Source organism: Janthinobacterium salmonicoloratum (genome assembly GCF_051380845.1).
GTDB lineage: Bacteria > Pseudomonadota > Gammaproteobacteria > Burkholderiales > Burkholderiaceae_D > Janthinobacterium > Janthinobacterium lividum_F.
This window is the reverse complement of the sequence record NZ_JBNYXV010000001.1, coordinates 732,516-1,645,887: the sequence shown is the minus strand read 5'-3', so window position 1 is coordinate 1,645,887 and position 913,372 is coordinate 732,516. Positions and strand designations below refer to the sequence as shown.

General features: G+C 62.4%; 831 protein-coding genes, 20 tRNA genes, 2 pseudogenes and 2 riboswitches (2 of these 855 only partly in view). Of the genes and pseudogenes, 560 read left to right on the top strand and 293 right to left on the bottom strand.

What is annotated here, in order from left to right:
• The 9 genes from ACQ4WY_RS07640 to ACQ4WY_RS07600 all read left to right on the top strand — a co-directional run.
• Positions 1-1,788: the 3' portion of a hybrid sensor histidine kinase/response regulator gene (locus ACQ4WY_RS07640; RefSeq protein ID WP_436503488.1), read on the top strand. Its footprint begins 1,596 nt before the window's first position; 1,788 of the gene's 3,384 nt are visible here — the last part of the coding sequence; the start codon falls outside the window, past its left edge; its stop codon occupies positions 1,786-1,788.
• A 48-nt stretch (positions 1,789-1,836) separates the two neighbouring features.
• Entirely contained in the window at positions 1,837-2,235 is a 399-nt protein-coding gene (locus tag ACQ4WY_RS07635) for an MAPEG family protein (protein WP_436503487.1), read from the top strand.
• A 103-nt stretch (positions 2,236-2,338) separates the two neighbouring features.
• Positions 2,339-4,021, top strand: coding sequence for a RecQ family ATP-dependent DNA helicase (locus ACQ4WY_RS07630; RefSeq protein ID WP_436503486.1), 1,683 nt, complete (start codon positions 2,339-2,341; stop codon positions 4,019-4,021).
• 86 nt (positions 4,022-4,107) lie between these two features.
• Positions 4,108-5,148: a ligase-associated DNA damage response exonuclease gene (locus tag ACQ4WY_RS07625; protein WP_436503485.1), complete on the top strand. Its 1,041-nt coding sequence runs from the start codon at positions 4,108-4,110 to the stop codon at positions 5,146-5,148.
• Positions 5,141-6,784, top strand: coding sequence for an ATP-dependent DNA ligase (locus ACQ4WY_RS07620; protein WP_436503484.1), 1,644 nt, complete (start codon positions 5,141-5,143; stop codon positions 6,782-6,784). The genes ACQ4WY_RS07625 and ACQ4WY_RS07620 overlap by 8 nt, the downstream gene beginning before the upstream one ends.
• Before the next feature lie 10 nt (positions 6,785-6,794).
• Positions 6,795-9,260: a ligase-associated DNA damage response DEXH box helicase gene (locus tag ACQ4WY_RS07615; RefSeq protein WP_436503483.1), complete on the top strand. Its 2,466-nt coding sequence runs from the start codon at positions 6,795-6,797 to the stop codon at positions 9,258-9,260.
• Positions 9,257-9,931 (top strand): ligase-associated DNA damage response endonuclease PdeM, encoded by a 675-nt coding sequence (gene pdeM / locus ACQ4WY_RS07610; protein ID WP_436503482.1) that lies wholly within the window; start codon positions 9,257-9,259, stop codon positions 9,929-9,931. The genes ACQ4WY_RS07615 and pdeM overlap by 4 nt, the downstream gene beginning before the upstream one ends.
• A 193-nt stretch (positions 9,932-10,124) precedes the next feature.
• Positions 10,125-10,496 (top strand): KGG domain-containing protein, encoded by a 372-nt coding sequence (locus tag ACQ4WY_RS07605; protein ID WP_436503481.1) that lies wholly within the window; start codon positions 10,125-10,127, stop codon positions 10,494-10,496.
• Between the two features lie 191 nt (positions 10,497-10,687).
• Entirely contained in the window at positions 10,688-10,951 is a 264-nt protein-coding gene (locus ACQ4WY_RS07600; protein ID WP_436503480.1) for a hypothetical protein, read from the top strand.
• 133 nt (positions 10,952-11,084) lie between these two features.
• Here ACQ4WY_RS07600 and ACQ4WY_RS07595 read toward each other — a convergent pair whose 3' ends face one another.
• The gene (locus tag ACQ4WY_RS07595; protein ID WP_436503478.1) at positions 11,085-11,582 is read right to left on the bottom strand and encodes a pyridoxamine 5'-phosphate oxidase family protein; all 498 of its coding nucleotides are present in this window, start codon (positions 11,580-11,582) and stop codon (positions 11,085-11,087) included.
• A 260-nt stretch (positions 11,583-11,842) separates the two neighbouring features.
• On the opposite strand from ACQ4WY_RS07595, the gene ACQ4WY_RS07590 reads away from it, so the two are divergent.
• From ACQ4WY_RS07590 to ACQ4WY_RS07565, 6 genes are all read left to right on the top strand, one after another.
• Complete coding sequence (locus ACQ4WY_RS07590) at positions 11,843-12,496, top strand: PepSY-associated TM helix domain-containing protein (RefSeq protein ID WP_353660516.1); 654 nt, start codon at positions 11,843-11,845, stop codon at positions 12,494-12,496.
• A 33-nt stretch (positions 12,497-12,529) separates the two neighbouring features.
• Complete coding sequence (locus ACQ4WY_RS07585; RefSeq protein WP_099403641.1) at positions 12,530-13,045, top strand: DUF2271 domain-containing protein; 516 nt, start codon at positions 12,530-12,532, stop codon at positions 13,043-13,045.
• Between the two features lie 12 nt (positions 13,046-13,057).
• Complete coding sequence (locus ACQ4WY_RS07580) at positions 13,058-13,882, top strand: DUF4198 domain-containing protein (RefSeq protein WP_353660517.1); 825 nt, start codon at positions 13,058-13,060, stop codon at positions 13,880-13,882.
• Between the two features lie 26 nt (positions 13,883-13,908).
• The gene (locus ACQ4WY_RS07575) at positions 13,909-14,937 is read left to right on the top strand and encodes an FAD:protein FMN transferase (protein ID WP_436503476.1); all 1,029 of its coding nucleotides are present in this window, start codon (positions 13,909-13,911) and stop codon (positions 14,935-14,937) included.
• A 12-nt stretch (positions 14,938-14,949) separates the two neighbouring features.
• On the top strand, positions 14,950-16,311 hold the full coding sequence (locus ACQ4WY_RS07570; protein WP_436503474.1) for a sulfite reductase subunit alpha: 1,362 nt from the start codon (positions 14,950-14,952) through the stop codon (positions 16,309-16,311).
• A 67-nt stretch (positions 16,312-16,378) separates the two neighbouring features.
• Positions 16,379-16,930: a glutathione peroxidase gene (locus ACQ4WY_RS07565; protein ID WP_436503473.1), complete on the top strand. Its 552-nt coding sequence runs from the start codon at positions 16,379-16,381 to the stop codon at positions 16,928-16,930.
• A 20-nt stretch (positions 16,931-16,950) separates the two neighbouring features.
• Here ACQ4WY_RS07565 and ACQ4WY_RS07560 read toward each other — a convergent pair whose 3' ends face one another.
• The 6 genes from ACQ4WY_RS07560 to ACQ4WY_RS07535 form a co-directional block, all read right to left on the bottom strand.
• On the bottom strand, positions 16,951-18,177 hold the full coding sequence (locus tag ACQ4WY_RS07560) for a DUF2325 domain-containing protein (protein WP_436503471.1): 1,227 nt from the start codon (positions 18,175-18,177) through the stop codon (positions 16,951-16,953).
• Positions 18,178-18,215: 38 nt separating this feature from the next.
• On the bottom strand, positions 18,216-18,542 hold the full coding sequence (locus tag ACQ4WY_RS07555) for a hypothetical protein (protein ID WP_436503469.1): 327 nt from the start codon (positions 18,540-18,542) through the stop codon (positions 18,216-18,218).
• A gap of 85 nt (positions 18,543-18,627) precedes the next feature.
• The gene (gene hemP / locus ACQ4WY_RS07550) at positions 18,628-18,825 is read right to left on the bottom strand and encodes a hemin uptake protein HemP (protein WP_133989939.1); all 198 of its coding nucleotides are present in this window, start codon (positions 18,823-18,825) and stop codon (positions 18,628-18,630) included.
• A 250-nt stretch (positions 18,826-19,075) separates the two neighbouring features.
• Positions 19,076-19,882, bottom strand: a complete 807-nt coding sequence (locus ACQ4WY_RS07545; RefSeq protein WP_353660970.1) for a Crp/Fnr family transcriptional regulator — start codon at positions 19,880-19,882, stop codon at positions 19,076-19,078.
• A gap of 337 nt (positions 19,883-20,219) precedes the next feature.
• Positions 20,220-20,864, bottom strand: coding sequence for a response regulator (locus tag ACQ4WY_RS07540; protein WP_034783426.1), 645 nt, complete (start codon positions 20,862-20,864; stop codon positions 20,220-20,222).
• A 152-nt stretch (positions 20,865-21,016) separates the two neighbouring features.
• Entirely contained in the window at positions 21,017-21,484 is a 468-nt protein-coding gene (locus ACQ4WY_RS07535; RefSeq protein ID WP_353660523.1) for a universal stress protein, read from the bottom strand.
• A 469-nt stretch (positions 21,485-21,953) separates the two neighbouring features.
• Between ACQ4WY_RS07535 and ACQ4WY_RS07530 the strand changes: the two genes are divergently transcribed.
• From ACQ4WY_RS07530 to ACQ4WY_RS07440, 19 genes are all read left to right on the top strand, one after another.
• Positions 21,954-22,802: a protein phosphatase CheZ gene (locus tag ACQ4WY_RS07530; RefSeq protein WP_436503468.1), complete on the top strand. Its 849-nt coding sequence runs from the start codon at positions 21,954-21,956 to the stop codon at positions 22,800-22,802.
• Complete coding sequence (locus ACQ4WY_RS07525; protein ID WP_353660525.1) at positions 22,802-24,691, top strand: chemotaxis protein CheA; 1,890 nt, start codon at positions 22,802-22,804, stop codon at positions 24,689-24,691. Before ACQ4WY_RS07530 ends, ACQ4WY_RS07525 begins: the two co-directional genes overlap by 1 nt.
• Positions 24,692-24,970: 279 nt before the next feature.
• Entirely contained in the window at positions 24,971-26,374 is a 1,404-nt protein-coding gene (leuC, locus tag ACQ4WY_RS07520; protein WP_353660526.1) for a 3-isopropylmalate dehydratase large subunit, read from the top strand.
• 68 nt (positions 26,375-26,442) lie between these two features.
• Positions 26,443-26,565, top strand: coding sequence for an entericidin A/B family lipoprotein (locus ACQ4WY_RS07515; protein WP_010400408.1), 123 nt, complete (start codon positions 26,443-26,445; stop codon positions 26,563-26,565).
• 51 nt (positions 26,566-26,616) lie between these two features.
• Complete coding sequence (gene leuD, locus ACQ4WY_RS07510) at positions 26,617-27,264, top strand: 3-isopropylmalate dehydratase small subunit (RefSeq protein ID WP_436503465.1); 648 nt, start codon at positions 26,617-26,619, stop codon at positions 27,262-27,264.
• Positions 27,265-27,275: 11 nt separating this feature from the next.
• Positions 27,276-28,346, top strand: coding sequence for a 3-isopropylmalate dehydrogenase (leuB, locus tag ACQ4WY_RS07505; protein WP_353660528.1), 1,071 nt, complete (start codon positions 27,276-27,278; stop codon positions 28,344-28,346).
• A 45-nt stretch (positions 28,347-28,391) separates the two neighbouring features.
• Complete coding sequence (asd, locus tag ACQ4WY_RS07500; protein WP_436478547.1) at positions 28,392-29,519, top strand: aspartate-semialdehyde dehydrogenase; 1,128 nt, start codon at positions 28,392-28,394, stop codon at positions 29,517-29,519.
• 250 nt (positions 29,520-29,769) lie between these two features.
• Positions 29,770-32,259, top strand: coding sequence for a motility hub landmark protein FimV (locus tag ACQ4WY_RS07495; protein WP_436503463.1), 2,490 nt, complete (start codon positions 29,770-29,772; stop codon positions 32,257-32,259).
• A gap of 146 nt (positions 32,260-32,405) precedes the next feature.
• Positions 32,406-33,236 (top strand): tRNA pseudouridine(38-40) synthase TruA, encoded by an 831-nt coding sequence (truA, locus tag ACQ4WY_RS07490; protein ID WP_436503462.1) that lies wholly within the window; start codon positions 32,406-32,408, stop codon positions 33,234-33,236.
• Positions 33,237-33,252: 16 nt separating this feature from the next.
• Positions 33,253-33,954 (top strand): phosphoribosylanthranilate isomerase, encoded by a 702-nt coding sequence (locus tag ACQ4WY_RS07485; RefSeq protein ID WP_436504411.1) that lies wholly within the window; start codon positions 33,253-33,255, stop codon positions 33,952-33,954.
• A 4-nt stretch (positions 33,955-33,958) separates the two neighbouring features.
• Positions 33,959-35,209 (top strand): tryptophan synthase subunit beta, encoded by a 1,251-nt coding sequence (gene trpB, locus ACQ4WY_RS07480; RefSeq protein ID WP_436504410.1) that lies wholly within the window; start codon positions 33,959-33,961, stop codon positions 35,207-35,209.
• 85 nt (positions 35,210-35,294) lie between these two features.
• Positions 35,295-36,092: a tryptophan synthase subunit alpha gene (trpA, locus tag ACQ4WY_RS07475; RefSeq protein ID WP_436503461.1), complete on the top strand. Its 798-nt coding sequence runs from the start codon at positions 35,295-35,297 to the stop codon at positions 36,090-36,092.
• A 198-nt stretch (positions 36,093-36,290) separates the two neighbouring features.
• Positions 36,291-37,163: an acetyl-CoA carboxylase, carboxyltransferase subunit beta gene (gene accD, locus ACQ4WY_RS07470; protein ID WP_010400390.1), complete on the top strand. Its 873-nt coding sequence runs from the start codon at positions 36,291-36,293 to the stop codon at positions 37,161-37,163.
• Between the two features lie 101 nt (positions 37,164-37,264).
• The gene (gene folC, locus ACQ4WY_RS07465; RefSeq protein WP_436503459.1) at positions 37,265-38,563 is read left to right on the top strand and encodes a bifunctional tetrahydrofolate synthase/dihydrofolate synthase; all 1,299 of its coding nucleotides are present in this window, start codon (positions 37,265-37,267) and stop codon (positions 38,561-38,563) included.
• 24 nt (positions 38,564-38,587) lie between these two features.
• Positions 38,588-39,559 (top strand): SPOR domain-containing protein, encoded by a 972-nt coding sequence (locus ACQ4WY_RS07460; RefSeq protein WP_436503457.1) that lies wholly within the window; start codon positions 38,588-38,590, stop codon positions 39,557-39,559.
• A gap of 20 nt (positions 39,560-39,579) precedes the next feature.
• Positions 39,580-40,068, top strand: coding sequence for a CvpA family protein (locus tag ACQ4WY_RS07455; RefSeq protein ID WP_152250139.1), 489 nt, complete (start codon positions 39,580-39,582; stop codon positions 40,066-40,068).
• 38 nt (positions 40,069-40,106) lie between these two features.
• Positions 40,107-41,630, top strand: coding sequence for an amidophosphoribosyltransferase (purF, locus tag ACQ4WY_RS07450; RefSeq protein ID WP_353660535.1), 1,524 nt, complete (start codon positions 40,107-40,109; stop codon positions 41,628-41,630).
• A gap of 43 nt (positions 41,631-41,673) precedes the next feature.
• Positions 41,674-42,918 carry a cystathionine gamma-synthase family protein gene (locus ACQ4WY_RS07445; RefSeq protein ID WP_436503455.1) on the top strand — a complete coding sequence of 415 codons (1,245 nt, stop codon included), beginning with the start codon at positions 41,674-41,676 and terminating at the stop codon, positions 42,916-42,918.
• 79 nt (positions 42,919-42,997) lie between these two features.
• On the top strand, positions 42,998-43,771 hold the full coding sequence (locus tag ACQ4WY_RS07440; protein ID WP_436503453.1) for a tetratricopeptide repeat protein: 774 nt from the start codon (positions 42,998-43,000) through the stop codon (positions 43,769-43,771).
• 71 nt (positions 43,772-43,842) lie between these two features.
• Here ACQ4WY_RS07440 and lexA read toward each other — a convergent pair whose 3' ends face one another.
• A complete protein-coding gene (lexA, locus tag ACQ4WY_RS07435; RefSeq protein WP_219115017.1) occupies positions 43,843-44,490 on the bottom strand; it encodes a transcriptional repressor LexA in 648 nt (215 codons plus the stop codon).
• Positions 44,491-44,765: 275 nt separating this feature from the next.
• Here lexA and rpsF point away from each other — a divergent pair, with 275 nt between their 5' ends.
• From rpsF to ACQ4WY_RS07400, 7 genes are all read left to right on the top strand, one after another.
• Entirely contained in the window at positions 44,766-45,155 is a 390-nt protein-coding gene (gene rpsF, locus ACQ4WY_RS07430; protein WP_034750499.1) for a 30S ribosomal protein S6, read from the top strand.
• 20 nt (positions 45,156-45,175) lie between these two features.
• Positions 45,176-45,484 (top strand): primosomal replication protein N, encoded by a 309-nt coding sequence (gene priB, locus ACQ4WY_RS07425; protein ID WP_071322552.1) that lies wholly within the window; start codon positions 45,176-45,178, stop codon positions 45,482-45,484.
• Between the two features lie 15 nt (positions 45,485-45,499).
• The gene (rpsR, locus tag ACQ4WY_RS07420; RefSeq protein ID WP_010400024.1) at positions 45,500-45,790 is read left to right on the top strand and encodes a 30S ribosomal protein S18; all 291 of its coding nucleotides are present in this window, start codon (positions 45,500-45,502) and stop codon (positions 45,788-45,790) included.
• Positions 45,791-45,817: 27 nt separating this feature from the next.
• Positions 45,818-46,273 (top strand): 50S ribosomal protein L9, encoded by a 456-nt coding sequence (gene rplI / locus ACQ4WY_RS07415; protein WP_034783456.1) that lies wholly within the window; start codon positions 45,818-45,820, stop codon positions 46,271-46,273.
• 135 nt (positions 46,274-46,408) lie between these two features.
• On the top strand, positions 46,409-47,794 hold the full coding sequence (locus ACQ4WY_RS07410; protein WP_034750488.1) for a replicative DNA helicase: 1,386 nt from the start codon (positions 46,409-46,411) through the stop codon (positions 47,792-47,794).
• Positions 47,795-47,885: 91 nt separating this feature from the next.
• A complete protein-coding gene (locus ACQ4WY_RS07405; RefSeq protein ID WP_353660537.1) occupies positions 47,886-48,512 on the top strand; it encodes a DUF47 domain-containing protein in 627 nt (208 codons plus the stop codon).
• A 42-nt stretch (positions 48,513-48,554) separates the two neighbouring features.
• On the top strand, positions 48,555-49,565 hold the full coding sequence (locus ACQ4WY_RS07400) for an inorganic phosphate transporter (protein ID WP_034783457.1): 1,011 nt from the start codon (positions 48,555-48,557) through the stop codon (positions 49,563-49,565).
• 46 nt (positions 49,566-49,611) lie between these two features.
• Here ACQ4WY_RS07400 and ACQ4WY_RS07395 read toward each other — a convergent pair whose 3' ends face one another.
• Positions 49,612-50,508 (bottom strand): MBL fold metallo-hydrolase, encoded by an 897-nt coding sequence (locus tag ACQ4WY_RS07395; protein WP_436503451.1) that lies wholly within the window; start codon positions 50,506-50,508, stop codon positions 49,612-49,614.
• A gap of 198 nt (positions 50,509-50,706) precedes the next feature.
• Here ACQ4WY_RS07395 and ACQ4WY_RS07390 point away from each other — a divergent pair, with 198 nt between their 5' ends.
• The 8 genes from ACQ4WY_RS07390 (at position 50,707) to ACQ4WY_RS07355 (ending at position 66,452) form a co-directional block, all read left to right on the top strand.
• Positions 50,707-52,329 carry a GAF and HD-GYP domain-containing protein gene (locus ACQ4WY_RS07390; protein ID WP_436503449.1) on the top strand — a complete coding sequence of 541 codons (1,623 nt, stop codon included), beginning with the start codon at positions 50,707-50,709 and terminating at the stop codon, positions 52,327-52,329.
• The gene (locus ACQ4WY_RS07385; RefSeq protein WP_436503447.1) at positions 52,326-54,581 is read left to right on the top strand and encodes a CHASE2 domain-containing protein; all 2,256 of its coding nucleotides are present in this window, start codon (positions 52,326-52,328) and stop codon (positions 54,579-54,581) included. The genes ACQ4WY_RS07390 and ACQ4WY_RS07385 overlap by 4 nt, the downstream gene beginning before the upstream one ends.
• 189 nt (positions 54,582-54,770) lie before the next feature.
• Positions 54,771-56,381 (top strand): ShlB/FhaC/HecB family hemolysin secretion/activation protein, encoded by a 1,611-nt coding sequence (locus ACQ4WY_RS07380; protein WP_436503445.1) that lies wholly within the window; start codon positions 54,771-54,773, stop codon positions 56,379-56,381.
• Between the two features lie 16 nt (positions 56,382-56,397).
• Complete coding sequence (locus tag ACQ4WY_RS07375) at positions 56,398-62,019, top strand: beta strand repeat-containing protein (protein WP_436503443.1); 5,622 nt, start codon at positions 56,398-56,400, stop codon at positions 62,017-62,019.
• Complete coding sequence (locus tag ACQ4WY_RS07370) at positions 61,988-62,740, top strand: FecR family protein (RefSeq protein ID WP_436503442.1); 753 nt, start codon at positions 61,988-61,990, stop codon at positions 62,738-62,740. The genes ACQ4WY_RS07375 and ACQ4WY_RS07370 overlap by 32 nt, the downstream gene beginning before the upstream one ends.
• A gap of 105 nt (positions 62,741-62,845) precedes the next feature.
• Positions 62,846-65,281, top strand: a complete 2,436-nt coding sequence (locus ACQ4WY_RS07365) for a heavy metal translocating P-type ATPase (RefSeq protein ID WP_436503441.1) — start codon at positions 62,846-62,848, stop codon at positions 65,279-65,281.
• A gap of 2 nt (positions 65,282-65,283) precedes the next feature.
• The gene (gene cueR / locus ACQ4WY_RS07360) at positions 65,284-65,703 is read left to right on the top strand and encodes a Cu(I)-responsive transcriptional regulator (protein ID WP_436503439.1); all 420 of its coding nucleotides are present in this window, start codon (positions 65,284-65,286) and stop codon (positions 65,701-65,703) included.
• A 20-nt stretch (positions 65,704-65,723) separates the two neighbouring features.
• Complete coding sequence (locus ACQ4WY_RS07355) at positions 65,724-66,452, top strand: glutathione S-transferase (protein WP_436503438.1); 729 nt, start codon at positions 65,724-65,726, stop codon at positions 66,450-66,452.
• A gap of 47 nt (positions 66,453-66,499) precedes the next feature.
• On the opposite strand, the gene ACQ4WY_RS07350 is transcribed toward ACQ4WY_RS07355, so the two are convergent.
• The 3 genes from ACQ4WY_RS07350 to ACQ4WY_RS07340 form a co-directional block, all read right to left on the bottom strand.
• Positions 66,500-66,700 carry a heavy-metal-associated domain-containing protein gene (locus tag ACQ4WY_RS07350; RefSeq protein WP_436503436.1) on the bottom strand — a complete coding sequence of 67 codons (201 nt, stop codon included), beginning with the start codon at positions 66,698-66,700 and terminating at the stop codon, positions 66,500-66,502.
• Between the two features lie 82 nt (positions 66,701-66,782).
• Positions 66,783-67,724, bottom strand: coding sequence for a bestrophin family protein (locus tag ACQ4WY_RS07345; protein ID WP_436503435.1), 942 nt, complete (start codon positions 67,722-67,724; stop codon positions 66,783-66,785).
• 231 nt (positions 67,725-67,955) lie between these two features.
• Entirely contained in the window at positions 67,956-68,180 is a 225-nt protein-coding gene (locus ACQ4WY_RS07340; protein ID WP_436503434.1) for a hypothetical protein, read from the bottom strand.
• Between ACQ4WY_RS07340 and ACQ4WY_RS07335 the strand changes: the two genes are divergently transcribed.
• On the top strand, positions 68,179-69,861 hold the full coding sequence (locus ACQ4WY_RS07335) for a serine hydrolase (RefSeq protein WP_436503433.1): 1,683 nt from the start codon (positions 68,179-68,181) through the stop codon (positions 69,859-69,861). The two genes, ACQ4WY_RS07340 and ACQ4WY_RS07335, sit on opposite strands and share 2 nt — an antisense overlap.
• 38 nt (positions 69,862-69,899) lie before the next feature.
• Here ACQ4WY_RS07335 and ACQ4WY_RS07330 read toward each other — a convergent pair whose 3' ends face one another.
• On the bottom strand, positions 69,900-70,574 hold the full coding sequence (locus ACQ4WY_RS07330; protein ID WP_436503431.1) for a site-2 protease family protein: 675 nt from the start codon (positions 70,572-70,574) through the stop codon (positions 69,900-69,902).
• A 265-nt stretch (positions 70,575-70,839) separates the two neighbouring features.
• On the opposite strand from ACQ4WY_RS07330, the gene ACQ4WY_RS07325 reads away from it, so the two are divergent.
• From ACQ4WY_RS07325 to ACQ4WY_RS07310, 4 genes are all read left to right on the top strand, one after another.
• Entirely contained in the window at positions 70,840-74,052 is a 3,213-nt protein-coding gene (locus tag ACQ4WY_RS07325) for a type VI secretion system Vgr family protein (RefSeq protein WP_436503429.1), read from the top strand.
• The gene (locus ACQ4WY_RS07320; protein ID WP_436503428.1) at positions 74,049-75,581 is read left to right on the top strand and encodes a hypothetical protein; all 1,533 of its coding nucleotides are present in this window, start codon (positions 74,049-74,051) and stop codon (positions 75,579-75,581) included. The genes ACQ4WY_RS07325 and ACQ4WY_RS07320 overlap by 4 nt, the downstream gene beginning before the upstream one ends.
• A gap of 15 nt (positions 75,582-75,596) precedes the next feature.
• The gene (locus ACQ4WY_RS07315; RefSeq protein WP_436503426.1) at positions 75,597-76,613 is read left to right on the top strand and encodes a PoNe immunity protein domain-containing protein; all 1,017 of its coding nucleotides are present in this window, start codon (positions 75,597-75,599) and stop codon (positions 76,611-76,613) included.
• 102 nt (positions 76,614-76,715) lie between these two features.
• Positions 76,716-77,732 (top strand): PoNe immunity protein domain-containing protein, encoded by a 1,017-nt coding sequence (locus ACQ4WY_RS07310; RefSeq protein WP_436503425.1) that lies wholly within the window; start codon positions 76,716-76,718, stop codon positions 77,730-77,732.
• Between the two features lie 182 nt (positions 77,733-77,914).
• Here ACQ4WY_RS07310 and ACQ4WY_RS07305 read toward each other — a convergent pair whose 3' ends face one another.
• The 9 genes from ACQ4WY_RS07305 to ACQ4WY_RS07265 all read right to left on the bottom strand — a co-directional run bounded on the left by ACQ4WY_RS07305 (position 77,915) and on the right by ACQ4WY_RS07265 (position 87,917).
• A complete protein-coding gene (locus ACQ4WY_RS07305; RefSeq protein WP_436503423.1) occupies positions 77,915-79,720 on the bottom strand; it encodes a PhoH family protein in 1,806 nt (601 codons plus the stop codon).
• A 289-nt stretch (positions 79,721-80,009) separates the two neighbouring features.
• Positions 80,010-80,480, bottom strand: a complete 471-nt coding sequence (locus ACQ4WY_RS07300) for a peroxiredoxin (RefSeq protein ID WP_034785468.1) — start codon at positions 80,478-80,480, stop codon at positions 80,010-80,012.
• A gap of 75 nt (positions 80,481-80,555) precedes the next feature.
• A complete protein-coding gene (locus ACQ4WY_RS07295) occupies positions 80,556-81,515 on the bottom strand; it encodes a polysaccharide deacetylase family protein (RefSeq protein ID WP_436503421.1) in 960 nt (319 codons plus the stop codon).
• Positions 81,515-82,567, bottom strand: a complete 1,053-nt coding sequence (locus tag ACQ4WY_RS07290) for a bifunctional UDP-4-keto-pentose/UDP-xylose synthase (protein WP_436503419.1) — start codon at positions 82,565-82,567, stop codon at positions 81,515-81,517. Before ACQ4WY_RS07290 ends, ACQ4WY_RS07295 begins: the two co-directional genes overlap by 1 nt.
• 21 nt (positions 82,568-82,588) lie before the next feature.
• Positions 82,589-83,506, bottom strand: a complete 918-nt coding sequence (locus tag ACQ4WY_RS07285; RefSeq protein ID WP_436503417.1) for a formyltransferase — start codon at positions 83,504-83,506, stop codon at positions 82,589-82,591.
• Positions 83,506-84,501, bottom strand: coding sequence for a glycosyltransferase (locus ACQ4WY_RS07280; RefSeq protein WP_353660557.1), 996 nt, complete (start codon positions 84,499-84,501; stop codon positions 83,506-83,508). Before ACQ4WY_RS07280 ends, ACQ4WY_RS07285 begins: the two co-directional genes overlap by 1 nt.
• Positions 84,502-84,512: 11 nt before the next feature.
• A complete protein-coding gene (locus tag ACQ4WY_RS07275) occupies positions 84,513-85,649 on the bottom strand; it encodes a DegT/DnrJ/EryC1/StrS family aminotransferase (protein ID WP_436503415.1) in 1,137 nt (378 codons plus the stop codon).
• Between the two features lie 205 nt (positions 85,650-85,854).
• Entirely contained in the window at positions 85,855-87,528 is a 1,674-nt protein-coding gene (locus tag ACQ4WY_RS07270; RefSeq protein ID WP_436503414.1) for a glycosyltransferase family 39 protein, read from the bottom strand.
• Entirely contained in the window at positions 87,525-87,917 is a 393-nt protein-coding gene (locus tag ACQ4WY_RS07265; RefSeq protein ID WP_086136275.1) for an Mth938-like domain-containing protein, read from the bottom strand. Before ACQ4WY_RS07265 ends, ACQ4WY_RS07270 begins: the two co-directional genes overlap by 4 nt.
• Before the next feature lie 423 nt (positions 87,918-88,340).
• Here ACQ4WY_RS07265 and ACQ4WY_RS07260 point away from each other — a divergent pair, with 423 nt between their 5' ends.
• Entirely contained in the window at positions 88,341-89,570 is a 1,230-nt protein-coding gene (locus ACQ4WY_RS07260) for a pyridoxal phosphate-dependent aminotransferase (protein WP_353660560.1), read from the top strand.
• Between the two features lie 89 nt (positions 89,571-89,659).
• Complete coding sequence (locus ACQ4WY_RS07255; RefSeq protein WP_353660561.1) at positions 89,660-90,982, top strand: homoserine dehydrogenase; 1,323 nt, start codon at positions 89,660-89,662, stop codon at positions 90,980-90,982.
• 61 nt (positions 90,983-91,043) lie between these two features.
• Here the strand turns inward: ACQ4WY_RS07255 and ACQ4WY_RS07250 are convergent, their stop codons facing one another.
• Genes ACQ4WY_RS07250 through ACQ4WY_RS07240 form a run of 3 tightly spaced genes read right to left on the bottom strand, consistent with a single transcriptional unit; the run spans position 91,044 to position 93,664 of the window.
• Positions 91,044-91,409, bottom strand: a complete 366-nt coding sequence (locus ACQ4WY_RS07250; RefSeq protein WP_436503411.1) for a ribonuclease E inhibitor RraB — start codon at positions 91,407-91,409, stop codon at positions 91,044-91,046.
• 21 nt (positions 91,410-91,430) lie between these two features.
• Positions 91,431-92,957: a sensor histidine kinase N-terminal domain-containing protein gene (locus tag ACQ4WY_RS07245; protein WP_436503410.1), complete on the bottom strand. Its 1,527-nt coding sequence runs from the start codon at positions 92,955-92,957 to the stop codon at positions 91,431-91,433.
• Positions 92,954-93,664, bottom strand: coding sequence for a response regulator (locus ACQ4WY_RS07240; protein WP_436503408.1), 711 nt, complete (start codon positions 93,662-93,664; stop codon positions 92,954-92,956). The genes ACQ4WY_RS07245 and ACQ4WY_RS07240 overlap by 4 nt, the downstream gene beginning before the upstream one ends.
• Before the next feature lie 203 nt (positions 93,665-93,867).
• On the opposite strand from ACQ4WY_RS07240, the gene ACQ4WY_RS07235 reads away from it, so the two are divergent.
• The 27 genes from ACQ4WY_RS07235 to ACQ4WY_RS07105 all read left to right on the top strand — a co-directional run bounded on the left by ACQ4WY_RS07235 (position 93,868) and on the right by ACQ4WY_RS07105 (position 119,396).
• Positions 93,868-94,929 carry a porin gene (locus tag ACQ4WY_RS07235; RefSeq protein ID WP_436503406.1) on the top strand — a complete coding sequence of 354 codons (1,062 nt, stop codon included), beginning with the start codon at positions 93,868-93,870 and terminating at the stop codon, positions 94,927-94,929.
• Between the two features lie 3 nt (positions 94,930-94,932).
• A complete protein-coding gene (locus tag ACQ4WY_RS07230; RefSeq protein WP_353660567.1) occupies positions 94,933-95,919 on the top strand; it encodes a Bug family tripartite tricarboxylate transporter substrate binding protein in 987 nt (328 codons plus the stop codon).
• A 44-nt stretch (positions 95,920-95,963) separates the two neighbouring features.
• On the top strand, positions 95,964-97,061 hold the full coding sequence (locus ACQ4WY_RS07225; RefSeq protein WP_436503404.1) for an ABC transporter substrate-binding protein: 1,098 nt from the start codon (positions 95,964-95,966) through the stop codon (positions 97,059-97,061).
• A gap of 69 nt (positions 97,062-97,130) precedes the next feature.
• On the top strand, positions 97,131-98,921 hold the full coding sequence (locus tag ACQ4WY_RS07220; protein WP_436503403.1) for an ABC transporter permease: 1,791 nt from the start codon (positions 97,131-97,133) through the stop codon (positions 98,919-98,921).
• 22 nt (positions 98,922-98,943) lie between these two features.
• On the top strand, positions 98,944-100,017 hold the full coding sequence (locus tag ACQ4WY_RS07215) for an ABC transporter ATP-binding protein (RefSeq protein WP_436503402.1): 1,074 nt from the start codon (positions 98,944-98,946) through the stop codon (positions 100,015-100,017).
• A 10-nt stretch (positions 100,018-100,027) separates the two neighbouring features.
• A complete protein-coding gene (locus ACQ4WY_RS07210; RefSeq protein WP_353660571.1) occupies positions 100,028-100,234 on the top strand; it encodes a hypothetical protein in 207 nt (68 codons plus the stop codon).
• 700 nt (positions 100,235-100,934) lie between these two features.
• Positions 100,935-101,696 carry a beta-ketoacyl synthase chain length factor gene (locus ACQ4WY_RS07205; RefSeq protein WP_353660572.1) on the top strand — a complete coding sequence of 254 codons (762 nt, stop codon included), beginning with the start codon at positions 100,935-100,937 and terminating at the stop codon, positions 101,694-101,696.
• On the top strand, positions 101,689-102,480 hold the full coding sequence (locus ACQ4WY_RS07200; protein ID WP_436503401.1) for a lysophospholipid acyltransferase family protein: 792 nt from the start codon (positions 101,689-101,691) through the stop codon (positions 102,478-102,480). Before ACQ4WY_RS07205 ends, ACQ4WY_RS07200 begins: the two co-directional genes overlap by 8 nt.
• Positions 102,473-102,727, top strand: a complete 255-nt coding sequence (locus ACQ4WY_RS07195; protein WP_353660574.1) for a phosphopantetheine-binding protein — start codon at positions 102,473-102,475, stop codon at positions 102,725-102,727. The genes ACQ4WY_RS07200 and ACQ4WY_RS07195 overlap by 8 nt, the downstream gene beginning before the upstream one ends.
• A gap of 20 nt (positions 102,728-102,747) precedes the next feature.
• The gene (locus ACQ4WY_RS07190) at positions 102,748-103,014 is read left to right on the top strand and encodes an acyl carrier protein (RefSeq protein ID WP_416208777.1); all 267 of its coding nucleotides are present in this window, start codon (positions 102,748-102,750) and stop codon (positions 103,012-103,014) included.
• Positions 103,015-103,017: 3 nt separating this feature from the next.
• Positions 103,018-103,563: a COG4648 family protein gene (locus ACQ4WY_RS07185; protein WP_436503400.1), complete on the top strand. Its 546-nt coding sequence runs from the start codon at positions 103,018-103,020 to the stop codon at positions 103,561-103,563.
• Complete coding sequence (locus tag ACQ4WY_RS07180; protein WP_436503399.1) at positions 103,556-105,388, top strand: ApeI family dehydratase; 1,833 nt, start codon at positions 103,556-103,558, stop codon at positions 105,386-105,388. The genes ACQ4WY_RS07185 and ACQ4WY_RS07180 overlap by 8 nt, the downstream gene beginning before the upstream one ends.
• Positions 105,382-106,470 (top strand): class I SAM-dependent methyltransferase, encoded by a 1,089-nt coding sequence (locus ACQ4WY_RS07175; protein WP_436503398.1) that lies wholly within the window; start codon positions 105,382-105,384, stop codon positions 106,468-106,470. Before ACQ4WY_RS07180 ends, ACQ4WY_RS07175 begins: the two co-directional genes overlap by 7 nt.
• Entirely contained in the window at positions 106,460-107,218 is a 759-nt protein-coding gene (locus tag ACQ4WY_RS07170) for a glycosyltransferase family 2 protein (protein WP_436503397.1), read from the top strand. The genes ACQ4WY_RS07175 and ACQ4WY_RS07170 overlap by 11 nt, the downstream gene beginning before the upstream one ends.
• A complete protein-coding gene (locus tag ACQ4WY_RS07165; RefSeq protein ID WP_436503396.1) occupies positions 107,215-108,186 on the top strand; it encodes a lysophospholipid acyltransferase family protein in 972 nt (323 codons plus the stop codon). The genes ACQ4WY_RS07170 and ACQ4WY_RS07165 overlap by 4 nt, the downstream gene beginning before the upstream one ends.
• Positions 108,173-109,741, top strand: coding sequence for an HAL/PAL/TAL family ammonia-lyase (locus ACQ4WY_RS07160; RefSeq protein ID WP_436503395.1), 1,569 nt, complete (start codon positions 108,173-108,175; stop codon positions 109,739-109,741). The genes ACQ4WY_RS07165 and ACQ4WY_RS07160 overlap by 14 nt, the downstream gene beginning before the upstream one ends.
• Positions 109,734-110,189, top strand: coding sequence for an acyl-CoA thioesterase (locus tag ACQ4WY_RS07155; RefSeq protein WP_034750379.1), 456 nt, complete (start codon positions 109,734-109,736; stop codon positions 110,187-110,189). The genes ACQ4WY_RS07160 and ACQ4WY_RS07155 overlap by 8 nt, the downstream gene beginning before the upstream one ends.
• Positions 110,186-110,797 (top strand): LolA family protein, encoded by a 612-nt coding sequence (locus ACQ4WY_RS07150; protein ID WP_436503394.1) that lies wholly within the window; start codon positions 110,186-110,188, stop codon positions 110,795-110,797. Before ACQ4WY_RS07155 ends, ACQ4WY_RS07150 begins: the two co-directional genes overlap by 4 nt.
• A gap of 5 nt (positions 110,798-110,802) precedes the next feature.
• Entirely contained in the window at positions 110,803-113,199 is a 2,397-nt protein-coding gene (locus ACQ4WY_RS07145) for an MMPL family transporter (protein ID WP_436504408.1), read from the top strand.
• Positions 113,199-113,756, top strand: a complete 558-nt coding sequence (locus ACQ4WY_RS07140) for a DUF3261 domain-containing protein (RefSeq protein WP_436503393.1) — start codon at positions 113,199-113,201, stop codon at positions 113,754-113,756. The genes ACQ4WY_RS07145 and ACQ4WY_RS07140 overlap by 1 nt, the downstream gene beginning before the upstream one ends.
• Positions 113,757-114,947 (top strand): beta-ketoacyl-ACP synthase, encoded by a 1,191-nt coding sequence (locus ACQ4WY_RS07135; RefSeq protein ID WP_436503392.1) that lies wholly within the window; start codon positions 113,757-113,759, stop codon positions 114,945-114,947.
• Positions 114,944-115,417: a hotdog family protein gene (locus tag ACQ4WY_RS07130; RefSeq protein ID WP_353660584.1), complete on the top strand. Its 474-nt coding sequence runs from the start codon at positions 114,944-114,946 to the stop codon at positions 115,415-115,417. The genes ACQ4WY_RS07135 and ACQ4WY_RS07130 overlap by 4 nt, the downstream gene beginning before the upstream one ends.
• Positions 115,410-116,135, top strand: a complete 726-nt coding sequence (gene fabG, locus ACQ4WY_RS07125) for a 3-oxoacyl-ACP reductase FabG (RefSeq protein WP_436503391.1) — start codon at positions 115,410-115,412, stop codon at positions 116,133-116,135. Before ACQ4WY_RS07130 ends, fabG (ACQ4WY_RS07125) begins: the two co-directional genes overlap by 8 nt.
• Positions 116,132-117,364 (top strand): beta-ketoacyl-ACP synthase, encoded by a 1,233-nt coding sequence (locus ACQ4WY_RS07120; RefSeq protein ID WP_436503390.1) that lies wholly within the window; start codon positions 116,132-116,134, stop codon positions 117,362-117,364. Before fabG (ACQ4WY_RS07125) ends, ACQ4WY_RS07120 begins: the two co-directional genes overlap by 4 nt.
• A 73-nt stretch (positions 117,365-117,437) precedes the next feature.
• Positions 117,438-117,887 carry an excinuclease ATPase subunit gene (locus ACQ4WY_RS07115; protein WP_436503389.1) on the top strand — a complete coding sequence of 150 codons (450 nt, stop codon included), beginning with the start codon at positions 117,438-117,440 and terminating at the stop codon, positions 117,885-117,887.
• A gap of 148 nt (positions 117,888-118,035) precedes the next feature.
• Positions 118,036-118,632, top strand: a complete 597-nt coding sequence (locus ACQ4WY_RS07110) for a hypothetical protein (protein ID WP_436503388.1) — start codon at positions 118,036-118,038, stop codon at positions 118,630-118,632.
• Between the two features lie 146 nt (positions 118,633-118,778).
• Complete coding sequence (locus tag ACQ4WY_RS07105) at positions 118,779-119,396, top strand: 4'-phosphopantetheinyl transferase family protein (protein ID WP_436503387.1); 618 nt, start codon at positions 118,779-118,781, stop codon at positions 119,394-119,396.
• On the opposite strand, the gene ACQ4WY_RS07100 is transcribed toward ACQ4WY_RS07105, so the two are convergent.
• From ACQ4WY_RS07100 to ACQ4WY_RS07090, 3 genes are read right to left on the bottom strand one after another with little or no spacing between them, the layout of a single operon-like run.
• Complete coding sequence (locus tag ACQ4WY_RS07100) at positions 119,393-120,178, bottom strand: DUF2145 domain-containing protein (protein WP_436503386.1); 786 nt, start codon at positions 120,176-120,178, stop codon at positions 119,393-119,395. The two genes, ACQ4WY_RS07105 and ACQ4WY_RS07100, sit on opposite strands and share 4 nt — an antisense overlap.
• A 4-nt stretch (positions 120,179-120,182) precedes the next feature.
• Entirely contained in the window at positions 120,183-120,593 is a 411-nt protein-coding gene (locus tag ACQ4WY_RS07095; RefSeq protein ID WP_436503385.1) for a hypothetical protein, read from the bottom strand.
• Positions 120,594-120,619: 26 nt separating this feature from the next.
• The gene (locus ACQ4WY_RS07090; RefSeq protein WP_436503384.1) at positions 120,620-121,042 is read right to left on the bottom strand and encodes a hypothetical protein; all 423 of its coding nucleotides are present in this window, start codon (positions 121,040-121,042) and stop codon (positions 120,620-120,622) included.
• A gap of 160 nt (positions 121,043-121,202) precedes the next feature.
• Between ACQ4WY_RS07090 and ACQ4WY_RS07085 the strand changes: the two genes are divergently transcribed.
• Positions 121,203-121,946, top strand: a complete 744-nt coding sequence (locus ACQ4WY_RS07085) for a helix-turn-helix domain-containing protein (protein ID WP_353660593.1) — start codon at positions 121,203-121,205, stop codon at positions 121,944-121,946.
• A 97-nt stretch (positions 121,947-122,043) separates the two neighbouring features.
• Here the strand turns inward: ACQ4WY_RS07085 and ACQ4WY_RS07080 are convergent, their stop codons facing one another.
• Together ACQ4WY_RS07080 and ACQ4WY_RS07075 are read right to left on the bottom strand one after the other, a co-directional pair.
• Complete coding sequence (locus ACQ4WY_RS07080; protein WP_436503383.1) at positions 122,044-123,537, bottom strand: DUF3999 family protein; 1,494 nt, start codon at positions 123,535-123,537, stop codon at positions 122,044-122,046.
• On the bottom strand, positions 123,534-126,734 hold the full coding sequence (locus tag ACQ4WY_RS07075) for a DUF2339 domain-containing protein (RefSeq protein WP_436503382.1): 3,201 nt from the start codon (positions 126,732-126,734) through the stop codon (positions 123,534-123,536). The genes ACQ4WY_RS07080 and ACQ4WY_RS07075 overlap by 4 nt, the downstream gene beginning before the upstream one ends.
• A 244-nt stretch (positions 126,735-126,978) precedes the next feature.
• Between ACQ4WY_RS07075 and ACQ4WY_RS07070 the strand changes: the two genes are divergently transcribed.
• The 7 genes from ACQ4WY_RS07070 (at position 126,979) to ACQ4WY_RS07040 (ending at position 136,740) form a co-directional block, all read left to right on the top strand.
• Positions 126,979-128,865, top strand: a complete 1,887-nt coding sequence (locus ACQ4WY_RS07070; protein ID WP_436503381.1) for an MFS transporter — start codon at positions 126,979-126,981, stop codon at positions 128,863-128,865.
• A gap of 486 nt (positions 128,866-129,351) precedes the next feature.
• The gene (locus tag ACQ4WY_RS07065; RefSeq protein ID WP_436503380.1) at positions 129,352-130,560 is read left to right on the top strand and encodes an efflux RND transporter periplasmic adaptor subunit; all 1,209 of its coding nucleotides are present in this window, start codon (positions 129,352-129,354) and stop codon (positions 130,558-130,560) included.
• Between the two features lie 15 nt (positions 130,561-130,575).
• Complete coding sequence (locus tag ACQ4WY_RS07060) at positions 130,576-133,740, top strand: efflux RND transporter permease subunit (RefSeq protein ID WP_436503379.1); 3,165 nt, start codon at positions 130,576-130,578, stop codon at positions 133,738-133,740.
• A gap of 1 nt (position 133,741) precedes the next feature.
• Positions 133,742-135,190: an AdeC/AdeK/OprM family multidrug efflux complex outer membrane factor gene (gene adeC, locus ACQ4WY_RS07055; RefSeq protein ID WP_251350465.1), complete on the top strand. Its 1,449-nt coding sequence runs from the start codon at positions 133,742-133,744 to the stop codon at positions 135,188-135,190.
• A gap of 63 nt (positions 135,191-135,253) precedes the next feature.
• Positions 135,254-135,868 (top strand): TetR/AcrR family transcriptional regulator, encoded by a 615-nt coding sequence (locus tag ACQ4WY_RS07050; RefSeq protein WP_436503378.1) that lies wholly within the window; start codon positions 135,254-135,256, stop codon positions 135,866-135,868.
• 102 nt (positions 135,869-135,970) lie between these two features.
• Positions 135,971-136,047: transfer RNA gene (locus ACQ4WY_RS07045), tRNA-Pro, on the top strand.
• A 423-nt stretch (positions 136,048-136,470) separates the two neighbouring features.
• Positions 136,471-136,740 (top strand): hypothetical protein, encoded by a 270-nt coding sequence (locus ACQ4WY_RS07040; RefSeq protein ID WP_436503377.1) that lies wholly within the window; start codon positions 136,471-136,473, stop codon positions 136,738-136,740.
• 155 nt (positions 136,741-136,895) lie between these two features.
• Here ACQ4WY_RS07040 and ACQ4WY_RS07035 read toward each other — a convergent pair whose 3' ends face one another.
• Positions 136,896-137,837 (bottom strand): LysR family transcriptional regulator, encoded by a 942-nt coding sequence (locus ACQ4WY_RS07035; protein ID WP_436503376.1) that lies wholly within the window; start codon positions 137,835-137,837, stop codon positions 136,896-136,898.
• A gap of 140 nt (positions 137,838-137,977) precedes the next feature.
• Here ACQ4WY_RS07035 and ACQ4WY_RS07030 point away from each other — a divergent pair, with 140 nt between their 5' ends.
• Positions 137,978-139,204, top strand: a complete 1,227-nt coding sequence (locus ACQ4WY_RS07030; protein WP_436504406.1) for an FAD-dependent monooxygenase — start codon at positions 137,978-137,980, stop codon at positions 139,202-139,204.
• Positions 139,205-139,484: 280 nt separating this feature from the next.
• On the opposite strand, the gene ACQ4WY_RS07025 is transcribed toward ACQ4WY_RS07030, so the two are convergent.
• On the bottom strand, positions 139,485-140,378 hold the full coding sequence (locus ACQ4WY_RS07025) for a LysR family transcriptional regulator (RefSeq protein ID WP_436503375.1): 894 nt from the start codon (positions 140,376-140,378) through the stop codon (positions 139,485-139,487).
• Positions 140,379-140,602: 224 nt separating this feature from the next.
• Between ACQ4WY_RS07025 and ACQ4WY_RS07020 the strand changes: the two genes are divergently transcribed.
• Together ACQ4WY_RS07020 and ACQ4WY_RS07015 are read left to right on the top strand one after the other, a co-directional pair.
• Positions 140,603-141,694, top strand: a complete 1,092-nt coding sequence (locus tag ACQ4WY_RS07020) for an alpha/beta hydrolase (RefSeq protein WP_436503374.1) — start codon at positions 140,603-140,605, stop codon at positions 141,692-141,694.
• A 102-nt stretch (positions 141,695-141,796) separates the two neighbouring features.
• A complete protein-coding gene (locus ACQ4WY_RS07015) occupies positions 141,797-142,918 on the top strand; it encodes an MFS transporter (RefSeq protein WP_436504404.1) in 1,122 nt (373 codons plus the stop codon).
• 125 nt (positions 142,919-143,043) lie between these two features.
• Here ACQ4WY_RS07015 and ACQ4WY_RS07010 read toward each other — a convergent pair whose 3' ends face one another.
• The 3 genes from ACQ4WY_RS07010 to ACQ4WY_RS07000 all read right to left on the bottom strand — a co-directional run bounded on the left by ACQ4WY_RS07010 (position 143,044) and on the right by ACQ4WY_RS07000 (position 145,021).
• Positions 143,044-143,751 carry an SDR family oxidoreductase gene (locus tag ACQ4WY_RS07010; protein ID WP_436503373.1) on the bottom strand — a complete coding sequence of 236 codons (708 nt, stop codon included), beginning with the start codon at positions 143,749-143,751 and terminating at the stop codon, positions 143,044-143,046.
• 25 nt (positions 143,752-143,776) lie between these two features.
• The gene (locus ACQ4WY_RS07005) at positions 143,777-144,073 is read right to left on the bottom strand and encodes a YciI family protein (RefSeq protein ID WP_436503372.1); all 297 of its coding nucleotides are present in this window, start codon (positions 144,071-144,073) and stop codon (positions 143,777-143,779) included.
• 105 nt (positions 144,074-144,178) lie between these two features.
• Complete coding sequence (locus ACQ4WY_RS07000; protein WP_436503371.1) at positions 144,179-145,021, bottom strand: SDR family NAD(P)-dependent oxidoreductase; 843 nt, start codon at positions 145,019-145,021, stop codon at positions 144,179-144,181.
• A 133-nt stretch (positions 145,022-145,154) separates the two neighbouring features.
• Here ACQ4WY_RS07000 and ACQ4WY_RS06995 point away from each other — a divergent pair, with 133 nt between their 5' ends.
• On the top strand, positions 145,155-146,267 hold the full coding sequence (locus ACQ4WY_RS06995) for a helix-turn-helix domain-containing protein (protein ID WP_436503370.1): 1,113 nt from the start codon (positions 145,155-145,157) through the stop codon (positions 146,265-146,267).
• A 73-nt stretch (positions 146,268-146,340) separates the two neighbouring features.
• Here the strand turns inward: ACQ4WY_RS06995 and ACQ4WY_RS06990 are convergent.
• A pseudogene (locus tag ACQ4WY_RS06990) lies at positions 146,341-146,457 on the bottom strand (transposase domain-containing protein); the annotation flags it as partial.
• Between the two features lie 683 nt (positions 146,458-147,140).
• On the opposite strand from ACQ4WY_RS06990, the gene ACQ4WY_RS06985 reads away from it, so the two are divergent.
• The 12 genes from ACQ4WY_RS06985 to ACQ4WY_RS06930 all read left to right on the top strand — a co-directional run bounded on the left by ACQ4WY_RS06985 (position 147,141) and on the right by ACQ4WY_RS06930 (position 157,966).
• Positions 147,141-147,749 carry a TetR/AcrR family transcriptional regulator gene (locus tag ACQ4WY_RS06985; RefSeq protein ID WP_436503369.1) on the top strand — a complete coding sequence of 203 codons (609 nt, stop codon included), beginning with the start codon at positions 147,141-147,143 and terminating at the stop codon, positions 147,747-147,749.
• A gap of 98 nt (positions 147,750-147,847) precedes the next feature.
• Positions 147,848-148,645 carry an SDR family NAD(P)-dependent oxidoreductase gene (locus ACQ4WY_RS06980; protein ID WP_436503368.1) on the top strand — a complete coding sequence of 266 codons (798 nt, stop codon included), beginning with the start codon at positions 147,848-147,850 and terminating at the stop codon, positions 148,643-148,645.
• Between the two features lie 31 nt (positions 148,646-148,676).
• Entirely contained in the window at positions 148,677-149,753 is a 1,077-nt protein-coding gene (locus ACQ4WY_RS06975) for an alkene reductase (RefSeq protein ID WP_436503367.1), read from the top strand.
• A 4-nt stretch (positions 149,754-149,757) separates the two neighbouring features.
• Positions 149,758-150,135, top strand: a complete 378-nt coding sequence (locus ACQ4WY_RS06970) for a hypothetical protein (protein WP_436503366.1) — start codon at positions 149,758-149,760, stop codon at positions 150,133-150,135.
• Between the two features lie 93 nt (positions 150,136-150,228).
• Complete coding sequence (locus tag ACQ4WY_RS06965) at positions 150,229-150,399, top strand: hypothetical protein (protein WP_436503365.1); 171 nt, start codon at positions 150,229-150,231, stop codon at positions 150,397-150,399.
• A gap of 2 nt (positions 150,400-150,401) precedes the next feature.
• On the top strand, positions 150,402-151,586 hold the full coding sequence (locus ACQ4WY_RS06960) for a thiolase family protein (RefSeq protein WP_436503364.1): 1,185 nt from the start codon (positions 150,402-150,404) through the stop codon (positions 151,584-151,586).
• A complete protein-coding gene (locus ACQ4WY_RS06955) occupies positions 151,580-152,797 on the top strand; it encodes an NADH:flavin oxidoreductase/NADH oxidase family protein (RefSeq protein ID WP_436503363.1) in 1,218 nt (405 codons plus the stop codon). Before ACQ4WY_RS06960 ends, ACQ4WY_RS06955 begins: the two co-directional genes overlap by 7 nt.
• Positions 152,798-152,838: 41 nt before the next feature.
• On the top strand, positions 152,839-153,816 hold the full coding sequence (locus ACQ4WY_RS06950) for an alpha/beta fold hydrolase (RefSeq protein ID WP_436503362.1): 978 nt from the start codon (positions 152,839-152,841) through the stop codon (positions 153,814-153,816).
• A gap of 61 nt (positions 153,817-153,877) precedes the next feature.
• Positions 153,878-154,723: an alpha/beta fold hydrolase gene (locus tag ACQ4WY_RS06945; protein ID WP_353660620.1), complete on the top strand. Its 846-nt coding sequence runs from the start codon at positions 153,878-153,880 to the stop codon at positions 154,721-154,723.
• Positions 154,724-154,728: 5 nt separating this feature from the next.
• Entirely contained in the window at positions 154,729-155,100 is a 372-nt protein-coding gene (locus ACQ4WY_RS06940; RefSeq protein ID WP_436503361.1) for a helicase, read from the top strand.
• Positions 155,101-155,489: 389 nt separating this feature from the next.
• Positions 155,490-157,502: a S9 family peptidase gene (locus tag ACQ4WY_RS06935; RefSeq protein ID WP_436503360.1), complete on the top strand. Its 2,013-nt coding sequence runs from the start codon at positions 155,490-155,492 to the stop codon at positions 157,500-157,502.
• 14 nt (positions 157,503-157,516) lie between these two features.
• Positions 157,517-157,966 carry a DUF6916 family protein gene (locus ACQ4WY_RS06930; RefSeq protein WP_436503359.1) on the top strand — a complete coding sequence of 150 codons (450 nt, stop codon included), beginning with the start codon at positions 157,517-157,519 and terminating at the stop codon, positions 157,964-157,966.
• A 57-nt stretch (positions 157,967-158,023) separates the two neighbouring features.
• Here the strand turns inward: ACQ4WY_RS06930 and ACQ4WY_RS06925 are convergent, their stop codons facing one another.
• From ACQ4WY_RS06925 to ACQ4WY_RS06915, 3 genes are all read right to left on the bottom strand, one after another.
• On the bottom strand, positions 158,024-158,557 hold the full coding sequence (locus tag ACQ4WY_RS06925) for a phage tail protein (RefSeq protein ID WP_436503358.1): 534 nt from the start codon (positions 158,555-158,557) through the stop codon (positions 158,024-158,026).
• Between the two features lie 69 nt (positions 158,558-158,626).
• The gene (locus ACQ4WY_RS06920; RefSeq protein WP_436503357.1) at positions 158,627-159,160 is read right to left on the bottom strand and encodes a phage tail protein; all 534 of its coding nucleotides are present in this window, start codon (positions 159,158-159,160) and stop codon (positions 158,627-158,629) included.
• 25 nt (positions 159,161-159,185) lie between these two features.
• Positions 159,186-159,719, bottom strand: coding sequence for a phage tail protein (locus tag ACQ4WY_RS06915; RefSeq protein ID WP_436503356.1), 534 nt, complete (start codon positions 159,717-159,719; stop codon positions 159,186-159,188).
• 357 nt (positions 159,720-160,076) lie between these two features.
• Here ACQ4WY_RS06915 and ACQ4WY_RS06910 point away from each other — a divergent pair, with 357 nt between their 5' ends.
• The gene (locus ACQ4WY_RS06910; protein ID WP_436503354.1) at positions 160,077-166,964 is read left to right on the top strand and encodes an IPT/TIG domain-containing protein; all 6,888 of its coding nucleotides are present in this window, start codon (positions 160,077-160,079) and stop codon (positions 166,962-166,964) included.
• A 74-nt stretch (positions 166,965-167,038) separates the two neighbouring features.
• On the opposite strand, the gene ACQ4WY_RS06905 is transcribed toward ACQ4WY_RS06910, so the two are convergent.
• The 3 genes from ACQ4WY_RS06905 to ACQ4WY_RS06895 all read right to left on the bottom strand — a co-directional run bounded on the left by ACQ4WY_RS06905 (position 167,039) and on the right by ACQ4WY_RS06895 (position 169,725).
• Complete coding sequence (locus ACQ4WY_RS06905) at positions 167,039-168,067, bottom strand: acyl-CoA dehydrogenase family protein (protein WP_436503353.1); 1,029 nt, start codon at positions 168,065-168,067, stop codon at positions 167,039-167,041.
• Positions 168,068-168,226: 159 nt separating this feature from the next.
• Positions 168,227-168,850 carry a hypothetical protein gene (locus ACQ4WY_RS06900; protein ID WP_436503352.1) on the bottom strand — a complete coding sequence of 208 codons (624 nt, stop codon included), beginning with the start codon at positions 168,848-168,850 and terminating at the stop codon, positions 168,227-168,229.
• 212 nt (positions 168,851-169,062) lie between these two features.
• Entirely contained in the window at positions 169,063-169,725 is a 663-nt protein-coding gene (locus ACQ4WY_RS06895; protein WP_436503351.1) for a hypothetical protein, read from the bottom strand.
• Between the two features lie 128 nt (positions 169,726-169,853).
• On the opposite strand from ACQ4WY_RS06895, the gene ACQ4WY_RS06890 reads away from it, so the two are divergent.
• A complete protein-coding gene (locus ACQ4WY_RS06890; protein WP_436503349.1) occupies positions 169,854-170,030 on the top strand; it encodes a hypothetical protein in 177 nt (58 codons plus the stop codon).
• Between the two features lie 33 nt (positions 170,031-170,063).
• On the opposite strand, the gene ACQ4WY_RS06885 is transcribed toward ACQ4WY_RS06890, so the two are convergent.
• The 4 genes from ACQ4WY_RS06885 to ACQ4WY_RS06870 all read right to left on the bottom strand — a co-directional run bounded on the left by ACQ4WY_RS06885 (position 170,064) and on the right by ACQ4WY_RS06870 (position 174,430).
• The gene (locus ACQ4WY_RS06885; RefSeq protein WP_436503348.1) at positions 170,064-172,145 is read right to left on the bottom strand and encodes a methyl-accepting chemotaxis protein; all 2,082 of its coding nucleotides are present in this window, start codon (positions 172,143-172,145) and stop codon (positions 170,064-170,066) included.
• Positions 172,146-172,202: 57 nt separating this feature from the next.
• Positions 172,203-172,994 carry a TorF family putative porin gene (locus ACQ4WY_RS06880; protein WP_436503347.1) on the bottom strand — a complete coding sequence of 264 codons (792 nt, stop codon included), beginning with the start codon at positions 172,992-172,994 and terminating at the stop codon, positions 172,203-172,205.
• A 239-nt stretch (positions 172,995-173,233) separates the two neighbouring features.
• Positions 173,234-173,707, bottom strand: a complete 474-nt coding sequence (locus ACQ4WY_RS06875) for a hypothetical protein (RefSeq protein WP_436503346.1) — start codon at positions 173,705-173,707, stop codon at positions 173,234-173,236.
• A 21-nt stretch (positions 173,708-173,728) separates the two neighbouring features.
• On the bottom strand, positions 173,729-174,430 hold the full coding sequence (locus tag ACQ4WY_RS06870) for a FadR/GntR family transcriptional regulator (protein ID WP_436503345.1): 702 nt from the start codon (positions 174,428-174,430) through the stop codon (positions 173,729-173,731).
• 152 nt (positions 174,431-174,582) lie between these two features.
• Between ACQ4WY_RS06870 and ACQ4WY_RS06865 the strand changes: the two genes are divergently transcribed.
• The 4 genes from ACQ4WY_RS06865 to ACQ4WY_RS06850 all read left to right on the top strand — a co-directional run bounded on the left by ACQ4WY_RS06865 (position 174,583) and on the right by ACQ4WY_RS06850 (position 179,333).
• A complete protein-coding gene (locus ACQ4WY_RS06865; RefSeq protein ID WP_436503344.1) occupies positions 174,583-175,380 on the top strand; it encodes a (Fe-S)-binding protein in 798 nt (265 codons plus the stop codon).
• Entirely contained in the window at positions 175,377-176,093 is a 717-nt protein-coding gene (locus ACQ4WY_RS06860; RefSeq protein ID WP_436503343.1) for a LutC/YkgG family protein, read from the top strand. The genes ACQ4WY_RS06865 and ACQ4WY_RS06860 overlap by 4 nt, the downstream gene beginning before the upstream one ends.
• Positions 176,090-177,535, top strand: coding sequence for a LutB/LldF family L-lactate oxidation iron-sulfur protein (locus tag ACQ4WY_RS06855; protein WP_436503342.1), 1,446 nt, complete (start codon positions 176,090-176,092; stop codon positions 177,533-177,535). Before ACQ4WY_RS06860 ends, ACQ4WY_RS06855 begins: the two co-directional genes overlap by 4 nt.
• Before the next feature lie 91 nt (positions 177,536-177,626).
• Positions 177,627-179,333, top strand: a complete 1,707-nt coding sequence (locus ACQ4WY_RS06850) for a lactate permease LctP family transporter (protein WP_436503341.1) — start codon at positions 177,627-177,629, stop codon at positions 179,331-179,333.
• Positions 179,334-179,391: 58 nt separating this feature from the next.
• Here the strand turns inward: ACQ4WY_RS06850 and ACQ4WY_RS06845 are convergent, their stop codons facing one another.
• Positions 179,392-179,919, bottom strand: coding sequence for an NADPH-dependent FMN reductase (locus ACQ4WY_RS06845; protein ID WP_436503340.1), 528 nt, complete (start codon positions 179,917-179,919; stop codon positions 179,392-179,394).
• Positions 179,920-180,014: 95 nt separating this feature from the next.
• On the bottom strand, positions 180,015-180,248 hold the full coding sequence (locus ACQ4WY_RS06840; RefSeq protein WP_080698581.1) for a DUF3563 family protein: 234 nt from the start codon (positions 180,246-180,248) through the stop codon (positions 180,015-180,017).
• 435 nt (positions 180,249-180,683) lie between these two features.
• On the opposite strand from ACQ4WY_RS06840, the gene fucP reads away from it, so the two are divergent.
• Positions 180,684-181,988, top strand: coding sequence for an L-fucose:H+ symporter permease (gene fucP, locus ACQ4WY_RS06835; protein WP_436503339.1), 1,305 nt, complete (start codon positions 180,684-180,686; stop codon positions 181,986-181,988).
• 51 nt (positions 181,989-182,039) lie between these two features.
• Here the strand turns inward: fucP and ACQ4WY_RS06830 are convergent, their stop codons facing one another.
• On the bottom strand, positions 182,040-182,933 hold the full coding sequence (locus ACQ4WY_RS06830; protein WP_436503338.1) for a LysR substrate-binding domain-containing protein: 894 nt from the start codon (positions 182,931-182,933) through the stop codon (positions 182,040-182,042).
• Positions 182,934-183,092: 159 nt separating this feature from the next.
• Here ACQ4WY_RS06830 and scpC point away from each other — a divergent pair, with 159 nt between their 5' ends.
• A complete protein-coding gene (scpC, locus tag ACQ4WY_RS06825) occupies positions 183,093-184,586 on the top strand; it encodes a succinyl-CoA:acetate CoA-transferase ScpC (protein ID WP_436503337.1) in 1,494 nt (497 codons plus the stop codon).
• Positions 184,587-184,685: 99 nt separating this feature from the next.
• On the opposite strand, the gene ACQ4WY_RS06820 is transcribed toward scpC, so the two are convergent.
• Positions 184,686-185,348, bottom strand: a complete 663-nt coding sequence (locus tag ACQ4WY_RS06820; protein WP_436503336.1) for a TetR/AcrR family transcriptional regulator — start codon at positions 185,346-185,348, stop codon at positions 184,686-184,688.
• A gap of 302 nt (positions 185,349-185,650) precedes the next feature.
• On the opposite strand from ACQ4WY_RS06820, the gene ACQ4WY_RS06815 reads away from it, so the two are divergent.
• Both ACQ4WY_RS06815 and ACQ4WY_RS06810 read left to right on the top strand, forming a co-directional pair.
• Positions 185,651-186,772, top strand: coding sequence for a M14 family metallopeptidase (locus ACQ4WY_RS06815; RefSeq protein ID WP_436503335.1), 1,122 nt, complete (start codon positions 185,651-185,653; stop codon positions 186,770-186,772).
• Positions 186,773-186,784: 12 nt separating this feature from the next.
• Positions 186,785-187,249, top strand: a complete 465-nt coding sequence (locus ACQ4WY_RS06810; RefSeq protein WP_436503334.1) for a CYTH domain-containing protein — start codon at positions 186,785-186,787, stop codon at positions 187,247-187,249.
• Here ACQ4WY_RS06810 and ACQ4WY_RS06805 read toward each other — a convergent pair.
• From ACQ4WY_RS06805 to ACQ4WY_RS06780, 6 genes are all read right to left on the bottom strand, one after another.
• Positions 187,238-188,005 (bottom strand): CPBP family intramembrane glutamic endopeptidase, encoded by a 768-nt coding sequence (locus ACQ4WY_RS06805; RefSeq protein WP_436503333.1) that lies wholly within the window; start codon positions 188,003-188,005, stop codon positions 187,238-187,240. The genes ACQ4WY_RS06810 and ACQ4WY_RS06805 overlap by 12 nt on opposite strands.
• Before the next feature lie 56 nt (positions 188,006-188,061).
• Positions 188,062-189,315 (bottom strand): DUF2863 family protein, encoded by a 1,254-nt coding sequence (locus ACQ4WY_RS06800; protein ID WP_436503332.1) that lies wholly within the window; start codon positions 189,313-189,315, stop codon positions 188,062-188,064.
• Positions 189,316-189,528: 213 nt separating this feature from the next.
• The gene (acnA, locus tag ACQ4WY_RS06795) at positions 189,529-192,249 is read right to left on the bottom strand and encodes an aconitate hydratase AcnA (protein WP_353660647.1); all 2,721 of its coding nucleotides are present in this window, start codon (positions 192,247-192,249) and stop codon (positions 189,529-189,531) included.
• 88 nt (positions 192,250-192,337) lie between these two features.
• Complete coding sequence (locus ACQ4WY_RS06790) at positions 192,338-192,883, bottom strand: hypothetical protein (RefSeq protein ID WP_353660648.1); 546 nt, start codon at positions 192,881-192,883, stop codon at positions 192,338-192,340.
• A gap of 13 nt (positions 192,884-192,896) precedes the next feature.
• Positions 192,897-193,895 (bottom strand): HpcH/HpaI aldolase/citrate lyase family protein, encoded by a 999-nt coding sequence (locus ACQ4WY_RS06785; protein ID WP_436503331.1) that lies wholly within the window; start codon positions 193,893-193,895, stop codon positions 192,897-192,899.
• A 111-nt stretch (positions 193,896-194,006) separates the two neighbouring features.
• Positions 194,007-194,996 carry a malate dehydrogenase gene (locus ACQ4WY_RS06780; RefSeq protein WP_230542180.1) on the bottom strand — a complete coding sequence of 330 codons (990 nt, stop codon included), beginning with the start codon at positions 194,994-194,996 and terminating at the stop codon, positions 194,007-194,009.
• A gap of 305 nt (positions 194,997-195,301) precedes the next feature.
• Between ACQ4WY_RS06780 and ACQ4WY_RS06775 the strand changes: the two genes are divergently transcribed.
• The 9 genes from ACQ4WY_RS06775 (at position 195,302) to ACQ4WY_RS06735 (ending at position 202,837) form a co-directional block, all read left to right on the top strand.
• The gene (locus ACQ4WY_RS06775; RefSeq protein WP_436503330.1) at positions 195,302-196,186 is read left to right on the top strand and encodes a GntR family transcriptional regulator; all 885 of its coding nucleotides are present in this window, start codon (positions 195,302-195,304) and stop codon (positions 196,184-196,186) included.
• Between the two features lie 306 nt (positions 196,187-196,492).
• On the top strand, positions 196,493-196,915 hold the full coding sequence (gene sdhC, locus ACQ4WY_RS06770; RefSeq protein WP_436503328.1) for a succinate dehydrogenase, cytochrome b556 subunit: 423 nt from the start codon (positions 196,493-196,495) through the stop codon (positions 196,913-196,915).
• The gene (gene sdhD, locus ACQ4WY_RS06765; protein ID WP_034789102.1) at positions 196,915-197,280 is read left to right on the top strand and encodes a succinate dehydrogenase, hydrophobic membrane anchor protein; all 366 of its coding nucleotides are present in this window, start codon (positions 196,915-196,917) and stop codon (positions 197,278-197,280) included. Before sdhC ends, sdhD begins: the two co-directional genes overlap by 1 nt.
• A gap of 2 nt (positions 197,281-197,282) precedes the next feature.
• A complete protein-coding gene (gene sdhA, locus ACQ4WY_RS06760; protein WP_436503326.1) occupies positions 197,283-199,064 on the top strand; it encodes a succinate dehydrogenase flavoprotein subunit in 1,782 nt (593 codons plus the stop codon).
• Positions 199,065-199,074: 10 nt separating this feature from the next.
• Positions 199,075-199,785, top strand: a complete 711-nt coding sequence (locus tag ACQ4WY_RS06755) for a succinate dehydrogenase iron-sulfur subunit (RefSeq protein WP_034789099.1) — start codon at positions 199,075-199,077, stop codon at positions 199,783-199,785.
• A 117-nt stretch (positions 199,786-199,902) separates the two neighbouring features.
• Entirely contained in the window at positions 199,903-200,184 is a 282-nt protein-coding gene (locus ACQ4WY_RS06750) for an FAD assembly factor SdhE (protein WP_034752073.1), read from the top strand.
• A gap of 122 nt (positions 200,185-200,306) precedes the next feature.
• A complete protein-coding gene (gene gltA / locus ACQ4WY_RS06745; protein ID WP_099400296.1) occupies positions 200,307-201,608 on the top strand; it encodes a citrate synthase in 1,302 nt (433 codons plus the stop codon).
• Between the two features lie 129 nt (positions 201,609-201,737).
• Entirely contained in the window at positions 201,738-202,079 is a 342-nt protein-coding gene (locus ACQ4WY_RS06740; RefSeq protein ID WP_436503325.1) for a winged helix-turn-helix transcriptional regulator, read from the top strand.
• Between the two features lie 215 nt (positions 202,080-202,294).
• A complete protein-coding gene (locus ACQ4WY_RS06735) occupies positions 202,295-202,837 on the top strand; it encodes an NAD(P)H-dependent oxidoreductase (RefSeq protein ID WP_436503324.1) in 543 nt (180 codons plus the stop codon).
• A gap of 16 nt (positions 202,838-202,853) precedes the next feature.
• On the opposite strand, the gene ACQ4WY_RS06730 is transcribed toward ACQ4WY_RS06735, so the two are convergent.
• Positions 202,854-203,309 carry an MBL fold metallo-hydrolase gene (locus ACQ4WY_RS06730; RefSeq protein WP_436503323.1) on the bottom strand — a complete coding sequence of 152 codons (456 nt, stop codon included), beginning with the start codon at positions 203,307-203,309 and terminating at the stop codon, positions 202,854-202,856.
• Between the two features lie 116 nt (positions 203,310-203,425).
• Here ACQ4WY_RS06730 and ACQ4WY_RS06725 point away from each other — a divergent pair, with 116 nt between their 5' ends.
• The 18 genes from ACQ4WY_RS06725 (at position 203,426) to ACQ4WY_RS06640 (ending at position 227,150) form a co-directional block, all read left to right on the top strand.
• Complete coding sequence (locus tag ACQ4WY_RS06725) at positions 203,426-204,400, top strand: LysR family transcriptional regulator (protein WP_436503322.1); 975 nt, start codon at positions 203,426-203,428, stop codon at positions 204,398-204,400.
• Positions 204,401-204,656: 256 nt separating this feature from the next.
• Entirely contained in the window at positions 204,657-207,509 is a 2,853-nt protein-coding gene (locus ACQ4WY_RS06720; protein ID WP_436503321.1) for a 2-oxoglutarate dehydrogenase E1 component, read from the top strand.
• A gap of 117 nt (positions 207,510-207,626) precedes the next feature.
• Positions 207,627-208,883: a 2-oxoglutarate dehydrogenase complex dihydrolipoyllysine-residue succinyltransferase gene (odhB, locus tag ACQ4WY_RS06715; RefSeq protein ID WP_099380774.1), complete on the top strand. Its 1,257-nt coding sequence runs from the start codon at positions 207,627-207,629 to the stop codon at positions 208,881-208,883.
• A 94-nt stretch (positions 208,884-208,977) separates the two neighbouring features.
• Positions 208,978-209,361, top strand: coding sequence for a PspC domain-containing protein (locus tag ACQ4WY_RS06710; RefSeq protein ID WP_436503319.1), 384 nt, complete (start codon positions 208,978-208,980; stop codon positions 209,359-209,361).
• The gene (gene lpdA / locus ACQ4WY_RS06705; protein WP_035820749.1) at positions 209,351-210,781 is read left to right on the top strand and encodes a dihydrolipoyl dehydrogenase; all 1,431 of its coding nucleotides are present in this window, start codon (positions 209,351-209,353) and stop codon (positions 210,779-210,781) included. The genes ACQ4WY_RS06710 and lpdA overlap by 11 nt, the downstream gene beginning before the upstream one ends.
• A 70-nt stretch (positions 210,782-210,851) precedes the next feature.
• Positions 210,852-211,949, top strand: a complete 1,098-nt coding sequence (gene zapE, locus ACQ4WY_RS06700; protein ID WP_436503317.1) for a cell division protein ZapE — start codon at positions 210,852-210,854, stop codon at positions 211,947-211,949.
• A gap of 16 nt (positions 211,950-211,965) precedes the next feature.
• Complete coding sequence (locus tag ACQ4WY_RS06695; RefSeq protein WP_436503316.1) at positions 211,966-212,688, top strand: hypothetical protein; 723 nt, start codon at positions 211,966-211,968, stop codon at positions 212,686-212,688.
• Positions 212,689-212,827: 139 nt separating this feature from the next.
• Positions 212,828-213,028, top strand: coding sequence for a YdcH family protein (locus ACQ4WY_RS06690; protein ID WP_034752051.1), 201 nt, complete (start codon positions 212,828-212,830; stop codon positions 213,026-213,028).
• A gap of 43 nt (positions 213,029-213,071) precedes the next feature.
• On the top strand, positions 213,072-215,126 hold the full coding sequence (gene yoaA, locus ACQ4WY_RS06685; RefSeq protein ID WP_436503315.1) for a DNA repair helicase YoaA: 2,055 nt from the start codon (positions 213,072-213,074) through the stop codon (positions 215,124-215,126).
• A gap of 270 nt (positions 215,127-215,396) precedes the next feature.
• Entirely contained in the window at positions 215,397-216,002 is a 606-nt protein-coding gene (locus tag ACQ4WY_RS06680) for a toll/interleukin-1 receptor domain-containing protein (RefSeq protein ID WP_436503314.1), read from the top strand.
• Positions 216,003-216,021: 19 nt separating this feature from the next.
• On the top strand, positions 216,022-218,502 hold the full coding sequence (locus ACQ4WY_RS06675; RefSeq protein WP_436503313.1) for a tetratricopeptide repeat protein: 2,481 nt from the start codon (positions 216,022-216,024) through the stop codon (positions 218,500-218,502).
• A 94-nt stretch (positions 218,503-218,596) separates the two neighbouring features.
• Entirely contained in the window at positions 218,597-219,334 is a 738-nt protein-coding gene (gene surE / locus ACQ4WY_RS06670) for a 5'/3'-nucleotidase SurE (RefSeq protein WP_436503312.1), read from the top strand.
• A gap of 9 nt (positions 219,335-219,343) precedes the next feature.
• Positions 219,344-220,234 (top strand): protein-L-isoaspartate(D-aspartate) O-methyltransferase, encoded by an 891-nt coding sequence (locus tag ACQ4WY_RS06665; RefSeq protein ID WP_436503311.1) that lies wholly within the window; start codon positions 219,344-219,346, stop codon positions 220,232-220,234.
• A gap of 42 nt (positions 220,235-220,276) precedes the next feature.
• The gene (locus ACQ4WY_RS06660) at positions 220,277-221,200 is read left to right on the top strand and encodes a peptidoglycan DD-metalloendopeptidase family protein (RefSeq protein ID WP_436504403.1); all 924 of its coding nucleotides are present in this window, start codon (positions 220,277-220,279) and stop codon (positions 221,198-221,200) included.
• Positions 221,201-221,208: 8 nt separating this feature from the next.
• Positions 221,209-222,240, top strand: a complete 1,032-nt coding sequence (gene rpoS / locus ACQ4WY_RS06655) for an RNA polymerase sigma factor RpoS (protein WP_436503310.1) — start codon at positions 221,209-221,211, stop codon at positions 222,238-222,240.
• A 132-nt stretch (positions 222,241-222,372) separates the two neighbouring features.
• Positions 222,373-223,716, top strand: a complete 1,344-nt coding sequence (gene rlmD / locus ACQ4WY_RS06650; RefSeq protein ID WP_219114420.1) for a 23S rRNA (uracil(1939)-C(5))-methyltransferase RlmD — start codon at positions 222,373-222,375, stop codon at positions 223,714-223,716.
• 400 nt (positions 223,717-224,116) lie between these two features.
• Positions 224,117-226,027, top strand: a complete 1,911-nt coding sequence (locus ACQ4WY_RS06645; protein WP_436503309.1) for a glycosyl hydrolase family 18 protein — start codon at positions 224,117-224,119, stop codon at positions 226,025-226,027.
• Between the two features lie 76 nt (positions 226,028-226,103).
• Positions 226,104-227,150 carry a cupin-like domain-containing protein gene (locus ACQ4WY_RS06640; protein WP_436503308.1) on the top strand — a complete coding sequence of 349 codons (1,047 nt, stop codon included), beginning with the start codon at positions 226,104-226,106 and terminating at the stop codon, positions 227,148-227,150.
• A 113-nt stretch (positions 227,151-227,263) separates the two neighbouring features.
• On the opposite strand, the gene ACQ4WY_RS06635 is transcribed toward ACQ4WY_RS06640, so the two are convergent.
• Positions 227,264-227,950, bottom strand: a complete 687-nt coding sequence (locus tag ACQ4WY_RS06635; RefSeq protein ID WP_034752039.1) for a Bax inhibitor-1/YccA family protein — start codon at positions 227,948-227,950, stop codon at positions 227,264-227,266.
• Positions 227,951-228,171: 221 nt separating this feature from the next.
• Here ACQ4WY_RS06635 and ndk point away from each other — a divergent pair, with 221 nt between their 5' ends.
• From ndk to ACQ4WY_RS06540, 19 genes are all read left to right on the top strand, one after another.
• Complete coding sequence (ndk, locus tag ACQ4WY_RS06630; RefSeq protein ID WP_034752036.1) at positions 228,172-228,588, top strand: nucleoside-diphosphate kinase; 417 nt, start codon at positions 228,172-228,174, stop codon at positions 228,586-228,588.
• A 125-nt stretch (positions 228,589-228,713) separates the two neighbouring features.
• Complete coding sequence (gene rlmN / locus ACQ4WY_RS06625) at positions 228,714-229,889, top strand: dual-specificity RNA methyltransferase RlmN (protein WP_034752035.1); 1,176 nt, start codon at positions 228,714-228,716, stop codon at positions 229,887-229,889.
• 11 nt (positions 229,890-229,900) lie between these two features.
• Positions 229,901-230,677, top strand: coding sequence for a type IV pilus biogenesis/stability protein PilW (gene pilW / locus ACQ4WY_RS06620; RefSeq protein WP_436503307.1), 777 nt, complete (start codon positions 229,901-229,903; stop codon positions 230,675-230,677).
• A 13-nt stretch (positions 230,678-230,690) separates the two neighbouring features.
• The gene (locus ACQ4WY_RS06615; RefSeq protein ID WP_436503306.1) at positions 230,691-231,671 is read left to right on the top strand and encodes a RodZ domain-containing protein; all 981 of its coding nucleotides are present in this window, start codon (positions 230,691-230,693) and stop codon (positions 231,669-231,671) included.
• Between the two features lie 38 nt (positions 231,672-231,709).
• Positions 231,710-232,978, top strand: a complete 1,269-nt coding sequence (ispG, locus tag ACQ4WY_RS06610) for a flavodoxin-dependent (E)-4-hydroxy-3-methylbut-2-enyl-diphosphate synthase (RefSeq protein WP_436503305.1) — start codon at positions 231,710-231,712, stop codon at positions 232,976-232,978.
• Between the two features lie 33 nt (positions 232,979-233,011).
• Positions 233,012-234,373 (top strand): histidine--tRNA ligase, encoded by a 1,362-nt coding sequence (gene hisS, locus ACQ4WY_RS06605; protein ID WP_436503304.1) that lies wholly within the window; start codon positions 233,012-233,014, stop codon positions 234,371-234,373.
• Positions 234,374-234,427: 54 nt separating this feature from the next.
• Positions 234,428-235,096: a YfgM family protein gene (locus ACQ4WY_RS06600; RefSeq protein WP_436503303.1), complete on the top strand. Its 669-nt coding sequence runs from the start codon at positions 234,428-234,430 to the stop codon at positions 235,094-235,096.
• Between the two features lie 85 nt (positions 235,097-235,181).
• Positions 235,182-236,327 carry an outer membrane protein assembly factor BamB gene (gene bamB, locus ACQ4WY_RS06595; protein ID WP_436503302.1) on the top strand — a complete coding sequence of 382 codons (1,146 nt, stop codon included), beginning with the start codon at positions 235,182-235,184 and terminating at the stop codon, positions 236,325-236,327.
• A gap of 4 nt (positions 236,328-236,331) precedes the next feature.
• Positions 236,332-237,678: a ribosome biogenesis GTPase Der gene (gene der, locus ACQ4WY_RS06590; RefSeq protein WP_034752028.1), complete on the top strand. Its 1,347-nt coding sequence runs from the start codon at positions 236,332-236,334 to the stop codon at positions 237,676-237,678.
• A 241-nt stretch (positions 237,679-237,919) separates the two neighbouring features.
• On the top strand, positions 237,920-238,156 hold the full coding sequence (gene hfq / locus ACQ4WY_RS06585; protein ID WP_008450615.1) for an RNA chaperone Hfq: 237 nt from the start codon (positions 237,920-237,922) through the stop codon (positions 238,154-238,156).
• 114 nt (positions 238,157-238,270) lie between these two features.
• On the top strand, positions 238,271-239,494 hold the full coding sequence (gene hflX, locus ACQ4WY_RS06580) for a GTPase HflX (RefSeq protein WP_436503301.1): 1,224 nt from the start codon (positions 238,271-238,273) through the stop codon (positions 239,492-239,494).
• A 2-nt stretch (positions 239,495-239,496) separates the two neighbouring features.
• Entirely contained in the window at positions 239,497-240,780 is a 1,284-nt protein-coding gene (hflK, locus tag ACQ4WY_RS06575) for an FtsH protease activity modulator HflK (RefSeq protein WP_353660672.1), read from the top strand.
• A complete protein-coding gene (gene hflC / locus ACQ4WY_RS06570) occupies positions 240,780-241,667 on the top strand; it encodes a protease modulator HflC (RefSeq protein ID WP_034752023.1) in 888 nt (295 codons plus the stop codon). Before hflK ends, hflC begins: the two co-directional genes overlap by 1 nt.
• A gap of 268 nt (positions 241,668-241,935) precedes the next feature.
• Entirely contained in the window at positions 241,936-243,108 is a 1,173-nt protein-coding gene (locus tag ACQ4WY_RS06565) for an ATP phosphoribosyltransferase regulatory subunit (RefSeq protein WP_436503300.1), read from the top strand.
• A gap of 3 nt (positions 243,109-243,111) precedes the next feature.
• Entirely contained in the window at positions 243,112-244,425 is a 1,314-nt protein-coding gene (locus ACQ4WY_RS06560; protein WP_034789024.1) for an adenylosuccinate synthase, read from the top strand.
• Between the two features lie 66 nt (positions 244,426-244,491).
• Positions 244,492-245,037: a phosphoribosyltransferase gene (locus ACQ4WY_RS06555; RefSeq protein WP_034752020.1), complete on the top strand. Its 546-nt coding sequence runs from the start codon at positions 244,492-244,494 to the stop codon at positions 245,035-245,037.
• A gap of 66 nt (positions 245,038-245,103) precedes the next feature.
• Positions 245,104-245,613 carry a GNAT family N-acetyltransferase gene (locus ACQ4WY_RS06550; protein WP_436503299.1) on the top strand — a complete coding sequence of 170 codons (510 nt, stop codon included), beginning with the start codon at positions 245,104-245,106 and terminating at the stop codon, positions 245,611-245,613.
• Positions 245,610-246,536: a WD40 repeat domain-containing protein gene (locus ACQ4WY_RS06545; RefSeq protein WP_436503298.1), complete on the top strand. Its 927-nt coding sequence runs from the start codon at positions 245,610-245,612 to the stop codon at positions 246,534-246,536. Before ACQ4WY_RS06550 ends, ACQ4WY_RS06545 begins: the two co-directional genes overlap by 4 nt.
• Positions 246,533-246,838, top strand: a complete 306-nt coding sequence (locus ACQ4WY_RS06540) for an NIPSNAP family protein (RefSeq protein ID WP_436503297.1) — start codon at positions 246,533-246,535, stop codon at positions 246,836-246,838. Before ACQ4WY_RS06545 ends, ACQ4WY_RS06540 begins: the two co-directional genes overlap by 4 nt.
• A 6-nt stretch (positions 246,839-246,844) precedes the next feature.
• On the opposite strand, the gene ACQ4WY_RS06535 is transcribed toward ACQ4WY_RS06540, so the two are convergent.
• The 5 genes from ACQ4WY_RS06535 to ACQ4WY_RS06515 all read right to left on the bottom strand — a co-directional run bounded on the left by ACQ4WY_RS06535 (position 246,845) and on the right by ACQ4WY_RS06515 (position 251,846).
• On the bottom strand, positions 246,845-247,504 hold the full coding sequence (locus ACQ4WY_RS06535) for a glutathione S-transferase family protein (RefSeq protein ID WP_436503296.1): 660 nt from the start codon (positions 247,502-247,504) through the stop codon (positions 246,845-246,847).
• A gap of 131 nt (positions 247,505-247,635) precedes the next feature.
• Positions 247,636-249,063 carry a Dyp-type peroxidase gene (locus ACQ4WY_RS06530; protein ID WP_353660677.1) on the bottom strand — a complete coding sequence of 476 codons (1,428 nt, stop codon included), beginning with the start codon at positions 249,061-249,063 and terminating at the stop codon, positions 247,636-247,638.
• A gap of 68 nt (positions 249,064-249,131) precedes the next feature.
• Entirely contained in the window at positions 249,132-249,596 is a 465-nt protein-coding gene (locus ACQ4WY_RS06525; protein ID WP_436503295.1) for a hypothetical protein, read from the bottom strand.
• Between the two features lie 326 nt (positions 249,597-249,922).
• The gene (locus tag ACQ4WY_RS06520) at positions 249,923-250,627 is read right to left on the bottom strand and encodes a hypothetical protein (RefSeq protein ID WP_436503294.1); all 705 of its coding nucleotides are present in this window, start codon (positions 250,625-250,627) and stop codon (positions 249,923-249,925) included.
• A 157-nt stretch (positions 250,628-250,784) separates the two neighbouring features.
• Positions 250,785-251,846, bottom strand: coding sequence for an AI-2E family transporter (locus tag ACQ4WY_RS06515; RefSeq protein ID WP_353660680.1), 1,062 nt, complete (start codon positions 251,844-251,846; stop codon positions 250,785-250,787).
• A gap of 204 nt (positions 251,847-252,050) precedes the next feature.
• Here ACQ4WY_RS06515 and ACQ4WY_RS06510 point away from each other — a divergent pair, with 204 nt between their 5' ends.
• Positions 252,051-252,677, top strand: coding sequence for a flavin reductase family protein (locus ACQ4WY_RS06510; RefSeq protein ID WP_436503293.1), 627 nt, complete (start codon positions 252,051-252,053; stop codon positions 252,675-252,677).
• 11 nt (positions 252,678-252,688) lie between these two features.
• Here ACQ4WY_RS06510 and ACQ4WY_RS06505 read toward each other — a convergent pair whose 3' ends face one another.
• Positions 252,689-253,531 carry a FadR/GntR family transcriptional regulator gene (locus ACQ4WY_RS06505; protein ID WP_436503292.1) on the bottom strand — a complete coding sequence of 281 codons (843 nt, stop codon included), beginning with the start codon at positions 253,529-253,531 and terminating at the stop codon, positions 252,689-252,691.
• 154 nt (positions 253,532-253,685) lie between these two features.
• Between ACQ4WY_RS06505 and ACQ4WY_RS06500 the strand changes: the two genes are divergently transcribed.
• The 6 genes from ACQ4WY_RS06500 to denD are packed head-to-tail and all read left to right on the top strand — an operon-like array spanning position 253,686 to position 259,685.
• Complete coding sequence (locus ACQ4WY_RS06500; protein ID WP_436503291.1) at positions 253,686-255,014, top strand: MFS transporter; 1,329 nt, start codon at positions 253,686-253,688, stop codon at positions 255,012-255,014.
• Between the two features lie 16 nt (positions 255,015-255,030).
• A complete protein-coding gene (ltnD, locus tag ACQ4WY_RS06495) occupies positions 255,031-255,930 on the top strand; it encodes an L-threonate dehydrogenase (protein WP_436503290.1) in 900 nt (299 codons plus the stop codon).
• 20 nt (positions 255,931-255,950) lie between these two features.
• Positions 255,951-257,252 (top strand): 3-oxo-tetronate kinase, encoded by a 1,302-nt coding sequence (gene otnK / locus ACQ4WY_RS06490; protein ID WP_436503289.1) that lies wholly within the window; start codon positions 255,951-255,953, stop codon positions 257,250-257,252.
• Complete coding sequence (gene otnC, locus ACQ4WY_RS06485) at positions 257,249-257,893, top strand: 3-oxo-tetronate 4-phosphate decarboxylase (RefSeq protein ID WP_353660685.1); 645 nt, start codon at positions 257,249-257,251, stop codon at positions 257,891-257,893. The genes otnK and otnC overlap by 4 nt, the downstream gene beginning before the upstream one ends.
• Before the next feature lie 20 nt (positions 257,894-257,913).
• Positions 257,914-258,711: a 2-oxo-tetronate isomerase gene (gene otnI, locus ACQ4WY_RS06480; protein WP_436503288.1), complete on the top strand. Its 798-nt coding sequence runs from the start codon at positions 257,914-257,916 to the stop codon at positions 258,709-258,711.
• The gene (denD, locus tag ACQ4WY_RS06475; protein WP_436503287.1) at positions 258,708-259,685 is read left to right on the top strand and encodes a D-erythronate dehydrogenase; all 978 of its coding nucleotides are present in this window, start codon (positions 258,708-258,710) and stop codon (positions 259,683-259,685) included. Before otnI ends, denD begins: the two co-directional genes overlap by 4 nt.
• On the opposite strand, the gene ACQ4WY_RS06470 is transcribed toward denD, so the two are convergent.
• Positions 259,682-260,524, bottom strand: a complete 843-nt coding sequence (locus ACQ4WY_RS06470) for a DUF6597 domain-containing transcriptional factor (protein ID WP_436503286.1) — start codon at positions 260,522-260,524, stop codon at positions 259,682-259,684. The two genes, denD and ACQ4WY_RS06470, sit on opposite strands and share 4 nt — an antisense overlap.
• A 56-nt stretch (positions 260,525-260,580) precedes the next feature.
• On the opposite strand from ACQ4WY_RS06470, the gene ACQ4WY_RS06465 reads away from it, so the two are divergent.
• Complete coding sequence (locus ACQ4WY_RS06465; protein ID WP_436503285.1) at positions 260,581-261,078, top strand: DUF3224 domain-containing protein; 498 nt, start codon at positions 260,581-260,583, stop codon at positions 261,076-261,078.
• A 24-nt stretch (positions 261,079-261,102) separates the two neighbouring features.
• Here ACQ4WY_RS06465 and uvrB read toward each other — a convergent pair whose 3' ends face one another.
• Entirely contained in the window at positions 261,103-263,190 is a 2,088-nt protein-coding gene (gene uvrB / locus ACQ4WY_RS06460) for an excinuclease ABC subunit UvrB (RefSeq protein ID WP_436503284.1), read from the bottom strand.
• A 112-nt stretch (positions 263,191-263,302) separates the two neighbouring features.
• On the opposite strand from uvrB, the gene ACQ4WY_RS06455 reads away from it, so the two are divergent.
• From ACQ4WY_RS06455 to ACQ4WY_RS06435, 5 genes are all read left to right on the top strand, one after another.
• Positions 263,303-264,517, top strand: a complete 1,215-nt coding sequence (locus ACQ4WY_RS06455) for an amino acid aminotransferase (RefSeq protein WP_436503283.1) — start codon at positions 263,303-263,305, stop codon at positions 264,515-264,517.
• Positions 264,518-264,648: 131 nt separating this feature from the next.
• Positions 264,649-264,724, top strand: a tRNA-Asn gene (locus tag ACQ4WY_RS06450).
• A gap of 134 nt (positions 264,725-264,858) precedes the next feature.
• A tRNA-Asn gene (locus ACQ4WY_RS06445) sits at positions 264,859-264,934 on the top strand.
• Positions 264,935-265,057: 123 nt separating this feature from the next.
• Positions 265,058-265,384, top strand: a complete 327-nt coding sequence (locus tag ACQ4WY_RS06440) for a Dabb family protein (RefSeq protein WP_353660692.1) — start codon at positions 265,058-265,060, stop codon at positions 265,382-265,384.
• 93 nt (positions 265,385-265,477) lie between these two features.
• A tRNA-Asn gene (locus tag ACQ4WY_RS06435) sits at positions 265,478-265,553 on the top strand.
• A gap of 61 nt (positions 265,554-265,614) precedes the next feature.
• Here ACQ4WY_RS06435 and ACQ4WY_RS06430 read toward each other — a convergent pair.
• From ACQ4WY_RS06430 to ACQ4WY_RS06415, 4 genes are all read right to left on the bottom strand, one after another.
• Positions 265,615-266,586, bottom strand: coding sequence for an alpha/beta fold hydrolase (locus ACQ4WY_RS06430; RefSeq protein ID WP_436503282.1), 972 nt, complete (start codon positions 266,584-266,586; stop codon positions 265,615-265,617).
• Between the two features lie 156 nt (positions 266,587-266,742).
• Positions 266,743-267,771, bottom strand: coding sequence for a sulfotransferase (locus tag ACQ4WY_RS06425; RefSeq protein ID WP_436503281.1), 1,029 nt, complete (start codon positions 267,769-267,771; stop codon positions 266,743-266,745).
• On the bottom strand, positions 267,768-268,505 hold the full coding sequence (locus ACQ4WY_RS06420) for an aspartyl/asparaginyl beta-hydroxylase domain-containing protein (RefSeq protein ID WP_436503280.1): 738 nt from the start codon (positions 268,503-268,505) through the stop codon (positions 267,768-267,770). The genes ACQ4WY_RS06425 and ACQ4WY_RS06420 overlap by 4 nt, the downstream gene beginning before the upstream one ends.
• A complete protein-coding gene (locus tag ACQ4WY_RS06415) occupies positions 268,490-268,978 on the bottom strand; it encodes a GNAT family N-acetyltransferase (RefSeq protein WP_436503279.1) in 489 nt (162 codons plus the stop codon). The genes ACQ4WY_RS06420 and ACQ4WY_RS06415 overlap by 16 nt, the downstream gene beginning before the upstream one ends.
• A gap of 152 nt (positions 268,979-269,130) precedes the next feature.
• Between ACQ4WY_RS06415 and ACQ4WY_RS06410 the strand changes: the two genes are divergently transcribed.
• From ACQ4WY_RS06410 to ACQ4WY_RS06385, 6 genes are all read left to right on the top strand, one after another.
• Positions 269,131-270,159 (top strand): SAM-dependent methyltransferase, encoded by a 1,029-nt coding sequence (locus ACQ4WY_RS06410; protein ID WP_436503278.1) that lies wholly within the window; start codon positions 269,131-269,133, stop codon positions 270,157-270,159.
• Between the two features lie 119 nt (positions 270,160-270,278).
• Positions 270,279-270,938 (top strand): sugar dehydrogenase complex small subunit, encoded by a 660-nt coding sequence (locus tag ACQ4WY_RS06405; RefSeq protein WP_436503277.1) that lies wholly within the window; start codon positions 270,279-270,281, stop codon positions 270,936-270,938.
• On the top strand, positions 270,935-272,593 hold the full coding sequence (locus ACQ4WY_RS06400; RefSeq protein ID WP_436503276.1) for a GMC family oxidoreductase: 1,659 nt from the start codon (positions 270,935-270,937) through the stop codon (positions 272,591-272,593). The genes ACQ4WY_RS06405 and ACQ4WY_RS06400 overlap by 4 nt, the downstream gene beginning before the upstream one ends.
• Positions 272,590-274,053 carry a c-type cytochrome gene (locus tag ACQ4WY_RS06395; RefSeq protein WP_436503275.1) on the top strand — a complete coding sequence of 488 codons (1,464 nt, stop codon included), beginning with the start codon at positions 272,590-272,592 and terminating at the stop codon, positions 274,051-274,053. The genes ACQ4WY_RS06400 and ACQ4WY_RS06395 overlap by 4 nt, the downstream gene beginning before the upstream one ends.
• A 140-nt stretch (positions 274,054-274,193) precedes the next feature.
• A complete protein-coding gene (locus ACQ4WY_RS06390) occupies positions 274,194-274,595 on the top strand; it encodes a GtrA family protein (RefSeq protein WP_436503274.1) in 402 nt (133 codons plus the stop codon).
• Between the two features lie 81 nt (positions 274,596-274,676).
• Positions 274,677-275,975 carry an NCS2 family permease gene (locus tag ACQ4WY_RS06385; RefSeq protein WP_436503273.1) on the top strand — a complete coding sequence of 433 codons (1,299 nt, stop codon included), beginning with the start codon at positions 274,677-274,679 and terminating at the stop codon, positions 275,973-275,975.
• A 109-nt stretch (positions 275,976-276,084) separates the two neighbouring features.
• Here ACQ4WY_RS06385 and ACQ4WY_RS06380 read toward each other — a convergent pair whose 3' ends face one another.
• Positions 276,085-276,792 (bottom strand): GntR family transcriptional regulator, encoded by a 708-nt coding sequence (locus ACQ4WY_RS06380; RefSeq protein WP_436503272.1) that lies wholly within the window; start codon positions 276,790-276,792, stop codon positions 276,085-276,087.
• A gap of 270 nt (positions 276,793-277,062) precedes the next feature.
• On the opposite strand from ACQ4WY_RS06380, the gene ACQ4WY_RS06375 reads away from it, so the two are divergent.
• Positions 277,063-277,138 (top strand) — tRNA-Asn (locus ACQ4WY_RS06375).
• A 152-nt stretch (positions 277,139-277,290) separates the two neighbouring features.
• On the opposite strand, the gene ACQ4WY_RS06370 is transcribed toward ACQ4WY_RS06375, so the two are convergent.
• Positions 277,291-277,674: a hypothetical protein gene (locus ACQ4WY_RS06370; protein ID WP_436503271.1), complete on the bottom strand. Its 384-nt coding sequence runs from the start codon at positions 277,672-277,674 to the stop codon at positions 277,291-277,293.
• Between the two features lie 337 nt (positions 277,675-278,011).
• Between ACQ4WY_RS06370 and ACQ4WY_RS06365 the strand changes: the two genes are divergently transcribed.
• Together ACQ4WY_RS06365 and ACQ4WY_RS06360 are read left to right on the top strand one after the other, a co-directional pair.
• Positions 278,012-278,803, top strand: a complete 792-nt coding sequence (locus ACQ4WY_RS06365) for an alpha/beta fold hydrolase (RefSeq protein ID WP_436503270.1) — start codon at positions 278,012-278,014, stop codon at positions 278,801-278,803.
• The gene (locus ACQ4WY_RS06360) at positions 278,800-279,177 is read left to right on the top strand and encodes a VOC family protein (protein WP_436503269.1); all 378 of its coding nucleotides are present in this window, start codon (positions 278,800-278,802) and stop codon (positions 279,175-279,177) included. Before ACQ4WY_RS06365 ends, ACQ4WY_RS06360 begins: the two co-directional genes overlap by 4 nt.
• 23 nt (positions 279,178-279,200) lie before the next feature.
• On the opposite strand, the gene ACQ4WY_RS06355 is transcribed toward ACQ4WY_RS06360, so the two are convergent.
• A complete protein-coding gene (locus tag ACQ4WY_RS06355) occupies positions 279,201-279,914 on the bottom strand; it encodes a hypothetical protein (protein ID WP_436503268.1) in 714 nt (237 codons plus the stop codon).
• A 136-nt stretch (positions 279,915-280,050) separates the two neighbouring features.
• On the opposite strand from ACQ4WY_RS06355, the gene ACQ4WY_RS06350 reads away from it, so the two are divergent.
• The 4 genes from ACQ4WY_RS06350 to ACQ4WY_RS06335 all read left to right on the top strand — a co-directional run bounded on the left by ACQ4WY_RS06350 (position 280,051) and on the right by ACQ4WY_RS06335 (position 286,708).
• A complete protein-coding gene (locus ACQ4WY_RS06350; protein WP_436503267.1) occupies positions 280,051-280,890 on the top strand; it encodes a M15 family metallopeptidase in 840 nt (279 codons plus the stop codon).
• Positions 280,891-281,105: 215 nt separating this feature from the next.
• Positions 281,106-284,933, top strand: a complete 3,828-nt coding sequence (gene tssM, locus ACQ4WY_RS06345; RefSeq protein WP_436503266.1) for a type VI secretion system membrane subunit TssM — start codon at positions 281,106-281,108, stop codon at positions 284,931-284,933.
• Complete coding sequence (gene tagF, locus ACQ4WY_RS06340; protein WP_436503265.1) at positions 284,930-285,910, top strand: type VI secretion system-associated protein TagF; 981 nt, start codon at positions 284,930-284,932, stop codon at positions 285,908-285,910. The genes tssM and tagF overlap by 4 nt, the downstream gene beginning before the upstream one ends.
• Positions 285,911-285,919: 9 nt before the next feature.
• A complete protein-coding gene (locus ACQ4WY_RS06335) occupies positions 285,920-286,708 on the top strand; it encodes an OmpA family protein (RefSeq protein ID WP_436503264.1) in 789 nt (262 codons plus the stop codon).
• A gap of 14 nt (positions 286,709-286,722) precedes the next feature.
• On the opposite strand, the gene icmH is transcribed toward ACQ4WY_RS06335, so the two are convergent.
• The 3 genes from icmH to tssJ all read right to left on the bottom strand — a co-directional run bounded on the left by icmH (position 286,723) and on the right by tssJ (position 289,523).
• The gene (gene icmH, locus ACQ4WY_RS06330) at positions 286,723-287,508 is read right to left on the bottom strand and encodes a type IVB secretion system protein IcmH/DotU (RefSeq protein WP_436503263.1); all 786 of its coding nucleotides are present in this window, start codon (positions 287,506-287,508) and stop codon (positions 286,723-286,725) included.
• Entirely contained in the window at positions 287,505-288,875 is a 1,371-nt protein-coding gene (gene tssK / locus ACQ4WY_RS06325) for a type VI secretion system baseplate subunit TssK (RefSeq protein ID WP_436503262.1), read from the bottom strand. The genes icmH and tssK (ACQ4WY_RS06325) overlap by 4 nt, the downstream gene beginning before the upstream one ends.
• Positions 288,876-288,938: 63 nt before the next feature.
• The gene (tssJ, locus tag ACQ4WY_RS06320; RefSeq protein ID WP_436503261.1) at positions 288,939-289,523 is read right to left on the bottom strand and encodes a type VI secretion system lipoprotein TssJ; all 585 of its coding nucleotides are present in this window, start codon (positions 289,521-289,523) and stop codon (positions 288,939-288,941) included.
• A gap of 285 nt (positions 289,524-289,808) precedes the next feature.
• On the opposite strand from tssJ, the gene ACQ4WY_RS06315 reads away from it, so the two are divergent.
• The 12 genes from ACQ4WY_RS06315 (at position 289,809) to ACQ4WY_RS06260 (ending at position 302,662) form a co-directional block, all read left to right on the top strand.
• A complete protein-coding gene (locus ACQ4WY_RS06315) occupies positions 289,809-290,405 on the top strand; it encodes a hypothetical protein (protein WP_436503260.1) in 597 nt (198 codons plus the stop codon).
• A 37-nt stretch (positions 290,406-290,442) separates the two neighbouring features.
• Positions 290,443-290,952, top strand: a complete 510-nt coding sequence (tssB, locus tag ACQ4WY_RS06310) for a type VI secretion system contractile sheath small subunit (protein WP_035820626.1) — start codon at positions 290,443-290,445, stop codon at positions 290,950-290,952.
• A 1-nt stretch (position 290,953) separates the two neighbouring features.
• Complete coding sequence (gene tssC, locus ACQ4WY_RS06305; protein WP_436503259.1) at positions 290,954-292,444, top strand: type VI secretion system contractile sheath large subunit; 1,491 nt, start codon at positions 290,954-290,956, stop codon at positions 292,442-292,444.
• 31 nt (positions 292,445-292,475) lie between these two features.
• Positions 292,476-292,967: an Hcp family type VI secretion system effector gene (locus tag ACQ4WY_RS06300; RefSeq protein ID WP_034779593.1), complete on the top strand. Its 492-nt coding sequence runs from the start codon at positions 292,476-292,478 to the stop codon at positions 292,965-292,967.
• 66 nt (positions 292,968-293,033) lie between these two features.
• Positions 293,034-293,510 carry a type VI secretion system baseplate subunit TssE gene (tssE, locus tag ACQ4WY_RS06295; RefSeq protein WP_353660718.1) on the top strand — a complete coding sequence of 159 codons (477 nt, stop codon included), beginning with the start codon at positions 293,034-293,036 and terminating at the stop codon, positions 293,508-293,510.
• Positions 293,507-296,149, top strand: coding sequence for a type VI secretion system ATPase TssH (gene tssH / locus ACQ4WY_RS06290; protein WP_436503258.1), 2,643 nt, complete (start codon positions 293,507-293,509; stop codon positions 296,147-296,149). Before tssE ends, tssH begins: the two co-directional genes overlap by 4 nt.
• A 60-nt stretch (positions 296,150-296,209) precedes the next feature.
• Positions 296,210-297,241 carry a type VI secretion system protein TssA gene (gene tssA, locus ACQ4WY_RS06285; RefSeq protein ID WP_436503257.1) on the top strand — a complete coding sequence of 344 codons (1,032 nt, stop codon included), beginning with the start codon at positions 296,210-296,212 and terminating at the stop codon, positions 297,239-297,241.
• A 42-nt stretch (positions 297,242-297,283) separates the two neighbouring features.
• Positions 297,284-298,075 (top strand): substrate-binding periplasmic protein, encoded by a 792-nt coding sequence (locus ACQ4WY_RS06280; RefSeq protein WP_436503256.1) that lies wholly within the window; start codon positions 297,284-297,286, stop codon positions 298,073-298,075.
• A gap of 20 nt (positions 298,076-298,095) precedes the next feature.
• Positions 298,096-298,608, top strand: coding sequence for a lipocalin family protein (locus tag ACQ4WY_RS06275; protein WP_436503255.1), 513 nt, complete (start codon positions 298,096-298,098; stop codon positions 298,606-298,608).
• 264 nt (positions 298,609-298,872) lie between these two features.
• Positions 298,873-300,636 (top strand): methyl-accepting chemotaxis protein, encoded by a 1,764-nt coding sequence (locus ACQ4WY_RS06270; protein WP_436503254.1) that lies wholly within the window; start codon positions 298,873-298,875, stop codon positions 300,634-300,636.
• A 71-nt stretch (positions 300,637-300,707) separates the two neighbouring features.
• Positions 300,708-301,391: a tRNA-uridine aminocarboxypropyltransferase gene (locus ACQ4WY_RS06265; RefSeq protein ID WP_436503253.1), complete on the top strand. Its 684-nt coding sequence runs from the start codon at positions 300,708-300,710 to the stop codon at positions 301,389-301,391.
• Between the two features lie 80 nt (positions 301,392-301,471).
• Positions 301,472-302,662 carry a PA0069 family radical SAM protein gene (locus ACQ4WY_RS06260; RefSeq protein WP_436503252.1) on the top strand — a complete coding sequence of 397 codons (1,191 nt, stop codon included), beginning with the start codon at positions 301,472-301,474 and terminating at the stop codon, positions 302,660-302,662.
• Between the two features lie 146 nt (positions 302,663-302,808).
• Here ACQ4WY_RS06260 and ACQ4WY_RS06255 read toward each other — a convergent pair whose 3' ends face one another.
• Positions 302,809-303,411, bottom strand: a complete 603-nt coding sequence (locus ACQ4WY_RS06255; protein WP_436504401.1) for a gamma-glutamylcyclotransferase — start codon at positions 303,409-303,411, stop codon at positions 302,809-302,811.
• A gap of 61 nt (positions 303,412-303,472) precedes the next feature.
• A complete protein-coding gene (locus ACQ4WY_RS06250; protein ID WP_436503251.1) occupies positions 303,473-304,438 on the bottom strand; it encodes a LysR family transcriptional regulator in 966 nt (321 codons plus the stop codon).
• Between the two features lie 127 nt (positions 304,439-304,565).
• Here ACQ4WY_RS06250 and ACQ4WY_RS06245 point away from each other — a divergent pair, with 127 nt between their 5' ends.
• The 15 genes from ACQ4WY_RS06245 to ACQ4WY_RS06175 all read left to right on the top strand — a co-directional run bounded on the left by ACQ4WY_RS06245 (position 304,566) and on the right by ACQ4WY_RS06175 (position 316,231).
• Complete coding sequence (locus ACQ4WY_RS06245) at positions 304,566-305,099, top strand: VOC family protein (protein ID WP_092710160.1); 534 nt, start codon at positions 304,566-304,568, stop codon at positions 305,097-305,099.
• Between the two features lie 48 nt (positions 305,100-305,147).
• Complete coding sequence (locus ACQ4WY_RS06240) at positions 305,148-306,176, top strand: fumarylacetoacetate hydrolase family protein (protein WP_436503250.1); 1,029 nt, start codon at positions 305,148-305,150, stop codon at positions 306,174-306,176.
• 14 nt (positions 306,177-306,190) lie between these two features.
• Positions 306,191-306,841, top strand: a complete 651-nt coding sequence (maiA, locus tag ACQ4WY_RS06235; RefSeq protein WP_436503249.1) for a maleylacetoacetate isomerase — start codon at positions 306,191-306,193, stop codon at positions 306,839-306,841.
• A gap of 146 nt (positions 306,842-306,987) precedes the next feature.
• A complete protein-coding gene (locus tag ACQ4WY_RS06230; protein ID WP_436503248.1) occupies positions 306,988-307,767 on the top strand; it encodes a uracil-DNA glycosylase family protein in 780 nt (259 codons plus the stop codon).
• A gap of 38 nt (positions 307,768-307,805) precedes the next feature.
• Entirely contained in the window at positions 307,806-308,357 is a 552-nt protein-coding gene (ybiA, locus tag ACQ4WY_RS06225; RefSeq protein ID WP_436503247.1) for a riboflavin biosynthesis intermediates N-glycosidase, read from the top strand.
• A 203-nt stretch (positions 308,358-308,560) separates the two neighbouring features.
• A complete protein-coding gene (iscR, locus tag ACQ4WY_RS06220) occupies positions 308,561-309,037 on the top strand; it encodes a Fe-S cluster assembly transcriptional regulator IscR (protein ID WP_034779566.1) in 477 nt (158 codons plus the stop codon).
• Between the two features lie 42 nt (positions 309,038-309,079).
• Positions 309,080-310,336 carry an IscS subfamily cysteine desulfurase gene (locus ACQ4WY_RS06215; protein ID WP_436503246.1) on the top strand — a complete coding sequence of 419 codons (1,257 nt, stop codon included), beginning with the start codon at positions 309,080-309,082 and terminating at the stop codon, positions 310,334-310,336.
• Between the two features lie 55 nt (positions 310,337-310,391).
• A complete protein-coding gene (iscU, locus tag ACQ4WY_RS06210; RefSeq protein WP_034779562.1) occupies positions 310,392-310,781 on the top strand; it encodes a Fe-S cluster assembly scaffold IscU in 390 nt (129 codons plus the stop codon).
• 51 nt (positions 310,782-310,832) lie between these two features.
• The gene (iscA, locus tag ACQ4WY_RS06205) at positions 310,833-311,153 is read left to right on the top strand and encodes an iron-sulfur cluster assembly protein IscA (protein ID WP_010399774.1); all 321 of its coding nucleotides are present in this window, start codon (positions 310,833-310,835) and stop codon (positions 311,151-311,153) included.
• Between the two features lie 66 nt (positions 311,154-311,219).
• A complete protein-coding gene (gene hscB, locus ACQ4WY_RS06200; protein WP_436503245.1) occupies positions 311,220-311,735 on the top strand; it encodes a Fe-S protein assembly co-chaperone HscB in 516 nt (171 codons plus the stop codon).
• A gap of 267 nt (positions 311,736-312,002) precedes the next feature.
• Positions 312,003-313,883, top strand: a complete 1,881-nt coding sequence (gene hscA, locus ACQ4WY_RS06195) for a Fe-S protein assembly chaperone HscA (protein ID WP_436503244.1) — start codon at positions 312,003-312,005, stop codon at positions 313,881-313,883.
• A gap of 66 nt (positions 313,884-313,949) precedes the next feature.
• A complete protein-coding gene (fdx, locus tag ACQ4WY_RS06190; RefSeq protein WP_034750070.1) occupies positions 313,950-314,291 on the top strand; it encodes an ISC system 2Fe-2S type ferredoxin in 342 nt (113 codons plus the stop codon).
• 1 nt (position 314,292) lies between these two features.
• Entirely contained in the window at positions 314,293-314,487 is a 195-nt protein-coding gene (iscX, locus tag ACQ4WY_RS06185) for a Fe-S cluster assembly protein IscX (protein WP_071322763.1), read from the top strand.
• Entirely contained in the window at positions 314,474-315,391 is a 918-nt protein-coding gene (locus ACQ4WY_RS06180; RefSeq protein WP_436503243.1) for a class I SAM-dependent methyltransferase, read from the top strand. Before iscX ends, ACQ4WY_RS06180 begins: the two co-directional genes overlap by 14 nt.
• A gap of 81 nt (positions 315,392-315,472) precedes the next feature.
• Positions 315,473-316,231 carry an rRNA pseudouridine synthase gene (locus ACQ4WY_RS06175; protein WP_436503242.1) on the top strand — a complete coding sequence of 253 codons (759 nt, stop codon included), beginning with the start codon at positions 315,473-315,475 and terminating at the stop codon, positions 316,229-316,231.
• Here the strand turns inward: ACQ4WY_RS06175 and ACQ4WY_RS06170 are convergent.
• The 5 genes from ACQ4WY_RS06170 to ACQ4WY_RS06150 all read right to left on the bottom strand — a co-directional run bounded on the left by ACQ4WY_RS06170 (position 316,228) and on the right by ACQ4WY_RS06150 (position 318,980).
• Complete coding sequence (locus ACQ4WY_RS06170) at positions 316,228-316,656, bottom strand: group III truncated hemoglobin (RefSeq protein ID WP_436503241.1); 429 nt, start codon at positions 316,654-316,656, stop codon at positions 316,228-316,230. The genes ACQ4WY_RS06175 and ACQ4WY_RS06170 overlap by 4 nt on opposite strands.
• Before the next feature lie 63 nt (positions 316,657-316,719).
• A complete protein-coding gene (locus tag ACQ4WY_RS06165) occupies positions 316,720-317,256 on the bottom strand; it encodes an RDD family protein (protein ID WP_436503240.1) in 537 nt (178 codons plus the stop codon).
• A complete protein-coding gene (locus ACQ4WY_RS06160) occupies positions 317,246-317,998 on the bottom strand; it encodes a DUF3106 domain-containing protein (protein ID WP_436503239.1) in 753 nt (250 codons plus the stop codon). The genes ACQ4WY_RS06165 and ACQ4WY_RS06160 overlap by 11 nt, the downstream gene beginning before the upstream one ends.
• Positions 317,999-318,009: 11 nt before the next feature.
• Positions 318,010-318,414 (bottom strand): DUF3619 family protein, encoded by a 405-nt coding sequence (locus ACQ4WY_RS06155; RefSeq protein ID WP_436503238.1) that lies wholly within the window; start codon positions 318,412-318,414, stop codon positions 318,010-318,012.
• The gene (locus ACQ4WY_RS06150; RefSeq protein WP_353660735.1) at positions 318,411-318,980 is read right to left on the bottom strand and encodes an RNA polymerase sigma factor; all 570 of its coding nucleotides are present in this window, start codon (positions 318,978-318,980) and stop codon (positions 318,411-318,413) included. The genes ACQ4WY_RS06155 and ACQ4WY_RS06150 overlap by 4 nt, the downstream gene beginning before the upstream one ends.
• A 494-nt stretch (positions 318,981-319,474) precedes the next feature.
• On the opposite strand from ACQ4WY_RS06150, the gene ACQ4WY_RS06145 reads away from it, so the two are divergent.
• The 9 genes from ACQ4WY_RS06145 to ACQ4WY_RS06105 all read left to right on the top strand — a co-directional run bounded on the left by ACQ4WY_RS06145 (position 319,475) and on the right by ACQ4WY_RS06105 (position 329,214).
• The gene (locus ACQ4WY_RS06145) at positions 319,475-321,205 is read left to right on the top strand and encodes an acetolactate synthase 3 catalytic subunit (RefSeq protein WP_436503237.1); all 1,731 of its coding nucleotides are present in this window, start codon (positions 319,475-319,477) and stop codon (positions 321,203-321,205) included.
• 2 nt (positions 321,206-321,207) lie between these two features.
• Positions 321,208-321,699, top strand: coding sequence for an acetolactate synthase small subunit (ilvN, locus tag ACQ4WY_RS06140; RefSeq protein WP_010399754.1), 492 nt, complete (start codon positions 321,208-321,210; stop codon positions 321,697-321,699).
• Between the two features lie 75 nt (positions 321,700-321,774).
• Entirely contained in the window at positions 321,775-322,791 is a 1,017-nt protein-coding gene (gene ilvC / locus ACQ4WY_RS06135) for a ketol-acid reductoisomerase (RefSeq protein ID WP_034750044.1), read from the top strand.
• 147 nt (positions 322,792-322,938) lie between these two features.
• On the top strand, positions 322,939-323,349 hold the full coding sequence (locus tag ACQ4WY_RS06130; protein ID WP_436503236.1) for a hypothetical protein: 411 nt from the start codon (positions 322,939-322,941) through the stop codon (positions 323,347-323,349).
• A gap of 193 nt (positions 323,350-323,542) precedes the next feature.
• Positions 323,543-324,781, top strand: coding sequence for an MFS transporter (locus ACQ4WY_RS06125; protein ID WP_436503235.1), 1,239 nt, complete (start codon positions 323,543-323,545; stop codon positions 324,779-324,781).
• Between the two features lie 205 nt (positions 324,782-324,986).
• The gene (locus ACQ4WY_RS06120) at positions 324,987-325,754 is read left to right on the top strand and encodes an SIMPL domain-containing protein (protein WP_353660739.1); all 768 of its coding nucleotides are present in this window, start codon (positions 324,987-324,989) and stop codon (positions 325,752-325,754) included.
• A 102-nt stretch (positions 325,755-325,856) separates the two neighbouring features.
• Positions 325,857-326,612: an SIMPL domain-containing protein gene (locus ACQ4WY_RS06115; protein ID WP_436503234.1), complete on the top strand. Its 756-nt coding sequence runs from the start codon at positions 325,857-325,859 to the stop codon at positions 326,610-326,612.
• A 157-nt stretch (positions 326,613-326,769) separates the two neighbouring features.
• Positions 326,770-327,621, top strand: coding sequence for a CDP-diacylglycerol--serine O-phosphatidyltransferase (pssA, locus tag ACQ4WY_RS06110; RefSeq protein ID WP_436503233.1), 852 nt, complete (start codon positions 326,770-326,772; stop codon positions 327,619-327,621).
• 48 nt (positions 327,622-327,669) lie between these two features.
• The gene (locus tag ACQ4WY_RS06105) at positions 327,670-329,214 is read left to right on the top strand and encodes a 2-isopropylmalate synthase (RefSeq protein ID WP_436503232.1); all 1,545 of its coding nucleotides are present in this window, start codon (positions 327,670-327,672) and stop codon (positions 329,212-329,214) included.
• 141 nt (positions 329,215-329,355) lie between these two features.
• Here ACQ4WY_RS06105 and bamE read toward each other — a convergent pair whose 3' ends face one another.
• On the bottom strand, positions 329,356-329,853 hold the full coding sequence (gene bamE / locus ACQ4WY_RS06100) for an outer membrane protein assembly factor BamE domain-containing protein (protein WP_436503231.1): 498 nt from the start codon (positions 329,851-329,853) through the stop codon (positions 329,356-329,358).
• Positions 329,854-330,038: 185 nt separating this feature from the next.
• On the opposite strand from bamE, the gene rpsO reads away from it, so the two are divergent.
• The 34 genes from rpsO (at position 330,039) to ACQ4WY_RS05930 (ending at position 361,951) form a co-directional block, all read left to right on the top strand.
• Positions 330,039-330,308, top strand: a complete 270-nt coding sequence (rpsO, locus tag ACQ4WY_RS06095) for a 30S ribosomal protein S15 (protein ID WP_010399743.1) — start codon at positions 330,039-330,041, stop codon at positions 330,306-330,308.
• 221 nt (positions 330,309-330,529) lie between these two features.
• Positions 330,530-332,647 (top strand): polyribonucleotide nucleotidyltransferase, encoded by a 2,118-nt coding sequence (gene pnp / locus ACQ4WY_RS06090; RefSeq protein WP_353660744.1) that lies wholly within the window; start codon positions 330,530-330,532, stop codon positions 332,645-332,647.
• A 213-nt stretch (positions 332,648-332,860) separates the two neighbouring features.
• Entirely contained in the window at positions 332,861-333,556 is a 696-nt protein-coding gene (locus ACQ4WY_RS06085) for a hypothetical protein (protein WP_436503230.1), read from the top strand.
• Positions 333,557-333,565: 9 nt separating this feature from the next.
• The gene (locus ACQ4WY_RS06080) at positions 333,566-333,862 is read left to right on the top strand and encodes a hypothetical protein (protein ID WP_436503229.1); all 297 of its coding nucleotides are present in this window, start codon (positions 333,566-333,568) and stop codon (positions 333,860-333,862) included.
• Positions 333,863-333,984: 122 nt separating this feature from the next.
• Positions 333,985-335,931 (top strand): methyl-accepting chemotaxis protein, encoded by a 1,947-nt coding sequence (locus tag ACQ4WY_RS06075; protein ID WP_436503228.1) that lies wholly within the window; start codon positions 333,985-333,987, stop codon positions 335,929-335,931.
• 159 nt (positions 335,932-336,090) lie between these two features.
• Entirely contained in the window at positions 336,091-336,300 is a 210-nt protein-coding gene (locus ACQ4WY_RS06070; protein ID WP_436503227.1) for a hypothetical protein, read from the top strand.
• Between the two features lie 109 nt (positions 336,301-336,409).
• Positions 336,410-337,171, top strand: a complete 762-nt coding sequence (locus tag ACQ4WY_RS06065; protein ID WP_436503226.1) for a GIN domain-containing protein — start codon at positions 336,410-336,412, stop codon at positions 337,169-337,171.
• Positions 337,172-337,233: 62 nt separating this feature from the next.
• Positions 337,234-337,842 (top strand): tetratricopeptide repeat protein, encoded by a 609-nt coding sequence (locus tag ACQ4WY_RS06060; RefSeq protein ID WP_099378290.1) that lies wholly within the window; start codon positions 337,234-337,236, stop codon positions 337,840-337,842.
• A gap of 84 nt (positions 337,843-337,926) precedes the next feature.
• A complete protein-coding gene (locus ACQ4WY_RS06055; RefSeq protein ID WP_436503225.1) occupies positions 337,927-338,907 on the top strand; it encodes an NAD(P)H-quinone oxidoreductase in 981 nt (326 codons plus the stop codon).
• 72 nt (positions 338,908-338,979) lie between these two features.
• Entirely contained in the window at positions 338,980-339,729 is a 750-nt protein-coding gene (gene tpiA / locus ACQ4WY_RS06050) for a triose-phosphate isomerase (protein WP_436503224.1), read from the top strand.
• Between the two features lie 28 nt (positions 339,730-339,757).
• On the top strand, positions 339,758-340,168 hold the full coding sequence (gene secG / locus ACQ4WY_RS06045) for a preprotein translocase subunit SecG (protein WP_070255615.1): 411 nt from the start codon (positions 339,758-339,760) through the stop codon (positions 340,166-340,168).
• Between the two features lie 213 nt (positions 340,169-340,381).
• Positions 340,382-340,466, top strand: a tRNA-Leu gene (locus ACQ4WY_RS06040).
• Between the two features lie 177 nt (positions 340,467-340,643).
• The gene (locus tag ACQ4WY_RS06035) at positions 340,644-341,003 is read left to right on the top strand and encodes an NADH-quinone oxidoreductase subunit A (RefSeq protein WP_010399734.1); all 360 of its coding nucleotides are present in this window, start codon (positions 340,644-340,646) and stop codon (positions 341,001-341,003) included.
• A gap of 3 nt (positions 341,004-341,006) precedes the next feature.
• Entirely contained in the window at positions 341,007-341,483 is a 477-nt protein-coding gene (locus ACQ4WY_RS06030; protein WP_010399733.1) for a NuoB/complex I 20 kDa subunit family protein, read from the top strand.
• A gap of 17 nt (positions 341,484-341,500) precedes the next feature.
• Positions 341,501-342,094, top strand: a complete 594-nt coding sequence (locus ACQ4WY_RS06025) for an NADH-quinone oxidoreductase subunit C (RefSeq protein WP_101482092.1) — start codon at positions 341,501-341,503, stop codon at positions 342,092-342,094.
• Positions 342,094-343,347, top strand: a complete 1,254-nt coding sequence (locus ACQ4WY_RS06020; protein ID WP_436503223.1) for an NADH-quinone oxidoreductase subunit D — start codon at positions 342,094-342,096, stop codon at positions 343,345-343,347. The genes ACQ4WY_RS06025 and ACQ4WY_RS06020 overlap by 1 nt, the downstream gene beginning before the upstream one ends.
• 12 nt (positions 343,348-343,359) lie before the next feature.
• The gene (gene nuoE, locus ACQ4WY_RS06015; RefSeq protein ID WP_034749989.1) at positions 343,360-343,839 is read left to right on the top strand and encodes an NADH-quinone oxidoreductase subunit NuoE; all 480 of its coding nucleotides are present in this window, start codon (positions 343,360-343,362) and stop codon (positions 343,837-343,839) included.
• Positions 343,836-345,131: an NADH-quinone oxidoreductase subunit NuoF gene (gene nuoF / locus ACQ4WY_RS06010; protein WP_099378294.1), complete on the top strand. Its 1,296-nt coding sequence runs from the start codon at positions 343,836-343,838 to the stop codon at positions 345,129-345,131. The genes nuoE and nuoF overlap by 4 nt, the downstream gene beginning before the upstream one ends.
• Positions 345,132-345,153: 22 nt before the next feature.
• Positions 345,154-347,487: an NADH-quinone oxidoreductase subunit NuoG gene (nuoG, locus tag ACQ4WY_RS06005; RefSeq protein ID WP_436503222.1), complete on the top strand. Its 2,334-nt coding sequence runs from the start codon at positions 345,154-345,156 to the stop codon at positions 347,485-347,487.
• Positions 347,487-348,569 (top strand): NADH-quinone oxidoreductase subunit NuoH, encoded by a 1,083-nt coding sequence (gene nuoH, locus ACQ4WY_RS06000; protein ID WP_070255609.1) that lies wholly within the window; start codon positions 347,487-347,489, stop codon positions 348,567-348,569. The genes nuoG and nuoH overlap by 1 nt, the downstream gene beginning before the upstream one ends.
• 14 nt (positions 348,570-348,583) lie before the next feature.
• Complete coding sequence (nuoI, locus tag ACQ4WY_RS05995) at positions 348,584-349,072, top strand: NADH-quinone oxidoreductase subunit NuoI (protein ID WP_010399726.1); 489 nt, start codon at positions 348,584-348,586, stop codon at positions 349,070-349,072.
• Positions 349,073-349,137: 65 nt separating this feature from the next.
• A complete protein-coding gene (locus ACQ4WY_RS05990; RefSeq protein ID WP_034779507.1) occupies positions 349,138-349,770 on the top strand; it encodes an NADH-quinone oxidoreductase subunit J in 633 nt (210 codons plus the stop codon).
• Positions 349,767-350,075 (top strand): NADH-quinone oxidoreductase subunit NuoK, encoded by a 309-nt coding sequence (nuoK, locus tag ACQ4WY_RS05985; RefSeq protein ID WP_010399724.1) that lies wholly within the window; start codon positions 349,767-349,769, stop codon positions 350,073-350,075. Before ACQ4WY_RS05990 ends, nuoK begins: the two co-directional genes overlap by 4 nt.
• A 46-nt stretch (positions 350,076-350,121) precedes the next feature.
• On the top strand, positions 350,122-352,221 hold the full coding sequence (gene nuoL, locus ACQ4WY_RS05980) for an NADH-quinone oxidoreductase subunit L (protein WP_436503221.1): 2,100 nt from the start codon (positions 350,122-350,124) through the stop codon (positions 352,219-352,221).
• A 29-nt stretch (positions 352,222-352,250) separates the two neighbouring features.
• Positions 352,251-353,750 carry an NADH-quinone oxidoreductase subunit M gene (locus tag ACQ4WY_RS05975; RefSeq protein ID WP_353660758.1) on the top strand — a complete coding sequence of 500 codons (1,500 nt, stop codon included), beginning with the start codon at positions 352,251-352,253 and terminating at the stop codon, positions 353,748-353,750.
• A 16-nt stretch (positions 353,751-353,766) separates the two neighbouring features.
• Positions 353,767-355,269 (top strand): NADH-quinone oxidoreductase subunit NuoN, encoded by a 1,503-nt coding sequence (gene nuoN / locus ACQ4WY_RS05970; protein ID WP_070224105.1) that lies wholly within the window; start codon positions 353,767-353,769, stop codon positions 355,267-355,269.
• Positions 355,270-355,272: 3 nt separating this feature from the next.
• The gene (locus ACQ4WY_RS05965; RefSeq protein WP_436503220.1) at positions 355,273-355,602 is read left to right on the top strand and encodes a DUF2818 family protein; all 330 of its coding nucleotides are present in this window, start codon (positions 355,273-355,275) and stop codon (positions 355,600-355,602) included.
• A 58-nt stretch (positions 355,603-355,660) separates the two neighbouring features.
• On the top strand, positions 355,661-356,218 hold the full coding sequence (locus ACQ4WY_RS05960; RefSeq protein ID WP_436503219.1) for an NUDIX domain-containing protein: 558 nt from the start codon (positions 355,661-355,663) through the stop codon (positions 356,216-356,218).
• Between the two features lie 8 nt (positions 356,219-356,226).
• Positions 356,227-356,922, top strand: a complete 696-nt coding sequence (locus ACQ4WY_RS05955) for a hypothetical protein (protein WP_436503218.1) — start codon at positions 356,227-356,229, stop codon at positions 356,920-356,922.
• A gap of 20 nt (positions 356,923-356,942) precedes the next feature.
• Positions 356,943-357,644, top strand: coding sequence for a 2-C-methyl-D-erythritol 4-phosphate cytidylyltransferase (gene ispD, locus ACQ4WY_RS05950; RefSeq protein WP_436503217.1), 702 nt, complete (start codon positions 356,943-356,945; stop codon positions 357,642-357,644).
• A gap of 17 nt (positions 357,645-357,661) precedes the next feature.
• Entirely contained in the window at positions 357,662-358,162 is a 501-nt protein-coding gene (gene ispF / locus ACQ4WY_RS05945) for a 2-C-methyl-D-erythritol 2,4-cyclodiphosphate synthase (protein WP_099388380.1), read from the top strand.
• A 211-nt stretch (positions 358,163-358,373) separates the two neighbouring features.
• Positions 358,374-360,359 (top strand): PKD domain-containing protein, encoded by a 1,986-nt coding sequence (locus ACQ4WY_RS05940; RefSeq protein WP_436503216.1) that lies wholly within the window; start codon positions 358,374-358,376, stop codon positions 360,357-360,359.
• 56 nt (positions 360,360-360,415) lie between these two features.
• Positions 360,416-361,591, top strand: a complete 1,176-nt coding sequence (locus ACQ4WY_RS05935; RefSeq protein ID WP_436503215.1) for a PQQ-dependent sugar dehydrogenase — start codon at positions 360,416-360,418, stop codon at positions 361,589-361,591.
• A gap of 57 nt (positions 361,592-361,648) precedes the next feature.
• Entirely contained in the window at positions 361,649-361,951 is a 303-nt protein-coding gene (locus ACQ4WY_RS05930) for a hypothetical protein (RefSeq protein WP_436503214.1), read from the top strand.
• A gap of 3 nt (positions 361,952-361,954) precedes the next feature.
• On the opposite strand, the gene ACQ4WY_RS05925 is transcribed toward ACQ4WY_RS05930, so the two are convergent.
• Positions 361,955-363,169: an MFS transporter gene (locus tag ACQ4WY_RS05925; protein ID WP_436503213.1), complete on the bottom strand. Its 1,215-nt coding sequence runs from the start codon at positions 363,167-363,169 to the stop codon at positions 361,955-361,957.
• A gap of 91 nt (positions 363,170-363,260) precedes the next feature.
• Here ACQ4WY_RS05925 and ACQ4WY_RS05920 point away from each other — a divergent pair, with 91 nt between their 5' ends.
• Positions 363,261-363,881: a TetR/AcrR family transcriptional regulator gene (locus ACQ4WY_RS05920; protein ID WP_436503212.1), complete on the top strand. Its 621-nt coding sequence runs from the start codon at positions 363,261-363,263 to the stop codon at positions 363,879-363,881.
• On the opposite strand, the gene ACQ4WY_RS05915 is transcribed toward ACQ4WY_RS05920, so the two are convergent.
• Entirely contained in the window at positions 363,882-364,220 is a 339-nt protein-coding gene (locus ACQ4WY_RS05915) for an MmcQ/YjbR family DNA-binding protein (protein ID WP_131687304.1), read from the bottom strand.
• Positions 364,221-364,738: 518 nt separating this feature from the next.
• On the opposite strand from ACQ4WY_RS05915, the gene ACQ4WY_RS05910 reads away from it, so the two are divergent.
• A complete protein-coding gene (locus ACQ4WY_RS05910) occupies positions 364,739-365,149 on the top strand; it encodes a CCXG family PEP-CTERM protein (RefSeq protein WP_353660768.1) in 411 nt (136 codons plus the stop codon).
• 97 nt (positions 365,150-365,246) lie between these two features.
• On the opposite strand, the gene ACQ4WY_RS05905 is transcribed toward ACQ4WY_RS05910, so the two are convergent.
• From ACQ4WY_RS05905 to ACQ4WY_RS05880, 6 genes are all read right to left on the bottom strand, one after another.
• On the bottom strand, positions 365,247-366,227 hold the full coding sequence (locus tag ACQ4WY_RS05905) for an FHA domain-containing protein (protein WP_436503211.1): 981 nt from the start codon (positions 366,225-366,227) through the stop codon (positions 365,247-365,249).
• The gene (locus tag ACQ4WY_RS05900) at positions 366,224-367,615 is read right to left on the bottom strand and encodes a S1 family peptidase (RefSeq protein ID WP_436503210.1); all 1,392 of its coding nucleotides are present in this window, start codon (positions 367,613-367,615) and stop codon (positions 366,224-366,226) included. Before ACQ4WY_RS05900 ends, ACQ4WY_RS05905 begins: the two co-directional genes overlap by 4 nt.
• Positions 367,616-367,695: 80 nt before the next feature.
• Positions 367,696-368,349: a GTP cyclohydrolase II gene (ribA, locus tag ACQ4WY_RS05895; RefSeq protein WP_070224093.1), complete on the bottom strand. Its 654-nt coding sequence runs from the start codon at positions 368,347-368,349 to the stop codon at positions 367,696-367,698.
• Between the two features lie 220 nt (positions 368,350-368,569).
• Positions 368,570-370,810 carry a PhoX family protein gene (locus ACQ4WY_RS05890; protein ID WP_436503209.1) on the bottom strand — a complete coding sequence of 747 codons (2,241 nt, stop codon included), beginning with the start codon at positions 370,808-370,810 and terminating at the stop codon, positions 368,570-368,572.
• Between the two features lie 111 nt (positions 370,811-370,921).
• The gene (locus tag ACQ4WY_RS05885; RefSeq protein WP_436503208.1) at positions 370,922-371,308 is read right to left on the bottom strand and encodes a DoxX family protein; all 387 of its coding nucleotides are present in this window, start codon (positions 371,306-371,308) and stop codon (positions 370,922-370,924) included.
• A gap of 162 nt (positions 371,309-371,470) precedes the next feature.
• A complete protein-coding gene (locus tag ACQ4WY_RS05880; RefSeq protein ID WP_436503207.1) occupies positions 371,471-372,172 on the bottom strand; it encodes a pirin family protein in 702 nt (233 codons plus the stop codon).
• A 167-nt stretch (positions 372,173-372,339) separates the two neighbouring features.
• Here ACQ4WY_RS05880 and ACQ4WY_RS05875 point away from each other — a divergent pair, with 167 nt between their 5' ends.
• Positions 372,340-373,266 carry a LysR family transcriptional regulator gene (locus ACQ4WY_RS05875; protein ID WP_436503206.1) on the top strand — a complete coding sequence of 309 codons (927 nt, stop codon included), beginning with the start codon at positions 372,340-372,342 and terminating at the stop codon, positions 373,264-373,266.
• Between the two features lie 154 nt (positions 373,267-373,420).
• The gene (locus ACQ4WY_RS05870) at positions 373,421-375,577 is read left to right on the top strand and encodes a putative bifunctional diguanylate cyclase/phosphodiesterase (protein WP_353660775.1); all 2,157 of its coding nucleotides are present in this window, start codon (positions 373,421-373,423) and stop codon (positions 375,575-375,577) included.
• Positions 375,578-375,587: 10 nt separating this feature from the next.
• On the opposite strand, the gene ACQ4WY_RS05865 is transcribed toward ACQ4WY_RS05870, so the two are convergent.
• Together ACQ4WY_RS05865 and ACQ4WY_RS05860 are read right to left on the bottom strand one after the other, a co-directional pair.
• Complete coding sequence (locus tag ACQ4WY_RS05865; RefSeq protein WP_436503205.1) at positions 375,588-376,133, bottom strand: DUF4256 domain-containing protein; 546 nt, start codon at positions 376,131-376,133, stop codon at positions 375,588-375,590.
• Between the two features lie 64 nt (positions 376,134-376,197).
• Positions 376,198-377,106: a LysR family transcriptional regulator gene (locus tag ACQ4WY_RS05860; protein WP_436503204.1), complete on the bottom strand. Its 909-nt coding sequence runs from the start codon at positions 377,104-377,106 to the stop codon at positions 376,198-376,200.
• Between the two features lie 98 nt (positions 377,107-377,204).
• Here ACQ4WY_RS05860 and ACQ4WY_RS05855 point away from each other — a divergent pair, with 98 nt between their 5' ends.
• Positions 377,205-378,428: an MFS transporter gene (locus ACQ4WY_RS05855; protein WP_436503203.1), complete on the top strand. Its 1,224-nt coding sequence runs from the start codon at positions 377,205-377,207 to the stop codon at positions 378,426-378,428.
• 3 nt (positions 378,429-378,431) lie between these two features.
• Here ACQ4WY_RS05855 and ACQ4WY_RS05850 read toward each other — a convergent pair whose 3' ends face one another.
• The gene (locus ACQ4WY_RS05850; RefSeq protein WP_436503202.1) at positions 378,432-379,319 is read right to left on the bottom strand and encodes an EamA family transporter; all 888 of its coding nucleotides are present in this window, start codon (positions 379,317-379,319) and stop codon (positions 378,432-378,434) included.
• 77 nt (positions 379,320-379,396) lie between these two features.
• On the opposite strand from ACQ4WY_RS05850, the gene ACQ4WY_RS05845 reads away from it, so the two are divergent.
• Together ACQ4WY_RS05845 and ACQ4WY_RS05840 are read left to right on the top strand one after the other, a co-directional pair.
• Positions 379,397-379,885, top strand: a complete 489-nt coding sequence (locus ACQ4WY_RS05845) for an Lrp/AsnC family transcriptional regulator (protein ID WP_436503201.1) — start codon at positions 379,397-379,399, stop codon at positions 379,883-379,885.
• Between the two features lie 16 nt (positions 379,886-379,901).
• Positions 379,902-380,723, top strand: a complete 822-nt coding sequence (locus ACQ4WY_RS05840) for an APH(3')-I family aminoglycoside O-phosphotransferase (protein ID WP_436503200.1) — start codon at positions 379,902-379,904, stop codon at positions 380,721-380,723.
• A 29-nt stretch (positions 380,724-380,752) separates the two neighbouring features.
• On the opposite strand, the gene ACQ4WY_RS05835 is transcribed toward ACQ4WY_RS05840, so the two are convergent.
• Entirely contained in the window at positions 380,753-381,295 is a 543-nt protein-coding gene (locus tag ACQ4WY_RS05835; protein WP_436503199.1) for a hypothetical protein, read from the bottom strand.
• 99 nt (positions 381,296-381,394) lie between these two features.
• On the opposite strand from ACQ4WY_RS05835, the gene ACQ4WY_RS05830 reads away from it, so the two are divergent.
• Complete coding sequence (locus ACQ4WY_RS05830) at positions 381,395-381,778, top strand: glutaredoxin (RefSeq protein ID WP_436503198.1); 384 nt, start codon at positions 381,395-381,397, stop codon at positions 381,776-381,778.
• A gap of 17 nt (positions 381,779-381,795) precedes the next feature.
• Here ACQ4WY_RS05830 and ACQ4WY_RS05825 read toward each other — a convergent pair whose 3' ends face one another.
• Positions 381,796-382,032, bottom strand: a complete 237-nt coding sequence (locus ACQ4WY_RS05825; RefSeq protein WP_071076391.1) for a DUF3820 family protein — start codon at positions 382,030-382,032, stop codon at positions 381,796-381,798.
• A 144-nt stretch (positions 382,033-382,176) separates the two neighbouring features.
• On the opposite strand from ACQ4WY_RS05825, the gene ACQ4WY_RS05820 reads away from it, so the two are divergent.
• From ACQ4WY_RS05820 to ACQ4WY_RS05760, 13 genes are all read left to right on the top strand, one after another.
• Positions 382,177-383,388 (top strand): MFS transporter, encoded by a 1,212-nt coding sequence (locus ACQ4WY_RS05820; protein ID WP_436503197.1) that lies wholly within the window; start codon positions 382,177-382,179, stop codon positions 383,386-383,388.
• Between the two features lie 98 nt (positions 383,389-383,486).
• Positions 383,487-384,704, top strand: a complete 1,218-nt coding sequence (locus ACQ4WY_RS05815) for a YeeE/YedE family protein (protein WP_436503196.1) — start codon at positions 383,487-383,489, stop codon at positions 384,702-384,704.
• 68 nt (positions 384,705-384,772) lie between these two features.
• Positions 384,773-386,251 carry a sodium:solute symporter gene (locus ACQ4WY_RS05810; RefSeq protein ID WP_436503195.1) on the top strand — a complete coding sequence of 493 codons (1,479 nt, stop codon included), beginning with the start codon at positions 384,773-384,775 and terminating at the stop codon, positions 386,249-386,251.
• A gap of 63 nt (positions 386,252-386,314) precedes the next feature.
• Positions 386,315-388,189 (top strand): signal peptide peptidase SppA, encoded by a 1,875-nt coding sequence (sppA, locus tag ACQ4WY_RS05805; RefSeq protein ID WP_436503194.1) that lies wholly within the window; start codon positions 386,315-386,317, stop codon positions 388,187-388,189.
• Positions 388,190-388,277: 88 nt separating this feature from the next.
• A complete protein-coding gene (locus ACQ4WY_RS05800; protein WP_436503193.1) occupies positions 388,278-388,817 on the top strand; it encodes a GNAT family N-acetyltransferase in 540 nt (179 codons plus the stop codon).
• A 438-nt stretch (positions 388,818-389,255) separates the two neighbouring features.
• Positions 389,256-390,629, top strand: a complete 1,374-nt coding sequence (locus ACQ4WY_RS05795) for an efflux RND transporter periplasmic adaptor subunit (RefSeq protein ID WP_436503192.1) — start codon at positions 389,256-389,258, stop codon at positions 390,627-390,629.
• Complete coding sequence (locus tag ACQ4WY_RS05790; RefSeq protein WP_436503191.1) at positions 390,626-393,745, top strand: efflux RND transporter permease subunit; 3,120 nt, start codon at positions 390,626-390,628, stop codon at positions 393,743-393,745. Before ACQ4WY_RS05795 ends, ACQ4WY_RS05790 begins: the two co-directional genes overlap by 4 nt.
• The gene (locus ACQ4WY_RS05785; protein WP_436503190.1) at positions 393,742-396,999 is read left to right on the top strand and encodes an efflux RND transporter permease subunit; all 3,258 of its coding nucleotides are present in this window, start codon (positions 393,742-393,744) and stop codon (positions 396,997-396,999) included. The genes ACQ4WY_RS05790 and ACQ4WY_RS05785 overlap by 4 nt, the downstream gene beginning before the upstream one ends.
• The gene (locus tag ACQ4WY_RS05780; RefSeq protein WP_436503189.1) at positions 396,996-398,426 is read left to right on the top strand and encodes an efflux transporter outer membrane subunit; all 1,431 of its coding nucleotides are present in this window, start codon (positions 396,996-396,998) and stop codon (positions 398,424-398,426) included. The genes ACQ4WY_RS05785 and ACQ4WY_RS05780 overlap by 4 nt, the downstream gene beginning before the upstream one ends.
• Positions 398,427-398,526: 100 nt before the next feature.
• Positions 398,527-398,913, top strand: coding sequence for a hypothetical protein (locus ACQ4WY_RS05775; RefSeq protein ID WP_353660795.1), 387 nt, complete (start codon positions 398,527-398,529; stop codon positions 398,911-398,913).
• The gene (locus tag ACQ4WY_RS05770) at positions 398,910-401,024 is read left to right on the top strand and encodes a PAS domain-containing sensor histidine kinase (protein ID WP_436503188.1); all 2,115 of its coding nucleotides are present in this window, start codon (positions 398,910-398,912) and stop codon (positions 401,022-401,024) included. Before ACQ4WY_RS05775 ends, ACQ4WY_RS05770 begins: the two co-directional genes overlap by 4 nt.
• Before the next feature lie 88 nt (positions 401,025-401,112).
• Positions 401,113-403,269: a S46 family peptidase gene (locus ACQ4WY_RS05765; protein ID WP_436503187.1), complete on the top strand. Its 2,157-nt coding sequence runs from the start codon at positions 401,113-401,115 to the stop codon at positions 403,267-403,269.
• A 116-nt stretch (positions 403,270-403,385) separates the two neighbouring features.
• Positions 403,386-403,919 carry a hypothetical protein gene (locus ACQ4WY_RS05760; protein WP_436503186.1) on the top strand — a complete coding sequence of 178 codons (534 nt, stop codon included), beginning with the start codon at positions 403,386-403,388 and terminating at the stop codon, positions 403,917-403,919.
• 45 nt (positions 403,920-403,964) lie between these two features.
• Here the strand turns inward: ACQ4WY_RS05760 and ACQ4WY_RS05755 are convergent, their stop codons facing one another.
• Together ACQ4WY_RS05755 and ACQ4WY_RS05750 are read right to left on the bottom strand one after the other, a co-directional pair.
• Positions 403,965-404,456: a hypothetical protein gene (locus tag ACQ4WY_RS05755; protein ID WP_436503185.1), complete on the bottom strand. Its 492-nt coding sequence runs from the start codon at positions 404,454-404,456 to the stop codon at positions 403,965-403,967.
• Positions 404,457-404,496: 40 nt separating this feature from the next.
• On the bottom strand, positions 404,497-405,135 hold the full coding sequence (locus tag ACQ4WY_RS05750; protein ID WP_436503184.1) for a TetR/AcrR family transcriptional regulator: 639 nt from the start codon (positions 405,133-405,135) through the stop codon (positions 404,497-404,499).
• A 67-nt stretch (positions 405,136-405,202) separates the two neighbouring features.
• Between ACQ4WY_RS05750 and ACQ4WY_RS05745 the strand changes: the two genes are divergently transcribed.
• The 3 genes from ACQ4WY_RS05745 (at position 405,203) to ACQ4WY_RS05735 (ending at position 406,980) form a co-directional block, all read left to right on the top strand.
• Positions 405,203-405,721, top strand: coding sequence for a DUF2867 domain-containing protein (locus tag ACQ4WY_RS05745; RefSeq protein ID WP_436503183.1), 519 nt, complete (start codon positions 405,203-405,205; stop codon positions 405,719-405,721).
• Positions 405,722-405,820: 99 nt separating this feature from the next.
• Positions 405,821-406,432, top strand: a complete 612-nt coding sequence (pnuC, locus tag ACQ4WY_RS05740; RefSeq protein ID WP_436503182.1) for a nicotinamide riboside transporter PnuC — start codon at positions 405,821-405,823, stop codon at positions 406,430-406,432.
• Complete coding sequence (locus ACQ4WY_RS05735; protein WP_436504399.1) at positions 406,432-406,980, top strand: AAA family ATPase; 549 nt, start codon at positions 406,432-406,434, stop codon at positions 406,978-406,980. The genes pnuC and ACQ4WY_RS05735 overlap by 1 nt, the downstream gene beginning before the upstream one ends.
• On the opposite strand, the gene ACQ4WY_RS05730 is transcribed toward ACQ4WY_RS05735, so the two are convergent.
• Both ACQ4WY_RS05730 and ACQ4WY_RS05725 read right to left on the bottom strand, forming a co-directional pair.
• A complete protein-coding gene (locus ACQ4WY_RS05730; RefSeq protein WP_436503181.1) occupies positions 406,977-409,124 on the bottom strand; it encodes a TonB-dependent siderophore receptor in 2,148 nt (715 codons plus the stop codon). The two genes, ACQ4WY_RS05735 and ACQ4WY_RS05730, sit on opposite strands and share 4 nt — an antisense overlap.
• A gap of 85 nt (positions 409,125-409,209) precedes the next feature.
• A riboswitch (TPP riboswitch) is annotated at positions 409,210-409,307 on the bottom strand.
• A gap of 67 nt (positions 409,308-409,374) precedes the next feature.
• Complete coding sequence (locus tag ACQ4WY_RS05725; RefSeq protein ID WP_436503180.1) at positions 409,375-410,532, bottom strand: iron-containing alcohol dehydrogenase; 1,158 nt, start codon at positions 410,530-410,532, stop codon at positions 409,375-409,377.
• A 142-nt stretch (positions 410,533-410,674) separates the two neighbouring features.
• Between ACQ4WY_RS05725 and ACQ4WY_RS05720 the strand changes: the two genes are divergently transcribed.
• Entirely contained in the window at positions 410,675-410,980 is a 306-nt protein-coding gene (locus ACQ4WY_RS05720; protein WP_226939388.1) for a ferritin family protein, read from the top strand.
• A 122-nt stretch (positions 410,981-411,102) separates the two neighbouring features.
• Positions 411,103-411,582: an Imm26 family immunity protein gene (locus tag ACQ4WY_RS05715; RefSeq protein ID WP_436503179.1), complete on the top strand. Its 480-nt coding sequence runs from the start codon at positions 411,103-411,105 to the stop codon at positions 411,580-411,582.
• Positions 411,583-411,619: 37 nt separating this feature from the next.
• On the opposite strand, the gene ACQ4WY_RS05710 is transcribed toward ACQ4WY_RS05715, so the two are convergent.
• Together ACQ4WY_RS05710 and ompR are read right to left on the bottom strand one after the other, a co-directional pair.
• Positions 411,620-412,978 (bottom strand): sensor histidine kinase family protein, encoded by a 1,359-nt coding sequence (locus ACQ4WY_RS05710; protein WP_436503178.1) that lies wholly within the window; start codon positions 412,976-412,978, stop codon positions 411,620-411,622.
• Positions 412,979-412,991: 13 nt separating this feature from the next.
• Positions 412,992-413,693 carry an osmolarity response regulator transcription factor OmpR gene (gene ompR, locus ACQ4WY_RS05705; RefSeq protein ID WP_223278807.1) on the bottom strand — a complete coding sequence of 234 codons (702 nt, stop codon included), beginning with the start codon at positions 413,691-413,693 and terminating at the stop codon, positions 412,992-412,994.
• Between the two features lie 263 nt (positions 413,694-413,956).
• On the opposite strand from ompR, the gene ACQ4WY_RS05700 reads away from it, so the two are divergent.
• Together ACQ4WY_RS05700 and ACQ4WY_RS05695 are read left to right on the top strand one after the other, a co-directional pair.
• Complete coding sequence (locus tag ACQ4WY_RS05700) at positions 413,957-414,346, top strand: hypothetical protein (RefSeq protein WP_353660807.1); 390 nt, start codon at positions 413,957-413,959, stop codon at positions 414,344-414,346.
• A 159-nt stretch (positions 414,347-414,505) separates the two neighbouring features.
• A complete protein-coding gene (locus ACQ4WY_RS05695; protein WP_436503177.1) occupies positions 414,506-416,365 on the top strand; it encodes a flagellar assembly protein A in 1,860 nt (619 codons plus the stop codon).
• Here the strand turns inward: ACQ4WY_RS05695 and arfB are convergent, their stop codons facing one another.
• A complete protein-coding gene (arfB, locus tag ACQ4WY_RS05690) occupies positions 416,366-416,764 on the bottom strand; it encodes an alternative ribosome rescue aminoacyl-tRNA hydrolase ArfB (protein ID WP_034779396.1) in 399 nt (132 codons plus the stop codon). It lies immediately after the preceding gene.
• Positions 416,765-416,958: 194 nt separating this feature from the next.
• Here arfB and ACQ4WY_RS05685 point away from each other — a divergent pair, with 194 nt between their 5' ends.
• Complete coding sequence (locus ACQ4WY_RS05685; protein ID WP_436503176.1) at positions 416,959-417,441, top strand: chemotaxis protein CheW; 483 nt, start codon at positions 416,959-416,961, stop codon at positions 417,439-417,441.
• A 37-nt stretch (positions 417,442-417,478) separates the two neighbouring features.
• On the opposite strand, the gene ACQ4WY_RS05680 is transcribed toward ACQ4WY_RS05685, so the two are convergent.
• The 7 genes from ACQ4WY_RS05680 to dapC form a co-directional block, all read right to left on the bottom strand.
• On the bottom strand, positions 417,479-419,476 hold the full coding sequence (locus ACQ4WY_RS05680; protein ID WP_436503175.1) for an ATP-binding cassette domain-containing protein: 1,998 nt from the start codon (positions 419,474-419,476) through the stop codon (positions 417,479-417,481).
• A gap of 48 nt (positions 419,477-419,524) precedes the next feature.
• A complete protein-coding gene (prmB, locus tag ACQ4WY_RS05675) occupies positions 419,525-420,415 on the bottom strand; it encodes a 50S ribosomal protein L3 N(5)-glutamine methyltransferase (RefSeq protein ID WP_131687273.1) in 891 nt (296 codons plus the stop codon).
• Between the two features lie 56 nt (positions 420,416-420,471).
• Positions 420,472-421,608, bottom strand: coding sequence for a succinyl-diaminopimelate desuccinylase (gene dapE / locus ACQ4WY_RS05670; RefSeq protein ID WP_353660811.1), 1,137 nt, complete (start codon positions 421,606-421,608; stop codon positions 420,472-420,474).
• Between the two features lie 46 nt (positions 421,609-421,654).
• The gene (locus ACQ4WY_RS05665) at positions 421,655-422,011 is read right to left on the bottom strand and encodes an ArsC family reductase (RefSeq protein WP_436503174.1); all 357 of its coding nucleotides are present in this window, start codon (positions 422,009-422,011) and stop codon (positions 421,655-421,657) included.
• Positions 422,012-422,144: 133 nt separating this feature from the next.
• Entirely contained in the window at positions 422,145-423,692 is a 1,548-nt protein-coding gene (locus ACQ4WY_RS05660) for an FAD-dependent monooxygenase (RefSeq protein WP_436503173.1), read from the bottom strand.
• A 122-nt stretch (positions 423,693-423,814) separates the two neighbouring features.
• Positions 423,815-424,642, bottom strand: coding sequence for a 2,3,4,5-tetrahydropyridine-2,6-dicarboxylate N-succinyltransferase (dapD, locus tag ACQ4WY_RS05655; protein ID WP_151096474.1), 828 nt, complete (start codon positions 424,640-424,642; stop codon positions 423,815-423,817).
• 13 nt (positions 424,643-424,655) lie between these two features.
• Positions 424,656-425,888 (bottom strand): succinyldiaminopimelate transaminase, encoded by a 1,233-nt coding sequence (gene dapC, locus ACQ4WY_RS05650; RefSeq protein WP_436503172.1) that lies wholly within the window; start codon positions 425,886-425,888, stop codon positions 424,656-424,658.
• Positions 425,889-426,102: 214 nt separating this feature from the next.
• Between dapC and tsaB the strand changes: the two genes are divergently transcribed.
• From tsaB to ACQ4WY_RS05630, 4 genes are read left to right on the top strand one after another with little or no spacing between them, the layout of a single operon-like run.
• Positions 426,103-426,828, top strand: a complete 726-nt coding sequence (tsaB, locus tag ACQ4WY_RS05645) for a tRNA (adenosine(37)-N6)-threonylcarbamoyltransferase complex dimerization subunit type 1 TsaB (protein ID WP_436503171.1) — start codon at positions 426,103-426,105, stop codon at positions 426,826-426,828.
• Positions 426,825-427,334: a ribosomal protein S18-alanine N-acetyltransferase gene (rimI, locus tag ACQ4WY_RS05640; protein WP_436503170.1), complete on the top strand. Its 510-nt coding sequence runs from the start codon at positions 426,825-426,827 to the stop codon at positions 427,332-427,334. Before tsaB ends, rimI begins: the two co-directional genes overlap by 4 nt.
• The gene (locus tag ACQ4WY_RS05635) at positions 427,331-428,230 is read left to right on the top strand and encodes a uracil-DNA glycosylase (protein ID WP_436503169.1); all 900 of its coding nucleotides are present in this window, start codon (positions 427,331-427,333) and stop codon (positions 428,228-428,230) included. Before rimI ends, ACQ4WY_RS05635 begins: the two co-directional genes overlap by 4 nt.
• Positions 428,226-429,161, top strand: a complete 936-nt coding sequence (locus ACQ4WY_RS05630) for a DUF1853 family protein (RefSeq protein ID WP_436504397.1) — start codon at positions 428,226-428,228, stop codon at positions 429,159-429,161. The genes ACQ4WY_RS05635 and ACQ4WY_RS05630 overlap by 5 nt, the downstream gene beginning before the upstream one ends.
• A gap of 16 nt (positions 429,162-429,177) precedes the next feature.
• On the opposite strand, the gene lplT is transcribed toward ACQ4WY_RS05630, so the two are convergent.
• The gene (lplT, locus tag ACQ4WY_RS05625) at positions 429,178-430,440 is read right to left on the bottom strand and encodes a lysophospholipid transporter LplT (RefSeq protein WP_436503168.1); all 1,263 of its coding nucleotides are present in this window, start codon (positions 430,438-430,440) and stop codon (positions 429,178-429,180) included.
• Between the two features lie 231 nt (positions 430,441-430,671).
• Between lplT and alr (ACQ4WY_RS05620) the strand changes: the two genes are divergently transcribed.
• The 4 genes from alr (ACQ4WY_RS05620) (at position 430,672) to fliD (ending at position 435,296) form a co-directional block, all read left to right on the top strand.
• Positions 430,672-431,772, top strand: coding sequence for an alanine racemase (alr, locus tag ACQ4WY_RS05620; protein WP_436503167.1), 1,101 nt, complete (start codon positions 430,672-430,674; stop codon positions 431,770-431,772).
• Between the two features lie 80 nt (positions 431,773-431,852).
• The gene (radA, locus tag ACQ4WY_RS05615; RefSeq protein ID WP_436503166.1) at positions 431,853-433,229 is read left to right on the top strand and encodes a DNA repair protein RadA; all 1,377 of its coding nucleotides are present in this window, start codon (positions 431,853-431,855) and stop codon (positions 433,227-433,229) included.
• 131 nt (positions 433,230-433,360) lie between these two features.
• Positions 433,361-433,681: a PilZ domain-containing protein gene (locus tag ACQ4WY_RS05610; protein WP_353660823.1), complete on the top strand. Its 321-nt coding sequence runs from the start codon at positions 433,361-433,363 to the stop codon at positions 433,679-433,681.
• A 229-nt stretch (positions 433,682-433,910) separates the two neighbouring features.
• The gene (gene fliD, locus ACQ4WY_RS05605; RefSeq protein ID WP_436503165.1) at positions 433,911-435,296 is read left to right on the top strand and encodes a flagellar filament capping protein FliD; all 1,386 of its coding nucleotides are present in this window, start codon (positions 433,911-433,913) and stop codon (positions 435,294-435,296) included.
• Between the two features lie 15 nt (positions 435,297-435,311).
• Here fliD and ACQ4WY_RS05600 read toward each other — a convergent pair whose 3' ends face one another.
• Positions 435,312-436,112 (bottom strand): AraC family transcriptional regulator, encoded by an 801-nt coding sequence (locus ACQ4WY_RS05600; protein ID WP_353660825.1) that lies wholly within the window; start codon positions 436,110-436,112, stop codon positions 435,312-435,314.
• Between the two features lie 100 nt (positions 436,113-436,212).
• Here ACQ4WY_RS05600 and ACQ4WY_RS05595 point away from each other — a divergent pair, with 100 nt between their 5' ends.
• From ACQ4WY_RS05595 to ACQ4WY_RS05585, 3 genes are all read left to right on the top strand, one after another.
• Positions 436,213-437,448, top strand: a complete 1,236-nt coding sequence (locus ACQ4WY_RS05595; protein WP_353660826.1) for an MFS transporter — start codon at positions 436,213-436,215, stop codon at positions 437,446-437,448.
• A 32-nt stretch (positions 437,449-437,480) separates the two neighbouring features.
• Entirely contained in the window at positions 437,481-437,975 is a 495-nt protein-coding gene (gene rraA, locus ACQ4WY_RS05590) for a ribonuclease E activity regulator RraA (protein WP_436503164.1), read from the top strand.
• A gap of 166 nt (positions 437,976-438,141) precedes the next feature.
• Positions 438,142-438,783: a choice-of-anchor C family protein gene (locus tag ACQ4WY_RS05585; protein WP_436503163.1), complete on the top strand. Its 642-nt coding sequence runs from the start codon at positions 438,142-438,144 to the stop codon at positions 438,781-438,783.
• A 110-nt stretch (positions 438,784-438,893) separates the two neighbouring features.
• On the opposite strand, the gene ACQ4WY_RS05580 is transcribed toward ACQ4WY_RS05585, so the two are convergent.
• Positions 438,894-439,277 carry a MerR family transcriptional regulator gene (locus ACQ4WY_RS05580; protein WP_436504396.1) on the bottom strand — a complete coding sequence of 128 codons (384 nt, stop codon included), beginning with the start codon at positions 439,275-439,277 and terminating at the stop codon, positions 438,894-438,896.
• A gap of 81 nt (positions 439,278-439,358) precedes the next feature.
• Here ACQ4WY_RS05580 and ACQ4WY_RS05575 point away from each other — a divergent pair, with 81 nt between their 5' ends.
• The 9 genes and pseudogenes from ACQ4WY_RS05575 to ACQ4WY_RS05535 all read left to right on the top strand — a co-directional run.
• Positions 439,359-439,796: a hypothetical protein gene (locus tag ACQ4WY_RS05575; RefSeq protein WP_436503162.1), complete on the top strand. Its 438-nt coding sequence runs from the start codon at positions 439,359-439,361 to the stop codon at positions 439,794-439,796.
• 88 nt (positions 439,797-439,884) lie between these two features.
• Complete coding sequence (locus tag ACQ4WY_RS05570; RefSeq protein ID WP_436503161.1) at positions 439,885-441,702, top strand: DUF4153 domain-containing protein; 1,818 nt, start codon at positions 439,885-439,887, stop codon at positions 441,700-441,702.
• A gap of 313 nt (positions 441,703-442,015) precedes the next feature.
• Positions 442,016-442,456: a hypothetical protein gene (locus ACQ4WY_RS05565; protein WP_436503160.1), complete on the top strand. Its 441-nt coding sequence runs from the start codon at positions 442,016-442,018 to the stop codon at positions 442,454-442,456.
• A gap of 362 nt (positions 442,457-442,818) precedes the next feature.
• Positions 442,819-443,262: a GNAT family N-acetyltransferase gene (locus ACQ4WY_RS05560; RefSeq protein ID WP_436503159.1), complete on the top strand. Its 444-nt coding sequence runs from the start codon at positions 442,819-442,821 to the stop codon at positions 443,260-443,262.
• Between the two features lie 116 nt (positions 443,263-443,378).
• Entirely contained in the window at positions 443,379-444,293 is a 915-nt protein-coding gene (locus ACQ4WY_RS05555) for a hypothetical protein (protein WP_436503158.1), read from the top strand.
• A gap of 412 nt (positions 444,294-444,705) precedes the next feature.
• Positions 444,706-444,855, top strand: a complete 150-nt coding sequence (locus ACQ4WY_RS05550) for a hypothetical protein (protein ID WP_436503157.1) — start codon at positions 444,706-444,708, stop codon at positions 444,853-444,855.
• A 93-nt stretch (positions 444,856-444,948) separates the two neighbouring features.
• A complete protein-coding gene (locus ACQ4WY_RS05545; protein ID WP_436503156.1) occupies positions 444,949-445,383 on the top strand; it encodes a hypothetical protein in 435 nt (144 codons plus the stop codon).
• Between the two features lie 282 nt (positions 445,384-445,665).
• Positions 445,666-447,324, top strand: a complete 1,659-nt coding sequence (locus tag ACQ4WY_RS05540; protein WP_436503155.1) for a glycoside hydrolase family 13 protein — start codon at positions 445,666-445,668, stop codon at positions 447,322-447,324.
• A gap of 19 nt (positions 447,325-447,343) precedes the next feature.
• Positions 447,344-447,481 (top strand): annotated as a pseudogene (locus tag ACQ4WY_RS05535) (IS5/IS1182 family transposase); the annotation flags it as partial.
• Positions 447,482-448,546: 1,065 nt separating this feature from the next.
• Here the strand turns inward: ACQ4WY_RS05535 and ACQ4WY_RS05530 are convergent.
• Complete coding sequence (locus tag ACQ4WY_RS05530; RefSeq protein WP_436503154.1) at positions 448,547-449,491, bottom strand: LysR substrate-binding domain-containing protein; 945 nt, start codon at positions 449,489-449,491, stop codon at positions 448,547-448,549.
• A 59-nt stretch (positions 449,492-449,550) separates the two neighbouring features.
• Between ACQ4WY_RS05530 and ACQ4WY_RS05525 the strand changes: the two genes are divergently transcribed.
• The 3 genes from ACQ4WY_RS05525 (at position 449,551) to ACQ4WY_RS05515 (ending at position 451,463) form a co-directional block, all read left to right on the top strand.
• Complete coding sequence (locus ACQ4WY_RS05525) at positions 449,551-450,351, top strand: NAD(P)H-dependent oxidoreductase (protein ID WP_436503153.1); 801 nt, start codon at positions 449,551-449,553, stop codon at positions 450,349-450,351.
• A gap of 48 nt (positions 450,352-450,399) precedes the next feature.
• A complete protein-coding gene (locus tag ACQ4WY_RS05520) occupies positions 450,400-450,690 on the top strand; it encodes a DUF1330 domain-containing protein (protein WP_436503152.1) in 291 nt (96 codons plus the stop codon).
• A 374-nt stretch (positions 450,691-451,064) separates the two neighbouring features.
• On the top strand, positions 451,065-451,463 hold the full coding sequence (locus tag ACQ4WY_RS05515; RefSeq protein ID WP_436503151.1) for a VOC family protein: 399 nt from the start codon (positions 451,065-451,067) through the stop codon (positions 451,461-451,463).
• 40 nt (positions 451,464-451,503) lie between these two features.
• Here the strand turns inward: ACQ4WY_RS05515 and motA are convergent, their stop codons facing one another.
• Positions 451,504-452,367: a flagellar motor stator protein MotA gene (motA, locus tag ACQ4WY_RS05510; RefSeq protein ID WP_101482011.1), complete on the bottom strand. Its 864-nt coding sequence runs from the start codon at positions 452,365-452,367 to the stop codon at positions 451,504-451,506.
• Positions 452,368-452,409: 42 nt separating this feature from the next.
• On the bottom strand, positions 452,410-453,330 hold the full coding sequence (locus ACQ4WY_RS05505) for a LysR family transcriptional regulator (protein ID WP_436503150.1): 921 nt from the start codon (positions 453,328-453,330) through the stop codon (positions 452,410-452,412).
• 99 nt (positions 453,331-453,429) lie between these two features.
• On the opposite strand from ACQ4WY_RS05505, the gene ACQ4WY_RS05500 reads away from it, so the two are divergent.
• Entirely contained in the window at positions 453,430-454,599 is a 1,170-nt protein-coding gene (locus tag ACQ4WY_RS05500) for a mandelate racemase/muconate lactonizing enzyme family protein (RefSeq protein WP_436503149.1), read from the top strand.
• Positions 454,600-454,602: 3 nt separating this feature from the next.
• Here the strand turns inward: ACQ4WY_RS05500 and ACQ4WY_RS05495 are convergent, their stop codons facing one another.
• The 3 genes from ACQ4WY_RS05495 to ACQ4WY_RS05485 are packed head-to-tail and all read right to left on the bottom strand — an operon-like array spanning position 454,603 to position 456,217.
• Positions 454,603-454,965 (bottom strand): glyoxalase superfamily protein, encoded by a 363-nt coding sequence (locus ACQ4WY_RS05495; protein ID WP_436503148.1) that lies wholly within the window; start codon positions 454,963-454,965, stop codon positions 454,603-454,605.
• Between the two features lie 42 nt (positions 454,966-455,007).
• The gene (locus ACQ4WY_RS05490; RefSeq protein ID WP_436503147.1) at positions 455,008-455,712 is read right to left on the bottom strand and encodes a hypothetical protein; all 705 of its coding nucleotides are present in this window, start codon (positions 455,710-455,712) and stop codon (positions 455,008-455,010) included.
• A gap of 58 nt (positions 455,713-455,770) precedes the next feature.
• A complete protein-coding gene (locus ACQ4WY_RS05485) occupies positions 455,771-456,217 on the bottom strand; it encodes a hypothetical protein (protein WP_436503146.1) in 447 nt (148 codons plus the stop codon).
• A gap of 124 nt (positions 456,218-456,341) precedes the next feature.
• Here ACQ4WY_RS05485 and ACQ4WY_RS05480 point away from each other — a divergent pair, with 124 nt between their 5' ends.
• From ACQ4WY_RS05480 to nosR, 8 genes are all read left to right on the top strand, one after another.
• Positions 456,342-457,400: an Lnb N-terminal periplasmic domain-containing protein gene (locus tag ACQ4WY_RS05480; RefSeq protein ID WP_436503145.1), complete on the top strand. Its 1,059-nt coding sequence runs from the start codon at positions 456,342-456,344 to the stop codon at positions 457,398-457,400.
• Positions 457,401-457,482: 82 nt separating this feature from the next.
• Positions 457,483-458,754, top strand: coding sequence for a DEAD/DEAH box helicase (locus ACQ4WY_RS05475; RefSeq protein ID WP_436503144.1), 1,272 nt, complete (start codon positions 457,483-457,485; stop codon positions 458,752-458,754).
• A gap of 93 nt (positions 458,755-458,847) precedes the next feature.
• The gene (locus tag ACQ4WY_RS05470; protein WP_436503143.1) at positions 458,848-459,300 is read left to right on the top strand and encodes a hypothetical protein; all 453 of its coding nucleotides are present in this window, start codon (positions 458,848-458,850) and stop codon (positions 459,298-459,300) included.
• A 147-nt stretch (positions 459,301-459,447) separates the two neighbouring features.
• Positions 459,448-460,314: a response regulator gene (locus ACQ4WY_RS05465; RefSeq protein WP_436503142.1), complete on the top strand. Its 867-nt coding sequence runs from the start codon at positions 459,448-459,450 to the stop codon at positions 460,312-460,314.
• Positions 460,311-460,643, top strand: coding sequence for a hypothetical protein (locus tag ACQ4WY_RS05460; protein WP_436503141.1), 333 nt, complete (start codon positions 460,311-460,313; stop codon positions 460,641-460,643). Before ACQ4WY_RS05465 ends, ACQ4WY_RS05460 begins: the two co-directional genes overlap by 4 nt.
• On the top strand, positions 460,640-461,479 hold the full coding sequence (locus ACQ4WY_RS05455) for an HDOD domain-containing protein (protein ID WP_436503140.1): 840 nt from the start codon (positions 460,640-460,642) through the stop codon (positions 461,477-461,479). Before ACQ4WY_RS05460 ends, ACQ4WY_RS05455 begins: the two co-directional genes overlap by 4 nt.
• Positions 461,480-461,493: 14 nt before the next feature.
• Positions 461,494-462,957, top strand: a complete 1,464-nt coding sequence (locus ACQ4WY_RS05450) for an ATP-binding protein (protein WP_353660850.1) — start codon at positions 461,494-461,496, stop codon at positions 462,955-462,957.
• Between the two features lie 14 nt (positions 462,958-462,971).
• Complete coding sequence (gene nosR / locus ACQ4WY_RS05445; RefSeq protein ID WP_436503139.1) at positions 462,972-464,285, top strand: response regulator c-di-GMP phosphodiesterase, NosR family; 1,314 nt, start codon at positions 462,972-462,974, stop codon at positions 464,283-464,285.
• 10 nt (positions 464,286-464,295) lie between these two features.
• On the opposite strand, the gene ACQ4WY_RS05440 is transcribed toward nosR, so the two are convergent.
• The 6 genes from ACQ4WY_RS05440 to ACQ4WY_RS05415 all read right to left on the bottom strand — a co-directional run bounded on the left by ACQ4WY_RS05440 (position 464,296) and on the right by ACQ4WY_RS05415 (position 469,647).
• On the bottom strand, positions 464,296-465,624 hold the full coding sequence (locus ACQ4WY_RS05440) for an ATP-binding protein (RefSeq protein WP_436503138.1): 1,329 nt from the start codon (positions 465,622-465,624) through the stop codon (positions 464,296-464,298).
• Positions 465,625-465,712: 88 nt separating this feature from the next.
• Positions 465,713-466,393 carry a hypothetical protein gene (locus ACQ4WY_RS05435; protein WP_436503137.1) on the bottom strand — a complete coding sequence of 227 codons (681 nt, stop codon included), beginning with the start codon at positions 466,391-466,393 and terminating at the stop codon, positions 465,713-465,715.
• Complete coding sequence (locus ACQ4WY_RS05430; RefSeq protein ID WP_436503136.1) at positions 466,390-467,406, bottom strand: MlaD family protein; 1,017 nt, start codon at positions 467,404-467,406, stop codon at positions 466,390-466,392. Before ACQ4WY_RS05430 ends, ACQ4WY_RS05435 begins: the two co-directional genes overlap by 4 nt.
• 56 nt (positions 467,407-467,462) lie before the next feature.
• Positions 467,463-468,278, bottom strand: coding sequence for an MlaE family ABC transporter permease (locus ACQ4WY_RS05425; protein WP_353660990.1), 816 nt, complete (start codon positions 468,276-468,278; stop codon positions 467,463-467,465).
• Positions 468,279-468,328: 50 nt separating this feature from the next.
• Entirely contained in the window at positions 468,329-468,652 is a 324-nt protein-coding gene (locus tag ACQ4WY_RS05420) for a hypothetical protein (RefSeq protein WP_436503135.1), read from the bottom strand.
• Between the two features lie 122 nt (positions 468,653-468,774).
• A complete protein-coding gene (locus ACQ4WY_RS05415; RefSeq protein WP_436503134.1) occupies positions 468,775-469,647 on the bottom strand; it encodes a LysR family transcriptional regulator in 873 nt (290 codons plus the stop codon).
• 119 nt (positions 469,648-469,766) lie between these two features.
• Here ACQ4WY_RS05415 and ACQ4WY_RS05410 point away from each other — a divergent pair, with 119 nt between their 5' ends.
• Complete coding sequence (locus tag ACQ4WY_RS05410) at positions 469,767-471,137, top strand: MFS transporter (RefSeq protein WP_436503133.1); 1,371 nt, start codon at positions 469,767-469,769, stop codon at positions 471,135-471,137.
• Between the two features lie 16 nt (positions 471,138-471,153).
• On the opposite strand, the gene ribB is transcribed toward ACQ4WY_RS05410, so the two are convergent.
• Positions 471,154-471,801 (bottom strand): 3,4-dihydroxy-2-butanone-4-phosphate synthase, encoded by a 648-nt coding sequence (gene ribB, locus ACQ4WY_RS05405; protein WP_035820303.1) that lies wholly within the window; start codon positions 471,799-471,801, stop codon positions 471,154-471,156.
• 95 nt (positions 471,802-471,896) lie between these two features.
• Positions 471,897-472,047, bottom strand: a riboswitch (FMN riboswitch).
• A gap of 185 nt (positions 472,048-472,232) precedes the next feature.
• On the opposite strand from ribB, the gene ACQ4WY_RS05400 reads away from it, so the two are divergent.
• From ACQ4WY_RS05400 to ACQ4WY_RS05380, 5 genes are all read left to right on the top strand, one after another.
• Positions 472,233-475,067: a M16 family metallopeptidase gene (locus tag ACQ4WY_RS05400; protein ID WP_436503132.1), complete on the top strand. Its 2,835-nt coding sequence runs from the start codon at positions 472,233-472,235 to the stop codon at positions 475,065-475,067.
• 93 nt (positions 475,068-475,160) lie between these two features.
• Positions 475,161-475,358: a hypothetical protein gene (locus tag ACQ4WY_RS05395; protein WP_010399555.1), complete on the top strand. Its 198-nt coding sequence runs from the start codon at positions 475,161-475,163 to the stop codon at positions 475,356-475,358.
• A 122-nt stretch (positions 475,359-475,480) separates the two neighbouring features.
• Positions 475,481-477,040: a methyl-accepting chemotaxis protein gene (locus ACQ4WY_RS05390; protein ID WP_436503131.1), complete on the top strand. Its 1,560-nt coding sequence runs from the start codon at positions 475,481-475,483 to the stop codon at positions 477,038-477,040.
• 87 nt (positions 477,041-477,127) lie between these two features.
• Positions 477,128-477,997: a ThiF family adenylyltransferase gene (locus tag ACQ4WY_RS05385; RefSeq protein ID WP_436503130.1), complete on the top strand. Its 870-nt coding sequence runs from the start codon at positions 477,128-477,130 to the stop codon at positions 477,995-477,997.
• Positions 477,998-479,098, top strand: a complete 1,101-nt coding sequence (locus ACQ4WY_RS05380; RefSeq protein ID WP_436503129.1) for a nitroreductase family protein — start codon at positions 477,998-478,000, stop codon at positions 479,096-479,098.
• An 18-nt stretch (positions 479,099-479,116) separates the two neighbouring features.
• Here ACQ4WY_RS05380 and ACQ4WY_RS05375 read toward each other — a convergent pair whose 3' ends face one another.
• From ACQ4WY_RS05375 to ACQ4WY_RS05365, 3 genes are all read right to left on the bottom strand, one after another.
• Positions 479,117-480,109 carry an EDSAP-1 family PEP-CTERM protein gene (locus ACQ4WY_RS05375; protein WP_436503128.1) on the bottom strand — a complete coding sequence of 331 codons (993 nt, stop codon included), beginning with the start codon at positions 480,107-480,109 and terminating at the stop codon, positions 479,117-479,119.
• A gap of 106 nt (positions 480,110-480,215) precedes the next feature.
• On the bottom strand, positions 480,216-481,199 hold the full coding sequence (locus ACQ4WY_RS05370) for an EDSAP-1 family PEP-CTERM protein (RefSeq protein WP_436503127.1): 984 nt from the start codon (positions 481,197-481,199) through the stop codon (positions 480,216-480,218).
• A 188-nt stretch (positions 481,200-481,387) separates the two neighbouring features.
• Positions 481,388-482,620, bottom strand: coding sequence for a nucleotide disphospho-sugar-binding domain-containing protein (locus ACQ4WY_RS05365; RefSeq protein WP_436503126.1), 1,233 nt, complete (start codon positions 482,618-482,620; stop codon positions 481,388-481,390).
• A 137-nt stretch (positions 482,621-482,757) separates the two neighbouring features.
• Between ACQ4WY_RS05365 and ACQ4WY_RS05360 the strand changes: the two genes are divergently transcribed.
• The 4 genes from ACQ4WY_RS05360 to ACQ4WY_RS05345 all read left to right on the top strand — a co-directional run bounded on the left by ACQ4WY_RS05360 (position 482,758) and on the right by ACQ4WY_RS05345 (position 484,381).
• A complete protein-coding gene (locus ACQ4WY_RS05360; protein WP_180977317.1) occupies positions 482,758-482,931 on the top strand; it encodes a hypothetical protein in 174 nt (57 codons plus the stop codon).
• Positions 482,932-483,205: 274 nt separating this feature from the next.
• Entirely contained in the window at positions 483,206-483,343 is a 138-nt protein-coding gene (locus ACQ4WY_RS05355; RefSeq protein ID WP_180979422.1) for a hypothetical protein, read from the top strand.
• Between the two features lie 129 nt (positions 483,344-483,472).
• A complete protein-coding gene (locus tag ACQ4WY_RS05350) occupies positions 483,473-483,841 on the top strand; it encodes a hypothetical protein (RefSeq protein WP_034779283.1) in 369 nt (122 codons plus the stop codon).
• Between the two features lie 81 nt (positions 483,842-483,922).
• The gene (locus ACQ4WY_RS05345) at positions 483,923-484,381 is read left to right on the top strand and encodes an acyl-CoA thioesterase (RefSeq protein ID WP_034750191.1); all 459 of its coding nucleotides are present in this window, start codon (positions 483,923-483,925) and stop codon (positions 484,379-484,381) included.
• A 30-nt stretch (positions 484,382-484,411) separates the two neighbouring features.
• Here the strand turns inward: ACQ4WY_RS05345 and ACQ4WY_RS05340 are convergent, their stop codons facing one another.
• The 6 genes from ACQ4WY_RS05340 to ACQ4WY_RS05315 form a co-directional block, all read right to left on the bottom strand.
• Positions 484,412-484,867, bottom strand: a complete 456-nt coding sequence (locus tag ACQ4WY_RS05340; RefSeq protein ID WP_436503125.1) for a hypothetical protein — start codon at positions 484,865-484,867, stop codon at positions 484,412-484,414.
• Positions 484,868-484,936: 69 nt separating this feature from the next.
• Entirely contained in the window at positions 484,937-485,821 is an 885-nt protein-coding gene (locus ACQ4WY_RS05335) for a hypothetical protein (protein ID WP_436503124.1), read from the bottom strand.
• 299 nt (positions 485,822-486,120) lie between these two features.
• Positions 486,121-487,527, bottom strand: coding sequence for a DEAD/DEAH box helicase (locus ACQ4WY_RS05330; protein ID WP_353660867.1), 1,407 nt, complete (start codon positions 487,525-487,527; stop codon positions 486,121-486,123).
• Positions 487,528-487,878: 351 nt separating this feature from the next.
• A complete protein-coding gene (locus ACQ4WY_RS05325) occupies positions 487,879-488,028 on the bottom strand; it encodes a hypothetical protein (RefSeq protein WP_436503123.1) in 150 nt (49 codons plus the stop codon).
• Positions 488,029-488,081: 53 nt separating this feature from the next.
• Positions 488,082-488,870 (bottom strand): enoyl-ACP reductase FabI, encoded by a 789-nt coding sequence (gene fabI / locus ACQ4WY_RS05320; RefSeq protein ID WP_436503122.1) that lies wholly within the window; start codon positions 488,868-488,870, stop codon positions 488,082-488,084.
• A gap of 103 nt (positions 488,871-488,973) precedes the next feature.
• Entirely contained in the window at positions 488,974-490,386 is a 1,413-nt protein-coding gene (locus ACQ4WY_RS05315; RefSeq protein WP_353660870.1) for a transglycosylase SLT domain-containing protein, read from the bottom strand.
• A 333-nt stretch (positions 490,387-490,719) separates the two neighbouring features.
• On the opposite strand from ACQ4WY_RS05315, the gene ACQ4WY_RS05310 reads away from it, so the two are divergent.
• Positions 490,720-491,298 carry a DUF1415 domain-containing protein gene (locus tag ACQ4WY_RS05310; RefSeq protein ID WP_423245198.1) on the top strand — a complete coding sequence of 193 codons (579 nt, stop codon included), beginning with the start codon at positions 490,720-490,722 and terminating at the stop codon, positions 491,296-491,298.
• The gene (locus tag ACQ4WY_RS05305; RefSeq protein WP_034779267.1) at positions 491,298-491,492 is read left to right on the top strand and encodes a DUF1289 domain-containing protein; all 195 of its coding nucleotides are present in this window, start codon (positions 491,298-491,300) and stop codon (positions 491,490-491,492) included. Before ACQ4WY_RS05310 ends, ACQ4WY_RS05305 begins: the two co-directional genes overlap by 1 nt.
• 167 nt (positions 491,493-491,659) lie before the next feature.
• Here ACQ4WY_RS05305 and ACQ4WY_RS05300 read toward each other — a convergent pair whose 3' ends face one another.
• Positions 491,660-492,166, bottom strand: coding sequence for a DUF1993 domain-containing protein (locus ACQ4WY_RS05300; RefSeq protein WP_436503121.1), 507 nt, complete (start codon positions 492,164-492,166; stop codon positions 491,660-491,662).
• A 261-nt stretch (positions 492,167-492,427) separates the two neighbouring features.
• Between ACQ4WY_RS05300 and ACQ4WY_RS05295 the strand changes: the two genes are divergently transcribed.
• Together ACQ4WY_RS05295 and ACQ4WY_RS05290 are read left to right on the top strand one after the other, a co-directional pair.
• A complete protein-coding gene (locus ACQ4WY_RS05295; protein WP_436503120.1) occupies positions 492,428-495,553 on the top strand; it encodes a sensor domain-containing protein in 3,126 nt (1,041 codons plus the stop codon).
• 10 nt (positions 495,554-495,563) lie between these two features.
• Positions 495,564-497,837: a xanthine dehydrogenase family protein molybdopterin-binding subunit gene (locus ACQ4WY_RS05290; protein WP_436503119.1), complete on the top strand. Its 2,274-nt coding sequence runs from the start codon at positions 495,564-495,566 to the stop codon at positions 497,835-497,837.
• A 6-nt stretch (positions 497,838-497,843) separates the two neighbouring features.
• On the opposite strand, the gene ACQ4WY_RS05285 is transcribed toward ACQ4WY_RS05290, so the two are convergent.
• Entirely contained in the window at positions 497,844-498,272 is a 429-nt protein-coding gene (locus ACQ4WY_RS05285; protein ID WP_436503118.1) for a thioredoxin family protein, read from the bottom strand.
• Positions 498,273-498,550: 278 nt separating this feature from the next.
• Here ACQ4WY_RS05285 and ACQ4WY_RS05280 point away from each other — a divergent pair, with 278 nt between their 5' ends.
• On the top strand, positions 498,551-499,468 hold the full coding sequence (locus tag ACQ4WY_RS05280; RefSeq protein ID WP_034749665.1) for a 23S rRNA (adenine(2030)-N(6))-methyltransferase RlmJ: 918 nt from the start codon (positions 498,551-498,553) through the stop codon (positions 499,466-499,468).
• A gap of 59 nt (positions 499,469-499,527) precedes the next feature.
• Here the strand turns inward: ACQ4WY_RS05280 and ACQ4WY_RS05275 are convergent, their stop codons facing one another.
• Both ACQ4WY_RS05275 and ACQ4WY_RS05270 read right to left on the bottom strand, forming a co-directional pair.
• Positions 499,528-500,277 carry an SAM-dependent methyltransferase gene (locus ACQ4WY_RS05275; RefSeq protein ID WP_436503117.1) on the bottom strand — a complete coding sequence of 250 codons (750 nt, stop codon included), beginning with the start codon at positions 500,275-500,277 and terminating at the stop codon, positions 499,528-499,530.
• An 18-nt stretch (positions 500,278-500,295) separates the two neighbouring features.
• Positions 500,296-500,904 carry a Maf-like protein gene (locus tag ACQ4WY_RS05270; protein WP_436504394.1) on the bottom strand — a complete coding sequence of 203 codons (609 nt, stop codon included), beginning with the start codon at positions 500,902-500,904 and terminating at the stop codon, positions 500,296-500,298.
• A gap of 235 nt (positions 500,905-501,139) precedes the next feature.
• Here ACQ4WY_RS05270 and ACQ4WY_RS05265 point away from each other — a divergent pair, with 235 nt between their 5' ends.
• The 28 genes from ACQ4WY_RS05265 (at position 501,140) to ACQ4WY_RS05130 (ending at position 522,335) form a co-directional block, all read left to right on the top strand.
• Complete coding sequence (locus ACQ4WY_RS05265; RefSeq protein ID WP_353660875.1) at positions 501,140-501,637, top strand: YceD family protein; 498 nt, start codon at positions 501,140-501,142, stop codon at positions 501,635-501,637.
• Between the two features lie 313 nt (positions 501,638-501,950).
• The gene (gene rpmF, locus ACQ4WY_RS05260) at positions 501,951-502,133 is read left to right on the top strand and encodes a 50S ribosomal protein L32 (RefSeq protein WP_034749653.1); all 183 of its coding nucleotides are present in this window, start codon (positions 501,951-501,953) and stop codon (positions 502,131-502,133) included.
• 208 nt (positions 502,134-502,341) lie between these two features.
• Positions 502,342-503,409, top strand: a complete 1,068-nt coding sequence (gene plsX / locus ACQ4WY_RS05255; RefSeq protein WP_353660876.1) for a phosphate acyltransferase PlsX — start codon at positions 502,342-502,344, stop codon at positions 503,407-503,409.
• A gap of 15 nt (positions 503,410-503,424) precedes the next feature.
• Positions 503,425-504,423, top strand: coding sequence for a beta-ketoacyl-ACP synthase III (locus tag ACQ4WY_RS05250; protein ID WP_353660877.1), 999 nt, complete (start codon positions 503,425-503,427; stop codon positions 504,421-504,423).
• 32 nt (positions 504,424-504,455) lie between these two features.
• Positions 504,456-505,397 carry an ACP S-malonyltransferase gene (gene fabD, locus ACQ4WY_RS05245; RefSeq protein WP_436503116.1) on the top strand — a complete coding sequence of 314 codons (942 nt, stop codon included), beginning with the start codon at positions 504,456-504,458 and terminating at the stop codon, positions 505,395-505,397.
• Positions 505,398-505,446: 49 nt separating this feature from the next.
• Entirely contained in the window at positions 505,447-506,190 is a 744-nt protein-coding gene (gene fabG, locus ACQ4WY_RS05240) for a 3-oxoacyl-ACP reductase FabG (protein WP_353660879.1), read from the top strand.
• Between the two features lie 178 nt (positions 506,191-506,368).
• Positions 506,369-506,608: an acyl carrier protein gene (gene acpP / locus ACQ4WY_RS05235; RefSeq protein WP_008449912.1), complete on the top strand. Its 240-nt coding sequence runs from the start codon at positions 506,369-506,371 to the stop codon at positions 506,606-506,608.
• Positions 506,609-506,637: 29 nt separating this feature from the next.
• Positions 506,638-507,888, top strand: a complete 1,251-nt coding sequence (gene fabF / locus ACQ4WY_RS05230; protein ID WP_070280213.1) for a beta-ketoacyl-ACP synthase II — start codon at positions 506,638-506,640, stop codon at positions 507,886-507,888.
• 130 nt (positions 507,889-508,018) lie between these two features.
• On the top strand, positions 508,019-508,555 hold the full coding sequence (locus ACQ4WY_RS05225) for a hypothetical protein (protein WP_436503115.1): 537 nt from the start codon (positions 508,019-508,021) through the stop codon (positions 508,553-508,555).
• Between the two features lie 87 nt (positions 508,556-508,642).
• On the top strand, positions 508,643-509,245 hold the full coding sequence (gene rpoE / locus ACQ4WY_RS05220; protein ID WP_436503114.1) for an RNA polymerase sigma factor RpoE: 603 nt from the start codon (positions 508,643-508,645) through the stop codon (positions 509,243-509,245).
• A 72-nt stretch (positions 509,246-509,317) separates the two neighbouring features.
• Positions 509,318-509,653 (top strand): sigma-E factor negative regulatory protein, encoded by a 336-nt coding sequence (locus ACQ4WY_RS05215; RefSeq protein WP_436503113.1) that lies wholly within the window; start codon positions 509,318-509,320, stop codon positions 509,651-509,653.
• Positions 509,654-509,897: 244 nt separating this feature from the next.
• Entirely contained in the window at positions 509,898-511,394 is a 1,497-nt protein-coding gene (locus ACQ4WY_RS05210) for a DegQ family serine endoprotease (RefSeq protein WP_436503112.1), read from the top strand.
• A gap of 99 nt (positions 511,395-511,493) precedes the next feature.
• Positions 511,494-511,739, top strand: coding sequence for a glutaredoxin family protein (locus tag ACQ4WY_RS05205; RefSeq protein ID WP_436503111.1), 246 nt, complete (start codon positions 511,494-511,496; stop codon positions 511,737-511,739).
• Between the two features lie 315 nt (positions 511,740-512,054).
• A complete protein-coding gene (gene lepA, locus ACQ4WY_RS05200) occupies positions 512,055-513,845 on the top strand; it encodes a translation elongation factor 4 (RefSeq protein ID WP_099400486.1) in 1,791 nt (596 codons plus the stop codon).
• A gap of 3 nt (positions 513,846-513,848) precedes the next feature.
• Positions 513,849-514,766 (top strand): signal peptidase I, encoded by a 918-nt coding sequence (lepB, locus tag ACQ4WY_RS05195; RefSeq protein ID WP_436503110.1) that lies wholly within the window; start codon positions 513,849-513,851, stop codon positions 514,764-514,766.
• A gap of 92 nt (positions 514,767-514,858) precedes the next feature.
• Complete coding sequence (rnc, locus tag ACQ4WY_RS05190; protein ID WP_353660884.1) at positions 514,859-515,674, top strand: ribonuclease III; 816 nt, start codon at positions 514,859-514,861, stop codon at positions 515,672-515,674.
• A gap of 1 nt (position 515,675) precedes the next feature.
• The gene (gene era, locus ACQ4WY_RS05185) at positions 515,676-516,578 is read left to right on the top strand and encodes a GTPase Era (RefSeq protein ID WP_034749612.1); all 903 of its coding nucleotides are present in this window, start codon (positions 515,676-515,678) and stop codon (positions 516,576-516,578) included.
• A gap of 28 nt (positions 516,579-516,606) precedes the next feature.
• Positions 516,607-517,455 carry a DNA repair protein RecO gene (recO, locus tag ACQ4WY_RS05180; protein ID WP_436503109.1) on the top strand — a complete coding sequence of 283 codons (849 nt, stop codon included), beginning with the start codon at positions 516,607-516,609 and terminating at the stop codon, positions 517,453-517,455.
• A gap of 52 nt (positions 517,456-517,507) precedes the next feature.
• Positions 517,508-518,269: a pyridoxine 5'-phosphate synthase gene (pdxJ, locus tag ACQ4WY_RS05175; RefSeq protein WP_436503108.1), complete on the top strand. Its 762-nt coding sequence runs from the start codon at positions 517,508-517,510 to the stop codon at positions 518,267-518,269.
• Positions 518,270-518,292: 23 nt separating this feature from the next.
• The gene (gene acpS, locus ACQ4WY_RS05170; protein ID WP_436503107.1) at positions 518,293-518,688 is read left to right on the top strand and encodes a holo-ACP synthase; all 396 of its coding nucleotides are present in this window, start codon (positions 518,293-518,295) and stop codon (positions 518,686-518,688) included.
• A gap of 24 nt (positions 518,689-518,712) precedes the next feature.
• Positions 518,713-520,593: an excinuclease ABC subunit UvrC gene (gene uvrC / locus ACQ4WY_RS05165; protein ID WP_436503106.1), complete on the top strand. Its 1,881-nt coding sequence runs from the start codon at positions 518,713-518,715 to the stop codon at positions 520,591-520,593.
• 127 nt (positions 520,594-520,720) lie between these two features.
• Positions 520,721-521,305, top strand: coding sequence for a CDP-diacylglycerol--glycerol-3-phosphate 3-phosphatidyltransferase (gene pgsA / locus ACQ4WY_RS05160; protein ID WP_101481959.1), 585 nt, complete (start codon positions 520,721-520,723; stop codon positions 521,303-521,305).
• Positions 521,306-521,530: 225 nt separating this feature from the next.
• Positions 521,531-521,606 (top strand) — tRNA-Gly (locus ACQ4WY_RS05155).
• Positions 521,607-521,698: 92 nt separating this feature from the next.
• A tRNA-Gly gene (locus ACQ4WY_RS05150) sits at positions 521,699-521,774 on the top strand.
• A 71-nt stretch (positions 521,775-521,845) separates the two neighbouring features.
• Positions 521,846-521,921: transfer RNA gene (locus ACQ4WY_RS05145), tRNA-Gly, on the top strand.
• 63 nt (positions 521,922-521,984) lie between these two features.
• A tRNA-Gly gene (locus tag ACQ4WY_RS05140) sits at positions 521,985-522,060 on the top strand.
• A gap of 83 nt (positions 522,061-522,143) precedes the next feature.
• Positions 522,144-522,219, top strand: a tRNA-Gly gene (locus tag ACQ4WY_RS05135).
• A 42-nt stretch (positions 522,220-522,261) separates the two neighbouring features.
• Positions 522,262-522,335: transfer RNA gene (locus ACQ4WY_RS05130), tRNA-Cys, on the top strand.
• 30 nt (positions 522,336-522,365) lie between these two features.
• On the opposite strand, the gene ACQ4WY_RS05125 is transcribed toward ACQ4WY_RS05130, so the two are convergent.
• Positions 522,366-522,614: a hypothetical protein gene (locus ACQ4WY_RS05125; protein ID WP_436503105.1), complete on the bottom strand. Its 249-nt coding sequence runs from the start codon at positions 522,612-522,614 to the stop codon at positions 522,366-522,368.
• On the opposite strand from ACQ4WY_RS05125, the gene ACQ4WY_RS05120 reads away from it, so the two are divergent.
• Together ACQ4WY_RS05120 and ACQ4WY_RS05115 are read left to right on the top strand one after the other, a co-directional pair.
• The gene (locus tag ACQ4WY_RS05120; RefSeq protein ID WP_436503104.1) at positions 522,604-524,091 is read left to right on the top strand and encodes a SulP family inorganic anion transporter; all 1,488 of its coding nucleotides are present in this window, start codon (positions 522,604-522,606) and stop codon (positions 524,089-524,091) included. The genes ACQ4WY_RS05125 and ACQ4WY_RS05120 overlap by 11 nt on opposite strands.
• Before the next feature lie 70 nt (positions 524,092-524,161).
• Positions 524,162-524,614 carry a hypothetical protein gene (locus tag ACQ4WY_RS05115; RefSeq protein ID WP_436503103.1) on the top strand — a complete coding sequence of 151 codons (453 nt, stop codon included), beginning with the start codon at positions 524,162-524,164 and terminating at the stop codon, positions 524,612-524,614.
• A gap of 54 nt (positions 524,615-524,668) precedes the next feature.
• On the opposite strand, the gene ACQ4WY_RS05110 is transcribed toward ACQ4WY_RS05115, so the two are convergent.
• Positions 524,669-526,375, bottom strand: a complete 1,707-nt coding sequence (locus ACQ4WY_RS05110) for a methyl-accepting chemotaxis protein (RefSeq protein ID WP_436503102.1) — start codon at positions 526,373-526,375, stop codon at positions 524,669-524,671.
• Positions 526,376-526,757: 382 nt separating this feature from the next.
• Between ACQ4WY_RS05110 and ACQ4WY_RS05105 the strand changes: the two genes are divergently transcribed.
• From ACQ4WY_RS05105 to ACQ4WY_RS05070, 8 genes are all read left to right on the top strand, one after another.
• Positions 526,758-528,908 carry a TonB-dependent receptor gene (locus tag ACQ4WY_RS05105; protein ID WP_436503101.1) on the top strand — a complete coding sequence of 717 codons (2,151 nt, stop codon included), beginning with the start codon at positions 526,758-526,760 and terminating at the stop codon, positions 528,906-528,908.
• A gap of 279 nt (positions 528,909-529,187) precedes the next feature.
• The gene (gene fdnG, locus ACQ4WY_RS05100; protein ID WP_436503100.1) at positions 529,188-532,259 is read left to right on the top strand and encodes a formate dehydrogenase-N subunit alpha; all 3,072 of its coding nucleotides are present in this window, start codon (positions 529,188-529,190) and stop codon (positions 532,257-532,259) included.
• A gap of 13 nt (positions 532,260-532,272) precedes the next feature.
• Positions 532,273-533,196 (top strand): formate dehydrogenase subunit beta, encoded by a 924-nt coding sequence (fdxH, locus tag ACQ4WY_RS05095; protein ID WP_436503099.1) that lies wholly within the window; start codon positions 532,273-532,275, stop codon positions 533,194-533,196.
• On the top strand, positions 533,183-533,854 hold the full coding sequence (locus ACQ4WY_RS05090; protein ID WP_436503098.1) for a formate dehydrogenase subunit gamma: 672 nt from the start codon (positions 533,183-533,185) through the stop codon (positions 533,852-533,854). The genes fdxH and ACQ4WY_RS05090 overlap by 14 nt, the downstream gene beginning before the upstream one ends.
• Positions 533,855-533,978: 124 nt before the next feature.
• A complete protein-coding gene (gene fdhE, locus ACQ4WY_RS05085; protein ID WP_436503097.1) occupies positions 533,979-535,046 on the top strand; it encodes a formate dehydrogenase accessory protein FdhE in 1,068 nt (355 codons plus the stop codon).
• Positions 535,043-536,452 carry an L-seryl-tRNA(Sec) selenium transferase gene (selA, locus tag ACQ4WY_RS05080; RefSeq protein ID WP_436503096.1) on the top strand — a complete coding sequence of 470 codons (1,410 nt, stop codon included), beginning with the start codon at positions 535,043-535,045 and terminating at the stop codon, positions 536,450-536,452. The genes fdhE and selA overlap by 4 nt, the downstream gene beginning before the upstream one ends.
• Complete coding sequence (gene selB / locus ACQ4WY_RS05075; protein WP_436503095.1) at positions 536,449-538,404, top strand: selenocysteine-specific translation elongation factor; 1,956 nt, start codon at positions 536,449-536,451, stop codon at positions 538,402-538,404. Before selA ends, selB begins: the two co-directional genes overlap by 4 nt.
• 179 nt (positions 538,405-538,583) lie before the next feature.
• Positions 538,584-538,679 (top strand) — tRNA-Sec (locus ACQ4WY_RS05070).
• A 108-nt stretch (positions 538,680-538,787) separates the two neighbouring features.
• On the opposite strand, the gene ACQ4WY_RS05065 is transcribed toward ACQ4WY_RS05070, so the two are convergent.
• A complete protein-coding gene (locus ACQ4WY_RS05065) occupies positions 538,788-539,759 on the bottom strand; it encodes a LysR family transcriptional regulator (RefSeq protein ID WP_436503094.1) in 972 nt (323 codons plus the stop codon).
• A 106-nt stretch (positions 539,760-539,865) separates the two neighbouring features.
• Here ACQ4WY_RS05065 and ACQ4WY_RS05060 point away from each other — a divergent pair, with 106 nt between their 5' ends.
• Positions 539,866-541,035 carry an NADH:flavin oxidoreductase/NADH oxidase gene (locus ACQ4WY_RS05060; protein WP_436503093.1) on the top strand — a complete coding sequence of 390 codons (1,170 nt, stop codon included), beginning with the start codon at positions 539,866-539,868 and terminating at the stop codon, positions 541,033-541,035.
• Between the two features lie 57 nt (positions 541,036-541,092).
• Positions 541,093-541,476, top strand: coding sequence for a nuclear transport factor 2 family protein (locus tag ACQ4WY_RS05055; protein ID WP_436503092.1), 384 nt, complete (start codon positions 541,093-541,095; stop codon positions 541,474-541,476).
• A 113-nt stretch (positions 541,477-541,589) separates the two neighbouring features.
• Here the strand turns inward: ACQ4WY_RS05055 and ACQ4WY_RS05050 are convergent, their stop codons facing one another.
• Together ACQ4WY_RS05050 and ACQ4WY_RS05045 are read right to left on the bottom strand one after the other, a co-directional pair.
• Positions 541,590-542,831 carry a cation:dicarboxylate symporter family transporter gene (locus ACQ4WY_RS05050; protein WP_436503091.1) on the bottom strand — a complete coding sequence of 414 codons (1,242 nt, stop codon included), beginning with the start codon at positions 542,829-542,831 and terminating at the stop codon, positions 541,590-541,592.
• A 72-nt stretch (positions 542,832-542,903) separates the two neighbouring features.
• A complete protein-coding gene (locus ACQ4WY_RS05045) occupies positions 542,904-543,329 on the bottom strand; it encodes a VOC family protein (RefSeq protein ID WP_436503090.1) in 426 nt (141 codons plus the stop codon).
• Between the two features lie 144 nt (positions 543,330-543,473).
• Between ACQ4WY_RS05045 and ACQ4WY_RS05040 the strand changes: the two genes are divergently transcribed.
• Positions 543,474-544,331, top strand: coding sequence for a LysR family transcriptional regulator (locus ACQ4WY_RS05040; RefSeq protein WP_436503089.1), 858 nt, complete (start codon positions 543,474-543,476; stop codon positions 544,329-544,331).
• Positions 544,332-544,415: 84 nt separating this feature from the next.
• Positions 544,416-545,129, top strand: coding sequence for a substrate-binding periplasmic protein (locus tag ACQ4WY_RS05035; protein ID WP_436503088.1), 714 nt, complete (start codon positions 544,416-544,418; stop codon positions 545,127-545,129).
• A gap of 14 nt (positions 545,130-545,143) precedes the next feature.
• On the opposite strand, the gene ACQ4WY_RS05030 is transcribed toward ACQ4WY_RS05035, so the two are convergent.
• The 7 genes from ACQ4WY_RS05030 to fur all read right to left on the bottom strand — a co-directional run bounded on the left by ACQ4WY_RS05030 (position 545,144) and on the right by fur (position 549,877).
• Positions 545,144-545,884 carry a GGDEF domain-containing protein gene (locus tag ACQ4WY_RS05030; RefSeq protein ID WP_436503087.1) on the bottom strand — a complete coding sequence of 247 codons (741 nt, stop codon included), beginning with the start codon at positions 545,882-545,884 and terminating at the stop codon, positions 545,144-545,146.
• A gap of 3 nt (positions 545,885-545,887) precedes the next feature.
• On the bottom strand, positions 545,888-546,286 hold the full coding sequence (locus ACQ4WY_RS05025; protein ID WP_077406607.1) for a DUF1987 domain-containing protein: 399 nt from the start codon (positions 546,284-546,286) through the stop codon (positions 545,888-545,890).
• A gap of 22 nt (positions 546,287-546,308) precedes the next feature.
• On the bottom strand, positions 546,309-546,866 hold the full coding sequence (locus ACQ4WY_RS05020) for a SiaB family protein kinase (RefSeq protein WP_436503086.1): 558 nt from the start codon (positions 546,864-546,866) through the stop codon (positions 546,309-546,311).
• A 65-nt stretch (positions 546,867-546,931) separates the two neighbouring features.
• A complete protein-coding gene (locus ACQ4WY_RS05015; protein ID WP_436503085.1) occupies positions 546,932-548,149 on the bottom strand; it encodes a SpoIIE family protein phosphatase in 1,218 nt (405 codons plus the stop codon).
• A gap of 180 nt (positions 548,150-548,329) precedes the next feature.
• Complete coding sequence (locus ACQ4WY_RS05010; RefSeq protein WP_436503084.1) at positions 548,330-548,953, bottom strand: NAD(P)H-dependent oxidoreductase; 624 nt, start codon at positions 548,951-548,953, stop codon at positions 548,330-548,332.
• A 51-nt stretch (positions 548,954-549,004) separates the two neighbouring features.
• Positions 549,005-549,370 (bottom strand): MerR family transcriptional regulator, encoded by a 366-nt coding sequence (locus ACQ4WY_RS05005; RefSeq protein WP_436503083.1) that lies wholly within the window; start codon positions 549,368-549,370, stop codon positions 549,005-549,007.
• Between the two features lie 69 nt (positions 549,371-549,439).
• Entirely contained in the window at positions 549,440-549,877 is a 438-nt protein-coding gene (fur, locus tag ACQ4WY_RS05000; protein ID WP_152258217.1) for a ferric iron uptake transcriptional regulator, read from the bottom strand.
• Between the two features lie 236 nt (positions 549,878-550,113).
• Between fur and ACQ4WY_RS04995 the strand changes: the two genes are divergently transcribed.
• Positions 550,114-551,010, top strand: a complete 897-nt coding sequence (locus ACQ4WY_RS04995) for a LysR family transcriptional regulator (RefSeq protein WP_436503082.1) — start codon at positions 550,114-550,116, stop codon at positions 551,008-551,010.
• Between the two features lie 149 nt (positions 551,011-551,159).
• Positions 551,160-551,777: an OmpW/AlkL family protein gene (locus ACQ4WY_RS04990; RefSeq protein ID WP_353656399.1), complete on the top strand. Its 618-nt coding sequence runs from the start codon at positions 551,160-551,162 to the stop codon at positions 551,775-551,777.
• A 200-nt stretch (positions 551,778-551,977) separates the two neighbouring features.
• Here ACQ4WY_RS04990 and ACQ4WY_RS04985 read toward each other — a convergent pair whose 3' ends face one another.
• The 8 genes from ACQ4WY_RS04985 to ACQ4WY_RS04950 form a co-directional block, all read right to left on the bottom strand.
• Positions 551,978-552,805, bottom strand: coding sequence for a MetQ/NlpA family ABC transporter substrate-binding protein (locus ACQ4WY_RS04985; protein WP_436503081.1), 828 nt, complete (start codon positions 552,803-552,805; stop codon positions 551,978-551,980).
• Between the two features lie 25 nt (positions 552,806-552,830).
• Positions 552,831-553,505: a methionine ABC transporter permease gene (locus ACQ4WY_RS04980; RefSeq protein WP_152251093.1), complete on the bottom strand. Its 675-nt coding sequence runs from the start codon at positions 553,503-553,505 to the stop codon at positions 552,831-552,833.
• A complete protein-coding gene (locus ACQ4WY_RS04975) occupies positions 553,498-554,307 on the bottom strand; it encodes a methionine ABC transporter ATP-binding protein (RefSeq protein ID WP_070222288.1) in 810 nt (269 codons plus the stop codon). The genes ACQ4WY_RS04980 and ACQ4WY_RS04975 overlap by 8 nt, the downstream gene beginning before the upstream one ends.
• 195 nt (positions 554,308-554,502) lie before the next feature.
• The gene (locus ACQ4WY_RS04970) at positions 554,503-555,642 is read right to left on the bottom strand and encodes a TonB family protein (RefSeq protein ID WP_436503080.1); all 1,140 of its coding nucleotides are present in this window, start codon (positions 555,640-555,642) and stop codon (positions 554,503-554,505) included.
• Between the two features lie 11 nt (positions 555,643-555,653).
• Positions 555,654-556,271, bottom strand: coding sequence for a biliverdin-producing heme oxygenase (locus ACQ4WY_RS04965; protein ID WP_436503079.1), 618 nt, complete (start codon positions 556,269-556,271; stop codon positions 555,654-555,656).
• A 35-nt stretch (positions 556,272-556,306) separates the two neighbouring features.
• Positions 556,307-559,231, bottom strand: a complete 2,925-nt coding sequence (locus ACQ4WY_RS04960; protein ID WP_436503078.1) for a TonB-dependent receptor — start codon at positions 559,229-559,231, stop codon at positions 556,307-556,309.
• Between the two features lie 102 nt (positions 559,232-559,333).
• On the bottom strand, positions 559,334-560,338 hold the full coding sequence (locus tag ACQ4WY_RS04955) for a FecR family protein (protein WP_436503077.1): 1,005 nt from the start codon (positions 560,336-560,338) through the stop codon (positions 559,334-559,336).
• Positions 560,335-560,862 (bottom strand): sigma-70 family RNA polymerase sigma factor, encoded by a 528-nt coding sequence (locus tag ACQ4WY_RS04950; RefSeq protein WP_436503076.1) that lies wholly within the window; start codon positions 560,860-560,862, stop codon positions 560,335-560,337. Before ACQ4WY_RS04950 ends, ACQ4WY_RS04955 begins: the two co-directional genes overlap by 4 nt.
• A 321-nt stretch (positions 560,863-561,183) precedes the next feature.
• Between ACQ4WY_RS04950 and ACQ4WY_RS04945 the strand changes: the two genes are divergently transcribed.
• Positions 561,184-561,750, top strand: a complete 567-nt coding sequence (locus tag ACQ4WY_RS04945) for a YceI family protein (RefSeq protein WP_436503075.1) — start codon at positions 561,184-561,186, stop codon at positions 561,748-561,750.
• A 73-nt stretch (positions 561,751-561,823) separates the two neighbouring features.
• On the opposite strand, the gene ACQ4WY_RS04940 is transcribed toward ACQ4WY_RS04945, so the two are convergent.
• Positions 561,824-563,632 (bottom strand): NAD(P)-binding domain-containing protein, encoded by a 1,809-nt coding sequence (locus tag ACQ4WY_RS04940; RefSeq protein WP_436503074.1) that lies wholly within the window; start codon positions 563,630-563,632, stop codon positions 561,824-561,826.
• 143 nt (positions 563,633-563,775) lie between these two features.
• A complete protein-coding gene (locus ACQ4WY_RS04935) occupies positions 563,776-564,918 on the bottom strand; it encodes a sigma-54-dependent Fis family transcriptional regulator (protein ID WP_436503073.1) in 1,143 nt (380 codons plus the stop codon).
• Between the two features lie 239 nt (positions 564,919-565,157).
• Between ACQ4WY_RS04935 and ACQ4WY_RS04930 the strand changes: the two genes are divergently transcribed.
• On the top strand, positions 565,158-566,489 hold the full coding sequence (locus tag ACQ4WY_RS04930; protein ID WP_436503072.1) for a serine hydrolase domain-containing protein: 1,332 nt from the start codon (positions 565,158-565,160) through the stop codon (positions 566,487-566,489).
• Positions 566,490-566,609: 120 nt separating this feature from the next.
• On the top strand, positions 566,610-568,151 hold the full coding sequence (locus ACQ4WY_RS04925; RefSeq protein WP_436503071.1) for a CHASE2 domain-containing protein: 1,542 nt from the start codon (positions 566,610-566,612) through the stop codon (positions 568,149-568,151).
• A gap of 13 nt (positions 568,152-568,164) precedes the next feature.
• Here the strand turns inward: ACQ4WY_RS04925 and ACQ4WY_RS04920 are convergent, their stop codons facing one another.
• From ACQ4WY_RS04920 to ACQ4WY_RS04910, 3 genes are read right to left on the bottom strand one after another with little or no spacing between them, the layout of a single operon-like run.
• A complete protein-coding gene (locus ACQ4WY_RS04920) occupies positions 568,165-570,960 on the bottom strand; it encodes an Hsp70 family protein (RefSeq protein WP_436503070.1) in 2,796 nt (931 codons plus the stop codon).
• 2 nt (positions 570,961-570,962) lie between these two features.
• Positions 570,963-572,834: an Hsp70 family protein gene (locus ACQ4WY_RS04915; protein WP_436503069.1), complete on the bottom strand. Its 1,872-nt coding sequence runs from the start codon at positions 572,832-572,834 to the stop codon at positions 570,963-570,965.
• Positions 572,831-573,418 (bottom strand): DUF2760 domain-containing protein, encoded by a 588-nt coding sequence (locus tag ACQ4WY_RS04910; protein WP_436503068.1) that lies wholly within the window; start codon positions 573,416-573,418, stop codon positions 572,831-572,833. Before ACQ4WY_RS04910 ends, ACQ4WY_RS04915 begins: the two co-directional genes overlap by 4 nt.
• A 256-nt stretch (positions 573,419-573,674) precedes the next feature.
• Between ACQ4WY_RS04910 and ACQ4WY_RS04905 the strand changes: the two genes are divergently transcribed.
• The 7 genes from ACQ4WY_RS04905 (at position 573,675) to urtE (ending at position 580,833) form a co-directional block, all read left to right on the top strand.
• On the top strand, positions 573,675-574,274 hold the full coding sequence (locus ACQ4WY_RS04905; RefSeq protein ID WP_436503067.1) for a transglutaminase-like domain-containing protein: 600 nt from the start codon (positions 573,675-573,677) through the stop codon (positions 574,272-574,274).
• A gap of 16 nt (positions 574,275-574,290) precedes the next feature.
• Positions 574,291-575,079 carry a DUF4349 domain-containing protein gene (locus ACQ4WY_RS04900; protein ID WP_436503066.1) on the top strand — a complete coding sequence of 263 codons (789 nt, stop codon included), beginning with the start codon at positions 574,291-574,293 and terminating at the stop codon, positions 575,077-575,079.
• A 200-nt stretch (positions 575,080-575,279) separates the two neighbouring features.
• Complete coding sequence (gene urtA / locus ACQ4WY_RS04895; protein ID WP_436503065.1) at positions 575,280-576,533, top strand: urea ABC transporter substrate-binding protein; 1,254 nt, start codon at positions 575,280-575,282, stop codon at positions 576,531-576,533.
• A 67-nt stretch (positions 576,534-576,600) separates the two neighbouring features.
• Positions 576,601-578,187, top strand: a complete 1,587-nt coding sequence (gene urtB / locus ACQ4WY_RS04890) for an urea ABC transporter permease subunit UrtB (protein WP_436503064.1) — start codon at positions 576,601-576,603, stop codon at positions 578,185-578,187.
• Positions 578,184-579,305 carry an urea ABC transporter permease subunit UrtC gene (gene urtC / locus ACQ4WY_RS04885; protein ID WP_436503063.1) on the top strand — a complete coding sequence of 374 codons (1,122 nt, stop codon included), beginning with the start codon at positions 578,184-578,186 and terminating at the stop codon, positions 579,303-579,305. The genes urtB and urtC overlap by 4 nt, the downstream gene beginning before the upstream one ends.
• Positions 579,302-580,132 (top strand): urea ABC transporter ATP-binding protein UrtD, encoded by an 831-nt coding sequence (gene urtD / locus ACQ4WY_RS04880; RefSeq protein ID WP_436503062.1) that lies wholly within the window; start codon positions 579,302-579,304, stop codon positions 580,130-580,132. Before urtC ends, urtD begins: the two co-directional genes overlap by 4 nt.
• Positions 580,133-580,134: 2 nt before the next feature.
• Positions 580,135-580,833 (top strand): urea ABC transporter ATP-binding subunit UrtE, encoded by a 699-nt coding sequence (gene urtE, locus ACQ4WY_RS04875; RefSeq protein ID WP_436503061.1) that lies wholly within the window; start codon positions 580,135-580,137, stop codon positions 580,831-580,833.
• 2 nt (positions 580,834-580,835) lie between these two features.
• On the opposite strand, the gene ACQ4WY_RS04870 is transcribed toward urtE, so the two are convergent.
• On the bottom strand, positions 580,836-581,420 hold the full coding sequence (locus tag ACQ4WY_RS04870; protein ID WP_289949737.1) for a chromate transporter: 585 nt from the start codon (positions 581,418-581,420) through the stop codon (positions 580,836-580,838).
• Positions 581,417-582,004 carry a chromate transporter gene (locus ACQ4WY_RS04865; RefSeq protein WP_436503060.1) on the bottom strand — a complete coding sequence of 196 codons (588 nt, stop codon included), beginning with the start codon at positions 582,002-582,004 and terminating at the stop codon, positions 581,417-581,419. Before ACQ4WY_RS04865 ends, ACQ4WY_RS04870 begins: the two co-directional genes overlap by 4 nt.
• Before the next feature lie 247 nt (positions 582,005-582,251).
• Between ACQ4WY_RS04865 and ACQ4WY_RS04860 the strand changes: the two genes are divergently transcribed.
• The gene (locus ACQ4WY_RS04860) at positions 582,252-582,446 is read left to right on the top strand and encodes a hypothetical protein (RefSeq protein WP_436503059.1); all 195 of its coding nucleotides are present in this window, start codon (positions 582,252-582,254) and stop codon (positions 582,444-582,446) included.
• A 417-nt stretch (positions 582,447-582,863) separates the two neighbouring features.
• Here the strand turns inward: ACQ4WY_RS04860 and ACQ4WY_RS04855 are convergent, their stop codons facing one another.
• Both ACQ4WY_RS04855 and ACQ4WY_RS04850 read right to left on the bottom strand, forming a co-directional pair.
• Positions 582,864-583,463, bottom strand: a complete 600-nt coding sequence (locus tag ACQ4WY_RS04855) for a hypothetical protein (protein ID WP_436503058.1) — start codon at positions 583,461-583,463, stop codon at positions 582,864-582,866.
• A gap of 361 nt (positions 583,464-583,824) precedes the next feature.
• Positions 583,825-584,367, bottom strand: a complete 543-nt coding sequence (locus ACQ4WY_RS04850; protein ID WP_436503057.1) for a phosphohydrolase — start codon at positions 584,365-584,367, stop codon at positions 583,825-583,827.
• 201 nt (positions 584,368-584,568) lie between these two features.
• Here ACQ4WY_RS04850 and ACQ4WY_RS04845 point away from each other — a divergent pair, with 201 nt between their 5' ends.
• Complete coding sequence (locus ACQ4WY_RS04845) at positions 584,569-587,712, top strand: NAD(P)-binding protein (RefSeq protein WP_436503056.1); 3,144 nt, start codon at positions 584,569-584,571, stop codon at positions 587,710-587,712.
• A 46-nt stretch (positions 587,713-587,758) separates the two neighbouring features.
• Entirely contained in the window at positions 587,759-588,670 is a 912-nt protein-coding gene (locus tag ACQ4WY_RS04840) for an alpha/beta hydrolase (protein ID WP_436503055.1), read from the top strand.
• Here the strand turns inward: ACQ4WY_RS04840 and ACQ4WY_RS04835 are convergent.
• Positions 588,655-591,480: a hybrid sensor histidine kinase/response regulator gene (locus ACQ4WY_RS04835; protein ID WP_436503054.1), complete on the bottom strand. Its 2,826-nt coding sequence runs from the start codon at positions 591,478-591,480 to the stop codon at positions 588,655-588,657. The genes ACQ4WY_RS04840 and ACQ4WY_RS04835 overlap by 16 nt on opposite strands.
• A 233-nt stretch (positions 591,481-591,713) precedes the next feature.
• On the opposite strand from ACQ4WY_RS04835, the gene ACQ4WY_RS04830 reads away from it, so the two are divergent.
• Positions 591,714-592,343 (top strand): LysE family translocator, encoded by a 630-nt coding sequence (locus ACQ4WY_RS04830; protein WP_436503053.1) that lies wholly within the window; start codon positions 591,714-591,716, stop codon positions 592,341-592,343.
• Here the strand turns inward: ACQ4WY_RS04830 and ACQ4WY_RS04825 are convergent.
• Positions 592,306-593,040: a YceI family protein gene (locus ACQ4WY_RS04825; RefSeq protein WP_436503052.1), complete on the bottom strand. Its 735-nt coding sequence runs from the start codon at positions 593,038-593,040 to the stop codon at positions 592,306-592,308. The genes ACQ4WY_RS04830 and ACQ4WY_RS04825 overlap by 38 nt on opposite strands.
• Positions 593,041-593,633: 593 nt before the next feature.
• On the opposite strand from ACQ4WY_RS04825, the gene ACQ4WY_RS04820 reads away from it, so the two are divergent.
• The 3 genes from ACQ4WY_RS04820 to ACQ4WY_RS04810 are packed head-to-tail and all read left to right on the top strand — an operon-like array spanning position 593,634 to position 609,716.
• Entirely contained in the window at positions 593,634-605,282 is an 11,649-nt protein-coding gene (locus tag ACQ4WY_RS04820) for a hypothetical protein (protein WP_436503051.1), read from the top strand.
• 52 nt (positions 605,283-605,334) lie between these two features.
• On the top strand, positions 605,335-608,625 hold the full coding sequence (locus ACQ4WY_RS04815) for a hypothetical protein (protein ID WP_436503050.1): 3,291 nt from the start codon (positions 605,335-605,337) through the stop codon (positions 608,623-608,625).
• An 8-nt stretch (positions 608,626-608,633) separates the two neighbouring features.
• Positions 608,634-609,716: an OmpA family protein gene (locus ACQ4WY_RS04810; RefSeq protein ID WP_436503049.1), complete on the top strand. Its 1,083-nt coding sequence runs from the start codon at positions 608,634-608,636 to the stop codon at positions 609,714-609,716.
• Positions 609,717-609,832: 116 nt separating this feature from the next.
• Here ACQ4WY_RS04810 and ACQ4WY_RS04805 read toward each other — a convergent pair whose 3' ends face one another.
• Together ACQ4WY_RS04805 and ACQ4WY_RS04800 are read right to left on the bottom strand one after the other, a co-directional pair.
• Entirely contained in the window at positions 609,833-610,225 is a 393-nt protein-coding gene (locus ACQ4WY_RS04805) for a hypothetical protein (RefSeq protein ID WP_436503048.1), read from the bottom strand.
• Positions 610,197-612,902: a M1 family metallopeptidase gene (locus ACQ4WY_RS04800; RefSeq protein ID WP_436503047.1), complete on the bottom strand. Its 2,706-nt coding sequence runs from the start codon at positions 612,900-612,902 to the stop codon at positions 610,197-610,199. Before ACQ4WY_RS04800 ends, ACQ4WY_RS04805 begins: the two co-directional genes overlap by 29 nt.
• A 262-nt stretch (positions 612,903-613,164) precedes the next feature.
• On the opposite strand from ACQ4WY_RS04800, the gene ACQ4WY_RS04795 reads away from it, so the two are divergent.
• Positions 613,165-613,788, top strand: a complete 624-nt coding sequence (locus ACQ4WY_RS04795) for a glutathione S-transferase family protein (RefSeq protein ID WP_353656433.1) — start codon at positions 613,165-613,167, stop codon at positions 613,786-613,788.
• Positions 613,789-613,847: 59 nt separating this feature from the next.
• On the opposite strand, the gene ACQ4WY_RS04790 is transcribed toward ACQ4WY_RS04795, so the two are convergent.
• The 4 genes from ACQ4WY_RS04790 to ACQ4WY_RS04775 form a co-directional block, all read right to left on the bottom strand.
• Positions 613,848-615,995 carry a prolyl oligopeptidase family serine peptidase gene (locus ACQ4WY_RS04790; RefSeq protein WP_436503046.1) on the bottom strand — a complete coding sequence of 716 codons (2,148 nt, stop codon included), beginning with the start codon at positions 615,993-615,995 and terminating at the stop codon, positions 613,848-613,850.
• Between the two features lie 178 nt (positions 615,996-616,173).
• Positions 616,174-616,824: a hypothetical protein gene (locus ACQ4WY_RS04785; protein WP_436503045.1), complete on the bottom strand. Its 651-nt coding sequence runs from the start codon at positions 616,822-616,824 to the stop codon at positions 616,174-616,176.
• Between the two features lie 3 nt (positions 616,825-616,827).
• The gene (locus ACQ4WY_RS04780; protein ID WP_436503044.1) at positions 616,828-617,472 is read right to left on the bottom strand and encodes a DUF4304 domain-containing protein; all 645 of its coding nucleotides are present in this window, start codon (positions 617,470-617,472) and stop codon (positions 616,828-616,830) included.
• Positions 617,473-617,649: 177 nt separating this feature from the next.
• Positions 617,650-619,281 carry a CehA/McbA family metallohydrolase gene (locus ACQ4WY_RS04775; protein ID WP_436503043.1) on the bottom strand — a complete coding sequence of 544 codons (1,632 nt, stop codon included), beginning with the start codon at positions 619,279-619,281 and terminating at the stop codon, positions 617,650-617,652.
• 390 nt (positions 619,282-619,671) lie between these two features.
• On the opposite strand from ACQ4WY_RS04775, the gene ACQ4WY_RS04770 reads away from it, so the two are divergent.
• The 7 genes from ACQ4WY_RS04770 (at position 619,672) to ACQ4WY_RS04740 (ending at position 630,438) form a co-directional block, all read left to right on the top strand.
• Positions 619,672-620,979: an MFS transporter gene (locus ACQ4WY_RS04770; protein WP_436503042.1), complete on the top strand. Its 1,308-nt coding sequence runs from the start codon at positions 619,672-619,674 to the stop codon at positions 620,977-620,979.
• 10 nt (positions 620,980-620,989) lie between these two features.
• Positions 620,990-623,542, top strand: coding sequence for a nitrite reductase large subunit NirB (nirB, locus tag ACQ4WY_RS04765; RefSeq protein ID WP_436503041.1), 2,553 nt, complete (start codon positions 620,990-620,992; stop codon positions 623,540-623,542).
• Between the two features lie 12 nt (positions 623,543-623,554).
• The gene (nirD, locus tag ACQ4WY_RS04760; RefSeq protein WP_436504392.1) at positions 623,555-623,908 is read left to right on the top strand and encodes a nitrite reductase small subunit NirD; all 354 of its coding nucleotides are present in this window, start codon (positions 623,555-623,557) and stop codon (positions 623,906-623,908) included.
• A complete protein-coding gene (locus ACQ4WY_RS04755; protein WP_436503040.1) occupies positions 623,905-625,143 on the top strand; it encodes an NAD(P)/FAD-dependent oxidoreductase in 1,239 nt (412 codons plus the stop codon). Before nirD ends, ACQ4WY_RS04755 begins: the two co-directional genes overlap by 4 nt.
• An 11-nt stretch (positions 625,144-625,154) precedes the next feature.
• Positions 625,155-627,824: a molybdopterin-dependent oxidoreductase gene (locus ACQ4WY_RS04750; protein WP_436503039.1), complete on the top strand. Its 2,670-nt coding sequence runs from the start codon at positions 625,155-625,157 to the stop codon at positions 627,822-627,824.
• Positions 627,825-627,887: 63 nt separating this feature from the next.
• Positions 627,888-628,418, top strand: coding sequence for an adenylyl-sulfate kinase (gene cysC, locus ACQ4WY_RS04745; protein WP_436503038.1), 531 nt, complete (start codon positions 627,888-627,890; stop codon positions 628,416-628,418).
• Positions 628,419-628,437: 19 nt separating this feature from the next.
• Positions 628,438-630,438, top strand: coding sequence for a diguanylate cyclase domain-containing protein (locus ACQ4WY_RS04740; protein WP_436503037.1), 2,001 nt, complete (start codon positions 628,438-628,440; stop codon positions 630,436-630,438).
• Positions 630,439-630,441: 3 nt separating this feature from the next.
• Here the strand turns inward: ACQ4WY_RS04740 and ACQ4WY_RS04735 are convergent, their stop codons facing one another.
• The 3 genes from ACQ4WY_RS04735 to ACQ4WY_RS04725 all read right to left on the bottom strand — a co-directional run bounded on the left by ACQ4WY_RS04735 (position 630,442) and on the right by ACQ4WY_RS04725 (position 633,150).
• Positions 630,442-631,359, bottom strand: coding sequence for a pyridoxal-phosphate dependent enzyme (locus ACQ4WY_RS04735; RefSeq protein WP_436503036.1), 918 nt, complete (start codon positions 631,357-631,359; stop codon positions 630,442-630,444).
• Positions 631,360-631,444: 85 nt separating this feature from the next.
• Positions 631,445-631,948 (bottom strand): MarR family winged helix-turn-helix transcriptional regulator, encoded by a 504-nt coding sequence (locus tag ACQ4WY_RS04730; protein WP_436503035.1) that lies wholly within the window; start codon positions 631,946-631,948, stop codon positions 631,445-631,447.
• Positions 631,949-632,268: 320 nt separating this feature from the next.
• Positions 632,269-633,150, bottom strand: a complete 882-nt coding sequence (locus tag ACQ4WY_RS04725) for a LysR family transcriptional regulator (protein ID WP_436503034.1) — start codon at positions 633,148-633,150, stop codon at positions 632,269-632,271.
• Between the two features lie 124 nt (positions 633,151-633,274).
• Between ACQ4WY_RS04725 and ACQ4WY_RS04720 the strand changes: the two genes are divergently transcribed.
• Positions 633,275-634,279 carry a zinc-dependent alcohol dehydrogenase family protein gene (locus tag ACQ4WY_RS04720; protein ID WP_436503033.1) on the top strand — a complete coding sequence of 335 codons (1,005 nt, stop codon included), beginning with the start codon at positions 633,275-633,277 and terminating at the stop codon, positions 634,277-634,279.
• Between the two features lie 55 nt (positions 634,280-634,334).
• On the opposite strand, the gene ACQ4WY_RS04715 is transcribed toward ACQ4WY_RS04720, so the two are convergent.
• On the bottom strand, positions 634,335-635,096 hold the full coding sequence (locus ACQ4WY_RS04715; protein ID WP_353656445.1) for a DeoR/GlpR family DNA-binding transcription regulator: 762 nt from the start codon (positions 635,094-635,096) through the stop codon (positions 634,335-634,337).
• Between the two features lie 193 nt (positions 635,097-635,289).
• Here ACQ4WY_RS04715 and glpD (ACQ4WY_RS04710) point away from each other — a divergent pair, with 193 nt between their 5' ends.
• The 8 genes from glpD (ACQ4WY_RS04710) to glpK (ACQ4WY_RS04675) all read left to right on the top strand — a co-directional run bounded on the left by glpD (ACQ4WY_RS04710) (position 635,290) and on the right by glpK (ACQ4WY_RS04675) (position 644,466).
• Positions 635,290-636,843 carry a glycerol-3-phosphate dehydrogenase gene (gene glpD / locus ACQ4WY_RS04710; RefSeq protein ID WP_436503032.1) on the top strand — a complete coding sequence of 518 codons (1,554 nt, stop codon included), beginning with the start codon at positions 635,290-635,292 and terminating at the stop codon, positions 636,841-636,843.
• An 81-nt stretch (positions 636,844-636,924) separates the two neighbouring features.
• Positions 636,925-638,013, top strand: a complete 1,089-nt coding sequence (locus ACQ4WY_RS04705) for an ABC transporter ATP-binding protein (RefSeq protein ID WP_436503031.1) — start codon at positions 636,925-636,927, stop codon at positions 638,011-638,013.
• Between the two features lies 1 nt (position 638,014).
• Positions 638,015-639,106 (top strand): ABC transporter ATP-binding protein, encoded by a 1,092-nt coding sequence (locus ACQ4WY_RS04700; protein WP_436503030.1) that lies wholly within the window; start codon positions 638,015-638,017, stop codon positions 639,104-639,106.
• Positions 639,106-639,990 carry a carbohydrate ABC transporter permease gene (locus ACQ4WY_RS04695; protein WP_034754965.1) on the top strand — a complete coding sequence of 295 codons (885 nt, stop codon included), beginning with the start codon at positions 639,106-639,108 and terminating at the stop codon, positions 639,988-639,990. The genes ACQ4WY_RS04700 and ACQ4WY_RS04695 overlap by 1 nt, the downstream gene beginning before the upstream one ends.
• On the top strand, positions 639,987-640,793 hold the full coding sequence (locus ACQ4WY_RS04690; protein ID WP_034779108.1) for a carbohydrate ABC transporter permease: 807 nt from the start codon (positions 639,987-639,989) through the stop codon (positions 640,791-640,793). The genes ACQ4WY_RS04695 and ACQ4WY_RS04690 overlap by 4 nt, the downstream gene beginning before the upstream one ends.
• 31 nt (positions 640,794-640,824) lie before the next feature.
• On the top strand, positions 640,825-641,100 hold the full coding sequence (locus ACQ4WY_RS04685) for a DUF2160 domain-containing protein (RefSeq protein ID WP_099378823.1): 276 nt from the start codon (positions 640,825-640,827) through the stop codon (positions 641,098-641,100).
• A 63-nt stretch (positions 641,101-641,163) separates the two neighbouring features.
• Positions 641,164-642,891, top strand: a complete 1,728-nt coding sequence (locus ACQ4WY_RS04680; RefSeq protein ID WP_034779106.1) for an ABC transporter substrate-binding protein — start codon at positions 641,164-641,166, stop codon at positions 642,889-642,891.
• Positions 642,892-642,972: 81 nt separating this feature from the next.
• Complete coding sequence (glpK, locus tag ACQ4WY_RS04675) at positions 642,973-644,466, top strand: glycerol kinase GlpK (RefSeq protein ID WP_436503029.1); 1,494 nt, start codon at positions 642,973-642,975, stop codon at positions 644,464-644,466.
• Positions 644,467-644,485: 19 nt separating this feature from the next.
• On the opposite strand, the gene ACQ4WY_RS04670 is transcribed toward glpK (ACQ4WY_RS04675), so the two are convergent.
• Positions 644,486-645,046 (bottom strand): YdcF family protein, encoded by a 561-nt coding sequence (locus ACQ4WY_RS04670; protein ID WP_436503028.1) that lies wholly within the window; start codon positions 645,044-645,046, stop codon positions 644,486-644,488.
• Positions 645,047-645,100: 54 nt separating this feature from the next.
• Positions 645,101-645,745, bottom strand: a complete 645-nt coding sequence (locus ACQ4WY_RS04665) for a cysteine hydrolase family protein (RefSeq protein ID WP_436503027.1) — start codon at positions 645,743-645,745, stop codon at positions 645,101-645,103.
• Between the two features lie 142 nt (positions 645,746-645,887).
• Here ACQ4WY_RS04665 and ACQ4WY_RS04660 point away from each other — a divergent pair, with 142 nt between their 5' ends.
• A complete protein-coding gene (locus tag ACQ4WY_RS04660; protein WP_436504391.1) occupies positions 645,888-646,850 on the top strand; it encodes a GlxA family transcriptional regulator in 963 nt (320 codons plus the stop codon).
• Here the strand turns inward: ACQ4WY_RS04660 and ACQ4WY_RS04655 are convergent.
• Positions 646,833-647,693, bottom strand: coding sequence for a tetratricopeptide repeat protein (locus ACQ4WY_RS04655; protein ID WP_436503026.1), 861 nt, complete (start codon positions 647,691-647,693; stop codon positions 646,833-646,835). The genes ACQ4WY_RS04660 and ACQ4WY_RS04655 overlap by 18 nt on opposite strands.
• A gap of 125 nt (positions 647,694-647,818) precedes the next feature.
• Between ACQ4WY_RS04655 and ACQ4WY_RS04650 the strand changes: the two genes are divergently transcribed.
• Together ACQ4WY_RS04650 and ACQ4WY_RS04645 are read left to right on the top strand one after the other, a co-directional pair.
• Positions 647,819-648,583, top strand: coding sequence for a helix-turn-helix domain-containing protein (locus tag ACQ4WY_RS04650; protein WP_436503025.1), 765 nt, complete (start codon positions 647,819-647,821; stop codon positions 648,581-648,583).
• A 58-nt stretch (positions 648,584-648,641) separates the two neighbouring features.
• On the top strand, positions 648,642-649,580 hold the full coding sequence (locus ACQ4WY_RS04645; protein ID WP_436503024.1) for a DMT family transporter: 939 nt from the start codon (positions 648,642-648,644) through the stop codon (positions 649,578-649,580).
• A gap of 48 nt (positions 649,581-649,628) precedes the next feature.
• Here ACQ4WY_RS04645 and ACQ4WY_RS04640 read toward each other — a convergent pair whose 3' ends face one another.
• From ACQ4WY_RS04640 to ACQ4WY_RS04630, 3 genes are all read right to left on the bottom strand, one after another.
• A complete protein-coding gene (locus ACQ4WY_RS04640) occupies positions 649,629-650,195 on the bottom strand; it encodes a carboxymuconolactone decarboxylase family protein (protein WP_353656456.1) in 567 nt (188 codons plus the stop codon).
• Positions 650,196-650,323: 128 nt separating this feature from the next.
• Positions 650,324-650,671 (bottom strand): hypothetical protein, encoded by a 348-nt coding sequence (locus tag ACQ4WY_RS04635; protein WP_436503023.1) that lies wholly within the window; start codon positions 650,669-650,671, stop codon positions 650,324-650,326.
• A 148-nt stretch (positions 650,672-650,819) separates the two neighbouring features.
• Positions 650,820-651,320: an Lrp/AsnC ligand binding domain-containing protein gene (locus ACQ4WY_RS04630; protein WP_353656458.1), complete on the bottom strand. Its 501-nt coding sequence runs from the start codon at positions 651,318-651,320 to the stop codon at positions 650,820-650,822.
• Between the two features lie 105 nt (positions 651,321-651,425).
• On the opposite strand from ACQ4WY_RS04630, the gene ACQ4WY_RS04625 reads away from it, so the two are divergent.
• The 16 genes from ACQ4WY_RS04625 (at position 651,426) to ACQ4WY_RS04550 (ending at position 667,792) form a co-directional block, all read left to right on the top strand.
• Complete coding sequence (locus tag ACQ4WY_RS04625) at positions 651,426-652,715, top strand: D-amino acid dehydrogenase (RefSeq protein ID WP_426070372.1); 1,290 nt, start codon at positions 651,426-651,428, stop codon at positions 652,713-652,715.
• A 13-nt stretch (positions 652,716-652,728) separates the two neighbouring features.
• Positions 652,729-653,847, top strand: a complete 1,119-nt coding sequence (gene alr, locus ACQ4WY_RS04620; protein ID WP_436503022.1) for an alanine racemase — start codon at positions 652,729-652,731, stop codon at positions 653,845-653,847.
• An 88-nt stretch (positions 653,848-653,935) separates the two neighbouring features.
• Positions 653,936-654,493: an NADPH-dependent FMN reductase gene (locus ACQ4WY_RS04615; RefSeq protein WP_436503021.1), complete on the top strand. Its 558-nt coding sequence runs from the start codon at positions 653,936-653,938 to the stop codon at positions 654,491-654,493.
• Between the two features lie 152 nt (positions 654,494-654,645).
• Entirely contained in the window at positions 654,646-656,220 is a 1,575-nt protein-coding gene (locus ACQ4WY_RS04610; protein ID WP_436503020.1) for a sensor domain-containing diguanylate cyclase, read from the top strand.
• 155 nt (positions 656,221-656,375) lie between these two features.
• Positions 656,376-657,809, top strand: coding sequence for a cytochrome ubiquinol oxidase subunit I (locus tag ACQ4WY_RS04605; RefSeq protein ID WP_436503019.1), 1,434 nt, complete (start codon positions 656,376-656,378; stop codon positions 657,807-657,809).
• Positions 657,799-658,806 carry a cytochrome d ubiquinol oxidase subunit II gene (gene cydB, locus ACQ4WY_RS04600; protein WP_436503018.1) on the top strand — a complete coding sequence of 336 codons (1,008 nt, stop codon included), beginning with the start codon at positions 657,799-657,801 and terminating at the stop codon, positions 658,804-658,806. The genes ACQ4WY_RS04605 and cydB overlap by 11 nt, the downstream gene beginning before the upstream one ends.
• Positions 658,806-658,943, top strand: a complete 138-nt coding sequence (locus ACQ4WY_RS04595) for a DUF2474 domain-containing protein (RefSeq protein WP_436503017.1) — start codon at positions 658,806-658,808, stop codon at positions 658,941-658,943. The genes cydB and ACQ4WY_RS04595 overlap by 1 nt, the downstream gene beginning before the upstream one ends.
• Positions 658,943-659,488 (top strand): hypothetical protein, encoded by a 546-nt coding sequence (locus tag ACQ4WY_RS04590; protein WP_436503016.1) that lies wholly within the window; start codon positions 658,943-658,945, stop codon positions 659,486-659,488. The genes ACQ4WY_RS04595 and ACQ4WY_RS04590 overlap by 1 nt, the downstream gene beginning before the upstream one ends.
• A gap of 41 nt (positions 659,489-659,529) precedes the next feature.
• Positions 659,530-659,946: a hypothetical protein gene (locus tag ACQ4WY_RS04585; RefSeq protein WP_436503015.1), complete on the top strand. Its 417-nt coding sequence runs from the start codon at positions 659,530-659,532 to the stop codon at positions 659,944-659,946.
• Between the two features lie 126 nt (positions 659,947-660,072).
• Positions 660,073-660,420, top strand: a complete 348-nt coding sequence (locus ACQ4WY_RS04580) for a hypothetical protein (RefSeq protein WP_436503014.1) — start codon at positions 660,073-660,075, stop codon at positions 660,418-660,420.
• A gap of 1 nt (position 660,421) precedes the next feature.
• On the top strand, positions 660,422-661,780 hold the full coding sequence (locus ACQ4WY_RS04575) for a TolC family protein (RefSeq protein WP_436503013.1): 1,359 nt from the start codon (positions 660,422-660,424) through the stop codon (positions 661,778-661,780).
• 2 nt (positions 661,781-661,782) lie between these two features.
• A complete protein-coding gene (locus ACQ4WY_RS04570) occupies positions 661,783-663,165 on the top strand; it encodes a multicopper oxidase family protein (protein ID WP_436503012.1) in 1,383 nt (460 codons plus the stop codon).
• 184 nt (positions 663,166-663,349) lie between these two features.
• Entirely contained in the window at positions 663,350-665,008 is a 1,659-nt protein-coding gene (locus tag ACQ4WY_RS04565) for a methyl-accepting chemotaxis protein (RefSeq protein WP_436503011.1), read from the top strand.
• Positions 665,009-665,085: 77 nt separating this feature from the next.
• Positions 665,086-665,859 carry a transporter gene (locus ACQ4WY_RS04560; protein ID WP_436503010.1) on the top strand — a complete coding sequence of 258 codons (774 nt, stop codon included), beginning with the start codon at positions 665,086-665,088 and terminating at the stop codon, positions 665,857-665,859.
• A gap of 92 nt (positions 665,860-665,951) precedes the next feature.
• Entirely contained in the window at positions 665,952-666,473 is a 522-nt protein-coding gene (locus ACQ4WY_RS04555; protein ID WP_436503009.1) for a hypothetical protein, read from the top strand.
• A 20-nt stretch (positions 666,474-666,493) separates the two neighbouring features.
• Positions 666,494-667,792: an NAD(P)/FAD-dependent oxidoreductase gene (locus ACQ4WY_RS04550; protein WP_436503008.1), complete on the top strand. Its 1,299-nt coding sequence runs from the start codon at positions 666,494-666,496 to the stop codon at positions 667,790-667,792.
• Between the two features lie 56 nt (positions 667,793-667,848).
• On the opposite strand, the gene ACQ4WY_RS04545 is transcribed toward ACQ4WY_RS04550, so the two are convergent.
• Entirely contained in the window at positions 667,849-668,364 is a 516-nt protein-coding gene (locus ACQ4WY_RS04545) for a DUF6265 family protein (protein WP_436503007.1), read from the bottom strand.
• Between the two features lie 149 nt (positions 668,365-668,513).
• Between ACQ4WY_RS04545 and ACQ4WY_RS04540 the strand changes: the two genes are divergently transcribed.
• Positions 668,514-669,104: a hypothetical protein gene (locus ACQ4WY_RS04540; protein WP_436503006.1), complete on the top strand. Its 591-nt coding sequence runs from the start codon at positions 668,514-668,516 to the stop codon at positions 669,102-669,104.
• Positions 669,105-669,124: 20 nt separating this feature from the next.
• Here ACQ4WY_RS04540 and ACQ4WY_RS04535 read toward each other — a convergent pair whose 3' ends face one another.
• Positions 669,125-669,838, bottom strand: a complete 714-nt coding sequence (locus ACQ4WY_RS04535; protein WP_353656474.1) for a sensor histidine kinase — start codon at positions 669,836-669,838, stop codon at positions 669,125-669,127.
• A 310-nt stretch (positions 669,839-670,148) separates the two neighbouring features.
• Here ACQ4WY_RS04535 and ACQ4WY_RS04530 point away from each other — a divergent pair, with 310 nt between their 5' ends.
• Positions 670,149-670,544, top strand: coding sequence for a hypothetical protein (locus ACQ4WY_RS04530; RefSeq protein ID WP_353656475.1), 396 nt, complete (start codon positions 670,149-670,151; stop codon positions 670,542-670,544).
• 73 nt (positions 670,545-670,617) lie between these two features.
• Here the strand turns inward: ACQ4WY_RS04530 and ACQ4WY_RS04525 are convergent, their stop codons facing one another.
• Together ACQ4WY_RS04525 and ACQ4WY_RS04520 are read right to left on the bottom strand one after the other, a co-directional pair.
• Complete coding sequence (locus ACQ4WY_RS04525) at positions 670,618-671,601, bottom strand: response regulator (protein ID WP_436503005.1); 984 nt, start codon at positions 671,599-671,601, stop codon at positions 670,618-670,620.
• A gap of 316 nt (positions 671,602-671,917) precedes the next feature.
• Entirely contained in the window at positions 671,918-674,425 is a 2,508-nt protein-coding gene (locus ACQ4WY_RS04520) for an ATP-binding protein (RefSeq protein ID WP_436503004.1), read from the bottom strand.
• Between the two features lie 427 nt (positions 674,426-674,852).
• Here ACQ4WY_RS04520 and ACQ4WY_RS04515 point away from each other — a divergent pair.
• The 4 genes from ACQ4WY_RS04515 to ACQ4WY_RS04500 all read left to right on the top strand — a co-directional run bounded on the left by ACQ4WY_RS04515 (position 674,853) and on the right by ACQ4WY_RS04500 (position 675,480).
• Positions 674,853-674,929 (top strand) — tRNA-Arg (locus ACQ4WY_RS04515).
• A gap of 82 nt (positions 674,930-675,011) precedes the next feature.
• Positions 675,012-675,088 (top strand) — tRNA-Arg (locus tag ACQ4WY_RS04510).
• Between the two features lie 78 nt (positions 675,089-675,166).
• Positions 675,167-675,243 (top strand) — tRNA-Arg (locus ACQ4WY_RS04505).
• A 160-nt stretch (positions 675,244-675,403) separates the two neighbouring features.
• A tRNA-Arg gene (locus ACQ4WY_RS04500) sits at positions 675,404-675,480 on the top strand.
• 55 nt (positions 675,481-675,535) lie between these two features.
• Here ACQ4WY_RS04500 and ACQ4WY_RS04495 read toward each other — a convergent pair.
• Positions 675,536-676,411: a helix-turn-helix domain-containing protein gene (locus ACQ4WY_RS04495; RefSeq protein WP_436503003.1), complete on the bottom strand. Its 876-nt coding sequence runs from the start codon at positions 676,409-676,411 to the stop codon at positions 675,536-675,538.
• Positions 676,412-676,526: 115 nt separating this feature from the next.
• Between ACQ4WY_RS04495 and ACQ4WY_RS04490 the strand changes: the two genes are divergently transcribed.
• Together ACQ4WY_RS04490 and ACQ4WY_RS04485 are read left to right on the top strand one after the other, a co-directional pair.
• Positions 676,527-677,483: a phytanoyl-CoA dioxygenase family protein gene (locus ACQ4WY_RS04490; RefSeq protein WP_436503002.1), complete on the top strand. Its 957-nt coding sequence runs from the start codon at positions 676,527-676,529 to the stop codon at positions 677,481-677,483.
• Positions 677,484-677,575: 92 nt separating this feature from the next.
• A complete protein-coding gene (locus tag ACQ4WY_RS04485; protein ID WP_436503001.1) occupies positions 677,576-678,721 on the top strand; it encodes an alpha-hydroxy acid oxidase in 1,146 nt (381 codons plus the stop codon).
• Here ACQ4WY_RS04485 and ACQ4WY_RS04480 read toward each other — a convergent pair.
• From ACQ4WY_RS04480 to ACQ4WY_RS04470, 3 genes are all read right to left on the bottom strand, one after another.
• The gene (locus tag ACQ4WY_RS04480) at positions 678,718-679,224 is read right to left on the bottom strand and encodes a P-loop nucleotide/nucleoside kinase family protein (protein ID WP_436503000.1); all 507 of its coding nucleotides are present in this window, start codon (positions 679,222-679,224) and stop codon (positions 678,718-678,720) included. The genes ACQ4WY_RS04485 and ACQ4WY_RS04480 overlap by 4 nt on opposite strands.
• Before the next feature lie 192 nt (positions 679,225-679,416).
• A complete protein-coding gene (locus ACQ4WY_RS04475; RefSeq protein WP_436502999.1) occupies positions 679,417-680,070 on the bottom strand; it encodes a hypothetical protein in 654 nt (217 codons plus the stop codon).
• Positions 680,071-680,111: 41 nt separating this feature from the next.
• Positions 680,112-680,879, bottom strand: a complete 768-nt coding sequence (locus tag ACQ4WY_RS04470) for a CPBP family intramembrane glutamic endopeptidase (RefSeq protein ID WP_436502998.1) — start codon at positions 680,877-680,879, stop codon at positions 680,112-680,114.
• A gap of 180 nt (positions 680,880-681,059) precedes the next feature.
• On the opposite strand from ACQ4WY_RS04470, the gene ACQ4WY_RS04465 reads away from it, so the two are divergent.
• The 8 genes from ACQ4WY_RS04465 (at position 681,060) to ACQ4WY_RS04430 (ending at position 686,457) form a co-directional block, all read left to right on the top strand.
• Positions 681,060-681,623, top strand: a complete 564-nt coding sequence (locus tag ACQ4WY_RS04465; RefSeq protein ID WP_436502997.1) for a GNAT family N-acetyltransferase — start codon at positions 681,060-681,062, stop codon at positions 681,621-681,623.
• A complete protein-coding gene (locus ACQ4WY_RS04460; protein ID WP_436502996.1) occupies positions 681,620-681,967 on the top strand; it encodes an SMI1/KNR4 family protein in 348 nt (115 codons plus the stop codon). Before ACQ4WY_RS04465 ends, ACQ4WY_RS04460 begins: the two co-directional genes overlap by 4 nt.
• A 15-nt stretch (positions 681,968-681,982) precedes the next feature.
• Positions 681,983-682,522, top strand: coding sequence for a GNAT family N-acetyltransferase (locus ACQ4WY_RS04455; RefSeq protein WP_436502995.1), 540 nt, complete (start codon positions 681,983-681,985; stop codon positions 682,520-682,522).
• Positions 682,519-683,220 carry a response regulator transcription factor gene (locus ACQ4WY_RS04450; protein WP_436502994.1) on the top strand — a complete coding sequence of 234 codons (702 nt, stop codon included), beginning with the start codon at positions 682,519-682,521 and terminating at the stop codon, positions 683,218-683,220. Before ACQ4WY_RS04455 ends, ACQ4WY_RS04450 begins: the two co-directional genes overlap by 4 nt.
• Positions 683,217-684,440 carry a sensor histidine kinase gene (locus ACQ4WY_RS04445; RefSeq protein WP_436502993.1) on the top strand — a complete coding sequence of 408 codons (1,224 nt, stop codon included), beginning with the start codon at positions 683,217-683,219 and terminating at the stop codon, positions 684,438-684,440. Before ACQ4WY_RS04450 ends, ACQ4WY_RS04445 begins: the two co-directional genes overlap by 4 nt.
• Before the next feature lie 73 nt (positions 684,441-684,513).
• Positions 684,514-685,395, top strand: coding sequence for a CE1 family esterase (locus ACQ4WY_RS04440; protein WP_436502992.1), 882 nt, complete (start codon positions 684,514-684,516; stop codon positions 685,393-685,395).
• 55 nt (positions 685,396-685,450) lie between these two features.
• On the top strand, positions 685,451-685,948 hold the full coding sequence (locus tag ACQ4WY_RS04435) for a hypothetical protein (RefSeq protein WP_436502991.1): 498 nt from the start codon (positions 685,451-685,453) through the stop codon (positions 685,946-685,948).
• Entirely contained in the window at positions 685,945-686,457 is a 513-nt protein-coding gene (locus tag ACQ4WY_RS04430) for a DUF1993 family protein (protein WP_436502990.1), read from the top strand. The genes ACQ4WY_RS04435 and ACQ4WY_RS04430 overlap by 4 nt, the downstream gene beginning before the upstream one ends.
• A gap of 3 nt (positions 686,458-686,460) precedes the next feature.
• On the opposite strand, the gene ACQ4WY_RS04425 is transcribed toward ACQ4WY_RS04430, so the two are convergent.
• The 3 genes from ACQ4WY_RS04425 to ACQ4WY_RS04415 are packed head-to-tail and all read right to left on the bottom strand — an operon-like array spanning position 686,461 to position 688,846.
• Positions 686,461-686,919 (bottom strand): hypothetical protein, encoded by a 459-nt coding sequence (locus tag ACQ4WY_RS04425; protein WP_436502989.1) that lies wholly within the window; start codon positions 686,917-686,919, stop codon positions 686,461-686,463.
• The gene (locus ACQ4WY_RS04420; RefSeq protein WP_436502988.1) at positions 686,916-687,887 is read right to left on the bottom strand and encodes a D-2-hydroxyacid dehydrogenase; all 972 of its coding nucleotides are present in this window, start codon (positions 687,885-687,887) and stop codon (positions 686,916-686,918) included. Before ACQ4WY_RS04420 ends, ACQ4WY_RS04425 begins: the two co-directional genes overlap by 4 nt.
• 8 nt (positions 687,888-687,895) lie before the next feature.
• Positions 687,896-688,846 (bottom strand): LysR family transcriptional regulator, encoded by a 951-nt coding sequence (locus ACQ4WY_RS04415; protein ID WP_436502987.1) that lies wholly within the window; start codon positions 688,844-688,846, stop codon positions 687,896-687,898.
• 189 nt (positions 688,847-689,035) lie between these two features.
• Between ACQ4WY_RS04415 and ACQ4WY_RS04410 the strand changes: the two genes are divergently transcribed.
• The 6 genes from ACQ4WY_RS04410 to ACQ4WY_RS04385 all read left to right on the top strand — a co-directional run bounded on the left by ACQ4WY_RS04410 (position 689,036) and on the right by ACQ4WY_RS04385 (position 697,023).
• The gene (locus tag ACQ4WY_RS04410; RefSeq protein WP_353656495.1) at positions 689,036-689,206 is read left to right on the top strand and encodes a hypothetical protein; all 171 of its coding nucleotides are present in this window, start codon (positions 689,036-689,038) and stop codon (positions 689,204-689,206) included.
• Positions 689,203-690,063, top strand: a complete 861-nt coding sequence (locus ACQ4WY_RS04405) for an alpha/beta hydrolase (RefSeq protein ID WP_436502986.1) — start codon at positions 689,203-689,205, stop codon at positions 690,061-690,063. The genes ACQ4WY_RS04410 and ACQ4WY_RS04405 overlap by 4 nt, the downstream gene beginning before the upstream one ends.
• 280 nt (positions 690,064-690,343) lie before the next feature.
• Complete coding sequence (locus tag ACQ4WY_RS04400; protein WP_436502985.1) at positions 690,344-691,588, top strand: efflux RND transporter periplasmic adaptor subunit; 1,245 nt, start codon at positions 690,344-690,346, stop codon at positions 691,586-691,588.
• 2 nt (positions 691,589-691,590) lie between these two features.
• Positions 691,591-694,791: an efflux RND transporter permease subunit gene (locus ACQ4WY_RS04395; RefSeq protein WP_436502984.1), complete on the top strand. Its 3,201-nt coding sequence runs from the start codon at positions 691,591-691,593 to the stop codon at positions 694,789-694,791.
• 44 nt (positions 694,792-694,835) lie between these two features.
• A complete protein-coding gene (locus tag ACQ4WY_RS04390) occupies positions 694,836-696,281 on the top strand; it encodes an efflux transporter outer membrane subunit (protein WP_353661001.1) in 1,446 nt (481 codons plus the stop codon).
• Between the two features lie 175 nt (positions 696,282-696,456).
• Positions 696,457-697,023 carry a fasciclin domain-containing protein gene (locus ACQ4WY_RS04385; protein ID WP_436502983.1) on the top strand — a complete coding sequence of 189 codons (567 nt, stop codon included), beginning with the start codon at positions 696,457-696,459 and terminating at the stop codon, positions 697,021-697,023.
• A 55-nt stretch (positions 697,024-697,078) separates the two neighbouring features.
• Here ACQ4WY_RS04385 and ACQ4WY_RS04380 read toward each other — a convergent pair whose 3' ends face one another.
• The 6 genes from ACQ4WY_RS04380 to ACQ4WY_RS04355 all read right to left on the bottom strand — a co-directional run bounded on the left by ACQ4WY_RS04380 (position 697,079) and on the right by ACQ4WY_RS04355 (position 700,320).
• The gene (locus tag ACQ4WY_RS04380) at positions 697,079-697,342 is read right to left on the bottom strand and encodes a hypothetical protein (protein WP_436502982.1); all 264 of its coding nucleotides are present in this window, start codon (positions 697,340-697,342) and stop codon (positions 697,079-697,081) included.
• Between the two features lie 42 nt (positions 697,343-697,384).
• A complete protein-coding gene (locus ACQ4WY_RS04375) occupies positions 697,385-697,735 on the bottom strand; it encodes a hypothetical protein (protein ID WP_426070330.1) in 351 nt (116 codons plus the stop codon).
• Positions 697,736-697,850: 115 nt separating this feature from the next.
• On the bottom strand, positions 697,851-698,870 hold the full coding sequence (locus ACQ4WY_RS04370; protein WP_436502981.1) for a serine hydrolase domain-containing protein: 1,020 nt from the start codon (positions 698,868-698,870) through the stop codon (positions 697,851-697,853).
• A 200-nt stretch (positions 698,871-699,070) separates the two neighbouring features.
• Positions 699,071-699,403: a hypothetical protein gene (locus ACQ4WY_RS04365; protein WP_436502980.1), complete on the bottom strand. Its 333-nt coding sequence runs from the start codon at positions 699,401-699,403 to the stop codon at positions 699,071-699,073.
• Between the two features lie 41 nt (positions 699,404-699,444).
• Entirely contained in the window at positions 699,445-699,789 is a 345-nt protein-coding gene (locus ACQ4WY_RS04360; RefSeq protein WP_436502979.1) for a hypothetical protein, read from the bottom strand.
• 222 nt (positions 699,790-700,011) lie between these two features.
• Entirely contained in the window at positions 700,012-700,320 is a 309-nt protein-coding gene (locus ACQ4WY_RS04355) for a hypothetical protein (RefSeq protein WP_436502978.1), read from the bottom strand.
• 212 nt (positions 700,321-700,532) lie between these two features.
• Here ACQ4WY_RS04355 and ligD point away from each other — a divergent pair, with 212 nt between their 5' ends.
• Positions 700,533-703,022, top strand: coding sequence for a DNA ligase D (gene ligD / locus ACQ4WY_RS04350; RefSeq protein WP_436502977.1), 2,490 nt, complete (start codon positions 700,533-700,535; stop codon positions 703,020-703,022).
• Here the strand turns inward: ligD and ACQ4WY_RS04345 are convergent.
• From ACQ4WY_RS04345 to ACQ4WY_RS04335, 3 genes are all read right to left on the bottom strand, one after another.
• On the bottom strand, positions 703,006-705,309 hold the full coding sequence (locus tag ACQ4WY_RS04345) for a PAS domain S-box protein (RefSeq protein ID WP_436502976.1): 2,304 nt from the start codon (positions 705,307-705,309) through the stop codon (positions 703,006-703,008). The two genes, ligD and ACQ4WY_RS04345, sit on opposite strands and share 17 nt — an antisense overlap.
• 121 nt (positions 705,310-705,430) lie before the next feature.
• Complete coding sequence (gene ku / locus ACQ4WY_RS04340) at positions 705,431-706,306, bottom strand: non-homologous end joining protein Ku (protein WP_436502975.1); 876 nt, start codon at positions 706,304-706,306, stop codon at positions 705,431-705,433.
• Positions 706,307-706,309: 3 nt separating this feature from the next.
• Positions 706,310-707,296, bottom strand: coding sequence for an SDR family oxidoreductase (locus ACQ4WY_RS04335; protein ID WP_436502974.1), 987 nt, complete (start codon positions 707,294-707,296; stop codon positions 706,310-706,312).
• Positions 707,297-707,423: 127 nt separating this feature from the next.
• On the opposite strand from ACQ4WY_RS04335, the gene ACQ4WY_RS04330 reads away from it, so the two are divergent.
• From ACQ4WY_RS04330 to ACQ4WY_RS04305, 6 genes are all read left to right on the top strand, one after another.
• Complete coding sequence (locus tag ACQ4WY_RS04330; RefSeq protein ID WP_436502973.1) at positions 707,424-708,005, top strand: TetR/AcrR family transcriptional regulator; 582 nt, start codon at positions 707,424-707,426, stop codon at positions 708,003-708,005.
• A gap of 67 nt (positions 708,006-708,072) precedes the next feature.
• The gene (locus ACQ4WY_RS04325) at positions 708,073-709,713 is read left to right on the top strand and encodes a SulP family inorganic anion transporter (protein WP_436502972.1); all 1,641 of its coding nucleotides are present in this window, start codon (positions 708,073-708,075) and stop codon (positions 709,711-709,713) included.
• Entirely contained in the window at positions 709,710-710,099 is a 390-nt protein-coding gene (locus ACQ4WY_RS04320; protein WP_436502971.1) for an Imm1 family immunity protein, read from the top strand. The genes ACQ4WY_RS04325 and ACQ4WY_RS04320 overlap by 4 nt, the downstream gene beginning before the upstream one ends.
• A 1-nt stretch (position 710,100) precedes the next feature.
• A complete protein-coding gene (locus ACQ4WY_RS04315; protein WP_436502970.1) occupies positions 710,101-710,373 on the top strand; it encodes a hypothetical protein in 273 nt (90 codons plus the stop codon).
• On the top strand, positions 710,363-710,740 hold the full coding sequence (locus ACQ4WY_RS04310; RefSeq protein ID WP_436502969.1) for a DUF2750 domain-containing protein: 378 nt from the start codon (positions 710,363-710,365) through the stop codon (positions 710,738-710,740). The genes ACQ4WY_RS04315 and ACQ4WY_RS04310 overlap by 11 nt, the downstream gene beginning before the upstream one ends.
• Positions 710,733-710,906: a hypothetical protein gene (locus tag ACQ4WY_RS04305; protein ID WP_436502968.1), complete on the top strand. Its 174-nt coding sequence runs from the start codon at positions 710,733-710,735 to the stop codon at positions 710,904-710,906. The genes ACQ4WY_RS04310 and ACQ4WY_RS04305 overlap by 8 nt, the downstream gene beginning before the upstream one ends.
• 4 nt (positions 710,907-710,910) lie before the next feature.
• On the opposite strand, the gene ACQ4WY_RS04300 is transcribed toward ACQ4WY_RS04305, so the two are convergent.
• The 7 genes from ACQ4WY_RS04300 to tssF form a co-directional block, all read right to left on the bottom strand.
• Positions 710,911-711,390 (bottom strand): GNAT family N-acetyltransferase, encoded by a 480-nt coding sequence (locus ACQ4WY_RS04300; RefSeq protein WP_436502967.1) that lies wholly within the window; start codon positions 711,388-711,390, stop codon positions 710,911-710,913.
• Positions 711,391-711,473: 83 nt separating this feature from the next.
• Complete coding sequence (locus ACQ4WY_RS04295) at positions 711,474-712,601, bottom strand: T6SS immunity protein Tli4 family protein (RefSeq protein ID WP_436502966.1); 1,128 nt, start codon at positions 712,599-712,601, stop codon at positions 711,474-711,476.
• Between the two features lie 2 nt (positions 712,602-712,603).
• Positions 712,604-714,463: an esterase/lipase family protein gene (locus tag ACQ4WY_RS04290; protein ID WP_436502965.1), complete on the bottom strand. Its 1,860-nt coding sequence runs from the start codon at positions 714,461-714,463 to the stop codon at positions 712,604-712,606.
• Positions 714,460-717,054 carry a type VI secretion system Vgr family protein gene (locus tag ACQ4WY_RS04285; protein ID WP_436502964.1) on the bottom strand — a complete coding sequence of 865 codons (2,595 nt, stop codon included), beginning with the start codon at positions 717,052-717,054 and terminating at the stop codon, positions 714,460-714,462. The genes ACQ4WY_RS04290 and ACQ4WY_RS04285 overlap by 4 nt, the downstream gene beginning before the upstream one ends.
• Before the next feature lie 12 nt (positions 717,055-717,066).
• On the bottom strand, positions 717,067-717,354 hold the full coding sequence (locus ACQ4WY_RS04280) for a PAAR domain-containing protein (RefSeq protein WP_436502963.1): 288 nt from the start codon (positions 717,352-717,354) through the stop codon (positions 717,067-717,069).
• On the bottom strand, positions 717,351-718,376 hold the full coding sequence (gene tssG, locus ACQ4WY_RS04275) for a type VI secretion system baseplate subunit TssG (RefSeq protein ID WP_436502962.1): 1,026 nt from the start codon (positions 718,374-718,376) through the stop codon (positions 717,351-717,353). The genes ACQ4WY_RS04280 and tssG overlap by 4 nt, the downstream gene beginning before the upstream one ends.
• Complete coding sequence (gene tssF, locus ACQ4WY_RS04270) at positions 718,340-720,145, bottom strand: type VI secretion system baseplate subunit TssF (RefSeq protein WP_436502961.1); 1,806 nt, start codon at positions 720,143-720,145, stop codon at positions 718,340-718,342. The genes tssG and tssF overlap by 37 nt, the downstream gene beginning before the upstream one ends.
• Positions 720,146-720,320: 175 nt before the next feature.
• Here tssF and tssK (ACQ4WY_RS04265) point away from each other — a divergent pair, with 175 nt between their 5' ends.
• The 12 genes from tssK (ACQ4WY_RS04265) (at position 720,321) to ACQ4WY_RS04210 (ending at position 735,339) form a co-directional block, all read left to right on the top strand.
• Positions 720,321-721,667, top strand: a complete 1,347-nt coding sequence (tssK, locus tag ACQ4WY_RS04265; RefSeq protein WP_436502960.1) for a type VI secretion system baseplate subunit TssK — start codon at positions 720,321-720,323, stop codon at positions 721,665-721,667.
• A gap of 165 nt (positions 721,668-721,832) precedes the next feature.
• Positions 721,833-724,895, top strand: a complete 3,063-nt coding sequence (locus ACQ4WY_RS04260) for a sensor histidine kinase (RefSeq protein ID WP_436502959.1) — start codon at positions 721,833-721,835, stop codon at positions 724,893-724,895.
• Complete coding sequence (locus ACQ4WY_RS04255) at positions 724,892-727,057, top strand: sensor histidine kinase (RefSeq protein WP_436502958.1); 2,166 nt, start codon at positions 724,892-724,894, stop codon at positions 727,055-727,057. The genes ACQ4WY_RS04260 and ACQ4WY_RS04255 overlap by 4 nt, the downstream gene beginning before the upstream one ends.
• 175 nt (positions 727,058-727,232) lie before the next feature.
• Positions 727,233-729,437, top strand: a complete 2,205-nt coding sequence (locus ACQ4WY_RS04250) for a two-component system response regulator (RefSeq protein ID WP_436502957.1) — start codon at positions 727,233-727,235, stop codon at positions 729,435-729,437.
• A 159-nt stretch (positions 729,438-729,596) separates the two neighbouring features.
• Positions 729,597-730,463, top strand: coding sequence for an urease accessory protein UreD (locus tag ACQ4WY_RS04245; protein WP_436502956.1), 867 nt, complete (start codon positions 729,597-729,599; stop codon positions 730,461-730,463).
• A 12-nt stretch (positions 730,464-730,475) separates the two neighbouring features.
• The gene (locus ACQ4WY_RS04240; RefSeq protein ID WP_436502955.1) at positions 730,476-730,778 is read left to right on the top strand and encodes an urease subunit gamma; all 303 of its coding nucleotides are present in this window, start codon (positions 730,476-730,478) and stop codon (positions 730,776-730,778) included.
• Positions 730,779-730,872: 94 nt separating this feature from the next.
• Entirely contained in the window at positions 730,873-731,202 is a 330-nt protein-coding gene (locus tag ACQ4WY_RS04235) for an urease subunit beta (RefSeq protein WP_101481833.1), read from the top strand.
• Between the two features lies 1 nt (position 731,203).
• Positions 731,204-732,904: an urease subunit alpha gene (gene ureC / locus ACQ4WY_RS04230; protein WP_436502954.1), complete on the top strand. Its 1,701-nt coding sequence runs from the start codon at positions 731,204-731,206 to the stop codon at positions 732,902-732,904.
• 12 nt (positions 732,905-732,916) lie between these two features.
• On the top strand, positions 732,917-733,441 hold the full coding sequence (gene ureE, locus ACQ4WY_RS04225) for an urease accessory protein UreE (RefSeq protein WP_436502953.1): 525 nt from the start codon (positions 732,917-732,919) through the stop codon (positions 733,439-733,441).
• Positions 733,441-734,121, top strand: a complete 681-nt coding sequence (locus tag ACQ4WY_RS04220; RefSeq protein ID WP_436504390.1) for an urease accessory protein UreF — start codon at positions 733,441-733,443, stop codon at positions 734,119-734,121. The genes ureE and ACQ4WY_RS04220 overlap by 1 nt, the downstream gene beginning before the upstream one ends.
• A gap of 22 nt (positions 734,122-734,143) precedes the next feature.
• Positions 734,144-734,782, top strand: coding sequence for an urease accessory protein UreG (ureG, locus tag ACQ4WY_RS04215; protein ID WP_436502952.1), 639 nt, complete (start codon positions 734,144-734,146; stop codon positions 734,780-734,782).
• A complete protein-coding gene (locus tag ACQ4WY_RS04210; RefSeq protein ID WP_436502951.1) occupies positions 734,779-735,339 on the top strand; it encodes a HupE/UreJ family protein in 561 nt (186 codons plus the stop codon). Before ureG ends, ACQ4WY_RS04210 begins: the two co-directional genes overlap by 4 nt.
• A gap of 4 nt (positions 735,340-735,343) precedes the next feature.
• On the opposite strand, the gene ACQ4WY_RS04205 is transcribed toward ACQ4WY_RS04210, so the two are convergent.
• Entirely contained in the window at positions 735,344-735,955 is a 612-nt protein-coding gene (locus ACQ4WY_RS04205) for a 1-acyl-sn-glycerol-3-phosphate acyltransferase (protein ID WP_436502950.1), read from the bottom strand.
• 256 nt (positions 735,956-736,211) lie between these two features.
• Between ACQ4WY_RS04205 and ACQ4WY_RS04200 the strand changes: the two genes are divergently transcribed.
• Positions 736,212-736,433, top strand: coding sequence for a hypothetical protein (locus ACQ4WY_RS04200; RefSeq protein ID WP_353656529.1), 222 nt, complete (start codon positions 736,212-736,214; stop codon positions 736,431-736,433).
• A 126-nt stretch (positions 736,434-736,559) separates the two neighbouring features.
• On the opposite strand, the gene ACQ4WY_RS04195 is transcribed toward ACQ4WY_RS04200, so the two are convergent.
• From ACQ4WY_RS04195 to ACQ4WY_RS04175, 5 genes are all read right to left on the bottom strand, one after another.
• A complete protein-coding gene (locus ACQ4WY_RS04195) occupies positions 736,560-737,624 on the bottom strand; it encodes an alkene reductase (RefSeq protein WP_436502949.1) in 1,065 nt (354 codons plus the stop codon).
• Between the two features lie 73 nt (positions 737,625-737,697).
• Entirely contained in the window at positions 737,698-737,994 is a 297-nt protein-coding gene (locus ACQ4WY_RS04190) for an ArsR/SmtB family transcription factor (protein WP_353656531.1), read from the bottom strand.
• Positions 737,995-738,116: 122 nt separating this feature from the next.
• Complete coding sequence (locus ACQ4WY_RS04185; RefSeq protein WP_436502948.1) at positions 738,117-739,289, bottom strand: helix-turn-helix transcriptional regulator; 1,173 nt, start codon at positions 739,287-739,289, stop codon at positions 738,117-738,119.
• A gap of 74 nt (positions 739,290-739,363) precedes the next feature.
• The gene (locus ACQ4WY_RS04180; RefSeq protein ID WP_436502947.1) at positions 739,364-739,939 is read right to left on the bottom strand and encodes a hypothetical protein; all 576 of its coding nucleotides are present in this window, start codon (positions 739,937-739,939) and stop codon (positions 739,364-739,366) included.
• A 164-nt stretch (positions 739,940-740,103) separates the two neighbouring features.
• Entirely contained in the window at positions 740,104-740,466 is a 363-nt protein-coding gene (locus ACQ4WY_RS04175; protein WP_436502946.1) for a DUF1304 domain-containing protein, read from the bottom strand.
• 208 nt (positions 740,467-740,674) lie between these two features.
• Here ACQ4WY_RS04175 and sugE point away from each other — a divergent pair, with 208 nt between their 5' ends.
• Both sugE and ACQ4WY_RS04165 read left to right on the top strand, forming a co-directional pair.
• Positions 740,675-740,995, top strand: a complete 321-nt coding sequence (sugE, locus tag ACQ4WY_RS04170; RefSeq protein WP_436502945.1) for a quaternary ammonium compound efflux SMR transporter SugE — start codon at positions 740,675-740,677, stop codon at positions 740,993-740,995.
• Between the two features lie 23 nt (positions 740,996-741,018).
• Complete coding sequence (locus ACQ4WY_RS04165) at positions 741,019-741,348, top strand: SMR family transporter (protein ID WP_436504389.1); 330 nt, start codon at positions 741,019-741,021, stop codon at positions 741,346-741,348.
• On the opposite strand, the gene ACQ4WY_RS04160 is transcribed toward ACQ4WY_RS04165, so the two are convergent.
• Positions 741,349-742,311 carry a M14 family metallopeptidase gene (locus ACQ4WY_RS04160; protein WP_436502944.1) on the bottom strand — a complete coding sequence of 321 codons (963 nt, stop codon included), beginning with the start codon at positions 742,309-742,311 and terminating at the stop codon, positions 741,349-741,351.
• Positions 742,312-742,450: 139 nt separating this feature from the next.
• Here ACQ4WY_RS04160 and ACQ4WY_RS04155 point away from each other — a divergent pair, with 139 nt between their 5' ends.
• On the top strand, positions 742,451-743,563 hold the full coding sequence (locus ACQ4WY_RS04155) for an acyltransferase family protein (RefSeq protein WP_436502943.1): 1,113 nt from the start codon (positions 742,451-742,453) through the stop codon (positions 743,561-743,563).
• A gap of 3 nt (positions 743,564-743,566) precedes the next feature.
• Here ACQ4WY_RS04155 and ACQ4WY_RS04150 read toward each other — a convergent pair whose 3' ends face one another.
• Positions 743,567-744,031: a hypothetical protein gene (locus tag ACQ4WY_RS04150; RefSeq protein WP_436502942.1), complete on the bottom strand. Its 465-nt coding sequence runs from the start codon at positions 744,029-744,031 to the stop codon at positions 743,567-743,569.
• A 148-nt stretch (positions 744,032-744,179) separates the two neighbouring features.
• On the opposite strand from ACQ4WY_RS04150, the gene ACQ4WY_RS04145 reads away from it, so the two are divergent.
• The 12 genes from ACQ4WY_RS04145 (at position 744,180) to ACQ4WY_RS04090 (ending at position 754,914) form a co-directional block, all read left to right on the top strand.
• Positions 744,180-744,256, top strand: a tRNA-Val gene (locus ACQ4WY_RS04145).
• 79 nt (positions 744,257-744,335) lie between these two features.
• Positions 744,336-744,412, top strand: a tRNA-Val gene (locus ACQ4WY_RS04140).
• A 213-nt stretch (positions 744,413-744,625) separates the two neighbouring features.
• Positions 744,626-746,533, top strand: a complete 1,908-nt coding sequence (gene thrS / locus ACQ4WY_RS04135; protein WP_353656540.1) for a threonine--tRNA ligase — start codon at positions 744,626-744,628, stop codon at positions 746,531-746,533.
• Between the two features lie 12 nt (positions 746,534-746,545).
• A complete protein-coding gene (gene infC / locus ACQ4WY_RS04130; RefSeq protein WP_205711303.1) occupies positions 746,546-747,106 on the top strand; it encodes a translation initiation factor IF-3 in 561 nt (186 codons plus the stop codon).
• A 227-nt stretch (positions 747,107-747,333) separates the two neighbouring features.
• Positions 747,334-747,531: a 50S ribosomal protein L35 gene (rpmI, locus tag ACQ4WY_RS04125; protein ID WP_038493025.1), complete on the top strand. Its 198-nt coding sequence runs from the start codon at positions 747,334-747,336 to the stop codon at positions 747,529-747,531.
• 26 nt (positions 747,532-747,557) lie between these two features.
• Positions 747,558-747,917: a 50S ribosomal protein L20 gene (gene rplT / locus ACQ4WY_RS04120; protein WP_010399214.1), complete on the top strand. Its 360-nt coding sequence runs from the start codon at positions 747,558-747,560 to the stop codon at positions 747,915-747,917.
• Between the two features lie 145 nt (positions 747,918-748,062).
• A complete protein-coding gene (gene pheS, locus ACQ4WY_RS04115) occupies positions 748,063-749,079 on the top strand; it encodes a phenylalanine--tRNA ligase subunit alpha (RefSeq protein ID WP_436473511.1) in 1,017 nt (338 codons plus the stop codon).
• Between the two features lie 81 nt (positions 749,080-749,160).
• Positions 749,161-751,587, top strand: coding sequence for a phenylalanine--tRNA ligase subunit beta (gene pheT, locus ACQ4WY_RS04110; RefSeq protein ID WP_436502941.1), 2,427 nt, complete (start codon positions 749,161-749,163; stop codon positions 751,585-751,587).
• Between the two features lie 170 nt (positions 751,588-751,757).
• Entirely contained in the window at positions 751,758-752,105 is a 348-nt protein-coding gene (locus ACQ4WY_RS04105) for an integration host factor subunit alpha (RefSeq protein WP_436502940.1), read from the top strand.
• A gap of 10 nt (positions 752,106-752,115) precedes the next feature.
• On the top strand, positions 752,116-752,520 hold the full coding sequence (locus ACQ4WY_RS04100) for a MerR family transcriptional regulator (protein WP_141169901.1): 405 nt from the start codon (positions 752,116-752,118) through the stop codon (positions 752,518-752,520).
• A 201-nt stretch (positions 752,521-752,721) separates the two neighbouring features.
• Positions 752,722-753,354 (top strand): response regulator, encoded by a 633-nt coding sequence (locus ACQ4WY_RS04095; protein ID WP_034783185.1) that lies wholly within the window; start codon positions 752,722-752,724, stop codon positions 753,352-753,354.
• 144 nt (positions 753,355-753,498) lie between these two features.
• The gene (locus ACQ4WY_RS04090) at positions 753,499-754,914 is read left to right on the top strand and encodes a sensor histidine kinase (RefSeq protein WP_436502939.1); all 1,416 of its coding nucleotides are present in this window, start codon (positions 753,499-753,501) and stop codon (positions 754,912-754,914) included.
• 79 nt (positions 754,915-754,993) lie between these two features.
• Here ACQ4WY_RS04090 and ACQ4WY_RS04085 read toward each other — a convergent pair whose 3' ends face one another.
• Together ACQ4WY_RS04085 and ACQ4WY_RS04080 are read right to left on the bottom strand one after the other, a co-directional pair.
• Positions 754,994-755,803 (bottom strand): Crp/Fnr family transcriptional regulator, encoded by an 810-nt coding sequence (locus tag ACQ4WY_RS04085; RefSeq protein ID WP_436502938.1) that lies wholly within the window; start codon positions 755,801-755,803, stop codon positions 754,994-754,996.
• Positions 755,804-756,029: 226 nt separating this feature from the next.
• Entirely contained in the window at positions 756,030-758,087 is a 2,058-nt protein-coding gene (locus ACQ4WY_RS04080; protein ID WP_436502937.1) for a methyl-accepting chemotaxis protein, read from the bottom strand.
• Positions 758,088-758,249: 162 nt separating this feature from the next.
• Between ACQ4WY_RS04080 and ACQ4WY_RS04075 the strand changes: the two genes are divergently transcribed.
• Positions 758,250-759,938, top strand: a complete 1,689-nt coding sequence (locus tag ACQ4WY_RS04075; RefSeq protein WP_436502936.1) for a peptide chain release factor 3 — start codon at positions 758,250-758,252, stop codon at positions 759,936-759,938.
• A 49-nt stretch (positions 759,939-759,987) separates the two neighbouring features.
• Here the strand turns inward: ACQ4WY_RS04075 and ACQ4WY_RS04070 are convergent, their stop codons facing one another.
• Positions 759,988-761,880: a putative bifunctional diguanylate cyclase/phosphodiesterase gene (locus ACQ4WY_RS04070; RefSeq protein WP_436502935.1), complete on the bottom strand. Its 1,893-nt coding sequence runs from the start codon at positions 761,878-761,880 to the stop codon at positions 759,988-759,990.
• Between the two features lie 441 nt (positions 761,881-762,321).
• Between ACQ4WY_RS04070 and ACQ4WY_RS04065 the strand changes: the two genes are divergently transcribed.
• Both ACQ4WY_RS04065 and rnk read left to right on the top strand, forming a co-directional pair.
• The gene (locus ACQ4WY_RS04065) at positions 762,322-762,447 is read left to right on the top strand and encodes a hypothetical protein (RefSeq protein ID WP_353656548.1); all 126 of its coding nucleotides are present in this window, start codon (positions 762,322-762,324) and stop codon (positions 762,445-762,447) included.
• 10 nt (positions 762,448-762,457) lie between these two features.
• Complete coding sequence (gene rnk, locus ACQ4WY_RS04060; protein ID WP_436502934.1) at positions 762,458-762,865, top strand: nucleoside diphosphate kinase regulator; 408 nt, start codon at positions 762,458-762,460, stop codon at positions 762,863-762,865.
• 63 nt (positions 762,866-762,928) lie between these two features.
• Here rnk and ACQ4WY_RS04055 read toward each other — a convergent pair whose 3' ends face one another.
• From ACQ4WY_RS04055 to ACQ4WY_RS04045, 3 genes are all read right to left on the bottom strand, one after another.
• A complete protein-coding gene (locus ACQ4WY_RS04055) occupies positions 762,929-763,957 on the bottom strand; it encodes a transporter (RefSeq protein ID WP_436502933.1) in 1,029 nt (342 codons plus the stop codon).
• A 116-nt stretch (positions 763,958-764,073) separates the two neighbouring features.
• Positions 764,074-764,772, bottom strand: a complete 699-nt coding sequence (locus ACQ4WY_RS04050) for a hypothetical protein (protein WP_436502932.1) — start codon at positions 764,770-764,772, stop codon at positions 764,074-764,076.
• A gap of 188 nt (positions 764,773-764,960) precedes the next feature.
• Positions 764,961-765,209 carry a hypothetical protein gene (locus tag ACQ4WY_RS04045; protein WP_353656551.1) on the bottom strand — a complete coding sequence of 83 codons (249 nt, stop codon included), beginning with the start codon at positions 765,207-765,209 and terminating at the stop codon, positions 764,961-764,963.
• Positions 765,210-765,565: 356 nt separating this feature from the next.
• Between ACQ4WY_RS04045 and ACQ4WY_RS04040 the strand changes: the two genes are divergently transcribed.
• The 4 genes from ACQ4WY_RS04040 (at position 765,566) to ACQ4WY_RS04025 (ending at position 771,671) form a co-directional block, all read left to right on the top strand.
• Positions 765,566-767,881 carry a coiled-coil domain-containing protein gene (locus tag ACQ4WY_RS04040; RefSeq protein ID WP_436502931.1) on the top strand — a complete coding sequence of 772 codons (2,316 nt, stop codon included), beginning with the start codon at positions 765,566-765,568 and terminating at the stop codon, positions 767,879-767,881.
• A gap of 19 nt (positions 767,882-767,900) precedes the next feature.
• Positions 767,901-770,204 carry an SUMF1/EgtB/PvdO family nonheme iron enzyme gene (locus ACQ4WY_RS04035; RefSeq protein WP_436502930.1) on the top strand — a complete coding sequence of 768 codons (2,304 nt, stop codon included), beginning with the start codon at positions 767,901-767,903 and terminating at the stop codon, positions 770,202-770,204.
• Between the two features lie 184 nt (positions 770,205-770,388).
• Complete coding sequence (locus ACQ4WY_RS04030; RefSeq protein ID WP_436502929.1) at positions 770,389-770,787, top strand: OsmC family protein; 399 nt, start codon at positions 770,389-770,391, stop codon at positions 770,785-770,787.
• Positions 770,784-771,671, top strand: a complete 888-nt coding sequence (locus tag ACQ4WY_RS04025; protein WP_436502928.1) for a pirin family protein — start codon at positions 770,784-770,786, stop codon at positions 771,669-771,671. Before ACQ4WY_RS04030 ends, ACQ4WY_RS04025 begins: the two co-directional genes overlap by 4 nt.
• A gap of 9 nt (positions 771,672-771,680) precedes the next feature.
• On the opposite strand, the gene ACQ4WY_RS04020 is transcribed toward ACQ4WY_RS04025, so the two are convergent.
• The 5 genes from ACQ4WY_RS04020 to ACQ4WY_RS04000 form a co-directional block, all read right to left on the bottom strand.
• Positions 771,681-774,155 carry a TonB-dependent siderophore receptor gene (locus ACQ4WY_RS04020; RefSeq protein WP_436502927.1) on the bottom strand — a complete coding sequence of 825 codons (2,475 nt, stop codon included), beginning with the start codon at positions 774,153-774,155 and terminating at the stop codon, positions 771,681-771,683.
• A 115-nt stretch (positions 774,156-774,270) separates the two neighbouring features.
• On the bottom strand, positions 774,271-775,251 hold the full coding sequence (locus tag ACQ4WY_RS04015; RefSeq protein WP_436502926.1) for a FecR domain-containing protein: 981 nt from the start codon (positions 775,249-775,251) through the stop codon (positions 774,271-774,273).
• Positions 775,251-775,769, bottom strand: coding sequence for a sigma-70 family RNA polymerase sigma factor (locus tag ACQ4WY_RS04010; RefSeq protein WP_436502925.1), 519 nt, complete (start codon positions 775,767-775,769; stop codon positions 775,251-775,253). Before ACQ4WY_RS04010 ends, ACQ4WY_RS04015 begins: the two co-directional genes overlap by 1 nt.
• A 105-nt stretch (positions 775,770-775,874) precedes the next feature.
• A complete protein-coding gene (locus ACQ4WY_RS04005) occupies positions 775,875-776,477 on the bottom strand; it encodes a metal-dependent hydrolase (RefSeq protein ID WP_353656559.1) in 603 nt (200 codons plus the stop codon).
• Positions 776,478-776,987: 510 nt separating this feature from the next.
• The gene (locus tag ACQ4WY_RS04000; RefSeq protein WP_436502924.1) at positions 776,988-778,559 is read right to left on the bottom strand and encodes an FHA domain-containing protein; all 1,572 of its coding nucleotides are present in this window, start codon (positions 778,557-778,559) and stop codon (positions 776,988-776,990) included.
• Positions 778,560-778,910: 351 nt separating this feature from the next.
• On the opposite strand from ACQ4WY_RS04000, the gene ACQ4WY_RS03995 reads away from it, so the two are divergent.
• Entirely contained in the window at positions 778,911-779,330 is a 420-nt protein-coding gene (locus ACQ4WY_RS03995; RefSeq protein WP_353656561.1) for a DUF2177 family protein, read from the top strand.
• Here the strand turns inward: ACQ4WY_RS03995 and ACQ4WY_RS03990 are convergent.
• From ACQ4WY_RS03990 to ACQ4WY_RS03980, 3 genes are all read right to left on the bottom strand, one after another.
• On the bottom strand, positions 779,311-780,261 hold the full coding sequence (locus ACQ4WY_RS03990) for a PP2C family protein-serine/threonine phosphatase (protein ID WP_436502923.1): 951 nt from the start codon (positions 780,259-780,261) through the stop codon (positions 779,311-779,313). The genes ACQ4WY_RS03995 and ACQ4WY_RS03990 overlap by 20 nt on opposite strands.
• A 149-nt stretch (positions 780,262-780,410) precedes the next feature.
• A complete protein-coding gene (locus ACQ4WY_RS03985) occupies positions 780,411-780,860 on the bottom strand; it encodes a glycine zipper 2TM domain-containing protein (protein ID WP_436502922.1) in 450 nt (149 codons plus the stop codon).
• Between the two features lie 120 nt (positions 780,861-780,980).
• Positions 780,981-781,511 (bottom strand): GNAT family N-acetyltransferase, encoded by a 531-nt coding sequence (locus ACQ4WY_RS03980; protein ID WP_353656564.1) that lies wholly within the window; start codon positions 781,509-781,511, stop codon positions 780,981-780,983.
• Between the two features lie 174 nt (positions 781,512-781,685).
• Between ACQ4WY_RS03980 and ACQ4WY_RS03975 the strand changes: the two genes are divergently transcribed.
• Complete coding sequence (locus tag ACQ4WY_RS03975) at positions 781,686-783,134, top strand: M20/M25/M40 family metallo-hydrolase (protein ID WP_436502921.1); 1,449 nt, start codon at positions 781,686-781,688, stop codon at positions 783,132-783,134.
• A 32-nt stretch (positions 783,135-783,166) separates the two neighbouring features.
• On the opposite strand, the gene ACQ4WY_RS03970 is transcribed toward ACQ4WY_RS03975, so the two are convergent.
• Complete coding sequence (locus ACQ4WY_RS03970; protein WP_436502920.1) at positions 783,167-784,024, bottom strand: MBL fold metallo-hydrolase; 858 nt, start codon at positions 784,022-784,024, stop codon at positions 783,167-783,169.
• Positions 784,025-784,200: 176 nt separating this feature from the next.
• On the opposite strand from ACQ4WY_RS03970, the gene ACQ4WY_RS03965 reads away from it, so the two are divergent.
• From ACQ4WY_RS03965 to ACQ4WY_RS03935, 7 genes are all read left to right on the top strand, one after another.
• Positions 784,201-784,437, top strand: a complete 237-nt coding sequence (locus ACQ4WY_RS03965; protein WP_353656570.1) for a hypothetical protein — start codon at positions 784,201-784,203, stop codon at positions 784,435-784,437.
• 123 nt (positions 784,438-784,560) lie between these two features.
• Positions 784,561-784,809, top strand: a complete 249-nt coding sequence (locus ACQ4WY_RS03960; RefSeq protein ID WP_353656571.1) for a hypothetical protein — start codon at positions 784,561-784,563, stop codon at positions 784,807-784,809.
• Positions 784,810-785,176: 367 nt separating this feature from the next.
• The gene (gene prpB / locus ACQ4WY_RS03955; RefSeq protein ID WP_436502919.1) at positions 785,177-786,064 is read left to right on the top strand and encodes a methylisocitrate lyase; all 888 of its coding nucleotides are present in this window, start codon (positions 785,177-785,179) and stop codon (positions 786,062-786,064) included.
• Positions 786,065-786,133: 69 nt separating this feature from the next.
• The gene (prpC, locus tag ACQ4WY_RS03950) at positions 786,134-787,288 is read left to right on the top strand and encodes a bifunctional 2-methylcitrate synthase/citrate synthase (RefSeq protein WP_353656572.1); all 1,155 of its coding nucleotides are present in this window, start codon (positions 786,134-786,136) and stop codon (positions 787,286-787,288) included.
• Between the two features lie 11 nt (positions 787,289-787,299).
• Positions 787,300-789,894 (top strand): Fe/S-dependent 2-methylisocitrate dehydratase AcnD, encoded by a 2,595-nt coding sequence (gene acnD, locus ACQ4WY_RS03945; RefSeq protein ID WP_436504387.1) that lies wholly within the window; start codon positions 787,300-787,302, stop codon positions 789,892-789,894.
• Positions 789,895-789,955: 61 nt separating this feature from the next.
• On the top strand, positions 789,956-791,146 hold the full coding sequence (gene prpF, locus ACQ4WY_RS03940) for a 2-methylaconitate cis-trans isomerase PrpF (RefSeq protein ID WP_436502918.1): 1,191 nt from the start codon (positions 789,956-789,958) through the stop codon (positions 791,144-791,146).
• 103 nt (positions 791,147-791,249) lie between these two features.
• Positions 791,250-793,136 carry a propionate--CoA ligase gene (locus ACQ4WY_RS03935; protein ID WP_436502917.1) on the top strand — a complete coding sequence of 629 codons (1,887 nt, stop codon included), beginning with the start codon at positions 791,250-791,252 and terminating at the stop codon, positions 793,134-793,136.
• Between the two features lie 44 nt (positions 793,137-793,180).
• Here ACQ4WY_RS03935 and ACQ4WY_RS03930 read toward each other — a convergent pair whose 3' ends face one another.
• A complete protein-coding gene (locus tag ACQ4WY_RS03930) occupies positions 793,181-793,894 on the bottom strand; it encodes a S24 family peptidase (protein WP_353656575.1) in 714 nt (237 codons plus the stop codon).
• Between the two features lie 149 nt (positions 793,895-794,043).
• On the opposite strand from ACQ4WY_RS03930, the gene ACQ4WY_RS03925 reads away from it, so the two are divergent.
• The 18 genes from ACQ4WY_RS03925 to ACQ4WY_RS03840 all read left to right on the top strand — a co-directional run bounded on the left by ACQ4WY_RS03925 (position 794,044) and on the right by ACQ4WY_RS03840 (position 812,567).
• On the top strand, positions 794,044-794,457 hold the full coding sequence (locus ACQ4WY_RS03925; RefSeq protein ID WP_353656576.1) for a FeoC-like transcriptional regulator: 414 nt from the start codon (positions 794,044-794,046) through the stop codon (positions 794,455-794,457).
• A 24-nt stretch (positions 794,458-794,481) separates the two neighbouring features.
• Positions 794,482-795,024 (top strand): hypothetical protein, encoded by a 543-nt coding sequence (locus tag ACQ4WY_RS03920; protein ID WP_436502916.1) that lies wholly within the window; start codon positions 794,482-794,484, stop codon positions 795,022-795,024.
• 346 nt (positions 795,025-795,370) lie between these two features.
• Entirely contained in the window at positions 795,371-796,576 is a 1,206-nt protein-coding gene (locus tag ACQ4WY_RS03915) for a phage tail tube protein (RefSeq protein WP_436502915.1), read from the top strand.
• A gap of 76 nt (positions 796,577-796,652) precedes the next feature.
• Positions 796,653-797,096, top strand: a complete 444-nt coding sequence (locus ACQ4WY_RS03910) for a hypothetical protein (RefSeq protein ID WP_436502914.1) — start codon at positions 796,653-796,655, stop codon at positions 797,094-797,096.
• Positions 797,030-797,440, top strand: a complete 411-nt coding sequence (locus ACQ4WY_RS03905) for a phage tail assembly chaperone (protein WP_436504386.1) — start codon at positions 797,030-797,032, stop codon at positions 797,438-797,440. The genes ACQ4WY_RS03910 and ACQ4WY_RS03905 overlap by 67 nt, the downstream gene beginning before the upstream one ends.
• A gap of 51 nt (positions 797,441-797,491) precedes the next feature.
• Positions 797,492-802,084 (top strand): phage tail length tape measure family protein, encoded by a 4,593-nt coding sequence (locus ACQ4WY_RS03900; protein ID WP_436502913.1) that lies wholly within the window; start codon positions 797,492-797,494, stop codon positions 802,082-802,084.
• Positions 802,081-803,550: a hypothetical protein gene (locus tag ACQ4WY_RS03895; RefSeq protein ID WP_436502912.1), complete on the top strand. Its 1,470-nt coding sequence runs from the start codon at positions 802,081-802,083 to the stop codon at positions 803,548-803,550. The genes ACQ4WY_RS03900 and ACQ4WY_RS03895 overlap by 4 nt, the downstream gene beginning before the upstream one ends.
• Positions 803,547-804,572 carry a hypothetical protein gene (locus ACQ4WY_RS03890; protein WP_436502911.1) on the top strand — a complete coding sequence of 342 codons (1,026 nt, stop codon included), beginning with the start codon at positions 803,547-803,549 and terminating at the stop codon, positions 804,570-804,572. The genes ACQ4WY_RS03895 and ACQ4WY_RS03890 overlap by 4 nt, the downstream gene beginning before the upstream one ends.
• 135 nt (positions 804,573-804,707) lie before the next feature.
• Positions 804,708-805,001: a hypothetical protein gene (locus tag ACQ4WY_RS03885; RefSeq protein WP_436502910.1), complete on the top strand. Its 294-nt coding sequence runs from the start codon at positions 804,708-804,710 to the stop codon at positions 804,999-805,001.
• A 2-nt stretch (positions 805,002-805,003) separates the two neighbouring features.
• Entirely contained in the window at positions 805,004-805,732 is a 729-nt protein-coding gene (locus tag ACQ4WY_RS03880; protein WP_436502909.1) for a hypothetical protein, read from the top strand.
• Between the two features lie 261 nt (positions 805,733-805,993).
• Positions 805,994-806,779 carry a hypothetical protein gene (locus tag ACQ4WY_RS03875; protein WP_436502908.1) on the top strand — a complete coding sequence of 262 codons (786 nt, stop codon included), beginning with the start codon at positions 805,994-805,996 and terminating at the stop codon, positions 806,777-806,779.
• Complete coding sequence (locus ACQ4WY_RS03870) at positions 806,779-808,575, top strand: hypothetical protein (protein ID WP_436502907.1); 1,797 nt, start codon at positions 806,779-806,781, stop codon at positions 808,573-808,575. Before ACQ4WY_RS03875 ends, ACQ4WY_RS03870 begins: the two co-directional genes overlap by 1 nt.
• 56 nt (positions 808,576-808,631) lie before the next feature.
• Complete coding sequence (locus tag ACQ4WY_RS03865; protein ID WP_436502906.1) at positions 808,632-808,814, top strand: hypothetical protein; 183 nt, start codon at positions 808,632-808,634, stop codon at positions 808,812-808,814.
• 76 nt (positions 808,815-808,890) lie between these two features.
• Entirely contained in the window at positions 808,891-809,319 is a 429-nt protein-coding gene (locus ACQ4WY_RS03860; RefSeq protein ID WP_034785835.1) for a hypothetical protein, read from the top strand.
• 23 nt (positions 809,320-809,342) lie between these two features.
• Positions 809,343-809,831 (top strand): glycoside hydrolase family 19 protein, encoded by a 489-nt coding sequence (locus ACQ4WY_RS03855; RefSeq protein ID WP_436502905.1) that lies wholly within the window; start codon positions 809,343-809,345, stop codon positions 809,829-809,831.
• Positions 809,828-810,178, top strand: a complete 351-nt coding sequence (locus ACQ4WY_RS03850) for a hypothetical protein (RefSeq protein ID WP_436502904.1) — start codon at positions 809,828-809,830, stop codon at positions 810,176-810,178. Before ACQ4WY_RS03855 ends, ACQ4WY_RS03850 begins: the two co-directional genes overlap by 4 nt.
• Positions 810,179-810,333: 155 nt before the next feature.
• The gene (locus ACQ4WY_RS03845; protein ID WP_436502903.1) at positions 810,334-810,570 is read left to right on the top strand and encodes a hypothetical protein; all 237 of its coding nucleotides are present in this window, start codon (positions 810,334-810,336) and stop codon (positions 810,568-810,570) included.
• A gap of 497 nt (positions 810,571-811,067) precedes the next feature.
• On the top strand, positions 811,068-812,567 hold the full coding sequence (locus ACQ4WY_RS03840) for a nucleobase:cation symporter-2 family protein (protein ID WP_436502902.1): 1,500 nt from the start codon (positions 811,068-811,070) through the stop codon (positions 812,565-812,567).
• 44 nt (positions 812,568-812,611) lie between these two features.
• Here ACQ4WY_RS03840 and ACQ4WY_RS03835 read toward each other — a convergent pair whose 3' ends face one another.
• The 4 genes from ACQ4WY_RS03835 to ACQ4WY_RS03820 form a co-directional block, all read right to left on the bottom strand.
• Positions 812,612-817,654 (bottom strand): diguanylate cyclase domain-containing protein, encoded by a 5,043-nt coding sequence (locus ACQ4WY_RS03835; RefSeq protein WP_436502901.1) that lies wholly within the window; start codon positions 817,652-817,654, stop codon positions 812,612-812,614.
• Positions 817,655-818,245: 591 nt separating this feature from the next.
• On the bottom strand, positions 818,246-819,361 hold the full coding sequence (locus ACQ4WY_RS03830) for a DUF3667 domain-containing protein (RefSeq protein ID WP_436502900.1): 1,116 nt from the start codon (positions 819,359-819,361) through the stop codon (positions 818,246-818,248).
• Between the two features lie 319 nt (positions 819,362-819,680).
• Positions 819,681-820,922 (bottom strand): TraB/GumN family protein, encoded by a 1,242-nt coding sequence (locus ACQ4WY_RS03825; RefSeq protein WP_436502899.1) that lies wholly within the window; start codon positions 820,920-820,922, stop codon positions 819,681-819,683.
• A 256-nt stretch (positions 820,923-821,178) separates the two neighbouring features.
• A complete protein-coding gene (locus tag ACQ4WY_RS03820) occupies positions 821,179-821,394 on the bottom strand; it encodes a hypothetical protein (RefSeq protein ID WP_436504451.1) in 216 nt (71 codons plus the stop codon).
• Between ACQ4WY_RS03820 and ACQ4WY_RS03815 the strand changes: the two genes are divergently transcribed.
• Positions 821,393-821,665 (top strand): hypothetical protein, encoded by a 273-nt coding sequence (locus ACQ4WY_RS03815; protein ID WP_436502898.1) that lies wholly within the window; start codon positions 821,393-821,395, stop codon positions 821,663-821,665. The genes ACQ4WY_RS03820 and ACQ4WY_RS03815 overlap by 2 nt on opposite strands.
• A 43-nt stretch (positions 821,666-821,708) precedes the next feature.
• Here ACQ4WY_RS03815 and ACQ4WY_RS03810 read toward each other — a convergent pair whose 3' ends face one another.
• Complete coding sequence (locus ACQ4WY_RS03810; RefSeq protein ID WP_436502897.1) at positions 821,709-822,347, bottom strand: hypothetical protein; 639 nt, start codon at positions 822,345-822,347, stop codon at positions 821,709-821,711.
• Between the two features lie 128 nt (positions 822,348-822,475).
• Between ACQ4WY_RS03810 and ACQ4WY_RS03805 the strand changes: the two genes are divergently transcribed.
• Entirely contained in the window at positions 822,476-822,805 is a 330-nt protein-coding gene (locus ACQ4WY_RS03805; protein ID WP_436502896.1) for a hypothetical protein, read from the top strand.
• Between the two features lie 11 nt (positions 822,806-822,816).
• On the opposite strand, the gene ACQ4WY_RS03800 is transcribed toward ACQ4WY_RS03805, so the two are convergent.
• From ACQ4WY_RS03800 to ACQ4WY_RS03785, 4 genes are all read right to left on the bottom strand, one after another.
• Entirely contained in the window at positions 822,817-823,020 is a 204-nt protein-coding gene (locus ACQ4WY_RS03800; RefSeq protein WP_436502895.1) for a hypothetical protein, read from the bottom strand.
• Between the two features lie 89 nt (positions 823,021-823,109).
• Positions 823,110-823,349, bottom strand: a complete 240-nt coding sequence (locus ACQ4WY_RS03795) for a hypothetical protein (RefSeq protein WP_436502894.1) — start codon at positions 823,347-823,349, stop codon at positions 823,110-823,112.
• Positions 823,349-823,495 carry a hypothetical protein gene (locus tag ACQ4WY_RS03790; RefSeq protein WP_436502893.1) on the bottom strand — a complete coding sequence of 49 codons (147 nt, stop codon included), beginning with the start codon at positions 823,493-823,495 and terminating at the stop codon, positions 823,349-823,351. Before ACQ4WY_RS03790 ends, ACQ4WY_RS03795 begins: the two co-directional genes overlap by 1 nt.
• Positions 823,492-823,995, bottom strand: a complete 504-nt coding sequence (locus tag ACQ4WY_RS03785) for a hypothetical protein (protein ID WP_436502892.1) — start codon at positions 823,993-823,995, stop codon at positions 823,492-823,494. Before ACQ4WY_RS03785 ends, ACQ4WY_RS03790 begins: the two co-directional genes overlap by 4 nt.
• Positions 823,996-824,466: 471 nt before the next feature.
• Here ACQ4WY_RS03785 and ACQ4WY_RS03780 point away from each other — a divergent pair, with 471 nt between their 5' ends.
• Genes ACQ4WY_RS03780 through ACQ4WY_RS03770 form a run of 3 tightly spaced genes read left to right on the top strand, consistent with a single transcriptional unit; the run spans position 824,467 to position 826,228 of the window.
• On the top strand, positions 824,467-824,811 hold the full coding sequence (locus tag ACQ4WY_RS03780; RefSeq protein ID WP_436502891.1) for a DMT family transporter: 345 nt from the start codon (positions 824,467-824,469) through the stop codon (positions 824,809-824,811).
• 1 nt (position 824,812) lies between these two features.
• Positions 824,813-825,367 carry a TetR/AcrR family transcriptional regulator gene (locus ACQ4WY_RS03775; RefSeq protein ID WP_436502890.1) on the top strand — a complete coding sequence of 185 codons (555 nt, stop codon included), beginning with the start codon at positions 824,813-824,815 and terminating at the stop codon, positions 825,365-825,367.
• 27 nt (positions 825,368-825,394) lie between these two features.
• Positions 825,395-826,228, top strand: a complete 834-nt coding sequence (locus tag ACQ4WY_RS03770) for an NmrA family NAD(P)-binding protein (protein WP_436502889.1) — start codon at positions 825,395-825,397, stop codon at positions 826,226-826,228.
• Between the two features lie 26 nt (positions 826,229-826,254).
• On the opposite strand, the gene ACQ4WY_RS03765 is transcribed toward ACQ4WY_RS03770, so the two are convergent.
• From ACQ4WY_RS03765 to ACQ4WY_RS03735, 7 genes are all read right to left on the bottom strand, one after another.
• On the bottom strand, positions 826,255-826,461 hold the full coding sequence (locus ACQ4WY_RS03765) for a site-specific integrase (protein ID WP_436502888.1): 207 nt from the start codon (positions 826,459-826,461) through the stop codon (positions 826,255-826,257).
• A gap of 262 nt (positions 826,462-826,723) precedes the next feature.
• A tRNA-Leu gene (locus ACQ4WY_RS03760) sits at positions 826,724-826,810 on the bottom strand.
• A 102-nt stretch (positions 826,811-826,912) separates the two neighbouring features.
• Positions 826,913-829,204, bottom strand: coding sequence for a TonB-dependent receptor (locus ACQ4WY_RS03755; protein WP_436504385.1), 2,292 nt, complete (start codon positions 829,202-829,204; stop codon positions 826,913-826,915).
• 437 nt (positions 829,205-829,641) lie between these two features.
• Positions 829,642-829,794: a hypothetical protein gene (locus ACQ4WY_RS03750; RefSeq protein ID WP_436502887.1), complete on the bottom strand. Its 153-nt coding sequence runs from the start codon at positions 829,792-829,794 to the stop codon at positions 829,642-829,644.
• A 5-nt stretch (positions 829,795-829,799) separates the two neighbouring features.
• On the bottom strand, positions 829,800-830,012 hold the full coding sequence (locus tag ACQ4WY_RS03745) for a hypothetical protein (protein WP_436502886.1): 213 nt from the start codon (positions 830,010-830,012) through the stop codon (positions 829,800-829,802).
• 84 nt (positions 830,013-830,096) lie between these two features.
• The gene (locus ACQ4WY_RS03740) at positions 830,097-830,600 is read right to left on the bottom strand and encodes a DUF2939 domain-containing protein (protein ID WP_436502885.1); all 504 of its coding nucleotides are present in this window, start codon (positions 830,598-830,600) and stop codon (positions 830,097-830,099) included.
• Between the two features lie 125 nt (positions 830,601-830,725).
• Positions 830,726-831,172 (bottom strand): DUF2939 domain-containing protein, encoded by a 447-nt coding sequence (locus ACQ4WY_RS03735; RefSeq protein WP_436502884.1) that lies wholly within the window; start codon positions 831,170-831,172, stop codon positions 830,726-830,728.
• Positions 831,173-831,284: 112 nt separating this feature from the next.
• On the opposite strand from ACQ4WY_RS03735, the gene ACQ4WY_RS03730 reads away from it, so the two are divergent.
• Together ACQ4WY_RS03730 and ACQ4WY_RS03725 are read left to right on the top strand one after the other, a co-directional pair.
• Positions 831,285-832,121, top strand: a complete 837-nt coding sequence (locus ACQ4WY_RS03730; RefSeq protein ID WP_436502883.1) for a hypothetical protein — start codon at positions 831,285-831,287, stop codon at positions 832,119-832,121.
• Positions 832,122-832,136: 15 nt separating this feature from the next.
• The gene (locus ACQ4WY_RS03725; protein WP_436502882.1) at positions 832,137-834,353 is read left to right on the top strand and encodes a penicillin acylase family protein; all 2,217 of its coding nucleotides are present in this window, start codon (positions 832,137-832,139) and stop codon (positions 834,351-834,353) included.
• Between the two features lie 12 nt (positions 834,354-834,365).
• Here the strand turns inward: ACQ4WY_RS03725 and ACQ4WY_RS03720 are convergent, their stop codons facing one another.
• Together ACQ4WY_RS03720 and ACQ4WY_RS03715 are read right to left on the bottom strand one after the other, a co-directional pair.
• Entirely contained in the window at positions 834,366-835,547 is a 1,182-nt protein-coding gene (locus tag ACQ4WY_RS03720; protein ID WP_436502881.1) for a trans-sulfuration enzyme family protein, read from the bottom strand.
• Complete coding sequence (locus tag ACQ4WY_RS03715) at positions 835,544-836,935, bottom strand: pyridoxal-phosphate dependent enzyme (protein WP_436502880.1); 1,392 nt, start codon at positions 836,933-836,935, stop codon at positions 835,544-835,546. The genes ACQ4WY_RS03720 and ACQ4WY_RS03715 overlap by 4 nt, the downstream gene beginning before the upstream one ends.
• Before the next feature lie 294 nt (positions 836,936-837,229).
• Here ACQ4WY_RS03715 and ACQ4WY_RS03710 point away from each other — a divergent pair, with 294 nt between their 5' ends.
• Positions 837,230-837,778 (top strand): thymidine kinase, encoded by a 549-nt coding sequence (locus tag ACQ4WY_RS03710; RefSeq protein WP_436502879.1) that lies wholly within the window; start codon positions 837,230-837,232, stop codon positions 837,776-837,778.
• A 126-nt stretch (positions 837,779-837,904) separates the two neighbouring features.
• Here ACQ4WY_RS03710 and ACQ4WY_RS03705 read toward each other — a convergent pair whose 3' ends face one another.
• Positions 837,905-838,177, bottom strand: coding sequence for a putative signal transducing protein (locus ACQ4WY_RS03705; RefSeq protein ID WP_436502878.1), 273 nt, complete (start codon positions 838,175-838,177; stop codon positions 837,905-837,907).
• A gap of 51 nt (positions 838,178-838,228) precedes the next feature.
• Complete coding sequence (locus ACQ4WY_RS03700; protein ID WP_436502877.1) at positions 838,229-840,199, bottom strand: methyl-accepting chemotaxis protein; 1,971 nt, start codon at positions 840,197-840,199, stop codon at positions 838,229-838,231.
• A gap of 521 nt (positions 840,200-840,720) precedes the next feature.
• On the opposite strand from ACQ4WY_RS03700, the gene ACQ4WY_RS03695 reads away from it, so the two are divergent.
• Positions 840,721-842,988, top strand: coding sequence for a carboxy terminal-processing peptidase (locus ACQ4WY_RS03695; RefSeq protein ID WP_436502876.1), 2,268 nt, complete (start codon positions 840,721-840,723; stop codon positions 842,986-842,988).
• 200 nt (positions 842,989-843,188) lie between these two features.
• Here the strand turns inward: ACQ4WY_RS03695 and ACQ4WY_RS03690 are convergent, their stop codons facing one another.
• Positions 843,189-844,115 carry a LysR family transcriptional regulator gene (locus tag ACQ4WY_RS03690; protein WP_436502875.1) on the bottom strand — a complete coding sequence of 309 codons (927 nt, stop codon included), beginning with the start codon at positions 844,113-844,115 and terminating at the stop codon, positions 843,189-843,191.
• Positions 844,116-844,221: 106 nt separating this feature from the next.
• Between ACQ4WY_RS03690 and ACQ4WY_RS03685 the strand changes: the two genes are divergently transcribed.
• Positions 844,222-845,436 carry an MFS transporter gene (locus ACQ4WY_RS03685; RefSeq protein ID WP_436502874.1) on the top strand — a complete coding sequence of 405 codons (1,215 nt, stop codon included), beginning with the start codon at positions 844,222-844,224 and terminating at the stop codon, positions 845,434-845,436.
• A gap of 163 nt (positions 845,437-845,599) precedes the next feature.
• On the opposite strand, the gene ACQ4WY_RS03680 is transcribed toward ACQ4WY_RS03685, so the two are convergent.
• Positions 845,600-846,283 (bottom strand): pentapeptide repeat-containing protein, encoded by a 684-nt coding sequence (locus ACQ4WY_RS03680; protein WP_436502873.1) that lies wholly within the window; start codon positions 846,281-846,283, stop codon positions 845,600-845,602.
• 307 nt (positions 846,284-846,590) lie between these two features.
• On the opposite strand from ACQ4WY_RS03680, the gene alaC reads away from it, so the two are divergent.
• A complete protein-coding gene (gene alaC / locus ACQ4WY_RS03675; protein ID WP_436502872.1) occupies positions 846,591-847,808 on the top strand; it encodes an alanine transaminase in 1,218 nt (405 codons plus the stop codon).
• Between the two features lie 193 nt (positions 847,809-848,001).
• On the opposite strand, the gene glpK (ACQ4WY_RS03670) is transcribed toward alaC, so the two are convergent.
• From glpK (ACQ4WY_RS03670) to araD, 15 genes are all read right to left on the bottom strand, one after another.
• On the bottom strand, positions 848,002-849,492 hold the full coding sequence (glpK, locus tag ACQ4WY_RS03670; RefSeq protein WP_436502871.1) for a glycerol kinase GlpK: 1,491 nt from the start codon (positions 849,490-849,492) through the stop codon (positions 848,002-848,004).
• Positions 849,489-851,048: a glycerol-3-phosphate dehydrogenase gene (glpD, locus tag ACQ4WY_RS03665; protein WP_436502870.1), complete on the bottom strand. Its 1,560-nt coding sequence runs from the start codon at positions 851,046-851,048 to the stop codon at positions 849,489-849,491. Before glpD (ACQ4WY_RS03665) ends, glpK (ACQ4WY_RS03670) begins: the two co-directional genes overlap by 4 nt.
• 49 nt (positions 851,049-851,097) lie before the next feature.
• Positions 851,098-851,859, bottom strand: a complete 762-nt coding sequence (locus ACQ4WY_RS03660; RefSeq protein WP_436502869.1) for a TSUP family transporter — start codon at positions 851,857-851,859, stop codon at positions 851,098-851,100.
• Positions 851,860-851,866: 7 nt separating this feature from the next.
• The gene (locus ACQ4WY_RS03655; RefSeq protein WP_436502868.1) at positions 851,867-853,888 is read right to left on the bottom strand and encodes an alpha-glucosidase; all 2,022 of its coding nucleotides are present in this window, start codon (positions 853,886-853,888) and stop codon (positions 851,867-851,869) included.
• Between the two features lie 82 nt (positions 853,889-853,970).
• Entirely contained in the window at positions 853,971-855,371 is a 1,401-nt protein-coding gene (locus ACQ4WY_RS03650; RefSeq protein WP_436502867.1) for a porin, read from the bottom strand.
• A 65-nt stretch (positions 855,372-855,436) separates the two neighbouring features.
• A complete protein-coding gene (locus tag ACQ4WY_RS03645; protein ID WP_436502866.1) occupies positions 855,437-856,891 on the bottom strand; it encodes an NAD-dependent succinate-semialdehyde dehydrogenase in 1,455 nt (484 codons plus the stop codon).
• A 29-nt stretch (positions 856,892-856,920) separates the two neighbouring features.
• The gene (locus ACQ4WY_RS03640) at positions 856,921-857,709 is read right to left on the bottom strand and encodes an SDR family NAD(P)-dependent oxidoreductase (RefSeq protein ID WP_436502865.1); all 789 of its coding nucleotides are present in this window, start codon (positions 857,707-857,709) and stop codon (positions 856,921-856,923) included.
• 27 nt (positions 857,710-857,736) lie between these two features.
• Positions 857,737-858,645: an SMP-30/gluconolactonase/LRE family protein gene (locus ACQ4WY_RS03635; RefSeq protein ID WP_436502864.1), complete on the bottom strand. Its 909-nt coding sequence runs from the start codon at positions 858,643-858,645 to the stop codon at positions 857,737-857,739.
• Positions 858,638-859,534 (bottom strand): aldose 1-epimerase, encoded by an 897-nt coding sequence (locus tag ACQ4WY_RS03630; RefSeq protein ID WP_436502863.1) that lies wholly within the window; start codon positions 859,532-859,534, stop codon positions 858,638-858,640. Before ACQ4WY_RS03630 ends, ACQ4WY_RS03635 begins: the two co-directional genes overlap by 8 nt.
• A gap of 2 nt (positions 859,535-859,536) precedes the next feature.
• Positions 859,537-860,367, bottom strand: coding sequence for a carbohydrate ABC transporter permease (locus tag ACQ4WY_RS03625; RefSeq protein WP_034755232.1), 831 nt, complete (start codon positions 860,365-860,367; stop codon positions 859,537-859,539).
• Entirely contained in the window at positions 860,364-861,278 is a 915-nt protein-coding gene (locus ACQ4WY_RS03620; RefSeq protein WP_305055815.1) for a carbohydrate ABC transporter permease, read from the bottom strand. Before ACQ4WY_RS03620 ends, ACQ4WY_RS03625 begins: the two co-directional genes overlap by 4 nt.
• 75 nt (positions 861,279-861,353) lie before the next feature.
• Complete coding sequence (locus tag ACQ4WY_RS03615) at positions 861,354-862,616, bottom strand: ABC transporter substrate-binding protein (protein ID WP_436502862.1); 1,263 nt, start codon at positions 862,614-862,616, stop codon at positions 861,354-861,356.
• A 46-nt stretch (positions 862,617-862,662) separates the two neighbouring features.
• On the bottom strand, positions 862,663-863,766 hold the full coding sequence (locus ACQ4WY_RS03610) for an ABC transporter ATP-binding protein (protein WP_436502861.1): 1,104 nt from the start codon (positions 863,764-863,766) through the stop codon (positions 862,663-862,665).
• Between the two features lie 75 nt (positions 863,767-863,841).
• Positions 863,842-864,654, bottom strand: coding sequence for an HpcH/HpaI aldolase family protein (locus ACQ4WY_RS03605; protein WP_436502860.1), 813 nt, complete (start codon positions 864,652-864,654; stop codon positions 863,842-863,844).
• Positions 864,655-864,691: 37 nt separating this feature from the next.
• The gene (gene araD / locus ACQ4WY_RS03600; protein ID WP_436504384.1) at positions 864,692-866,359 is read right to left on the bottom strand and encodes an L-arabinonate dehydratase; all 1,668 of its coding nucleotides are present in this window, start codon (positions 866,357-866,359) and stop codon (positions 864,692-864,694) included.
• Between the two features lie 398 nt (positions 866,360-866,757).
• Here araD and ACQ4WY_RS03595 point away from each other — a divergent pair, with 398 nt between their 5' ends.
• From ACQ4WY_RS03595 to ACQ4WY_RS03585, 3 genes are all read left to right on the top strand, one after another.
• Positions 866,758-867,792: a LacI family DNA-binding transcriptional regulator gene (locus ACQ4WY_RS03595; protein WP_436502859.1), complete on the top strand. Its 1,035-nt coding sequence runs from the start codon at positions 866,758-866,760 to the stop codon at positions 867,790-867,792.
• A gap of 302 nt (positions 867,793-868,094) precedes the next feature.
• On the top strand, positions 868,095-870,383 hold the full coding sequence (metE, locus tag ACQ4WY_RS03590) for a 5-methyltetrahydropteroyltriglutamate--homocysteine S-methyltransferase (RefSeq protein WP_436502858.1): 2,289 nt from the start codon (positions 868,095-868,097) through the stop codon (positions 870,381-870,383).
• A 277-nt stretch (positions 870,384-870,660) separates the two neighbouring features.
• Complete coding sequence (locus tag ACQ4WY_RS03585) at positions 870,661-872,250, top strand: aspartate:alanine exchanger family transporter (protein WP_436502857.1); 1,590 nt, start codon at positions 870,661-870,663, stop codon at positions 872,248-872,250.
• Positions 872,251-872,262: 12 nt separating this feature from the next.
• Here ACQ4WY_RS03585 and ACQ4WY_RS03580 read toward each other — a convergent pair whose 3' ends face one another.
• Entirely contained in the window at positions 872,263-873,471 is a 1,209-nt protein-coding gene (locus ACQ4WY_RS03580) for an MFS transporter (RefSeq protein ID WP_436502855.1), read from the bottom strand.
• Positions 873,472-873,670: 199 nt separating this feature from the next.
• Here ACQ4WY_RS03580 and ACQ4WY_RS03575 point away from each other — a divergent pair, with 199 nt between their 5' ends.
• The 5 genes from ACQ4WY_RS03575 to ACQ4WY_RS03555 all read left to right on the top strand — a co-directional run bounded on the left by ACQ4WY_RS03575 (position 873,671) and on the right by ACQ4WY_RS03555 (position 877,702).
• On the top strand, positions 873,671-874,258 hold the full coding sequence (locus ACQ4WY_RS03575; RefSeq protein ID WP_436502854.1) for a TetR/AcrR family transcriptional regulator: 588 nt from the start codon (positions 873,671-873,673) through the stop codon (positions 874,256-874,258).
• A 149-nt stretch (positions 874,259-874,407) separates the two neighbouring features.
• Positions 874,408-875,598 carry an acyl-CoA dehydrogenase family protein gene (locus ACQ4WY_RS03570; protein WP_436502853.1) on the top strand — a complete coding sequence of 397 codons (1,191 nt, stop codon included), beginning with the start codon at positions 874,408-874,410 and terminating at the stop codon, positions 875,596-875,598.
• Positions 875,599-875,614: 16 nt separating this feature from the next.
• Positions 875,615-876,760 (top strand): acyl-CoA dehydrogenase family protein, encoded by a 1,146-nt coding sequence (locus ACQ4WY_RS03565; RefSeq protein ID WP_436502852.1) that lies wholly within the window; start codon positions 875,615-875,617, stop codon positions 876,758-876,760.
• Positions 876,757-877,254: a MaoC family dehydratase gene (locus tag ACQ4WY_RS03560; RefSeq protein ID WP_353656702.1), complete on the top strand. Its 498-nt coding sequence runs from the start codon at positions 876,757-876,759 to the stop codon at positions 877,252-877,254. The genes ACQ4WY_RS03565 and ACQ4WY_RS03560 overlap by 4 nt, the downstream gene beginning before the upstream one ends.
• On the top strand, positions 877,247-877,702 hold the full coding sequence (locus ACQ4WY_RS03555; RefSeq protein WP_436502851.1) for a MaoC family dehydratase: 456 nt from the start codon (positions 877,247-877,249) through the stop codon (positions 877,700-877,702). Before ACQ4WY_RS03560 ends, ACQ4WY_RS03555 begins: the two co-directional genes overlap by 8 nt.
• Here ACQ4WY_RS03555 and ACQ4WY_RS03550 read toward each other — a convergent pair.
• Together ACQ4WY_RS03550 and ACQ4WY_RS03545 are read right to left on the bottom strand one after the other, a co-directional pair.
• On the bottom strand, positions 877,699-878,625 hold the full coding sequence (locus ACQ4WY_RS03550; protein WP_436502849.1) for a diguanylate cyclase domain-containing protein: 927 nt from the start codon (positions 878,623-878,625) through the stop codon (positions 877,699-877,701). The two genes, ACQ4WY_RS03555 and ACQ4WY_RS03550, sit on opposite strands and share 4 nt — an antisense overlap.
• Positions 878,622-883,100, bottom strand: coding sequence for a PAS domain-containing protein (locus tag ACQ4WY_RS03545; RefSeq protein ID WP_436502848.1), 4,479 nt, complete (start codon positions 883,098-883,100; stop codon positions 878,622-878,624). Before ACQ4WY_RS03545 ends, ACQ4WY_RS03550 begins: the two co-directional genes overlap by 4 nt.
• Before the next feature lie 5 nt (positions 883,101-883,105).
• On the opposite strand from ACQ4WY_RS03545, the gene ACQ4WY_RS03540 reads away from it, so the two are divergent.
• The gene (locus tag ACQ4WY_RS03540; protein ID WP_353656706.1) at positions 883,106-883,276 is read left to right on the top strand and encodes a hypothetical protein; all 171 of its coding nucleotides are present in this window, start codon (positions 883,106-883,108) and stop codon (positions 883,274-883,276) included.
• Between the two features lie 57 nt (positions 883,277-883,333).
• Here the strand turns inward: ACQ4WY_RS03540 and ACQ4WY_RS03535 are convergent, their stop codons facing one another.
• The 15 genes from ACQ4WY_RS03535 to ACQ4WY_RS03465 all read right to left on the bottom strand — a co-directional run bounded on the left by ACQ4WY_RS03535 (position 883,334) and on the right by ACQ4WY_RS03465 (position 898,581).
• A complete protein-coding gene (locus ACQ4WY_RS03535; protein WP_436502847.1) occupies positions 883,334-883,699 on the bottom strand; it encodes a YgiW/YdeI family stress tolerance OB fold protein in 366 nt (121 codons plus the stop codon).
• Positions 883,700-883,726: 27 nt separating this feature from the next.
• Positions 883,727-884,299 carry a prepilin-type N-terminal cleavage/methylation domain-containing protein gene (locus ACQ4WY_RS03530; protein ID WP_353656708.1) on the bottom strand — a complete coding sequence of 191 codons (573 nt, stop codon included), beginning with the start codon at positions 884,297-884,299 and terminating at the stop codon, positions 883,727-883,729.
• An 88-nt stretch (positions 884,300-884,387) separates the two neighbouring features.
• The gene (locus ACQ4WY_RS03525; RefSeq protein WP_436502846.1) at positions 884,388-885,122 is read right to left on the bottom strand and encodes a hypothetical protein; all 735 of its coding nucleotides are present in this window, start codon (positions 885,120-885,122) and stop codon (positions 884,388-884,390) included.
• Positions 885,122-885,895 carry an ABC transporter permease gene (locus tag ACQ4WY_RS03520; RefSeq protein WP_436502845.1) on the bottom strand — a complete coding sequence of 258 codons (774 nt, stop codon included), beginning with the start codon at positions 885,893-885,895 and terminating at the stop codon, positions 885,122-885,124. Before ACQ4WY_RS03520 ends, ACQ4WY_RS03525 begins: the two co-directional genes overlap by 1 nt.
• Positions 885,895-886,602, bottom strand: a complete 708-nt coding sequence (locus ACQ4WY_RS03515; RefSeq protein ID WP_436502844.1) for a prepilin-type N-terminal cleavage/methylation domain-containing protein — start codon at positions 886,600-886,602, stop codon at positions 885,895-885,897. Before ACQ4WY_RS03515 ends, ACQ4WY_RS03520 begins: the two co-directional genes overlap by 1 nt.
• A gap of 5 nt (positions 886,603-886,607) precedes the next feature.
• Positions 886,608-887,342, bottom strand: coding sequence for a hypothetical protein (locus ACQ4WY_RS03510; protein ID WP_436502843.1), 735 nt, complete (start codon positions 887,340-887,342; stop codon positions 886,608-886,610).
• The gene (locus ACQ4WY_RS03505) at positions 887,339-887,746 is read right to left on the bottom strand and encodes a hypothetical protein (protein ID WP_436502842.1); all 408 of its coding nucleotides are present in this window, start codon (positions 887,744-887,746) and stop codon (positions 887,339-887,341) included. The genes ACQ4WY_RS03510 and ACQ4WY_RS03505 overlap by 4 nt, the downstream gene beginning before the upstream one ends.
• A complete protein-coding gene (locus ACQ4WY_RS03500; protein ID WP_353656714.1) occupies positions 887,743-888,420 on the bottom strand; it encodes a hypothetical protein in 678 nt (225 codons plus the stop codon). The genes ACQ4WY_RS03505 and ACQ4WY_RS03500 overlap by 4 nt, the downstream gene beginning before the upstream one ends.
• Positions 888,417-889,979, bottom strand: coding sequence for a hypothetical protein (locus ACQ4WY_RS03495; protein WP_436502841.1), 1,563 nt, complete (start codon positions 889,977-889,979; stop codon positions 888,417-888,419). The genes ACQ4WY_RS03500 and ACQ4WY_RS03495 overlap by 4 nt, the downstream gene beginning before the upstream one ends.
• Before the next feature lie 21 nt (positions 889,980-890,000).
• Positions 890,001-891,206, bottom strand: a complete 1,206-nt coding sequence (locus ACQ4WY_RS03490) for a type II secretion system F family protein (protein WP_353656716.1) — start codon at positions 891,204-891,206, stop codon at positions 890,001-890,003.
• Positions 891,206-892,909, bottom strand: coding sequence for a GspE/PulE family protein (locus ACQ4WY_RS03485; RefSeq protein WP_436502840.1), 1,704 nt, complete (start codon positions 892,907-892,909; stop codon positions 891,206-891,208). The genes ACQ4WY_RS03490 and ACQ4WY_RS03485 overlap by 1 nt, the downstream gene beginning before the upstream one ends.
• A 5-nt stretch (positions 892,910-892,914) precedes the next feature.
• Complete coding sequence (locus ACQ4WY_RS03480; RefSeq protein WP_436502839.1) at positions 892,915-894,336, bottom strand: tetratricopeptide repeat protein; 1,422 nt, start codon at positions 894,334-894,336, stop codon at positions 892,915-892,917.
• Positions 894,333-896,294: a secretin GspD/PilQ domain-containing protein gene (locus ACQ4WY_RS03475; RefSeq protein WP_436502838.1), complete on the bottom strand. Its 1,962-nt coding sequence runs from the start codon at positions 896,292-896,294 to the stop codon at positions 894,333-894,335. The genes ACQ4WY_RS03480 and ACQ4WY_RS03475 overlap by 4 nt, the downstream gene beginning before the upstream one ends.
• 107 nt (positions 896,295-896,401) lie before the next feature.
• Complete coding sequence (locus ACQ4WY_RS03470) at positions 896,402-897,856, bottom strand: ExeA family protein (protein WP_436502837.1); 1,455 nt, start codon at positions 897,854-897,856, stop codon at positions 896,402-896,404.
• Complete coding sequence (locus ACQ4WY_RS03465; protein WP_436502836.1) at positions 897,853-898,581, bottom strand: ABC transporter ATP-binding protein; 729 nt, start codon at positions 898,579-898,581, stop codon at positions 897,853-897,855. The genes ACQ4WY_RS03470 and ACQ4WY_RS03465 overlap by 4 nt, the downstream gene beginning before the upstream one ends.
• A 208-nt stretch (positions 898,582-898,789) precedes the next feature.
• Between ACQ4WY_RS03465 and ACQ4WY_RS03460 the strand changes: the two genes are divergently transcribed.
• From ACQ4WY_RS03460 to ACQ4WY_RS03380, 17 genes are all read left to right on the top strand, one after another.
• Positions 898,790-900,493 carry a GspE/PulE family protein gene (locus ACQ4WY_RS03460; protein ID WP_436502835.1) on the top strand — a complete coding sequence of 568 codons (1,704 nt, stop codon included), beginning with the start codon at positions 898,790-898,792 and terminating at the stop codon, positions 900,491-900,493.
• Position 900,494: 1 nt separating this feature from the next.
• The gene (locus tag ACQ4WY_RS03455) at positions 900,495-901,730 is read left to right on the top strand and encodes a type II secretion system F family protein (protein WP_436502834.1); all 1,236 of its coding nucleotides are present in this window, start codon (positions 900,495-900,497) and stop codon (positions 901,728-901,730) included.
• Entirely contained in the window at positions 901,730-902,236 is a 507-nt protein-coding gene (locus ACQ4WY_RS03450) for a type II secretion system protein (RefSeq protein WP_436502833.1), read from the top strand. Before ACQ4WY_RS03455 ends, ACQ4WY_RS03450 begins: the two co-directional genes overlap by 1 nt.
• 63 nt (positions 902,237-902,299) lie before the next feature.
• Complete coding sequence (locus ACQ4WY_RS03445) at positions 902,300-902,773, top strand: type II secretion system protein (protein WP_436502832.1); 474 nt, start codon at positions 902,300-902,302, stop codon at positions 902,771-902,773.
• Between the two features lie 103 nt (positions 902,774-902,876).
• Positions 902,877-903,470: a pilus assembly FimT family protein gene (locus tag ACQ4WY_RS03440; protein ID WP_436502831.1), complete on the top strand. Its 594-nt coding sequence runs from the start codon at positions 902,877-902,879 to the stop codon at positions 903,468-903,470.
• Positions 903,460-904,017 (top strand): type IV pilus modification PilV family protein, encoded by a 558-nt coding sequence (locus ACQ4WY_RS03435; RefSeq protein WP_436502830.1) that lies wholly within the window; start codon positions 903,460-903,462, stop codon positions 904,015-904,017. The genes ACQ4WY_RS03440 and ACQ4WY_RS03435 overlap by 11 nt, the downstream gene beginning before the upstream one ends.
• The gene (locus ACQ4WY_RS03430) at positions 904,014-904,907 is read left to right on the top strand and encodes a prepilin-type N-terminal cleavage/methylation domain-containing protein (RefSeq protein ID WP_436502829.1); all 894 of its coding nucleotides are present in this window, start codon (positions 904,014-904,016) and stop codon (positions 904,905-904,907) included. The genes ACQ4WY_RS03435 and ACQ4WY_RS03430 overlap by 4 nt, the downstream gene beginning before the upstream one ends.
• Positions 904,904-905,356: an agglutinin biogenesis protein MshP gene (locus ACQ4WY_RS03425; RefSeq protein ID WP_353656728.1), complete on the top strand. Its 453-nt coding sequence runs from the start codon at positions 904,904-904,906 to the stop codon at positions 905,354-905,356. The genes ACQ4WY_RS03430 and ACQ4WY_RS03425 overlap by 4 nt, the downstream gene beginning before the upstream one ends.
• 131 nt (positions 905,357-905,487) lie before the next feature.
• Positions 905,488-906,447: a type IV pilus biogenesis protein PilM gene (locus tag ACQ4WY_RS03420; RefSeq protein ID WP_353656729.1), complete on the top strand. Its 960-nt coding sequence runs from the start codon at positions 905,488-905,490 to the stop codon at positions 906,445-906,447.
• Positions 906,444-907,124: a hypothetical protein gene (locus ACQ4WY_RS03415; RefSeq protein WP_436502828.1), complete on the top strand. Its 681-nt coding sequence runs from the start codon at positions 906,444-906,446 to the stop codon at positions 907,122-907,124. The genes ACQ4WY_RS03420 and ACQ4WY_RS03415 overlap by 4 nt, the downstream gene beginning before the upstream one ends.
• Complete coding sequence (locus tag ACQ4WY_RS03410) at positions 907,124-907,822, top strand: type II secretion system protein M (protein ID WP_436502827.1); 699 nt, start codon at positions 907,124-907,126, stop codon at positions 907,820-907,822. Before ACQ4WY_RS03415 ends, ACQ4WY_RS03410 begins: the two co-directional genes overlap by 1 nt.
• Positions 907,807-908,184 carry an MSHA biogenesis protein MshK gene (locus tag ACQ4WY_RS03405; protein ID WP_436502826.1) on the top strand — a complete coding sequence of 126 codons (378 nt, stop codon included), beginning with the start codon at positions 907,807-907,809 and terminating at the stop codon, positions 908,182-908,184. Before ACQ4WY_RS03410 ends, ACQ4WY_RS03405 begins: the two co-directional genes overlap by 16 nt.
• A gap of 38 nt (positions 908,185-908,222) precedes the next feature.
• Positions 908,223-910,010, top strand: a complete 1,788-nt coding sequence (mshL, locus tag ACQ4WY_RS03400) for a pilus (MSHA type) biogenesis protein MshL (protein ID WP_436502825.1) — start codon at positions 908,223-908,225, stop codon at positions 910,008-910,010.
• Positions 910,011-910,916, top strand: a complete 906-nt coding sequence (locus ACQ4WY_RS03395) for an ExeA family protein (protein WP_436502824.1) — start codon at positions 910,011-910,013, stop codon at positions 910,914-910,916.
• Between the two features lie 17 nt (positions 910,917-910,933).
• Positions 910,934-912,001 (top strand): tetratricopeptide repeat protein, encoded by a 1,068-nt coding sequence (locus ACQ4WY_RS03390; RefSeq protein ID WP_436502823.1) that lies wholly within the window; start codon positions 910,934-910,936, stop codon positions 911,999-912,001.
• Positions 912,002-912,075: 74 nt separating this feature from the next.
• Positions 912,076-912,723 (top strand): hypothetical protein, encoded by a 648-nt coding sequence (locus tag ACQ4WY_RS03385; RefSeq protein WP_436502822.1) that lies wholly within the window; start codon positions 912,076-912,078, stop codon positions 912,721-912,723.
• Positions 912,724-912,734: 11 nt separating this feature from the next.
• On the top strand, positions 912,735-913,372 hold the 5' portion of the coding sequence (locus ACQ4WY_RS03380; RefSeq protein ID WP_436502821.1) for an alpha/beta hydrolase. The gene runs 265 nt beyond the window's last position; 638 of the gene's 903 nt are visible here — the first part of the coding sequence; it begins with the start codon at positions 912,735-912,737; the stop codon falls past the right edge of the window.

Below are 913,372 nucleotides of genomic sequence, written 5' to 3'. Positions count from 1 at the left end.
AGCAATGTCAGCCGTTTGCTGGACGAACAGGGGCAGACGCGTTCCCTGATCGCCGTCAAGACGGACATCACGGACCGGCGCCGCGTGGAAAAAGCGCTGCATGAATTGAACGAAACGCTGGAACACCGGGTCGAACAGGAAGTGGGTGAGCGCACCAAGGCCGAAGACGCCTTGCGTCAGGCGCAAAAGATGGAAGCCGTGGGGCAGCTGACGGGTGGCATCGCGCACGACTTCAACAATGTACTGCAAATCATTTCCGGCAATTTGCATTTGTTGCAGCACCTGGCGGGCACGGATGCCTTGATGCGCCAGCGCCTGGACACGGCGATTGCCGCCGTCGAGCGGGGCGCCAAGCTGTCGTCGCACCTGCTGGCGTTTGCGCGGCGCCAGCCCTTGCAACCCGTGGTGGCCGACCTGGCCCGCGTAGTGCGCAACATGGATGCGCTGCTGCGGCGCGCCCTGGGCGAAGCGATTGACATCGTGCTGGTGGGCGGCGGCGGACTGTGGAATACCCTGGTCGACCGCAGCCAGATCGAGAACGTCATCCTCAACCTGGCCATCAATGCGCGTGACGCCATGGATGGCGTGGGCAAGCTGACCATCGAGCTGGGCAATGTCGTGCTCGACGAGCAGTATGTGCACAAGCTGGTCGACGTGCCGGCCGGCCAGTATGTGATGCTGTCGGTGACCGACACGGGCCGTGGCATGAGCGGCCCCGTGCTGCAGCGCGCATTCGAGCCCTTCTTCACCACCAAGCCGGAAGGCGCGGGCACGGGCCTGGGTTTGTCGATGGCGTATGGTTTCGTCACGCAAAGCCGCGGCCATATCCGCATTTACAGTGAACCTGGCGTGGGCACGGGAGTCAAAATCTATTTGCCCCGTTCCCTGATGGCGGAAGCGGACGAGGAGCTGGAATTGAGCGGCGTCGTCACGGGCGGCACGGAAACGGTGCTGGTGGTGGAAGACGACGTGGGCGTGCGCACCACCGTGGTCGACATGCTCGGCGCGCTCGGCTACAAGGTGCTCAAGGCCGAGGATGGCGAAAGCGCGCTGGCCGTGCTGCACAGCGGCGCGCCGATCGACCTGCTGTTTACGGACGTGATCATGCCCGGACCCGTCAGCAGCACGGAGATGGCGCGCCAGGCGCGCGAGTTGCAGCCCGATATTGCCGTCCTGTTTACTTCGGGCTATGCGCAGGATGTCATCGTGCACGAGGGCAGGCTCGACGCGGGGGTGGAATTGCTCAGCAAACCATATCGGCGCGAAGAGCTGGCACGCAAGCTGCGCCATGTGCTGGCCAACCGCCAGCAGCAAATGCGCGCGCGCCAGTTCGAACGGTCCGGTGCGTCGGTGGCAGGCAGCACGGCGGCCAGCGTGCAGGGAGGCGGCACGCCGGGGCTGGACTTGACGGGCCATGCTTTGGCACCGCAGGGTGACATGCCGACACCCATGAAGATACTCGTGGTGGAAGACAATCTCGATTCCCAGCTGATGGTGTGCGAACTGGTGGGCATGCTGGGCCATACGGTCAGCGGCGTGTCCGATGGCGAGGCGGCGTGGGAGTTGCTCAACGAGCAAGACTTCGATATCCTGTTTACGGATGTCAGCCTGCCCGGCATGTCCGGCATCGCGCTGGCACGCATGGTGCTGCGCGAGAAGCCGAACATGCGCATCATCTTTTCTACCGGCTATGGCAAGGAATCGATGGACGAGCTGGGCTTTTCCGCCAGCGTCTTGCGCAAGCCCTATGATTTGACGGAGTTGCAAGCGGCACTCGACCAACCCTGACGGGCACGCGCCCGCGCGGCCTGCCTGTCTCACCCGCAGAGGTAAAGGATGACCCCTGAACTGACCATGCTAGTGTGTGCCCTCGTGCTGGCGCTGGTGCAAATCCTGCTTCCCGCGCTGTTTCGCACGCGCGAGACAGGCACGGCCTATAACGTGAGTGCGCGCGATGGCGAAGGCCCGCCCGTCGGCAAGATCACGGGCCGCTTGCAGCGGGCCCAGGCGAACCTGTTCGAAACGCTGCCCCTGTTCGCCGCCGCCGTGCTGATCGCCCACGTGACGGCGCAGGAAAGCGCGCTGACCCTGTATGGCGCCGCCCTGTACCTGGCCGCGCGCGTGCTGTACCTACCCCTGTACGCATTTGGCGTACCCGTCGTGCGCACGCTCGTGTGGTGCGTGTCGATTGCCGGCTTGCTGATGCTGTTCTGGGCCATCCTCTTTGCTTCCTGAATTCCTACGCGGGCTGTAGCAGCCGTCCTATGGCCGTACGCCAGGCCCGGCCGTAAAGTGACGACAGGCTGGCGGTTGGCGCCGGCATGTCAGGGACCGGACCATGATGGCGACTACCATTTCTGCAGTGCAAGACCCGGGCAGTGCCCGCCAGCGCAAGATACGGCGTCTGCTGCGCTCCGTCTTTGGCGTGGCGCAGTTACGCACGGGCCAGCAGGACGTCATCGACAGCGTGCTGGCCGGGCGCGACACCCTGGCCATCATGCCCACCGGCAGCGGCAAGTCCCTGTGCTACCAGCTGCCGGCCGCCCTGCTACCCGGTGCGACGGTAGTCGTGTCGCCGCTGATTTCGCTGATGAAGGACCAGCTGGAAAAGCTGCACCAACTGGGCATCACGGCCGTGCAGCTCAACAGCAGCCTGTCGCGCGCGGAAGAGGACGACGCCGTCGCCCGCATAGGCCAGGGCGGCAGGCTCATCATCTTTTGTACGCCGGAACGCCTGGCCAGCGCCGCCTTCCTGTCGCTGCTGGCCAGCGCGCCGCCCAGCCTGGTCGTCATCGATGAAGCCCATTGCATTTCCCAGTGGGGACACGACTTCCGTCCCGCCTACCTGGAAATCGCGGCCGCCCTGCGCGCGCTGGGCCGTCCACCCGTGCTGGCGCTGACGGCCACGGCCACCAGGGAAGTGATTGCCGATATCGACACTCAGCTGGAAGCGCGCAAGCTGCAGCTCATCAATACCGGCATCTATCGCGCCAATTTGCGCTACCGCGTGATCCAGGTCACCAATGCCGGAGAAAAACAGGATACCGTCTTGCGCCTGCTGCGCGAGACACAAGGCGTGGGCATCGTGTATGCGGCCACCGTGAAGGCCGTCGAGGACCTGGCGGCGCGGCTGGCAGAATTGGGCGAGAGCGTCACGTGCTACCACGGCAAGCTGGCGGCGCGCGAGCGCAAGCACAACCAGGACTTGTTCATGGGCGGCGAGCGCCGCATCATGGTGGCCACCAACGCGTTTGGCATGGGCATCGACAAGCCCGACACGCGTTTCGTGATCCACTTGCAGGTGCCGGCCAACCTGGAAGCGTACTACCAGGAATCGGGCCGGGCGGGGCGCGACGGCTTGCCCGCCGACTGTACCTTGCTGTATTTCCAGGAAGACAAGCGGGTGCAGCAATTCTTTCTGGCGAAGCATTACCCCACGGCCGAAGAATTGGCCGCCATCGTGGCGGCCGCGCAAGAGCTGCCAGCCACGTTTGCGTTCGCTGCGCTGGCGTCCAGCCTGCCCGAGTTTTCCGACGGCCACTTGAAGGTGTGTCTGAAATTGTTGAAAGACGGCAAGCTGCTGCGCCAGGACCGCAGGCTGGGCTACAGCTTGAAATCCCCATCGGCCGCCACGCCTTCGTATGCGCAGCTGGCGCAGGTCTACGTCGACAAGCAGGAGCGCGACAAACAGGCGCTCGAGCAAATGGTTGCGTATGCGCAAAGTGGCTTGTGCCGCTGGAAACTGCTGCTTGATTATTTTGGCGATGCCGCTGATTTCGAGCACTGCTGCACTTGCGATAATTGCCAGTCGCCGCCCGCGCTGGCCGCCCCCATTACCCTGGACGAGTTGCCGCTGGCGCCTATCCAGGCGCCGGCACCCCAGATCGCCGTCGGCAACCGCGTGCGCGTGCCCCGCTACGAGATCGGCACCGTGCTGTCGGTGGCAGGCGACCAGGTCACCATTGCCTTTCCGGAAAACACCACGCGTACCTTCATGGCGGAATTCGTTGCCCCCGCGTGAGGCCATGGTGCGCTGTCGAACAGTGATCTGGCGCAAGAGCGCTAGAATCAGCCCATTCCAGTGCGTTTTTTACATGGGGGCAGGGCATGGCAGACATGGTGGTGGTGCGCAAGGAAGGCTTGTATTGTGTGCCGGGTCAGTTCTACATCGACCCGTGGCGCCCCGTCGAGCGCGCCGTCATCACGCATGCGCACGCCGACCATGCGAGAGTCGGGCACCGGCATTACCTGTGCGCCGCGCCCGGCGAGCAGGTGTTGCGCGCGCGCCTGGGCGCCGTTTCCATCCAGGGCCTCGCGTATGGCGACACCATCGAACACCACGGCGTGCAAGTCTCGCTGCATCCGGCCGGCCACGTGCTGGGCTCGGCCCAGGTGCGCATGCGGCACGGCGGCGAAGTGTGGGTGGCGTCGGGCGACTACAAGCTGCAGCCCGACCCCACTTGTGTACCGTTCGAGCCCGTGCGCTGCGACACCTTCATCACGGAATCGACTTTCGGCCTGCCCATCTACCGCTGGCAGGCGCCGCAGGAAATATATGATGACATCAACCAGTGGTGGCGCAGGAATGCGGCCGAAGGGCGCACCAGCGTGCTGTTCTGCTATGCCTTCGGCAAGGCGCAGCGCATCCTGGCCGGCCTCGATGCCACCACCGGCCCCATCATCTGCCATGGCGCGGCGCAAGCCTTGACGCAGGTCTACCGCGAGTCCGGCGTGGCCTTGCCCGCCACCGTGATGGTGGGCGATGTGACGGACAAGGCGGCCCTGAAGACGGCGATGGTGATCGCGCCGCCGTCGGCGGCCGGTTCGCCGTGGATGAAGCGCTTCGGCGACTACAGCGATGCGTTTGCCAGCGGCTGGATGCTGCTGCGCGGCGCGCGCCGGCGGCGTGGCGTGGACCGGGGCTTTGTCTTGTCCGACCATGCCGACTGGCCCGGCCTGATACAAGCCATCCAGGCCACGCAGGCCGAACGCATCATCGTCACGCATGGCTCGATTCCCGTGATGGTGCGCTGGCTGCAGCAAAACGGCTGGCAGGCGGGCGGCTTCGAGACGGAGTATGGCGATGACGAGGCCGATGACAGTGCGCCTGGTGCTTCCACGGCAGCGGAGGACGTCACCCATGCGTGACTTTGCCCGGCTCTACGCGGAACTCGACGAGACTACTTCTACCAGCCGCAAGCTGGCGGCGCTGCAAGCCTATTTTCGCGGCGCCTCTCCCGAGAACGCTGCCTGGGCCGTGTATTTCCTGGCCGGCGGCAAGCCGCGCCAGGCCGTGCCCACCAAATTGCTGCGCGAGTATGCAACCGAAAGGGTGGGCCTCGATGCCTGGCTGTTCGACGAGGCGTATCACGCCGTGGGCGACCTGGCCGAAACCGTCGCCCTGATACTGCCCGCGCCCACCAGGCGCAGCGACATCGGCCTGGCCGAGTGGGTCGAGCGGCGCATCGCGCCCTTGCGTGGCGCGGCGCCCGACACCATCCGCGCCGATTTGCTGGCTTACTGGGACGAGCTGGAAACGCGCGAACGCTTCCTGCTGATCAAATTGATCGGCGGCGGCTTTCGCGTGGGCGTGTCGAAGCTGCTGGTGACGCGCGCGCTGGCATCCATCGCCGCCGTCGACAGCAAGCTGATCGCCCAGCGCCTGATGGGCTGGACCGATGGCAAGGTCAGTCCCACGGGCGCGGGGTTTCTCAAACTGATCGCCGCGCAGGCGGAGGGCGAACATGCGCTGCGCGGCGGCCAGCCTTACCCCTTCTTCCTGGCGCACCCCTTGCAGGCGGACCCGGCGACACTGGGCGACATCGGCGAGTGGTTGGTCGAATGGAAATACGACGGCATGCGTGCCCAGTTGCTGCGCCGCGAGGGCGTGAACTGGCTGTGGTCGCGCGGCGAGGAATTGATCACGGAGCGGTTTCCCGAACTGGCGCAGCTGGCCTTGCCCGAAGGCACGGTGCTCGATGGCGAAATTCTCATCTGGCAGCCGGGAGACGTGCCGGCGCCATTTGCCGATTTACAACAACGCATGGGCCGCAAGACCGTGTCGCCCAAGCTGCTGGCCGAATTGCCGGCCGTGCTGGTGGCCTACGATGTGCTGGAAATGGATGGCGTGGATGTGCGCCAGCTGCCTCAAGTCGAGCGTCGCGCGCTGCTGGAAACCGTGGTGGCCGGCGTGAACGCTCCCGCGCTGCGTCTGTCGCCGCGCATCGAGGCGGCAAGCTGGGACGCGCTGGCGGCCATCCGCAGTGAATCGCGGGCGCGCGGCGTGGAAGGCTTGATGCTCAAGGCCGTGTCGGCCGCGTATGGCGTGGGCCGCACGAAAGACGTGGGCACCTGGTGGAAATGGAAGATCGACCCGTATGCCATCGACGCCGTGCTGATCTATGCCCAGGCGGGCCACGGCCGGCGCGCGTCGCTGTACACGGACTACACGTTCGCCGTATGGGACAGTGAAACGGATGGCGACGCGGATGGCGAACGCAAGCTGGTGCCGTTCGCCAAGGCGTATTCGGGCCTCACGGATGCGGAAATTGGCCAGGTCGATGCCGTCATCCGCAAGACGACGATAGAAAAATTCGGCCCCGTGCGCAGCGTGCAGCCGACGATGGTGTTCGAGATCGGCTTCGAAGGCATTGCCGCATCCAGCCGCCACAAGGCGGGCATCGCCGTGCGCTTTCCCCGCATCCTGCGCCGGCGTGAAGACAAGGCCATCGCCGACGCGGATACCCTGGCCACCTTGAAGGCCATGCTGGCGACCATCGCATGAAGGACGCCCCATGAGCAAGAGCGCGCTGGCGCAGCGCATCGACGCCTGGTTTGCCGCGCGCGGCTGGATAGTGTTTCCATTCCAGCGCGCCGTCTGGCGGGCTGCCGCGCAGGGGCAGTCCGGCCTGCTGCATGCGAGTACGGGATCCGGCAAGACATATGCCGTCTGGTTCGGCGCCTTGCTGCGCGCCGAGCGGCTGGCGCGCAAGGGACGCAAGCAGGGTTTGCGCGTGCTGTGGATCACGCCCATGCGGGCGCTGGCGGCCGACACCGTGCGCGCCCTGCAAGCTTCGGGCGCGGAGCTCGCTCCCGGCTGGCGCATCGAGGCGCGCACGGGCGATACCAGCGCCGCGCAGCGGGCACGGCAGGCAAAGGCCTGGCCCGAGGTGCTCGTCACGACGCCGGAAAGCCTGTCCCTGATGCTGAGCCAGGTGGATGCCCAGGAACGTTTCAGCCTGCTGGAAACCGTGATCGTCGATGAGTGGCATGAATTGATGGGCAGCAAGCGCGGCGTGCAGGTGCAACTCGCGCTGGCCCGCTTGCGCCGCTGGAATGGCGCATTGATGACGTGGGGCTTGTCGGCCACCCTGGGCAATTTGCAGCAGGCGCAGGACGTCTTGCTGGGCGAGGAAAACGCCGGCGTGCTGGTGGAAGGCAAGGTCAAGAAGCGCATCCTCGTCGACAGTCTGATCCCCGTCAACCCCACGCGCTTTCCCTGGGGCGGGCATTTGGGTATCCAGATGCTGCAGCCCTTGATCGCCGAGATCGAGGGCAGCGCCACCACCCTGGTGTTTACGAATACGCGTTCGCAGGCCGAGCTGTGGTACCAGCACCTGCTCGATGCGCGCCCCGACTGGGCGGGCCTGATTGCCCTGCACCACGGTTCGCTGGACCGCGAAGTGCGCGAGTGGGTCGAGCAGCACCTGAAAACGGGCGAACTGAAAGCCGTCGTGTGCACGTCCAGCCTGGACCTGGGCGTCGATTTCCTGCCCGTCGAACGCGTGCTGCAGGTGGGCAGCGCGAAAGGCATCGCGCGCCTGGTGCAGCGGGCCGGGCGCAGCGGCCACGCGCCGGGGCGTATTTCGCGCGTCACCCTGGTGCCCACCAACAGCCTGGAATTGCTGGAAGCGGCGGCTGCCCGTGCGGCCTTGGCGCAGGGCCACCTGGAAGCGCGCCCCGTGCCGGACAAGCCGCTCGACGTGCTGGTGCAGCACCTGGTGACGATCGCCCTGGGCGGCGGCTTCGAGTCGCCGGCGCTGTATGCGGAAGTGCGTGCCGCCTGGTCGTATCGCCACCTGACCATGGACGAGTGGCAATGGGCGCTCGATTTCGTCGCGCGCGGCGGGCAAAGCCTGACCGTGTATCCGGAATACCGGCGCGTGCTGCCCGATGAGGAGGGCGTGTACCGCGTGCCGGACGTGGCCCTGGCGCGGCGCCACCGCATGAGCATAGGCACCATCGTGTCGGAGGCGGCGATCCAGGTCAAGTTCCTCGGTGGCGCCCGCATCGGCAGCATCGAGGAATCGTTCATCGCGCGCCTGAAGCAGGGCGACCATTTTTTGTTTGGGGGGCGCATCCTGGAATTCGTGCGCGTGCATGAAATGACGGCCTACGTGCGGCGCGCCACGGGCAGCCGCGGCGCCGTGCCGCGCTGGCAGGGCGGCAAGATGCCGCTGTCGTCGGAACTGGCGCACGCTGTGCTGGACCAGTTGCAGCTGGCGCAAGAGGGGCGTGCCAGCGGACCGGAAATGCGCGCGTTGGCGCCGCTGCTGTCCATCCAGCAGACTTGGTCCAGCCTGCCCACGCGCGCCAGCCTCTTGCTCGAAACCTTGTCCAGCCGCGAAGGTCATCACCTGTTCGTGTATCCGTTCGCCGGTCGCTCGGTGCACCTGGGCCTGGCGTCCCTGCTGGCGTACCGCATCGCGCGCGTGCAGCCGGCCACCTTGTCGATCGCTGTCAACGACTATGGCTTTGAATTGCTGGGCGCGGACGATATTGATTTTGCGCCGCTGTTGACGGCCGCCAGCGGCGCCGATATTCCCCTGTTCAGCACGGACAACTTGCTCGCAGACGTGCTGGCCAGCCTGAATGCGACGGAATTGTCGCAGCGGCGCTTCCGCGAAATTGCCCGCGTCGCCGGCCTTGTGTTCCAGGGCTATCCGGGCCAGCCGAAAAGCGCGCGCCAGTTGCAGGCCTCGTCCTCGCTCTTCTTTGAAGTGTTCCGCAAGCACGATGCGGCCAATTTGCTGCTCACGCAGGCGCAGCGCGAAGTGCTGGAACAGGAACTGGAATTGACGCGCTTGCGCGCCACCTTGCGCGAGCTGCATGGACGGCGGATTTCCCTGCAACCGTTGGAGCGCGCCTCGCCCTTTGCCTTCGGCCTGATGGTCGAGCGCTTCCGCGAACAGCTGACGACGGAAAAGCTGTCGGACCGGGTGGCACGGCTGGTCAGCGCGCTGGAAAAGGCGGCCGCATGAGCGGGCAGCGGCAAACGCACTGCGTGGTGGAACTGGCCGGTGAAGCAGTCTGGCTGCTGGCGCACAAGGCCATATATTGGCCGGCGCGCAAGATGCTGATCATCGCCGACATCCATTTCGGCAAGGCGGCCGCCTTTCGTGCGCTGGGCGTGCCCGTGCCGCGCGGCACCACCACGCAAAACCTGCTGGCGCTTGACGCCTTGCTGGCCACGTATGCCTGCGAGGAAATCGTCTTTCTCGGCGACTTTCTGCACGCGCGCGCCGCGCATGCTGCCGCCACCGTGGCCGCCATGCTGGCCTGGCGCGCGCGCCATCGGGACGTGCGCCTGACGGTGGTGCGCGGCAACCACGATGCGCATGCGGGCGATCCGGCCGCCGCGCTGGGCATCAGCATGGTGAATGAGCCGCACCAAGTGGGCAAGCTGTCGTTCTGCCATCACCCGGACACCGTCGCGCCCGGCTATGTGCTGGCCGGACACGTGCATCCCGTGTTTCACTTGCGCGCCGAGCGGGGCGGCTTGCGCCTGCCGTGTTTCCTGCTGGGCCAGCAGCGCGCCATCCTGCCCTCGTTTGGCGCCTTTACGGGGGGGCATGCGGTGCGGCCAGCCGCTGGCGAGCGCGTGTACGTGACGACCGACGCGGCGATTTTTCCGCTACCCGCTAACTGCTGAGTGTTTGGTACTTTTGGTGGAAAACTGAAAGTAACTACGCTACCGTGGGCGGGACTCATCCTACATGCGCTCTTGCCATCCTCCTATTTCTTGTGCCCCATGTGCGCACTAAGATGAGGGTTCCCTTGCCGTGCGAGGGGGAAGAATTGCATGGTTTGCACTGTTTCTGATTCCATTGATCAAGGAGATCATCATGGCCACATCGAGCGACAATAAACAGCAAGGTAGTAAAACCAGTAGCAGCAGCAGCGGCAACAAGCAAAGCGATACCAGCAAACGTGGCTTTGCTTCCATGGATCCTGCCCAGCAGCGCGAAATCGCCAGTGAAGGCGGACGTGCCGCGCATGAAAAAGGCACGGCTCATGAATTCACGTCGGAAGAGGCACGCCGCGCAGGCAGCCAAAGCCACAAGAACGATGCCAACCGGCAAAGCGCCGGCAGCTCCGGTGGTTCGCGCGACAATGCCAGCATGAAGCCGGATGGCAACCGCGGCAGTGGCAACAAGCAAAGCGGCGGTTCGGGTTCCAGCTCAGGTTCCAGCTCGGGTTCGCGCAACAAGCAATAGTAAGCAGTCGCACTGATCATGACCAGCGGCAGGCAGGCACGCCGCTGGTCATGACCGCACCTTTCCCGTAGCCGCAAAATTTTGATGCAATGCAGCAGGCATGGACTATGATGAATGAGCTGCGCTGGCAATGTGCAATCACCTGGCAATCACCTCGCAGTCAACTCGCATAGATGATCAGGGAGAAGATAATGGGCAACTCGAATACGCCGCAACCGGGCAATTGCCAGGGCGACACGCCATCCACGGCGGGCAGCAAGCAAAGCACGGCCGACTTGGCTGAGAGTTTTGTGCTGGTCGATAGCGAGCAAGGTCTCGATATCGGCGACGATCTGTTTTCCATCGGCGAAGTACGGCGTGCCGACCGCTTGCCACATCACCAGTCCGGCTCGGCAGGGCAGAGCCGGCAGAGCGCCGACGATGCGCCAGACACCACGGGCAGTACGGGCGTCTGAGCTTCCCTTCCTGACTGTTTGGTAATCCCTGCAGGGCCAGCTGCCAGACGTGTTCGCGCACGCCGGCTGGCCATTCCCCCACGCGGAGGACTAAGGCCGCTGCTTGCTGGCGCCTGCAATATTGGCGACTTGGCTACAGGTCGATTCGTCCGTGTTCGCCCAGGTCCTTCGGCGTCTCCCCCGTGATGGCGGCCTTGGCCATTTCATAGAATTGCATCATCTTGCTGGCGCTGCTGTCCCAGTATTCGGCCGACTGGATCGTCACCTTGATCAGCGACAGCTTTGGATCGTCGAGCCCGCCCGGGAACCAGGCTTTCATCAGCGGATTCCACAGTTCTTCCGTCTTGGCGCGGTCCTTCAGCAGCTGCGCATGGCCGCAGACGGACACATACAGGCTGTCGCCCGTGTCGACAAAGCTGACGTTGACTTGCGGATTGTTCAGCAAATCGCGCGTGTAGGCGGCCTCGTCCGAGACAAAGAACCAGATATGCCCTTCGCTATCGACCTGCTGCTGCGTCAGTGGCCGGCTGGTGAGGGTGCGCATGTCGTCGCTAGTGGTCAGCATGCCGAATTTGACGTCCTTGATCCTGGCCGCGATGCTGGCTAGTTGTTCGCTGGAATACGCTTGCATGGGTGCTCCCTTGATGGTTGTCCTGAACAACAGCATAGGCGGGTGCGGCACGCGGCTCTGTACGGCAGCTTACGTAGTGGGGGTGCTTTGTTTCAAAGCTGTTACAAAACGCTGGCCCGGCGGGGCGCCCATGTATTGACTTAATAAATGATAATCATTATCATTTGTTGGATTGATGGGTATGAACTTTGATTGAAGGATGGGAATGAAGCACACTGACTTGTCGCGCCACCTGGCTCGCTCCTTGCCGGGAGCGAACTATGGGTAATGCGGGCGCTGCAGACAAGGCCAAGAACAACGCCAGCCGCGCCGTCTGGTTGAAGAATTTGCACCAATGGCACTGGATCAGCTCGGCGCTTTGCCTGCTGGGCATGTTTCTGTTCGCCATCACCGGCATCACCCTGAACCACGCTGGCCAGATCGAAGCCAAGCCGTCGATCACGCGCCAGAAGGCGGAATTGCCGGCGCCCCTCGTTACGGAACTGGCCGCCTATGCCGCCAAGCATGATGGCGCCAACGCGCCCATGCCGGCCGCCGCCGAGACCTGGCTCAAGCAGCAATGGTCGCTCAACGCGGGCGGGCGTCCCGCCGAATGGTCGATTGACGAAGTGTATCTGCCGCTGCCCAAGGCGGGCGGCGACGCCTGGGTGCGCATCGGCCTGGAAGACGGGGCCGCCGAATATGAATTGACGGACCGGGGCTGGGTGTCCTGGCTCAACGACGTGCACAAGGGCCGCAACACGGGCGTGGCCTGGAGCTGGTTCATCGACATTTTTGCTGGCGCCTGCATCGTGTTTTGCCTGACGGGTTTATTGATTTTGAAGTTCCACGCGGCCAACCGGCCATTTACCTGGCCGATGGTTGGCCTCGGTATCTTGATACCCTGCGCGATCGCCTTGCTGTTTATTCACTGATCGTTTTTACTTTTTCCTTTTTACAGGCACACCATGAAATTACGCTACTCCCTGGCGCTTGGCCTTCCCCTGATCGGCACTTCGGCAATGGCGGCCGACCTGGCCCTCAAGCTTGAAATCCCGCAACTGAACGTGGCGGAATATCACCGTCCCTACGTGGCGGCGTGGCTGGAAACGGCCGATCAAAAGGTCGTCGGCAACTTGACGGTGCTGTATGACGTGAAAAAGAAGGACAAGGCGGGAGAAAAATGGCTGAAGGACATGCGCCAATGGTGGCGCAAGAGTGGCCGCGACCTGGCTATGCCCGTTGACGGCGTCAGCGGCGCCACGCGTGCGCCGGGCGAACATACCCTGACTTTCCCCGGCGCCAAGGCCTTGCTCGACAAGCTGCCGGCCGGCGAATATCAGGTGGTGGTGGAAGCGGCGCGCGAAGCGGGCGGACGCGAACTGGTGCGCGTGCCGTTCCAGTGGCCGTTGAAATCGGCCCAGTCCGTTCCTGCCAAGGGCAAGGAAGAACTCGGCAATGTCGTCGTCCAACTCAAACCTTAAGGCGCCTCTACCATGTTGAAGCAACTCAATAAACCGCTGATCGCCCTGGCCCTGGCTGGCCTGGCCATGAACGCCCACGCCCACCGCGGCTGGATGGTGCCTTCGAGCACGATGGTGGAAAGCAAGGATGCCTGGGTGACGGTGGATGCGGCCGTCTCCGATGGCCTGTTTGAAATCGACCACCAGCCGCTGCGCCTGGACGCGCTGCAAGTGATCGGCCCGGATGGCGCGAAAGTGACGCCGGCGAACACCGTCACGGGCCGCTTGCGCAGCGTCTTCGATGTGAAAATGGAAAAACCGGGCACGTATAAAGCGGCCATCGTGTCGCAAAACGTGATGGGCAGCTACACAGTGAACGGTGAGCAGAAGCGTTTCCGCGGCAACGAGGAAACCTTCAAGAAAGACGTGCCGGCCGACGCGAAAGACTTGAAAATCACGCGCACGGCAGCACGCTTGGAAACTTTCTTCAGCAATGGCGAAACCAGCACGGAAGTGTTCAAGCCGACAGGCGTGGGCCTGGAATTCGTTCCAGTGACGCATCCGAACGACTTGCGCGCGGGCGAGAAAGCCACGTGGCGCTTCCTGGTTGACGGCAAGCCGGCAGCGAACCAGGCCTTCAGCCTGGTGCCTGGTGGCGTGCGCTACCGTGGCGTGCTCGGTGAAATCCGCCAGAGCACCGATGCCAAGGGCGAGATCACGTTTACGGTGCCGGCGGCCGGCATGTATTACCTGAGCAGCACCTGGCCGGCGGCCGCACCGGCCATGGCCGGCCAGCCGCCAGCCATGCCCGAGCGCCGCATGACGTACGCGGCCACCGTGGAAGTGCTGCCGCAGTAAGCGGCGGCATCGTTACGGGAGCATCGATGCGCCGGGTCCTGCTGCCGCAGCATATGTCCGATCAGGTCGCGCCGCCCGGCGCCGCGATCCGGGACTTGCGCGGCCTGACGATGGGCACCAGCTGGTCGGTGCGTCTGCTGGAGTCCGCCATGCCGGGACGCGCGGGCAGCGCCGACTTGCAGCAGGGCTTGCAGCAGCAGCTGGACCTGGTCGTGGCGCAAATGAGCCATTGGAGCGAGGAGTCCGACCTGGGCCGCTTCAACCGGGCCGAGCCCGGCAGCTGGCACAGCCTGCCTGCCGCGTTTTGCGAGGTGCTGGGCTTTGCCATGCACGTGTCGCAAGCGTCCGGCGGCGCGTACGACCCGTGCGCCGGCGCCCTCGTCAATCTGTGGGGCTTCGGCCCCCGCAACCGCTACGATGAGCCGGGCTTCCTGCCGCCGAAAGACGATACCGTGGCGCTGCTGCTGGCGCAGCGCCAGCGCCGCCGCCTGGAACTGGACTTGCCGGCCCGCCGCGCGCGCCAGCCGGGCGGCTTGCAACTCGACTTGTCCGCCGTGGCCAAGGGCTATGGCGTGGACCGCCTGGCCCGCTACCTGGACAGCCAGGGCATCCATCATTACCTGGTGGAAGTGGGCGGCGAGCTGCGCGGCGCCGGCAGCAAGCCCGACGGCCAGCCGTGGTGGGTGATGCTGGAACAGGTCGATGGCGCAGATGCCACACAGCATCCGGCAGAAATGTTGCTGGCGCTGCATGGCTTGTCCGTGGCGACTTCGGGCGACTACCGCCGTTTCTTCGAGGACGGCACAGTTCGTTTCTCACACACCATTGATACGCGCAGCGGCATGCCGATCGCCAATCAACTCGCTTCCGTCACTGTCGTGCACGCCGAATGCATGGCGGCCGACGCCTGGTCGACGGCCCTTACGGTGCTGGGCCCAGAAGCCGGCATGGCGCTGGCCGAAGAGCAGGGTCTGGCCGCACGCTTCCTGCAGCGCGACGGCCATGGCTACCATGAAACGCTGAGCAGCCACATGCTGGCCATGCTCGACGAATGAACGATTAATTCCATGATTTTTACGCACGATACGACACGGCTGGCCTTGCTGGCCGCCCTGTCCCTCAGTTACGCGGGCGTGTGTCTGGCGCCCTGGCTGCGCGCGCGCGCCAAGCGCCGCGCGTCCGCCGCCAAGGCAGCGCTGGCCGATAGTCCCGCCTGGCTGGTGGCGTATGCGAGCCAGACGGGCAATGCCGAGGAACTGGCCACGCAAACGGCACACAGCCTGCAACTGGCCGGCATTCCCGTGCGCCTGTGCGCGCTGGCCGAAGTCACGGCCATTGATCTGCAACAAGCCGAACGGGCCCTGTTTGTGGTCAGCACGTATGGCGAAGGCGATGCGCCCGACAATGCGGCCGCCTTCATGGGCAGGCTGATGACGGGCGAGCTGGTGCTGCCGCAATTGCATTACGCCGTGCTGGCCCTCGGCGACCGCAGCTATGGCCAGTTTTGCGGCTTTGGCCGTGCGCTGGACGCCTGGCTGGCCACGCAGGGCGCATCGCGCCTGTTTGAACGCATCGAAGTCGACCGCAGTGCCAGCGCCGCCATCGAACAATGGTTCCAGCACCTGAGCCACCTGGCCGGCACCAGCGACGCGCCCGACTGGAGCGCCCCCGCCTTTGGCGACTGGCACCTGACGCAAAGGCAGCTGCTCAACCCGGGCAGCGCCGGCGGCGCCATCTATCACGTGGAACTGGCGCCCGTGGCGGGCAGCTTGCCCGACTGGCAGTCGGGCGACCTGGTGCAAGTGACCGCCCCCGCCGATCCATCGCAACCGCGCGAATATTCAATCGCCTCGATTCCGCATGATGGCGGCGTGCACTTGCTGGTGCGCCAGCATGCGCATCCCGACGGCAGCCTGGGCCTGGCCTCGGGCTGGCTGACGGCGCAGGCGGCCGTGGGCGACGTGGTGCAGCTGCGCTTGCGCCAGCACCGGCGTTTCCGCCTGGAAGACAATGCCCAACGGCCTTTGATTTTGATCGGCAACGGCAGCGGCATTGCCGGTTTGCGCGGCCACCTGAAGAGCCGCGTACTGGCAGGGCAGCGGCGCAACTGGCTGATCTTTGGCGAGCGCAACCTGGCCCACGATTTCCATTATCGCGAAGAAATTGAACGGTGGCACGCCAGCGGCGACTTGCCGCGCCTGGACCTGGCGTTTTCGCGCGACCAGGCGGAGCGGATGTACGTGCAGGACCGCCTGCGCGGCAATGCCGACGAAGTCAAGCTGTGGCTGCAGCAGGGCGCGGCCATCTATGTTTGCGGCAGCCTGGCCGGCATGGCGGGTGGCGTCGATCAGGCCCTGCAAGAAATGCTGGGCCGCCCCGCGCTCGACGCACTGGCGGCCGAAGGGCGCTACCGGCGCGACGTCTATTGAGTTTCTGACGCCGCCAGCGCGTTCGCGCGCGCAGCTATCATGATTGTTTGATCCGAGGAGACACATCATGAGCGACAGCATTTACGACATTCCCTTGCGCCGCATCAATGGCGAGCCCGCCAGTCTGGACGCGTATCGCGGCAAGGTGGTGCTGGTGGTCAATGTGGCCTCCGCGTGCGGCTTGACGCCGCAGTACGAAGGACTGGAAAAACTCTACGCCGACAAGCACGCCGAGGGCCTGGTGGTGGCCGGTTTCCCTGCGAATGAATTCGGTGCGCAGGAGCCGGGCAGCAATGCCGAAATCGCCGACTTTTGCCGTGGCACGTTCGGCGTGCAATTTCCCCTGTTTGAAAAAATCGTCGTCAAGGGCCCGGGCCAGCATCCGCTGTACCGGCGCCTGGTGCAAGAGCAGCCGCGGGCGCAGGAAAAGCCGGGCAGCGATTTCCGCGCCAAGCTGGCCGGCTACGGCATCACGCAGGAGCAGCCCAGCGACGTGCTGTGGAATTTCGAAAAGTTTTTGATCAGCAAGGAGGGCAAGGTGGTGGGACGTTTTGCGCCTGATACCACGGTTGACGATGCGATCTTGCGCGAGGCCATCGTGCGCGAGTTGGCGGCGTAAGTACGCCGACCTGTGCCGTATTACTCTGCCGTGTTCAGCACGGCAGGTTCCATCTCCCCGCTCACTTCCTGCAAGCCGCGCGCCAGGCTGGAGATGCTCGGGTTGTCGATGAAGACGCAGCGTTTGCCCGTGCGCTTGCAATAATCCTTGACGCGCCAGTAGGCGCTGTGGCTGATGCAGCCCGTCTGGCAAATCACCAGGTCGGCCGCCGCCAGGCTCGAGTCGAGCAGGTTGGCATTGTCTTCCAGGCCGCCGTCGTGGTGGGCGAACTGCGCGCCGACCCGCTCGATCAGGGCGCGGTAGGTGGCGACATTGCCGCTGCGTCCGCCCACGCACAGGACGCTTTGATCGACGAGGCGGATCGGCATTTTCAGCTTGCCGCCGGTCGGCACTTCCAGCTTCGGTGCCGGTGGCGGCACGGCCGCGGTCGGACGTGGCTGGGCTTGCTTCAATTCCGCGATTTGCTGGCGCAATTCCTTTTCGCGCTCATCCATTTGCGCCAGGCGCTCGACCAGGCGCGTGCGCGATTCCAGCGCCGGGATGGCTGCCTGCAGCTGCGCCAGCTCCGCGCGCAAGCCGTCGATGACGCTATCCTTGCCGATGGCCTCGGCCCGCGTGCGCAGCAGCACGGCTTCCTGGCGTTCCAGCTCGCCCGTTTTTTCCATCAGTGCGGCCTGGCTGCGCTGTTGCAGCTTGGCCAGTTCGTGTGCCAGGCGCGCATTTTCTTCCTGCAAGGCCGTGAACTTGCCCATGTCGGCGCGCACGCAGGCGCCGGCCTGGTGCTGGATCATGTGCAAGTCGCGGCACATCTGCTCTTCCAGTTCGGCGTCGCAGCGCGGGTGCGTCAGGCCGGCCCAGAAAGCGCCCGACACGTCGCCGTTGGCGACGGCCGTGCGCCACAGTTGCGCTACCTGTTCCGTGGTCTTGGCGCCGCGAAAGCGCAGGATCACGGGGGCGTAGCGGCGTTCGAGTTCCTTTTGCAGCGCTTCGGACAGGCGGTTGCGCGCGCCGCATTCCGTCACGGCGCCCACGTGCACTTCATAGTCGTCGGCCAGCACGCGCCCGCCCGTCATCTTGCCTACCAGCTTGCGCAGGTATCCCAATGGCAAACCCACGCCGACCAGCGGGCAATGGCAGGTATGCGACAGTTCCCACAGCCGGCGGCGGCGCGAAGCGAGCGCGGCCGTTTCGGCCCCGTCGCTGGAACAATTGCTGATGACGGGCAGGGACTGGTCTTTGTCACACATGGCGATATCCTGTTGGGCGGTGGGGTGTTGAAGAGAAATTATTGCGGCAGGGGCGAGGCAGGGCGCTTGGCGCTCAACATGCGTGCCAGGCGCTCAAACAAGGTGGTCCTGGGCGGTGCGGGCCGGTGCAGCGCCACCAGGGCGGCCCATTGCTGCGACAGTTGCTGGCAGGTCGCTTGCAGCACGGGGCCCAGACCGGGCGAACTGGACAGCACTTGCAGATGGCGTTCGATGACGCCCGCCAGTTTCTCGCAGGGACTGCCCGCATGGTAGTGCGACATCAGGTGCAGCACGGCCGACAGCAGCAGTTCAGGCTGTTGGCCTTGCGGGGACGGAAACATCGGGGAAGGTCGGTCGTTCGCCATCAAACACTCCTGTGCGGTGGTTTGGCTGGCTGCGCGCACGGAGCGCGACTGGCTGGCGAGTGTGGTGACTGGCTGCCGTGCTGCTTCAGGCAGTCAGGATCAGCTTGTTCAATTGGGTGACGCGCAGGCGATAGATCTTGCCGCTGTGCTCAATCTCCACTTCGCGGCCCTGCTGCAGCAGCGCTTCGCTGGTGATGCGGCGTGCCGGCTGGGTCATGCTGACGGGAGGACGGACGTGGGCGCTGGCGGCATCCTGGATCAAGGCTGGTTTTGAGCTTTGCATGTTGGGCTTTCTTTGTCTCAGTTGAGAATGATTCGTATTTGCATTATTGTTGAATGTGGCCCGAAAAGCAAGGCTTATTTGTGCGGAATCTGCGCTTTTTTACGCTGGGATGGCAGCGGGGAAGATCGTGCTGCGCAAAGTCGACCGCTGGCGCGGCGCGCAAGGGAGCGGTAGCAAAAAAGACCCGGCAAGGCGGTGCGCGCCTTGGCCGGGTCAAGCCTGTGCCAAGCTTGAAGAAATCGGGATAGCGCTAGATGGTGGCCAGCAATTGCGCCGAGGCGGTGGTGGCCGCAGTGGTATCGGCCTTGAGTTTGGCGGCGGCCAGCTGCTTGGCGCGCGAGCGCGACGGCGGCAGGCGGCGCAGGGTTTTCAGGGCGTCCGGATCCTTGATGCCGATGGTGCGCTGGTCGACCGTGATCAGGCCGATTTCATTGAAGGCGGACAAGGTGCGGCTCACCGTTTCCAGGGTCAGGCCCAGGTAGCTGCCGATTTCATGGCGCGTCATGCGCAGGTTGAACAGCTTGCTCGAGTAGCCCATCTGCGCGAAGCGGTCGGCCAGCGAGACGAGGAAACGCGCCACGCGGGCTTCGGCGCTGAGGGCGCCCAGCATGCCGATCATGGCTTGCTCGCGCACCAGTTCGCGGCTCATCACGCCATACATGACGTTTTCCAGTTCCAGGTGGACTCTGCCCAGCGCCGTGAGTTTCTTGAACGGCAACAGGATCAGATCGCAGTCGGACAGGGCCACCGCTTCCGAGGAATAGTGGCGCGAGTGGATGCCGTCGACGCCCAGCATGTCGCCCTTCATGGGAAAGCTGAGCACCTGTTCATTGCCGAATTCATCGATGAGCACGGTTTTCAGGAAGCCCGAATTGACGATGTACAAGGTGTCGAACGGCTGGCCGATGGTGTGCACGCGCTGGCCCGTCTTGAATTGCACGTGCTGGAACAGCAGCTCGTCGGCGGCGATGGTGCAGGCGCTGGAGATATGCAACAGGTCGCACACCTCCTTCAGGTTCGACCAGAGCCGACCTTGGCGCTGACGCCCCGCTTCCATCGGAGAGGAGGGGGCCAGCGATGGAGAGGCGGCGCGGGTTTCAGGCGTTTGCGTGGACAGCATGTTCATCTCCTGGTGACAGGTAGTTCAGAGTTGACTGACGGGGTGCGCAGGACGGCGGGCAGGGAAGGGGCGGCGCGCGTCCAGGCAGGTAATGCTCAATTCGCTGACGACTTGCTGTGTGATGAAATAACTTCCCAGCAACTTGATGACTGGTTTCAGTATGCCAACAACCGTATGCAATTAATATCAGCAGTGGCTGAATATGGCAGTAGGAGCTGTGGTAGGTGAAGTAGGATTGTTCCTACTGCTGACGCGCGGGCGCGCGTCGCCGGACTCAGGTCTTGAACGGGGATAGCAGGCGGTGCGCCACCGCATACTGGACCATTTCCGACAGCGAACTCATGCCCATCTTTTGCATGATGCGCGTCTTGTGCGTACTCACGGTTTTCACGCTCAGGTGCAGATTGTTGGCAATTTCCGTGATCGACTTGCCTGCCACCAGCAGGGAAAAGACTTCGAATTCGCGGTCCGACAGCTGTTTGTGCAGCAAGCTTTCATTTGGCATCATGATGTTGAGCACGAGTTGCTCTGCCACCTCTGCGCTGATGTAGGGACGTCCCGACGCCACCTTGTGGATGGCGCCCACGAGCTGGGTGCCCGCGCTTTCCTTGGTCAGATAGCCTTGCGCGCCGGCGCGGATGGCGCGCACCGCATATTGCTCTTCCTCGTGCATGGTGAGGATCAGGATGGACAGCTTGGGCGCCTCGCTGCGAATTTGCCGGATCAGGTCGACGCCGCTGCGGCCCGGCATTGACAGGTCGAGCAGCAGCAGGTCGAAGCCGCCCTGGCGCACGTGGTTGAGTACTTCAAAGCCATCGATGGCTTCACCCACGATGTCGATATCCGGCGCGCCGTCAAGGATGCGCTTCAATCCTTCGCGCATGATGGTGTGGTCGTCGGCAATCACAATACGTATCATAGGCGGCAATCTGGAGGCGTGTAATCTGCGGTGTCCGTCACCGGACAATCAATGTTAAAAAACGAGAAACGTTGTCATTTTAACTGAAGCTGCCGCATTGTGCCTTTTTCTTGATGTGCCGGCAATGGCCGCCCTCGTGGCCATGTGACCCCTTATTTCGAAGGAGGTTCCTTGATCAGCCTATGCACGAGGACGGGCAATTTGGAGTGCGACAGCACCTTGTTGGTCACGCTGCCCAGCAGTAACTGACCCCAGCCGCTGCGGCCATGCGAGCCCATGAAAATCAGGTCGCATTGCTGCAATTGCGCCACTTCCACGATTTTCAGGGCAGGACTGTCGGAAAACGCTGTCAGGCCCGTCGCTTGCAGGCCCCGCTTGGCAGCCGCGTCGAGGATGGGCTGCCAGTGGTCGGCGCCTGCCTTGCGCATGGCGATGCGGTATTCCTCTTCGCTGGGATAGCTTGGTGGAATGATTTCGATGTACACCGGGTACTGGTACTCGGGCGCCACGTACACGGCAAGGATGTCGGCGTGCATCTGTTCGGCAAAGGCAACGCCAGCACAGGCCGTCAAGTTGGAGACGGTGGAGCCGTCCGTGGCGATCAGAATTTTCTTATACATGGCAGGTCCTTTGGCAGTGACTCAGCGCGCGCAACGCCTCTTATTGTAGACGTGGCGGCAGCATAGTATTCATGTAAAGACTTGATAATTATCAATACTATTGCACCTTCAGTATAGACAACATTGGCAGAAAGATCGTGTTTTACTTGCAACGATGTCTGTGCGGCGCTATTGCACAGGTGCCCGCGAGCAGGATTTCTCTTGCGCGCCGCGTGGTCTTGCACGCACGCCAATGGTAGTATTTCAAAATACAACAGCAGGAACACTTATTTCCTGGTGGAAAAGCTCTTGTGGACCAGCTTTGCACCAGGAAGCGCGTTTTGAGATTTACCAACAGGGCGGCGCCCTGCTACACTCGCACCATCGCAGCGGTATTGCCTCAAATCATCTTAATCGAGAAATTGTGGGTATCAGTCTGTAAAACGCACAGTTCAGGCGGAATTTTGACAAATTATGGAGAAGCAGGGATATGACCAACGCCGCTGATGATTTCGATGCATTATTCGATGAAGTATCCGCGCAAAGCGCGGCCGCAGCCACGCCGGCGCCTGCCGCCGCGCCCGCTCCCGCCGTGATTGCGGACGACGATTTTGACGCGCTGTTTGACTCCGTGTCGGCCAGCGCCGCCGTGCCGGCAGCTGCCGCGCCAGCCGCACCGGAAGCGGTGCCCGTCGCCAGCGCCGACGCGCCTGGTGAAGCAGCCGACCCTGTCGATCAGTCCGACAAGCCGATGTTCGAGCGCCTGGGCGGCATCGTGCGGCTGCTGCACGATTCGCTGCGGGAACTGGGCTACGACAAGGCCTTGACGGAAGCGTCGTCGCAGATCGTCGACGCCCAGGATCGCCTGGAATATGTCGCCACCCTGACGGAACAGGCCGCCAACAAGGTCTTGAACACGCTCGACGAAGGCATGCCGGCACAAGATGTGCTGTCGAAGAAAGCCAAGGACATGGACGGCCGCTGGACGGCCCTGTTCGATGGCAAGCTGAGCCTGGAGGAATTCAAGGCCCTGGCCGGTGATACGCGCCAGTTCGCGCAAGCCGTTGCCGAAGCGACGGAAGCGGAAAAAGCGCGCTTGCTGGAAATCATGATGGCGCAGGACTTCCAGGACATCACGGGCCAGCTGATCAAAAAAGTGGTCAATATCACCAAGACGGTGGAGCACGAGCTTGCCCAGCTGCTGCGCGACAACGCGCCGGCCGAAGTGCGCGAAAAACTGGCGCAAAAGCCGGTGCCGCTGATGCAGGGCCCGTCCGTGCCGTCGGTGGCGCTGGACCAGGATAATGTAGACGACCTTCTTGCGGATTTGGGATTCTAATGGACGATATGCTCAAGGATTTCGTCGTTGAGGCGATGGATCTTGCGGTTAATGTTGAAGAGCACTTATTGCGCCTCGAGCGTGATCCTGACAACAAGGAAACACTGAATGCCGTGTTTCGTTCTTTCCACACCATCAAGGGTGGCGCTGGCTTCATGGGCTTGCCCGCACTGGTGGCGGCCTGCCATCTGACGGAAAATCTGTTCGACGCCTTGCGTACGGGCGCCGCGCCCGTGACGCCGATCGCCATCGAGGCGGCGTTGCAAGCGTCCGGTTTCGTGGCTGACCAGCTGACGGAGCTGGCGAATGGCGCCGCGCCGGAAAGCTTGCCGGCCATGCCGGAAGAGCTGGAACACATCCTGACGAACGCTATCGAAGGCAAGGGCATGGACGCACACGCGCCGGCCGCAGCCGTGGTGGCGGAAGTGGCCGCGCCCGTTGCCCAGGTCGCTGAAGTTGCCGTGGCCGCGCCCGCCGCTGCCGCTGCCGTTTCCACCGCCAGCGCCGATGGCCTGGACTGGGAAAGCATGTATAACGTCGTCGTGCCCGAGGCTAGCCGGGTCGCTGCCGCGCCGGTGTCCGCCGTCGCCGCTGCCCCTGCCGTCGTGGCCGCCACGCCTGCCGCTGCCGCCAAGCCGGCCGGCAAGGCCTGGGATGGCGCGGAACGCCGCGAAGAGCGTCCGGAAGTGCGCCATGCCGCGCCCGTCAAGGAAGACAGCATCCGCGTCGACGCCGTCAAGCTCGACGCGCTGCTGGAAGTGGCCGGCGAGTCCGTGCAGGCCGCCAACCAGGCTGCCGTGCTGCTCGAGCGCTTGCTGCAATTCAAATTTGAAGGCCAGGCCGCCACCTTGATGGCGACTCTGGCGGAAACCCTGGAACGCGCCTCGCGCTACTCGACGGAACTGCAGCGGGCCACCCTGGCCACGCGCATGCAGCCCGTCGGCCGCCTGTTCCAGAAATTCCCGCGCCTGGTGCGCGAACTGGCCAAGGATTTGGGCAAGGATGTCGAGCTGACCATCGAAGGCGCTGAGACGGAAGTCGACCGCGTCGTGGTCGACAGCCTGTACGATCCGCTCGTGCACATGCTGCGCAACTCGCTCGACCATGGCGTCGAATCGCCGGAAGCGCGCCTGGCTGCAGGCAAGCCCGCCAAATCGTATATTTCGCTGAAGGCATGGCAGGAAGCCAACAGCGTCATGATCGTGCTGCAGGATGATGGCAAGGGCATGGACCCGGTTTTCCTGCGCAGCAAGGCCCAGCAAAAGGGCTTGATCAGCGAAAACGCGCAATTGAGCAACGACGAATGCTTCCAGCTGGTGTTCCTGCCGGGCTTCTCGACCAAGGAAGTTGCGTCCAGCGTCTCCGGGCGCGGCGTGGGCATGGACGTGGTGAAAACGGCTGTGGAGAAGAACCGCGGCGCCATCCACATCGAATCGACGCTGGGCAAGGGCACCAAGTTTGCCATCCGCCTGCCGATCGAGCTGTCGATTGTGCCGACCATGCTGGTGTCGACGTCGGGCGCCGCGCTGGCCCTGCCGATGGCGGTGGTGCAGCGCGTCGTCGAATTGCCGGAAACCTTCATGGAAGTGGGCGGTGCGCCCGTGCTGAAAGACCAGGGTCGTCCATTGCCTGTGCGCTCGCTGGCCGGCGCCCTGGGCTACGAATCGTGCAGCGAGCGCGTCGGTATTGTGGTCGCTGCGCCACAGCCGTACATTCTTGCCGTGGAAGCCGTCGATGGCACGGCCGACCTGGTGATCAAGCCGATGACGGCCATCACCGTGGAAGGCATTACCGGTACAGCCCGCTCGGCTGAAGGCGAGCTGGTGCTAGTCGTGGGCCTATCTTTCCTGATGGATGGTTGCAGGGGAAGTGTGCGCATGGCTGCCTAGAAACACAGGCCAGTTCACATCAAGCCCGCTGCAGACCTCTGCAGCGGGCTTTTTTTTCGGCTTTTTTCGATTTTTATTCGCCCCGCCGGCATTTTGGCGGATTTTCGTATCAGCAATTTTTTCGCCATATCCGCAAAGTGCGCCAAATTTTGTATCGCCTATCCCACGCTGGGGCGGCTTTTGGTTCTGCATTGCACAATATATGGCATAATCATTGCCGATCCCTTCGATCAGTACGACAGATCACTTACTACAGGCTGTGGCAACGCTGCATAAATCATGATGAAGACGCTTTACGACAAACTCTGGGAATCCCACGTTGTTCGGGCCGAAGATGATGGCACGACAATTTTGTACATCGACCGGCACCTGTTGCACGAAGTCACCAGCCCGCAAGCCTTCGATGGCCTCAGCGTGGCGGGCCGCCAGCCGTGGCGCATTTCTGCCAACCTGGCCGTGGCCGACCATAATGTACCAACCACCAGCCGGGTCGACGGCATTGCCGATCCCGTCTCGCGCCTGCAGGTGGAAACGCTGGACAAGAACGCCAAGCACTACGGCTTGACCTACTTCAACATGAACGACAAGCGCCAGGGTATCGTGCACGTGATCGGCCCCGAGCAGGGCGCGACCCTGCCCGGCATGACGGTCGTGTGCGGCGACTCGCACACGTCGACGCACGGCGCCTTCGGCGCGCTGGCGCACGGCATCGGCACGTCCGAAGTGGAACACGTGCTGGCCACGCAAACCTTGCTGCAAAAGAAATCCAAATCCATGCTGGTGCAAGTCGACGGCGCCTTGCCGGCCGGCGTGACGGCGAAAGATATCGTACTGGCCATCATCGGCAAGATCGGCACGGCTGGCGGCACGGGCTACTGTATCGAGTTCGGCGGCTCGGCCATCCGCGCGCTGTCGATGGAAGGACGCATGACGGTGTGCAATATGGCCATCGAGGCGGGTGCGCGCGCCGGCATCATCGGCGTGGATGACACCACCATCAATTACGTCAAGGGCCGTCCGTTTTCGCCGGCCGGTCCGCACTGGGAACGCGCCGTGGCCTACTGGCGCACCCTGCATTCGGACCCTGGCGCCCGCTTCGACCTCGTCGTCACTCTCAACGCCGCTGACATCGTGCCGCAAGTGACCTGGGGCACGTCGCCCGAGATGGTGATCGGCGTCGATGGCCGCGTGCCGGACCCCGACCAGGAAAAAGACAGCGTCAAGCGCGATGCGATGGAAAAGGCGCTCGTCTACATGGCCCTGAAACCGAACACCGCCATCGAAGACATCCGCATCGACAAGGTCTTCATCGGTTCCTGCACCAATTCGCGCATCGAGGATTTGCGCGCGGCCGCCGCCGTGGTGCGCGGCAAGTACCGCGCCTCGAACGTCACCCTGGCGCTGGTGGTGCCCGGTTCCGGCCTCGTCAAGGACCAGGCCGAACGCGAAGGGCTGGACCGCATCTTCAAGGATGCCGGTTTCGAATGGCGCGAGCCGGGCTGCTCCATGTGCCTGGCCATGAATGCGGACCGTCTGGAGCCGGGCGAACGCTGCGCCTCGACCTCGAATCGCAACTTCGAGGGCCGGCAAGGGCAGGGCGGACGTACCCACCTGGTGTCGCCCGCGATGGCGGCGGCGGCAGGTATCGCCGGCCACTTTGTCGACGTGCGGGGATTGCGATGACGGCAGGGACTGGCGCCGCTGGTTTACACTAGCGTTTTCGGTCCCTTACTTCCTATCAAGAAATCATCATGAAAAAACTCTTCGCCCTCCTCATCGCCACCGTCATCCTGTCTGGCTGCAACACCGTCTCCGGCATCGGCCGCGATGTGCAGAAAGTCGGCCAGGTCGTCACTGGCGCCGGCGGAAAATAAACCGTGACGTGACGGCGCCCTGCGCCGCGCGTCCTACCGAGTAGAAACAGCATGGATAAATTTACGATTTACGAAGGTCTGGTGGCCCCGCTGGACCGCGCCAACGTCGATACCGACGCGATTATCCCGAAGCAATTCCTGAAATCGATCCACCGCAGCGGTTTCGGCCCCAACCTGTTTGACGAATGGCGCTACCTCGACCATGGCGAACCGGGTCAGGACAACAGCCGCCGCCCGCTGAACCCCGATTTCGTGCTCAACGAGGCGCGCTACCAGGGCGCTTCGATCTTGCTGACGCGCAAGAACTTCGGCTGCGGTTCCTCGCGCGAACACGCGCCGTGGGCGCTGGACCAGTATGGCTTCCGCGCCATCATCGCGCCCTCGTTTGCCGACATTTTCTTCAATAACTGCTACAAGAACGGCTTGCTGCCCATCGTGCTGTCGGAAAGCCAGGTCGAGCACCTGTTCAATGAAGTCAAGGCTTTCCCCGGCTACAAGCTGGTAGTGGACCTGGAGCAGCAATGCGTGCGCACCAGCAATGGTTCCGTTTCGTACCCGTTCGAGATCGACGCATTCCGCAAATATTGCCTGATGAATGGCCTCGACGATATCGGCCTGACCCTGCGCCATGCGGACGACATCCGCGCCTTCGAAGAACGCCACCTGCATAGCCAACCTTGGCTCGCCAACGTCATCTAATCGATAAAAATATGAAAATTGCAATTTTACCCGGCGACGGCATCGGTCCTGAAATCGTCGCGCAAGCCGTCAAAGTCTTGAATGTGTTGGGCGAATCGTTCGAGCTGGAAACAGCACCCGTGGGCGGCGCCGGCTATGCGGCCCACGGCCATCCTTTGCCGGAAGGCACCCTGGCGCTGGCGAAAGCGGCCGATGCCGTGCTGTTCGGCGCCGTGGGCGACTACCAGTACGACAAGCTGGAGCGCCAGTTCCGCCCCGAGCAAGCGATCCTGGGTTTGCGCAAGAACCTGGGCCTGTTCGCCAACCTGCGTCCGGCCATTTTGTACCCGGAACTGGCGGGCGCTTCGACCCTGAAGCCGGAAGTGGTGTCCGGCCTGGATATCCTGATCATTCGCGAATTGACGGGCGATATTTATTTCGGCCAGCCCCGTGGCGTGCGCGAGTGCCCGGACGGTCCGTTCAAGGGCCAGCGCGAAGGTTTTGACACCATGCGCTATGCGGAAGGCGAAATCCGCCGCATCGCCCACGTGGCTTTCCAGGCCGCGCAAAAGCGCGACAAGCGGCTCACCAGCGTGGACAAGGCGAACGTGCTGGAAACGTTCCAGTTCTGGAAAGACATCGTCACCGACGTGCACAAGGAATACCCGGATGTGGCCCTCGATCATATGTATGTCGATAACGCGGCCATGCAACTGGTGCGGGCGCCGAAGAAATTCGACGTCATGGTAACGGGCAATATGTTCGGCGACATCTTGTCGGACGCGGCCGCCATGCTGACGGGCTCGATCGGCATGCTGCCATCGGCTTCGCTCGATGCCAACAACAAGGGCTTGTACGAGCCATCGCACGGCTCGGCGCCCGATATCGCGGGCAAGGGCATCGCCAATCCGCTGGCGACGATTTTGTCGGCCGCCATGATGCTGCGCTATTCGCTGAACCGCGAAGAGCAGGCAAACCGCATCGAGGCAGCCGTCAAGCGAGTGCTGGCGCAGGGCTTGCGCACGGCCGACATCCACGAAGCGGGCACGACTTTGGTCGGTACCGAGGCGATGGGCGATGCAGTTGTAAAAGCACTGGGATAAAATAGTCTAATGACGGCAGTCGCCGTCTCATCTTGAGGAATGGTAATGAAATTAGTTGGCTTGGTAGGTTGGCGCGGTATGGTCGGTTCGGTCCTGATGCAGCGCATGCAGGAAGAGGGCGATTTCGCCCATATCGAACCGGTGTTTTTCACCACCTCGAACACGGGCGGCGCTGCGCCGGCCATGGCGAAGAATGAAACCATCCTCAAGGATGCCAACAACATCGCCGAACTGTCCAAGTGCGACATCATCATTTCCTGCCAGGGCGGCGACTACACGAGCGCCGTCTTCCCTCAGCTGCGCGCTAGCGGCTGGAATGGCTACTGGATCGATGCTGCTTCGACCTTGCGCATGGAAAAAGACGCCGTCATCGTGCTCGACCCCGTCAACCTGCACGTCATCAAGGATGCGCTGGGCAAGGGCGTCAAGAACTACATCGGCGGCAATTGCACCGTCTCGTGCATGATGATGGGCCTGGGCGGCCTGTTCCAGCACGACCTGATCGACTGGATGACGTCGATGACGTACCAGGCGGCATCGGGCGGCGGCGCGCAGCACATGCGCGAACTGCTGACGCAATTTGGCACCATCAACGGCTCCGTCAAGGCGCTGCTGGATAATCCGGCTTCCGCCATCCTGGAAATCGACCGCCAGGTGCTGGCCACCCAGCACGGCTATTCCCCGGATGAAATCAAGCAATTCGGCGCGCCGCTGGCCGGCAACCTGATCCCGTGGATCGACAAGGATCTGGGCAATGGCCAGTCGAAGGAAGAGTGGAAGGCGGGCGCGGAAACCAACAAGATCCTCGGTCGCGGCATCGATTTCGGCACCAAGGAAATTCCTGTCGACGGTCTGTGCGTGCGCATCGGCGCCATGCGCTGCCATTCGCAAGCCCTGACCATCAAGCTGAAAAAAGACGTGCCGCTCGATGAAATCAACGACATCATCGCCAGCAATAATCAATGGGTGAAATTCGTGCCGAACACGCGCGAAGCGTCCGTGCGCGACTTGTCGCCGGCGGCGGTCACGGGCAGCCTGACGATTCCCGTCGGCCGCGTGCGCAAGATGAGCATGGGTGGCGAATACCTGTCCGCCTTCACCGTGGGCGACCAATTGCTGTGGGGCGCGGCCGAGCCACTGCGCCGCATGCTGCGCATTTTGCTCGACGCCTAATGGCAATAAATTGCTGATCTAAATCAAGCCGGGGCTGTATTCCCGGCTTTTTTTTCGCCCTGAGCCCGTCAAGGCTCAACCATGCGGAGCTTGCATAGCTCTGGGCATGATGATATGTTGATACCTCTGGAAAAGTAACAGTTTTCCCATGTCAACTAAGATGCCGCCAACTATGCCTGTACACACTCGTCCCCGGGGCGCCTCCCTTGCCATTAAAACACTCAGCAGCGCTGTCGCCTGTGCGGTGTTCTTGTCACCGGCGGTATCCGCAGCCGAGCTGGGCAAGATCACGGTGCTGTCCGCCGCCGGCCAGCCACTGCGTGCCGAGGTCGAATTATCGGCCGTCAAGCCAGGCGAGGCCTCGAGCCTGCTGGCCAAGCTGGCGCCGCCGGACGCATATCGCCAGGCCAACGTGGAATTCAATCCCGCCCTGAACGCGTTGACGTTTGCCGTGGAAAACCGCGACGGCAAGGCCTTCATCCGCATCAGTTCGGCGCAACCGGTGGCCGAACCCTTGGTCGACTTGCTGCTGGAGCTGAGCAGCAAGAGCGGTCGCCAGGTGCGCGAATATGCATTCGTACTCGACACGCCCGAAGCGCGCCAGACGCGCGGCGCGCAAGTGACGGCCCCGGCCGAACCGGGCCGGGCCGGGCGCAATGTGGAGCCGACGGCGGCGCAAGAGTCACGCAAGAAGCCGGCTGGTGAATACAAGGTCAAGGCGGGTGACACCCTGAGCCGCATCGCCAGCGAACTGAAACCATCGGGCGTCTCGCTCGACATGATGCTCGTGGCCCTGTACCGCGCCAATCCCGACGCCTTCAAGGGCGAGAACATGAACCGCATGCAGGCTGGGCGCATTCTGGCCGTGCCGGGTGCGGACACCGTACGCGCTACTGGTGCGGCTGAAGCGAAGGGCATCGTGACGGCGCACGCCATCGATTTTGAAGCCTACCGCAACAAGCTGGCAGGCCAGGTGTCGCAAAGCAAGCCGACCAAGGCCGCGCAAGCGACGCAAAGCACGGCCGGCAAGATCGGCCCGACCAAGGTGCAGGAAAAGCCGACGGCCGTGAGTGAGTCGCAAGACAAGCTGAAACTGTCGAAGGCGGAGCCGGCGGCCAAGTCTGCCGGCAAGAGCGCCGTCGCCAGCGAGGAAGACAAGATCGCCAAGGCGAAACAGGTCGATGAAGCGGCTGCCCGCGTAAAAGAGCTGGAAAAGAACGTCAGCGATCTGGAAAAGCTGATGGCGGTGAAGAGCAAGGCCATGGCCGACAAGAGCGCCCCGGCGCCCGCCAAACCGGCCGAGGCCGCTGCAAGTGCACCGGCCAGTGCACCGGCCAGTGCCATCGCCAGCGCGCCGGCCGAAGCCCAGCCTCCCGTGCCCAAAGCCAAGCCGGTACCGCTGGTGAAAAAGCCATCGCCGCTGGAACCGACCTTCGCCGACAAGATCAATGACCACCTGGGCGCCGTCGGCATCGGCCTGGCAGCGTTGATGGCTGCCGTGGCCGCGCTGGTGATCGCGCGCCGCCGCAAGGACGTGCCGCCGCCCGCCGAAGATATCGCCCCCGTGTTCGAACCGGAAGCGCCAGTGGCGCCGCCGGCTGGCCTGGCGCCGGAAGACCAGCAGTCCGAAGCGAGCAACCACCTGTTCGGCACGGGCGCCGCCGCTGCCGGTGTGGCCGCCGCGGCGGGTGCCAGCATGCTCGATGCGAATGAAACGGACCCGGTCGCCGAAGCGGACGTGTATATCGCCTACGGCCGCGATGGCCAGGCGGAAGATATCCTCAAGGAAGCCTTGCGCATCCACCCGGAACGCCATGCGGCCCGCCTGAAGCTGCTGGAAATCTATTCTGCCCGCAACGACGTGCGCGCATTTGAAGACCAGGCCAGCGAGCTGTACAGCCTGACGCGCGGTCAGGGCGAAGAGTGGCCGCAGGCGGCCGCCTTGGGCCTGGCGCTCGATCCTGCCAATCCCCTGTATGGCGATACGGAAGACGACGCCGTTGTCAGCCTGAGCAAGGCTGCCGGCGACGACTTGCATGGTCAAAGCATGGACTTGCCCGACGATCTGTCTACTCCTGAGTCAGTGCCATCGGCTGACCTGGCGCGGGCCGAGCCGGTATCCTCCGTAGCGGCCCGCGATGCGCGCGCGCCCCTCGATTTTGACCTCGACAGCCTCGATTTCGAGCCCGTTTCCACCAGCGACCCGATCGTCATGCCGGGACCGGACAGCAAGCCGGTCTCCGCCGCGCAGGATGCGCACTATGACGCCAGCATGGATTTCGGCCTGGATCTGGAGCCGCCAGCGGGCCCCGTGAATGGCGTGGGCGCCGGCTTGACGCCGCTGCCCGATCCATTGAAGGACGTGGACCTGGCCCATTTCGACCTCGACGAACCGGTGGCGCCAGCTGCCGCGCCGGTCGCGGCGGCCGAGCCTTCCCTCGACAGCCTGTTCGACGACGCGCAAACGCCGGCGACCTTGCCGGAAGCCATACCGCCGGCACAGGAATTCGACCTGTCCGGCATCGACCTGGACCTCAACGATGGCAAGACGGCCAGCGTCGGCGTGGACGACCCGCTGTCGGCCATCCACATGGAAATGGATACCAAGCTGGACTTGGCGATCGCTTACCAGGAAATCGGCGACAAGGAAGGCGCGCGCGAGCTGATCGATGAGGTCATCAAGGGCGGCAGCGCCGAACAGGTCGCAAAAGCCAATACCATGCGTGCGCTGCTGAGCTAAGCACCTGATACGACGTCCATGGCTGCGTTGCACGGTCTCGCCGTACTATTCGTACTGTCTTCGACCGCGCGCCTTGCCCTGAACGCCGTCTCAGGCGCTTGTGTGGCCGGAAGGCGGGGCTGCCTTTGCGCCGGTATAATGCTTCGATGCAAAATATTACGACAGCAACGCCATTGAAGCGTATCGTCCTCGGCCTGCAGTACGACGGCACGGCCTGGCACGGATACCAGAAACAGGAAGATGGGCAAACGGTGCAGGACCAGCTGGAAAACGCGCTGGAGCAGTTTGCCCGCGTGCGCCTGGCCACGACGTGCGCCGGCCGCACGGATACGGGCGTGCATGCGCTTGAGCAAGTCGTGCACTTCGATACGGAGCTGAACCGCGACGTGCACTCGTGGGTGCGCGGCGTCAACGCCTTCCTGCCGAAATCCATTGCCGTGCGCTGGGCCAAAGAGCTGGCCGGCGACCCCACCGTCAACGATTTCTTCCACGCCCGCTTCAGCGCTCGCGCGCGTACCTATCATTATGTGTTGTATAACAACGCCACCCGTTCACCGCTGGTGGAAGGGCGCGCCGGCTTCTTTTTCCGTCCGCTGGACGTGGAACTGATGCGCCAGGCCGTGCAGCCGCTGCTGGGCTGGCACGATTTCACGGCCTTTCGCGCCGCGCAATGCCAGGCCAAGTCGCCCGTCAAGCTCATGCATGACATCCGCATCGAGCGGCGCGGTGATTGCGTCATCTTCACCATTACGGCGAATGCCTTCCTGCACCACATGGTGCGCAACCTGGTCGGTTCGCTCGTCTACATCGGCACGGGGCGCGAAGAACCGGACTGGCTGAGGCACTTGCTTGAAAGTAAAGATCGCCACGCGGCGGCGCCCACCTTCATGCCGGACGGCCTGTACCTGGCGCAGATCGATTACGATCCAAAATGGGCATTGCCGCAAGATAGCAGCAGCGCCTTGCCCTGGTTCTGACGTTTCGCATCAAGCAATAACCTCAAGGAATAACATGCCACGCACACGCATCAAGATCTGCGGCCTGACCCGCGTTGAAGACATCCAGGCGGTCGTGGCGGCGGGCGCCGACGCCATCGGCTTTGTGTTTTATCCGAAAAGCCCCCGCTACGTGACGCCCGAGCAGGCGGCCAGTCTGATCGCGGCCATGCCGCCCTACGTGACGACGGTGGGCCTGTTCGTCAACGCCACCGTGGACGAGGTACGGGCCACGAAGGCCGTGGCGCCCTTGTCCCTGCTGCAATTTCATGGCGATGAGACGCCCGAACACAGCGCGGCGCTCGCCGGCGCCGTGAATACGCCGTTTACGCAAGTGTTCCGCATCAAACCCGACACCAGCTTTGAAGATTTGCTAGAATACGAACAGCGCTATCGCGCCGCCAGTCCCTTGTTTTCCAGCCTGTTGCTGGACACCTATGTGGATGCCTACGGCGGTGCAGGAAAGGTATTTGATTGGTCCCTCATTCCAGAAGAACTCGCGCCTCGGGTCGTTTTAAGTGGTGGCTTGAGCGTACAAAACGCGACTGACGCAGTGGTGCGCGTGCGCCCTTACGCCGTCGATATCAGCAGTGGTGTCGAAGCGTCCAAGGGCATCAAGGACGCATCCCGAGTCCGCGCGTTCATCGCCGCGGTGCAGGATGCCGATGCCATCATTGCCAGAGGAAACCACCATGAATGACCACATGAATGACCACAGCGCCGCGCCCGGCGCAGCCGCCGCATTGTTCCACGCCACCGATTACCCGTTTCCTGACCTGCGCGGCCACTTCGGCCCGTATGGCGGCTCTTTCGTTGCCGAAACGCTCACGCATGCGCTGGCCGAGCTGAAAGACGCCTACGCCCGCTATAGCGTCGATCCGGAATTCCTCGAAGAGTTCCGCTACGAGCTGAAACATTTCGTCGGCCGTCCATCGCCCATCTATCACGCCAAGCGCTGGTCCGAAATGGCCGGCGGCGCGCAAATCTATTTCAAGCGCGAAGACTTGAATCACACGGGCGCGCACAAGATCAACAACGTGATCGGCCAGGCACTGCTGGCCAAGCGCATGGGCAAGCCGCGCATCATTGCCGAGACGGGCGCCGGCCAGCACGGCGTGGCCACGGCCACCATCTGCGCCCGCTTCGGCCTCGAATGTGTGGTCTACATGGGCAGCGAAGACGTCAAGCGCCAGGCACAGAACGTGTACCGCATGAAATTGCTGGGCGCCACCGTCGTGCCCGTCGAATCCGGCTCCAAGACTCTCAAGGATGCGCTGAACGAAGCCATGCGCGACTGGGTCACCAACATCGAAAACACCTTTTATATCATCGGCACCGTGGCCGGCCCCCATCCGTATCCGATGATGGTGCGCGACTTCCAGTCCGTGATCGGCGAGGAATGCCTGGTGCAGATGCCGGAAATGACGGGCCGCCAGCCCGACTATGTGCTGGCCTGCATCGGCGGCGGCTCGAATGCCATGGGCATCTTTTACCCGTATATCGACCAGAACGATGTGAAACTGATCGGCGTGGAAGCGGCTGGCGAAGGATTGGATACAGGCAAGCACTCGGCTTCGCTGACGGCCGGCTTCCCGGGCGTGTTGCACGGCAACCGCACCTATCTGCTGCAGGATGAAAACGGCCAGATCATCGAGACGCATTCCGTCTCGGCCGGCCTCGACTATCCCGGCGTGGGTCCGGAACATGCGTGGCTGAAAGATTCCGGCCGCGCGCAATACGTGTCGATCACGGATGACGAGGCCTTGCAGGCTTTCCACGACTGCTGCCATATCGAAGGCATCATCCCGGCCCTGGAGTCGTCGCACGCGCTGGCCTACGCGGCCAAGCTGGCGGCCACCTTGCCGAAAGACCAGATCGTACTGGCCAACCTGTCGGGCCGTGGCGACAAGGACATGCATACCGTGGCGGAGCGCATGGGATTGAATTTCAGTTAATCAACTGACAATACCGGTATTGCGTAGGTCGGATTAGCGCGTCAACGCGTAATCCGACATCCTCCACTGATAAAGAAAGCTCCTCATGTCCCGTATCGCCACCACCTTTGCCAATTTAAAATCGAACAACAAGACCGGCCTGGTCACCTTCATCACCGCGGGCGACCCCGGTCCTGACGCCACCGTGCCCCTGATGCACGCGCTCGTCGAGGGCGGCGCCGATATACTGGAGCTGGGCGTGCCGTTTTCCGACCCCATGGCCGAAGGCCCCGTCATCCAGCGCGCCTGCGAACGGGCCTTGAAGTTCAACGTCGGCATTCACGATGTATTCGGCTATGTGCGCCAGTTTCGCGAGACCAACCAGACGACGCCCGTGGTGCTGATGGGCTATGCCAACCCCATCGAGCGCATCGGCAGCGCCGCGTTTATTGAGGCAGCGCAAGCGGCCGGCGCCGATGGCGCCATCGTCGTCGACTATCCACCGGAAGAATGCGAGCAATTTGCCGCCGCCATGCGCGCGGCCGGTCTCGACCTGATTTTCCTGCTGGCGCCCACCTCGACCGAAGAGCGCATCGCGCAAGTGGCCAAGGTTGGCGGCGGCTTCAGCTACTATGTGTCGCTGAAGGGCGTCACGGGAGCGGGAAACATTGATACGGAACAGGTGGCAGAGCGCCTCGCAGCCATCCGCCAGCATGTAAAATTACCTATCGGCGTGGGCTTCGGCATCCGCGATGGCGCCACGGCCAAGGCCGTTGCCAAGGTGGCCGATGCCGTCGTGATCGGCAGCCGCATCATCCAGGAGATTGAAAATGCCCCGGAAGGGGGCGCCGTCGACGCCGTGCGCAGCTTTACGACTGGTATTCGCGCCGCACTGGACGCCTGAGCAAGCTTGCTGTTTACGCAAGCTCGGGTGGCGGCAAAGTTCGACAGCCCGGCGATAAACGGCTACACTTCGGCCACTGAATGCCTGTCATTGTGCAATAGATAAAATTTTTTGGTGGCGCCCTGCGGGGGCGCCGCCGTTTACCGTCTGCCGGGGGCGTCCACCGACGCTACCCCTACAAGGGCCCAAGGAGAAAATATGAGTTGGTTGGAAAAACTGCTGCCACCGCGCATACAGCGTTCTGATGCTGCCGCGCGCAAGACCATGCCGGAAGGCCTGTGGGTCAAGTGCCCGTCGTGCGAAGCCGTGCTGTACCGTACGGACCTGGAATCGAATTTGCACGTTTGCCCGAAATGCGATCATCACATGCGCATCCGCGCACGTGAACGCCTCGACAGCCTGCTTGACGCGGGCGGTCGCTATGAAATCGGCCAGGAAATCCTGCCCGTCGATACCTTGAAATTCAAGGACAGCAAGAAATACCCGGATCGCCTGAAATCCGCCATGGAAGCGACGGGCGAGACCGATGCGATGGTCGTCATGGGCGGCGCCATCATGAGCCTGCCAGTGGTCGTGGCGTGCTTCGAATTTGAATTCATGGGCGGCTCCATGGGCTCCGTCGTGGGCGAGCGCTTCGTGCGCGGCGCGCAAATCGCGCTGGAACAGAAAGTGCCGTTCATTTGCATCACCGCCACCGGTGGCGCGCGCATGCAGGAAGGCTTGCTGTCCCTGATGCAAATGGCGAAAACCACGGCCATGCTGACCAAGCTGTCCGAAAAGAAATTGCCATTCATCAGCGTGCTGACCGATCCGACCATGGGCGGCGTATCCGCCTCGTTCGCCTTCATGGGCGACGTGGTTATCGCTGAACCAAAAGCACTGATCGGCTTTGCCGGCCCGCGCGTGATTGAAAACACCGTGCGCGAAAAACTGCCGGAAGGCTTCCAGCGCGCCGAGTTCCTCGTCACCAAGGGCGCCGTCGACATGATCGTCGACCGTCGCAAGATGCGCGAAGAAATCGCCCGTCTGCTGGCCTTGTTGCAAAACCAGGCTGTCGAAGTCTTGGCGTAACGCCAAAGTAACAGGCCGGGCGGTGTCCTGCGGACCCGCCCGGTTGCCACGCTACACCGTCTGCGCGCCGCGCGCACTGTCTCCTCATCAAGAAGTCTCCCATGCACAAGCTCCCCACCACCTTGCCGGAATGGCTCGCCATGCTGGAAACCCGCCATTCGGAAACCCAGATCAACATGGGCCTGGACCGCGTGCAAGCCGTCAAGGCGCGCATGCAGCTGGCTTTTACTTGCCCCGTGATCATGGTGGCTGGCACGAATGGCAAGGGTTCCACCTGCGCCATGCTGGAATCCGTGCTGTTGCGTGCCGGCTACAAAGTGGGGCTGTACATCAAGCCGCATTTCCTCGATTTTAACGAGCGCGCCCGCGTGCTGGGCGAGATGGCCAGCGACGAACAGCTCGTCGCCAGCTTCAACGCCGTCGAAGCCGTGCGCGGCGATACGCCGCTGACGTATTTCGAATTCACCACCCTGGCCATCCTGCACCTGCTGTCGCAGGCGAAACTGGATGTGGTCATCCTGGAAGTGGGCCTGGGCGGGCGCCTGGACGCCGTCAACGTGATCGACGCCGACGTGGCCATCGTCACCAGCGTCGATATCGACCACACGGATTACCTGGGCGACACGCGCGAAGCGATCGGTTTTGAAAAGGCGGGCATCTTCCGCCCGGGCAAGGCGGCCATCTGCAGCGACCCCGTGCCGCCGCAGTCGCTGATCGACCATGCCGAGGCCATCGGCGCCGATCTGTGGCTGATGGGCCGCGATTTCAACTACTCAGGCGACAAGCAGCAGTGGAACTACGGCGGGCGCGAGCAGCGCCGCAATTCGCTCGCGTATCCAAGCTTGCGCGGCGCCAACCAGATACTCAATGCGACGGCCGTGCTGGCCGCGCTGGAAGTGCTGAAGCTGAAACTGCCCGTGGGCGCGCAGGAAGTGCGCACGGGCCTCGTGACGGTGGAATTGCCTGGCCGCTTCCAGGTCTTGCCTGGGCGCCCCAGCGTGATCCTCGACGTGGCGCACAACCCGCACGCGGCCTCGGCGCTGAACCAGAACCTGGGCAATATGGGTTTCCACCCGTACACCTACGCCGTGTTCGGCTCCATGCAGGACAAGGATATCGATGGCGTGCTGGCCGCGATGAGCGAACATGTTGACCACTGGTGCCTGACGGGTCTGCCTTCGCCGCGTGCAGCCACGGCTTCCGAGTTGGCCGCCAAGGTGCAGATCATGCTGGAAGATAAGCCTGACAGCAGTGAACATACTGTGGCTATTTTCGATGATCCGGCACAAGCTTTTGCAAATGCAATGAGCCGGGCCGGTGAGAATGATAGAATTGTGGTCTTTGGTTCTTTCCTCACCGTCGCAGGCGTGATGAAGGCCCGAAAATCCTCACTTCACTGAAACGCACTCGACTGAAAATCACGCATGGGCTTGTTCTCGAAACTGTTTAAAAACAAGCAAGAATCCTCTGGCGAAGACAGCGGCTTTTATGTCCCTGGCGAAGCACAGTCGCCGACCCGCAAGCGCGCAGCCAACACCTCCGGTGGAGGTGGATCGCGCCGTGGCGGCAAGGAAGCGCCGGATCCGGTCTTGCCTGAAAAAAAGCGCGCACGCCGCCGCCTGGTCGGGGCCATCGCCCTGGCCCTGGGCGTGGCTGTCGGCTTGCCGATGCTGCTCGATTCCGAGCCGAAAGCACCTTTCAACGATATCGCCATCGACATTCCGTCGAAGGAAAAGGCCGCCGCGCCTGCACCTGTGCCGTCCGTCCCGGCCCAGGCCGCATCGAATGGCCTGGACCAGTCCGAGGAAATCGTCGACGCTCCGCTGCCGCCTGCGGCCAAGCCCACACCGGCACCCGTGCTGGCCGCTGCCCAGCCTGCACCGGTCAAGCCAGCTTACGTGGAACCGAAACCCGAGCCCAAGCCTGAGCCCAAGCCGGTCAAGGTGGAGCCAAAACCGGAACCTAAGCACGAAAGCAAGCCGGAACCCAAGGCCGAGCCGAAACACGAGCCCAAGCCTGAACCGAAGCATGAAGTAAAACCGGAAACCAAGCCTGAGCCGAAGCCTGCCAAGCCGGCGCAATCGGCCGACGATGCCGCGCGCGCGCTGGCTATACTGGAAGGCAAGCCGCAAGACAAGCCGCAAGAGAAAGCGCACGATGCCGGCAGCGGCAAATTCGTGGTGCAGGTGGCGGCGCTGGCGACGCAGGACAAGGTCGATGAATTGCAGGACAAGTTGCGCGAAGCGGGCATCAAGTCGTACACGCAGAAAGTCTCCAGCCCGGCGGGCGAGCGCATCCGCGTGCGCGTGGGGCCGTTCGGCAGCCGCGAAGACGCTGAAAAGACTCGCGCCAAGCTGCAAAAGCTGGGCCTGGGCGGCAGTCTGGTGCCGGCGTGATGTTGCAAGGCTGAACGCGCGTGACGATCTTCGATTACCTGGTGCTGTTCGTGCTGGTGACGTCCGTGCTGATCAGCATGATGCGCGGCCTGGTCAAGGAAATACTGTCATTGGTCAGCTGGATCGTGGCTTTCGTCATTGCCAACGCCTATGGCGCCACCCTGGCGAAATTCCTGCCGGAAGCCGTGCCGGGTGAAGCCATCCGTTTATTGCTGGCCTTCGTGGTGCTGTTCATCGGCGTGCGTATTTTGATGGGATTGCTGTCCATGACGGTCGATGCGCTGGTCAAGGTGACGGGCTTGAGCCTGGCCGACCGCACCCTGGGCAGCCTGTTCGGTGTGGCGCGGGGCCTTGTGATCGTGCTGACCGCCGTCATCTTGTGTGGCATGACGTCCATACCGCAGCAGCCATTCTGGAAAAATGCGCTGCTCAGCCCGTTCGCGGAACAGGGCGCGCGCGCCATCAAGCCTTATCTGCCTGCCGCTTATGCGCAGCATGTGAAATTTTGAATTTTTTTAAAATCAGTAGCACAGTTTAGGAGCACACCATGTGTGGCATCGTCGGCGTCGTTTCCCATCAACCTGTTAATCAATTGCTCTATGATGCCTTGTTGCTCCTGCAACATCGCGGTCAGGACGCGGCAGGGATTGCGACCAATCACAGCAGTATGTTTTCCATGCACAAAGCCAACGGCCTCGTGCGTGACGTCTTCCGTACGCGCAATATGCGTTCGCTGCAAGGCACGACGGGCATCGGCCATTGCCGCTACCCGACGGCCGGTTCGTCGAGCGAAGAGGAAGCACAGCCGTTCTATGTGAATGCGCCCTTCGGCATCACCCTGGCGCACAATGGCAACCTGACCAACTGGGAACAGTTGAAGCTGGAAATGTTCAAGAACGACCGCCGCCACATCAATACCGATTCCGATTCGGAAGTGCTGCTCAACGTGCTGGCGCATGAAATCCAGGAAGCGACGACGGGCCTGAACCTGGACCCGGAAGCCATCTTCAAGGCCGTCACCGTATTGAACCGCCGCGTCAAGGGCGGTTACGCCGCCGTCGCGCAAATCGCCGGCGTGGGCTTGCTGGCATTCCGCGACCCGCACGGCATCCGTCCGCTGTGCCTGGGCATCAATGAAACGGAGCTGGGTCCTGAATACCTGATCGCTTCTGAATCCGTGGCCCTGGAAGGCATGGGCTTCCGCTTCGTGCGCGACATCGGTCCCGGGGAAGCCGTCTTCATCGATGCTGACAAGCAATTGCACAGCGCCCAATGCGCCGACAATGCCAGCCTGAACCCGTGCGTGTTCGAATTCGTTTACCTGGCCCGTCCCGACTCCGTCATCGACGGCGCCTCCGTGTACGCGACGCGCCTGAAAATGGGCGAATACCTGGCCGAGAAGATCCGCGCCGAGTTGCCTGGCGTGCATATCGACGTGGTCATGCCGATTCCCGATTCCTCGCGTCCGGCCGCCATCCAGCTGGCCATGGCGCTGAACATCGAGTACCGCGAAGGCTTCATCAAAAACCGCTACATCGGCCGTACCTTCATCATGCCGGGCCAGGCGGCACGCAAGAAATCCGTGCGCCAGAAGCTCAATGCCATCCCGTCCGAATTCAAGGACAAGGTCGTGCTGCTGGTCGACGATTCCATCGTGCGCGGCACCACCAGCCGTGAAATCGTGCAGATGGCGCGCGAAGCGGGCGCGACGAAAGTCATCTTCGCCTCGGCCGCGCCGCCGGTCATCTACCCGAACGTGTATGGCATCGACATGCCGACGCGCGACGAGCTGATCGCCTACGGCCGCACGACGGAAGAAGTGTGCCGCGAAATCACGGCCGACTACCTGGTGTACCAGGATATCGGTGCGCTCAAGCAGGCGATCGCCGACGTCAACCCGGCCCTGACCAACTTCGAGGCGTCGTGCTTCGATGGCGTGTACGTGACGGGCGACGTGTCGCAGGAATACCTGGACCGCCTGGAATATGCGCGCCACCATCCGAAGGCGGCAGCGCCCGAAGATACGCCACGTTCCCAGCTGAACCTGAACCTGGCGACAACGGAAGCATAAGTAACCTGCCCGGCCTGCGCCGGGCTTTTTTTTCTCTGCGATCATGAACGATAAAAAAAACTACGGCTTTACCACCACCATCCTGCATAACGACCGCCGCAAGGGCATCGAGCATGGCTCGCTGCACAAGCCCGTGCACACCTCCGTTGCCTTTGGGTACGCCGACGCGCGCCAGCTCGCTTCCGTATTCCAAGGCAAGGAGCCGGGTTTCCGCTATGGCCGCCAGGGCAACCCGACGGTGTCCGCGCTGGAAGACAAGGTCAACAAGATGGAAGACGGTGTGGCGACCCTGTGCTTCGCCACCGGCATGGGCGCCATCGGCGCCGTGGTGCAATCCTTGCTGCGCGCGGGCGATCACGTCGTCTCGTCGGCCTTTTTGTTTGGCAACACCAACAGCCTGTGGCAAACGGTGACGGGGCAGGGCATCGCCGTGTCCTTCGTCGACGCCACCGACGTGGCCAACGTGGCCGCCGCCATCACGCCGGCCACGCGCATCGTGTTTGTCGAAACCATCGCCAATCCGCGCACGCAGATCGCCGACCTGGCAAAGATCGGCGAGCTGTGCCGTGAGAAGGGCATCCTGTACATCGTCGACAATACGATGACGACGCCATATTTGTTCCGCCCGAAAGCCGTGGGCGCGGGCCTGGTGGTCAATGCCTTGACGAAATCCATCGGCGGCCACGGCAATGCGCTGGGCGGCAGCTTGACGGACACGGGCGTGTTCGACTGGACGCGGTACCCGAATATCTTTGAAAACTACAAGAAGGCGGCGCCCGCGCAGTGGGGCATCGCGCAAATCCGCGCCAAGGCCTTGCGCGACTTCGGCGCCTCCCTGGGCCCGGAAGCGGCGCACCATATTGCCGTCGGTGCGGAAACCATGGCCTTGCGCATGGACCGAACCTGCTCGAACGCCCTGGCGCTGGCCACCATGTTGCAAGCGGACTCTAGAGTGGCGGCCGTGCACTATCCTGGCTTGGCATCGCACCCGCAGCATGCGCTGGCGACGGATTTGTTCCGCAGCTATGGCTCCCTGTTCAGCTTTGAGTTGAAGGATGGCATCGACTGCTTCGATTTCCTGAATCGTCTCAATCTTGCCATTCCAGCGAGCAACCTCGGCGACACGCGCACCCTGGTCATTCCCGTCGCCCACACGATCTTTTACGAGATGGGCGCAGAGCGGCGCGCCAGCATGGGCATCGCTGAATCGCTGATCCGCGTCTCCGTCGGCATCGAAGACGAAGCCGATCTGCTGGGTGACTTCAGGCAGGCATTGGAAGAAGAATAAGGTTTCACTTTTTTGAGAAAAAGATTACATTTAGGTGTAATTAAAGCATTTGTGTCTATTTCTTAATTGGAGAGTGAGAATGAAAAAAATTGTATTTAGTGCTTTATTGTTATTTTCTTCCGCTGTATATGCTGATGATCTGACGGATGCGAATAAATTCTTGCAATCCAAGGCTTATCCGCAAGCCTTGGATTTATATAAGAAGCTGGCTCAGGCAGGGAATGCGGAGGCTCAATTTCATTTGGGTGAGATGTATTTATATGGTGAGGGAGTAGGCGTCGATGCCGTGCAAGCCGGACAATGGTTTGGGCAGGCATCCAAGGCGGGCAACAAAAATGCCGATGCTGCGCTGGCCCTTATGGCTAGCCGTGTCGAGCGAAAAGGTGACATTGATTACTATGTCAATTCATATGCTGGCGAGGATATTGCCTTGAGTAAGATGAAGTGTGTCACTCCGGTGATCCCTGAATTCTCCAAAACCAAGCGTCAGATCAGGGCTGTGGCCGATAGTGTTGATGCCTGGATGACATGCTATAACAGCTTTGTCAGTAAACTGAATGCTTCTTTGCCGCCTGGTAAAGCCATTCCATCTGCCATTGAAGCGCTGATGAATGAGCAGGAATTTGAAAAGGCTAAGCTGCGCATGGATGTGGCCTATGCGCGGGTGAGCGCCGACGGACGTGAACTGGCGCAAAAGATCTTGGCGCAGCGCGATGAGTGGCAAGCCAGAACAGAGAAGTACCTCTTGGCTGAGAATAAAAAAATTCAGACAGAAAATGAAATGAGTGAGCTGGATCGTTCACGTAGTGCGAACACGCCGCAATGGGTGACAAGCCCTGTGCCAAACAAGTAGGACGGTCTTGCCGATGTTGTCAATAGGTTGGAAATTAAGCGCTCGCATGTGTGATGCAAGCGCCTTCTCTCCTAATGCCAGCTGCGCATCAGGCCGACGGCCAAACCTTCCAGGGCGAATTCATCTTCCGGCGATACGGTGATGACCTTGAAGTCGGGGTTTTCCGGCAGCAGTTCGATGACGGAACCCGTTTTCTTGTAGCGCTTGACGGTGACTTCGTCGCCGATGCGGGCCACGACGATCTGGCCATTCTTGGCGCTGTCGACCTTCTTGACGGCCAATAAATCGCCATCCATGATGCCGGCGTCGCGCATGGACCAGCCGCGCACCTTCAGCAGGAAGTCGGGCTTGGCCGAGAACAGGGCCGGGTCGACGTTGTAGCTCGCTTCCAGGTTTTCCTGCGCCAAGATGGGCGAACCTGCGGCCACCCGGCCGATCAGGGGCAGCGACATCAGCAGCGCTGCCGGCACCTTCGATGCAAGGGCTTCGGCGGCCGCACTCGCCGCCGCACCGATCAGGCGGATGCCGCGCGAGGTGCCGGGCGAAATCTCGATCGCGCCCTTGCGGGCCAGAGCCTGCAAATGCTCTTCGGCCGCATTTGCTGATTTGAAACCCAGTTCATTGGCGATTTCGGCACGGGTGGGGGGGAAACCCGTGTTTTCAATCGCGTCCTTGATCAGGTTCAGGATTTGTTCTTGTCGTGCTGTCAGCTTGATCATGAGCGGTGGGTGCATACTAAAATGCTGTCTATATGAACAGTCTGTATTTTTGTACAGTATCGCCCACTATGCAAGGGGATTTCCGTGTTTTCGGCGAATTTCGCAAGAAATACTTGTCCGTGGGCAGAAAGCATGGTGGCGCAGGGGCTTTTCGGGCGCTTGTGGAAGGAATGATTGAAACGTTTGCAAAAGGCGGTTATAATCTTCGGCTGACCTTCCCACACCCGTCTTGACGCCGGGGTGGGCGATTATCAATCCGACCTGAAGGAGTTTGCATGCGTCATTATGAAATAGTCTTTATCGTCCATCCGGACCAAAGCGAGCAAGTGCCCGCGATGATCGAACGCTACAAAGCCAGCGTAACCACCCGCGGCGGTTCGGTTCACCGCGTGGAAGATTGGGGCCGCCGTCAAATGGCTTACTCGATCCAAAAGCTGCCTAAAGCACACTACATCTGCCTGAACATCGAATGCGACAACGAGACCCTGGTCGAGTTGGAAACAGCATTCAAATTCAATGATGCCGTGTTGCGTCACCTGACCGTTAAAATGAAGAAAGCTGAAACAGCTCCTTCGCCGATGATGAAATCGGTACAACGCGAAGACGCGGCCAAAAGCCACCGCACCGAAGCACCAGCAGCCGCTCCAGCCGCAGCAGCAGCTTAATTCTTGACCAGGATCGTGCGCTGAACCAGCTACAAGTAACCGCCATCATTGCCGAGCGCGAAATATTGCGCTATACCCCGGCAGGGCTGCCGATTGTGAATGCAGTATTGCAACACAGTTCGCAGCAGATGGAAGCAGGGATTGCCCGTTTGACCGAGTTTGATGTTGCCGCGCTAGCCGCTGGCGAAATCTCAGGCCGGTTCAGTCAGGCAAGCTTGGGCGGGGTATATCAGTTCACGGGTTTCCTGGCCAGGAAGAGCCGCAACAGCAAGAGTTTGGTGTTTCACATCATTGATTTTAGTGCAGTCACCCCGACTAGCGCATTTTAGATACAGGAGCCTGACATGGCATTCGGTAAAAAGTTCGACAAAAATAAGCTCAAGCTTAAAGAAAAACGCAAACAGCAAAACCCGTTGTTCAAACGCAAGAAGTTCTGCCGCTTCACCGCAGCTCACGTTGAGCAAGTCGACTACAAAGACGTCGACACGCTGAAAGACTTCGTCCAAGAAAACGGCAAGATCATGCCAGCACGCCTGACCGGTACCAAAGCGCACTACCAGCGCCAAGTTGACACCGCAATCAAGCGCGCTCGCTTCCTCGCGCTGCTGCCATACACCGATCTGCACCACGCTTAATCGGTCAGATATTCCTGGAGAAGAACTATGCAAATCATTCTGTTAGAAAAAGTTGTTAACGTCGGTAACCTCGGCGAAGTCGTCAAAGTCAAAGACGGTTACGCACGTAACTTCCTGATCCCGCAACGCCTGGCACGTCGTGCTACGGCAACCGCTGTGGCTGAATTCGAAGTCAAGCGCGCCGAACTGGAAAAAGCTGCTGCCGCCAAACTGGCCGCATCGCAAGCCCAAGGCGAAAAACTGAGCGGTCTGACCGTTCAAGTTGCTCAAAAAGCTGGTGTTGATGGCCGTCTGTTCGGCTCCGTCACCAACTTCGACATCGCTGAAGCGCTGACCAAGCAAGGTTTTGCTGTTGAAAAAGCACAAATCCGCATGCCTACCGGCCCGCTGAAGATCGTTGGCGAGCACAACGTTTCGGTTGCTCTGCACACCGACGTGGTCGTGGAAGTTGTTATCGCTGTCGTTCCAGACGCGAACGCGTAATCGTCTGCGGGCCTGGCCCGCAAGCGCTGCCGCACTATGAAAAGCCGGGTTCGCCCGGCTTTTTTGTGGCCTTTTTTTCGCTCAATTTCAGCCCTTTATTTTTGCCAGCACGCCGAAGCGGGTATAATTCGCGCCATGAACGCCCCCTCTGATCCGCAACTGGATTCCCTCCGTATTCCGCCGCATTCGATCGAAGCAGAACAATCCGTTATCGGTGGTCTGCTGCGCGACAATGCCGCGTATGACCGCATCGCCGACTTCATGCATGCGGAGGATTTCTATCGCTATGACCATCGCATCATCTTCGAGCAAATCGTCAAGATGGTTAACGCTTCCAAGCCAGCCGATGTCATTACTGTTTTTGAAACCCTGACCCAGCTCGGCAAGGCCGATGATGTGGGCGGACTCGCTTACCTGAACGCCATGGCGCAAAACACGCCATCGGCTGCGAACATCCGGCGTTACGCCGAGATCGTGCGCGACCGCGGCGTGCTGCGTAAACTCATTACCGTCGCCGACGATATCTCCGGCACGGCCTTCAGCCCGCAAGGCAAGGAAGTCAAGCAGATGCTTGACGAGGCCGAATCGAAGATTTTCGCCATCGCCGAAGAAGGCGCGCGCGGCGCCCAGGGCTGGACCGCCATCCAGCCCCTGCTGACGCAAGTAGTCGAGCGCATCGACGAACTGTACAGCCGCGACAACCAGAGTGAAATCACGGGCGTGCCCACCGGTTTCATCGACCTCGACCGCATGACCTCCGGTCTGCAGCCGGGCGACCTGGTGATCGTGGCGGGCCGTCCATCGATGGGCAAGACGGCGTTTTCCGTCAACATCGGCGAAAACGTGGCCATCGACAGCGGCTTGCCCGTGGCCGTGTTCTCGATGGAGATGGGCGGCGCCCAGCTGGCCATGCGTATGCTCGGCTCCGTCGGACAGCTCGACCAGCACCGTCTGCGCACGGGCCGCCTGAACGACGAAGACTGGCCGCGCCTGACGAATGCGATTCAAAAGATGAACGACGCGCAGTTGTACATCGATGAAACGCCGGCCTTGAATTCCATCGAATTGCGCGCCCGCTCGCGCCGCTTGTCGCGTCAATGCGGCAAGCTGGGCCTGATCATCGTCGATTACTTGCAGCTGATGTCGGCCAATACTCCGGGCGACAACCGCGCCACGGAGATTTCCGAGATTTCACGGGGCTTGAAAGGCCTGGCGAAAGAACTTGGTTGCCCCGTGATCGCGCTGTCGCAGTTGAACCGCTCGCTGGAGCAACGCCCGAACAAACGTCCTGTCATGTCCGACTTGCGTGAATCGGGTGCTATTGAGCAGGATGCCGACGTGATCCTGTTCATTTACCGCGACGAGGTGTATAACCCCGACTCGCCAGACAAGGGAACGGCCGAAATCATCATCGGTAAACAACGTAACGGTCCAATCGGCAGCATCCGCCTCACCTTCATGGGGCAGTACACCAAATTTGGCAATTACAGTGGTGGCCTGGCGCTTTACCAAGGCGACTAACACAGCAGCACTGATATTCCATTGGCCGCCCCCTCATACGGGGCGGCTTTCTGTAGTAAATAACACGACTCAATGCTTAACGGAGAATGACATGTTTGGACGCTTGATGCCCACTGAGGGCAAGTTTTTTGAATTGTTTAACCAGCACGCGGAACTGTGCGTGAAGGGCGCGAAAGAGATGCTCGGCCTGATGACCAATTTCGACGACCTGGAAAACCGCGTGCATGCGATCGAAAGCATCGAGAAACAGGCGGACAAAGTCACCTACGCCACCGTGGAAATGCTGCACAAGACCTTCATCACGCCGATCGACCGTGACGACATCCATCAGCTGATCACGCGCCAGGACGACATCCTCGACCTGCTGGAAGATGCGGCGCAAACTGTCTCGCTGTACGACCTGAAAGCCGTCACGCCGGAAGCCAAGCGCCTGGCCGAACTGGTGCTGGCCTGTACCGAGAAAGTGCGCGACGCCGTCGCCATGCTGCACAACATGGACAACTCGCGCAAGATTGTCGCCATCTGCGAAGAGATCGACCGCCTGGAATCGGACGCCGATCACGTGATGCGCGCCGCCATGTCCAAACTGTTCCGCGACGAACCGGACGTGCGCAATCTGATCAAGATGAAAGCGATCTACGAAATTCTGGAAACCGTGACCGACCGTTGCGAAGATGTGTCCAATATTATCGAAGGCATCATCGTCGAAAACGCGTAAGCGTTGGGCCTGTCCTGAACCAGAATCAGAAAAGAAACTACAATGACCATACAAATCAGCATCTACGTGCTAGGCCTGTTGATCGTCCTCGCACTGCTGTTTGACTTCATGAACGGCTTCCACGATGCCGCCAACGCGATCGCCACGGTGGTCTCGACGGGCGTATTGAAACCGCAGACCGCGGTTGCCATGGCCGCCACGTTCAACTTCGTCGCCATCTTCGTGTTCCACCAGCTGACCGTGGCCGCCACGGTGGGCAAGGGCACGATTGACCCGGCGGTGATCGACCAGTACGTGATCTTCGGCGCGCTGATGGGCGCCATCTTCTGGAATTTGTTTACCTGGTACTACGGGATTCCTTCGTCGTCCTCGCACGCCCTGATCGGCGGCCTGGTGGGCGCAGCCGTCGCCAAGTCGGGCACGGGCGCGCTGGTCGCGGCCGGCTTGTGGAAAACGGTGGCCTTCATCGTGATCGCACCCGTACTGGGCTTTGTATTTGGCTCGATCATGATGCTGCTCGTGTCGTGGATTTTTGTGCGTTCGACGCCGCGCAAGGTCGACAAGTGGTTCCGCCGTTTGCAACTGGTATCGGCGGCCGCCTACAGCCTGGGTCACGGCGGCAACGATGCGCAAAAAACCATCGGCATCATCTGGATGCTGCTGATCGCCGCCGGCTACTCCAGTGCGGCTGACGCCATGCCGCCGATGTGGGTCATCATCTCGTGCTACACGGCCATCAGCTTCGGCACCCTGTTCGGTGGCTGGCGCATCGTCAAGACCATGGGCCAGAAGATCACCAAGCTCAAACCGGTGGGTGGCTTCTGCGCCGAAACCGGTGGCGCGATCACCCTGTTCGTCTCGACGGCGCTGGGCATTCCCGTGTCGACCACGCACACCATCACGGGCGCCATCGTCGGCGTCGGCTCGTCGCAAAAAATGTCGGCCGTGCGCTGGGGCGTGGCGGGCAATATCGTCTGGGCCTGGATCTTCACGATTCCTGCTTCGGCCTTCGTCGCAGCAGTCGCCTGGTGGATTGGCCACCACATCATGTAATGGATAGCCAACGCCAGTAAAAAGGGAGCCTTGCGGCTCCCTTTTTTTATGCGCCGGCCAGTTCCACCGTCAGCCCCTCGTAGGCGAGGAATACCTGCAGGCCGTCCAGGCGGCTCGCATAGCGGCCCATCACGTCGGCAAACACGGCTTCGAGCTGCTCGTCGCTGCGGGTCGGTTCGTGGTGGGTGCAGTACAGGCGCCGCGCGCCGCAGCGCAGGGCCAGGTCGAAGGCGGCGTCGAAGGTGCCGTGGCCCCAGCCCTGCTTGCCTGGGTATTCCTCGCGCGTGTAGGAGCAATCCATGATCAGCGCGTCGACGCCGGCGACCACCGCGTCGATGCCGGCCTGGCGCTGCGCATTGCGCGCCGCGCAGGCTGCATGCTCGGCATGGCCGGGCGCATGCAGGTTGTAGAACGGTTCATGGTCGCCGCTGAAAAATAGCGCGGCGCCGCCGCAGTCGATGCGGTAGCCGAGGTTGACGACAGGGTGGTTCATTTCCGCGCTGCGCACGCGCGCGCCACCCACCTCGACGGCTTCGCCGGGCGCCAGCGTGCGGTACTCGATGCAGGCCGCCATGGCCGCTTCGCTGACAGGGAAATAGCTGTTTTGCAGCTGCACCGCCATCACGTGCTCGATGCCGCGTCCGGCGGCCGCATCGTGGGCGCCGTACAGGCGCATGCGGTTACCGGCCACGAACAGGGGCGAAAACATGGGCAGGCCGTGGATGTGGTCCCAGTGGCTGTGCGTGATGAAGACGTGTGCGTCAACGGGCTCGCCCGGCGGCAGTTGCTGCGCCAGCGAGAAGATGCCGCTACCCGCATCGAGAATGATCAGGCTATCGTTGTCGGTGCGCACTTCGATGCATGTGGTGTTGCCGCCATAGCGCGCCGTGCGCGGGCCGGGAGAGGGGATGGAGCCGCGCACGCCCCTGAACGTGAATTTCATTCAGTACCTTGTTACGGTGTAATTATTGTTAATTCTATTCTAATTAATGAGATTGGCGGCAACATTTATGTGCGTTGCTATACGGAAAGTTATTTCATTTTGTTGTAACTAAGTAATGTACAGTGCGCAGGGTGGCCGTTACACTGGCGCTTGCCGACTTCCCCTTTTTTGCTTGCCCATTACCTGATTGCCACCAACATGCCTCAGTTGCACCCTGAGAAAATCGCCCACAGACTGGAGCAATTGACCGAACTCAGTGTCGCGCTCGGCCACGGCCTGGGCGGCGAGGGACACGATATCGGCGCGCTGTTGCAGCGCATCGTGCTGTTGGCAAAAAGCATGAGCGGCGCCGATGGCGCCACCCTGTATCGGCCCGCTACCGACCGGCGCCAGCTGGCGTTCGACATCAGTGTTAACGACAGCCTGGGCATCGCGCAGGGCGCCGACATGGGCTTGCCGGGCGTGCCCCTGTTCGATGGCGCGGGCCAGCCAAACCTGGCGTCGGTGGCCGCGTATGCGGCGAACATGCGCCGCAGCGTGAACATCGCCGACGTCTACCGCGACGAGGGCTTCAATTTTTCCGGCATGCGCGAGTTTGACCGCCACCACGGCTATCACACGCAATCGATACTGACGGTGCCCATGAGCGACCACGAGGGCGAGTTGATCGGCGTGCTGCAGCTGGTCAATGCCAAGGATGGCGAGACGGGCCAGGTGCGCGCTTTTTCTTCCACTGACCAGCGCTTCATCGAGGCGCTGGCCGCGCAGGCGGGCGTGGCGCTGACGAATCAATTGCTCATTTCGCAGCTGGAAGAACTGCTCGAATCGCTCGTTACCCTGATCAATATCGGCATCGATGAAAAGTCCCCCTACACGGGGCGGCACTGCCAGTTCGTGCCCGAGCTGACGATGCTGCTGGCCGACGCCGTGCACGCCACGCAAACGGGACCGCTGGCCGATTTCCGGCTCAGCGACAACGAGCGCAAGCAGCTGTGGCTGGCTGGTCTGCTGCACGACTGCGGCAAGATCACCACGCCCGTGCACGTGGTCGACAAGGCCACCAAGCTGGAAACCATTTTTGATCGCATCGCCCTGATCGACACACGCTACGAAGTGCTGCTGCGCGACGCCGAGATCGCGGCCCTGCGCCGGCAGGCGGCGCAGCCGCAGCAGAAGGACGCCATTGTCCGCGCGCTGGAACTGGAGCAGGCGGCGCTGCGCGAAGAACGCGATTTCATCCGCACCGTCAATATCGGCGGCGAAAGCATGGCGCAGGCCGACCAGGAGCGCGTGCGGCAGATCGCCAGGCGCCGCTGGCGCGCCGCCGATGGCGAACTGCGCGATTTTTTGGACGCCGACGAGACGGAAAACCTGACCATCCGTGCCGGCACCCTCACGGCGGCGGAGCGGGCCATCGTCAACAACCATATCAGCGTGTCGATCCGCATGCTTGAAGCGCTGCCGTGGCCCAAGCACCTGCAGAAGGTGCCCGAATATGCGGGCGGCCACCACGAGCGCATGGATGGCAAGGGCTATCCGCGCGGGCTGACGAAAGAGCAGATGTCGGTGCCGGCGCGGCTGATGGCCATCGCCGACATTTTCGAGGCCCTGACGGCGCGCGACCGGCCCTATAAAAAGGGCAAGTCGCTGTCCGAATCGCTGCGCATCCTCGGCAATTTCAGTCTGAATGGGCATATCGACCCAGAGCTTTTCGACGTTTTTATCCGCAGCAAAGTCTATCTGACCTTCGCTGAAAAGCATTTGCATCCAAGCCAGATCGATGCCGTCGACGAGGCGGCCATTCCGGGCTATACCCCTTGAAGCTGTCGCTGGCCTTGCGCAAGCATGGGGCGCGGTCGCTGCTGGGCGTGCTCCTGAGCGTGGCGGCCGCCGTGCTGTGCCTGGCCGGCAACGACACTATCGCGCGGTTCGATGCCATGCTGGGCGACTGGCGCATGCGCGCCCAAACGCCGCAGCTCGACCGCCGCATCGTCATCGTCGACATCGATGAACAAAGCCTGGCCCGGGTGGGCCGTTTTCCCTGGAGCCGCGACATCCAGGCGCGCCTGGTGCGCCAGCTCACTGGCCATTACGGCGTGGCCGCGCTGGGCTTCGATATCTCGTTTCCCGAAGCGGACACCAGTTCCGGCTACGCCGTGCTGCAAGGACTGGCGCGCGGCGAATTGGCGGGCGTGGCGGGCTTGCCGGCGCAGCTTGAAAAACTGCGCCCGGCCATGGACTACGACGGCCTGTTTGCCGAAGCCATGCGCGGCCAGCCCGTGGTGCTGGGCTACAGCGTGTCGGAGCAGCAAAGAAAGGGCGTGCTGCCCAGGCCCTCCTTCACCGTCGCCGATTTGAACGGACGCAGCGTCACGGCCTACGTGGCGCGCGGCTACGAAGCCAATATCGCGCCCCTGCAGGCGGCCGCGCAAGGCGCCGGCATCTTCACGGCGCTGACTGATGCCGATGGCGTCGTGCGTTCCTCGACCCTGTTGCAGCGCATCGGCGACGGCTATTATCCGTCGCTGTCGCTGGCCACCGTTGCCGTCTACCTGCAGGCGCGCGCCATCGCCCCCCGTTTCACGGGCACGGCCGATACCCTGTCGGCGCGCGAACTGGCCAGCGGCGGCCTCGAACACATCATGCTGTTCACGCCGCGCGGCGCACTGGCGATACCCGTGGGCGAAGCCTTGACCACCACAGTGCAGTACCGCGGCGCGGGTGGACCCAAGGGCGGCGCTTTCCGCTATGTGTCGGCGTCCGATGTGCTGGCCGGCACGGTGCCACCCGCGCTGCTGAAGGGCGCCCTCGTACTGGTGGGCACCACGGCGCCCGGCTTGAACGATATCCGCGCCACGCCCGTGAATGCCGAGTATCCGGGAGTGGAGGTGCACGCCAACCTGATCAAATCCATGCTCGACGGGCGCTTCAAGGCCAGGCCCGACTATGCGCTGGCGTTCGAACTGGTGCAGATCGTGCTGTTTGGCCTGCTGCTGGCGGGCGCCCTGGCCGTGTTGCCGCCGGCCGGCGTGATGCTGGCGACCGTGGGCGCGTTGGCGGCCGCCGTCGCCATCAATCTGTATCTGTACACCGTGCACGACCTGGTGCTGGGCGGCGCCGTGCTGCTGTTGCTGATCCTTGCGCTGTTTATCGTCAACCTGGCGTGGGGCTATTTTTTCGAGGTGCGCAAGGGGCGCGCGCTGGTGGCGCGCTTCGGCGAATATGTGGCGCCCGAGCTGGTAGCCGAGATGGCCGACGATCCGCGCCGCTACACCATGGAGGGCGAGAATCGCGAACTGACGGTGCTGTTTGCCGACGTGCGCGGTTTCACGGCCATTTCCGAGCAGCTTGCGCCGGCCGCGCTGCGCGAATACATCAACGAATACCTGACGGCCATGTCGGAAGATATCCGCGACAGCCATGGCGGCACGCTGGACAAATACATCGGCGACGCCGTGATGGCGTTCTGGGGCGCGCCCGTCGCCTTTGCCGACCACGCCAGCCGCGCCGTGGCTAGTGCCTTGCTGATGCAGCAAAGCGCGGCGCGGCTGAACCAGCAGTTTTGCGCGCGCGGCTGGCCGGCGCTGCGCATCGGCATCGGCATCAATACGGGGCCCATGCATGTGGGCGACATGGGTTCGCGCATCCGCCGCGCCTATACCGTCATGGGCGACAGCGTCAACCTGGCCGCGCGCCTGGAAGGGGCCAGCAAGCTGTATGGCGTGGGCATCGTGGTGGGCGAGGCCACGCGCGCCGCCGCCCCGGACTTTGTCTACCGCGAGCTCGATCGCATACGCGTGCTGGGCAAGCAGGAGGCGGTGGCCATCTTCGAGCCCCGCTGCCTGCTGGCCGGCGCCGCAGCCGCCGAGCTGGCGCAGCTGGAGCGCTGGCACGCGGTGCTGGCCCGGCTGCGCGCGCGCGACTGGGAGGCGGCTGGCGCGCAGCTCGCGCACTTGCAGGCGGATTTTCCCGACGATAGCCTGTACCGCCTGTACGCGGCACGCCTGGAGCGCTATCGCCATCTGCCGCCGCCTGCCGACTGGGATGGCGTGACAGAGTTGCACAGCAAATAGGCCTGCCAGCGCGCCGGAAAACGCCAGCCATGGCGCACTGTTTGTTGCGTTGCGATAAAAATCAGGGAGAAATGTTAGAAATTTCTGACTGGAAACAAAAAGCCGTCTAAAATTTGTCTTCAATCCATTGCCGGACACGCTGGCGCCTGCGGGCCGCGCGCTTGTCCGGTTACACAAGAAATCCTTCACATGACATATCGTTTGGTGCACCTGCTTGCGGGTTCCGCGCTGCTGTTCGCCGTCGGCGCCGCCGGCGCCGACGTTTCCTTGGATGAAGCTGCTCCTGCTATGCAGGAAGACGGCGTGCCGCGCTTCGAGATCCGCCGCTTCGACGTCCAGGGAAATACCCTGCTCACGTCCGCGCAGGTGCAAGCCTTGCTGGCCCCCTACACGGGTGCGCAGCGCGATTTTTCCGACATTGCCCGCGCCGTCGAGGCGCTGGAGACGGCTTACCGCGAGCGCGGTTACAGCGCCGTGCAGGTGCAACTGCCCGAGCAGGAACTGGAGCGCGGCGTAGTGCGCCTGAGCGTGCTGCAGACGCCGCTGGGCAAGGTCGCCATCAGTGGCAATGCCCATGTCGACGAGGCCAACGTGCGGCGCTCCTTGCCATCCCTGCGCGAAGGCGAGACGCCGAACTTGCCGGCCCTGTCGCAAAGCCTGAAGCTGGCCAATGAAAACCCGGCGCGCAAGATCGAAGTGCGCCTGCAAGCCGACGAGCCGGCGGGCGCCATCGACGCCATCGTCACTGTGGCCGATGAAAAGGCCTGGAAAGCCATGCTCAATGTGGACAACACGGGCAATGCGCAAACGGGCAAGACGCACGTGGGCGTGGTGCTGCAGCATGCCAACCTGTTCGGCCGCGATCATGTGGCCAGCCTGCAATACACTAGCAGCCTGGAAAAGCCGGACAAGGTGGGCGTGTATGGCGCCGGCTACCACTTGCCGCTGTATGCGCTGGGCGACTCGATGGATTTTTTCGCCAGCTATTCGAACGTTGATTCGGGCAGCATTTCGGCCGGCATTTTCGACTTGGCCGTCAGCGGCCAGGGCAGCATGGCCGGCATCCGCTACAACCAGAACTTTGCCCGCAGCGGCGATTTCGAACCCAAGCTCGTGTACGGCGTCGATTACAAGGCTTACCGCAACAGCGTGCAATTGTTCGGCATGGAACTGGGCGCCGACGTCACCGTGCATCCGCTCAGCGTCAGCTACATCGGCAATTGGACTTTGCCCACGGGCGAGACCAGCGTGGCGGTCACCTTCGCGCATAATATTCCCGGTGGCAAGCACGGCGCGCAAGCCGATTTCGACAGAGTGCGCGCGCATGCCAAGGCGGCCTACAACACCCTGCGCCTGAGCGCCAGTTCCGGGCGCGTGCTGGCCGGCGACTGGCAATGGCGCGCGCTCGTCAATGCGCAAGTCACGCCAGACGCGCTGGTGCCGGGCGAGCAGTTCGGCGCCGGTGGCGCCGCGTCCGTGCGCGGCTTTGCCGAGCGCGAAGTGGCCAATGATACGGGCGCCAACCTGAACCTGGAGCTGTACACGCCGAACTGGTGCGGCCAGGCGCTCGCTTACCAGTGCCGCGCCCTGGCTTTTTATGATACGGCCTGGCTGCGCCGCAACCATGCGCTGCCTGGCGAAAGCGCCTCGCAAGGCATCAGCAGCGGCGGCCTCGGCCTGCGTTTGCTGCTGAGCCGCTACGCCAATCTTCAGCTCGATTACGCCCATGTCGTCAATGGCGGCGACACGGGACAGCGGGGCGCCAACCGCCTGCATTTCCGCCTCGCCTTGGCCTACTAGTATCAGGATGAACACCATGCACAAGCACGTCCAGCACGCCTCCGCTTTCATCCTGACGCCATCCTTTTCGTCACCCTTTGCGCCGCCCTTGCGCCGCACGGCGCTGGCGCTGCTGCTGGCCGGCTGTTTCGGCGCCGCGCAGGCCAACCCCGCCTTGCCGCAGGTGGTCAACGGACAGGCGACGTTCAACCAGCAGGGCAACATCTTCTCGATCACGAATACGCCCAACACCATCATCAACTGGCAGAGTTTTTCCATCCATGCGGGCGAAATCACGCGCTTCATCCAGCAAAACGGCTGTAGCGCCGTGCTCAACCGCATCACGGGACAAGACCCCAGCAAGATCCTCGGCGCGCTCGAATCGAACGGCAAGGTCTTCCTGATCAACCCGAACGGCATCGTCTTCGGCCAGGGCGCGAAAGTGGACGTCAACGGGCTGGTGGCCTCCAGCCTGGGCCTGTCGAATGCGGATTTCCTTTCCGGCAAGCGGGAATTTACGGCCGGCAGCGTCGCTGGCGGTGTGAGCAATGCGGGCACCATCCATGCGGGCAAGGGCGGGCAAGTGCTGCTGATCGCGCCGAACGTGGAAAACACGGGTATCATCACGGCGCCGAATGGCGAAGTGATCCTGGCGGCCGGGCGCAGCGTGCAACTGGCCGACCCTGGCAATCCGCAATTGCGCGTGCTGGTCTCGGCGTCAACGGACCAGGCCCTGAACCTGGGCCAGATCATCGCCCAGGGCGGCAGCATCGGCATGGCCGGCGCGCTGGTCAGCCAGCGCGGCGTGCTCAATGCGAATAGCGCCGTCGTCGGCGACAACGGCAGGATCGTCCTCAAGGCCAGCGGCAAGGCGCTGCTCGAAGCGGGCAGCGTCACCAGCGCCACCGGCGCGGCCGGCAAGGGTGGCGACATCCGGGTGTTGGGCGAGCAGGTGGGCTTGCTTGGCAATGCAAAGGTCGACGCCAGCGGCGCCACGGGCGGCGGCACGGTCTTGCTGGGCGGCGACTACCAGGGCAAGAACGCGGCCGTGCAGAATGCGCGGCAAACGCTGGTTGGCAAGGACGCCAGCGTCACTGCCGATGCCATCGGCAATGGCAACGGCGGCAAGATCATCGCCTGGGGCGATGCCTCGGCCCAGGTGTACGGCAGCCTTTCCGCGCGCGGTGGCGCGCAAGGCGGCGACGGCGGCTTCGTGGAAACGTCCGGCCATTACCTGGCCGTCGACGGCATCCGCGTCAATACCAGCGCGGCGCGTGGCAAGCGCGGCAACTGGCTGCTCGACCCGTATGACATCACCGTAGTCTCCGGTTCGGGCGGCCAACTGGGTGACGTCGACCAGTTCGCCGATGCGCCGTCCACCGGCAACGCCAGCATCGGCGCCGACCTCCTTTCTAGCGCCAGCAGCAACGTCACGTTGCAGGCAACGCATCGCATCAATTTCAACAGCGCCGTCAATATCACGCAGCAAGGCGTGGGTTTGACGGCGCAGGCGGGCGAAACGATCAACGTTAACGCATCCATCACCACCAATGGCGGAGCCGTCAGATTGTTTGCCAATGATGCCAGCAGCGGAAGCATTGGGGCCGTTGGCTCGCTTGTGAATCTGGCCGCGCCGATCACCAGCAATGGCGGTAGCGTTTATCTTTCCGGCGCCAGCGTAGGTGGCGCCGGCGTGGTCGATGTCGGCAGCGGCCATCTGAGCCTGATCAGCAATTTCCAGGGCGGTGCTATCGACCTGACTGGCAGCGGAGATCAGTTGCTGGGCAGCGGAATCGCCGGCCAGACGGTGACCTTGCAGGCAGATAATATCGGCATTAACGGCAAGGTCAACTTCGGCGGCACGGCCGGCGGCGCGAATGTCATCATCAAGCCCCTGAGCGGCGGGCGCAGCATCGACCTGGGCACCAAATCGGGCACGGCGCTGAGTTTGAACGCGATTGAGCTGGCTGGCATCTCGTCCTCGTCGCTGACCATCGGCGACGCCACGAACACGGGCGGCATACGGATATCGGATGCGCTTGCCAGGGCAGGCGATCTGCACCTCAATTCAGCGTCCACCGTCACGGCCACGGGCGCCGTGACGGTGGGCGGCACTTTTTCTCTCGACGGCGGCAGCTGGGTGCAAAACGCGGCTGCCCTGTCAGGGTTCAGCGCCAGAAATTTCACCATCGGCAGCGGCGCCAGTTTCCTGCGCGTAAGCGGCGGCGACGGTGTCGCTTCACCTTATCTGCTCGCCGATATCTATGGCTTGCAAGGCATAGCCAGCCTTAGTCTCGGCAACAACTATCGCCTGGCCGGCAATATCGACGCCAGCGGCACCGTGAACTGGAACAATGGCCAGGGCTTCATGCCGATTGCCGGCGGCGGCAGCGGTTTTTCCGGCGTATTCGATGGCGGCGGATTTACGCTCAGCAATTTGAAAATCGACCGCAGCCTGGCGCCAGGTTCGGCGGCAGGCCTGTTCGGCAGCGTGCAGGGCGGTACCTTGCGCAAGCTGACCCTGAGCGGCGGCAGCGTCGCCGGCACGGCCAACGTGGGCGCGCTTGCGGGCGAGGTCGTCAGCGGCATCATCGATGGCGTGAACAGCAGCATGGCCGTCAGCGGCCAGCGCAATGTCGGCGGCCTGGTGGGCAGCAACGGCGGCGCCATCACGCTGTCCGCCAGCAGCGGCGCCGTCACCGGCGTCAATGCCGATGGCGGCGGCGCCATCGGCGGCCTGGCGGGATTGAACGCGTCCGGCGCCAGCATCACGACCTCGTACGCCACCGGCGTGGTGACGGGCGCGCGCGAGATGATCGGCGGCCTGGTCGGTAATAACCAGGGCGCGCTGAGCCAGTCTTATGCCACCGGCAATGTCAGTGGCGCGCGCAGCATCGGCGGCCTGGTGGGCCTGAACGGCGGCAGTATCAATGATGCGTATGCCAGCGGCGCCGTGGGTCGGGCCGCTACTGCCGATTCCATCCTGGCCAGGGAAAACATGGGCGGTCTGGTCGGTGAAAGTACGGGCAGCGTCAGCCATGTCTTCAGCAGCGGCGCCGTGACTGGCGACGGCTATGCGGCCGTGGGCGCGGTAGCCGGCCGCGTGGCTACCGGTTCCCCGTTCGGCTATGGCTTTTTCAATTTTGAAACCTCGCTGGTGCAAATCGATGGCGGTGGTTCCAGCGGCCGCAGCACGGCGCAGATGAAGCAGCAAGGCAGTTTCAACGACTACAATTTCAGTGGCGTGTGGCGCATCTACGACGGCTACACGACGCCGATGTTGAAGGCTTTCCTGAAGCCGCTGCAAGTGAACCTCTCGGGCAATGCCACGGGCAAGGTCTACGATGGCCAGCTGGCCGCCTTCCTCGGTGCGATCGGCTATGTGGGATTGATCGACGGCGATGCCGGCGTCAATGGCAGCCTCGGCTACGGCAGCAACGCGCGCAATGTGGGCAGCTATGAAGCGACGGGTCTGTGGTCGACCAAGTACGACATCACCTTGGGCGGCACGACGACGTTCGCCATCACGCCACGCGCGCTGACGGTGAGCATTGGCGGCAATGGCAAGATCTATGACGGCACCCTGGGCTACGATGGCGCCAATTTCGTGCTGGGCAATGTGGTGACGGGTGACAACATCAGCATCAGCGGCAACGCCGCCTTCCTCGACAGGAATGTGGGTAGCGGCAAGGCCGTGCATGCCAGCGGCCTGGCCCTGGGAGGCAATGAGCTGGGCAACTACAGCCTGGCCGCGACGACGGCGGACGGCACGGCGACCATCACGGCGCGCGTCCTGAACTATGGCGTTACGGGCGCGCAAAGCCGCGTCTACGACGGCACCTTGCAGGCGGCGCTGAACGGCTACTTAGAGGGCCTGGTGACGGGCGACCAGGTCGGCATGGCCGGTTTGCTGGGCAACTTCCGCGACAAGAATGTCGGTACTGGCAAAGTGGTCGATTACCAGGTGGCGACGGGCCACCTGACGGGCGCCGATGCGGGCAACTACGTGCTCAACGGAAACGCGGGTAGCACGACAGCCGACATCACGGCTCGCGCCCTGAACGTAAGTTTTAACGGCATCAACAAGACGTATGACGGCACTACGAACGCGGCCGTCAGCGCCTCCGCGAACGGCGTGCTGGGCCAGGATGTGGTCAGCGTGGTGGGCGGCAGCGGCAGCTTTGCCGACAAGAATGCGGGCGTGGGCAAGCTGGTGACCGCCAGCGGCTTCCGCCTGGCGGGCGCCGATGCGGGCAACTACACCTTGGAAACGACGGGCGGCACGGCGCAGGCCACGATTGCGCAAAAACAATTGTCGACCTGGGTCGGCAGTGGCAGCGGCTTGTGGAGCGATGCCGCCAACTGGGACGGCGGCGTGGTGCCGGAAGGCGCGAACGTGCTGGCTGTCGACTTTAGCAACAGCAAGGGCATCGTCACCTACAGTGCGGCGGCCGGCAGCACCATCCTGAAAAACCTGAATTCGGCGACTGGCTTGCTGTTGACGGGTGGCAGCCTGACCCTCGGTGATAGCGTGCCGGACCTCTCCGCGCTGGGCGGCCTGGAAATCAACGGCGGCAGCTTGTTGCTGAACGGCAGCCTGTCGGCGGAGCGCTATGCGCAAGGCGGCGGTGTGCTGAGCGGCAACGGCAACTTGCTTGTCGCCAACAGCTTCAGCCAGGCGGCCGGCGCCATCCGGCTGGCGGGCCAGCTGGCCATCACGCAAGCGGCTGGCGACTTGCGCTTCGCCAGCCTGGCAGCGAACGAGGTGAAACTGAGCGCCCTGAACGGCGCCATCGGCCAGGATGGTGCGCTGCTCGCCAGCAGCGTGACGGCGCAGGCGAAAAATGGCATCGTGCTGGGCCATGCGGGCAACCAGGTAAGCAGTTTTACTGCCAGCAATAGTGCAGGTGGCGGCATTGCGCTGAACAATACCTCGGCGCCGGGCACCTTGACCCTGGGAACGCTGACCACTGGCGCGGGCAATATCGCCATCGACAACACGGGCGGCGTCACGGCTGGCAAAATCAATGCGAATGGCGGCAACGTGAGCGTGACGGCGCACAGCCCCGTCACCGTCAACGGCAAGATCGAGGGCAATGACATTGCGCTCAATGCCAGTACGGACGTGGTGCTGGGCGATGGCGCGCAGCTGGCGGCGGCGCGCGACATCAGCCTGGTGGCGGGCGGCGATATTCGTGTCGAAGGCAATGCCAAGGTCCTCGTCGGCGGCAATTTTGCCGCCAGCGCGGAAGGCTATGTGCGCTTTGCGGACACGGCCAGCGTCGCTTTGCCGGCTGCGGCCAGCATGAGCGTGCTGGCGAAAACGGGCAGCATCACGGGTGGAGCGGGCGTGCGCATCAACCGTCAGCGCGCCAACGTCAGCTTGCTGGCGCCGAACGGCGCGGTGGCCATGCCGGACGGCATCTTCCTGCCCGCCACGACGATCGACAAGCCCGTCATCGATGCCGGTGTCAGCGCCGCCATCGACGATGCCTTGCGCTTCATCAAACAAGCCGATCGTGCCAACGCCCCGCTCGCTTCCATGCAGCCAACCAAGCATGATGACAAGGTGAAGGACGACAAGGATGTTGCCGGTGCCACAGGTAAATCAACAGGATACAAAGACAATGACTCTATTAAAAAAACTTTCTGCAACTAAGGCCTTGTTGTGGCTGGCCCTGATGTGCCTGGGCGCGCACGCCTGGGCCGGGCAGGTGGCGGGCACGGTGATGCAGTTGAGTGGCCCCTTGATGGCCAAGAAGGCGGATGGCAAGGTGAAAATCCTGGCCATTAAGTCCGAGGTCGAGCAGGGTGACACCTTGCTGACGGAAAAAGAGACCTATGCCTTGATCCGGCTGATCGACAATAGCGAAATCACCTTGAAACCGAATACCAGTTTCGTGATCGAGCAATTCAGCTACACGGCCGAGCAGCCCGATGGCGACCATGCCATCTTCAGTTTGCTCAAGGGGGGCTTGCGTTCCGTCACGGGCTTGCTGGGCAAGCGCAACAAGGAGCGCTTCGAGATGAAGACGCCGGCCGCCACCATCGGCATTCGCGGCACGACGTTTGTTGCCGAGTATGTGGCGCTCGGATCGCTGCCGGGCACGCCAACGGCTCGCGCCGCATCCGCGATCGTGCCGGGCCTGTACGTGCAGGTGCTCGATGGCCTGATTCATGTGACCAATCCTGCCGGTTCGCAAAATTTTGCCGCCGGCCAGTTCGGCTTTACGCCCAACTTCAAGCAGCCGCCCGTGTTGCTGCCCGTCAATCCCGGCATCAAGTTCACGCCGCCGCCAGTCTTTTCAGCGTCGCCATCGAGCTCAGGCAGCGCTGCAGGCGGCAACAAGCCTGCCGCCATCGATTGCGTGGTGCGCTAAGCTGTTTCCTGCAAGTCCGGCACACCTGACAAATAGGGCTTGACCTTCCCATCATGGGATAGCAGATCCTGATCCTATTAGTTAATCTTTCGTACAGGACCTGCCATGAACCAGAGTGCACTTGCTCCCGCCGCTTCCCCTTCCGTCGCCGCGCATGCGCAGGCGCTGGCCATTGAAGGCATGAGCTGCGCCTCCTGCGTGGGCCGCGTGGAAAAAGCCCTGGCCGCCGTGCCCGGCGTAAGCCAGGCCAGCGTCAACCTGGCCACCGAAGTGGCCAAAGTCACGTCCGGCACGCCAATTCCCCTGGCCACCCTGCAGGCGGCCGTGGAAAAGGCTGGCTATACGGTAGCGCAGCGCGAGATCGACCTGAATATCGCCGGCATGACGTGCGCCTCGTGCGTGGGCCGGGTGGAAAAAGCCTTGCTGAAAGTGCCGGGCGTGCTGGCCGCCAGCGTCAACCTGGCCACGGAAAGCGCGCGCATTAAGGTGACGGGCGGCCTGGAGGCGGGCACCCTGATCGCCGCCATCAACAAGGCTGGCTATGCAGCCACAGTGCCCGCCGCCAGCCAGGCCAGCGCGCCTGCCGCAGCGCCCAACCGCGACGGCATGAAAGTGGCGTTCGCAGCCGTGCTGGCCTTCCCCCTGATGCTGCCCATGCTGCTCGAGTGGGCCGGCATCCATTTGATGCTGTCCGGCTGGCTGCAATTTGCCCTCGCCACGCCCGTGCAATTCTATTTCGGCGCGCGTTTCTACAAGGCGGGCTGGAAGGCGGCCCGCGCCGGCAGCGGCAATATGGATCTGCTGGTGGCGCTGGGCACGAGCGCCGCGTATGGCTTGTCCGTCTACCAGTGGCTGACGGCGGGCGAGATGTTGCCGCACCTGTACTTCGAGGCCTCGGCCGTGGTCATCACCCTGGTGCTGTTGGGGAAATGGCTGGAAAGCCGCGCCAAGCGCCAGACGGCCTCGGCCATCCGAGCGCTGCAAGTCTTGCGTCCGGAATCGGCCCGCGTGCGACGCGACGGCGTCGAGATCGACTTGCCTGTGGAACAGGTCAAAGTGGGCGACCTGGTGGTCATCCGCCCTGGCGAACGGGTGGCCGTCGATGGCGTCGTGGTGGAAGGCGCCAGCCAGATCAACGAATCGCTGATCACGGGCGAAAGCTTGCCCGTCGATAAGCATCCGGGCGACAAGGTCACGGGCGGCGCCATCAATGCCGATGGCTTGTTGCTGGTGCGCACGCAAGCCGTCGGCGGCGAGACGACCTTGTCACGCATCATCCGCCTGGTGGAAGATGCGCAGGCAGCCAAGGCGCCGATCCAGCATCTGGTCGACAAGGTCAGTGCGATCTTTGTACCCGTGGTGCTGCTGCTGGCGCTGCTGACCATGCTGGGCTGGTGGTTCGCCACGGGCGAGCTGGAGAACGCCATCATCAATGCCGTGGCCGTGCTGGTCATCGCCTGTCCATGCGCGCTGGGCCTGGCCACGCCGACGGCCATCATGGCCGGCACGGGCGTGGCTGCCCGTTATGGCATCCTGATCAAGGATGCGGAAGCGCTGGAAGTGGCGCACGCCGTCAATACCGTCGTGTTCGATAAGACGGGTACCCTGACCGTGGGAAAACCTGCGCTGGCGGCCCTGCATGCGCATGGCGTCGACGATGGACGGCTGCTGCAACTGGCAGCCAGCATCCAGCGCGGCAGCGAACACAGCCTGGCGACGGCCGTGCTGGATGCGGCTAGCGCGCGCCACATCGAACCCTTGCCAGCCACGGGCCTGTCGGCCTTGCCAGGCCGCGGCTTGGCGGCCCACGTCGATGGCCTGGAACTGAAATTGGGCAGCACGCGCCTGATGCAGGAGTTGCACGTGGACATGGCGCCGCTGGCCAGCCAGGCATTGGCGCTGGAAAACACGGGCAACACGATTTCCTGGCTGGCCTCGGGATCGGAACTGCTGGGCCTGTTCGCCTTCAGCGACCAGGTCAAGCCGAATGCGCAGGCGGCCATTGCCCATCTGCATAGTCTGGGCATCCGCACGGTGATGTTGACGGGGGACAACCAAGGCAGCGCGGATGCCGTCGGTAAGCTCTTGGGCATCGACACGGTGGCGGCGAAAATGCTGCCGGCCGATAAAACCGCTAAAATTGTCGCGCTGAAAGGCGAGGGCGCGAAAGTCGCCATGGTGGGCGACGGCATCAACGATGCGCCCGCGCTGGCGGCCGCCGACGTGGGTATCGCCATGTCGACGGGCACGGACGTGGCCATGCATGCGGCCGGCATCACCCTGATGCGCGGCGATCCGGCCCTGGTGGCGGACGCCATCGATATCTCGCGCCGCACTTACAGCAAGATACGGCAGAATCTGTTCTGGGCCTTCATTTATAACCTGATCGGCATTCCGCTGGCCGCCTTCGGCTTGCTCAACCCCATGGTGGCGGGCGCGGCGATGGCCTTCAGTTCGGTCAGCGTGATCAGCAATGCCCTGTTGCTGCGCCGCTGGAAAGCCCGCAGTCATTCAGGTAGCGCGCATACCAAGGAGCAATAAGGATGAATATCGGCCAGGCGGCAAGCGAGACGGGCGTATCGGCAAAAATGATACGCTACTACGAAAGTATTGCCTTACTAAAACCCAGCGCGCGCAGCGACGCCGGTTATCGAATTTACACGCCGAACGACTTGCACGCCTTGCGTTTCATTAAACGCGGGCGGGGGCTGGGTTTTTCGCTGGAACAGATCCGCGAACTGCTGTCGCTGTGGCAAAACGACCAGCGCGCCAGCGCGGACGTGAAAAGCATCGCCCTCGCGCACGTCGCCGAGCTCAATAAGCGCATCGACGAACTGACGGAAATGCGCGATACCCTGGCCCACCTGGCGCACTCGTGCCACGGCGACGACAAGCCCGATTGCCCCATCCTGCAAAGCCTGGGGCTGGCCGGTGACACGGAAGCGAAAGCCTGTTGCCATTGAGATAAATCCAAGGAGCTGGCATGGCGTATGAACTGTATTACTGGCCCACGATACAGGGGCGCGGCGAATTCATCCGGCTGGCCCTGGAAGAGGCGGGCGCCGACTACCGCGATATCGCCCGTTTGCCTGAACGCAAGGGGCAAGGCTTGTCCGCCATGCTGGTCTGCCTCGATGGTGGCGCCACGCCACAGGCCGCTTACGCGCCGCCCGTGCTGCGCGATGGCGACGTGCTGATCGGCCAGACCACGAATATCCTGCTGTACCTGGGCCGGCGCCTGGGCCTGGCGCCGCGCGCGGAAAGCGGTCGTTTGTGGCTGAACCAGCTGCAACTGACGATGGCCGACTGGCTGACGGAAGTGCACGACACGCACCATCCGCTATCGATGAATCAATATTATGCAGAGCAAAAAGAGGCGGCCATGTTGCGCAGCGCGGATTTCCGCGCGACGCGCTTGCCCAAGTTCCTTGCCTATTTCACGCAAGTGTTGCTGAATAATCGCAGCCGCGGCCAGTATCTGGTGGGCGCAAAACTCACGTATGGCGACCTGTCGCTGTTCCAGATGCTGGCGGGCCTGCACTATGCGTTTCCGCAAGCCATGGCGCGCCTGGCGCCCCAGTATCCCGCCCTGTTCGCGCTGCACGACACGGTGGCGGCGCGGCCGAATATCGCCCGCTACCTGAAGTCGAAGCGCAGAATCGCATTCAATGAGGAAGGCATCTTCCGCCATTATCCCGAGCTGGATGGGTAAAAAAACAGCCGGCGCAAGGGCCGGCTGTCTTGGTGCTGCTGAGGCTGCTACTGGGCGCTGGTAACGGGGTAGCCCGCTTCCACGATGGCGGCGCTGATGGCGCCCAGGTCAGCGGGCGACTCCACCGTGACGCGCTTGCTGGCCAGGTCGATCTGCACCTGGGCTTGCGGATCGATGCCTTGCACCGCTTTCGTGACCGAGCCGACGCAATGTCCGCAGCTCATGTTTTCAACTTGTAACTGATACATGCAAGCACTCCTTGAATGATTAAGTGCTTCCACTGTAAGCCTTCCCCCGATGGTAAGGTCAAGGGGAAAGCTGCCGTGCGGATCAATTCAGCAGGAAATCGACGGCTTGCATGGGCGGCGGCACGTTCTCATCCTGCACAGATTCGCGCAAGCTGATTTCGATGGCGCGGCACATGGCCGACAGGGGCAGGTCGTTGGCATCTTCGCCGAACGGTTCCTCGATCTCGTCGCCAAGGGCATCGAGGCCAAAGAAGGTATAGGCGACGATGGCGACGACGAAGGGCGTCATGAAGCCCAGCGAATCGACCAGGCCGAAGGGCAGCAGGAAACAGTACAGATAGGCCGTGCGGTGCAGCAGCAGGGAGTAAGAGAAGGGGATCGGCGTGCTGCGGATGCGTTCGCACGAGGCGCCTGCGCCCACCATGGCCGAAACCGTGTTATCGATCTGCGTGGCAAGGATGCTGTCGATGTGCCCTTGCCGGACGCAATCGGCCAGGTCCTGGCCCATCTGCAGCATCAGGTAGTCGGACGGGTTCGCCGCCTTGCAGGCTGCTTCCCATTCGGCCGGGCGCAGCAGCGGCTGCAAGTCGGCCGGTCCGCGCGTGTCGCGCAGCTGGTGGCGCAGCGCGTGGCAAAAGGCGATGGTGCGGTAAATCATGCGCACGCGTACATCGTCCAGGCCCAGCCTCGCGTGGGCAGGCGTGTCGCTGCGTATCATCGTCTGGCACTGGCGCGAGAAATTACGGCTGCGCAAGACCAGTTCACCCCACAGCTTGCGCGCTTCCCAGTAGCGGTCGTAGGCGGCCGTGTTGCGAAAGCCCAGGAAGATGGCCAGAGGCAAGCCGATCAGGGTAAACGGGATGGTGGTGAGGATGACCTTGTGGTCGAACAGGGTGCCGTGGCACCAGGTGACGAGGGTGGCGATCAGGGTATTGACGATGAGCGTGGTGCGGATGCGCGGCAGGACGGAGCCGCGCACCACGAGAAACAGCCGCAGCGCCGATGGACGCTCGCGCACGATCATGCTGCGCTCCCTGCCGGGGGCTGGGCTGGCGGGGAGAGGCGCGTCCGGTGACTGGTAAGAGGGGAAAGACAGAGTGGCAATTGCCGGGAACAAAAAGCCCGCGATGTGTGCGGGCTGAGCAGGGTGTGCATGGGAAGCAGTGTTGTGGAGACGGCTTGAGTATAGGCCGCCGACCCATATCCGGCCAATTCACAGTGGCGATAGGCATTATTCATTTTATGAATGAATATTTCATTTGTAACTTAAATCTTGGTGGTTACTGCAATTACTGTCTCTTTTTTCGTCTGGGCCAGCATGAATTATCAGTGTGACAAATGGAGAGAATTGTGCAGCTTGCGTCTGGTAGGCTAAATAAGCTTTTTGGAAATATTTCCCAAAGCAAAATACGTCATCCCGATAGCCGCCGCCAGGGGAGCGACCGAGCTTGTTTATCCTTCCTGTGAAAGTGATCTGCATGTTTAAAGTTTCCAGCATCTGCCTCGCCACCCTGATCCTGTTGCAAGCCCCTGCCGGCTGGGCCGGCGAGCCCGCTCCACTAAGCCAGCGGCAACAAGCGCTGGCCGCGCAGATCGATGCCAGCATCGCTCCCTATTACAAGACCACGGAACCGGGCGCCGTCGTCATCGTCGTCAAGGATGGACAGACCCTGTTGCGCAAGGCGTATGGCCTGGCCAGTGTGCAGGATGGCCAGCCGTTGACGCCGGACATGTCGCTGCGCCTGGGTTCCATTTCCAAGCAATTCACGGCCGTCGCCATCCTGCTGCTGGCAGACCAGGGCAAGCTGGCCATCACCGATGACATCACGAAGTTCCTGCCCGACTATCCGACCCACGGCAAGAAAATCACGATCGAGCAGTTGCTCGCGCACACGTCCGGCATCCACGACTACACGGTGAAGCCTGAATTCGTGCCTAACAGCACGAAAGACCTGAGCGTGGCGCAAATGATCGATTTCTTCAAGAACGATCCGCTCGATTTTGAACCGGGTACGCAGTGGCGCTACAGCAGCTCCGGCTATTTCCTGCTGGGCGCTATCATCGAAAAGGCAGCGGGCCAGCCGTATGCCACTTTCATGGAGCAGCAAATCTTTGTGCCGCTGGGCATGAACGACACGGCATATGAAGGCCACGAGCGCCGGCCGGCCAAGCGCGCGGCCGGGCATATTCGTTCGGGCGAAACGTATGTGCCGAACCTGCCCTTGAGCATGACGCAGCCGTATGCTGCCGGCGCGCTCGTTTCCACCGTGGACGACCTGGCGCGCTGGGATGCGGCCATCTCCGACGGCAAGCTGCTCAAGGCGGACACCTGGCAACAGGCATTCACGCAGGCCAAGCTGAACGACGGCAAGCCGAGCCGCTCCGGCTTGGGCTGGAAAGTGGGCACCTGGCAAGGCACGCCCATCATCCACCATAGCGGCGGCATCAATGGCTTTTCCACGTTTGCGATGCGTTTGCCGAAAGAAAAAGTGTATGTGGCCGTGCTGGAAAACTCGGATACGGGCCTGGTCGATCCCGATGTGGTGGCGCGCAAGGCGGCTGCTGTCGCCGTCGGCCGGCCCTATCCAGAGATCAAGGTCATCACGCTCAAGCCCGCCATCCTCGATGCGTACGCGGGCGTGTACGCCATCAACGACAAGGCCGGCTATACGATCCGTAACTTCGAGGGCAACTTGCTGCTGCAACGCACGGGCCGTCCCGCACAGCGCATGCTGGCGTACTCGCCAAACGGCTTCCTGATTGAAAATACGCTCACCACAGCCGAATTCGAGCGGGGACCGAAGGGCGAGGCGCAGCTGATCCTCAATGACGGCGGCGAATCGAAGACGGTGCACGAACGCGCCAGCGCCGCCAAGCCAGCGCGTACGGTGGTCGCCATGACGACGGCGCAATTCGATGCCTACGTGGGCAGGTATGCGCTGGCGCCCGAAGTCTATCTGGAAGTGACGCGCGAAGGTGACAAGTTCTTTGCCCAGGTGACGGGTTTCCGCAAGCTGGCCATGCTGCCGATGAGTGATACGGCTTTCTTCTCGAATGAAGTCGATGCGGAAGTGCGTTTCAGCAAGGATGCCAATGGCAAGACCGAGCAGCTGGTATTGCGCCAGGAAGGGCAGGACATGCCGGCCAAAAGGGTGAACTGATGTGTGCAGGCCGGCTTGCGCGCAAGCGCCAATCCGGCCTATGCCGACATGGCTTTCCAGCCATACCAGCCGAACGCCGCCACCCACGCCAGCAAGATCGCCAGTCCCGGCAGCAACAGCCATTTTGCTGCCGTCTCTTCCCACGCCACATAGGGCTTGCCGCCGCGCGCGATGGCCAGTAGCGCCTGTCCTCCGTTCAAGCCGCCAAACGGCAGCAGGTTGAAGGCACACAGTTTTGTTGTGAACAGGGCAAACGCCAGCGGGTAGGCATGCGCGCAGGCATACGCCTCGCCCGCGCCCAGCAGTGCTTGCGCGGTCGACAAGGGCGCCAGCGCGCCGGCAAAAATTTGCCTGAACGCCACGCTAAAGCTGTCCCAGCCTTGCCCTCCCAGTATTCCCAGCGACAACGCCAGCAGCACGGCCACGCCGCTCAAGGGCAGCAGCGCCTGCTTCCACAAGGGCTGATTGTTGTAGGTGTCCATGCAGGGATCGTCGTCGAAAATATCTTCTTCGCGCGTATCCTTCAGTACCACGTTGCCGAAGAAGGGCAGGAGCTTGATATTCACTTTGCCAAAGCTCAGCAAGGTTGGCCCGGCGCCATAGCTGATGCTGCGTACGGTGATGCCAAAGAGCCTGGCGCAGATGGTCATAACGGAAACGTGGATGAGCATGAAGAGGGTGGCGTAGAGCAACAACTGGAGAATGGGATGCATTGAATGGGGAATCGTCGGGGAATGGAGCGGTATTAGAACATAGCGCCAGGAAAACCACTGCCCCTCATGGCAGTGCAAATGCCCAGGCATTTGCCGACCGACGGCCGCTTCAGCCTTTGCGCAGGCGCGGCCATTGCTCCGCCTGGTAGCGCGCGTATTCCAATCGAATCACTCTTGCTAGAAAAATAATTCTGAGGTGTAATGTCTTTAGTAAAAATGCATATTTAGTAATTTTCAGGCGGGAGACCGCCATTTGGAGTATCCGATGCTCACTTCGCCGCTTGCGGGCTTCACGCAAGCCACCAGATTGCTGCGGTTGACCACGCCACTGGGCGAGAACCGCTTGCTGGCCGAATGCGTGCGCGGCGAGGAAGGGCTCAGCCAGGGGTTCGCGTTTCAGATCGCGGCCCTGTCCACCGATGCCGCCATCTCGCTGCGCGCGCTGATCGGTCAGCCCTCCCTGCTTGAGTTATTGACCGCCGCCAGCACCGACGACTGGCGCCCGTTTCACGGCCACATCACCGCCGTCGAACTGCTTGGCGCGAATGGCGGCCTGGCGCGTTACCACCTGACTGTGGAGCCGTGGACGGCGTTCCTGGCGCGCGGCCGGGATAGCCGCGTGTTCCAGGACATGACCGTGTGCGACATCCTCGACGCGCTCTTTGCCGCGTATGAGGGGCAAGGCAAGCTGGCGCCCGCATGGCGCTTCAATATTGCCGAGAGCGCCGTGTATCCACTGCGTAGCCTGACCACCCAGTACCAAGAAAGCGACTTGGCGTTTGCCGAACGGCTGATGCTGGAAGAAGGCCTGTTTTACTATTTTGAGCATACTGGCGACGCCAGCAGCCCGTCCCTGGGCAGCCACACGCTGGTCATCGCTGACCACAATGGCGCCTTTTCGCCAAATGTCCAGCCCGCCGTCAACTTCACCCAGCCGGGCGCCGTGATGAAGGTCGACAGCATCGACCGCTGGCGCACCGAATGGCGCCAGCAAACCAATGCCATCGAAATGGGCAGTTGGGATTACCGTTCGCTCGATCAGCGCCCGGTCGCCGCTCATGGCGACGCGTCCGGCGCGGCCTTGCTCAGCCGTGATGCGCCGGGCGCTTATGCTTACGCGTCGCGCGAACAGGGGCAGCGCATCGCCGTCAGGCAGTTGCAAGCGTTACAGGCCTGCAAGGAGGTCCACGTCGGCGCCGGTACCGTGCGCACGCTGTCGCCCGGCACCACTTTCACCTTGCACGGCCATGCGCTGTTCGACGCGGCCAGCGATGACGAACGCGATTTTTTAATCGTGCGCACGGTCCATTTGATGCACAACAATTTGAGTGCCGACTTGCAGGCCAGCATCACGCAGAGACTCAGCGCCGGCCTACTGGCCATGGCGATCGGCAAGGAACTGGACAGCGGCCTGCACCAGATGGCGGGCATCGCCGAGCTGCCCCTGTACCGTAACCGCATCGATGCGATCCGCAGCAGTGTTCCTTATCGCGCCACAGGCGCCGACCAGCACGGTCGCCTGCTACATCCGCGCCCGACGGTAGCCGGGCAGCAGACGGCGATCGTGGTCGGCCCTTCCGGCGCCGTGATCCATACCGATCGTGACCATCGCATCAAGGTGCAATTTCACTGGCAACGGGGCACGCTCAGCCACAGCCGCCTGCCACACCCGCATACCGACAGCCATACCGGCGCGCCCGGCGATGACAGTGCCGGCACCTGGGTGCGCGTGGCAACGACGTTGGCGCCCATGGCGGGCGCCAACTGGGGTGGCCATGCCGTGCCCCGCGTTGGCCAGGAAGTGGTGATCGACTTTTTAGAAGGAAACATCGATCGGCCGGTGGTCATTGGCACGGTCTACAACGGCCAGGGTCAGTCGGATGCCCAGCAAAACCGGGTGGCCCAGGGCTCGGGCGTAGCGACCGGTAACTCCCCCGCCTGGTTTCCCGGCGCTGCGGCCGGTCACGCGCATCCGGCGGCCTTGTCCGGCATCAAGTCGCAAACGATGAGCAGCAGCGGCCTGGGCAGCGGCGCCTACAGCCAGCTGGTGTTCGATGACAGCCCCGGCCAGTCGCGCCTGTCGCTGCAACGCCACGCCGCCGCGCATCAGGGCACGGCGGAACTGAATCTGGGGCACTTGCGCCACCAGACGGACAACCAGCGCCTGGCGCCGGCTGGTTTTGGCGCCGAACTGAAGACCGAACACAGCACCGCGCTGCGCGCCGGACAAGGCCTGTTGTTGTCGACGCATCAGCGCAGCGGCGGCAGCCTGATGGATGCAAGCGAGGCGGTGGCGCAAATCGAACACAGTCTGGCGCTGCAAACGACACTGGCGCAAACGGCGCAAAAACATAACGCCGGCTTTAAGGACGAGCAAGGGCAGGCTGAAGCGGCGCCGGACGCCTTGCCCGCGCTGCAGCAAATGCGGCACAGCATCGACGCGCTCAAGGCCAGCGACGGCAGCGGCGCGGCCCAGGCCATCGCCTACAGCGCGCCCCTGTTGCAATTGTCCAGCCCGGCCGGCATCGCCGCCACCACGCCGGCCCATGCCATCTTCGCCGCAGGCAACACCAGCAGCATCGTGGCCGGCCACGACATCAACTTTGGCGCGCAAGGCAACCATTTCCACGCCGTACAGTCCGGCATCAGCCTGTTCACCTACGGCAAGGCCAGCGACGCCGACAAGCCGAACCAGGAAACCGGCATCAGGCTGCATGCCGCCAGCGGCAAGGTCAGCAGCCAGAGCCAGTCCGGAGAAACGCGCCTGACCGCCGAGAAGGCGGTAACTGTGACGAGCACCGCCAAAAGCGTCGCCATCGCGGCCAAGCAGCACGTGCTGATGACGGTGCAGGGCGCCTACCTCAAGCTCGAAGGCGGCAATATCGAGATCCACGGGCCGGGCAAGATGGAGTTCAAGGCCAGCATGAAGGAGTTGACGGGGCCGGCGAGCAGCGCAGCGAAGCTGCCCTATTTGCCGCAGGCCGGCCAAGCTAAAAATTTCCTGGAACTGAATTACCGTTGGGACGACCTGCAGCCCATGGTTGGCGCACCGTACACGCTCTTGTTTGCCAATGGCATCACGATGGAAGGCAAGCTGGATGCGCACGGCTTTGCCCGCCTGGACGATATTCCGAACAGCGGAGCGGTGGTGCTGTACGGCGAGGATGAGCGCGATGCCGAGCCGCGCAAGAAACAAAAAACCAATCAGGTGATCGGCGCTAAACCGCGTAGCGATGAAGAGGCGCAAGCCGTCCTCGAAAAGTATCTGGCGCAGGAAGATGCGTACTACAAAGACAATTATTTTCCAGACGAATTAGCCGAGATGGCTGCTGAGCGACCGCCCGGCGCGGGGAGCCACACACTTGAATACGATTTTCACTATGACGATTACCGCTATGCGGATGAAGAGACACCTGAAGACAGGGAAGCCGAAAAAAATTATCGCGAGCGGCACGACAATGGCGAGGATCAGGTATGAGTAATGTCGTGAGCGCTATAGGGCCTGGCCATGGCAATGTCGTCTCGCCAGCCGGACGCGCCCTGCGCGAAGCCGACGACGGCATCGGCGGCTGGCTGGCTGAACTGGTGACAGGTTCAGGTTCCTCGCCATCGCACATCATCGTCACGGGCATCCTCGGAGTGATTCCTGGCGTAGGCCAGGCTATGGATGCGCGCGATCTCATCCTGGGAGTGATCCAGATTTCCAAATCGCCGGCGGCGGTAGGTGGCTGGGTGGAGCTGGTGATCACCTTGGTCGGCTGCGTGCCGGCAGTGGGCGACAGCCTGAAAGTGGGTTTTAAACTCATGAAACAAGGCAGCCATTTCGGCCGCGTACTTGAAGCAGTGTCGCCTACCCTGCGCGGCAACGTTGAAAAATTCATGCGCAAGATCGATTGGGGCGCGCTGAGCAAGGATAGCAAAGGCCTGTTCAACAGTGCGATCGAGACCTTCATCGACGGCATTGACAGCTGGGTGGTCAAAGCCATGGCAGGAGGCCCGGAAATCAGACAGCTCATCGGCGAACTCAAGGCATTGCAGAAGCAGGGGCCGCGCATGATCGACGATGCGTTTGCCGACCTGAAAAAAGTGCACGCGAAGATGATGGGAAATGAACTTCCCCACACCACGGCGGCGCTAGGGGCGACCTCGGGCAAGGTCGTGCGGCAAGAGGGACAGGATCTAGCCACGACCGTTGCCAAGAAAGAAGGAAAGGCCGCCGCTGCGGCAGAAAAGAAACTACTGGCGAAGAAAAACAAGGACGCGAAGGAAAACAAGGCCACGCCGAATACCACCAAGGTTAATACCAAGAAAAAAGGCGAGAAAAAGAAAAATTGGCGTAGCGGGGTGCCTGCGGAACACATTACTGATTACTCTGTGAAAAACAAGCATATTGCTTTTCACAAAGCTAATAACGGGGGTGTTTTGACTGAAGAACATAGCATGTCGCACAACGGCCTTGATCACCTGTGGTCAAATCCCCTGAATTTGATACAACCATTCGTGGTTGGCGAAACCAAGTCAAGCATCTTTGATTCCTTTAACCTGATCAATGCGTTGCCTTATGAGATGAAAGAAAAATTTAATACATTGCGAGAAGATGAAGCTGCCAATCCGCTTAAAAATAGAAGGCCTAATATTTTTGACAATGATCGGCGCGATGAGTATGCCGATAAGATTGTAAATGTGGGGCGTTCTGGGAATGCAGGGACCATAAGAAGCGGACTGAACAAAGCCAATCGTGAAACAAAGCTGGCTGCCCAGATGAGTCATACCTGGATTGTCGATGCTCTTGAAAAAGAAAATCTTACAGCTCAAGGTATGATTATTAAAAAACTGATAAGAAAATATGAAAAATACCAAGCATCCGATAAAAATGGCAGGCATCCTTATGAACGCTGGATTTGCTTGGTAACTGGAAGGCAATTAGCGCAGCATAAAAAATCAAACGGAACTAAACATGCAATACAGCTGATATTGAATATTCCAGATAATATAATGAATAAATAATTATGAAGGTAATTTATGGAAAAAATTATTGAGATTGGGGATTTTTTTAAGAAAAAAAGAGAGAAATTATTATCCTATGATATCTATAAAGAAAAGTGTGAGGATATAATGGAAACTTTTGATGTTGTAGGTGAGAGTCTTAATAGAAATCAAGTTTATCTGAATAAAATTGAACCTATTCGGCTAATGATCGCCGCCCGAAGAAGATCTTGGGACGCAATAGATTTTCTCGCTACTCAGTATAGTGCCGGTATTGAGATTGAAAAAATAAGAAGTTTTTATCCTGAAGTATTGAGTTATTGGGAATCCTATGCCAAGTATAATGATATTTACGATTCGCGGCAAACATCAGATAGTGATAGGGGTTTTCCACATTTCGAATTACCTGGGAAAGATTTTGATCGTGTAAATAGGATGATGTGTTTTGGTATTTTATTGGGATGGAATAATATAATTCCACTTTTGGTGCCAATCATTGATTTTAATAATTACCAAAAAGATGGGATGCTGGAGCGGATGCTTGGGTTCTTTGTCAGTAATAGACCGGAACCACCCGACTCTTGTTTAAGACATTTGCCATATTTTAAGACATTGAAAATTTTTTCCGCATCGGAAAAAGATCGTCCTGCCTTAATGGCCGAATATTTGGACGATTGGTATCACGCCAGCCGGCGCGAGCCTTATTACGATGCGCATACGCGGGATATCTCGTTTTGGGGATATTGGTCCTGGGAAGCCGCAGCCATCACCTTTTTGCTCGACATCGATGACAGCAGTTATGCCAGCGCGCAGTTCTATCCTAAAGATTTAGTTGATTTCGCCAGGCAGGCAAAAAAGGATTATGCACCGGAGGGTAGCGACCCGATTGCGCCCAACGAACTGCGCGCCAAGGCCGGCGATCCCTGCCCCAGGGCAGGATTATGGCAGTCGCTGGATGTGGTGCCGGAACTGCGTCGTTATCAACAGAACGAGGAAATGGATAATCTGGGCTCGCTTTATGGATTGACCGTTTGGCGATTTGCCGAACAATGATTTTGTGGTGTTTCTATTTTTTGAGTATAGGATAGTCATATTTCGTTGCGCAGAATTAACACCGAAATTCCGATTCAGCCGTTTATTAAATACCGGATAAAAATGAATTCAATACTAAGCGAAGTGGTTTTTTCAAGTAAAAAAAGAGAAAATTTGCTGGATTATGAAATTTATGAGGAAAATTATAATTCTTCAATGAGATCTTTTGATAAGTTAAAGCACGCGCTTCAACAGAAGGAAGAGGGTATAAAGAAAATTCCATTATATAATTTTATGGTGGGGACGCAGCAACGTGCATTCGTTGCGATTGATCTGTTGTCAACGATGTATAGTGCGGGCCATGAAGTAAATGAACTTCGATCATTCTATCCAACTGCGTTGGAATATTGGGAGCTTTACGCATTCTATAACGAAGCTTATGACGAGAGTTTAAAAAATGAAAGTGAGCGTGGCTACCCTCACTTCGGGTTACCTGGTAATGCATATAATAAAGTAAATAGGATGATTTGTTTTGGAGTTCTATTAGGTTGGGATAGTTTAATTCCGAAGCTAATTCCAATTATAGATTTCAACAATCACGAAAAAGACGGGATGATTGAGAGAATGTTAAGTAATTATTCCGAAAATCGATCTGTTTCGTTCAATGATTGCGTGCGACATCTGCCTTATTTTAAAACGCTGAAAATTTTTTCCGCATCGGAAAAAGATCGCCCTGCTTTAATGGCCGAGTATTTGGAAGATTGGTACCACGCCAGCCGGCGCGAGCCTTATTACAATGCGCATACGCGCGATATCTCGTTCTGGGGCTATTGGTCCTGGGAAGCCGCAGCCATCACCTTTCTGCTCGACATTGATGACAGCAGTTATGCCAGCGCGCGGTTCTATCCCAAGGATTTAGTTGATTTCGCAAGACAGGCAAAAAAGGATTATGCACCGGAGGGTAGCGACCCGATTGCTCCCAACGAACTGCGCGCCAAGGCCGGCGATCCCTGCCCCAAGGCAGGATTATGGCAGTCGCTGGATGTGGTGCCGGAACTGCGTCGTTATCAACAGAACGAGGAAATGGATAATCTGGGCTCGCTGTATGGATTGACCGTCTGGCGATTTACTGAGCAATGACTTTGTTGGGTATCTATTTCTGGCTAACAAAGCATCGCTTGAAATCCAAGATATAGTCCGCCGCGCGGGACGCATGACCCTACGGTGCGGCTGCCAGGCGCTGCAAACGTAAAAAGCCCCGCCTGCAGCAGTGCCGGCGGGGCTTTCTGATATTGAGGCGGCTGTTGCCGCCCGGTCAAAACTTACAGCACTTCGCTGGCGTGGTCGGCCAGGCGCGAACGCTCGCCGCGGGCCAGGGTGACGTGGCCGCTGTGGGCCCAGCCCTTGAAGCGGTCGACCACGTAGGTCAGGCCGCTGGAGCCTTCCGTCAGGTACGGCGTGTCGATCTGCGCGATGTTGCCCAGGCACAGGATCTTCGTGCCGGGACCGGCGCGCGTGACCAGGGTCTTGACTTGTTTCGGCGTCAAGTTTTGTGCTTCATCAATGATGAGGAACTTGTTGACGAAGGTGCGGCCGCGCATGAAGTTGAGCGACTTGATCTTGATGCGCGAGCGGATCAGGTCTTGCGTTGCCGCACGGCCCCATTCGCCGCCATCGGAGTCGGACTTGTTCAGCACTTCCAGGTTGTCGTCGAAGGCGCCCATCCATGGCGACATCTTTTCTTCTTCCGTGCCTGGCAGGAAACCGATGTCTTCGCCCACCGGCACCGTGACGCGGGTAACGATGATTTCGTTGTAGAGCTTGGTTTCCAGCACTTGCGCCAGGCCGGCGGCCAGGGCCAGCAGGGTCTTGCCGGTACCGGCCTGGCCCAGCAGGGTGACGAAATCGCATTCCGGATTCATCAGCAAGTTCAGCGCGAAGTTCTGCTCGCGGTTGCGTGCCGTCACGCCCCACACATTGTTCTTCGTGTGGCTGAAGTCGCGCAGGGTTTGCAGCACGGCCGTCTTGCCGTTGATCTGTTTGACCTGGCCGTAGAATGGCGTTTCGCCGTTTTTCGGTTCCAGGTAAATGAATTGGTTGACCAGCAGCGATGGAATGAACGGCCCCGTCACGCGGTAGAAGGTGGAACTGTAGCCGTTCTTGCTTTCCTGCCACGATTCCATGTCCTTGCCGTGCTTGTTCCAGAAGTCGTCCGGCAATTGCACGATGCCCGAGTACAGCAAGTCCGTGTCTTCCAGCACATGGTCGTTGAAGTAATCTTCGGCTGGCAAGCCCAGGGCGCGCGCCTTGATGCGCATGTTGATGTCTTTCGACACCAGCACAACGGGGCGGCCTTCCTGTTCCGACTCGAGCGAGCGCACGACGGCGAGGATCTGATTGTCCGCCTTGCCCACTGGCAAGCCAGCCGGCAAGTCGGCGCTTTGCAAACGCGTCTGGAAGAACAGACGGCCCTTGGCGTCCTTGTTGCCCAGCTTGGACAGCAAGATGCCGTGTTCGATGGCGTCGTCATCCGTATTGCTGATCAGGGCGTCGAGCGTACGCGAGACCTGGCGTGCATTGCGCGCCACTTCCGTCATGCCCTTTTTATGGTTGTCCAGCTCTTCCAGTGTCATCATCGGCAGGTACACATCGTGTTCCTCGAAGCGGAACAGCGACGATGGATCGTGCATCAGCACGTTCGTGTCGAGCACGAACAGCTTGCTGATGCCGCGCTGGTCGGCGGCACGGCTGGCGGACGACTTGAGCTGCACTTCCACAGCCTTGTGCTTGGCCGGGTGTGGCTGCTCGGCTTGCTTGACGGGCTTGATCGGCGTGACCTTGCCTTTTGTCGCCGGCTTGGCTTTCGCTGCAACAGCAGGTGCGGCGGCGGGGACGGCCGCAACCGGCGCCGGTGCAGGCTTGGCGACCATCAGGGCCGCTACTTGCTTGATCTTCGTGGCCGCATTGCGGACCGGCTTGGCAACTTCGGCGATCGCCGCTTCAATAATTGGTGCAGCCACTTTCTTGGCTGCCGGGGTTTTGGTGGCCGGGCGCGCTGCGCCTGTGCTTGGGTAATCTTGGGTGGCCAGGATGGTGGCTGGCTTGCTCGGTAATTTTGGCAGTGGCATCAGGATCTCAATCAAAAAATTTCTGGAATGAATCGCCCATGGGCAGCCAGCTTCTGGCGGCACTTCTCATGGGGTGGATGCGGGGGAACAACAGTGCTACAGGACGAGTAACTGCCGGAAGGCCGGCAGCATGGCCGGTCATGGACGCCATCGGCGGGCTACAGGCCCGCCTGGCGGAGTGGATGGAGGCGCTTCGTTGACTCAAAATGGCGATAGGTACCGTGAACTGAATTGCGGTTGAACTAAGCTCGCTGGAAGCCGGCAACGCGCATTGGATCAAAATAGACGATCAATTCAGATGCGCTACGAATTCCAGCACTTCTTCCACGTGAGTTGCGACCTTCACGCCTCTCCATTCTTTCACCAATCGGCCCTGGGCGTCAATCACAAACGTACTGCGTTCGACGCCACGCACCGTCTTGCCGTACATCTGTTTCATCTTCATGACGTTAAACAGCAGGCAAACGGCTTCGTCCGGGTCGGAAATAAGCTCGAACGGCAGTTCCAGCTTGGCTTTGAAACTTTCGTGCGAGCGCAGGGAATCGCGGCTGATGCCGTAGATTTCCACGCCGGCGGCGACGAATTGCGAATAAGCATCGCGGAAGGCGATGTTTTCCGTGGTGCAGCCAGGGGTGTTGTCCTTCGGATAGAAAAACAGCACGGTGGCCTTAGCCGGGCGGCCCAGCAACTGAAAGGTCTTGCCGCTGGTCATGGCGGCGCTAAAGTCGGGTATGCTAACGAGGGATTGGCTATCAGCCACAGGTTCTCTCCTGAACGGTGATCATCAGCGCTGTTTTTTAATCTGGCAACGCATCCAGGTGCAACAATACAGCATTCAGGCCGCTTTGCCCTGCACAATCAGGCGTCCCGAACGCCCGGGTAACTCATCCCAGGTGACGGGGCAAACGGGCAAGTCCGTATCTTTTATCTTTTCATAATAATCGCCCATCGCTACAAACTGGTAGCCCTGGGCTTTCCAGCCAGCCAGCAGTTGTTCGAAAATGGGGGCGAGTTTCTGTCCTTCAAGTTCCGCATGCAAGGTATATACGTGATCGCGCGGATTGTCCGCCGTCAATGACAGGATATGCGCGGCAACATTGCTCGTTGTGATCAGTTTGCCGTCGATTTCGCAGCCCAGCAGCTCGTCCAGGGTGGGCAGGGTGGTGGGCAATTGCACGCATTGCAGGATGGTGTTGCCGTTGCGCACGCGATGCGGGCCATTGCCCGGATGCACCATGGCGCCGCGCGCGTCGAGCATGGCGCGGCCATCGGAGGCAAAGCGGTAGCCGGCCGTGTCGTGTTCGACGAAGGCGCTGACATTCATTTGCCAGCCGGCCGCGCCATGCGTGTGCGCCGCTACGCCAAACACCTGTTCATAGCGGTTGGCGGCCTTGCGCATCATGTTGATGGTCCAGGCGGCGTTGCGCCTGGCCACGTTGTCTTGCCACAGGGTGTGATCCCAGGTGTGGATGCCGCACTCGAAACCGGCATCGCGCACGGCGCGCAATTGCGCCGCGCATTGCTTGCCGATATCGGGTCCCGGCAGCAAGGTGCCGTACATCAATGTTTTCAAGCCGTAGTGCTCGACCACCGAGGTGCGCGACACCTTGCTGAAAAAGCCGGGCTTCAAGGCGCGCCGCAGGGCCCAGCCCGTATGGTCGGGGCCCAGCGAAAACAGAAAGGTGGCCTTGGCCTGGTGCGCGGCCAGCATGCGCACCAGATTGCCCATGCCTTCACGTGTGCCGCGATAGGTATCGACGTCGATTTTCAGGGTCAGGAACGGCTTGCTCAACATTAATCCATCAAGGCTTTGGCTTGGGCTACCTGGCTGCGGTAGGCGTCGAAAATATTGCGCAGGGAATCGGCCATGGTGGTGACAGGCGCCCAGCCCAGCTCTTCGCAGGTATTCGTGATTTTCGGCACGCGGTTTTGCACGTCCTGGTAGCCGGCGCCGTAGTACGCGCCCGAGGTCGTTTCCACGATTTTCACGTGTTTCGCGCCTTCAGCGTATTCCGGGTATTCGGCGGCCAGGGTCAGCATCATGCCAGCCAGGTCGCGGATCGAATAGTTATTGGTCGGATTGCCAATGTTGTAGATCTTGCCGCTGGCGATGCCGTTCTTGTTGGCGATGATGCGGATCAGCGCATCGATGCCGTCGTCGATGTAGGTGAACGCGCGTTTCTGCGCGCCGCCGTCGACCAGCGAGATGTTCTCGCCGCGCACGATGTGGCCGAAGAATTGCGTCACCACGCGCGAGGAACCTTCTTTCGGCGTGTGGATCGAGTCCAGGCCGGCGCCGATCCAGTTGAAGGGACGGAACAGGGTGAAGTTCAAGCCTTCCATGCCGTAGCCCCAGATCACGCGGTCCATCAATTGCTTGGCGTTCGAATAGATCCAGCGCGGCTTGTTGATCGGGCCGCAGATCAGTTCCGAGTTTTCCGGATCGAATTCCTCGTCATGGCACATGCCATACACTTCCGAAGTCGACGGGAAGACCAGATGCTTGCCGTACTTGGCGGCCGAGCGGACGATGGGCAGGTTGGCTTCGAAGTCCAGTTCGAAGACGCGCAGCGGCTGCTTGACGTAGGTCGATGGCGTGGCGATGGCGACCAGGGGCAGGATCACGTCGCATTTCTTGACGTGGTATTCGACCCATTCCTTGTTGATCGTGATGTCGCCTTCAAAGAAGTGCATGCGCGACTTGTAGTTGTCATCTTCCAGCAATTCCGTGATGCGGTCCCTGTTCATGTCCATGCCGTAGACATGCCAGTCGGTGGTTTCCAGGATGCGCTTGGACAGGTGGTGGCCGATGAAGCCGTTGACGCCTAAGATGAGGACTTTTTTCATGTGAGATTCTCTTGAGTGATATCAGTGTGTGCTGACGCGGGTGGTCAGACTTGCTTGCAACTGTTGAGCCGAAATTGGCTCCCCGGCAGCCCTCAGCGCGGAAATGGCCAACATGCGGCCGTCTCCGCAGACGCCAAAGATGCAATTATCCACTACCGCCAAGCCCGGTGGCAAACTTCCTGCGGAATGCTTGCTCAAACGGGCTTTTTCGATGGTGTAAATGACACTATTGACTTCGGTGAAGGCGCCGGGATAGGGCGGTGCGACGGCCCGGTGCAGGTTGTATACCTGTTGTGCGGGTAACTTCCAGTCGATCCTGCCGTCTTCGGGCTTGCGCCCGCCAAAGTAGCCGCCCTGGCGCAAATCGTTGAGCTGGCGCGGCGCCGTGCCGTCCAGCAAGGCCGGCAGCACGTTCCACAGCGTTTGCTCCGCCGCCACGGTGACCTTGCCGAAGACTTCGAAGGCCGTGTCGTCGGGCAGGATGGGCACGGCCGTTTGCGCCACGATGGCGCCGGCGTCCGGCTTGACCGTCATTTCATGCAGGGTGGCGCCCGTCTGCGGGGCGCCATGCAGCACGGCCCAGTTGACGGGCGCGCGGCCGCGGAATTGCGGCAGCAGCGAGCCGTGCATATTGTAGGCGGGCGCGACTTCCAGGATGCTGGCGGGCAACATGTGACGGTAGTAAAAGCTGAACAGCATGTCCGGAGTTGCCGCCTGCACCTGCGCCAGCAGTTCGGGCGCGCGCGCGTCCGATGGCGTGATGTAGGGGATGCCTTCGGCCTGGCACAGGCTGGCGACGGATTCGAACCACAGGTTTTCCGTGGGGCTGTCTTCATGGGTGACGACCAGGGCGATATCGACGCCCCCGGCCAGCAGCACCTTGATGCAGCGCACGCCCACATTGTGATAGCCGAAGACGACGGCGCGTGGGGCGCCCATCAGCGGCCCACCTGGCGCTTTTCCAGGCGCACGTACGATGGCGCCTCGGCTTCCGCCTGGGTCATGCCGTCCTGCAAGATGGTCTGCACCACATAGCGGGGACGGGCGCGCACTTGCTGGAAGATGCGTCCCACGTATTCGCCCACCAGGCCGATGCCGAACAGGATCACGCCCATGAAGAAGAAGGCGATGGCGAACAGGGTAAATACGCCTTCGGCCTCGGCGCCCAGCAGGAAGCGGCGTACCAGCAGGAAGATCACCAGCAATGCCGAGCCCAGCGACATGGCCATGCCCAGCATCGAAAAGATTTGCAGGGGAATCAGGGAAAAGCCCGTGACCAGGTCGAAATTGAGGCGGATCAGGCTGTACAGCGAATATTTCGACTCGCCGGCCGAGCGTTCCTCGTGCTCGACGATGATTTCCGTGGGCTTGCGGGCAAACGTGTAGGCCAGGGCGGGAACAAAGGTGTTGACTTCGGCGCACTGGTTGACCAGGTCGATCACGTTGCGGCCATAGGCGCGCAACATGTTGCCCTGGTCGGTGATCTTGATATTCGTGATCTTTTCGCGCAGGCGGTTCATCATTTTCGACGCCAGCGTGCGCCAGGCGGAATCTTGCCGCTTGCGCCGGATCGAACCCACGTAATCGTGGCCTTCGCGCATCTTCGCTACCAGGTTGCCGATTTCTTCGGGCGGGTTTTGCAGGTCGGCGTCGAGTGTGACCATGATTTGCCCGCGCGAGGCTTCAAAACCGGCCAGGATGGCCATGTGCTGGCCATAATTGCCATTGAACAAGACTACGCGCGTGACGTCGGGGCGCTGGCGGAACTGTTCCGCCAGAATGGCCACCGAATTGTCGCGGCTGCCATCGTTGATGAAGATGATCTCGTAGCTCGTCTGCAAGGCATCGAGGGCCGGATACAGGCGGGCGAACAGGCTGGCCAGGCCATCCTGCTCGTTATAGATTGGAATGATAATGGACAGTTCAGGTTTCATCGGCGCGCTGCTCATTTGACGAGTATGGATTTGACGGTGGCGACGGCGCGTTCCACGTCCTGTGTCGTCATGGCGTAGAACATCGGCAAGGTCACGGTCAGGCGGCCGATCTTTTCCGAGACGGGGAACATGCCTTCGGTAAAGCCGCGTTCGCGGTACATGGTAAACAGGTGGATCGGTGCGTAATGATAGCCCGTTCCCACGTTTTGCTGCGCCATTTGCTGCATGAAGGCGGCGCGCGTGCCGGGTCCATTGTCGGGCAGGATGATCTGGAACAAATGCCAGTTGCTGTTTTCAAAGTCCTGCACGGGCAGCTGGGCGCCGCTCTGCGCTTCGAAGTCGCTGCCGAATTGCGCGAAATAGTGGCGTGCCAGCGCGCGGCGGTGGGCCGTGATCGCATCGATGTTGGCGAACTGGCCCAGGCCGATGGCGGCCATGATGTCGCTCATGTTGTATTTGCCGCCCAGCACATCGACGTCGATGCCGTCGACGCCGCTGCGCGTCACGCCCTGCAGCCGGTATTTCTCGGCCAGCTTGGCTTCTTCCAGGTTGTTGAGGACGAGGCAGCCGCCTTCGCCCGTGGTGATGTTCTTGTTGGCCTGGAAGCTGAACGAGACGAAGTCGCCAAATGCGCCGATGCGCTTGCCCTTCCAGGTGGAGCCGAACGCTTGCGCCGCGTCTTCCACGACCCTTAAATTGTACTTTTCAGCAATCGCGTACAGGCGGTCCATGTCGACGGGCAAGCCTGACAGATAGACGGGGATGATGGCTTTCGTACGCGGGGTGATGGCCGCTTCCAGCTTGTCGAGGTCGATATTCCGGGTGACGGGGTCGATATCGGCAAACACGGGCGTGGCACCCACTTCGATGATGACGTTGGCCGTCGCTACCCACGACACGGGCGTGGTGATGACTTCGTCACCGGGGCCTATGCCGGCGATGCGCAGCGCGATTTCCATGGTGCACGTGCCCGAATTGAAGGTGCGCACGGGGCGCCCGCCGAAATACTCGGACAGCTGGGCTTCGAAGGCCTGCACTTTCGGGCCGCTGGTGATCCAGCCCGAGCGCAGCACTTCACCGACGGCGGCGATGGTCGCCTCGTCGATGGTGGGTTTGGAAAAGGGCAAAAAGGGCAGGGTAGAGGTCATGGGGCGCAATTCTTGGATCTGTATTGTGTCAGGGTATCGGCGTCGCCGAGGCTGCCAGTGCGGTCAAAAGCCGACGGCAGGTATGGCTATTTTATATCGTCAGTATGGCGGCGCAGCCCCTTCAGCGGTGAAAAATCCTGCTGATGCGGGGCCGGGGCAGGCTGGCCGGGGCGCGATCCGTGCTGCCTCGCGCCCCTTTAAATATTTATTTGTTGGCAATCACCATGCGGCGCGCATCTTCGGCAATCACACGCATGGGCACGCCACGCTCTTGCAATTCCTTATAACGGTTCAGGCTGATAATGGCCATGTCGGGCACGCCGGCGTTGGCATCGTTCGTCCATTGCGTGATGAAAGGCTCAATGCTCGGGATGGACAGTTCGGGCTGCTGTTTCAGGCCAAACGTGAATTCATCCCAGTAATCGACGAGGATCACGGGCCGCTGCAGATAATACGTCAGCGACTGTTCATAGATGCCGACCGAATAGAGCTTGGTATCGGCCGTCAGTTCGGCCTGGATCTGCGGCAGCATGTCGGTGCCTGCGCGGTTCTGGCCATACAGTTCGGAGCCGGCCAGGATGCAGTGCGTGGCCAGGAAGCCGGCGCCGGCGATGGTCAGCACCGTCATGTCGCGGCGCAACTGGCGCGCATGCAGCAAGGCCAGGGCGCCGCCGGCCAGGGCAAAGAAGCCGGCCGCCATCAGCCATGGCTGGTAGCCCTTGAGCGCAGTCAGGGCTTCCGCATCGCGTGCGCTGGCCTTGCCGAAGGCGATCGGTCCGCCGATCAGGATGGCCGCGCCCAGCACGCACAGCAGGCCGGCGGCGAACAGGCGCTGGCGGCGCGAGGCCGATTCCAGGTACAGCGCCACCAGCAGGGCCAGCGCCGGGAAGATGGGCACGATATAGCCAGGCAGCTTCGAGGTTGAATAGCTGAAAAAGAAGAAAATGAAGATGGCCCAGACCAGCAGCATCAAGCGGGGCTGGAAGGCGCCCTCCTGGCGCTGGAAGGCGGCGGCCAGGCTTTGTGGCAGCACGCCTATCCATGGCAGGATGCCGGGAATGAGCAGCACCAGGAAGTAGTACCAGGCGCCTTCGCGCTTGTGGCCCTTCATCAGGAAGCGCTGGAAATGCTCGTGGATGAAGAAGAAATGCGGCTGTTCCGGATTGCGCAGGGCGACCAGCACGAACCACGGCGTGGCGATGGCAAAGAACACCAGCAAGCCCTTGACCAGGTGCAAACGCGTCCAGATGCGCCAGTCGCGCGCACACAGCGAATACAGCACCAGCACGCCGCCCGGCAGCACGATGCCGATCAGGCCTTTGGCCAGCACGGCCAGCGCCATGCCAGCCCAGCACACCAGCATCCAGTTGCGCCGTTCCAGCGCCGTGGCGTCGTCGCGCTGGGCGACCAGCAGGCTACCCAGGGTAATCGTCATCATGCCCGACAGGCCCATGTCCAGCGAATTGATCTGGCCGGAAGCGAGCCAGAACAGGCTCGACGCCAGTACCAGGCCAGCATACAGGCCCACGCGCGGGCCGAACACTTTCTTGCCCGCGTAGGCTGTCATGCACACGCCGATGATGCCGCACAGGCCAGTCCACAGGCGTGCCTGCCATTCGCCCAGGCCGAAGGCGGCGAAGGTCAGCGCATTCATCCACGTTTGCAGCGGCGGTTTTTCAAAGTACTTGATGCCGTTCAGGCGCGTGGTGATCCAGTCGCCCGTGACGAACATTTCGCGCGCCATCTCGGCGTAGCGGCCTTCGTCGGGCGGTACCAGGGTGCGCACCCCCAGCGCATACAGGGTGACGACGATGAAGATGCCCAGCAGGGACCACATCAGCACCCGGGAAGAGTGCAGTTCGTTGACATTGATTTTCATGCGGCCTTGCCTGCGGCCGGAGCCAGGATCAGGGCCAGGGTGACTTTGCGGCCTTCGCCCATGAGGATATTGTAGGTGCGGCAGGCTGCCTGGCTATCCATGCATTCGACGCCGATGCGGCGCATGGTCAGCGCGGCCGTCAGCTTCGGGTGCACAAAACGCTGGCGCTCGCCCGTGCCGAGGATGACCACGTCGGGCGCATCGGCCAGGATTTGCGCGAAATGCGCCTCGCTCAGCTGTTCGAAACTGTCCACCTCCCACGCCCGTGGCGGCGTTTCCGGCATGACGATCAGGCTGTAGTTGTAGGGCTGGGCATTGATCTCGACGCCGTTTTCGTCATAGCCGGTGACAGTCTGGTATTGTTGGGTGCTGCTGGCATGGAGTTTCATGGCGATATCGGGGGCTGGTCGTGTCGGTTGATCGGTGCGCGCGCGGCCAAATTGCGTGCCGCCGCCAAGGGCGTAAGCATGCCATAAATGACAGAAAAGAGCGACTGAAAAGCAATATCCTTTCCAAATTGCAATGTTCGGCGCCACAGTGGCCATGCCTGTTTGCGCCATGGTAATGCTGCAAGATTAAGGGAAGATGAAGATGGCGCCCCCCGGATTGACGCCCGGATGCGCCAGCGTGGCAGAATCGGCGTCAAATGCTGGGGTTCGCCATGTTTAATTTGATAAAATGGCCTGTTTTCGGCGAGAATGGTTGTTTCCCCTTGCAGTCTTTCGCATCGCAGTTTCACGGGTTCATAGTTCTGGCGCGGCTATCATGCTGCAAGTTCTGGTCACCGCGCCGCATCACGACAGGGATTTATTTTGCGACCGATTCAGAAATCGAATAAATTGGCGGACGTCTGCTACGACATCCGCGGCCCGGTCCTGGAAAAATCCAGGCAAATGGAAGAAGAAGGCCACAAGATCACCAAGCTCAATATCGGCAACCTGGCCGTATTCGGCTTCGATCCGCCGGACGAGATCGTGCGCGACATGATGCTCAATCTGCAGAATGCGGCCGGCTATACGGATTCGAAAGGCATGTTCGCGCCGCGCAAGGCCGTCATGCACTACACGCAGGGCAAGAATATCGCCGGCGTGACCATCGATGACATTTACCTGGGCAATGGCGCTTCCGAACTGATCGTCATGTCGATGAACGCCCTGCTCAACAGTGGCGACGAAGTGCTGGTGCCGGCGCCCGATTACCCGCTGTGGACGGCCGCCGTCAGCCTGTCGGGCGGCAATCCCGTGCATTATGTGTGCGACGAGCAGAACGAGTGGTATCCCGACATCGAGGACATGCGTCGCAAGATCACGCCCAATACCCGCGCCATCGTCGTCATCAACCCGAACAATCCCACCGGCGCGCTGTACCCGGTGGAAGTGCTGCTGCAGATCGTCGAACTGGCGCGCCAGCATCAATTGATCATTTTCGCCGACGAGATCTACGACAAGGTGCTGTACGACGAAGCCGAGCACGTGTCGATCGCCTCGCTGGCCGACGACGTGTTATTCATCACCATGAACGGCCTGTCGAAGAATTACCGCTCCTGCGGCTACCGTTCCGGCTGGATGGTGGTGTCGGGCGAAAAGCGCCACGCTAAAGATTACATCGAGGGCCTCAACATGCTGGCCTCGATGCGGCTATGCGCCAACGCGCCGGGGCAGTTTGCCATCCAGACGGCGCTTGGCGGCTACCAGAGCATACAAGACCTGGTGGGGCCCGGCGGGCGCCTGTTGAAACAGCGCGACCTGGCGCACAAGCTGCTGACCGATATTCCGGGCGTCACCTGTGTCAAGCCGAAGGCCGCGCTGTACATGTTCCCGCGCCTGGACCCGGAGATCTATCCGATCGCCGACGACCAGCAGTTTGCCTATGAATTATTGGCCGAAGCCAAGGTCCTGATCGTGCAGGGCACGGGGTTCAACTGGATCGCACCCGACCATTTCCGTGTCGTCTTCCTGCCCAACTCCGACGACCTGACCGATGCCATGAACCGCATTGCGCGCTTCCTCGAAGGTTACCGCAAGCGTCACGGCCGGGGCTGAATCAGCCAGCAGCAGCAATCTCGATCAACCATACCGATCAACCTGGCGCCGCCCAAGGGGGCGCCACTTATGAGCAGTCAAGTACAACTATGAAATCCATCAAGATCGGCCTGCTGGGCCTGGGCAATGTCGGTTACGGCACGTTCAGCGTCCTGAAACGCAACCAGGAAGAAATCAAACGCCGCGCGGGCCGCGGCATTGAAGTCGTCGCCGTCGCCGTGCGCGACGTGGCGCGCGCCGAAGCGCTGGTCGCCGGCGGCTGCAAGGTTGTCAATGACCCCTACCTGATCGTCAACGATCCCGAGATCGACATCGTCGTCGAACTGATCGGCGGCTACGACCTGTCGAAAACCCTGGTGATGCAGGCCATTGCCAACGGCAAGCACGTGGTCACGGCCAACAAGGCCCTGCTGGCCGTGCACGGCAACGAAATCTTCGCTGCCGCCCAGGACAAGGGCGTGATGGTGGCCTTTGAAGCGGCCGTCGCCGGCGGCATCCCCATCATCAAGGCGCTGCGCGAAGGCTTGACGGCCAACCGCATCGAATGGATCGCCGGCATCATCAACGGCACCACCAATTTCATCCTGTCCGAAATGCGTGACAAGGGCCTCGATTTCGCCACCGTGCTGAAACAGGCGCAGGAACTCGGTTATGCCGAAGCCGACCCCACCTTCGACATCGAGGGCGTCGACGCCGCGCACAAGGCCACCATCATGTCGGCCATCGCCTTCGGCATCCCGGTGCAGTTCGACAAGGCCTACGTGGAAGGCATCAGCAACCTCAATGCCGTCGACATCCGTTACGCCGAGCAGCTGGGCTACCGCATTAAGCTGCTGGGTATCACCAAGCGCGCCATCGTCAACGGCGTGGAAGGCATCGAGCTACGCGTGCATCCGACCCTGATCCCGGCAAAGCGCCTGATCGCCAATGTGGAAGGCGCCATGAACGCGGTGCTGGTGCATGGCGACGCCGTCGGCGCCAGCCTGTATTCGGGCCGCGGCGCGGGCGCCGAGCCGACCGCCTCGTCGGTGATCGCCGACCTGGTCGACATCACGCGCCTGGCCACGGCCGACCCGGAACACCGCGTGCCGCACCTGGCCTTCCAGCCGAACGCGATGACCGATATCGCGATTTTGCCGATGTCGGAAATCACCACCAGCTACTACCTGCGCATGCACGTGGCCGACCAGCCGGGCGTGCTGGCCGACCTGACGCGCATCCTGGCAGAACGCGGCATCTCGATCGACGCCATGCTGCAAAAAGAGCCGGCCGAAGGCGAGACGCATACGGACATCATCATGCTGACGCACCAGACGCAGGAAAAGAACGTCACCGCCGCCATCGAGAAGATGGAAGCGTTGCATAGCGTGGTGGGTACGGTCACCAAGATCCGCCTGGAAAACCTGAGCTGATTTCACACGGCTGCATGCAAAACGGCGCCCGCGGGCGCCGTTTTTTCATGGGCAGACTGTGTTACAACTGCGGCACGTCGTGCGCGCCGACCGGGCCTACATCCATGCCGTCATAGCTGGCCAGCTGATTTTCCTGGGCAAACGCCATCAGTTCGCCATTGCGCGCGTGCAGGCTGTCGACGCCATGCACTTCGGCTTTTTCCACGTGCAGCACCCACACGGGCGGTGCTGCCGGATCGTCGAGTTCCGGCTGGTACAGTTCCACCGGGCGGTAGCCCTGCAGCGCCAGCACAGTGGCGGCCTGCTCCAGCGGTTCGGACGTCGGGTTGGTGAAGTAATAGCCCCACAGCAGCGGCTGGGACAGGTCCCATGGCGCGTTCTCGGCGATATTGGCAAACAGTTCGGTTACATCTTCTTTGGTCATCATGGCGGTGCCTTCCTTAAAATCTCAGGGCGCGATCTTAGCATCGACTGGCGCTGCGGCGAAATACACGCCCACTTTCAGTCCATGTCCATTCGCCGCTGTCGCCAGTTCCAGGCGCGCGCCGTGCAGAGCCACGATGTCGCGCACGATGGCCAGTCCCAGCCCGGCGCCGCCCGGATTGCTCTCGAGCGCCGCGCCGACCCGGTAGAACGGCGTCAACACGCGTTCGCGCTCGGCCGGCGGTATGCCCTTGCCGCTGTCTTCCACCTCCAGCACGGCGCCGTCATCGTGTCCGTGCCCTGCCTGCGCCGCGCGCACGCGCAGGATCACGCTGCCGCCCTGCGGCGTGTAGCGCAGGGCATTGTCGACCAGGTTGGCCAGCAGTTCGTGCAGCAGCAGGGCCTGGCCATGCACGGGCGCCTCGTCGGGTGCTTCCAGCGACAGGTCGATATTCCTGCCAACGGCGGCCATGGCCATTTCCAGTCCCACCTGCTGCGCCACGTCGCGCAGCGCGACGGTGTCCATGGCCAGGCTGTCGCCGCCATGCTCGATGCGCGCCAGGGTCAGGAGGCGGTTGGCCAGCAGCACGGTCGAATCGGTGGTGGCGGCCATCGAACGCACAATGTCGCGCAGGGCGGCGATGTCGGGCGGGGAGCCCGCCTGGCGGTCGCATTCGCGCATGGCCAGTTCGGCCTGGGTTTTCAGCACCGTCAGCGGCGTGCGCAACTGGTGCGAGGCGTCGGCGATGAAGCGGCGCTGGCTGGCGATCAGTTGCTGCAGGCGCGACATGGAGCCGTTCATGGCACTCACCAGCGGGCGCATTTCCTTGTGCACCAGCGTGGGATCGACGTCGGACAGGTCGGACAGGGTGCGCGTCTCGACTTCCGTTTTCAAGCGCATCAGCGGACGCAGCACCAGGCGCACGGCAAACCACACGAGGGCGCCCATCACCAGTATCATCGCCGCCTGCCAGCTCAGGGTGTCGAACAGGATCTGGTTCGACAGGCCGCGCCGCGCATCGAGCGTCTCGGCCACCTGGATCAGGGCGATGCCGCGCATAGAGTCGTCATACACGGGTTGCAGCAGGGCGGCGATGCGGATCGGCTTGCCATGGTAATCGGCGTGGTAGAAGCGCACCAGGGCCGGATAATTCTGCGAACGGGGCACGTTTTTCGGCACGGGCGGCAAGTCGCCATAGCCAGACACCAGTTCGCCGTTGATGCCCGTCACCTTGTAGTAGATGCGCCCCAGGGTGTCGGTCTCGAAGCTGTCGAGCGCCACATAGGGCACTTCGGCGACCACTTTGCCGCCGACGATGGAGACGCGCTCGGCCAGCGCCCGCGTCGACGCCAGCAAGGAGCGGTCGTAGGCCATGTCAGCTGCGTCGAGGGCGTTGCGGTAGACGAAGACGGCGTCCAGCAGCACCAGCATCACCAGGGGGATGAGCAGCCAGCGCAGCAGCTGGCTGCGCAGGCTGCCCAGCGGCCGGCCCTGCGCCCAGCGCCGGCGCAGGCGCTCGAACACGGGCAGGCGTGGGGCACGCACGGTCATTTTGGCGCGGCTGGCGCCATGGCGCTGCGCGGCTGCAGCAGGTAGCCGATGCCGCGCAGGGTGGTGATGACGGCGGCGTCGGGCGCATCGCTTTCCAACTTTTTGCGCACGCGGTGGATGTATAGTTCGATGGCGTCCAGGTTGGCGTCGTCGGCCAGTGCGAAGACTTCGTCGAACAGCTTTTCCTTCGACACGGCGCGCCCCGAGCGCGTGATCAGCGCTTCGAGCACCGCGTGTTCGCGCGGCGTCAGGGGCAAAGGGGCGCCGCCATAGCTGAACATGCGCGTGACGGTGTCGAAACTGAGGGCGCCGCAGGTATGCACGAGGGCTTCGTTACCCTGGCTGCGGCGCAGCAGGGCTTTCACGCGCGCTTCCAGTTCGGCCAGTTCGAACGGCTTGGCCATGTAATCGTCCGCACCCAGGTTCAGGCCCTGTACTTTTTCATCGAGGCCGCCGCGCGCCGTGAGTATCATGACGGGAGTCTTGCCGCGCGTGCCGCCGCGCGCGCGCAGGCGGCGCAGCACGTCCAGGCCGTCCATCTTCGGCAGGGTCAGGTCGAGCAGCACCAGTGAGTATTCCTGCGTGTGCAGCAGGGCGTCGGCATCGGCGCCGTTGTGGGCAGTCTCCACCGTCAGGTGCGCGTCGCGCAGGGCCTTTGCCAGCCAGTGCGACAGCTCCAGATGGTCTTCCACTAATAATATGCGCATGGTCTCCGCCATTCGTTGAAATGGATGCAGTGTAAGCCTGCCGGCAGGGGCGGCGATGAATATGTTTGTTCCCCCTGTGGCTGGCGGGCGACACCTGTCAGCCTGAAAGCGAATTGAAAGGATCGCGCTCATATAGTGTGATCCTGATTCATGAAATTGATCAGGCATATCACTAATAACTATATCTAAGGGAGATACTTTACATGAAGAAAACCGCATTCTCGCTGGCCGCCATGGCGGTACTCGCCGCTGCCGGCAGCGCCAACGCCCAGTCGAACGTCACCCTGTATGGCCGCTTGGACGCCGGCATCAGCAACACCAGCAACGCCGGTCCGAACAAAAGCTCGATGACGCAAGTCAGTTCGGGTGGCATGAACACGTCGCGCTGGGGCATCCTGGGCAGCGAAGACCTGGGCGGCGGCCTGAAGGCCGTCTTCAATCTGGAAGGCGGCATCCTGGTCGACACGGGCGCGGCCGATGGCGCGCTGTTCAAGCGCCAGGCCAATGTGGGCCTGGAAGGCGCGTTTGGCCGCGTCGTGCTGGGCCGCTCCTTCACCACCGTGTATGACTTCGTGCTGCCGTTCGATCCGATGGCCTATGCGCCGTTCTACTCGTGGGCCACTTCGGCCAACGCGACGGGCCCGAGCAAATACGGCATGACGACGGCCTTCGACAACATGGTCAAGTATTCGGGCAAGACGGGCGACTTCAGCTACGGCGCATCGTACGGTTTCGGCGAGCAGTCGACGGGCAACTCGGACAGCGCCAAGCTGTCCACGGCCGTCACCTACAAGACCGGCCCTGTCAGCCTGCTGGCCACGTATGAACAGGTGAACGGCAATGCCATCGCCGGCGGCGCGCGCGACAAAACCACCGTGTACCACCTGGGCGCCATGTATGACGACGGCCCGTGGAAAGTGCAGGCGGCGGCGCGCGACTACAAGCTCGATCCGGCTGCCTCCGGCAAGGCCGACGTGCGCGGCACCCTGTACTGGGGCGGCGTCAGCTACAAGACCACGCCGGTCATCACCCTGACGGGCGTGATCTACTACCAGGACGTGAAAAACGTGGCCGCCAATCTCAATGCCGATCCGATCATGTACGTGGCGCGCGTGCGCTATGCCCTGTCCAAGCGCACCGACCTGTATGTGGCCGGCGCCTATGCCAAGGCCAAGCACAATCAGCTGGTCAGCCTGTCGCGTGACGATGCCGGTTTCGGCGACACGCAGCGCGGCCTGATCGCCGGCATCCAGCACCGCTTCTAAGCCATGACGATGCTGCGCGCCCTGTTCCTGTCGCTGCTGTGCCTGCTGCCCGCCGTGGCCGGGGCACAGGCGTCCGCGCCGGCCGAGTGCGTGGTGCCGTCCAAGCCGGGCGGCGCCATGGATTTGACGTGCAAGCTGGCGAAAAAAGGCCTGGCGCAGGAGGGCGGGGCAGGCGCGGCTGCGGGAACGGCCATGCGCATCAGCTATCTGCCCGGCGGCATCGGCGCCGTGGCCTGGCACTCGATGGGCTCGCAACGGCGCCGCGCGGAGCCGAACACGCTGGTGGCCTTTTCGGGCGGCTCGCTGCTCAATCTGGCGCAGGGCAAGTTCGGCAATGCCAAGGCGGGCGACGTGCGCTGGGTGGCGGCGCTGGGCGCCGACTACGGCATGATCGCCGTGCGCAGCGATTCGCCCTACAAGACGCTGGGCGACCTGATCGCGGCATTGCGCCAGCATCCGGACAAGGTGCTGATCGGCGTCTCCGGCACCATCGGCAGCCAGGACTGGCTGAAGATGGCGCTGGTGGCGCGCCATGCGGGCATCGATCCGAAAGTGCTGCGTTTTGTCGCACTCGAAGGCGGCGGCGAAGTGTTTACGGCGATGCAGGCCGATTACGTGCAGGTAGTCTCGGGCGACACGTCCGAGGCTACCCTGAACGCCAGCGCCAACCATGCGCGCGTGCTGGCGGTGCTGTCGGAAAAACGCCTGCCCGGCGTGCTGGCAGGCGTGCCGACGGCGCGCGAGCAGGGCTTCGACGTGGTCTGGCCCATCATCCGCGGCGTGTGGATGGGACCGCAGGTGCCGGAGGCGGACTACCAGCGCTGGGTGGCCACCTTTGACCGCGTCATGGCCACGCCGCAGTTCGCCGAGTGGCGCGCCCAGGCCGGCCTGTACCCATTCGCCCTGACGGGGCCGAAGCTGACCGCGTATGTCAAGAAGGCGGTCGACGAGTATGCCAGGCAGGCGAATGAGCTTGGCCTGATGCGCTGACCGACATCCTATTAAAAAACCTATTCATAGACGGAGACAACCCCATGCAAACCAAGACCCTGCTTCAAGCCGCCCTTGCCACTGCGTTTGCCAGCCTGGCCGGCGCCGCATTTGCGCAAGTGCCGCCCGGTTATCCGGCCGACTACCAGAAGGTCATCGACGCGGCCAAGAAGGAAGGCAAGGTGGTGATCTACAGCGCCACCGACAGCAAGGCCGCTGCTCCGCTGATCAAGGATTTCAGCGCCCTGTATCCGGGCATCTCGGTCGAATACAACGACATGAATTCGACGGAAGTGTATAACCGCTTCATTTCCGAAGTGGCCGCCGGCGGCAACACGGCCGACGTGATGTGGTCGTCGGCGATGGACTTGCAGATGCGCCTGGCCTCGGACGGCTACGCCCTGAAATACAAGTCGGTCGAAGCGGCGAAGATTCCCGGCTGGGCCATGTGGGACGACCAGGCCTACGGCACCACGTTCGAGCCGGCCGCCATCGTCTACAACAAGCGTTTGCTCGATGCTAAGGAAGTGCCGAAGAACCACGACGATTTCGTCAAGCTGATCGCCACGCCGAAATTCAAGGACAAGGTCACCACCTACGACATCGAAAAGTCGGGCGTCGGCTTCATGTTCATGGCGCAGGATGCGAAGGAGTATCCGCAGTTCCTGGCGCTGGAGAACGCCTTTGGCACGGCCAAGGTGCGCGTGCAGTCGTCGACGGGCACCATGATGGAGCGCATCTCCTCGGGTGAAAACCTGATCGGCTACAACGTACTTGGCTCCTACGCGCTGGTGCGGGCCAAGACCGACCCGTCGATCGGCGTGGTGCTGCCCAAGGATTACACGCTGATCCTGTCGCGTGTGCAGTTCATCAACAAGAACGCGAAGAACGTCAACGCCGGCAAGTTGTGGCTCGACTACATTCTGTCGCACCGCGGCCAGACCATCATCGCGAACGGCGCCAAGCTGTTCGCCATCCGCGCCGACGTCACCGGCGAGACCACTTCGGCCGACTTGATCAAGCTCATCGGTGCGGCCAATGTCAAGCCGATTCCCGTGCATCCGATCATCCTGCAATTTTTGGGGCCGGCCAAGCGCATGGCCTTCTTGAAGCAGTGGAAAGAAACAGCCGGCAAAAAATAACGCCGTCCTGGCCGTCCGCAGGCGCGTGCCCGCGGACGGTTGCCGCACCCTTCATTCATTGGATTCATCATGCAAACTGCCATCTTGCCGCTGCCTGCACGGTCGCGCTCTCCCTTGTCGCGCCTGAACTGGTCGCGTGGCGTGGTCGTGACGATCACGCTGATCGCCATTTTCCTGCCGCTGTTCCTGATTTTTTATCAGAGCTTTTTGAACGCGCCGTTTTTCATGCCGGTGCGCGAATTCGGCTTTGACTCCTACCGTTTCATCTTCGATGATCCCGATTTTGCCATGGCCTTCAAGAATGGCCTGATGCTGGCTTTCGGCCTGACCGTCATCGCCGTGCCGCTGGGCGGCATGCTGGCCTTCCTGATGGTGCGTACGGACTTGCCGGGCCGCGGCTGGGTTGCGCCCATGCTGCTGGTGCCCATTTTTGTGTCGCCGATGGTGATGGGCTTTGGCTACGTCGTGTCGATGGGGCCCGTGGGCTTTTACTCAATCTGGGCCAAGGAGCTGCTCGGCTTCGTACCCTGGAATATTTATTCCTTCACCAGCATTGTCATCATCGCCGGCCTGACGCACGTGCCGCACGTCTACCTGTACGCCTCGTCAGCCCTGAAAAGCCTGGGCTCGGACGTGGAAGAAGCGGCCCGCGTGGCCGGCGCCTCGCCGATCCAGGTGATGCTCAATGTGTCGCTGCCGATGATCATGCCGGCGCTGGCATATGCGGGCGTGCTGGTGTTCTTCCTCGGCTTCGAAGTGTTCGGCCTGGTGCTGGTGCTTGGTGATCCGGAAGGCCATCTGGTGCTGCCGACCTATCTGTACAAGCTGACGAATAAACTGGGCACGCCGTCGTACCACCTGATGGCGGCCGTCGCCGTGTGCCTGGTGATGGTGACCATGCCGCTGGTGATGATACAGCGCTGGCTGCTGAAATCGGCAAACAAGTATGTGTCGATCAAAGGCAAGGGCGCGCGCAGCAAGGCCATGCCGCTGGGCCGCTGGAAGTGGCTGGCGTTTGCCTTGCTGGCCGGCTGGCTGATCTTCACCATCATCCTGCCTTTGAGCGGCATCGTGCTGCGCTCCTTCGTGCAGTACTGGGGCGAGGGCGTGCACCTGGCCGACGTGCTGACCTTGCAGCATTTCCGCGATATCTTCGACCAGCCCTCGCTGGTGCGCGGCATCGTCAACACCATCCTGATCGGCGTCGTCGGCGGCGCGCTGGCCGTGGGCTGCTACAGCTTCATCGCGCTGGCCATGCACCGCAAGCAGGACGGCATCACGCGCCTGCTCGACTACAGCGTGCTGGTGCCGCGCGCCGTGCCTGGCCTGCTGGCCGGCCTGTCCTTCCTGTGGGTGTTCCTGTTCGTGCCGGCCTGGCTCGACGGCATATTGAAAGGCATGGACAACGGCGTGGCCCTGTGGCTGAGCGGCCATGTGATCCCCGTGCTGCGCGAACTGCGCTCGACGATCTTCGCACTGTGGCTCGCCTATTCGGTGGTGTGGATGGCCTACGGCATGCGCCTCATTTCCACCGCGCTGCTGCAGGTGGGACCGGAGCTGGAAGAGGCGGCGCGCGCCGTCGGCGCCAGCCGCGGCCAGGTGACGCGCGACGTCACGCTGCCGCTGATCAAATACGGCTTGCTGGGCGCCTGGCTGATGGTGTTCCTGATCTTCGAGCGCGAGTACTCGACGGGCGTGTACCTGCTCTCGCCAGGCACGGAAGTGATCGGCGCCATGCTGGTGTCGCTGTGGGCAGGCGGCTCGACCGACCTGGTGGCGGCGCTGTCCTTCATCAATATCACCCTGGTGGCCATCGGCCTGGGCATCGCGCTGCGCTTTGGCGTCAAGTTGCATAACTAAATACAAAAACTGAGACCACATCATGAATGAATTGACCGTCAATGAGTTGTACCTGGACTACGGCACCGGCGCTGCCGCCAACCAGATCCTGAAGGGTGTCTCGATGCACCTGCAAAAAGGCGAAGTGGTCGCCCTGCTGGGGCCTTCGGGCAGCGGCAAGACCACCTTGCTGCGCGCCGTGGCCGGGCTGGAAAGCCCGAAGGCGGGCACCATCCAGATCGGCGAGCGCAATGTCTTCGACGGCGCGAAGCACTTCGAGATGCCGGCCGAGCACCGCAACCTGGGACTGGTGTTCCAGTCGTACGCGCTGTGGCCGCACAAGACCGTGTTCGACAACGTCGCCTACGGCCTCAAATTGCGCAAGATGGGCAGCACGGAGATCGCCGCGCGCATCAAGGAAGTGCTGACGCAGCTGGGCCTGGGTCACCTGGGCGAGCGCTACCCGCATCAGCTGTCCGGCGGCCAGCAGCAGCGCGTGGCGATCGCCCGCGCGCTGGTATACAACCCGCCCGTGATCCTGCTCGACGAACCGCTGTCGAACCTGGACGCCAAGCTGCGCGAGGAAGCGCGCGCCTTCCTGCGCGAACTGATCGTGCGCCTGGGCCTGTCGGCCCTGATGGTGACGCATGACCAGGGCGAGGCAATGGCCATTTCCGACCGTATTTTGCTGCTCAATAACGGCAAGATCGAGCAGCAGGGCACGCCGCAAAGCATGTATGAAACGCCGGACACCCTGTTTACGGCCGAATTCATGGGCAGCAACAACCGCCTGCCCGGCAAGGTGGTGCAGCGCGAAGGCAATCAGGTGCGCCTGCTGGTCGACGGCGCCCCCATGCAGGGCGTGGCGCGCGGCGCCAACGTGGGCACGGAAGTCACCACCATGATACGCGTCGAGGAAGTGAAAATCAGCGCCACGCAGGTGGACAACGCCATCGAGCTGCCGCTCCTGACCTGCATGTACCTGGGCGACCGCTGGGAATGCCTGTTCGAGCGCGGTGGCGCCGAGAACATCAGCCTGCGCGCATATTCGCGCCACAAGCTCGAGGCTGGCAAGTACTGGCTGCACATGCCGGCCGATAAGCTCTGGGTGTTTTAATGGTGCCTAGGTGGCCACGCTGGCGCGCAGTCTGTGCCGCGCTGGCCACCGGTTTGGCATCTGTCCTCTGTTTGCCAGGGCCGCGCTGCGCCTGGCAGGGCGCGAACTGGCCTGCCCCGTGCGCGTGCGCGAGGCGGGCCAGTGCGCCATCGGCACGGCCCTGGGCCTGTATTTCACAGCGCCAGTACTGGCCGTCCTCACTATCTATACACCGTAAATCGCCGGCGCCGTGCTGTTCGCGCTGGCGCTGGTGGCGTCTGGCGCCATGCCGCTGCGGTGCCTCTCTGGCGTCGATCATGCCGCCGCCTTCTTTGCCATGACCGTGGGTGGCGCATGGTGGCGCTAGTATTGCTGACCGATCCATTCTTTTCCCTGTTGACAAGACAAAGCCGCCAGAGTTGAATCCGCCGGCTGAAACTTGCATAAAGCAAACGCTCTGTATTGTCCTTGCTGCGCCCGGCGTTAATCCTCGATGATGCATGCGTGGGTAATATCTTGATACCCGTTTTTCCGGGCCTTTCCATCTTGGCGGCGCATTGGCCAGTCATGTTCGACGGCTGTGTTTGCCGCACCGTTGCGCATGCTGCGCGTGTTATCTAAAAACAACGCTCTATGTGTGGCATGCGCTTCTTATTTTGATCGTGGATAAAAAACACCCGTCCCGAGAATGCTGACGGTTTGCCGGAGAATGCCTATTTTTCCATCGGAAAATAATGGATGAGAGTGTTACAAATAGTAACTAAAGCCAGACATTCTTTAAAATACGGGTTTTGTATTTACATTTAAAAAGTTGCCGCATGGCCATTTATTTTAGTTATTTTTACTTCCTTCGTTTATAATTTGAAAAGAACGCCGGCGAGGCTTTTTGCGCAGTTTTGACGTGAGTTCGCCCTTTTTTTGAGCTCAGGAAAATGCATATGCGCACCGATGGTGTCCGTTTTTCAATCGTCAGACATGCCGCCTGGGCGCCAGGCCTGGAAACGCCGCAGCAATGGAACGAGTGGGCGCAAAGCGCCTTGTCCGCCGCACCGATTACTGCTGCCGGCGAGCCGGGCGTGCGTGCGATGGCGCCGATGCTGCGCCGCCGCGCTGGTCAGCTGGGCAAGATGGCGCTCGAAGTGGCGTACGCCTGCCTCGGCGAACAGCGCGATATTCCGCTCGTCTTTTGTTCTCGCCATGGCGAGGTGGCGCGCGCCGTCGAACTGTTATCGGCGCTGGCCCAGAGCGAACCCCTATCGCCGACGGCGTTCGGCATGGCCGTGCACAATGCCAGCGCAGGTCTGTTTTCCATCGCCCGCGCCGATACGGCGAATCAGCTGGCCGTCGCCGCCGGTGCTGCCAGCCTCGAGGCCGCGGTGATCGAGGCGTGTGGCTTGCTGGCCGACGGCGCGACGCAGGTATTGCTGGTGCTGGCGGAGTGTCCCTTGCCAGTACCATTCGAGGTTTTTGAAGACTGTCATGAACAGCCGCATGCGTTTGCCTGGCTGCTGCAGGCCGAGGCTTCCCCGGGTACCGCTTTCAGCCTGACGTGGCGCGCCCGCGGCAGTGATGATGCGTTGGCGGTTGCCGCCGGCGCCATGCCGGGCAGTCTGGCCGTGTTGCGATTCATGCTCGGTGAGGTTCGCACGTTCGAGCATGCGGCCAACCGCCTGACATGGTGCTGGAGCCGCCATGCTTAGGCTGGAGACTGCCCGCGCCGGCATATCGATAGGCTGGCGTACTCTCGCGACTGCGGTCAGTTTTGCCGCCTTCGGGCTGGGTGGTTTGCTGCTGCGCGTGGTGGTGTTCCCCGTGCTGCAGGTGCTGGTGTGGCGGCGCGAGACGCGCATTGCCTGTGCGCGCGCCATCATCCGCTGGAGTTTTCGCTTGTATATCGGTCTGATGCGTTTTCTCGGCGTGCTGCGCTATGACTTGCGCGGTCTCGACAAGCTGGAACGCGGCGGTTTGCTGATCCTGGCCAATCATCCGACCCTGATCGACACGATTTTCCTGATGGCGTATGTCAAGCAGGCCGATTGTATCGTCAAGTCCGATTTGTGGAATAACCCGTTTACGGGTGGTCCCGTGCGCGCGGCAGGCTATATCAACAACACGGGCGGCGCCGAACTGGTGGACGCCTGCCTGGCATCGCTGGAGCGCGGCAATAACCTGATCATTTTCCCGGAAGGCACGCGCACGCCGTGCAGCGGCGAAGTAGTCCTGAAGCGGGGCGCGGCCAATATTGCCGTGCGCGGCCGCCGCGACGTGACGCCCGTGCTGATACGGTGCCTGCCCAGGACCCTGGGCAAGGGTGAGCCATGGTGGCGCGTGCCGGCGCGCCGTGCGCATTTCGAGATCGTCGTGCAGGACGACATGGCGATCGACGAGTTTACCGGCGGTGGTGCCAGCGACGTAATGGCGGCGCGTACCTTGACCACTCATTTGCAACATTACTTTAGCGGGAAACAGGAACAACATGCTTGAACAAGAAGTGAAGGAACTGATCATCGAGGCGCTGCAACTGGAAGACATGAGCGCTACCGATATCGATACGGATGCGCCCCTGTTTGTCGAGGGCCTTGGACTCGATTCGATCGATGCGCTGGAACTGGGCGTCGCCCTGCAAAAAAAATACGGCATTTCCCTGTCGGCCGATTCGGCCGATACGCGCCGCCACTTTGCCTCGGTACGGGCGCTGGCGGCGATGGTTGACACTCACAGAAAGAAGTAAGGAGCAGCAAAATGGTAGATATGAGCGCAATGAGCCGCGATGAACTGTATGCATGGGTAGTGCAGCTGCTGGCCGAAATGTTCGAGCTTGATCCGACGGCGCTGACGCCTCAGTCGAATCTGTATGCCGAACTCGATATCGACAGCATCGACGCGGTCGACCTGGCGGTCAAGCTGAAGCAACTGACGGGCAAGCGCCTGCAGCCGGAAGTGTTCAAGACCATCCGCACGATCGACGATGTGGTCGAGGCGCTGCGCGCGATGTCGGTGTCGGAACAAGCGGCATAACGCGTGCTGCTCAATGCCGTCGCGTTGCTGCTGACCGTACTGTACCCGCTGGCGATCTGGTTCGGTCACGGCCAGGTCGAGCCGCGCTGGCTGGCGCTGCTGCTGTTGCTGGCTGTCGCCTGTCGTTTGCCCGCGCTGAAACTGCAGCGCGCCGCGCGCTGGTCGGTGTCCGCCGCGCTGCTGCTGGCCGCCATCACCGTGTGGAGTAACCTGCTGCTGCCGCTGAAACTGTATCCGGTACTGGTCAACGTCGTCTTGCTGGCCACCTTCGGCTACAGCCTGTGGGCGCCGCCGTCGGTGGTGGAACGCCTGGCGCGCTTGCGCGAGAAGGATTTCCCACCCGCCGCCGTGCACTATACGCGTCGCGTGACCCAAGTCTGGTGCGGTTTTTTCATCATCAATGGCGGCATCGCGCTGGGCACGGCACTGTGGGCGAGCGAAGCCGTCTGGTCGCTGTACACGGGCGTCATCGCCTATATCCTGATGGCCCTGTTATTTGGCGGCGAGTATCTCGTCCGCCTGCGTTTTAAGCGTTTGCACCATGCCTGAATCATCGTTGCCGCAAGTTCCTGTGCCTGAAGCACATCCACCGATTTCCTCGCTGGCGCGCCTTGCGCTGTCCATGCACGGCCGCCCGTCGGCCATGCCCGTGGGCTGGCGCGATGGCGCGGTGCTCGATTACGCCCACTTTGCGGCGCGCATGTGCGCCTGGGCCGGCTTGCTGGAACGTCAGGCTGGCCGCCATTTCGCCCTGTACCTGGACGACAGCATCGAGTTTGGCGCCGCCTTGCTGGGTGCCTGGCAGGTGGGCAAGACCGTCTGGCTGACAGCCGATACGCTGCCGGCCAGCTGCGCTTCCCTGGCTGCGTCCGTCGATGGTTTCCTGGGACAGTTCCCGGCAGTGCATGCGCCGCTGCCCCTGCCAGCGGACAGCCTTGCCGAGCGTGTGTGGACGGAGCTTGCCGCCGATTTTCCGGCGCTGGTGGTGTACACCTCCGGCAGTACGGGCGCGGCGCAAGCCATTCCAAAAAAACTCTCGCAACTGGCCAGCGAGGTGGCCACGCTGGAACAGCTGTTTGGCGAACATGCCGATGGCGCGGCCGTCGTCGCCACGGTCTCGCACCAGCATATCTACGGCTTGCTGTTCAAGGTCTTGTGGCCGCTGGCCGCCGGGCGTGCCGTGCATGCCCACAGCGTGGACTACCCCGAACAGCTGGCCGCCTTGCTGGCGAACGGTCCGTGCGTGCTAGCCACCAGCCCCGCGCACCTGAAGCGGCTGCCGGAATACCTGGACTGGTCCGGCGCGCGTGCGCAGCTGCGCGCCGTGTTTTCCTCGGGTGGACCGCTGGCCCTGGACAGCGCGCTGGCGGCGGGGAACTTGCTAGGCTGCGTGCCGCGCGAAATCTATGGCAGCTCAGAGACGGGAGGCGTAGCCTGGCGCCAGCGCGAGCCAGAGCGCCCTGACGACGAGAGCTGGCAAGGTTTTCCTGGCGTGGACTGGCGCCTGCTGGACGACGGCGCGCTGGAAGTGCGTTCGGCGCACCTGGCCGACGATGGCTGGTTAGGCCTGGCCGACCGCGCGCGGCAAACGGCGCCAGGACACTTCCAGCTGTTGGGACGCAGCGACCGCATCGTGAAGATCGAAGAAAAACGCATTTCCCTCAATGCCATCGAAGCGGCATTGCTGGCCACGCCGCTGGTGCTGGACGCGCGCGTACTGCTGTGCGATGCGCCGGCTGGCGAGCGTCAGAAGGTGGCCGCCTTTATCGTCTGCAGCGCTGCCGGCCGCGCGCTGCTCGACGCCGAAGGCAAGCTGGCCCTGAACCGCCAGCTGCAAACGGCGCTGGGCGGCCAGATCGACGCCGTTGCCTTGCCGCGCCGCTGGCGCTACCTGGAACAATTGCCCATCAATGCGCAGGGCAAGACGACGCAGGCGCTGCTGCTGGCGTTGTTGGAAAAGCCGCGCCTGCCGCACGCGCAGCTGATCGAGAGCGATATCGCGTGTGCAACGCCACAGCTGCTGTTCGAGCTGCGCGTACCCGCGAATCTGTTCTATTTCGATGGCCATTTCACGGGCGCGCCCTTGCTGCCCGGCGTGGTGCAAGTGGAGTGGGCGCTGCACTTCGCGCGCCAGCATCTGGACCTGCCTATGCATTTCCGCGCCATGCATGCCCTGAAATTCCAGCAGCCGGTGCTGCCGGACCGGCCGGTGCGCCTGGCGCTGGAATATGACGCGCTCAAGGCCAGCCTGCAATTTCGTTATCTGTCGGACGCCGGCCAGCATGCCAGCGGCCGCATCCTGTTTCACCCGAATGCCGCTGCCGTTCCCGCTGGCGGCGCCGATATACCCACTCCAGCAGCGAGCGCATGTTAGATAAAAAATTCTCACCCGAACGCCAGACCGCCTTTGCCGCCCGTTTCGAGGCGCAAAAAATCGCTTTCGGCCCTGTCGTCTTTCAATGCGTGCGCTATGCCTGGAAGCGCGGCATGCTGCAGGCGCTGGCCGACACGGGGCACAGCGGTCTGACGATTTCCGACATGGCCGCCAGCGGCCGCTGGACGGAATATGCGCTGAAGGTGGCGCTGGAATCGTGTCTGTCGGCCGGCGTCGTCTCGCTGCGCGATGGTGCCTATGTGCTCGACAAGGTGGGTTTTTGCATGCTGACGGATAGCATCACCCAGGTCAACCTGGATTTCATGCATGACGTCTGCTACCAGGGCTTGTTCGATCTGGACCGCTCGCTTGACGCCGAGCAGCCGCTGGGATTGGCCGCGCTGGGCGACTGGCCCACCCTGTACCAGGGCCTGTCGGCGCTGTCGGAGCCGGCCAAGGGAAGCTGGTTCGCCTTTGATCACCATTATTCAGATACGTCCTTCCCCGAGATATTCCCGGACGTCTTCGCCACGGCGCCGCGCCGCATCATGGACATCGGCGCCAATACTGGCAAGTTCGCCAGTGCCGCGCTGGCCTACCATGCGGGCGTGGAACTGCACCTGGTCGACCTGGAACGCCAGTTGGCGGTAGCCGACCGGACCTTGACTGACGCTGGCGTGCGCGAACGGGCGCATTTGCACGCCTGCGACCTGCTCGACGACGCGGCGCCGCTGCCGGCCGGCATGGATCTGATCTGGATGAGCCAATTTCTCAGCTGTTTCAGCGAGCCGGCCATCGCCAGCATCCTGCGCCGAGTGGCGCAGGCGCTGGGGCCGAACGGGCAGGTGCTGATCATGGATACCTTCTGGGACCGCCAGCAGTACGATATCGCCGCCTACTGCCTGATCAACACCTCGCCGTACTTCACGGCCATGGCCAGCGGCAACAGCAAGATTTACCAGAGCACCGACTATATCCGCCTGGCGCAAGCCGCCGGCCTGGAGTTGCTGACCACGCGCGACGGTATCGGTTATTGTCATTCGCTGCTGCGCTTTGGCCGCGCCGGAGCGCATGGTGACTGAGGTGCGTTTTCACCCCTGCATCGTGATTCCCGTGTTCAACCATGAACACGCGATCGGCGCCGTGGTGCAGCGCCTGCTGCCGCATGGCGTGCCGTTGATCCTCGTCGACGACGGCAGCTTTGACGCCGGCGCGCGCACGCTCGACGCACTGGCCGCCGCGCATCCGTCGCGCGTGACCCTGCTGCGCCATGGACACAACCAGGGCAAGGGTGGGGCGGTGCTGACGGGCTGCCGCCATGCGCACACGCACGGCTATAGCCATGCGCTGCAGATCGACGCGGACGGCCAGCATGAAACGGACGATGTGCCGCGCTTCCTGGCGCAGGCGCGAGCCACGCCTGCAGCGGTGGTGATCGGTTACCCCTTGTACGACGCCTCGGTACCCAAGGCGCGCTACTACGGCCGCTATGCGACGCACGTCTGGGTATGGATCAATACCCTGTCGCTGCAGATCCGTGATTCCATGTGCGGTTTTCGCGTCTACCCGCTGGCGCCTTTGATGGCGCTGGCGCAGCGTGGCGTACTGGGACAGCGCATGAATTTCGACACCGATGTGCTGGTGCGCCTGTACTGGGATGGCTTGCCGATGGCGAATCTGCCGACGCGCGTGGGTTATCCTAGCGACGGCGTCTCGCATTTTCAGCTGTGGCGCGACAACGTGCTGATTTCGCGCATGCACGCGCGTCTGTTTTTCGGCATGCTGTGGCGCGCACCGCGCCTGCTGGCCCGCCACTGGCGCGCGCGATGACTGCAGCATCGCACCAGACGCGCGGGCACTGGTCCGGCTTCAATGAAGTCAGCTTCGTGGCCGGCATGCGCCTGCTGTTCTGGATCTGCCGCGTCTTCGGCCGCTGGCCTTTCCGCATCGTGCTGTATCCGGTGCTGGCCTGGTATGTGCTGACCAAGCCGCGTGCGCGCCGCGTTTCGCGAGCCTACTTGCGTCGCGTCGCGGCATGCGGTGGCCCGGAAAACCTGAGCGTGCTGCGGCACTTCGCCACGTTTGCGGAAACCATTCTCGACAAGATGCTGCTATGGGGTGGCCTGTACGATACGCGTAGCGTGAGCCTGCACGGCGTCGATGGCGAAGATGGTGTCAACCGCTGCCTGGACGAGGGGCGCGGCGCCTTGCTGATCTGCGCCCACCTGGGCAACCTCGATCTGTGTCGCGTACTCTCGCAGCGCAATACGCGCTTGAAGCTGACGGTGCTCGTGCACACGCGCCATGCGCAAGCGTTCAATCGCATGCTGGAGCGTCTCAATCCTGACAGCCAGCTCAATCTCATGCAGGTGACGGAAATCACCCCTGCCACGGCCATGCTGCTGGCGGAAAAGGTGGCGCAGGGCGAGTTCGTGGTGATCGCCGGTGACCGTGTTCCCGTCTCGCCGCAGCCGCGCGTGGCGGTGGCGCCGTTCCTTGGTCAGCCGGCCGCCTTTCCGATCGGTCCATATGTGCTGGCCAGCGTGCTGCAATGCCCCGTGTACCTGCTGTTTTCCATGCGCATCGGCCAGTGCTCCGAAGTACACTTCGAACTGTTCCGCGAGTCGCTGCATCTGCCGCGCAAGGCACGCGAGGTGATGCTGGCCGAACTGGTGGCCGATTACGCGGCAAGGCTGCAGCGCCATTGCCTGCGCGCGCCGCTGGAATGGTTCAACTTCTACGATTTTTGGCAACTCCCCGATACTTCAAGACTGGATACTCCCGATGCAACTCGCTGACCTGAAAAACACCCGGCGTACCGTCCGCTTCGACCGCGAGCGCCTGCGCATCGAAGACATTGCCGACATCGCGCATGGCCGGGCCAGCGCCGAACTGTCCAGCGATCCTGTCTTTTTGGCGGCGATCGCGCGCGGCGCCGATTTCCTCGACCGCCTGCTGCGAGAGGACGGCACCATCTATGGCGTGACCACGGGCTATGGCGATTCGTGCACCGTGACCGTGCCGCCGGAACTGGTGGCCGAGCTGCCGCACCACCTGTACACCTATCACGGCTGCGGCCTCGGTGAATTCTTCACGCCGGCGCAGACGCGCGCCATCATGGCTACGCGCCTGGCGTCGCTCTCGAAGGGTTTTTCCGGCGTCAGCGTGGAACTGCTGGCGCAGATCGCGCGCCTGCTTGACGCCGGCCTGCTGCCGTTGATTCCATCGGAAGGCTCGGTCGGCGCCAGCGGCGACCTGACGCCCCTGTCCTACCTGGCGGCGGTATTGTGCGGCGAACGCGAAGTGTGGCGTGACGGGGCACAGGTGCCGGCTGAACAGGCGCTGCGCGAAGCGGGTATCACGCCACTGCGCCTGCGCCCGAAAGAAGGCCTGGCGATCATGAACGGCACGGCCGTCATGACGGCGCTGGCTTGCCTGGCGTATGAGCGCGCCGAGTATCTGACGCGCCTTACGACGCGCATCACGGCCATGGCCTCGTTTGCGCTCGATGGCAACGCGCACCACTTCGATGAAACCCTGTTCTCCGTCAAGCCGCATCCCGGCATGCAGCAGGTGGCGGCCTGGCTGCGTGCCGATCTGCCCACCGATTCCTGGGAACGCAACGGCAAGCGGCTGCAGGACCGCTATTCGATCCGCTGCGCGCCGCACGTGATCGGCGTGCTGGCGGACGCCTTGCCGTGGCTGCGTTCGTCGATCGAGAATGAACTCAATAGCGCCAACGACAATCCCATCATCGACGCCGAAGGCGAGCGTGTGCTGCATGGCGGCCATTTCTACGGCGGTCATATTGCCTTCGCCATGGACAGCATGAAGAACACAGTGGCCAACCTGGCCGACTTGCTGGACCGCCAGATGGCCTTGCTGGTCGACAGCCGCTACAACCAGGGCTTGCCGGCCAACCTGTCGGGCGCCACCGGTCCGCGTGCGGCCATCAACCACGGCCTGAAAGCATTGCAGATCAGCGCCTCCGCCTGGACCGCCGAAGCGCTGAAACTGACCATGCCAGCCTCGGTGTTTTCACGCTCGACCGAATGCCACAACCAGGACAAGGTCAGCATGGGCACCATCGCCGCGCGCGACTGCCTGCGCGTGCTGGAACTGTGCGAGCAGGTTGCCGCGGCCCTTCTGATTGCCGTGCGCCAGGGTGTCTGGCTCCGTTGCAAGGTCAATCCCGACGTGCCGCCGCAAGCGGCGCTGGCGGCGATGATGGAGGCGCTGGCCGCCGATATCGTGCCCGTCGAGGAAGACCGCCGACTCGACCCGGAACTGCGCGTGCTGCTCGAACGCATACGCGCACAAGCCTGGCCACTGTACGGAGTCGGGAATGACTGAGACGCATAAAGTGCGCGGCAAGAAGGCCACGCCCAGCCGCTGGCATGCCGAAGTGGAGATGCAGGTGCAGTTCTTCGACCTGGACCCGATGGAGATCGTCTGGCACGGCCGCTATGTGAAATACCTCGAAGTGGTGCGCTGCGCGCTGCTCGACAGCATCGGCTACAACTACGTCGACATGAAAGCCTCCGGCTATGCCTGGCCAGTGATCGACATGCACTTGCGCTATGTGGCGCCAGCTACCTTTGGCCAGCGCCTGACCCTGCGCGCCGACCTGGTGGAATGGGAAGACCGCCTGAAAATCGAGTACCTGGTCAGCGACAGCGCGACGGGCAAGCGCCTGAACCGCGCCAGCACGACGCAGGTGGCCGTCGATATCGCCAGCGGCGAGATGTGTTTTGCTTCGCCGCCCATACTGTTTGAAAAATTGGGATTAAAGGCCGTATGAAAAAACAATTTAAAGTTTTGCTGGCGAGTCTGTGCCTGTTGGCGACGGTGCCGGTCCATGCGGCCGCGCCTGTGGCGAAGATCGAGGCCATGCTGGCCAAGCCGCAGCAGCTGTGCGGCCGCTTTGACCAGAGCAAGCAACTGGCTGGCATGAAGAAGGCGCTGGCGTCGAATGGCCGCTTTTGCGTGGTGGCTGGCAAGGGCGTTTTGTGGCGGACCTTGCAGCCGTTTCCGAATACCCTGCGCCTGACGCGCGACGAGATCGTGCATTTCCAGGGCGAGCGCGTGGCCATGCGCCTGGACGCGAAGACGGAGCCGGTGGTCAAGATGATCAACAGCGTGCTGTTTTCGCTGCTGGCCGGCGACCTGGCGCAGCTCGACACCCTGTTTGAAGTGGACGGCAGCATCGATGGCGGCACCTGGCAGGTGGCGCTGAAGGCGCGCCAGCCGGCGCTGGCCAAGGCCATCGGCAGTATCCGCCTCGACGGCGGCGCCTTCGTGAAAAACATCAGCATCAGCGAGGCAAGCGGCGACCGCACCAGTATCGTGTTCTCGGCGATTGAAACGGGACCGTCCGCCATCACGGCGCAAGAGGCGGCCCTGTTTTGACTTCTCTGACAAACCGCAGCCGCAACGCCGGGCGCCTGCTCGCTATCGCCTGGGCGCTGGTGGTGGCGCTGCTGCTGGCGCATAACGCCTATCTGTGGCTGGGCAAGCGCATCGCGCCCGAAACCGATATTCTCGCCTTGCTGCCGGTGCAGGAGCGCGATCCGGTGCTGCAGGCTTCGTTTACGCATATGGTGGACGCGGCGCAGCAGCGCGTGGTGGTGTTGGTCGGTGCGCCCGACTGGACCGAGGCCAAAAAAGCGGCCGATGCCTACGGGGCCGTGCTGGCGCGCCATGCTGGCCTGTTCCAGTCCACGCCGCTCGACGAGCAGACGCAGAACGACTGGCTGGCGCTGTTCAAGAAGCATCGATTGACCTTGCTGACGGCGCCGCAGGAAACGCAGCTGCGCCAGGAAGCGCCCGCGTTCTGGCGCGACTCTGCGCTCAGTCAGCTCTACAGTCCTTTCGGCGGACCGAAACTGGGCGCCTGGCAGGACGATCCGTTCGGCCTGTTCGGCGGCTGGGTGCAGGAACGCGCACAGGAAACGCCCGTGCGTCCGCGTGACGGCCATTTGTTCGTCGCCGACGGCGAGCGCCAGTATGTGCTGCTGCCGATGACCTTGAGCCTGCCCGCGTTTTCGCTGGGCGCGCAGGAAAGCGTGTTGCCCGCGCTGGCGCAAGCCGAGGCGGCGGCGCGGCTGGCCGTGCCCGGCGTGGAAATCATCAGCGCCGGCGTGATCCTGCATGCGGCGGCGGCCAGCAGCCAGGCGGCGGGCGAAATGTCGACCATCGGTCTGGGTTCCCTGGCCGGCATCATCCTGCTGACGTGGTTCACCTTCCGCTCGTTCAAACCGATCTCGCTGATCCTGCTGTCGATCGGCATCGGCTGCCTGGGTTCCCTGTCCGTGTGCTGGCTGCTGTTTGGAAAAATACACCTGATGACCCTGGTATTCGGCGCTAGCCTGATCGGCGTGGCGCAGGACTACGGCATTTATTTTCTCTGCAACCGCCTGGGTGCCGATCCGGCGCTCGATTCGCGCACCTTGCTGCGCCGCCTGCTGCCGGGCCTGTGCCTGACCCTGCTGGCCGCCGTCATCGGCTATATGGGTCTGGCGCTGACGCCATTTCCCGGCTTGCGCCACATGGCCGTGTTTTCCGCCTTGGGCCTGGTGTTTGCCTGGCTGACGGTGGTGTGCTGGTTCCCCGCGCTGATCGGCGGTGGTACCTTGAAGAGCGGCGCGCTGGTCAGGCAGTATGGCGCGGCGCGCGCGCGCTGGCCGCTGTTGCGGGCCAACCGCGCCACCCTGATTGGCGGCGTGCTGTTTGCCCTGTTTGCGCTCTTCGGCATCAGCCGCCTGGGCGTCAACGACGATATCCGCTTGCTGCAAACGCCGCCCGCGCACCTGATACGCGACCAGATCAAATTGAGCAAATTGCTCGATGGGCCCACGCCGGTGCAGTTTTACCTGGTGCGCGGCGATAGCGCGGAAGCCGTGCTGCAGCGCGAAGAAGCGCTGAAGCAGCGCCTGCTGCCGCTGATCGCGCAAAAGCACATCAGCGGCTACCAGGCCATGTCGAACTGGGTGCCGTCGCTGCAAACGCAGATGGCGCGCCGCGCGCTGCTCGATGCGGCCATCCTGCAACCGGGCGCCGCGCTCGACCTGCTGGCGCAGTCGGTCGATGAAGGCCCGGAATGGGCCGATACCGTGCGCGCAAAGCTGGCGCAAGCGGGTGCGCCGCTGTCGATCAATGCCTTCCTGAAGGTGCCGGCCAGCGAGCCATGGCGCCACCTGTGGCTGGACAAAGTGGAAGGTGGCTATGCCTCCATCGTCGCCTTGCGCGGCATGCAGTATGCGGCCATTCCCCTGTTGGCGAAGGCGGGCGACGGCTTGCCCGGCGTGCAGTGGGTCGACAAGGTGGCCGAGATTTCTTCGGTGCTGGGGCGCTACCGCGTCTATATGGGCGCCGTGGTACTGGGCGCCTACCTGGTGGTCTTCGGCTTGCTGCTGCCACGCTACCGGCGCCGCACCTGGCGCGTGCTGGCGCCCACGGCGCTGGCCAGCGTGGCGGCCCTGGCCTTGCTGGGCTACCTGGGCATGCCGCTGCAACTGTTCCACGTGCTGGCGCTGATGCTGCTGCTGGGCGTCGGCGTCGACTACGGCATCTTCATGCAGGAGCACCCTGACCGCCGCAATAACACGCCATGGCTGGCCGTGGGCCTGTCGGCGGCGAATACCATTCTGTCTTTTGGCTTGCTGGCACTGAGCAAGACGGCCGCATTGCAGGCGTTTGGTCTGACCATGCTGATCGGCACGGCGCTGGTGTGGTTGCTGTCGCCGTGCTTAGCCGAAGCCGATCACGATCACCGTAATACAGAGGCGGCCGATGCCGCAGGAGTGGCCTGATGGCTTTGCAATGTAAATCATCGATAGCGGCACTGATGCTGGCGCTGCTGGCCGGCTGCGCCAGCGCACCGTCCTCCACGCCGGCGCGCCTGGGACTGAAGCTGGCGCCGCAGGCGCTGGGCGCCACGGTCAGCGTGCAGCAGCACCTGGTCGTCGAACGGGCGGGGCGCATCGACGAACTTGATGCGGCGCTGGAAGTGGAGCCGTCGCATCTCGATCTGGTGGGACTGGCGTTCGGCCAGCGCGTGCTGTCGCTGCATTACGACGGCAAGGACATGACCTCCTGGCGCCACCTGATGCTGCCGGTGCAGGTGCGCGCCGAGGACGTGCTGGAAGACATGCAACTGACCCTGTGGCCGCGCGAGGCGATCGCTCAAGCCCTGCCGGCTGGCTGGCGCATCGAGGACAGCGGCTTGCGCCGCACCCTGTTCTTGCATGACGAGGCGGTGACGGTGATCGACTACAGCGGCATGCCGCGCTGGAGCGGCACGGTGGTGCTCGACAACCTGCGCTACCGCTATCGCCTGACGATACAGAACGCCCCGGAAGGAAGCTGAATGAATGGCTTGACTGTGTATCTGAATGACTGCGGCATCATCTGCGCGCTGGGCGCCAGTTGCGAAGAAGTGCGCGCGCGCCTGTTTGCAGCGCACAGCGGCGTGGTGCCCGTCGACACCTACACGCCGGGGCGCGTGCTGCCGCTGGGCGTGGTCGATGTGCCCTTGCCATCGGTGGCGCAGCACGGCATCGCCGCGCGCAGCCGCAATAACCGGATGGCGCTGGCGGCGCTGGCGCAGATCCGCCCGGCCGTGGAGCAGGCCATCGCCCGTTACGGCGCGGACCGCGTGGCCGTGGTGATCGGCACCAGCACGTCGGGCATCGCCGAGACGGAAGGCGCGATCGGCCAGCATGTGGCGGGCGACGGCTTGCCGGATGCCTTCCACTACGGGCAACAGGAGATGGCGTCGCCGGCCCTGATGCTGGCTGATGAACTGGGCATCGACGGCCCGGCCCTCGTGCATTCGAGCGCCTGTTCGTCGAGCGCCAAGGCGATGGCCAGCGCGGCGCGCCTGATCCGCATGGGCCTGTGCGACGCCGTGCTGACGGGCGGCGTCGACACCCTGTGCGGCTTTACCGTGGCCGGTTTTTCCGCGTTGGCTTCTGTCAGTGCGCGACGCTGCAATCCGTTGGGCGCGAACCGCGACGGCATCAATATCGGCGAGGGCGCGGCCCTGTTCCTGATGACGGCGCAACCGTCTACTGTGGCCTTGCGCGGCTGGGGCGAATCATCCGATGGCCACCACATGTCGGCGCCCGACCCCGAAGGCGGTGGTGCGCGGCTGGCCATCGCCCAGGCACTGGCGCGCGCGGGCATTACGGCGTCGCAAGTCGACTATGTGAACCTGCACGGCACGGCCACGCAGCAGAATGATGCGATGGAAGCGCGCGTGGTGTCCGACCTGTTCGGCGCCACGGCGATGAGCAGCTCCACCAAGCCGCTGACAGGCCACGCGCTGGGCGCGGCGGCCGCCATCGAGGCCGCGCTGTGCTGGCTGGCGATGCAGGACGATAACGCTGAGGGCTTGCTGCCGCCGCACCTGTGGGATGGTGTGCCTGATGAGTCCCTGCCGTCACTGCGCCTAGCCTTGCCCGGTACGCGGCTGGGGCGTCCGCTCGACTGGGCCCTGAGCAATTCGTTTGCCTTTGGCGGCTCGAACGCCGCCCTGCTGTTCGGGAGGGGAGCATGAGTTTTCCAACTATCCGCGAGCTGGTGCCCCATTCCGGCGCCATGGTGTTGCTCGACCGGGTGTTGTCGGCCGATGCCGAAAACCTGTGCGCCGAAGTGGCCATCCATGCCGGCAGCGTGTTTTATGACGCGCCGTCGGCCGGCGTGGGTAGCTGGGTCGGCATCGAATACATGGCGCAGGCGATCGCCGCGCATGCGGGCTACCTGGCGCGCCAGGCCGGGGCACCCGTGAAGATCGGTTTTTTGCTGGGGGCGCGGCGCTACGAAGCGCAAGTGCCTTTGTTTGTGGACGGCAGCGTGCTGCAGGTGCATGTGCAGCAGGCCTTGCAAGGCGAGAATGGACTGGGCGCGTTCGAGTGCCGTATCGAGATGGCGGGCGCCGTGCTGGCGCAGGCGACGATTACGGTATTCCAGCCCGAGGATGCAAAGCAATTTCTGCAGGAGAGTATGAATGGAGCGCAGCATGAGTAAAAGTGTATTGGTGACGGGGTCGTCGCGCGGCATCGGCAAGGCCATCGCCTTGCGACTGGCGCGCGACGGTTTTGACGTGGTGCTGCATTGCCGCAGCGCGCGCGGCGAAGCCGACGCGGTGGCGCAGCAGGTGCAGGCGCTGGGACGCGCGGCACGCGTGCTGCAATTCGATATCGGCGACCGTGCGGCGGCAGCCGCCGCGCTGGAAGCGGACATCGCAGAACATGGCTGCTATTACGGCGTCGTGTGCAATGCCGGCGTGGCGCGCGACAATGCATTTCCCGCCATGTCGGGCGAGGACTGGGACATCGTCCTGCAGACCAACCTCGATGGTTTCTACAATGTGCTGAACCCGCTGGTGATGCCGATGGTACAGCGCCGTAAACCGGGGCGCATCGTCACCATGGCGTCCGTTTCGGGCCTGATCGGCAACCGGGGGCAAGTCAATTACAGTGCGGCCAAGGCCGGCATCATCGGTGCGACCAAGGCGCTGGCGCTGGAATTGGCCAAGCGCGCCATCACCGTGAACTGCGTGGCGCCGGGTCTGATCGAGACGGACATGATCAGCGAGGTGCCACTCGACGAAGCGCTGAAGATGATCCCCGCGCGCAGAGTCGGCACGCCGGAAGAGGTGGCAGCCGCCGTGAGTTTCCTCGTCGGCGAGGAGGCGGGCTACATCACGCGCCAGGTCATTTCCGTGAATGGAGGCATGGCATGAGCCGCCGGGTAGTCGTGACCGGCATGGCCGGCATCAGCCCGATTGGTAATGACTGGCCAGCTATCCGCCAGCGCCTGGGCGAGTACCGCAACGCCGTCGTGCGCATGAACGAATGGGCCGATTACGAAGGCCTGAATACGCAACTGGGCGCACCGGCCGCGCCGTTCGCGCTGACGGACCGCTATAACCGCAAGGCCGTGCGCAGCATGGGACGCATCGCGCTGATGGCCACGCGCGCCAGCGAACTGGCGCTGGAACACGCGGGCCTGGCTGAGCACCCCGTGGTCAAAAGCGGGCAGATGGGCATTTCCTTCGGTTCGTCCGCTGGCACGCCCAGCGCCATCGGCGACTTTGGCCGCATGATGGAAGAGCGCACCACCAAGGGCATCAACGCCACCACCTATATCAAGATGATGGCGCACACGGCGCCCGTGAATATCGGCGTGTTTTTCGGCGTCACGGGAAGAGTCATCACGACCTCGAGCGCCTGCACCTCGGGCAGCCAGGGCATCGGCTATGCCTACGAGGCGATTGCCGGTGGCAAGCAGCTGGCGATGATCGCCGGCGGCGCCGAGGAGCTGTGCGCTACCGAAGCGGCTGTCTTCGACACCCTGTTCGCCACCAGCACGCGCAACGACGAAGGCCATACGACACCGCGTCCTTTCGATGCCAGCCGCGATGGCCTGGTGATCGGCGAGGGAGCCGGTTGCCTGATACTGGAAGAATTCGACCATGCGCAGGCGCGCGGCGCCGCCATTCATGCGGAGCTGGTGGGCTTCGGCACGAACAGCGATGGCTGCCACGTGACCCAGCCGAACGCTGTCACCATGCGCCAGGCGATGCTGCTGGCGCTGGACGACGCCGGCTTGCAGCCATCCGATATCGGCTACATCAATGCGCATGGCACCGGCACGCAGCAGGGCGATATCGCCGAGTCGCAAGCCACGTTTGAAGTGTTTGGCGACCGTACTCCTATCAGTTCGCTGAAAAGCTACATGGGCCACACCCTGGGCGCCTGCGGCGCACTGGAAGCGTGGATCAGTATCGAGATGATGCGCGAAGGCTGGTTTGCGCCCACCATCAATTTGCAACAGGTCGACTCGCAATGCGCACCGCTCGATTACATCGCCGGCGAAGGCCGGGCCATCGAATGCGAGTACGTGATGTCGAATAACTTTGCCTTTGGCGGCATCAACACGTCGCTGATTTTCAAGCGTTACCGGCCGTGAAATCCGCTTGTGCTGACGCAAGTGGCAAGTGTGCTTCCTTTTGTACCATCTCTAACTTATTGAGGAAAATAGCATGAAAAAAATGATGATCCTGGCAGCCATGAGTGCAACGTTGACGTTTGTCTTGCCGGCACAGGCAGGCGATACCAAACATATGATGCCGATCGCCAATGCGATGTCCGCCAACGATGCCCAGGCCCGCCTTGGCGATACCGTCAAATTCTATTTCGGCGACCAGGCAACACCTCCGATTGCCACGCGCATCAGCAGCGACAAGACCAGCCAGAAAACTAATGGCGTTGGCAAGTCGGCAGAAACCTCGTGCAACTGGGCCTTCCTCTCGGCCATGCTGGCGCTGCAAAAGCGCGCCCAGTCGGTGGGCGCCGACGCCGTCGTCAATATCGTCAGCAATTACAAAAACATCGAAAATTCCAGCGCCACGGAATTCGAATGCCATGAAGGCACGATGATGACGGGCGTGGCTTTGAAGGGCGAGTTCGTGAAGTTAAAAACAGGCAAGTAAGTACCAATCAAGCAGCAAGAAGTAGCAAGTAAGTAGTAAACAAGTTGTAAGTAAGCAAGTAGCAGGGAAGCTGTTCAAACAGGTTACGGGCGCCTTTGCCAAGTTCAAGGTGCCTGGAAACTATTCCAATAAAAAATAGAAAGAGAATATGTACAAAGCATCAAGAACCACCATCCTGGCTGGCGCACTGCTGACAGTATCCATGTTGCAGGGCTGTGCCACGCCGATCAAGGCATCGTCCACGCAGAATCCGGCACCGAGCGAGGCGTTTTCGTCGTTTGGCCGTATCGAAGTCAAGCCGATGGTGTTTGCCGAGGGTTACAAGGGCAACCAGGCTGGCATGGCAAAAATCGACGAAAACATCCGCAAGGACCTGGCCGAATCGCTGAGGACCTGGAACGCGGCGCCGGCCAATGGCCGCGTATTGACCATTGAGCCGATCGTGGAAGAAATCCAGTTCAAGAGCGGCGCCAAGCGCGTATTCCTGGGGCCATTGGCTGGTAGTTCGGGCGTTCGCATGCGCGTCATGATCCGCGATAACAAGGGTGCGCTGGTTGCGACGCCGGAGTTTTTCCAGCGTGCCGACGCCATGGCCGCCGGTTTTACGTTTGGCGTGCATGACAATCTGATGTTGACGCGCATTGCCAACCTGACCAGCGCGTATATCAAGGCCAACTACGTGCGTGCCGAAGGTGGCCCGACTGGCGCCGATGACAAAGCCGTCGCGGCACCCATGACGAATTAAGACCGGCACGGCGCGCAAGCGTCAGCGAGGTTTCTAAAAATGGCAGCGACGGGAGACCGCGCTGCCATTTTTTTGCCGTGCTCTTTTACCTGCCTTCGTGCTGCCGATTTGTGGCAGACTGCGCCTTTGCCTATCCATCTGCTGCCATGTCCCCAGTCCTGTCCGGCGCCAGCATCTGCCTGCTCGATATCCGCACGATCGCTGTTGCGCAGCTCCATCAGTATGAATCCTGGCTGGGTGCAGCGGAAGCGGCCCGATACACGCGCTTTGTGCGGCCGTTGCGACGGCGCCAGTTCCTGCTGGGGCGCGCTTTGCTGCGCGCGGCCATGGGGGAAATATTGGCGGTGGCGCCGGAGTCCATCGTGCTGGAAGAGAGACCAGGTCAGGCGCCGCGACTGCTGGCACCCGCCGGCGGTCCCTATTTCAGCATTTCGCACAGCGGCCACTGGGTCGCCTGCGCGCTGAGCAGTACTACGCGGCTGGGGCTCGATATTGAGCTGCGCGACCCGCAGCGCGACGTGCTGGCGCTTGCGCGCCAGGCGTTTGGTGCGGCCGTGGCGGGCGAGCTGGAAAAGCTGCCGCCTGAGGAACGTCAGGCGGTCTTTTACCAGCGTTGGAGCGAGGCGGAGGCGCGCCACAAACTGGGCGTGGAGGAGGCCTGCTGCATGACCGTGGCACATGCCGAGCTGTCCATCGTGCTGTGCAGCACGGCGCCGCTGGGGCAGGCGCCCGTCTTGCTATTGTCCGCCCTGGCGCCAGACTAGTTCCCCCGCACGACGATTTCCTGCACCTTCGGTTCGCGCTGGCGCATGAAGCGCACGATGGAGTCGACGGTGACAACGTCGATCTGGCGCGTCATGCGGCGCTCAAAAGGGTGATCGTCAAAAGCGATATTGGCACGGAACATGCGCGCGCCCAGGCGCGTGGCGGCGGGTATGCTGAGCGTTTGCGGCGCGTAGCTGGCGCTGCGCAGCCAGCCTTGCGCTTCGGCGCGCGTTTCGATCTTGCCTGGCTCGTTGCTGGCGGCGGCCAGGGTTTCCAGCACCCACTGGTTCGAATTCTGGTACTTGGTGGAAAACGGGTAGGCCAGCATATTGTAGTGCGCCTCATGCAGGCGCTTGGGCGTGCTCGACGTCAGCAGGCGCACCAGTTGCTGCTGTGTATCCTGGCCGGGAATCAGGATAAGGGTTTCATACATGAACACATCATCCATGAAGAAATTGCCCAAGCCTTCGTTGTACAGCGACGATTGCGCCGTGCCGCATTCATTGAGTTCATGCACCACCAGCCAGCGCCCCTTCGGGTGGTCGCGCCAGGCCAGCGCCATGTGCGAATAGCGCAAATTGTATTTCGACAAGTCCTGGCCGGCGCGCGCCACCAGCGCCACTTGCGCGCCCGAGGCATCGAGCGCCTGCAAGGTCTTTTGCGCCAGGTCCATCGATTTGACGAGCGTGGTGGCGTCCGTTTGCTTTTCCTCGCACGAGCGCCCCGCATGGGCGGCACCGGCCAGGGCCAGGCTGATGATAATGGCAGTCAGGCGTTTCATGGGTTCACGCTTTCGAATGGTGGAGGATGGCATTGCCAGACGCGTTCGGCACATAGGCGATGGCCTTGCCCGACAGCACCAGCATGTGGCCCGTCGAGACGGCCACCACGTTGACGACCGTGCCGGCCGCCAACGACAGGCCTTGCATGGCTTTCTGGCTCAGCTTGACGGAGGCCGTGGCGCCGGAGGATGCGCCTTTGGCCACGCTCTTCAGCACGAGGACGCTGCCGTCGGCCACGTCTTCCACCTTGTCGATAACAATTTCACCGGCGGCGGCCAGCACCGACATGGAGCCGACCAGCACGATGGCCGAAGCCATGCTGGCATTGTCGGACGCGTTGGTGGTATCGGAGTTGGCGGCCTGGGCCGTCAGGCTGGCGGCGCACAGCAGGGTAATGGCGAGTACGAGTTTCATGGATGTCCTGTTCTTCTTTTGGGGTATTACACTTTGGAGTGATGCAGCAGTGCCTTGCCCAGTTCGTTCGGGATGAAGGCGATGGCCTTGCCGGACATGACCAGCATGTGGCCGGTGGACATTGCCACCACATTGACCACGGTGCCGGCCGCCAGCGACAGTCCCTTGGCCGCTTGCGCGCTCATCTGGATGGACGCGCCACCCGCCTCGGAAGCGCCTTTCAGCACGATGACGATGCCTTCGCCCACCGTTTCCACGCTGGCGACGACCACCTGGCCGGAAGCGACCAGCATCGACATGGAGCCGGCGACGACCACGGCGGAACCCTGGCTGAGGTTTTGCGAGCCTTTCGACAGGTTCTCCGAAGCTGCGGCGTGGACCAGGCCGGGAGCGGCCACGGAGAGCGTCAACAGCGATAGGGACAGGCAGAGGGGCAGCAAGCGTTTCATGTGTTTCTCCTTCAAGTGTGCCAAGTGGCAACGCCATCATTGTAGACTGTGGGCAATTGGTCAATGAAAACGCTACTCGTAGCGGGCAGGCATACCGCAGGTAGCGTATTACGCTACTTTTTTGCCGCCGGAACCGATGCTATTTTTATAAAGGAAGTGCATGCCGCAAACCCACGCCTTGATCGAAGCCTTGAAACGCCTGTTGAAAGCGCGCGCCGTCACGTATGCCGAGCTGGCCCAGCGCATCGGCGTGTCCGAAGCCAGCGTCAAGCGCATGTTTTCGCAGAAGCAATTTACGCTGCAACGGCTGGACCAGATCCTGGTGGCCATCGGCAGCGATTTCCAGCAACTGGCGCTGGCCGTGCAGTCAGCCCAGGCTACGCCCACCCTGATCACAGGGCTGACGTATGCGCAGGAAAAGGAAATCCTCGAGGACACCCGGCTGTTCGTGGTGGCCGTGTCCGCCCTGAACCTGCTGCCGCTGGAACAGATCGTCGCCATCTACGACATCAGCGAAGCGCAAGCCGTGAAATACCTGCTGCGCCTCGACAAGATCGGTTTTCTGGAACTGCTGCCGAATAACCGGGTCAAACTGCTGGTGGCGCGCACGTTTGCTTGGATACCGAACGGTCCCATCCACACGTATTTCAAAAAGGAAGCCTATGGCGACTATTTGAATTCGCAGTTCGATGGCGAGACGGAATTGTTGCGCCTGGTGAATGTTATGTTGTCGAAAAAATCCACGGCAGCCCTGCTGGAACGCCTGAAGCAAGTGGCGGTGGAATTCTCGCAGCAACACCAGGAGGACGCGCGTCTGCCCGGCGATGAGCGCCTGGCCATCAGCTTCATGCTGGCGGCGCGGCCGTGGATGCCGCAGACGTTCAAGGCGCTGCTAAGGCAGTGAGCGAGCAAGCCGGTTGGTAAGCCAGCAAGCCAGCAATGAAGCCAGTCAGTCAGTACGCCACAATAAGACCATTCCTGGCGCTTAGTCTTGCTGGTGCTTAGTCGTGCTGGTTTGCACCATTTGTTTTCTGTTGCCCCGTTTGCTGCTGGTCCGTTTGTTCCTGTTGTTCCTGCTTCATCTGCGTTAGCAAGCGCCAGGCAAAAAAGCCCAGCACGCCCACGCCCAACAGCAGTGCGCTCCACAGTGCGGCCAGGCGCCACGGTGCCCCGTCCTTTGTGGCGAGCGCTGGTGCCGCCGCACCGGCGGTGGGCTGGAGCGGGCCGGTGCTGGCCGCCTTGAGCGCCAGCAATTCGTCTGCCTTGAAGCCGGGCGCCACCTGCGACAGGGGCTGCGCGACGGCGGCGGCGTTGCTGTTGCCGAACGCCAGTTGATAGGGCGGCTTGCCGCTGGCCAGGAAGATGACGGTGGACGGTGTCCAGCCCAGGCGCAAGGCGGGCGCATCGCTGGCGGAGAGCGGGTGTTCCTTGGCCGTCTGCAGCACCCATTCGCCAGTTTGCGTCACGGGCATGGCCAGGTCGCCCGAGATCCTCTCCTTGCCATCGAGGCCGATGCGGTAAAACGTCGTGCTAAGCAGGGGATCAAAATACGCGCCTTGCGCGGGACGCGCCTGGTGGCGCAGGTGTAGCCGGTGCCGGGGAACATAGCTGTTCTGGCGATACACGCCCAGAGTCACGGGCAGCACCACATTGTTGTGCGTCAATTGCAGGGCGATGCTGTCGGCGGGAATGGCGAGGGGAGTGGCATAGCGCCATTCATAGTCTTGCGTGCCGGGCGCGCCTTGCAGCACGATGGAGGCGCGCGGTGGGGCGATGTCCGTTTCGCTGATGGCTTGCGCCGTGATCGCCGCAAAGGCCAGCGGTTCGCCCGCTTGCCAGCTCAGGCGTGCGTAGCGAAAGGTGTGCGGCGCAAAGGCGATGCTGTCGTTGGCCAGGGTTTGCGTGTCGCCGTTGCTGAGCCAATTCAGGGTGGTGGTGCCGATGGCGTCCCATTGCTTCAGGTCATCGCTCACTTCCAGCAGCACTTGCGCGCTGTAATTGTCCGTGCGGGCCGGCGGCGTGAAGTGCAAGGCGGCGATGCGCTTGTCTTGCGTTTGTTTGCCCAGGTCGAGGATCAGCGCCTGCAGCGCCGCCGTGGTCGCTGCCGTGCCGGCGCGCGTGCTGACCGACAGCAAGCGGCCATCGTCGGCCGTGCGGATGTCGATGCCTTGCAAGCCATCGCCAGTTGCCGTCGCGCCCGTCACGGGGAAAATGCGGGCTGGAATGGCTGTCCTCTGCGTGGCCGATTGCGCAGGCGGCGCACCGATGGCATAGGCCAGGCGCTTGCCGTCGGCGTCAAACAGGCGCAGGTCGGCCAGGCTGGCCGAGCGGGCGTGCAGGTAGACTTCCCTGGGCAACGATAGCTGCACGATGCCCGCGCCGGCAGGTACATGCATGGGCATGCTCCAGGCATAGTCCTGTGGCCTATCCTGGCCAGGCGCGGCGAGCGCGGCGCCTGCCACCAGCAGGCTGCAGCAGATCAATGACAGTTTCATGCGGCTCCTTGTTGCGGTTCTGCTGGCGCTGGCGCGGCAGCCTTGGGGAAAGGCGCCAGGTAGCCGATCAAGACCATCAGCAAGCCCACGCCCACGAAGGATATGATGCGTTCGATGCCACCCACGTTCGACAGGTCGATGGCGAACAATTTCAGCACGACCAGCCCCAGCAGTACGGCGCCCAGGCTCCATTGCTGGCGCCGCTGGTGGCGGGCCGCGTGGCGCATCAGCAGCAGGGCCGTGACGCTCCACACCAGCGATAGCATCGCTTGCACGAACTGCGAGGCCAGCATGGCGTCAAAGGTATACGGCACCCCGACATAGTGCGAGACCGTGCGCAGCAGCATCAGGTTGAACCAGCCATACAGGAAGCACGCGGCCACGACGGGCAAGCGCGCCTGCCACACGGCGGGCAGGGGCAACTGCGTTGCCGGCAGCAAGCGGTAGCTGGCAATGGCCAGCAGGACGGCAAAGCCCGTGGTCAAGTCCAGCGGATTGAGCAACGGCAAGTAGGGCAGTGGCGCCATGGCGCCATCGTCGAAAATGTTCCACGCGGCAAGCAGCAGCACAGACCAGAGCGCGCCCAACGGTATCAGGGTGCGCTGGTACCATGCGGCAATCGGCGCCACCGGCCAGGCGCCCGCGCGGCAGCGGCGGATCAGCCAGGCCAGCGCCAGCATCATGGTCCAGGCCGGCAGGTAGCGGGCCCAGGCGGGGCTGACGCTGTCTTCATGCTGTGCCAGCCAGGCGCTGACCTGCATGGCGCCCACGGGCCACAGCATCAGCCAGGGCGCGGCCGTGCGCAGCGTATGCAGAAAACGCAGCGCACGCACGTCGAGTTGCCAGCCCGCTTGCGGCCAGGCCAGCAGCAGGTATTCGCCGGCCGCCAGGGCGCTTGCCAGGGCCAGCCAGCTCAAGCCGGTCGGCAGGTAATCGTGCAGGTACAGCGTCAGCAGCACGTTGGCGCTCCACACAAGCAGACCCAGCCAGGCAGCCACGCTGAACCAGCGCAGTTGTGGCCAATCGAGTCGTCGCGCCAGGAGGGCGAACACAGGCGTCGTGATGGACACGGCAATCAGGTACAGCGCCAGCCAGTGCTCGCCCGCGTGCGGCTGCAGCTCCAGGTCGCCGTCGATCAGGTGCAGCAGCCAGCTGGTGAGCGGCACGAGGATGGCGGCAAACCACAGCAAGCCGCTCCAGGCCAGCAGCGGGCGCGCGACCAGGGCCAGCAGCTCGTCGCCGCCGCGCGCGCGCAGCGCAAGGAAACGGGCGCTGGCAAAGGCGGCGGCGCCCAGCAGCAGGGCGCTGAGGAAGGAACCTTCGAACAGGCTGGCCGGGTGCTGGTCCCAGGTCCAGCTGGCGCGGCTCAGCAATATCATGCCGGCCAGCACCTGCACGGCCAGCAGCAGCGCGCGCGGCGCATGCCATTGTTCACGTCGCGCCAGCCACGCCAGCAGGGCTGCCACTGCCAGCGCGCTGATGGTGAGCAGGTTCAATTGCGTGGCGGCATACGTGCGCAGCAGGATTTCGCTCCAGAGGCCGCCCAGCAGCCAGACCGTGGCGGCCGTCAGGAACAGCACGGACAGGCTGCTCATGAATTCGGGGTACAAGTGGCTGCCGTGGCGGCGGAAATTGAAGGCCATCACCAGTGCGGCGGCGGCCAGCAGCGCGCAGCCGAGCCAGATGTTGGCGTGCAGCGCCGCTGCCGGATCGAGTTCCTGCATGGCGACGAGGAAGGCAAGCCAGGCGGCCCCCTGCACCAGCAGGCCGAAGGCCCAGGCCAGGGTCTGGCGCTGGCGCAAGCCGACCCAGACGATGCCCGCGCCTTCCAGCGCCCAGGCGGCGGACGTCCAGCGGCCATCGAGGGCGAACGGGATGGCCAGCGTGCCAAACACGATGCCCAGCGCGAGGAAGGCTTCGGCCAGCAGTTTGAAACCTGTGCGGCGCCACAAGGTCACGGCCAGTCCCGTGTAGCCCAGGCCGGCAATCAGCGCGGAAAACGTCAGGCCAAAGTGAAAGTGCTGGACCAGGCCGTATTGCAAGCCCATGGCTGCCAGCGGCGTGCCGAAGACGAGGGTGCCATCCACATAGTGTTTCAGGCGCGGCGCCTGGCGCGCGCAGTAGGCAATCGCGATGCCGATATAGAACAGCACGAACAGGATCAAAAACAGCTGTGTCGACAGGTAGTGCTCGGGCGTGTAGCGCAGCAGGCCCCAGGTGGTGGCGACGACGAAGGTAAAGCCAAAGCTCAGCACATTCAGGACGCGCCAGGCGCGCTTTAGGGCGATGGCGAAGACGCCCGCATTGAGCAGCGCGTAATAGCTGAACAGGCCGATATGGTTGTCGCTGCCCGTCGACACGAGCAGGGGCACGGCAAAGCCGCCGACGATGCCAAAGACGGCCAGCCAGACGGCGTTTTGCAGCACGGCCAGCACGCACGTGAACGCCGTCAGCACGAACAGCACGGCAAAAGCCAGGCCGGCCGGGATCAGTTCATACAGGCGGAAGGCGCCAAACGTCACCAGCATCAATATCGCCAGCGCCGTGCCCTGCAGTGGCAAGCTGATGCCGGGACGTTTGATTCGGATGCGCCAGGCCCAGGTCAGCAGGGCAATATCGGCAAGTGCTATGCCGGCCAGGCGCAGCTCGATGGGCACCGTGACCTGCGCCGACACATATTTGAGCAGGAAGCTGACGCCGAGGAAGAGGATCAGCAAGCCCAGTTTGGCGACCAGGTTGCCCGTGAACAGCCAATTCTTTGCCTTGGCAACGAGGCCGTCAGGGTGCGCGATCCAGGATGGGGTGTTGGGGGCGGCAGGTGCGGGCCTGGCCGGGGGAGGTGGTGCCGATGGCGCGGGTGCGGATGTAGTGGCTGGAGCGACCTTTGCCAGTTCGACCGGCTCGATCACGGCCGCTTGCTGCACGGGGGCGGCTGGCGGCACCGGCACCGGTGCAGGCGCGGAAATAGGAGCAGGCACAGGCAAAGGAACAGGCGCAGCAAGCTCCACGGCGGGTGCGGTAGCCGGCGCTTCGTCCTGGCCTTCCAGCGTTTGCAGGCGCTTGTGGATGCTATCGACTTCCTTGCGCAGGCGGGCCGTCAGCAACTCCAGATCGGCAACTTTTCTGCGGTACTGCAGCACCAGCACGAAGCCGGTAATCAGCAAGCCAAGGATGAACAGCGTGATCAATCCAAACATGGAGGCAGCTTTCCGGGAGGGGCTGGCAGGGGCGCCAGCGATATGCGCACATTACCTTATTATCAAGAAACAAGCGATTTCTGTTGTGTCCGGGCAAGTGCCGGGAAACGCGTGCGGCGGCAAGGCGAGCATGACGTGGCATGCTGTTTTCGTATTGATGCCAAGCAAGATGACGACATTCAGATTGTCGTGCGCAGGATAGTGCTGTATTTTAGCAATTCCTTAATTGCCAGTTCCCCACGCCATGAGTCAAAGCAGCCAGTTTTCCTTATTGTCGCAGCGCCGTTTCGGGCCCTTCTTCTGGACTCAGTTCTTTGGCGCCTTCAACGACAATCTGTTCAAGACGGCCCTGATGGTGATCCTCGCCTACGATGCGCTGAGCTGGACCACGCTCGACCCGTCCACCATCACCAACCTGATTCCCGGCCTGTTCATCCTGCCGTATGTCGTGTTTTCGGCCACGGCGGGCCAGCTGGCCGACAAATTCGAAAAGGCGGGCCTGGCCCGTTTCGTGAAATGGATGGAACTGGCCATCATGGCCGTGGCCGCCGCTGGCTGGATGACGCATACGCTGTGGCTGCTGGTGGCGGCCGTGGTCGGCATGGGCGTGCATTCGACCCTGTTCGGTCCCGTCAAGTATGCGTATCTGCCGCAGCAGCTCAAGCCCGAGGAACTGGTCGGCGGCAATGGCCTGATCGAGATGGGTACCTTTGTCGGGATTTTATTGGGCGAAATCCTGGGCGCCGTCTTGATCGTGCACAAGCCGCTGGGCGTGGAACTGGTGGCTGGCGCGACGATTGCCGTGGCCGTTTTCGGCCTGATCGCCAGCTACCGCGTGCCGCGCACGCCCGCGCCCGAGCCGGACTTGAAGGTGAGCCTGAACTTTGTCGCCGAATCGTTCCGCAACCTGAATTTCTCGCGCAAGAACCGTCCCGTCTTCCTGGCCATGCTGGGCAACTCCTGGTTCTGGTTTTACGGCGCCCTGATCCTGGCCCAGTTCCCCGTGTATTCGAAGGACTTCCTGCATGGCGACCACAGCGTGTTCGTGCTGCTGCTGACCGTGTTTTCCGTCGGCATCGGCACAGGCTCCTTGCTGTGCGAGCGCTTGTCGGGCCACAAGATCGAGATCGGCCTGGTGCCGTTCGGCTCCATCGGCTTGTCCCTGTTCGGCATCGACCTGTATTTCGCCAGCAATGCGTATGCGAATACGCAAGTGGTCGACGCGCTGGCTTTCGTGGGCCAGGCGGGCGTGCCGCGCATCTTGATCGACATCGTCATGATCGGCGTGTTCGGCGGCTTCTTCATCGTGCCCCTGTTCGCCCTGATCCAGACGCGCTGCGACCCGAAACACATTTCGCGCACGATCGCCGGCATGAATATCCTGAATGCGCTGTTCATGGTGGCGGCGGCCGGCGTAGCCATCGTGCTGCTGGGCCAAGGCTTTACCATACCCCAGCTGTTCCTCGTCACGGCCATTTTGAATGCGCTGGTGGCCGCCTACATCTTCTCGCTGGTGCCGGAATTTCTCATGCGCTTCCTGGCGTGGATACTCATCCAAACCGTGCACCGCGTGAAAGTCGTCGACGGCGAGCGGATCCCCACGGAAGGCGCGGCCGTGCTGGTATGCAACCACGTCAGCTATGTGGACGCCATCGTCATCATGGCGGCCAGCCCACGCCCCATCCGTTTCGTCATGGACCACCGCATCTTCAAGATGCCGCTGATGGGCTGGATTTTCCGCACGGCCAAGGCCATTCCCATCGCGCCGGCCAAGGAAGACCCGTTCCTCATGGAAAAGGCCTTCATCGATATCGCGCAAGCCCTGCACCAAGGCGAACTGGTGTGCATCTTCCCCGAAGGCAAGCTGACCCGCACGGGCCAGATCAGCGAATTCAAGGGCGGCATCGCCAAGATCGTCGAGCGCAGCAAGGTGCCTGTGATTCCGCTGGCGCTGCGCGGCTTGTGGGGACATTTGCTGAGCCATCGCAATGGTCATTTGTTCGAGCGCGCTTTCAAGGCCGGCTTGCGCTCGCGTCTGTCCTTGGCCGTGGGCATGCCCGTGGCGCCCGAGGCCGCCACGCCGGAACTGCTGCAGCAAAAGGTGCAGGAATTGCGCGGCAAGTGGAAATAAACGTCGTTCCTCTCGCCTAGCGGCCCCGACATGCTGCGCCAGGTGCGCGCGCAGCATGTCGTCGCTGGGCTCCCCCGCTTCGTCACGCTGTGCCAGCATATTGGCGCGTCTGCCGCGACATGTCTTTTAGATACCATTAGTAAATAATTATGGCGGCGGCCCAGGCGGTGCCGGGAAGTGTTGCGCACAGGATCTGCGCTTCAGCAAAAAACATATTACCCTGCTACAGTATTCCTTCAATTCTGCTTTCCCGCATTGCCGTTTTTGCCAGCGTCCGCCAGGTTTTTAGCCGACTTCGCTGGCGTGCAGCTGCTGTTGCCGTCCTCATTTAATTGCCTCATTGATAATTTAATTCGCTTGATAGTTACTATGTTTCAATTGTAACGATGCTTGACGATTTTAGAATGATCGTTCATTCTTTGATCTGCGTTAATAAATTTAGTCACACTAACGACACTAGCCAGCTTCTTTTTCAGAAAGTCCAAGATGCAACCAACATTTTCCTTGACGTCGCCGCGTACGAGCGGCGCTATTGCCGTTCTGTGCGCCACTGTAATCATGGCCGGCTGCAGTAAAAAACAGGAAGCACCTCACGCGCAGCAAGCGCCACAGGTGGTCGTGTTTACTGTTAATCCGGCCGCGTTGCCGATGAGCGCCGAACTGCCCGGCCGTACGAATGCCTACCAGGTCGCCGATGTGCGTCCGCAAGTCGGTGGCTTGATCCAGAAGCGCCTGTTCGTCGAAGGTAGCGATGTGAAAGCGGGCACGGCCCTGTATCAAATCGATCCCGCCACGTACCAGGCTGCCTATAATTCGGCCAAGGCCGCGCTGTCGAAAGCCAAGGCGAACCTGCTGACGGCCGGTCCGAAAGCGTCTCGCTACAAGGAACTGGTTGCCATCGAAGGCGTGAGCCGCCAGGAATACGATGATGCCGTCGCTGCGTTCGAGCAAGCCAAGGCAGACGTCGAGTCCGCCACCGCGGCGCTGGAATCGGCGAATATCAACCTGAAGTACAGCACCGTGACGGCGCCGATCAGCGGCCGCACCAGCCGCTCGACCGTGACGGCCGGCGCGCTGGTCACGGCGGGCCAGGCAGAAGCCCTGACCACCGTGCAGCAACTCGATCCGATCTATGTCGACGTGACCCAGTCGAGCACCGATTTGCTGCGCCTGAAACGTCAGATGGCCGACGGCTCGCTGAAAAAAGTGGGCGAAGGTCAGGCCAAGGTTGACCTGCTCTTGCCGGACGGCAGCAAGTACAGTGAATCGGGCAAGCTGCAGTTCTCCGGCGTGACGGTCGATCCGACCACCGGCAATGTGGTCTTGCGCGCGCTGTTCCCGAACCCGAAAGGCGAATTGCTGCCAGGTATGTACGTGCGTGCCCAGCTGGAAACGGGCGTCGATGAAAAAGCCATCACCGTGCCGCAAGTGGGCGTGACGCGCAACCAGAAGGGCCAGGCAACCGCCCTGATCCTGAACAAGGAAAACAAGGTCGAGCAACGCGTGCTGACCACCAGCGGTACGGTCGGCAACGACTGGCTGGTGACGTCCGGCTTGGCCGCAGGCGATCGCGTGATCGTGGAAGGCTTGCAAAAAGTCAAGCCAGGCGCGCCAGCCGTTGCCGTGCCGGCCAAGGCTGCTGCCGCGCCTGCCGCTGCCGCTTCTGCCGCAGCATCGGCTGCCAGCGCCCACTAATTCAGGAGAATATTAATGGCCCGTTTTTTCATTGATCGCCCGATTTTTGCCTGGGTGGTCGCGATCGTCATCATGCTTGCCGGCGTGATTTCGATCCTCAGCCTGCCGATCGCGCAGTACCCGAGCATTGCTCCGCCGTCGATTTCGATCAGCGGTTCCTACCCTGGCGCCTCCGCCAAGACCGTGGAAGACGCTGTCACCCAGGTTATCGAACAAAAGATGAAGGGTATCGACGGCTTGCGCTACATGGCTTCGTCGAGCGATGCGACTGGCGGCATCAGCATCACGCTGACGTTTACCAGCGGCACCAATCCCGACATCGCCCAGGTGCAGGTACAGAACAAGCTGCAGCTGGCCACGCCACTGCTGCCGACGGCTGTCACGCAACAGGGTCTCGTCGTGTCGAAAGCCACGAAGAACTTCCTGATGGTGTTCGGTTTCATTTCCGAAAACGGCAAGATGGACCAGACCGACTTGAGCGACTATGTAGCCGCCAACGTCGTCGATCCGCTCAGCCGTGTTGCCGGCGTGGGCGATGTGACACTGTTCGGTTCGCAGTACGCCATGCGTATCTGGCTCAATCCGGCCAAGCTGCAAAGTTTTAACTTGACCCCGGCGGACGTGATCACGGCCGTGCAGGCGCAGAATGCAGAAGTATCGGCTGGCGAACTGGGCGGCACGCCGTCCATCAAGGGCCAGCAGTTGAACGCTACCGTGTCGGCGCAAAGCCGTCTGCAAACGGTGGAGCAGTTCGGTGCCATCTTGCTGAAAACCACCACCGATGGCGCCATGGTGCACCTGAAGGACGTGGCCACTATGGAGCTGGGCCGTGAGAACTACAACACCGTGGCTCGCTACAACGGCCATGCGGCAACCGGCGTGGCGATCAAGCTGGCGACGGGCGCCAACGCGCTCGATACGGCCAATGCGGCGAAAGCCATGCTGGGCAACCTGAGCAAGCAATTCCCTGAAGGCATGAGCTACCAGGTGGCGTTCGACACGACCCCGTTCGTGAAACTGTCCATCGAAGAAGTGGTCAAGACCCTCGTCGAAGCGATCATCCTGGTCTTCCTGGTGATGTATCTGTTCCTGCAAAACTTCCGCGCCACCCTGATCCCGACCATGGCCGTGCCGGTCGTGCTGCTGGGTACCTTCGGCATCCTGAATGCGTTTGGCTATTCGATCAATACGCTGACCATGTTCGCCATGGTGCTGGCCATTGGTCTGCTGGTCGATGATGCGATCGTGGTGGTGGAAAACGTCGAGCGCGTGATGAGCGAAGAGGGCTTGTCGCCGCTGGAAGCGACGCGCAAGTCCATGACGCAGATCACGGGCGCGCTGGTCGGTATCGCCATGGTGCTGTCGGCCGTGTTCGTGCCGATGGCCTTCTTCGGCGGCTCGACGGGCGTGATTTACCGCCAGTTCTCGATCACGATCGTCTCGTCGATGGTGCTGTCCGTCATCGTCGCGCTGGTCTTTACGCCTGCCTTGTGCGCCACCTTGCTGAAACCGGTCGAAAAAGGCCATCACGCCACCAACAAGGGCTTCTTCGGCTGGTTCAACCGCAGCTTCGATAGCAGCAGCAACAAATACCAGGGCCTGGTTGGCGCCATGATTACGCACCGCGCCCGCTCGATGCTGTTGTATGTGCTGTTGCTGGCCGGCCTCGTGTTCATCTTCATGCGCCTGCCGACCTCCTTCCTGCCGGAAGAAGACCAGGGCATCCTGTTCACGCAGATTCAATTGCCGACGGGCGCCACGCAAGAGCGCACCCTGAAAGTGATCGAGCAGGTCGAAGACCACTTCATGAACAGCGAGAAAGACAACGTCGCTTCCGTGTTTGCCGTGGCCGGTTTCAGCTTCGGCGGTAACGGCCAGAATACGGGTATCGCTTTCGTGCGCCTGAAAGACTGGTCGCTGCGCAAGGACGTGGCGCAAAAAGCGCCGGCCGTGGCCGGTCGCGCCATGGGCAAGTTGTTGCAGATCAAGGATGCGATGGTGTTTACGTTTGCACCACCTGCCGTGCTGGAACTGGGTAACGCCACCGGTTTCGACATGCAGCTGCAGGATATCGGCGGTGTCGGCCATGACGCCCTGATGGCGGCGCGTAACCAGTTGCTGGGCATGGCGTCGCAGAATCCGGCCATGGTCGGCGTGCGCCCGAACGGCCAGGAAGATACGCCGCAGTACAAGATCGACATCGACCAGCAGAAAGCCACCGCGCTGGGCTTGCAGATATCGGAAATCAACCGCGTGCTGAGCGTCGGCTGGGGGAGTTCGTATGTGAACGACTTCCTCGACCGTGGTCGCGTGAAGAAAGTGTTCATCCAGGGCGATGCCAGTTCGCGCATGCTGCCGGAAGACTTGAACAAGTGGTTCGTGCGCAATACCGCTGGCCAGATGGTGCCGTTCTCGGCCTTCGCCACCGGCAAGTGGATTTACGCGTCGCCACGCCTGGAGCGCTACAACGGCTTGCCGTCGGTAGAGATCCTGGGTACGCCGGCGCCGGGCCAAAGCACGGGCGCCGCCATGAACGCGATGGAAGAGATGGTAGCCAAGCTGCCGCCTGGCATCGGCTTCAGCTGGACCGGCGTCTCGCTGGAAGAGCGCGAATCCGGTTCGCAGACGCCGCAGCTGTACGCGCTGTCCCTGCTGATCGTGTTCCTGTGTCTGGCCGCGTTGTATGAAAGCTGGTCGATTCCGTTCTCCGTGTTGCTGGTGGTACCGCTGGGCGTGATCGGCGCCGTGCTCGGTACGTGGATGTTCGGCCTGTCGAACGACGTGTATTTCCAGGTGGGCTTGCTCACGGTGGTGGGTCTGTCGGCGAAGAATGCGATTCTGATCGTCGAGTTTGCCAAGGAAATGCAGGAATCGGGCATGTCGCTGCTGGACGCGACCTTGCATGCGGTGCGTCTGCGTCTGCGTCCAATCCTGATGACCTCGATTGCCTTCGGCCTGGGCGTGTTGCCACTGGCCATATCCAGCGGCGCCGGTTCCGGCAGCCAGAACGCCATCGGTATCGGCGTGCTGGGCGGCATGTTGACGGCCACGTTCCTCGGTATCTTCTTCGTGCCGGTGTTCTTCGTGCTGGTGCGCGGCTTCTTCTCGAAGTCGGACGCGCCAACCACGCCGGCGACGCCTGGCTCGCCAGCCGTCACGCTTTCTAAGGATGCGCATTAATATGAAAAAAACGCTACTCTCCATGGCGGCACTGGCCTTGCTGGCCGGTTGCAGCCTGGCTCCCACGTACGAGCGTCCGGCAGCGCCGGCGCCGACGGCGTGGCCGACGGGCCCATCTTACAAGGCCGACACGGCCGCCGCCGACGCCAAGCCGGTGGCGGATGTCGCCTGGCGCGAGTTCTTTGCCGATGCGCGCCTGCGCCAGGTATTGGAACTGGCGCTGGCCAACAACCGCGACCTGCGCGTCTCGATCCTGAACATCGAGAAGGCGCGCGCCACGTACGGCATCGAACGCGCCGCGCTGATCCCGACTTTGTCGGCTTCCGGCGGCCAGACGGCCAGCCGCGTGCCGAAGAACGCCAGCGCCAACGGCGAAGCGTCCATCAATCGCCAGTACACGGCGAACCTGGGCGTATCGGCGTACGAGCTGGACTTCTTCGGCCGCGTGCGCAGCCTGTCCGACAGCGCGCTGGAACAATACCTGGGCACGGAAGAAGCACGTCGTGCACAGCAGATCAGCCTGGTGGCCGAAGTGGCCAGTACCTATCTGAACCTGGTGGCCGACCAGCAACGCCTGCGCGTGGCGCAGGACACCTTGAAGAGCCAGCAGTCGTCGTATGACCTGGCTGTGCGCCGCTTCAGTGCGGGCGCCACCTCGGGCCTGGACAAGTACGATGCCCAGACCAGTGTCGAGTCGGCCCGTTCCGACGTGGCTGTCTACACGAGCCAGGTGGCGCTCGATCAGAACGCGCTGGTCTTGCTGGTGGGCGGCCCCGTGCCGGCCGACCTGTTGCCGCAAGGCGAGTTCGGCGCCGTGACGGCCCTGGCGGACATTCCGTCCGGCGTGCCGTCGGACGTGCTGCAACGCCGTCCTGACGTGCTGGCGGCCGAGCGCACCTTGCGCGCTGCCAACGCCAACATCGGCGCGGCGCGCGCAGCCTTCTTCCCGCGCATTTCGCTGACGGCCACGGCCGGTTCGCTGAGCGACAACCTGTCTGGCCTGTTCAAGGCGGGCAGCGGCACGTGGAGCTTCATCCCGCAGATCAGCTTGCCGATCTTCGATGGCGGCGTGAACCGCGCCAACCTCGATATCGCCAAGGTGCAGCGTGAAATCTCCGTGGCGCAATACGAAAAGGCGATCCAGGTCGCCTTCCGTGAAGTATCCGATGCGCTGGCCCAGCGCGGCACCATCGACGAGCGCCTGCAATCGCAGGTCTCGCTGGTCGAGGCGTCGACGAAGAGCTATACCATCCACGACGCGCGTTACAAGCAGGGCGCCGAGTCCTACCTGAACGCCCTGGTGGCCCAGCGCGCGCTGTACACGGCGCAGCAAAGCCTGATCACGGCGCGTTTGGCCAAATCGACCAACCTGGTAACCTTGTACAAGGTGCTGGGCGGCGGTTGGCAGCCTGAGCAGACAGCCGTCGCGGCGGCTGGCGGCGTCCAATAATCACGGGGACGCCGACGCCGGCCTTGCCCGCAAGGGCAGGGCCGGCGCGCTACTGGAAAAGTCATGAACCAAGTTGAAAAGAAGCATCCGGATCCCGAGCGCGCCAACACGCGGCGCAAGCAGGTGCTCGATGCGGCCGAAAGCTGTTTCAGCCGCCGCGGCTTTCACGGCGCCAGCATGGCCGAGATTTCGAAAGCGGCCGGCATGAGCGCGGGCCACATCTATAATTATTTTGACAGCAAGGATGCGATCATCGCCGCCTTCGTCATGCAGAATACGGAGCGGGTGTCGAACCTGATGCAGGACCTGGCGCAGCGCGAAGACCCGCTGCAAGCCGTGATCGATAATGCGGGCGAGCACGTGCTGGAAAGCCTGGATCCGAAAACGTGGGTGATGCCGCTGGAAATTTTTGCAGAGGCATCGCGCAACCCCGCCATCGCGGAGATGCTGCATTGCGCGGACCGGCGCTCGCGCCAGCAACTACTTTCGATTATCCGCGACGCGCGCATCAAGCGCGGCTTGCCGGCTGATGAAGAGATGCTGGAAGGCAGGCTGGATGCCATGATCGCCATGTACCAGGGCTTGCCAGTGCGGGTGGTGCACAATCCCGATGTGAAGGTAGAGCCCCTGATCGCCGGTTTTCGCATCGTCCTGACGGCACTCCTGCTGAGCGAATAGGCCGCTTCGCTGGGCCATGCAAAAAAGTTTGCGCAGTTCGATATGAATCATGCGCAAAGCATGGCAAAAACCTAAAAGCCTCTGCTATAATTCCCACCTCGTCGGGGCGTAGCGCAGCCTGGTAGCGTACATGCATGGGGTGCATGGGGTCGGAAGTTCGAATCTTCTCGCCCCGACCATTAGATTCAAGGAGTTATAGCGCAAGCTGTATAGAAACCCAGTACTGTATATTATACGTTTGTATAATATCGGTACTGGGTTTTTCCGTTTACGTGACGTATGATTTCATCGCCGCCTGCCGATGTCCGCTATCGGCTGCGGACTTTCGAATTCTCCTATTCGCTACCGACCAATACGAATGAAAACTAGAAAACGTCTGCTTGGGGCATTTGTGCTTGCATTAATGGTCGCCGTCGGCCTGTGGTTACGGAACGAAGTGCGAATAGACAGTTGCTTGGGACCGTGGTGGCAGGTGGGATAAAGAGCGACAGATGTGCGAAGGAGCTACGAAGTAGCCGATAGCTCGAATGTCCGTTTCGGGCGGTACCTGGCAACTACGGCAACCGGCAGCCACAAGCGGTCACTCGCGCGAGCAAGAAAAAATGGAAGATAAAATAATGCTCTTGCGGAAGATTCAATCAGCTATTCAGCAGATTCAGCCTCTGGCAGCGAAAGGCTGGCCGCCTGGGCAATCTATCCTACGACAACTAGGTTGGTGCGAAGGATTTGTGTCTGGATGTCCTTCCGACCCAGCGCCAGGGCCGCTGTCCATGGGATTGATTGCCACTCGCGAACTCGACATGTACGGCGCAAAGCCCGATCTCGCCTTGTTGATCAACGATATCCAAGACGCTGTGAATTCACTTCATTGATCCGCCTACTTCGGTAGTTCTATGACCGCTTCGGGTCGGAAGCTGTCGCACATGAACGTCGGCAACCGGCCAAAAGCTGACATTGAGAAAGTCATACCGAGCGACCGCTTGCGCTCCGAAAGACTCCACTTTGAGTCCAGTGCACCACCTCGATCCTAGACCGTCCCACAAGGTCTGGGGTCCACGGGAGGGTTAACCGATTCAGCCAACCGCACTTGTATCAATTCCAGCAGCGCCCGCACACGCGCAGTCACGGAATGGCGATGGCTGTATGCCCCCAGCAATTGCAGTGGCGCGGGACACAGGTCCAGTGGTACCTCCTGCAATCGGCCCGTAGCAAGATCTTCTTGGCAGGGATAGGCCGCCACAATCGCGAAGCCGATGCCTTGCCGTGCGCCAGCCACGGCCAGTTCTCCGCTGTTGACGCGGTAGCGGCTGCGGACCGGCACCTTGACGATTTCTCCCGCAGCGTCCTGAAACTGCCAGGGCTGGCCTTTCAGCGCACTGAGGGTGGTGATGCAGGGTAGAGACTTCAGTTCGCGCACATGGCGTGGCATGCCGGTCCTGGCCAGCAAGGAGGGGGCGGCAACCACGATGCTGGGCAGTGTGGCGAGTTCGCGGGTGATGAAAGTACTGTCCTCCTGATGGCCCCGGTGGAAGACGATTGAAAGGTCGACGTCCTCTCGAAGTACCTCCAGGCCGGTCATCCGGGTATCGCATTCGAGCTCGATGCCTGGATGGAGGCTACAGAATTCGGCGAGGATGGGAGCCAGCAACCTTGGTGCCTCCCCAGGCATGCACATCTTCAGAGGACCACGCAGTTCGCGCTGTACCGCACCGAGCTCTTCCTGCGTGGAGAGCAGAGTGTCAAGCAAGGGTTTTGCTCGTTCGTAGAGCAGTCGACCGGCTTCCGTCATACGCAGGTGACGAGTGCTTCGCTCCAGCAGGCGTGTGCCGAGTCTGCGCTCCAGTGCGGCAACGTGGCGGCTGACGTTGGAGGATGGCATGGCCAATAGACGCGATGCGCCAGCAAAGCTCTGCTCATCAACAACTGCGACATAGACACGGACAGTATTCAGATCGAGTACATCGCGCATTGATTATCCCGCTTGAGGTATGAAAATGCCCCATTTTCGCATGCTAGTTCTCTGTAGTGGTGAGATTTAAACTACCCTTTTGCTCGATGTGACGCGGTGGACCGTGCACCGGGCACCATATGAACAAGGAGAGCTTCAACATGGAAATTGGAATACTTGGCGGCGGTATTGCGGGCCTGAGCGTGGCACTGGCATTGCGCAAGCAGGGTTATAACCCTCGGGTCTATGAGCGCCGTGCGGTACCGGCAACCATGGGGGCCGGCGTGACGCTCTGGCCCAATGCCAGCTTTGTGCTGGAAGAACTGGGACTGCTGCAAGACATTGAGGCCATTGGCGGTAGACCGCTGACAATGCGTCGCCAGGATGCTGCGGGAAATGCACTGGGGGGCCTCGATATTGGTTTGCTGGACCGGACGATGGGATACCCAACCTACACGGTGCTGCGCAGGCACTTGCAGGAGGTGTTGCTGGATCATGCGGCTCGGGCGGGGATTCCGGTGGAGTTCGGGCGCCGGGCGGTGGCCATTGAGCTGGATACTCATGGTAGAGCCGTGGCCCATTTCGAAAATGGCGCGAGCATCCGCCCGGATCTGCTCATTGGGGCCGACGGTCGCATGGAATCAGTGGCGCGCAAGTTTGTCGCGGGTGACAACACACCAATCTATCAAGGCTTTGTGAACTGGATTGGCGTGGCGCAGGGGCCGCATGCGCTGGTGGACGATGTTTCGATTCAGGACTTCTGGGGGGCGGGCAAGCGTTTTGGTTGCGTGGCGATTCGACCCGAACTGGTGTATTGGGCCGCGGCGCAGGCACGGCCCCTAAATGAGGCCACGCCCACCGCAGATATGCACAAGGAGGTCGAGAATCTGTTCGCGGAATGGCCTGAGCCGATCTCAGGCATCATCCGTGCTACGCCCGAGAATGCCATCCGGCTGATTGCGGTGCATGACCTGGAGCCACTGCATACATGGAGTCGGGCGAATGTACTGCTGATCGGGGATGCCGCACACGCACCGTTGCCGACGTCGGGGCAAGGAGCCTGCCAGGCGCTGGAGGATGCGTGGCATTTGGCCCGGTGCCTGGATGGTGCAAGTGGCGGCTTGGAAGATATCTTCCAGGCGTTTGCGAAAATTCGCGCCCCCAAAACCGCAAGGCTGGCGGAACAGGGCCGGGTCTTCGCACGTGGGTTGTTCGCCACAGATCCCGAAACCTGTCGCATCCGCAACGAGAGGGCCAAGGCGTCCGATCCTGTCCGTGACGTGCAGGTCTTGGCAGCCGGATGGAGCCAGGGTCTACCGATGCTTGGTGGCGCTGACAGCATGTCAGTGGAGGGAGGTGGCTTTGACAGCCTGTACCGCATTGAATGATGTGTGCTGGATTCCGCACGGATAAAAAGTCATGTCCCCCGTGACGAAAGCCGAGCGGCCGGCTGAGCTTGACAGGCGCTGGATGCGTTTCATCAGGTTTTATGCAAACGCCTCTTTCCACGCATCCGGTCAGCTTGCATGTGGGCACCAGCCGGTAAGCGTTACATAGCAGACATTGGTCATCGAAACTCGAACGGCGGCAACGGGTTGCGGACATCCAGAAAGATGATTTGTATGTTGCAGCGGCTCGGACACATCAATTGACGATTTGCTTCTTGGCTTACTCCTTGTGACGGATGGCTTCGACAACAATCCGTAACGCCCTCGATTCGTGGCGGCGGCTGGGATAGTAGGCATGGAGGCCCGGAAACTTTCCACACCAGTCACTCATGACGCTGATCAATCGTCCGTCACGTACATGCTCGGCCACCAGATCTTCCGTCACGAATGCCAAGCCATTACCACTTAAGGCGGCTTGTACCATGGACACGGCGCTGGTAAATACCGCTTGGCCACTCACCCGGGCTTCCAAGTTGCGTCCATCATGCTGCAGCTCCCACGCATAAATGCCACCACTACTTGCGAGCCGCAGCGTGATGCAATTATGTTTCAAGAGATCTTCTAGGTTGACTGGTTGCGAATGCCAAGAGAAGTAGTCAGGCGAGCCTACGATCATGGTAGGAATGTCCGGCGTGAGCCTGACTGCAATCATATCCTCCTCGACTTGATCTCCATAACGCACTCCGATGTCATAGCGGTCCGCCGCGATATCGATCAGCTTGTAATCTGATTGAATCTCGATATGCAGGTCGGGATAGTGAGGCAGCACCGGCGCCAGTCTTGGCCACAACAATGTATCGATAATATGGTCAATGGCGGTGATGCGCACCGTGCCCGCCGGTTTGCCATTCAAATCGCTCACTGCAGCGATTTCTGCATGGACCTCTTCAAGTCGCGGTGCGACATTGCTCAGCAGGCGCTGGCCTGCTTCTGTGGGTGAAACACTACGCGTCGTGCGATTGAGCAGCCGCACGCCCAGCCTGGCTTCCAGATCCCGAATGATATGACTGAGCGTGGATTGGGACATGCCCAGCTTGATGGCGGCACGGGTGAAGCTGCGTTGGCGAGCGACTTCGAAAAATATAAGAATATCAATAATATTGTCTCTGGCCATTTTGATAATTCCTGAAACCTGCAGTTGATGATGTCTCGGCGTGTTGCCCAACTATCTATGATATTAAGGGGAATGTGTGAGTTTAAATATAAATATATAGAGTATTCATGGCTGTAACACATATGTCTGTTCGAGTTTTCGGTGCGCCAATGCGCTAATCGCCACGTACGATGTCGCTAAACGTAATACGCCCAGCCCATACCGAACGAACTGGAGAAACAGACATGAACATAGATGATGTAGCGCGCCGCGATTTCTTAAAGAGTGCTGGCACCGGCATGGCCGTGCTGGGTAGCCTTTCCATTGCCGGTAGTTCGGCGTTCGCTGCCGATACCAAGCCAGTGCCGGATATGTCCAACAAAGCCGACAACTTTTACAGAAGCGCGACAGTCACTGCACGCAAGGTCAGCTTCAACAACCAGTACCAGATGCAGGTCGTCGGCAATCTGTTCACGCCCAAGGACCTCGACCATAATGCCAGGCATCGCGCGATCATCATCGGCCACCCAATGGGTGCGGTGAAGGAGCAAAGCTCGAACCTGTACGCGCAGAAACTGGCCGAACAGGGCTTTGTCACCCTGGCCATCGATCAGTCGTTCTGGGGCGACAGCGCCGGCCAGCCGCGCAACGCCGTGGCACCCGATATCTACGCCGAAGCATTCAGTGCGGCGGTGGACTATCTGGGCACCCAGCTGTTCGTCGATAGGGAACGGATCGGCGTCCTCGGCATTTGCGGCAGCGGCAGTTTCGTTATCAGTGCCGCCAAAATCGATCCGCGCATGAAGGCTATTGCCACTGTCAGCATGTACGACATGGGCGCCGCCAACCGCAACGCGCTGAACCACTCGCAGACGCTAGCGCAGCGCAAGCAGATCATTGCAGAGGCGGCGCAACAGCGCTACGTGGAGTTTGGCGGTGGCGCAATCGCCTACACCGGTGGCACCGTGCACCAGCTCGACGCCAATACGCATCCCATCCAGCGCGAGTTCTACGACTTTTATCGCACCTCGCGCGGCGAATTCACGCCGTCAGGGTCGTCGCGCGAACTGACGACGCACCCGACGCTGGCCAGCAACGTCAAGTTCATGAACTTCTACCCGTTCAACGATATCGAGACGATTTCCCCGCGCCCCATGTTGTTCATTACGGGCGACCAGGCGCATTCCCGGGAGTTTAGCGAAGATGCTTATCGCCTCAGTGCGGAGCCGAAGGAACTGGTGATCGTGCCAGGCGCCGGGCACGTCGACCTGTATGACCGGGTCAAGCTCATCCCCTGGGACAAGCTGAACGCGTTTTTCCACAAGAATCTGGCCTAGGCGCATCCCATGACAGCACCAATCAGCAAAGCAACCCCGGATGGCGTGCACGGGCACGCTGATGCCGTTACGCAAGCGGCCATGTGGGGCGGTGTCTTCGCAATGACGCTGTGCGTTTTCGCGCTGATCGCCTCGGAATTCATGCCAGTCAGCCTGTTGACGCCCATGGCCAGGGATCTCCTGGTTAGCGAAGGCTTGGCAGGACAGGGCATTGCCATCTCCGGCGCCTTCGCCGTGCTCACCAGCCTGTCGATTTCCACAATCGCTGGCAGCATGGACCGCAAGATGCTCCTGCTGGGGCTGACCGCACTGATGGCCATTTCCGGGGCCGTCGTCGCGATGGCGCCGAACTATTTTCTGTACATGGCGGGACGTGCGCTAATCGGCGTGGTTGTTGGCGGTTTCTGGTCCTTGTCGGCCGCTACCGCGATGCGCCTGGTGCCGCCCCATCAGGTGCCGCGCGCGCTGGCCATCTTCAATGGCGGCAATGCGCTGGCAACCGTCGTCGCCGCGCCCCTGGGTAGTTATCTCGGTTCCGTCATCGGCTGGCGTGGTGCCTTCCTTTGCCTGGTGCCAGTGGCCCTGGTTGCCTTTGTCTGGCAGTGGATCAGTCTGCCTTCCATGCCGCCCCAGGCTAGCTCGGCGGGTTCGCGCAAGGTCTTCACACTGCTGCGTGACCCGAAGGTTGCCCTGGGCATGCTGGCTGTCAGCACGTTTTTCATGGGACAGTTCGCCTTGTTCACCTATTTGCGTCCATTTCTTGAAAGCGTGACGCGCGTAGACATATCCACGCTGTCGCTGATACTGCTGGCGATTGGCGCAGGCGGCTTTATCGGCACGACAGTCATCAGCAATTTCCTGAAGTGGAATTTTTCCCGCACGCTGGTCGCCATTCCCGTGTTGATGGCATTGATCGCCGTGGCGCTGACCCTCTTTGGCGGCAAGGTCGCTGCCGTGACGGTACTGCTGGGCATCTGGGGCGTTGTCGCGACCGCTGCGCCGGTGGGCTGGTGGTCATGGTTGGCGACAACGCTGCCGCGCGATGCAGAAGCGGGGGGCGGGTTGATGGTTTCCGTCGTGCAACTCGCCATCGCCCTCGGTTCCACGATGGGCGGCTTGCTGTTCGACAAGAGCGGATATCAGAGCACGTTCATCGCCAGCGCTGCCGTACTACTGCTGGCTGCCTTCCTAACCTCGCGCGCGCAAGCGCTGCAGGCAAGCTAAGCCGTTTACCAACGAAGGGGCAAGCCATGATGACACGCAAGCCAGCGGTACTTAAAGCACCCGGCCCCCAGTAGCCTGCAAGAGCGAATGCCTCCTAACCAGGTGGCACGGCCAATCTAGCCATGCTAGCCCAGCATGCCTAGATATAGCGGCGGCACCGCTGTCAGGCCGGCATGTACGTTGCGGCTTACGTCATCAGCCAGGACCTCGGATTGTCCGCCCTCCAGCGCGGTGAGTGCCATCTGCGCAACCTCATCAGGTGACGCTTTGGCTCCCGGCACACCGCGTGCCATATCGGTGTCCATGAAAGCGACGTGAAGCGACAGCACCTCCGTCCCCTGTGCCGTCAATTCCTGCCGCATCGCATTGCTCAAGGCCCAGGCAGCTGATTTGGACGCGCTGTAGGTACCGGTCACGCCGGGCAATGTGGCCCAGCTTAGGGCCGAGATCACATTGATGATGGCGCTTTCACTGCTGGCGGACAGGGTCGGCGCGAATGCCTGCGCCATGCGCAACGGCCCGATCGCGTTGACTTCGAATTGCTGGCGCAACGCATCGATGGATGCGGCTGCAAGCACCGGGCCAGAACCGCCAATGCCGGCATTGTTGATCAACAGATTCACATCGCCCAGTTCACGGACGAGCGCGTCAATCTGGTCGGGACGGGTGACATCCAGGCGCACCGGTACCACGCCTGAGGCCGTGATGTCCGATGGGTTGCGCGCGGCGGCGTAGACCTTGGCCGCGCCGGCGGCCAGCAGCGCGCGCACGAACGCTGCGCCCAGCCCGCGATTGGCGCCCGTGACGAGCGCGATAGAGCCTTGAATTTTCATGGTGGTGATTTTCCAAAAAAGGGGTTTAGGGACGCGATGCCAGATGCAGCATCACGTAGTGTTCATAGTGGCCCACGCCATTTTTGACAATTGGGTCTTGCGAAGTAAAAGATGCGATGTCTTCGTTATCGGCGATCTGATATAGCGAGACGCCGTAACCGCCGGTGGCGTCGATCACCGGACCGTGCGCGACGATCACGTTTTTCGCGAGCAGGTCGTTAAGAAAATCGCCATGTTGTTTCATCCACGTCAGTTCATCGGTCGACATGGTGGTGAGAAAATCAGCGCGCGGCGGCACGAATTTACACAGATAATATTTCATTTTTTAGCCTTTTCATTTGCTTGCAATTGCTCGTTTCCTGCGCCGGAGTAATAGCCCATATGGTCGGCTGCAGGTCATCGATTTATGCCGGGAGCCGGCACAAATTTACGCTGCGGTCTTGACGCTTTTGAGAATCGCGCCCTCGAACATTTTGGGTGCGTAGCTCTGCAAGAAGAGCATCATCCCGGTCATCTTGCCCACCGGGTTGCTGAACTTCGGCTCTTTACTCTCTATGATCTTGCTGATGGTGCTGATGACCGCATCGGGTGCTTCGGCCTCGTCGATGCCTTTTTGGGTCGCTGCGCGCAGCTGTTTGCGGTAGGTGTCGTAGTCCGAGATACTGCCGCCCGTCGATGAGACGGAATTGTCGGCGAGTTTGGTTTTGAACCAGACCGGCTCCACCACGCTGACCTTGATGTTGAAGTCGTTCAATTCAAAACGCAGCGCCTTGAAGTAGCCCTCCACCGCATGTTTTGACGCCGAGTAATATGACAGGTTGGGTGGGCCAATCAGGCCGACAATCGAGCTGACCGTGACGATCTGGCCGCTTTTCTGCTTGCGGAAGTAAGGCAACAAGGCGTTGGTCACCTTCACGGTGCCCCAGAAGTTGGTCTCGAACTGATGACGGCCCACTTCGATGGGCGTTTCCTCCGCGATGCCCGTCACCATGTAGCCAGCGTTGTTGACCAGAACATCGAGATGGCGGATATGCGTGAAGAGCTCACGCGTGAACGACTCGATGGAGGTGTCGTCGTCCAGATCGAGGCGCAGCAGCGTGTACGGCACACTGCGCGCATATTTTTCCGGCTGGCGGGAAGTGCCGATTACCGTGTAGCCGTCGTGATGGAGTTTATTGGCAAGCATCAAGCCAAAACCCGACGATGCGCCGGTAATTAAGACCGTTTTTTTCATTGTGTGACCCAGTATTGGTTGGATGAGTTTGCTCATTGATTTCGGTAAAACACGGGGTATAAAGAATTTTTCTGCGCCCCTACCGTTCCCGTCACTTTGCCTGCAATTCACGCCATCATCACTAGCCGAACACGCCAATTTGACAGCGAAACACGCCAATTGAAAACACATGAAATTGGCGCGTTCTGCTGTTGCGATGGCATATTTTGCGCGTTACACTCAGCCTGTGAATACTAAAACCATCCCGACACCAGGCGGCCGCCACGGCCGGACACTGGACTACGCAATCTGGCCAGGCTGGCGCCTTTTGATGCAGGATGCCGGTATTTCAGCATCACCGGTTTTGCGACGTGCACAGCTTCCGGGTGATCTATTTGCGCGCCAAAATGTCCGTCTGGACCCAGTCAACTTTTTTAAGCTTTGGGCAGCTATCGATGCCGAGGCGGCATCTATTGATCCAGAATTGCCGACGGCACTGCAGATAGCGAAGGTCATGTCGTCCGATTGGTTCGATCCCGAACTATTCGCCGCGTTGTGCAGCGCAAACCTGGCCGGCGCACTTGAACGGATTGCTACCTATGTCAAACTGATCGCGCCGATGTTTATCGGCGTCGACCGCCGCGTTGCTCACACAATAGTCACCATCGATTTCATGGACCATACCCTGCCGCCGCCGGCAGTGTTCCTGGCATTTAAGCTGGTGTTCTTCGTCCAGCTGGCGCGGTTGGCTACACGCAGCCATGTGCAACCCCTGAGCGTGAGCTTGCCCTCGGCGGTTGACGAGAGCCGTCATGCGCTGGCTTACCAGCATTATTTCGGCATTGGTGTCACCGACGCCCCGCTAGCGACCCTGGTATTTTCGAATGAAGACATGGAACGGCCGTTCCTGACAGAAAATCACAAAATGTGGTTGTTTTTTGAGCCTTCTCTGCGCCAGAGGTTGGCGGATCTGGACAAGACGGCAAGCATGGTGGCGCGGGTGCGCGGCACACTGTTAGAAGCCATGCCTGCTGGTGAGGTGTCAATGCAATCGGTCAGTCGAAAGCTTGCGGTCAGCGTCCGTACCCTCCAGCGCCGGCTTCAAGATGAGGGGACCAGCTTCCAACAGACGCTTGATGTGCTACGCCAGTCGCTTTCGCATCACTATCTGCGCAATACAGAAATGTCGAGCGCTGAAATCTCTTTCCTACTGGGCTTTGAGGACGCCAACTCGTTTGCCAGAGCGTTCCAATCTTGGACCGGAAAAACTCCGAAAACTGTACGCCTTAAAGATCATGTATAGGGACGTCTTGAGTAGAAATAGCAAATTGGCTAACGATGGCATCTACCCATTGGGAAGCTGCGTCATCTGAAGGAGCCGCTGGCAAGTTGCAGTTCCAGGGCAAGAAATCATCAAGCTGGTTGACGCGATGATCGGCGATATACGTCAGCACATGACGCAACCAGGCTTCGGGGTCGACACCGTTCAGTCGGTGGGGTGGGTAAAGGATAATTACAACACCCACTTGCGCATCGAGGCGCTATGCGATGCAATTGGCATGAGCCGAGCCAGCCTGCATCGCCATTTTCTGGCGATAAGCGGCCTCAGTCCGCTGCAGTTTCACAAAAAGCTCAGCTTGCAGGTAGCGCGACAATTGTTCCTCGCTGGCGCATGGCATCCGATGTGGCCTTCACGGTCCTTAGCAATTCAGCCGCGAATATCTCAGGCAGTTCGGCGCACCGCCGGCGCGCGATGTTCGTCAGATCAGAGAGGCGATCGGCAGTCCTGCAGTGGACTGAGCGGGCGCGGCATACGTATCGTGCTCACAATGGCGCAGAAACAAGCAACTATGGATTTTATCCCTGACCATGAGCAGTGCCACTGCTGCTATTTTGCTGGTACTGGGGGCGATTAATTTTCAAAGCCACCGACCGGCGATGCGCTGAACAACTGCGGGCGTTGCTGATCCATCTTTTTTTGGGAAATCGACATGACGGGCGATGGCTGCTATCGCCACCGGCTTTCCCAAACTCGTCTGTCTCAAATCCACCTCAAGTTCGACATAGCACCGTCGAAAAAATCGGCTGCAAAAGCATCTCAAATGACGGGGGGAGGCCAAGATGTGCTGCCTTGCCTATTTTAAAGTGCTGGGTGCAGGCAAAGCAAAAATGGTATATGATGATCGTCATGCAAAAGAAATATACCAAAAGCGCAGTCAGAAGTCGCAAAGAAATTTCGCACGATCGCATCGTCGAGGTGGCGGCGCGTGCAATCCGTCGTAGCGGCTATGATGGTACCGGCGTGGCGGACATCATGAAGGAGGCCGGTCTGACGCACGGAGGCTTCTACGCGCACTTCGCATCGCGCGATGCTTTGTTGGTCGAGGCTGGCGATCGAGCGTGTGCTGATTCGGTTGCGTTGGCGTCGCGTGTTGTGGCGGCAGCGCCACCCGGGCAGGCGCTGCAAGCGATCATGCAGGCCTATCTGTCACCTGAACATATCGGTGCGATTGAGACAGGGTGTCCGGTGTCGGCGTTGGGATCGGAAATGCCACGCCAGTCGCCTGAAGTGCGGCATGCGGCCACCTTGCACATCAAGGAGATGATCGATCTGATTGCGCGCCAGTTACCTGACTGGGGCAAGCAGCAGACGCATGAACAGGCAATGGCGCTGCTATGTGCGCTGATCGGCACCACCATGATAGCGCGCGCGGTCGACGATCCGGCACTGTCTGAGGCATTGCGGGCTGCTACGATGAAACAATTTACCCCTGCGGCCGAATAAGCATTTCGGCTTTTTTTTAAAACAAAATATGATGCGTATCATATTTTAATGCAGCAAGCTGGCCAGCAAGCCATTTTTAACCCCTGAGAGGAACAACAATGTCTACATCTTCCCGAAAAACTGCAGTGATCACCGGCGCCTCGTCGGGGATAGGTGCGGTGTATGCCGACCGTTTCGCCCAACGCGGCTATGACTTGGTACTGGTTGCCAGGCGCGCAGAGCGCCTGCAATCGCTGGCCACTACGATTGCTACGACGCATGGGGTAAGAGTCACGCCACTTGTCGCCGACTTGGCGACGGACGAAGGTCAAGCCAGCGTGGCGGAAGTGTTGGCGACCAACCCGGCGGTAAGCGTATTGGTCAACAACGCCGGCATTGCACGGTTGGCTCCGATCGCTGGCGGCGCGCTGCAAGATTCCATAGCGCAAATTGCGCTGAACATCACCGCGTTGACGCGCTTGGCGCACGCAGCCTTGCCGGGAATGAAGGCGCGGAACGAAGGCTTGATCATTAATGTCTCCTCGGCACTGGCGCTGCATTCCTTGCCGATCAGCGCAGTGTACAGCGGCACCAAAGCGTTTGTTCTGAGTTTCAGCCGCGGGCTGCAGCAGGAATTGCTAGGCACTGCAGTAACGGTGCAGGTTGTGCTTCCGGCGGCGACGGCCACTGAGGTCTGGGACCAGTCCGGCGTACCGCTGGCCACGCTGAATCCCGATACCGTCATGTCGACAGACGCGATGGTGGATGCCGCGCTGTCCGCGCTCGACAAGGGAGAAAGTATGACCTTGCCTGCAGTGGCCGACGTCGCCGTAATCGAACGTTTTGAAGCGGCGCGTGCCGAACTTTTTTCCAGCACCAATACCGGCAAGGTCGCACCGCGATTGCTGCCGGCCTGATTCACATTTGCTCCTGCAATGAAAGATAAACATGTTATTTGAAGCCTTCGATTTGCGTGGCACCCAGCTCAGCAACCGCGCCGTGATGGCGCCGCTTACTCGCCAGCGTGCGCTCGAACACAACACACCAAACAGCTTGATGGCCACCTACTATGGCCAGCGTGCATCAGCTGGACTCATCATCACCGAAGGCACCTCGCCGTCGCCCAACGGCCTGGGATATGCCCGCATGCCTGGCTTGTTCAACGAGGCCCAGGCAGAAGGCTGGAAGTTAGTGACCGAGGCCGTTCATGCCAAAGGTGGCAAGATCGTCCTGCAAGTCATGCATTCCGGCCGGGTAAGCCATCTCGCTAACATGCCTGGTGGCGCGGAAGTATTGGGGCCTTCAGCAGAGGTGTGTCCCGGCGAAATGCGCACCGATACCGTTGGCATTCAAGCCCATACGCCGCCGCGTGCGATGACCGAGGCGGACATCGCCAGCACCATCGATGAGCATGTGCGCACGGCGCGGTTGGCTGTCGCCGCTGGTTTTGATGGTATTGAATTGCACGGGGCTAACGGTTACCTGATCGAACAATTCCTCAATCCACATATCAACCGTCGCACGGATGGCTATGGTGGCAGCGTTGAAGGACGCAACAGGCTGCTGCTGGAGATCGCCAAAGCGACGGTGAAGGAGATCGGTGCCGCCCGCGTCGGCGTTCGACTGTCGCCTTACGGTGTCGTCAACGCCACCGCCGCCTTTGACGGCGTGGACCAGCAGTATATTGCGCTGGTCAAGCAATTGTCTGCGTTGGGTCTGATGTACGTACACGTACTGGATCATTCCGCCAGTGGTACGCCGCCGGTGCCGGAGGCACTGAAATCGGCGCTGCGTGCTGCGTTCCACGGCCCCTTCATTCTCGCCGGGGGCTTCAACAAGACTAGCGCGGAACAGGCGCTTAACGAAGGTATTGCCGACTTGATCGCCATGGGACGGCCGTTCCTGTCCAATCCCGACCTGGTCGCGCGCATGCGTCAGGACGAGCCCTTGAATCCCCTCGATCCCGCAACGTTGTACACCGGTGGTGCGCAGGGCTATACCGACTATCCGGCGCTGGCGGGATGATGCGATGAAACTCAGCTTCCACCATCTGGCGATATTGACCTCGCTACTTTTTCTTGCCTTGGCGCTCGTGTGGATGTTTGAGCCGCAGCGGGTGCTAGTGGGATGGGGGATCGCGGCTACATCAGAGACCGACCTGGTCGGGCGTCGCGCGGCGGCTCTCTATGCTGGTATTGCAGTGATGTTCTGGTTGGCCAGAAACGCGTCAGCATCGCTGGCACGCTCGGCCATGAGCAAGGGACTGGCGGTGGCCTCTTTTGTACTGGCATCGCTGGGTATTTTTGAGCTGGCAGCCGGCCATGTAAGGGCTGGCATCCTAGCCGCTGTTGTGATTGAACTCTTGCTCGCGCTGGCGCTGTTACACGTAAGCCGAGCAGCATCGTAGGCCTTGCACCGCAGAGCGCAGGGACAATTCTGCGCGGCGGAGAGGCGGCAGTCTTGCCAGCATAGCTTGAACATACATAAAAAGAGGGGAACGATGAAAGCACTCGCCCTGAAAGGTTACTCAGCCGTACAAGCCATTTCATGCACGCGTATTTCAATCCATGCTGACAAATATGATGAAAATCATATTTATGTGTGCCCAGCCGCCGCTGTGTTTTTTACCGACCTGCGTTTCACCAAGGACAGGCATCTACTGAGGGACTAGCAATGAGTAAAGACATCTTCATCTGTTCACCCGTTCGCAGCGCGATCGGCAGCTTCGGCGGTTCGCTGAAAGACACGCCCGCCAGCGCGCTCGGCGCCCACGCCGTCGCGGCCACCCTGCGCCGATCCGGGTTGGACCCCGCATTGGTCGATTCGGTGGTAATCGGCAATGTCGTCCAGGCTGGCAACGGCATGAACATTGCACGGCAAGCTGCAATCGGCGGCGGCTTGCCCGTGGCCGTGCCGGCGCTGACCGTGAACCGGGTGTGCGGCTCGGGCGCCCAAGCGGTCGCTACCGCCTATGCGGAAGTTGCCTCCGGCCTGTCGCGGATGGTCATCGCCGGCGGCGCCGAGAACATGGATCGCGCGCCGTACTTGTTGCCTGGCATGCGCTTTGGCGCCCGCATGGGTAACGCTGAAGCGATCGACGCGCTGCTGCTCGATGGCCTGCACGACGCTTTCTCGACGCGGCACTCAGGCTGGCATACCGAAGACCTGGTGCAAAAGTACGGCCTCACGCGGGAGGCGCAAGATGCCTTCGCGGCGCAAAGTCAGCAGCGCTTTGCCGCGGCTCAGGCCGCAGGCTGGTTCAGCGACGAGATCGAGCCACTGATCTTGAATGGAAAAAAGGGTCCAATTGCCTTCGCAGTCGATGAGTCCGGCCGGCCTGACACTACGCAAGAAACGCTGGCGCGGCTGAAGCCGGTGTTTCGGCCCGATGGCACCATCACTGCCGGTAGCGCCCCAGGCGTCAACGCCGGTGCGGCTGCGATGATCGTCTGCGACAGCGCAATTGCGCGCGAGTTCGGACTGGAACCAATGCTCATCATCCGTGGCATAGGCGTTGCTGGTGTCGAACCCGGCTATTTCGGTCTCGGGCCCCTGCCGGCGATACGCCAGGCGCTGGACCGTGCTGGCTGGAGCATAGGCGAGGTTGACCGGGTCGAAGTGAACGAAGCCTTCGCTGCCATCGCCATCGTCGTGCGCGATGAATTGCAGATCGATCCGGCGCGCTTCAACATCGACGGCGGCGCGATCGCCCACGGCCACCCGATCGGTGCAACCGGGGCCATCCTGATCACCAGGGTTGCCCATGCGCTGCAACGTACCGGAAAAAACAAAGCAGTGGTATCGCTGTGCATCGGCGGTGGCCAAGGCATTGCACTGTGCCTGGAGCGCGCATGCTGACCCAACCTTTATCTCTGCCGAACGGCGCCGTCCTGCGTAACCGCCTGGCCAAGGCGGCCACCAGCGAAACGCTGGCAACCTATGCCAACCATCCGACGCCGAACCTGGTGCGGCTGTATCGACGCTGGGCCTCGTCGGGCATTGGCCTGCTCATCACCGGAAATGTGATGATCGACCGCCGCGCATTGGGCGAGCCTGGCAATGTCGTGATCGAGGACGAGTGCGACCTGCCCATCTTGACGCAATGGGCGCATGCGGCAACCGATCAGGGCGCCGCGATATGGGTGCAGCTCAATCATCCCGGCAAGCAATCGACCAAGGGCCTGAATGCCAGCAATCTGGCGCCATCGGCGGTACCGTTCAGCAAGGACTTGGCGGCGCTGTTCGATACGCCGCGCGAGGCCACAACTGCCGAAATCACTGAAATCATTCAACGATTCGGCCGCAGTGCAGCGATCTGCAAGAAGGCCGGCTTCAGCGGTGTTCAAATCCACGCGGCGCATGGTTATCTGATCAATCAGTTCCTATCGCCGCACCACAACCAGCGCAATGATGAATGGGGTGGTACGCCGGAAAAGAGGAGTCGCTTTCTGTTGGCTGTCTACGCCGAAGTCCGGCGCCAGGTCGGCAGTGACTTCCCGGTTGCGGTCAAGCTCAATTCGGCGGACTTCCAGCGCGGAGGTTTTACCGAAGAGGAGTCGCTGGCAGTAGTCAGGGCGCTGGTCGATGCAGGAATCGACTTGGTGGAAATCTCTGGCGGCACCTACGAAACCGGCGTCGCACAACCAATAAAGGCATCCACCCAGGCACGCGAAGCCTACTTTATCGAGTTTGCCGAGAAGGTGCGCGCCGTGGTCCCGGTACCGCTGATGGTCACCGGTGGATTCCGTAGCGTAGCAGGCATGAACGCGGCACTGCGCTCCGGGGCAGTCGACGTAGTCGGGCTGGCGCGCCTGATGGTAATTGATCCCGATGCGCCGACGGCTCTGTTGCAGGGACAGGACAGCAAGCAAAGCGTACGTCCGATCAAGACGGGGATCAAGCAGATCGACGGCTTGGGCCTGATGGAGATTCTGTGGTACTCCCTGCAACTGAAGCGCATCGCTGCCGGCGGCAATCCGCGGCCAGACGAAAGCGGTTTATGGGCCCTGGTGAAGTCCCTGGTAATAAGCGGCTGGGGTACGTTCAGAACGCGTCGCCTGCGGGCTTAGTGCCAGACATCGAGCAATTTCACACCGTGGAGTTTCATAAAATGCACAATTCATTGAAGCAACAGGCACTGGCAGCAGGCGTCTTGGCTTTCGCCCTGGCCGCACCATCGGTCTCGTCGGCGGCAAGCGCGGACGGCGCAGGCGCCACTCAGGCCAATCCGGTTCCGGTGGCGCAGGCAGAGGCGATCACCTGGAGCAAGGTTCCCACACAATTCCTTGCCGCAGGCGCAGTAAATTTCGCCTATCGGGAACTGGGCCAGCAAAATGGCGGAACGCCCGTGGTTTTTCTCAACCACTTGGCCGCAGTCCTGGATAACTGGGATCCCCGGGTCGTGGACGGTATCGCTGCAAAGCATCATGTGATCGTCTTCGACAACCGTGGTGTCGGCGCGTCGAGTGGTTCTTCACCGAACTCAATCGAGCAGATGGCGGACGACGCCATTACCTTCATCAAGGCACTGGGCTACCCGCAGGTTGACCTGTTCGGTTTTTCGATGGGCGGCATGATCTCCCAAGAAATTGCGCTCAAGGAGCCACAACTGGTGCGCAAGATGATACTCGCGGGAACTGGCCCGGCAGGTGGTGAAGGCATCAGCGAGGTGGCCGGCGTCGCCAATGTCGATCTGCTCAAGGGACTTTTCACCGGCCCGGACCCCAAGCAATTCCTTTTCTTCACCCGCACGCCCAAGGGCATCGAAGCAGGCAAGGCATTCCTGGCGCGCTTAAAGGAGCGAGTGGATAACCGCGACAAGGAAATCACCTTTGCCGCATACATCGCACAGTTGCAGGCCTTGAAGGCGTGGGGGCAAAAACAGCCAGCTGACCTGTCGGTGCTCAAGCAGCCCGTATTGATCGTTAATGGCGATCATGACCGGATGGTTCCTACCGTAAATTCGCGCGACCTCGCACGGCGGATTCCACACAGCACCCTCGCCATCTATCCCGATGCCGGTCACGGCGGCATATTCCAGTTTCATGTCACATTTGTACCCGAAGCGCTGGCGTTCCTGGCGCGCTAACGCGACCAGAACCATGCGTATACATAACGAAGTTTAACAAAATTAACAGGAAGACCAGATCATGACTACTACTCACCTGACCGCCCCCACCCGTTTCATCGAAGTAGATGGAGAAAAATTCGCGTACCGCCGTTGGGGCAACAGCACGTCCGGACAAGCACCAGTATTCTTACTTCAACATTTTCGTGGAGGTATGGATCACTGGGATCCGCTCCTGACAGATGGCTTGGCTGCCGGGCGCGAAGTCATTCTTTACAACGGACGCGGCGTTGCATCCTCTACCGGCGTACCACGCACGCGCATCGAGCACATGGCCGACGACGCGGCCGCGGTCATCCGCGCACTTGGCCTGCGCCAAGTCGATGTACTGGGGTTTTCACTGGGCGGTTTCCAGGCCCAGGACCTGACGCGCCGGCATCCCGACCTGGTGCGCAAGCTGATGCTGCTTGGCACTGGCCCGCGCGGTGGAAATCCGGATTCGGATCCCGGTGTGTTGGAAGTGGCGCCGCGTCCGGTGCCGACCGTCGATGATTTCCTGTTCCTGTTCTTTGGGCGCTCCGAGGCTGCAAAAAAAGCCGGACGCGAGTTCTGGAACCGCCGCCATCAACGCGTTGATCAGGATCCACCCAGTTCCCCAGCCGTTATCCAGGCCCAGATCGAAGCCAATATGTACTATTTGCCGAAACTGGATCCGACCACCCCGTACGTCCATTTACACGAAATCAAACAGCCGACCTTTATCCTGAATGGGGTGAATGATGTGATGATTCCTTCCATCAATTCCTGGCACATGGCCCAAAACATTCCAAACGCGCAGTTATTCATTTATCCGGATGCCGGCCACGGCGCCCAGTTTCAGTATCCGGAGCGCTTCCTGATGCACGCCATCCAGTTTCTTGACGAGTGATCATCATGCTCAAATTTAAATTTTTGCTGTGGGCACTGACCAAGTTGTTGCAAAGGGCCGTCAAGAGCAACCCCGCATGCGCCAAGTATGTCCAAGGCAAAAAACTGGTTTTCCAGATGCAGACTCGAAGCGGGGCCGGGCGCCATTTCACGATAGCGGAAGGAAAAGTCAATTCTGCAGCCGGATTGATCAAGGCACCCGGTTTCATCATGACGTTCAGAGATGGGCCTAGCGGCTTTGCCATCCTTTCCGCCAAGGAGAGCAAGGACGCCTTCCTGACAGCCTTGCATACGGAAGATTTGGCCATCAGTGGCGACTTTGTCGAGGTGATGTGGTTCCAAGGTTTGACCGAATTCCTGCAGCCCGGTAAAACCTAACATCGCCATTCCAAAAACTCCCCCTGCGAAGAGGGGGAGCTGCGTCGTTCAAAGCGCTGCTTGCACCAACATCTGGCCCAATGAATTCGGTCGGCATGGTCGACATGATCGAGCAAGAGAAAATGCCCGGCGATGTCTCCATATACTAAGTATTCGACGGTCAACGACAAAGACGCGTTAGCCATCAGCGGTCGGGCCGAGATTAGCTGCAGACGCAACTGATATCGCTTGAATTTCATTCGTCCGTTAGCCAGCCCCCATTTTCGCCATTCTATCCCCCGTTTTCCGTCCTCTGTCGCGTAGTCAACCTGGCAATACTGCTTTGGCCTATGATTGGCTGGCACATGCACGTGTGAAGTTTCCCTTCATTCATCAACCATGAGGTGTCCATGATTCGCTATGTCCTGCCTGTCCTGTTGTTCGCCAGCGTACTGCCGGCGCACGCCCAAGCCCCTGTCAAGGAAACGCCGCTGATCGAGCGGGCCAAGTTGTTCGGCAATCCCAGCAAGTCCGGTGGCAAGCTCAGTCCCGATGGGCGGTGGCTGTCGTGGATCGCGCCGCGCGATGGCGTGCTCAATGTATGGGTGGCGCCGGCCAGCGACCTGGCGCAGGCGCGCCCGCTGACGGATGAAAAGGTGCGGCCCATCCGCAGCAGCTTCTGGTCGCCTGATTCGAAAACCCTGCTGTTCATCCAGGACAAGGGCGGCGATGAAAACTTCCTGCTGTACGGCGTGAATGTGGCGAGCGGCAAACAGATCAATTACACGCCGTTCGAGAAGACCCGCGTGCGGATAGTCCAGATCAGCAGCAAGGTGAAGGACCGCATCCTCGTCGGCATCAATAACCGCGATGCGCGCTGGCACGACGTGTACAGCCTGGACCTGGCCAGCGGCAAGCTGACCCTGGTGCAGCAGAACGATGGTTATGGCGGTTATGTCGCCGATGAACTGCTCAACTTGCGCATCGCCAGCAAGGCGCGCGCCGATGGCGGCATGCAGTATTTCCGCCTGACCGATGGCAAGGTCGAGAGCACGCCGCTGGCCGAAGTCGGACTGGAAGATGCGCAGACCACGGAGCCGCTGGCCTTCACGGTCGATGGCAAGACCTTGTACTGGGCCGATTCGCGCGGCCGCAATACATCGGCGCTGCTGGCGCAGGACGTGGCCAGCGGCAAGAGCACGGTGGTGGCGCAAGACCCGCGCACCGATATCGCCGATGCCCTGTACGACACGCGCACGGGCCGGGTGCAGGCCTATACGGTCAATTATCTGCAGCAGGAATATCTGCCGCTGACGGACGAGCTGAAAGGCGACCTGGCCTTCCTGAAAAAAAATACCCAGGGCCAGTTCACGGTGACGTCGCGTACGGAGGCCGACGATAAATGGCTGGTGGCCGTCGATGCCGTCACGGCGCCGCCATCGAGCTGGCTGTATGAGCGCAAGACCAAAAAGCTCACGCGGCTGTACGTGACGCGTCCGGAACTGGAAGGCGCGCCGCTGGTGCCCATGTATCCGCAGCAAATCAAGGCGCGCGACGGCCTGACCCTGGTGTCCTATCTCACCTTGCCGCAGGCATCGAAGGCGAACGCCGGCGGCGCACCGTCGCAGGCGGTGCCGATGGTGCTGCTGGTGCACGGCGGTCCGTGGGCGCGCGATACGTATGGCTACAACGGCTACCACCAGTGGCTGGCCAACCGCGGCTACGCCGTGCTGTCGGTGAACTTCCGCGGCTCGACGGGCTTCGGCAAGCAATTCATTTCGGCCGGCGACCTGCAGTGGGGCCGCAAGATGCATGACGACTTGCTCGACGCCGTGCAATGGGCCGTGACGAGTGGCGTGACCACGGCCGACAAGGTGGCCATCATGGGCGGCTCGTACGGCGGCTACGCGACCCTGGCCGGCATGGCGTTCACGCCGACGACCTTTGCCTGCGGCGTCGATATCGTCGGCCCGTCGAACCTGTTCACCTTGCTGCAAACCATCCCGCCGTACTGGGAAGCGGGCAAGCAACAGTTCTACAAGCGCATGGGCGACCCGACCACGGAAGAGGGCAAGGCGCTGCTGAAGGAGCGTTCGCCGCTGAATTTCGCGCAGAACATCCAGCGCCCGCTGCTGATTGGCCAGGGCGCCAACGACCCGCGCGTCAATGTGGCTGAATCGGACCAGATCGTGGCGGCCATGGCGGCCAAGAATATTCCCGTCACGTATGTGCTGTTCCCCGATGAAGGCCATGGCTTTGCCCGGCCCGTGAACAACATCGCCTTCAATGCGGTGACGGAAAACTTCCTGGGTCAATGCCTGGCTGGCCGCGCCGAGCCGATCGGTGCCACCCTGAAGGCATCCACCGCGCAGGTCAAGCATGGCGCCGAGTTTGCTCCTGGCTTGCTGGAGGCGATGCGCTAGGCGGCGAAAGCGGCATGTCAGTTGCAGTGCAGGCGGCCGAGCTTGATGACCCGGCCGCCGCATTTCTGCCAAGCGCAGATTGGGGAGTTTCAGGTCAAAAGTTGTGCCAAAGCAGCAATGCTTCCATTAGAATAAATCAATCACGGCGCTCATGGAATGGAATACTTGCAATGATGAATATATTGACTCTGGAACACTTCGCCACCCGCGTCAACGATACCTTTGTCTCGGTCAGCGACGGGAATGCCGCTTTCATCCTGAAGGAGGTGTGTGCCTTGCCATCCGCTACGATCGAGGGCATGCTGCGCGCGCCGTTCAGCTTGTTATTCCATAATAGTTCGCCCATCCTCTTCAGCCAAAAAATCTTTCAGCTGCAGCATGATGCGTTTGGCGAGGTAGGCATCTTCCTGGTGCCGGTGGCGCGTGATGGCCAAGGTTTCCTGTATCAGGCAGTGTTCAACTAAAAAAGGGGCGGGCCAGGCAATACCGCGATGGCATTGCCTGTCCCTAGCGTACTGTAATTAGCCAAATGCAGGAAATACACCCTGCAAGGCGATACAGAAGTTCAATGCCAGCAGCGGCTGGCGATTTTCGTGTGCCTGGTTGCCTCCCACGGGAGAGAGCGCCGCGGCAGCAAATGTGGTGCTAGGGGCTGCTGTCGGCAAGAAAGTATTCACACTACCGACGGTAATCAAACCGTCATTAGTCAATGGAACATTGTGTTGCAAGCTCGCATCCGGTTGACGCTTAACAGTGAGCTGATGGGTGTGGCTGGGAATTTGCGTTACATCGAGTTGCACGTTTTCGCTGCCGAACGTATCGCCGATGGTGCGCGCCGTCAGGGCTGGCCCCTGACCCTGGCCGCAGGGCGCGCGTCCCGTGAAGTTGGGCAGCTGGAAGGTGTTGACCCCATCGCCGCCATATTGCGTGCCGATCAATGAAAACAGGGCGGTATATTGACGTATCTGCAGGGTGGCGCCATTACAGCTGGCCCAGCCGGCCGGGGCATAGTTGAAGCCAAAGACTTGTATCTCGCCGAGGAATGGTGAGGTCACGATAGATTCTCCTGGTCAGTTTGGTTGGCAATGCGCAACTGTGGTGGCGCTTTGCTTGCACGGAAGCTGTTATTGCTGGGACGGATAAATACCGAACGCAGCGATGCAAAAGGATGCGGTCAGGGTCGGCATCGTATTGTCGTGCGCCTGGTTGCCGCCGGTATTAGTAACTGCGGCCTGCGATAGTGAGTAAGAGGTGAGGCCAGCCAGGCTGCTGGTATACATCTTGTCATTATTAGCTGGGGCGGCCAGCAGCAGATCGCTTGCCGGTTTAGAGGCGGTGGCCACTGCACTCGTCACATTAAATCCATGCGTATGCTGCGGCAACTGGGTCGCCAGCAGGGTTACCTGTTCGGTGCCGCCATTCTGGCCCAGCACCCGTGCCGTCAATTGCGGCCCTGTGCCTTGGTGCACGGGAACCTGTCCGCGCAGATCCGGCAGGCCAAAGGTATTGACGCCATCGCCACCGTAGGTGGTGCCGAGCAAGGTGTATAAGGTTTCATTGTTGGCAATCGATACCAGGCTCCCATCACATGCCAGCCAGTCATTCGGAATACGGGAAAAGGCAAACAGGCGGATCTCGCCTATATAAGGTGTGCTCATAGCTATCTCCGGGAGTGTTAGCTGGTTAGTTACGGCTAGGGTAGATGCCGTTCAAGGCAATGGAGAAATTGATGACGCGGAATGGCTGCATATTCGGATGCGGCAAGTTACCACCCGTCAAGCCCAAGGTCTGACTGGCCAGCGTCACCTTGGGGCCCGATGCATTGCCATAAATGGCTTCTGCACCGCTGTCGGCAAATAGCGCGTTGTTGGGATTCTTCAGAGTAGCCGCCGTGCCCAAGGCTGAGGCGGTATGTATATGCGCGGGCATTTGAGTCGCTGTCAATGTGACAGCTTCAACACCGGCACGACTACCAATAGGATAGGTAGTAGGCTGCCAACTTGCATCGACGGATGGACCTGTATGGATAGGTACAGACCCTTGCAAATTAGGCAATCCAAAAGTGGTTGAACCGTTGCCGCCGTAGGTGGTGCCCAACAGCGCAAACAGGGCTTGATTCTGGTTAATAGGCAGTATTTGCCCGTTACAGAGTGCAAAACCGCGCGGGGCAAAGCCAAATCCGCTCATCATTATTTGTCCAACATAAACATCAGCCATTCTTGTTCTCCAGGTGTTAAGTGGGGGTGCCGGTGGGACTGCTTACATGTCTAATTTCGTATCGTTGTTGTTTTTTAGGTAATCTCCTTTTTTTAGTTGCTTTATTAGCCATGCAAGGTAGCATACGTTGACGTACGGCAAGCGTCAATATTTGTTGCCGCCGTAGAATGTATTTTTTTAGCATCGTTTTTTTATCTGGATTCCTACTCAATTTCGGCTTAAAAATCTCTGTGCGGGGAAATAATGTTATTTTTTGTCAATGGCATATCTCATCGGTTGATTTGCTTTTTTTCTCGTTTTTCCCCTGCATTTCATCGACAGCAAATAATTGGCGCCGGGGTAGGCGGTGCCGGTTTGATGTCCAGATTAGAGTCCAGTTCGATAAAACTGTTCGCCTGGTTATGCTTGCTGACGCTGGCCTTGGGTGTCAGCCCGGCGCAGGCGGCAGGGCCCAGCACGGAGTGCCCACCGAACCAGAGCTTCACGGTGGCTGCAGGAGGAAACCACACGATCGACCTGTCCGGATGCACGCCGTTCGGCTTTACGGGTATGCCCGTGCCGCCTTCGCATGGCAGCATCCCTAACGTCGCTGGCAATGGCACTGGCATCGTTGTCTACACCAATAATAGTGACGGGGCTACTTCCGATACCTTTACTCTGAGTGACGACCTTGCTGGCGATATCGTTTTTGTCGTGACGATCTTGCCGCCAACGAGTCCCATCACGGTGACGCCGGCCAGCTTGCCCGCTCCCGTGATTGGCGTGAGCTATAACCAAACCATAAGCTCCACCGGTGGCATCGCCCCCTATGCCTATACGCTATCCTCCCTCTTGCCGGCAGGTATGAGTTTGTCGTCCGCGGGCCTTATTTCAGGCACGCCGACGGCGACTGGTGTGTTCGTGTTTGGCGCGCAGATCACGGATTCGACCACGCCGACAGCGCTTACCACCACCAAGAACTATTCATTCACGGTGGCCGCACCTGTGCTGGCGATTACACCAGCAAGTCCAGCGGCAGGAGCCGTGTCACAGGCTTATAGCCAGCAATTCAGTACCAGCGGCGGCACCTCTGGCTACACCTATGTAGTGGAGTCCGGGACTTTGCCGACGGGCTTGAGCCTGTCGGCCAGCGGCCTGTTGTCGGGAACGCCTACAGGTACAGGTACTTTCAATTTTGTCTTGAAATCCACGGATAGTACGGGTGGCGGTGGTCCTTATGCCAAAACGATCAGTATCAGCCTGACGATCAATGCTTTGCCTATTCCCACGGTGAGCAGTATCTCGCCCACCACGGGCCCCACTACGGGCGGCACCAGCGTGATCATCACCGGTACCAATCTGACGGGGGCAACGGCAGTGCGCTTTGGCGCCACCAATGCCACCGGCTTTACCGTCAATAGCGCCACGCAAATTACAGCGACTGCGCCTGCCGGTACGGGGACGATAGATGTACGGGTGACCACTAGTGGCGGCACCAGCGCCACCAGTGCCGCAGACCAGTTCACGTATCTGGCGGCGCCAACGGTGAGCAGTATTTCACCTACTGCTGGCCCTGCCACTGGTGGCACCACTGTGATCATCTCGGGTACTAATTTTAGTGGCGCAACGGCAGTCACTTTCGGTGCCACGGCGGCCACTGGCTTTACCGTCAATAGCGCCACGCAGATTACGGCTACCGCGCCTGCCGGTAGCGGTACGGTGGATGTGCGGGTGACCACGGGCGGTGGCACCAGCGCCACCAGCGCCGCAGATCAGTACACGTATATAGCAGCACCAACGGTGGGCAGTATTTCACCTACCTCCGGCCCCGCCACGGGCGGCACCAGCGTGATCATCACCGGTACCAATCTGACGGGGGCAACAGCCGTGCGCTTTGGCGCAGGCAATGCCACAGGCTTTACCGTCAATAGCGCCACGCAGATTACAGCGACCGCACCGGCCGGTACTGGTACGGTGGATATCACCGTCATTACCGGCGGTGGCACCAGCGCCACAAGCGCCGCAGACCAGTACACATATGTGGCGGCACCGACGGTGAGCAGTATTTCACCTACATCTGGCCCCACCACGGGTGGCACAAGCGTGACCATCAACGGTACGAACTTTGTTGGTGTGACGGCAGTGACCTTCGGCGGTACGGCAGCTAGCAGCTTTACGTTCAATAGCGCCACGCAAATTACCGCCACGGCGCCTGCCGGTACGGGCACGGTCGATGTGCGGGTGACCACGGGCGGCGGTACCAGCGCCACCGGCCCCGCAGACCAGTTCACGTATCTGGCGACGCCAACGGTGAGCAGTATTTCACCTACTGCTGGCCCCGCCACGGGGGGCGCCAGCGTGACCATCAACGGTACGAACTTTGCTGGTGTGACGGCAGTGACCTTTGGCGGTACGGCAGCCAGCAGCTTTACGTTCAACAGCCCCACGCAAATTACGGCGACCGCGCCTGCCGGTACGGGCACGGTGGATGTCAGGGTGACCACGGGCGGCGGCACCAGCGCCACCAGCGCCGCAGACCAGTTCACGTATGTGGCGGCGCCAACGGTGAGCAGTATTTCACCTGCGTCGGGCCCCGCCACGGGCGGCACCAGCGTGACCATCACCGGTACAAATCTGTCAGGGGCAACAGCAGTGCGCTTTGGCGCCGGCAATGCCAGCGGTTTTACCGTCAATAGCGCCACGCAAATTACGGCAACTGCGCCTGCCGGTACTGGTACGGTGGATATCACCGTCATTACCGGCGGTGGCACCAGCGCCACCAGCGGTGCAGACCAGTTCACGTATCTGGCGGCGCCAACGGTGAGCAGTATTTCACCTACTGCTGGCCCCGCCACGGGTGGCAGCAGCGTGACCATCACCGGTACGAACTTTGGTGGTGTGACGGCAGTCACCTTTGGCGGTACGGCAGCTAGCAGCTTTACGTTCAACAGCGCCACGCAAATTACGGCAACCGCGCCTGCCGGTACGGGGACGGTGGATGTGCGGGTGACCACGGGCGGTGGCACCAGCGCCACCGGCGCCGCAGACCAGTTCACGTATGTGGCGGCGCCAACGGTGAGCAGTATTTCACCTACCTCCGGTCCTGCTGCGGGTGGCACCAGCGTGACCATCACCGGTGCCAATCTGACGGGGGCAAGCGCAGTGCGCTTTGGCGGTGGCAATGCCAGCGGCTTTATCGTCAATAGCGCCACGCAAATTACGGCAACTGCGCCTGCAGGAACTGGTACGGTGGATATCACCGTCATTACAGCTGGTGGCACCAGCGCCACCGGCGCCGCAGACCAGTTCACGTATGTGGCGGCGCCAACGGTGAGCAGTATTTCGCCCGCCGCGGGATTAGCTACGGGCGGCGCCATTGTGAGCATCACCGGTAGCAACCTGACGGGGGCAACGGCAGTGAGGTTTGGCGCCAGCAATGCCGCCAGCTTTACTGTCAGCAGCGCTACACAGATCACAGCGACTGCGCCTGCCGGTACGGGTACGGTGGATGTGCGGGTCACCACGGGTGGTGGCACCAGCGCTACCAGCGGTGCAGACCAATTCACCTATGTGGTGCCGCCGACGATCAGCGTGGCGCCGTCCGTTTTGCCAGCCATCACAGCAAGCACTGTTTACAACCAGACGATCAGCGCCTCAGGCGGCGTCACCCCTTACAGCTTTGCCATCACCAGCGGCACCTTGCCTGCTGGCTTGACCCTCGCGGCCAACGGCGTGTTGTCGGGCACGCCGACGGCGGCAGGCGCGTACAGTTTTACCGTCACTGCAACTGACAGTAGTGCCAGCCCTGGTCCTTATACAGCTTCACGCGCTTATAGCGGTACCGTGGCTGCGCCGACGATTGCGATCACGCCAGGGGCGCTGACCGCAGTAAGCGTTGGCACCGCCTACAGCCAGCAATTGACAAGCAGCGGTGGCAGCTCACCGTATGCCTATACGGTGACGAGCGGAAGCTTGCCTGCAGGCATTACCCTGAGTGCCAGTGGTTTGCTGAGTGGTACGCCGATGGCGGCAGGCAGCTTCAGCTTCACCGTGCAAGCGGTCGATGCACATGCATTTACCGGTACGAAGAGTTATACCCTGGTCGTATCGCCAGCTACGCTCACCCTGAATCTGGCAACCTTGCCTAACCCGGTTGCGGAAACGGCCTATAGTGCTACCCTCACGGCCAGCGGTGGCACAGCGCCATATACCTACAGCGTTAGCAGCGGCAGCTTGCCTGCCGGCTTGAGTCTGAACACGGCTACCGGCGTGCTGTCAGGCACGACGAATGTCGCCGGCAGCTTTACCTTCAGCCTGCGCGCTGCCGACAGCAGCACGGGCGTGGGGGCGCCGTTTAGCGTCACTAGCAGCTATACCGTGACAGTGGCTGCGCCGACGATTTCGATCACGCCGGCGACCCTGCCAGCCGCCACTGCTGCCACAGTCTATAGCCAGCAATTGACGGCCAGCGGCGGCATCGGCCCCTATGCCTACACAGTGTCGACCGGCAGTCTGCCTGCCGGCCTTACCTTGAACAGCAGCGGTTTGCTCAGTGGTACGCCGACGGCGGGCGGCAGCTTCACCTTGACCGTGCAAGCGGCCGATGCGCATGCATTTACCGGCACGCAAAGCTATACCCTGGTCGTTTCCTCGGCCTCGGTCAGCCTGACGCCAGCCACGCTGACCAATCCAACGGCAGAAGCGGCCTACTCTGCAACGCTGACGGCAGCAGGCGGCACGGCGCCATACACATTCAGTGTCAGCAACGGCAGCCTGCCTGCCGGTTTGAGCCTGAATGCGGCCACCGGCGTGCTCTCCGGCATGACGAATGTGGCCGGCAGTTTCCCGTTCAGCATCAAGGTCACGGACAGCAGCACGGGCGTGGGCGCACCGTTCAGCGCGACCAACAGCTACACCCTGGCAGTGGCGGCACCGGTCCTGAGCCTGACGCCGTCCAGCCTGGCAGCGATCCGTGCCGGCGACGCCTACAGCCAGACATTCACGGCCGCTGGCGGCGTCGCGCCATACGCGTATGCGCTGAGCAGTGGTACCTTGCCAACTGGCCTGGTGCTCGATGCGGCGACCGGCATCGTCAGCGGTACGCCGACTGTGGCGGGCAGCTTTGCCTTTACTTTGCAGGCCAGGGACGCGCACCTGTTCACGGTGCAGCAAGCGTTGACCCTGCAGGTGAACCAGGCGCCGCCGCCGGTGCCCAATGAGACGGCGACCACCTCGTCCAACCAGGAAGTGAGCCTGACTATCGCTTCCACGGATGGCAGCCCGATCACGGATGTGACCATCGTCACGCCGCCGCAGCATGGGCGCGTCACGGTGGTGGCGAGCGGCGCGGCGGGGGGCGGCAGCGGCCGCGCTTTCAAGGTGACGTACGTGCCGAATGCCGACTACTTCGGTCCTGACGCCTTCAGCTACACGGCGACGGGCCCGGGTGGCACTTCCGCGCCGGCCACGGTCAGCCTGACGGTGGCGCCGCAGCCGGTGCCGGTGCCTGTCGCCAAGACGGCGACGGTACTGGCCGGCACGCCGGTGACCCTGCATGTGACGGAAGGCGCCACCGGCGGACCGTTCACGGCAGTGGCGATTACCACGCAGCCCGCCAGCGGTACGGCGACGGTCAGCGGCATGGACATCGTCTACACGCCAGGCATCAATACCAGCGGCGACATCAGCATCGGCTACACCGTGTCGAACGCGTTCGGCACCTCGGCGCCGGTGAAAGCGAGCATCAGTGTCAATCCGATGCCGCAGGTGGTCAGCCAGAGCGCCACGGTGGTGGCGGGCCTGACGGTGACGGTCGACCTGACGGCGGGCGCCACGGGCGGCCCGTTCACGGCAGCGAATGTGCTCAGCGTGGCGCCGGCGGAGGCGGGCAAGGCGGTGGTGCGCGACGTGGGCACGGCTGGCAAGCCATCGTACCAGCTGAGCTTTGCGGCGTCGGGCAAGTTTGCCGGTGCGGCCGTCGTCAGCTACACCCTGAGCAATGCCTATGCCACCTCGAAGCCGGGCGTGGTCAACGTCACCGTGACGGCGCGGCGCGACCCGTCGGTCGATCCTGAAGTGATCGGCCTGCAGGCGGCGCAAGCCGATGCGGCGCGGCGTTTCGCCAGCGCGCAGCTGTCGAACTTCACGCAGCGCCTGGAAAGCCTGCATGGCGACGGCTGGGGACGGTCGAGCTTTGGCCTGAGCCTGACGCCGCCGAACGACAGCGGCAACCCGACGGCGGCGCTGGCGCGCTGGCAGGAGCAGGAAGCGGACCGCGTGTTTGGCACGGCCGTGAAACCGTTCATGCGCAAGGCGGCCTTGCGCCAGCATGATGGTGGTTTCAGCAGCGACAAGACGGGCGGTGCGGATGTCGGCCAGGCCACGAGTGGCTTGCCGGACATGCCGCAGAAACCGGACACGCAGAAGCAGGCCTTGTCGCTGTGGCTCGGTGGCGCGGTCGACTTCGGCCAGCACTATGTGAATGGCCGCGACACGGGCTTCCGTTTCCGCACCAATGGCGTGAGCGTGGGCGGCGATTACCGCCTCAGCGATCTGGCCACCCTGGGCGTGGGCGCCGGCTTCAGCCATGACCGCAGCGACGTGGGCCAGAACGGCAGCCGCAGCACGGCCGACAGCGCCGTGGCGGCCGTGTATGGCAGCTTGCGTCCAAGCAAGGGCGTCTTCCTCGACGGCGTGCTCGGCTACGGCACCTTGCAGTACGATGCGTCGCGTTACCTGACCGATGGCAGCGGTTTCGCCACCGGTGAGCGTGACGGCAAGCAAGTGTTCGGCGCGGTAGTGGGCGGCATCGAGATGCGCCAGGAAACCTGGATGTGGTCGCCATATGGCCGCGTGGAACTGATGTCGGCCAAGCTCGATCCGTACACGGAGAAGGCGGCGGGCATCAACGCCCTGAGCTACTTCAAGCAAACCGTGCGTTCGCGCATCGGCGCGCTGGGCGTGCGGGCCGAGGGCATCTATGTGGGCGGCCTGGGCACGTGGTTCCCGCGTGCGCGGCTCGAGTACCGCCACCAGTTCCAGGGCGCCGATGATGCGCGTCTGGCATATGCCGACCTGGTGGCGGACGGCCCCGTGTACGTGATCCGCACGGTGCCGCAGCAGACGGGCAACTGGGCGGCGGGGCTGGGCGTGAAGCTGCTGCTGTCGAATGGCATGACCATCACGCTGGACTACAACAGCAATCTGAACATCGATAGCGGACGTACCCAGTCGGTGATGTTCGGTATCGCCATGCCGCTCAAGTAATCATGTAGTCAGGCGAGCCCTGAGCGCCGGCCCGGAGTCAATCCGGTCCGGCGATTTTTTTTGCCCGCGCGCCGTCACAGCGTCCAGGGGTGCTCTTCGGCGCCGGCGACAATGCCGCCAAGCAGGGCCTGATCGCGTTCCCCATGGCTCTGGCGCAGGAAGACGGGCAGGTCGGCTGCCAGGCGGGCGAAGCGGGCATCGCTGCACAGGGGGCCGGCGCCCAGCGCCCGCGTGGCCAGGTGCAGGACGAGGGTGGCTGCATCTTCCGCTGCCAGGCGCAGGCGCAGGGCCAGGCCCATGGCGTCGCGCTGCGGCTGTGCGTCGATCTCGGCCGCGCCTTCGCGCAGCAGGGCGCCGGTGGCGCGCAGCGCGCAATCGATTTGTCCCAGTTGCGCCAGGCGGACGGGGTCGGGAGCGGCGTGCTGCGCGCGCGCATGCAGGTGGCTGGCGACAGCACCGGCCGCGCCATACCACGCGGCCGCGATGCCGGCGCCGCCATGCCAGAAACCGGGGCGCTGCAGATACGCGCCAGGCGCGCCCACGGGAAAGGCGCGCGCGGCAGAAAAAGTCACGTCGACGCTGGCGCAGGCATGCATGCCGACGGCCTGCCAGCCTTCGTCCGTGACGTGCACACCCGGCTGCGACAGGGCTACGGAGGCCAGGCAAGCCTGGCCATCGTCGTTCCAGCAACAGAGCAAAGCATGGCTGAGGCCCTTCGCTCCGGAACACCAGGCCTTGCGTCCGTCGAGCACATGGCGGCCATCATGCGTTTGCCGCAAGCGGACGCGCGCGCCCGGCATGTCCGCGCACCAGACACCCCAGCTGCTGCCGGCCGGTACGCCGGGGCCGCCGATTTCCGCCAGGATGGCGAGCGCATCGGTATGGCTTTCATACAGCTTGAGCAGGGAGAGGTCGATGGCGGCAATGGCAGCGAGCATTTGCCAGCGCTGCAGGGTGGCGCCGTGGCCGGGCAGGGGTAACTGGTCCAGTCCCGCGTCGCGCAAACGCCGCAAGCCTTCGATGGGGTGGAAAGCGCTGTCCTGCGGCTGCAGCAGAGCATCCAGTGCGGCGTGGGAGGGCAGGGGGAAGGTATGCTGCGACATGGCAAGCTCCTGTTTTTTAACAGGATAGCTTTTTATTTTTGCAATGTCTGTTTGATTTTACACATTAGCTGCTAATGGCCACGAGTCCGTGAAGCGACGGGCAAGAAGATGTTGCTGCGGCAACTGCAGGGCCGGGCGGCCCTGCAACAGATCACGCGCTTACTTTTTTACGTAGTGCATGTCCAGGACATACACACCCTTGTCCAGCATCACCGTGTACAGGTCGTTGCCGCGCAAGGACAGGCCGCCGGGGACGCTTAGCGCCGGCAGCATGCCTTTGTCCAACATGCACGATTCGCCATTGTCCACGTCGACGCACCACTGCTGCTTCTTATCTCGCAACACATAGTTCACGGTGGTGCCGCTGCGCTGGAAAGCATAGGCCGGAACCGACGAGGTAATCTTATCGACGCGCAAGTTCGTCGGCGCGGCATTGTCCGCCAGCTTGATCAGCATGTCGGCTGTACCGTCCGGCTTGCCGGTGATCTTCGCGCTCATGCCGTCCGTCGCGATCACGGCACCGGAGCAATCGGCTTTGAAGTAGGTCTCGCCGGTCGGCGTCAGTTCCAGCGAACCGCTGCCGTCGCTCTTGAACGCGATGACGAGCGATTGACGGTCGTGATTGTCGCAGGCCGACTGCCACGTGCCGATATACGCGGCCAGTGGCGAGTTGGTGCCGGAATCGCTGGCAAGCTGCTGTGTCGAACCGCCGCCACCGCCGCCACCGCAGCCGGTCAGGAGTGCCGCGGCCGAGCCGACCAATACTGCCAATAATTTTTTCATTCAGAGTCCTTTTCATCCGGCAGCGGAGCGTGCCGCCAACGCGGCCTGATTATAGGAGTATTAATAGGGGGAAATTCTCACCGAAACTATCTCTGACTTGATTTGGATCATGTCGCGGCAAGGCGCTGAAATGAATTGGTGGACTGAAGGGAATATGCGGCGTCACTGGTGCGCATTGCGCCGACCATGCGGCGCAATGGCTAATGTATCGTTTACTGTTTTACATAGCGCATATCGAGTACATAAGCGCCGTCTTTTTCCATCACGGTAAACAATTCATTGCCGCGCAGATAAAAGCCGCCCTTGCCACTTTCTGCTTTTTGCAAGCCGGTATCGGGGATGTCCGTGTAGTTGCCACTGCCATCATTGATGCGCCAATGCGGTTTGCCATCCAGCATCACCGTAGTGACGGTAGGACCCGTAATCTGGATGGTGTGGGCTGGAAGCGATGATACGACTTTGTCGATGCGGATGTCCGACGCCGGGCTGTCCGCCGCCAGCTTGAGCTGAATATTGCCTGCGCCATCCGGCGTCGCGATAATCTTTTCACTCGTGGTTTCCGTGAACTGCACGGGGCCGCTGCAATCGGGAGTGCTGAAATTTTCGCCGTAGGTCGACATTTCCAAAGCGCCGCTGCCATCGCTTTTGAGGGCGACGACCAGGCGCTGGCGGAAATGGCCGTTACAAGCGGGTTGCCAAGTACCAACATAAGCGGCCAGTGCCGGCGGAGCCGGGGGCGCGACCACCACCGGCGGGACAACTGCGTCACCGCTAACGCTATTGTTACCGCTACCGCTACCACCACCGCCACCACCACCGCAGCCAGTCAATACCACGGTGCTCGATACCATTAATAAAGCCAATACTTTTTTCATGCGTAATCCCTATAAATTATCAACCGGCTGGAGGCCGTGCCGTATGCGCGGCGATATTATAAGGTACATGTCTATTTTATTCTTGTTAAATCCGTAATTGGCAGCAATGCCTGCATTGAGCATGGCCATTGGATAATTTCTGGCAGGAGCGGTTGATCCTGGTGCTGATGTGGCGGGAGATAAACGAAGATAATCTCAAGTGCCGCCATTTAATGGCGGCGAAGAGAAACAGGTGGGTGCCGCACCTAATCCTGCGGGAGGCATATATTGATATGGCCGATTATGAAATTCGTGCCGGCGCCTGAAAATGGCGCCGGCCGCCGCCAGAGATGGCCGACTTAAAACTCTTCCCAGTCATCGCCAGCCGCTGCCTTGGCGGGGGGGCGCTGTGCCGCTTGCGGCTTGGCAACGCTCAGGCGTTTGGCTGGCACTGACGTGTTTGGCGTGACGGCGCGCGGCGCTGCTGCCGGCGTTGCAGTCGGCGCTACCTGGCGCGCTTGCTCGCCCAGCTTGAAGACGCTGACCACCTCGGCCAGATGGCTGGCCTGGTCTTGCAGGCTTTCGGCGGCCGCTGCCGCTTCCTCAACCAGGGCCGCGTTTTGCTGCGTCACGCCATCCATCTGCGCCAGCGCCTGGTTGACCTGGGCGATGCCGTCGCTTTGCTCGGTGGTGGCGACGCTGATGTCGGCCATGATCGCGGTGACCTTGCGCACGCTGTCGACGACCTGCTCCATGGTGGCGCCTGCCTCATCGACGAGCTTGCTGCCGGCGGCCACCTTGCCCACGGAATCGTCGATCAGCAGCTTGATTTCCTTGGCCGCGGCCGCAGAGCGCTGCGCCAGGTTGCGCACTTCCGTGGCGACGACGGCGAAACCGCGGCCCTGTTCGCCCGCGCGCGCCGCTTCCACGGCCGCGTTCAGGGCCAGGATATTCGTCTGGAAGGCGATGCCATCGATGACGCTGATGATGTCGACGATCTTGTTCGACGAGTCATTGATCGAGGTCATCGTTTCTATCACCTTGCCGACCACTTCGCCGCTCTTCTGCGCCACGCTCGATGCGGAAGCGGCCAATTGATTCGCCTGGCGCGCATGGTCGGCGTTTTCCTTGACCGTGCCCGTCAGCTCTTCCACCGAGGCGGCCGTTTCTTCCAGCGAACTGGCTTGCTGTTCCGTGCGGGCAGACAGGTCGTTATTGCCTTGCGCAATTTCGGCGCTGGCGCGCGCCACGTTGTCGGCACTGGCTTGCACTTGCAGCAGCACGGCGTGGATCTTTTCCACGAAGGCATTGAAACCCTTGCCGATGACGGCCAGCTCGTCGGTGCCCTTGACTTCCAGCTTGACGCGCAGGTCGGCGTCGCCGCTGGACAGGTCCGTCATGGTACGGCCCAGGGTGCGCAGCGGGCGCGTCAGCTGGTTGACGACGAGGGTCAAAATGCCAGCCGTGGCTGCCGCGCACAGCAGGGCGACGATCAGGGTGTAGATCATCAGGTCGCGCGCCGAGGCGGTGGCCACGCTCTTCGGAAAGTTCAGTTCCACGCTCCACGGCGCGATGTCGGGGTGGATCTGCAGCGGCTGCAGCAAGTGGATGTAGCCCTTGTCGTCCTCGTATTCATACGGCTGGCCCTGGCGCACCTTTTCCAGGCCGGCGGCCGGCACGTCGTCGGCCTTCTTGCCCAGCCGTTCAGGCGCGGGATGGCTGGCGTACAGGCCGCCGTTCGAGATCAGGGCCAGCTTGCCGCCTTCGATCACTTTCAGGTCGGCGAGGATTTTCGCCAGGCGCGTGAGCATGAAGTCGGCGCTGGCCGTGCCCTTGAAGCTGCCGTCGATCATGATGGGCGCCACCAGCGAGGCCATCAGCACATCCTTGCCATCGACGGGGTAGATATACGGTTCCGTAAAGTAGGTCTTGCCCGTGCGCTTGGGGACGTCATACCAGTCGTTGGCGCCCGGTTTCGGGTCGAAGACGATGGGTTCGACTTGCAGCTTGCCGCCGGCGCCCCGCGTCCAGTAGGGCATGAAGCGGCCGCTGGCGTCGTAGTTCGGTTTCTGGTTGGCAAATTCCGCATCCTTGCCGTCGAGCGCGTTCGGTTCCCACGTCACGGCCGAGCCCAGCAAGTCTTCCGAGCTGGTCAACGTCGCCTTGGTCAGCTCATTGATCTGTTCGCGCTGCAGGGGCAGGCTGGCGCTTTTGGTGCCGCGCATGGCGCCGGCCAGGCTGGAGACGCTGGCCAGGTTGCTGGCGATGCGCGCCTGCAGCGCGCCCGCCACTTCGCGCGTCGAGGTGCGCGCCAGTGCCAAAGCGGCCGCTTCGGCGCTGGCGCTGCTCTTGTAGCCGATTACCGCGGCCGTGACACCCAGGCTGAGGATGGCGAGCGCGGTGGCGGCGACGCAGATTTTACTGTTCAGTGATAGTTGCATGAGGCTGTTCCTTGATGGGGAGAGGTATCGGTGTCTCGGGCGTCGCGGGTAGCGCGCCTAGAAAGTCTTGCTGACGGCCAGCACGAAGGTCGTCGCGGCCGGGTTCGAGGTGGCGAACTGACCGGCCGCATTCGGGATGCCCAGGGTGTAATGGTCGTAGGCGTCGGTGGCGCCCCACGCGCGCGTGACGGCGCCACTCAGGCTCCAGTCGCCGTCGAAGGCCCTGGTAACGCCGGCCTTGGCGTCGCGCCAGTTCCAGATGGCATTGCCCGTGCCCGCCACGCGGCCATTGCCGGCGTGCAGGTTCAAGGTCCAGGCATTGCCCAGGTCGACATTCGCGCCCACGTCCAGGTAAGCCGTGCCGCGCGCATTGGTGATGCCGAAAAAATCCCGCGTGACGGTATGGTTGTACTTGGCGTACAGCATCTTGTAGCTCAGGCCCAGCGACAGCTCGCCATAGTCGTACTTGACGCCCGTGGCGCGGTAGACGGCGTCCGGATATTTGTAGTAATACGCGAGCAGGCTGTAGCCCAGCTCGCCAGCCGTGCCGCTGTAGCCGCCGTACAGGTCCCATTCGATGCTCGCATCCTGGATATAGCGGTCGCTGACGGTGGACGCCCAGGTGCCCAGCGACCAGCCGCTCGGGTGCGCGTAGTCGGCACCCGCCTGCAGCGCGGGCTTGCCCCAGGTCTGGCGAAAGCCGCGCGAAATGTATTGCGAGGTGAGGCTGGCATTGGCGCTGAAGGTGGCGGCCGTGTTGTCCGTGGTCTGCGCCTGTACGGGCAGGGCGGCCAGCAGGAAGAGGCAGCCCAGCAAGGATATTGCAGGAAAATGGTGATGCGATGGCATGACAGTCAGCTCCGTATTTGCCGGCAGCGGCCGTCCAGGCGCGTTGCCCTGATGGTTGCAATAAAAATGCGGAATGGACTTTGCGCAAGCGAGGCGACATGGTCTGCATGCTCGCAGGAACATGCACACATTCTCACCAAACGTAACCGAAAGGATAGGGGCTAGGGCTAGTGGAAGTCAATAAAGTTGCGCTACGGAAATCGTAAGTTGTTGTTTCCTGGCACTTTTTCATGCGCCTGTCATATTCCCGGCGCGCCACGGCTGGCCGCCTGCTGCAAGCTGGCCAGCAAGGCGGGCAGGGCAGCATGCAGGGCATGCAGGTCGCCAGCCTGTAGCGCGGCCTGCATTTCCACCAGGCCCGAGGGCTGGCCCCAGACGACCTGTGCGCTCAGCCGGGCGCCGTTGTCGAGCCCCGTGACGCTGACCAGCAGGGCGACTTCTTCCGGGGCATCTTCGGACACCGCTTCGAGCAGGCAGGAAATGCCGAAATGATAGTCCTGGAAGGCGCTGGCCGTGCCGCTGGAAAAGGCGAACACGGAGGCGAGCACCTGCGGCGCAGCGGCCGCGAGCGGCGGCAGGGCGGTGCGGAACAGGGGCAGCAAGTCGTTTTCCAGCTGGCGCACCAGCGGATGAGTGTGGCTGAGGACGGTCATGTGCGGATGAAAGGAGTGGCGGCGCGCGATGGTAGCAGTTTTTGCCGCTATTGTGCTCATGTACTGGTCCTACCAGTGGCCTCAATCGTCGTCGCTGGTGACGCGCGTGCGCACGAAATCGATGTGGCCTTGCATGGCCGTGCGCGCCTCTTCGGGCTGGCTGGCGCAGATGGCCTGGCACAGGGTGCGGTGCTGCGACAGCAGTTGCAGCGAGGTCGCCTCGTCTTGCTGGCGCAAGCCCGTGCCATTGATGGTGATGTGTTCGCGCAGCATGCCGATGATGCTGGTGTGCAAGTGCAGAAACATGGTGTTGTGCGATGCTTGCGCGATGACTTCATGCAGCCTGGCATCGGCCTGCGCTTCGCCGTGCTTGTCGTCGCTGGCGCGTGCCTGTTCCAGCTCGGCCAGCAGCGCCATGATCTGCGCGCGCTCGTCCCCGCTGGCCCGTTGCGCCGCAAAATAGGCCGTCGCTCCTTCCAGCACGCGGCGAAATTCCAGGATGTCGTCGCGCAGGGCAGGGTGGTCGGCCACCAGCTGGCTCCACGGCGACGCCATGCCGGTGCGCAATTGATCCGTCACAAAGACGCCCGCGCCGCGCCGGCTGCGCACCAGTCCCAGCGCCGCCAGCCGCTGCACCGCTTCGCGCACGGTGTTGCGCGAGACCCCATATTGCTGCGCCAGCAGGCGTTCGGCCGGCAGTTGCGTGCCCGCCGGCAAGCTGCCGTCCAGCAGGGCGGTCTCCAGCCTGCGCATCACCATCTCGACCCTGCCCCGCGTTTGCATGCCTGTCGCCATTGCTGTCTCTCGGTGTTGTTTTAAAGTGGTCCGAGCAATTTGAAGTGGCTCACGGAAGCTGGAATTATGCGTGAACCGGTCATTCTTAACAACACACAGCGGCGCCACAGCAACACACAGAGCGCCGGGGAGACACACTCATGCAGCCAGACCCGCGCCAGCCACGCCACTACCCACCCGCACCGCTCCAGGTGTACCTGTTCGCCACCTGCCTGGTCGACCTGTTCGTGCCGCAAGCGGGACTCGACGCGGTGCGCCTGCTGGAGCGGGAAGGCTTGCTGGTGCATTATCCGCGCGGCCAGAGCTGCTGCGGCCAGCCCGCTTACAGCAGCGGCAACCCGGAACAGGCGCGTGCCGTGGCCCGTGCCCAGTTCGACCTGTTTGCGCAGCCGTGGCCCGTGATCGTGCCGTCCGGCTCCTGCGCCGGCATGATGCGCCACCACTGGCCGCAGCTGTTCCAGGATGATCCGGTGGCCGGGCCCAAGGCGTTGGAGCTGGCCGAACGCGTGTATGAACTGAATGAATTTCTCGTCTGCGTGCTGAAACTCGACCTGGCCGGCCTGGCCCTGGCCTCCCCCGGGCAGGCGGAGGAAAACGTGGTGCTGCATACCTCATGCGGCGCGCGCCGTGAAATGGGCACGCGCCTCCATGGCGTGGCCCTGGTCGACGCCTTGCCCGGCGTGACGCGCATCGAGCACCAGCGCGAATCGGAATGCTGCGGCTTCGGCGGCACGTTTTCATTGAAACACCCGGATATTTCCGGCGCCATGGTCAGCGACAAGATCGCCTCGGCCTGCGCCACGGGCTGCGACCGGCTCGTCTCGGCCGACTGCGGCTGCCTGCTCAATATCGGCCACGCCGCGCAGCACCAGGGCGCGCCGCTGCCCGTCGAGCACCTGGCCAGCTTCTTGTGGCGCCGCACGGGAGGCGCGGCATGAGCGCCACCCTGACTGCGCGCGAGCGCATGCTGGGGCGTCTGCGTGCCGCCGCGCCTTCAGCGCCCGAAGCGGTGGAGGCCATCGATACGGCCATCGACAGCCACTACCAGGCGCGCCGCGTCGCATCGCCGCAGTCGCCGCGCCAGCAGATAGCCGCCATGCAGGCAGCCTTGCGCGCCGCGCATGCGGATGTCGACTGCGTGAGCAGCGATGCCTGGCCCGCGCTGCTGGCGCAGCGCCTGGACGCGCACGGCACGCGCCGTTTGCTGCTCGATACCGGCGGCACCGAAGGCCAGGCCTTGCGGGCCGCCTTGCCAGCCGGCGTGGAAGCGCTGCCTTTTGAGCGTCCGCTGGCGCAGTGGAAGGGCGAATTGTTCGATACCGTCGATGCCGGCTTTACCGTCGCCCGTTCGGGTATCGCCGCCACGGGCACCCTGGTCATCGCACCCGATGCGGCCACGCCGCGCACGGTGTCGCTGGCGCCGCCCCTGCATATCTGTCTCGTGTATGCCAGCACCTTGCATGCGGACCTGCATGCGGCGGCGCGCGCCGAGCGCTGGGCGGACGGCATGCCGGCCAACCTGGTGCTGGTGTCGGGCCCCTCGAAAACGTCGGACATCCAGCAAACCCTCGCCTATGGCGCACACGGCCCGCGCTGGCTGTGGGTGCTGATCATCGATGATTTGCCAGCCCTTGAAGGAGACCAGCCATGAACGCCAAGCCCATGCAATTCGTCAAGCCGGCCGATTTCCACGCGCGCGCCCGCGCCGCGCTGGACGACCCGAAGCTGCGCCAGAGTTTTCGCGGCGCCATGGATTTTTTACAGGACAAGCGCAGTGCCCAGTTCCCCGACGGCGACGAACTGGAACGCCTGCGCGACATCGGCGAAGCCGTGCGCCAGCACGCGCTGGCGCGCTTGCCCGATTTGCTGGTGCAGCTGGAAGACAGGCTGACTGCGGCGGGCGTGCAGGTGCACTGGGCCGAGGATGGCGAGCAAGCCAACGCCATCATCCACGCCATCGCCGAAAGGAACCACGCGACGCGCTTCATCAAGGGCAAGTCGATGGCCAGCGAGGAAATCGAACTGAATCATTACCTGGAAGCGCGCGGCATGACGTGCCTGGAGTCGGACATGGGCGAGTACATCGTCCAGCTGGCCGGCGAAAAGCCGTCGCATATCGTCATGCCGGCGATTCACAAGACGAAGGCCGATATCGCCGGCCTGTTCGCCGAGCATATTCCCGATGCGCCCTATACGGAAGACGTCGACAGCCTGATCCATACGGGGCGGCGCGCCCTGCGCCAGGCCTTTGTCGAGGCGGACATCGGCCTGTCCGGCGTGAACTTCGCGGCGGCCGACACGGGCACCCTGTGGCTGGTGGAAAACGAAGGCAATGGCCGCTTGACGACGTCCGTGCCGGAGGTGCACATCGCCATCATGGGCATGGAAAAAGTGGTGGCCAAGCTCGAACATATCGTGCCGCTGGCGAGTCTCTTGACGCGCTCGGCGACGGGGCAAGCCATCACCACGTATTTCAACCTGATTTCCGGCCCGCGCCGCGCTGGTGAACAGGATGGGCCGCGCGAAGTGCACCTGGTCTTGTTAGATAACGGCCGCAGCCAGGCTTACGCGGACGAGCAGCTGCGCGCCACCCTGCAATGCATACGCTGCGGCGCCTGCATGAACCACTGTCCCGTCTACACGCGTATCGGCGGCCACGCCTACGGCACCACGTATCCGGGGCCGATCGGCAAGATCATTTCGCCCCACTTGCTGGGACTTGAGGCGACGGCCGACCTGGCCACCGCGTCGAGCCTGTGCGGCGCCTGCGGCGAAGTATGTCCCGTGCGCATCCCGATTCCGCAGTTGCTGGTGCGCCTGCGCACGGAGGCCAACCGCAACCCGACCGAGGAAGTCAGCCATCCGCTGCGCGGGCAGGGCGCCAAGTTCAGCCGCGGTGAAAGCCTGATTTGGCGCTTCTGGAGCGGCGCCTTTGCGCGCCCCGCCAGCTACCGTTTGTTCCGCTGGGCCGCCACGCGCCTGCGGATGCTGACGCCGCGCGCGCAACTGGGCTGGACGCAGCACCGCAAGCCCTTGATGCCGGCGCCGCGCAGCCTGGCCGACCTGCTCAATGCGCGGGGGCAGGAAGAATAGTCCGCCCGCAGCACCGTAAAAAACACGCTACACACAATGACATTAAAAGCCGTTTTTTCACTTAACCCGCATCCACCGGAGGAGACCCGACATGCAAACCTGGACCCAACTTTATACACCGCTCGGCAGCTTGTGGCTGTCGTCGCTGGCGGCAGCCATTCCCATCATTTTCTTCTTCATCGCCCTGGCGGCGCTGCGCATCAAGGGGCACGCGGCGGCGGCCGTCACCCTGGCGCTGGCGCTGGCCGTGGCGATTTTCGCGTATGGCATGCCCGTGCCGCAGGCGCTGGCGGCGGCTGGCTACGGCTTTGCGTATGGCTTGTGGCCGATCGCCTGGATCATCGTCACGGCCGTCTTCCTGTACAAGATCGTCGTGAAGACGGGGCAGATCGAGATCATCCGCGCCTCCGTATTGTCCGTCACGGACGACCAGCGCCTGCAGGTACTGTTGATCGGCTTTGCTTTCGGCGCCTTCCTGGAAGGAGCGGCCGGTTTCGGCGCGCCTGTGGCCATCACGTCGGCGCTGCTGGTGGGCCTGGGTTTCAACCCGCTGTATGCGGCGGGCCTGTGCCTGATCGCCAATACGGCGCCCGTGGCCTTTGGCGCCATGGGTATTCCCATCATCGTGGCGGGGCAGGTGACGGGCATCGATCCCTTCCTGATCGGCGCCATGGCGGGCCGCCAGCTGCCGCTGCTGTCGCTGCTGGTGCCGTTCTGGCTGGTCTTCATGATGGATGGTTTCCGCGGCGTGCGCGAAGTATGGCCGGCTGCACTGGTGACGGGTTTGAGCTTTGCCGTGACCCAGTACTTCACGTCGAACCATATCGGCCCTGAACTGCCGGACATCACCTCGGCCCTCGTCAGCCTGGTGTCGCTGACCTTGTTCCTGAAAGTGTGGCAGCCAAAGAATGCGAAAGTGGCCCATGCCGTCGGCGGCGGTACGGCTGCGCTGTCCGGTTTTGGCGGTGGCGCCGGCAAGGCGGACCTGCGCGGCAGCGGCAGCCGCGCCGCCTCGCCCTACACGACGGCGCAGACCATGCGCGCCTGGGCGCCGTTCGGCCTGCTGACGGCCATCGTCACCGTGTGGAGCCTGCCCGGTTTCAAGGCGCTGTTTGCCGCCGGCGGCGCGTTGTCAAGCCTGGTCATCAAGATCCACGTGCCCTACCTGGACCAGCTGGTGATCAAGACGATGCCCATCGTGGCCGCGCCGAAGGCGTATGACGCGGTCTTCAAGCTCGACCTGCTATCGGCCGTGGGCACGGCGATCTTGCTGACGGCCGTACTGGCTATGCTGATGCTGCGCATGAAGCCGCGCGATGGCCTCAAGGCGTTCGTGGAAATCGTGGTGGAATTGCGCCGTCCCGTGCTGTCGATCGGCCTGGTGCTGGCGTTTGCCTTCGTTGCCAATTACTCGGGCATGTCGTCCACCCTGGCCCTGCTGCTGGCCGGCAGCGGCGCCGCCTTCCCGTTCTTCTCGCCATTCCTGGGCTGGTTGGGCGTCTTCCTGACGGGGTCCGACACCTCCTCGAACGCCTTGTTCTGCTCCCTGCAAAACACGACGGCGCACCAGATCGGCGTCTCCGACACCTTGCTGGTGGCGGCCAATACGACGGGCGGCGTGACGGCGAAGATGATCTCGCCCCAATCGATCGCCGTCGCCTGTGCGGCGACTGGCCTGGTGGGCAAGGAATCGGACCTGTTCCGCTTTACCTTGAAGCACAGCCTGTTGTTTGCCGTGATCATCGGTATCATCACCATGCTGCAGGCCTACGTGTTCACCGGCATGATCCCGCACTGAGCGATCCGTAGAAGTACGTAGTAAAACTAGATGAAATGATAGCGAAACGTGCAGAGGGTCATGAAAATGACCTGATGCACTGCAGCATATCGAGGATGGCCCGGCGCAATGCCGGGTCCGCGGCGATACCATCCGCATCGAGACCCGACCCCAGCAGAGGCAGGCTGATGCAGGCCTCGTCGATCAGGCGCGCCGACATGGTGCTTATCGTTTCGCGCAAGGCCGCCCGCGCATGCGTGGCGCGCGGCGAAGCGTTCAGCAGCACCAGCGGCTTGTCGATGAATGATTCATTTCCTACCATCCAGTCCAGCGCGTTTTTCATGGGGCCGCTTACGCCGTGCGCGTATTCGGGGCTGGCCAGCATCAGCACGTCGGCCGCCAGGATGGCGTCGCGCAGGCCTGTCACGGCCGGCAAGCTGTCGGCGTCGAGGTCGGGATTGAACAGGGGTAATTCACCGAGTCCCTGATAGATGCGGATGTCGAATGGCGTTGGGGCAAGCTGGGCGATGGCGCGCAGCAGGGCGGTGTTCAGCGAGGCGGCGCGCAGGCTGCCGGCGATGGCGAGGATGGTGATGGGCGTTTTCATCCCGCCTGTATAGCCCATCCTGTGCTCAAGCGCAAGGCGAGCAGGATGGCGCTATCGATGTTGCACAGCCGATCAGTGGCTGGGTACTGCGTCACTTAACGGCTCAGGCCGCTCATCCAGCTAGGCTGCGGGTTGGCGCGGGCCAGTTCGCGCATGCGGTATTCCAGATCGTAACGGTCGGTCGATTCGGCCAGGTAGGCTTCTTCGTAAGCGCGTTCGCGGCGGTCGCTGCTTTGGTTCAGCCAGGCTCCGACGCGCTTGGCGGCGTGGACGAGGGTGGCGACGATATTGCTGTTTTGCGTGGTGTGGTAAGTAAATGCGGTAGACATGGCAGACTCCTTATGTGGCGTGCCGCGTTGTGCTGCACTGCAATATAAGTATAGCGATTCCAAGTTATAAGGCTACTTTTGATTTCAAATGTCAGCTATTCATTTTTATAATAACAGGCGGGAAAGCTGCGCAATACGGGGCTTTAAGGCATAATGCCGGCGCAGTATCGTAGTTTTACTACAAGACTGTTTTGTCCTGGATGTTGTTTTCAGACGCAGCCCGCAGGCGTGCCGCGCCCACAAGACATCGTTCTGACGAGAAACGGTCGGCCGTGCGCCTGCCGCGCGCAAGAATCGCCGTGCCTGCCCCCTATCGCTGATGGCAGTCATGGCCCACGCTGATATCTGCGTGGCGCTTGCGCGTCCTGGTGCTGCCCGGATGGAAACGCTTCCATGCCTGGCAAGATCAACTTGGAATTGAAAAATGGAGAAGGTATGGAATACGTAAAGCAAGGCCAGGGCGTACCGTCCGCACGGGCCGGCACGCAAAACAATACAGGCGCCCTGATCATTGTCACGGTGCTGTTTTTCATGTGGGGGCTGCTGACCTCGCTCAATGATGTGCTGATTCCCCATCTGCGCTCGATCTACACCTTGACCTATGTACAGGCGATGCTGGTGCAGTTCTGCTTCTTTGGCGCTTACGCCATCGTCTCGCTGCCGGCCGGCATGCTGATCAAGAAAATCGGCTACCAGCGCGGCGTCGTCGCCGGCCTGCTGATCGCCGCCGCCGGCTGCGCCATGTTCTACCCCGCATCCACCGGCAGCTATGCGCTGTTCCTCTTGTCCTTCTTCATCCTGGCGGCCGGCATCACCGTGCTGCAGGTGGCGGCCAATCCCTACGTGACAGAACTGGGCGACCCGCAGACGGCGTCGAGCCGTTTGACCCTGACGCAAGCGTTCAATGCGCTGGGCACCACCGTGGCGCCGGCCTTGGGCGGCATGCTGATCTTGTCGGGCACCGTGCTGACGGTGCAGCAGTTCGACCTGCTGCCAGCGGCCGAACAACTGGCCTACCGCGCCAAGGAAGCGGCCTCCGTGCAAGGTCCTTACATGGTGCTGGCCGCTACCCTGGTGATACTGGCGGTGCTGTTCGCGCTGGCAAAATTGCCGAAGATTTCGCATGCGGACGATGCCGCTGCCCTGGCGCAGGATGGCCACAAGGTGTCGATCTGGTCGCACCGTCACCTGGTGCTGGGCGCGCTGGCCATCTTCCTGTATGTCGGTGGTGAGGTCAGCATCGGCAGCTTCCTGATTAACTTCCTGGGCGAGAGCCATATCGCTGGCCTCAGCCACGCCGACGCTGCCTATTTCGTCAGCTATTACTGGGGTGGCGCCATGCTGGGCCGCTTCGTCGGCTTTGCCGTGATGCGCTATGTCAGCCCGGGCAAAACCCTGGCATTCAACGCCGCCGTCGTCATCGCACTGATCCTCGTCGCCGTGTTCTCCAGCGGTCACACGGCCATGTGGGCATTGATCGCCGTCGGCCTGTTCAATTCCATCATGTTCCCGACCATCTTCAGCATGGCCCTCAACAAGCTGGGCGCGCAAACGGGCCAAGGCTCGGGCATCCTGTGCATGGCCATCGTCGGCGGCGCCATCGTGCCGTTCATCCAGGGCTTCCTGGCCGACCACATCAATCTGCAGCTGTCCTTCCTCGTGCCGGCCCTGTGCTACACCTTCATTTTGTACTTCGGCTGGAAGTACGCCAGCATGTACAACGACGCCGCCGCCAAATAAGCTGCGCTGTCGTGATCAATCAAAAGGGTGGCCTCGGCCACCCTTTTTTTGTCAGTGCGCGAACTGCGTGCCCAGCACGTCCTGGCATACCTCGAGCCAGGCGCGCGCCGCATGCGACAGATAGCGCCCGCTCCAGACATGCGCGACCTGCCATGCCACCTCCGGTTCGACGAGGCGCACCGCCTCCAAAGGTTCGCCGGCCAGGCGGTGGATGAACGGCTCGGGCAGCAGGGCCACGCCCAGGCCGGCCGAGGCCATCGCCACCAGCCAGTCCCACTGGCCGCTCTGGGCCGCAATCGTCGGCGAGAAACCCGCCTGCGTGAAATGCTGGCGCAGGCTGCGCGTGAGCGCGAAATCATCCTTTAACAGCACCAGCGGCAGGTCGGCCAGCGCCTTGAAGGGCAGTGTCGTGCGTTTTTTTTGGAACGTGCCCGGTTCGGCCAGGGCCCAGATCGGGTAACTGGCGATGGTCACCGCCACGAGATCGAGTTCCGGGTCGGCCGGCAGCACCGTCATGCCGATTTCCAGCTCGCCGGCCGCCACCTTGCGCTCGATCTGCTGGCCCGTGTCTTCCTGCAGGGTCAGGCTGATGTGCGGGTGGCGCGCGCGGAAGGCCTTCAATACTGGCGTAAACAGCACATTGATCATGGGCGGGATGCCGACCGTCAGGCTGCCGCGCTGCAAGGCCTGGGTGTCGCGCACTTCCAGGGTCAGCTGGCGCATATTGGCCAGCATTTCCTGGCCGTGCTGGTAGACGATGCGGCCCGTGTCCGTCAGGGTCAGCTTGCGCCCGTCGCGCACCAGCAGCTGGGCGCCCACTTCCTCTTCCAGCTGGCGCACCATCTTGCTGATGGTGGACTGGGTCAGGTGCAGCGATTCTGCCGCCTGAGTAAAGCTCGACAGGCGCACGGTTTCGACAAAATAGCGCAGGGAACGGATATCCAAGATGGGACTCGCCTCGGCAAAGCATGAAAATATCGACTGGGTTTGGCGAAATTAATTCATGCCATGCATGTAACCGGGATTTTATACTGAATCCACTTATGGGGTTGGTGTATGACAGCCATCCAGTTTGAGAATATTAAGAATATCAGGAGCATCACGATGTACGAGGACCGTATCCGCCACCCAGGCTTGCTCAGCAAAATCATGAGCGCCGATGAGGCAGCCAAATTGTTCCGCAACGGCATGCGTGTCGGCATGAGCGGCTTTACCCGTGCCGGCGACGCCAAGGCCCTGCCGCGCGCGCTGGCCGAGCGCGCCTTGCAAGACCCGCTGAGCCTGACCCTGATCACGGGCGCTTCGCTGGGCAATGGCAGCGACGGCCTGATGGCCGAGGCGGGCGTGCTGGCGCGCCGCATGCCGTTCCAGGTCGACCCTGTGCTGCGCGGCAAGATCAACAACGGTGAAGTCATGTTCATCGACCAGCATCTGTCGGAAACAGCCGAGCAGCTACGCTCAGGCAACCTGGCTGCCGTCGATATCGCCGTCATCGAAGCGACGGCCATCACGGCCGCGGGCGCCATCATCCCGACCATGTCGGTGGGCAACTCCGCCGCCTTCGCCCAGCAGGCAACGCAGGTCATCGTCGAAATCAACCTGTCCACGCCGCTGGCGCTGGAAGGCTTGCACGACATTTATATTCCGCAAACCTTGCCGGGCCGCGAGCCGATTCCCCTCACGCGCGTCGACCAGCGGCTGGGTAGCACGGCCATCGCCATCGATCCGGCCCGCATCGCCGCCATCGTCATCACGGACAGCCCCGACAGCCCGTCGAACGCCTTGCCGCCCGACGCGGAAACGCAGGCCATCGCCAGCCACGTGATCGCCTTCCTGCAAGGCGAAGTGGCAGCCGGGCGCATGGGCCCGGAATTGCTGCCCCTGCAGGCGGGCATCGGCACCATCGCCAACGCCGTGCTGCATGGCCTGATCGGTTCGCCTTTCCAGAATATGACGATGTATTCGGAAGTGCTGCAGGACAGCGCCATCGAGCTGCTCGATTCGGGCCAGCTGGCGTTTGCCTCGGCCTCGTCGATCACCCTCTCGGCTGCCGTGCATCAAAAGCTGATGGACAATATCGACCATTACCGCTCGAAGATCGTGCTGCGCCCGCAAGAGATCAGCAACCATCCGGAAATCGTGCGCCGTCTGGGCATCATCGCCCTGAACACGGCGCTCGAATTTGATATTTATGGAAACGTCAATTCCACGCACGTGTGCGGCACGCACATGATGAACGGCATCGGCGGCTCGGGCGACTTTGCGCGCAATGGGCAAGTGTCGATGTTCGTGTCGAAATCGGCGGCCAAGGGTGGGCGCATTTCCAGTGTCGTGCCGATGGTCTCGCATGTGGACCATACGGAGCATGACGTCGACGTACTGGTCACGGAGTGGGGTTTTGCGGACTTGCGTGGCCTGGCGCCGCGCGAACGGGCGCCGTTGATCATCGAGCGCTGCACGCATCCCGACTACCGCGATCAATTGCGCGCGTATTACGACGCGGCATGCCAGCGCGGCGGCCACACGCCGCACCTCCTGGAGCAGGCGCTGTCGTGGCATACGCGCTACCAGGAAACGCAGAGCATGCTGGCAGCGTAATAAATCAGGTCAGCGCAGATAACGGCAGGACAGGGCAGGGCGGTACATCATCGCGCCTGCCCATTTTTTCGCATGGCGCACCTTGCGCCAGATCAAAGGTCAGACTGCCGGTGCAAAGCGCAGGCGGATGCCTTCTGTGACGACAGCCAGCAAGTCGTCGATATGCGCGTTCATTTCCGGATGCGGCGTCCACGGGTCGCCCGCATCCATGACGATGCGCAGCGACACGAGGCCGTGCAGCGATTGCCAAAAGATTTGCGTCATCGTGTGCAGCGCCGGCTCGTCCTGGCGCACCTGGCCCGCCTGCGCCAGCTCGCCGAACAGGTGCAGCGCATAGGCGTACGGGTCCTGCTCGATATTGCCGTGTTCGACTTCGACGGCATCGATTTCCGCATGCGGACGCAGCTCCATGAAGATCAGCGAATACTCGTCGGGATGCTGGAAGCCGTATTCTATGTAGGCGCGGCCGACCAGGCGGATGCGTTCCCACGGGTCAGTGCTGGTGGCGCACGCCGTGCGCATGGCGCGCACCAGTTCCAGCAAGTCCTTGTCCATGGCCTGGGCGATCAGGGTGGCCTTGTCGCGGAACAGGGCGTATACGACGGTGGTGGAAAAACCGGCCGCCTCGGCCACCTTGCGGATGGAGACGGCGCGTGCGCCGCCCTTCTTGATGAGATCTTTGACGACGTCGATGATGTGCTCGCGCCGCGCCTGAGCCTCGCGTAACTTTCTTTCCTGGATATTAGTTAACTTCTTGTCCACGACTCTTTCCTGGCGACTCTATGAAAGCAAGAATTATAGGGGGGCGACCCGGCGCCAATGTGTCAGCCGCTGTTACAAATCAGTTTTTTGTCCGGTAGATGCAACAGCTGACCGATTTTTCGCGCTTTTGCCCGGCACTTTTCCATCGATGCCCCGGATTGGTGCATAAATCGCCGGACCAGGCTTTGCGAACGGGGCCAAAGGGCGGAAAATAGCGGGATAGCTTACACTGCGTTTTTTAGCGCGCCGGCATTGGCCCACGAGGCGACGCCGGAACACTTACATTCGGACGGGATCATTACATGACCATTAAAATCAGCCAGAACTTCGACTCGGGCGCCATCGAGGTGGTGAGCGCCACCAGCGCCGGCGCCATCGACCTGAACTTGCGCAAGGATAGCCACGCCGACATCCACCAGTGGTTCCACTTCCGCCTGCAGGGCGCGCGGGGCCAGGCATGCACGATGCGCTTCCTGAACGCGGGCCAGGCCACCTATCCGGCCGGCTATGAAGACTACCAGGCCGTGGCCAGCTACGACAGCGAAAACTGGTTCCGCGTGCCGACGTCGTTCGATGGCCAGGTCATGACGATCTCGCATACACCGGAACTCGACAGCGTGTACTACGCCTATTTCGAGCCGTATTCGTGGGAACGCCATTTGCGCCTGCTGGGCGAAGTGGCCGAGCATCCGCTGGCACGCGTATCCGACCTGGGCAGCACGGTCGATGGCCGCGACATGAACATGGTGACCATCGGCAACCCGCAGGCGGAAAAGAAAATCTGGGTCATCGCGCGCCAGCATCCTGGCGAATCGATGGCCGAATGGTTCGTCGAAGGCCTCATCGACTCGCTGCTCGACGACGCCAATCCGATCGCGCGCAAGCTCTTGCAGCGCGCCGTGTTCCACATCGTGCCGAACATGAATCCGGACGGCTCCATCCGCGGCAACCTGCGCACGAATGCGGCAGGCGCAAACCTGAACCGCGAATGGATGACGCCATCGCTGGAGTCCAGCCCGGAAGTGCTGTGCGTGAAAAACAAGATCCACGAAACGGGCGTCGACATGTTCTTCGACATCCATGGCGATGAAGCGCTGCCGTACAACTTTGTGGCCGGCAATGAAATGCTGGAAAACTTCACGCCGGCCCAAGCGGCGCACCAGAAGGCTTTCATCGAGCGCTACAAGCAGGCCAGCCCCGACTTCCAGGACAAGTTCGGCTATGCGGCCAGCAAGTACAAGTCGGACATGCTGACCCTGGCGTCGAAATACATCGGCCACCACTTCGGTTGCCTGGCGCTGACCCTGGAAATGCCGTTCAAGGAAAACGCCGACTTGCCCGATCCGGCCGTAGGCTGGAACGGCGCGCGCAGCGCGGCCCTGGGCGCGGCCATGCTGCAGCCTATCCTGCTGTCGCTGGATTGAACGGCGTTGTTCATGGGTATCGAGATCGAGCGTAAATTTTTGCTTGCCGGCGACGCCTGGCGCGGCCTGGGCCATTCGGTCCTGCTGCGCCAGGGGTATTTGTCGTCCGCGCGCGAGCGCGTGGTACGCGTGCGCATCGAAGGCGAGCAGGCGATGCTGACTATCAAGGGCGCGAACGTGGGCGCGACGCGCGGCGAGTGGGAGTATCCGATCCCGCTGGCCGACGCCGCCGAACTGCTCGATGGCCTGTGCGAACAGCCGCTGATCGAAAAGTACCGCCACCGCATCGAATACGCGGGCATGGTGTGGGAAGTCGACGAGTTCCTGGGCGCCAATGCGGGCCTGGTGGTGGCCGAGATTGAACTGGCCTCGGAAGACCAGCCCTTCGACAAGCCCGACTGGATAGGCGCGGAAGTGTCGGGCGATGCGCGCTACTACAATGCGAACCTGATCCGCCACCCGTTTTCACAGTGGTGATGTTGGCCACAGGAACTGGAAAATCACGGCATTCATCGTCAGATTGAATGCCGCGTGCGCTGCCATTGCTGGCCATAGCGAAGCATGGCGGCGCCGTAACCACGCGAACAGGCAGGCTGTCGCAAACATCAGCGCCACCCACACTGCCGCCGAGACCACATTCATCGACACGCCGGCAGCCGTCACTCTCAAGCCATGATGGCACAGGTGTGCCAGGCCGAACAGCCCTGCTTCAACGCAGGTGCTGCTGCGCACAGACAGTTTTTCCTCCAGTGCATTCTGCAGCACGCCCCGAAAAAAGATTTCCTCACCGATAGGGCTGAAGATGCAGGCCGGCACGGTGATCATCAGGTGCAGCATCCAGATGCTCAGCCCGGCCGTGGGCGCCGTGCGGCGAAAGCTGGTCGCTATGCTGACAAACCAGTTGTCCATCGTGGCGCCATACAGCAGCACGCCCAGCGTAAAGCACAAGAGTGCGGCTGCCACACCGCAGGTCAAGGCCAAGGCATAGGGCGCTTTGCCAGAGGGTGCTTGCAGGCCGATGCTGCGCCGTCCGTGCTGCGACAGCAATATCCATGGCAAGGCCGCCATCACGCAAAAACTCAGTGGCAGCATCCAGAACAAACTCAAGGGCCCCAGCGTGCCCATGACGCGCATGGCGATGAATGCGCACGCCAGCAACATTGCCAGCGTGGGGAATGACAGCGCCTGCAATGCTGGTCGCAGGGAAGAGGGCGAGGCTGGGCTGGAGTGCATCGGCGGTCGGGGCGAAAAAAAGGCCGGAAGAAACTTCCGGCCCTATGCGGCATCAATTAATGAAAGTGCTCAGTACCTTGCGGCGTGTCTTCCGGCATTTCCGCATGCGCCAGCTCGCCGACCGGGTCGGCAAACAGGGGCGCGCCGCAATCGTCGCAGTATTCACCGACAAAGCGTTCCGCGTGGCGCTTGATCTGTGTCACGCCGGCCGCGTTCAGGTGCTCGATGATTTCATCGACGGGCGTCTTTTGCTTGTCCAGCGCGGCGATGCCGACCTGGATCAGGCCTTCGATCGGCGTGCCATCCTCGTCTTCCTGGCCATATAAAGGCCAGACGATGCCGTAGATGACGTCCGGCGCCTGGCGCAGGGTGAAGGCGATGCGGTACTCATCCACCTGGCCATCGGCCGCTTCCTCGCCGAAACCGGCGATGACGGCGCGCAGTTCCGACGGCTCGATGGCCAGCGTATGCGTCAGGTAGTGCACGGCGGCGCGCACGGAGACGGGACGGATCAGCTTGTCCGCTTCGCGGCAGGCCACGTAGTACGCTTCCGGCAACAGCAATTCCAGGCCGCAGCCGGGCAGCAGGCGGGCAATCGTCGGCGTCGCCTGCGTGCGCCATTGTTCCAGGGCGGCGCTGCGCTCGGCGATGAAGTCGAGCTGGCTGGCCGGCGTCTGCCAGCGGAACAGCGGTGCGCCAGCAGGCGCCACCACGGCCACCAGCAGGTAGCGCGTGTCGGCCAGGAAGGGCGCCGTTTCCGCCTCTTTGCTTGAGGGCTTGACGGCCGTGCCTTTCAGGGCGGCCAGTGCCAGCTTCTGCGTCTTGGCATAGGTCTCGACGTGGCTACGCGGCAACTGGTCGATCGAGTACAGCGTTGGCGCCATGGCCATCTTCGTGCCATCGGCCAGCAGGTGGGCGGCGAAATGCGCCGACAGCACGCCGTGCGCGTCGCCTGCCATGGGGCCGGAGGCGATGGAAAAGCGCGTCCACGCCAGGATGGGCACGGCGACCAGCAGGGCGTCATAGCGCACGTCTTCATGCGTGATGACGGTCGATTCACTGATGGCTTCAACGCAGTCCATCAGCACGTCGTAGGCGTTCAAGTCTTCCTTGAACAGGCTGCCCAGGGTGTTGTCGATGGTGTCCTGGTGGCCGGTTTTGAGTAATTTCTGGAGCTGCGTATCCAGGCTGTGTTCCCAGGACCGCTCTTCGAGACGGCTGGCTGCCTGTACGATCGCCTGGGCAAAGGTGACCAGGCGCTGGCTGTCGGCAGTCAGTTTATGGGATGAATCTTTGGAAGGACGACGCATAGCGGGATAAGAGTCTCGGAAAGTGAAAAAAATGGATCAGTCAAACAATGATAAACCCTTATAACCGTATTGTAGAGGATTCAGCCGCACGCAATACGTAAGCTATCCTTAGATCATGCCAATAGTCTAAATTTCAAGGAAAAACGGGGCGTCGGGACGAAAAAAAGCGCCGGTCGGAACCGGCGCTTTTATCTTGCCTCACAGCTGGGCTGATTACTCGGCCAGCAGTTGACGCAGTACGAATGGCAGGATACCGCCATGCTTGTAGTAATCGACTTCGATAGGCGTATCGATGCGCAGCAGCACCTTCACGTCGACGCTGGTGCCGTCGGCGCGGTGGATCACCAGGGTGGCCAGTTGCTGTGGCTTGATTTCGCCTTCGAGGCCTTTCAGGTCGAAGGTTTCATTGCCGGTGATGCCCAGGGTTTGCACGCTGTCGTCGCCGATGAATTGCAGCGGCAGCACGCCCATGCCCACCAGGTTCGAACGGTGGATGCGCTCGAACGAACGGGTGATCACGGCTTTCACGCCCAGCAGTTGCGTACCTTTGGCTGCCCAGTCGCGCGACGAGCCCGTACCGTACTCTTCGCCGCCGAAGACCATGGTTGGCGTGCCTTCAGCAACATATTTCATCGCTGCGTCGTAGATCGACATCTGTTCGCCGGAAGGCTGGTGAATCGTGATGCCGCCTTCGACCGCCGAACCGTCTGCCTTGGCAGGGATCATGCGGTTTTTGATACGCACGTTGGCAAACGTGCCGCGCATCATGATTTCATGGTTGCCGCGACGCGAGCCGTAGGAGTTGAAGTCCGCTTTCAGGACGCCGTTTTCCTTCAGCCATTTGCCTGCGGGACCATTTTCCTGGATCGAGCCGGCTGGCGAGATGTGGTCGGTGGTGATGGAGTCGCCGAACACGCCCAGAGCGCGCGCGCCTTCGATGCCGGTGGCGACAGCTGCTGGCGTCATCGAGAAGTTGTCGAAGAACGGTGGTTCCGCGATGTAGGTTGATTTTGGCCAGTTGTAGACTTGACCGGACACGGTGGTGACTTTTTCCCACAGCTTGCCTGGTGCGCCCTTGACGTCGGCGTAGTTGTCCTTGAACACCTTGGCGTTCATGGCGAACTTCATCATGGCCGAGACTTCAGCCGAGGTCGGCCAGATGTCGCCCAGGTAGACGTCTTTGCCGCCCTTGCCCTTGCCGACAGGTTCCGTCATCAGGTCGCGCGTCATGTTGCCGGCGATGGCGTAGGCGACGACCAGCGGTGGCGAAGCCAGGAAGTTCGAGCGGATGTTCGGGTGAATACGCGCTTCGAAGTTACGGTTGCCCGACAGCACGGCCGACGCGACGATATCGTGCGTGGCGATGGCTGCGTTCAGCTCAGGCGTCAGGTCGCCCGCATTGCCGATACAGGTGGTGCAGCCGTAGGCGGTCACGCCGAAGCCCAGTTTTTCCAGGTACGGCAGCAGGCCGGCAGCGGTCAGGTACTCGGTCACGACGCGCGAGCCGGGAGCCAGCGAGGTCTTGATGTGCGGAGCGACTTTCAGGCCGGCTTCCACGGCTTTCTTGGCCAGCAGGCCGGCGGCCAGCATCACGCTCGGGTTCGAGGTGTTGGTGCACGAGGTGATCGCGGCGATCAGCACGTCGCCGTTCGACACTTTCACGCCGTTCGTCGTTTCGTACACGGCAGCCAGGTCGGCCGGATTCTTGTTGAAGCCGTTTTCCGTGGTTGGCTTGGCGAACAGTTCGGCGAAGTTCGCCTTGACGTTGCCGATTTCGATACGGTCTTGCGGGCGTTTCGGGCCGGCCAGCGACGGAGCGACCGTGGCCAGGTTCAGTTCCACCACGCGGGTGTAGTCGATGTCGCCGGCTTTTGGCACGCCGAACAGGTTTTGCGCCTTGAAGTAGCCTTCGAACGCGGCGATTTCAGCCTTGCTGCGGCCGGTGCCCTTGAAGTAATCGATGGTCGCTTCGTCGACTGGGAAGAAGCCCATGGTCGCGCCGTATTCCGGTGCCATGTTGGCGATCGTCGCGCGGTCGGTCAGGGTCAGCGATTCGGTGCCTTCGCCGAAGAATTCGACGAACTTGCCGACGACTTTCTCTTTGCGCAGCAGTTCGGTGATGGTTAGTACCAGATCGGTGGCGGTGCAGCCTTCGCGCAGCGCGCCCGACAGGTTCACGCCGATGACGTCTGGCGTCAGGAAGTAGACTGGTTGGCCCAGCATGCCGGCTTCCGCTTCGATGCCGCCCACGCCCCAGCCGACCACGCCGATGCCGTTGATCATGGTGGTGTGCGAGTCGGTGCCGACCAGGGTGTCAGGGTAGTACACGTCGCCGGCTTTCTTGCCTGCGTGGTGCACGCCGCGCGCCAGGTATTCCAGGTTGACCTGGTGGACGATGCCGAAGCCCGGTGGCACGACGCCGAAGGTGTCGAAGGCTTGCATGCCCCATTTCATGAACTGGTAACGCTCGTTGTTACGCGAGAATTCCAGTTTCATGTTCAGGTCCAGCGCTTTCTTTTCGCGGTAGTGATCGATGGTGACCGAGTGGTCGACCACCAGGTCGACCGGTACCAGCGGTTCGATCTTCTTGGCGTTGATGCCCATCTTGGCGGCCACGTTGCGCATCGCTGCCAGGTCGGCCAGCAGAGGTACGCCGGTGAAGTCTTGCAGCACGACGCGCGCCACTACGAACGGGATCTCGTCGGTGCGCTCGGCGGTCGGGCCCCAGCTCGCCAATTGCTTGACGTGTTCTTCGGTGACTTTTTTGCCGTCGCAGTTGCGCAATACCGATTCGAGCACGATACGAATCGACACTGGCAGGCGGGAGACATTGATGCCCAGGCTTTTTTCCAGTGCAGGCAGGGAATACAGCTTGCCCTTCTTGCTATCCGAAATATTAAAGTCCTTGAGCGTGTTCAGAGTGTTGCGGGACATGACCTCTCCTTGTTGGGTATCGTCTATTTATTGATTATTCAAATTACAAAACATGACTGAGCCCCCGAAGAGGCCCTTGCTGCTCACATCAGCCGCCGGTCGCCGGCAGCACGCCCAGCGATGGCGGGGCTTCCACCACTGCTGCCGGCTTGGCTTGCTCCGCATCCTTGCATTCATTGGCCAGTTGGCGGCCCTGCTTGGAGTCGAGCAGCATGCCCTTGGCCGGGATGCCGATCCAGACGAGACCATACAAACGGTTCTCGAAGCGGTTGGCGCCGGTGGTGGTGCCAACGCGGCTCAGGCGGTGCAAACGCTTCTTCCAGCGCAGGGCGATATGTTTGTCGTCAGTAGCATTGGTGTAGATGGTAATTTTATTACCAAGCTCGCAATTGAAATCGGTGGAGGCCGAGCCTGTCGTGTTCGGTTCATCGGCTTCTTCCTTGTCGGCGACCGACATGGCGAGCGGATGCGCTTCCTTGGCGGCCGCCTTGGCCTTGGTGGTCTTGGCCTTTGGTTTGGCCTTGACTGCCTTGGGATTTGCCTCTGCCGTGGCGGCGAAGCTGGCTGGTGCCAGCGTGAGGGTCATGGCGCCCAGCGCGACGCTGCAGGCAATTGCTAATTTGGAGATGGACATCGTGTAATTCCTGTCAGTTTTCTGTGGTGCTGGTAGGCAGCGCGTTGAGTAATGCAGCGGCCGCCTCGGGCAGGCCGAGGCCTGCCAGTTTGGCGCGTTGCAAAACGGTCCAATAATATCGGTAGCTGGCGCGGTCGTGCAAGCGGCCATTTTGCGCAATCGGTCCCCAGTTGGCGCGCAGCGCCTCGTTCAGGATGTTGCTGGCCTCGTTGACTTCGGACAAGCGCGGCGTGAAGGCCTTGATGATGGGCTTGATCTGGTCCGGGTGGATGCTCCACATGCGCGTGTAGCCGAACTCGGCTGTCGCGCGCTGGGCGTCATTCGCCACCACGGCCGAATCGCGCACGTCCGTCGTCACGTTGTGCGACGGCACCTTGCCGTGCGCGTGGCAGGCGGCCGCCACTTCCAGCTTGGCGCGCACCACCAGCGGGTGCGTGAACTGGCCCGGCGTGCGCATGGCGGCGGCGGGAATGGCGCCGTAGTGGGCCGAAACGAAATCCATGATGCCGAAGGACAGGCATTCGACCTGGGGCAGGGCGGCGATGGCGTAGGCGTCGCGCAGTGCGCCATGCGTCTCGATCAGGATATGCACGGGCAGGTTGTCGCGGCCGGCGCGGCGCGCGTGCAGGTTGATCAGGTCGATGGCCAGCATGGCGTCCTGCACGCCGCCCACCTTGGGCACGGCGATGTAGGCCAGGCGGGATGCTGCGGTGCAGATGATTTCCACGTCGCGCGCAAAGAACGGGCTGTCGACGTCGTGCACGCGCACGCCGATGCGGTTGAACTGGTTCTCGGCGCTGGCCAGCAGGCCGGCGATCAGGTGGGCGTGGGATTCTTCATTGCCGGCGCTGGCGCCGTCTTCGCAGTCGAACGTGATGTCGAACAGGGGGCCAAGCTCTTGTTGCAAAGCAATCGATTTACGCATCAGCTTTTCAGAGCCGGCGTAGTGGTCGCAAGCGGCGAGCAACAGCGGCTGGCGTTTGCCTTGGAATAAAACCTCGGAAGGGTGCATGCTTAAGGCATTTCTGCAGGTAAAAACTACTTGATAAAACAGCCGCGCCGCGAATCTCGCGGGGCGGCCTTCTTGGCGGGCGGCGCTCAGGCCGCGCCGCCAATACTGGATTTATGCCAGCAGGTGTTTCACGCCTTCGCGCTCTTCGGTCAGTTCTTTCAGGGTCAGGTTGATGCGCTCTTGCGAGAATGCATCAATTTCCAGACCTTGAACGATGGTGTACTCACCGTTGTCGGTGGTGACCGGGAAGCCGAACACGGTGCCTTCAGGGATGCCATACGAGCCATCCGACGGTACGCCCATGGTGGTCCATTTGCCGTTCGTGCCCAGCATCCAGTCATGGATGTGGTCGATGGCGGCGTTCGCTGCCGACGCTGCCGACGACAGGCCGCGCGCTTCGATGATGGCCGCGCCGCGCTTGCCGACGGTTGGCAGGAAGGTGTTGGCGTTCCATTCCTGGTCGTTGATCAGGTCCTTGACGGCTTTGCCGTTCACGGTGGCGAAGCGGTAGTCGGCGTACATCGTTGGCGAGTGGTTGCCCCAGACGGTCAGCTTCTCGATATCTTTCACTGCGGTGCCGGTCTTGGCAGCGACTTGCGACAGCGCGCGGTTGTGGTCCAGGCGCAGCATGGCAGTGAAGTTTTTCGCTGGCAGCGATGGCGCCGATTTCATGGCGATGTAGGCGTTGGTGTTGGCAGGGTTGCCGACCACCAGTACTTTGACATTGCGCGAAGCGACGGCGTCGAGCGCCTTGCCTTGTACCGTGAAGATCTGGGCGTTCGCTTCCAGCAGGTCCTTGCGTTCCATGCCTGGGCCGCGTGGACGCGCGCCAACCAGTACGGCCACGTCGACATCCTTGAAGGCGGTCAGCGGATCGGAGTGGGCGGTCATTTCCGTCAGCAGCGGGAAGGCGCAGTCGTCGATTTCCATCATCACGCCCTTGAGCGCCTTCTGGGCTTTTTCGTCCGGGATTTCAAGCAGTTGCAAGATGACAGGCTGGTCTTTGCCGAGCATGTCGCCATTGGCGATGCGGAACAACAGGGCGTAGCCGATCTGGCCGGCGGCGCCGGTCACTGCAACACGCATTGGGGTTTTAGCCATGATGAATCTCCAAAAATGGGAAAGAAAACGGGCTTGAAGCTGGGCTTACGCTTATCCGGAAAAACTATAATGATACCAAAAGCGGCCCGCGTTACCGAATTGCTGGTGTACGCTGCCGTCACGCTCGCGCTGCACGAGGCCAGAGTGGCTGGCCGACAACATAAAACGATGGCTCACAAGTTTTATCGAGGGCAGTTTAGGCCTCTGATCTGTATCTGTCAATTATATCTTATGTCTTATATAAGACAGATAACTACGAGTGTTTTACTGGACGCGGGCAGTGATTTGTGTTGAAATGTCGGACTATGAATTCCGCCTCGTCCAATCTGACCAACAATGCCACTGCTGCAAGCGGGGCGGTCAGTCCGACCGCGGGCACCCCGGCCACGCCTGCTGCCGCAGCGGCCAGCACCGCCACCCCTGTCGCCAGCGTCGTTAATACCACTGCCGCCACTGCCACCACTGCCGTGGCCTCGCCCACCTTCAGTCCCCTGTACCAGCAGATCAAGGCGCTCATCACGCAAAGCCTGCAATCGGGCGAATGGAAGCCGGGCGAGCTGATTCCCAGCGAAGTCGAGCTGGCCGGCCGTTTCAAGGTCAGCCAGGGCACGGTGCGCAAGGCCATCGATGAACTGGCCGCCGAGAATCTCGTCATGCGCCGCCAGGGCAAGGGCACCTTCGTTTCCACCCACCACGAGGCGCGCGCGCATTTCCGCTTCCTGCGCCTGGTGCCGGACGAGGGCGTGCCGCATTACCCTGAAAGCAAATTTATCGAAGTCAAGCGCGTGCGTGCGCCGGCCGACGTGGCGCGCCTGATGGACCTGAAGTCCGGCGACGCCGTCATCTTCATCAAGCGCGTGCAGTATTTCGACGGCGTGCCGACCATCGTCGAGGAGCTGTGGCTGCCCGGCCTGATCTTCAAGGGCCTGACGGCCGAGCGTCTGGTGGAATACAAGGGCCCCATGTACGGCCTGTTCGAAACGGAATTTGGCACGCGCATGATACGCGCGTCCGAGCAGATCCGCGCCGTCTGCGCCGATGCGGGCGCCGCGCAACTGTTGAATATCGACCTCGGCACGCCCTTGCTCAGTTCCGAGCGCGTGTCGTTTACCTACGGCGACAAGCCGGTCGAACTGCGCCGGGGCTTGTACCTGACCAGTCGTCATCATTATCAGAATGAACTCAGCTGAAGCGGCGGGGCGCCCTCGGGTGCCCGAACAGGCAGCAAGGCCGAAGTACATCGCTTGCAAGATGCCTGCCGCAAGGCGGGCAACGGAGACAACGGAAAGCGCAGCGACAGCATGGCCCGCCCCGGCGGGCCGTGTTTTGCCGGCGATTCTGTAATTAAATTACGTGAACTACGGAAAGTAGCGCGGTATTTTGTAGTAAAAAACCATTTTGGTTATATGTAACAATAGATATTGGTATGGGTTGCGAAAATCGGCGAAAATCGCGGCTTCAATATTTAGTTGAAATTCAAAGGGGAGGTTTTTGTTATGTCTGAAGCCGTAAGAGAAGTACCAAAAAAAGAACGGCCGCAATTCCGTAACATCCATGTTACCGAATTGTCGAACTACCGCATGGCGATCGGCGCCATCGTCTCGATCCTGCATCGTATCAGCGGCATCATCATTTTCGCCCTGCTGCCGTGCATCCTGTACATGCTGGAACTGAGCCTGCGCTCCGAAATGTCCTACGCCTACTTCCAGGGCATCGCCTCGCACTGGTTCGTCAAGCTGATCACGCTGGGTCTGGTCTGGGCCTTCCTGCACCACTTCTGCGCCGGTATCCGCCACCTGTTGATGGACGTGCACGTCGCCGCCGAGAAAGAACCCGCGCGCAATACGGCCAAGCTGGTGCTGGTGATCAGCCTGGTACTGACCGCTCTGGTCGCTTTGAAACTGTTTGGAGTATTTTAATGGCAAACAATAACATCGGACCGAAACGCCTCGTCGTCGGCGCCCATTACGGCTTGCGCGACTGGCTGGCGCAACGCGTCACCGCCCTCGTCATGGTGGCCTACGTCGCCATCCTGCTGATCGCCTTCCTGACCGGCAGCAACTTCAGCTATGAAGGCTGGGCAGGTCTGTTCGCACAGCAATGGTTCAAATTATTCAGCCTGGTGACCTTCGTCGCCCTGTTCTACCACGCCTGGGTCGGTGTACGTAATATCTGGATGGACTACGTGAAAAGCGTTGGCCTCCGCATGACCCTGCAAATTGCCACCATGCTGTGGTTGATCGCTTGTGCCGGCTGGACGGTACAGATACTCTGGAGTGTGTAATCGTGGCAGCATATAAATCTGCAATCCCTACCCGCCGCTTTGATGCGGTAATCGTTGGCGCCGGCGGTTCCGGCATGCGCGCGTCGTTGCAACTGGCTGAAGCCGGTCTGAACGTCGCTGTCCTGTCGAAAGTTTTCCCGACCCGCTCGCACACCGTTGCGGCGCAGGGCGGTATCGGCGCGTCGCTCGGCAACATGGCCGAAGACAACTGGTTCTGGCATATGTTCGACACCGTCAAGGGGGGCGACTATCTGGGCGACCAGGATGCCATCGAATTCATGTGCCGCGAAGCACCGAAGGTCGTGTACGAGCTGGAACACTTCGGCATGCCATTCGACCGCAACCCTGACGGCACCATCTATCAGCGTCCCTTCGGCGGCCACACGGCCCACTTCGGCGAAAAGCCGGTGCAGCGCGCTTGCGCGGCAGCCGACCGTACCGGTCACGCCCTGTTGCACACCCTGTACCAGCGCAACGTGCGCGCGCGTACGCACTTCTTCGTCGAATGGATGGCGCTCGATCTGATCCGTGACGCCGAAGGCGACGTGATCGGTGTTGTTGCGCTGGAAATGGAAACCGGCGAATGCATGATCCTGGAAGCAAAAACGACGGTCATGGCCACGGGCGGCGCAGGCCGTATCTTCGCCGCGTCGACGAACGCCTTCATCAACACCGGTGACGGCATGGGCATGGCGGCACGCGCCGGCCTGCCGCTGCAAGACATGGAATTCTGGCAGTTCCACCCGACCGGCGTGGCCGGCGCGGGCGTATTGATTACCGAAGGCGTGCGCGGCGAAGGCGGCATCCTGATCAATAGCGAAGGCGAACGCTTCATGGAGCGCTATGCGCCAACCCTGAAGGATCTGGCGCCGCGCGACTTCGTTTCGCGTTCGATGGACCAGGAAATCAAGGAAGGCCGCGGCTGCGGTCCGAACAAGGACCACGTGATGCTGGACCTGCGCCATATCGGCGCCGACACCATCGCCAAGCGCCTGCCGTCGATCCTGGAAATCGGCCACAAGTTCGCTAACGTCGACGCCACCAAGGAACCGATTCCTGTCGTGCCGACGATTCACTATCAGATGGGCGGCATTCCGACGAACATCCACGGCCAGGTCGTCACCCCGACCGGTCCCGACAAGTCGGCGAAAGTTGTCAACGGCCTGTACGCGATCGGCGAATGCGCCTGCGTTTCCGTGCACGGCGCCAACCGCCTGGGCACGAACTCGCTGCTGGACCTGGTGGTCTTCGGCCGCGCGGCCGGCAACCACATCGTCAACAGCGGCCTGAAAGCCAAGGAAAACAAGCCTTTGCCAGCCGACGCTGCCGATTTCGCCATGGGCCGCCTGGCGCGCCTGGAAAACTCGACCGGCACGGAAACCGTGCAGGGCGTGGCGAACGAGATTCGCGCCACGATGCAGAAGTACTGTGGCGTGTTCCGTACCGACGCGATGTTGGATCAGGGTGTGGTCGAAATCATGAAGCTCGACGAGCGCCGCAAGCACGTCTCCTTCAAGGACAAATCGATGGTGTTCAACACGGCCCGCGTGGAAGCGCTGGAGCTGGACAACCTGATTGAAACGGCGAAAGCGACCATCGTCTCGGCAGCAGCCCGCAAGGAATCGCGCGGTGCCCACGCCCAGGATGATCACCCGACCCGCGACGACGACAACTGGATGAAGCACACGCTGTGGTACTCGGAAGGCAACCGCCTGGAATACAAGCCAGTCGTGACCAAACCGCTGACGGTCGATACCTTCAAGCCAAAACCACGTACTTTCTAAAGGTCAGAACATGGCACGCACTCTCAAATTCAAAATCTACCGCTACGATCCTGACCAGGATGCCAAGCCTTACATGCAAGACCTGACGGTCGAACTGAAAGACACCGACAAGATGCTGCTCGACGCACTGCAGCGCATCAAGTCGGACGTCGATGACTCGCTGGCCCTGCGCCGCTCGTGCCGCGAAGGCGTGTGCGGTTCGGACGCGATGAACATCAACGGCAAGAACGGCCTGGCATGCACTACCAACCTGAACGAATTGTCGGAGCCTATCGTGCTGCGTCCGTTGCCAGGTTTGCCAGTCATCCGCGACCTGATCGTCGACATGACGCAATTCTTCAAGCAGTACGATTCGATCAAGCCTTTCCTGATCAACGATTCGATCCCGCCTGAAAAAGAGCGCCTGCAATCGCCGGAACAGCGCGAAGAACTCGATGGCCTGTACGAGTGCATCCTGTGCGCATGCTGCTCCACGTCGTGCCCGTCGTTCTGGTGGAATCCGGACAAATTCGTCGGCCCGGCCGGCCTGCTGCAAGCCTACCGCTTCATCGCCGATTCGCGCGACGAAGCCACCGGTGCGCGTCTGGACAACCTGGAAGACCCGTACCGCCTGTTCCGCTGCCATTCGATCATGAACTGCGTCGACGTCTGCCCGAAAGGGTTGAACCCGAACAAGGCGATCGGCAAGATCAAGGAATTGATGGTCCGCCGCGCGATCTGATTCGTCTGATCGCGTCCGCCGGGCGCCGTTTGCGGGAAGAGGGTATCCTCTCTTGCCTGCAGGCGGCGCCTGCAAAGCAGCACCGTGCCGCAAGGCACACGTAAAGTGGTAAACCAAATGACAGAATCAATTTTGTCCTCGCATCAGGCCGACCCGGCCAACCGCGCCCGCCTGCGCTGGCGTTCACGCCGTGGCCTGCTGGAAAACGACATTATCCTGACCCGTTTTCTCGATGCGTATGAAACCGAATTGACCGATGAAGAAGTTGACGCGCTGACGCGTTTGCTGGATTTATCGGACAATGCGTTAATGGATCTGGTACTGGCCCGTAAAGAGCCGGAAGGCGAAGTCGATCTGCCGCATGTGCGCGCACTGCTGCAACGACTGCGCATTGCCTAGACGCCTGGGCGATATATTGCAAACGGTGCGAGTGGCGCGCTGTAGCACTGCCGAATTGCGGTGCGAATTGCAGCCAGAATTTTTGATTTTAATTTCGACTCACTCCCGAGAAGGAAGAGCCCATGAATATCTCTGACACAAAAGCTACCCTGTCGTTCTCCGATGGCAGCCCATCGCTTGAATTTCCAATCTACAAAGGCACGGTTGGCCCGGACGTCATCGACATCCGCAAACTGTACGCCGGTAGCGGCAAGTTCACCTACGACCCAGGCTTTATGTCGACGGCCGCCTGCAACTCGTCGATCACCTACATCGACGGCGACAAGGGCGAGCTGCTGTACCGTGGTTACCCGATCGAACAGTTGGCCGTCAACGCCGACTTCATGGAATCGTGCTACCTGCTGCTGAACGGCGAACTGCCGAACGCGGCGCAAAAAGCCAAGTTCGTCGACACCGTCACCAAGCACACGATGGTGCACGAACAGATGCAATTCTTCTTCCGTGGCTTCCGCCGCGACGCGCATCCGATGTCGGTCCTGGTGGGCACCGTCGGCGCGCTGGCATCGTTCTACCATGACTCGCTGGACATCAACGACCCGCGTCACCGCGAAGTGTCGGCCATCCGCCTGATCGCCAAGATGCCTACCCTGGTCGCCATGACCTACAAGTACTCGGTCGGCCAGCCGTTCGTGTACCCACGCAACGACCTTTCGTACAGCGCCAACTTCATGCACATGATGTTCGCCAACCCGTGCGAAGAGTACAAGGTCAACGACGTGCTGGTGCGCGCCCTGGACCGCATCCTGATCCTGCACGCGGACCACGAGCAAAACGCATCGACATCGACCGTCCGTCTGGCCGGTTCGTCGGGCGCCAACCCGTTCGCCTGTATCGCTGCCGGTATCGCCTGCCTGTGGGGCCCTGCTCACGGCGGCGCCAACGAAGCGGCACTGAACATGCTGAAAGAAATCGGCACCGTCGAGAACATCCCTGCCTTCATCGAGCAAGTCAAGGACAAGAACTCCGGCGTCAAGCTGATGGGCTTTGGCCACCGCGTGTACAAGAACTTCGATCCACGCGCCAAGCTGATGCGTGAAACCTGCTACGAAGTGCTGCAAGAACTGGGTCTGCAAGACGACCCGTTGTTCAAGCTGGCGATGGAACTGGAAAAGATTGCACTGAACGACGACTACTTCGTTTCGCGCAAACTGTACCCGAACGTCGACTTCTACTCGGGCATCGTGCAATCGGCGCTGGGCATCCCGGTATCGCTGTTCACCGGTATCTTCGCCATGGCCCGTACGATCGGCTGGATCGCCCAGTGGAACGAAATGATCGCCGATCCGGAACAGAAAATTGGCCGTCCGCGCCAGCTGTTCGTCGGTTCGACCACGCGCGAAGTACTGCCACTGGACAAGCGTTAATCCACGGCGGTATCGAGCAAACAAAAAACGGGCTTCGGCCCGTTTTTTTATGCGCATCTTGCGCTCGATGCAAACCAGGGCTGTCAGGCTGTTATGCTCGGACCCTGGCTCAACAGGAAGCACAACACGATGAATGAAGAAACATGCGCCCCCAGCGGCGTGGCCCTGGGCGATACGGCATTTGGCTACACCTTGTCGCTGATCGGCGGCAAATACAAGATGCTGATCATGTACGCACTCGCTGAAAGCAAGGTGCTGCGCCATAACGAACTCAAGCGGCACCTCGGTGGCATCGCCTTCAAGACCCTCAGCGTCGTCCTGAAGGAGCTGGAAGCCGATGGGCTGATCATCCGCAAGGAATATCCGCAAGTGCCGCCCAAAGTCGAATATTCCCTCTCAAGCAAGGGCGCCTCGCTGATCCCCGTGCTGCATACCCTGTGCGAATGGGGTGAACGGCACCAGCCAGTCTGATCCAAAAATGTATGGCAAGGCGGCTTTCTGTAGTCGAGTAGCTTACTTTTCATATGGTATGAGCAGTCAATGTGCGTACTTGTTATATGTACTCGCCATGGCTATGCTGTTTCTGCCTCTGGGAGTGCGGCCACGCGCCACGGGGCAGGGTATCGGCTTGCCTGCTTTTCTGTGCATGCGGGCCGGTGCATCCATCCCATACTCAGGAAAGCAGCATGAAGAAAACCCTCGTTATCGTCTTCCATCCCTCCATCGGCACTTCGGTGGCCAACAGGCGCTGGCTGCAGGAGCTGGCGCAGTATCCCGACCGCTACACCATTCACGACGTGCAGCAGGCTTATCCTGATGGCAACATCGATGTGGCGCGGGAGCAGGCGCTGGTGGAGGCGCACGCCAATGTGGTCTTGCAATTCCCCATGTACTGGTTTAACTGCCCGCCCTTGCTGAAGCAGTGGCTCGATGAGGTACTGGCGTATGGCTGGGCCTACGGCACGGGCGGCGATGCCTTCAGGGGGAGAAAAGTGGCGCTGGCCGTCACGGCTGGCATCCGCCAAGAAGAATTTACGCCGCAAGGCAAGTGGAATGTCACCCTGGCGCAACTGCTGGCGCCGTTCGATGTCACCCTGGCGTATATCGGCGCCGATAACCGCCGCTTCTTTGCTTTCTATGGCGCGGAAGACGGGCCGAAGGAAGCCGGTTATGCCGGGCGGCTGGCGCGCAGCGCGCAAGAGTATGAGCGCTTCCTGGCCGCCTTGTAAGACCGCTGGCCCGGCCTCAGTTCAACGCCGCTTCCAGGTGGCGCAGGGCAACGTGCCTGCCCTCCAGTTGCAGGCTGTCACCCTCATAGGGCTGGGGCAGGACGATGCGGCGCGGCGCATTGTGTTTGAGGATGCCGCCCCAGTGGGCGACCCTGGCGCCGGCCTGGCGGCGGATCGCTTCGACCGTGGCGCCGCTGGCCAGGATGTCGGCTTGCGGAAAGGCTTGCTGCAGCACGCCCAGGCCGAAATAGGCTTGTGGTTCGGCCGCGCTGATATAGATGGTGGTCAGGCGTTTGCCGCTGGCGGCGATGGTGTGCGCTAACTGCGCCGCATCGTCGCGCAGGAACTGGGCATTGATGAGGATGGCGTCTTCCGCACCGCTCAGCAGCAGTGAAGTGGACGGTGCGCATCCCAGCACATCCAGGCGAAAGGTTTCCAGCATACGGGAGGGGCGGGCGGCGCGTGCAAACATATTGTTCTTTCTACATTGGATGCTCTCCCGCATATTATCCTTTCGACCAGACGCGAGAAATAGGGTAGATTGCAATACTTAGTTGCATGGATCGGATGAATCAAGGGAGTAGCCGCATGGACCGCATCACCGCAGCACAAGTATTTGTCGCCATTGCCGAGCGTGGCAGCATGGTGGCCGCCAGCGAGGCGCTCGACATGTCGCGCGCCATGGTGACGCGCTACCTGGCCGAGATGGAGCAGTGGGCGGGGGCGCGCCTGTTGCATCGCACCACGCGCCGTTTGAGCTTGACGGATGCGGGCGAGGCTACCCTGGCGCGCTGCCGGCAGATGCTGGAAGTGGCCGGCGCCATGGCCGTCACCTCGCCCGAGGGCCTCGATACGCCGCACGGCTTGTTGCGCATCACCTGCTCGCAATCGCTGGCGCAGACGGCGCTCGCTGACGCAGTAACCGCTTACCTGCGGCGCTACCCGCGCGCTGCCGTCGACCTGCAGATGGAAAACCGCGCCGTCAATCTGGTGGAGCAGCGCATTGACCTGGCGATCCGCATCACGAACGCGCTCGAGCCGAACCTGATTGCGCGCCAGCTGGCCAGCTGCGCTTCGGTGGTGTGCGCCGCACCATCGTATCTGGCCGCGCACGGCACGCCGCGCCGGGCGGAAGACCTGGCCCTGCACAACTGCCTGACGTACACGTATTTTGGCAAGAGCCTGTGGCAGTTCACGCATAACGGGGAAGCGCTTACTGTCCCCGTCAGCGGCCGCCTGTCGGCGAATGAGTCGCTGGTCCTGCTGGTGGCCACGGTGGCGGGGGCGGGCATTGCCATGCAGCCCCGCTATTCGGCCGCGCCGCTGATCGCCAGCGGGCAGCTGGTGGAGCTGCTGCCTGCGTATCAGCCTCAGGACATGGGCATCTACGGCGTCTACACTTCGCGCCAGCATATGTCGCCCCTGTTGCGCACCATGCTCGACTTCCTGGTGGAGTGGTTTGCCGGCGATGCCGATTGGCTGGCGGCCATCGGGGCGCCGCCGTTATCAGTCAGACCACTTGCGCGCCAGCGCCGCGCCGGTGCTGGCGGCGGAATCGCATAAGCGCAACAGTAATGGGCTGCAAGCCCGGGAAAATCAACAACACAGCTTACATTTGCTTGCCAAATAAAATTCAACTAGTGGTTGTTGCGTTACAATACCGCGTGCTATTCTAAATGACGGTATGCAGAATGCTGGTGCAATAAAAAAGCCCTTCCCCACAACTTGATGTGCAATCCGCTAACCGGTCAGGCCGTGTCGCGGAAGGTTAGATTAACCCGCTAATTCCTCGCGAAGCGCGAAGAAAGGTGAGCAATATATGCAGCAATTAACGACCAACTCCTACCTGTTCGGTGGGAATGCTCCGTACGTGGAAGACCTGTACGAGGCGTATCTGAACAATCCAGGCTCGGTACCCGATAACTGGCGTTCCTACTTCGACGCGATGCAGCACGTGCCTGCCGTCGACGGCACCAACAAGCCTGACGTGGCGCATGCCTCCGTCGTCGCCTCGTTCGCCGAGCGCGCAAAAGCTGGTCCGATCCGTACAGTGACCGCTTCCTTCGATGCTGAAATGGGCCGCAAGCGCGTCGCCGCCACGCAACTGATCGCCGCTTACCGCTACCTCGGTTCGCACTGGGCCAATCTGGATCCGCTGCAACGCCAGGAACGTCCGATGATCCCTGAGCTCGAGCCGAGCTTCTACGGTTTCACCGACGCGGACATGGACACCGTGTTCAACATCAGCAATACCTATTTTGGCCCCGAGACCGCCACCCTGCGCGATCTGCTCAACTATCTGCGCGATACCTACACGCGTTCGATCGGCGCCGAATTCATGTACATCTCCGATCCGGCCGAAAAGCGCTGGTTGCAAGAGAAACTGGAATCGATCCGCTCCACCCCGAATTTCACCCCAGAGAAAAAAATCCACATCCTCGACCGCCTGACCGCGGCTGAAGGCCTGGAACGCTATCTGCACACCCGCTACGTGGGCCAGAAGCGCTTCTCCCTGGAAGGCGGCGAAACCTTCATCGCCTCGATGGATGAAACCATCCAGCGCGCCGGCGAAAAAGGCGTGCAGGAAATCGTTATCGGCATGGCCCACCGCGGCCGCCTGAACGTGCTGGTCAACACCCTGGGCAAGGCGCCGCAGGAACTGTTCGAAGAATTCGAAGGCAAGCATGGCGACGACCTGCCTGCCGGCGACGTGAAGTACCATCAAGGCTTCTCGTCGGACATCTCCACCGCAGGCGGCCCGGTCCACCTGTCGCTGGCGTTCAACCCGTCGCATCTGGAAATCGTCAACCCGGTGGTCGAAGGTTCCGTCAAGGCCCGCATGGATCGCCGCGGCGATGCGCAGGGCGCGCAAGTGCTGCCTATTCTGGTGCACGGCGATGCCGCTTTCGCCGGCCAGGGCGTGGTCATGGAAACGCTGAATCTGGCGCAGACCCGTGGCTACCACACAGGCGGCACGGTGCATATCGTGATCAACAACCAGATCGGTTTCACCACGTCGGATCCGCGCGATGCCCGCTCGACCCTGTATTGCTCGGACGTCGTCAAGATGATCGAAGCACCGGTCCTGCACATCAATGCCGATGATCCGGAAGCCGTGGTACTGGCGACGCAAATCGCGCTCGACTACCGCATGGAATTCAAGAAGGACATCGTCCTCGACATCATCTGCTACCGCAAGCTTGGCCACAACGAGCAAGATACGCCTGCACTGACGCAGCCACTGATGTACAAGAAGATCGGCCAGCATCCAGGCACCCGCAAGCTGTACGCGGACAAGCTGGTAGCGCAAGGCGTGATTCCTGCCGATGGCGGCGACAAGATGGTGGCCGCTTTCCGCGACGCCATGGACGCCGGCAAGCATACCGTCGATCCGGTCATCTCGAACTTCAAGAACAAGTACGCCGTCGACTGGCTGCCGTTCCTGAACAAGAAATGGACCGATTCGGCCGACACCGCCGTGCCGATGACGGAACTGAAACGCCTGGCCACCCGCATCACCACCGTGCCGGAAGACTTCAAGGTCCACTCGCTGGTTGAAAAAGTACTGGGCGACCGTGGCACCATGGGCCGTGGCGAAATGAACCTGGACTGGGGCATGGGTGAACACCTGGCCTATGCATCGCTGGTATCGTCCGGCTACGCCATCCGCCTGACGGGCCAGGACGCCGGCCGCGGCACCTTCGTGCACCGCCACGCCGTCTTGCATGATCAAAACCGCGAGCGTTGGGATGCCGGTACCTACATTCCGCTGCAAAACGTGTCGGACAACCAGGCGCCGTTCACCGTCATCGACTCGGTGCTGTCCGAAGAAGCCGTACTGGCCTTCGAATACGGCTACTCGACCGCTGAACCGAACACCCTGACGATCTGGGAAGCCCAGTTCGGCGACTTCGCCAACGGCGCGCAAGTGGTGATCGACCAATTCATCAGCTCCGGCGAAGTGAAGTGGGGCCGCGCTTCGGGCCTGGTCATGATGCTGCCGCACGGTTACGAAGGCCAGGGTCCTGAGCACTCGTCCGCGCGTCCTGAGCGTTTCCTGCAGCTGTGCGCAGACAACAATATGCAAGTGGTGCAGCCGACGACGGCTTCGCAGATATTCCATTTGCTGCGCCGCCAGATGGTGCGCCAGTTCCGCAAGCCGCTGGTCATCCTGACGCCGAAGTCGCTGTTGCGCAACAAGGATGCCGGTTCGCCGCTGACCGACCTGGCCAAGGGCGGTTTCCAGACCGTCATCGGCGAAGTCGACGACAAAATCGACGCCAAGAAAGTCAAGCGCGTGGTCGCCTGCTCGGGCAAGGTCTACTACGACCTGGTCAACGCACGCAAGACCCGTGGCCAGACCGACACGGCCATCGTGCGCCTGGAACAGCTGTATCCGTTCCCGCACAAGTCGTTCGCTGCTGAACTGAAGAAGTTCCCGAACCTGGTCGAAGTCGTCTGGACGCAGGACGAGCCGCAAAACCAGGGCGCCTGGTTCCAGATCCAGCACAACATCTTCGAAGGCCTGGAATCGGGTCAACGTCTGGCCTACGCCGGCCGTCCTGCTTCGGCGTCGCCTGCTGTCGGTTACTATGACAAGCACTACGCCCAGCAAAAAGATCTGCTGGAAACGGCATTCTCGAAGCTGAAGGGTTTTATCCTGACCAAGTAAGTGGCAGGATAAGGGGCGCCATGTCTATGCATGGCGCCTGCTCGCATACATCATGACGGAGCGCCGCCCTTGCTACGCAGGGGCGGCGCCGCAATAACAAAATAAACGGAGTTTTACATGGCACAAATCGAAGTCAAAGTTCCCCAGTTGTCGGAATCAGTTGCAGAAGCGACCTTGCTCGCATGGCACAAGAAAGTCGGCGAACCAGTCGCGCGCGACGAAAACATGATCGATATCGAAACCGATAAAGTAGTGCTGGAACTGCCGGCACCTGCCGCTGGCGTGATCGTGCAAATCATCAAGGCTGACGGCGCCACCGTCGTCGCCGGCGAAGTCATCGCCATCATCGACACCGACGGTTCGGCCAAAGTCAGCCCGATGGAAGTATCGGCTGTTCCTGCGCCAGCCCTGGCTGCCGCCGCCCAAGACGCTTCGACCGCTTCGGCGCCAGCCGCTGCGACCAAAGGCGATGTCGCCATGCCTGCCGCCGCCAAGATTCTGTCCGAAAAAGGTCTGTCCGCTGGCGACGTCGCCGGTTCCGGCAAAGATGGCCGCGTGACCAAGGGCGACGCCCTGGCCGCTTCCGCCAAGCCAGCTGTCGCGCCACTGGCGCCAGCCGCTGCCAAGCCGGCGCTGCAACAAGTTGCCACGCCATCGGCCGCCAGCCTGGGCGACCGCCCTGAAGAGCGCGTGCCGATGAGCCGCCTGCGCGCACGTATCGCCGAGCGCCTGCTGCAATCGCAATCGACGAACGCCATCCTGACCACGTTCAATGAAGTGAACATGCAGCCGGTCATCGACCTGCGCAACAAGTACAAGGACAAGTTCGAGAAAGAGCACGGCGTCAAACTGGGCTTCATGTCCTTCTTCGTCAAGGCCGCCGTCGCTGCCCTGAAAAAGTACCCGATCATCAATGCCTCCGTTGATGGCAACGACATCGTCTACCACGGCTACTTCGACATCGGCATCGCTGTCGGTTCGCCACGCGGCCTGGTCGTGCCTATCATCCGCAACGCGGACCAGCTGTCGATCGCCGACATCGAGAAAAAAATCGGTGAATTCGGCGCGAAAGCCAAGGAAGGCAAGCTGACTCTGGACGACCTGACGGGCGGCACGTTCTCGATCTCGAACGGCGGCACCTTCGGCTCCATGCTGTCGACCCCGATCATCAACCCGCCACAATCGGCCATCCTGGGCGTGCATGCGACCAAGGACCGCGCAGTTGTCGAAAACGGCCAGATCGTGGTGCGTCCGATGAACTACCTGGCCATGTCCTACGACCACCGCATCATCGACGGCCGCGAAGCCGTCCTGGGCCTGGTGGCGATGAAAGAAGCGCTGGAAGATCCTGCACGCCTGCTGCTGGACCTGTAAGCACTGTAGTCCCCCGGCGTAGCCGCCGGGGCAATGTAGCTGATACCCCTTGCCAGAAGACGCAGCTGGCTGATCTCAATGAAAGAGGATTCTCATGAACATCTCTGAAGAAATCAAGCGTCTGCACGAGTTGCACCTGGCGGGCGCCCTGAGCGACGCGGAATTCGCGCAAGCGAAAGCCAAGCTCCTGAGCAATATCAACCTGGACAAGCCGGACAGCACGTCCGGCGCCGATGCGGCTGCCGGCCCGGCGAACGACCTGGTGCAGGAATTCAACCGCCTGCGCCGTTCGCGCAACGACCGCTGGCTCGGTGGCGTCTGCGGCGGCCTGGGCCGCGCTTCCGGCATGGAAGCGTGGATCTGGCGCCTCGTCTTCGTCCTGTTTACATTGACCTTCGGCTTCGGCGTGGTGATTTACCTTCTATTGTGGATTTTCGTACCAGACGAAGAGATTGGAATAACAAAACATGAGTACTAAACAATTTGACGTAGTTGTCATCGGTGCGGGCCCTGGCGGCTACATCGCCGCCATCCGCGCAGCGCAGCTGGGCTTTTCCGTCGCCTGCGTCGACGAGTGGTCGAATGCCAAGGGCGGCGCCGCTCCTGGCGGTACCTGCACCAACGTCGGCTGCATCCCGTCGAAAGCACTGCTGCAATCGTCCGAGCATTTCGAACACGCGGGCCACAGCTTTGCCGAGCACGGTATCGACGTCGCCGGCCTGAAGCTGAACCTGGGCCAGATGCTCAAGCGCAAAGACACCGTCGTCAAGCAAAACAACGACGGCATCCTGTACCTGTTCAAGAAGAACAAGATCGCCTTCTTCCACGGCCGCGCCGCTTTCGCTGCCGCCGCCGCTGGCGCGTATGAGATCAGCGTGACGGGCGAAGCCAACGAAACCTTGAGCGCCAAGCACGTGGTCATCGCCACGGGTTCGAACGCACGCGAATTGCCGGGCGCACCATTCGACGAGAAATTGATCCTGTCGAACACGGGCGCACTGGCCATCGACGCCGTACCAGCCAAGCTGGGCGTCATCGGTGCCGGCGTGATCGGTCTGGAAATGGGCAGCGTCTGGCGCCGCCTGGGTTCCGACGTCACCGTGCTGGAAGGCCTGCCGGTCTTCCTGGGCGCTGTCGACGAGCAGATCGCCAAGGAAGCGTCGAAGCTGTTCACCAAGCAAGGCTTGAAGATCAACCTCGGTTGCAAGATCGGTGCGATCACGCCAGGCAAGAAAGACGTCACCGTGGAATTCGTGGACGCCAAGGGCGAAGCGCAAAAAGCCGTGTTCGACAAACTGATCATCTCGATCGGCCGTACGCCGAACACGAATGGCCTGGGTGCCGATAAGGTCGGCCTGCAGCTGGACGAACGCGGCTTCATCGCTGTCGACGGCGACTGCAAGACCAATCTGCCGAACGTGTGGGCGGTGGGCGACGTCGTGCGCGGCCCGATGCTGGCGCACAAGGCGGAAGAAGAAGGCGTTGCCGTGGCCGAGCGTATCGCTGGCCAGCACGGTCACACCAACTTCAACACGATTCCCTGGGTGATCTACACGTCGCCGGAAATCGCGTGGGTCGGCAAGACCGAGCAAACCCTGAAGGCCGAAGGCATCGCCTACAAGGCAGGCACCTTCCCGTTCATGGCCAATGGCCGTGCGCGCGCGCTGGGCGACACTTCGGGCATGGTGAAATTCCTGGCTGATGCGACGACCGATGAAATCCTCGGCGTGCACATCGTCGGCCCGATGGCGTCCGAACTGATTTCCGAAGCTGTCGTGGCGATGGAATTCAAGGCATCTGCCGAAGACATCGCGCGCATCTGCCACGCTCACCCATCCCTGTCGGAAGCGACCAAGGAAGCGGCACTGGCTGTTGACAAGCGCACGTTGAACTTTTAATTGTAGTTAGTCCTACAGGGGCGCTCGCGGATTTTTTCCGCCGGCGCCCTTATGCGTTAAAGCGAATCCCATGAACGTAGAAGAGTTTTACCAGCACGCGTTGCAGAAGCGTGATTTCAAGGCCGATGCCGCCCAACGGCGCGCGGTCGACCGCCTGCAGCTGTGCTATGACGAGTGGGTGGCCTACAAGGGCCAGCGCTCGAGCACCTTCAAGCGCCTGCTGAACCGTCCTGCCGTGCCGAAAGGCGTGTACATGTGGGGCGGGGTGGGGCGCGGTAAATCGTTCCTGATGGACAGTTTTTATTCGGTCGTGCCCCTGGTGCGCAAGACGCGCCTGCACTTCCACGAATTCATACGCGGCGTGCACCAGCAGCTCGATGAATTGAAAGGCGTGGCCGACCCGCTCGACGAGGTGGCCAAGCGCATCGCCAAGAAATACCGCCTCATCTGTTTCGATGAATTCCACGTCTCCGACATCGCCGACGCGATGATCCTGTACAACTTGCTGTCGGCCCTGTTCGCCAATGGCGTGTCTTTCATCATGACCTCGAATTACGATCCGGACCTGCTGTATCCGGACGGCCTGCACCGCGACCGCATGTTGCCGACCATCGCGCTGCTCAAGGACAAGCTCGACGTGATGAACGTCGACGCGGGCGTCGATTACCGGGGCCGCGCGCTGGAACAGGTGGAAAGTTACTACACGCCGCTGGGCGCCGCCACCGACAAGGCCCTGCGCGATGCCTACACGCGCATCGCCGAGACGGCCGATGAAGACGCGCGCATCCGCATCGAGAGCCGCGAAATCCACTGCCTGCGCCGCGCCGGCGGCATCATCTGGTTCGATTTCGCCACGCTGTGCGGCGGTCCCCGCTCGCAAAATGACTACCTGGAAATCGCCAGCCGCTTCCATACGGTGATATTGTCCGGCATACCGGCCATGTCGGCGGCGCAGTCGTCCGAGGCGCGCCGCTTTACCTGGCTGATCGACGTGTTTTATGACCAGAAGGTCAAGCTGATCATGTCGGCCGAAGTGGCGCCTGATCAGTTGTACACGAACGGCATGCTGGCCAACGAGTTTCACCGTACCGTTTCGCGTATCATCGAGATGCAATCGCGCGAATACATGGAAAAAGAACAGCGCGGCGCGGCCGACGCGATCGTTTGAGGCAGGGATAAGGAACATGATGGTAAATACACTATACAAGCTGGGTGCGGCGCTGGGCCTGGTCCTGGCATTGTCCGCCTGCGCGCACAAGGGTGCCGCGGCATTGGATGAGGTCGGAGCACCGCAGGTGCCCGCCACCTTGTCGGTGGAAGAAGCGGACGCCAAGCTGAAACAAGTCGCCGCCGAGCGCGCGGCGGCTGAAAACGAGTTTGTCGTGCGCGAACTGGAGTGCTATGACAAGTTTTTCGTGAATAACTGCCTTGACGAGGCCAAGGAAAAGCGTCGTTTGATCCTCGTGCGACTGCGCGCCGTCGAAGCGGAAGCGAACCACTTCAAGCGCGCCGAGTCCGTGCGCCTGCGCGATATCGACCTGGCCCGCACGCAGGAAAGTGCGCGCCTGGACGCCGAGCAGCGTGCCGCGGCCTTGCCCAAGCCCGTGAAAGTGGTCACACCCGAGCCGGCGCCGCCCAAGCCGGAAGGCAAGAGCCTTGCCGAGCGCGAGGCCGCGCAAGCGGCGAAGGTGGCGAAACAGGCTGCCGCCGACGCTGCCGATGCCCCGCGCCGTGCGGCCCGTGAAGCCGCCTATGCGCGCAAGCAGGCGGATGCCGTGGCGCGCCAGAAACGGGTGGCGCAACGCCTGGCCGAGCGCCAGGCCGAAGCGCAGGCCAAGGCAGCCAAGGCGGCCGCCGCAGCTGCTAGCACGCCGGCCGCTGTTGTGCCTGTGCCGCCTGCCAAATAACACCGCCGCGCAGGGGGGCATGCCGGAAATGGCGTGCCCTAAGGCGCGCGGCAGGTTAAACTACGTCCAATGGCTGCCTGCGTACGCTGCGCGCGCCGGTTTAACAACACTGTTACCAACACTGCCTGGAACGCAACACATGAGCGATGCACAGCAAATAGAGCGGCGCCTGATTGAACTCAACGTGGAACACCGTGACCTCGATGCCGTCATCGAGCTGCTGATACTCGATGGCCACCATGACGAGCTGCAACTGCGCCGCCTGAAAAAGCGCAAATTGCAATTGAAGGATCACATCACCTTGCTGAAAATGCAGTTGGTGCCCGACGTTCCCGCCTGAGGGGCGCCAGTAGCGTCCAGTCCAGCCTTCACCTAAGTATATTTTGACCGATCACAATTTATTGCCCGCAAGCCCAGATGGCCAGCCTGTCGATCTGCAAGCCAGTCTGCCAGCCGAACCCCAGGCGGCGCCTGGCAAGCACGATGCCGACATCGAGCGCCTGTTTGGCGCCGGCGGCCCGCTCGGTCCGGCCGTGGGCAGCTACAAGCCGCGCCGTTCGCAAACGGAAATGGCGAAAGCCATCGCCAGCGCCATTGACAGCCAGACGACCCTGATCGCCGAAGCGGGTACGGGCACCGGCAAAACCTTCGCCTACCTGGTGCCGGCCCTGATGTGGGGCGGCAAGACCATCGTGTCTACCGGCACGAAGAACTTGCAGGATCAATTGTTCCTGCGCGATATCCCCACCGTGCGCGCGGCGCTGCAGGCGCCCGTTTCCGTCGCCTTGCTCAAGGGCCGCTCGAACTACGTCTGTCATTACCACCTGGAACGCACCTTGCAGAACGGGCGCATGACGTCGCGTGACGACGTGGGCCACCTGCGTGAAATCTCGCGCTTCATCAAGATGACCAGTTCCGGCGACAAGGCCGAGCTGGCCAAGGTGCCGGAAAACGCCATGATCTGGAACCTGGTGACGTCCACGCGCGACACCTGCATGGGCGCCGAGTGCCAGTATTACCAGGATTGTTTCGTCATGAAAGCCCGCAAGGAAGCCCAGCAGGCCGACGTGGTGGTGGTCAACCATCACTTGTTCTTTGCCGACGTGGCCCTGAAGGACACGGGCGTGGCGGAATTGCTGCCTTCGGCCAACACCATCATCTTCGATGAGGCGCACCAACTGCCCGATACGGCCACTTTATTCTTTGGTAATACGGTATCGACCTCGCAAATCCTGGAACTGTGCCGCGACGTGCTGGCCGAGGGCCTCGCGCATGCGCGCGGCATCGACTGGGCCAAGACCGTCACGGTGGTGGAAAAGGCGGCGCGCGACCTGCGTTTGACTTTCCCGCAGGATATCGTGCGCCTGTCGCTGCCGCAGATCGCTCCGTCGAGCGACTTTTTCCCTGCGCTCGACACCCTCAAGGATGAGCTCGACGGCATGGTGGCCGTGCTGGAAACCCAGGCGGAACGGGCGGAAACGCTGGAGCAGTGCCGCGTGCGCGGCGTCGAGCTGGCGCAGCAGCTGAGCGGCTGGAAGTTCGATCCCAAGGCCAAGGTGGCGGCCGGCGAAGAAGCCGTGTTCTGGGTGGAAGCGTTTTCCAGCTCGCTGCAGCTGCACAAGACGCCATTGTCGATCGCGCCGATTTTTAACAACCAGCGCGAAGGCACGCCGCGCAGCTGGATTTTCACGTCCGCCACCCTGGCCGTGAAAAACGACTTCAAGCATTTTTCCGAACAGATGGGCTTGACGGGCGAACCGTCGCATACCTGGCCGAGCCCGTTCGACTATGGTCAGCAAGGCTTGCTGTTCGTGCCGCAAAACCTGCCGCAACCCAATTCGCTGGGTTACACGGATGCCGTCATCGACTGCGCCCTGCCCATCATCGAGGCGGCGGGCGGGCGCACCTTCTTCCTGTGCACCACCTTGCGCGCCGTGAAGCGCGCCGCCGAACGCCTGGCCGACGAATTCAAGCAGCGGGGCCTGAATTTCCCCCTGTTCGTGCAGGGGGAAAAAGGGCGCACGGAATTGCTGGACCAGTTCCGCGCGGCCGGCAATGGCGTGCTGATCGGTAGCCAGAGTTTCTGGGAAGGCGTCGACGTACGCGGCGATGCGCTGTCTCTCGTGATCATCGACAAGCTGCCGTTCGCGCCGCCGGACGACCCGGTGCTGGCGGCGCGCATCGAGGTGATGGAAAAGCAGGGCAAGAATGGTTTCATGCACCACTCGCTGCCGGAAGCCATCATCAACCTGAAGCAGGGCGCGGGCCGGCTGATCCGCGACGAGGGCGACCGGGGCGTGCTGATGATCTGCGATCCGCGCCTCATTTCCAAGCCGTATGGCAAGCGCATCTGGCAAAGCCTGCCACCGTTCAAGCGCACGCGCGACACTGCCGAAGTGGTGGAGTTCTTCCGCAACCTGCCCGCCAAGGGCGCTTAAGTCCTGCTTGCCGGCGCCGTCGCGCGCCGGCTTATTTCCCTTTTTTATCAAGCGAGTAGCGTCTTTTGCGCGGCGCCGGCTTGCGCGCTTGCCATGCCAGAAAGCGGCGTGATCGCGCCATTTTCTGGCATTGTGACGCATGCCCAGAACGCCAGACACATCTTTGCGCCAGCGCAAACTGAGCTGTTGCCGGGCGGTCTACAGTGGGCTCATGCCTTGCAGGATCAAGGCGCGGCGATGGCAGGGCCGCACGGGGAGCAGGGGGATGCCATGGAGATCCGCTACGGCTGTTTCTTGAGTTACGCGCACGGCCAATACGCGTTCATGAACAAGTTCAAGAATGACCTCATCGAGGCGCTGGCTTGCTATCTGGAACCGCACCTGGACCGCGAGGAAGTCCTGTTCATCGACAGCGAGCAACTGGGCGGTGGCGACGATATCGACCTGCGCGTGGCGCGCGCCATGTGCCAGAGCGTCTGCATGATCGTGCTGTACACGCCCAAATATGAAGCGCACGGCTACACGCGGCGCGAATTTGCCGCCATGCAGCTGATCGAGCAGGAGCGGCGCGCCTGGTATGAACTGCCCAGCCACCTGATCATCCCCATCATCATGACGCGCCATCCGGACGGCTTGCCGCCGCAAATCACTGAGTCGGGCCTGTACGTCGACTTCTCCGCTTACACCCTGGCCAGCGGCGACCTGAAATCGAATCCGCAATACCTGCCTGACATCGAACGCATCGTGCAGCGCATCGCCACGCATTACCACTTGCTCAAGCGGTCAACACCGCCCGGCCACGATTGCAGCCGTTTCGTGTTGCCTGCTATTCCACCGGAATGGCGTGCCATTCCGCCTCCCCACTTTCCACGTTAATCACGTAAAAGGTCCTGTCATGGAATGCCAACGCCTCTCCCTGCCGCCTTTGAACGCCCCTGGCGAAGTCATCACCTTCTATTCCTACAAGGGCGGCACGGGCCGCACCATGGCCCTGTCGAACATCGCCGTGCTGCTGGCGCGGCGCGAAAACGCCAGCGTGCCCGTACTGATGCTGGACTGGGACATGGAAGCGCCGGGCCTGCACCATTATTTCGAGCAGCACGAGGAGCGACCGGGCGTGCTCGAATTCTTCGAGGCGTGCCGCCAGCAGCTTGAGCGTATCAGCCTGGAAACGGCGGGCGGGCGCGCCGGCGGGCAGGCGAGCGGGCGCGAAGATGGGGGACGCGAGGATGCGGCGCTGGCCCAGCGCGTGCTCGACGCCATCGACTGGCAGCAGTACGTGGTGCGCGTCGACCAGGGCAGTCCGCTGTACTTGATGCGCGCGGGGCGTTTCGACGCCAGCTACAGCGAGCGCCTGGCGCAGATGCGCTGGGATCAGCTGTTCGACAGCTGCCCGGCCCTGTTCCGCTGCTTCGCCGATACCCTGGCCCAGCATTTCCGCTATGTGCTGGTCGATTCGCGCACGGGCCGCACGGACAGCGCCGGCATCTGCGCCACCTTGCTGCCGAAAAAGCTGGTGGTGGTCTTCACGCCGAACCGGCAAAGCCTGGAAGGCGTCGATGCGCTCGTCACGCGGGCCATCGAGTACCGCCGCAGCCATGAAGACGAACAGCGTCCGCTGCTCGTGTACCCCTTGCCGTCGCGCATAGAAATGGGCGATGGCGCGCAGCGCGCCGAGTGGCGCCGCGGCGATGCGCACAAGGGTATCGCCGGCTTCCAGCCCATGTTCGAGCGCCTGCTGCGCACTTCCTACGGTTTGTCGCAGATTGCCCTCGACAGCTATTTCGACGAAGTCCAGCTGCAGCAGACGAAAACCTTTGCCTATGGCGAACAATTGGCCGTGCGCATCGACCAGGGCGGCGACCGCTTTTCCCTCACGCGCACCTTCGAAGCATTCTTGCACTGGCTGACGGGCGGCTACTTTCCATGGCAATCGAGCCGTGAAATCGCCTTGCTGGGCGCCATCGGCGAAGCGCGCCAGGCCTTGCTGGCCGAACCTGGCCGCGCCGTGGCCCTGCCGCTGGCGCGCGACCTGGCCCGTCTGGGCGAGCTGTACTGCAAGGATGGACGCAGCGCGCAGGCGCTCGAGGCCTTCCGCCAGAGCGTCGAGATCCGCGTGCGCCTGCTGGGCGAGGAACATCCCGACAGCCTGGCGTGCAAGAGCGGCATGGCGCGCCTGCTGCGCCAGTTGGGCAAGCTCGATGAAGCCCGCTTCCTGGAAGAAGACGTGCTTGACGTGCGCGAGCGCGTGCTGGGCAGCGAACATCCCGACACCCTGGCCGCCCGGGCTTGCCTGGCGAAAACCCTGTTGCTGCAGGGGGAGCTGGCGGCGGCGCTGCTGTTGCAGGATGCGGTGCTGGCAAGTTACGCGCGCCAGCTGGGCGGCGAGCATCCGCTGACCCTGGAAGCGCTGGATGGCCGCGCCGCCACCTTGCTGCGCATGGGGCGGCTGGCGCAGGCGCAGCAAGTGCTGGCCACGGTAGTGGCGGCGCGCGAGCGCCTGTTTGGCGCCGAGCATGGCGATACCTTGCGCAGCAAGCTGGCCCTGGCGCAGGCGCTGGGGCATGAAGGCGACCTGGAAGGCGCGCGGCGCATGTTCGTTGCCGTGCTGCAGGCGCAGGAGCGGCGCCTGGGCAACGACCATGCGGCCACCCTGGCCACGCGCGATTTGCTGGCCGATATCGTGGCCGGGCAGGGCGACTGGGCCGGCGCGCGCCAGTTGCATGAAGATCAGGTGGCGGCGCGCGAGCGCACGCACGGGCTCGACCATCCGGAAACCCTGATGAGCCAGCGCAAGCTGGCCGAGGCGCTGCTGCGGCGCGGTGAACTCGATGCGGCGCGCAGCGTGCAGGAGCAGGTGCTGGAAGTGCATGCGCGCCTGCTGGGCGAAGACCACCTCGATACCTTGCACAGCAAGACGCAATTGGCCGGCACTTTGCAGCAACAGGGCGACAGCGAGGCGGCGCGCCTGCTGGAAGACGCTGTCCTCAGCGGCAGCGACCGGCTCTTGAACGCGTCCGTCACGGGGCATACGGACAGCGTGCTGGACGGCGCGCGGCATTTGCAGGAAACCATCCTGGCCGGCCGCGCCTATGGCCACGAAGGGGCCGAACCGGACACCCTGGCCAGCATGATCTCGATGTTGCAAGGCATGGTAGAGCGTGAACAGTATCCGCAGGCGGGCGAACTGGCCGACCATTTGAAGTCCTGCCTGCTGCGCCCGGGCGTGCCCGGCAAGCTGCGCAGGCGCGGCATGGCGCAGCTGAAAAGAATGTACAAGTTGCAGGGCGACCTGAATGCCTTGCTGGCCTTGCAAGAGGATGAAGTGCAGGCGCTGGAAGGGGCGTTGTCGGAGGCGCGCATCGAGCAGCGCTGACGCCGCGCGCCATGGCTGCGTAGCGGCACAAATAATGCTGACTATCGGCGTGCGGTACGCGCAGTGTTGGCATTGCTTCAGGTAAAATCTCGTTATGAGAATTCTTATCAGTAACGACGACGGTTATCTGGCGCCTGGCTTGACGGCTCTGGCCGACGCGCTCGCACCCATTGCCGAGATCGTCGTGGTGGCGCCCGACAGCAACCGTTCGGGCGCCTCCAATTCGCTGTCCCTGGACCGGCCCTTGTCCTTGCACAAGGCTGCCAACGGCTTTTATTTTGTCAACGGCACGCCCACCGACTGCGTGCACGTGGCGCTGACGGGCATGCTGATCGAGCGCCCCGACCTGGTGGTGTCCGGCATCAACAACGGCCCCAACATGGGCGACGACACCCTGTATTCGGGCACCGTGGCGGCCGCCACGGAAGGCTATCTGTTCGGCATTCCCGCCATCGCCTTTTCCCAGTCGCAGTTCGGCTGGGCCAACCTGGACGCGGCCGCCCGCGTGGCCAGGGAAATCGTCGAGCGACAGTTTGACGCCCTGCAGAAACCGTATCTGCTGAATGTGAATATCCCCGCAATTCCTTACGAGCAATTGCAAGGCATGGTGGCCACGCGCCTGGGCAAGCGCCATTCGGCCGAACCCGTGATCCGCGCCCTCGACCCCCGTGGCCGTGAAATCTTCTGGATCGGCCCGGCTGGCGCTGCCAAAGAAGGCGGTCCGGGCACGGACTTCCATGCCGTTGAACATGGACAAGTATCGATCACGCCGCTGCAGATCGACCTGACCCATACCACCCAACTCGATGCATTGGCAAAAGGCCTGGCATGACCGCTTACTATGACTGACAAGCCGCGTACCTTCCCCCTTACCCTCGATTCGCTGGCCGGCAAGCCCGCCAGACAGGGCGGGGGGCAGTCGCTGGCCCAGGCCAGGATCGCCACACCGCAGACGGCGACGCAGAATGCGGCGCAAACTGCGGCCAGGGGAAGTGCGCCGTACCATGGCGCCACGGTGCCCATCGCGCCGTCGCGCGCGCAGGCCATCGCCAATGAGCGGACGCAGCCGGCGGTGGTGTCGCCGCCACGGCAAAATCCGCTCGTTTCGGAGGCCGTGCGCCGGGCCATGGTGGCGCGCATCGCGAAACAGGGCGTCAAGGACCAGGTGGTGCTCGACGCCATGCAAGCCGTGCCGCGCCACATGTTCATGGACGAGGCGCTGGCGTCGCAGGCGTATATCGACGCTTCCTTGCCCATCGGCCACCACCAGACTATTTCGCAGCCGTACATCGTGGCGCGCATGATCGAAGTGATGCGCCAGGGCGGCGGCTTGCAGCGCGTGCTGGAAATCGGCACGGGCTGCGGCTACCAGGCGGCGGTGCTGTCGCTGGTGGCGAAAGAGGTGTATTCGATCGAGCGCATCCGGCCCCTGCACGAGCTGGCGAAGGCCAATCTGCGCCCGCTGCGCGTGTCAAATCTGCGCTTGCAGTACGGAGATGGTATGCTTGGCCTGCCGCAGGCGGCGCCCTTCGACGGGATCATCCTTGCCGCAGCCGGCCTGGAAGTCCCGCAAGCCCTGCTGGAACAGCTGGCGCCCGGCGGGCGTCTGGTTGCGCCAGTGGGGGCTAAATTGCAACATTTACAACTCATTACCCGGGTGGGGAAAATGGAATGGACTAGCCAAACCCTGGAAGATTGCCATTTCGTACCTTTGCGCCCGGGCACCATATGATCCCCGGATCAGCTAGCAAGCAGGACATACAATTACATGCGAATGATTAAAAAAAGTAACATACTTCTATGTAGCATCACCTTGGCCGCGCTGTTGAGCGGTTGCGGCACGACGGGCGTCCAGGCACCCGTCGTGGAGCGCCATCCATCGAGCAGCAGCGCCGCCGCCAGCGATCCGCGCGACCGCGACCCGGCCTATTACACGGTCAAGCGCGGCGACACCCTGTTGCGCATCGCCCTCGAGCACGGCCAGAATTACCGCGACCTGGTGGCCTGGAATGACTTGAGCAACCCGAACGACATCAAGGTCGACCAGGTGCTGCGCGTGTTGCCGCCGAATGGAGACATGGGCGGCGCGCAAACGTCGGCCATCGTCATGCCGCCAGCAACGGAAGTCAAGCCAGCCGCGCCTGTCGTGCCGAAGAAAACCGGCCCGCGCGGCGAGAAGCGCGCGTATTCCGACGCCACCCTGGCCGAATTGCGCGCCGATGGCGGCGCCAGCGATGCCAAGCCCGCGACAGCGCCAGCGCCAGCAGCTGCCGTCGCCGCCGCACCGGCCGCCGCGGCGGCAGCCCCTGCGGCATCGGCGCCTGGCGACGAGAAGATCAGCTGGATGTGGCCTTCCGAAGGCAAGGTCATCGGCACTTTTGATGAAGGCAAGAACAAGGGCGTCGATATCGCCGGCAAGGCGGGCCAGCAGGTGGTGGCCGCCGGCGCGGGAAAAGTCATGTATGCCGGGAGCGGAATCCGTGGTTATGGTAATCTTGTTATCGTGAAGCACAGTAATAGTTTATTGTCGGCGTATGCGCATAACCGCAGCATCCTGGTGAAGGAAGGGCAGAACGTCAACAAAGGCCAGGCTATCGCCGAAATGGGCGATTCCGATGCCGACCGCGTGAAGCTGCACTTTGAAATCCGCCAGCAGGGCAAGCCTGTCGACCCTTCGAAATTCCTGCCTAACCGTTAGGTAAAGCAATGACACACGCGCCGCACGATCAGCTCGACGATGACCCGGAACCGCCGGAAGACGTGGCGGACGAAGTCGTGACGGACGATGCCGGCGAACTCGACGCTGTTGACGCCGTCGACGCTGGCGAGGGCGGCGAGGTGGCCAGCGTCAGCGTGCTGGTCGAAAGTGTCGATGAATTGAAAAAAGTGCTGGCGGCCGAGCTGTCGACCGATACCACGCAGCACTATCTGAACCAGATCGGCACGCGGCCATTGCTGACGGCGGCGCAAGAGGTACATTACGCCACCCTGGCCAAGCAGGGCAATTTCGAAGCCCGCCAAACCATGATCGAGCACAACCTGCGCCTGGTCGTGTCGATCGCCAAGCATTACATCAACCGCGGCGTGGTCTTGCTCGACATGATCGAGGAAGGCAACATCGGCCTGATGCGGGCCATCGACAAGTTCGAGCCCGAGCGCGGCTTCCGCTTTTCCACCTATGCCACCTGGTGGATACGCCAGAGCATCGAGCGCGCCATCATGAACCAGGCGCGCACGGTGCGCCTGCCCGTGCACATGGTGCGCGAACTGAACCAGATTCTGCGCGGCAAATACCACCTGGAAGCCCAGCACCACGACGGCAAGGATGCCACCGCGGAAGACATCGCCCACCTGGTGGGCCGTCCCGTGGAGGAAGTGCAGGATATCCTGGCCCTGTCCGAGCACGCTACCTCGCTCGACGCGCCGCTCGACAACGATCCGCAATCGTCGCTGATGGACATGCTGCCCGGCGCCAGCGAGGACAGCCCCGACGCGCGCGCGGAACACCATGAAATGACGGTGCTGGTGCGCGACTGGCTGACCAAGCTGCCCGACAAGCAGCGCGTGGTCATCATGCGCCGTTTCGGCCTCGACAACGACGATCCCGCCACGCTGGAAACCCTGGCCGAGGAAATGGGCGTGACGCGCGAGCGCGTGCGCCAGATCCAGCAGGAAGCCCTGATTAAATTAAAACGCGCCATGGCGGCGCGCGGCGTCGTGCGCGACTCCTTATTGTAGAACGCCCGGTCCCGGTATTTCCGGGGCCGCATCTGCTATCATACGCCCCGCTCGCGGCGCCTGACCTTTCCCCCATTCTTTCAAGTTCCAGCGCGGCCCTGCGTCCTGGCCCACTCTTACCTATTGATCGCTATGCAAGAAAATATCATCGAAATCAAATCGCTCGACATGGACGCCCGTGGCGTTGGCCATATTGAGAACGAAGACGGCTCGCCGGGCAAGGTCGTGTTTGTCGAAGGCGCATTGCCGGGCGAGCGTGTCAGCTTTGTGACGTTCAAGAAAAAGAAAAACTGGGAAATGGCCCGCATGACGGCACTGCACCGCGAATCGTCCATGCGCGTGACGCCCAAGTGCAAGCATTTCGACAATTGCGGCGGTTGCTCGATGCAGCACCTGGAGCCATCGGCGCAGGTGGCGATCAAGCAGCGCGTGCTGGAAGACAATCTGTGGCATATCGGCAAGGTGCGTCCGCAAAGCATCATGCGCCCCATGTATGGCCCGACCTGGGGCTACCGCTACCGCGCGCGCCTGTCGGTGCGCCACGTCAAGAAGAAAGACGCCGTGCTGGTGGGTTTCCATGAAAAGAAATCGGCTTTCGTTGCCGACATGGATAGCTGCGAAATCTTGCCGCCGCACATCTCGGCCATGCTGCTGCCCCTGCGTGCGCTGATCGGTTCGCTGTCCATTTTCGACCAGATGCCGCAGATCGAGCTGGCCGTCGGCGAAGACGTCACCGCCATGGTCTTGCGCATCATGGCGCCGTTGACGGCGGACGATGAAACGAAATTGAAGGCGTTTGCCGACGAATATGGCGTGCAATGGTGGTTGCAGGTGAAAGGCCCGGAAACGGCCGTGCCGTTCTATCCGCTGGACAAACAACTGCACTACCTGCTGCCGGAATTCGGCGTCAAGATGCCGTTCAAACCCGTCGATTTTACGCAGGTGAACCACCACATCAACCGCGTGCTGGTGTCGAAAGCCCTGCGCCTGTTGGAAGTGCAGCCGACGGACCGCGTGGCCGACCTGTTCTGCGGTCTGGGCAATTTTACCTTGCCACTGGCGACGCAAGGCAGCGCAGTGGTCGGTATCGAAGGCAGCACCACCCTGACGGAACGGGCGCTGGAAAACGCGCTGGCCAACGGCCTGGCGGAAAAAACTTCATTCTCGACGCGTAACCTGTTCGAAGTGACGACGGACGACCTGATCGCGCTGGGCAAGTTCGACCGCATCCTGGTCGACCCGCCACGCGATGGCGCCATGGCCCTGTGCCAGGCGCTGGTTGGCCTGTCGCAAGTACGTCCGGACCTGCTGCCGAAACGCATCGTGTACGTCTCGTGCAGCCCATCGACCCTGGCGCGCGACGCCGGCATCCTGGCGCTGGAAGCGGGTTATGTGCTGAGCAAGGCGGGCGTGGTGAACATGTTCCCGCACACTTCGCACGTGGAATCGATGGCAGTGTTTGATTTGCCTCAATAAGTCTGTCTCGCGCGGCGGGTGGCCAGGCAGGCACCCGCCGCTGCCGTCTTCAACGGCACGGCACGCAACCCCAATACCACTTACAGCGTGTTTTAAAACTGGTCTGTCTTTTCCTGTTCCAGCGTCTTTTTTCATCCTCTCTCTGCCGTTTTTTTTGATTGTCCAGTAGGACAACACGCCATACGCCTCTGTCGTTGCGGCTTTTGCGCGAAGTGGTATTGCCCACTTTGAGGCCACTTCAAAACCACTTGACCGCCTATTTTTTCAGCAGCATGCTGTTCTTGCAGCTGCAAAAAAACAAAATCACAGGGTAGCTTTTTATTGAAGCAGAGTGGTATTTCCGCAAACCTGAACAGGAGACAGCGTGGAAAATTTAATACTCAAAAAAACGATCAGGAACATGATGGTATGTCTGGCCAGCGGTGGCGTGCTGGCAGCATGTGGCGGCGGCGGCGACTCCGGCGCGCCGGCTGGCTCGCAATTGCTGGCGGCCAGCACGGTGGTCGCCTGCGTGCCGTGGCAAGAGGGCGGCACCTACAACGCCGGCACAGTGGTCACTTACCTGGGCGCCAACTACACGGCCCTGGTGACGCAGACCGATCACGTGGGCTCCGGCTGGAATCCCGTTTCCACGCCTAGCCTGTGGAGCGCCGGCGGCACGTGCGATGGCGGCACCACGCCGACACCTACTCCCACCCCGACGCCAACGCCAACGCCAACGCCAACGCCGAATCCAACCCCGACACCCACTCCGACTCCGACACCGACGCCCACCGGCGGCGCGTGCGCACTGGCGTGGGTGGCCGGGACGGCTTACAGCGCGGGCGCCACCGTCAGTTATGCGGGTACGAATTACCGCGCCAACTACTGGACGCAGGGCGACAACCCGTCGACCAGCAGCGGCGCCGCCGGCACGGGCAAGCCGTGGACCAGCCTGGAAATCTGCAGCACCACGCCAACACCGACCCCGACGCCTACCCCGACACCGACACCGACACCGACACCGACACCGACACCTACTCCGACCCCAACGCCAACGCCAACGGGCCGCGAAGTCGGTTCCTACTTCGCGCAGTGGGGCGTGTATGGCCGCGACTATGAAGTGGCGAACGTGCATTCCAGTGGCGTGGCTGACAAGTTGACTTTCATCAACTACGCGTTCGGCAATATCTATCCGAAAAACGGCGGCTACGAATGCGGCATGATCACCAAGACGGAGCCGGGCGCGACGAATCCGAATTCGCCGGACGCTGGCACGGGCGGCGATGCCGAGGCTGACTACATCCGCACGCCGAAGCGCACCGTCGATGGCCAGGCCATCCCATGGGATGCTCCCCTGTCGGGTAACTTCCTGCAGCTGAGAAAGCTGAAGGCGGCGCACCCGAACCTGAAACTGTTCATCTCGCTTGGCGGCTGGAGCTGGTCGAAGAACTTCTCCGTCGGTTCCGCCACGGACGCACTGCGCAAGCAGATGGTGCGCTCGTGCATCGATATCTACATCAAGGGCAACTTGCCGGTGCAGGGCGGGCGCGGAGGCGTGGGCGCGGCGGCCAACATCTTTGACGGCATCGACATCGACTGGGAATATCCGGTCGGCGGCGGCCAGCCGTACAACACGGTCAGCCCCAACGACAAGCGCAATTTCACCTTGCTGATGGCGGAATTCCGCAGCCAGCTCGATGCGCTGGGCGCCGCCAACGGCAAGCGCTACCTGCTGACGGCCGCTGTCGGCGCCGGCAAGGACAAGATCGACAACACGGAACCGGCCCTGTACTCGCAGTACATGGACTGGATCAACCTGATGACCTACGACTTCCACGGCGGCTGGGAAACGAGCACCAACTTCAACGCCCAGCTGTTTGCCGACCCTGCCGATCCGTCGACGGGCATGGCGCGCGAATACGTGGGCGACAAGGCGGTGCAGTACATGATTGCCGCCGGCGTGCCGCGCGACAAGCTGCTGCTGGGCATTCCGTTCTATGGCCGCGGCTGGACGGGCGTGGCGCCAGGGCCGAATGGCGATGGCCTGTACCAGGCTGCCACGGGTACGGCGCCAGGCACCTACGAGTCGGGCATCGAGGACTACAAAATCCTCGTCGCCAAGGCCGGCACGCGCTACTACCATCCCGTGACCAAGCAACTGTACCTGTACACGGGTGCGGGCGGCCAGTGGTGGAGCTATGATGATCCGACCGTCATCGGCACCAAGGTGAAATACGTCAAGGACCAGGGCTTGCGCGGCGCGTTCTCGTGGGAACTCGATGGCGACGCGAATGGCGTGCTGGCGACCGAGGTGTGGAAGGTGCGGTAATGTTGATGTAGCGTAAGACGCGGCCGGATAGCCATGCTGTCCGGCCGCTTGTTCACATAAAAACAGGAGACGGGTGATGGCGGCGGTATCGACATTCGGAGTCAAGCAGCAGAAGCAGCAGCCGGAGCAGGAGCTGAGCCGCGAGTGGCGCAGCTGGATCGCGGAAAACCTCATGTTGGGCAGCCATCCGTCGGCGTTGATGCCGGTGCTGCAGCAGGCTGGCATCGCGGAGCCCCTGGCGCGCCGCGAAGTGGAGCTGGCGCTGCATAGCCCGTATCTTGCCGGCGCCGTGCGCCTGTCGAACCGCCTGGCCAAGCGCGACTGGGTGATCGATATCCAGCGCAAGCTGAACCAGCTGCGCCCGCCCGAGATTCCCCGCCGCGACAAGCTGTCCGCGCAAGCGTTTCTGGACGAATACTATTCCACCAATCAGCCCGTCATCATCACGGGCATGATGGATGACTGGCCGGCGATCCGAAAATGGAGTCCGGCCTACTTCCGCGATCATTACGCGCAGCGCGAGGTGGAGGTGCAGTTCGGCCGCGAAGCGGACGCGCAATACGAGATGAACAGTGTGGCGCACAAGCGCAAGATGGCGTTTGGCGAGTACGCCAGCCTGGTCGAGAGCAGTGGCGCGACCAACGATTTCTATATGACGGCGAACAACAATTCGCAGAACCGGCAAGCCTTGCGCGAGCTGTGGGACGATATCGGCCAGCTGCCCGAATACCTGAAGCAGGAGGGCGGTCCCACGGGCTTTTTATGGTTCGGCCCGGCCGGCACGGTGACGCCGTTCCATCACGACTTGACGAACAACTTCATGGCACAGGTAAAAGGGCGCAAGCGCCTGCGCATCATGGCCGCCTGCGAAGTGGCGCGCGTGTATAACCAGCGCCACTGTTTTACGCCCGTCGACGGCCGCGCCATCGACGTGCAGCGCTATCCGCTGATGGCCGACGTGCAGGTGCGCGAATGCGTGCTGGCGCCGGGCGAGATCTTGTTTTTGCCAGTCGGCTGCTGGCATTTCGTCGAAGCGCTCGACATATCGATGACGGTGGCCTTTACCAACTTCAAATGGGATAACGATTTTTACAGCAAGTATCCATCGAATCACGACTTTTGATCGTGGTGCCGCATGGCGCGGACATGCCGCGAACAGCCGCCTTACAGGCGGCTTTTTTCACAGACGTAAAAAAGCCGACCCGAGGGTCGGCTTTCTAATTTCTAGCGCAGCGCTTAGTCGCGGCTGCCGCCGGCGAAACCCAGCAGGGAGAGCAGGCTGGTGAAGATGTTGTACACGTCCAGGTAGATGCGCAGGGTGGCCGAGATGTAGTTGGTCTCGCCGCCGTTGATGATTTGCTGCACGTCATACAGGATGTAGGCCGAGAAGATGGCGATGGCGACCATGGAGATCACGATCGACAGTGCCGACAGGCCCAGGAAAATGTTCGCCACCGATGCCAGGATCAGCACGATCACGCCGGCGAACAGCCATTTGCCCATGGCCGAGAAGTCGCGCTTCGAGACCGTGGCGATCGTTGCCATCACGGCCAGGATGGTGGCCGTGCCGCCGAATGCCGTCATGATCAGCATGCCGCCGTTCGAGTAGCCCAGGGTGCGCGTCAGGATAGGCGTGAGCATCAGGCCCATGAAGAAGGTAAAGCCCAGCAGGACGGCGACGCCGAGGCCCGAGTTCTTGGTTTTTTCAATCGCGTACATGAAGCCGAAGGCGACGGCCATGAAGATGATGAAGCCCATGCCGCCGGTCAGCATCGGCAAATGCATTTGCACGCCGATGAAGGCGCCCAGCACGGTCGGGATCATGGACAGCGCCAGCAGCCAGTAAGTGTTGCGCAAGACCTGATGGCGGACTTGCTGCATGCCCCCCGACAGATCAAAGGTGCGTTGCATGTTCTGATTCATAGTGCCTCCGTGTTGTCAATTCAAATTACTGCTTTACCCAAGGATAGCATGAGGGCCGGAATTTGCCAAAAAAGCAGCTTAAGATTTCATTAAACAGGGGCAGGGCGGCAAGACGCCCCCTGCCTGTCTGGGTGATATGGGGTGGAGTATGGTAAAATCAAAGGTTGATTGAGTTATCAATTTACCGTTTTAAACCTTACTTTTTATTGGAGTTTTCACACATGGCAATCGAACGCACCCTGTCGATCATCAAACCAGACGCAGTTGCAAAAAACGTAATCGGTCAAATCTACTCCCGTTTTGAAAACGCTGGCCTGAAAATCGTTGCAGCACGCATGACCCAACTGTCGCGCGAACAAGCTGAAGGTTTCTACGCAGCGCACAAAGAACGCGGCTTCTTCAAGGATCTGGTCGACTTCATGGTTTCCGGTCCAGTCATGATCCAAGCCCTGGAAGGCGAAAACGCCGTTCTGGCCCACCGTGACCTGATGGGCGCGACCGATCCGAAGAAAGCAGAAAAAGGCACGATCCGCGCCGATTTCGCCGATTCGATCGACGCTAACGCCGTACACGGTTCCGACGCTGTCGAAGCTGCTAAAGTGGAAATCGCTTACTTCTTCCCAGAACTGAAGGCTTAATTGCCTTAGATAACGTTATTTCCTGGCGTTATCTGTGAAATAACTTATCACCCCCTGTTCCCGCTGCGCTGTGGAGTTTTCGCTCCTGATGCGCGCGGGGACGGATTTTTAGAATAGACATGATCATGAATACGACGACCCTCACCAACTTGCTGGACCTCGATCCCGCGCAACTCATCGCCTACTGCGCCGAGTTGGGAGAGAAACCGTTTCGTGCGAAACAATTGCAACGCTGGATACACCAGTTCGGCGCCTCCGACTTCGACGCCATGACGGACCTGGCGAAGTCGCTGCGCGACAAGCTGGCCACGCGCGCCGAAGTGCGCGCCCCGGCCATCATCAGCGACCACACGTCGACGGATGGCACGCGCAAGTGGCTGGTTGACGTGGGTAATGGCAATGCCGTGGAAACCGTGTTCATTCCGGAAGAAAATCGCGGCACCCTGTGCATCTCGACCCAGGCCGGCTGCGCCGTGAACTGCCGTTTCTGCTCGACGGGCAAGCAAGGCTTCAACCGCAACCTGTCCGTGGGCGAGATCATCGGCCAGCTGTGGATGGCGGAATTCGAATTGCGCCGCACCAAGGGCATCGAGCCGGGCCCGAAAGGCGAGCGCCAGATCACCAACGTGGTGATGATGGGCATGGGCGAGCCCCTGCTGAACTTTGAGCCGACCGTCACGGCCCTGAAATTGATGCTCGACGACAACGCCTACGGCCTGTCGCGCCGCCGCGTGACCCTGTCGACCTCGGGCGTGGTACCGATGATGGACAAGCTGTCGCAGGAAGTGCCGGTGGCCCTGGCCGTCTCGCTGCACGCCTCGAACGACGCCTTGCGCGACGGTTTGATTCCACTGAACAAGAAATACCCGCTGAAGGAATTGATGGCGGCCTGCAAACGTTACCTGGAATTCGCCCCGCGCGATTTCATCACGTTTGAGTACTGCATGCTCGATGGCGTCAACGACAGCGACGAGCACGCGCGCGAACTGCTGGCGCTGGTGCAAGACCGCGAGTTCGGCGTGAACTGCAAGTTCAACCTGATTCCCTTCAATCCCTTCCCCGAGTCGGGCCTGTTCCGCTCGAAAAACCCGCGCATCAAGGCGTTTGCCCAGGTGCTCATGGATGGCGGCATCATCACCACCGTGCGCAAGACGCGCGGCGACGATATCGATGCGGCTTGCGGCCAGCTGGCCGGCGAAGTCAAGGACCGCACCCGGGTGCAGGAGCGCATGGAAAAGATGACCGAGTATCAACAGAAATTTGGCGCCAATTTCGGCAAGATCGTGGAGATCCGCTCCTGATGCGGGGAGGCATGGCTTATCCTGGCGCACTTGCCGTGGCTGTTGTCAGCCTTGGCGTGCTGCTGGCCGGCTGTGCTTCCACCGCGGACAAGGAGCAAGCTGCATCGGTCGAGCAGCGCGCCGCCTTGCGCTTGCAGCTGGCCAGCGCCTATTATATGCAAGACCAGTTTGTGGTGGCACTTGAAGAAGCGGAGCAGGCGGTGCAGCTGGTGCCGGGCAACGCCCAGGTACGCGGCATGCGCGCCCTGATTTTTGCTGCCCTGCGCCAACCTGCTGCGGCTGAAAAAGATTTTCTTTACGCATTGCGCCTCGCGCCCCACAATCCCGAGCTGAGCAATAATTATGGCCTGTTTCTGTGCCAGACGGGGCGAGCGGCGCAGTCGTTGGCGTTTTTTGATGCCGCATTGCAAGATGTCGCCTATGGAACGCCTGAACTGGCGCTGCATAATGCGGCGGCGTGCAGCCTGCTCATGAAAGATTACCCGCGCGCCGCCGGCTACTGGCTCAAGGCGGAGCGCATCGCACCTGGCGCGGCAATCACCTATGCCGGCCTGGTGCGCGTGTATTACCAACAGCAAGACTACCGGCAAGCGGCTCAATACTTTGAGCGGCTCGGTAAAGTAGCAACAATGGAGAGCCAGGCGGCCGATGTGCTGTGGCTCGGGATCAAGGTGCAGCATAAGCTCGGGGATGCGGGTGCGGAAGCTGGCCTGGGGGCGCTTTTGCGCAACCACCATTCCGGCTCCCCCGAATATGCTGCTTATCAAAATGGGGCGTTTGATGAGTGAGACAGGAATACCAATGAATTCAGAGCGGGCAGAAACGCCTCAGCAGCAGTCCCAGGGCAATCTTGCGTTGGCAGGCGCACAGTTGAAGGCGCAGCGCGAAGCGCTGGGCTGGCCAGTGGAACAGGTGGCCGACCAGCTCAAGCTGGCGCCGCGCCAGGTGATCGCGCTGGAAGAGGGCGACATGGCGGCCTTGCCGAACGTGGCCGTGGTGCGCGGTTTCGTGCGCGCCTACGCCAAGGTGGTGCGTCTCGACGCGGCGCCGCTGGTGGCCATGATCGAAGTCCATCCGGCGCCGACGCAAGATCCGGCCGTGCCCGTGCGGCGTGAAATTTCCGCCACGTTCTCGGAATCGCGCTTCCCGTCGATGACGCAGCGCTCGTCGAACCAGACTCCCCTCTGGATCGCCGGCGCCGTGGCCGTCGTCGTGGCCGCCGCCTTTGGCGCGTACAAGCTGGGCTATGTGCCGGCCAGCCTGCTCTCTTCGCATGCCGAGAAAGAAACCGCGCATGCGGAAGTGGGCCCTGTGGAAACGACCCTGATCAAGCCGGGCCAGGACTTGACGCCCGTGCAGACGCCGTCCGTGCCCCTGATTTCCGTCCCGCCGCCGCCAGGCAACGATACGCAGACGGGTGCGCCTGCCTCTACCGTTGCTTCGGCACCGGCCGCCGCCTTGTCGCCAGCCGCCGTTCCGGCTCCCGCGCCAGCGACGGCAGTCACGCCGCCCGCGGCTACCGCTACCACCGCCGCTGCCGTGGGCGCGAATGCGCTGGTATTGAAAGTGGAACAGGATTCCTGGGTCGAGATTCGCCGTCCAGGCAGCACGCCGCTGATTTCGCGCATGGTCAAGGCGGGTAGCACGGAAACGTTCGATATCACGGGACCGGCCACCCTCGTGGTGGGTAAGCCGGGTGTTGTGCAGGCAACCTTGCGCGGCGCCAAGCTGGATTTGCCGACCGTTGCCGGCGGCACGATTTCCCGTGTCAGCATCAAATAATTGCAGTCATCGTTCAAGCAAACTCAGAAGATAATATTATGGCTACCTCGAAAACAGCGATCGGCTCCGGTCCTTCCGGCCGCCGCGACAGCCGCAAGGTGCTGATCGCGCACGGCCAGCGCCAGATCTGGGTGGGCGGCGACGCTCCCGTGGTGGTGCAGTCGATGACGAACACGGATACGGCCGACGCCATCGGCACGGCGATCCAGATCAAGGAACTGGCGCGTGCCGGTTCGGAACTGGTGCGCCTGACGGTGGACCGTCCGGAAGCGGCTGCGGCCGTGCCCTACATCCGCGAGCAGCTCGACAAGATGGACATCGACGTGCCGCTGGTGGGCGATTTTCATTACAACGGCCATACCCTGCTCAACGATTACCCCGATTGCGCGCGCGCGCTGTCGAAATACCGCATCAATCCTGGCAACGTAGGCAAGGGCGCCAAGCGCGACACGCAATTCGCGCAAATGATCGAAGCCGCTTGCAAGTACGACAAACCGGTGCGCATCGGCGTGAACTGGGGCAGCCTCGATCAAGCGTTACTTGCGCGCATCATGGATGAAAACGCGGGCCGCGCCGAACCATGGCCGGCGCAAGCCGTCATGTATGAAGCGCTGGTGACGTCGGCGATTGAAAACGCCGTGCGCGCCGAAGAACTGGGCCTGGCCCGCGACAAGATCATCCTGTCGTGCAAGGTCTCGGGCGTGCAGGACCTGATCGCCGTGTACCGCGAACTGGCGCAGCGCTGCGATTATCCGCTGCACTTGGGCTTGACGGAAGCGGGCATGGGCAGCAAGGGCATCGTGGCGTCCACCGCGGCGCTGTCCGTGCTGCTGCAAGAGGGCATTGGCGACACCATCCGCATCTCGCTCACGCCCGAACCTGGCGGCGACCGCACGCGCGAAGTCATCGTCGGCCAGGAAATTTTGCAAACCATGGGCTTGCGCAAGTTCGCGCCCATGGTCATCGCCTGCCCGGGCTGTGGCCGCACGACGTCGACCACCTTCCAGGAGCTGGCAGACAACATCCAGACGTATCTGCGCGAGCAGATGCCGGAGTGGAAAAAGTCGTATCCCGGCGTGGAAGCGATGAACGTGGCCGTCATGGGCTGCATCGTCAACGGCCCCGGCGAATCGAAGCATGCGAATATCGGCATCAGCCTGCCCGGCACGGGCGAGTCGCCGGCCGCGCCCGTGTTTGTCGATGGCGAAAAAGTCGTCACCCTGCGCGGCGAACGCATCGTCGAGGAATTCCAGGACATCGTCTTGAAGTATGTACAGAGTCACTATGGAAACACGGTTGCCGTCTGAGCCTGATCCGATAAAAAAGCAAAGAAGAACACTATGTCCGAAAATAAAAAGCTCGACAAAATCACCGCCGTCAAAGGCATGAACGATATCCTGCCAGCCGACGCGCCCTTGTGGGAATTGTTTGAAAACACGGCGCAATCCGTGCTGCAAAGCTACGGCTTCCAGCAGATCCGCACGCCGATCGTGGAAGAAACGAAATTGTTCGCGCGCGCCATCGGCGCCGTGACCGATATCGTGGAAAAGGAAATGTATTCGTTCACCGATTCGATGAACGGCGACAACCTGACCCTGCGCCCTGAAGGCACGGCTGGCGTGGTGCGCGCCGTCGTCGAGCACAACCTCGTCTACGAAGGCCCGAAGCGTTTGTGGTACAAGGGCCAGATGTTCCGCCACGAGCGTCCGCAAAAAGGCCGCTACCGCCAGTTTCACCAGTTTGGCGTGGAAGCCATCGGTTTTACGGGCCCGGATATCGACGCCGAGATCATCATGCTGTCGCGCCGCCTGTGGGATGACCTGGGCCTGGAAGGCATCCGCCTGGAGCTGAACTCGATCGGCGACGCGGCCGAGCGCCTGCGCCACCGCGCCGACCTGATCGCCTACCTGGAAAGCCACAGCGAGCTGCTCGACGAAGAAGCCAAGCGTCGCCTGCACAGCAATCCGTTGCGCATCCTCGACACCAAGAACCCTGCCATGCAGGATCTGGTCAACGGCGCGCCGAAGCTGCTGGACTACCTGGGCGAGGAATCGCTGGCCCACTTCCACGGGGTGCAGAAGATCTTGAACCACAACAATATTCCCTTCACCATCAATCCACGCCTGGTGCGCGGCCTTGATTACTACAACCGCACGGTGTTCGAGTGGGTCAGCGACAAGCTGGGCGCGCAAGGCACGGTGTGCGCCGGCGGCCGCTATGACGGCATGGTGGAAATGTTTGGTGGCAAATCGACACCAGCCGTCGGTTTCGGTATGGGCGTCGAACGCCTGGTGCTGCTGATGAAGGACGCGGCCGAGCCAGAACAACCGGCCCAGTGCGACGTCTACCTGGTGCACCAGGGCGAGCAGGCGGGCTTGCAAGCCTTCGTGCTGGCCGAGCGGATTCGCGATGCAGGTCTGGACGTTGTGCTACATTGCGCAGCGAGCAACGGTGGCGGCAGCTTCAAGACGCAAATGAAAAAGGCCGATGCCAGCGGCGCGGCATTTGCCGTGATCATGGGCGACGATGAAATCGCCAACAATGTGGCCACGGTGAAAGCCATGCGCGAAGCCGATGCTGGCGCGCAGCAGAACACGGTGCCGTTCGACGACGTCGTCGATTACGTGGTGGACCAGATCATCGGCGACCACGATTGCGGCCATGACCACGGTCCTGGCGGCCACGTGCATCACCACCACTGATTTGAAGCAAGACCGTTCTACCCTCGATCAACTACTCATTAAAACTGACGACCCATGGCATACGATCACGAAGAACAAGAACAACTGGCAACCCTCAAGGCCTGGTGGCAGCGCAATGGCAATCTGACCTCCTGGGTCCTGATCGTGGCGCTGGCAGGCTATAGCGGCTGGGCTGGCTGGCAGTACTACCAGCGCACGCAGGCTGCGCAAGCGGGCCAGCTGTACGACGAACTGCAAAACGCCATCGCCGCCAAGGACGCCGCCAAGGTGATGCGCGCGGCCGGCGACATGCAATCGCGTTTCAGCGGCACGGCGTATGCGCAGATGAGCGCCCTGGCCGCGGCCAAGGTGGCGTTTGACGCGAACGACCTGAAAACGGCCAAGACCCAGCTGCAATGGGTGGCCGAGCACGGCACGGAAGAGTACAAGGCCATCGCCAAGCTGCGCCTGGCCGGTGTCTTGCTGGACGAAAAAGCCTACGATGAAGCGTTGAAAGTGCTGGCGACGGCTCCCGTGGCGCAATTTGCCGGCGCCGTGGCCGACCGCAAGGGCGACATCCTGGTGGCGCAAAACAAGCTGGCTGAGGCGCGCACGGCTTATCTGGCCGCGCTGGCCGCGACGGACAAGAACAATCCAGGCCGTCAACTGATCCAGGTCAAACTGGAAGCGATCGGCGGTACGGTACCGGAAGACAAGGCCAAGGCTGACAAGGCTGCCGCCTGACAGGAACACTGATGGCGTGGCCGCGCGGCGTTTTGCGCCGCCTGCCTTGCCCTTACAAGTACAAGAAAAAGGTTGGATAACACTTATGCGTGTCACTGAAAAGCTGGTAGCTGCAAGTCTGTTGGCCCTGATGGCTGGTTGCTCGTCCTGGAACCCGTTCGCCTCGAAAGATCCGAAAGTCGAACCGGCCAAGCTGGTCGAGTTAAAATCGAGCATTGCCGTGCGCGACGCCTGGAAGTATTCGATCGGCAAGGCCGGTGTGTACGCGTTTACGCCTGCGCTGGCCGGCAACAGCCTGTACGTGGTCAATGCCGATGGCGCGCTGGCGCGCCTGGATGCGGCCAGCGGCCGTGAAACGTGGCGCATCAAGGCCGGCAGCGACATCACGTCCAGCGCCGGCAGCGATGGCAGCGTGGTGGCCGTGGGCGCCGCCAAGGGCGCCGTGCTGGCGTTTGACGCCGATGGCAAACAGCTGTGGAAGGCGCAGGCGTCCAGTGAAGTGCTGACCTCGCCCGTAGTGGGGCAGGGCGTCGTGGTGGTGCGCAGCGTGGATAACCGCATCGTCGGCTTCGACGCCAAGACGGGCGAGCGCAAGTGGACGGTGCAGCGCGCCACGCCGGCATTGACCTTGCGCAATGCGCCGGGCATGGTGCTGGGCGGCGCGAATATCTACGTGGCACAGCCAGGCGGCAAGCTGCTGGCACTGACGGCGGCCACCGGTGTGGTACGCTGGGAGATCGTCGTCAGCGAACCGCGCGGTGCTACCGAACTGGAGCGCGTCTCCGACATCGCCGGCACGCCGGTGGTGTTCGAAGGCGAAGTGTGCGCCGTCACCTACCAGGGCAAGGCAGGCTGTTTCGATGCCGCCACGGGCGTGCCGCGCTGGAGCAAGCCGATCTCGTCCGATGTGGGCGTGGCCGTCGACCAGCGTTTCGTGTTTGTTGCCGATGACCAGGGCGCCGTGGTGGCGTTCAGCCGCGAAGGCGGCCAGAGCGCCTGGAAGAATGAGGCGCTGGCGCGCCGCCGCCTGTCGACGCCGGCCTCCTACGGCCGCAGCGTCGCCGTCGGCGATTATCAAGGTTACATCCACTTCCTGTCACGGGAAGATGGTGCATTAATAGGTCGTGTCAGCACCGACGGTAGCCCGATTGTTTCGGCTCCCGTTGTTGCCGGTTCGAATTTGATTTTTCAAACCCAATCAGGGACAGTGACCGCTCTCGCGGTCGAGTAATACAATGAAGCCGGTAATTGCACTAGTAGGTCGACCCAATGTTGGGAAATCGACTTTATTCAATCGTCTGACCCGCTCGCGCGATGCGCTGGTGGCGGATTTGCCTGGGTTGACGCGCGATCGTCACTATGGCGAAGGCCGTGTCGGCGAACGTCCCTTCCTGGTCATCGATACGGGTGGTTTCGAACCCGTCGCCAAGGAAGGCATCATGCACCAGATGGCACTGCAGACCAAGCAGGCCGTGGCCGAGGCCGACGTGGTGGTGTTCATCGTGGACGGCCGCCAAGGCCTGACCCCGCATGACAAGACCATCGTCGACTTCCTGCGCAAGAGCGGCCGCCCGGTCTTGCTGGTGGTTAACAAAAGCGAAGGCATGCGCTACACGGCCGTCGTGTCCGAATTCTATGAATTGGGCATGGGCGATCCGTATGCGATTTCGTCGGCGCACGGCGACGGCGTCAACGACCTCGTCGAAGTGATGCTGGATCTGGCGTTCGCACAGCGTCCGGATGAGCCTGAAGAGCTGGAAAAGACCGACCGCGGCATCAAGATTGCCCTCGTCGGCCGTCCGAACGTGGGCAAGTCGACGCTCATCAACACCCTGCTGGGCGAAGAGCGCGTGATCGCCTTCGACATGCCGGGCACGACGCGCGACTCGATCGAGATCCCGTTCGAGCGCGATGGCCAGCAATACACCTTGATCGACACGGCAGGTATCCGCCGCCGCGGCAAGGTGTTTGAGGCGATCGAGAAATTCTCGGTGGTGAAAACCCTGCAGTCGATTTCCGAAGCCAACGTGGTGGTGCTGATGCTTGACGCGCAGCAGGATATTTCAGAGCAGGACGCGCATATCGCCGGCTTTATCCTGGAATCGGGCCGCGCGCTGGTGGTGGCCGTGAATAAATGGGATGGCTTGCAATCGCACGAACGCGATGAAATCAAGATCGATATCGACCGCAAGCTCGATTTCCTGTCGTTCGCGCAGATGCATTTCATTTCGGCGCTGAAGGGCACCAACATCGGTCCACTGATGAAGTCGCTCAACGCCGCGTATGCAGCCGCCATGTGCGACCTGTCGACGCCGAAGCTGACGCGCGCCCTGATCGAGGCCGTGGAGAAGCAGGAACCGCGCCGCAAAGGTTCGATTCGTCCGAAGCTGCGCTATGCTCACCAGGGCGGCATGAACCCGCCTGTGATCGTCATTCACGGCAATGCGCTCGACGCCGTTGGCGATCCTTACAAGCGCTATCTGGAAAAACATTTCCGCGATACGTTTGCGCTGGTCGGCACACCACTGCGCATCGAACTGCGCACGGGTAAAAACCCGTTTGCACGCACGCCAAGCAAGTAATGATTTAACAGCTGGATTAAGTGCGTATTAAGGCGCCGCAGAGATAATGCGGCGCCGACAGCCAATTCAATGGCTGTTGCACGAAAATAATAAAGTGTTAATGCGCCATGCGCGACAGCGATCGCGAAAACAGGTTACAGTAGCTATGACGCATCTTTCTTTCTTTGAAAGATGTGAGAGCACTTGAAATCAAGCAAGTCGCCTCCAATTCTTACACAACAACATAAACAACGGAGCTGTTATGAGCAACAAAGGGCAACTGTTACAAGACCCATTCCTCAATGCATTACGCAAAGAGCATGTTCCTGTCTCGATCTACCTGGTCAATGGCATTAAATTGCAGGGCCATATCGAATCGTTCGATCAATATGTCGTATTGCTGCGCAATACGGTGACACAGATGGTGTACAAGCATGCCATCTCGACAGTGGTGCCGGCCCGTGCCGTCAATCTCAATATTGAATCTGAAGCGGAGTAAAGCGTTGAGCTTGACGGCCCAGCGCCTTTCACCGTCCATCGCCCCCGTCCGCGCCAGCGGCGCTGATGCGTTTGCATCGGCGTCGGCGTCCGCCACAACCAATCTGATGCCATCATGCGCGCGGCACTAGTCGGGGTTGACTTCGGTCACAGCGACTTCGCCGCCAGCATGGAGGAACTCATGCTGTTGTCGCGTTCGGCTGGCGCCGACCCGATTTCCACCATCACGGCCAAGCGTTCCAGTCCCGATTCCGCGTATTTCGTCGGCAGCGGCAAGGCCGATGAAATTGGCGACGTCGTCGTCAACGATGGCCTGGAAATCGTTATTTTTAACCATGCCCTCTCACCTGCACAGCAGCGCAATCTGGAAAAGCGTCTGAATGTGCGCGTGCTCGACCGTACCAGCCTGATTCTCGACATCTTCGCGCAACGCGCCAAGAGCCATGAGGGCAAGCTGCAAGTCGAGCTGGCCCAGTTGCAGCATCTGGCTACGCGCCTGATCCGCGGCTGGACCCACCTTGAGCGGCAAAAGGGCGGTATCGGCTTGCGCGGTCCCGGCGAGACGCAGCTCGAGACCGACCGCCGGCTGATCGGCGACCGCGTCAAGGCCTTGCGCGCCCGCCTGGAAAAGCTGCACAAGCAACGCGAAACGCAGCGCCGCGCGCGCGGCCGCAATCACACATTCTCGGTGTCCCTGGTCGGCTATACCAATGCCGGCAAGTCGACCCTGTTCAATGCCGTGACCAAGGCTGGTGTGTATGTCGCCGACCAGCTGTTCGCCACTCTCGACACCACCTCGCGCCGGGTTTACCTGGGCCAGGAAGTGGGCAATGTGGTGATCTCCGACACGGTCGGCTTCGTGCGCGAATTGCCGCATCAGCTGGTGGCCGCCTTCCGTGCCACGCTCGAAGAAACCATCCATGCCGATTTGCTGCTGCACGTCGTCGACGCCGCGTCGCCGGTGCGCATGGAGCAGATCGAGCAGGTCAACCTGGTCTTGAAAGAGATCGGCGCCGATCATATTCCGCAAATCCTCGTGTGGAACAAGATCGATGCGGCCGGGCTGGAGCCTTCGGTGGAGCGCGACGAATATGCTACGATCAGTCGCGTGTTCGTCAGTGCGCAGAAGGGCAGCGGGCTCGACCTGCTGCGCGATGCGATTGTCGAGATGGCCAGGAAGGCGCCCGGTTCGGCCCACCTGTATCAGAACGACGAAGCACAGCAGGAAGATCAGTTTGACGGTCAGTACGACCAGCACGATGGCGCCGCCCCGGACCAGGACGAAGAGCCTGGCGAGGACGATAGGATTTCCACCCACTCCCAAGTCGGAACACGATAGTTATGCTTGTCTCCCTACTCAAAAAAACAGGCTTGAAGTTGTCCCTGAACGATCCCCGCTGGGGCAATCGCAAGGACGACGGCAAGAAAGCCCAAGAAGGTAAAAAGCCCGGCGAAGGTCCGCCGGACCTCGATCAGTTGTGGCGCGATTTCAATCAGCGCCTGAACGCCTTTTTCGGGCAGAAGAACCGTCCCGACAACGGCGGCAATAACAACGGCGGTGGCGGTGGTCCGCGTCCCGACATGAAGGGCGCCGGCATCACCGCCGGTGTGGTCGGCGTGATCGCCGTCTTTATTTGGCTCGCCAGCGGCGCCTTCATCGTGCAAGAGGGCCAGAACGGCGTCGTGCTCACGTTCGGCAAGTACAGCCACACCACGCCGGCCGGTTTCAACTGGCGCTGGCCGTACCCGTTCCAGACCGACGAAACTGTCAACGTGTCGCAGGTGCGCACGGTGGAAGTGGGTTACCGCCAGTCGCTGCGCAACAAGCAGGCCAGCGAGTCACTGATGCTGACGGACGATGAAAACATCATCGACATCCAGTTCGCGGTGCAGTACACCCTGAAAGATCCCGTGGCGTGGCTGTTCAACACGCGCGACCAGGAAGACACCCTGCGCCAGGTCGCCGAAACAGCGATCCGCGAAGTGGTCGGCCGCAGCAAGATGGACTTCGTGCTGTACGAAGGCCGCGAAAAAGTGGCTTACGACACGCAGCAGCTGATGCAGCACATTCTCGACCGCTACAAAGTCGGCGCCGTCATCACCAACGTGACGATGCAGGCCGTGCAGCCGCCGGAGCAGGTGCAAGCCGCCTTCGACGATGCCGTCAAGGCCGGCCAGGACCGCGAACGCCAGAAGAATGAAGGCCAGGCTTACGCCAACGACGTCATTCCAAAAGCCCGTGGCGCCGCTTTCCGCCTGATGGAGGAAGCCGCCGCGTACAGCGCGATGGTGACCGAGAACGCCGCGGGTAATGCCTCGCGCTTCAAGCAGGTGCTGGTCGAGTACCAGAAGGCGCCGGTCGTCACGCGCGACCGCATGTATCTGGAAACGATGCAGCAAGTGTTCAGCAGTGCCAGCAAGGTGATGGTCGACGCAAAGACGGGCAGCAATCTGCTGTACCTGCCGCTCGACAAATTGATCGCCCAGACTGCTGCCACCGACGCTGCCGCTGCCGCCGCCCGTGCTGCCGCGACACCCGCAGCCAACACTGTTTTGCCACAGGAAGCCATGCCGACAGTAGAAGTCAATACGCGCCGCTCTTCGCGTGAACGGGAGAGTCGCTAATGAACCGTATCGTAGCCGCCCTGATCGCGGGCTTTATCGCGATCATGCTCTTGTCCTCGACCGTGTTCGTGGTCGACCAGCGTAAGTATGCGGTCGTCTTCGCCCTTGGCGAAGTCAAGGAAGTCATCAGCACGCCGGGCCTGTATTTCAAGCTGCCGCCGCCGTTCCAGAACGTGCTGTATCTGGACAAGCGCATCCTGACGCTGGACACGCCGGAGCCGGAACGCTTCATCACGGCCGAGAAAAAGAACATCCTCGTCGACGCCTACGTGAAATGGCGCATCGCCGATCCACGGCTGTATTTCCGCAGCTTTGGCGGCGATGAAAAGCCGGCCCGCAACCGCATGTCGCAAATCGTCAAGGCAGCGCTGAACGATGAAATCACCAAGCGCACCGTGCGCGAAGTGATCTCGGGCCAGCGCGGCAAGGTGATGGAAGCGATCCTGGCGAAGGTCTCGGCGGAAGCCAAGGCGATCGGCGTGGAAATCGTCGACGTGCGCCTGAAACGCGTTGACTACGTCGAGCAGATCAACAACTCCGTGTACGAGCGCATGAAGTCCGAGCGCGTGCGCGTGGCCAATGAGCTGCGTTCGACCGGTTCGGCCGACTCCGAGAAAATCCGCGCCGACGCCGACAAGCAGCGCACGGTGATCCTGGCCGAAGCGTATCGCGAAGCCGAGAAGATCCGCGGCGAGGGCGATGCCAAGGCGTCGCAGATCTATGCGGAAGCGTTTGGCAAGAATCCGGAGTTCTACAAGTTTTACCGTAGCCTGGAAGCCTACCGCGCCACGTTCAAGGACAAGGGCGACGTGATGGTGGTCGATCCGAGTTCGGAATTCTTCAAGTACTTCAAGGGCGGCGGCGCAGCCGGTTCGGCCAAGAAATAAGGCAGCATTCAGATTGCACCCGGCCGCAAGGACGGGTGGCAGCAACGGGGCCGGCGTGAATGCCGGCCCCGTTTTTTTGTGCCCGCCATGCTGTTGCGGGACGGCGTAAAATGCAGTGTTTTTAGGGCTGTGCGGCAGCGATTCGGACAACTTATCCCTAAAGGCCCGTGTTTTCGCGTAAAATATCAGGTTCGGCCTCTTGCCTGGCGCGCCCGCCGCTGCCTCGCATGATGCATTTTTTCAACTTTCTTCCGTATCTCGCTCCCTCATGCCGAATTGGCTTTTGCCCGAAAATATTGCCGATGTTCTGCCGTCGGAAGCGCGCAAGATCGAAGAGCTGCGCCGCCTCATGCTGGATAATTTCCGTCTGTACGGATATGAACTGGTCATGCCGCCGCTGCTCGAGTATCTGGAATCGCTGATGACTGGCGCTGGCAAGGATACCGACCTGCGCACGTTCAAACTGGTCGACCAGCTGTCGGGTCGCATGCTCGGCCTGCGTGCCGACATGACGACGCAAGTGGCGCGCATCGACGCCCATCTGCTCAACCGTGCCACCGTCACCCGCCTGTGCTACGCCGGCAGCGTGCTGCATACCCGTCCGTCGGGTTTGCACGCCACCCGCGAACCGCTGCAGATCGGCGCCGAAATCTATGGCCACGCCGGCCTGGAAGCGGACGCCGAGATCCAGGAACTGGCGCTCGCTTCGCTGGCACTGGCCGGTTTCGATAGCGTGCGCCTGGATTTGTCGCACGTTGGCCTGTTGCGCGCTATCATTGCGCAAGACGCCGCTGCCGTGCGCGACGAAGCTGCGCTGTACACCTTGCTGCGCGCGAAAGATGCGCCGGGCCTGCGTGCGCTGACGGCTGGCTATGACGCCGTGACGCGCGATGCGCTGCTGGCCTTGCCTGGTCTGTACGGCGACATCGACGTGCTGGCGCGTGCGCGCGAAGTGCTGCCGCCGCTGCCGGGCGTGCTGAAGGCGCTGGCCGAACTGGCCGCGCTGGCCGCGACTGTGGAAACTAAGGCCCTGGGCCGCGCCGAAGTGGCGATCGACCTGGCCGACCTGCGCGGCTACCAATATGAAAGTGGCGCGATGTTTGCGCTGTATGTACCTGGCTTGCCGAACGCGGTTGCGCGCGGCGGCCGTTATGACCACGTCGGCGAAGCGTTCGGCCGGGCACGTCCCGCGACCGGCTTCTCGCTCGATTTGCGCGAACTGGCGCGCCTGTTGCCGACCGCGGAACGGAAGCATTCGATCCGCGCGCCGTGGGGCAGCGCGCCAGAATTGAAGGAAAAAATCGCCGAGTTGCGCAAGGCGGGCGAGGTCGTGATCCAGAGTATGCCGGGTCACAGTAATGAACAAGACGAGTTCGAGTGCGATCGCGTGCTGGTACTTGCCGATAATGGTAGTAGCTGGATTCTTAAAAACTTAGGTTGAGTGATGTCAAAGAAAATTATGGCAAAGAACGTTGTTGTCATCGGCACCCAATGGGGCGATGAAGGTAAAGGCAAGATCGTCGATTGGTTGACCGATCACGCTCAAGGTGTGGTGCGCTTCCAGGGCGGCCACAATGCAGGCCACACGCTGGTCATCGGCGGCGTCAAAACTGCGCTGCAGCTGATCCCGTCGGGCATCATGCGTCCAGGCGTCGCCTGCTACATCGGTAACGGCGTGGTCGTTTCCGTGCCGGACGTGCTGCGCGAAATCGACAAGCTCGAAGCCGTCGGCGTCGAAGTCGCCTCGCGCCTGAAAGTGTCGGACGCCGCCCCGGTGATCCTGCCTTACCACTCGGCACTCGACCTGGCCCGTGAAGCTGCGCGCGGCGCGGCCAAGATCGGCACCACCGGCAAGGGCATCGGCCCGGCCTACGAAGACAAGGTAGCGCGCCGCGCCATCCGCGTCGCCGACCTGCTGAACGAGAGCCGTTTCGCTGAAAAACTGGCGGAAAACCTCGATTACCACAACTTTGTGCTGGAGCACTATCTGAAAGCTCCGCGCATCGATTACCAGAAGACCCTCGACGACGCGCTGGCCTATGTGCCGCGTCTGCGTCCGATGGTCACCGACGTGTCGAGCGCGTTGTACAAGGCGCACAAGGCCGGCGCCAACCTGCTGTTCGAAGGCGCGCAGGGTTCCCTGCTGGACGTCGACCACGGCACTTATCCGTTTGTCACCTCGTCGAACTGCGTGGCCGGCAATGCCGCCGCCGGTTCTGGCGTCGGTCCTGGCATGCTGCACTACATCCTGGGCATCACCAAGGCTTACACGACGCGCGTGGGCTCCGGCCCGTTCCCGTCGGAACTGCCAACGGATGCTGGCGTCGGCCATCACCTGGCGCAAGTCGGCCATGAATTCGGCACCGTGACGGGCCGTGCCCGCCGCTGCGGCTGGTTCGACGCCGCCTTGTTGCGCCGTTCCGTGCAGATCAACGGCGTGACGGGCATGTGCCTGACCAAGCTGGACGTGCTGGACGGTATCGAAACGCTGAAACTGTGCACCGGCTACACCATCGACGGCGTGGCCACGGACATCTTCCCATCGGGCGCTGAAGAAGCCGCCCGTTGCGTACCTGTGTACGAAGAGATGCCAGGCTGGACGGAAAGCACGGTCGGCGCGAAATCGCTGGCGGCCCTGCCAGCAACAGCCCGCGCTTACATCAAGCGCATCGAAGAACTGGTCGGCGTGCCGGTGGACATGGTTTCGACCGGTCCGGATCGTGAAGAAACGATCGTGTTGCGCCACCCATTCGAGTAAGCTGCTGGACACAATCCGCCGCAAGGCGGATTTTTTTAATCACGCTAATAATAAGATTCCACTATCATGACTACCCCACAATCGAACGATCAACATCTCTGGGTCAACTGGGAAGAGTATCACCGCCTGATCGAGCGCCTGGCGCTCAAGGTCTACGAATCGGGCTGGAAATTTGACCAGGTATTGTGCCTGGCGCGCGGCGGCGTGCGTCCTGGCGACGTGTTCTCGCGCATTTTTGATTTGCCGTTGGCCATCCTGTCGACCAGCTCCTACCGCGAAGACGCGGGCACGGTGCGCGGCGACCTCGATATCGCCAAGTACATGACCATGACCAAGGGCCCGCTGGCTGGCCGCATCCTGCTGGTCGACGACCTGGCCGATTCGGGCGTCACACTGGACAAGGTCACGCGTCACCTGAAGGAAAACTTCCCTGACGTGACCGAAGTCAAATCGGCCGTGATCTGGCTGAAGGGCTGCTCCGTCGTGCGTCCCGACTACTTCCTCGACGAGCTGCCGCACAACCCGTGGATCCACCAGCCATTCGAAGACTACGACGGCCTGCGTCCGCACCAGCTGGCGGCGTGGATCAAGAAGGGCGAAGCAGGCAAGTAATTCGCTTGCACTCTTGCTAAAAAAAGACGATCGTGTATCGTCTTTTTTTTCGTCCAAGGAAATGCGATGACCATACTGACGACGGCGCGCCTGCGCCTGGAACCGATTACCGAAAACCACTACGAGCGCATGCGCACGCTCAACACCGATCCCGAGGTGATGACGTACCTGAACGCGGGACAGCCTGAAGCGGAAGAGGACACGCGCGCCGCCGTTGCGCGGCTGGTGGGGCGCTGGGCCGAGTGGGGCTATTCCTGGTGGGCGCTGATCCGCCTCGATGACGGCGAGATGGTGGGCATGGCCTGCCTGCAGCACCTCGATGGCGACAAAAATAAATCGCATGAAATCGGCTGGCGCCTGGCGCGCACGGGCTGGGGGCAGGGCTATGCCAGCGAGGCGGCCGCCGCCATCGTCGCGCATGCCTTCGACGTCGTCGGCGCACCCGAAGTGGTGGCCGTGGCGCACCCGGACAATGCCGCCTCGATCAAGGTCATGACGCGCCTGGGAATGCAATATGTGGGCATGGAGCGCCATTACGACATCGACAGCGTCGTGTACCGCCTGGCGCGCCCATGACGGCAGCGCAGAAGCCCCTGAAGCTGGGCTGCAGCTACGGCGTGCGCTTTTCACCGGATGGCACGCGCCTGGCCGTGCTGGGGCGCGACCTGGTCCTGTGGGACGTGGCGGCGCGGACCAAGCTGTGGCGCGGAAAATTCATCGCGCACATGTCGGGCATGGCATTCTCGCCTGACGGCGGCCGGCTCGCCATCAAGAGCACGACGGGCCAGTTGGCCGTGGTGGATGCCGGGGCGGGCCAGTTGCTGGTGAACTTCCAGAACAAAAAGGATGGCGAAGGCTGTGGTCCCGCGTGGTCGCCGTGCGGCCGGTATCTGGCCGACGGCGGCTGGGATGGCCGTCTGCGGGTGCGCGACGCACAAACGGGCGAGGCGCTTTTCACGCAGGTGCATCCGGGCGAGATGCTGCGGGGTGTCTGCGCCATCGATGGCGGGCGGCGTTTGCTGGTCCAGCATGGCGTCAAATCGGTGGACGAGGGGCAGGTGCAGCCGCCTGATTACTGCAGTGTATGGGACTGGCCCTTGCAAGACGGTGGCGGGCGCAGGGTGCTGTCGCTGCCAGGCTTGAAGTCCTGCGCGCCATCGCCGGACGGAGCGTATCTGGCCGTGCTGCACCACGCCGGTGGCACGGAGTTCCTGTCCATGTACGCGCTGGCCGACGGCCACTGTCTGGCCAAGGTGGCCGTGGAGGCGGGCGGCGGCACGGGTAACGGCTTGCGCTGGCTGTCCGACGGCAGCGCGCTGGGACGCGTCGGCAAGGGCAAGCTGCTGTTTTACGGCTGGCCCGGGCTCGGCGTGCTGGCGCAGAAAGATTTTATCTATCCCTGCGCGCTGGACTTTTTGCCTGGCTCGCCACTGGCCGCCATCGGCTCCTGGGAATCTGGCATGCTGATGGACCTGAACCTTCACAAGGAAACCGCATGATCACCTGTTATTTGCGTTACATCATCGACCCGTATAAATTGCGGGAATTCGAAGCTTACGGCAAGCTGTGGATACCGCTGGTCGAACGTTTCGGCGGCCAGCACCACGGCTACTTTTTACCGTCCGAAGGCGCCAGCAACGTCGCGCTGGCCATGTTCTCGTTTCCCAGCCTGGCCCTGTACGAACGGTACCGCAGCGACTCGATGCAGGATGCCGAGTGCCAGGCCGCTTTCCGCTATGCCGAAGAGACGCGCTGCATCGTCAGCTACGAGCGTAGCTTTTTCCGCCCCGTGTTTGGCTGAACAGGGTCAATCGCGCTGCGGAGCACCCAGGGGGAAGAGGTGGCGGTATGGGCGCGCCTCTTCCACCGCCCGGGCGAACGATGGGCGGGCCAGCAGGCGCGCGCGGTAGGCGCGCAGCATGGGCAGCGTTGCGGGAATCGGCTGGGTCCAATCCGCATAGAACAGCGAGGGGGCGGCGGCGCAGTCGGCCAGGCTGAAGTGTTCGCCGGCGGCCCACGTCTTGCCGGCCAGGTGGGCTTCCAGCCAGGCGTAGGCGAGGTCCAGCTTTTCTCCGGCAAACGCGCGGCCCTCCCGGGTCTTCGGCGGGTCGCCAGTCAGGGCGGCGCCGACGGCATGCTGTACTTGTGTCATGACGTGCAGGTCGAAATAGCGGTCGAGAAAACGCACTTCCAGCGCCTGTATCGGATCGTCCGGCAGCAGGCGCAGCGGGCCGGGATGGGCCAGTTGCAGGTATTCGATGATGATGCTGGTCTCGGCGACGCTGCGCTCCCCGTCCACCAGCAGCGGAAATTTGCGCAGCGGCCAGCGTTCCAGCCACTGCTGCAGGTGTTGCGGCATGTCCGGTGCCAGGCAGCAGAAGGTGAACGGTATGGCGTTTTCGTACAGGGCGATGAGCACCTTCTGCGTGTACGAGGAAAAGGGGTGGCCGTAGAGTATCAGCGACACGGTGGGATCTCCTGTGCAAGGTTGGCAACACGCGCGTGCTGCAACGATAGTGCAATGACAGGATCAATGCAAGCGATCCGGGCCGTTCGTGCGCCTGCCGTTCCCGCTTGCATCCGTGTCCCGTCCGCCGCCTAGCCGAGGTTCGCCAGGTAGCGCAATCCCGTGATGCTGGGGAAGAAGCAATACACGCCACCACGCGTGATGACGCTGCGCGAGAAATGCTGCAGTGTGGTATTGCCGCTGCCCTTGGGGCCCACCCCGGGCAAGGTGAAGGAACTGACGGCCGGGTCGTTGATGCCCAGGAATACGTCCTGGCCGCTGATGTTGAGCGTGGCATTGCCCGCCTCGGGACCGGCCGGGCCGACGGCCGATTTGACGAAGGCATCGTCATTGTTCCATTGCTTCATCAGGAATTCGAACTGATTGCGCAGGCTGGCATTGATGAAATAGCCGACCAGGCCGCGCTGCGCTGCGATGGGGGCGGCCGGATCATATTCGCTACCGTAGGGCATGGCGCGCCGCACGATGCGGTGGTGGCGGGCGGAGGCGCCCACAACGGCTTCGTCGCGCGGATTGTTGCGGCGGATATGCGAGCCGATCGGGCATTTCAGGCCCAGCGTGTCGTCCAGTTCCGGCTGTTCATCGACATAGTGAAAGCGGTTCAGGCTGGCGTCCGGCAGCACGGGGCCCGCCTCGTCCGGCCGGAGCACCAGCGGATTGCCGTTGCGCCAGCGCCCGCACATCTTGGCGGCCACCATTTCGGTGCTGAGCCCGGAACTGGCCGCGCCCTGGCTCAGGATGCTGTCGAACAGGGGCACGTCCTGCTCCAGGATGCGGAAGGCGGCATAGCTGCCATTGGTGGACAATTGCGGCGGCTGCACCTGGTAGGTACCACCGTTTTCATTCTGATAGCCGAGCAGGAATTCCCCCGTCATGACACTGTTGAGCGGGTCAGGTTCGTGCTCGCGCTTGCGCGGCGGGGCGCCATCGACGTCCGGCTGGGCGATGTTGTCGCGGTAGCCGAAATGCACGCGGTTGCCTGGCAGGGCCACGCCGTCGTGCGCATACAGTTCACGCCAGCCGGCGGCAAAGGCGCTACGTAGTTTGGCTGATGTTGCCTGCAGCACTACCTCCGATTCGCTGACCCATAGGCTCAGCAGCGCATGCACCTGCTCATTCTCGGTGGCCGGTCCCAGGTTGCCAAGCCAATGTGCGGGGGCGCTGTCGCCCACGTCGCCCACGGCAGCGATGCTGAGCGGATCGGTGGCGCCGCGTTGAAATGCTTGGTCAAAGGTGGCCAGGTCGGCCGCACTGACTCCCAGCACAGACAGGCCGGGAGCGGTAAAGCTGAGGTTCAGGAAGCAGGGCGGCTTGGGGTGGATGTGCCGCGCGGTGGTAATGGACGGCAGTCCGTCGCTGCCGTCGAGCAGGGCCGCGATGGTGCGCCGTGCCTGCGCGGCATCCGTGATGCTGAAGATGAAATGGCGCGCAAGGTTGACGCGGTAGCCGCGCAGGATCGTGCCTTGCACGTCGTCGTAATCGATGGTGGGATCGGCCATGCTGTCTCCGGGGGCTGGGGTGGTGGCTGGCAGGGTGGTGGGGCCGCTTGCGCAGCCCCGGCGTGGTGTTAGGTTGAGACCGAGGCGAGAATTTTCTGGACTGTCTGCGGATAGGCGCTATACAGGCCTTTATTGGGCAGGTGCTGCGCGGCGTCGTTGGCCGTGATGAAGGCTTCAAATGCGGCCACATGGTTGGCAACGGGCATCAACGCCTTGCCACCCACGACAAACTGCAGCAGTGCGTCGAATACCTCGCCCAGCCGGGCCACGAAATCTTCGATGTAGTCATTGAAGCTGCCGTCATACTCGGTGATCACGCCGATGATCAGGCTATTGGACGTGCCAGCCGAGCTAATGTTGGGCAGCAGATTGGGCTGGGAGCGGTCAAGCAGGGTGAAGCGGGCAAAGTGCACGGTGCCGATCTCGGTGAGGGCGGCATTGATCTTCGCCTGGAATTCCACCAATGTTGCGGCGATGGCGGTCGGATTGGTGCCGGGTAGTACCGGCATCATTAAGCACAGTGGATTTGCCATGGAAGGCTCCTCATTACGTGGTTGTCGGGAGGACCGACACTACGCCGCGGCGCCCACTGCGTCAAAAGCTATATTTTCGTATTTGTTGTTAAATACATACTATTGCAACATGATAGTCGATATGAAATGCGGTCTCATGTGGATAGTTGCCGAGGCTGGCCGGCGCCGGCGGATACTCTGCCGCCGGGCTGTTCCAGCCTGTTTCGGGAAGCGCAAGTGGCGCCGTTGGCGGCGCCGGATTCTGGAGCGATTATTTCTGCAAGATGGGACGGCTGCCAGGCTGCCATGCACCGCTGCACCGAGGAGACGCGCTGCATCGCCCGCTGTTAAAACCGTATGGGACAAGGCGCCGCGGTCCCTTCGCCAAAACCGGCATAGCCGGACCTGGCGCTGAGGTTCAAGGTCATGTTGCCTTTGTCCGGTAAATAGATGCAGTATTCGCCCGTCGCCGTGATGACGCGGTAGATGCGCTTCGGGTCGTTTGGCGCGCTGAACAGCTCGATGCGGGCCGCTTCGAACCACTTTGGCTTGACCGCCGCGTGCGCTTCCGCAAAGCCCTTTGCCAGGCGCGTCTGCGCCGTATCGGGCGGCGCAACGAACTCCTGTGGATGCTCGGCGCGCAGTTGGCGGTCGATGGCGCCGGCGGCCTGCAGCGCCTGTTGCGCCACGGTGAGGGGGCTGGCCTTGGGGGCGGCAGGCAGCGGGTCTGCCGGCGGGGCATCGTCAGGCGGGCTGTCTTGCGTCGATGCCTGCGGCGCCGATGCCGTCGTGTCGGTGGGGACGGTTCGGATTGCTGGCGGACGTGTCGGCGCCGGATCGGGCTGGGCGGTTGGAATGAACCTTGCCATTGGCGGCAGTGGCGGCATCAGTTGCAGCCAGACCCGGTCATCGTGCTCGATTCTTGTGTGGACTGGCCGCGTGGCCGCCCAGAGCAGCGCCAGATGCAGCAGGATAATGGCGGCGACGTACGGGCCATGGGCACGCTGGCCGAGAGAAAAATCCTGCTCCTGTCGTGCAAGGTTGATGCGCATCGGTGTCACGCCTGCCGTGATGAAGGTGGCACCAGTATGCAAATTTGCAACAGTGCTGTAAACAGGTTTCGGGCAGAACGCGGATTGTGCTCCCTTGGGTACTGGAAAATGCGCCTGGCGATGATATTCTCAAGCCGTCATGCCAGGCCGCCACGCCTCAATCCTCGGCCTGGAATTCGCTGGCTGAGACGAACAGATCCCACGAAGCGATGAACAGGGCCGCGACCACGGGGCCGATGACGAAGCCGTTCAGGCCAAACAGCGCCATGCCGCCCACGGTCGACAGCAGCACCACGTAGTCGGGCATCTTGGTATCCTTGCCCACGAGGATGGGGCGCAGCACGTTGTCGACCAGGCCGATGACGAAGACGCCGAAGGCGGCCAGGCCTGCGCCTTGCCAGATGGCGCCCGTGGCCAGGAAGTAGACGGCCACGGGCGCCCAGACGAGGGCGGCCCCGACGGCCGGCAGCAGCGACAGGAAAGCCATCAGCACGGCCCACAGCAGGGGCGCCGGCACATCCAGGAACCAGAACGCCAGGCCGCCGAGGGCGCCCTGGGCGATCGCCACGAGGATGTTGCCTTTCACCGTGGCGCGGATCACCGTGGTGAAATTGGTGAACAGGCGCTGCTTGTACTTGCGGCTCAGCGGCACGGCGCCCTTGATGCGGGCCGACAGGGTCGAACCATCGCGCATGAGGAAAAACAGCAGGTACAGCATGATGCACAGGCTGGTGAGGAATTCAAAGGTGTACAGGCCCACATTGATGGCTTTCACTGCCACCACCTGGCTCACCTGCGTGGCGCCCTCGGCCAGCTTGTCCTGCAGGCTGGCCAGGCTAGTCAGGTTGAAGCGGTCGAGCAAGTTGATCAACCATTGCGGCAGTACCGCCATGATTTTATTGAAGAACATGGCGACCGTGATTTCGCCCGAACGTACCATCTCCACGACGCTGGCCGCCTGGTTCACCAGCGACACGGAAATGAGCGACAGCGGCAGGATCACGATGACGATGATGAGTAGCAAGGTCAGCAGCGACGCCAGGCCGGCGCGGCCCCTGGTTTTCCGCAGCAGCCAGCGGTACACGGGCGCGAACAGGATCGCCAGGATGACGCCCCAGAAGATGGCGCCCGCATACGGCGCCAGTATCCAGCCGAAGCCGATGGTGACGATGCTCAAGAGGAGCAAGAACACTTTCTGGTGCAGCGTGAGGGTATGCATGGGCGGTAGCGCAATGATAAGGGTTGAGTTGCGCCATCATAAGCGAGGCATGGCGCTGCGCGCCATACAATTGTCGCCTTGGTCGTCTGTGCGCGAGCACCTGGCGCCGACGGGCCGGCAACGCGGTGGCGGCAATTCCAGTAAGCTGTCGTTCCAGGCGCTCCATCCCGGGCGCCTTTGACTTCTCTGACTTCAGGAGCGCGCGTGACCGATCACATTCACTTTTATGAACCTGCACAGGGCCATGGCCTGCCGCATGACCCGTTCAACGCGATTGTCGGACCGCGGCCGATCGGCTGGATTGCCTCGCGCAGCGGTGCGGGCGTGCTCAATCTGGCGCCGTACAGCTTTTTCAACGCCTTCAATTACCATCCGCCGCTGATCGGTTTTTCCAGCATCGGCCGCAAGGATACCTTGCGCAATATCGAGCAGACGGGCGAATTCGTGTGGAACCTGGCGACGCGTCCGCTGGCCGAGGCGATGAATGCCAGTTGCGCGCCGGCGCCACCCGAGGTCGACGAATTCGCGCTGGCCGGCCTGACGCCGGGCGCCTCGCGCATCGTCAACGTGCCGCGCGTGGCCGAAAGCCCCGTGTCCTTCGAATGCCGGCGCACGCAGATCATCGAGCTGCAAGGCGTCAATGGCGACGCTGTCGGCAGCTGGCTGGTGCTGGGGGAGGTGGTGGGCGTGCACATCGCGCGCCATCTGTTGACGGATGGCGTGTACGACACGGCAGCCGCTGCGCCGATATTGCGCGGTGGCGGGCCGGCCGATTATTTTGAGATCGGACCGGACAGTCTGTTTCACATGCGCCGGCCAAGCTATCCCTGAAAGGGAGCCGGCTATTTCTGCATGATGGGATCACGTCCCAGAGTGCGTGCCAGCGCGCCACCGTCGCCACGCCAGAATTCACGGTCGGCCAGGCGCACGCGCTCGGCCGCGTGCTGCATGTGTTCCATGGCCGCCTGGCGCGCCCGCTGCGGGTCGCCATCGGCAATCGCCTGCACGATTTTTTCATGTTCGCGCCGCACTTCGATGGAAAAGTCCGTGCGCCGCGCTTCATTCGCGCGCGTCACCTTGACGGCCGAGCGGATCGGGTCGGCGAACATGGCGACGAATTTCGGCCAGTAGGGGTTGCCCGTCGCCTCGGCGATGCACAGGTGCAGGCGCACGTCTTCTTCCACGCCATCGACGCCGGCAGCCACCGCTTCCTCGATGCGCCGCAGCGCATGTTCGATATCGGCCAGCTGGCCCGGCGTGCGGCGCACGGCCGCCAGCGCGGCGATTTCCGCTTCCAGTCCCTGGCGCACTTCGATCAGATTCAGCAGCGATTGCACCGACTGCTCCGTCAGCGCGTCACCCCGTTCGCCGGTCTTCGCGCCATCCTGCGCGCACACGAACGTGCCGCTGCCTTTGCGCGTGACGACGATGCCGTCCGCCTGCAGCAGCGCGATGGCTTCGCGCAGCACCGTGCGGCTCACGCCGAAGTGGCTGGCCATGGCTTGCTCCGATGGCAAACGCGTGCCACCGGCCAGGCCATCGTGCTGGAGCTGCTGGCGCAGCCGGGCCGCCACGCGCGCACCCAGGGTGCCGGTGGTGAAGCTGCCCGCGGCGGGCTCCGGCGGGGGAAGGGTAAAGCTGAACGTGCGGTCCATCGGGTGCATCCTTGTGCTAGCGGTTCTCATGGGGCTTGCTTGCCATTATATGGAATATACAGCTTGACACACACAAAACACACACATAATATACATCCATACAAATTTTAGACAAGTTGCCAGCCACCTTCGGTGGACCATAAAAATCCGGCACGGTCGATCCCCCAGTGATCAGGAGACAAGCATGGAAGTGTCACAAGCAATGCCTGGCCAGCCGGCCGGCGCGGCCGCAAGCCAGAAAACCATCGACGACGCCGTCTACCGCAAGGTGACCTGGCGCATCATCCCCTTCCTCATGCTGTGCTACATCGTCGCCTATCTCGACCGTGTGAATGTGGGCTTCGCCAAGCTGCAAATGCTGGCCGACCTGCAGTTTTCCGAAACCGTGTACGGTCTGGGCGCGGGCGTGTTTTTCCTTGGCTACTTCCTGTTCGAAGTGCCCAGCAACGTGATGCTGCACAAGATCGGCGCGCGCGTGTGGATCGCCCGCATCATGATCACCTGGGCCATCATCTCGGGCGCCTTCATGTTCGTCACCACGCCGACCCAGTTCTACGTCATGCGCTTCCTGCTCGGCATCGCCGAGGCGGGCTTCTTCCCCGGCATCATCCTTTATTTGACCTATTGGTATCCGTCCGAGCGCCGCGCGCGCATGGTGTGCACCTTCATGGCAGCCATTCCCGTGGCGGGCCTGATCGGCGGCCCCCTGTCTGGCTGGATCATGGAAACCTTCGCCGGCTGGCACGGTTATGCGGGCTGGCAGTGGATGTTCGTACTCGAAGCGATTCCCGCCGCGCTGATGGGCGTGGCCGTGCTGCTGTACCTCGATAACAGCATCCGCGCCGCGAAGTGGCTGACGGAAGATGAAAAAGTCATCCTCGAACAGCGCATTGCCACGGAAGCGCAGGGCAAGGTCTCGCACCCGTCGATCCGCGCCATGTTCGCCGACCCGCGCATCTGGGTCATGGCCCTGATTTATTTCTGCTGCGTGATGGGCCAGTATTCGCTGACCTTCTGGCTGCCCAGCCTGATCAAGGCGGCCGGCGTGACGGGCGTGCTCAATATTGGTCTCTTTACGGCGATCCCGTACTCGGTGGCAGTGGCGTCGATGATTCTGCTGGGCCGCAGCTCGGACAAATACCGCGAACGGCGTTGGCACATGGCCATCCCCCTGGTCGTCGGTGCCGCCGCCATCGTCTGCAGCGCGCTGGCGGGCGCCCACAACACGGGCTGGGCCATCTTCTTCCTGACGATTGCCGCCGGTGGCATCCTCGCCGCTTCGCCCATGTTCTGGAGCCTGCCGACAGCCTTTTTAGGCGGCGTCTCGGCAGCCGCCGGGATCGCCGCCATCAACTCGGTGGGCAACCTGGCCGGCTTCGCGGCGCCGTACATGATCGGTTCCATCAAGGATCTGACGCAATCGACCGACATCGTCATCTACCTGCTGGCGGGCATCCTGGTGTTTGGCGCCTTCATCATCATGCGGGTGCCGGCCAAGCTGGTGAACAAGTAAACAAGTGGAGCAAATTATGAGCGCAAGAATCGAAAAAGTGGGTGTGATCGGCCTGGGCGCCATGGGCATGGGCATCGCGCAATCCCTGCTGCGAGCCGGCTTCGAAGTGCATGCCTGCGACGTGCGACCCGAGACCGTGCAAACGCTTGTCGACAAGGGCGCCCATGCGGCGCAATCGCCAGCCGCGCTGGCGGCGCAGGTGCAAGCCTTGCTGATCGTCGTCGTCAATGCGCAGCAGACGGAAGCCGTGCTGTTTGGCGAACAAGGCGCCGCCAGCGCCCTGGCACCCGGCAGCGTGGTGATCGCCTGCGCCACCGTGGCGCCGGAGTTTGCCGAGGCGCTCGGCGTACGTCTGGCGGCCATGGGCCTGCGCTTCATCGACGCGCCCATTTCCGGCGGCGCGGCCAAGGCGGCTGCCGGCGAGATGTCGGTGATGGCGGCCGGCGCACCCGACGCTTTCGACGCTTGCGCCGGCATTTTCGATGCCATCTGCGCCAGGCTGTACCGGCTGGGCGAACAGCCGGGGCAAGGCTCGAAAGTCAAAATGATCAACCAGCTGCTGGCCGGAGTGCACATCGCCGCCGCCGCCGAAGCGATGGCGCCGGGCTTGCGCGCCGGCTGCGATCCGGATGCGCTGTACGAAGTCATTTCGAACAGCGCCGGCAGTTCCTGGATGTTCCAGAACCGCGTGCCGCACATCCTGCAGGGCGACTACACGCCGCTGTCGGCCGTGAATATTTTTGTGAAAGACTTGGGCATCGTGCTCGATTACGCGAAGAAAAGCGTCTTTCCGCTGCCCCTGTCCGCCACGGCGCACCAGATGTTCATGCAGGCGTCGGCGGCCGGTTTTGGCGGCGAGGACGATGCTGCCGTCATTAAAACTTTCCCGGGTATCGATCTGCCGGCGAAAGCGTAACTGAATCAAAAGGAACCATCATGACTGTATTACTGGGATGTATCGCCGACGATTTTACGGGTGGCACCGACCTGGCCGGCATGCTGGTCAAGGCCGGCATGCGCACGGTGCAGCTGATCGGCGTGCCGCAAGGTCCGCCGCCAGCCGATGTCGATGCCGTCGTCATCGCGCTCAAGTCGCGCACGAATGCGCCCGAAGAGGCGGTGGCCGAATCGCTGGCTGCCCTGGCCTGGCTGCAGCAAGCCGGATGCAAGCAGTTTTACTTCAAGTACTGCTCCACGTTCGATTCCACGCCACGCGGTAATATCGGCCCCGTGGCCGAGGCGCTGATGCGGGCGCTCGATACCGATTTTACGATTGCCTGCCCCGCCTTCCCTGCCAACGGACGCACCATCTACAAGGGCAATCTGTTCGTCGGCGACGTGCCGCTGGCCGAATCGAGCATGCGCGACCATCCCTTGACGCCGATGACGGATTCGAACCTGGTGCGCGTGCTGCAGCAGCAGGTGCAAGCCAGGGTAGGCTTGGCCGATTACAGCGTGGTGGAGAAGGGCGCGTCCTCCATCGCCCAGCGCTTTACGGACTTGCGCGCGCAGGGCTGCCATCTCGCCGTCGTCGATGCCGTGTCGAACCGCGACCTGGAAGCCATCGGCGCCGCCTGCGCGGACTTGAAGCTGATCACGGGCGGCTCCGGCATCGCGCTGGGACTGCCGCAAAATTTCCGCCAGCGGGGCCAGTTGTCGCCCTCGTTCGCGGGCCAGGCGGGACGCTTGCCGCCGCCGCCGGGTTTGCGTGCCGTCATCTCGGGTAGCTGCTCGGTGGCCACGCAACAGCAGGTGGCGCACCTGCGCGAGCGTGCCCCGTCCTTCCACGTCGATCCGCTGCAGCTGGCCGCTGGCGGCGAGGTGGTCGATGCCGTGGTGGAGCAGGCCCTGGCCTGGGCTGGCGCGCACCTGGCGCAAGGCCCTGTCCTGATTTATGCCACGGCCACGCCGGACGCCGTGCGCGCCGTGCAGGCGCAGCTGGGCGTGGAGCGTGCCGGCGCCCTCGTCGAGGAAACCCTGGCCGCCATCGCGCAAGGGCTCGTACGCCTTGGCGTGGGCCAGCTGATCGTGGCCGGCGGCGAAACCTCGGGCGCGGTCGTCAAGGCCTTGGGCGTGGCCGGCTTGCGCATCGGGCCAGAGATCGACCCCGGCGTCCCCTGGACAAAAGCCTTGCCGGCGCCGGGCGACGATGGCAGGGCGCCCTTGGCGCTGGCCCTCAAGTCCGGTAATTTCGGCACCGTCGATTTCTTCAGCAAGGCTTGGCAGGTGCTGGCATGAGCGCCACCGAATCGCGCCAGCGCGAGCTGATCGTCGACTTTGGCAAGTCGCTGTTCGAACGGGGCTTGACGGCCGGCAGCAGCGGCAACCTGAGCGTGCGCCTGTCCGATGGCTGGCTGCTGACGCCGACGAACGCCAGCCTGGGGCGGCTCGATCCCGCGCAATTGTCCAAGCTCGATTGGGATGGCAACTTGATCAGCGGTGCGCCGCCGTCAAAAGAGGCATTTTTGCACCGCGCCATGTACGAAGAGCGCAGCAGCGCCGGCGCCATCGTGCACTTGCATTCGACGCATTCGGCCGCCGTGTCGTGCATGTGCGGCTTGAACCATGACGATTGCATCCCGCCGCTCACGCCATACTTTGTGATGAAGGTGGGGCGTTTGCCGCTGGTGCCATATCACCGGCCGGGCGACCCGGCGCTGGCGGGGGCGATTGGCGCCATGGCGCGCAAGCACTCGGCCGTGCTGCTGGCCAATCACGGTCCCGTGGTCTCGGGCAGCAGCCTGGAAGCGGCCGTGTATGCGGCCGAGGAACTGGAAGAGACGGCCAAGCTGTTCCTGCTGCTGCGCGACGTGCCCACGCGCCCGCTCGACGCGGCGCAGATCGCGGACTTGAAGCACACCTTCAAGCTCGAACTATAAGATTCCCAAGGAGATATCGCATGCCCCGCTTTGCCGCCAATCTGACCATGATGTGCAATGAAGTGCCTTTCCCGCAGCGCTTTGCCGCCGCCGCGCAAGCGGGCTTCCAGGGCGTCGAATTTCTTTTCCCTTACGATTACGCGCCGCAGGAAGTGGCCGGCTGGCTGCGCGAGCACGGCTTGCAGAACGTGCTGTTTAACCTGCCGCCGGGCGACTGGGCTGCCGGCGAGCGTGGCATCGCCTCGCTGCCGGGCCGCGAAGCGGAATTCCGCGCCGGCGTGGCGCGCGCCATCGAGTATGCGCTGGCGCTGGGCACGCCGCGCGTGCACATGATGGCTGGCCTGCTGCCCGTCGGCGCCGACCTCGCCCTGCACCGCGCCACCTACCTGGCCAACCTGCAATACGCGGCCAGGGCCGTGGGCGAGCATGGCATCGAACTCTTGATCGAACCGATCAACGGGCGCGACATGCCCGGCTATTTCCTTGTCACGCAGGCGCAAGGCCATGCGCTGCGCCTGGAGTCGGGCGCGCCCAACGTCAAGGTGCAGATGGATTTTTACCACACGCAGATCGTCGAGGGCGATATCGCCATGACGTTCAAGAACAACTTCGACGGCATCGGCCACGTGCAGATCGCCAGCGTCCCGGCGCGCAATGAACCGGACGATGGCGAAGTCAATTACCCGTATCTATTCAGACTGCTCGATGAACTGGGTTACGAGGGCTGGATCGGCTGCGAGTACCGTCCACGCGGGCGCACCGAGGATGGCCTGGGCTGGCTCGCCGCACACAACAACAAGCAAGGAGAAATGAAATGAGAGTACTGATCACCGGCGGCGCCGGTTTCCTCGGGCAGCGCCTGGCGCGCCAGTTGCTGGCGCAAGGCCAGCTGACGGATAGCCACGGCCAGTTGCAAACGATCAGCGAGCTGGTACTGGTCGACGTGGTGGCCGCGCATGACTTCAACGATGCGCGCGTGAAAGTGGTCACGGGCGACATCGCCGACGGCGCCCTGATGCGCGCCACCATCGACGCGCAGACTGCATCGATCTTCCACCTGGCCGCCATCGTCAGCGGCCAGGCGGAAGCCGATTTCGAACTGGGCATGCGCATCAATCTGGACGCCTCGCGCCTGCTGCTCGATATCTGCCGCGAACTGGGGCATAAGCCGAAGGTGGTGTTTACCAGTTCCGTGGCCGTCTACGGCGGCAAGCTGCCGGACGTGGTGCAGGACACGACGGCCTTGAACCCGCAATCGTCGTACGGCGCGCAAAAGGCCATCGGCGAATTTCTGCTCAACGATTACAGCCGCCGCGGCTTTGTCGATGGTCGCGTGCTGCGCCTGCCGACCATCAGCGTGCGTCCCGGCAAACCGAACAAGGCGGCGTCGTCTTTTGCCAGCGGCATCATCCGCGAGCCCTTGAATGGCGAGGCGGCCGTCTGCCCTGTGGCCACCGATTTGCGTCTGTGGCTGCTGTCGCCGCGCGGCGCCATTGCTTCCCTGATCGCCGGCCACGAACTGGCGGGCGAGGCGTTCGGCGCCAGCCGCACGGTGAACTTGCCGGGATTGAGCGTCAGCGTGGGCGAGATGATCGCCGCGCTGGAACAAGTGGCCGGCAGCGCAGTGACGGCCCGCATCAGCTACGCGCCCGATCCCGCCGTCGAGCGCATCGTCAAGAGCTGGCCCGGCGCCTGGGACACGGCACGCGCCGAAGCGCTGGGCCTGACGGCCGATGCGGATTTCGCCAGCATCATCCGTGCGTACATGGACGACGTCAACGCGGCTGCTTAGACTGACTTGGGCAGCTGCGAACGGCGATAGTCGAGCGGCGTGCTGCCCACCAGTTCCGCAAAACTGCGACTGAAATGGGCTTGGTCGAAGAAGCCCAGTTCATGCGCCAGGCTGGCCAGGTCGGGCGCATCGGGTTGCGCCAGGCGCCAGATCGCCTCCTGCAGGCGGTAGCGCTGGATCACCCACTTCGGCGGCACGCCCACGTAGTTGGCGAACAGGCGCTGCAGCCGGCGTTCGCCGATGGCCATTTTTTCGCACAGCTGCGCCACGCTGGCCGGGCCATTGTGGGCCGCCGCGGCGGCGGTCAGCCTGGCGGCCAGCAGGGCGGCGTCATCGGCCTGCGGCCGCCTTGCCAGCAGCAGTGCCTGTGCCTGCGCCACCATGGCCGTATCGTCGGCTTGTTGCAGCACCAGCGCCTCGGCATCCCTTGCCGGCATGTCCAGCAGGGCATCTGCGGCGATGGTCGTGTCGGTGAACGATGACAGGGGCTGGCCGATGAACTGGCGCAGGCCGCCCGGCGCGAAACGCACGCCCAACACCTTGCCCGCACCGACCAACGGCCTGTCGAAGGCGCCGCGCACCACGCCATGGATGGCGGTGCGGCCGGCGTCGAATACCAGGTGGGCGTTCGGGTAGGGCAGTACACGCTGCGTCTCCGGCGCGCGGCCCCGCCTGTCCCATTCCACGACCCAGAAATACTCGACGAACGGCGCCAGCGCGCTAGCGGGCGGATAGGTCGCCAGCCGTATGCGGCGCGCCGCTGCCTGCGGGTCGACGATCCCTTTCGGCGCCTGGCCGCGCGTGGCGAGCACATTGCGCGTGCTGTCGGTTTTATCCAATATTTGTCTCCTGTGCGGCCTTAAGGTGGTCCTCTCGCATTGATGGAAAGGGAATCATGAAATCACACAACTTGTCGGGCCTGGTGCTGGCCGCAGCTTGTCTATCGGTGGCGCCAGCCGGCGCCGCCTTGTCTACAGAGGGAGATCATCGCATGCATGCGCACGCCACGGGAAGTTTTAGCATCAGCATGACGCCGTCCGCGGCGCCGCAGCGCGCGGGGCGCACGACCTTGGGCAAGGTGCTGCTCGACAAAGTCTATGCCGGCGACCTGGTCGCCACGGCCAAGGGCGAGATGCTCAATGCCGTGACGGACACCAAAGGCGCGGCCGGCTACGTCGCCATGGAAGCCATCACGGGCGCCCTGCAGGGCAGGGAAGGCAGCTTCGTGGCGCAGCATGCGGGCACCATGGCTGATGGTCAGCAGGCGCTGACCATCGAGATCGTGCCGCATTCCGGCACGGGGCAACTGACGGGCATCAGCGGCACGCTGGCCATCCGCATCGTCAATGGCCAGCATTTCTACGACATCGACTATTCGCTTCCGGAGCCGTAAGCCAGCCCAGGAACGGATAGTAGTCTATTTGCCCAGTATCGACGCCACGTTGTCGGTGCCGGGCGCGCCGAACAGCTGCTGCTTGAGGACGTGCAGCTGGTCGCGCACCTGCGCCGCCTTTTCGAACTCCAGGTTCTTGGCGTGGTCGACCATCAGTTTTTCCAGTCGCTTGATTTCCTTGCTGACCTGTTTCTCGCTCATGGCTTCGAACTTGGCAGCTTCCTGTGCCACTTGCAGGGTTTCGCGTGCTTCCTGCGGGCTGTAGACGCCATCGATCATTTCGCGGATCGATTTTTTCACGCCGATCGGGATGATGTTGTTGGCCGTGTTAAAGGCGATCTGCTTGGCGCGGCGGCGTTCCGTCTCGTCGATGGCGCGGCGCATGGAGTCCGTGATGCGGTCGCCGTACAAAATCGCCGTACCGTTCAGGTTACGCGCGGCGCGGCCGATGGTCTGGATCAGGCTGCGCTCTGAGCGCAAGAAGCCTTCCTTGTCCGCGTCGAGGATGGCGACCAGCGACACTTCCGGCAAGTCCAGGCCCTCGCGCAGCAGGTTGATCCCCACCAGCACGTCGAAGGTGCCCAGCCGCAGGTCGCGCAGGATTTCCACGCGCTCCACCGTTTCGATATCGCTGTGCAGGTAGCGTACCTTGATGCCATGGTCGCCCAGATATTCCGTCAATTGTTCCGACATGCGCTTGGTGAGGGTGGTCACCAGCACGCGCTCGTCCTTCTTGATGCGCTCGACGATTTCCGACATCAGGTCGTCCACCTGGCTGCTGGCGGGGCGCACGATGATTTGCGGGTCAACCAGGCCTGTCGGGCGCACGACTTGTTCGACCACCTGGTCGGAATGTGTCTTTTCGTATTCGGCCGGCGTGGCCGAGACGAACACGGTCTGGCGCATCTTCTGTTCGAATTCCTCGAATTTCAAGGGCCGGTTGTCGAGTGCCGACGGCAGGCGGAAGCCATAGTCGACCAGGTTGGTCTTGCGCGAGCGGTCGCCGTTGTACATGGCGCTCAACTGGCCCGTCAGCACGTGCGACTCGTCGAGGAACATCAGGGCGTCGGGCGGCAGGTAATCGACCAGGGTCGGTGGCGGTTCGCCCGGCAGCGCGCCGGACAGGTGGCGCGAGTAGTTCTCGATGCCCTTGGTAAAACCGATTTCCGCCATCATTTCCAGGTCGAAGCGCGTGCGCTGCTCGAGCCGCTGTTCCTCGATCAGCTTGTTTTCCTTGCGGAAGAACTCGAGGCGCTCGCGCAACTCGTCCTTGATGGTCTCGACGGCGCGCAGCACGGTGGAGCGGGGCGTCACATAGTGCGAGCCCGGGTACACGGTGAAGCGGGGGATTTTCTGGCGCACTCTGCCCGTGAGCGGATCGAACAGCTGGATCGATTCGATCTCGTCGTCGAACATTTCCAGGCGCACGGCCAGCTCCGCATGCTCGGCGGGGAAGATGTCGATGGTGTCGCCGCGCACGCGGAAGGTGCCGCGGCCGAAATCGACCTCGTTGCGCGTGTACTGCATCTGGATCAGGCGCGCAATGACGTCGCGCTGCGCGACCCTGTCTTTTACGCGCAACGTTAAAATCATCTGGTGGTATTCGTTGGGATTACCGATACCGTAGATGGCCGAGACGGTGGCGACGATGATGACGTCGCGCCGTTCCATCAGCGACTTGGTGCACGACAAACGCATCTGCTCGATGTGCTCGTTGATCGACGAGTCCTTTTCGATGAACAGGTCGCGCTGCGGCACGTAGGCTTCGGGCTGGTAGTAATCGTAGTAGCTGACGAAGTATTCGACCGCGTTCTGCGGGAAGAAGTCGCGAAATTCGCTGTACAGCTGCGCCGCCAGGGTCTTGTTTGGCGCGAAGACGATGGCGGGCCGGCCCATGCGCGCGATGACGTTGGCCATGGTGTAGGTCTTGCCCGAACCGGTCACGCCCAGCAGGGTCTGGAAGGCCAGTCCGTCGGCAATCCCCTCGGATAACTGGGCGATCGCCGCCGGCTGATCGCCGGCCGGAGGGAAGGGCTGGTGCAGCTTGAAGGGGGAGTCCGGGAAAGAGATAATTGCGCTTTCCGCCTCGCTGGCGGTAGATAATTCGGGCATGTGAATCAGACCTTTGTTAGAATAGTGCTCTGCTGGCGGCCCTGGCGTTGTATTTTGGGGCGCTGTCTACAACTCCGCTGTGAACCTGCTTCCAATCGAATCCAATCTTATCATGACGAACCCAACTGTTTCTGCCAGTCTGTTTAGCGCCATCGAGATGGCCCCACGCGACCCGATCCTGGGCATCACCGAAGCATTTAACGCGGACCAGAATCCCGCCAAAATCAATCTGGGCGTTGGCGTCTATTATGACGACAACGGTAAAGTGCCTCTGTTAGCTTGCGTACGCAAGGCGGAAGCCATCCTGATCGAACAGGCCGCCCCACGCACCTATCTGCCGATCGAAGGCCTGGCTGCCTACGACAAGGCGGTGCAAGAACTCGTATTTGGCGCCGATAGCGCCGTAATTCAAGAGCGCCGCGCCGTGACCGTGCAAGCCATCGGCGGCACGGGCGCACTGAAGATCGGTGCCGACTTCCTGCAGCGCTTCGCGCCGGGCGCCCAAGTCTACATCAGCGACCCAAGCTGGGAAAACCACCGGGCGCTGTTCGAGAACGCCGGTTTCGTCGTGAATAACTACACCTACTACGATGCCGCCACCCATGGCGTGAACTTCGACGGCATGCTGGCCAGCCTGAACGCCATGCCAGCCGGCTCCATCGTCGTGCTGCACGCCTGCTGCCACAACCCGACCGGCGCCGACCTGAGCGTAGCCCAGTGGGACCAGATCATCGCTGTCGTCACCTCGCGCGGCCTGGTGCCGTTCCTGGACATGGCCTATCAAGGTTTCGCCAACGGCATCGCCGAAGATGGCGCCGTGGTGCGCCGCTTTGCGGACGCGGGCGGCCCGCTGCTGGTGTCGAACTCGTTCTCGAAATCGTTCTCGCTGTACGGCGAGCGCGTGGGCGCCCTGAGTGTCGTCGCGGCCAGCGCCGATGAAGCGGCCCGTTTGCTGTCGCAATTGAAGCGCGTCGTGCGCACCAACTACTCGAATCCGCCTACACACGGCGGCAAGGTGGTCGCCACCGTCCTGGCCACGCCGGAACTGCGCCAGCTGTGGGAAGAGGAACTGGCCGGCATGCGCGTGCGCATCCGCGAAATGCGCAATGCCTTCGTGGAAAAACTGAAAGCCAAGGCGCCAGCCCACGACTTCGAATTCGTGCGCCAGCAAATCGGCATGTTCTCGTACTCGGGCCTGAGCAAGGAACAAGTGGCATCGCTGCGCGAGCAGTCGATCTACGCCGTCGACACGGGTCGTATCTGCGTGGCAGCATTGAATTCGCGCAATATCGACATCGTTATTGACGCGATCGCCAAAGTGCTTTAAGATCTTGCTTCTTCGGCGCTGCATGCAAGTGCGGCGCTGATGGCGGTAGAAAGTCGGCGATGGCCGTGTTTGTCGAGGTGCAGTATGCGTCTTGCAAATATGGAACAAGTGACATATAATATTGCCTCTTTTCCCTGATAGCTCAGTTGGTAGAGCGACGGACTGTTAATCCGCAGGTCCCTGGTTCGAGTCCAGGTCGGGGAGCCAGAATTCAAAAGGCCACGTTGAAAAACGTGGCCTTTTTTGTTTCTTGCCGGCTGTATTGGTGCAGGAGCAAGATAAGATTTTCCCTATGGAAATCTAGACAATTGAAAATTTGCCCTATATAATACGGCCTCTTTTCCCTGATAGCTCAGTTGGTAGAGCGACGGACTGTTAATCCGCAGGTCCCTGGTTCGAGTCCAGGTCGGGGAGCCAGAATTCGGAAGGCCATGTTGAAAAACATGGCCTTTTTTGTTTTCCGCCGCAACCGGCAGGGCCGGCCGGTGCGTGATCGCGTTTTGCGCTATCCTGAATGCATCACTTCAGGAGCACCTTCCCATGACTTGTACTTCCGCCTTGCGCCATATCGTCCTGTGCGACTTCCTCGATGGCATTACGTCTGCCAAGCACGCCGAGCTCGTCTATGAGTTTTCCCAGCTGAAACACCGCATTCCCGGTGTGCGGCAATTTGAATGGGGGCCGAACGTCAGCCCGGAAGGCCTCGATGACGGCTTTACCGATTGCTTTACCCTGACCTTCGATGACGTCGGCGCACGCGACGTGTATCTGGCCCATGCGGCGCACCTGGCCTTTGTCGAGCAGCTCAAACCATGGCTGGGTCGGGTGCTGGTCTTTGACTATTATCCGCAAGAGCATCCCGGCTGACCGCTGTCAGGCAGGGTGACGTCGGGAAAATATACATTTTTCTAGGGGAAATCTGGACATGGCAAAATTTCCCCTATAGAATGCGGCCTCTTTTCCCTGATAGCTCAGTTGGTAGAGCGACGGACTGTTAATCCGCAGGTCCCTGGTTCGAGTCCAGGTCGGGGAGCCAGAACATGTAGTAGCAAAAAGCCCAGCCTTTATCGGTTGGGCTTTTTGCGTTACAGGCGCTCTCACTTGCTCGGTTGAACCATCTCCAGCGTCTTGATGATGGCCTCTTGAAATTTCACCGGTTCATCCTGGTGTATCTGATGCCCGGAATGCTCAAAGAAAAACAGTCCCTTCTTTGGCGCCTTCAAGGTGTCGAAATACGCTTGCGTGATCCTGGTCGAGGTCTGGATGTCGTTTTTGCCGACGAAGAAATACACGGGGCAGTCAACGCTCTTCAAGGTCTTGGGCAGATCAATGTTCATGACTTCATTCCAGACTGGCGACCAGGTCTTTGACCATTGCAGAAAGCCCGTCTTGAACCCCTCGCTCGTTGCAAATGCCTTGCCATCCTTGTAAAAAAGCCATTTCCTTAAATAAAACATGCTTTCGTCACTGGAAAACGGGAAACTGACGCCGTTCAGTTCCTCGCTGGCGACGGCATTGTCCTTGAAGTGCACTTTCAAGGCTTGCAGCAATTCTTTCTCGCTTTCCAGCTGGCTCACGACAGGATTGGAAGCGAAATAGGCATGCAGCAGCTCCGGGTGATGCTTGACGATATCAAAGCCCAGGACGTTGCCCCAGGAACTGCCCAGCAAGTATATTTTTTCCTGCTTTAACTCTTTGCGCAGGAATTGGATGACTTGATACGTATCCTGCTCCATCTGCCCGACGGACGGCTGCGTGGGCGAAGGATTGAGTTTCAATGTCTTGCCGGCGTCCCGCTGGTCCCATTGCACAATCGTAAATCTGTTTTTCAGGATAGTCGTAAAGGTATCGGCCCCCTTGATCATCGAGCTTCCCGGTCCGCCGGACAGGAACAGCAGGACGGGCTTGTTCGCGTCGTCCGTCTTGATTTCCACCACCTGCTGTATGCCGCCAATGACGGGTGTCAGGGTGGTGGTGACTTCGGTGGAAACGGGTTTCGCTTCCGCCGTGGATTGCGCCTTGCATCCGTAGAAGGGAAACAGGGCTGTAAAGAATACTGCCAATGTCATTTTTTTTATCATGGTATGGGGTCAGTTTCAGCTTGCTTGCAAGGGGCGTGCATTGCACGCCGCAGTTGAACAGCTAATTGAACAGCTAATTGAACAGCTATCTATCGCATGGTCTCCAGCAGGTACGTCGATATGCCTCCTTGTCAGCGTTTGGTTTCAAAGAAAGTGGCCTTGCTCTGCATGCAGCCGCAGCGCTTCCAGCGCCAGATAGCCGGGCTGCAACTGCGTGGCGATGGCCGACAGGCTGTCCGTTGCGGGCACTGGCGGATCGCCGTGGTAGACCGTGCCGTATTTCGCATGCACGCCGCCGCGCGCGCGCATCGCTTGCAATTGCGTGGCTGTGGGGGCGATGCCGAGGCGGTCCAATAAATCGCTGAAGAGCATGCCTGGCAATTGCTTGTAGTTAATTAACTGCAACTGGCCGGCTGCCGCATGGGGCAGGGCGGCATTGAACAGGCTGGCCAGCACGAGGCCCGTATAGCCATCGATATCGCCGGGCGCCAGCTGGTGCGCGGGCAGCGGCAGCTGTGCCGGATGCAGCATGCCGGGCACCATTTGCGGGCCGCGCTGGCGCTGGTGCGAGGCCAGCACGGCCAGCGGTTCGCGGTAGACGAACAGGCAGGGCGTGCCAGGAAACGCTTGCCGCAGCAAATCGAGGCTGTGGATGTGCCAGCAGTCGAACTTGATGAGGAAGTGCGTCTCTTCACCCGAGCGGCGCTGGCCCAGTGCCAGGATGGCCTGGCGCAGCAGGGCGACGCTGGCGGCCCGGTCGCCGCTGTCGTGATGGAGGCGCAGCAGCGAGTCGACGACGGGCGGTTCGGACATGATTATGCACTGCGGCAAGGATGCCAACAGCTGGCTCAGCAGGGTTGAGCCGCAGCGCGAGACGTGGAAGATGAAGGCGTCGGGCGCCACGCAGTCGCCGAGCGTCGCCAGCGCCGCCAGCGGCGTGCGGCAGACGCGGCGTTCCTCATGCGGCTGGCGCGCCAGCGTATTGACAAAGAAGGCGTCGCTGAAAGCCGCTTGCCCCAGGTCGCGCCAGCACATGGCGGCGTCCGCCAGCGCCGCGCCGCGCTCCACGTACAGCGGATACCAGCCGCGCAAGTCCATGCCCTCATGCCATGCCACCGTCTCGCCCCTGGCCAGCAAGCGTTCTTGCTGGGCCAAGCCCGGCGCGGCGCTCACGGCGCGCTCCCGTCGGCCAAGGCGGCCAATTCCTTTGCCAGCGCCAAGCTGGCATGCGAGGGCGACAGCCGTAGCTGGGCGATGACGGCCCGCACATTGCCATCGTTGATGCTTGGGTCGCCATATTTATTGGCTGCTTTCGGCACGAAGCCGGCCGAGGCGAACAGCGCTTCGAGCCAGTCATTGGTGACGCAGTCGAGCACAAGGTGGATGCGCGGCGTCGTGCCCCGGTTGTGCACCGCGTGCAGGCAACTGGCGTCCATGTACCAGGCGTGGCCGGCCGTGAAGTGGACAGTCTCGCCATCGATGGTAAAGAGTACCTGCGGCGAGGTGTGGATGGGGATGTGGATGCGGATCAAGCCATCGGCCAGCGACGTGCCGGCATCGCGGTGCGCGCGGATCATGGCGCCCGGCGCCAGCGCCATCAGGCGCGCGGCGCGGATGTCGCATGCGAAGCTGGCGAGCACCTCGCGCAGGCCGGGACAGCGCGCCAGTTGCGGCGTGCCGGCATAGACGGCGCCGTCGACGGGCATGATGTGGCCGGCCTGGCCGCCGGCCGAGCGCAGCGGCACGCAGCTCCAGCCATGGTCGTAGGCGCCCGTATTGAAGTGGCTGATCCACTCGCCGGCGGCAAACTGGTCGCTGTCGCGCTGCATGCGTGCCACATCAAAGCGCAGCGGCAGCTGCAGCCAGGTGCTGGGCGGATTCGGCGCCGACACTATGGCGCGCTCCATGCCAGTTGCTCCTGTATCTCGTTTTCCCCGCGCAGGCGAAAGCCCAGCCGCTGGTACAGTGCGCGCGGGGCGGCGTTGCTTTTGTTGACCGCAAGGTGGATCTGCCATTGCTGCGCGACTGCTTGCGCCTGCAGGCCGCGCAGCACGGCGCTGCCGGCGCCCTGGCCTTGCGCGGCGGGCAGGATGGCGATGTCGACCAGGTGCAGCACTTCGTCCTGGCGGTCCAGGATCAGGCGGCCGATGGGAGTGTCGCCATGCTGCAGCACCAGGTACATCGCGTGCGGATACGCCTGGCGATAGCCGTGGCTTTGCATGCGGCGCTGCATGGCGATCAGCTGCTCGACGACGGCGGGGTCGGCCGGCATCTGGCGCAGGTCGTCGCGCGTGGAGCTGTACAGCGCGGCGGCAAAGCCATCGTCATCGTCGCGCTGGAGGCGCAACTGGTAGGGGGCGGATAGCGGCAAGTCGTGCATCGGTGCGGTGCTCCGGTAGGTGGTTGCGATCGAGGCAAATCAGCGGGCGTTTATTTATTTGCTATGCTGCCAATTTTTCCGCGTACTTGCAATCATTTCAAGGAAGCCGCCATGCATTCTGTCTTTATCTCGCCTTGCCAGTGGAGCTGCGCATGAATCCGGCACGCGCGGAACTGGCCGCCATTGCTGCCGCGCTGTGCGATCCGCAGCGTTCCTTGGCCAGCCTGGTCGGTGAAGCGGTGCAGCTGCGCCGGCTCGTCGAACGCCACTCGCGCCTGTCCATGGAACGGCAGGACGGCTTGCGCGATGGCGAAAGCTTCCTGCCCAGCGGCTGGGCCATCTCGCCCGTGCAGGCGGGACTGTGCGCGCGCGAGCCGTACCGCAGCGCCGCCTTCATCCAAGGGCTGGCGCTGGCCGTGCGCGAGCGCCTGGACGTGAGCGGTGGGCGACCCGTGCGCGTGCTGTACGCGGGCTGCGGCCCGTTCGCCTTGCTGGCCTTGCCGGTGATGGCCGTGCTGGATGCAGACCTGGTGCAGTTTGCCATCCTCGACGTGCACGCGGAGACCCTGGCCTATGCGCGCGAACTGATCACAGCCTTGGACCTGGACAGCCACGTCGGCGAGTACATTTGCGCCGATGCGGCCTCCTACCGCATTCCTGCCGGCGCCATGCCGCACGTGATCGTCAGCGAAACCATGAATACGGCGCTGGGCAAGGAGCCGCAGGTGGCCATCCTGCGCAACTTGCACGCGCAAGCGCCTGCGGCGGCGCTGCTGCCGGCGGCCGTCACCGTGCACCTGGGCCTGGACCGGCGCGCACCGGATGAGCCGTGCACGGACTGGGGCCGCGTGTTTACGCTCGATGCGGACGCCTTGCGCGCCTGGAAGCAAGGATCGAATGGGCAGGGCGACAGCCTGCCGGCCGCCAGCATCCGCTTGCCCGAGGTGCTGGAGCAGGCACCGCGATTGCTGACGCGCATCCGCGTGTATGGTGACATCGTCCTGGGCGACCATGAATGCAGCCTGAATCTCCCGCTGCCTTTGCCGGGCAAGCCGACCCTGGCAGGCGGCAGCGTACTCGATTTCCATTACCGCCTGGGCGGCCAGCCGGGACTGGCGTTTTGCCTGCGCAAAACGCCTGAATCCATACAGGAATCGCACAAGACAGATTCTCACTATTAATACTACATTGGCATACAATTTACTTCTGTAGGATAATATGGAACCGGTTCCATTTATGCGCAAATGCAATGTAGCGCAATCATCGAAGTCAATAAAACAACAAGTCTTGCGGGAGTCTCATGAACCATCCAGGCAGCGAACCATCTGCAACATCCGTTTCATCCCTTCCCCGCATCAGCCGCCGCCACGCCCTGATCGGCCTGGGCGCCTTGCTGGCGCAGGCCGGTTTCTGGAGCAATCCCCTGTCCGCCGCCATGCAGGCGCCGGCCAGCGCTCCGGCGACCGGCCTGGCGCCCGCCACGATGCTGTTCTACACCTTGTCGCAAACGATCACCGGCCACCGCGATCTGTCCGCCGCGACGGCGGCGCGCATCGAGCAAGCCATGCGCACCAACGTACCCGGCTTCGCCGACCAGTTGCCACGGCTGGGCGCGCTGCTCGTCACGGGGCAGGAAGCGAAGGCGCTGCTGGCGGCCGCCAGCGCCGCGGACGCCGGCTTGCGCGAGCTGGCGCTGGCCATCGTTGCCGCCTGGTATACGGGCACTGTCGCCGGCAACGCGGCGCAGGGCACGAAATCCATCGTCGTCGCGTATGCAGAAGCCTTGATGTACCGCACGGTGGCCGATGGCCAGGTCGTGCCCACGTATTGCAATTACGGCCCCCTGTGGTGGCTGAAGGCGCCACCGGCCGTGGGCGTCGCCGCGCCCGTGGCGCCAAAACCCGTACCGGCCCCGGCCACCACCGGCACTCCCGAACCGAAAGGCAAGCAAGCAAAATGAAATCACCCCAATTCAAGAGTAATGGCGACATCGTCGCCGATGTCATCATTGTCGGGTCCGGTGTTGTCGGCGCCATGATGGCCGACCAACTGGCTGCGCAAGGCCATTCCGTGATCATGCTGGAAGCGGGCCTGCGCATCGAGCGGGGGCAAGCCGTGGAAAACTGGCGCAACATGCCGTTTGAAAACCGTGTCGGTTCCGACTTCCAGGGCCTGTATCCGCAAGCGGACAACGCACCCGCACCGCTGTATTTCCCGAAGAATAACTACGTGGAATTGTCCGGCCCCAGCGGCAGCAGTTTCCAGCAGGGCTATCTGCGCACGGTGGGCGGCACGACCTGGCATTGGGCCGCGTCGTGCTGGCGCCATTTGCCGTCCGACATGCGCATGAAAAGCGATTACGGGGTAGGGCGCGACTGGGCCATTTCCTATGATGAGCTGGAACCGTACTATTGCCGCGCCGAGCAGGAAATGGGCGTGGCCGGCCCCAATGATCCCGCCTTGCAATCACCCAGCGAGCGCAGCGCGCCTTACCCGATGGACATGGTGCCCTGGGGGTATGGCGACAAGCGCTTCGCCGAAGTGGTCAACCTGCACGGCTACCGTTCCGTACCGATCCCGCAAGGCCGCTCGACGCGCCCATGGCAGGGCCGTCCCACGTGCTGCGGCAACAATAACTGCCAGCCGATCTGCCCCATCGGCGCCATGTACAACGGCATCCACCATGTGGAACGGGCCGAGCTGAAGGGCGCTGGCGTGCTGGCCGAGGCCGTCGTCTACCGCATCGACACGGACCACAATAACCGCGTGACAGCCGTGCACTGGTATGACGCGAAAAAACAGTCACACATGGCGACGGGCAAGGCCTTCGTGATTGCCTGCAATGGCATCGAGACGCCCCGTTTGCTGCTGCTGGCGGCGAACCAGAACAATCCGAACGGCATCGCCAACAGTTCCGACCAGGTGGGCCGCAACATGATGGACCACTCGGGCTTCCACTGTACCTTCCTCGCCAATGAGCCGATCTGGACGGGCCGTGGCCCGGCGCAGAGCAGCTGCCTGGTGGGCCCGCGCGACGGCGCTTTCCGGTCGCAGTATTCGGCCAACAAGATGATCTTGAACAATATCACCAGGGTGGGACCCGCTACCCAGCAGTCGTTGAAACTGGGCCTGGTGGGCAAGGATCTCGACGACGAGATCCGCCGCCGCGCCGCGTTCGGCGTGGACTTGTCGATCAGCCTGGAACCCTTGCCCGAGGCGCATAACCGCCTGACTTTGAGCAAGACGCGCAAGGACCCGCTTGGCCTGGCCTGTCCCGACATTTATTACGACGTGGGCGATTACGTGCGCAATGGCGCGAAGGCCGCGCATGCGCAGCTCGAGCACATCGGCAAGCTGTTCGGTGCCGTGGAGTTCAACATCACCAGCAGCCTGAACGCGAATAACCACATCATGGGCGGCGTCATCATGGGCAGTAACCGTGCCGACTCCGTCGTCGACGGCAATTGCCGCGCCCACGATCACGTCAATTTGTGGCTGCCGGGCGGCGGCGCCATGCCGTCGGCCAGCGTCGTCAACACCACCCTCAGCATGGCCGCGCTCGGCTTGCGCGCGGCCGACGACATCGCCCGTACCTTGGCAAGGGAGGCAGCATGATGCGCCGCCTGTCCCTCGCTATCGGCATGGCGTTGCTGTCCGGTATCGCCACGGCAGCCGTGCCCGCCTCGGCGCCGCCCGTCACCCTGACGCCGGACCGCCCGGCCGCGCCTGCAGCCGCCAGCCCCGATGCGCGCCTGGAGCGGGGCCGCTACCTGGCCATCGCGGCCGACTGCATGGCGTGCCATACGGCAGCGGGCGGCAAGCCGTATGCGGGCGGTTATGCCATCGATTCGCCGCTGGGCACGATTTACGCGACGAATATCACGCCATCGAAAAAAGGCGGCATCGGCCACTACACGGAAGCCGACTTTGCGCGCGCGCTGCGCGAGGGCGTGCGCGCCGATGGCAGCCATCTGTACCCGGCCATGCCCTACACCAGCTATTCGCAGCTGACGGATGCGGACGTGGGCGACCTGTATTACTACTTCATGCAGGCCGTTAAGCCCGTCGATGAGCCGGCGCGCCAGACGGCCCTGCCATTCCCGTTCAATGTGCGCCTGTCGATGCTGGGCTGGAACACCTTGTTCCTCGACAATAAACGCTTCGTGCCGGACCCGGCAAAGAGCGCGCAGATCAACCGCGGTGCCTACCTGGCCGAAGGCCTGGCGCACTGCAGCGCCTGCCACACGCCGCGCAATGTGCTGATGGCGGAAATCGGCAGCCAGACCCTGGCGGGCGCGTCGCTCGGTTCCTGGCACGCGCCGAACATCACGTCCGACAAGGTCAGCGGTATCGGCGCGTGGACGGATGCGGAACTCACTGCCTACCTGAAGACGGGCCACGTGGAAGGCAAGGGTCAGGCGGCGGGCGGCATGGCCGAAGCCATCCAGAACAGCCTGCAATTCCTGCGCGATGACGATGTGGCCGCCATCGTCGCGTGGCTGCGCACCGTGCCGCCCGTGCGCGCGCCGGGGCAGACCAGGGCCGCGTTCAGCTACGGCAGCGCCGCCAGCGAAGAAGCTGCGCTGCGCGGCATGGCCGGTTCCACCGAGCACCATTCCATGAATAGCGGCGCCGTGCTGTTTTCCGGCTACTGCGCCAGCTGCCATTCGGCCAGCGGCGCCGGCAGCACGGGCCAGGCGTATCCGGCCCTGTTCAACAATACGGCGACGGGCGGCAACACGCCGGCCAATCTGGTCTCGGCCATTTTGTTTGGCGTCGAGCGCAAGATCGAAGGGGAGGAGCACGAAGCCTTCATGCCCCGTTTCGACCAGCGTTCCTACGTGCAGCCATTGACGGACGAGCAGATCGCCTCGATTGCCAACTACGTGCTGAAGCAGTACGGCAACCCGGACGTGTCCGTCACCCCCGCCTACGTGGCGCAGGCGCGCAGCGGCGGCGAGAAGCCCGTGCTGGCGCGTTTGCAGCCGTTCATGCTGCCCGGCGGCATCGTGGGAATCTTGCTGCTGATCGCGCTGTTGGTGTGGCTGCGGCGGCGCCGCCAGCGCAACGTTTGAGTGCCGACGCGGCGGAGAATATGAACGTTGGGCGCAACTTGCAGTAAAATGCAGGCTGAAAAATGGTTACGAGCAATCGTAGCCATTTTTTATTCTGGCACTATCCTGGCGATTGCTTTCGTCTCATTTGAAAATTGACAATGTCCCATTCCCTGCATCACCAATTTTTACGTTTCGCCGCTGTCGGCGCTTCCGGCACGGCCGTGCAATACAGCGTGCTGTGGGGCGGCGTGGAATGGGCCGGCATCAGCGCCGCCGCCGCTTCCGGCATCGGCTATATCCTCGGTTCCGTCGTCAACTACATCCTCAATTATTTTTTCACGTTTAAAAGCGACAAGGGACACGGCGACGCGGCTTCCAAGTATTTCACCCTGCTGGGCATAGGCTGGTGCATCAATACGGGCCTGATGTGGCTGCTGGTGCACCAGCTGGGCTGGTATTACTGGCTGGCGCAGGTGCTGGCGACGGGAATCGGACTGGTCTGGAATTTCGCGGGCAGCCGCTGGTGGGCCTTCAAGCCGGCCGGCGCGCCGGGCAAGTAAGCAAGTAAAGAGTTGTTGCAAAAAAAAGATGCGCATAGTCCAAGACCAGGCGCGCGGTTTTACCAAAACAAGGGGGTAATCATGCAGTTCCTGGAACGCTATTTCAAACTGAAGGACAACGGGACCAATGTGCGCACGGAGCTGCTGGCCGGCCTGACCACGTTCCTGACGATGGCCTACATCATCTTCGTCAACCCGTCCATCCTTGGTGACGCGGGCATGCCGAAAGACTCCGTTTTTGTTGCCACCTGCCTGGCGGCCGCCATCGGCACCTTGATCATGGGCCTGTACGCGAACTACCCGATCGCCCTGGCGCCGGGCATGGGCTTGAATGCGTATTTCTCGTACACGGTGGTCAAGGGCATGGGCATGAGCTGGGAAGTGGCGCTGGGCGCCGTCTTCATTTCCGGCTGCCTGTTCATCCTGGTCAGCCTGTTCAAGGTGCGCGAGATGATCATCAACAGCATCCCGCCCGCGCTGCGCACGGCCATTACCGTCGGTATCGGCCTGTTCCTGGCCATCATTTCCCTGAAAAGCGCCGGCGTGGTGGTATCGAACCCGGCCACCATCATCGCCCTGGGCGACTTGCACCAGGCGGCGCCCATCCTGGCCATTCTCGGTTTCTTCATCATCGTCGCGCTGGACCGCCTGAAAGTGCCGGGCGCCATCCTGATCGGCATCCTCACCATCACGATTGCCAGCTTCTTCTTTGGCGGCAACCAGTTCAACGGCATCGTCTCGGCGCCGCCCGCCATCGAGCCGACCCTGTTCAAGCTCGACATCATGGGCGCGCTGTCGATCGGCATCGTCAACGTGGTGCTGGTATTTTTCCTGGTCGAACTGTTCGATGCGACGGGCACCCTGATGGGCGTGGCCAACCGTGCCGGCTTGTTGAAAGACGGCAAGATGGAGCGCATGAACAAGGCCTTGCTGGCCGATAGCACGGCGATTGCCGCCGGCGCCTGCCTGGGTACGTCGAGCACCACGGCCTTCGTCGAAAGCGCGGCCGGCGTGCAAGCGGGCGGACGCACGGGCTTGACGGCCGTGGCCGTCGCGCTGCTGTTCCTGGGCAGCCTGTTCTTCGCCCCGCTGGCGCACACGGTGCCACCGTACGCGACGGCGCCCGCGCTGCTGTACGTGGCTTGTTTGATGCTGCGCGAGCTGACCTACATCGACTGGGATGACAGCACGGAAAGCATTCCTGCCGCCATCACGGCGTTGATGATGCCATTTACCTATTCGGTGGCCAGCGGCGTGGCCTTCGGCTTCATCACTTATGCGGTCTTGAAACTGTTGACGGGCAAGGGCAAGCAGGTATCCGTGGTGGCTTACATCATCGCCGCCATCTTCCTGTTCAAGTTTATCTACCTGGGCGAATAGCGGGGAAAGTAGGGCACGCGTCGGCAAGCAGTTGCCGGCGCGTGCGACAAGGCCGCCCGTGCACCAGCAGAGGCGGCCTTTTTTGATGGCGCAGCTTTGATGGGGCAGCTTACATCAGCAGCGCGGCCACCAGGTCTTTCTTGGCGTCGCCGGCGCTGCCGTCGAAGCGCAAGGCCGCTTCCACGTGCGTCAGGTGCTCCACCATCAGGCGCGCCGCAAGATCCGCGTCGCCGCTGCGCGCCGCGTCGAGAAAGCGGCCGTGCTCGTCGTACGAACAGGCGGCGGCGTGGCCCGACTGGTACAGCATGGTGATGAGCGAGCTGCGGCCCACCAGTTCGCGCACGATGTCGCGCAGCACGGCGTTGCCGGCTATGTCGGCCAGCAATACGTGGAAGTCGCCCAGCAGTTGCGAGCGCAGCGGCGTCGCTTGCGCCAGCGCCAGGCGTTCCGCTTTCAGGTGCCGCTCCAGCATCCTGTAATCGGCAGCTTTGGCCCGCGCGACGAATTCGCGCGCCAGGGCCGCTTCGATGATGCGCCGCGCGGCGAAGATGTCGCGTGCCTCCGCTTCCGTTGGCTGGCTGACGAAGGCGCCCTTGTCGGGCACCATGCGTATGAGTTTGTCTTTGGACAGGATCAGCAGGGCGGCGCGAATCTTCGTGCGGCTGACGCCATACAGCCGGCACAGCGCCTCTTCGCGCAGCCGTGTGCCGGGCGGCAATTGGCGCGCCACGATGGCGGCCGCCATATGCTCGGCAATTTCCGCCGAGCTGTCACCGCTGCCGGGATTGTCCACCAAGGGTGCGCTTGTTTCTGTCATGTCGGGCGAGAGCAGTAAGCCAGGGGCAAGGTGAGTCTTGCAAGCGCATGTCCGCGCGGAGGCGTGGTTGACGCCCGCTGCCGGCATGCCGTTGTGCGCCTTCCGTGTCGGCCAGGCCTGGCTATTCTACTATCTTGCGTGGCGCCGCGCAGACGGGCACAGCCAGCTGGCGAGGCTGGCTTCCCTGGCGGCCTGTTTTGCTGCTCATGCAGCAACTATGCCGCAACAACTGGACATGAGAAATTTTGACGTATATAATTCGGCCTCCTTTCCCTGATAGCTCAGTTGGTAGAGCGACGGACTGTTAATCCGCAGGTCCCTGGTTCGAGTCCAGGTCGGGGAGCCAGAACAAGCAATAGCAAAGGGCCACGTGGCAACACGTGGCCCTTTTGTCATGCGCGCATGGTTTCCCATCCACGCTTGCCATCCCTTCAGTGTCTTAGCGACGTGCGCGATGCCGGCCCGCTGGTGGCGGGGGCACGCACAGTGTTTCCCGGATCAGGGATCGACAAACACGTCGAAACGCACCTTGAGCGGGCTGCCCCACGAGATATCCACCCAGGCCCGGAAGCCGCCGTTGTACGGCGCGATGTTGTACACGGCCATGCGGGCTGAGCCGATGAAACGGTCCTGGGGAGTCGCGCCATATTCGCTGATGTTGAGCAGCACGCGCGAATTGGCTTTCACGTTGGCATTGGCGAAGTTGACCGAAGGATGCACGCCATTGGCGGTCCACGTGTAATAGGTGGTGAAGGCGGCGGCGCTCAGGTTCAAGTCCTGTGCGGCCGCGCCTTTTGCACTCTTGCCTTCCTGCTCCATCGGTGCATCGGTTTCTTCCAGGGCCAGGTTGCTACCGGTGCGATGTTCTACTTTCATATCCATGATGTACTCCTGATCGATAGTTTGGACGCCGCGCCTGTCGTCGTGCGGCAAGACGCCCTATCTGTTGCCGTGACTGACAGTGTCACGTCCTGGCTGATAAGGTAGCCGCCTGCTCCATGCTGTTGGAGTAAGTCATTCTAGGCAAACGCGCGGGCAAAAAGCGCGCAGGGCGGCCGGAAAAATGGTGCTCACTTGTGCTGGCGCAAACATCTTGCAGGCAGGCCGCAAGATCTTTTCCCGCACGCTATTTTTACGGGCCGGCACGCATGCCGCGCAGGACAATGGCACAATGGCCCCAGCCGACCTGTCGATGCGGAACCCGTTGCGAGCCTAGCCCATGCCGATACTGAACCTGAGTGCCGAAACCGATATCTATTACGAATTGATCGAAGGCGACCCTGCCAAGCCCTGCCTGGTATTCCTGCACGAGGTGCTCGGCTGCTGTGCGATGTGGAAAGATTTCCCCGCGCAGCTATGCCAGGCGACGGGATGCCGCGGCTTGCTGTATGACCGCCACGGCTATGGACTGTCGTCGCCGCTGGCGGTGCGCCGCCAACTCCATTATTTGCACGACTACGCGCTGTGCGAGCTGCCGCAGGTGCTCGCGGCGCTGCTGCCGGGACAGGACCATTTTCTCGTCGGCCACTCCGATGGCGGCAGCATCGCCCTGATCTATGCGGCGCAGCAGCCGCCGCGCTTGCGCGGCATCATCACCGAAGCGGCGCACGTGTTTGTCGAAGGCATCACGCTCGATGGCATCCGCGTGGCGGACGCGGCCTTTGGCGCTGGCAAGCTGCACGCGCTGGCGAAATACCATGGCGACAAGACGGAAACCATCTTCAAGGCTTGGTCGGATACCTGGCTCAGCTATGGATTCCAGTTCTGGAATATCGAATATCTGCTGCCCTCCGTCGAATGCCCGGCGCTGGTGGTGCAGGGCAGCGAGGATCAGTACGGCAGCCCAGCCCAGGTCGACACCATCGTGGCGCAGGCGCTCAACGCCGTGCCCGCCATCGTCGAGCAGTGCGGCCACACGCCGCACCAGGAACAGCCGCAGGCATTGCTGGCGCTGATGGAAGGCTTTTTGCAAGGCCGCATGGACGCGGCCACTCACCCGAGAAATACATGATAGACCACCTGGATCACCTGGTATTAACCACCCGCGACAAGCCGGCTTGCATCGATTTTTATACGCGCGTGCTGGGCATGCAACTGGAAACGTTTGGCGCCGGCCGCCATGCCTTCAAGTTTGGCGCGCAAAAAATCAATCTGCATGAGGCCGGCAAGGAATTCCTGCCCAAGGCGGCCTTGCCCACGCCCGGCTCGCTGGACCTTTGCTTCATCGCCGCCGTGCCGCTCGACGTGTTCATTGCCCACCTGGCGGCGCTGGGCATTGCCATCGAGGAAGGACCTGTTGCCCGTACGGGCGCCAATTGGCCCATCCGTTCCGTTTATCTGCGCGACCCGGACCGCAACCTGATCGAAGTGTCCGAGCGCGCCTGAGGTTCACCCTGGTCCGCCGGCGCTCAATGGCAGGCGGGATCGCTGTCCCAGCGGCCTGAACAGATGCGCGAGCGGCATAGCATGCCCTCGATCAGGCCCAGCTGCTTGCAGCGCTGCAAGAGTTCCCCCGTTTCCTGTTCCTGTTCCTGTTCCTGTTTCTGCTCCCGCTGGCGCAGCACCACGTCGCGCACGGGCGCTGCCGTGCCTTCTTGCCGGTGCGCATGGGCGACCATCGCCGTCAGCAAGGTGACGTCGCTATCGCCGGGCGCGGCAGCCGGCCTCGGCCCCTGTGAACGGGGCGCCTGGCGCACGGGCGGCGGCGTCTTGTGTGGCGCGCTTGCACCTGCGCTTGCTGTCGTGGCGGATGCCGCAGACGCCGCAGGCAAGGGCGGTCCCGCCGTATTGACGATAATGGCCGCCTGCACCGCGTGCGGCACTACCGTTGGCGCTGGCATGACGGACGCCGTCATGGCCGTGGCGGGTGCTGCCGGCAGGGGCACGATGGTCATGTTCTCAGTGAGCACGGCCGTGATCAGCGCCGCCAGGCACAGCGCGCCAGCGGCCCAGTGCCGCCAGCGGGGGCGCCAGCGCAGGGCCGGGATGACCGCGGGCGCGGCGACGCCGTGTTCGAGCTGTGACAGGATGCCCTTGCTTTCGATTGGCACGCCCACCGCGCCGGCCTTGCTCAGCAGGTTGGGACCGCGCGCCTTGCCATCCCTGGTTTTCAATAAAGACAAAATATCACCTCCGCAATGGATCAAACTCGACTGACCTTGATGTAAACCGCGCGCATGCGGGCCACGGACGCCTACGATCTAGCGATACCGCCGAGCACGCTGCCCGGCCCCGACTATCCCCGTCACGGAGCGCCCCATGTTCGTCGCCCTGGTCCTGATGTATTTCTTGCTGGCCTGTTTTGCCTGCTGGCTGCTGCTGTTTCCCGGCGGCCGCGCCATCGTGCTGCACACGCTCGTCAACCTGGGCTGGCGCATGCAGCGGCGCGCGCAGCACCTGAAGGGCGGCAGCGGCGCGCAGTGGCAACGCGTGCAGCAGTACACGGGCACGGGCATGGCGCGCGCCTGGCAGCTGCTGTGGCGGCATCGCTGGCTGAGCCTGGCAGGTAGCGTGCTGGTCATCGTGCCGCCGCTGCTGGCCTGGCTGTCCAGCGACCGCATCGCCCTGCGCGGCTATGCTGACCAGCAACACGCGATCAATGACCAGGTCAGCGACTTGCTGAAAGGCGAACAGCTGGTGCCGCCTTTGAGCCTGCCGCCGCTGCTGTTTTCCACGGCGGAAGTAACGCAATTGCGCCCGCTGCTGGGCGGCGCCAGCCGCAACTGGCAATTGCTCGACCACGATTACGCACAGCGCCTGCTGCTGGTCTTCAAGATCATGAAGGAGGTGCATGGCTACGATATGGTCTTGCTGGAAGGCTACCGCAGTCCGGCGCGCCAAGACCAGCTGGCGGCAGCCGGCCCGAACGTGACGAACGCCAGGGCGTTTCAAAGCTATCACCAGTATGGCCTGGCAGCCGATTGCGCATTCATGCATGAAGGGAAGCTCATCATTTCTGAAAAAAATGCCTGGGCCATGCGCGGCTACCGTTTATATGGCGTGACGGCCGAATCGGTGGGCCTGCGCTGGGGCGGGCGCTGGACCATGATGGATTTCGGCCACACGGAATTGCCGCAACCGCGCGTGCTGGGCAAGTAAGCCGCGCCAGTCATTCTAGCGCCGCGTGCCGGCGAGATTTTCACAGCGGCAAGTTTGCTTGCGCAGCGTCAATGGCGCGCCGGCGCCTGCCGCGCTGGCACCTGGTACTTGTCATATGTCAACAAAGGCGCGCCGCGTTGCTGTCAGCATGGGCCGACTCCGCCTCGCTGCGCGGCGACATTCTTCCTGCTTTGCGACCTCACCCTGGGCTCATCATGCTGCGACGAATCTGGCATTTCCTCACCGACAGCCGCAATCTGACCATCTTCGGCTTCGTGGCGCTGGCCGTGTTCCTGTACCTGGGCGCCGAGGTACTGGAAGTGGCGCTGATCTGGGCACTGGCCTTGCTGCTGCTGGCCTTCGTCACCTGGCTGGGCCTGTGGCTGTGGCGCCGGCGCCGCGTACGGCGCGATGCGCAGGCGCTGGGCCAGGCCATCCTCAACGAGGCCGAGATCGCCGCCGCGCAAGCGGCCTCGGCCTCGACGGCCAGCAGCACCCAGCAGGGCGAACTCGACGCCGTGCGCACGGGCATGCTGGCCGCCATCGAGACCATCAAGACGTCCAAGCTGGGCCTCAAGTCGGGCGCCGCCGCCCTGTACGAATTGCCGTGGTACATGATCATCGGCAATCCGGCCGCCGGCAAGAGCAGCGCCATCCTGCATTCGGGCCTGCAGTTCCCTTTCGCCGACGGCAAGGTCGTGCAAGGCGTGGGCGGCACGCGCAACTGCGACTGGTTTTTCACCACGGACGGCATCGTGCTCGACACGGCGGGACGCTACTCCGTCGTCGACGAGCACCGCGGCGAGTGGTTCGGCTTTCTCGATCTGCTGAAAAAATACCGGCGCAAGGCGCCCGTCAACGGCATCCTCGTCGCCGTCAGCATCGACGAATTGAAAGGCGACCCCGATGTCGGCATGCAACTGGCGCGCAGCCTGCGCAAGCGCGTGCAGGACGTCATCGAGCGCCTGGAAGTGTTCGCGCCCCTGTACATCGTGTTTACCAAGGCAGACCTGATCGCCGGCTTCACGGAGTTTTTTGCGGACGCCGAACGCAGCGAGCGCGAGCGCGTCTGGGGCGCCACCATGCCGTACCAGCGCAAGCTGCCCACGGCCGACCTGCTGACCTTTTTCGACCAGAGTTTCGATGAATTGCACGATGGCTTGACGGAGCTGAGCCTGGCCAACATGGCGCACCGGCAGCGCAAGACGATGGCGGCCAGCGTATTTACCTTTCCGCTGGAATTTGCCGCCATCAAGCCGGCCCTGCGCGCCTTCATCGCCACCCTGTTCGAGGAAAACCCGTTCCAGTTCCAGCCCGTGTTCCGCGGCTTTTATTTCACCAGTGCGCTGCAGGAGGGCGAGCCCGTCAGTGCCTCCTCGCAGCAGGTGGCGCGCCGCTTCGACCTGGCCTTCGCACCGGCCCCATCAGCAGTACCGTCCGGTGCGCGCCAGCATGGCTATTTCCTGCTGGAGCTGTTCCGCAAGGTCATTTTTGCCGACAAGCACCTGGTAGCCAACTATGCCAACCGCGCCAAGCTGCGCTTCAAGTATGCCGTGTTCTTTGCCGCGACGGTGTCGCTGGGCGCCTGCCTGGGCGGCTGGAGCTGGTCCTACCTGGGCAACCGGCAACTGGTGGCCAATGTCGAGGCCGATCTGAATAAAGTGGTGAAGCTGCAGGAGCGCCGCCTGGATTTGCAGTCGCGCCTGGAAGCGCTCGAGATCTTGCAGGACCGCATCGAGCAACTGGAAGCGTACCGGGAGAAAAGGCCGTGGTCCTTGCGTCTGGGCCTGTACCAGGGTGAATTACTTGAGCGCAAGCTGCGCGAGGAATATTTTGCCGGCGCGCGCCAGGTCATGCTGGCTCCCGTGGCGGGCGCGCTGGAAGCCCTGCTGTTTGAAATGAACGCCAGCGCCGACCAGCTGCAGCCTACGGCGCGCACGCCGCAGACGCCAGCCGCCGCATCGTCCACTACGGCGCCAGCCGCACCGCGCAGCGTGCAGTACCAGGCGGCCAGCGCGACGAATGTGGAAGATGCCTATAACGCGCTGAAAACCTATCTGATGCTGGCCGATAAGACGCATGCGGAAAGCAGCCATTTGAACGACCAGCTGACGCGTTTCTGGCGCGGCTGGCTGGAAGAAAATCGGGGCGCCATGCCGCGCGAACAGATGATACGCAGCGCCGAACGGCTGTTGACGTTTTACCTGGCACAGATCGGCGATCCATCCTGGCCGCGCATCGAACAGAAGCTGGCGCTGGTCGACCAGACACGCGAAAACCTGCGCCGCGTGGTGCGCGGCATGCCGGCGCGCGAGCGCGTGTATGCCGACGTCAAGGCGCGCGCCTCGACGCGCTTTCCCGGTATGACGGTGGCGCGCATCGTCGGCGAACAGGATCAGGCCCTGCTGGCGGGCAGTTATGCCGTTTCCGGCGCCTTTACGCGCCAGGCCTGGGAAAAGTTCGTCGAGGGCGCGTTTCGCGACGCCGCCAACCGTGAGCTGCAAAGTGCCGACTGGGTGCTGAAAAGCGCTTCCACCGACGACCTGACCCTGGAAGGCAGTCCGGAGCAGATCGAGAAAAACCTGGTGGCCATGTACAAGGCCGACTACGCGCGCGAGTGGCAAAAATTCGTGCAGGGCGTCGCCGTCGCCGACCTGAAAGGCTTTGACGGCGCCGTGCAGGCGATGAACCGCCTGGGCGACCCGCAGGCATCGCCGATTGCCAAACTGCTGACGACCATCTATGAAGAAACCTCGTGGGACAACCCGGCGCTGCACAATGCCCAATTGCGCAAGGCCGAGCGTGGCATCGTCGCCTGGTTCAAGGAAACCGTACTACGCCGCGCGCCGTCGCAGCTGACGGCCAATCCGGGCATGAATGCGCAGCTCGACCCGGCCCGCCTGGACAAGCCCATGGGACCCGTGGGGCGCGAATTTGCCGGCGTGGGCAAGCTGGTGGCGGCCAGGGACAACAATGCCTCGCTGATGCGCGCCTATCTGGAAGCGCTGTCGAAACTGCGCAGCCGTTTGAACCAGCTGAAGAACCAGGGCGATGCGGGACCGGGCGCGCGCCAGTTCATGCAGCAGACCCTGGAGGGCAGCGGTTCCGAGCTGGCCGACGCCCTGAAACTGGTCGACGAGCAGGTGCTGACGGGGATGAGCGATGCGCAAAAGCAGGCGATTCGTCCCATCCTCGTGCGCCCGCTGATGCAGACCTTTGCCGTCATCGTCGCGCCGGCCGAACTCGATATCAACAAGACCTGGGCGGCGCAGGTGTATGAACCGTTCCAGAAATCGCTGGCCAACAAATATCCGTTTGCGCCCACGGCCCGCATCGAGGCGAGCAACCTGGAGATCGGCCAGTTCTTCGGACCGGAAGGCCTGGTGGCGAAATTCGTCACCACCTCCATGGGCCCCCTGGTGGTGCGGCGCGGTGACGTGCTGGCGCCGCGCACCTGGGCCGACATGGGCATCAGCCTGTCGCCGCAGGCGGTGGCGCGCTTCCCGGGCTGGATCGCGCCACTGGGCGCGGGCGGCGTGGCGGCCACCTCGACGGCGGCGCAAACCGTCTTCCAGATCCAGCCGTCGCCCGCGCCGGGCACCCTGGAATACACGGTGGAGATCGACGGCCAGCAGCTGCGCTACCGCAATACCCCGGCGCAGTGGACGAATATGGTCCATCCGGGCCCGCAAGGCGCGTCCGGCGTCCAGGGCGCGCGCATCACGGCCGTCACCTTCGACGGGCGCACGGTGGAACTGTTCAACGAGCCGGGGCAATTCGGCTTGAAGCGCATGATCGATGCGGCGACCAAGAAGCGCAAGGATGGCGGCGTGTTCGAGTTGCGCTGGGCGCGCGGCGAGGTGGCTGTGGCGGTCGACCTGAAAATCACCAGCAGCGCCGAGACGACGGGCGCCGGGTCTGCCACCGCGGTGCAGGAGCAGGGCTTTCGCGGCATGCAGCTGCCCGAGACCATTGTTGGAACGCCAGCACCCCCGTCGGCCATTGCCGCCGTTGCTGTCGCTGCAGCGGGAGTGTCGCCATGATGCGCGCGGCGCAGCAGGTGCGCCTCGGTTACTTTGGCAAGATCCCCGCGCGCGGCGACTTCATCAAGGCCTGCGACAATCACGCACTGGTGCAGCTGCTCGACGACTGGCTGGCGCAGGTCATGAATGCCCTCACGGTGGAGCCGCGCTGGAAGCTCAATTACGACGCCTTGCCACCGCTGCGCTTTGCCTTTGTCGGCACGCGCAGCCGGCGCGCCATCGCCGGGCGCCTGGAAGCGAGCAATGACCTGTCGCAGCGGCGCTTTCCCTTCATGGCCATGGGCGCGCTGGAAGTCGACGACGCCGACATCTTTGTCGCCTGCAGCCCGCTGGCGCTGGCGCCGCTGTGGCAGCGGGTAGAGCAGCTGTCGCAGGGCATCGTGGCCAGCGCCGAACCGGGGCCGGCCCTGCTGGCGCTGGCCGGCAACGTGGTCGAAGTCGAGCCGGCCGCACCTGGCCACGCGGCGCGGCTGGCCGCCTTTTTGCAGGCGCAGACGCTGCATGGCTTGCAGGCGATGCTGGCCTCGCCCGCGTTTCCGGTGACGGTGCGCGAATTGCTGCTGGGTCTGGGCCTGCTGCTGCAGCCGGTGCGCCAGAGTGGCTTGCCGCGCCTGGAGAAAAGCCTGGTGCTGCCGCTGCCGCAGGACGCGCAGCTGCGCGACCTGGTGGCCAGCTTCTGGCTGCACCTGATCGCGCCTTTTCTGCGCCAGGCCGATTTCGAGCTGGCGCTGTTTTTTTCCGAGCTCGACGAGGCGCCCGTACTGGTGATCGGTTTTTGCGGCGCCGATCCGCATGGCTTGCGCGCGCTGATTGATCCGCAGGCCGGCAGCGAACGGCTGATCGTGTTCGACCAGCTCGACTGGGTTGACGAGCAGCTGGGACACGACGCGGCGCTGCGCCAGTTTTCCGCCTGCCTGCAGCAGGAACAGCTGTCGCTGCGCTCGGCCTGCGCCATGTTTGCCGATACCTTTGCCTGAAGGATTGCGATGAAATCACCTGTCATTTTCCTGCTGCCGCTGCTGCTTCCTGCGGCCACTTCCTGCCACGCCCAGGCGCAAGCGCCCCAGACGCCGATGCCGGGGCAGATCCTCGTTACGGGCACCCTGGCCGACGAGGCGGGCAAGGCGGCCGTGCTGGCCCGCCTGCGCGAACTGTATGGCGCCGAGCGCGTGGTCGACCAGATTGCCATTGGCAACGTGGCCGTGCCGGCCAACTGGAACGGCTACGTGCAAAAGCTGATCGCGCCGAACCTGAAGCTCATTTCACGGGGGCAGATCAGCATAGCCGGCAACAACGTCAGCGTGCGCGGCGAAGTGGCAAACGAGGCGCAGCGTCAGCAGATCGCCAGCGACATCGCCACCAGCCTCAATCCCACGTATGTCGTCAACAATGGCTTGCGGGTCAGGGCGGCCGAGGCCGAGCAGGGCTTGCTCGATGCGGCACTCGACAAGCGCATCATCGAATTCGACAGCGGCAAGGCTTCCATCACGCCGGCCGGCCTGGCCATCCTTGACGAGATGGCGGCCGTCATGCTCAAGCTGCGCGGACGCAAGGTGGAGGTGATCGGCCACACGGACGACACGGGCCTGCGCGCCAGCAATGTGGCCCTGAGCCAGGCGCGCGCCGAAGCCGTGCGCGCCTACCTGGCCAGCAAGGGCATCGTAGCCGATTCGGTGCTGGTGTCGGGCCAGGGTCCGGACCGTCCCGTGGCCAGTAACGCCACGGCCGATGGCCGGGCGAGAAACCGGCGCATCGAGTTCCGCATTGCTCAATGATCCGCGCGCAATGATCAGGGGAGTGTGATCGTCAGGTGCGCGGGGCGCGGCGCCAGCTTGACCAGGTCCGCATACGCGGCCAGGGTCGTTTGCGTGCCGCGCGTCAGATGCGTTTTCAAGCCCAGGTAGGCGCAGATGGCCAGCAGGGCGAAAAAGCTCGACAGCGCCCACAGTGGCACGTCGCTGCCGCGTTTGTTGACCACCTGGTCGGGGCGTTCCGCACGCGGCGCGAAGCCACGGCTCTTGCCCTTGATGTGGGCGATTTCGTCGCCCAGGCGCGCCGTCAGGTAGCTGAGTTTTTCGCCGCCGTCGATCGCATACTTGCCCTGGAATCCCAGCAACAGGCACATGTGGAAGACTTGCAGCGCCTGCACGCGCATGCCGCCCTTGCCGCGCAAGGCGTCGAGGCGGTCGAAAAAATGTTCGCCGGCCAGCTGGTCGCCAAAGATCAGCAGTTGCAGCGGGCGCCGCTCCCACTGCTTGCGCAGGGCGAAAGGCGAGGCCAGGATGATTTCATCGACCGCCGCGCAAAACGCATACTTGGCCGCCTCGATATCGTCACCATCGGCGCGGATCTTTTTCGCTTCGCGTTCGAAGTCGTCGAGGAAGGCCGTGATGCGGTCCATGAAGCTTTGCTCGTCGCCGGGCGCCGAACCGTGCTTCAGCATGAACAGCATGTAAAAGCCTTCGTGCATCAGGTCCAGCAGGGCGCTGCCGGCATGCCGGCTGCTGCCTGCCGGGGAGGAACCGCGTGATCCCAGCAGGGAGGGCGCAGCGCGCCGTTCGATGAGCTGGCTCATGCCGTCACCGCGATCAGTTCCAGCTGCAGGTCGCGTATGCCGGCCGGCACGTACACGGAAATCGACTGCGCCTTGAGCATCTGTTCATACAGCGCGCCGCGGTTTTCAATCGCAAAATAATAGGTGTCGGGTCGCACGGGAATGGCGGCTGGCACTTGCGGCGCATGCGACAGTTTCAGGCCGGGCATGGCCGTCAGCACGCATTTTTCCACGTCGTCGGGCGCGCCCACTTTCACGCGCAGCGGCACCACGTCCACCAGTTCTATGGCGGGCATGGCGGCGCGAATCGCCAGGTACAAGGTGGTGTGCTGGTCGATCTTGCCCGAATCGAGCTTGCCCAGGTAGTACGACGGCTGGTCCTCAAGCAGGGCGATGGAAAAATACTTCGACGAGATGACGGTGTCGAGCAGTTCGCGGATGATGGCGTCGATGGCGTCGAAGCAGGCGCCCGGCTGTGCGTGCTCGTAGGCGGGCAGGTTGGCCAGGGTGTAATGCTTGGAGTAGCTGAGCAGGCCGCCCGCCAGGCCCAGTAGCGCCTCGTACAGGCGCTCCGGATGCAGGGCCGGATGGCGCACATAGTGCATCAGCGCGGCGGCGGCCGTGCTGACCGTATGCAGCAGCCAGAACGAGGACACGTCGCCCGAGCGAAATTCGATCACGTTGCGGCTCGGTTCCCGGTGGTGACCGTGCAGCGCGCCCACTTTCGCCTGCAGCGCGTCGAGCAGGTGTTCCAGCACGCCCTGCAGGCGCGGCGCGCCGGCGATCGCCAGGCTGGGCGCCATGAACGAGGGCACGGGCTCGAAGCCGCCCGAGACCGTGCGCCGCAGGGCGATCAGCGGCAGGCAGTCGTAGGAGCCGCGCGCCTCGCTGTCGGGAATCAGGCGCACGGTTTTCTTCAGGTAGGCCACGTCCGCCACGGCGGACTCCGTAAACAGGTCGGGCGTGGCGCGCATGGCGTGTGCAAAGCGCGTGCCGGCCGGCGTGCCTGCTGCCGACGCCTGCGCCGTATAATTCATGCCTTCGCGGTTGAGGATGGGCAGGGCCGCGTAGTACGTCACTTCCTGCACCGCCGGCGGCAGCGCTTCCAGGTCCACCGGCGGGGGCAGGGTATCGCTGCCGGGCGCGCCGTCGCCCAGCGCTTCGAACACTTCGCCATCGCGGAAGATCGCCGACAGGGCTTGCAGGCGCAGGGTGCCCGTCTTCAGCGCCGCCAGGTCCCACTGCATGTGCGCCACGCCCCACAGGTAGGGGTGCAGCGCGCTGGCCGTGTGATGCAGGCGCGCTTCGTGATACTGATCCTGGCGCTGGAAATGCTGCGGCCGCAGGAACAGGCCTTCTCCCCACAAGACTTTCGCTGCCATGCCCATCTCGTTTCTCCTTGAAAGTGTGGCGTGTCGCTGTGCTTTATTGGCCTGCGTTATTGGCCTGAGTTACTGGCAGCGCAGGGCCGCCAGCGGCGCCATGCCGCTGTCCATGCCGGCTACGCTGAGTGCGCACGCGTGCAGGCCGACGGTGATGCCGCCGCGTTCCGCGTCGGCGGCGGCAAAGGTGGCGCGCCAGCGCTGCGCCGCAGGCGCGCGGAACAGGGCCACCACGCCGATGAAATACGCTTCCTTGCTGACTTTTTCCTGCACTTCGTAGCGCTGGCCGGGCACCAGCAGCACTTCTTTCACTTCCATCAGGTCGGCGCCCAGCGCGGCCTTTTCGCGCTGCGGGTCGAGGAAGCTGTCGTAGGGCGCATGCTCGAAGGCGGCGCTCTGGCGCAGCTTGTAGATGCGCGCCACCAGCGCCAGCGGCCGGCCATCGGCATCCGTGTTGAGGCGCTGCGCCGCGTGCAGGCGGATGCTGACATTGCGCGCGGGCAGTTCCGGTGACGGCTTGGCCACGCCGGCCATCTGCAGCGCCGCATTGGCCAGGGTACCGATGGCGCCGCCCGCACAGCCGGCCAGCAGCAACACTGGCAGCAGTAGCGCGGTGGTGCGGGCCAGGCGGCGGAGCAGGGCGTCAGATGGCATGGGCGGGGCGACCTTTGCAAAAAATGAAGAGGGGAAATAAAAGTGTTGCAGTCATTTAAACGCATGCACGGGCGACCTGCTTGCGTTGGCGCAAAATCCGTCCGCGATCAAGGTAATTACTGCGCCAGATCAGGATTCATGTCGCTGCACGCGGCTGTGATATGGAACTTCTTCTTTGCTGATTAATCTCAATTTGGCCAAAAAATTGGCGATCAATAATGGCCTCCACCAAGGCGCCGCCCATCTTTCCCAGCGGTAGCGTCCTCCACGTGAAGGAGTGCCCCGATGAAGCCAGCACCCATGTTGCCCCGTATTGCCTGCTTCGCCAGCGCTTTGCTGCTGGCCGCCTGCGCCACGCCGGACCAGCCGGCGCCCAAAAAACCTGGCGCGCCGACCCTGGCGCAAGTGATGAGCGACGCCGATGCGGCGGCGCGCGCCGGCCAGTACGAGCGCGCCATGAACCTGCTTCAGGGCGGCGGCAGCAGCTACCCGGCCGACAAGGCGCCGTGGCTGCAAATGGCGCAGATGAAGTTCGACCGCGGCCAGTACGGCGACGCCATCGGCCATGCGCTCGAAGCGCTGGAACGCGACCCGGACGACAAGGTCGCCAACAGCATCGTCGCCGTCAGCGGCTTGCGCCTGTCCGGCAAGGCGCTGGCCGACCTGTCACGGCAAAACAATCTGAATGGCTCGCTGCGGTCGGAAGCGCAGGACCTGGCCAAGCTGCTGCGCGCGAGCATCGGTGAAGACGTGCTGGTGCCGCCGGCCAAGCGTCCGCCGGCAGCCGGCAAGCGCGCGGCCACATCCGGCTCCGGCACGCCGGCGGCGAAGGGCGCAGCGCAGCAAGGCAGCGCGGCCGACCCGTTCAGCGGCCTGAAATAAGCCGGCATTCCCACCACCCCTTAGCAAAGGAAGCGATATGCCCAAGTCCGACAGCGTGCAGAAACGCCTGCAAAAGATACGCGCGCCGCGCGTGCAAATGACCTACGACGTCGAAATTGGCGACGCGATTGAAAACAAGGAGCTGCCTTTCGTGGTTGGCGTGCTGGGCGACTTTGGCGGCAATCCGGACAGCGAAAAAAAACGCCTGAAGGACCGCAAGTTCGTTGCCATCGACCGCGACAACTTCGACGAAGTGCTGGCCGGCGTGGAACCGGTGGCCCGTTTCGCCGTGCCGAACCGCCTTAGCGAGGCGGGCGGCACGTTCGCCGTCGACCTGCATTTCCGTTCGATGGATGACTTCCGCCCGGAATCGGTGGTGCGCCAGGTCGATCCCTTGCGCAAGCTGCTTGAGGCGCGCACCAAGCTGGCCGACTTGCGCAACAAGCTGGCCGGCAACGACAAGCTGGAAGACTTGCTGACGGAAGTGCTGAACAACACGGACAGCCTGGCCACCCTGAAACCGCAGTTCCCGGCGCAGGAGGATTGAGATGAGCGCCCAGGCAGAAGCCCTTGCAGTATCGGCCGCCAGCGCGCCGGCCGCCACCGATTTGCTGGACCAGATTGTCGAGCAAAGCCGCGTCGCCAAGTCCGGCGCCGAACATGCGCGCGCACGCGATCTGATCTCGGAACTGGTGGCGCAGGTGCTGGACGGCACGGTGCTGATGTCGAGCAGCCTGTCGGCGACGCTGGACGCGCGCGTGGCGGAAATCGACCGCCTGATCTCCGCCCAGCTCAGCGAAATCATGCACGCGGCGCCGTTCCAGCAGCTCGAACAAAGCTGGACGGGGCTGCGCTACCTGGTCGGCAATTCCGATACGGGAACGCGTCTGCAGATCCGCATGTTCAACGCCACCAAGCGCGAACTGGTGAAGGATTTCCAGGCCGCGCTGGAGTTCGACCAGAGCAGCATGTTCAAGAAGGTATATGAAGAGGAATTCGGCACTTTTGGCGGCGCGCCGTTTGCCGCGCTGCTGGGCGACTTCTCCATCTCGCGCCAGCCGGAAGACATGTATTTCGTCGAGCAGATGTCGCACATCGCCGCCGCCGCGCATGCGCCCTTCATCGCTTCGGCCGCGCCCGAACTGTTTGGCCTGGAAAGCTACGGCGACCTGGGCAAGCCGCGCGACCTGGCCAAGGTGTTCGACACTATCGAGTACGCGAAATGGAAAGCCTTCCGCGAATCCGAGGATGCGCGCTATGTCGGCCTGACCTTGCCGCGCTTCCTGGGCCGGCTGCCGTTCAATCCCGTCGATGGCACCACCGTCGAAGGCTTCAACTTCGTCGAGGAAGTCGATGGCAGCGACCATCACAAATACCTGTGGTGTAACGCCGCGTATGCGTTCGGCTGCAAGCTGACGCGCGCCTTTGCCGACTACGGCTGGTGCGCCGCCATCCGCGGCGTGGAGGGCGGCGGCCTGGTGGACGACCTGCCCACGCATACGTTCAAGACGGACGAGGGCGACGTGGCCCTGAAATGCCCGGCCGAAGTGGCGATCACGGACCGCCGCGAAAAGGAGTTGTCGGACCTGGGCTTCATCTCGCTGGTGCATTGCAAGAACACGGCGTATGCGGCGTTTTTCGGCGCGCAGTCGGCGCAGAAAAGCCGCAAGTACAACAGCGACGCGGCCAACGCGAACGCGGTGCTGTCTTCGCAACTGCAGTACATCTTTGCCGTTTCGCGCATCGCCCATTACATGAAGGCCATGATGCGCGACAAGATCGGCAGCTTTGCCGCCGCCTCCAACGTGGAAGATTTTTTGAACCGCTGGCTGATGCAGTATGTGCTGCTCGACGATAACGCCAGCCAGGAACAGAAGGCGCAGTTCCCCCTGCGCGAGGCTTCCGTGCAGGTGCATGAAGTGCCGGGCCGGCCCGGCGTGTACCGCGCCGTGTCGTTCCTGCGGCCGCACTTCCAGCTCGATGAATTATCCGTTTCGCTCCGACTGGTCGCGGAGTTGCCGAAGTCGACCAATTCCTGATTCACCCATCTTTCAACCAGAGGAGCATACCATGGCAATCGATGTATATCTGCAGATAGACGGCATCAAGGGCGAGTCCACCGATGACAAGCACAAGGACTGGATCGAGTGCAAATCGGTCAGCTGGAGCGTCGCGCAGCCGAAGTCGGCCACCGCCTCAACGGGCGGCGGCCACACGGCTGAACGCTGTGAGCACAAGGACATCGTCATTTCCAAGCTGGCCGACCTGGCCTCGCCGGTGCTGCTGCAGACCTGCTCTGCCGGCAAGACCATCCCCAAGGCGCGCTTCGAATTCATGCGCGCCGATGGCCAGGGCGAGCGCGTCAAGTATTTTGAAATCGAAATCGAAAATGTGCTGATCGGCGCCGTGACGCCGAACGTGGAAGAAGGCGACATCCTCGGTGAACACGTCGGCTTCAAGTTCTCGAAAGTGAAGTGGAAGTACACGCAGCAAAAAGTGACGGGCGGCGCCGGTGGCAATACCTCGGGCGGCTGGGATCTGGCCGCGAACCGCGTGGCTTGATCCATGATGCGCGGCGCGCGGCGGCCACATCCGCCCGCGCGCCGCGCCGACTTTTCAGGAGAGCGCATGGACAGTTATGTACCTGGCCTGTTCGACCGCCTGATGGGCGACGGCGGTGCAGCGGCGGGCGGCGTGGCGGTGCGCCTGTCGCTGGAACAATTGAAGGATGCGGTGGCGCGCGACCTGGAAGAGCTGCTCAATACGCGCGTGGCCCTGCCGCCGGGCGCGCTCGACGCCTATCCGGAATGCGCGGCCTCCATCGTCAACTATGGTCTGATCGATTTCGCAGGCATGTGTTTGTCCAGCAGCGATGACCGCGCCCGCATCTGTGCCGCACTGAAGGCCGCCATCGAACGCCACGAACCGCGCCTGCGCAATGTGCGCGCCCGCCTGGAGCGCGAAGCGGGCGCGATCAACCGGGTCGGCTTTGTCATCAGCGGCACCCTGGCCGTGAAGTCCGGCGGCGAGACGGTCAATTTCGACGCCGTGCTGCAGCCATCGTCGCTGCGCTATTCGATCAACCGCAAGGGAGCCGCAGCATGAGCAATAACCTCAAGACACTGATCGCCAAACTGAATGACACGGCGCGCACGGCCGCCACCCGCGCCGCCGGCATCTGCGTGGGGCTGGGCCAGTACGAAGTCGATATCGAACACCTGTTCCTGGCGCTGCTGGAGCAGGAGCGCAGCGATTTCGTCACCATCGCGCGGCGCAGCGAAATCAGCCTGACGGCGCTGGAGGCGGACCTGCGCCGCGAGATCGGCGGCTTCAGGACGGGCAGTGCGCGCACGCCCGTGTTTTCGCCCCACTTGCCGCTGCTGTTCGAGCACGCCTGGCTGATCGCCTCGCTGGACACGGCGCAGCCAGGGCCCATCCGCAGCCGCCATCTTTTATTGGCGTTGCTGACGGAGCCGGAACTGTCGCAGCTGGCCTACCGAGGCTCGAAGTTGTTCGCCCGCTTCAGCGTGGAGCAGCTGAAATACCATCCGGACAAGCTCACGGCGGGATCCGGCGAGGAGGAAAGCGCGGCGGTGCCGCGGCTTTCCGACACAGGCGACGATCCTGTTGCTACCCTGGCCAGCAAAACCCCGGCGCTGGACCAGTTCACCACCGACCTGACGCAGCTGGCGCGCGACGGCAAGCTCGATCCCGTGATCGGCCGCGAGGCCGAGATACGCCAGGCGGTCGATATCCTGCTGCGCCGGCGCCAGAACAATCCGATTCTCACGGGCGAGGCGGGCGTGGGCAAGACCGCCGTGGTAGAAGGCCTGGCCTTGCGCATCGCCGCAGGCGACGTGCCCGAGGTGCTGCATGGCGCGCACATCCACGCGCTCGACATGGGCTTGCTGCAGGCCGGCGCCAGCGTGAAGGGAGAATTCGAAAGCCGTTTGAAGAATGTCATCGACGAGGTGACGAAAAGCCCGCATCCGATCATCCTCTTCATCGACGAGGCGCATACCATGATCGGCGCCGGTGGCCAGGCGGGGCAGAACGATGCGGCCAATTTGCTGAAACCGGCGCTGGCGCGCGGCGCCCTGCGCACCATCGCCGCCACCACCTGGAGCGAGTACAAAAAATATTTTGAAAAGGATGCGGCGCTGGCGCGGCGCTTCCAGGTGGTGAAGGTGGAAGAGCCCAGCGAAGACATCGCCTGCGCCATGCTGCGGGCCATGGCGCCGCTGATGGAGCGCCATTTCGGCATCCGCGTGCGCGATGCCGCCATCGTCGAGGCGGTGCGCCTGTCGCACCGCTATATCAGCGGGCGCCAGCTGCCCGACAAGGCCATCAGCGTGCTCGATACGGCCTGCGCCAAGGTGGCGCTGGGCCAGTGCGCCACGCCGGCGCAGCTGGAAAACGCGAACCGACGCCAGGAACGCATCGGCGCGGAAATCGCCGCCCTGATCCGCGAGGCGGCCGATGGCGAAGCGCCCGGTAAAGCCGGCACCACGCGCCTGGCGCAACTGCGGCGCGAGCATGACGACGGGCAGGCGCTGATCGCGGCGCTGGCGCAGCGCTGGGAGCGTGAAAAGGCGCTGGTGGCGCAGATCGGCGACTTGCGCGCGCAGCTGCGCGGCGAGCGGCCGGGCGAAATCGGTGCGGCGCGCCTGCTGGCGCTGAAGGAAGAACTGGCGGCCCTGCAGGGAGAAGCGCCGCTGTCGCCGCTGGAAGTCGATGCCCATGTGGTGGCCGGCATCGTCGCCGGGTGGACCGGCATCCCGCTGGGGAAAATGCTCAAGGACGAGATCCGCACGGTGCTGACGCTGGATCGGGCGCTGCGCGAACGGGTGCTGGGACAGGACCACGTCATCGAGGCGGTGACGCAGCGTGTGCGCACGGCGCGCGCCAGCCTGGACGACCCGAACAAGCCGCAAGCCGTGTTCCTGTTCACGGGCCCGTCCGGCACCGGCAAGACGGAAACGGCGCTGGCGCTGGCCGATCTGCTGTATGGCGGCGAACGCAAGCTCATTAGCATCAACATGAGCGAATACCAGGAGGCGCACAGCGTGGCCGGCCTGAAAGGCTCGCCACCCGGCTATGTCGGCTATGGCGAAGGCGGCGTGCTGACGGAAGCCGTGCGGCGCCAGCCCTACAGCGTGGTGCTGCTCGATGAAGCGGAAAAGGCCCATCCCGATGTGCTGGAACTATTCTTCCAGGTCTTCGACAAGGGCGTGCTCGATGATGCGGAAGGGCGCGAAGTCGATTTTCGCAACACCATTATCATCGCCACCTCGAACCTGGGTTCGGGCGCCATGATGGCCGCCTGCCTGAACCGGGCGGCGCGAGACTTGCCCACGCCGGCCGCGCTGGAAGAACTGGTGCGCCCGCAACTGGTGGCGCACTTCAAGCCGGCCCTTCTGGGACGCCTGAAGGTGCTGCCCTTCTATCCCCTGAACGATGCGGTGCTGGCCGAGATTATTGCGCTGAAGCTGGCGAAGATAGGCGCGCGCATCGCGCGCAACCACCAGGCGCAGTTCAGCCATGACGCGGGCCTGGTCGACGCCGTGCTGGCGCGCTGCACCGAGGTCGATTCGGGCGCGCGCAATGTCGACCAGATACTCAACGGCAGCCTGCTGCCGGCGATCGCCGAAGCGGTGCTGGCGCGCATGGCCGAAGGCGAGCCGGTCGCGTCCATTCGCGTCAGCGCCAGCAAGCAGGGACAGTTCAAATACGCGATCAAGTAAGGCCATCCAATAACGCCATCAAATAACGTTATCAAGTAACGTCACCCCGCGGAGAGCGCCATGTTCAATCTGGAGCAGTTGTTGCACCCCGTCAGCGCCGTCAGTCCATGCGGCGAAGACCTCACTTTCAGCCAAGAGCTCGACGCCATCGCGCGCGCGCGCCATCACGATGATCCCAGCCTGGACCAGGGCGAGTGGGTGACGGCGCTGAAGGAAGCCGACTGGCCTTTTGTGGCGACGCGCTGCGAACAGCTGATCGCAAGGAGCAGCAAGGATTTGCGCGTGGCAGTGTGGCTGGCCGAGGCGCACGCGAAAATGCGCCACTTCCGTGGCCTGGGTGATGGCTACGCGCTGTTGGCCGGCCTGTGCGAGCGTTACTGGGAGGGACTGTACCCGCCGGCGGAAGAGGGTGACCAGGAACAGCGCATCGGCAATGTATTCTGGCTACTGTCGCGCACGCCACAGCTGCTGCGCGAGATCCCGCTGACCGAAGGGACCGATGGCCTGTATGCACTGCAGGATTTCGATGCGGCGCGCCAGCGCGCGGCCGCCAGCCTGGCGCTGGGCGCAGCGGAACAGGGCTGGGGCGATGCGCGCCACGACGAAGGATCGACCCTGGCGCAGATGGAGGCGGCGCGGCAAAGGAACACGCGCGCATTTTCCGACGGCTTGCTGGCCGATGCACAATACTGCATGCAGTCGCTGCTGGCGTTCGAGCGCAGCGTCGATGCGCGTTTCGGTGCCGATGGCCCGAGTTTTCGCGCCGCGCGCGAAGCGCTGGAAAACGCCATTCATTTCATCGCGCCGCTGTCGCCTGGCGCGGACTTTGCCGGCGCGCCGCCTGCCGCTGGCCAGGTCGCCAGTAGCAGCGGGGGCGCCATCGTGCAGCGCCAGCAGGCGCTGGCCCAGCTGCGCCAGGTGGCCGATTTTTTTCGCCGCACGGAGCCGCACAGTCCCGTCGCCTACCTGGCCGACAAGGCCGCCAGCTGGGGCGAGCTGCCGCTGCACCTGTGGCTGCGCGCCGTCGTGAAGGACGCCGGCACCCTGGCGCAGCTCGACGAGATGCTGGGTACGAATAGCGCAAACGGATGACGGCGTTGGCCCCTTCCATGCTACTCTTCGGGCATGTTCAGAATGCTCATTTTGCCTGCCGTGCTATGCCTGTTCATCGCTGCCAGCGCGCAGGCCGGGACTGCGGTGCCGCTGCTGATTTATGGCGACGATGACTATCCGCCGTACTCCTACGTTGAAAACGGCCAGATCAAAGGCATTTATACGGAGATCGTGCGCGAAGCAACGCAATCGATGCCGCAGTATGCGGTGCAGCTGCGTCCCGTGCCCTGGAAACGGGGCGTGCTGATGCTGCAGACGGGTGAGGCCTTCGCCCTGTATCCGCCGTATTCGTGGCGTAGCGAGCGGCCGTACGTGCGCTATTCCGTGCCGCTGCTGATGGAGCAGTTGGTGGTGCTGTGCAACCAGGACGTGCTGGCCAAGCGCAAGCTGCAGCAGTGGCCCGCCGATTACGCTGGCCTGCACATCGGCGTGAACGCGGGGTTTTTGCTGGGCGATGCGAAGCAGATGGCAGCCCTGCAAGCGTCCAACATCGTCTTCGATACGGCCAAGGGCACGCGCACGAATCTGCTCAAGCTGATGCGCGGGCGTATCGATTGCTATGTCAGCGACCGCCTGTCGGCGCAGTGGGAATTACAGCGCATCCGGCGCGAGGGTCCGCCGGGCACTCCGATGCAGGCGATACAGGAAACCGCGCAGCTGGCCAGCCAGCAGGGCCACCTGGGTTTTACGGAGCGCCGGCCAGTCGCCTACCCTTATCGCGATGACTTTATCGAACAATTCAATGCCGCCATCGTGCGCATGCAGAATAATGGCGCGATTCGCCGCATCGTCGATCGTGCGCTGCAACCCTGATTCCAGTTATGGAGAAAACCATGAAAAAACTGCTGTTCCTGAGTGTGCTTGTGCTGGCCGGCTGTGTGGGCCGGCCCGAGAATATTCATCCCGTCAATAACTTCGACACGACCCGCTATCTTGGGAAGTGGTATGAGATTGCGCGCCTCGATCACTCGTTCGAACGGGGCCTGAGCCATGTGACGGCCGACTACAGCTTGCGCCAGGATGGCGGCCTGAAAGTACTCAATCGCGGCTACAAGGATGCGGACGCTGTCTGGAAGGAAGCGGAAGGCAAGGCGTATTTCGTAGACAAGAAAGACGCGGGCTACCTGAAAGTGTCGTTTTTTGGCCCCTTCTATGGTTCCTACATCGTTTTTGATTTGGACCAGCAAAATGACAGCTATTCCATGATCAGCGGCCCTGACAAGTCGTACTTCTGGTTGCTGTCGCGCACGCCAGCCATGGACCCGGCCTTGCAGCAGCGCCTGATCGAGAAAGCCCGTGGCCTGGGTTTCGATACATCAAAATTGATCTACGTGAAACAAAACTGAGCTTGCCTGCCTGCCGCCCGTTCGTGGCGGCATAGCGCCTTCCGGTTGTTGCTTTTCTGCATGTTATTTCTTGCCATACCACGCTGATTCACTCACAATCTGCTACAAAGTAGTGCGCTGCTGCGTGCTGCCATTCTGGTGACGCGGCTAACCTTGCGCCACCGTTCGTGATTGCCGCACGGCAGATGCCTACTATCTTGATACGTAGCAGTAGGTCGGTTTCGTGGCGTCTGTGCATTGTTTTTTTCAGATAGGAATCACGCAATGAAAAACCTCAAAATCGGTGTACGTCTCGGTGGCGGTTTTGCCGCCGTCCTGTTCCTGTTGACGACCCTGACCGTGGTGGGCATCGTGCAGATGCAAAGCGCCAGCAAGGAAACTGATGCGCTTGTCAACGTCAAGGTGCGCAATGAGCGCCTGATCGCTGAATGGACCAAGGTCATCGAGGTCAACGCGGCGCGCACGGCGGCCGCCTGGAAAGTCAGCGATCCCGAACACCAGAAACAGTTTGAACAGGAAATGGCGGTGTCGTCGTCACGCGCCACGGAAATCCAGAACGACATCGGCAAGAGCGAGCTGAGCGTCGAAGAGCAGGCGTTGTACCAGGACGTGCTGAGCACGCGCAAGGCCTATACGGAAGTGCGCAAGAATGTGTTCAAGGCCAAGAATGCGGGCGACCTGGAACTGGGCAAGCGCCTGTACGAAGGCGACATGGCCGTCAAGCGCGACATCTACCTGGCGGCGCTGAAGAAGCTGGAAGTGCTGGAAGCCAGATTGCTTGATGAAACGGCTGCGCAAATCCGTTCGCGCTACGAAAATGGCCGTTTGCTGCTGATCTCGCTGGGCGTGGTTGCCATCTTGCTGGGCATCGCTTGCGCGTACTGGATCACGCGCTCGATTACGCGCCCCATCACGCGCGCCGTCGAGGTGGCGGAAGCCGTTTCCGCTGGCGACCTGACCAGCCATATCGTCGTGGAAAGCCGCGATGAAACGGGGCAATTGATGCATGCGCTGAAAAACATGAACGATAAACTGGTCAGTATCGTGGGCCAGGTGCGCGCCGGCACCGAATCCATCAGCACGGCGTCGAGCGAAATCGCCGCTGGCAACCTGGACTTGTCGTCGCGCACGGAAGAACAGGCCAGTTCGCTGGAAGAGACGGCGTCCTCCATGGAAGAGCTGACCTCCACCGTGAAACTCAACGCGGACAATGCCCGCAGCGCCAACCAGCTGGCCATCGACGCCTCGCAGATCGCCAGCAAGGGCGGCGTGGTGGTGTCGGAAGTGGTCAGCACCATGGGCTCGATCAACGATTCCTCGCGCAAGATTGTCGACATCATCAGCGTCATCGACGCCATCGCCTTCCAGACGAATATCCTGGCCCTGAACGCGGCCGTGGAAGCGGCCAGGGCTGGCGAGCAGGGCCGTGGTTTTGCCGTCGTGGCCTCCGAAGTGCGTAACCTGGCGCAGCGCTCCAGCGCGGCGGCCAAGGAAATCAAGGGCTTGATCGACGATTCCGTGCAAAAGGTCGAGGCCGGTTCGCAACTGGTGGACAAGGCTGGCCGCACCATGGATGAGATCGTGCAAAGCATCAGCCATGTGACGCAGATCATGAATCAGATCACCGACGCCAGCGATGAACAGCGCGCCGGCATCGAGCAAGTCAACCAGGCCATCGGCCAGATGGACCAGGTGACGCAGCAAAACGCGGCCCTGGTGGAAGAAGCGGCTGCGGCGGCCGAATCCATGCAGGAACAGGCGGCCAAGCTGGCCGACGTGGTAGGTTTGTTCAAGCTCGATGCAACGCAGCAATATGTTTCCGCCAGCGCTAGTGCGTCCGTGACGGCGTCTGCGCCAGCTGCCACGCGACCTGCCATGCGGCCCGCCATCCAGCCTGCCAAACACCGCGCGCCGGCGCCAGCCGTGACTGCACCCGCGCCGGGCAAGGCGGCGCAAGCGGAAGCTGTGCGCACACGCACGCCGAAGACGCCGGTGGCGTCTGGTGCCGACGAATGGGAAGAGTTTTAAGCGTAGATTCCCCTTGGCATGGCGCGGGCGCTACAATCGCGGCTTGAAGATAGCCGCGAACGCGCTCCGCCATGACCACCCGCCGTACCTCCAGCCCTACCTCCAGCCCTGCCGCGGCATCGTCCTCCCTCGCTGAACCGGCCAAACGCGCGCGCTGCCCAGCCTGCCTGCGCGCTGTATCCAGCTGCATCTGCGGCTGGGTCGCCCCCGTTGCCCACGCGGTGGACGTGCTGATCCTGCAGCATCCGCTGGAAGTCCACAATGCCAAAGGCAGCGCCCGTTTGCTGCACCTGAGCCTGCCCAACAGCCGCTTGCTGACGGGCGAGCAGTTTGCCCCGGATACGCTCGCCGAATTGCTGGCCGACAAGCACACCGTGCTGCTGTACCCGGATACGCCCGGCGACCGTTCGCTGGGCATCGCGCCGCCGCCAGCGCTCGACCCTGCCATTTTGCTCGATCCCGCCCGCTTGCGGCTGGTGGTGCTGGACGCCACCTGGCGCAAGAGCCGCAAGATGCTGTATCTGAATCCCCCTTTGCAACAACTGCCGCGCCTGCCTCTGCGCGATACGCCCGCCTCCCATTACCTGATCCGCAAGGCACACGCGCCAGAACAGTTATCGACCCTAGAAGCGACGTGCTATGCCCTGATGCAGTTGGAGCAGGACGCGCCTCGCTTTGTTCCCCTGATCACGGCATTTGACGGCTTTGTCGCACAGCAGTTGAGTTATGTCATGCCGCATGGTGAAAAAGCGTGAAACGGCATCACGCCAGCCCTTGATCTTGCCCGCACAGCGGCATAGTATACTGTACGTATATACAGTTAATGAGGCCGTTCATGAAAGCAATCATTCCAGAGCACGATGACAGCTTCGCCGGGCAAGCCATGTTGCCGCCGCAATCGTTGAAAGCCCAAAAGGGCCGCGGCGCCGTCTCGAACCTGCAAGGGCGCTACGAGGCGCATGCGCGCGCCGGTTTCGACGATGGCTGGAGCGTGGGCGGAATGGATGGGGCGGAAGGGGAGGCGGCCGCTCCGGGCTGGAAGACGCAGGTCACCGACGAGCAGGCGCGCACCATCCTCACGCGCAACGCTTCGCCCGATTTGCCGTTCAATGTATCGCTCAATCCGTACCGGGGTTGCGAACATGGCTGCATTTATTGCTTTGCCCGTCCCACGCACAGCTATCTGGGCCTGTCGCCTGGGCTGGACTTCGAAAGCCGCATCTACGCCAAGGTGAACGCGCCCGAACTCTTGCGGCGTGAACTGGCCAAGCCATCTTATGTGTCCGAGCCGATCGCCCTGGGCGTCAATACCGATGCGTATCAGCCGTGCGAACGCGAACGGCAACTGACGCGGCGCGTGCTGGAAGTACTGCACGAGTGCGACCACCCCGTGGCGCTGATCACGAAATCGTCGCTGATCGAGCGCGATATCGATATCCTGGCACCCATGGCGGCCAGGCGCCTGGCCGCCGTGGCCATCACTGTCACCACGCTCGACCCGGCCATCGCGCGCACGCTGGAACCGCGCGCGGCCGCCCCGGCGCGGCGCTTGCGCACCATCCGCACCCTGACCGAAGCGGGCATCCCCGTGGGCGTGAGCATCGCACCCATCATTCCCTTTGTCACGGAACCGGAAATCGAGCAACTGCTGGAAGCCGTGCGCGACGCGGGCGCCATCCACGCCCATTACGTGGTGCTGCGCCTGCCGTGGGAAGTGAGTCCGCTGTTCCAGCAATGGCTGGAAGCGCATTTCCCGGAACGGGCCCAGCGTGTGATGAACCGGGTGCGCGAAATGCGTGGCGGCAAGGATTACGACAGCGCGTTCGGCGCGCGCATGCGGGGCGAAGGCGTGTGGGCCGACCTCATTCGCCAGCGCTTTGAAAAGGCTGTGCACCGGCTGGGGCTGCACGGCAAGGGTGGCCGCTTCAAGCAGCTCGATTGCACGCAGTTCCGCCGGCCGTTGGTGGTGCCGCCGCTGGGCGCGAAAGTGAAAAATGGCAATGCGGGGCAGCTGGATCTGTTTTAAGTTAAACCGCCGTCAGCGCCGAGGCTGCAGGGCCGTGCTCACAAGTTGAAATGCGGGAGGGGGGCGGTGCTCGGCAGCTAGGGACATGCAGCCGGTCGCCGGGCGTGGCGCATCGCCGTCCGGGAACAGGGAAACAGGGTCTGGTCTCAGGCGCCGGAGGGCGCTGCGGCGCTGTCCTGGGTAGGTGTCTGGAGTTGCGCCAGATGTTGCTCGATGGCAAAGACATGCGGGTCGCTCTTGCCCAGTTCGCGCAGGGCGCTGGCCAGGTGCAGCAGGTATTCACTGTTCGGACCGCTGGGGCCGTTTGATCGGGCGATCTGGCGCGCGATGTCCAGTTCCGGGGCGGCGCCGAGGAAGGCGGCGTTTTCCTCGTTCGCGATGTACACCAGGCCTTCGACCTTGCTGCCATCGTCGAAGGTGATGTCGGTGGCCAGGCGCAGGTAGCCGTTCTTTTCGCGGTGGTCGAGGTGGGCGAAGACTTCGGGCGTGATCAGGTAAGCCATGCCGTCGCACACGGCGCCTGCCTGCGGCACGATGGTGGCGACCCGGCCCGGCGCCATGGGCGTGCCGCGGTGGTCGTGCGAGCCTTGCCAGAAGCGCCGCGTCCAGCCGGCGATGCTGGCGGGGCGCCGTTCAAGATAAGGAAAATCGGCCTTGTAGATCAGCGAGCCATAGCCGAACAGCCAGACCTGTGCATGGCCGTCGAATTTGTTCATGCGCTGGTTGAGGGCGATGGTGGCGGCGTCGATGGGCGACAGGTCGTTCTGGACAGGCTGAGTCATGGCGTAAGCGGCAAGGGACGATGCGACATTATAAGGCGGCGCCAGCCGCGCTGCCCGCCGGCAGGGCGTCGCGTGCGCCGTTGTTTCCACCGACGTTCCACTCGTGCGTCTCGACGAACTGGAACAGGAAGGCCATGAAGCTTTCGGCTGCCGGCGACAGCGAACGGCCCGTTTTCGTGTACACGAAAAAGCGTCGCGTCAGTTCCGGCTCGTGCAGGGCGCGCATCTGCAACTGGTACAGCTTGACCATCGGTTCCGCGTAAGGCAGGCAGACCGTGATGCCCAGGTTGGCGCTGACCATGGCCAACGCCGTCGTCATGAAGGTCACTTCATTGTAGGGATTGAGCGACAGCTCGCGAAACGCGCCGTGCATGTCGCGCAGCAGGCGTTCCGTGAACTGGCCCTGCAGTGAAATGAAGGGATAGTCGCCCACGTCGGCCCAGGTGACTCTTTCCTTTTGCTGCAACGGGTGCTGTTCGGGAAAGACCAGCACGAAGGGCATTTCGAACAGCACTTGTGCGGCGATCTCCGCCGTCGGATCGCGTTCGGGACCGATGCCGAAATCGACTTCGCCGCTAAAGACGCGCGCCGATACATTCTCCACGGGGCAGTCGACCAGACGCAGTTGCACGTCCGGATGCGCCTGGCGGTAGGCGGCGATCACTTCCGGCAGCAGGGTGCAGGCCATCATCTGCGGCGCGGCGATGCGCACCATGCCCGTTTTCAGCGCCTTGCGCTGGGCGATGCCGGCCATGGCGCCATCGAGGTCCTCGATCATCTTTTCAAACAGCGGATACAGTTCGCGGCCGATTTCTGACAGCTGTGTCTTGCGCGTGCTGCGCTCGACCACGCGCACGCCCAGCACGCTTTCCAGTTCCTTGATCAAGCCGCTCAAGGCCGATTGCGTCACGTGCAGGTATTCGGCGGCCAGGGTAAAACTGCCGGTCTTGGCCAGCGCCACGAAGGCGCGCATCTGTCGCAGGCTGGGACTCATAAGATAATCCGATAAATCAATGGTTAAAAATTGTTTGTATGATAGCTGGAACTCGATTCTAATGGTGAAAAGCTGAAAAACAGGCCAGCCATCGCGCCCTGGGCGCCATCCATTGGAGACAAATACCATGAAGATCAAGCAAATCCACCACGTCGCCTACCGCTGCATCGACGCGAAGAAAACCGTCGAGTGGTACGTCAAGCATTTGAACATGAATTTCGTCCTCGCCATCGCCGAAGACCTGGTGCCATCGACCAAGGCGCCGGACCCGTACATGCACGTCTTCCTCGACGCGGGCCAGGGCAATGTGCTGGCCTTCTTTGAGCTGCCGACGCAGCCGCCGATGGACCGCGACCGTAATACCCCGGCCTGGGTGCAGCACCTGGCGCTGGAAGTGGGCAGCATGGAAGAACTGCTGGCCGCCAAGGAGCGCCTGGTAGCTGGTGGCATCGAGGTGCTGGGTCCCGTCAACCACGCCATCTTCCAGTCGATTTACTTCTTCGATCCGAACGGCCACCGTCTGGAACTGGCGGCCAACGTGGGCACGCCCGAGATGATGGCCAAACTGGACGCCGTCAAATGGGAAATGCTGGAAGAATGGTCGCAGACGCGCCGCGCACCCAAACACGCGGCCTGGATGCATGCGCCGGCCGACGCCTGAGCGCCCCAGACCGATACTATCTGAAACATATACCGAACAAGGAAAACCATGAAACTCGCAACCCTGAAAAACGGTAGCCGCGACGGCGCCCTGATCCTCGTTAGCCGCGACTTGCGTCAGTACCAGCGCGTGGCGGCCATCGCCCCCACCCTGCAGGCGGCGCTCGACAACTGGGACGCCGTGGCGCCCAAGCTCGAACTTGCCTACGCCGACCTGAACGGGGGCCAGGCGCCGGACGCCCAGCCGTTTGATGCAGCGCTGTGCCACTCGCCGCTGCCGCGCGCCTACCAGTGGGCCGACGGTTCCGCCTACATCAACCACGTGGAACTGGTGCGCAAGGCGCGCAACGCGGAAGTGCCGGCCTCGTTCTACACGGACCCGCTGATGTACCAGGGCGGCTCCGACAGCTTTATCGGTCCGCGCGACCCGATCTTTGCCCTGTCCGAAGAGTGGGGCATCGACCTGGAAGCGGAAGTGGCCGTCGTCACGGGCGACGTGGCCATGGGCGCCAGCGTGGACGAAGCGGCGAAAGCGATTCGCCTGGTCATGCTGGTCAACGATGTCTCGCTGCGCAACCTGATTCCGGGCGAGCTGGCCAAGGGTTTCGGCTTCTTCCAGTCGAAGGCGGCCAGCGCGTTTTCACCCGTCGCCGTCACGCCCGATGAACTGGGTGCCGACTGGGCGGATAGCAAGCTGCATTTGCCGCTGCTGGTGGAGCTGAACGCCGAGCCTTTCGGCAAACCGAATGCGGGTGAAGACATGACCTTCAACTTTGCCCAGCTGGTGGCCCATGCGGCCAAGACGCGCGAACTGGGCGCCGGCAGCATCGTCGGCTCGGGCACCGTGTCGAACAAGCAGGGCAACCTGTTCGGCTCCAGCATCGGGAACGGCGGCGTGGGCTATTGCTGCCTGGCCGAAGTGCGCATGTATGAAACCATCGAACATGGCGCGCCAAAGACGGCGTACCTGAAGTTCGGCGACACCGTGCGCATCGAGATGCGCGACGCGGCGGGCGCCAGCATCTTCGGCAGCATCGAGCAGACCGTGGCCCTGTACGCTGGCGCCGCACGCGCCTGAGGGGAGGGCGCCCCATGAAGCTGTACACCTACTTTCGCAGTTCGGCCGCCTACCGCGTGCGTATCGCCCTCAATCTGAAGGGCATCGCATACGACAGCATCCCCGTGCATTTGCTGCAGGACGGCGGCCAGCAACTGCTGCCCGCCTACCGGGCCGTCAACCCGTCGGCCCTGGTGCCGGCGCTCGATGACGACGGCGCCATCCTGACGCAGTCGCTGGCCATGCTCGAGTATCTCGAGGAAACGCGTCCCCGCGTGCCCTTGCTGCCGCCAGACGCGCTGGGACGCGCCAGAGTGCGCGCGCTGGCGCTGGCGATCGCCTGCGATGCGCATCCGCTGACGAATCTGCGTGTTTTGAAATACCTGAAAAACACCCTGGGGTTGTCGGACGAGGCCAAGCAGGAGTGGTACCGCCACTGGATGGCCGAGGGACTGGCGGCCGTGGAAGCGCTGCTGGCGCAGGGCGATCCTGCTGGCACGGGCCTGTTCTGCCATGGCGACAGCCCGACGATGGCCGATTGCTGCCTGGTGCCGCAAGTGTTCAATGCGCAGCGCTTCGCCATCGACCTGGCGCCATACCCGCGCGTGGCGCGCATCCATGCGCATTGCGCCGGCTTGCGGGCGTTTGCCGCCGCGCATCCGTCGCAGCAGCCCGACGCCGAATAGCTTGGATCAGCGTCAGCAGTGAACAACCCCGGCCAGCATGCAAGCCGGGGTTTTTTTATGCGGAATTGACTTGGGGTGGTGTGTTTTCGTCAAGGCCAGCTTGCCGGTGCGCTACAATTTGCGTTTGCCCAAATACTTTACGCCACATGACCGCAACAACCGTTCCTGCCAGCATCACCGATGCCCTGTCCCTGGCGCATGCTTCCTGGCGTCCCATCCTGCTGCGCGGCTTGCAGGCCGTGATGGCGGCAGACCCCGCCTACTTGCCCACGCTGGCCGCCGATGATTATCTGCCCACGCAGGGCCGGCTGTTTGCTGCCTTTGCCCTGCCGCTGGCGCAGGTGCGTTACGTGCTGGTAGGCGAGGGGCCGTATCCGCGCGCCGACAGCGCCACGGGCGTGTGCTTCATGGATGGCGCTGTCGGCAGTTTATGGTCGGCCTCGGGACTGTCGAAGCCCGTCAACCGCGCCACGTCCTTGCGCAATTTCATGAAGATGCTGCTGGTGGCCGATGGCCAGTTGCAGGGCGGTGACACGTCTGGTGTGGCCATGGCGCCCGTGGCGGCCGCCGCGCAGCTGCCGGGCAGCGGCGTGATCCAGACCTTGCCGGACTTGCAGCGCAAGATGACGGAGCAGGGCTTCTTGCTGCTCAACGCGGCGCTGGTGTTCCGTTCCCACGTGCCGCCCGTGCAGGATGCGCGCGGCTGGCTGCCCTTCCTGCAGGTGGTGCTGGAAGCGCTGGCGCAGCAGGACGGGGCAGCCTTGCCGCAATTGGTGTTGTGGGGCAAGATTGCCGAGCTCATCAAACGCCTGCCGGTGGCGGCATCCTTGCCGCAGGTGACGGCGGAACATCCGTATAATCTGTCCTTTATCGGCAATCGTGACATGCAGGCTTTGTTTGGCCCGATGCAACTATTGCGTGCTTGAGCTTGAATCATCGCCTGTCTGGCGGAAGTGCGGGGAATATGCAAATCAGTAACGTGGAAGAATTGAAGGCGTGGATCGCGGCGGGCGGCGTGCCCGATTATCTGTATTTCTGGGGCCACACGCCGGCGCAGCCGCAGGTGCCCGACAAAAGCTGCTTCAGCCAGTGGTTCCCGTCACCGTTCAGCCTCGCTGGCGTGACGTACGCGACCGCCGAACACTACATGATGGCGCAAAAGGCGGCCCTGTTTGGCGACACGGCGGTGCAGGCGCGCATCGTGGCGGCCGGGCGGCCGTCGGAAGTGAAAAAACTGGGACGCGAAGTGGCGAACTTTGATGCCAGGGTATGGGAAGCGGCGCGCGCTGGCATCGTCTTCGATGGCAATTTTGCCAAGTTCTCGCAAAAGGCCGCGCTGCGCAAGTTTTTGCTGGGCACGGGCGAGCGCGTCATCGTCGAAGCCAGTCCCGTCGACCGCATCTGGGGCGTGGGCCTGGCGTCGGACAATCCGCGCATCGGCGATCCCTCCACCTGGGACGGCTTGAACCTGCTGGGGTTTGAACTGATGAAAGTACGGACAGCTTTACGGGGCTGAGAACGCCCGCGATTTCCTGACTGTTGTTTTCCTGAAGCCGCCGCGCCTGGCGCGGCCGGCCATGCCCCTGCCAGCCCTGTGGTCATCGAGGGGCGCTCTGACAAACCCTGCCGAATTTGTTATACTTGACTAAATCATTCAACTACTCAGGGTTTGAGAAGTTGAAAAGCCGCAATATTTTAAACTAGTTGAACCGAGGATGTATGCGTCTGACTACAAAAGGCCGTTTTGCCGTGACTGCAATGATCGATCTTGCCCTGCGCCAGGGCAAAGGTCCGGTCACCTTGTCCGGCATCAGCCAGCGCCAGTCGATTTCCCTGTCCTACCTGGAACAGCTGTTTGGCAAGTTGCGCCGCCATGAGATCGTCGAATCGATTCGTGGCCCCGGCGGCGGCTACAGCCTGGCGCGCCGTGCCGACAAGGTGACGGTGGCCGACATCATCATCGCCGTCGACGAGCCGCTCGATGCCACGCAGTGCGGCGGCAAGGAACATTGCCACGGCGCCGATGCGGCCACGGGGGCACGCTGCATGACGCATGAATTGTGGTCCACGCTCAACGAAAAAATGGTCGATTATCTGGATTCTGTGTCCTTGCAGGACCTGGTCGACCAGCAGAGACAAAAGATTGCCGAACAAAGCGTGATGGTGATGCACCGTAACCACGCCGCCCTCGGTTGAACATTACAAAATATTAAGTTGCTGATTGCATTGGAGTTATTGATGAACGCCCCTGAAAAAAACGTAGGCCAAGTGCACTTTGAAACCGCACCGCATTTTCCGATCTACATGGATTACTCGGCCACCACGCCGATCGATCCCCGCGTCGCCGACAAGATGATTCCCTACCTGCGCGAGCAGTTCGGCAATCCGGCATCGCGCAGCCACATGTATGGCTGGACGGCGGAAAAAGCCGTGGAAGAGGCACGTGGCTACGTGGCGGCCCTGGTGAACGCCGATCCGCGCGAAATCATCTGGACGTCCGGCGCGACGGAAAGCAACAACCTGGCCATCAAGGGCGCGGCGCAGTTCTACAAGACCAAGGGCAAGCACATCATCACCGTCAAGACCGAGCATAAATCGGTGCTCGACACGGTACGCGAACTGGAACGCATCGGCTTCGAAGCGACGTATCTGGAACCGCAGGACAACGGCCTGATCACCGTCGAGCAGCTGGCTGCGGCCGTGCGCCCGGACACCATCCTCGTGTCGGTGATGCTGGTGAACAACGAAATCGGCGTGATCCAGCCAATCGACGAGATCGGTGTGTTCTGCCGCTCGAAAGGCATCATCTTCCATTGCGACGCCGCGCAAGCGACGGGCAAGCTGGTCATCGACCTGCAAAAGACCAAGGTCGACCTGATGACCTTCACGGCGCACAAGACCTACGGCCCGAAAGGCGTGGGCGCCCTGTACGTCTGCCGCAAGCCGCGCGTGCGCCTGGAAGCGCAAATGCACGGCGGCGGCCATGAGCGCGGCCTGCGTTCGGGCACCTTGCCGACGCACCAGATCGTCGGCATGGGCGAAGCGTTCCGCATTGCCAAGGAAGAAATGGACAGCGAAATCGGCCGCATCAAGGCCTTGCGCGACCGCCTGGCCAAGGGCTTGCAAGAGATCGAAGAAGTCTACATCAACGGCGACATGGACCACCGCGTGCCGCACAACCTGAACGTCAGCTTCAACTACGTCGAAGGCGAGTCGCTGATCATGGCAATCAAGGATATCGCCGTGTCGTCCGGTTCGGCCTGCACCTCGGCCAGCCTGGAACCATCGTATGTGCTGCGCGCCCTGGGCCGCAGCGACGAACTGGCGCACAGCTCGATCCGTTTCACCATCGGCCGCTTCTCGACTGAGGAAGACATCGACTTCGCCGTGAACCTGCTGAAATCGAAAGTACACAAGCTGCGCGACCTGTCGCCGCTGTGGGACATGTTTAAAGATGGCATCGATATCAATTCGATCCAATGGGCAGCCCACTAACCAACACCGTGGCCCCTGTTGACGGGGCCGGCAAGAATATTAAAGGAGCATCAAAATGGCTTACTCGGACAAAGTACTCGATCACTACGAAAACCCGCGCAACGTGGGCGCTTTCGACAAGGGTGATGAAACCATCGGCACCGGCATGGTAGGCGCGCCTGCTTGCGGCGACGTGATGAAACTGCAGATCAAGGTCGGCGCCGACGGCCTGATCGAAGATGCGAAGTTCAAGACCTACGGCTGCGGTTCGGCCATCGCGTCGAGCTCGCTGGTGACCGAATGGGTCAAGGGCAAGACCCTGGACCAGGCGCTGGCCATCAAGAATACGCAGATCGCCGAAGAACTGGCCCTGCCGCCAGTGAAGATCCACTGCTCCATCCTGGCGGAAGACGCCATCAAGGCGGCAGTGCTGGACTACCAGACCCGCCATCCGGCTGCGGCCTAAAGTTGCATCCTGCCCGGCGCCGCAAGGCGTGGGGCAGGCGCGGAGAAATACATGATCACACTGACCGAAAAAGCGGCGAAACACATCAACCGTTATATCGAACGGCGCGGCAAGGGCATGGGCCTGCGCTTTGGCGTGCGCACCACGGGCTGCTCGGGCCTGGCCTACAAGCTTGAATATGTCGATGAAGTGGCGGCCGAAGACAGCGTCTTCGAATCGCACGGCGTGAAGGTCTTTGTCGACCCGAAAAGCCTGCCTTACATCGACGGCACGGAACTCGATTTCGCACGCGAAGGCTTGAACGAAGGCTTCAAGTTCCACAATCCGAACGAAAAAGACGCCTGCGGCTGCGGCGAGTCCTTCAGGATTTAAACAGCTGGCAAGACCCCGGTCGGTGCGCTGTACCCATCGATTGCGGTACAGCGACCACCGACCATTATGCAAAACCACTTCGAATTATTCCAGTTGCCGGCGCAGTTCGGGCTCGACATGAGCGCGCTCGACGCGGCCTACCGCGACGTGCAGGGCAAGGTCCATCCGGACCGTTTCATCAATGCCAGCAGCGCTGAAAAGCGCGTGGCCATGCAATGGGCCACGCGCGCCAATGAAGCCTATCAAACGTTGAAAAGCCCGCAAAAGCGCGCGCAATACCTGTGCGAGCTCAATGGCGTCGATTTGCAGACGGAATCGAACACGGCCATGCCCGTCAGTTTCCTGATGCAGCAGATGGAATGGCGCGAGGAGCTGGGCGACGCCCGGGCCGGCAAGGATACCGACGCGCTCGACGCCCTGGACCGACAGCTGCGCGGCGAACGCAAGGCCTTGCTGGCCCAGGTGGCGGCCCAGCTGGACGCCGCCGACTATGTGAATGCGGCGCAAAGCGTGCGCGCCCTGATGTTCCTCGACAAATTCGGCGAGGAAGTGCGTTTTGCATACGAAGCCATGGAAGCCTGACTGGCCAATCGCTTGACCCGCGTGCCAAGCGTAAGTGAGCCTCGGGAAATTAGTGTGAATTTATGACAAACAGAACTGGATGCTATGCAAGGCGCTCGCTGCGACGCAGTGCGAGCACTGCTAGCAGCGAGCAACGCCGCAGAGCGCCGGTTATGGAAGTCAGAAATCACAATAATTTATTGGGGGTTACTTAGTCTGGCGCGCGTCTTATAATGCGCGACAGGCATCAGCTGCATCACGCAAAAAATTAATCGAGGCACGAATATAATGGCACTTCTGCAAATTTCCGAACCAGGCATGTCGACCGCGCCGCACCAGCACCGCCTGGCCGTCGGCATCGATCTTGGCACCACCAATTCCCTGGTCGCCACTGTCCGCAACAGTATCCCCGAGGTGCTCAACGACGAAGACGGGCGCTCCCTGCTGCCCTCCGTCGTGCGCTACCTGCCGAACGGCCATGCGAACATCGGCTACAAGGCCCTGTCCGCGCAAACCACCGACCCGAAGAACACCATCGTGTCCGTGAAGCGCTTCATGGGTCGCGGCCTGGCCGACATCGCCTACGCGGAAAACCTGCCCTACGACTTCCAGGACACCCCTGGCATGGTGCAGCTGAAAACCGTGGCCGGCGTGAAAAGCCCGGTTGAGGTGTCGGCGCAAATCCTCGCCACCCTGCGCCAGCGCGCGGAAGATTCGCTGGGCGACGACCTGGTCGGCGCCGTGATCACCGTGCCCGCCTACTTTGACGACGCGCAGCGCCAGGCGACCAAGGATGCGGCGCAGCTGGCCGGCATCAATGTGCTGCGCCTCCTGAGCGAGCCGACGGCCGCCGCCATCGCGTATGGCCTCGACAACGCTTCCGAAGGCGTGTACGCCGTGTATGACCTCGGCGGCGGTACGTTCGACATCTCGATCCTGAAACTGAGCAAGGGCGTCTTTGAAGTGCTGTCCACGGGCGGCGACTCGGCCCTGGGCGGTGACGATTTCGACCGCCGCCTGTTCTGCTGGATCAGCGAGCACGCCAAGCTGGCGCCCCTGTCGGACGAAGACACGGCCATCCTGATGGTGAAAGCGCGCGAGATCAAGGAAACGCTGTCGACCAAGTCGGAAACGATGATCGACGCGGCCCTGAACTCGGGCGAAGAGATCCACCTGCGCGTCACTGCAACGGAATTTGCCGCCATGACGCAGCACCTGGTGGGCAAGACCATGAATGCCATCAAGAAGGCCCTGCGCGACGCGAACGTGGATGCGGATGACGTCGACGGCGTGGTGATGGTGGGCGGCGCCACGCGCATGCCGCACGTGCAGCGCGCCGTGAGCGAATTCTTCCACACGACGCCGCACGCGAACATCGACCCGGACAAGGTGGTGGCGCTGGGCGCGGCCATCCAGGCGAATTTGCTGGCAGGCAACCGCGCCGCCGGCGACGACTGGCTGCTGCTGGACGTGATCCCGTTGTCGCTGGGCATCGAGACCATGGGCGGCCTGGTGGAAAAGATCATTCCCCGCAATTCGACCATTCCCTGCGCGCGCGCGCAGGAATTCACGACCTTCAAGGATGGCCAGACGGCGCTGGCCGTGCACGTGCTGCAGGGCGAGCGCGAACTGGTGAGCGACTGCCGCTCGCTGGCGCGCTTCGAGCTGCGCGGCATTCCGCCGATGGTGGCGGGCGCCGCGCGCATCCGCATCACGTATCAGGTCGATGCGGACGGCTTGCTGTCCGTCTCGGCGCGCGAACTGCGCTCTGGCGTGGAAGCGTCGATCAGCGTCAAGCCGGCCTACGGCCTGGGCGACGACGACATTTCCCGCATGCTGCAGGATTCGTACACGTCGGCCGACGTCGACATGGTGGCGCGCGCGCTGCGTGAAGAGCAGGTGGAAGCGGAACGCATCCTGCTGGCCACGCAGTCGGCCCTCGATGAAGACGGCGGCTTGCTCGACGATGCGGAGCGCGTCACCGTGGATGGCTTGATGAGCAAGGTGCGCGACGCCATCGTGCAATCGCAAAGCGGCGCCATCGACCACCAGGCCTTGAAGCTGGCGATCGAAGCGCTGGCCGACGGCACCGAGGATTTCGCCTCGCGCCGGATGGACCGCAGCGTGCGCACGGCGTTGAAGGGCAAGTCCCTCGACCAGGTCGTTTAACAATACAGAACAGCGCGCCGCCGAAGCTGCGGCCGCGCTCCGAATGACAGACTGAAAGAAGAAACCATGCCACAAATCGTTATCCTGCCGCACGCCAAGCTTTGCCCGGACGGCGCCGTCATCGAAGCTCCTGCCGGCAAGTCCATCTGCGACATCTTGCTGGAAAACGACATCGACATCGAGCACGCCTGCGAAAAATCGTGCGCCTGCACCACCTGCCACGTGCTGGTGCGTGAAGGCATCGAATCCCTGAACGAAGCGACGGAACTGGAAGAAGACATGCTGGACAAGGCCTGGGGCCTGGAAGCCGTGTCGCGCCTGTCGTGCCAGTCCATCGTGGCCGAAGCCGACCTCGTCGTCGAAATCCCGAAATACACGATCAACCAGGTCAGCGAAGGCAGCCACTAACATGAAATGGTCCGACATTCACGTGATCGCCGAGGCGCTGTACGACGCGCATCCGGACATCGATCCCCTGACCGTGCGTTTCACCGACCTGCATAACTGGGTGGTGGAGCTGGACGGCTTCGACGATGACCACACGCGCGGCGGCGAAAAAGTGCTCGAAGCGATACAGATGGCGTGGATCGATGAAGCGCGCTAAGGGCGCGGCAGCCGCCGCCACCGCAGTCCTTGTGCCGAAAGACATCATCACGGCCGCCAGCAACATGCCAGAGATCAAGGATGGCCAGTCGGTCGCCTTGCTGCAGGAATTGCACATCCTGACGCGCGACGGCAAGATGAACCAGGACAGCCGCCGCAAGCTCAAGCAGGTGTACCACCTGACGCAGTTCATCGAGCCGCTGCTGCGCGAAGTGCAGCTGGACCACCCCGGCGTGTCGCTGGTCGACCACGGCGCCGGCAAGTCCTACCTGGGTTTCATCTTGTATGACCTGTTCTTCAAGAACGGCAACGACGGTTCGCACATCTACGGCATCGAGACGCGCGAAGAGCTGGTGCAGCGTTCGCAGGAACTGGCCAAGAAATTCAAATTTCCCGGCATGTCCTTCCTGCCCCTGTCCGTGGCCGAATCGACGGAGTCAAACTTGCTGCCGCAGCAGATCGACATCGTCACGGCCTTGCATGCCTGCAACACGGCCACCGATGACGCGATCCACTTCGCCTTGAAGAAAAAGGCGAAGTTCATGGTGCTGGTGCCATGTTGCCAGGCGGAAGTGGCGTCTGTCTTGAAGAAGAACAAGGGCAAGAGCCTGGGCAAGAGTGTCTTGACGGAACTGTGGCGCCACCCGCTGCACACGCGCGAGTTCGGCAGCCAGATCACCAACGTGCTGCGCTGTCTGCAGCTGGAAGCGCACGGCTACCAGGTAAGCGTGACGGAGCTGGTGGGCTGGGAGCATTCGATGAAGAATGAACTGATCATCGCCAGCTACAAGAACTTGCCGCGCCAGCGCCCGACGGAGCGCCTGCAGGAAGTGCTGCAGACGCTGGGCCTGGAAGAGATGGGTCACCGTTTCTTTGCCGAGGAGCTGGCCAAGGCCACTGCGTAAGCATACGCTGCCGCACACGAGGGGAGGAGCGGGTCGGTTACAATACCGGCTTTCTCCTCCTCTTGCTTTTTGCGCCTCTCCATGACCACACCTATTGAAATGCCCACCGTCCGCCTGGCCAAGCGCCTGTCTGAAGACGTGCCCTGTTCGCGCCGCGAGGCCGAGCTGTATATCGAGGGCGGCTGGGTCACGGTCGATGGCGTGCTGGTGGAAGAGTCGGGCGCGCGCGTGGCCGACAATCAAGCGGTGGTGCTGCTGCCGAACGCCACTCTGGAAGAAATGCCGCCCGTGACGATCCTGCTGCACAAGCCCCCCGGCGTCAATGGCGGCGTGGGTGCGGAAGGCAAGCCGGCCCTCGCTTGCTTGCGTCCCGAAGAAATTTTCACGCCGGAAAATGTGGCGCCCAGTTCCGTCACGCGCTTCCTCAAGCGTCATTTGATCGGCCTGACCATCACCAATCCGCTCGAGACCATGGCGTCCGGCCTGCTGGTGTTCACGCAGGATTTCCGCGTCGCCCGCAAGCTGGTCGACGAAGCGAAAACGGTGGAGCAGGAATTCATCGTGGAAGTGTCGGGCGCGATCGCCGACAATGGCCTGGCGCTGCTCAATCACGGCTTGCCCTTTAATGGCAAGCCTTTGCCGCCGATCAAGGTCAGCTGGCAAAACGAAACGCGCTTGCGCTTTGCCTTGAAAAACGTGCAGCCGGGCCAGATCGCCCACATGTGCAAGATGGTGGGACTGGAAGTGGTCGCCATGAAGCGCTTGCGTATCGGCCGCATCTCGATGGGCGCCATGCCGTCAGGCCAGTGGCGCTACCTGCAAGGCTACGAGCGGTTCTAAAGCTGCGGCGCCACGATGGCGTGGCTTTCCGCAAAGCTTTTCCATAGTCGTTCGGCAATATTCAAGGCAATGGTATCGGCCTTCTCTTGCAGGGCCGGGTTGCCCATGCTCTCGGTCGTGGCAAAAAACAGGGTCAGCCAGCGGCGGAACATGCACGGCGTGAGGTGTTCCATTTGCGCGTGCTGGGCCAGTGGTTTGCCGTGGTAGCGCATGGTGCCGCGCAGCAAGCCTGACCAGAAATCGACCAATGTTGCCAGGTGGGCATCCCAATCCTTGACCTCGGCGGCAAAGATGGGGCCCAGCATGACGTCGTCGCGCGCGGCCGCATAAAAGGTGTGGACGAGATGCTTGACGTCGTCTTCGCTGCAGACTTCCTCGCGGTAGGGGGCGAAGCGTGTGTGGGGGAGGGGGGCGGAATTATTCATGGCATGCCATGATCGCAGAGCCCCCTTGGCGCTTCAATGACCCAGGTCAAGCCGCGCAAAAACTCAGGCAGCCACTTTCTTCGACTTCTTCGCGGGGGTCGGCAATTGCACGATTTGCGTGCCCGCCAGCTTGTCGTGCAGGAATTGCCCATTGCCCGTGAACAGGGCCGTGCCTGACCAGGCCAGGATGCCCACGCCGATGGCGCCCAGGGCCGCCCAGTGCTGCAAATCGAATACATACGACACCAGCAGGGCCGGCAGCAGCCACATCCATGACAGGACGTAGCGGTAGGCGGCCACGCGCAGCGGCACATGGGCGTGGCCCGCCAGCACGACTTTCAGGCGCCACGTTTTCATGGCCAGGGTTTGCCCTTCGCGGCTCCATTGATGGATGAAATACGCACCCATGACGAGGAAGGCGAGGCATTGGCGCATGTGTTCCGTCAGTGGCGTATGCGCGCCCTGAACGGCCAGTTCAAACAGCAGGAAGGGCAAAAACAGCACGGCCAGGGCCAGCAGCGACTCGTACACCATGGAAATCAGGCGGCGCTTGATCGTGGGATGGGAAGTGGTGCTGGCGGCAGGCGTGCTATTTGGCATTGGTTGGCAGTGGGGCAGGCGTGATGGGTGGCGTGACGGGAGCGGCGGCGGGGGCTGCGGCAGGATCGCTTGCCGGCACTGCCATCGCTGCGGGAGCGGGCGGCAGGACGGGCGTGGTGGCGGCAGGCGCTGCCGGCGTGGCGGGCGCCATGAGTGCGGGCGGCTTGCTCGTATTGGAATTGATCGCAGGCACTTTGCTCAGCGGTTTTTTCGGCACGAGTTCCGTCGCCAGCTTTTTCTTTTGATCTTCCGGCAATTGCTGATATTGCTCCCATTGCGCGGTTTTTTGACCTGGATCAATCTTCTTCGTGCGCGCATAGTTTTCGCGCACAAGGCTGCGCTGTTCCGGCGTCAGCTTGATCCATACACGCATGCGTTCATGTACGCGGGTTTGCTCGTCCGGCGACATGGAGGCAAAGCGGCTGGCGATATCGAGCCATTTCTGCTTGCGCAAGGCTTCCAGCTTGTTCCATTCGCCCGCCAGCGGCTGCAGGGCTACCTGTTGCGCGCGCGACAGCTTGTTCCAGGGCGGGTTGTCGCTGGCCTTGGGCGGCGTGCCGCCTTTGCCAGCTGTGCGGGGCGAGCCGGGCTTGGCGGCTGGTGCCGGCACCACCACGGGCGTTGCCGCCACGGGAGGCGCGGCGGGCGCGGTATGTTGCTGCGTGCCTACCCAGGCGGCGCCAGCCAGGGCACAGGCGCCCAGGCCGATGCCGCCAGCCAGCCAGCCTTTACGTACGCTCATGCGTGCCATGCTTATTGCTCGCGTTTCGTCAGGTAGGCGTTGAAGCCATGGTCCATATAGGCGGAGAGCGGCAATTCGTCCGACAGCACGGCGGCGTCGATTTCTGCCAGTTCGGCAATATGTTGTTCCTGCTCAAACTGATAGATGCCCACCAGGCCGCCGACCAGCAGCAGCAGGGGGATGATCACGCTCATGCGGCCCAGCCACGACAGCGGCTCGACGAACAGGTTGCCGGCCATGCCGGCGAACACGTTCTGGCGCACGGTGACGGCGGCGGGCGCGTCCGCCTTCTTGCGCGACAGGGCCAGCTTGCGTGCCGCTGCCAGGCGATCGGTGGCCGATGCGGGCAGGTCGTCGAGTTTTTCGTTCAGTGCATGGCGCACTTTGTAAGCGAAATTGAGATCGTCGGTGTTCATAATTTTATTCCCTTGGCTTTCAGCGATTCGGCGAGCGTGTGGGTAGCTCTAGAGCAATGTGTTTTCACGCTACCTTCGGAGCAACCCATCGCTTCCGCTGTTTCAGCCACATCCATGTCCTGCCAATAACGCATGAGGAAGGCTTCGCGTTGACGTGCGGGCAGTTTTTGTACCTCAGCATCAATCAAATCAAGCATTTGCGCGCGTTCGACCTGGTCGGCCGACGATTCGGCGGCGCTGGTGCCCTGTTCCGATTCATAAGTGTCAAGTATATCAAAATCCTCATGCTCGTCGCCCGAGGGCTTCATGCCGGAGAAGAGGCTGACCCAGGTATTGCGCACCTTTTCGCGGCGGAAATAGTCGAGTATGGTGTTTTGCAAGATGCGTTGGAACAACATCGGCAGTTCGGCGGCCGGCTTGTCACCGTATTTTTCGGCCAGTTTGATCATGGCGTCCTGCACGATGTCGAGTGCCGATTCTTCCTTGCGGACCGCGTACGCGGCCTGCTTGAAAGCGCGCCGCTCGACATTTTCTAGGAAGTCGGATAATTCTTTGTCTGTTGCCATGCGGTATGGGGGATCTTAGCGGCTGCGGGTGCGGTGGGCGAATTGGGGCGGGTATGCTTTTTGCAACCCGTGCATGCTAGCAAAAAATGTGCGTTTCCGCAGGGTTTTTGCACCGCGTGTGAGCAAAATGGCCTTTCGGCTGACATTTTCCTTGACCATAATGGTGCGACGCGATAACGTATGGGACGCTTTGAACACCCCAAAGCCCTATGGTCAGGTCGCGACCGGCACACAAGGCCATCCGCGGCAAGACGCGCTTTCATTTGTAGGCAGTTTGTTCTAACCCGCGCCACAAGCGCGAGCGGTTCGTACAGGCGCCACAGAAACTCTGGCCAAACGAGTTGCGTTAAGCGTTGTTTTGTAAGGTATCTATGGGTGCCCAAAGAAATTGCGTGACCGCATGAAAAGGGAAGCAGGAGCACTGTCGCGCACAGCGAACTTCGTCAGGAAAGAACATCCGATCAATCTCCAATGGACCTTGAAAGGAATGTTTCATGAATACCGAAGCAGCAGCAGGACCAATTACCGGCGCAGAAATTGTCGTGCGCTGTCTGGCTGAAGAGGGCGTCGAGCACGTCTTTGGATATCCGGGCGGAGCCGTACTCTATATCTACGACGCCATCTTCCAGCAAAACAAATTCCAGCATATCCTGGTACGACACGAGCAGGCCGCGATCCACGCCGCCGATGCCTATTCGCGCAGCTCGAACAAAGTCGGTGTCGCCATTGTCACGTCCGGTCCGGGCGTCACGAATGCCGTCACGGGCTTGTCGACCGCGTACATGGACTCGATTCCCATGGTCGTGATCTCCGGCCAGGTGCCGAGCCACGCCATCGGTCAGGATGCGTTCCAGGAATGCGACACGGTCGGCATCACGCGCCCCGTGGTCAAACACAACTTCCTCGTCAAGGACGTCAAGGACCTGGCAGCGACGATCAAGAAAGCTTTCTTCATCGCCCGTACCGGCCGTCCGGGACCCGTGCTGGTCGATATCCCCAAGGATATCAGCATGCACAAATGCCATTTCGACTATCCGAAGGAAGTCGAGATGCGTTCCTACCGTCCCGTCGACAAGGGCCACTCGGGTCAGATCCGCAAGGCCGTGCAGCTGCTGCTGCAAGCGGAGCGCCCGATGATCTACGCGGGTGGCGGCGTGATCCTGGCGAATGCGGCCCCCGAGCTGAACAAGCTGGTCGACCGCCTGGGTTTCCCGTGCACCAACACCTTGATGGGTCTGGGCGGCTACCGCGCCTCGAGCGAGCAGTATGTCGGCATGCCTGGCATGCACGGCACCTATGAAGCGAATATGGCGATGCAGAACTGCGACGTCCTGATCGCCATCGGCGCCCGTTTCGATGACCGCGTAATCGGCAACCCGAAACATTTCGCCTCGCATCCGCGCAAGATCATCCACGTGGACATCGATCCATCGTCGATTTCCAAGCGCGTGAAGGTCGACATTCCCATCGTTGGCAACGTCAAGGATGTGCTGATCGAGTTCCTCGCGCAACTGGACGCGGCCGAAGCCAAGCCGAACGTCAATGCCTTGAGTAACTGGTGGAAGCAGATCGCCGAATGGCGTGGCCGCGAATGCCTGAAATACCCGACCTCCGACCTGGTCATCAAGCCGCAATCGGTGGTGGAAAAGGTGTTCCAGATCACCAAGGGTGACGCCTTCATCACGTCCGACGTGGGCCAGCACCAGATGTGGGCGGCACAATATTATGGCTTCGACAAGCCGCGCCGCTGGATCAATTCTGGCGGCCTGGGCACCATGGGTGTCGGTTTGCCGTACGCCATGGGCGTGCAGATGGCCAATCCGGACGCCACCGTTGCCTGCATCACGGGCGAAGGCTCGATCCAGATGTGCATCCAGGAACTCGCCACGTGCAAGCAGTATCACCTGACGCCGAAGATCATCATGCTCAACAACCGTTTCCTCGGTATGGTGCGCCAGTGGCAGGAAATCGATTACGGTTCGCGCTATTCCGAGTCGTACATGGATTCGCTGCCCGACTTCGAGAAGCTGGCTGAAGCGTATGGCCACGTGGGCATGAAAATTGAAAAACCGGGCGACGTCGACGGCGCCCTGAAAGAGGCGTTTGGCATGAAAGACAGGCTGGTATTCATGAACTTCATCACCGACCAGTCCGAAAACGTGTGGCCAATGGTGAAAGCCGGCAAAGGCCTGTCCGAAATGATGCTCGGCTCGGAGGACCTCTAATCATGCGCCATATTATTTCTGTCTTGCTGGAAAACGAAGCGGGCGCCCTGTCGCGCGTGGTGGGCCTGTTCTCGGCACGCGGCTACAACATCGAAACCTTGACGGTGGCGCCGACGGAAGACTCGACCCTGTCGCGCATGACCATCGTCACCAGCGGTTCGGACGACATCATCGAGCAGATCACCAAGCACTTGAACCGCCTCATCGAAGTGGTGAAAGTGGTGGACCTGACCGAAGGCCAGCATATCGAACGCGAGTTGATGCTGATCAAGGTTCGTGCCGTGGGCAAGGAGCGCGAGGAAATGAAGCGCACCGCCGATATCTTCCGTGGCCGCATCATCGATGTCACCGAAAAGACGTACACGATCGAACTGACCGGCAACAAGGTCAAGCTCGACGCGTTCATCGATTCGATCGACCGCGCCGCCATCTTGGAAACCGTCCGCACCGGTGGTTCCGGTATCGGCCGCGGCGAACGCATCCTTAAAGTATAAAAGCACACAGCAGCATTACGCGGCCCTGGCGCCGCATTTAAAACAACAACGCATCATCAAATTATAGGAAATACCATGAAAGTTTTTTACGACAAAGACGCTGACCTCTCCTTGATCAAAGGCAAAAACGTTGCCATCATCGGCTACGGTTCGCAAGGCCACGCGCACGCACAAAACTTGAACGATTCGGGCGTCAACGTCACCGTCGGCCTGCGCAAGGGCGGCGCTTCGTGGACCAAGGTCGAGCAAGCCGGCCTGAAAGTAGCAGAAGTCAATGACGCCGTGAAAGCAGCTGACGTCATCATGATCTTGCTGCCAGATGAAAACATCGCCCAGGTCTATAACGAAAACATCGCCCCGTTCGCCAAGCAGGGCGCCGTCCTGGCCTTTGCCCACGGCTTCAACGTGCATTACGGCCAAGTCGTGCCACGCGCCGACCTGGACGTGATCATGGTCGCGCCGAAAGCCCCGGGCCACACCGTGCGCGCTACCTACACGCAAGGTGGCGGCGTGCCCCACCTGATCGCCGTGTACCAGGACAAATCGGGCATCGCCCGCGATATCGCCCTGTCGTACGCCTCGGCCAACGGCGGCGGCCGTGCCGGCATCATCGAAACGAACTTCCGCGAAGAAACCGAAACGGACTTGTTCGGCGAACAGGCCGTGCTGTGCGGCGGCGCCGTTGAACTGATCAAGGCCGGTTTCGAAACCCTGACGGAAGCGGGCTACGCTCCTGAAATGGCCTACTTCGAGTGCTTGCACGAACTGAAACTGATCGTCGACCTGATCTATGAAGGCGGCATCGCCAACATGAACTACTCGATCTCGAACAACGCCGAATACGGCGAATACGTGACCGGTCCTAAAGTCGTGACGTCGGCCACCAAGGATGCGATGCGTCAATGCCTGAAAGACATTCAAACGGGTGAGTACGCGAAGAGCTTCATCCTGGAAAACAAGGCTGGCGCACCGACCCTGATCTCGCGTCGCCGTCTGACGTCCGAGCACCAGATCGAAGAAGTGGGCGCAAAACTGCGCGCCATGATGCCTTGGATCGCCAAGAACAAGATGGTTGACCAGTCGAAGAACTAAGTAGTCTGTTGCATAGCAAAGCCGGCGCCAGCCGGCTTTTTTTATGCGCAGGCGCTAGGCAGGGAACATCCGTTACAATCAGGGCCATTTAAAAATACCGTCAGCACCATGCTTGTTTTTTCTAAAGTTTTTGTTGGGAATCTTCATGTGATCAAGCGCCCCGTCTCGGTTGCCCTCAGCTGCTGGTTTCTGTTCATCGGCTCGCTGTCATCCCTGGTGTCGGCTTACCTCGGCCGCAACGATCCCGCCATGCTGGCGTGGATGGCGCGCAGCGCGATTCCCGCCGAGGTGCAATACGCGCTGTTGCTCGCCAGTCTTGGCATTACCCTGGTGGCAGCGGTGGCCATGCTGCAAAGGCAGCGTGGCGCGCGCACTGTTTATCTGGTGTGGGGCGTGATCGACATTGCGCTCAGCCTGGCGACCGTGCCGCTCAAGATGAACGTCTTGCCTGGCGCGCTCACGTTCGTCGTCATCTGTGCCTTCCTGTTCAGTCCGAAATCGAATGCCTGGTTTTCGCCACGCAAGGCGGCCAATGATGCCTGCATGACGCCAGCGTGAGCATGGCTGTTTGAACACGGCTTTTTTCCTGCGCACGCTGTTGCTGCGTTTGCGCTACAATTCCGCCCTTCCTTTGCAGTTGCGCTCGCTACTGCATCTGTTTCGGTTTCTGCCGACCGCAACGCGCATTACCGCTGTTTTAATCGCACGCCAGGCTCGTTGAAACGTCGCCTGCGCAACCCGAGGTACCCACATGACTGACCGTTTGACCGCTGCAGTGCCTGTTTCAGGCCCTGCTGGCACTTCCATTTCCCAACGCTTTCCGCTGGCCGCCTTGCTGGCGCTGGCGATGACCAGCTTTATCGCCATCCTGGCCGAAACCTTGCCCGCCGGCCTGCTGCCGCAGATTTCACAGGGCCTCGGCATTTCCGAAGTCATGACGGGCCAGCTCGTCACGGTGTTTGCGATCGGCTCCATCCTGACAGCCATCCCCTTGACCGCCATGACCAGCGGCTGGCGCCGCCGCAAGGTGCTGCTGCTGGCCGTCGGCGGCTTCCTGCTCTTCAATACCATGACGGCACTGGCGCCTAACTACATGGTGGCGCTGGCCTCGCGTTTCCTGGCCGGCATGGCCGCCGGGCTGGCCTGGGGCTTGATGGCCGGCTATGCGCGCCGCATGGTGTCCGTCGAACAGCAGGGCAGGGCGATGGCGATCGCCATGATCGGCACGCCGCTGGCCCTGTCGCTGGGCGTGCCGCTGGGTACGTTGATGGGCGGCGTGCTGGGCTGGCGCAGTATCTTCGGCATCATGTCCGGCCTGACCGTGGTGCTGGTCGCCTGGATACTGGCTGCCGTGCCCGACTATCCAGGGCAAAAGAATGGCGAACGCCTGTCGATACGCCAGGTGTTCATGACGCCGGGCGTGCGGCCGATTCTGTTTGTCATCGTCGCCTGGATGCTGGCACATAACATTTTATATACGTATATCGCACCGTTCCTGGCGCCGTCCGGCTTGCGCCCCCGCATCGACCTGGTGCTGCTCGTGTATGGCGTGGGGTCCCTGGCGGGCATCTGGCTGGTCAGCCGGCTGATCGACCGCTGGCTGCGCCCGCTCGTGCTGGGCTGTATCGCCGCCCTTGCCCTCGTGGTGGTGGCGCTGGGGCTGGCGATGGATTCGCCCGCCGTCATCTATATCAGCATGGCCATCTGGGGCATCACCTTCGGCGGCGCCGGCACCCTGCTGCAGACGGCGTCGGCGGACGCGGCCGGCGATGGCATGGATGTGGCGCAAGCGATGGTGGCGACCATCTGGAACGTGGCCATCGCGGGCGGCGGCCTGGCCGGCGGTTTGCTGCTCGACGGCTATGGCGCGGCATCGTTCCCGTGGGCCATGCTGGCCTTGCTGCTGGTGGCATTGACTATCGCATGGCGCGCGCACCGCCACAGTTTCAAGCCGGGCCGGCGCAGCGGCGGCGCGGTGGTGAGTCACTAAGAACACTGTTATTTTGAATGGCAGTGTATTGAAATGTGAGCAGATGTGACTGGTCAGCACATTTTGTGACGATTTGTTAATTTGCGCCACGGGAACGAATGAGGCGTTAGAATCTACACAGTTTGACAAGTTTCTCAGGCGAAAGGGGTGGCAAAAGCACCCCCTTCGCGGACTGTCAGCCATATTAACTACCTAGGAGTACCCCATGACCGTGATGAAATCCGTCCTTGTTGCCGCCGCAGCCACCGTTGCCCTGAGCGCGCAAGCCCACGCACAAGCTCAAACCCTGCCAACCAACGGCACCCTGGTGGTCGTACCCGCATTTGGCGAAGTCAAGCATGTCAATGACCAGGTGGTCGCTACCCTGGCCGTGGAAGAACAGGACAAGGACAAGGCTGCCGCCGCGTCGAGAGTCAACCAGAAGATGAACAAGGGCATCGCCATCGTCAAGCAGGCCGATCCGTCGGCGGCACTGAAATCGTACGGTTACTACACCTATCCCGTGTACCCGGAAGAGCGTCCACTGCCGGCTGGCGCCGTCGCCAAGCCGCGTTTGCCAACGGCCTGGCGCGTCGGTCAGTACCTGGAAGTGACGACGGCCAATCTGGCGTCCCTGCCAAAAACCGTGTCGGCGGCGCAAGGCGTGCTGACCCTGAATGGCTTGAATTTCGGCTTGAAGCCGGAAACCATCCGCCTGCTGGACGACCAGCGCATCGCCGCCACGTATAAAAACCTGAACGAGCGCGTGGCCGCCATCGCCAAGGCCATGGGCCGCAATGTCTCCGACGCCGTACTCGATACGGTGGACTTCGAAGGTTCGGGTAACTACGCCACCGAAAGCCGTCCTGCCGCCGCACCGATGATGATGCGCAGCGCCAAGATGGCCGAAGACAGCACCGTCGCCGAACCGAGCTTCGAGCCGGGCGAAACGACGCTCGACATGCGTGTCGTCGGCAAGGTCAAGTTCAAGTAAGATTGCCAAAGCGAAAAGATTTTCGCGTTAGCATGTTTTAAGAAATCATGGGGCTGTTGGCCCCATGGTCGTTTTTGCCCCATTATTTTCCAGGAGAACACCATGACCGTCATGAAAGCTATGCTGGCTGCCGCCGCCGCTACCGTTGCCCTGTCCGCCCAAGCGCAAAGCCTGCCCACCTCCGGCACCCTCGTGGTGGTGCCCGCCAACGGCGAAGTGGTGCACGCGAACGACCAGGTGACCGTCACCCTGGCCATCGAAGAGCAGGACAAGGACAAGGCCGCTGCCGCCTCGCGCGTCAACCAGAAGATGAACCAGGGCGCGGCCATCGTCAAGAAAGCCGATCCGCAAGCCGTGCTGAAGACCCAGGGCTATTACACGTATGCCGTGTACCCGGAAACGGCGCCCCTGCCGCCGGGCGTCGCCGCCAAGCCAAGAGTGCCGACCGGCTGGAGAGTGGGCCAGTATCTGCAGGTGACGACGACGAATCTGGCCGCCTTGCCGAAAACCGTTTCCGCAGCGCAAGGCGTGCTGACCCTGAACCGCCTGAACTTCGGCCTGGCGCCCGCCACGGTCCGCAAGCTCGATGACCAGCGCATCGCCGCCGCGTACAAGAACTTGAACGAGCGCGTGGCCGCCATCGCCGGCGCCATGGGCCGCAATGTCAATGACGCCGTCATCGATACCATCGATTTCGAGGGCTCGGGCAATTACGCGCAGCGCGTCAGCGTGGCCGGCGCGCGCAACATGAGCGCCGACTCCATGGGCTATGGCGGCAACCAGGTGGCCGAACCGAGCTTCGAACCAGGCGAAACGACACTCAACATGGGCCTGGTGGCGAAGGTCAAGTTCAAATGATGCTTGAATAGGCGTCAATATTGCCAGCTTGACGCCGCCGCGCTTTTCTTTGGCGGTGGCTCCTCTATAATGGCAACATCGGCAGGCGCATGCCGCAAGACGAATGCGCCTGCCATCTGGCACCGAATCCCCCGCAGTACACAAGATATGGAACAACATGGCAAACTTCCCCCGTCGTAGAGGCAAGAACGGCACCCCCGCAGTATCCAAAGCGTCCCGCTTCAGCAAATTCGTGCGCCAGCCGGTGACCGATGGCACTGGCAAGAAAACCTTGCCCCGCCGCGGCATCTATCTGTTGCCGAACGCCTTCACGACGGCAGCCCTGTTTTGCGGCTTCTACGCCATCGTCATGGCCATGAACCAGAAATTCGAACACGCGGCCTGGGCGATCTTTATCGCCATGATCCTCGACGGCCTCGATGGCCGCATCGCCCGCCTGACGAATACGCAGAGCGAATTCGGCGCCCAGTACGACAGCCTGTCCGACATGGTGTCGTTCGGCGCCGCGCCGGCACTGGTGATCTATGAATGGTCGCTGCGCGGCATGGGTAAACTGGGCTGGCTGGCCGCCTTCGTGTATTGCGCCGGCGCCGCCTTGCGCCTGGCCCGCTTCAACACGAATATCGCCGTGGTCGACAAGCGCTTCTTCCAGGGCTTGCCCAGCCCGGCAGCGGCGGCCATGGTGGCCGGCTTTATCCTGCTGATGAACGACCTGGAATTTGCCGGCAACCAGCTGGCCTGGGTATCGTGGACGATCGCCCTGTTCTCGGGCCTGACCATGGTCACCAACGTGCCGTTCTACAGCTTCAAGGATGTGAATTTCCGCAAGTCCGTGCCCTTCATCGTGGTATTCCTGCTGGCATTGTTCTTCGCGCTCATATCCATCGATCCGCCGAAAGTGCTGTTCCCGATTTTCGTCGCCTATGGCCTGTCCGGCTACGCCGTGTTTTTCTGGCGCATGGCGAAGGGCAAGCCCGTCAGTATCATCCAGACCGACCACGAGCATTGATGCGCTGAGTCGGTAGCGTCGCCAGTCTTCAGCCAGCCAGGAGCAGCCATGAACACCAGCAACCGACTCATCATTTTTGACACCACCTTGCGCGACGGCGAGCAATCGCCGGGCGCCTCCATGACGCGCGAGGAAAAGCTGCGCATAGCCAAGCAGCTCGAACGCATGAAGGTCGATGTGATCGAGGCGGGCTTCGCCGCTGCCTCGCAGGGCGACTTCGAGTCGATACGGGCGATTGCCGGCGCCGTGCGCGAATCCACCATCTGCTCGCTGTCGCGCGCCAACGACCGCGACATCGCCCGCGCCGCCGAAGCCCTGGCGCCAGCCGAGCGCAAGCGCATCCATACGTTTATTGCCACTTCGCCCCTGCACATGCAGATGAAACTGCGCATGACGCCCGAGCAAGTGCTTACGCAGGCGCAAAACGCCGTGCGCTACGCGCGCCAGTTCACGGACGACATCGAATTCAGCCCCGAAGACGGCAGCCGCTCCGACGAGGATTTTTTGTGCCGCGTGCTGGAAGCCGTGATCGCCGAAGGCGCCACCACCATCAATTTCCCCGACACGGTGGGTTACGCCGTGCCTGAAATCTTTGGCAATACCATCAAGCGTTTGCGCGAACGCATACCGAACTCCGATAAAGCCATCTGGTCCGTGCATTGCCATAACGACCTGGGCCTGGCAGTCGCCAATTCGCTGGCCGGCGTCATGATCGGTGGCGCGCGGCAGATCGAATGCACGGTCAATGGACTCGGCGAGCGGGCCGGCAACACGGCGCTGGAAGAAGTGGTAATGGCGCTGCGCACGCGCGCCGCCTATTACAACTTGACGGTGGGCATCGATACAACGCAAATCGTGGCCGCATCAAAAATGGTGTCGCAAATTACGGGCTTTGCCGTGCAGCCGAACAAGGCCGTCGTCGGCGCGAACGCCTTTGCGCACGCGTCCGGCATTCACCAGGATGGCATATTGAAAGCGCGCGAGACGTATGAAATCATGCGCGCCGAAGACGTGGGCTGGACGGCCAACAAGATCGTGTTGGGAAAACTGTCGGGCCGCAATGCTTTCAAACAGCGGCTGTACGAGCTGGGCATCGCGCTTGAATCCGAGGCGGAAATCAACGCCGCTTTCCTGCGTTTCAAGGAGCTGGCGGACCGGAAATCCGAGATTTTCGATGAAGACATCATGGCCCTCGTCAGTGAGGAACAGCAGGCGCAGGAGAGTGAGCACTACCGTTTCATTTCCTTGATGCAGCAGTCGACGACGGGCGCCGTGCCGCATGCGCGCGTGGAATTTCTCGTCGGCGGCGTGCAGCGCAGCTGCGAAGGGCAGGGCGACGGCCCCGTCGACGCCACAGTCAATGCCATCGAAAGCGCGGCCGCCAGCGGCGCGGAGGTGGTCTTGTTCTCCGTCAATGCCATCAGCACGGGCACGCAGTCGCAGGGCGAAGTGACGATGCGCCTGTCGCGCGACGGGCGCATCGTCAACGGCGTGGGCGCCGACCCGGACATCATCGTCGCGTCGGCCAAGGCGTATTTGGCGGCGCTCAACAAATTGCATGCCAAGGATGAGCGCATCGACCCGCAGCCGTAGGGAGGACGCCTGATTAAACCTACTGCGCGTCGCGCTTTGCGGCCGGCGATGCTCACCGTGCTTCAGCACGGCTGCGCTTCTCGGCCGCAAATCACTGCCGCTCGCTACGGTTTTATCAGGCGTCGTTGCGCCAGTAATATGTCACCAGAAAGACCGCCGCTCTTCCTTGTCCGGATCGGGCCCGTTCATCATCATGCGCACGATGCCGTCGTGGTCGAAGTGCACGTGCATCATGGAATCCCACACGCCCGATTCCTTGTAGCGGTAAGACCAGACGGTGAGTTTCGGGATGGACAGATAGGATTTTTCCGTCGGGCGGCCTAGGGTGTGCAGCACGTCTTGCTGGGTCGACACGCCCACCTTGATGCGGGCAAAGCCCGGCGTGTCGAGCACTTGCTCGTAGGAAATTAACTTGTCGTCGGGGCCGAAGCGGGCCATGTAGGTGTACTGGCCGTATGGGCCTGTCGCGTATTCCAGTTCCGGGCCCGTGGGCAATGTGTAGATGGCCGTCGGCCGGCCCAGGCGCGCTTCCACGGCGGCGCGCGGCTCGCCCGGCTGGGGAGGCGGGACGTTCCAGCTGGCGCAGCCGGCCAGCGCGGCAAACAGCAGCGGTGTTGCCAATTTGAGCAGTTTTTTCATGTTTGACCTCCTGAAATGCAGGAAAATCCTATCATGCACCGAGAAAAGGCCGCACGACAGGATACAGGCGGGCTTTTTTCCGATATACTTGCGCGTCTGGTTAGAAGCATAGGCCAGTATTTTAATAATCGTAGTTCACGGTGGATAGGGTTCAGACTCTGTGCACCGCATGTGAAAGGTTTATCATGACAGTAGAAAACATCAACAAAGCCGCTATCATCGCGGACAACGCACGTGGTCAAAACGACACCGGCTCCCCTGAAGTGCAAGTTGCACTGCTGACAGCTCGCATCAACGAACTGAACGGCCACTTCAAAGCCCACTCGAAAGATCACCACTCCCGCCGCGGCCTGATCATGATGGTCAACCGTCGTAAGAGCCTGTTGTCCTACCTGAAGGCTAAAGACGCTACCCGTTATCGCGACCTGATCGCTAAACTTGGTCTGCGCAAGTAATTTTTGCCGTACAAGGTTTATACAGAAATGCCTGCGCCAGTTCGCTGACGCGGGCATTTTGTCATTTGAAATCCGGATTTATATCTGTAAGTAAAGTATTCTCTTACCGATATCATGTTTTAAAAGTAAAGTAGTAAAGGCGGCAACGGTTTTTCCACCGCCTGTGGTGAGGTGAACGACAGCCCCTGAAAATCTGTCGGCAATTAGAAAAGGGATACCCCATGTTTAACAAAGTTACGAAAACCTTCCAGTACGGTCAACATCAGGTGACCCTGGAAACCGGCGAAATCGCACGTCAGGCATCCGGCGCAGTGCTGGTGTCGATCGAAGATACCGTCGTTCTGGCAACGGTAGTGGCACGCAAAGATGCCAAGCCAGGCCAGGATTTCTTCCCTTTGACGGTTGATTATGTTGAAAAAACCTATGCTGCCGGTAAAATCCCGGGCGGTTTTTTCAAGCGCGAAGGCCGTCCTTCCGAAAAAGAAACACTGACATCCCGTTTGATCGACCGTCCTATCCGTCCGCTGTTCCCGGAAGGCTACCTGAATGAAGTGCAAGTCATCATTCACGTGTTGTCGGTCAACCCTGAAATCGATCCGGACATCGCCGCCATGATCGGCGCCTCGGCTGCCCTGTGCGTATCGGGCGTGCCTTTCAGCGGTCCTATCGGCGCCGCGCGCGTTGGTTACGCCAACGGCCAGTACATCCTGAATCCAACCGTCCAGCAACTGAAAACGTCGGAAATGGACCTGGTTGTCGCCGGTACCGAAACGGCCGTGCTGATGGTCGAATCGGAAGCGAAACAGCTGTCCGAAGAAATCATGCTGGGCGCCGTGGTCTTCGGCCACGAGCAGATGAAAGTCGTCATCGACGCGATTCACGACCTGGTGCGTGACGGCGGCAAGCCGGAAGTGGAATGGGCGCCTGCGCCGAAAAACGAAGCACTGATCGCCCGCGTCGCGCATTTCGCCAACGCCAAGATCAATGACGCGTATCAAACCAAGGATAAGCAAGAGCGTACGGCCAAGCTGAAAGCGGCGACGTCGGAAGTGATCGCCGACCTGTCGGCTGAAGCGGCTGCTGCTGGCGGCGCCTCCATCGACAGCGCAGAAGTGAACAACATCCTGTTCGACATCGAAGCGAAAATCGTGCGTACGCAAATCCTGGACGGCGAGCCACGCATCGACGGCCGCGACACGCGCACCGTGCGTCCGATCTCGATCCGCACCAGCGTGCTGCCACGCACCCACGGTTCGGCCCTGTTCACGCGCGGCGAAACGCAAGCGCTGGTCGTCGCTACCCTGGGCACCGCCCGCGACAGCCAGAAGATCGATGCGCTGATGGGTGAGTTCACCGATTCGTTCATGCTGCATTACAACATGCCTCCGTTCGCCACCGGCGAAACGGGCCGTGTCGGTACGCCTAAACGCCGCGAAATCGGCCATGGCCGCCTGGCCAAGCGCGCGCTGATCGCCGCCCTGCCAGCAGCTGAAGAGTTCAGCTACTCGGTGCGCCTGGTATCGGAAATCACGGAATCGAACGGTTCCTCGTCGATGGCATCGGTGTGCGGCGGCTGCCTGGCACTGATGGACGCCGGCGTGCCGATGAAAGAACACGTGGCCGGTATCGCCATGGGCCTGATCAAGGAAGGCGGCAAGTTTGCCGTGTTGTCCGACATCCTGGGCGACGAAGATCACCTGGGCGACATGGACTTCAAGGTAGCCGGTACCCGCAACGGTATCACGGCGCTGCAGATGGACATCAAGATCATGGGCATCACCAAGGAAATCATGCAAGTGGCACTGGCGCAAGCCAAGGAAGGCCGCGAGCACATCCTGGGCGAAATGCAAAAAGCCATGCCGCACGTCAAAACCGAACTATCCGATTTCGCACCGCGTCTGATCACCATCAAGATCAACCCGGAAAAAATCCGTGACGTAATCGGCAAGGGCGGCGCCGTGATTCGCGCGCTGACCGAAGAGACGGGCACCCAGATCGACATCAGCGACGAAGGCGTGGTCACCATCGCTTCCGTTGACGCTGCTGCCGGCCAGGAAGCCAAGCGCCGCATCGAAGAACTGACCGCTTCCGTCGAAGTGGGCAAGACTTACGAAGGCACCGTGCTGAAACTGCTGGACTTCGGCGCCATCGTGCAAGTCATGCCAGGCAAAGACGGCTTGCTGCACATCAGCCAGATTGCCAACGAGCGCGTCAACGCCGTGGCCGACTACCTGAAAGAAGGCCAGCTGGTTCGCGTCAAAGTGCTGGAAACGGACGACCGCGGCCGCCTGAAGCTGTCGATGAAAGCTGCTGAAGGCAACGAAGCGCCAGCCGCTTAAGTTAGTCTGAATGCGGCTTCGGCCGCATGCTCAAAAACCGCCAGCGCGCAAGCCCTGGCGGTTTTTTTACGTCTTGTTTGCGCTGTATCGAAGGTGGATGCCGCCTTGCCCGCCTGTCTGCGCTGGCCTTGATGCAGCTCGCATCGGCCTGTTTTGCTCCTTGTAGATTTGGGATGGATATTCCCCTGAACGAGTCTTCCAAGGAGATGCAGCATGCGCACATTCTGCGGGCTGGCCGCCGCCTTTCTGCTTGCCGTCGCGCCCGGTGTCCGGGCGCAGCTGGACAACCCACCCACGCCGGTGCCGCTGCCCATCCCCATCGCTGCCGCGTCCGCAGCCATGCCGGCGCAAGACCTCGACGCCCTGCGCGCCGTGCATGCGCGCGAAATCAATGACCTCAGCACCTTCAAGACGGCGGGATTGCAGCGCGAAGCGATCGATCCCTATCTCGATAGCGGGGCAGGGCAGCAGTTCCTGCGCGAACTGCGCGCCGCCGATCCTGCCGCGCCGGCCGAGACGATTTACGCGCGGGCAGTCGAACAGCTTGCTTCCGGCAGTACCTTGCCCGACCTGCAAGCCATGTCGGCCGCGCTGGTGAAGATCGTGCCGCGTGGCCAGAATGTGTCGCCGTACTCGCCCTATTTCACCACCGGCGCGCAATTGCAGCTGGCGTCGGGCCGCTGTGCCAGCCTGGCCGACTGTTTTGGCTTGCCCTTGAAGAGCGAGGCGCCGCTGTATGATGTGTATCAGATCATGCCCAAGGGCACCGTCAACGTGTTCGTCAGCCAGGTGGCGCCGACGGAAGAGCTGGGCGGGCTGGTGCGCCGCCGTGGCGGTGCGCAACAATATCTGCTACCCAACCGTAGCTTATGGTCGGTCCCCGTGCTGATCGGCACGATCAAGAATTGAGGAGAGATGATGGAGCAACAGCGTTTGCAAGCCCATGCCGCCGAACTGGAACAATGGCTGGCCCGACTGGCACCCGTGGACGCTGAGGTGGCCGACTTGCGCAGCGCGCTGGGGCCACTGCTGGCGCAGGCGGCCGCCGGCGCCATGGCCGTGCCGTTGCCGTGGGGTGATATCCCGGGTGGGCGCTACTTTACCGAGGGCCGCTTGCGCCGCTACCCTGAGCTGGAGCAGGCATTTGCCCGCTTCCGCATCGAGGCGACGGGCGGCGAATCGCCGGCCTTGCGCAAGCTGCGCGGCGAGACGTAGTTAATATATGGTATCAATTGTTGTTTATGGGTAATTGAGAGTCGGTATTGCTTGACGACAAAATCTTATTCATCGACCATGGCGCATCCCTCCCGATTTTCTCTTTTTTTATTGGATGCACCATGTTGTCCTCCCTTAAGGCGCGGCTGATCGCCATCGCCGTTTCCATCGTCGTGCTGGCCATGCTGGCCGTCGCCATTGCCAATTTCTTCACTACGCGCTCAAGCACCCTGGCGGCGCTCGACACGCAGATGCTGCAGTTGTCGCACAGCCATGCGCAGGCCATCGCCGAATGGCTGCGTTCCAAGCAAGCCGTCGTGGCTTCGCTCAAGCAGGGCGCCACGGCGGCCGATCCGTTGCCGGCCCTGAAGGCGGCCGAGCAGGCGGGCACCTTTGACATGGCGTATATCGGCTTTGCCGACAAGCACGCCGTCTTTTCGCAAGAGCGCAAGCGCGCCGCCGACTACGATCCCACGGCGCGTCCCTGGTACAAGCTGGCCTCCGAAGCGGGCGGCCCCGTCATCACGGCACCGTATATCGGCGCCAGCACGGGCAAGCTGGTGGTGACGTTTGCCGAGCCGCTGGGCGGCAAGGGCAGCGTGACAAGCGTGATGGCGGCCGATGTGATGATGGATGCCGTGGTGCAAAACGTCGCCTCGATCAAGCCAACGGCGTCCAGCTACGCCTTCCTCGTCGATGGCGGCGGCAAGATCATCGCCCACCCGGACGGTAAGCTGACCCTGAAACCGCTGGCCGAGCTGGACCCGGGCTTGAGCGCGCAGGCGCTGGCCGAAATCGAAAAGAGCGGCGATGGCGCCGCCATTCGCCTCGGCGAACGTAACGGCATCTTGCATGTGAGTAAAGTGCCGGGCAGCGACTGGCTGCTGGCGACCGTGCTCGACCGCGCAGAAGCGACGCAGGCCCTGAGCTCCATGCTGCGCGCCTCGGCCCTGACGGCCTTGCTGGTGCTGGTCCTGGCCGCCACGGTATTGAGCGCGCTGGTGGCGCGCGCCTTGCGCCGTCTGGGGCTGGTGCGCGATGCGATGGAAGCGATCGCCACGGGCGACGGCGACTTGACCAGCCGCCTCGACGCGCAAGGTTCGGACGAGCTGGCGCAGATTGCCAAGGCGTTCAATTTGTTCGTCGAAAAGATCGCCACCGTACTGGTGCAGATCCGCAGCATCAGCACCCTGGTGCGCAGCGAATCAGCCGATATTGCCGCAGGAAACGCCGACCTGTCGTCACGCACGGAAGCGCAGGCGGGCGCGCTGGAAGAAACAGCCAGTTCGATGGATGAGCTGACCTCGACCGTCAAGCAGAATGCGGAAAACGCCCACGCAGCCAACGAGCTGGCCGTGTCCGCCTCGGAAGTGGCAGCCAAGGGCGGCCGCGTGGTGCAACAGGTGGTGGGCACCATGGCAGGCATCCAGGAAAGCTCGCGCAAGATCGTCGACATCATCGGCGTGATCGACGGCATCGCCTTCCAGACGAATATCCTGGCCCTGAACGCGGCCGTTGAGGCGGCACGCGCGGGCGAGCAGGGCAGGGGCTTTGCCGTGGTGGCATCTGAAGTGCGCAACCTGGCGCAAAGGTCTGCTGGCGCGGCCAAGGAAATCAAGGAATTGATCGGCGACTCGGTGGAGAAGGTGGATGCGGGCGGCCGCCTCGTCGATGAAGCGGGCCAGACCATGGACCAGGTGGTGGCGTCGGTGCAGCAATTGACGGCCATCATGAGCGAGATCACGGTGGCCAGCCGCGAACAGAGCGCCGGCATCGGCGAGATCAATACGGCCGTCACGCACATGGATACCATGACGCAGCAAAACGCGGCCCTCGTCGAGCAAGCCGCCGCTGCCGCGGAAAGCCTGCAGGAGCAGGCCGTGGACCTGGCGCAAGCTGTCGGCATGTTCCGCATGGGCGATGCGGGCCCTGCCGCGCCACCTGCGCCCGTGACGCGCCTCAAGGCCAGGCCAGCCGCTCCTGCACCGCGGGCGCCAGCCCGCGCGCTGTCGCCGGCCAAGCCCGTCAAGGCAGCCAAGTCGGGCGCAGACGAGTGGGAAGAGTTTTAAGCGCAGCAGTCGCGACGCTTATCGGCACGTTCATCCGCGTTTTTGTCAGGCCAGCCTGCCAAAAGCGCAGTTCGTCGCAATCGGCGTGTCTGCCGGGAGTGGTATGGCTATAGTGACACCATACCGCAAGCCCACTGCCAGACACCCGAGGAGATTCAAATGAACGTCGCTAAAAACATGGAAATCATTGCCGTCGCCGCCGTCATCCTGCTCAGCGCCAGCTGCTACGCCACCGCCCCGGCCGCCCCTGCCCTGCAAGTGGCCAGTTCCACGGCCACCCTGGCCGCGCCAGCGAACAAGGCTGCCATGCAAGTGGTGGTGGTCAAGGCCAAGCGCCTGACTGCCACAGAAAAAGCCCGTTTCGTATAATTGATTGTCAGCAATTTTTGCTGCTGCTACAGTGGCAGCCAGTGGCAATGCGCTGGAGCTCCACGAGGGCGCCGCGAAACATAAAAACAAGATACCGAGGATGCATTACATGAAAAAGACACTGCAACTGGCGCTGCTGTTCCTGGCGACTTTGGGCCTCGTGCGCGGCGCGGCCGCCGAGACCCGCTTGCTGGAAATGCGCAACGTCGACGCCCGCGTGGTGCGCGTCAAGCTCGATGGCGTAATGGAAGTGCGCATTCGCCAGGGCAACGTGCCTTCGCTGAGCATCACGGCCGACAAGCGCTACATCGCCGATGTCAGCACGGCGCAAAGCGGCGACACCCTGCACATCGAAACGGAAGTGCGCGGCTTCAAGATCGGCCCGTCGTCGATCCGCGCCGACCTGGTCTTGCCGAACTTGCGCGAACTGAGCTCGGAAGGTTTTGGCAGCACGGATATCACGGGCTTCAAGGGCGAGGAACTGACCCTGTCGCTGGAAGGGGCGGGCAGCATCAAGCTGGTGGGCGACTACCGCAAGCTCAATGCCAGCCTGGGCGGCGTGGGCAGTATGCAGATATGGATAGGCAATAATGAGCGGGCCGAGCTGGACTTGCAGGGCGCCGGTTCCGTGGTACTGGGCGGGCGCGGGCGTATCCTGAAAGCCAGCCTGGGCGGCTTGGGCAGCCTGAATGCGCAGCAATTCGAAGCCGATGCCGTCAACCTGGAGTTGAGCGGCCTGGGCAACGCCACGGTGAATGCGCATACGAATGCCAAACTGAACTTGAGCGGCCTCGGTTCGGTGGTGGTGTACGGCAAGCCGGCCAACCGCGATGTCAGCGTAGAGGGCCTGGGCAAAGTTAGCTGGAAATAAAAGCATCCTGCCGCAGGCCTTTGGCAGGACAAGAATAAGTAGTCAGACCACATCCCATTCCGATGAAAAAACTGATCATTACATTACTCATGCTGTTGACGATACAGCTACCCGCGCGGGCTGGCTTCGCCGAAGGCGCCAGTGCCTACAACAACAAGAATTACACGCTAGCCTACAAGGAAATATTGCCACTGGCCAAGACTGGCAACGCCGATGCCCAGCATTTGCTGGGCTTGATGTATTACATGGGACGGGGCTTGCCGCAGGATTACAAGCAAGCCATGTTCTGGCACCGCAAGGCGGCCGAGCAGGGCAAGGCCGATGCCCAGTACGTGGTGGGCGCCATGTATTACACGGGCAACGCCGTGCTGCAAGACCACAAGCAGGCCGTGGGCTGGTTCCGCAAGGCGGCCGAGCAGAACCATGCCGAGGCGCAGCAGGTGCTGGGCCTGATGTACCGTTACCACATGGGCGGCGTGCAGCAGGATAACGTCATCGCCTACATGCTGTGGAACCTGGCGGCGGCGAATGGCAACGCGAATGCGGCCGACCAGCGCGCCGCCGTGGTGCGCAAGATGACGCATGAGCAAGTTGAGGAAGGGCAGGCCCTGTCGGCGAAATGGAAGCCGGGCACGCCCTTGCCGCGCCAGTCGAAGACGGGCGCCGGTTAAGAGGATAGGGCGGCCTCAAGAGGGGGCCTGCAAGGGCAAGCGGCTTGGCGTACAATCGCCGTTTCCCCTTGAAAGAGTCCAGCCATGCGTGCAGTTGCCATCAGCCAGCCAGGTCCCGCCGACGTTTTGCAGATTGCGCAACGTCCCATGCCGCAATATAAGGCGAGCGAACTGCTGATCAAGGTGCACGCGGCAGGCATCAACCGCCCCGACGTGCTGCAGCGCCTGGGAAAATATGCGCCGCCAGCCGGCGCCTCCGACTTGCCCGGCCTGGAAGTGGCGGGCGAAGTCGTCGATGGCGATTTCAGCAACACTGAATTCAGGAAGGGCGACCTGGTCTGCGCGCTGGTGCAAGGCGGCGGCTATGCCGAGTACTGTGCCGCGCCTGCCGGCCAGTGCCTGCCCTTGCCGAAAGGCTTGACGGCGCTGGAAGGCGCGTCCCTGCCGGAAAACTTCTTTACCGTCTGGAGCAATGTGTTTGACCGTTGCGCGCTGGCCGATGGCGAAACCTTATTGGTGCAGGGCGGCACCTCCGGCATCGGCGTGGCGGCCATTCAATTGGCGGCTGCGCTCGGTCACCGCGTGTTCGCCACGGCCGGCAGCGACGAGAAGGCGCGCGCCTGCGAGGCGCTGGGCGCCGAACGGGGCATCAACTACCGCACGGAAGATTTCGTTGCCGTCGTCAAGGAATTGACCGCTGGCAAGGGTGTCGACGTCATCCTCGACATGGTGGGGGGCGACTACCTGCCGCGCGAAATCGACTGCCTGGCCGACGATGGCCGCATCGGCCTGATCGCCGTCCAGGGCGGCACCAAGGCCACCCTGGACCTGGGTCAAGTGCTGCGCCGCCGCCTGAGCATCAGCGGCTCGACCCTGCGCCCCCGTCCCGTCGCCTTCAAGGCGGCCATTGCGCACCACCTGCGCACGACTGTCTGGCCGCTGATCGAGGCGGGCAAGATCAAGCCCGTGATCTATCAAACTTTCCCGTTGGAAAAAGCCAACGAGGCGCATGCCTTGATGGAAGCGAGCACGCACGTGGGCAAGATCATGTTGCAAGTTGCCTGAAACGGGGCACTGCCTGTTTGACCGGCATCGGTGCCGGAGTTAGAATGACGGGTTATTAGAATTTAGGCTACTATGCGTCGCAAACTCGTCGTCGGTAATTGGAAAATGAACGGCAGTCGCACCTCGAACGCGGTGTTATTGTCTGAAATAGTTGCTGGCCTGGCTGCCTCTGGCGCCGCCAGCGCCGTCTGTGTGCCTGCGCCGTATCTGGCGCAGTGCCAGGCGCAATTGGCAGGCACGGCTCTCGGCTGGGGTGCGCAGGATGTTTCCGCGCACGCCAGCGGCGCCTACACGGGAGAAATCTCGACCGCCATGCTGCAGGATTTTGGCTGCAGCTATGTGGTGATCGGGCATTCCGAGCGCCGCGCCTACCATGGCGAGAGCGATGCGCAGGTGGCGGCCAAGACGGTTGCCGCGCTGGCGACGGGCATCACGCCTATCGTCTGCATCGGCGAGACGCTGGCGCAGCGCGAAGCGGGCCAGACCAATGCCGTGGTGGCGCAGCAACTGGGCGCCGTGCTGGCGGCCATTGGCGACGACGACGTGGCGAAACTGGTGCTGGCCTATGAGCCAGTCTGGGCTATTGGTACGGGCAAGACAGCCACGCCACAAATGGCGCAGGACGTGCATCAGGTATTGCGCGGCCAGCTGGTGGTAAAGAATGCGGTAGCGGCCGCCGGCGTGCAAATCCTGTACGGCGGCAGCATGAAGCCAGAGAACGCAAAAGAATTGATGGCGATGCCGGATATCGATGGCGGTCTGATCGGTGGAGCAGCATTGAAGGCGGCGGATTTCCTGGCGATTATTCACGCCGCTGATTGAATTACTTTAAACTAAGAATGGAATTGCAATGAACATGATGTTCAATCTGGTAGTGGTAGTACAGGTTATTTCGGCATTGTCGATTATCGCGCTGGTGTTGCTGCAGCACGGCAAGGGCGCCGACATGGGCGCCGCCTTCGGTTCGGGCGCTTCGGGCAGCCTGTTCGGTGCGACGGGTTCGTCGAACTTCATGTCGAAATCGACGGGCGTTGCCGCCGCGATCTTCTTCGGCGCCACCCTGGCCCTGTCGCTGATGGCCAATCAGCGCGCCACCACGGTGGGCGGCGGCGTGATGGATAAAGTCGTCAAGCCAGTGCCGGTCACCGGCGCGGGCGCGATCCCGACGACGGTGCCAGCAGCCCCTGCGGCGCCGGCGGCCAGCGCTCCGGCAGCGGCGGCACCGGTTGCCAGCACGCCGGCAGGCGCGATTCCGAAGTAAATTAGTGGTAACTGAGTGGTCGCTGAGTAGTATCTCGACACCTCATCGAGAGTAATTCTCATTACGGGCAGATTATTGCTCAATGTTTCAGCAGTGCGACAGGAAAAAATCGTGGCGCGCTGGAAGATGTAAAAATTTATCGTTTTTATCTGTGTTTTGATGCATTTGTGCATTAACTTTAGCGGCAAAGCAGAGTAGAATACGGGCCTTACCGCCGACGTGGTGAAATTGGTAGACACGCTATCTTGAGGGGGTAGTGGCGAAAGCTGTACGAGTTCGAGTCTCGTCGTCGGCACCAGAAATCAGAAGCCAGCAACGGCGCACGAGCCATGGCTCGTACAAAGTTGCTGGCTTTTTTTACGAGGATGTGTCGTTCGATCCTGGTCTTAGCTTTGATTGGGGTCGTGCGTTAGATACGCTGCAAATGATCGCAGCGTCCTCATTTAACCGATCGTTCAATATAAGCTTATCAATCGTGAACCTCGAAAATTACTTCCCCGTCCTGCTGTTTATTATTATCGGCCTTGGTGTCGGTATCGCTCCCCAGCTCCTGGGGCGCCTGTTAGGTCCTAACAAGCCCGACGCAGCAAAACTCTCCCCGTACGAATGTGGCTTTGAAGCATTCGAAGACGCGCGCATGAAATTTGATGTGCGCTACTATCTGGTCGCAATCCTGTTTATTTTGTTCGATCTGGAAACGGCATTCTTTTTCCCATGGGGCGTTGCAATGCGCGACCTGGGCTGGGCCGGTTTCGTCACGATGATGGTGTTCATCGCTGAATTCGTGGTCGGATTTTGGTACATTTGGAAGAAAGGTGCCCTTGACTGGGAATAAGCCATGGCTATTGAAGGCGTATTAAGCGAAGGTTTCATCACCACCTCGGCCGACAAGCTGATCAACTGGGCGCGCACCGGGTCTATGTTCCCGATGACGTTCGGTCTGGCCTGCTGTGCGGTCGAAATGATGCATGTGGGCGCAGCCCGCTACGATATGGACCGTTTCGGCGTCGTGTTTCGTCCGTCGCCGCGTCAGTCCGACGTCATGATCGTTGCCGGCACCCTGTGCAACAAGATGGCGCCGGCCTTGCGCAAGGTCTACGACCAGATGGCAGAGCCACGCTGGGTCATTTCGATGGGTTCCTGCGCCAATGGCGGCGGGTACTACCATTACTCCTACTCCGTGGTGCGCGGTTGCGACCGCATCGTGCCCGTTGACGTGTATGTGCCTGGCTGTCCTCCGACCGCCGAAGCCTTGCTGTACGGCATCATGCAGTTGCAGAACAAGATCAAGCGTACCAGCACGATCGCACGCTAACCGGGCCGCTTCAGATTATGACAACACATTTAGAAGTATTGCAAAACGCCCTCGGCACTGCCCTGGGCGATCGCGTTAGCACGACTGTTGCACTGGGCGAAGTCACCCTGGTCGTCAAGGCCGAGGACTATCTGGCCGTGATGCAGACCTTGCGCGACGATCCGACCCTGCATTTCGAGCAGTTGCTCGACCTGTGCGGCGTCGACTACTCGACCTATGGCGACGGTAGCTGGGATGGCCTGCGTTTTGCGGCCGTCTCGCACTTGCTGTCGGTCAAGCACAACTGGCGCGTACGCGTGCGCGTGTTCGCACCGGACGACGACATGCCGCTGCTGCCTTCCGTGGTGAACATCTGGCGTGCCGTCAACTGGTACGAGCGCGAAGCGTTCGACCTGCTGGGCATCCTCTTCGAAGGCCACAACGACTTGCGTCGCCTGCTGACCGACTACGGTTTTATCGGCCATCCGTTCCGCAAGGATTTCCCCGTCTCCGGCTATGTCGAGATGCGCTACGATCCGGAACAAAAGCGCGTGATTTACCAGCCCGTGACGATCGAGCCGCGGGAAAACGTGCCGCGCGTGATCCGCGAAGAACATTACGGGATGAAATAATGGCTGAGATTAAGAACTACACCCTGAACTTTGGGCCGCAGCATCCGGCCGCGCACGGTGTGCTGCGCCTGGTGCTGGAAATGGATGGCGAAGTCATCCAGCGCGCCGACCCGCATATCGGTCTGCTGCACCGCGCCACCGAAAAGCTGGCCGAGCAAAAGACCTATTTGCAATCCGTACCGTACATGGACCGTCTCGACTATGTGTCGATGATGTGCAATGAACATGCGTACGTGATGGCCATCGAAAAGATGCTGGGCCTGGAAGTGCCGCTGCGCGCGCAATACATCCGCGTCATGTTCGACGAGATGACGCGTATCCTGAATCACCTGATGTGGCTCGGTACCCACGCGCTGGACGTTGGCGCCATGGGTCCGTTCCTGTATTGCTTCCGCGACCGCGAAGACTTGTTCGACGCCTACGAGGCAGTCTCGGGCGCGCGCATGCACGCGGCTTACTACCGTCCGGGCGGCGTGTACCGCGACCTGCCGGATTCGATGCCGCAGCACAAGGCGTCGATCATCCGCAATGCCAAGGCGATCGGCAAGCTCAATGAAAACCGCCAGGGTTCCCTGCTGGACTTCATCGAAGACTTCGCGCGCCGTTTCCCGAATTCCGTGGACGAGTACGAAACCCTGCTGACCGACAACCGTATCTGGAAACAGCGTACCGTCGGCATCGGCGTGGTCTCGCCGGAAGATGCGCTGGCCATGGGCTTTACGGGCGCCATGTTGCGCGGCTCGGGCGTGCAGTGGGACTTGCGCAAGAAACAGCCGTACGAAGTGTACGACCTGATGGACTTCGACATTCCTATCGGCACCAACGGCGATTGCTACGACCGCTACCTGGTCCGCGTGGAAGAGCTGCGCCAGTCGAACCGCATCATCAAGCAATGCGTGGAGTGGCTGCGCAACAATGAAGGTCCTGTCATGACCAGCAACCGCAAGGTGGCGCCTCCGGGCCGCGTCGACATGAAGACCAACATGGAATCGCTGATTCACCACTTCAAGCTGTTTACGGAAGGTTTCCACGTGCCGCCAGGCGAGGCCTACAGTGCCGTGGAGCATCCGAAGGGCGAGTTCGGCGTGTATCTGGTGTCCGATGGCGCCAACAAGCCGTACCGCATGAAACTGCGCGCGCCAGACTACGCTCACTTGCAGTCGCTCGACGAGATGGCGCGTGGGCACATGCTTGCCGACGCCGTGACCATCATCGGGACGCAAGATATCGTGTTCGGCAGTATTGACCGCTAAGAGGCAAAAAGTATGTTGTTATCAGAGCAATGCTATAAGAAAATTGACCGCGAGCTGGCCAAGTACCCGGCCGACCAGCGTCAGTCGGCCGTCATGGCCGCGCTGGCCCACGCCCAGGATGAACTGGGCTGGCTGGCGCCGGAAACCATGAAGGAACTGGCCGATTACATCGGCATGCCGGCGATTGCCGTGCAGGAAGTGGCCACGTTCTACAATATGTACAACGTCAAGCCCGTGGGCAAGCACAAGATCACCGTATGCACCAACCTGCCATGCGCCCTGTCGGGCGGCGTGCGCGCTGCAGACTACCTGAAGCAGAAACTGGGTATCGATTTCCGCGAAACCACCGCAGACGGCCAGTTCACCCTGGTTGAAGGCGAGTGCATGGGTGCTTGCGGCGATGCGCCTGTCTTGCTGGTCAGTAATAAAACCATGTGCAGCTGGATGTCGAACGAGAAAATCGACGCCATGCTGGAGGAACTCAAGAAATGACGTCACTCCACAACCGCCATATCGATCCATTGATCCTGAAGGATCTGGATGGCAAGAACTGGCATTTGCAAGATTATGTGAACCGCGGCGGCTATAGCGCCCTGCGGCGTATCCTGAAAGAGAAAATCACGCCGGAACAGATCATCGCCGACCTCAAGGCTTCGTCCTTGCGCGGCCGTGGCGGCGCGGGTTTTCCTACCGGCTTGAAGTGGAGCTTCATGCCGCGCCAGTTCCCGGGTCAGAAATACCTCGTCTGCAATACAGATGAAGGCGAACCGGGCACTTTCAAGGACCGCGACATCATTCGTTACAATCCCCATGCCCTGATCGAAGGCATGGCCATTGGCGCTTATGCGATGGGCATCACTGTCGGCTATAACTATATCCACGGTGAAATCTTCCAGGAATACCTGCGTTTCGAAGAAGCGCTGGAAGAGGCGCGCGCCGCCGGTTTCCTCGGTGACAAGATCATGGGCAGCGAGTTCTCGTTCCAGTTGCATGCGCACCATGGTTATGGCGCCTACATCTGCGGTGAAGAAACGGCCCTGCTGGAGTCGCTGGAAGGCAAGAAAGGCCAGCCGCGCTTCAAGCCGCCTTTCCCTGCTTCGTTTGGCCTGTACGGCAAGCCGACGACGATCAACAACACGGAAACCTTCGCGGCCGTGCCCTTCGTGCTGAACATCGGTCCAGAGAAATACCTGGCGATGGGCAAGCCGAACAATGGCGGTTCGAAGATCTTCTCGATCTCGGGCGATGTGGAAAAGCCGGGCAACTACGAAGTACCGCTCGGCACCCCGTTTGCGACCCTGCTGGAACTGGCAGGCGGCATGCGCGGTGGCAAAAAGATCAAGGCCGTGATCCCTGGCGGCTCGTCCGCTCCGGTGATCCGCGGCGACATCATGATGCAGACCGACCTGGACTACGACTCGATCGCGAAAGCCGGTTCGATGTTGGGTTCGGGCGCCGTCATCGTGATGGACGAAACACGCTGCATGGTAAAGGCGCTGGAACGCCTGTCCTACTTCTACTTTGAAGAATCGTGCGGCCAGTGTACGCCTTGCCGTGAAGGCACAGGCTGGATGTACCGCATGGTGCACCGCATCGAGCAGGGGCAGGGTCGTCCAGACGACCTGGATATGCTCAACTCGATCGCCGACAACATCCAGGGCCGCACCATTTGCGCGCTGGGCGATGCGGCTGCCATGCCGGTACGGGCCTTCATTAAGAATTTCCGTGAAGAATTTGAATATCATATCGAGCACAAGCATTGCTTAGTGCCCGCATATATCTAAGCTGCGTCAGGTAACGATCACCATGGTTGAAATCGAAATAGACGGCAAAAAAGTCGAAGTCCCTGCTGGTAGCATGGTGATGGACGCCGCCAACAAATTGGGAACCTACATTCCGCACTTCTGCTATCACAAGAAATTGTCGATCGCAGCGAACTGCCGCATGTGCCTGGTCGAAGTGGAAAAGGCGCCCAAGCCTTTGCCCGCTTGTGCGACCCCGGTCAGTGCCGGCATGATCGTGCGCTCCGCCAGCGATAAAGCTGTGCAGGCGCAAAAGTCGGTCATGGAATTCTTGCTGATTAACCACCCGCTCGATTGCCCTATCTGCGATCAGGGCGGCGAATGCCAGTTGCAAGACTTGGCAGTGGGCTATGGCAAGAGCGAATCGCGCTACAAGGAAGACAAGCGCGTCGTGCAGCCGAAGGAAGCCGGTCCGCTGGTTTCCATGCAGGAAATGTCGCGCTGCATCCAGTGCACCCGCTGCGTACGCTTTGGCCAGGAAGTGGCCGGCGTGATGGAGCTGGGCATGATCGGCCGCGGCGAACACTCGGAAATCGTGTCCTTCGTCGGCCAGACGGTCGACTCCGAACTGTCGGGCAACATGATCGACCTGTGCCCGGTCGGCGCACTGACCTCGAAGCCGTTCCGCTACAGTGCCCGTACGTGGGAACTGTCGCGCCGCAAATCGGTCAGCCCGCATGACGGCTTGGGCGCGAACCTGATCGTGCAAGTGAAAGCTGGCAAGGTCAAGCGCGTATTGCCGCTGGAAAACGAAGCCGTCAACGAGTGCTGGATCTCGGACAAGGACCGTTTCTCGTACGAAGCGCTGGACAGTGCCGAACGCCTGACTTCCCCAATGCTGAAACAAGGCAACGAGTGGAAAGAAGTCGATTGGCAGACGGCGCTGGAATACGTGGCGCACGGCCTGAAAAATATCAAGCACGAGCATGGCGCCGACGCCATCGCCGCGCTGGCAACGCCGCATTCGACGGTCGAAGAGCTGGTACTGCTGCAAAAAGTGGCCAACGGTCTCGGTTCCGAGAACGTCGACTTCCGCCTGCGCCAGACCGACTTCGCGCTGGACGCCGGCGTCAAGCCATGGCTGGGCATGCCGATCAACGAATTTGGCCAGATCAAGCGCGCCTTCGTCATCGGCTCGTTCCTGCGCAAGGATCACCCATTGCTGGCCACGCGTCTGCGCGCGTCCGTCAAGGGCGGCGCCAAGCTGTCGATCCTGCACGCCTCCGACGATGACCAGCTGATCACCATCGCCAACAAGATGATCGTTGCACCAAGCGATTGGCTGGCGGCCTTGTCGGAAGTGGTTGTCGCGGTTGCCAAAGCCAAGGAAATCGCCGCGCCAAACGGTTTTGAAGCGGTGACCGCTTCGGACGTGGCTGTCGCCATCGCCGCCAGCCTGATGGCTGGTGACAACGGCGCGGTGCTGCTGGGTAACGCGGCAACGCAACACCCGCAAGCGTCGCAACTGCATGCTGCCGCGCAATGGATCGCCGAACAGACGGGCGCCAAGCTCGGTTACCTGACGGAAGCGGCCAATACGGTTGGCGCGCACCTGGTCGCCAAGCCGCGCGCCAACGTGCAAGCTGCTTTTGCCGTGCCGAAAAAAGCTTACGTGCTGCTGCACGCCGAGCCGGAACTCGATGCCGCCAATCCACAAGCGGCCCGCGCCGCCCTGGATGGCGCCGACATGGTCGTGGCCATGTCCGCTTTCAAGCACGGCATGGACTACGCCGATGTCTTGCTGCCGATCGCTCCGTTCGCTGAAACCTCGGGCACCTTCGTCAACTGCGAAGGCCGCGCGCAAAGCTTCAACGGCACCGTCAAACCGCTGGCGGAAACCCGTCCAGCCTGGAAAGTGCTGCGCGTCCTGGGCAACATCCTGGGCCTGGCCGGTTTCGACTACGACACCTCCGAAGCGATCCGCGACGAAGCGTTTGGCGCCGGCGTGACCGATTTGTCGGCACAGCTGAACAACATCGCCAAGAACGCGCCGGAAGCGGCATCGTACGCACCGGCTTCGCCAGCGCTGCAACGCATCGCCGACGTGCCGATCTACTTCGCCGACGCGCTGGTACGCCGCTCCGAACCGCTGCTGCGCACGGTCGATGGCGCCGCGCCGCAAGCGCACCTGTCCCTGGCGCTGGCTGAAAAGCTGGGCATCAAGGCGGGCGACAAGGTCAAAGTGGCGCAAGGCTCCGGCAGCGCCATCCTGGTGGCGGCAATTCATGCCGGCCTGCCAGCCAATGTGGTGAAAGTGTCGGCGGCGCATGCCTCGACGGCTAGCCTGGGCGGCATGTTCGGTGACATCACAGTTGAAACAGCAGAGGGGAAAATCTGATGGCTCTGCCTGAATTTGTAAACGTCATCAACAGCAGTGGCCAGGATTTGCTGGGCGGCTCGTGGCCGTTCTTCTGGACCCTGATCAAGATCCTGTGCGTGTTGTTGCCGCTGATGGGCCTGGTTGCCTACCTGACCTTGTGGGAACGCAAGCTGATCGGCTGGATCCAGATCCGCGTCGGCCCGAACCGCGTGGGTCCGCTGGGCTTGCTGCAGCCGATCGCCGATGCGCTGAAACTCTTGTTCAAAGAGATCATCATCCCGTCCAAGGCCGCCAAGGGCCTGTTCGTGATCGGCCCAATCATGACCATCATGCCGGCCCTGGCCGCCTGGTCGGTCGTGCCGTTCGGTCCGCAAGCCGTGCTGGCCAACGTCAACGCGGGCTTGCTGATGCTGCTGGCGATTACCTCGATGGAAGTCTACGGCATCATCATCGCCGGCTGGGCTTCGAACTCGAAGTACTCGTTCATGGGCGCCATGCGTGCTTCGGCACAGATGATTTCGTATGAAATCCCGATGGGCTTCGTGATGGTCATCGTGCTGATGGTCTCGGGCAGCCTGAACTTCATCGACATCGTCAGCGGCCAGCAAATCGGCTTCTTCGCTGACAAGGGCGTGAACTTCCTGTCGTGGAACTGGTTGCCGTTGCTGCCGATGTTCGTCATCTACCTGGTGTCGGGCCTGGCTGAAGCCAACCGTCACCCGTTCGACGTCGTCGAAGGCGAGTCGGAAATCGTTGCCGGCCACATGGTCGAGTACTCGGGCATGGCCTACGCCATGTTCATGCTGGCCGAATACGCCAACATGATCCTGATCGGCGCCCTGGCTTCGATCATGTTCCTCGGTGGCTGGTCCGCACCATTTGCCTTCCTCGAGTTCTGGGGTGGTTTCGGCGGCTTCTTCTGGCTGTTCGCCAAGACCTTCTTCATCGTGTCGGTGTTCATCTGGGTGCGCGGTACTTTCCCACGCTACCGTTATGACCAGATCATGCGCCTCGGCTGGAAAGTGTTTATCCCGTTGACGCTGGTCTACCTGGTCTTCGTCGCTGCCTGGATGCAGACATCCTGGAATATTTGGAAGTAAGAGAGTGCATACGAATGGATAAGGTAAAAGATTTCTTCAGCAGCCTCTTGTTAGGCGAGCTGATCAAGGGCATGGCGTTGACAGGCAAGTACATGTTTTCGCGCAAGATCACGGTGCAATTCCCGGAAGAGAAAACACCGATCTCGCCGCGTTTCCGTGGCTTGCACGCGCTGCGCCGCTACCCGAACGGCGAGGAACGTTGCATCGCCTGCAAACTGTGCGAAGCGGTTTGCCCGGCGATGGCCATCACGATCGAATCGGAACAGCGTGACGACGGTTCGCGCCGCACCACGCGTTACGATATCGACTTGACCAAGTGCATCTTCTGCGGTTTCTGCGAAGAGTCCTGCCCGGTCGATTCGATCGTCGAGACGCAAATCCTGGAATACCACGGCGAGAAACGCGGGGATTTGTATTACACGAAAGAGATGTTGCTGGCCGTAGGTGATCGTTATGAAAATGACATCGCCGCTGCGCGCGCCGCCGACGCACCTTATCGCTGATGGATGCGCCGTAGCCCCTGGCTGCGGCGCGCCCCTCGTTCATCTGTACGTCTATTGGGTTTTTTATGGACTTTAAAACAATTTTGTTTTACGCCTTCGCGCTGATCTTGATTCTGGCAGCGACGCGCGTCATCACGGCCCGTAATCCGGTCCACGCAGTACTGTTCCTGGTGCTGTCCTTCTTTTCCGCAGCGGGCATCTGGATGCTGCTGCAAGCTGAATTCCTGGCCATCGTGCTGGTCTTGGTGTATGTCGGCGCCGTGATGGTGCTGTTCCTCTTCGTGGTCATGATGCTCGATATCAATATCGACCGCATGCGCGAAGGTTTCTGGGGCTATTTGCCGCTGTCCGTGACGGTGGGCGTGATCATTGTGCTGGAAATGGCCGCTGTCCTGTGGCACGGTTTCCGCAACTTTGCGCCTAGCATCGCTCCGGTGAACGTCAACCTGGGCGGCACCAAGGAACTGGGCCTGCTGATCTACACGAAATATGTGTTCGCCTTCGAGATCGCTGCCGTCGTGCTGCTGGTGGCCATCGTTGCCGCGGTTGCACTGACCCTGCGTAAACGCAAGGACACCAAGCATTTTGCTCCAGGCGATGCGGTACGCGTCAAGCGCAACGACCGCCTGAAGATCATCAAGATGGACGCGGTTGTCGAGCGTCCTGCGGCTGAGCCGGAAGTTAAGGAGGCACCATGACATTATCGCTCACACATTTTTTGGTCCTGGGCGCGATCCTGTTCGCAATCTCGATCGTCGGTATTTTCCTGAACCGCAAGAACATCATCGTATTGCTGATGGCAATCGAATTGATGCTGCTGGCGGTGAATATGAATTTCATCGCGTTCTCCCATTTCATGGGCGACGCGGCCGGTCAGATCTTCGTTTTCTTCATCCTGACGGTTGCCGCCGCTGAGTCGGCTATCGGTCTGGCTATTCTGGTGGTGATGTTCCGCAATCTGGATACCATCAACGTCGAAGACCTGGACAGCCTCAAAGGCTGATGTTTTTCAGACTCGATCTCTCGAATAATAACGATTAAGGTTCATCATGGCGGGGCAACTCCTCAACCCTAACCTCCTTCTTGCCGTACCGCTGGCGCCGCTGGCCGGTGCCGCGATTGCAGGTTTGCTTGGCACCCAGTTCCTGGGTAATTTGGTCGGACGCAAGACGTCGCATACCGCGACGATCCTGGGCGTACTGATTGCGTTCATCCTGTCCGTGCAGACACTGCTGGCAGTGATGGATGGCGCGACATTCAATGGCACGATCTATAACTGGATGACGATCGGCACCTTGAAGATGGAAGTGGGCTTCCAGATCGATTCGCTGTCGGCGATGATGATGTGCGTGGTCACCTTCGTCTCCCTGATGGTGCACATCTACACGATCGGCTACATGAAGGATGACGAAGGCTACAACCGCTTCTTCGCCTACATCTCGCTGTTCACGTTCTCGATGCTGATGCTGGTCATGGCCAACAACTTCCTGCAACTGTTCTTCGGTTGGGAAGCCGTGGGCCTGGTTTCTTACCTGCTGATCGGTTTCTGGTACCAGCGTCCGACGGCCATCGTGGCCAACATGAAAGCGTTCCTCGTCAACCGCGTGGGCGACTTCGGCTTCATCCTGGGCATCGGCCTGCTGCTGGCCTACGCCGGCACCATGAACTACCAGGAAGTGTTCGCCAAGAAAGACGAACTGGCGCTGTTGAGCCTGCCAGGCACCGACTGGGCCCTGCTGACCGTTGCCTGCATCTGCCTGTTCATCGGCGCGATGGGCAAATCGGCGCAGTTCCCGCTGCACGTGTGGCTGCCTGACTCGATGGAAGGTCCTACTCCGATCTCGGCACTGATTCACGCCGCAACGATGGTGACGGCCGGTATCTTCATGGTCTCGCGCATGTCGCCGCTGTTCGAACTGTCCGACACGGCACTGTCCTTCATCCTGGTGATCGGTTCCATCACGGCACTGTTCATGGGCTTCCTGGGCATCATCCAGAACGACATCAAGCGCGTCGTTGCTTACTCGACTCTGTCGCAGCTGGGCTACATGACCGTGGCGCTGGGTTCGTCCGCGTACTCCGTGGCAGTGTTCCACCTGATGACGCACGCATTCTTCAAGGCACTGCTGTTCCTGGGCGCCGGTTCCGTCATCATCGGCATGCACCATGACCAGGACATCCGCAACATGGGTGGCCTGCGCAAGTACATGCCGATCACCTGGATCACTTCCCTGGTCGGTTCGCTGGCCCTGATCGGCACGCCGCTGTTCTCCGGTTTCTACTCGAAAGACAGCATCATCGAAGCCGTCGAAGCGACGCACATCTGGGGCGCTGGTTTTGCCCAGTTCGCCGTGCTGGCTGGCGTCTTCGTCACCGCCTTCTACTCGTTCCGCATGTATTTCCTCGTCTTCCACGGCAAGGAACGTTTCGGCCAGGCGCACGCGCATGGTCACGACGACCATCACGCACCGAAAGCGGCCCATGGCGCGCACGGCGATGCGCATGACGACCATCATGAGGAAGAGGAAGACGACCACGCGCATCACGGTCTGGAACCTGGCCAGAAGCCGCATGAATCCCCATTCGTCGTATGGTTCCCGCTGGTGATGCTGGCGATTCCGTCGCTGATCATCGGCTACCTGACGATCGGCCCGATGCTGCATGGCGATTTCTTCAAGGGCGTGATCTTCGTTGGCGAAAACCATCCAGCAATGGAAGAGTTGTCGCATGAATTCCACGGCGCAATGGCGATGGCGATCCACGGCCTGTCGACGGCACCGTTCTGGCTGGCATTGTCCGGCGTGGTGGCAGCCTACTACTGCTACATGGTCAACCCGCGTGTGCCGGCCTGGTTCTTTGCCAAGTTCCACGCGATCCACACCCTGCTGGACAACAAGTACTACATGGACAAGTTCAATGAAGTCGTGTTCGCCAGCGGTGCCCGCTTGCTGGGTAATGGCCTGTGGAACTTCGGTGACAAGAAGCTGATCGATGGCCTGCTGGTCAACGGTAGCGCCAAGGTCGTCGCCTGGCTGTCTTCGCTGTCGCGAGTGCTGCAGACCGGCTACATCTATCACTATGCATTCGTGATGATCCTGGGTGTGCTGGGCTTCCTGATCTATTTCCTGCCATTCTGGCCCGCTAAGTAAGCTGACCTGATAAAAGAATACTGAGAACCATGATGCAGTCTACGATTTCTACACTACCTCCTTACCTGAGTCTGTCGATCTGGGTGCCGATCATTTGCGGCGTCCTGGTCCTGGCTCTCGGCCGTGACAGCAAAGCGGGCTTTACCCGCTGGCTGTCGCTGGCTGGCGCCGTGCTCAGCATGCTGTGCACCTTGCCGCTGATCCAGCATTTCGACAACGCCGCACACGGCATGCAATTCGTCGAAAAAGCACCGTGGATAGCAACCTTCAATATCTGGTACTCGCTGGGTATCGACGGCCTGTCGCTGTGGTTCATTCCACTGACGGCCTTCATCACGGTCATCGTCGTCATTTCCGCCTGGCAAGTGATCGAGAAGCGCATCGCCCAGTACATGGGTGCCTTCCTGATCCTGTCGGGCCTGATGATCGGCGTGTTCTGCGCGCTGGACGGCTTGCTGTTCTACTTCTTCTTTGAAGCAACCCTGATCCCGATGTTCATCATCATCGGTATCTGGGGCGGTTCGAACCGCGTGTACGCGTCGTTCAAGTTCTTCCTGTACACCTTCTTCGGTTCGCTGCTGACCCTGGTTGCCATCATCTACCTGCGCAATGTGACGGGTACCTTCGACATCCTGGCCTGGCATGCGTTCAAGCTGACGATGAACGAGCAGATCTTCATTTTCCTGGCCTTCCTGATGGCGTTTGCCGTCAAAGTGCCGATGTTCCCTGTCCACACGTGGTTGCCGGACGTCCACGTGGAAGCGCCTACGGGCGGTTCCGCCGTGCTGGCCGCCATCATGCTGAAACTGGGCGCGTATGGTTTCCTGCGTTTTTCGCTGCCGATCACGCCGGACGCCAGCCACTACCTGTCGGGCTTCATGATCGCCTTGTCGCTGATCGCCGTCATCTACATCGGTCTGGTTGCCCTGGTGCAAACCGACATGAAAAAACTGGTCGCCTATTCGTCGATCGCGCACATGGGCTTCGTGACCCTGGGCTTCTTCATGTTCAACGACATTTCGGTGCAGGGCGGTATCGTGCAGATGGTTTCGCACGGCTTCATCTCCGGCGCGATGTTCCTGTGCATCGGCGTGCTGTATGACCGCATGCATACCCGCAACATCGCCGACTACGGCGGCGTCGTGAACCGCATGCCGAAATTTGCCGCCTTCTTCGTGCTGTTCTCGATGGCCAACTGCGGTCTGCCAGCGACTTCCGGCTTCGTCGGCGAGTTCATGGTGATCCTGGGCGCGGTGAAGTACAACTTCTGGATTGGTCTGCTGGCTGCAACGGCACTGATCTGGGGCGCGGCGTACTCGCTGTGGATGGCCAAGCGCGTGGTGTTCGGCAAGATCAAGAACAAGCATGTGGCCGAACTGACCGACATCAACAAACGTGAATTCTTCATGCTTGCTGTGCTGGCCATCGCCGTGCTCGTGATGGGTCTGTACCCAGCCCCGTTCACCGACACGATGCAAACTTCGGTTGCTGACCTGCTGCAGCATGTCGCCACCAGCAAGTTGCCTTAAATAGAAGACCGATAACATGACTAATGCACCTAATCTGGTACCGCTGTACGCGGAAATCTTTCTGCTGATCGCCACGTCGGCGCTCTTGCTGATCGATATGTTCTTGCCTGCGGCGAAGCGTTCGATCACCTATGCGCTGTCCTTGCTGACCCTGGCCGGCTGCGCCTTGCTGACCGTGGGCGACTTCAATGCGGGCACCACCGTCTACACGTTCCACAACATGTTCGTGTCGGACCCGATGTCGCAGTTGCTGAAACTGTTCTCGTACGGCGCCGTGGCGCTGACTCTGATCTACTCGCGTGCCTATGCCACCGACCGCAGCATGCTGTCGGGTAACCTGGGCGGCGAGTTCTACGTGCTGGCCCTGTTTGCACTGCTGGGCCAGATGATCATGATCTCGGCCAACAACTTCCTGATCATCTACCTGGGTCTGGAACTGATGTCGCTGTCGCTGTACGCGCTGATCGCCTTGCGTCGTGACAATGCCAAGGCCACGGAAGCGGCCATGAAATACTTCATCCTGGGCGCGCTGGCCTCCGGTTTCATGTTGTACGGTATCTCGATGCTGTACGGCGCCTCCGGCACCCTGGATCTGGGCGAACTGCGCGTGGCGCTGGAAAACGGCAAGACCAACGGCACCATCATGGTCTTCGGCCTGGTGTTCCTGGTAGCCGGCCTGGCCTTCAAACTGGGCGTCGTGCCATTCCACATGTGGGTGCCTGACGTGTATCAAGGTTCGCCGACGGCCGTGACCCTGCTGCTGGGCGCGGCACCGAAACTGGCTGCCTTCGCCATCACTCTGCGCTTGCTGGCCGAAGGCTTGCTGCCGATGGCGCATGACTGGCAGCAAATGCTGCTGGTGCTGGCCGTGATGTCGCTGGCCATCGGTAACTTCACCGCCATCGCGCAAACCAACCTGAAGCGCATGTTGGCGTACTCGACCATCGCGCAAATGGGCTTCGTTCTGCTGGGCTTGCTGTCCGGTACCGTTGACGCACCGAACAACACCCTGAACGCGGCTGGCGCAGCCACCGCCTACGGCGCTTCGATGTACTACGTCATCACCTACGTGTTCACCACCCTGGGTACCTTTGGCGTGATTATGTTGTTGGCACGTAATGGTTTCGAAGCAGAAGAACTGGCCGACTTCAAGGGCCTGGGCAAACGCAGCCCGATCTTCGCGCTGGTGATGACCCTGTTCATGTTCTCGCTGGCCGGCGTGCCGCCGCTGATGGGCTTCATGGCCAAGTACTCGGTGCTCGCTTCCGTGCTGGCCACGGGCCAGCTGTGGCTGACCATCGCTGCCGTGCTGTTCTCGCTGATCGGTGCCTTCTACTACCTGCGCGTCGTGAAAATGATGTGGTTCGACGAACCGACCGACAGCAACGCGCTGGTCGTGCATGGCGACATGCGCGTCGTGCTGGCCCTGAACGGCGTGTTCGTCCTGGCGCTGGGTGTGATGCCTAACAGCATCCTGGCTGCCTGCGCGACTGCCATCACCAAGACCCTGGCGTCCTGACCGATGGATGTCACCGCCTCGAGCTGGCTGGTGATCGCCCTGGGCATCCTGGGCGCCAACCTGCCTTTCCTGAACGAGAAACTGTTTGCCGCCGTGCCCCTGAAAAGGGCGGCGCAGGCAGAGGGCAGCAAAGGCTGGCGCAAGCCGCTGGCGCTGCGCCTGCTGGAGATGGTGATTCTGTACTTCATCGTCGGCGCCGTGGCGTTCGCGCTCGAAGCGCGCATCGGCAACGGTTTCCCGCAGACGTGGGAGTTTTACGCCATCACCGGCTGTCTGTTCCTGGTGCTGGCTTTCCCAGGTTTCGTGACTCGTTATCTGCGTAAACGCCGCTAGGCACCATCCTCCGAAAGCGGCGCCTCTGGCGCCGTTTTTTATTGAATAAAGGAATTCCATGGATACGAATCTGATTGAAACCAAGGTGGACGGTGAGCTCGTCTACCAGGGCGGCTTCCTGCGCGTGCAGCGCGACCGGGTCGCGCTGCCTGACGGCAAGATTACGGCGCGCGAATTCGTCCTGCATCCGGGCGCCGTCGTCATCCTGCCGCTGCTCGACGATGGCACGGTGCTGATGGAACGCCAGTACCGCTATCCGCTGGACCGGGTCTTCATCGAATTCCCCGCCGGCAAGATCGATGCAGGAGAACCCCACCTGGCTTGCGCCCAGCGCGAGTTGCTGGAAGAGACGGGCTATACGGCCAGCGACTGGCAATTCGTCTCCACCATCCATAACGCCATCGCGTATTCCGACGAGCACCTGGAGCTGTTTTTGGCACGCGGCCTGGTGGCCGGCGAACGCCAGCTCGACGAGGGCGAATTTTTGGAAACGTTCACGGCCACGGTGCCGCAGCTGCTCGACTGGGTCAAGGATGGCACGATTACCGACGTGAAAACCGTCATCGGCATCTTCTGGCTCGACAAGATCACCAGCGGCGCCTGGCAGCCAGCCTGATTCCGCACATGCGCACGGCGATCTTCCTGCTGTTGGCGTTGGCCAGCCTGGGCGCACACGGGGCTGCGCGCACGCCGTTCCAGGTGCGCTGCGAAGACACGATCAGCAAGACGGTGTCCGTGCTGACGGCGCAGCAGAATGGCTACTCCATCGATACGCATCTACCATACAAGGCCCTCACGGTCATGAAGGGCACGGCACGCGCCAACACCTGGGTACTGGGACTGACGAAGACGGATTCGCGCGTGGCCATCGCCCTGGCCGGCCCCATGCTGCAGGATCCGGCCAGCGGCTATGAATGCGTGGCGCCGCAGATTACCGTGACCCTGACATATGCGCCCGTGGTGATCTATATCGGCCGCGAGTTTGCTCCCGGCACTTGCGCGTATGATGAGATACTCGCGCACGAACTGCGGCACATGAAAACCTATATGGAACACCTGCCGCGCGTGGAAAAGACCGTGCGCGCCGCGCTGGCCAAACGCTTCGAGGCGCGGCCCCTGTATGCGCCCAGCGGCACGGCCAAGGCGGCGCTGGCGCGCGAGATCGACACGGGCTGGTTGCCGTACATCAAGGCCGAAATGCGCAAGGTGGAAACCTTGCAGGCGGCCATCGATTCTCCACAAGAATATGCGCGCCTGGGCAAGGCGTGCAAAGGCGAGATACAAAACATCCTGACGGGCAAGGCAGCGCCCGCCAATTAGGCAATTAGATGAGGAATGGCATGACAGCAGCACCAAACACCGTCCGCTACTTTGCGTTGATCCCCGCCGCCGGCGTGGGGGCGCGCATGGAAGCGGGCAGTCCCAAGCAGTATTTACCCATCGCCGGCAAACCCATGCTGCGCCATGCGCTCGACGCCTTTCTCGCCAGCCCGCTGATCGCGCATACCTATGTCGTCGTCAGCGCCGACGATGGTCAGATCGATGCCGTGGTGCCGGAGCAGGGCGTGACTGTGCTGCGCTGCGGCGGCGCCACGCGCATGGAAAGCATCCTGAATGGCTTGCACGCCGTGCAGGGCAGCATAGCTGCCCACGACCAGGTGCTGGTGCACGACGCGGCGCGGCCCGGCCTGACGCCGGCGCTGATCGCAAAGCTGATCATGGAAGTGGGCGAGCATGCGGCCGGCGGCTTGCTGGCCTTGCCCGTGGTCGACACGGTCAAGCGGGCGGGGCCGGGCAATGTGTCGGCACAGACGGTGCCGCGCGACGGCCTGTGGCTGGCGCAGACGCCGCAAATGTTCAGCTATGCCTTGCTGCACCAGGCTTTGTCCGAAGCGCCCGATCCGCAAGCGATTACCGACGACGCCAGTGCCGTCGAAGCGCTGGGCCTAGCGCCCAGGCTCGTCGAAGGCCACCCGCGCAACCTGAAGGTGACCCTGCCGCGCGACATACACACGGCCGAGCTGTACCTGAACCATCCTTGAATTCCAGAGAGACCCGCATGAACACAACGACTCCCGTACTGCCTTTTCGCATCGGCCAGGGCTATGACTGCCACGCGCTGGTGGAAAACCGCGACCTGATCATCGGTGGCGTGAAAATTCCCCATCACCTGGGCTTGCTCGGCCACTCCGACGCCGACGTGTTGCTGCACGCGATTACTGACGCCATCTTCGGCGCCGCCGCCCTGGGCGACATCGGCCGCCATTTCCCCGACACGGACGCGCAATTCAAGGGCGCCGATTCGCGCACCCTGCTGCGCGAAGCCGTGCGCCGCGTGCAGGCAACCGGTTATATCATCGGTAATATCGACGCCACCATCATCGCCCAGCGCCCGAAAATGGCGCCGCACATCGCCGCCATGTGCGCCAACGTGGCCGAAGACCTGGGTGTATCGGTGGGGCAGGTCAACATCAAGGCCAAAACGAATGAAAAGCTCGGCTACCTTGGCCGGGAAGAAGGCATCGCGGCCGAAGCCGTGGCCTTGCTGCTGCGCGCCTGAGCGTACCCGGCAGCACTTTTTCAATGATTCCTGAAAATTAATATTTCCAAAGTAAAATTTGGTGAAAATCTAACGTTATTGTCATGATAATATCTGTCCGCTTTTTCGGACGCGACAAGACGTCACCTTATAACCACGGGAAATATTGAGAGAACGGAATCATATGCGCAGTCGTATGCAGGGACCAGTCGTGCGCTGGTTGGGAGTTGGTATGTTGGCCATGGCCATGGCGATGCTGGCCGGGTGTGGTGGCGGTGGCAGCGACAGTGCGGCGCCGCCCGTGGCTGCCGTGCCGCAGCCTGCCATCCTGTTTGCCGGTGCCGTGTCGGCGGCGGCGGAAGGCGCCGACGCCATCGGCAGCATGGGCGCGCAGATTGAACTCGATGCAGGCGGCAGCAAGGACGCTGACGGCGGTGCACTGAGTTTTGCCTGGAGTATCGTGGACAAGCCGACTGGCAGCAAGCTTGCGCTGGGCGCTGCGAATGCCGGCAAGTTGAGCTTTCAGGCCGATGCCATGGGCAGCTACGTATTCAAGTTGCGCGTCAGCAATAGCAAGGGTGGTTTCGCAGAAAAGAATGCTACCGTGCTGGTCAATAATACCGTGCCCAATGCCGTCACCGTCGTGCGCGCCAGTTTTGCGGTGGAAGCGGTGATCAAGCCGGCCGTGGCCGTTTCCATCGGTTCAGGTATCGTCCTGGATGCAAGCAAGAGCAGCGACCCCGATGGCGACACTGTGACGACTACCTGGGAACTGATCGGCAAGCCTGCCGCTAGCACGGCAGCGTTGGTGCCGGGCGAGGCAAGTTCCCGCTTCGTCGTCGACGTGGCCGGCACTTACCAGGTACGTGCCCGCGGCACCGATCCCATGGGGGCATATGCCGAAGCCGTGTATGTATTCGAGGCTGCGAACCGCTCTCCCTACAACAACGTCATTCTCGATACGGTGGCCGTCATCGACCGAGCTCAGCAAACGTCGATCGCTGGCGCGCTGGTGGCGGCGAGCGGTGCGTTGAGCTATGACGAAGCTGGTGCGGCATTGCGCTACCAGTGGGCGCTGGAAAGCCGTCCGGCAGCATCGGTGGCAGCGATTGCCGCTCCGGCATTGTCACAGCTGACATTTACCCCGGATGTGGCGGGCGCCTACGTATTGTCGTTGACGGTGAACAATGGCAGGGTGTCCAATACGGCGTACCTGAAATTGAATGTTCTGGCGTCGGTGCCGGCAGTTACTGCGCTGAACTTCAAGCCTGAGCATGCCCGGTATAGCCGCTCAATGGACCGCTTGGTCGTGGTGGCCGGTCATCGCGACGCATTGAAGATCATCCATCCTTTGACGGGTGTCATGAAGTCGGTGATATTACCTGCAGCTGGCAAGTCCATGAACCTCAGCGCCAATGGCAAGCTGGCCGCGGTGTTGCATGAAGGTAGCGTCAGCCTGGTCGACCTGGAAGCGGCGCAGATCGTGCGCACGATGCCAACAGGCGGTGCGCACACGGAAGTGGTGCTGCGCGATGATGGCATTGCCTACTTTTTCGGACAAGCGGGGGGGCAATGGGTGCGGCCGGGTGTCGTGTCGTTGAACCTGTTCACCGGCGCCGCGCTCACGCAGATCGATTATGCCAACGGCCAGTTTTACGGCAACATGCGGGGTGTCTTCGTTGACTCGAAAAACAAGGCACTGGTCATATCGGATGGCCTGAGCCCCACTGATATCAGTTACTTCACGGTTGACCCGGTCAGCGGCGCATTGCTGGGCAGCGGCGATTCGCCATACCATGGCGATTATGCGATGAGCGGCCCATTGCTCTTGTCTTCGTCTGAGCAACTGGTCTTCACGGCCGAAGGCACCTATTTCGACACCGATACATTGCGCTATGTTGGTAACCTCGGCCTGGCAGGTAAATTGCAATCAATCAGCCAACTGGACACGCGTGGCGAAGCGCTCGTCATGCAGAAAATATATCAATACAATACCTACCCTTTCCCTGTCTCTTATCAATCCAGCTATAAGCGCTTGAGCGTGGCGGGGCAGCTCCTGTCTGCTGATGCGGATATCGGCTTGCCAGCGATTGGCGGACAGCCCAGTTATGGCATCAGTATTTTTCATAGCAGCAATGGTAGCCATGTAGCGCTGGTACAGACGGGTAGTGCGTTGGTGACCGCGCCTGGTTTGCAATACTATCTGGTATATCGCTGATTGTAGACCCTGGCGGGCAGGCAATGCTGGCCCGCCTCATCCTAAGGAGCTCGCCTATGTCTTCACGTTATCCAGATCGCCGCGGTTTGATGGCGGCCTTGGCCGCTTTTGCATTCTTTACCCCTCAGGCCCACGCCGAACTGCAAGCCACGGGCGAGCCGCCCGCCGCCAAGCAGGGCTGGAAGGCCGAGACCGTCGCGCAGGGCGTGCGCCAGCCGTGGGGCATCGCCTGGCTGGGCGAGGGACGCGCGCTCGTTACCAGCAAGCAGGGCACCTTGCATCTGCTGAGTGGCAAGAAATTCGAGGATGTTGCGCTGGAAGGCATGCCCAAGGTGTTTACGGGCGGGCAGGGCGGCCTGCTCGATATCGTGCTGCATCCGCAGGATGCGGGCAAGGCCCAGCAACGCGTGTACATGACGGTGTCGACGGGCACCAATGACGCCAACCGCACGACCCTGGTGCGCGGCATGTTCGATGGCAAGAAGGTGACGGGCATCCAGACGCTGTTCAAGGTCGCCACGGACAAAAGCGGCGGCCAGCACTTCGGTTCGCGCCTGCTGTGGCTGCCGGATGGCACTTTGCTGATGAGCGTGGCCGATGGCGGCAATCCGCCGCTGCGCATCGGTGACCGCCTGGCGCGCGAGCAGGCGCAAAACCTGGCCACGCACCAGGGCTCCATCATGCGCCTGACGGAAGAGGGCAAACCGGCGCCCGGCAATCCGCTGGCGGCCAAGGGCGCCTTGCCGGAAATCTGGTCGTATGGCCACCGCAATGTGCAGGGGCTGGCGCTCGATCCCGTCTCGGGACGCGTGTGGGCCACGGAACACGGTCCGTACGGCGGCGATGAGATGAACCTGGTGGTGGCGGGCGGCAACTACGGTTGGCCACTGCAAAGCTATGGCGCCGACTACACGACGCATGAACCCGTCGGCAAGCATGAAGTGACGGGCATGCTCAATCCGAGCGTGGCCTGGGTGCCGTCGCCGGCGCCGTCAGGGCTGGCTGTCTACACGGGCGACAAGATTGCCGCTTGGCGCGGCAGCATTTTCAGCGGTGGCCTGGCCGCCAAGGATATCCGCCGCATCGCCGTCGATGCGAACGGCAAGGTGACGGGGCAGGACCGCCTGGCCATCGGCGCGCGCGTGCGCGACGTGCGCCAGGGGCCGGACGGCTACCTGTATGCGCTGACCGATGAAGACAATGGCCGCTTGCTGCGCATCGTGCCGCAGTAACACAGCAGGAGCCGTCTTCGCTTAAGATGGCGCCTTTACTACATTCAAGGTGGCGGCATGGCCCGTGATACTTATGCATACCGGCACGTCGCCGTCGAATCGCGCGCCATCCATGGCCGCGTGGAAATCCGCCCGGTGCCGGGCCAGGCCTTTTCGCCGGAGCTGGCCGTGCAGTGTTCGCGTCGCCTGGTCGACGTGCAGCGTTACCCGCTGGGCAGCCGTTTTTTACTCTTTGCCAAGCTGACGGACCGCCTGGGCGGCACGCCCTTCCTGTATGCGTATCACGGCGACGCGGACGTGGTGATGACGCCGGCCGAAGTGACGAAATTTCTTGGCGAATTCCGCCGCGGCCGCATCTGATTCCTACGAGGCAATGCAGGCCGCGCCGGCCTTGGCGCTGGCCCGCGGCTTGCCGAAGACGGCGATCGTCAAGCCGCAGCCGAGGGCGAACAGGCCGCCCACCACCATCGCGCTCGATACGCCCAGCCGGTCGACGGCCATGCCTCCCAGCAACGCGCCCGACGCCAGCGACACTTGCACGATGGCGACAAACAGTGCGCTGCTGCCTTCCATCAGCTGCGGCGCCGCCTTGAACATCCACGTCTGCACGGCGATCGGCATTGCGCCGAAACCGAAACCCCAAACGGCCACCAGCAACATGGCGGTGAGCGAATGGCTGCCGAACGCGGCCAGGGCCAAGGTGGACAGGCCCAGCACGGCGCCCGTCACCATCAGCGCGGCCCGTTCGTAGCGGCCGGCGGCCCAGCCGCCCACGAGGTTGCCGATGAAGCCGGACGCGCCGTACACGAGCAGCATGGCGCTGACCGTGCCGGCCGCCAGGTGCGAGATTTGCGTGAGGAACGGCGCGATATACGTGTAGGCGGCGAACTGGCCCGTGAAGAGCATGGCCGTGGCGATCAGGCCCAGCCTGGCCTTGCGGATGCCGAAAATCATCGGCAACTGGCGCAAGCGGATGGCTTGCGTCGGTGGCAGCTTGGGCAGCAGCAGCAACTGGCCTACGAAGACCAGCACGGCAATGGCGCTGGCCGCGCCGAAAGCCACTCTCCAGCCGACCAGGTCGCCCACCAGCGCGCCGGCCGGCACGCCCGCCACCGTGCCCAGCGAGACGCCGGCGAAGATGATGGACATGGCGCGCGACGCGTGCTGCGGCGCCACCAGGCGCGGGCCGATGGCACTGCCGATGGCCCAGAAGCCGCCCACGCCGACGCCCAGCATGGCGCGGCCCAGCAGGATGGCACCGTAGGACGGCGCCAGCGCCACCAGCAGGTTCGATGCGACCAGCAGGGCCGTGAGGGCCAGCAGCACGATGCGGCGGTCCAGGCGGCCCGAACCGACGGTGACGAAGATGGCGGCAAACGCGGCAACGATGCCGGGCGTGGTGATCATCAAGCCCGCCTGGCCCTTGCTGATGGCCAGTTCGGCGGCCATGGCGGGCAGCAGGCCGACGGGCAGAAATTCGGAGGTGACGAGGGCGAAGGCGCCGATGCCGACCGATAGGACGGCCAGCCATGGCGCCACGGTGGTGTCGTCGCTGGTAGCGTTGGAAGGTATGTGCATAGGGGTTCCTGAAAAGCCGGGAGGTTTTTAACCGGTCGGTATATAATCAGGGCAGGCAGACATTGTTGTCAATAATTTTTTACCGAACGGTATGAAACAAGATAAAAAAGAGGCAGTAGCCAAGGCGAAAACGGGGCGGCCACGCACCTTCGACGCGGAAGAGGCGCTTGATTGCGCCATGAAAGTGTTCTGGGAAAAAGGCTATGAGGGCAGTTCCCTGCCGGAATTGACGAAGGCCATGGGCATGAACCGGCCCAGCCTGTATGCCGTCTTCGGCAACAAGGAGCAATTGTTCCACAAGGCGCTCGAGCGCTACAGCGACACGCGCATGCGGTTTTTCGATGCGGCGCTGGAACAGCCGACGGCGCGCCAGGTGGTGGAAGCCTTGCTGACGCAGTATGTCGACGCGCAAACCATGCCCGATGGGCCGCATGGCTGCATGGGCGTCAATGCGGCGCTCGCCTGCAGCGACGATGCCTTGCCGATCCGCGATGAACTGTTCGCGCGTCGGTTGCGTGGTGAAATCAAATTGCGCGACCGCTTGCGGCGCGCCAAGGAAGAGGGAGATTTGCCGCCCGCTTCCTGTCCCGAGCAGCAGGCGCGCTTTGTCGTGACCTTGTCGCAGGGCATGGCCATCCAGGCGGCGGCCGGCGTATCGCGCGAGCAATTGCAGCAAATGGTGGGATTGCTACTGCGCAATTGGCCGATGTAACTACCCTGTCGGGGCGATGGTCTTGGCCAGGTCGCTGGGCGCCTTGCGCCGCCAGGCGGCCGTCAGGGCGGCGGCCAGCATGTCCAGCTCGGCGTCCGCCAGGCACACCGTGATACCCGCCAGCCGTTCGCCCCACCACAGTTTTTCGCAGCCCGATGGCGTGATGACGGTGGCGATGTGCGCCGCTTCTGCATCGAGCAGTACGTTGATGTGCTCGTCATCTGGCAGGGTGGCAAAGATCTTCCCGCCCACGCGGAAGGCCGGACGGTCGTGATGTTCTTCCTCGGTGGTGTCGGGAAACGACAGTGCCAGATAGCGTAGTTCTTCCAGGTCGACCATTCCTCTTTCCCCCTGTTCGGATAGATAGCAGCGTGACTACATTTTGCCATGCTGTTTCGCCGCGTGGTGCAGCGGCATGCGAAAAGAAATGCGCAAGATGCGACACTGGCGTGCACGCTTGTGGCGCTTGCGCGACAGGTCCCGCTACCGCAGCAGGGGCAAAGTGCCCGTGCAGCCACGATTGTTCAGCTTGTTTTAGTGTGCTTATCATAAAAATATCTTACATGACTAAAAGAAAAATACTTTTCTTCCAGGGAATTTAAGATAGAATAGATTCAACGTTTTACCTGACCCGTCAACTGTCTGGTTTTGTCCCGGGAACCCGAACCCTTTCCAGGACGCTTGCAGTGCCGCCATGGCACGCCGCAAGGCCGCGATGTTTTGCGGAAGCCACGCCCCCGACCGCTCATCCTTGCAATTCTTGCGCTACGCCGACACGCCTCAATGCAGCGTGTATTCAGCTCAAGCGCCTTCACGTCTGTTGCGCCCGTTGAATACTTATTGACTGGATACCCATCATGAAAAATTTGCCTAAAATCGCCCTGTCCCTGATCGCTGCTGGTGTGTTTGCCCACGCGAACGCCAGCACTATCAACGTGTCCACCGCTTATTTGAATGATGGCGTGGCGCTGGACGTCAAGAGCAGCGAGCTGTGGTGGGCTGGCAACGATAATAGCAGCAGCCTGCTCCTCGCCGGTTCGAGCATTTTGTCGGAAGGCAACCATACCTTGAGCATCGATGGACTGGAAAACTGCTGCGATGGCGGCCAGCAAGTCCAGTTCGCGGCGGACAACAGCAATTTCGCCAGCTTTTCCAGTGCCGATGGCCCGGTACCGGACTTGTCGGAACCGAGCTCCTACGCCATGCTGCTGACCAGCCTGGCCTTGCTGGGCTTCACGGCGCGCCGTAGGCAGGACGACAAGTTCTAAGCGCAAGTTGTAGGCAACGAGACTGCGCGCGCCTCGCGGCGCGCGTAAAAAGCCCGCCGGTCTGTCAGGACACGGCGGGTTTTTTTCATGCGCGTTGTCAGTCGCCGCTGTCTTCGTCTTCGTCGGCACCCTTGGCCGCCTTGCCGCGCTCGGCGTCGACGGCGCGCTGCAGGCTGGCCGCATCGCGGAAGAAGGCGTCCGTCGTGTGATCGGGGCTCAGGCGCAAGGCCGGCGGGTAGATCACCGACATGTACGTCTCGTCGGCCAGGCGGCCGCTGGTCTGCAGGTTGCTCAGCAGGATCAGGGTCGAGCCGAGGATGGCCAGCACGACGGCGACGAGGCCGAAGCGGCGCGGGTGCTGCGGTTTGATCGTGCACAAATGATAGTAGATCATGACGCAGACGATGACGATGAACATATGCCGTCCGTAGCGCGTCAGCACTTCCAGCGACAGCGCATACGCCGCCACATTGCTGCCCAGTTCCCACACTTCCATGGCCAGCAAGCCGCAGCCGATGATGAACAGGTGGCGGCCGAGGCGCGCCACACGGCCAAACAAACGGTTTGCCACGGCCCAGATCGACGCCCACACGAGGCCGCCGGCCAGCGCGGTGGCGATGATCATCAGGTAGGAAATCGGGTCGAAGGCGTTTGCGTCGCCGAGCCAGTTGCTGAAGGCGGCCGAAGCGCCGATCATGGCCAGGCCGGCGACGGCAGGGCGCAAGCCTTCCCAGTCGTGCCTGGTCGTGTCGCCCAGTTCGGGCGCCACCGGCTGGTCGCTGGCGCGCATGCGCAAACGCGTGTGGCCCAGGCGCACGATGCTGTTGCCGTTCAAGGCCACTTGCAGTTGCCGTTGTCCCCGGTGGATCACGCCATTCTGGCTGCCCAGGTCGCGCAGCAGCAGGCCGCCTGCGCCGTCGTCTTCGACGATGGCGTGCGCGGCTGCCGTATGCGCATCGTCGAGGATGAAGTCGTTGTCGTAGCCGCGGCCGATGCGGATCGGCAGCGACTCAATCCGCTGGCGTTGCCGCACTTCGCCATTCTCGGCAAGGATTTCGATGAAGTACGGTGCTTTCATGGCTTGCGGCTGCTTTCCCGCGACAGCGCTTCGAGGAAGGTGCGCGTGACGCGCATGCCGTTGGCGTAAGACACGCCGCGCGCGTCGATGCGGCTTTGCAGGCTCATGAGTGGATCATCGGTGCTGGCGGCCAGCAGGGCAAAATCGTACAGGCCGGTAAACTTGCGGTAGGCGCGCACGCACAGGACGGCGCGCAAGGGCAGTGTCTTGTTCTTGACGAACTGTTCGGTGCAATGGGGGCCCGTCTGGTGCGCGCTCTTGTAGCTGCCGAAGCTTTCATTCTTGAACGAGGCGCTGGCCAGCTCGGAAAAGCGCAGCGCGCCCAGTTCGCTGCTGCGCAAAAATTCATGACGCATCGACACTTGGCCCGTCTGCAGGGCGCCGGAGATGAAGATGGCCGATTCCATGGCGCAGCTGGTGTTGTCGAGCATGTAGGGCTTGTCGGACTTGACGGTGGAGCGGCCCCAGCAGCGCATCTGGTCCGACTCGCGCACGGGCACGCGATATGGGCCCATGGCTTTCAGGCTCAACGGCGTGTCGAGCAGGCGCGCCAGCATGACTTCCTGGTGCGCCAGCAGCTGCGCCGTCACCAGCGGCTTGAAGTCCTTCGGCGGCTTGCCTTGCTGGGCCACCTTGGCCAGCAATTGCTGGGCATAGCGGGCGGGCACGAGAAAGCTGACGAGTTCACCATCGAGGCGTTTCGAGACATTGATGCCGGCGACGTCGCCATTCGCCGTGACGCTGGGGCCGCCGCTCATGCCGGAATTGATCGGTCCCGTAAACATCAGCTGGTCATAGAAGCTGCGCGTGACGACGCCGTTGTACGAGCCTTCCGAGATGGCGAAGCCCAGGTCCAGCGGATTGCCCATCGAATACAGGTACTGGCCCTGCGTCAGGGGCGCCAGCGCTTCCGGCATCTTGAAAAAACCCGTGCCATGGCGGTTCACGCGCAGCACGGCCAGGTCATGCAGCACGTCGACGGCCAGCAATTCCACATTGCCGCGCTGGCCGCTGGTGTCGACCCATTCGCCCACGTAGGTGTCCGGATCGAGTGCGAATTGCGACACGACGTGATAATTGCTCACCACCAGGTCGCCCGTGCCGATTAAAAAGCCCGAGCCGACCGACGACTGCGTGCGGCCGTTTTTCAGCAGCACGCGTACTTGCAGGATGTCGGCGCGCGCGGCCGTGTACAGCTTTTGCGCGGCAGACGAAGGCGGCGGGAGGGCCGCATGTTCGGTGGCGGCGGGCGCGGCGGTGGCCGGCGGCGGTTTGGCGGGGGACGTCGAAGCGGTGGGGGGCGCGGCTGGCGCAGGGGCCGGGACCGCGTGTGCGCCTGCGGCAGCGCACAGGCTGGCCAGCAAGAAGGCGTAGTTAGATAATTTCATGCATCCTTTGTGCGTGAGCAGGAGCGAAGCGGGCGCGGGCCGGCGCCCAGGCGACGCGCCGCCGCGCGCCGGCCCGGGAATTACAGGGCGCCGTCTTCCAGCGCCGGCGCCGTTTCCGGCGTCATCATGTGACCGAGCTTGCTTTGCTTGGTATTCAGGTAGTGCTGGTTGAAGGCGTTGCGGTTCACCAGCAGCGGCACCCGTTCGGCCACCGTGATGCCCAGCGCTTCCATGGCGGCGATCTTGCGCGGGTTGTTGGTCATCAGGCGCAGGCTATGGATGCCGAATTGCGCAAACATGGGCTTGCACAAGGTGTAGTTGCGCGCGTCGGCCTTGAAACCCAGCTGTTCATTCGCCTGCACCGTGTCGGCGCCCGCTTCCTGCAGGCGGTAGGCGCGGATCTTGTTGATCAGGCCGATGCCACGCCCTTCCTGGCGCAGGTACAGCAAAATGCCGCGACCTTCCTCGGCGATGCGTTTCAAGGCGCCTTCGAGTTGCGCGCCGCAGTCGCAGCGTTGGGAAAACAGCACGTCGCCTGTCAGGCACTCGGAATGCACGCGCGCCAGCACCGGTTCGCCGTTGCCGATATCGCCCAGCACCATGGCCAGGTGTTCCTTGCCTGTGGCGTGCTCGACAAAGGCGTGCAAGGTGAACTGGGCCCACGGCGTCGGCAGTGCGCAGGAAGTCGTGTAATCCAATTCGCCTGTCGCCAGGAGGTCTGCGCCGCTTTGCATGGTTGTGCTCATATATGTAATTATCAAAAATAAAAGGCGCGCGACACCACTCCGGTGCCGGCGCGCCTTGCCATCATACCAAAAAGCAGGGAAACGTTTTCCCTGGCTGCCATTCGGTTGTTGCAATGTCTGGTGATAAGCCTTACTTAGGGGCACTTCCTCCTTTTACAAGGTGAATTGCTGGCTTTGCCTGGCGGATGCCGCCGCCAGGCACGGGTCATCAGCTGCCGATGCGTCCGCCGTCGTTCTTGGTGATCACGATGGTGGCCGAGCGGGGACGCTTGCCGGCGCCATAGCCGGCGTTGGCCGGCCACTGGCTCGTGTATTTGGACGGATCGCCGATATTGGCCAGCGCAGTGTTTTCGCCCGGATGCTGGATGTTGATGAACATGGTCTTGCCGTCGGGCGTTTCACTGATGCCCGTGATTTCCGAGCCGACCGGCCCCACCAGGAAGCGCTTGAGCGTGTCGGCCGTGGGTTTCTTGCCGATGAAGGTGTCGACCGCGAGGTTGCCGCCGGCCGCCGTGGCGTAGTTCAGGGTGGACTTTGCGCCGTCGCCGACCTTGCCGGGGATGGCCGCCAGCATCATGCAATTGGTGACATCCGTGTACGCGCCATCGTCGGTCTGGATCCAGCAAATGCCCGTGTAGGGGCTGAAGGCCAGGCCGTCGGGGCTCGAGAAATCCTGGTCGGCCGTCAGGTTCGACAGGTTGATCTTGCTGGCGTCGGCGCCGCTCTCGGCGCCAAACAGGTAGACATCCCAGCTAAAGCTGGTGGCTGCGGCCGCGCCCGTGCCTTCCTTGAAGCGGATGATGTGGCCATTCGGATTACCGTTCTGCGCGCTGCTGCCTTTCATGTCCGTGTAGGCGCGTGGATTGGCGCTGTCCGGCGCCAGCTGCGACGAACCGCTCGGATTGACGGTGCGGTTCGAGTTATTGGTCAGCGTGTAGTAGATCTCGCCATTGGCCGGGTTGACCGAGCACCATTCCGGACGGTCCATCTTCGTCGCGCCCACGGCGTCGGCCGCCAGGCGGGCATTGACCAGCACATCGGCCAGGTCGGCGAACTTGTAGGCGCCATATGCCTGGATCAGCGCGTTCGACATGGCCAGCTCGATCCACTGGCCCGTGCCGTCGGCGGCCAGCTTGGCCACGTACAGCTTGCCCGAATCGAGGTATTTGTCGCCGGTGGCCATGCGGTCGGCCGGGTTGGCGTCCGCGGCGGCCCAGACGGCGGTCGTGACGAATTTGTAGATGTATTCGTTGCGCGAATCGTCGCCCATGTAGACGGCCAGCTGCTGGCCCACGGTCGGGACGCTGAAGGCGGCGCTTTCGTGCGCGTAGCGGCCCAGCGCCGTGCGCTTGCGGATGGCTTTGGTTTTGTCGTACGGGTCCATCTCGACGATGTAGCCCATGCCGTTCAATTCATTGCGGTAGTCGTCGCTGCCGTTGGTCGAGGCGCCGATCTTGCTCAGGTTCCAGCGCGCGTACTTGTCGTCGCTGCCGCCCGTTTCCCAGCCGTGGCGCGAGGCGCCGCCCTGGCTGCGGCCATAGCGGTTCAGCGAAGCCACGGACTTGTCGCCGCGCGCCGCATTGTCGGTGGCCGAGCGCGTGAAATAGCCGGCCCAGTTTTCTTCGCCGGAGAGGTAGCTGCCCCATGGCGACTTGCCCGTGCCGCAGTTGTTGATGGTGCCGCGCGTCTTGGTGCCGGTCGGCGAATACTTGGTCACCACGAGGGCGTTGCCGCGTACCGGACCGGCAATCTCGATGTCCGTCAGCGGCGTGACGCGGCGGTTGAAAGCGGAATCGTTGACGGTGGCCCAGGCGCTGCCCGTCTTTTTGACTTCCACCACGCTCAGGCCGTGGACGGCCACTTCCTTGTCGACTTCGGCGGCGGGGCGCGGCAGCGAGGTGGTGCCGCCATTCACGTGCAGGAAGTGCGAGGACAGTTTTTCGTCGGTGGTTGCTTCGTGGTTCATGGCCAGCAAGCCCCGTTCGGCGCCGGACGCCAGCGGTGCACCGGCGGCGGAGAGGCCGTAGTATTCCATGCCGTCATGGTGGTCGCCGGCGCGGTTATCGAAATCGGTATCGCTGCCGTCGTTCTTGTAGGCCGGTGTGGCTGCGCGCAGCGAGTCGCCCAGCGCATACAGGGCAGTGGCCGTGTAGCCGGCCGGCACCGACACGACGTCGGCCAGGCTTTTCGGCACGGCGGTGAAGGCCAGCAGTTTTTCGGGTGTCGGCGTCGGTGTCGGCGTGACGGCGGCTGCATCGCTGCCGCCGCAAGCGGACAGACCCATCGAACCCATGACGGCGGTAGCGGCCGTGACGGCGCTGCCGCGCAGCCAGTTGCGGCGGCTCAGGCGGGCGTTCAGGATGTTGTTGAAATGGTTGTCGTGGGACGCGTTGCTGTCAATGTCGTTCAGATCGGTGGCGCTGATGGCCAGATCGTTGGGCTTGTTCATGGGCTGCGATGTCCTGTGGTTGCGTGATTTAAAGGCAACCGCATGATAGTCAGCGTATGTGACCACGCCATGTCAACTCGATGACAAGATGGTGACAGGCAGCCCTCGGCCTTATTTGACCTTGCGAAAACCGCGCTCCACCAGCAACAGCATGCCGCCGAAGATGGACAGGTTCTTCAGGAAGTTCGTCAGCTGATCCTGGAAGTGGGCCGCATCAGCGCTCCAGAAGGCGTGGAAGATCAAGGTGGTGGGGATCAGGAACAACGCCAGGGCCAGCGCCGCCCAGCGCGCCTGCCAGCCAGTAATCAGCAGCAGGCCGCCGCCCACTTCCAGGACGATGACGCCCACCAGCAAGATATTGGCGATCGGCAAACCCTGGCTGGCCATGTAGCCGGCCACGCCCGCAAAGCCGCCGATTTTCAGCAAGCCCGAGACAAAGAACAGCATGCCAAGGGCGGCACGGCCGAGGGGGAGCAGCAGATCAGTGTTATTTTTCATGTTAATCCAATTGTTTTTATCAAGATTTAAGGTTGACTTGCGGTGCCTGGCAAAACCGTAGCGAGCGGCAGTGATTTATGGCCAAGAAGCGCAACCGTACTTTAGTACGGTGAGCATCGCAGGCCGCAAAGCGCAACGCGCAGTAGGTTTGGCCAGGTACCATCATTTAGGCAAGTCGAAGACGAGTACTTCAGCGTCTTCTGCTTGCGTCAATGTCACGGCCGCTTCCTGCGTCAGTTTCAGCGCATCGCCCGCTTTCAAGGGCGTGCCGTTGACCACCAGGCTGCCGCGGATCAGGTGCACATAGGCGAGGCGGCCTTCGTCGAGTACATGTTCGGCCTGTTCGCCTTCCTGCAGGATGCTGGCGTAGATGGCTGCATTCTGGTGGATCAGCACGGAACCCTGGCGGCCGTCGGAGGAGGCGATCAAACGCAACTTGCCCCGTTTGCTTTCCGGCGTGAAGTGTTTCTCTTCATAGCTGGGTGGAATGCCTGTCACGTTTGGCTGGATCCAGATCTGCAGGAAGTGCAAGCCATCCGTTGCCGAGTGGTTGAACTCGCTGTGGCGCACGCCGCTGCCGGCGCTCATGCGCTGCACATCGCCGTAGTGCAGGACGGAGCCCGTGCCCATGCTGTCCTTGTGTTCGAGCGCGCCGTCGAGCACATATGAAATGATTTCCATGTCGCGATGGCCGTGCGTGCCGAAACCCTGGCCTGGCGTGACGCGGTCTTCATTGATCACCAGCAGGGGGCCAAAGCCCATGTGCAAGGGATCATGGTAGCTGCCGAAGGAAAAGCTGTGGTGGGAATTGAGCCAGCCGTGGTTGGCGGCGCCGCGTTCTTCGCTATGACGAATCTGTAACATGGTGGACTCCGTTTCTAAAGGTTAATGTGCGATAATTTCGAAGGACCGTTGCCTGGCGCTACGCCGTGGCTTCTTTTCTGCCCTTCGCTGTACGATGGAGAAAGTATAGGCCCCTGCGCAGAGAAAGAAAAACGGAAAATATTGCGACCTATGATCGAAAAAATCGAATGTTAAGACTCAGCCTGGAAGCCCTGCAAATCGTCGACGCCATTGACCGCCGCGGATCGTTCTCGTCGGCCGGCAAGGAGTTGCATAAAGTCCCGTCCACCATTTCCTATACGGTGGCCAAGCTGGAAGACGACCTGGGCGTGCAAGTGTTCCAGCGCAATGGCCCGAAAGTCATGCTGACGGCGGCCGGCCAGGAGTTGCTGAAAGAGGGCCGCTATTTATTGAAGGCGGCCCAGGACCTCGAGCACCGCGTGCGCCGGGTGGCGTCCGGCTGGGAAACGGAATTGTCCATCGGTATCGATTCCATGTTTTCCGCCGTGGCTCTGGCCGACGACGTGCGCGCCTTTTACGACGTGGCGCAGCAGACGCGCTTGCGCCTGTCGCAAGACACTCTGTCGGGCACCTGGGAAGCGTTGCTGGATCGGCGGGCCGACTTGCTGGTGGGTGCGCCCGGCGACGGGCCGGCGGGCGGCGGTTATATCGCGCAGCCGATCGGCATGCTCGACTTCGTCTTTGCCGTGGCGCCCACGCATCCGCTGGCGCAGGTGCCGGAGCCCTTGTCGCGTGGCCACCTGCAGCAGTACCGGGCTGTGGTGGTGGCCGATTCGGCGCGCCAGATGGCGCCGCGCACGGTGGGGCTACTGCTGGGACAAGATGCCTTGAGCGTGCCGAACATGCAGGTCAAGTTCGACTACCAGGTGCTGGGGCTGGGTTTTGGTTTCCTGCCGGGGCCATGCGCCCGCGCCGCCATCGCGCGCGGCCAGCTGGTGGAAAAGGCCGTGGAAGAGCCGAAACCTTCGGAAACGTTTTACCTGGCATGGCGCGTGGGCGAGGATGGCGCCGCGCTGCGCTGGTGGATGGCGCGCATGCGCGAACCGGATGTGTTTGCACGCCTGGCGCAGCATCTGCCGGGCCATTCGGCGTAGGTCTTAAAATGTTGACATACGCCAACATTTTTAAGTTACCATATTCACAGTATTTCCCGCCCGACCTCCACGCCCCATAGTGGGATTTTGATGATTACATACACCGCCGCGCCCCTGAAAGTTTCCCTCGACCTGGCCCAAGAGTGGGGTTGCCATGCTTGAGGCGAAGGTTGCGCTGTGCCTGCGCCTGGCCCAGGATGCCCGTGAACAGGCGGGGCCGCAGCAGGCCGCCACCCTGGCGCGGCTGGAGGAAGAACTGGAGCGCTTGCGCGGCGCCAGCCGGCCCGTGGTGCGCGTGGCGCCGGCCGACGCCTTGCTGGAAATCGATCCCGATGGTTTCCTGATCGGCTGGAACCATGGCGCCGAACAGATGTTCGGCTATTCCGAACTGGAAGCACTGGGCCAGCATATCCTGTTTTTGTATCCGGAAGACGACGCGGAAGCGAGCGTGCTGGAACTGCATTTCACCCAGGGCGACGTGGCCACCGATGTGCGCCGGCGCAAGAAGTCGGGCATGGTGACGTGGCTGCGCATGCACCGCCACGTGATCCACGACCAGGCGGGCAAGGCTTGCGGCATGGCCGTGCGCCTGTCGGCCATGAGCGAGCCGCTGTCCGACGTGGACAAAGTCAAATTGCACGCGCGCATCATCGAAGACAGCGAGCAAGCCGTGCTGATCACGGATGCGGAAGAGCGCATCGTTTCGATCAACAGTTCCTTTAGCCGCATCACCGGCTACTCGCCGGCCGAAGCCATCGGCCGCACGCCGGACTTGCTGCGCTCGGGCGTGCACGATCCCGACTTCCGCGCCAAGGTGCGCGCCGCCATGCGTGGCCACGGCTCCTGGCGCGGCGAAATCATCGGCAAGCGCAAGAATGGCGAACTGTTCCCGCAAGACGTCACCATCAGCGTCGTGCGCGACGAGTTCGGCGAAATCAGCCACGTGTTTTCCCTGTTTTCCGATATCTCAGTGCACAAGGATGCCGAAGCGCGCATGCAGCGCATGGCCAACTACGACAGCCTGACGGGCTTGCCCAACCGCTGCCTGCTGAATCAATTGGTGGACCAGGGCCTGGCCGAAGCGAAACGGCAGGGCACGCATGGCGCACTGATGGTCATCGACATCAGCCGCATCGGTTCCATCAGCGACACGCTTGGCCATGAAGTGGGCGACCAGCTGGTGATCGCCATCGGCCAGCTGTTCCGTGGCGCCCTGCGCGACGCGGACATCCTGGCGCGGGTCGACAACAGCAAGTTCGTCGTGGCGCTGTTGCATATCGAAAAGCGCGAACACGCGGCGAATGTAGCGCAAAAGCTGCTCAACCTGCTCGAAGCGCCGATCAATATCGACACGCACGCGCTGCATGTGGGCGCCAGCATCGGCATTACCGTGTATCCGGAAGATGGGCTGGAAGCGCCGGCCCTGTTCCGTTTTGCCGACGTGGCCGTGGCCAAGGCGGGGCAGACCATCGAATCGACCTTCCTGTTTTACCGCGAAGACATGAACCGCAGGGCCAAGGAACATTTGCGCCTGGAAAGCGAGATGCGGCTGGCGCTGGGCGACAAGGAGCTGGAATTGCATTACCAGCCGAAAGTGAGCCTGGCCAGCGGGCGCATCGTGGGCGCGGAAGCCTTGCTGCGCTGGAAGCATCCGATGCGCGGCATGGTTTCGCCCGGCGTCTTCATCCCCGTCGCCGAGGAAACCAGTTTAATCCTGGAACTGGGCACCTGGGTGCTGGACGAGGCCTGCCGCCAGATCCGCAGCTGGGAAGACCGTGGCCTGCACATGCCGGCCATCGCCGTCAACCTGTCGGCGCGCCAGTTCGATGAACAATTGCCGGCGCGCATAGCGGCCGTGCTGGAACGCTATGGCGTGCGGCCCGACCAGATCATGCTGGAAATCACGGAAAGCCTGTTGATGCGCGGTGCCGACAAGGTGATCGACATCATGAACCAGCTGGTGGCCATGGGCCTGGCGCTGGCGCTGGACGACTTCGGCACCGGCTATTCCAGTCTCGCCTACCTGAAGAAATTCCCCATCAGTACCTTGAAAATCGACCGCTCGTTTGTCATCGGCTTGCCGTTCGAGGAAAACGATTGCGCCATCGCCCGCGCCATCGTCACCATGGCGCAGCAGCTGCGCCAGGAAATTGTCGCCGAAGGGGTGGAAACGGCCGAGCAGATGCGCTTCCTGCGCGAACTGGGTTGTGACCAGCTGCAAGGATATCTGTTCAGCCCGGCCGTGCCGGCGGCCGAATTCGAGCTGATGCTCGATGAAGGCCGGCAATTGCGCCTGGAAGCGCTGGTTTGAGCGGCGGCGCTCAGACGCGCAGCAATCCGCGAAAGCCCCGGCCCGCATAGTACGACTCGGCGCCATTGTGGTAGACGAAGACCTGCTCATAGCGGCGGTCGCAAAACAGGGCGCCGCCCAGCGCCCGGATACTGTCCGGCGTCGCAATCCAGCTCGAGGTTTTCTGGTCGAACGGTGCCAGTGCCTGCAACTTGCGGTACTGGTCTTGCGTCAGCAATTCGATGCCCATTGCCTGCGCCATGGCCATGGCACTGCCGGCTGGCTTGTTGGCCTTGCGCGCGGCCAAGGCCGCGGCATCGAAACACAGGCTGCGCCGGCCCATCGGGCTTTCTGCTGAGCAATCGCAAAACGTGACGGCGCCCGTCTCGCCGGCGTGCGCGATGACGTCCGGTTCGCCGCCCGTGTCTTCCATTGCCTGCAAGACGGCCAGGCTGGCGGGAGCGGAGTTCAGGCGGGACAGCACTGCATCCCAGCTCAGGCCGGCATGGCGGTGCATATGCTGGGCGAAGCGCGCTTGCAAGGTGCTGATCAGCGCATCATGTGCGGTGGATTTCATCAGTGGCTCCCTGGAAATTGAATGCAACAAGCCGATTATAGGATGCGATGCGGCCGGGCGGCGCTCATCCCAGCTTCACTTTTTCCAGCAGGTAATCGAGCATCACGCGCACGCGGGCCGGCACTTGCAAACCCGGCCCCACGAAGACGGCGTGCACGAGTTCCTTGTCGCCCGGATTGTAGTCCTGCAGCAAGGGTATTAAATGACCTTGCTCGATATCGCGCTGCACGTGCTGGCGCGAAAAACGTCCCAGTCCCATGCCTGCCAGCACCAGCTGGCGCATGCTTTCGCCATCGCTGACGCAGGTATTGCCTTGTGGCGTCACCTGCATGGTGTTGCCCGCCTCATCGAGGAAGGGCCAGGTTTCGTTCTGGCAGCGGAAGTTGAACGCCAGCAGATTGTGCTGCGATAGCTCCTGCGGCGTGCGCGGGAGGCCGTGCCGCGCCACGTAGGCAGGGGCAGCGACGACGACCATCGCGTCTTCGCCCAGTTTGCGCGCCACCAGGTTCGACTCCTTCAGCTTGCCCGTGCGGATGGCGATGTCGGTGCGGTCTTCCAGCAAGTCAACGATGGCGTCGCTGACGACCACGTCAAGCACGATGTCGGGATAGCGCAGCGCGAACTCGGGCAGGATGGGCAGCAGATGGCGCACGCCGAACGGCACGAAACAGTTGATGCGCAAGCGCCCGCGCGGCGCCGCCCCTTGCGCCGCTTCGCGCTCGGCGCCGTCGATATCGTCGAGGATGCGCTTGCACTGCACGAAGAAGGCATCGCCCTCGGGCGTGGTGTGCAGCTGGCGCGTGCTGCGCTGGAGCAAACGTGCGCCGAGCCGCGTTTCCAGGCGATTGACGAGCTTGCTGACGGCCGATGGCGTCAGGGCCAGGCGGCGCGCGGCGGCGGAAAAGGCCCCCGTTTCCACCACGGCCACAAACACGGCCATCTCGAACGCCCGGTTGATGTCTTGCCTGGCCATTATTGAATCCATTTCACAGGTGTTTTCATTATGAGAGTCTATATCAAAAGTATTTCTCTGGATACACTGGCTGAATTGAACTATTTGTTGGAGCCATCATGACCACCGCAAGCCCTGTTTCCACTTCAGCCAGCAAGATGCCGCCCGGCGTGCTGGCGCTGGCCGTCGGCGCCTTTGCCATCGGCGTCACCGAATTCATCGTCGTCGGCATCTTGCCGACCATCGCCAAGGATTTGCATATTCCCATCGAATCGGCCGGCTCGCTGGTCAGCCTGTACGCGCTGGCGCTGGCCATCGGCACGCCGCTGCTGGTGCTGTTGATGTCGCGTTTGCCGCGCAAGGCTGCCTTGCTGGGCCTGATGAGCGTGTTCCTGGCCGGTAACTTGCTGGCCGCCTTTTCCCACACGTTTGAACTGTTGCTGGTGGGGCGGGTCATTACGGCCGTGGCGCACGGTACCTTCTTTGCCATCGGCGCCACCGTGGCCGCCAGCCTGGTCAGCAAGGCGCAGGCGGGCAGGGCGATTTCCGTGATGTTTGCGGGATTGACTTTGGCCATGGTGATTGGCGTGCCGTTCGGCAGCTTCCTCGGCAATTTGATGGGCTGGCGCTTGCCCTTCTTTGCCGTGGTGGTCCTGGCCGCACTGGGCCTGGCGGCCATGGCGCGCTGGCTGCCGGCAGGTTTGCCGCAAGGCAAGGGAGGCAAGGCCATGACGCAGCTGGCGGCCCTCGGCAGTGGCCCCATCCTGACGATGATGGCGATTACGACGTTCGGCTTTGGCAGCAGCTTTGCCGCCTTCACGTTTATTACGCCCATCCTGACGGATGTGACGGGCTTTTCCGCCACCATGGCCAGCGCCTTGCTGATCGTCTTTGGCGCCGCCACCTTTGCCGGCAACTTGGCGGGCGGCTACCTGACCAGCCACCTGGGCTGGCAAAAAGCCTTGCGGGTGATGTTGCTGTTGCTGGCTGCCACGCAAGCGGGCGTGGCGTTGAGCATCGCTTCGCCCTCGATGATGACGGTGATGCTGTTCGTCTGGGGCGTGTTCGCCTTCGGCCTGTCGCCCGCCCTGCAGGCCGGCATGCTGGCCACGGCCGAGCGCTACACGCCGCAAGCCGTCGATTTCGCTTCCGGGCTGAACATTTCCGCGTTCAACCTCGGCATTTCCTTCGGCTCCATGCTGGGGGCGCTGATGGTCTCGCGCCAAATGATGGCGTCGTCACCGTGGGCTGGCGTGGCCGCTGCTTTGCTGGCTCTGTTGCCGCTGGCGTGGCTGGCGCGCCGCAACCTGGCGTCCCATGTGGCGGGGGCGGCCGTGCACTGAGGTTCAGGTATGCACGGCGGCGGCCGGCGCCCGTTTCTGGCGCTGCGCCATATAGGAACTGCCCATGGACGCGGCCATGATCATGGCGATGGCCAGCCATTGCCCGGCCCCCAGGCGCTCGTCGAGCAGTAGGTACGCCAGCATGGCGGCCACGGCCGGCTCCATGCTGCTCATGATGCCGAAGGCTTGCGGCGTCAGGCGTTTCAGGGCCACCATTTCCAGCGAAATGGGAATGGCGCTGGAAAGGAGGGCCACACCCAGCCCCACGGCCAGTACCACCGGCGAGAGCAGGGCGGCGCCGCTATGCGCCACGCCCACAGGCACCACCACCAGCGCGGCCATGGCCAGGCCCAGCGAGACGGAATGGCCCGCATGCAAATGGCTGGCGCGCTTGCCGAAGATGATATAGGTGGCCCAGCAGACGGCGGCACCCAGCGCGAACAGCACGCCGGTGGGATCGAGCTTGCTGACATCGTGGCCGAGCGGCAGCAGCAGTGCCAGTCCCGCCACGCCCAAGGCCACCCAGACAAAGTCGAGCGGGCGGCGCGAAGCCAGCAGCGCGACGGCCAGCGGGCCGGAAAACTCGATTGCCACGGCGATGCCGAAGGGTATCGTGCGCAGCGCCATATAGAAGCACAGGTTCGTCAAACCCAGCGCGGCGCCATACAGGGCCACGGTGCGCAGGTCGGCGCGGCTCAGCTGCCAGCGCCACGGGCGCCAGAACAGCAGCAGCAACAGGGCGGAAAAGCCCACGCGCACGGCCGTCGTGCCTTGCGCGCCCACCAGCGGGAACAGGCTGTGCTTGGCCCATGAAGTGCCCAGGCCCAGGCAGGTGACGGAGCCGAGGATGGCCAGCAGGGGAATAAACGAGGAATAGCGGCGTAATGGCATGGTGATAAAAGGCTTGATATCGGAATAGCGAAAGTTTATTGTGTCTGCTCCGATATTTGCACTGCATTTTGACCTCCATGACGCAACTTTCGCTCACACCTTCCCTTGCCCTGGACGCCTTCGACCTGGCGATCCTGGACATCTTGCAGCGCGATAACACGACCTCGCAGCGCGAAATCGCCCAGGCCGTGCACCTGTCCGCGCCGGCCGTGCAGCGGCGCATCCGCCGCCTGCGCGAGAGCGGGGTGATCCGTCATGAGGTGGCCGTGCTTGACGCGAGCCGCCTGGGCCGCCCCCTGATCTTGACGGTGGAAGTGCATTTGCACGACGAGCATCCGCAGCGCACGGCCGGCATGCGCGCGCGTATCATGGCCGAGCCTGCCATACAGCAGTGCTACGGCATCACGGGCGAGGCCGATTACCTGCTGATCATTACCGCCAGCAGCATGGCCGAATACGAGGCGCTGACGGAGCGCCTGTTCGGCGGCGATGACAATATCCGGCGCTATCGTACCTCGGTGGCACTGACTTGCCTCAAGATGGGCTTGCACGTGCCGCTGGGATAGAGAAAAGGCCAGACAGATGAGCATATCCAAAAGCAGGCAAGCCGCCATGACGGCAGCCATGCCCGCCAGCCTGCGCACCGCCGTTGCTCCTTATGACTGGACGCGCGACAGCATCGGCGAGTCGGGCGCCGCCGTCTACCACCTGCATGGCAGGGACGGTGCGCCGGACCTGTACCTGAAGCACGGCAGGGCTGTTACCGCCGCCGACATCGCCGACGAGGCGGCGCGCCTGCGCTGGCTGGCGCAGTACCTGCCCGTGCCGGCGGTGGTCCAGTTCGCGCGCGTCGCAGGCCCGGATCAGGCATGGCTGCTGATGACGGCCCTGCCGGGCGCAACGGCGTCCCAGGTGCTGGAGGCGAACCCTGCGCTGGGCCTTGCCGTGGTCGATGCGCTGGCCGCCTTCCTGCGCCGCCTGCACGCGCTTCCCGTGAGCGACTGCTCGTTCGACACCGGCCCTGCCGTTCGGCTGGCCCAGGCGCGCCAGCGCATCGATGCGGGCCTGGTCGATGCCGACGATTTCGATGCCGGTAGGGAAGGCTGGACGGCGGAGCAGGTGTGGGTGGCGTTGCAGGACTGCCTGCCGATCACGCCCGACCTCGTCGTCACGCATGGCGATTTCTCGCTGGAGAATATCCTCCTGCAGGAAGGCGCCGTCGTCGGCTGCCTCGACGTGGGACGGGCGGGCATCGCCGACCGCTACCAGGACCTGGCCATCGTCTGGCGTGCTCTCGGTGAGTTGGACGCCGCGCTACAGCAAAGGTTTGTTGAGCAATATGGGCTCCTTGATATCGATCAAGGCAAGCTGCAATTTCACTTGCTGCTCGACGAGCTGTTCTGAATGTCACCAGCCATCACGGCGGTGGCAGCCTACGGCTCCTCGCGCTCGGCATCGCGTTCGCGGCAGCTTAATGACGCGTAATGGCCTTTGGGCATCCGGGTCTTGATCGCAACCTCGTTCAATGCATGCCGGATATCGACAGGGTCGGTCAAGGTGCAGCGCTGGGCGCGGGCGAACGCTTGCAGCTTTTGCGTGTTGCCGCGCACCCTGACCGTGACGCCGGCGCCGGGGCTGACGCAGCAGCCGATGTACTGCGAGATGTATTCTTCTTCGATGAGTACCAGTTCATGTCCCATGAAGCTTGCCGGCTTCTTCAGCAGGTAGTAATCGGTGTAATCGAAGCGCTGCTTGGGGTACTTGCCGAGGTAGCCTTCGCGCATGTAGGCTTGGATGGCCTTGCCCGAGGTGCCCACTCTGTCCGTCGTGCCCTTTTTCAGGTGCAGGGCATGGAGCAAGCCCATTTCGAGCCCGGGATCGGTAGCGGCGAGGGCGCTGGCGCAACTGGCGGCGAGCAGAAGAGCGCCGAGCAGGCGGCGGGTGCGGCATTCAGGCATGGCAGTGATTGCTTGCATATATTTCACGCGAAGAGGAGAAGAGGCGCAGTGTAGCGCACGCCACGCGGCACGCATGGCACAATGCGTGATTCGCATGCCACTGACCCCAGGACTTTCATGACCCGCGCCCTCCTTGACGAAACCCAGATCCATCCCGCCGCCCGTCCTTTGATCGGCAGCAAGCACAAGGACATCGTGCGCGAAGTGCAGGCGGCCATCGCCGCGCATCAGGTGGTGGTGGTCGGCATGGCGCTCAATCCGTTTCCGCGCAAGGCGCGCAAGATCCTCGACGTGCTGGGCACGCCCTACCAGTACCTGCAATACGGCAGCTATCTGAACCAGTGGCACCGCCGCAATGCCTTGAAAATGTGGACGGGTTGGCCCACGTTTCCCATGATTTTTGTCAACGGTGTGCTCATCGGCGGCGCCAGCGAGCTGCAAAAGCTGGTGGAAAATGGCGAGTTCAGCGCCATGCTGGCGAAGAAAGTGCGCCAGTTTTAAGACCTGTCTTGCGCTCCTTACTCGCCCGGCCGCCACGGCGACTTGCGCGTGCGTAAGGGGTCGAGCAAGCCGCGCAAATCGTTGTGGTCGAGCTCGTACATCAGCGCAATTAAACTACCCAGTTCGCCCGAGGGGAAGCCCTCGCGCGCGAACCAGCCCAGGTAATGGCCCGGCAAGTCGGCCAGCAAGCGCCCCTGATATTTCCCATATGGCATTTCGCGCGTGACCAGCAGCGCCAGTTTTTCTGAATTCATGCGACAGCTCCGTAATCGATCGATGCAGTGTAGCAGAACACAGTACTGTTGAATTCAGCGCAAGTATCTTCTGCCTGGAGAGGTATTTTTCGAAATAAAGAAAACCCCGATACTGCATTCCAACATCTTTTATCGGAGTTTGTCATGCCCATTGCCTTGCTCGCGCTGACCCTCAGCGCATTTGCCATCGGAACCACCGAGTTTGTCATCGTGGGGCTGTTGCCCACCATCGCCGCGGACCTGGGCGTCAACTTGCCATCGGCCGGCCTGCTGGTCAGCCTGTATGCGCTGGGCGTCGCCGTCGGCGCGCCCGTCCTGACTGCCCTGACGGGCAAGATTCCCCGCAAGACCCTGCTGCTGTCGCTGATGGTCTTGTTCACCCTGGGTAACTTGCTGGCCTGGAAATCGCCCGGCTACGAAACCCTCGTCATCGCCCGCATCCTGACGGGGCTGGCGCATGGCGTGTTCTTTTCCATCGGCTCGACCATCGCCACCTCGCTGGTGCCGAAGGACAAGGCGGCCAGCGCGATTGCCATCATGTTTACGGGCCTGACCGTGGCCCTGGTGACGGGCGTGCCGCTGGGCACCTTCATCGGCCAGCATTTCGGCTGGCGCGAAACCCTCCTCGCCGTCTCGGCCCTGGGGCTGGTGGCGTTCATCGGCAGCTTGCTGTACGTGCCATCGAACATTGCCCACAGCAAACCGGCGTCCCTGCTGCAGCAAGTGCAGGTGCTGGGCCAGCCGCGCCTGATGCTGGTGTACGCCATGACGGCCGTCGGCTATGGCGGCTCCTTCATCGCCTTTACGTATCTGGCGCCGATCCTGCAACAAGTGTCGGGTTTCAGCGCCGGCGCCGTGGGCGTGGTGATGCTCGTGTATGGCGTGTCCGTGGCGTTCGGCAATATCTGGGGCGGCAGGCTGGCCGACAAGAAGGGCCCCGTGCGTGCCCTGAAATTGATTTTCTTGCTGTTGGCGGCCGTCTTGCTGCTGTTGACCTTCACGGCGCCGCATCCCGTGCTCGTCGTCATCACCGTGCTGCTGTGGGGTGCCGTCGCCTTCGGTAACGTGGCTGGATTGCAAGTGTATGTGGTGCAGCAGGCGGAGCACTTCACGCCCCGCGCCGTCGACGTGGCCTCGGGCCTGAATATCGCCGCCTTCAACCTGGGCATCGCCGGCGGCGCGTGGGGCGGGGGCCTGATCGTGGAACACCTGGGTCTGGTGCACACGGGCTGGATCGGCGCCCTCGTCGTGCTGGGTGCGTTCGGCTTGACGGCCTTGAGCGGCCGGATGGATCGGCGCTATCCGCTTCCCGTGCGCAGCGGCGGCGAGAAGTCGATTCATGCGGTGGGGCACTAAGCCGGCGTGGTCTACAAGTAAGTTGCTGGCAGAAAACACCAAAACGGGCGAGAGTAGGGTTTAGAATAGGGCTTACCTTCCTCTGGCCCCTACTCTCCATGTCCGATACAGCAACGTCACCCCTGCGCCTGCGCGCCGCGATCAATCCGAAACCGCTGGGCGTTGCGCTATTGCTCATCGTTCTCGGCGCCTGGTACCTGGCGCTGACCGTCGGCGCCATCCAGTCCGCGCTGTACGTGGTGGGCGCCTTGCTCGGCATCACCCTGTATCACGCGGCCTTCGGTTTTACGTCCGCCTGGCGCGTTTTCATTGCCGATGGCCGCGGCGACGGCTTGCGCGCGCAAATGCTGATGCTGGCCGTCGGCGTGGCGCTGTTCTTTCCCGCGCTGTCGGCCGGCACCCTGTTCGGCACGCCCGTCGCGGGCCTGGTTTCTCCCGCCGGCACCTCGGTCATCTTTGGCGCCTTCATCTTCGGCATAGGCATGCAGCTGGGTGGCGGTTGCGCCTCCGGCACCTTGTACACGGTCGGCGGTGGCAGCACGCGCATGCTCATTACCCTGGCCGCCTTCATCGTCGGCTCCGTGATCGGCACGGCGCACATGCCATTCTGGACGGCGCTGCCGCAACTCAAGCCCATTTCCCTCGTCACAAGCCTGGGCCTTGCGCCCGCGCTGGCGCTGAACTGGATCGTCTTCGCGCTGATCGCCGGGATCACGGTGCTCGTTGAAAAGCGCCGCCATGGCAAGCTCGTCGCCACGCCGCTGCGACCGGCGCAGTCGTCGCCGTGGCTGCACGGCCCCTGGCCGCTGGTGGCAGGCGCCGTTGCGCTCGTCGTGCTGAACTTCGCCACCCTGGCCCTGTCGGGCAAGCCATGGGGCGTGACGTCCGCGTTCGCCCTGTGGGGCGCCAAGGCCGCATCGGTGATCGGCATCGATACGGCCAGCTGGGCTTACTGGTCGACCAAGGCCAACGCGGCCGCCCTGGCCGCGCCGCTGACGCAAGACAAGACTTCCGTGATGGACATCGGCATTGTGCTCGGCGCCATGCTGGCGGCGGCGCTGGCCGGCCGCTATGCGCCCGTGTGGCGCATCCCGCGGCGCTCGATCATCGCCGCCATCGTCGGCGGCTTGCTGCTCGGCTATGGTGCGCGCCTGGCCTACGGCTGCAATATCGGCGCGTATTTCAGCGGCATCGTCTCGGGCAGTTTGCACGGCTGGCTGTGGCTGGTCTGCGCCTTCCTCGGCAACGTTATCGGCACGCGCCTGCGCCCGTGGTTTGGCCTGGAAGTGGAGCGCGTGAAGCCGACCGGCTGCTGACGCCGGCGTAGCTGGGGGCTTTGCTGTATATTTCTGCCCCTGTTCACCTTGCCGCCAGCGTATCGCCCATGTCCCCCACCATCCTGTTTGCTGTCGTCCTCGCCTATTTCCTGATCCTGCTGGGCGTGGCGTGGCGCACTTCGCGCCACGCCACCAACGACAGTTTTTTCATCGGTAACAAGGATAGCAACTGGATGCTGGTGGCCTTCGGCATGGTGGGCACCACGCTCACGGGCGTCACTTTCATCAGCGTGCCGGGCGCCGTGGGGAGTAACGGCTTCGGCTACATCCAGTTGATGATCGGCTATGTCCTGGGCTACCTGGCCATCACGTTTATCCTGCTGCCGCTGTACTACCGGCTGCAGCTCACGTCGATTTACCGCTACCTGGAATTGCGCCTGGGACGGCGTTCCTACCAGAGCGGGGCGGCGTTCTTCATCCTGTCGCGCCTGCTGGGCGCCACGGCGCGGCTGTATCTGGTGGTTAATATCCTGCAGGCGACGATACTCGACAGCCTGGGCGTGCCGTTCTGGCTGACGGCGGGTGTCGTGCTGCTGCTGATCCTGCTGTACACGTATGAGGGCGGCGTCAAAACCATCGTCTGGACCGACACCCTGCAAACGGCGTGCATGCTGGCTGGTCTCGTCATCTGCAGCGTGTTTTTGCTGCGCGAGATGGACTTGTCCCTCATCGACAGCCTCGAGCGCATGCGCGCGCAAGGCCTCACGCGCATCTTCACCACCGACCCGGACAGCCCTGCCTATGTGTGGAAGCACATTCTTGCCGGCATGTTCATCACCATCGCCATGACGGGCATGGACCAGGAAATGATGCAAAAGAACATTTCCGTGCGCACCTTGCGCGATTCGCAAAAGAATATGCTCAGCCTGACCGTGGTGCTGACGGGCGTGCTGCTGCTGTTCCTGTTCCTCGGCGGCTTGCTGCACCTGTACGCACCGCTGGCTGGTGTGACCGCGACAGGGGATAAACTGTTTCCCGCCGTGGTGCTCGGACATTTCCCCGCCGTGGTGCAGCTGATTTTCTTCATCGCCCTCATTTCCGCCCTGTTTCCCAGCGTGGACGGGGCGCTCACTGCCTTGACGTCCACCTTCTGCATCGACATCCTCGGTCTGCAGCGCAGGCAGGATTTGAGTGCCGCGGCACAGATGCGCTGGCGCCGCCGCGTCCACCTGGGTTTTTCCGCACTGTTTTTGATCCTGATCATGGCCTTCAAGTGGATCGATAGTCCCAGCATGATAGGCGTCATCCTGAAGCTGGCCAGCTATACCTATGGTCCACTGCTGGGCTTGTTCACCTTCGGCCTGCTGAGCCGGCGCGGCGTGCACGACCGCTGGGTACCGCTGGTGGCTCTGGCCGGGCCGCTGCTGTGCGCGCTGATCGAAGGGGAGCAGGTGCGGCTGTTCGAGCATTACCGCCTTGGCCTGGAATTGCTGATCCTGAATGGTGCCCTGGTGCTGGGCGGCCTGTTCCTCATTTCCACGCCGGCAGGGCAGGGTAGCCAAAGCGCGGCACACTTGTCAAAATAAGACGATTCCAGCCATTTTCAGTTATATTGATTTCCTTTAGGTACATAACCCCACGGAGCATCAATGTCACTCAACCCCTTCCCGCCGCTGCGCCGCGGCTTTGGCGCATTCTGGCGCGCGCTGGACGCCACCCGCCGCGCGGTCATCAATCTGATTTTCCTGCTGATCGTCATCGCCATCCTGATCGCCATCTTTGGCGGCGGCGCCAAGCCCCTGGCGGAAAAGACCACGCTGGTGCTGGACTTGCAAGGCCCACTGGTCGAGGAAACTCCCGGCGGCGTGCGCGAGGCGGTGTTGGCCAATGTCAGCGGCGAAGTCAAGAAAAACGTGCAGCTGCGCGACGTGCTGGCGGTGCTCGACACGGCGTCCAAGGACAAGAACATCGGTTCCATGGTGATCATGCTCGACGAATTGCAGGGCGGCGGCCTCGCTTCGCTGCGCGAAGTGGCGGCCGGCGTGGAACGCTTCCGCGCCACGGGCAAGAAAGTCACGGCCTGGGGTTCGAGCTACAACCAGCGCCAGTACCTGGTGGCGGCCAAGGCCGACGAGGTATTCCTGCACCCGATGGGCGGCGTCATGCTGGAAGGCTTTGGCCGCTACCGCAATTACTACCGCGACGCGCTCGACAAAGTGGGCGTGACGGTCAACCTGCTGAAAGTGGGCACGTATAAAAGCGCGGCCGAGCCTTTCATCGCCAACGGCCCATCCGAAGCGGCGGCCGAAGCGGACCGTTACCTGAACAACGGCCTGTGGACCACCTACACCACGGACGTGGAAAAGGCGCGCAAGCTGCCGGCCGGCGCCATCATGCAGGCTATCGATGCGCTGCCCGCGCTGATGACGGCCGCCGGCGGCGACCTGGGCAAGCTGTCGCTGGACGCCAAGCTGGTCGACGGCCTGAAAACGCGCGACGAACTGCGCCAGTTCATGATGGCGCGCGGCGCCAAGAACACGGAAGGCACGAACTTCCGCCAGGTGAACTACACCGATTACCTGTCGCGCCTGCGCCCCGTGCACATCGGCGACGCCGTCGGCGTGGTTATCGCTTCCGGTGAAATCGGCGACGGCATCGCGCCGCCGGGCGCCATCGGCGGCCTGTCCACCTCGCGTTTGATCCGCCAGGCACGCGAAGACAAATCGATCAAGGCCATCGTGCTGCGCGTCGATTCGCCGGGCGGCAGCGCCTTCGGCTCGGAACTGATCCGCCGCGAACTGGAGCTGACGCGCGCCGCCGGCAAGCCGGTGGTCGTCTCGATGGGCAACGTGGCCGCTTCCGGCGGCTACTGGATCAGCACCTCGTCCGATGAAGTGATCGCCGACGCGGCCACCATCACCGGTTCCATCGGCGTGTTCGCGATTTTGCCGACGGCCGACAAGGTGGTGGAAAAACTGGGCATCCACACGGCCGGTTCGCCCACCACCTGGCTGGCCGACGCGGGTAATCCCTTGCGTCCGCTCGACCCCCGCTTCGCGCAAGTGATCCAGGGTTCGATCAACCACGTGTATGGCGACTTCCTGAACCTGGCCGCCAAGGCGCGCAAAACGACGCCGGAAAAGATCAATGAAGTGGCGCAGGGGCGCGTCTGGACAGGCTTGCAGGCGAAAGAGCGCAACCTGGTTGACCGCATCGGCAGCTACGGTGATGCGCTGGCCTCCGCCGCCAAGCGCGCCAAGCTGGGCAGCGACTACCGCGTGACTTACCTGGAGCAGGAAACGTCGAACGTGGACCGCCTGATCGGCATGTTCGGCTCCAAGGCCATGGCCTCGCTGGGGCTGGGCGAGCACGTGAAGCTGGGCCTGGCGGGCACTGGCTTGCCGGCCGACGCGGCGCTGGGCATGGCGCAGGACCTGAGCTGGCTGTCCGGCATCACGCGCGAGCACAAACCGTTCATGGCCCTCACGCACTGCCTGTGCGAAGTGCCCCTGGGCGGCAAGTAACACCAACATACGCAGCATACCCAAGCCGGCTTCGCCCGGCTTGTTTCATATGCAGGGCAGCGATGAGGAGCAAGGCATGGCAAATGACATGAATACACAAACTGACACGGCAATCAGCATCCGCCCCTGTGCGAAGGGCGATGAACAGGCGCTGGCGCTGGTGGGGCAATCGACGTTCCTGGAGGCTTTCGCCGGCATCCTCGATGGCGCCGACGTCATCGCCCATTGCCAGCGCCAGCACGACGTGCAGCTGTACCGCGACTGGCTGGTGCTGCCGGCCATGCGGCTGTGGCTGGCCGAAGCCACGCCAGGCGGCGCACCCGTCGGCTACCTGGTGCTCAGTCCCGCCAGCCTGCCGGTGCCGGACCCGCGGCCGAATGACCTGGAAATCAAGCGCATCTACCTGCTGCACCGCTTCCAGGGACAGCGCGTGGGCCAGCGTTTGATGCAGGCGGCCGTCGAGCAGGCGCGCGCCAGCGGGGCGGGGCGCGTGCTGCTGGGCGTGTACGCGGAAAACCACGATGCGCTGGCGTTTTATGCGCGCTGCGGCTTTGCGCAGGTGGGCCGGCGCACCTTCTGCGTGGGCCGCACCGACTATCAGGATGTCATCCTCGGCATGACGCTGTAAATCGGGGTAAAGAATCGCTGCCGTCTGTCGACGCCTGAGCACCCGCGTGGCGCCAGGTCAAGCCGGCTGGCGGGAGATTTGTAGCGAGTTTGTATCTGCATGCGAGTCGCCCGCGCGCCGCTGGCGCCGGGGTGCGACGCCCCGCAAGCCTGATTTTTCCATTACTCCCCCACAGTGGCGGCATGCCAGCAGGCGTGCGTGCCCATGCCCCCCGCGGCAAGCCATGGATAATTGTTTCAAGTAGAAATGAAACAGTTACATGACTATGCTAGAGTCGTTTCACGCTAGGGAGCGATGTTTTTTCAGCTGACTTTCAGCTCTTGACTCCCCCGGCTTTGTACCGAAACAACCCCGAAAAACGGTCGTCCGGCCTGAGTGTGTTCCACCTCGGCCGGCGCCACAGACTCGCCGTGCCAGCGGCCTATACAAGGATAAGCGATGGATTCGCAGACAACACCCAACACCCCGCGGCGAAGCCGCCGTTCGAAAATGGTCGGCACGGTCATCGCGCTGGCCGTGATGGCTGCACTGGGGGGCGGTGCCTGGTACCTGACCCACTCCGGCACCAGCGCCCAGGGCGGCGCCGGCATGGCCGGACCCGGCGGTCCGGGCGGCCCCGGTGGCCCCGGCGGGCGCCGCGGCGGCCCCTCGACCACCGTTGGCGTAGCCACGGCCGTGAAGTCCGACCTGCCCGTGGTGCTCGATGCGCTGGGCACGGTGACGGCCGCGTCCACCGTGACGGTGCGCCCGCAAGTGTCGGGCATTTTGAAAGAGCTGAAATTCATGGAAGGCGGCATGGTCAAGGCGGGCCAGGTGGTGGCGCAGATCGACCCGGCCCAGTTCGAGATGGCGCTGATGCAGGCCACGGGCCAGCGCCAGCGCGATGAAGCGCAGCTGGAAAACGCGCGCCTGACCCTGAAGCGTTATCAAACTTTGCTGGGCCAGGACTCCATCGCGCGCCAGGACGTCGATACGCAGGCCGCCCTCGTCAAACAGCTGGAAGGCACGGTGATGACGGACCGCGCCGCCGAAGGCACGGCCCGGCTGAACCTCGGCTACACCAAGGTGGTGTCGCCGATCAGCGGCCGCGCCGGCCTGAAGGTGGTCGATATCGGCAACCTGGTGAGCACCAGCGACACGGGCGGCGTGGTGGTAGTGACGCAGCTCTCGCCCATCGACGTGGAATTTTCCCTACCGCAGGATAAGGTGCAGACCGTCCAGGAACGCCTGAATGGCGGCTCGGCCCTGGCGGCCCTGGCGCTGGACCGCACGCGCACGCATACCTTGGACAAGGGCAGCTTGACGGCCCTGGACAACCAGGTCGACGTGCAGACGGGCACCGTGCGCGCCAAGGCCCGCTACACGAATGACAAGATGGCCCTGTTCCCGAGCCAGTTCGTCAACGTGCGCCTGGAGCTGGGCAATATCACGGGCGCCGTGCTGGTGCCCGTGACGGCCCTGCGTCACAGCAATAATGGCGACTTCGTGTATGTGCTGAAAGCCGACAAGACTGTCACCGTGCGCATGGTCACGCGCGGCCAGGCGACCACCGACATGGTGGAAATCCGCGCCGGCCTGGAAGCGGGCGAGCAAGTCATCACGGAAGGCGCCGACCGCCTGAAGGAAGGCGCGAAAGTCACCCTGGCCGGCGACAAGCCTGCCATGGGCGGCGCCGGCGCGGCTGGGGCCAATGGCGAACGCCGCCACCGCCGCCAGCACCCTGATGGCGCGGCCAGCGCATCGGCTTCCGCATCGGCATCGGCGCCAGCAAGCGCGCCAGCCACGGCGCCAGCGAAGGGCGCAGCGCAATGAGTCCATCGACTCCCTTCATCAAGCGCCCCGTCGCCACGGCGCTGCTGATGCTGGCCATCGTGCTGGCGGGGCTGGTCGGCTTCAAGTTCCTGCCGCTGGCTGCCTTGCCGCAGGTGGACTTCCCCACCATCCAGGTGCAGACCTTGTATCCGGGCGCCAGTCCGGAAGTCATGGGGCAGACCGTGACGGCGCCGCTGGAGCGCCAGTTCGGGCAGATGTCGGGCTTACAGCGCATGAGTTCCACCAGCGCGGCCGGCGTCTCCCTCATCACCCTGCAATTCACCCTGGGCCAGACCCTGGACGTGGCCGAGCAGGAAGTGCAGGCCGCCATCAACGCGGGCGGTTCCCTGCTGCCGACCGACTTGCCGGCGCCGCCCGTGTACGCCAAGATCAACCCGGCCGACGCGCCCGTGCTGACCCTGGCCATCACCTCGGACACGATGCCGCTGACGCAGGTGCAGAACATCGTCAACACGCGTTTGGCGCTGAAGATCAGCCAGGTCAACGGCGTGGGCCTCGTCTCGCTGTCGGGCGGCCAGCGTCCGGCCGTGCGCATCCAGGGCGATACCAAGTTGCTGGCCTCATATGGCCTGGGCCTCGACAGCCTGCGCACGGCCATCGCGGCGGCCAACGTCAACAGCGCGAAGGGCAGTTTCGACGGCCCCACGCGCTCGTTTACCATCAACGCCAACGATCAACTGGTGACGGCGGAAGACTACAAGCGCCTGATCATCACCTATAAAAACGGCGCGCCCGTGCGCCTGTCCGACGTGGCGAATGTGGTCGACAGCGCGGAAAACACGCGCCTGGGCGCCTGGTCGGGCAAGCAGCCGGCCATCATCCTGAACGTGCAGCGCCAGCCCGGCGCCAACGTCATCAAGACCGTTGACGCCATCAAGGCCCTGCTGCCCGACTTGCAGGCCAGCCTGCCGGCGGCCATGAAGCTCGACGTGCTGAGCGACCGCACGACGGGCATCCGCGCCTCGGTCGAACACGTGGAAATGGAACTGTTATTGTCCGTGCTGCTGGTGGTGCTGGTGATCTTCGCCTTCCTGCACAGCATGCGCGCCACGGTGATCGCCAGCCTGTCCGTGCCGATCTCGCTGATCGGCGCCTGCGGCGTCATGTATCTGCTCGGCTACAGCCTGAACAACCTCTCCCTGATGGCCTTGACGATCGCCACCGGCTTTGTCGTCGATGACGCCATCGTCATGATCGAAAACATCGCCCGCTACATCGAAGAGGGCGAAACGCCGATGGCCGCCGCCCTGAAGGGCGCGTCGCAGATCGGCTTTACCATCATCTCGCTGACGGTGTCGCTGATCGCCGTGCTGATCCCGCTGCTGTTCATGGGCGACGTGGTGGGCCGATTGTTCCGCGAATTTGCCATGACCCTGGCCATCACGATACTGATTTCCGCCGTGGTGTCGCTGACCTTGGTGCCGATGATGTCGGCACGCTGGCTGAAGAGCCACGCCGATGAAAAGGTCAGCGCCACGGGCCAGCGCATCCAGGCTTTCCTCGACAAGGTCATCGGGCAGTATGACCATGCGCTGGTGTGGGTACTCAAACGCCAGGGCTTGACCCTGCTGGTGGCCCTGGCCACCTTGCTGCTGACGGTGATTTTGTACATCACCATTCCGAAAGGCCTGTTCCCCACGCAGGACACGGGCCAGCTGCAGGCGCGCATCGAAACCTCGCAAGCCGTCTCGTATGAACGCATGGCTGCCTTGCAGCAGGCGGCGGCCAGCGCGTTGCTGGAAGACCCTGCTGTCGATACCCTGAGTTCCCTGGTGGGCGTGGATGCAGCCAACAACACCATGCTGCACACGGGCAGCATGCTGATCAACCTGAAGCGTCCGCGCAGCGGCAAGCAGGACGACATCATGGAGCGCCTGCGCAACCGCGTGGCCAAGGTGGCCGGCGTGACCCTGTATTTGCAGCCGACGCAGGATCTCACCATCGATGCGGAATCGGGTCCGACGCAGTACCGCGTCTCGCTGGAAGGAGCCGACACGGCCACCGTCACCGAGTGGGCCGGCAAGCTGGCCGCGCGCATGCGTGAAAAATCGCAGTTGCGCAACGTTGTCACGGATGCGGGCGCCACGGGTGCCGCCGTTGTGGTAGCCATCGATCGCGACAGCGCCGCGCGCATGTCGGTGACCACGGCCACCGTTGACGACGCGCTGTACAACGCCTTTGGCCAGCGCATCATCTCGACGATTTTCACGGAAACCAACCAGTACCGTGTGATCCTCGAAGCGCAACCGGGCATCGTTACTACGCCGTCCGACCTGTCGGACCTGCAGGTGCGCACGGGTTCCGGCAAGTCGACGCCGCTGTCCGCCTTTGCCAGCGTCAGCGAAAAGCAGGCGCCGCTGCAAATCACGCACGTGGCGCAATACCCTGCCACGACCCTGGGCTTCGATACGACGCAAGGCGTGGCGCTGGGCAGCGCCGTCGACGCCATCCGCCAGGCGGCGAAAGACATCGCCTTGCCGCCATCGGTGACCCTGACCTTCCTCGGCGCGGCCGGCGCGTATGAAAACTCGCTGTCGAACCAGCTGTGGCTGATTCTTGCCGCTGTCGTCTGTGTCTACATCGTGCTGGGCGTGCTGTACGAAAGCTACATTCACCCGCTGACGATCCTGTCGACCCTGCCGTCAGCCGGCGTGGGCGCCCTGCTGGCGCTGATGATTTCCGGGCAGGACCTGGGCGTGATCGGCATCATCGGCATCATCCTGCTGATCGGCATCGTCAAGAAAAACGCCATCATGATGATCGACTTTGCCATCGAGGCGGAACGCGATGAAGGCAAGAGCCCGCAGGAAGCCATCCACCAGGCGGCGCTGCTGCGTTTCCGGCCTATCCTGATGACGACCCTGGCGGCGCTGTTTGCGGCCGTGCCGCTGATGCTGGGCTGGGGCGAGGGCGCCGAGTTGCGCCGTCCGCTGGGCCTGGCCATTTTCGGCGGCCTGATCGTCAGCCAGGTGCTGACCCTGTTTACCACGCCCGTCATCTACCTGGGCTTCGATCGCCTGGGCCAGCGCTTTGCGTCTAAAACGCGGGGCGTAAACCTGGATAAACCGGCCGATAACGCGGGGAGCGCCGCGTGAACCTGTCCGAACCGTTCGTCAAGCGTCCCATCGCCACCGTGCTGCTGACCATCGGCATCGCGCTGGCGGGTGTCGGCGCCTTCTTCGTGCTGCCTGTCTCGCCGCTGCCGCAGGTCGATTATCCGACCATCTCCGTCAGTGCCAGCCTGCCTGGCGCCAGCCCCGCCACCATGGCCACCTCGGTGGCCACGCCGCTGGAACGGCGCCTGGGCGTGATTTCGGGCGTGAACGAGATGACGTCGTCATCGGGCACGGGCTCGGCGCGCATCAATTTGCAGTTTGACCTGAACCGCAAGATCGATTCGGCCGCGCGCGAAGTGCAGGCGGCCATTGCCGCCTCGCGCGTGGACTTGCCGGCCACCCTGCGCAGCAATCCGACGTATCGCAAGGCCAATCCGTCCGACGCGCCCGTGATCATTCTGGCACTGACCTCAAAAACGCGCACGCCGGGCCAGATCTACGACGCCGTGTCGAACCTGGTGCAGCAAAAGGTGGCGCAAGTCAAAGGCGTGGGCGACGTGGAACTAGGCGGCGGCTCGCTGCCGGCCGTGCGCGTGGAACTGCTGCCGTATCAGCTCAATCACTATGCCGTGTCGATGGAAGACGTGCGCGCGGCCATCCAGGCCAGCAACGCCAACCGCCCGAAAGGGGCGATTTCCGGCGACGAGCGCAGCCTGCAGATCTATTCGGGCGCGGCGACGGCCTCGGGCGGGCGCAGCGCCGCCGATTACCGCAGCCTGGTCGTGGCCTGGCGCGACGGCGCCGCCATCCGCCTCGACGACGTGGCCGAAGTGGTCGACGGCGTGGAGAACACGAATACCCTGGGCCTGTTCAATGGCGACCCGGCCGTCATCGTGCTGATCACGCGCCAGCCCGGCGCCAACGTCATCGCCACGGTGGACGGCGTGCGCGCGCTGCTGCCGCAACTGCAGGCGCAGCTGCCGGGCGACATCAAGCTGCAAGTGGCGTCCGACAGCACCAATTCCATCCGCTCGTCCCTGCATGAAATCGAGTTCACCCTGATCCTCTCCATCGTGCTCGTCGTGCTGGTGGTCAGCGCTTTCCTGCGCAGCGTGCGCGCCACCATCATCCCGGCCGTGGCCACCATCGTCTCCCTGCTGGGCACCTTCGGCGTGATGTACATGCTGGGCTTTTCCCTGAACAACCTGTCCCTGATGGCGCTCACGGTGGCCACCGGCTTTGTCGTCGACGATGCCATCGTGGTGCTGGAAAACACGCAGCGCCACATCGAGGCGGGCATGGACCGCTTCAAGGCGGCCCTGCTGGGCGCGCGCGAAGTGGGCTTTACCGTGCTGTCGATCAGCCTGTCGCTGGTGGCCGTCTTCATCCCGCTGCTGTTCATGGGCGGGCAGGTGGGACGTTTGTTCCGCGAGTTTGCCGTCACCCTGTCGGCCGCCGTGATGATTTCGCTGGTCATTTCGCTGACCACCACGCCGATGATGTGCGCCTGGCTGCTGAAAAGCGGCGAGCAGCACAAGGCGCCAGGCAGAGTGGCGCGCTGGTTCGAGCGGGGCTTCGAACGCATGCTGACAGTCTATGAGCACTGCCTGGACTGGGCCCTGTCCAGCGCCGCGCTGGTGATGACCATCCTCGTGTTTGTCGTCGGCCTGAACGTGTACCTGTTCGCGGCCGCGCCCAAGGGTTTCTTCCCGCAGCAGGATACGGGCCAGATCAATGGCGGCATGCGCGCCGACCAGAGCATCTCCTTCCAGGCCATGCAGGGCAAATTGCGCCAGCTGGTCGACATCATCAAGGACGATCCGGCCGTCGCCACCGTCGTTGGTTTCACCGGCGGCGGACGGGCAGGGGGTGGCTTCATGTTCATCGATCTGAAACCGGCCTCGCAGCGCACGGACAAGGGCCAGGCAGTGATCGCACGCCTGCGTCCGCAACTGGCCAAGGTGACGGGAATTTCGCTGTTCCTCAACCCCGTGCAGGATTTGCGCATGGGCGGGCGTTCCAGCAATTCGACCTACCAGTACACCCTGATCAGCGATAACCAGGCGGACCTGAAGAAATGGGCGGCGAAACTGGCCGACCAGATGAAGATGCAGCCGGCCCTGATCGACGTCGACACGGACCAGGCGGAAAACGGCGTGGAAACCTTTGTCAGCATCGACAAGGACCGCGCCACGCAACTGGGCGTGCAAGTCAAGGATATCGACAATGCGCTGTACAACAGCTTCGGCCAGCGCCAGGTGGCGACCATCTACGATGAGCTGAATCAGTACCACGTCATCATGGAAGTGGCGCCCCGCTATGCGCAAAGCCCGGAAGCGCTGCGCTCCGTGTATGTGCCGGCGTCGAATGCAGCTGCCGTCGTCGCCAGCACCAGTACCAGCACCAGCGCCAGTACCGCCACAGCCACCACCAGCGTGGCGACGGCGTCGAATACGACGGCGGCGCGCGACCCGTCCAGCGGCTCGGCCCTGTCCACGACATTGGCGCACATGGTGCCGCTGTCCTCGTTCAGCAGCTTTGCCGAAAGCTCGACGGCGACGTCCATCAACCACCAGGGCGGGGAGCTGGCCACTACCGTGTCGTTCAACCTGGCCGACGGCTATCCGCTCAGCGACGGCCAGGCTGCCGTGGCCCAGGCGGAGTCGGAAATCGGCATGCCCGTGAATGTGCGCGGCAGCTTCCAGGGCTCGGCGAAGAGCGCGCAGGACAGCAACAAGGAGCAGCCGCTCTTGATCCTGGCGGCCATCGTGGTGATCTATATCGTGCTGGGCATCCTGTACGAAAGCCTGATCCATCCGATCACCGTGCTGTCGACCTTGCCGTCGGCAGGGGTGGGCGCCGTGCTGGCATTGCTGCTGTTCCGCATGGAGTTTTCCATCATCGCCTTGATCGGCGTGTTTTTGTTGATCGGTATCGTCAAGAAAAATGCTATATTGATCATCGACTTCGCGCTGGAGGCCGAGCGTTCGCGCGGGCTGACAGCTGTGGAGGCGGTGCGCGAGGCATGTTTGCTGCGTTTCCGCCCCATTCTGATGACCACCCTGGCGGCGGCGCTTGGCGCCTTGCCGCTGGCGATCGGTTTCGGCGAGGGGTCAGAGCTACGCCAGCCCTTGGGGGTCGCCATCATCGGTGGCCTGATTGCCAGCCAGTTACTCACATTGCTGACCACCCCGGTGGTCTACATCCTGCTCGACAAGCTGCGCACGCGCAGTGCCGACGAGCAGCAATTGAGCCGCATTCCTGGGCCAGATAACCCGAGCATACAATCATGAAGCAAGTAAAACCTATCCTGTCCGCCGTACCCGCACGCCACTTGCTGGCACTGGCAGCGGCCACCACTTTCCTCCTGCTGGCCGGCTGTGCCGTCAGCCCCGCCTATGAAACGCCGACGGCCGCCGCGCCGCAAACGTTCAAGGAGGCGGCCGGCTGGCAAGCTGCCGTGCCGGCCGATACCCTGGAACGGGGGCCCTGGTGGACCCTGTTTGGCGACGCGCAATTGAACCAGCTGGCAGAAGGCATTGAAGTATCGAACCAGAACGTGGCGGCAGCCATCGCCTCGTACGAGCAGGCGCGCGCGCTGGTGCGCGAGCAGCGCGCTTCGCTGTTCCCTACCGTGAACCTGACGGGCAGCGGCGCCCGTTCCGGTGGCGGGGGCGAGCAGCAGACGAACAATAATTTCAAGGCGGCCATCGGCGCCTCGTGGGAACCGGATATCTGGGGCCGCCTGCGCGCCGGCGTGACGGGGGCGGACGCCAGCGCAGCCGCCAGCGCGGCCGACCTGGCCGCGGCGCGCCTGTCGGCGCAGGGCGAGCTGGCCACCAATTATTTTTCGCTGCGCCAGAGCGATGCGCAGATCGCGCTGCTGAACGCCACCATCGATGGCTACAAGCGCGTGCTCGACATCACCAGCAACCGTTTTAACTCCGGCATCGCCGCCAAATCCGACCTGCTGCAGGCGCAGACGCAGCTAGCCAATGCACAGATCGACTTGTCCGGCCAGACGCGCGCACGCGCCCAGCTGGAACACGCGATCGCCATCCTCCTGGGCCGCGCGCCATCGGACTTCAGCCTGGCCGTGGCGCCGTGGACCCTGACCGTGCCCGAGGTGCCGCTGGGCGTGCCGTCGACCCTGCTGCAGCGCCGTCCCGACATCGCCGCCGCCGAGCGCAGAGTCGCCGTGGCCAACGAGCAGATCGGCATCGCCCGTTCCGCCTACTATCCGAGCCTGAACCTGACGGGATCGTATGGTTCCGGCGCCAGCAAGGTCGGCGACCTGTTCAATGCATCGTCGAGCCTGTGGTCGCTGGGCGTGTCGGCCGCGCAAACCCTGTTCAACGCGGGCGCCACCACGGCCAGCGTGGACGCGGCCAAGGCCGGCCATGAGGCGGCCGTGGCGCGCTACCGCCAGACGGTGCTGGCCGCCTTTGGCGCCGTGGAAGACCAGTTGTCGGCCACGCGCGCGCTGGCCGAGCAGCTGGCCTTGCGCCAGCAGGCGTCGTCCGCCGCCGACCAGGTCGAGCAGCAGATGCTGAACCGCTACAACGCGGGCCAGGTCGGTTACACGGACGTGGTGACGGCGCAAGTGACGGCCCTGTCGGCGCGCCGTTCGCTGGTGCAGGCGCAGGCGGACCGCCAGACGACGGCCGTGGCCCTGATCCAGTCGCTGGGCGGCGGCTGGCATGTGCCGCAGGCGCAGTAGAGGGCAGGCTGGCGCAGGGTAAAACTCCTGCGCCAAATTCGCGTTTTCATGCATGGCTTGAGTGCTAGAATGTAATATTGTCAATTGCCGGCCTGACCACTTGATTTACCTCAAAACCAAGCTGCAGCAGCGTTTGATCCCCCTGTTTCATTACGCCTTGCACCGCGATGGCGTTTTGTTGTTGGGCAGCGCCGACACGCCTGGACATTCTTCCGAGCCGTTCGCACCGCTGACGGCCACCCCGCGCCGGGGCCTGCCGTCTAACCCCCAGGTGCTGGCACTGGCGCAGCAGCTGATCGATGCACGCCATGACATCCATGCCGTGCGCAACGACATGCAGACCTCGCGCGACGGAATCAAACCGGCTAAGGAGGAATGGCAAGCGAGCAATGAAGAGTTGTCATCGGTGAAGATACTGGAAGCCCAGCTGCGCCAGATTCAGTCCGGCGCGGTGGCAAACGGGAAAGAAAGAGAGAGCACCTCATGAGCGAACCATTCGACGACGGTGGCGTGCTGGCCAGATTGCGAGAGCAGGCCGAGCAGTTGGCGCAGCAGCGCCAGCCGGTATCGCCGCCGCAGTCGAATGAAGACGTGATGAAGCAGCTGCACGAGTTGGAGGTCCGCCGCATCGAACTGGAAATGCAGAGCGCTGCCCTGGCCGAACTGGAACAGCTGAAGAATGAATTTGAAAGCAGCCGCGATCATTATGCGCAGCTGTATGAGCAGGCGCCCGTCAGCTATTTTTCACTGGCGCGCGAGAACATCATCACGCGTGTCAACGTGGCGGCCTGCAGCTTGTTGCGGCGCGACAAGACCCAACTGCTGGGGCGGCGTTTCGAGCAATTTATCGCGCCTCAGGCGCAGGGTGGTTTCCGGTACTTCCTCGACGCCGTTTTCAGCAGTGGCGCGCGTCAGGTACTTGAGACGCAACTGTTCGAAGGCGTAGCGGGCCGCATGGTGCGCATTGAAGCCAATTTCGACGCAGCCAGCGCCACGGCGCGCATGCTGGTGACGGACCTGGGCGACGAGCACGCGCGTGAATCAGCCTTGCGGCGCGCCTTCGTCATCCTCGACAGTATCCGCGAAGGCGTGCTGGTGACGGACAGCGACAACCGCATCATTTCCGTCAACCCCGCCTTCACCGCCATCACCGGCTACCAGGCCGAGGAAGCCATCGGGCGCGATCCATCCTTCCTCGGCGGCGGTACGCATTTGCCGCATTTTTATGAAGCGATGTGGCGCAGCCTGCACCGGGATGGCAGCTGGTATGGCGAACTGGTGAACCGGCGCAAGAATGGCGAGCGCTTCGTCGAATCGCTGTCGATCACGCCCATGCACAGCCAGGATGGCACCATCAGCCATTTTGTCGGCGTGTTTTCCGATATCACCGAGCGCAAGCTGGCCGAGGCGGACTTGCGCGAATTGCACCGCGAGCTGGACCAGCGCGTCATCGAGCGCACGACTGAATTGCTGCGGGCCAACCAGCATCTGCAGCTGGAAGTGCACCAGCGCGAGCGGGCGCAGGAAGCCTTGCGCGATGCCGAGCGTTTCTTTCACGCCACCATCGATTCGCTGACGGACCGGGTGCTGGTGCTGGATCAGTCGGGCAGCGTCTTGCATGCCAACCAGGCATGCCTGGCCTTCGTCGGGCAAATGCCACGGGCGCTGCAGTATCTGGATTTTTGCGAGACGGACCCGCGCTGGCAGCGCAGCGCCGGCCGCGAGCTGGCCGCCGGCATCCGCTCCGTCATTGCCGGCAGCGCAGACACGTTTGCGCTCGAGTATGAATTTGCCACGCGCGCAGGTCCCCGCTGGTCGCAGGCCAGGATCAGCCGTTTCCTCGGCGAAGGGCCGCTGCGCGTGGTGGTCGCGCACACGGACATTACCGAACGCAAGCTGATGGATGGCGCCCTGCGCCAGTCGCACGCGCAGCTGCGCCAACTGGCGCTGCACCTGGAAACGGCCAAGGAAGACGAGCGCAAGCGCATTTCGCGCGATATCCACGATGAATTGGGGCAAAACCTGCTGGCGCTGCGCATCGATATTTCCATGCTCAGTGCGCGCACGGAAGGCTCCCATCCGCGCCTGCACCGCCGGGTCGGCGCCGTGCTCAGCAATGTCGACACCACCATCAAGAGCGTGCGCGGCATCATGAACGAGCTGCGCCCGATGGCGCTGGATCTGGGCTTGCAGGCCGCTATCGAATGGCAGGTGGGCGACTTCCGCAAGCGCAGCGGCGTCGCTTGCCGCCTGCTGATACGCGATGAAGCGCTGTTTTCCGCCATCGGCAGCCAGGCCGAGATCGTGCTGTTCCGCATCGTGCAGGAAGCGCTCAGCAACGTCATGCGGCACGCCCAGGCCAGCCAGGTCGAGATCGAGCTCAGTTCGGATGCCTGCGCCGTGTATGTGTCCATCAGCGACAACGGCATCGGTATCACGCCGCAGCAGCAGCGCAAGAAACAGTGTTTTGGCCTGATCGGTATTGCCGAGCGGCTGACGGCGCTGGGCGGCCACTTCGAGGTGGGTATGCCAGCATCGGGCGCCGGTTGCCGGCTGGCCCTGCAGATTCCCTTGCAGGGGGCGGGGCGGCCTGCCTGATACGATAATTGCAGCAGGATAATTTTTTGCCGGTCCAGGCGGCCTGGACAGGCTATACTTTCGCCTGCTTTTTATGGAGGGGCATATCTTGTTCAAAACAATCGTTTTACCAGTCGCCTTACTGGGCGCGTTCGCCGGCGCACACGCTGACGAAGGGCAGTGGCAACCACACCAACTGCCACAGCTGAAAGCCGAACTGAAACGGGTCGGCATTGACATTCCTGCGGAAAAGCTGGCCGACCTGAGCAAGCACCCGATGAGCGCCATCGTGTCGCTGGGCGGCTGCTCGGCCGCTTTCGTCTCCGACGCCGGCCTGGTGGTGACGAACCACCATTGCGCGTATGGCGCCATCCAGCGCAATTCCACGCCGGAACACAATTACATCACCAACGGCTTCCTGGCCAAGACGCGCGCCGCAGAGCTGCCGGGCGGTCCGAACAGCCTGGTGTATGTGACCGACAAGGTGGAGAACGTCAGCGACCGCGTGCTGAAAGGCTTGACGGCCGACATGAGCGGCCGCGCGCGCCACGAAGCCGTGGAAAAGCGTGTCAAGGACCTGATCGCCGAATGCGAAACGGACAAGATGTACCGCTGCTCCGTGCCCGCCTTCCACCGCGGTCTCGAGTACTACCGCATCCGCCAGATGATGATACGCGACGTGCGCCTGGTGTACGCGCCATCGGACAAGATCGGCAACTTCGGCGGCGACATCGACAACTACGAATGGCCGCGCCACACGGGTGACTACTCGTTCCTGCGCGCCTACGTGGGCAAGGATGGCCGTCCGGCCGACCCGTCGCCCGACAACGTGCCGTACAAATCGAAGGACTTCCTGGTCGTCTCGGCCGAAGGCTTGAAAGCCGGTGACGGCATCTTGCTGGCGGGCTATCCCGGCCGCACCAGCCGCTACAAGCTGCCGGCGGAAATCCGCTTCGCGCGCGATACGGCCTTTCCCCTGAAAGTGTCGGAACTGCAAGCGGATCTGGCCGTGATGGCCGATGCGACGAACGGCGACGCGGCCGCTGCCGTGCGCTATGCCAGCGTGGTCAAAAGCATCAACAACGTGCTGAAGAAAACCCAGGGCTTGCTCGACGGTTTTGCCCGCAAGGACATCGCCGCCATCAAGGACGTGCAGGACGCCGAATTCCGCGCCTGGTATGCCAAGCAGCCGGACGTGTCGACGACCCTGCTGGCCGAACTGGACGCGGCGATCGCCAGCGACATGGCCTTGAGCGAAGAAGAGTTCGCCTGGAGCGTGGCCACCAACAGCGACTTGCTCAAAAGCGCGCGCACCCTCTACCGTTTGTCGCTGGAGCGTCAGAAAGCGGACGCCGAGCGCGAATCGGGCTTCCAGCAGCGCGACCTGGCCTTCATCAAGGCCCGTTTGGCGCGCCTGGAACAGTCGTACGTCAACAAGGTCGATCAGGCGCGTTTTGCCGCGGGCTTGAAGCGTTACGCGCAACTGGCGGCGAAGAGCCATCCGCAAGGCTTGGACGCGCTGCTGCCGGCGCCAGCGGCCGTGGCCGCTCTGTACCAGCAGACACAACTGGCTGACACGGCCAAGCGCCTGGCCTGGCTGGAAAAGGACCAGGCCGCTGTTGCCCAGTCCGACGACGCCTTCATGCAACTGGCCATCAAGTTGCAGCCGGTCGAGGCGGCGCTGGAAGAGCGCCGCAAGGAAATCGACGGCAACCTGGAACGCGTGATTCCGCAATACATGCAAGCCGTGATTGCCTGGAAGAAATCGCAAGGCAAGCCCGTCTATCCCGACGCCAACTCGACCCTGCGCGTGACCTACGGCACCGTATCGCCGTACTCGCCGCGCGATGGCATCACCAAGGGACCGTTCACGACCGTGGAAGGCATCGTCGAGAAAGTCACGGGCAAGGCGCCGTTCGAAGCGCCGCAAGGCTTGATGGACGCCGTCAAGGAAAAACGCTACGGTCAGTTCCGCGACCCGGCACTGGGCACGGTTCCCGTCAACTTCCTGACCAGCGCCGACACCACGGGCGGCAATTCCGGCTCGGCCGTGATGAACAAGCGTGGCGAACTGATCGGCCTGAACTTCGATTCGACGTATGAATCGATCACCAAGGACTGGTACTTCGACACGGCCATCACGCGCGCCATCCACCTCGATATCCGCTACATGCTGTGGGTGATGAAGGAAGTGGACCATGCGGATAACTTGCTGCAGGAAATGACGATCAAGTATCCGAAGGCAGCAAAAGCCGCCAAGAAGTAACTTTCTTAGCTGAGATAAAAGCCGCATCCGCCGCAGGGCCGATGCGGCTTTTTTGCGCTTGCGCCACGTATAATTGCTCGCACTATCCACCGCTATTCTTTTTGACCGGACGCTCCATGCCCCTGACTCCCGATTCGCCGCCTGATTGGCAAACGTTTGAAACGGCATATGCCGTCGAAGAGACTTGTTTCAAGCTGGCCAGCGCGTCGCTGGCAGTGCTTGGCGCGTCCGCTTTCAAGGATCAGGCATTTTCAGCCTTTGCCTTCAACGCCGTATCGTTCCCGTCCCTTTCGCTGAGCTTTGACACCGATCCCGATAACAGGAAGCGCGGTGATTACCCGCCAGACTGGTCGAACGAGTGCATGGAAGTCGATGTGCCGGAAATTGGCCAACTGTGGGAAGAGGGCTACGCAAAGATCGAAGGCGCGCTGCTCGAACTGATCGACGACGCCGATGACGAACTGCTCTGCGCCATCGAGGAAGGCTATTTGCACAGCCTGAGGAAAACCATGGTGCGGCTGGAAACGAGCGATGCTTTCGGGCAGATCAGGACGTGCGCGCGATTCTGGACCGTGGTCACGCAAATCGATGCCGATACGGATGAAGAGGAGCGGCTGCTCGACCAGGTACGCCAGCGCGTCCTGGCGTGAGCATCCGCAGCCTTCGCCGCCTTCGCCGCCCTTGCCGGCCGCCTGCTATATCAGAGCCTTCCAGCGCCTGACTTCTTCGTCCGTCAGCACTGGCCCCCAGCCGCCACGCAGTGCCGCATCGTGCTGCACATAGTGCTCAAACTGCGGTACAGCCACATCATGCCGGACACAGATGTCAAGCACGGCTTCCAACTGCTTCCGGCTAGCCGGAAGGTCATCGCCATACCAGGTACAGGCGCTCGTTTCCAGCACATGGCCGACAAGTTGCTCCAGCGCGCCGAGAAGGTGCCCGGGTATTGCCATGCGGAGATCGTCCGGCCACGGGTCGCCCATGCCCGTGATAGCCAAGGAGGCAATGCCGCGTTCCCAGGCTGCAAAATCCCCAGGCTCGACCTGCGCCACTTTCCACATGTGGCCGGCGAACGCGGATAGCGCCCGGTGGTGTAGGGCATGCTGCTGGCAAAAGCGTTGCAGACACGTGAGCGCAATGCATTGCCTGGCAATGACGGAGAGCGTGTCTATCGATATGTTGTACATGAACCAAAGCTCCTGAAGGTGGCGCCTGCCGATCACTGAGTCAATTTGACTTTATTGCGCTAGTCTCGCTTGGTAAGGCTGCCTGCCGCAGCGCCTCTACCGGCAACTGGAAAAAGCGCGGCACCATGGCCGGCGACAGCTCGTCGCCACCATCGGCCATGGCCAGGCGGCCACTCAGGAGCAGCATCACGTAGCCGTGGCCCAGCGACCAGCCGGCGCTGGCGGCGGCCTTGTCCCAGCGCGGGTCGAGGCCCGCTTCGCGCACGGCTGCGCCCGCCGTCTGCAGCACGTACTGGAAGCACGCTTGCGCCGCTTCCTGCAGGGCGGGGAACTGGCGCACGTCCTGGTGCTCGAACATCAGCCGGTAGTGGGCCGGCGCGGCCAGGGCGAATTCGATGTATTGCTGGCCCAGCAGCTGAAAACGCTGCTCGGCGGGCAGGCTGCCCGGCGCCGGCAGTTGCGTTTCCCATTTCTGTATCAGGTTGGCGAAGCCGGCCGCCGCCACCTCGGCCAGCAAGGCTTCCTTGCTGGGGAAGTGCCGGTACACGGCGGCAACCGATACGCCCACCGTGCGCGCCAGTTCGCGCAGCGAGAGGGCGGCGTCGCTTTGCTGCGCCAACTGAGCGAGGGCGGCGGTGACCAGGGTGTCGCGCAGATTGCCGTGATGGTATGTTGTCATTCGATGTTATCGCTGTTCACATTGTCGTGTATGATGCTCATGTTATCACTGAAAACATGGAGAGCACATGCAAGAGATGAACATCGTCGTCCGCGCCGTGGACTTGCCGCCGGGCGCCAGCATCGCCCCCTTGTACCAGGGCAGCAACCTGGCCGACGCGTATGCTGTCGCCTTGCCGAATCGGCAGGCGCAGCAACTGGACATGGAGAGCCTGGCGCGCAAGCTGCTGGGCAGCCAGCCGGGCTGGGCGCAAGCGCTGATGCTGGTGCGCGACGCCATCGTGTCGCTGTTTGGCATCAAGACGGCGAAACAGATGGCTGCCAAGCGCGACGGGCGCATCGGTATTTTCCGCATTTATTCCTGCAGCGACGATGAAATCATCCTGGGTGAAGACGACACTCATCTCGACTTCCGTTTGTCGGTGCTGCGCAACAAGGAGGTGGGAAGGTATGGCAGCGTGACTGTCGCCAGCGTCGTGCATTGCCATAACCGGGTCGGACGCGCGTACATCCTGCTGATACGTCCTTTTCACAAGATGATTGTGCAGAACTCGCTGGCGCGCGCGGCAAGGAGCGGTTTTGCCTGAGGGCTGAAGCGCCCGGGCGCGGCGGAGGGGAGAGGTGTGCAATCTTGCTTATTCATGGCCGGTATTGCATACTGCACCACCAGCCTCATCACGATTCCCATGAACGATACGCTTCTCCTGCTGGGTTTTGCCACCACGCCGCTTGAACTGATTTCCTTTGTCCTGGCACTGACAACCGTTGCGCTGAACATCCGCCAGAATCACTGGGCGTGGCTGTTCGCCATCATTTCCTCGGCCGCCTACGGTTTCGTGTTTTTCGAGTCGCGCCTGTATGGCGACATGGCCTTGCAACTGCTGTTCATCAGCGTCTCGTTCTGGGGCTGGTACCAGTGGCTGCATCCGGCCAGCGGCGGCAAGACCCTGCCCGTCACGCGCCTCGATGGACGCGGCTGGCTGGCCTGCGCCGCGGGCTGGCTGATCGGCTTCCTGCTCATTGCCGGGCTGTTGACGACGACGGACACGGACGTGCCCCACGCGGACGGTTTCCTCACGGCAGGCAGCCTGGTGGGGCAATTCCTGCTGTCGCGCAAAAAGCTGGAAAACTGGGTCGCCTGGATCATCGTCGACGTGCTGTATGTGTGGCTGTACCTGCACAAGGGCCTGACCCTGACGGCCGTGCTGTACGCCTTCTTCGTGGTGATGGCCATCATCGGCTTGCTGGCGTGGAAAAAATCGGCCCCGGCCGCGCCCGGCGCCATGGTCCTCAAGTGATGGATAACTGCGTGCGCGTGGCGATCCTGGGCGCGGAATCGTCGGGCAAGTCGACCCTGGCGGCGGCCCTGGCCGAGCGCCATGGCACCGTCTGGGTACCCGAGTATTTGCGGGAATTCGTGGAAACGCAGGGCAGGGTGCCCGTCGCGGCCGACCAGTATGGTATTGCGCGCACGCAAGTCGAACGCGAAGCGGCCGCTGCCGCGCAAGCCCGTCACTTCCTGTTTTGCGATACGACGCCCTTGATGACGGTGGTCTACAGCCGCCATTACTTTCACGGCGCCGATGCGCAACTGGCGGCGCTGGCCGATGCCACGCAGTACGATGTGACGCTGGTGACGGCGCCCGACAGCCCGTGGGTGGCCGATGGCTTGCAGCGCGAGTCGGAAGCCGTGCGCCAGCTGATCTACCGCTACCTGCTCGAGGAACTCGATGCACGCGGCATTGTCTACCACGTGCTGCACGACAGTCTGGAAGCGCGCCTGGAACAGGCGGCGCCTTTGTTGCAGCAGGCGCTCGCTGCAGGGCCTGCCACTTCCCTCAATTAAAAGTCAAACTGCGCCGAGACTTTGAACGTGCGGCTGGCGCCGGGATACAGATAGCCATCCGATTCCGGTGTCACATCGCGCCAGTAGAACTTGTCGGCCACGTTGTTGACAGCGGCGCGCAGTACGGCGCGCGTGCCGGCGATGCGCGTGGCGTAGGCGGCGCCCAGGTTGAACACATTGTACGACGGCACGAAGGTCGTGTTGTTGTATTCAAACGCTTTCTTGCCCGCATATTCCCAGCTACCGTTGACGCTCAAGCCCGCCACCTGCTGCACGGTGTAGTCCGCATGCACGGCTGCCTTGAAGGCCGGCACATTGGGCACGCGCTTGCCGTCGAGTGACGCTTCGCCCGTGTTTGATTGCTGGCTGTTCAGGGCCGTGAGCGAGACGCCCAGATTCAGGTCGCGGGTCGCCTTGCCTTGCGCGGATAATTCCAGGCCACGGTGCTGCGCCTGGCCTTCACGCACGAAGTAGCCGGCGGCATTCTGGAATTCCAGGCCCTTGCGGATCTGGAACAGGCTGGCCGCCAGCATGAAGTCCGGCGTCACATCCATCTTCACGCCCAATTCGATCTGCTTCGAGCGGCTCGGTGTCAGCTCTTCGTTGGCATTCATCGCCTTGCGGTCGGCCGTGCCGCCATGTTCCATTCCCTGCGAGTAGGCCGCATACACGGACACATTGTCGAGCGGGGTGTAGACCAGCGAGACGTTGGGCAACAGGAAATCGTGCTTGGCGCGGATTTCCGTGTCGGCTTTCAGCACATACTGGTAGCCGTCGACATTGATATGGCGCAAGCCGCCATGCAGCTTCCAGTTCGGCGCCAGGCTGACGATATCCTGCACGAAGGCGGAGTTTTCCGTATCCTTGCGCACCAGGCGCACGGGACCCGTGACACCGGGTGAGGTGCCGACGATTTGCGGCTGATAGATGTTGCTTACGCCTACCCAGTCATACACGTACAGACCGGCGCGGTCCTTGCGGCGGAAGGTCGAGACGCCAGCGGTGAATTCATGGCGCAGGGTACCGGTGGCGAACTTGCCCTGGATCATGGCTTGCGCGCTCAGCGGCTTTTTCGTCTCGCCCAGGCTGCGGTAGTCATACACGTCGTAGTCGCCATTGCCGCAGAAGCCAGGGTACAGCTCTTGCCCGCTGCAACCATACGGGAAGGCCGTGTAGTCATCGCGCTTGAACGAATGCTGGTTGGCCGACAAGGTGGCGTGCCAGTCGTCATTGAAAGCGTATTGGAAACGCAGGCCGATATTGCTGGTGACGGTTTCCACGGGGCGTGTCCACGGCTGCAGGTTGAGCATGGCGTCGGCGCTGATGCCAGTCGGCAGGGTCGTGTTATTCAGCAACTGGAAGCCGGGTGCCGTCGCTTGTGCCTTGTCCTGGTAATCGGCATCGAGCTGTAGCAGGGCTTGCGGTGAAATCTGCCAGTCGAAGGCGCCGGAAATGAATTTTCGGTTGCCGTCGGCACCCTTGATGTAAGAGCGCAGGCGCTCGGCCGCCACGTTGACTCTGTAGCCGAAGCGCGTGTCTTCCAGGCGGCCGCCCAGGTCGACGGCGCCGTACAAGGTGCCTCGCTCGCGCGTTTCCACGGTGACGGTGCGCAGCGGTGTTGCGGTGGGGCGCTTGACGATGAAGTCGATCACGCCACCCGGCGCGGCCACGCCTGCCTGCAAACCTGCCAGGCCCTTCAGCACTTCGATGCGTTCCTTGTTTTCCAGCGGAATTTGCGTGTCGCCAGGAATGGCCACGCCATCCTTGCGGTAGCTGGAATTGTTGTCGAGCTTGAAGCCGCGGATGGAAAATTGTTCCGCATAGCCGACGGCGTTGTAGGCGTCGTTGATGCTGGTGTCGAGCTTGACGGCATCGCTGAGGTTGCGGATTTGCAAGTCCTGCATGTCTTTTTGCGAAATCACGGTGACAGATGCCGGCGTCTGCAGCAGCGGCGCGTCGCTAAAGCCGCCCACGGAGGCGCGCTTGGCGGCCGGCGCCTTGCTGGCCGTGACGACGACTTCGGCCATGCTTTGGGCCTGCGGGTCGGCGGTTTCGGTGGTGTCATTCGCGGCAAAGGCAGGCGCGGCAAAGGCGTGCAGGACGGCCAGGGTCAGTACAGAAACAGATAAATTCGGTGTGGACATAGATTGCTCGTGGTTCAAGCCAACTCTGTAAAGAGCACGGCAGGCTGCTTGTTCGGCTGGCGCCAACGCAGGAGCTATCAAAGGAGGGAGGTACTTTGCGCTTTCCTTCGCTGGCATTATCCAGATCAGGTACGAAGGGTATCTCTCACCCGGATGACTGCTCCAGGACCCCTAGCGAACTGACAGCTTAGCATGAACCACAGCCAGCTGTCCCACCCGGCTGACCGTTTTACAACAGTGCAGGCCGAATCTACAAACTCAGCTCCAGCACCTTTCGGCTGACGGCGGGCGTCACTTCGCGCTGTTCGCCCAGGGCCGTCATGCCGTGCGCTTCCAGGGCGGACACGACGGCATCCACGCTGGCGTGATTCAGGCCGTAGTCGGCCAGACGCGTCTTGACGCCCATGTGGCGGAAGAAAAATTCCGTGCGCGCGATGGCCGCTTCGATGCGGCCATCCTCGTCGCCACCATCGAGACCCCAGACGCGGGCCGCGTACTGCAGCAGCTTGGCGCGCTTGGCCTGCTTGCGCACGCGCAGCATGCTGGGCAGGATGATGGCCAGGGTTTGTGCGTGGTCGAGTTCGTACAAGGCCGTCAATTCGTGGCCGATGGCGTGCGTGGACCAGTCCTGCGGCACGCCCACGCCGATCAGGCCGTTCAAGGCCAGGGTGGCGCTCCACATCACGTTGGCGCGCACGTCGTAGTCGTCCGGGTGCGACAGGGCCTTCGGGCCTTCCTCGATCAGGGTCAGCAGTATGCCTTCGGCGAAGCGGTCTTGCACCGACGCGTTCACGGGGTAGGTCAGGTATTGCTCCATCACATGCGCAAACGCATCGACGACGCCGTTGCCCACCTGGCGCAGCGGCAAGGTAAACGTTTTCGACGGGTCCAGCACGGAGAACTTCGGATACACCTTGCGGCTCATGAACGAGCGCTTTTCCTGCGTGGCCTTGCGCGTGATCACGGCCGAGCCATTCATTTCGGAACCCGTGGCCGGTAACGTCAAGACCGTGCCGAAGGGTAGGGCGGCCTCGACGATCTTGCCGCCTTTCGCCAGGATGTCCCAGGCCTCCCCCTCGTGCAGGGCGGCGGCGGCGATGAACTTGGTGCCATCGACCACGGAACCGCCGCCGACGGCCAGCAGGAAATCGATGCGCTCGCTTTTCACCATGGCCACGGCCTGCATCAGGGTTTCATAGCTGGGATTAGGTTCGATGCCGGAAAATTCCAGCAAGGTATGGCCGGCCAGCGCCGCCTTGACTTCATCGTAGACGCCATTCTGTTTGATGCTGCCGCCGCCATACGTCATGAGCACTCTGGCCTGCGGCGGGATCAGCGCCGTGATGGCGGCGATCTGGCCCTGGCCGAAGAGGATTTGCGTCGGGTTGTAAAAGTCGAAATTGAACATGAGACTCCTGCCGCTGAGGTTTAGGCTGTTGCTGAACCATGATTATGGCCGAACAGGTGGAAATGTGTCGTGGACGCTTGAGCTTTTCGTCCGCGCGGTGGAGAATGCAGCCGATGTCACCACCACGCGAAAAGGAATGCGCATGACCACCGTCCCACTGGAAGAAGCGGGCCTGCCGGCCACCGCGCTCGACATGCACCGCGCCATCGGCGCCACCATCGCCGCGCTGCAGGCGCTGGATTTGAACAGCCAGCGCTTCGAGGCGTGCACGGACCCGGAACTGCGCCGCGTACTCGCGCATGCGGGCGACACCAGCCGCAAGGAAGCGGCCATGCTGCTCGAATGGATGCGGCGCCGCGATGCGCGCCTGGATACTGCCATGAAGGAAGCGCTGTTCAAGGCGGGGCCGATTGTTGCCCAGTATCACTATGACGAGAAAATATTGTAACTATTGGTTTGTTGTTGTTGCGTACCATGCGCCACTTTGGCCTTGCTTCGCGTAGACTGTGCCCCTACTTAAATTTAAGGTCGGATAGCAGCGGCTGTCCGGCGTACTCCTGGGGTTTTTATATGAGATCATTACCATACCGAGAAGGCAGCTGGTTTGCCGTGCCCCTGCCGGGCGGCGGTTATGCCGTCGGCGTGGTGGCACGCAGGGCGCCAGCCGGGCGCATCATGCTGGCATATATGTTTGGGCCGAAGCGCGACAGCTTGCCTGCGCTGGAAGAGCTGGAAGGCTTGCGGCCGGAACAGGCCGTGCGCCGCCTGCGCACGGGCGACATGGCCCTGCTCAACGAGCGCTGGCCCCTGCTGGGCGACAGCCACCACTGGGACCGCGATGCCTGGCCCATGCCAGCCTTTATCCGCCGCAATGAATCCCTGCAGCGCGCCTGGCGCGCCAGTTATGCGGACGCCGACCCTGCCAAGCTGAACCGTGAGGAATCGATCCCCTTCGATACGCCGGGCATGGAAAGCGATTCCCTGTATGGCTATGGTGCGACGGAATTGTTGATGAATAAACTGCTGGCGCCGGAACCGGCGTCCGCCTGAACGGCAGGGAACGGCACAGCCGTGCCGTTCCCTGCGTTTATACCGCTGGCAAGCTGATCTGAAACGCCAGGCCGCCGCCTTCGCGGTTGCGCACTTGTAATTCGGCGCCATGGCGCAGCAGCACGCGGTCGACGATGGCCAGACCCAAGCCGGCGCCATTGGCCTGTCCGCGCGCCGTGTCGAGGCGGGTGAACGGTTTCATCAGCTGTTCGATCTTTTCCGCCGGCACGCCCGTGCCGTGATCCTGTACCTCGATGATCACCTTTTTCGCACCGTGGCTGGTGCGCACCTGGCAAGTGATGTCGATTTCCGTCATGTCGCTGCCCGGCGTCTTGCCATAGCGGCGCGCATTTTCGATCAGGTTGTTCAGCACGCGGCGCAAATCGGTGGGGTTGCCCATCGCATGCGCACCGTCGGCGATGCTGGCGTTGATCTTCAGGTCCGACAAGCGCATGGCTTCGCGCGTCATGTCGCTGAGCAGGCCGCTCAGGTCGACATCGGTAAAGCTCGACGCTTCCGTCGGCCTGGCATAGTCGAGGAACTGGCCGATGATGGCGTCCATTTGCCCGATATCGGACTGGATGCCCTCGCGCGCCTCGTCCGACAGATTCGCCATTTCCACTTCCAGCTGCATGCGCGCCAGCGGCGTGCGCAAGTCGTGCGAAATACCGGCCAAAATCACGGCGCGGTCCGATTCCACCTGTTTCAGATCGTCGACCATCTGGTTGAAGCTGCGGTTCGCCTCGATGATTTCGATCGGGCCCTTTTCCGGTAGCGGGGTCGGTTGCTTGCCCTTGGCGATGTCGCGCGCGGCCGCCGTCAGGCGCGACAGCGGCAGATTGATCAGGCTGGAAATGATGGCCGCGCCCAGCAGGGACAGCAGCGACACCAGGCTGGCCCAGCCCAGCCACTGAAACCCCGTCAGGCCCCGAAGACGCTCGCGGTCCAGCATCAGCCAGTACTCGTCGTCATCGATCTTGAAGCTGACCCAGAAGCCGGCCACGCCGTTGACGCGCGCGGAAAAGCGCGTGTCCTTGCCCAGTTTGGCCTTCACCAGCGCCTCGATATCGGGCATCAGGTAATTGTCGGGCGGCGGCTCGATGCGGTCGTCCTCTTCCAGCGAGAAGATGCGGATGCCTTCATTGCTGACGAGGTCGAACAGCAGCTCGCGCCGCAGCTCGGGAGCCGAGTGCGTCAATGCCGCATGCGTGATGGTGACGACGGAAATGATCTGGGCGGAAATCTGCTGCGCCTGCGGCTCACGCTGGATGAAGGAAATCATGCTGAACCAGGCGATCATGCTGACCGTGGTCAAGGTGCCGAGCAACAAAAAGGTGCGCCAGAACAAGCCGCTTTTCAGCCGCGCCAGGCTGATATCGGGAAAAAGCTTCATCATGCCTCGCCAGCGATCAGCGCGGCTGTCCGTCCGGGATGAAGACGTAGCCGAGGCCCCACACGGTCTGGATGAACAGCGGGCTCGACGGATCGGGTTCGATCAGCTTGCGCAGGCGCGAGATTTGCACGTCCAGGCTGCGGTCAAATACTTCGTATTCGCGGCCGCGCGCCAGTTCCATGAGTTTCTCGCGCGACAGCGGCTGGCGCGCATGGCGGGCAAACACTTTCAGCACAGAAAACTCACCGGTCGTCAGCGGCACCGTTTCGCCATTCTTTTTCAGGGTACGCGTGCCGAGGTCCAGCACGAAGTCGCCGAATTCGAAGGTTTGCGGCGTTTCCGACGGCGCGCCCGGGATTTCATCGGGACCCTTGCGGCGCAGCACGGCGCCGATGCGGGCCACCAGTTCGCGCGGATTGAACGGTTTCGGCAGGTAGTCGTCGGCACCCATTTCCAGGCCTACGATGCGGTCCACGTCCTCGCCCTTGGCCGTCAGCATGATGATCGGCGTCTGGTCGCCCGCGCCGCGCAGGCGGCGGCAGATCGACAGGCCGTCTTCGCCCGGCAGCATCAGGTCGAGCACCAGCAGGTCGTAGCGTTCGCGCAGCCACAGCTTGTTCATGGCCGTTGCGCTCTCTGCCGTGAAGACATTGAAACCCTGTTCGGTCAGGTAGCGGCGCAGCAGGTCGCGCAGGCGCACATCGTCATCGACCACCATGATTTTTGCCTGGTGGCCGTGGATCGATTGCGTTGTTGTATTGCTGCCGGAAGTGGAGGTTGTGGTCATTTAGGGTGTCGTGTTATCTTATTTAGTTGCTATAGTAACGCCTCGCGCGGCGTCGGCAAGGGGCTGTGGCGACCCATTACAAAGTGTTACAAACTTTACCCAATTACTCTTACTGCACCGTGTAAAGCATCATACACTGGGGCCACAGTGGAAATCAGCTTTAAGTTTATACGGCATCGCGGAAGAGGAACTCAATGAATATCTTTACTAAAAAAATTCACACCGCTCCCAGCGCAGCTATTGCCGCACGTACGACTGTGCTGTCCGCATTTGCCGTTTGCTCCGTGTTTGCCGCCAGCCTGGCGTCAGCGCAAAACCAGCCGCCACCACGCCGTGACGACCAGCAGCAAATGCAGGCTCAGCGGTATGAACAGGTACAGCGCAGTAATAGCAATGATACGCGAGTGCGCGAACAGCGTGACGCACGCAGTTTCGACACGCGCGCCGAAGAGCAGCGCCGCGCCAACGAAGGCGCCGACGCCTCGCGCCGCACGGGCCGCATGACGCCCGACGAGCGCCGCGACCTGCGCCGCCAGATCAATGAAGTGGGCCAGGATATCTATTCCAACCCACCGCGCCGCTAGGCATCGCGCACCCCATCCGACAGGGCCATTTCGCAAGACATGGCCCTGTTTGCATCTGGCAAGCACATTTTTGCCGAGTCAGGCACACCGCCACGCCCCGTGATATTGTTCTAGTGCATTGAGGCAATTCTCTGACATTGTTGCTGGGGGAGGCAAGGCGTGAGCGACGACGACACACCGGTTCCTGATGCGGCCCCCGCAGGCGGCTTGCCGCACGGTATCGTCCAGCGCGACGAGGGCGTGTTCCTTGACTTGTCCCTGGCGCCGGCGCAGCTGCGCATTGCCGTCGACCAGTTGTTCCAGTCGGGCCAGCTGCTGGCCGGCCTCGATTACGGTTTGTTCCTGCTGACCCTGTTCCATGCCCCCGCGCCCCGCGCCGCGCCCAAGGGCGACGCCTTGCTGCGCATCGCCGTGCGCGTGGCGCCATTCCCGCCTCCGCGCCGCGCGCTGTATCAACAGGTCAAGATCCGTGGCGACAGCGCCGAGTTTTATTTTGAAGCCTTGTCTCCTGACGCGGATGGCCAGGTGCCGGCGCGGCGCGAGTTTGACGAGCTGGTGGCCGACCTGTGGTGCAAGGGCGTGCACTACGGCATCGATAGCGCGGCTGTGCGCGCCATGCTCGCCAGCGGCAAGACCGAGCGCATCACGGTGGCGCGGGTGCTGCCGCCGCAGCCGGGGCGCGACGCCCAGCTCGTTGAAGTGTCGCAAGGCATACACCGCGACGATGCGCCGCGCGAACGCTCCGATGGCCGTCTGGATTTGCTCAGCTTCAAGAACCGCTTTCCACAAGTGAAAAAACACGCGCGCCTGCTGCGTCTGCTGCCGGGCATGCCCGGCTTGCCCGGCTATGACCTGGCCGGCACGCTGCTGCCGCCGCCCGCACCGCTGGAACTGGACCTGCTCACGGTGGCGGGGGCAGGCACGGCGGTCGAGCATTTCAGCGATGGCGATTTCCTCGTCGCCACCCAGGATGGGTATGTGAATGTCGATGAGCACGGCAAGATGTCGATCGAAAACAAGATCGTCAGCCGCGAAGGCGTCAGCAGTCGCACCACGGGTAATTTGAAGCTGCGCGCCGCCTACGAGGAGTATGGCGAAGTGCAGGAGCAGCGCCAGCTCGACGGCAGCGATATCACCATCCATGGCGATGTGTATGGCCATCTGCACTCGCATGGCGGGTTAATATGGTTACAGCGCAACCTGGTGGGCGGCACGGCATTTAATGAACACGGCGACGTGCGCGTCGAGGGTGTCGCTTCCGGTTCCGTGCTGCAGGCGCTGAGCGGCGAAGTGCATGTGAAGCGTGCGGAAAGCTGCGTCATCGCCGGCACGCGCGTGGTGATCGACAGCGCCAGCAATTGCGAGATCATTGCCGACGAGGTCGTCATCGAACTGGCCGAAGGCTGCGCCGTGGCGGCGCGCACCATCCGCATTGGCAGCGCCGGTCCCCGCAAGCAGGTGGAGATGCTGCTGTTCCCCCTGGTGCCCGATTTGAGCGCCCTGGAACAAAAGATCGCGGAAAGCCTGGCCAAGGCCGCGCAATACCAGCAGGTGCAGCACAAGCGCCAGCAGGAAATCGATGCCATCGCGCAATTACCCGAGGTACGCAATTACTTGACCCTGGCGGGCCAGCTGCGGCGCGGCGAATTGCAGCTGCAGCCAACGCAACAGCTGCAGTACGACAAGCTGGCCGCGCGCATCGCCCCGGTGCTGAAGGAAGTGGCGCGGCTGCGCGTGGAAGTGAAACAGTCGGAAATCCTGCATGCGCAAATGCTGGCGCTGGTGGCGCAAGTGCGCCAGGAGCGGCAGGCGACGGCTCGCCAGTCGCGCTGTACCCTGGGCCTGGTCGATGGCGAAACGACGGTACGCGCCCTCGTCGTGCCACCCGGACCAGCCAAGGTCTACGACCGGCCGCCGAAAGAAATCAAGGCCTTGCTGCGCAGCGCCACGCCGGCCACGCAGCCCGTGTTTGCGGACAGCACAGGCAGCCTTGAGTGGACTTACCAGCCTCCACCCTGATCAGTCGATAACCTTGCCGCGAGACTGTTTGAGGACGCTATGCGTGCTCTTGCTGTCGAGACGGCGCCGCTGCGAGCTGCGCGTGGGCTTGGTGGCGCGGCGCACGGCGGGCAGGAAGGTCACGCTGTCGATGATTTCCTGCAAGCGCCGCAAGGCTTCTTCCTTGTTCTGCTCCTGGCTGCGCGACTGCTGCGCCTTGAGCACCAGTACGCCATCCTTGCTGATGCGGCTGTCGCGCAGGGCCAGCAGCCGCTCCTTGTACGCTTCCGGCAGCGACGAGGCGGCGATGGGGAAGCGCAAATGGATGGCGCTGGACACCTTGTTGACGTTCTGCCCGCCCGGCCCCTGGGCGCGGATGGCGGAAAATTCAACTTCAGCGGGATTGACGAGGTGTTGCATGGCCTGCCTGTGGGGAAACGATGTGGGTATTGTAAGGGAAGATGGCTGCGCCGGCGCAAGGCCGTGGCCGCATCCGCTGATGTCTTCCTGGAGAATTGATGTTTCTCAACGCCGTCTGCGGTGATGCTGGTTAGCATGGGCCAACGTTGCGCCACTGCGCATCCTGGCAGCGCTTACCGGATGAAAGGAACACCATGCAGCCCACGACTACGCCTGGCGCCGCAACTGCGCAATACCTGACGCAGTACTTGAGTTTCCGGCTGGGCGGCCTGGAATACGGCCTCGATTACCGTTGCGTGCGGGAATTGCGTCCGCTGAAGGAACTCGACCGCTTTTCCGAGGAAGGGGAAGTGCTGCACAGCGTGGCTGTCTCGCGCGGCGTGATCATCCCCATCGTCGACATGCGCGCCGCGTTCGGCAGCGCCCACGGCGCGCCCGATCCGGCCACCGACGTGATCATCTTGCAGTTGAGCAATGGCGTGATGGGCATGGTGGTCGATGGCGTCACCGATATCGTCAGCCTGGACGCCAGCGACATCGCCGCCGTGCCCGGCCTGGGCGAGGCGGAAGCCGATTACCTGCTGGGCCTGGGCACGGTGGCGGGGCGCCGATTGATTCTCGTCGAAATCGACCGCCTGATGGCGATCCGCAGCCCCAGCCCCATGCAGGCAGCCTAAAAAAAAGACGACCCGAAAGTCGTCTTTGTGTTTTGCGTTAGCCGAGTTTTTCTAACTGATCCTGCAAATCGAGCCATTCCGCTTCCAGCTGCGCCAGGTCCTTGGTGAAGAAGGTCTGGTCGGCCAGCAATTGCTTGAGCTTGGCCTTGTTGGCTGCGTCGTAGATGGTCGGCTCGCCCAGCTTGGCTTCCGTTTCCGCCTTTTGCGCGTTGCGCTTGGCAATCTGCTCTTCCTGGCGCTTGATCTTGTTTTCGATCGGCTTGCGCAGAGCGGCGGCCTTCTGACGGTCTTCCGCTTCCTGGCGCTTGTCGCGCACGGGCGCGGCAGGGGCGGCCGCTACCGGCGAAGGTACGGAAGAAGTCACAGGGAAGTCCGTCTTGTTGGCCTTGCCGGCGGCCGGCAGCACGTCCGTACCCTTGCCCAGCTTGGTCTTGAACAGCCAATCCTTGTAGTCGTCCAGGTCGCCGTCGAACGGTTGCAGCTTGCCGTCAGCCACGATGATGAATTCGTCGGTGGTGGCGCGCAGCAAATGGCGATCATGGGAAACGACAACCAGGGTGCCTTCGAACTGGGCCAGCGCTTCCGTCAGCGCTTCGCGCGTTTCCAGATCCAGATGGTTGGTCGGTTCATCGAGCAGCAGCAGGTTCGGACGCTGCCAGACGATCAGCGCCAGCGCCAAACGGGCTTTTTCGCCGCCCGAGAACGGTGCGATCGAGGCCGTGACCATGTTGCCGGGGAAGTTGAAGCCGCCCAGGAAGTTGCGCAGTTCCTGCTCGCGCACGGTCGGGGCGATCTTCGACAGATGCCACAGCGGCGATTCGTCGTGGCGCAGCATTTCCACCTGGTGCTGGGCGAAGTAACCGATGTTCAAGCCCTTGCCCATGGTGGCGTCGCCCGTCAGCGGCATCAGTTCGCCGGCGATGGTCTTGATCAGGGTCGACTTGCCGGCGCCGTTCTGGCCCAAGAGGCCGATGCGCTGGCCGATCTGCAGCGAAAACTTGATGCCGTTGACGATGGTCTTGTGCGTGATTTCGCCCGTCGCTTCGTTTTCGATCTTGTAGCCCGCATCGACGTCTTCCATCACCAGCAGAGGATTCGGTGCGCTCAAAGGCTCGCGGAATTCGAACGAGAATTCGGCGGCGGCGCGCAAGGGCGCCAGCTCTTCCATCTTCGCCAGCGCCTTCATGCGGCTTTGCGCCTGGCGGGCCTTCGAAGCTTGCGCCTTGAAGCGGTTCACGAACGATTCCAGGTGGGCGCGCTTGCGTTGCTGTTTTTCCAGGGCGCCGGCGGCCAGGATCATCTGCGCCGCGCGTTGGCGCTCGAAGCTCGAGTAGTTGCCCGAATAGCGTTTCAGCTTGCGTTCGTCAATATGCACGACCACGTTGACCACTTCATCGAGGAAGTCGCGGTCATGGGAAATGATCAGCAAGGTACCGGCGTAGCGTTTCAGCCAGTCTTCCAGCCAGATGATGGCGTCCAGATCCAAGTGATTGGTCGGTTCATCGAGCAGCAGCAGGTCAGACGGGCACATCAGCGCCTGCGCCAGATTCAAACGCATGCGCCAGCCGCCGGAAAAACTCGCCACCGGTTGCTGCATCTGGTCCAGGGTAAAGCCCAGGCCCAGCAGCAATTGCTCACCGCGCGACTGCACGGTATACGCGTCGGCATCGGCCATGGCGCTGTAGATTTCGCCGATGGCGATACCGTTTTCCGACGTGGCCGGCTCCGATTCCAGGCGCGTCAGTTCCGCTTCCAGTTTGCGCAGGGTGATGTCGCCATCGATCGCATAGTCGAGCGCGGCGCGGTCCAGCGGCGGCGTTTCCTGCGCCACGTAAGCCACGCGCCACTTGGCCGGGAAATCGATCTCGCCCTGGTCAGGGTGCAATTCGCCACGCATCATGGCGAACAGGCTCGATTTGCCCGCGCCATTGGCGCCGATCAGGCCGATCTTGTCGCCCGGATTGAGGGTGACATCGACTTGTTCGAGCAACGGTTTGATGCCGCGCATCAGGCTTACTTGTAGGAAACGTATCATTTTTTTCTTTGTGTTGTAAATTAAGGCGCTGCGCGCTGATGCCAGCGTTTATGCCAGCTTGAGCTGCTCGGCCGTCAGCAGGAATACCATGTCGTCGCCGGCGCTCGTCGTCAGCCAGGTCAGGCCCAGCTCGCCGAAAGCCGCTTCCGCGTATGCGCGTTCGTTGCCGATTTCAATCATCAGGATGCCATCGTCCGTCAGGCGCTCGGCCGCACCGGCGATGATCTTGCGCACCAGGTCCATACCGTCGCTGCCGCCGTCGAGGGCGATTTGCGGTTCGGCCAGGTATTCCTGGGGCAGGGCGCCCATCGACGCGGAATTCACGTAGGGCGGGTTGCTGATGATCAAATCATATTTCTTGGCCGGCACGTTCGCGTACAGGTCCGATTCGATCAAGGTGACGCGGTCCTGCAATTTATACGTGTCGACGTTGCGCTTGGCCACGGCCAGCGCATCGGCGGAAATGTCCACGGCGTCGACGGCGGCGTTCGGGAAGGCGTCGGCCATCATGATGGAGAGGCAGCCCGAACCGGTGCACAGTTCCAGGATGTTTTCCACGGCTTCCGGTTCCGCCACCCATGGCGAAAAGTATTCAGGGATCAGCTCGGCGATGAAGGAGCGGGGCACGATCACGCGCTCGTCCACATAGAAATTGTACGTGCCCAGCCAGCCTTCCTTGGTGATGTAGGCGGCTGGCACGCGGTCGATGCTGCGGCGGTCGATGACCGTCATCACGCTGGCCACTTCCGACGGCAGCAATTTAGCGTCGAGAAAAGGTTCGAGCTTGTCGAGTGGCAACTTCAAGGTGTGCAGGATCAGATAGGCCGCTTCGTCGAACGCTTCGGCGCTGCCGTGGCCGAAAAACAGCTTGGCAGTATTAAAACGGGTAACGGCGTAGCGCAGCAGGTCGCGTGGCGTGGAAAACGGGTTCGGGGTCATGGCATTCTCGAAAAGACGGTGTTCTGGCCCGCCGTGACGGGCCTCGGTATTCTGGTTCAGACGGGCAGCAAATGCTCCAGCGTGCGCCGGTAAATATTCTTCAGGGGATCGATGTGGCGCAGTTCGATGTGCTCGTCGATCTTGTGAATACTGGCATTGGGCGGCCCGAATTCTATCACTTGGGGGCAGATTTGCGCGATAAACCGGCCATCCGAGGTGCCGCCCGTGGTCGACAGCTCCGTCGTGATGCCCGTTTCTTCCAGGATGGCGGCGGACAGCGCATCGCTCAAGGTGCCGCGCGGCGTGAGGAAGGGCAGGCCGCTGAGGGTCCACTGCAAAGCGTATTCCAAGTCATGCTTGTCGAGGATGGCGTGGACCCGTTCCTGCAAGCTTTCCGCCGTGCTGGCCGTGGAAAAGCGGAAGTTGAAGTCGATCACCATGTCGCCAGGAATCACGTTGTTGGCGCCCGTGCCTGCGTTGATATTCGACATTTGCCACGAGGTCGGCAGGTAGTACTCATTGCCGGCATCCCATTTTTCCTCGACCAGGTCGGCCAGTGCCTGCGCCGCTTCGTGGATCGGGTTTTTCGCCAGGTGCGGGTAGGCGATATGGCCTTGCACGCCCTTGATCGTCAATCGGCCCGACAGCGAACCACGGCGGCCATTCTTGATCATGTCGCCCAGTTGCGCGCTCGACGTGGGCTCGCCCACCAGGCAATAATCGATCTGCTCGCCGCGCTCTTTCAACTTGTCGCAGACGATGACGGTGCCGTCCGTGGCCGGGCCTTCCTCGTCGCTGGTGATCAGGAAAGCGATCGATCCTGTGTGCTCGGGCGTGGCGGCGATGAACTCTTCACAGGCCACCACCATGGCGGCGATCGACGTCTTCATGTCGGCCGCGCCACGGCCGTACAGCTTGCCGTCGCGGTGCGTGGGAATGAACGGCAGCGAGCGCCATTGCTCGACGGGGCCGGTCGGCACCACGTCCGTATGGCCGGCAAAGACGAACACGGGCGAGCTCAATCCGCGGCGCGCCCACAGGTTGGTGACGTCGTTCGACTGTATCGTCTCGCAGACAAAGCCCAGCGGCGTGAGGAGGTCGATCAGGTGCTGCTGGCAGCCCTTGTCGTCGGGCGTGACCGAGGACAGGGCGATCAGTTTTTCGGTCAGGGCGAGGGTTTTGGAGGTGGTCATGAGTAAGGTCGTGCCGGCAACATCGTTCCGGTGGTCAACTAGAGGGTTACAGCGAGAAAATGGTCTTGTACTGCGCATCCGAAAACGCCACGCTGAACTTTCCATCCTTGTCCAGCACCGGGCGCTTGATGATGGACGGGTTTTCCAGCATCAGGTCCACGGCGCTGGCCGCATCGGTGATGGAGGCCTTGCGTTCGTCGGACAGGGCGCGCCAGGTCGTGCCTTTCTTGTTGACCAGCACATCCCACGGCAATTGCTGCAGCCATGCCTCGACAGTAGCGCGTTCCAGGCCCTGCTTCTTGAAGTCGTGGAAAGTGAAATCGAGTTGTTGCGCGGCCAGCCAGGTGCGGGCCTTTTTGACGGTATCGCAGTTGGGGATACCGTAGAGTGTAATGGTCGTCATGGGTAGGGCTAAGGGGAATGAATGCGGTTCGCTTGATCGCGGCGCTTGCGCCAGAGCAAAATGCGATGTTAGCCGCCATTATACAGTCGATGCGCAGTCGATGCGGCAGTGCAACACGCCCCAGTGCTTTCCCCTACACAGGCCGTGGCGCCGTCTTCCCCGATTCGGCCGGACCGAAATGCAGGCCCAGTCGCAAGGCCAGGGCGCGCAGGGCGCCGCTCTCCTGCAAGTGCAGGGCCAGCGCGATGTGGCCGTCGGGGCGCACGAGGTAGGCCGCGTCGCGACCCAGGCCGGCCAGCTTGGCGGCAACGTTGTAGGTATAGCAATGCACGGGCAGCTTCAGCACGCGCGCTTCGCCGAGCAGCTCGGGCGCCGCTTCGCCATAGATGTGCAATTGCCAATCCATGCTGCGCAAGGCCGTGAAATTGTCTTGCGTGCCGTCCGAGAACCATGGCAGGCGGTCGCCGCCGCGCAGGTATTCCGCGTGGCCTGCGGAGAGGGCGCTGTCTTCATAGCTGATCTGGATTTGCGACACCGTCTGGAACAGCAAACGGCGCGCCCGCCCGAAGCCCGAGAGGAAGGGCAGCGCGTGCGGCACCAGCCAGCGGCGCAGAAATTGCCCGGCCATGCCTTGCGCGACAATGGCCTGGAAGGCGCGGTCGGTGGTGGCGACGAGTTTGCGGGCAAACACGATGCGCTCGCTTTCATAGGTGTCGAGCAAGGCGTCGTTGCTCTGCCCCCGCAGCTTTTGCGCCAGTTTCCAGGCCAGGTTGACGGCGTCGCCCAAGCCCGTGTTCATGCCCTGGCCGCCCACGGGGCTGTGCAGATGGGCCGCGTCGCCGAGGATGAAGCAGCGCCGTTCGCGGAACTGCTCCGCTACCCGGTGGTGGACTTTATAGGTGGAAAACCAGTTGATGTGCTCGACATGGATATTCAGCAAGCTTTCCACCTGCTCCCGCACGTCGTCAAAGACGGGCGTCGGCGCGCCATCGGGGCGGTCGGGCAGGATGCCAATCAGGCGCTGCATGCCGCTGGTGCGCACGGGCAGCATCAGGGCGAAAGAGTTCGCGCCCAGGTGAGCGTGCAAATCCGTATTGTTGCCGGCCACTTGTGCATCGGCCACGTAGTACAGGTGGTTGTAGGTGCCGCCAGAAAAGTCGAAACCGGCGATTTCGCGGACCTTGCTGCGGGCGCCGTCGCAGCCGCAGATGTAATCAAACGTGCAATATTGGCGCTCGCCATTGTTGAGCAGAATGGCTTGCACTTCGCTATCGTCCTGCGTCCACAGGTCCAGCGCCACATTCCATTCCACATACACGCCGGCCGCCGCCAGCTTGCTGATAAGAAAGCGTTCATGCTCATCCTGCGGGAGGCTCAGCACGAAAGGGTAGGGGCTCAGCCCTTCGCCGATCTCGCCCAGCGCCAGTTTCACCAGTTCTTCTCCCCCTTCATGGATGTGCATGGCATTGATCTTGATGCCCAGGCTGACCAGCTCATCGGCAAAGCCCAGTTGCTGGTAAAACTCCAGGGTGCGCGCATGCACGGCCATGGCCCGCGACGCCTGCCCGGGACCGCTGTTCTTGTCGATGATGCGGCAATCGACGCCATGGCGCGCCAGGCGCAAGGCAAGCATGAGGCCGGTAGGGCCGGCGCCGACGATCAATACGGGAGGAGTATTCATGCCATCCAGTATAGGACAGGATGGCGCAAGGCTGCGGGACGATTGAAGTTGCTAACCGGAAATGAAAATGTCCCGCCTAAGCGGGACATTCAGGGTGCTGCGTGCGCCTTGTGGTGCAGTATTTAGATGCCGCGCAGCAGCTCGTTGATCCCCGTTTTTGCGCGGGTTTTTGCATCCACGCGCTTGACGATCACGGCGCAGTACAGCGAGTACTTGCCGTCTTCCGATGGCAGGTTGCCGGAGACCACGACGGAACCGGCTGGCACGCGGCCGTAGGTGACTTCGCCCGTGGCGCGGTCGTAGATCTTGGTCGACTGGCCGATGTACACGCCCATCGAGATGACCGAGTTTTCCTCGACGATCACGCCTTCGACGATTTCCGAACGGGCGCCGATGAAGCAGTTGTCTTCGATGATGGTCGGGTTCGCTTGCATTGGTTCCAGCACGCCGCCGATGCCGACGCCGCCGGACAGGTGGACGTTCTTGCCGATCTGGGCGCAGGAGCCGACGGTGGCCCAGGTGTCGACCATGGCGCCTTCATCGACGTAGGCGCCGATGTTGACGTAGGACGGCATCAGCACGACGTTCTTGGCGATGAAGCTGCCGCGGCGGGCGACGGCTGGCGGCACCACGCGGAAGCCGCCCTTGGCGAAGTCTTCCTGGGTGTAGTTGGCGAACTTGGTCGGGACCTTGTCGTAGAACTGCATCGTGCCATCCGATGGCAGGACGACGTTGTCTTCCAGGCGGAACGACAGCAGCACGGCTTTCTTGACCCATTGGTTGACGACCCAGTCGCCCGAGGTTTTTTCCGCCACGCGGATGCTGCCGTTGTCCAGGCCATTGATGACATGGGATACGGCGTCGCGCAGTTCGGCCGTGCCGTTGCCTGGATTGATCTCGGCGCGGTTTTCCCAGGCCTGGTCGATGATGTTTTGCAGTTGTTGGCTCATGATGATGTCTTGTTTATGTAGGGGTTGATGCGGATGCGGAAAGCTGCTGGCAGAATTTTACTATGCGCAACGCTGCTTCCAGCCCTTCGGCCGTTTCGGCCACCAGGGCCATGCGGATGCGGTTGCGGCCCGGATTGATGCCGTGCGCGTCGCGCGCCAGGTAACTGCCAGGCAATACCGTCACATTATATTCGGCGTACAGGCGTTGCGCGAATTCGGTGTCGGACAGTCCCGTGCGGCTGACGTCGGCCCACAGGTAGAAACCGGCGTCCGGCAATTGCACGTCCATCACCGCTTGCAGCAGCGGCGTGATGGCGTCGAACTTGGCGCGGTACTTGGCGCGATTTTCCTCGACATGGGTTTCGTCGTTCCAGGCCGCGACGGAGGCCGCCTGCACGGCGGGGCTCATGGCGCCGCCGTGGTAGGTTCGGTAGAGCAGGAATTTTTTCAGTACTTCCGCGTCGCCGGCGACGAAGCCCGAGCGCATGCCCGGCACGTTCGAGCGCTTCGACAGGCTGGAAAACACCACCAGGCGCGCATACGGGCGCTCGACTGTGGACAGGCCCAGCATGTGCGCCGCCTGCAGCGCGCCCAGCGGGGGCGTGTCGCCGTGGTAAATCTCGGAATAGCACTCGTCGGCGGCGATGACGAAATCGTAGCGCTCGGACAGGGCAAACAGGTGTTCCCAGTCTGTCAGGGTCAGCACGGCGCCCGTCGGGTTGCCGGGCGAACACAGGAACAGCAGCTTGACCTTTTCCCACACGGAGGCGGGCACGCTGTCGTAGTCGCAGCCGAAATTGCGTGCCGGATCGGAATTGACGAAATAGGGTTCGGCGCCGGCCAGGTAGGCCGCGCCTTCATAGATCTGGTAAAACGGGTTCGGGCTAATCACCAGCGAACCGGCCGATGGATCGATCACCGTTTGCGCCAGCGCAAACAGCGCTTCGCGCGAACCGTTCACGGGCAGGATTTGCGTGGCAGGATTGAGCTTGGGGATGCCGTAGCGGCGTTCCAGCCAGCCGGCGATGGCGCTGCGCAAGGCTTCCGAGCCGATGGTGGTCGGATAGCTGGCCAGGCCGTGGATATTGTCGGTCAATGCCTGCTCGATGAAGGCTGGCGTCGGGTGCTTGGGTTCGCCCATGCCCAGGCTGATGGGCGCATACTCGGGGTTGACCGTCACGCTGGCAAACAACTGGCGCAGCTTTTCAAATGGATATGGTTGCAGTTTAGCAAGAAGTGGATTCACGGAACGGACCAGGGCAAGAGTGGAAAGGCGATGTTGCTCAGCGACTACTTGGCGCGGCAGACTTGATGCCGGTCAAATAATAAGCTGCGTCTTTCATTATAGCCGTCCTCGCGGGCCCGCTGTGCAAGCCGCATCGGCCTGATCGCTGCCCGGCTTGCCTTGGCATGCCGCAGCGGGGAGTGCCGCAGCATGGCGCGGCAAGGTAAAATACGCTATGTCTACCTTACTTCCCACCCTGCTTGCTATTGAAACCTCGTCCGAACTCGCCTCCTGCGCCTTGTTGCGCGGCGATGTCGTCTTCTCCCGCGCCTCGTCGGGCGTGCGCACCCATTCCCAGTCTATCCTGCCGATGGTGCAGGAATTGCTGGCCGAAGCGGGCGTGACCCTGGCCGACGTTGACGCCATCGCCTACGGCTCCGGCCCCGGCTCGTTTACGGGCGTGCGCACAGCCTGCGGCATCGCCCAAGGCCTGGCCTACGGCGCCAGCCTGCCCGTTGTGCCCGTTGTCACGCTCGACGCCATGGCGCTGGCGTGCCACCAGCAGCATGGCGCGCAGCGCATCGTGACCGTGCTCGACGCCCGCATGGGTGAAGTGTACTGGGCGCAATATGACTATCAGAATGGCTTGCAGGCCGTGTTGCCACCGGCCCTGAGCGCGCCGGCCGGCGTGGCGCCGCAAGGCGACGTCGTTGGCTGCGGCAACGGCTTTACGGCCTATGCCGACGCCTTGGCCGCGCTGCCGTGCGCCGCCAGCGCCGATGCCGCCATCATGCCGCACGCCGAGCAGGTGGCGCAGCTGGCGCGCATTGCCTTTGCGGCCGGTCAGTTCGTGACGGCGGCCGAGGCGCAGCCTTTGTATTTGCGTAACAAGATCGCCTACACGAGCGCAGAACGGCACGAGATGCAACAGGCCAAGGCCGCCGCGGAGTCGGCACAATGAGTGTGGCGGGCAAGGACGCAGTGACGCAGCACGACAGCGCGACAGGCTGGGACTTGCTGCGTCTCGACTATCAACCGATGGCCGAGACGGACCTGACCGAAGTGCTGGCGCTGGAACAGCGCGTCTACCCGCATCCCTGGACGCACGGTAACTTTGTCGATTCGCTCAAGAGCGGCTACCCGGCCTGGGTGCTGCGCGATGTGGACGGCACCCTGCTTGGCTATTTTCTGCTGATGCTGGTCGTCGACGAAGCGCACTTGCTCAACGTGGCCGTCGAAGGCGCCATCCAGGGCCAGGGCCTGGGCCGTTTCCTGCTGAACCAGTCGTGCGCCTGCGCGCGCCAGCTGGGCATGGAATCGATGCTGCTGGAAGTGCGCCCGTCGAACGTGCGCGCACTCGATATTTACCAGCGCTATGGATTTGAACAGATCGGCCGGCGCAAGGGATACTATCCGGCCAGCAACTCGCAACGTGAGGACGCCATCGTGATGCGTTATACCTTATGAGCCGCAGCGCCGTTTTCCTCGATGAAATGGGCGTCGGCCCCCTGTGGCGCTTGCGCCAGGGCGCTGTGCCGGAGGCGGTTGATGTTGTTGCAGCTGCCGTGGAAATGGACGTCGCCGTAGCGGCGCCCGTGGCCGAGGCCGTTGAAACCGTGATTGAGGTGGTTGCCGAGGTGGCCGCTGAGTCTGTCGCCGCGGTGGTCGCCGAGGTGCAGGCCGAAGCGCCCGTCGCCGTTGCCACTATGCCAGTTCCCGCCGCCGAGCCTGACGATACGGCCTGGTTCGACGATGCGCCGCCGCCACCACCGGCCAAGCAGCTGAGCGACACGGATATTGCCGCCCTCGACTGGGAAGGCTTGACGGCCGCCGTCGCCAAGTGTGCGCGCTGCGACTTGTGCAAGACGCGCAAGGGCGTCGTCATGGGCCGTGGCGACCGCCAGGGTGCTTGGCTGATGCTGGCCAGCAGCCCGTCGCGCTTTGAAGAACGCGAAGGGCGCGCCTTGCCGGGCGAGCAGGGCAAGTTGCTCGACAATATGTTGAAAGCCATCGAGGTCGATGCGGGCAGCGATGTGTATATCACGCACTTGCTGAAATGCCGTCCGCTCGACGAGGCGGGCCAGGAACGCTTGCCCACCGAATCGGAGTCCGCCGCCTGCCGCCCGTACTTTGATCGCGAACTGGCCCTGCTGCAGCCGCGCACCATCGTCACCCTCGGTTCGATGGCCGCCGCCGGCATCAATCCTGGTGAAAAACCCGTGCGCGGCAAGGTGCGCCAGCTGGGCAATGCCTCGGTCGTGGCTACCTTCCATCCGGAAATGCTGCTGCAGGACGATACGGGCAAGGCCAAGGCGCGCGCCTGGGCCGACCTGTGCCTGGCGAAAAGCACGCACGGTGATTGATACGGCCATCGGCACCTTCCAGGCCGGCTTCGAGCGGCGCTGGGGGCATTTGACGCACCCCCGCGTGCGTGCGCTGGCCTGGCTGCTCGACTCGCCCGATTTGCTGGACCCGTCCAGCCCCCACTGGGGCGGGCGCATCGCCAGCCTGGCGCCCGTCGCGCCTGCCGTGGCGGCGTGGCTGGGGGCGCTGCAAGAGGACCCATCGCCGCTCGATGCGGCCTTGGGGCCGAAATTCTATTCCCGCCTGGGCCTGTATGCTGAAAAGCTGCTGGCCTTTTATTTTGAACAGCATGGACTGCTGCAAGCGCATGGCTTGCAGGTGCAAGTCAACCGCAACGACACGGTGGGCGAGTTCGATTTCCTGCTGCGTGACGGAAATGGCTTGCTGCACTGGGAATTCGCCACCAAGTTCTACCTGCTCGAAGGCGCGCCCGATCCCGGCGTGTTCCATCACCTGATTGGCCCGAATCTGGCCGATACTTTGGGGTTGAAAATGCGCAAGATTCTCGACAAGCAACTGGCCTTGTCTCGCCATCCGGCCGCACAAACATCGCTGGTGCAACCCGTGCGGGCGGCGCAGGCGCTGGTCAAGGGCTGGCTGTTTTATGCGGCGGGCGCGCTGCCCGGTATGGACGGTATTTCCCAGGAACATGGGTACGGCTTCTGGTGCACGCCAACGCAATTGCCGCAGCAGCGCTATGTCGTGCTGCCGCGCCTGCAATGGCTGGCGCCGTTCAAGGGCCGCGATGTGGAAGTGCTCGATGTGGACGCCTTGCGGGCGCGCTTGTTTGATCTGGCGCAACCGGTGATGGTGGCCACGGTGGACAATGTCGAAGGCTGGGAAGTGGAGCGCACGCGCGGTTTTGTCGTACCGCACGACTGGACGGAGCAAGCTGCCGCGCGGCGGATAAGCGGCGCGTTACCTGCTTAGTCATGAACCATGGGCGTTAATGTTTTTGCTCGCCAATCAACGACAAGTTGTCATGTTCCAGCTGGTTCAGCTTGTGCCTGCGCATGATCATGTACATGGTGCCGGCGACGAACAGACCGAACAGGGTGATGATGATATTGAGCGGCAGGTGCAAACGGATCATGATCGAATACACGGCCAGCATGGTCAGAATCGACAGGTTTTCATTGAAGTTCTGCACGGCGATGGAATGGCCTGCGCTCATCAGCACGTGGCCGCGGTGTTGCAGCAGGGCATTCATGGGCACGACGAAAAAGCCGGACAGGGCGCCGATCAAAATTAGCAGCGGGTAGGCGATCCACACGGAGTGCACTTGCGTCATCATCATGACGATCACCCCCATGGCAATGCCCAGCGGAATGACGGTCAGCGATTTGCGCAGCGGGATGAAGCGCGCCGACAGCACTGCGCCGGCGGCCACGCCGATGGCGACCACGCCCACCAGGCTGGTCGCCTTGTCGAATGGCATGTTCAGCGATTGCTTGGCCCATTCCAGCACGATCAGTTGCAAGGTGGCGCCAGCGCCCCAGAACAGGGTCGTCACGGCCAGGGTGATCTGGCCCAGCTTGTCTTTCCACAGGATGGAATAGCAATTGGCAAAATCGGTAATCAGTTTGATAGGATTGCGTTCCTGGTGCGGATACACGCAGCCCGTGTCGGGAATCTTCAGGTTGGCCAGGGTTGCCAGCACATAGATGCCGACCACCACGCACAAGGCCGCTTCCGTCTTGTTGCTGATGCCCGTATCGATCAGGGGGATGTCGATGGATAGCAGCATGTCGGACACGTGGCCGCTGACGAGCGCGCCGCCCATGACGGTGCCGAGGATGATGGAAGTGACAGTCAAGCCTTCGATCCAGCCATTCGCCGCCACCAGCTTTTCCGGCGGCAGCAGTTCCGTCAGGATGCCGTACTTGGCGGGCGAATACACGGCCGCGCCGAAACCGACGACGGCGTAGGCCAGCAAAGGGTGTACATGGAAAAAGACGAGGGCGCAGCCGAAGATCTTGACCATGTTGGCGATGAACATGACCTTGCCTTTCGGCAATGCATCTGCGAAGGCGCCGACAAAAGCGGCCAACAGCACGTAAAACAGTACGAACGACAGTTTGAGTAGCGGCGTGATCCACGCCGGGGATTTCATGGACACCAATAAATCGACGGCGACAAAAAAGAGGGCGTTATCTGCCAGCGAGGAAAAGAACTGCGCCGCCATGATGGTATAAAAACCACGATTCATTCTGGATTGCCTGAAATCATATCTGGCTTGCTTTATACCACGAAAAAACGGCAAACCCCAAGTTTGGAAGGGGCTGCTTTGCATAGTTTTGTCTAAGTGAACTTTAATTATTCTGCCGTAGAAAAATACATCACATGTGAGCATTTTATACATGCTGTCGTGGGCGACTATCGCGAACGATCGCGCCCATCCGGTAAAATACGGCTTTCCCACCCGCCGTGAACGACGCATATGCCCAGGCCCCTCATCGCCACCATCCATCTCGATGCCATGCAACACAATCTGGCGTGCGCCCGTGCCAGCGCCCGCGGCGCCAAGGTGTGGGCCGTCGTCAAGGCAAATGCCTATGGTCATGGCCTGGAACGGGCCATGCGGGGCTTTGCCGGGGCCGATGGCCTGGCGTTGGTCGAGGTCGACTACGCCGTGCGCTTGCGCGAACTGGGCTGGACCAAGCCCATCCTGTTGCTGGAAGGTTTTTTCGATGCCAGCGATTTGCCTGTCATGGCGCAGCACAAGCTGAACGGCAGCGTGCATTGCGAAGAACAGATCGCCATGCTGGCAGCGGCGCGCCTGCCGCACGCCATCGATGTGCACCTGAAGATGAATACGGGCATGAACCGCCTGGGTTTTACGCCGCAAGCCGTGGCCGCCGCATATGCGCGCCTTCGCGCCATGCCGCATATCGGCACGATCACTTTGATGACGCACTTCGCCAATGCGGACGAGGCGGGGCCCACGCGCTTGCCTTTGGCCCAGCAGATGCTGCGCTTCGAAGCGGGCGCGGCCAGTATCGGCGCGGCCGGCGAAGGCACGCGCTTGCCGCGCAGCCTGTGCAATTCGGCCGGCGTGCTGCTGCACCAGCTCGACAGCGACTGGGTGCGCCCCGGCATCATGCTGTACGGCGGCACGCCCAGCGGCACGTCCGCGCAGGCGTTCGGCTTGCTGCCCACCATGACCTTGCGCAGCAGCATCATCGGTATCCAGGAGATCGCCGCCGGTGAAGTAGTGGGCTATGGCAGCCGCTACGAAGCGGCCGGCAATATCAAGGTGGGCGTGGTGGCTTGCGGCTATGCGGATGGCTACCCGCGCCATGCGCCCGAAGGCACGCCCGTGCTGGTCGACGGCGTGCGCACGAGCCTCATCGGCAGGGTATCGATGGACATGCTGATGGTGGACCTGACGCACGTGCCGGGCGCACGGGTCGGCAGCAGCGTGACCTTGTGGGGCCAGGGCATGCCGATCGATGAGGTGGCCCTGGCCGCCGGCACCATCGGTTACGAGCTGATGTGCGCACTGGCGCCGCGCGTGCCCGTGGTCGAAGCGACACAGTGACGGCGGCCCACCGTTTGTATATACTGTGAATTCACTGTACATATAAACAGCAGTTTCACCTTACCCGGGCAAAGTACACCATGGCAAAAGTCAAGACCATCTACACCTGCAGCGATTGCGGCGCCATCAGCAATAAATGGATGGGGCAGTGCACCTCGTGCAATCAGTGGAACACCATGGTGGAAACCCTGCCCGAGACGGGCGGCAACAACCGCTATTCGAACCCGCAGCACATGTCGCTGGCGCAGACGGCGCCCGTGCTGTCGCTCGACGATATCGACGCCATCGACGTGCCCCGCTTCGGCACGGGCATCGAGGAATTCGACCGCGTGCTGGGTGGCGGCATGGTGGCCGGCGGCGTGGTGCTGATCGGCGGCGACCCCGGCATCGGCAAGTCGACCTTGCTGCTGCAGGCGCTGGCGAACATGTCGCACTACAAGCGCGTGCTGTACGTGAGCGGCGAAGAGTCCGGCGCGCAGATCGCCCTGCGCGCCAAGCGCCTCGTCATCGACGCCAAGGAACTCAAATTGCAGGCGGAGATCCAGCTGGAAAAGATACTGTCCACCTTGAACGACCTGAAGCCGGAAGTGGTGGTGATCGACTCGATCCAGACTGTGTATTCAGATGCCCTCAGTTCGGCGCCCGGTTCCGTGGCGCAAGTGCGCGAATGCGCGGCGCAGCTGACGCGGGCGGCCAAGCAGACGGGCGTGACCATCATTTTGGTGGGTCACGTGACGAAAGAGGGCGCGCTGGCCGGCCCCCGCGTGCTCGAACACATCGTTGACACTGTGCTGTATTTCGAGGGCGACGCCCATTCCAGCTTCCGCCTCGTGCGCGCCATCAAGAACCGTTTCGGCGCCGTCAATGAGCTGGGCGTGTTTGCCATGACGGAAAAGGGGCTGAAGGGGGTGTCGAACCCGTCCGCCCTGTTCCTGTCGCAGCACGACAACCAGGTGCCCGGTTCCTGTGTGATGGTGACGCAGGAAGGCACGCGGCCCTTGCTGGTGGAAATCCAGGCCCTGGTCGACACCAGTCACTTGCCCAATGCGCGCCGGCTGTCCGTCGGCCTGGAACAAAACCGCCTGGCCATGCTGCTGGCCGTGGCGCACCGCCACGCGGGTATCGCCGCCTTCGATCAGGACGTGTTCATCAATGCCGTCGGCGGCGTCAAAATTACGGAACCGGCGGCCGACCTGGCCGTGTTGCTGGCGATTAACTCCTCGATGCGCAACAAGCCCCTGCCACGGGGGCTCGTGGTGTTTGGCGAAGTGGGGCTGGCGGGCGAAATCCGTCCCGCGCCACGGGGGCAGGAGCGCTTGCGCGAAGCTGCCAAGCTGGGCTTTACCCTGGCCGTGGTACCCAAGTCCAACCTGCCCAAGCAAGCCATCGAAGGTCTCAAGGTCATCGGCGTCGAGCGCATCGACGAAGCATTTAATAAACTCCGCGATCTGGAGTAAGAGTTGGTATGGTTTAAATGCCAAGCTTGAGACAAGTCAAACAAAGTTTCCGTTTAGAACTATAATATTTGTCCGATGGATGCGCCTCGTGCATCCGCATCGACAATGCATAGATAGAGAAGCGGAATACAGTGTCAGTTGAGCAAAGGCAGGGCGCACGCAAGATATTGCGTGCCAAGGCAATGTTGGTCATGGATGGTGCGGGCCCCGTGGCGGCGCGCACCCTCGACGTGGGGCCGGGCGGCATGTCGGCCGTCATCGCGGAACCGGTGCCGACAGGCAAGCAAGGCAAGGTGCTGTTCGAGTTGTTTTACGATGGCTCGGCGCATATCATCGAGGCGCGCGTGTCCGTCTCGCACTGCATTTTCAGTAGCGCAGGTTTCAAGGTGGGACTCACTTTCCTGAAGCTGGACATGGCCGTCAGCAGTGCTATTTCGAAATTCATGCGCTGAGGCAAGCCCGAAGCTAAGCGGCTGGTGATTGCGCTAAAATGGTGCATATGGGTTTGCAGTCAGGAAAAACCTATTCTGTTCGCTGTTTTGATATTCCGGTAATACTGCATAATTATCAACCAGAAGAGGGACGCCGCCGCGCCACGCGCGCCTGTCGTCCGTTTCTTGCGCAGCACGGTCACGACCTGAACCGTGTGCCATGACCATACACCTGACGGGAACGCCTACCATGTTTAATTCGACCATCAATAGCAGGGCCTACACCAACAACACGCAGCAGACGACGCAGGGCAATATCTCGGCCGATGTGTATGCGAAGGTGGAGCGCCAGATGCAGTCGCAAAACACGGGCGTCGTCAAGCTCAACGCCAGCCTGGCGCGCGACCAGGCCAAATTCTCGGGCCTGGGCCAGTTGCAATCGGCGCTGGCGAAATTCCAGACCGTGGCCAAGAACATGGCCGGCAGCGGCTTGGCTACCTCGGCCACGTCCAGCAGCAAGGATGTGCTGAGCGCCACCACCACCGACAAGGCTGTCAGCGGCAGCCATGAACTCAACGTCAAGCAGTTGGCGCAGGGACAGACCCTGCTCAGCGGCGCGCAGAAATCCTCGAGCGCGGCCATCGGCACGGGTGCTCCCGCACTGGTCAAAATTGAAGTGGGTACGGCCGACGGCAAGCAATTTACGCCCGGCAGCGGCAAGATCATTTCGCTGACGATAGACAGCAGCAACAATAGCCTCGACGGCATCGCCGCCGCGCTGAAGCAGCAGGGTATCGACGCCAGCGTGGTCAAGGGCCCCGATGGCTACTCGCTGGCCTTGAACGGCAAGAGCGGCGCCGACAGCAGCATGCGCATCAGCGTGTCCGGTGACGCGGCCGTCAGCAATCTGCTCAGCTATGCGCCCGGCGCCGGCAAGGGCATGCAGCAGACGGCTGCCGCGCAGGATGCGCTGCTGACCGTCGACGGCAAGGAAATCAAGAGCGCCACGAATACCCTGACGACGGCCGTCGAGGGCGCCACCATCGAATTGAAGAAAAAGGGCACGACGGACCTCGTCATCGCCAAGGACAGCAGCCAGATTGCCAGCAACGTGGCCAGTTTCGTCACGGCCTACAATGAGCTCAACAGCAAGCTGCAGAGCCTGCAGCAGGGCGATTTGAAGTCCGACACGGCCCTGGGCCAGGTGCGTTCGCAGATGGAGCAAGTGCTGCGCACGGCCAGCACGGGCGTGCCATCGTCGGTGCTGGGCAGCGCTGGCGTGACCTTGGGCAAGAGCGGCGAGCTGGTGCTCGACGACAAAAAACTCAAGGCGGCCATCGCGGCCGATCCGGACGCCGTCAGCAAGATGTTTACCAATAACGGCAAGGGCGTGGCTGACCAGTTCGCCAGCAAGATCGGCGAACTGACGGGCGAAACGAGCATCATCCGCAAGGAAGTGCAGACGGTCGGCAAGGACATCACCACCCTGACCAACAAGAAAGCCGTGCTGGCCAAGGCGCTGACGGCGCAGGCGCAGGCGCTGGTGAAGGCCTATTCCGCCCAGGAACAGATGGGTACGAACTCGGCCTTGCCGGGTTATACGGGCAAGAACTCCTTGTTCGACTTCATGGCCTGAAGCGCGGCACGCTTGCTACATTCTGTCGCCCTGGGCAAAGAAAGCCGATGGCGAGCTGCCGAAAGTCTTCTTGAACATGGCGGAAAAGGCCGACTGGCTGGCGTAGCCCAGTTCTTCGGCCACCTGCGACAGCGGCACGCCGCGCGCGATCAGGGGCGCCGCGTGCGCCAGGCGCACTTGCAGGCGCCACTGGCCAAAACTCATGCCCAATTCCCGTTCGAACAGCCGCGCCAGGGTACGCTCCGAGGCGCCGACCTGCTGCGCCCAGTGTTCCAGCGTCTGATTTGAACCCGGTTTCTCGATCAGGCTGTCGCACAGGGTTTTCAGGCGCTTGTCGCTGGGCAAGGGGACGCGGATGGGACGCGTGGCCGAGCGTTTCAATTCATCGAGGATCAGTTCGGCCAGCAGCGCCTCGCGCGCCGGTTCCTGTCCCGGGTCCAGTTGTTCCAGTGCCATGATCAGCTGGCGCAGCAGATTCGATACTTCCAGCACCTTGCAGTCGTGGCCCGCAAAGGGCGCGCGCGCGGCATGGATGCACAGGGGGCGCAAACGGGTTTTTTCCAGTATCGTGACGGCATGCTCCACGTTGGGCGCAATCCAGATGGCGCGCATGGGTGGCAGCACCCAGCTGCTGTTGTTGGCGGTGATGCGCAGCACGCCTTCGAGCGTCATCGTGACCTGGCCCCAGGGATGGCTGTGCGGTAACAAGAATTCATCGGGTTGCAGGTCGCGCGCGATCATGGTCACGGGGATGCTCGCGCTGGGCGCTTCCCGTGGCGGACACATGCGGGTATGGTGGAGGACAGGTACACCCATCAGCTTGGCCTTAATTCGATAAATTATGTCGTTCTGTCGGAAAACAGGCGATGGTATTTTGCATACACTTGAGCTTCACCAGTATAAGACAGGGTATGACATGATAACAACTAACTCGGCATCCGAACTTCCCACCTTGCGCAGCGATGCGCGCGTCATCGCCCTGGTGGGGCTGGCGCATGGCGTGTCGCACTTCTACCACCTGATCCTCGCGGCCCTGTTCGTCTGGCTGAAACCCGCCTTCGACCTGTCGTATGCGGAACTGGGCCTGCTGATGACGGTGTTCTTCATCATCTCGGGCGTGGGGCAGGCGCTGGCCGGCTTTGTCGTCGACCGCTTCGGCGCCCGCGCCGTGCTGTTTTCCGGCATTTTCTTGCTGGGCGTGTCGGCGCTGGCCCTGTCCACCGCGCACAGCTATGCGGCGCTGATGCTGGGCGCCATGCTGGCCGGCATGGGCAATAGCGTGTTCCATCCTGCCGACTACACGATCCTCAATCAGCGCGTTTCGGCGGCCCGCGTGGCCTACGGTTTTTCCGTGCATGGCATCAGCGGCAACATCGGCTGGGCACTGGCGCCCCTGTTCATGACGTATGTTGCCACCCAGTATGACTGGCGTGTGGCGCTGCAGTGCGCGGCCGTGCTGCCGTTTGGCGTGTTGCTGATCCTGTTCCTGAACCGCCACGCCATTCGTCCCGAACCTGTCAGGAAGGCCGCGCCGGGCCAGATCGCCAGCGGCGAAGGCACGCTCGACTTTTTGCGCCTGCCGGCCGTGTGGATGTGCTTTGCCTTCTTCTTCATCACCGCCATCGCCCTGGGCGGCATCCAGAGCTTTGCCAGCGTGGCCCTCGTAAAGCTGTACGGCATGAGCCTGGCGCTGGCCACCAGCGCCTACACGGCCTATATGCTGGCCTCGGCCGTGGGCATGCTGGCCGGCGGCGTGGTGGGCGCGCGCAGCAAGCAGCCGGACCGCAACGTGGCGATCGCCTTTTCCGCCGCCGCGCTGCTGGCCGTGCTGCTGGCCATGGCTGTCGTGCCGGCCTGGGGCGCGGTGGTGCTGATGGGCGCTATCGGCTTGACGTCGGGTGTGGCGGGGCCGTCGCGCGACCTGATGATACGCGCGGCCGCGCCGAAGAACGCCACCGGGCGCGTGTATGGCGTCGTGTATTCAGGCCTCGACAGCGGCCTGGCCGTGGGACCGCTGTTCTTTGGCGCGCTGATGGATGGCGACCATCCGGCCCTGTTGTTCGTCTTCATCGGCGTGTTCCAGGCGCTGGCGATTGCCACGGCCGTGGGCGTGGGCGGCAAAACACGTGCCGCGGCGCTGCAAAAGGCATAGAATCGTTGCCATCTGCCACCCAAGGAGTCCCCATGACCTTTGCCACCACCGACCTGTGCGACGACTATGCAGCCATGCTGGATGAGGGTACCCTGGCTGTGCTGCCGCCCGTGTTCCGCGCCTTTGGCCAGCGCGTGCGCTTCACCGGCCCCGCCACCACCTTGCACGTGTTCGAGGACAACGCGCTCGTGCGCAGCACCCTGGAAACGCCGGGCCATGGCCATGTGCTGGTGATCGATGGCGGCGGCAGCCTGCGCCGCGCGCTGGTGGGTGGCCAACTGGGCGTGCTGGCCGAAAGCAATGGCTGGGCCGGCATCGTCGTCGATGGCTGCATCCGCGACAGCGAGGAAATCAATGTCTGCCAGATCGGCGTGCGGGCCCTGGCCACGCATCCGCGCAAGAGCAACAAGACGGGCGCCGGCCAGCGCGACGTTCGCGTGCAGATCAGCGGCGTGGCCGTGCACCCGGGCGACTGGATCTACGCCGATGCGGATGGCATCCTGGTGGCGCGCCACGCACTCGATTGATGGCCCAAGCGCTGCGCCGTGCTTGCATCACCACGCAGCGCGCTTGAAAGCGTTGCAAATTTTCTACATTAAATATATTTTTGCAAAGTTCTATGATTTTCATCATGGCTGAGATATGATTTCACTCAAGGTAACTTTAATGCCAATAAGGCAAGGAAATCAGACTATGAAAATCGCCACCATCGCAGCAGTTGTCGCCCTGTTTGCTGCAGGCACCGCCAGCGCCAGCCCCGTCAACCTGATCACGAATGGCAATTTTGAATCGGTCGCTTCCGGCTACACCTTCGACAGTGGTTTTCAGGTCGTCAACAGCGGTTCGTCGGCCATCACGGGCTGGACCGTGGGCGCCAGTTCCGTTGACCTGATCCGCAATGGCTACAATGCCATCGACGGCTACAGCATTGATTTGCTGGGCACGCCAGGTCCGGGTTTCCTGTCGCAAAATTTCAGTGTCGTTGCCGGCCAGACATATAACCTGAGCTTTGACATGGCGCGCAATTCCGGCGGCCCGGCTGGCCAGGGCGTAGCTGTCAATTTCGGCGGCGTGGCTGGCGATTTCTACTCGACGGCCGCCGCTTCGAATACCTTGTACAGCAATACCCTGAGCTTCACGGCCGCTTCCACCGGCCTGGCGACCTTGTCGTTTGCCAGCGCCGCCAAGGCCGGCACGCCGTTCGACAATTACTCGGGCGCCGTGATCGACAATGTTTCCGTGATGGCTGCCGTGCCGGAACCGGAAACCTACGCCATGCTGCTGGCCGGCTTGGGCCTGATGGGTTTCCTGCGCCGCCGCAAGGCTGCCAAGTAATCCTGGCTCCGCCCCACGTCAAAACCGCCTGCTGCATTGCACAGGCGGTTTTTGTTTTTCAGGGGGCTGGTGCGTAGCCCGCGCCCGGCAACGGCAGGCACGGCAGTAATTCAGCGAGGTGCATCGGCATCTCCCCGTAACGGACACGCGGCCGCCTGCGGCTCCAGCCGCCGCGCCAGTTCGCCGCGCAACTGCATCAATCCCGCGATGCGCGCATCGATATCGCCCAGCTTGCGCGTCAGCGCCGCGCGCAGCAGTTCTGCCGTGCCTGGTGCATCGGCGCTGGCCAGCAGCGGCATGTCGGCCTCGATTTCGGCCAGGGTAAAGCCCAGCTGCTGCGCCGTGCGCAAGTAGCGCAGCCAGTCGGCCGCCTCGGGCGGGTAGTCGCGGTAGCCATTTGCGCCGCGCCGCGCGCGCAACAAGCCCCGCTTTTCATAAAAGCGCAGGGTATCGCGGCTCAAGCCCGTCGCCTGCGCCATCTCGCCGATCTGCATGGAGTGATCTTTCATAAAACGCTTGACCATGGAGTGTACTCCAGCCTTGAGGATGGACGCTTTCCACTGACAGGAGTTCCCATGTTGTCCGTTTTCACCTTCCGCCGCCTGGTGCGCGCCAGCGCCATTTATGATGTGCTCATGACGGCCGCGTTTGCCACGCCGTGGACGTTCCTGCTCTTGCGCGAGCACTTGAGCACCCTCAACGTGGGCCTGGGCGGCATGCCGCTGCCTGTCTTCGAGCCGTTTCATTTGCTGATCAGCAGCTTGCTGGGTAGCGTGGTGATGGTCTGGTCGGTACTGCGCATCGTCGACCCGCAGCCGCGCTTCGGCCGTTATGACGCGGCGGCCCGTTACCTGTTTTCCACCTGGATGGCGTGGGCGCTGCTGGTGACAGGCCAGCCCGTGCTGTGGCTGTTCATCGTGCCGGAACTGGCCTGGGGCCTGGCGCAAAGCCTGCCATTGCGCCGCAGTGAGGGGGGGCGGGAAGGGCATCCGCGCGAATCGCTGTTGAGATGACTATAACGAAATGCAATAATGGCCGTGCTTTACAGCAATAAACGACTCTAAGGGAATGACTATGCAGCAGGATGCCGCAGGAAAAAACATGGCGTTGCTCGATCCGGTGGTGGCGCCACGCATCGCGGTGACGCGCCTGGTGACGGGCCTGCTGCAAGGCTTGCTGCTGTACTGGCTGTACAGCACGGCGCAAGACAAGGTCTGGCCCGCCACGGAAGCCTACCTGTTGGGCCCGTTGATGCTGATCAGCCTGCTGTTGCCCATTTTGCTGGTATCCAGCCTGGGCCATATGTCGCTCAAGCGCATCGTCCTGTGGATGGCGGGCGCGACCGTCGTGATGGCCGTGCTGGCCTGGCATGACGTGGCGCGCGGCGCCGAGCACGTCATCTGGGGTAACTACAAGCCGGGCGCGCCGCTGCGCGTGATCTCGGCCCAGTTGTTCGGTTTTTGCGTCGTGGGTTTTTATATCGCCCACGCGCTGGTGCTGGCCAGCGCCCAGGATGGCCAGCGCATCGCCCGCTATCCGACCTACTTTGAAATCGCCTGGAAGCTGGGCATCCAGCTGCTGTTCTCCCTGCTGTTCGTGCTGGGCCTGTGGCTGGTGCTGTGGCTGGGCGGGCAGCTGTTCCTGCTGATCAAACTCAGTTTCCTGAAAAAGCTGCTGGGCCAGGCCTGGTTCGTGATTCCCGTTATCTGCTTCGCCTTTTCGTTCGCCATCCACATCACGGACGTGCGCCCATCCATCGTGCGCGGCATCCGCACCTTGCTGCTGGTGCTGCTGTCGTGGCTGATGCCGATCGCCGCCGTGCTCGTCTCCGGTTTCCTGCTGACCTTGCCCTTCATCGGCTTCGAGCGCCTATGGGCCACGCGCCATGCGGCGTCCGTGCTGCTGGGCATGGCCGGCGTGCTGGTGGTGCTGATCAATGCCGCCTTCCAGAATGGCGAAGTGGGCCATGGCGTGGCGCGCGGCATCCGCCTGGGCACGCGCCTGGCCTGTCTGCTGCTGCCGTGGGTGGTGGGCATCGCCATCTATGCGCTGACCTTGCGCGTCATGTCGCATGGCTGGACCTCCGACCGTCTGATCGCCGCCGCCTGCCTGCTGGTCGCCACCTGCTACGCCGCCGGCTATGCCTGGGCGGCCAGCAAGTATGGCGACTGGCTGCACCTGATCGCCAACGTCAACGTGGCTACCGCTTTTGTCACCCTGCTGGTGCTGTTCGCCCTGTTCTCGCCGCTGGCCGACCCGGCCCGGATTTCCGTGGCCAGCCAGATGGCGCGCCTGGACAACGGCAAGGTTGGGGTGGACAAATTCGATTTCGAATACCTGCGCTTCCAGGGCGCCCGTTATGGCCAGGCGGCCCTGCAGGAATTGACGAAACGCACGTCGGGTCCGGATGCTGCCATCGTGCGGGCCCGCGCCGAGGCCATGCTCAAGCGCCAGAACCGCCTCGACGAGACGGGCGCGCTGAGCGACGTGTCGATCAACCTGACCCTGCGCCCGGCCACGGCGAAGCTGCCGGAGAGTTTCCTGCGCCAGGACTGGACGCAAGTGAGTCCGGCCTGGCGCCTGCCCGCCTGCTTGAAGCGGGCAGGGCCGCAGTGCGATGCGTATCTGCTCGATTTCGATGGTGATGGCAAGCAGGACGTGCTGCTGATCAGCAATGACCCGCGCGCCTCGTCGGTGTTGCTGGCGGAAAAGGAAGACGGCAGCTGGTCTGCGCGCGGGCAAATCCCCACGGATGCCCTGCGCTGCAAGCCCTTGCGCGAGAAATTGCAGGCGGGTGAATTCCAGCTGGTGCCACCGAAGGTGCGCGAGCTGGAAGTGGACGGCCAGCGCGTGCCGATGACCTTATATACGCCGGAAGATGAGGTCAGCTGCCCGGATGAAACGGCGCCGGCTCCGTAAATGGCGGAGAGAGGTCGTGGTGCGCTGTCAAAACCTCTTGCTTCTCATGACGGCAACAAATTCGTGCGCTGAACCAATCCGACCGTCCGCTATCGGCTGCCAGGAGCGGACGTTAAATAAGCATGCGCTGCTTCTTGCCTGCCTTTACGGGCAAGCACACAATCGTCTTCAATAATTCTGAACTCAAGTCGATTTTGCGTCGAATTTGCCCGGGCTACTTTCAGCGAGGCTAACTAGTGCAAGAGCAGCCGCTCGATAGAGTAGAGCTTGTTTAATTCAGGGCGTGCAGTCGCCCATTCTAAATATGGAATCAATGACAGTGATGGCAACAAAGTGGCAGAACCAGGAGGTGCGTAGCCACAATGGCCTCGTGTGCAGCAACGGTGATATCTACGACGTGCACGAAACCAGGATGGCCAGAGTACATGAAAAACAGGAACTTGGCGGTTGGCTCAATGTCGCGATTCTGGCGCAAGAAGAGCTGTATGGTGGAAAGTACATAGTTAAGTGCGGAGAGGCTGCGGAACACGGCTCAATCGGCGTAGTCGTTTTGGAGTCGCTGCAAAATCATGAACCTGTTTGGACGTTTGTTTCGGATCGATCCAATCCATTTGATCAAATATCAATCAAGAGTGGCTGGGTTGTGGTGCTGTCAACGTCAGGCGCCGTGTTACGGTTTGGTGCGCCAATGAGGGAGGCAAGGCTTCTGCTTCCGAGTACTTCGATCCATGGTTCTAACGACGGGTGCTTGTAAGGTGAGATGCTGCGCAAAGCTTCAGCTTCAGCTTCGGCATGCAATTGCCATCAGCAACGAACAGCCATATTCAGGATATTCGCTGCAATAGCGTCGCTGCATAATCGCGGCTGGTGTAGCAAGGCCGGATTGTTCTATCGCGCAAGGACGCGAACCCGATGACGAGAATGCAGGGGTATTTGCCACTTCATTTTTCGAGTTCCTTGAGCGGAGCGGGGCGACCTATAGCTAGCGGAGCGACCCCTGCTTACCGAGGCGCAACCTGACAGTGACCGCAACCGGCCAGAAGCGGAGATCCTCCATTTTAGGATAGGTTGATTTTTAAACCGTTTCAGCAATTGAAGACACATCAAAGGAAATACATGGACGTCACGTTAGAATTTGTAACTATCGATAATTTTGAAGTTCTGATGGACATGGACCTTCCTCCAGGGCAGGCGCAGTTCCTCGCCAGTAATGCCTATTCGATCGCACAAGCGCACTACTACGCCGATTGGCGGCCCAGGGCAATTTACTGCGACGGCAGCCCGGTCGGTTTCGCTTTATACGATGTAAAAGGCAATGATGAGCCGGGACACTACGCAATTTACAGGCTGATGGTGGACTATCCTCGTCAAAACCAAGGAATAGGACGCCGTGCAATGGAGTTGCTACTGTCGGAGATCCGAGGTTGCAAAGATGCCCGCCGGATCACGATCTGCTACAAACCTGATAACGCCACTGCGCGCGGGTTTTACGCATCGCTAGGCTTCATTGAAACTGATATCGATGAGCTTGGCGAAATGGTGGCAGAAATATTGCTGTAAATAGCTCTCCGGGAAAGCTCGTTTATTTGGCAATTTCTCATTGATTGATTTACGGTCAGCGTCCGCTCCGGGGCGGAACCTGCCAACTGGATTTTCATTAATTGTATTAAAAAGACATGTCTATTTTCGATCTCGTTCTCAATATCTCTCCCTCCTTCCATCGCCAATGTTCAATTCGGATTGACGGTGAGGCCACGGGATTAGCCACATTTGAAGCGCTTCCGACAGGCCTTCTTCCGCGCATTGCACAAAGTTTGCCAGTCAAAAGTGAACACATGGCGACACTTCATAGGCGTACTTCAACCATGTTGATGGAGTGGAATGAACAATGGAGTCAGCTTGGTTTGGATGGGATTAATATTGACGGAGTGTTCGATCCCTCGAATTCAAAGACCCAGCCGTTTTCGTTGTGGAGTCCAAGAGAAGGGACCGCTGCACACACGATGCTGGCTGCTGTGTTCGAATGCTTTCCCTTTAACCTTTGCAGCGGACCTACTGGAGAGCTGCTCGAGATTGTACGGAGCTATTTAGACCTGCAACCGCCCGTCAGCATCATCAACTATAAGCCGACGCATCTTCGACTTGCACCGTGGGTGCATGCAAATGACGCGTGCGAGGTCGAAAGCCATCTGCGGATGCTTGCTGATGACGGTGACTTGATAATTGACGCGTCTGGTATGGAGCGATTTTGTGGAGCGTTAACGCGGCTACTGCCTGTTGATTATCTACTGAACCGACGTGGGGGAGTACGCTGGATGGTACGCAGCGAGTTTTCAAATGCTCTGATACAGGCTGGTGTTGCGCAGTCCATGATTGAAATCGTTCCCATCAGTCCAATCTCGCGCACGGGCGAGCCGATAGTGCTCGGCAGTATTTTTGTGGACTCATCAGACCTGATTGCTTTTGCCAAAGCTGGAGAAAGGATGGAATTGGTTCGCAGTTTTAGAAAAGAATACTCACTGACGATCGAGCAAGCGTCTAAGGCCGCAGCGGAGCTACTAGAAATTGTCGCATATCATCCGGTGCTTTAATGGGCCTTTACTGTCCTAGTTGAGCATCACTCTGAACTGGCCTTAGTCTGCTCCTGACTTCACGTTTCCTGAAATGGCTACCTCCGCTATGGGGCGGAACCTGCCAACGACGGCCACCGGCCATAACCGGTCATCCGAGATTCATGTTGATTTCTAATGCAGAGTACAAATACCTATGCCACTTTATTATGCGCACTTTGTAATCGTAGAGGAGAACGTTTGGTGGAATTACAGCGCACCGAATGAAGTGGTTCGGAAGGAGACACGGCATCGTGTTGCGACACATCTCTTCCCGGCCTTAGACGCACAGCATGCATACGTGCGCGCGGTAGAGATGAGCCGCGGTTTTCACGATGCGCACAATGACGGTCCGGGGGACAGGACAAACTTCATGTGCCTTGGAATTCACGACATGGATGAAGTCCATTTGGGAAGCGGCACATTAACCGAAGAGTTAGCAGGTCCCTATGGAGTTGATGTCGGTATGGTGGACTTTGATGTCGGCGTGCCGAAAATAGTACCGCGCGAGTCACTATCCCTGTTTCGTGAATTTACGCCCTAATTCGGGTGGCTGAATGAGGCAATGCAGTCATATGCAGGCTGATAGCGGCAGCCGGCCAGAGGCAGACATTTGATCAACAAACGAGAGTGGGCAATGGAAGACAAAAAGATCGTGGAACAAATCACTGAAACTCTTTTGAGTCTCGAAGAGCGAGGTGAGCTGGTTCTTACGACGACGTTTCCGGAAAGGGTGGCGGAGCTCCTCTTCAATACTGCGATAAAAGCGTGGCTCGAAGAAGCCTTGAAAGCTGATGAGCCTATTGAATGCACGATCCCACATCTTTTGAAACTAACTGCAAGAGAGATAGCAGCGAGATTTGGCGTCGAACAGCGTCATGCACGTGAGATTGCATATAGCTACTACAAGGAATGGTTGAAAACTCGCACCATGGCAGAAGTGGCGGAAATTTACTGGCATGAAACACCTTTCGAAATCGCCGGTCGCGCCTATTATCATATTGAATTAGGTAACCCCGACAATCGCGACCTCGACTATCTGGAATGGCGCAAACGTCGTCGTGCTGCATAGGAGTATCCGATACAGGTGGTACGACGTCCGCATTGGGGCGCAAGCGGACGGAGCCGGTTGGTGGTTTGAATCACAGACGGTGGCTAAGCCACTCCTGATCCATAGTTCTTGAAAGATGAAAAAACGATGGATCGTGTTAGTGGGCTGAGTGCCCGGACAGACGCCAGGCGTACGATCTCATAGCTGCCTGATCCAACGACGAGATCGGATCTGCCATACCCCTGGCGATCCCTGGGCACGTTGCAAGACAGTGCCGCCAATCAATAAGCGAGAAAGATAATCATGTTGGATAAGAAATGGTGGCATAACGCCGTCGTGTATCAGATATACCCACGTAGTTTTCAAGACAGCAATCACGATGGGGTCGGTGATCTGGCCGGCATCATCGGCAGACTAGACTACCTGCAACATCTGGGAATCAACCTGATCTGGCTGTCGCCAGTGTACCGGTCGCCGATGGACGATAATGGCTATGATATCTCCGACTATCAGGATATCGCCGCTGAATTCGGCACATTGGCCGAGATGGAGCAGTTGATCGCAGAGGCGGCCAAGCGCGACATCCGTATCCTGATGGATCTTGTGGTCAATCACACATCTGACGAGCATGCTTGGTTCGTCGAGGCGAAGAAATCCAAGGATAGCCCCTACCGTGACTACTACATCTGGCGCAATGCAGGCGCCGATGGCTCCCCGCCCGACCAGCAACGTTCGTATTTTGGCGGGAGTGTATGGGAATACGACGCCGCCAGCGGTGAATATTACTTCCATCTGTTCTCGAAACGACAGCCAGACCTGAACTGGGAAAATCCCCAGGTGCAGGAGGAGGTGCATCGCATGATGAACTGGTGGTTGGACAAGGGCATCGGCGGCTTCCGCATGGATGTGATCGATCTCATCGGCAAACAGGTCGACCAGCAGATTATCGCCAACGGCCCACAACTGCACCCGCTGCTGCAGCAAATACACCAAGCGACCTTTGCCGCACGCGATGTATTGTCGGTGGGCGAGACGTGGAGCGCAACCCCGGAGACGGCCAAGCTGTATTCCGACCCGGCGCGTCAAGAGCTGTCGATGGTCTTCCAGTTTGAGCACATCACAATGACCCACGATACAAAGGAGGGGAAATGGAAACCGCGGCCGTTCGATCTGATCGAATTCAAGCAGATCATCGGTAAGTGGCAGACCGAGCTGGCCGATGTCGGCTGGAATTCGCTGTTCTGGAATAACCACGACCTGCCGCGCGCCGTATCCAAATACGGCGACCCCGGCCGTTACCGGGTCGAGTCGGCCAAGATGCTGGCCACCGCGCTACATTTTCTCAAGGGCACCCCCTACGTCTATCAAGGCGAGGAAATAGGCATGACCAATGTACGTTTCGATTCCATCGACGACTATCGCGACATCGAATCGCTCAACCTCTACCACGAACGCACGGCCGCCGGCGTGTCACCGGAGACGATGATGGCCGGCATCCACGCCAACGGGCGGGACAATGCACGCACCCCCATGCAGTGGAACAGCACACACAACGCCGGCTTCAGTACTGGCACGCCATGGCTAAAGTTAAATCCAAACTGCCCCGAGATCAACGTCGCGGCCGCGCTGGAACAACCCGATTCGGTCTTCTTCCACTACCAGAAGCTGATCGAACTGCGCAAGCACTGGGACGTCATGGTTTACGGAAAATACCTGCCGTTGCTGGAGCAGCACCCGCAGGTATTCGCCTACCAGCGCAGCTTGGGGAGCCAGCAGCTGGTTGTCGTCAACAACTTTTCCGGCGAACACGTCGAACTGGATCTGCCGGCAATGCTGCACGGCATTGCCGGGCAAGGCTTGATCAGCAACTATGCCCAGCGTGACAGCTGGACCGACCACCTCAGCCTGCAGCCATACGAATCGTTTGCTATCGCTTATGTGTGTAAGCCAGGGCGCGGGTAAAGCGTTGTTGTGCAATCACATCGAGTCGCGCGAATGCCTGGGTAAATGGCGCTGGGTAGTCGAACGCACACTGGGCTGGCTGCACCGCTTCCACCGATTACGCATCCGCTACGAACGCTGTGCCGATAGGTTTACGACAGTTCTGCTTGTCTGCTAAGGTGAGCGACTCAAAGGTCGCTGGTCGGCCGACTCACGTCTGGCAATGCGACACCGCGTCAAGTATTTCAATCATTAATCCATGGACTAATAATAGTGACTGCTTCGAAACTAAGAATTGCTGAGGGGGGAATTTGTAGGGATGGCGGCTCTTTGGTGGCTGACTTCTATTGCGAGGATGGTTCGATACTATCGTTTCTACTGGAGGTGGCACTTGGGCAGCCGAAGTATCGACACCTACATGCCGGTGCAGAAATTCAGAACTCTTGTGAGCCAGCGTCACTCGTGACCAAGGGAAGTCCTAGAGATATCGAATTAACGTCAATGCTTCGCTCATGGGCAGCGGACTGCGAGTTTCGTCCTTCGATTGAAGCACATTTGGAACGTGGGACTCGTCCACCGTTAGACTCCCAAGAGTATGGATCCTACTGGGCATTTTTGCTCATTAATAATTTGCAAAAACGCGAAGTCTAATCCATGTGTTTGGACTTCCCAAACTATAACCGACGGTGACGGATGTCATATCCGACCGACCGGCAGCAGCAGCAGTATGCCGGCTTCAGAGCACTACGACGGCACCGTTGGATATAACAGCCTGGTCCATCATCTGCATAAAGCGCTTGATGAGGTCGATGATTTTGCTCGCTGGCGGTGGCGTTGCCATCACGGCCGGCGTGGCCTGGCACATCGCGGCATCACGCCAAAATAGACCCTCTTCCGGGGCGCTTAATGAATCGCTCCCAGTAGCTAAGACTCTCCTGATCCATGGTTGTCGAAAGAAGAAGAGCCGATGATCGTGTTCGGGTCTGGGGTCTTGCCAGGCACCTGGAGTGCGATTTAGTAGCTGTCTGATCCAACGACGAGATCGGGTCTGGCCTGTCTATCTCCCCTGCCCTGCAGAGACTCTTGCCGCGCTGAAGCCGGATCCTGATTGCGGTGGCTGGCATACCATACTGACTGAGAAAAACGTGCCAACCGAAGACGAGTGCAGGTCGATTTTGCAACACGAAAAGACCAAAAGAAAGGGCTAGTTGCGTATGGCCGAATCCGGCCAAAAGCGGATAATTCATCCGCCCCTATCGCCGCTAATACTTCGCGCAGCGCCAAGCATCCAATCACGGAACTGCTGCGCGGCCGCGCCCAGTGGCCGTTCACGACTACAGACCAGGTAGTAATTTTTTCCAGTTTGCAGGGCGTTTGGGAATAACTGAATCAAGTTGCCCCTCTCCAGATTATCTTCCACTAACCAAGGGCTGGTCAGCACCAACCCCTGCCCGCGACAGCAAGCGTCGATAGCCATTTCCGACTGATCGAAACGTAAGTTGCTGGTCATGCCGTCGAAGGACATCCCGACTTGAGCCAGCCATCGCGACCAATTTGAGTGCGAGGTTGTAAAGAGGAGGGTCGCACGCGCCATGTCCTCAACTACGGCCAATTGCAGGCTCTCGCGGTAGCCGGGACTGCAATAGACTCTTACCTCGTCACTCAACAGCAACTGGACATCAAGGTTGTCGTCTTTGCCGTCGAAATACCTTACTGCCAGATCGTATGTGTGAGTGTGAAAGTCAACCGGTTCACTCGAGGCGTTCAAGTGAAATTTCAATCCAGGATGGCTGCAAGTTAGAGCGGGCATGCGTCTGGCGAACCATGTGTTCGCAAACGCCGGTGGCAGGCTCAGACGCACCTGCGACGATTCTCTGCCCTGCACGGAGGCATTGGCTTCGTCGAGCTGCTGCAGGGCGGGCCTTACTTGTTCCCAATAACGCAGCGCCTCCTCGGTTGGTTGCAATTTGCGTACATTGCGCACGAACAGGGACAGGCCCAGCCATTCTTCCAACTTGCGAATCTGCTGCCCCACGGCTCCGGGGGTGACAAACAGTTGTTGAGCCGCCAGTACCGCGCTACCGGTCTGCATGACGGCGTCGAAGCAGGCAATGGCCTTGAGCGGAGTATCGGATCGCATGATGTAGTTATTCTCTTTCATTGCGTTAAAACAAATGATTTGTACCACGGTGACCGCGGTAGGACAATCACGTCATCAATCGTACAAGCCTATGGAAGGTGTAAAACATGAATATTCTGATTATCCACGCTCATCCCGAGTCCGGTTCATTCAATGGTGCTATGACGCAAACCGCAGTGCGCACTCTCACAGCGCTAGGTCATGAAGTACGAGTGAGCGACCTTTACGCTATGAGCTGGAACCCTGTACTTCACCCAGACGAGTTTAGTGATCGCGCGAACGCGCAATATTTTGATGCATCGAAAGAGCAGGAGCACGCCCAAGCAAATGCAACGGTATGCAGCGATGTAGAGTTCGAACAGGAAAAAGTCACATGGTCCGACTTGGTGATTTTCCAATTTCCGTTGTGGTGGTTTTCCATGCCCGCCATCCTAAAAGGCTGGGTTGATCGCGTACTAAGTCGCGGTTTCGCCTACTCCTCTGGGCGCAAATATGAAAATGGATGCTTCAAGGGAAAACGCGCCATGCTAAGTCTGACCACCGGTACTGCAAGCACCCTCTATGCGCCCAACGGCATTGATGGAGACCTGCATCACATCCTCTGGCCTATTCACAATGGAATTCTTGCATACACTGGCTTCACCGTTCTGCCGCCTTTTGCTGCATGGATGCCCGCCCAAGTCAGTCTGGAAGAACGGGAGCAGTACCTGCAGGACTATGCAGAACGGTTGTCGCGGCTGGACGATCTTGAACCGCTGTTCTTTCATCCACGTCAGGACTATGACGAGAATCAGCAGCTCAAGCCAGGTGTCATCGCACGGTCTGGCGTCCAGTGGAACCCACGTGCTTCCCAGACTTCAGAGGAAGCGATTTCATCTTTTACGCAGCGACTCCCCAGAAATGGATGACCTGACGAAAGTAACAAACAAACATATACCGGCATATGGAGAATTTTAATGAAAGGCTATTGGATTATTTTGGGCTCGGACGTAATTGATCCGAATGCACAGCAGGAATATAGTCGACTGTGGACATCTATCGGGGAGAAGTATAGCGCCAAGGTTAGGTTTCTAGAGCCTGGTGCGTTGGTTGAATCCGAATTCAGTACGCGGGTGCTGGCCGTCGAGTTTCCCAGTTACAAGCACGCGATAGCCTGCTATGTTGATCCTGCCTATTCCAAGGCGAAGCAATTTGCACTGCTAGCTTACAAGCGCGAAGTGATCATCATTGAAGGCGATTTGGCCTAACACCTGCATGTTGCTGCTTTCCACCGAGCTTCCGCTTCGGGGCGGCGGTTGCCAATGACAGCATGCGGCCTGAAGCGGACTGTCGTATCAGGTGACGTCGCTCAGACTTGAGCGGGCAGCTGCTGTCAGATGATTTAACGTCTCGATGAACCGTAGTCGGCCAGCGGCGGGTATGTCAATCAGACATAGTTGGAAAGCATGCCGGGTTGACTTGCAGGCCATCTATCACGCCGTTTTTCCCGTCACTTTTTACGCTTTCATTTATTGCCATCCTAGAGGAAAATATTTGTTCGCCAGCGTGTCGATTTTGTGTGCCGTCACCCGTTGCTGGGAGGACGCACCGATTGCCCATTCCACCTAAGCAAGGAAACGCCATGAACAAACAGATCATCCTCAACCTGCCCGTGAAGGACCTGGACAAATCCAAGGCCTTCTTTTCCGCTCTCGGCTTTACCTTCAATCCCCGCTTTAGCGGCGAGAACGCGGCGTTCATGAACATCGTCGACGGCGCCATCCAGGCCATGCTGACGACCGAATCCTTCTTCCAGTCGCTGATCGACAAGCCGGTCGCGAATGCAAAGGAAGCCAATGAAGTCGTCATTTGCCTCAGTTGCGAAAGCCGGGAAGAGGTGGACAGTCTGATCGCCAAGGCCGTTGCCGCTGGCGGTCGCATACCGCATCCGCCCGAGGACCATGGCTTCATGTATGACCAGGGTTTCGAGGATATCGATGGCCACCTGTGGAACCTGGTCTGGACGGCGCCAGAAGCGTGAGGCGCCGGGCAGGTTGCCGAGGTTGGTGAAGCAGGCCGTATCAGTTCTTCGTGCGCACCTGACGCACGTGATTTTCCAGTTCGCTGAACGAGGGGCGTTCTGTGGCGGAAATGACCTTGCGGCCGAATTCCACGGCCAACGCCGGCGCATAGCCGTTCAGGCTGGCCAGTAAGGTCACTTTCACGCACTGGTACATCTTCGCCGTTTCATGGTGCTTGCGGCGCAGCAAGCTGGCCAGCGGCGCGATGAAACCGTAGGCCAGCAGGATGCCGATGAAGGTGCCCACCAGCGCCTGCGCGATCAGCACGCCCAGCTCGGCCGGCGGCAAGCCCACGGACGCCATGGTATGCACCACGCCCATCACGGCAGCCACGATACCGAAGGCGGGCATGGCGTCGGCCAGCTGCGAAATCGTCTGGATCGGCATTTCCGCATCTTCATGGTGCGTCTCGATCTCGTTATCCATCAGGTTTTCGATCTGATAAGCATCCATATTGCCCGACACCATCAGGCGCAGGTAGTCGGTGATGAATTCCAGGATGTGCTCGTCACCGAGCGTGTACGGGTATTTCACGAAGATGGGGCTGCGGTAGGGGTCGTCGATATCGTCCTCGACCGACATCAAGCCTTCCTTGCGGATCTTGCTGAGGATTTCATACATCAGCCCCATCAGTTCCATATAGCGCGCTTTCGTGTATTGTGAACCGTGGAACAGGGTGGGCAGGGCGGCGAACGTGGCGCGGATGGCCTTGGCGTCGTTGCCGACAAAGAAGGTGCCCAGCGCGGCGCCGCCGATCATCAGCAATTCCAGCGGCTGGAACAGGGCCGCCAGGTGGCCGCCCTGCAAGGCGAAGCCGCCGAAGACGGAAAACAGCACGACGAGAAATCCGAGTATGACTAGCAAAACTTACTCCTTCATAATATTGCCATATCGCAATATTGTAGTTTAACCTGATTCGGCCGCCGTGGCCGCTTCCGGCTGCAACTGCTGGCCGAGAAAATTGATAAAAGCGCGCACTTTGGCGGGCAACTGGTGGCGGCTGGGGTAGTAGGCGTACAGGTCGGCCGGTGCCAGTGCGTAGTCGGCCAGCACCACGCGCAAGCGGCCGCTGTCGAGGTAGCGGGCCAGGTCCCATTCGGAGCGCAGCAGGATGCCGTGCCCATCCAGGGCCCAGCCCAGCACCACGTCGCCATCGTTGCTGGCCACCGTGCCGCGCACCTTCACCGTGTGCGTGGCGCGCCCTTTGCTCAAACGCCAGATGCCGTAGGCGTCGTCATTCTGCCGGTGCACGATGCAGCGGTGCCGCGCCAGCTCGTCGGGGGACTGCGGCGTGCCGTGCGCCTGCAGGTAGGCGGGCGAAGCGCACAGGAAGCGCCGGTTCGACATGATGCGCCGCGCCGACAAACGCGTGTCGGGCAAGTCGCCGAAGCGGATGCCCAGGTCATACGCCTGCTCGACCAGGTTGATTGGGCTGTCCGTCAGTTGCAGCTGCACTTCCAGCTGCGGGTGGCGCAGGGCGAATTGCGACAGCAAAGGCGCGATCACCGTGCGGCCGAAACCCAAGGTGGCATTCACGCGCAGCAGCCCGCGCGGCTCCGCGCTGCCGCTGGCCAGCGACTCTTCCATGGCGCGGATGTCGTCGAGAATTTGCCGCGCCTGTTGCAGATAGCTTTCGCCATCGCCCGTCAGGCTGATGCGCCGCGTGCTGCGGTTCAGCAAACGCACGCCCAGGCGCTGCTCCATTAACTGCAGGCGCTTGCTGACGGCCGGCGGCGTGATGCCCAGCTCGCGCGCCGTGGCCGATAGGCTGCCGAGCTTGGCCAGCAGCACAAAGAAAGCCATTTCCGTGGTGGCGTCGCTTTTCATTATTAACTTCAAATGAAGAATGGTTTAAATTAATATCGATTATATGGCTTTATATCGCGGGTAAGCTGGCGCTATTGTTTTCACCCACAGGAGACCCGCATGAAGATCGTTGACATCCGCGAAAAGACCATCCCCATCTCTTCCCCCATCCGCAACGCCTACATCGATTTCACCAAGATGACGCTGAGCCTGGTGGCCGTCGTCACGGATGTGATCCGCGACGGCAAGCCCGTCGTCGGCTACGGCTTCAATTCGAACGGCCGTTACGGCCAGGGCATGCTGATGCGCGAGCGTTTCATTCCCCGCATCCTCGACGCCGACCCTGCCTCGCTCGTCACGGAAGACGGCAGCAATCTCGATCCGCACAAGGTGTGGGATTGCATGTACACCAATGAAAAGCCGGGTGGCCACGGCGAACGCTCGGTGGCCATCGGCACCATCGACATGGCCATCTGGGATGCCGTGGCGAAGATCGAAAACAAACCGCTGTTCCAGCTGCTGGCCGAACGGCACGGCACGGGCGTGCCCGATAAAAAAGTCTTCGTGTATGCGGCGGGCGGCTATTACTACCCGGGCCAGAGCCTGTCCGCCCTGCAGGACGAGATGCGCAGCTATATCGACCGAGGCTACACGGTGGTCAAGAAAAAGATCGGCGGCGCTTCGCTGGACGAGGACTTGCGCCGCATCGACGCCATCATGGACGTGCTGCAGGATGGACAGAAGCTGTGCGTGGACGCCAACGGCCGCTTCGATTTGGACACGTCGATCGCCTACGCCAAGGCGCTGCGCCAGTACGATTTGTTCTGGTATGAAGAGGCGGGCGATCCGCTCGACTTCGAGCTGCAAGCGACTCTGCGCAGCTACTATGACAAGCCGATGGCGACGGGCGAAAACCTGTTTTCCATGCAGGATGCGCGCAACCTGATCCGCTACGGCGGCATGCGCGCCGACCGCGACTGGCTGCAGTTCGACTGCGCCCTCAGCTACGGCCTGGTGGAATACCTGCGCACCCTGGACATGCTGCAGCAGCACGGCTGGTCGCGCAGCCGCTGCATCCCGCACGGCGGCCACCAGATGTCGCTCAATATCGCCGCGGGCCTGGGCCTGGGTGGCAATGAATCGTATCCGGATTTATTCCAGCCCTTCGGTGGCTTTCCCGATGGCGTGCGCGTGGAAAACGGCCACATCACCATGCCCGATCTCGTCGGCATCGGCTTCGAGGGCAAGGCGAACCTGTATGCGGAAATGCGCGCCCTGAGCGGCCAATAAGCGTTACTCCGTTCTTTGCCAGAAGCGCAGCCGGTTGCCAAACGGGTCCGCCACTTCCAGGATGCGGCCCCAGTCCTCGTCGCGGATGCCGGGGCGCGCATACGGGTAATCCTTCGCTTGCAGCTCCGCGTGCAGGGCGGCGATATCGTTGACGGGAATCAGGAGCGCGGCACCCGGCGTGGCGTCGCCGTAGTGTTCGGACAGGTGCAGCACGAGATCGCCCCGCGTCACCTGCAGGTACAGCGGCGCCGTGGGCTCGAAGCGATGTTCCCAGTCCAGCGTGAAACCGAGAAAATCGAGGTAGAACTCGCGCGCCTTGGCTTCGGAAAAGCTGCGCAGGATGGGGACGGCGGGGGAAAGCTGCATGGCGGCTCTTTCAACAAAGGTGGCAAGATCCCTATTCTAGCGTCAGGCCAGCGCCTGCCGTTTTATGCGCGCGGCGGGGCTGGTCTTCTCCCAGCGGAACAGCCACATGATGATCAATTTGGTCGTGGCGCTGACGCAGGCGAGCAGCAGCAAGGGCCAGCCCGTCGATAGCCCCATGACGCAGGCAAAGAAGATGGTGCTGATATCCATCGCCAGGATGAACTGGCTCATTTTCAGGGACACGGCGCCCGTCTTGCCCGAGCGGTAGATGAGGCGGATCTGGTGCGCATAGCCCTGCGCCAGCAGCACGGTGACGGCGACGATCAGGCCTTGCGACAGCACGCGCTTTTCATCGGTGAAGGTGGGGCCGAAGGCCAGCCCCGCCATGCCCGCGCACAGCAGCAGCGCGCAGGCCAGCAGCGCATTGCGCGATGTCAGGCTGCGGCGGTCGCGGTCAATTTCATACAGGATGCCCAGCGCGATCAGCGCAGCGATCAATCGGGGCCAGACGATGTAATGGTTGAACGGCGTGATCGAATAGCCATACACAAAGAACGCACAGTACGCGAGGAAGCTGACGGTGAACTGGTTGATCGACAGGATGTCCGTCGTCTTGCCGGCGCCGACCCTGGCATCGTGCTTGCGCCGCCAGATTTTTTGCAGCTGCGACCACAGGCCAAGCAGGCTGACGACGATGAAGAGGGAATTGAGGCTGCCGGCGAGGGCGTAGAGCGCTTGATGCTGCAAAGTGTCACCTGAAGGTTGTCGTGTTTGTTGTCGTTGTTGGGATGGATGTAGCCTGAGGCTATTCCGCTGCCATGGCCGGCCCGGTGCCAACGATGATGCGCGCTTCGACGGCAGCAATCTTGATGCTCAGGTCACTCATGAAAATCAACGAGAGATCCGTGCAGCCTTCACTCGCCTCATGCGACGCGACGCCATCCATGTCATCGCGCATGGCATTCCACATGAAGCCGATGGAGGAAAGGCATTTCTCCCCGTTGACATGCTCCTCTTCGCCGGATTCCCGGATTTTCAGCATATGCACGCCTGCACAAACCAGTGTCAGCGCAGCGGGCATGGATGGCCTGACCCAGTCGCCGGCACTGCGTGCCCAATGCAGTTGCAGCCGCCGCGCAGCGATGCAATAGTCGATATGCGTGAATTCGTAATCATTGTGCAGGTCAAGTTCTTGCCCTTCAAGCAAGATTTTGGTGTAACCCTGAATGATGGAAAAACCTTGGAGTTGCATGTGAAGGTGAATTGATTGCAAAAGAAATCATTATGCCATCGAAATAATATTGCATGCCTGTCCCAAGATACGCTGGGCACGCCCGAAATACTTGCACATCTTCACTTGCCCCTATAATTGAGGCATGACTTTCTTATCACTTCGTGCCCGCTCCGTGCTGGGCAGCATCGGCAAAATGGCCGTTTCCCTGATTCTCCTGTTGACTGCACTGTGGGGCGCGCTGGCGCTGTGGTACCAGCTGTCCGGCGGCACGGCGGCGCAAGCCATCGGCGCGCTGCTGTGGGCCGCGCTGGGCGTGGCCAGCGTGGTGCTGTGGTGGACGCGCGGCGATGTGCGCGTGCTGCTGCCGTATGCGGCCGGTTTTATCCTGCTGCTGCTGTGGTGGAGCCTGATCACGCCGAAGCAGCAGCGCGTGTGGGCGGACGATGTGGCGCGCAATGTCACGGGCACGCTCAAGGGCAATCTCGTCACCCTGGACAATGTGCGCAATTTCGACTGGCGCAGCGATGATGACTACACGGTCAAGTGGGAGCAGCGCAGCTACGACCTCGACGAGCTGCGCACGGTGGACACGGCGCTGTCGTACTGGACGGGGCCGTACATTGCGCATACCCTGATCTCGTTCGGTTTTGCGGACGGGCGCTTCCTGACGTTTTCCATCGAGATCCGCAAGGAAAAGGGCGAGAGCTTTTCCGCCATCGGCGGCTTTTTCAAGCATTTCGAGATGAGCCTGATCGCCGCCGACGAGCGCGACATCCTGCGCGTGCGCACGAATGCGCGCGGCGAAGACATGCATTTGTACCGCGTGATGATGCCCAAGGCGGCCATGCGCTCGCTGTTCCTCGCCTACCTGGACGAGGCGCAGGCGCTGAAGAGCAAGCCGCAGTTCTACAACACCCTGACGGCCAACTGCACGACCATCGTCTTCGAGATGGTGCGCCGCATCGTGCCTGGCCTGCCGCTCGATTACCGGCTGATGGCCTCGGGATACCTGGACCGCTATCTGTACGACGTCAAGGGCCTGGTGCCGGGTTTGACCTTCCAGCAGCTGCGTATAGGGGGCCACATCACGGCGCGCGCGCGGGCGGCCAACGACGACGCGGACTTTTCGCACGCGATCCGGCGCAGCATGCCGGGTTATGACGAAGCGGGCTTTCCGACACTGCAAATGCCCAAGCAATAGCCGCCTGCTTTATACTGTCGCTATCCCGACCGGCCGCACATTGCGGCCGGTCTCACTTTACGAATATACAAGAAGGCCCGCTATGCCATTTTCCTCACTGGGTCTGATTCCCGCCCTGGTCCGTGCCGTCGACAAGGCCGGCTATGCCGCGCCGACGGCCATCCAGGCTGCCGCCATTCCCGCCATCCTGCGCGGCAGCGACGTGCTGGGCGCGGCGCAGACGGGTTCCGGCAAGACGGCCGCCTACGCGCTGCCGCTGCTGCAGGCGCTGATGGCGCCCGCTGCCGGCCCGCGCCAGGTGCGCGCGCTGATCCTCGTGCCCACGCGCGAGCTGGCTGCGCAGGTGGGGCAGACGGTGCACGCGCTGGCCAAGCCGCTGCCCGTCAAACTGAAGATTTCCGTGCTGTTCGGCGGCGTGTCGATCAATCCGCAGATGATGGACTTGCGCGGCGGCGCCGATATCGTCGTCGCCACGCCGGGCCGCCTGCTGGACCTGGTGCGGCAAAACGCCGTAAAGCTGGGCGGCGTGTCGCTGTGCGTGCTTGACGAGGCGGACCGTTTGCTCGACATGGGCTTTAGCGAAGAAATCAACGCCATCCTGGCGCTGCTGCCAGCGAAACGGCAAAACCTGTTTTTCTCGGCCACCTTCCCCGACAGCGTGCAGGCGCTGGCCGACAGCCTGCTCAGGGAGCCCGTGCGCATCGAAGTGGCGTCCGAACCGCAGGACAAGCCCGACATCGTGCAGCGCGCCATCACGGTCGACGTGCCGCGCCGCACGCAGCTGCTGCGCTACCTGATCCTGCAGCAGCAGTGGGACAGGGTGCTGGTGTTCGTCGCCACCAAGTACGCGGCCGAACACGTGGCCGACAAGCTGCAGCGTGCAGGCCTGCATGTGGGCGCCTTCCACGGCGAATTCAGCCAGGGCACGCGCAGCCAGCTGCTGGCGGACTTCAAGGCGGGCCGTTTGCAGGTGCTGGTGGCCACCGACGTGGCCGCGCGCGGCATCGATATCGCCGGCTTGCCGGCTGTCGTCAACTATGACTTGCCCCGTTCGGCCGTCGACTACACGCACCGCATCGGCCGCACGGGCCGCGCCGGCGAAAGCGGCACGGCCATCAGTTTCGTAACGGCCGACACGGAAGCGCATTTCCGCCTGATCGAAAATCGTAACGACTTGCGCATCGTGCGCGAAGTGGTGGCCGGTTTCGAGCCCACGGAACTGCCCGCGCCGGTGAATCCCGTCACCGATACGGTCAATGGCGGCGTCAAGGGCGCGCGCAAAAGCAAAAAAGACAAATTGCGCGAGGCGGCAGCCATGGCGGCCAAGGCGGCCGAGGCGGCCGAGGGCAATTAAATCCGCCTAATGTGCGCTAACCGCTTGAACGGCCACGTTTCCCGGACTAAGATTGTGTTTCTATAAAGCAAGGGGACGGGAATGCACAGTATCATGATCAAACGGATGGCCGCTGCCGCCTGCTTCGCGGCGCTGGCCGGTTGCGCCAGCATGGGCGGGAATAATGACACGGCTGGCATGCAGATGCCGGGCAAGACGCCGGCCGATGCCGCCGTGGCCGCCACCTGGTACAACCCGCCCAGCGAATTTCCCGGTATTTGCCTGACCCAGTTCAAGGATGGCAGCCTGCGTTTCGATGGCGGCTTTGCCTTTTTCAACCCGGGCCGCTGGGCGTACGATGCGGCCACGTCCGAACTGCGTTTGCAACTGGCGCCGACCCCATCTTTGGAACTGTCGCACGCGCAAACGGTGCTGCACAAGAATCTGCTGCGCGTCGACGGGCAGAAAAATACATTGGTGTACGCCGTGAAGGCCGACACGCAAGCCATCGGCTTGGGCGGCTTTGTGTTTTATCGCGACACGCCGTGTCCGGCACGGCGCGGATAAGTGCCGGATAAGTGCCATAGAGGAATATTTAGTCGTATAATCTCCACGCAAGCTGGCTGCCGCGCAAGACTCGCAAGACTGTTTCTCGCAGCAGATTCACCCTCCAGGCAAGCTCCGATATCGCCATGGCGATGAGAGGATGGTCCGATGGATTTGCACGACGAGCAAGGTGTGCAGGGTACTGCGGTGCTGGCGGCAGATGCCGGGCAGCGGGCTGTGGTGCCGCCACGCACCTTGCTGCTGGTCGATGACGAGCCGAATATCCTCGCTTCCCTCAAGCGCCTGCTGCGGCGCGACGGTTACCATATCCTCACTGCCAACAGCGGCCAGGAAGGCCTGGACGTGCTGGCCAGCCATGCGGTCGACGTGATCGTGTCGGACCAGCGCATGCCCGGCATGCTGGGCGCCGACTTCTTGCGCAAGGCCAAGCTGCTGTGTCCGCAAACCATCCGCATCATGCTGTCCGGCTATACCGAGTTGCAAGCCGTCACGGACGCCGTCAACGAGGGCGCCATCTTCAAGTTTCTAACCAAGCCCTGGGAAGACCATCAACTGCGCGAGCATATCGCCGAAGCCTTTCGCCTGAAGGGCATCGACGACGACAATGTGCGCCTCAATGCGCAGCTGCGCGACGCCAACCAGGCGCTGGCGGCAGCCAATGCCGCCATGCAGGCGCTGGTGCATCAGCAACAGCATCAGATCAGCCGCGATGAAGTCAGCCTCGGCATCGCGCGCGAATTGCTGCAATTTCTGCCGCTGCCCGTGATCGGGCTCGATGAAGACGGCATGATCGCCTTCATCAACGCGGCGGCGGCCAACCTGTTCGAACGGGGCGCAGGCCTGCTGGGCAACGAGGCGGCGATCGTCTTGCCGCAACTATTCGACGGGCAGGGTGCGCCTTGCCTGGCCGCCATCGATGGCCAGCCGTATGCCGTGGCGGTCCATCCGATGGGCTTGCATTCGCGCTCGCGCGGCAGCCTGGTCACCCTGAGTCGTCATGGAGTGGATACATGAGTGAGAGCGGACGCGAGATTTCCATGGAGCAGGCGCAGGAAGGCATGGTGCTGGCGCTGGCGCTGAACGACGCCAACGGCGCCGTGCTGCTGGCCCAGGGCGCCACCCTGACGGCGGCGAACCTGACGGCCTTGCGCCGGCGCAATGTGGAGCGCTGCCACGTCGTCATGGAAGAGGCGCCTGACCCCGCCGCGCAGGCGCATGCCGAGCAGGAACGGGCGCGCCGCCTGGAACGGCTGGCCGTGCTGTTCCGCGCCACGCCGCCCGATTCCCCCGGGGCGGAACTGCTGGCGCTGCTGCAGCGCTACCGGCAAGGGGGCGCGGCATGACACGGCTCAGTTTTGAACATATCATCCGCCAGATACAGGAACTGCCTTCGCTGCCGGTGGTGGTGCTGGAACTGCTGTCGAGCATGGACCAGGACGACACGGACGTGCATGTGCTGGCGCAAAAGATCGAGCTGGACCAGGCCTTGGCGGCTAAGACCCTGCGCATCGCCAATTCCTCGTTCTACGGCATGCAATCGAAGGTCACCAGCATTCCGCAAGCCGTTTCCGTGCTGGGCTTTCACAGCATCCGCACCGTTGTCACGGCCTGCGCCCTGACGGGCAGCTTCGCGTCGTCGAGCGGCAGCTTCGATTTCCAGGCATTCTGGCGCCATTCGCTGGCCACGGCCATCGCCGCGCGCCTGCTGGCGCCGCACCTGCGCGTCAATCCCGAAACGGCGTTCACGGCCGGCCTGCTGCACGACCTGGGCACGCTGGTGCTGGTGACGCGCTTCCCGGCCGAGCACGCGCTCGTGCGCAGCTACCGCCAGGCGCATGACTGCCAGATGGCTGAAGCGGAACTGGCCGTCATCGGCATCGATCATGCGCAGGTGGGCAGCGCCCTGGCTGCTTACTGGAAGTTTCCCGAAGCGATACAGCAAGCGGTGGCCGACCACCACGCCATCGACCGCCTGCAAGCGGGCGGCTTGCCGCTGGCCGTGCACCTGGCCAATGCCGTCGCCCTTGCGCTCGACCTGGCTGGCGTCGACGATGCGCTGGTGCCGCCCCTGTCGCCTGCGGGCTGGCGCAGCATCGCCCTGGACGAGCCGGCCTGGCTGGCGCTGCTGGGGCAAACCGAACACACCTTCGATGAAATGTCGCGCATCATGCTGGCATGAACAGGATAGAGGCCATGGAAACAGACGCAGGGCAGGCACTGCCCGCCACGCCGGAACGCCGCCAGGGCGATTCCATCGCGCTATCGGCGTTTTTCGATGGCCATCCCGTGGCCACTTTCGCCATCGATACGGAGCACGTGGTGACGCACTGGAACAGCGCCTGCGAACAGTTGCTGGGCTTTACGGCCGCCGAGATGGTCGGCACGCGCGACCACTGGAAGGCGTTTTATCCGCAGCCGCGCGCCTGCCTGGCCGACCTGCTGGTGGCCGACGATATCGCGCTCGGCGAAAATGAACTCTACCTTGGCAAGCTGAAGCGCTCCCCCGTGATTCCCGGCGCCTTTGAGGCCGAGGATTTCTTTGCCGATATCGGCCCTGACGGCCACTGGCTGCATTTCACGGCGGCGCCCCTGCGCGATCGCCAGGGACGCCTGGTGGGCGCCATCGAAACGCTGCGCGACGTGAGCGAGCGGCGCTTTGCGGAACTGGCGCTGCGCAAGGCGCACGACAACCTGGAACACCTGGTGGCCAAGCGCACGGCCCAGCTGGCCGACATGAACGAGCGCCTGGCCGACGATATCCGCCAGCGCCAGATCGCCGATCTCGAATTGCGCGAGCGCAACCTGGCCCTGACGGAATTGAACAGCAAGCTGTCGCTGGCCCAGCAAAAGCTGCTGCAGTCGGAAAAGCTGGCTTCGATCGGCCAGCTGGCCGCCGGCGTGGCGCACGAAATCAACAATCCCATCGGCTATGTGTTTTCCAATGTGGGCACCCTGGAAGGGTATCTGGACGACCTGTTCAGCATGCTCGACGCTTATGAGGAAGCCGAGCCGGCCGTCGCTGACCCCGTGGTGGCGGCGCGCCTGCGCGCGTTGCGCGAACAGATCGACCTGGACTTCCTGCGCACCGATATTCCGCTGCTGATGGGCGAATCGAAGGAAGGCATTTCGCGCGTGCGCCGCATCGTGCAGGACCTGAAGGATTTTTCGCGCACGGATGCGCACCAGGAGTGGGTCTGGGCCGACCTGCGCCAGGGCATCGACACCACGCTCAATATCGTGAATAACGAAGTCAAGTACAAGGCCGACGTGGTGCGCGAGTATGGCGACATTCCCGATATCGAATGCCAGCCTTCCGAACTGAACCAGGTGATCATGAACCTGGTCGTCAACGCCGCCCATTCCATCGGCGAGGCGCGCGGACGCATCACGCTGCGCACGGGCAGCGACAACGCGACGGAAGTGTGGATCGAGGTCGAGGACACGGGCGGCGGCATCGCGCCCGAACACCTGTCGCGCATCTTCGATCCGTTCTTCACGACAAAGGCCGTCGGCAAGGGCACGGGCCTGGGCCTGTCGCTGGCCTACACCACGGTGCAGAAACATCACGGCCGCATCGACGTGCGCAGCATCATCGGCCGCGGTACCACCTTTCGCATCACCCTGCCCGTGCGCCAGGCGCAGGCCGTCGCACCATGACTGAACAGGACAACATGAGCACCAGCATCGCGGCCGCGCCGCCCACCATCCTGTGCGTCGACGACGAACCGAATATCCTGTCCTCGCTGCGGCGCTTGTTCCGCCCGCACGGCTACCGCGTGCTGACGGCCGACGGCGGCGCGGCCGGCCTGGCCCTGCTCGAGAGCGAGACGGTGGACCTGGTCATCTCCGACATGCGCATGCCGCACATGGATGGCGCGCAATTCCTGGCCCAGGTACGCCAGCGCTGGCCCGGCACCATGCGTTTGCTGCTGACCGGCTATGCCGACATCCAGTCCATCCTCGACGCCATCAACCAGGGCGAGATCTACCGCTACGTGACCAAGCCCTGGGACGAAAACGATATCGTGCTGGTGGTGCGCCACGCGCTGGAACGGCGCGCGCTGGAGCAGGAGAAACTGCGCCTGGAAGCGCTGACGGCCAGCCAGAACGTGCAGCTGCAGGCGCTCAACGCCAGCCTGGAAGCGAAGGTGGCCACGCGCACGCAGCAGCTGAAACAGTCGCACGACGAAGTGCAGGCGGCCAACGAACGCCTGAAAGCCACGTTCGTGACGACCATCAAGGTGTTTTCCAACCTGATCGAGATGCGCGGCGGCAAGCTGGCCGGCCATGCGCGGCGGGTGGCCGAACTGTCGCGCAAGCTGGCGCAGGCGCTGGGCCTGGCAGGACAGGAGGCGCGCGATGTGTTCATCGCGGCCCTGCTCAAGGATATCGGCAAGCTCAGCTTGAGCGACGATGTGCTGGAACTGCCGGCCAGCGCCTGGACGGGCGAGCAGCTGGCCGCTTTCCGCAAGCATCCGCTGCGCGCCGAACAATTACTGATGGCGCTCGAGGAGCTGCGCGCCGTTTCCGTGATCCTGCGCTCGCAGCTGGAGCGCTTCGACGGCGGCGGCTTTCCCGATGGCCTGGTGGGCCTGGCCATTCCCATGGGGGCGCGTATCCTGACGCTGGCGTCGGACTACGATGGCTTGCAGATCGGCGCCATGGTGCAGCGCAGCCTGCGCGCCGACGAGGCCCGCAGCCTGATCTACGACAGCATCGGCAAACGCTACGACCCGGCGGTGGTGGCCGCTTTCCGCAGCATCATGGAGGAGACGGAGCCACCGGCGCGCGACCTGACCGTACTGTCGGGCCAGCTGGAGCCGGGCATGGTGCTGTCGCGTGACCTGATCAGCCGCGATGGCCTGATGCTGCTGGCGGCCGAACACGTGCTGACGGCCCGCGTGATCGCCCAGCTGCTCGATTTCGAAAGCAAGAATGGCGGACGGCTCAGCATCCGCGTGTATGCGCCCTTGAAGGAATGCTAGGGCGGGAAGGCTAGGACGCTGCCTGGGCCGCCGGCGGCGATACGGGCAGGTGCACGGTAAAGCGCGTGCCCTGGCCCACTTCCGAAGCCACTTCGATGCGTCCGCCGTGCTTGTTGACGATGCCGTACGACAGCGACAGGCCCAGGCCCGTGCCGCTGCCCACCGCCTTGGTGGTGAAGAACGGCTCGAAGATGCGGTTCAGGTGTTCGGGCGCGATACCGGCGCCAGTGTCGCCGATCTCCACCCATACCCAGTCGCCGGCGTGACCGGTGCGGATGCTGATCACGCCGTCGCTGCTGATGGCCTGGCCCGCGTTGACGAGCAGGTTCATGAAGACCTGGTTCAGCTGCGAGGCCAGGCACAGTATCGGCGGCAGCTCGCCATAGTGTTTCTCGATGCGCGCCTTGTATTTCAATTCGTTGGCGACGATATTGAGGGTGCTGTCCAGGCCCGCATGCAGGCTGGCGACTTGCCAGTCCGTCTCGCCCACGTGGGAAAAATCCTTCAGCGCCTGCACGATGTCGCGCACGCGCTTCAAGCCATCCATCGATTCGCGCACCAGGTCCACCATGTCGTCCTGCAGGAAGGCCAGGTCGGCCTGGCCGCGCACCTGGGCCACGCGCGCGGCCAGGGCCGGGCCATCGAGCGCCTCGCGCATTGCCGCCTCATACTGGTCAATGACGCCGAACAGGGTGCCGACATAGCCTTGCAGCGAACTCATGTTGGAGTTGACGAAGCCGATCGGGTTATTGATTTCATGCGCGATGCCGGCCGCCAGCTGGCCGATGGACGCCATCTTTTCCGATTGCAGCAACTGGTCGTGCGCTTCCTGCAGCTTGCTGATCAGTAGTTGCTGCTCTTCGCCGCGCGCCTGCAGCATCGCTTCCATGCGCTTGCGTTCCGTGATGTCTGTCAGCGAGCCAATCACCTCGAACGGCACGCCATGCTCGTCGCGCACCAGGCGCAGGCTGTCGTGCATCCACAGATAGCTGCCGTCGCGCACGCGGAAACGGTATTCGTAAGCGCGTGCGCCTTCGACGAAGATCTGCGCCAGGCTGGAAAAAATGCCGGGGGCATCGTCGGGGTGAATATGGTCGAACCAGAAATTGGGATCGGCCACCATTTCCTCGGGCTGGTAGCCCAGCACATTGAGGGCATTGTTGCTGACAAAAGTCATCTTGAAGTCGCCGCTGGGCACGGTGCAATAGATGATGGAGGGCGTATTGTCGAGCAGGTATTGCAGGCGTACGGCCGTGGCGGCCGACACGTCGTCGCCAGGCGCCGCCGCCGCATGCCGGCCGGTATCGGGAGTGGAAAGGTCGAAATCCTCGAACTGCATTGTCACACCTCGCGGTCTGCACGGCATAGCTGTCATCCTGGCTCGATTATGCCTGATTCCGCCTGCCTTGGGCCGGCCATCGGCGCGTTCAAGGGGCCAGCGGCTGTTCGACGATCGCCATGCGCCGCGCGATGCGCTGCGCCGCTTGCGTGTCGCCCGCCTGTTCGGCGCGCAGGCGCTGCACGCCCAGCCAGGCCAGCAGCGGACGGCGCCAGCCCTGGTCCGAGGCGGTGGCGACGGCCGTGTCGAGCAGCTCCGGCGTAGCGCGGCTGGCGCGCAGCAGCACGCCGGCCGCCACCAGTTGCGACAGCGGGTCGGCGATGGCCGCCACGGCGCTGGCGGCGGCCGTATCGGAGCTGGCGCTGGCGGCCGCCCGCTGCGCTTCCGGCAGCTGGGTGATGTCGGTCGCCTGCGCCTTGCCGGCCAGGTAGGCCGCATACGCGCGGTCGGCGGCTGTCGCGTCGGCTTGCAGGGCGTCAAAGCCGGCGCAGTCCTCGAAGGCCAGGCTGGCCACGCGTGCGGCGCAGCGCAGCAGTTCGATGCGCGCCACCAGCTCGAGCTTGCCCGTGCCTGCCACCTGGCTGCGGGCGCGCCGGAATTCCGTCTGCTCGACCAGGGCGTTGCCATTCAAGTAAGCCGCTTGAAACCGTTCGACGGAACTTTGCGCATTCATTTTCCAGTCCGGCACGGGCGGGCCGCTGGAACAGGCGGCGAGCGCAGTGCACAACAATGCGGCCAGGGCGGACAAGGTGACATTGCGTTTTCTCATGGCAGTTTGATCTCCGGATTGCGCTTGAACGGCCATTTGCGGTTGATTTCATTGACCAGCTGCTCGACCTTGCGCAGATTGCTTTCCACGTCGGCGCGCAGCGGGCCCAGGTCGGCTGTCGCCGCCTTGGCATTGGCGCCCACGGCTTGCGCCTCGACCAGCACGGCGTCGACTTTTTTCAGGCTGTTGCGCGTGTCGGCCAGCAGCGCGTTCAGCTGCACGATGGTCGCCTGCGCATCCGTCATCACGCCCTTGTCGCCAAAGACGCGCGTGTCGGCATTGGCCACCAGGCCGTCCGTGCGGCGCGCCAACTGGTCGGCCGTGACCAGCAGGGTGTTGGCTCGCTCGACCAGCAGGCGCGACTGCTTGTCGTCGCCCGTCAGCAAGCCCATGGCGCCACCCGGGCCGCTCAGCTTGCCGGTGACAGCCTGCACATTGCGCAAGGTGCCGTCGAGGGCGGAATCGGTGCCCGTCAGGCTGGCCACATTGTTCAGCAAATCCTTGGCGGCGGCCAGCAGGCGGGGGATTTCCGCCGCCATGTCGCCCACCAGCAAGTCGCGCGTGGCGTCGTCGGGCAGCGGCGGGTCCGTCAGGATGCCGCTGTAGGCGCGCAGCTTGGCGCCGCCGACGATACCCCGTTCCAGAGTGAAGATTGAGCTGCTGCGCAGCCAGTGCGCATCCTTCCTTGGCACGTCGACGATGACGCGGGCCTTGCCGTCCGGCGCCAGTTCGATGCGCTGCACGCGGCCGATGGGAAAGCCGGAAAAGGTCAGGTCGGCGCCCACGCCCACGCCGTCCGAATCGTCGGTCGTCAGCACCAGCGTCTGCGTGGCTTCGAAGGCGCCGCGCGCATACATCAGGTAGACGACGGAGCCGACCACCAGCACGAACATGAAGATGAGCAGGATGGCTGCTTTCAGTTCGGCGTGGCGCACGGGCGGCGGGGCGGGCAGGACGGCGTCTGGCGCCGTGATGTCGGTCTGGTCGGGATTGGGGGGCTGGCTCTGGCTCATGGCTTCTGGCTCTCGTATGGGTGGTTCGGGGATCGCTGGCGGTGGCGGGCGGGGCATCAGTAGTAATTGCCCATCAGCGAAGCCACTTCGATCAGCAGGATGACGGAAAACAGGCGCAGCATTTCGGACAGGCCGTGCGCGGCCCACAGGCGGTTGCGCCGGCCATGCGGCTCTTCCGGATAGTACGAGGAAGCCAGCGGAATCAGGGCCACGGCAAAGCTGAAGAAGATGACCTTGAGCATCAGGATCAGGGCCACGGCCGGATTGAAGATTTGCCCCACGACGCGCGTGTAGCCTTGCAGCGCCCACGGCGTAAAGCCGTAGATGGTGATATAGGCGAGGATCAGCGAGGTGACGCAGCTGACGATGGCCAGCATCCATACGGCGAAGATGCCGGACATGACGCGCGGAAAGTATTCGCGGCGCAGCAAGTCGACGCCCTGGCGCTGCATGGTGTCGAGCATGCCGGAAGAGCGCATTTGCGCAAACGCAATGCCGTCAGGCAAGGTCAGGCGCAGCGCGACGAACAGGGCGGCCGTCAGCGGTATCAGTTCCAGCACCAGCACGCGCACCACCATTTCCAGCGCATAGCGCGACAGGCCGTAGCTTTGCGCGCTGACGACGACGATGCGGATGAGCACCAAGCTGACCAGCGCGCAGGCGACGCTGAACCACACGAGGTTGGGCGCCGTGTTCGTCACCAGGCGGTGCGCGAGGATGGGGCGGTTGTCGCGGTTATAGCTCGATGGCGACAGGGCCAGCGAAAACACGAGGATGGCGAAATGCAGCATGCGCCACCAGCTGACCAGCCAGGCCATGGTGGCCCGGTGCAGGCGGCGCAGGCTGATGATGAGGGAGACGGATAGGGTCATGATGGCATCTTAACATCCGTCCGCCCGCCGGGCACGTCTGGCGTGCGCGCCTATTCGAACAGGGCGAAGCCGGCCATCACGACCATCAGCACGGCGATATATTGCATCGGGATCCAGAACAGGGTGTGGCGCTGGCGCAGGATCACGCGTTCCTGCGTGGCCGGGTCGATCAGTTCGCGTCCGGGCGCGCTGTTCAGGCGCACGCCTGCATACCAGCTGGCGGCCGCTGCCAGCAGGAAGGCCAAGGCCATGGTCCATGTGTGGCTCTTCGTATATGCCTCGCCCAAGGTGGCGCCAAACAGCGCTTGCGCGGCCAGTACGACGATAAAACAGATAAGGGGGCCGAGTATGCCGAAGCCTTGCCAGATAAGCATAAAAATTCTCCATGAGGATTGAGGGATCCCGCGGCGGCCTGGCGGCAGCTGTGCGCGACGGGGTTGCGAATTTTATCAGACTTATAAAAAATAAAGTTTCTTTTGAGAATGATTATGTGCTGCTAGGCTGCAGGGCTGCTCACACTGGCGATAATCGCGTCGGCCGCCGCCCGCACGCGGGCAGACCGGTTCAGGTCGGCATGCATGACCAGCCATACGTCGTACGCTTCCGCCCGCTCGGGCCAGATGCGCACGAGCTGCGGGTCGATGTCGCCCAGGTGGGTCGCCAGCTCGGCCACGCCCAGGCCCGCGCGCGTGGCTTCCTGCAGCATCGCCGCCGAGTTCACTTCCATGGCGACCCGGGCGTTGGCGACGGGCTCGCCGGCGATTTTCTCTCCATGGCGTGGCGTCACGGAATGGTGGTAGATGACGATGTCGTGGCCGGCCAGCGCCGTGCCGCGCACGGGTTCGCCCCGTTCCGCCAGGTAGCTTTTCGACGCGTACAGGCCCAGGCTGCGCTTGACGAGGTGGCGCGAGATCAGGTCCGGGTCGGTAGGGCGCACGCCGCGCACGGCCAGGTCCGCTTCGCGCCGGGTCAGGCTGGCCAGTGCCGGCGCCACGTTGAGCACGATGCGGATGTCCGGGTGGGCCGCATGCAGCTGCTGCATGGCGCGGATGACGAAATGGCTGGCCATAGTGTCCGTGGTGGCCACGCGCACGAGGCCGGACAGGCGGTTGTCGACGCCCTGCATTTCCCTCTGCAGTTTGTCGGCCGCCCGTTCCATCGCTTCGGCCGCCGTGAACGCCAGCTCTCCGGCTGGCGTGGGCACGTAGCCCGATGGCGTGCGCAGGAACAGGGTGGCGCCCAGGGACGTTTCCAGGGTGGCCAGGCGGCGCCCGCAGGTGGCCTGGTCGATGCGCAGCAGGGCCGCTGCGCCGCGCAAGGTGCCGGCCCGGCCGATGGCCAGAAAGATGCGCGCGTTATCCCAATCCATGAGTGATTTCCGTTTCGTTTTTGGATGCATTTTTGCATCGTAGTGCCGAGTTTATGCCTGTTTACTGCATCATGCAACGCTCGCATAATGGCTACCCCGCTATCCTTGCAAGGAAAACCATGTCTGCCCCCACACCGCGCCGCGCCAACGGCTTGATCCTGCTGACCCTGGCCTTCGGCTTCGTCATGGCGATGCTTGACGTCACGGCCGTCAACGTGGCGCTGTCCGATATCGCGCTCGACCTGGCCATACCGCTGACGGGCCTGGTATGGGTGGTCGACGGGTACACGCTGACGTTTGCCGCGCTGCTGCTGGCCGGCGGCGCGCTGGCCGACCGCTATGGGCCGAAAGCCGTGTACCAGGGTGGCCTGGGCGTCTTCATCCTCGGCTCGATCCTGTGCGGCGCCGCGCCCGACGGGCATTTCCTGACGGCGGCGCGCTTGCTGCAAGGGGCGGGCGCGGCCCTGTTCATGCCCAGTTCCCTGAGCTTGCTGACGCATAGCTTTGACGACGAACGCGAACGCACGCGCATGTTGGGCGCGTGGTCGGCCCTGGTGGGCGTGGCGGGCGCTTCCGGCCCCCTGATCGGCGGCATCCTCGTGCACCAGTTCGGCTGGCGCAGCGTGTTCTGGGTGAATGTGCCGCTGGGCGTGCTGGCCATCGTCATGGCGCAGTTGCTGCTGGCCGCGCCAGCGCGCCAGCCGCGCGCTTTGTCGCTGTTCAGCCATGCGCTGGGTGTGGCGGCGCTGGCGGGCCTGAGTTTTGTCATGATCGAAGGCCCCGTGCTGGGCTGGCTGTCACCAGGCGTGCTGGCGGCGGGCGTATTGACGGCCCTGTCGGCCTGGCAGTTGCTGCGGCGCGAGCGTAGCGGCAGCCATCCGTTGTTGCCGCGCGCACTGTTTCACAGCAGCAGCTTTGGCGCGGCCAATGGCGTGGGTTTTTTGATCAATTTCTGCGTGTTCGGCCAGCTGTTCTTATTGAGCCTGTTCCTGCAGCAGTCTGGCGGCGCCGATGCCTTGCAGTCGGGCTTGCGATTGCTGCCCATGATGGCGGCCTATACGGTAGGGAATTTCCTGGCGGGAGGTATCGCGGCGCGCCATGGCACGCGCTTGCCCATGTTGGCCGGCTTGCTGGTGGGCGCCGTGATGGCGCTGTTGCTGATGGGTTTGCGTCCAGGTGCGCCCTATGGCTTGCTGGCGCTGGGCACGGCCGTCATGAACGTGGCCATCGGCATCGCCATTCCCGCCATGACGGCCACCGTGATGCGGGTGGCCGGCAAGCAGCATGCGAACAGCGCGGCGGCGGCCCTGAATGCGAACCGGCAGATCGGCGCCCTGGTGGGCGTGGCGATGATCGGCAGCATCCTGCACATGGTGCAGGACTGGTCGCTGCGCTTGCCGCTGGCCTACGCGACGATTGCCGTCGCATATGGCCTGGCGGCGGGCCTCGTCTACCGGCACGTGCATCTGCCGAAGGCCGTGGCCGCCTGAAGGATGGCCTGACGCCTTACTGCTCGCGCGTGCTGCGCCATTCCACCAGTTCTTCGATGGTGAGAATCGGCATGCCATGCAGTTCGGCGAAGCGCTCGATATCGTCGCCGCGCATCATGGTGCCGTCCGGGTTCATCAGCTCGCACAGCACGGCCGCCGGGTTCAGGCCCGCCATGCGCGACAGGTCGACGGAGCCTTCCGTGTGGCCACGGCGCTCGAGCACGCCACCGGGCGCGGCGCGCAAGGGGAATACGTGGCCAGGGCGCACCAGGTCGGCAGGCTTGGCATTCGGCGCGATGGCGGCGCGGATGGTGGTGACCCGGTCGGCGGCCGACACGCCCGTCGTGACGCCGTCGCGCGCCTCGATGGATACCGTGAACGGCGTGCCGTAGCGGCTGCCGTTGTCGGACGACATGGGCGGCAATTCCAGCGCGCTGACGACGTCCGTCGGCAGGCACAGGCAGACGATGCCGCTGCATTCGCGGATCAGCAAGGCCATGGTTTCGTTCGTGAGTTTCTCGGCAGACAGGATCAGGTCGGCTTCGTTTTCACGGTCGAAATCGTCGAGCAGGATGACGGGAATGCCGGCGCGCATGGCGGCCAGGGCGGATTGGATGCGACCTTCCAGGTCGTTGGAAAGCAGGGTATAGCTGTTGACTAACATGGTGAAACGCTCCTCGCATAGGCGAAAAACGCTGCAGGGCAAGCGAATAGACGCAGCCGGCCGCATCGACAGGTCGATCGGACATCGCGTTTACTGCACATCTTCTTTCATCCGGACTATACCGTCGGCTCTGGAGTCACACCAGATCTGCTGACCTCATCAGGCGAAACCCGACAAGCGCTCGCGGGCTTGACCGTTGCCGGTCTTACCGCCGGTGGGGAATCGCACCCCGCCCCGAAGACGTATTGTTGTGCCGGTCCACATGACCGGCGGCAATACTTTAGCACAATTGAAAAAATGTGGCAGGGCACTGTTGAGTTTGTTATTCGGCAAAGTTGCCTGGGAAAAGCAGGTTTTCCTAAGCTGTTTTTAATGGCGGAAAGACGATTTCAGTGTAAGGTACGCTTACTGAATCTTACCGTTGAGAATACATGAAGCTGAGTAAATTACGCCTGATCTCGGGCGCCGTCTTGCTGGCGTGCGCCTGCATGGCCCAGGCAGAAATCCGTTTGAGCGATCCCTTGCCGTTGGCAACAGAAGTTACCGTCGGAAAATTGCCGAACGGCTTGACCTATTACATCAAGAAAAACGCGCGTCCCGCGCAGAAAGTGGAATTGCGCCTGGTGGTGAAAGCCGGTTCCATCCTGGAAGATGACGACCAGCAAGGCCTGGCCCATTTCACGGAACACATGGCCTTCAATGGCTCCACGCATTTCAAGCGCAATGAGCTGATTTCCTATTTGCAATCGATCGGCGTGAAGTTCGGCGCCGACTTGAACGCCTACACGAGTTTCGATGAAACCGTGTACGTGCTGCCGATTCCGACGAACAAGAAGGGAAACCTGGAAAAGGGTTTTCTCGTGCTGGAAGACTGGGCGCATGGCTTGAAATTCAATCCGGCCGACATCAACAGCGAGCGCGGCATCGTGCTGGAAGAGGCGCGCCTGGGCAAGGGCGCCAGCGACCGCATGAACAAGGTCCTGTATCCGAAGCTGCTGAACGGTTCGCGCTATGCGGAACGCATGCCTATCGGCAAGGAATCCGTGCTGAAAACGTTCAAGCCGGAAGCCATCAAGCGTTTCTACAAGGATTGGTACCGCCCCGACCTGATGGCCGTTGTGGTGGTGGGCGACGTGGAGCCGAAGCAAGCTGAAGCGATGATACGCCAGCATTTCGGCAAACTGAAAAACCCCGCGAAGCCCCGTCCGCGCCTGTATGCGGAAGTGCCGCAGCGCTCGCAAACGGAAGCGCTGGTGATCACGGACAAGGAAGCGCCGGACGACACGGTCTTCATCCGCTACCCGATCCGCGCCGCGCAGGAGCCCGTCACCATTGCCGACTACCGCCGCCAGATGATCGAAAACCTGTATGGGCAAATGCTCAGCGCGCGTATGCAGGAATTGACGCAGCAAGCCAATCCCCCGTTCATCCAGGGCGGCAGCAGCATGGGCAAGCTGGTGCGCGGCTATGAATCGTTCAGCGCGTATGCCTTGCTGGGCAAGGGCGGCGTGCAGCCTGCCGTCGATGCGCTGGTGCAAGAAGATGAGCGGGCGCGCCGCTTCGGTTTCAGCCAGGATGAGCTGGATCGGGCGCGCAAGAACATGCTGCGCAATTACGAGCGCGCGTACAGCGAGCGCGACAAGTCCGATTCGGCCGGTTTCGTGGCCGAGTATTCGCGCAACTTCCTGGAGCAGGAAGCCATCCCCGGCATCGCCAATGAATTGCTGTATGCGCAGGAACTCTTGCCGCAGGTAACTCTGCAGGAAATCAACGAGACGGTGGCCAAGGTGATTCCCGACCAGCAAAAGAAACTGGTGGTCTTCATGGGCGCCGAGCCGAAAGCGGGCGCCAGCGTACCCACGCAGCAGCAATTGCTCGACGCCGTGGCGCAAGCCGAGCAGCAGAAAATCGAGCCGCGCACGGAAAAAGTCCTTGCCAGCAAGCTGATGGATGGCCCGCCGGCTGGCGGCAGCATCGTCGCTGAAAAGTTGAATAGCGCCATCGGCGTGACGGAACTGACCCTGGGCAATGGTGTGCGCGTGCTGCTCAAACCCACGGACTTCAAGAATGACCAGGTGCTGATGGGCTCGACGCGCTTCGGCGGCCAGTCGCTGTTTGGCGACGCCGATATCTACAACGCCCGCTATGCCAGCGCCGTGGTCGGTAGCATGGGGCTGAAAGACCTGGCGCCGCTGGACTTGCAAAAAGTGTTGGCTGGCAAGACGGTCAATGTGGGCGCTTCGCTGGGCGAACTGAGCGAAGGCTTCGGCGGTTCGGCCAGCAGCGCCGACGTGGAAGCCATGCTGCAACTGGTGTATTTGTATTTCCATGACGTGCGCAAGGATGCAGGTCTGTATCAATCCTTCATCGGCAAGCAGCAGGACCTGGCGAAAAACAGCATGGCGCAGCCGGAAGCCGTGTTCTACGATGCCATCCAGCACGCCATGTTTGGCGACAACCCGCGCGTCGATGGCGTGCCGCGCGTGGCCGACTTCGACAAGGTGGGCCTGGACCGCTCGCTGGAAATCTTCCGCCAGCGCTTTTCCAGCGCGCGCGACATGACCTTCATCTTCACGGGCAGCTTCGAGCTCGACAAGATCAAGCCCCTGGTCGCCAGCTACCTGGGCACCTTGCCCGTGGCCGACGTGCCGCACGCCTACCGCGACGTGGGCATGCGTCCCGTGACCGGGGTCGTCAAGAAGGACATCTACATGGGCAGCGAGCCCAAAAGCACGATTTCCATCACCTTCAATGGCGACGTGGCGTACTCGGACGAGCAAAAGCTGACCCTGCAGGCGCTGGGCGAGGTGCTGAACCTGAAAGTCATCGAAGTGCTGCGTGAAAAGATGAGCATGATCTATGGCGGTGGCTTTGAAACCTCCATGGGCCAGCATCCGTACGGCCATTACTCGGTGGCCTTGAACTTGCCGACGGGACCGGAAAACGTGGACAAGGTGATCGCCGCCGCCTTTGCCGAAATCAACAAGATGAAGGCAGACGGGCCGTCCGTGGCGGACCTGGAAAAGGTCAAGCTGAACTGGATCACGCGCCAGCAGAAATCTTTGCGGGAAAATAATTACTGGATGAACCAGTTGATGGGTTCGGTGACGCAGGGGCGGGATCCCGCGCACATCCTGCGCTACGAGCAGCGCGTGCGCGCCATCACGCCGCAAGCCGTCAAACTGGCGGCGCAGCGCTATCTGGACATGCACAATTATGTGCAGGTGGTGCTGTATCCGGAACGCACAAACGTTGCCTCTAAGTAATCTTCATTGTTGAATTGCAGGGGCGGCACGGTGGCGAAGCTGTTAAACTGCTGCTGATTGATGTGATCGCAATTTAACAAGCAAGGAAATACGATGGCTAAGAAAGAAGAACTCGATCCGGAAACCCTGGAGTTGATCAACTGGTGTATCGAGGTCGAAGGCTTCCTCGTGGCCGGTGGCGCCACCGTGGCGCAGGCGCAGGACCATATCGAAGAGCAGGTCGAGTGGTTTACCGACCAGTTCTACGACGGCTTGACGCCGGAAGAGGCGGCCAAGGAAGCCTTGGCCTGACCTTCAACAATGACTTACAGCGGGCGGTGCCTGCCGGGCACAGCCCGGTAGCGCCGCCCGTTTTGCTTTTCTGAAAAGATTTCCATTGGGCAATTAATTCTCTTATTTACTTCCAGGTACCCATGACTCTCCGTTCGCGCATTCTTTTATTGTGTTTCAGCACCTTGCTGGGCATCGTCTTCATCGCTTCATTCTCCCTGTATTCGCTGCGCCAGACCATGATGGCGGAAAGGGTCGAGCAATTGACGGTGCTGGTGGAATTGGCCAATGCCTCGGTGGAAAAGGCGTATGCGCTGGAACAGTCGGGCAAGCTCACGCGTGAGCAGGCGCAGCAGCAGGCCAAGCTGGCCATCGGCAGCTTCGTCAAGGACGAGATGTATTATTTTGTGCGCGATTTCAGCACCGACTTGCTGTACGTACACCCGAATGTCTCGCGCATCGGCGTGCCGCAAAAGAACATGAAGCAGTCGGGCGACCGCTACCGCGTGGCCCTGGCCACCAGCCGCATCGGCCTGGTGCAGGCGGACGGCACGCGTCCGGGCGTGAAGGACCCGGTGGCAAAGATGTATGCCGTGGTGAAATTTGCACCATGGGATTGGCTGATCGGCACAGGCACGTATATCGATGACATCAACCACAAGTTCTGGGCGCAGGCGGGCGTGCTGCTGGCCATCGGTGGCGCGCTGATGCTGGTGGTGGGCGCGCTGGCGGCCTTGATGCTGCGCCGTATCCTTGCCCAGCTTGGTGGCGAACCCGACTATGCCGCGGCCATCGTGGCGCAAATCGCCCAGGGCGACCTCACTACGCACATTGACACCCGCCCCGGCGATACGTCCAGTTTGTTGATGGCCATCAAGGCCATGCGCGACAACCTGGCGCATCTGGTGAGCCAGGTGCGCAACGATGCGGAATCCATTTCCACGGCGTCGGGCGAGATCGCCTCGGGCAACCACGATTTGTCGGCGCGCACGGAGCAGCAGGCGGGATCGCTGGAAGAAACGGCGTCGACCATGGAAGAAATGACCTCGACCGTGCGCCAGAATGCGGACAATGCGCGCCAGGCCAACCAGCTGGCCATTTCTGCCTCGCAAGTGGCGACGCAGGCGGGCGGCGTGGTCAGCCAGGTGGTCGACACCATGGGCGCCATCAATGCCTCGTCGAAAAAGATCGGCGACATCATCGCCGTCATCGACGGCATCGCCTTCCAGACGAATATCCTGGCCCTGAACGCGGCCGTGGAAGCGGCGCGCGCGGGCGAGCAAGGCCGTGGCTTCGCCGTCGTCGCCAGCGAAGTGCGCAATCTGGCGCAGCGTTCGGCCGCGGCCGCCAAGGAGATCAAGCAATTGATCGACAGTTCCGCCGAGCAAGTGGGCGCCGGTGAAAAACTGGTGGCGCTGGCAGGCGAGACGATGGAAAAAGTTGTCTCCAGCGTGCAGCACGTGACCGATATCGTGGCCGAGATTTCCTCGGCCAGCGCCGAGCAAAGCGCCGGCATCGAGCAGATCAACCAGGCCATCGTCGAGATGGACAACATGACGCAGCAAAACTCTGCCCTCGTCGAGCAGGCGTCGGCAGCGGCGCAAGCGATGAACGAGCAGGCGGCGGGGCTGGCGCAAATCGTCAGCGTGTTCAAGGTGGGTGCCGTGGCGCCGACAGCCGCGCCGCGACGCCTGGCGCGCTAAGCACTTTTCTTTGTCATACGGGGAACTTATCCCTGGCTCACCTGTCCAAACTTTTTCGTCCGCGAGGGACGCACAGAAGAGGTGAGCATGACAGACGGCTTTTCCTATCACGCGGCGTTCGCCCGCAACCTGGGCTGGGTCACGCAGGCGGAGCAGGACAGCTTGCGTGGCAAGCGCGTGGCCATTGCCGGCATGGGGGGCGTGGGCGGCGTGCACTTGCTGACCCTGGCGCGGCTGGGCATTGGCTCTTTTCATATCGCCGATTTCGATACCTTCGATATCGCCAACTTCAACCGCCAGGCTGGCGCCATGGTTTCCACCCTGGGTCAGCCCAAGGTGGCGGTGCTGGCGCAGATGGCGCGTGATATCAATCCTGAACTTGAAATCAGGCAGTTCCCCGACGGCATACACGACAGCAACCTGGCCGAGTTCTTTGCCGGTGTCGACCTGTACGTGGACGGCCTGGATTTCTTTGCCTTTCCTGCGCGCCAGGCCACCTTCGCCACTTGCGCGCGCCTGGGCATTCCCGCCATCACGGCCGCGCCGCTGGGCATGGGCACGGCTGTGCTCAGCTTCATGCCAGGCGGCATGACGTTCGAAGAGTATTTTGGCTGGGGCGACTTGCCCGAGCAAGAAAAAGCGCTGCGTTTTCTCGTCGGGCTGGCGCCTGCCGGCTTGCACGCTCCCTATCTGGTCGACCCGTCCGCCATCAACCTGAAGGAGCGGCGCGGGCCGTCGACCATCATGGGCTGCCAGCTGTGCGCGGGCGCGGCCGCCACGGAAGCCTTGAAGATCTTGTTAAAACGCGGCAAGGTGATGGCGGCGCCGCACGGCATGCATTTCGACGCCTACCGCAACAAGCTCGTGCATACCTGGCGTCCCGGCGGCAACCGTCACCCGCTGCAGCGCCTGACGATGGCCATCATCAAGCGGCGCCGCGCGGCGCAGGGGGCATAAATGGCGCAAGCACTGCTGATCGATCCCGTGCTGGAAAACATCCTCGAGCAGGCGCGCTGGGCACCCAGCGGCGACAATACACAGCCGTGGCGCTTTGAGGTCGTGGACCAGCGGCACGTGGTCGTACATGGCTTCGATACGCGCAGCCATTGCGTGTACGACCTCGACGGCCATCCCAGCCAGCTGTCGCTGGGCGCCTTGCTCGAAAGCATGGCACTGGCGGCCAGCAGCCATGGCTTGCGCATGGAAGCGCGCCGGCGCCTGTCCATGCCCGACACCCTGCCCACCTTTGATGTGCGGCTGGTCGACAGCCCCGGCATGCTGCCCGACCCGCTGGCGGTTTTCTTGCCGCAGCGCAGCGTGCAGCGGCGGCGGCTCAGCACGCGCCGCCTGCGCGCCAGCGAAAAGGCGGTGCTGGCGGCCAGTTTGCCGCCCGGCTACGGCGTGCAGTGGTTCGAAGGCGGGCGCGCGCGCCTGGCCTGCGCGCGCCTGATGTTCGACAATGCGAAGCTGCGCCTGACCATGCCAGAGGCGCACAAGGTGCACCGCGACGTGATCGAATGGGGCGCGCGCTACAGCAGCGACCGCATCCCGGAGCAGGCGCTCGGTGTCGATCCGATGACGGCGCGCCTGATGCGATGGGTCATGCACAGCTGGCGCCGCGTGAATTTTTTCAATACCTGGCTGGCGGGCACTGTCGCGCCGCGCCTGCAGATGGACTTGCTGCCCGGCCTGTATTGCGCCGCGCATTTCGTGCTGCTGGCCGAGGCGCCAGCGCGCTACATCGACGATTACGTGGCGGCCGGTCGCGCCATGCAGCGTTTCTGGCTGACGGCCACGCAACTGGGCCTGCAGTTGCAGCCGGAATTGACGCCGCTGATTTTCGCCCGCTATGTGCGTGAACGGCGCATTTTTTCGCGCACCGATGGCATGCAGGAAATGGCGCAGGAATTGGCGGTGCAGTGCCAGGCCGTACTGGGGGGCGATGCGTTTGATCGGGCCGTGTTCCTCGGACGCATCGGTGCGGGGCCTGCGGCCAGTGCACGTTCGCTGCGCCGTCCGCTGCAAGACTTGCTGGTGGCACCAACGGTGGGGCAGTGAGGCGCGTCAGTGTCAGGATCAGCGTTTGCGCCGTGGCGTCAGGCTGGCCAACGCTGCCAGACCAGCCACCAGCAACGGCAAGGTGCCAGGCAGCGCGACGGGCGTGACGCCTGGCACGTAGCTCAGTTCGGAACTGTTCAGCATGTTCAACACCAGGGTGTAGTTGCCCGCCACCAGCTTGTCCGTGACGGCACCATACTGCCCGCCGCACGTCTTGCCGGTGCCGGTGCCCGTGGGCGCTCCGCAGCCGCTGGGGTCGTAGGTGAATACGCTGCCGCTGGTCAGTGGCGTTTGCGCGTAGCCGGTATTGAGGCTGGCGGCATCGGCCAGTTCGGTGCCGCCCAGGATGCCGGAACCGAGCTTGCCGTCGGGCGCCCAGTTGAAGACGATCTGGCCATTTTCATCGATGATGGTAAACGTCATTGCCATATTCGTGGTGGCCGCCGAACCCGTGCCTGCCTGGGCGTCCAGGTACAACTGCATGAAGGGCTGGGCCTGGAAGTCGAAGGCCAGGGTCGCGCCCGGTTGGCCGACGACGAAATTAACGGTCATCGCGCTGCTGGAACCATTGCGTCCCGAGGCGTCGGCGCTGCCGCCGCCCGTCAGGAAGGTTTCCGCCGCATTCACGGTATGCGTGCTGGTCGAGCCAGGTGGAAAAGGGGGGATTTGCGAGGTGATGATTTGCGCCTCGCCGCGCGCATACGCGGCATTGCCCATGCCTTGCTGGGTAAAGTCGTTTTCTCCCTTGGTGACGGCGCCGCGTTTCGCTTGCGGCGCATCGATCTCATTGCTGCCGCCCTTGATGATGCTGCTGCCGTTGAGCGTGGCGGTGGTGCGCGACAGGTCGATATTGCTGATCAAGGTGGTGGAGCCGGTGGGATTGCTGATGACCAATCCAAAGACGCTGGTGTACGAATAGCCATAGGCGGCGGCGCTGGCCGTGCCGCTGCATGCCAGCAACAGCAAGGCCAGCAGGACCGTTGGCAGTCGAGTACCAGAAAAAGTAGTCATGAAAATTCTCATCTCCTGGTCGGCAGCGTTGTAAGGAAAACCGACAGGCTTGCCACATAAAAAAGGCGAGGAAACCCCTCGCCTGTGAATCCCCCTGTTGCCTGTCTCAGGCGGCAACTTTGCGGCGGCGGGCATAGCCCAGGCCCGCCAGGCCCAGGCCCAGCAAGGCCAAGGTGCCCGGTTCGGGTGTCGCCGCCTGTTTCACCAGGTCCACGCTCTCCACCGCATTCAAGGTCAAGGTGTAGTTGCCGGTCGCGAGGGCATTGCTGACGGCGCTGAAGTTGCCGCCGCAAGCCGTGCCTACGCCGGTACCGCTGGGTGTGCCACAACCGGTGGGATCATACGTAAACATGTTGCCGCGCGTCAGGAAGTTGGTCGCCAGGCCGGTGTTCAGGTTGGCCGCATCGGCGTTCTCCGTGCCACCGAAGATGCCCGAGCCGATGACGCCATCGGGCGTCCAGTTGAAGACGGTCGCGCCGGTCGAGTCGGTGATGGAGAGGGTCATCACCAGGTTGGCCGTCGCGGTGGACAGCTGGCCGACCGTGCTTTGCAGGAAGACTTGCATGAAGGGCGAGGCCAGGAAATCAAAGCTCAGCGTTGCCGTTGGCGAACCGACGACGAAGTTGACGGAGAAGCCCGTGGTCGAGCCGTTGCGGCCGGACGCATCGGCCGTGCCGGCAGGCCCGTCAAGGTGGGCTTCGGCCACGTTCACGGCCTGCGTGGAGGTGGAACCGGGCGGGAACGACGGAAATTGCGTGCTGACGATCTGCGCATCGCCGCGCGAGTAGTTGCCCGCGGGGCCTTGTCGCGTGAAATCGTTTTGCCCTTTGGTCACGGCGCCAACGGCGGCGCGGGGCGAGTCGAGCAGGCCGGGACCGCCAGTGATGACGCTGACGCCATTCAGGGTGGCCGTGGCGCGCGAGATCGTGGTGCTGTTCAGGGCGGTGATCGAGCCCGTGGTGGCGGCGATCTGCAGGCCAAAGATGTTGTTGTAGGCATAGCCGTAGGCGCCCGCCTGTGCGCTACCGGCGGCGCACAGCATGGCCAGTGCCGCTGCGGCCGGGAGAAGTTTCAGTTTCGAGAGTTTCATTGTGGTCACCTCGTGGTTGAGTGAGTCTTGAAGTCTTGCCTGAGTCCTGTCGGCAGGTGCTCATGACCAGTACCTAGCGACTTCCATGCCAACGCATGAGGTTCTTTTGAAATCAAGGGCTTGGCGCGCTTTTGTTGACGCGATGCAGGTCTTGTCGGACGCACTGTAAGAAAAACCGACGCTGCCCCTCAAGGCTGGCTGCCTTGTGGCACGGAAACCAGCAGGGCGTGCATATGGGGCAGCAAGCGTTGCCCTGGCACATAGTTGCGCATGGCCGTGGCCAGCTGACGCGCCGCCAGCCTGGCCCGGCCATCGTCGAGCATGTGCATGGCGGCATGGCGCAAAGCGGTTTCCTGGAAGCGGTCGGCGCGCAGCAGCAAGCCGGCGCTGGCGTCCGCGATGGCGTGCATATTGAGGAATTGATCGAGGTTGCCGGCGATGCCGATGACGGGCACGCCTGCCGTCAGCGCCTGCTGGCTGGTGGGGCTGCCGCCGTTGCAGATCACCAGGCTGGCGCGCCGGGCCGCCGCGTCGCCCGGTAAAAAAGGCGCGACATAGGCGTTCGGCGGCACGGCATCGACGCGGACGGTGCCGGCCGTGGCCGCCAACACGGTGACGGGCAGGGGCGCTAGCGCGCGCAGCACGCGCGGCAGCAATTGCCCCTGGCCGGAGCTGCCCAGGGTGACATAGATGATGGGCCGTCCGCTGCTCAGTTCCGGGCGCTGCCACCAGTCCGGCAAGTCGAGCGGCGGCGCCCAGATGATGGCGCCCAGGTAGTCGTGCGTGGACGGCATGGCCTGCGGCGGGAACAGTTGCGGAATATCCGCGTACAAGGTGCGGTCGGCATCCGTATAGATGCGCCGCAGGTCGCTGCCCAGCGATGGCAAGCCATGGCGGCGGCGCACGCGGTTCAGGGGCGCGGCGTGCGAAGCGAAGGCCAGCGGGCGGATCAGGCGGAACAGGGGATGGGCCAGCCAGATGGGCAGCATGCCGGTCAGGGGCAGGCTGGGCACCGTGTAGTGCTGGCGCACGTAGGGACTCCAGTAGGCATTGCTGATGGTGATGTAGGGAATGCGCTGCAGGCGCGCGCTGACCGACAGCGACAGGCGAAAGTCACCGATCACAAGATCGGGCTGGATGGCATTAAGCAGGCGCAAGTCGTCTTCCACATACGCGTGCAGGGTGCTTTCCGTATAGACGGGCTTGCCGTGGGCCAGCGCCTGCAGGAATTGCGGCGATGAAATACTGTCGATGCGCCAGCGCCGGAAGGGGGCTTGCTTGAAACAAAAGTCATAGCCATCGGCGCAGGCAAAATGCACCTCATATTCTTCCTCGTCCAAGCCTTGGGCAAGGCTCAGGGGGCGGCCCACGTGGGCCAGGGTCACTGCCTCGGCAATAAAAAGGATTTTCTTGCGCGCCATGGGGATCGCTTGCATTCGCAGGATGAGATACCTGCCAGGTTGGAGTGGCGCCACGCCGTTTAGTTCCCGCAGTTGCTTGCCACTTGCGGGCGCCAGGATTTGGCCGCATCGGCTACAGTGGAGCAAAGGAGGTCACCATGCAAGCACAATCCCGTCATGCCCCGCTGCGTGCGCACAGCACGCCCGAACCCGATATGCCGCCACCGCCGGAAGGCGATCCCCTCACGCCGCCGCCAGAACAGCCGCCGCATATCGACCCCGTGCCGGTCGAGGAGCCGACGCCGCCGCCACCGCCCGTGAAAATGCATTGACCGGGTCGCGGTGCGCGGCAAGTCGTACGCGGCCCACGGTCATGGCGCAAGACGCTCCCGTCATGGCGGGGCGGGGAAGACGCACACTATGTTTATTTCCAATCGGAAATGGACTGCGCGATGGCCGCCAGCGCCACGCCATTTAAACAACAAAAACACTAATAAATGTTGCCGAGTGGATACAAATCAAGCTCTAACTGTTGAGTGTCATGCGGCCGTCACGATTCTGTTCTTATAATGAGACATCATAAAAATTTTTGTACAGGAGACCATCGTGGGCAATTCCTTGCATAACAAAATCTACCTGGGCCGGCGCCCCGTGATCACCAGCAAAAACCTCGTAGCGCTGGCCCTGGCGGGCGCCGTGGCTGGTTGCGGCCTGGCCTGGCTGCTGCTGCGCAGCTACAAATAACGGCCATCACGCCCGTATTTCCGCCGCCTTGCCGCATGCCGGGCGGCGGTAGATTTACGTTGCCTGTTGCCGATGCGCAGCAGGGCGCGTACCATGAGGGCCGAACACCTGGCCTTTTATGGAAAAGTAATGAAGAACGAGAAATTAACGACCGATGAATATGACGCGCTGGAGCAAGTTGCACGCGGCATCAAGACCGAGCGCCCCAGCGCTTGCGTTGCCCGCAATGCCAAGCGCCTGTCCGGCCTGAAGCTGCTCAGCTATGCCCGCGATGGCCGTCTGTCCATCACCGAGAAAGCACAACAACTGCTGTTCCTGCGCCGCTGCATCATGGGTTTGCGCGCCGTCGCCACCGATCCGCTGACCAAGCTGGAGTCGGACGTGGCTTACTTCTTGGGCAAGAAAGCCCACATCGTGGCGCGCGCCGAAGGCGAGGGCTACGACATTTCCGACAAGGGCCGCGAATCGCTGGCCGATATCGACACCCTGGGCCTGTAAGGTCTACGCCGGCCCCTGGGGCCGGTTTTCACATCCTCCCACACTTTTAATTTCCCCTTGGAGAACACTTTGGACAGCGCGATGAACTGGTCGGCCCACGAACTGACGATGACGGTCTTGATGACGCCCGATATGGCCAATTTTTCCGGTAACGTGCACGGTGGCACCATCCTGAAATACCTCGACAGCGTCGCCTATGCCTGTGCCAGCCGCTATTCGGGCAGCTATGTGGTCACCCTGTCGGTAGACCAAGTGATGTTCTTGCAGCCTATTCATGTAGGCGAACTGGTGACGTTTCTCGCGTCGATCAATTACACGGGCACGACGTCGATGGAGGTTGGCATCCGCGTGGTGACGGAAAATATCCAGCAGCGCCTGGTGCGCCATGCCAACAGTTGCTATTTCACGATGGTCGCCGTGGATGCCAACCGCAAGCCCGTGGCCGTGCCGCCGCTGGTGCTGGAGACGCCGGAGCAGCACGCGCGCTTCGAGCAGGCCAAGCTGCGCAAGCTGTCGCGCCAGAAGGTGTCGAAGAAGTAGTTGTGTACTGTAATTGATGGCCGCAGCCTGTTATCTGTCATTTGCGTAGCACATTTGCATTTCTGCGCAGCGTAGGGGCCCTGGTAAATGCGTCCAGTCGCCTGGGTTGGGAAATGTGAAGGCGCATATTTGATGAATGGCTTGCGGCGGCAAAAATCCCTGATCTCTTCCCAGTTGGATTGCCCAACAATCTGCCGCCCGTTCGTTGTTGCCTACATATTGATGCGCACATTCATGCGTATAAATATACCATTGTATAAAAGGCGGAAGATTGAAGAAGTCAGGGCGGAATAACAATACACCTTGCCGTGCCATTGCAATATCCGGGATGGCTGCCACATAGGAAACAGCTCCGCCGCATGTCAGAGTTTGTCCGGCAATGATGGGGGCGACTCCCATGGGTTGAAGTATGAGTTGCGCAGCGGCTGGCAGGGCGAGGGTGGCAACCAGAACAATGAGCAACAGAGATGTTGATGGGGTTTTCATATTTTTCAATGCTGATGGTTGCATTTTATGGTGCGGACATTTCGGGCACATTTTTCTTGAAATAAACGGCTAGCTTGCATCTTCCAGTTCTTTGGGGAGAATGCATCTTTTTTTTCTGGATTGGATCTGGTCAAGCTGGTTTTTTAGTGTGGAGATCAGTCCCGAACGTGAGAGCGGAAGAATTTCCGGGTCTTGCAATAGTTGAATGAATTGTCCAATCCGTTCGCTCCCGGAATTGCAGTCTCCCATGGCGAATTCTGAAATTGCCCAGTCCGCGATAATATAGGCTCTGGCGCCATTAATTCCGAATGCAGACTCGCTGCGCAGTACATTCAGAGAATCCTGGAAAGCCGCTCGTCCTTCCTGTATTTTTCCGGTGGAAAACATCAGTCGCGCCTTGTATCGCCTCGCTTCCGATTGCATCGAGGGCACCGCATCTTTGATGGCAACGGCTCGTTCGACCAGCGTCGTGGCGCTTTTCCAGTCATAAATATTCAACGCTTCCGATATCAATACCAATAGTTGGGGAATTCCCGCATGGTCTCCGAGGCGCGGCAGCAAGGCAGTTGCATACTGTATATTTGCCAGTACCTGCGGGGCAACCATGGAATTCATCGCCATCAGCATTTGTGGATTATTCGATTGATATTGAATCTGGATCATGTTCTGACGCAGGTTTGAAACGGCATTTACGGATTTGTTGAATTCTTCCATATCCCTGAAGATTTCATTGCGCGGCTGGCTCCAGAAAATATCGAAGAGAGAAATTGTACTTAATAGTATGCCAATGATTAAAGCCAGGAAACTGGCTCTTTTTTGAAGTCTTTCAAATTTTCCGTGTTCGGGATTTTCAAGACGGTTCATCCGCAGATCCATTGCCTGTATTTTCGATTCCAGCGACGATTTTTTCTCCGGGTCAATGGAGTTGCTTTCTGGTACAGGATTGGAATTCATGGCGGAAATTCCCAGTCTCGGCTACATAATTGAATTGTTATCTGCATTCCCTATGTGACTATATTCTGAAAATTTCAGTGAAGTTTGATCTTGAGTAATGTATGTGCTTATTCAATCAGTCTATATTTTCTATTTGAAAGTATTATTGATTTTTATGATAAGAAATTTTTTCGGATGTGGAAGAATATCTGAATGGGCGCAGCCAGTCGGTGTAGCGCTGTCAAATCGATGGGCAAAAAAAAGCCACCATATCTGGTGGCTTTTTCTCGCGCGCTGCAATTTGCAGCGGCTATCCGTGATTAACGGTCGCCGTAGCTGCGGCGTGCGCCGTCGGTGCTGCGCGGGTTGGAACCCTTGTAGCCGCCGCCGGTGCTAGGCGCGCCGTCTTTGCGTGGTGCGCCTGGTTTGCTGAACGTGCGTTGGGCTGGCTTTGCGCCGCCACGGTTGTCGCCTGGTTTCCAGCCGCCTGGACGGGCGCTCGAACGTGGGGCCGATGCCGTTTTCTTCGGCTCGAAACCTTCGATGACATTGACCGGGATCAATTGCTTGGTGAAGCGTTCGATGCGCTTGACGTTCATGCCTTCAGCGTGGTTCACCAGCGAAATGGCCAAGCCATTGCGGCCAGCGCGGCCGGTACGGCCGATGCGGTGGACGTAGTCTTCGGGGAACTTCGGCAGATCGTAGTTGAACACGTGGGTGATCGTTGGCACGTCGATACCGCGGGCGGCAACGTCGGTGGCAACCAGCACTTTGACCTGGCCGCGGCGCATGCCGTCCAGGGTGCGGTTACGCGCGCCCTGGTGCATGTCGCCGTGCAAGGCGGCAGCCGAGAAGCCGGCGATGTTCAGACGGTCGGCGATGGTGTCGGCGTCACGCTTGGTGGCGGTAAACACAACAGCCTGGTCCAGCGTTTCGTCGCGCAGCAGGTGGTCCAGCAGGCGATTCTTGTGCGACAGATCGTCGACGAAGTGGACGCGCTGGGTGATGTTTTCATGCTTGTTGCTCGAGCTTGCCACCTGGATGACCAGCGGATTTTTCGTGATGCGGCGGGCCATGTTGCCGACGACGCCATCCAAGGTTGCCGAAAACAGCATGGTTTGACGGCCTTCTGGCGTCGCTTCCACGATCTTTTCGATGTCGTCGATGAAACCCATGTCCAGCATGCGGTCGGCTTCGTCCAGCACCAGGATTTCCAGTTGGGAGAAGTCGATCTTGCCCGAGTCCATGTGGTCGATCAGACGGCCAGGGGTAGCGACCAGAATCTCAGGATTCTTGGCCAGCAATTGCATCTGTTTTGGGTAGGGCATGCCGCCCAGGATAGACACGGCCTTGATGCGGCGGATGCCGGTGCTGTACTTGTCGGTGTTGGTGGTTACTTGCAGGGCCAGTTCGCGCGTTGGCGTCAGCACCAGCATTTTTGGCTGGGCAGCCTTGAAGCGTGGACGCTCGCCGCGGGCGCGCGATGCTTGCATTTCCTGATTTGGCGTCTTGCCGGCGGCGCTTTGTTCGGCGCTGGCCAGCTTGTGCAGCGATGGCAGCATGAAAGCTGCCGTCTTGCCCGAACCGGTCTGCGACGAGACCAGCAGATCACGGCCTTCGATCGCGGCTGGAATCGCTTGCGACTGTACCGCGGTTGGCGCGGTGTAGCCCGATTCGGTCAGAGCGGCGATGATGGACGGATGCAGGCCTAAGGATTCAAATGTCATTCTTTTCTTTCGTAAAAATCAGCGTTCTTGCAAAAAGCAGAACGCAAAATAGCAACGCCAACCAAAACGAAATGACTCAACTAGAAAGAAATTTCGGCACAAAAGCTTTGCGCCGGGACGGTGTCAGGTGCGACACACAAGGCGGGAGGGCTTTATAAGCGACATCCTGTGGATGCGCTAAGGCTTGCGAAGCTGCTAAGTTTGTAGTGCTGTACTGCGGTGTTGCCATCGCTTCAAGGGAACATATTGCAGCGCACAACGACACTATACCGTATTTGACGTCGTTTTGCACGGCCTAAATGGGAAGAAGCGAAAGTCCTACCACGTTTTGCTGATGTTTCCTATGTGAAATCAGTAGGAATACGTAGATTCTGCCCGTTTGTGAGCATGGCCGGTGATGTCGGCGGGCAGCGGCGGCGCTTGTTGCGTTTCCCCGGCAAGATTGATTTGCCGGGTTAGCTGCGCCACCGGAACAGGGAAACTGTGGCGGTATTTGCTCATCAGTTTATGCAGGTTTTGCCGCGAGAGGCTCAGCACCTGCGCTACCTACCACATCACTCTACTTCGGGATTGACGGCCATCACTTGCGAAAAGCCGCCATCGACGTAGGTAATCTCGCCCGTGATGCCCGACGCCAAGTTGGACAGCAAAAAGGCGGCCGTGTTGCCCACTTCCTCGATGGTGACATTGCGCCTCAGCGGGGCGTGCTCGGCGACAAAGCCCAGGAGTTTACTGAAATCCTTGATGCCGGACGCGGCCAGTGTCTTGATGGGGCCGGCCGAAATGCCGTTGGCGCGGATGCCGCGCGGACCCAGCGATTCGGCCAGGTAGCGCACGGACGCTTCCAGTGAGGCCTTGGCCAGGCCCATGGTGTTGTAGTAGGGCACGGCGCGTACGGCGCCCAGGTAAGTCAGGGTCAATACGCTGGCGCCCGGATGCAGCAGGGGCAGGGCGGCCTTGGCCATGGCGGGAAAACTGTAGGCGGAAATATCGTGCGCGATGCGGAAGCTGTCGCGCGACAGGCCGTCGAGGAAGTCGCCGGCGATCGCCTCGCGCGGCGCAAAACCGATGGCGTGCACGAAACCGTCGAGATGTTCCCAGTGATGCGCCAGGTCGCTGAAGACGGCGCTGATCTGTTCATCGCTGGAAACGTCGCAGTCGAATATCAATTCGCTGCCAAATTCCGCCGCAAATTCCGTGATGCGTTCCTTGAAGCGTTCGCCCACATACGTGAAGGCGAGAGTGGCGCCTTCGCGGTGGCAAGCCTTGGCGATGCCATAGGCGATGGAGCGGTTCGATAGCAAGCCCGTGATGAGGATTTTTTTGCCTTGCAAGAAAGCCATGACGACTCCTGTCTGGGTAAGTGGGCGGGGTGGGCGGATGTACAACCGGCCGCGACAGCAAAGCTGTGGCGGCCGGTCAGGTGCGTCAATACAGCTCAGGCGATCAGTGACGGGCTTTTGCTCTGTTGTTGCCACCGCCACGCTGGATGCGCGGTTTCACCAGCGAAATTGGCGCGGCTTGCACCTTGCCACCCTTGGCGGCGCGGCGCAGTGCCTTGGCGGCCCGTTCCGGACGGTCCGCTTCCAGCAGCATGGTGGCGCTGTCGGCGATTTCCTGAGTGATGTCCTTGTTCATCGTGGCCGAGGTTTTCGGCACGAGGATGGTGGAGCCGGCGCGCAGACTGGTGCGTTGGGGAATGTTATTGGCCTGGCGTAGCACGTCGGCCGTGGTGCCGAATTTCGACGCCAGGGTTTCGATGCGTTCGCGCGCATTGGTGATCTTGTGCGTGGTCCAGCTCGACAAGGCGTGGCCCCATTGCGCCAGGTTGGTGGTGAACTTGGCGGCGTTTTCCTGTGGCAACAGAATCTTGGTCTTTTCGCCGCCGATGATGACGGGGCGGTTAAATTGCGGATTCAGGGCCTTGAATTCATCCATCGACAGTTCGGCCAGCTGGGCGGCAACGGTAATGTCGATGTCGCTGGTCTTGTCGATGGCCGTGAAATAGGGCTGGTTGTCGACCACGGGCAGGGTCAGGCCGAACTGGGCCGGATTGGCGATGATGTTTTTCACCGCTTGCAGTTTCGGCACGTAGTTGCGCGTTTCGGCCGGCATCAGGTCGGCCAGGCTTTCGAAGTCGGTCGGCTTGCCCAGCGCCTGGTTTTTCTTGATGGCGCGCTGCACCGAGCCTTCGCCCCAGTTGTAGGCGGCCAGGGCCAGTTGCCAGTCGCCAAACATGTCATACAGGCGCTGCAGGTACGTCAGGGCCGCATCGGTCGAGGCCAGCACGCCGCGGCGTTCGTCCTTGAACATGTTTTGCTTGAGGTTGAAATCGCGTCCCGTGGCGGGCACGAATTGCCACATGCCGGCCGCATTGGCGCTGGAGAACGCTTGCGGGTTGAAGGCGGACTCGATGAATGGCAGCAAGGCCAGTTCCGTCGGCATGCCGCGCTTTTCCAGTTCCTGCACCACGTGGAAGATGTAGCGCGAGGCGCGCGCCGTGGTGCGGGCGATGTAGTCGGGGCGGGTGGCGTACCAGTTGACGTGATTCGCTACCAGTTGGTTGTTGATGTCAGGAATCGCATAGCCGCTGCGGATGCGGCCCCAGACGTCGGCTTCGCGCAGCGGATCGGAATTGTCGCTGAGGTTTTTCAGCAGACGGTCGGTCTTTTGCAGGCGGTTGTCGAGGGTGGGGAGTTTCGCCGTGACCTGAGCGGTCATCGGGATCAGGGCAGGTGCGGCGGCGGCGACTGGCGCGTTATCGCTCTCAACACCGGCTTCGTACGCCTGGCTGAGGGCGGGCGCAAGCGCCAGGGCCAACGCCGCCAGGACGGTAGATTTAAAGGAGTTTTCGTGCATAGTGTTCCATTGTTGTCGTCGGAGAAACATCGGACAGACCCATGATTAAGCTGCGAGTGTACGTATATCCACATGCCGGAGTCAAGAATTATGTCAGCATGATGACAGGAAATAAGCGGCAATAAGCGGGAGACGGCTGGGTTTCCATTCGCAAATGCTGTCATTATTGCAAATTTAATTTGCCCAATGCGTGTTTCGGCCGCTGTTATAGCATACATGTCGAGGAGGGTGGCGCAAGCCTGGCAGCCGTCCAGTATGAGACTGCGCAAAGAGTGCGTACAATTTGGCTTTGGCCGGCCATTCGGCTGCCGGTCGCCTTATTGATAGAGAGTCATGCATATGAACACCCCGCCGCGCCACGACGACGACAATGCCGTCATCATCGCCAATACCGTTGCCTGGCTGGAAAAGGCCGTGATCGGCCTGAACCTGTGCCCGTTCGCCAAGGCCGTGCACGTCAAGAAGCAGATCCGCTATGTGGTGTGCGAATCGAGCAATCCGGAAGATTTGCTGGCGATGCTGATGGACGAGCTGCAAACCCTGGCCGACACGGATCCCGAGCAGATCGACACGACCTTGCTGATCCACCCGTACACCCTGAACGATTTCCTCGACTATAACGAGTTTCTCGATGTGGCCGACGCGGCCGTGGAAGACATGCACCTGGCAGGCGAACTGCAAGTGGCCAGTTTCCACCCGAACTACCAGTTCGCCGAGACGTTCGAGGACGACATCAGCAACTACACCAACCGTTCGCCCTACCCGACCTTGCATCTGCTGCGCGAAGACAGCATAGAGCGCGCCGTCGAGGCGTTCCCGGAAGCGTCGGAAATCTTTGACAAGAATATTGCCACCCTGGAAGCGCTGGGCACCGAAGGCTGGGAAAAGCTCGGCTTGCCGAAGGTGTCCTGATGGCTGACAAGGAATTGCCGCCCCGTCCCGATACGCCCTGCGTGGCCGTGTGCTCGACGACCTTCGATGAAATCTGCCGCGGCTGCGGTCGCAGTGTCGTGGAAGTGGCCCACTGGGTGTCGATGACGGATGAGGAGAAGGAAGTGGTATGGGTGCGGATTCTGGCGCAGGGGTACCCGCGCCGGAATACTTAAATAGCGAGGCAATAGAGCAATATCAAGCGGTATTACTCTATAGCGTCGACGCTTAAGCAAATCGTAGCGAGCGGCGATGATTTTTGGCTAAGAAGCGCAGCCGTACTGAAGTACGGCGAGCATCGCAGGCCGCAAAGCGCGCCGCGCAGTAGATTTGCTTATGCGTCTCAGTAGCTGCCGATGAAGTCTTTCTTGCCCACTTCGATGCCGTTATGGCGCAGGATGTCGTACGCCGTCGTCGCGTGGAAGAAGAAGTGCGGCAGCGCGTAGTGGAACAGGTAGGTCTGGCCCGTGAAGTGCTTGGTCTTTTCGCCGCTGCCGGTGGTGATGGCGCGCGTTTCGCTGCCGTCGATGTCCGCTTGCGGCAGGCTTTCCAGGAAGGCGATGGTTTTCACGATGCGCGCTTTCAGCTCTGCAAAGCTCTGTTCGCTGTCTTCATATGGTGGCACGGCCACGCCGGCCAGGCGCGCGCCGCAGCCTTTGGCGAAGTCGGTGGCGATCTGGATCTGGCGCACGAACGGCAGCATGTCCGGGAACAGGCGGAACTGCAGCAGGGCGTTCGGGTCGATTTTCTTGTCTTGCGCGTGCGTTTCCGCCTTGTCCAGGATGGCGGCCAGGCTGCTCAGGATCTGTTTGAAGACGGGGATCGAAGCGGAGTAGATGGAGAAGGTCATGGTGGTTCCTCTAGATAAAGTGGCGCGATGATAGCAAGCTGCGCGTTTTTCTGCTGGCGTCGGCCGGACGCGCCGGTCTGCGTGTGGTTTTTCAACCCTGTCTATATGACATGAGGTGGCCGCTGGTGTGTGTTTATTGGTGACTTTTCCCGCTTTTTCCATGCATAATTGCCCCTGATAAAGTTTCTTCCCGCCTGACCACCCGAATTCCCCTGTAAAGTTCAATGATCGCCCGCCTGATCCCTGTCGCCCTGTTGCCGCATGTTTAATTCACCTTATCAGCGCCTGCGCGCCAGCCTGCGTGTGCTGTTCGGCTCGTCGATCTATGGCGCCTTGCTGCTGGTGGTATTTGGCGGCCTGGTCGTACCCGCCATCTTCGGCAGCTATGTGCTGGTCGGCGTGCATGAGCGCCAGTCGGCGCGCACCAGCCTGAACGAGGCTTTGCAGCGCAATGCCGACATCCTGGCGCTGGGCATGCAGGAGTCGCTGTGGAACATGAATGCGGAATCGGCCCATTCGCTGGTCGAGTCGGTGATGCGCGACCGCGCCGTGCTGCTGGTGAAGGTGCTGGGGCAGGGCGACACTGAATTCATCAGCTTGCAGGCGCCGCAGCGGCCCGTGGGCAATCTGTACCGCGCCGAGCGCGACATCCTCGTGCGCGGCGAACGCATCGGCCACGTCGTCGTCGAGATGGACGATGCGCGCAGCCAGCAAGAGCTGCGCGAAAAGCAGATATCCTATATTTTCGTGCTGGGCGCGCAGCTGGCCGTGTCGATGGCGCTGATCGTGCTGTTCCTGAACCGCCGCCTGCTCAAACCCCTGCGCCGCCTGACGCGCTTTTCCGACCGCCTGTCGCACGGCGATTTCGACACGCCCCTGGCCTCGCACAGCAATGACGAACTGGGACGCCTGACGGGCCAGCTCGAGCAAATGCGCGCGGCCATCGGCCAGCTGTTCGAGGATGTGGGCCAGCGCGAAGAGCGTTTCCGCACCATCGTCACGCAGGTGCCGGGCGCCGTCTTCCGCTACCGGCCCGATGGCCCCATCGATTTCGTCAGCGATGCCATAGAAGAGATTTCCGGCTATTCGGCGCGCCAGTTCATGCGCGGCACCACGCATGCCTGGGCCGACCTGATCTGCCCGGAAGACCGCCGCGAGCACCGCAGCGCCGTCCGTCAGGCCGTGCACGACGTACGGCCGTATGCGCTGGAATACCGCATCATCGACGCTTTCGGCATCGAACGCTGGGTGGCCGAGAATGGCCAGCCGCAGGCGGGCGAGCAGGGCGTCATCTGGGTCGACGGCATCATTGCGGACATCAGCCAGCGCAAGCACCACGAAATGCGCATCGAAGCGCTGCTGACGGAGCAGAGCGCGATCCTCGATAACGTGATGTTCGGCGTGATGTTCGTGCGCCACCGCCGCATCATTTCTGTCAATCGCCGCTGTGAGGAACTGTTCGGCTACGACCATGCCGAGATGACGGGCAGTTCGACCGCCATCGTGTTTACGAGTTCGTATGCGTTCGACGAGGCGGGCGAGCGCCAGTATCCGGTGCTGGGCATGGGCGGCGATTTCAGTGAGGAGCGCCAGTACAAACGGCGTGACGGGAGCCTGTTCTGGGCGCTGGTGAGCGGCTGCGCGCTCGATCCGCTGCGCCCCAACGAAGGCAGCATCTGGGTGTATGCCGATATCACGGCGCGCAAGGAAGCCGAGGAAAAATTGCGCCTGTCGGCCACCGTGCTCGAACACATCGCCGACGGCGTGATGGTGGTCGATCCCAGCGGCATCATCGTCACCGTCAATCCCGCCTTCACGCAGATCACCGGCTATACCGAGGCCGAGGCGGTGGGCCAGCACTCTGCGCTGACACGCTCGGCGCGCCACGACGCGGCGTTCTACGAGGCCATGTGGAAGGAATTGAAGGCCAGCGGTTTCTGGCGCGGCGAAATCTGGCATCAGCGCAAGAACGGCGAACTGTATCTGGAGTGGTTGACCATCAGCGCCGTGCGCGACGCGCGCGCCGGCACCACGCATTACGTGGGCGTGTTCAGCGACATCACCCTGGTCAAGGAATCGCAGGAAAAGCTCGACCACATGGCCCACCACGATCCGCTGACGGCGCTGCCGAACCGCCTGCTGTTCCACGACCGCCTGCAGCATGCGCTGCTGTGCGCCGCGCGCGAGCAGGAGCAACTGGCCGTGCTGTTCATCGACCTGGACCGTTTCAAGAACGTCAACGATACCCTGGGCCACCATGTGGGTGACGAACTGCTGCAAAAGGTGGCCGGCCAACTGGCGGCCCGCCTGCGCGAGGGCGATACCCTGGCGCGCCTGGGCGGCGACGAGTTCATCGTCCTGCTCGAACGCATCGACGGCGAATATGGCGCGACGCAGGTGGCGGAAAAGCTGATGACCATGTTCGACCAGCCGTTCACGGTGGCCGACCACGAACTGTTCGTCACCTGCAGCGTGGGCATCAGCCTGTATCCGGACGATGCGCTGGACTTGAACATGTTGATCCGCAATGCCGACGTGGCCATGTACCAGGCCAAGGCGCGCGGGCGCAACGGCTACCGCTTCTATGCGCCGTCGATGACGGGCGAAGGCGTCGAACGGCTGCGCCTGGAAACCTTTTTGCGCCGCTCGATCGAGAAAAACGAGATGTTCCTCAATTATCAGCCGCAGGTGGAAATCGACACGGGCCGCCTGGTCGGCGTCGAGGCGCTGGTGCGCTGGAACCACCCGGAATTGGGCCTGGTGCCGCCGGCGCGCTTCATCCCGCTGGCCGAAGACAGCGGTTTCATCAACCAGCTGGGCAAATGGGTGCTCGACGAAGCGTGCCGCCAGATGATGCGCTGGCAGGCGCAGGGCTTGCACGTGCCGAAGATGGCCGTCAACCTGTCGGTGAAGCAGTTCGAGCGGGGCAGCATCGCCGGCATGGTGGCCGCCATTCTGAAGGAAACGGGCCTGGAGCCGCAGCGCCTGCAGCTGGAAGTGACGGAGTCGGTGATCATGAATACGGGCGACGCGCTGGGCTTCATCAACGACTTGCACGCCATCGGCGTGGGGCTGGCCATCGACGATTTCGGCACCGGTTATTCCTCGCTCGCGTATCTGAAACAGCTGCCCGTGCAGACCCTGAAGATCGACCGCTCCTTCATCAAGGACATCTCGACGGACGTCAATGATGAAGCGATAGCGATTGCCATCATCCAGCTGGGCAAGAGCATGCAATTGTCGGTGATTGCCGAAGGCGTGGAGACGGAAGAGCAGGCTGCCTTCCTGCTGCGCCATGGATGCAAGCTGGCGCAAGGTTATTTTTATAGCCGCCCGGTGCTGGCGCAGGATATGCTGGAGCGCTGGATCGATCATTCACCACTATAAAGGACAGCCCATGGCCGCACAATCTTCCCCGTCGCGCCGTCGTTTCCTGCTCGGCGGCCTTGGTCTCGGCGTGGCCGGCGTGGGCGCCCTGGTGCTGGGCTGGGGCGTGCTGCCGCCGCGCCAGCGCCTGCGCGGTAGCGCGCCGCTGCCGCTCCAGGATGGCGCCGTGGCGCTGAACGGCTGGCTGGCCATAGGCACGGATGGCAGCGTGACCTTGGCCATGCCGCGCAGCGAGATGGGGCAGGGCGTACACACGGCCTTGCCGATGCTGGTGGCCGAGGAACTCGATGTGCCACTGTCCAGTGTCAAACTGATCCAGGCGCCCATGGACAAGATATTCGGCAATGTCGCCATGCTCCAGGATGGCTTGCCTTTCCACCCGGACGACCAGGGGCGCCTGAAGGCCTTGGCCCAATGGACGGTGGCCAAGGCGGCGCGCGAACTGGGTGTGATCGTCACGGGCGGTTCGTCGAGCGTGAAGGATGGCTGGGGTCCCATGCGCGAGGCGGGAGCGTCGGCGCGCGCCATGCTGGTAGGCGCCGCCGCCGCATTGTGGCAGGTACCTGTCGCGCAGTGCCGTACGCAGGATGGCGCAGTGCTGCATCCGGACGGCCGGCGCGCCAGCTACGCCAGCCTGGCGCAGCGCGCCGCCGCCATCGACCCGGGCACGCCCGTGCTGAAATTGCCGCAGGATTTCAAACTGATCGGCCAGCCGACGCCGCGTCGCGACACGCCGTCCAAGGTGAACGGCAGCGCGCGGTTCGGCATCGATGCGCGCCCGCCCGGCATGCTGTATGCGGCCCTGCATCTGCCGCCGCGCCTGGGCGATGTCCTGGCCGCGTTCGACGCCGCGCCCGTGCTCGCCATGCCTGGCGTCAAAAAGGTGCTGGACCTGACGCCGCACCTGGCCCAGCGTAGCGTCTCGTGCGCCGCCGTGGTGGCAGACACCTGGTGGCGCGCCAAACAGGCGGCGGCCGCCTTGCCGACGCAGTGGAAGGCCGGCCCGCAAGCGAACTTGTCCAGCGCCGGCGTGTATGCGGAGTTTTCCCGCCTGTTGGATAGCGAAGCGGGCCATGTCTACCACGCCAGCGGCGAGGTGGAGGGCAAGGTCGCGCAGGGTTTGCGGCAGGTTACCGCCGAGTACCGCGCGCCTTTCCTCGCGCACGCCGCCATGGAGCCCGTCAACTGCACCGCGCAAGTCAAAGATGGCAAGGTGATGCTGTGGGTCTCGACGCAGGCGCCCGGCATCGCCGTCGACGTGGCGGCGAAAGTGGCCGGCGTCGATGCGAAGGACGTCAGCATCGAGGTGCTGCTGCTCGGTGGCGGTTTCGGCCGCCGCCTGGAAGTGGACATGATCGCCCAGGCCGTGGCCATCGCGCTGCAGTGCGGCGGCGCGCCCGTGCAGCTGGTGTGGACGCGCGAACAGGACACAAAGCACGATATGTACCGTCCCGCTGCGCTGGCCCGCTTTACGGCCCGCCTCGATGAACACGGCCGCATCGCTTCCTGGGACAATAAATCCGTCAGCGGGTCCATCACGCACCAATTTTTGCAGCGTAATTTCGGCTTGCCCGGCGCGGGGCCGGACAAGACCACGGCCGAAGGCGAATTCGACATGCCGTATGAAATCGCCAACCAGCGCATCGCCCACGTGATCGCCGACAGCCCCGTGCCGATCGGTTACTGGCGCTCGGTGGGTCACTCGCACAACGCTTTTTTCAAGGAAAGCTTTATCGACGAACTGGCGCATGCCGCGGGGCAGGACGGCATCGCCTTCCGCCGCGCCATGCTGGTCAAGCATCCGCGCCATCTTGCCGTGCTCGATGCGGCAGTTGTCAAGGCGGGCAGTCCTCCGCCCGGCCATGCGCATGGCGTGGCCTTGCATCAGTCGTTTGGCAGCATCGTGGCGCAAGTGGCGCAGGTATCGGTGGAAAACGGCGAGATTCGCGTGCAGCGCGTCGTGTGCGCCATCGATTGCGGCATCGCCGTCAATCCGAACATCATCGCCCAGCAGATGGAGTCGGCCGTGCTGTTCGGCCTGTCGGCGGCGCTGGGCGGCGAGATCACCTTCAAAGAAGGGAAAGTCGAGCAGGGCAATTTCCACGACTATCCCGTGCTGCGCATGGGGCAAACGCCCGAGGTGGAAACCGTGATCATCGCCAGCGCCGAGCATCCTGAAGGCGTGGGCGAACCGGGCACGCCGCCGATTGCGCCGGCCGTGGCCAACGCTGTGTTCAGTTTGACGGGGAAACGGCTGCGCAGCCTGCCGCTGCGTCTGGCTTGAGGTGGATCAGGCCAGGGTGGATGCCAGCAGAGTGCGCAGATTGCAGTCGCGCTGCCAGTCGCGCCGTTCCTGCGTGCTGCTGGCCAGCGCCGCCAGTTCGTCCCCGCTGAGAGCCTGCTGCGCCTGCACCATGCGGTGCGCCAGGCCGCCGTCCGGCAGCACGGTGCCGAAGAATGCCACGTTGTCCTCGTGCTGGATCAGCAGGGTGGGGAAGTTGTCGATGTCGAGGTCGCCCACCACGTCGGCCTGGTCTTCGATGTCGATCCAGACGAATACCGTTTCCGGGTGGCGCGCGGCCAGTTCCTCGAACGTGGCGCGGTAAGTGCCGCAAGTGCCGCACCACAGCGCGCACAGGCAAGCCACCGTCCAGCGCGGGCCGGCCAGGGTTGCCGCAACGTCGGCGCGGTTATCGGTCGTGAGGGTCAGGCTGTGCATGGCTGTATATATTAGTAGGCGGATGGGCGCGGGGCGCCCGATGCGCGTATTCTACCGCGCCCGGCCGCCACAGTCCCGAGAATGGATGGGCTTGTTTATCCGTGTTTTTTGATGCAATGCACCTTTCTGGTGGATAATGCTGCTTATTGCGCGCTGATTACGCTGGTCCATGCTGTTTCCTGGCCCTGCAGCCTGACCCCTCCAGTCTGTTTTCATGCCCTGCCCGGTGTCAGCGCAGCCCCGCCTTTGTTTATTTTTATTATGGAATTAGCCAGCTTATGTTGAGTTACCGCCACGCCTTTCACGCGGGTAATCACGCCGATGTGTTGAAGCATTATGTGCAGATTCAGTTATTGCAATATCTGAATCAAAAAGATACCGCCTATAGTTATATCGATACCCACTCCGGCGCGGGCGTGTATGCGCTCGACGGTGGTTATGCCTCGAAAAATGCCGAGTACGAAACGGGTATCGCGCCCCTGTGGGACCGCACGGACCTGCCGGCCTCGCTGGCCGAGTACATGAAGCTGATCAAGGAAATGAATCCGAGCGGCAAGATGCGTTACTACCCGGGTTCGCCGTACTGCGCCGACAAGGTCAGCCGCGAGCAAGACCGTCTGCGCCTTTTCGAGCTGCATCCTGCCGATGCAAAGATTCTGGCTGACAACTTCCGCAAGGTCGAGGCGCATGCGCTGGCCCAGGGCGAGCGTCCTACCGTGCGCGGCAAGCGCGTGCTCATTACCAAGGCCGACGGCTTCCAGAGCCTGAAAGCCCTGCTGCCGCCGCCATCGCGCCGCGCGCTGGTCCTGATCGACCCGCCGTACGAAGACAAGATGGATTACCGCAAGGTCAAGGACACCCTGGCCGACGCCCTCGTGCGCTTTCCGTCCGGCATGTATGCCGTCTGGTACCCGGTGCTGCAACGCATGGAATCGCGCCAGTTCGCCGACAAGCTGAAGCAACTGCCCAGCTCGGACTGGCTGCACGTGACCCTGACGGTCAACACCCCGTCGCCGGACGGTTTTGGCTTGCACAGCAGCGGCATGTTCATTTTGAACCCGCCGTACACCCTGGAGCCGATGTTGCGCGAAGTCATGCCGTACCTGGTCAAGGTGCTGGGCCGCGACGATGGCGCGAAGTTCGTGCTGGAGACGGGCAAAGGCGGACAGAAAAATACCGGTACCCGTCGCGTGTAGTGACTGTCGTAGTGGGATAATGCAAACGCCACGGCTAATGTGTCCGTGGCGTTTGTCGTTTACTGGCCCAACAACAAGAACACTGTCGGTTTCTTGTGGAAGTCAGGCGCCTTGCCGGCGGCCAATTGTTTCTTCCATTGTCCGCCATTCCACGTTTGCACGCTTTCCGTGTCCAGGCTCAGGTCGGTGGCGACGCAGATCAGGGTCGACGGTGCGCATTGCGCCACCAGTGCTTCGAGCATGGCGGCGTTGCGGTACGGCGTTTCGATGAACAGCTGGGTCTGCTTTTCATTGCGCGAACGCACTTCCAGTTCCTTGATGCGCTTGGCGCGCAGGGCGGCATCGGTGGGCAGGTAGCCGTTGAAGGCGAAGCTTTGGCCGTTCAAGCCGCTGGCCATCACGGCAAGCAAGATCGACGAGGGCCCCACCAGCGGGCGCACTTTGATGCCGTGCTGATGCGCCAGGCGCACCAGGTCGGCGCCGGGATCGGCCACGGCGGGCACGCCCGCTTCCGAGACGAGGCCCGCATCGCGGCCCGCCAGCAGGGGCGCCAGCAAGCCGGCCAGCGCTTGCGCCGGGGTATTCACGTTGAGTTCGGAAATCGTGATTTCCTGCAGCGGCTTGGCCAGCGGATGCTGGTTGCCGATCAATTTCAGGAAGGCGCGCGCCGTCTTGGCGTTTTCCGCGACGAAATAATCGAGTTGCGAGGTGATTTGCCGCACCTGCTCGGGGATGATGTGGGCCAGCGGGTCGTTTGCGCCATCGGACAGGCCGAGGTGGTTGGGAATCAGGTACAGGGTGCCGGTCATATTCTTCTTGTGGATAAATTAAATGGTAAAAAACGTCACGCCCGCCTTGCGCAGCATGCCGGTCAGGGCGATCAGCGGCAAGCCGGTGAGGGCGGTCGGGTCGGTGGTGGCTATGCGTTCAAGCAGGGCGATGCCCAGGCCCTCGTTCTTGGCGCTGCCAGCGCAATCATACGGTTGCTCGATGCGCAGGTAGGCGTCCAGATCCGCATCGGGCAAGCTGCGCACGGTGACGAGGGTCTGGATATCTTCCACTTGCGCCACGGCGGGCGACTGGCGCCCGTCGAGCAGGCACAGGGCCGTATGAAACACGGTCTGGCGCCCGCGCATGGTTTGCAGTTGCAGCAGGGCATTTGCATGGTTGCCCGGCTTGCCGATCTGCGCGCCGTCCAGGGTGGCGACCTGGTCGGAGCCGATGACGAGGCTGCCAGGGAAGCGGTCGAGCACGGCTTGCGCTTTCGCTTGCGCCAGGCGCAGGGCTGTGGCGCTGGGGCTTTCATCTGGCAGGGGGCTTTCGTCGAGATCGGGCACGGCCACCTCGAAAGGCAGGCGCAGGCGCTCCAGCAATTCCTTGCGGTAGGTCGAACTCGATGCAAGAATCAAGCGCAATGGGGCGGAAGTTGGTATCATTCGGTAATCGATGGGGGCCGGCATGGCCTCGCTAGTCGGTGTAAGTATGTGCGTCATGGGAATTCCAGTGGAATTCCGGGGCGCGGGGCCTGTCAATGAGGCTCCAGGCGGCATGGCGATGTGGTTGGTGTGTTGATAAATATGCCAATCAGTGCGTCAAAAAAGATGCTTAGCCTTTGACTCGGTGCTAAAAACCCTGTTATTATCGCAGGTTTTCCGGGGAAATTTTCTACCAATGAATGCTTTTGTGATCGACGCCTTTGATTTTTGTCGTATCAGCGGGAGCCGCGAGGGTGTAACTCCTGTCGCTGAAATGACCCGGTTGACCAAGGATTGTGCAGATAGTTCCGGCGAGATCGCCTGGAAGATCGTCGGCGGCACCAGCAAGCTGGGCTACCCACAACTGACCTTGTCGGTCAACGGCACCGTTCAGCTGGTTTGCCAGCGCTGCCTGACTCCGTATGCTTACGCAATTGATTCGACGACCACTCTGATGCTGGGCAAGGATGACGAGCATGCGGACGAGATCGAAGAAATCATCAACGATGAAACGATCGACGTGATCGTCGGCAGCCGCAACATGGATGCCGCGGCCCTGATCGAAGATGAAGCCTTGCTGGCACTGCCGCAGGTACCCAAACACGAGGTTTGCCCCGATACGGCGCAACTCGATGCTCTCAAGACTGAAAAGAAGTCGCCGTTTGCGGCCCTGAAAGACTTGAAGCCAGAATAAGTAGTGTAAGAAAGGAAGCCTTAAAAAACCGTAGCGAGCGGCCCGATATCGTCTTGAGTAGCGCAAGCGTACGAAGGTACGCTGAGCAACGCCGAGGCGATAGCGGGAAGCGCAGTAGGTTTTTTATGCTTCCTGTAAAGAACGTGTCAAACGCGTGTAGTAATCGAGTATGGCAAGTGTAGTGAAATGTAGTGTAATAAACGATGTCGGTCCGGGCTATTTTCGGGTAGTCTTTGCCGCTGGGATACTCGATTAGCATGTATTTGCCAATCGATTGTGCTAAAATTTTAGAACTTATGTATTAGGAGTCATCATGGCAGTTCAACAGAACAAGAAAACCCCTTCCAAGCGCGGCATGCACCGTTCGCACGACTTCCTGGTCGCGCCGCAATTGAGCGTCGAGCCAGTTACCGGCGAAACACACATGCGTCACCATATCAGCCCTAACGGCTTCTATCGTGGCCGTAAAGTGTTGAAGACCAAAAACGACGAGTAATCGACGTTTTTGTTGGGTAAGATGAAAGCGGTGTTGCGTGGTTATTCGGCGTGGCGCCGCTTCTTCTTTTTTATCGGCTGCAATTCATCTTGCGCACCCGTCATTTTGAATCAAGCTTGCCAGAGCTGTGGTCGCATGTGCCGCCTTGGTATGCTCCAGTCCGATTCACATCTTGCCGCAAGCCCACAGCGGTACTGAATCAAAACAAATGACAATCAAAATTTCTATCGACTGCATGGGCGGAGATCACGGTCCCTCAGTCACTATCCCTGCAGCAATTTCCTTCGTAAGACATGAGCCTGAAGCCGAACTGATCCTTGTTGGATTGGAAGACGTGATCCGTGCCGAACTGAAAAAACATAAAGCCGACACGCATCCGCGCCTGTCGGTATTGCATGCCTCCGAACAAGTTACCATGGACGATCCCCTGGAAGTGGCCCTGCGCCGCAAGAAGGATTCCTCCATGCGCGTGGCCATTGAACAGGTCAAGAGCGGCGTGGCGCAAGCCTCCGTTTCCGCCGGTAATACGGCAGCCCTGATGGCCGTGTCGCGCTACGTATTGAAAACCATGTCCGGCGTCGACCGCCCGGCCATCTGCAGCATCTTGCCGAATCAAAAGAATGGCCCCACCTACATGCTGGACCTGGGCGCCAACGTCGATTGCGAACCGCATCACTTGCACCAGTTCGCCATCATGGGTTCCGTGCTTGTTTCCGCCATGGAAGGCATCGAGCGCCCCACGATCGGCTTGCTGAACGTGGGCACGGAAGATATCAAGGGCAATGAAGTGGTGAAACTCACCTCAAAGCTGCTGCAGGCCGACCACGAGCGTGGCGCGCTGAACTTCTACGGCAACGTGGAAGGCAATGATATTTTCAAGGGCACGACCGATATCGTCGTCTGCGACGGTTTTGTCGGCAATGTCACCCTGAAAGCCATCGAAGGCCTGGCGCGCTTCATGAAAGACGTGCTCACTTCCGAATTCAAGCGCAATCCCTTGACCATGCTGGGCGCGCTGATCGCCCGCGGGGCCCTGAAAGCCATCGGCAACCGTTTGAACCCATCGCGTTACAACGGCGCCAGCCTGCTGGGCTTGCGTGGTCTCGTCTTCAAGAGCCACGGCAGCGCCGATGCCTATTCATTTGAATGGGCCTTGCGCCGCGCCTTTGATGCGGCAAAAAATGACGTGCAAGCACACTTGGCCAGCCTGATCGCCGAGCTGATGCCGCGCACGCCAGTACCGGACGAACCTACATCAACAAGCTCTACCATTTAGTGGACGGGTATTTGCATGACTGTTTTTAGCAAAACTTACAGCAAAATTATCGGTACCGGCAGCTACTTGCCGGAGAAGCGCGTCACCAACCAGGATTTGACCGAACAGCTCGCCGCCAAGGGCATCGAGACCTCGGACGAATGGATAGTCTCGCGCAGCGGCATTTCGGCGCGCCATTACGCGGCGCCGTCGCAAAACTCCTCGGACCTGGGCGTGGAAGCGGCCAAGAAGGCCCTGGAAATGGCTGGCCTGAACGGCAACGATCTGGACCTGATCATCGTCGCCAGCTCGACTCCCGATTTCTTCGGCAGCTTCCCCAGCACCGCCTGCATCGTGCAAAACAAGCTGGGCATCACGAATAACTGCGCCGCCGTCGACGTGCAAGCTGTCTGCAGCGGCTTCGTGTATGCGGTCGCCACGGCTGACAGCTTCATCCAGTCGGGCATGCATAAAAACGTGCTGGTGATCGGCGCCGAAGTGTTTTCGCGCATCCTCAATTTCGACGACCGCGGCACTTGCGTGCTGTTCGGCGACGGCGCCGGCGCCATCGTCATGACGGCCTCCACCGAGCCGGGCATCCTGGCCACCAAGCTGCATGCGGACGGCCGCCACTCGAACATCCTCAGCGTGCCGGGCAGCCTGGCTGGCGGCGCGCTGGAGGGCAGCGCCTTCCTCTACATGGATGGCCCGGCCGTGTTCAAGCTGGCCGTGTCCGTGCTGGAAAAGGTTGCGCACGAAGCCCTGGCGCACGCCAATATGACCTCGGACCAGATCGACTGGCTGATCCCGCACCAGGCGAACATCCGCATCATGAACAGCACGGCCAAGAAGCTTGGCTTGCCGCTGGAAAAGATGGTCGTCACGGTGGATCAGCATGGCAACACCTCGGCCGCCTCGATTCCGCTGGCGCTCGACATCGCCGTGCGCGATGGCCGCGTCAAGAAGGGCGACAACGTCATGATGGAAGGCGTGGGCGGCGGCTTTACCTGGGGCGCCGTGCTGGCGCGCATGTAATCCCGCAACACTATTAAAAAAACGGAGTCGACATGACACAATTTGCATTTGTTTTTCCAGGCCAAGGCTCGCAAGCGATTGCGATGCTCGACGGTTTCGCCGGCAACCCCGTGGTTGCGCAGACCGTCGCCGAAGCGTCGGACGCCCTGCAATTCGACCTGGGCAAGCTGATCGCCGAAGGTCCGAAGGAAGAGCTGGACCTGACCACCAACACGCAACCCGTGATGCTGACGGCGGCCGTAGCCTTCTACCGCGCCTGGCTGGCGGCCGGCGGCCCCGTGCCGACGGTCGTGGCCGGTCACAGCCTCGGTGAATACTCGGCGCTGGTTGCCGCCGGCGTCATCTCGTTCAAGGACGCCGTGCCGCTCGTGCGTTTCCGCGCGCAAGCCATGCAGGAAGCCGTGCCCGTCGGGCAGGGTACGATGGCCGTCGTGCTGGGCCTGTCGGACGACGACGTACGCGCTGTTTGTGCGGAAGCGGCGGCGGAAAATCCGGCCCTGGTGGTCGAGCCCGTCAATTTCAATGCGCCTGCGCAAGTGGTCATCGCCGGCCATACGGCGGCCGTCGAGCGCGCCTGCGAACTGGCCAAGGCCAAGGGCGCCAAGCGCGCCATGAAGCTGCCCGTCTCCGCGCCATTCCACTCGTCGCTGCTGAAGCCGGCATCGGACCGTTTGCGCGAGTACATGGCCGGCTTGACGTTCTCGGCGCCGCAAATCGCGCTGATCAACAACGTCGATGTGGCCATCGTCAACGATGTCGCCGGCATCAAGGATGCGCTCGTGCGTCAGGCGGCCAGCCCCGTGCGCTGGGTGGAAACCATGCAGAAAGTGGCGCTTGACGGCATCACGCAAGTGATCGAATGCGGTCCGGGCAAGGTCCTGATGGGTCTGGCCAAGCGCATCGATCCCGTGCTGGTGGGCGACGCCATCGTCGACCAGGCTTCACTCGAACGTATTTTGACGCAGCTCAAATAAACATCAGATCGCGGCAGGCTGTTTGCCGCGGTTGCTCTTAAGGATACTCATGAATTTAGCAAATCAAGTCGTGCTGGTCACGGGCGCCTCGCGCGGCATCGGCCGCGCCATCGCCACCGAACTGGGCAAGCAGGGTGCCACCGTGGTCGGCACCGCGACATCGGAAAGCGGCGCGCAAGCCATCACCGATTACCTGGCCGCCGAAGGCGTGGCGGGCAAGGGCCTGGTCCTGAACGTGACCGATGCGGCGCGCTGCGCGGCCGTCGTCGAGGAAGTGCAGAAAACCTACGGCAGCCTGTCGATCCTGGTCAACAATGCGGGCATCACGCAAGACCAGCTGGCCATGCGCATGAAGGATGAAGAGTGGGATAGCGTGATTTCCACCAACCTGTCGGCCGTCGGCCGCCTGTCGCGCGCCGTGTTGCGCGGCATGATGAAAGCCAAGGCAGGGCGTATCATTAACATTACGTCGGTGGTGGCCTCGTCGGGTAATCCGGGGCAAATGAATTACGCGGCGGCCAAGGCCGGCGTGGAAGGCATGAGCCGCGCCCTGGCGCGCGAAATCGGCAGCCGCAACATTACCGTGAACTGCATCGCCCCGGGCTTCATCGATACCGACATGACCAAGGCCCTGAGCGAAGAGCAGCACGCGGCCCTGTTGACGCAAATTCCCCTGTCCCGCCTGGGCAAACCGGAAGACGTAGCAGCTGCGGTGGCCTTTTTGGCCTCGCCGCAAGCGGCGTATATCACGGGCACAACCCTGCACGTGAACGGCGGAATGTACATGAATTGATGTGAAAGCTAGACAGGGCGGGCGTTTGTGGCATGATTCAACGGCCGTTTTTGTCTATAATCGCATCTTTTAGCAGCAGCTTCGGTTGAATTAGCAGCAGACACCGAAATTAGTATTCGGACGCGCAAACCTGATAAAATGCGCGCACTTTCCGTAACACACACTTTGGAGCCATAACATGTCGGATATCGAACAACGCGTTAAGAAAATCGTCGCTGAGCAACTGGGCGTTGCAGAAGCAGACATCAAAATCGAATCCTCTTTCGTCGACGATCTCGGCGCCGATTCCCTGGACACCGTGGAACTGGTCATGGCCCTGGAAGACGAATTCGAAATGGAAATCCCTGACGAACAAGCTGAAAAAATCACCACCGTGCAACAGGCGATCGACTACGCCACCGCACACGTCAAGGCCTAAGCCTGTCTGACCGACTTCAGGAGAATCGCTTGAGCCGTTCTAAAAACCGTCGTGTTGTTGTCACCGGCCTGGGCTGCGTTTCACCTGTCGGCAATACTATTGCCGAGGCGTGGGGCGCAATCATTGAAGGTAAATCCGGCATTGCCACGATTACCAAGTTCGATGCACTGCCATTCACCACGCATTTTGCTGGTGAAGTCAAAGGTTTCAATATCGAAGAGTACATCTCCGGTAAGGAAGCCCGCCACATGGATACCTTTATCCATTACGGCATGGCTGCAGGCATCCAGGCGATGCAGGACTCCGGCCTGGAAGTGACCGAAGAAAACGCCGAGCGCATCGGCGTGATCATCGGTTCCGGTATCGGTGGCTTGCCGCTGATTGAAGAAACCAAGTCCGAGTACGAAAAGCGCGGTCCGCGCCGTATCTCGCCATTTTTCGTGCCTGCCTCGATCATTAACATGATCTCTGGCAACCTTTCGATCAAATATGGTCTGAAGGGCCCGAACCTGGCGATCGTTACAGCGTGTACCACCGGTTTGCACAGCATCGGTGCCGCAGCGCGCATGATCGAATACGGCGATGCCGACGTCATGATTGCCGGCGGTGCTGAATCGACCGTGTCGCCACTGGGCTTGGGCGGTTTCGCTTCGGCGCGTGCCTTGTCGACCCGCAACGACGATCCGGCAACGGCATCGCGTCCGTGGGATACCGACCGCGACGGCTTCGTGCTGGGCGAAGGCGCTGGCGTCATGGTGCTGGAAGAGTACGAGCACGCGGTGGCCCGTGGTGCCAAGATCTATGCCGAAGTGCATGGTTTCGGGATGAGCGCAGATGCTTATCACATGACCTCGCCGCTGGAAGATGGTAGCGGCGGCAGCAAATCGGTGATCGCGGCCCTCAACAACGCTGGCTTGAACGCGGATCAGATTCAGTACCTGAACGCGCACGGCACGTCGACCCCGCAAGGCGACGTGGCGGAAGTGATGGGCATCAAGCGCACCTTCGGCGAGCACGCCAAGAATCTGGTCGTCAACTCGACCAAGTCGATGACGGGCCATTTGCTGGGCGGCGCGGGCGGTCTGGAAGCGGTGTTTACGGTCTTGGCATTGCACCATCAGGTGTCGCCACCGACCATCAACATCTTCAACCAGGATCCGGCGTGCGACCTTGATTTCTGTGCCAACACGGCGCGTGATATGAAGATCGATTATGCAGTGAAGAATTCGTTCGGCTTCGGCGGAACGAATGGCACGCTGATTTTCGGTAAAGCGAAATAAGCAAGAACTTTCAAGCGCTCGCTACGGTCAAACCGTAGTGAGCGCTGATTCGGCGCCAACGTTCGTTGGCGCCTGAATTTGCCCGGCATGGTGCCGGCGCGCCTGATGTTTTTCCCATTGAGTTTGCACTATGTCAATCGCGGTAGCGGCTGTCATTCGCACGCCTGTCTGTTTGCGCCTGTTGCAAGTGCTGCTGGGGCTGTGTGCGGTGTTGGCCGCCTGGCCCTTGAGCGGCATGTGGCGCGCTGCGGCCGTACCTGGTCCTGGCCAACTGGTGGGCGGCTATGCGCTGGGCTGGAGCGGTGCACTGCTGAGTGCGGCTGGCGGCGTGTTTGTGCTGGTTTTGCTGCTCTGGCGCAGAAAGCCGCAGGCGCTTGATATTTCGCCGGTTGGGCAGTTGCGGCTGGCGGTATATCTAGAGCATGGCGCGGCGCCGGAGATTGCTGCTGACGTGGTGGTGGAGTCGGCCGGGCCGGTCCCTGTGGCGCCGTCGGGCTTGCGCCTGTTGCCTGGCTCGACCTTGTGGCCGTCGCTGCTGGTGCTGTGCCTGGCGGATGCCGCCGGACGGCGCACGGATGTGCTGGTGCAGCGCGGCAACTGCTGCTCCGCGTTCCGCCCGCTGGCCGTGGCTTGCCGGGCTATCGCGGCGCGGAGCGGGGGAGAATAAAAGTGGGACGAACACTGAACTTCTTGCAGCGGGCTAACTCTATATCCATACAGGCGCCCACGCTGCATGACTACAGGGACATTGGGCGTGAGCACAGAGCGCGAGTATGATCAGTTACTGGTCGAGCGGGTGCAGGCTGGCGACAAACGGGCATTTGATGTGCTGGTATCGAAATATCAGCGCCGCTTGATGCGTCTCGTGTCGCGTCTTGTGCATGACCAGGCGGAGGCCGAGGACGTGGTGCAGGAAACCTTTATCAAGGCTTACCGGGCGCTGCGACATTTTCGCGGCGATGCCGCCTTTTATACCTGGTTGTATCGCATCGGCGTCAATACGGCCAAGAATTATCTCGTCACGCAAGGGCGGCGCGCCGCCACGTCCAGCGATGCCGACGCCGAGCAGGCGGAATCCTTCGACGATGGCAATAAATTGCGCGACAACAATACACCCGAATCGGTGCTGGCCAGCAAACAGATCGCGGCCACCGTCAATGCGGCCATGGATGTGCTGCCCATCGAGTTGCGCACGGCCATCGTGCTGCGCGAGATCGAGGGCCTGAGCTATGAAGAGATATCGGAAATCATGGCGTGCCCCATCGGCACCGTGCGCAGCCGGATTTTTCGCGCGCGCGAAGTGATTGCGGAGAAATTGAAACCGTTGCTGGACATGCCGATTGACAAGCGCTGGTAATCTGGGGAGTATGAGATTGGCATGGCTGCGTCCGGTTTTCGCACTGATCCTCTTGAAATGGCAGGACCCATCATGGATACGCACACACAATTGCACGAGATTATTTCTGCGCTGGCCGATGGCGAGCTGGCGGCGAGCGAACTCGAACTGGCTTTTGCCGCCCTCGATACGCCATCGGGACGGCAAGCCTGGGAGGCCTATCGCCAGATCGGCGACGTGCTGCGCTCGGAGCAGTACGGTCATGCACTGAGCGCCCAATTCGACGCGCGCCTGGCAAGTCGGCTAGCCGCCGAGGTGGCGCCCGATGGGCCGGCCGCCCATGCGGAGCCGCTACCACCGCTGTCCGCCCCCATCGTGCCGCCGGGCGTGGCCGAACCGCTGGAAGCGGGACCGCTGGCGCAACGCTAGCGTTAGCGCTGCGCCATCTTATGCCAGGCTTAACCTCCTCTTTGCCCCCTTGACACTGGACTTCGGTACGATTGACACTATGAGCAGGCAATATCTTGCTTTTGCGATATATTGTTGCATTGTTTGCCATGCGCGCTATCAGGTGTGTTTGCCCCTGAGGTTCCGTCATGACGGCCAATCATGCACGTAGGCAATCGCCTGATCCGCGTTTTGATCCGTTTATATACTCGAAAAGATCCTTTCCATGAAAAAAAACATGTGTGCCGCCAGCAAGTCGTTTTCAGTGAAGACGCTTTCCGCCTTATTGTTCGGTACGGCTGGCGTCTTCCTTGCTCCCACCATGCTGGGCATGGCGCCACAGGCGCAGGCCGCTGTGCCGGCTGTAAAACTGCCTGATTTCTCGGACCTGGTCGACGCAGTCGGCCCGGCCGTGGTGAATATCCGCACCACCGAGCGCCTGAAAATGGGCGGCGCCAGCGCTGGCGGCCAGGATGAACAGGAAATGCAGGAATTCCTGCGCCGCTTCTTCGGCGGCGCCATGCCGACGCCGCGCCAGCAGGCGCCGCGCGGCGGCCGTCGCGCCGTGCCGCAGGAGCAGGAAGTGCAGCGCGGCGTGGGTTCCGGCTTCATCATCTCGGCCGATGGCTACGTGCTGAGCAATGCCCACGTGGTGGACGGCGCCGATGAGGTGTACGTGACCCTGACGGACAAGCGCGAATTCAAGGCCAAGGTGATCGGTGCCGATGCGCGCACCGACGTGGCCCTGCTGAAAATCGAGGGCGGCAATCTGCCGCGGCTGACCATCGGCGACTCGGACAAGATACGCGTGGGCGAGTGGGTCATCGCCATCGGTTCGCCGTTCAACCTGGAAAACACGGTGACGGCCGGCATCATTTCCGCCAAGTCACGCGATACGGGCGACTATCTGCCCCTGATCCAGAGCGACGTGGCCGTCAATCCCGGCAACTCGGGCGGTCCGCTGATCAATATGCGCGGCGAGGTGATCGGCATCAATTCGCAGATCGCCACCTTGTCCGGCGCCTACAATGGCATTTCTTTTGCCGTGCCCATCGATGAAGCCATGCGCGTGGGTGAGCAGCTGAAAAAGACGGGCAAGGTCGTGCGCGGTCGTATCGGCGTGCAGATCGGCGAAGTGAGCAAGGACGTGGCGGAATCGCTGGGCTTGCCGAATGCCAAGGGCGCGCAAGTGTCGATGGTGGAGCCGGGTGGCCCGGCCGACAAGGCGGGCATCAAGCCGGGCGACATCATCTTGAAATTTAACGGCGCCCAGATCGAGCGTTCGTCCGACCTGCCACGTCTGGTAGGCGGCGCGGCCGTCAACGGCAAGTCCACGGTCACCGTCTGGCGCAAGGGCGCGCAGCAGGACATTCCCGTCACCGTTGTCGAGCTGGAAGGCGAGAAAACGGTGAAGAAGGGCGCCAAGGAGCCGGAAGCGCAAGCCGTCAATGCACTGGGCCTGAAGGTCAGCGACGTGTCGGCCGCGAAGAAGCAGGAGCTGAAAATCGATGCCGGCGTGCAAGTGGACGAGGCGGATGGCGTGGCGGCCTTGGCTGGCCTGCAGCCTGGCGACGTGATTTTACAGTTGAACAATGTTGCCGTGAAAGACGCCAAGCAGTTCAATGCCCTGGTCGCCAAGCTCGATCCGAAAAAGTCGTCGGCCGTGCTGGTGCGCCGTGGCGACGTGGCGCAATTCGTTTCGCTGCGTCCATCGGCAAAATAACTTTTCAACCCGCACCCCGCAAAGGCTGGGGTCGGACCTCAGGGACCAGGCGTCCCCGTCCGGCCTCAGTCGCCGTTCCTGCGGTTATTCAAGTTTCCCATGCACTTTACCCTCTATTCCCGCAGTTACTGCCATTTATGCCAGGACATGCTCGACGCCTTGCTTTTGCTGCAGCCGCCTGAAAAGCCCTTTACCGTCGAGGTGATCGACATCGATGCGTCGCCCGATGCCTCGCTGCTGGCGCGTTTCGACGAACTGGTGCCGGTGCTGTTTGGCGACCTGGCGCAGCCCGAGCTATGCCATTATTTTCTGGATGAGGCAGCTGTGCGGCGTTGCCTGGCGTAGCTTAACTATCAATATTGACACTGCATTGCACCATTCTGGTGCTAAAAACAGCTGAAAATGTCGGCTTGCCCTGTGCCGGCCTCTGAAAGACGGGCTTTCTACTCTGAAATCCGGTAAAATGGGGAGGTCGAAAAAGCTACTGTCCGAGGCAGCAGCTTCTGTCGCTTCAAAAGCGCTCGCCTGGGCATGCAGATGTCCTGCTCGGAGCGCTTTTTTCATCATGAGTGGGGCGCCTGGTTTTGGCCCTGTTTGGCCCGGACATGATCCCCTTGATTCCTGTTAAAGCAGTGTTGTCACTCGCACATATATTAGTTAATGAATAACATACGCAACTTCTCCATCATCGCCCATATTGACCACGGTAAATCGACCCTGGCTGACCGCATCATTCAATTGTGCGGCGGCTTGTCCGACCGCGAGATGGAGGCGCAAGTGCTCGATTCGATGGATCTGGAGCGCGAACGCGGCATTACGATCAAGGCGCAAACGGCAGCCTTGCACTACAAGGCCCGCGATGGCCAGATCTACAACCTGAACCTGATCGATACGCCAGGCCACGTCGACTTCAGCTATGAAGTGTCGCGCTCGCTGTCGGCCTGCGAAGGCGCGCTGCTGGTGGTTGACGCGTCGCAAGGCGTGGAAGCGCAAACGGTGGCGAACTGCTACACGGCGCTGGACCTGGGCGTGGAAGTGGTGCCCGTGCTGAACAAGATCGACTTGCCGAACGCCGACCCACCGAACGCCATTGCCGAGATCGAAGACGTGATCGGCATCGACGCGGCCGACGCCGTGCATTGCTCGGCCAAGACGGGCTTCGGCGTGCTGGACGTGCTCGAGCAACTGATCGTCAAGGTGCCGCCACCGAAAGGCGACCCCGATGCGCCGCTGCAGGCGCTGATCGTCGACTCCTGGTATGACGCCTATGTGGGCGTGGTCATGCTGGTGCGCGTGGTCAACGGCACCCTGAAACCGAAAGACAAGATCCGCCTGATGGCCACCGATTCGGTGCAGCTGGTGGAAGACATCGGCGTGTTTTCGCCCCGTTCGCAATCCTTGCCGCAACTGTCGGCAGGCCAGGTGGGCTTCATCATCGCCGGCATCAAGGAATTGAAGGCGGCTAAGGTGGGCGATACCGTCACCCTGGCCAGCCGTCCTGCCGCCGCGCCATTGCCTGGCTTCAAGGAAGTGCAGCCGCAAGTGTTTGCCGGCCTGTTCCCTGTGGAAGCGAACCAGTACGACGCGCTGCGCGATTCGCTGGAAAAGCTGAAACTGAACGACGCGGCCCTGATGTACGAGCCGGAAGTATCGCAGGCGCTGGGCTTCGGCTTCCGCTGCGGCTTCCTGGGCTTGCTGCACATGGAAATCGTGCAGGAACGCCTCGAGCGCGAATTCGACATGGACCTGATTACCACGGCGCCAACCGTGGTGTACGAAGTAATCCAGCGCGACGGCACCATGATCAACGTCGACAATCCGTCGAAGATGCCCGATCCGTCGCGCATCGAGGAAGTGCGCGAGCCTATCGTCACGGTCAATCTGTACATGCCGCAGGAATACGTGGGTTCCGTGATTACCCTGTGTATCGGCAAGCGCGGCATCCAGATGGACATGAGCTACCACGGCCGCCAGGTCAAGCTCGTGTATGAAATGCCGATGGCCGAGATCGTGCTGGACTTCTTCGACCGCCTGAAATCGACGTCGCGCGGCTATGCCTCGATGGATTACGAGTTCAAGGAATACCGCGCGGCCGACGTGGTCAAGGTCGACATGCTGATCAACAGCGAAAAAGTCGATGCGCTGGCCATCATCGTCCACCGTTCGAACAGCCAGTACCGTGGCCGCCAGGTGGCCGCCAAGATGCGCGAACTGATCCCGCGCCAGATGTTCGACGTGGCCATTCAGGCGACCATCGGCGCGAACATCATTTCGCGCGAGAACGTGAAAGCCTTGCGCAAGAACGTGCTGGCCAAGTGCTATGGCGGCGACATTAGCCGCAAGAAAAAATTGCTGGAAAAACAAAAAGCGGGTAAGAAACGCATGAAGCAAGTGGGTTCCGTGGAAATCCCGCAAGAAGCATTCCTGGCAATTTTACAAGTGGATGGTTAATCAATGAACCTGCAAGTGATTTTAGGAAATTTCGCTTTAATCCTGTTCGTGCTGATGGTGTTGACGGGCCTGGTCTGGTGCCTGGATGTGTTTTATCTGTCCAAGCAGCGCCGCAAGGCGGCCGACCTTGCCTTGGCCGAGTTCGATGCGCGCCAGTCCAAGCTGGCCGCCGAGGGCATCAAGTCCGATGCGGGCGGCAGCCGCGCCACCATCGAGGCGGCCCTGTTGCGCCAGCCGACCTGGGTCGAGTATTCGGGCAGCTTCTTCCCCGTTATCGCCCTCGTGTTCTGCCTGCGTTCGTTCCTGTACGAGCCATTCAAGATTCCGTCGAGCTCGATGGTGCCAACCTTGCTGGTGGGCGACCTGATCTTGGTCAATAAGTTTACTTATGGCATTCGTTTGCCGATCGTCAATAAGCGGATCATCGAAGTCAACGATCCGCAGCGCGGCGACGTGATGGTGTTCAAGTACCCGAAAGATATGTCGCAAGACTATATCAAGCGCGTGATCGGCGTGCCCGGTGATAAAATCACCTATGAAAACAAGCGCTTGACGGTCAATGGCAAGGAAGTGGCCTACACTCCGCTGGACGACTATCTGGACGATGAAAGCACGGTCTACCACAAGCAGCTGGAAGAAAACCTGACGGGCGTGAGCCACCGCATCCTTAACGACGAGCCTGCTCCTACGTTGAACTTGCGCGAAGTAAAGGATTTCCCGCACAAGGATGCGTGCAACTACAACGAAGACGGTTTTACGTGTGTAGTGCCGCAAGGCAATTATTTCATGATGGGCGACAACCGCGACAATAGCGCGGACAGCCGCTACTGGGGCTTCGTGCCGAACGAGAATATCGTCGGCAAGGCTTTCCTGGTGTGGATGAACTTCAGCAATCCGAAACGCGTGGGCGGCATACACTAAGCCGGCCTGGTCTGTAATGGACCAACCATGGCCGCCGCGCCGATTCCCCGCGCGGCGGCCAGCCGAATTACTCAGATGACACAGAAACAACAATGAATCTTCAGCTATTGCAAACCCGTTTAGGTTATACGTTCCAGGATGCTGGCCTGTTGCAGCAAGCCTTGACGCATCGTAGCCACAGCAGTTTGCATAACGAGCGGCTGGAATTCCTCGGCGACTCCATCCTCAACTGCGTGGTCGCCTCCATCCTGTATGAACGCTTCAAGTCCATCGACGAGGGCGACCTGTCGCGCCTGCGCGCCAACCTGGTCAAGCAGCAGTCGCTGTATGAAATCGCGCAAAAGCTGGAATTGTCGCAATTCCTGCGCCTGGGCGAAGGCGAACTGAAGTCGGGCGGCTTCCGCCGTCCATCGATCCTCGCCGATACCCTGGAAGCCTTGCTGGGCGCCATTTTCCTCGACACGGGCTTCGATGCCGCCAGCACGGTGATCCGCGCCTTCTACATCCCCATCCTCGACTCGGTCGATCCGCAAACCCTGGGCAAGGATGCCAAGACCCTGCTGCAGGAGTTTTTGCAAAGCAAGAAAATTTCGCTGCCACAGTACAACGTGGTGGCCACCCACGGCGCCGCCCACAGCCAGGAATTCGAGATCGAATGCCTGGTGCCGAAATTGAATATCCAGGTCTACGGCCGTGGCGGAAGCCGCCGCGCCGGTGAGCAAGCCGCCGCCAAACTGGCGCTGGAAGTGGCCGAGCAGGCGCTGTTGAAGTCGCCAGCCGCCAGCCGCAAGCCGAAACCGCGCGCCGCCCAGCTCAAGCTGGCCGGCATTGCCACCATCCAGAGCGACGACGCGGCAGCCCCGGCTGCCCCGGCGATCGCCGCTCACACTAAACAGAATCGACACTAGCATGACAGCCACCAAAATGCCCGACAACTTCCGCTGTGGCTATATCGCCATCGTGGGCCGCCCCAACGTGGGCAAATCGACCCTGATGAACGTGCTGATCGGCGCGAAGGTCAGCATCACTTCGCGCAAGGCGCAAACCACGCGCCACCGCATCACGGGCATCCAGACGGTACCGGACGCGCAGTTCATCTATGTCGACACGCCTGGCTTCCAGACGCGCCACTCGAACGCGCTGAACAAGACGCTGAATAAAACCGTGACGAACACGCTGATTTCCTCGGACGTGATTTTGTACGTGATCGAGGCGGGTACCTTCGGCCCGGCCGACCAGCAAGTGATGGACCTGCTGCCGAAGGAAGTGCCGTGCATCCTCGTCATCAATAAATCCGACCGCGTGAAGGACAAGGCCGTGCTGCTGCCGTTCGCGCAAAAGATTGCCGCCATGCGCGACTTTGCCGCCATCGTGCCCGTCTCGGCCAAGCTGCATTTCCAGCTGGAAGGCTTGCAGAACGAGATCAAGCGCTTCCTGCCGGAAAACCAGCCCATCTTTGGCCCGGACGACATCACCGACCGCAGCGAAAAATTCCTCGCCTCGGAAATCGTGCGCGAAAAACTGTTCCGTTTTGTCGGCGACGAATTGCCGTACACGAGCACCGTGCTGATCGAGAAATTCGAACAGGAAGGCGATTTGCGCCGCGTGTTTGCCGCCATTCTGGTCGAGCGCGATACGCACAAATCCATGATCATCGGCAACAAGGGCGCACGCCTGAAGGAAGTTTCCACCCAGGCCCGCCTGGATATGGAAAAGCTGTTCGGCGGCCCCGTGTACCTGGAAATCTGGGTCAAGGTCAAGTCGGGCTGGGCCGACAACGAGGCGGGCTTGCGCGCCTACGGCTACGAGTAAGCCGCAACCCGGGGGCGACGCTACACGCATGAGCACCACCACGCCAGCGCAGCCTGACATCGCGCCAGCTTCACCTGCTGTCTCCGTACCTGCCCCCGCGCCGGCGGCCATCGTGCCGCCGGCCGTACCTCCCTCAGCGCCCCGGCGCAGCCGTCCGCCCACGCGCGACGGCCGCATCACGGGCCAGCCAGCCTTCGTGCTGCACAGCTATCCGCATAAAGAAACCAGCCTCATCGTCGACGTGTTTACGCGCGAGTACGGCCGCATCGCGCTCGTCGCCAAGGGCGCCAAGCGGCCCCATTCGCAGTTGCGCGGCGTGCTGCAGACGTTTCAACCGCTGCAAGCGGGCTGGACTGGCAAATCCGAACTGCGCATCCTCACCGGCGCGGAATGGGTGGGCGGCATGTTGCCGCTGGAAAAGACCGCCTTGCTGTGCGGCTTTTATTTGAACGAATTGCTGGTCAAATTGCTCGCGCGCGACGACCCGCATCCCGTCCTGTTCGACCACTACGTTGCCACCTTGAATCAACTGGCGCACAATGAGCCGCCGCCCATCGTGCTGCGCAAATTCGAGCGCGCCCTGCTCAAGGAAACGGGCGTGGCGGCCGACCTGACGCGCTGCACGGGCACGCGCCAGGCCGTCGATGCGGGGCAGGTGTACGTGGTCGACCCGGAGAGGGGGCCGCGCCCGGCGCGCGCTGCCGACGCCTGGCCTAAGATCACGGGCAAGACCCTGCTCGACATGGAGCGCGAAGATTATCTTGACGTGGCCACGCAGGCGCAAAGCAAGCTGCTGATGCGCTTTTTGCTGGCCCATCAACTGGGTGGCGCTACCTTGAATACGCGCCAGATACTGATCGATTTAATGCAGCTGTAGCGCTGCTCTTTACCTCATTGCGGCGCTACGGCATTTTACGGATACCATCACTATGAGCTTTTTGCAGCCTTCCGGCCCCGTCATCGACCTGGGCGTCAATATCGATCACGTGGCTACCTTGCGCAATGCGCGCGGCACCGCGTATCCGGACCCGATCCGCGCGGCCCTGCTGGCCGAGCAGGCGGGCGCCGACGCCATCACCCTGCATTTGCGCGAAGACCGCCGCCACATCAAGGATGCGGACGTCATCGCCATCGCGCCGCAATTGCTCACGCGCATGAACCTGGAAGCGGCCGTCACGGCTGAGATGATTGATTTCGCCTGCCGCATTAAGCCTGCCGACGTCTGCCTGGTGCCGGAAAAACGCACGGAAGTGACGACCGAAGGGGGGCTGGACGTGGTGCGCTACTTCAAGGAAGTGCAGGCGGCCGTGCAGCAATTGCAAGGCGAGGGCATCCGCGTGAGCCTGTTCATCGATGCGGACGAGCAGCAGATCGCCGCCGCCGCCGAGCTCGGTGCGCCCGTGATCGAGCTGCATACGGGGCGCTACGCCGATACGCAAGGCGCCGAGCAACTGGCGGAGCTGGAACGCATCAAGGCGGGCGTGCTGTTCGGCGTGGGCCGCGGCTTGAAAGTCAACGCGGGCCACGGCTTGCATTACACCAATGTGCAGGCCATCGCCGCCATTCCGGACATTGCTGAACTGAACATCGGCCACGCCATCGTCGCGCATGCCGTGTTTGTCGGCTGGGAAAATGCCGTGCGCGAAATGAAGGCCATCATGGTGGCCACGCGCCTCGCTGGCAAAGCCTAAACGCACGAACAAAGGAGCTCAGCATGATCTACGGCATCGGCACTGATATCTGCAAGATTCCCCGCATCGAGGCGGCCCTGGCGCGCCATGGCGAGCGTTTCGCGAAAAAGATACTGGGGCCGCAGGAACTGGAAAAATTCCGCGCCCGCAGCGCCAAGAATGCCGTGCGCGGCATACGCTTCCTGGCCACGCGTTTCGCGGCCAAGGAGGCGTTTTCCAAGGCCATCGGCCTGGGCTTGCGCATGCCGATGACCTGGCCCGCCGCGCAGATGCTGAACCATCCCAGCGGCAAGCCGATGATCGTCTGCAGCGGCGTGCTGGCAGAGTTCATGGAAAAGCACCGCCTGAGCGCGCAAGTGACGATCAGCGATGAAGAAGAATATGCGGTCGCGTTTGTGATCGTAGAGCAAGCAGTGTAACTATAAGTGTGCAATGAGCCAGCAATGACCGAAGCAAGCCCAGAACCATCCTTAGCGGAAACGCCGCCCGACCCGCGCGTGCAGGTGCTGGCCACTGTTGCCAAGTTGCCGAACTTGCCCGGCGTGTATCGCTATTTCGACGCCGCCGACAAGGTGCTGTATGTCGGCAAGGCGCGCGACTTGAAAAAACGCGTGTCCAGCTATTTCCAGAAAAACCTGGCCAGCCCCCGCATCGCCATGATGGTCGAGCGCATCGCGCGCCTGGAAACGACGGTCACGCACAGCGAAGCGGAAGCCTTGATCCTGGAAAACAACCTGATCAAGGCGCTGCAACCGCGCTACAACATCCTGTTCCGCGACGACAAGTCGTATCCGTATTTGAAAATCACCAATGGCGATGCGCCGCGCATGGTGTATTACCGGGGCGCGGTGGACAAGAAAAACCAGTATTTCGGGCCGTTCCCCAGTTCCTGGGCCGTCAAGGAATCGATGCAGATCCTGCAAAAGGTGTTCCTGATCCGCACCTGCGAGGACAGCGTCTACGCCAACCGCACGCGGCCCTGCCTGCTGCACCAGATCGGCCGTTGCAGCGCGCCATGCGTGGACCTGATCAGCAAGGAAGACTACAAGAACGACGTGGAAAACGCGGCGCGCTTCCTGCGCGGGCGCCAGAGCGAAGTGCTGGCCGACCTGGAAAAGAAGATGCATGCGTTTGCGGCCGAGTTGAAATTCGAACAGGCCGTGGTGGTGCGCAACCAGATCGCTTCACTGTCGCGCGTGCTGCACCAGCAAAGCATGGAAACGACGGGCGATGCCGATGTCGACATCCTCGCCGTGCTGGTGCAGGGCGGACGCGCCTGTGTCAACCTGGCCATGGTGCGCGGCGGGCGCCACCTGGGCGACCGCGCCTACTTCCCCAGCCAGCTCAGCGACGCGGCGGCGATTGCCGAAGAGCCGATCGAAGTGGAAGTGCTCGCCGCCTTCCTGGCGCAGCACTATACGGAAAAATTCATCCCCGGCACCCTGATCCTGAATATCGAATTCGACCAGCCGGCCCTGATGGTGGCCTTGATGGAGCAGTGTGGCCACCGTATCAACCTGATCTTCCAGCCGCAGGGGCAGCGCCGCCAGTGGCTGGAGATGGCGCAGAAGGGCGCCGAGATTTCGCTGGCGCGATTGTTGTCCGAGCAGGGTTCGCAGCAGTCGCGCACGCGCGCGCTGGCCGAGGCCTTGCGCCTGGAAACGGAAGACCTCGACAGCCTGCGCGTGGAGTGTTTCGACATCAGCCACACGCAGGGCGAGGCGACGCAGGCCTCGTGCGTGGTGTTCCACCACCACGCCATGCAGAACGGCGAGTACCGGCGCTACAACATCAACGACATCACCCCCGGCGACGACTACGCGGCCATGCGCCAGGTCCTCATGCGCCGCTACGAGAAAGTGGCGAATGGCGATGGCGTGATGCCCGACGTGGTGCTGATCGACGGCGGCAAGGGACAGATCGAAATGGCGCGCCAGGTGTTCGCCGAACTGGGGCTCGATATCAGCCTGATCGTCGGCGTAGCCAAGGGAGAAGGGCGCAAGGTGGGCCTGGAAACCCTGCTGTTTGTTGATGGCCGCGCGGCGCAGGAATTGGGCAAGGAATCGGCGGCGCTGATGCTGATCGCGCAAATTCGCGACGAGGCGCACCGCTTCGCCATTACCGGCATGCGCGCCAAGCGGGCCAAGACGCGCCAGACGTCGCGCCTGGAAGAAATAGAAGGTATCGGCGCCAAGCGCCGCCAGAAACTGCTGTCGCGCTTTGGCGGCTTGCGCGGCGTGGTCGACGCCAGCATCGAGGACCTGATGTCGGTGGAGGGGATTTCCACGCAACTTGCGGAAGAAATCTACAAGCAGCTGCATTGATGGACAGGTGGCCTGGTCCGGCGCTGCGGCAAGCGGACTAGGCTAATACCCCGGGGCCATGTAGACTAGTGGCGCTTTCTTCACACTTTCTTCATATTCAATTTACCCGTCGGCCGATTGCACCCTTATGCCTTTTAATATTCCCATCCTTTTGACGTGGCTGCGCGTGGCCCTGATACCGCTCGTCGTCGGGGTGTTTTACCTGCCGCCGTCGATGCTGCTGCATGGCGACCAGAATCTGGTTGCCACCCTGGTCTTCATTGTTGCCGCCGTGACCGACTGGTTCGACGGTTTCCTCGCGCGACGCTGGAACCAGACCTCGGCCTTTGGCGCCTTCCTCGACCCGGTAGCCGACAAGCTGATGGTGGCGGGCGCCTTGCTGGTGCTGGTGCAGCTGGACCGTGTGAATGCCGTGCTGGCCTTCATCATCATCGGCCGCGAAATCACGATTTCCGCATTGCGCGAATGGATGGCGCAGATCGGTGCATCGAAATCGGTGGCCGTCAGCTCGATCGGCAAGATCAAGACGGCCGCGCAAATGACGGCCATTCCCTTGCTGCTGTATCACGACGTGATCTTTGGCGCGATCGACACCCACGTGTGGGGCGAGAAGCTGCTGTGGATAGCCTGCGTGCTGACGGTGTGGTCGATGTTCTATTATTTGCGCCTGGCATGGCCTTTGATTAAGGAAAAAGCGGGAAATTTGCACTAAGGCCACTCCGCCTAGCTACTGCGCAGCTCACTCTCGCGTCTCCGTTGCTCGCTGTACCTTCGTGCAGCTCCGCTACTCAACACGATATTGAGCTTGCTCGCTACGCTATTCGGCGGACCTTAAGGTGGGATTGGCGGCTTTCTTCGGAATATTTTGCAAAAGACCAGATATTGCCCGTTGACAGCCCCTGTAATCCCTCTATAATGCTGGCCTGTTGTTGATGACGCGGGAGTAGCTCAGTTGGTAGAGCGCAACCTTGCCAAGGTTGAGGTCGAGAGTTCGAGACTCTTCTCCCGCTCCAGTTTTCTGGATCGTGTCATAGGTAAAAACAGCAGATGCAGTAAAAAGTAGTACTGGTGATGTAGTAGAGCTTCTGATACAATGTTGTCCACTGCGGGAGTAGCTCAGTTGGTAGAGCGCAACCTTGCCAAGGTTGAGGTCGAGAGTTCGAGACTCTTCTCCCGCTCCAGTGAATGCTGGATCAGCAGTAAAACAGCACTGGTAAACGGTAGTAAAAAGCAGTAAAATAGCGGTTCGTATGCGGGAGTAGCTCAGTTGGTAGAGCGCAACCTTGCCAAGGTTGAGGTCGAGAGTTCGAGACTCTTCTCCCGCTCCAGCGAAAGCTGAAGCAGTACAGCAGTACAGCAAGATGGCAGTAGCAGAAAATAGAAGCTCCAATGCGGGAGTAGCTCAGTTGGTAGAGCGCAACCTTGCCAAGGTTGAGGTCGAGAGTTCGAGACTCTTCTCCCGCTCCAGAATTCTAAAGGGAAGCTAAGCTGGCTTCCTTTTTTTATCCGCTGCAGTAGCAAGCGTGATTAGGCAGTAACCAAGCTCCAATGCGGGAGTAGCTCAGTTGGTAGAGCGCAACCTTGCCAAGGTTGAGGTCGAGAGTTCGAGACTCTTCTCCCGCTCCAGTTTTCAAGGTGGGCCGAAAGGCCCATCCAAGCAGTTCCTCTGGCGAGGTAGCAAAGAGGTTATGCAGCGGCCTGCAAAGCCGTTTAGACGGGTTCGATTCCCGTCCTCGCCTCCAGATGAAAAAAATAGCCCACTTTCGAGTGGGCTATTTTTTTGTCCATCTTTTTGCCGGCTGCGCATCTTGTATAATGCCGGCAAGCTCAGCCGCGCCGCCTGGCGCCTTGATGAAACTTCCCCTTTCCGCCATACCGATGTAGTCACTGACGACTTTCCTGCTCCGATCGACCTCAGCGCAGCTTTTCTGTGACGCCTGCTGGCATGGCTGTGCCTGATTATTGTCCATCAGGCCGGCATTTTCCTGTTCCGACTTTGGATTCGACGCAATGATCAACACAACTTTTCGGGATGAGTGGTACTCGAACCTGCAAAAAAACGTCCTGGCGGGCTTGACCACCTCCTTCGCCCTGGTGCCCGAATGCATCGCCTTTGCCCTGGTGGCGCAGCTCAATCCCCTGATGGGCCTGTATGGCGCCTTCATCATTTGCGCGCTGACGGCCATCTTTGGCGGGCGCCCCGGCATGATTTCGGGCGCGGCCGGGTCCATGGCCGTCGTCATCGTGGCGCTGGTGGCGCAACATGGTGTGCAGTACCTGCTGGCCACCGTGGTGCTCGGCGGTATTTTGATGGCCTTGTTCGGCATCTTGCGCCTTGGAAAATTGATCCGCATGGTCCCATATCCGGTGATGCTGGGCTTTGTGAATGGCCTGGCCATCGTCATCGCCATGGCCCAGCTGGAACACTTTCGCCAGGCCACCGCGCAAGGCGAAGCATGGCTGCAAGGCATGCCCTTGTATGTGATGGGAGGGCTGGTGGCCCTGACCATGGCCATCGTGTACGTGCTGCCGCGCGTCACGAAGGCCGTGCCGCCGGCGTTGGTGGCCATCCTGGGAGTGGGCGTGCTCAGCCATGTCTTGCACTTGCCCACGCGCACCCTGGGCGACCTCGCGCATATCGCCGGCGGCTTGCCGGCCCTGAATTTCCCTGCCGTGCCGCTGGATATGGACACTTTGCGCATCATCTTCCCGTATGCGGCGCTGATGGCCATGGTGGGTTTGCTGGAAACTTTGCTCACCTTTAATCTCACAGATGAGATAACAGAAACGCGGGGACAGCCGAACCGCGAATGCATCGCGCTCGGTGCTTCGAACATCGTTTCGGGCCTGTTTGGCGGCATGGGCGGCTGCGCCATGATCGGGCAGAGCATGATCAACCTGAGCTCGGGCGGTCGCTCGCGCCTGTCGGGCGTGACGGCCGGCGTGATGATTTTACTGTTCATCCTGTTCCTGTCACCGCTGATCGAGCGCATCCCGCTGGCTGCCCTGGTGGGCGTGATGTTCGTCGTGGCGCAGCAGACGTTTGCCTGGGGTTCCTTGCGCGTGCTGGGCAAGGTGCCGTTGCAGGATGCGCTGGTGATCGTTGCCGTGACGGTGATCACGGTGTTGACGGACCTGGCGATGGCTGTGCTGTGCGGCATCGTCATCGCCGCCTTGAATTTTGCCTGGCAACATGCGCGCGAAATGCGTGCCGACATCGATGACAGCAGCCCTGGCATGCGCGTCTACCTGCCGCACGGCACCCTGTTTTTTGCTTCCACCACGCATTTCCAGGAGCTGTTCCAGTCAGCGTCGGATCCAGCCCGCGTCATCCTCGACTGCCGGCACCTGCACATGGCCGATCACTCGGCCATCGCCGCCATCGAATCCCTGTATGAGCGCTATGACAAGGCCGGCAAGCATCTGCAGGTGACGCATCTGTCCGCCCGCAATGAGACCTTGCTGCAGCGGGCCGGGGTGGACGTGAGCGTGGCGTAAAATACGGGATAGTCTGAGCCGCGCAATTTCTCGAAAATGGGCGGGATTGTTGAATGTCTGTGGAGTGTGAATGCTGTCGAACGAACAAGAACAATTATTGCAGCAAAGCCAAACGGCTTTTGATGCCTACTATGACGCGCTGGGCGCCTCGCTGGTGAATTTTGTCGAGCGCCTGGGTATCCAGCCGGCGCACGAAGTGTTGACGAACGCGGCTGAATACCTGCCGTATATCGACGCGGCCATGCGCACCATCGTCATCCGCGACGAGAGCTGGCAGTGGGTGAAAACCATGCTCGGCTACTTTATCGGCGAATACTTCGTGCAAGGCCATGCGGGCTGCTGGTATGTGGAAACGCGGGTGGAATCGCCGCATTTCTGCCGCATCATGGTGGGCGGCTTCGAGCATGGCTTGCCGCTGGACGCGGCCATCGATCCGGAACAGCTGGCGCTCGATTTCCTGGCGCAGGCGGTGCCGCGCGAGCTGGCGAAACTCATGGAAGATGCGCAGGCCAGGCTGTGCTGATGCCTGGCCGTTCGGCATGCGTGGCAGTCACTGCCACGCACTAAATCTCACACTTTAAAACTCTTCCCACTCGCCTTCTGCGGGCGCCGTGGCCTTGCTGCTGGCGCGCGTCACGGGCAGGCGCAGGGCAGGGGCCGAAGCCTTGCGGGCTGGCGTGGCCGGTGCTGCCGGGGCGCTGCGTTGCGCCGCTTTCACGCTGAAACGGTCGGTGGCCGCCGCGTTGGCATCGAGGCGGAAGACGCTGACTACCTGCGCCAGTTCGCTCGCCTGTTCCTGCATCGCTTCGGCCGCTGCCGAGGCTTCTTCCACCAGGGCCGCATTTTGCTGGGTCACCTGGTCCATTTCGGAAATGGCCTGGTTGACTTGCTCGATGCCCGCGCTTTGCTCTTCGCTGGCGTTGCTGATCTCGCTCATGATGGAGGTGACGAAGCCGATGCTTTGCACGATTTCTTCCATCGTCTTGCCGGCCTTGTCGACCAGGTCCGTGCCCACGTCGACTTTTTGCACGGAGTCGTCGATCAAGCCCTTGATCTCTTTTGCCGCTGCTGCCGAGCGCTGCGCCAGGTTGCGCACTTCCGTGGCCACGACGGCAAAGCCGCGACCCTGTTCGCCGGCGCGCGCCGCTTCCACTGCCGCGTTCAGGGCCAGGATGTTGGTCTGGAAGGCGATGCCATCGATGACGGAAATGATGTCGACGATTTTCTTCGACGAGGTATTGATCTCGCCCATGGTGGCCACTACTTCGGCGACCACGGCGCCGCCGCGGCTGGCGATGCCGGCCGCGTCGCCGGCCAGTTTATTGGCCTGACGCGCGTTGTCCGCGTTCTGCTTCACGGTCGAGGTCAGTTCTTCCATCGACGAGGCTGTTTCTTCCAGCGAACTGGCTTGCTGTTCCGTGCGCGACGACAGGTCCTGGTTGCCGGCGGCAATTTCCGCGGAGGCCGTGGCGATGGTGTCGGTGCCGCTGCGCACCTGGCCGACGATGCCGACGAGGCTGTCGTTCATGGTTTTCAGGGCATGCATCAGCTGGCCCGTTTCATCGCGGCCTTGCGCCGTGATGGTGCTGCTCAGGTCGCCTGCTGCCACGGTTTCCGCCACTTTCACGGCGGCGCGGATGGGGCCGGTGATCGAACGCGTGATCCACCACGCGAAACCGATGCCCATCAGCACGGCCAGCACGCCCATGGTGATCAGGAAGATGCGGGTGCCGCTGTAGGCTTCGATGATGCTGGCGCCGACGCCGTCGGCGGCCTTGATCTGCATGTTGGCAAAGCGTTTCACTTCGGCCAGGTAGGCCGTGGTGATCGGCGCGACTTCCTTGTCGAACACTACTTTGGCGCCTGCCACGTCGCCGTCGGCCTTCATCTTGAAGGCGCGCGCGCGCGTCGTCACGTAGTCGGTGCGCACCTTGCGAACCACCTTGAACTGCTCGATCACGGCCGGGTTGAGCAGCGCAGCGACGATGTCGTCCTGCAGCTTGCTGGAACGCTCCGCATCGACTTTCAAGTCTTCCTCGATCTTGGCGCGCACGACGGGATCGGTGATTTCAAACGAGGCGACGCCGCGCACACTGTTCAGTTCAATGATCTTCGACCATTCGGCCACCATGCGCTGGTTCTTGATGCTGGTATTGATGAGGCGGTAAGTCAGGTCGCTGGCCGTTTGCATGCGCACGAGGGCTGTGATGGTCAAGGCGGCAAGCAACAGCAGTACGACAGCAAAGCCGACGCCAAGTCGGCTGCCGATGTTCAGGTTTTTCATGTAATTCCTAACAGTTTAATAGTCATGATCGCCGCCGCCAGCAGGGGCGGACAGGCGCCGCAAGGCGCAGGGGATCGGGGTCATCGGGTGCCGCGTGATGGCTGTGCGGCGCGCCACGCTGAGCGTGGCGATGGAGGTGAAGCAAGGGGCATATCGGTCAGGCTGACCGCTGCCCAGCAAGCCGCAAGTATAGCATTGACGCAGGGAAATAGTTTTTCAAAGCAATTTTAATTATTTTTTGATATTGATTTCCTGTTGTGTTTTTACATCAAGTCCCTAGTCCATAAGTACTATCACTTACATTTCACCTTACTTTTCCCCTCGCTGGCTGATAAAATACTAATGATAATCATTCGTATTAAAACATTGACCAGGGAAATGTATGCAGCAACAGCGCAAGCCAGGATGTAAACCGATCACCATCGCCGTACTGGGCGCCTTGACCTTGGGCGCTACGCCACTGGCGGCGTGGGCGCAGGAAAGCTTGCCTGCCGTCACCGTGACGGCATCGAAGGACAAGGATGGCTATGTCGCCGCCACCTCCGCCAGCGGTACCAAAACGGAAATGGCCTTGCGCGACGTGCCGCAGACGATCAACGTGGTGCCGGCCGCCGTCATCCGCGACCAGAACGCCATGTCGATCCAGGACATCATGAAGAATATCCCCGGCGTGGGCCTGTCCACGGGCGACGGCCAGCGCGACCAGGTATTCATCCGCGGCTTCACGGCCATCGGCGACCAGTTTGTCGACGGCTTCCGCGATGACGCCCTGTATTTCCGCGACCTGTCGAACGTGGAGCGCCTGGAAGTGATCAAGGGGCCGGCCGCCGTGCTGTACGGCCGCGGCTCCTCGGGCGGCCTGGTGAACCGCATCACCAAAAAACCGGGCGTGGATATCACGGACGTGGCCCTGAGCCTGAGCAACACGGCAGGGCGCCGCGGCGAAGTTGACGTGGGCCGTGTCGGCGAGACGGTGGATTGGCGCGTCACGGGCGCGCGCGAATTGTCGGACAGCTACCGCGACCAGCAATTTATCAACCGCACGGCGCTGGCCCCTAGCGTGGCGATCCGCCTCTCCAGCGCCACCAAATTGCTGCTGCAGGGCGATTACCTGGAAGACCGCCGCCTGACGGACTTCGGCATCCCGTCCTACCAGGGTCGTCCCGTCGCCGTCGACGCGGGCACTTATTATGGCGCCGCCAACGCCCGCGATGCCGACTTTAGCCAGTCGCGCGTGGTGTCTACGGCCGCCACCCTGACGCACAAGTTCAGCGATACCTTGTCGCTGCGCAATGCCTTCCGCTATTACGACTATCACCTGGATCGCAACAACACGAATATTTCCGGCAACGTCAATGAAGTCAAGGGCACGATGAGCCTGGGCCACGCCAAGCTGAACCGCGACGAAAGCGGCTGGTTCAACCAGACGGAACTGACGCAAAAACTGGTCACGGGCACTTTGCGCCACGAAGTGCTGTACGGCGCCGAGTTCGGCAAGCAAAACAAGGATGCGTCGAGCTGGGCTTCGACCGTGGTGGCGACGAATGTATCGATCTTCAATCCCGTGCTGCCGCAGGTCAACCGCAGCAAGCTGGGCGCGCGCAGCGATACTTTCGGCACCTACGACACGGCCGCCGCCTACGTGCAGGACGCCATCACCATCAGCGACGAGTGGAAGGCGCTGGCCGGCTTGCGCTACGACCGCTACAAGCAGCAGTCGCGCCTGGCCAATGCGGCCGGCCTGACGACGGCCGACCTGTCGCGCACGGATTCTGCCTACAGCCCCCGTGCCGGCCTCGTCTGGCAACCCAGTGCGACGCAGTCGTACTACGCATCGTGGAGCCGCTCGTTCCAGCCTAGCGGTGAAAACTTTGCCCTGGCCGCCAACAATGCCGACCTGGCGCCGGAAACCACGCGTAACACGGAAGTGGGCGCCAAGTATGACTTGTGGGGCGGCCGCGCCAACGCCACCGTATCGCTGTTCCGCCTGGAGCGTGACAATATCAAGACCAGCGACCCGATCACGAACCGCATCGTGCCCGTCGGCACCCAGCGCACGGATGGCCTGGAGCTGACCTTCAATGCGGACTTGCACGATGGCTGGAAAATGATGGCAGGCTATGCTTACCTGGACGCCACCATCACCGACTCCATCGCCGTCGACAAGAGCGTGAATGCGCCGGGCACGACGACGGCCAGTTCCGTCGCCATCAAGGGCAAGCGCGCCACCCTGACGGCGCGCAACACGGCCAACCTGTGGCTGACGAAAGACCTGGGCCACGGCTTCACGGTGGGCGGCGGCGCGAACGCCGTCGGCAGCCGCTTCGCCAATCCGGGCAACACGGTCGTGCTGCCAGGCTACGTGACGGCCGACGCCATGGCCGCGTACCGCACGGGCCGCTATGAAGTGCAGCTGAACGTCAACAATATCGGCGACACGCGCTACATCGTCTCGGGCCACGGTTCCAGCCCGAACCTGAGCTTGCCGGGCGCGCCGCGCAATGTGGCGCTGACCTTGCGCTACAGCCTGTAATTTTTGTCACTCCCTCAAAACCCGCTCGCGAGCGGGTTTTTTCATGGGTGGGTAGCGATGTGCAAGCGCGGCGGACAGGCTGGCATTATTTAGAAGGAATGTTCGGTACCGCCAAATTAATGTTGACTAAAGGAAAGTTTTTCCGGCGGACTGAGCCTTGACTGGGTTTGAGGGGTAAAATACTGTCATACGGCACAGGCATGGTGCTTATATCTTGGTGATATGACACTACCACGACGCCGTATGACTTTTATTTACTCACATCATAGAGGCCTGAATATGGTTCAGATGTCCAGGCGCCAGTTCCTTCGGGTAACTGGCGCGACCATTGCTGGCTCCAGCCTCGCCCTGCTCGGTTTCGCACCGGGCCAGGCGATGGCGGAAGTGCGGCAATACAAGCTGTCTCGCACGACCGAGACACGCAATACCTGTCCTTACTGTTCGGTAGGATGCGGCGTCCTGTTGTATGGACTGGGTGACGGCGCGAAAAATGCCGTCTCCAGCATCATCCACGTGGAAGGCGATGCCGATCACCCGGTGAACCGCGGCACCCTGTGCCCGAAAGGCGCCAGCCTGGTGGACTTCATCCACAGCCCGAACCGCCTGAAGGTACCCGAATACCGCGCGCCGGGCGGCACGGAATGGCAAGCGATCTCCTGGGATGTGGCGCTCGACAAGATCGCGCGCCTGATGAAGGATGACCGCGATGCCAACCTGATCGAAAAGAATGCCGACGGCAAGACCGTCAACCGCTGGCTCTCCACCGGCATGCTGGCCGCGTCCGCCGGCAGCAACGAGGTCGGTTACTTGACCCACAAGACAGTGCGCAGCATGGGGATGCTGACCTTTGATAATCAGGCGCGTGTATGACACGGACCGACGGTGGCAGGTCTTGCCCCGACGTTTGGCCGTGGCGCGATGACGAATCATTGGGTCGATATCAAGAATGCCGACGTGATTCTGGTCATGGGCGGCAATGCAGCAGAAGCACATCCTTGCGGATTCAAATGGGTAACGGAAGCGAAGGCACATAACAAGGCCAAGCTGATCGTTGTCGATCCGCGTTTTACCCGTACCGCATCCGTGGCAGATTACTACTGCGCCACGCGTACCGGCACGGACATCGTCTTCCTCGGCGCGATCATCAATTATCTGCTGACGAACGACAAGATCCAGCATGAGTACGTGCGCAACTACACGGACATGCCCTTCATCGTGCGCGAAGACTATGCGTTCGAGGACGGCCTGTTCTCGGGTTTCGACAAAGAAAAAGGCAAGTACACCAACAAGGCCACCTGGGATTACGAGATCGGCGACGATGGTTACGCCAAGGTCGACCCGACCCTGGAACACCCGCGCTGCGTCTACCAGATGATGAAGAAGCACTACGCGCGCTACACGACCGAGATGGTCGAACGTACGTGCGGCGTGTCGGCCGACAAGTTCCACAAGGTGGCGGAAGCCCTGGCTTCGACCGCCGTGCCGGGACGCGCCGGCACCATCCTGTACGCGCTGGGCTGGACGCACCACTCGACGGGCGCGCAAACCATCCGCACGGGCGCCATGGTGCAGCTGTTGCTGGGCAATATGGGCATCGCCGGCGGCGGCATGAACGCCTTGCGCGGCCACTCGAACATCCAGGGCTTGACCGATCTGGGCCTGATGTCGAACCTGTTGCCGGGTTACATGACCTTGCCCAACGAGGGCGAGCAGGATTTCGATGCGTATATCGCCGCGCGCGCCACCAAGCCGCTGCGGCCGAACCAGCTCAGCTACTGGAGCAATTACCGCAAATTCCACGTCAGCTTCATGAAGACGTGGTGGGGTGATTTCGCCACGGCCGAGAACAACTACGCCTTCGACTACCTGCCGAAACTCGACAAGCCGTATGACTTGATGCAAGCCATCGAGAACATGCACCAAGGCAAGATGACGGGTTATATCTGCCAGGGCTTCAATGTGCTGGCGTCCGCGCCGAACAAGCAGAAGGTCACGGAAGCGCTGTCGAAGCTGAAGTTCCTCGTCATCATGGACCCGCTTGCTGTGGAAACGGGCGAATTCTGGAAGCCGCACGGGCAGTACCACGAAGTCGATCCCGCCAAGATCATGACGGAGGTGTTCCGCTTGCCGACGAGCTGCTTCGCCGAAGAGCGCGGTTCGTTGGTCAGTTCTTCGCGCGTCTTGCAGTGGCACTGGCAGGCGGCCGAACCGCCGGGCCAGGCGCGCAGCGACCTGGAGATCATGTCGGGCCTGTTCCTGCGCATGCGTAGCATGTACAAGAAAGAGGGCGGCAAGTTCCCCGATCCTATCGTCAACCTGACGTGGAATTATGCGCAGCCGCATAACCCGCAGCCGGAAGAAATCGCTCGCGAATTCAACGGCCGTGCGCTGGCCGACTTGTACGATCCAAAAGATCCGACCAAGCTGCTGGTGAAGAAGGGCGAGCAACTGGCTTCGTTTGCGCAATTGCGCGACGATGGCACGACCACCAGCGGTTGCTGGATCTTCGCCGGCAGCTGGACGCAGGCGGGCAACCAGATGGGACGGCGCGACAATAGCGACCCGACCGGCATCGGCCAGACTTTGGGCTGGGCCTGGGCGTGGCCGGCGAACCGCCGCGTGCTGTACAACCGCGCCTCGTGCGACTTGAAGGGCAAGGCCTTCGATCCGACTCGCAAGCTGATCGAATGGAATGGCACGAACTGGAGCGGGGCCGACATTCCCGACTTCAAGGTCGACGAACCGCCGGAAAACGGCATGGGTCCGTTCATCATGCTGGGCGAGGGTGTGGCGCGCTTCTTTGCGCGTGGCGCCATGGCCGAAGGGCCGTTCCCCGAGCATTACGAGCCGTTCGAAAATCCGCTGGGCTACAACCCCATGCATCCGAAAAACCCGCAGGCGACCAGTAATCCGGCCGCGCGCGTGTTCGCCGATGACCGGAAAATGTTCGGCACGCATGAGGAATATCCGCATGTGGCGACCAGCTACCGCCTGACCGAGCATTTCCATTACTGGACCAAGCATGCGCGCCTGAACGCCATCATCCAGCCGCAGCAATTCGTCGAAATCGGCGAAGAGCTGGCCAAGAGCATCGGCGTCGTTGCTGGTGGTGAAGTGCGCGTCAGTTCCAAGCGGGGCCACATCATCGCCAAGGCTGTCGTCACCAAGCGCATCAAGGCGTTGATGATCGAGGGCAAGCAGGTGCATACCGTGGGCCTGCCGCTCCACTGGGGCTTTACGGGCGTGGCCAAGCCGGGGTATCTGATCAATACCCTGACACCGGGCGTGGGGGATGCGAATTCGCAAACGCCGGAATTCAAGTCCTTCCTCGTGAAGGTGGAAAAAGCATGATGGGAGCTCAATAATGGCACTGCAATCCTTAGATATCCGGCGCCTGTCGGCTACCACGGTGACGCCGCCGCAAGCGCGCAGCCCGGTGACGGGCACCGTGGCCAAGCTGATCGATGTGTCGAAATGCATCGGCTGCAAGGCTTGCCAGACGGCGTGCATGGAATGGAACGACTTGCGCGATGAAGTCGGCGAAAACCATGGCACCTATGACAATCCGACGGACTTGACGCCGCAATCGTGGACGGTGATGCGTTTTGCCGAACACGAAAACAACGACGGCAACCTCGAGTGGCTGATCCGCAAGGATGGCTGCATGCACTGCGAGGACCCGGGCTGCCTGAAGGCCTGTCCGGCGCCGGGCGCTATCGTGCAGTACACGAACGGCATCGTCGATTTCCACCAGGAAAACTGCATCGGCTGCGGCTACTGCGTGGCTGGCTGTCCTTTCGACGTGCCCCGTATTTCGAAAAAGGACGACCGCGCCTACAAGTGCACGCTCTGTTCCGACCGCGTCGCCGTGGGCCAGGAACCGGCCTGCGTGAAAACCTGTCCGACGGGCGCCATCGTCTTCGGCACCAAGGAAGACATGAAGGTGCATGCGGAAGAGCGCATCGTCGACCTGAAGTCGCGCGGTTTCGAAAACGCTGGCCTGTACGATCCGCTGGGCGTGGGCGGCACGCACGTGATGTACGTGCTGCACCATGCCGACAAGCCGAAGCTGTATTCGAACTTGCCGGAACGCCCGCGCATCAGCCCGATGGTGGGCTTCTGGAAGGGCTGGTCCAAGCCGCTGGCGGTGGCCGGCATGGCTGCCACGGCCCTGGCAGGCTTCTTCCATTACACGCGTGTCGGTCCGAACGAAGTGAGCAAGGATGAAGAGCACGAAGCGCTGGAAGAGGCCAAGCGCATCCGGGAGGAACAGCATGAGCCACTTTGAACAGCATGATGGCAAGCTGCACGACAAGGAGGGCAACCCGCTGATTCAGCGTTACAACCCGAACGAGCGCACGAATCACTGGGTCACCGCCATCACCTTCGTCATGCTGGCCCTGTCCGGCCTGGCCATGTTCCATCCGTCGATGGCGTGGCTGGCGAATCTGTTCGGCGGCGGGCAATGGACGCGCATCCTGCATCCGTTTGCCGGTCTGGTGATGTTCGTCTCGTTCGCGATCCTGGTGGTGCGCTTCTGGCACCACAACAAGTTCGAAGACGGCGACAAGCAGTGGCTGAAACAGATGGACGACGTGCTCAACAACCGCGAAGACAAGCTGCCGAAGATCGGCAAATACAATGCCGGCCAGAAGATCCTGTTCTTCGTGCTGCTCGCTTGCATGGTGGGCTTGCTGCTGTCGGGCATCGTGATCTGGCGCGCGTATTTCGCGTTCTATTTTCCGATTCCCGTCATCCGCGCGGCCGCCTTGCTGCATGCCGTGTGCGCGTTCGGCATCATCTGCGCCATCATCGTGCACATCTATGCGGCTCTGTGGGTGAAGGGCTCGATCGGCGCCATGGTGCGCGGCACCGTCACCTACGGCTGGGCGCGCAAGCACCACCCGAAGTGGTTTGAAGCGGTGATTCGCAACAGCAAGGACTGACGGTTTTTTGCTTAAGTAGCCCAAGTGCAAGAGCTGGGGTCAGACCCGTCGGGTCTGACCCCGGTTTTCCTTTGCGGCTTGCGATGACTGTATCGATTAAAATACTTTTACATCCCCTTTTTTGATGGGAACTCCATTGGTACAACGCATTCTTCAGCCAGGCGAAATCGAAGGCCTGGACCACAACGCGATTCCGCGCCTGCTGCTGCCGCAGCCTGACAGCCTGTTCAAGGCGCGCGCCTTGCGCTTGCGCGAACTGGCGCAAGGAAAAATCAAGGGCATTCCCGTCGACGCGGGCATGCAGGGCTATTTGGTGCTGATGGCCGCGCTGGCCGACGCGCAGGCGGCCGTGGTGGGAAAACTGGCGCCCGGCGCCGTGCCTGCCGCCGACCCCGACGCGCTGCGCCGCGCGATGCAGCACCGCATGCCCGTGCTCCCCGTCAACGGCGCCCGTCCGCCCGTCTGGCGCGACATTTTCGCCAGCCTGCTCGATGAACTGGCCGCCACGGCGAAAAGCCAGCCGGCATTGTCCGGCGGCCTGACGCAGGTGCTGGCCCAGCTGCGCGCGCTCGATGCCTCTGCGCTGGACGCCTGCGCCGATGCCGTGCTCGATGAAAACGGCGACAACCTCAATCCCATGCATGCGCCGTTCGTCGCGGCCGCGCTGCAAATTCTGTGGTCGGTGTCGGCCAGCGAACTGCGGGCCGCGCGCGTGCCGGACCTGGAAACGGGCACCCTGTGTCCCGTTTGCGGTTCGCACCCCGTTGCCAGCGTGATCCGCATCGGCGGCCAGTCGCAGGGCTACCGCTACCTGCACTGCGGCATTTGCGAAAGCGAATGGCATATGGTGCGCGTGAAGTGCTCGACCTGCGAACAGAATGGCAAGATCGCCTATCAGGGACTGGACGCGGCTGATGCGGCGCCGTTCGACCCCGTGGCGGCGAAGGACGACAAATTGCCCAACAAGGCGAATGATCCGAAAAAAGTGGCGCGCGCGGAAACCTGCGACGACTGTCATACCTACCGCAAGGTCTTCAACCAGGAACACGATTACAACGTCGAGCCCCTGGCCGACGACCTGGCCAGCCTGATGCTCGACCTGCTGGTGGGGGAAGCAGGCTACCAGCGCGCCAGCGGCAATCCGCTGCTGTGGCTGGGGAAGAACGAAAGCAGCGAGGGCCAGCAAGCATGACGACTGGGCAAACCGTGCGCCTGCCATCGGTAGACCGCATCCTGGGCGACGCGGCTTGCCTAACCCTGATTGCGCACTACGGCCGCGTGCAGACCCTGGCCTGCGCGCGCGCCGTGCTGGCCGAACTGCGTACCGCCATGCTGGCGGGCGCAGTCTGCGAAGAGGGCGCATCGACCATCGCCATCGTCGCGCAAATGGCCGAACGGCTGCAATCGCAATCGCGCTCGCAGCTGCGCGCCGTCTTCAACCTGACGGGCACCGTGCTGCACACGAACCTGGGCCGCGCGCTGCTGCCCGACGCCGCCGTGCAAGCCGTGGTGGAAGCGTTGCAATGGCCGATGAACCTGGAATTCGACCTGGAAACGGGGAAGCGGGGCGACCGCGACGACCTGGTCGAGGAATTGCTGCGCGAACTGACGGGGGCCGAAGCGGCCACCATCGTCAACAACAATGCGGCCGCCGTGCTGCTGATGTTGAACACCCTGGCGCAGAACAGGGAAGTCATCGTCTCGCGCGGCGAGCTGGTGGAAATCGGCGGCGCCTTCCGCATCCCCGACGTCATGACGCGCGCCGGCGCCGTGCTGCGCGAAGTGGGCAGCACCAACCGCACGCACCTGGCCGACTACGCGAACGGCGTGAATGAAGATACTGCCCTCTTGATGAAGGTCCATTGCAGCAATTACGCGATCACCGGTTTCACGAAAAGCGTGGAGCTCGACGAACTGGTACCGCTGGCGGCAAAACACGGCGTGCCGACGGCCGTGGACCTGGGCAGCGGCACCCTCGTCGACCTGGCGCAGTATGGCTTGCCGCATGAAACGACGGTGCGCGAGACGATAGCAGCGGGCGCCGACCTGGTGACCTTCAGCGGCGATAAATTGCTGGGCGGGCCGCAGTGCGGCGTCATCGTCGGGCGCGCCGACCTGATCGCGAAGATCAAGCGCAATCCCTTGAAACGCGCGCTGCGGGTCGGCAAACTGACCCTGGCCGCCTTGGCCCCCGTGCTGCAGCTGTACCGCGCGCCGGACTTGCTGGCCGAACGCCTGACCACCTTGCGCCTCTTGACGCGTCCCGCCGCCGCCATGCGCGCGCAGGCGGAAACCCTGCTGCCGCTGCTGCAAGGCGCGCTGGGCATGCAGTATGTGGTGACGGCTGAAGCCATGAAAAGCCAGATCGGCAGCGGCGCCTTGCCTGTCGATCAGTTGCCCAGCTTTGGCCTGGCGCTGCGCAGCGCCCCAGGCTCGCGCCTGAGCAATCCCTTGGGAACGCTGGAACAGCGCCTGCGCGCCTTGCCGTGCCCCGTGATCGGGCGCATCGGGCAAGATACCCTGTGGCTCGATTTGCGCTGCCTGGAAACGGCGCACGAGGCGGCCTTCACCGCGCAGCTCGCCGAGTTGTCCGCATGATCGTCGGCACCGCAGGCCATATCGACCATGGCAAGACGACGCTCACGCGCGCGCTGACGGGCGTGCACACGGACCGGCTGAAGGAAGAGCAGGCGCGCGGCATCTCGATTGAACTCGGCTATGCCTACCTGCCGCTGGCGGACGGCACCGTGCTGGGCGTGATCGACGTGCCGGGCCACGAAAAATTCATCCGCACCATGGCTTCCGGCGTGACGGGCATCGACTTCGCCCTGCTGGTGGTGGCGGCCGACGACAGCATCATGCCGCAGACGCACGAGCACCTGGCCATTTTGCAACTGCTGGGCGTGACGCGCGGCGCCGTCGCGCTGACCAAGATCGACCGCGCCGACAGCGCCCGCGTGGCGCAGGTGGAAGCGGAGATCGAGGCGCTGCTGACCGGCACGCCGCTGGCGGGCAGCCCGATTTTCCCCACCGCCGCCAACCGCGACAACGATGCCGGCGTGGCCGCCTTGCTGACGCACCTGACGCAGGTGGCGCGCAGCCTGCCGCAACGCGACGAGCGGCGCTTGTTCCGCCTCGGCGTGGACCGCGTGTTCACCTTGTCGGGGCAGGGAACCATCGTCACCGGCACGGCGCTGGCGGGACGCGTGCAGGTGGGCGACATGCTGCAGCTGGCGCCCGGTGGTGCGCAGGCGCGGGTGCGCAGCATCCATGCGCAGAACCGCGCGGCCGAAACGGGCATGGCGGGCCAGCGCCTGGCGCTGAACCTGGCCGGCATCGACCGCGAGCGCATCGAACGGGGCAACTGGATCGTCGCGCCGGCGCTGGCGCAGTGTTCCGAGCGCCTCGACGTGGAACTGACCCTGCTGCCCGACGCCGGCGTGCAGCTGAAAGCCTGGTCGCCGCTGCACGTGCACCTGGGCGCGGCGCACCAGCTGGCGCGCGCCGTCATGCTCGATGGCGAGACGCTTTCGCCAGGGCAGACGGGGAGAGTACAGCTGGTGTTCGACGCCCCCATGCACGGCGTGCCGGGCGACCGCTTCGTCGTGCGCAATGCGCAAGCCACGCAGACGGTGGGTGGCGGCATGGTGCTCGATCCGTTCGGCCCTGCGCGCAAGCGGCGCAGCCCGGCCAGGCTGGCCTGGCTCGATGCCCTGGCCGCGTTTGTCGCGCAGGGCGACTATGCGGCCCTGCTGGCGCAAAGCCCGCTGGGCCTACGCGAGTCGCTGCTGGTGCGCCTGTCCCTGCTGCCGCCAGAAGCCCTGGCGCTGCCGCCCGATACGCGGCGCATCGCCCTGCGCGCAAACGACGCCCTGCTGCTGGCGCCGCCGGCGTTGCTGGAGCTGGAAGAGAGAGTGCTGACCGCCCTGGCTATCTTCCACGCGCGCGCCCCCGACGAGGCGGGGCCGGAACTGTGGCGTCTGAAACGCATCGTCGACGCGGAGATGGAAGACGCCTTGTGGAGCCACCTGGTCGAAGGCTTGCTGGCGCAGGGCAGCGTGCTGGCGCGCGGCGCCAGCCTGCACTTGCCGACGCACAGCGTGGAATTGACGCCGCAGGAGCAATCGATGGCCGAGCCCTTGCTGGCAGCGTTGGAACAGGGGCGCTCCGATCCGCCCTGGACGCGCGACCTGGCGCGCGACTTCGGCCTGGCCGAGGACGAAACGCGCCGGCTGTTGCGCAAACTTGCCAAGGCAGGGCAGATCAGCCAGGTGGTGCACGACCTGTTTTATCACCAGGCGGCGCTGGCCGAGCTGGCGCAACTGGTGCGGGAACTGACGCAAAAGGCAGAAGAGGAAGCAGGCTTACCGGCCGGCAATGGCGCCGTGGGCGCGGCCACCTTCCGCGACGCCAGTGGCCTGGGCCGCAAGCGGGCGATCCAGGTCTTGGAATTCTTTGACCGCGTCGGTTATACTCGCCGTGTTGGCAATGGGCATCTATTACGCCCGCAGGCGCTGTGGTCCTACACCGCAGCCTTGCCCAACAGCTAAGTATTAAGTAACCCCCAATAAATTATTGTGATTTCTGACTTCCATAACCGACGCTCTGCAGCGTTGCCCGCTGCTAGCAGTGCTTGCACTGCGTCGCAACAGGCGCCTTGCATAGCATCCGGTTCTGTTCGTCATAATTTCACAATAATTTCCCGAGGATTACTTAGCTCAGGCACCGCGGAAAGCACACTCATCCGGTGATGTGGCCGGGCTTCAAACCCGGTGGAGGGCGTCAGACGTTCTCCCGTAGGTTCGACTCCTACTGTTTTCCGCCACTTGCTTTTCCTTCGACCCCTCTCCCTAATGTCGCTCTCATTGCGCTCTACCAGCGTTGGCTTGTTGCCACGTTGCCGCAGATTCACACTGCAATAGTAGCCATCAAATCAAGACGTTTTCGTTTGATTGGCAGTGCGCATGAAATCAACGAATGCACGCAGCTTTCCGGGCATGTGCTCGCGATGCGGATAGTAGAGATGAAAAGCGTCATCCAATGCCCAGTGCTGCTTCAGTATCTGCCGCAGCATGCCGTTGGCTAACTCCTGCTTCGCAAAATCTTCCAGGATGAAAGCGATGCCCTGGCCTTGTATTGCAGCGTCGAGCACGGATCGCATCTCGTCAAAAATAAAGCGCCCTTGAACGTCGATTTGTACCATCTGACCGCGATCTTCGAACTTCCAGTCATACAGCCTCCCGCCGACGCAATAGCGCTGGCGCAGGCAGTTGTGCTTGAGCAGTTCAGCCATCGTTTGTGGTTCACTGCGCTCGCGGAAATAATCGGGCGCTGCCACCACGATTCTCTTTTGCACTGCTCCCAGTTGCACAGAAATCATGTCATTTTGCAGTTTCCTCCCCATGCGTATGCCGATGTCAAAGCCGGCGCTGACGATATCGGTCAGCTGATTATCGAGCGAGATCTCGACATTAATCAGCGGGAACTGTTCCAGGAACGACGCCATGTGCGGCTCGATCAAGATACGGTAGGCAACATAGGATGAACTGACGCGTAACATGCCCGACGGTTGATCGGTCGTGAGCAAAGCTTGTGACAAGGAGTTTCTGATCAAGGCAAGTGCAGGTGCCAATGTCGCGTTCAATGACGCGCCAGCCTCGGTCAGACTGACACTGCGTGTGGTGCGATTGAACAGCCGCACATTCAGTTGTGCTTCCACGTTTTTGATCGTGCGGGATACCGCAGTCGGCGTGACGCCTATTTCTGCGGCAGCGCGAGCGAAGTTCAAATGCCTGGCGGCAGCCTCGAAGGTCAGCAGACCTGGAAGGTGCAACGGCGGTGAAGGGAGGGCGCGCCCTGCATCCTTAGTGCTGGCCGGACCTTCTATTATGACTTTTTTGCTCATACTGTATCTCCACCTATGACTATTTACGTCATTATCTCCGATCTGCATACTGATCACATCAAGCAAATCAATCCGGCTACGCCAGCCATCTTTCGAGAAAAGAAGCATGAACAAAATCTTTGAACCCCTGACATTGCGCGGTGTCACCCTGCGCAACCGCTACGCCCTCAGCCCGATGTGCCAGTACACGGCGAAAGATGGCCTTGCCAGTGATTATCATGCCATCCACTACGGCCGTTTCGCTCTTGGCGGCTTCGGCCTGATGATGGTCGAGGCGACTGCCGTCTCGCCAGAAGGACGAATCACGCATGGCGACCTGGGCCTGTGGGATGACGCGCACATTCCAGGCCTGGCGCGCATCGCTGCCTTTGCCAAGGCCTATGGCGCCACGCCTGGCATCCAGATCGGCCATGCGGGGCCGAAAGCGAGCATCCAGCGCGCCTTTGAAGGCAACGGCCCCTTGAACGACGAGGACGCCGCACGCGGTGATATCCCTTGGAAAGTGGTATCGCCCAGCGCACGTCCGGTGGCCGACGGCTGGCTGCGGCCCACCGCCCTCGACGCTAGCGGCATCGCCAAGGTCCGTGACGATTTTGTTGCTGCGGCCCGCCGCGCGCTGGAGGCAGGCTTCGATGTACTCGAGCTGCACTTTGCGCACGGCTTTCTGCTCAACGCTTTCCTCTCACCGCTGACCAATGACCGCAGCGATGAATACGGCGGCAGCTTCGAGAACCGCATCCGCCTGCCTTTGGCAATCGCCCGCGAAGTGCGCGCGGTCTGGCCGCAGGACAAGCCACTGTTCGTGCGTCTGTCGGCGGTCGATGGCAGCAGCAGTGGCTGGACCATCGATGACAGCATCGCTCTGGCCGAAGCCCTGAAGGCGCTCGGTGTCGACGTCATCGACTGCTCGTCCGGCGGTTTCGGCGTCTATGAATACCCGAACGGCTATGGCTTCCAGGTGCCGTTCGCCGCACAGATCCGCCGCGAAGCCAATATTGCCACCATGGCCGTCGGCATCATCGTCGATCCGGCGCAGGCCGAAGCAATCATCGCTTCCGGCCAGGCCGACCTGGTCGCACTGGGCCATGCGGCGCTGCGCGATCCGCACTTTCCCCTGCATGCACAGCAGGCGCTGGGAGCGGCTAACCCGGACGCAGCCTATGCCAACTGGAATGTCCAGGCCGGCTGGTGGCTCGACCACCGCGCCAGCAAGTTGGCACAGTTGGGTGCATGGTCGCCGGCACCGGCTGCTAGCGCGGCTACCCAGAAGGATTGAACCTCATGCCGGCCAGGCTGGCCGGTTTTTTTAGTATTAACAACCAGGAGTAAAAACATGAGCAAACCGACCTATGTGCAGGATTATCAGGCCATCGTCGAAGTACTGAACAAGTACAAGGAAGGCTGCAAGCAAGCCGATAGCAGCATCATGAAACCGGCCTTCAGCGAGCAGGCAACGATGTTCAGCGTTGACGCCGAAGGCAAGCTGACTGGCGGAGGTATCCAAAACCTGTTCGACGGCATCGACACCGCTTTTCAACCATCGCCTGAAGCTCAGGGGGCAATCGTCAGAGTCGACATCGTCGGCACCGCCGCCAGTGCGCGCATCGACACGAACGATGTTTCTGGCTTCTGCTTCACCGACTTCTTCCACTTGCTGAAAGTCGAAGGCAAGTGGACGATCGTCAGCAAGATATTCCATACCCACGTCGCGCCCTGAGCGCGGCACTAACGCCGCTGAATCCGCGCGCTCGGATTACAGCGGCAAAGTCCACACACGTCCTTCCCTGGCACGAGAGCTTGGCCATCAAGCGCTTTGATATAGTTGCCAGCTCAGGTGCGGGCCAATACCGGCAAGGGTTGCCGCGGAAGCAAATCCTCTTTTTCCCAGCGCGCGATAACCAGCGGCGCGACAGCGTTACCGAGCACATTGAGGGTCGTCGTGCCACTGTCGATAATCCGGAAAATGCCGGCGATCAGGGCAACGCCTTCCAGCGGCAGTCCGGCCGAGGCCAGCGTGGCGGACAGGATAATGATGGCAAAGCCAGGCACGCCGGCCGCGCCTTTCGATGTCAGTACCATGGTGATCACCAGCATTGCCTGTTGCGTCGCCGACAGGTCGATGCCATACAATTGCGCTATGAAGATGGTGGCGACGCCAAGAAAAATCGCCGCGCCGTCCAGGTTGAAGGCATAGCCGACCGGCACCACGAAGCTGACGATGCGCCGTGGCACCCCATACGCTTCGAGCTTTTCCATCAGCTGCGGCATGACGGCAGCCGAGGCGGCGCTTGAAAAGGCCAGCAGCAATTCATCCTTGAAGTAGCGTATCAGCTTGAAGATGTTTTCGCCGATCAGGTAGCAGATGCCGCCGAGCACCACCAGCGCAAACAGCAGCAGCGCCAGGTACACCACGCCGATCAGCTTTAACAGCGGCAACAGCGACGCGAAACCGAAACTGCACACGGTGGCCCCTATCATGCCGAACACGCCAATCGGCGCGTAGGCCATCACGATGCGCACCACCCTGAACATGGTATCGAGTATGCCTTGCAGGACGGCCAGTACCGGCGCGCTCCTGGCCTGCGGCAGGGAATTGAGGGACAGGCCGAACAGCACGGCGAAAAATAGTATCGACAGCAATTTCCCTTCCGCCAGGGCCACGAAAATATTTTCCGGGACAATGTTCTGCAGGATGACCAGCGCGCCTTTGGGTGGCTCCATCTTCATCGCCGTGGCGCCATGGACCATGGAAGAGATATCGGTACCCGAGCCAGGTTGGAACAGATTGGCCAGCAACAAGCCGACGACAATGGCCAGGCTGGTGATGGCGAAAAAATAGCCGATCGACTTCATGCCCATGCGGCCGAACGACTTGTTGTCGCCGCCGGCAATGCCAAGCACCATGCAGCAGAACACCAGCGGCACCACCACCATCTTCATCATCTTGATAAAGATATCGCCCAGGGGCTTGAGCACTTGCGAACTCACCCAGTCCTGGTGCAAGGGATGCGTATTGAAATACCAGCCGACCAGTATGCCCAGCGCCAGTCCGATGGCGATTTGTACAACCAAAGAAATCCGTTTCATCCCTGTCCCCGTTTTATTGTATGCAGTTGGGCACGGGCCAGACCCGTGCCGCCGGTATTACTTGGCGAACAGCTGGTCGATATTCTGGAAGGCCTTGAATTCGAGGGCGTTACCGCATGGGTCAAACAGGAACATGGTGGCCTGCTCGCCGACCTGGCCCTTGAAGCGGATGTAAGGTTCGATGACGAACTTCGTGCCGAAGGTTTTCAATCGCTCGGCCAGGGCTTCCCATTCGTTCCAGCCCAGCACGACACCGAAGTGCGGCACCGGCACGTCATGCCCATCGACGGGGTTCGAATGCACGTGTTCCTGCGAGGCCGTCTTGGGGTGTTCATGGATCACCAGTTGATGGCCAAAGAAGTTGTAGTCGACCCATTGCGTGCTGGATCGTCCCTCTGCCAGGCCAAACACATCGCTGTAGAAGCGGCGCGCCGCCGGCAAGTCATAGACGGGAATGGCAAGGTGGAAAGGTGAAAGGCTCATCGTGAAATCTCCTGTTGGTGTGTGGTCGGCGTCGTGATCCGGCGCGATGCGGGGAAGTCAATGACGCTGCTCAAGTATTGTAGAATCTCGAAATGGAAAAAATAATCAATATATTTTTTCCATAAACAAAAATAGGATTGATGAATGATACGAGAACTCAAAACCCTGGTATCGGTCGCGCGCGAGGGCACGTTTGCAGCTGCCGGCGACAAGATCGGCCTGACGCAAGCGGCGGTCAGCGCACAGATGCAGCGCCTGCAGGCCGAACTGGGCTTGTCCTTGTTCGACCGCGCGGGACGCTCCGCTCGGCTCAACAAGATGGGGCATCAGATACTGGAGCAGACCCAGGAGTTGTTACGCCTGTACGACAACCTGGGCTCCGCAAGTGCCGGCGCGCCGGCCGCCAAAGTGACCATAGGCGCGATCGCCTCAGTGCAGCGTTCCTTCCTGCCGGATACCTTGGCCGCGCTGCACCAGCGATTGCCCGATTGCCGCACGCGCGTTTTACCTGGCTTGTCAATGGAGTTGTTGAACATGGTAGACGCGGGCGAGATCGACATGGCGGTCATCATTCGCCCACCTTTCGCACTGCAAAGCGACCTGCGCTGGACCACGCTGGCGCGCGAACCGTTCCGTTTGATCGTGCCACGTGACGTGCCCGGTGATGACTGGGTGGAGTTACTGTCGCAGCAGCCTTTTGTCCGTTATGACCGCGCCTCGTTCGGTGGGCGCCAGGTCGATCGTTTCCTGCGAAAAATGCATTTGCCTTTGCGCGAAGTCTGCGAAGTCGACGAACTCGATGCGATCATCAAGCTCGTGGCCAATCGCGTTGGTGTTGCCTTGCTGCCACAAACTGCTGCCCACCGGCGTTGGCCGGCTGCAATACGCGTTATCGACCTGGGGCCACACACCTTTCATCGGGATATCGGATTGGTACACCGCTCTCAGGCGAGCCTCAGCGCTCCTGCGCGCATGCTGGTGGATCTGATGGTAAAACAATGAGGGGCGGTTCAAGTTTCTCTTCTGACATAACTGCGGGCCGATGGTAACATCGGCTTGAATCCCCTGTAGTGGAAGAAAGCAAGCATGAAACAAGCAAGCATGGCAGGGCTGCTGGCAGTGGCGCTGCTGATGCCGGCGCTGGCCGCGGCGGTGGACGTGCGCATCGTCGGCGAGCATTTGCCGCCGTCGAGCATGATGGAAAACAATGTCGTCGTGGGACGTGAAACGCTCAAGGTGCGTGACATCATGGCGCGCGCCGGTCTTTCCTACAGCATTGAATTGTTGCCGTGGAAGCGCGCGTACGCGCAGGCGTTGCGCGAGCGTGACACCTGCATCTTTTCCACCAGCCGCACGCAAGAGCGCGAAGCGCAATTTCGCTGGATCGGCCCCCTCAACGAAGCGGAATGGATACTCTACGGCCTGGCCGAGCGGCACCTGGCGCTGCGCACGCTAGCCGATGCGCGCGGCCTGGTGATCGGCACGGTGCTCGGCGACGCGCGCGACGCCTACCTGCGCCAGCGCGGCTTGAGCGTGGCGCCCGTGACGCAAGAGTGGCTCAATCCGCAAAAGCTGCTGCTGGGGCGCATCGACCTGTGGGCCGTCGGCATGGCGGTGGGCAGCAAGCCGTTTGCTGGCAAGGAGTGGGAGGGCAAGGTGGTGCCGCTGCTGACTTTCAACCGCGTGCAGACTTACCTCGCCTGCAACAAGGAATTGCCCGAGGCGCAGGCGGCGGCCATGCAGCGGGCGGCGGCGGCCATGCGCCGCGACGGCAGCATGGCGCACGAACATATACGCTGATGCAGTGCCTTGATTCAGCTCTCCAGCCACTGGCGCACGCAATTGCGTCCTTCGCGCTTGGCCTGGTACAAGGCCTGGTCCGCATGGCTGTAGGCCGTTTCGAAGGCCGTGCCGGCGCGGTTCCAGCTCAGACCCACGCTGACGGTGATGGCGCGCGTGATGGGCGCCGCATGGTGCTGGCGGCCGACGCTCTCGCAGATGCGCTGCGCGATTTGCGCCGCGTCGTCGCGCGAGGAGGTGGGCCAGACCACGGAAAACTCTTCGCCGCCGACCCGGCCGATGGCCGTCTCCTGTCCCAGTAATCCTTTCAAGCAGTCGACCACGGCCTGGATCACGCCGTCGCCGGCCGGGTGGCCGAAATCGTCGTTGACCTGCTTGAACAGGTCGATATCGAGCACGATCAGCGCCATGTCGCCCTGGGCCAGGCAGCGCGAGGCGTGGTCGATCACGGCGCCGCGGTTCATGGCGCCCGTCAGCGGGTCGTGCGTGGCGCGGTATTCGAGCTGGCCGGCCAGGGTTTGCAATTGGCGGTTCAGCAAATGCATGTCGCGCTCGGCGCGGTCGCTGCGGCCGATCAGGCGCCGCGTCTCGCGCATCAGCCGCTCGTAGTGGACGATCAGTTCACCGAGCACGCGGCGCTGCGCCTCGCCGCTGGCGTGAATGTCGGCGTGCATGCGGCGCGCGGCGGCCAGCGCCGCCGCTTCCACGGTGAACAGGTCGGGTTCCAGGCCGGCCTCGGAGATGGCGGCGCGCATGCCCTAACTGCCTTGCACGGGATGGTCGTGGAAGTCCAGCGCCGTAAAGTCCTGCTGCAGCTCCTGGCCGAATTCCAGGATGGTGTCGTCGTCTTCGTCGTGATACCAGTTCAGGCGCACCTGGTTGCCGTCGACGGCGGCCTGGTTCAGGGTGTCGAACAGGGTAAACAGCATCTTCGTGCTCGAGCTGTTGAAATAGGCCAGCGAGACGTTGACGGTGATGGCGCTTTCGCGGCAGCCTTCCAGGTAGGCGCGCACGGCGGCGATCAGCGGGCCATAAAAGGCGGCCGCATTTTCCGGATAGGACTCGCCCTTGATCGACAGGGTGTGCTGCTCGAAACGGAAGTCGATTTCGGGCGAACTCGGGGTCGCGGCGATGAACAGTGGTGACGGTAATTGCATATGCTTTCCTGAGTCGGCTCTTTCAAATGATGGCTTTGATGCAGAAGATGGTGTGGCCCGGCTCCTGGGGATCCTGGACGAATTCGAATTCCAGCGGCTCGCTGGCGTCGCGCGCCATGGTGAGAAAACCCAGGCCCGCCCCCTTGCTGTCGGCCGGTGCTTCCTCGCGCAAGGCCTTCTTGTAGGCGAGGCGGATCTCCTCCATCGTCATGGTGTGCAGCGGCTCCAGGCGGGCGCGGATCTGCGCCACGTTGTCCGTCGAGACGGGGTTGGCGCACAGCAGAAAAAAGCTGTCGCCGCGCGTGCCGATGCAAAATGAACCGCGCCGCATCTGCTGGTCCAGTTGCGCATCGGGCGTCAGGCTGTCGGCGGAATAGTGCATGATGTTTTGCGACATCTCGATGAACGAGGAAAAGATGCGCCGCCGCGTGGGCCCGGCCGCGCCGGCCGTATCGAGACGCGCCTTGACGGTTTCGGAAATGGCGCTCACCACGTGCTGCGAGAAATAGCCCACGTAAAAAAAGATGATGTTGCGCTTGCGTGCCACATCCCAAAACTCGTTGAATTCTTCGTACAGCACGTCCGTGCTCCTGGCTAGCCGGTGACCCGGTTTCTTGTTGATAAGGTGGCTCGATGGCGCCAAAACTACAGGCGGAAACAGAAAAAGGTCAGGTCGTCGCGGCGCGGCTGCTTGCCTTGCCAGGCGGCGCTGTCCTGCAGCAGCGCCGCCGCCACGTCGCCAGCCGGTGCGTCGCGCTGTGCCAGCAACTGTTCGCGCATGCGTCGCTTGCCGTAGGCGATGTCGCGCGCGCCGCCGATCTGGTCGAGCAAGCCGTCGGTGGTGACGAACAGCACGCTGCCGGCGGGAATGTCCAGCGTCTCGTTGTGCCAGCGGTAGCCGGCCGGCGTGTCGACATAGCCCACACCCATGCGCGCGCCATCGATGGCGCGCACGCCGTCTTCGCCCGGCGCGACCACGTGCAGCGCCAGTTTCGCCCCCGCGAAACGCAGGCTGGCGCTGGCCGTGTCGTAGCACAGGAAGGCGCAATCCATGCCGTCGTTCGAGCCCGCGTGGCCGGTGGCCTCGCCGTTGCTGGCGCCGTCCTGGCCCAGCAAGGTCTTGATGGCGCGGCTGACGGCGCCGATCAAGGCGGCCGGATCGTGCGGCCCCAGCTCGCGCAGGGCCTGGCTCAGGGCCGACGAGGCGATCAGGGTCATGAAGGCGCCCGGAACGCCGTGGCCCGTGCAGTCGGCGATGGCGGCGAACCAGCCGCCTGCGTGGCGCTCGAAGAAGTAAAAATCGCCGCCGACGACGTCGCGCGGCTGCCATTCCAGGTGGGCGTCGGGCAGGGTGGCGCGCAATTCCGCATCGGAGGTGCGCAGCAGGGCGCGCTGGATCACGCTGGCGTAATCGATGCTGTGCATGATCTGCCGGTTCTTTTCCGCCTGCATGGTGGCTACCACGTTCATCAGTTGCAGGCCGAAGCCCACGCCGGCCAGCGCGCCATCGTCGGTGATGATGAAGCCGTCGGCCAGCGCCTTTTCGCCCGCTTCCACGGCGCGGAAGGTGAGGTCTTCGATGCTCATGGCGCCGTCGACGATCAGCGGCTCCTTGTCCATGAAGGCGATGCAGCTCTTCTTGCCGTACACCTCGTGATAAAAGGGCTTGGACATCTGCGACATGAAGATGTTGCGGCTGATCAAGCCGATGGGACGCCGCTGTTCCGTGACGGGCAGGCTCATCATGTCGCGCCGTTCCGTGAACAGTTCCAGCACGGCGAAGTTGCTGGCGTCGGCCTGCACGGATTCCGTGGGAATGCACAGATCAAACGCCACGGACGTGCGATAACGGGGAAGATGCAATCGAGAAGCGTTGAACTCCACAGCGGCTACCTTTACATGACGATCGGACCCTTGTTGTCGCGACGGCAAGGCGGCTGACAAACAGGCAATATCATTATGGTAGCCTTTGAATATGACGGCTTGATTACCAGCTTGTCAAAACCGTATGCAAGATGGCTGCATGGCAAGCTGGTGCCGGGCTTACAGGCGGCGGGCCAGCGCCTGCGTCTGTGCCAGCCAGCGCGCCCGCTGCGCGTCGGTGGAATCGATCAGGGGACCAAAGCTGGCCACCTTGACGGGCTTGACGCCGCAAAATTCCAGGGTCGTCTTGCGCAATTGGTGTATGCCGGGCATGTGGTAGACCCAGCGGAAATACCAGGGCGGCGTGTCCATCGTCACCAGCAGCTGGGCCGTGCGGCCCTTCAGCAGCTGCGCCGGAAAAGCCTTGCCCGGGCGATACTTGAAGGCAAAGCCAGGCAGGAAGATGCGGTCGATGAAACCCTTCAGCAAGGCCGGCGCGCCGCCCCACCAGATCGGGTAGGCGAACACCAGGTGCTCGGCCCAGCTGATGGCTTCCTGTGCCGCCTGCAAGTCCGCTTCCAGCGGCTGTACCTGGCGGTAGCCTTCATGCAGGTTCTGGTCGAAGTCCAGCTGGCCCAGGCGCAGCTCGCGCACGCTGTGGCCCGCGCTGCGGGCCGTGGCGGCATAGGCCTCGGCCAGGGCGGCGCAGAAACTGTCGTTGGAGGGGTGGCCGAGGATGATCAGGATGCGTTTTGGTACCGTGTTGGGCATGATGCAGGCTTTCCAGTAAAGAACAGCTTGCATGCTAAAGCCTGCCCCTAATGGCAGAGTCAAGCGCGGCGTGAGGTGATAGCTTCAGGCGGCCGCTTGCAGGTGCTGGCGCGCCAGGCAGTCGCCGATTTCCGTGTCGATGTCGGCCAATTGCGCGTCGAGCTGGCGCAGGCGGGCGATATCGCCCTGTACCTGTGCGCGCTTGGCAGCGATGTGCTGCGACAGGGCGGCCCAGTCCGTCTCGTCGCCGGCCAGGACGGGCAGCAGTTCGGCCAGGCGGAAGCCCAGGGCCTGCGCCTGGCGTATGAGTTTGACTTGCGCCAGGTCTTGCTGCGTGTAGATGCGGTAGGCGCCGGAACGGCGCACGTCGCCCAGCAAGCCCAGCGCTTCATAGTGGCGCAAGGCCTTGGGCGAGGTGCCCGCCAGGCGGGCGATTTCTCCGATGTACATGGGTGATCCTTTCTCAAGCTTGAACGAATCTTACCCCAAGGCACCGGCGCCCAGGCGGCCCAAGCCCCGTCAGGCCCGGCGCGGCGGGATTTTCTTCGCCGTGCACTCGGCGCAGGTGCCGTACAGCGACAGCGCGTGCTCGTGCAGCACGAAGCCACGCTCGGCGGCGATCTCGTTCTGGCGCAGTTCGATGCCTTCATCGACGAATTCATCGACCTTGCCGCAACCCGTGCAGACCAGGTGGTCGTGGTGCTGGCCTTCGTTCAGTTCAAAGACGGCGTGGCCCGATTCGAAGTGGCGGCGAAACAGGATGCCCGCTTCGGCAAACTGCATCAGCACGCGGTAAATGGTGGCCAGGCCCACGTCGATCTTTTCGGCCAGCAAGAGTTTGTAGACATCGTCCGCACTCAGGTGCTTGATCGTGCCTTCTTGAAACAGCTGCAGAATCCGCAAGCGGGGGATGGTTACTTTCAAGCCCGATTCACGCAGTTCCCTCAATATATCCATGTCTCCCATTCCTTTTCGTAGTCGTCTAGCGAGGTAATACATTATATCGCAAATGATAATCATTACTATTCTCATGTGCGTACTGGAGATATTATTCTGCGCGCGCAGGTGGCGATCCAGTGACATCGGCGCAAGTGGCGATTGCGTGGCGGGCAACTTGGGCAGCAGTGGTCGAAGATGGAAAAATGGCGCTCGGATCGCTACACTGTGCAGCAGGGAATAACAATGGAGGGGGCATGGACCGATTTGATGCGATGCGCATTTTTACCCGCATCGTCGAACTGCGCAGTTTCACGCAGGCGGCGCATGACCTTGGCTATCCGAAGGCGACCGTCACGCATGCCATCAAGCAGCTCGAAGCGCGGCTGCGCGTGCGCCTGCTGCAGCGGACCACGCGGCAAGTCACGCCCACGCCCGATGGCGAGGCGTATTACCAGCGCTGCGTGCGCCTGCTGGCGGACCTGGAAGAAACGGAAGCCGTATTTTCCTCGGCGGCGCAGCAGCCGGCCGGCAAGCTGCGCATCGACCTGCACGCGACCCTGGCCATGCATTTCGTCATGCCCGTGCTGGACCAGTTCTGCGCCCGCTATCCGCTGATCGAACTGGAAATCGGCATGGGCGACCGCCTCGTCGACCTGGTGCGCGAAGGCGTCGATTGCGTGCTGCGCGTGGGCGAACTGGGCGACTCGTCGATGGTGGCGCGTCGGCTGGCGCTGCTGGAACAGGTGACCTGCGCCAGCCCCGCCTACCTGGCCGCGCACGGCACGCCGCACACGCTGGCGGACTTGGCGAGCCACCGCGCCGTCAATTTCTTTTCCGCCCAGACGGGCAAGGTCTGGCCCTTCGATTTCAAAGTGGCTGGACAGCGGCATAGCGTGGCCTTGCCGGGCACCGTGTCCGTCAACAATGCGGACGCGTATCACGCCTGCTGCCGTTCCGGAATGGGCTTGATCCAGGCGCCCCGTTATCACCTCGAGCAGGCACTGGTGGCTGGCGAACTGGTGGAAGTGCTGGCGGACTGGCGTCCCGACCCCTTGCCCGTGTCCGTGCTGTATCCCCACCACCGGCAACTGTCGCCGCGCGTGCGCGTGTTTGCCGATTGGGTCGCCAGCCTGTTTGCCGAACCGGCTTAATTTTGCAATGCCGCATTTTCTTGACCTGGGCAAAGAAAAAAATCCCTCTAGTGATGCCATCTAGCACTATTTGATGTGGATCAAAGTTTTTGCTGCACTGCACTCATAGACTTCGCAGCGTTACTTAACGACAAAAAGAGGGAACTAGAATGAAAAAGTCCGCAACTGCAGCAGCAATCGTCCTGGCCGCCATCGGCGCATTCGCCAGCAACGCAATGGCACAGGAAAGCCCATGGCTGGTCCGTGCCCGCGCCGTGCACCTCGATCCGGCCGATAAATCTGCTCCTGTTGGTGGCGTCGGCGCATCCGACCGTTTGACGGTCAGCAGCAAGACGATTCCTGAAATCGATATTTCGTACTTCTTTACCCCGAATATCGCTGCCGAGCTGATCCTGACCTACCCGCAAAAGCATGACGTCAAGCTCGATGGCAACAATATCGGTACCTTCAAGCACCTGCCGCCGACGCTGTCGCTGCAATACCACTTCATGCCTGAAAAACAGTTCAGCCCATACGTGGGTGCAGGCGTGAACTACACGAATATCTCCGACGTGAAATTGCTGAACGGCGCCGGTCGCCTGGAACATGACAGCTGGGGCTACTCGCTGCAAGCCGGTGTCGACTACAAGCTGGATAAAAACTGGTCCTTGAACTTCGACATCAAGAAAGTGCAGATCCGCAGCGATGTGTTCATCGGTGGCGCCAAGGCCAGCGAAGTCAAGGTCGATCCTATCCTGATCGGCGTAGGCGTCGGTTACCGCTTCTAGGAACACCTATCAAAACCTACTGCGCGTCGGAATTTGCGGTCTGCGATGCTCACTGTACCTTCGTACAGTTGCGCTTCTCAACCACAACTTCCTTCCGCTCGCTACGGTTTTGTTAGGCGTTGTAAGTGTTGAGGATGCTTGCGTGAGCTGGCGAAAAAAAAGGACGGCCTTGGCCGTCCTTTTTGCATGGCATGCGCCGTTTATTTTTTCAGCGTCTTTTCCAGCGCCAGCTGGTAGTCCGTCTTTTCGTAGCCGGCCAGGTATTTGTTCGTCGCATCGAGGAAGGCGCGCGAGCGGTAGGCCGCTTCCAGGTCCTTGACCCATGGCTTGGCCTTGTCGGCCGTGCGGATGGCCACCAGGTTGATGTAGCTGTCCGAGATCTTTTCCACGCTCAGGGCCGACGTCAGCTTCATGCCGGCGGCCAGGGCGAAGTTACCATTGACGAAGGCGTAGTCGGCGTCCGCCAGCGAACGTGGCAGTTGCGCCGCTTCCAGCGGCACCAGTTTCAGCTTCTTCGGGTTTTCCAGCACGTCGCGTTCGGATGCGCGCAGCGGGTCGACGTTCGGTTTCAGCTTGATCCAACCCATCTTGGCCAGCATCACCAGCGCGCGCGCCTGGTTGGTCGGATCGTTCGGCATGGTAATGGTGGCGCCATTTTTGACTTCCGCCAGCGACTTCTGCTTGCCGCCGTACAGGCCGATCGGCATGGTTGGCACGGTGATCAGGGAGCTCAGTGGCAGCTTGTTATCGGTGGCGAACTTGGTCAGGTAGACGATGTGCTGGAATACGTTGGCGTCCAGCGAGCCTTCGGCCAGCGCATAGTTTGGCTGCACATAGTCGTTGAATTCGACGATCTTGACCTTGTAGCCCTGTTTTTCCAGGATGGGCTTGATGCCCAGCTTCAGCTGGTCCGAGTATGGGCCGGAGCTGGTGCCGATGACGAGTTCTTTCGGGTCCTTGGCGTGGGCGGCGGTGGCGAAGGCCAGGCTGGTGGCGGCCAGGAGCAGGGTGCGGCGAAGGTGGTTCATGTAGGTCCTTGTTTCTGAATATGAATTAACGTTTGTCGAGGCGCTTGGCGATGCGCGTGCCGGCGAACTGGATGGTTTGCACGAGCACGATCAGGATGGCCACGGTGGCGACCATGATGTCCGTCTCGAAGCGGTAGTAGCCGTAGCGGATGGCCAGGTCGCCAATGCCGCCGCCGCCCACCACACCGGCCACGGCCGAATACGACAGGAAGCTGATCGACAGCACGGTCAGGGCCAGCACCAGGCCGGAGCGCGCTTCCACCAGCAGCACGCGGAAGATGATCTGCATTTCCGACGCGCCCATGGCGTGCGCCGCCTCGATCACGCCGCGCGGCACTTCGCGCAGGTTCTGTTCTACCAGGCGCGCCAGGTAGGGAATGGCGGCAAACGACAGCGGCACGCTGGCCGCCAGCGGGCCGATCGAGGTGCCAGCGATGATGCGCGTAAACGGTGTCAGGGCGACCAGCAAGATAATGAAGGGGAAGCTGCGCACGGTGTTGACCAGCCAGCCGAGGATCGTCGACAGCGGACGGTTTTCCAGCGACTGGCCTTCCGAGACGAGGAACAGCAAGATGCCCAGCGGGCCGCCGATCAGGATGGCGGCCGTCAAGCCGATGCCCAGCATGGTCATGGTCTGGCCCAGCGCCACCCAGATTTCCGGCAGCAGCTTGATGACGTTATTGATCGATTCTTCAAACATGTGTTGCATCCTTCCATGCGGTGGCTTCAAACGCCTCGGTGCCGTAATAGGCCAGCTCGCGTCCCAGCGCCGTCTTGCGCGGGGTAGCCGTGTCGCTCAAATCGAATTGTTCGGCGATGGCGCCGTTTTCCACGACAGCCACGCGGTTGCAGATGGCGCCCAGTACCGACAGCTCATGGCTGACGATGACGATGGTCACGCCCAGGCGCGCATTGATGTCGCGCAGGGTGTCGAGCAGGGCGCGCGTGGTTTCCGCGTCCAGAGCGGATGTCGGCTCGTCGCACAGCAGCACATCGGGGTGGCTGGCCAGAGCGCGGGCAATCGCCACGCGCTGTTTCTGCCCGCCGGATAATTGCGCCGGATAGCTGTGCAGCTTGTCGGACAGGCCCACCAGCGCCAGGCATTCCTCGACGCGGGCGGCGATTTGCTCGCCCTTGGTCGTGCCATGGATTTTCAAGGGGAAGGCGACGTTGTCGAAGACGCTGGCGTTTTGCAGCAGATTGAATTGCTGGAAAATCATGCCGATATTCTGGCGCGCGTCGCGCAGTTCGCTCTTGCCGAGGCGTGTCAATTCGCGCCCGGCCACGGTAATGGTGCCGCTGTCGGGACGCTCGAGCAGGTTGATCAGGCGCAGCAAGGTCGATTTGCCGGCGCCGCTCTTGCCGATCAGGCCGAAAATATCACCGGGATAGACTTCCAGCGTGACCGATTTGACCGCGTGGAATTGTTCGCCTTTGGGCAGCGCGAAGGTCTTGTTTGCGCCGTCGATGCGAATCACCGGCGTACGGTGTGGTGTGGTCATGCAGTGTTTCCTTTTTTATTGGACCGTGACAGGCGGGTAAAGGGGCCAGATCGGGAATGGATCGGGCCGGCCTGAAACGTCGGTTGCGTAGTATACCTCCGATCGTGTTATTACTCCTACGACAGAATCTTGCTTTGAATATGCAAATAATGTCTATACGGATGTTTTGCAAGAGCAAAACCGGTTTTTCACCTGTCAGCCGATAGAAAATTCGACGGGAATCGATAATTCGAGCGGATCTGGCCGTTCCAGGGGGATGCGCGGCAGAGGTGCTGCCCGTTGCAAGGTATCGAGCGCGGCCTGGTCCAGCGCCGCGGAACCGGAACTGCGCTCGATGCTGGCCGCCAGTACCTGGCCATCGCGGTCGATGCGGCAGCGCAGGTACACCACGCCCTGTTCGTGGCGCGCACGCGATGCCGTCGGGTAGCGGCGGAAGCGTTCCATGCGCGCCAAAACCTTGCCTTCCCAGCTCGATGCGCCGCTGCGCTGCTCTTGCGGCGCGGGCGGCAAGGCAGGCGAGAGTGGTGCCGCCGCCATGGACGGCGCGGCCACAGGTGCCGGCGAAATGGGGGCGTGCCGCACCTCGGCGACGGCAGCCATGGTCTCCGCCTGCTGCGGCAGGGGCGCCGCGTCGGGCTGCTGCTGCACGAATTGCCGGATGGCTGGTGCTGCCTTTTTTGCAATGCTGCGCGAAGGCGCGGCAGCTGCGCTGACCTGTTCAGCAAGATTCTGCTCCAAAGGCCGTGGCGGAGCCGCTGCCGGCAGGTATAGCAGCATGGCCGGTTGCGCCGCGTCGGGCACGATGGCCAGCACAGGCGATGCCGGCGCGCGGTGGTACAGCGCCCAGCCCAGTAGCGCGCCATGCATGGCGAAGACGGTGGCGATGGTCAGCGGACGGCGCCAGTCCGTCGGCGGCGCCTTTTCTTGCATGATTGCTGGCGCTGGCCCTTCCGGGCGGCGCAGCAGGTAGATGATGACGGCGATTTCCATCACACCCACCAGGGCGATGACCCACCAGGGCGGATGGCCGAGGCACATGGCGACAAAGCCGATGGCCATGCCCAGGCAGGCGAGGGCTTTGCCGCGCCGCGATACGGCCCGGTGTTCGCGCCACTGGCGCAGCGGCGCGCCGAAGCGCGGATGGTGCAGCAGCCAGTGCTCCAGGCGCGGCGAGGCGCGGCTGAAACAGGCCAGCGCCAGGATCAGGAAGATCGTCGTCGGCATGACGGGCAGCAGGGCGCCGATCACGCCCAGCGCCACCATCAGCATGCCGGCCGCCGTCCAGGCCCAGCGGCGCAGCCGTGCCGTGTGCGCTTCCGCGCTTGCCCGGGTCACTGGTTCCTCCATCAGGCGCAGGCCTCCACGTGGCCGTGCATGCGCAGGAAGGCGGCGCGCGCACCGTCGATCACGCGCGCTTCGCCTGCGTCATCGAGGACGGCCGTGTCGAGCACGGAGGTAAACTCGCGCCAGTGGCGCGCGCGCCCGTCCGGATGGCCGGCCAGGTGGCGCGCGCCGTGGTGTTCGTCCAGGCCGATCTTGCCGGCCAGTTTGTAGAGGATGGCCGCGCCCAGCTTCGAGCCTTCGCTCACATACAGCCATCCCAGTGCCGTGGCCAGGTCCAGCTGCGCGTCGAACGGCGCCGTGGCCGCATCGGCCGGCAGGGGCGTGTCGAGGTCGCGCAGGTCGGCCGCGATGCTGGCATAGCGGCGGCGCTGTTCCAGGTCGGGCAGCAGGGCGGCCAGCTGCGCGTTGTCATACAGCGCGTCGACGTCGCGCAGGAACGCGTATTGCGCCTGCAGGAAGCGCGCGTAATTCTCTCGGCTGGAGAAGGGCGCGCTGGCCATGATGCGCTGGTCGAGCAAGTCGTGGGTGGCCATGGTGTCGGCTTTCAGGCGCTGGCTGCGGCTTGGCGCCGCGTTAATCGGTACGGCGTTGGAAATCGTGGTATCGCTTGCAGTGTGCATGGAATAGTTGCTCTCTATTATAAGGATGAATCAAATTAGAAACGCACGCCGAGCGTGACGCGGGCCGTGCGGCCAGGTCCCGGCATCAGGCTCAGGGTCAGCGGATCGAGGTAGTAGCGGTCCGTCAGGTTGTCCACGGCCACGTCGACGGTGGCGTTGGGCGTGATCTTGTAGCTGGCAAACAGGTCGGCCAGCGTGTAGGCCTGCGTCAGCACTTGCGGCGAAGTGCCTGTCCACGTCTGCCATACGGCCTTGTCGTCCTGGCGCGCCAGCGGATGGCCGACATGCGTCAAACGCGTGCCCACGGTGAGTTTTTCCTGCAGCCAGCGCGCGCCCAGGGTCAGGTTGGCGCTCAGCTTGGGCTGGATATGGTTGCTCACGTAGGAGCTGGTAAAACCGATGGGCGAGCAGTCCGGCGTATTCCAGATATCGGATTTCCAGCTGCTGGCCTTGCGCAGGTAAGCCGCCGTGGCCGCGTCGCAGATCAGCGTCTTGCGGTTCCAGGTGCCGGAAAAGTCGGCAAATACCGTGCCGCGGTCATACGACGACTGCAGCTCGATGCCCGAGACGCTGTATTTGTCCGTGTTCGCCATGGAGAAATTCTGCGCGTAGGCCGGCAGGTCGGGTATCGGTCGGCGCGTGATATAGCCGTGCGTGACGTTGTCAAAGTACGAGACGCGCAGGCGCAGCTTGTCGGCCGCGCTCCATACGCCATCCTTGACCAGGCTCACGCCGATTTCGCGGTTGTGGCTGCGCTCGGGCTTGAGCGGCGATGAATAAGTGGCCGAAAAGCCCATCGTCGACTCGTACAGGCTGGGCATGCGCAAGCCGCGCGCGTCGCGCAGGAACAGGCTGACGCTGTCGGACAGGCGCACCGTCAGGGCGAAGGTGGGCGAAAAGCCGTGGTCCTTGCGGCGGATCGGCGTGCTGTATTTGAACAGGCCGGGGATGGCGTCGCGGAAGACATAGCCGTTGCCGCTCCACTGGTCCACCTGCGACAGGTCCAGCGGCGCCGGCTCGGCGCCATAGTTTTCCACCATGCCGCCCACCAGCGCGGGATTGGTGGCGGGCGTGAACTTGCCCTGCGCATCCTGGTACCATTTCGCGGCGCCAAGCTGCTCGCCTTCCTTGTCCCACATGGTGACCCATTGCCAACCCTGCGGCTGATATTGCTGTTCCGCGCGGCGGTTGCGGTCGCGTGTATCGAAGCGCTGGAAGCGTCCGCCCGCGTCCACCGTCAGCCAGTCGCGCGCCTGCCACTGCAGCGAGGCGAACGCGCTTTGCTCGTGGCGCTTGCCGTTGCGCAGGGTGTGATTGGCGTTCAGGTCTTCGTCGAGGATGGTCACGCTGTCGGCCGGGCCGATATCCTCGTTTTGCAGCGACAGGCCGTATTCCAGCTTGAGTGCGCCCATGCCGGTGGCGAAGCGCGAGGTATTCGTCAGGTCCGCACCGACCCTGCGCGCCTGGTTCTTTGCCAGGTACAGCACTTCCACGCATTCCTTGCATTCGTGGTCGCCCGGATTGGGCTTGCCCTCGAGCGGATTGCTGAAGATGTCGCCGTTGCGCGACTTGCTTTGCATGTCCGTCAGCCACAGGTTGGCCTTCAGGTCGATGAGGTTCTGGCCTTCCGGCTTCCATTCGTAGCGTGCCGTCAGCGCGTTCGTGCGTACCTGGCTCGGGTCCCACTGCGGGATGCTGCCGGTGCTGTTGCGGTAGATTTGCGAGGGCATGATTTCGCCATAGCTGCTGTCGAAATAGCGGTAGCCCAGTTCCAGCTTCTGTTCGTGCGGCAGGCGCAGATTTGCCTTCAGCAGGGCCGAAGTGGTGCGATTGGCCGTATTGAGCACTTCGTCGCCCTTCTTGAAGAACTGCGTCACGCCATTGTCGTCGCCCCACTCGTTGAGCAGCTGATAGCGCCCGAAGCCGCGCGTGCCGGAAAAATAATTACCGATGCTGCGGTGGCTGATGGCAGCCACCAGGTCGTAGTCGTCCTGGCGCGTGGCCACGGCGATGCTGGCAAAGCCGCTGCGCGGATCGTTCAGCTTGTTGCGGTGCGTGCGCGGCGTGCTGCCGAAATCGCTGGGCGCCGTGACGCTGTTGTCCTGGATGCCGCCGCGCAGGCGCACACCCGTGCGCTGGCCTGGCAGGATGATGTCTTCCGGGCGCAAGGTCTGCATACTGACCATGCCGCCGATGGCGCCCGCGCCCTGCGCCGACAGGTTCGGCCCCTTGTCGATACGGATGGCGCTGATCAGGTCCGGATCGATGTAGCTGCGGTCGGCGATGCCCGCGTAGCCGCGGTAGACGGTCGATGACTGCAGGCTGCCGTCAATCAGCACCGGCACGCGGCCCTGGCCCTGCATGCCGCGCACGTTGACGTCGACGGCGCCGCTGTTGCGGCTGTCGCCCACCTGCACGCCGGCCACGCCTTTGAAGATGTCGGCCGGCGAAGTACCGCGGAAGCGCTCGATCTGCTCGCGGCCGATGTACACCGAGGCTGCCGGCGTGGTGTAGGGCAGGTCGGCCGGATCCGTGTCGTCCGCCTCGAACATGCCGCTGCCGCCCTGGCCATTCACGCGCAGGGTGCCGATCTGCACGGCGCCGGCGGCGACGGTCGCGGACGCGCTGATGATGATGGTCGTGCCGCCTTGCAGCTGCGCCTGCAGGCCGCTGCCGGCCAGCAGCTGGCGCAGCGCGTCCGGCAGCGAATGGCGGCCCTGCAGCGGGGCGCTCTGCCGACCCTGTGTCAGGCGGGCGTCGGCCAGCAGCACCATGCCAGCCTGGCGCGCCAGTTCATTCAGCGCGCGGTTCAGGGGCTGCGCGGGAATCTGCCACTCCACGGCCGCCGTGGGGGCCGCCGTGGCGGCGTGGATGGCGGGCGAGGCGAAGGTGAGGCTGATGGCCAGGAACAGTGGCGAGAGGCGGGCATGCAAGGGATGGCGCGGTGGAGTCATGTGCATCGTTTTTCCTATGGTGATGTGTTGATCATTCATAGTTAAAACGAATGAGTATCATTTACCCTGACGTGCGGATTGATTTTATTTCGCTGCATGTTCAAACAATCAGCAGGCGACGATATGCAGCTTGCCGTCCTGGCGCAGCAGGCGCACGGGCAATGCCAGGGGCAGGGCGGCGGCAAACTGCGCCGGCTGCCGTGCGTCGAAGCTGCCGTTCAGGCGCAGGCTGGCCAGGGCGGGATCGTCGAGCACGAGGCCCGTATCGCCATAGCGCTCGAATTCGGCCAGCGCCTCGGCCAGGGTGGCGTTCTCGAAATTGAGCCGCCCGTCGCGCCAGTTGCCGACGGCTTGCGCGCTGACGCTGGCCAGCGCACCCATGCCCTGCGGCGTGACGGTGACCGTATCGCCCGCATGCAGCACCGTCGCCTGGCCGGTGTCCGTGCCTTCCACGCGCACCGTACCTTGCGCCACGCTGACCTGCGTGGCGGCGCCCACGTGGCGCACGGAAAAATGCGTGCCCAGCACGGTCGCCGTGGCGCTTCCCGCCAGCACCTGGAATGGACGCGCCGCGTCGGCGTGCACATGGAACATGGCCTGGCCGCGCAGCAGGCGCACGGTGCGCCGGTCGCGGTACAGGGCCACGTCGATGGCGCTTCCGCTATCGAGTTCGATGCGGCTGCCATCGGGCAGGATTTGCGTGGCAAACTGGCCGCGCGCCGTACTGTAGTCATGCTGGAAGCCGGGCCGCTGCAAATGGCTGGCCAGCGGCCACGCCAGCAAGCCGCACAGCAGCAGGCAGCCGCCGGCCAGCGCGCCGCGCGGCAGGCTGCTGGCGGCCAGGCGGAATTGAGCCAGGCGCCGCCGCAGCGACATGGGCGCCGGCGCAGGCAGGGCGGGCTGGCTGAATGCGGCTACGCGCTGTGCGGGCAGGCTGGCCAGCAGCGCGTCGGTGCGGGCCAGTTCGTCCCAGGCCTGCTGGTGACGGGCGTCGGCTTCGAGCCATTGCCGCAGCGCCGCCAGTTCGTGGGCGGTCAGGCCGGCGTCGTGGCGCAGCAGCCATTGCGCGGCCTGGAAGTCGATCTCGTCTGCCGTGGGAGTTGTCTGTGTCATGCGCTGTCTTTTCCAGTCACGCGGTCGGGCAAGCCTTTTTTGCAGGCGAGCATGCCGTTGATGATATGTTTTTCCACCATGTTGACGGAGATGCCCATCTGGGCGGCAATCTCGATCTGGCTCAGGCCATCGAATTTGTATAGCGCGAAGGCCTGGCGGCAGCGCGGCGGCAAGGCTTCGATGATGGTCAGCAGGCGCTCCATGGTTTGTCGGTCGTGCAGGCGTTGATCGGGTTCGTCGGCGCGCGGCGCGCGCAGCTGCAAGCGGTCTTCATCGATATCGTCGTGCGGCCGGCGCTGGTGCAGGCGCTGCTCGTCGATGACGATGTTTTTTGCCGTCACGTAGAGCAGCGCGCGCTGGCCGCTGTCGGGCGCCGCCCCGGCATGCAGTGACGCTGCGCCAGTGGCCGTCTTGCGCGCCAGGATGCGTGAATAGGCTTCCTGCACCACGTCCTGCGCCTTGTCGCGGCAGCCCGTGGAGCGCGAAATCAGGCGCAGCAATTCCTGGTAATAGCGTTCAAGCACCGCGCGTTTCCCCGTTATCAAAGCCCGCCATGATAGCAAGCTCATCAAATAATAACAAGAATCATTCTCATTTGTGAGGCCGGATAACACTGGATATTTTTGACAATGCAGACAATAATCGGCAGCAGAAGGCGCTGTCTTGGACATTATCGTCGTTAATATCGATTTTATCGATGCTAACTAGGTATATTTTCCGTTTTACATCGATCTTCATGCCATGCATAATCTGTTGCAACTGAAGCCAGACAATCAGCCGCAGGCGCCGTTCGCTTGCAGCTGCTTGCGGTTTTGACATCCTCCACTTTCTGTTAGGAACCTACAATGAAAAAACTGCTCGCTTTTATCGCTGCCGCCGGCCTCTCGCTGTCCGCCGTTGCCGCTCCTGAAGTCTATGTCATCGATGGCAGCCACACTTTCCCCCGTTTCGAGTACACCCACATGGGCTTCTCGACGCAGCAAAGCCGTTTCAATAACACCACCGGCAAGGTCACGCTGGACCGCGCCGCCAAGACGGGCGCCGTCGAAGTGCTGATCGACACCAAATCCGTCGATACGGGTTCGACCCTGTTCAACTCGCACATCCAGGGTGAAGATTTCCTCGACACGGCCAAGTATCCGGTCGCCACCTACAAATCGACCAAGTTCAATTTCGACGGCGACAAGCTGGCTTCCGTCGACGGCAACCTGACCTTGAAAGGCGTGACCAAGCCAGTCACCCTGACCGTCACCTCGTTCACTTGCGCACCGCATCCGATGCTGAAGAAAGACGCTTGCGGCGCCAACGCCACGGCCAAGATCAAACGCACGGAATTCAACGCCGGCAAATATGCGCCAGCCGTCAGCGATGATGTCACCTTGACGTTTGCGATCGAAGCTATCAAACAGTAATTGTTGGCTGCAGGATGAAAAAAGGCGGCGGACTTCGGTCCGCCGCCTTTTTTTTATCTGCTTGTCCCTGCCATCACGACAAGTGATGCACCTGCTGCTGCCCATACACGGGCGTGTGCAAACCCTCCATGCGCGCCTTCAGCTGCAGCGACAGGTATTGTGAATAGTGGCGCGACTGGTGCAGGTTACCGCCGTGGAACCACAGGGCTTGCTGCTGCGTGGGCTTCCACATATTGCGCTGTTCGCCTTCCCACGGGCCAGGGTCCTTCGTCGTGGCCGAACCCAGTCCCCACACCTTGCCCACCTTGTTGGCTACCTCGGGCGAGATCAGGTCGGCCGCCCAGCCATTCATGGAGCCGTAGCCGGTGGCGTACACCACCAGGTCGGCCGGCAGTTCCGTGCCGTCGGACAGCACGATGGAATGGGCTTTCAGTTCCTGCACGCCGACGCCGCTTTTCAGCTTGATCTTGCCCTCGGCGACCAGCTCGGAGGCGCCCACGTCGATGTAGTAGCCGGAGCCGCGGCGCAGGTATTTCATGAACAGGCCGGAATCGTCGTCGCCGAAATCGAGCATGAAGCCCCGCTCTTCCAGGCGCGCATAAAAGTCCGCGTCGCGCTCGCGGATGGCCTTGAAGACGGGTTTCTGGAAGTCGGCCAGGATCTTGTACGGAATCGAGGCGAACGTCAGGTCGGCCTTGGCCGTTGTCATGCCGGCGGCCAGCGCCCGTTCCGAATACAGGTCGCCCAGCGCCAGGTCCATCAGGGAATCGGACTTGACGATGTGCGTCGACGAACGCTGCACCATGGTCACGTCCACGCCCGCTTCCCACAGGGCGGCGCAGATATCGTGCGCGGAGTTGTTCGCGCCGATGACGACCACCTTCTTGCCGACATACGCGTCCGGCCCCGGATGCTGCGACGAATGCTGCTGCTCGCCCTGGAACACGTCCATGCCCTTGAACTTCGGCATGTTCGCCTTGCCCGACATGCCGGTGGCCAGCACCAGCTGTTTCGGTTTCAGGGTGATTGCCTGGCCATCGCGCAGTACTTGCACCGTCCATTCGCCCGTGGCTTCGTCGAAGCTGGCCGATTCGCATGAAGTCGAACCCCAGTAATTGAGTTCCATCACCTTGGTGTACATTTCCAGCCAGTCGCCGACCTTGTCCTTGGGCGTGAAGACGGGCCAGTTGTCGGGGAACGGGATGTAGGGCATGTGGTCGTACCAGACGGGGTCGTGCAGGCACAGCGATTTATAGCGCTTGCGCCAGCTGTCGCCGGGGCGCGCATTTTTCTCGATGATGATGGTGGGGACGTTCAGCTGGCGCAGCCGCGCGCCGAGCGCGATGCCGCCCTGGCCGCCGCCGATGATGACGCAGTAGGGCTGGCGCGCGTAGCCCAGTTCCTTTGCTTCCTGCTCGCGGTTTTCCAGCCAGCTGCTGCGGTCCGTGCGCGCGCCATGTTCGGCGCCCATGGACCGGCGGCCGCCCTTGGCTTCTTCAAAGCCTTTCAATTCGCTCATGGTGGTAAGCAGGGTCCATATCTTGCCGTCGCGGATGCGGATGAAGCCCACGCCGCGCGCCACGTTCGTTTCCACCGTGATCCAGCTTTGCAGCACGCCACCGGTTTCCACCGCATGTTCGCCGTCGGCGATGCGGATGGAGAGCGCTTGCACGGCGCCCAGTTGGGCGGCCAGCATGGCGGCGATCTGCTCGCGGCCTTCCAGGGTTTTCAGGTTCCAGGTAAACAGCACCAGGTCGCGCCAGTAGCCGTCCTGTTCGAACAGTTGCGCGGCGCCCGTGCTGTCGCTGGCGCGAAGAAAGCCTTCGAGCTGCTCCAGGATGCCGGCCACGGCCAGGTCGTGCGGGTTACTATCGGTTTGCATCGTGTCTCCTCCAAGTCTGCTGACTTTATGATGGGATGCGGCTGTGTTGCCGCTGACGATGTTGTAACACTGGCGTTCTGGCTCCGCATCCCGCAGCGCAGCATGGCGGCGATTGAGACGGAAGTCTCAGCTTTTTCTGCTGCTTACTGCCGGTGCGGCGGCGCGATGTGCAGCTGCTTGAGGCGTCGGTACAGGGTGGCGCGCGAGATGCCCAGCATGGCCGCCGCTTGCAGCGGGCGCCATTTGGCGGCGTTCATGGCGTGGACGATGCGCGTGCGCTCGGCCTGTTCCTGCGGCGTGTATGCCACCGCGTCTTGCGCGATGGGCACTTCGCGTATGGCGCGCGAACGCACGCTGGCCTGGCGCAGCGGCGCGCGCACGCGGGCGTGCAGCCAGGTGCTGCCGCCGGCCAGGCGCAAGGACAGCAGATTGTGTCCCGCGCGCGCATCGAACAGCCGTTCGGCGCGCACTTCCAGCACCTCGCCGACGGGACGCGGCAGGCTATCGAGGCCCCCGATGACGTCGCGCGCGCAGCGGTTGGCGGCGACGATATTGCCATGCTCGTCGATGGCGAGCAGCATCTCCGGCTGCACTTCCACGAAGTGGCGGTTGCGGTGCGCCAGCAGGATGCAGCAATGGCTGTAGGACTTGAGAAAAAAACCGTCCTCGATCAGGGTCGCGCCTTGCCGCACCAGCTGCCTGACCAGGCGCTGGCTGTCGCGCGCGTCGGGCGAGCTCAAGGCCGAGGCATCGAGCACGCCGATCAAGTCGCCGTGCGGCGAAAAAATCGGCGCCGCGCTGCAGGTCAGGCCCGTGAACGCGGCGCGGAAATGGTCGGTCTTGTGCACGGTGATGGCTTCATGGTCGAGCAGCACGGAGGCGATGCCGCACGTGCCTTCTTCCTCTTCCGACCAGCACGAACCCGGATACAGGCCCGCCTTCTTGAAGTCCTTGCGCTGGCTCGTGTCGACCACGTAGTCGATCGTCACGCCGCGCGCATTGGCGAGGATGACGCAGTAGCCCGCTTCGCGCACCATGGCGTGCAGGCGCGGCAGGCACTGGCCCGTGGAGCGTAGAAAATTTTCTTCGGACTGCTGGATGGCGCGCAGTTCGGCGCCCGTCAGGATGCGCGGCCCCGTGGTGGAGGCGGGGTCGAGCCGGTAGTCGTCCAGCGAGCGCCGGTACGACGAGGCCAGCCTGGCCATATCGGCTCCTGGATTGACGATACGGCCGGCGATCAGGTCGCGCACGCGGTCGATATGGCTGGTCTGGCGGACGTAGGGCATGGCGCTCTCCAGTGTCTCGGTTGCTGATGTTTTGATGGTGCATCACTTGTCGTCTCCGGTTTTAGCACGAAGCGCGGGGCCGCGCATCCTGCGCTGCAGCATGGCGTGCGTGAGACGATTGTCTCAGCGCGCGGCCCGCACAATAGGATGCCGTAGAACAAGATAAAAAGTTTCTCTGTTAGCATTCACCGCATGAAGTGAGCGCCGTTGCCGGCGCCAGCCACGACAGGAGATTATGCATGAAGACACTGCCACAAACCCGCCGCCTGGCCCTGGCCGCCGCCTGCCTGGCGCTGGCCGCCAGCTCCCACGCGGCAGAGACGACGGCGCCGCTGTCGGCCGCCGCCAGCGATCCGGCTGCATTGAAATGGATGGTGGGCGCGCCGCCGCCGGCCGATAAAATCATCCGCTTCGACGATGGCAGCTATTTCAATTTCCCCCAGCTGCGCTGGAGCGTGTCGCACTTTCGCCAGCTGATGCCGACGGTGGCGGTATCGCGCGGCCTGACCGCGCCCGTGCCTTTGCCGCGCGCGCTGCGCAAGGATATCGACAGCCTGCGCTTCACGCCTTTGGGCGCGAAGGAAACCATGACCTGGGAGCAGTCGCTGGGCGCCAATTACACGGACGGCATCGTGGTGCTGCACCGGGGCCGCATCGTGTATGAGCGTTACCTTGGCGTGCTGAAGGAAAGCGGCCAGCATGGTGCCATGTCGGTGACGAAGTCCGTGATGGGCACCATCGGCGCGGCCCTGGTGGCCGAAGGCAAGCTCGATCCGGACAGGAAAGTGGCCGAGTATGTGCCGGAACTGGCCACGTCGGCGTTTGGCGACGCCACCGTGCGCCAGGTGCTCGACATGACCACGGGCCTGAAATTCAGCGAAGATTATGCCGACCCGAAAGCGGAAGTGTGGCAGCACGCGGCGGCCGGCAGCCCGCTGCCCAAGCCGAAGGATTACACGGGGCCGCGCAGCTATTTCGAGTATCTGCAAACGGTGCGGCACGAGGGCAGGCACGGCGAGGCGTTCGGCTACCGCACCGTCAACTCCGACGTGCTGGGCTGGATCATTGCCCGTGTCACGGGACAGAACGTCAACGAGTACCTGTCCCAGCATATCTGGCAAAAGCTGGGCGCCGAGCAGGATGCCTACATGACGGTCGATTCGACGGGCACCCCGTTTGCCGGCGGCGGCTTGAATGCGGGCTTGCGCGACCTGGCCCGCTTCGGCGAGATGCTGCGCAACGATGGCCGCTACAACGGCCAGCAGATTCTGCCCAAGGCGGCTGTCGAGGATATCCGCCGCGGCGGCGACAAGCAGCAGTTCGCCAAGGGCGGTTATGATTTGCTCAAGGGTTGGAGTTACCGCGACATGTGGTGGGTCACGCATAACGACCATGGCGCCTACATGGCGCGCGGCGTGTATGGCCAGCGCATCTATGTCGATCCGAAGGCGGAAATGGTAATCGTGCGTTTCGCCTCGACGCCGACGGCGGCCAATGCGGCGAACGACCCGACCACCACGCCGGCCTTCGAAGCGCTGGGCAAGCTGCTGCTGCTGGCCAAGCCGAAGTAAGCTGCCGGGCGGGCCCGTGCCAGCCGTGCGGCGAAACGGGCGCAACTGCAATACACTATCCTTTCGCCAACACTGTTGCTTGAGTGATAACTCATGTAACGCACGCAAAGGGAACGCACCGTGGAAACCAGCCAGCCGGACCAACCGCGCCCGCCGCTCTGGCGGCGCCTGCTGTGGCCGGTTGCCCAGCTAGGCTCGGCCTTCAAGCTGACGGGCACGCACCTGCTGCACCACGTGATCGGCGCCAGCCTGATCGCCGCGCTGATGCTGGCGCTGGAAGGCTTTCACGTACTCGAATGGCTCGATGCGGCCATGCTGCGCGCCAGCGCGGCACAGGGGCAGCGGCTGGAGCGGGGCAAGGACCCGGGCGCCGCCTACCGGCCCGGCATCATCGAAATCGACCAGCCCGCGTTCGAACAGGTCTTCGACGAGCGCGAACCGCTGGAACGCACGCGCCTGGAACAATTGATCGCCAGCGCCGCCGCGCGCGGCAGCAAGGTGCTGGCCATCGACCTGGACCTGGCGCCTGCCGTGTATGAGCAGCACAAGGCGGGCGAGCGGCCGCTGGACCGCCTGCTCGACCGGCTGGCCGCCGATGGCCGGCAACTGGTGCTGATCCTGCCCGAACAATCGGACCGGAATGCGAACCTGCCGTGGATACGCGCGCGCTGCGCCGCCGGCATCCATTTCGCCAGCCCGCGGATCCGTGAACGCATGGGCGCCGTCACGCGCATCGAGCTGAAAAGTCCCGTGCTGGCGGCAGTGGCCTTCGAGCTGGCGCATGGCGCCGACGAGCAGGAGAAGAAGCAGCCCATGCCGGCCGTCTTGTCCGAGCAAAAGGAAGTGCTGGCGCTGGCGGGTCGCGTGTGCCAGCTGGCCAGTCGCACGGGAAGTGAAAAGGAATTGGCGCGCTGGGCGTTCGAACCCGTCATCCGCGGCGACGCCAAGGCGGCGGCCGAACAGAACGCCGTCACCGCGCCGTTTCACCCGGCCGCCGTGGCGCCGGCATTCCTGAGCCCCACGCGCACGCGCGTCAAACTGATCGATGGCCAGGCTGGCGTGGATGCCGGGGCACTGCGCAAGAACGTCGTGTATATCGGCAGCACGTATGACGTGCGCGACCGCTATACGACGGCCGAAGGCGAGCAGGCCAGCCTGCACCTGCATGCGGCCGCCCACACATCGCTGGGCATCGGCACGGCCGACGTCAACAAGTATGCGGTGTTCGCGGCCGATATCGTCATCGGTGTGCTGCTGGGCTGTCTGTTCGGCGGCCTGTGGACCTTGTACGGCCGCGCCGAGCTGGCCATCGACCGGCGCATGGAAGACCACGATTTCAGCCGCTTGCACCGCATGGGCACCCTGGCGGAATTCTATGGCATCCGCTTGATGCTGGTGCTGGTGTGGGCCTCGCCATTTGCCATCGGCGCACTGGCCATCTACCTGTCGCGCGGCTTGCTCGAGCAGGGCTGGTGGGTCAATCCCGGCCCCCTGATCGCCGGCATGTTCCTGCACGCGATGTCGCTGCGCGACGAAGCCCACCATCCGCACGAGGAAGTGCCGGGCCTGTCCGTCTGGGCCCAGCTGCGCCGCACGCATCCGGGCATCGTGCTGGTGCAGGCGCCGCTGGCGCTGCTGCTGTTGGTGGTGGCGCTGGTGTAGGGCTGGAAGCCGATCAGCCGATCAGCTTCAATCCCGGCGGCAGCGCCTCGCCCAGCATACGTTTGGTAATCGCTTCATCGAGCTGCGTCACTTCGCTGACCATCGCCTGCCACAGGGGCGGGGCGCCAACGGCTTTCAGGCGCGCCAACACGGTGGCGCGCAAGTCGTCGGCGATGTCGCGCGAGCGGTCGCCCGTCATGCGCGCCAGGTGGGCGCCGGCAAAGGCGGCCGGCTCGGTCTTTTTCCAGTCCAGCGCCAGCAGCACGTGCAGCCAGTCGGACACGGTGGCGCTGTCTACCACTTCGTGCGCGCTGCCGTGGAAGGGCTGGCGCGCGCCGACCCTGGCCAGCGCCCACAGGGTGTTCGTGTCCGCCGCTTCTTCCTTCTTGCCGGCCTTTTGCAGGCGTTTCAGCAGCCAGACGCCCACTTCCGCCTTGTAGGCGCCGGGAATGCGCTCCAGGGAGGCACCCAGTCGCAGCATGTCGTCGTCGCTGCCGTTGACCAGGGTGACGTGGCGGCTGCCGCGCTGGGCCGCATCGGCTTGCAGGTTGAAGGCGAAGTCGTCCAGCAGGCGCAGTTGCTGCTGCGTGCTCAAGCCGCCAGCCACGCGGCGCCACAGCGTCCACCATTCGGCGCACACCTGGTTGTCCTTGTGATGCTGGATGCCCGTGTCGAACAGGGCCCACAGCTGCTCGATGCGCCATGGGTCGAGCGCGTCGCCATAGCCGGGACGCAAACAGTAGCCGGCCAGGTTCAGCCAGACACGTTCGTGCTCGGCAGAGCGGCGCCGGCCACGGGCGCGCAGCAGGAGGGCGTCGAACAGCTGGCGCAGCAGCGCAGTCTCCCAGCTTTCGCGTCCGCCCAGCCCCCGTTCCAGGTGCTGGCGCAGCTGGCGTACGTCCCTGGTTTCGACCTTTTGCGCCTTGCCGCCGAAGATGCGCTCGATCTTCTCGATGGCTTCCTTGATGCGTGGCGAAACGGCTTGAGCCTCGCCATCTCCTTGCTCTTCCTTACCAGCGCGCAGCTGGAATTCCAGCAGCCAGCGCTGGCCGGCATCGGCTTCGGCCACGCAATGCACTTCCAGGGTGCCCACTTCCGTCATGACGGTAGCCAGCTGCACGGTGATTTCGCGCTTGTCGCTGGCATCCTGTTTATCGTGCAGCACGCTGGCCAGCGGCGGCAGGCGCAGGTACTCGCCGGCGTCCAGGTCGACGATCTCGCCCAATTGCGGCGGCGTGCCCGCCTCAAAGAGGGAAGTGGCCAGGTGGAAGCGCACGGGCCGGCCGAGGCGCAGCGCGAACAGACGCTCCGTGAGGCGGATTTCCTCGCCGCTGGCGCTGCCACGGGGCAGGATGCACACGGCGCGGTGTTCCTTGCCCGCTTCGCCCAGCACGAGGAAATAGCTGCGCGGCGAACCGCCGCCGATGCGCGGCGCCTGACCGCGTCGCGCCAGCGCATAGGCGACGGCGCCACGGGCCACGGCCACGTCGGGATTATCGTTATGCAGGATGGTGAGGGGAGCGCCGCGCCAGTGCGCCAGCGTCTCGGCCAGACGGCGCGCAAGCGCATCGGCGCGGAACACGCCGCCATTCAGCAGTAGCGTATCCGGCAGTGCGTCTCGCAGTGCCCCTTGATGCTGCTGCAGAAAACTGGCCAGATGGCGCGTGATGGCCGCGTCCTGCGCATACGGCAGGCCGAATTCGACGATGCCGGTGCGCCCTTTCCTGGCCACCTCGCTGAGTTCCACCTTGGGAAAGAAGCCGTCGACCACCATGGCCGCCACTTCCTCGCGCGTGATGTCGACGGAACGGCTGGCGCCTATCAGGCGCGATCCAGCACCGAGTAAAGTGACGGTGGCCTTGTCGGGTGCGTCGCTGGAAAGCAGCAATTCCTTGGCGGCGCGGCAGCGCTCCATCAGCTGCGACAGCCGCGCGGCGGACAGCTTCATGCCGCCTTCGACGCCGGCCGCCATGCGCGTTTCCACCAGATGGGCCAGCGCCAGGTCCATATTGTCGCCGCCGAGGATCAGATGGTTGCCCACGCTGCTGCGCGTGAGCTGGGGTTCGCCATCGACATCGAAGTCCACGTCGATCAGGCTGAAATCGGTGGTGCCGCCGCCGACGTCGCAGACTAAAATGCGGCGCGTATCGGCCAGGTCCTCGCGCAGGCTTGCGCGCCGGCGCTGCAGGAAATCGTAGAAGGCCGCCTGCGGTTCTTCCACCAGACGCACGGTGGCCAGTCCCGCCAAGCGGGCCGCTTCCAGGGTGAGTGCGCGCGCACCCTCGTCGAACGAGGCGGGGATGGTCAGCACCAGTTCCTGGTTTTCGAGGGGAGCATGCGGAAAGCGGTGATTCCACGCGGCGCGCACATACGCAAGGTAGCTGGCGCTGGCCGCCACGGGCGACACCTTGGCCACGCCGGCGTCCGCGCCCCACGGCAGGATGGGCGCCTGGCGGTCCACGTTCGCATGCGACAGCCAGCTCTTCGCGCTGGAAACGAGCCGGCCCGGTACTTGCGCGCCGAGCTGGCGCGTGAGGGCGCCCAGCACTGGCGGTTCATCGCCCTCCGCCGCGACTTGTGGCCAGGGCAGCTGCAAGTCGCCCGCCGCCAGCTCGCCGGCGGCAGGGTGGTAGCGCAAGGACGGCAGCAAGGGGCGTGCGCCCACTTCGCCGGGAGCGACCAGCTGCTCGATGGCGAACAGCTGTATGCCCGCCTGCGCATCGGCCGCATCGGCATAGGCCACCACCGTGTTGGTGGTGCCCAGGTCGATGCCGACCAGCCAGGCCGGTTGCACCTTCGCGCTGCGCATGCTTATTGCTGCGGCGTGCCGCGCACGTCGAATTCCACTTTCCAGCGCTCGGCACCATCAGGTGAGACGGCCAGCAGCTCCAGGGTGCCCGCTTCCGTGACGCGCGCGTGCAGTTTGACCTGCACCACGTCGCCGGCCTGGCGGCCTTCGGCGGACAGCGTCGCCTGGATTTCGCTCAGTTCCTGCAATTCATCGGGTCCCCAGAAGTCGAGCAAGTCGCCGATCTGGTCGTTGCGCCGCGTGGACGAGGCGAAGAAGCGGAAGTGCACCGGTTCTCCCACGACCAGGCCGAATTGCTGGCCTGGCAGTTCCAGTTCGCTGCCTTCTTCCATGCCGAACGGCGCCACGCACAGGGCCTGGATCGGCGGTTCCATGCCGGGGATGGCCGGCATGGCCGATTCGATGGCCACGTAGAAGGAACTGGCCGTGCCGCCGCGGATGCGCACGCCATGGCCACGCCGCACGTAGCTGTAGTAGGCTGCGCCGCGTGCCACGGCCAGGTCCAGGTCTGCACCGGCCAGCATGCGCGCCGGTTCCGCGCCTTCCAGGTACAGCCAGTCGTTGACGGTGGCCATGATGCGCTGCACCAGCAAATCCGACTTGAAGACGCCGCCGTTGAACAGCACGGCCGTAGGATGCAAAAAGCTGGCGTCATCCGATTGGCGGCCCGCAAAGCCTTCCAGTTCGGCCGTTGCCGCCACCTGGCGGCCCAGGAACGCGGCCAGGTGGCGCGTGATGGCCGCGTCCTGCGCATACGGCAAGCCCAGTTGCGTCAGGCCGGCACGCGTGCGCACGGCGGGGCGGCTCGACGCTTCCACCTGCGGGAAGAAGCCGTCGAGGATGAAGGTGGACACTTCCGCGCGCGTCAGTTCCGTGCGGATGGAGCCGCCGATCAGTTTCGAGCCGCGGCTTGGCACGACGATGGGCGCCGTTTCCAGGCCGCTGTCGGCCAGCAGGCTTTCCTTGGCGCTGCGGCAGCCGTAAGTGAGCGCGCGCATTTGCCAGGCGTCGAGCTGGGTGCCGTTGGCCGCCAGTTTACGGGCCACCAGGTGGGCCAGCGCCAGGTCCATATTGTCGCCGCCCAGCAGGATATGTTCGCCGACGGCCACGCGGTGCGGTTCCAGCACGCCGTCGCGTTCGAGCACGGCGATCAGCGAAAAGTCGCTGGTGCCGCCGCCCACGTCGACGACCAGGATGATGTCGCCCGGCTTGACTTCCTTGCGCCAGCGCCCTTCGCTGGTCTGTATCCAGCTGTACAGGGCCGCTTGCGGCTCTTCCAGCAGGGTCAGCGAGGCGTAGCCGGCCGCCTGCGCCGCTTCCATCGTCAGCTCGCGCGCGGCCGGGTCGAAGGAGGCGGGAATCGTCACGGTGATTTCCTGCTGCGCGAACGGCGCTTGCGGGTGGGCGTTGTCCCAGGCCTGGCGCAAGTGCGTCAGGTAGCGCGTGGCGGCCGTGATCGGCGAGATGCGCGCGACTTCCGCCGGCGCGTCGTTCGGCAAAATCGCCGCGCGGCGGTCCACGCCCGGGTGGCACAGCCAGCTTTTTGCGCTGGAAACCAAACGGATGGGCGTGGTGGCGCCGCGGCTGCGGGCCATTTCGCCGACGACGAATGGCGCTTCCGCTTCCTCGGTGACCCAGGGCAGGGCCAGGTCGCCCGCCGCCACTTCATCGGCGTGCGGCAGATACACGAACGATGGTAGCAGCGACAATTCTTCTACCGTGCCCGGCGCCGACAGTTGCGGCACTTTCAGTACGCCGTGGCTGGACTTTTCGCCATCGCTTTCGACCAGGTTCACATACGACAGGGCGCTGTGGGTGGTGCCCAGGTCGATGCCGATGGCGTAGCGCGGGCTTGAGTTGATCGCGTCGCTCATAGTTCCACCTCGGCCGGTGCCAGGATGGCGGCGTCGTGCTGCTCGCTCAGTTTCGGCAGGCGCACGCTGGAGGCGCGCCAGCCGCGGTGGCTGAGGGTGCCCGTGAACGGCGCCGAGCCGACGACGTTGCCCGTCAGGCGTACCTGGGCGCTGTCAAAGCCTTCCTGCAGCACGATGCGGCTGCCCTCGGCTTCCTGGCGCACGGCTTCGATGGTGAAGTATTCGCGCATGACCTTGGCGCAGCCTTCGTGCACCACGCGGGCGGCCGCGCCGATGTCGGCATCGGCATGGCTGCCCAGGTTTTCCTGGGTGAAGTCGATCAATCGCGCTTCGCGCTGCAGCAGGGCCAGCAATTGCAGGGCCGCGTCCGGTGTGGCTTCTTTCAAAATGACGGGGGCGGCGGCCGGCGTCGGCACGGGAGCGGGCGCCGGAGCAGGCGCCACGGGAGCGACGGGCGCAGCCTCGGGCAAGGACAGTTTTTCCACGCGGGCCGCATAGGCGGCGTTCGACAGGGTGCTGAAGAAGGCGCCGAAAGCCAGCGGGACTCTGCGCCAGAACGATGGGTGGGACGATGGTGTGCTCATAGGAACTCGCTTCTCTGATCTGTAGGGGAGGCGTCGGCGGCGCGGAACCGCTTCGCAAGGTGTTGCATGCGCCGGCCCAATGGGGCCGGCAGGCGTTTGCCCGCATGATACCAGCTACCGGGCTGCCGCCAAAGTCGCCGGCCCCCGCGCAACGAGCTTGCAGCGTGGATTTTCTTTGTTCCTGCGCAAGGAAACGCTCGATTGTGTGCCGCTTCGACTAAAATCGCGCATTATCTTTTCGCATTGCCTTTATGCCATGTCTACCGACTTTTCCCCCTATCTAGCCAGCAGCCTGTATATCGACAGCGACCATCCGGCCGTGCGCGCCAGGGCGGCCGAGCTGGCGGCAGGCGCGGTGGGCGACGCCGCCATCGCGGCCCGCTGCTTTGCCTTCGTGCGCGACGAGGTCGCCCACAGCTGGGATTACCAGCGCAATCCCGTTACCTGCCGCGCTTCCGACGTCTTGCAGCATGGCACGGGCTATTGCTATGCGAAGAGCCATTTGCTGGCCGCGCTGCTGCGCGCCAACGGCATTCCTGCCGGCCTGTGCTATCAGCGCCTGGCTGTCGGCGAAGTGGGGCCGCCATTTTGCCTGCATGGCTTGAACGCCGTGTATCTGCAAGAGTTTGGCTGGTACCGCATCGATGCGCGCGGCAACAAGCCCGGCGTCGCGGCCGCCTTCACGCCGCCGCGTGAGCAACTGGCCTTTCCCGTGCTGGCGCCCGAGGAGCGTGACTTGCCTGAAATCTGGCCGGCGCCATTGCCGCAGGTGCTGGCTGCGCTGACCGGCTATGCGACCGTGCAGGACGTGGCGGCGCATCTGCCCGATGTCGAGATGCTTCCGCTTAGCAAATAATCCAAAGAAAGAAATCATGAAAAAAATCTATATTGGTCTGATGGGCCTGTTGCTGCTGGCCGGTTGCGGCGGCAAGGGCGAGAGCGGCGGGCAATCGAGCGCCGCGCGCCTCGATGGCAAGGAAAAGGGCAGCGAATTCCTTGCCTATGAACATAATGTCAGCGTTGATACGCACGAGGCGCAAGTGCGGCCGCTGTATGAAAAAGTGGTCGCTGCCTGCAAGGCCGATACGGAAAACGGCTGTTTGCTGCTCGATTCCAGCGTCGACGGCGGCCGCTACGTGCATGCGCGCATCAGCATGCGCGCCAAACCGGCCGGCATCAAGAAACTCGTCGCGCTGGTCGCGGCCGGAGGCGACGTTACCAGCCAGGGCACCAAGGTGGAAGACCTGGGCCGTCCTGTGCTCGACAGCAAGAAACGCCTGGAAATGCTCAAGCAATACCAAGCCCAGCTACAGGACCTGGAAAAGCGCTCAGGCACGAACGTCGACGCCCTGATCAAGGTGACCAAGGAGCTGGCGACCGTCCAAGTGGAACTGGAGCAGGCGACAGCGGCCAATGCGCTGTTGATGCAGCGCATCGATACGGACTTGCTGAACGTGGTCATCAGCGCCGAAGGCAGGCAATCGTTCTGGCGGCCCGTCAAGCGCGCGCTGGGCAATTTCACGGAAAACCTGTCGGAAGGCGTGGCCAACGCCATCACGGCCATGGCGTACATCCTGCCGTGGCTGATCGCTTTCGTGCTGCTGTTCCCGCTGGGCCGCAAGGGCTGGCGCCGCCTGCGCGGAGCGCCGCGCAAGGATTGATTCGTATGGATTAACTTCTTCGGCGCACCGTTTTACGGCAATTTGAAACCTGGCTGCACAGTCCTTGTGCAGCCAGGTTTTTTTTCGTGCGGCGCTGGCCGCGTGCACCATGGCGGACGCCTGCTGGCGCTGGCATGCATTCTGCTTTAACAACATCGTATGCCCAGCTCGACCCCCACGAACCCATCACAGGAGTCCCCATGTCACGACGTATCATCCTGAAAGCGGCCGCCGCCGGCGCACTGGCCCTGGCCACGTCCACTTACATGCAGGCAGCCTTGGCCGCCGACACGATCAAGGTGGGCATTTTGCACTCCCTGTCGGGCACCATGGCCATTTCCGAAACGTCGCTGAAAGACGTGGCGCTGATGACGATCGCCGAGATCAATGCCAAGGGCGGCGTACTGGGCAAGAAGCTGGAAGCCGTCGTCGTCGATCCCGCGTCGAACTGGCCTTTGTTCGCGGAAAAAGCGCGCCAGCTGGTGGCGCAGGACAAGGTTGCCGTCGTGTTTGGCTGCTGGACGTCCGTGTCGCGCAAGTCGGTTTTGCCGGTGTTCAAGGAACTCAACAGCCTGCTGTTTTACCCGGTGCAATACGAGGGCGAGGAGCTGGAAAAGAATGTGTTTTATACGGGCGCCGCGCCGAACCAGCAGGCGATACCCGCCGTGGAATACCTGATGAGCAAGGATGGCGGCGGGGCCAAGCGCTTCGTGCTGCTGGGCACGGATTACGTGTATCCGCGCACCACCAACAAGATACTGCGCGCCTTCCTGAAAAGCAAAGGCGTCAAGGATAGCGATATCAGCGAGGTCTACACGCCGTTCGGCCATGCCGATTATCAAACCATCGTCGCCAACATCAAGAAGTTTTCCACCGGCGGCAAGACGGCCGTCATTTCCACCATCAATGGCGATTCCAACGTGCCGTTCTACAAGGAACTAGGCAATGCGGGCTTGAAAGCCACGGATGTGCCCGTCGTCGCGTTTTCCGTGGGCGAGGAAGAGCTGCGCGGCATCGATACCAAGCCCTTGCTCGGTCATCTGGCGGCGTGGAATTATTTTGAATCCGTCAAGAATCCCGTCAACACGGCCTTCATCAAGCAGTGGAAAACGTATGCCGTGGCGCAAAAGTTGCCGAACGCGGGTTCGGTCGTGACGAACGACCCGATGGAAGCGACCTATGTCGGCATCCACATGTGGGCGCAAGCCGTGGAAAAGGCGAAATCGACGGACACGGACAAGGTGATCGCCGCCATGGCCGGCCAGAGCGTCAAGGCGCCGTCCGGCTTTACCCTGACCATGGACCCGACGAATCACCACTTGCACAAGCCCGTGATGATCGGCGAGATCAAGGCGGATGGGCAATTCAATGTCGTGTGGAAAACCAAGGAACCGATCCGCGCCCAGCCATGGAGCCCGTTTATCAAGGGCAATGAGGGCAAGCAAAAGCTGTAAAAGCAACGCTGGCGCCATCGGGCATGCGTCCGGTGGTGCTGACCATCAACGCTTTTCCGGGATATCAATGAGGCTATTCACATCGCTGCTGGTCTTCGCCTGCCTGTGCCTGTCATCCATGGCGCAGGCTACCATCCCTCCTGAGCTGCTGAAACCGCTATCCGGCGACGACCCCGATACAAGGGTCGCCGCCGTCGCGCAGATCGCCGCCCTGGCCACGCCCGAGGCCGCCCGCGTGCTGCAAGCCTTGCAGGACGACGCGTTATACGCGACTCCCGACGGCCAGGTCTACATCGTCGACGGCGAACAGGCTTACGATCCGGCAAGCGGCAAGAGCGTGCCGCTGCCGGACGGCATCGATGGCGTGATGGTCAACAACCGCTTGCGCTCGGCCGTGGCGGGCGCCTTGTCGGGGTTGAAACTGCTGGCGCCCGAGCGGGCCACGCGCCTGGCCGCTGCGCAGGCGCTGCAGCAATCCGTCGATCCCGCGCAAATCCCTTTGATCCGCAAGGCGCTGGCGCAGGAGCGTGATGCCGACATCCAGCAGATATTGCAGGTGTTGATCGCCAGCGCCAACCTGCATGCGCCCGATGCAGCCACGCGCAAGGCCGCCGTGCAGGCGCTGGCCGGCAGCAGCGATGCGCGCCTGCTGCCCGTGCTGCAAGCCATGCTGGAAAAGGAAGGCGAGCCCGATGAAGCCGTGCAACTGGCCGCCATCGAGACCATGCGCCAGATCAAGGGCAGAGTGGCGCGCATGGAATTTGCCGGCAATGTGTTCTACGGCATTTCCCTGGGCAGCGTGCTGTTGCTGGCCGCGCTGGGGCTGGCCATCACCTTCGGCTTGATGGGCATCATCAATATGGCGCACGGCGAATTGCTGATGATAGGCGCCTACACGACGTATCTGTGCCAGCTGTTTTTCCGCAGCTACCTGCCCGGCATGCAGGATGCCTACCTGCTGGCCGCGCTACCGGCCGCCTTTCTTGTTGCCGGACTGGTGGGCGTGGCGCTGGAACGCACCGTGATCCGCTGGCTGTATGGCCGGCCGCTGGAAACCCTGCTGGCTACCTGGGGCATCAGCCTGATCCTCATGCAGGCGGTGCGTACGATCTTCGGCGCGCAAAACGTGGAAGTGGCCAATCCGGCCTGGATGTCGGGCGGCGTGACCGTACTGGGCGGCCTCGTGCTGCCGTACAACCGCCTGGCCATCATTGCCTTTGCCATCGTCGTCGTCGTGGCCGTGTGGTTAATTTTGAACAAGACGCGCCTGGGTCTGTTCGTGCGGGCCGTCACGCAAAACCGCCGCATGGCCGATTGCGTGGGCGTGGCCACGGGCAAGGTCGACATGCTGACCTTCGGCCTCGGTTCCGGCATCGCCGGGCTGGGCGGCGTGGCCCTGTCGCAGCTGGGCAATGTGGGGCCGGACCTGGGCCAAAGCTACATCGTCGATTCCTTCATGGTGGTGGTACTCGGTGGCGTGGGCCAGCTGGCCGGCACCGTGATCGCCGCGCTGGGCCTGGGCGAAGTGAACAAATTCCTCGAACCGGTGGCGGGCGCCGTGCTGGCGAAGATCGCCATTCTCGTGTTCATCATCATTTTCATCCAGCGCCGGCCGCAGGGCCTGTTTGCCATGAAGGGACGCAGCGTCGAATGACTACCTCCTATCAATCCAAACAGGGTCTGTTCACGCGGCCCGTCTGGCTGGCGATTGCCGCATGCACGGTGCTGGCGGCGCTGTTGCCGCTTTTCAATCTGGCGTTTGCTGAGGGGCATGCGCTGCACGTGTCCGCCTACACGGTGGCGCTGGTGGGCAAGTTCATGTGCTACGCGCTGGCCGCGCTGGCGCTGGACCTCGTTTGGGGCTACACGGGCATATTGTCCCTGGGCCACGGCGTGTTTTTTGCCCTGGGTGCGTATGCGCACGGCATGTACTTGATGCGCGCCATCGGCGACCAGGGCCAGTACCACAGCAGCTTGCCCGACTTCATGGTTTTTCTCGACTGGAAAACCTACCCGTGGTACTGGGCCTTCACGGAACATTTCTGGTATTGCATGGCTCTCGTCGTGCTGGTGCCGGGCTTACTCGCCTTTGTGTTCGGTTACTTTGCCTTTCGCTCGCGCATCAAGGGCGTGTATTTTTCCATTATCACGCAAGCGATGACCTATGCCTTCATGCTCTTGTTCTTCCGTAATGACACCGGCTTTGGCGGCAACAACGGTTTCACGGATTTCAAGACTATCCTCGGCCATAGCATCACGGCACCGGCCACCCGGGCCGTGCTGTTCCTGCTGACCCTGGCCTTCCTGCTGGCGGCCTTGATCGGCGCGCGCGCCATCGTGCGCTCGAAACTGGGCAGGGTGCTGCAGGGCGTGCGCGACAGTGAGGCGCGCTTGATGTTCCTCGGCTACAACCCGCTGTGGTTCAAGCTATTTGTGTGGACCCTGTCGGCCGTGCTGTGCGGCATTGCGGGCGCCCTGTACGTGCCGCAGGTGGGCATCATCAACCCGTCTGAAATGTCGCCCGCGAACTCCATCGAAATGGTCGTGTGGGTGGCAGTCGGTGGGCGCGGTACGTTGATCGGTCCCATCCTGGGCGCCTTCACCGTCAACGGCTTGAAAAGCTGGTTCACTGCTGCTTTGCCGGAACTGTGGCTGTTCGCGCTGGGCCTGCTGTTCATCGTCGTCACTCTGTTCATGCAGCAGGGCATGCTGGGCGTGTTGAGCAAACTCAAACGTAAAAAAGTGGCCGCCGTGGCAGAGGAGGCCGCATGAGCATCCGCATGTTGCCCGGCATGGCCAGCGCAGAAGCGGGGCCGACGTACTCGCGCGTGAAAGGCGAGGGCGTCGACACGACGCACGGCGCAATTTTGTATCTGGAAGACATCAGCGTGTCCTTCGACGGCTTCAAGGCCATCAACAAACTGAGCCTCGATATTTCCGTGGGCGAACTGCGCTGCATCATCGGCCCTAACGGGGCGGGCAAGACGACGATGATGGATGTGATCACGGGCAAGACGCGGCCCACGTCCGGTACGGCCTGGTTCGGCCAGACCATGAACCTGGCCACCATGACGGAAGCGCAGATTGCCCATGCGGGCATAGGCCGCAAGTTCCAGCGTCCCACCGTGTTCGAGCAGCACACGGTGTTCGACAATCTGGAACTGGCGATGAAGATGGACAAGCGCGTGGCGCCCACCCTGTTTGCGCGCTTGACGTCCGAGCAGGCAGGCAAGATCGAAGCGATCTTGCGCTTGATCCGCCTCCACGGCCACGAGGCGCGGCCGGCCGGCTTGCTGTCGCATGGGCAAAAGCAGTGGCTGGAAATCGGCATGCTGCTAATGCAGGAGCCGCAGCTGATCCTGCTGGACGAACCGGTAGCCGGCATGTCGGATGCGGAAACGGCGCGCACGGCGGAATTGCTCAATGAATTGCGCGGCAAACATTCGATCATGGTGGTCGAGCACGACATGGGTTTCGTCACGGACATTGCCCAGCAAGGCATCGTCACCGTGCTGCATGAAGGTGCCGTGCTGGCGCAGGGCCGCATGGACGAAGTGCAAGCGGACGAGCGGGTCATCGAAGTCTATCTGGGAAGGTAAGCATGCTGGAAGTCGAACAATTGAATCAATACTATGGCTCCTCGCACACCTTGCGCGGCATCAACCTGTCGGCGCGCAAGGGCGAGTGTTTGGCCTTGCTGGGGCGTAATGGCGTGGGCAAGACGACTTTGCTGAAATGCCTGATGGGCGTGCTGCCCGTGGCGCAGGGCAAGGTGCTGTTTCATGGGCGCGACATCACCAGGCTGGCGCCGCATGCGCGGGCAAAGCTGGGCATCGCTTACGTGCCGCAGGGGCGCGACATCTTTGCGCGCCTGACAGTCGAGGAAAACTTGCTGATGGGCATGGCAGTGAAGCGGGGCCGGCTAGCCTCGCGCATTGATCCCCACGTCTATGAACTGTTTCCGGTACTAAAAGAGATGCTGCAGCGGCGTGGCGGCGATTTGTCGGGCGGGCAACAGCAGCAGCTGGCCATCGCCCGCGCCCTGCTGGCCGAGCCGCAGCTGATTATCTTCGACGAACCGACGGAAGGCATCCAGCCCTCCGTCATCAAGGATATCGGCCGCGTGATCAGCCTGTTGAAACAGCGCGGCGACATGGCCATCGTGCTGTGCGAACAGTATTTTGATTTTGCCCGCGAACTGGCCGATGAATTCATCGTCCTGTCGCGCGGCAGCGTCGTCGCCAGCGGACCGGCTGCACAGATGGATGGCGACGAGGTGAAGCGCCACCTGGCCGTGTAGGCTTACACGAGCTGCAGCCAGCCCAGCACGGCGCCGGCCGCCAGCAGCCAGAGTAAATGGATCTTCGTGCGCCAGATGATCAGGCCCGCCACGATGGACAGGCTCCACAGGGGCCAGTCCGTGCGGATGTCGTGGTTGGCGCCGCCCAGTATCATGCCGGTGGAAATCAGCAGGGCGACGACGATGGGCGCCATGCCTTGCTTGAAGGCGCGCACGGGGCGCAAGTCGCGGTTGCGATAGCCCCACTGGGCTGCCACGTAGGTGAGGGTGGTGCTGGGCAACATGATGCCCACCATGGTCACCAGCACGCCGAGGTAGGCTGCCGTGTAGCTGCCCGCATTCATGCCCACGTTCCAGCCCATCAGGGCGACGAACAGCACGTTCGGGCCGGGTGCTGCCTGGGCGATGGCGATCGATTCATTGAATTGCGCCTGGGTCAGCCAGCCATGTTGCTCGACCAGGAAGCGGTGCATTTCGGAGGTGGTGGAAATGGCGCCGCCGATCGACATCAGCGACAGCATCAGGTAGTGGCCGAACAGGTTCAGCCAGTCGCCCGTGCTCAAGACCAGTTGCAAGGGCGGATTCATGAGGACAGCTTTCGATACGTCAGCAGGCAGCCGATGCCGCCCAGGCCCAGCAGGATGTACAGCAGGGGCCAGCGGAAGACCGCCACCATCAGCACGCCCAGCACGGTGATGGGCAAGGTCAGCCACAAGGGCAGCGGATGCTTGGCCAGCGCGGCAGCCAGTTTCACGCCCGTGGCGGCGATCATGCCGGCCGACACGGCCGCCATGCCGCGCAGGGCGCCCGCCATTTGCGGATTATCGCCAAAGTGCGTGTACAGCACGCCCAGCAAGAGCACGATGAGGAGGGGCACGGCAAGCATGCCGGCCAGCGCCGTCAGCGCGCCTTTCAAACCGAAATAGCGCCCGCCCACCATCAGCGACAGGTTGACGACATTTGGCCCGGGCATGATTTGCGCCACGGCCCAGTCTTCCAGGAATTCCTCCTGCGTCAGCCAGCGCTTGCGCTCGACCATCTCGCGCTGGATCACGGCCAGCACGCCGCCAAAGCCTTGCAAGGCCAGCCAGGTGAATGAGAAAAACAGGTCTGCAAGCGAGGCGGGCTGCGGGCGGGGCAGGTCGGGCTGGATGGAGGAGGGGGAAGGCATGGCTGATTATCGCCGTGGCCGCTCGCGCTTGTCCATCGCTTTCGGCTGCGGTGCTACCTGCAAGAAAAAACCGTGGCTCATGTTTCCCTGCCATTGACATTGAGAGTTTATCGGCAATACTTTTAGCGGCAACATGACCGCTGTCTCTATCCGCACTGTCGCGGTTCGCACCGCTACGCCGTCTCCCTCCCTCCGTCCCCCTTCGCAGGAGTTGCTTATCATGCATCATTCCACAGAAACGCTGCATATGCCTGTCATACCTATGGTGCGCCATGTGCGCATCGATCAGAGAATGTGCGACATCGTCAACCTGGGCATCGCCGTGCAGGCGGCCTTCAGCACCTTGTGCGCGCTGGAATACCTGAAGTCATATAATGTCGCCCCCGAACTGATCGAGCGCGTACTGCTGCACCCGGAGCAGCGCCGCCAGACCTTGCATTGAGTATCCGCACGGCAATTGTGTTGCCAGCAGCGCTAAGCCGGCGTTGTCGGATTGATCATTACGGCTCAGTTATGCACAAATGATGGGTTAGCGAAATTGTCGAAATAATTTTCTTGTGATTATGTGTGAGTTTCTAAGTGATTGATTTTAATGAGGTTTATTTTTGCTGTTTGATTGAGCAGTTTATTGAAAGCCGCACGGGCTGTGGCTTTGAGACCTGTCAATAGGCCCTTATCCACAAAGATATCCACAGTCCGTGTGGATATCTGAAAAAGCGCTTAACAATCCGCCACTTAGGGAATTGGAGCCCGCCAGCGCATGCAATCGGGCGGCAAGATGGGCCAAAATGGGGCATGCCACAAGCCTGTATGCCTATCCAGTGCTCTTGTTTTTATGACTGAAAGTAACGGCGGATGGTCAGGGCGTGCCGCCGGCCGGTTTCGCTGGCGTGTCGCCGCACTGGGCCAGGGCGGCAGCGAGCTCGGCGACTTGTTGCTGCGCTTCGCGCAAGGTTGCGTAGGTGCGCAGCGAGGCGATCACGGTGGTAAACAACTTGCGTGTCGTCAGGTCGGTCTTGCACCAGAAATCGTTGATGTCGTAATCGATGATGACGCGGTGTTCCAATGCCTGGCCGGGCTGGCCCGTACGCAGGATGATGCGCACGGCACTGTTGTGCAGGTCTTCGCGGACCTGGCGCGCCACTTGCAGCCCGGCATCCTGGGTTTCCATGATTACATCGAGCAGCACCACGGCGATATCGGGCGTGCTGCGCAGCAAGGTCAGCGCCTCGGCGCCCGAATACGCGTGCAAAAAGCTCAGCCTGCGGCCCTGGAAGCTGGCCTGGCTAAGGGCGAACTTGGTCACCACATGCACGTCAACATCGTCATCGACAATCAGCACGCGCCAAGGCGCCGCGTTGGCAGGCTCTGCCGCCGCGTCAGCCCGTTCCAGTGGCTCGTCGACCAGCCAGTCGGGTTCGTCCGCCCCCTTGGCGGCGCTATCGCTTTCCATATTCATGCGTTTATCCACTGTTGATCGTACTCGCTACTCCACACTATGCCAGTCTGCGGGGTTTGTCAAAACAATGCTGTTCAAGCAAGACGGCCTGGCGCCGGGACTGCTTATGCACAGCAAAATATATTTTCATGGTAGTCGAGTAACTTTGCGCTAGCGCAAACTCATGATTCTAAGTCATTGATTTCATTGGGGTAAAAAAATGCCTGTGAAATCAGCAAATTGTTGAAACCCGCATCAATACTAGTGTTGCGGCTTGTCAAGAGGGGCTTATCAACAACTTTATCCACAGTTGCTGTGGATATCTAAAAAAGCCGTGCAAAAACCGTGGCTTAGCGCCCGTCGTGCGGCAGGGTGGAAACATTCATGCGGCAAGCCCAAGCCCGCCCAACTGAGTAAAGGCATGCAGGAAGCGCTGCTTGGCTTCGGCCGGACCCATGGCTTCGATTATACCGGGCAAGGGGGCGATGCCGTCAAGGTAAGCCCAGCGTTCGGCCGAGTGCGGCATCAGGTCGCGCTTTTCCGTGGCCAGCGCGATCAGGTCGGCCTGCTTGATGGGCGCGTAATCGGAAAAGTCCAGGCCATAGGTGGCGGCGATGATGGCGCTGACCTTGTCTTCCAGCACGCCAAATTCCGGCAGCAGCACTTTCAAGGGCTTCACCATGTCGCCCAGATAGGCTTCGGCCGCGTCATGCAGCAGGGCGGCCAGGCGCAAATGGGGCGGCACCAGTTCTGCGACGATCAGGCTGTGCTGGGCGACCGAGTAAAACACTTGCGTCTGCCCATTGAAGCGGCACTGGTAAGCGAGGCCGTGGGCAATGTCTTCAATGGCTACCTTGTCGATATGCGGGCGCAAGGGATAAAAACGGTTGCCTGAATAGGTGGATACGTAGTCGGTAGTAATCATTTCTCGGTTAGCTCACCTGCTTTGCACGGATGATCCATCCTACACCGGATGGCCGCCACTTGCCTTTCGCTTGTACTTTTCTCCTTCCTGCTGAGCCTATGCATCTTGGCAAATCCTTTAATTTATTTCATATCATTCATTGATCTTTCTCAAATACACTGTAGAAATCTTGTTTGAATGAAATTTAAAGGGGACAGGGCAATGACGGCGATACCTTCGGCAAGACCTTCGTATATCTATCAGGGCGGTTCGGTGATGATGCACTCGCCGCTGCAACTGAAACAGTCGGAAATGTACGGCTATTTCGTCAGGGGCGACCTGGCGAAATTGCAAGCGACCGTGAATAACACCTTGAACCAGGTGGCGGGCCGCAAGTTGACCCTGAAAGCCCTGTCGCCGTATGTGATGCTGACGTTTACACGCGTCAACCATGCGGACTCCGCCAACCCCGTCGACCAGGCCAAGGGCTGGATCACGGAAGTGGACATCGTCACCTGGATCATGGTCGGCGAGATGGATGCGGCGGGCAAGCTCGCGCATATCTACTGGTACCCGTGCCATATTTTTGTCGATGACGCGATGGCCCTGATCAACGGGCGCGAACTGTTCGGCTATCCGAAATACCTGTGCGACTACGAGATTCCCGCCGCCGGCAGCGAGCCGCTGCGCTGCTCCGTGGCGGCCAAAGGCTTCCAGCATTTTTCGCCGGAAACGAAACTGGCCTTGCACCCGCTGCTGGAAGTCAATGCCACCGTGCAGACGGGGCCGCATAAACCCGTCAACAGTTTCCTCGAACTCATCGAGCAGGCGTTCAAGATTTTCCTCTCCATCCCGGATTTTTTCGACATGGACCAGGCCGGCTGGGCCGATATTCTGTCCTTGCTGCGCAATCCCCGCATCGACCAGATATTCCTCAAGCAGTTCCCCGACAGCGCGGGCGTGAAGGCCGTGTACCAGGCCCTGGTGGCCGCGCCGGCCGAGATCAACCGCCTGCACAGCGCGCGCCTGCTCGGCTACGAATACGAATGTACGTTGCACGCCTTCGACAGCTTCCCGCTGGACCAGACCCTGGGTTTGCAGCTGGGGCCGCAGGCGGCCATCCTGCCGTTCAATGTGAACTTTGACTTTACGGCCATGCCGGGCGAAGAGCTGGTCGACAATTCGAGCATCGCGCCGCAAAAGATCGCCATCCTGGGCGGCGGCGTGGCGGCCATGACGGCCGCGTATTATTTGACAAACCAGCCGGGCTGGCAAAACCAGCACGCCATCACCGTCTATCAGCTGGGGTGGCGTCTGGGCGGCAAGGGCGCCAGCGGGCGCAATGCGCAAGTGGGCCAGCGCATCGAGGAGCATGGCCTGCATATCTGGTTCGGCTTTTATGCGAATGCGTTCAAGATGATCAAGGAAGCGTACGCCAGCCTGGATCGCCCGGCAGGCGCACCGCTGGCCACCTGGCGCGACGCCTTCAAGCAGCACGATTACGTGGCCCTGTCGGAAGATGTCAAGGGCAAGTGGCGCAACTGGTCGATCGTCTTTCCCACCTTGCCGGGCGAACCGGGCGAGGGCAGCGAAGACATCACCCTGTGGCAGATGGCCATCGCCATGGTGGGCTGGATCGAGCAGTGGATCCACCAGATCCGGCAAGTGGCCGATGCCGATGCGCGCATAGAGCGTGCCAGCGCCACCGCGGCGCCAGGCGGGGGCGCGTGGCCGGGCTGGCTGCGCCGTCTGGCCGATGAAGTGGTGGGGCAGGCCGATGAGCTGGGCCTCGACGTGAGCCTGTCCGTGGGCGCGCTGGCAGCGCTGGTGGCCGACCTGGCGCCCGATTCCACGCGTCATGACCAGGCCCGCCACCAGCTGCTGGCCAGTACCCTGAACGGCATCCGTGCCTGGCTGCGCCTGCGCTACCGGGCCCTGATCGACGGCGACGATGAATTGCGCCGCCTGTTCACCTGCCTGGACCTGGGCATCACGGTCATGAAGGGCATGTTCGAAGATGGCGTGTTCAAGAACGGCTTCGACGTCATCAACGATATCGACTTCCGCGCCTGGCTGAAAAAACATGGCGGCGACGAGCAGTTCAGCGTCAATTCCGCTCCCGTGCGCGGTTTTTATGACCTGGTGTTTGCCTACGAGGGCGGTGATTTCAGCAAGCCGAACATCGAGGCTGGCACGCTCTTGCGCGCGATGGCGCGCATCGGCCTGGCCTACAAGGGCGGCATCATGTTCAAGATGCAGGCCGGCATGGGCGACACGATTTTCACGCCGATGTACGAAGTGCTGAAAAAAAGGGGCGTGGAATTCAAATTCTTCCAGCGCGTGGAAGAACTGGTACCGGGCGCCGGCGACATCGACAGCATTCGCATCACGCAGCAGGTGCAATTGAAGGACCCTGCCGCCGGCTACGCGCCGCTGGTCGATGTCAAAGGCCTCGCTTGCTGGCCCAGCACGCCCGATTACACGCAGATCGAACCGGCTCAGGCGGCGCTGCTGCAAGCGCAAGAAGTCAACCTGGAATCGTATTGGAGCGACTGGCCGCAGCAGTACCAGCAAGCGTTCGGCCGCGCGCTGCCCGCCACGGTATTGAAGAAGGGCGTCGATTTCGACAAGGTGGTATTCGGCATTTCCATCGGCTCGCTGCAGGCTTTATGCCCGCAACTGCTGGCGCAAAGCCCGGCCCTGCAACTGGCGGCCGACAAGGTGAAAACCGTGGCCACGCAGGCTTACCAGGTGTGGCTGAACAAAAACCTGTCGCAGATGGGCTGGACCACGCAGCCGAAGGGCCAGCAACCGGTGCTGTCGGCCTTCACTGAGCCGTACGACACGTGGGCGCCCATGGATCAATTATTGGCGCACGAAGATTGGCCGGCGGGACTGGCGCCGAAAAACGTCTCGTATTTTTGCAGCGCCTTCCCCGTCGACAGCTACCCGCCCGTCACCGACACGGGCTTTCCCGCCCGCTGCGCGGCCAAGGCCAAAGAGGGAGCGCTGCACCAGCTGGAGCGGGAAATCGGCGCGCTGTGGCCCGAGGCGGGCGCGCCGGGCGCGTTCCCGTGGCAATGGCTGGTCGATGCGAAGGCTGGCACGGGGCCGGCGCGCTTCGACAGCCAGTACTGGCGCGCCAACGTCGACCCGTCCGAGCGCTACGTGATGTCGGTGGTGGGCAGCACGCAGTACCGGCTGGCCACCGACCACTCAGGGTTCAGCAACCTGTTCCTTACGGGCGACTGGATCAAGACGGGCTTGAACGCGGGATGCGTGGAGGCGGCCGTGATGGCCGGCATGCAGACCTCGCGCGCCATGACCGGTTATCCGGCCGTGATCCAGGGGGAGACGGATTTCTAGCGATCTGGTTATCATGGCGTTTCATTGAGTCCTGCGCGAGCGAATCATGAAACGTCTGATGCTGCTGTGTCTTGTCCTTGTCCACCTGAACGCCAGCGCCGCGCCGTCCGGCGCTATCCTGCTGTGGCCCGGCGCGCCGCCCGGTGGGGCGGCGCCGGGCCCGCAGCGCGACAGCGCCAAGGGCTCCATCACGCAGGTCGAACAACCGTATCTGATCGTGCACCGCCCGGCGCAGCCGAACGGCCTGGCGATCCTGCTGGTCAGCGGCGGTGGTTATGCGCATATCGAGGCGGGCAAGGAAAGCGGCCCGGCCGCCGACTGGCTGCAGGCGCAGGGCATCACGGCGTTTGAACTCGTGTACCGCCTGCCGCAGGAAGGCGGCGGGGTGGCCGCGCCCTTCCAGGATGGCCAGCGCGCCATGCGCGTGATCCGTGCGCGCGCGACCGAATGGGGCATCGACCCGGCGCGCATCGGCATGCTCGGTTTTTCCGCCGGCGCGCACCTGGCCGGCATGACGGCCGTGCAGCCCGACGTCTCCCGCTACACGTCCGTCGACGCGATGGATGGCGTGTCCGCGCGGCCCGACTTTGCCGTGCTGCTGTACCCCGTGCTGACCATGCAGCCGCCATTCGACACGACGCATGCGAAGAGGCAGCTGCTGGGAAGTCACCCCACGCAGGCGGCGCGCGACGCCTTGTCGGTGCAATTGCACGTCGATGCGCGCACGCCGCCCATGTTCATCGCGCAGGCGCTGGACGACCCGATCTCGCCACCCGAGAACAGCCGGCTGATGGCTGCCGCCCTGGGCCGCGCGGGCGTGCCCGTCGAGTTGCATATGTTCCGGCACGGCGGCCATGGCTGGGGCCTGGGCAAGTCGGGCAGCGAGCCGGCAGCCTGGCCGCAGCTGCTGCTGGCGTGGCTGCAATCGCGTGGCTGGATGCCTCAGCCGCCGGGCTGAGCTTCGAGGTCGCGCCGCGCCACATCCAGCGCCTCTTGCAGCTGCGGCAGGAACTGTCCCACATTCTCGAGCTTGCCGCTTGAGGCCAGGGCCTCCATCTGGTGGCACAGGCTGTGCAGGGTGGGGCGGCTCAGGTAGCCGGCGCTGCCCTTCAAGGCGTGAAAGGCGGCGGCCGCCGCGCTGGCATTGCCATCGCGCACGGCCTGGCAGGCCAGGTCCAGGCGCCGCGGCGCTTCCAACAGGAAGGCTTGCGCGATGCGCTGCAAGTGCTGCGGCGACAAGCCTGCCAGCGGCAGGATGTGCACGGGCACCGTCATGGGATCGGCCGGCGCCGGCGTGTCCGCCTGCGCCATGGTGCTGGCGTCGTCCAGGCCGAATTGGTTCGCCAGGGTATCGTTCTCGCCCGGCACGGCCGGTGGCAGTGCGTGGCCGCGCGCCAGCAGCAGGTCGATGATGGTGTCGATTTTCTCGAACAGCAGTGCTTCGTCGACGGGCTTGCTGAGGAAGTCGTCCATGCCGGAGGCCAGGTAGCGTTGCCGGTCATGTTCGCTGGCGTTGGCCGTCAGCGCGAGGATGGGGATATGCGCATCGGTAATGGGGAATTGGGCGTTGCCGCCGTCGCGGATCAGGCGCGTGGCCTGTTCGCCATCCATCAGCGGCATGCGGCCATCCATCAGCACGCAATCGTAGGCGCCCGTGCCCAGCGCGTGCAGCGCCTGCTCGCCGTTTTCCACGATGGTCACCTCATGTCCCATGCCTTCCAGCAGGGTGCCGATGATGATCTGGTTGGTGCGTACGTCTTCGGCGCACAGGATACGCAGGCGGCAGGCGTGACGCGCGTGGCGGGCCGGCCGGCGCGCATCGGCCGCCGGCGCGCTGCCCGGCGCGAGTGGCAAGGTGAAATGGAAGCGCGAGCCGATGCCGACCCGGCTTTCCACGCCTATCGTGCCATTCATCAGTTCGACCAGTTCCTTGCAGATGGCCAGGCCCAGGCCCGTGCCGCCGTAGCGGCGCGTGGTGGAATGGTCTGCCTGTTCGAATTTCTGGAACAAACGCGGCAAGGTGTCCGCATCGATGCCGGAGCCCGTATCGCTGATGATGAATTCGATCTCGCTGCGGCCGTCGCGGCGCGGCGGCGTGCGGGCGTGCCGCACTTCCAGCAGCACTTCGCCATTCGCCGTGAACTTCAGTGCGTTGCCCAGCAGGTTGATGAGGATTTGCCGCAGGCGCGTGGGATCGGCGCGCACGTAGCGCGGCAGGTCCAGCGCCAGTTCGCGGCGCAGCAGCAGGCTCTTGGCGTCGGCCTGGCCCTGCACGATGCCGGTCGCGTCGCCGATCAGCGCCAGCAAGTCGAAGTCCACGGTTTCCAGGGTCAGCTTGCCTGCGTCGATCTTCGAGAAATCGAGGATGTCATTGAGGATGGTCAGGAGCGAGACGCCATTGTGCAGGCCGATGCGCAGGTATTCCTGCGTGCGGCCGCGCACGGACTGGTCGCGCAGGGCGAATTTCAGCATGCCGATGACGCCGGCCAGCGGCGTGCGGATGTCGTGGCTCATGGCGGACAGAAAATCGATGCGGTGGCGGCTGACCACTTCCGCGTGTTCCTTGGCCTTCAGCAGGGCGTCGTTACTGAGGGTCAGCGCCAGGGTGCGTTCCTGCACCCGCTGTTCCAGGTTGTTGCGCAGCAGGCGGATCTGGTCGGCAAGGGCAAAGGCCAGCAGCAAGCCGTCGAAGGTGCCGCCGAGCAGGGTCACCAGCTGGGCGTTGGCCACCATGGCCTGCATCAGGCCCAGGTTGGCCGGCAGGATCAGAAAGCCGGGCAGCATCAGGGCGACGAAGGCCAGCACGAAGAAGCGCGCCGGCTGGTAGCCGCGGCACCAGACGACGATGCCGCAGATGAGCGCCAGCAGCATCCAGATGCTGATGGCGATGGTGGCCAGGGTGTGCGCATACGACAGGGCGAAGAAGCAGGTGGGCAAGAACAGCAAGGGCAGCACCAGGTTGACCTTGCTGATGCGGTACAGCATGGGCGAGTAGTGGCGCAGGTGCAGGAAATGCATGTAGAACAGGGTGCTGAAGACGGGCAGCAGGAAAAACGGCACGTAATGCAACTGCAACTGGTGCCAGTCGAACAGGTCGGCAAAGACGTGGAAGGTCATGGCCCAGGCCAGGCCATAGGTCAGCACGTACAGCGCGTAATAGGCCGAGGCTTTGTCCAGGGTGATGGAAAAGATGAAGAAATTGAACAGGCCCAGCGCCAGCAGGGCGCCGATGGACGCCACCATCAGGAAATTTTCCTTTGCCACCAGCTTGCGGTAGTCCTGCTGCGTCTTCACGCCGAACATGGGCGCGCGCGCGTAGTAGGGGCTGGAAAAACGGATCAGGATGTCATACGTGGCGCCCGGCGCCAGCTGCACGTTCCTGCCATAGTGCAACAAATACTCGTGCGGGCGCTGGTAGCCTGTCAGCAAGGTCTGCGGCGCCGTGTGCGGCCCGGGACCATACACGTAGAGATCGACCAGATCGATCAGGGTATCGTTCGGGTCGATGACCCAGGCCGTTTCGCTGCTGTCGTTGCGTACCTGGGCATGCAGCCAATAGGCGCCGCCGAACAGGTCGACCTGGTCGGCCGGGCGCTGGCGTGCCAGCCAGGCGGGCAGGGCGGCTGCATCGGCAGGCGCGGCGTCACTTCCGGCAAGAAACAGTTGTCCACCGTTGCCCAGGTGCTGGATGCCTTGCTTGTTCAGGGCCAAGGGGGCTGCGTGCGCCGCGCCCGTCAAGCCCAGCAAGCCCAACAGGAGGCCGAACACAAGCGGCCAGCCGCATAGCCAGGCGCTGATGCGGGAGCTGATAGCGCGGTGGCGGGATGGGGGCGGGTGGGCTGGCATCGATGGGTTTGGTGATGGTCGCGCGGGACTGGCGGCAGCGTCGTTTGCTGTGGAGTGCCCATTTTAATCGACTCTCGGTGACATACGGGCAATTTCATATCCTGCCGACATGGCGCCCGCTCCGGTATCATGGCGCCTTTGCCCGCGAGATATTCATGCTCAGTCCCGACCAATTCCTGGCCTTCCTGGCGGCCGCCGTCGTCATTACCGCCAGTCCCGGCCCCGACAACCTGATGGTGCTGGGCGTGGGCATGTCGCGCGGGCGCCGTCAGGGCATGGCGTTCGGCCTGGGCTGCGCCCTCGGTTGCCTCACGCACACCGTGCTGGCGACCATCGGCGTGTCGGCCCTGCTGGCCGCGTCGCCCACCGCATTTACCGCGCTGAAAGTGGCTGGCGGGCTATACCTGGTGTGGCTGGGCATCGGCGCCTTGCGTAGCCGTGGCGGCGCCAGAGTCGATGGCGCGGCGGCCTTGCCGGACGAGACGCTGCTGCGCCTGTTCGGCAAGGGCTTGCTTGCCAACAGTATCAATCCGAAAGTCGTGCTGTTTTTTCTCTCGTTCCTGCCACAGTTCATCGTCGCGGGCCAGGGCAACGCCAGTTGGCAGACGGCGCAGCTGGGTCTGGTATTTACGGCGCAGGCTTGTGTGCTGTTCGGCTTGCTCGGCTATTTTTCCGGCGCCGTCGGCAAGTGGCTCAACCGCCGCCCGCGCGCCGGCCTGTGGCTGGACCGGGTGGCCGGCACCATCTTCATCGGCCTGGGCTTGCGCCTGATCCTGGCGCGCTGAGGTCTTGCCGGGCGGTAATGCGGAACGCCAGTTCCATCTGGTCCTGCACGGCCATGGCGCCACCCAGGACGGCGAAGGGCACGATGCCGAAGTCGCTCTGTTTTAACAGCAGGCTGCCGCTGGCCTGCAGGCTGCGTCCATCGGCCGCTTGCTCGATGCGCACCGGCAGTTGCAGCGTGCGCGTCACGCCATGCAGGGTGATATCGGCGTCGAGCACCTCCTTGTTGCCCGTGCGCCGGGCGTCAATACGCACCCACGGATAGCGCTCCGCCTCGAGCACGCGCACCAGCATGTTGTGGCGCGTGCCGGCGATGGCGTCGGCTGACGGCGTCGTCGTCAGGCCGGCCGCCTGGCGCAAGCTTTCCTCATCCACACTCATTTCATCCAGCCGGAACTGAAACTGCGCGCGCCCCAGTGCGGGCGCCACTACGCCCTGCAAGTTGCGGCTGGCGATCACGTGGTCATGCCCCAGCCGCGCCAGCGCGCCGCCGCGCCGCACGGTAATGGTCAGCAGGGATTCCTGCGGGGCGATGTGCAAGACATGCACGCCCGGCTGCTGCCACAGCGGCGCTTGCACGGCTGGCGCCGCTACTGGCGCGGCGGGTAGCGAGGCGGCGGGCGGCGGGGCGAACGGGGTGCAGGCCGCGAGCAAGGCGCAGGCGCAGGCCAGCAGCGCGCGGCGGTGGGCATGTGGCATCAATGAGGACTCCTGGCAAAGGGATGGCAACGGTGGTGGCGCAGGGCGCAATGGGGCGATAGTAAGCGATCCGGGCATCGGCGCGCTAGCCGGATCGCGTGCGAAGCCGTTTTGCAAGACCAAGGCATCTTGCCACATGCCATGTCCTGCAGGACAGCAGAGGTGAACGCAATGCAATTGGTATTAAAGCAGGCGCTGGAAAATGAATCTGCTGCAGTGCGGGATAGAATCAAGCGATTACTGGCTATGGAAAGAAATGCGTATTGAAATAAGTGCTGATAATGAGCATTAATAATTTCTTTTGAAAAACAAACTACCCATTTGATAGTTTCGCATCATTATATAAATGACAATTTAAATATTATGTCGAGCTGATCAGTATGCGTCAGGAAATAGAATGTCAGCGTAACTGCACGATTAATTTGATCAATGTGTTGCGAAATATCAACGAGATAATTTAATTTCTTTGTTGGAAACAAAAAAACCACTGTTGTCGTACGCTTGAACTGTTACTTGTTCATATAATCATGACAAATAAATGTCATTTTTATATTGGTCTACACCTTGCAGCAGTACATTTCTTAGCGAACAACATGATCAAAACACACCAGGAAACGGCAGGCCGTTGCGGCCGCCATGCAGCTTTTTCGTCCGCCGGGCGCTACATGGGGATGCTGGCCGCGATTGTTGGCCGCGTCCGCTTACCCCATCTTTCCAAGTGTCATGTTGCGCCGCTGGCGCTGGCTTCCCTGCTGCTGGGTGCCGCCGCGCCCGCCACTGCACAGGTGCTGTGGGAGGATTACCGCGGCATCGAGCGGGTGCCGGCCAATCCGCCCACGCCCAACTACAACAATGGCTTCAACGCCGGCAGCACGGCCCGGCTCGGCAGTCTGGCGGCGCTGGCCGCCAATCCGGCAGCCAACGCGGCGCGCACGGGCACCTCGGCGCAGCTGGACTGGGCCAATGGCACCCCTGCCAATCCCGCGCAGTTATGCAACTTCGATACGCAGCAAACGTCGGCTGCCTGCCGGGCCTGGATCATGGGCCGCGTGATGTACACGCTGGTGGTGTTTCCGCAGGCGGGCAACTACAAGTTCAGCGTCTCGCACGACGACGACGTAAAGGTCGATTTCTCGACCCAGTATTCGACCAATTACCGCAATACCGTGTACAACGTGGCCGTGGGCAGCGTGGCAGAATATTCGAATAATGAAACGGATTTCCAGAATTTGGCCGGCAATTTCAATAGCGCCACGCCCGGTGGCTGTTATCTGGCCCGCGTCCTGTGGAATAACGTGGGCGGCATCAATTATTTGCACATGCGCTGGACGCGTCCTGACAATGTGACGGAAATTATTCCCGCTGCGCAGTTGCGCGACCCCAGCCTGGCCAGTTCCTATGCCGACTGCACCAATAGCAAGACCGACCTGGCCGTCGGCAAGGTGGGCCCGGCGCAGTTTTCCGTCGGCAAGCCCTTGAGCTATACCATGAAAGTGTGGAACCGCGGCCCGGCCCTCAGCACGGGCGCCACCTTCAACGATGTATTGCCGGCAAGCTTGAGCAACGTCAGCTGGACTTGCGCCGCCAGCGGCAGCGCTTCCTGCGGCACGAAAACTTCGGGTTCGGGCAGCAACAGCGTCAGCATTACCATGGGCAACCTGCCCCTGAATGCGGCCGTCAGCGACCCCAGCACGGGGTCTTACCTGACGGTGACGATCACGGCCACGCCGGGCGATGCCGCCAGCATCGTGAATACGGCCACGGTGACCGTCTCGCCCAATGAAACGGATAGCGATCTCAGCAACAACAGTAGCAGCACCACGGCCACGGTCAAAACGAATACCTTGACGGTGGTCAAGGCGCTGGCGCCCATTAGCGACAGCGGCCTGTTCATCATGAATGCCAACGGCACGGCCGGTGTGCAGGGCGGCAATGGCGCCACGGCCAGCGCCGTGGTGCGTGTGGGCAACCTCGTGACGTTTGCGGAAAGCGCTGGCACGGCCACCATCCTGGCGCAGTACCAGAGCAGCTACAGTTGCGTGCGCACGGATACGGCCGCCGTGATCGGATCCGGCGCCGCCAACGCGGGCAACTTCACGATGCCCGAGGCGCCCGTCACGTGTACCATCAGCAACCGCCGCCTGCAGGCGGACATGCAAGCCGTCACGACGGTGCCAGCCGGTCCCTACAATGCCGGTTCCCCCGTGACGGTGACGGGCGTGTGCACGAATAACGGCCCCGACAACGCGGCTGCGCCCACCTGCGTGATGAGCGGCTTGCCAGCCGGCGCCACGGCCAGCTGCAGCGCACCCGTGGCGCCCTTCATTCCCGGCTCGCGCATCAATTGCAGTTCCACCTTCAACCTGCCCGCCAGCGGCAGCCTGACGATCACCACGACGGCCGGCGCCACCACGCTGGACCCCATCCCCGCGAACAATGTCGACAGCGACACGCTGGGTATCGTCAGCCCGCTCGTGCGCGTGCAAAAAAGCGTCGACAAGAGCAGCGCCTTCATCGGCGACACCGTGCAGTGGACCTTGACGGCGAACAATGCCGGCACGGGCGCCACCACGGCGGCCCTGACCCTGACCGATACCCTGCCGGCCAACCTGGCCAGCATCGTCGTCACGCCCACGGCGCCTGCCGCCTGCGCGCCGCTGGCCGGCAATACGCTCAGCTGCACGCTAGCCGCCGGCCTGGCGCCGGGCGCCAGCGCCCAGGTCAGCATCACTGGCGTGCCCACGGCAGCCGGCAATTTCGTCAACAGTGTGGCGCCGTCCGGCGGCAATGGCGCCAGCTGCGCCACGCTGGCTGCTTGCCAGACCACCACTGTCGTCAGCAAGGCGCTGGTGGACGTGACCACTACCCTGAACGCCTTTCCCGGATCGACGAACGCGGGCGACGCCATTAGCGGCACAGTCACCTACCGCAACATCGGGCCGGGTACGGCCGAGAACCTGACGTACACGCTGCAATTGCCGCCAGGCGTGACGGGCGTGTCCGTCACCGGGGTGACGGGCGTGTACAACGCGGGCACAGGCTTCATCGTACTGTCCGGCCTGCCGCCGAATCTGGCGGCAGGGCAGGGCGTCACCTTTAATCTCAGCTACACGCAGCCTGCCTCGAACAGCTCGTTTGTCACCAGCGTGATCGGCACCTCCTCGGTCGAAGTGGCCAATGACTTGCCGAATACGGCCACTGTGATGGTGCCGGGGCCGAACGTGCGCGTCACCAAGGTGGCCGACAAGCTGACGGCCAACGTGGGCGAGAACATCACGTGGACGATCACTGCCAGCAATACGGGCAATATCGCCAACCAGGGCCTGGTTTCCCTGGCCGACCTGTTGCCGCCCAACCTGGTGGTGACGAGCGTGACGGCGGCGCCGGGCGTGACGTGCCCGCCGCTGGCCAGCTGGGTGGCGTCGAGCACCCAGACCTGCACCATCGCCGCAGGCCAGCTGGCCGCCCTCAACGGCAGCCGCACCATCACCATCACGGCGCACGCCACGGCGGGCGGCAGCCTGGCGAACCGCATCATGCCGAGCGGACCCGATAATCCTTCTTGCGCCACGGCGGAAAACTGCCGCACGGTCACCTCGATCACCAGCCCCAAGGTGGCGGTGACGAAAACCGTCGACCATGCCAGCATCAATATCGGCGCCACCCTGACCTGGAGCGTCACGGCAACGAATAGCGGCGATGGCGTGAGCACCGCGCCCATCACGCTGATCGATACCTTGTCGGCCAACCTGGTAGGCTTGAATGTCGCGCTGATCGGCAGCGCCACCTGCGCCGTACCAGTAGGCAATATCCTCACCTGCACGGTGCCGGCCGGCCTGGCAGCGAACGGTGGCGTCGCCGGTTTCACCGTCACGGCCCAGCCTGCCGCGGCGGGCACGTATGCCAATAGCATCGTGCCATCCGGCGCCGACAACCCTGCCTGCGCCACGCCCGCCGATTGCGCCACCACCAGCACGGTGACCAGCCCCAGCGTGGCGGTGACGAAAGGCGTCGACAGGACCACCGTCAACCTCGGCGACACCATCACGTGGACCCTGAAAGCCATCAACAGCGGCAGTGGCCCCACGAATGGCCCGATTATCCTGACGGACAGCTTGCCCGCCAACGTGGGCGCGTTGCAGATCCTGCCCGTGGCGCCCGCCAGTTGCGGCGTGCCTGTGGGTACCACGCTGACGTGCACCGTGCCGCCAGGACTGGGCAGCGGCATGCAGGCAACAGTGCTCATCAAGGCCGTGGCGAATGCGCCCGGCACGGTGGCCAACAGCCTCGTGCCGAGCGGCATCGACAATCCCGCGTGCGCCACGCCGGCCCAGTGCCAGACCACCACCACCGTCACCAGCCCGAACGTGGCGGTGAAGAAAAGCGTCGACAAGGCCAGCGTCAACGTGGGCGACACGCTCACGTGGACCTTAACGGTGAGTAATAGCGGCACGGGCGCCAGCACAGGCGCCGTCACGCTGGCCGACACCTTGCCGGCCGGCCTGGCGAACATCGTGGTCAGCCCGCAGGCGCCCGTCACCTGCGCGCCCGTGGCGGGCCAGAACCTGACGTGCAGCGTGCCGGCCGGCCTGGCCCCCGGCGCCTCGGCGAAGGTCATCGTCAGCGCCACGGCCACCCTGGCCGGGTCTGCCGTCAACAGCGTGCTGCCATCGGGGCCAGACAATCCCGCCTGCGTGCTGCCCGGTGATTGCGTTACCACCACCACGGTGGTCAAGCTGCTGGTCGATGTCACCACCACCCTGAACAATTTCCCGCCGAATACGCTGGCGGGCGACACGATTTCCGGCACCGTCACCTACGCCAACGTGGGACCGGGCCCGGCCGAAGGCGTGACGTACACCCTGCAGCTGACGCCGGGTTTGAGCAACGTCAGCTTGACGGGCGCCGTGGGCAGTTACAATCCCGCCACGGGCGTCGTCACCCTCAGCGGCTTGCCCGTGGGCCTGGCGAATGGGCAGAGCACCAGTTTCAACGTCAGTTACACGCAGCCGGCCGACAATCTGTCGATGGTGACGTCGAGCATCGCCACCACCTCGGTGGAAGTGGCGAACCACTTGCCGAACACGGCCATGGCAACCGTGCCCGGTCCCATCATCCGCGTGACGAAACTGGCCGACAAGACGACGGCCAACGTGGGCGAGACGATTACCTGGACCATCACGGCCACGAATACGGGCAGCCTGGCCAACCTGGGCGTGGTAACCCTGACCGATATCCTGCCCGCCAACGTGGCGGTGCTGTCCGTCACGCCGGGCGCCGGCGTCAGCTGTCCGCCACTGGCCAGCTGGCTGGCCAACAGCGCGCAAGCATGTACTGTCGCGGCAGGCCAGTTGTCCGCCGTGAATGGCAGCCGCAGCATTACCATCACGGCCAGGGGCACGGCCGGTGGCAGCCTGGGCAATAAAGTGTTGCCGAGCGGACCCGATAATCCCGCCTGCGCCCAGGCCGCTTCTTGTCAGACCAGCACCACCATCCTCAGCCCGCAAGTGGCCGTGCATAAAAGCGTCGACAAGAGCAATATCAACGTGGGCGACGCGCTGACCTGGACCATTGCCGTGGCCAATACGGGCACGGGCGTGACCACGGGCGTCATCACCCTGACCGACACCTTGCCGGCCAACCTGACCCTGTGGCAAGTGTTGCCCGCGTCGCCCGCCACGTGCGCGGTGCCGAGCGGCAACCAGCTGGTATGTTCCATTCCCGCCGGCATGGCGGCGGGCAGCACGCTGAATATCGTCGTCAAGGGCGTGGCCAATGCGGCCGGCGCCTACGTCAATACCGTCGTGCCAAGCGGCCCGGACAATCCTGTCTGCCCGCAGCCCGGCGACTGCAGCACCACCAGCACGGCCGTGAAACTGTTGGTCGACGTGACCACTACCCTGAACGGCTTTCCAGGCAGCACGCATGCGGGAGACACGATCGCCGGCACGGTCAATTTCAGCAATATCGGCCCCGGCCCGGCCGAAGGCGTGACCTACAGTCTGCAACTGGCGCCCGGCCTGGCTGGCGTGAGCGTCAACGGCGTGGCGGGCAGCTACAACGGGGGCTCCGGCCTGGTGACGTTCAGCGGCGTGCCGGCCACCCTGGCGCAGGGGCAGGGTTTCAGCTTCCAGCTCAGCTATATCCAGCCGGCCAGCAACCTCTCAACCGTGGTCAGCCGCATTGCCACGACGTCGGTGGAAGTGCCGAACGACCAGCCCAACGTGGCGACCGTCACCATGCCCGGCTCGATCATTCGTGTCAGCAAGACGGCCAACAAGGCCGTGGCGAATGTCGGCGAGGAAATTATCTGGACGATTACGGCCAGCAACACGGGCAGCCTGGCCAACCAGGGCGCAGTCATTTTGACGGACTTGCTGCCGGCCAACATCATCGTCACCAATGTGGCGCCCGACAGCGGCGTCACCTGTCCGCCGCTGGCCAGCTGGGTGGCCAACAGCAGCCAGAGTTGCAGCGTGGCCATCGGACAGTTGGCGGCCGGTAATGGCCAACGCCAGATCGTGCTGACCGGCAAGGCCAGCGTGGGCGGCACCCTGGCCAACCAGCTCATGCCGAGCGGCCCCGACAATCCGGCCTGCTTCCAGGCCAGCAGTTGCCAGACACACACCACCATTACCAGCCCCAGCCTGGCGCTGAGCAAGAGCGTCGACAAGCTGGCCCTGAATATCGGCGACAGCCTGACGTGGACGGTCACCCTGGCCAATAGCGGCACGGGGGCCAGCACGGCCGTCGCCACCATCACCGATACCTTGCCGGCCGGCCTGGCAAATATCGTCGTCACGCCCGCCGCGCCCGTCACCTGCGCGCCGCTGGCCGGCAATGTGCTCACGTGCAGCGTGCCGGCTGGCCTGGCCGCCGGTGGCAATGCCACGCTGCAAGTGACGGCGCGCGCTGCCGCAGCAGGCAGTCTTGTCAATGGCGTCAGCGCCAGCGGCACGGATAACCCGGCCTGCCTGCAGGCGGGCGACTGCGGCACCACCAGCACCGTCAGCGCGCCCATGCTGAACGCCAGCAAGAGCGTCGACAAGACGGCAGCCAACGTGGGCGATACCCTGACGTGGACCTTAACCTTGCGCAATAGCGGTAGCGGTCCCAGCACGGCCATCGCCACCCTGACCGATACCTTGCCTGCGGGCCTGGCGAATGTGCTGGTGACACCGACGGCGCCCGTCACCTGCGCTGCGCTGGCGGGCAATGTCGTGACCTGCAGCGTGCCGGCCGGCCTGGCCGCCGGCGCCAGCGCCACCGTCAAGCTGAGCGCCACGGCCACCTTGTCGGGCAGCCTCGCGAATGCGCTGGTGCCGAGCGGGCCGGATAATCCCGTCTGCGCCGTCCCCGGCGATTGCCAGACCACCACGGTGGTATCGAAACTGCTGGTCGACGTGACCACCACCCTGAACGGCTTCCCCGCCAGCAGCAATGCGGGCGACGCCATCCGTGGCGTGGTGACGTTTGCCAACGTGGGCCCTGGCGTGGCGGAAACAATGAGCTACAGCCTGCAGCTGGAAGCGGGCCTGAGCGGTGTTTCTCTCAGCCCCGTCAGCGGCGCGCCCGGCATCAGCGGCGTCTATAACAGCGGCACGGGCATGTATGTGCTGAGCGGCTTGCCAGCCACGCTGATCGCCGGCCAGAGCGCCAGCTTCAACCTGTTCTACACGCAGCCTGCCAGCAACAGTTCGCGCATCAGCAGCGTGGTAGGCACCAGTTCCACGGAAATCGTCAACGACTTGCCGAATATGGCGACGACGAACTTGCCCGGCCCCGTGATCCGCGCCAGCAAGACGGTCGACAAGGTGAACGCGGCCGTGGGCGATATCCTGACCTGGACCATCACGGCGACGAACACGGGCAACTTGCCGAATCAACACCCGGTCGTCGTCAGCGATGTGCTGCCTGCCAACATCGTGGTGCTCAGCGTGACGCCTGATGCGGGCGTGAGTTGCCCGCCGGTGGCAAGCTGGACGGCGGGCAGCGTGCAGGCATGCACGGTTGCGGCAGGTCAATTGGCCGCCGGTAACGGCAGCCGCAAGGTCGTCGTCACGGGACGCGGCACCCTGGGTGGCACCCTGTCGAATCGTGTCTTGCCCAGCGGTGGCGACAATCCCGCCTGCGATACGGCCAGCGCCTGCCAAGCCACGACGACCTTAGTGGCGCCGCAAGTGACGGTGCGCAAGAGCGTCGACAAGAGCAATGTCAGCGTGGGCGACGTGCTGACCTGGACCATTACCGCCAGCAATGGCGGCACGGGTGCGACCAAGTCCGCCATCGTACTCACCGACAACCTGCCAGCCGGCGTCAGCGGCGTGCAAGTGCTATCCACGCAGCAGGCCACCTGTGCGCCCGTGGCGGGCAATATCGTCACGTGCAGCGTGACGGCCGGCCTGGCGCCGGGCGGACAGGCGCAAGTGGTGCTACGCGCCACGGCCAGCGCGGCTGGCGTGCTGCAGAACACGGTGTTGCCAAGCGGGCCGGACAATCCTGTCTGCGCGCAGGCGGCGGACTGCAGCACCACCACTACGGCCATCAAGCTGCTGGTCGATGTGACCACCACACTGAACGGTTTCCCTGGTACCACCAGCGCCGGCGACCAGATCAACGGCATCGTCAGCTATAGCAACGTTGGTCCCGGCACGGCCGAGAACGTGACGTACAGCTTGAAACTGGCGCAGGGCCTGATGGGTGTGACCCTGAGCGGCGCGGCCGGCAGCTATGACGCCATCAGCGGCATGCTGACGGTAACGGGCTTGCCCGCCAGCTTGGCGCCCAACGAGTCGCATAGCTTCGGCCTGTCGTATATCCAGCCAGCCAGCAATGTCTCGACCATCGTCAGCATCATCGCCACCAGCTCGACGGAAGTGCAGTATGACTTGCCGAACACGGCCACGGTGACCATGCCGGGTCCCGTCATCCGCGTCAGCAAGACGGCGAACCGCAGCAGCGCCAACGTGGGCGACAGCATCATCTGGACCATTACCGCCGTCAACAGCGGCGGCGTGGCCAACCAGGGCGTGGTGACCCTGGCCGATATCCTGCCACCGAACTTGACGGTGCTTGCGGTCAATGCCGACGCTGGCGTGACGTGTCCGCCGCTGGCAAACTGGGTGGCGAACAGCGTGCAAAGCTGCACCATTGCGGCTGGTCAATTGGCTATCGGCAATGGCACGCGCAGCGTGCGCGTGACGGCGACCGGTACGCTGGAAGGCACGTTGTCGAACCGCGTGATGCCGAGCGGGCCGGACAATCCAGCCTGCGCGCAGGCAAACAGCTGCGAGTCCAGCATCGTGCTGACGGGACCCAAGGTGGCGGTGCGGAAAAGCGTCAACCGCGCCAGCGCCAACGTGGGCGACACCGTCGTGTGGACCATCACGGCCAGCAATACGGGCACCGGTCCCACGCGCGCCGCCATGCCCCTGGTCGACACCTTGCCGGCCGGCTTGACAAACGTGCTGGTCACGCCTGTGCGCGCCACTTGCGCACCTGTGGCCGGCAATGTGCTGAACTGCAGCGTGCCTGCCGGCCTGATCGGTAATGGCGGCGAAGCCAGCGTGGAAGTGTCGGCCACCGTCACCCAGGCGGGCGCAGCACTTAACCGCGTCGTGCCGTCGGGTCCCGATGCACCGCTGTGCCTGGCCCCAAGCGATTGCCAGACGACGACCAACGTCACCAGCCCCAGCGTGATGGTGAAGAAAGTGGTGGACAAGGCCAATGCCAGCATCGGCGACACCGTTAGCTGGAGCATCACGGCTACCAACGGCGGCAGCGGTGCCACCACGGCAGCCATCACGCTGACGGACGACTTGGCCGCCAGCCTGACGGATATCGTCGTCACGCCCGCCGCGCCCACCACCTGCGCGCCGCTGGCCGCAAATAAACTGGTGTGTACGGTACCGGCCGGCCTGGCGCCCAATGCCGTGGCCGCCGTCACGGTGAGCGCGAAAGTGGCCGCCAGCGGCACCCTGAGCAACACCATCGTGCCCACAGGTGCCGATTTGCCACGCTGCGCGCAGGCATCTGACTGCACGGCCGTCACGGACGTGGCGAATCCGGCCGTCGGCGTGGCGCTGGGCGTGGGCAAGGTGACCCAGCTGTCGGCCAAAGTCTTCACTGTGCCGTACACGGTTGTGATCCGCAACGTGGGCAAGGGCGCGGCGCAGAATGTGCAGGCGCTCGACAGCCTGCGCGCCGCCTTCCCCGATCCGGTCACGTGCCGCATCGTCGCGCCACCTGCCGCGCCCGCCATAGGCGGCAGCAAGCAACTGGCCGTCAACCCGGGCTTTACGGGCGGTTGCGGCGGCAGCGACTTGCGTTTGCTCAACGGTGATGCAGCCTTGGGCGAGGGCGAGTCGAGCGTCATCACTTTCACCGTGGAAATCACGGTGCAGCAGACGACTTTGCCGCAGTACAACAACAGCGTGTTTGCCAGTGCGCTGGGCGGCAATGTCGCCAACGCGGGCGGCGCCATCAGCGTGCCGCCGGCCCCGGCCGCAGGCGTCATCGCCGCCAATCCAACTTATACGCCACCCGTGGGCAGCCTCGTGTTTGACGCTTCCAACAATGGCGGTAGCCATGCGGGCGCCGTGGCCACGGCAGCGGACGTGGCTGCGCTGGCGGAAAAGGTCGATCCCAACCGCAATGGCAACGCCTCGGATACCGTGGGCGGCGTCGCCTTCACGGGCGAAGACACGCCCACACCCGTGGTGTTGCTGCGGCAAGTGGTCGATGTCATCAAGGCAGTGTCGGCGCAACAGCAAGTCGACGCCAGCAAGTTCGAGATCAGCTACACGGTGCAGGCGGCCAACCGCTATCCTGCCGGATACCCGACCTCGACCATGGTGCAAGTGGCGGAAAACCTGAGGGCCGTCTTCCCCACGGCGACCAGCGTCACCCTCAAGCCGGGCAGCCTGGCCGTCACGGCGCGGCCCGCCAGCGCCACGGCCTGCGTCGCCAATCCCGACTTCAACGGCGTCACCATGTTTGGCTTGCTAAGCGGCAAGGGCGACTTGCAGCCGCAGGAAAGCTGCAACATCGTTTTCACCGTGCTGGTCGACTTTGGCAGCGTGGCGGCGATTCCCACCGTGCCGCAGCTGAACCAGGTGTATGCGAGCACCATGTTCGGCACGGACGGCGGTGGCATGAACATTGGCCACAGCTACAGCGGCACGGGGACGTCGACGACGCCGGTGGCGCCCGCCAGCGTGCTGGCCCTGGCCAGCTCGGCCGATACCTTGCTGTTGCCGGCCTCGCCTGGCGCCACGCCACCGAGCTTCACGCCCGTGGTGTTCAACACGACGGACAAGCCGATGCTGTTGATCAGCAAGAGCGTCAACAAGGCCCAGGCCGAGATCGGCGACAGCCTGCAGTACACGATCGAGGTGAAGAACACGGGCGTGGCGACGGCGTTTGGCGTCAGCGTGCTCGATAAGCTGCCGGCCGGTTTCCGCTACATCGACGGCACCACCACGCGCAACAATGTGCTGCAGCCCGATCCGTCCGGCAAGCCGGGGCCGCAACTGAGCTTCAAGCTGGAATCGCTGGCACCGAACGCCAGCGCCAGCTTCCGCTACCGCCTGCGCGTGGGCGTCGGTTCGCTGCAGGGCGACGGCATCAACCGCGCCCAGGCCACGACCACCAACGGCCCGCCCTCAAACGAGGCGCGCGCGAAAGTGAAAGTGACGGGCGGCGTGTTCACCACGGATGCCTGCATCGCCGGTAAGGTGTTTGTGGACTGCAACAACAACCACGTGCAGGACGGCGAGGAACTGGGCATACCGGGCGTGCGCCTGTACATGGAGGATGGCACGAACTTCACTACGGACGTGGAAGGCAAGTACAGCTATTGCGGCATCACGCCGAACAGCCATGTCATCAAGGTCGATGGCGCAACGTTGCCGCGCGCCAGCCGCATGATGGAAGCGTCGAACCGCAACCTGGGCGATCCGCACAGCCTGTTCCTCGATACCAAGAACGGCGAGCTGCTGCGTGCCGACTTCATCGAAGGCTCGTGCTCGAACCCCGTGCTGGAGCAAGTCAAGGCGCGCCGCGCGCAGGGTGAGGTGCGCAGCGTGGAAAGGGAGGGCAGGGCGGGGCCGGGACTGAGTTTCAGCAGCCAGCCCGCCAGTGCGCCCGCGCAGGCGACGGACAGCGCCAACCAGCCTGTCGTCGCGCCCCGCTTGCCCGTGCCGGCCGCTGTGCCAGCCGCAGGAGGCAGCCATGTGCAATAAGCCTCCTTCACCTCACTTGCCGCTTGCCAATGCTGCTAAAGAGAAACAAGCCATGAAGAGAACTCTCCCCGCGCCCCGGCGCATGGCCGTCATACTGGCTTTGCTGGTCTTCCCGGCCGCTAGCCAGGCCCAGATGCCCGTGCCGGACAGCGTGGCAGCGCCATCCTTGTTTGCGGGCAAGGTGGGCCTTGCCGACTATGCGATCAACCGGGGCGTGGCGCGCATCGCCGTCGAGACGGATGGGAATGGCGTGCCGGCCGATGGCCAGAGCCCCGTCAAGGTGACGGTCAGGCTGTCTGACGCGCAGGGCACGCCCTTGACAGGCACGGCCTTGCTCACCATCGAGGCCAGCGGCGGTCGCATCCTGCTGCCCGGCGCCCGCACGGATGAACTGGGCCCCGAGCGGCGCGATGCGGACAAGGTCACGCCGGGCACGCAGCTGACGGTGGAGGATGGCCTGGCGAGCTTCAGCCTGCTGGCCCCGTCCACGCCGCAGGACGTGCTGCTGCGCGTGTCGGCCGGCAGCGTGGCGGCGCAGGGCACGATCAGTTTCCTGCCAGAATTGCGCGACATGCTGGCCGTGGGCTTGATCGACGGCATCATCAGCAAGCGCAGCCTGTCGAGCAGTTCCATTTCGCCGTCGCGCTTCAATGATGGTTTCGAGCGCGACATTCAGCGCTGGAGCAGGGCCTTCAACAATGGCAAGGCCAACGTGGCGGGCCGCGCGGCCATGTTCCTGAAAGGGACGATCCGTGGCGACGCCTTGCTGACAGCCGCCTACGATTCGGACAAGGATACGCGCGCGCGTCTCTTGCGCGATGTCAATCCGGAAGAGTTTTATCCCGTCTACGGCGACAGTTCCGTGCGCAACTTCGACGCCCGCTCCAGCGACCGCCTGTACGTGCGCATCGACCAGCAAAAAAGCTATGTGCTGTATGGCGACTTCGCCACCGGCGACGGCTTCAGCCAGATGACGGGCGGCGGTGCCGTGGCCAACTTGCAGCAGAGAAAACTGGGCCAGTACAACCGCACGGCCACGGGCGGCCGCGGCCACTACGAACAGGATGGCATCGTCGCCAATGCCTTCGCCATCAACGATAGCCTGAAGCAGGTGGTCGAGGAATACCGGGCGAACGGTACTTCGGGCCCGTTTGCCGTGCGCAACAACAACGCCATCGAAAACTCGGAAAAGATCGAGATCGTCGTGCGTGACAAGAACCAGAACGGCACTATCGTGCAAGTGACGCCGCTGCACCGCTTCGAGGATTACAGCTTCGAACCGTTCAGCGGGCGCATCCTGTTCAAGCAGGCGATCCCCGCGTTGACGCCGAATGGCGACCCGCAATCGATACGCATCAGCTATGAGGTGGACCAGGGCGGCGAAAAATTCTGGACCCTGGGCGTGGATGGGCAAGTACAGCTGGGCAAGATGGTCTCGCTCGGTGGCTCGGCCGTGGAAGACAGGAATCCCTTGTCGCCGTACAAATTGCACAGCGTCAATGCGGGCTTGCGCTTCGGCGAGCACAGCCTGCTGGTGCTCGAAGTGGCGCGCACCATGTCCACCAGCTACAGCGCGGGCGGCAGCATCTACACGACGCCGTCGGGCCAGGCGGGCGAGCTGCGCGATGAAGTCAGCGGCAATGCGGCCCGGGTCGAGCTGCAGCACAAGGATGAGAAGCTGGAAGCGAAAGCCTACTGGAGCCGCTCCGACAAGGATTTCAATAACACGGCGGCCGGCATCACGGGCGGACGGGGCGAGGCGGGCGTGAAGGCGGGCTACAAGCTCAGTCCCGCCGTCACCGTGTATGGCGAGGCCATCCGCAGCGACGAGCGCAGCACGGACGCGCGCCGCGATGCGCAGCGCCTGGGCGTGGCCTGGAACGCCAGCGAACGCTGGCTGCTCGACGTCTCTATCCAGCACATGAAGGAGAGTGGCGGCATGCCGTCGACGGCTGGCATCGCGCCGAATACCTCGCCGCTGGGCACGGGTCTCAATCCCACGGGCGGCTTCTTTGGCAACGGCACGGCCAACACGGCCATCGATCCCGTCACGGGTGGCAGCATCACCACGTTTGCGCCCGTCAATCCCGGCGCGGGCGCGGGCGCGACGGTGCCGCTGGACGCCACCACCGTGCGCCTGGGCGCGCAATACAAGGCCACGGAGCGCTGGACCCTGAATGGCGACGTGGAAAAGAGCATTTCCGACGCAGACCAGCACCGCTACGGCCTTGGCGCGCAATACCAGCTGGCCGAACGCAGCCGGCTGTACGCGCGCTATGAAAACCAGACGGGGCTGGCGTCCGCCTACTCGCTCAATCCGGCCGACCGCAGCACCAGTTTCGTGGCCGGAGCGGACACGGGCTACATGCCGGGCGGCACCGTGTTTGGCGAGTACCGCATGCGCGACGCCATGGATTACAGCCTCAGCAACCAGCGCGACTTGCAGCTGGCGTCCGGCTTGCGCAACACGTGGAACCTGGGCGAAGGCCTGGCGGCGAACACGAATGTGGAATATCTGAAAGTCATGAACGGCCAGCAACAACAAGCCGTGGCCGTGGCGGCAGGCTTCGACTACTCGGTCAATCCCCTGTGGCGCGGCTCCGTCAAGCTCGAGTACCGGCGCTTGTTCGACAGCGAAATCGCGCCCGGCAACCAGCGCCAGGATCAATGGCTCAATACCATCGCCTGGGCGCGCAAGCTGAGCCGTGACTGGACTTTGCTTGCACGCAACTACCTGCTGTACACGCGCAACAACGACGATGCCAGTGGCGCGCCCGTGGGCAACGTGCTGCAGGACCGGGCACAGCTGGGCTTTGCCTGGCGTCCCGTGGACGACAACCGTTTCAACGGCCTGGCCCGCTATGAATACAAGACGGTGCGCGACCAGTCGCAGATCGACGGCGACAACTACCGCGCGCACATCGTTTCCACGCACCTTGACTACCACCCCAGCCGTCCATGGTGGTTCACGGGCAGGGTCGCCGCCAAGCAGAACCACGACAAAAATTTGCCTGTGGGCCAGGAAAAGTACACGGCGTGGCTGTTTTCCGGGCGCACCGTCTACGACATCAGCAAGCACTGGGACTTCGGCGTGCTGGCTGCCGTGATGGGCAGCCCGCAAGGGGGCAGCCGCCAGTGGGCCAACGGCGTCGAAGTGGGCTATCTGCTGGCGCAAAACCTGTGGCTGTCGGCCGGCCACAACTGGTCGGGCTTTTCCGACCGCGACCTGACGGGCGCCGACTACACGGCGCGCGGACCGTATCTGCGCCTGCGCTTCAAGTTCGATGAAAACCTGTTCAAAGGCAAAGACGCCACCATCAACCGTACCCTGGCCCGGCCATGAAAACTACCATGACTCCCTCACTGATACCGACGATGACTCCGATGATGAAACTGATACCGCTCGCCAGCCTGCTGGCCATGGGCCTGGCCCAGGCGGCCACGCCGACCCTGCCAACGGCGCCGCTGGCCATGCCCCAGCTGCGCATCAGCGACCAGGCTGTCTCTGCCGACCAGCAGGCTTACCGCCTGCTGCAGGAACGCATCAAGAAGCTCAACGACGGCGGCGTGCGCGTGGGCGACTATTACCTGTCCAAGGCGCAATGCTGGCTCGACGTGTCTTTCCACGAATACACGCGCAACGACCGCTCGGTCTTTCCCCTGCAGGCGCTGCAGGAATCGGCCAAGATCGTTGCCGCGCTGGAAGACGGCAGCACGTCCAATCCCGGCGACGCCACGCCGCTGGTGAACGACGCCACGCGCCTGCGCGACGATCTGTGGGCCAGCTTTGGCAAGCTGCGCGAGTCGCCCGGCTTCGCCTGCGCGGCGCAAAAGGTGGCGTGCGGCGAAGTGGAATTGGTGCATGCTGGCAACGAATACAAGCAGCAGGGCTGGCGCCACGCGAATCCGTATGTGCAGCTGGCCGAGGATGCGCAGGCGGCAGCCCAGTCCGCGGCAGCCGCGTGTCCGGCTGACAAGCCGAAACCGCAGCCGCAGCCGGAAATTTTGCCGCCGCGCATAGAGCATGAACGCATCACGCTCGACATGGACGCCTTGTTCCGCTTCGACAAGGCTGGCGCGGCCGACATGTTGCCGCAGGGCGTAGAGAAAATCCGCGCACTGGCGGCACGCCTGAAGCAGGGCTATGTGCAGATCGATACGCTTTCCGTGACGGGCCATACGGACCGCCTGGGTACGGACAGCTATAACCAGGCCCTGTCCGAGCGGCGGGCCTTGACGGTGAAGCAGTTGCTGCGCGAGCAAGGCATCGCGAATGTCATCAGCGCGTATGGCAAGGGCAAGGCCGAACCCGTCGCCGCCTGCGAGAAGGTGGCGCCGCGCGCCGCGCTGATCGCCTGTTTGCAGCCGAACCGCCGAGTGGAGATCGAATTGACGGGTGTCAAGCGATCGGTGAAGGAGGGCGCCGCACCTTAGCGTTACGTCATAAGCCGGTCATATGGCACTGCTATGATGCTTTTGTTGGCACACAGCATGCGGTGCGCAAATCACTACGTTCCGGGAGCGATAGGATGCAGGCATGACTCAACAGCTTAGCCGGTGAGCTCAACCATCGGCACCAGACAGGCTGGCGCAGCGTGAAATTGCTGCGATGGCAAGGCATGCAGGGTAAAAGCGGGAAAATGCAGGGGCTTTAATGAAGTCCTAAGCCTGCCAGGCGGAAGGACTGGCATAGTGGATACATGGCGCACGGAAACCCCGAGCGCAAGGTTGCCGGACACCTCAATGACCGGCACGATTTCCACTTTTTCATGTGTTTCCCGTTTTATCCCTGCGCTCTGAAACAGCGTTTCAACCGGCTGCCGCGACTTGCGAAGCCGGTTTTTTTTGCCCGGATTTTTGTACAGGGCTGGGAAATGCCCGGCGCCGTAGTACTGCGGCGCCGGGCGCAGGCGCTTAGCCCGCTTGCTGCGCCAGCCACGCATCGACGGCGGGCAGGCGCTCGGTACGTACCTTGATGCGGTACTTGATGCCGGCCACGGAACTGTCGGCGTCGCCGCGCGCGCCGGCCGGCAGGTTGGCCTGCGCATACGCTTCCAGCTTGGTGATCATTTCCGGCTGCGCCGAACCGGCCGCCAGGCGCGGGAAGTAGCGGCTGCGCGAACTGGCGTCGATGCGCGCATTGACTTGCTCCAGGTGCGCCAGCGCGAAGTCGAAGGCCAGTTCCGGGTGCCTGCGCGAAACGCGCGAGATCATGGCCGGGCTGTTGGTCACGCCCGGTTCATCCGTCAGCGCCAGCGCCAGCGCCCGCTGCGCCAGGGCCGTATCGTCGGTCGAGGCCAGCAAGTCGTACAGCTGGTTCTTGACCAGCGGCGTCTTTTCCTGCTGTGCCTTGGCGTACAATTGCTCCCAGGTGGCGGCGTCCGCATGCTGGGCCACCACGCCCAGGATGGTGCGGCGCAGCGGCGCTGGCATGGCGGCAGCATTTTGCTCACCGGCCTGCTCGCTGGCTGCGTAGCGGCGGCGCGCTTCGGCAATCACGCCGGGCTCGCCCATGTCGCCGAGGATGGAAATCAGGCGGCCGCGCAGGGTCGCCACGCTGGACGCTTCGCCGGCGCGCGCTTCCCAGCCCGTCTGCGCCATCATCGGCGCCAGGCGCGCCATGGCGAAGCGGCCGAAAGCCTGCTGGCGCGCGGCATCGCCGGCGTACTGTTCATACAGGCCGTTCAGCGACCCGGCCACCCGGCCCAGCACTTGCGGGTCGGCCGACAGCGGCGTGGCCTTCACCAGTTCCAGGAAGCCGGCCGGGTCTTGCAAGCCCGCCATGCCCAGCGACTGGCTGTCCGCCAGCAAGCCCAGTTGGTCGATCGGCGCCAGGTGCGCGAAGCTGCCCGCCAGCGCGCGCGTGCCGGTTGGCGCGTACAGGGTGCGGTAGTAGCCGCTCTGGCCCGCGTTCACCAGCAGGGCGCCGCAGCCGGGCACGTTCAGGGTGGCCTTGCCATTCTTGAGCACAACCTTGGCCAGCTTGCCGTTGCCGACCGTCGAAGCGATCACCGGCACTTTCCACGACAGCGGCTTCTTGTCCGGCTGGTCCTTGGAAAATTCCGTCTGCGTCAGGGTCACGCGCGTGCGGCCCTTCCTGCACACGGCTTGGCCCACGGTGATCATCGGCACGCCCGGCTGCAGGGTGAAATCATGGGCGATGGCGCTGACAGGCTTGCCGGCGGCCGCATCGACTTCGCGCCACAGGTCGTCCGACACCGTATTGCCATACGCATGCTTGCGCATGTAGCTGCGCACGGCCGTGCGCCACGTGTCTGCGCCCACGTACGCTTCGAGCATGCGGATCACCGCTTCGCCTTTTTGATAGGTAATGCCGTCGAAGGCCTGGCTGGCCTGTTCCACGGTGGCGATACGCTGCACCACCGGATGCGTGGTGCGCAGGGCGTCCTGGCTCATGGCCGATTCGCGCCCGCTCACGTTGGACAGGGCCGTGTTCCATTCCGGGTGCAGACGCTCCGTGGTGCGGCTTTCCATCCACGACGCAAAGCCTTCGTTGAGCCACAAATCGTCCCACCAGCGCATGGTGACCAGGTCGCCGAACCACTGGTGCGCCATTTCATGCGACAGCGTGGTGTAGATGTTTTCCTTGTCAGTCTGCGTCGAGATGGTTGGGTCGAGCAGCAGGCCGTATTCGAAGGTGAAGACGGCGCCCCAGTTTTCCATGGCGCCGAAGAACTGGCTGCGGCCCGGCGCGGCGATGTTGTCGAGCTTGGGCAGCGGGTAGCGCACGCCGAAATAATCGTTGTATTCGCGCAGCAGGGCGCTTGACTCGTCGAGCGCGAAGCGGCTTTGCGCCAGCGCGCCCTTCTTCGTGATGACGCCCACTTCCGTGCCGTCGGCCATCTTTGTCGCGCGCTCGAAGTCGCCCAGACCGAAGAACAGCAGATACGTCGACATGCGCGGCGTGGTGGCGAAGTACACGTGCTTCATGCCATTGCCAAGTTCTTCGCTGCTGGCGATCGGCATGTTACCGACGGCCATCTGGTTGCTCGGGACGACTACGTCCAGCGCGAAGGTGGCCTTGTAGTCCGGTTCATCCCACGACGGCAGCATGCTGCGCGCGTCGGAATTTTCGAACTGCGTGTACAGCGCCCGCTGGCGCCCTTGCGGCGTGTCGTAATCGAGCGAGAACAGGCCCGTGGCCTGCGTGCCGATCTTGCCGGTGTAGTCGATGCGCAACAGGTACTCGCCCTTTGCCAGGGGCTCGGCGAAATGCACGGTGGCCGTCTGCTTGTCCGCATCGATATCGATCTTGCGCGTCACCTGCTTGCTGCCGCCCGCGCCTTCGATGGCGGCGGCGGCAAACGCCAGGTTCAAGGCATTGAAGGTGATGCTGGCCGTTGGCGTGTCGACCGCCACCTTGATGGCGGCTTCGCCCTTGAAGGTCGAGGCGGCGGCGTCCGGCTTGATCGACAGGATATAGTGCAAAGGCGTGACGCCGCGCGGCAGCTGCGTGGTGGTGCCAAGGGCGTGGCTGGCCGACGCGTATTTGGCGGCGGGTGCGGCCTGGCCTGGGATGACGGCGGTGACGGCGGTCAGTGCCAGGACGGCGGCGGCCAGTTGGCTGCGGCGGAAACGCGGAGTCGGTGTGCGATGCATGGTATGCCCTTGGTTCATGAGTAAAACGCCCGCCAGCCGGGTAGGCTGCGAGCGTTGATGGCGGTTGGGGGACATCGCTGGAACTGAAAGCCAGCGTTCCCGTACAGCAATCTAAGTGGAAATTGGGGCAAAGTCAACGCGCCAGAGCTGCCGCACCATGACGGTGCGCTGGTATGATGGGCGCCTGACTGCCTTGCCACAGGCTGGGGCCGCAGCTGATTGTCAACCACCATCCACCACTACAACGAGACGAGACCTGCACATGAAACTGTTTATCAGCCCTCGCACGCCCAATCCACGCCGCGTTACCATGTTCATCGCCGAGAAGGGCATTGCAGGCATCGAGGAAGTGGCGCTCGACCTGATGGCGGGCCAGCACCGCGATCCCGCCTTCCTGGCAAAAAACCCGCTGGGCCGCGTGCCCGTGCTGGAGCTGGCGGATGGACGCGTGCTGACCGAGACGCGCGCCATCTGCACTTACCTGGAAGGCTTGCAGCCGCAGCCGAACCTGATGGGCGAAGGTTTCGAGGAGCGCGCCTTCATTGAAATGGCCGACCGCCGCGTGGAACTGCATCTGTTCAGCGCCGCCGCCAACTGGGTGCGCCACGGCCATCCGGCCCTGGTGGCGCTGGAAAACCCGCAGTTTCCCGACTTCGCCACGGCGCAGGCGGGCAAGCTGCGCGAGACGGCGCAATGGCTGGACCAGGTGCTGGCCCAGCAGCCCTACATCGCCGGCGAGCGTTTCACGATTGCCGACATCACGGCTTTCTGCGCACTGGAATTCGCGCGCGGCCTGATGAAGTACCGGCCCGGCGCGGAAGGGCTGCAGCATTTGCAGGCCTACCGTGACCGCATCGCCGAACGCCCCAGCGCGCAGGCGAAGTAACTGCCTGAGGGCGGGCAGGTCGGATTAGCGGCCACGCCGCGTAATCCGACACCACCACTTTACTTCAGCTGCTCCAGCAGGAAGGTGTAGGTCAGCGCCCACATCAGTGCCTGCTGGTCGTTGTTGGCGGCGCCCGCATGGCCGCCTTCCGTGTTTTCCCAGTACAGCACGTCGTGGCCTTGCTCTTCCATCTTCGCCACCATCTTGCGCGCATGGCCAGGGTGGACCCGGTCGTCGCGCGTCGAGGTGGTCAACAGCACGCGCGGATATTTCTTGTCCTTGAAGACGTTCTGGTACGGCGAGTACTTGCTGATGTAGGCCCATTGTTCCGGCACGTCCGGGTCGCCGTACTCTCCCATCCACGAGGCGCCCGCCAGCATCTTGCTATAGCGGCGCATGTCGAGCAGCGGCACCTGGCTGACGACGGCGTTGAACAGATCGGGACGCTGCACCAGCACGGCGCCCGTCAGCAGGCCTCCATTGCTGCCGCCCATGATGCCCAGGTGGCGCGGGCTGGTGACCTTGCGCTTGATCAGGTCCTGCGCCACCGAGATGAAATCGTCATACGCGCGCTGGCGGTTTTCCTTCAATGCCGCCTGGTGCCAGCGTGGGCCGAATTCGCCGCCGCCGCGGATATTCGCCAGTACATACACGCCGCCTTTTTCCAGCCAGGCCACGCCGGTGGTGCCGCTGTAGCTTGGTTTCAGCGACACTTCGAAGCCGCCGTAGCCATACAGCACGGTGGGGTTGCTGCCGTCGAACTTCGTCTTCTTGCCCATGATGGCGAAATACGGCACCTTGGTGCCATCCTTCGACGTCGATTCGAACTGCTCAACCTTGTACGGCGCCGCGTCGTAGTAGGCGGGCAGCGACTTGATTTTTGTCCGCTTGTCGCTCTGTGCCGTGGCCAGGTACAGGGTGGTCGGGTTAAGGAAGTCGGTCACCGTCAGGAAGTATTGGTCCGAGTCGACGGGATCGAGCGCGCTGACGGCCAGGGTGCCCAGTTTCGGCGCATCGACGGCGCGGCGCTGCCACTTGCCGTTCACGTGGCGCAGTTCCGTCAGGCGGTTCTTGACCTTGTCCAGGGTCGTCACGAGGATGGCCGATTTCGTCGCCGTGACATTGTCCAGCGAAGACGTGGCCGTGGGTGCGTACAGCACTTCCAGCTCCTGCTTGCCCTGCATGAAGGCATTAAAATCCGTGGCCAGCAGCGAACCTTGCACATAGGTCTTGCCGTTCACTTTCCAGTCCGAGCGCAGGGTGATGATCAGTTGGTCGCGCACGGTGAAGGCCGTCGCGTCGTCCGGTTTCGGCACTTTCTTCAACTCGGCGCCGTCGCGCAGGAACATTTCGCCGCTGTAGAAATCGATTTGCCGCTCGATGAACTGGTGTTCGTGGCCGGGCGTGAAGTCCTTGTAGGCGCCCGCGCTCAGGTCGTCGGCTTTCGCTTCATACAGCGTGTGCGCCTGCGCCAGCGGCGTGCCGCGCCGCCACTCTTTGACGATGCGCGGGTAGCCCGAGCTGGTCATCGTGCCGGGGCCGAAATCGGTGGAGACTAACAGGGTATCCTGGTCGATCCAGCTGGCGCTGCCCTTCGCTTCGGGCAGGCTGAACCAGTCGTCGCTGTCCTTCGCTTCCGGCAGGATGAAGCCGCCGTCGACAAAGGCGCGTTTTGCCACGTCGTACTCGCGCACCACCTTGGCGTCACCGCCGCCGCGCGACAGGGAAATGAGGCAGCGTTCGCCCTTCGGATACAGGCAGGTCGCGCCGCCCCAGACCCAGTTTTCATTTTCGCCGGCGGCCAGCTGGTCGAGGTCGATCACGGTTTCCCAGGTCGGTTCGGCTTGCTGGTACTGCGCCAGGGTAGTGCGGCGCCAGATGCCGCGCACATGCTGGGCGTCGCGCCAGAAATTGTAGTAAAACTCGCCTTCCTTGCTGACGTAGGGAATGCGTTCCTTTGAATTGAGGATGGTTTTCAGGCGCGCCTGCAGGGCGGGGAAGCCGGGCTGGGCTTCCAATTCCTTGGTGGTGACGGCATTATGCTGTTTGACCCAGGCCAGCGGCTTGTCGCCAAGGACTTCTTCCAGCCACAAATGGGGATCGGCCGGCGCAGTGGAAGCGGCGGGCGTGGGTGCTTGTGCATGGGCAATGCCCACTGCGGCCAGGCCGAGCAGCATGCTGCTGGCGAAGGTACGATATGACGACATATAGGGTTCCTGGTTGGTCCGATGGAGGCCGCGTTGCAGGCAAAACGGCGCAGCCATGGTGCCATGGATTGCTGTGAGGAACCAGTGTCTGTGGACGACTACTTAAAAAATAGTTACTTTTCCAATATTGTTTGCTGGAATGGAAGCAAGCCGCAGAATCTGCGGCGTGTTGTGCCCTTCAGCATACGCCGGGCCCAATCAGGGAGGTCACGGTGAGCCGTGTCTTGTCGACATCGCCGCCGTCAGGGTGATAAATCCACAATGCCTCGTTGTCGCGGCTGTCGATGAACAGGATGCGCGTGTTTTCCTCGCCGATGGCCAGGCAAGCCGCAAGCTCGGCGGGGCTGAACGGTGCTGCCTGCTTCGAAGCTGCTCCCGCCGCTTGCTCCAGGGCTTGCGCAAAGCCTGCCAGCTGCCTGACTGCCAGATACCTGGTTCCATCCACATCGACCTCTTTGCACAGCGCATCCAGGCTGTACAGCGTGAAGGGATCTTCATCGCTGAAAACCGCAACGTCGCGCCGCGACTTTCCGCTGTGGAGGTGATCGAGATAGGCCTGGGGCAGGGCCACTTTTTCCCTTGCCAGCAATTTTTCCAGCTGCTTGCCGCTTTTCTTCGCGACCTTGGGGGCGACGGCTTCGGAAGCCTGCGCTGTCCAGGCGACTGGATTGAACTGGAATATCCTTGAGCATGCGGGGCAGTGCAGGAACATGAAGGTCATGCTCTTGCCGAGGGCCGATTTCAGAAAAGCGCCATCGGCTGCATCGAGTGCGCTGCTGTCAAAATGATGGCCGCAGGCGTCGTGGTAGGGGCAAGTGATCTCTGTCATGGTTCAGATTGGTGTCGTATTGAAGTAGTGTTCCATACGCAAAGCGATCTCCTCTTTTTCTTGCGGATAAGATGCCTTGGGGTTTCTTTCCCAGTAGGCCATGCCTTCGTTCAAGGCCCATAAGGCTTTTACCTGATTGCCCGCCATCAGGTAAAAATCGCATGCCCTGGCATGCGAGCCTTGCGCTTCGACAAGGGCCTGGGCCGCATTTTCCCAGTTGGACCGGTGGTCGAGCCAGGGAATGGCCAACTCCAGCAGATTGTCCCGCAGGCAGGCCATGACTGTTGCTCGATGGGACGGATCGACGAGCTGGTGTTCTTTGTCCTCCTTGCCATCGATGACAGGGGATTGCCAGTTCGGGATATTCCAGTCCGCCACGCCGCCAACGATATTGTTGACAGGTTCATAGCCGTAACGCGCCTTGTGCCACGATGTGTAGGAACTGGACGACACCTGATAGTGGCTCCAGAATGCCACGCAGACATGCTCTTCGTTGTATCGGTTGGCCTGGAAATGGATGGCCTGGACGAATTCGTTCTGTGTGCGCTTGAAGGTCAGCTGGCCTGGCGAGAACTTGAAGCCCGCTGCGATCAGCGGCTCCAGCAAGAACGCTTCAATACTGGCGATGATCAGCGCTTTTGGCTTCATTCCGTTTCCTGGCCTTGGTCGGTTGCGCCGCCTTGTTGTCAAAACGGCGCTGCCATGTTGCCATAGATCAGTGCCAGCGTACGCTGCGGCGGGCAATCGTGCGAGGGAAAACCTGCATTTTTGCGATCGACTGGGTGACCGAACTGACGGCCCGGCATCCCGCCACCTCTGTCACCATCACGGCAATTGATTGACCCACACGGGCGCCGACCAGACGAGGTTGCCATCGTCCTGCGTCAGCCGCGCGTAATAGAAATGGGGGCCGGGCGCGGGCGTGAAGGTGACCTCGGCCTGATCCGACACTTGTGTGACGGAGCCGTTGCTTCCCGGCACACCGTGGAAAATGGCGACGGCCGCCGCTTGCCGCCCAGCGCTGTTGCTGAAGCTGATGGCCAGGTGCAAGGGACCGTGGTTATCGAAACGCTCGCCCATCAACTTGCCATTGGCCGTCAACAGCAGCTGCGCGTGCTTGTCCATGGTGGCAAACACGCGGCGCGCGCGCAGCGCTTCAAGGAAGCTGTCGCGTGAAACGGGCATGCCGGCGGCCGGGCTGGCCACCAGCACGGCCGTGCGGTTGCCATATGACGCGCCCCAGTTGGCGCAATGATTGTCCTGGTTGCTGCTGAAGGCCACGTGGTAGCCGGCCGCCAGGGCCTGGTTGCAAGCCGCCTCGTAATTGCTGCGCCGCGCCTCCGTTTCCTGGTCGTTGGTGGAAAAGGCGGACGTATTCATCACTTCGCACAGCACCATGGCCGCGTTGCCGTCCGGCGTGTAGCCCAGCGGCTGGCCATCGACGAGAAACTGGCCCGTTTGCGCCGGGTGGTTGAACTGGCCAAGCCAGCCCCGCTCGCGCATCAGCGCGTACAGGCCCGCGTAATCGCCCTTCGGCGTCTCCACATCGGCCAGCAGCTGGTCCTGGGCATTTCTTTCCCAACCCAGCAACTGCTCGCTATTGAAGATGTTCAGGTGGCCGCCCTTGTTGATGACGCCCCATTCCATGCCGTACAGGGCCAAAAATCCCGGGTGGGCGGCCGAATACGCGGCCGCTTCGGCCAGGCCCGTCTGGTACAGGGCTATCGCTTCGGCAGGGGTGGCAGCGCCATTCGTGCCGTCGGAACCGTCATACATATGGTTGTGCTCGGAAGTCAGCAAGGCGTCGAGGCCATGTTGCTGCGCATATTGATAGGCGTCGATGGGGCCGTAGGGCGCCGTTTGCGGGTCTTGCGCGCCATGGCAGGCATCGAGCGCCGCACCGCCATCGCTGTGGCGCGTCTGGCTGTGCAGGTTGGCGTAGACGATGCGGTAGCCGGGCTGGCCTTCCAGGTTGGGCAGTTGTTGCAGGCCGGCCTGGAAGGCGGGCACCCTGGGCGCTGTGCTTGCGCGCCGCTGTACCTGGATTTGCCATTGCTGTTCCACCAGCGCTTCCTGCGGCGTGCCGGCATCGGCCATGGCCAGCAGGCGCAACTGATACAAACCGTCCGGCGCCAGCATGCGCCGTCCGCGCGCATCGGCGTCGGCGTGGCCATCCCAGGGCAAGTTCACGCTCTGGCCGCCAGCGCCCACCTGTTTCGTGCCCGACCAGTGCCGTAGCACGGCGCCTTGCGGCCCAGGGCCGGACAAGGTCAGGGTCCAGCGCACCGCATGGGTGCGGCCTTCGTCGGGATAGGCGAGGTGCAGGACAAATGTGCGCGCCTGCGTTGTCCGTGCACCGGCCGCGGCGCGAAAGGGCGCGACGACCGTGGCATCGAGCTCGCTGTGTTCCTTCGGCGCTTGCGCGGCGGCAGTGTTGCTCCACGTAAGGAGCAGCACGCCGGCACATATGCAAGCGAGCCAGGGTGACCAGGGTGGCCACAGTCGGCGGCGCCGTGTCTTGAGCATTGAGGCCTCTCGCTACTGCTGCAAATATACTTTAGATAAGATATGCCATTGCTGGTTCCCGTATGCACCAGCAAGTGGCGCGCTTGCACCGCGAGGTGACATGATCTGGCGCAAAGCAGCTGTCAATGGCGCTGCCTGCCCCTGGAGAAGCTGGCACGGCGCTTGCTACACAAGAGATACGGATCAACGGCGATCCCCTGAATAAACGCACAACGGTCCAACGACGGACCACATGGACAACGGCGTCCGCCCAGGCTGATCTTGCATCGGCTGGGGCGGGCGCCGTTTTGTTTTATCAACGGGATATTTCGGGAACCTATCATGGCCAGCCAAAAAGCAACGAGCATCGCGCTCTTCTCCCTCGCCACGCCGCCGATGCGCGCATTCCACCTGACGTGGATGGCATTTTTCGTGTGTTTCTTCGCCTGGTTCGCCTGCGCCCCCCTGATGCCTGTCATCAAGGGCGAGTTCGGCCTTTCCTTGGCGCAAGTGGCGAATATCAATATCGCGGCCGTCGCCATCACCATCCTCGTGCGTCTGATCGTGGGGCCATTGTGCGACCGCTACGGCCCGCGCAAGACCTATACGGGCTTGCTGCTGCTGGGCGCCATTCCCGTGCTGGGCGTGGCCGCGTCGCAAAGCTATGAAAGCTTTCTGTTCTTCCGCCTGGGTATCGGCGCCGTCGGCGCCAGCTTTGTCATCACGCAATATCACACCTCCGTGATGTTCGCGCCTCGCGTAGTGGGGACGGCGAATGCGGCCGCCGCGGGCTGGGGCAATGCGGGCGGCGGCGCGGCGCAGGCGCTGATGCCCTTGCTGCTGGGCGCCGTCGTGATGATGGGCGTGTCCGAATCGCTGGGCTGGCGCATTGCCCTGCTGGTGCCGGGCGTGCTGATGCTGGTGATGGCCGTGCTGTACTGGCGCTATACGCAGGATTGCCCTGAAGGCAATTACTCGGACTTGCGCGCTGCCGGCACGGCCATCGAAGGTGGCAAAGGTGGTGGCAAAAGCGGCGGCTGGGCCAGCTTCAAGGCGGCAAGTGCAAACTATCGCGTCTGGCTGCTGTTCGTCACGTACGGCGCCTGCTTCGGCATCGAAATTTTCATTCACAACATCGCCGCCGTGTACTACGTCGACCATTTCGGCCTGTCCTTGAAATCCGCCGGCCTGGCCGCCGGCAGCTTCGGCTTGCTGGCCCTGTTTGCCCGCGCCCTCGGTGGCTGGATGTCCGACAAGCTGGCCCTGCGCGGCAACCTGAACAGCCGCGTGACCCTGCTGTTCATGCTGATGATCGGCGAAGGCGTGGGCCTGCTGTGGTTTGCGAAAGTCGACAGCGTCACGTACGCCGTCATCGCCATGCTGGTCTTCGGCCTGTTCACCCACATGGCTTGCGGCGCCACCTACGCGCTGGTGCCCTTCATCGACAGCAAGGCGCTCGGCGGCGTGGCCGGCATCATCGGCGCGGGCGGCAACGTGGGCGCCGTGGCGGCCGGCTTCCTGATGAAGGGCACGGGCGACATCCGCCAAGCCCTGATCATCCTGAGCGCGCTGGTAGTGATCTCTGCCCTGTGCGCCATCGCCGCCCGTTTCACGGGTCTGGCGGCCGAACCGAACATGGCCGCGGCCTGAGGAGACAAGCATGAACCACCCCTTGAACATCGTCGTCCTTGGCCATGGCATGGTCGGGCACAAATTCCTCGAACGCCTGGCCTTGGAAAATGCGCCGCACCTGCATGTCACCGTGCTGTGCGAAGAGCCGCGTCCCGCCTATGACAGGGTGCACCTGTCGGAATTTTTCAGCGGCAAATCGGCGGAGGACCTGTCGCTGGTGGCGCCCGGTTTCTTCGACAAGGGCAACGTCGTCCTGAAACTCAATGCGCGCGCCGTGTCCATCGACCGCGCGGCGAAGACCGTCACCGCCAGCACGGGCGAAGTGCTGGCCTACGACAAGCTGGTGTTCGCCACCGGCTCCACGCCGTTCGTGCCGCCGCTGCCGGGCAAGGAGAGGGATGGCTGCTTCGTCTACCGCACCATCGAAGACCTGGAAGCCATGCTGGCCTGGGGCGCCAAGTCCACCACGGGCGTGGTGATCGGCGGCGGGCTGCTGGGCCTCGAATGCGCGAAGGCCTTGCGCGATTTGAAGCTCGACACCCACGTGGTGGAATTCGCGCCGCGCCTGATGGCCGTGCAGGTCGATGAAGGCGGCGCGCGCGTCTTGCGCCGCAAGATCGAGGAACTGGGCGTGACCGTGCACACGCAAAAAAATACGCTGGCCATCGTCGATGGAGAAGCGGCCACGCACCGCATGCAGTTCGCCGACGGCAGCCACCTGGAAGCGGACATGATCGTCTTTTCAGCCGGCATCCGCCCGCGTGACGAACTGGCGCGCGCCTGCGGCCTGGACGTGGGACCACGGGGCGGCATCGCCATCGACGACAGCTGCGTCACGTCCGACCCGGACATCTACGCCATCGGCGAATGCGCGCTGTGGGGCGGCTTGATCTTTGGCCTGGTGGCGCCCGGCTATGAAATGGCGCGCATTTGCGCGCGCCATCTGTTGCAGGAAGAGGGTGAAGCCTCGTTCAAGGGCGCCGACATGAGCACCAAGCTCAAACTGATGGGCGTGGACGTGGCCAGCCTGGGCGACCCGCACGGCAATGCGCCCGGCAGCCGCTCCTACCAGTTCACGGACGAACGCAAGCAGATATACAAGAAGATCGTCGTCTCCGATTGCGGCAAATACTTGCTGGGTGGCGTGATGGTGGGCGACGCCAGCGAATACGGCACCTTGCTGCAGATGATGCTGAATAAAATCGAGCTGCCGGAATTCCCCGAGTTCCTCATCCTGCCGCAGGCCGACGGCCAGCAAAAGGTGGGACTGGGCGTGGACGCCTTGCCCGAGTCGGCGCAAATCTGCTCGTGCAACGACGTCTCGAAAGGCGCGCTGTGCGCGGCCGTCGCCGAGGGCGCCACCACCATAGCCGCCCTGAAAAGCTGCACCAAGGCCGGCACGGCATGCGGCGGCTGCGTGCCACTGGTGACGCAGATCATGAAGGCGGAAATGCAGAAGCAGGGCCTGGCCGTCAACAACCACGTGTGCGAGCATTTTGCGTATTCGCGCCAGGAGCTGCACCACCTGGTTAGGGTCGGCAATATCCGCAGCTTCGGCGCGCTGCTGTCCGCGCATGGCCAGGGTCTCGGTTGCGACGTGTGCAAGCCCGTGGCGGCGAATATCCTCGCCTCGTGCTGGAACGATTTCGTCCTGTCTCCCATACACGCCAGCCTGCAGGACAGTAACGATTATTTTCTCGGTAATATCCAGAAGGATGGCAGCTACTCCGTCGTGCCGCGCATGCCGGGCGGCGAAGTGACGGCCGACGGTTTGATCGCCGTGGGTATGGTGGCGAAAAAATACGGTTTATATACCAAGATCACGGGCGGCCAGCGGGTCGACCTGTTCGGTGCGCGCGTCGATCAATTGCCGGCCATCTGGGAAGAACTGATCGCGGCGGGCTTCGAGTCCGGCCACGCCTACGGAAAATCGCTGCGCACGGTGAAATCGTGCGTCGGCTCTACCTGGTGCCGCTACGGCGTGGCCGACAGCGTGGGTTTCGCCATCCGCCTGGAAAACCGCTACAAGGGCTTGCGCACGCCGCACAAGATCAAGTTCGGCGTCTCCGGCTGCACGCGCGAATGCGCCGAGGCGCAGGGCAAGGACATTGGACTGATCGCCACGGAGAAGGGCTGGAACCTGTACGTATGCGGCAATGGCGGCATGAAGCCGCGCCATGCGGAATTGCTGGCGTCCGACCTCGATGAGGACACGCTGGTGCGCTATGTCGACCGCTTCCTGATGTTTTACGTGCGCACGGCCGACCGCCTGCAGCGCACCAGCGTGTGGCGCGACAACCTGGAAGGGGGCCTCGATTACCTGAAAGCCGTCGTCGTGGCCGACCGCCTGGGCATCGCCCATGAACTGGAAGCGGACATGCAGCACGTGGTCGATACCTATGCCTGCGAGTGGAAGGAAGCCGTCTCCAACCCCGCCGTGCGCCAGCGCTTCCGCCATTTCGTCAACAGCGAGAAGAACGATGAAAACGTGGTGTTCGTGGAAGAGCGGGGCCAGATCCGGCCCGCCACCGAGATTGAACGCCGCAGCACCGTGATCCCCATCCTTGCCGTGGAGGCGTGAGCCATGAATGCGATGAATGAACTTTCCGGCGCCACTGCCGACAACTGGGTGGCCATCTGTCCCTTGACGGACATCGTGCCCGACACGGGCGTGTGCGCGCTGCTGGATGGGCGCCACGTGGCGGTGTTCCGCATCGGCGATGCCGCGCCGCGCGTGTACGCCATCGACAATATCGACCCGAACGCGGGCGCTTCCGTGCTGTCGCGGGGCCTCGTGGGCAGCATCGGCGAGCGCGTCGTCGTCGCCTCGCCCATCTACAAGCAGCACTTCGACCTGGCCAGCGGCGAGTGCATCGAAGCACCTGAACACTCGGTGGCTACCTGGCCGGCGCGCGTGTTTGCGGACATGGTGTGGGTGGCCCTGTGAACCCGCCAGCCAAGGCAACTGCGCGCCCCTCGCTCGTGGTGGTCGGCAATGGCATGGCCGGCATGCGCACGGTCGAGGAACTATTGAAACTCGCGCCGGACCTGTATGACATCACCGTGTTCGGCGCCGAGCCGCATGGCAATTACAACCGCATCCTGCTGTCTCCCGTGCTGGCCGGCGAAAAAAGCGTGGAAGACATCATGCTGCACACGCGCGACTGGTATGCGCACAACGGCATCACCCTGCACGCGGGCGACCCCGTCGTGCGCATCGACCGCAAGGCGCGCAAGGTTGAGGCGCTGTCCGGCATCACGGTGGCCTATGACCGCCTGCTATTGGCCACCGGTTCGACGCCGTTCATCGTGCCCGTACCCGGGCATGAGCTGCCCGGCGTGATCGGTTTTCGCGATATCGCCGACGTCGACACCATGCTGCAGGCGGCACGCACGCACCGCCACGCGGTGGTCATCGGCGGCGGCTTGCTGGGACTGGAAGCGGCCAACGGCTTGCAGCGCCAGGGCATGGACGTCACCGTGGTGCACATGAGCGGTGCCCTGATGAACCAGCAGCTTGACGCACCCGCATCGATGCTGCTGAAAACGGCGCTGGAAGCGCGCGGTTTGCGTTTCCTGATGCAGGCGCAAACGTCTGCCATCATGGGCAGCGCCCGCGTGGAAGGCGTGCAGTTTTCGGACGGCAGCAGCATCCCCGCCGACCTGGTGGTGATGACGGCTGGCGTGCGCCCCAACATCGCCCTGGCGCAAGCGGCCGGCCTGCACTGCGAACGGGCCATCGTCGTTGACGACTGCCTGCAAAGCTATGACCCGCGCGTGTACGCCGTAGGCGAATGCGTGCAGCACCGGCGCGCCACCTTCGGCCTGGTCGCGCCCATATGGGAACAGGCGCGCGTATGCGGCGCGCACCTGGCAGGTGCCGGGCACCGGCGCTACGTGCAGCAGGCCAGCGCCACCAAATTGAAAGTGACGGGCATCGATCTGTATTCGGCCGGCGACATCATCGGCGGCGAGGGCAGCGAAGACCTGGTGCTGCGCGATCCGCGCCGCGGCGTCTACAAACGCCTGGTGGTGCAGGGCAGCCGCCTGGCCGGCGCCGTGCTGTATGGCGACGTGCAGGACGGTCCCTGGTATTTCGACCTGATCCAGCAGCGCCGCGACATCAGCAAACTGCGCGCTCATTTATTGTTTGGCCAGGCGCTGTGCGCCCAGGCCGCCTGACAGGACATCCCATGACAAGCTGCACGCCCGTGAAAACCACTTGCCCGTATTGCGGCGTCGGCTGCGGCGTGGAAGCGACACGCCTGCCCGACGGCGCCATTCGCATTGCCGGCGATGCCAACCACCCGGCCAACCTGGGCAAGCTGTGCGTGAAAGGCTCGGCCCTGGGCGACACCCTGGACCTGGACAACCGTCTGTTGTACCCGCAGGTGCGCGTCGATGGCGTCCTGCAGCGCGCTTCCTGGGATGCTGCGCTGGACCAGGTGGCTGGCGGCTTGCGCGCCATCATCGCTGAACACGGCCCTGACGCTGTCGCCCTGTACGTCTCGGGCCAGCTGCTGACGGAAGACTATTACGTCGCCAACAAATTCATGAAGGGCTATGTGGGCAGCGCGAATATCGACACCAATTCGCGCCTGTGCATGTCGTCGGCCGTGGCCGGCCACAAGCGCGCGTTTGGCGAGGATATCGTGCCGGGCTGCTATGAAGACCTGGAACTGGCCGACATGGTGGTGCTGGTGGGCTCGAACACGGCCTGGTGCCACCCGATCCTGTTCCAGCGCATTACGCGCCTCAAGGAAAGCCGGCCGCACATGAAACTGGTGGTGATCGACCCGCGCCGCACGGCCACCTGCGAGCTGGCCGACCTGCATTTGCCCGTGAAGCCGGGCACCGATGTGTGGCTGTTCAACGGTTTATTGTGTTATCTGGCGAAGGAAGGCGTGATCGCCGGCGATTTCGTCACGCGGCACAGTTCGGGGCTGGACGAAGCGCTGGCGGCCGCCCACGTGGATTGCGGCGACCCCTTGCAGGTGGCGGCCATCTGCAAGATCGATCCACAAGCTTTGCTGGCGTTCTACCAGGCGTTTGCCGCCACACGCAAGGTCGTCACCGCCTTTTCGCAGGGTGTGAACCAGTCGTCCTCCGGCACGGACAAGGTCAACAGCATCATCAACTGCCATCTGGCGACAGGGCGCATCGGCCAGCCCGGCATGGGGCCGTTTTCCCTCACGGGCCAGCCGAACGCCATGGGCGGGCGCGAAGTGGGCGGCCTGGCCAACATGCTGGCGGCGCACCTCGACCTCGACAAGCCGGCGCACCGCGAGGCCGTGCAAACCTTCTGGGATGCGCCGCGCATTGCCGACAAGCCTGGCCTGAAGGCGGTGGACCTGTTTCACGCCATCGAGGCGGGTAAAGTCAAAGCCGTGTGGATCATCGCCACCAATCCGCTGGTGAGCATGCCTGACGCCGAGCAGGTGCGCCGCGCGCTCGCGCAATGCGAGCTGGTGGTGGTGTCGGACATCAGCACCCGGTCGGACACGAACGTCCATGCCGACGTGCTGCTGCCTGCACTGGGCTGGGGCGAAAAAGATGGCACGGTGACCAATTCCGAGCGCCGCATCTCGCGCCAGCGCGCGTTTTTACCGGCGCCCGGCGAAGCGCGCGCCGACTGGGACGTGCTGTGCGACGTGGCGCGGCGCATGGGCTTTGGCGGTTTCGACTTCGCGGCGCCGCAGGCCATCTTCGACGAACACGCGCGCCTGTCCGCTTTCCGCAATGAAGGAACCACAAAGCGCCTGTTCAATCTGTCGAACCTGCTGGCGCTGAGTGCCGCGCAGTACGACGCCCTGGCGCCGCAGCAATGGCCGCAGGGCCAGGCGCGTTTGTTCGGCGACGGCCGCTTCGCGCATGTGGATGGCCGCGCGCGCTTCATTCCCACGGCGACGCGCGCGCCTCGGAACATGCCCGATGAAGACTATCCGCTGGTCCTCAACACGGGTCGGGTGCGCGACCAGTGGCATACGATGACGCGCACGGGCAAGGCGGCCAAGCTGTCGGGCCACATCGCCGAAGCCTTCATCGACATCCACCCGCAGGATGCGCTGCTGTACAGCGTGCGCGAAGGCGAGCTGGCGCGCATCAGCAGCGCCTGGGGCGCGATGGTGGCGCGCGTCGTGCATGGCGGCGGCATCGCGCGTGGCCAGGTCTTCGTGCCGATACACTGGAGCGACGCGAATGCGTCCGACGCGCGCGTGGGCGCCGTTGTCAATCCCGTGGTCGACCCCATCTCGGGCGAGCCAGAATTCAAGCACACGCCCGTGCGCATCGAGCAGTTCCGCGTGCACTGGCATGCGTTTGTCCTCAGCCGCACGCCCTTGAACCTGGACGGCGTGGCGCACTGGACGCGCATCCAGGGGGAGCAGTTCCTGCGCTATGAACTGGCGGGTCGCCATCGCATCGAGGATCTCGGCGCCTGGGCGCGCGCGCAGCTCGGCGTCACGGACGACAATGCCGACTGGCTCGATTACGCGGACGCCAGCGCCGGCGTGTACCGCGCCGTGCACCTGGACGAGGGGCGCATCGCGCAATGCGTGTATGTCTCGCCCCGTCCCGACCTGCCGTCGCGCAGCTGGCTGGCCGGCCTGTTTGCGCACGCGCAGCTCGATGCGGCGGACCGCGCCGGCGTGCTGCTGGGTCAGCCCATCGGCAAGGGCATGGACGCAGGTCCCACCGTGTGCTCATGCTTTGGGGTGGGGCGCAACACCATTTGCGCGGCCATCCAGGCGCAAAAACTGACGACGACGGCGCAGGTGACTGCCTGCGTCAAGGCGGGCGGCAATTGTGGCTCCTGCGTGCCCGAGATACGACAATTGCTGGCGGAAGCGCGCAGCGCAGCCTGATAATCTGTCCTTTCCTGCGCGGCTTTGTTATATTGCCAGCTCTACAAGGGGAGAGGCAGTGTGATGACAGCAGGACAACATAACACGGTTTGGCTGACCGGTTTGAGCGGCGCCGGCAAGACCACCGTTGCGCTGGCGCTGATGCAGGCGCTCAAGGCGCAGGGCCGCGCCGTGGCGGTGCTCGATGGCGACCAGCTGCGCCATGGCTTGAACCGCGACCTGGGTTTTACCCCCGAAGACCGGCATGAAAACATCCGCCGCACGGCCGAAGTGGCGCGCCTGATGAACGTGGCGGGCTTGACTGTCATCGCCGCCTTCATTTCGCCGTACCGCGCAGACCGGGCCACGGCCGCCGCCATCATCGGTGCGGATCATTTCATCGAAGTCCACGTCAGCACGCCGCTGGCCGTGTGCGAGGCGCGTGACCCCAAGGGTTTGTATGGAAAGGCGCGCGCGGGGCATCTGGCGCAATTCACGGGCATTTCCGCGCCGTATGAAGCGCCGCTGGCGGCCGCACTGACCCTGGATACGGCCACCTTGGCGCTGGAAGAGTCGGTCGAGCGCCTGTGCCGGTATTTGCAGCAGCGGCTTTGACGGCGCGGTGACGATGCGTATGAGATTGCGCAAATGGCTGCGCGGGCGCTTGCCGGCCAGCCTGAAGGCGCGCATGAGCGTGGTCGTCTTCCTGCTCGTGCTCGCTGCCGTGGCCTCGCTGGCGCTGGCCACCCTGGCCGTGGCCGAGCGCGGCATGCGCGACGTGACGGGGCGCCAGCAGTACGTATCGCTGGCCAGCGCCGCCGTCTTCATCGATGAAGAACTTGACGCGAAGCGCAATGTGCTGCGCGCGATGGCAGACAGCCTGGCGGCCAGCGGCGCGCACGACGGCGACAGCCTGCAGCGCTTCCTGGCCGCGCAAACGGTGCTGGCCAGGGAGTTTTATTCGGCCGGCGTGGTCGGTATCGATGGCGTCGTCCTGGCCAGCGTGAGTCCCTTCAAGCCGCAGGCGGGGCTGAACGTGAAAGGCCGTCCTTACTTTGAACAGACGCTGGCGACCCGCCACTCGGTGATCTCCGCGCCGCTCAACGGCAGCATTTCCGGCATGCCTATCGTCGTGGTGACGCAGCCCGTGTTCGACGCGCACGGGGGCGTGCGTTATGTGCTGGCGGCCAGCGTGAACCTGCGCCAGCCCGATTTCCTGGGGCGTCTCGGCGCGCTCAAGCCGGGCCCGGGCGGCTACCTGTACATCATGACCAGCGAAGGCGTGATCGTCGAGCATCCCGACAAGTCGCGCATCATGCAGAATATCGTAGCCAAGGGCCCCATCAGCGTGCCCACGCGGCGCGCCATGCAGGGTTTCGAGGGCTGGCTGACGGGCACCACCACGCAAGGCGTCGATGCCTTGTTCGCCTACCACCGCATCGCCTCGACGGGCTGGATACTTGCCTCCGTCTATCCCATGAGCGACGCGTTCGCGCCGCTGCACGCCATCCGCAGCAAGATCCTGCTGGCCGCCGTGCTGCTGGCGGCGCTGGCGGGCCTGGCCGGCTGGCGCGTGGTGCTGCGCCTGTTGCAGCCTTTGGAGCGCTTGCGCCGCCAGGTGCACCAGATCCGCCGCCAGCGCCTGGGCATCGAGGTGCTGCAAATCGAGCGGCGCGATGAGATCGGCGACTTGAGCCGCGATTTCTACTCGCTGGTAGCCGAGCGCGAAATCGCCGAGGCGCAGACGCGCGACAGCGAGCGGCGCCTGAAGCTGCTGACGGATCATGTGCCCGTGGTGATCGTCTACATCGACCGCGAGCACCGCTACCAGTTCATCAACGCCACGTTTGAAAAATGGTTCGGCAGGTCGCAGCAGGAAAGCATGATGCAGTCGATACGCGAGGTGCTGGGCGAGGAAGCCTACCAGCTGCGCGAGGAGTACCTGCTGCGCGCCTTCGCGGGCGAGGAGGTCGAATATGAATTCACCATCGGCGGCGAGGGGGACGCCGGCCGGCGCGCTTTCCAGACCAGTTACGTGCCCGATGTGGGCGAGAGCGGCGTGGTGGAAGGCGTGTATGGCCTGATACACGAAATTACCAAAACCAAGGCGATGCACACGGCGCTGCAGTTTGCCGCCGCCACCGACACCCTGACGGGCATCGCCAACCGCCGCCGCTTCGACGAGCAGCTGGCGCAAAGCATGCAGCGCACGCGGGCCGCGCGCGCGCCGATGGCGCTGGCCTATCTCGATATCGACCGTTTCAAGGCCATCAACGACAGCCTGGGACACAAAGCGGGCGACGAAGTGCTGAAGGAATTCGCCTCGCGCCTGGTGCGCAGCGTGCGCGCCAGCGACCTGGTGGCGCGTCTGGCCGGCGATGAATTCGTGATCATTCTCGAAGGCGTGAACAGCGCGGCCGAAGTGCGCCAGATCGGCGCGAAGATCATCGACGCCATCCGCCAGCCCTTCGACCTAGCCAGCGGCCCGCTGCCGGTGACGACCAGCATCGGCATCGCCATCTTCCGCGAAGGCGCGCTGACGCCGGCGCAGTTGCTGGACCTGGCGGACCAGGCCCTGTATGCCGCCAAGGGGCAGGGCCGCGATGGCGTGGCGCTGCTCGAGGCGGCGCCGTAGGTTTTACAGGGTGGCAGTCCAGTGGTCGAGCTGCTGCGTGGTGGCCGTCACGCCGCCGCAGACGATGACGAGCACCTTGCGGTAGGGCGCCAGTTCCGGCACCTTGCCGTAGACGGCCGCCAGCGCAGCGCCGCAGGCCGGCTCCACCACCAGGCGCTGGTCGGTGATAAAGCGCTGGCAGGCGTCGACGGCGGCCCGGTCCGACACGACCACGCTGTGCAGCAGGCGCGTCTGGCTGATGGCGTAGGCTTGTGCGCAGACCTGGCGCGCAGCCAGCGAAGTGGCGATGCTGGTCACGGCCGGCAGGGCCACGTGTTCGCGCGCGGCCACGGCCGCCGCCAGCGAAGCGGCGCCTTGCGTTTCCACGGCCACCAGGGCCACGTCATCCCAGCCGTTGCGCTGCAAGCCTTCGGCCACGCCGGCCAGCAGGCCGCCGCCGCCCACCGACAGCACCACCGCGTCCGGCTTCAGGCCCGCGCTGGCCACTTCATCGATCATGCCCGCGTGGCCCTGCCACAGCAGCGGGTCGTCGAACGGATGCAGAAAGGCGTCTTGCGGCGTGAGCATAGCTTGCGCCAGCGCGTTCGCTTCCTGCCACGCGGCGCCATGCACGATGACTTCGGCGCCTTCCTGCGCGATCAGGGCCTTGGCCCGCGCGCTGGTCGTTTCCGGCACGACGACGATGACGGGAATGCCCAGCTGGCGTCCCGCATAGGCGACGGCGATGCCGGCATTCCCGCCGGAAGAAGAGATGAAGCGGCTGGCGCCGCGCCGCGCGTATTCTTCGCAGGCGAGGCCGATGCCGCGGATCTTGAAGGAGCCGGGCGGCTGCAAGGCTTCGAGCTTGAGCCAGATGGCGCGTTCGCTGTGCAGGCTCAGGGCGCGCGAGTTGAGCAAGGGAGTTTCGATGTGCAGGGCCATGCGTGTTCCTGGTAGACAGTCAGGCCAGCATCATAGCCGAAGCGCCCGTGCCACCGTGTCACCCTTGCCGGGAGTATGACCGCTGTTAATTCAGCGGGGCGCTCTTGAGCTGATGCGTGCGCGCCACTTCCTTCATCGCTTCGAGCAGGTCGTCGCGCAGCTGGCGCGGCAGCTTGCCGAAGAACTCCTCGTCGTTCTGGTCGGCCATTCCGGCCAGCACGGGCACCAGCGCCTCGCCTTCCGTGGTCAGTTCGATCGAATGCTGGCGGCGGTCGGCCAGCAGGATCGACTTGCTGACCATGCCCTTGCTTTCCAGGCGGTCGATCAGTTTGGAGACGGCGCCCTTGCTCATGCCCGACACTTGCGCCAGTACCGTGGGCGAGGTGCAACCCAGGCGGAACATTTCGCGCAGCACCACCCATTCGGAGACCGTCACGCCATTGGCTTCGGCTTTTTTCTGAAAGCTGTGGGAAACGTGATTGGAAACGAAACGCAGCCAGTAACCGAGATGGGCTTCCAGCTCGCTGACGGGGACGCTGTTGGACTGGGCGGCTTGCGGCGTGGCGGCCGTTTCAAAATTATGACTCATTTCTCTTCCTTCACTGGGCGGCGTTGCCGGCATGGTTCAGGCCTTCACGCTTGCTGTCGAGTGGTTTGTTTGGGAACAATCATCGTGCTTGAGGTATTTCTAACACTGTTTTCACAGGAAATCACTTACCGGCAAAGAGTTTTTCCTTTTTTCTTGCTGTAGATAGATAAAAAGCAATAACAAGCAAATAATCGTATAGCTGGACAGGAAGATTAAAAAAATAACTCATGTTGTATCAATGGTAACATGAATTTTGCCGAATTGATAAATATTTCAATTGCGATCAATGTCGAATGGCACATGTCAGTCGCAGGCGCCGTTCAGCTGAACCGTTCCACGAGAAAATCGACGAAGCTGCGCAATTTGGGCGAACGATAGCGGTCCGGCAGGTAGACCACGCTCAAGGGGCGGCTGGGCAATGCATGCGTGGGGAATAGCTGGACCAGGCGGCCCGCCTGCACGTCAGTTTCCAGCAGGAAGGTCGGTTGCAGCACGATGCCCATGCCATGCAATGCGGCAACGCGTAGCGCCTGGCCGTGATTGACTTGCAGGCGGCCCGAGACGGGCACGCTGCATACATCGTCCTGGTCGCCTGTCAGGCGCCAGTGTGCCAGGGCGGCGGGCGAGAAGGACAGGCATTCGTGCTGGCTCAGCTCGGTTGGCTGGCGCGGCGTTCCCTTGCGCGCCAGATAGTCGGGAGAGGCGCAGATCATCAGCCGGTACGGTGCCAGCGGCCTGGCGATCAGCGACGAATCAGGCAGCTGGCCGATACGGATGGCGGCCTCGAAGCCTTCCTCCACCAGGTCGACCACGCGGTCGCTCAGGGCCACATCGATGCTCACTTCGGGATAGCGTTCCAGGTACACGGCCATGGCGGGCATCAGTGCTTCCGCGCCGAAGGTAAGGGGCGCCGTGATGCGCAGCTTTCCGGCGGGCGCCAGTTGCAGGTTTTGCGCCTGGACATCGGTTTCGCTCACCAGCCTGAGGATTTCCTTGCAGCGCGCGTAGTAATCCTCGCCGAATGCGGTCAGATGCTGGCGCCGGGTGGTGCGCTGGAGCAGTTGCATGCCCAGGCGTTTTTCCAGCGTCCGCAGATGGTTGCCGGCCATCGTCGCGGAGATCCCGCAGGCGGCTGCGGCCGCGCTCAGACTGCCTTTCTCAACGGCCAGTACGTACACCTTCATGCTGTCGAGCAAATCCATTGGTAATCCTCAGTGTCAAATCATTGAATCAAACCATAGTTTATCTATTAATGATTTTAAATGACACTGATGTTTTTCCCGCCAGCCTGCGGCCACCCTGACACACATCGATTGAGAACAGACCATGAAAGCCATACAACTGACCGCTCCTTCCCTTACCGCGTTTCGCCAGACCGAGCTGCCCGAGCCGCAGGCCGGCCGGGGTGAGGTGCTGCTGCGCCTGCGCGCCGCCACGCTGAACTTCCTGGACGTGGCCATTGCGACGGGCAACTTTGCCGGCGCGGCCTTTCCGCTGATCCCCGTCGCCGACGGTGCGGGCGAAGTGGCGGCGCTGGGCGACGGCGTCAGCGGCCTGGCCGTCGGCGACCGCGTCATCCCGCACTTCATGCCGAACTGGCAGGGCGGCGCCATTACGCCGCACATCGTCGGCGCGATGCGCGGCGTCACCTTGCCGGGCTCGCTGGCCGAGTACGTGACCGTCCCGGCCGCCAGCCTGGTCCCCTTGCCGGCGCACCTTGATTTCGTCCAGGGTGCGGCGCTGCCCATCGCAGCGACGACGGCCTGGAATGCCGTGCGTTCGGCGCAGGTGCGCCCCGGATCGGTGGTGTTGCTGTTGGGAACGGGCGGCGTCAGCCTCTTTGCCTTGCAATTCGCCAAGGCCTCGGGCGCCACGGTGATACTGGCGTCGTCCAGCGATGAAAAGCTGGAACGGGCGCGCCAGTTGGGCGCCGATTACCTGATCAACTACCGGACCACGCCGGCCTGGGACGCGGAAGTGCTGAAACTGACCGCTGGGCGGGGCGCCGACCTGGTGGTCGAGACGGTGGGCGGCGCCACCATCGTGCGCTCGCTCAACGCGGCGGCGGTGGGCGGCACGGTCTTCACGGTGGGCTTTGTCGGCGGCACGGCCGCCAGCATCGACTTATTGCCCATCATCGTCAAGGCCTTGCGCATCGTCGGCAACAACACCGGTTCCGTGGCCGACCTGGCGCAGGCGGCCCAGGCCATCGCCGCGCATGGCATCGTACCTGTCATCGACCGCGTGTTCAGCATCGACGACACGGCTGAAGCGTATGCGGAGCTGGCTGCCGGCGGGCGCCACTTCGGCAAGCTTGCCATCGCGCACTGAGCCGGTAAGGCCAGGTCTTGCCCGGTGAGGGCTTGCGCCACCGGCGGCGGCGTCGTCAGGCGGCCACGCGCACTTTCACGTTGGCGTCGCGCAGGACCTGGGCAAAGCGGGGCGGCGGCGGTGCATCCGTAAACAGAATGTCGACTTGCGCCAGGTCGGCCAGGCGCACCAGCGCCTTGCGGCCGAATTTATGCTGGTCGGCCACCAGCCACACTTCGCGCGACTGCTCGATGATGGCTTGCGCCACCTTCACTTCGCGCGCGTCGAAGTCGCGCAGGCTGCCATCTTCATCGATGCTGGAAATACCGATGATGCCGATGTCGACCTTGAACTGGCGGATGAAGTCGATGGTGGCTTCGCCCACGATGCCGCGGTCGCGCCCGCGCACCACGCCGCCGGCCACGATGACTTCGCAGGCGGCGTTGTCGGCAAGGATGGCGGCCACGTTCAAGTTGTTCGTCACCACGTGCAAGCCCGTGTGCCGGCCCAGCGCGCGCGCCACTTCCTCGGTCGTCGTGCCGATATTGATCAAGAGCGAACAGCCGTGCGGCACCTGCGCGGCGACGGCGGCCGCGATGCGCCGCTTGGCGTCGCTGTTGAACACTTGCCGCTGGCTGTAATCGATGTTTTCCACGGACGAGGGCAAGCCCACGCCGCCGTGGTAGCGGGCCAGCAGGCGCGCTTCTTCCATCTGCTTGACGTCGCGGCGCACGGTTTGCGGCGTCACGTCCAGCTGCTGTGCCAGCTCTTCGACGGACATGGTGACCTTCTCGCGCACCACTTCGAGCAGGCGGCGCTGGCGGGGATTCAAAATCATGGGCTGTCTCTTTAAAAATCACAAACGAACAAAAACGAACAAGTTGTGATGAAAATATGTTGCTATGGCTTCGTATTCTGGCGTAATCTTATCCATATTGCATTCGAATTACATCTGTATTGATCTTAACGACAGTCACCGGCGATGCCTAGTCTTTCCTCGCCGGCCTTTCCCCGACAGACACGGAGTCCCGATGGCCGCAGCACAGCAAGGTGTGGAGACAACGATGGCATGCGACGTGCTGGTGGTCGGTGGCGGCATCAATGGCGCCGGCATCGCGCGCGATGCGGCCGGACGGGGCTTGTCCGTGGTGCTGTGCGAAAAGGACGACCTGGCTTCCCACACTTCGTCCGCATCGACCAAGCTGATACACGGCGGCCTGCGCTACCTCGAATACTATGAGTTCGGCCTCGTGCGCAAGGCGCTGATCGAGCGCGAAGTGCTGCTGCGCTCGGCGCCGCACATCATGTGGCCGCTGCGCTTCGTCATGCCGCACGCCAAGGGCCAGCGCCCGGCCTGGCTGATACGCGCCGGCCTCTTCCTCTACGACATGCTGGCGAAGCGGGAAATCCTGCCTGCCTCCAGCGGCATCGACCTGACCCGCCACGCGGCCGGCACACCGTTAAAACCCGAATTCAAGCGCGGCTTCGTGTATTCCGACGGCTGGGTCGACGATGCGCGCCTGGTGGTGCTGAACGCCGTCGACGCGGCGGAGAAGGGCGCGCACGTGCTGACGCAGACGCGCTGCACGATGCTGGCGCGCGAGGGTGACGGTGAGTCCTGGCTGGCTACCCTGCAGCATGCCAGCGGCAGGCAGACGCTGGTGCGCGCGCGCAGCGTGATCAATGCGGCCGGGCCGTGGACGGCAGAATTCCTGCAACAGGCGGCGCCCGGCGGACAGGGTCGCCATTTGCGCCTGATCAAGGGTAGCCATATCGTCGTCAAGCGCCTGTTCGAGCATGATCATGCCTATATCTTCCAGCATCCGGACGGGCGCATCGTATTTGCCATTCCGTATGAGCACGATTTCACCCTGATCGGCACCACCGATCTCGATTACCACGGCGACACTGGCAAGGTGGAAATCGATGACGAGGAAATTCGTTACTTGTGCGAGCTTTCCAGTTACTATTTCAGCAAGCCCGTCAATCCTGCCGACGTGGTCTGGACGTATGCCGGCGTGCGCCCGCTGGTGGAAGACGCGGCGGCTGACGCCAAGGCTGTCACGCGCGATTACCGCTTCGAGCTGGACCAGGAAGGTGCGCCATTGTTGAGTGTTTTCGGCGGCAAGATCACCACCTTCCGCAAGCTGGCCGAGGAGGCAATCGATATGCTGGCGCCCTTGCTGGGCAATACGCTGCCGGCCTGGACAGCCAGCGCCTGCCTGCCCGGTGGCGACGTGTATGGCGCCGTGCCGCAGAACCGCTCCGTGCGCGAGTTCGGCCAGTTCGTGCAAGGCTTGCAGCGCGAGTACCCTTGGCTGCCGGCGGCGCTGGTGGCGCGCTATGCGCGCGCTTACGGCACGCGCATTCACGTGCTGTTGGCAGGGCGGTCGGACGTGGCGGCCATGGGCGAGGAAATTGCCGCCGGCCTGTACGCGGCGGAAGTCGACTATTTGCGGCGCCATGAATGGGCCGTCAGCGCGGCCGACATCCTGTGGCGGCGCTCCAAGCTGGGCCTGCACCTGCCGCGCGAGACGGCGGGCACGCTCGACGCCTGGCTGTTGCAGCACCCGCTGGTACCGTAAGAAGAACACAGAACACGTTGGCGACCGCGCCCCGCAGAGGGTGCGGCGAAGAATAAGAAACCATCACTGGAGGAGAAGCGCGTGCAACTGGTACTGGACAAGATCAGCAGGAAGCAGGGGGCTGACGACTTTTTATATCCGATGTCGCTGGCGTTGGTGCCGGGCGCCATCAACGTCTTGCTGGGCACCACGCGTGCCGGCAAGACGACCCTGATGCGCGTGATGGCGGGCCTGGACAAGCCCAGCGGGGGCACCGTCACGGCCGATGGCGTTGACGTGACGGGCGTGCCCGTCAGTCGTCGCAATCTGGCCATGGTGTACCAGCAATTCATCAACTATCCGGCCTTCACCGTCTACGACAATATCGCCTCGCCCTTGCGCCTGCGCAAGGTGCCCGAGGAACAGATACGGACAAAAGTGCTGGCGCTGGCCGAGCGTCTGCATATCACGCCGTATCTGCAGCGCACGCCGGGGGAACTCTCGGGCGGCCAGCAGCAGCGCACGGCGCTGGGACGCGCGCTGATCAAGGATGCGTCCCTGCTGCTGCTCGATGAGCCATTAGTGAACCTCGACTACAAACTGCGCGAGGAATTGCGCCGCGAATTGACGGAACTGTTTTCCAGCGGCAGCACGACGGTCGTGTATGCGACCACGGAACCGCTGGAAGCGCTGCAGCTGGGTGGCCACGTGGCCGTGCTGCACGAAGGACGCTTGCTGCAGCAGGGGCCTACCCTGGACGTATTCAACGCCCCCAATTCCATCGACGTGGCGCGCACCTTCAGCGACCCGCCCATCAACCTGATTCCCGCACGCGTCGATGCGCAAGGCGTGGCGCAGGCGGCGGACGGCCTGTCCATTCACTTGAGCGGCGAACAGCGCGCCCGCCTGGGCGACAGCACTGAGGTGATCCTCGGCGTGCGCGCGCACAGCCTGCATCTGTCGCCGCAGTCCGATGGCGACGTGGCCATCGCGACGCAGGTGGACCTGGCGGAAATCAGCGGCTCGGAAACCTATGTGCATGCGCGTCGCGGCGAGCTGGCTCTGGTGGCGCAGCTCGGCGGCGTGCACAAGCTGGAGATCGGCAGCGCCTGCACCGTGTATTGCCAGCCGCATGCCTTGCTGATTTTCGCAGACGATGGCGGGCTGCTGTTTGCTCCGGGAGGAGCTTGATATGGCGCGCATCGAACTGCTTGACCTGGCCCACGCCTACAAACCGAACCCGACGGCCCCCGCCGACTATGCGCTGCGGCCCATGAGCATGGAGTGGCAAGACGGCGGCGCCTACGCCTTGCTGGGGCCTTCCGGCTGCGGCAAGACGACCTTGCTCAATATCATCTCCGGCCTCGTGAAACCGTCGCATGGCAAGGTGCTGTTCGACGGCAAGGATGTGACGCAGCTGCCGACTGAGGCGAGGAATATCGCGCAAGTGTTCCAGTTTCCCGTCATTTACGACACCATGACCGTGCACGACAACCTGGCCTTCCCGCTGCGTAATCGCGGCTGGAAAGAGAGTGAGGTGAAAAAGCGCGTGCAGCAGGTGGCGCAGATGCTGGAATTGACGGGCGACCTGAAGTTGCGCGCCAGCGGCTTGTCCGTCGACGCCAAGCAAAAGATTTCGCTGGGCCGCGGCCTCGTGCGTCCCGACGTGGCGGCCGTGCTGTTCGACGAACCGCTGACGGTAATCGACCCGCATTTGAAATGGCTGCTGCGCAGAAAGTTGAAGGAAATCCACCACGAACTGAAACTGTCATTGATCTACGTCACGCACGACCAGGTGGAAGCGCTGACCTTTGCCGACCAGGTGGTCGTCATGACGCAGGGCGAAGTGGTGCAGACGGGCAGCGCGCAGGCGCTGTTCGAGGAACCCGAGCACACGTTTGTCGGCTATTTCATCGGCAACCCGGGCATGAACTTGCTCGATTGCACTTTGGACGATGGCGGCTTGCGCGTGGCGGGACAGGCGCTGGCCGTGTCCGCCGCCGCGCGTGCGGCGCTGCTAGGGGCGCAAGGGAAAATCACGCTCGGCGTGCGGCCGGAATTCGTCGAATGCCTGAAAGCGGGTGAGGGTAATGATCATTGTCTGGACGCCACGGTGACCGCCGTGCGCAACATGGGCACGCATTACCTGGCGGAATTCCAGCTCGGCGGCGCCATGGTGGCGGCCAAGCTGCGCGCCATCGATGCGGTGGCGGGGGAGGCTATACGGCTGCGCTTTCCGCCGCAACGTACCTTGTTCTATGTCAACGATAAGCGGGTGGCCTGATGATACATAACGGTAAAACCGATAACAACCGCCGCGCCTGGCTGCTGATCCTGCCCGTGCTGCTGTGCGTGGCCTTTTCCGCCATCCTGCCCCTGATGACGGTGGTGAACTATTCCGTGCAGGATATCCTGAGCCCCACGCAAAAGGTGTTTGTGGGCACCGAGTGGTTCCGCATGGTCATGCTGGACGGCGACTTGCACAGCGCCTTGCTGCGCCAGCTGCTGTTTTCCGGCTCTGTGCTGGCGATCCAGATTCCGCTGGGCATTTTGATCGCCCTGTGCATGCCGGCCGATGGCTGGAAGGCGTCGCTGGCGCTGGTGCTGATCGCGCTGCCCCTGCTGATACCGTGGAACGTGGTGGGCACCATCTGGCAAATCTTTGGCCGTGGCGACATTGGCCTGATGGGCTATACCCTGAATCAGCTGGGCTTTGACTACAACTACAACGGCAATTCGCTCGACGCCTGGCTGACGGTGATGGTGATGGATATCTGGCACTGGACGCCTTTGGTGGTGCTGCTGTGCTATGCGGGCTTGCGCGCCATTCCCGACGCGTATTACCAGGCGGCACGCATCGACGGCGCCTCGCGCCTGGCCGTGTTTCGCTACATCCAGCTGCCGAAACTGCGCAATGTGCTGATGATCGCCGTGTTGCTGCGCTTCATGGACAGTTTCATGATCTACACGGAACCGTTCGTGCTGACGGGCGGCGGGCCGGGCAATGCCACCACCTTTTTGTCGCAATACCTGACGCAAAAGGCCGTGGGCCAGTTCGATCTGGGACCGGCGTCCGCGTTTTCCCTGATCTATTTCCTCATCATCCTGCTGTTCTGCTTTGTGTTGTATACATGGATGCAGAGAGTCGGCACGGGAGACCAGAAATGATGCACAAGAAAATGAGCAGCGCCATCCTCGCCGTTTTTTTGCTGGCGTCGCTGTTGCCCATCTACTGGATGCTCAACATGTCGCTCAAGACCAACGAGGAAATCGTCGGCGTGCTGAGCCTGTGGCCCCAGCAACTGACGTTCGCCAACTACCACACGATCTTTACGGACCGGTCCTGGTACAGCGGCTACATCAATTCCATGATTTACGTGGCCTTGAACATGGTGATGTCGGTCACCGTTGCCTTGCCGGCTGCGTATGCGTTTTCCCGCTACAACTTCGTGGGCGACAAGCATCTGTTCTTCTGGCTGCTGACCAACCGCATGACACCGCCTGCCGTCTTCCTCGTGCCCTTCTTCCAGCTGTATTCGACGGTGGGCCTGATGGATACGCATTTGGCCGTGGCCTTGGCGCACATGGTCTTCAACGTGCCGCTGGCCGTGTGGATACTGGAAGGTTTCATGTCTGGCGTGCCCAAGGAAATCGACGAGACGGCGTATATCGACGGCTACAGCTTCCCGCGCTTCTTCATCCGCATTTTCTTGCCAATGATCAAGTCAGGTGTGGGCGTGACGGCATTCTTTTGTTTCATGTTCAGCTGGGTAGAATTGCTGCTGGCGCGTACCTTGACGTCCGTCAATGCCAAGCCGATTGCCGCCACCATGACGCGCACCGTGTCGGCGGCTGGCATGGACTGGGGCGTGCTGGCGGCCGCGGGCGTGCTGACCATCGTGCCCGGCGCGCTGGTGATTTGGTTCGTGCGGCATTACATAGCCAAGGGTTTCGCGATGGGGAGGGTGTGACATGGAAAATACAAGCGATAGCACTGCCAGCCTGTTCGGCTGGATGGCCTGGACGCCGGAAGTGGCCATCTTCTTCATTTGCATAGGCTTGATGCTGGCAGGCATGACGGTGTGGCAAATCCGTTCGCCCAGCATAGAACGCAAGGGCTTCTTGCCCATGCCGACCACGCGCGGCGACCGTCTGTTCATCGGCTTGCTCACGGCGGCCTATGTCAATCTGGCGTGGGCGGGGTTCACGGAAATGCAGCAGGCCATCGGGGCCGGCATCAGTTTTGTAGTGTTGTTGGTGGTAATGCGTTGGGGATAAGTCGTAGATGAAAACACTGGCCCGCTACCGCAGGCCGGATGACAACTAAAAAGGAGATTCACGATGAAATTGAAGTTCACGGTCTTCGCGGCTGCGGCCATGCTCGTGTCGAATGCGGCCCTGGCGGACGCCAAGCAGGCGCAAACCTGGATCGACAAGGAATTCCAGCCATCCAGCCTGAGCAAGCAGCAACAGCTTGCTGAAATGAAATGGTTCATCGATGCGGCGGCCAAGCTGAAAGCCAAGGGCATCAAGGAAATTTCCGTGGTCTCGGAAACCATCGACACCCACGTCTATGAATCGAAGACCCTGGCCAAGGCCTTCGAGGAAATCACGGGCATCAAGGTGCGCCACGACATCATCCAGGAAGGCGACGTGGTGGAAAAGCTGCAGACCTCCATGCAGTCCGGCAAGAGCATCTATGATGGCTGGATTTCCGATTCCGACCTGATCGGCACGCACTACCGCTATGGCGCCGTGGAACCGCTGTCCGACTACATGGCTGCCAAGGGCAAGGAATTCACGAATCCCGGCCTGGACCTGAAAGATTTCATCGGCATCAGCTTTACCACGGCGCCGGACGGCAAGGTGTACCAGCTGCCCGACCAGCAGTTTGCCAACCTGTACTGGTTCCGTGCCGACTGGTTTGCGCGCAAGGATTTGCAAGCCAAGTTCAAGGCCAAGTATGGTTACGAGCTGGGCGTGCCGCAGAACTGGTCCGCGTATGAAGACATCGCCGATTTCTTCACGAATGACGTGAAGGAACTGGATGGCAAGAAAGTCTATGGTCACATGGATTATGGCAAGAAAGATCCGTCCCTGGGCTGGCGCTTTACCGATGCGTGGCTGTCGATGGCTGGCGCGGCCGACAAGGGCATTCCGAACGGCATGCCCGTCGATGAGTGGGGCATCAAGGTGGCGGCCGACAAGTGCACGCCCGTGGGCGCCTCGATGTCGCGCGGCGGCGCCACCAATTCACCGGCGGCCGTCTTTGCGCTGACGAAATATATCGACTGGATGAAGAAATATGCGCCGCCGCAAGCGAACGGCATGAATTTCTCGGAATCGGGCCCCGTGCCGGCGCAGGGTGAAATCGCCCAGCAAATCTTCTGGTACACGGCGTTTACGGCCGGCATGACGAAACCGGGATTGCCTGTGGTCAACAAGGACGGCACGCCGAAATGGCGCATGGCGCCATCGCCGCACGGCCCGTACTGGAAAGAGGGCATGCAGAACGGCTACCAGGACGTCGGTTCCTGGTTCCTGTTCAAGTCCACGCCGGACGACCGCAAGGCCGCCGCGTGGCTGTACGCGCAATTCGTCACGTCGAAAACCGTGTCGCTGAAGAAATCGATTGTCGGCCTGACCTTCATCCGCGATTCCGACATCCGCCACGATTATTTTACGAAACACGCGAACGAGTATGGCGGCTTGATCGAGTTCTACCGCAGCCCCGCCCGCGTGGCGTGGACACCGACGGGCAACAATGTGCCCGACTATCCGAAGCTGGCGCAACTGTGGTGGAAGAACGTGGCCACGGCCATCACGGCGGAAAAAACGCCACAGGCCGCCATGGATAATCTGGCCGAGGAAATGGACCAGGTCATGGCGCGGCTGCAGCGGGCCGGCATGAAGGCGTGCGCGCCCAAGCTCAATCCGAAGGTCGATCCGAACCAGTACTTGTCGGATCAGCACGCCCCATGGAAAAAGCTGGCGAATGAAAAGCCGAAGGGTGAAACGATTGCCTACGATAAATTATTGCAGGCTTGGAAAGAAGGCAAGGTAAGGTAGTCGTGTAAACTCCTGCCGCCGTTGTTCCGGGGCACGGGCGTTTGCCTGTGCCCCTTTCACTGTAAAGACGTCGTAGCGACCATGACCAAATACATACTTGCTTTAGATCAGGGCACCACCAGTTCGCGCGCCATCCTGTTCGACCACGCGGGCCGGCCGCACGCCAGCGCGCAGCGCGAATTTCGCCAGATTTTCCCCCAACCGGGCTGGGTCGAGCATGACGCGGGCGAAATCTGGGCGTCGCAAGAGGGCGTGCTGCAGCAGGTGCTGCGCGACAGCGGCGTGGCGGCGCTCGACGTGGCCGCCATCGGCGTCACCAACCAGCGCGAAACGACGGTGCTGTGGGACCGCGCCACGGGCGAGCCCGTGGCCAACGCCATCGTCTGGCAAGACCGCAGAAATGCGGCTTACTGCGAGCAACTGGTCGAGCAGGGCAAGGCGGACTTGATCCAGCAAAAAACGGGTCTCGTGCTGGATGCCTATTTTTCCGCCACCAAGCTCAAATGGCTGCTCGACAACGTTCCCGGCGCCCGCGCGCGCGCCGAACGGGGCGAGCTGGCCTTCGGCACGGTCGACAGCTGGCTGATCTACAAGATGAGCGGCGCCCACTTGACGGACACGAGCAATGCGGCGCGCACCATGCTGTTCAATATTCATACCTTGCAATGGGACACGGACTTGCTGGCGCTGCTGGACATTCCCGCTTCTCTGCTGCCCGACGTCGTGCCCTCGAGCGGCGTGGCGGCGCACACCTATACCGACTTGCTGGGCGTCTCCGTGCCGATCGCCGGTATCGCGGGCGACCAGCAGGCCGCCACCTTCGGCCAGGCGTGTTTGAAACCGGGCATGGCGAAGAATACCTACGGCACGGGCTGCTTCATGCTGATGAATGTGGGCAAGCGCCCCTTGCCATCGAAAAACCGGCTCTTGACGACGGTGGGCTGGAGCCTGGGACCAGGATCGGATAAAACTGATTATTTGCTCGAAGGCAGCGCCTTTATCGCGGGCGCAGCCGTGCAATGGATGCGCGATGGCATCGGCATCATCCGCGACTCGTCCGAAGTGGAAGCGCTGGCCACCAGCGTGCCCGATTCGGGCGGCCTGGTCTTCGTGCCCGCGTTCGCGGGCCTCGGTGCGCCGTATTGGGACCCGTATGCGCGCGGCACCCTGATCGGCATCACGCGCGGCACGGGCAAGGCGCATATCGCGCGCGCAGCATTGGAGGGAGTGGCCTACCAGAACGTGGACGTCTTGTCCGCCATGCAGGATGACGCGGGCATCGCGCTATCCGAATTGCGCGTCGACGGCGGCGCGGCCCGCAATGACATGCTGATGCAGTTCCAGGCCGATATATTAAATGTCCCCGTGGTGCGCCCCGTGGTGACGGAAACGACAGCCCTGGGCGCCGCCTATCTGGCGGGCCTGGCCGTGGGCTTCTGGGAATCGCAGGAAGAAATCGCCGCCCAGTGGCAGGTGGGACGCCGTTTCGAGCCGGCCATGGCGGCCGATGAGCGTCTGACGCGGCTGCATAAATGGCAGCGGGCAGTGGAGCGCTCGCGCGACTGGAGCGAGTGAGCCTGGGAATAATCCGGGATCAGGGCCGCGCGTAATACACGGCGTAGCCCACCGTTTCGCGCGGCACGGAATACAGGTCGCGCAGTTCAAAATAGGGCGCGTGCACGTTGCCGCTGACGGCGATGCCTGCCCGCGCCAGCGCCAGCCGGAAGCGGGGCACGTGAAAATATTGCGTGGCAACCATGGCCGTGCGCCAGCCATGCTGGTGCATCAGGGTCGCCGCGTTGCGGGCCGTGTCATCCGTGGTCCATCCTTGATTATCCTCAACGATGGCGCTGGCCGGTACGCCGCGCGATTGCAGGTAGCGGGCCATCGATGCGGCTTCGTCAAAACCTTCCTTGCCCGTCGCCCCGCTGACGAGGATGCGCGGCGCCCTGTGTTCCTGGAACTGCTTGAGCGCCACGTCGAGCCGCGCCTGCAGGCGGGGGCTGGGCGTACCATCGGGCAGGATCGTGTTGCCGGGCACGACGATCACGTCGGCCGGGGCCAGCTTGTCGTGCAGTCCCGCCAGCACCAGGGCGGCGGTGGACAGCAGGAACATACCGGCAGCGCTTAAACCCAGCACAGTTATTTTTCGCATGTTTTATCATCAAGTCAGGAATGGACGCATAATACCCGTCCATTCCTGCCGGCGTCAGTTCGCCTGCGCCTTGCGCGCACGCTGGTTCGACAGATAAATATTATCCTTTTCCAGCGGCTTGCCTTCGCGCACGGCATCGAGCCAGGCCTGCGTGCTGGCGACGGCGGCGAAATTCGAGTGAAACACGGTGCTGAAGACGCGGTGGATTTCCTCGGCGCTGGCCGTGCCGCCCGCATTCGCGTAGGGCAGGGTGCCGGTGGCGTCCTGCAGGAACTCGACCTGCAAGCCGTCGTGCGCGGCGTGGTAGATGGTGGCAGCGTCGCAGTTGTGCGTCATGTAGCCGATCACGCTCAAGGTATCGATGCCATGGCTGTCCAGCCAGGCGCGCAAGTCCGTGCCCGCAAAGGCGCTGCCCATGGTCTTGTTGATGCGGTGGTCGGCGGCGAAAGCGGCCACTTGCGGATGCAGCTGCCAGCCGTCGCTGCCTTTTGCAAAGATGGGGGAGGCTTCCGGCGCATCGTGCTGGACAACGATGACGGGCACGCCGGCGGCGCGGGCGGCAGCCATGGCGGTGACGATATTCGGCAGCGAGATGTCGACGGACGGATATTCGATGGGCATGTCGCCCGTGAAGTATTCGTTTTGCACATCGATGACGAGCAGGGCGCGGCGCAGGGTGGTGGAAGCTAGGGTGGACATGGGTTCTCCTGGAACGGTTGAAAGAGGAAGGACTTCCTCGATGCAGTCATTTTCGGCCCGCGCGGCGCAAACAAAAAGTGGCCCGAAGGCCTATCTGCGATAAAATCGGGCCATGCCTACTATTCCTGCATCGTCCTCTCCCTTGAGCGTGGCCGTGATCGCCTTTGACGGCATGACGCCATTTCACTTGTCCGTGCCTTGCCTCGTGTTTGGCGCCCAGACGGACGAGGCCGATTTACCGCCTTTCCACGTGCGCGTGTGTGCCGCCGATCCCGTGCCCCTGCGCACGGCGGCCGGCTTCGGTATCACCCCCGAGTTTGGCCTGGAAGGGCTGGAGGGGGCCGATATCGTCATCATGCCGGCCTGGCACGACGATTGCCGCGATGCGGCGCAGCCCCTGGTCGCGGCGTTGCAGGCGGCCAGCCGGCGCGGTGCGCGCATGGTGGGTCTGTGCCTGGGCGCGTTTCCCCTGGCGCAGGCGGGCTTGTTGGATGGCAAGAGCGCTGCCACGCACTGGGGCATGGCGGATCGGCTGGCGGCCCGCTATCCCAAGGTCAGGGTGGACCGGGAAGTGTTGTACGTGGATGATGGCGCAGTACTCACCTCGGCCGGCGTGGCGGCCGGCCTCGATTGTTGCCTGTACTTGCTGCGCCAGTTGGCGGGCGCCGAGGTGGCCAACCGGGTGGCGCGCCGGCTGCTGGTGGCGCCGCACCGGCAGGGCGGGCAGGCGCAATTCATCGAGCGCCCGCTGCCCGTGTCCGGCAGCGAAGGGCGCTTTGCCGAAGTGCTGGCTGGCGTGACGGCCAAGCTGGACCAGGCGCACAGCATCGACGCGCTGGCCGAACAGGCCGCCATGAGCCGGCGCAATTTTACGCGCCACTTCCGCCAGGCCATGGGCACGTCGTTCAAGCAGTGGTTGCTGAACCAGCGCCTGGCGCATGCGCAAGGCTTGCTGGAAAAAAGCGCGGCGTCGATCGACGTCGTGGCGCAAGAGGCCGGCTTCGGCACGGCCCTGTCGCTGCGCCAGCATTTCCGGGCGAACTTGCAGACGTCTCCCTCGGCGTACCGCAAGCTGTTCCGCCAGCAGCTAGGCCAAGTCGCTTGACCATAGCGTCGCCGGGTCCCGGCTGCCCTGGGGCAGCCTCGCGCTGACGGCGATTTGCCGTGCAAGGAAGGCGGCCGGCTCGAAGGCGTAGCGTTCCTGGAACGAGACGGTTTCCGCGCTCATCAGTTCAACATACGTCTGCATCAGGGTCGAGGCGGAAACATGGTTGCCTTGCTCCACATAGGTGGTTATGGCGGCCAGCAGCACGGGATAATCGGCATTTTCCTTGCTGCCGCCAAAGTTGAACGACAGCTGCCCGCAGGCGCGCCAGATGGGGTCAAGTTCCCCCTCCGGCACCGGTTGCGTGCGCAGCCATTGCAAGGCTTTCAGCGGCGGCCCGCCAAAGGACGGTGGCGATATGATCGCCTGGATGGCCACCTTGACGGCTGCATCGATTCTTCCCGTGCGCACATACTGGCCATGCAGCAGCACCAGGGCGTCCGTATATTCGGGAACGATGGCCAGCGCCGCTTCCAGTAGCGCGATGGCCGCGGCCGGATTGCGCTGCGCGATCTGTTCCTTGGCCTCCAGGAAAGCGGCGCGTGGCGAAGCAGGGTCGTTGGCCAGCGATGGCGTGCCGACATACTCGTCCTCCGCGGCTGCATGGGCTTGCAGAAACGCCGCCAGACTGGAAAAGTGCGGCTGGATGCGCCACTCGTCATGCCATGTCTCGACGACGATCGGTTCGGATGCTTCGCGGCCGATGGGCCAGTACAGGCCGAAAGTGTCGCCATTACCCAGCGCGCCTTCGGAAAAGGGAGTGAAGCCGAGCGGTGGATACGCTGTCGTGTGTTGCCAGTCTTGTTCCGCCGAGATGTGGGCGAAGTGTGCGGGTAGTTGCATGGAGGTAGGGAAGGATAAAACGCCAGTGTAGGGCAAGAGGGCAGCGCCAGGCGCGCGTATTGCAGCACCTGCGACGGATGGCTGAACTGATAAAATAGGGGATTCTTTGCCCAGGCGGCCTCGCCATGTCCAGCACACCGCACTCTGCCATTGACCTCAGCTTTCGCAGCTATGCGGAAATCGGCGCGCCGAACCGGCATGATTTCGTGCAACTGGTGCTGCCCGTGCATGGCCAGCTGTTGCTGGAAATCGACGGCAGGGAGGGGAAAGTCGATACGCAGCTGGGCGTGGTGATCCCGGCGCACACTTGGCATGCCCAGCATAGCAAGGTGGCCAACCATTCCATCATCCTCGATGTGCAGGCGGCCGCCGTGGCCACGGGCTGCTGGCAGCGCCTGCTGGAGCGTCCTTATACGGCGATCGGGCCGGGCGCCCGCAAGCTGATTGAATACCTGGGCGTCATGGCGCAGCAGCAGGCGCTGACACCGGCCATCGTCACAGGCTGGACGCCGCTATTGCTCGATACCTTGCTGCTGGGAGAGCCGCAACCCCGTTCGCGCCTGGGCGCGCTGATTGCCCGCGTGCAAGCCGAGCCGGGCTTGCCATGGTCGACGGCGTTGATGGCGCGCTTTGCCAGTCTGAGCGTCAGCCGCCTGCATGCCCTGTTCCGCGAAGAACAGGGTAACAGTCCGCATGCCTGGCTGCTGCAGCAACGCTTGGCGCGGGCTTGCGACTTGCTTGCCGCCAGCGACGCCAGCCTCGCCGAGATTGCGCTGGCGGCCGGCTTTTCCGAGCAGAGCGCACTGACGCGCGCCATGCGCGACAGCATGGATGTCACGCCTGCCGCCTACCGGCGCGCATGTCGCGAGAAACGGTCAATAAGGCAGTAGCTGGCGCCAAGAACAGACGCGGCAGACTTGCCACAATCTCCTTTTCAGGAGATTGACCATGCATCAAGAGAACAAGAACCGGCTGGGCATGCTGGCCGGCATAGGCGCGGGTGCGCTATGGGGGCTGGTGTTCCTGGCGCCGGCGCTGATCCCCGCATTCCAGCCGCTGGAACTGTCCGTGGGCCGCTACCTGGCGTATGGCCTGATCGCGGCCGTGCTGGTCGCGCCATCGTGGCGGCGCCTGCTGCGCAGCTTGACCTGGCGCGAATGGCGCGGGCTGATCTGGCTCAGCCTGACAGGCAATATTATCTATTACGTGCTGCTGGCCAGCGCCGTGCAGACGGGTGGCGTGGCCATGACGTCGATGGTGATCGGCTTGCTGCCGCTGGTCGTCACACTCGTGGGCAGCCGCGACCGGCACGCCGTGCCGCTGCGGCGCCTGGTCCCTTCGTTGCTGCTGAGCGCGGGCGGGCTGGCTTGCATCAGCTGGCAGTCGCTGGCCAGTCCCCGCCATGCATCGCTACTGGGTTTGCTGTGTGCGCTGGCGGCGCTGCTGTCGTGGACGGTGTATGCGGTTGGCAATAGCCGCTGGCTGGGGCGGCTGCGCTCGGTCTCGGCGCAGGAGTGGAATTTGCTGACGGGCGTGGTCACGGGCGGTGCCGCGCTGCTGCTGGCCATTCCCGTCGCGCTTGCCGCACCAGCCGCGCATGGCGGCACGGCCTGGCAGCAATTTGCCGCCGTCGTCACGGGCGTCGCGCTGCTGTGTTCTGTCGTCGGCAATGGCTTGTGGAATTATGCCAGCCGCGTCTTGCCGCTGACCCTGATGGGGCAGATGATCGTCTTTGAATTCCTGTTTGCCTTGCTGTACGGCTACTTGTGGGAGCAGCGCTGGCCCACGCTGGCCGAGGCAGCGGCCACCATGCTGTTGCTGGCAGGCGTGGCGGCTTGCGCCGCGGTGCACCGGCCGCAGCGGGCAGCCGGTACGGCAGCTGCCTGATCGGCATCACGCATGGTAAGGGCAAGGCGCGATGAGGGGCAGGGGCCTTCAGTCCCGTTCGGGCACCGGCACGTTGAAGCCGTTCAGCGTGGTCGAGACCAGCGCGTACAGGCCCACCAGGTAAATGAGTTCGTTGGTGCCGTGCTGGCCAAAGGTGGCCAGCGCCAGCCGGTATACCGGCTCCGGCAGCGTGCCCGCGCGGCTGAGCGCGTAGGCGAGGTCGTAGGCCACGCTTTCATGCTTGTCCAGGTCGCCCGGCTTGACGTCGGCCACCAGCGTGGCCAGGCGCTCGGCCGACATGCCTTCGCGCTCCGCGACGGCGATGTGGGCGTAGATTTCATAGGCGGCGTTGTAGCGCGCGCCGACCACCAGGATGGCAATCTGGCGCACGTTGTCGGGCAACGTGGCGTTGGCTGTCATGGCCAGGGTCAGGTCCCAGATGGCCTTGCCGATGGCCGGTTCGTGCAGCCACGGATTCCATGGCCCCATCAGGGCGCCGTCTTCGCGCACGGCGATGAAATCGTTAAAATTGCTGGTGATGCCTTTGCGCATGTCGTCATACAGCGGCTTCTGTTCGGGCGTCAGGTCTTGCGGGGCGATCAGGGGCAGGCGCATGGAAACTCCTTGCTGGGTGAGTGAGCGGTGGGCGGCCGGAGCCAGCAGCTAGTATAGCCGCCTGACGGCAGGCGCCCGTTCGCTGTCGCACGCCTCGTCGGGCGCTGGAGGCTTGCGCCGATTTGCGCCTACTTGCGCGGCTCGTGTATCCGGAATTTCCTGACGATGCCCGCCTGGTCGAACATGACGGCCACTTCGCGCGTGCCTTTTTCGCCCAGCAGGGGGATCAGCCGTGTCACTTTGGGCGTTTGCAGCTGGTTCTTGTAGACCCAGACTTCATAGCCGGGATCGAAGCTGACCACGGTGGCGTTGCCCAGAGCCGCGTCGAGGTCGAGGCGGGTGGTCTTGCCGACCTTGATGTTTTGATAGATGGCGCCATTGTCCGGCGCGCGATTGACTTTGTATTCACTGGCGGTGCACATGGCCACGGCCAGGCCCGCGAGGCAGGAAGCTGCCAGTTTTATCAATGTGTTCATATGGACTCCCAGTGTGCATCACTGCTTCCAATCTCAGAGGGGACGGGCGTGATGTCAGGAGGGGAGTGTGCTTGTGTCGCCACGAATGTGCTACAAGATTATACAAAGTCGCACAAAGCGATGCCGACGGTACCGGCAGGCGGTACTTTCACCGGCTTTGTAATACCTCGGTCGACAATGCCAGGGTTTCCTTGATTTCTTCCATCACCACATAGCTTTTTGATTGCGCGGCGCCGGGCAGCTGCAGCAGCATGTCGCCCAGCAGCTTGCGGTACTCGGCCATTTCATGGATGCGCGCCTTGATCAGGTAATCGAAGTCGCCGGACACCAGGTGGCATTCCTGCACTTCGGGAATTTGCAGCACTTCGCGGCGGAATTGCTCGAAGGCGGACGCGGATTTTTGATTGAGCGTAATCTCTACGAAAACGAGCAGCTTGGCGCCCAGCGCGGCCGGGTTCACCTTGGCATGGTAGCCCGTGATGACGCCGTCGCGCTCCATGCGCTTGACCCGCTCGATGCAGGGCGTAATGGACAGTCCCACCTGTTCACCGAGGTCTTTCATCGAGATGCGGCCATCCTGTTGCAGGATGCGCAGAATGTGGCGATCCAGCTTGTCGAGGCCACGTGCCGATTCTTTAAGGATTCTCATGATTTATTGCTGAATATCTCAATTTATACGTGAACAAATACTGGCTCTTTCCCAATATGATAGCGGTTAATCTGGCGTTAGCCTAAAAAATATAATGAGGAAACTATGCGTATCGTGATTCTGGGTAGCGGCGTCATCGGCGTCACCAGTGCTTACTATCTGGCCAAGGCAGGACATGAGGTGACCGTCATTGACCGCCAGCCGGGCCCTGCACTGGAAACCAGTTTCGCGAATGCGGGGCAAATCTCGCCCGGCTACGCCTCGCCTTGGGCTGCGCCCGGCATTCCCCTGAAAGCCGTGAAGTGGATGATGCAGCGCCACGCGCCACTGGCCATCTCGCTCGACGGCAGCGCCGCCCAGCTCAAATGGATGTGGCAGATGTTGCGTAATTGCACACCGGAAGCGTATGCCGTGAACAAGGAGCGCATGGTGCGCCTGGCCGAATACAGCCGCGACTGCTTCAAGGTCTTGCGCGCCGAGGCGGGCATCACCTATGAAGGCCGCCAGCAAGGCACGATGCAATTGTTCCGTACCGAAAAGCAATACAACGACGCCGCGAAAGATATCGAAGTGTTGAAAGACGCGGGCGTGCCATATGAAGTGCTGCAGCGTAACGAGCTGTCGCGCGCCGAACCTGCCCTGGAAGGTGTCAAGGACAAGCTGTTTGGCGGCTTGCGCCTGCCCAACGATGAAACGGGCGATTGCCAGCTGTTTACCACGCGTCTGTCCGAGATGGCCGTGGCGCTGGGCGTGAAGTTCCGCTATGGCGTGTCCATCGACGCGCTGCTGACGCAGGGCGATGAAATCGCTGGCGTGCAATGTGGCGCGGAAATCGTCAAGGCTGATTCCTATGTGGTGGCGCTCGGTTCCTACTCGACGGGCTTCATGAAGCCGCTGCTCGACATTCCCGTGTATCCGCTGAAGGGCTATTCGATCACCGTGCCTATCGTCAACGCAGCCAAGGCGCCTGTGTCGACCATCCTCGATGAAACCTATAAAATTGCCGTGACCCGTTTCGATGACCGCATCCGCGTGGGCGGCATGGCGGAAATCGCCGGCTATAACCTGAACCTGAACCCGCGACGCCGCGAAACCCTGGAAATGGTCGTCAACGACCTGTTTCCCGGCGGCGGCAACACGGCGGAAGCCACGTTCTGGACGGGTTTACGCCCGATGACGCCGGACGGCACGCCGATCGTCGGCCGCACGCCGCTGCGCAACCTGTTCCTCAATACGGGCCACGGCACGCTGGGCTGGACCATGTCCTGCGGTTCGGCGCAATTGCTGGCTGACCTGATGTCGTCGAAACAGCCGGCGATTCTGGCTGACGACCTGTCTGTCAGCCGCTACAGCGGCGCACAGCGCGGCGGCAAGTTGCAATACGCGGGAGCCTGAGATGGCGGGAAGCATGCCTCCAAAGGAACGTAGCGGCGCCATCCTGACGGTAGACCTGGACGCCGTGCGCGCCAACTACCGCTTGCTGCGCGACAAGGCGCACCCGGCCGCCTGCTCGGCCGTGGTGAAGTCCGACGCGTATGGCCTTGGCGCCGCGCAAGTGGGCGCGGCCCTGTATGAAGAAGGTTGCCGCCATTTCTTCGTGGCACATCTGGAAGAGGGCATCAGCCTGCGCCCGCACGTGGCTTCCGACGCGGACATCTTCGTGCTGCACGGCCCGCCCGTCGGCACGGAAGGCGAATTCACGGCCCATGGCTTGACACCAGTGCTCAACAGCGAGCCGCAGGTGGCCGGCTGGCGCGCGCACGCCAAGGCATTGGGGAAAACCCTGGACGCCATCGTACAGGTCGACACGGGCATGTCGCGCATGGGCCTGTCGCCGCAGGAAATCGACGGCTGGCTGCTCGACCCGCACTTTCTCGACGGCATCAAGGTGCGCTATATCATGAGTCACCTGGCGTGCGCCGACGAGCGGAGCAACCCCATGAATGGCGAGCAGCTGGCCCGTTTCATCGCCATCCGCGCCCGTTTGCCGCAATACCGCGCCAGCCTGGCCAATTCCTCGGGCATCTTTTTGTCGCGCGATTTTCACTTTGACCTGGTGCGCCCCGGTGCGGCCCTGTATGGCATCGGGCCACAGGGCGGCGAACCCAATCCCCTGCGCTCCGTGGTGCGCCTGCAAGGCAAGGTCATGCAGACGCGCACGATTGCCGCCGGCGACCACGTGGGCTACAGCCGCCGCTACACGGCCAGCGAGCCGCGCCAGGTGGCGACAGTGTCCGTCGGCTACGCCGATGGCTGGCTGCGCAGCATGAGCAACCAGGGCCTGGCCATCGTCGACGGCGTGAAAGTGCCGCAGATCGGCGCCATTTCGATGGATTCCATCACGCTCGACGTGAGCGCCATCGCCGAAGAGCGTGTCGTGCCGGGCAGCCTGGTCGACCTGATTTGCGCCGAACATCCGGTCGATGCCGTGGCGGCCATGGCCAATACCATCGGCTATGAGGTGCTGACCAACCTGGGCGGGCGCTACTACCGCGAGTACCAGGGATTGGCCGGCGCCGCACGCTAGGCAGCGCCAAACCCATGATTGTGTGGCAAGATAGCCCTGGTGTGAGCTTCACTCCAGGGCTTTCTTTTAACCGTTATCGGGGACTTTCATGAGCCAATATCAAGTCGCAATCATCGTCGGCAGCCTGCGCAAGGATTCCTTCAACCGCAAGCTGGCCGACGCCATCATCAAGCTGGCGCCGCCCGAGTTTTCCTTCAAGCACATCGACATCGGCGACTTGCCGCTGTACAACCAGGATGACGACGGTGCGCAAGCCGAGCAAGTGCTGCGCCTGAAGTCGGATATTTCCGCTTCGCAAGCCTTGCTCTTCCTTACCCCCGAATACAACCGTTCGATCCCCGGCGTGCTGAAAAACGCCCTCGACCACGGCTCGCGCCCTTACGGCCAGAGCGTGTGGGGCGGCAAGCCGGGCGCCGTGCTGGGCGTTTCCGTGGGCGCCACCGGTACGGCCCTGGCGCAGCAGCATTTGCGCAATGTGCTGGCTTACCTGGATGTGCCGCTGCTGGGCCAGCCCGAAATGTTTATCCAGGCCAAGGAAGGCCTGTTTGACGAGCATGGCGGTATCGGCCCGGCCAGCCTCGGTTTCTTCCAGGGCTGGATGCAGCGCTACGCGGACTGGGTACGCAAGCACGCCATCCACGCTTGATGCAGGTCAAGGCGGCAGCGCCCTGCGTTGCCGCTTGTAGCGTTTCTTTGACCATGGATGCCAAGATTTCAATATTGGCACGGGTCTCTCGGTATAATGCGCTCTTTCTTTAGCGCAATACGTCCTCGACTATTCCCTTTCTTGCCGACCTCATGTGGACTAAACCTGTTCTGCGCATGAATTTGCGCCGTTTGATCGTGCTCGTGGCCTTTGCCAGTGCCCTGGTGTCCCTGGCCAATACGTTTTATGCCAGCTACAGCGTGCAGCGCCAGTTGCTGATCGATACCACGCTGGAAGCGAACCACGCGTATGCGAGCAAGCTGGCCAGCACGGCCGAGGATTTCCTGCAATCGGCGCGCCAGCAGCTCGCCTACAGCGCCGGCAGCCTGCCATCGCGCATGGGCGACGGGCAATGGCTGACGGACGAGGCGCAGCGCCTGCGCCTGCAAACGAACAGCTTCAATTCCGTGCTCATCGTCGATGCCCAGGGCAAGGTACTGGGCGTGTCACCGGAAACGCTGGCCCTGAAAAACCGCACGCTCGATTCGGTCGGCGCCATCCAGGCGCTGCGCGAGCGGCGCCCGCTGGTGACGCAGCCGTACGTGTCCTCGGCCGGCAACCTGGTAGTCTTCGTTTCGCATCCCATCGTCGGCAAGGACGGCCGCTACCTCGGTTATGTGGGCGGCAGCATTTATCTGAAACAGAAAAACATCCTGTACACCATGCTGGGCCAGCATTATTACCGCGACGGCTCCTACCTGTACGTGGTCGACCAGAGCCGGCGCCTGCTGTACCACCCGGATCCCGAGCGCCTGGGCGACGTGGCCGGCAGCAATGAAGTCATCGACGCCATCATCGCGCAGCAGGGCGGCGGCAACCGGCGCATGCACAACAGCCTGGGCGTGGACATGCTGGCCGGCTACGCCATCATGCCGTCGACGGGCTGGGGCATCGTTGCGCAGCGCCCGACGGCCATGACCCTGGCCCCGCTGAACCAGCTGATGGCCAATACGGTCTGGCATTCCCTGCCGATCGCCTTGCTGACCCTGCCATTCATCTGGTGGCTGGCCAGCCTGATTTCGCGGCCCCTGGTGCAGCTGGCCGAAGGTGCGCGGCGCATGGATGTGCCAGGCACGGCCGAACACATCGCCGCCATTCGCTCCTGGTATGTGGAGGCGGCGCAGATCAAGAAAGCCTTGCTGAAGGGCTTGGCGTTGCTGCAGAACAAGATCGGCAAGCTGAAGACCGACGTGCAGACGGACCCGCTGACGGGCCTGTCGAACCGCCGCGGCATGGCGGCGGCGCTGGACGACTGGCAGGCGCAGGCGCGGCCGTTTTCCGTCATCGCCATCGACATCGACCATTTCAAGCAAGTCAACGACCAGTGGGGCCATGCCGTAGGCGACGATGTCATCCTGCGCCTGGCACAGCTGATGCGTGCCTGTTCGCGCGATGCCGATGTGCTGTGCCGCAATGGCGGCGATGAATTCATCATGCTGCTGCCCGATGCCGACCTGGACGTGGCCATGCAGGTGGCCGAGCGCTTGCGCGCCAAGGTGGCGGCCGCCGTGATTCCCGGCGCGGGCGCCGTCACGGTCTCGCTGGGCGTGGTTTCGTCTTCGCACGGGGAGCGCAGCACGGACGCCGTGTTGCTGGCTGCCGACGCGGCTCTGTATGTGGCCAAGGAAAATGGCCGCAACCGCGTGGGCCTGGCCGAGCCCGCCTGAGGCATTATCCGCCGGAGCGGTTTGATCTTGTCATTCGGGAAACGTCAAACTGATCCTATGTTTTCTCCTGATTCTGAGTCTGTTATGTTTTACTGCAAAAGCCTAGAGTGGAGGCCTGGGTAAAACACAGACGCACGGCGTCGGGAAGGCTGTCCATGTTAGGGCTCACTGCATTGGAACTGGCACGCGTCCAGTTCGGCTTCACCATCTCGTTCCACATCATTTTTCCTGCCATCACGATCGGCCTGGCCAGTTACCTGACGGTGCTGGAGGCGGCGTGGCTGCGCACGCAGGACGGCGTGTACCGCGACCTGTACCACTTCTGGTCAAAGATTTTCGCCGTCAATTTCGGCATGGGTGTCGTTTCCGGCCTCGTCATGGCGTACCAGTTCGGCACCAACTGGAGTTTCTTTTCCGATTACGCGGGCAGCATCACGGGGCCGCTGCTGGCCTATGAAGTGCTGACGGCCTTCTTCCTGGAAGCGGGTTTCCTCGGCGTGATGCTATTCGGCTGGCACCGCGTGGGGCCCGGCCTGCACATGTTCGCCACGGCCATGGTGGCGCTGGGCACCCTGATCTCGGCCACCTGGATCATCGCCTCGAACAGCTGGATGCAGACGCCGCAAGGCCATGAAATTATAGCCGGGCGCGTGGTGCCTGTCGATTGGCTGGCCGTCATCTTCAACCCCTCGTTCCCGTACCGGCTGCTGCACATGAGCGTGGCCGCTTTCCTTGCCACGGCCTTGCTGGTAGTGGCGTCGGCCGCTTGGCATTTGCTGCGCGGCAACGACAATGCTGCCATCCGCAAGATGATGAGCATGGGCTTGTCCATGCTGCTGATCGTCGCGCCCATCCAGGCCGTCATCGGCGACCTGCATGGCTTGAATACGCTGGAGCACCAGCCGGCCAAGCTGGCCGCCATGGAAGGCCACTGGGAAAACACGGGCAAGGAAGGCACGCCGCTGATCCTGTTCGGCTGGCCGGACATGACGCGCGAGGAAACCTTGTACAAGGTGGAAATCCCCCGTCTTGGCGGCCTGATCCTGGCGCATGACTGGAATGGCACCATCCCCGCCTTGAAGGAATTCGCGCCGCGCGACCGGCCCAATGCCGCCGTCGTGTTCTGGTCCTTCCGCATCATGGCGGGGCTGGGCATGCTGATGATCGCGCTGGGACTCTGGAGCGCCTGGCTGCGCTGGCGCGGCAACTTGTGGCGCTCGCGCCTCTTCCTGCGCTGCGCGCTGTGGATGGGGCCCAGCGGACTGGTGGCCATGCTGGCAGGCTGGTACACGACGGAGATCGGCCGCCAGCCGTGGACCGTGTACGGCTTGCTGCGCACGGAAGATGCCGTCTCGGCCCACGGCGCCACGCAGCTGGGCATCACCCTGGTGTTGTTCGTCGTCATCTATTTTGCCGTGTTCGGCACGGGCATCGGCTACCTGTTGCGCCTGATCCGGGTCGGGCCGCAGCCGCACGAAGGGGAGAGCGTCGAACACGGTGGCCCCGGCCAGGAGCGCACGCCTGCACGGCCCATGTCGGCCGCGCATCTTGAAGAGCAAGCACAAGGAGGACATTCGCATGGGCATTGATCTGCCACTACTGTGGGCCATCATTATTCTGTTCAGCATCATGATGTATGTGGTGATGGATGGTTTCGACCTGGGCATCGGCATCCTGTATCCGTTTTTCCAGGACAAGAGCGAGCGCGACGTGATGATGAACACGGTAGCGCCTGTCTGGGATGGCAATGAAACCTGGCTGGTGCTGGGTGGCGCCGGCATGCTGGCCGCCTTTCCGCTTGCCTATTCCGTCGTGCTCAGCGCCTGCTATTTGCCGCTTAGTTTCATGCTGATGGGCCTGATCTTCCGCGGCGTGGCCTTCGAATTCCGCTTCAAGGCGCGCGAGCACGAGCGCCATGTGTGGGACAAGGCATTTATCTGTGGCTCGGTGGCGGCCGCCTTTTTCCAGGGGGTGACCCTGGGCGCCTACATCCAGGGCATGCCGGTGGAGGGCCGCAGCTATGCGGGCGGCGCGCTGGACTGGCTCACGCCGTTTTCCCTGTTCACGGGCGTCGGGTTGGTGGCGGCATATGCCTTGCTGGGCAGCACCTGGCTGATCATGAAGACGCAGGGCAGCCTGCAGGCGCGCGCTTGCCGGCTCACGCGCGTGCTGGTATGGCTGCTGCTGGGCGTGATTGCCGTCATCAGCCTCTGGACGCCGCTGATCGATCCAGCCATCGCCGCGCGCTGGTTTGCGCTACCACAACTGGTCTGGTTTCTGCCCGTGCCGCTGCTGGTACTGGGCGCAGGCTGCTTGCTGCTGCGATCCTTGCGGCAGGGGCGGCAGGTGGCGCCGTTCCTGTGCACCTTGGCGCTTGTCTTCCTCGGCTACACTGGCCTGGGCATCAGCGTGTGGCCGAACATCATCCCGCCGTCGGTCTCGATCTGGGAAGCGTCATCGCCGCCGCAAAGCCAGGGCTTTACCCTGGTGGGGGCGCTGTTCATCATCCCCGTCATCCTCATGTATACGGTGTGGTCATATTATGTGTTTCGTGGCAAAGTCTTGCCGGAAGACGGGTATCACTGATGCAACAACAAGGACAACAGACATGGTGGAAACGACTGGCCTGGATGGCCGGTATCTGGCTGCTCAGCGTGGCCACCCTGGGCTTGGCCGCCTGGGCAATGCGCCTGCTGATGCGGGCGGCGGGGATGGGCAGCTGATGCCGGACGCACTATTGCCTGGCGTGCGCGGCGTGCATTGCCAGGTCGACGGCCGGCTCCATCCGCTGGCCTTCCTCGGCTGCCGCGGACTCAACTATGGCCAGCGCAGCGTGCTGCCGCTGCACCCGTTCCGCCTGAGCGTGCCGGATACGGCGCTGGCGGGGCTGCTCGACGCACCCTTCAACAGTTTTCTGCAGACCTGCCGTGAAGATGACCTGCAGTACGAGGAAAGCGACCTGCCCGCCTTGCAGCAGGCTGGCTATCCCGACATCACAGCCATGCTGGCGGGCCACCGGCCGTTGCTGTCCGGGATGCTGCTGGACTTCATGATCGGCGACCTGATGACCGCCATCGGGCACGCCAGCGGCTACCGGCCGCCACGCGCGCGCCACTGGGGCGATGTGGAGGCGGCCGATGGCCGCGCGTATTTCACCATCAATGAAGTGCAGAAAGTGTCTTTCGCCGATGGCCAGGCTATCTTCGAAGGGCAGGGTTACTACGGCGTGTATGTCATCTGGCTGACGAACGGCAACGAGGGAAAATAGGGGCTTGACCTTCCTCATGTGGGAAGGTTTATAGTCCTGCCATGAACCGTGCCTTTTTCCGCTTTCTCGCCCGCTCACTGCTCTGGCTGCTGGCCGTCACGCTGCCTTTGCAGGGCTTTGCGTCGGCCATGCGCAGCTGCTGCGTGGATGAGCTGGCGGTAGTGGTCACCGTCACCGCTGTAGCAATGGAAGCACCCCAGTGCCACGATATGGCCGACATGCAGATGGCGGACCAGCCGATGAAAATGGCCATGGACGATGGCGGCGCCACGCACCATGGCCACGATTGCAGCAACCATGGCGCTTGCACCGTGGGCGCCACGGCGCCCCCAGGCATGCCAGCCTTGCACGCCTTGACCCTGCGCGCGCCGCCTCCGGCGCTGGCGCCCGATTCCCTGTTCGCCGGGCATATCCCGCCTGGTCCCGAACGTCCCCCGAGAAGCACGCGCTCCGCCTGACCGCCCGTTGAACCTGGCGGTGCCGCCGTCGCACGTCCCTGCATCTTGATCTTGCAGTTTGTACCGGCCGCGCCAGCGTTCCAGTCGCGCGCCCGCCGCGCCATACTTTGTCCTTCAAGGAATACCATGAAACACCTGTTCAGCCTCACGCTGGCCGTGCTGCCGCTGGCCGCCAGTGCTGCCAGCCCTGCCGCATCGACGCCAGCCCCATCCGCCCCGCAAGAGGCGCAAGCGCCCGTGCCGGCCGCCACTTACCGCTCCGCCTTCGCCGGCTACCGTCCCGCCGCAGAAGATGACGCCACGCCCGACCAGGCCTGGCGCTCCGCCAATGAGAAAGTCGGCAAGGCCGGCGGCCACATGGGCATGATGAAGATGGAGGGCCACAAGATGGAAGGCCACAAGATGCCCATGGATAAGCCGAGTCCCAAGCCGGCCACCCAGTCCGCCCCGCAACACCAGCATGAAGGACACTGACATGGCCCGTTTCACAAAATCAACTTGCCTGACGCCGCTGGCGCTGGCGGCCGTCTTGTTCCTCAGCGGCTGCGCCAGCTTTAGCCCCGATGGCGGCATGCAGACGGTGTCCGCGCTGACCGACGCCCGCACGGGCGCTCCCGACGCGCTGGCGGACAAGGGCGGCGAGGAAAAATTGGCTACCCTGCTGGCCCAGCCCCTGGACGCCGACAGCGCCGTGCGCATCGCCCTGATGAACAACCACGGCATGAAAGTGGCGCTGGCCGAACTGGGCGCGTCCGAGGCGGACCTGGTGCAGGCGGGGCGCTTGCGCAATCCCGGCCTGTCGTTCGGCCGCTCGCATGGCAGCCATGGCAATGAAATCGACAGGGGCGTCAGCTTCGACCTGGCCGGCTTGCTGACCATGCCGATGCGCGTGAACATCGAGCGGGGCCGTTTTGAACAGGCCAAGCTGCAGGCCGCCATCAGTGCCGTGCAACTGGCGTCGGACACGCGTCGCGCCTATTTCAATGCCGTGGCCGCCGTGCAGACGGAAGCTTTCATGCAGCGGGCGCTGCTGTCGGCCGAGGCGGGCGCCGAGCTCGCCACGCGCTTGCAGCAGGCGGGCAACTGGAGCCGCCTCGACCAGGCGCGCCAGCAAGTATTTTATGCGGACGCCGTCGGCGACCTGGCCCGCGCGCGCCACCAGGCCACGGCCACGCGCGAGCACCTGACGCGTTTGCTGGGCCTGTGGGGTAAGCAAACGGCCTTTACTTTACCGTCGCGCCTGCCCGATTTGCCTGCTACCCCAGCAGAGCCGGGCAATATCGAGGCGCAAGCCATGGAGCAGCGCCTCGATGTGCAAAGAGCGAAACTCGACGCGCATGCGACGGCCGATGCGCTGGGCCTGGCTAAGGTAACGGGTTTCATCAATGTGCTCGACGTGGGCTACACCAACAAGAGCAGCAGCGAGGCGCCGCGTGAAAACGGCTATGAGGTGTCGCTGGAGTTACCGCTGTTCGACTGGGGCTCGGCGCGCAATGCCAGGGCGCAAGCCTTGTACGAACAGTCGCTGCAGCGCACAGCGGGCACGGCGGTGCGGGCCCGCTCGGAAGTGCGCGAGGCGTATTCCAGCTACCGCACGGCTTACGACCTGGCGCGCCACTACCGCGATGAAGTCGTGCCGCTGCGCAAGACGATTTCGCATGAAGTATTGCTACGCTACAACGGCATGCTGGCCAGCGTGTTCGAGCTGCTGGCCGACGCGCGCGAACAGGTCGCCAGCGTCAACAGCGCCATCGAGACCCAGCGCGATTTCTGGATCGCGCAAACTGAACTGCAAGGCGCCATCAATGGCAGCGGTCCTGCCAACAAGGAATAATGATGATTACACGTAGAAACTTTTTCATGAATGCGGGCGCCGTCGCCCTCAGTGCCGCGGCCGTCAGCAGAGTCGGTGCGGCATCGTTGCCGGAAGCCGTCACGATGGCTGGCGCGGACACCAAGGCGCCGCCACCGCCGCCGAACGGGCGTCCGTATAATCCCGTCGTCACCCTGAATGGGTGGTCCTTGCCCTGGCGCATGAACAACAACGTCAAGGAATTTCATTTGGTGGCCGAACCCGTTGTGCGCGAGCTGGCGCCCGGCATGCAAGCGAACCTGTGGGGCTACAACGGCCAGTCGCCGGGCCCCACCATCGAAGTGGTGGAGGGCGACCGGGTGCGCATCTTTGTCACCAACAAATTGCCGGAACACACGAGCGTGCACTGGCATGGCCAGCGCTTGCCCAACGGCATGGATGGCGTCACGGGTCTGACCCAGCCGGGTATTCCTCCCGGCAAGACCTTCGTGTATGAATTTGTTGCCAAGCGGCCCGGCACCTTCATGTACCACCCGCATGCCGATGAAATGACGCAGATGGCCATGGGCATGATGGGGTTCTGGGTGACGCACCCGAAAGACCCGAACTTCATGAAGGTGGACCGCGATTTCGTCTTCTTGCTGAGCAACTACGACATCGATCCCGGCAGCTATACGCCGAAGATCATGACCATGACGGATTTTAATCTGTTCACCTTCAACAGCCGCGTTTTCCCGGGCATCGACCCCATGGTCGTGCGCCAGGGCGACAAGGTGCGCGTGCGCGTGGGCAATCTGACCATGACGAACCACCCGATCCACATGCATGGCCATGAATTCGAGGTGACTGGCACGGATGGCGGCTGGACGCGCCCCGAGTCGCGCTGGCCCGAGGTGACGACGGACGTGGCCGTGGGCCAGATGCGCGCCGTGGAATTCACGGCCACGGACCTGGGCGACTGGGCTTTCCACTGCCACAAGTCGCACCACACGATGAATGCCATGGGACATGACGTGCCCACCATGATCGGTGTCGACCACCAGGGCGTGGCGGCGAAGATCAACCAGCTCGTGCCCGGCTACATGGTGATGGGCGAACGGGGCATGGCCGACATGGGCGAAATGCAGATGCCGATCCCCGACAACACCTTGCCCATGATGGCCGGCGACGGCCCTTTCGGCGCCATCGGCATGGGAGGCATGTTTACGACAGTCAAGGTGCGCAAGGATCAGAAGCCGGGTGACTACCGCGATCCGGGCTGGTACAAGCACCCGGCCGGCAGCGTGGCTTATGAATGGACGGGCGCCTTGCCGGAACCGGTGCGCGGCCAGGGTGCGGACAAGCAGGCGGCGAAAGGCAGCGTGGAAATGACGGTGCGCAAGCCGGCCGGCCACAGCGGGCATTAATACGGCCTGTTGGCGCCGAGCATCGCAACGGCTTGCCTAGCATGGCGAGCCGTTTTGCATGTTGCTGTATATCAAGGAATTATTGTTTGGTGACAATCCGAGCATTTTTTTTCGTGATTTTTCTTTATATTCAAGCCAGTACGCTCCAGTTGCATCGAGTATCGGCCAGTCTACGGGAGAAATCATGTTGAAGCAGATGAAGGTGGGAACGCGCTTGCTGGCGGCATTTTTCTGTGTCGCGCTGATGGGGGCCATCGTGGCCGGCATCGGCATCTTCAACATGGGCAAGATCGATACCATGGCGGGGCAGATGTACAACCATGAATTGCTGGGCTTGTCGTACATCAAGGAAGCCAATATCGCCCTGATCAAGGTGGGCCGCGCGCGCAGCAATTTCTTGCTGGCCACGACCGCCGAGGAACGCGCCACGCGCCAGGCCGACATCGCCAAATTCCTCGACATGAATAAAAGTTACCTGACCAAGGCGGAGCCGCTGTTCGTCACGCAAGCCGCCAAGGAATTGTTTGCCCGCTTTGCCGCCGTCGAAGCGGAATATATCGCCACCATGCAGCAGGCGCTGGCGCTGGCCGCGGCCGAGCCGCTGGCCCAGCGCAGCGCGCAACTGATCGATCTGCTCAACAAGACGCGGCAGCATGCCGACGAACTCGACGGTGTGCTGGATAAACTCTCGCAGCAGAAAGAAGAGCGCGCCAAGGCAGCTGCCGAGCAGGCGTCCGGCGTGTACCAGGCCAGCCGCAGCTTCATGATTGCGCTGGTGCTGGGCAGCATGGCGGCCGGCCTGGCGCTGGGGGCGCTGATCACGCGAGGACTGACGCGTCAGCTGGGCGGCGAACCCGCATATGCCGTCAAGATCGCCGGCGCCATCGCCGAGGGCGACCTCACCGTCGATATCCGCACGGCCAGCCATGACAACGCCAGCCTGCTGTTCGCCATGAAAGCCATGCGCGACAAGCTGGTGGGCATTGTCAGCCAGGTACGCTCGGGTACGGACACCATCAACACGGCTTCGGGCGAAATTGCCCAGGGCAACCTGGATTTGTCGTCGCGCACGGAAGAGCAGGCCAGTTCGCTGGAAGAAACGGCGTCGTCGATGGAGCAGCTGACGTCGGCCGTGCGGCAGAATGCGGATAATGCGCGCCAGGCCAATGTGCTGGCTGGCGCCGCCTCCGAGGTGGCCGGCAAGGGTGGCGCCGTGGTGGGGCAGGTGGTGCAGACGATGGAATCGATCAATGCGTCCTCGCGCAAGATCGTCGACATCATCAGCGTCATCGACAGCATCGCCTTCCAGACCAACATTTTGGCCTTGAACGCGGCCGTGGAAGCGGCCAGGGCGGGCGAGGAGGGGCGCGGCTTTGCTGTTGTGGCGTCCGAAGTGCGCAACCTGGCGCAGCGATCAAGCCAGGCCGCGAAGGAAATCAAGACCCTGATCGGCGACTCCGTCGAACAGGTGGAAATCGGCTCCAAGCTCGTGCATGACGCGGGCAAGACGATGGATGAAGTGGTCACCAGCGTGCGCCAGGTCGCCGACATCATGCAGGAAATCACGGCCGCCAGCGCCGAGCAAAGCGCCGGCATCGAGCAAGTCAACCAGGCCGTGCTGCAGATGGACCAGGTGACGCAGCAAAACGCGGCCCTGGTGGAAGAGGCGGCGGCGGCCGCCGAATCGCTGCAAGACCAGGCGCAGACCTTGACGGAACTGGTGGGCGTGTTCCGCCTGCATGCCCAGGCGCAACAGATGGCCGTGTCGCCAGCCAGCAACAACGTCACACCGCTGCGCCGGCCAGCGGTATCTGCCCGGCAGGGCGTGCGGCGCTTGGCCTGAACCTTGCTAGCTCGGGCGCAATCGGCGCGGTGGTGGTAGGCTGTCGCTATTGCGCGTTTACCACTTCAGGGCCTTTTATGCCGTCTCCTCGCTTGCCGTTGTTGAGTTTCTCCCTGCTATTGGTTTCCCTGGCGCCCCTGGCGCAAGCGCAGGAGGGCGATGCCGTCCTGCCTTACCGTCCCTCCGTCGCCAGTCCCGCCCAGCTGCCCGTGCCGGGGCAGCTGGAATTCGAGGCTGGCGGCCTGCTGTCGAAGATGGACGACACGCGCCGCGCCAGCCTGCCGTATACGTTTAAACTGGCGTTCACGCCCGAATGGGGCGTGTTGCTCGAAGGCGAGGGTTTCGTGCGTGCACGCGATGAAACGGGCCGCCGCGAAACGGGCGTGGGTGACACGACGGTCGTGCTCAAGCGTGCCTTTGTACTCGACAGCGCCACGGCGCTGGGTCTGGAACTGGGCTGGAAGTTACCCACGGCCAAGGACAGCATCGGCAGCGGCAAGAGCGATGTGTCGCTGAACGGTATTTTTAGCCGCGACCTGGGCGTCGTGCACATGGACGCCAACCTGAACGCCACGCGCCTGGGGGCATCCGACCCTGGCGCGGGCAGGGTGCAAACGGGTTGGGCGACCTCCTTTTCCACGCCCGTCAGCGACCGCTGGGGCGCCACGGCGGAAGTGTCGGGCACGCGCTTGCGCGGCGCGCCGGCCACGGCCCAGCTGCTGCTGGCCGCCACTTACAGTCCCACGCCACGGCTGGCCATCGATATCGGCCTGGCGCGCGCCTTGACGGCGGCGTCGCCGGACTGGTCGCTGTTCAGCGGCCTGGTCGTGCCTTTGGGCAAACTGTGGTGAGTTTGCCACGGGCACCTTATGTGTCCTTGCGAACAAACAGCCAGGCGCGCAAGGTCTACAATCCAGGCATAACTGATAAAAGGAGTGTCCCCATGAAAACCCTGATTCTTGCCGCCGCCTTGCTGTCGGCGGCTACCGCCGCCGTTGCCCAGGTCGGCGTATCGGTCAGCATCGGCCAGCCGGGCTTTTACGGACGCATCGACGTCGGTGACTATCCTGCGCCGCAATTGATCTATGCCCAGCCTGTCATCGTGCAGCGCCCGCAATACTATTCGGCCCGTCCCATCTATTTGCGCGTGCCGCCCGGTCATGCGAAAAACTGGTCCAAGCACTGCCGCAAGTATAATGCCTGTAACCAAGAGGTATATTTCGTCCAAGATAGTTGGTATAACAACCAATATGTGCCCCGTTATCGCCAGCAGCATGGCGACCATGGCCGTCCCGGTGGACGTCCGCCGCAACAGCATGGCCGTCCCGACTATGGGGACCACGACCGTGATCGCGGCCATTATGACAAGCATGATGACAAGCGCGACAAACATGATGACAAGCGCGACAAGCATGATGACAATCCGGGCAGGGGCCATGGCAACGGTAACGGGCGCAGGGACTAAACAAGCAAGCAGGAGGATCTTTGCATAGTAAAATCGTTATCGTAGGTGGCGGCGCAGGCGGCCTGGAGCTGGCCTGCAAACTCAGCCGTAAGCTCGGCGCCGGCCAGGTGACCCTGGTCGACAGCCGCCTGTACCATATCTGGAAGCCGTCGCTGCATGAAGTGGCGGCCGGCACCCTGGACATTCATCAAGAGGGCCTGTCGTATCAGATGCTGGCGCATGACAATGGTTTTACCTATGTCTATGGCCCTTTGATCGGGCTCGACGCTGCGTCGAACTGCCTCACCGTGGGCGCCATCGCCACGGACAAGAATGAGCAATTGCTGCCGCAACGGCAAATCCATTATGACCAGCTGGTGCTGGCCGTGGGCAGCACCTCGAATTATTTTGGCGTGCCCGGCGCCAAGGAAAACACGATTTCCCTGAATGCCACGGAAGACGCCGAACGTTTCCGTTTGACCTTGTTGAAACTGCTGGCCATGGCCGAGCAACGCCAGGGCGACGCGGGCCATCCCGGCGTCGACATCGTCATCATCGGCGGCGGCGCCACGGGTGTGGAGCTGGCGGCCGAGTTGCGCGAAGCGAGCGGCGTGTATGCGGCGTATGGTTTTCAGAATCTCAACGCCATCAAGGATGTCCGCATCACCCTGCTCGAAGGGGCGCCGCGCATCCTGGCGCCGCTGCCCGAGCGCGTCTCCATCGCCGCCTCGAAACTGCTGCATAAACATGGCATCACCGTGGTGACCGATACGCGCGTCACCACGATCGAAGCCGACAAGGTGACGGTGGCCAGTGGTACCAGCTATGCGGCCGACATCTGCGTGTGGGCCGCCGGCATCCGCGCGCCGGAATTCCTGTCGACCTTGGGGCTGCCGACCAACCGCGCCGGCCAGCTGGAAGTGACGGGCATGCTCAATGTGCAGGGCCATGCGAATATTTTCGCGCTGGGCGATTGCGCCGCCTGCATGGGGCCGGATGACAAGCTGGTGCCGCCGCGCGCCCAGGCTGCCCACCAGCAAGCCGATTACCTGCTGAAAACCTTCCTGCTGCAAGCCAAGGGCAAGCCGCCGCAAACCAAGCCGTACGAATACCTGGACTACGGTTCGCTCGTGTCGTTCGGCCGCACCACCTCGGTCGGCACCCTGATGGGTTCGCTGAAGGGCTTGAGCTGGTTTGTCGAAGGCTTCGTGGCCCGCATGATGTACGTCAGCCTGCATCTGATGCACCACAATGCCGTGCTGGGCAGCGTGCGCACGGCAGTCATGGCCATGGGCCGCTTCCTGATCAAGCGCAGCACGCCGCAGGTCAAGCTGCATTGATCAAGCCGTAGCAAGCGGTTTGCGCCGTATCCAACAAGGGGCCTTGCGGCCCCTTTTTATTTGCTGCGCGCGAGGGGCGCCGCTTCGCAGCGGCCCGGCGTCATGGGGAAGGCGATGGTGGTGAGCTTGCCTTTGATGGTGCCGGTGATGCTGGCATGCAAGATACGCTCGCTGTCGTGGCGGTAGATGATGCGGCTGGGGAAGTCATTGTCCAGGTTGGCGAAGATGAATTCATTCGGCTTGTCCTGGCGCAGCAGATTGAAGATCACGGGTGGCTGGCCTGACGGTTGCACGATGTAGGCCAGCTGGCCCGGGTCGGTGAGGCGGATCTGCACGAATTCAAACGCAGTCGTCTTGCCGCCCTTGACGGTGCGGCTGGTGCCCAGGATGGTGCCGCCGGTGGCCGTGCTCCATTGTTCTCCGGAACCGGGCTCGGCGCCGTCGACGTTCCAGCAGCCGGCCAGCCAGGCCAGCTTGTTCACCGTTTCCGGCGGCGGCACGGTTTTGTCGGCGGCCTGGGCGGTGCCCATGGCCATCAGCGCTGCCAGCAAGGTAGTTGCGAGTCGTTGCATGCCATCTCCTGTCGTTGCGATTTGTTAGCTGTCCCTGGTGCACGCCTGTGGCGCGCCTGCCCAGTGTAGCCGATGCTGGGTTGCACACGGCAAACACTTTATACTCGGGAAAGATGCAGACCTTCACCACCATCATGCCGAGGACAACCATGCACGATACTTCCACGCAGCCGCACGGCGCCGCCAGGCCGGGCCAGTTAGATTATCGCTACATCAGCCTGAAAAGCCTGGAACTGGACCCGGAGCAGCTCGATTTTCACCAGCTGCTGGCCTGCACGGGGGATGCCGAGGAAAGCCTGCGGCAGGTAGTGCGTTTTCGCACGGATGGCTATGGCAAGACCAGCTTCATCGGCAGCCTGCACGCGTTGCCGGCGCCGTTGGCTACCTTTCCCCTGTGGCGCGCCGAGCTTGAGGGTTGGCCCGGCGAGCTGGCGCGCGAGGACTTGCTGGCGCGGGCGAGTGCGCCGCTGGGTCAGCCTGTTGGCGTCTTCCTCGCCTCGCCCGGCTGGCGTATGGCCTTGCCCGACATCTGGCAAAGCCTGCTGGCGCTGGCATGGACGCGGGCGGGCTCTCCTGCCGATGCCGCCCTGGTGGCGCACTTGACGGATGTGTTGCGTGTCGGACATTTTTTGCAAATGTTGGAGGGCAATCGCACCAGCCTGGCCGGGCATGGCGCACGCCGCGACGTGCTCGGAGCACAACTGGTGCTGCCTGAAGGGGTGCTGGTGCCGCCGCGCTGACGAACGCCGGCCGCTGCGGATTATTCTTTTGGCGTAATGCGCGGCAAGACGACGGTCAGGGCCGTGCCGCCTTGCGGATTGCCCGTCAGGCTCAGGCTGCCGCCCAGGTAATGCACGCGCTCGCGCACGGAGCGCAGGCCGTGCTTGCTCATTTCGACGGGTTCGCTGGCCGGCAAGCCAGTGCCGTTATCCTTGACAGTCATCATCAGTGCTTCGTCGTTATCGTCGATGATGATGTCCACTTGCGTGGCATGGGCGTGCGCGGCGATGTTGCTGAGCGCTTCTTCCAGGGTGCGCAGCAGGGCCACGCCCACGTTGCGCGGGCAAATCAGTTCATCTTCGGGCAGGTTGCAGCGCACGGTGATCTTGTGCTGTTCGGCAAATTGCGCGGCCAGTTCACCCAGCGCCACATTCACGCCGAGAAACTCGAGCTTGTCGTTCCACAGCTTCATTTGCATCTGGCGGTTGGTTTCAATCACATTCAGCAGCAATTGCTTCATGGTCGCCGCACGGTCGAGCAAGGCCGCTTCCTGCGGCATTTTTTGCGTCAGCAGCGACAAGTGCATGGTCAGCGCCGTCAGCGAGGAACCGAGGCTGTCGTGCAGCTGGCGCGACAGGGCGCGCCGTTCATTGTCCCAGCTGGTGTTGACATGACCCAGCAACTCGCTGAGATCGGCGGCGCGTTCCGCATCGGCCTGGGCCGTTTCCTTGTTCGGATCTGTTTGTGCGGACATAGCGCCCCGTGAATGGTGAAAGGTGAGGACCAAATTCAAGTTGTGGATCATACATGAGGATTTCATCGCGGGGCGCATGGATGGAAAATTTCTGTCTTTTCGGCAATTTTGATCTCCTTCCATCACTTTTATATTATAGGTAATATTATCGTTTGCGCCAGCAGATGCAGTTCCCTTCGTTACGTACGGCTGCGCACATACCGGGGCGCGGCACGCTGCCATAGTGGGGCTGTGCATTACCCATGCAGCTTGGCGCCACTGCGGCGCGGGGCGCAGCACAGGCCCGCTTACCGAAACGAAAGGATATGCCATGAATATCGATACCATCGTCGACCAGGAATACGCCGACAAAAGCTTCCGCGACATCGTCAATGCGCCCATCAGCGCCCTGCGCGGCGTCAGCGCGAAGGATGCCAAGGCCTTGCAGCAAGCGTTTGGCGTGCACACCGTGCGCGAACTGTCCAACCTCAATTTCGTCAAATGGGCCAGCGCGCTGGCCATTCTGGCCGATGAAGAGGGCATGACTGGCGAAGAACGGGCCAAGGAAGAATTGCTCGATGACGCTGTGGAAATGACTTTCCCTGCCAGCGACCCGATTTCCGTCGATGCCGGCATCACGCGCATCGAAGTGCCGCCGGAAACCGTCAATGCCCAAACGGACCACCAGCATGCAGGCAAGCATCAAGTGACCGCTGGCAAAAAATAAAGCTTTCGGCCGTAAAAAAAACCGGCTGGCCGTGAGGGCTTGCCGGTTTTTTCATGTCCCGCGCATTAAAAAATCAGGCGATCAAGGGGATGCTGCTTTTCTGCATGTTCACTTGCGATGCGATCACCTCGTGGGGCGAGCAGCAAAAGCGGTTTTTGCCGGCGCGCTTGGCTTCATACAGGGCCGTGTCGGCCGCGCCCAGCAGGGATTCGACGGTACTGGCGTCGTCCGGGTAGATGGCGATGCCGATACTGGTCGACAGGCGCAGGGTCAGGTCGTTGATGAAATACGGTTCGGAAATGACTTCGATCAGCTTGGCGGCCGGTTCGCGCGCGTCACCCTTGCCGGCAAGGTTGCCCAGCACGATGACGAATTCGTCGCCGCCGATGCGCGCCACCGTGTCTTCCTTGCGCGATGCGCCCACCAGGCGGGTCGCCACCATTTTCAGGATGTCATCGCCATAGCCGTGGCCGTAACTGTCGTTGATGGCCTTGAAGCCATCCAGGTCCAGGTACAGGATGGCCGACTTGCCGCGGCTGCGGGCCGATTGCAGCAGGGTGTGCTCGATGCGGTCTTCCAGCAGGCGCCGGTTTGGCAAGCCCGTCAGCGGATCGTGCAGCGCCAGTTCCTGTTGCTGCTTGCTGTATTGCGCCAGTTCCTTGTACAGCAGGCGCACTTCCAGCATATTGTGAATGCGCTTGTGCACTTCCATCAGGTCGAAGGGCTTGCTGATGAAGTCGCGCGCGCCCGCTTCCAGGGCGGCGATCTTGAAGCTTGGCTGTGCCGTCAGGGCCAGCACGGGCAGGTAGCCGCCATGCTCGATTTCCTTCAAGCCTTTCATGACCTGGAAACCATTGAGTTCCGGCATTTGCAGATCCAGCAAGATCAGGTCGTAGCAATGCTCACGGTGCAGGGGACAGACCTGCGCCGGACGCATGGTGGCCGTGACATTGGTGTAGCCGGCATCGCGCAGAATTTCCAGCATCAGGTCGACATTGTCGGGTGAGTCGTCAACGACCAAAATTTTGGCTTTCAAAATCTCATCTTGGCTGGGCATGTAGGGTCTCGGTTATACGGTCTATGCAACGCTGGCTTCTACCGCAGCCAAAGCTGACGGTGCGGCTGACGGCGGTCGGAAAGATAGTAGCGCCTTGCAACAAGATAGGGCGCACAACAGCGCTTGAACTCGCTTCTGCCGTTCCAGCCGGCCACGGCCGTCGTCGTCAGCCTGCCGTACAGGTGCGCTTCTGCATTTCAGTGTAGCAAACTTCAGCTTAGTTGCTTGTAGGACAGTGCCGCGTCTGAAAGTAGGAAGGCTAACCCATGAAAATAGTCATTTTGTACTGCACTATGTATTTCTTTGCATCATCTTTTTAGGGCGGTGTTTTGCTGTCCGGTTCAGGATGCGGGGCGTTTACGCGCGGCGCGGCCAGTTGCGCCACGGCCACCACCAGTTCAGCTGGGTCGAGCGGTTTCGAGAGCCAGGCCTGGAAGCCGTTGTCGAGTGCCCGCTGGCGATCCTGCGGTTGCGCAAACGCCGTCAGCGCCAGCGCGGGCAGCCGGGCCACATCAGGGGATGCGTGCGCACGAACTTGCGCCAGCAAGTCGAAACCGTCAGCGTCGGGCATGCCGATGTCACTGACCAGCACATCCGGATGCACCTGATCCAATAGTTGCAGCGCTTGCGCCACGCTGCCGGCGCCGTGCACTTCGGCGTGGTTGTCGCGCAGGATGCGTGCCGTCAGTTCGCGCGCATCGGCCTCGTCATCGACCAGCAGCACCGTGACGCCGCGCAAGTCATGGCTGGCGGACGGGGCGCTGTCCGCCAGGCGCGCGGCAGCGGCCGGCGTCCCAAAGGGCAGGCGCACGGTAAAGCTGGCGCCCTGCATGTCGCCGGCGCTGCTGGCCGTGACGGTGCCGCCATGCTGTTCCACCAGATGCTTGACGATCGCCAGTCCCAGCCCCAGGCCGCCATGCCGGCGCGTGGTGGAGGCATCGGCCTGGCGGAAGCGGTCGAACACGTGAGGCAGGAAGTCTTTCTTGATGCCGACGCCGTTGTCGGACACCGTGATGGCCAGGCGGCTTGCCTCGCGGCGCACGCCGATCTCGACGCGGCCCCCTTGTGGCGTGAACTTCAGGGCATTCGACAGCAGGTTCCAGATCACTTGCTGGATACGGCTGGGATCGCCCGTGATGCTGCCCGCATCGCTGGCGATGTTGCTGTGGATGGTGATGTGCTTGGCCTCGGCCGCGGGGCGCAGGGTTTCGATGGCCGAGGCGATGATGCTGGCGGGCACGATGGTTTGCAGGTCGAGCAGCACCTTGTCGGAGGTGATGCGGCTCATGTCGAGCAAGTCTTCGATCAGCTGTGCCTGCGCGCGCGCATTGCGTTCGATGCTTTGCAAGCCGCGGTGCAGGTCGGCCTGGTCACGCGTGCCGCTCCGCAGCACCTGGGCCCAGCCCAGGATGGCCGAAAGCGGCGTGCGCAATTCGTGCGACAGGGTGGCAAGAAAATCATCTTTCAGCTGGTTCGTGCGCTCGGCCTCGGCGCGCGCTTCGCGTTCGCTGTCGAGCAGCACCTTGCGCTCTTCGGCGGCGCGCGTGGCGGCCGCGTACAGGCGCGTATTGTCGAGCGCGACGGCGGCCTGGGCCGCGATGGCCGAGACGATGCGTTCGCTACGCGCGCTGAACATGCCCGCCTGCGGATGGCCCAGCAGCAAGCGCCCCAGCAACAGGCCCGAGCGCGAGCTGACGGGCAGGCTCAGGCAGCTACGCAGCTGCGGTGCGCCGTCGGCGCTGGCCTCGGGCGCGGCCAGCAAGTCGTTCTGGCGCATGGCCGGTCCCTGGCGCAGTTCCGTGGCAATGGCCTCGGCCTGGCGCAGGCTGATGCCGTTGACGGCGCGCGCCGCGGGCAGAGGGGCGGCGCTGTCGTAGATCTCGCCCGCATCGTCATAATAAAAGGCGCCGAAGCGCGCGCCGCTGATGCGCGTGGCCGCATCGACAGTTTCCTGCAGCAGGGCCGGCAAGTCCAGGGTGCCAGCCAGGGCCGCCCCCGTATTGTTGAGCAACTCGAGCACGCGCGTCTCATCGCGCAAGGCTTCCTGTGCGCGCTTGACCTGATCGACGTCGGTGCTCGTGCCAAACCAGCGCAGCAGCTGGCCGCCCCGGTCGCGCACCGGATTGGCGCGCGTCAGGAACCAGCGGTACTGGCCGTCGGCGCCGCGGATGGGGAATTCCATTTCGAAGGGCGTGCCATCGCGCAGGGCAGCCTTCCAGGCTTGCAGCATGGGGGCCAGGTGCTGCGCGTGATAGGCGATGCTCCAGCCGTCGCCCGCCATCTGTTCGGCGCTGGTGCCCGTATAGTCGTGCCAGCGCTGGTTGTACCAGGCAATGGTGCCGTCGAAGCTGGCGATCCAGGCCAGTTGCGGGAAGGAATTGGCCAGCGCGCGCAAGTCCTCTTCGCTGTGGCGCAAGTTTTCCTCGGCCGCCTTGCGCTGGCTGATATCCTGAATATAAGTGGTCAAGCCGTCGCTGGAAGGGAAGATACGCACTTCCAGCCAGCGCCCCAGCGGCGGATACAGCAGTTCGAAACTGCAGCTGTGCTGCTGCGCCATGGCGCGCCGGTATTGCACTTCCAGCTCCGTGCCCTGCAAGGCGGGACAGGCTTGCCACAAATTGTGGCCTGCCAGGCTGGCGCCAGGCGGACGCTGCGGTGCGAGCATGTCGGCGCCGCGCGTATTGATATAACGGATGCGCCAGTCGCAGTCGAGCAGGCAGAAACCATCGGTGATGCTCTCTAGCAAGTTGGCCAGGCGCTCGTCGGATAGGCTCAGCGGCGCTGATGGGGGAAGCAGATCTTGCTTGCGGTCATGCTTGGCCATCGGAAATCCTGCAACAGTGAGTCTGCCGTCCGGGCTCTTGCCCCGCCGGGCCGCCGCCGCTAAGCTCAGTTAATGGGTCATGAAGGGAACTGCCCTCCGTCATGCATCAGGGGAGGCACAAGCGCCCTTGTCTGGCTGGTATTGTAGCTCCAAGCGGCGCGCCGCCACCGCACGCTTGCGCGCCACTTGCAGATAGCACTGGACAGGCTGGAATGCAGTCCCTATAATCCCGCTTCTTTCGAGACAGCAACTTCTCGATTCGCTGGATGCCCCTGTGAAAGCAGAAGTATTCATCGATAAAAAGGCGTCAGCTTTTTAGCAGTGAAAAGATAGCGGATCATGCGGGGCGGTATTCTGCAAAATCAGCTAAGCGATTGAAAAATCGAACTTTTCAAAGCGAAATGAATACGCTATAATGTTTGCCTGCGCGGCTGTAGCTCAGCTGGATAGAGTACTTGGCTACGAACCAAGGGGTCGTGGGTTCAATTCCTGCCAGCCGCACCAGAATACTGAAAATCAGACTTTGCCTGGTTTTGTTGTAACAAGTTTGACCTCCATGTTGTTGATGGAATGTTGTAGAAGTTTTGCGGCTGTAGCTCAGCTGGATAGAGTACTTGGCTACGAACCAAGGGGTCGTGGGTTCAATTCCTGCCAGCCGCACCAGTATTGCCGGAACGGAGTTCGCTTCGTTTTGATGAAAGTTTCAAGCTTCGTGCCGTCCGGCGAAGTGTGTCAGAGTTTGCGGCTGTAGCTCAGCTGGATAGAGTACTTGGCTACGAACCAAGGGGTCGTGGGTTCAATTCCTGCCAGCCGCACCAATATCAGCAGTAGTGAAAAAACCCGGAAAGTTCGCTTTCCGGGTTTTTTTTCGTCCTTACGGTGGGCAGGCAGCGCTCATGCTGGCGGCCTGGGCAATTGTGAAATATCCGCACTGCGCCCTTTGCCATTCTGCAAAGCCCTGCTATAATCTTGTCTTAGGCGGCTGTAGCTCAGCTGGATAGAGTACTTGGCTACGAACCAAGGGGTCGTGGGTTCAATTCCTGCCAGCCGCACCAGAATATTGGGGGTCAGATTGTAAAATCTGATCCCCTTTTTCGTTTCCGAATGGTTTTACGCTGCGCCTGTGGCGCCGCGCCGGTATTGCTGGCGAAACGCGCGCGGCGTGACTTGCCTGGCGGCGCGGAACTGGCGGTTGAAATGCGCCAGGTTGCGGTAGCCCGCCTCTTGTGCGATGACGGCGATGGCGAGATTGCTTTCGATCAGCTGTTGGCAGGCGCGGCCAATGCGCAGCCGCGCCAGGTACTCGCCCGGCGTGCAATGCGCGTGGCGCTTGAAACAGCGGTGGAAGGCGCCCAGCGACAGGGATGCCTGTTGTGCCAACGTCTGCAGTGCAATCTCTTCCCGGAAATGCGCGTGCATGAAATCGAATACGACCTTCATGCGCTGTTGCTGCGCATCGGCATGCATCGGCGCCAGCGCTTCCGAGGCCAGCGGCTGCGCACCGCCATCGCCAGCCAGGTCCAGCAGCACGTCGAGCAACAGCGGCAGGCGCTGTGGCACGGGCAGCGCATTCAATTGCAGCAGTTTAGATGCGCTGCGCGCGCTCGTTGCCGGTGAAAAATGCAGGGCAGGGCCGGCGCGGCGCGCCAGTTGCCGCAAGCTGTGCAATTCTGGAAAACAGGCCGCCAGCTGCTCCACCCACTCGAGCGAAAACCACACGACGACGGCCAGTATGGCTTGCGTGTCGTCGATGCGCTCGCTGGCCGACCAGGTATGCGGCAAGTTTGGTCCCAGCAGCACCAGGTCGCCCGGTTCGAAGTCACCCAGGTGGTCGCCGATGTAGCGTTGTCCCCGCGCATTGACCGTCAGGGTCAGCTCGAATTGCGGGTGGTAATGCCAGAGGAAGGGAATGGCATCGAGTTCGCGCCACAGCAAGCCCCAGGAGTGGCCCGTCGGGATCGTGACTTGTTCGAATAAAGGCGTCATTGTGACGTTTTTAGGTAGTAGATGGTCAGGATAGTATCAGTATTGGTTGTTCCGCACGCATTTCCTCCTAATCTTCCATCGCACAATCTGTCTCACACCAACACAGGAGACAGCGATGCAAAACCGATATCAGTACGGCGAAGACCGTCCCGGCAACCCGTCCGTGGCCTACGCGGAACAGACCCAGTTGCGCGACATCCAGAAACAGCTGCCGCTGCGCGTGCTGTCCGACAGCGATTTTTTGCACTGGCAAACCTACGGTTACGTCATCGTCAAGGATGCGGTGTCTGCCGAACAGGTGCGCCGCACAACAGATTTTCTGTGGGAATTTCAGGGACTCGACCAGCACGACCCTGCCACCTGGAACCGGGACCAGTTGCGCGACCACGCGATGAAGGAACTCAACGGTTCCGGCATGGTCGAGGCCTATCATAACCAGACCCTGTGGGATAACCGCCAGACGCAGCGCGTGTACGACGCTTTTGTCGATATCTGGGACCGCGCAGACTTGTGGGTGACCATCGACCGCGCCAACCTGAACACGCCGAATAATGGCAAGCGCAAGTTTGGCGGCTTCATCCACTGGGATGCGGACACCACGCTCGACCCGCTGCCAGTCAACGTGCAGGGTGTGCTGGCACTGTCCGACACCTCACCCGAGAGCGGCGGTTTTCAGTGCTATCCAGAGCTGTTTAACAACTTGCTGGCATGGCGCAAGACGGTGCCGCTTGATCGCAACCCGTGGCAGCCGGACCTGGCGACGGTGCCGTACCCGATGGAATTCATCGCCATGAAGAAAGGGGAGTTGTTGATCTTTAACAGCCTGCTGGCGCACGGCATCCGCCCGAACACGTCCACGGACCAGGTGCGCCTGGCGCAATACATATCCTTTACGCCCGCGCAGGAAAACAATGCCAGCCTGCGCGACTGGCGCGTGCAAAGCTGGCGCGAGCGCAGCGCGCCGCAAGGCTATGCGTTTCCCGGCGACCCCGAGGAAAAGGAAAAGCTGCGCTATCCGCAAGCGCGTTTGACTGCGCTGGGCGAGAAGATCCTCGGCGCGCGCGACTGGTAAGCCACGCCCTGTCCGTCAGTCTTGCCTGCCGGATAGACAATTGCCGGTAAATGCACGATCATGGTTCGACTTGCCATCGACCGAGGAAACGCATGAGTATCATCACCTGCATCGAAGACTTGCGCGTGCTGGCCCAGAAACGGGTACCGCGCATGTTTTACGACTACGCCGATTCCGGTTCCTGGACGGAATCGACGTACCGCGCCAACAGCAGCGATTTCGCCAGGATCAAGTTCCGCCAGCGCGTGGCCGTCAACCTGGAAAACCGCAGCCTGGCCTCGACCATGGTGGGCCAGCACGTGTCGATGCCGGTGGCCCTGTCACCCACGGGCTTGACGGGCATGCAGCATGCGGATGGCGAAATACTCGCGGCCCGGGCCGCCGAGAAGTTCGGCGTGCCGTTCACCCTGTCGACCATGAGCATCTGCTCGATCGAAGACGTGGCGGCGAACACGACAAAACCGTTCTGGTTCCAGCTGTATGTGATGAAGGACCGCGAATTCATCAACCGCCTGATCGACCGCGCCAAGGCGGCGAAATGCGGCGCGCTGGTATTGACCCTGGACTTGCAGGTGCTGGGCCAGCGCCACAAGGACTTGCGCAACGGCCTGTCGGCACCACCGAAACTGACGATTCCCAACATCATCAATATGGCCACCAAGCCGCGCTGGGTGGCGGGCATGCTGGGCACGAAACGGCGCGGCTTCGGCAACATCGTCGGCCACGCCACGTCCGTCTCCGACATGTCGTCGTTGTCTGCCTGGACGCAGCAGCAGTTTGACCTGAGCCTGTCGTGGGCGGACGTGGAATGGATCAAGCAGCGCTGGGGCGGCAAACTCATCATCAAGGGCATCATGGACCCGGAAGACGCGCGCCTGGCCGTCAACAGCGGCGCCGATGCACTGATCGTCTCGAACCACGGCGGGCGCCAGCTCGATGGCGCGCAATCGTCGATCGAAGCCTTGCCCGCGATCGTCGACGCCGTCGGTAGCCAGATCGAAGTGCACATGGACGGCGGCATCCGCTCGGGCCAGGACGTGCTCAAGGCCGTGGCCCTGGGCGCGAAAGGCGTGTACATCGGCCGCCCATTTTTATATGGCCTGGGTGCCATGGGCGGGCCGGGCGTCACCAAATGCCTGGACATCATCCGCAATGAACTTGATTTGACGATGGCGTTTTGCGGCTTGCGCGACCTGCAGCATGTAGATAAAAAAATCCTGCTGCCGGGAACGTTTTAAGCTTCTATCCGCACAATATCAAAACCTTCCGACGCCTGGGGCGGCACGAAGTGGCGCGTGATGGCGTCAAAATCAGCATCGCTGGTGGAGAACGGGTGCAGCCCGCTGGCATTGCGCTGGCGCAAGCGCGCCTTGCATTCGTCATCTGGCACGTCGAGGTAATGCAGCACGTGCGGCGTGCCCGCCTGCTGGAACAGTTCGCGCATCCAGGCGCGGCTGGCCGGTGTATTTGCGGGAAAATCGAGCACGACGGACACGCCCGCCTGCAGCATCTGCAGGCACAAAGGGGCGATGGCCGCGCGCAGCCGCACCGCGCACGCCGCGTAGTCGGCCAGGCTGGCGATCTGGCCCGGATACAGCTGCGCCAGCAAGCTGTCTTCGCTGATGCGCACGGTGTGGGGTGCGCTGGCCAGCCGGGCCGTCAGGGTGGATTTGCCCGAAGCAATCTTGCCGCACACGAGGTGCAGGGTGGGGGAACTGTTGGTGCTGGAAGTAGGGGACATGGTCGCTCGCTAAAAAGAAATACAGCCTGCGAGACGTCTTGATCAGTTGCTGCAAATCAAAGCCGCCTCCCGGGCGGCTTTGGCAATCACTGTCCTGCTAAGCCACCATCGGTCGAATGGCGGCAATAATCGATGGCAGGGGAGGAAATGGCGATTGCATGGCGCAACGATGCCATGGAATGGCTGGCGCTGTCAATTGCGGATACGCGTCCATGGCTCGCGGAATGTGGCCGCATCGAGCGGCCGCGCATGCGGGTCGTCGGGCTGGAACAGGCCGCCGATCAGCATATCCTGGATGGCGCCCGTGAAACCACCGTACGCGGCGCGACCCCACTGGCGGCGCGTATGGGCGAAGACGACAGCACCTTGCTGCGCGGCCAGTTGCGCCAACGATTGCCGCAAGGTGGCGGCCGCTTCCGGGCCCATGTCCGTGGCGATGGCGCACACCAGGCGCTGGCTGAATTGCAGGGGCTTGCCTGCCCGTCCCAGCAGCGATTCATTGGCCAGGGCGAGGAACAACTCGGGCGCCTGGTCGTCCTTTTCGCAGGTCGTCCACGATGGCGCCCACGCTTCCAGGCTCATGAAGCGGGCTTCGCGTGTTTCCGGCGTGTGCGTCCACTTTGCGTGCGATTTGTCGTCCCAGCCCAGTCGGCCAAAGGGAATCGACTTGCCATTGGGATTGTATTGATGGCTGCGCACGCCGGCCTTGCCCCTCGCGCTAGCCTGCGCCACGAGCCCATCGAGGCTGGCGGCAAACGGCGCCCATTGCGTCGCATCCCACAGCGGCGGCGCATCGGGCGCGGCCAGCAGCAGGAATACCTCGTAATCACGTGAAAAAAACGCCATGCAGATTCCTTGGTATCGGGATGGAAAATCTTGTCGCAATATTATAGTTGTAGTTGCGACATGGCGACGCGCTGGCTGGGGCGTAGCAGGTAGACGCCGTACAGGCACAAGGGCAACACGGCCAGCAGGGCGATATACGGCAGGATCGATGCGCCGTCTTCGGCCGGGTTCGGCAAGGTGGCTGTCACCAGCGCGTAGTCCCACAGTCCATGCACGAGCACCATGGGCCAGATGGAGCGGGTGCGCAGGCGAATCGCGGCATAGCCGACGCCCTGCAGGGTGGCGGCTACTGCTTGCCACAAGGCGCCGCTGACGTCGCCCGTGGCCAGGCCGTTGGCGGTATGGGCCAGGCCGAATAGCGCCGATGACATCAAGACGGCCGGCCAGACGGCGTAGCGATCCAGCATGCCTTGCAGCAAGATGGCGCGGAACATCAATTCTTCCGAGACGGCCACCAGCGCCGCATTGCAAGCCACGATCAGCAGCACACGGGGCTGCGGCCAGCCCCCGGCCCAGGCCAGCAACAGCATCAGCAGCGCATACAGCAGCGGTGGCCAGACCAGCCACGTGGATTTCCATGGCTGCGGCGCGCACAGGCCCGCCGCGCGGCGTTGGTCGGACGCCAGCAGCAGCGCCAGCGCGAACAGTGCTGCCAGTGCCCACGACAGGCCGATACGGCCGGTGACGGCGGCGCCCGGCAAGGCGTAGCCGGCGGATTCCAACCAGCGGCCGCCCAGGCTCAAGCCCAGCCAGACGGCCAGTGCGCCGACGGCGAGCGGCATGGTAAGGTGGATTTTAGGGATGGACATGGTGGGCTTCGGGGTTGGCTGCGTGGGCTACTGCGTACATAAGCGGATCATGAAGTTGCATCAATGATATGGCGAAAAATATTGCCATAGTACATTAAAAGCATCGTCACAAAATTGCCACATCGTTATAGTTGCATGGAATAATAAGCATTCGTCCGTTTGCCGCCAGACTGGAGCGCCATGACTTACAGCAAGACCATCACCACTGAACGATTGATTCTGCGCAAGCCGCAACCATCGGATGAGGCGGCGCAATTCGCCATGCATTCCGACCCCGAAGTGATGCGCTATTTCAGCGAACCACCGTGGACCGATGCCAGCCGCGCCGCGCGCCAGATTGCCGAGGACATCGCCGCTTTCGAGAAAGAGGAATTTTTCCGCTTCGCCGTCGAGCTGAAGGCGACGGGCGAATACCTGGGCAGCTGCAGCCTGTTTTCCGAGCACCGCCAGAACCGCCGCGCCGAGATCGGCTACGCGCTGGGCCGTCCGTACTGGGGCAACGGTTATATGCACGAAGCGCTGTCGGCGCTGATCGAGTACGCGTTTGTCGAGCGCGACCTGAACCGCCTGGAAGCCGATATCGACCCGCTCAACGCCGGTTCGGCCAGCGCCCTGGAACGCCAGGGTTTCAATAAGGAAGGTTTTCTGCCTGAACGCTGGATCGTGGCCGGCCACGTCAGCGACTCGGCCCTGTACGGCTTGCTGCGACGCGAGTGGGAAGCGCGGCGCAGGGGCGCGGCGTGAGCGGACAAGCTATCGACGCGTTCCAGCAATCGCTAGGCCGCAACCTGCCGACGTACTATCTGAGTTTTCTCCAGGATGGGCAGGAAGGCATCCGCGGCGAGCAGGTCCTGCTGTATGGCGCGGACAGTTTGATGGAACGCAATGTCACCAATGACACCGCGCTGGCCTGTCCCGGCTATATCACCATTGGCGACGACAGCGGCGGGCGCGCCGTCATGCTGGCGCTCGATGGCGCTGAGCGCGCTGTCTACCTGGTGGGCCATGGCTCGATGCAGCGCGAGGATTTCGAACTGGCCGCCGACGATTTCGTGTCCTGGCTGGCCGCCGATTGCCCGCTGGACTGAGGAGGATGCAAGGCAATGAAAGTTGTTGATCTACCCGGCTCAGACCATCCGCTGGTGACTTTGCGCCACCTGGAGCGCGCTGACGCGCCCGCCTGGTATGCGTACCTGGCCGACCCCGCCGTTGTGGAACACACGAGCTGGAACTTGCGTTGCATCGACGATCTGCAGGCCAATTTCGATGACTACGCATCGGCCGAGCCGTCTTCGCCGATACGGCTGGCCGTGGTGCTGCGCGAGGGTGGCCAGCTGGTCGGCACGATCGGCTTCAATGCCATTTCCCCGCAACACCGCACGGCGGAAATCGCCTACGACCTGGCGCCCGCTGTCTGGGGGCAGGGCGTGGCCACGTCCCTCGCCGCGTCGGTCGTGGACTGGGGCTTCCGGCACCTTGGCTTCCTGCGCATCCAGGCGACTGTGCTGGAAAGCAATGAACGTTCGATCCACGTGCTCGAACGCTGCGCTTTCGAGCGGGAAGGCTATCTGCGCTGCTACCGGCAAATTCGCGGAAGATCCGGCAATTTCTGGCTATACGCACGCATTGCCGGCGTGCGATGAGCAAGCTAACCTTGAGTATCCTGCTGGTGGAAGACCACCTGGCCATCGCGCGCCAGGTGCTCGACTTTCTCGAAGGCTTGCGCTGGCAGACCGACCATGCGGGCACGGGCGCGCTGGCTGTGCAATTGGCCACGCGCAATAGCTATGACGTGGTGTTGCTGGACCTGAACTTGCCCGACATGGATGGCTTGCAAGTGTGCCGCGCCATCAAGACGGCCGCGCCCAGCAATGTACCGATTTTGATGCTGACGGCGCGCGACGCGTACGAAGACAAGGCACGCGGCTTTCGCGATGGCGCCGACGATTACCTGACCAAGCCGTTCGACTTGCGCGAAGTGGCCTTGCGCTGCGAAGCGCTGGCGCGCCGGCAGCAACTGCACGTGCACCAGGAAATGCGCGTGGGCCCCTTCACCTTGCAGACGCGCGCAGGGCGGGCCCTGGTCGGCGACGTGGCGCTGCCATTGACGCAGACGGGTTTTAAAATATTGCTGCTGCTGTGCCGCGAACATCCGCACGCCGTCTCGCGCTCGGCCCTGTTGCAGCAGCTGTGGGGCAGCCAGCCGCCCGACAGCGACGCCCTTAAATCGCACATCTATGCGCTGCGCAAGCAACTGGAATTGGCTGGCGCGGCAGGCGTGCTGGTGACCATACCGCAGCTGGGCTACCGCCTTGCGCTAGACGCTGCGGCGCCCCCATGAGCAAGTCGATCCGCCGCCGCCTGTTCGTCGCCCTGGCCGGTTTCACCGTCCTGCTGTGCCTGTGTTACACGGGCCTGGCGCTGGTGATCGCCTACGTGACGGAAGACATGCTGGTGCAGCGCCTGCTCGAGCGCGAAGCTGCGGCAGTCAGCATGCGCTGGCAGCAGCACGGCAAGCTTACGCCCTCTGGCAGCGACCTCATCACGGTTTATGGCAGCTACCTTGACTTGCCTCAAGGGGTGCGTGCGCAAGTGCCGCCGTCCGCGCCACGCGGGGAAGTGTTTACCACCACGGGCCAGCACTATCACGTGCTGGCGCTCGATGTCGTTGCCGGCGGCAAGCCGGCCCGCTGCTATCTGCTGGCCGACGTGGCGCCAGTGCTGGTGGTCTCGCGCCTGGCGCGGGAAGTGGGCAGTGTCGTGGCTGGCGTGGCGCTGGCGCTGATCGCCCTGGCCTTGCTGCTGGCGTACTGGCTGGCGCGGCGCCTCGTGCTGCCCTTGCAGCGCCTGGCCCGGGAAGCGCGCCAGCTGGCGCCTGGCAGCGCCGTCCATTTCAGCGAGCGCGATCGCCCCGACGAAATCGGTTTCCTGGCGCGCCGTCTGGAAACCACCTTTGCCGAACTGCAGGCGGTGTTGCAGCGCGAACAGGCCTTCGCCCGCGACGTCAGCCACGAACTGCGCACGCCGCTGACCTTGATGCACAACACCCTGGCGCTGGCCGATGCGCACCCGCTGGGAGGGCAGGAGCAGGCGCAGCTGCAGCAATCCACGGACGAGATGCGCGCCACCATCGACGTGCTGTTCGCGCTGGCACGGGCCGAGCAACTGCCCGGCCAGGTGGTGGAGTTGCGCGGCTGTATCGAGCAATGCCTGCTGCGCCTGCTTGACGAGCATCCCTGGGATGCCAGCCTGCTGACTCTGGACTTGCCTGAGCGGCTGGAGGTGCTCGGCAATGGGCCACTGACGATGTTGCTCATCAATAATTGCCTGGCGAATGCCCTGTTCCATGGCGGCCCCGACTGCCGCATCAACATTACGTTTGCGCAAGGTTGCCTGAGCATCGACAATACCGTGCAGCCTGGACAGCCAACACGCGTCCAGGGCTTCGCGCACGGCCAGAACCTGCTGCTGCGCCTGGCACAAGCCATGCACTGGGACATTGTTTTCCGCCCGGGCACGACGCAGTACCGTGTCGCGATCTTTCCGGCCCAGGCGCAATAAAGGCAGCGGATTTCACCGCGATTTCACCTCGCTCTGCTTATGCTGGCTGCTCTTTTATTGTGAAGGGAAGCCCATGAAATTCGCCATCAGCCTGTTGATCATGTCCTGCCTGTGTACGCCCGTGCTGGCCCAGGTGCAATCACTGCAGCACAAGGAGGAAAAACGCCGCTACATCGTCTACACGCCCACCGCCTACGACAAAGCGCAGCAGCAGGCGTTCCCCGTCGTCTTCAATTTCCATGGCGGCGGCATGAGCATGGCGGAACAAATGCTGTACACGCAGATGAACAAGACGGCCGAGCGGCACCAGTTCATCGTTGTCTATCCACAAGGCATCAAGCAGGACTGGAACGTGGGTTTCGGCATGGATTACCTGGCGGGCACGGACGACGTCGGTTTTACGCAAGCCATGTTGAGTAAACTCAAGCAGGATTACCGCATCGATGAAAAACGCGTGTATGCCACGGGCCTGTCGCGAGGCGGTTTCTTTGCCCTGCGCCTGGCGGCCGAGTTGCCACAGCAGTTCGCTGCCGTCGCCTCGGTGGGCGCGCCCATGCCGGAACCGGTGCGGCAGCATCACCAGAAGATGGACAAGGTCGGCATGCTGTTGATACAGGGTACGGCTGACAAGGTGGTGCTGTTTGAAGGCAAGGCCGCCAGCTATCTGTCGGCTGAACACACGTTCGGCTACTGGCGCAGGCACAACGGTATCGAAGGCGCCATGCCCCAGCCGCGCCTGATGCCTGGACCTGCTGGTGACGCCACGCAGGTCAGCTGGCTGGAGCAGGGGAGTGGTGCTGGCGGCGCCAGCGTGGCCTTGATCACCGTCAAGGAAGGCGGTCACACGTGGCCCGGCGCCGACGCCTTCAATATCGGCCTGCCCATCGGCAAGACCACGCGCGCCATCGATGCGAATGAAGTCATCTGGGAATTTTTCAGCCGCCATCGGCGCTGACGCCATGCTAGGATGGCGGCCATCGCTGTAGTGCTATGCGGCAAATGAGGGGAGCATGGTGGCAATGTCAGAAGCAGGTATCGCGGCCATGGCCGAGGCGATCTTCGCCAAGCCCGGCGCGGCCGTGGCGCAAGTCTATTCGGAGCCGGAACAGGAAACGCTGCATTTTCGCTCGCCTGCCGAGCTGTGCGCGTATGCGGCCATGCTGGAAGCCGAAGGCGCCAGCGAGGTGCTGCTGGCCGTCCATTACCCGGACATGGGCGGGCAGTTTGCCCCGCGCCGTATCGCCCTCGACCCGGCCCAGTGCGCTGGCCTCACTTACCGCCATGTGTGCGAAGGCTGGGGCGTCATCCGCGTGTATCTGCGCCTGTCCAGCGGCAAGGGCCTGGACTCGAATGTGGGCGCCAATTCGCAGACGCGCGCGGAAAAATGGCAGCGCCATTACCCCGAATTCGGCCCGACCGATGCCTGGCACTGGGATGCCGTGGGCCGCCATGAACGCCGGCTGATCCGCGTGCTGAAGAAGATTGCCGCGCAGGAGGGCGTGGCATGACGGACGCGATGCCCATCCACCCCGTCGCCATTTTTTGCCGCTCGCTGACGCAGCTTTCCGCCATGCTCGACAAGACGGGCGCCGCGCCGCAGCTGCTGGCGGCGCGTTTGCACCCGGACATGCTGCCGTTCACCCAGCAAGTGCGCGCGGCCGTGAGCTTTTCCCTGCGCGGCTGCTGTCCGCTGGCGGGGCTGGCAGTGGTCGATTTCAGCGCCGCCGCCAGCCTGCAGGAACAGATTGCGCAGACCATGCGCTACCTCATGGCCATCCCCGCGGAGCGTTTTGACGGGCCGCTTGACCGCATCTGCCGCGACCGTGCCGGCTTTGCCGATATCGCGCTGCCGGCCGACGCCTATTTGAATTTGTATATTTTGCCGAATTTCTATTTTCACTTCAGCATGGCGTATGCGATCGCGCGCAGCGGCGGCGCGACCATCGGCAAGGGTGATTTCGACGGCTATCATGCTTATGCGCCGGGTTTTTCATTCGAGACGCCAGCCGCGCCATAATTCCTACAAGCCCGCGTCTTTCCACGAAGCCAGTCCCAGCCGCTTCAACAGCCGGCCCGACAGCCCGCAACTCCAGCAACTCATCTGGATTTGCCGCTGCCGCGCCGGTACTGCCGCATGCCAGGCTTGCTCGGCGTAGTCGAGCAAGGCCTCGCTGAGCGGGGAGGCGTCGGCTGTCGCCGGCAAGCGTGTCATCAGCTCAAACACGCCGTGCGGTGTTTCCTTGATCTGCAGCAAGCCGGCCAGCAGTGCGCGCAGTACGGCACCGTCGATGGAAGCGCTCGCTTGCGTGTAGCGCTGCTGCCAAGATAGATCGCGCGCCTGCCACAGAGCCAGCAGCGGGGCCACGTCGGCCGTCCGCAGTTGCCCGACCAGCTCGGCCGCATCGAGAAACAGGTCGAGGCGGTCGTATTCATCGTCGTCGCTGCACAGCAGTTCATCGAGTTCGTTTAACAGGCTCATGCCACCACGTTCGTCGGCGCACCGCGTTCGAACGCTTCCACGTTGCCGATCAAGATGTCGGCCAGCTTTTGCATGGCTTCTCCGCTGGCCCAGGCCGTGTGAGGCGTGAGGATGAAGTTGGGCAGGCGTAAGTTCAACAGCGGGTTGTCGGGCAGCGGTGGTTCCTTGGATAACACGTCGAAGCCGGCGCCGGCGATCACGCCGTTCGTCAATGCTGTGGCCAGGGCCGCTTCATCGACGAGGCCGCCCCGCGCCGTGTTGATCAGCAGGGACGTCGGCCGCATGCGCGCCAGCTCTGCCGCTCCGATGATGTTGCGCGTCTTGTCCGTCAGGGGCAAGTGCAGGCTCAGCACGTCGGAAGTGGCCAGCAATTCGTCGAAGGTCACTTGCGTCACGCCCTCGTCATCGATGGGCGAACGGTTGTGCACGATGACTTGCATGCCGAAGGCGCGTCCCAGCTGGGCCACGGACTTGCCCAGTGCGCCATAGCCGAGCAGACCCAGGCGGCTACCGGCCAGGTCACGGATCGGGTGGCCGAACAGGCAGAAGCGCTCCGATGCCTGCCACAGTCCCGCTTCCACATCCGCGCGATAGGCGACCAGTTGGCGGCGCAGGGCCAGCATCAGGGCCAAGGTATGCTCGGGTACGGTGGCGCGCGCGTAGTCGCGGATATTCGCCACGACGATGCCCCGTTCGCGGCAGGCGGCCAGGTCGAGGATGTCCGTGCCGGTGGCGGCCACGGCGATCATTTTCAGGTCCGGTAGCTGCGCCAGCTCGGCCGCGCGCAGCGGCACTTTGTTCGTGATGGCGATCGTGGCGCCTTGCAGGCGGGACACCGTCTGCTCGCTGCCCCTGGTGTGCGCATACTCTTCCCAGCTGTGGGCGAAGGCGGGCGGGCGCACGGTGGCGATCAGGCTGTCGCGGTCCAGAAAAACGATGCGGTGCGGCGATATGCTTGCTGTGGTCATGGCTGGGCCTAAGTCTGGGTGGCGCGCGCGCTGGGAAGGCTGCTCTTGCCCTTCAGTTGCGTGGCCGGGTGGTTGGTAAACATGTCGGCGACCCATTCGACAAACACGCGCACCTTGGCGGACAAATGGCGGTTGGGCGGATAGATCACGTGGATGGGCAGCGGGTCGGATTCCCATTCGCCGAGCAATTCCACCATTTTGCCCTGTTCTAGCAGCGGCGCAAGCATGAAATGCGTCATTTGCACGATGCCCAGGCCCGCCAGGCCGGCCGCCGTGTAGGCGTTCGAGTCGTTCAGGGCGATATGGCTGGGCATGGCGATCTGGATACGCTCGCCTGCGCGCGTGAAATCCCATTCGAAGGTCTTGCCCGTCTTGGCGGAGAAAAAATTCACGCCCCGGTGCCGGGGCAGGTCGTCCGGGTGCAGCGGCGTGCCGTGGTGCGCCAGGTAGCCGGGCGAGGCGCACGTCATGAAGTGCAGCACGCCGACCCGGCGCGCGATCAGGTTCAGGTCGCCCAATTCTCCGCCGCGCACGGCGCAGTCGACACCTTCCTCGATCAGGTCGACGGGACGGTCGCTGCAGCCCAGTTCCAGCGAGATGTCCGGGTAGCGGGCAAAAAAATCGGGCAGGGCGGGGATGATCAGTTCGCTGGCCAGGGCTGTGGGCGCATCCACGCGCAGCCGCCCGCTGGGGCTCAAGCGGGTGCGCGACAGCGATTCCTCGGCCTCGCGCACGTCGGACAGGATGCGCACGCAGCGTTCGTAATAGGCGGCGCCATCAGAGGTGATGCTGACATGGCGAGTTGTGCGGTTGAGCAATTTAACCGACAGGCTCGCTTCCAGCGACTGGATCAGGGTCGATACGGTGGCTTTCGGCAACTGCATGTTTTCCGCCGCGCGCGTGAAGCCGCCCGCATCGACGACTTGGATGAAAACTTCCATGGCTTGCAGCTTGTTCACTTGATTTCCTATCACTTTATGCCAGATTATTCAGAATCCTGAACAATCAATTCGTCATTGCACTCTTTATCAGATTGTAGATCAAGTCTATAGTTGTTGTACTGCAGCATAAATTGATTGCCGCAGGAAGTTCACAGGAGAAAAATCATGGGTCATCGGAATGGAATCTTTGCAGTGCTCGCTCTCGCTATGAGCTCGCTCGCTCTGGCCGCGATGGTATCGACGGATGCATACTCGTTGGCGGCGCAAAGCGAAGCCAGTGCGTATAGCGCCCTGACCCATGAAGTGGGCGGCGTCGCCCTGTTGTGCCTGAACGACACGGTGCTCGATGTTGCGGTGCAGCCGGTGGTGGCGCAATGAGCTTTGCCGAGACCGCGGCCGAACTGGCGCCTGGCCAGGCGCTGAAGATACGCGACATCCAGGTGCAGGGCGCGCAGGATGCGCTCGCCGCACGCGTCTACACGGCCGGCGTGCCGGGCGCCAAGCAGTCCAGCCTGATCGTCTTCTTCCATGGCGGCGGCTTTGTCGATGGCGACCTGGACGATGCGGACGACTTCCTGCGCTGTCTCGTGCTGAGCAACCCGGACCACGTGGTGCTGGCCGCGAACTACACTTTGGCGAAGGTGCGGCCATTCCCCGCCGCCGTGGAAGACGCGCATGCCGTGCTGCTGTGGGCAAAAAAGAACAAGTCCAAGCTGGGCTGGACGGGCAAGCAGATGGTGGTGTCGGGCATCGAAGCGGGCGCCAACCTGGCCGCCGTATGCGCCATGATGTCGCGCGACCGGGGCGGACCGCCCCTCGCGGGCCAGGTGCTGATCATGCCCATGCTCGACCCCGGCCTGTCGACCTGCTCGATGCGCCACTTGCCGAGCTGTCCGGACCTGGCGGAAGTGGCCGATCAATGCGCCGCCGCCTACCGTGGCTACCTGCCGAATGCCGCTGATCGTACCCATCCGTACGCGTCGCCATTGCAGTCGAGCCGCCTGAAGAACCTGCCGCCGGCGCTCATTCTTTCCAGCGAAGATGACCCATTGCGCGACGAAGCTGAACAATACGGCAGCAAACTGATCGCCTGCGGCATCAAGACCACCGTGCGGCGCATGGCCGCCGCGCCCCTGCAAGACGCGACTGCCCGCAATGAGTGCGCCTGCAAGGTGCAGGTATTGAGCGAAATTGCCAGCTTTGTCGCTGGACTGGGGCAGGAGTGCGAGTCATGACGCCGCCATCTGCGGCGCTGTAAAATAATTACACTAATCAGTTTACTTTTTGAGTTTCGGTTGCTACACTACGCAGTGTAGTTCCCATCTTGTCTGCGTTGTGCGCTCGCACAGCCAGCTTCGTCGTCTCCGTCCGCTTTTAAGCAGCTGGCGGCCTGTTTACCTTTGATCGAGCGCCGTCGGGCGCCATGGCACCACCACACGCTGCAGTTTCCATTTTTAGCTGGGTTGCTTTCTGCCGCCCATACCATTAGAAATTTTCATAAAACAGGGAAATAAAATGAAAAACGTTCAACAATTTTCCACTCTGCTGAAGCCCTTGGCTGCCTCGTTGGCGCTGGCAGGACTGGTGGCCGTGAGCCTGGCTGGCTGCGATTCGGCCAACAGCAAGGTGCCCGACGCGCCAGCGGCCGGCGGCCCGCCCATCTCGGCCGCCGCCGTCATTGAAAAACAGATCACGGAAACCCAGGAATTCTCGGGCCGCCTGGAAGCGATCGAGCGCGTGGAAATCCGCTCGCGCGTCGGCGGCTTCATCACGGCCGTCAATTTCAAGCCGGGCAGCGAAGTGAAAAAGGGCGAGGTGCTGTTCGTCATCGATCCGCGCCCATTCCAGGCCGAAGTGTCGCGCGCCGAAGGCACGGCTGCCTCGGCCCGCGCCAAGGCGGAACTGGCCAAGCTGGAACTGTCGCGCGCTGAAAAGCTGCTGGCTGAAAAAGCCATCGCCCAGCGCGAATTCGATGAAAAGGCCTCGGGCCTGAAAGAGCTGGATGCCAACGCCCGCTCGGCGCAAGCCGCGTATGAAGCGGCCAAGCTGAACCTGTCCTACACGCAGGTGCAGGCACCGATCAGCGGCCGTGTCAGCAAGGCGGAAATCACCGTCGGCAACCTGATCGACGCTTCCGCCATCCTCACCTCGGTGGTGTCGACGGACCGCATCTACGCCAGCTTCGACGGCGATGAAGATACGTATCTGCGCGTGGCCGGCACGGCGCAAAAGGGCACGCCCGTCACCGTCAAGGTGGGCCTGGCCAACGAAACGGGCTTCCCGCATGAAGGCAAGCTGGAATTCGTCGACAACCAGCTCGACCCGGCCACGGGCAGCGTGCGCATGCGCGCCACCTTCGCCAACGCCGAGCGCCAGCTGGTGCCTGGCCTGTTCGCGCGCATCCAGCTCGATGGCGGCAATGGCCCGCAGGCGCAAAGCACGGCGCTGTTGATCAGCGACCGCGCCGTCGGCACGGATCAAAGCCGCAAATATGTGTACGTGGTGGGCGCCGATAACAAGGCCGAATACCGCGCCGTCAAGCTGGGCCCGACCTCGGACGGCTTGCGCGTCGTACGCGAAGGCTTGAAAGCGGGCGAAAAGATCGTCGTCAACGGCTTGCAGCGCGTGCGCCCCGGTGCGCCCGTGACGCCGCAGATGGTCGCCATGGATTTCGACCCGACCGCACCAGTCGCTCCTGCAAAACCTGAAGCAAAAGACGCCAAGATCGCCGCGAAAGCAGCATCGACTTCCAAGGAATAAACATGAATTTTTCCCGCTTTTTCATCGACAAGCCGATTTTCGCGGCGGTGCTGTCGATAGTCATATTCGTGGCCGGGCTGCTGTCGATATTCGGCCTGCCCATCTCCGAATATCCCGACGTCGTGCCGCCATCCGTGGTGGTGCGCGCGCAGTACCCGGGCGCCAACCCGAAAGTGATCGCTGAAACCGTGGCCGCGCCGCTCGAAGAGCAGATCAACGGCGTCGAGAACATGCTGTACATGTCCTCGCAAAACACATCGGACGGCTCGATGATGCTGACCGTGACCTTCAAGATCGGCACCAACGTGGAGCAGGCCGAGACGCAGGTGCAGAACCGCGTGCAGCGCGCCTTGCCGCGCCTGCCCGAGGAAGTGCGCCAGATCGGCGTGACGACCGTCAAGTCCTCGCCCAATCTGACCATGGTGGTGCACCTGGTCTCGCCAAACAAGCGCTATGACGACATGTATCTGCGTAACTACGCGGTGCTGAACGTCAAGGACCAGTTGGCCCGTTTGTCCGGCATGGGCGACATCCAGATCTTCGGCGCGGGCGACTACGCGATGCGCATCTGGCTCGACCCGCAAAAGGTGGCGGCGCGCGGCATGACGGCCAATGACGTCGTCGACGCCATCCGCGAGCAGAACGTGCAAGTGGCCGCCGGCGTGATCGGCGCCTCGCCAGCGAAGAACTCGGACTTCCAGCTGACCGTCAATACCCAGGGCCGTCTGCAGACGCCCGAGGAATTTGGCGCCATCATCGTGCGCACGAATGCCGACGGCGCCGTGACGCTCCTGAAGGACGTGGCGCGCGTGGAAATGGGTGCCAACAGCTACTCGCTGCGTTCGCTGCTGAACAATAATCCGGCCGTCGGCATGGGTATTTTCGAGGCACCGAATGCCAACGCGCTGCAATTGTCGTCCGACGTGCGCGCCAAGATGGAGGAACTGAAAAAAGACTTCCCGCAAGGCGTGGAATACCGCATCGAGTACGACCCCACGCAGTTCGTGCGCTCGTCTATCGAAGCCGTGATCCATACCCTGCTCGAAGCGATTGCCCTGGTGGTGCTGGTGGTGATCATCTTCCTGCAAACCTGGCGCGCATCGATCATTCCGCTGCTGGCCGTCCCCGTGTCGATTGTCGGTACCTTTGCCGTGATGCTGGGCTTTGGCTTCTCGATCAACACCCTGTCGCTGTTCGGCCTCGTGCTGGCTATCGGTATCGTCGTCGATGACGCCATCGTGGTGGTGGAAAACGTCGAGCGCAATATAGAGGAAGGCTTGTCGCCGCGCGACGCCACCATCCAGGCCATGAAAGAGGTGAGCGGTCCTATCGTCGCCATCGCCCTGGTGCTGTGCGCCGTGTTCGTGCCGATCGCCTTCGTGCCCGGCCTGTCGGGTGAGTTCTACCGCCAGTTCGCGCTGACCATCGCCATTTCGACGGTGATCTCCGCTTTCAGCTCGCTGACCCTGGCGCCAGCCCTGTCGGCCGCGCTGCTGAAACCGCACGATGCGCCGAAAGATGCGCTGACGCGCGGCATGGACATGGTCTTCGGCCGCTTCTTCGCCTGGTTCAACCGCTTCTTCGGCCGCGCTTCGCACCGCTACGAAGCGGGCGTGAAGGGCGTGTTGGGCCGCAAGAGCGCTTCCCTGGGCGTGTATGCGCTGCTGGTCGTTGCCGCCATCTTCACCTTCAAGTCCGTGCCGGCCGGCTTCGTGCCAGCGCAGGACAAGCAATACCTGGTGGGCTTTGCGCAATTGCCTGACGCCGCCTCGCTGGACCGCACGGAAGATGTCGTGCGCCGCATGTCCGACGTCATCAAGTCGGTGCCCGGCGTCGAATCGACCATCGCCTTCCCCGGCCTGTCGATCAACGACTTCACCAATGCACCGAACGCCGGTATCGTGTTCGCCACGCTGAAGCCGTTCGACGAGCGCACCACCAAGGAATTGTCGGGTGGCGCCATCGCGGCCGAGATCAACAAGCGCCTGGGCGGTATCCAGGACGCCTTCATCATGGTCTTCCCGCCACCGCCCGTCAACGGCCTGGGCACCATCGGCGGCTTCAAGATGATGATCGAAGACCGCGGCAACCTCGGTTACGACGCGCTGTACAACGCCACCCAGGCCCTGGCCGCGAAAGCGTACCAGACGCCGGAATTGGCGGGCGTGTTCTCGGGCTACCAGATCAACGTGCCGCAGCTGTTTGCCGACGTCGACCGCGTGAAAGCCAAGCAGATGGGCGTGCAGCTGCAAACGATTTATCAGACCTTGCAGATCAACCTCGGTTCGCTGTACGTGAATGACTTCAACCAGTTTGGCCGCACCTACCAGGTGCGCGTGCAGGCGGATGCCGTGTTCCGTTCGCATGCCCAGGATATCGCGCAGCTGAAGGTCCGTAATAACAAGGGCGAGATGATTCCCCTGTCGTCGCTGATGCGCGTCAAGGATAGCTATGGTCCGGACCGCGTGCAGCGCTACAACGCCTACGCCGCAGCCGACTTCAACGGCGGCGCCGCACCTGGCGTGTCGAGTGGCCAGGCGCAAGTCGCACTGGAACGCATCGCCAAGGAAGTGCTGCCGCAGGGGATTTCGTATGAGTGGACAGAGCTGACCTATCAGGACATCTTGTCCGGCAATACGATGATTTATGTCTTCCCGCTGTGCGTGCTGCTGGTGTTCCTGGTGCTGGCCGCCCAGTACGAAAGCTGGACCTTGCCGCTGGCCGTGATCCTGATCGTGCCGATGTCGATCCTCTGCGCGCTTCTTGGCGTGAAGCTGACCGGCGGCGACAACAATGTGTTCACCCAGATCGCGCTGTTCGTGCTGGTGGGGCTGGCGTCGAAGAATGCGATTCTGATCGTGGAATTTGCCCGCGAACTGGAAGAGCATGGCCGCACCGTCGTGCAAGCGGCGCTGGAAGCGTGCCGTCTGCGTTTGCGTCCGATTCTGATGACGTCGATCGCCTTCATCATGGGCGTGGTGCCCCTGGTGTTCTCGCACGGCGCCGGTTCGGAAATGCGCCATGCCATGGGCGTGGCGGTGTTCGCCGGCATGCTGGGCGTGACCTTCTTCGGCCTGTTCCTGACGCCCGTGTTCTACGTACTGCTGCGCACCCTGGCGCAGCGTTTTGAGAAAAACCCAGCCACCGTTGCCGCCAAGCCTGTCGCCGCGCCAGCGCTGGACCTGGAAGGAGATATATATTGAAAACCAAGGAAATCATCTGGCGTGTCAAGCCTGTGCTGACCGCCATGGCAGCGGCCGTGCTGTTGGCGGCCTGCGCGGCGCCGGAGTTCAAGCAGCCGCAGATCGAGACGCCGACGGCGTTCAAGGAAGCGCAAACCTTGCCGGCCGTGCAGACGGCGGCCGACGGCACGCGCTGGAAGCAGGGCGTGCCAGCCGAGCGCCAGGCGCGCGGCGAATGGTGGCTGGCGTTTAATGATCCGGCTTTGACCAGCTTGATCAATGAAGCCACGCAGGCCAATGCCAACCTGGCTGTCGCCGCCGCCCGCGTCAAGCAGGCGAGGGCGATTGCCGGCATCGCCGAAGCGGACCGCATCCCGCAAGTGGGCGTCAACGTGGGCGGCCAGCGCAACCGCGCTTCCGCCGTGTCGCTCAGCTTGCCGAACGGCGCGCCGGTGGCGGCCACGAATGTCTACCAGGCCAACCTGACGGCCAGCTACGAAGTCGATTTGTTCGGCAGAGTGGCATCGAACGTCAGCGCCTCGCGCAGCGATGCGCTGGCCGTGGAAGCGACCTACCGCTCGGTGCTGCTGTCCTTGCAGGCCGACGTGGCGCAGACGTATTTCCAGCTGCGCGCCACGGACGCCGAACTGGCGACCCTGGAACAGACGGTGCGCCTGCGCGAGGAAAGCGTGCATGTGAATCAGCGCCGCTATGACCTGGGCGACATCGGCGAATTCGACCTGTCGCGTGCCCGCACGGAGCTGTCGACGACGCGCGCCGAAGCCATCGGCCTGCAGCGCCAGCGCGCCACCAGCGAGCATGCGCTGGCTGTCCTGCTGGGCAAGCCGGCCGCCAGTTTCACGGCGGGCGTCAACCCGCTGCAGGATAGCGGCTTCCTGCCCGTGATCCCGGCCGGCATGCCGTCATCCCTGCTGGAACGCCGTCCCGATATCGCGTCGGCGCAGCGCACCATGGAAGCGTCGAATGCGCGCATCGGCGTGGCGAAATCTGCCATGTTCCCGGCCTTGACCCTGAACGCCTCCGGCGGCGGCGCGTCCGATACCTTCTCGGATATCTTCAAGTGGAGCAGCCGCTCCTGGCTGCTGGGCGCCCTGATGTCGATGCCCATCATCGACGGCGGACGCAATAAAGCTGCCGTGAGCCGCAGCGAAGCGCAGCTGGAAGAGTCGGTGGCGACGTATCGCCAGAGCGTGCTGGTGGCCTTCGCCGAGGTGGAAGACAACCTGGCCGGCTTGCGCATCCTGTCGGGCCAGACGCAGCAGATCGACGAAGCCGTCGTCTCGGCGCGCCGCTCGGCCGACCTGGCGCAAAAGCTGTACGACGCGGGCCGTTCCAGCTACCTCGATCTGCTCGACGCGCAGCGCAACCTGGCGGCCATCGAGCGCAACGCCGTGCAATTGCGCGGCAACCGCGCCGTCACTACGGTGGCGCTGATCCGCGCCCTGGGCGGCGGCTGGGGCGAGACGGAGCCGCAAGTGGCGGCCAACTAGTTTCCCGGCACCGCGGGCTGGAGTATTCCGGCCCGCGACGCGGGAGCCTGTCAAGAACGGCGTCGTGCACAGCACGGCGCCGTTTTTTTGTTTTCTGCAAGTTGAATCCGTTTGCGGACAGGCCGCGTAAATACTCCTGCAATCACGCAAACGCAGTCATTCAGGAGATATCAACATGCGCACCTTCCTTCCCGCAGCACTACTTGTCACCTCCCTCACTTCCATGCTGGCCGCCAGCGCCCCCTTTGCCGCCGACATGAGCACCATGGTGGGTGGACAGAGCATGTATCCATCCAAGGACATCGTCGATAACGCCGTCAATTCGGCTGACCACACAACCCTGGTCGCCGCCGTCAAGGCAGCAGGCCTGGTCGACACCCTGAAAGGCAAGGGGCCCTTTACCGTGTTCGCGCCGACGAATGCGGCCTTCGGCAAGCTGCCCGCCGGTACCGTCGAGACCCTGGTGAAGCCGGAAAGCAAGGCGACCCTGACGAACATCCTCACCTACCACGTGGTGCCCGGCAAATACGACTTCAAGGCGCTGGCCAGGGAAATCAAGATGCACGACGGTAAAGCCACCTTGCCCACGGCCAGCGGGGGCAAGCTGATGTTCGCCATGAACGGCATGCACAACATCGTCGTGATGGATGAGGGCGGCAACAGCGCCAACATCAGCACCTATGACGTGTACCAGTCGAATGGCGTGATCAATGTCATCGACACGGTGCTGATGCCAAAATAAGAGAACGAAAAAAAAGACAGGGAAAACCCTGTCTTTTTGCTTGGTGCTGCCTCGATTACTTGGCTGGCGCTGCTGCCGGTGCGGAAGCAGCCGCTGCGGCCGGAGCTGCAGGCGTTGCAGGTGCTGCTTTCTTCGCCTTGTGATGCTTGGCTTTCTTGTGCGCCGCTGGCTTGACGGCTGCTGCCGGCGCTTCGGCCTTGGCGACAGGGGCGACGACAGGAATCGGTGCCACTGGTGCGACTGGCGCGACGGCTGGGGTCTGGGCGAAGGCAGCGGTGGCGAACAGGCTGGCGATGAGGGTGGCGATGACTTTTTTCATTTTAATATCCTTGATGTGTGTGGTCAGTAAAGTGTGTCGGAATTATTTGGCTGGAGCCGCTTCAGCGGTGGCCGATGCCAGCTTTTCGTCAGCCTTGGCCTTGGTTTTCTTGGCCTTGTGGTGCGCCTTGGCTTTCGTGGTGGCCGCTTCCGCTTTGGCGCTGGCGACGTCGGTCTTGGCGGCGACGACTGCTTTCGCTTCTTTAGCGTCCGCTTTCACGACGGCTTGCGCTTCCTTGGCGTCGGCTTTCACGACAGCCTTGGTGTGGGCCGCTTCTACTTTGGCTGGAACCGAGGCTGCTGCGGTGGCATGCGCTGCCGGAGCTGCTGGCGTTTGAGCAAAGGCAGCGGTTGCAAACAGGCCGGCGATCAGGGTAACAATTGCTTTTTTCATGGTGCAGTCCTCAGTGGTGGTTTGTCTGGTATGTCTGTTGGTGCCGGGATGATTCCCGTGTCACTGAGCATAAAACGCGCCCCCGGACGCTTGCGTTGACGATCATTACAAACGCTTACATCTGCCTTGCATCCGCCTCCAGGATGGCTTTCAGGATGTCTTCCGAGCGGCGCTGTCCATAACCCTTGCCATAGGCGCTCGAGGCGATGCTGACCACCATGCGGCGCGCGGGTATCACGTAGATCTTGTTGCCGCCATTGCCCGAGGCGAAATGCACGGCGATCTTTTTTCCTCCGATGTCCTGCATCTTCGCGTACCAGAAATAGCCGTAGCTGTCGGCGTAGCGGTCCACGGCGCCGATGGCCACGCGCGGCGCCAGCGCGGCCTTGATCCAGGCGGCGTCGATCACCGTCTTGCCGTCAAATAGGCCGTCGTCCAGCACCATCTGGCCAATCTTTGCCGTGTCGCGCGCGCGCAGCGACAGATTGCCCTGGCCTTTCGGGTGGTGTGCCACGTCGCGGCCCCAGCTCCAGCGGGCGATGCCCAGTGGCGCAAACAACACCTTGGCGGCGTAATCTTCCAGGTCGGCGCCGCTGGCGCTTTCCACCATTCTGCCCGCGATGTACGACCCCAGTGAGTTGTAGCGGTAAGCGCTGCCCGGCGTTGTGGCAGCCGGTATGGCGCGCACGAAGGCGGCCGGGTCGGGTGCTTCATCGAGCTTGTCTTCATTGCCTGGCGACTGTTCGTCTTCATCGAAGGCAGCCAGGCCAGAACGCATGGTCAGCAAGTCGTCGAGCAGCACCTTGCCCGCCGGGCTGCCTGCGACTTCGGGCCAGTAGTCGCCCACGGTTTTTGTTGTCGCCAGCTGGCCGCGCGCCACGGCCGCGCCCACCAGCAGGGCGGTGATGCTCTTGCCGGCCGAGCGGATGTCGTGCAGGGTCTCGGCCGTCTCGCCGTTGTAATAGCGTTCGGCCACGACGGCGCCATCGCGCAGCACGACGACGGCGCGCAAGTCGCCATGGCTGTCGCGGTCCTGGGCTTGCAGGACTTGCTCAAGGGAGGCGGGGGTGTTTTGCGCATTGGCGGTGCAAGGCAGGCACAGGGCGGTAATCAGGAGCAAGGGCAGGTGGCGCATGGAATGGGCTTCACGGCGATGGTCGGAGTGCCAGTGTCCCTCATGTGCGGCGCTTTGTCGCGCATAAGCTGGCCTGTTCGATGAAGTTTGCATGAAGGCGCGCCATGCAAAAAGGACAGCCGAAGCTGTCCCTGGTACTGCGGGCAAGTGGCCACGCAAGCGCAGACCCGGCGGACGCGCTCCCGTGACGTCGTTCGCGCTTACTTCGCTGGCGCTGCCGGAACGGTTTCCGCCGCTTTTGCCGCATCCGCTTTCACTTTGGCTTTGCTGGCCTTGTGATGCGCCTTGGCCTTGGTGGCTTTGGCATCGGCCTTGGCGCTGGCCACGTCGGCTTTCGCATCGGCGACGACGGCCGCTTCTTTCGCATCGGCTTTCACGACGGCCTTGGTTTCCTTGGCTTCAGCCTTGACCACGGCTTTCGTATGGGCCGCTTCCGCCTTGGCGGGAACCGACGCTGCCGGGGCGGCAGGGGTTTGGGCGAAGGCTGCGGTAGCGAACAGGCTGGCGACGAGGGTAGCGATAACTTTTTTCATTTTATTTTCCTGGCAAGTGGTAAGTGAAGGTATGTCGATGATTACTTGGCTGCTGCTGGCGCGGCTTCAGCGGTGGCCGAAGCCAGTTTTGCATCGGCCTTGGCTTTCGTGTGCTTGGCCTTGTGATGGGCCTTGGCTTTCGTGGTGGCCGCTTCTGCTTTGGCGCTGGCTACGTCGGTCTTGGCGGCGACGACTGCTTTCGCTTCTTTGGCGTCCGCTTTCACGACGGCTTGCGCTTCCTTGGCGTCGGCTTTCACGACGGCCTTGGTGTGGGCTGCTTCCACTTTGGCGGGCGCTGCCGGGGCTGCTGCAGGAGCTGCTGGCGTTTGAGCAAAGGCAGCGGTAGCGAACAGGCCGGCGATCAGGGTAACAATTGCTTTTTTCATGGTGCAGTCCTCGGTGGTGGTTTGTCTGGTGTTTCTATTGGTGTCGGGATGATTCCCGTGTCACTGAGCAGAAAACGCGCCCCGGAAGGTTACGGTTGACCTTGTTTACACTTTCTTACAATCAGGTGATTTAAACGGCGTTAATGGGTAAAGGCGGCATGAAAATGCAAAAAGACAGCCGAAGCTGTCTTTTTGTGTCGCGTAGAAAACGCGCGGAGTTGCTTATTTGGCTGCTGCGGTCGCTTCAGTTTTGGCTTCGTCAGCTTTGGCCTTGGCTTTTTTCGCTTTGTGATGGGCTTTGGCCTTGGTAGCTTTGGCATCGGCCTTGGCACTGGCGACATCGGCTTTGGCATCGGCGGCGACAGCGGCTTCCTTGGCATCGGCTTTGACTACAGCCTTGGTTTCCTTGGCTTCTGCTTTTGCCACTTCCTTGGTGTGCTTGGCTTCGGCCTTGGCAGGCACTGCTGGCGTTTGAGCAAAGGCTGCGGTAGCGAACAAGCCGGCGATCAGAGTAGCGATTACTTTTTTCATGGTGCAGTTCCTCGAGAAGTGGGTTGTAGTTCAGGAGATGCATTTCCCCTGTCACTGAGCCAAAAACGCGCCGTACGGCAATAGCGTTGACAGCAATTGGGCCTAATTACAAAAAATTACATTTGCCGGGGCAGGCGCTCTGTTAGCTGGCGTACCGCGACACAGACGGCAGCAGCCTAGACTCGGTGCCATCTTCACCGCATGGGTCCGCCATGAAAGCCGCCTTGAAAACCTATCAAGCCAAGCGCAATTTCGCCGTCACGCCCGAGCCTGCAGGTGGCGACGAGGAAGCGGGCGAGGCGCTCACCTTTGTCATCCAGAAGCACTGGGCTAGCCGTTTGCACTATGACTTCCGCCTGGAACTGGACGGTACGATGAAAAGCTGGGCCGTGCCGAAAGGGCCCAGCTACGATCCGCGCGACAAGCGCATGGCGGTGCAGGTGGAAGACCATCCCATTTCGTATGCCAGTTTTGAAGGCACGATCCCCGAAAAGCAGTATGGCGCGGGCAAGGTCATCATCTGGGACAAGGGGACGTGGCAGCCCCAGCCAGCCATGCCCGATGCGCGCAAGGCGCTGGCGGCCGGCGAGCTGAAATTCACGCTGCATGGCCACAAGATGCATGGCAACTGGGTGCTGGTGCGCATGAAAGGCAAGGGGGACAAGCGCAGCGAAAAGCAGCCAGCCTGGCTGCTGATCAAGGAAAAAGACGATTATGCGCGGCCGGCGCTGGAATTTTCTGTCGTGGACGAGTTCCCCGACAGCGTCAAGAACAAGGCGATGCCCAAACGCAAGATGGCTGCTGCAGCACCGGATGCCGAGTTGCCCGCCACCCTGTCGCCGCAGTTGGCGACCCTGGCAGACGTTCCGCCGCCAAACCCGCAGGATTGGCTGTTCGAGGCGAAATTCGACGGTTACCGCATCCTCGCGCGTTGCGATGGCGATCAGATTGGCTTGATGACGCGCAATGGCAATGACTGGACGGCGAAATTGCCGAAACTGCGGCAAGCGCTGGAACAGCTGGGGCTGCCGTCAGGCTGGTATGACGGCGAAATCGTCGTCATGGACCCCAGCGGCCGCCCGGATTTTGGCGCGTTGCAGCGTGCGTTCGACGCGGAAACGACCAGCGCCATCGTGTATTACCTGTTCGATGTGCCGTATTTCGATGGCCACGATCTGCGGGGCCAGCCAGTCGAAGCGCGCAGGGCGTTGCTGGAACAGCTGCTGCAGAGTTTGCCCGCATCGCCGCTGGTGCGCTTCAGCGCCGCGCTCGATGCCGCGCCGCAGCAACTGCTGGACCACGCCTGCCGGCTGGGGCTGGAAGGGGTGATCGGCAAGCGGCGCGGCTCGCCTTACGTCATGCGCCGCTCGGGCGACTGGATCAAGCTCAAATGCGGGCTGCGCCAGGAATTCGTCATCGGCGGCTATACGGCGCCGCAGGGCGCGCGCGAAGGGATAGGTTCGTTGCTGCTGGGTGTGCATGATGAAGAGGGCAAGCTGCGCTACGCGGGCAATGTGGGCAGCGGCTTTGACGAAGCAAGCCTGCGCGACTTGCGGCGGCGCCTCGACGCGCTGGCCGTCGGGACCAGTCCGTTTGCTGGCAAGGCGGGCGGTGTGCGCCAGCCCATCTGGGCCAGGCCGAAGCTGGTGGCCGAGGTCAGTTTTGCGCAATGGACCAGCGGCGGGGCCGTGCGCCATGCCGTGTTTCACGGCTTGCGCGAGGATAAAAAGCCGGCCGCCATCGTGCGCGAGCGGGCGCAGCGGATCGACAGGGAGAAGACCATGCAGAAGCAATCCACGCCCGACAGCGTCTTGCCGGCCAGTTTCAAGGTCAGCCATGCGGACAGAGTGATCGACAAGGAGAGCGGCGCCAGGAAGATCGACCTGGTGCGCTACTACGCGCTGGTGGGCAAGCTGATGCTCGTGCATCTGCGGGGCCGGCCCGTGTCGCTGGTGCGCGCACCGGCCGGCGTGGGCGGCGAGCTGTTTTTCCAGAAACATGCCGATACGTCGGCCATGCCCGGTGTCAAACAGCTTGATCCTGGCCTCGACCCCGAGCATGCCGCCATGCTGGAAGTGGCCAGCGTACAGGGCTTGTTGTCGGCCGCGCAATGGAATGTGGTGGAATTTCACACGCAAAATGCGCTGGCCAGCGCCTATGACACGCCGAACCGCCTGGTGTTCGATCTGGACCCGGGCAAGGGCGTGGCCTGGCCCGCCATTCGCGAAGCGGCCGTGCTGCTGCGCGCCTTCCTGACGGAGCTGGGGCTGCCCGCCTGGCTGAAGACCAGCGGCGGCAAGGGCTTGCATGTGGTCGTGCCGATTCGCCCGAAACACGACTGGGATACAGTAAAGGCGTTTTCGCAAGCCATCGTGGCGCACATGGCGCAGCTGATCCCGCAGCGCTTCGTCTTGAAAAGTGGGCCGAGCAACCGCGTTGGCAAGATTTTCATCGATTATTTGCGCAATGGCCGGGGCGCCACCACCGTATGCGCGTGGTCGGCCCGCACGCGCTCGGGGCTGGGCATTTCCGTGCCGTTGGCCTGGGAGGAGCTCGACGAGCTGAAGGCGGGCGATCAGTGGAACGTGGGCAATGTCCACAGCCGCCTCGACGTGGGCAACGCGCCGTGGGATGGCTATGCGCGCAGCGCGAAGGGCCTCGATGCGGCGATGAAAAAGCTGGCCTTTACTCCTCCCGCTTGAAAGGCAGGACGACGCGCGCCAGTTGCAGCGCTTCGTCGATAGCCGCGTTGAGCTGGGGAATTTCGACGGGCTTGGTCAGGTAGCGGAAAAAGCCCGCCGCCAGGCCGTGCCGGATATCACCCTTCATGGCGTTGGCCGTCAAGGCGATGACGGGGATGTGCGCCGTGCGCGTATCGTTGCGCAGGATGCGCTGCGCCTGGTTGCCATTCATGCCCGGCAGGTTGATATCCATCAAGATCACATCGGGGCGGCGTTCCAGCGCCAGCGCGATACCCTGGCGCGCGTCGGTGGCCGAGATCATGCGCAGATGGGGCAGGAAACTGACGATGTCTTCCACCAGCCGCAGGCTGGCCGGATTGTCTTCCACGTACAGCAGCAGCGCCTGGCCGCCGGCATCGTCCCCGGCGCGCTCGGGCAGATATTCCGTTTCCCGCTGCCGGTTGGCGGGTGGCGCGGCCATGGTGTCGAGTTCGATCCAGAACACGCTGCCCACGCCGACGCAGCTGTGCACGCCCATGCTGCCGCCCATCAGCTCGACCAGGCGCTTGGTGACGACCAGGCCGATGCCCGTGCCTTCCTCGCTGCCCGCTTCCTGTCCCAGGCGGTTAAAAGGCTGGAACAGTTCCGCCATCTGCGCGTCGTTCAGTCCCTTGCCTGTGTCGCGGATGGCGATGCGCACACGCTGCGGCTCGGGCCGCGAGATTTCCAGCGTCACCTTGCCGGCCGGGCGGTTGTACTTGATGGCGTTCGAGAGCAGGTTCAGCAGCACTTGCTTGAGGCGCGTATGGTCGGCCCTGAGCGTCAGCGGCTCGCATTCCGGCAGAAGCAGGTGGATCTGGCGCTGCTGCGCCTGTTCTTCCACCATCACGCGTACTTCCTCCAGCAGCGCGGGCAGCGCCACCGGCTCGATCGACAGGCTCAGGCTGCCTGACTCGATCTTCGCCAGGTCGAGGATTTCATTGATCAGGGTGAGCAGGTGGCGGCCCGAGGTGACGATGTTTTGCACGAAGGTGCGTTTTTGCAGCACGGTCGCGGGCAGGGCTTCATTGGCCAGCAGCTGGGCAAAGCCGAGGATGGCGTTCAGCGGCGTGCGCAGTTCATGCGACATGCTGGTGAGAAAGCGGTCCTTCGCCTGGCTGGCCCGCTCGAGTTCGATTTTCTGTTCGTTGAGCGTGCGTTCGATGCGCTTGCGCTCGGTGATGTCGCGGATGGCCGACGAAACCAGCACACCTTCGTCCGTTTCCAGCGGCGATAGGCTGATTTCGACGGGAAACTCGGTGCCATCGCGGCGCAAGCCGTACAGTTCCAGGCCCGCGCCCATGGAGCGGGCGCGCGGCGCCGTGGAAAAGGCCAGGCGGTGGTGCGGATGCTCGGCGGCGTAGCGGGCCGGGATCAGCACTTCCACATTGCGCCCAAGCAACTCTGCGCGGGAATAGCCGAACAGGCGTTCCGTCTGCGAATTGACGAGCACAATCTCGCCATCGCCATTGACGATGACGATGGCGTCCGGCGCCGATTCGAGCAGGCCGCGGAACTTTTGCTCGGCACGGCGGCGGTCGCTGACGTCGCGGATGGCGCTGATGACGAAGGCGCCGATCTCCGTCTGGATGGGCGACAGGCTGATTTCCACGGGGAACTCGACGTTGTCCTTGCGCAAGCCCAGCAATTCCAGGTCGGCGCCCATGGTGCGCGTGCGCGGCTGGTCGAAATAGCGCGCGCGGTGCCCCACGTGCGCATGACGCAGGCGTTGCGGCAGCAGGCTATCGATTTGCCTGCCGTTCAATTCGCCTTCCGCGTAACCGAACAGGCGCTGCGCTTGCTGGTTGGCCAGCACGATGGCGCCCGTGGCATTGACCATGATGACGCTGTCCGGCGTCGATTCGAACAGCACGCGGTAGCGTACGTCGACGAACTGGGCGTCGCGCGCCGCCTTCAGCAAGGTCGTGTCCTTCATGGTGGAAATCAGGTAGCGGGGGCCGTCCGGCACCGCGTGGGCGGCCTGGCACGCCACATCGACGTAGATGAGTTCACCATCCTTGCGCCGCCGCAGCGATTCGCGGTCGTAGCTGCCGTGCAGGGTCAGCTGCTCGTCGATCAGCGGGTCTGCCTCGGCTTGTCCTGGCAGCGAGATCAGTTCCCACAGCGTGCGGCCCAGCGCTTCCTCGCTGGCATAGCCGAAAATGCGCTGCGCCCCGGCCGTCCAGCGCACGATGGCATGGTCTTCGTTCGTGATGATTACGCCGCCAGGGGCGCCGCTGAGGATAAGCTGATCTAACTCGGCATCCATTGTTTTCCGCACGCATGACAGGGCTAGCCGGGTGGCAGGCTGTGTGCATAACGTAGCGAGAAGCCTGATCAAAGTCAACGCATTTATATGAATGAAGAGCCCCCGGACGGGGGCACGCGCTTCAGGCCGCCTTGCGCTTGGCTGGCGGCGGTTTGCGGGAGGCGGACGAGGCCGCGCGCTTGCGGGCGGGCGCCGCGGGCGGCTTCTTGCCCAGGCTTTGCTGCAGCAGGGCGACCAGGTCGATCACATTGCTGCCGTGCTCTTCCGCCGGCTCCGGCGCGGGTGCGGTGATGGTCTTGGTCTGCCTGGCCTTGATTTTTTTCTTGACCAGCGCCAGCACGTCTTCGCGGTAGCTGTCGCGGTATTGCTCGGGGTCCCACGCTTCGCTCATGCCATCCACCAGCGACAGGGCCATCTTGATTTCCTTGTCGGAAATGCCCGCCGCCTTCAGGCTGCTGCCAGGCAAGTCCAGGTCAGCCGTGGGGCGGATTTCATCGGCGTAGCGCAGGGTGTTGAGCACGATGGCGTCGCCCACGCACACGAGCGCGCACAAATGTTGCTTGGTGCGCATGACCACGCTGGCGATGCCCACCTTATTTGCCTTGCGCAAGGTCTCGCGCAGCAAGGCATAGACTTTCTCGCCGCCCTTGGCGGGCAGCAAATAATACGGATGCTCGTAAAAGGTCAGCGGCACCTCGACCGCATCGACAAAGGTCAAGATGGCGATGGTTTGCGTGGCTTTCACATTGGCCTGCCTTAAATCTTCCTCGGACAGCACCACGTACTCATCCGTCTTGTATTCATAGCCCTTGATGATGTCGTCCCACTCGACTTCCTTGCCCGTCTTCTTGTTGTAGCGCTTGTAGCCGATGGGCGCGAAGTCGCGCCGGTCCAGCATGGACAAGTCCAGTTCATGGTCGCGGCTGGCGGAAATCAGCTCGACGGGGATATGTACGAGGCCGAAGCTGATGGCGCCTTTCCATAGTGCGCGCGCCATCGCTTATCCTCCCACGCTGCCGGTGACGGGCAGGACGATGCCCGTGATATAGCTGGAACAGGCGGGCGAGGCCAGGAAGACATACGCGGGCGACAGTTCTTCCGGCTGGGCCGGGCGGCGCATGTCCGTGTCCTGGCCGAATTTCTGGATGTCCTCGGGTGATTTGTCGGCCGGGTTGAGGGGCGTCCAGACGGGCCCGGGGGCGATGGCGTTCACGCGGATACCCTTGTCCAGCAAGTTGCCGGCCAGCGCCATGGTAAACGCATGGATGGCGCCCTTGGTGGTGGAATAGTCGAGCAAGTGCTTCGAGCCTTGCAAGCCCGTCACGGAACCTGTATTGATGATGGAGGCGCCCCGCTGCAAATGGGGCAGCACGGCCTTGGCCATGTGAAAGTAACCGTAGACATTGGTTTTCATGGTGAGGTCGAAGCGTTCTTCGCTCAGGTCCAGCAGCGATTCGGCGTGTTCCTGGAAGGCGGCGTTGTTGACCAGCACGTCGATGTGCGTGAACTTGTCCAGCACTAGGCTGACGGCTTGCTGGCAAAAGCCCTGCTCGCGCACATCGCCGGGAATCAAGAGGCAGCTCTGGCCTTCCGCTTCCACGTAGCGTTTCGTTTCGTTGGCGTCCGCGTGCTCGTTCAGGTAAATGATGGCCACGTCAGCCCTTTCGCGCGCGTACAGCACGGCCACGGCACGGCCGATGCCCGAATCGCCGCCCGTGATGATGGCCACCATGCCGGCCAGCTTGCCGCTGCCGCAGTAGTCGGGTGCCAGGAAACGGGGCTTCAATTGCATCTGCGCTTCGATGCCGGGCTTGTCCAGGTGCTGGGCTGGCAGGGGAGGGGCAGGCTGGCTGCGGCTGCCAGTCTGCACAGGCTGCTTGCTTTCCTTGCCTGGCTTGGCGGCATCGTGCTGCTTATCTTCCTGATCTTGCTCCTGCTGTATGCTGCGCTGCAAGTTACCGGTGGACTGATCCTTGTTCTCGTTCATGCTGGCCTCCGTGTAAACGAAGATCCAGTATCGGCGCGGCACCCGCATCCAACGGTGCGCTTGCTAACAGAGTGGCGCAAACGGGTGTAAAGTTATATGATGATTGACATAAATGTGGGAGGGCAGCATGAAAGTAAGCAGGGAGCAGGCGGCGCTGAACCGCGAGCGCATCGTGGACGTGGCCGCCAAGCTGTTCCGCGAAAAAGGCTATGACGGCATCGGCGTGGCCGACCTGATGAAGAACGCGGGCCTCACGCATGGCGGCTTCTATGGCCATTTCGCGTCCAAGGAAGACTTGATGATCGAAGCGTGCCAGCATGCGCTGGAGAAATCGCTGGAAGGCTGGCAGGCGAAGGTCGCCAGCGACCCGCAGCGGGCGTTGCCGGCGATTATCGACAACTATCTGACCACCCGGCACCGCGACCAGCCCGGCGGCGGCTGCCCGGCCGCGGCCATGGGCGTCGATGCGGCACGCATGTCGCCCGGTGCGCGTCCCGCCTTTACCAAGGCGACGCAGCAACAGTTCGCCTTGCTGCAGGGCTTGCTGCCGGAAGGGGTGCCGGGTTGCACGCAGGAGCGGCGGCGCCAGCAGGCGATCGCCACGTTTGCCGCCATGGTGGGCGCCATGGTGCTGGCCCGTTCTGTCGATGACGAGGCGCTGTCGGCAGAAATTCTCGATGCCGTGAAGGCGCAATTGCTGGCAGACTAAGCACGCTCCCCCTGTCAGCCGGCCTCGTCGCATGATAGGCTTCGGTTTTCAGATTTTGGGATCATCCATGCTGCTCTGGCTCAGGCAATACCGGCGTCCTCTGTTGGCCGGAGACATCACTGCCGGTATCGTTGTCGCCATGATGATGGTGCCGCAAGGCATGGCTTACGCGCTGGTGGCGGGCTTGCCTCCCGTGGTGGGCATCTACGCCAGCATCCTGCCGCCCGTGCTGTACGCCTTGTTCGGCAGCAGCATGACGCAATCGGTGGGCCCCATGGCCATCGTCTCGCTGATGACGGCCGCCGCACTTGCGCCGCTGGCCGACCCTGGTTCCTCCTTATACATCGTCCTGGCCGCCCAGCTGGCCTTCATCAGCGGCCTCGTCCTGCTATTGTGCGGCGTACTGCGCCTGGGCTTCATGGCCAGCTTTTTGTCGCGCCCCGTGATCAGCGGTTTCAGCAATGGCGCGGCGATCCTGATCATCTGGGGCCAGATCACGCCCTTGCTGGGCGCCACCTGGCCCCATTGGCACACGCCCAGCCTCGTGCTTGGGCTGTCCGGCCTGCTGTTCCTGTGGCTGGCCAAGCGCTACGCGTCGCGCCTGCTGCAGCGCTGCGGCTTGAACACGGTGGCGGCCGACGTGGGCGCGCGCCTGGCGCCGATGGTGCTGGTGCTGGCCGGCATCGCGCTCGTCGCCTATGGCGGCCTGGAAGCGATGGGCGTGCAGACGACAGGCCACGTGCCCAGCGGCTTGCCCGGCCTGAACCTGGCCACCTCAAGCGCCCATTGGCGCACCCTGTTGTCGCCGGCGCTCCTGATCGCCTTCATCATTTTCCTGATGAGCATGTCCGCCGCCCAGACCCTGGCGCAAAAACGGGGCGAGAAGCTGCATACGAACCGCGAACTGTTGGGTCTGGGCGCGGCCAACGTGGCCAGCGCGCTGTCGGGTGGCTTTCCCGTCACGGGTTCCATTTCGCGCTCGGCCGTCAATTTCCAGGCGGGCGCCAACACCCCCCTGGCCAGCATCATCACGGCCGGTCTGCTGGCGCTGGCGCTGGTGGCGCCCACGGGATGGCTGGCCCTGCTGCCGCTGCCCGTGCTGGCGGCCACCATCATCTTTGCCGTGAGCAGCCTGCTGGACTGGGATACCTTGAAACTGTCGTGGCGCTACGACCGCAGCGATGCGCTGGCCCTGCTGGCGACCACGGCCGGCGTGCTGGTGCTGGGCGTGGAAGCGGGCGTGGTGATCGGCGTGCTGCTGTCGATGGGCACCCTGATCTGGCGCGCCAGCCGTCCGCACATCGCCGTGCTGGGCCGTATTCCAAACAGTGAGCACTTCCGCAACGTGGAGCGCTATGAAGCGCAGACCCTGCCTGACGTCTTGCTGCTGCGCATCGATGCGGGCCTGTTCTTCGGCAACGTCGAAGCCGTCACGGAGCGCGTGGAAGACGAATTGCGCGGCCATCCGACGGCGCGCCACCTGGTGCTGGTGCTGTCGGCCGTCAACCAGATCGACAGCACGGCCTTGCTGGGCTTGATCGAACTCAACAGCGCGCTGATCAAACGCGGCATCAGCCTGAACCTGGCCGAAGTGAAGGGGCCAGTGATGGACCGCCTGCGCCAGAGCAGCCTGCTGCAAGACCTGAGTGGCAAGCTCTACCTGAGCACGGCGCTGGCGACAAACGATTTGAGCGGGAGCAAAGCATGACGATGGAATTGAATCTGCACGGCGAAGCGCGTGCCGTTGACACCATTGCTGCGCTGGAACAGGCGTTGCAGGAAGCACGGACCCTGGCGCAGTGCGAACTGTGGCTGACCAGGGCCACGGACGCGGAACAGGGCCCGGCCCTGTGCATGCTGCGCAATGGCGGCAATGCCTGGCTGATGTATCTGTCGGGTGAGGACGACTTGAGTTTTCATACCCTGGGCGACGAGGAGGCAGATGGCGCCTGCAGCTATCTGCTGGCCAATGGCCAGGTGGACGAGTATCCCGAGGCATGGTGCGTGGAGGTGGAACAGTGCCAACGTGCCTTTGTCGATTTTTTCAGGACAGGCGGCGCGCGGCCGGCCGCCATCGCGTGGGAGGCGGATTGAGATGCCGCAAACCATCATCGCCGACATCGACAATGCATTGCTGGCCGCGCTGGACGCCAGGGCAGGTTTGCTCACGCTGCGCGCCATCCTGCTGCGCTACAAGGCCAGCGGCGTGACGGCAGCGCAAGTGGCCGCCTTGCTGCAGGAACTGCGCCCCGCCACGCAGGAGGGGCCGCTGGAAGACGTGATACTGGACGCCCTCGACATGGTGACGGGCTGGTGCGGGCCGCAGCTGCGGGTATGGGGCGAGGCAGGAGACAACCGTGCATCCTGAAAAGTTCAAGCAGGTGGCGGGGCTGCCGTCCGCCGAACGCCATGCCTACTTTGTGCGCAAGGTGGCCGATACGCAAGAAGTCTGGGGCTTGTACCATGATGGCTGGGCCACGGCGCAAGCTGGCGGCAAGGTCGCCATCCCGTTCTGGCCGGAAGCGGCATTCGCGCAAGCGTGCGCCAGCGATGACTGGGAGCATTTCCAGCCACGCGCCATCGCGCTCGACGATTTTTTGAACAAGTGGCTGCCCGGCATGGCGAGCAATGACCAGCTGGCTTCCGTGTTTCCCGTGCCGCAAGGCAGCGCCAGCATCGCGGCGCCTGCCGATTTGCTTGCCGACCTGCGAGATGAAGTCAGACACTATGAATAATCAGGAAGAACGCCTCGATGCCTGGTACGACGGCTCGGCCATCTGCTTGATCGCCGTCGGCGCGCAGGGCGACCCGCTGGACCTGGGCGACGACGAAGTGCGCGCGTTGATCGCGAAACTGCAGCACTGCCTGGCCGAGTCCGAAGCTTCTGCGACACCCGACTGACGGCTCAGGCGGCCGCCAGCGCCTTTTCCATCGCCACGCTGGCCAGGCTGATACCGCTCGGATGCGCATACGCTTCCTCGCGCAAGAAGACAAAGCCGGCGGCCCGGTAAAACGGCACGGCGTTCAGCGATGCGGACAATTGCAAGCGCGCCATGCCGCGCCCGCGCGCCAGTTGCTCCAGCGCCGCCAGCAGGCGCTTGCCGATGCCCAGACCCGCGCGCGCCGGATCGACAAACACGGCATCGACTTCGTGTTTATCCGCATCCAGCATGGCGTAGCCGACAATGGCCTCGTCCTGCATCGCCACGATGCCGCCACCCGCGGCCAGCATGGCGGCATACGCAGGCGGCACGGGCGACGCCGTCCACACAGTAATTTGCTCCGGCGCATAATGCGTTGCGCAGCCGACGCGCACGGCCACCGTGCGCAAGGCCCACAGGGCGTCGATGTCAAAGGGCAGGGCGGGACGCAGGGTGACGGTCATGGAAGTTTTCCGGGCAAAAGGAGCATGCTAGCGCAATGGCTTGCATCACGCCAGCAAGAGCGCCTGCCGTGTTTGTCCATTCATCACTGCGCTGGCTTGTCCGGATCGAAGTAGTACGAACCCGGCGGCGCACCCGGCACTTTCACCCGGAACTTCAGGCCGGACAGCAGCTTGTCCCACAAGGCGATGGCTTCGTCATCAGTGAGTGATGCGGCCTTGGCTGCGCCTACTGTGTTGTAGGCAACCTTGGTGTACATATGCGCCTCCAGCACAGATGGATTCGCGACATCGCGCGGCTTGCCGACCAGCGCCCATTCAAAATCGTGCACGCCATCTGTTCGTCGTATCAGCGATTCCTCTCCCTGCCAGTGCTGGACGTTGCGTTTGCCCTCGCGTAGCAGGGTTCTCTTGGGATAGCGATTGCCTTGCCGGTCTTTTGCTTGCTGAATTCGGTGAATTAAGGAAAGGTCACCTCTCACTTTCCTTTCGAACTCAGCAGGTGAATAATCACCATAAGCGTTCTTATTCGAGCTGACGGAGAATGTTACATCTGGGAAGCTGGGGAGATAGAGTCCTGTATTGACTATTTCTTGTTCATTATAACTATTGTTAAAAATGAATCCATAAGGGATACAGTTGCCGGGTTCGGACGGTATGTCATCTTCTTTGCGTAGGTGTAAATTTTTTGCGCGAACTACTTGTTTTTGTTCAGCACTTTGCTTGGTCTGGCCTTCAGGAGTCGAATCTCCTATCGTAAATGTGATGTTTCCTTTTGTAATATATGTGTTGAAATATGTGTCACCTTCCTTTTTGGTGTACTCATTTTCAAAATACTGAATCTGCCAACTGTCTTCAATTGGGCCTGCACCATTGTAGATAATTTCCGAGGTTGGATTATTGAACTTTATTTGTTCAATATCTTCTAAAACCTGTATGTCCCTCCCTGCCAATCCATCGGTTCTTATTCCAATCGTCGATGGAAGGGAAACCCCTCCAGAAATTAATTCAGCCTCTTGCGGTATGCGCAGGGAGTAACGCCCAAAACATGCCAATTTCGTTTGCAGAAAGAGCACTTCAAGACGTTTAGTAAGAGCAATATTTTCTGACACGGCATTCTCCTCGATGGCACTTTGCGCTTTGCAAGGTTGAAATAATCCAAGCACTACAATGGTAGTGAAAAGAAATAATACTTTCTTTTTTTTATTGAGCATGATCAAGTCCATTTTGCGGTTTTTGCTATTTGTATAATGGAATACAGCATTGAAGCAAGTACATTAGGATTTGAATAGCTATCTTGGTGCCCGTAATCAGTTCCATCTTTCACCCCATGAATAAATAATCTTTCCTTTTTAAAGCACTTTTCTAAATTTTTCGAGGGGACTGTGTCATCGCCAGCAGCACTGGCTGGCATTAGCCTTAATCGTAATTTTCTAGGGCCAGCTTGAACAACAAGCTCATTTTTAGCGTTGTCTTCAAGTAGCGTCCATTTTTCAGATGGAGGTAAATTTTGGTTTCCCTTAGAATCTGATAGTCCGTTGTTGAGTCCCTCGGTTACTTTAAATACGACATTCCCGTAACTTAACCTCTTTGGCGACGCGCAGTAGCTTGCAAAGGTGGTGGTGTGAAAACTTTCTTTTATTGAGTTCAAGAATTTGAATGCATTCTTAAGCTTATACTTGACGTTATCAAGGCCACCTCCACTTTTTTTATCGATATTTGCCGGATTTATCCATTCCGGATTTATCAGCCGCCACCACGCATTGGGTGGCTGCAAATAAATAGCATCCAATGCTGTAGCACCCTCGCGCGGCCAGCTCCACAGTTCTTTGTCTTGCTGATCTACCACCCTGAGCCATTTTTCACCGTAGACGACGCCAGGCATCATCTCCAGCGGTGCCGGGGCATTCGCCAGAATGGCGGTCGCATGGATACCACTGATGCCAAGTACCTCTGCTTCGTATTCACCCGCAGTAGTGTCTTTTTCCTGAAAACCGAAGCGCATGCGTTTATATGCTCCGGCGGCGCCGATGGCTGGCATAACACTGTGATAAATGCCAAGTATTGTCAGGTCGTTGTCGTTGACTATTTTTCCATAGTCAGGGTGTATCAAGGCGCGAGCCAGAAGGCCACCCATGCTGTGAGTGACCAGAATGACTTCATGACATTTGAAGCCCCGTTCACGATAACCTTTGACCAGGCCTCTTAGGCGTTTGGTAATGGTCGCGGCAGTGACGCCATTGCTCTGCACAAAGTTGTAGCCCATCGCGTGAACTGGATACCAGCATGCAGCGATTTTTTTCAAGTCTTCTTCAGTTACGGGATTGCCTGATACGCCACCAAACGTAGAAGGGTCTTTCATCACCGACGCACTCAAGCCGCTTGTCCCGCGCCAGACTGGATGCAGTTTCCCGCCTAACACCATATTGTTCATGTGCTTTTCAGTGTGTTGCAGCATGGAGCCATAAGCTCCATCAAACAACACTTCACTCCAGCCGCGCCATCGCGCCACCTGCGCTGGAGTTGCGAACGCTTGCGGTTTCCCTTGTACAGGACGACTGCTGGGGTTGATTCTGTTCGATCCCATCAGGGGAGGAATGGGGGTCAGACTGTCAGGAACATTCTGGTGTCGCATATCTGAAGCCATTGTTTCTGGTCCCTCCGCGTCAAACCGCTCATTGTTTTCTGTGTAATGGTAGTATTCGACTTCTGTTTCGTTGGGGTCAAACACCAATTGACGTTGTTGAGGCGTAGCCTCTCTGAACCATCCGCCCAAACCAGTTCCGGCGGCGACATCTGCCATTCCTCCCACCCCCATCAAGTCATCCGGTCGCCATGCTCGATTGTCCGGGCGCTCCAGCTGTTTTTGCCGTACCTTGGACATACGTAAGTTGCTGCCCATGACACCTGGCAGAAAAATGATCGGTATCACTTTACCGGGTGGCTTGGCGACTTCATGGCGTGCTGTATCGCTGGTTCTGGTCATTTGCACTGCATACTCAGCCCATCCGCCCACACCTTGTGTAAATTGTCTTTGATGATTACCTCGTTTGTTCAGCTCATCGTTGTCACTCATGGCAGTTCTCCTTTGTATCGAATCACATAGCTGTCCATGCCGGTGGATTTTTGTAGGTTCGTCGAACCGTCGTCACCGCTTTTGCCTACGACGTTGCCATCCTCTCTCAGTATTTCGAAGTCGATGCCGACAGCGGGCGTGTCGCCCGCTTCCATCAACAACACTTCCTGATCAAAATTGCTGCTTGGCCGTTCATTGAATTCCTGCGACACGCTCTTCGGCGCCAGTGTTTCCAGGTTGCCGTTGAAGAGCACAGGGGACGAGGTAAAAAACTGCACCTTGTCGCTGATTTCCAGCATGTGGTTGGCGCCGTGCAGGCGGACGCCTTTCTTGCCCTTGATGTTGACCCAGTCCGCTTCGCTGATCAGCGACAGCACTTTCTGGGCGAGGATTTCCACCTCGTCGCTGTGGGCCTGGATGGACACCTTGCCGCTGGCGGCGATCAGTTTCATACCGGCCTTGTGCACGAACAGGCTGAAGGTCTTGGCGATGCTGGCAAACATACTGTCGCCGCTGGCGAGTGAAATATGCTTGCTGCTGGTGAGCGCCACATGCTCGCTGGCTGCCAGGTGGATGGACTGGGCCGTGCTCAGCTCGATGCCGGCCGGACTGGCCAGCAGCAGATGCGGTTCGGACAGCTCCGGGAAATCGCCGCCGGCGCCTTTGATAGCGGCGTTTTGCCGCTGGATGGACTCGGCGACGGCGCCCTGTTGTGCGGCGCTGTCTTGCGCACCCGCGTCAACGGCCATGCCGGCCAAGCCTTGCTGCAGTTGACGTGCTTGCGCCAGGCGTGCCTGCGTTTCGTCGAGCTGTTTGACTGATCCAGTTCCTGTTGTTGTTTCTGTGGTGATCAACATGCCCCTGGCAGCGCGTAGGGCGCCCCAGGCGTTGCTGCTCAATTCAAAGCCCACACCGCGCGCTTCCTTGCGGCCGGCATTGTCGTCGATGCGGGTGATGTTGCCCAATGAAAGACGGCTATCCTGGTGCTCGCTGCGCAGCTGTGCCTGGATCGCCCCCTTGGTATCGTCGAGCACAAGATGGTTGGCGCTGCGGGCGCCCAGTTCGCGGCTGCGCAAGCCGGACAGGGCGCGCTGCTGCGGCAGTTGCCAAGGGGGGAGGTTCGCACTGTTGTAGACCACACCAATGACGATGGGGTGGTCGATATTTCCGTCCTGGAATTGCACGACGACTTCCTGCCCCACGCGCGGCAAGGCGATTTGTCCCATTTGCGGTCCCGCCATTGGCATCATGACCCGTATCCATGGCGAGCTGCGCTCATCGAATTCCCCCAGGCGGTCCCAGTGAAATTGCAGGCGGATGCGTCCCAGTGCATCGGTATGGATTTCCTCCCCGGCCGGCCCGACCACCAGCGCTGTCTGCACACCGGCAACCACGCACGGTGTGCTGTTGTAGCCACGGCCTGGCCGCCAACGGATGTCCCGGCGCACGCATGCCATATTGTTGACATAGTGCGAGGAGGCGCTGGGACCTGCTTGATAATTGTTGCTGGCGGTATGCTCGACTGACAGGATCAGGTACTCGCGTTCGGCAATGCTGTCGGGCCGCTCCTGGCCGGGCTGGTAGCGTTTTTCCTCGCCGCTGAAATGTCCGTCGAGCCGGAAACAGAGGCCAGGCTGTGCGGCACGATGATTGCCGGCCGCCTCGAAATACTGGCGCAGATGGTCGCTTTCTTCCATGCGGCGTTGTGCCAGAGACTCGCCATCATCGACATTCTTATAGCCATAAGCGCCCGTGTTTTCATATAGTTCGTGGGCAAATACATCGCCCTGGCGATTCAGGGAGTAGCCACTGGCGAGGCGTGGCTGGGGATTTTTATAGTCGAAACTGGCCAAGGTCAGCTGCCCGGAGCCGATCCGGCGCACGGCTTGCCACTGTTGCAGGCCATCGTCTTCCATGGAACCCGATTCGGAGTGAAAATGCATGGCGCCGTCGCCGGATAGCGTGGCGATCATGTCAGCCAGGGTGCTGTTGTCTGCAAGCCAAAGCGTATGGCCATCGGCGCGGTGCTCGTACCAGTAATGCCAGCCCAGCGCCTCCCAGCGCCGGTGCAGGTGGTTGTAGTCGGTTTCGTTGTGCTGGTTGGCGCAAGTGATCTGCGGATCTTCGCCATGGATGCTGGTTTTCCAGTCGCGCTGCTCGTAGTGCGCAAACGTTGTTTCGGTCAGCTGCATCACGCTTTGACCATGAAAGGACACATTGTCCTGACGCAGCCGGGCGAAGGCCAGCCATGGTTGCAGCACCATGCGGTACCAGGCAAAGCCGCCATCGGCGCGCAGCAGGCAAAACTCGCCCACATAGCCGTTAAAGTGGCGCAGCGTGCCATCGTCGCGCACCATTGAAATGGTCACCATGCGGCCCATCATGGCCTTGAGCGCAATATGCGCGTCATCGGACAGCAGTTCGGCCTCGAAACGGAAGTCGCGCGACACTTCTTCCCTGGCGGTCAGCGAATTGACCAGCAGGATGGCGCCGGCCGGTCCATCTTCGTGGGGGAACTCGATCTTCAGCAGGCGCCGTTCTTGCGCGGCGAGGTCGAAGGCTGAAAGTGCCGCCTGGATGCTTGCATGCATGGCCTGCCTCCGTTATAGGGATGTGATCAGGTGGGCGCCACAGGCGGTGGCATCGCCGTCATAGGCGTACGGCTTGCCCATGTGTTTTGCGCCGGCGCCATCCGGCGTAATCGGAAAGTTGCCCTTGCACTTGGGGCAGAAAGTTGTGTCATCGGCCAGCACCGCCGTCTTCCCCATCACGGTGCTGCCGGACGATGCACTGGTGACCTTGCCGCCGTGATCGGTTGCGTCGCCGAGCCGGATGACGCCGCGTCCCGCATGTTTCATGCTTGCCTCGCTTTCCAGGGATGGATTGCTCAAGTCAGCTGCAACAGATAACGCACTTCGGCGCCGCGTACCTTGCCTTGTTCTGTTTGCAAGAACGTCGTCCAGCCCAGGCGCCGTCTTTCTGTCGGGTTGGCGCTTAGGAGCAGGGGGGTAATGCATGGCGGACTCAATATCAGTCGTACTTCATATTGCAGGTCTGGTACACCAAACAGCGTCAGCATCTTTGCCAGTGCTGCCGCACCTGGGCTGCGCGGCAGGAAGCGTTGCAGGCCAGCGGGATCCAGCGGGCCGATATGCAGGCACACGCGCATGTCCTGGCGCCAGAGCCGCAGGCCAAGAGTTGCGCCGCGCGCCAGGGTAAAGTTGACACTGCCCAGCAGGCTGCGCCGGTTCTTTTCCAGATAGTCCCAGCCACCGACGAATTGTTGCAGGGCGATTGGCACGCCGCAGTACTCGGCCAGAACGGGGCCAATCGCTTGCGCGGAGACGGGGCGGCAGCGCAGCAGACCAGCGTACCAGGCTGCGACGTCTTGCGTCACGGCATCAGGTTCGCCAGTCGACGGCAGCGCAGTGCGCTGCACGCCGGCCAGTGCCGTCAGCAAAGGCAATTGTGCATCCCTTGCCTGGGTCTGGAGCGTGGATTCCAGTCGATACTTTTCCCATGCCTGGCAGTACAGTGCAACCATGCGGTGCGAAAAGATATCGAGGAAGGCCGAGACGCCAGCGTCTTTGCTCGACAAGCGGTAAGCGGCGATGCGTTCCGAGTGGTGCAAGGGCAAGGTGCCGCCGACGCCCAGAAAACGCATGAACGTCGGAGTCAGGCTCAGTTGTTCATTGTCGTCGAGCGAGAGCTGCTCTATTTCACTGGCCGGAAAACTCAACGACAAGCTGTTCTTGAAGCGTAACACCTGGCCGAAGGCTTGCGCATGGGACACATTCTGGCGACGTAGCCAGCACAGCAGAATACGTATCGCCTGGACGAACTGGTAGCGGTGGGGCTCGGCCAGCAAGTGTCGCATTACACCAGATTCTGCAGTCCGCTTCTTGGTTTGCATCGGATCAGCTCCTCTCCGCTTTGCAGTGACAGCACCACCAGTTCGATGAAACTATTGATTTGCACATACAGCCCAAGGAAGTGATCGATAACTTGCACAAACAGGTGCATGCCGCTACCGACGAACGCTTCCTCGTCAAGCGTGATGCGCACCTCCACGCCATGCGCCAGCGATGTGCCGCGCTTGTGTCGCAGCCATGTCGTGGTTGGCGAGTGCGCCAGCGCGACGATGCCGCCGATCTGGCGTTGCGAGCTTGCCGATTGGGACAGGTCATACAGCGTCAGCATTTCGCGCAGCGCCGGCAGACCCTCCTGGACCAGTGCGTGATGATTCAGCGCCAGGTGCGAAATCAGGCGCCAGTGCAGGCCCGCACCAGGGGAAAAGCAGCGCGGCTGACTGGGGCGTCGCAGCATTTGCAGTGCAGGTCCGCCGCCGCACGGTTGCAAGTCTCCTTGCGGCTGGCCGTATTTGAGCGACAGCGGGAGGTCGCGGTTACTGCATGTCAGCGACAACGACAGGCTGGCCTTTTCATGGATCAATGGATTGAAGTCGCTATCGACCAGCGTGATTTTCTTTTCGTGACCAGGACTTTTGATGGCCAAAGCCATGTCGTGGCGTACGACCCAGTAATGGCCTTGTTGCGCCGCACCCTCTCCATGGCGCAGGCTGTATAGCGGGCGAAATTCGGTCAGCGTGCTTTCCCCTCCGCGTTGGCGCAACAAGCGCACCGCATCGACAGTGACGACTTCGTAACCATGGGCATGGGTAGCATGGGCCAGTACGGAATAATCGGTTTTCTGCCGGGTGATGGCGATCGGCACGCCTTCCTGGCGGAAAAGATTGATCGCCGGACTGCAGCCTAGCTTCAAGTTTTCGCTGGAAATACTGGACAACATGCGCGCCGCAGCGGAATCGGGTCGCAAACCGGCCATGCACAGATGCAGGGTGAAGCGCTGGCAAGCAGGCGGCAGGGCAGCACTCAGCGCCGCGATATCGATGTCAAAGAAATTGAATTTTTCCGGATACGCAAAATACTCGCTCAGGACGCGGTAAGCCGGCTGTGAACGGGCACCGAAAGGTATCAAGGCGGCCGTGTCGCCGAAGCCGACGGGCGTCACAGGCACGGCGGGCAAGGCCATCCATTGCACCGTGTCGATAGACACAAAAGCGCAGACTGCATGCATGAACAAGGCATCGCGCAATGCGGCGGAAAACGATGCTTCGGCATCGATGAAAACGCGCAGGGATGCGGGCGCCGCATCGAGATGACGGATGCCGATGTTCAGCGAGGAACTGGTCGATGCTGGCAGGCGTACGCCGGGTGGCGCCTTGATCATCGCATCGAAAACCGTGCTTTCCAGTACCGATGCTCCTGTCGTCATGTCGTAGACCGTCTTGAAGCGGCAGCGCACGCCGCGCACAGGCGTTGCGTCCATTTCACTGCCGGCCGGGAGGTGCAATACGCCCGCCCCAGCCGCTGGGACGGACTGATGCACGATGCTGCACGATGGGAAGGGGCGCAGATAGTGTGGGAACAGGGCTTCGAACAAGGCTTCGGTAAATTGCGGATAGTCGTCATCGAGCCGTTTTGAGATGCGTGCCGCCAGCATGGCCACCGATTCGATCAAGTGTTCGACATGGGGATCTTCGCAAGACTCGCCGGACATGTGCAATTTGCCGGCGATTCTCGGATAGCGTTCGGAGAACTCACGGCAATGTCGCCGCAGCATCACCAGCTCGCGTTCGAAATACGGCAGCAAGTCCTCCATCTCTCTTTTCCTGTGTCTGTGCAGCGGAATGGTCAGTATCCGAGCGTTTGCTCAAAGGTAAATTGCGTTTGCGCAAATAATTGAACAGGGTTGCTGCGCAACATCAAGGACTTCCAAACTGGCAACATCAGACTGGCAAGGCAGCATGATTCCAACGGTCAACATGGAGAACGCAATGACATTGCCATCCAAACTACTTTGGTCCGAAGGCCTGGCCATTGGTCCCCAGCAATTTCAGCAGCTGGACCGCTACCATGAGGCGCGTCTGCAACGTCTGGCCTCACTAATTAATCCACATTTGTGGGGCGTGCATGGCATTCGCTGGAATGCGGATGCACTGGCCAACAATAGCCTGCGGGCGGACGCCATGTCGCTCGTTTTTCAGGATGGAGAACTCTTTGAAGCGCCGCTTGGCGATGCGTTGCCCAGTGCGGTTGACCTGTCCAAGCTACCTTCCAGCGAACATAGTTTTACTTTTTATGCGGCGCTACCCGCGCTGCAGGCACATGGCGGAAATTTGAGCTCTGCTGGCGCACGCTATGTCCAGGCGGATATCGAAACCCCGGATCTTTACAGCGAGGCAGTCAGCATAGACGTGGCTTACCTGAAGAAGCGCGTGTATCTGTTGTCGCAACTGGACCCCCTGCATGATTACCTTGCCATTCCGGTGACCCGTTTGTACCGCGCTGGCAATGGCGGCTTTGAAGTCGATACCTCCTTCATTCCGCCTGGCCTGACCATCAGCGCCGAGTCTTCGCTGCAGAAAATGCTTGATTCGCTGATCGATCGCATGGGCGCGAAAATTGAGGCGCTGTACAGCCGTCACCGTCAGCCCGGTAAAAATACGGTTGAATTTCATGGCGGGGATGTTTCCTCGTTCTGGATGCTCCATACATTGAGCACGGCCAGCGCCACGCTCAGTCATTGCGCCAGTTACCGGCGCCACCATCCCGTGTATTTGTTTGAAAAATTGATGGCATTGGCCGGTGGCTTGATGACGTTTTCGAAAAAATACACACTGAGCGATTTGCCGGCATATTGTCACGATGACGCGGCTCCCGGTTTCGGCAAGCTCGATGGCATCATTCGCGACCTGATCGATACTGTTCTCCTGTCGCGTTACTTCCCGATTGCGCTGTCTAACGACACGCAACAAAACACCCATTACCACGGCTTGCTCGATGCCAAGCGGATTGACCGTCAGACCGAACTCTGTCTTGCGGTAAACGCTGATATGCCGGCGCTGGAACTGGTCGCCACGGTGCCGTTGCAGTTCAAGATTTCATCTCCGGACAATATCGAACTATTACTGGGCCGGGCACTTCCGGGGGCCGAGTTGCGCCATATGGCCCAGGTTCCTGCCGAGGTGCCGGTACGGCCCAATACGTATTACTTTTCCATCGATAACAAGGGCAGTATTTATGACAGCATGGTCAAGGCCCAGGCGATTGCGATTTATGTGCCGTCTGGCATAAAAGGGCTGAAGCTGGAATTGTTCGGTATCAGCAGCACCGCCGCTTAACGCTGGTTCGCGTTACGAGCGGGTGTATTGTCAAAAGATTGCCCTAAGGAATAGACTTGCCCCTGCAGTTGACGTTATCATGTTTTTGTAAGTGTCGGTGGCTGAGCAGTCAGCGCATGGTTGAAACATGGTGACAGGCGGGAGTGAGCATGGGCATGGCGAAGGATGCGTGAGGTGCCTGGCGGCGCGATGGGCAGGGCAGCGGTGCGCCGTTGTGGCTGCGCATTGCTGCTGGCGTTCTGTGCCGCCGCGGCCCCTGCCGCCTTGCCGGCTGCGCCGCCGGCCACGGCAGCGCCGCACCAGGGGCAGCGCGTGCTGTTCCTCAACGCTTACGATTATGGTCGCGCCGGCGTCGAATCGTACACGCGTACCTACGTGGCTGCCATGGCCGCCGCGGGCCTGGCCAGCGAAGACATCATGGTCGAGCACCTGAACCTGAATACCCAGGGCGACCCGGCGCTACGCAATGAGATGCGTGATTTGTTGCTTTTAAGATACACCCAGATGATGGGTCGCAAGGCCGACCTGATCATCGCCATGCAGCAGCCGGCGCTCGATTTTTTGCTGTCGGACCTGGCGTCGCTGGCGCGCGGCGTGCCCGTGCTGGCGATTAACACCTCGGGCAAGGCCTTGCCGGCCGGCAGCCCGGCAGCCATCTGGCAGCAAAAGGCGAATGTCGATTTTCCCGGTACCCTGGCGCAAGCCATGGCGTTGTTCCCGAAGACCAAAACCATCGTCATGGCCGTCGGCGCCAGCGAGGCCGACCAGGCCTTGAAGCGCAACATGCAGCAGGCGGCGCAGGCGTGGCATGGCAAGGTGGCCATGCGTTATCTCGATGACCTGACTCTGGAACAGATGCGCGCGGCGGTGGCACACTTGCCCGCCGGTACGCTGCTGGTGGCGGGCAATGTCAACTGCGACGTGGACGGCAATATCGCCACGCCCGTGCAGTTCTCCGCGCAGCTGGCGCGGCTGGCCAATGTGCCCGCCTTCGGCATGTATAACGCGACGGTCGGCAAGGGCGTCCTGGGCGGTTCCATCCTGCATATCGAACTGGCCGCGCAGCAGGTGGCGCAGATGTCGCTGGCCGTCTTGGCCGGCAAGGCGCCTGCCGCGCCGGGCGCCTTGCTGCCGCCGGCGCGCCCGATGCCCATGTATGACTGGGAACAGCTGCAGCGCTGGGATGCGGATATCAGCCGGCTGCCGCCGCACACCCTGTTTTTCAACCGCCCGCCGCAGCTGTGGCATGAACACCGCGTCGCCGTGCTGTCGGTTGGCGCCGTGTTTCTCGCCATGGCGTGCATGCTGAGCGCCTTGCTGCTGCAGCGCCGCCGCCTGCGCCGCGCCGAGAGCGATGCGCGCGAAAGCGAACAGCGCTTCCGCATCCTCGTCGAGCATGCGCCTGAAGCCATCGTCGTGTATGACCTGGACCAGGACCGCTTCATCGACGCCAACAGCAGCGCGCAGCGCATGCTGGGAATGTCGCGCGAAGCGCTGCTGGCGCGTGGTCCGTTCGACCTGTACACCGGAGAGCAGCCCGATGGCCTGCCGCTGGGACTGATGATGGAAGAGCATCTGCGCCGCGCCATGCTGGGTGAACCCATCCTGGTTGAACGCAATGTGCGGCGCGCCGATGGCAGCATCTTTCCCTGTGAAGTGCGGCTCGTGCGCCTGCCGATGGAAGGGCGGCGCCTGGTGCGCAGCGGCATTGTCGACATTTCCGAGCGCAAGCACAGCGAGCAGGAGCTGCTCGGCTACCGCGACCATCTGGAGGAACTGGTGCAGCAGCGCACGGCGGCCCTGTCGGTGGCCGTCACCGAGGCCGAATCGGCGAACCGCGCGAAAAGCGTCTTCTTGGCCAACATGAGCCACGAATTGCGCACGCCCTTGAATTCCGTGATCGGCTTTTCGCAGATGATGGCCGATTCGAGCAGCATGTTCGAGGAAGAAAAGCATAACCTGGCGATCATCAACCGCGCCGGCCATCATTTGCTGACCTTGATCAACGATATCCTGGAATTGTCGAAAATCGAGGCGGGCCGCATGCAGCTGCAAGCGGGGCCCGTGGACTTGAATGGCTTGCTCGACGAGGTGCTCGAGATGGTACGCATGCGTTCGAGCGACCAGGGCATCGCGCTGCTGCTGGAGCGTGACGGCGTGCCGCCGCTGGTGCGCCTCGATGGCGCCAAGCTGCGCCAGGTGTTGTTGAATTTGCTGTCGAACGCGCTCAAGTTCATCGAGCAGGGCAGCGTGACCCTGTCGCTGGCGTGCCAGACGGGCGGCGATGGGCAAGTGACGCTGACGTTTGCCGTGCGCGATACGGGCAGCGGCATCGCGGAAGAAGACCTGGAACGCATCTTTGAACCGTTCGTGCAGGCCGACAGCGCGGTGGCGCAGGCCGGCACGGGGCTGGGGCTGACCATCTCGCGCGAATTCGTGCGTTTGATGGGCGGTGAGTTGCGCGTCGAATCGACGCTGGGCGCCGGTTCCCGCTTCAGTTTCGAGCTGCGCGCGCCGGTGCTGCAGCAAGCGGCCATCGCATCGCTGGCGCCGGGCCGCGTGGCGCGCCTGGCACCGGCCCAGCGAGGGCGCATGGTGCTGCTGGTCGACGATGACGACAACTGCCGCAAGCTGCTGGCCGGCTTGCTGGCGCCGCTGGGTTTCCAGCTGCAGGAGGCGGCGGGCGGCGTGCAGGCGCAAGCCATGCTGGCGGCGCAGCGCTACGACATGGTGCTCAGCGACTGGCGCATGCCGGACATGGATGGCCTGACGCTGACGCGCTGGCTGCGCGCGCAGCCGGCACTGGTGCAGCCGCGCCTGGTGATCATGACCGCCTCCGCCTTCGAGGAGGAAAAGCAGGAGGCGCTGGCTGCCGGCGCCGATGGCTTCCTGCGCAAACCGATCGAGCAGGAGCACCTGTTTGCCATGCTGGAGCAGCAGCTGGGCCTGCGTTTCCAGCGCACTGCCGCCACGCCGTCGCGCGTGCCGGCGGCCGCCTTTGACTTGCAGCAGGCGCTGGGCCAGCTGGGCGCGGCCGAGCGTCAGGCGCTGCTCGATTCCGTGCATGCCCTCGATTTGCGGCGCAGCGCCATCGTGCTGGCCGGCGTGGCGACCAGCCTGCCGCAGCTGGCCGCACATATCGCCGCCATGCTGGAACAGCATCAGTACCAGCCGCTGTGCGCCTTGCTGGCGCAGCTGGCCAGCGAGCCGCAGGGCGAAGACGCATGACGAAGCACGCCTCCAAAGGCGCGCGCCTGGGCGGCGTGTCCATCGTGCTGGCCGTCAGCGTGGCGCTGACCTTTGTCGTCACCGCGCTGCTGCTGGTGTTTGCCGTGCTGTTTTACCAGTCCGAACGCGAGCAGCGCTGGCAGCAGCTGCATCGCAGCCTGGCCGTGAGCGCGGACCAGCTGGCCGTGGCCATCGAACTGCCGTTGTGGAATCTCGATGAAAAGCAGATGCAGGCCATCATGCGCAGCACGCTGGGCAAGCGTGATCTGGTGGCCAGCTCCCTGACGCCGGGCATCGGCAAGGAAACGCTGGTTTTGCGCCGCTCTGCGACTGGTGCCATCGACAGCTTCTTCTCCCTGTCTGCCGAGCCTGGCTGGCTGGTGCAGCGGCGCTCCGTGATGATGGGCGGGCAAGTCATCGGCAGCGTTGCCGTGTATGCGACGCCGGCCCTGCTGCACGCGCAGCTGCGGCAGCGCGCGCTGGGCATCGGCGCCATGATCGTGGCGCTCGACGTGATCCTGGTGGCCAGCATCTGGCTGCTCATGTGGTGTCTGATGCTCAAGCCCCTGAAGGCGATCGGCCAGTATGCGGCCGGCATCCAGGCCGGGCAGGGCGAAGCGTTCGGCACGCCGCCGAAAGCGTGGTTCCTGGGCGAGCTGCGCACCTTGTACCGTTCCATCCGCGATATGGTGGCGCTGCTCGACAGCCGCTACCGCGCCTTGCAGCGCAGCGAGGAACGCGTGCAGATGGCCACCGGCGCGGCCAGCATCGGCATCTGGGACTGGAACGTCATCAACGATGCCTTGCAGTGGGATGAACAGATGTACGCGCAGTTCAGGGCCGATGCGGACAGCACCATGGCGCCGGCGGCGATCTGGCGCGCGGCGCTGGTGCCGGACGACGTGCCGGCCGCCAAGGAGGCCCTGCGTGCCGCGCTGGGCGCCGGCCAGGCCTTCACGCACGAGTACCGCATCCTGTGGCCCGATGGCGCCATCCGCTACATCAAGGCGGATGCCGTGATCTTCCGCGACGGGCGGGGCCAGCCCATGCGCCTGGTGGGCTCGAACTACGACATCACGGCGCACCGCGAGGCCGAACTGGAACTGCTGCGCCACCGTCATCACCTGGAAGAACTGGTGGCCGAGCGCACGAGCGCCTTGTCGGTGGCCGTCAGCCAGGCGCAAGCGGCGAACCGTGCCAAGAGCACCTTCCTGGCGAACATGAGCCATGAACTGCGCACGCCCTTGAATTCCGTGATCGGTTTTTCGCGCCTGATGGCCGCCTCGCCGAACATGCAGGACGATGAAAAGCGCAACCTGGCCATCATCCATCGCTCCGGCAATCATTTGCTCACCCTGATCAATGAAATCCTCGAACTGTCGAAGGGCGAGGCGGGGCGCCTGCACGCGCAGACGGCCGTGGTGGCGCTGGCGCCCCTGTTGCAGGAAGGGATGGACATGCTGGGCATGCGCGCCGAGCAGCAAGGACTTGTCCTGCGCCTCGATTGCGCGGACTTGCCGGCAGCCGTGATGCTCGACGCGACGCGCTTGCGCCAGGTATTGCTGAACCTGATGTCGAACGCCGTCAAGTTTGCCGGCGGCGGCGAAGTCACCTTGCGCGTGCGCGGCGAACGGCGCGAGGGCGATCAATGGATGCTGTCGTTCGCCGTCAGCGACACGGGCATCGGCATCGCCCTGGAAGACCAGCAGCGCATTTTCGAGCCCTTCGTGCAGGCCGACAGCGCGGGACCGAAGGATGGCACGGGCCTGGGCCTGGCCATCTCGCGCGAATTCGTACAGTTGATGAAAGGCGAACTGACGGTGGAATCGACGCCGGGGCAGGGCGCCACCTTCCGCTTCAGCATTCCCGCGCAGGCGGCCGAGGCGCCCGAGCAGGTGTCCGTGCCACTGACCGTGGCGCCGGCGTCCGAGGCGCCGCCGGCACTGCAGGCGCAAGACTTGTTGCTGCTGGCCGGGGAAGAGCGCGCGGCCTTGCTGGTGGCGTTGCGCGAATTGAATCTGGCCAGGGTGGCCCTGCTGCTGGGCGCCTTGCCGCCGGCGGCAGCACCCGTGCTGGCGCCGCTGCAGGCCATGCTCGACCAGCATCAGTACCGCCAGCTGTGCGAATTGCTGGAGAATGAGGGCGTGCTGGCGCCCGCTTGAAAAGTGTGGGCTGACAACATCGAATTCGATGAAAAGACGGACTAAGTGCCGCCGATGGATGGTGCTAAATTGCAATAAAGATTATGATGATAGTACGTAGTTCATCGCAAAGAAATGTCTTGTCCGGCGCGGCAACCGACCGCCGCGCCTCATCCAAAGCTGAGAGAACTACTACATGCACCGCGATTTTTCGGAAGTGAATGCTAAGGGCGAAGTACTGATCGTTGAAGATACGCCGGCTTCTCTGAAGCTGTTGAGCGATTTGCTGGGCGGCGCCGGCTATGCGGTGCGTCAGGCGCCGAATGGCGAACTGGCCCTGTGGACGGCCCAGGCGCGCCCGCCGGAGCTGATCCTGCTCGACGTGCGCATGCCTGGCCTCGACGGCTTTGAAGTGTGCCGCCGCCTGAAGGAAATACCGTCCCTGCGCCAGGTGCCGGTGATCTTCCTGTCGGCGCAGTACGATACGGATGACAAGGTGCGCGGCTTTGCGCTCGGTGCCGTCGACTTTATCGCCAAGCCCTTCCAGGCCGAGGAAATCCTGGCCCGCACCGACGCCCACGTGCGCCTGGCGCGGGCGCAGCTGCAGCTGGCGCAGGAGCGCGCCAACCTGGAGCGGCGCGTGGCCGAACGCACGGCCGAACTGGAACAGGTGGCCAGCACCCTGGCGCGCGAAGTGCAGATCCGCCGCGCCAATGAAGAATTGCTGCGCCTGTCGGGCCAGGTCTTCGAAGCGACCCAGGACGCCATCCTGATCACGGATCCGACCGGCATCATCGTCACGGCCAATCCTGCCTTCACGCGCATCACCGGCTACGCGGCGCAGGAAGTGGTGGGCACGGACATCATGCGCCTGCACGCCGAACACACGGGCGAAGCGGTGCTGCTGGCCATGCGCCAGGGCTTGCGCAGCAGCGCTTGCTGGTCGGGCGAGGTGCAGACGCGGCGCAAGAGCGGCGACACCTATCCCTGTTTGCTCAGCGCCTCCACCGTGCACGGCCCCGATGGCGCCGTCGTTAACTACATCGGCGTCTTCCTCGATATCAGCGAGCGCAAGGCCGAGCAGCATCTGATCGATTTCCTCTCCTATCACGATGCGCTGACGGGCTTGCCGAACCGCGTGCTGCTGCGCGAGCGCTTCGAACAGGCGCGCGCCAACGCCCTGCGCGACAGCCAGCAGGTGGTGCTGATGTGCCTGGACCTGGACCGCTTCAAGAACATCAATGATTCGCACGGCCAGGCCGTCGGCGACAAGGCGCTGCAAGTGGTGGCGCGTTTCCTGTCCGGCTGCGTGCGCGAGGGCGATACGGTAGTGCGCCAGGGCGGCGACGAATTCCAGATCCTGCTGCAGGACGATGCCCTGCTGGGGCGTACCCTGGGGCTGGCGCAAACCATCCTGGCCGGCTTGCGCGAAGAACTCAGCGTCGATGGCGAGCGCCTGGCGCTGACGACCAGCATCGGCATCGCAATGTGCCCGGCCGATGGCGACAGCCTCGACGACGTGCTGCGCCACGCCGACACGGCCCTGGTGCGCGCCAAGGAAATGGGGCGCGACCATTATGCCTTTTTCACGGAGCGCATGGGCAGCGATATCCGCGCCCGCCTGGCCATGCAGCAGCAACTGCGCGGCGCCATCGGCCGCGACGAATTCGCCGTGCACTACCAGCCGCAGATGTGTTTGCGCACGGGCGCCTTGCTGGGCGCGGAAGCCTTGCTGCGCTGGGATAACCCGGTGCTGGGCAAGGTGCCGCCCGGCCTGTTCATCGCCCTGGCCGAGGAATACGGCTCGATCACGGCCATCGGCGAATGGGTGCTGGAAAGCGTCTGCGCGCAGATCCGCGCCTGGCACGACGCGGGCCTGGGCAGCATCAAGGTGGCCGTCAACCTGTCCGGCAAGCAGTTCGCACAGGACCGCACGGTGCCTTTCGTCGAAGCGACTTTGCGCAAATACGGCATCGCGCCTGCCTGCCTCGGTATCGAGATCACGGAAAGCACGGTGATGGGCGACCCGGACAAGGCAGTGGCGGCCCTGACGCGCCTGAAGGATATCGGCGTGGGCATTTCGCTCGACGACTTCGGCACTGGCTATTCCAGCCTGGGCTATTTGAAACGCTTTCCCATCGATGTGCTGAAAATCGACAAATCCTTCGTCGATGACGTTACCACCAGCAGCAGCGATGCGGCCATCGCCCGTTCCGTCATCTCGCTGGCGCACAACCTGGACATGCGCGTCATCGCCGAAGGCGTGGAAACGCGCGAGCAGGTGGCCTTCCTGACGGAACACGGCTGCGACGAAATGCAGGGCTATTATTTCAGCCGGCCCCTGGCCGCGGAAGCTTTCACGGCCTTGCTGCGCGAACGGCGCACTCTGGCCGTGGCCTGAAAGCCTGCCCTTTAAAGGGCAGGCTTTCAGCGCTGCGATGCGCGCGACGCACCATGCCGGTGCGTCCGCTGCAGCGCGGTGCAGGATTCTCACTTTTCCTTTCCCTGACGCTGGCACATATCCTGCTTAGGTAATCGCTTATTTACGCGATTGCCCCGCATGCCAGACAGTACCCATCCAGCCATGCCCTCACAGGCCAGCGCACACGGCGCCTGGCAGGCGCACCTGCGCCTGGGTTTTGCGCTGCACGATGGCGTCAGCCGCCTCGTCGAGCGCACGCACAGCGGCCCCCTGCGCGTGCAAAAGGCCCTGTATCCGGAAGGCGATGCCGTCTGCCACGCCATCATCATCCATCCGCCCGGCGGCGTGGTGGGCGGCGACCAGCTGGCCGTCGACGCCACGGTGGGCGAGGGCGCGCACGCCCTGCTTACCTCGCCGGGCGCCGCCAAGTGGTACCGCGCGAACGGTCACGTCTCGGGCCAGCACATCGTGCTTCGCGCGGGCAGGGGCGCGGCCATCGAGTGGCTGCCGCAGGAGAGCATTTTCTTCGACCAGGCTTGCGTGCGCCTGCGCCACGAGGTGGAATTGGCGCTGGACGCCAACTATATCGGCTGCGACATCGTCTGCCTGGGCCGCAGCGCCTCAGGCGAAATTTTTAACACGGGCAGCATCAGCCAGCAGGTGCAAATCCGCCGCGGCGGCAAGTTGCTGTGGTGGGAGCAGGGTGTGCTGGCCGGCGGCGGCGCGCTGATGGCCAGCCCACTGGGACTGGGGGGCCACACGGTGTGCGCCACCCTGATCGCTGTGGGCACGCCCGTTTCCTCCGCCGTGCTGGCCGCCGTGCGCGAAATCACTGTGCCGGCCGGCGCTCTGTTTGGCGCCACGCAGATGAAAGCGTTGGTGGTGGTGCGCCTGCTGTGCGGCGACAGCGAGGCGGCGCGCACGATCATGCTGGCCGCCTGGCAGTTGCTGCGCCCCGCCATGCTGGGACGCGCCGCCGTCGTACCCCGCATCTGGAATACTTGAACAAGGACAGACATGGACCTGACTCCCCGCGAAAAAGACAAGCTGCTCATTTTTACTGCCGCACTGCTGGCCGAACGGCGCCTGGCGCGTGGCTTGAAATTGAATTATCCGGAAGCGGTGGCCCTGATCAGCGCGGCCATCATGGAAGGGGCGCGCGATGGCAGGTCGGTGGCGCAGCTGATGTCGGACGGTACGAAAATACTCTCGCGCGCGGACATCATGGACGGCATCGCCGAGATGATCCCCGATATCCAGGTGGAAGCGACCTTCCCTGATGGCAGCAAACTGGTGACCGTGCACCACCCGATACCGTAGTTTTTTGAGCGGCCAGGGCGCCACCCGCGCCATGGCTGTTTTTGCGCCGGCGACCGGCCGGCAAGCATAACGCGATCTTTGAAGGAGTCCTCTCATGACCCCAGGTGAATACAAATTGGAAGAAGGTGAAATCAGCTTGAATGTCGGGCGCGCCACGGCCACCGTGGTGGTGGCCAACCGGGGCGACCGGCCGATCCAGGTCGGCTCGCACTTTCACTTTTTCGAGGTCAATCCGGCGCTGGCCTTCGAGCGCTGGCGTGCCTACGGCATGCGCTTGAACATCACGGCCGGCACGGCCGTGCGCTTCGAGCCGGGCCAGCAGCGCACGGTGGAGCTGGTGGCGCTGGCGGGCGAGCGCAAGGTCTACGGCTTCAATGGCGAAGTGATGGGCGAACTGCAAGACACACCACCGGGAAAGGATTGAGATGGCCAGCATTCCCCGCAGCGCGTATGCCGAGATGTTCGGCCCCACCAAGGGAGACCGCATCCGCCTGGCCGACACGGAATTGTTCATCGAGATCGAGCATGACTATGCGATCTACGGCGAAGAGGTGAAATTCGGCGGCGGCAAGGTGATCCGCGACGGCATGGGCCAGTCGCAGCGCTGCGCGGCCGAGGTGATGGATACCGTCATCACGAACGCCGTCATCCTCGACCACTGGGGCATCGTGAAGGCGGACATCGGCTTGAAAAATGGCCTGATCTTCGGCATCGGCAAGGCGGGCAACCCGGACATCCAGCCCGGCGTGACGCTACCCATCGGCGGCGCCACCGAGATCATCGCCGGTGAAGGCCTGATCGTCACTGCTGGCGGCGTCGATACGCATATCCATTTCATCTGCCCGCAGCAGATCGAGGAAGCGCTGATGAGCGGCGTGACCACCATGCTGGGCGGCGGCACAGGGCCTGCCGTCGGCACGGCAGCCACCACCTGCACGCCGGGGCCGTGGCATCTGCACGCCATGCTGGCAGCGGCCGACGCGTTTCCCATGAACCTGGGCTTCATGGGCAAGGGTAACGTCAGCTTGCCGCTGCCGCTGGAAGAGCAGGTGCGCGCGGGCGCCATCGGCCTGAAACTGCACGAGGACTGGGGCAGCACGCCGGCCGCCATCGACAATTGCCTGTCGGTGGCCGACCGCATGGATATCCAGGTGGCGCTGCACAGCGATACCCTCAACGAAGGCGGCTTCCTCGAACACACGCTGGCCGCCTTCAAGGGCCGCACCATCCACACCTTCCACACGGAAGGGGCGGGCGGCGGCCATGCGCCCGACATCATCGCCGCCGTGGGGCAGGCCAACGTGCTGCCCTCGTCGACCAACCCGACGCGGCCCTTCACCGTCAATACGCTCGACGAGCACCTGGACATGCTGATGGTGTGCCACCACCTGGACCCGGCCATTGCCGAAGACGTGGCCTTTGCCGAGTCGCGCATCCGCCGCGAAACCATCGCCGCAGAAGATATTTTGCACGACATCGGCGCCATTTCCATGATGTCGTCCGACTCGCAAGCCATGGGGCGTGTCGGCGAAGTGATCATGCGCACCTGGCAGACGGCGCACAAGATGAAGGTGCAGCGGGGACCGCTGGCGCCCGACACGGCGCGCAGCGACAACTTCCGCGCCAAGCGCTACATCGCCAAGTACACGATCAACCCGGCCATCACGCATGGGATATCGCACGTGGTCGGCTCCATCGAAGCGGGCAAGATCGCCGACCTCGTGCTGTGGAAGCCGGCCTTCTTCGGCGTCAAGCCGTCGATGATTTTAAAGGGCGGCATGATCGCCGCCGCGCAGATGGGCGACCCGAACGCGTCGATCCCCACGCCGCAGCCCGTGCACTACCGCATGATGTTCGGCGCCTTTGGCGGCGGCCTGAAAAAGTCGTTCACCTTTGTCTCGCAGGCGGCCTACGACCTCGATATCGGCCACCAGTTGAAACTGAATAAATCCATCATCGCCGTGAAGAATATGCGCGGCTTGCGCAAGCACGACATGATCCATAACAGCGTCACTCCGCACATGGAAGTGGACCCGGAAACCTATGCCGTGCGCGCCGACGGCCAGCTGCTCGTGTGCGAGGCGGCGGCCGTGCTACCGATGGCGCAGCGCTATTTTCTATTTTAAGCAGGAGATATCATGCTCACTTTGCATACCAAGCTGGGGCCAGAGGACCAGCGCGCACCGTTTGCGCAACTGACGCTGCCCTACGACCAGCGCGAAAAATGCCGGCTGCGCGCCGTGCTGTCGAATGGCGACGACGTGGCCGTGTTCACCGTGCGCGGCACGGTGCTGCGCGACGGCGAGCGCATGACGGGGCCGGAAGGGCAGGTGGTGCAGATCGTCGCCGCACGCGAGCCGACTTACCTGGTGCGCTGCCTGGACGCGCATACCCTGCTGCGCTGCGCTTTTCACCTGGGGAACCGCCACACGCAGGCGCAGGTGGGCGACGGTTTTCTGCGCATCCGCAAGGACGCGGTGCTGAAGGAGATGCTGGAAGGCTTGCAGGCGACTGTGACGGAAGAAAGCGCGCCGTTCGAGCCGGAAGCGGGCGCGTACGGCGGCGGCCATGGCCACCACGACGGCCACGGCCAGCATTTGCTGGCACCCGTGCCGCTGCGGCAGAAAATCCACCGCCCCAGCGATACCCCAGGCGCCGCATGATGCAGGCATCGGCCCTGCTGCATTTGCTGCAGTTCGCCAGCCCGGCCCTGCCGATCGGCGCCTACAGCTATTCGCAGGGGCTGGAAGCGGCGCTGGAGTCTAGCCTGGTGAACGATGCGGCCACGGCGCGCGAGTGGATCGCCCAGCATCTGGCGCAGGTCGTGGCGCGCTGGGAAGCGCCCCTGTGCTGGCGCTTGATGAAAGCGTTCGAAGCGCAGGATCTGTGCGCCGTGCAGCGCTGGAGCGAGCGCTTCATCGCCTCGCGCGACACGGCGGAATTTCGCGCCGAGACCATCCAGATGGGCTATTCATTGACCAAGCTGCTGGCCGAGCTGGGCGTGGCCGACGGCGTCTTGATCGACATGTTGCAGGGCCAGCTGGAAGTTGCCCTGCCCACGGCCTATGCCTGCGCCGTGGCGGCACTGGCCATTCCGCGCGAGGAAGCGCTGCTGGCCATGCTGTTCGCCTGGGCGGAAAACCAGGTGCTCGTCTGCGTGAAATCCGTGCCGCTGGGGCAGGTGGCGGGCCAGCGCCTGCTGCTGTCGCTGCGGCCGGACCTGGAAGCGGCGGCCCTCACGGCGCAAACCTTACAAGACGACGAGATGGGCAACTGGACGCCCGGCCTGTCGCTGCTGTCGATGCGGCACGAAGTGCAGTACAGCCGCCTGTACCGTTCCTGAATCATTCTATGAGAGAGCAAAAATGACATCGATCACCTCCAATCCGCTGCGCGTGGGCATCGGCGGGCCCGTCGGCTCGGGCAAGACGGCGCTGTGCGAAATGCTGTGCAAGGGCATGCGCGAACGCTACGACATGGCCGTCATCACGAATGACATCTACACCAAGGAAGACATGGAAATCCTGCTGCGCGCGGACGCCTTGCCGGCCGAGCGCCTGATGGGCGTGGAAACGGGCGGCTGCCCGCACACGGCCATCCGCGAAGACGCGTCCATCAACCTGGAAGCCATCGCGCGCATGCAAGCCGATTTTCCGAATCTCGATTTGATCCTGGTCGAATCGGGCGGCGATAATCTGGCCGCCACCTTCAGCCCGGAATTGTCGGATCTCACCATTTACGTGATCGACGTGGCCGGCGGCGAAAAAATCCCGCGCAAGGGCGGGCCCGGCATCACGCGTTCCGATTTGCTGATCATCAACAAGACGGACCTGGCGCCATACGTGGGCGCCAATCTGGACGTGATGGCGCAGGACGCCAAACGCATGCGCGGCGATCGCCCCTTCGTGTTTACCAATCTGCGCAGCGGCGATGGTGTGCAGGTCGTCATCGACTTTATCCGTGAGCAAGGTTTGCTCGATCAACCAGGCAAGGAGCTGCAATGACTGCAAGACTGATGAAGAAGACAGCCGCCGTGGCGACGCTGTACCTGCTGGCCTTGCCCGCCATGGCCCACCCCGGTCATGGCGAGAGCGCCGGCTTCCTCGCCGGTTTTGCCCATCCGTTCACGGGTATCGACCATTTGCTGGCCATGCTGGGTGTGGGGCTCTGGGGCGGCCAGCAGCGCCGCGGCTGGGCCCAGCCCGCCACTTTTCTCGGCATGATGCTGCTAGGTGCGCTGGCAGGCATGGCGGGCTTGACGGTGCCCGGGCTGGAAACGGGTATCGCCGCCACGGTGGCGCTGGTAGGGCTGGCCATCGCGCTGGCGCTGGCCTTGCCGAACTGGCTCGGCATGGGTCTGGTGGGCGTGTTTGCGCTGGCGCATGGCAATGCGCATGGCCAGGAATTGCCCGCCGCCTCGGCCGCGTGCGGTTTCATGCTGGCCTCGGCCACCTTGCTGTGTGCGGGACGTTTCATCGGCCAGGTACTGGCCGAACGCGTGTTGCGCCTGGCCGGCGTGGCCTTGACGGCTGCCGGCGTGGTGCTGATGGGGCTTGCTTAATCGTTTAAGCGCCAGGGCGCTTGTCGGACAGCACGATGGGCGCCGCCTTTTCAGGATGCAAGCCCTGGTGGCCCGCATACACGGCGGCAATGGCGGCCATGTCGGCATCCTTGTCGCCCGTTAAATTTAAATGGTCGACGACGCCCAGCACCTTGTTCGGATAGTCGATATACACCAGCAGCAAGGGCACCTTGGCGGCCACGGCCAGGTGATAAAAGCCGCTTTTCCAGTTCGGACGGTAGCTGCGCGTCGCTTCCGGCGTGATGGCCAGCCAGTACCAGTCGGCGGCCAGCATGCGTTCGGCCTGGCGCTGGATCGTGCCGCTGGTGGTGCTGCGGTCGACGGGTTCGCCGCCGAGGTAGCGCAGCACCTTGCCCATCGGGCCGCGGAACAGGGAATCCTTGGCCAGCCAGCGGAACGGCAGCGACAGCGCCCATTTGCCGAACAGGCCTACCATGAAATCCCAGTTGGACGTGTGCGGGTAGACGACGGCGATGCCGCGCGGCCCCGGCAAGGGGCGAAAGCGCATGCGCCAGCCGAACAGGTGCAGCACGCGCAGCGCGCAACGCTGGTGCCAGGTCGGCAAGTCGCCCGCTTGTACAAATAAATCGGCCATTGATACCCTTCAGTGACACTGTTCTTAATGGGATGGCGCTGGTGGCCATTTTCCTTGAAGCAAAAATTCTGCGCAGGCATTCTATACGGGGCTGGCGATGGCGACAAGCAGCCGAGGCCGCTATTCATGCGGTGTCGGGGCTGTTGCTGTCGCTGTCGCTATTTTAACGATGCTTTGTCACTGCGTCGGGCACTAAATGTGCACAAAGTGGTCAAAACTTGATGCAGTGTTGATCCACCCGACAGGGAGCGATGGCATGAAAAACAGCATCGACGAAGTAAATGGGGAGCATGTGCGAACGGACAAAGTGATGGCCGAGCTCGTCGAGCGGGGCGTCGCTTTCCATCACACTCTGGGGCGGACGGTGGCGACAGCCTATTTGCGCGAGCACGCCGTACCGGTCGAGGTGATCCGTCGCGTCTTCAGCAGCGTGCAGGCGCGTCGTCCGGCCCGGCCGGCACGGCGCCGATGGCGCTGAAGGTGGGGAACGGCAGTGAAGCGGCGGGCGCTGTGATCGTCACGCAGTCAGTTGCGCTGGTATCGTTGCGTCCGCCGTCGGGGGATGAGCAGCACAGTACCGCTCAGGAGGTTTTCAGGGTGCCGTTCAGGCTTGTGCCGCCAGGGCCGGGTAGTCCGTGTAGCCGGCCGCATCCGGCGCGTACAGAGTATCCGGGTTCAGGGGATTCAAGGGCGCGTCGCTGTGCAGGCGGATGGGCAGGTCGGGGTTGGCGATGAACCACAAGCCAAAGGCGACGGCATCGGCTTCGCCCTTGGCCAGCAGGGCTTCGGCCGCCGCTTTGTCCATTTTCTCGTTGGCAATGTACACGCCGCCAAATTCCTGCTTCAGGTATGGGCCAAGGCGGTCGTCACCCAGTGCTTCGCGTGCGCAGATGAAGGCGATGCCCCGCTTGCCCAGCTCGCGTGCCACATAGCCGAAGGTGGCGCGCGGGTTCGAGTCACCCATGTCGTGCGCGTCGCGGCGTGGCGCCAGGTGCATACCGACCTTGTCCGCGCCCCATACGTCGATACAGGCGTCCGTCACTTCCAGCATCAGGCGGGCGCGGTTTTCAATCGAGCCGCCGTAGTTGTCGGTGCGCAAGTTGGTGCTGTCTTGCAGGAACTGGTCGAGCAAATAACCATTTGCGCCATGGATTTCCACGCCGTCGAAGCCCGCTTTCTTCGCATTCTCGGCGCCAAGGCGGTAGGCCGCCACGATGCCGGGGAGTTCGTCCGCGTCCAGTGCGCGCGGCGTGACGAATTCCTGTTTCGGACGCAGCAGGCTGACATGGCCGGCCGGCTTGATGGCGCTGGGCGCCACGGGCAAGTCGCCATCGAGGAAGACGGGGGCGGAAATGCGGCCCACATGCCACAGTTGCAGCACGATCAGGCCGCCAGCGTCATGCACGGCCCGGGTGATGTGTTTCCAGCCTTCTACCTGTTCCTCGGACCAGATGCCTGGCGTGTCGGCATAGCCCACGCCCTGCGGCGTGACGGCCGTCGCTTCCGAGATGATCATGCCGGCCGAAGCGCGTTGCGTGTAGTACTCGGCCATCAGGGCGTTGGGCACGCGGCCCGGATTGCCTGCGCGCGAACGCGTCAGCGGCGCCATGATGATGCGGTTTTTCAGTTGCAGGCTGCCAATGGTGATGGGATCGAATAAAGTTGCCATGATTTTCCTTGTGAGTGCCGGTCAGGCGTCAATGTGAAGGGAGTGCGACGGTAGTGCTTATTTATAAGCCTATCTATAAACCTTGCTGCATGTGGTCGAGAAAGGCCGCGATGGTGGCTTCGTTGCGGCTGAAGAAACTCCATTGGCCCACCTTGGTTGCCGAAATCAGGCCTGCCTTCTGCAAGCTGGCCAGATGCGCCGAGACCGTCGATTGCGACAGGTTCAGGCGGCGGTCGATCAGGCCGGCGCATACGCCCAGGTGCAGCGGGTGCTCCTGCTCCTGGAAGTACTGCTGCGGCTCCTTGAGCCATTGCAAAATCTGCCGGCGCACCGGATTGGCCAGCGCCTTGTGGATGGCGTCGATATCCATGTTGTTTCTCCTGAACATATAATTCGCCTTTCAGCGATGTATATATCGTGCTTTCCAAATTCTAATATCGTCATCTTACGATATAAATGAAAAACGTGCCGGCGGCGCGCGTTTTTGAAGGCTCAGGCGGGGAGGGGATTGCGCTGTAGCACAGCAGGGCCCGTCAGCACGATGCGCACCAGGTCCACCTGGCGCTGGGCGCCGGCCTTGGCGGTGGCGCTCTTGATCTGGGTGCGCGCCGTGTGGATGGAAATGCGCTGGCGTTCGGCATATTCCTGCAAGGAATAGCCGTTGACGAGCGCTTCCGTCAGGCGTGCCTCGGCCACCGTCATGCCATAGAAATTGCGCAGGGTGGCCGCCAGGGAAGTGATCAGGTCGCTGCTGTCGCTGAGGAACACGGCAATGGCGCTGGCCGAGCCGAACGGACTGTGCCAGGAGGGCAGGGGCGTGACGCGCAGGCGTAGCTGTTCTCCCGTCAAGCCGTTCAGGTTAAGCACGCCACCGGGGCCGCCTGCCGCCGTCGTACCCGTTTGGGCTGCCTCGTGCAGCATGCGCCGCAGTGCGCCGTTGTCCGCTTCGCGCGGGCAATACAGGGGCGCGCCTTCGCGTAGCTGCAGTAAACGCGTCGAAGCCGTCATGGCCAGCGCCCGCTCGTTGGCGTATAACAATTGCGACGTGGCGTCGAGCAACAGCACGCCAAATGGCAGCAATTCCAGCACCTGGGTGGAACTCTGGGACAGCACTTCCAGCCGGCGCAGCTTGCGCTGCAGGGCAAAGGCCGTTTGCAGATGGGGCATCAGGCTGCGGATCAGCGCCAGCTCGCCCGCCTCGTAGGCGCCGGCCCGTTCGCGGCGCACCACGGTGACGTTGGTGGAGCGCTCGGCGCGCAATTCGACGATGGCCGCCGCAGTATAAAAGATGTCTTGCGGGCGCAGCCAGTCCGTCCAGTATTCGGTTTTCTTCAGGCAATGGTCGGGAAATAGCATGGAGCCGGTGACGACGGCGCCTTCGCGGTGCAGGGTGGCGTCTTCCAGCCAGACATTACGCGCGCCGTAATAGCTGGCAAAGCTGGCCATGGCATCCGATTCGAAGCCATAGATGGCGGACAGGCCGCTACCTGGCAGCTGGACGTCGACCTGGCGGTTGCTGAAATCATTGGCCCAGATCAAGCCCGCGTGCGACTTCAGTTGTTGTGCGAAGGCGGCGAGGAATTGCGACCAGGCGCCATGCCGCGTGGCCGCTTCGTAGATCAGGGTAATCAGCGCCTGGCTGGCGACGGCGAGCGATGGCGTCATTGGCGATCCTCATGGCGGCAAGCGGTGGACAAGACACATCTGGGGGCGGCCTTCGCTGCGGCCGCCCGACTTCCTTAGCGCGATTCCAGCCAGCTTTTGCCGCCGGAGGTGCACGTGCTGAGGCTAGCGTACTGACTCACATAGTTATAACCGCTGCCGCAGCCGCCTTCGCCGGATTTGACGGGGCCGTAGCAAGTGCCTTCATAGCTGAGCTTACCATTGACGGTGGTGCTTTTGACACAGAAATTGTAGTTGCTTGCTGCGGTGTTGTTGGGCAAGGTGGGGCCATTGTTTTGCCCGCAACCGAGTTCCTTGCTCACGCTGCGCGCATAGTCGACCATTTTCTGGTACGTGCCGCTGTAGTAGGCATCCGCCTTGGCTTTGTCGCCCTGCTTGCAGGCGGAAACGAGGCTATCGTATCCCGAGTCCGCCTGGGTGTAGTTGCCCGATACCTGGATGCCGCAGGCGCTGGCCTGTTTGCGTTCCGCATCGCTGATCAGATTGCTGTACTGGCAGGTTGACGAGGTGCCGCCGCTGGCGCTGGTGGAGCCGCTGCCCGAGCCACTGTCGTCGCTGCCGCCGCCACCGCAGGCGGACAGCATGAGGCAGCCGAGCAAAGTGACGGCAAAGGTGGTTGGATGTGCTTGCATGATTTCCCCTGTGGACTGTGATTTGCCACCATGTGTCTGGTGGTATCTTTTTTATTGCTACAAGGAATTGTATCGGGCATGTTTTTTGGAAACATCACCCATTTGGGGTATGCGCAGCGCGTGCGGAGCGGGGAGGAGCGGCCGGCTGGCCACCCCGGCAGAAATCATGCGAAGTGGAACAGCAGTAAGGCGATGACGGCAGGCACTGTTTGCAGGTAGAGAATACGCGTCATGACGGTCGCTGCGCCCCACACGCCGGCCACGGCGATGCACGCCAGGCCGAACACGGTAAACGCATGGGCGATGGCCGCGTCCGGGTGAAAAAAGCCCAGCGCCAGCGCGGCGACGAGAAAGCCGTTGTAACAACCCTGGTTCGACATGGCGGGACGCACGACCTCCGCCTTCTCCTTCGACAGGCCAAACACCTTGCGTCCGCGCGCATCGAACAGCACGGTTTCCAGCAGCACGATGTAGACGTGCAGCAGCAGGATGAGGGCGGTAAGGATTTGGGCCAGAAGTAGCATCATTGTTTCCGAGAATGAGTAGATGCGGCAATTATGCTGCCAAGTGCCTGTTTTTTGGCAACTTTCGATTAGAGCAGCGGCACTAGCGATAGTGTGCTTGGAGCAAGACTTTTCACCCAATGGTATACTTTTCCCTTTGCTCCTGCGGGGACGACCCCGCTCGATGACGGGGCTGCATGGCGGGGACGACCCTGCCGCCTCGGGAGAAGTTATGGCGTGGATCATTCTGGTATTGGCGGGTTTGCTGGAAATTGGCTGGGCCATCGGCCTTAAATACAGTGCCGGCTTTAACCGCCTCGTGCCCTCCGTGCTGACGGCCATTTCCATGGTGGGCAGCGTGGTGATGCTGGGCCTGGCCTTGCGCACCTTGCCGCTGGGCACGGCCTACGCCATCTGGACGGGCATCGGCACCGTTGGGACGGCCATCTTTGGCATCATGGTACTGGGCGAACCGGCCAGCGCCGCGCGCATCGCGTGCATCGCCCTGATCGTGTCCGGTATCCTGGGCTTGAAACTGCTGAGTCCACAATAAAGGATGCAAGCATGAGCCTCGCCATGACGTATTTCTACCTGGCCATCGCCATCATCGCCGAAGTCATCGCCACCAGCGCCTTGAAGGCATCGGACGGCTTCAGCCGCTTGTGGCCCAGCATCATCACCGTGGTAGGCTACAGCATCGCCTTCTGGTGCTTGTCCCTGACCTTGAAGGTCATTCCTACCGGCATCGTCTACGCGATCTGGTCGGGCGTGGGCATCGTGCTCATCTCCGCCGTCGGCTGGTTCTGGTTCAAGCAAAGCCTCGATACGCCGGCCCTGATCGGCCTGGGGCTGATCATTGCCGGCGTGCTGGTCATTAACTTGTTTTCAAAGTCCGTCGGTCACTAATCAAAAGCTGCTGGCAACCCGCGCCAGGTAATACCACTCGGCATTCGCCGCCGCGTTGACGTCGGGGAAGAGGATGTAGGCGTCGAATTCGGCCGTCACGGGCGTGCCATCGGCGCGCACGCCAATCTGTTCACCTTGTTTGACCTTGTCAAAGCTGGACCAGGTCTTGATGAAGCGGTCGCCCGCATCGAGCTTGTCGTGCACGACGACCATGTTCAGCGCTTCCATGTCGGCGTCGGCGATGGCTTCCGGTTGCGGCGCATCGATGAAGCCGAGGAATGCCAGCGTGTTCATGATGGCGCGGTAAGCGACATCCGGTGCGGCAGGGTCGGCATGCTGGCCGCATTCCAGGGTCAAGGCGTAACCGTCCGTCGAGCGCATGTATTCGGTGGTGCCCACGCCGTAACGCAAGACCAGGCCCACCTGATCGCTATTGCCCAGGCGGCGCTGCACGCCCTGGCCATACGCATGCAGCCAGCCGTCGACGAAGCGGCGCACGCCCAGGCGGCGTGCCAGTGCGCGCTCCTTGTCCTCATGTTGAAACGGTTGCAGCGGGCCGTCGTTGTTGCGCGGCCCCACCATGACGAAAGGCTGGCTTTCGGCATTGAACGAGTGCAAGTCCAGCAGCACGTCGTGCTGGCCCAGCAACGGGCACAGCCAATTGGCGATGCGGTCTTCGAAATCCTGCGGATTGTCGTTCGGGAACAGGTTGCGGTTCAGGTTGCGGTCGCCGCTGCGCACGCCCTTGGCGTAAGCGAGCGGGTTGGTGATGGGCACGAAGGTGACGCTGCCAGCCACGATGGAGAGGGCGCCGCTGTCGAGTTCAGCCATCACGCGGTGGATGCCCTTGGTGCCGCAGGTTTCATTGCCGTGCACGGCACCGGTGACGATCAGGCGCGGACCGCTGCCCTGGCCCGTGTAGTTGATGGATTTGAAATGGAGTGCGCTGCTCATGCTGGACATATCCTATGCTGTTGCGGGAAGGGAAAGCGGGGTCGGCATATTTTAGCGGGATTCGCCGTGGACGCCTGCAAAAAGTTGGCCGTGGCAACGTCCGGCATGGCATGATCGGCGCCACCGTTGTTTTTCCTTGCTGATATCCATGTCGTCATCTTCATCTTCCTCGCGCCTGCCTGGCCTCGACACCTTGCGCGCGCTGGCCATCGTGCTCGTCTTCATGAACCATTATTTGCTGTTCGTCAGCGAGGGCGGGGCGTTTGGTTTCTGGGGAGAAATCGGCTGGACAGGTGTGGACCTGTTCTTTGCTCTCAGCGGTTACCTGATTGGCAACCAGATATTCGCATCCTTGCGTAGCGAACGCGGCTTTTCCTTGCTCCATTTCTATGCGCGGCGCTTCCTGCGCACCTTGCCCAGTTTCTATGCCGTGCTGGCCCTGTATTATTTATGGCCCGCGTTTCGCGGCGACAGCGCGCTGCTGCCGCTGTGGAAATTCCTGACGTTTACGCAGAACATCAATTTGACGCCGGGCACGGCGTTTTCGCATGCCTGGTCGCTCTGCGTGGAAGAGCAGTTCTACGTGCTGCTGCCGGCCGTGGCCTTGCTTGTTGCCGCCTGCCGCAAGTCGCTGCTGTGGGCATGGCTGGCCGTGGCCGCCAGCTTTATCGTTGGCATGCTGGTGCGCGCCTCCCTGTGGGATGAATACGTGCAAGTGCCGCGCGGCGGCCTTGGCTATTACAAATACATTTATTACGCGTCGTGGTGCCGCTTCGACGAGCTGGTGGCGGGCGTGGCGCTGGCGCTGCTGAGAAACTACCATCCGGGCGCCTGGCTGCGCCTGACCTCGTATGGCAACCGCGCCTTGCTGGTGGGGATCTTTGCTACGGCGCTGATATTTTATGTGTTTCTCACCGATCACTATGGTTACTGGGTGACGGTGTTTGGCTATCCGGCCCTGGCGGCCAGTTTTACTTTATTGCTGATTGCGGCACTCAGCCCCGGCAGTGTGCTCTATAAACTGCGCGTGCCTGGCGCGGCCAGCCTGGCGTTGTGGTCGTATGCGATTTATCTGCTGCACAAGCAACTGTGCATTCTGCTGCGTCCTTTTTTGCAAGACTTTGGCTACGGGCCGGACGGTGCGCCGGCGATACTGGTCAGTATCGCTGTCAGCATCGCCACGGGCTGGCTCTTATATAGCTTGGTGGAAACGCCGTTCATGCGCTTGCGGGCGCGCTACGTTCCCGCTAATCATGCGTGACGATTACATGTCGATGACGTCCAGTCCACGTGGCGTACCCACGAGTAACTCCAGGATGGCATGCACGCGCAGATTCGTGTCCTCATGTTCCGTGTTGAAGATCAGGGTGCGCAAGCCGGGCACGGCTTCCGTGATGTGGTCGCTGGCGTAGGCATTGATCAATAGCAAGACCAGGTCCGTGGCGCCCGCGCCGGGCTGGCGCCGCAGCCGGTCGTGGATCACGTTCAGCAGCGCGCGCTGCATGCGCGGCGTGGGATTGGTGATGTAGGCGAAGACGCTCGGCGTGTTGGTAATGGCCGCGCACAGGCGCCGTTCGATCTCGTCCGGCTTCACGTCGGAGGCGATATCGAAATACGCGGCTTCCCAGCGCGTGCGCGCATACGGGTGGCCGGGCGGGAAGGAGTCGGCCGTTTCAAAACCGCAGAGGCGGCTCAGGGTTTTCAGCCAGGCTAATATGGTGGAGTTCATGCCGCGATTCTAGCGGCATTCCGCGTGCGCCGGGCCTACTCTATATAAAGGGGGCTGACGCCCGGGAAGCGGATGAAAAACAGATTAAAGTTTCCTGTAAAACAGCCCTTGTCATTCTGGGAAAGCCTCTCTATAATGCTGGTCTTCGGGGCGGTTAGTTCAGCTGGTTAGAATACTTGGTCGACATCCAAGGGGTCGGGGATTCGAATTCCTCACCGCCCACCAGAATTTAGCAGTAGATGGTTTTAAGCTGGCGCAAGCCGCAAGCGGTCATTTGAAATACAATGATCAACAAAAGTTTTACGGGCGGTTAGTTCAGCTGGTTAGAATACTTGGTCGACATCCAAGGGGTCGGGGATTCGAATTCCTCACCGCCCACCAGAATGCAGTTAGAGAGAAAGGTAAAACCGGTTATGACACCGCGAACTACTACCAAGCTTTGGGAGTGACGCTAGTCGAACGGGTTTCCTTTGTCTCAAGAAAGTGAAAAACGCGGCTAGTCCGCGTTTTTTTGCGTCTGCGTTTTCCTTTCAGTTATTTTACCCATCACACATTGCAGTTTTACCTGGCGCCAGCGCCGATATGGAGATCAATATGCTTACAATCCGACTTCCCGATGGTTCCGCCCGTCAATTTGACGGCCCGGTCACCGTGGCCCAGGTTGCGGCCAATATTGGTACCGGCCTGGCCAAGGCTGCTCTGGCCGGCAAGGTCGACGGCAAGCTGGTCGACACCTCCTATTTGATCGAGCAAGACGCGGAACTGGCGATTGTGACGGACAAGGACGCCGATGGTCTGGAAGTGATCCGTCACTCGACGGCCCACTTGCTGGCGTATGCCGTCAAGGAATTGTTCCCCGACGCACAGGTGACCATCGGTCCCGTGATCGACAACGGCTTTTACTATGACTTCGCCTACAAGCGCCCGTTCACGCCGGAAGATTTGACGGCGATCGAAAAGAAAATGACGGAGCTGGCCAAGAAGGATGAGCAAGTCACGCGCAAGGTTGTCGCGCGCGACGAAGCCATCGCCTACTTCAAGAGCATCGGCGAAGCGTACAAGGCTGAGTTGATCGGTTCGATTCCGGCCGACCAGGAAGTGTCGCTGTATTCCGAAGGCAAGTTCACGGACTTGTGCCGTGGCCCGCACGTGCCATCGACGGGCAAGTTGAAAGTGTTCAAGCTGATGAAGCTGGCTGGCGCCTACTGGCGCGGCGACTCGAAAAACGAGATGCTGCAGCGTATCTATGGCACGGCCTGGGCCAAGAAGGAAGATCAGGAGCTGTATCTGCACAACCTGGAAGAGGCGGAAAAGCGCGATCACCGCAAGTTGGGCAAGCAGCTCGATTTCTTCCATTTCCAGGAGGAAGCGCCGGGCCTGATCTTCTGGCATCCGAAAGGCTGGTCGATCTGGCAGCAAGTCGAGCAATACATGCGCAATGTGTATCAGGTCAATGGCTATCAGGAAGTCAAGGCGCCGCAAATTCTTGACCGTGGCCTGTGGGAAAAAACCGGTCACTGGGACAATTACCGTGAAAACATGTTCATCACGGAATCGGAAAACCGCGCCTATGCGCTGAAGCCGATGAATTGCCCTGGCCATATCCAGATCTTCAACAATGGCATGCGCAGCTACCGCGACCTGCCATTGCGCTACGGCGAGTTCGGTCAATGCCACCGCAACGAACCGTCGGGCGCCTTGCACGGCATGATGCGCGTGCGCGGCTTTACGCAGGATGATGGCCACATTTTCTGCCTGGAAGAGCAGATCGCCGGCGAAGTGACGGCTTTCCACCAGCAGGCCATGGATGTGTACACGGCTTTCGGCTTTACGAATATCGATGTGAAACTAGCCTTGCGGCCGGATAACCGCATCGGCACGGAAGAGTCGTGGGATTTTGCCGAGGAATCGCTGCGTTCGGCCCTGCGCGCCTGTGGCGTGGAATGGACGGAACTGCCGGGCGAGGGTGCGTTCTACGGTCCGAAGATCGAATACCACCTGAAAGACAGCCTGGGCCGCGCATGGCAAGTGGGCACCGTGCAGATCGACCCGTCGATGCCGGGCCGTCTGGGTGCCGAATACGTGGCCGTCGATAATACCCGCCAGGTGCCCATCATGCTGCACCGCGCGATCGTCGGCTCCCTGGAACGTTTTATCGGCATCCTGATCGAACACTATGCGGGCGCCATGCCGTTGTGGTTGTCGCCGGTGCAGGTGTCGGTGTTGAATATTTCCGACGCTCAAGCTGACTACGTACAGGAAGTTACAACAAAACTGCGCAAAGCGGGGCTGCGCGTACAGGCTGATTTGCGTAACGAGAAGATTACCTATAAAATACGTGAACATTCCGTACAAAAATTGCCTTACATCTTAGTAATTGGCGACAAAGAGCGGGATGCGAATACAGTGGCCGTGCGGGCGCGGGGCAATGTCGATCTGGGCGTCATGTCCGTCGATGCCCTGATTGAGCGACTCAAACATGAAGTCGACACCAAGGCCTGACGAGGAAACTCGCTGCACGACCGTCTTACAAGATTTTTAAAGGAAATTACAATAGCTACTGACAAGTCACATCGCATCAATGGCGAAATCACTGCCCCTGAAATGCGTTTAAGCGGGGTCGATAACGAGCCACTCGGTATCGTAAGTTTGGCTGAAGCCTTCCGCCTGGCGGAAGAGGCAAACGTCGACCTGGTGGAAATTGCGCCTACCGCGCAGCCACCGGTGTGCCGTTTGATGGACTACGGCAAATTTAAGTATTCGGAGCAAAAGAAAGCTCACGAAGCCAAATTGAAGCAAAAGATCATCCTCGTGAAGGAAGTCAAATTCCGTCCGGGGACTGATGATGGTGACTACAATATCAAGTTGCGTAATCTCATCAAGTTCCTCGAAGATGGCGATAAAACCAAGATCACCTTGCGTTTCCGCGGTCGTGAGATGGCGCATCAGGATATTGGCTTCCGCATGCTGGAACGTCTGAAAGCCGATCTGGAGCCGTACGGCCAGGTCGAGCAGTTCCCGAAGATGGAAGGCCGCCAAATGATCATGGTTCTTTCGCCTAAGAAGAAGAAGTAAGCTACAATAGCGTTTTACTGTGGATCGATGTGGTTTGTGCCTGCATTGGCGTGACACTAGATTCCAGGCAGAATTTGCGCGGTCCGGTCAGCAATGTCCGGGCCGCGTGAACTGTAGTGGACTCGCATCCGCTGCACAACATGTGAAAGCAGGCATCTAAGCGCAGCGTCGTGTTGCCACCTGCAATCCTGTTATAAATGGAGCTGTCCGTAAGAGGACAGATTGCTATGCCTAAAATGAAGACCAAAAGCTCCGCGAAAAAACGTTTTCGCGTGCGTCCAGGTGGAACAGTCAAGTCGGGTCACGCGTTCAAACGCCACATCCTGACCAAGAAAACCACCAAAAACAAACGTCAGTTGCGCGGTACCCGTAACATCAACGCATCGGATGTCACATCCGTCATGCGCATGATGCCGACTGCTTAATCTCACACTCAATTTAAGGAGTTACTATGCCTAGAGTAAAACGTGGGGTTACAGCTCGTGCCCGTCATAAAAAGATTCTTGTTCAAGCTAAAGGCTACCGTGGTCGCCGCAGCCGTGTATACCGTGTTGCCAAGCAAGCAGTTATGCGCGCTGGCCAATACGCTTACCGCGATCGCCGCAACAAGAAACGCGTTTTCCGCCGCCTGTGGATCGCCCGTATCAACGCCGCTTCCCGTGAGCATGGCGTAACGTACAGCGTATTCATGAACGGCTTGAAAAAAGCAAATATCGAACTGGACCGTAAAGTCCTGGCCGATATGGCTGTGATGGACAAGCCAGCATTCGCTGCGATTGTCAACGCAGTTAAAGCAAAAATCGCTGCGTAAGCATCGGTTATTGCACAACGTCATCCGTAGGGTGACGTCATAAAGAGCGGGGCAGGGGTGTGAACCTTATGCCCCGTTTCCGTTTTTGATTGTTGGATTTTAGATAACTGAGTCCAGGATTGATGTCCAAAACAGGAAATGCCGCATGAACTCCCTAGAAGAACTCGTCGTCTCGGCCCAGGCTGACTTTATCGCCGCCGCAGACGCTGCCGCACTTGAAAACGCCAAAGCCCGCTACCTGGGCAAGACTGGCCAGATTACTGAAATGATGAAGGGCCTGGGCAAGCTGGACCCGGACGCGCGCAAGGCGCAGGGCGCCCTGATCAACGCCGTCAAAGTGCAGATCGAAGACGCGCTGACGGTGCGTCGTGATGCGCTGGCTGATGCCCAGATGCAAGGCCGTCTGAACGCCGAAGCGATCGACGTGACTCTGCCAGGCCGTGGCCGCATGCCCGGCGGCATCCATCCCGTGACGCGTACGTGGGAGCGGGTCGAGGAAATCTTCCGCTCGATCGGTTTCGACGTGGCCGACGGCCCGGAAATCGAAAACGACTGGACCAACTTCACGGCGCTGAACAGCCCGGATAACCACCCGGCCCGTTCCATGCACGATACCTTCTACATCGATGGCAACGACACCGATGGCAAGCCCTTGCTGCTGCGCACGCACACGAGCCCGATGCAGGTGCGCTATGCGCGCACGCATACGCCGCCGATCAAGGTCATCGCGCCGGGCCGCACCTACCGCGTCGACAGCGACGCCACCCATTCGCCGATGTTCCACCAGGTCGAAGGCCTGTGGATCGCCGAAGACATCAGCTTTGCCGACCTGAAGGGCGTGTACCTGAACTTCGTCAAGGCTTTCTTCGAGACGGACGATTTGCAGGTGCGTTTCCGCCCTTCGTACTTCCCGTTCACGGAACCGTCGGCCGAGATCGACATCGCCTTTGGCTCGGGTCCTTTGAAGGGCCGCTGGCTGGAAGTGTCGGGCGCTGGTCAGGTGCATCCGACCGTGGTGAAGAACTTCGGCCTCGATCCCGAGAAATTCATCGGTTTTGCTTTCGGCTCCGGCCTGGAACGCTTGACGATGCTGCGCTACGGCATCAACGACCTGCGTCTGTTCTATGAGGGAGATTTGCGCTTCCTCAAGCAGTTTAACTAAGGCGTTTCATTATTCCATGTCACTCGATGCGCTGGAGCGTGCCCTTGCATGCTCGCGTATTGAACATTTGAAAGCTTGATTATGCAATTTTCCGAAAACTGGCTCCGTACCATGGTCGATCCGAAGATGACTTCGGACGAACTGGCCCATCTGCTGACCATGTCCGGTCTCGAAGTCGAGGACGTCGATCCTGTCGCCCCGCCGTTCTCGAACGTGGTGGTAGGCCTGGTCCTGGAGATAGAAAAACATCCGAATGCGGACCGCCTGAATGTGTGCCAAGTCGATGTCGGCACGGGCACCATGCTCAACATCGTCTGTGGCGCGCCGAATGTGCGCCCGGGTTTGAAAGTCGTTTGCGCGATGGCGGGCGCCGTGCTGCCGCCTGGCGCCGACGGCAAACCGTTTGAAATCAAGGTGGGCCAGCTGCGCGGCGTCGAGTCGCAAGGCATGCTGTGCTCCGCGCGCGAATTGAAATTGTCGGAAGAAAACGCCGGCTTGATGGAATTGCCGGACGACGCGCCGATTGGCCAGAATTTCCGCGATTATTTCGCGCTCAACGACTTGAAATTCACCATCAAGTTGACGCCGAACAAGGCGGACTGCCTGTCCGTGCTGGGCGTGGCGCGCGAAGTGTCGGCGTTGACGGGCGTGCCCCTGAATGTGCCGCAGTTCCGCACCGTGCCTGTTTCCAGCGATGAGATCTTGCCCGTGAAAGTCAGCGCGCCGGACCTGTGCGGCCGCTTCACGGGCCGCGTCATCCGTGGTTTGAACGCCCGTGCTGCCACGCCGGACTGGATGAAGCAGCGCCTCGAGCGCAGCGGCCAGCGTCCGCTGTCGGCCCTGGTCGATATTTCCAACTATGTCATGCTGGAACTGGGCCGTCCTAGCCACGTGTTTGACCTGGCAAAGATCCATGGCAGCCTCGATGTGCGTTGGGGCAAGGCTGGCGAATCCGTGAAGCTGCTGAACGGCAACACCATCGCCGTCGACGAGTGGATCGGTGTCATTGCCGATGACCAGGAAATCGAATCTCTGGCCGGCATCATGGGCGGCGACGCCAGCTCGGTGTCGGACGAGACGGACAGCATCTACCTGGAAGCGGCATTCTGGTGGCCGAACGCCATTCAAGGCCGCGCACGCCGCTTGAATTTCTCGACCGATGCGGCGCACCGCTTCGAGCGCGGCGTCGATTTCGCCACCACCGTCGAGCACATCGAGCGCATCACGGCCTTGATCGTGGAAATCTGCGGTACGCCAGCCACCACCGTCGGCCCTGTCGACGACCACGTGGTGAACTTGCCGCAGCGCCAACCCGTATCGATGCGCACGGCGCGCGCGCAGAAAGTCATCGGCGTGCCGCTCAACGATGAGCTGATCGCCGATATCTTCACGCGCCTGGCCCTGCCATTCACCCTGGCGGACGGCGTGTTTTCCGTGACGTCGCCCAGCTACCGTTTCGACATCGAGATCGAGGAAGACCTGATCGAGGAAGTAGCGCGTGTGTACGGCTTTGAAAACATCCCGACTTTGCCGCCCGTGGCCGCGAACGTGATGCAGATTGCACCGGAAAATACTCGCTCCTTGTTTGCGGTACGTCATGAACTGGCCGACCTGGGCTTCCAGGAAGTGGTTAACATGAGCTTTGTCGATACGGCATGGGAGCGCGATTTCTCGGGCAATACGCATCCGATCAAATTGCAGAATCCGATCGCCAGCCAGATGAGCGTGATGCGTTCCTCGCTGATCGGCAGCCTGATCGCCAATGTGCGCTACAACCTGAACCGCAAGACGAACCGCGTGCGCATCTTCGAAGTGGGCGCCATCTATCAGCGCGACGACAGCGTGGACAACGGCCCCTTGTCGGTGGCTGGCTACGCCCAGCCAAAACGCGTGGCCGCCATGGCCTACGGTGCGGTGGCAGAAGAGCAATGGGGCCAGGCTACGCGTACGGTCGACTTCTTTGACGTGAAGGCGGATCTGGAAGCGCTGTTCGCGCCGCTGGTCTTGCGTTTCACCAAGGTGGAACATCCGGCCCTGCATCCTGGCCGTTCGGCGAACGTGGAACTTGATGGCAAGGTCATCGGTTTCATCGGCGAACTGCACCCGCGCTGGATGCAAAAGTACGACTTGCCGCTGGCGCCAGTGCTGTTCGAAGTCGACGCCGCTGCCTTGACGCAACGAGTCGTACCCGTGTACCAGGAAATCTCGAAATTCCCTGGCGCCAGCCGTGACCTGGCTGTTGTCGTCAAGCAATCGGTGGCCGTGCAGGATCTGCTCGACAGCTTCCATGCCGCCGCCAAGTCGAGCCCGGCAGCGCGTATCGTGCAAGCCATTGTTTTATTTGATGAATATCGTGGAAAAGGTCTGGAAGCGGATGAAAAAAGCCTTGCTTTCCGGATTAGCTTGCAAGATACTCAAAACACCCTGCAAGACGATGTCGTCGATGGCCTGATGGCTGTCTTGATCGATGCTGCCAAGCAGGGCCACGACGCGAAATTGCGTTCGTAATTACCGGACTGGCCGTCGCCTTGCGTGACGGCCTTTCCGTCGTCAACCGTAGACGAGCTTGCCATGTGGCTGGCTCGGGCGCACAGAAAAGGCAGGGCAGGAAAATTAATAACAGCGACGTTGATTCCGCCGTACTGCAGTCCGCACTGGCCGCAGATCTGCATCGGGCCATGCTGGTTGCCAAAGTGCGCCAGGAAGCGGAAAAAGATTTACCCACCTTGACCAAGGCGGAACTGGCCGAACTGTTGTTCGAGCAAGTGGGCCTGAACAAGCGCGAAGCGAAGGATATGGTCGAGACCTTTTTCGATGAGATCCGCAATGCGCTCGAGCGTGGCGAGGCCGTCAAGTTGTCCGGTTTCGGCAATTTCCAGTTGCGTGACAAGCCACAGCGGCCGGGCCGCAATCCGAAGACGGGTGAAGAGATTCCCATCACGGCGCGCCGAGTCGTGACTTTTCATGCGAGCCAGAAGCTGAAAAGCATGGTCGAAGAGAGTAGTCCGCTGGCACGTGCTGCCTGAGTGAGTGGCGATGAACGAGCGCATCAGTAAAACCGAGTTGATCGCCTTGCCGCCCATTCCGGCGAAACGCTATTTCACGATCGGCGAGGTGAGCGAGTTGTGCGGCGTCAAACCGCATGTGTTGCGCTACTGGGAACAGGAGTTTTCCCAGCTCAAGCCGGTCAAACGACGTGGTAACCGCCGTTATTATCAGCACCATGAGGTGCTGCTGATACGCCGTATCCGCGAATTGCTGTATGAGCAAGGTTTTACCATCAGTGGCGCGCGCAACAAGCTCGATAGCCGTGGCGCATCGCATGCCATCGTGGACGAATTGCCTGTGCTGCCGGCCATGCCCGTCGTGCCGCAGGAAGCGCCGCTGGACCGCGTGTGGATACGTAATGAATTAATTGCGATTTTAAACTTGCTAAAATAAGATTTGTACCAATATAGGTGGGGTTGTCCGAGACCGGTTGACTATACTGCATGGGCGCTCCGTCTTGGCGCTGACGCTGCCATACGGTGCTCCATATTTTGAATATAATGTTAATGTTGCGTTTTTGTTAGTGACGCTAAGCCGGAGCAGCGTTCAGGTTCCGGTAGTCTTTCCCAGGCCAGGAAAATTTAAGGGGAAACAATGATACGCGTTGCCATTTGTGATGATCACCAAATAGTACGAGCTGGATTCAAACAGATTTTTTCGTCGTCGAGCGATTTCAGTGTGGTGGCGGAAGCCGGTACCGGGCGCGAAGCGCTCGATATCGCCCGCCGCGAAATTTGCGATGTGTTGCTGCTTGATATAGCCATGCCCGATCAGAGCGGCATCGATACCTTGCGCACGATACGCCAGGGACAGCCGGAATTGCCCGTGTTGATACTCAGCGGCTATCCCGCGCAGCAATACGCGCTGAACCTGTTCAAGATGGGCGCGAATGGCTATCTGAACAAGGAATGCGAAGCCGACGAGCTGATGACGGCCGTGCGCACCGTGTTCCAGGGGCGCCGCTATGTCAGCTCCACCGTGGGCGAGTTGCTGGCGCAGTCGTTCGACCGCGATACGAATGCCGCTTTGCATACGGAATTGTCGGACCGTGAGTTCCAGGTCTTCCTGCGCCTGGCGCGCGGCGCCACCGTGTCCGATATCGGTGTGGCCCTGTCGCTAAGCATCAAGACGGTAAGTACTTACCGTACGCGCATCATGGAAAAAATGGGCTTGCAATCCAACAGCGACTTGACCTATTACGCAATGAAAAACAATTTGCTTGACTAGCTCTGCGGTGCGATCATGGAAACATGATCGCTCAGCCAGCTAGCCAGCACGACTTGTGCAGTGCAGCAGTTTGTGGCGAGGACTATAATTGGCCGGCGCCGGCGCTTTCTCCCGCGCCGAACCTTGCTAAGGATGCACACCAGGATGTATTTCACTGCTGAACCGGCCCCGAATCACCGCCTGCCCCTGTACAAGACGATCCTGTGCGTCACTTGCGCCTTGCTGCTTGTACTCAATGGTTTCAGTCTCTATCATAACCTGCAGTCGCTGAAGGGCACGAACGCCTTGCTCAGCCAGAGCGCCCGCGTGGCGGACCGCCTGCAGTATTTGAACGTGCTCGTGCTAGATGCGGAAAGCAGCTTGCGCGGCTATTTCATTTCCGGTTCCGAAACCTATCTTGGGCCGTCGAAGACGGCTAGCACCGAAATCGAGAACGAATTCAACGAGCTGCAAACCTTGCTCGCGGGCAGTCCCACGCAACTGAAAAACCTGGGCCAGCTGAAAAACTTGATCCGTCGCAAGATGTCGATGCTGCAACAATCGATCGACGTCTACAAGCAGGGCGGACTGGCTGAGATTGTCAATATTTCCCGCGTGACCGATGACCGTGCCACCATGGACGAGATCCGCCTGCAAGTGGTGATCATGACGCGCGAGCAGAATGAAGCGCTGTCGTCCGGCAGCGCCGCCTTTTACCATGAGTACCAGAAAGCTGTGCTGCTCGGCATCGGCATCAATGCCCTGGCCATCCTCGTGCTGATCATGTTTTATCAGTTGGTGCGGCGCAGCTTCCAGAACCGCGCAGCCGTCGAGTATGCGCTGCAAAATGCCAATGACACCCTGGAATCGACGGTCAGCAAGCGTACCGAGCAGTTATCCGTGCTGTCGCGCCATTTGATCAGCGTCAATGAAGTGGAAAAGGCGCGCCTGGCGCGCGAACTGCACGATGAACTGGGCGCCAACTTGACGTCGATCAGCATGGACCTGGGCGCCGTCACGCAGCAACTGGCGCACACGCAGCCGGAACTGGCCACGCAATTGCGCCGCGCCAAGGCGACCTTGCTGGAAACGGTGGAACTCAAGCGGCGCATCGTCGAGGATTTGCGCCCCAGCCTGCTGGACAACCTGGGCCTGTGCGCCGCCATCGAAAGCTATTGCGAGGATTTTGCGCGCATGAGTTCGGTGCGCTGCGAAACGGACGTGGCCATCAATATCGACAACCGCGAAGCCACCCTGACGATCGCCCTGTTCCGTATCGTGCAGGAATCGCTGACGAATATCCTGAAATATGCACGTGCCGGCATGGTCAGCGTGACATTGAAACGCAATGAACACGGCCTGGTGCTGCGCGTGATCGACGACGGCATCGGCATTACCGAAGATGCGCTGCAAAAACCCATGTCGCACGGCTTGCTGGGCATGCGCGAGCGCGCCTTGCTGCTGGGCGGCACCCTCACCGTGCGCCAGGGCCCGGAAGGCAAGGGGACTTGCGTGGAAGCCGTGATTCCGCTGCCGCTGACACCGGAGCCGGAAGAGATCGACGAGGGCGCCAGCGTTTGACTGTGCAGGGATGAAAAAATGGCCGGGCGTGTAGCCTGGCCATTTTTTATCTATCTTGCCTGCCAGGATCAGCAGCGCATTAGCAGCGCGAGACGTCGCGCAGCAAGCGGTCGTATTCCGTCTTGGCCACTTTATAGCACTCGCCCGCATAGCATTCCAGGCCGGTGCGGTCCAGCACCGTGATGTTGCCGCGGCGATAATGGATCAAGCCTTCTTCCTGCAGCTTGCCGGCGGCGGCCGTGATGCTTTCGCGGCGTACGCCCAGCATGATGGAGATCAGCTCTTGCGTGACTTTCAATTCATTCGATGGCGAACGGTCCAGGCGGTCCAGCAGCCAGCGGCACAGCTTTTGCTCGATCGAGCTGTGGCGGCCGCCGACGGCGTTCTGCGCCATCTGGGCAAACAGGGCGTTGGTATAGCGCATCAACAGCTGCGGCAGGGCGCCGCCCTGGTTGAAGGCGTCGCGCAAGCTTTGTGTTTTGAGGCGGTAGCCATAGCCGGCACTTTGCACGACGGCCGTGCACATGGCGCGCTCGCCCGCCAGCAGCGAGGCGCCGGCCACGCCTTCATGACCGACGACAGCGATTTCCGTCGTGGCGCCGTCTTCCATTACATACAGCAAGGAAATGATGGCGGTGGTGGGGAAGTAGCTGTATTCCATGTTGTTACCATAGGCATACAATTCCTTGCCGAAAGGCAGTTCCACCAGTTCCAGGTCTTCGAACAGCGATTCGAGCGCGGCGCGCGGCAGGGCGGCCAGCAATTCATTCTGTTGGGCACTGCTGAGGCTAACACGCGACGCAAGCTTGATTTCCCGTCCGGCCGCTGGCATGGCGCGCGGCAGCAACTGGTTCTTCTGGACCGGGGCGATAAGTTGAGTATGGCTCATAGTATTCCTCACAGGCTTTTTACATCGGAGTGCGACTGCCGCGTTGCTGGTCAAAAAAAGTTGCCGACTCCATGTGGTAACGGCGTTTTTTTCAACCGCGCGGTGCAGATCGCGATGTAGCTACTTTAAAAGCTTATGTAAGTGGCGAACATAAGATTAGCAGTCGCCACTTTGTAGTCTCTTTTGAGGCGAAATTGTAGTCCTTGTCCTACGTGCACACTTTTGACTAGCTAGCCTTGCGCCGTTCTGCGCGATTTTGTGGTATGACGCGCGGCTTGTTGGCGCTCCACAGGCCGGCCGGACGCACGCTGGGCAAGCCGTTGCGCACGGTCGCGGCGTGTGCCTGGCGCGTGCCAGTCACCTCGTGTTCCCCCAGTCGGAAGCGGCTGACGGCCTGCGTCAGCGCCTCGCCTTCCTGGTGCAGGCGCTGCGAACCGGCGCGCGCCTCGTCGACCAGGCCCGCGTTCTGGCGCGTCATGTCGTCGATTTGCGCCAGCGCCTGGTTGATGCGGGTGATCTCGCCATTCTGCTCGGAGCCGGCACTGCTGATGCGTCCGATTACCACGGCTACTTGCTGCACCGCATCGACGACTTGCCGCATGGTGTTGCCGGCGGCATTGACGAGGTCGCCACCCGCATCCACGGTGGCCACCGAATCGCCGATCAGGCGCTTGATTTCCAGCGCCGCCTCGTTCGAGCGCTGCGCCAGGCTGCGCACCTCGGACGCCACGACGGCAAAGCCGCGTCCTTGCTCGCCCGCGCGGGCAGCTTCCACGGCCGCATTCAGGGCCAGGATATTTGTCTGGAAGGCGATGCCGTTGATGACGCCGATGATGTCGACGATCTTGTGCGAGCTGGCCTTGATCGAGGCCATGGTCTCGACCACGGCGCCCACGGTCTGGCCGCCGCGCAGGGCCACGTCGGCCGCTGTCGCCACCAAGGTGCGCCCCTGTCCTACGTGGGCTTCGTTGCGGCCCACGGTGGCCGTCAGCTCGCGCATCGAGTCCACGGTGGCGCCCAGCGCGTCCGCTTGCGTGGCCGTGTGGCCGGACAGGGCGGCGTTGCCCTGGGCGATATCGGCGCCGGCCGCCGCGATGACGGCCGCGCCGCCGCGGATTTCCTGCACCAGGGTGGCCAGGCCATGCGTCATGGCGCCGAAGTCGCGCACCAGGTCGCCGATCTCGTCGTGCGCCTGCGAGGTGATGCGCTGCGACAGGTCGCCCGCCGCCGCCGCGCCGACGGCCACGCGCAATTGCGTCACGTCGCGCGCGAACGCGGCATAAAAGCCCGCGCACAAGTAGGCGGCGGCCAGCAGCACCAGCAGCATGGCTGCCAGGATCAGAGCGCGGCGCGCCTCGTCGCGGGCGATGCGCTGCGCCAGCAAGCCGTCCAGCGCGCTGGCCGAGGCGCCGGAGAGCGCGTGCAGGGCGTCGATGGCTTGCATGCCGGCCCCGTGGAATTGCGCGCCCGAGGTCTGGTCGTAGGAATTCGTCACCTCATTCTTCGTGCGTTCGAGGAAGGCCAGCGCGGCAGGCACGGCTTTCAGGGCCGGCTGCAGGCTGGCGCGCAATGCCGGCTTGGCAGCGATGATTTCGTCGTAGCGGGCCGGCAGGCGTTCCAGTTCGTGGCGCGCGATCAGGGCGTTGGCGTTGACGAGTTGATCTTCATTCGCTTCGAACAGGCCCGTGTCGATGTAGGCCGCGCCGCGCCCGCCGATGTCTGACAGGCTCTCGGCCAGGTCGGGCAGGGTGGCGGTAAACACGGCGCTCAGGTGGTTGGCGCCCGCGTCCGGGTCCAGACTCAGGTGCGAGCGGTCCGCCACCAGCTGGCCCAGTTTGGCCGCCTGGCGCAGCAGCGCCGTGTGCGCCGCGTAGCTGTCGCGCGCGGCGAGGCCTGCCTGGCGGCCCAGCAGGGCTTGCCACTGCTTCGTCAGCTCGGCGGCCTGGGGCAGGCCCGCGCCCGCCGGCAAGCGCATCAGGGCCGCCAGCGCGGCCGTGATGCGCGCATTCAGGGCCGTGTTGTCCATGCCCGCCTTGCCGCTCAGGCGCAAATGCTCGAGACCGCGCCGCTGCTGCAGCAGCCGCGTGCCTTCCTGGAGTTGGCGCACATACGCCACGCCCCGCTGCGCATCTTGTGCCTGGGCCAGCGATTTGCCCAGCTCCGAGATCAGCAAAGTGGTTGCCAGCGCCAGCGGCAGCAGGAAGACCAGGCAGACGAGCATGAATTTGGGCAGCAGGCGCAAGCGCTGCATGAGTCGGATGGCGGGGGTGAGGAGCATTTTCATCGGGTTTCCAGGGAAGAGTGGCAACATTTCTGCAGTGCAATGTTGCCTGCGGATTGTGACCCCTTGATGAAGTGGGCGATTTTGCTTTTCGCCATAGTGAAGCAGTTCACACGGAAGGCCGATCCTTCTGTAAAATCGAGGGTTTTTTGCGAGGGCCATATTATGGTCACCAATATGGCCAACGAGAACGACAGCAACACCCCCGATTCCACTGACAGCGCGGACATCGCCGCAGCGTCAGTCAGCAGCAAGGCGCCGGCCGTGATCGCGCGCGAAGTGCAGCGCCGCCGCACCTTCGGCATCATTTCCCACCCGGATGCGGGTAAAACCACCCTGACGGAAAAACTGCTGCTGTTTTCGGGCGCGATCCAGATGGCCGGTACCGTCAAGGCCCGTAAATCGGGCCGCCACGCGACGTCGGACTGGATGGAAATCGAGAAGCAGCGCGGCATTTCCGTCGCCTCCTCGGTGATGCAGTTCGAATTCCGCGACCACGTCGTCAACCTGCTCGACACACCGGGTCACCAGGACTTTTCGGAAGATACCTACCGCGTGCTGACGGCAGTCGACTCGGCGCTGATGGTGATCGATGCGGCCAAGGGCGTGGAAGCGCAGACGATCAAGCTGCTGGCCGTGTGCCGCATGCGCAATACGCCCATCGTCACCTTCATGAACAAAATGGACCGCGAGACGCGCGATCCGCTGGACCTGCTCGACGAACTCGAATCGGTGCTGAAGATCCAGTGCGCGCCCGTCACCTGGCCTATCGGCATGGGCAAGAACTTCCGCGGCGTGTATCACCTGCTGAACGACGAGATCATGCTGTTCAAGGCCGGTGAAGAGAAGGCCGACGGCGCCTTCGAAATCATCAAGGGCATCGATAACCCGCGCCTGCAGGAGATGTTCCCGCTGGAGATGGATCAGCTGCGCATGGAAGTGGAGCTGGTGCACGGCGCGTCGAACCCGTTCAACCTGGAAGAATTCCTCTCCGGCGTGCAGACGCCCGTGTTCTTCGGTTCGGCCATCAACAACTTTGGCGTGCGCGAGATTCTCTCGGCGCTGGTCGACTGGGCGCCGGCGCCGCGCGAGCGCGACGCGACCGTGCGTTCGGTGGCGCCGTCCGAGCAGCCATTTACCGGTTTCGTCTTCAAGATCCAGGCGAATATGGACCCGGCCCACCGCGACCGCATCGCCTTCTTGCGCGTGTGCTCGGGACGTTTCGAGCGCGGCATGAAGGTCAAGCACTTGCGCCTGGGGCGCGAGATCAAGGTGTCGAACGTGGTGACCTTCATGGCATCGTCGCGCGAACAGGTGGAGGAAGCGTACGCGGGCGACATCATCGGTTTGCCGAACCACGGCAACATGCAGATCGGCGACAGTTTTTCCGAGGGCGAGATGCTGACGTTTACGGGCATCCCGTACTTCGCGCCAGACTTCTTCCGCTCCGTGCGCATCCGTAATCCGCTGAAGATCAAGCAGTTGCACAAGGGCTTGCAGCAGCTGGGCGAAGAGGGCGCGGTGCAGGTCTTCAAGCCGGTGCAGGGCGGCGAACTGGTACTGGGCGCCGTCGGCGTACTGCAGTTCGAAGTGGTGGCCAGCCGTTTGCTCAACGAATATGGCGTGGACGCCGTGTTCGAAGGCACCAGCATCAGCAGCGCCCGCTGGGTCAGCTGCGACGACAAGCGCATCCTGCAGGATTTCGAAAACGCGCTGGGTCACAACGTGGCCTACGATGCGGCCGGCAACATGGCTTACCTGGCCACGTCGGGCGTGAACCTGCGCCTGACGGAAGAGCGCTGGCCGAAGCTGACGTTCCACGCGACGCGCGAGCATTCGGCGAAGTTGGCTTAATGAATATGCAGTAGGTGCCAAGGGCAGAACCAGTGGTTCTGCCCTTTTTTTACGCCTGCAGGATCGTGCGCGTGCTCCAGTCGCGCCGTTCCAGCAGCAGCGCCGTCAGCTGCGCCGCCGTCATCGGACGCGCAAAGAAAAAGCCCTGCACATTATCGCAGCCGGCTTTTCTCAGAAACTCCACCTGCTGCACCGTTTCCACGCCTTCGGCCACCACTTTCAAATGCAGGCTGTGCGCCATGGCGATGATGGCCGTGACGATGGCTTCGCCCTCGCCGGGCAGGTCGCGCACGAAGCTGCGGTCGATTTTCAACTGGTCGATGGGCAGGCGCTTCAGGTACGACATCGAGGAATAGCCGGTGCCGAAATCGTCGATCGACAGGTGAATGCCCGTTTCCTGCAGTCGCCGCATCAGTTCCACGTTGGCGTGGACATTGTCCATCAAGACGCCTTCCGTGATTTCCAGTTCCAGCAAGCCATGCGGCAGCTGCGTTTCGTCCAGGATGGCGCGGATATCGTCCATCAGTCCCGGGTCGCGCGCCTGGCAGGCCGACAGGTTGACGGCCACGTGCTCGAGCGAATCGAGCAGTCCCGCCTTGCACCACAGGGCCGCCTGCCGGCAGGCGCTTTGCAGCACCCAGCGTCCCAGGTCGACGATGATGCCGCTTTCCTCGGCCACGGGGATGAATTCAGCGGGGCTCAGCTGGCCCATGTCGTGGCAGTTCCAGCGTATCAGCGCTTCCACGCCGACGATGCGCCCGCTGCGCAAGTCGATCTGCGGCTGGTAGTGCAAGTACAGTTCCTCGTTTTGCAGTGCGCGGCGCAGGTTCGCTTCCATGCGCAGGCGGCGCTGCGCGCGCAATTCCATTTCGGCCTTGAACACGGCGTAGCGGTTCTTGCCCAGGTGCTTGGCGTGGTACATGGCCGTATCGGCATTGCGCGTCAGGGTGGCCACGTCCTGCGCGTCGAACGGATACAGGCTCACGCCGATGCTGGCGCTGACATACAGCTGGTGGCCTTCGAGGTCGAACGGCGCGGCCAGCACGGCGTGGATCTTGCGCGCCACGCTGGCCATTTCCGAGGCGTCGTCGGCCGGTTCCACGATGACGACGAATTCGTCGCCGCCGATGCGGCAAATGATGTCGGTGCCGCGCAGGATGGCCACCAGGCGCTCGGATACGAGCTTGAGCAGCTGGTCGCCGCAGTGGTGGCCCAGCGTATCGTTGACGACCTTGAAGTTGTCCAGGTCCAGCAGCAGCAGGCCCACGCTGCTGTCCTGGCGGTCGGCGCGCGCCAGCGCGTAGGCCAGGGCGTCGTTGAACTCATGGCGGTTCGGCAGTTGCGTGACCGGGTCGACGTGGGCCAGGTAATGCAAATGGTGTTCCGCATGCTGGGCGGCGGTGCGCGTGCGGCGCACCATCAGGAATGTCAGGCCGAACGCGCACAGGCAGACCAGCAGGGTGAAGGCGGCAAATTGCGCCAGGCTGGCGTACAGCGGCGCCAGGCTGGCGCGCAGGTACAGCGCGCCGCCGCCGGGCAAGGCCTTCAGGATGGCGGCGCTGCCGTCCAGGTAAGCGATCTGCAGGCCGTAGCGCGGCGCCGTGGGCGCGACATCGGCGCTGCTGCGCGCGTAGCGGGCAAACGGCGTGCCATAGGGGCTGTAGAGCAGTGCTTGCTGGAGATGCGGGGCGGCGGCGAGGGAAGCGAGGAGTTGTTGCGCTGCAAGACGATTGTCCTGGCGCATGGCCTGGGTGGCGGCAGGTGCCAGCATGTCGGCTTGAATACGCAGCGTGCGCTGGAAAGATGCCTGGAGGGAAAACAACTGGAAGAGGATCAGCAGCAGGCTGGCCATGGCCAGCATGGCCGCCGCAGCCAGCAAGTTCAGCTTGGCTATCCGGTCGCCGCGCAATTGCGCCGACGGCAACGTCAATGGCGCCATCATAACACTTTCTCCTGCCGGCCCCGCTTGCCGCCGCCCCGTGTGATCCCGCCTCGCCCAGCCATACTTTACGTTCCAGTCTGATGAAAACCGAAGTGAGCCGGAACTCTCAACGTGTTGTTAAGGCCGACATATTGTCATTTCGCAGCGTGAAAGTACAGGGCGCGCGGCAATTTTGTGTGCATGCCACAGGCCGGTGGCAGCAGGCAAGGCGACAAGACAGGCGGAAAAGGCGGGAGTGTCTTTCTAATAATAATCCAAACTGAATTTTAATCCTTTTTTTGCCAGTCTGTTTTTTCCTTAAAAACATGCTGACAATAAATAAAATGCCATCAAGAATAACTTCAATGCCCCCGCCATCCCGGTGCGGATTAATTTTCTGTCCGTATGGCCTATTGCAAGTCATTGATTTTAATAAATTTTAATGAAGAATGCGAGAACGCTATGGCCTTGCTCCGCGAGTTCGTCCATAATCCGCTGATGATGGACGTTCTGATGCTGTTTGTTTTGTCTGCTGCGGCCAAGCAAACTGCCGCCAGCAAAACCGGACGTCGCCCTAATGATCAATAGTGAGGATATCTTGGAAAAAAAACCAAAAATTATTTTGTCGTCACAAGACCTGGAACGACTGGAAGCGTTGTTGTATGCCTTGGGTAATAATCTGTCGCCGGACAAGGCCGCCTTGCTCGATGAGCTGGGCCGCGCCGATGTGCTCGAGCCGCAAGAGATTCCCCCGACCGTCGTGACGATGAATTCCACCGTACGCTTCACGGTGGAAAACAAGGAAGAGTTTTGCCTGACGCTCGTGTATCCGAAGGATGTGGAAGGCCAGGCCGACCGCATATCCGTGCTGGCGCCCGTCGGCAGCGCGCTGCTGGGCCTGTCCGTGGGCGACAGCATCGCCTGGCCCATGCCGGGTGGCGTGGTGAAGGTCAAGATCGAGGAAATCGTTTACCAGCCTGAACGGGCTGGCGAATACCACCGCTAGGCGCGGCAAGCAGTGACGGCGGACGGCGCCTGCCGTTCGCCTGCCAGGCCGTGTTTCCGATAGTCAGCTATTGCGTTGCACGCGCACCACCAGCCATCCCGCCACGACCGTGAACGTGACGATGATGGCAACGATGATCCAGAAGCCCTGCGGGTGCTGGGCCAGCGGAATTCCCCCCACATTCATGCCCAGCATGCCGGCGATGATATTGATCGGCAAGGCCAGCACGGTGACGATGGTCAGCACGAACAGGCTGCGGCTGTTTTCCTCGTTGACGCTGGCGGCAATCTCTTCCTGCAGCAGCTTGATGCGTTCCTGCAAGGACGACATATCGCTGAGCACCACCGAAAATTCCTCCGTCGATTGGCGCAATTCCAGGCTGTCCAGCTCCGACACCCACCCAGGCGGGCGTTGCAGCAGGCGGAACAGGGCGGCCGGTTCCGGCGCCAGCAGGCGCTGCAGCCGCACCAGCACGCGCCGCATGGCGCCCAGGTCTTCGCGTTTCGGCACCAGGCGCCCGGCCAGCAAGTGATCCTCAATATCGTCGACCCGCGCCACGGCGTCGCGCACGATGTTGACCAGCACGTCGGCCTGGTCGCGCAGCAGATGGATCAGCAGCTCCACCGACGAGCGGATCGGCTCGTGGTTCTTGATGACGGCCTGGCGCAGGCGCTCGATCGACTGCAGCGGCGCGCGGCGCGCCGTGATGACGAGGTTTTGCGCCACGCTGGCCCACATGGTGGAAATGTCGGACGCTTCGAACGAGAAATTGTGCACCACATCGTTGACCACGGCGATCAGGGTGTTTTCCGCCTGTTCGATGCGCGTCGAGCGCGAGCCCTGGTGCAGGGTTTCATAAAATTCATCGGCCAGCTGCGTGTGCGTCATCAGCCATTTTTCGCTGGCCGCATGCGACAGGTTGAAATGCAGCCAGACGAATTCCTGCGCCGGGCGCGCCGCGCCATCGGCCAGCCAGGCCAGGGCGGCCGTCGAGTCGAGCGCGAGCGGCTGCGCCTCGCGGCCAAACAGGAAGCCCCAGACCAGGCCTGAAGTGTCCGAGCCGTAGGTAAAACCGGCAGTTTCCATCGCCATCGTGAATCTTTCTCGCGCAGTGTGATTGATCGTCGCGCGATTCTAATACATGGATATGTCGGGAGAATGACAAGGCCACCGCGAACGGTGGCCTTGGTGGGGACTACAGCCGCATTTTAGTAGCGGCGCGGATTATCCGGACGCCGGTCGTCGCGGTTCGGAATGCCATCGCCGTCGCGGTCGTGGCGGTTGCCATTGTCGCGGTCATAGCGGTTGGGGATGCCGTCGCGGTCGCGGTCGCCGTTCGGGCCGCGTGGCGACCAGCGGCCTTGCTCCATCTGCCAGCGTCCATCGCGCTGGTTCCAGGCGGGCGGCGCATACACGTAGCCGGGGCGTTCGGCGATCCATACGCCTTGCGTCCAGGCGTAGCGCTGGCCACGCCATTCCCAGTGGCCGGGCGCCCAAATGTAGCCGTGGCGCGCGCGCGGGATGGCTTCGCGGCGCGGTGGCGGCGGGGCGATGCGGATTTCGTCGTAGCGCACGGGCTGCACTTGCGCGGCAACCCAGCCGCCACGATCCAGGCGCCAGCGGTTGTTCTCTTGTATCCAGGCGGCGCGGCGGTACTGGTTGCCGCCGCGTTCGCGCAGCCATTCGCCGTCGTTCCAGACATGGCGCTGGCCATCCCAGTTCCAGTAGCCGGGTGCCCAGACATAGCCGCCGCGCGGCGCTGGCACGCTTTCAAACCGTGGCGGAGGCGGGGCGTTTCCGACGACAATGCTGACGCCAAGCTGATTCTGTGCCATGGCTTGCGCGGGCAGGAAGGCTGCGGCGCTGATGGCGAGCATGGCTGCTGCGTAGAGTGTGAGGGGTTTCATGGTGTGCTCCATTTCGGTGATTGCGTGAAATGGACTATAGGCGCTTGCTGGCGGTTTTTCGCTTTTGATTCAACTTATTACAATTGACACAATGCTGTGTGTCCGTGTATCCGTGGCGGATACAAATGGCGGCCTGGCGTGGCGCTGTTCAAGCTGGCGCCAGGCGGCGTGGTGTCATCATCGATGGCTCACAGGGTGCTGGCGGTGGCATTGCCCAGCAAGGCTTGCCGTTCCTCGATCAGCGAGATTTTCTTTTCCTGTTCCGTCAGACGCTTGGCGCTGACCACCACCACGGGGATGGCGCTCGCTTGCGCCACATCGGCCGTCCTGGCTGCCGATGGCTGCATGAAGCTGACATAGCTGGCGCCGCAGGCGATGGCGACGGCGACGGTAAAGATGGCTTCCATGTTTTTTAAGGCGTTTTTTGGCGTGTTCATGATGGTTCCTTTCTGGGGGCGGGTGGGTATGCATGCACTGTAGCCAGGCGCGCACCAATGCGCCATGCGGATGCGACCAGCCGTGGTTTTGGCGGGATGGCCTGCAAAAAAACGGCGCTGAAATGCCTGCGCGCGGGGCTGGCGGGCGACCGCTTGAATTGAGGCCTAATTCGCCCTGTATCCGTGCATATGAATGCCATTGCCCTATGGCATTATTCGACACTGCATAGTGTTGTGCGCCGTTGTCGCGCACGCTCGGCGCGCGGCAGGTGCTGCGCCAGCTGTCCTGCTAGAATCGGCATGGCAGCCGTGTTGCGCGCACTTGCGCACACAATAATTCTCATCAGGAGTCACACATGTTCCAATTGTTTGGTTTTGGCGGCGCCCGCTGCCCGCGCTGCGAGCACAAGAACGGCGCTGCCGCCGGCTATTGCGCGCAATGCGGCTTGTCGTTGGGGGCACCCGACAGCGACGCGGTGCTGCATGCCAATCAATGGCATCTTGCTGATGGGCAACTGGCCCTGTTCTTTGGCGTGCGCGAACTGTCCTCGCTGTTCGGCAGCGCCGTGCGCCGCCTGCAGGTGCCGGCCGAGTCGCGCGCCTGGATCGTGCAATCGGACGCTTTCACCTTGATACCGGTTGGCGACTACGACAGCGCCGCCTTCTTCGCGCGCCTGCCCGCGCTGCTGCCGGCGCGTCCGGCCGAAGTGCTGATCGCGCGCGCCGACGCCGTCAGCCTGGAATTCGACCTGCCTGGCCTGGCCAGCACGGAGCTGCTGAACATCGCCGCGTCCCTGCGCGTGGACATCGCGCTGGGCCAGCCCGATGCGTTCGCACGCCAGTTCATGCGCGCGCCGGGCGCCGTCACGCGCGCCCACCTGCACGCCTTGCTGCTGCCCTCCGTGCGCCAGATTGCGCTGGAATTCATCGGCAGCCGCGCGCTGCGCGAGATGGACGCGAATGCCGACCTGCGGCCCGAATTGAATGAACGCCTGCAATCGGCCCTGACGCAGCGCCTGGCGCCCAGCGGCCTGGCCGTGGCCCGCGTGGAAACCCTCAGCCTGCGGCACGACAAGCGCGAGGGAGACGCCGGCGCCAGCATCGGCACCCTGTGGCTGGGCGGCTTGCTGGCGCAGGAACTGGAGCATCACAGCCTGGAACGCATGAAACAGCTCGACCAGCTGTATGACGAGGAAGAGTGGCAGCGCATCCGCCGCGAAGAACTGGCGGCGCGCCACGTACACCGCCGCGCAGAACTGCAGCAGGACGCGACGGTGGAAAAGGCGGAGCTGAACCACCAGGAAGCGGAGCGCCTGCAAGCGCTGCGCGGGCGCCAGATCGACCTGTATGGCCGCATCCTGGAAGCGAAATCGCGGCGCCAGGCGCTCGACCATGGCGCCGCGCTGGCGCTGGGCGAGCTGGAACAGGAACTGGCGCAGAAGGGCGCGCAGCGCACCGAGGAAGCGGCCAACTGGGAACACGTGCGGGCGCTGGCCGCTATCAAGATGCGCAGCGAGCTGGAACTGTCGCAGCTGCATGGGCGCGAACAGATCCAGCTGGCGCAGCAGCGCTTTACACATCAGGTGCACCTGCAGTCGATCGCGCAGCAAGTGGAAAGCGCGCTGCTGATCGACGACGAGACCGGGCGCCGCACCCAGCTGGCGCGCCTGCGCCAGGCGGAGGCGGATGCGGCCCAGCGCGAGGCGCAGCTGGAGGCGGAGCAGCACCAGGCCGCCTGGCAGGGCCTGATGCTGGCCAACGCGGCGCGCAAGCGCGAGGCGGAGCGGGTGCAGGAATGGGAAGAGCAGATGCAGCTGGCGCGCCAGCGCGAATTGCTGCGCGCCGAGGCGCACAAGGATGAAGCGGCCCAGGTGCAGGCGGCAGAGATTGCGGAAAAAGTCGCGGCGCTACGGCGCGGCGGCGCGCGCGAGGACGCCATCGCGCAGCAGGAAAAGCTGCTGCGCACCATCGAGGCCGATGGCGTGCACGCGCGCCAGTTGCAGCAGCAGTCGCAGCTGGCGCAGCTCGACGCGCTGGCCATCGAGGAACAGCGCCAGCAACTGCGCCAGCTGGAACAGGAAGCGCAATGGCAGCGCGACCTGCTGGCCATGGCGCAGCAGCGCGAAAGCGATTACGCGCGCTGGAAGGGCGAATATGAAGCGCTGCTGGCGCAGCAGGCGCATGCCGCGGAACTGGCGCGCATCGACATCGACCGCGTCGAGAAAATCGGCTCGCTGAGCGACACGGGCAAGGTGGCCATGGCGGCCGGGCAGAATGCGGCCGCGCTGGCGCAAGTGCTGAAGGTTCAGCTGCAGGCGGGCATGAGCGCCGAGCAGATCCACGCGCTGGCCGCGCTGGCGGCAGCCGAGAACAGCGTCGCGCCGCTGGACGCCATGCGCATGGCGCAGGACAGCGTGGCGCAGGAGCGCAGCTACCTGGAAGGCCAGGCGGAGCGCGAACGGCGCCAGCAGCTGGACTTGATCAACCTGCAGAACGCGGCGCACGCGCATGGCCTGTCGGCGCAGGCGCAGCTGGGCGTGGCCGTGGCGCAGGCGCTGCAGCCAGGCGCCGCCGCTGCCGCGCCGGTCCGCTGCAAGAACGGCCATGCGCAACGCGCGGGCCATCCGGAAGATAAATTCTGCGCCGCCTGCGGCGTCGCCCTGCAGCCTTGATGGAAGCGTTTCACCCCAGATGATGCAAAAAGCACGAGACAAACTGCGGGAACTGCGCGCCCTCCACGACGATGGGCTGCTCAGCGAGCAGGAATTTGAACGCCGCAAGAACGCCATCCTCGACGCCGAATACGCGCCGCCCGGTACCGCAGCTGCGCCCGCGCCGCTGCCCGTGCGCCAGGGCACGGAGCTGGGCTTCATGACGGGCCAGGAAATCGGCCCGCAAAACCGCCGCTACCGGCTTGAACGGCTGATCGGCACGGGCGGCATGGGGCAGGTGTGGCAAGCCACCGACCTGGCCACGCACGCGGAGTTGGGCAGCAGCGAAATGGTGGCGCTGAAGATATTGCCGCCGCAGCTGACGCAGAGCGCCACGCATGCCAAGCTGCTGATCGAGGAAGCCACGCAGGCAAGAAAACTCGCGCATGAAAACATCGTGCGCGTCTACGAGTGGGCGCAGGATCCGGCCACGGCCAGCTATTTCATCATCATGGAATGCCTCGATGGCGAAGACCTCGAGCACTATCTGGCGCGCGAGGGCGCGCTGCCCCTGTCCACCGTGCAGCAATTGCTGCAGCCGGTGGCCGACGCCCTGTCGTACGCGTGGGAAAAGCACAAACTGGTGCACCGCGATATCAAGCCGGGCAATGTCTTCCTGACGGCGAAAGGCGATGTCAAATTGCTCGACTACGGCATCGCTACACGCGTGCGCAATGCGGACAGCAGCCTGGCGTTGGACATGCCGAATGCGGGCACGCATGGTTATCGGGCGCCCGAGGCAGGCGCCAACCAGCGCCAGCCCAGCCCGCGCCTGGACGTGTATGCGGTGGCCGTGATGATTTACCAGATGCTCGAAGGGCGCATGCCGTTCGACGACACGCGCAGCGCCAGCCATTTGCCATCAACACCGCAGGCGCTCAACGCGCAACAGTGGCAAGTCTTGCAGAATGGTTTTTCCTTGACGGCGGAACTGCGGCCCCAATCGGTGCAAGCCTTGCTGGAAGGGCTGGAGCGCGCAGCCGGGCCGTCGCCAGAGGAACTGGCGGAACACGCGCGTCAGCAGCAGGCGCGCGCGGCGCAGCAGCAAAAGCAGGCGGCGCTGGCCGCCGAACAGGCCCGCGAGGAAGAGATCAAGCGGGCCCGGATACGCCAGGAAGAACTGGATCAGCGCCGCAAGGCGGAAATCCAGGCGGCCGCGCTGGAAAAGCAGCGGCAGGACAAACTGCGCCGCGAGCAGGAGGCGCAGCGCCATTTCGAAGCGGAGGAGGCGCGCAAGTTGCGCAAGGAAGCGCTGCGCGGCCAGTTGCGCGCGCGCCGCGAAGCCGATGCCGCCACGGCCCTGCAGGAACATCAGGAACTGCAGCGCAAGGCCATCGTCGCCAAGGCGGAGGCGGCCTATCGCGCCGAGCAGGAACGGGCGCGCCGCGAAGAGGCCAGCCGCGCCGCCGCACCTGCCCCTGCGGCTGCTCTGGCATCGGCAGCAGAGCACGTGGAACCGGTGGCCAATGCCGAAGGCATCTTGCGCGATGATTTTCTCGATGGCTCGGGACAGGGGCCGGAACTGGTGCTCATTCCCAGCGGCCGCTTCCAGATGGGCGCGCACGAGATCGAACACAAGGCAGCCATCCAGGCCGGTTCGCAGCAGGCCTGGCTCGAGCGCGAGATGCCGCAGCACTGGGTCGGCATCGAGCGCCCGTTCGCGCTGGCGCGCCACCCCGTCAGCGTGGGCGAGTGGCGTGCCTTCGTCAAGGCGACGGATTGGGCGGGCGGTTCCGAGACGGACTGGGACAATCCCGGTTTCGTGCAGAACGATCAGCATCCGGTCGTCGGTGTGAGCTGGAATGACGCGCAGCTGTACCTGGCGTGGCTCCGCGAGCGCACGGGCCGGCAGTACCGCCTGCCCAGCGAAGCGGAATGGGAATACGCCTGCCGCGCCGGCACGCGCACGGCTTTTAACGTGGGCGACACCATCAGCACCGAGCAAGCCAACTACGACGGCCTGTACGTGTACAACGGCGGTCCGCGCGGCGTGTACCGGGGCGGCACCACGCCACTGGGCACTTTCGTGCCGAATTCCTGGGGCCTGTTCGACATGCATGGCAATGTGTGGGAATGGGTGCAGGACGTGGTGCACGACAATTACGAAGGCGCGCCCGTCGATGGCAGCGCATGGGAAGAGGGCAGCGACAGCAGCCGGCGCATCCTGCGCGGCGGCTCCTGGCTGTACCACCCGCGCTACCTGCGCTCGGCCCTGCGCAACGGCTTTTCCACCGTGCTGTCAAACGATATCGTGGGCTTTCGGGTGGCGCGCACGCTCGATTGATACTGCGTGGGGCGGCCTCTCTCGGATGAACTGAAATACCTGGGTAAAGCCGCGGGCCTGGTGGCGCAGCATTCCCGGCATGCCGTATCGAATGGCCAGGCAGCGGGGAAAAAGCGGGGGAGGGGCCTGCGCCAAGCGGGCAAACGGTGTAAATTGTGGCTTTCCAAACGTACCAAGGAACGCCATGACCATCAAAGCCATCCGCGACCAGTCGCAAGCCATGCGCCACATCGTGCACGTGCGCGATCACATCATTTCCGCCGACGCCTCGGTGGAGGAGGGTGGCGGCGACGCCGGCCCGTCGCCGCACGACCTGTATGACGCGGCCCTGTCGGCCTGCAAGGCGCTCACCGTCGTCTGGTACGCCAGGCACAAGGGCATCCCCCTGGAACACGTGGAAGTGTCGACCGAGCGCGATGCCAGCGAAGAGCGCAAAGGTGTGTACCGCCTGGCCGCCACCCTGCACCTGACGGGCGACCTGACGGATGCGCAGCGCCAGGAATTGCTGGCCGCTGCCGGCAAATGCCCGCTGCATAAATTGATGACGGCTGTGATCACCGAAGTGACGACGGTGCTGGCATGAGCGCGGCCATCCTGAAAAGCCACGAAAAAGACCTCGGCGGCGGCTTCGTCGTGCGGCGTTTGCTGCCTTCTGCAGTAAAACAGGCCGTCGGGCCCTTCATTTTCTTTGACCATTTCGGCCCCATCGACGTGGCGCCCGACGCCAACCACGACGTACGCCCCCATCCGCATATCGGCCTGGCCACCGTCACCTATCTGTTCGAGGGCGCGATCGACCACCGCGACAGCATCGGCTCGTACCAGCGCATCGAACCGGGCGCCATCAACTGGATGACGGCCGGTCGCGGCATCGTGCATTCCGAGCGCACGCCGCACGACCTGGCGGGACAACCGCACCGTACCCACGGCTTGCAGCTGTGGGCCGCGCTGCCGAAGGCGCATGAGGAAGACGAGCCGAGTTTTACGCACACGCCGCAAGCCGACATTCCCGTCGTGCCGCTCGATGGCGCCGTGGTGAAAGTGTTGATCGGCACGGCGTTTGGCCAGACTTCGCCCGTGCGCACCTATATGCAGACGGTGTACCTGGATGTGGCGCTGCAGGCGGGGCGCGAGCTGCGCCTGGACGGCTTGCCGCCGGAAGCGGCGGTGTATCCGATCAGCGGGGACGTGCTGGTCGATGGCGTGGCGCTGCTGCCGCACACCATGGCCTTGCTGGAGGAGGGTAAGGTGCCTGTCGTGACGGCAGGCAGCGGTCCGGTGCAATTCGTCGTGATCGGCGGCGAGCCGCTGGACGGCCACCGCTTCCTGTTCTGGAATTTCGTCTCGTCGAGCAAGGAGCGTTTGTCGCAGGCGGCCGACGACTGGAGCGCCCAGCGCATGGGGCAGGTGCCGGGCGAGACGGAATTCATCCCGCTGCCGAAGGCGCCCCTGCGCCCGGCAACCTAGGCGCCTGGTTTAGAAGCGCGCGCGCAGGGTCAATGCGGCCTTGCGCGGCTCGCCATAGAAATTGCCCCACGCAGGCGCGCCTACTGTCTGGTAGTAGCGCTTGTCGAGCAAGTTCGTCACGGACAGCGACGCCGTCCAGTTGCGGTCGATCTGGTAGGCGGCGCGCGCGCTCCACAGTGCATACGCGCCTTGCGCCACCGTCACGTCGCGCGTCACGCGCGAGCTCTCCGTCTGGAAGTTCACCCCGCCGCCCACGCTCCACTTTTGCAGGGCGCCGGGCAGGCGATAGTCGCTCCACGCGCGCAGCATGTGGCGCGGCGAGTAGGTACTGGCGAACATCACACCCGCATTCGAGGTCTGTTCCAGGTACTTGAAATTGTTCAGGGTATAGCCGGCGAACAGTTGCCAGCCTGGCGCCACCTCGCCGCTGATTTCCGCATCGAGGCCTTCGCTGCGCACCTTGCCCGCCGAGAAATAGCACTCCGTGCCGTTGGAGCAGGTATTGACCAGGTCGAGCTCCGCGCGGTTGCGCTGTTCGATGCGGAACAGCGCCAGCGAGGTATTGACCTTGCCGTCGAACAGTTCGCCTTTCACGCCCACTTCCAGGTTGCGCCCTTTCAGCGGGTCGAGCAGGGCGCCCTCCGCCGTGCGCTGGTTTTGTGGCTGGAAGATGTCGGAGACGCTGGCGTAGCCGGACCAGCGCTTGTCAAACGCGTAGATCACGCCGCCATACGGCGTGACGACGCCGTTTTCTCGATACGGGTCGATGTACACCTCGCCCGTGTCGCGGTACACGCTGCTCCATTTGTAGTTTGACACGCGCGCGCCGGCCACCACGGTGAGCGGATCGCTGACGCTGAAGCGGGCCACGCCATACGCGGCCGTTTGCGTCATGGTTGTCAGGCTGTGGGCGCCGCCATACTTTTCCTTGCGTATCCAGGTATCGCTCGGTTCCGCTACGCCGTGATTGGGTTGCAGCGCGCTATTGGGCAGCTTCATCATGGCCAGGCTGTAATCGCTGTCGCTTTCCAGTCGGTTCGTGCTGATGCCGGCGCTGAAGCCGTGGCGGCGACCGAAGGCGTTGAATTTGCCATCGAGCGACAGGTCGACACCCTTGTTGGTGGTGCCGTAGTCGAACACGCCGGCGTACATCATCATGCCGGCCAGGGTGGCGGGATTGAGCGCGCCCAGGTTGAACATGTATTTCACGTCATGCTGCTCGCGCGTGTAGTTGGCGCTGGCCTTGAGCGACCAGTCGGCATTGAAGCGGTGTTCGAATTCGGCGAAGGCGGCCGTCTGGCGGCTGTCCCAGCGGTTCCAGTCGGCGCCGAGGTAGGTCGAGCGGGGCAGTTTCGGGTCGCTGCCATCGAGATAACGGGGCATGCCGGAGAAGAACGGCGTCGAGTGCAGCTTTTCGTAGCTGGCGCCCGTCGTCAGCTTGCTGCCCGGCGCCAGGTCGAATTCCAGCACGCCGTACAGCACGTCGGTGCGGCTGTCGGCCACGTCATAGAAATAATTGCGCTGGTCGTGCGCGGCCACGGCGCGGCCACGGATGCTGCCCGATTCGTTCAAGGGACCTGTGACGTCGATTTCGCCGCGCACGTCGTTCCAGCGGCCTGCGCTGAGCGCCAGCTGCACCTGCTTTTCCGCCAGCGGGCGCTTGCGCACCATGTTGATGGCGGCGCCCGGCGAGCCCGTGCCCTGCAGCAGGCCCGTGGCGCCACGCACGATTTCCACGCGATCCAGCATGGCCGTATTGCTGGTAAAGCTGTTCGCCTGCGGGTAAAACATGGCGCGGTTGACGCCATCGAACTGGTAGGTCTCGACCATGAAGCCGCGCGAATATACGTAGCGCCCGCCCATGGGGCTGTCGTACATGGTGATGCCGGTGGTATTGGCCAATACGGCGTCGATGGTGTTGAGGTTCTGGTCGTCCATTTTCTGGCGCGTGACGACGCTGACGGATTGGGGAATCTCGCGCAGGGTTTGCACGCCCTTGCCGATGGTGACGGCGCGCGCCGCGTACGAGTTGCTGTGTTCACTGACAGGGTCGCGCTCCATGCTGGCGCTGACCGTCACGGGCGCCATGGTCTTTTCCACGCCGGCCGCCGAGGCGGAGGATGGCGCCGCCTGGCGCAGCACGTAGGCGCCGTTGGGCAGCTGCACGGCTTCCAGGCCGCTGCCGGCCAGCACCTGGGCAAAACCTTGGCTGACGTTGAAGCTGCCGCGCACGCCGGGCGAACGCAGGCCGCGCGTCTGCGCGGGATCGGTTGACAGGCTGACGCCGGCGGCGACGGCAAAATCGTTGAGGGCGGTGGCCAGCGGGCCGGCTGGCACGGCGTAGGCTTGCGGCGCCGCAGCAGCCTGGCCTTGCGCCAAGGCTGGCGCGGAGACGAAGGCGGCGGGCGCGGCGCAAGCCATGGCGATGATGGCCAGGCGGATGGCGCGCGCGGCAGGATGGAGGACGGGGGTGGTCAGCTGCATGCTCGGTCTTTCTGCTCTAAGGGATAAGGAAATGGCGTATGAATCGGCTTCTTACTTGTTAAGCCGAAGCAGCGCATCGAAACACCAACCCCTGGCGCAAAAAAACTGAAAATAATTAGGCCGGCCTGGCCGCCACCGTGGCCCAGTAGCGCGTGAAGTACGTCACTTGCAGCCCGTGCGAGGCGCACAGGCTTTCCAGTACGGCGTCGATATCGTCGAGCCGGTAGGTGCCCGTGACGGGGCGCCGCGCCACGGCAGCGTCGCACGCCAGGCGCCCGCGCCGGTAGCGCGCCAGCTCCGCCACCAGCTGTTGCAGCGGCCAGTCGGCGGCCACCAGCATGCCGCGCAGCCAGCTGTCCTGATGCGTGGGCATGGCCTCCACTTCATCCGCGCCAGTGTCGCCAAAGCGCAGCTGCTGTCCCGCTTCCAGGCGGCGCACGGTATCCGGTCGCGCCGCGCAGCGCACCTCCACGGCGTGCTCGAAGACGCTGACGGTGCTGCCATCGTCGTCGCAGCGTATGCCGAAGCGCGTGCCCAGCGCGCGGATCACGCCGTGCGGGGTGTCGACCAGGAAGGGACGCGGATCGGGTGCCGTCGTGATCATGATTTCGCCATGGTGCAGGCGGATGCGGCGCTGCGTGGCGCTGTAAGCGACATCCAGGGCGCTATCCGTATTCACCTCCAGGCGCCCGCCATCGGCCAAGGTGACGTGGCGGCGCTGGCCCGGCGCCGTGCGTAAGGACGCCGTCAAGGCTTGCCATGGGCCGGATTGCAAGCCCGCCTGGCCCAGCGCGATGCCGCCGCCGGCCGCCACCAGCAGCGCGAGTATCTTGGCGGCCGCGCGCCGGCGCTGCTGCGCCGCCTGCAGCGCGGGAATCGCCAGCGCTGCAGGTATCGTGCCCAACTGGCCGTCCATGCGCTGCAGCAGGTCCCAGGCCCGTTCATGCTCGGCGCTGGCGTCGCGCCATGCCTGCAGGGCGGCCGGGTCGGCGCTGCCGCATTGGAGCTCCACATGCCAGTGGGCGGCCGCGGCCAGCACCTTGCGGGCAAGAGGGGCTGAACGCGAGGCTGAATGCGGGGCGGAAGGAGAAAACATCAGCCGGCCGCCAGCATCAGGCATTCCGTGTAGGCGCGCACCAGGTGTTTCTTGACGGTTGGCAGGGATATGCCGAGGCGCCGGCTGATGTCCACATAACTGAGCTCCTCAATTTGCGCCAGCAGGAAGACGGCCCGTGTGCGCGCGCCCAGGCTGTCGAGCAGGCGGTCGATGGCGAGCAGGGTTTCGATGATGATGGCATGCGTTTCGGCGCACATCGATGCCGGCTCAGCTTGCTGGGCCAGCGCTTCCAGGTAGGCGTGCTCCAGCGCCTGACGCCGGTAGCGGTCGATCAGCAAGCCGCGCGCAATCGTCGCCAGGTAGCCGCGCGGCTCGCGCAGGGGCGCCAGCGGTGTCACCTCGCGCTTGCCCAGCAGGCGCAAAAAGGTGTCCTGCGCCAGGTCGGCCGCCTCGGCGCGATTGCCCAGCTTGCCGCGCAGCCAGCCATACAGCCAGCCGTGGTGCTCGCTGTACAGGGTTTTCAGGTGGATGGCATGGACGGGACTGACGGTACTCACTGCGTTCTCCAGGCAAGGGAAGAGCTGGGCTGACGGAACGCGGGGTGCCGGCTGGCTGGGCTGTTTGAGAATGATACTCATTATCACATTGCCACGCCGCCCGCGTCAATTGGCGTCGCCGCCCAGGCGCCAGCGCTCCTGCCACTGTTGCAGATCCGCCCAGGCTTGCTGCAGGGCGGTGGCCGACCAGTGCAGCAAACTGTCGAGCGCCAGCAGGGTGCGCCGCAGGTGGATGCCGTCAAAAAACACGTGGTCCGCCACGACGGTGGCGGCCAGCCAGGCGGCGATGATGACGATGATGTCGTGGCGCCCGCTTTTCCACCAGCGCAGCGAGTGGCGGCGAAAGATCCACGGTACGCCCAGCGGATTGGGCCAGTCGGCCAGCAAATGCATGATGCCGCCGGCGGCAAAGCCGAACAGGGGTGGCGCCCACAGGTGGTGCGGCAATTGCAGATAGGTGTAGACGAGCAGGGCAATCCAGGCCAGGCCCCAGTGCGTCCACGTGCGGTGCGTGATCCACAGCCGGTGCGTGCGCGCCCACCAGGCCACTTCCAGCCAGTCCGGCGCCGTGCCGCCCAGCGCGCCCATGACAAAGGCGAGCATGCTCAGCACTTGATAGGGGCCACCGGCGCCAGCGTGCGCGACCAGGGCCGCGGCGATCACGCCGGCAGCCCAACCGGTCGCATGATGCGCTTTGTTGGAAGCCATAGGAAATGTAAAACGCCATGCGGGCGCTTTGTGAAATGCAAGGGATATTAACTGGATGAATATACAGTATTCAAGGGCGTGGAGGGGTGCTATTTGCAGAATATCTGCCATTAAATTGTTAAATTGTGTGTCGGGAGGGTTTGGCCAGCGGACTTGGCAAGTCATGCCGGGCAGTCAAGTATGTTGTGCGGCTGATAATGCAATTGGCGCAGGGCGCGCTATGCTGGAGGTAGTCCTACGTTTTGAAGAGGTTGCGCCATGAAAATCCCTCGCGAACTGCAGATTCCCGCCATCGTATTTACGCTGGAAGCGGTGTTTATATTCGGTTTGTCAATGATTTTTCTCGTACTGGTACCCCGCTAGTGCCTTGCGGATAACTGCAGATTTACAACACTGAACAAAACCGTAGCGAGTTGAAGGGAGAGGTGGTCGAGAAGCGCAACCGTACTCTAGTACGGTGAGCATCGCAGGCCGCCTATACCGACGCGCAGTAGGTTTGGTGCAGTGTCCCTATGCAGTTTGCATGGCGCTATCGCACAGCGTCGCACCTTCGGTGCGAATGATCCAGCATTCCGGATACGGTTCGCTGGCGAAGCGGTTGTGCCGCCCGAAGCCGCTGAGCTTGTCGAGCGCGGTGGCGGGCGCCAGCGCTGTTTCCTTGCCGCTGGCCGTGTCCAGGTGCCAGAAACCGCCGTTGCGGTGGAAGAGTAGGGGGAGGCAGCTGGCCTGCGGCGTGGCCAGGTGGCTGGCCGGGCTAGGCTGGGTGTCGGGCAGCAACAGGTAAAAACACTCGGCGCGGGCGCCGTGGTCGATGCGGTGCAGGATCACGCCGTGCGCGAGCAGGGCCGTGACGCTGAGTACGACGATGCCCTTGATGCTCGCAGACAATTCGATGCGCATGCCCAGGCGCAGCGCGACGGGCTTGTGCTTGCCGGGCCATACGCCGTCGAGCAGCATACCGTAACGCGACACGTCCTCGATTTCAAAGCCTTGCTGACCGCGGCGGATGATGGCATGGCGGCCCGACAGGCGACGCGTCAAGCCATTGTTGTCCTGGCCGTCGGGGCTGAAATGGCTGAGCAGCACATCGGCTTCCGGGTCCACCAGTTCGAAACGGCCCAGCATGCATTCTTCCAGCGCGAACAGGCGGATCTGGCGCTGTTCGCCCGCTTCCGGCGCCGCATTGACGAGGCAGGCGGCCTGGCTAGTGTGCGGATGGCAGTGGCTGATGGCGGGCAGGTCGACTTCAATCAACTCCTCGTCCCAGGCGATGGTGGTAAAACCCATGTCGATCTTGCCTTGCGGCGCAGATAAATCCACGTGGGCAATGCCGGCATTGCGTGCCGTCACGTCGAGGTTGCAGCCGTCGCCGCCCGTCACGCGGGCGATCGAGGCGTCGTCGGCCATCACGCGCACGTTCTTGTGTGTGCTGAGGAATATCTGATGGATTTCCGTCAGGGTCGCGTCGCGGCGCGGCACGAGGATGACGAAGGTGCATACCCATTTCTGCGCCGCCGCACCATCGACGTGGCTGTGCACTTCAACTTCGATCTGGTATTGCCCGTGCTCCTTGTTGCGTGAGGAAAACTCGACAAACACGGGACGCCAGTCGCCGCGCGTGGTGCGCACGAAATCATGCTGCACCTGGCCGCGGGGAATCAAATCCGAGCGCAGGCGCATGGTCAGCTGCGGTGCGCAGGCTGCGCTCATGCCGCGCAATTCCATTTTCAGGGTTTGCCGTCCGCCTGCCGCACGGGGATCGAAGCCGCTGATGTGCAGATGGGCTTGCACCGGCTGGTAGGCCGGGGGCACCGCTGACGCGGCAACGGGGGCTGGCGTGAACGTCGGAGGCACGGCGGAAACTGGCACAGGGCCGCTCACGGCTTGAAAGACAGCGTCATGGGCCGGGGCGTGCGAAACCGCCGTTGCCGATGGCTCGGAACGGGCGCTGCGCAGTGCGGTCAACAGGTCGTAGCTGCTGGGGGCAGTCGTCGCTTGCGGGTGGTTGCCCGCGCAGACTGTTTCCCCAGGCAAGACCCAGAACGTACAGTGCGGGTGCTCCGGGTTGCTGCATTTTTTCATGACATTCTGACTCGAATCGAGCGGGGACATTTTGCCCTCTGTTATACCTGAGAGCTTACGCGCTTTTGCACCTGCTTGGCAACTTTCGCAGCGCCGGAAAGCGCTCTTTTTGCCCAAATTCATGCCCCTGATCACACCGCGCTATGTACGCCATGGAAACTATTGCTCAAAAACACATTTTATATCTTTCTGGATATGTTGTTTTGATATTGCATGTAATGTTCTCCCGTCAACGCGCGTGCGCTCCGGACACGCATTTTTACGCCTGCAATGCGAGCCTGGCGGCATTTTGCATTATGCTGGCGCAACCGTTACCCCCCCCCACACGCTGCCTGACGCCGAGAGATGACCATGCCTGTCCAACGCCCGCTCCAGCTTGCCATAGCTTATGGCGCCACCTTGTGCGTATTCCTGGCCCTCGACGCCCTGTGGCTGGCGGTGCTGATGAAGCCCGTGTACGCTGCGGCGCTGGGACCGCTGCTGGCGGACACGCCCCGCTGGGCGCCGGCCACGCTGTTTTATCTGTTGTATGGGGCGGGGTTGCTGGTCTTTGCCATCCTGCCAGGGTTGCGCGTGCGCCGCGGGCGCACGGCGGCAGCACTGGGCGCGGTGCTCGGGCTGCTTGCCTATGGAACCTATGATTTGAGCAACTATGCGACCTTGCGCGACTGGCCGCTGGCCTTGACGGTGATCGACATGGCCTGGGGCAGCGTGCTGTCGGCCGTGTCTGCCACGGCCGGTTATCTGGCTGCTAGCCGCCTGGGGCGGTGAACTCCGCATCGAAGCGCAGCGCCAGCATGGTAATGTTGTCGCTATGCAAGCCTTTTGGCGGGTTGGCGAGGAAATCGTCGAACAGGGTGCTGACGGCCTGTGCGGCAGTCTTGCCGGCACACAGGGCGGGCCAGCGGGCCGTGAGGGCCAGCGGATCCTCGCAGGCCCAGAAACCGTCACTGGCCAGCAGATAGTGGGCGCCGGGCCGCACGCGCAGCACGCGGCGGTCACCCAGGTGGGCCAGGAAGGGCGGCAAGGTGGCCGCATCGAGGCCGCGCAGGGGCTTGTCGAGCTGCAAGCTGTCGCTGATGGCGTTTCCTAAAATAAATGCCTGCGAGATTTGCGGGTGGTGCTCGCCGTGCACGGCGGCACGCCAGCGCGTCTCGTCGAGCGCGCCGCGCATGGCGTACACGGTGGCCGGCACGTGGTCCACGGTGAGGATGCTGGCCGTCCCGTCGGCAATTTCATACAGGCGCGAATCGCCCACGTGATACAGCAGCGGCGCTTCGCCGGGCGGCACTTCCAGCAAGGTCAGGGTGGTGCCGGGTGGCCGTGCCTGGGCTGGCGCGGTTCTGGCGAAGGTGTCCTGCAAGCGCGTGTGCAACTGGTCGAGCCGGGCTGCCAGGCTGGCCGTGTCGAGGCAGGCGGGCATGGCCAGCAAGCCTTGCACGGCCGCCTCCGCCGCTTCGCGCCCTTGGCCGTGACCGCCCATGCCGTCGAGCACGGCGGCGCGCACATGGCCAGACGGCCAGCCCGGCACCTGGCAGTGGAACGGCGCCTGCCGCGACAGGCAGACGGCGTGGCCGCTGGCATCGATCAGCAGGAAATTGTCCTGGTTTTCGCGGCGTGGCTGGGGGCCGCCGCCCACGCTGGTGCCGGCGGCGGCGTCGAGCCAGGGGCCGAAGTCGAGCTCGTCATTAATTAAATGCATCAGTTGGTGCGGTCCAGGCGGCCAGCAATGTTGATCATAGGACGCAGCTTAGCCGATATTGTGCAGGGGCGATACCTTGCCTGTCGCGCAAAAAAACCTGCGGCAGCGGGCTGGCGCAGGTTTTTCATGGTGCGGGTGAAGGGCAGTTCTTAACGGCGATGGCCCCAGCCACGGCCATGATCATGGTAGTCGCGGTCATAGTAGTCGCGGCGGCCATGGTCGCGGTAATAGCCGCGGCCCGGTTGCACGTAGACGACAGCCGGCGGGCCGTAGTAGCGCGGTGGCGGCGCGTAATACACTGGCTGCGGAGCAGGGGCGTAATACACGGGCTGCGGCGCGGGCTGGTAATACGTTTCACGGTAGCCGCCGCGATAGCCGCCACGGTCATAATAGCGGTCATTCGTGCTGATGCTGTTACCGACAGCGGCGCCAAGCACGCCACCGACGATTGCGCCGTTACGGCCGCCGGTGCTGTTGCCAATGGCCGCTCCGACGACGGCGCCTGCAACGGTATTGAAGTCGCGGTCACCGGCGACTGCGGCCGAAGACACAGCCACTGCCGCTACCATTACCGCACCCAGGAGTTTCTTGTTCAACATGGCATTTCCTTCCATTCCGGCGAGATCACAATGATCTGCATGAACAGGACTATATCTGCTGCTCACCGCTTGTTCCACGTCTAATACAACTTATTACAATCCTGCCCCGGCGGTAACAAGTCAGCGCAGGCGCGCCTGCCATTCCGGACGCAGCAGGCTGTACATTTTGACGTCGCGCATCACGCCGTGGATAAAGAAGGCCTGGCGCATCAAGCCTTCCTGGGTAAAGCCGTTCTTTTGCGCGATGCGTTCGGAGCCGATGTTCAGCGGGTCCATCAGCAGCTCCAGCCGGTGATACGGATAGGCGCTGAACAGGTAGTCGACCACCAGGCGCGTCGCTTCGCTGATGTAGCCCCGTCCGTCCCGCTGCCGGTCGAACAGGCGGTAGCCGATCTCGCGCGAGGCTGGCGTGCGGCTCTTGAAGTGCGTGATCGTGCCGATGATGTGCTGGGCGTGATCTTCGATGAGGAACAATTCGCTATCTTCGGTCACAAAACCCGATTGCAGGAAGTCGCGCCGCATGGCCTCGGGCGACTTGAACTGCATCGAGAAAAACTCGCCGCGCGAGGGCAAGTCGTTGACGAGGGAAATATAGGTATTCAGGTCGGCGGCGGTCAAATGCCGTATGGTGCAGAGAGTTCCCTTGAGCATGGCGGTATCCGGTGGCGATCACGATCTGCATGGTAATCGACTCTGGCGTAAACAGGCAATCGATGCCGTAAAAGTTGCTGCAATGACAGAATAAATACGCTATCGTAGAAAGCCGCGCCTTGCCCACGGCCACGGCGTACCCGCTTCGACCTTGTAGACTGGAACTGAACTCACATGCATACCATCCTGACTGGCGCGCCACTGCGCCGTTCCGTTTTATCCCTTGCCCTTGGCTGCATCGTCAGCGCCGGCGCCTTTGCCGCCGCGCCAGGCAATACGCCGCAAGCGCTGGCGCAGGTGCGCGACACCGCGCTGCAAAGCGACTGGGCGTATGCGCGCCTGGCCGACATGACGGATTTGATCGGCCCGCGCCTGTCCGGTTCCGCCGGCGCGGCCGCCGCCGTGCAGCAGGTGGCCGAGACCATGCGCCAGCTGGGCGCCAAAGTCACCCTGCAGCCCGTGAAAGTGCCGCACTGGGTGCGCGGCGTGGAAACGGCGGAAATCGTCGACTATGCTGGCCGTCCGCAGGGCGTGTCGCAGCGCGTGGTGCTCACCGCCCTGGGCGGTTCCGGCCCCACCCCGGCCGCCGGCCTGACGGCGCCCGTGATCATCGTCAAGAGCCTGGATGAACTCAAGGCCCGCGCGTCGGAAGTGAAGGGCGCCATCGTGCTGATCGACACGCCGTTCGACCAGGAGATGGCCGAGCGGGGCCTGGCCGGCGTGACCTACGGCCAGGGCTCGCGCTCGCGTTTCCTAGGACCGAAGGCAGCGGCCGACCTGGGTGCGGCCGCCGCGCTGGTGCGCTCGATCGGCGGCGCGAACTTCCGCATCCCGCACGCGGGCGCCACGGGCCTGGACGACAATAAACGCATACCCGCCGCCGCCGTCACCGTGGAAGACGCCTTGCTGATGGGCCGACTGGCCGCGCGCGGCCCCCTGAAAATGCACCTGACCCTGACGCCGCAAAACCTGCCGGAAGCGGACAGCTACAACGTCATCGCCGACTGGCCGGGCACGGACAAGGCCGACGAAGTGGTGGTGGTCTCGGGCCACCTCGATTCCTGGGACCTGGCGACGGGCGCGCACGACGACGGCGCCGGCGTGGTGGCGGCCATGGGCGTGGTGGAAACCCTGAAAAAACTCGATTATCGCCCGCGCCGCACCATCCGCGTGATCGCCTGGATGAACGAAGAAAATGGCGGTCGCGGTGGCCAGGCCTATTTCGAGGCCCACAAGCAGGCGCTCGGTAAACAATATGCGGCCATCGAGATGGATAGCGGCGCCGGCCGCCCGTTCGGCATCCTCGCCAGCGTGGGGCCGAAAGCGGAAAAGCTGTTTGCGCCCCTGCGCGCGGCCCTGCAGCCGATGGGCGCGCACGCCTTCACGCGCCGCGACGCGCTGGGTACGGGCGATTTGCACCGCCTGGAAACGGGCGGCGTGCCCAGCTTCGAGCCGCTGGTCGACAGCCACAGTTACTTCCACTACCACCATACGTCGGCCGACACCTTGGACAAGGTCGACCCGGATAACCTGAAGCGCAACGTGGCGCTGATGTCGTCGCTGGCGTGGTTCCTGGCCAATATTGACGGCGAGATCGGGCGCGCGCCGGAGCAGTCGGAGTAAGGATGCGGCGCCTGCCTATGGTGCAGTACCGTTTAAATCGCGTTCAGCGGTATCTTCAGGTAACGCACGCCGTTGTCTTCCGGCTCGGGCAGCTTGCCCGCATTGATGTTGACCTGGATGGCAGGCAGGATCAATGTCGGCATGTCCAGGGTGGCGTCGCGGCTGGTGCGCATGGCCACGAATTGTTCTTCCGTAATGCCGTCGCGAAGGTGGATGTTGCTGGCACGCTGTTCGGCCACCGTCACTTCCCAGCGCGGCGCGCGGCCATCGGGTGGGTAGTCGTGGCACATGAACAGCCGCGTCTGCGGCGGCAACGCCAGCAGGCGCTGCACCGAGCGGTACAGCAGCGCGGCCGAGCCGCCGGGAAAGTCGCAGCGGGCCGAGCCCACGTCCGGCATGAACAGGGTGTCGCCCACGAAGACGGCGTCGCCGATCTGGTAAGCCAGGTCGGCCGGCGTGTGGCCGGGCACGTGCAGGGCGCGCACTTCCAGTGTGCCGATATGAAAAACCTGGTCGGGCGCGAACAGCTGGTCGAACTGCGAACCGTCGGCCCTGGCGTCATCCTGATGGTAAACGGCGGCGAACGCCTGCTGCACCGTCCGGATAGCGGCGCCGATGGCCACGTCGCCGCCCAGTTGCTGCTGCAGGTAGGGCGCGGCGGAAAGATGATCGGCGTGCGCATGGGTTTCCAGCAGCCAGCAGCACTGCAAGCCGTGTTCGCGCACGAAGGCGATCACCTTGTCGGCCGAGGCGGTCGACGTGCGGCCCGCCTTGGGATCGTAGTCGAGCACGGAATCGATGATGGCGCAGTCCCGGCCATCGGTCTCATATACCACGTAGGTGACGGTGGCGGTGGCGGGGTCGAAGAAAGCTTGGATTTGTGGAGTCATCACGGCGGCAAGGGACGGACAGGGAAGGGCATTATATCGCCAGAGTTCGCCCAAAAAATGTTGAAAATTGACATTTAACATGCGAAAAACAGATAAGAGGCCGGACAAGGCGCGCGACTAACGTGCGCACCCTGTGCCTTGCCGCATGCTAACCTCATTCTTACAAGGAGGAATTCATGAACGATATGACTGCACGCAGCGAACAGTACCGCGGTTTTACTATTTCCGTGACCCCGCAAAAGGATAACGACGATTTATGGGATTTTACCTACCGCCTGCAGCGCGAAGGCGAATCCGAGGCGCAGGCGATTACGCGCAGCCGCACCCTGGGCGGATATGCGGCGCCCGAGACGGCTTGCACGGCTGGTCTGGAAGTGGCCAGGACGGAAGTGGATAATCTGCTGCGTCCTTGAAGCAGCGTAAATTGTTTAGCCCGAAAGTGAGCCTGACTACGGCTGGCGCGTGAAACACATCGCTGCCAGTCGCGCTTCATGCTACGATTTCCATTATTGAGTCAGTCACGAAGGAGGCATCCAATGAATAGCAGTTCTAAAATTCACTATAAGGGCTGGGAAATCGCTCCCTTGGCCGTGCCCACCACAGACGGCAAATGGTCGGCCAGTTGCGACATCGAACGCGCTACTGCGGAAGGCCTGGAAGTATTCGAAGGCTCGACTATGCAATTCGTTCGCGACGACGAGGAGGGCGCCATCGCCGCCGCCTGCGAAGAAGCCGTGCGCCAGATCGACAACATCATCGCCAATCCGCTGGTGCGCCTGGCCTGATTCTCTATCCCTTCAGTCCTTGTGTTCCCGCAGCCGGCATTCGCCGGCTGTTTTTCTTTCAAGCGCTGCTGGCTGCACGTCGGCCTGCTTCCCTCCTTTTCCGTCAGTGTTGTTGCATGTTTCAATATTATGTTTCAAGATGAAATAATGAAACGGAAATGAAACGTTTCATTGGTCAAACGTGAGCTCGCTGTTCCCTGGCGGGACAGCCCTGAGTAGCGCGGGTTGGCGCCTTGCCTCCTGTTTTCACTCTGCCGTCACGTGTTTGTCGCGGCGCCGCGCTGGCCTGGCACGGCATTTGCAATACCAATGTTCATAGCCACTCCGTGAAACATTCGGGACCATCCGAAACCCATAAGGTGAACACATGAGTCAATACTCCGCAGGTGCCGCATTCCGCAAGGCTGTCCAGGAAGAATCCCCGTTGCAAGTCGTCGGCGCCATCAACGCCAACCACGCCTTGCTGGCCAAGCGCGCCGGCTATAAAGCCATCTACCTGTCCGGCGGCGGTGTCGCGGCCGGCTCGCTGGGCTTGCCCGACCTGGGCATTTCCAGCCTGGACGACGTGCTGACCGATATCCGCCGCATTACCGACGTATGCGACCTGCCTCTGCTGGTCGATGCCGACACGGGCTTCGGTTCGTCCGCCTTCAATGTGGCGCGCACGGTGAAATCGATGATCAAGTTCGGCGCGGCCGGCCTGCACATCGAAGACCAGGTGGGCGCCAAGCGCTGCGGCCACCGTCCGGGCAAGGAAATCGTGAGCAAGGAAGAAATGGTCGACCGCATCAAGGCGGCCGTCGATGCGCGCACGGACCCGAACTTCGTCATCATGGCGCGCACCGATGCGCTGGCCGTCGATGGCCTGGAAGCGGCACTGGAGCGTGCTGTCGCCTGCGTCGAAGCCGGTGCCGACATGATCTTCCCGGAAGCCATCACGGACCTGGACATGTACGCCACGTTCGCCAAGGCCGTCAATGTACCGATTTTGGCCAACATCACGGAATTTGGTTCCACGCCGCTGTTCACCCTGGACGAACTGCGCAGCGCCCACGTGGGCCTGGCCCTGTACCCGCTGTCGGCCTTCCGCGCCATGAACAAGGCGGCGGAAAACGTCTACCGCGCGCTGCGCCGCGATGGCACGCAAAAGAATGTCGTCGACACCATGCAGACGCGCATGGAGCTGTATGAATCGATCAATTACCACGATTTCGAGCAAAAGCTCGACGCGCTGTTCGCCGCGCAAAAGAAATAAGTAAAGAAGCAGGGACCGCATGCCGGTCCCGCAATGACGCACCCGAGACTATTCAATCTGGAGAACACAATGACCGCACCGCAAGTCGCTACTTTCAAGCCTAAAAAATCCGTCGCCCTGTCCGGCGTCACCGCCGGCAATACGGCGCTGTGCTCGGTCGGCAAGACCGGCAACGATTTGCATTACCGCGGCTATGACATCCTGGACGTGGCCGACAGCTGCGAGTTCGAGGAAATCGCTTACCTGCTGGTGCACGGCAAGCTGCCGACGTCCGCCGAATTGAAAGGCTACAAGGCCAAGCTGAAATCCCTGCGCGGCCTGCCGTCCGCCGTCAAGCTGGCGCTGGAAGCCTTGCCCGCCGCTGCCCACCCGATGGACGTGATGCGCACGGGCGTCTCCGTGCTGGGCTGCACCCTGCCGGAAAAAGACGATCACAACGCGCCCGGCGCGCGTGACATCGCCGATCGCCTGATGGCGTCGTTCGGCTCCATGCTGCTGTATTGGTACCACTACAGCCATAACGGCAAGCGCATCGAAGTGGAAACGGACGACGATTCGATTGGTGGCCACTTCTTGCACCTGCTGCATGGCGAAAAACCGTCGGCGTCGTGGGAAAAAGCCATGCACACGTCGCTGATCCTGTACGCGGAACACGAATTCAACGCTTCGACCTTCACCAGCCGCGTGATCGCCGGCACGGGCTCGGACATCCACTCGGCCATCACGGGCGCCATCGGCGCGCTGCGCGGTCCGAAACACGGCGGCGCGAACGAAGTGGCGCTGGACATCCAGAAACGCTACGACAACGCCGATGAAGCGGAAGCGGACATCCGTGAGCGCGTGGCCAACAAGGAAGTGGTGATCGGCTTCGGCCACCCCGTCTACACGATTTCCGACCCGCGCAATAAAGTCATCAAGGAAGTGGCCCGCTCGCTGTCGCAGGAAGCCGGTTCCACCAAGATGTTCGACATCGCCGAGCGCCTGGAATCGGTCATGTGGGAAATCAAGAACATGTTCCCGAACCTGGACTGGTTCTCGGCCGTGTCGTACCACATGATGGGCGTGCCGACGGCGATGTTTACGCCGCTGTTCGTCATCTCGCGCACTTCGGGCTGGGCCGCCCACATCATCGAACAGCGCATCGATAACAAGATCATCCGCCCGAGCGCCAATTACGTGGGTCCGGAAGACCTGGAATTCGTGCCGATCAAGGACCGCAAATAATGGTCACGACTATGAACACCTTGCACCGCAAGCCCTTGCCGGGCACCCAGCTAGACTATTTCGACACGCGTGCTGCCGTCGATGCGATCCAGCCAGGGGCCTACGCCACCTTGCCCTATACCTCGCGCGTGCTGGCGGAAAACCTCGTGCGCCGCTGCGACCCTGCCACCCTGAACGCGTCGCTGAGCCAGTTCATCGAACGCCGCCGCGACCTCGATTTTCCGTGGTTCCCCGCCCGCGTTGTCTGCCATGACATCCTGGGCCAGACGGCCCTGGTCGACCTGGCCGGCCTGCGCGACGCCATCGCAGCCCAGGGCGGCGATCCGGCGCTGGTCAATCCTGTCGTGCCGACGCAGCTGGTAGTCGACCATTCGCTGGCCGTCGAATGCGGCGGTTTCGATCCCGACGCCTTCGCCAAGAACCGCGCCATCGAAGACCGCCGCAACGAAGACCGTTTCGACTTCATCGACTGGACCAAGAAAGCCTTTAAGAACGTCGACGTGATCCCTCCGGGCAACGGCATCCTGCACCAGATCAATCTCGAGCGCATGTCGCCCGTGATCCAGGTGCAAAATGGCGTGGCCTATCCCGACACCCTGGTGGGCACGGATTCGCATACGCCCATGGTCGATGCGCTGGGCGTGATCGCCATCGGCGTGGGCGGCCTGGAAGCGGAAAGCGTGATGCTGGGCCGCGCCTCGTGGATGCGCCTGCCCGACATCATCGGCGTCAAGCTGACGGGCAAGCCGCAGCCGGGCATTACGGCCACGGACACGGTGCTGGCGCTGACGGAATTTTTGCGCAAGCAGAAGGTCGTCTCGTCCTACCTGGAATTCTTTGGCGAGGGCGCTTCGCACCTGACCCTGGGCGACCGCGCCACGATCTCGAATATGGCGCCGGAATTTGGCGCCACGGCCGCCATGTTCTATATCGATGCGCAAACCATCAAGTATTTGAAATTGACGGGCCGCGACGACGAACTGGTGAAACTGGTGGAACTGTACGCAAAAGAGACTGGCTTGTGGGCCGACAGTCTGGTAGACGCGCAGTACGAGCGCGTCTTGAGCTTCGACCTGTCGTCCGTCGTGCGCAATATCGCGGGGCCGTCGAATCCGCACAACCGCGTGCCGACGTCGGAACTGGCTGCGCGGGGGATCTCCGGCGTGGTGGAAAATGAGCCGGGCAAGATGCCGGACGGCGCCGTCATCATCGCGGCCATCACCAGCTGCACCAACACGAACAATCCGCGCAACATGATCGCCGCCGGCCTGATCGCGCGCAATGCGAACCGCCTCGGCTTGACGCGCAAACCCTGGGTGAAATCGTCGCTGGCGCCCGGCTCGAAAACCGTGGAATTGTATCTGCAGGAAGCGGGCCTGATGCCGGAGCTCGAAACATTGGGCTTCGGCGTCGTGGCTTTCGCCTGCACCTCGTGCAATGGCATGTCGGGCGCGCTCGACCCGGTGATCCAGGAAGAAGTGGTGTCGCGCGACCTGTACGCCACGGCTGTCTTGTCGGGTAACCGCAACTTCGACGGCCGCATCCACCCGTACGCGAAACAGGCTTTCCTCGCCTCGCCGCCGCTGGTGGTGGCGTATGCGATTGCCGGCACCATCCGCTTCGATATCGAGAAGGATGTGCTGGGCATCGCCCCGGACGGAAAGCCGATTCTGCTCAAGGATATCTGGCCATCGGACGAGGAAATCGACGCCATCGTCGCATCCAGCGTCAAGCCGGAGCAGTTCCGCAAGGTGTACATTCCCATGTTCGCTGCGCAGGCGGACGACGGCATCAAGGTCAGCCCCCTGTACGACTGGCGTCCGCAGACGACGTATATCCGCCGTCCGCCGTACTGGGAAGGCGCGCTGGCTGGCGCGCGCCCCTTGAAAGGCATGCGTCCGCTGGCCGTCCTGGGCGACAACATCACCACCGACCATTTGTCGCCATCGAACGCCATCATGCTCGATAGCGCGGCCGGCGAATACCTGGCGAAGATGGGCTTGCCGGAGGAAGACTTCAATTCCTACGCCACGCACCGGGGCGACCATTTGACGGCGCAGCGCGCCACTTTTGCCAACCCGACCCTGAAAAACGAGATGGTGATCGAAGATGGCAAGGTGAAGGCCGGTTCGCTCACGCGCATCGAGCCGGAAGGCACCATCTCGCGCATGTGGGAAGCCATCGAGGTGTACATGGAGCGCAAGCAGCCATTGATCATCATCGCCGGCGCCGACTATGGCCAGGGCTCCTCGCGCGACTGGGCCGCCAAGGGCGTGCGCCTGGCCGGCGTGGAAGCCATCGTGGCCGAAGGCTTCGAGCGCATCCACCGCACCAACCTGGTGGGCATGGGCGTCTTGCCGCTGGAATTTTTGCCAGGCGTGAATCGCAAGACCCTGGGTCTCGATGGCAGCGAAACCTACGACGTCGTGGGCGAGCGCACGCCGCGCTCCACCCTGACCCTGCTCATCCACCGCAAGAGCGGCGAAACGCTCGAAGTGCCCGTCACCTGTCGCCTCGATACGGCGGAAGAGGTGTCGATTTACGAGGCCGGCGGCGTCTTGCAGCGCTTCGCGCAAGATTTCCTCGAGTCGTCCAAGGCAGCGTAAGCAGTTCGTCATCCACCGGGTGGCGCGCAGGCGCGCGCTGCCCGGCTTTTCAGGAAATCTCATGACCCACACCCCCCAAATCAAAATCCCCGCCACCTACATGCGTGGCGGCACCAGCAAGGGCGTGTTCTTCCGCCTGCAGGATTTGCCCGCCAGCGCGCAAGTGCCGGGCGCTGCGCGCGACGCTTTGCTGCTGCGCGTGATCGGCAGCCCCGACCCGTATGGCAAGCAGATCGACGGCATGGGCGGCGCCACCTCGAGCACCAGCAAGACGGTGATCCTGGCGGCAAGCGCCAAGCCTGAGCACGACGTTGACTACCTGTTCGGCCAGGTCTCCATCGACAAGCCGTTTGTCGACTGGAGCGGAAATTGCGGCAACCTGTCGGCCGCCGTCGGCTCGTTCGCCATTGCCAGCGGGCTGGTGGACGCCGCCCGCGTGCCTGCAAACGGCATCGCCACGGTGCGCATCTGGCAAGCCAATATCGGCAAAACCATCATCGCCCACGTGCCCATGACGAATGGCGAAGTACAGGAAACGGGCGACTTCGAGCTCGATGGCGTGACCTTCCCGGCCGCCGAAGTGAAACTGGAATTCCTCGATCCGGCCGCCGAGGAAGAGGGCGGCGGCGGTGCGATGTTTCCTACTGGGAACCTGGTCGATGACCTCGACGTGCCCGGCATCGGTACCTTGAAAGTCACGATGATCAATGCCGGCATCCCGACGATTTTTGTCGATGCGCATGCCATCGGCTACACGGGCACGGAACTGCAGGACGCCATCAATGGCGATCCGGTCGCGCTGGCCCGTTTCGAGACCATCCGCGCGCATGGCGCGCTGCGCATGGGTTTGATTTCCCACCTGGACGAAGCGGCGAAGCGCCAGCATACGCCGAAAGTGGCCTTTGTCGCCAAGTCGGCCGGCTATGTTTCGTCCAGCGGGAAAAAGGTGGACGCGGGCGATATCGACCTGCTGGTGCGCGCTCTGTCCATGGGCAAGCTGCACCACGCCATGATGGGTACGGCCGCTGTCGCCATCGGCACGGCGGCGGCCATTCCCGGCACTCTGGTCAACCTGGCGGCCGGCGGCGGTCACCGCAACGCCGTGCGCTTCGGCCACCCATCCGGCACCCTGATGGTGGGCGCGGAAGCGACGCTGGCCGATGGCGCATGGAGCGTCACCAAGGCCATCATGAGCCGCAGCGCGCGCGTGCTGATGGAAGGGCTTGTGCGCATTCCCGGCGACGCGTTTTAGGAAAAAATACGCAGGCGGATGGCACGCAGGCGATGCACACAAGCGGTGGCCAGGCCAGTTCGGCCAGGCCCCGATACAAGAATGCACGCATACTGGAGGAGACATGGATTTCGCAGCATTTTATCAACGCTCGATCGACACGCCTGACGTTTTTTGGCGCGAGGAAGCTGACAAGATCGATTGGCATACCGCCTTTTCGCAAGTGCTCGACTATTCGCACCCACCGTTCGCCAAATGGTTCGTCGGCGGCACCACCAATCTGTGCCACAACGCCGTTGACCGCTGGGTAGACAGCCAGGGCGATGCGGCCGCGCTGATCGCCATTTCCACTGAAACCAATACCGAACGCAGCTACAGCTTTCGCGAACTGCAGCGCGAAGTGGAACGCTGCGCCGCCATTTTGCTGTCGCTGGGCGTCGTCAAGGGCGACCGTGTATTGATCTACATGCCGATGATCGCCGAGGCGGCCTTCGCCATGCTCGCGTGTGCCCGCATCGGCGCCGTGCATTCCGTGGTGTTCGGCGGCTTTGCCGCCAACAGCCTGGCCAGCCGCATCGACGATGCGCAGCCCAAGCTGGTGTTTTCCGCCGATGCCGGTTCGCGCAATGGCAAGGCGATTGCCTACAAGCCGCTGCTCGACGAAGCCATCCGCATTGCCGCGCACAAGCCGCAGCAGGTGCTGCTGGTAGACCGCCATCTCGTGCCGATGGAACTGACGCCGGGCCGCGACGTCGATTACGCGACACTGCGCGAGCAGCACCTGGACGCGCAGGTGCCCGTCACCTGGCTCGAATCGAACGAGCCGTCGTATGTGCTGTACACCTCGGGCACGACGGGCAAACCGAAGGGCGTGCAGCGCGATGTGGGCGGCTATGCGGTGGCGCTGGCGTCGTCGATGCAGTACAACTTCTGCGGCAAGCCTGGCGAAACCTTCTTTGCCACTTCGGATATCGGCTGGGTGGTGGGTCATTCCTACATCGTGTATGGCCCGCTGATCGCCGGTATGGCCACCATCCTGTACGAGGGCTTGCCGGTTTGTCCCGATGCCGGCATCTGGTGGAGCATCGTTGAAAAATACAAGGTTACGCGCATGTTCTCTGCGCCGACGGCCATCCGCGTGCTGCGCAAGCACCCGGTGGAACTGATGCGCAAGCACGACCTGTCGTCACTGAAGGCGCTGTACCTGGCGGGCGAACCGCTCGATGAAACCACGTCGCAATGGATCGCCGACGAACTGAAAGTGGACATCATCGACAACTACTGGCAGACGGAGACGGGCTGGCCGATTCTCTCGGTGGCCAAGGGTGTTGCCGACACGCCGACGCGCCTGGGCAGCCCGGGCATGGCTATGTACGGCTACCAGGTCAAGCTGCTCAACGAAGCGACGGGCGAGGAGTGCGGTGCCAACGAGAAGGGTGTGCTGGTGCTGGAAGGCCCGCTGCCGCCGGGCTGCATGCAGACGGTGTACGGCGACGACGAGCGCTTCGTCGACACCTACTGGTCTACTTTCAGCGGCCGGCAAGTCTATTCCACGTTCGACTGGGGCATGCGCGATGCGGATGGCTATTACTTCATTCTGGGCCGCACCGATGACGTGATCAACGTGGCCGGCCACCGCCTGGGCACGCGCGAAATCGAGGAAAGCATCAGCAGCCATCCCAACGTGTCGGAAGTGGCCGTGGTGGGCGTGGAAGACAAGCTCAAAGGGCAGGTGGCGATGGCCTTCGTGATCCTGAAGGACCCGCGGGGTTTCGACAGCTTGGACGCGAAAGCGGTGCTCGAACGCGAAGTGATGGCCGTGGTCGACCGCCAGCTGGGCGCCGTGGCGCGGCCCGCGCGCGTGTTGTTCGTGCCGCAGTTGCCGAAGACGCGTTCGGGCAAGCTGCTGCGCCGTTCGATCCAGGCCATCTGCGAAGGACGCAGCCCGGGCGACCTGACGTCGATGGACGATCCGGCATCGCTGCAGCAGATCCAGGCAGCGCTGGCTTAAGCGCCATGACGAGAATGAAGTTTATCAATCGATAAACTTCATTCTCAAATGCGGTCGCTTTCCTTACGCACGACCCTGCCCACGATCAGGCATTCATTGCCGCGGCACAGTTTGCGGTGGTATTTGCGCTGGTCCGGGTTGTCCGACGTCAGCCACCATTCGCCGATATCGCGCGCCATGCGCTTGACCACCGGTTCGCCTTCGTAATTGATGGCAAACACGATGCCATCGGCCGGCCTGTTGTCGGCCGTATTGATGATCACCACGTCGTCCTCGTACAGGGCCGGCTCCATGCTCTCGCCCTTGACCTTGATCGCCACCAGTTTTTCAGGGTGGTAGCCATTGCGTTCGACCCAACTGCGCGGCACGCTGATGGTGCTGCCGTCGTGCGTTTCCGGTTCGATGGCAAAGCCCGTGATGCCGGCCGACAGGCGCAGTTTCACCTTGCGGATCGGGTAGAAGCGCTCATCCTCGCCATCTTCCACCACCACCGGCTGCACGCCGTTCAGCGCGCGTGCCGCCAGCGCCGCCTGGTCTGGCGCTGCGCCCTGGTCGAAGTACATGCTGTCCAGCTGCAGGTCCGCTTCCAGCTTGCGCGCGATCTTTTCGCTGAAGGCGCGTCCCTCGCGGTAGGTGGGCGAGAGGATTTGCGAGATGCGCGCCTCGCTCCAGCCGCTGACGTCGGAAATTTTCTTGCGCGTGTTGTCGTAGTGCTCGCGGATCAGGGCCAGCAGGCGGTCGCGTCTGTATTGATACATATTCATTTCCCCATTAAACCTGAAATTTACCGTTTGATAAATTACCAAATGCTTGACTTTAACATTAGCGATTGATAAAGTCCACTCGTTGCCTGTCGCAAACGCACTACAGCGTCTGCCGGTTGGCGACACCACGGGAGGTCAGGCAGATGTTGAACAGCAGTCAGTTGGTTGAAAGCAGGGCGGCGCCACGGCAGGGGCGCCAGTTACAGGGACGCAGCAAGAAGTCGCAGCTGCATATCGCCCGCATCGCGCAGTACATTCGCGAGCAGGGCCAGGCCAGCGCGGCGCAGTTGTCCGCTTTGCTGGGTCTCGATGCGGGCACCATGAGCCGCTATTTGCGCCACATGTGCGGCATGGGACAAATCCATTTGGCGCAGCGCCACTGCACCGAGCCGGGGCGCCAGCGGCCCGCCCTGTACGCGCTGGGCGAGCAAGATGACGAGGTCGACGGTTGGGCCGAACTTCCGCCGCAAGTACGCCGCACGGCCAGCTGGGCACGCGGCACGGCGCACCGCGATCCGCTGGTAGCTGCCCTGTTCGGCCCGGCGCAGGAAAACTAAGACAAGTATCAACGAGGAGAAATCATGGGATTTGCAGAAAAATACATCGCATCGCTGTCGTCGCGGAATTTGCGCGACGATGCCGTCCACCACGACCAGGACGTGATCGCGGCGGCGGCGCTGGCTGGCGACATGGGCGCCTTGCTGTGCCGCGTCAAGTACGCGGATGGCACCGTCAGCCGCCTGTTCGAAGGCAATGCGGGCAACCTGGCGCAACTGCTGCGCGCCTGGACGGCGGCCGTGACGCAGAAGGGCCGCGCGCGGCGCTGGGTCAAGGCGCATACGGCCTGGGATGCGCAGGCAGCCAATACCTTGTACCGCCGCGTGGCCGAAGCGTCGCTCGCGCATTGGCTCGACAGCAAATGCAAGGTCTGCCACGGCACGGGCGTCGTCGCTGCCATGCAGGCCGGTGCGCCTGTTGTGTGCCAGGCTTGCCACGGTGCCGGCGAAGCGGCCATCAGCTGCTCCGGCGGCTTCGAGCTCGAACGCATCAAGGACATGGTCAGCGAACTGGAAGGCATCTTCCAGTCGCACGGCGCCCGCGCCATGCGCCGCCTTGGTCACTAACAAATTTTTTGCAATATGCCTGGCACTGAAAAAAACGCCCCTACAATAGAGTCTCGATCACGCAGCAACAGCAACATCGGCAACATAGCAGTACCGCAGGACCACATGCTTCTCCACTCGTAATAGACGCGCTCAAGGCGCGACACCGATAGGGGAAATCAGCGCAGCGAACGGCTTTCTTGGCCCCTTCGCCCAACTTCCGTCCGGCATGGCCCCGTGCCATCCGGACGCCCGCCCGCCGCCTCACCGTGCGCGGGTTTTTCATTTGTCTTCCTGATTATTCGCAGTTCCTTCCCCAAGACCGCCCCTGGCGGTCTTTTTTTATCCCACGAAAGGTTTTACAACTATGGCATCGACAGCAAACGGCATCGACAGCTTGATCGTTATCAGCAAACAAAGCGCAGAAGGCAGCAAGGCCGCCGCCGGCGCCGGCCAGATTTACCCCCGCGTCACGGCCACTTTCGACACGGAAGCGGACAAATACGCGAGCGCTGAAATCGACGCCAGCCAGCAGCAGGGCGATACCCGCCTGGGCAACTTCCGCACCACGGGCGCCATCAAGGCTGAAGCGGCGTGCGGCACGTATGCACCGTTGATGGCTGCGCTGCTGCGCCGCGACTTCACGGCAGGCGGCGTGGCTGCCGCGCAAACCACCATCGCGGCGGCCGCCTCCGGCCTGACGCGCAGCGCCGGCTCCTGGCTGGCGGAAGGTTTCCGCGCCGGCAGCGTGGTGCGCATCACCGGCATGACGGCGCCTGCCGCGGCCAACAACGCGAAGAACTTCTTCGTCACGTCGGTGACGGCCACCAACCTGAATGGCCAGTTCATGGACGGCTCGGCCATGATCGTCAAGGCGGCAGGCGACTCGGTCGGTGTGGCCGCGGTGGGCAAGCGCAGTTTCACCCCGTTGACGGGCCATACCACCGACTGGTTCACAGCCGAAGTGCAGGACCCGAAGATCGGCGTGCACCGCAGCTTCGTCGACCAGCTGGTCAGCAAGATGGATATCGCCGTGCAGCCGAACGGTATCACGAGCCTGGACTTCACCCTGATGGGCAAGGCGGAAGGCCCGACCACGGCCGTGCCGTACTTCCCCGCGCCGCTGGCCGCGCCGGGCTCCGGCAAGTTTTCAGGCGCCACGGCAATGCTGTCCGTGAACGGCATCCCGTCGCAGATCTGCACCGGCATGTCCGTCTCGCTCGACGGCCAGGTCAAGGTCGATCCGGTGATCGGCTCGAAGTATGCCACGGCCGCCTCGCGCGGCAAGGTGATGGGCTCGGGGCAGTTCACGGTGCTGCTGCAGGACGCCACCTACCTCGATTATTTCAAGTCCGAGACGGAAGTCCCGCTGGCCTACGCCATGGCGTCGGGCACGGCGCCGACCGCCGACGTGCTGGCGCTGGCCATGGGCCGCATCAAGATCACCTCGGCCAAGATCGACGACGGCGAGAAAAACAAGATCGTCACCTGCGCCTTCGACGTCCTGCGCTACAAGGGCAGCGACGCGCAGCACGAAGCGACCACCTTGAGCATCCAGGACAGCGTGCTGTAAGCGGCTAGCACCTGCACCGGGGCCGCCTGATGGCGGCCTTTTCATATTTTTTCACATCATCCAGAAAGCAGCACACATGAACAACGCGCAAAAAATCCAGGCAGGTTTCGACATCGGCAATATCCATGCGGCCGCCACTCCCGCCACGTTTGACGTGCCCGTCATCTTCGACGCGGATGGCGAAGCGGTGGCCGGCCTGACCATCGTCGGCAAGAACAGCGAGCAATACCGCCTGGCCAACAACGCCGTGCGCGCCGAAGGCTACAAGAAATCGGCGCGCCGCAAGACGGCCATCGACGCCTCCACCGACGAAGGCGCGGAACTGCTGGTGCAAGCCATTGACGGTAACCAGAAACGCCTGGCGCTGGCCGTCGTCACGGGCTGGTACGGCTTCACCAGCAACGGCGCGCCCGTGCCGCTCGATCCGGCGCTGCTGGAAGCGGCCTTTGAAAAATACCCGACCTGGCAGGAAAAGGTCACCACGGCGCTGGAAAACGAGTCGAATTTTTTGAAACTCTGACGGCCAGCCTGCTGCGCTACGCCGGGCACCAGTTCGAGCGCGGGGCGCGGGCGGCCGATGGCCATGCCAAGGGCGAGCATATCGATGCCGCCCGGCGCCATCCCCTATACCGCGCGCCGCCCGAAGAGGCGGTACCACCCATGCCGTTCGAGCTGGCCCACGTGTGGGAATGGTTCGCGCAATTGAACCGCAAGCGGCAGAACGGCATGGCCGTCAATCCCATCGCCAGCACGGAAATCCTTGCCTGGCAGGCGCGCCACGCCATCGCCATCGAGCCGTTCGAGCACCAGTTGCTGGACCAGCTAGACGCGCTGTTCCTGTCGCACCAGCATGCGGCGGGCTGACCCGCATTTTCCAACCCGGCCGCCATGCGCGGCCTTTTTTATGGGCCAACCATGCCAGAGATAACTGAGTTAAAGATTGCCGTCAATGCGGCAGAGATAAAGGCGGGGACGCAGGCAGTGAATGACCTGGCGGCCGCCAGTAAACAGACAGGCGATCAAGCCGAGGAGGCCAGTACCAAGTTTCGCAACTTTGAACCACGGGTGCGCGCGCAGGCCGAAGCGGCACGCGCCGCGGCAGACGCGTCCAAAGTACTTGGTGACGAAAGCAGCGCCGCTGCGGATGCCATGTTCAAGGGTATGACCGCAGTCGACGGCTTTGCCAAAGCTTCGGCCAAGATTGGCGAAGGCGGCTTGAACGCCGACATCGGGCAGATCAAGGATGGCCTGGGTGAGATGGCCAATGCCACCGGATTGACAGAGCTGGCCATGAAGCGCCTGGGCGCGGGGCCGCTGCTGGCGCTGCAGATGGCGGCTGACGTCGCGGCGTTCGTGGCCGAGGCCTTCGTGCAGGGCCAGCTGGAATCGGACAAGTTTTCCCGTGCCCTGGAACTGACCGGGAATGCCGCCGGCATTACGGAAGGCCAGTTCAACACCATGGTGGCGTCGGTCTCTGATGCAAGTCAAGGCGGCCTGGGCGATACCCGCGTGGTCTTGCAGACCTTGGTGGAAACGGGCCAGTTCACCAGCGAAGCGCTCAATTCCGTGGGTGCGGCCGCCGTCACCATGGCGCAAATGAATGGCCAGTCGGCCGGTGCCGTGGCGGCTGACTTCGCGACGATGGCCGACGGCGTCACCAACTGGGTCGACACGCATGATAAAAATTACAATATCCTGACAGGTGCCCAGTATGCGCATATCGCCGCCCTGGAAAAGGAAGGCAAGACGCAAGAGGCCATGGTCATGGCGAGTGACTTGATCAATGCAGGCCTGCAAAAACGCGCTGAAAAGCTCAGCATGATTGGCACCTTGCTGCAAGGTAGCAAGAATCTCTGGTCCAGCTTCATGGATGGCATGCGTTCCATCGGACGCGAAGAGACGCCGGAAGACGAAATTGAAAAAATAAAGAAACGCACGGCCGACGTGCGCCGCACTGGCCAGTTGGTTCCCGGCACGCACCCGGCGGCGCGCCTGACAGGCGCCCAGATGGAACAGTTTGAGCAGGAGCAGGCCAAGGCGTTGGCAGTAGCGACGAACAAGCAGACGCAGCTGGAAGCTAAGGTGAAGGCTGACCAGGCGGAATCGAAACGTAATGCCGAGGGCAAGCAGGCGGTCAAGGAGCTGGACGAGTTGCAGAAGCGCTATGTCACCAGGGCGCAGCGCGAAACGGCGGAAATCAAACAGCTTGAGGAGACCCTGGCCAATGCCAGGGCCGCCGGTGTTCCCTTCTCTCCCGAAAAGGAGAAAGAGCTGCGGCAGAACATGCGAGCCTCGTTTGCGGCACCTTCCCGGACTGCCGCACCTGCCAGGACTGCAGCACCTCCAGAGGCAGGTTCCGATCCCCGCGACGCCGTGCTGGCAGGTGAGTTGCAATCGATTCAAAGCGCGTTGCGCATCAAGACCGAAGGTTATGACCAGCAGGCCAAGCTTGACGAAGCGCGCCGCAAGGGCGGCGCCTTGAGCGAGGATGAGTTTTTTGCGAGCCGCCGCGTGGCGATCCGCGCGCGCGGAGATGCAGAGGTGGCGGCCTACCAGCAGCAAGCCGACGTATTGAAAGGTTTTCAGGCGAAAACGGCGCAGGGACGTCAGGAAAACGTCAACAAGATCGCCGAAGCGGGCGCTGCACAACTGCGCGTACAGCAGCAGGTCAATGCCGATCTGGCGCAACTGGAAGAAACGGCGCGCCAGGAGAAGGAAGCGGCAGCGAAGAAGCGCGAAGATGAGGCCAAGGCAAAAGAGAGCAAAGATCGTGCCGATGCCAAGGCGGCGGATGAAAAAGCGTGGAAAGACACGGTCGATGGCGCCAAGGCCATGGGCGACGCGCTGGAAAAGGCCTTCGGCAAGGCAGGTGCGGCGGTTGGCAAGATGGGTGCGGTTTTTGCCGATTATCAGAAGGCCCAGCGTGACATTCAACGCACCCTGAGCGAAGGGCTCAAGGATGCCGGCAACGACGAACCCAAAAAAGACGCTGCGCAAGCAAAGGCCCGCGAGGATGGCGCGCAGGCGCAGATCAAGGGCTACCGCGACATGGCTGGTGCCGCCAAGGGCTTCTTCAAGGAAAACAGCACCGGTTACAAGTTGATGGAAGGGGCCGAAAAAGCGTTTCGTGCGGTGGAAATGGCCGGCCAACTGCAAAAATTGGCCACCAGCCTGTTTGTATCGGGCTCGTCTGCCGCGGGCGTGGTCGTCGGGCAGGCGACAGAGACGGGTGCCGTGATGGCCGGCCAGAGCGCACAGAATGCGGCCAAGGTACCCGGCGTGTTCATGTCTTTCATGAGCTCCATGGGGCCGTGGGGTTATGCGGCAGCGGCAGCGGCGATTGCCGCCGTGCTTGGCGGCGCCTTCAGCGGCGGCGGTGGTGGTATCGACACGACGGCCAAGGATCGCCAGGCCGCCAACGGCACCGGCACGGTGCTCGGTGATTCATCCGCGAAATCGGAGTCGATCGCCAAGAGCCTGGAAATCATGGAGAAAAACTCCGGCCTGGGCCTGGCGTATTCCTCGTCGATGGTGCTCTCGCTCAAGCAGATCGTCTCGGGAATCGGTAGCCTGGGCAGCTTGCTGGTGCGCTCGGACATCCTGACGTCCGCGCTGGGAACCAAAGGCAGTTCCAGCGGCGGCTTCATCGGGAATGTCGTCAGCAGCATTTTTGGCGGCAAGACCACGGTGCAGGATGTGGGGATAGTCACCAACTCGTCGAGCTTGGGCGACCTTGATACTAAGCGCTTCAACGTGAATTCCTATGTCGATATCAAGAAGTCCGGCGGCTGGTTTTCCAGCGACAAAAAGTCCACGAACCTCACTGCCATGGGACCGGAAACGAATGACCAGTTTACGAAAATTGTTCTTGGCCTGCGCACGAGCATCGTGGCCGCAGCCGATTCCCTGGGCATGGGCGGCGATGCCTTCACGGCGCGCTTGAACTCCTTCGTCGTCAGCCTGGGCAAGATCAGCCTGAAGGACTTGAAGGGCGAGGAAGTTCAAAAGGCCCTGGAAGCGGCTTTTTCGAAGTTGGGCGACGACATGGCGAAGTTCGGAGTGGGAGGCTTGGAAAAATACCAGGCCGTGGGCGAGGGCTATCTGGAAACATTGGCGCGTGTGGCCAACAACTACATGCAGGTGTCGGATGTGCTGGCCGTGTTGGGAAAGTCGTTCAACACGTCAGGCCTTTCCGCGGTGGCGCTAAGCGAAAGCCTGATTCAAGCGGCGGGCGACCTCGATACCCTGACCAGTGGCACCAGCTTCTTCGTGCAGAATTTCTTGAGCGAGGCCGAGCAGATGGACCCGGTCACCAAGTCGGTGCGTAGTGCCATGGCGGCGATGGGACAGTCCGGCGTGACGACGAGCGAGCAATTCAAGGCGCTGGTGTTGGCGCAGGACTTGAACACGGTCGCCGGCCAGAACATGTATGTGCAACTGCTTGCCATTGCCGAACCGTTCAAAAAAGCCGCCGATTATGCGGCCGACCTGGCCGCCACTACGGACGAACTGGCGGCAGTGAGCAAGACGGCAAGCGACATCGCCAGCGAACGCAAGGATATGCAGCAGCAGTTGAACGAACTGACGAAGACTGAAGCGCAGTTGCTGGCTGCTCAACGCAGCAGCGTCGCCGAAGTCAATCGGGGATTGTTCGACCAGATCCAGGCCGTCAAGGCGGTGACCAGCGCGAAGGATGCGCTGGCCAAGGCCTACGAGACGGAGTCGGCAGCGGCCAAGTCGGCGCTGGAGAAGTCGAAATCGTGGGTGACGACCTTGAACGGACTCAATTCCAGCATGGCGTTGGGCGCCCAGTCGACGCTGACGCCGGAGCAGAAATATGCGGAAGCGCGCGCCCAGTTCGAGAAGACGCTGGCGGCCGCCAATGCGGGCGACGCAACGGCACAATCGGGGCTGTCTGCCGCCGAACAGGCGTTTTTGACTGCATCGCAAGTGGTCAACGCCTCCGATGCCCGTTATGCGGCGGATTATGCCCGCGTGGTGGAAGCGAACAAGGAAGCGTTGAAGTGGGCGGCCGCACAGGTCGATGTGCAGCAGGCCAGTCTGGACGCGCTCAATGCCCAGGTATCGGGCTTGATCACGATTAATGACAGCGTGCTGACGGTGGCGCAGGCCATTGCCGGTCTGCGGGCGGCGATGGGCGGTGCGGCGGACCTGGGTGTGCAGTTCAGTAATCCCCCCGTGGTTGCCGCGCTTGCCGCGATGACTTCGCCCGTTACAGCGGCCGTCTTTGACCCCGTGCGCTACTCGTCGGCGGCGAACGTGGGCTCCGACGTCCTAGTGGCCGAAATCCGCGGCCTGCGCGAGGACAACCAGGCCATGCGCGTAGAACTGGAAGGCTTGCGCGCCGATCAGCGGGCGCAAACGGGTGCCACCATCCAGGCCACCTTTGAATCGAACGCCAACGCCGCCAGGACGGTGGTCGATGGCGTGGATAAATCGTCCAGGGCATCCGCCTGGGCCAATGCAGTGAAAGGAGAATATGCATGACCGATGCGCAATTTCAGGATTGGCTGCAAAGCCCGTCGGCCATCCGCATGGTGCTGATCGAGGCGCAGGTGAATGTGGCTGGCAGCGAGGTGACGCGGTATATCGCTTCGCGGCCCTACGTTACCGGGCCGGCTGAGGTGCCGGCGAATACCACATACCAGCCGCTGGCCAAGGGCGGCCTGGCCTTCACGGAACAGGTCAGCCTGTCCGGCGAGGCGGGGCTGTCGGGCGGCGATATCGAGCTCGATAACGCCGATGGCGCGCTTGATGGCTGGCTGGACGATGTCTGGATGAACCGGCCGATCAAGGCCTGGGCCGGCGATCCCTCCTGGCCGCGTGCCGATTTCCAGCTGGTCTTCGACGGCATCATCGCCGACGTGGCTAGTCCAGGACGCGAGTCGGTGAACCTGGTACTGCGCGACAAGCTGCAGCGCCTGAATACGCCGATCTCCGAAGCCAAGCTGGGTGGCACGACGCCCAACAAGGACGCCATCTTGCCGATTCCCTTCGGCGAGTGCCACAACGTGGCGCCCTTGCTGACCAATCCCGCCACCCTGGAATACGGGTTTTTCGGCGCGGTCGAATCGACGTTCGAGGTGCGCACCAACGGCAAGCCGATCGCCGTGGCCTTGAATGACCAGGCGGGCCGCTTCAACCTGACCACCGATCCGTTTTCCACCACGATCACGGCCAGCGTGCAGGGAGACAACGGTGCCGGCTATGCACCGCGCATCGCGCTGATGGTGCGGCGCATAGCCACCGCCTACGGCAAGGCGGCCGACCGTTTTACAACGGCGGACCTGGACCTGCCCAACCTGTCCGCCTTCGCTGCGGCCCACCCGCAGACCATGGGACTGTACATCGCGGACCGTACGAACCAGGCGCAGGCCATCCAGCAACTGGCGGCCAGCGTGGGCGCACAGGCGGTCATGTCGCGCACCGGCAAGCTGCGCCTGGTGAAGATCGCGCTGCCTGCCGCCGGCGTGCCGGTGGCGATCGGTCCTGAGCAGATGCGCGAGCGCTCCTTGCGTCCGGCGCAGCGGCTGCCCGTGGTGGCTGCCGTGAAGATCGGCTTCGACCGGAACTACACGCTGCAGGCTGGCCTGACGACCAGCATTCCGCCCGCGCATGCGGATTTGTACGCCACTGAATGGCTGACCGAGACGGTGGTCGACGAGGCGGTACGCACGCGTTACCGCCTGTCCGCCGATCCGCTGCAAATTGATACCTGCCTGAAGACGCGGGCAGACGCCCGTGCGGAAGCGCTGCGGCGTCTGGACTTGAACAAGGTGCCGCGCACCATTTATGAATTCGATGGAGAACCCGAGATGATGATGCTGGAACTGGGGCAGCCCGTAACCCTGCGCGCTGAGCGCTTTGGCTTGCAGGATGGCGTGCCGGGCGTGGTGGTGATGCTGTCGCGTTTCTGGCTGACGGGCAGAGTGACGGTGGGAGTGCTGGCATGAGCGCGATTGTGGGGGAACGCGACAAGCTGATCATGAATACCGTGCCGCGCTTCGCGCCGGCCAACGATCGAGTGCTGCTGCTGGCCGCCACAGCGCAGGCGTTCAAGGTGGCCGCCACGACAATTGCGGCTCCTGCCAGCATCGACTTTACTGCAGGCCTCGTGAACATGCAGGGTCAGGTGGCTTTCACCGCCAGCAATGCCAGCGTGCTGAAACGTGTCGGCAACGTGGCTAGCTTGGCGTATACCGGCATGGTAGGCGACAGCGTGACGGTCACGGCCACGATCGTGGTCGACGGCCTGACCTACACGGCCAGCCAGACGGTCAGCAAGATTTTCGACGGCGTTACGGGCAATTCGGCGCGCGTCAGCTACAGCAAAACCAATCTGCTGTCCCTGGGCAGCACGCCGGCCACGCTCAGCACGGAGGGTGCCACATCGTATCCGCCGATTGATACCTGGGGCGCAGGCACCGTGTGGGAGGGTTCGCCGCAGCTGTTTGGCGCAGGTGAATCGCTATACCGTTCGGATGGTATTTTCAATCCGGCCAGCGGCACGACCAAGTGGGCGGCGCCGTATCTGAATGCACTCAAGGTGGGACAGTTGAGCGCAATCAGTGCCGACCTTGGCAAAGTCACGGCAGGAGACATTTATAGCGCGACGATACATGGCGGGTCGGGCTATCCGCACAGCACGTACACGTGGCCAACGAACGGGCAGGGCGGCTTCCACCTCAGCGCTGCAGGCTTGCGGCTTGGAAATACTGCAACTGGCGGTTACTTCCGGATCGATTCTAACGGTGACGTGTTCGCTCCTGGCCTCAGCATTTCTCAAGGCAATGCAAAGTTTAGCGGCGAGCTGGTGGCTGCCAATGGGTCGTTTAAAGGCGCGCTGGTGGCTGCTACCGGAACCTTTGGTCTGATTCGCAGCGCAACGAGCGGCCAGCGGACTGAATACGACAGTAACGGTATCCGTATTTATAACGCAGCAGGCGATTTAATTGTCAGATTGGGAGTGTGGTGACATGCCCTGTGGATTGCAGCCATGGAATGCGGCGGATGGCCTGCGCACTGAAATGGACGGCATTGACATACGGGTGCGCGAAGCATCTGGCGAATTGAACGGCACCGGGTTGTGCGTACGTTTTGGGAGGTGGTAATGGGTACTGGCTTACAAGTATTCAACCCTGCGGGAGTAAAGACTTTTGACTCTGACGAGGCATATGGAGGCGTTTGTTTAGGTGGTTTCACTATTCCCGGTCAAGCAGCTACATATACTCTTCACTTTTATGCTTTTACTTCTGGGACTCCTTATGTCTTTAACCCTTTAGGGGGGAGGGGATGTATTGGGAATATGTATATGAGTTTTGACTTCGCTGCTGGATACCTGCGTGTTCACTTCGGGCCTACTGAATATAACAGTACACGCTTTGTTTCTCTTTTTATGGTGTAACTATGCCAGTTGGACTTCAAATTGTTAACGCTAATGGTGAGTTCACTGTAAGCACTGATGCCAAGTTTCTTCACCTATTGGGCAAAGCTGTATACCAGAGTACAACTCAGGCTTCTGGTGATTCCAATAGTATGGTTGGCTGGCAAGGTGGTTATAGCACTTACCGTCTTTCGATTGAATATGACACAACTATCTATATGGCGATGGATTTGCCACTTGGATACCTTGGTTCCATTACGGGAATGGATCGTATTGGCGTAGGTGAGTACATCATCACTGTATTCTGTACTTACGGCAATTCCCAAGTTCCTGTGGATATGTGGGCCTTTGGTTTCGCAGAAGTGCCTTCAGGTAATTATGGTTTGCAATTATTCAATTCGCAGCAACAATTGGTTGCGGATTTCGGCTACTCAAACCATTTATTCCCAAGGGCAAGAGTTAATGCTCAAAGTGTTGGAGTAGACCAAGCTATCCCTGCTTTGGCACGCCCTGCAATTATTGGCATGGTCAGCTATTATTGGGCAGATATCTATCCTAATGGTGGCAGTACTGGCTGGTCATACACCTATAACCAAATCATTGGATGTTGGGCAAGGTGGACACCTACATCTTTACGGGTTTCTCGTATAGTACGCAAAACCAGTCAGAAAAATGATTTCCCTAGTGATGATTTTGCAAATACTGATACTCCGTCCTTTGGTTTCGTTATTGAGGCGGCTAATCTGCCGTAAACGTTGCTTCCTTAGTACAGTGTGTTGTGGGGCAATACTTTAAAATTTCCGCTTGACACCTATTAAGGAGCCAGTATGCCTAAAATCGTAATGCTCTTGTCACCACTACGGATATCTCGATTGGTGATGCCAGTGTTGAAGTCCGTCTGACTTGTTACGACTTCGACGACAAAAGTCGCCTTATATCACTATTAACGTTAAGGATTATTAAGCAGAATGGTGAATCTACGAATAATTTCAGACAATGCCGGAGACCGCGCGGTGCTGACCGCATCGAGCCAGGCCGGTACGCTGGGCCCGGCCAACCTGCAGCGGGAAGGAAAGGCCATGGTGCTGCGTTCAACTGGAGCGTTGCAAACCATCTCGGCGACTTGGCCGTCACCGGAAATTGTCGGTGGCGTGATCCTGCCATTTTGCAACCTGACGCCGACGGCGACAATCCGCGTGCGTGGCTACGTTGAGCCAGGTGACTCCGTGCCGGATTTCGATACGGGCGCTGTACCGGCATGCGAGTATGCGCGCCTGGGCATGTGGAACTGGGGGGCGCTGCCGCTCGGTGTGAATGCATTCAGCTATGGCGGCGGTACGTATGGCCGTAGCTGGTTCCAGATGCGCAGCGTCAAAAAAATGGTGATCGACCTGGCTGACCCGGATAACCCGGCCGGCTATATCGAGGCCGCGCGCCTGGTGGTCGGCGCCTGGTGGAGCCCCGAGCAGAACGCATCTTACGGCGCCGGCGTCACGCCAGGCGATACGAGCATCCAGTACCGCAACGGCGCCGGCGAGCAGAAAGTCGAGCGCGGCGCGTTGTACCGAAAACTGTCGATTTCGCTCGACCACATGACGCCACTGGACCGGGCCGAGCTGTGGCGCATCGTGCGCGGGAATGGCCTGTCGCACCCGCTATTCGTCAGCCTGTTTCCGGACAACGACGACGTCGAGCTCGAGCAGACTCACCAGGTGTATGGGCGCCTGGCCAACCTGGCCGCCATCACCACGCCATCTTTCCAGGCATATGCCACTACCATTGAAGTCGAGGAGCTGTAATGACTGATGTTTTTAAATACGGCCAGCAGGATCTGATCTATCAGCTGAATCAGTTGGCCAAGGCAAAGGATATCGTCGATATCCCGCAGAATTCCGCGGCAGCGGCCGCGAGCGCTGCTGCCTCGGCGGCTGCAGCCGCTGCGGCAGCAGCATCGGATGGCACCGCGGCCATCGCTGCGTCAAAGGCTGCGGCCGCGCTCAAATCGCTCGACGCGCGCTATCTCGGCGCCAAGGCGTTGCCACCGGACGTTGACAATAATGGCGATGCGCTGCTGGCCGGCGCGACCTACTGGGACATGGTGCTGAACGGCGGCTGCCTGCGCGTATTCCAGGCTGGCGCCTGGGTGACAATTCCCACTAACGTGGCCTCGCAGATCAGCAGCGCGCCGGTGGGCGGCATCGTTGCGACGAACTTGCAGGCGGCGCTGGCCGAGTTGGATGCCAAAAAAGCGGCACGCGCAACAACGCTGGCTGGCTATGGCATTACTGACGCGCTGCCGGGCTTGTATGTGCCGACCTGGGGCAGCATTACTGGTAAACCACAGTTTGCGGCGGTGGCCACGTCGGGCAGCAAGGGTGATGTTGGCCTGGGTAGCGTCGACAATACCGCCGATATGGATAAGCCAGTCAGTTCAGTGCAAAAATCTGCGCTGGATTTGAAGGCCGATAAAGCGTCGCTTGCCAACGTCGACAATACAGCCGATAAGGACAAGCCGGTCAGCACCGCGCAAAAATATGAGCTGGATTTAAAGGCATCGCAGAATGGGAATGCAGCGCAGGACTTTAAAGTGGCCAGCATAAACGGTTCGTTCATCGGCGGCATGCAGAATCGTGTCATCAACGGCGATATGCGTATCAATCAGCGTGGTGTACCTAATTCGGGCACATATCTCATTGGTTATGGTTTGGATCGCTGGCACTACGATGCATCGGTTGCAGGTAGAGTTGCCTACGGCCCTAATTTTTACAATGTTGCAACTCGTCCCCCCGGCTTCCCTAATTACCTTGGTTTGGGCGCTCAAGGTGCTTATTCTGCCTCGGCTATAGAGGCATACCACTTGCAGCAGGTAATTGAGGGTAATCATTTGGCCGACCTGCAATATGGTACAGCCAGTGCAAAAACTTGCACGTTGTCCGCTTGGGTTTACTCGAACATCGCTGGCTCACATTCGGGCGCTTTATACAACATTTTGGCAAACAAAAGCTTTGTGTTTTCTTTCTCGATTCCCGTAGCGAACACATGGACGAAAATCGCTGTCTCTATCCCCGGTGACGTTGCAAGTGAAATGAACACGAATAATATGCAAGGTCTGCACCTGCGCTTTAACTTGGGTTCGGGGGCTAACTTTGTACGTCCAGTAACAGGTGCTTGGATTACTGGTAACATGACTGGCGTAGCCGGTGCTGTCAACATGTTAGCTAATAATGGCAATTTCCTAATTACAGGCGTGCAGTTTGAAGTAGGCACAGCAACGCCATTCTCGCGTCGATCTATGTCGGAAGAGCTGATTATGTGCCAGCGCTATTTTGAGGCTGGGGATGCTCCGTTTTCTTACATTAACGCTGGGGGTGTGTACGCTTCTGCAGCGTATGGGAACGTGAGCTATAAAGTTACAAAGCGTGCCCCCGCTACAGTTATAGTTAAAGATTGGAATTATTTTTCGGCAGGTGCTGATACTGCATTTACGCCAGGAGTTTCGTGGTCAGCTCTTTCCGGTTTTAACTTCACCGGAGTTGGGTTAGTTAATTGGTCTGGCTGGGCTTCAGGCACATGGGCAGCCAGTGCTGAAATTTAGTAGCTACCCCAAGGCAACAGGGAAGCCGTCGTCGAAATTTAATATTAGGATAACGCATGTACACCATCGCAGATGAGGCAAACGTAATCATACGTGAATCGGACGGGGCGACCATACCGATGGATTACCAGAACGTCGATTACATTAAATATACGGAGTGGCTTGCGGACGGGGGCGTGCCGAAACTGCTTGAATCCTCATTACATGACGCGGTGCCTGCGGGCGAACGGACGACCTAAATTCCTTCATTTCCTGTGCCTCACAAACAAACCCGCCTTGGCGGGTTTTTTTATTTCCACCACCTGAAAGGCAACCATGGCCCTCGAAACCACCGCCGCCGGCGGCGCATTGATCAAACTGTTTGGCGTGCCTGTACTGGCCGGCGCCGCCGCCACGTCGCTGGGCTTCATGTTCATGTGGCCCCAGTCCACCAAGGAGGCATTTATTCGTTTTTGTTCCAGCATTATCATTTCCACCTTTCTCGGTCCCGTGCTCGTGGCCGCCGTGCTGTCGTGGTGGCCCAGCCTGTTCGACAGCGCGAAGACCGTGGCGGGCCTGTATGGCGGCGATCCGGCCACGGGATTTTTGTTCATCGCCGCGCCGCTGATGGTTGCGGCTGGCTTGCCCGCCTGGTGGGTGCTGGGCGCCTGCGTGCGCTGGTTCGACAAGCGGCGCGGCAAGGATATCGGCGAACTGGCGGCTGATGCGGCCGCTGCCGTCAAGGATGTGCGGGGCATGCTGTGACAGGCGCCCAATTGATGCAGATCATGCCGTTAGCCGGCCGCCGCGCTACGCTGTTCCTGACGCCTTTGAATGCGGCGATGGCCGAGTTCGATATTGATACGCCGCTGCGCCAGGCGTCGTTCCTGGCGCAGGTGGGCCACGAATCGGGACAGTTACGCTATGTGCGCGAGCTGGCCAGCGGCGCGGCCTATGAAGGAAGGGCGGACTTGGGCAATGTGATCGCCGGTGATGGTGTGCGTTTCAAGGGCCGCGGCTTGCTGCAGGTGACCGGGCGCGCCAACTATGCCGCGTGCGGCGTGGCGCTGGGCCTGGACTTGCTGGCGGCGCCGCAGTTGCTGGAGCAAACGACTGCCGCTTGCCGCTCGGCGGGCTGGTTTTGGCACTCGCGCGGTTTGAACCGGCTGGCCGATACGGGTGACCAGGAAAGGTTGACGCGCCGCATCAACGGTGGCCTGAACGGTCTGGCCGAGCGCCTTGCCCTGTACCAAGCTGCGCGCAAGGTGCTGGCATGAAGCCGCCCTTGCTTGTGCTGGCCATGCTGCTGTTGCTGGGGGCCGCCGTGTTTTGCGCGCAGCGCTGGGGGCATGAGGCTGGCCGTGCTGCGTGCGCGGCGGAAGTACTGGAGGTGCAGGGTCTGTTGCGGCGCCAGACCCAGGCCCTGAATGCGATGCGGGAGGAGGGGGTACGGCGGTCGACACGGGCCCTGCAGGCATTGGCCAGTGCGCAGGCAGGGCAGGCAGACGCCCAGGCGGCAGCGGCGCGCATCCTGGCATTGCAGCCAGGTGGCAACGCTTGCCGCGCGGCCGAGGCGCTGATCGCCAGTGAAATGGCCGCAGGATCCACCGGCGGGACGCCATGAGCGCGGCAATGACGAGTGCGCCGGCGCTGTTGCGGGTCTGGGATTACTTGCGGGCTTGTTCACGAGCCGGTGCACGTGCTTGCTCATCAGCCTGTTCACTGACCTGCTCACTGCCCCGTTCACTGAACTGTTCATGGGCTTGTGCATTGGTCTGCGTGCTGGCTGGGCTGCTGGGTGGCTGCGCGGCAGGTGGGGCAAAGCTGGAAGCCGCGGCGGAAAGGCTGCCCATCGGCGTGCCCTGTATCGCTGTTCGTCCTGTGGCACCCGTCTTGCCAGTCGTGCCGCAGCGTGGCATTTTTGAGCAAGTGCAAGCCTTGCTGGCGCGCGAACATTTGCGCGCGGCCTATGTGCGGCAGCTGGAAGCGCTGATGGATGGCTGTGCCGGCAGCTAGCGTCGACTGTTGCGCAACGACGTCGGTGGCTGCTCTACGGGTGCTCTACAGCTGGTCTGCGGCCGGTTTGCAGTTGGCTTGCGGCCCGCTTGCGCCGCACGTGATTCCCTGAGGTCGTCGCCTGGCGCCACTCGCCATGCCAGAGTTCCAGATTCTCAGATTCTCAGATTCCCGGACCTTGATGCTGCTTCGTCGTGCCAGGTCTTGACACCGCTTCCGATGCTGCCTTCTGGTGCGGCCGCGAGCTGGCGCGCCAGAAAACAGTGCACGGCAGTACGTCCAGCCCGTGATTCTTGTGGCCGTGATGTTATTTCGGCACAATTTCTGTATACAATTCCCCTGGCACGATGCGTGCATGGCATACCTTGGTCGTCCCATCCAAGGAGCTTTGCATGCATCATCTGCCGCCAGTGTGTTCCTGTCGTCCCGTTTCTCTCTTGCTTTTCCCTTTCACCTGCGCCCAGCCGGGCCGTGGTAACCCAGGAAATGGAGCGTAAATGGCTACTCCCCGTTTGAAATCCATCCACCGCAGCGTACCGGGCACCACGCCTGCCGCGCCATCGCCCGTCGATGAGATACTGCCAGCCGGCAAACTGTTTACCCTGGGCCTGCAGCACGTGCTCGTCATGTATGCGGGCGCCATCGCCGTGCCGCTGATCGTCGGCCGTGCGCTCAAGCTGCCGCCCGAACAGGTGGCGGCGTTGATCAGTGCCGATCTGTTCTGTTGCGGCCTGGTGACCCTGATCCAATCCCTGGGAGTAGGCAAGTACTTCGGCATCCGCCTGCCCGTCATGATGGGCGTGACCTTTGCCGCCGTCAGTCCCATGCTGGCCATGGCAAACAATCCGACCCTTGGCATCACCGGCATCTTTGGCGCCGTGATCGGCGCCGGCGTTGTTTCCATGCTGATCGCCCCCTTCATCAGCCGTCTGCTGGCCCTGTTTCCGCCAGTTGTCACCGGTAGCATCATCGCCGTGATCGGCGTGTCGCTGATGCGCGTGGGCGTGAACTGGGCCATGGGCGGGCCGCCCACCATGGCGCAGATTGCCGATCCCGCCTTCCTCAAGATGGCCGCTGCCGCCACGGCGGCCGGCTTGCCGGCGCCGCCCGGCCCCGTGCCCCTGATCGCCAATCCCGGCTACGGCGCGCTCGATAACATGGGCATCGCCTTCTTCGTGCTGGCCGTCATCTTGTTGGTGGCGAAGTATGGCCGCGGTTTCCTGTCGAACATCGCGGTATTGATCGGCATCCTCGCTGGCACCGCCCTGTCGTTTGCGCTGGGCAAGGCCGATTTCGCCAAAGTGGCCAGCGCCAAGGCCTTTGCCATCGTCACGCCGTTCCAGTTCGGCATGCCGACCTTCGACGTGGTCGCCATCGTGACCATGAGCCTGGTGATGATCGTCGTCATGATCGAATCGCTGGGCATGTTTCTGGCGCTGGGAGAGATGACGGACAAGCGCATCACGCAGGCCGATATCAGTCGCGGCTTGCGCGTCGATGGCCTGGGCACCTTGATCGGCGGCATCTTCAATACCTTCCCGTACACCTCGTTCTCGCAAAACGTGGGCCTGGTGGGCGTGACGGGCGTGCGCAGCCGCTGGGTCTGTGTGGCGGCCGGCCTCATCCTGCTGGTCATGGGGGTGATTCCGAAGATCGCGCAGACGGCCGAAGCCGTACCGGCGTTCGTGCTGGGCGGAGCGGGGCTGGTGATGTTTGGCATGGTCGCCGCCACGGGCATCCGCATCCTGGCCGGCGTCGACTACAAGAATAACCGCAACAACCTGTTCATCGTGGCTTTGTCGATCGGCTTCGGCATGCTGCCGCTGGTGGCCGAGCAATATGCGCAGCACATGCCCAAGGCCTTGTCGCCGTTGCTGCACAGCGGCATTCTGCTGGCCGCCATCGTCGCCGTGCTGCTCAACCTGTTCTTCAACGGATTGGCGTCGCAGGAAAAGGCGCGGGAGCAGGCGCGCGATAATAGTCATGGCAGCGAGTGAGGCGTCGCCCCGCGCCGTGAAAAATGGTGCGCGTCGCATGCTGCTCAGCCAGGCGGCAGCATCCTCAGCACCACGCAATTGCGCCCCGCATCCTTGGCCTGGTACAGCGCGGCATCGGCCAGGCGCAACAGGGCGTCCGGATCGGCGGCGCCCGGCGCCGACTGGACCGCGATGCCGACGCTGATCGTCACCTGTTGCGCCTCCGTACTCGCGTGGACGATGCCCAGATCTTCGATGGCGCGCCGCAGCGCTTCGCCGAGCTGGCGCGCCTCGTCCGCACCAGTGTTCGGCAGCACAATCGAAAACTCTTCGCCGCCGTAGCGCGCCGTCAGGTCGCCAGCGCGCCGCATGCCGGCCGCCAGCGCCTGCGCGACCCGGATCAGGCAAGCATCGCCGGCCTGGTGGCCGTGGCGGTCGTTAAATCGCTTGAAGTAGTCGACATCGAGCATGATGACGGCAAGCGGCTGGCCGACGCGTGTGGCGCGTGCGCATTCGGTGCGCAGCACCTCGTCGAAATGGCGTCGGTTCGCCAGGCCGGTCAGGCCGTCGGTGATGGACAGGGTCGCCAGTTTGCGGTTGGCGTCTTCCAGTTGTTCGGTGCGCTCGGCAACGCGGCGCTCGAGGCTGTCGTGCAGCCTGGCGCTGGAGATCGAGATCATCGCCTGTGCGCCGAGCATGCGCAGGAACGCGACGCGTTCTTCCGTGAACGAAGCTTCGGCCAACCGGTTCTCGAAGTACAGAATGCCGTCGATCTGGCCACCGTGTCGGATCGGCAGGCACATGACGGCACGCGGCTGCTGCCACTGCACGTACGGGTCGGCGGCAAAGCGCGAGGCGCCCGTGATGCAGTCTTCGATCACCTCCGCGCCAGTGCGGATGACGTAGCGCAGTAGCGAGAGCGGGAATTGCGGGTCGCTGGCGGCGTTCAGGTCGAGCTGGCGCGCTTGCAGGACGGTGACGCCATCGCCATCGATATTGGCCTCCAGCTGGTAGCTGCCCTCGGATAGCAGCAGTAGGCGCGCTACCTGTCCACCAGCGTTTTCGCACACGATGGAAATGAGGCGTGTCAGCACGTTGCGCAGGCCGACTTCGTTCGACAGGATTTGCGCTGCCTTCAGCAGCGACACCAGGTCGAGCGCGGAACTGCCGTGCGTGTGGGAGACCGAATGCCGCTGCGTGCTGCGACCATCCATCCTTGACAGCAGCGCAGCGTGGCGCTCGCGCAACTGCGCCACCTTGCCTTCCGCGCCCCATTGGCCATAATGCGCGATGGCGTCCCTGATGAAGACGGCGGCCACGCGCGGCTGTCCCCTCTCGTACCAGCATTCGCCGCACAGCTCATTGCCCAGCGCTTGCATGTTGACGTAGCCCGCCACGCCGGCCGCGTCAATCGCCTGCTGGTAAAGGCGCGTGGCCAGCTGCAGATCGTCCCGGTAGCGTGCCATTTCGGCCATCACCAGCAGATGCTTGGCTGCGCTATTGTCAGAGCCTTGCCTGGCCCACTCGGTGAGGCTCGATTGCAGCGTGCCGATCATGGTCAGCACAGCGCCCGCATCGGGGCGCGCGGGAGCGCGCCGCAACGCGCGGATCCAGACCAGCGCGGCGTAGAAGCTGCACTCGGCAACCTTGGCCTGGCCGCGCATGATCTGGGTGACGATGCCGAGCTGGCCGGCTAGCAGCTCGGCGTCTGCGCCGTCGAACAGGTAGGCGTTGCGGATCTTCCCTTGCAAGAAGTAGGCGCGGTACAGCTGCGAGTCGCCATACTGTGCGAGGAAGCCTGCCTCGCTGAAGGCGGCGTCGTCGTAGCTGTCATGACGGGGCAGGAGGCCCATCAGGCACTTGATCGGCTGGACCGCGGCGGCGACGCAGCAATCGGCCATCGCTTGCTGGCCGTTGGCGCGCATCAGCGCCAGGTCGTGTTCGATGTCGTGCATCAGGTGCGGCAGGTAGTCGCCAAGGATGATACGGTCGGTGGCGCGCACGGCAGCCACCACGCCAACCTGCACGAAATCGGCGATTTCCAGTGCCCAGCCAAACGCTTCTTCGTACAGGGCGTCGGAGTTGCGCAGCGGCTGCGTCCAGTGGCTGCTGAGTGCGCCGAACATCAGGCCCGTGAGCGTGCGCGTCTGCAGATTGGCACGCCGCCTGGCCAGCGCCATCGCCATCGCGCCGAAGTCGTAGCCGCGCGCGATGTCGCCGCTGTACAGCGCCAACATCATCGCGTAGCCGACATAGGCGACGGCGCCGAAATCGCTGTTCCCCCGCTGCATGGACAGGCGCGTCATCGACACCACCATCAGCGCGCTCAGATCCTGCTGGCCGGCGTAGTAGCTGGCCATCCACAGGCCCTGCATCATCTGCATCGCGGCCACCGCGTCCGGCTCGCACATGTCGCCCGCCGCCAGCAAGGTCTCGGGCGCATGCGCGCCAGGCTGCCGCCCGATGTCGGCGAGAATATCGTTGAAGTGGGCCTTCATGTGCGCCACATCGTGCGGAATGTCGATGCCCAGCTGCGCCAGACCGTCGCGCTGCACGGCGATGGCGTCGAGCAGGCGGCCCTGCAATTGATACTGGTGCGCCTGGATGGCAATGCAGCGTACCTGCAGCAAGGGGCTCAAGGCACGGGCGCGCACGAGTGGATAGATCGCCTCGGCGGCATCGAACTGGCCACACAGGTAGGCCGCTTCGGCCGCACCGAGCTGCAGCTCGAGCCAGAGACCGGCGTGGACGTTCCATGCGTCCGCCGGCAACAGGGCGAGACCAATTCGCATGTGTTCCAGGGTGGACTGGAACGCGGCGGAACGTCGTGCCTTGACGCCGGCCTGGAGATTGAGCGTCGCCAGATGCACGCACTCGCCCGCATCGTCGATCAGCGCGCGGCCGGCGTTGAGTTGCTCGACGATGTCAAACAGTGTCTCGTCCTGGCGCTCCGAAGGCGTATGCCGCAGGAGCAGGCGGCCGATGAGAAGATGGTTGGCCACGCGCGTGTCGGCATCGACGACCAGGTAGGCTGCCTGCTGCACCCGGTCGTGCAGGAAGCGGTAACTGACGCCGCTGTTGCCCGCATCGGTGTCGCCATTGACGTATTTATAGCGTTCGTCGAGTGGATGGATCAATCCTGCCCTGAGCGCCGGCCACAGGTCTTGCTGCACTTGCCGGGGCGCGCGGTCCACTGCCAGGGTGAGCGTGTCGAGCGTGAAGCGGTTGCCGCTTGAGGCGGCCAGTTGCAGCAGGTGCTGCGTTACTGTGGGCAGGCGGCGGATTTTCTCCAGCAGCACCTCGACCACGTTGTCCGTGTATTTGGCCTGTTCTATCGCGGGCAAGTCCCAGTCCCAGCAATCGTCGGCGGCCCGGTAGCGCAGATGGCCCGTCTCATTGAGCGCAGCGAGGAACTGGTTGAGGAAAAAGGGATTGCCGGCCGTCTTGCGGTAGCAAATGCTGGTCAGTGGCGCGCAATCGGGGGCAGCCACGCGCACGGTGGCCGAGACCATTTGCGCAACCTGCGGCTCGGTCAGTGCGCTCAATGGCAGCGTCGACAGGTGCACCTCACGGGCGAGCAGCTTGTCGCGCAGCGCGATGAGCGGATGCGCGGCGCCCACTTCGTTGTCGCGGTACGCGCCGATGATCAGCATGTGGCTCTTGTCGCAGGAGACCATGAGCAGTTCGATCATCCGCAGCGTGGCCGCATCGGCCCATTGCAGGTCGTCGAGGAACAGCACCAGCGGATGTCCGGCGCAGGCGAAGACTTCGACGAAGCGGGGAAACAACCGGTCCAGGCGCAACTGGGCCTGTGCCGGCGCCGACGCGGGCATCGCGTCGGTGGGGCCGACGATCAAGGCCAGTTGGGGAATCAGCTCGACGATCACACCCACGCCGCTACCCAGGGCCTCGTGCAGTTTTGCGGACCACTGCCGCAGCGTTTCTTCGGGCTGGCCCAGCAGCTGGCGCACCAGCTCCTGGAAGGCCTGGATCAGCGAGGCATACGGCACGTCGCGTTGGAGCTGGTCAAATTTCCCGGACAGGAAGCAGCCGCGCCGGGCGATGATGGGCTTTTGCACTTCGTTGACGACCGCCGACTTGCCGATGCCTGAATGGCCGGCCACCAGCAGCATCTCGCACGTGCCCGCGGCACTGCGTTCAAACGCTGCCAGCAGCACGGCGATCGCATCCTCGCGCCCGTGCAGCGTTTGTGGCACAAGGAAGCGGCCGTTGTGATCGGACAGCTTGAGCGCCTGCGCCGGCTTTTTCGCGCGGCATGCTTCGAGGTCGCTGCGCAAGCCTTGCAAGCTCTGATAGCGCTGATCGGCATTTTTTTCCAGCAGCCGCTGGATGATCGGCAGCAGCTGGCCGGGCAAGCTTGCCAGCGCCGGGTGCGACCAGTCCGGACTGCGCGCAATGTGGCAATGCACCAGTTCCATCTCGTCGCCCGCCTCGAACGGCGCCTGGCCGGCCAGCAATTCGTACAAGGTGGCGCCCAGCGCATAGAAATCGGCGCGCCAATCGACCCGCCGGTTCATGCGCCCGGTCTGTTCCGGCGCCATGTAGCGCAGCGTGCCTTCCAGGGTCTGGAGATTGACGATGCCATGGCTTTCGTAGGGCAGCTCACAGGCGATGCCGAAATCGATCAGCTGCAGCAGGCGCCGGCCGTCATTCCATACCAGATTGGAGGGATTGATGTCCTTGTGGATCACGCCCTGACGATGGACTTCGTCCAGCGCCGCGCACAGTTGCAGCGCGATGTCGAAAAAATCGTCCAGCGCCAATGCGGGCTGCGACGGCGTCCTGCGCGCCGCCACCTGCGCGCGCAACACCTGGTCGAGCGCCACGCCGCCGGTATCTTCCTGAATCATCGTCCAGTGCCCGCCGTGCAGCTGCAGTGCCAGTGGATGCGCCACGCCAGGATGGCGGCAGCGGCGCGCGATCGCATACTCGCGCTTGAATTGTGCCAGTTGCTGAAATGAGGGGAACTGCTGATTCGGCATCTTGACGATCAGCGCCGTGCCATCGGCCGCCCTGGCGCGGTAAACCCGCGAGCGCGAGCCACTGTGCAGCTGTTTGATGATCTCGTGGTCGAAAAGGGAGCGCATGGGCTGGGCTTAGCGGTACACAGACGGTTGCGGGAGCCTTGAGGCGCACATTTCGGAATATTAGTTGATTGTTAGTATTATATCAGTAGGGAGTCGCGGGAGAGGGAGCGGGGCGATGGGCGTTGTTGTAAAAACGTCAGTGGAGGAAGGCGAGTGCGGGTGCGGGAATGGATCGACAAGGCAGCAGGGCGCTGCGGCGCATCCCCGCATGCGGTGGACCATGCGCCGCAGCCAGACCAATTCAAGATATATCGTCCCGGAACCATCGCTGCGATATGCTTCTGCCGATACGGTGAATAAGCAACGCGCGCTGCTTTTGTTGTGCAGTTTGAGCGCGAGTTCAGTGAGACTGCACGTCATGCCCGCACCGAAACCGTGGCGCAGTAACCATCCTTCCGCAATGCCTGGAAGCGCAAACAGTTCTGCATTATCCCCGCAGATAATTTCCTTGAACCTTGCTAGGAGACTGGAACGCCGGCTCGCTGGCGCATTGAGCGCGCCGATGGCATGCCGGCCGTTATCGCCGGGATATGGGAAGCTGGATGCCCAAACATATGCCCCCCTATTATTTCATGACCCAACTTTGTGACTCTAGTGCACGCTCTTCATCAACACCAGCACCATGAACACGCAAAGCACGATGTTGGCCACTACCAGCAGCATGCAGGTGCGCCACAGCGCACCCCATTTTCCCAGGTTGTAGGTGCCGCGTAGCTGCAGAAACATGTGCACGGGCGGCGCCAGGCACACCAGCAATCCGATCAGCCAGCCCTGGTTGAGTATCGATAGCGGTATCAGCACGGTAAGCAGCAAGGACATGAAGCACAGCGAGTACAGTACGAACACCGCATGGTCGTACATGGTCACGCCACGCTTCCAGAAAAACATCAACCACATGAAGGGCAGCGAGATCGGGATCAGCAGGAACGAGAACTTGTAGATCGTGTTCTTGAGCTTGTAAAACGCCAACTCGGGATTCTCGGCGGCGTGATGAAAGCTTTTTTCCAACTCCGGAAAAGTGGCGTTGGGATTGGGCGGGCTGGATGCGATCTTGGAGACAGTCTTGTCGAACCAACCTGGCTCTCGCAGCTCAATTGCCTCCTCACTGCTCGCTTTTTCTGGCGATACGACGTGCAGCAGGCGTTGCTCGGCTTCGTGGTGCAGCTTGCGCGAAACGGCCAGCGCCTTCTCGACACCAGCGACACCGACATCGACCTTGCGGGCCTCATCCAGCGCCCGCTCATTGCGCTCGACCCGGAGCTTGGCAGACGCCACGTGTTTGGTAAGCGAGTCGATATTGGCGTCGCGGGTCAGAAGCTGGCCCCCGCCGAACGAGGTGACGAAAAAGGTCAGGAACACCATGAACAGGAACAGCGCTAGCGGCGAAACATAGTTCTTGCGCTGGCCGTCGATGTAGCGGCGCGTCAGGCGGCCAGGATAGGCCACCAGCAGCGGGATCGTCTTCCAGCCCTTGGCGTCGAAGTGCAGGATGCCGTGCACGACTTCTTCGGCCAGGTGCAGCAGCGAATGGTGGATGTGGGCCGACTGGCCGCAGGCCTGGCAAAACGCGCCGCCCAGTGGCGCCTGGCAGTTGGCGCAGTTCGCAATGGACGCGGCACTGGCCGGCTGCGGCGTTTTATCGCCCTTGATCTCGCTGGCCGCCACACCTGCCATCGCCAGGGCGCCAACCGCCTTCAGCTCACTCATCGTGCAACTCCCATCAAGAAAATGGCTGATTGTGCAACAAGGCGCCTGTATGTTCAAGTAATACTGGCAAAAACGGCAATCGGTACGCTACCGGGCAGTGCTGCAACGGCTGGACGCTTACCTTGGATTTTGGTTAGTGCCGCTTTGGGCGCGCGCATTGCGTCGCCGCTGCTGCTGACACTGCTTTTAGTACTGCAATAAGCTGCCAGTCACGCTGACTCCGCGTCCACCACCACTTTTGCTCCTGCAATTGTCACTGCTGCCAGCGAAGAATGACGAAAGATGTGCAGCGCTTGGGTGATGACGGAAGGCAATAAGGTTACAGGTCCGACGTTGCGTTCCCATCGGGAATGACTAGTACAAAATCGTAGCCCTGAATCATGCCTTGGACGCTGCTGTCTCCATTCGCCAGGGAGTTAGCCGACCCCAACAAGGGGCGCACGTCGAACAATGACCATTCCTTATGCTCTCTCGCTGCTGCAAAGAAGGGCAATACGCCAGCCATGGCGGACTTGGTATCGATTTTTTCGATTTCTGTTGAGGCCGACGCGCGCCCAATTCCAGCAAATTGCGCCTGCTGGCCTTTGGAAGCCAGCACTAACACATGCAGCGATTTTTGTCCGCGGCCTTCCGCATATTCAGCCAAATAGTTGCCGATCTCCCGGCTACCGGCACGCAGTGGGTTGTAACCGCGGAATACATGAACTGCGCCGGCTTTCAGCAACATTCGCTGTGCAGGCGCAAGCGTCAAATGGCTGGCCACAAGCTGCTTCATTAGCTTGGCACGCTGTACATTGGACGAATACCCCTGTCCCGGAGTCATGTTTTTGGTATAAATGCTGCGACTTTCAATCAACGAATTTAACATCGCCAAGGCGGGCATTTCACTCGGTGTCGTGAGCAGTCTCTGTAACGCGAATAATTCTTCTTCTTTGGTTTTTATCATGAAAAGCTCACGCGGGTTTCCGCTCTCCGACGCTCGGCGATAGTCGTCGCTTTCAAGCTTGCGGAAGGCCTCGATTTTTGATTTCGCCAAAGGATTAATCGGTTGCTCAGCCATTTGGTCGAGCAAATATTTCGAAGCGCCCATGAGTTCCTGATCCATTCCCACTAATTGGAACGATGGTCCAGCAGCTTTAGCGATGCGGGCCAAGAATTGTGCTTCAGCTTGCCATTTGTAAAAAGCAGTAGCGACCGGATATGCCTTATTAAATGCTGCTATGCCGGCAACGCCAGTATTGGACTTCAATCCCTTTGCCAAAGCATCCGCAACAGCCGGTCCATTTTCGACAATAAGCGTCGTAAATCCTTGACTTGCCAATTCTTCAAAATACGCCGCCGAAAAATTTGCAATTTCTGCAACGCCATGGTCCTCGCCGATGAGAACGAATTGGCTCTCCAGACCCGCGTCTATCAAGGTAGCCGCGCCGGAACCAACCATCTTTCCATGATCGATTGCGATAGTCGTGCGAAGGGCAGCCAAGCTGTCTGGCAAAGATAGTGGCTTATCCGCCGAAAATACAGGCATGGCCAAGCTGGCCAAAATGATAAAAATAATCATGGAATGAGGTTTTCGCATTATTTTTCCCAAAAGTGTGTTCTAGTCGGCGATTTCAATCGAGGTGTATTTAGAAGCAGGACGTAAAGCCTCCAGCTCAGGATGTCCTGCTTGTCTGGTAAGCAATCGCGATCACGCTCAATCAGTATGCCAGGTGTAATTAGGATAGGCTGACCTTGAAGGATACTTCCTTTTATAAATTTTCTGTACTGGTGGGAAGGAGAAATCCAACCCCGAACTGCTCAAACTGGCCGACAGCCTACTGGCCAACTACTAGAAACCCGAGGACCTGATCGGTGAAAATGGCCTGCTCAAGCAGCACACCAAGATGCTGGTAGCTGGCGGGCGTGCCGTAGCGAGCGGCGAGGCCGAAGCTGCTCATCCCGATAATATCTGGCGTTTTTTTGTCGCCATGGTTGCCGGCTGCGCAGCCTGCCGCAGCACGCAGCAAGGTAAGCGAAAGCAACTGGCGCATGATTGATAACCTCGCATTGCTGGGGCAATGGATGGTAGCGCGCAATGTTGGGGTAGCCCTTGCGGAAGTTCAGTCAGGGGTTAAAAAATTTGCAGTCTGCCCCAAGAAACTGACGATCCAGCATGAATTGAGAGAAGAGGCTACAAGTACTACGGTGATTTTTTGCGGAATAAAGCCGGTTTTGCGGAACTGGCGGGAAAATAGTGAGCACTATCTCTGTAAAAGGCGTGTGCGCTGGTGCCCGGAACCGGAAACTCAACCTATTGAATAATGCGGCTTTCCGGGGTGTTGGCGTAATTTTGGCGTAAACGAAATTAATTCTTTTCTCGGTACGATTCGGCCCAGGCGATCACGTCCTTTGCATTATACAGGGGCTGCGCATGGCCCTTCGACGTTGGCAGGCGTATCGCTTTCGGGAAGCTTGGCAGGCACGCCATGCGTTCCCGCACGGTTCCCGGTTCGCGCTTCAAGTACTGCGCGATGGTGGCGATGTCCCACAGATCAATCGCTAGCGGAATGGCGGGGCGCTGCAGTTTATCGATGGCCACGGCCAGTTTGGCGACGAATTCCGTTTCGTTCATGTTCATTGAATGCTCCTGGCCGCCGTACTGGCAGCGATAGTAGTGTTGTTTTTTTGGAAATGTTGTGACAGGGTGTTGTTCTTTTGTGATTCTGGCGAACAGGGTGTGTTCATTTTTCAGACCGCGCAGGATCTCGGCATAGTTCCTGAATGCATGGCCACCCTCGTTCGGGGGGCGCGCTTCGGCAAATTCCTCAGCCATCAAAATTGCGCTATCGAGTACCGACTCATGTCGCGCGGCCAGGGCCATGTATTTCTGATCCGCGTATCCGGCAATCACCAATGCGAACGCTTCGGCCTCGGTGTGGTGCGGTACTTCGACGCCAGGCTTGCGGTAGTCGCGCAGGCGGCAGAATTCTTTGTATTGGTCCATTTTTAATAGTCCTTCTTGGCTGTTCAAACGCAGTCGGGTAGACGACTGCGCCGCCTTTGCCACTCGGGTGGGCGTTGTTGCAATCCTGATAAAATAGCAATTCCTGCAACCACAATGGAATTGATCATATGGAAACAATCGTCAATAGCACCTACTCTGCGCCTGAATTTGACACCAAGATCGTGGACTGGCTGGCTACCTACGAAACCAGCAAGCATGACTTTCCCGATGCCCCCCGTCGCGTCGGCATCCTGCTTCGTCGCGACGACGTTAATACCGTGTACAGGGCTATAGATGGCGCAGGTGTTAGCGAAATTGCCAAGGCATATGATTTTCTTGAGTCCATCGGACTGCGTGACCTGGCGATCTACGATCATCCGAGATTCAACTGCATCTACGGCCTGCCCGAACATCGTCCGCAGGTTGGCGAAATGCTCGACGTCATCCTTTGGGACTAGTTGTGCCGGCTTCATGCCGTAAATTCCTTTTGGGCCAGCAGCAGATTATTCAGCTGCTGGACCTCATAATTGCGACCTGCAGCGTTGTCGTCGCCCAACGGCATGTATTTCAGGCGCTCTTTCGATTGCGCAATGGCGACGCGCAATGCCATGTCGATACCGACGTAGGCGCACGTGGAAAGTTTGATTGTTTTGCAATAAATTGCGTTTGACATGGTGCTTCCTCAGGCTAGGGGCATGGTCTTGTAGATGGAATTGGCGCGCACGAACAAGGCCGCCACGGCATGCATAGGGCGTTCCGCTGTCATGGCTGGCACCCCAGGGCGGCCGATATTTTTTTGATGGCCTCGATGGCAGCCAGCGGTACGGCGCGGAACATGCCCGGCCATTGGTGGTCCAACTCCACCCACGCATGCAGCTCCCCATTGCCTACGTCGCTGCGCAGGTCGTTGACGGTGCCGGCTTGGTAGCCTTCATCGGAATCGAATGTTACGCGGTCGCCCAGGGCGATTTGCCGCGGTGAATCAGTCAGGGTGTTCAGCATTACGGTGCTCCTTTCAGTTTGGCGGTAACGCCGCACACGCCGAAGTGGTCGAGGGCGGCCTGGATCGCGTCGCCGCTGGAAGCGGCAATCGCGGCATATTCAAAGCGTTCGGTTTGCGTGCGAACGGTCACGGAAAAGGTACTCATGTGGCATTTCCTTTCTGAGGTGGGATGTCGGGAACGATCAGCCGGGGATATGGACAGGCATCGACTGCAGCCCAGGCGTTGATAATTTCGGTTTTTGCCCAGTCGGGCAGGTTAGGGATCGCCAGCGCCTGTAGCGTTTCTGGCGTGACTTGAACGGTCTGCGTACAGTTATTTACACGAGTCCGAGGAACGGCAACCCCAACAGCCACCGCGCGAGCGCCTGTGGCCTGTGCCGGCGTCCACGTGTGGAGTACGGACTTGAAGACCACGCCGACAAGATCGCTGCAGCGCACGCCGTAGGGCGTGGTGCGCAGCGTTTCGCCGTAGCGGCCGATGACGGTCTTTTCGTCCTTGGCCAAGGTGACGACCAGCTCTTTGCGCGGCACCAGGGCGCCACCCTGGGCGCGCAGGTATTCTGCCCAGCAGGCGCGCTTTTCGCCGTCGATCTTTTGCACGGCGTCCCAGGCGCGGCGCATTGCGGCCGGGGCTTCGTTGAGCATGCTTTCCTCGATGCGGCGCAGTTCGCGCCACACTGTGACGGGCGCGGTGGCGGCCCTGCCGCGCGAGAGCGCCCCAGCCGCCGCACAAGCCGTCCATGAGGCGGCTTTTTCACGTCTTGACGATTGATGTTCGGCCCGGCGCGCGCAGTTGTCCCCCCTCCACACCTGCCCGCTAGTTAGGGGTCTTTTGACTCAAATGTGCGCCATGGCCGAAGGCGCATGAGGACTGGCGCGGCGGGGCGAAGAGGGGGCGCGCGTTTTGATGCATTTTGACGCACTTTGAGCAGTTTTTTTGTGTGGGTGATGTGATGGCGTGGGAGCGGCTGTGTTTGTGTGCTGAAGGAGCTATATCGCAGCCGGATAGGGGGCAGTGGAGAATCCCTTTGATGGGGAATACCATATCATCAATTGAAAGATACCGGTCGGTATGTTATCTTTGGACACATCTTCAACTGTAAGCAGTGTATTCAAATGAATCCAAATTTAATGTCGTGGGCAGCTTTGGGAGGCGCCATTGCATGCGAAGTGGTCGGCACCGCGTTCCTTACCAAGTCCGAGCAATTCAGCAGATTGACGCCAACCTTGATCTCGCTCGGGCTGTACGGTGTCTCGTTCTATCTGCTGGCCCAAGCACTTAAGATATTGCCGATCGGCGTCGCATACGCGATCTGGGCCGGTCTTGGCATCGTACTCACCGCCATCGTCAGCATTGTGGTGTTCAAGCAGCGGCTCGACTGGATTGCCATGGTCGGCATCGGTTTCATTGTGGTTGGGGTGGTCATCGTCAACGGCTTTTCCAAAGCCAGCGGGAATTGACATGGCATCGGCTTACGAACGTCGAAAGGACCCGGAAGCGGTGCGCCGTGCTTTGCTCGCTTGTGCTGCATTGATAGCCGGTCGTGAGGGCCTCGCTGCCGTGACAGTCGCTGGTGTATCGGCAGCTGCAGGCGTGACCAAGGGGGCTCTGTTTCACCATTTTGCCAATAAACAGGCGCTGGTCGATGCGATGGTCGACGGGTTAATGCAGGAGTTGGACGTGGCGCTCGACACCCTGATCGCCGCCGACCCGGTGCCTCGCGGAAGCTTTACCCGCGCCTATGTCCATGCCGAACTCACCATGGACGATGACACTACGCGAATATGGTCGGCTCTCATTAGTTCGCTGACTGCGGAGACCCAGCTGGCTGCCCAATGGCATGCCTGGCTGACGCTGAGATTGTGCCGCCATGCCGATACCGATGCCGGAGAACTGCTGGAGATCGTCAGGCTGGCGGCGGATGGCGCTTGGTTTACTTCGCTGAGCGCCGGCGCTTCGACCAGGGCCCTGGATTTGCTTGCAATCAGAGGGCGTTTGATCGCTATGACTTTTTAACCACCGCAACAGCATCAGGAGATCATCATGTCTGACAGTTCAATTCTCGTCACCGGAGCCACCGGCAAGACCGGCAGCCGCGTCGCCGCCAATCTGACACAACGCGGGTTCGCAGTCCGCGCCGTTTCGCGCAAGTCGGCTGTGCCCTTCGACTGGAACGATGCGACAACCTGGCAACCTGCGCTGCAGGGCGTGCGCGCGGTGTACATCGTGCACCCCGGCCTGGGTTTCGACGGCGCGACAGAGCAAGTAGGCGATTTCGCCCGTGTCGCGGCAGCAGAAGGTGTGAAAAAGGCTGTATTGGCATCCACGCCGGATGACGGTAGCGAGTTTTCGCAGGCCATGCGCGCTGCAGAACATCATATCGTCAGCGCCGGCTTGAACCTGACCAGTCTGCGCTTGCGCTGGTTTTTTCAGAATTTCAGCGAGGATTTTTTGCTCCAGCCGGTACGGTCGGGCGAGTTGCGTTTGCCCGCAGGGTCCGGCAAGGAAGCGTTTGTCGATGCGGACGACATCGCCGAGGTGGCGGTCTCCGCGTTGACGGATGATCGCCACAACGGCCGCCAGTACGACCTGACTGGCCCTTGCTTGCTGAGCTTTGCAGAGGTGGCGCAGGAAATTACGTCGGGGGCCCAACACCCTCTCACGTATGTACCGCTCGATCCCGCCACCTACGTCGCCGAGCAAGTCGCGCAACAGGTGCCAGAGGAATGGGCATATTCTTTCAGCGCTCTTTACCAGGACATCGCTAACAACAAGCTGGCGCAAGTCTCAGGCGACATCGAGGCTGTGCTTGGCAAGCCGGCGCGCGATTTTTCCAATTTTGTTTCGGCAATGGGGAAAGCCGGGGTCTGGAAGTAAACCGGCTTGCGTCATAGCTTTAACGCCTAGGCGATTCCGTTGTGGCTCACCCGTGCGCTGCGTTTCATGCGCAGGACACCTCGTCGCACACCGTTTTTATTGATCGAGGCAGGGAGGCGGGCGACGGCGCTATCAACCCAGGCTGGCATCAGCCCGCAGATTTCTCCGGCCCGCATCGCCGTCTCGATGGCGAAGAGGTAGGCGACCGCCACGGCCTGGCTCTTGGTCGTCACAGGCTCGCCGGCGAAGCCAAGTGCGTTGCACAGGCGTTCGATGTCATCCTCGGTAGGAATGCGCTCGCGGGAACCCGTTTCCTGAATGAAGCCATTAATCCCTCTCGTTGAGGCGTAATCACGGCGTAAATCTGGCGTAGTCGCTACTGCTTCTTGTCGAGTTTAATCTGGATGAATAGAAATGTGAGGACGTAAAAAAGCCACTAACCCTTTGATTATATTGGGATTAATGGCTTTTTCGATGTTTCCAAATTCTGTGCGCTGGTGCCCGGAGCCGGAATCGAACCGGCACGCCCTTACAGGCGGGAGATTTTAAGTCTCCAGTGTCTACCAGTTTCACCATCCGGGCAGCGCGGCGAGATTCTAGCACAGGTGATGCGCATCACGCCATCTTGTGCCTGAGCCATGCCGCCCGGTTCGCACCGGACAGCATGGCTTTATCTACCCGCCATCAAAACGTCGCCTTGAACTGCACCCCATACGTGCGTGGTTCGTTGATGATGCCCGTCAGGTTATCGAAATCGATGGCGCCCAGCGACTGGATCTGGTTGGTGATGTTGCGGCCGTACGCGGAAAGCTCATAGCGGTCCCATTTGTAGCCGACGCGCAAGCCGCCTTCGAGCAGTTCCTTGGCCTTGTATTCCTTCGCTTCATACAGGAAGAAGTTGTAGCTGGTGCGGTAGGCCCAGTCCGTGTAGGCGTAGAACTCGCCATTTGCGACGGGAATGCTGTACTTCAAGGTGAAGTTGGTTTGCCATTCCGGCGCGCGCGGCAGCGGGTTGCCATCGATGTAGGCCGTGCCCTTGAACGGGCCCAGCGGGTCGGTAACGGTGCAGCCGCTGGCCGGGTTGTTTTGCGCGTTGCCGCAGCTTTGCACGAACAACTTCTTGTCCTGGATTTCCGTGTGGTTATAGCTACCGCCCAGGGTCATGCTGAGTGAATCGCTGAGATTCGCCTGGAAATCGAGTTCGACGCCACGGCCCGTGGCCTTGTCGGCGTTGATCAGCTGATTCATGTTGACGGCGCCGCTGCCGGCCGTCAGTTGCTTGTCTTTGACACGGTACTGGAACACGGCCAGACTCAGGCGCGCGCGCTTGTCGAACAGATCCTGCTTGATGCCGGCCTCGACGGACAGCGCTTTTTCGGCGCCGGCAAACGAGGGGCGGTCGGCCAGGCCGTTCAGGCGGCCCTGCATCGACGGCGCGCGGTAGCCGGTGGCGATGCGCGCATAGGCGTTCGTTTCCGGCGTGAGCACGTAGGTGCCGCTCAAGTCCCAGCTGATGTTGTGTGAGGTGTCGTTCAGGTTGAAAGGGCCGGCCGTGGTCGCTTCCACGCGCTTGGCCGAAAAATCCTTCTTGTCCGTCGTGTAGCGCAAGCCGGCGCGCAGTTTCAGCGCGTCGGACACTGTGTAGTTCAGCGAACCGAAGGCCGCGTACGACTTCGAGCTTTGGTTTTGCGTGGCGTAGGCACTGTTTTGCGGGTTGCCGGGCGCCAGGCTGTCAAAGCTGATGCTGTCGATCTGGATGTCTTCCTTGAAATAGAACAGGCCGGCGATCCATTGCAGAGGTCCCTTGGCGCTCGATTCGGCGCGGAATTCCTGCGAAATCTGCTTGTGGTTGGGGATCACGTCGGCCGTTTCCACGACGAAGGGGATGAAGCCGGGGCCCATCGGCGGCGCGTACACGGCGCCATAGCCGCCGTCGACGTCGGCGCGGCTGAAGAAATCGAGTTTTTCGTAGCCGGTGATCGAGTGCAGGGTGACGCCGGGCAAGTCCCATTTCAGGCGCATGCTGCCGCCCTTGGTTTTCAGGTGCTGGCGGTTGATGCCATCGGTAGGGTAGGAGCCATAATCGAAATTGTCGACCAGGTCATTCGTGCCCTGTTTCAGAATGTTGGCGCGGAACAGCGTGGCCGTGCCGTCGAGGTTGCGCGCGTGCACGTTGAACAGGGCGCTGAAGTCGCGCGTGGGCTTGACCAGCACCTGCAGGCGGGCTGCGCTGTCTTCATAGCCTTCGAAGTCGCGCGTGCCGGTGGGACGCGGGTTGTGCACGCGGTCGTCACGGCGCTGCGTCTGGCCGGAAAAGCGCAGCGCCACCGTGTCGCTGACGGGCACGTTGTAGGCGCCTTCCAGGTTCTTCATGCCATCCTTGCCGAAGCCGCCGCTCAGGTAGCCTTCCGTCTTGAAGACGGGCTTGGCGGAATCGAACTTGATCACGCCGGCCGGCGAATTGCGCCCGAACAGGGTGCCTTGCGGGCCGCGCAGCACCTCGACCTGGTCCACGTCAAACACGGGAAAACCTTTCAACATGGCGTTTTCCTGCACCACGTCATCCATCACCAGGCCCACGGGCTGCGAGGCGTTCAGGTCGAAGTCGGTATTGCCCAGGCCGCGAATGTAAAAGCGGGGGAAGGTGCGGCCGTAATCCGATTCGACGGAAACGCTGGGCGAGCGGCTGTTGAGGAAGCGGATATCGGCGCCACCGGCCGTCAGGGTGTCGAGCTTGTCACCCTTCAGGGTGGCGATGGACATGGGCACGTCCTTGATGTTTTCCGCGCGCCGCTGCGCCGTCACGATCACCGTTTCCAGCTGGCCAGGACCGGCCTGCGCCACCGGAGCGGCAGGCGCGTCGGCGGCTGGTGCCGGGATGCTGTCCTGGACCTGCGCCATCGCCTGCAGGGGAAAGGCGGCGGTGATTGCCAGGGCAATCAGGGTATGGCGTACTGTGCTGGCATGCGGTGTCATCATGTAACGGCTCCTGTCGGTCTAGGTTGTTGGGGCATGCAAGCTGGCGCTGGCCAGCTGAACGAAAAATCATGCTAGCACGGAAAGTTTTGGTATTCATGCCATTTTCCAGCGAGAACTATTCATATCCGTTTCGACTGAATACGCGAATAAAATCGTATTTGTCGTCAATATCTGGTGGGTGCATAGTGGAGTGCCGGCAGGCTTGTGCGAGCGCGAAAGTGGCCGGGCATGGCGATGGGGTTTCCTGCGGGAGCGCAAAAAAGAGGGATGGCTTTTGCTATGTTGCCCGTTTGCGGGCACTGGAAATACAACAGGTGCCGCGGATTTTTTTCGGAGGGGGCGTGTTGTTGCAACGCGACAGGGGACGGCGCCGCCTGCGGCGATGCCCCTGGGCGTGTGAAGCGGGGCATGCGTGGCCGCATGCCTCTATTTGCTTAAAACGCTTCCCAATCGCCGGTCGTCACGCTTTCCGCTTGCACCGCACGGTGTTTTGCCGACGCGGCCTGGCGCTTGACGGTGCTGCTGGCCGGTGTCGGTACCAGGCGTGCGCTATCTTGCGTCTTGTCCCGCGTGTGGTCCGTTGCCAAGGTCTTTAGATGGGAAACGCGCCCGCGCCCGATACGTTCAGGCAGGCCACCTTGTCGCTGGAAAAATACTTGATTTGTCCCAGGCCGATGGCGTAGCAGCCGTCACTGAGCGGGGAAATGGGGCCGGTGAGTTTTTCACCGCTGATGAGGGTCACCACCCAGGGCGTGGTGACCGGTTTGCCCGCGTGGGCCAAGGCGTGTTGTACCAGGTCTGACATGCTGTCTCCGTTGGAAATCAAAACCCGATGATAGCAGTGTCGCATGGCCGCTGGTTTGCCGATACGACGGGCCGGGCCGACGCCTTACGCGTCGGCCAGCAAGTTCTTCGGCAGGGCCACCGACACCAGTTTCCAGTGCCACAGGCCGTCGCGTGTCAGAGTCAGTTCGCCGATATGGCTTTTGCTGTGGGCGCGCTGCACCACGACGCTGTTCCAGGAGGTGTAGTGCAGTTTGTAGTCGGGCTTGGTGTTGCGCTTGCGGCCGCTGATGTCGCTGACCTTGGCGATCGGTTTTTCATAGCGGTCATTGAGCTTCATCAAGGCGACGATGCCTTCGGGCATCAGCATGGTATCGAGCAAGGGATCGATGACGTCTGGACTGATGTCGTCGGCCACTTCCGGCGCCGAGAACAGGGTGTGCAGTTGCTGCCCGAGGCTGCCGCGCAGCTGGGCCAGGTCGATCTGCGCAGCCAAGGCCTGGGTATCCTCGTCCATGGTCGCCGTGCGAATCTTGTTCATGGTGAAATACGGGCTGCCATAGAAGACGCCGGCCAGCGCGACCAGTGCCACTACAGCGAGAAGCATCATTTTTTTCATCGTGCGATCTCTCGGATGCCTGGCGACCCGGTGCGCCTGAAGTGTTGGCATTCTACATAATATTTCCCAAAATCAATATGGCGGTTTAGGTAAGTGTTGTTTTAGATCAAGTTTTGTCAGAGTAATTCTGGCGGCAAGGTAATGTCCGTCAGTTTCCAGTCCCAGATGCCTTGGCGGCGCAGCAAAAACTGGCTGGCGGCGGGGCCGGCGCCGCTGCGCCGCAGCACCACTTCGTTCCACGAGCGGTACGCCATGCCGAAGTCGTGGCGCTTGCCGTCCGGCCCCTGCTTGCCGTGCAGGATCAGCACCGTGATGCCGGGCGGCGAGACAATGGTGTCGAGCATTTCCTTGAAATCGTCTTCGCTGGCCGTTTCGCCGGCCGCCCGCAACTGGCGCGCTACGCTGGCGCGCACGGCGGGCAGGTCGGCCTGCTGCGCCAGGTTTTCCAGGCGCACGGATTTCGCCGCGATGCTGATGCGGTACATGGCGATGTAGGGACTGACCCAGGTGAAGCCGATGGCGGCAACGGTAAAAATGATCGCGGTGGCGTACTTTCTTTTCATGGTCCGTGTTTTTGAATGAGCTGTGCCGCCGTGATTTTACCCGGCCAGGGGTGACGGATGGTGTAGCATTCGTGCCGGCGCGGACCATCGCGCCGCAATATTGAGGACAACCATGAATATCACTATCAATCAGGTGCTGCAGTCGTATATCGATCCGCTCACCGCCAGCGAATACGCGGCGCTCGAACGCAGTCTGCTGGCCGAAGGCTGCCGCGACGCGCTGGTGTTGTGGAACGACGTGCTGATCGACGGGCATAACCGCTACGCCATCTGCCGCCAGCACGGCATCGAATTCAAGACCATCCAGAACACCAGCTTTACCTCGCTTGACGACGTCATGCTATGGATGATCGACAATCACCTGGCGCGCCGCAGCGTGTCGGACTTCCAGCGCGGCGTGCTGGCGCTGCGCAAGAAGGAAATCGTCGCCGCGCGCAGCCCGGCGCCCGTCAGCGCCCAGGATGCGCCGGAAGGCGAAAACGCGCCGAAACCGCCCATGAGCACGCGCGAAGAGGTGGCCAAGGCGGCGCGCTTGAGCAGCAACCAGATCAGCCAGATCGAAAAGATCCAGAAGGCAGCCTCGCCGGAACTGGTGGAAGCCGTCCGCTCGGGCACGATCTCCATCAACGCGGCGGCCACCGTGGCCTCCTTACCGCCGGAAGAGCAGGTGGCGGCCGTCGCCGGCGGCAAGAAATTATTACGCCAGGCGGCCAAGGAAATCCGCGAACAGCGCGCCGCCACGCGCACGCCGCGCGAGCCGAAGATCCATGTATCTCAGGACACGCCGGAGACGGGCAACGAACCGTGGGCGGAAAACGCGGCTCAGGCGCCGTCCGAAGCGGAACGCCTGCGCGGCGAAATCGCCAGCCTGAAACAGAAGGTCGCGCAGCTGCAGGCGGAAAATGTGGAGTTGAACCAGCGCATCGCTACGCTGATCGACGCATCCTGATTATTGGAGTAGTGAATGCTAGCTCGTCGTGCCTTGTTCGCCGCCATCGCCTGCGGCACCGTCGCCGCTCCCACGGTGCTGGCCGCGTCCGCTGTTTCTGTCACGGACATGGTCCGCTGGCAGGCGCAGGCTGCCAATGTCAGCATTGCGCGCGACACGTGGGGCGTGCCGCACGTGACGGGCAAGAGCGATGCGGATGCCGTCTTTGGTCTGATGTATGCGCAAGCGGAGGATGATTTCCCCCGCGTGGAACTCAATTACATCAACGCCATGGGGCGCCTGGCGGAAGTGGAGGGCGAACGGGAGCTGTACCGCGACCTGCGCATGAAGCTCTTCATCGACCCGGCCGATTTGCAGGCGCAATACCGCGCCAGCCCGGCATGGCTGCGCAAGTTGATGGACGCTTTTGCCGACGGCCTGAATTTTTACCTGGCCACGCATCCGCACGTCAAGCCGCGGCTGATCGCGCATTTCGAGCCGTGGATGGCCTTGAGTTTCAGTGAGGGCAGCATCGGCGGCGATATCGAGTCCGTCAATCTGGCGCAGCTCGAAGCGTTTTACGGCCAGCAAGCCAGGCCTGCCACCGTGGCGCTGGCCAGCCTGGAGACGGGCCTGGATCCCGAGCCGAGCGGATCGAACGGCTTCGCCATCGCGCCCGCCATCACGCAGAATGGCCATGCGCTGCTGATGATCAATCCCCATACCTCGTTCTACTTCCGTCCCGAAGTGCAAGTGACCAGCGGTGAAGGCCTGAACGCGTACGGCGCCGTCACCTGGGGCCAGTTCTTCGTCTATCAGGGCTTCAATGAGCGCCTCGGCTGGATGCATACCTCGGGCGGCGGCGATGTCATCGACGAATACCTGGAGAGCATCGTCGACCGCGATCGCGCATGGTTCTACCGCTACGATGGCGGCCTGCGCCCCTTGAAAGCCGTGCCCATCACCTTGCCATATAAACTGGCCGATGGCGGTATTGCATCGAAAACCATCACTGTCTATTACAGCCATCACGGCCCCATCGTGCGCGCGCAGGATGGTAAATGGGTGGCCGTGCGCCTGATGAACGAACCGTTGAAGGCCTTGATGCAGTCGTACACGCGCACCAAGGCGCGCGATTACGCGGCCTTCTACAAGACCATGGAATTGCGCACGAATTCGTCGAACAACACCGTGTATGCGGATGCAGACGGCAATATCGCCTATTTTCACGGCAATTTCATCCCCGTGCGCGACCCGCGCTTCAACTGGAAGCAGCCTGTCGACGGCAGCGACCCGGCCACGGAATGGAAAGGGCTGCACACGGTGGCGCAGACCATCACCCTGTTCAATCCGAAAAATGGCTGGATCCAGAATACGAATAATTGGCCATATTCGGCGGCCGGCGCCAACAGCCCGCGCCAGCAGGACTATCCCGCCTACATGTCCGTGTACGGCGAAAACGCGCGCGGCCTGCACGCCGTCAAAGTCTTCCAGAATAAAAAAGGTTTTACCCTGGACAGCCTGATCGCCGCTTCCTACGATAGTGAGCTGACGGCGTTCGAAGCGCTGCTGCCGCCACTGTTCGCGGCTTGGGATGCGCTGCCGGCGGGCGATGCGCAAAAGCTGGCGCTGGCCGACAAGGTGGCCTTGCTGCGGTCCTGGGACTGGCGCTATTCGCTGACGTCGACAGCCACCTCGCTGGCCGTGTTCTGGGGCCAGGAACTGGCCGAGCTGAGTGGGAAACAGGCGCGCGAGCAGGGCGTGCCCGTGGTCGATTTTCTGGCGACGGACAAGGTCACTGCGGCGCAGCGGCTGGCGGCCCTGACCAGTGCGGCCGATAAATTGCAGCGCGATTTCGGCAACTGGCAAACGCCGTGGGGCGAAATCAACCGCTTCCAGCGCCTGACAGGCGACGTGGTGCAGCCGTTTGACGATGCGCAGCCCAGCTTGCCCGTACCTTACGCCTCGGGCAACTGGGGCGCGCTGGCCGCATATGGCCAGAGCAGCAAGAGCACGAATGGCAAAAATCGGCGCATTTACGGCGAGCGCGGTAACAGCTTTGTGGCGGCAGTGGAATTCGGCCCCCGCATCAAGGCGAAAAGCATCCTCGCGGGCGGCCAGAGTGGCGACCCGAAGTCGCCGCATTTCCAGGACCAGGCGGCCATGTACGCGCGTGGCGAGTTCAAGGACGTGCTGTTTTATCCGGAGCAGGTGGAACAGCACCTGCAGCGCAGGTACCGCCCCGGAGAATAGCGGCCGGGTGGATCAGATTGCATCGAGCGCGGTGCGCAAGTCATGCCGCAGGTCTTCGATGTCTTCGATCCCCACCGACAGCCGGATCAAGCCATCGCCTATGCCCAGCGTTGCCCGCTGTTCGGCCGGGATGCTGGCGTGCGTCATCAGGGCAGGGTGTTCGATCAGGCTTTCCACGCCGCCCAGGCTTTCGGCCAGGGCGAATACTTCACAGCGCTCGAGGAAGCGGCGCGCGCCGGCCAAATCCGTATCGAGGTCGATGGAGATGATGCCGCCGAAACCATCCATCTGGCGCTGTGCCAGCGCGTGTTGCGGGTGCGAGGCCAGTCCCGGATAAAACACCTTTTTCACTTCCTTCTGCTGCTCCAGCCACTGCGCCAGCGCCAGGGCGCTTTCGCAATGGCGCTGCATGCGGATGGCCAGGGTCTTCACTCCGCGCAAGGCCAGAAAACTGTCGAATGGCCCTGCAATCGCGCCCACCGAGTTTTGCAGGAAGCCCAGCTGCTCGCGCCATTCGGCCTGGCGCGCTTCCGCGCCGACAATGGCGATGCCGCCGATGATGTCCGAGTGGCCGTTCAAGTACTTGGTGGTCGAATGCACGACGATGTCGAAGCCGTGTTCCAAAGGCCGTTGCACCAACGGGCTGGCGAAGGTGTTATCCGCCACGGCGATGATGCCCCGTGCGCGGCAGATGTCGGCAATCGCGCGCAGGTCGGCCAGTTTCAGCATCGGGTTGGTGGGCGTTTCCACCCACACCATCTTCGTTTCCGGGCGCAGCGCGGCCAGCAGGTTTTCCGGATTCGTCAGGTCGACATAGGTAAATTCGTGGCCGGCCGAGCGCCGGCGCACGCGCTCAAATAAACGGTAGGTGCCGCCGTACATGTCGTCGCCGGCGACGATGTGGCTACCGGCGTCCAGCAATTCCAGCACGGACGAGATGGCGGCCAGGCCAGAGGCAAACGCGAAGGCCGCGCTGCCGCCTTCCAGGTCTGCCACGCAGCGTTCCAGCGCCCAGCGCGTGGGATTGTGCGAGCGGCCATAGTCGAGGCCCTTGTGCACGCCGGGGCTGTCCTGCACGAAGGTGGAGGTGGCGTAAATGGGCGGCATGATGGCGCCCGTCGACGGGTCGGGCGACTGGCCGGCGTGGATGACGCGGGTGGCGAGATGGCTCTTGCGGGGAATGTGCTGGCTCAAGATAGTGTCCTGCGTAAGTGGTTAAGAAGGTCGAAGCGGGTGATCAGGCCATAAAAGGCGCTATCGTCGGCGACGACGGCCGTCAAGCCCCGGTCCAGGGTGGCGCGCAGGGCGGGCAAGCCGCTCGATGGCGCCAAGATTTCGAGCTGCGTCGTCATGGTGGCGCCCACCAGCGACGCGAAATGCGCGGCGTCGCCCGACACGTGCAACAGCAAGTCCGATTCGTCGAGGATGCCGACCAGCTGGCCGCCGTCGATCACGGGCAGCTGCGCCAGGTCGCTCGAGCGCATGCGGTTGAAGGCAGTGAGCAGGGTGTCGCCGGGCGCCACGCTGACCACGTCGCCCTCGTCGTAGCGGCGCCCGATCAGGTCGCGCAAGTCGCCCGACACGGCCCGCTGCAACAAGCCCTGGTCGCGCATCCAGCCGTCGTTATAGACCTTTGACAGGTAGCGTGTGCCCGTGTCGCAGACAAAAGTGACGACGCGCTTTGGCGTGGTCTGTTCGCGGCAGTATTTGAGGGCGGCTGCCAGCAGCGTACCGGTGGACGAGCCGCCGAGGATGCCTTCGGCGCGCAGGAGGGCGCGCGCGCTGTCGAAGCTTTCCTGGTCGCTGATGGTATAGGCCTGCGTGACGCTGTCCATGTCGGCAATCGAGGGAATGAAGTCTTCGCCGATACCTTCCACGGCCCACGAGCCGCTCGTGTCCGACACCTTGCCCGTGTCGATGTATTCGGTGAGGATGGAGCCTTGCGGGTCGGCCAGCACGAATTCGAGCTTGGGCTGCACCTTGCGGAAGTAGCGCGTCAGGCCCGTCAGGGTGCCGGACGAGCCGACGCCGACGACGATGGCGTCCACGTCATGGCCGCTTTGCTCCCAGATTTCGGGAGCCGTCGTCGTTTCGTGGGCCAGCGGATTGGCCGGATTGTTGAACTGGTCGGCGAAGAAGGCGCCCGGCAGGTCGCGCGCCAGGCGCGCCGCGTAATCCTGGTAGTACTCGGGATGGCCCTTGCCCACGTCCGAGCGCGTGGTGTGCACTTCCGCGCCCAGGGCTTTCAGGTGCAGCACTTTTTCCGTCGACATCTTGTCGGGCACGACGAGAATCACGCGGTAACCCTTGATGCGGCCGACCAGGGCCAGGCCGATGCCGGTATTGCCGGCTGTCGCCTCGACGATGGTGCCGCCCGGCTGCAAGCGGCCGTCGGCTTCGGCCGCTTCGATGATGGACAGGCCGATGCGGTCCTTGATGGAACCGCCGGGATTTTGCGATTCCAGTTTCAGGAACAGCTGGCACAGGCCCGTGTCGAGCCTGGTGACTTCGACCAGCGGGGTATTGCCGATCAGCTTGTATAGCGCTGGCGGCTGGGATGGGGATGGCATTCGATCATTCATGGTGGCTCCTGTCAGAGAAACAGCCGCTCCGGATTGTGTCCCGAGCCGCCTTCCGTGCCGCGCAGTGTAGGCGGGTGGACGGGTGCGGCGAACGAATGTTTGCATGCTTGCATATGCGTCCTGCGCATATAGCCTGCAGCGCGCATGATTCGAGTATGCGCCGTTTTTAGCCCGCTTGCCGCGCCAAAGGCACGCGTATTAAGCTGCCGCAAGCCCATCATTGCGATTTATAATCACGCCTCGAAAAGATACTAAACAGTATCCTGAAAAACCAGACAAACAGGGCAGGCGGCAGTGGCAAAACTTTATTTCCGGTATTCCGCGATGAACGCGGGCAAGTCGACGGCCTTGTTGCAGGTCGCGCACAACTATGAAGAGCAGGGCCAGCAGGTGCGCCTGTACACGGCCGCCATCGACAGCCGCTACGGCGTGGGCAGAGTCACGTCGCGCCTGGGGCCGCAGCGTCAGGTCGATATCTTCCATGCCGACACGAATTTCCTCAACGATATTCCCCAGGTGGCCTGCCTGCTGGTGGACGAAGCGCAATTTCTCAGCACGGCCCAGGTGCAGCAGCTGCACCAACTGGCGCAAGTGAAGGGCGTGCCCGTCATCTGCTACGGCTTGCGCACGGATTTCAAGGGCGAACCCTTCCCCGGCTCGGCCTATCTGCTGGCGCTGGCCGACGATATCGAGGAATTGAAGAATATTTGTACTTGCGGCAAGAAGGCCACGATGAACATCCGCGTGGACGAGCAGGGTCACCGCATCAAGGAAGGCGAGCAGATCAGTATTGGCGGCAACGAGAGTTACCGCCAGGCGTGTGGGCGCTGTTTTTACGCCTGACTTACAACGCTTAACAAAACCGTAGCGAGCGGAAGGAAGTTGTGGTTGAGAAGCGCAACTGTACGAAGGTACAGTGAGCATCGCAGACTGCAAATTACGACGCGCAGTAGGTTTTGATAAGTGTTCTTACTCGGCGACGGGCATTCCCACATCGGCATCGTCCGCCAGTGCCAAATCGCCCCGCTCGAAGGCGGCGAGGATTTCATTGGCGCGCGCCACGTCGTGTTCGCGCACCAGCACGCGGGCGCCGCCGATGGCGGCCGCCAGCAGCATGTCGGCCTGCATATGCTGGTCGTCCGTCAGCAGTACGTCGATGCCGGCCGCTGCCAGGCAGCCGCGGATGACGTGCGCATCCGTGGGTATCATCAGCCGGGCAATCAAAACATAGTCGTCGTGCATGGTGCCTCCTGGCAAGGTGGATTCGTCCCCATCTTAGCATCAGGCTTGAAGTTACAGCTTGAACACGCCCACCACCTGGTTCAACTCCTGCGCCTGCTCCTGCAAGGCGTCGGCGGCCGCAGCCGCTTCTTCCACCAGGGCCGCGTTCTGCTGGGTCACCTGGTCCATCTGGGCGATGGCCTGGTTGACTTGCTCGATGCCGTTGCGCTGTTCTTCGCTCGCCTGCGCGATTTCGGCCATGATGGTGCTCACTTGCTGCACGCTGGCCACCACCGTGTCCATGGTAGCGCTGGCCTGGCTCACTTGCGCATGGCCCAGGTCCACCGTGCTGGCGGACGCCTGGATCAAGTCCTTGATGTCTTTCGCCGCTGCCGTCGAGCGCTGCGCCAGGGTGCGCACCTCGGTGGCGACGACGGCAAAGCCGCGTCCCTGTTCGCCGGCCCTGGCCGCTTCTACAGCCGCGTTCAAGGCCAGTATATTCGTCTGGAAGGCGATGCCGTCGATGACGCCGATGATGTCGGCGATCTTGCCCGAGGAACTGCGGATGGCGTCCATGGTGCTGGCCACCTGCGCCACGGCCGCGCCGCCTTCGGCTGCCAGGCTGGACGAGTCGTGCGCCAGCCGGCTTGCCTGCTGCGCGTGATCGACGTTCTGGCGCACGGTGGAACTGAGTTCTTCCATCGAAGCAGCTGTTTCTTCCAGCGAACTGGCTTGCTGCTCCGTGCGGCTCGACAGATCCAGGTTGCCGCTGGCGATTTCACCGGACGCCGTGGCGATCTGCCCGGCGCTGCCGCGCACATTGCTGACCACTTGCGACAGGTTGTCGCTGATGCGGTTCATGGCGAGCAGCAGGCGGCCGATTTCGTCCAGGCTGCTGGTATCGAGGTGCACCGTCAGGTCGCCGGCGGCAATCTGCGCGGCGGCCGTTTCGGCGGCGGCCAGCGGGCGCGACACGAGGGCGCGCACGAGCCAGTACAGCAGCAGGGCGAAGACGAGCAGGGCGATGAAGCCGGAAATGGCCAGCTGGTTGCGCATCTGGCGCGCTTCAAGAGTGATTTCGTCCGTGAACGTGCCGCCCGCGATGATCCAGTGCCAATCCTTGAATTGACGGTAATACAGCTGCTTTTCGCGCGCGAGGGCAGCCGTTTCGCCCGGCGCCGTCCAGGTATAGCGCATGGCGCCGTTTTTTTGCGCCAGCATTTCCTGGATGAACATCCGGCCATCGCTGGCCTTGAACTCGAGCGCGCTCTTGCCTTCGCTGTTCGGATGCAGCACCAGGTGGCCGTAATTGGCGCCGGGGGCCGTGTCGACGATATAGATGTAGCCCGTCTGGCCGATCTTGACCTGGCGAATCTTCTCTTTCAACATGGCCAGATTCTTGCTGATGTCCAGACCGATGAACAGCACGCCCACCACCTTGCCTGCCGCATCGCGCACGGGGTCATACTGGGTAATGTATTGCTTGCCAAACAGTGTTGCCATGCCAACGAAGCGCTGGCCCGCGCGCAGCGGCGCATAGCTGGGGTGATTGTGGTCGAGCTGGGTGCCGATGGCGCGTTCGCCGTCCTGCTTTTTCAGCGAGGTGCTGATGCGCACGAATTCATCGCCGTTGGCGGCAAAAATGGTGGCGATCACGCCCGTCTGGGCCGTGTAGCGGTCGACCAGGGCCGTGTCGAGGTTGAGTACCTTGCCGCCGTTGGCCAGGGCAGGCGTGGCCTTGCCGGCCACGGCCACCATGGCGCCCGTGTCGACCGTGAACGGGCCGGGAAATTCGGCCGCGAACAGGCGCGCAAAGCTTGCCGCCTCGTTGACCATGGCGGTATGAAACACTTCCGTGGTCGTCATGACGCTATTGAGTTCGCTGGTGACGGCCGCTTCGGCGCGCTGTTCCAGGGCAGACGAGGTGCGGATGCTGATCAAGGTCGTCAGGCTGGCGAGGATCAGGCTGACCAGCGCAAACGTGAAGACGGTAATTTTGCCGCCGACACTCCAGTGGCGGGGGGAGAAGGAAATTGTAGGCATAGTGTGAGTCTGGCAAAGGGTAATCAGCTCGGCCATTCCTGGTCATGACATGACACGCGGGGAGGGGATCTGGTGGGGAATGCGCTTGAAACGGAGGCGCGCCGGCTTGGGGGCCGCGCACAGGCAAGCTGAATTTCAGGGCGCGATGATAGCATGTCGCTTGCGTTTTGTTACTAAGTGTTTCCCGCAAGAATCATTTTTTTCGCGTAAAAACATCATCTGCATCAAGGATTTCCACAACGTCCCATTGACTTTTTTAATTTCAGTGGGGCATGTTGGTATCCGTCGCTGACGGATGATGCGATTTTTGTCACGAATGTTTCACTTTGTAATGAATGAGACGCTGCCTTTAATTCGCGTTTAAGCTTCCAGGAAGAAACTGATATTCCATGGGAGACTGCCAGGCCGTATCCTGTAGAATAATATGCAGACCAGTCGTGTATTCCCCTTACTGTCTTGCTGGCTGGCGCATGAATAGCTGCGCCGCCTGGAATTGATTCAACTAATTTTCGGAGAAGCCGATGAAGAAGCAAATGATGCTGGTCACCCTGGTGCTTGCCCTGTCAGCCCACGCTGGCGCAGCCCAGACGGACAAGAGCGCCGCTCCTCCGCTACCCATGAAGCCGCTGGCCCAGCAAACGCAGGCCGCCTTGTGGGCCTCGCGCGTATTGACGCGCGTCCATTACAAGGCCATGCCGCTCGACGATGCCATGTCGGAGAAAATCTTCGACCGTTACTTCAAGTCCCTGGACGCGGAAAAACTGTTTTTCGTGCAGGCCGACGTCGACCGTTTCGCGCCGCTGCGCACCAAGCTTGATGACGCCATCATCAATGAAGACCTGACGGCGCCGTTTGCCATCTACAACCTGTACCAGCAACGTTTCGACGAGCGCATGGCGTATGCGCGTGAATTGCTGAAAACCAAATTCGACTTTACGGCCGACGAGAGCTACCAGCTCGACCGCGAAAAGGCCGCCTGGCCGAAGAACGACGAGGAAGTGCGCGACCTGTGGCGCAAGCGCGTCAAGAATGACTGGCTGCGCCTGAAACTGGCGGGCAAGGAAGACAAGGCCATCCGCGAGACCCTGGACAAGCGCTATGAAAGCTACACGACCCGTGCGCGCAAGCTCAACAGCGAAGACGTGTTCCAGATCTTCATGAACTCGTACGCCATGTCGATCGAGCCGCATACCAATTACCTGGGCCCGCGCGCCTCGGATAATTTCGACATCGCCATGCGGCTGTCGCTCGAAGGCATCGGCGCCGTGCTGCAGACGCGCGATGAATACACGGTGGTGCGCGAGGTCGTGCCGGGCAGCCCGGCCGGCTTGTCGGGCAAGCTGAAAGTGGGTGACCGCATCGTCGGCGTGGGGCAGGGCGAAAGCGGCCCCATCACCGAAGTGCTGGGCATGCGCATCGACGACGTGGTGCAGCTGATCCGCGGCGCCAAGGATTCCGTGGTGCGCCTCGACATCCTGCCGGCCGACGCCGGCCCGGATGCCAAGCACGTGGTCTTGCCGCTGGTGCGCAAGAAAATCAGCATGGAAGAGCAGGCGGCGAAGAAATCAGTCATCGAAGTACGCGACAACGGCGTCAAGCGCCGCATCGGCGTCATTTCCTTGCCGACGTTCTACCAGGATTTCGAAGCGCGCCGCCGTGGCGACAAAGACTTTAAAAGCGCCACGCGCGATGTCAGTCGCTTGCTGGCCGAGTTGAAGAAGGATAAGGTCGACAACGTCCTGATCGACTTGCGCAACAACGGCGGAGGTTCGCTGAACGAAGCCGTTGAACTGACGGGCCTGTTCATCGACAAGGGGCCTGTCGTGATGCAGCGCAATGCCGAAGGCAAGGTCGACGTGGAAAGCGATACCAGTGCCGGCCTGGCCTGGGATGGCCCGATGGGCGTGCTGATCAACCGTGGCTCCGCTTCCGCCTCTGAAATTTTTGCCGCCGCCGTGCAGGACTACGGCCGTGGCGTCATCATCGGCGAAGGCAGCTTCGGCAAGGGCACGGTGCAGACCCTGTTCAACCTCGACCGTTTCGGCGGCAGCGAGAAAGCCCGTTTCGGCGAGCTGAAAATGACCATCGCCCAGTTCTTCCGCATCAATGGCGGCACCACGCAGTTGCGCGGCGTCACGCCTGACATCAAACTGCCAGCCATGTCGGACGCGGAAAACTTCGGCGAATCGAGCTATGACAATGCCCTGCCATGGGTGGCCATCAAGCCGGCGCCCTACATGCCGACGGGCGACCTGAAGGATATCGTGCCGCTGCTGGACAAGAAACATGATGCGCGCGTGGCCAAGGACAAGGATTTCCAGTATTTGCTCGATGACATCGCCCTGGTCGTCAAGCAGCGCAAGGAAAACCAGATTTCGCTCAATGAAACCGTGCGCCGCAAGGAGCGCGATGCCCAGGAAGCGCGCGCCAAGGCCCGTGAAAAACGCCTGATCGCGCAGATTTCGAATCCTGCCGACGACCTGGTGGTCATTCCGGATCCGAAAGACGTGCTGAAGGGCGCGAAAGCGGCCAACAAGACGGCCAAGCAGATCGCCGCCGTGAAGGGCGCCCTGCGCACCGACGACGGCTTGCAGGGTGACGAGCGCGCCCTGAGTGCCGAACTGGACGCCGAAACGGCCGCCAAGAGCGCCAAGGACGTGCTGCTGAACGAAGCGGCGCGCATCCTGGCCGACGAAGTGGCGCTGATCAAAGCCGATACCCGCATGGCGGCCAAGGTCTTGCCATATGGCGCGGACACCAAGGCGACGCCGGTGACGGCAGCGAAGTAAGGCTTTTCGCGCAGTAGAAAGCCGGTTCCTTGCGGAGCCGGCTTTTTTTTGCCTTCATCAGTTATCTGTTTGGCGTATTTCTATCATTCCAACAATCAATTGGATAGATATGCCGCGATGCAGCATAATGCACTCGTCTCCTCTATTCTCCTCCAAGAAAATAGATTTAGCCCGCTCCTTGTAGCGGGCTTTTTTTTGCCTCAGATTTTGTGCGTGAGCAGTTGCACGTCGGGCTGGGCAGCCAGCAGAGCCGTGATCCAGCCGGCAAACGCCTGCAGCTTGGGCGTGGCCAGCCGGCCTTGCGGCGTCAGCAGCGACATGGGCATCGGCGTCGGCGGGTGATCCGCCAGCACGGCCACCAGGGCGCCGCTGTCCAGATGCCGGCGTACCTGGTACATGGCGGCCTGCGCCAGGCCCAGCCCTTGCAGCGCGCAATCGACGCTGGCGTCGGCATCGTTGACGGCGATGGGGCCGGCCATTTGCACGCGCACGACTTCCTTTCCTTGCAAGAAATCCCAGTCGAAGGCCCGTCCCGTGCGGCCCGAGTAATGCATGATGCCCCGGTGCGCAGCCAGGTCGGCAAGGGTGTGCGGCCTGCCATGCTGCGCCAGATAGGCGGGCGAGGCGCACGTGGCGAAGCGCATCAGGCCGACCTGCTTGCCAATGAAGGCGGAATCTTGCAAGGTGCCCACGCGCAAGGCGCAATCGATGCCTTCCTGCGTCAGGTCGACCAGGCGGTCCGTCAGGCTCAGCTGCAGTTGCACGTCCGGATAGGCGGCGTGGAATTGCGCGATATGGGGCATGACGAGGCGCCGGCCTACTGTATTGGGCAGGTTGATGCGCAGCAAGCCGCGCGGTTTTTTCGCGTCCGGTCCACGGAAGGCCAGTTCCGCCGTATCGACGGCCTTCAGGATATCGAGACAGTGGCGAAAGTACTCGGCCCCTTCCGGCGTCAGGGACAAACGGCGCGTGGTTCGCTGCAGCAATTGCGTGCCCAGGTAGGCTTCCAGCTTTTGCAGGGTAGCCGTCAGCGCAGCGCGCGGCAAATTCAATGTCTGGGCCGCCTTGGAAAAACTGTTGGCTTCAACGATGCGCACGAAGGTCTGCATGGCCTTGATCTTGTCCATCGTGATTGTTCATCTTATGTGAAAAGTGTAGGGGGATTATGCCCTAATTATCTTTGCCATAGTTTTGCCTAGAATGGTCGCATCCCTACCGAACCGAGGAAACAATATGAACAAGGCCTCATCTTCTGCTCCCCACGACATTTCGCCCGCCATGGTGCTGCTGCTGGCCATCGCTTCCGGCCTGATCGTGGCCAATCTGTATTACGCGCAAACCCTCGTCGGGCCCATCAGCGCCTCGACGGGCCTGTCGGCCAAGGCGGCCGGGCTGATCGTCACCCTGACACAAGTCGGCTATACCCTTGGCCTGCTGTTTGTCGTGCCCCTGGGCGACTTGCTGGAAAACCGCCGCCTGATCGTCACTGCCTTGCTGGTGACGGCCACGGCCCTGGTCGTGGCGGCCCTCTCCACGGGCGCCGTGGTGTTCCTGGCCGCCGCGCTGGCCATCGGCCTCGGTTCCGTGGCGGCGCAAGTGATCGTGCCGTTTGCCGCCCACCTGTCGCAGGAAGCGACGCGGGGACAGACGGTGGGCAAGGTGGTCAGCGGCTTGTTGCTGGGCATCATGCTGGCCCGCCCCGTGGCGTCGCTGGTGGCGGCCCACGCCAGTTGGCACGTGGTGTTTGGCGGCGCCGCCGTGCTGATGGTACTGCTGGCGCTGGTGCTGCGCCGCGCCTTGCCCGTGCGCCAGCCCGTGTCGAGCATGCGCTATCCGGCCCTGATGGCGTCCTTGTGGCACTTGCTGCTGGGCACGCCCGTGCTGCGCCGCCGCGCCGCCTATCACGCTGGCCTGTTTGGCGCCTTCAGCCTGTTCTGGACCGTCACGCCGCTGGTGCTGTCCAGCCCCGCGTTCGGCCTGTCGCAAACGGGCATCGCCATCTTTGCCCTGGTGGGCATGGCGGGCGCCGTTGCCTCGCCGATCGCCGGCCGCCTCGCCGATGCGGGCCACACCTTGCCCGCCACGGCCACCGCGCTGGCGCTGGGCATCGTCGCGTTTGCCTTGCCCATGTTTGCTCCGGAATCGAAACACGTGGCGCTGGGGTTGCTGGTGGTCGCCTCCATCGTGCTCGATATGGGCGTGGCCGCCAACCTGGTGCTGGGCCAGCGCGCCATCTTCAGCCTGGGTGCGGAAGTGCGGGGTCGCCTGAACGGTCTGTATTTCGCCCTGTTCTTCGCCGGCGGCGCGGCCGGTTCGGCCATCGGCGCCTGGGTGTATGCCAGCTACGGCTGGCAGGCAACCTTGCTGACCGGCATGGCGTTTCCGGGCCTGGCCTTGCTGGTGTGGTTGGGAGAATTTTTGCCGCAGGCCACGCGCCGCACGGCTTGAAACCCTGATGGCGGCTCATTATCACTGACAGGAATTTCTATCATCATGAATATAAAGTGGCGTGATATGCCGCGATGCCGCATCATGCACTTGTCTCCTCTATCTCCTCCAAGGAAATAGATTCAGCCCGCTTCCGTAGCGGGCTTTTTTTTGCCTGTTGAAATTAAATCACCACCAGATCCAGCGCCCGCATGAAGTTCGCCGCCTGCGCATGCGTGATGACGGCGCCCTTCAGCAGCGCCGCTTCGTTTAATTTAAAACCGTCGATATCGGCGCCGCGCAAGTCCGCGCCCTGGAACTTCGCCAGTTTGATGGTGGCATTGCGCAGGCTGCCCCCTTCGAAGATGGCGTCGCGGAAGTCGCAGCCGGCCAGGTAGGCGTCGGAAAAATCCAGCTGTTTTAATATGGCCTTGCGGAAGGAAAAGCCGCGCAGGTCGGCGCCCACCAGCAGGCTGTCTTCGAAGGTGAGGCCCAGGTGGGCCACTTCCTCGAACGAGGCGCCCGTCAGCTTGCAGCCACGGTAGGTGGCCGAGGCCAGCTTGGCGCGCCGCCATTTCGTGTTGTTCAGGTCGCAGCCTTCAAACGTGGCATCGACGGCGTCGACGGATTCGAAATCGGCGCTGCCCGCGCGGCAGCGGCGCCAGGTGCTGCGCGCCAGCTTACTGGCGAACAAGATGGTTTCGGCAAAGGTGCAGCGCTCGAAGGTGCAGCCTTGCAAATCGAGGCGCGACAAGTCTTCGCCGTCGAAGGCGCAATCGATGAAGTGGCGCACCTGCAGGGCCAGCTGCTGCTCGATGCCGGCGCGGTCCAGGGTCATGCCAGTTACTGCGGTGTCGTGTGTTGCCATCCGTCTCATTCCTAAAGTGAAGCAGGGGAGGGATGGCGCGGCGGGAAAATGCACGAACCAGAACACCTCCCCGGCTGGTGTAACAGCCAAGGGTCAGCGCCGTGGGTCCGCGTGGGCGGGAGCATGCCGGACGGTGCCGGGCACTTACCGGGTTACCAACCGGTGCGCTCATTTTCGATCAGTGCGTATTGTAGCGCGTCCGAATCGCCCTTGCCAGTTTGCGCAGGCTCGGGTTAGTATCGTTGCAGGCGCACCCATTGCGCCAACGTCGCTCGGACGGATCCGGGCGCTTACGTATAGAGATACCATGACCGACAGCCAAGCTCCGCGCAGCTTTTCGCGCATCAATCGCCTTCCCCCCTACGTCTTCAATATCACTGCCGAGCTCAAGATGGCTGCGCGCCGCCGTGGCGAGGACATCATCGACATGTCGATGGGTAATCCCGATGGCGCCACGCCGGCCCACATCGTGGACAAGCTGGTCGAGACGGTGAAACGCCCCGACACGCACGGCTATTCCGCCTCCAAGGGCATTCCCCGGCTGCGCCGCGCGATTGCACACTGGTACAAGAAGCGCTACGAGGTCGATATCGACCCGGACAGCGAAGCCATCGTCACCATCGGTTCGAAAGAGGGACTGGCCCATTTGATGCTGGCAACACTCGACCGTGGCGACACGGTGCTGGTGCCGAATCCCAGCTATCCCATCCACATCTGGGGCGCCGTGATCGCGGGCGCCGATATCCGCTCCGTGCGCATGGGCCCGGGCGTGGATTTTTTTGCGGAACTGGAGCGGGCCATTCGTGAAAGCTACCCGAAACCGAAGATGATGGTGCTGGGCTTTCCGTCCAACCCCACCGCGCAGTGCGTGGAACTGGAATTTTTCGAGCGCGTCGTGGCGCTGGCGAAGCAGCACAATATTTTGGTGGTGCATGACCTGGCGTATGCCGACATCACCTTCGATGGCTGGAAGGCGCCGTCCATCATGCAGGTGCCGGGCGCGCGCGACGTGGCCGTCGAATTCTTCACCATGTCGAAAAGTTACAACATGGCGGGCTGGCGCATCGGTTTCATGGTCGGCAATGCGGAACTGGTGGCGGCCCTGGCGCGCATCAAGAGCTACCACGACTATGGCAGTTTTACGCCCGTGCAAGTGGCGGCCATTGCCGCGCTGGAAGGCGACCAAAGCTGCGTGACGGAAATCTGCGCCCAGTACCAGCGCCGCCGCGACGTGCTGGTGAAAGGCTTGCATGAAGCGGGCTGGATGGTGGAAAAACCAAAGGCCTCGATGTATATCTGGGCGCATATCCCCGAAGCGTATCGCCACCTGGGCTCGCTGGAATTTGCCAAGCTGCTGCTGCAAAAGGCCAAGGTGAGCGTCTCGCCCGGCATCGGCTTCGGCGAGTACGGCGATGAGTACGTGCGCTTCGCCCTGATCGAAAATGAGGCCAGGGTGCGGCAAGCGTTACGCGGCATCAAGAATATGTTGCGTTCCGGCGAAGGGAAAGCGGAAGCGGCAGAATAAAAGTTGCCGTATGGAATGCTTCGTTGCCCTTAATATCACTGCTGCCTATTTCTGACATCACGAATATAAAGTGGATTTATATGCTGCAACGCGGCATCATGCATCTGTCTCCTCTATCTTCCTCCAAGGAAATAGATTCAGCCCGCTCTCGCAGCGGGCTTTTTTTTGCTTGTATTTTTGCCTGACTATTTGGCTATCCCCCGCCATTTCCCGTGAACCGCCGTACCGCGACCTCCCACTGCTGCATCCGGCCAGCCGCCTCGTCGCGTCCGATGCTGGGCAAAAACGTCCTGTCGGCGCGCCAGTGCGACGCCAGTTCCTCCACGCCACGGTACTGGCCGATGGCCAGGCCCGCCAGGTAGGCTGCGCCCAGGGCTGTCGTTTCGATCACTTTGGGGCGCACCACGGGGATGCCCAGCAAGTCGGCCTGGAATTGCAGCAGCAGGTTGTTGGCGCAGGCGCCACCGTCGACGCGCAGCTCCGTGATGGGCGCTTGCGCGTCGCGCGTCATGGCGCCCAGCAGGGCGGCGCTCTGGAAGGCGATCGCTTCGAGCGCCGCGCGGGCGATGTGTCCCACCGTGCTGCCGCGGCTCAGACCCAGGATGGCACCCTTGGCGGACGGCACCCAGTACGGTGCGCCCAGGCCCGTAAACGAGGGCACGAAGACCACCCCGCCCGAGTCGGGCACGGAGGCGGCCAAGCCTTCCGCTTCGCCCGCGTGGCCGATGGCGCCCAGGCCGTCGCGCAGCCATTGCACCACGGCGCCGCCGATGAAGACGCTGCCTTCGAGCGCATACGCGGGCTGCGTGCCCACCTGGCAGGCGGCCGTGCTGATCAGTCCATGCTGCGATTGCGCGCACTGTTCGCCCGTATTGAGCAGCAAGAAGCAGCCCGTGCCGTAGGTATTCTTGGCCATGCCCGGTGTAAAACAGGTCTGGCCGAACAGCGCCGCCTGCTGGTCTCCCGCGATGCCGCCGATGATGACGGGGCTGCCCAGTACTTCCGCATCCGTTTCGCCATACACGTGGCTCGAGGGATGGACGGACGGCAGCAGGCTGGCGGGAATGCCCAGCCAGTCCAGCAGTTGGGCATCCCAGCAGCCTTCATGCAAATTCCACAGCATGGTGCGCGATGCGTTGGTGACGTCGCTCACGTGCAGGCGGCCGCCCGTCATCTTCCATGCCAGCCAGGTATCGATGGTGCCGAAGGCCAGTTCGCCGCGCATGGCCCGCGCGCGGACGCCGGGCACGGCGTCGAGTATCCAGCGCAGCTTGGTGCCGGAAAAATACGGGTCGAGCACCAGGCCCGTCTTTGCGTGGATGGCGCCGGCCAGACCGCGCGCGCGCAAGTCCTCGCACAGCGCTTCCGTGCGGCGGTCTTGCCAGACGATGGCGTTGTACACGGGTTCACCCGTGGCGCGGTCCCACACCACGGTTGTTTCGCGCTGGTTGGTGATGCCCAGCGCACCCAGGGCATCGGCCTGCAAGCCTGTCTTGGCCAGTACTTCGCGGCAGGTATCGATCTGGCTACGCCAGATCTCCATGGGATCGTGCTCGATCCAGCCCGGCTGCGGGAAGAGCTGGCGAAACTCGCGCTGCGCCACGGCGACGATGGCGCCTGATTCATCGAAGACCATGCTGCGCGAGCTGGACGTGCCCTGGTCGAGGGCCAGCAAATACGTCATGCCGCCACCTCTTGCGCCAGATGAATAGCCAGCCATTGCTGCAGGCGCGCCACGTCGGCGGGCGCGCAGCGCAGGCCCAGCTTGCTGCGCCGCCACAGAATGTCGTCGCTGCTCCTGGCCCATTCCACGTCGGTCAGATAGCGCGCTTCGGCCTCGTACAGGCCGGGCGCCAGCTGTGCGCCCAGGTTGGCCATCGAGGTAGCTCCCGTCAGCAGGCGCGCGGCGCGGCTGCCATAGGCGCGCGCATAGCGGCGCGCCAGCGCGGGCGGCAGCCAGGCGTGGTCGCGCTGGAAGCGCGCGAGGAAGCCGTCGAAATCATGGCTGTCCACGAGTTGATTTGCCTGTTGCAAGTCACCGCCCGGCAGCGGCGCATGCGCCGTCCAGGCCGGGGCGCCATTCTCCAGCAGGGGCGCCAGCAGGCCCAGCGCTTCTTCTGCCAGCTTGCGGTAGGTGGTGATCTTGCCGCCCCAGATATTGAGCAGCGGCGCACCCGTCGCCGCGTCGCCGCGCGCCACTTCCAGCAGGTAGTCGCGCGTGACGGCCGACGCGTTCTGCGCGCTGTCGTCGAGCAGGGGGCGCACGCCGGAATATGTCCACACGACGTCGGCGGGGCCAATCTCGCGCTTGAAATAGCGGTTCGCCGCCTGGCACAGGTAATCGATCTCCGCCTGGCTGATTTTGACCTTGCTCACTTCGCCCTTGTATTCCTCGTCGGTGGTGCCGATCAGGGTAAAGTCATCCTGGTAGGGGATGGCGAAGATGATGCGCTGGTCCGGGTTCTGGAAGATGTAGGCGTGCGGATGCTCGAACAGGCGCGGCACGATGATGTGGCTGCCCTTGATCAGGCGCAGTCCTTGTGTCTTGCCGCCGCCGGCCGCGCCGGCAAACTGCGCCGTCCAGGGACCCGCCGCATTGACGATGGCGCGCGCGCGCAAGGTCTTGCGCTGGCCATCCTCGGCTTGCAGCGTGGCGTGCCAGGCGTCGCCATCGCGGCGCGCGTCGACGCAGGCCGTGCGCGTGAGGATGTGCGCGCCGTGTTCCTGCGCGTCGAGCGCGTTGAGCACCACCAGGCGCGCATCGTCGACCCAGCCGTCGGAGTACACGAAGCCCTTGCGGTAGCCGGCCTTCAGCGGCTCGCCTGCCGCATGGCGGTCCAGCGCGATGCCTTGCGAGGCGGGCAGGAAGGCCCGTTTGGCCAGGTGGTCGTACAGGAACAGGCCCGCGCGTATCATCCACGCGGGGCGCTGGGCGGCGTCGTGCGGCATGACGAAGCGCATCGGCCACATGATGTGGGGCGCGGCGCGCAGCAGCACTTCGCGTTCCTGCAGCGCCTTGCGCACCAGCTTGAATTCATAGTATTCGAGGTAGCGCAGGCCGCCGTGTATCAGCTTGGTGGATGCGGACGAGGTGTGCTGCGCCAGGTCGTGCTGTTCGCACAGCACCACGCGCAGGCCGCGGCCGGCAGCGTCGCGCGCGATACCGGCGCCATTGATGCCGCCGCCGACGACCAGCAGGTCGCAGTCGGGGGGCAGGGAGGAAAAGCGGAAAGCGGACATGGAGGATTCGTCTTGTAGTAGAAGGTAAAAAAGCTAAAAAAGCGCTGCCTCAGGCAGCCAGGGCCAGCACGGGCGGCAGCACCAGGGCCAGGCCGGCAATCAGCAGCAGGACGAAGACGGCGCGGCGCACCTGTTCGATGGGCAGGCGCGAAGGGTGGCGGCGCGCCAGCCACGTCAAGCCCATCACCAGGGGCAAGGCTTCCAGGGTCAGCCACAGGGCCGTCATGCTGAACTGGCCGCGTGCCAGCACGAGGGCCAGGCGCAGTACGGCATTCGCGGCGAACAGCACGATCAGCGAATGGCGGATCATGTCGGCCGGCCATGGCTGGCGGTACAGCTGATACACCATGGGCGGGCCGGCGCTGGCGAACAGGCCGCCCATCACGCCGGACACGCCGCTGAAGAACAGGAACGAGGGCAGGCCGGATTGCTGCGCACGCGCGCTGGCGCGCAGCACCAGCATGAACGCGCAAATGACGATGGCGCAGCCGAGCAGGAAGCGCAGCAGTGTCACTTGCTGCGTGCTGAACCAGCCCAGCAACGCCACGCCCACGCCCACACCCAACTGGCTGACGGCCAGTGCAGGGCCGAACACGGGCCAGGCCAGCTGCGGACGCGTGCGGCCAAACGTGATGGCTGCATTGACCAGCACCAGCACGCTGACCACGTTGGCCACGTCGCCCAGGCTGGCCAGGTGCAGCACGGCCGTCAGGCCCAGCAGGATCAGGCCGAAGGCAAAGCCCGTCAAGTTCTGCGCCACGCTGGCCAGCGCCACGCAGGCCAGGAACAGCAGATGCGACGCCACGCTCATGCCAGGCTCATTTCGCCAGCGACAGGAAAAAGTCCTGCTGCGCGCAACCGCGCCGCACGAAGACGGGCGGCTGGCCCAATGGCGCGTCGACTTCCACGCGCTGGCCGCCCTCGAAGGCGGCGCCGCTCCACAGGTGGATCCAGGCGTCGCCCTGCGGCAGGTAGGCGCTCCAGCGCGCAGCGCCCGCCGCATGCACGGGCGCCACCAGCAGGTCGGGGCCGAACAAATACTGGTCCTGGATGGCGTAGGTGGCGCGGTCGCCTTCATAGTGCAGGAACAGGGGGCGCTGCAGCGGCAGGCCGCGCGCCACGGCATCCTCGGCCAGGGCGCGGATGGTGGGCGCCAGCGCCACGTGCAGCTGCGTCATGCGGGCGAAGTGGCGGAACACCTCTTCATCCTGGTAGAACTGGAAGTTTTCGTCCGGGCGGTTGCCTTCGTGCGTGCGCATCATCGACGTAAACACGGCCATCTCGGTCCAGCGCTGGAACAGCTCCGCCGTGCGCAGGTTACCGAACAAGCTCGTGTAGCCGCCGATGTCGCTGTGGTGGTAGGCGTTGCCCAGCAATCCGGACGACAGGGCGCCGCAGATCACCGTTTGTAAACCATCGTGGCGGCTGAAGTCGACGGACTGGTCGCCCGCCCACAGCAGCGGGCAGTGCGCCTGCACGCCCGTGTAGCCGGCGCGCATGAAGAAGGTGGCGTCGCCCGTCTTGCCGGCCCGCTCGATGGCGCGCGCATTGACTTCGGCCCACAGGGTCGGCCAGGCATTGTGCATCAGGCGCGCATCGACGCCATTGTGCAGGCGCAGGTCGATCGGCAGATATTCGCCAAAGTCCGCCATCCAGCCGGACAGGCCGAAGTCGAGCATTTCCTGGCGCAGTATGCGTTCCTCGAACCATAGCGCGGCGGCCGGGTTGGTGAAGTCGACGACGCCGCAATCGAATTCGCCGAAGTCCACCAGGTAGGCGCCGCCATCCATGGCCGTGGCCAAAAAGCCTTGCTGCAGCGCTTCCTGGTACAAGGCGCCGTCGTTGCACAGGTAGGGATTGACGTAGCCGAGGAAGCGGATGTCCTGTCTGGCCAGGTCGGCGATCCAGTTTTTCAGGTCAGGATAGCGCTGCGGCTGCCAGCGCCAGTCCCAGAACAAACGCTTGCCGAACGAGGTCTGGCGCAGCCCCACCCAGTCTTCGCACCACAGGGCGCTGACGGGCAAGCCGTGTTCCTGTGCCTGCGCCAGGATGGTCCGCGCGTGGTCTTCGCCGCCTTTCAGGCCCAGCATGGCGCCATTTTGCAGCCAGGCGGGGAGCAGCGGCTGGCGTCCGAAGCGCTGCGACACTACGCCGACCAGGTCGACGAAGGAGTCGGCCAGCATGAATTCCAGGCGCTCGGGCATAGCCCAGAATTGCAGTTCGTGAAAATCCGGCTGGCGGAAATCGAAGTCTGCATACGCCGTCGTTTCCGCGTGCAGGCAATAGCGCTGCGACGAGATGAAGCTCGGTTGCGGATAATTCGTGTGATAGTAGTCGCCGCCCGACTTGGACGTCACGTCCGCCTGCCACGTCAAATGGGTCGACTTGTCGCGGCCCACGCCCGGCTCCGACGTCCACAAGGGGAAGTGGCGGCCGCGCAGGTCGAAGTACGACATCTGCTCGCCGCAGCCCCAGACATGCTCGTCTTTCTCTGCGGGCAGGCGCAACCACAGGCGGTTCCAGCCCGGCGCCGCGTATTGCACCACCAGGTGCACGCCATGCGGCGTCGCTTGTACGGACAAGACCAGTTGCGCAGCGTCACCTGCATGGCGCGAAAAACTCAGGCTGGCGCTGTCGCCGTCCTGCGTGACGGCCAGCGCGCGCAGGGCGTTGCGCTCCTCGACGTAATCCTCGATCTCGAAGTTGCCGCGGTACATTTCCATGCTTTCGCGGCCCTGGCCGACGAACACGCATGGCGCATCGGCGCTGTGGCGCAGCAGCAAGCGGCCGGCGCAGCGCAGGGCAAGGCTGTCATTTTCCTGGTGTAGTGTGTACTGCATGACGATCAACTCCTGTGAAAACCGGCCGGCCGCATGGTGGTGAGCGGGGCGGGCCGGCGGTGCATCAACAAATAAGCACTAATTAAAAGACGAGGAACATGCCGGCGGTCAGCTCGACGGGACTGTAGCCGAAGTAGTTATTGTCCCCCCGGAACTGCAATACGCCCAGTTTGGCATGGCTGTTGTTGGCGATGCGCGTGGCGTAGGCGTAGAACGACAGGGTAGGCTGGAAGTTGTACAGATAGCCCAGCGAGTAGGCCGTCGATGTCGGCTTGCCCACGCCGTCGCCCGTGTTCGTGCCGAAAGCGCCCTTGGCGTTGGCGCCGTCATAGCTGATGTGCGCCAGGCTGCCCTCGATGCGGTGCTTGCCGAGGTCGTAGGCGCCCGACACGCCGAAGGCGTCGGCCGCATAGCCGCCCGCATTCGACACGCGGTAGGAGGTATAGGAGCCGCCCAGGGTGAAGTCGTTCCACTTGTAGCGCGCGCCTACGATGTCCGTGACCTGGTTGCGCTTGATGAAATTGGGCGTGCCGGCCGTGCTGATGTCGTTGCTCTGCTGGTAATCCATATGCGCATAGCCGAGGAACAGATCGCCCTTCTTGTACAGCACGTTGGCGGCCCAGCTGCGGCCATCGTTTTCCAGGTCGGTGGCGGAAGACGCCTGCTGGCCGGCCGAATACGACACTTCCGCCGAGACGTTGTTCCAGGTGGGACTGCGGTAGCGCAGGGCATTGCCGTAGAACAGGGCCGTGCCCGAGTTGTTGCCCGCCAAGCTAGTCGTCTTGCTGGCGTTATTGGTCACTGGATCCTTCAGGTAGCGGCCCAGGGACTCGGGACGCGTGAGCGAGAACAGGGCGCTGAAGTCGTTGGCGCCATAGTTGTGCGCCGAGGCCAGGTCGGCCCCCAGCGAGACCCAGAACGGCGCCATGTACATGGTGCCGCCTTCGATCGAACCCCAGGTGGTCGAGGCAAAACCGACGGTGGAACCGCGGTTGAACAGCACGGACGAGGTGGTGTTGTTTTGCGTGCCGCCGCCCGCATTGCCGTTGAACAGGTTCAATCCAGTTTCGACGCCGAAGATAGCCTTGTATTCATCGCTGAAGACCCAGGCGCCCGTCAAGCCCAGGCGGCTGGCCATCTCGCCCTGGTTCAGGCGGTGGTTGCTCAGCTGGCGCCCGCTGGCATCCTTGCCGCGCGACACTGTATAGCCGATGTCGCCACGGCCGTACAGCTTCCAGTTGAAGCCGGTGACGGGTTGCACGGAGGCCGCCGCCGGTGCTGCAGCCATTGCTGCCGCAGGCGCTGCGGGCGCTGGCTGGGCCGCTTTCGCTTCCATCTGCGCTACCCGGTCCTGCAACTGGGCCAGCATGGCTTTCATGTCGCTCAGTTCGTCGGCCTGCGCGTTAGCGCTAACAAATGGCGCCGCGAGAAGCACGCCGGTGATGGCCGCGGCCAATGTGGTTTTGCGAAATGTCGTTTGCATGATCTTGTCTCCTGTGTTTTTTATGAGTATGGTTGCTGATCCCTGCCTTGCCTACCTTGAAATAATCAAATTCCTCCCATGCACAAATATTTGATATCGAGGAAGTCGTCCATGCCGTAATGCGAACCTTCGCGGCCCATGCCTGAATGCTTGACGCCGCCAAATGGCGCCATTTCATTGGCGATCATGCCCGTATTGATGCCGACCATGCCCACTTCCAGTTCTTCCGCCACGCGCCAGACTCTGCCCAGGTCGCGGCTGTAGAAATAGCCGGCCAGGCCGAATTGCGTGGCGTTGGCCATGGCGACGACTTCCTCTTCGCTGCCGAAGCGGAACAGGGGCGCCAGCGGGGCGAAGGTTTCCTCGGTGGCCACCAGCATGTCGCTGTTCGCTTCCAGCACCACGCTGGGCTCGAAGAAGCTGCCGCCCAGCGCATGGCGCTTTCCGCCGATGGCCAGCTTGCCGCCCTTGGCCAGCGCGTCGGCGATATGCTGTTCGATCTTGCGCACGGCGTTTTCATCGATCAGCGGGCCTTGCGTGACGCCTGCTTCCGTACCGGCGCCCAGTTTCAGTTCGGCCACCTTGGCCACCAGGCGGGCGGCAAAGTCGTCGTAGATGCTGTCCTGCACATAGATGCGGTTGGCGCAGACGCAGGTCTGGCCGCTGTTGCGGTATTTCGACACCAGCACGCCTTCGACGGCGGCGTCGATGTCGGCATCCTCGAAGACGATGAAGGGCGCGTTGCCACCCAGTTCCAGCGACAGCTTCTTGATGGTGCCGGCCGCTTCGCGCGACAGCCAGGCGCCCACTTCGGTCGAGCCCGTGAACGTGATCTTGCGCACCAGGTCGTTGTGACACAGCTCCGTGCCGATCGCCTGCGCCGCGCCCGTCACCACATTGAACACGCCGGGCGGCACGCCGGCGCGCAGCGCCAGTTCGGCCAGCGCCAGGGCCGACAGCGGCGTTTGCGACGCCGGCTTCAGGACCATGCTGCACCCGGCCGCCAGGGCCGGGCCAGCCTTGCGCGTGATCATGCCGTTCGGGAAATTCCACGGCGTGATGGCCGCGCACACGCCGATCGGCTGCTTGATGACGACGATGCGCTTGTCGTTCGACGGCGGCGCGATGACGTCGCCATACGCGCGCTTGCCTTCTTCGGCAAACCATTCCAGGTAGGCCGCGTTCGAGACGATCTCGCCCTTCGCTTCGGCCAGCGACTTGCCCTGCTCGGTGGTGAGTATCAGCGCCAGGTCGTCGGCGTGCTGCAGGATCAGCGCATGCCAGGCGCGCAGCACCGTGGCGCGCGCCTTGACGGTCTGCTTGCGCCACAGCCGGAAGGCCGCGTGCGAACTGGCGATGGCGCGCCGCGTCTCCGCCGCACCCATGCGCGGTACCGTGGCGATTACTTCACCCGTGGCGGGATTGGTAACGGCGATGGTGGCGCCGTCATCGGCGTCGCACCAGGCGCCGTCGATCAGGCATTGCTGTTTCAACAGGCTTGCGTCTTGCAGGTTCAACATGAGGTTCTCCTTGAATGGGGGGATGCGGCTTATCCGGCGACCGAGACCTGGGCTAGTCCCGCGTCGACGATGATGTTCTGGCCCGTGATGCCGTCCGAATCGTCGGCCGCCAGGAACAGGGCCGTGCGCGCCACGTGGCCTGCATCGAGCCGGTATTTCAGGCATTGCAGTTCGATGAACTTGCGATCTTCCTCCGGGTCGCGCCACAGTGCTGCCTGGCGGTCCGTGGCGATGGCGCCCGGGGCGATGGCGTTGACGCGGATATTCTGCTCGCCCAGCTCGCGCGCAAGGGTGCGCGACAGGCCCGCGATGCCCGCCTTGGACGTGGTGTAGCCGACCAGGTTGGGGCGCCCGCGCATCCACGAAATCGAGCCCAGGTTGATGATGGAGCCGCCGCCGGCCGCCGCCATGCCTGGCGCCACCTGCTGGATGGCGAACACGTGGTGTTTCAGGTTCAGCGCCAGGCAGTTATCCCAGTACTCTGGCGTCAGCTCGGCCAGGCTGTGGCGGTCGTCGCGGCCCGCGTTATTGAGCAGCACGCGGATGGCGCCGAAGCGTGCTTCGACGTCGGCCAGGCTGGCCTGGTAGGCGGCGATGTCGCGGATGTCGCTGTACACAAAGTAGGGCGCATGGCGGCACAGCGGCGCCAGGCGCGCGGCCAGGGCGGCGCTGGCGTCGCGGTCGATGTCGCAAAAAGCCACTTGCGCGCCTTGCAGGGCGAAGTGTTCGACCAGCGCAGCGCCGATTCCGGAGCCGCCGCCGGATACGAAGACCACGCGGTCCTGCAGGCTGGGGTAAAGAGTGATGTTGGCGTTCATGCTGTCCTCAGGGTGAAGATCCGGGTATCAATCCCGGTAAAGGGGTTCGGGGCGGCCGGCCACGTCCAGGCGCACGGCAAAGATGCCGCCGGCCTGCGGCTGGCGCGCCAGTTCGTCGTCAGGCGCGCCTTCGCGCGCGCTGGTGATGTACAGGGTGCGCAGGTCGGCGCCGCCAAAGGCGATCATGGTGGGGCGCGTGACGGGCACGCGCACGATACCGATGATCTCGCCCTGCGGCGAGAAGCGCAGCACCCTGCCGCCTTCATATTGCGCGCTCCAGTAGCAGCCTTCGGCGTCCAGTGCCGCGCCATCGGGACGGCCGCCATACACGGCTTCTTCGCCCTTGGCGGGCAGGCGGGCAAACACCTTGCGCTCGCCGACCTGGCCGCTGGTCGTGTCGAACGCGAAACGGAAGATCACGTGGTTGGGCGTGTCGGACTGGAACAGCGAGGCGCCGTCCGCCGCGAAGGCGAGGCCGTTGCTGACTTTGACGCCTAGAGCTTGTTGCGGCCCCCAGCCCAGGCGCGTGGCGCCCCGTTCCAGGCAAAACATGGCTGCCAGTTCCGTCGTGCGCGGCTCGTACATGGCGCCGGCCCAGAAACGCCCTGCGCTGTCGCAGCGGCCATCGTTGAAGCGCATGTCGCGGCTGTCGTAGGGCGCATCGGCCAGCTTGTCGAGCAAGCCTTCCTGCGGATAAAAGCGGTAGAAACCGTCGCGCAAGGCCGCCACCAGGCCGCCCTTTTCAGCCAGGGCGATGCAGCCCGGCTCGCACGGCACCCACCAGACGCGGTCGAGGCCCGTCGCCGGATCGTAGCGGTGCACGCGGCGTCCGGCGATGTCGATCCAATACAGGCACTGTTCGGCCACGCTCCACAGCGGGCATTCGCCCAGCTCTGCGCGCGCATCGAGGACCATTTCGGCTTGCCATTCACGCATGCTGCCACCCCTCGGTTTCCTGAATGGCCAGGCGCATGGCGATGTGCAAGGTCTCGCCGGGCGCCAGCAGGCGCATGCCCGTGTCTTGCGCGCCGTGCGCGGCCAGCGCAAACGCATTGTTGGCGTGCGTGACGGGTTCGAGGGCAATGAAGCCGCGTTCATCGTTGGGTGCGAAGCACACGAGGTGGCGGCAGTTGTCGCTGGCCGACAGCTGCACGCTGTAGTCGCCGTAATCGAGGCTGGCACGGCCCGTCCAGCCGCTGTAGCAATGGTCGCTGTGCCAGCCGGCTACCGGCTGCGGCGTGGCGAATGGCGACGCTTGTGCCACGGGCGCGAGGCCGGCCGGCAAGTGGTCGGCGCTCATGCTCCACACGCCGTCCCATTGGGTCTGCAGGCGCAGGCCGGGCGCCAGCGGAAAGTAGGGGTGAAAACCCAGGCCGGCGGGCATGGTGCGCGTGTCGTCATTGCGCACCGATAAAGTCAGGCGCAAGCCGGCAGCGTCGAGCAGCATGGTTTGCCGCGCTTCGCAGGCGAACGGCCAGTCGGCGTCGCCGCCATGCACCAGCAGCAGTTCGGCGCTGTCGGCGGCGCGCGCCGCGACCTGCCAGGCGTGCTGCCAGCCAAAGCCATGGATGCTGTGCGGTTCGGGCGGGAAATTGGCGCGCAGCGCATACGTCTGTTCCTGCGCCTGCAGCACGGCGCTGTCGATGCGGTTCGAATATGGCACCAAAGGGTAGCAGGCCATCTGCCGCACGCCAGCGCTGGCCGGCGCGGCGCGCAAGATGTCGCGCCCGCGCCAGCGGAAGGCCGCCAGCGCGCCACCCGTGGCCGGGTGGACGTCGGCGCGGCAGTCGCCGTGCGCAAGGGTGAAGGGGGACTGGTGGTCCATATTCAGCCCTTCAAGCCGCCCGAGGTCAGGCCGCTGACGACCTTTTCCTGGAAAATCACGATCAGCACGACGATGGGCACGATGGCCACCACCAGTGCCGCCGAAATGATCGGCCACGGGAAGGCGAACTCGCCCTGGTACAGCTGGATGCCGACGGGCAGGGTGCGGTAAGCCACGGCCGAATTCATCGACAGCGCCAGCAGGAACTCGTCCCAGGAATTCACAAACGCCAGGATGGCGGCCGTGGCCACGCCAGGGGCGGCCAGCGGCAGCACGATGCGCCACAGAGCGCTCAGCCGGGTACAGCCGTCGAGCATGGCCGCATTCTCGATGTCGCGCGGGATATCCTGGAAAAAGCTGACCATCATCAGGGTGCAGATGGGCAGGTTGAGCACCGTGTAGGGTAGCACCAGCGCCCAGTAGGAATTGAGCAAGCCCAGGCTGCGCATGATCTCGAACAGCGGCACCATCAGGGTCACCAGCGGGAACATCGACACGCCGATGATGGCCGTCAGGATCAGGCCACGGAAGCGCAGGCGCAAGCGGGCGATCGCATATGCGGCCAGCGCGCTGATGAACAGGCTGAGCAGGGTCGACAGGCCGGCCACGATCAGGCTATTGGTGAGAAACGTCAGCAGCGGCTGGTCCTGGAAGGCGGAAATGAAATTGCCGATGGTCGGTTCGTGCGGCCAGTAGGTGATCGGCTTTTGCGTCAGTTCGCTTTCGGTCTTCAGCGAGGTAAACAGGATCCACAGGGCGGGGAAGACGCCGTTGAGGATGACGATCGCGGCGGCGAACCAGCGCAGGCGCTTCGATGAAAACAGGCCGCTCATTCTTTGTCTCCTCTTACATATTTCAGATACACAAACGTGGTGGCCATCGACAGCAGGAACATGAAGACCGCCAGGGTCGAGCCGTAACCCACGTCGAGGTAATCGACGGTATTGGACTGGATATACATGGCCAGGGTCTTGGTTTCGTCGCCAGGGCCGGGCATGTTGTAGGGAATGTCGAAGGACTGGATGGCCGTCAGGGTGCGGAAGATCAGCGCCACCAGCATCGATGGCACCAGCAGCGGCAGGGTGACTTCCGTAAATTGCTTCCACTTGCTGGCGCCGTCCACTTCGGCCGCTTCATACAGCGAGGCGGGAATGGTTTGCAGGCCGGCCAGCAAAATGAGCGCCATGAACGACGAGGTTTTCCAGATGGTCGTGATGCAGATGGCGGCCATGGTCAGCGCGGGCGAATTGAACCAGATCTGCGGTTCCCAGCCCAGGCCGGGTATCAGCAGGTCGATGCGGCGGATGAGGTCGTTCACCAGGCCGTATTCGCTGTGGAAGAACCAGGCGAAGATCAGGCCGACGAAGGCCAGCGGCAAGGCCCACGGCAACAGCAGCGCCAGGCGCACGGGCCAGCGGTACTTGAACGGCATATTTGCCAGCATGGCCAGGCCCAGGCCCGCCACCAGCGCGCCCGGGACCGTCACGACGGTGATGATGACGGTGTTTTTCAGGGACTTCCAGAACAGCGCGTCTTCCAGCGCCATCTTGTAGTTGTCCAGGCCCACGAAACTGGGCAGGCTGCCGCCGGACAGGCGGATGTCGAAAAAGCTGTTGTAGATCAGTTTGCTGACCGGGTAGGCCACGATCAGCAGTAAAAAGAGAATCGCCGGCGTCAGCAGGACCCAGGCCAGCGTTGTTTCGCTGGGGTCCGTGATGCGGCTTTTCAGGGTGCGTTGCCTCATGATTTCCTCGTCTGTTGCGGTGTGCGTATGCGTGTGCCGCCCGGGCCGCCGTCGTGGCGGCCGGGCTCGATCCCCTTAGCGCAGGATGCGCTTGACGCGGTTTTCGATCTCGCCCACGGCCGCCGCCGGCGTTTTCACGCCCGCCATCACGGCATTCGTGTTGACGCGCACGGCTTCCGACACTTCGCTGTAGCGCGGCGTGACGGGGCGCGAACGGGCGCTTTGCACCACCGGCAGGGCGTCGGCGAACCAGCCATTGACGGCCAGCACTTCCTTGTCCTGGTAGACGGACGGGTAGACGGGCAGGTTGGAGGCCTTGAGGGCCAGCTGCTTCGACACTTCCGGGCTCGACAGCCAGCGCACCAGCTTGGCCGACGCTTCCTTGTTCTTCGAGAACGAGGACACGGCCCACTGCCAGCCGCCGATGCACGAGGCCGGCTTGCCGCCCGCCATGGCCGGCAGGCTGACGACGCCCACCTTGTCTTTTACGCTGCTGTCGGCGCCATCCTGGAAGTGGTTCCAGGCATAGCCCCAGTTGACGGCGAACAAGACGTTGCCGGCCTGGAATTCCTTGCGCGTATCGTCGGTGGCCACTTCAGCGATGTTCTTTTTCGCCACGCCCTGGTCGACCAGCTTGCGCCACATGGCCAGGCCCGCTTCCGCCTTGGGCTTGTCCAGGGTCAGCTTGCCATTGGTGACCAGTTCGCCGCCCTGGCTCCAGTACGGCAGCAAGAAGGTGCAGACGGCGCCTTCGATGGCCTTGCCCTGGAAGCTGATGCCTTGCAGTTCCGGATTCTTTTCGCCGGCCTGGATGGTGCGCGCCACGGTGGCCAGCTCATCCCAGGTTTTCGGCGGCGCCAGCTTGTATTTGGCCAGCAAGTCCTTGCGGTAGTAGAGGAACATGGCGTCGGCAAAGGCCGGCAAGGCCACGACCTTGTTGTCGACCATATTGGCTTGCTTGTAGGCGGGCAAGTACTGGCCCATGATCTTGTCGCGGTCGGCGCCCAGGTATTTGTCCAGGCTTTCGATCCAGCCGGCCGACGCATACTGTGCCGGGCGGATGATGTCGATCAGAAATACGTCCAGGGTCGTATCGCCGGCCGACAGCACCGTGTTCAGGTATTTCTGCTGCAGTTCCGAGGTGGCGCCGCCCGTTTCCAGGTCGATCTTGACGCCGGGATTGGCGGCCATGAACTTGGCGAACAGTTCGCGCATGACTTCGGGGCGCTCCTGGCCGCCGACGAAAACCTTGACCGTTTGCGCGTGCGCGCCGGTGGCCAGGGCGGTGGTCAATGCGAAGGTGGCGCCGAGCGCCAGGACGAGGGATTTGATACGCATGATGTTGTCTCCTGTTTTTGGAATGTGTATGCCGGTCGTTCGCGGCTTATCGGGAGGGCAGTACCGCGCCCCCTTGCGGATCGAACAGATGGAATTTCTCCATGTCCAGCTGTACCGTGACTTGCTGGCCTGGCGCCAGGGCGAAGGTGGGTGGCAGGCGCGCCGTCAATTCGCCGCCTTCGCACTGGAAAATGACCAGGGTTTCCGCACCCAGCGGCTCGACCACCACGACTGTCGCGGCCAGTGCGGCGCTGGCGGTGCCGGCCGCTTCCAGGGTGATGTCTTCCGGGCGGATGCCGAATTCCACCGCGCGGCCATCAAGCTTGCCGCACGCCGCCTGGCGCTCGGGCGGCAGGGCCAGGCGCGCCGCGCCCAGTACGATGTCAAACTGGCCGGCGCTGTTGCGCGCCACCTTGGCGCCGAGGAAGTTCATCGGCGGCGAGCCCGTGAAACCGGCGACGAATTTCGACACGGGCTCGTTGTAGATTTGGTCCGGCGTGCCAACCTGCATGATGTTGCCGCCAGACAGCACGACGATGCGTTCGGCCAGGGTCATCGCTTCGACCTGGTCATGCGTGACGTAAATGGTGGTGGCGCCGATGCGCTGGTGCAGTTTCTTGATTTCCGTGCGCATTTCCGAGCGCAGCAGGGCGTCCAGGTTCGACAGCGGTTCATCGAACAGGAACAGCTTGGCCTGGCGCACGATGGCGCGGCCCATGGCCACGCGCTGGCGCTGGCCGCCGGACAGCGCACGCGGCTTGCGGTCGAGCAAATGGTCGATTTTCAGAATGGTGGCGGCGGCGCGCACGCGCTGTTCGATTTCCGCCTTCGGAAACTTGCGCAGCTTCAAGCCAAAGCCCAGGTTGTCGAACACGGACTTGTGCGGATACAGCGCATAGTCCTGGAAGACCATGGCGATGTCGCGCTCGCGCGGCGGCAAGTCGTTGACGACCTGTCCCTCGATGGAGATGGTGCCGCCCGTGATGGACTCGAGCCCCGCGACCATGCGCATGAGGGTGGACTTGCCGCAGCCCGATGGCCCCACGAAGACGACGAACTCGCCTTGCTTGATTTCCAGGTCGATGCCATGAATGACTTCGACGCCGTTGTCGTACTTCTTGACGACCTTTTCCAGTTTTACACCTGACATGCTTGTCTCCAAAAGATGCGAATGACGCGTCTGAGCGCGCTATCTGCGTTACAACAGTGCGTTACAGCAGAATAATTAGTAGGCGCCCGTGTCGAGGGCTTTCGCCAGCGACGGTTTCAGGGCCGTGATGAAGGCATTGGCCTGGCGCATCATCATGCCCATGTCCGAAGCGATGGCCACGTAGTCATAGCCGTAACTGATGAAAGTGTGCACCATTTCCGGCGAGGGGCCGACAATGCCGATGGGTTTGCCGATGGCGCGGGCCCGGCGTGCCGCGTCGGCAATCGCCGCCTGCACTTCCGGGTGGCCGATATTGCCGATATGGCCCATCGCGGCCGATAGATCGCCGGGCCCGACGAACAGGGCGTCGACACCATCGACGGCGGCGATCTCTTCCAGCTGCGCCAGGGCGGCCGGTGTTTCCAGCTGAATGATGGAAAACACGGCGCCGTTGGCGCGGGTGGCGTAGTCGGGCACGGTGCCATAGCGGCTGGCGCGGTGCATGGCGGCAAAACCACGCGTGCCGGCAATGGCCTGGCCCGGCTGCGGATAGCGGGTGGCGGCCACGGCGCTGCGCGCCTCATCGGCGTTTTCCACGAACGGGAACATCAGGGTTTGTGCGCCGATGTCGAGCGCGCGCTTGATCTGCACCAGGTCGTTCCAGGCCAGGCGCACGACGGGGCAGGCCGGCGTGCCGCCCACGGCTTGCAAGATCTGGTAGGCGTCCTGGTAGTCGATGGGCACGTGTTCCATGTCCAGCACCAGCCAGTCAAAGCCGGCGCAGCCCATGGCTTCGGCCGTGACGGGCGTGCCGGCCATCAGCCAGCTGCCCAGCGGTACTGCATTGTCCGCCAGCAAGGCGCGGAAAGGGTTGTCCAGGATATCCATAGTTGTGCTCTCTATATATGTAGGGAAGGCGGCGGCGTCAGAAAATCGGCGGCTCCGGCGTAGCGGCGTTGCCCAGCAAGAAGTCCAGGTCGCAACCCTGGTCGGCCTGCGTCACGTGTTCCATGTACAGCTTGGTGTAGCCGCGTGCATATTTTTGCGCCGGTGCCTGCCACTCGGCGCGGCGGCGCGCCAGTTCCTCGTCCGTCACCTCCATGTTCAGGGTGCGCGCGGCGATGTCGAGGACGATCATGTCGCCGTTGCGAACGAGGGCCAGGGGGCCGCCCACGGCCGCTTCCGGCGTGACGTGCAACACGCAGGTGCCGTAATGGGTGCCGCTCATGCGCGCGTCGGAGATGCGCACCATGTCGCGGATGCCTTGCTGCAGCAGCTTTTTCGGCACGGGCAAATTGCCCCATTCCGGCATGCCGGGCGCGCCGATGGGGCCGCCATTGCGCAGGATCAGGACCGTGTTTTCATCGATATCGAGGTCGGGCGCGTGGATTTGCGCCAGCATCTCCGCGTTCGAGTCGAACACGAGTGCCCGCCCGCGATGCCGGGCGAATTTCGGATTGGCGGCCGAAGGCTTGATGACGGCGCCGCCAGGACACAGATTGCCGCGCAGCACGGCCAGCGCCGCGCCGTCGGCCACCGGCTGCGACACCTTGCGGATGACGCTATCGTCCAGGCAGACGGCGTCGGCGATATTTTCGCCCAGACTGCGGCCCGTGACCGTCAAGGCCGTCAAGTCCAGCAGCGGCGTGATTTCCTTGAGCAGGGCCGGCATGCCGCCCGCATAGAAAAAGTCTTCCATCAGCTTGTCGCCGGACGGGAAGAGGTTGGCGATGACGGGTACTTTTTGCGCCATCGCATCCATTTCATCGAGCGACAGGGCCAGGCCGGCGCGCCCGGCGATGGCGACCAGGTGGATGGCCGCGTTGGTCGAGCCACCCAGCGCCATATAGGCGGCCACGCCGTTCGACAGCGCGGCGCGGGTGAAGAAGCGCGACGGCTTCAAGTCTTCCCACACCATGCCGACGATGCGCTCGCCGCATTGCGAGGCCATGCGCACGTGATTGGCGTCCATGGCGGGGATGCTGGTGGCGCCAGGCAAGGTAAAGCCCATGGCTTCGACGATGGACGTCATGGTCGAGGCCGTGCCCATGGTATTGCAGGTGCCGGGCGAGCGCGTCATCTTCGCTTCCAGCTTGATCCACTCGGGCTTGGCGATGTCGCCGGCCACGTAATCGTCCCAGAATTTCTTGGTGTGCGTGCCCGCGCCCACGCTCTGGCCACGGTAGCGGTCGTTGAGCATGGGGCCGGCAGGGCAGAAGATGGCGGGGATGTCCATGCTGATGGCGCCCATCAGCATGCCGGGCGTCGTCTTGTCGCAGCCGCCCAGCAGCACGGCGCCGTCGATGGGCAACGAGCGCAGCAGTTCTTCCGTTTCCATGGCGAGGAAGTTGCGGTAGATCATGGTGGTGGGCTTGACCATCACTTCGCCCAGCGACAGGGCCGGCAGCTCGACGGGGAAGCCACCGGCCAGCAGGATGCCCCGCTTGACGGCTTCGGCCCGCTCGCGCAGGTGCGAGTGGCACGGCGACAGGTCGCTCCAGGTATTGATGATGGCGATGACGGGGCGGTCGAGGAATTCCTCGCGGCGCAAGCCCATCTGCTGCAGGCGCTGGCGGTGGGCGAACGAGCGCATGTCGTCTGGGGCCAGCCAGCGCTGGCTGCGCAGGGATTCCAGCGTGCGGCGGGAGGTAGCGGAGCTCAATGTGTGTCCTTTTCGTATGCCTGGCGCGCTGCGTATGGCGTTCCAGTGCTGCTGTCTCGGGTCTTGCTTGCAGCCTTTGTTAGCGCTAACATTGCAAGTACAGCGAAATATAATTTGAATCGCAGGGGGCTGTCAACAGATTTAATGCAGGGGGACGGCGCGCAGCCATTACACTATCGGCATGATTTCATTGGCGCCAATTTCCAGGGTGAAATTTCCTTGGTCCTGCCGGCATGCGCCGCAGCGCACTGGCATCACTCTGGCATCCCCTGTGCAGCCCGCCATGGCATGATGCATGGTGATCACCGATTTTTGAGAAGGCAGTACCCATGAACGACCCAGTACGCAAGCGGCGTGGCCTCGGCCGCAGCACCGTGTTCGATGTGGCCAAATTGGCACAGACCTCGGCCATTTCCGTGTCGCGCTATTTCAAGGAGCCGGACCGCGTGTCGCAGGAAACACGCGAGCGCATCAAGAGCGCCATCGACCAGCTCGGTTATATCCGCAACGAGGCGGCCGGCGGGCTGGCCTCGACCCAGGGCCGCATCGTGGGCGCCATCGTGCCCAGCGTGTCGAATTCCATCTTTGCGGAAACCATCCAGGGCTTGTCGACGACCTTGTCGCAGCACAATTACCAGTTGTTGCTGGCCACCCACGATTATTCCATCGAGACGGAAGAAAAGGTGGTGCGCGCCTTTCTCGGCTGGTCGCCGCGCGCGCTGGTGCTGACGGGCGCCGACCACAGCGCCGCCACGGAAACCTTGCTGGCGGGCTTGCAAATTCCCGTCATCGAGACGTGGGATATCCGCCCCGAGCGGCCGTATCCGCAGATCGGCTTTTCGCATATTGCCACGGGGCGCGACATGACCTTGTATCTGCATGCGCAAGGCTACCGGCGCATCGTCTACGTCGACAGCGGCATCGAGAGCGATTTTCGCGCCCGCAAGCGGGCCCAGGGCTACGAGGAAACCATGCAGCAACTGGGCTTGCGTGCGGAAGTCGTGCAGGCATCGGTGACGGCGCCGCTCGATGCGGGAGGGCAAGTGTTCAGCGAGCAAATGGCGCGCGCCGAGCATCCCGACGCGCTGTTTTTTGCCAACGACAACATGGCTGCCGGCGCCATCTATGAAGCGGCGCGCCTGGGCATCCGCATTCCCGAGCAATGCGCGGTGGCGGGCTTTGGCGACTTCCCGTTCTCGGAAAAACTCATGCCAGCGCTGACGACGATACGCGTGCCCCGCTATGACATCGGCCGCCTGGCAGCGCAAGCCATCCTGCAGCGCCTGGGCGAAGTGGACGAGGGCGCCGCGCCACCGGCCTTGGCGCCGCTGGCCTACCAGCTGATCGCGCGGGCCAGCGCCTGAGATACCCAGGCTGCTGCAGATATTGATGAATCATATTTCTATCATCACAACATGCAATTGGATAGCTATGCTGCGATGCGGCATCATTCACTTGTCTCCTCTACTTCCTCACAGGAATTAGATTCAGCCCGCTCCCGCAGCGGGCTTTTTTTTGCCCGTCTTGGACAGGAAGAATTGCCCCACCTGCGTTCGAATATGCGTTCACATGAGTATTAATAATGGATGTATGAAGTTTTACCATTATTTTTCATGGATGAAAGCTTCTATGATGACTTCACACTTCACTAGGAGGCATTCCCGCCATGACCGTCACGACACATAATTTGGGCTATCCGCGCATCGGCGCCAAACGCGAACTGAAATTCGCCCTGGAAGACTATTGGAAGGGCAACAGTACCCTGGAAGCGCTGGAAGGTCATGGCGCCGAATTGCGCCAGCGCCATTGGCAAGACCAGAACGCGCTCAACCTGGCGCCCGTCGGCGACTTTTCCTTCTATGACCAGGTGCTGGACCTGAGTTTTACTCTGGGCAATTTGCCGCAGCGCGTGCGTGGCTTGAGTGGCGCGGCGCTCGATAACTATTTCCGCGTGGCCCGCGGCCGCTCGGCCAGCGACAGCGATTGCAACTGCGTCCACGCCGGCGAAATGACGAAATGGTTCGACACCAATTATCACTACATCGTGCCGGAATTTGCGGCCGGCACCCAGTTCAAGCTCGATAGCAGCCGCTTGCAGCAGCAGCTGGCGCAAGCGCGCCAGCTCGGTGTGAAAGCCAAGCCCGTGCTGATCGGCCCTGTCACCTATTTGTGGCTGGGCAAGGCCAAGGACGATTCCGACAAGCTGGCGCTGCTGCAAGGCTTGCTGCCCGTCTACGTGCAACTGCTGCAGGAACTGGCAGCCCAGGGCGTGGAATGGGTACAGATCGACGAGCCGATACTCGTCACGGAACTCGACAGCGCCTGGCAGCAGGCGCTGGTCACGGCTTATGACGCTTTGAGCAAAGTCAATAACGTCAAACTGCTGCTGGCCACGTATTTCGGCAAGCTGCAAGATAATTTGGAACTGGCGTGCAAATTGCCGGTCAAAGGCTTGCACCTGGACGCCATCAACGCCCGCGATGAAGTCGATCAAGTCATCGCCCGATTGCCCGCCACCAGCGTGCTGTCGCTGGGCGTGGTGAATGGCCGCAATATCTGGAAGACGGACTTGAACGAAGTGCTGGCATGGCTGGAACCCGTGCACGCCAGCCTGCAGTCGCGCCTGTGGATCGCCCCATCGTGCTCGCTGTTGCACGTGCCCGTCGACCTGAACAGTGAGCAAAAGCTCGATGCCGATATCGAGTCCTGGCTGGCCTTTGCCCGTCAAAAGCTCGATGAAGTGCACACCATCGCCGGCGCACTGAACCATGGCCGCGCCTCCGTGCAAGCGGCGCTGGGTGCCAATCATGTGGCCGTGCAAGCGCGCCGTCAGTCGCCGCGCGTACATAATCCTGAAGTGAAAGCGGCCGTGGCCCGTATCGATGCGGCTTTGGGCCAGCGCGCCAGCGGATATGCCGAGCGTGCTGCCAAGCAAGCTGCGCTGCTGCAACTGCCGCTGTATCCGACGACGACCATCGGTTCCTTCCCGCAGACGGCGGAAATCCGCCAGGCGCGCAGCCAGTTCCGCAGCGGCCAGCTGGATGAAGCCAGCTACAAAAAGCTGATGCAGGCGGAAATTGCCCATTGCGTGCAGGAACAGGAAACTCTGGGCCTGGACGTGTTCGTGCACGGCGAAGCGGAACGCAATGACATGGTGGAATATTTCGGCGAGCAGCTCGACGGCTATGCCTTCAGCCAGTTCGGCTGGGTGCAATCGTACGGTTCGCGCTGCGTCAAGCCGCCCATCCTGTTCGGCGACATCAGCCGCCCGCGCGCCATGACGGTCGAGTGGAGCACCTACGCCCAGTCGCTGACGGATAAGCCGATGAAAGGCATGTTGACGGGGCCCGTCACCATCCTGAACTGGTCTTTCGTGCGCGATGACCAACCCCGTTCCGTGTCGTGCTACCAGCTGGCGCTGGCCATCCGCGCCGAAGTGCAGGAACTGGAGCAGGCCGGCATCCGCGTGATCCAGATCGACGAGGCGGCGCTGCGCGAAGGCTTGCCACTGCGTAAATCGCTATGGGCCGAGTACCTGCGCTGGGCCGTCGAATCGTTCCGCATTACGGCCAATGGCGTGGCCGACGAGACGCAGATTCATACGCACATGTGCTATTCGGAATTCAACGACATCATCGCGCAGATTGCCGACATGGATGCGGACGTGATCACGATTGAAACCTCGCGTTCCGACATGGAATTGCTGGACGCCTTCGATGATTTTAACTATCCGAACGAAATCGGCCCTGGCGTCTACGACATCCACTCGCCTAACATTCCGAGCCAGAAACAAATGGTAGAACTGATGCGCAAGGCGGCCGTGCGCATCCCTGCGCACCGTCTGTGGGTCAACCCCGATTGCGGCCTGAAGACGCGCGGCTGGAAAGAAGTCATCCCCGCGCTGGCCAACATGGTGGCGGCAGCGAAAACCCTGCGCGGCGACAACGTGGCATAAGCTTGCGAAGGGGCAGGGGAGGCCGGCATGGCTGAGATATAGAACAATCGTATTTCTGTCATCACAACATACAATTAGCTTGTTCTGCTGCGATGCGGCATCATTGCACCTGTCTCCTCTACTTCCTCACAGGAATTAGATTCAGCCCGCTCCCGTAGCGGGCTTTTTTTTGCCCTTTTTACGGTGCATGTTGCCGCACACGCTTGCTTGTCATCACCGCCATCGTGTTGCTTTTGTGCATGCTAAACTGGGCCTTCCCCAGACCAAGGTTGCCCTGATGATTGAACTGTTTCGCCACACGCTGGAGTCGACGCCCATCCTCGCCCTGTTTCTCGTCATCGGCGCCGGTTATGCGCTGGGGCGCATCAGCGTATTCGGCTTTTCGCTGGGTGTGGGCGGCGTGCTGTTCGCGGGGCTGGCGCTGGGCGCGTTCGCCCCCGCTTCCGTGCCGCCGCCGATGGTCGGCTCCATCGGTCTGCTGCTGTTCTTGTATGGCATCGGCGTGCAGTACGGCGTGCAGTTTTTCGCCGGCTTGCGCGGCGCCGGGCAGAAACACAACCTGATCGCTTTTGCCGCCGTGATGGGCGGCCTGGCTGTATCGATCTGGGGCGGGCAGTGGATCGATATTTCCCTGCGCATGGCCAGCGGCGTGTTTGCCGGCGCCATGACCAGCACGGCGGCCCTGCAGGCGGCGCTGGAGGCATCGCACGGCAATGGTGATGCGGCCGTCGGCTATGCCGTCGCGTATCCGTTCGGCGTGGTCGGCCCCATGCTGGGCTTGTACTTGGCCGGGCGGATATTAAAGCCCGTGCTGACGCCGCCGCCGGCGCCCATCGTCGTGTCCGAAATTACCATCGATGAAGTGAAATTGGCGGGTGCGGCCCTGTCCGAACTGGCCGATGGTCCTCTGGCGGGCGTGCAAGTGATCGGCGTGCGCCAGGGTCACCAGAACCGCTTGCCCGATCCGGGCCTGGTGCTCGGCGTGGGCGACGCCTTGATGGTCTCGGGCACGGTGGCGGGCGTGGAAGCGGCGCGCACGGCGCTGGGCCACCTGGACCCGGGCCGGCTGATGAAGGACCGCAGCGCTTTCGACGGCACGGAAGTGTTTGTATCGGACGCGGAAATCGTTGGCGTGCCCCTGGGCGAGCTGAACCTGGCCAAGGATTTTCCCCTGCAGATCGCGTTCATACGCCGCGGCGACGCCATGATCTTGCCGCATCCGTTCCTGACCCTGGAATTCGGTGACCGCGTGATGGCCATTGCGCCGGCGAAACATGCTGCCGAGGTGCGCAAGCTGTTCGGCAATTCCATCACGGCCACGGCCGAGTTCAGCTATGTGTCGCTGGGCATGGGCATGGTGCTCGGTGTGTTGCTGGGCCTGGTGCCGATCCCCTTGCCGTGGATAGGCTCGTTTAGCCTGGGCCTGGCTGGCGGCCCCCTGGTGATGGCGCTGATCCTGGGGCGCCTGGGCAGAGTCGGCAAGATCAGCTGGCGCTTGCCGCTGTCGGCCAACCTGGTCATGCGCAACTATGGCTTGACGATTTTCCTCGCTTCCGTCGGCATGGCGTCCGGCTTGCCCTTCGTGCAGCAAGTGGGCGCCGATGGTTTGCCCATGCTGGCACTCGGTGCCGTGACGGTGCTGGTGGTGGTGGCCCTTGTGGTGATCCTCGGCAAGGTTTTCCTGCGCCTGCCGTTTCCTGAATTGCTGGGCATTGCGGCCGGCGCCACGGGCAACCCGGCCGTGCTGGTGTTCGCCAACCGCCTGGCCAAGTCGGATCGGCCCAACCTCGGCTACGCCATGATTTTCCCCAGCATGACCATCGTCAAGATCGTTGCCGTGCAGGTGCTGCTGCACTTGTATGGCTGATTGCGGCCAGAGTCAATTCCGTGCAGCGCCAGGCTGCTTGTTGGCCTCAACAAAGCCGATGCCAAAAGACAGCAGCAAAGCAGCGGCGGCGAAGCTCGCGGCAAGCCAGAGGTTGGCTGAGAGGCCCAGCCTGTCCACGGCCTGGCCACCGGTCCACGCCCCGAGCGCAATGCCAATATTGAAAATACCCACGTACAGGGCAGAGACTATCTCCACGGCCCCGGGCGCCGCCTTCATCATCAAGGTCATCAGTCCGACCGATACGCCACCGTAGGCCAGTCCCCAAGCCAGCAACACCATGCCGCCGCCGATGCCGGAGTCGCCGATAGCCAGGAACAGCAGCGGCGTGAGCAGCAGGCCGGTCGAGATAGCGGTGATGGTTGGCGCCGTGCGCCGCGCCGCAACCACACCGGCCAGGAAGTTTCCAATGATGCCCGCGAAGCCATAGGAAAACAGCAGTGCACCCAGCCATTGCGCATCAAAACCCGACACTGACAGCAGTAGCGGGCGCACGAAGGTAAAGGCCATGAAATGGCTGGTCACCAGCAACAGCGTCAGAAGCAGCCCCGCTTGCAACTGCCTGTTGCGCAACTGTTTGGCGAATTGGCGCAAGGTCGTCGAACCTGCAGCGGGCAGTGGGGGAATGACGGCCAGATGCAGCGCCAGTACCAGGCTGCTGAACAGCGCCATGACGCCGAAGGCCCAGCGCCATCCTGCAAAGTCGCCGATTTGTGCGCCTAGCGGCACACCCAGCACAGAAGCGGCCGCGACTCCACCGAAGATAATCGATGTTGCCAGGCCGCTTGAGCGAGCCGGAACAAGCCGGGAAGCGAGGCCACCGGCAATGGCCCAGATTCCGCCCATGCAAAAACCGACGAGAACACGTGCAGCCAGCATCCACGCCATGTTCTGCGCCAAGGCCGAGGCAATGTTCGCGATCACCAATAGACTCAGCAAACCACAGAGAATTTTGCGCCTGTCCAGGCTTCCCGATACGATCACGACCAGCGGCGCGAACAAGGCCGCCAGCAATGCCGGCAGCGAGATCATCAGGCCGGCCGTTCCGGTAGAGGTGTCCAGGGTGTCAGCAATCGGCGTCAACAGGCCGACCGGGAGCATTTCCGTCGTCACTACCGAAAAGGTGGCCATGCCTACGGCGGTGACCGCCAACCAAGGGTGGTGGACAGCGGTTTCTGCGGCAGCGTAGGGAGACGTACTCATGGTTCATATCCTTTATTTGGTCATTCGATAAACGGCTTGCGCCGGTAAAGGCGGTGTTGGGCCGCTGTTATGCATTGGCATGCCCTGCTTGCAATGGAGACACGTCGCAGTGATAATACATACGCTACGTATGAATAAATTATATATTCATACGCAATGTATGTAAACAATCATACGCTACGTATGTAAGGAGAAAGCAATGGTTCGCCGCACCCGTGTAGAAATGGAAGAAACCCGAGCATCGTTGCTGTCCACTGCACGCAAAGTTTTCAGCGAGCGCGGTTATGCCGGTACGTCAATGGATGACCTCACCGCGCAGGCAGGGCTGACGCGTGGCGCGCTGTATCATCACTTCGGTGACAAGAAGGGCTTGCTGCTGGCGGTGGTGGAACAGATCGACGCAGAAATGGATGACCGTTTGCAAACCATCTCCGACAGCGCCGGCGACCTGTGGGAAGGCTTTCGCAGCCGGTGCCGTGCCTATCTGGAGATGGCCCTGGAACCGGAAATTCAGCGCATCGTTTTGCGCGATGCCAGGGCGGTCCTGGGTGGCGCTACACCGGACTCGCAGCGCCATTGCCTCGAGTCGATGCAAGGGCTGATCCACGAGCTGATTCAGCAAGGCATCGTGGCCGACGCCTGCCCACGGGCATTGGCTTCGCTGATCTATGGCAGTCTGGCAGAAGCGGCGTTCTGGATCGCAGACGGTGACGAAGGCAATGCGCGGCTGGTAAAAGCAGTGACTGCGTTGGAATTGCTATTACGCGGGCTGCTGCTTAAAAGGTAATCGTGAAAAGTTGCAATCCCATCGCGCAATATCCATAGAGCGCCAATCCCATTGTGTTGTACAATCCTTGAGAACGGTCGTGCTTTTTTGTGCGCTGAGCTTCCTTGCGTGCAGTCATCACGGCAACCGATAAGAACAAGGAGACAGACATGGACCTGCATTACACGGCCGAGGAGACCGCCTTCCGCGACACGGTGCGCGCCTTCCTCGACACCCATTTGCCGGCGGACTTGCAGCGCAAGGTGCGCCAGCATCTGCGCCTGAACCGCGACGATTACGTGCGCTGGCATAAGATAGTCGCGCAGCAAGGCTGGGCCGCGCCGGCCTGGCCCGTCGAATATGGCGGCACGGGCTGGACGGCCGTGCAGCGTCATATCTGGGAAGACGAGTGCGCGCGCGCCGCCACGCCGCCGATTTTGCCTTTCGGCGTCAACATGGTGGCGCCCGTCATCATGGCCTTCGCCAACGCCGAACAAAAAGCCTATTATCTGCCGCGCATCCTGAACTGCGACGACTGGTGGTGTCAGGGATATTCCGAGCCGGGCGCCGGTTCCGACTTGGCTTCCCTGAAAACCACGGCCCAGCGCGATGGCGACCATTACATCGTGAATGGCCAGAAAACCTGGACCACGCTGGGCCAGCACGCGGACATGATCTTTTGCCTGGTGCGCACGGACAGCACGGTGCGCAAGCAGGAAGGCATCAGTTTCTTGTTGATCGACATGAAAACGCCGGGTATCACTGTGCGTCCCATCATCATGCTCGATGAAGAACATGAAGTGAACGAAGTCTTCTTCGACAACGTGCGCGTGCCCGTCAGCAACCTGGTCGGACAGGAAAACAAGGGCTGGACCTATGCCAAGTATTTGCTGGGGCACGAGCGCACGGGCATCGCCGCCGTTGGCCGCTCGAAGCGCGAGCTGACTTTCCTCAAGCAGCTGGCCATGCAGCAGAATAAGCGCGGCGCGCCGCTGCTGCACGATCCCGCCTTTGCAGCCAAGGTCGCTACTCTGGAAATCGAATTGATGGCGCTGGAAATGACGGTCCTGCGCGTCATCAGTGAAGAAGGCAAGGGGCCGGGACCGCAGGCGTCGATGCTGAAAGTGCGCGGTTCGGAGCTGCAGCAGCAGCTGACGGAATTGATGGTCGAAGCCCTCGGCCCGCAAGCCTTGCCCTTCGATCCTGACTTCCTCGACGGCAGCGCGCCGCACAGCAGTGGCGGCGACGACCTGGCCGCGCCGCTGGCCGCGTATTACTTCAATTACCGCAAGACATCGATCTATGGCGGCTCGAATGAAATCCAGAAAAACATCATCACGCAGATGATCCTGGGCCTGTAAGCCAGAAGGAGACGACATGGACTTCCATTTTAATCAGGAACAGCAGCAATTTGCCGACGCGCTCCGGCGCTGGATCGACAAGGATTACCGTTTCGAAACGCGGCAAAAAATCATCCATACGCCGACGGGCACGTCCGACGCAGCCTGGGCCACCCTGGCCGAGCTGGGCATGACGGCCTTGCCGCTGCCGGCCAGCGCGGGCGGCTTCGATGGCACGGCCGTCGACATGCTGCTGGTGATGCAGGAACTGGGACGTGGCCTGGTGGTCGAACCGTATCTGGCCACCGTGCTGGGCGCGCGCTTCCTGACCCTGGCGGGCGGCCACGGTGGCGTGCTGGAACAGGTCGCCAGCGGCAGCCTGAAGCTCGCGTGCGCGCTGGGCGAACGGCAGTCACGTCACGACATGCACGATATCGCCACCACGGCCATTGCCAGCGGCGACGGTTTTGTGCTCGATGGCGAGAAAACCGTCGTCATCCACGGCGCGCAGGCGGGCGCGCTGATCGTCTCGGCGCGCAGCGGCGGCGGCCAAGATGACACGGATGGCATCTCGCTGTTCCTCGTGCCTAGTGATGCGCCCGGCGTTTCCGTGCGCGATTGCCGCACCATCGATGGCCAGCGCGCCGCCACCGTGACCCTGGTGCAAGTGGTGCTGGGCCACGATGCGCTGGTCGGCCAGGCGGGACAGGGCTGGCCCGTGCTCGATGCGGCGCTCGACTATGGCGCAGCGCTGCTGTGCGCGGAAGCCGTGGGCGCCATGGACGCCATCTTTGCCGCCACCCTCGACTACCTGAAGACGCGCCAGCAGTTCGGCGCGCCCATCGGCAAATTCCAGGCCTTGCAGCACCGCATGGCGGACATGTTCATCCACCTGGAGCAGGCCCGTTCGATGGCCATGCTGGCCGCCGCCAAGGTCGATAGCGACGACGTGGCGGAGCGCCGCCGCACGGTGTCCGCCGCCAAGGCGAGAGTGGGACTGGCGGCCACCTTTGTCGGTCAGCAAGCCGTGCAATTGCATGGCGGCATGGGCGTTACCGATGAATTGCCCGCCGCCCACCATTTCAAGCGTTTGAGCATGATCACCCTGACTTTGGGCGACGTGGAGCATCATATCGAGCGTTTTATCGCCCAAACGGGCTTTTTGCCGACGGAGACCGCATGACCGCATTGACCGGAATCAAACCCAAGCACTGGTATTTCGAAGACTTTACGCAAGGCCTGGAAATCGACCTGGGCCAGCGCCATGTGACGGAAAAGGAAATCATCGCCTTCGCCACGGATTTCGATCCGCAACCGTTTCACGTCGACCATGCAGCCGCCGAAAAGACCATCTTCAAGGGTGTCATCGCCAGCGGCTGGCACACCTGCGGCATGATGATGCGCCTGGTGGTGGATAACTTGCTCAAGCATTCTTCCAGCATGGGCTCGCCCGGCCTGGACAGCATCCGCTGGCTCAAACCCGTGCGCGCGGGCGACACCTTGCAGCTGACCTATCAGGTCAAGGAAGTGCGTCCATCCACATCGAAACCGGACCGCGGCATCGTCATTTCCGTGTGGAGCGTGCGCAACCAGCATGGTGAAGTGGTAACGACGGTGGAGGGCATGGGCATGTTCGGCCGCCGCCCGGTAGCGCAAGAGGAGCAGGCGCGTGCGTGATATCGCCGGCATTGCCGGCTTCCAGGCATTGGCGGGACAGCACGTGGCCGTCTCGGACTGGCTCACCATCACCCAGCAGCGCATCGACACCTTTGCCGACGCCACGGACGACCATCAGTGGATCCACGTCGATGCCGAGCGCTGCGCGTGCGAGTCGCCTTACGGCTGCACCGTGGCGCACGGTTTCCTGACCTTGTCCCTGCTGCCGGCCATGCTGGCTGGCGCCTTGCACATGTCCGGCATCCGCATGGCCATCAACTACGGTTTAAATAAAGTGCGCTTTCCCGCGCCCGTGCCTGTCGGCAGCCGGCTGCGCGCGCGGCTCGACATACTTTCCGTTGACGATATGCCGGAAGGCGCACAAGTGAACTGGGCCGTCACCATGGAGCGCGAGGGCGACAGCAAACCCGTGTGCGTGGCGGAGTTTTTGATGCGCTGCTATCCCTAGTCACGCCCCTCCGACGCGCAATACCTGTCCCGCCCCGTATGCTTGGCCCGGTACAGCAGGGCGTCGGCGGCGCGGATCAGGGCGCTGGGGTCCATGCCTTCGATGGGCATGACGCTGGCCACGCCCAGGCTGACGGTGACGTGCGGGCCGACGCTCGATCTGGCGTGTGCGATGTGCAGGGCGCGCACTTCGTCGAGGATGCGCTGGGCCACCACTTCGGCGCCGTCGCGTGTTTCCTGCGGTAGCAGGATGATGAATTCCTCGCCGCCGTAGCGCGCCAGCAGGTCGGGCGGGCGCACGGCGCAGCGGCGCAGGGCGGCGCTCACCTGCTGCAGGCACAGGTCGCCTGCCTGGTGGCCATACGTATCGTTGTAATCCTTGAAGTGGTCGATATCGGCCATGATCAGGGCCATCGGCACGCCGTCGCGCGCGCAGCGCCGCCATTCGCTGTCCATCGTGTCGTTGAAGCTGCGCCGGTTGGCCACGCCTGTCAGCGAGTCCGTCAGCGACAGTTCGCGCATGGCGTCGGCCTGCCGCTTGATGGTCAGCTGGCTGCGCACGCGGGCGCGCACGACGGCCGCGTTGAACGGTTTCGTGATGAAATCGACGGCGCCCGCTTCCAGCGCCCGCGTCTCGTCTTCGGGCTGGTTCAGGGCCGTGACGAAGATGACGGGAATGGCGCTGAGGGTCGCCGATTCGCGTAGCGCCCTGCAGACGGCATAGCCATCCATGCCGGGCATGACGGCGTCGAGCAGGATCAGGTCCGGCAGTTGATTATGCGCAATTTCCAGCGCCTTTACACCGCTCAGCGCGAACAGCACGTCGTGTTCCTCGCGCAGCAACTGGTGCAGGATCTGGATGTTTTCCATGGCGTCATCGACGATGAGGATGCGCCCGTTCATGGCAAGGTTGGTCCAGCTCACTTGTTTTCCTCTCGTTTCAGCTGATCGAGCACGAGTTTTTCCGCCTCGGCAAAATTCAGCGTTTCAATCGCATGTGCCATCGCCAGTGCCGCTTCCCGGTCTGACTGTTGCAGGGCAGGGTGTAGGGTGTGGAATTGCGCCAGCGCCTTCAGGTTATTGTTGTGGATCAAAACGCGCAACTCGGCCAGGCCGGCGCGCAGGTCGACCGGCACGCTGCCCGGCGCGGCCGCTGGCGGCTGGCTGCGCCGCAGGGGCGAGGGCAGAGTGCGCGCCGCGTCGATGACTTCGGCCATCGCATGGTCCAGGCGGCCCAGCAAGGCGGCCGTGACGTGCGATTGCCCCGCTTTCAGCGCTTTTTCCGTCTCGGCGGCGAGGCTGGCGACATGTGTGGCGCCCAGGTTGGCCGCCACGCCGCATACGCGGTGCAGCAACTGCGCCGCCTGCTGCGCTTGGCCAGCGGCCAGCAGGCGCCGGGTTTCCTCGACGGCGTCGCCTTGCGAATTTTCAAAGCGCTTGAGCAGGGCCAGGAAGGCGCCGTAATCGCCGCCGAAGCGGTGCAGGGCCGCTGCCAGGTCGATGCCGGGCACCGTGACCGGCAGGTCCAGCGTCTGCGTGACGGCATCGGCTGCCTGGACGGCGCCGTTGCCGCCACCGCCACCCGGAGGCGCCGGCACCAGCCTGGTCAGGGTCTGGATCATCTCGTCGACGTCGATGGGCTTGGCCACATGCGCGTTCATGCCGCTGGCGATGGCGCGCAGGCGGTCTTCGTCCATGGCATTGGCCGTCATGGCGATGATGGGCAGGTCCGGCAAACCCAGCGCGCGGATGGCGAGGGTGGCGTCATAGCCATTCATGACGGGCATTTGCAAATCCATCAGCACCACGTCCCAGGCGTGCGGCGTGCCGGTGAGCAAGTCGACGGCCAGCCGGCCGTTGGCGGCCACGGCCACGCGCGCACCCGAGTGCAGCAGGATGTACTGCGCCACTTCCTGGTTGATTTCATTGTCTTCCACCAGCAGTACGCGCATGCCTGAGAGCAAGCCCGACAAGGGCGTGGAAACGGGCAGCGCGGAAGGGGCGCTGCGGCCTTCGCGCACGGCCGTCACGGCTGCCAGCAGGCGCGCCGGGGTGGCCGGTTTCGAGACGATGCCGGCCAGCATCAGGCTGTCGGCCAGGCGTTCGAGGTTTTCGCTATCCTGGTCGGCCACCAGCATGATCACGGGCGGCAGCGCCAGGAGCGCGTCGGCGCGCGCCTCGGTGAGCATGGAAATGCCATCCATGCCGGGCATGGCCGCGTCGAGCAGCACGAGGTCCGCCACCGGCCCGCCACTGGCGTGGGCGCGCAGCAGGGCCAGGCCGGCCGCGCCGCTGTCGGCGCTGCGGCTGTGCCAGCCCTGCGCCGCGCACCAGTCTTCCAGCATGGCGCGCACGCAGGCGTTGTCATCGATGATCAGCAGCGACAGGGCCTTGGGCGCGCTCTTGCCTGGCGGTTCGGACGCCGGCGCCACCTTGTCGAAGCGGCAGCTGAAGCGGAAGTCGGAGCCCTCGCCCAGCGCACTTTTCACGCTGAGGGTGCCGCCCATCAATTCCACCATGCGCCGGCAGATGGCCAGCCCCAGTCCCGTACCGCCGTATTTGCGGCTGGTGCCGCTGTCGCCTTGCGAAAACGCGTCGAAGATGTGTTCCTGTGCGGCCGCGTCGATGCCGATGCCCGTGTCGCGCACGGAAAACTCGAGCGTGACGCTGGCCGTATCCTCGGCCACGGCGCGGATGGACAGCACCACTTCGCCCTGCTTGGTGAACTTGACGGCGTTTCCCACCAGGTTGATCAGAATCTGTTCCACGCGCAGGGCGTCGCCGATCAGTTCGTCCGGTACGCCCGGGTCGAGCACGAACACGGGCTCCACGCCGCGCGCCCAGGCGCTGCTGGCCAGCAAGACGCCTACGCTGTCCAGCATGCGTTCGAGCTGGAAGCGGCGCTGTTCCAGCACCATCTGCCCCGCTTCGATCTTGGAAAAATCGAGCACGTCATTGACGATATTGAGCAGCGACTGCGTGGCCATCTGGATCTTGCCCACATAGCTGCGCTCGCGCCGTTCCAGCGGCGACTCTTCCAGCAGGCGCGCCAGGCCGATGATGGCGTTCATCGGCGTGCGGATTTCATGGCTCATGTTGGCGACGAATTCGCTCTTCGCGATGCTGGCCGCCTCGGCCTTGTCGCGCGCGCGCACCATCTGCTCGTTGAGCTCATGCAGGCGCAATTCCGTGCGCTTGAGCTCGGACACGTCCGAGGCCAGCACGAAGAAGCCGCGCACGCCGCAGCTGTCATCGACATCGGGGATGTAATTGGTCCACGTGTGGCACACCTGGCCGCCGGGATCGAGCAGGTCGCGCTCGAAGCTTTGCGGCCGGCCCGCCAGCACGCCTTCGACGTGGGGCGCATACACGTCGAACAGTTCCTGCCCCAGCAATTCGCGCATGTGGATGCCGGCCAGCTCGGCGCTGCTGCGGCCAAACCATTCATTATAGAAATTATTTGCGAAGCGGCAACGCAAATCGGCGCCCCAGTACGACACCATGCCGGGCAGGTTGTCGGTGACGGTGCGGATGAAGCGCTCGCTCTGTTCCAGGCGCAAGGTGGTGGCGTGCAGCACCTCGGTGGCGCGCTTGCGTTCCGTGATATCGATCGATACCCCCAGTACATGGCTGGCGCGCCCCGCATCGTCGCGCAAGACCACCTTGCGCGTGGTGAAGTGGCGCGTGGTGCCGTCAGCCGTATTGATCGCCTCCTGTTCGATTTCCACCATCTGCCCCGTGGCCAGCAGCTTGCGGTCGGCGCTGACGAAGGCGGACGCCTGCTGCGGCGGGAAGAAATCGTGGTCCGTCTTGCCCAGCAATTGCTCGCGCGAGCGTCCCAGGGTCAGTTCCGCATGGCGGTTGACCATTTCAAAGCTCAGCTTGTCGGCGCGCTTGACGAAGACCATGGCCGGGATGTTTTCGATGATGGTGCCAAACAGGTGTTTCGAGCGGCGAAATTCTGCTTCGCTGCGCTTGCGCTCGCTAATGTCCAGCCACAGGCCCGATACGCCCAGCAACTGCCGTTCCGGGCCGAAAATCGGGTGATACGAGACGATCCAGTGACTGAGCTGCTCGCGCTGCTGGCCGCTATGGCCTTGCAATTCGATGTCGACGATGGGCTGTCCCGTCTCGATCACCTGGCGCACGCGGCGCTCCACGTCGGCGCGCACGGCATCGTCGAACAGCATGGCGCCCACGGGACGGCCCAGGTGCTGCGCCACGCTGGCCCCGTTGATGGCGGCCAGGTAATGGTTGATCATGACGATGCGCAATTCCAGGTCCACGAACAGCATGCCGATCGGCGCCGTCGCATACACGGTTTCCAGCAGGCGAGTGGATTTTTCCAGGGCCAGCGTGCGTTCGGCCACCAGGCTTTCGAGCTGCGTGCGGTGGCGCCGCAAGTCGCGTTCCAGCGCGCCCAGGGCGCTGGCCATGTCGGCCGATTCGCGGTCTGCCTGCCTGTTCGAGAGCAGCGGTTTGCCCTGCGCCAGCGCCTGGATCTGCTGCGTCAGTTGCTGCAAGGTGCTGGCCAGGCGGCCGCCCACGCGCCAGGCCAGGGCAAAGCCGGCGCCCAGCAGCAGCGCCAGGATGAGGGAAGCCGTGACCACGGAGCGCAGCAGGGCTTCTGCCACCGTGCTGGTGCGCATGGTGACGGCCACCGTCCAGGCGGCGTCCGGGGCGCGGCGAAAGCCCGTATACACGTCAAGGCCTTCCAGGGTGGCATGGCGCAGCACGCCTTCGCGTGACTGGCGTATCTGTTCCAGCACGGGCGCCGCGCTGCGCTGGCCCACATAGCGTTGCGGCGCCAGGGTGCGCGCCACGTTGATGCCGTCGGCGTTGATGATGGCCGCGCCCAGGTAGGCTGGCAGGTGCAGCTCGCGCAGCAGAACGGGCAGGTAGTCGGACGGGTACAGCGCCGTCAGCACATAGGCGGGACCTTTGTCACGCGGCAAGGGCAGGTTCAGGGCCAGCCGCGGCACGTCGTCCGGCGCCATGAGCAGGCTGGTCAGCCGCGGCTTGCCATAGTCGCGCGTGCGCTCCATGCTGGCGGCCCATTTTTGCGGCAATGGAGGCGGCACCTGGCCGATGGGCAGTGTCGTATTGATCAACTGGCGGCCCTTGGGGTCGGAGACGATGAAGCCGCTGACGGCCAGGCCCGGCTGCAGCAGGCTGCCGGCCAGGGCCCGCAGGGTGCCGGTGTCGTCGGTTTGCAGGGCGGGCGAGGCGGCCAGGATGCGCGCGGCCATCTGGGCGCCGCTCAAGTCGCGCTCGACGGCGGCGGCGACCGCCAGCGCAGCCTGCGCCGTTTCGCCGACGACATGGTCGCGTTCGCGCGTGTAACTGTGCGCCACGAGCAGGAGAAACACGAGCGCCGTCGGAATGACCCAGGCGAGCACCAGCCATGAAATTCTTGAGCGTATCGAAGGCAAATCTTGCACCCGGAAAGCTCCCAGAATGGATGAGTCGACAGGCAGGCTCACGCTGGCGCTGGCTGACCTTGAATGAAAAGATGCTAGACGAAATTGATTGTTCTGACAAGCCTAGTTTCTGGAATGGAAAAAAGCTTGTGTAAGGTATACAGAGGAGGGGGGGCGCCCATCCCGCCGTGGCGGCGGGATGGCAAGGCGGCTTACGGGACCAAGGTCAGCACGTCGACATCGATTTCCGGGCTTTCCATGAAGTCTTTTTCCACTTCGCCACGGATTTCCACCTGGGTTTTGGCGTCGATCTTGCGGTTCATGAAGACCTTGTCGTCGATGTCCACCCGGATTTCCGCCGTGCCATCGGAGAAGGTGTATTTTTCCTTGCCGACTTTGCGCAGCAGGTGGCCGCGCAGCACGACGGCCTGGTCGTCGACGGGATTTTTCAGGATGGCGGCCACACTGCTGGGTGCGGTCGGGCCAGCCGTCGGTCCCACGTATTGGGCTTGTGCGCTGCCGGCCAGCAAGGCGCTGGCGGCGGCCAGGGCGACGATGAGTTTGCGGTGCAATGACATGGTATTCCTTTGATAGTGACCGGCGTGTCAGAAAAAGACGGCGGTGCGGGGGATGATAGCACCGGCATTGCCATAGGGCATGTTTGCCCGGACGTTGCCCGTGCTGGCCACGCCATCGTCGAGTTTGCTGTCGATCTGCTCGGCGTAGCTCTCGGGCAAGTTGTCGAATCGGATGCCGTTGCCGGCGCGCCCACCCACTTCATCGTTGTACAGGTAGACGGCGCCGCCCTGGGCGCTGGTCATGAATTGCGAGGTGCCGTTGTAGGAGCCGGTAATGAAGCCGCCCAGCGCCAGGTGCTGCGGCGCCAGCGTGAATTCGCGCGGCTGGCCGTCGCCGATCTGGCCGTCGCCATTGCCGTTGCCGGCCGAGTTTGGCACGTGGGTGGTGCCCTGGAGATCGTCGCCTGGCAAGGCGCGGAATTTGTCCTGGTAGGCGTTGACGGCGGCCGTCAGCGCATTCGACTGCTGGATGATGTTTTTCACCTTGGCGCTGTCGATCAAGCCTTGTCCTTTGAGCACGCCACCGAGCAGCAAGCCGATGATGACCAGGACGATGGCGATTTCTACGAGCGTAAAGCCGTGCTGGCGGCGTGGGAGCATGGGATTTCCTTGGAAAAAAAGTGCTGGGACTTGTTATGGCAGTTTACTGCAATTGGCGCCGGATGCGCACGGCATTTCAGGCTGCGTGTCATGGCGGTATCTTTGCTTTCCTTGCGGCAATTTGCTTGGCAAGTTCGTCGAGCCGGCGCGCCAGGAAGGCCAGCTCGTGCGGGTCGCTGATCTGGCCGCTGGCGATCAGGCCGCCGATCACCAGGCGGGCGCTGTCGAGCTGGTCCATGTCTTCCAGGGTGAACGCTTCCATCTCGCGCACCCAGGACGGCACGTGCGGCCCTGTCGCCAGCCGGCGCAGCGCGCGCGCGTAGCCGAGCGCCAGCGGCAGGTCGTGCAACTGGTGTTTTGCCACCAGCACGGCCTGCGCCATGGCGGGCCAGCGGCGCTGCGGGTCGGCCGCAAAGCTGGCGGCGACAAAGGCCAGCATGCGCCGCGCGCGCTGCGGATCGGCCACGCCCGCGTACACCTCGCTGGCGGCCACCAGCGCATACTGGCTGCGCGGATCAAGCGTTTGCGCCGTCTCCAGCCAGCCGGCCAGGCGGTCATAGTCGAGTTCGCGCCAGGGCAGGCTGACGCCGGGCTGGTCCTCGAACGACTGCAGGTACAGCAGCATGGCCTTCGACATGGCCAGCGGCTCGCCCAGGCTGGCCAGGCGCGCGACCCCGGCCGACGGCGCGGCAGGCAGGGGGCGCGCCTGTGCCGGAGCGTGCTGCTGCGCCAGGCGCCAGCCCAGCTGCACCAGCAGGCATGCGGCCAGCAGCCAGCACAGGGGGCGGGGCACGCTCGACCAGGGACGCGGGGAGACGGCCATCAGATGTTCCTGCGGTAAAAGTCGCACAGCGCGCAGCTGGCCAGCAAGGCCACATAGATGATGGTTTGCGCCGCCACGCCGGCCAAGGCTTGCCAGTCGCCGGTGGCGTACAGCAGCCAGTCCGTGCGCGTAAAGGCGTCGAGGCGGGGCAAGAGCAGGGCCAGCACGTCGATGGCGCCCGCCGTGGCCCGCTGCAGCCAGGAATCGCCCGCCTGCGCGCCGTGCGCCAGCAGTTGCAGGCTGCCCAGCATGCGCGCCAGCAGATAAAAGCCGCCCGTGGCGGCCAGGGCGGGCAGGACCTGTTGCAGACTGCTGGCGCACAGCAGGCTGAAGGCGGCGACGATCCACAGTTCTCCCAGCAGGGACAGCGCCCACAGCGCGCTGTGCGCGGGCGCGGCGAACAGCGCCATCAACAGACCGAACAGCAAGGCGGGCACGGCCGCCAGCACCCCGTAGCCCAGCAGTTTGCCCAGCAGATAGGCCACGCGGGGCATGGGCAGTGCCAGCAGCAACTCGAGGCCCCGGTCGGCCGCTTCGCGCGCCATGCTGGTGATAATGAACGTGGCCAGCAGGAAGACGCTGGCCAGGCGCAGGGTGGCCGCCAGCAGCGCCGCCTGCACGGCGCCGCTTTCCGTCAGCGCCAGTTGCTGCAGGAAGCCGGCCAGGGCTGCGGCGCCGCAGGCGGCCAGCATGAATAGCCATGGCAGGCGGCTGCGCAGCGCTTCGAGCAGCGTGTAGCGGGCGATGGTGAGGGCGGGAAAGAAGGTTGGCATCAGCGGGGCAGCCTTTGCGCCGCCACCATGCGGTTGAACAGGATGTTTGGCGACAGCCAGGTGACGAGGTCGTCGAACTCGCCGCCTGGCTGCTGCGGGCCGCTGGCGGCGCGGCTGATGACGGTGGTGGCGTTCGAGGCATTGTTGCGCTCGTCGACATTGTTGTTGAAAGGCACAGCCTGGCGCTGGCCCTGCATGCCAGTGGCGCCGAAGCCGTTCTTGCCGTGCGACATGATCATGGCGGGGATGTCGTTCAAGGCCGTCGCCTGCAGCAGCGCGCCGCCATTGCGCGTGACGATGCTGATGTCGCGCGGCGTGGCCAGGCTGAAGAGCTGGCCGCTGTCGCTGAAGGCGGGCGTCACGCTGTAGCGGAACAGATTGCTCCAGCTGTCGGCCTGGCGCAGTCCCAGGGTGGCCCATGGCAGGAATCCGGCGCGTTTTTCACCATTGCAGCGCGTGCCGCGCCGATCTTCCAGGCCACTCATGGCGGAAATGGCGGGACAGGGCAGGTAGCCGTAGCGCAGCGCGTAGCCCGTCAGCGCTTCCTTCGCTTCATTCAGCGCCTGTTGCGTCTCGGCCACCTTGCGCTGTTCCAGCTGCACCGTCAAGGGCGTGACCAGACCGCCTATCATCAGGCCCACGATGACGAGCACGATGGCGATCTCGATCAGGGAGAAGCCGCCCTGGCGGCGCCGGGTTCGATCCATATTGCTCATGGCAGGTTGCGCGCGGCGCGCATGCGTTGGTACAGGGTGGGCAAGGTAATCCAGGTCAGCATGTCGTCAAAGACGCCGCCCGGCAGCGCCGCATTGTCGCTCGCGGGGCGGCTGATGAAACGGCGGCTGGCGCTGTCGTTGGCCGCTTCGTCGAGATTGCCGCGCACCGTATTGCGCTGCCGCACGCCGCTGACGGCCGTGCCGTAGTGATCCTTGCCTTGCGAAAACAGCACGACAGGCAGGCACTGGGCGCTGACGTCGCATTGTTCCTGTCCCGCCACGTAGGCGAAGTCGCCGCGGCCGTCGCGTTCGAGGACTACCCGGTTGGCGATGGCGGAAAACGAGACGATGGGGGTGCGCGCCATTTCCGGCGTGACGCTGTAGCGCAGCAGCTTGCCCCAGGCGTCGCTGCCGTCCACGCCCAGCGCCACCCACGGCAAAAAACCGCTGCACTCGGCATCGTCGGCGCAGTCGGCGGCCCGTTCGCGCCCATCGAGGGCGGAGGCGGCCGGACGGGGCAGGCGACCTTTTGTGGCGGCAAAGCCCAGCAAGGCTTCGCGCGCCTGCGCCAGGGTGGCCAGGGTGCGCTGCTGGCGTTCGGCCTCGCCCGACTTGCGGCCGAAGGCGCTGATCAGCAGGCTGGCTGCGCCCAGGCCCAGCACCGCCACCAGCAGAAGCAGGACGGCGCCGCGCTGGCGACGCGGTTGGCGATGAGGTTGCCGTGGCGTCATGGCTGCACTTCCTGCACTTCGCTGACCGTGCCGCTGGCCGGGTCATAGCGCTGGCCAGGTTTCAGCAACACCACCTGGCCGTTCGACAGGCGCAGGGTCAATGTGCCGGGCTTGCCACGGGCAAGACGGTTGTGCGGCTCGTTCTGCGCTTCCTGGTTCAGCCAGACGGTGGAGCGGCCGCTGCTGCGCAGCACCAGGCCATTCAATTCCACGGGTGGGCCGGGCGGCGGCGGTGGCGGTGGCGCCGCCAGGGCGGGATCGGGCGGCGGCGGCCCGTAGCGCTGCGCGTCGAGCTGGGCGCGCTGCTCGGGCGACAGGAACAATCGCCCCAGCTGCGGTGACTGGGCGCGGGCTGTAAGCGCGGCGCCGGTCAGCAGCGCGCACAGGATGAGAGCGCGCTTCATGGCCGCCCCGGCACGGGCACGCTGTTGACGGTCAGCCACAGCAGTTCGCATTCGGCGCCCAAGGTGGGCGTTGTCCCGCTGCCGGTCCCGGCTGCTCCATGGCGCTTGAGCGTGCAATCCTGCACGGCGAAATAGCCGGCCTGGCGCAAATCGTCAAACAGGTTCAGCAAGTCCATCTCGTGCAGCAAATCCATCTGCAGGCGCATGCGGCTGCCGCGCAGGTGATATTGCCCCATCACTATGGGCAACGGCACTTGCAGCGCTTGCTGCGCACTGATGTCATAGCTGATCGGCAGCAGTTTGCGCTGTTCCTGGCTGCGGCGGATGGCGTCGATCCAGGCCAGGCGGTTTTCCTCGCCGATCAGGCCGCGCTGGCGCAAGGCCAGGAATTGCGGTTCATAGGCGCGGATTTCCTGTTTTTCCGCTTCCGCGTTGTTGAACAGGGTGGCCGCCGCCGTGCGCGTGTGCTGGGCAAGGTATAACTGTTGCGCCTCGCGCATGCGATAGGTGCCGCTCAGGCTGAGCAGCGCCACGCTGGCCAGCAAGGTCAGGGCAAAGCACAGCAGGGCGCCGCGCACCAGGTGCAGTTCACCCAGCCAGGCGGGCAGGGTGCGCGTGGGCGTGCTTGTCCGCTGCATGCCGGGCAAGGGCGGCTGCTTGACGGGGCCGCTCATGGCTGCCACTCCAGCAGGAGGGTAAAGCGTGCCTGGCTGTCCGGCGTCGGCGCGGCGCTCTTGCCGGACAGGGCCACGCTGGGACGCAGGTCGAGCGGCGTTTCCTCGATCGTCACCTGCATGCCCGGCTGGCGTGCCAGGGTTTGCGCAAAGGCCGTGACGGCGGCCAGCGCGGCGCGGTAGTCATTATTCGGCATGGCCACGTCCGCTTCCAGGCGCAGCGCCTGCGGCGGCGCGACAGGGATGCCGACCAGGGAGCTGGGGGGCGGCGCACTCGCACCCTGCTGCTGCGGTGGCTGGCCAGCGGCGGCGCGCGCGGGCGCTCGTCCCGCATGCCAGGCCAGCTGGCTGAGCGCAACCTGCGGCGCCTGGTCCAGCGCGGCGCCCAGCATGCCCAGCAGCCGGCCCGGTTCCGGCGCCTGGCTGGCGATCATCTGACCGAGGGTGACGGCCACTTTCATGTTTTGCGTCTTGGCCGGCGCCGGCGGCTGCGCCGACATGACGATGCGGTAGCGATCCTGGTAGGACGCCGTTTCCTGCGCCTGGCGCTGCGTGGCGGCACTGTCGGCGATGCCGCCTAGTAAATTAATCACGCACCACAGGGCCGCTGACCCGCCGATCAGCGCGCTGGCGCCATACAGCGCGTTGCGCGCGCGCTGGAAGTGGTAATAGCGGGCCAGCGTACCGGGCGGATAGTGGCTGGGCGGCGGATGCTTGCCCAGCAAGGTCAGCAGCAATTCGTCGGCCAACATCGGCGTGCGGCGCAAGTCCACCCGTTTGCCGGCCAACTGCAGGTCGATGAAGTGGTAAGCCACTTCCACGCCGTTGTCGCACAGCAATTCGAGTTTGGCGATTTGCGCGGCCGGCGCCAGGATGACGGTATTGAGCACGTCGCCGCGCGCCAGCATGCGCGTGCTGGTGAGAAATTGCCGTGTCTTTTCCGTTTCCAGCGCGATATTCACGGCCACGCCGTCGAGTGCGATGGCCAGGGTCTGGCGCGAAAAGCGCAGCTGGCCCTTTTCATAATAGCTTTGCCGCAAGCCGCCCGATTGCTGGGTCACCAGCAGCAGGTGTTCGTGCGCGATCGACAGCTTTTTCACCAGCGCAATACTGAGCAGGCTGGTCGAATAAATGCCGGCCACGGGCACGTGCAAGTGCTCGAGCGCCTCCGTCCACGGCTGCAGCAAGGTGGGGTTGGTCAGGGCGAAAAACAGCACCTGGTCGTCGTGGCGGCCCGTGCTTTCACGGCCCAGCAAGGTGCTGCCCCGGTAGGGCGTATCGCGGTACAGTTGCTGCTTGCGCCGCTCCAGCAAGGCACGGCCCGCTTTGCCGCGCACATGGGGCAGCAGATGGCGCTGGAAATCTTCCTCGATCAGGTCCGTCAGCAGGTAGGCGGGTACATTGAGCCGCTGTGCCTGCGTATCTTCCAGCCATGCGGCGAAGCCGTCCAGCCCGGCCGCGCTGGCAGGGAAGGTCTGGCCTTGACCCAGCGCGCCGTGGTCCCAGTCGTAGGCGCACAGGGCGTCGCTGGTAATGTAGAGTAATTGTTTGCGGAACACGGCGGCCTCAGATCTCAGCTCTCAAGTTTTAATCGTACTGATGGTGTCGTAAATCGGCCCCAGCACCGACAGCATGATCCAGCCCAGCAGCAGGCCCAGGATGACCGTCATGGTCGGCTCGATCATGGCTTGCACTTTTTCAATCAATTCTTTCACTTCGCGGTTGTAAAAGTAACTGACATTGCGCAAGGCCGTGTCCAGCGAACCCGTTGCTTCGCCCACCTTCAGCATGCGGATCACCAGCGGCGGGAAGATGCCCGTGTGCTGGAAGGCGGCGGTGACGCCGTAGCCCTCGCTGATCAGCTGGGCGGCGCGCCGCAGGCCGGCCGCCACCACCTGGTTGCCGGCGATGCCTTCGGACAGCCGGATGCATTCGAGTATCGTGATGCCGGAGGCATACATCAGGGCAAAAAACGTGGCGAAGCGGGCGAGGATGATCTTGTGCAGCACGGGACCGACCAGCCACAGCCGCAGTTTCAAACCATCCCACGCATAGCGGGCCGCCTCGCTGCGGCGGATGAGCGTGCGCCCGCCGAAGAACAGCAGCACGGGCAAGGCCAGCAGCAAATACCAGTAATTGATGAACACATTCGATACAAAGATCAGCACGCGCGTATGCAGCGGCAGCTCGCCGCCCATGTTGCGGATGAAGGCCGTCAGCTGGGGCACGAGATAAATCATCAGGAAAAACGCCACGGCCGCCACGACGATGGCCACGATGACCGGATACATGATGATCTTGCGCGTCTGCGAGGCCAGCTCGTCCTGCCACTTCAGGCTTTCCGACAGGTTCTTGAACACCTCGGCGATCCTGCCGCTCTGTTCGCCAGCCAGGATCAGGCTGGTGAATGTGGCGTCGAAGATGTCGCCATGCTGGGCCAGCGCGCCGGACAGGGGCAAGCCGCCCTCGATGCTTTCAATTAAATCCGTGACGACTTCGCGCAGGCGCGGGTGGTCCGTGCTTTCGCGCAAGTCGTTCAAGCCTTCCAGGATGGGTACGCCCGCACCCGTCAATTGCTCCATGTGGAAGCAGAAATTGATCAGGTCGCGGCGGTGGATGACACGCTTGCCCAGCAACACCAGGTACTGGCCCGTGATCTTGCAGTCAATCAAGTCGAGCTGCATGCGGTGCAGGCGCGCTTCCAGATCCGGCACGTTGGCCGCCTCCATGCTGCCGGGAATCAGGGCGCCGGCGGCATCCATGGCGCGGTAGACATATTGCGCCATCAGGCCAGCCTTTCCGTCAGGTCGACGACGCGGCCCACTTCTTCCAGTGTGGTGACGCCTTCCAGCACGCGGCGCATGCCGTCGTCGACGATGCCCTTGAAGCCGGCCGCGCGCGCCGCGTTCCTCAATTCGCGGCTACTGGCGCGGCGCGCCGTCAATTCATCGAGTTCGGCCGTCATCTTGAGGATTTCCATGATGGCCAGGCGGCCCTTGTAGCCCTGGTGCGCGCAGCGCTCGCAACCGACGGCGTGGCAGATGGACACGGGCGCCTCGTCCGCCGTCAGGCCCAGCAGGCGGCGCTCGACGTCGTCGGCGACCGTCGTTTCCTTGCAATGTGGACACAAACGGCGCACCAGGCGCTGCGCCACGATACCGATGATGTTGCCGGCCATGATGTCGGGCAGGATGCCGATGTCGAGCAGGCGCGCCACGGAGCCGATGGCCGAGCTCGTATGCAGGGTGGAATACACCTGGTGGCCCGTCATGGCGGCGGCAAAGGCCATTTCCGCCGTTTCGCGGTCGCGGATTTCGCCTACGAGGATGATGTCCGGGTCTTGCCGCATCATCGAGCGGATGCCGTCGGCAAAGCCCAGCTTGACCGATTCGTTGACGGAGGTCTGGCGTATCATGTTCATCGGATACTCGATCGGGTCCTCCAGGGTCATGATGTTGACGCTTTCCGTATTGATATGGTTGAGTATCGAATACAGGGTGGTGGTCTTGCCGCTGCCCGTCGGGCCCGTCACGAGAATCACGCCGTCGGGGCGCGCGATCATGAGTTTCAACAAGTTCAATTCCGGCTCGGCCAGGCCCAGGGAGTCCAGCGGCACGATGCCTTTTTGGCGGTCGAGCACGCGCAGCACGACGTTTTCCCCATGCGTCGTGGGCTGCGCCGAGGCGCGAAAGTCGATTTGCCGTCCGGAAAACTTGATGCTGATGCGCCCATCCTGCGGCGCGCGCGCCTCGGCGATATTCATGTTCGACATCACCTTCAAGCGCACGGCCATGGCCGGCCAGTACGACTTGTGCAAGCTGCGAATTTGCCGCAGGATGCCGTCGATGCGGTAGCGGATGCGCAGGAACGACTGTTCCGGTTCGAAATGGATGTCCGAGGCGCCATTTTGCACGGCATCGGCCAGCAGCGCGTCGATCAGGCGCACCATGGGCTGGCTGTATTCGTCCGAGGGCGAGGCCATGCTTTGATAGCTGACCTCGCCCGTTTCGATTTCGTGCAGGATGCCGTCGATCGACAGTTCGAAGCCGTAGTACTGGTCGATGGCGCGCGAAATGTCCGATTCGTTGACGAGCACGGTGGAAATCGTGATGCCCTTGACCAGCATGGCGCTGATCTGGTCGAGCGCGACGATGTTGCTCGTGTCAGCCATGGCCAGGATCAGATTGTCCGCCTGCCGCTCGTAGACGATGGGAAAGACGCGGTAGCGCTTGGCCACGTCTTTCGGGATCAGTTTCAGGGCGATGGCGTCGACCACCAGGCTCGACAAGTCCGCGCTGACCTGTTTCAGGTTTTCGCTGAGCGCCTCGCGCACGGTTGCTTCCGTGACGAAGCCCAGGGTGATCAGCAGCTTGCCCAGCGGTTCGCTGCTGCGCCGTTGCTCGATCAGGGCGATGCGCAGCTGGTCTTCGCTGATCACGCCTTTCTTGATCAACAGCTTGCCAAGAGGAAGTTTTGCCTGTTCTGCCATGTTGCTTATTCTTGACGGGGTGTGATAGTGGCCGGCTCGGCCGGGGCTGCGCCCGCCGCTGGCGCGGGGGCTGTCAGGTCGCGCAGGCGCGCCTGCACCACGGCCTGGTCGAATGCGGCCGGCGTGGTTTGCGCCAGGGTCAAGGCGCGCTGGTAATACGTGGCGGCCAGCCTGGGCTGGTTCAGCCGGTCCAGGCCCACGGCCAGGTTGAATGCATAGTCGGGATTGGCGGGCGCGGCGCCGTAGGCGCGGAAAAATTGCTGCTGCGCTTCGTTCCAGCGGCGCTGCTTGGCGTACACATTGCCCAGTGCAAACAGCACGGGGGCGTTGTCGGGGCTGCGTGCCAGGATGGCTTTCAATTTTGCCTCGCTCAGCGCCACGTCGCCCTGGCGCAACCCGATCAGACCGGCCAGCGCCTCGCCATCGTCGGGATTGATTTCCAGTAAACGTACGTACAAGGCCGCCGCCTGTGCGCCCTGGTTTTCGCGCAGGGCCACGGCCGCCAGGCCCAGCAGCGCGTCGCGGTTGTTGGCATCCTGCCGCAGCACCGTTTCATATTGCTGACGAGCAAGACCCAGCTGGCCCCCGTTGAAGGCCTGGTAGGCTTGCTGCACGCCGGGGTTGATTTGTGGCGCGGCGACGCTGCGCTGCACCTGGATCTGGCTGTTGTCGGGCGCTGCCACGGGCGGCAGGCTGGGCGGGGCGGGCGGCGCCATGTGCGCCAGCTGCGCCGCTACGGCGGCCTGGGCCGCCGCCTGTATCATCGCCTGCTGCTCCGCCGCACCGGCTGACTGGCGCGCGTCGCGCACGAAGTCCTGCGGTGGTGTCGCGGGGGAGGGCGGGGCGTCAGGCTGCGCCGTGCCCGTTGCCGGCAGCACCACGATAGGACCGGCCACGCCGGCCGTGCCAGGGGCATCCGCCAGCGGCATGGGCACGCCGGGCAGGTTGGCGCTCGCGCCGGGGCTGGTACTGGCGCGCCAGTACCAATACGCCATGGCACCGGCCACCAGCAGGAGGATTGCCAGCAGGACGGCCAGGCGTACGGTGGCCGGGTCGACGCTGATGGGCCCCGTGGGGCCTTTCGGTGGCGTATTGCTGCGGCTGGCGCGTGGCCGGGCGGGCGGCGGTTCGGGACGCGCACGCGGCGGCTCGGGGGGCGGACCCGGTTGCGGGTCTGGTGGTGAGCCCGGCTGGGTGCCACTGGGCTCGGGCGGCGGCGCGGGTGCGTCCGGCAGCGGTTCCAGGCTCAGGGTGCTGGCCGGTTGCGCGGGCGGCGCGGCAGGCATGGCTCGGGCCGGCAGGGCGTCGGCCGGTGCCAGTTCCAGCACCTGGTCGTAGGCCTCGGACGGCTTTTCCAGTTCCTCTTCGGAAAGGCTGTTTTGCTTGGTGCGCTCGGCCTTCTTGAGCGCCTGCATCAGCAAGCTCATGGGAAGTCTCCCTGCAGGCGTGCCTGCGGCTGGACGGTGGGCGCCGGCGGGCCATCCGTGTACGGCTGGCTGTTGAGCGGCGCCTGGCCGGGAAGCAGGTAGCGGTAGTCGCGGTAATCGCCCTCAATGCTGGCATCCTTGACCACGACGGGGCGCATGAAAATCACCAGCTCCGTCTTGCTGCTTGCTTCATTGCGGTAGGTAAACAGATTGCCCACGATGGGCAGGCTGGACAGTCCCGGCACGCCATCCCTGGCGTTGTCGATGGAGTCCTGCATCAGGCCGCCCATCACGGCGATCTGGCCATTGCCCACTTTCATGATCGATTCCAGCTCACGCGCCTGGATGACGGGCACGCGGCTTTGCACGTTCGCCGTGGCCAGGGCCGGGTTCGGGTCTTGCACGTAGCCAACGATGCGCGTGATGGTGGGGCGCACGTTCAGGGTGACTTCATCGCTTTCGGAAATCTGCGGCGTGACGCTCATGACGAAGCCGACGGGCACCGTTTCCAGTTTCGACTCATAGGTGGCCGGCGTGGTGATGGTACCCGTCGAGCTGATCACGGCGGGTGTCACCTTGATGGTAAAGAAGACATTGTTGTCGACTACCTTCAGCATGGCCGTTTGATTGTTGAGCACGCTGATCTTCGGGCTGGACAGCACTTTCACCTTGCCGAACGATTCGAGCAGCTGGATGGTGGTGGCAAAACTGTCTTTCGCATAATTGAGCAGGAAGATGCCCGGCGTGATATTGGGTGTGACGCCACTGGACAGTACCGTCGTGCCCACTTGCCCCTGCCGCAGCTGCAGGCTGCCCGTCAGGCGCGACCAGTTGATGCCTTGCTGGTATTCATTGCTCAGGCGCACTTCGATGATGGTCGCTTCGATCAGCACTTGCCGCTTGGCGCTGTGCAATACCGCATCGAGGAATTCAGCGATCTTTTCATGCTGGCGCCCCGTGGCCCGCACGGCGATCAGCCCGCCCTCGACGTTGACGACGACGGACGAGGGGCCGCCCTTGTTGGCCAGTTTTAACAGCGGCATGCCGTTCGCGTCCAGCGGCTGGCCAGAATACGCATTCTGGCCAGGGACCTGCTGGCCCGGCGCATTTTGACTCCCATTCGGGCCGCCATTCTGCATCGGCGGCTGGGCGCCGTACTGGCCAGTTGCGCCGTTGGCAGGGAAGTTGCCGGCCTGGTTCTGCGGCTGACCCTGCTGCCCTTGCTGCCCCTGCTGGCCGGGCACAGTCGTCAATTGCTGGTTCAGCTGCGCCAGCGGGTCCACCTGCACATCGTTGAGCGTGGTCTCGCGCAGCAGGTCGCGGATATTCTTTTCCAGGCTGTACCAGAAATTATTTTCCGAACGATTCACCACCAGGGTGGTCGAATTGTTGTTGCCATTGCTGCCTTGCGTGCTGCCGACGGGATTACTGGCGTTGTTCGACCCGCCGCCCGCCGTGGAGATTTGCGTGGCGATATTCACGCTGCTGTTGGTGCTGCGCGCCATGTTGACGTAATCGACCTTGTAATTGCGCCAAACGGGGGCGTCGGGCAGTACCGTCAGGTTCTTGCCATCGATTTCGTAGCGCATGTCGACTTGCTTGCCGATACGCGACAGCAGTTGCGGCAGGGTCTGGTTCAGCGCATTCAGCGTGACGCTGCCCTCGATCTGCGGGTGGATGTCGATATTCATGCCCGCGTCGCGCGCCAGCGCAAACAGCAGCGATTGCACGGGCACTTTGTGCACGGTGACGCTATACGTTTCCACTTTGGGCGCGGGCAGGGGCGCGGCCAGCGCGCTGCTTTGCTGCACCGGTTCGGGAATGGCGCCAGCAGGGAGGGGCGGGGCATTGATGTGCCCAGGCGACAGCGGTGTTTGATGCGTGGCGCAGCCAGCCAGCATGGCGCTGCAGGCGAGGGTGACCCAGGAGGCCAGCACAGGAATAGGGTGTTGATTCATGAAAAGTTCGCCCTTGGAGTCGTGTTGTGCTTTTGTAATTTTAACTAGCATGATCGCCTAAAAGCAATCGGCTGTGCAGGCCAGAGAGGCAATATGTAGAAATAAAGTTAGGGTGCGCCACGCCCCGGCTGTGCCGCGCTTTCGGCTTTCATTTCTGTGCGGATATTGTCTATGCTGCTAAGCAATATTTTCTGTGGTGAAGCGGGGGCCAGTCTGGCCCATATGGCTTCGGCGCTGGCCCGGTCGGCAAAGCTGCCGTAGACGATGAGCAGGCGCGTGGCGGCGCTGGCGGGCGCGTGCTGTGGCGACGTACGTGGCAGCCGGCTTGCGGCGGTTGCGCCAGGCAGGCGAAACACGTGGACGTCGTGCAGGCCGATGGCTTGCTGCGCCTGCTGCAAAAAAGTTTCTGCCGCAGCCGTCTCGCTGGCAGGCAGGCTGGCAATCTGCAGTACGAGTTGCTGGGGCCCTTGCTGTGCCAGCCAGCCGCGCGATTCGGCCAGCTTGCTGTCGAGCAGCGTTGACGGCGCTGGCAGGGGGGTGTGCGGGACGGCTGCATGGAGCGCGGCTGGCGCCGCCATGCCAGCTGCCTGGTCCGGCGCCAGCCATTGCCACAGCAGCGCAGTGGCCAGCAGCAGCATCAGCGCACTCAGGGCGCCCGCCAGCACCTTGCCCGCGTGCCATGGCGGGCGGTAAAAGGGGCTGTCGGCGATGGCCAGGCGCACATGGCGTCCATGCACTTGCCGGGCATCGTCCGCATATGCGGCCAGCAAGGCTTTGTCGGCCAGGATATTGACCCTGCGCACTATGCCCTGCGAGGAGCTCGCCAGCCGGCGCAGCGCTGCCGGCGTGAAAACGAGCGGCGCCGTGCGGCCGGCGGCGGCCAGGCGGCACGCCAGATAGTCGTTCAGCAAGGCCTGCGGCAGGCACGGCACGGTAAAACTGTGGGTGATGCGTTCCTTTAGCTGGCGGAACTGGGGCAAGTCCAGCGTCCGCTGCAATTCCGGCTGGCCAAACAGGACGATTTGCAGCAGCTTGTGGCTGGCCGTTTCCAAATTCGTCAGCAGGCGCAGCGCTTCCAGGGTGGCGCCCGGCATGGCTTGGGCTTCTTCGGCCAGCAGCACCACCTGGCGCCGCGCCGCATGCCGTGCGATCAGCTCGCCGTGCAGGGAGCGCAGCACGGCATCGGTGCGGCATCCGTCCAGCGCCAGGCCCAGTTCGGCGGCGATGGTGCGCAGGACTTCGTCCGGTTCCAGGCGCGGATTGAGCAGGTACACCACGTCGATGTGGAGCGGCAAGCGTTCGGCCAGCATGCGGCACAGCATGGTCTTGCCGCTGCCTACTTCACCCGTCAGCTTGATGATGCCTTCGCCTTGCGTGACGGCATACAGCAGCGCCGCGAGCAATTCACCGCGCGTATTGCCCGTATAAAAGAAGGCCGGGTCCGGCGTGATGCCGAACGGCGCCGTGCGCAAGCCGAAATGGCGCAGATACATGCCGTGCGGGGAGGGCGCGTAAGGCCGCCCGGGCGGCGTGGAAAGCGGGATGGGCGTGTCGGCGTTCATACCGCGATGCAATTGAGGAAAGCCTGTTCCAGGCTGGCGCCGGCCGCACCGCCATGGCGCGCGCGGCATTCGGCGGGCGTGCCCGTAAATACGATGCGTCCCGCATGCAGGATCGCCATGCGGTCGCACAATTCTTCCACGTCGGCCAGCGCATGCGAAGTGAGCAGGGCGCCGCGGCCTTGCGCGCGCGCTTGCCGCAGCACCTGCTTGAACTGTGCGCGCGCCTTCGGGTCGAGTCCGCTCATCGGTTCGTCCAGCACCAGTTGCGGCTTGCCCGACAGCAAGCAGGCGGCCAGCCCCAGTTTCTGCATCATGCCTTTCGAATACTCGCGCGCGGGGCGCAGCAAGGCGTCCGGCGCCAGGTCCAGCGCGGCCAGCGCTTGCTGCACGGCTTGCGCATCAGGGTGCACATTGTGCAGGCGCGACAGGTAGCGCAGGAAGTCGCCGCCCGTCAGGTAATAGGGCGCCTGGAAACGTTCCGGCAGAAACGACAGGGGCTGGCGCGCCGCGCCGTGGCGGTGCGGCTGGCCGAAAATGGTGATCTCGCCCCGCTCGGGCGTGCAAAAGTCGAGCAGGCATTTCAGCAGGCTGGTCTTTCCAGCGCCATTCACGCCGACCAGGCCGAACAGTTCCCCCGCGCGCACCTGCAGGTCGACGCCGCGCAGCACGGCGCTGCCCGCCAGCTGCAGATGCACGTTGTGAAACTCGATGGCGCAGGCGTTCATAGGGGCAATGGTCGGCAGGCAAGAAGGCGTACGACCGCCATTATTGCCATGGGCGCAGGTGGGCGGCAAGTGTTTCCTTTCAGAGTGTTGAAATGCGCGAAAATCAAGCCACGGAATGTATTTTCTTTAAGAAACAACAGGTTCTGGAATAAAATACCTGCGCGCGCCGCTGGCGTGCATCGTTTGAAGAATTTGTCGAGGAGCAAGCATGGCAAGGCCAGAGAAAGTCCGGCTCGGTGAAATTTTGGTGCAGCAGAAACTGCTGACGGAAGAACAGTTGGGCCAGGCCTTGACGGAACAGAAGCGCTCGGGGCGCAAGCTGGGCCGCGTTTTTGTCGAGCACGGCTTTGTCACGGAAGAGCAAATTTCGGGCGCCCTGGCGCGTCAGCTCGACATTCCCTACATCAATCTGAAGTTTTTCAACATCAATCCCGAACTGGTGCGGTTGCTGCCGGAAACCCAGGCGCGGCGCTTTCGCGCGCTGGTGCTGGAAGATCGCCGCGAGGGCTTGCTGGTCGGCATGTCCGATCCCACCGACCTGTTTGCGTACGATGAAATCTCGCGCCTGGTCAAGCGCCAGATCGAACTCGCTGTCGTCAATGAAACGGAAGTGCTGGCCGCCATCGACCGCATCTACCGCCGCACGGAAGATATCTCCACCCTGACGCGCGAGCTGGAACAGGACCTGGGCGACGTTTCCGTCGACTTCGGCGCGCTGGCCGTCAATCCGGGCCTGGAAGAGGCGCCCATCGTCAAGCTGCTGCAATCCGTGTTCGAGGATGCCACGCAGGTGCGCGCCTCGGATATCCACATCGAGCCGCAGGAAGGCCGGCTGCAAATCCGCTTCCGCATCGACGGCGTGCTGCACCTGCAGACGGAAGCGGACAGCAAGATCGCCAGTTCGCTGGCGCTGCGTCTGAAACTGATGTCGGACCTCGATATTTCCGAGAAGCGCTTGCCGCAGGATGGCCGCTTCGCCATCCGCGTGAAAAACCAGCGCATCGACGTGCGTATTTCCACCATGCCGACGCAATACGGCGAATCGGTGGTGATGCGCTTGCTGAACCAGGGCGGTACGACCTTGCGCCTGGACGCCATCGGCATGCCGCCCGCCTTGGTGGCGCAGTTCCGCGCCATCGTCAACCGTCCGAACGGCCTCGTATTGGTGACGGGGCCGACCGGTAGCGGCAAGACGACGACCTTGTATTGCGCCTTGTCCGAACTCAATTCGGTGGAAAAAAAGCTGATTACGGTGGAAGACCCCGTCGAGTACCGCTTGCCCGGCATTAACCAGGTGCAAGTGAATGACAAGATCGAGCTGAACTTTGCCCGCGTGCTGCGCTCGGCCCTGCGGCAAGATCCCGACATCGTGCTGGTCGGCGAGATGCGCGACCAGGAAACGGCGCAGATCGGCCTGCGCGCCGCCATGACGGGCCATCTGGTGCTGTCGACCCTGCATACGAACGACGCCATCAGCACGCCGCTGCGCCTGATGGACATGGGCGTGCCCCGCTACATGGTGGGCAGTTCGCTGCAAGCCGTGCTGGCGCAGCGCCTGGTGCGCGTGATCTGCGAAAGCTGCAGCACGCCGTACGCGCCCACGCCGAACGAATACGAATGGCTGCGCCTGGAACTGGGGGAGCTGGTCGAGCGCAACCAGTATTTCCATGGCAAGGGCTGCTCGCATTGCAACGGCATGGGTTACCGGGGCCGCACGGGCGTGTACGAATTGCTGGAAATCACGCGCGCCGTGGCCGACGCCGCCAACCATGCCGATCCTTCCCACTTCATGAAGGTGGCGATGGAGCAAATGGCGGGTGAAACCCTGCGCCGCCACGCCGTGCAGCTGGTGGTTGCCGGCCGCACGACGGTGATGGAAGCAATGCGCATCAGCAACCAGAGCGAGGATTGAGGTGCCGTTTTTCTCCTACAAGGCGCGTAGCGCCAGCGGCGAACTGCTGACCGGCGTGATGGAAGGCGCCGACAGCGGTGCCGTGGCCGACCAATTGATGGCGGGCGGCAGCACGCCCGTCGACATCAGCGCCACCAGGCAGACGGTGACGAAGGCCGGCGCCAGCACGCTGAGCTGGTGGGACAAGCTGACCGAGAAAAAAGTCACGCCCATGGACGTGCAATTGTTCAGCCGCCAGCTGTACACCCTGCTCAAAGCGGGCGTGCCCATCATGCGCGGCCTGGCCGGCCTGCAGGAGTCCGCCATCAGCCCCGCCTTCGGGCGCATCATCAAGGATGTGCGCGAGTCGTTGGACGCGGGGCGCGAACTGTCGGCCGCCATGGCGCGTCATCCCACGATCTTCACGCCGTTTTATTTGTCGATGGTGCGCGTGGGTGAAATGACGGGGCGCCTCGATGAAGTGTTTTTGCGCCTGTTCAACCACCTGGAATTCGACCGCGACATGCGCGCGCGTGTGAAAACGGCGACACGCTACCCGACCTTCGTCGTCTTCGCCATGCTGGCCGCCATGGTGGTCGTGAATATCTTCGTCATTCCCCAGTTCGAGAAGGTGTTCGCCAGCTTCCATGCGGAACTGCCCTTGATGACCCGCATCCTGATCGGCACCTCGCGCTTTACGGTGGCGTACTGGCCCATCCTGCTGTTGCTGGGCGTAGGCGGCCTGTTCGGCTGGCGCGCCTGGCTGCGCACGAAAGAGGGCTTATATAAGTGGGACCGCGCCAAGCTGCGCCTGCCGATCGCTGGCAAGATCATCCTGAAGGGCACGATGGCCCGCTTCGCGCGCAGCTTTGCCCTGTCGAGCAAGAGCGGCGTGCCCATCGTGCAGGCGCTGACGGTGGTGTCGCAAACGGTCGATAATACTTACCTGAGCGCGCGCGTGGAGCAGATGCGCGACGGCGTCGAGCGGGGCGAAAGCATCTTGCGCACCTCGGTCGCGGCCGGCGTGTTCACGCCCGTGGTGCTGCAGATGATCGCCGTGGGCGAGGAATCCGGTTCGCTCGACGACTTGATGGACGAGATCGCTGACATGTACGAGCGCGAAGTCGATTATGAGCTGAAGACCCTGTCGGCGCAGATCGAGCCGATTTTAATCGTCTTCCTCGGCGCCATGGTGCTGGTGCTGGCGCTGGGCATCTTCCTGCCCATCTGGGACCTGGGCCGGGCGGCCCTGCACTGATGGCAAAGGCGTTCCGTCAGCGCGGTTTCACCCTGTTCGAGCTGGCGGTGGTGGCGAGCGTGTTCGCCATCCTGGCGGCGGTGTTCCTGAACCGCGTCAGGGATTACCAGCAGCAGGCGCAGCAGGTGGCCGTGGCGCAAATGCTCGGCGTCTTGCGCACCAGCTTGCGGGTGCAGGTGCTGCAGCTGTACCTGGCGGATCAGCGCGCAAAAATGCCGGCGCTGGCGCGGCAAAACCCGTTCGACTGGCTGGAGGATAAGCCGGCCAACTACCTGGGCGAGTTTGCGCAGCCGGACCTTGCAAAATTGCAGGCAGGGAATTGGTTATACGACAGAAAAGAACAAAAAATTATCTATTTGTTTAGTAATAGCAATATTTTTCCCTCTACAGGGGTTGATGCAGCGAAATTTAAGGTAACCTTGCCAGGTGTGGACGCCGATCTTGACAAGCTCGCCAAGGAGCCCGATATTGTGGTGTGGAAATCGCCGGACTCGGCAGCAAAGTGAGGGTCGTGCAGCGATAGTTTCAAGTTGTAGTTTGATGTTTTTAATTGATTTTGGAGAGTTGGAATGAATAAATCCCTACGTAATTTTAAGAGCGGCGCGCAGGCGGGTTTTACCCTGATCGAGCTGGTGGTTGTCATCGTCATCCTGGGCATCCTGGCTGCAACGGCAATTCCCAAGTTCATCGACATGTCGACCGATGCGCGCGTGGCCAAGATGCAGGCGGCTGCTGGCGCCGTCAAGGCCGGTTCGGCGCTTTTCCATGCGCAGTGGCTGGTCAATGGGTCCGATGATACAAAGACTGTCAATATGGATGGCAAAGCTGTCGCTGGCAAGTTTGGCTACCCTACTGTAGCCAGTATTCAAGAGGCTGCAGGCTTGGTGGCGGATGAGTATGGCCTTTCGACACCAGGGACTGTGACAGTTGATACGACTGCCGTTACCAGCCGTGCAAATTGTTCCGTGGTCTACACTGCACCGGGCGCAATTGGCGAGGCACCTGTGATCAAGCTCAATGCAAGCACCACGACGTGTAAGTAATATTGCACTGTTTGCAAGGAAAGCCCGGCCACGCCCGGTCCTCCTTGCGCACCACCAGCCCAACCCCAGGCGTCAGCCCGTTGGGCTTTTTACGGGCCATCCATTGCAGCAGCCACCAACAGTCTTTCCGCATCGTCAAGCAGGGCCGCCAGGCCGCCTGCGGCGTACGGCTGCGCGCGGCTTCACCTTGATCGAACTGGTGGCCGTGCTGGTGCTGGCAGGCTTGCTGGCGACCTTTGCCGTCAATCGGTTTTTCCAGCGCGACACTTTTGACGCGCGCAGTTTTTCTGACCAGGTGACGAATATTGTGCGCTACGGGCAGAAACTGGCGGTGGCGCAAAACCGTGCCGTGTTTGTGAGCATCGATGCCAACAGCGTGGCCCTGTGCTTCGATGCCGTTTGCAGCGATGCGCAGAAGGTGGTGCCGCCCACGGGCAGTAACAGCGGCAGCAAGGACACGCTGAATTATTGCGTGAAAACCAACTGGCTGTGCGAAGGCCGTCCGGCCGGCGTGACCCTGTCCACCGACGCGAAAGTTACGCCGAGCTTTTATTTCGACGCGCTGGGCAAGCCGTATGCGCTGGTCAATGTGTTTCCTGCCGTATCGACTTTTCCGGCGCAGCTGACGATCAGCGTCCAGGGCGACGGCCTGACGCACAACGTCACGGTCGAAGGGGAGACCGGCTATGTCCATTAGCCAGCGGCGCCAGCGTGAATGCGGCGTGACCCTGATCGAACTGGTGCTGTTCATCGTCATCGTCGGCCTGGCCTCGGCCGCCATCCTGGGCGTGATGAGCCTGACGACGCGGCACAGTGCCGACCCGCAGCTGCGCAAGCAGGCGCTGGCGATTGCCGAAGGCATGCTGGAAGAAATCCAGCTGGCGCGTTTCACGTATTGCGATCCGCAAGACCCCGCTGCGCAAACTGCCACCAGCCCGGCTGGCTGCGCCATCCCGGAAGGGCCGGGGGAGGAGCCGAACGGCGCGGGGCGGCCTTTCGACAACGTCAACGATTATGTGAGCGCGTATGGTACGGCGACCGAGTACAAGACGGATGCCCAGGGCGCCGTCTGGGCTGCTGGTTCGCCCCAGACATATACTGCCTTGGTAACGATCACCCAGGAGCCCCTGAACGGCTTGCCCGCAACGGAAAGCCTGCATATCCAGGTGGTCGTGCCGTATGCCGACCAGCAGATCGTGCTCGACGGCTATCGCGTGCGCTATGCGCCGAACAGTATCCCATGATAAATTTCCTTAACGCCAGGCGCCGCCCGCGCGGCTTTACCCTTGTCGAGATGGTCATCGTGATCGTCATCACGGGCATCATCGGCGCCATGGTCGCCGTCTTCATCCGCGTGCCCGTGCAAGGCTATATCGACACCACCGCGCGCGCCGCGCTGGCCGACACTGCAGATACGGCGGCGCGCCGCCTGACACGCGACGTGCGCCTGGCCTTGCCCAACAGCGTGCGCGTGTCGAACGACGGCCTGTTCCTGGAATTGCTGCTGACCAAGACGGGCGGGCGTTACCTGAGCGACAGCGATCCGAGCGCTCCGGGCAATGTGTTGAGCTTTGAGACTCCCCCCAGCTCTCCGAGCTTTACCGTTGTTGGCGCCATGCCCGCCGATGCGCTGGGCGCGCGCCAGGCGATCAGCGTGGGCGACCAGATCGTCGTCTACAACCTGGGCACGGAGTACGCGCCGAACAATGCGTATGCATGCAGCGCGGCGAATGGCTGCAACCGCGCGCCAGTGACGGCCGTGTCCGGCACTCTGGTCACGCTCGGCAGCTATCCTTTCGCGACGGCGCCGGCGCCGCTGCCGTCGCCATCGAACCGCTTCCAGGTAGTGACGACGCCCGTCACCTATGCGTGCAATCTGACGACCGGCACCCTGACCCGTTACGCGGGCTATGCCATCCAGGCCACCCAGCCGGTTGTGGCGGGCACCGCGCCATTGGCTGCGGCAAACGGCGCCCAGCTGGCGCGCCAGGTGACGGCGTGCGTTTTCAGCTACACCGTGTTGGCCAATGTGCAGCGGGGCCTGGTGAATATCGACCTGAGCCTGGGCGCGGCGAACAGCAATACGGGCGTGCTGCGCCTGGTGCAACAGGTGCAGGCGAGGAATACGCCATGAAGCATGTGCTGCGCCACCACACCGGCCGCATGCGCGGTTTCAGCCTCGTCACGGCTATTTTCCTACTGGTGGTGCTGGCCGCGCTGGCGGCCGTGATGGTGAATATCTCCACTTTCCAGCAGACGGAATCGGCCATGGACGTGCAGGGCGTGCGCGCCGAACAGGCCGCGCGGGCTGGCCTCGAATGGGGTTTGCAGAAGCAGATCAGCGCAGGCCTCACCGCTGGCGCGGCCTGCATCGGTCCGGCCAATTTCAGCTTGCCGGCGGGCACGACGCTGTCGGCGTTCAGCGTCACCGTGCAATGCAGCACGGCCACGGGGCCCGGCACCTTGACCAGTTGGACCATCACGGCCACGGCTTGTAACCAGCCTGGCGCTGCCGGCTGTCCGAATGCAGGCAATAACGCCGACTACGTCCAGCGCCGCCTGCAAGCCGTGCTGTCGCAGTAAGATCAACTGCGTGCAAAAAAGATCGCTAATTTATTGTTTTTACACAATAAAGTTCGCTTCATGAATTAAAATTGGCGGGATGCATACACTGCGCGACAAGATCGGGCAGGCACTTACACTGGATAGTTCGCATGGGTTTATTCGCAAGAGCAAAGAAGTATGATGGCTGGCTGGCCACGGCGTTTGGCCGCGATGGCGTCAGTGCTGTGGTTGTCGAACGTCCCGCCGACGGCATGCCGCGCGTGCGGGGCGCCAGCTACCAGGCGGCCGCACGGCCGGCGCCTGTCGAGGTGCTGGAAAAACTGGGCAAGGATGTACAGGCGGCAGCGCGCCACTGCACCACCGTGCTGGCCGGCGGCGAATACCAGTTGCTGTCGCTGGAAGCGCCGGCCGTGCCGCGCGAGGAGCTGAAGACGGCCGTGGGCTGGCGTTTGAAGGACATGCTGGACTTTCCCCTGGCCGAGGCCACTATCGACGTGTTCGATATCCCCGGGGACCCGAACGGCACTCAGCGGGGCAGCAGCGTGTTTGCCGTCGCCGCGCGCAATAGCGCCGTGTCGCGGCGCCAGGCGCTGTACGCCGAATGCAAAATCGACCTGTCCGTGATCGATATCCCCGAGATGGCGCAGCGCAATATCGCCACCTTGCTGGAAACGCCGGGACGCGGCATCGCCGTACTGTTTTTCGATGGCGATGGCGGCTTGCTGACCATGAGTTTCAATGGCGAGCTGTACCAGGCACGCCGCATCGATGTGACCTCGACGCAATTGCAGTCGCCCGACGCCAGCCAGTACTATGACCGCGTCACCTTGGAACTGCAGCGCTCGTTCGACCACTTCGACCGCCAGTTTCATTTCATTTCGCTGGCCCGTTTGATGCTGATGACGGGCGCCAGCGATGGCTTGCACGCGTATCTGGCCGACAATCTCTACATGCCGGTCGAGCAGCTGGACATGGCCACGGTGCTGGACTTTTCCCAGGCCGCCGAACTGCGCGATCCCGCCATGCAGGCGCGCTACTTCCTGGCCATCGGCGCCGCCTTGCGCGAGGTGGGCCTGCACCCGGGCAAGCACGAAGGGAAGGGCGCATGAGCCAGCAGATCAATCTGTTCAATCCCCGGTTTGAACTGAAAAAACACCATATGTCGGCGCGCACAGCCGGCCTGACCCTGGGCGGCCTGACGCTGGTCTTGCTGGCCCTGGGCGTGCTGACTCAGCGGGCAACGGCCGGCCTGGAGCAACGCGAAGCGGGCGTCAAGGCGGCGCTGGCGCAAGGCGAGGCGAAGCGCGACCAGATTCTGCGCGATTTCCCGCCACGCAAGAAAGATCCGGCCCTGGCGCAGGAACTGGCGGCCGTCGAGGCGCAGCGCCAGTTGCTGCAGGATGCCTCGGTCGTGCTGGACAGCGGCAAGCTGGGCAATACCCTTGGCTATGCCGGCTATTTCCGCGCGCTGGCGCAGGCCAGGGTCGAGGGCGTATGGCTGACGGGCGTGGACATCGCCGGCGCCGGCAATGACTTCGGCTTGCAGGGCCGCGCCTTGCACGCCTCGCTGCTGCCCGCGTACATCACGCGCCTGGGCCAGCAGGAGGTATTGAAAGGCAAGACCTTCGCCAGCCTCGACATCGGCCAGCCCGCGCCACCGGCCGTGGCCGAGGGCAAGGCGACCAGCCTGCCTTATGTCGCGTTCAGCCTGCAGTCGGCGGAAGGCGTCGCTGGCCCAGCCGGCGCCGTCACGCCGCCCAAACTTGTTGCCGGAGGAACTCGCTGATGCTGCCCTTGCTGAAAAAATGGGCCACCGCCTTCGATGCCCTCAGCCTGCGCGAGCGCTTGATGGTGTTTGGCGCCGGCGCGGCCGCCATCCTGTTCGTGTTTTATTTCATGAGCTTTAGTCCCCTATTGGCGAAACGCGCCGCGCTGGAGGCGAGCATTGCGCAAAAGGAAAGCCTCTTGAGCGCGACGAACAAGGAAATCGAGCTGACCATGCTCGCCCATGCCACCGATCCCGACCAGGATGCGCGCGCGCGCCTGGTGGCCTTGCAGGCGGAAACGGCATCCCTGGCGCAGGCGCTGCGCGCGAAACAGCATGGCCTGGTGGCGCCCGAGCGCATGGTGACCTTGCTCGAACACTTGCTGCGCCAGCACGCGGGACTGCGCGTGGTGTCGCTGAAAACCTTGCCCGCCAGCGCCGTGGGTGCGCACCAGTCTGATAGTGCGAACGGCGATGCCGCGGCCAAGGCCGATGCAGCAAAGGCGATCACGCAGGCGCCGCTGCTGCACCAGCATGGCGTGGAGGTGGTGCTGCAAGGCAGTTATGCCGACATGGTGCAATACATGCAGGCGCTGCAATCGATGCCGACCCGCGTCTTCTGGGGCGCCGCCCACCTCGACGCGGCCAGCTACCCGGGCGCCACCTTGACCCTGACCTTACATACCCTCAGCATGGACGACACATGGATCGCACTCTGACCTTTCTGGCCCTGAGCCTGACGCTGGGCCTGGCATGGCCGGGCGCGCAGGCGCAGGCGCTGGACGACCCGACGCGCCCACCGGCGGCCCTGTGGGCGCCCGCCAGCGCCGCGCCTGTCGTCGCGGCCCGGCCGCAGCTGCAATCGGTGCTCATTTCCACCCAGCCTGGGGGACGCCGCCTGGCCGTCATCGATGGACAGACAGTCAAGGTCGGCAGCAAGGTAGGCGACGCTGTGGTGACGGAGATCCACGACACGGCCGTATTGTTGCGGCGTGGCAAATCACTGGAAACCTTCAAGCTGTACCCGAGCAGCAAGACCGACAATAAGACCGATCGCAAGACCGATCGCAAGCAGGAGTAGAAGAAGTGGCCAAGCAACTCAATCAACACAAGGCGAGCATGTTCAAGATCAGTACGATGGCGGCTGTCATCAGCGTCAGCCTGGGCCTGGGTGGCTGCAATGTCGCGCCCGTCAAGCGCGACACCTATAATGCGATCACCGATGCCGTCAAGGGCGCGGCGGCCACCACGGCGCCAGCGGCCCAGCCGGACGCCGTGGAAGCGGCGCTGCTGCCGCCCGTGGCGGCCCTGGCCCAGCAATTGCCGAAGGCCCGTGCCGCGCTCGACGAGCGCTTCAACGTGGCTTTCAACAATGTGCCGGCGCGCCAGTTCTTCACCTCCATCGTGGCCGGCACGCGTTACAACATGCTGGTCCATCCCGACATCGGCGGCACGATTTCCGCCAATCTGAAGGACGTGACCCTGTTCCAGGCGCTCGACGCCGTGCGCGAACTGTATGGCTACGACTACAAGGTCGAGGGCACGCAGATCTACATCAAGCCCCTGACCATGCAGACGCGTTTATTCCATGTCAATTACCTGACAGGCGCGCGCCGCGGCAGTTCCAACCTGCGCGTGTCGTCGACGTCGGTCGGTTCGGTCGGCTCGACCAACTCGGGCGGCTCTGGCAGCAATAGCGGAAATGGCAACCAGGGCAACAACCAGAATAACGAGCAGAACCAGCAAACCAATGGCGGCCAGGGCGGCCGTACCCTGGACAGCAGCAACCTGACCACCTCGTCGACGGCCGATTTCTGGCCGGAGTTGAGGGCGGCGCTGGAAGCCATCGTCGGCAGCGCCGAAGGGGGCCGGCAAGTGGTGCTCAGCCCGCAGTCGGGCGTGATCGTCATCCGCGCCATGCCGGAAGAATTGCGGAATGTCGACATGTACCTGAAGGCCACGCAACTGTCCGTCGACCGCCAGGTGATCCTGGAAGCGAAGATCCTCGAAGTCGAGCTCAACAACAATACGCAGACGGGCATCAACTGGGCTTCGTTCGCCTCGATCAAGAGCGGCCACACGAACCGCATCTCGACCGGCTTCATCCAGCCGGGCGGTACCCTGGCGCCGCTGCCGTTCAACGGCGGCCAGCCGCCCAATATGACGAATGGCAGCGGCTTGACGGCCAGCAGCGGCTTTGGCCTCAGTTCGGCGGCGAACGCGGCCGGTTCCATGTTCGGCCTGGCTTTCCAGACAGCCAATTTCGCCGCCATGATTTCCTTCCTGGAATCGCAAGGCTCCGTGCACGTACTGTCGAGCCCGCGCATCGCCACCATGAATAACCAGAAGGCCGTGCTGAAGATAGGCACGGACGAGTTTTACGTGACGGGCGTGTCGACCACCACGAATACGACGGCCAGCGGCGCGACGACCAGCCCCAACGTGACCTTGCAACCGTTCTTTTCCGGCGTGGTGCTGGACGTGACGCCGCAGATCGATGCGGATGGCAACATCATCCTGCATGTACACCCATCCGTCAGCCAGGTGTCGACCATCAGCAAGGAGATCGACCTGGGCAGCGCCGGTTCGCTGAAACTGCCGCTGGCCGCTTCCAGCACGTCGGAAATGGACAGCATGGTGCGCAGCCAGGATGGCCGCATCGTTGCCATCGGCGGCCTGATGCGCCAGGCCACCACGGCGGACCGCTCGCAAGTGCCGGGCGCGGGCGATATCCCCGTGCTGGGCGCGCTGTTCCGCAACACGGGGCAGGTGATCCAGAAGCGCGAGCTGGTGGTGCTGATCAAGCCCACCATCGTCGATGGCGCGAATAGCTGGAACGAGGACTTGCTCGATTCGAGCAAGCGCATCGAGGCGCTCGACCCGCGCCGTCCAGCGGAGCGGCGCTAAATGTACCAAGCCCATTTCGGCTTGCGCGAGGCGCCGTTCGGCCTCACGCCCGATACCAGTTTCTTCTTCAACGGCCCGCAGTCGCAAAAGGCGCTGAACACCTTGCTGGTGGCGGCGCGCAATGGCGAGGGCTTCATCAAGATCACTGGCGAAGTGGGCACCGGCAAGACTTTTCTTTGCCGCAAGTTCATGCAATCCTTGGGGCCGGACTTCGTCACGGCCTACATCCCGAATCCGAACTTGCCGCCCCGTTCGCTGATCCTGGCGCTGGCGGACGACCTCGATGTGTTGCTGGAAAAAGATGCTGATCAGCATCAACTCCTCAAATCCCTCAACTTGCGCCTGCTCAACCTGGCGGCGCAAGGCAAGCGCGTGCTGCTGTGCCTGGACGAAGCGCAAGCGATTCCCGTCGACAGCCTCGAAGCGCTGCGCCTGCTGACGAACCTGGAAACGGAAAAGCGCAAGCTGCTGCAAATCGTGCTGTTCGGTCAGCCGGAACTGGATATCAAGCTGGCCCTGCCGGAAATCCGCCAACTGGCCCAGCGCATCACCTTTCATTACCACCTGGGTCCTTTGTGCCGCGACGACGTGGATTTTTATGTGGCGCACCGCCTGCGCGTGGCCGGTTTCGACGGCGCGCGCCTGTTCAGCCGTGGCGGCGTGGCAACGCTGTACAAGGCGTCCGGCGGCATCCCCCGCCTGATCAACATCATGGCGCACAAGGCGCTGATGGTGGCGTATGGCGAGGGGCGGCAGCAGGTGAGCGGCCGCCACGTAGCGCTGGCCGCCAGCGATACCCTGGCCAGCAAGCCGCGCCGCTTTTGGCAGCGGCCATGGCCGTGGCTGGCCGGCGCCAGCGTGCTGGCCGTCGCTTGCGGCGTGAGCTGGACTTTATTGAACCGATGACGAAGATGAGCCTGTAGATGAGCCTGATTAACAAGATGTTGCAAGACCTCGATGCGCGTGGCACTCCCGATGGACGCGGCGACGCGGCAGGTATCCGCTCCGTGCCAGAACGCGAGCGGGGCGTCTCGCGCGCGCTGGTCTTCGGTGGTGCAGCTGGCCTGACGGCCGCCGCCATCGCCCTGGGCTGGGTTTACCTGAAGCGCCCGCCCGTGCCGCCCGTGCTGGTCAGCGTGGCCAGTACACCTGTGTTGGCTCCCGTGTCGGCCCCGGTCCCGGTCCCGGCGCCTGCCGCCGTTGTCCCCGCGCCCGCGCCCGTCGTGGCGGCTGAACCCGAGCCCGTGTTCCAGGCCGAGGAAGCCGCCCCTGCGCCGACCAGGGCGCGGCCCGCCGAAGTGCGGCGCATCACGGAAAAATCCGCCAAGCCGGCCGCTGCGCCCGTGGTGAAGACGCCAGCACCGGCCGCCAGCGAGCGCATCATTGATGGCAAGCAAATCACTGCGCAGCAGCGCGTGGAGAATGAATACCGGCGCGCGCTGGGCCAATTGCAGGATGGCCGCGTCGCCGACGCCATGCTGGCCTTGCAGCAAACCCTGCAGCTGGACCCGCGCCACCAGGGCGCGCGCGAAACCCTGGTGCGCCTGCTGCTCGAAGCGCAGCGTCCCGATGAGGCGGCTCGCCAGTTGCAGCTGAGCCTGGCGCTGGACCCGAAGCAGCCGGCGCAGGCGATGATGCTGGCCCGTTTGCAGCTGGATAAACCCAACGGCGGCGCGGCGGCCCTCGATACCCTCATGCGCAGCCTGCCGTACGCCACCGACAGCGGCGAATACCATGCCTTCCTGGCCGGCGTGCTGCAGCGCGAACAGCGTTACCGCGAAGCATCGGAACACTACCAGCTGGCCCTGCAGACGGCGCCCGACAACAGCATCTGGTGGATGGGTCTGGGGATAGCATTGCAAGCCGACAACCACCCGGCCCAGGCGCGTCAGGCATTCGAGCGGGCCAAGGGCTTGCAAACCCTGTCGCCCCAGCTGCAGGCGTTTGTCGAGCGCAAGCTGGTGCAGTTGACGGCGGCGACCGCCAAATAAGCGTTGGCCGAGCGCACCACTTTCACCTCCGCCGCAAGCGATATCGCAGGCTGCGGGGGATGGACTTGTACCACATGACTGAAGCGGATGATCCCGCAAACAAGATGACCACTGCCTGGAATTTCCCCGATGCCCCCAATACTGCCTGCTTCACGACCACCGAGGTATTGAATGGTGCTCCCGTCGTGCATGTGTCCCATGATTACGAAGGGGATTGGCAATTTCACGGCGCGCCAGGCGCAACGGCATCTGGCTCTGCCAAGATCGTCAGTCTGGCATACATGATAGGCAGCAATGATTTGCTGGCGCACCTGCATGACTTGCCCTATGGCTGGAGCGCGCAATGGCATGCAGGCGCAGGAAACTGGGAGCGTTTCAAGGACCATCCTTTTCCCTCGTTTGCGGAGCATGGCTATTACCTGGAAGATGCCATCTGGCTTGCCCAGTATTTGACAGATATCCAGCCTCCGTCCGCGGAAGTGCGCGAGCAACTGGCCATCGGTTCGTACGTGAAACTGGTTTTTCGCTTCGCCGCCGAAGACGGTGCGCGCGCGGATGGCCAGTGTGAAAGAATGTGGGTGCTAGTGACCGGCATCGATGAAGAGGAAGGCTGGTACACCGGCACCATCGAGAATGCTCCGCAGCATCCGGCCGCCAGATACGGCGACCTTATCGCGTTTCATCCCCTGCATGTGGCAGACCTTGCTCATCAACAAGTATGAAGGAAGCCCATTTGAAACCTCTTGGCCTGCTTATTGCGTTCTGCTGTCTGTGCAACAGCGCTCTGGCCGCACCCGCCAGCGTGCCTGCCAGCTACGTCCTTGACAATACGGAAGTGCGCGACATCCGTGCACAAGCCCTGAAACGGGACTATCAGCTGTATGTCGCCTTGCCCGATTCCTATCGGCAGGGAAACAAGCGCTATCCGGTGCTGTTCGTCGTGGACGCCAATTATTCGTTCGCCATCGTGCGCAATATCGCGCAGCGCCTGAACAAGCATGCGGGGATGGAAGAAGTGGTGGTGGTGGGGCTGTCATATGCGAATGGCGATGGCGGGGTGTACAGCCGCCGCCGCGACTACACGCCCACCACGCCGCGCAAGCATGACTACCGCTCGGACATGCCGGGGCGGCAGCCCGCGTTCGGCGAAGCGAAGGCGTATGGCCAGTTCGTCTCGGGCGAAGTATTTCCCTTCATCGCACAGCATTACCGCGTCAATATGCAGCGCAAGGTGTTTATCGGCCACTCCTACGGCAGTCTGCTGGGCCTGCAATTCCTGCTGACGGAACCGCGCACCTTCGAGCATTACATCCTCGGCAGTCCGTCGCTGTGGTACGACGCCGGCGTCATGTTCGACCGCGAACAGGCGTA

Bases quoted from the DNA above. Each gene is read 5' to 3' on its own strand.
- nuoE (WP_034749989.1), top strand. From the start codon at position 343,360: ATGTTGTTATCAGAGCAATGCTATAAGAAAATTGACCGCGAGCTGGCC.
- ACQ4WY_RS04605 (WP_436503019.1), top strand. From the start codon at position 656,376: ATGTTAGGGCTCACTGCATTGGAACTGGCACGCGTCCAGTTCGGCTTC.
- ACQ4WY_RS06675 (WP_436503313.1), top strand. From the start codon at position 216,022: ATGGAATGCCAACGCCTCTCCCTGCCGCCTTTGAACGCCCCTGGCGAA.
- ACQ4WY_RS03975 (WP_436502921.1), top strand. From the start codon at position 781,686: ATGCATACCATCCTGACTGGCGCGCCACTGCGCCGTTCCGTTTTATCC.
- ribA (WP_070224093.1), bottom strand. From the start codon at position 368,349: ATGCAAAGCGGCGCAGACCTCCTGGCGACAGGCGAATTGGATTACACG.
- ACQ4WY_RS04235 (WP_101481833.1), top strand. From the start codon at position 730,873: ATGACCCCAGGTGAATACAAATTGGAAGAAGGTGAAATCAGCTTGAAT.
- ACQ4WY_RS05300 (WP_436503121.1), bottom strand. From the start codon at position 492,166: ATGACCTTCTCCATCTACTCCGCTTCGATCCCCGTCTTCAAACAGATC.
- ACQ4WY_RS04530 (WP_353656475.1), top strand. From the start codon at position 670,149: ATGAATATCGATACCATCGTCGACCAGGAATACGCCGACAAAAGCTTC.
- ACQ4WY_RS04245 (WP_436502956.1), top strand. From the start codon at position 729,597: ATGCCAGACAGTACCCATCCAGCCATGCCCTCACAGGCCAGCGCACAC.
- hflC (WP_034752023.1), top strand. From the start codon at position 240,780: ATGAACCGTATCGTAGCCGCCCTGATCGCGGGCTTTATCGCGATCATG.
- ACQ4WY_RS04560 (WP_436503010.1), top strand. From the start codon at position 665,086: ATGCCGTCTCCTCGCTTGCCGTTGTTGAGTTTCTCCCTGCTATTGGTT.
- ACQ4WY_RS04165 (WP_436504389.1), top strand. From the start codon at position 741,019: ATGACGTATTTCTACCTGGCCATCGCCATCATCGCCGAAGTCATCGCC.
- ACQ4WY_RS06530 (WP_353660677.1), bottom strand. From the start codon at position 249,063: ATGGCCGATCCCACCATCGATTACGACGACGTGCAAGGCACGATCCTG.
- ACQ4WY_RS05225 (WP_436503115.1), top strand. From the start codon at position 508,019: ATGTCAATCGCGGTAGCGGCTGTCATTCGCACGCCTGTCTGTTTGCGC.
- ACQ4WY_RS05450 (WP_353660850.1), top strand. From the start codon at position 461,494: ATGGAAACAGACGCAGGGCAGGCACTGCCCGCCACGCCGGAACGCCGC.
- ACQ4WY_RS04900 (WP_436503066.1), top strand. From the start codon at position 574,291: ATGAAAAAAATCTATATTGGTCTGATGGGCCTGTTGCTGCTGGCCGGT.
- ACQ4WY_RS04305 (WP_436502968.1), top strand. From the start codon at position 710,733: ATGAATAATCAGGAAGAACGCCTCGATGCCTGGTACGACGGCTCGGCC.
- ACQ4WY_RS06525 (WP_436503295.1), bottom strand. From the start codon at position 249,596: ATGGCAAATCCACTGTGCTTAATGATGCCGGTACTACCCGGCACCAAT.
- fucP (WP_436503339.1), top strand. From the start codon at position 180,684: ATGGAATACGTAAAGCAAGGCCAGGGCGTACCGTCCGCACGGGCCGGC.
- nuoK (WP_010399724.1), top strand. From the start codon at position 349,767: ATGACATTATCGCTCACACATTTTTTGGTCCTGGGCGCGATCCTGTTC.
- ACQ4WY_RS03810 (WP_436502897.1), bottom strand. From the start codon at position 822,347: ATGGACCAATACAAAGAATTCTGCCGCCTGCGCGACTACCGCAAGCCT.
- folC (WP_436503459.1), top strand. From the start codon at position 37,265: ATGCACAAGCTCCCCACCACCTTGCCGGAATGGCTCGCCATGCTGGAA.
- ACQ4WY_RS06805 (WP_436503333.1), bottom strand. From the start codon at position 188,005: ATGCACTCCAGCCCAGCCTCGCCCTCTTCCCTGCGACCAGCATTGCAG.
- hflX (WP_436503301.1), top strand. From the start codon at position 238,271: ATGCGCGCGGCACTAGTCGGGGTTGACTTCGGTCACAGCGACTTCGCC.
- ACQ4WY_RS06370 (WP_436503271.1), bottom strand. From the start codon at position 277,674: ATGGATATGAAAGTAGAACATCGCACCGGTAGCAACCTGGCCCTGGAA.
- ACQ4WY_RS04805 (WP_436503048.1), bottom strand. From the start codon at position 610,225: ATGCGTGGCTGGCGCAGCAAGCGGGCTAAGCGCCTGCGCCCGGCGCCG.
- ACQ4WY_RS04920 (WP_436503070.1), bottom strand. From the start codon at position 570,960: ATGCGCAGCGCGAAGGTGCAACCGGCCTGGCTGGTCGGCATCGACCTG.
- ACQ4WY_RS03405 (WP_436502826.1), top strand. From the start codon at position 907,807: ATGGATCGCACTCTGACCTTTCTGGCCCTGAGCCTGACGCTGGGCCTG.
- tssK (WP_436502960.1), top strand. From the start codon at position 720,321: ATGACATTGCCATCCAAACTACTTTGGTCCGAAGGCCTGGCCATTGGT.
- ACQ4WY_RS03660 (WP_436502869.1), bottom strand. From the start codon at position 851,859: ATGAGCGTGGCGTCGCATCTGCTGTTCCTGGCCTGCGTGGCGCTGGCC.
- ACQ4WY_RS03920 (WP_436502916.1), top strand. From the start codon at position 794,482: ATGGGATTTGCAGAAAAATACATCGCATCGCTGTCGTCGCGGAATTTG.
- ACQ4WY_RS04635 (WP_436503023.1), bottom strand. From the start codon at position 650,671: ATGAACACATTGATAAAACTGGCAGCTTCCTGCCTCGCGGGCCTGGCC.
- ACQ4WY_RS05440 (WP_436503138.1), bottom strand. From the start codon at position 465,624: ATGCAGTTCGAGGATTTCGACCTTTCCACTCCCGATACCGGCCGGCAT.
- ACQ4WY_RS05680 (WP_436503175.1), bottom strand. From the start codon at position 419,476: ATGATACGTTTCCTACAAGTAAGCCTGATGCGCGGCATCAAACCGTTG.
- recO (WP_436503109.1), top strand. From the start codon at position 516,607: ATGAGCACCACCACGCCAGCGCAGCCTGACATCGCGCCAGCTTCACCT.
- ACQ4WY_RS03885 (WP_436502910.1), top strand. From the start codon at position 804,708: ATGGGTACTGGCTTACAAGTATTCAACCCTGCGGGAGTAAAGACTTTT.
- tsaB (WP_436503171.1), top strand. From the start codon at position 426,103: ATGTCTACCTTACTTCCCACCCTGCTTGCTATTGAAACCTCGTCCGAA.
- ACQ4WY_RS05120 (WP_436503104.1), top strand. From the start codon at position 522,604: ATGATCAACACAACTTTTCGGGATGAGTGGTACTCGAACCTGCAAAAA.
- ACQ4WY_RS05575 (WP_436503162.1), top strand. From the start codon at position 439,359: ATGTTGTCCGTTTTCACCTTCCGCCGCCTGGTGCGCGCCAGCGCCATT.
- ACQ4WY_RS07615 (WP_436503483.1), top strand. From the start codon at position 6,795: ATGAGCAAGAGCGCGCTGGCGCAGCGCATCGACGCCTGGTTTGCCGCG.
- ACQ4WY_RS04430 (WP_436502990.1), top strand. From the start codon at position 685,945: ATGACGGACGCGATGCCCATCCACCCCGTCGCCATTTTTTGCCGCTCG.
- ACQ4WY_RS06870 (WP_436503345.1), bottom strand. From the start codon at position 174,430: ATGCAAACGCGGGGCAGGGTCGAGATGGTGATGCGCAGGCTGGAGACC.
- ACQ4WY_RS07050 (WP_436503378.1), top strand. From the start codon at position 135,254: ATGAACCAAGTTGAAAAGAAGCATCCGGATCCCGAGCGCGCCAACACG.
- pgsA (WP_101481959.1), top strand. From the start codon at position 520,721: ATGCCTTTTAATATTCCCATCCTTTTGACGTGGCTGCGCGTGGCCCTG.
- ACQ4WY_RS03520 (WP_436502845.1), bottom strand. From the start codon at position 885,895: ATGCCAACCTTCTTTCCCGCCCTCACCATCGCCCGCTACACGCTGCTC.
- leuD (WP_436503465.1), top strand. From the start codon at position 26,617: ATGGATAAATTTACGATTTACGAAGGTCTGGTGGCCCCGCTGGACCGC.
- ACQ4WY_RS05925 (WP_436503213.1), bottom strand. From the start codon at position 363,169: ATGCACATACCTTCCAACGCTACCAGCGACGACACCACCGTGGCGCCA.
- ACQ4WY_RS05920 (WP_436503212.1), top strand. From the start codon at position 363,261: ATGAAACAAGATAAAAAAGAGGCAGTAGCCAAGGCGAAAACGGGGCGG.
- ACQ4WY_RS05820 (WP_436503197.1), top strand. From the start codon at position 382,177: ATGCCCATTGCCTTGCTCGCGCTGACCCTCAGCGCATTTGCCATCGGA.
- ACQ4WY_RS06520 (WP_436503294.1), bottom strand. From the start codon at position 250,627: ATGCGCATCAACCTTGCACGACAGGAGCAGGATTTTTCTCTCGGCCAG.
- ACQ4WY_RS04790 (WP_436503046.1), bottom strand. From the start codon at position 615,995: ATGTCGTCATATCGTACCTTCGCCAGCAGCATGCTGCTCGGCCTGGCC.
- ACQ4WY_RS07215 (WP_436503402.1), top strand. From the start codon at position 98,944: ATGAATGAATTGACCGTCAATGAGTTGTACCTGGACTACGGCACCGGC.
- ACQ4WY_RS03740 (WP_436502885.1), bottom strand. From the start codon at position 830,600: ATGATGCTTCTCGCTGTAGTGGCACTGGTCGCGCTGGCCGGCGTCTTC.
- tssB (WP_035820626.1), top strand. From the start codon at position 290,443: ATGCCCAAGTCCGACAGCGTGCAGAAACGCCTGCAAAAGATACGCGCG.
- ACQ4WY_RS04640 (WP_353656456.1), bottom strand. From the start codon at position 650,195: ATGCGCCTGCCCCTGATCGCCCCGCAAGACCTGACGCCCGAACAGAAG.
- fur (WP_152258217.1), bottom strand. From the start codon at position 549,877: ATGGATATATTGAGGGAACTGCGTGAATCGGGCTTGAAAGTAACCATC.
- ACQ4WY_RS05040 (WP_436503089.1), top strand. From the start codon at position 543,474: ATGATACGAGAACTCAAAACCCTGGTATCGGTCGCGCGCGAGGGCACG.
- iscA (WP_010399774.1), top strand. From the start codon at position 310,833: ATGATCACACTGACCGAAAAAGCGGCGAAACACATCAACCGTTATATC.
- ACQ4WY_RS07245 (WP_436503410.1), bottom strand. From the start codon at position 92,957: ATGACCGTGCGTGCCCCACGCCTGCCCGTGTTCGAGCGCCTGCGCCGG.
- ACQ4WY_RS05900 (WP_436503210.1), bottom strand. From the start codon at position 367,615: ATGAAATTATCTAACTACGCCTTCTTGCTGGCCAGCCTGTGCGCTGCC.
- otnK (WP_436503289.1), top strand. From the start codon at position 255,951: ATGACTGTATTACTGGGATGTATCGCCGACGATTTTACGGGTGGCACC.
- ACQ4WY_RS03925 (WP_353656576.1), top strand. From the start codon at position 794,044: ATGTTGAACAGCAGTCAGTTGGTTGAAAGCAGGGCGGCGCCACGGCAG.
- leuB (WP_353660528.1), top strand. From the start codon at position 27,276: ATGAAAATTGCAATTTTACCCGGCGACGGCATCGGTCCTGAAATCGTC.
- cydB (WP_436503018.1), top strand. From the start codon at position 657,799: ATGGGCATTGATCTGCCACTACTGTGGGCCATCATTATTCTGTTCAGC.
- ACQ4WY_RS04810 (WP_436503049.1), top strand. From the start codon at position 608,634: ATGACTCCCTCACTGATACCGACGATGACTCCGATGATGAAACTGATA.
- ACQ4WY_RS06230 (WP_436503248.1), top strand. From the start codon at position 306,988: ATGACCGCAACAACCGTTCCTGCCAGCATCACCGATGCCCTGTCCCTG.
- uvrB (WP_436503284.1), bottom strand. From the start codon at position 263,190: ATGCCCGAATTATCTACCGCCAGCGAGGCGGAAAGCGCAATTATCTCT.
- ACQ4WY_RS07195 (WP_353660574.1), top strand. From the start codon at position 102,473: ATGCTTGAACAAGAAGTGAAGGAACTGATCATCGAGGCGCTGCAACTG.
- ureG (WP_436502952.1), top strand. From the start codon at position 734,144: ATGACATCGATCACCTCCAATCCGCTGCGCGTGGGCATCGGCGGGCCC.
- ACQ4WY_RS06075 (WP_436503228.1), top strand. From the start codon at position 333,985: ATGTTGTCCTCCCTTAAGGCGCGGCTGATCGCCATCGCCGTTTCCATC.
- ACQ4WY_RS04935 (WP_436503073.1), bottom strand. From the start codon at position 564,918: ATGCCCTACGTCCGCCAGACCAGCCATATCGACCGCGTGCGCGACCTG.
- ACQ4WY_RS04540 (WP_436503006.1), top strand. From the start codon at position 668,514: ATGCACGATACTTCCACGCAGCCGCACGGCGCCGCCAGGCCGGGCCAG.
- ACQ4WY_RS03685 (WP_436502874.1), top strand. From the start codon at position 844,222: ATGAACAAGGCCTCATCTTCTGCTCCCCACGACATTTCGCCCGCCATG.
- ACQ4WY_RS07105 (WP_436503387.1), top strand. From the start codon at position 118,779: ATGTCCCCAGTCCTGTCCGGCGCCAGCATCTGCCTGCTCGATATCCGC.
- ACQ4WY_RS03825 (WP_436502899.1), bottom strand. From the start codon at position 820,922: ATGATTATTTTTATCATTTTGGCCAGCTTGGCCATGCCTGTATTTTCG.
- ACQ4WY_RS03635 (WP_436502864.1), bottom strand. From the start codon at position 858,645: ATGCGTGAATGGCAAGCCGAAATGGTCCTCGATGCGCGCGCAGAGCTG.
- ACQ4WY_RS04195 (WP_436502949.1), bottom strand. From the start codon at position 737,624: ATGGCAACTTTATTCGATCCCATCACCATTGGCAGCCTGCAACTGAAA.
- ACQ4WY_RS06390 (WP_436503274.1), top strand. From the start codon at position 274,194: ATGTCCCATTCCCTGCATCACCAATTTTTACGTTTCGCCGCTGTCGGC.
- pssA (WP_436503233.1), top strand. From the start codon at position 326,770: ATGGCAAACTTCCCCCGTCGTAGAGGCAAGAACGGCACCCCCGCAGTA.
- ACQ4WY_RS04035 (WP_436502930.1), top strand. From the start codon at position 767,901: ATGATGCAAAAAGCACGAGACAAACTGCGGGAACTGCGCGCCCTCCAC.
- ACQ4WY_RS03580 (WP_436502855.1), bottom strand. From the start codon at position 873,471: ATGAGTACGTCTCCCTACGCTGCCGCAGAAACCGCTGTCCACCACCCT.
- fabD (WP_436503116.1), top strand. From the start codon at position 504,456: ATGACACAATTTGCATTTGTTTTTCCAGGCCAAGGCTCGCAAGCGATT.
- ACQ4WY_RS06955 (WP_436503363.1), top strand. From the start codon at position 151,580: ATGCTGACCCAACCTTTATCTCTGCCGAACGGCGCCGTCCTGCGTAAC.
- ACQ4WY_RS07225 (WP_436503404.1), top strand. From the start codon at position 95,964: ATGCAAACCAAGACCCTGCTTCAAGCCGCCCTTGCCACTGCGTTTGCC.
- ACQ4WY_RS03435 (WP_436502830.1), top strand. From the start codon at position 903,460: ATGTCCATTAGCCAGCGGCGCCAGCGTGAATGCGGCGTGACCCTGATC.
- ACQ4WY_RS03895 (WP_436502912.1), top strand. From the start codon at position 802,081: ATGACCGATGCGCAATTTCAGGATTGGCTGCAAAGCCCGTCGGCCATC.
- ACQ4WY_RS06885 (WP_436503348.1), bottom strand. From the start codon at position 172,145: ATGCAACTATCACTGAACAGTAAAATCTGCGTCGCCGCCACCGCGCTC.
- ACQ4WY_RS05965 (WP_436503220.1), top strand. From the start codon at position 355,273: ATGGATGTCACCGCCTCGAGCTGGCTGGTGATCGCCCTGGGCATCCTG.
- ACQ4WY_RS05335 (WP_436503124.1), bottom strand. From the start codon at position 485,821: ATGAATTCCAATCCTGTACCAGAAAGCAACTCCATTGACCCGGAGAAA.
- ACQ4WY_RS05870 (WP_353660775.1), top strand. From the start codon at position 373,421: ATGCTTGAGGCGAAGGTTGCGCTGTGCCTGCGCCTGGCCCAGGATGCC.
- ACQ4WY_RS03625 (WP_034755232.1), bottom strand. From the start codon at position 860,367: ATGAGCGGCCTGTTTTCATCGAAGCGCCTGCGCTGGTTCGCCGCCGCG.
- ACQ4WY_RS04570 (WP_436503012.1), top strand. From the start codon at position 661,783: ATGATTACACGTAGAAACTTTTTCATGAATGCGGGCGCCGTCGCCCTC.
- ACQ4WY_RS05745 (WP_436503183.1), top strand. From the start codon at position 405,203: ATGCAAGAGATGAACATCGTCGTCCGCGCCGTGGACTTGCCGCCGGGC.
- ACQ4WY_RS04000 (WP_436502924.1), bottom strand. From the start codon at position 778,559: ATGAAAAAATGCAGCAACCCGGAGCACCCGCACTGTACGTTCTGGGTC.
- ACQ4WY_RS05790 (WP_436503191.1), top strand. From the start codon at position 390,626: ATGAGTCCATCGACTCCCTTCATCAAGCGCCCCGTCGCCACGGCGCTG.
- ACQ4WY_RS07395 (WP_436503451.1), bottom strand. From the start codon at position 50,508: ATGAAATTCACGTTCAGGGGCGTGCGCGGCTCCATCCCCTCTCCCGGC.
- ACQ4WY_RS04740 (WP_436503037.1), top strand. From the start codon at position 628,438: ATGAGATTGCGCAAATGGCTGCGCGGGCGCTTGCCGGCCAGCCTGAAG.
- ACQ4WY_RS05110 (WP_436503102.1), bottom strand. From the start codon at position 526,375: ATGAAAAACCTGAACATCGGCAGCCGACTTGGCGTCGGCTTTGCTGTC.
- tpiA (WP_436503224.1), top strand. From the start codon at position 338,980: ATGCGTCGCAAACTCGTCGTCGGTAATTGGAAAATGAACGGCAGTCGC.
- tssC (WP_436503259.1), top strand. From the start codon at position 290,954: ATGAGCGCCCAGGCAGAAGCCCTTGCAGTATCGGCCGCCAGCGCGCCG.
- ACQ4WY_RS04055 (WP_436502933.1), bottom strand. From the start codon at position 763,957: ATGGCGATGGAAACTGCCGGTTTTACCTACGGCTCGGACACTTCAGGC.
- ACQ4WY_RS06725 (WP_436503322.1), top strand. From the start codon at position 203,426: ATGGACCGCATCACCGCAGCACAAGTATTTGTCGCCATTGCCGAGCGT.
- sppA (WP_436503194.1), top strand. From the start codon at position 386,315: ATGTCACTCAACCCCTTCCCGCCGCTGCGCCGCGGCTTTGGCGCATTC.
- ACQ4WY_RS05065 (WP_436503094.1), bottom strand. From the start codon at position 539,759: ATGAGCAAAAAAGTCATAATAGAAGGTCCGGCCAGCACTAAGGATGCA.
- ACQ4WY_RS04695 (WP_034754965.1), top strand. From the start codon at position 639,106: ATGATACATAACGGTAAAACCGATAACAACCGCCGCGCCTGGCTGCTG.
- ACQ4WY_RS07325 (WP_436503429.1), top strand. From the start codon at position 70,840: ATGCTCACTTCGCCGCTTGCGGGCTTCACGCAAGCCACCAGATTGCTG.
- ACQ4WY_RS04175 (WP_436502946.1), bottom strand. From the start codon at position 740,466: ATGATGCTACTTCTGGCCCAAATCCTTACCGCCCTCATCCTGCTGCTG.
- ACQ4WY_RS04020 (WP_436502927.1), bottom strand. From the start codon at position 774,155: ATGCAGCTGACCACCCCCGTCCTCCATCCTGCCGCGCGCGCCATCCGC.
- ACQ4WY_RS04440 (WP_436502992.1), top strand. From the start codon at position 684,514: ATGAAATTCGCCATCAGCCTGTTGATCATGTCCTGCCTGTGTACGCCC.
- pdxJ (WP_436503108.1), top strand. From the start codon at position 517,508: ATGAGCTTTTTGCAGCCTTCCGGCCCCGTCATCGACCTGGGCGTCAAT.
- ACQ4WY_RS05435 (WP_436503137.1), bottom strand. From the start codon at position 466,393: ATGAGAAAACGCAATGTCACCTTGTCCGCCCTGGCCGCATTGTTGTGC.
- ACQ4WY_RS05660 (WP_436503173.1), bottom strand. From the start codon at position 423,692: ATGAATACTCCTCCCGTATTGATCGTCGGCGCCGGCCCTACCGGCCTC.
- ACQ4WY_RS06430 (WP_436503282.1), bottom strand. From the start codon at position 266,586: ATGACATTGGCAGTATTCTTTACAGCCCTGTTTCCCTTCTACGGATGC.
- fabG (WP_436503391.1), top strand. From the start codon at position 115,410: ATGAGTAAAAGTGTATTGGTGACGGGGTCGTCGCGCGGCATCGGCAAG.
- ACQ4WY_RS06555 (WP_034752020.1), top strand. From the start codon at position 244,492: ATGACTACCCCACAATCGAACGATCAACATCTCTGGGTCAACTGGGAA.
- ACQ4WY_RS05735 (WP_436504399.1), top strand. From the start codon at position 406,432: ATGGATAACTGCGTGCGCGTGGCGATCCTGGGCGCGGAATCGTCGGGC.
- ACQ4WY_RS06985 (WP_436503369.1), top strand. From the start codon at position 147,141: ATGATGATCGTCATGCAAAAGAAATATACCAAAAGCGCAGTCAGAAGT.
- ACQ4WY_RS04625 (WP_426070372.1), top strand. From the start codon at position 651,426: ATGCGTATCGTGATTCTGGGTAGCGGCGTCATCGGCGTCACCAGTGCT.
- ACQ4WY_RS03410 (WP_436502827.1), top strand. From the start codon at position 907,124: ATGCTGCCCTTGCTGAAAAAATGGGCCACCGCCTTCGATGCCCTCAGC.
- ACQ4WY_RS04995 (WP_436503082.1), top strand. From the start codon at position 550,114: ATGGACCGATTTGATGCGATGCGCATTTTTACCCGCATCGTCGAACTG.
- ACQ4WY_RS03640 (WP_436502865.1), bottom strand. From the start codon at position 857,709: ATGAACGCCAACATCACTCTTTACCCCAGCCTGCAGGACCGCGTGGTC.
- ACQ4WY_RS04205 (WP_436502950.1), bottom strand. From the start codon at position 735,955: ATGGCCGATTTATTTGTACAAGCGGGCGACTTGCCGACCTGGCACCAG.
- ACQ4WY_RS06895 (WP_436503351.1), bottom strand. From the start codon at position 169,725: ATGAAAAAAGTATTGGCTTTATTAATGGTATCGAGCACCGTGGTATTG.
- ACQ4WY_RS04465 (WP_436502997.1), top strand. From the start codon at position 681,060: ATGACTTACAGCAAGACCATCACCACTGAACGATTGATTCTGCGCAAG.
- ACQ4WY_RS06170 (WP_436503241.1), bottom strand. From the start codon at position 316,656: ATGAATAATTCCGCCCCCCTCCCCCACACACGCTTCGCCCCCTACCGC.
- ACQ4WY_RS04980 (WP_152251093.1), bottom strand. From the start codon at position 553,505: ATGTTTGAAGAATCGATCAATAACGTCATCAAGCTGCTGCCGGAAATC.
- ACQ4WY_RS04375 (WP_426070330.1), bottom strand. From the start codon at position 697,735: ATGAAAAAAGCAATTGTTACCCTGATCGCCGGCCTGTTTGCAACCGCT.
- ACQ4WY_RS05905 (WP_436503211.1), bottom strand. From the start codon at position 366,227: ATGAAAGCACCGTACTTCATCGAAATCCTTGCCGAGAATGGCGAAGTG.
- ACQ4WY_RS04850 (WP_436503057.1), bottom strand. From the start codon at position 584,367: ATGATTACTACCGACTACGTATCCACCTATTCAGGCAACCGTTTTTAT.
- ACQ4WY_RS04455 (WP_436502995.1), top strand. From the start codon at position 681,983: ATGAAAGTTGTTGATCTACCCGGCTCAGACCATCCGCTGGTGACTTTG.
- ureC (WP_436502954.1), top strand. From the start codon at position 731,204: ATGGCCAGCATTCCCCGCAGCGCGTATGCCGAGATGTTCGGCCCCACC.
- ACQ4WY_RS06690 (WP_034752051.1), top strand. From the start codon at position 212,828: ATGAGCGATGCACAGCAAATAGAGCGGCGCCTGATTGAACTCAACGTG.
- ACQ4WY_RS04690 (WP_034779108.1), top strand. From the start codon at position 639,987: ATGATGCACAAGAAAATGAGCAGCGCCATCCTCGCCGTTTTTTTGCTG.
- ltnD (WP_436503290.1), top strand. From the start codon at position 255,031: ATGAGCGCAAGAATCGAAAAAGTGGGTGTGATCGGCCTGGGCGCCATG.
- glpD (WP_436503032.1), top strand. From the start codon at position 635,290: ATGGCCGCAGCACAGCAAGGTGTGGAGACAACGATGGCATGCGACGTG.
- lpdA (WP_035820749.1), top strand. From the start codon at position 209,351: ATGAGTACTAAACAATTTGACGTAGTTGTCATCGGTGCGGGCCCTGGC.
- ACQ4WY_RS05340 (WP_436503125.1), bottom strand. From the start codon at position 484,867: ATGAAAACCCCATCAACATCTCTGTTGCTCATTGTTCTGGTTGCCACC.
- ACQ4WY_RS05860 (WP_436503204.1), bottom strand. From the start codon at position 377,106: ATGGCCAGGCAAGACATCAACCGGGCGTTCGAGATGGCCGTGTTTGTG.
- nuoL (WP_436503221.1), top strand. From the start codon at position 350,122: ATGGCGGGGCAACTCCTCAACCCTAACCTCCTTCTTGCCGTACCGCTG.
- ACQ4WY_RS05755 (WP_436503185.1), bottom strand. From the start codon at position 404,456: ATGTACAACATATCGATAGACACGCTCTCCGTCATTGCCAGGCAATGC.
- rpsF (WP_034750499.1), top strand. From the start codon at position 44,766: ATGCGTCATTATGAAATAGTCTTTATCGTCCATCCGGACCAAAGCGAG.
- bamE (WP_436503231.1), bottom strand. From the start codon at position 329,853: ATGAAAAAACTGCTCAAATTGGCAACACCGCTGCTGTTTGCCGCGCTG.
- ACQ4WY_RS07130 (WP_353660584.1), top strand. From the start codon at position 114,944: ATGAGTTTTCCAACTATCCGCGAGCTGGTGCCCCATTCCGGCGCCATG.
- ACQ4WY_RS06855 (WP_436503342.1), top strand. From the start codon at position 176,090: ATGAACGCCAAGCCCATGCAATTCGTCAAGCCGGCCGATTTCCACGCG.
- acpS (WP_436503107.1), top strand. From the start codon at position 518,293: ATGATCTACGGCATCGGCACTGATATCTGCAAGATTCCCCGCATCGAG.
- ACQ4WY_RS04815 (WP_436503050.1), top strand. From the start codon at position 605,335: ATGAAGAGAACTCTCCCCGCGCCCCGGCGCATGGCCGTCATACTGGCT.
- ACQ4WY_RS07275 (WP_436503415.1), bottom strand. From the start codon at position 85,649: ATGACCTCTACCCTGCCCTTTTTGCCCTTTTCCAAACCCACCATCGAC.
- rpmF (WP_034749653.1), top strand. From the start codon at position 501,951: ATGGCAGTTCAACAGAACAAGAAAACCCCTTCCAAGCGCGGCATGCAC.
- ACQ4WY_RS06640 (WP_436503308.1), top strand. From the start codon at position 226,104: ATGGCGGCGGTATCGACATTCGGAGTCAAGCAGCAGAAGCAGCAGCCG.
- prpC (WP_353656572.1), top strand. From the start codon at position 786,134: ATGACCGCACCGCAAGTCGCTACTTTCAAGCCTAAAAAATCCGTCGCC.
- ACQ4WY_RS04425 (WP_436502989.1), bottom strand. From the start codon at position 686,919: ATGAGCCTGTTAAACGAACTCGATGAACTGCTGTGCAGCGACGACGAT.
- ACQ4WY_RS04870 (WP_289949737.1), bottom strand. From the start codon at position 581,420: ATGAATCCGCCCTTGCAACTGGTCTTGAGCACGGGCGACTGGCTGAAC.
- ACQ4WY_RS06735 (WP_436503324.1), top strand. From the start codon at position 202,295: ATGAAGAAAACCCTCGTTATCGTCTTCCATCCCTCCATCGGCACTTCG.
- ACQ4WY_RS06280 (WP_436503256.1), top strand. From the start codon at position 297,284: ATGCTCATTTTGCCTGCCGTGCTATGCCTGTTCATCGCTGCCAGCGCG.
- ACQ4WY_RS06350 (WP_436503267.1), top strand. From the start codon at position 280,051: ATGTTCGTCGCCCTGGTCCTGATGTATTTCTTGCTGGCCTGTTTTGCC.
- ACQ4WY_RS06880 (WP_436503347.1), bottom strand. From the start codon at position 172,994: ATGCCATCGCATCACCATTTTCCTGCAATATCCTTGCTGGGCTGCCTC.
- ACQ4WY_RS04580 (WP_436503014.1), top strand. From the start codon at position 660,073: ATGAAACACCTGTTCAGCCTCACGCTGGCCGTGCTGCCGCTGGCCGCC.
- ACQ4WY_RS04345 (WP_436502976.1), bottom strand. From the start codon at position 705,309: ATGGATGCCGAGTTAGATCAGCTTATCCTCAGCGGCGCCCCTGGCGGC.
- ACQ4WY_RS07205 (WP_353660572.1), top strand. From the start codon at position 100,935: ATGCGCACCGATGGTGTCCGTTTTTCAATCGTCAGACATGCCGCCTGG.
- ACQ4WY_RS06600 (WP_436503303.1), top strand. From the start codon at position 234,428: ATGGCATACGATCACGAAGAACAAGAACAACTGGCAACCCTCAAGGCC.
- ACQ4WY_RS03475 (WP_436502838.1), bottom strand. From the start codon at position 896,294: ATGAATCAACACCCTATTCCTGTGCTGGCCTCCTGGGTCACCCTCGCC.
- ACQ4WY_RS07460 (WP_436503457.1), top strand. From the start codon at position 38,588: ATGGGCTTGTTCTCGAAACTGTTTAAAAACAAGCAAGAATCCTCTGGC.
- ACQ4WY_RS06860 (WP_436503343.1), top strand. From the start codon at position 175,377: ATGAGCGCCACCCTGACTGCGCGCGAGCGCATGCTGGGGCGTCTGCGT.
- denD (WP_436503287.1), top strand. From the start codon at position 258,708: ATGAGAGTACTGATCACCGGCGGCGCCGGTTTCCTCGGGCAGCGCCTG.
- ACQ4WY_RS06785 (WP_436503331.1), bottom strand. From the start codon at position 193,895: ATGCACCCTTCCGAGGTTTTATTCCAAGGCAAACGCCAGCCGCTGTTG.
- nuoG (WP_436503222.1), top strand. From the start codon at position 345,154: ATGGTTGAAATCGAAATAGACGGCAAAAAAGTCGAAGTCCCTGCTGGT.
- ACQ4WY_RS04100 (WP_141169901.1), top strand. From the start codon at position 752,116: ATGAACGAGCGCATCAGTAAAACCGAGTTGATCGCCTTGCCGCCCATT.
- odhB (WP_099380774.1), top strand. From the start codon at position 207,627: ATGGCACAAATCGAAGTCAAAGTTCCCCAGTTGTCGGAATCAGTTGCA.
- ACQ4WY_RS07170 (WP_436503397.1), top strand. From the start codon at position 106,460: ATGGTGACTGAGGTGCGTTTTCACCCCTGCATCGTGATTCCCGTGTTC.
- ACQ4WY_RS06245 (WP_092710160.1), top strand. From the start codon at position 304,566: ATGAAGATCAAGCAAATCCACCACGTCGCCTACCGCTGCATCGACGCG.
- ACQ4WY_RS07060 (WP_436503379.1), top strand. From the start codon at position 130,576: ATGGCCCGTTTTTTCATTGATCGCCCGATTTTTGCCTGGGTGGTCGCG.
- ACQ4WY_RS03630 (WP_436502863.1), bottom strand. From the start codon at position 859,534: ATGGACCACCAGTCCCCCTTCACCCTTGCGCACGGCGACTGCCGCGCC.
- ACQ4WY_RS03420 (WP_353656729.1), top strand. From the start codon at position 905,488: ATGGGTTTATTCGCAAGAGCAAAGAAGTATGATGGCTGGCTGGCCACG.
- ACQ4WY_RS04390 (WP_353661001.1), top strand. From the start codon at position 694,836: ATGGCAGCGGCCGTGCTGTTGGCGGCCTGCGCGGCGCCGGAGTTCAAG.
- ACQ4WY_RS03645 (WP_436502866.1), bottom strand. From the start codon at position 856,891: ATGTTGAACCTGCAAGACGCAAGCCTGTTGAAACAGCAATGCCTGATC.
- ACQ4WY_RS07230 (WP_353660567.1), top strand. From the start codon at position 94,933: ATGACGATGCTGCGCGCCCTGTTCCTGTCGCTGCTGTGCCTGCTGCCC.
- era (WP_034749612.1), top strand. From the start codon at position 515,676: ATGACAGCCACCAAAATGCCCGACAACTTCCGCTGTGGCTATATCGCC.
- ACQ4WY_RS06505 (WP_436503292.1), bottom strand. From the start codon at position 253,531: ATGAGAACCGCTAGCACAAGGATGCACCCGATGGACCGCACGTTCAGC.
- ACQ4WY_RS05055 (WP_436503092.1), top strand. From the start codon at position 541,093: ATGAGCAAACCGACCTATGTGCAGGATTATCAGGCCATCGTCGAAGTA.
- ACQ4WY_RS05770 (WP_436503188.1), top strand. From the start codon at position 398,910: ATGAGCGAACCATTCGACGACGGTGGCGTGCTGGCCAGATTGCGAGAG.
- ACQ4WY_RS07095 (WP_436503385.1), bottom strand. From the start codon at position 120,593: ATGAAACTCGTACTCGCCATTACCCTGCTGTGCGCCGCCAGCCTGACG.
- ACQ4WY_RS06105 (WP_436503232.1), top strand. From the start codon at position 327,670: ATGAACACCAGCAACCGACTCATCATTTTTGACACCACCTTGCGCGAC.
- ACQ4WY_RS05750 (WP_436503184.1), bottom strand. From the start codon at position 405,135: ATGACAACATACCATCACGGCAATCTGCGCGACACCCTGGTCACCGCC.
- prpB (WP_436502919.1), top strand. From the start codon at position 785,177: ATGAGTCAATACTCCGCAGGTGCCGCATTCCGCAAGGCTGTCCAGGAA.
- ACQ4WY_RS05880 (WP_436503207.1), bottom strand. From the start codon at position 372,172: ATGTTACAGATTCGTCATAGCGAAGAACGCGGCGCCGCCAACCACGGC.
- ACQ4WY_RS04480 (WP_436503000.1), bottom strand. From the start codon at position 679,224: ATGTCCCCTACTTCCAGCACCAACAGTTCCCCCACCCTGCACCTCGTG.
- ACQ4WY_RS07285 (WP_436503417.1), bottom strand. From the start codon at position 83,506: ATGGGCGCCCCACGCGCCGTCGTCTTCGGCTATCACAATGTGGGCGTG.
- ACQ4WY_RS04370 (WP_436502981.1), bottom strand. From the start codon at position 698,870: ATGCGCCACCTGCCCTTGCTCCTGATTACCGCCCTGTGCCTGCCTTGC.
- ACQ4WY_RS06065 (WP_436503226.1), top strand. From the start codon at position 336,410: ATGAAAAAGACACTGCAACTGGCGCTGCTGTTCCTGGCGACTTTGGGC.
- ACQ4WY_RS05700 (WP_353660807.1), top strand. From the start codon at position 413,957: ATGAATATCTTTACTAAAAAAATTCACACCGCTCCCAGCGCAGCTATT.
- ACQ4WY_RS06385 (WP_436503273.1), top strand. From the start codon at position 274,677: ATGCAGTTCCTGGAACGCTATTTCAAACTGAAGGACAACGGGACCAAT.
- rpsR (WP_010400024.1), top strand. From the start codon at position 45,500: ATGGCATTCGGTAAAAAGTTCGACAAAAATAAGCTCAAGCTTAAAGAA.
- ACQ4WY_RS07530 (WP_436503468.1), top strand. From the start codon at position 21,954: ATGACCAACGCCGCTGATGATTTCGATGCATTATTCGATGAAGTATCC.
- ACQ4WY_RS06710 (WP_436503319.1), top strand. From the start codon at position 208,978: ATGAACATCTCTGAAGAAATCAAGCGTCTGCACGAGTTGCACCTGGCG.
- ACQ4WY_RS07115 (WP_436503389.1), top strand. From the start codon at position 117,438: ATGAAAAAAATGATGATCCTGGCAGCCATGAGTGCAACGTTGACGTTT.
- ACQ4WY_RS04495 (WP_436503003.1), bottom strand. From the start codon at position 676,411: ATGACGCCTTTATTCGAACAAGTCACGATCCCGACGGGCCACTCCTGG.
- otnC (WP_353660685.1), top strand. From the start codon at position 257,249: ATGAGCGCCACCGAATCGCGCCAGCGCGAGCTGATCGTCGACTTTGGC.
- ACQ4WY_RS05375 (WP_436503128.1), bottom strand. From the start codon at position 480,109: ATGACTACTTTTTCTGGTACTCGACTGCCAACGGTCCTGCTGGCCTTG.
- ACQ4WY_RS03540 (WP_353656706.1), top strand. From the start codon at position 883,106: ATGAAATTCTTGAGCGTATCGAAGGCAAATCTTGCACCCGGAAAGCTC.
- rimI (WP_436503170.1), top strand. From the start codon at position 426,825: ATGAGTGTGGCGGGCAAGGACGCAGTGACGCAGCACGACAGCGCGACA.
- ACQ4WY_RS06950 (WP_436503362.1), top strand. From the start codon at position 152,839: ATGCACAATTCATTGAAGCAACAGGCACTGGCAGCAGGCGTCTTGGCT.
- ACQ4WY_RS03805 (WP_436502896.1), top strand. From the start codon at position 822,476: ATGGAAACAATCGTCAATAGCACCTACTCTGCGCCTGAATTTGACACC.
- ACQ4WY_RS06930 (WP_436503359.1), top strand. From the start codon at position 157,517: ATGTCAGTTGCAGTGCAGGCGGCCGAGCTTGATGACCCGGCCGCCGCA.
- ACQ4WY_RS03755 (WP_436504385.1), bottom strand. From the start codon at position 829,204: ATGACACCGCATGCCAGCACAGTACGCCATACCCTGATTGCCCTGGCA.
- urtE (WP_436503061.1), top strand. From the start codon at position 580,135: ATGCTGGAAGTCGAACAATTGAATCAATACTATGGCTCCTCGCACACC.
- ACQ4WY_RS07565 (WP_436503473.1), top strand. From the start codon at position 16,379: ATGAGCGACAGCATTTACGACATTCCCTTGCGCCGCATCAATGGCGAG.
- ACQ4WY_RS05635 (WP_436503169.1), top strand. From the start codon at position 427,331: ATGAGCCGCAGCGCCGTTTTCCTCGATGAAATGGGCGTCGGCCCCCTG.
- ACQ4WY_RS04045 (WP_353656551.1), bottom strand. From the start codon at position 765,209: ATGAACACGCCAAAAAACGCCTTAAAAAACATGGAAGCCATCTTTACC.
- urtA (WP_436503065.1), top strand. From the start codon at position 575,280: ATGTCACGACGTATCATCCTGAAAGCGGCCGCCGCCGGCGCACTGGCC.
- ACQ4WY_RS06440 (WP_353660692.1), top strand. From the start codon at position 265,058: ATGACTTGTACTTCCGCCTTGCGCCATATCGTCCTGTGCGACTTCCTC.
- ACQ4WY_RS07400 (WP_034783457.1), top strand. From the start codon at position 48,555: ATGACCATACAAATCAGCATCTACGTGCTAGGCCTGTTGATCGTCCTC.
- ACQ4WY_RS06365 (WP_436503270.1), top strand. From the start codon at position 278,012: ATGCCGATACTGAACCTGAGTGCCGAAACCGATATCTATTACGAATTG.
- ACQ4WY_RS03595 (WP_436502859.1), top strand. From the start codon at position 866,758: ATGAACGACCCAGTACGCAAGCGGCGTGGCCTCGGCCGCAGCACCGTG.
- pdeM (WP_436503482.1), top strand. From the start codon at position 9,257: ATGAGCGGGCAGCGGCAAACGCACTGCGTGGTGGAACTGGCCGGTGAA.
- ACQ4WY_RS04590 (WP_436503016.1), top strand. From the start codon at position 658,943: ATGCCGGACGCACTATTGCCTGGCGTGCGCGGCGTGCATTGCCAGGTC.
- ACQ4WY_RS05380 (WP_436503129.1), top strand. From the start codon at position 477,998: ATGGCGCAAGCACTGCTGATCGATCCCGTGCTGGAAAACATCCTCGAG.
- otnI (WP_436503288.1), top strand. From the start codon at position 257,914: ATGCCCCGCTTTGCCGCCAATCTGACCATGATGTGCAATGAAGTGCCT.
- ACQ4WY_RS05345 (WP_034750191.1), top strand. From the start codon at position 483,923: ATGAACTGGTCGGCCCACGAACTGACGATGACGGTCTTGATGACGCCC.
- nuoH (WP_070255609.1), top strand. From the start codon at position 347,487: ATGGCTCTGCCTGAATTTGTAAACGTCATCAACAGCAGTGGCCAGGAT.
- ACQ4WY_RS03855 (WP_436502905.1), top strand. From the start codon at position 809,343: ATGCCGTTAGCCGGCCGCCGCGCTACGCTGTTCCTGACGCCTTTGAAT.
- rplI (WP_034783456.1), top strand. From the start codon at position 45,818: ATGCAAATCATTCTGTTAGAAAAAGTTGTTAACGTCGGTAACCTCGGC.
- lplT (WP_436503168.1), bottom strand. From the start codon at position 430,440: ATGAATCGTGGTTTTTATACCATCATGGCGGCGCAGTTCTTTTCCTCG.
- ACQ4WY_RS05305 (WP_034779267.1), top strand. From the start codon at position 491,298: ATGGCTGACAAGGAATTGCCGCCCCGTCCCGATACGCCCTGCGTGGCC.
- rraA (WP_436503164.1), top strand. From the start codon at position 437,481: ATGACCTTTGCCACCACCGACCTGTGCGACGACTATGCAGCCATGCTG.
- ACQ4WY_RS06500 (WP_436503291.1), top strand. From the start codon at position 253,686: ATGGAAGTGTCACAAGCAATGCCTGGCCAGCCGGCCGGCGCGGCCGCA.
- ACQ4WY_RS03775 (WP_436502890.1), top strand. From the start codon at position 824,813: ATGGCATCGGCTTACGAACGTCGAAAGGACCCGGAAGCGGTGCGCCGT.
- ACQ4WY_RS04450 (WP_436502994.1), top strand. From the start codon at position 682,519: ATGAGCAAGCTAACCTTGAGTATCCTGCTGGTGGAAGACCACCTGGCC.
- ACQ4WY_RS07440 (WP_436503453.1), top strand. From the start codon at position 42,998: ATGAAAAAAATTGTATTTAGTGCTTTATTGTTATTTTCTTCCGCTGTA.
- ACQ4WY_RS04800 (WP_436503047.1), bottom strand. From the start codon at position 612,902: ATGCATCGCACACCGACTCCGCGTTTCCGCCGCAGCCAACTGGCCGCC.
- tssE (WP_353660718.1), top strand. From the start codon at position 293,034: ATGGACAGTTATGTACCTGGCCTGTTCGACCGCCTGATGGGCGACGGC.
- ACQ4WY_RS07405 (WP_353660537.1), top strand. From the start codon at position 47,886: ATGTTTGGACGCTTGATGCCCACTGAGGGCAAGTTTTTTGAATTGTTT.
- ACQ4WY_RS05520 (WP_436503152.1), top strand. From the start codon at position 450,400: ATGAAAGGCTATTGGATTATTTTGGGCTCGGACGTAATTGATCCGAAT.
- ACQ4WY_RS07605 (WP_436503481.1), top strand. From the start codon at position 10,125: ATGGCCACATCGAGCGACAATAAACAGCAAGGTAGTAAAACCAGTAGC.
- ACQ4WY_RS03935 (WP_436502917.1), top strand. From the start codon at position 791,250: ATGGATTTCGCAGCATTTTATCAACGCTCGATCGACACGCCTGACGTT.
- ACQ4WY_RS04575 (WP_436503013.1), top strand. From the start codon at position 660,422: ATGGCCCGTTTCACAAAATCAACTTGCCTGACGCCGCTGGCGCTGGCG.
- ACQ4WY_RS07100 (WP_436503386.1), bottom strand. From the start codon at position 120,178: ATGAAACGCCTGACTGCCATTATCATCAGCCTGGCCCTGGCCGGTGCC.
- ACQ4WY_RS06160 (WP_436503239.1), bottom strand. From the start codon at position 317,998: ATGAGCGTACGTAAAGGCTGGCTGGCTGGCGGCATCGGCCTGGGCGCC.
- ACQ4WY_RS04520 (WP_436503004.1), bottom strand. From the start codon at position 674,425: ATGGCCAAGCATGACCGCAAGCAAGATCTGCTTCCCCCATCAGCGCCG.
- ACQ4WY_RS07315 (WP_436503426.1), top strand. From the start codon at position 75,597: ATGGAAAAAATTATTGAGATTGGGGATTTTTTTAAGAAAAAAAGAGAG.
- ACQ4WY_RS05810 (WP_436503195.1), top strand. From the start codon at position 384,773: ATGTCCCCCACCATCCTGTTTGCTGTCGTCCTCGCCTATTTCCTGATC.
- ACQ4WY_RS03890 (WP_436502911.1), top strand. From the start codon at position 803,547: ATGAGCGCGATTGTGGGGGAACGCGACAAGCTGATCATGAATACCGTG.
- ACQ4WY_RS03870 (WP_436502907.1), top strand. From the start codon at position 806,779: ATGACTGATGTTTTTAAATACGGCCAGCAGGATCTGATCTATCAGCTG.
- ACQ4WY_RS06615 (WP_436503306.1), top strand. From the start codon at position 230,691: ATGAATTCAGAGCGGGCAGAAACGCCTCAGCAGCAGTCCCAGGGCAAT.
- ACQ4WY_RS03695 (WP_436502876.1), top strand. From the start codon at position 840,721: ATGAAGAAGCAAATGATGCTGGTCACCCTGGTGCTTGCCCTGTCAGCC.
- ACQ4WY_RS05470 (WP_436503143.1), top strand. From the start codon at position 458,848: ATGATCAAACGGATGGCCGCTGCCGCCTGCTTCGCGGCGCTGGCCGGT.
- ACQ4WY_RS03490 (WP_353656716.1), bottom strand. From the start codon at position 891,206: ATGGCGCAATATGTCTACCGCGCCATGGATGCCGCCGGCGCCCTGATT.
- ACQ4WY_RS05400 (WP_436503132.1), top strand. From the start codon at position 472,233: ATGAAGCTGAGTAAATTACGCCTGATCTCGGGCGCCGTCTTGCTGGCG.
- ilvC (WP_034750044.1), top strand. From the start codon at position 321,775: ATGAAAGTTTTTTACGACAAAGACGCTGACCTCTCCTTGATCAAAGGC.
- ACQ4WY_RS05390 (WP_436503131.1), top strand. From the start codon at position 475,481: ATGACTCTCCGTTCGCGCATTCTTTTATTGTGTTTCAGCACCTTGCTG.
- ACQ4WY_RS07135 (WP_436503392.1), top strand. From the start codon at position 113,757: ATGAATGGCTTGACTGTGTATCTGAATGACTGCGGCATCATCTGCGCG.
- ACQ4WY_RS03785 (WP_436502892.1), bottom strand. From the start codon at position 823,995: ATGCTCAACGAAGCCCCGGCCGCAATGCGCCGCGCCTGGGACGCCGTG.
- dapD (WP_151096474.1), bottom strand. From the start codon at position 424,642: ATGAGCCAACAACTGCAAAACATCATCGACCAGGCCTGGGAAAACCGC.
- ACQ4WY_RS03815 (WP_436502898.1), top strand. From the start codon at position 821,393: ATGATTGATAACCTCGCATTGCTGGGGCAATGGATGGTAGCGCGCAAT.
- ACQ4WY_RS06665 (WP_436503311.1), top strand. From the start codon at position 219,344: ATGACTGACAAGCCGCGTACCTTCCCCCTTACCCTCGATTCGCTGGCC.
- ACQ4WY_RS07015 (WP_436504404.1), top strand. From the start codon at position 141,797: ATGACGCTGTGCGTTTTCGCGCTGATCGCCTCGGAATTCATGCCAGTC.
- ACQ4WY_RS03735 (WP_436502884.1), bottom strand. From the start codon at position 831,172: ATGAAAAGAAAGTACGCCACCGCGATCATTTTTACCGTTGCCGCCATC.
- ACQ4WY_RS05285 (WP_436503118.1), bottom strand. From the start codon at position 498,272: ATGCACAGCCTGACCCTCACGACCGATAACCGCGCCGACGTTGCGGCA.
- ACQ4WY_RS07620 (WP_436503484.1), top strand. From the start codon at position 5,141: ATGCGTGACTTTGCCCGGCTCTACGCGGAACTCGACGAGACTACTTCT.
- pnuC (WP_436503182.1), top strand. From the start codon at position 405,821: ATGAACGATACGCTTCTCCTGCTGGGTTTTGCCACCACGCCGCTTGAA.
- ybiA (WP_436503247.1), top strand. From the start codon at position 307,806: ATGCAAATCAGTAACGTGGAAGAATTGAAGGCGTGGATCGCGGCGGGC.
- ACQ4WY_RS07220 (WP_436503403.1), top strand. From the start codon at position 97,131: ATGCAAACTGCCATCTTGCCGCTGCCTGCACGGTCGCGCTCTCCCTTG.
- hscB (WP_436503245.1), top strand. From the start codon at position 311,220: ATGCAAAACCACTTCGAATTATTCCAGTTGCCGGCGCAGTTCGGGCTC.
- ACQ4WY_RS04650 (WP_436503025.1), top strand. From the start codon at position 647,819: ATGTCCAGCACACCGCACTCTGCCATTGACCTCAGCTTTCGCAGCTAT.
- ACQ4WY_RS06060 (WP_099378290.1), top strand. From the start codon at position 337,234: ATGAAAAAACTGATCATTACATTACTCATGCTGTTGACGATACAGCTA.
- ACQ4WY_RS05800 (WP_436503193.1), top strand. From the start codon at position 388,278: ATGAATACACAAACTGACACGGCAATCAGCATCCGCCCCTGTGCGAAG.
- ACQ4WY_RS05730 (WP_436503181.1), bottom strand. From the start codon at position 409,124: ATGTCCACACCGAATTTATCTGTTTCTGTACTGACCCTGGCCGTCCTG.
- ACQ4WY_RS03780 (WP_436502891.1), top strand. From the start codon at position 824,467: ATGAATCCAAATTTAATGTCGTGGGCAGCTTTGGGAGGCGCCATTGCA.
- araD (WP_436504384.1), bottom strand. From the start codon at position 866,359: ATGCGCTCGTTCGCCCACCGCCAGCGCCTGCAGCAGATGGGCTTGCGC.
- ACQ4WY_RS03390 (WP_436502823.1), top strand. From the start codon at position 910,934: ATGAGCCTGATTAACAAGATGTTGCAAGACCTCGATGCGCGTGGCACT.
- ACQ4WY_RS05045 (WP_436503090.1), bottom strand. From the start codon at position 543,329: ATGAGCCTTTCACCTTTCCACCTTGCCATTCCCGTCTATGACTTGCCG.
- ACQ4WY_RS04105 (WP_436502940.1), top strand. From the start codon at position 751,758: ATGCTGGTTGCCAAAGTGCGCCAGGAAGCGGAAAAAGATTTACCCACC.
- pheS (WP_436473511.1), top strand. From the start codon at position 748,063: ATGAACTCCCTAGAAGAACTCGTCGTCTCGGCCCAGGCTGACTTTATC.
- ACQ4WY_RS05295 (WP_436503120.1), top strand. From the start codon at position 492,428: ATGTTTAATTCACCTTATCAGCGCCTGCGCGCCAGCCTGCGTGTGCTG.
- der (WP_034752028.1), top strand. From the start codon at position 236,332: ATGAAGCCGGTAATTGCACTAGTAGGTCGACCCAATGTTGGGAAATCG.
- ACQ4WY_RS04410 (WP_353656495.1), top strand. From the start codon at position 689,036: ATGAGCTCGCTCGCTCTGGCCGCGATGGTATCGACGGATGCATACTCG.
- ACQ4WY_RS06960 (WP_436503364.1), top strand. From the start codon at position 150,402: ATGAGTAAAGACATCTTCATCTGTTCACCCGTTCGCAGCGCGATCGGC.
- ACQ4WY_RS04090 (WP_436502939.1), top strand. From the start codon at position 753,499: ATGTATTTCACTGCTGAACCGGCCCCGAATCACCGCCTGCCCCTGTAC.
- ACQ4WY_RS04210 (WP_436502951.1), top strand. From the start codon at position 734,779: ATGACTGCAAGACTGATGAAGAAGACAGCCGCCGTGGCGACGCTGTAC.
- ACQ4WY_RS06815 (WP_436503335.1), top strand. From the start codon at position 185,651: ATGACCATTAAAATCAGCCAGAACTTCGACTCGGGCGCCATCGAGGTG.
- ACQ4WY_RS04595 (WP_436503017.1), top strand. From the start codon at position 658,806: ATGCAACAACAAGGACAACAGACATGGTGGAAACGACTGGCCTGGATG.
- ACQ4WY_RS07035 (WP_436503376.1), bottom strand. From the start codon at position 137,837: ATGCGCGATGTACTCGATCTGAATACTGTCCGTGTCTATGTCGCAGTT.
- ACQ4WY_RS07160 (WP_436503395.1), top strand. From the start codon at position 108,173: ATGCAACTCGCTGACCTGAAAAACACCCGGCGTACCGTCCGCTTCGAC.
- ACQ4WY_RS05005 (WP_436503083.1), bottom strand. From the start codon at position 549,370: ATGTACATCGGAGAAATCGCCCGCCTGGCGGGCACCTCGCCCAAGGCC.
- ACQ4WY_RS03700 (WP_436502877.1), bottom strand. From the start codon at position 840,199: ATGCCTACAATTTCCTTCTCCCCCCGCCACTGGAGTGTCGGCGGCAAA.
- ACQ4WY_RS04185 (WP_436502948.1), bottom strand. From the start codon at position 739,289: ATGACGCCATCGCTCGCCGTCGCCAGCCAGGCGCTGATTACCCTGATC.
- ACQ4WY_RS04320 (WP_436502971.1), top strand. From the start codon at position 709,710: ATGACGATGGAATTGAATCTGCACGGCGAAGCGCGTGCCGTTGACACC.
- ACQ4WY_RS03745 (WP_436502886.1), bottom strand. From the start codon at position 830,012: ATGTCAGACCTGGTACAACACGCCTTGGCCCACGCGGGCAAACCGGTC.
- ACQ4WY_RS04080 (WP_436502937.1), bottom strand. From the start codon at position 758,087: ATGAAAATGCTCCTCACCCCCGCCATCCGACTCATGCAGCGCTTGCGC.
- prpF (WP_436502918.1), top strand. From the start codon at position 789,956: ATGACCCACACCCCCCAAATCAAAATCCCCGCCACCTACATGCGTGGC.
- ACQ4WY_RS05460 (WP_436503141.1), top strand. From the start codon at position 460,311: ATGAGTGAGAGCGGACGCGAGATTTCCATGGAGCAGGCGCAGGAAGGC.
- ACQ4WY_RS05990 (WP_034779507.1), top strand. From the start codon at position 349,138: ATGGACTTTAAAACAATTTTGTTTTACGCCTTCGCGCTGATCTTGATT.
- ACQ4WY_RS04820 (WP_436503051.1), top strand. From the start codon at position 593,634: ATGATCAAAACACACCAGGAAACGGCAGGCCGTTGCGGCCGCCATGCA.
- ACQ4WY_RS06380 (WP_436503272.1), bottom strand. From the start codon at position 276,792: ATGACAGAAACAAGCGCACCCTTGGTGGACAATCCCGGCAGCGGTGAC.
- icmH (WP_436503263.1), bottom strand. From the start codon at position 287,508: ATGAGCCAGCTCATCGAACGGCGCGCTGCGCCCTCCCTGCTGGGATCA.
- ACQ4WY_RS04395 (WP_436502984.1), top strand. From the start codon at position 691,591: ATGAATTTTTCCCGCTTTTTCATCGACAAGCCGATTTTCGCGGCGGTG.
- ACQ4WY_RS07255 (WP_353660561.1), top strand. From the start codon at position 89,660: ATGAAATCCATCAAGATCGGCCTGCTGGGCCTGGGCAATGTCGGTTAC.
- ACQ4WY_RS07240 (WP_436503408.1), bottom strand. From the start codon at position 93,664: ATGCGCATATTATTAGTGGAAGACCATCTGGAGCTGTCGCACTGGCTG.
- ACQ4WY_RS03480 (WP_436502839.1), bottom strand. From the start codon at position 894,336: ATGAGCTTGCTGATGCAGGCGCTCAAGAAGGCCGAGCGCACCAAGCAA.
- ACQ4WY_RS06920 (WP_436503357.1), bottom strand. From the start codon at position 159,160: ATGAGCACACCTTATATAGGCGAGATCCGCCTGTTTGCCTTTTCCCGT.
- ACQ4WY_RS05275 (WP_436503117.1), bottom strand. From the start codon at position 500,277: ATGACCGGCACCCTGTACCTGATTCCCAACCACCTCGGCCTGTCCGAT.
- tssM (WP_436503266.1), top strand. From the start codon at position 281,106: ATGCTGCGACGAATCTGGCATTTCCTCACCGACAGCCGCAATCTGACC.
- ACQ4WY_RS04630 (WP_353656458.1), bottom strand. From the start codon at position 651,320: ATGAGAATCCTTAAAGAATCGGCACGTGGCCTCGACAAGCTGGATCGC.
- ACQ4WY_RS04360 (WP_436502979.1), bottom strand. From the start codon at position 699,789: ATGAAAAAAGCAATTGTTACCCTGATCGCCGGCCTGTTCGCTACCGCT.
- ACQ4WY_RS06300 (WP_034779593.1), top strand. From the start codon at position 292,476: ATGGCAATCGATGTATATCTGCAGATAGACGGCATCAAGGGCGAGTCC.
- ACQ4WY_RS07630 (WP_436503486.1), top strand. From the start codon at position 2,339: ATGATGGCGACTACCATTTCTGCAGTGCAAGACCCGGGCAGTGCCCGC.
- alaC (WP_436502872.1), top strand. From the start codon at position 846,591: ATGACCGACAGCCAAGCTCCGCGCAGCTTTTCGCGCATCAATCGCCTT.
- ACQ4WY_RS07445 (WP_436503455.1), top strand. From the start codon at position 41,674: ATGAACGATAAAAAAAACTACGGCTTTACCACCACCATCCTGCATAAC.
- sdhD (WP_034789102.1), top strand. From the start codon at position 196,915: ATGGCAAACAATAACATCGGACCGAAACGCCTCGTCGTCGGCGCCCAT.
- surE (WP_436503312.1), top strand. From the start codon at position 218,597: ATGAGAATTCTTATCAGTAACGACGACGGTTATCTGGCGCCTGGCTTG.
- accD (WP_010400390.1), top strand. From the start codon at position 36,291: ATGAGTTGGTTGGAAAAACTGCTGCCACCGCGCATACAGCGTTCTGAT.
- ACQ4WY_RS05425 (WP_353660990.1), bottom strand. From the start codon at position 468,278: ATGACCCTATCCGTCTCCCTCATCATCAGCCTGCGCCGCCTGCACCGG.
- ACQ4WY_RS03880 (WP_436502909.1), top strand. From the start codon at position 805,004: ATGCCAGTTGGACTTCAAATTGTTAACGCTAATGGTGAGTTCACTGTA.
- ACQ4WY_RS03680 (WP_436502873.1), bottom strand. From the start codon at position 846,283: ATGGCAACACACGACACCGCAGTAACTGGCATGACCCTGGACCGCGCC.
- ACQ4WY_RS06755 (WP_034789099.1), top strand. From the start codon at position 199,075: ATGGCACGCACTCTCAAATTCAAAATCTACCGCTACGATCCTGACCAG.
- acpP (WP_008449912.1), top strand. From the start codon at position 506,369: ATGTCGGATATCGAACAACGCGTTAAGAAAATCGTCGCTGAGCAACTG.
- ACQ4WY_RS06560 (WP_034789024.1), top strand. From the start codon at position 243,112: ATGTCAAAGAAAATTATGGCAAAGAACGTTGTTGTCATCGGCACCCAA.
- ACQ4WY_RS04565 (WP_436503011.1), top strand. From the start codon at position 663,350: ATGTTGAAGCAGATGAAGGTGGGAACGCGCTTGCTGGCGGCATTTTTC.
- sugE (WP_436502945.1), top strand. From the start codon at position 740,675: ATGGCGTGGATCATTCTGGTATTGGCGGGTTTGCTGGAAATTGGCTGG.
- ACQ4WY_RS05265 (WP_353660875.1), top strand. From the start codon at position 501,140: ATGAATGCTTTTGTGATCGACGCCTTTGATTTTTGTCGTATCAGCGGG.
- ACQ4WY_RS03395 (WP_436502824.1), top strand. From the start codon at position 910,011: ATGTACCAAGCCCATTTCGGCTTGCGCGAGGCGCCGTTCGGCCTCACG.
- ACQ4WY_RS05840 (WP_436503200.1), top strand. From the start codon at position 379,902: ATGAGCATATCCAAAAGCAGGCAAGCCGCCATGACGGCAGCCATGCCC.
- ACQ4WY_RS07320 (WP_436503428.1), top strand. From the start codon at position 74,049: ATGAGTAATGTCGTGAGCGCTATAGGGCCTGGCCATGGCAATGTCGTC.
- tagF (WP_436503265.1), top strand. From the start codon at position 284,930: ATGATGCGCGCGGCGCAGCAGGTGCGCCTCGGTTACTTTGGCAAGATC.
- ACQ4WY_RS06240 (WP_436503250.1), top strand. From the start codon at position 305,148: ATGAAACTCGCAACCCTGAAAAACGGTAGCCGCGACGGCGCCCTGATC.
- selA (WP_436503096.1), top strand. From the start codon at position 535,043: ATGACGACTGGGCAAACCGTGCGCCTGCCATCGGTAGACCGCATCCTG.
- ACQ4WY_RS06980 (WP_436503368.1), top strand. From the start codon at position 147,848: ATGTCTACATCTTCCCGAAAAACTGCAGTGATCACCGGCGCCTCGTCG.
- ACQ4WY_RS04335 (WP_436502974.1), bottom strand. From the start codon at position 707,296: ATGAACGAGAACAAGGATCAGTCCACCGGTAACTTGCAGCGCAGCATA.
- ACQ4WY_RS07000 (WP_436503371.1), bottom strand. From the start codon at position 145,021: ATGAGCAAACTCATCCAACCAATACTGGGTCACACAATGAAAAAAACG.
- glpD (WP_436502870.1), bottom strand. From the start codon at position 851,048: ATGTCCGCTTTCCGCTTTTCCTCCCTGCCCCCCGACTGCGACCTGCTG.
- ACQ4WY_RS03510 (WP_436502843.1), bottom strand. From the start codon at position 887,342: ATGACGCCACGGCAACCTCATCGCCAACCGCGTCGCCAGCGCGGCGCC.
- fdxH (WP_436503099.1), top strand. From the start codon at position 532,273: ATGGCACTGCAATCCTTAGATATCCGGCGCCTGTCGGCTACCACGGTG.
- tssF (WP_436502961.1), bottom strand. From the start codon at position 720,145: ATGGAGGACTTGCTGCCGTATTTCGAACGCGAGCTGGTGATGCTGCGG.
- ACQ4WY_RS03450 (WP_436502833.1), top strand. From the start codon at position 901,730: ATGGCAAAGGCGTTCCGTCAGCGCGGTTTCACCCTGTTCGAGCTGGCG.
- ACQ4WY_RS06515 (WP_353660680.1), bottom strand. From the start codon at position 251,846: ATGCATACCCTCACGCTGCACCAGAAAGTGTTCTTGCTCCTCTTGAGC.
- ACQ4WY_RS05915 (WP_131687304.1), bottom strand. From the start codon at position 364,220: ATGGTCGACCTGGAAGAACTACGCTATCTGGCACTGTCGTTTCCCGAC.
- ACQ4WY_RS05855 (WP_436503203.1), top strand. From the start codon at position 377,205: ATGACCACCGCAAGCCCTGTTTCCACTTCAGCCAGCAAGATGCCGCCC.
- ACQ4WY_RS05570 (WP_436503161.1), top strand. From the start codon at position 439,885: ATGGCGTTGCTCGATCCGGTGGTGGCGCCACGCATCGCGGTGACGCGC.
- ACQ4WY_RS04365 (WP_436502980.1), bottom strand. From the start codon at position 699,403: ATGAAAAAAGTTATCGCTACCCTCGTCGCCAGCCTGTTCGCTACCGCA.
- ACQ4WY_RS06775 (WP_436503330.1), top strand. From the start codon at position 195,302: ATGAATTCCGCCTCGTCCAATCTGACCAACAATGCCACTGCTGCAAGC.
- ACQ4WY_RS04585 (WP_436503015.1), top strand. From the start codon at position 659,530: ATGAACCGTGCCTTTTTCCGCTTTCTCGCCCGCTCACTGCTCTGGCTG.
- ACQ4WY_RS05350 (WP_034779283.1), top strand. From the start codon at position 483,473: ATGAAGAACGAGAAATTAACGACCGATGAATATGACGCGCTGGAGCAA.
- ACQ4WY_RS04485 (WP_436503001.1), top strand. From the start codon at position 677,576: ATGAGTATCATCACCTGCATCGAAGACTTGCGCGTGCTGGCCCAGAAA.
- nirB (WP_436503041.1), top strand. From the start codon at position 620,990: ATGAACCACCCCTTGAACATCGTCGTCCTTGGCCATGGCATGGTCGGG.
- ACQ4WY_RS06995 (WP_436503370.1), top strand. From the start codon at position 145,155: ATGAAATTGGCGCGTTCTGCTGTTGCGATGGCATATTTTGCGCGTTAC.
- ACQ4WY_RS03690 (WP_436502875.1), bottom strand. From the start codon at position 844,115: ATGGACAAGATCAAGGCCATGCAGACCTTCGTGCGCATCGTTGAAGCC.
- ACQ4WY_RS05360 (WP_180977317.1), top strand. From the start codon at position 482,758: ATGCAAGCACAATCCCGTCATGCCCCGCTGCGTGCGCACAGCACGCCC.
- ACQ4WY_RS03615 (WP_436502862.1), bottom strand. From the start codon at position 862,616: ATGCGTATCAAATCCCTCGTCCTGGCGCTCGGCGCCACCTTCGCATTG.
- ACQ4WY_RS06905 (WP_436503353.1), bottom strand. From the start codon at position 168,067: ATGTCGCAGCATACCTTCCCCCTGCCCTCCCACGCCGCACTGGATGCT.
- ACQ4WY_RS03840 (WP_436502902.1), top strand. From the start codon at position 811,068: ATGGCTACTCCCCGTTTGAAATCCATCCACCGCAGCGTACCGGGCACC.
- ACQ4WY_RS03705 (WP_436502878.1), bottom strand. From the start codon at position 838,177: ATGCACGACGACTATGTTTTGATTGCCCGGCTGATGATACCCACGGAT.
- ACQ4WY_RS06055 (WP_436503225.1), top strand. From the start codon at position 337,927: ATGCGTGCAGTTGCCATCAGCCAGCCAGGTCCCGCCGACGTTTTGCAG.
- ACQ4WY_RS05415 (WP_436503134.1), bottom strand. From the start codon at position 469,647: ATGGATTGGGATAACGCGCGCATCTTTCTGGCCATCGGCCGGGCCGGC.
- scpC (WP_436503337.1), top strand. From the start codon at position 183,093: ATGTACGAGGACCGTATCCGCCACCCAGGCTTGCTCAGCAAAATCATG.
- ureE (WP_436502953.1), top strand. From the start codon at position 732,917: ATGCTCACTTTGCATACCAAGCTGGGGCCAGAGGACCAGCGCGCACCG.
- nuoN (WP_070224105.1), top strand. From the start codon at position 353,767: ATGACTAATGCACCTAATCTGGTACCGCTGTACGCGGAAATCTTTCTG.
- ACQ4WY_RS06945 (WP_353660620.1), top strand. From the start codon at position 153,878: ATGACTACTACTCACCTGACCGCCCCCACCCGTTTCATCGAAGTAGAT.
- ACQ4WY_RS05105 (WP_436503101.1), top strand. From the start codon at position 526,758: ATGCAGCAACAGCGCAAGCCAGGATGTAAACCGATCACCATCGCCGTA.
- pnp (WP_353660744.1), top strand. From the start codon at position 330,530: ATGTTTAACAAAGTTACGAAAACCTTCCAGTACGGTCAACATCAGGTG.
- ACQ4WY_RS07570 (WP_436503474.1), top strand. From the start codon at position 14,950: ATGATTTTTACGCACGATACGACACGGCTGGCCTTGCTGGCCGCCCTG.
- ACQ4WY_RS06085 (WP_436503230.1), top strand. From the start codon at position 332,861: ATGCGCACATTCTGCGGGCTGGCCGCCGCCTTTCTGCTTGCCGTCGCG.
- ACQ4WY_RS05960 (WP_436503219.1), top strand. From the start codon at position 355,661: ATGGATACGAATCTGATTGAAACCAAGGTGGACGGTGAGCTCGTCTAC.
- purF (WP_353660535.1), top strand. From the start codon at position 40,107: ATGTGTGGCATCGTCGGCGTCGTTTCCCATCAACCTGTTAATCAATTG.
- ACQ4WY_RS04470 (WP_436502998.1), bottom strand. From the start codon at position 680,879: ATGTCCATCCCTAAAATCCACCTTACCATGCCGCTCGCCGTCGGCGCA.
- ACQ4WY_RS04785 (WP_436503045.1), bottom strand. From the start codon at position 616,824: ATGACAGAGATCACTTGCCCCTACCACGACGCCTGCGGCCATCATTTT.
- ACQ4WY_RS03610 (WP_436502861.1), bottom strand. From the start codon at position 863,766: ATGTCAGGTGTAAAACTGGAAAAGGTCGTCAAGAAGTACGACAACGGC.
- ACQ4WY_RS03620 (WP_305055815.1), bottom strand. From the start codon at position 861,278: ATGAGGCAACGCACCCTGAAAAGCCGCATCACGGACCCCAGCGAAACA.
- ACQ4WY_RS05505 (WP_436503150.1), bottom strand. From the start codon at position 453,330: ATGAAAAGCGACGCCACCACGGAAATGGCTTTCTTTGTGCTGCTGGCC.
- ACQ4WY_RS03820 (WP_436504451.1), bottom strand. From the start codon at position 821,394: ATGCGCCAGTTGCTTTCGCTTACCTTGCTGCGTGCTGCGGCAGGCTGC.
- ACQ4WY_RS05715 (WP_436503179.1), top strand. From the start codon at position 411,103: ATGAGATCATTACCATACCGAGAAGGCAGCTGGTTTGCCGTGCCCCTG.
- cysC (WP_436503038.1), top strand. From the start codon at position 627,888: ATGACAGCAGGACAACATAACACGGTTTGGCTGACCGGTTTGAGCGGC.
- ACQ4WY_RS04725 (WP_436503034.1), bottom strand. From the start codon at position 633,150: ATGGATTTGCTCGACAGCATGAAGGTGTACGTACTGGCCGTTGAGAAA.
- ACQ4WY_RS04155 (WP_436502943.1), top strand. From the start codon at position 742,451: ATGTCGTCATCTTCATCTTCCTCGCGCCTGCCTGGCCTCGACACCTTG.
- ACQ4WY_RS06455 (WP_436503283.1), top strand. From the start codon at position 263,303: ATGACGAACCCAACTGTTTCTGCCAGTCTGTTTAGCGCCATCGAGATG.
- ACQ4WY_RS05270 (WP_436504394.1), bottom strand. From the start codon at position 500,904: ATGATACCAACTTCCGCCCCATTGCGCTTGATTCTTGCATCGAGTTCG.
- ACQ4WY_RS03430 (WP_436502829.1), top strand. From the start codon at position 904,014: ATGATAAATTTCCTTAACGCCAGGCGCCGCCCGCGCGGCTTTACCCTT.
- ACQ4WY_RS04930 (WP_436503072.1), top strand. From the start codon at position 565,158: ATGAAGACACTGCCACAAACCCGCCGCCTGGCCCTGGCCGCCGCCTGC.
- ACQ4WY_RS07355 (WP_436503438.1), top strand. From the start codon at position 65,724: ATGGCGTATGAACTGTATTACTGGCCCACGATACAGGGGCGCGGCGAA.
- plsX (WP_353660876.1), top strand. From the start codon at position 502,342: ATGACAATCAAAATTTCTATCGACTGCATGGGCGGAGATCACGGTCCC.
- ACQ4WY_RS04380 (WP_436502982.1), bottom strand. From the start codon at position 697,342: ATGAAAAAAGTCATCGCCACCCTCATCGCCAGCCTGTTCGCCACCGCT.
- lepB (WP_436503110.1), top strand. From the start codon at position 513,849: ATGAACCTGCAAGTGATTTTAGGAAATTTCGCTTTAATCCTGTTCGTG.
- ACQ4WY_RS06845 (WP_436503340.1), bottom strand. From the start codon at position 179,919: ATGAAAACGCCCATCACCATCCTCGCCATCGCCGGCAGCCTGCGCGCC.
- ACQ4WY_RS07535 (WP_353660523.1), bottom strand. From the start codon at position 21,484: ATGTATAAGAAAATTCTGATCGCCACGGACGGCTCCACCGTCTCCAAC.
- ACQ4WY_RS06680 (WP_436503314.1), top strand. From the start codon at position 215,397: ATGGAGATCCGCTACGGCTGTTTCTTGAGTTACGCGCACGGCCAATAC.
- ACQ4WY_RS06025 (WP_101482092.1), top strand. From the start codon at position 341,501: ATGACAACACATTTAGAAGTATTGCAAAACGCCCTCGGCACTGCCCTG.
- ACQ4WY_RS04730 (WP_436503035.1), bottom strand. From the start codon at position 631,948: ATGAGTCATAATTTTGAAACGGCCGCCACGCCGCAAGCCGCCCAGTCC.
- ACQ4WY_RS06260 (WP_436503252.1), top strand. From the start codon at position 301,472: ATGAAAGCAATCATTCCAGAGCACGATGACAGCTTCGCCGGGCAAGCC.
- ACQ4WY_RS03715 (WP_436502880.1), bottom strand. From the start codon at position 836,935: ATGAATGATCGAATGCCATCCCCATCCCAGCCGCCAGCGCTATACAAG.
- urtD (WP_436503062.1), top strand. From the start codon at position 579,302: ATGAGCATCCGCATGTTGCCCGGCATGGCCAGCGCAGAAGCGGGGCCG.
- tssJ (WP_436503261.1), bottom strand. From the start codon at position 289,523: ATGCCATCTGACGCCCTGCTCCGCCGCCTGGCCCGCACCACCGCGCTA.
- ACQ4WY_RS07120 (WP_436503390.1), top strand. From the start codon at position 116,132: ATGAGCCGCCGGGTAGTCGTGACCGGCATGGCCGGCATCAGCCCGATT.
- rplT (WP_010399214.1), top strand. From the start codon at position 747,558: ATGCCTAGAGTAAAACGTGGGGTTACAGCTCGTGCCCGTCATAAAAAG.
- ACQ4WY_RS04015 (WP_436502926.1), bottom strand. From the start codon at position 775,251: ATGTTTTCTCCTTCCGCCCCGCATTCAGCCTCGCGTTCAGCCCCTCTT.
- ACQ4WY_RS06970 (WP_436503366.1), top strand. From the start codon at position 149,758: ATGAAACTCAGCTTCCACCATCTGGCGATATTGACCTCGCTACTTTTT.
- fabI (WP_436503122.1), bottom strand. From the start codon at position 488,870: ATGGCTTTCTTGCAAGGCAAAAAAATCCTCATCACGGGCTTGCTATCG.
- rpmI (WP_038493025.1), top strand. From the start codon at position 747,334: ATGCCTAAAATGAAGACCAAAAGCTCCGCGAAAAAACGTTTTCGCGTG.
- ACQ4WY_RS03465 (WP_436502836.1), bottom strand. From the start codon at position 898,581: ATGAACGCCTGCGCCATCGAGTTTCACAACGTGCATCTGCAGCTGGCG.
- maiA (WP_436503249.1), top strand. From the start codon at position 306,191: ATGAAGCTGTACACCTACTTTCGCAGTTCGGCCGCCTACCGCGTGCGT.
- rpoS (WP_436503310.1), top strand. From the start codon at position 221,209: ATGACACACGCGCCGCACGATCAGCTCGACGATGACCCGGAACCGCCG.
- ACQ4WY_RS05090 (WP_436503098.1), top strand. From the start codon at position 533,183: ATGAGCCACTTTGAACAGCATGATGGCAAGCTGCACGACAAGGAGGGC.
- ACQ4WY_RS05290 (WP_436503119.1), top strand. From the start codon at position 495,564: ATGGCCGCACAATCTTCCCCGTCGCGCCGTCGTTTCCTGCTCGGCGGC.
- ACQ4WY_RS04965 (WP_436503079.1), bottom strand. From the start codon at position 556,271: ATGCACACTGCAAGCGATACCACGATTTCCAACGCCGTACCGATTAAC.
- ACQ4WY_RS07595 (WP_436503478.1), bottom strand. From the start codon at position 11,582: ATGCAAGCGTATTCCAGCGAACAACTAGCCAGCATCGCGGCCAGGATC.
- ACQ4WY_RS07560 (WP_436503471.1), bottom strand. From the start codon at position 18,177: ATGTGTGACAAAGACCAGTCCCTGCCCGTCATCAGCAATTGTTCCAGC.
- ACQ4WY_RS07005 (WP_436503372.1), bottom strand. From the start codon at position 144,073: ATGAAATATTATCTGTGTAAATTCGTGCCGCCGCGCGCTGATTTTCTC.
- ACQ4WY_RS05710 (WP_436503178.1), bottom strand. From the start codon at position 412,978: ATGATGAAGCTTTTTCCCGATATCAGCCTGGCGCGGCTGAAAAGCGGC.
- ACQ4WY_RS05935 (WP_436503215.1), top strand. From the start codon at position 360,416: ATGTCTTCACGTTATCCAGATCGCCGCGGTTTGATGGCGGCCTTGGCC.
- hemP (WP_133989939.1), bottom strand. From the start codon at position 18,825: ATGCAAAGCTCAAAACCAGCCTTGATCCAGGATGCCGCCAGCGCCCAC.
- ACQ4WY_RS05665 (WP_436503174.1), bottom strand. From the start codon at position 422,011: ATGACGACCATTACACTCTACGGTATCCCCAACTGCGATACCGTCAAA.
- ACQ4WY_RS04190 (WP_353656531.1), bottom strand. From the start codon at position 737,994: ATGGATATCGACGCCATCCACAAGGCGCTGGCCAATCCGGTGCGCCGG.
- ACQ4WY_RS03385 (WP_436502822.1), top strand. From the start codon at position 912,076: ATGACTGAAGCGGATGATCCCGCAAACAAGATGACCACTGCCTGGAAT.
- ACQ4WY_RS06080 (WP_436503229.1), top strand. From the start codon at position 333,566: ATGGAGCAACAGCGTTTGCAAGCCCATGCCGCCGAACTGGAACAATGG.
- ACQ4WY_RS07075 (WP_436503382.1), bottom strand. From the start codon at position 126,734: ATGTTTGGATTGATCACGCTGTTCATCCTTGGCTTGCTGATTACCGGC.
- ACQ4WY_RS04795 (WP_353656433.1), top strand. From the start codon at position 613,165: ATGAAACTGTTTATCAGCCCTCGCACGCCCAATCCACGCCGCGTTACC.
- ACQ4WY_RS04780 (WP_436503044.1), bottom strand. From the start codon at position 617,472: ATGAAGCCAAAAGCGCTGATCATCGCCAGTATTGAAGCGTTCTTGCTG.
- pheT (WP_436502941.1), top strand. From the start codon at position 749,161: ATGCAATTTTCCGAAAACTGGCTCCGTACCATGGTCGATCCGAAGATG.
- ACQ4WY_RS03515 (WP_436502844.1), bottom strand. From the start codon at position 886,602: ATGGATCGAACCCGGCGCCGCCAGGGCGGCTTCTCCCTGATCGAGATC.
- ACQ4WY_RS07070 (WP_436503381.1), top strand. From the start codon at position 126,979: ATGAGTCAAAGCAGCCAGTTTTCCTTATTGTCGCAGCGCCGTTTCGGG.
- gltA (WP_099400296.1), top strand. From the start codon at position 200,307: ATGAATATCTCTGACACAAAAGCTACCCTGTCGTTCTCCGATGGCAGC.
- ACQ4WY_RS06360 (WP_436503269.1), top strand. From the start codon at position 278,800: ATGATAGACCACCTGGATCACCTGGTATTAACCACCCGCGACAAGCCG.
- ACQ4WY_RS03725 (WP_436502882.1), top strand. From the start codon at position 832,137: ATGCTAGCTCGTCGTGCCTTGTTCGCCGCCATCGCCTGCGGCACCGTC.
- ACQ4WY_RS05875 (WP_436503206.1), top strand. From the start codon at position 372,340: ATGTTAAGACTCAGCCTGGAAGCCCTGCAAATCGTCGACGCCATTGAC.
- pilW (WP_436503307.1), top strand. From the start codon at position 229,901: ATGGCTTATCCTGGCGCACTTGCCGTGGCTGTTGTCAGCCTTGGCGTG.
- nirD (WP_436504392.1), top strand. From the start codon at position 623,555: ATGAATGAACTTTCCGGCGCCACTGCCGACAACTGGGTGGCCATCTGT.
- ACQ4WY_RS04040 (WP_436502931.1), top strand. From the start codon at position 765,566: ATGTTCCAATTGTTTGGTTTTGGCGGCGCCCGCTGCCCGCGCTGCGAG.
- ACQ4WY_RS04610 (WP_436503020.1), top strand. From the start codon at position 654,646: ATGTGGACTAAACCTGTTCTGCGCATGAATTTGCGCCGTTTGATCGTG.
- ACQ4WY_RS04095 (WP_034783185.1), top strand. From the start codon at position 752,722: ATGATACGCGTTGCCATTTGTGATGATCACCAAATAGTACGAGCTGGA.
- ACQ4WY_RS07375 (WP_436503443.1), top strand. From the start codon at position 56,398: ATGCACAAGCACGTCCAGCACGCCTCCGCTTTCATCCTGACGCCATCC.
- ACQ4WY_RS05385 (WP_436503130.1), top strand. From the start codon at position 477,128: ATGACAGACGGCTTTTCCTATCACGCGGCGTTCGCCCGCAACCTGGGC.
- ACQ4WY_RS04490 (WP_436503002.1), top strand. From the start codon at position 676,527: ATGCAAAACCGATATCAGTACGGCGAAGACCGTCCCGGCAACCCGTCC.
- ACQ4WY_RS06410 (WP_436503278.1), top strand. From the start codon at position 269,131: ATGAATCCGGCACGCGCGGAACTGGCCGCCATTGCTGCCGCGCTGTGC.
- leuC (WP_353660526.1), top strand. From the start codon at position 24,971: ATGATGAAGACGCTTTACGACAAACTCTGGGAATCCCACGTTGTTCGG.
- ACQ4WY_RS07265 (WP_086136275.1), bottom strand. From the start codon at position 87,917: ATGAAACTCCATGCCAGCAGCACCCAACAATACCAGACTGTCACCGGC.
- ACQ4WY_RS06750 (WP_034752073.1), top strand. From the start codon at position 199,903: ATGACAGAATCAATTTTGTCCTCGCATCAGGCCGACCCGGCCAACCGC.
- ACQ4WY_RS04400 (WP_436502985.1), top strand. From the start codon at position 690,344: ATGAAAAACGTTCAACAATTTTCCACTCTGCTGAAGCCCTTGGCTGCC.
- ACQ4WY_RS06315 (WP_436503260.1), top strand. From the start codon at position 289,809: ATGAAGCCAGCACCCATGTTGCCCCGTATTGCCTGCTTCGCCAGCGCT.
- ACQ4WY_RS06155 (WP_436503238.1), bottom strand. From the start codon at position 318,414: ATGAACACCGACGATCTCAATTTCGCTTACAAAGTGCGCCATGCACTG.
- ACQ4WY_RS04975 (WP_070222288.1), bottom strand. From the start codon at position 554,307: ATGACCACACCACACCGTACGCCGGTGATTCGCATCGACGGCGCAAAC.
- ribB (WP_035820303.1), bottom strand. From the start codon at position 471,801: ATGTTAGTCAACAGCTATACCCTGCTTTCCAACGACCTGGAAGGTCGC.
- ACQ4WY_RS04260 (WP_436502959.1), top strand. From the start codon at position 721,833: ATGCGTGAGGTGCCTGGCGGCGCGATGGGCAGGGCAGCGGTGCGCCGT.
- ACQ4WY_RS06400 (WP_436503276.1), top strand. From the start codon at position 270,935: ATGAAATCACCCCAATTCAAGAGTAATGGCGACATCGTCGCCGATGTC.
- ACQ4WY_RS07020 (WP_436503374.1), top strand. From the start codon at position 140,603: ATGAACATAGATGATGTAGCGCGCCGCGATTTCTTAAAGAGTGCTGGC.
- glpK (WP_436502871.1), bottom strand. From the start codon at position 849,492: ATGACGTATTTGCTGGCCCTCGACCAGGGCACGTCCAGCTCGCGCAGC.
- bamB (WP_436503302.1), top strand. From the start codon at position 235,182: ATGCGTGTCACTGAAAAGCTGGTAGCTGCAAGTCTGTTGGCCCTGATG.
- ACQ4WY_RS05480 (WP_436503145.1), top strand. From the start codon at position 456,342: ATGACTTTCTTATCACTTCGTGCCCGCTCCGTGCTGGGCAGCATCGGC.
- ACQ4WY_RS06645 (WP_436503309.1), top strand. From the start codon at position 224,117: ATGATGGTATGTCTGGCCAGCGGTGGCGTGCTGGCAGCATGTGGCGGC.
- ACQ4WY_RS05725 (WP_436503180.1), bottom strand. From the start codon at position 410,532: ATGTTCAATTTCGACTTTTACAACCCGACGCAAATCCTCTTCGGCCAG.
- ACQ4WY_RS03900 (WP_436502913.1), top strand. From the start codon at position 797,492: ATGCCAGAGATAACTGAGTTAAAGATTGCCGTCAATGCGGCAGAGATA.
- ACQ4WY_RS06465 (WP_436503285.1), top strand. From the start codon at position 260,581: ATGAAATCACACAACTTGTCGGGCCTGGTGCTGGCCGCAGCTTGTCTA.
- ACQ4WY_RS07110 (WP_436503388.1), top strand. From the start codon at position 118,036: ATGTACAAAGCATCAAGAACCACCATCCTGGCTGGCGCACTGCTGACA.
- ACQ4WY_RS03990 (WP_436502923.1), bottom strand. From the start codon at position 780,261: ATGCATTTAATTAATGACGAGCTCGACTTCGGCCCCTGGCTCGACGCC.
- ACQ4WY_RS05720 (WP_226939388.1), top strand. From the start codon at position 410,675: ATGACCACCGTCCCACTGGAAGAAGCGGGCCTGCCGGCCACCGCGCTC.
- zapE (WP_436503317.1), top strand. From the start codon at position 210,852: ATGAACGTAGAAGAGTTTTACCAGCACGCGTTGCAGAAGCGTGATTTC.
- ACQ4WY_RS07515 (WP_010400408.1), top strand. From the start codon at position 26,443: ATGAAAAAACTCTTCGCCCTCCTCATCGCCACCGTCATCCTGTCTGGC.
- ACQ4WY_RS06275 (WP_436503255.1), top strand. From the start codon at position 298,096: ATGAAAAAACTGCTGTTCCTGAGTGTGCTTGTGCTGGCCGGCTGTGTG.
- ACQ4WY_RS05210 (WP_436503112.1), top strand. From the start codon at position 509,898: ATGAAAAAAAACATGTGTGCCGCCAGCAAGTCGTTTTCAGTGAAGACG.
- ACQ4WY_RS05025 (WP_077406607.1), bottom strand. From the start codon at position 546,286: ATGCAATTACCGTCACCACTGTTCATCGCCGCGACCCCGAGTTCGCCC.
- tssG (WP_436502962.1), bottom strand. From the start codon at position 718,376: ATGCAAACCAAGAAGCGGACTGCAGAATCTGGTGTAATGCGACACTTG.
- ACQ4WY_RS05475 (WP_436503144.1), top strand. From the start codon at position 457,483: ATGCCATTTTCCTCACTGGGTCTGATTCCCGCCCTGGTCCGTGCCGTC.
- ACQ4WY_RS07625 (WP_436503485.1), top strand. From the start codon at position 4,108: ATGGCAGACATGGTGGTGGTGCGCAAGGAAGGCTTGTATTGTGTGCCG.
- ACQ4WY_RS07030 (WP_436504406.1), top strand. From the start codon at position 137,978: ATGGAAATTGGAATACTTGGCGGCGGTATTGCGGGCCTGAGCGTGGCA.
- ACQ4WY_RS07600 (WP_436503480.1), top strand. From the start codon at position 10,688: ATGGGCAACTCGAATACGCCGCAACCGGGCAATTGCCAGGGCGACACG.
- ACQ4WY_RS05010 (WP_436503084.1), bottom strand. From the start codon at position 548,953: ATGCAAGCTGTTCTTTACTGGAAAGCCTGCATCATGCCCAACACGGTA.
- ACQ4WY_RS05845 (WP_436503201.1), top strand. From the start codon at position 379,397: ATGACGCAACTTTCGCTCACACCTTCCCTTGCCCTGGACGCCTTCGAC.
- ACQ4WY_RS04905 (WP_436503067.1), top strand. From the start codon at position 573,675: ATGTCTACCGACTTTTCCCCCTATCTAGCCAGCAGCCTGTATATCGAC.
- ACQ4WY_RS05035 (WP_436503088.1), top strand. From the start codon at position 544,416: ATGAAACAAGCAAGCATGGCAGGGCTGCTGGCAGTGGCGCTGCTGATG.
- ACQ4WY_RS06720 (WP_436503321.1), top strand. From the start codon at position 204,657: ATGCAGCAATTAACGACCAACTCCTACCTGTTCGGTGGGAATGCTCCG.
- ACQ4WY_RS04845 (WP_436503056.1), top strand. From the start codon at position 584,569: ATGACGGCGATACCTTCGGCAAGACCTTCGTATATCTATCAGGGCGGT.
- ACQ4WY_RS07590 (WP_353660516.1), top strand. From the start codon at position 11,843: ATGGGTAATGCGGGCGCTGCAGACAAGGCCAAGAACAACGCCAGCCGC.
- ACQ4WY_RS07380 (WP_436503445.1), top strand. From the start codon at position 54,771: ATGACATATCGTTTGGTGCACCTGCTTGCGGGTTCCGCGCTGCTGTTC.
- ACQ4WY_RS07180 (WP_436503399.1), top strand. From the start codon at position 103,556: ATGCCTGAATCATCGTTGCCGCAAGTTCCTGTGCCTGAAGCACATCCA.
- ACQ4WY_RS06125 (WP_436503235.1), top strand. From the start codon at position 323,543: ATGACTGACCGTTTGACCGCTGCAGTGCCTGTTTCAGGCCCTGCTGGC.
- ACQ4WY_RS04180 (WP_436502947.1), bottom strand. From the start codon at position 739,939: ATGCAAGCACATCCAACCACCTTTGCCGTCACTTTGCTCGGCTGCCTC.
- ACQ4WY_RS03970 (WP_436502920.1), bottom strand. From the start codon at position 784,024: ATGACTCCACAAATCCAAGCTTTCTTCGACCCCGCCACCGCCACCGTC.
- ACQ4WY_RS07150 (WP_436503394.1), top strand. From the start codon at position 110,186: ATGAAAAAACAATTTAAAGTTTTGCTGGCGAGTCTGTGCCTGTTGGCG.
- hisS (WP_436503304.1), top strand. From the start codon at position 233,012: ATGTCCGAAAATAAAAAGCTCGACAAAATCACCGCCGTCAAAGGCATG.
- ACQ4WY_RS05395 (WP_010399555.1), top strand. From the start codon at position 475,161: ATGGCTAAGAAAGAAGAACTCGATCCGGAAACCCTGGAGTTGATCAAC.
- ACQ4WY_RS06935 (WP_436503360.1), top strand. From the start codon at position 155,490: ATGATTCGCTATGTCCTGCCTGTCCTGTTGTTCGCCAGCGTACTGCCG.
- tssK (WP_436503262.1), bottom strand. From the start codon at position 288,875: ATGGGCATGGCAGCGAAAGTCTTGTGGGGAGAAGGCCTGTTCCTGCGG.
- ACQ4WY_RS05365 (WP_436503126.1), bottom strand. From the start codon at position 482,620: ATGGCGCGCAAGAAAATCCTTTTTATTGCCGAGGCAGTGACCCTGGCC.
- ACQ4WY_RS06915 (WP_436503356.1), bottom strand. From the start codon at position 159,719: ATGGCTGATGTTTATGTTGGACAAATAATGATGAGCGGATTTGGCTTT.
- ACQ4WY_RS07365 (WP_436503441.1), top strand. From the start codon at position 62,846: ATGAACCAGAGTGCACTTGCTCCCGCCGCTTCCCCTTCCGTCGCCGCG.
- ACQ4WY_RS06565 (WP_436503300.1), top strand. From the start codon at position 241,936: ATGCCGAATTGGCTTTTGCCCGAAAATATTGCCGATGTTCTGCCGTCG.
- ACQ4WY_RS06850 (WP_436503341.1), top strand. From the start codon at position 177,627: ATGCAAACCTGGACCCAACTTTATACACCGCTCGGCAGCTTGTGGCTG.
- ACQ4WY_RS07310 (WP_436503425.1), top strand. From the start codon at position 76,716: ATGAATTCAATACTAAGCGAAGTGGTTTTTTCAAGTAAAAAAAGAGAA.
- ACQ4WY_RS06875 (WP_436503346.1), bottom strand. From the start codon at position 173,707: ATGAGCACAATAGCGGCAAAAACTGCTACCATCGCGCGCCGCCACTCC.
- ACQ4WY_RS04990 (WP_353656399.1), top strand. From the start codon at position 551,160: ATGAAAAAGTCCGCAACTGCAGCAGCAATCGTCCTGGCCGCCATCGGC.
- ACQ4WY_RS04655 (WP_436503026.1), bottom strand. From the start codon at position 647,693: ATGCAACTACCCGCACACTTCGCCCACATCTCGGCGGAACAAGACTGG.
- ACQ4WY_RS04825 (WP_436503052.1), bottom strand. From the start codon at position 593,040: ATGCCACATGCCCACCGCCGCGCGCTGCTGGCCTGCGCCTGCGCCTTG.
- cueR (WP_436503439.1), top strand. From the start codon at position 65,284: ATGAATATCGGCCAGGCGGCAAGCGAGACGGGCGTATCGGCAAAAATG.
- ACQ4WY_RS06335 (WP_436503264.1), top strand. From the start codon at position 285,920: ATGAAATCACCTGTCATTTTCCTGCTGCCGCTGCTGCTTCCTGCGGCC.
- ACQ4WY_RS05815 (WP_436503196.1), top strand. From the start codon at position 383,487: ATGTCCGATACAGCAACGTCACCCCTGCGCCTGCGCGCCGCGATCAAT.
- ispG (WP_436503305.1), top strand. From the start codon at position 231,710: ATGGCTACCTCGAAAACAGCGATCGGCTCCGGTCCTTCCGGCCGCCGC.
- ACQ4WY_RS05830 (WP_436503198.1), top strand. From the start codon at position 381,395: ATGACCCGCGCCCTCCTTGACGAAACCCAGATCCATCCCGCCGCCCGT.
- ACQ4WY_RS04285 (WP_436502964.1), bottom strand. From the start codon at position 717,054: ATGCATGCAAGCATCCAGGCGGCACTTTCAGCCTTCGACCTCGCCGCG.
- ACQ4WY_RS06150 (WP_353660735.1), bottom strand. From the start codon at position 318,980: ATGGCAACAGACAAAGAATTATCCGACTTCCTAGAAAATGTCGAGCGG.
- ACQ4WY_RS04160 (WP_436502944.1), bottom strand. From the start codon at position 742,311: ATGTCCAGCATGAGCAGCGCACTCCATTTCAAATCCATCAACTACACG.
- ACQ4WY_RS04295 (WP_436502966.1), bottom strand. From the start codon at position 712,601: ATGCTCAATAAAAAAAAGAAAGTATTATTTCTTTTCACTACCATTGTA.
- ACQ4WY_RS05565 (WP_436503160.1), top strand. From the start codon at position 442,016: ATGACAGTGATGGCAACAAAGTGGCAGAACCAGGAGGTGCGTAGCCAC.
- ACQ4WY_RS03985 (WP_436502922.1), bottom strand. From the start codon at position 780,860: ATGTTGAACAAGAAACTCCTGGGTGCGGTAATGGTAGCGGCAGTGGCT.
- ACQ4WY_RS06020 (WP_436503223.1), top strand. From the start codon at position 342,094: ATGGCTGAGATTAAGAACTACACCCTGAACTTTGGGCCGCAGCATCCG.
- ACQ4WY_RS04475 (WP_436502999.1), bottom strand. From the start codon at position 680,070: ATGGCGTTTTTTTCACGTGATTACGAGGTATTCCTGCTGCTGGCCGCG.
- ACQ4WY_RS07025 (WP_436503375.1), bottom strand. From the start codon at position 140,378: ATGGCCAGAGACAATATTATTGATATTCTTATATTTTTCGAAGTCGCT.
- ACQ4WY_RS03790 (WP_436502893.1), bottom strand. From the start codon at position 823,495: ATGAGTACCTTTTCCGTGACCGTTCGCACGCAAACCGAACGCTTTGAA.
- ACQ4WY_RS04960 (WP_436503078.1), bottom strand. From the start codon at position 559,231: ATGCACATGACTCCACCGCGCCATCCCTTGCATGCCCGCCTCTCGCCA.
- ACQ4WY_RS06635 (WP_034752039.1), bottom strand. From the start codon at position 227,950: ATGAATCAGAACATGCAACGCACCTTTGATCTGTCGGGGGGCATGCAG.
- ligD (WP_436502977.1), top strand. From the start codon at position 700,533: ATGAAAGCCGCCTTGAAAACCTATCAAGCCAAGCGCAATTTCGCCGTC.
- ACQ4WY_RS06660 (WP_436504403.1), top strand. From the start codon at position 220,277: ATGATTAAAAAAAGTAACATACTTCTATGTAGCATCACCTTGGCCGCG.
- ACQ4WY_RS06910 (WP_436503354.1), top strand. From the start codon at position 160,077: ATGTCCAGATTAGAGTCCAGTTCGATAAAACTGTTCGCCTGGTTATGC.
- ACQ4WY_RS04945 (WP_436503075.1), top strand. From the start codon at position 561,184: ATGAAAAAACTGCTCGCTTTTATCGCTGCCGCCGGCCTCTCGCTGTCC.
- ACQ4WY_RS05115 (WP_436503103.1), top strand. From the start codon at position 524,162: ATGCTGTCGAACGAACAAGAACAATTATTGCAGCAAAGCCAAACGGCT.
- ACQ4WY_RS04050 (WP_436502932.1), bottom strand. From the start codon at position 764,772: ATGAAACCCCTCACACTCTACGCAGCAGCCATGCTCGCCATCAGCGCC.
- ACQ4WY_RS04005 (WP_353656559.1), bottom strand. From the start codon at position 776,477: ATGGCTTCCAACAAAGCGCATCATGCGACCGGTTGGGCTGCCGGCGTG.
- ACQ4WY_RS06550 (WP_436503299.1), top strand. From the start codon at position 245,104: ATGACCATACTGACGACGGCGCGCCTGCGCCTGGAACCGATTACCGAA.
- ACQ4WY_RS07585 (WP_099403641.1), top strand. From the start codon at position 12,530: ATGAAATTACGCTACTCCCTGGCGCTTGGCCTTCCCCTGATCGGCACT.
- ACQ4WY_RS07155 (WP_034750379.1), top strand. From the start codon at position 109,734: ATGACTGAGACGCATAAAGTGCGCGGCAAGAAGGCCACGCCCAGCCGC.
- ACQ4WY_RS05955 (WP_436503218.1), top strand. From the start codon at position 356,227: ATGCGCACGGCGATCTTCCTGCTGTTGGCGTTGGCCAGCCTGGGCGCA.
- ACQ4WY_RS04715 (WP_353656445.1), bottom strand. From the start codon at position 635,096: ATGATTTTGAATCCCCGCCAGCGCCGCCTGCTCGAAGTGGTGCGCGAG.
- ACQ4WY_RS04405 (WP_436502986.1), top strand. From the start codon at position 689,203: ATGAGCTTTGCCGAGACCGCGGCCGAACTGGCGCCTGGCCAGGCGCTG.
- ACQ4WY_RS07290 (WP_436503419.1), bottom strand. From the start codon at position 82,567: ATGAAAAAAGTCCTCATCTTAGGCGTCAACGGCTTCATCGGCCACCAC.
- ACQ4WY_RS03865 (WP_436502906.1), top strand. From the start codon at position 808,632: ATGTACACCATCGCAGATGAGGCAAACGTAATCATACGTGAATCGGAC.
- ACQ4WY_RS05455 (WP_436503140.1), top strand. From the start codon at position 460,640: ATGACACGGCTCAGTTTTGAACATATCATCCGCCAGATACAGGAACTG.
- ACQ4WY_RS06115 (WP_436503234.1), top strand. From the start codon at position 325,857: ATGACCGTCATGAAAGCTATGCTGGCTGCCGCCGCCGCTACCGTTGCC.
- ilvN (WP_010399754.1), top strand. From the start codon at position 321,208: ATGCGCCATATTATTTCTGTCTTGCTGGAAAACGAAGCGGGCGCCCTG.
- fdhE (WP_436503097.1), top strand. From the start codon at position 533,979: ATGGGAACTCCATTGGTACAACGCATTCTTCAGCCAGGCGAAATCGAA.
- ACQ4WY_RS06800 (WP_436503332.1), bottom strand. From the start codon at position 189,315: ATGCGTCGTCCTTCCAAAGATTCATCCCATAAACTGACTGCCGACAGC.
- ACQ4WY_RS05550 (WP_436503157.1), top strand. From the start codon at position 444,706: ATGGATGAAGTCCATTTGGGAAGCGGCACATTAACCGAAGAGTTAGCA.
- fabG (WP_353660879.1), top strand. From the start codon at position 505,447: ATGAATTTAGCAAATCAAGTCGTGCTGGTCACGGGCGCCTCGCGCGGC.
- ACQ4WY_RS06695 (WP_436503316.1), top strand. From the start codon at position 211,966: ATGATGGTAAATACACTATACAAGCTGGGTGCGGCGCTGGGCCTGGTC.
- ACQ4WY_RS05420 (WP_436503135.1), bottom strand. From the start codon at position 468,652: ATGCTTATCTGGCAAGGCTTCGGCATACTCGGCCCCCTTATCTGTTTT.
- ACQ4WY_RS04860 (WP_436503059.1), top strand. From the start codon at position 582,252: ATGCCTGTCATACCTATGGTGCGCCATGTGCGCATCGATCAGAGAATG.
- ACQ4WY_RS05525 (WP_436503153.1), top strand. From the start codon at position 449,551: ATGAATATTCTGATTATCCACGCTCATCCCGAGTCCGGTTCATTCAAT.
- ACQ4WY_RS07575 (WP_436503476.1), top strand. From the start codon at position 13,909: ATGCGCCGGGTCCTGCTGCCGCAGCATATGTCCGATCAGGTCGCGCCG.
- ACQ4WY_RS04025 (WP_436502928.1), top strand. From the start codon at position 770,784: ATGAGCGCGGCCATCCTGAAAAGCCACGAAAAAGACCTCGGCGGCGGC.
- ACQ4WY_RS05315 (WP_353660870.1), bottom strand. From the start codon at position 490,386: ATGCACGAAAACTCCTTTAAATCTACCGTCCTGGCGGCGTTGGCCCTG.
- ispF (WP_099388380.1), top strand. From the start codon at position 357,662: ATGAACACAACGACTCCCGTACTGCCTTTTCGCATCGGCCAGGGCTAT.
- ACQ4WY_RS05250 (WP_353660877.1), top strand. From the start codon at position 503,425: ATGACTGTTTTTAGCAAAACTTACAGCAAAATTATCGGTACCGGCAGC.
- ACQ4WY_RS04830 (WP_436503053.1), top strand. From the start codon at position 591,714: ATGCTCAGTCCCGACCAATTCCTGGCCTTCCTGGCGGCCGCCGTCGTC.
- ACQ4WY_RS04065 (WP_353656548.1), top strand. From the start codon at position 762,322: ATGGCCTTGCTCCGCGAGTTCGTCCATAATCCGCTGATGATGGACGTT.
- ACQ4WY_RS06165 (WP_436503240.1), bottom strand. From the start codon at position 317,256: ATGCCAAATAGCACGCCTGCCGCCAGCACCACTTCCCATCCCACGATC.
- ACQ4WY_RS05280 (WP_034749665.1), top strand. From the start codon at position 498,551: ATGTTGAGTTACCGCCACGCCTTTCACGCGGGTAATCACGCCGATGTG.
- acnD (WP_436504387.1), top strand. From the start codon at position 787,300: ATGAACACCTTGCACCGCAAGCCCTTGCCGGGCACCCAGCTAGACTAT.
- ACQ4WY_RS03650 (WP_436502867.1), bottom strand. From the start codon at position 855,371: ATGCAAACGACATTTCGCAAAACCACATTGGCCGCGGCCATCACCGGC.
- ACQ4WY_RS04770 (WP_436503042.1), top strand. From the start codon at position 619,672: ATGGCCAGCCAAAAAGCAACGAGCATCGCGCTCTTCTCCCTCGCCACG.
- ACQ4WY_RS04700 (WP_436503030.1), top strand. From the start codon at position 638,015: ATGGCGCGCATCGAACTGCTTGACCTGGCCCACGCCTACAAACCGAAC.
- ACQ4WY_RS05560 (WP_436503159.1), top strand. From the start codon at position 442,819: ATGGACGTCACGTTAGAATTTGTAACTATCGATAATTTTGAAGTTCTG.
- ACQ4WY_RS05600 (WP_353660825.1), bottom strand. From the start codon at position 436,112: ATGGGTGTACCTGTCCTCCACCATACCCGCATGTGTCCGCCACGGGAA.
- ACQ4WY_RS05410 (WP_436503133.1), top strand. From the start codon at position 469,767: ATGTCTGCCCCCACACCGCGCCGCGCCAACGGCTTGATCCTGCTGACC.
- ACQ4WY_RS03960 (WP_353656571.1), top strand. From the start codon at position 784,561: ATGAATAGCAGTTCTAAAATTCACTATAAGGGCTGGGAAATCGCTCCC.
- ACQ4WY_RS03850 (WP_436502904.1), top strand. From the start codon at position 809,828: ATGAAGCCGCCCTTGCTTGTGCTGGCCATGCTGCTGTTGCTGGGGGCC.
- ACQ4WY_RS07280 (WP_353660557.1), bottom strand. From the start codon at position 84,501: ATGAAACCTGAACTGTCCATTATCATTCCAATCTATAACGAGCAGGAT.
- ACQ4WY_RS06270 (WP_436503254.1), top strand. From the start codon at position 298,873: ATGAAAAACCTCAAAATCGGTGTACGTCTCGGTGGCGGTTTTGCCGCC.
- ACQ4WY_RS05465 (WP_436503142.1), top strand. From the start codon at position 459,448: ATGGATTTGCACGACGAGCAAGGTGTGCAGGGTACTGCGGTGCTGGCG.
- rlmN (WP_034752035.1), top strand. From the start codon at position 228,714: ATGAATACGACGACCCTCACCAACTTGCTGGACCTCGATCCCGCGCAA.
- ACQ4WY_RS06120 (WP_353660739.1), top strand. From the start codon at position 324,987: ATGACCGTGATGAAATCCGTCCTTGTTGCCGCCGCAGCCACCGTTGCC.
- ACQ4WY_RS03605 (WP_436502860.1), bottom strand. From the start codon at position 864,654: ATGGATATCCTGGACAACCCTTTCCGCGCCTTGCTGGCGGACAATGCA.
- tssA (WP_436503257.1), top strand. From the start codon at position 296,210: ATGTTCAATCTGGAGCAGTTGTTGCACCCCGTCAGCGCCGTCAGTCCA.
- ACQ4WY_RS07580 (WP_353660517.1), top strand. From the start codon at position 13,058: ATGTTGAAGCAACTCAATAAACCGCTGATCGCCCTGGCCCTGGCTGGC.
- ACQ4WY_RS03995 (WP_353656561.1), top strand. From the start codon at position 778,911: ATGCCTGTCCAACGCCCGCTCCAGCTTGCCATAGCTTATGGCGCCACC.
- ACQ4WY_RS06545 (WP_436503298.1), top strand. From the start codon at position 245,610: ATGACGGCAGCGCAGAAGCCCCTGAAGCTGGGCTGCAGCTACGGCGTG.
- lepA (WP_099400486.1), top strand. From the start codon at position 512,055: ATGAATAACATACGCAACTTCTCCATCATCGCCCATATTGACCACGGT.
- ispD (WP_436503217.1), top strand. From the start codon at position 356,943: ATGACAGCAGCACCAAACACCGTCCGCTACTTTGCGTTGATCCCCGCC.
- ACQ4WY_RS04200 (WP_353656529.1), top strand. From the start codon at position 736,212: ATGAAAAACAGCATCGACGAAGTAAATGGGGAGCATGTGCGAACGGAC.
- ACQ4WY_RS05330 (WP_353660867.1), bottom strand. From the start codon at position 487,527: ATGACATTTGAATCCTTAGGCCTGCATCCGTCCATCATCGCCGCTCTG.
- sdhC (WP_436503328.1), top strand. From the start codon at position 196,493: ATGTCTGAAGCCGTAAGAGAAGTACCAAAAAAAGAACGGCCGCAATTC.
- ACQ4WY_RS06415 (WP_436503279.1), bottom strand. From the start codon at position 268,978: ATGCACGACTTGCCGCTATCCGCCCCCTACCAGTTGCGCCTCCAGCGC.
- ACQ4WY_RS05495 (WP_436503148.1), bottom strand. From the start codon at position 454,965: ATGCAGCTTTCCCCCGCCGTCCCCATCCTGCGCAGCTTTTCCGAAGCC.
- ACQ4WY_RS05975 (WP_353660758.1), top strand. From the start codon at position 352,251: ATGATGCAGTCTACGATTTCTACACTACCTCCTTACCTGAGTCTGTCG.
- ACQ4WY_RS05060 (WP_436503093.1), top strand. From the start codon at position 539,866: ATGAACAAAATCTTTGAACCCCTGACATTGCGCGGTGTCACCCTGCGC.
- ACQ4WY_RS03535 (WP_436502847.1), bottom strand. From the start codon at position 883,699: ATGTCATTGCACCGCAAACTCATCGTCGCCCTGGCCGCCGCCAGCGCC.
- ACQ4WY_RS05835 (WP_436503199.1), bottom strand. From the start codon at position 381,295: ATGCAAGCAATCACTGCCATGCCTGAATGCCGCACCCGCCGCCTGCTC.
- hscA (WP_436503244.1), top strand. From the start codon at position 312,003: ATGGCACTTCTGCAAATTTCCGAACCAGGCATGTCGACCGCGCCGCAC.
- ACQ4WY_RS05595 (WP_353660826.1), top strand. From the start codon at position 436,213: ATGATAACAACTAACTCGGCATCCGAACTTCCCACCTTGCGCAGCGAT.
- ACQ4WY_RS04910 (WP_436503068.1), bottom strand. From the start codon at position 573,418: ATGAGCACACCATCGTCCCACCCATCGTTCTGGCGCAGAGTCCCGCTG.
- ACQ4WY_RS03835 (WP_436502901.1), bottom strand. From the start codon at position 817,654: ATGCGCTCCCTTTTCGACCACGAGATCATCAAACAGCTGCACAGTGGC.
- ACQ4WY_RS06790 (WP_353660648.1), bottom strand. From the start codon at position 192,883: ATGTCCATCTCCAAATTAGCAATTGCCTGCAGCGTCGCGCTGGGCGCC.
- ACQ4WY_RS05370 (WP_436503127.1), bottom strand. From the start codon at position 481,199: ATGAAACTCTCGAAACTGAAACTTCTCCCGGCCGCAGCGGCACTGGCC.
- ACQ4WY_RS03485 (WP_436502840.1), bottom strand. From the start codon at position 892,909: ATGGCAGAACAGGCAAAACTTCCTCTTGGCAAGCTGTTGATCAAGAAA.
- ACQ4WY_RS05890 (WP_436503209.1), bottom strand. From the start codon at position 370,810: ATGAACAAGCCCAACGATCTGGCCATCAGCGCCACCGATCTGAACGAC.
- ACQ4WY_RS04545 (WP_436503007.1), bottom strand. From the start codon at position 668,364: ATGCAACGACTCGCAACTACCTTGCTGGCAGCGCTGATGGCCATGGGC.
- ACQ4WY_RS05940 (WP_436503216.1), top strand. From the start codon at position 358,374: ATGTTGGCCATGGCCATGGCGATGCTGGCCGGGTGTGGTGGCGGTGGC.
- ACQ4WY_RS04420 (WP_436502988.1), bottom strand. From the start codon at position 687,887: ATGACCACAGCAAGCATATCGCCGCACCGCATCGTTTTTCTGGACCGC.
- secG (WP_070255615.1), top strand. From the start codon at position 339,758: ATGAACATGATGTTCAATCTGGTAGTGGTAGTACAGGTTATTTCGGCA.
- ACQ4WY_RS07235 (WP_436503406.1), top strand. From the start codon at position 93,868: ATGAAGAAAACCGCATTCTCGCTGGCCGCCATGGCGGTACTCGCCGCT.
- ACQ4WY_RS07635 (WP_436503487.1), top strand. From the start codon at position 1,837: ATGACCCCTGAACTGACCATGCTAGTGTGTGCCCTCGTGCTGGCGCTG.
- ACQ4WY_RS03525 (WP_436502846.1), bottom strand. From the start codon at position 885,122: ATGGCCGTCTCCCCGCGTCCCTGGTCGAGCGTGCCCCGCCCCCTGTGC.
- ACQ4WY_RS04435 (WP_436502991.1), top strand. From the start codon at position 685,451: ATGGTGGCAATGTCAGAAGCAGGTATCGCGGCCATGGCCGAGGCGATC.
- ACQ4WY_RS03570 (WP_436502853.1), top strand. From the start codon at position 874,408: ATGGACCTGCATTACACGGCCGAGGAGACCGCCTTCCGCGACACGGTG.
- ACQ4WY_RS03860 (WP_034785835.1), top strand. From the start codon at position 808,891: ATGGCCCTCGAAACCACCGCCGCCGGCGGCGCATTGATCAAACTGTTT.
- ACQ4WY_RS05205 (WP_436503111.1), top strand. From the start codon at position 511,494: ATGCACTTTACCCTCTATTCCCGCAGTTACTGCCATTTATGCCAGGAC.
- ACQ4WY_RS07250 (WP_436503411.1), bottom strand. From the start codon at position 91,409: ATGATGACCAAAGAAGATGTAACCGAACTGTTTGCCAATATCGCCGAG.
- ACQ4WY_RS03655 (WP_436502868.1), bottom strand. From the start codon at position 853,888: ATGCAGTACACACTACACCAGGAAAATGACAGCCTTGCCCTGCGCTGC.
- prmB (WP_131687273.1), bottom strand. From the start codon at position 420,415: ATGACCCCGAACCCGTTTTCCACGCCACGCGACCTGCTGCGCTACGCC.
- ACQ4WY_RS05555 (WP_436503158.1), top strand. From the start codon at position 443,379: ATGTCTATTTTCGATCTCGTTCTCAATATCTCTCCCTCCTTCCATCGC.
- ACQ4WY_RS03770 (WP_436502889.1), top strand. From the start codon at position 825,395: ATGTCTGACAGTTCAATTCTCGTCACCGGAGCCACCGGCAAGACCGGC.
- ACQ4WY_RS04645 (WP_436503024.1), top strand. From the start codon at position 648,642: ATGCATCAAGAGAACAAGAACCGGCTGGGCATGCTGGCCGGCATAGGC.
- ACQ4WY_RS05795 (WP_436503192.1), top strand. From the start codon at position 389,256: ATGGATTCGCAGACAACACCCAACACCCCGCGGCGAAGCCGCCGTTCG.
- ACQ4WY_RS07085 (WP_353660593.1), top strand. From the start codon at position 121,203: ATGCCGCAAACCCACGCCTTGATCGAAGCCTTGAAACGCCTGTTGAAA.
- ACQ4WY_RS07340 (WP_436503434.1), bottom strand. From the start codon at position 68,180: ATGCAGATCACTTTCACAGGAAGGATAAACAAGCTCGGTCGCTCCCCT.
- lexA (WP_219115017.1), bottom strand. From the start codon at position 44,490: ATGATCAAGCTGACAGCACGACAAGAACAAATCCTGAACCTGATCAAG.
- ACQ4WY_RS03930 (WP_353656575.1), bottom strand. From the start codon at position 793,894: ATGTATCAATACAGACGCGACCGCCTGCTGGCCCTGATCCGCGAGCAC.
- alr (WP_436503167.1), top strand. From the start codon at position 430,672: ATGCCCAGGCCCCTCATCGCCACCATCCATCTCGATGCCATGCAACAC.
- alr (WP_436503022.1), top strand. From the start codon at position 652,729: ATGCCTCCAAAGGAACGTAGCGGCGCCATCCTGACGGTAGACCTGGAC.
- ACQ4WY_RS05585 (WP_436503163.1), top strand. From the start codon at position 438,142: ATGAAAATCGCCACCATCGCAGCAGTTGTCGCCCTGTTTGCTGCAGGC.
- ndk (WP_034752036.1), top strand. From the start codon at position 228,172: ATGGCAATCGAACGCACCCTGTCGATCATCAAACCAGACGCAGTTGCA.
- ACQ4WY_RS06810 (WP_436503334.1), top strand. From the start codon at position 186,785: ATGGGTATCGAGATCGAGCGTAAATTTTTGCTTGCCGGCGACGCCTGG.
- urtC (WP_436503063.1), top strand. From the start codon at position 578,184: ATGACTACCTCCTATCAATCCAAACAGGGTCTGTTCACGCGGCCCGTC.
- ACQ4WY_RS06030 (WP_010399733.1), top strand. From the start codon at position 341,007: ATGGCTATTGAAGGCGTATTAAGCGAAGGTTTCATCACCACCTCGGCC.
- ACQ4WY_RS03460 (WP_436502835.1), top strand. From the start codon at position 898,790: ATGGCAAGGCCAGAGAAAGTCCGGCTCGGTGAAATTTTGGTGCAGCAG.
- radA (WP_436503166.1), top strand. From the start codon at position 431,853: ATGGCAAAAGTCAAGACCATCTACACCTGCAGCGATTGCGGCGCCATC.
- ACQ4WY_RS05515 (WP_436503151.1), top strand. From the start codon at position 451,065: ATGAACAAACAGATCATCCTCAACCTGCCCGTGAAGGACCTGGACAAA.
- metE (WP_436502858.1), top strand. From the start codon at position 868,095: ATGACCGTCACGACACATAATTTGGGCTATCCGCGCATCGGCGCCAAA.
- ACQ4WY_RS07065 (WP_436503380.1), top strand. From the start codon at position 129,352: ATGCAACCAACATTTTCCTTGACGTCGCCGCGTACGAGCGGCGCTATT.
- ACQ4WY_RS04290 (WP_436502965.1), bottom strand. From the start codon at position 714,463: ATGAGTGACAACGATGAGCTGAACAAACGAGGTAATCATCAAAGACAA.
- ACQ4WY_RS06730 (WP_436503323.1), bottom strand. From the start codon at position 203,309: ATGTTTGCACGCGCCGCCCGCCCCTCCCGTATGCTGGAAACCTTTCGC.
- ku (WP_436502975.1), bottom strand. From the start codon at position 706,306: ATGGCGCGCGCACTATGGAAAGGCGCCATCAGCTTCGGCCTCGTACAT.
- hflK (WP_353660672.1), top strand. From the start codon at position 239,497: ATGCTTGTCTCCCTACTCAAAAAAACAGGCTTGAAGTTGTCCCTGAAC.
- ACQ4WY_RS03575 (WP_436502854.1), top strand. From the start codon at position 873,671: ATGGTTCGCCGCACCCGTGTAGAAATGGAAGAAACCCGAGCATCGTTG.
- ACQ4WY_RS07350 (WP_436503436.1), bottom strand. From the start codon at position 66,700: ATGTATCAGTTACAAGTTGAAAACATGAGCTGCGGACATTGCGTCGGC.
- ACQ4WY_RS03585 (WP_436502857.1), top strand. From the start codon at position 870,661: ATGATTGAACTGTTTCGCCACACGCTGGAGTCGACGCCCATCCTCGCC.
- ACQ4WY_RS07200 (WP_436503401.1), top strand. From the start codon at position 101,689: ATGCTTAGGCTGGAGACTGCCCGCGCCGGCATATCGATAGGCTGGCGT.
- ACQ4WY_RS06540 (WP_436503297.1), top strand. From the start codon at position 246,533: ATGATCACCTGTTATTTGCGTTACATCATCGACCCGTATAAATTGCGG.
- ACQ4WY_RS03565 (WP_436502852.1), top strand. From the start codon at position 875,615: ATGGACTTCCATTTTAATCAGGAACAGCAGCAATTTGCCGACGCGCTC.
- ACQ4WY_RS05865 (WP_436503205.1), bottom strand. From the start codon at position 376,133: ATGAAATCCACCGCACATGATGCGCTGATCAGCACCTTGCAAGCGCGC.
- ACQ4WY_RS05540 (WP_436503155.1), top strand. From the start codon at position 445,666: ATGTTGGATAAGAAATGGTGGCATAACGCCGTCGTGTATCAGATATAC.
- ACQ4WY_RS03910 (WP_436502914.1), top strand. From the start codon at position 796,653: ATGAACAACGCGCAAAAAATCCAGGCAGGTTTCGACATCGGCAATATC.
- ACQ4WY_RS07305 (WP_436503423.1), bottom strand. From the start codon at position 79,720: ATGCCACTGCCAAAATTACCGAGCAAGCCAGCCACCATCCTGGCCACC.
- ACQ4WY_RS07390 (WP_436503449.1), top strand. From the start codon at position 50,707: ATGCCTCAGTTGCACCCTGAGAAAATCGCCCACAGACTGGAGCAATTG.
- iscX (WP_071322763.1), top strand. From the start codon at position 314,293: ATGAAATGGTCCGACATTCACGTGATCGCCGAGGCGCTGTACGACGCG.
- trpB (WP_436504410.1), top strand. From the start codon at position 33,959: ATGAATGACCACAGCGCCGCGCCCGGCGCAGCCGCCGCATTGTTCCAC.
- urtB (WP_436503064.1), top strand. From the start codon at position 576,601: ATGAGGCTATTCACATCGCTGCTGGTCTTCGCCTGCCTGTGCCTGTCA.
- ACQ4WY_RS04615 (WP_436503021.1), top strand. From the start codon at position 653,936: ATGAGCCAATATCAAGTCGCAATCATCGTCGGCAGCCTGCGCAAGGAT.
- ACQ4WY_RS05500 (WP_436503149.1), top strand. From the start codon at position 453,430: ATGAAGATCGTTGACATCCGCGAAAAGACCATCCCCATCTCTTCCCCC.
- adeC (WP_251350465.1), top strand. From the start codon at position 133,742: ATGAAAAAAACGCTACTCTCCATGGCGGCACTGGCCTTGCTGGCCGGT.
- ACQ4WY_RS05850 (WP_436503202.1), bottom strand. From the start codon at position 379,319: ATGCCATTACGCCGCTATTCCTCGTTTATTCCCCTGCTGGCCATCCTC.
- ACQ4WY_RS05430 (WP_436503136.1), bottom strand. From the start codon at position 467,406: ATGAGCCAGAGCCAGCCCCCCAATCCCGACCAGACCGACATCACGGCG.
- ACQ4WY_RS06070 (WP_436503227.1), top strand. From the start codon at position 336,091: ATGAACGTCGCTAAAAACATGGAAATCATTGCCGTCGCCGCCGTCATC.
- ACQ4WY_RS05885 (WP_436503208.1), bottom strand. From the start codon at position 371,308: ATGAAAAATAACACTGATCTGCTGCTCCCCCTCGGCCGTGCCGCCCTT.
- ACQ4WY_RS04855 (WP_436503058.1), bottom strand. From the start codon at position 583,463: ATGAATATGGAAAGCGATAGCGCCGCCAAGGGGGCGGACGAACCCGAC.
- ACQ4WY_RS07345 (WP_436503435.1), bottom strand. From the start codon at position 67,724: ATGATCGTGCGCGAGCGTCCATCGGCGCTGCGGCTGTTTCTCGTGGTG.
- ACQ4WY_RS04355 (WP_436502978.1), bottom strand. From the start codon at position 700,320: ATGAAAAAAGTAATCGCTACTCTGATCGCCGGCTTGTTCGCTACCGCA.
- ACQ4WY_RS07270 (WP_436503414.1), bottom strand. From the start codon at position 87,528: ATGAAAATCAATGTCAACGAACTGCACTCTTCCCGGGTGCTGATGTGG.
- ACQ4WY_RS07410 (WP_034750488.1), top strand. From the start codon at position 46,409: ATGAACGCCCCCTCTGATCCGCAACTGGATTCCCTCCGTATTCCGCCG.
- ACQ4WY_RS05930 (WP_436503214.1), top strand. From the start codon at position 361,649: ATGGCCCGTGATACTTATGCATACCGGCACGTCGCCGTCGAATCGCGC.
- ACQ4WY_RS03800 (WP_436502895.1), bottom strand. From the start codon at position 823,020: ATGTCAAACGCAATTTATTGCAAAACAATCAAACTTTCCACGTGCGCC.
- ACQ4WY_RS06840 (WP_080698581.1), bottom strand. From the start codon at position 180,248: ATGTCTACCGCATTTACTTACCACACCACGCAAAACAGCAATATCGTC.
- uvrC (WP_436503106.1), top strand. From the start codon at position 518,713: ATGACCGAAGCAAGCCCAGAACCATCCTTAGCGGAAACGCCGCCCGAC.
- nuoF (WP_099378294.1), top strand. From the start codon at position 343,836: ATGACGTCACTCCACAACCGCCATATCGATCCATTGATCCTGAAGGAT.
- ACQ4WY_RS07140 (WP_436503393.1), top strand. From the start codon at position 113,199: ATGGCTTTGCAATGTAAATCATCGATAGCGGCACTGATGCTGGCGCTG.
- ACQ4WY_RS05825 (WP_071076391.1), bottom strand. From the start codon at position 382,032: ATGAATTCAGAAAAACTGGCGCTGCTGGTCACGCGCGAAATGCCATAT.
- trpA (WP_436503461.1), top strand. From the start codon at position 35,295: ATGTCCCGTATCGCCACCACCTTTGCCAATTTAAAATCGAACAACAAG.
- ACQ4WY_RS03795 (WP_436502894.1), bottom strand. From the start codon at position 823,349: ATGCTGAACACCCTGACTGATTCACCGCGGCAAATCGCCCTGGGCGAC.
- fdx (WP_034750070.1), top strand. From the start codon at position 313,950: ATGCCACAAATCGTTATCCTGCCGCACGCCAAGCTTTGCCCGGACGGC.
- ACQ4WY_RS06215 (WP_436503246.1), top strand. From the start codon at position 309,080: ATGAACGCCCCTGAAAAAAACGTAGGCCAAGTGCACTTTGAAACCGCA.
- ACQ4WY_RS03415 (WP_436502828.1), top strand. From the start codon at position 906,444: ATGAGCCAGCAGATCAATCTGTTCAATCCCCGGTTTGAACTGAAAAAA.
- ACQ4WY_RS06975 (WP_436503367.1), top strand. From the start codon at position 148,677: ATGTTATTTGAAGCCTTCGATTTGCGTGGCACCCAGCTCAGCAACCGC.
- ACQ4WY_RS06780 (WP_230542180.1), bottom strand. From the start codon at position 194,996: ATGGCTAAAACCCCAATGCGTGTTGCAGTGACCGGCGCCGCCGGCCAG.
- ACQ4WY_RS06265 (WP_436503253.1), top strand. From the start codon at position 300,708: ATGACCACCCGCCGTACCTCCAGCCCTACCTCCAGCCCTGCCGCGGCA.
- asd (WP_436478547.1), top strand. From the start codon at position 28,392: ATGAAATTAGTTGGCTTGGTAGGTTGGCGCGGTATGGTCGGTTCGGTC.
- ACQ4WY_RS05685 (WP_436503176.1), top strand. From the start codon at position 416,959: ATGCAGCCCACGACTACGCCTGGCGCCGCAACTGCGCAATACCTGACG.
- ACQ4WY_RS05580 (WP_436504396.1), bottom strand. From the start codon at position 439,277: ATGCAGATCGGCGAGATGGCGCAGGCGACGGGCTTGAGCCGCGATACC.
- ACQ4WY_RS04840 (WP_436503055.1), top strand. From the start codon at position 587,759: ATGAAACGTCTGATGCTGCTGTGTCTTGTCCTTGTCCACCTGAACGCC.
- ACQ4WY_RS06940 (WP_436503361.1), top strand. From the start codon at position 154,729: ATGCTCAAATTTAAATTTTTGCTGTGGGCACTGACCAAGTTGTTGCAA.
- ompR (WP_223278807.1), bottom strand. From the start codon at position 413,693: ATGGTGGTCGATGACGATGTGCGCCTGCGCGACCTGCTGCGCCGCTAC.
- ACQ4WY_RS06180 (WP_436503243.1), top strand. From the start codon at position 314,474: ATGAAGCGCGCTAAGGGCGCGGCAGCCGCCGCCACCGCAGTCCTTGTG.
- ACQ4WY_RS03500 (WP_353656714.1), bottom strand. From the start codon at position 888,420: ATGAGCGGCCCCGTCAAGCAGCCGCCCTTGCCCGGCATGCAGCGGACA.
- ACQ4WY_RS07545 (WP_353660970.1), bottom strand. From the start codon at position 19,882: ATGGAAGCGGGGCGTCAGCGCCAAGGTCGGCTCTGGTCGAACCTGAAG.
- ACQ4WY_RS07370 (WP_436503442.1), top strand. From the start codon at position 61,988: ATGACTCTATTAAAAAAACTTTCTGCAACTAAGGCCTTGTTGTGGCTG.
- ACQ4WY_RS07540 (WP_034783426.1), bottom strand. From the start codon at position 20,864: ATGATACGTATTGTGATTGCCGACGACCACACCATCATGCGCGAAGGA.
- ACQ4WY_RS04030 (WP_436502929.1), top strand. From the start codon at position 770,389: ATGACCATCAAAGCCATCCGCGACCAGTCGCAAGCCATGCGCCACATC.
- acnA (WP_353660647.1), bottom strand. From the start codon at position 192,249: ATGTCCCGCAACACTCTGAACACGCTCAAGGACTTTAATATTTCGGAT.
- ACQ4WY_RS04865 (WP_436503060.1), bottom strand. From the start codon at position 582,004: ATGCCTTCCCCCTCCTCCATCCAGCCCGACCTGCCCCGCCCGCAGCCC.
- nosR (WP_436503139.1), top strand. From the start codon at position 462,972: ATGAGCACCAGCATCGCGGCCGCGCCGCCCACCATCCTGTGCGTCGAC.
- ACQ4WY_RS05545 (WP_436503156.1), top strand. From the start codon at position 444,949: ATGGAAGACAAAAAGATCGTGGAACAAATCACTGAAACTCTTTTGAGT.
- ACQ4WY_RS07525 (WP_353660525.1), top strand. From the start codon at position 22,802: ATGGACGATATGCTCAAGGATTTCGTCGTTGAGGCGATGGATCTTGCG.
- ACQ4WY_RS07555 (WP_436503469.1), bottom strand. From the start codon at position 18,542: ATGGCGAACGACCGACCTTCCCCGATGTTTCCGTCCCCGCAAGGCCAA.
- mshL (WP_436502825.1), top strand. From the start codon at position 908,223: ATGTTCAAGATCAGTACGATGGCGGCTGTCATCAGCGTCAGCCTGGGC.
- ACQ4WY_RS06145 (WP_436503237.1), top strand. From the start codon at position 319,475: ATGAATACCGAAGCAGCAGCAGGACCAATTACCGGCGCAGAAATTGTC.
- iscR (WP_034779566.1), top strand. From the start codon at position 308,561: ATGCGTCTGACTACAAAAGGCCGTTTTGCCGTGACTGCAATGATCGAT.
- ACQ4WY_RS06420 (WP_436503280.1), bottom strand. From the start codon at position 268,505: ATGGAGCGCGCCATAGTGTCGGCGCCGAATCCGCCCAGCACCTGGCTG.
- ACQ4WY_RS03730 (WP_436502883.1), top strand. From the start codon at position 831,285: ATGAATATCACTATCAATCAGGTGCTGCAGTCGTATATCGATCCGCTC.
- ACQ4WY_RS07335 (WP_436503433.1), top strand. From the start codon at position 68,179: ATGTTTAAAGTTTCCAGCATCTGCCTCGCCACCCTGATCCTGTTGCAA.
- ACQ4WY_RS07330 (WP_436503431.1), bottom strand. From the start codon at position 70,574: ATGCATCCCATTCTCCAGTTGTTGCTCTACGCCACCCTCTTCATGCTC.
- ACQ4WY_RS04915 (WP_436503069.1), bottom strand. From the start codon at position 572,834: ATGAGCGACGCGATCAACTCAAGCCCGCGCTACGCCATCGGCATCGAC.
- ACQ4WY_RS05780 (WP_436503189.1), top strand. From the start codon at position 396,996: ATGAAGCAAGTAAAACCTATCCTGTCCGCCGTACCCGCACGCCACTTG.
- rnc (WP_353660884.1), top strand. From the start codon at position 514,859: ATGAATCTTCAGCTATTGCAAACCCGTTTAGGTTATACGTTCCAGGAT.
- ACQ4WY_RS03965 (WP_353656570.1), top strand. From the start codon at position 784,201: ATGAACGATATGACTGCACGCAGCGAACAGTACCGCGGTTTTACTATT.
- ACQ4WY_RS04325 (WP_436502972.1), top strand. From the start codon at position 708,073: ATGCTGCTCTGGCTCAGGCAATACCGGCGTCCTCTGTTGGCCGGAGAC.
- ACQ4WY_RS04955 (WP_436503077.1), bottom strand. From the start codon at position 560,338: ATGACACAGACAACTCCCACGGCAGACGAGATCGACTTCCAGGCCGCG.
- ACQ4WY_RS04250 (WP_436502957.1), top strand. From the start codon at position 727,233: ATGCACCGCGATTTTTCGGAAGTGAATGCTAAGGGCGAAGTACTGATC.
- ACQ4WY_RS07090 (WP_436503384.1), bottom strand. From the start codon at position 121,042: ATGAAACGCTTGCTGCCCCTCTGCCTGTCCCTATCGCTGTTGACGCTC.
- thrS (WP_353656540.1), top strand. From the start codon at position 744,626: ATGCTTACAATCCGACTTCCCGATGGTTCCGCCCGTCAATTTGACGGC.
- ACQ4WY_RS05485 (WP_436503146.1), bottom strand. From the start codon at position 456,217: ATGCAACTCCAAGGTTTTTCCATCATTCAGGGTTACACCAAAATCTTG.
- ACQ4WY_RS07165 (WP_436503396.1), top strand. From the start codon at position 107,215: ATGACTGCAGCATCGCACCAGACGCGCGGGCACTGGTCCGGCTTCAAT.
- ACQ4WY_RS04085 (WP_436502938.1), bottom strand. From the start codon at position 755,803: ATGAGCCATACTCAACTTATCGCCCCGGTCCAGAAGAACCAGTTGCTG.
- ACQ4WY_RS06900 (WP_436503352.1), bottom strand. From the start codon at position 168,850: ATGAAAAAATTATTGGCAGTATTGGTCGGCTCGGCCGCGGCACTCCTG.
- ACQ4WY_RS05910 (WP_353660768.1), top strand. From the start codon at position 364,739: ATGAAAAATTTGCCTAAAATCGCCCTGTCCCTGATCGCTGCTGGTGTG.
- ACQ4WY_RS07010 (WP_436503373.1), bottom strand. From the start codon at position 143,751: ATGAAAATTCAAGGCTCTATCGCGCTCGTCACGGGCGCCAATCGCGGG.
- nuoI (WP_010399726.1), top strand. From the start codon at position 348,584: ATGGATAAGGTAAAAGATTTCTTCAGCAGCCTCTTGTTAGGCGAGCTG.
- ACQ4WY_RS04720 (WP_436503033.1), top strand. From the start codon at position 633,275: ATGAAAGCCATACAACTGACCGCTCCTTCCCTTACCGCGTTTCGCCAG.
- ACQ4WY_RS06740 (WP_436503325.1), top strand. From the start codon at position 201,738: ATGAATGAAGAAACATGCGCCCCCAGCGGCGTGGCCCTGGGCGATACG.
- ACQ4WY_RS04300 (WP_436502967.1), bottom strand. From the start codon at position 711,390: ATGACCGTCACCCTGCGTCCCGCCCTGCCCTTTGACATCGACGCCCTG.
- ACQ4WY_RS04220 (WP_436504390.1), top strand. From the start codon at position 733,441: ATGCAGGCATCGGCCCTGCTGCATTTGCTGCAGTTCGCCAGCCCGGCC.
- ACQ4WY_RS06395 (WP_436503275.1), top strand. From the start codon at position 272,590: ATGATGCGCCGCCTGTCCCTCGCTATCGGCATGGCGTTGCTGTCCGGT.
- rlmD (WP_219114420.1), top strand. From the start codon at position 222,373: ATGCAAGAAAATATCATCGAAATCAAATCGCTCGACATGGACGCCCGT.
- ACQ4WY_RS05310 (WP_423245198.1), top strand. From the start codon at position 490,720: ATGCATATGAACACCCCGCCGCGCCACGACGACGACAATGCCGTCATC.
- ACQ4WY_RS05760 (WP_436503186.1), top strand. From the start codon at position 403,386: ATGCCCCTGACTCCCGATTCGCCGCCTGATTGGCAAACGTTTGAAACG.
- ACQ4WY_RS03530 (WP_353656708.1), bottom strand. From the start codon at position 884,299: ATGCTCCCACGCCGCCAGCACGGCTTTACGCTCGTAGAAATCGCCATC.
- ACQ4WY_RS04315 (WP_436502970.1), top strand. From the start codon at position 710,101: ATGCCGCAAACCATCATCGCCGACATCGACAATGCATTGCTGGCCGCG.
- ACQ4WY_RS04665 (WP_436503027.1), bottom strand. From the start codon at position 645,745: ATGTCCACCCTAGCTTCCACCACCCTGCGCCGCGCCCTGCTCGTCATC.
- ACQ4WY_RS04535 (WP_353656474.1), bottom strand. From the start codon at position 669,838: ATGTCCGCACAAACAGATCCGAACAAGGAAACGGCCCAGGCCGATGCG.
- ACQ4WY_RS04670 (WP_436503028.1), bottom strand. From the start codon at position 645,046: ATGCGAAAAATAACTGTGCTGGGTTTAAGCGCTGCCGGTATGTTCCTG.
- ACQ4WY_RS06175 (WP_436503242.1), top strand. From the start codon at position 315,473: ATGACCACACCTATTGAAATGCCCACCGTCCGCCTGGCCAAGCGCCTG.
- ACQ4WY_RS03425 (WP_353656728.1), top strand. From the start codon at position 904,904: ATGAAGCATGTGCTGCGCCACCACACCGGCCGCATGCGCGGTTTCAGC.
- ACQ4WY_RS03560 (WP_353656702.1), top strand. From the start codon at position 876,757: ATGACCGCATTGACCGGAATCAAACCCAAGCACTGGTATTTCGAAGAC.
- ACQ4WY_RS06405 (WP_436503277.1), top strand. From the start codon at position 270,279: ATGAACCATCCAGGCAGCGAACCATCTGCAACATCCGTTTCATCCCTT.
- ACQ4WY_RS04525 (WP_436503005.1), bottom strand. From the start codon at position 671,601: ATGCCCAGCCAAGATGAGATTTTGAAAGCCAAAATTTTGGTCGTTGAC.
- ACQ4WY_RS07295 (WP_436503421.1), bottom strand. From the start codon at position 81,515: ATGTTGAGCAAGCCGTTCCTGACCCTGAAAATCGACGTCGATACCTAT.
- ACQ4WY_RS04680 (WP_034779106.1), top strand. From the start codon at position 641,164: ATGAAATTGAAGTTCACGGTCTTCGCGGCTGCGGCCATGCTCGTGTCG.
- glpK (WP_436503029.1), top strand. From the start codon at position 642,973: ATGACCAAATACATACTTGCTTTAGATCAGGGCACCACCAGTTCGCGC.
- ACQ4WY_RS04940 (WP_436503074.1), bottom strand. From the start codon at position 563,632: ATGCAAACCGATAGTAACCCGCACGACCTGGCCGTGGCCGGCATCCTG.
- ACQ4WY_RS03830 (WP_436502900.1), bottom strand. From the start codon at position 819,361: ATGAGTGAGCTGAAGGCGGTTGGCGCCCTGGCGATGGCAGGTGTGGCG.
- ACQ4WY_RS03470 (WP_436502837.1), bottom strand. From the start codon at position 897,856: ATGAACGCCGACACGCCCATCCCGCTTTCCACGCCGCCCGGGCGGCCT.
- iscU (WP_034779562.1), top strand. From the start codon at position 310,392: ATGGCTTACTCGGACAAAGTACTCGATCACTACGAAAACCCGCGCAAC.
- arfB (WP_034779396.1), bottom strand. From the start codon at position 416,764: ATGCAACACCTCGTCAATCCCGCTGAAGTTGAATTTTCCGCCATCCGC.
- ACQ4WY_RS07080 (WP_436503383.1), bottom strand. From the start codon at position 123,537: ATGAAACTGTCATTGATCTGCTGCAGCCTGCTGGTGGCAGGCGCCGCG.
- ACQ4WY_RS05215 (WP_436503113.1), top strand. From the start codon at position 509,318: ATGGATACGCACACACAATTGCACGAGATTATTTCTGCGCTGGCCGAT.
- hfq (WP_008450615.1), top strand. From the start codon at position 237,920: ATGAGCAACAAAGGGCAACTGTTACAAGACCCATTCCTCAATGCATTA.
- ACQ4WY_RS04555 (WP_436503009.1), top strand. From the start codon at position 665,952: ATGAAAACCCTGATTCTTGCCGCCGCCTTGCTGTCGGCGGCTACCGCC.
- ACQ4WY_RS04150 (WP_436502942.1), bottom strand. From the start codon at position 744,031: ATGAACTCCACCATATTAGCCTGGCTGAAAACCCTGAGCCGCCTCTGC.
- ACQ4WY_RS06965 (WP_436503365.1), top strand. From the start codon at position 150,229: ATGAAAGCACTCGCCCTGAAAGGTTACTCAGCCGTACAAGCCATTTCA.
- ACQ4WY_RS04750 (WP_436503039.1), top strand. From the start codon at position 625,155: ATGACAAGCTGCACGCCCGTGAAAACCACTTGCCCGTATTGCGGCGTC.
- ACQ4WY_RS06865 (WP_436503344.1), top strand. From the start codon at position 174,583: ATGCAGCCAGACCCGCGCCAGCCACGCCACTACCCACCCGCACCGCTC.
- ACQ4WY_RS04735 (WP_436503036.1), bottom strand. From the start codon at position 631,359: ATGGCCCTGCACATCGAAACTCCCTTGCTCAACTCGCGCGCCCTGAGC.
- ACQ4WY_RS04255 (WP_436502958.1), top strand. From the start codon at position 724,892: ATGACGAAGCACGCCTCCAAAGGCGCGCGCCTGGGCGGCGTGTCCATC.
- ACQ4WY_RS03445 (WP_436502832.1), top strand. From the start codon at position 902,300: ATGAATAAATCCCTACGTAATTTTAAGAGCGGCGCGCAGGCGGGTTTT.
- ACQ4WY_RS05325 (WP_436503123.1), bottom strand. From the start codon at position 488,028: ATGAGCAAATACCGCCACAGTTTCCCTGTTCCGGTGGCGCAGCTAACC.
- ACQ4WY_RS07190 (WP_416208777.1), top strand. From the start codon at position 102,748: ATGAGCGCAATGAGCCGCGATGAACTGTATGCATGGGTAGTGCAGCTG.
- ACQ4WY_RS03980 (WP_353656564.1), bottom strand. From the start codon at position 781,511: ATGCTCAAGGGAACTCTCTGCACCATACGGCATTTGACCGCCGCCGAC.
- fliD (WP_436503165.1), top strand. From the start codon at position 433,911: ATGTTTAATTCGACCATCAATAGCAGGGCCTACACCAACAACACGCAG.
- ACQ4WY_RS04385 (WP_436502983.1), top strand. From the start codon at position 696,457: ATGCGCACCTTCCTTCCCGCAGCACTACTTGTCACCTCCCTCACTTCC.
- ACQ4WY_RS04070 (WP_436502935.1), bottom strand. From the start codon at position 761,880: ATGATGGCGCCATTGACGTTGCCGTCGGCGCAATTGCGCGGCGACCGG.
- ACQ4WY_RS04075 (WP_436502936.1), top strand. From the start codon at position 758,250: ATGGTCACCAATATGGCCAACGAGAACGACAGCAACACCCCCGATTCC.
- ACQ4WY_RS04330 (WP_436502973.1), top strand. From the start codon at position 707,424: ATGAAAGTAAGCAGGGAGCAGGCGGCGCTGAACCGCGAGCGCATCGTG.
- ACQ4WY_RS07175 (WP_436503398.1), top strand. From the start codon at position 105,382: ATGTTAGATAAAAAATTCTCACCCGAACGCCAGACCGCCTTTGCCGCC.
- truA (WP_436503462.1), top strand. From the start codon at position 32,406: ATGCAAAATATTACGACAGCAACGCCATTGAAGCGTATCGTCCTCGGC.
- ACQ4WY_RS05030 (WP_436503087.1), bottom strand. From the start codon at position 545,884: ATGCGCGCCGCCATCTCCGAGGCCGGCCTGGAACCCGACCTGTTCACC.
- ACQ4WY_RS03915 (WP_436502915.1), top strand. From the start codon at position 795,371: ATGGCATCGACAGCAAACGGCATCGACAGCTTGATCGTTATCAGCAAA.
- ACQ4WY_RS07040 (WP_436503377.1), top strand. From the start codon at position 136,471: ATGGAAGATAAAATAATGCTCTTGCGGAAGATTCAATCAGCTATTCAG.
- ACQ4WY_RS04445 (WP_436502993.1), top strand. From the start codon at position 683,217: ATGAGCAAGTCGATCCGCCGCCGCCTGTTCGTCGCCCTGGCCGGTTTC.
- tssH (WP_436503258.1), top strand. From the start codon at position 293,507: ATGAGCAATAACCTCAAGACACTGATCGCCAAACTGAATGACACGGCG.
- ACQ4WY_RS03505 (WP_436502842.1), bottom strand. From the start codon at position 887,746: ATGAAGCGCGCTCTCATCCTGTGCGCGCTGCTGACCGGCGCCGCGCTT.
- rpsO (WP_010399743.1), top strand. From the start codon at position 330,039: ATGACAGTAGAAAACATCAACAAAGCCGCTATCATCGCGGACAACGCA.
- dapE (WP_353660811.1), bottom strand. From the start codon at position 421,608: ATGACCACCTCCAAAACCCTCGCCCTGACCGAAAAACTGATCGCCCTG.
- ACQ4WY_RS04985 (WP_436503081.1), bottom strand. From the start codon at position 552,805: ATGAACCACCTTCGCCGCACCCTGCTCCTGGCCGCCACCAGCCTGGCC.
- ACQ4WY_RS04240 (WP_436502955.1), top strand. From the start codon at position 730,476: ATGGACCTGACTCCCCGCGAAAAAGACAAGCTGCTCATTTTTACTGCC.
- ACQ4WY_RS06250 (WP_436503251.1), bottom strand. From the start codon at position 304,438: ATGAGTCCCAGCCTGCGACAGATGCGCGCCTTCGTGGCGCTGGCCAAG.
- selB (WP_436503095.1), top strand. From the start codon at position 536,449: ATGATCGTCGGCACCGCAGGCCATATCGACCATGGCAAGACGACGCTC.